Origin of the sequence: Paenibacillus sp. FSL W8-0919, from assembly GCF_038003785.1 — a bacterium.
Classification (GTDB): domain Bacteria; phylum Bacillota; class Bacilli; order Paenibacillales; family Paenibacillaceae; genus Paenibacillus_AQ; species Paenibacillus_AQ lactis.
Genome location: NZ_JBBOPV010000001.1, coordinates 2,334,994 through 3,257,739, shown reverse-complemented (window position 1 = coordinate 3,257,739; position 922,746 = coordinate 2,334,994). Strand labels below are relative to the sequence as shown.

Annotated in this window: 835 protein-coding genes, 11 tRNA genes, 1 other RNA gene, 12 pseudogenes, 2 riboswitches and 1 other annotated feature (2 of these 862 cut by a window edge); of the genes and pseudogenes, 235 read left to right on the top strand and 624 right to left on the bottom strand. The window is 52.0% G+C overall.

Annotation, left to right across the window (positions count from 1 at the left end; translation table 11 throughout):
- The 3 genes in view from NST44_RS14595 to NST44_RS14585 are tightly spaced (at most 51 nt apart) and all read right to left on the bottom strand, a layout consistent with a single transcriptional unit that may run on beyond the window.
- Positions 1 to 327, bottom strand: the 5' portion of a protein-coding gene (locus NST44_RS14595; protein ID WP_007127882.1) for an HAD family hydrolase. The gene continues 231 nt to the left of window position 1, outside the view; the window shows 327 of its 558 coding nt (coding positions 1-327); its start codon is at positions 325 to 327; its stop codon lies off the left edge, out of view.
- A 51-nt stretch (positions 328 to 378) separates the two neighbouring features.
- Positions 379 to 903, bottom strand: coding sequence for a 2'-5' RNA ligase family protein (locus NST44_RS14590; protein ID WP_007127881.1), 525 nt, complete (start codon positions 901 to 903; stop codon positions 379 to 381).
- A 32-nt stretch (positions 904 to 935) separates the two neighbouring features.
- Positions 936 to 1,403 carry an NUDIX domain-containing protein gene (locus tag NST44_RS14585; protein ID WP_007127880.1) on the bottom strand — a complete coding sequence of 156 codons (468 nt, stop codon included), beginning with the start codon at positions 1,401 to 1,403 and terminating at the stop codon, positions 936 to 938.
- Between the two features lie 376 nt (positions 1,404 to 1,779).
- On the opposite strand from NST44_RS14585, the gene NST44_RS14580 reads away from it, so the two are divergent.
- Positions 1,780 to 2,562 carry a M15 family metallopeptidase gene (locus NST44_RS14580; RefSeq protein WP_007127879.1) on the top strand — a complete coding sequence of 261 codons (783 nt, stop codon included), beginning with the start codon at positions 1,780 to 1,782 and terminating at the stop codon, positions 2,560 to 2,562.
- 322 nt (positions 2,563 to 2,884) lie between these two features.
- Here the strand turns inward: NST44_RS14580 and NST44_RS31065 are convergent, their stop codons facing one another.
- The 35 genes and pseudogenes from NST44_RS31065 to NST44_RS14410 form a co-directional block, all read right to left on the bottom strand.
- The gene (locus NST44_RS31065) at positions 2,885 to 3,253 is read right to left on the bottom strand and encodes a hypothetical protein (RefSeq protein ID WP_007127878.1); all 369 of its coding nucleotides are present in this window, start codon (positions 3,251 to 3,253) and stop codon (positions 2,885 to 2,887) included.
- Positions 3,254 to 3,711: 458 nt separating this feature from the next.
- Positions 3,712 to 4,173, bottom strand: coding sequence for a Fur family transcriptional regulator (locus NST44_RS14575; protein ID WP_007127877.1), 462 nt, complete (start codon positions 4,171 to 4,173; stop codon positions 3,712 to 3,714).
- 185 nt (positions 4,174 to 4,358) lie between these two features.
- Positions 4,359 to 4,493 (bottom strand): annotated as a pseudogene (locus tag NST44_RS14570) (30S ribosomal protein S14); the annotation flags it as partial.
- 5 nt (positions 4,494 to 4,498) lie between these two features.
- Positions 4,499 to 5,551, bottom strand: a complete 1,053-nt coding sequence (locus NST44_RS14565) for a metal ABC transporter substrate-binding protein (protein ID WP_340900005.1) — start codon at positions 5,549 to 5,551, stop codon at positions 4,499 to 4,501.
- Complete coding sequence (locus tag NST44_RS14560) at positions 5,544 to 6,407, bottom strand: metal ABC transporter permease (RefSeq protein WP_340900004.1); 864 nt, start codon at positions 6,405 to 6,407, stop codon at positions 5,544 to 5,546. Before NST44_RS14560 ends, NST44_RS14565 begins: the two co-directional genes overlap by 8 nt.
- Positions 6,353 to 7,060 (bottom strand): metal ABC transporter ATP-binding protein, encoded by a 708-nt coding sequence (locus tag NST44_RS14555; RefSeq protein ID WP_340901442.1) that lies wholly within the window; start codon positions 7,058 to 7,060, stop codon positions 6,353 to 6,355. The genes NST44_RS14560 and NST44_RS14555 overlap by 55 nt, the downstream gene beginning before the upstream one ends.
- 77 nt (positions 7,061 to 7,137) lie before the next feature.
- Entirely contained in the window at positions 7,138 to 7,287 is a 150-nt protein-coding gene (rpmG, locus tag NST44_RS14550; RefSeq protein ID WP_007127873.1) for a 50S ribosomal protein L33, read from the bottom strand.
- Between the two features lie 93 nt (positions 7,288 to 7,380).
- Positions 7,381 to 8,196 carry an AAA family ATPase gene (locus NST44_RS14545; RefSeq protein WP_213614545.1) on the bottom strand — a complete coding sequence of 272 codons (816 nt, stop codon included), beginning with the start codon at positions 8,194 to 8,196 and terminating at the stop codon, positions 7,381 to 7,383.
- A 34-nt stretch (positions 8,197 to 8,230) separates the two neighbouring features.
- On the bottom strand, positions 8,231 to 9,418 hold the full coding sequence (locus NST44_RS14540; protein WP_007127870.1) for a GTP-binding protein: 1,188 nt from the start codon (positions 9,416 to 9,418) through the stop codon (positions 8,231 to 8,233).
- Positions 9,419 to 9,668: 250 nt separating this feature from the next.
- Positions 9,669 to 10,484 (bottom strand): ABC transporter ATP-binding protein, encoded by an 816-nt coding sequence (locus NST44_RS14535; RefSeq protein WP_028404706.1) that lies wholly within the window; start codon positions 10,482 to 10,484, stop codon positions 9,669 to 9,671.
- Between the two features lie 32 nt (positions 10,485 to 10,516).
- Positions 10,517 to 11,569 (bottom strand): FecCD family ABC transporter permease, encoded by a 1,053-nt coding sequence (locus tag NST44_RS14530; RefSeq protein ID WP_007127868.1) that lies wholly within the window; start codon positions 11,567 to 11,569, stop codon positions 10,517 to 10,519.
- Positions 11,566 to 12,522, bottom strand: coding sequence for a FecCD family ABC transporter permease (locus NST44_RS14525; protein WP_445670728.1), 957 nt, complete (start codon positions 12,520 to 12,522; stop codon positions 11,566 to 11,568). Before NST44_RS14525 ends, NST44_RS14530 begins: the two co-directional genes overlap by 4 nt.
- 80 nt (positions 12,523 to 12,602) lie before the next feature.
- Positions 12,603 to 13,730 carry an ABC transporter substrate-binding protein gene (locus NST44_RS14520; protein ID WP_244152629.1) on the bottom strand — a complete coding sequence of 376 codons (1,128 nt, stop codon included), beginning with the start codon at positions 13,728 to 13,730 and terminating at the stop codon, positions 12,603 to 12,605.
- Between the two features lie 401 nt (positions 13,731 to 14,131).
- Positions 14,132 to 14,578 carry a hypothetical protein gene (locus NST44_RS14515; RefSeq protein WP_007127865.1) on the bottom strand — a complete coding sequence of 149 codons (447 nt, stop codon included), beginning with the start codon at positions 14,576 to 14,578 and terminating at the stop codon, positions 14,132 to 14,134.
- A gap of 1,257 nt (positions 14,579 to 15,835) precedes the next feature.
- Positions 15,836 to 16,975, bottom strand: a complete 1,140-nt coding sequence (locus NST44_RS14510) for a toxic anion resistance protein (protein ID WP_007127863.1) — start codon at positions 16,973 to 16,975, stop codon at positions 15,836 to 15,838.
- 33 nt (positions 16,976 to 17,008) lie between these two features.
- Complete coding sequence (locus tag NST44_RS14505; RefSeq protein ID WP_007127862.1) at positions 17,009 to 18,697, bottom strand: substrate-binding and vWA domain-containing protein; 1,689 nt, start codon at positions 18,695 to 18,697, stop codon at positions 17,009 to 17,011.
- A 13-nt stretch (positions 18,698 to 18,710) separates the two neighbouring features.
- Complete coding sequence (locus NST44_RS14500; protein WP_007127861.1) at positions 18,711 to 19,457, bottom strand: hypothetical protein; 747 nt, start codon at positions 19,455 to 19,457, stop codon at positions 18,711 to 18,713.
- 338 nt (positions 19,458 to 19,795) lie between these two features.
- Positions 19,796 to 20,818, bottom strand: a complete 1,023-nt coding sequence (locus NST44_RS14495) for an endo-1,4-beta-xylanase (RefSeq protein WP_340900000.1) — start codon at positions 20,816 to 20,818, stop codon at positions 19,796 to 19,798.
- Positions 20,815 to 22,386 carry a glycoside hydrolase family 43 protein gene (locus tag NST44_RS14490; RefSeq protein WP_340899998.1) on the bottom strand — a complete coding sequence of 524 codons (1,572 nt, stop codon included), beginning with the start codon at positions 22,384 to 22,386 and terminating at the stop codon, positions 20,815 to 20,817. The genes NST44_RS14495 and NST44_RS14490 overlap by 4 nt, the downstream gene beginning before the upstream one ends.
- A gap of 3 nt (positions 22,387 to 22,389) precedes the next feature.
- Positions 22,390 to 23,349 (bottom strand): carbohydrate ABC transporter permease, encoded by a 960-nt coding sequence (locus NST44_RS14485; RefSeq protein ID WP_007127858.1) that lies wholly within the window; start codon positions 23,347 to 23,349, stop codon positions 22,390 to 22,392.
- On the bottom strand, positions 23,349 to 24,308 hold the full coding sequence (locus NST44_RS14480; protein WP_007127857.1) for an ABC transporter permease: 960 nt from the start codon (positions 24,306 to 24,308) through the stop codon (positions 23,349 to 23,351). The genes NST44_RS14485 and NST44_RS14480 overlap by 1 nt, the downstream gene beginning before the upstream one ends.
- A gap of 86 nt (positions 24,309 to 24,394) precedes the next feature.
- Positions 24,395 to 26,089, bottom strand: coding sequence for a hypothetical protein (locus NST44_RS14475; protein ID WP_007127856.1), 1,695 nt, complete (start codon positions 26,087 to 26,089; stop codon positions 24,395 to 24,397).
- A 125-nt stretch (positions 26,090 to 26,214) separates the two neighbouring features.
- Positions 26,215 to 27,750 carry a response regulator transcription factor gene (locus tag NST44_RS14470; RefSeq protein ID WP_340899996.1) on the bottom strand — a complete coding sequence of 512 codons (1,536 nt, stop codon included), beginning with the start codon at positions 27,748 to 27,750 and terminating at the stop codon, positions 26,215 to 26,217.
- The gene (locus NST44_RS14465; RefSeq protein ID WP_007127854.1) at positions 27,747 to 29,567 is read right to left on the bottom strand and encodes a sensor histidine kinase; all 1,821 of its coding nucleotides are present in this window, start codon (positions 29,565 to 29,567) and stop codon (positions 27,747 to 27,749) included. Before NST44_RS14465 ends, NST44_RS14470 begins: the two co-directional genes overlap by 4 nt.
- A 22-nt stretch (positions 29,568 to 29,589) precedes the next feature.
- Positions 29,590 to 31,134 carry a response regulator gene (locus NST44_RS14460; RefSeq protein WP_340899995.1) on the bottom strand — a complete coding sequence of 515 codons (1,545 nt, stop codon included), beginning with the start codon at positions 31,132 to 31,134 and terminating at the stop codon, positions 29,590 to 29,592.
- Between the two features lie 190 nt (positions 31,135 to 31,324).
- On the bottom strand, positions 31,325 to 32,320 hold the full coding sequence (locus NST44_RS14455) for a serine hydrolase domain-containing protein (protein ID WP_340899994.1): 996 nt from the start codon (positions 32,318 to 32,320) through the stop codon (positions 31,325 to 31,327).
- Positions 32,321 to 32,363: 43 nt separating this feature from the next.
- Positions 32,364 to 32,831, bottom strand: coding sequence for a DUF2691 family protein (locus NST44_RS14450; RefSeq protein ID WP_340899993.1), 468 nt, complete (start codon positions 32,829 to 32,831; stop codon positions 32,364 to 32,366).
- 186 nt (positions 32,832 to 33,017) lie between these two features.
- Positions 33,018 to 33,551 carry a GNAT family N-acetyltransferase gene (locus NST44_RS14445; protein ID WP_340899992.1) on the bottom strand — a complete coding sequence of 178 codons (534 nt, stop codon included), beginning with the start codon at positions 33,549 to 33,551 and terminating at the stop codon, positions 33,018 to 33,020.
- Positions 33,552 to 34,166 (bottom strand): HAD-IA family hydrolase, encoded by a 615-nt coding sequence (locus NST44_RS14440; protein ID WP_050953986.1) that lies wholly within the window; start codon positions 34,164 to 34,166, stop codon positions 33,552 to 33,554.
- A gap of 270 nt (positions 34,167 to 34,436) precedes the next feature.
- Positions 34,437 to 36,173, bottom strand: a complete 1,737-nt coding sequence (locus NST44_RS14435) for an Ig-like domain-containing protein (protein ID WP_340899991.1) — start codon at positions 36,171 to 36,173, stop codon at positions 34,437 to 34,439.
- A 494-nt stretch (positions 36,174 to 36,667) separates the two neighbouring features.
- Positions 36,668 to 37,566, bottom strand: a pseudogene (locus tag NST44_RS14430) (Nif3-like dinuclear metal center hexameric protein).
- Positions 37,567 to 37,614: 48 nt separating this feature from the next.
- Complete coding sequence (locus NST44_RS14425) at positions 37,615 to 38,085, bottom strand: GNAT family N-acetyltransferase (RefSeq protein WP_007127846.1); 471 nt, start codon at positions 38,083 to 38,085, stop codon at positions 37,615 to 37,617.
- A gap of 33 nt (positions 38,086 to 38,118) precedes the next feature.
- The gene (locus tag NST44_RS14420; RefSeq protein ID WP_340899990.1) at positions 38,119 to 38,625 is read right to left on the bottom strand and encodes a DUF6985 domain-containing protein; all 507 of its coding nucleotides are present in this window, start codon (positions 38,623 to 38,625) and stop codon (positions 38,119 to 38,121) included.
- 62 nt (positions 38,626 to 38,687) lie between these two features.
- Complete coding sequence (locus NST44_RS14415; protein WP_213614563.1) at positions 38,688 to 38,963, bottom strand: hypothetical protein; 276 nt, start codon at positions 38,961 to 38,963, stop codon at positions 38,688 to 38,690.
- Positions 38,964 to 39,112: 149 nt separating this feature from the next.
- A complete protein-coding gene (locus NST44_RS14410) occupies positions 39,113 to 39,595 on the bottom strand; it encodes a MarR family winged helix-turn-helix transcriptional regulator (RefSeq protein ID WP_007127843.1) in 483 nt (160 codons plus the stop codon).
- Positions 39,596 to 39,750: 155 nt separating this feature from the next.
- Between NST44_RS14410 and NST44_RS14405 the strand changes: the two genes are divergently transcribed.
- The gene (locus tag NST44_RS14405; protein ID WP_028404704.1) at positions 39,751 to 40,191 is read left to right on the top strand and encodes an SgcJ/EcaC family oxidoreductase; all 441 of its coding nucleotides are present in this window, start codon (positions 39,751 to 39,753) and stop codon (positions 40,189 to 40,191) included.
- A gap of 112 nt (positions 40,192 to 40,303) precedes the next feature.
- On the opposite strand, the gene NST44_RS14400 is transcribed toward NST44_RS14405, so the two are convergent.
- Positions 40,304 to 40,528, bottom strand: a complete 225-nt coding sequence (locus tag NST44_RS14400) for a hypothetical protein (protein WP_213614567.1) — start codon at positions 40,526 to 40,528, stop codon at positions 40,304 to 40,306.
- A 358-nt stretch (positions 40,529 to 40,886) separates the two neighbouring features.
- Here NST44_RS14400 and NST44_RS14395 point away from each other — a divergent pair, with 358 nt between their 5' ends.
- Positions 40,887 to 41,855 (top strand): LCP family protein, encoded by a 969-nt coding sequence (locus NST44_RS14395; protein WP_340899989.1) that lies wholly within the window; start codon positions 40,887 to 40,889, stop codon positions 41,853 to 41,855.
- A 230-nt stretch (positions 41,856 to 42,085) separates the two neighbouring features.
- On the opposite strand, the gene NST44_RS14390 is transcribed toward NST44_RS14395, so the two are convergent.
- The 3 genes from NST44_RS14390 to NST44_RS14380 form a co-directional block, all read right to left on the bottom strand.
- Positions 42,086 to 42,490 (bottom strand): hypothetical protein, encoded by a 405-nt coding sequence (locus NST44_RS14390; RefSeq protein WP_213614571.1) that lies wholly within the window; start codon positions 42,488 to 42,490, stop codon positions 42,086 to 42,088.
- Positions 42,491 to 42,624: 134 nt separating this feature from the next.
- Entirely contained in the window at positions 42,625 to 43,083 is a 459-nt protein-coding gene (locus NST44_RS14385; RefSeq protein ID WP_007127838.1) for a hypothetical protein, read from the bottom strand.
- 87 nt (positions 43,084 to 43,170) lie between these two features.
- Positions 43,171 to 43,518, bottom strand: coding sequence for a DUF4260 domain-containing protein (locus NST44_RS14380; RefSeq protein ID WP_007127837.1), 348 nt, complete (start codon positions 43,516 to 43,518; stop codon positions 43,171 to 43,173).
- A gap of 199 nt (positions 43,519 to 43,717) precedes the next feature.
- Here NST44_RS14380 and NST44_RS14375 point away from each other — a divergent pair, with 199 nt between their 5' ends.
- On the top strand, positions 43,718 to 43,807 hold the full coding sequence (locus NST44_RS14375) for a putative holin-like toxin (RefSeq protein WP_321175361.1): 90 nt from the start codon (positions 43,718 to 43,720) through the stop codon (positions 43,805 to 43,807).
- A 203-nt stretch (positions 43,808 to 44,010) separates the two neighbouring features.
- On the opposite strand, the gene NST44_RS14370 is transcribed toward NST44_RS14375, so the two are convergent.
- The 9 genes from NST44_RS14370 to NST44_RS14330 form a co-directional block, all read right to left on the bottom strand.
- Positions 44,011 to 45,195: an alanyl-tRNA editing protein gene (locus NST44_RS14370; RefSeq protein WP_007127836.1), complete on the bottom strand. Its 1,185-nt coding sequence runs from the start codon at positions 45,193 to 45,195 to the stop codon at positions 44,011 to 44,013.
- 89 nt (positions 45,196 to 45,284) lie between these two features.
- A complete protein-coding gene (locus NST44_RS14365) occupies positions 45,285 to 45,746 on the bottom strand; it encodes a hypothetical protein (protein ID WP_007127835.1) in 462 nt (153 codons plus the stop codon).
- A gap of 74 nt (positions 45,747 to 45,820) precedes the next feature.
- Complete coding sequence (locus NST44_RS14360) at positions 45,821 to 46,729, bottom strand: aminoglycoside phosphotransferase family protein (protein ID WP_007127834.1); 909 nt, start codon at positions 46,727 to 46,729, stop codon at positions 45,821 to 45,823.
- The gene (locus NST44_RS14355; protein ID WP_007127833.1) at positions 46,726 to 47,223 is read right to left on the bottom strand and encodes a GNAT family N-acetyltransferase; all 498 of its coding nucleotides are present in this window, start codon (positions 47,221 to 47,223) and stop codon (positions 46,726 to 46,728) included. Before NST44_RS14355 ends, NST44_RS14360 begins: the two co-directional genes overlap by 4 nt.
- Before the next feature lie 12 nt (positions 47,224 to 47,235).
- Positions 47,236 to 47,748 (bottom strand): ClbS/DfsB family four-helix bundle protein, encoded by a 513-nt coding sequence (locus NST44_RS14350; RefSeq protein WP_007127832.1) that lies wholly within the window; start codon positions 47,746 to 47,748, stop codon positions 47,236 to 47,238.
- A gap of 52 nt (positions 47,749 to 47,800) precedes the next feature.
- Entirely contained in the window at positions 47,801 to 48,331 is a 531-nt protein-coding gene (locus tag NST44_RS14345) for a hypothetical protein (RefSeq protein WP_007127831.1), read from the bottom strand.
- A 74-nt stretch (positions 48,332 to 48,405) separates the two neighbouring features.
- Positions 48,406 to 48,735, bottom strand: coding sequence for a hypothetical protein (locus tag NST44_RS14340; RefSeq protein WP_007127830.1), 330 nt, complete (start codon positions 48,733 to 48,735; stop codon positions 48,406 to 48,408).
- A gap of 167 nt (positions 48,736 to 48,902) precedes the next feature.
- On the bottom strand, positions 48,903 to 49,322 hold the full coding sequence (locus NST44_RS14335) for a hypothetical protein (RefSeq protein WP_040737880.1): 420 nt from the start codon (positions 49,320 to 49,322) through the stop codon (positions 48,903 to 48,905).
- Positions 49,323 to 49,478: 156 nt separating this feature from the next.
- Positions 49,479 to 51,188 carry a DHA2 family efflux MFS transporter permease subunit gene (locus NST44_RS14330; RefSeq protein ID WP_007127829.1) on the bottom strand — a complete coding sequence of 570 codons (1,710 nt, stop codon included), beginning with the start codon at positions 51,186 to 51,188 and terminating at the stop codon, positions 49,479 to 49,481.
- A gap of 156 nt (positions 51,189 to 51,344) precedes the next feature.
- Between NST44_RS14330 and NST44_RS14325 the strand changes: the two genes are divergently transcribed.
- The gene (locus NST44_RS14325; RefSeq protein ID WP_007127828.1) at positions 51,345 to 52,019 is read left to right on the top strand and encodes a TetR/AcrR family transcriptional regulator; all 675 of its coding nucleotides are present in this window, start codon (positions 51,345 to 51,347) and stop codon (positions 52,017 to 52,019) included.
- 932 nt (positions 52,020 to 52,951) lie between these two features.
- Here the strand turns inward: NST44_RS14325 and NST44_RS14320 are convergent.
- The gene (locus NST44_RS14320; protein ID WP_007127826.1) at positions 52,952 to 53,440 is read right to left on the bottom strand and encodes an NUDIX hydrolase; all 489 of its coding nucleotides are present in this window, start codon (positions 53,438 to 53,440) and stop codon (positions 52,952 to 52,954) included.
- An 863-nt stretch (positions 53,441 to 54,303) separates the two neighbouring features.
- Between NST44_RS14320 and NST44_RS14315 the strand changes: the two genes are divergently transcribed.
- The 7 genes from NST44_RS14315 to NST44_RS14285 all read left to right on the top strand — a co-directional run bounded on the left by NST44_RS14315 (position 54,304) and on the right by NST44_RS14285 (position 60,193).
- Positions 54,304 to 55,461: an ABC transporter ATP-binding protein gene (locus NST44_RS14315; protein WP_007127825.1), complete on the top strand. Its 1,158-nt coding sequence runs from the start codon at positions 54,304 to 54,306 to the stop codon at positions 55,459 to 55,461.
- Between the two features lies 1 nt (position 55,462).
- Positions 55,463 to 56,128, top strand: a complete 666-nt coding sequence (locus tag NST44_RS14310) for an ABC transporter permease (RefSeq protein ID WP_007127824.1) — start codon at positions 55,463 to 55,465, stop codon at positions 56,126 to 56,128.
- Positions 56,125 to 57,078, top strand: coding sequence for an osmoprotectant ABC transporter substrate-binding protein (locus NST44_RS14305; RefSeq protein WP_007127823.1), 954 nt, complete (start codon positions 56,125 to 56,127; stop codon positions 57,076 to 57,078). The genes NST44_RS14310 and NST44_RS14305 overlap by 4 nt, the downstream gene beginning before the upstream one ends.
- A gap of 12 nt (positions 57,079 to 57,090) precedes the next feature.
- Positions 57,091 to 57,792 carry an ABC transporter permease gene (locus NST44_RS14300; protein WP_007127822.1) on the top strand — a complete coding sequence of 234 codons (702 nt, stop codon included), beginning with the start codon at positions 57,091 to 57,093 and terminating at the stop codon, positions 57,790 to 57,792.
- 368 nt (positions 57,793 to 58,160) lie between these two features.
- Positions 58,161 to 58,508 (top strand): YkgJ family cysteine cluster protein, encoded by a 348-nt coding sequence (locus tag NST44_RS14295; protein WP_083832582.1) that lies wholly within the window; start codon positions 58,161 to 58,163, stop codon positions 58,506 to 58,508.
- A 246-nt stretch (positions 58,509 to 58,754) separates the two neighbouring features.
- On the top strand, positions 58,755 to 59,339 hold the full coding sequence (locus tag NST44_RS14290) for a TetR/AcrR family transcriptional regulator (RefSeq protein WP_340899986.1): 585 nt from the start codon (positions 58,755 to 58,757) through the stop codon (positions 59,337 to 59,339).
- Between the two features lie 101 nt (positions 59,340 to 59,440).
- A complete protein-coding gene (locus NST44_RS14285; protein ID WP_340899985.1) occupies positions 59,441 to 60,193 on the top strand; it encodes an SDR family NAD(P)-dependent oxidoreductase in 753 nt (250 codons plus the stop codon).
- Positions 60,194 to 60,577: 384 nt separating this feature from the next.
- Here the strand turns inward: NST44_RS14285 and NST44_RS14280 are convergent, their stop codons facing one another.
- Together NST44_RS14280 and NST44_RS14275 are read right to left on the bottom strand one after the other, a co-directional pair.
- The gene (locus tag NST44_RS14280) at positions 60,578 to 61,168 is read right to left on the bottom strand and encodes a hypothetical protein (RefSeq protein WP_340899983.1); all 591 of its coding nucleotides are present in this window, start codon (positions 61,166 to 61,168) and stop codon (positions 60,578 to 60,580) included.
- 156 nt (positions 61,169 to 61,324) lie between these two features.
- On the bottom strand, positions 61,325 to 61,750 hold the full coding sequence (locus NST44_RS14275) for an NUDIX hydrolase (RefSeq protein ID WP_028406815.1): 426 nt from the start codon (positions 61,748 to 61,750) through the stop codon (positions 61,325 to 61,327).
- Between the two features lie 594 nt (positions 61,751 to 62,344).
- Here NST44_RS14275 and NST44_RS14270 point away from each other — a divergent pair.
- From NST44_RS14270 to NST44_RS14255, 4 genes are all read left to right on the top strand, one after another.
- Positions 62,345 to 62,866, top strand: a complete 522-nt coding sequence (locus tag NST44_RS14270) for a TetR/AcrR family transcriptional regulator (protein ID WP_340901441.1) — start codon at positions 62,345 to 62,347, stop codon at positions 62,864 to 62,866.
- A 79-nt stretch (positions 62,867 to 62,945) separates the two neighbouring features.
- Positions 62,946 to 63,737 (top strand): siderophore-interacting protein, encoded by a 792-nt coding sequence (locus NST44_RS14265; protein WP_340899981.1) that lies wholly within the window; start codon positions 62,946 to 62,948, stop codon positions 63,735 to 63,737.
- Between the two features lie 55 nt (positions 63,738 to 63,792).
- Positions 63,793 to 64,227 (top strand): DUF6640 family protein, encoded by a 435-nt coding sequence (locus NST44_RS14260; RefSeq protein WP_051425216.1) that lies wholly within the window; start codon positions 63,793 to 63,795, stop codon positions 64,225 to 64,227.
- 43 nt (positions 64,228 to 64,270) lie between these two features.
- Complete coding sequence (locus tag NST44_RS14255; protein WP_340899980.1) at positions 64,271 to 65,401, top strand: FAD-dependent monooxygenase; 1,131 nt, start codon at positions 64,271 to 64,273, stop codon at positions 65,399 to 65,401.
- A 221-nt stretch (positions 65,402 to 65,622) separates the two neighbouring features.
- On the opposite strand, the pseudogene NST44_RS14250 reads toward NST44_RS14255, so the two are convergent.
- From NST44_RS14250 to NST44_RS14200, 11 genes and pseudogenes are all read right to left on the bottom strand, one after another.
- Positions 65,623 to 66,325: pseudogene (locus NST44_RS14250) on the bottom strand (class I SAM-dependent methyltransferase).
- Between the two features lie 352 nt (positions 66,326 to 66,677).
- A complete protein-coding gene (locus NST44_RS14245) occupies positions 66,678 to 67,286 on the bottom strand; it encodes a phosphotransferase enzyme family protein (RefSeq protein ID WP_340901440.1) in 609 nt (202 codons plus the stop codon).
- Positions 67,287 to 67,452: 166 nt separating this feature from the next.
- Positions 67,453 to 68,313 carry an IS3 family transposase gene (locus NST44_RS14240; RefSeq protein ID WP_138919336.1) on the bottom strand — a complete coding sequence of 287 codons (861 nt, stop codon included), beginning with the start codon at positions 68,311 to 68,313 and terminating at the stop codon, positions 67,453 to 67,455.
- 23 nt (positions 68,314 to 68,336) lie between these two features.
- Positions 68,337 to 68,627, bottom strand: a complete 291-nt coding sequence (locus NST44_RS14235) for a transposase (protein WP_007130931.1) — start codon at positions 68,625 to 68,627, stop codon at positions 68,337 to 68,339.
- Between the two features lie 34 nt (positions 68,628 to 68,661).
- The gene (locus NST44_RS14230) at positions 68,662 to 68,982 is read right to left on the bottom strand and encodes a hypothetical protein (RefSeq protein ID WP_340899979.1); all 321 of its coding nucleotides are present in this window, start codon (positions 68,980 to 68,982) and stop codon (positions 68,662 to 68,664) included.
- A gap of 103 nt (positions 68,983 to 69,085) precedes the next feature.
- Entirely contained in the window at positions 69,086 to 70,069 is a 984-nt protein-coding gene (locus NST44_RS14225; RefSeq protein WP_340899977.1) for a phosphotransferase enzyme family protein, read from the bottom strand.
- Between the two features lie 57 nt (positions 70,070 to 70,126).
- On the bottom strand, positions 70,127 to 70,744 hold the full coding sequence (locus NST44_RS14220; RefSeq protein ID WP_340899976.1) for a hypothetical protein: 618 nt from the start codon (positions 70,742 to 70,744) through the stop codon (positions 70,127 to 70,129).
- Between the two features lie 152 nt (positions 70,745 to 70,896).
- The gene (locus tag NST44_RS14215; RefSeq protein ID WP_340901439.1) at positions 70,897 to 71,274 is read right to left on the bottom strand and encodes a hypothetical protein; all 378 of its coding nucleotides are present in this window, start codon (positions 71,272 to 71,274) and stop codon (positions 70,897 to 70,899) included.
- Between the two features lie 171 nt (positions 71,275 to 71,445).
- Positions 71,446 to 71,559: pseudogene (locus tag NST44_RS14210) on the bottom strand (AAA family ATPase); the annotation flags it as partial.
- A 78-nt stretch (positions 71,560 to 71,637) separates the two neighbouring features.
- The gene (locus NST44_RS14205; RefSeq protein WP_244152639.1) at positions 71,638 to 72,039 is read right to left on the bottom strand and encodes an NUDIX domain-containing protein; all 402 of its coding nucleotides are present in this window, start codon (positions 72,037 to 72,039) and stop codon (positions 71,638 to 71,640) included.
- 155 nt (positions 72,040 to 72,194) lie between these two features.
- Positions 72,195 to 72,827 (bottom strand): TetR/AcrR family transcriptional regulator, encoded by a 633-nt coding sequence (locus NST44_RS14200; RefSeq protein WP_007127807.1) that lies wholly within the window; start codon positions 72,825 to 72,827, stop codon positions 72,195 to 72,197.
- Between the two features lie 201 nt (positions 72,828 to 73,028).
- Between NST44_RS14200 and NST44_RS14195 the strand changes: the two genes are divergently transcribed.
- Complete coding sequence (locus NST44_RS14195; protein WP_007127806.1) at positions 73,029 to 73,376, top strand: TipAS antibiotic-recognition domain-containing protein; 348 nt, start codon at positions 73,029 to 73,031, stop codon at positions 73,374 to 73,376.
- A 78-nt stretch (positions 73,377 to 73,454) separates the two neighbouring features.
- Here NST44_RS14195 and NST44_RS14190 read toward each other — a convergent pair whose 3' ends face one another.
- The 11 genes from NST44_RS14190 to NST44_RS14140 all read right to left on the bottom strand — a co-directional run bounded on the left by NST44_RS14190 (position 73,455) and on the right by NST44_RS14140 (position 83,452).
- Positions 73,455 to 73,910 carry a hypothetical protein gene (locus tag NST44_RS14190; RefSeq protein WP_007127805.1) on the bottom strand — a complete coding sequence of 152 codons (456 nt, stop codon included), beginning with the start codon at positions 73,908 to 73,910 and terminating at the stop codon, positions 73,455 to 73,457.
- Positions 73,911 to 73,932: 22 nt separating this feature from the next.
- Positions 73,933 to 74,988 carry an ankyrin repeat domain-containing protein gene (locus NST44_RS14185; protein WP_340899975.1) on the bottom strand — a complete coding sequence of 352 codons (1,056 nt, stop codon included), beginning with the start codon at positions 74,986 to 74,988 and terminating at the stop codon, positions 73,933 to 73,935.
- A gap of 569 nt (positions 74,989 to 75,557) precedes the next feature.
- Entirely contained in the window at positions 75,558 to 75,887 is a 330-nt protein-coding gene (locus tag NST44_RS14180) for a hypothetical protein (RefSeq protein ID WP_007127802.1), read from the bottom strand.
- 71 nt (positions 75,888 to 75,958) lie between these two features.
- On the bottom strand, positions 75,959 to 76,393 hold the full coding sequence (locus NST44_RS14175; protein ID WP_340899973.1) for a GNAT family N-acetyltransferase: 435 nt from the start codon (positions 76,391 to 76,393) through the stop codon (positions 75,959 to 75,961).
- A 289-nt stretch (positions 76,394 to 76,682) separates the two neighbouring features.
- The gene (locus NST44_RS14170; RefSeq protein WP_340899971.1) at positions 76,683 to 77,231 is read right to left on the bottom strand and encodes a GNAT family N-acetyltransferase; all 549 of its coding nucleotides are present in this window, start codon (positions 77,229 to 77,231) and stop codon (positions 76,683 to 76,685) included.
- Positions 77,232 to 77,374: 143 nt separating this feature from the next.
- Positions 77,375 to 77,932 (bottom strand): DUF402 domain-containing protein, encoded by a 558-nt coding sequence (locus NST44_RS14165; protein ID WP_340899970.1) that lies wholly within the window; start codon positions 77,930 to 77,932, stop codon positions 77,375 to 77,377.
- 223 nt (positions 77,933 to 78,155) lie between these two features.
- On the bottom strand, positions 78,156 to 79,016 hold the full coding sequence (locus tag NST44_RS14160; RefSeq protein ID WP_138919336.1) for an IS3 family transposase: 861 nt from the start codon (positions 79,014 to 79,016) through the stop codon (positions 78,156 to 78,158).
- Between the two features lie 23 nt (positions 79,017 to 79,039).
- Positions 79,040 to 79,330 (bottom strand): transposase, encoded by a 291-nt coding sequence (locus NST44_RS14155; protein WP_007130931.1) that lies wholly within the window; start codon positions 79,328 to 79,330, stop codon positions 79,040 to 79,042.
- A gap of 192 nt (positions 79,331 to 79,522) precedes the next feature.
- Positions 79,523 to 81,787, bottom strand: a complete 2,265-nt coding sequence (locus NST44_RS14150; RefSeq protein ID WP_340899969.1) for a hypothetical protein — start codon at positions 81,785 to 81,787, stop codon at positions 79,523 to 79,525.
- A 654-nt stretch (positions 81,788 to 82,441) separates the two neighbouring features.
- Entirely contained in the window at positions 82,442 to 82,978 is a 537-nt protein-coding gene (locus NST44_RS14145) for an HAD-IIIA family hydrolase (protein WP_251537686.1), read from the bottom strand.
- Positions 82,979 to 83,164: 186 nt separating this feature from the next.
- The gene (locus NST44_RS14140) at positions 83,165 to 83,452 is read right to left on the bottom strand and encodes a hypothetical protein (RefSeq protein WP_251537687.1); all 288 of its coding nucleotides are present in this window, start codon (positions 83,450 to 83,452) and stop codon (positions 83,165 to 83,167) included.
- Between the two features lie 246 nt (positions 83,453 to 83,698).
- Between NST44_RS14140 and NST44_RS14135 the strand changes: the two genes are divergently transcribed.
- The gene (locus tag NST44_RS14135) at positions 83,699 to 84,172 is read left to right on the top strand and encodes a MerR family transcriptional regulator (protein WP_050953983.1); all 474 of its coding nucleotides are present in this window, start codon (positions 83,699 to 83,701) and stop codon (positions 84,170 to 84,172) included.
- Entirely contained in the window at positions 84,156 to 84,566 is a 411-nt protein-coding gene (locus tag NST44_RS14130; protein WP_007127794.1) for a hypothetical protein, read from the top strand. Before NST44_RS14135 ends, NST44_RS14130 begins: the two co-directional genes overlap by 17 nt.
- Positions 84,567 to 84,869: 303 nt before the next feature.
- On the opposite strand, the gene NST44_RS14125 is transcribed toward NST44_RS14130, so the two are convergent.
- The 6 genes from NST44_RS14125 to NST44_RS14100 all read right to left on the bottom strand — a co-directional run bounded on the left by NST44_RS14125 (position 84,870) and on the right by NST44_RS14100 (position 88,333).
- Positions 84,870 to 85,418 (bottom strand): ATP-binding protein, encoded by a 549-nt coding sequence (locus NST44_RS14125; RefSeq protein WP_007127793.1) that lies wholly within the window; start codon positions 85,416 to 85,418, stop codon positions 84,870 to 84,872.
- Positions 85,419 to 85,538: 120 nt separating this feature from the next.
- Positions 85,539 to 86,006, bottom strand: a complete 468-nt coding sequence (locus NST44_RS14120; protein WP_007127792.1) for a GNAT family N-acetyltransferase — start codon at positions 86,004 to 86,006, stop codon at positions 85,539 to 85,541.
- A 98-nt stretch (positions 86,007 to 86,104) separates the two neighbouring features.
- Complete coding sequence (locus NST44_RS14115; protein WP_007127791.1) at positions 86,105 to 86,755, bottom strand: lysozyme inhibitor LprI family protein; 651 nt, start codon at positions 86,753 to 86,755, stop codon at positions 86,105 to 86,107.
- Between the two features lie 31 nt (positions 86,756 to 86,786).
- On the bottom strand, positions 86,787 to 87,002 hold the full coding sequence (locus tag NST44_RS14110) for a GrpB family protein (protein WP_085978398.1): 216 nt from the start codon (positions 87,000 to 87,002) through the stop codon (positions 86,787 to 86,789).
- Positions 87,003 to 87,369: 367 nt separating this feature from the next.
- Positions 87,370 to 87,465, bottom strand: coding sequence for a competence inhibitor ComI (gene comI, locus NST44_RS14105; RefSeq protein WP_007127790.1), 96 nt, complete (start codon positions 87,463 to 87,465; stop codon positions 87,370 to 87,372).
- A 328-nt stretch (positions 87,466 to 87,793) separates the two neighbouring features.
- Complete coding sequence (locus NST44_RS14100; RefSeq protein WP_007127789.1) at positions 87,794 to 88,333, bottom strand: histidine phosphatase family protein; 540 nt, start codon at positions 88,331 to 88,333, stop codon at positions 87,794 to 87,796.
- Between the two features lie 345 nt (positions 88,334 to 88,678).
- Between NST44_RS14100 and NST44_RS14095 the strand changes: the two genes are divergently transcribed.
- Complete coding sequence (locus NST44_RS14095; protein ID WP_340901438.1) at positions 88,679 to 88,765, top strand: putative holin-like toxin; 87 nt, start codon at positions 88,679 to 88,681, stop codon at positions 88,763 to 88,765.
- A gap of 410 nt (positions 88,766 to 89,175) precedes the next feature.
- On the opposite strand, the gene NST44_RS14090 is transcribed toward NST44_RS14095, so the two are convergent.
- The 5 genes and pseudogenes from NST44_RS14090 to NST44_RS14070 all read right to left on the bottom strand — a co-directional run.
- Positions 89,176 to 89,658, bottom strand: coding sequence for a GyrI-like domain-containing protein (locus tag NST44_RS14090; protein WP_007127788.1), 483 nt, complete (start codon positions 89,656 to 89,658; stop codon positions 89,176 to 89,178).
- A 218-nt stretch (positions 89,659 to 89,876) separates the two neighbouring features.
- A complete protein-coding gene (locus NST44_RS14085; protein WP_279615606.1) occupies positions 89,877 to 90,398 on the bottom strand; it encodes a GNAT family N-acetyltransferase in 522 nt (173 codons plus the stop codon).
- A gap of 337 nt (positions 90,399 to 90,735) precedes the next feature.
- Complete coding sequence (locus NST44_RS14080) at positions 90,736 to 91,197, bottom strand: hypothetical protein (RefSeq protein WP_167324073.1); 462 nt, start codon at positions 91,195 to 91,197, stop codon at positions 90,736 to 90,738.
- A gap of 218 nt (positions 91,198 to 91,415) precedes the next feature.
- Positions 91,416 to 91,790 (bottom strand): hypothetical protein, encoded by a 375-nt coding sequence (locus NST44_RS14075; protein ID WP_244152624.1) that lies wholly within the window; start codon positions 91,788 to 91,790, stop codon positions 91,416 to 91,418.
- Positions 91,791 to 92,060: 270 nt separating this feature from the next.
- Positions 92,061 to 92,387 (bottom strand): annotated as a pseudogene (locus NST44_RS14070) (HIT family protein); the annotation flags it as partial.
- Between the two features lie 77 nt (positions 92,388 to 92,464).
- On the opposite strand from NST44_RS14070, the gene NST44_RS14065 reads away from it, so the two are divergent.
- Both NST44_RS14065 and NST44_RS14060 read left to right on the top strand, forming a co-directional pair.
- Positions 92,465 to 92,755: a transposase gene (locus tag NST44_RS14065; RefSeq protein ID WP_007130931.1), complete on the top strand. Its 291-nt coding sequence runs from the start codon at positions 92,465 to 92,467 to the stop codon at positions 92,753 to 92,755.
- 23 nt (positions 92,756 to 92,778) lie between these two features.
- Positions 92,779 to 93,639 carry an IS3 family transposase gene (locus tag NST44_RS14060; protein WP_138919336.1) on the top strand — a complete coding sequence of 287 codons (861 nt, stop codon included), beginning with the start codon at positions 92,779 to 92,781 and terminating at the stop codon, positions 93,637 to 93,639.
- A 54-nt stretch (positions 93,640 to 93,693) separates the two neighbouring features.
- Here the strand turns inward: NST44_RS14060 and NST44_RS14055 are convergent.
- The 3 genes and pseudogenes from NST44_RS14055 to NST44_RS14045 all read right to left on the bottom strand — a co-directional run.
- Positions 93,694 to 93,879 (bottom strand): annotated as a pseudogene (locus tag NST44_RS14055) (HIT family protein); the annotation flags it as partial.
- Between the two features lie 193 nt (positions 93,880 to 94,072).
- Positions 94,073 to 94,858 carry an abortive infection family protein gene (locus NST44_RS14050; protein ID WP_007127784.1) on the bottom strand — a complete coding sequence of 262 codons (786 nt, stop codon included), beginning with the start codon at positions 94,856 to 94,858 and terminating at the stop codon, positions 94,073 to 94,075.
- 225 nt (positions 94,859 to 95,083) lie between these two features.
- Positions 95,084 to 95,572 (bottom strand): hypothetical protein, encoded by a 489-nt coding sequence (locus tag NST44_RS14045; RefSeq protein WP_007127783.1) that lies wholly within the window; start codon positions 95,570 to 95,572, stop codon positions 95,084 to 95,086.
- 362 nt (positions 95,573 to 95,934) lie between these two features.
- Between NST44_RS14045 and NST44_RS14040 the strand changes: the two genes are divergently transcribed.
- Positions 95,935 to 96,024, top strand: a complete 90-nt coding sequence (locus tag NST44_RS14040) for a putative holin-like toxin (RefSeq protein WP_260067501.1) — start codon at positions 95,935 to 95,937, stop codon at positions 96,022 to 96,024.
- Between the two features lie 386 nt (positions 96,025 to 96,410).
- Here NST44_RS14040 and NST44_RS14035 read toward each other — a convergent pair whose 3' ends face one another.
- The 3 genes from NST44_RS14035 to NST44_RS14025 all read right to left on the bottom strand — a co-directional run bounded on the left by NST44_RS14035 (position 96,411) and on the right by NST44_RS14025 (position 98,411).
- The gene (locus tag NST44_RS14035; protein ID WP_007127782.1) at positions 96,411 to 96,932 is read right to left on the bottom strand and encodes a phosphotransferase-like protein; all 522 of its coding nucleotides are present in this window, start codon (positions 96,930 to 96,932) and stop codon (positions 96,411 to 96,413) included.
- A gap of 108 nt (positions 96,933 to 97,040) precedes the next feature.
- A complete protein-coding gene (locus tag NST44_RS14030) occupies positions 97,041 to 97,712 on the bottom strand; it encodes a hypothetical protein (protein ID WP_244152623.1) in 672 nt (223 codons plus the stop codon).
- Between the two features lie 225 nt (positions 97,713 to 97,937).
- Positions 97,938 to 98,411: an NUDIX domain-containing protein gene (locus tag NST44_RS14025; RefSeq protein WP_007127780.1), complete on the bottom strand. Its 474-nt coding sequence runs from the start codon at positions 98,409 to 98,411 to the stop codon at positions 97,938 to 97,940.
- Positions 98,412 to 98,936: 525 nt separating this feature from the next.
- Here NST44_RS14025 and NST44_RS31060 point away from each other — a divergent pair.
- Entirely contained in the window at positions 98,937 to 99,335 is a 399-nt protein-coding gene (locus NST44_RS31060; RefSeq protein ID WP_007127779.1) for a ribosomal maturation YjgA family protein, read from the top strand.
- 507 nt (positions 99,336 to 99,842) lie between these two features.
- Here the strand turns inward: NST44_RS31060 and NST44_RS14020 are convergent.
- Complete coding sequence (locus NST44_RS14020) at positions 99,843 to 100,304, bottom strand: hypothetical protein (RefSeq protein ID WP_007127778.1); 462 nt, start codon at positions 100,302 to 100,304, stop codon at positions 99,843 to 99,845.
- A gap of 290 nt (positions 100,305 to 100,594) precedes the next feature.
- Between NST44_RS14020 and NST44_RS14015 the strand changes: the two genes are divergently transcribed.
- On the top strand, positions 100,595 to 100,855 hold the full coding sequence (locus NST44_RS14015; protein ID WP_340899956.1) for a hypothetical protein: 261 nt from the start codon (positions 100,595 to 100,597) through the stop codon (positions 100,853 to 100,855).
- Positions 100,852 to 101,232 (top strand): aspartyl protease family protein, encoded by a 381-nt coding sequence (locus NST44_RS14010; RefSeq protein ID WP_340899954.1) that lies wholly within the window; start codon positions 100,852 to 100,854, stop codon positions 101,230 to 101,232. The genes NST44_RS14015 and NST44_RS14010 overlap by 4 nt, the downstream gene beginning before the upstream one ends.
- Before the next feature lie 303 nt (positions 101,233 to 101,535).
- On the opposite strand, the gene NST44_RS14005 is transcribed toward NST44_RS14010, so the two are convergent.
- The 12 genes and pseudogenes from NST44_RS14005 to NST44_RS13955 all read right to left on the bottom strand — a co-directional run bounded on the left by NST44_RS14005 (position 101,536) and on the right by NST44_RS13955 (position 118,573).
- Positions 101,536 to 103,515, bottom strand: a complete 1,980-nt coding sequence (locus NST44_RS14005; protein ID WP_340899953.1) for a stalk domain-containing protein — start codon at positions 103,513 to 103,515, stop codon at positions 101,536 to 101,538.
- 373 nt (positions 103,516 to 103,888) lie between these two features.
- Positions 103,889 to 105,394 carry an alpha/beta hydrolase family protein gene (locus tag NST44_RS14000; RefSeq protein ID WP_210094791.1) on the bottom strand — a complete coding sequence of 502 codons (1,506 nt, stop codon included), beginning with the start codon at positions 105,392 to 105,394 and terminating at the stop codon, positions 103,889 to 103,891.
- Between the two features lie 382 nt (positions 105,395 to 105,776).
- The gene (locus tag NST44_RS13995) at positions 105,777 to 106,853 is read right to left on the bottom strand and encodes a Gfo/Idh/MocA family protein (RefSeq protein WP_340899952.1); all 1,077 of its coding nucleotides are present in this window, start codon (positions 106,851 to 106,853) and stop codon (positions 105,777 to 105,779) included.
- A gap of 17 nt (positions 106,854 to 106,870) precedes the next feature.
- Positions 106,871 to 107,854 (bottom strand): Gfo/Idh/MocA family protein, encoded by a 984-nt coding sequence (locus NST44_RS13990; protein WP_340899951.1) that lies wholly within the window; start codon positions 107,852 to 107,854, stop codon positions 106,871 to 106,873.
- A gap of 136 nt (positions 107,855 to 107,990) precedes the next feature.
- Positions 107,991 to 109,682, bottom strand: coding sequence for an extracellular solute-binding protein (locus tag NST44_RS13985; protein WP_340899949.1), 1,692 nt, complete (start codon positions 109,680 to 109,682; stop codon positions 107,991 to 107,993).
- A 56-nt stretch (positions 109,683 to 109,738) separates the two neighbouring features.
- Positions 109,739 to 110,659, bottom strand: coding sequence for a carbohydrate ABC transporter permease (locus NST44_RS13980; RefSeq protein ID WP_007127767.1), 921 nt, complete (start codon positions 110,657 to 110,659; stop codon positions 109,739 to 109,741).
- A gap of 32 nt (positions 110,660 to 110,691) precedes the next feature.
- Complete coding sequence (locus NST44_RS13975; protein ID WP_034273928.1) at positions 110,692 to 111,642, bottom strand: ABC transporter permease; 951 nt, start codon at positions 111,640 to 111,642, stop codon at positions 110,692 to 110,694.
- 633 nt (positions 111,643 to 112,275) lie between these two features.
- Positions 112,276 to 113,418 carry a LacI family DNA-binding transcriptional regulator gene (locus tag NST44_RS13970; protein ID WP_210094814.1) on the bottom strand — a complete coding sequence of 381 codons (1,143 nt, stop codon included), beginning with the start codon at positions 113,416 to 113,418 and terminating at the stop codon, positions 112,276 to 112,278.
- A 586-nt stretch (positions 113,419 to 114,004) separates the two neighbouring features.
- Positions 114,005 to 114,212 (bottom strand): annotated as a pseudogene (locus NST44_RS31055) (RNA polymerase subunit sigma-70); the annotation flags it as partial.
- A gap of 397 nt (positions 114,213 to 114,609) precedes the next feature.
- Positions 114,610 to 114,855, bottom strand: a complete 246-nt coding sequence (locus NST44_RS13965; protein WP_340899947.1) for a hypothetical protein — start codon at positions 114,853 to 114,855, stop codon at positions 114,610 to 114,612.
- 31 nt (positions 114,856 to 114,886) lie between these two features.
- Complete coding sequence (locus NST44_RS13960; protein WP_340899945.1) at positions 114,887 to 115,795, bottom strand: hypothetical protein; 909 nt, start codon at positions 115,793 to 115,795, stop codon at positions 114,887 to 114,889.
- A 138-nt stretch (positions 115,796 to 115,933) separates the two neighbouring features.
- Positions 115,934 to 118,573 carry an adenosylcobalamin-dependent ribonucleoside-diphosphate reductase gene (locus tag NST44_RS13955; RefSeq protein ID WP_445670727.1) on the bottom strand — a complete coding sequence of 880 codons (2,640 nt, stop codon included), beginning with the start codon at positions 118,571 to 118,573 and terminating at the stop codon, positions 115,934 to 115,936.
- 610 nt (positions 118,574 to 119,183) lie between these two features.
- Between NST44_RS13955 and NST44_RS13950 the strand changes: the two genes are divergently transcribed.
- The 4 genes from NST44_RS13950 to NST44_RS13935 all read left to right on the top strand — a co-directional run bounded on the left by NST44_RS13950 (position 119,184) and on the right by NST44_RS13935 (position 123,550).
- Positions 119,184 to 120,941, top strand: a complete 1,758-nt coding sequence (locus NST44_RS13950; RefSeq protein WP_251537715.1) for a DEAD/DEAH box helicase — start codon at positions 119,184 to 119,186, stop codon at positions 120,939 to 120,941.
- 1 nt (position 120,942) lies between these two features.
- Positions 120,943 to 121,905, top strand: a complete 963-nt coding sequence (locus NST44_RS13945) for a YqhG family protein (RefSeq protein WP_210094793.1) — start codon at positions 120,943 to 120,945, stop codon at positions 121,903 to 121,905.
- A 142-nt stretch (positions 121,906 to 122,047) separates the two neighbouring features.
- Entirely contained in the window at positions 122,048 to 123,136 is a 1,089-nt protein-coding gene (locus tag NST44_RS13940) for a hypothetical protein (protein ID WP_340899942.1), read from the top strand.
- A gap of 105 nt (positions 123,137 to 123,241) precedes the next feature.
- Positions 123,242 to 123,550, top strand: coding sequence for a hypothetical protein (locus tag NST44_RS13935; RefSeq protein ID WP_340899941.1), 309 nt, complete (start codon positions 123,242 to 123,244; stop codon positions 123,548 to 123,550).
- A 432-nt stretch (positions 123,551 to 123,982) separates the two neighbouring features.
- Here the strand turns inward: NST44_RS13935 and NST44_RS13930 are convergent, their stop codons facing one another.
- Positions 123,983 to 124,174: a YqzE family protein gene (locus tag NST44_RS13930; protein ID WP_340899939.1), complete on the bottom strand. Its 192-nt coding sequence runs from the start codon at positions 124,172 to 124,174 to the stop codon at positions 123,983 to 123,985.
- A gap of 161 nt (positions 124,175 to 124,335) precedes the next feature.
- Here NST44_RS13930 and NST44_RS13925 point away from each other — a divergent pair, with 161 nt between their 5' ends.
- Entirely contained in the window at positions 124,336 to 125,142 is an 807-nt protein-coding gene (locus NST44_RS13925) for an N-acetylmuramoyl-L-alanine amidase (protein WP_251537722.1), read from the top strand.
- Positions 125,143 to 125,236: 94 nt separating this feature from the next.
- On the opposite strand, the gene NST44_RS13920 is transcribed toward NST44_RS13925, so the two are convergent.
- From NST44_RS13920 to NST44_RS13880, 9 genes and pseudogenes are all read right to left on the bottom strand, one after another.
- The gene (locus tag NST44_RS13920) at positions 125,237 to 127,978 is read right to left on the bottom strand and encodes a carbohydrate-binding protein (protein ID WP_340899936.1); all 2,742 of its coding nucleotides are present in this window, start codon (positions 127,976 to 127,978) and stop codon (positions 125,237 to 125,239) included.
- A 34-nt stretch (positions 127,979 to 128,012) separates the two neighbouring features.
- Positions 128,013 to 129,281, bottom strand: a complete 1,269-nt coding sequence (locus tag NST44_RS13915; protein ID WP_340899934.1) for a glycoside hydrolase family 125 protein — start codon at positions 129,279 to 129,281, stop codon at positions 128,013 to 128,015.
- Positions 129,282 to 129,306: 25 nt separating this feature from the next.
- Positions 129,307 to 129,426 (bottom strand): annotated as a pseudogene (locus tag NST44_RS13910) (carbohydrate ABC transporter permease); the annotation flags it as partial.
- 27 nt (positions 129,427 to 129,453) lie between these two features.
- On the bottom strand, positions 129,454 to 130,539 hold the full coding sequence (locus NST44_RS13905; protein WP_210094799.1) for a glycoside hydrolase family 76 protein: 1,086 nt from the start codon (positions 130,537 to 130,539) through the stop codon (positions 129,454 to 129,456).
- Between the two features lie 17 nt (positions 130,540 to 130,556).
- On the bottom strand, positions 130,557 to 131,624 hold the full coding sequence (locus tag NST44_RS13900) for a glycoside hydrolase family 76 protein (RefSeq protein ID WP_007127748.1): 1,068 nt from the start codon (positions 131,622 to 131,624) through the stop codon (positions 130,557 to 130,559).
- A gap of 18 nt (positions 131,625 to 131,642) precedes the next feature.
- On the bottom strand, positions 131,643 to 132,575 hold the full coding sequence (locus NST44_RS13895) for a carbohydrate ABC transporter permease (RefSeq protein WP_007127747.1): 933 nt from the start codon (positions 132,573 to 132,575) through the stop codon (positions 131,643 to 131,645).
- Between the two features lie 28 nt (positions 132,576 to 132,603).
- Positions 132,604 to 133,491 carry a carbohydrate ABC transporter permease gene (locus NST44_RS13890; RefSeq protein WP_007127746.1) on the bottom strand — a complete coding sequence of 296 codons (888 nt, stop codon included), beginning with the start codon at positions 133,489 to 133,491 and terminating at the stop codon, positions 132,604 to 132,606.
- A 27-nt stretch (positions 133,492 to 133,518) separates the two neighbouring features.
- A complete protein-coding gene (locus NST44_RS13885; protein WP_007127745.1) occupies positions 133,519 to 134,814 on the bottom strand; it encodes an ABC transporter substrate-binding protein in 1,296 nt (431 codons plus the stop codon).
- A 616-nt stretch (positions 134,815 to 135,430) separates the two neighbouring features.
- A complete protein-coding gene (locus tag NST44_RS13880; RefSeq protein ID WP_007127744.1) occupies positions 135,431 to 136,615 on the bottom strand; it encodes a GntR family transcriptional regulator in 1,185 nt (394 codons plus the stop codon).
- Positions 136,616 to 137,008: 393 nt separating this feature from the next.
- On the opposite strand from NST44_RS13880, the gene NST44_RS13875 reads away from it, so the two are divergent.
- The gene (locus NST44_RS13875; protein ID WP_007127743.1) at positions 137,009 to 137,515 is read left to right on the top strand and encodes a DinB family protein; all 507 of its coding nucleotides are present in this window, start codon (positions 137,009 to 137,011) and stop codon (positions 137,513 to 137,515) included.
- A 336-nt stretch (positions 137,516 to 137,851) separates the two neighbouring features.
- Here NST44_RS13875 and NST44_RS13870 read toward each other — a convergent pair whose 3' ends face one another.
- The 4 genes from NST44_RS13870 to NST44_RS13855 form a co-directional block, all read right to left on the bottom strand.
- On the bottom strand, positions 137,852 to 138,340 hold the full coding sequence (locus tag NST44_RS13870) for a hypothetical protein (RefSeq protein ID WP_007127742.1): 489 nt from the start codon (positions 138,338 to 138,340) through the stop codon (positions 137,852 to 137,854).
- Positions 138,341 to 138,490: 150 nt separating this feature from the next.
- Entirely contained in the window at positions 138,491 to 139,282 is a 792-nt protein-coding gene (locus NST44_RS13865; RefSeq protein ID WP_210094800.1) for a hypothetical protein, read from the bottom strand.
- A gap of 116 nt (positions 139,283 to 139,398) precedes the next feature.
- Positions 139,399 to 140,406 carry a DUF4367 domain-containing protein gene (locus NST44_RS13860; protein ID WP_210094801.1) on the bottom strand — a complete coding sequence of 336 codons (1,008 nt, stop codon included), beginning with the start codon at positions 140,404 to 140,406 and terminating at the stop codon, positions 139,399 to 139,401.
- Positions 140,375 to 140,932 (bottom strand): RNA polymerase sigma factor, encoded by a 558-nt coding sequence (locus NST44_RS13855; RefSeq protein ID WP_210094802.1) that lies wholly within the window; start codon positions 140,930 to 140,932, stop codon positions 140,375 to 140,377. The genes NST44_RS13860 and NST44_RS13855 overlap by 32 nt, the downstream gene beginning before the upstream one ends.
- Before the next feature lie 346 nt (positions 140,933 to 141,278).
- Here NST44_RS13855 and NST44_RS13850 point away from each other — a divergent pair, with 346 nt between their 5' ends.
- Complete coding sequence (locus NST44_RS13850) at positions 141,279 to 142,004, top strand: type II toxin-antitoxin system prevent-host-death family antitoxin (protein ID WP_210094803.1); 726 nt, start codon at positions 141,279 to 141,281, stop codon at positions 142,002 to 142,004.
- A 221-nt stretch (positions 142,005 to 142,225) separates the two neighbouring features.
- On the opposite strand, the gene NST44_RS13845 is transcribed toward NST44_RS13850, so the two are convergent.
- The 3 genes from NST44_RS13845 to NST44_RS13835 all read right to left on the bottom strand — a co-directional run bounded on the left by NST44_RS13845 (position 142,226) and on the right by NST44_RS13835 (position 143,837).
- Positions 142,226 to 142,453 (bottom strand): hypothetical protein, encoded by a 228-nt coding sequence (locus NST44_RS13845; RefSeq protein WP_340899924.1) that lies wholly within the window; start codon positions 142,451 to 142,453, stop codon positions 142,226 to 142,228.
- 1 nt (position 142,454) lies between these two features.
- Positions 142,455 to 143,414 (bottom strand): SGNH/GDSL hydrolase family protein, encoded by a 960-nt coding sequence (locus NST44_RS13840; RefSeq protein ID WP_276824952.1) that lies wholly within the window; start codon positions 143,412 to 143,414, stop codon positions 142,455 to 142,457.
- Between the two features lie 339 nt (positions 143,415 to 143,753).
- Positions 143,754 to 143,837: transfer RNA gene (locus NST44_RS13835), tRNA-Leu, on the bottom strand.
- Positions 143,838 to 144,019: 182 nt separating this feature from the next.
- On the opposite strand from NST44_RS13835, the gene NST44_RS13830 reads away from it, so the two are divergent.
- Entirely contained in the window at positions 144,020 to 144,436 is a 417-nt protein-coding gene (locus NST44_RS13830; RefSeq protein WP_028405202.1) for a hypothetical protein, read from the top strand.
- A gap of 130 nt (positions 144,437 to 144,566) precedes the next feature.
- Here the strand turns inward: NST44_RS13830 and NST44_RS13825 are convergent, their stop codons facing one another.
- The 4 genes from NST44_RS13825 to NST44_RS13810 all read right to left on the bottom strand — a co-directional run bounded on the left by NST44_RS13825 (position 144,567) and on the right by NST44_RS13810 (position 146,480).
- Positions 144,567 to 144,890, bottom strand: coding sequence for a carboxymuconolactone decarboxylase family protein (locus NST44_RS13825; protein ID WP_007127735.1), 324 nt, complete (start codon positions 144,888 to 144,890; stop codon positions 144,567 to 144,569).
- Positions 144,891 to 145,013: 123 nt separating this feature from the next.
- The gene (locus tag NST44_RS13820; RefSeq protein ID WP_007127734.1) at positions 145,014 to 145,232 is read right to left on the bottom strand and encodes a hypothetical protein; all 219 of its coding nucleotides are present in this window, start codon (positions 145,230 to 145,232) and stop codon (positions 145,014 to 145,016) included.
- 127 nt (positions 145,233 to 145,359) lie between these two features.
- Complete coding sequence (locus NST44_RS13815; protein WP_007127733.1) at positions 145,360 to 145,689, bottom strand: hypothetical protein; 330 nt, start codon at positions 145,687 to 145,689, stop codon at positions 145,360 to 145,362.
- Between the two features lie 221 nt (positions 145,690 to 145,910).
- Complete coding sequence (locus NST44_RS13810) at positions 145,911 to 146,480, bottom strand: xanthine phosphoribosyltransferase (RefSeq protein ID WP_007127732.1); 570 nt, start codon at positions 146,478 to 146,480, stop codon at positions 145,911 to 145,913.
- A gap of 199 nt (positions 146,481 to 146,679) precedes the next feature.
- Between NST44_RS13810 and NST44_RS13805 the strand changes: the two genes are divergently transcribed.
- Both NST44_RS13805 and NST44_RS13800 read left to right on the top strand, forming a co-directional pair.
- Positions 146,680 to 146,931: a hypothetical protein gene (locus NST44_RS13805; protein WP_340899919.1), complete on the top strand. Its 252-nt coding sequence runs from the start codon at positions 146,680 to 146,682 to the stop codon at positions 146,929 to 146,931.
- Positions 146,928 to 147,974, top strand: a complete 1,047-nt coding sequence (locus NST44_RS13800; RefSeq protein WP_007127731.1) for a YkvI family membrane protein — start codon at positions 146,928 to 146,930, stop codon at positions 147,972 to 147,974. The genes NST44_RS13805 and NST44_RS13800 overlap by 4 nt, the downstream gene beginning before the upstream one ends.
- Positions 147,975 to 148,038: 64 nt before the next feature.
- Here NST44_RS13800 and NST44_RS13795 read toward each other — a convergent pair whose 3' ends face one another.
- Genes NST44_RS13795 through NST44_RS13785 form a run of 3 tightly spaced genes read right to left on the bottom strand, consistent with a single transcriptional unit; the run spans position 148,039 to position 153,722 of the window.
- Positions 148,039 to 151,266 carry an AAA family ATPase gene (locus NST44_RS13795; protein WP_007127730.1) on the bottom strand — a complete coding sequence of 1,076 codons (3,228 nt, stop codon included), beginning with the start codon at positions 151,264 to 151,266 and terminating at the stop codon, positions 148,039 to 148,041.
- Positions 151,263 to 152,576, bottom strand: coding sequence for a metallophosphoesterase family protein (locus NST44_RS13790; RefSeq protein WP_007127729.1), 1,314 nt, complete (start codon positions 152,574 to 152,576; stop codon positions 151,263 to 151,265). The genes NST44_RS13795 and NST44_RS13790 overlap by 4 nt, the downstream gene beginning before the upstream one ends.
- Before the next feature lie 9 nt (positions 152,577 to 152,585).
- On the bottom strand, positions 152,586 to 153,722 hold the full coding sequence (locus tag NST44_RS13785; protein WP_213614650.1) for a glycosyltransferase family 4 protein: 1,137 nt from the start codon (positions 153,720 to 153,722) through the stop codon (positions 152,586 to 152,588).
- Between the two features lie 114 nt (positions 153,723 to 153,836).
- Between NST44_RS13785 and NST44_RS13780 the strand changes: the two genes are divergently transcribed.
- Both NST44_RS13780 and NST44_RS13775 read left to right on the top strand, forming a co-directional pair.
- Positions 153,837 to 155,003 (top strand): GGDEF domain-containing protein, encoded by a 1,167-nt coding sequence (locus NST44_RS13780; RefSeq protein ID WP_340899911.1) that lies wholly within the window; start codon positions 153,837 to 153,839, stop codon positions 155,001 to 155,003.
- A 266-nt stretch (positions 155,004 to 155,269) separates the two neighbouring features.
- Positions 155,270 to 156,655, top strand: coding sequence for an RsmB/NOP family class I SAM-dependent RNA methyltransferase (locus tag NST44_RS13775; protein WP_340899910.1), 1,386 nt, complete (start codon positions 155,270 to 155,272; stop codon positions 156,653 to 156,655).
- A 144-nt stretch (positions 156,656 to 156,799) separates the two neighbouring features.
- Here the strand turns inward: NST44_RS13775 and NST44_RS13770 are convergent, their stop codons facing one another.
- From NST44_RS13770 to NST44_RS13760, 3 genes are read right to left on the bottom strand one after another with little or no spacing between them, the layout of a single operon-like run.
- Positions 156,800 to 157,600, bottom strand: coding sequence for a Cof-type HAD-IIB family hydrolase (locus NST44_RS13770; protein WP_007127725.1), 801 nt, complete (start codon positions 157,598 to 157,600; stop codon positions 156,800 to 156,802).
- 56 nt (positions 157,601 to 157,656) lie between these two features.
- Positions 157,657 to 158,418 (bottom strand): pseudouridine synthase, encoded by a 762-nt coding sequence (locus NST44_RS13765; protein WP_340899909.1) that lies wholly within the window; start codon positions 158,416 to 158,418, stop codon positions 157,657 to 157,659.
- On the bottom strand, positions 158,415 to 160,019 hold the full coding sequence (locus NST44_RS13760; protein WP_340899908.1) for an RsmB/NOP family class I SAM-dependent RNA methyltransferase: 1,605 nt from the start codon (positions 160,017 to 160,019) through the stop codon (positions 158,415 to 158,417). The genes NST44_RS13765 and NST44_RS13760 overlap by 4 nt, the downstream gene beginning before the upstream one ends.
- Before the next feature lie 240 nt (positions 160,020 to 160,259).
- On the opposite strand from NST44_RS13760, the gene NST44_RS13755 reads away from it, so the two are divergent.
- Together NST44_RS13755 and NST44_RS13750 are read left to right on the top strand one after the other, a co-directional pair.
- Positions 160,260 to 160,787 (top strand): thioredoxin family protein, encoded by a 528-nt coding sequence (locus NST44_RS13755; protein ID WP_007127722.1) that lies wholly within the window; start codon positions 160,260 to 160,262, stop codon positions 160,785 to 160,787.
- Complete coding sequence (locus NST44_RS13750) at positions 160,784 to 161,242, top strand: PCYCGC motif-containing (lipo)protein (RefSeq protein WP_007127721.1); 459 nt, start codon at positions 160,784 to 160,786, stop codon at positions 161,240 to 161,242. Before NST44_RS13755 ends, NST44_RS13750 begins: the two co-directional genes overlap by 4 nt.
- A 133-nt stretch (positions 161,243 to 161,375) precedes the next feature.
- On the opposite strand, the gene NST44_RS13745 is transcribed toward NST44_RS13750, so the two are convergent.
- From NST44_RS13745 to NST44_RS13735, 3 genes are read right to left on the bottom strand one after another with little or no spacing between them, the layout of a single operon-like run.
- Positions 161,376 to 161,831, bottom strand: a complete 456-nt coding sequence (locus tag NST44_RS13745; protein ID WP_007127720.1) for a DUF309 domain-containing protein — start codon at positions 161,829 to 161,831, stop codon at positions 161,376 to 161,378.
- Positions 161,824 to 162,636, bottom strand: a complete 813-nt coding sequence (locus NST44_RS13740) for a GTP pyrophosphokinase (protein WP_007127719.1) — start codon at positions 162,634 to 162,636, stop codon at positions 161,824 to 161,826. Before NST44_RS13740 ends, NST44_RS13745 begins: the two co-directional genes overlap by 8 nt.
- A gap of 26 nt (positions 162,637 to 162,662) precedes the next feature.
- The gene (locus NST44_RS13735; protein ID WP_007127718.1) at positions 162,663 to 163,757 is read right to left on the bottom strand and encodes a quinone-dependent dihydroorotate dehydrogenase; all 1,095 of its coding nucleotides are present in this window, start codon (positions 163,755 to 163,757) and stop codon (positions 162,663 to 162,665) included.
- Positions 163,758 to 163,944: 187 nt separating this feature from the next.
- On the opposite strand from NST44_RS13735, the gene NST44_RS13730 reads away from it, so the two are divergent.
- Complete coding sequence (locus NST44_RS13730) at positions 163,945 to 164,082, top strand: hypothetical protein (RefSeq protein ID WP_007127717.1); 138 nt, start codon at positions 163,945 to 163,947, stop codon at positions 164,080 to 164,082.
- On the opposite strand, the gene NST44_RS13725 is transcribed toward NST44_RS13730, so the two are convergent.
- The 3 genes from NST44_RS13725 to NST44_RS13715 form a co-directional block, all read right to left on the bottom strand.
- Positions 164,079 to 165,524 carry a L,D-transpeptidase gene (locus NST44_RS13725; protein ID WP_007127716.1) on the bottom strand — a complete coding sequence of 482 codons (1,446 nt, stop codon included), beginning with the start codon at positions 165,522 to 165,524 and terminating at the stop codon, positions 164,079 to 164,081. The genes NST44_RS13730 and NST44_RS13725 overlap by 4 nt on opposite strands.
- Positions 165,525 to 165,838: 314 nt before the next feature.
- On the bottom strand, positions 165,839 to 166,078 hold the full coding sequence (locus tag NST44_RS13720; RefSeq protein ID WP_007127715.1) for a ferredoxin: 240 nt from the start codon (positions 166,076 to 166,078) through the stop codon (positions 165,839 to 165,841).
- 146 nt (positions 166,079 to 166,224) lie between these two features.
- The gene (locus tag NST44_RS13715; RefSeq protein ID WP_007127714.1) at positions 166,225 to 167,526 is read right to left on the bottom strand and encodes a DNA polymerase IV; all 1,302 of its coding nucleotides are present in this window, start codon (positions 167,524 to 167,526) and stop codon (positions 166,225 to 166,227) included.
- A gap of 334 nt (positions 167,527 to 167,860) precedes the next feature.
- Between NST44_RS13715 and cimA the strand changes: the two genes are divergently transcribed.
- Positions 167,861 to 169,477: a citramalate synthase gene (gene cimA, locus NST44_RS13710; protein ID WP_340899907.1), complete on the top strand. Its 1,617-nt coding sequence runs from the start codon at positions 167,861 to 167,863 to the stop codon at positions 169,475 to 169,477.
- A 77-nt stretch (positions 169,478 to 169,554) separates the two neighbouring features.
- On the opposite strand, the gene NST44_RS13705 is transcribed toward cimA, so the two are convergent.
- The gene (locus NST44_RS13705; RefSeq protein ID WP_007127712.1) at positions 169,555 to 170,112 is read right to left on the bottom strand and encodes a TlpA family protein disulfide reductase; all 558 of its coding nucleotides are present in this window, start codon (positions 170,110 to 170,112) and stop codon (positions 169,555 to 169,557) included.
- Positions 170,113 to 170,260: 148 nt separating this feature from the next.
- On the opposite strand from NST44_RS13705, the gene NST44_RS13700 reads away from it, so the two are divergent.
- The gene (locus NST44_RS13700) at positions 170,261 to 170,755 is read left to right on the top strand and encodes a M67 family metallopeptidase (RefSeq protein WP_007127711.1); all 495 of its coding nucleotides are present in this window, start codon (positions 170,261 to 170,263) and stop codon (positions 170,753 to 170,755) included.
- A gap of 78 nt (positions 170,756 to 170,833) precedes the next feature.
- On the opposite strand, the gene NST44_RS13695 is transcribed toward NST44_RS13700, so the two are convergent.
- From NST44_RS13695 to NST44_RS13685, 3 genes are read right to left on the bottom strand one after another with little or no spacing between them, the layout of a single operon-like run.
- The gene (locus NST44_RS13695; RefSeq protein ID WP_007127710.1) at positions 170,834 to 171,574 is read right to left on the bottom strand and encodes an exonuclease domain-containing protein; all 741 of its coding nucleotides are present in this window, start codon (positions 171,572 to 171,574) and stop codon (positions 170,834 to 170,836) included.
- On the bottom strand, positions 171,571 to 172,659 hold the full coding sequence (locus NST44_RS13690; protein ID WP_007127709.1) for a DUF294 nucleotidyltransferase-like domain-containing protein: 1,089 nt from the start codon (positions 172,657 to 172,659) through the stop codon (positions 171,571 to 171,573). Before NST44_RS13690 ends, NST44_RS13695 begins: the two co-directional genes overlap by 4 nt.
- Positions 172,660 to 172,704: 45 nt before the next feature.
- Entirely contained in the window at positions 172,705 to 174,144 is a 1,440-nt protein-coding gene (locus NST44_RS13685; RefSeq protein ID WP_007127708.1) for an ammonium transporter, read from the bottom strand.
- Between the two features lie 331 nt (positions 174,145 to 174,475).
- Here NST44_RS13685 and NST44_RS13680 point away from each other — a divergent pair, with 331 nt between their 5' ends.
- Both NST44_RS13680 and NST44_RS13675 read left to right on the top strand, forming a co-directional pair.
- On the top strand, positions 174,476 to 174,922 hold the full coding sequence (locus tag NST44_RS13680) for a MerR family transcriptional regulator (protein WP_007127707.1): 447 nt from the start codon (positions 174,476 to 174,478) through the stop codon (positions 174,920 to 174,922).
- 42 nt (positions 174,923 to 174,964) lie between these two features.
- On the top strand, positions 174,965 to 175,645 hold the full coding sequence (locus tag NST44_RS13675) for a zinc metallopeptidase (protein WP_007127706.1): 681 nt from the start codon (positions 174,965 to 174,967) through the stop codon (positions 175,643 to 175,645).
- 166 nt (positions 175,646 to 175,811) lie between these two features.
- Here the strand turns inward: NST44_RS13675 and NST44_RS13670 are convergent, their stop codons facing one another.
- Positions 175,812 to 176,750, bottom strand: a complete 939-nt coding sequence (locus tag NST44_RS13670) for a LysR family transcriptional regulator (protein ID WP_007127705.1) — start codon at positions 176,748 to 176,750, stop codon at positions 175,812 to 175,814.
- Between the two features lie 83 nt (positions 176,751 to 176,833).
- On the bottom strand, positions 176,834 to 177,448 hold the full coding sequence (locus NST44_RS13665; protein ID WP_007127704.1) for a rhomboid family intramembrane serine protease: 615 nt from the start codon (positions 177,446 to 177,448) through the stop codon (positions 176,834 to 176,836).
- A 120-nt stretch (positions 177,449 to 177,568) separates the two neighbouring features.
- Between NST44_RS13665 and tpx the strand changes: the two genes are divergently transcribed.
- A complete protein-coding gene (gene tpx / locus NST44_RS13660; RefSeq protein WP_007127703.1) occupies positions 177,569 to 178,087 on the top strand; it encodes a thiol peroxidase in 519 nt (172 codons plus the stop codon).
- A gap of 85 nt (positions 178,088 to 178,172) precedes the next feature.
- On the opposite strand, the gene NST44_RS13655 is transcribed toward tpx, so the two are convergent.
- From NST44_RS13655 to NST44_RS13645, 3 genes are all read right to left on the bottom strand, one after another.
- Positions 178,173 to 178,565, bottom strand: a complete 393-nt coding sequence (locus NST44_RS13655; protein WP_007127702.1) for a DUF1499 domain-containing protein — start codon at positions 178,563 to 178,565, stop codon at positions 178,173 to 178,175.
- A gap of 143 nt (positions 178,566 to 178,708) precedes the next feature.
- A non-coding RNA gene (gene ssrS / locus NST44_RS13650) (6S RNA) lies at positions 178,709 to 178,900 on the bottom strand.
- Positions 178,901 to 178,935: 35 nt separating this feature from the next.
- A complete protein-coding gene (locus NST44_RS13645) occupies positions 178,936 to 179,751 on the bottom strand; it encodes a YesL family protein (RefSeq protein WP_007127701.1) in 816 nt (271 codons plus the stop codon).
- A 189-nt stretch (positions 179,752 to 179,940) separates the two neighbouring features.
- Between NST44_RS13645 and NST44_RS13640 the strand changes: the two genes are divergently transcribed.
- The gene (locus tag NST44_RS13640; RefSeq protein WP_007127700.1) at positions 179,941 to 180,039 is read left to right on the top strand and encodes a hypothetical protein; all 99 of its coding nucleotides are present in this window, start codon (positions 179,941 to 179,943) and stop codon (positions 180,037 to 180,039) included.
- Positions 180,040 to 180,202: 163 nt separating this feature from the next.
- Here NST44_RS13640 and NST44_RS13635 read toward each other — a convergent pair whose 3' ends face one another.
- Positions 180,203 to 181,792: a DEAD/DEAH box helicase gene (locus tag NST44_RS13635; protein ID WP_007127699.1), complete on the bottom strand. Its 1,590-nt coding sequence runs from the start codon at positions 181,790 to 181,792 to the stop codon at positions 180,203 to 180,205.
- A gap of 289 nt (positions 181,793 to 182,081) precedes the next feature.
- On the opposite strand from NST44_RS13635, the gene NST44_RS13630 reads away from it, so the two are divergent.
- The 4 genes from NST44_RS13630 to NST44_RS13615 all read left to right on the top strand — a co-directional run bounded on the left by NST44_RS13630 (position 182,082) and on the right by NST44_RS13615 (position 186,603).
- Positions 182,082 to 182,903, top strand: coding sequence for a YitT family protein (locus tag NST44_RS13630; protein ID WP_007127698.1), 822 nt, complete (start codon positions 182,082 to 182,084; stop codon positions 182,901 to 182,903).
- Positions 182,904 to 183,062: 159 nt separating this feature from the next.
- On the top strand, positions 183,063 to 183,257 hold the full coding sequence (locus NST44_RS13625; RefSeq protein WP_007127697.1) for a hypothetical protein: 195 nt from the start codon (positions 183,063 to 183,065) through the stop codon (positions 183,255 to 183,257).
- Between the two features lie 419 nt (positions 183,258 to 183,676).
- Positions 183,677 to 184,864 (top strand): putative glycoside hydrolase, encoded by a 1,188-nt coding sequence (locus NST44_RS13620; protein WP_340899905.1) that lies wholly within the window; start codon positions 183,677 to 183,679, stop codon positions 184,862 to 184,864.
- A gap of 344 nt (positions 184,865 to 185,208) precedes the next feature.
- Positions 185,209 to 186,603, top strand: coding sequence for an MATE family efflux transporter (locus NST44_RS13615; protein WP_007127695.1), 1,395 nt, complete (start codon positions 185,209 to 185,211; stop codon positions 186,601 to 186,603).
- Between the two features lie 98 nt (positions 186,604 to 186,701).
- Here the strand turns inward: NST44_RS13615 and pfkA are convergent, their stop codons facing one another.
- The 3 genes from pfkA to NST44_RS13600 form a co-directional block, all read right to left on the bottom strand.
- Positions 186,702 to 187,673, bottom strand: a complete 972-nt coding sequence (gene pfkA, locus NST44_RS13610; RefSeq protein WP_007127694.1) for a 6-phosphofructokinase — start codon at positions 187,671 to 187,673, stop codon at positions 186,702 to 186,704.
- A gap of 23 nt (positions 187,674 to 187,696) precedes the next feature.
- Positions 187,697 to 188,779: a tetraprenyl-beta-curcumene synthase family protein gene (locus tag NST44_RS13605; RefSeq protein WP_007127693.1), complete on the bottom strand. Its 1,083-nt coding sequence runs from the start codon at positions 188,777 to 188,779 to the stop codon at positions 187,697 to 187,699.
- Positions 188,780 to 189,063: 284 nt separating this feature from the next.
- Positions 189,064 to 189,261, bottom strand: coding sequence for a cold-shock protein (locus NST44_RS13600; protein ID WP_028405178.1), 198 nt, complete (start codon positions 189,259 to 189,261; stop codon positions 189,064 to 189,066).
- 196 nt (positions 189,262 to 189,457) lie between these two features.
- Between NST44_RS13600 and NST44_RS13595 the strand changes: the two genes are divergently transcribed.
- The 5 genes from NST44_RS13595 (at position 189,458) to NST44_RS13575 (ending at position 193,441) form a co-directional block, all read left to right on the top strand.
- On the top strand, positions 189,458 to 189,691 hold the full coding sequence (locus tag NST44_RS13595; RefSeq protein WP_007127692.1) for a hypothetical protein: 234 nt from the start codon (positions 189,458 to 189,460) through the stop codon (positions 189,689 to 189,691).
- 3 nt (positions 189,692 to 189,694) lie between these two features.
- On the top strand, positions 189,695 to 189,877 hold the full coding sequence (locus NST44_RS13590; RefSeq protein WP_007127691.1) for a hypothetical protein: 183 nt from the start codon (positions 189,695 to 189,697) through the stop codon (positions 189,875 to 189,877).
- A gap of 201 nt (positions 189,878 to 190,078) precedes the next feature.
- Entirely contained in the window at positions 190,079 to 191,869 is a 1,791-nt protein-coding gene (pepF, locus tag NST44_RS13585; protein ID WP_007127690.1) for an oligoendopeptidase F, read from the top strand.
- 110 nt (positions 191,870 to 191,979) lie between these two features.
- Positions 191,980 to 192,318 carry a LapA family protein gene (locus tag NST44_RS13580; protein ID WP_007127689.1) on the top strand — a complete coding sequence of 113 codons (339 nt, stop codon included), beginning with the start codon at positions 191,980 to 191,982 and terminating at the stop codon, positions 192,316 to 192,318.
- 88 nt (positions 192,319 to 192,406) lie between these two features.
- On the top strand, positions 192,407 to 193,441 hold the full coding sequence (locus NST44_RS13575; RefSeq protein ID WP_007127688.1) for a M42 family metallopeptidase: 1,035 nt from the start codon (positions 192,407 to 192,409) through the stop codon (positions 193,439 to 193,441).
- Positions 193,442 to 193,534: 93 nt separating this feature from the next.
- Here the strand turns inward: NST44_RS13575 and NST44_RS13570 are convergent, their stop codons facing one another.
- From NST44_RS13570 to hemE, 7 genes are all read right to left on the bottom strand, one after another.
- Positions 193,535 to 195,505: an ABC-F family ATP-binding cassette domain-containing protein gene (locus NST44_RS13570; RefSeq protein ID WP_340899896.1), complete on the bottom strand. Its 1,971-nt coding sequence runs from the start codon at positions 195,503 to 195,505 to the stop codon at positions 193,535 to 193,537.
- Between the two features lie 64 nt (positions 195,506 to 195,569).
- On the bottom strand, positions 195,570 to 196,379 hold the full coding sequence (locus NST44_RS13565) for a DUF92 domain-containing protein (protein ID WP_340899894.1): 810 nt from the start codon (positions 196,377 to 196,379) through the stop codon (positions 195,570 to 195,572).
- Positions 196,380 to 196,410: 31 nt separating this feature from the next.
- On the bottom strand, positions 196,411 to 197,034 hold the full coding sequence (locus NST44_RS13560) for a fumarylacetoacetate hydrolase family protein (protein WP_007127685.1): 624 nt from the start codon (positions 197,032 to 197,034) through the stop codon (positions 196,411 to 196,413).
- Between the two features lie 4 nt (positions 197,035 to 197,038).
- Complete coding sequence (locus NST44_RS13555; RefSeq protein WP_007127684.1) at positions 197,039 to 197,812, bottom strand: glycerophosphodiester phosphodiesterase; 774 nt, start codon at positions 197,810 to 197,812, stop codon at positions 197,039 to 197,041.
- A 29-nt stretch (positions 197,813 to 197,841) separates the two neighbouring features.
- Positions 197,842 to 199,134 (bottom strand): CapA family protein, encoded by a 1,293-nt coding sequence (locus NST44_RS13550; protein WP_340899889.1) that lies wholly within the window; start codon positions 199,132 to 199,134, stop codon positions 197,842 to 197,844.
- A 147-nt stretch (positions 199,135 to 199,281) separates the two neighbouring features.
- On the bottom strand, positions 199,282 to 200,223 hold the full coding sequence (gene hemH, locus NST44_RS13545; RefSeq protein ID WP_007127682.1) for a ferrochelatase: 942 nt from the start codon (positions 200,221 to 200,223) through the stop codon (positions 199,282 to 199,284).
- A 35-nt stretch (positions 200,224 to 200,258) separates the two neighbouring features.
- Positions 200,259 to 201,317: a uroporphyrinogen decarboxylase gene (hemE, locus tag NST44_RS13540; protein ID WP_007127681.1), complete on the bottom strand. Its 1,059-nt coding sequence runs from the start codon at positions 201,315 to 201,317 to the stop codon at positions 200,259 to 200,261.
- 254 nt (positions 201,318 to 201,571) lie between these two features.
- On the opposite strand from hemE, the gene NST44_RS13535 reads away from it, so the two are divergent.
- A complete protein-coding gene (locus NST44_RS13535; protein ID WP_445670718.1) occupies positions 201,572 to 202,792 on the top strand; it encodes an MFS transporter in 1,221 nt (406 codons plus the stop codon).
- A 78-nt stretch (positions 202,793 to 202,870) separates the two neighbouring features.
- Here NST44_RS13535 and NST44_RS13530 read toward each other — a convergent pair whose 3' ends face one another.
- Complete coding sequence (locus NST44_RS13530) at positions 202,871 to 203,503, bottom strand: O-methyltransferase (protein ID WP_007127679.1); 633 nt, start codon at positions 203,501 to 203,503, stop codon at positions 202,871 to 202,873.
- A 167-nt stretch (positions 203,504 to 203,670) separates the two neighbouring features.
- Between NST44_RS13530 and NST44_RS13525 the strand changes: the two genes are divergently transcribed.
- Together NST44_RS13525 and NST44_RS13520 are read left to right on the top strand one after the other, a co-directional pair.
- A complete protein-coding gene (locus tag NST44_RS13525) occupies positions 203,671 to 204,825 on the top strand; it encodes a THUMP domain-containing class I SAM-dependent RNA methyltransferase (RefSeq protein WP_340899879.1) in 1,155 nt (384 codons plus the stop codon).
- A gap of 190 nt (positions 204,826 to 205,015) precedes the next feature.
- Positions 205,016 to 207,007: an LTA synthase family protein gene (locus NST44_RS13520; RefSeq protein ID WP_445670717.1), complete on the top strand. Its 1,992-nt coding sequence runs from the start codon at positions 205,016 to 205,018 to the stop codon at positions 207,005 to 207,007.
- A 188-nt stretch (positions 207,008 to 207,195) separates the two neighbouring features.
- On the opposite strand, the gene NST44_RS13515 is transcribed toward NST44_RS13520, so the two are convergent.
- The 10 genes from NST44_RS13515 to NST44_RS13470 all read right to left on the bottom strand — a co-directional run bounded on the left by NST44_RS13515 (position 207,196) and on the right by NST44_RS13470 (position 213,223).
- On the bottom strand, positions 207,196 to 207,462 hold the full coding sequence (locus tag NST44_RS13515; RefSeq protein ID WP_007127676.1) for a hypothetical protein: 267 nt from the start codon (positions 207,460 to 207,462) through the stop codon (positions 207,196 to 207,198).
- A 125-nt stretch (positions 207,463 to 207,587) separates the two neighbouring features.
- Entirely contained in the window at positions 207,588 to 207,809 is a 222-nt protein-coding gene (locus NST44_RS13510) for a DUF1450 domain-containing protein (RefSeq protein WP_007127675.1), read from the bottom strand.
- Between the two features lie 27 nt (positions 207,810 to 207,836).
- Positions 207,837 to 208,139, bottom strand: coding sequence for a HesB/IscA family protein (locus NST44_RS13505; protein WP_007127674.1), 303 nt, complete (start codon positions 208,137 to 208,139; stop codon positions 207,837 to 207,839).
- A gap of 148 nt (positions 208,140 to 208,287) precedes the next feature.
- A complete protein-coding gene (locus NST44_RS13500) occupies positions 208,288 to 208,557 on the bottom strand; it encodes a hypothetical protein (protein ID WP_007127673.1) in 270 nt (89 codons plus the stop codon).
- Positions 208,558 to 208,793: 236 nt separating this feature from the next.
- A complete protein-coding gene (locus NST44_RS13495) occupies positions 208,794 to 209,996 on the bottom strand; it encodes a M14 family zinc carboxypeptidase (protein ID WP_340899871.1) in 1,203 nt (400 codons plus the stop codon).
- Between the two features lie 246 nt (positions 209,997 to 210,242).
- A complete protein-coding gene (gene racE / locus NST44_RS13490) occupies positions 210,243 to 211,049 on the bottom strand; it encodes a glutamate racemase (protein WP_007127671.1) in 807 nt (268 codons plus the stop codon).
- A 366-nt stretch (positions 211,050 to 211,415) separates the two neighbouring features.
- The gene (locus tag NST44_RS13485) at positions 211,416 to 211,787 is read right to left on the bottom strand and encodes a YtxH domain-containing protein (protein ID WP_007127670.1); all 372 of its coding nucleotides are present in this window, start codon (positions 211,785 to 211,787) and stop codon (positions 211,416 to 211,418) included.
- Positions 211,788 to 211,802: 15 nt separating this feature from the next.
- Entirely contained in the window at positions 211,803 to 212,258 is a 456-nt protein-coding gene (locus tag NST44_RS13480) for a DUF948 domain-containing protein (RefSeq protein ID WP_213614685.1), read from the bottom strand.
- A 213-nt stretch (positions 212,259 to 212,471) separates the two neighbouring features.
- Positions 212,472 to 212,891, bottom strand: coding sequence for a DUF86 domain-containing protein (locus NST44_RS13475; RefSeq protein WP_213614687.1), 420 nt, complete (start codon positions 212,889 to 212,891; stop codon positions 212,472 to 212,474).
- Positions 212,892 to 212,935: 44 nt separating this feature from the next.
- Positions 212,936 to 213,223, bottom strand: coding sequence for a Dabb family protein (locus NST44_RS13470; RefSeq protein ID WP_007127667.1), 288 nt, complete (start codon positions 213,221 to 213,223; stop codon positions 212,936 to 212,938).
- 381 nt (positions 213,224 to 213,604) lie between these two features.
- On the opposite strand from NST44_RS13470, the gene NST44_RS13465 reads away from it, so the two are divergent.
- Positions 213,605 to 215,062 (top strand): alpha-L-fucosidase, encoded by a 1,458-nt coding sequence (locus NST44_RS13465; RefSeq protein WP_340899865.1) that lies wholly within the window; start codon positions 213,605 to 213,607, stop codon positions 215,060 to 215,062.
- Positions 215,063 to 215,187: 125 nt separating this feature from the next.
- Here the strand turns inward: NST44_RS13465 and NST44_RS13460 are convergent, their stop codons facing one another.
- Genes NST44_RS13460 through NST44_RS13445 form a run of 4 tightly spaced genes read right to left on the bottom strand, consistent with a single transcriptional unit; the run spans position 215,188 to position 221,187 of the window.
- Entirely contained in the window at positions 215,188 to 216,777 is a 1,590-nt protein-coding gene (locus tag NST44_RS13460) for a glycoside hydrolase family 43 protein (RefSeq protein ID WP_340899863.1), read from the bottom strand.
- 49 nt (positions 216,778 to 216,826) lie between these two features.
- The gene (locus NST44_RS13455) at positions 216,827 to 218,803 is read right to left on the bottom strand and encodes a YjhG/YagF family D-xylonate dehydratase (RefSeq protein ID WP_340899862.1); all 1,977 of its coding nucleotides are present in this window, start codon (positions 218,801 to 218,803) and stop codon (positions 216,827 to 216,829) included.
- Positions 218,804 to 218,819: 16 nt separating this feature from the next.
- Positions 218,820 to 220,286, bottom strand: coding sequence for an alpha-ketoglutaric semialdehyde dehydrogenase GucD (gene gucD, locus NST44_RS13450; RefSeq protein ID WP_340899860.1), 1,467 nt, complete (start codon positions 220,284 to 220,286; stop codon positions 218,820 to 218,822).
- Positions 220,287 to 220,311: 25 nt separating this feature from the next.
- Complete coding sequence (locus tag NST44_RS13445) at positions 220,312 to 221,187, bottom strand: fumarylacetoacetate hydrolase family protein (RefSeq protein ID WP_340899858.1); 876 nt, start codon at positions 221,185 to 221,187, stop codon at positions 220,312 to 220,314.
- Positions 221,188 to 221,359: 172 nt separating this feature from the next.
- Between NST44_RS13445 and NST44_RS13440 the strand changes: the two genes are divergently transcribed.
- The 3 genes from NST44_RS13440 to NST44_RS13430 all read left to right on the top strand — a co-directional run bounded on the left by NST44_RS13440 (position 221,360) and on the right by NST44_RS13430 (position 223,541).
- Positions 221,360 to 222,280, top strand: a complete 921-nt coding sequence (locus tag NST44_RS13440; protein ID WP_144867557.1) for a helix-turn-helix domain-containing protein — start codon at positions 221,360 to 221,362, stop codon at positions 222,278 to 222,280.
- Between the two features lie 329 nt (positions 222,281 to 222,609).
- Complete coding sequence (locus NST44_RS13435) at positions 222,610 to 223,206, top strand: helix-turn-helix domain-containing protein (protein ID WP_007127651.1); 597 nt, start codon at positions 222,610 to 222,612, stop codon at positions 223,204 to 223,206.
- 146 nt (positions 223,207 to 223,352) lie between these two features.
- Positions 223,353 to 223,541: a hypothetical protein gene (locus NST44_RS13430; RefSeq protein ID WP_340899852.1), complete on the top strand. Its 189-nt coding sequence runs from the start codon at positions 223,353 to 223,355 to the stop codon at positions 223,539 to 223,541.
- Positions 223,542 to 223,685: 144 nt separating this feature from the next.
- Here NST44_RS13430 and NST44_RS13425 read toward each other — a convergent pair whose 3' ends face one another.
- Complete coding sequence (locus NST44_RS13425; protein WP_028405161.1) at positions 223,686 to 224,399, bottom strand: WD40/YVTN/BNR-like repeat-containing protein; 714 nt, start codon at positions 224,397 to 224,399, stop codon at positions 223,686 to 223,688.
- A 282-nt stretch (positions 224,400 to 224,681) separates the two neighbouring features.
- Here NST44_RS13425 and NST44_RS13420 point away from each other — a divergent pair, with 282 nt between their 5' ends.
- A complete protein-coding gene (locus tag NST44_RS13420) occupies positions 224,682 to 225,317 on the top strand; it encodes a LysE family translocator (protein WP_007127648.1) in 636 nt (211 codons plus the stop codon).
- Positions 225,318 to 225,575: 258 nt separating this feature from the next.
- Here NST44_RS13420 and NST44_RS13415 read toward each other — a convergent pair.
- From NST44_RS13415 to NST44_RS13375, 9 genes are all read right to left on the bottom strand, one after another.
- Positions 225,576 to 225,659, bottom strand: a tRNA-Leu gene (locus NST44_RS13415).
- Between the two features lie 496 nt (positions 225,660 to 226,155).
- Positions 226,156 to 227,298, bottom strand: coding sequence for a GerAB/ArcD/ProY family transporter (locus NST44_RS13410; protein ID WP_210095040.1), 1,143 nt, complete (start codon positions 227,296 to 227,298; stop codon positions 226,156 to 226,158).
- Positions 227,299 to 227,312: 14 nt separating this feature from the next.
- Positions 227,313 to 228,527: a Ger(x)C family spore germination protein gene (locus tag NST44_RS13405; RefSeq protein WP_213614701.1), complete on the bottom strand. Its 1,215-nt coding sequence runs from the start codon at positions 228,525 to 228,527 to the stop codon at positions 227,313 to 227,315.
- An 18-nt stretch (positions 228,528 to 228,545) separates the two neighbouring features.
- On the bottom strand, positions 228,546 to 230,237 hold the full coding sequence (locus NST44_RS13400; RefSeq protein WP_007127644.1) for a spore germination protein: 1,692 nt from the start codon (positions 230,235 to 230,237) through the stop codon (positions 228,546 to 228,548).
- 288 nt (positions 230,238 to 230,525) lie between these two features.
- Complete coding sequence (locus NST44_RS13395; protein ID WP_007127643.1) at positions 230,526 to 231,239, bottom strand: MgtC/SapB family protein; 714 nt, start codon at positions 231,237 to 231,239, stop codon at positions 230,526 to 230,528.
- Between the two features lie 53 nt (positions 231,240 to 231,292).
- Positions 231,293 to 231,898, bottom strand: a complete 606-nt coding sequence (locus NST44_RS13390) for a glycerol-3-phosphate responsive antiterminator (RefSeq protein ID WP_007127642.1) — start codon at positions 231,896 to 231,898, stop codon at positions 231,293 to 231,295.
- A gap of 66 nt (positions 231,899 to 231,964) precedes the next feature.
- The gene (locus tag NST44_RS13385) at positions 231,965 to 232,774 is read right to left on the bottom strand and encodes an HAD-IIA family hydrolase (protein ID WP_340899847.1); all 810 of its coding nucleotides are present in this window, start codon (positions 232,772 to 232,774) and stop codon (positions 231,965 to 231,967) included.
- 358 nt (positions 232,775 to 233,132) lie between these two features.
- Positions 233,133 to 234,878, bottom strand: a complete 1,746-nt coding sequence (locus NST44_RS13380) for a glycerol-3-phosphate dehydrogenase/oxidase (protein WP_213614703.1) — start codon at positions 234,876 to 234,878, stop codon at positions 233,133 to 233,135.
- Positions 234,879 to 235,219: 341 nt separating this feature from the next.
- Complete coding sequence (locus NST44_RS13375) at positions 235,220 to 236,092, bottom strand: AraC family transcriptional regulator (RefSeq protein WP_007127639.1); 873 nt, start codon at positions 236,090 to 236,092, stop codon at positions 235,220 to 235,222.
- A 132-nt stretch (positions 236,093 to 236,224) separates the two neighbouring features.
- Between NST44_RS13375 and NST44_RS13370 the strand changes: the two genes are divergently transcribed.
- The 3 genes from NST44_RS13370 (at position 236,225) to NST44_RS13360 (ending at position 239,106) form a co-directional block, all read left to right on the top strand.
- Positions 236,225 to 237,283 (top strand): Gfo/Idh/MocA family protein, encoded by a 1,059-nt coding sequence (locus NST44_RS13370; protein WP_007127638.1) that lies wholly within the window; start codon positions 236,225 to 236,227, stop codon positions 237,281 to 237,283.
- On the top strand, positions 237,280 to 238,137 hold the full coding sequence (locus tag NST44_RS13365; RefSeq protein ID WP_007127637.1) for a sugar phosphate isomerase/epimerase family protein: 858 nt from the start codon (positions 237,280 to 237,282) through the stop codon (positions 238,135 to 238,137). Before NST44_RS13370 ends, NST44_RS13365 begins: the two co-directional genes overlap by 4 nt.
- Positions 238,138 to 238,209: 72 nt before the next feature.
- Positions 238,210 to 239,106 (top strand): sugar phosphate isomerase/epimerase family protein, encoded by an 897-nt coding sequence (locus NST44_RS13360; RefSeq protein WP_007127636.1) that lies wholly within the window; start codon positions 238,210 to 238,212, stop codon positions 239,104 to 239,106.
- A 157-nt stretch (positions 239,107 to 239,263) separates the two neighbouring features.
- Here the strand turns inward: NST44_RS13360 and NST44_RS13355 are convergent, their stop codons facing one another.
- On the bottom strand, positions 239,264 to 240,295 hold the full coding sequence (locus tag NST44_RS13355) for a Gfo/Idh/MocA family protein (protein WP_007127635.1): 1,032 nt from the start codon (positions 240,293 to 240,295) through the stop codon (positions 239,264 to 239,266).
- 23 nt (positions 240,296 to 240,318) lie between these two features.
- Entirely contained in the window at positions 240,319 to 241,206 is an 888-nt protein-coding gene (locus NST44_RS13350; protein ID WP_007127634.1) for a sugar phosphate isomerase/epimerase family protein, read from the bottom strand.
- 257 nt (positions 241,207 to 241,463) lie between these two features.
- On the opposite strand from NST44_RS13350, the gene NST44_RS13345 reads away from it, so the two are divergent.
- Positions 241,464 to 242,369 (top strand): helix-turn-helix transcriptional regulator, encoded by a 906-nt coding sequence (locus NST44_RS13345; RefSeq protein WP_340899839.1) that lies wholly within the window; start codon positions 241,464 to 241,466, stop codon positions 242,367 to 242,369.
- Here the strand turns inward: NST44_RS13345 and NST44_RS13340 are convergent.
- The 16 genes from NST44_RS13340 to NST44_RS13265 form a co-directional block, all read right to left on the bottom strand.
- Positions 242,329 to 243,564, bottom strand: a complete 1,236-nt coding sequence (locus NST44_RS13340) for an aminotransferase class I/II-fold pyridoxal phosphate-dependent enzyme (protein ID WP_340899837.1) — start codon at positions 243,562 to 243,564, stop codon at positions 242,329 to 242,331. The two genes, NST44_RS13345 and NST44_RS13340, sit on opposite strands and share 41 nt — an antisense overlap.
- Positions 243,565 to 243,571: 7 nt before the next feature.
- The gene (locus NST44_RS13335; RefSeq protein WP_340899835.1) at positions 243,572 to 244,498 is read right to left on the bottom strand and encodes a D-alanine--D-alanine ligase; all 927 of its coding nucleotides are present in this window, start codon (positions 244,496 to 244,498) and stop codon (positions 243,572 to 243,574) included.
- A gap of 1,655 nt (positions 244,499 to 246,153) precedes the next feature.
- Positions 246,154 to 247,623 carry a MocR-like pyridoxine biosynthesis transcription factor PdxR gene (gene pdxR / locus NST44_RS13330; RefSeq protein ID WP_340899832.1) on the bottom strand — a complete coding sequence of 490 codons (1,470 nt, stop codon included), beginning with the start codon at positions 247,621 to 247,623 and terminating at the stop codon, positions 246,154 to 246,156.
- 703 nt (positions 247,624 to 248,326) lie between these two features.
- Positions 248,327 to 249,991, bottom strand: coding sequence for a DUF4091 domain-containing protein (locus NST44_RS13325; protein ID WP_340899829.1), 1,665 nt, complete (start codon positions 249,989 to 249,991; stop codon positions 248,327 to 248,329).
- A 497-nt stretch (positions 249,992 to 250,488) separates the two neighbouring features.
- On the bottom strand, positions 250,489 to 251,910 hold the full coding sequence (locus NST44_RS13320) for an alpha-L-fucosidase (RefSeq protein WP_340899827.1): 1,422 nt from the start codon (positions 251,908 to 251,910) through the stop codon (positions 250,489 to 250,491).
- Positions 251,911 to 251,929: 19 nt separating this feature from the next.
- A complete protein-coding gene (locus tag NST44_RS13315) occupies positions 251,930 to 253,531 on the bottom strand; it encodes an ABC transporter substrate-binding protein (RefSeq protein WP_340901437.1) in 1,602 nt (533 codons plus the stop codon).
- A 180-nt stretch (positions 253,532 to 253,711) separates the two neighbouring features.
- Positions 253,712 to 254,608 (bottom strand): carbohydrate ABC transporter permease, encoded by an 897-nt coding sequence (locus NST44_RS13310; RefSeq protein WP_007127624.1) that lies wholly within the window; start codon positions 254,606 to 254,608, stop codon positions 253,712 to 253,714.
- Positions 254,609 to 254,623: 15 nt separating this feature from the next.
- Positions 254,624 to 255,553 carry an ABC transporter permease gene (locus tag NST44_RS13305; protein ID WP_232239426.1) on the bottom strand — a complete coding sequence of 310 codons (930 nt, stop codon included), beginning with the start codon at positions 255,551 to 255,553 and terminating at the stop codon, positions 254,624 to 254,626.
- A 289-nt stretch (positions 255,554 to 255,842) separates the two neighbouring features.
- Positions 255,843 to 258,098: a helix-turn-helix domain-containing protein gene (locus NST44_RS13300; RefSeq protein WP_340899826.1), complete on the bottom strand. Its 2,256-nt coding sequence runs from the start codon at positions 258,096 to 258,098 to the stop codon at positions 255,843 to 255,845.
- A 368-nt stretch (positions 258,099 to 258,466) separates the two neighbouring features.
- Positions 258,467 to 258,982, bottom strand: coding sequence for a DUF4188 domain-containing protein (locus NST44_RS13295; protein WP_007127621.1), 516 nt, complete (start codon positions 258,980 to 258,982; stop codon positions 258,467 to 258,469).
- Between the two features lie 4 nt (positions 258,983 to 258,986).
- Entirely contained in the window at positions 258,987 to 259,631 is a 645-nt protein-coding gene (locus NST44_RS13290) for a TetR/AcrR family transcriptional regulator (RefSeq protein WP_007127620.1), read from the bottom strand.
- A 269-nt stretch (positions 259,632 to 259,900) separates the two neighbouring features.
- Positions 259,901 to 260,374: an IS200/IS605 family transposase gene (gene tnpA / locus NST44_RS13285; protein WP_007127619.1), complete on the bottom strand. Its 474-nt coding sequence runs from the start codon at positions 260,372 to 260,374 to the stop codon at positions 259,901 to 259,903.
- A 240-nt stretch (positions 260,375 to 260,614) separates the two neighbouring features.
- Positions 260,615 to 261,184 (bottom strand): helix-turn-helix domain-containing protein, encoded by a 570-nt coding sequence (locus tag NST44_RS13280; protein WP_007127618.1) that lies wholly within the window; start codon positions 261,182 to 261,184, stop codon positions 260,615 to 260,617.
- Positions 261,185 to 261,217: 33 nt separating this feature from the next.
- Positions 261,218 to 262,186, bottom strand: coding sequence for an NAD-dependent epimerase/dehydratase family protein (locus NST44_RS13275; RefSeq protein ID WP_007127617.1), 969 nt, complete (start codon positions 262,184 to 262,186; stop codon positions 261,218 to 261,220).
- A 16-nt stretch (positions 262,187 to 262,202) separates the two neighbouring features.
- Complete coding sequence (locus tag NST44_RS13270; protein ID WP_007127616.1) at positions 262,203 to 263,393, bottom strand: glycine C-acetyltransferase; 1,191 nt, start codon at positions 263,391 to 263,393, stop codon at positions 262,203 to 262,205.
- A 246-nt stretch (positions 263,394 to 263,639) separates the two neighbouring features.
- Positions 263,640 to 264,542, bottom strand: coding sequence for a LysR family transcriptional regulator (locus NST44_RS13265; protein ID WP_007127615.1), 903 nt, complete (start codon positions 264,540 to 264,542; stop codon positions 263,640 to 263,642).
- 269 nt (positions 264,543 to 264,811) lie between these two features.
- Here NST44_RS13265 and NST44_RS13260 point away from each other — a divergent pair, with 269 nt between their 5' ends.
- A complete protein-coding gene (locus NST44_RS13260) occupies positions 264,812 to 266,359 on the top strand; it encodes a methyl-accepting chemotaxis protein (RefSeq protein ID WP_340899822.1) in 1,548 nt (515 codons plus the stop codon).
- Positions 266,360 to 266,467: 108 nt separating this feature from the next.
- On the opposite strand, the gene NST44_RS13255 is transcribed toward NST44_RS13260, so the two are convergent.
- Together NST44_RS13255 and NST44_RS13250 are read right to left on the bottom strand one after the other, a co-directional pair.
- Positions 266,468 to 267,550 carry a sensor histidine kinase gene (locus tag NST44_RS13255; protein WP_028406076.1) on the bottom strand — a complete coding sequence of 361 codons (1,083 nt, stop codon included), beginning with the start codon at positions 267,548 to 267,550 and terminating at the stop codon, positions 266,468 to 266,470.
- Complete coding sequence (locus NST44_RS13250) at positions 267,547 to 268,233, bottom strand: response regulator transcription factor (protein WP_028406075.1); 687 nt, start codon at positions 268,231 to 268,233, stop codon at positions 267,547 to 267,549. Before NST44_RS13250 ends, NST44_RS13255 begins: the two co-directional genes overlap by 4 nt.
- 156 nt (positions 268,234 to 268,389) lie before the next feature.
- Between NST44_RS13250 and NST44_RS13245 the strand changes: the two genes are divergently transcribed.
- Positions 268,390 to 270,504: a multicopper oxidase family protein gene (locus NST44_RS13245; RefSeq protein WP_028406074.1), complete on the top strand. Its 2,115-nt coding sequence runs from the start codon at positions 268,390 to 268,392 to the stop codon at positions 270,502 to 270,504.
- A gap of 88 nt (positions 270,505 to 270,592) precedes the next feature.
- On the opposite strand, the gene NST44_RS13240 is transcribed toward NST44_RS13245, so the two are convergent.
- Together NST44_RS13240 and uvrA are read right to left on the bottom strand one after the other, a co-directional pair.
- Complete coding sequence (locus tag NST44_RS13240) at positions 270,593 to 272,374, bottom strand: ABC transporter ATP-binding protein (RefSeq protein ID WP_210095032.1); 1,782 nt, start codon at positions 272,372 to 272,374, stop codon at positions 270,593 to 270,595.
- Positions 272,375 to 272,395: 21 nt separating this feature from the next.
- Positions 272,396 to 274,897, bottom strand: coding sequence for an excinuclease ABC subunit UvrA (gene uvrA / locus NST44_RS13235; RefSeq protein ID WP_144867520.1), 2,502 nt, complete (start codon positions 274,895 to 274,897; stop codon positions 272,396 to 272,398).
- 572 nt (positions 274,898 to 275,469) lie between these two features.
- Between uvrA and NST44_RS13230 the strand changes: the two genes are divergently transcribed.
- On the top strand, positions 275,470 to 276,171 hold the full coding sequence (locus tag NST44_RS13230) for a MerR family transcriptional regulator (protein ID WP_028406071.1): 702 nt from the start codon (positions 275,470 to 275,472) through the stop codon (positions 276,169 to 276,171).
- Positions 276,172 to 276,304: 133 nt separating this feature from the next.
- On the opposite strand, the gene NST44_RS13225 is transcribed toward NST44_RS13230, so the two are convergent.
- On the bottom strand, positions 276,305 to 277,222 hold the full coding sequence (locus NST44_RS13225; protein ID WP_340899818.1) for an NADP-dependent oxidoreductase: 918 nt from the start codon (positions 277,220 to 277,222) through the stop codon (positions 276,305 to 276,307).
- Positions 277,223 to 277,350: 128 nt separating this feature from the next.
- Between NST44_RS13225 and NST44_RS13220 the strand changes: the two genes are divergently transcribed.
- The 7 genes from NST44_RS13220 to NST44_RS13190 all read left to right on the top strand — a co-directional run bounded on the left by NST44_RS13220 (position 277,351) and on the right by NST44_RS13190 (position 287,917).
- Positions 277,351 to 278,244, top strand: a complete 894-nt coding sequence (locus tag NST44_RS13220; protein WP_028406069.1) for a LysR family transcriptional regulator — start codon at positions 277,351 to 277,353, stop codon at positions 278,242 to 278,244.
- A 295-nt stretch (positions 278,245 to 278,539) separates the two neighbouring features.
- Positions 278,540 to 279,130: a TetR/AcrR family transcriptional regulator gene (locus NST44_RS13215; protein WP_007127605.1), complete on the top strand. Its 591-nt coding sequence runs from the start codon at positions 278,540 to 278,542 to the stop codon at positions 279,128 to 279,130.
- Positions 279,131 to 279,363: 233 nt separating this feature from the next.
- Entirely contained in the window at positions 279,364 to 279,915 is a 552-nt protein-coding gene (locus NST44_RS13210) for an HXXEE domain-containing protein (RefSeq protein WP_028406068.1), read from the top strand.
- 367 nt (positions 279,916 to 280,282) lie between these two features.
- Entirely contained in the window at positions 280,283 to 280,735 is a 453-nt protein-coding gene (locus NST44_RS13205) for a MarR family winged helix-turn-helix transcriptional regulator (RefSeq protein ID WP_007127603.1), read from the top strand.
- Complete coding sequence (locus NST44_RS13200; RefSeq protein ID WP_028406067.1) at positions 280,732 to 283,902, top strand: MMPL family transporter; 3,171 nt, start codon at positions 280,732 to 280,734, stop codon at positions 283,900 to 283,902. Before NST44_RS13205 ends, NST44_RS13200 begins: the two co-directional genes overlap by 4 nt.
- Positions 283,903 to 284,167: 265 nt before the next feature.
- Positions 284,168 to 287,335, top strand: coding sequence for a hybrid sensor histidine kinase/response regulator (locus tag NST44_RS13195; RefSeq protein WP_210095029.1), 3,168 nt, complete (start codon positions 284,168 to 284,170; stop codon positions 287,333 to 287,335).
- 396 nt (positions 287,336 to 287,731) lie between these two features.
- Positions 287,732 to 287,917: a hypothetical protein gene (locus NST44_RS13190; RefSeq protein WP_007127599.1), complete on the top strand. Its 186-nt coding sequence runs from the start codon at positions 287,732 to 287,734 to the stop codon at positions 287,915 to 287,917.
- Between the two features lie 260 nt (positions 287,918 to 288,177).
- On the opposite strand, the gene NST44_RS13185 is transcribed toward NST44_RS13190, so the two are convergent.
- On the bottom strand, positions 288,178 to 289,428 hold the full coding sequence (locus NST44_RS13185) for a right-handed parallel beta-helix repeat-containing protein (protein ID WP_245256032.1): 1,251 nt from the start codon (positions 289,426 to 289,428) through the stop codon (positions 288,178 to 288,180).
- A 343-nt stretch (positions 289,429 to 289,771) separates the two neighbouring features.
- Here NST44_RS13185 and NST44_RS13180 point away from each other — a divergent pair, with 343 nt between their 5' ends.
- Positions 289,772 to 290,221 carry a DUF1569 domain-containing protein gene (locus NST44_RS13180; RefSeq protein WP_028406065.1) on the top strand — a complete coding sequence of 150 codons (450 nt, stop codon included), beginning with the start codon at positions 289,772 to 289,774 and terminating at the stop codon, positions 290,219 to 290,221.
- A gap of 244 nt (positions 290,222 to 290,465) precedes the next feature.
- On the opposite strand, the gene NST44_RS13175 is transcribed toward NST44_RS13180, so the two are convergent.
- From NST44_RS13175 to NST44_RS13155, 5 genes are all read right to left on the bottom strand, one after another.
- Positions 290,466 to 291,365: a carbohydrate ABC transporter permease gene (locus NST44_RS13175; protein ID WP_210095028.1), complete on the bottom strand. Its 900-nt coding sequence runs from the start codon at positions 291,363 to 291,365 to the stop codon at positions 290,466 to 290,468.
- A 24-nt stretch (positions 291,366 to 291,389) separates the two neighbouring features.
- Positions 291,390 to 292,301 carry an ABC transporter permease gene (locus NST44_RS13170; protein ID WP_210095027.1) on the bottom strand — a complete coding sequence of 304 codons (912 nt, stop codon included), beginning with the start codon at positions 292,299 to 292,301 and terminating at the stop codon, positions 291,390 to 291,392.
- 79 nt (positions 292,302 to 292,380) lie between these two features.
- Positions 292,381 to 293,997, bottom strand: a complete 1,617-nt coding sequence (locus tag NST44_RS13165) for an ABC transporter substrate-binding protein (protein ID WP_028406062.1) — start codon at positions 293,995 to 293,997, stop codon at positions 292,381 to 292,383.
- Positions 293,998 to 294,352: 355 nt separating this feature from the next.
- Entirely contained in the window at positions 294,353 to 296,809 is a 2,457-nt protein-coding gene (locus NST44_RS13160; RefSeq protein WP_028406061.1) for an AraC family transcriptional regulator, read from the bottom strand.
- Between the two features lie 134 nt (positions 296,810 to 296,943).
- On the bottom strand, positions 296,944 to 297,372 hold the full coding sequence (locus NST44_RS13155) for a winged helix-turn-helix transcriptional regulator (RefSeq protein ID WP_007127592.1): 429 nt from the start codon (positions 297,370 to 297,372) through the stop codon (positions 296,944 to 296,946).
- A gap of 210 nt (positions 297,373 to 297,582) precedes the next feature.
- On the opposite strand from NST44_RS13155, the gene NST44_RS13150 reads away from it, so the two are divergent.
- The 4 genes from NST44_RS13150 (at position 297,583) to NST44_RS13135 (ending at position 302,775) form a co-directional block, all read left to right on the top strand.
- The gene (locus tag NST44_RS13150; protein ID WP_007127591.1) at positions 297,583 to 298,755 is read left to right on the top strand and encodes an MFS transporter; all 1,173 of its coding nucleotides are present in this window, start codon (positions 297,583 to 297,585) and stop codon (positions 298,753 to 298,755) included.
- A gap of 248 nt (positions 298,756 to 299,003) precedes the next feature.
- Positions 299,004 to 299,750: a cupin domain-containing protein gene (locus NST44_RS13145; protein WP_340899808.1), complete on the top strand. Its 747-nt coding sequence runs from the start codon at positions 299,004 to 299,006 to the stop codon at positions 299,748 to 299,750.
- A 171-nt stretch (positions 299,751 to 299,921) separates the two neighbouring features.
- Positions 299,922 to 301,283: a dipeptidase gene (locus NST44_RS13140; RefSeq protein WP_213613492.1), complete on the top strand. Its 1,362-nt coding sequence runs from the start codon at positions 299,922 to 299,924 to the stop codon at positions 301,281 to 301,283.
- A gap of 352 nt (positions 301,284 to 301,635) precedes the next feature.
- Positions 301,636 to 302,775, top strand: coding sequence for an alcohol dehydrogenase catalytic domain-containing protein (locus tag NST44_RS13135; RefSeq protein ID WP_144867505.1), 1,140 nt, complete (start codon positions 301,636 to 301,638; stop codon positions 302,773 to 302,775).
- 123 nt (positions 302,776 to 302,898) lie between these two features.
- Here NST44_RS13135 and NST44_RS13130 read toward each other — a convergent pair whose 3' ends face one another.
- Positions 302,899 to 303,261: a hypothetical protein gene (locus NST44_RS13130; RefSeq protein ID WP_007127586.1), complete on the bottom strand. Its 363-nt coding sequence runs from the start codon at positions 303,259 to 303,261 to the stop codon at positions 302,899 to 302,901.
- A 173-nt stretch (positions 303,262 to 303,434) separates the two neighbouring features.
- On the opposite strand from NST44_RS13130, the gene NST44_RS13125 reads away from it, so the two are divergent.
- From NST44_RS13125 to NST44_RS13115, 3 genes are all read left to right on the top strand, one after another.
- A complete protein-coding gene (locus tag NST44_RS13125; protein ID WP_007127585.1) occupies positions 303,435 to 303,929 on the top strand; it encodes a DinB family protein in 495 nt (164 codons plus the stop codon).
- 177 nt (positions 303,930 to 304,106) lie between these two features.
- Complete coding sequence (locus NST44_RS13120; protein WP_340899803.1) at positions 304,107 to 305,099, top strand: helix-turn-helix transcriptional regulator; 993 nt, start codon at positions 304,107 to 304,109, stop codon at positions 305,097 to 305,099.
- A gap of 5 nt (positions 305,100 to 305,104) precedes the next feature.
- Positions 305,105 to 305,407, top strand: a complete 303-nt coding sequence (locus NST44_RS13115) for a putative quinol monooxygenase (protein ID WP_007127583.1) — start codon at positions 305,105 to 305,107, stop codon at positions 305,405 to 305,407.
- A 116-nt stretch (positions 305,408 to 305,523) separates the two neighbouring features.
- Here the strand turns inward: NST44_RS13115 and NST44_RS13110 are convergent, their stop codons facing one another.
- A complete protein-coding gene (locus NST44_RS13110) occupies positions 305,524 to 306,351 on the bottom strand; it encodes an AraC family transcriptional regulator (protein ID WP_007127582.1) in 828 nt (275 codons plus the stop codon).
- Positions 306,352 to 306,470: 119 nt separating this feature from the next.
- Between NST44_RS13110 and NST44_RS13105 the strand changes: the two genes are divergently transcribed.
- The 3 genes from NST44_RS13105 to NST44_RS13095 all read left to right on the top strand — a co-directional run bounded on the left by NST44_RS13105 (position 306,471) and on the right by NST44_RS13095 (position 309,852).
- On the top strand, positions 306,471 to 307,820 hold the full coding sequence (locus tag NST44_RS13105; RefSeq protein WP_007127581.1) for an alpha-L-fucosidase: 1,350 nt from the start codon (positions 306,471 to 306,473) through the stop codon (positions 307,818 to 307,820).
- A gap of 359 nt (positions 307,821 to 308,179) precedes the next feature.
- Positions 308,180 to 309,064, top strand: a complete 885-nt coding sequence (locus NST44_RS13100; protein WP_007127580.1) for an ATP-binding cassette domain-containing protein — start codon at positions 308,180 to 308,182, stop codon at positions 309,062 to 309,064.
- Positions 309,061 to 309,852 (top strand): ABC transporter permease, encoded by a 792-nt coding sequence (locus NST44_RS13095; protein ID WP_007127579.1) that lies wholly within the window; start codon positions 309,061 to 309,063, stop codon positions 309,850 to 309,852. Before NST44_RS13100 ends, NST44_RS13095 begins: the two co-directional genes overlap by 4 nt.
- Before the next feature lie 231 nt (positions 309,853 to 310,083).
- On the opposite strand, the gene NST44_RS13090 is transcribed toward NST44_RS13095, so the two are convergent.
- Entirely contained in the window at positions 310,084 to 310,896 is an 813-nt protein-coding gene (locus NST44_RS13090; RefSeq protein ID WP_007127578.1) for a TetR/AcrR family transcriptional regulator, read from the bottom strand.
- Between the two features lie 198 nt (positions 310,897 to 311,094).
- Positions 311,095 to 311,442 carry a VOC family protein gene (locus tag NST44_RS13085; RefSeq protein WP_007127577.1) on the bottom strand — a complete coding sequence of 116 codons (348 nt, stop codon included), beginning with the start codon at positions 311,440 to 311,442 and terminating at the stop codon, positions 311,095 to 311,097.
- Between the two features lie 347 nt (positions 311,443 to 311,789).
- Between NST44_RS13085 and NST44_RS13080 the strand changes: the two genes are divergently transcribed.
- Together NST44_RS13080 and NST44_RS13075 are read left to right on the top strand one after the other, a co-directional pair.
- Positions 311,790 to 312,575 carry a glucose-1-dehydrogenase gene (locus NST44_RS13080; RefSeq protein WP_040737978.1) on the top strand — a complete coding sequence of 262 codons (786 nt, stop codon included), beginning with the start codon at positions 311,790 to 311,792 and terminating at the stop codon, positions 312,573 to 312,575.
- A gap of 45 nt (positions 312,576 to 312,620) precedes the next feature.
- Positions 312,621 to 314,306: a glycoside hydrolase family 13 protein gene (locus NST44_RS13075; RefSeq protein WP_210095024.1), complete on the top strand. Its 1,686-nt coding sequence runs from the start codon at positions 312,621 to 312,623 to the stop codon at positions 314,304 to 314,306.
- Between the two features lie 80 nt (positions 314,307 to 314,386).
- Here NST44_RS13075 and NST44_RS13070 read toward each other — a convergent pair whose 3' ends face one another.
- The 3 genes from NST44_RS13070 to NST44_RS13060 all read right to left on the bottom strand — a co-directional run bounded on the left by NST44_RS13070 (position 314,387) and on the right by NST44_RS13060 (position 317,643).
- A complete protein-coding gene (locus tag NST44_RS13070) occupies positions 314,387 to 315,220 on the bottom strand; it encodes a carbohydrate ABC transporter permease (RefSeq protein WP_213613496.1) in 834 nt (277 codons plus the stop codon).
- Positions 315,221 to 315,237: 17 nt separating this feature from the next.
- Entirely contained in the window at positions 315,238 to 316,131 is an 894-nt protein-coding gene (locus NST44_RS13065; protein WP_007127573.1) for a carbohydrate ABC transporter permease, read from the bottom strand.
- Positions 316,132 to 316,251: 120 nt separating this feature from the next.
- Entirely contained in the window at positions 316,252 to 317,643 is a 1,392-nt protein-coding gene (locus NST44_RS13060; protein ID WP_340899797.1) for an ABC transporter substrate-binding protein, read from the bottom strand.
- Between the two features lie 392 nt (positions 317,644 to 318,035).
- Between NST44_RS13060 and NST44_RS13055 the strand changes: the two genes are divergently transcribed.
- The 7 genes from NST44_RS13055 to NST44_RS13025 all read left to right on the top strand — a co-directional run bounded on the left by NST44_RS13055 (position 318,036) and on the right by NST44_RS13025 (position 326,391).
- Positions 318,036 to 319,874: a sensor histidine kinase gene (locus tag NST44_RS13055; protein WP_210095023.1), complete on the top strand. Its 1,839-nt coding sequence runs from the start codon at positions 318,036 to 318,038 to the stop codon at positions 319,872 to 319,874.
- Positions 319,852 to 321,366, top strand: coding sequence for a response regulator (locus NST44_RS13050; RefSeq protein ID WP_340899792.1), 1,515 nt, complete (start codon positions 319,852 to 319,854; stop codon positions 321,364 to 321,366). The genes NST44_RS13055 and NST44_RS13050 overlap by 23 nt, the downstream gene beginning before the upstream one ends.
- A 157-nt stretch (positions 321,367 to 321,523) precedes the next feature.
- A complete protein-coding gene (locus NST44_RS13045) occupies positions 321,524 to 322,780 on the top strand; it encodes an ABC transporter substrate-binding protein (protein WP_213613502.1) in 1,257 nt (418 codons plus the stop codon).
- An 84-nt stretch (positions 322,781 to 322,864) separates the two neighbouring features.
- Complete coding sequence (locus NST44_RS13040) at positions 322,865 to 323,746, top strand: carbohydrate ABC transporter permease (protein WP_007127568.1); 882 nt, start codon at positions 322,865 to 322,867, stop codon at positions 323,744 to 323,746.
- A complete protein-coding gene (locus NST44_RS13035) occupies positions 323,743 to 324,570 on the top strand; it encodes a carbohydrate ABC transporter permease (RefSeq protein WP_213613504.1) in 828 nt (275 codons plus the stop codon). Before NST44_RS13040 ends, NST44_RS13035 begins: the two co-directional genes overlap by 4 nt.
- 118 nt (positions 324,571 to 324,688) lie before the next feature.
- Complete coding sequence (locus NST44_RS13030; RefSeq protein ID WP_007127566.1) at positions 324,689 to 325,471, top strand: endonuclease/exonuclease/phosphatase family protein; 783 nt, start codon at positions 324,689 to 324,691, stop codon at positions 325,469 to 325,471.
- 251 nt (positions 325,472 to 325,722) lie between these two features.
- Positions 325,723 to 326,391, top strand: coding sequence for a G1 family glutamic endopeptidase (locus NST44_RS13025; RefSeq protein ID WP_244869072.1), 669 nt, complete (start codon positions 325,723 to 325,725; stop codon positions 326,389 to 326,391).
- 161 nt (positions 326,392 to 326,552) lie between these two features.
- Here the strand turns inward: NST44_RS13025 and NST44_RS13020 are convergent, their stop codons facing one another.
- From NST44_RS13020 to NST44_RS13005, 4 genes are read right to left on the bottom strand one after another with little or no spacing between them, the layout of a single operon-like run.
- Positions 326,553 to 328,607, bottom strand: coding sequence for a beta-galactosidase (locus NST44_RS13020; RefSeq protein ID WP_028404987.1), 2,055 nt, complete (start codon positions 328,605 to 328,607; stop codon positions 326,553 to 326,555).
- 27 nt (positions 328,608 to 328,634) lie between these two features.
- Positions 328,635 to 329,441, bottom strand: a complete 807-nt coding sequence (locus tag NST44_RS13015) for a carbohydrate ABC transporter permease (protein WP_007127563.1) — start codon at positions 329,439 to 329,441, stop codon at positions 328,635 to 328,637.
- Positions 329,438 to 330,313, bottom strand: coding sequence for a carbohydrate ABC transporter permease (locus NST44_RS13010; protein ID WP_007127562.1), 876 nt, complete (start codon positions 330,311 to 330,313; stop codon positions 329,438 to 329,440). The genes NST44_RS13015 and NST44_RS13010 overlap by 4 nt, the downstream gene beginning before the upstream one ends.
- Before the next feature lie 26 nt (positions 330,314 to 330,339).
- The gene (locus NST44_RS13005; RefSeq protein ID WP_210095016.1) at positions 330,340 to 331,650 is read right to left on the bottom strand and encodes an ABC transporter substrate-binding protein; all 1,311 of its coding nucleotides are present in this window, start codon (positions 331,648 to 331,650) and stop codon (positions 330,340 to 330,342) included.
- Positions 331,651 to 331,918: 268 nt separating this feature from the next.
- Here NST44_RS13005 and NST44_RS13000 point away from each other — a divergent pair, with 268 nt between their 5' ends.
- The 3 genes from NST44_RS13000 (at position 331,919) to NST44_RS12990 (ending at position 335,868) form a co-directional block, all read left to right on the top strand.
- A complete protein-coding gene (locus tag NST44_RS13000; protein WP_213613509.1) occupies positions 331,919 to 333,478 on the top strand; it encodes a response regulator transcription factor in 1,560 nt (519 codons plus the stop codon).
- 21 nt (positions 333,479 to 333,499) lie between these two features.
- Entirely contained in the window at positions 333,500 to 335,251 is a 1,752-nt protein-coding gene (locus NST44_RS12995; protein WP_213613511.1) for a sensor histidine kinase, read from the top strand.
- A gap of 224 nt (positions 335,252 to 335,475) precedes the next feature.
- Positions 335,476 to 335,868 (top strand): MerR family transcriptional regulator, encoded by a 393-nt coding sequence (locus NST44_RS12990; protein ID WP_213613513.1) that lies wholly within the window; start codon positions 335,476 to 335,478, stop codon positions 335,866 to 335,868.
- Here NST44_RS12990 and NST44_RS12985 read toward each other — a convergent pair.
- Together NST44_RS12985 and NST44_RS12980 are read right to left on the bottom strand one after the other, a co-directional pair.
- Positions 335,855 to 336,736 (bottom strand): NAD(P)-dependent oxidoreductase, encoded by an 882-nt coding sequence (locus NST44_RS12985; protein WP_340899777.1) that lies wholly within the window; start codon positions 336,734 to 336,736, stop codon positions 335,855 to 335,857. The genes NST44_RS12990 and NST44_RS12985 overlap by 14 nt on opposite strands.
- Before the next feature lie 304 nt (positions 336,737 to 337,040).
- Positions 337,041 to 337,643 carry a TetR family transcriptional regulator gene (locus NST44_RS12980; RefSeq protein ID WP_007127553.1) on the bottom strand — a complete coding sequence of 201 codons (603 nt, stop codon included), beginning with the start codon at positions 337,641 to 337,643 and terminating at the stop codon, positions 337,041 to 337,043.
- A 120-nt stretch (positions 337,644 to 337,763) separates the two neighbouring features.
- Here NST44_RS12980 and NST44_RS12975 point away from each other — a divergent pair, with 120 nt between their 5' ends.
- Positions 337,764 to 338,645, top strand: coding sequence for an SDR family NAD(P)-dependent oxidoreductase (locus NST44_RS12975; protein WP_340899774.1), 882 nt, complete (start codon positions 337,764 to 337,766; stop codon positions 338,643 to 338,645).
- A gap of 231 nt (positions 338,646 to 338,876) precedes the next feature.
- On the opposite strand, the gene NST44_RS12970 is transcribed toward NST44_RS12975, so the two are convergent.
- The 6 genes from NST44_RS12970 to NST44_RS12945 form a co-directional block, all read right to left on the bottom strand.
- On the bottom strand, positions 338,877 to 340,109 hold the full coding sequence (locus NST44_RS12970) for an amidohydrolase (protein ID WP_340899773.1): 1,233 nt from the start codon (positions 340,107 to 340,109) through the stop codon (positions 338,877 to 338,879).
- Between the two features lie 45 nt (positions 340,110 to 340,154).
- A complete protein-coding gene (locus NST44_RS12965) occupies positions 340,155 to 340,835 on the bottom strand; it encodes an ankyrin repeat domain-containing protein (RefSeq protein WP_210095010.1) in 681 nt (226 codons plus the stop codon).
- 163 nt (positions 340,836 to 340,998) lie between these two features.
- Positions 340,999 to 342,852, bottom strand: coding sequence for an ABC transporter ATP-binding protein (locus NST44_RS12960; protein ID WP_213613519.1), 1,854 nt, complete (start codon positions 342,850 to 342,852; stop codon positions 340,999 to 341,001).
- The gene (locus NST44_RS12955) at positions 342,836 to 344,611 is read right to left on the bottom strand and encodes an ABC transporter ATP-binding protein (protein ID WP_210095008.1); all 1,776 of its coding nucleotides are present in this window, start codon (positions 344,609 to 344,611) and stop codon (positions 342,836 to 342,838) included. Before NST44_RS12955 ends, NST44_RS12960 begins: the two co-directional genes overlap by 17 nt.
- Before the next feature lie 339 nt (positions 344,612 to 344,950).
- Positions 344,951 to 345,196: a hypothetical protein gene (locus NST44_RS12950; RefSeq protein ID WP_210095007.1), complete on the bottom strand. Its 246-nt coding sequence runs from the start codon at positions 345,194 to 345,196 to the stop codon at positions 344,951 to 344,953.
- A gap of 490 nt (positions 345,197 to 345,686) precedes the next feature.
- Entirely contained in the window at positions 345,687 to 347,741 is a 2,055-nt protein-coding gene (locus NST44_RS12945; protein WP_213613521.1) for a HelD family protein, read from the bottom strand.
- A gap of 308 nt (positions 347,742 to 348,049) precedes the next feature.
- Between NST44_RS12945 and NST44_RS12940 the strand changes: the two genes are divergently transcribed.
- Genes NST44_RS12940 through NST44_RS12925 form a run of 4 tightly spaced genes read left to right on the top strand, consistent with a single transcriptional unit; the run spans position 348,050 to position 352,279 of the window.
- On the top strand, positions 348,050 to 349,645 hold the full coding sequence (locus tag NST44_RS12940; protein ID WP_213613523.1) for a spore germination protein: 1,596 nt from the start codon (positions 348,050 to 348,052) through the stop codon (positions 349,643 to 349,645).
- Positions 349,646 to 349,681: 36 nt separating this feature from the next.
- The gene (locus tag NST44_RS12935) at positions 349,682 to 350,887 is read left to right on the top strand and encodes a Ger(x)C family spore germination protein (protein ID WP_007127545.1); all 1,206 of its coding nucleotides are present in this window, start codon (positions 349,682 to 349,684) and stop codon (positions 350,885 to 350,887) included.
- Between the two features lie 9 nt (positions 350,888 to 350,896).
- Complete coding sequence (locus NST44_RS12930; protein ID WP_213613525.1) at positions 350,897 to 351,136, top strand: hypothetical protein; 240 nt, start codon at positions 350,897 to 350,899, stop codon at positions 351,134 to 351,136.
- Between the two features lie 18 nt (positions 351,137 to 351,154).
- Positions 351,155 to 352,279 (top strand): GerAB/ArcD/ProY family transporter, encoded by a 1,125-nt coding sequence (locus NST44_RS12925; protein WP_213613527.1) that lies wholly within the window; start codon positions 351,155 to 351,157, stop codon positions 352,277 to 352,279.
- A 409-nt stretch (positions 352,280 to 352,688) separates the two neighbouring features.
- On the opposite strand, the gene NST44_RS12920 is transcribed toward NST44_RS12925, so the two are convergent.
- From NST44_RS12920 to NST44_RS12880, 9 genes are all read right to left on the bottom strand, one after another.
- The gene (locus NST44_RS12920; protein ID WP_213617303.1) at positions 352,689 to 353,897 is read right to left on the bottom strand and encodes an IS4 family transposase; all 1,209 of its coding nucleotides are present in this window, start codon (positions 353,895 to 353,897) and stop codon (positions 352,689 to 352,691) included.
- A 597-nt stretch (positions 353,898 to 354,494) separates the two neighbouring features.
- Positions 354,495 to 355,766 (bottom strand): Gfo/Idh/MocA family protein, encoded by a 1,272-nt coding sequence (locus NST44_RS12915; RefSeq protein ID WP_007127541.1) that lies wholly within the window; start codon positions 355,764 to 355,766, stop codon positions 354,495 to 354,497.
- A gap of 55 nt (positions 355,767 to 355,821) precedes the next feature.
- A complete protein-coding gene (locus NST44_RS12910) occupies positions 355,822 to 357,444 on the bottom strand; it encodes an extracellular solute-binding protein (protein ID WP_007127540.1) in 1,623 nt (540 codons plus the stop codon).
- A 50-nt stretch (positions 357,445 to 357,494) separates the two neighbouring features.
- Positions 357,495 to 358,379, bottom strand: a complete 885-nt coding sequence (locus NST44_RS12905) for a carbohydrate ABC transporter permease (protein ID WP_007127539.1) — start codon at positions 358,377 to 358,379, stop codon at positions 357,495 to 357,497.
- A 19-nt stretch (positions 358,380 to 358,398) separates the two neighbouring features.
- The gene (locus NST44_RS12900; RefSeq protein ID WP_007127538.1) at positions 358,399 to 359,358 is read right to left on the bottom strand and encodes an ABC transporter permease; all 960 of its coding nucleotides are present in this window, start codon (positions 359,356 to 359,358) and stop codon (positions 358,399 to 358,401) included.
- Between the two features lie 707 nt (positions 359,359 to 360,065).
- A complete protein-coding gene (locus NST44_RS12895) occupies positions 360,066 to 361,103 on the bottom strand; it encodes a LacI family DNA-binding transcriptional regulator (protein ID WP_007127537.1) in 1,038 nt (345 codons plus the stop codon).
- Positions 361,104 to 361,255: 152 nt separating this feature from the next.
- Positions 361,256 to 362,443: an MFS transporter gene (locus NST44_RS12890; RefSeq protein ID WP_007127536.1), complete on the bottom strand. Its 1,188-nt coding sequence runs from the start codon at positions 362,441 to 362,443 to the stop codon at positions 361,256 to 361,258.
- Positions 362,444 to 362,582: 139 nt separating this feature from the next.
- Positions 362,583 to 362,885, bottom strand: a complete 303-nt coding sequence (locus tag NST44_RS12885) for an ArsR/SmtB family transcription factor (RefSeq protein WP_007127535.1) — start codon at positions 362,883 to 362,885, stop codon at positions 362,583 to 362,585.
- 55 nt (positions 362,886 to 362,940) lie between these two features.
- Positions 362,941 to 363,294 (bottom strand): hypothetical protein, encoded by a 354-nt coding sequence (locus tag NST44_RS12880; protein ID WP_050953981.1) that lies wholly within the window; start codon positions 363,292 to 363,294, stop codon positions 362,941 to 362,943.
- A 21-nt stretch (positions 363,295 to 363,315) separates the two neighbouring features.
- On the opposite strand from NST44_RS12880, the gene NST44_RS12875 reads away from it, so the two are divergent.
- Positions 363,316 to 363,942, top strand: a complete 627-nt coding sequence (locus NST44_RS12875; RefSeq protein ID WP_050953980.1) for an SDR family NAD(P)-dependent oxidoreductase — start codon at positions 363,316 to 363,318, stop codon at positions 363,940 to 363,942.
- A 64-nt stretch (positions 363,943 to 364,006) separates the two neighbouring features.
- On the opposite strand, the gene NST44_RS12870 is transcribed toward NST44_RS12875, so the two are convergent.
- From NST44_RS12870 to NST44_RS12815, 12 genes are all read right to left on the bottom strand, one after another.
- A complete protein-coding gene (locus NST44_RS12870) occupies positions 364,007 to 365,170 on the bottom strand; it encodes an MFS transporter (protein WP_007127533.1) in 1,164 nt (387 codons plus the stop codon).
- Between the two features lie 568 nt (positions 365,171 to 365,738).
- Entirely contained in the window at positions 365,739 to 367,280 is a 1,542-nt protein-coding gene (locus NST44_RS12865) for a 2-isopropylmalate synthase (RefSeq protein ID WP_213613529.1), read from the bottom strand.
- Between the two features lie 98 nt (positions 367,281 to 367,378).
- Positions 367,379 to 367,610 (bottom strand) — a binding site (T-box leader).
- Positions 367,611 to 367,681: 71 nt separating this feature from the next.
- On the bottom strand, positions 367,682 to 368,770 hold the full coding sequence (locus NST44_RS12860) for a bifunctional 3-deoxy-7-phosphoheptulonate synthase/chorismate mutase (protein WP_007127531.1): 1,089 nt from the start codon (positions 368,768 to 368,770) through the stop codon (positions 367,682 to 367,684).
- A gap of 453 nt (positions 368,771 to 369,223) precedes the next feature.
- Complete coding sequence (locus NST44_RS12855; protein ID WP_210095003.1) at positions 369,224 to 370,450, bottom strand: Gfo/Idh/MocA family protein; 1,227 nt, start codon at positions 370,448 to 370,450, stop codon at positions 369,224 to 369,226.
- Between the two features lie 45 nt (positions 370,451 to 370,495).
- Positions 370,496 to 374,464 (bottom strand): discoidin domain-containing protein, encoded by a 3,969-nt coding sequence (locus tag NST44_RS12850; protein ID WP_213613531.1) that lies wholly within the window; start codon positions 374,462 to 374,464, stop codon positions 370,496 to 370,498.
- Between the two features lie 34 nt (positions 374,465 to 374,498).
- Positions 374,499 to 376,157 carry a DUF4091 domain-containing protein gene (locus NST44_RS12845; RefSeq protein WP_007127528.1) on the bottom strand — a complete coding sequence of 553 codons (1,659 nt, stop codon included), beginning with the start codon at positions 376,155 to 376,157 and terminating at the stop codon, positions 374,499 to 374,501.
- Entirely contained in the window at positions 376,138 to 377,274 is a 1,137-nt protein-coding gene (locus NST44_RS12840) for a glycoside hydrolase family 88 protein (protein WP_007127527.1), read from the bottom strand. Before NST44_RS12840 ends, NST44_RS12845 begins: the two co-directional genes overlap by 20 nt.
- Positions 377,275 to 377,287: 13 nt before the next feature.
- Complete coding sequence (locus NST44_RS12835; RefSeq protein WP_007127526.1) at positions 377,288 to 378,169, bottom strand: carbohydrate ABC transporter permease; 882 nt, start codon at positions 378,167 to 378,169, stop codon at positions 377,288 to 377,290.
- Positions 378,170 to 378,187: 18 nt separating this feature from the next.
- Positions 378,188 to 379,141: an ABC transporter permease gene (locus NST44_RS12830; RefSeq protein WP_007127525.1), complete on the bottom strand. Its 954-nt coding sequence runs from the start codon at positions 379,139 to 379,141 to the stop codon at positions 378,188 to 378,190.
- An 88-nt stretch (positions 379,142 to 379,229) separates the two neighbouring features.
- Positions 379,230 to 380,858, bottom strand: coding sequence for an extracellular solute-binding protein (locus tag NST44_RS12825; RefSeq protein ID WP_007127524.1), 1,629 nt, complete (start codon positions 380,856 to 380,858; stop codon positions 379,230 to 379,232).
- Between the two features lie 266 nt (positions 380,859 to 381,124).
- Entirely contained in the window at positions 381,125 to 383,416 is a 2,292-nt protein-coding gene (locus tag NST44_RS12820; protein ID WP_007127523.1) for an AraC family transcriptional regulator, read from the bottom strand.
- 297 nt (positions 383,417 to 383,713) lie between these two features.
- Positions 383,714 to 384,943 (bottom strand): DUF418 domain-containing protein, encoded by a 1,230-nt coding sequence (locus NST44_RS12815; protein WP_340899753.1) that lies wholly within the window; start codon positions 384,941 to 384,943, stop codon positions 383,714 to 383,716.
- A 194-nt stretch (positions 384,944 to 385,137) separates the two neighbouring features.
- On the opposite strand from NST44_RS12815, the gene NST44_RS12810 reads away from it, so the two are divergent.
- On the top strand, positions 385,138 to 385,836 hold the full coding sequence (locus tag NST44_RS12810) for a response regulator transcription factor (protein WP_340899751.1): 699 nt from the start codon (positions 385,138 to 385,140) through the stop codon (positions 385,834 to 385,836).
- The gene (locus NST44_RS12805) at positions 385,833 to 387,317 is read left to right on the top strand and encodes a sensor histidine kinase (RefSeq protein ID WP_340899749.1); all 1,485 of its coding nucleotides are present in this window, start codon (positions 385,833 to 385,835) and stop codon (positions 387,315 to 387,317) included. Before NST44_RS12810 ends, NST44_RS12805 begins: the two co-directional genes overlap by 4 nt.
- 83 nt (positions 387,318 to 387,400) lie before the next feature.
- Here NST44_RS12805 and NST44_RS12800 read toward each other — a convergent pair whose 3' ends face one another.
- The 3 genes from NST44_RS12800 to NST44_RS12790 form a co-directional block, all read right to left on the bottom strand.
- Complete coding sequence (locus NST44_RS12800; RefSeq protein ID WP_007127519.1) at positions 387,401 to 387,844, bottom strand: small multi-drug export protein; 444 nt, start codon at positions 387,842 to 387,844, stop codon at positions 387,401 to 387,403.
- 72 nt (positions 387,845 to 387,916) lie between these two features.
- Positions 387,917 to 388,873 (bottom strand): 3'-5' exoribonuclease YhaM family protein, encoded by a 957-nt coding sequence (locus NST44_RS12795; protein WP_007127518.1) that lies wholly within the window; start codon positions 388,871 to 388,873, stop codon positions 387,917 to 387,919.
- Positions 388,874 to 389,115: 242 nt separating this feature from the next.
- The gene (locus tag NST44_RS12790; RefSeq protein ID WP_007127517.1) at positions 389,116 to 390,036 is read right to left on the bottom strand and encodes an aldo/keto reductase; all 921 of its coding nucleotides are present in this window, start codon (positions 390,034 to 390,036) and stop codon (positions 389,116 to 389,118) included.
- Positions 390,037 to 390,249: 213 nt separating this feature from the next.
- Between NST44_RS12790 and mgtE the strand changes: the two genes are divergently transcribed.
- Both mgtE and NST44_RS12780 read left to right on the top strand, forming a co-directional pair.
- Positions 390,250 to 391,605, top strand: coding sequence for a magnesium transporter (gene mgtE / locus NST44_RS12785; RefSeq protein WP_144878842.1), 1,356 nt, complete (start codon positions 390,250 to 390,252; stop codon positions 391,603 to 391,605).
- Between the two features lie 183 nt (positions 391,606 to 391,788).
- Positions 391,789 to 392,781 carry a glycoside hydrolase family 43 protein gene (locus NST44_RS12780; protein WP_144878843.1) on the top strand — a complete coding sequence of 331 codons (993 nt, stop codon included), beginning with the start codon at positions 391,789 to 391,791 and terminating at the stop codon, positions 392,779 to 392,781.
- Positions 392,782 to 392,907: 126 nt separating this feature from the next.
- Here the strand turns inward: NST44_RS12780 and NST44_RS12775 are convergent, their stop codons facing one another.
- The 3 genes from NST44_RS12775 to NST44_RS12765 form a co-directional block, all read right to left on the bottom strand.
- Positions 392,908 to 393,546: an SdpI family protein gene (locus NST44_RS12775; protein WP_007127514.1), complete on the bottom strand. Its 639-nt coding sequence runs from the start codon at positions 393,544 to 393,546 to the stop codon at positions 392,908 to 392,910.
- Complete coding sequence (locus tag NST44_RS12770) at positions 393,530 to 393,814, bottom strand: autorepressor SdpR family transcription factor (RefSeq protein ID WP_040737818.1); 285 nt, start codon at positions 393,812 to 393,814, stop codon at positions 393,530 to 393,532. The genes NST44_RS12775 and NST44_RS12770 overlap by 17 nt, the downstream gene beginning before the upstream one ends.
- Positions 393,815 to 394,015: 201 nt before the next feature.
- Positions 394,016 to 394,537 carry a GNAT family N-acetyltransferase gene (locus NST44_RS12765; RefSeq protein WP_007127512.1) on the bottom strand — a complete coding sequence of 174 codons (522 nt, stop codon included), beginning with the start codon at positions 394,535 to 394,537 and terminating at the stop codon, positions 394,016 to 394,018.
- Between the two features lie 211 nt (positions 394,538 to 394,748).
- Here NST44_RS12765 and NST44_RS12760 point away from each other — a divergent pair, with 211 nt between their 5' ends.
- Complete coding sequence (locus NST44_RS12760; protein ID WP_213613541.1) at positions 394,749 to 395,909, top strand: lyase family protein; 1,161 nt, start codon at positions 394,749 to 394,751, stop codon at positions 395,907 to 395,909.
- A gap of 82 nt (positions 395,910 to 395,991) precedes the next feature.
- On the opposite strand, the gene rpoN is transcribed toward NST44_RS12760, so the two are convergent.
- Together rpoN and pruA are read right to left on the bottom strand one after the other, a co-directional pair.
- Positions 395,992 to 397,302 (bottom strand): RNA polymerase factor sigma-54, encoded by a 1,311-nt coding sequence (gene rpoN, locus NST44_RS12755; RefSeq protein ID WP_340899739.1) that lies wholly within the window; start codon positions 397,300 to 397,302, stop codon positions 395,992 to 395,994.
- A 134-nt stretch (positions 397,303 to 397,436) separates the two neighbouring features.
- A complete protein-coding gene (pruA, locus tag NST44_RS12750) occupies positions 397,437 to 398,984 on the bottom strand; it encodes an L-glutamate gamma-semialdehyde dehydrogenase (RefSeq protein WP_213613545.1) in 1,548 nt (515 codons plus the stop codon).
- A gap of 368 nt (positions 398,985 to 399,352) precedes the next feature.
- On the opposite strand from pruA, the gene NST44_RS12745 reads away from it, so the two are divergent.
- The 3 genes from NST44_RS12745 (at position 399,353) to NST44_RS12735 (ending at position 403,032) form a co-directional block, all read left to right on the top strand.
- Positions 399,353 to 400,273: a proline dehydrogenase family protein gene (locus tag NST44_RS12745; protein ID WP_213613547.1), complete on the top strand. Its 921-nt coding sequence runs from the start codon at positions 399,353 to 399,355 to the stop codon at positions 400,271 to 400,273.
- A gap of 84 nt (positions 400,274 to 400,357) precedes the next feature.
- Positions 400,358 to 402,097 carry a sigma-54 interaction domain-containing protein gene (locus tag NST44_RS12740; RefSeq protein ID WP_213613552.1) on the top strand — a complete coding sequence of 580 codons (1,740 nt, stop codon included), beginning with the start codon at positions 400,358 to 400,360 and terminating at the stop codon, positions 402,095 to 402,097.
- Positions 402,098 to 402,291: 194 nt separating this feature from the next.
- Positions 402,292 to 403,032: a Bax inhibitor-1/YccA family protein gene (locus NST44_RS12735; RefSeq protein ID WP_213613554.1), complete on the top strand. Its 741-nt coding sequence runs from the start codon at positions 402,292 to 402,294 to the stop codon at positions 403,030 to 403,032.
- A gap of 117 nt (positions 403,033 to 403,149) precedes the next feature.
- On the opposite strand, the gene NST44_RS12730 is transcribed toward NST44_RS12735, so the two are convergent.
- The 19 genes from NST44_RS12730 to tyrS form a co-directional block, all read right to left on the bottom strand.
- Positions 403,150 to 403,968 (bottom strand): carbohydrate ABC transporter permease, encoded by an 819-nt coding sequence (locus NST44_RS12730; protein ID WP_040737814.1) that lies wholly within the window; start codon positions 403,966 to 403,968, stop codon positions 403,150 to 403,152.
- A 132-nt stretch (positions 403,969 to 404,100) separates the two neighbouring features.
- On the bottom strand, positions 404,101 to 404,979 hold the full coding sequence (locus tag NST44_RS12725; protein ID WP_077567664.1) for a carbohydrate ABC transporter permease: 879 nt from the start codon (positions 404,977 to 404,979) through the stop codon (positions 404,101 to 404,103).
- 1 nt (position 404,980) lies between these two features.
- A complete protein-coding gene (locus NST44_RS12720; RefSeq protein ID WP_210094999.1) occupies positions 404,981 to 406,084 on the bottom strand; it encodes an ABC transporter ATP-binding protein in 1,104 nt (367 codons plus the stop codon).
- Between the two features lie 16 nt (positions 406,085 to 406,100).
- The gene (locus NST44_RS12715; RefSeq protein ID WP_210094998.1) at positions 406,101 to 407,429 is read right to left on the bottom strand and encodes an ABC transporter substrate-binding protein; all 1,329 of its coding nucleotides are present in this window, start codon (positions 407,427 to 407,429) and stop codon (positions 406,101 to 406,103) included.
- Between the two features lie 373 nt (positions 407,430 to 407,802).
- Positions 407,803 to 408,465, bottom strand: a complete 663-nt coding sequence (locus NST44_RS12710) for a glycerol-3-phosphate responsive antiterminator (RefSeq protein WP_210094997.1) — start codon at positions 408,463 to 408,465, stop codon at positions 407,803 to 407,805.
- Positions 408,458 to 409,339, bottom strand: a complete 882-nt coding sequence (locus NST44_RS12705) for a metallophosphoesterase family protein (RefSeq protein ID WP_210094996.1) — start codon at positions 409,337 to 409,339, stop codon at positions 408,458 to 408,460. Before NST44_RS12705 ends, NST44_RS12710 begins: the two co-directional genes overlap by 8 nt.
- Positions 409,340 to 409,797: 458 nt before the next feature.
- Positions 409,798 to 410,214, bottom strand: a complete 417-nt coding sequence (locus NST44_RS12700; RefSeq protein WP_210094995.1) for a hypothetical protein — start codon at positions 410,212 to 410,214, stop codon at positions 409,798 to 409,800.
- A 400-nt stretch (positions 410,215 to 410,614) separates the two neighbouring features.
- On the bottom strand, positions 410,615 to 410,794 hold the full coding sequence (locus NST44_RS12695) for a GapA-binding peptide SR1P (RefSeq protein ID WP_007127498.1): 180 nt from the start codon (positions 410,792 to 410,794) through the stop codon (positions 410,615 to 410,617).
- A gap of 326 nt (positions 410,795 to 411,120) precedes the next feature.
- Positions 411,121 to 412,068 (bottom strand): ArsR/SmtB family transcription factor, encoded by a 948-nt coding sequence (locus NST44_RS12690; RefSeq protein ID WP_028404939.1) that lies wholly within the window; start codon positions 412,066 to 412,068, stop codon positions 411,121 to 411,123.
- Between the two features lie 216 nt (positions 412,069 to 412,284).
- A complete protein-coding gene (locus tag NST44_RS12685) occupies positions 412,285 to 413,685 on the bottom strand; it encodes a family 43 glycosylhydrolase (RefSeq protein WP_340899720.1) in 1,401 nt (466 codons plus the stop codon).
- Positions 413,686 to 413,826: 141 nt separating this feature from the next.
- Complete coding sequence (locus tag NST44_RS12680; protein WP_340899718.1) at positions 413,827 to 415,575, bottom strand: glycoside hydrolase family 2 protein; 1,749 nt, start codon at positions 415,573 to 415,575, stop codon at positions 413,827 to 413,829.
- 166 nt (positions 415,576 to 415,741) lie between these two features.
- Positions 415,742 to 417,532 carry a glycoside hydrolase family 2 protein gene (locus NST44_RS12675; RefSeq protein ID WP_340901436.1) on the bottom strand — a complete coding sequence of 597 codons (1,791 nt, stop codon included), beginning with the start codon at positions 417,530 to 417,532 and terminating at the stop codon, positions 415,742 to 415,744.
- Positions 417,533 to 417,627: 95 nt separating this feature from the next.
- Positions 417,628 to 418,563 carry a carbohydrate ABC transporter permease gene (locus NST44_RS12670; RefSeq protein ID WP_028404935.1) on the bottom strand — a complete coding sequence of 312 codons (936 nt, stop codon included), beginning with the start codon at positions 418,561 to 418,563 and terminating at the stop codon, positions 417,628 to 417,630.
- Positions 418,564 to 418,578: 15 nt separating this feature from the next.
- On the bottom strand, positions 418,579 to 419,547 hold the full coding sequence (locus NST44_RS12665; protein WP_340899717.1) for an ABC transporter permease: 969 nt from the start codon (positions 419,545 to 419,547) through the stop codon (positions 418,579 to 418,581).
- Positions 419,548 to 419,576: 29 nt separating this feature from the next.
- Positions 419,577 to 421,316, bottom strand: a complete 1,740-nt coding sequence (locus NST44_RS12660; RefSeq protein ID WP_340899715.1) for an extracellular solute-binding protein — start codon at positions 421,314 to 421,316, stop codon at positions 419,577 to 419,579.
- A 457-nt stretch (positions 421,317 to 421,773) separates the two neighbouring features.
- Positions 421,774 to 422,736: a glycoside hydrolase family 43 protein gene (locus NST44_RS12655; protein ID WP_251535299.1), complete on the bottom strand. Its 963-nt coding sequence runs from the start codon at positions 422,734 to 422,736 to the stop codon at positions 421,774 to 421,776.
- Positions 422,737 to 422,859: 123 nt separating this feature from the next.
- Positions 422,860 to 423,678: an ABC transporter permease gene (locus NST44_RS12650; protein WP_144871367.1), complete on the bottom strand. Its 819-nt coding sequence runs from the start codon at positions 423,676 to 423,678 to the stop codon at positions 422,860 to 422,862.
- A complete protein-coding gene (locus tag NST44_RS12645; protein ID WP_340899708.1) occupies positions 423,675 to 424,730 on the bottom strand; it encodes an ATP-binding cassette domain-containing protein in 1,056 nt (351 codons plus the stop codon). The genes NST44_RS12650 and NST44_RS12645 overlap by 4 nt, the downstream gene beginning before the upstream one ends.
- A 141-nt stretch (positions 424,731 to 424,871) precedes the next feature.
- Positions 424,872 to 426,131: a tyrosine--tRNA ligase gene (gene tyrS, locus NST44_RS12640; protein ID WP_251535301.1), complete on the bottom strand. Its 1,260-nt coding sequence runs from the start codon at positions 426,129 to 426,131 to the stop codon at positions 424,872 to 424,874.
- A gap of 460 nt (positions 426,132 to 426,591) precedes the next feature.
- Here tyrS and NST44_RS12635 point away from each other — a divergent pair, with 460 nt between their 5' ends.
- The 3 genes from NST44_RS12635 to NST44_RS12625 are packed head-to-tail and all read left to right on the top strand — an operon-like array spanning position 426,592 to position 429,647.
- Positions 426,592 to 427,047 (top strand): MarR family winged helix-turn-helix transcriptional regulator, encoded by a 456-nt coding sequence (locus NST44_RS12635; protein ID WP_210094989.1) that lies wholly within the window; start codon positions 426,592 to 426,594, stop codon positions 427,045 to 427,047.
- A 57-nt stretch (positions 427,048 to 427,104) separates the two neighbouring features.
- Positions 427,105 to 428,535, top strand: a complete 1,431-nt coding sequence (locus tag NST44_RS12630; RefSeq protein ID WP_340899700.1) for an MFS transporter — start codon at positions 427,105 to 427,107, stop codon at positions 428,533 to 428,535.
- Complete coding sequence (locus NST44_RS12625; protein ID WP_251535303.1) at positions 428,529 to 429,647, top strand: saccharopine dehydrogenase family protein; 1,119 nt, start codon at positions 428,529 to 428,531, stop codon at positions 429,645 to 429,647. The genes NST44_RS12630 and NST44_RS12625 overlap by 7 nt, the downstream gene beginning before the upstream one ends.
- 97 nt (positions 429,648 to 429,744) lie before the next feature.
- On the opposite strand, the gene NST44_RS12620 is transcribed toward NST44_RS12625, so the two are convergent.
- The 8 genes from NST44_RS12620 to NST44_RS12585 form a co-directional block, all read right to left on the bottom strand.
- On the bottom strand, positions 429,745 to 434,826 hold the full coding sequence (locus NST44_RS12620; RefSeq protein ID WP_340899696.1) for a choice-of-anchor I family protein: 5,082 nt from the start codon (positions 434,824 to 434,826) through the stop codon (positions 429,745 to 429,747).
- Between the two features lie 385 nt (positions 434,827 to 435,211).
- Positions 435,212 to 437,557 (bottom strand): glycoside hydrolase family 3 N-terminal domain-containing protein, encoded by a 2,346-nt coding sequence (locus tag NST44_RS12615; RefSeq protein ID WP_340899694.1) that lies wholly within the window; start codon positions 437,555 to 437,557, stop codon positions 435,212 to 435,214.
- A gap of 39 nt (positions 437,558 to 437,596) precedes the next feature.
- Positions 437,597 to 439,198, bottom strand: coding sequence for a response regulator transcription factor (locus NST44_RS12610; protein ID WP_251535306.1), 1,602 nt, complete (start codon positions 439,196 to 439,198; stop codon positions 437,597 to 437,599).
- Positions 439,176 to 440,993, bottom strand: a complete 1,818-nt coding sequence (locus NST44_RS12605) for a cache domain-containing sensor histidine kinase (RefSeq protein WP_251535307.1) — start codon at positions 440,991 to 440,993, stop codon at positions 439,176 to 439,178. The genes NST44_RS12610 and NST44_RS12605 overlap by 23 nt, the downstream gene beginning before the upstream one ends.
- 33 nt (positions 440,994 to 441,026) lie before the next feature.
- The gene (locus NST44_RS12600; RefSeq protein ID WP_007127479.1) at positions 441,027 to 441,857 is read right to left on the bottom strand and encodes a carbohydrate ABC transporter permease; all 831 of its coding nucleotides are present in this window, start codon (positions 441,855 to 441,857) and stop codon (positions 441,027 to 441,029) included.
- A 17-nt stretch (positions 441,858 to 441,874) separates the two neighbouring features.
- Positions 441,875 to 442,750 carry a carbohydrate ABC transporter permease gene (locus NST44_RS12595; RefSeq protein ID WP_007127478.1) on the bottom strand — a complete coding sequence of 292 codons (876 nt, stop codon included), beginning with the start codon at positions 442,748 to 442,750 and terminating at the stop codon, positions 441,875 to 441,877.
- Between the two features lie 141 nt (positions 442,751 to 442,891).
- The gene (locus NST44_RS12590) at positions 442,892 to 444,202 is read right to left on the bottom strand and encodes an extracellular solute-binding protein (RefSeq protein WP_040737942.1); all 1,311 of its coding nucleotides are present in this window, start codon (positions 444,200 to 444,202) and stop codon (positions 442,892 to 442,894) included.
- Positions 444,203 to 444,356: 154 nt separating this feature from the next.
- Positions 444,357 to 445,376 carry a glycoside hydrolase family 130 protein gene (locus tag NST44_RS12585; protein ID WP_007127476.1) on the bottom strand — a complete coding sequence of 340 codons (1,020 nt, stop codon included), beginning with the start codon at positions 445,374 to 445,376 and terminating at the stop codon, positions 444,357 to 444,359.
- 623 nt (positions 445,377 to 445,999) lie between these two features.
- Between NST44_RS12585 and NST44_RS12580 the strand changes: the two genes are divergently transcribed.
- Positions 446,000 to 447,259 (top strand): cytochrome P450 family protein, encoded by a 1,260-nt coding sequence (locus NST44_RS12580; RefSeq protein WP_007127475.1) that lies wholly within the window; start codon positions 446,000 to 446,002, stop codon positions 447,257 to 447,259.
- 110 nt (positions 447,260 to 447,369) lie between these two features.
- On the opposite strand, the gene NST44_RS12575 is transcribed toward NST44_RS12580, so the two are convergent.
- Positions 447,370 to 448,284: a glycoside hydrolase family 43 protein gene (locus NST44_RS12575; protein ID WP_210094367.1), complete on the bottom strand. Its 915-nt coding sequence runs from the start codon at positions 448,282 to 448,284 to the stop codon at positions 447,370 to 447,372.
- Between the two features lie 22 nt (positions 448,285 to 448,306).
- On the bottom strand, positions 448,307 to 448,915 hold the full coding sequence (locus NST44_RS12570; protein WP_210094368.1) for a TetR/AcrR family transcriptional regulator: 609 nt from the start codon (positions 448,913 to 448,915) through the stop codon (positions 448,307 to 448,309).
- Between the two features lie 92 nt (positions 448,916 to 449,007).
- Between NST44_RS12570 and NST44_RS12565 the strand changes: the two genes are divergently transcribed.
- Positions 449,008 to 450,024: an alpha/beta fold hydrolase gene (locus tag NST44_RS12565; RefSeq protein WP_210094369.1), complete on the top strand. Its 1,017-nt coding sequence runs from the start codon at positions 449,008 to 449,010 to the stop codon at positions 450,022 to 450,024.
- Positions 450,025 to 450,118: 94 nt separating this feature from the next.
- Here the strand turns inward: NST44_RS12565 and NST44_RS12560 are convergent, their stop codons facing one another.
- From NST44_RS12560 to NST44_RS12540, 5 genes are all read right to left on the bottom strand, one after another.
- Entirely contained in the window at positions 450,119 to 451,579 is a 1,461-nt protein-coding gene (locus tag NST44_RS12560; protein WP_040737810.1) for an ABC transporter substrate-binding protein, read from the bottom strand.
- A gap of 72 nt (positions 451,580 to 451,651) precedes the next feature.
- Positions 451,652 to 452,548, bottom strand: a complete 897-nt coding sequence (locus NST44_RS12555) for a carbohydrate ABC transporter permease (RefSeq protein ID WP_007127470.1) — start codon at positions 452,546 to 452,548, stop codon at positions 451,652 to 451,654.
- On the bottom strand, positions 452,548 to 453,474 hold the full coding sequence (locus NST44_RS12550; RefSeq protein ID WP_007127469.1) for an ABC transporter permease: 927 nt from the start codon (positions 453,472 to 453,474) through the stop codon (positions 452,548 to 452,550). The genes NST44_RS12555 and NST44_RS12550 overlap by 1 nt, the downstream gene beginning before the upstream one ends.
- Positions 453,475 to 453,508: 34 nt before the next feature.
- Positions 453,509 to 454,774, bottom strand: coding sequence for a Gfo/Idh/MocA family protein (locus NST44_RS12545; protein WP_244152608.1), 1,266 nt, complete (start codon positions 454,772 to 454,774; stop codon positions 453,509 to 453,511).
- A 59-nt stretch (positions 454,775 to 454,833) separates the two neighbouring features.
- Entirely contained in the window at positions 454,834 to 456,156 is a 1,323-nt protein-coding gene (locus NST44_RS12540; RefSeq protein WP_040737806.1) for an acyltransferase domain-containing protein, read from the bottom strand.
- Positions 456,157 to 456,509: 353 nt separating this feature from the next.
- Here NST44_RS12540 and NST44_RS12535 point away from each other — a divergent pair, with 353 nt between their 5' ends.
- Together NST44_RS12535 and NST44_RS12530 are read left to right on the top strand one after the other, a co-directional pair.
- Positions 456,510 to 457,532 (top strand): LacI family DNA-binding transcriptional regulator, encoded by a 1,023-nt coding sequence (locus tag NST44_RS12535; RefSeq protein WP_007127466.1) that lies wholly within the window; start codon positions 456,510 to 456,512, stop codon positions 457,530 to 457,532.
- Between the two features lie 266 nt (positions 457,533 to 457,798).
- Entirely contained in the window at positions 457,799 to 459,778 is a 1,980-nt protein-coding gene (locus tag NST44_RS12530; protein ID WP_210094370.1) for a DUF4832 domain-containing protein, read from the top strand.
- 167 nt (positions 459,779 to 459,945) lie between these two features.
- Here the strand turns inward: NST44_RS12530 and NST44_RS12525 are convergent, their stop codons facing one another.
- Entirely contained in the window at positions 459,946 to 460,380 is a 435-nt protein-coding gene (locus NST44_RS12525; RefSeq protein ID WP_007127464.1) for a carboxymuconolactone decarboxylase family protein, read from the bottom strand.
- Positions 460,381 to 460,475: 95 nt separating this feature from the next.
- Between NST44_RS12525 and NST44_RS12520 the strand changes: the two genes are divergently transcribed.
- Entirely contained in the window at positions 460,476 to 460,931 is a 456-nt protein-coding gene (locus NST44_RS12520) for an Lrp/AsnC family transcriptional regulator (protein ID WP_007127463.1), read from the top strand.
- 119 nt (positions 460,932 to 461,050) lie between these two features.
- Here NST44_RS12520 and NST44_RS12515 read toward each other — a convergent pair whose 3' ends face one another.
- The 8 genes from NST44_RS12515 to NST44_RS12480 all read right to left on the bottom strand — a co-directional run bounded on the left by NST44_RS12515 (position 461,051) and on the right by NST44_RS12480 (position 471,122).
- Complete coding sequence (locus tag NST44_RS12515) at positions 461,051 to 461,980, bottom strand: dihydrodipicolinate synthase family protein (protein ID WP_007127462.1); 930 nt, start codon at positions 461,978 to 461,980, stop codon at positions 461,051 to 461,053.
- Between the two features lie 45 nt (positions 461,981 to 462,025).
- On the bottom strand, positions 462,026 to 462,994 hold the full coding sequence (locus tag NST44_RS12510) for a phosphoglycerate dehydrogenase (RefSeq protein WP_007127461.1): 969 nt from the start codon (positions 462,992 to 462,994) through the stop codon (positions 462,026 to 462,028).
- Entirely contained in the window at positions 462,994 to 463,821 is an 828-nt protein-coding gene (locus tag NST44_RS12505) for a carbohydrate ABC transporter permease (protein WP_007127460.1), read from the bottom strand. The genes NST44_RS12510 and NST44_RS12505 overlap by 1 nt, the downstream gene beginning before the upstream one ends.
- A gap of 13 nt (positions 463,822 to 463,834) precedes the next feature.
- Positions 463,835 to 464,761: a carbohydrate ABC transporter permease gene (locus NST44_RS12500; RefSeq protein ID WP_007127459.1), complete on the bottom strand. Its 927-nt coding sequence runs from the start codon at positions 464,759 to 464,761 to the stop codon at positions 463,835 to 463,837.
- 143 nt (positions 464,762 to 464,904) lie between these two features.
- Positions 464,905 to 466,224, bottom strand: a complete 1,320-nt coding sequence (locus NST44_RS12495) for an ABC transporter substrate-binding protein (protein WP_340899672.1) — start codon at positions 466,222 to 466,224, stop codon at positions 464,905 to 464,907.
- 214 nt (positions 466,225 to 466,438) lie between these two features.
- The gene (locus tag NST44_RS12490; RefSeq protein ID WP_340899671.1) at positions 466,439 to 468,082 is read right to left on the bottom strand and encodes a response regulator; all 1,644 of its coding nucleotides are present in this window, start codon (positions 468,080 to 468,082) and stop codon (positions 466,439 to 466,441) included.
- Complete coding sequence (locus tag NST44_RS12485; RefSeq protein WP_340899670.1) at positions 468,067 to 469,797, bottom strand: sensor histidine kinase; 1,731 nt, start codon at positions 469,795 to 469,797, stop codon at positions 468,067 to 468,069. The genes NST44_RS12490 and NST44_RS12485 overlap by 16 nt, the downstream gene beginning before the upstream one ends.
- Positions 469,798 to 469,829: 32 nt before the next feature.
- A complete protein-coding gene (locus NST44_RS12480) occupies positions 469,830 to 471,122 on the bottom strand; it encodes an ABC transporter substrate-binding protein (protein WP_340899668.1) in 1,293 nt (430 codons plus the stop codon).
- Positions 471,123 to 471,500: 378 nt separating this feature from the next.
- On the opposite strand from NST44_RS12480, the gene NST44_RS12475 reads away from it, so the two are divergent.
- A complete protein-coding gene (locus NST44_RS12475) occupies positions 471,501 to 472,424 on the top strand; it encodes a S66 peptidase family protein (protein ID WP_340899667.1) in 924 nt (307 codons plus the stop codon).
- Between the two features lie 84 nt (positions 472,425 to 472,508).
- Here the strand turns inward: NST44_RS12475 and NST44_RS12470 are convergent, their stop codons facing one another.
- From NST44_RS12470 to NST44_RS12460, 3 genes are all read right to left on the bottom strand, one after another.
- A complete protein-coding gene (locus NST44_RS12470) occupies positions 472,509 to 472,946 on the bottom strand; it encodes a DnaJ family domain-containing protein (protein ID WP_340899666.1) in 438 nt (145 codons plus the stop codon).
- Positions 472,947 to 472,961: 15 nt separating this feature from the next.
- Positions 472,962 to 473,552 carry a hypothetical protein gene (locus tag NST44_RS12465; protein WP_340899665.1) on the bottom strand — a complete coding sequence of 197 codons (591 nt, stop codon included), beginning with the start codon at positions 473,550 to 473,552 and terminating at the stop codon, positions 472,962 to 472,964.
- 226 nt (positions 473,553 to 473,778) lie between these two features.
- Positions 473,779 to 474,570 carry an ArsR/SmtB family transcription factor gene (locus NST44_RS12460; RefSeq protein WP_340899664.1) on the bottom strand — a complete coding sequence of 264 codons (792 nt, stop codon included), beginning with the start codon at positions 474,568 to 474,570 and terminating at the stop codon, positions 473,779 to 473,781.
- 195 nt (positions 474,571 to 474,765) lie between these two features.
- Here NST44_RS12460 and NST44_RS12455 point away from each other — a divergent pair, with 195 nt between their 5' ends.
- The 4 genes from NST44_RS12455 (at position 474,766) to NST44_RS12440 (ending at position 477,496) form a co-directional block, all read left to right on the top strand.
- Positions 474,766 to 475,434 (top strand): NADPH-dependent FMN reductase, encoded by a 669-nt coding sequence (locus tag NST44_RS12455; RefSeq protein ID WP_007127447.1) that lies wholly within the window; start codon positions 474,766 to 474,768, stop codon positions 475,432 to 475,434.
- 59 nt (positions 475,435 to 475,493) lie between these two features.
- Positions 475,494 to 476,669 carry an SGNH/GDSL hydrolase family protein gene (locus NST44_RS12450; protein ID WP_340899663.1) on the top strand — a complete coding sequence of 392 codons (1,176 nt, stop codon included), beginning with the start codon at positions 475,494 to 475,496 and terminating at the stop codon, positions 476,667 to 476,669.
- A 15-nt stretch (positions 476,670 to 476,684) separates the two neighbouring features.
- A complete protein-coding gene (locus tag NST44_RS12445) occupies positions 476,685 to 477,029 on the top strand; it encodes an ester cyclase (protein ID WP_340899662.1) in 345 nt (114 codons plus the stop codon).
- Positions 477,030 to 477,094: 65 nt separating this feature from the next.
- Positions 477,095 to 477,496 carry an ester cyclase gene (locus tag NST44_RS12440; protein WP_340899661.1) on the top strand — a complete coding sequence of 134 codons (402 nt, stop codon included), beginning with the start codon at positions 477,095 to 477,097 and terminating at the stop codon, positions 477,494 to 477,496.
- A 163-nt stretch (positions 477,497 to 477,659) separates the two neighbouring features.
- Here NST44_RS12440 and NST44_RS12435 read toward each other — a convergent pair whose 3' ends face one another.
- Positions 477,660 to 478,271 (bottom strand): TetR/AcrR family transcriptional regulator, encoded by a 612-nt coding sequence (locus NST44_RS12435; RefSeq protein ID WP_007127443.1) that lies wholly within the window; start codon positions 478,269 to 478,271, stop codon positions 477,660 to 477,662.
- 353 nt (positions 478,272 to 478,624) lie between these two features.
- Here NST44_RS12435 and NST44_RS12430 point away from each other — a divergent pair, with 353 nt between their 5' ends.
- A complete protein-coding gene (locus NST44_RS12430; RefSeq protein WP_007127442.1) occupies positions 478,625 to 479,257 on the top strand; it encodes a nitroreductase family protein in 633 nt (210 codons plus the stop codon).
- A gap of 3 nt (positions 479,258 to 479,260) precedes the next feature.
- The gene (locus NST44_RS12425) at positions 479,261 to 479,725 is read left to right on the top strand and encodes a VOC family protein (protein ID WP_340899660.1); all 465 of its coding nucleotides are present in this window, start codon (positions 479,261 to 479,263) and stop codon (positions 479,723 to 479,725) included.
- A 180-nt stretch (positions 479,726 to 479,905) separates the two neighbouring features.
- Here NST44_RS12425 and sigZ read toward each other — a convergent pair whose 3' ends face one another.
- Positions 479,906 to 480,586 carry an RNA polymerase sigma factor SigZ gene (gene sigZ, locus NST44_RS12420; RefSeq protein ID WP_340899659.1) on the bottom strand — a complete coding sequence of 227 codons (681 nt, stop codon included), beginning with the start codon at positions 480,584 to 480,586 and terminating at the stop codon, positions 479,906 to 479,908.
- A 155-nt stretch (positions 480,587 to 480,741) separates the two neighbouring features.
- On the opposite strand from sigZ, the gene NST44_RS12415 reads away from it, so the two are divergent.
- Positions 480,742 to 481,761, top strand: coding sequence for an aldo/keto reductase (locus NST44_RS12415; RefSeq protein WP_340899658.1), 1,020 nt, complete (start codon positions 480,742 to 480,744; stop codon positions 481,759 to 481,761).
- A 315-nt stretch (positions 481,762 to 482,076) separates the two neighbouring features.
- On the opposite strand, the gene NST44_RS12410 is transcribed toward NST44_RS12415, so the two are convergent.
- Positions 482,077 to 482,541, bottom strand: coding sequence for a VOC family protein (locus NST44_RS12410; RefSeq protein ID WP_340899657.1), 465 nt, complete (start codon positions 482,539 to 482,541; stop codon positions 482,077 to 482,079).
- 103 nt (positions 482,542 to 482,644) lie between these two features.
- Between NST44_RS12410 and NST44_RS12405 the strand changes: the two genes are divergently transcribed.
- Positions 482,645 to 483,556 carry a helix-turn-helix transcriptional regulator gene (locus NST44_RS12405; protein ID WP_340899656.1) on the top strand — a complete coding sequence of 304 codons (912 nt, stop codon included), beginning with the start codon at positions 482,645 to 482,647 and terminating at the stop codon, positions 483,554 to 483,556.
- Between the two features lie 114 nt (positions 483,557 to 483,670).
- On the top strand, positions 483,671 to 484,084 hold the full coding sequence (locus NST44_RS12400; protein ID WP_340899654.1) for a DUF2500 domain-containing protein: 414 nt from the start codon (positions 483,671 to 483,673) through the stop codon (positions 484,082 to 484,084).
- A gap of 207 nt (positions 484,085 to 484,291) precedes the next feature.
- Here NST44_RS12400 and NST44_RS12395 read toward each other — a convergent pair whose 3' ends face one another.
- The 5 genes from NST44_RS12395 to NST44_RS12375 all read right to left on the bottom strand — a co-directional run bounded on the left by NST44_RS12395 (position 484,292) and on the right by NST44_RS12375 (position 491,813).
- Positions 484,292 to 485,800: an ABC transporter substrate-binding protein gene (locus NST44_RS12395; protein ID WP_373872017.1), complete on the bottom strand. Its 1,509-nt coding sequence runs from the start codon at positions 485,798 to 485,800 to the stop codon at positions 484,292 to 484,294.
- 278 nt (positions 485,801 to 486,078) lie between these two features.
- Complete coding sequence (locus tag NST44_RS12390) at positions 486,079 to 487,017, bottom strand: carbohydrate ABC transporter permease (RefSeq protein ID WP_340899649.1); 939 nt, start codon at positions 487,015 to 487,017, stop codon at positions 486,079 to 486,081.
- A 10-nt stretch (positions 487,018 to 487,027) separates the two neighbouring features.
- Positions 487,028 to 487,993, bottom strand: a complete 966-nt coding sequence (locus tag NST44_RS12385) for an ABC transporter permease (protein ID WP_340899648.1) — start codon at positions 487,991 to 487,993, stop codon at positions 487,028 to 487,030.
- Between the two features lie 85 nt (positions 487,994 to 488,078).
- Positions 488,079 to 489,524, bottom strand: coding sequence for a helix-turn-helix domain-containing protein (locus NST44_RS12380; RefSeq protein ID WP_340899647.1), 1,446 nt, complete (start codon positions 489,522 to 489,524; stop codon positions 488,079 to 488,081).
- A 105-nt stretch (positions 489,525 to 489,629) separates the two neighbouring features.
- On the bottom strand, positions 489,630 to 491,813 hold the full coding sequence (locus tag NST44_RS12375) for an alpha-galactosidase (protein ID WP_340899645.1): 2,184 nt from the start codon (positions 491,811 to 491,813) through the stop codon (positions 489,630 to 489,632).
- 235 nt (positions 491,814 to 492,048) lie between these two features.
- On the opposite strand from NST44_RS12375, the gene NST44_RS12370 reads away from it, so the two are divergent.
- The gene (locus NST44_RS12370; protein ID WP_340899643.1) at positions 492,049 to 492,876 is read left to right on the top strand and encodes an AraC family transcriptional regulator; all 828 of its coding nucleotides are present in this window, start codon (positions 492,049 to 492,051) and stop codon (positions 492,874 to 492,876) included.
- A gap of 168 nt (positions 492,877 to 493,044) precedes the next feature.
- Here the strand turns inward: NST44_RS12370 and NST44_RS12365 are convergent.
- Both NST44_RS12365 and nrdR read right to left on the bottom strand, forming a co-directional pair.
- Positions 493,045 to 493,117: transfer RNA gene (locus NST44_RS12365), tRNA-Ala, on the bottom strand.
- Positions 493,118 to 493,291: 174 nt separating this feature from the next.
- Positions 493,292 to 493,765: a transcriptional regulator NrdR gene (nrdR, locus tag NST44_RS12360; protein ID WP_007127427.1), complete on the bottom strand. Its 474-nt coding sequence runs from the start codon at positions 493,763 to 493,765 to the stop codon at positions 493,292 to 493,294.
- A gap of 140 nt (positions 493,766 to 493,905) precedes the next feature.
- Between nrdR and NST44_RS12355 the strand changes: the two genes are divergently transcribed.
- The gene (locus NST44_RS12355; protein ID WP_007127426.1) at positions 493,906 to 494,133 is read left to right on the top strand and encodes an alpha/beta-type small acid-soluble spore protein; all 228 of its coding nucleotides are present in this window, start codon (positions 493,906 to 493,908) and stop codon (positions 494,131 to 494,133) included.
- Positions 494,134 to 494,202: 69 nt separating this feature from the next.
- Here the strand turns inward: NST44_RS12355 and NST44_RS12350 are convergent, their stop codons facing one another.
- The 19 genes from NST44_RS12350 to citZ all read right to left on the bottom strand — a co-directional run bounded on the left by NST44_RS12350 (position 494,203) and on the right by citZ (position 516,875).
- A complete protein-coding gene (locus tag NST44_RS12350) occupies positions 494,203 to 494,769 on the bottom strand; it encodes a lytic transglycosylase domain-containing protein (protein ID WP_028403886.1) in 567 nt (188 codons plus the stop codon).
- Complete coding sequence (gene coaE / locus NST44_RS12345) at positions 494,766 to 495,365, bottom strand: dephospho-CoA kinase (protein ID WP_007127424.1); 600 nt, start codon at positions 495,363 to 495,365, stop codon at positions 494,766 to 494,768. The genes NST44_RS12350 and coaE overlap by 4 nt, the downstream gene beginning before the upstream one ends.
- Before the next feature lie 9 nt (positions 495,366 to 495,374).
- Positions 495,375 to 496,118: an MntP/YtaF family protein gene (locus NST44_RS12340; protein ID WP_007127423.1), complete on the bottom strand. Its 744-nt coding sequence runs from the start codon at positions 496,116 to 496,118 to the stop codon at positions 495,375 to 495,377.
- 135 nt (positions 496,119 to 496,253) lie between these two features.
- On the bottom strand, positions 496,254 to 497,087 hold the full coding sequence (gene mutM, locus NST44_RS12335; protein ID WP_007127422.1) for a DNA-formamidopyrimidine glycosylase: 834 nt from the start codon (positions 497,085 to 497,087) through the stop codon (positions 496,254 to 496,256).
- 329 nt (positions 497,088 to 497,416) lie between these two features.
- The gene (gene polA, locus NST44_RS12330) at positions 497,417 to 500,074 is read right to left on the bottom strand and encodes a DNA polymerase I (protein WP_340899640.1); all 2,658 of its coding nucleotides are present in this window, start codon (positions 500,072 to 500,074) and stop codon (positions 497,417 to 497,419) included.
- A 224-nt stretch (positions 500,075 to 500,298) separates the two neighbouring features.
- Positions 500,299 to 500,958 (bottom strand): phosphate signaling complex protein PhoU, encoded by a 660-nt coding sequence (gene phoU, locus NST44_RS12325; protein ID WP_007127420.1) that lies wholly within the window; start codon positions 500,956 to 500,958, stop codon positions 500,299 to 500,301.
- Positions 500,959 to 501,003: 45 nt separating this feature from the next.
- On the bottom strand, positions 501,004 to 501,759 hold the full coding sequence (gene pstB / locus NST44_RS12320; protein WP_007127419.1) for a phosphate ABC transporter ATP-binding protein PstB: 756 nt from the start codon (positions 501,757 to 501,759) through the stop codon (positions 501,004 to 501,006).
- A 57-nt stretch (positions 501,760 to 501,816) separates the two neighbouring features.
- Positions 501,817 to 502,692: a phosphate ABC transporter permease PstA gene (gene pstA / locus NST44_RS12315; protein ID WP_007127418.1), complete on the bottom strand. Its 876-nt coding sequence runs from the start codon at positions 502,690 to 502,692 to the stop codon at positions 501,817 to 501,819.
- Positions 502,693 to 503,625, bottom strand: a complete 933-nt coding sequence (gene pstC / locus NST44_RS12310; protein WP_007127417.1) for a phosphate ABC transporter permease subunit PstC — start codon at positions 503,623 to 503,625, stop codon at positions 502,693 to 502,695.
- 39 nt (positions 503,626 to 503,664) lie between these two features.
- Positions 503,665 to 504,675 (bottom strand): PstS family phosphate ABC transporter substrate-binding protein, encoded by a 1,011-nt coding sequence (locus tag NST44_RS12305; protein ID WP_007127416.1) that lies wholly within the window; start codon positions 504,673 to 504,675, stop codon positions 503,665 to 503,667.
- A 145-nt stretch (positions 504,676 to 504,820) separates the two neighbouring features.
- Entirely contained in the window at positions 504,821 to 506,188 is a 1,368-nt protein-coding gene (locus NST44_RS12300) for a methyl-accepting chemotaxis protein (protein WP_340899637.1), read from the bottom strand.
- A gap of 236 nt (positions 506,189 to 506,424) precedes the next feature.
- Complete coding sequence (locus NST44_RS12295; protein ID WP_007127414.1) at positions 506,425 to 507,156, bottom strand: response regulator transcription factor; 732 nt, start codon at positions 507,154 to 507,156, stop codon at positions 506,425 to 506,427.
- Between the two features lie 68 nt (positions 507,157 to 507,224).
- On the bottom strand, positions 507,225 to 509,033 hold the full coding sequence (pnpS, locus tag NST44_RS12290; protein ID WP_007127413.1) for a two-component system histidine kinase PnpS: 1,809 nt from the start codon (positions 509,031 to 509,033) through the stop codon (positions 507,225 to 507,227).
- Positions 509,034 to 509,214: 181 nt separating this feature from the next.
- Positions 509,215 to 510,765 (bottom strand): fumarate hydratase, encoded by a 1,551-nt coding sequence (locus NST44_RS12285; RefSeq protein ID WP_007127412.1) that lies wholly within the window; start codon positions 510,763 to 510,765, stop codon positions 509,215 to 509,217.
- Positions 510,766 to 511,289: 524 nt separating this feature from the next.
- Positions 511,290 to 512,156 (bottom strand): SDR family oxidoreductase, encoded by an 867-nt coding sequence (locus tag NST44_RS12280; protein WP_007127411.1) that lies wholly within the window; start codon positions 512,154 to 512,156, stop codon positions 511,290 to 511,292.
- A 624-nt stretch (positions 512,157 to 512,780) separates the two neighbouring features.
- Positions 512,781 to 513,206, bottom strand: coding sequence for a hypothetical protein (locus NST44_RS12275; RefSeq protein WP_007127410.1), 426 nt, complete (start codon positions 513,204 to 513,206; stop codon positions 512,781 to 512,783).
- 153 nt (positions 513,207 to 513,359) lie between these two features.
- Positions 513,360 to 514,301, bottom strand: coding sequence for a malate dehydrogenase (gene mdh / locus NST44_RS12270; protein WP_007127409.1), 942 nt, complete (start codon positions 514,299 to 514,301; stop codon positions 513,360 to 513,362).
- A 14-nt stretch (positions 514,302 to 514,315) separates the two neighbouring features.
- A complete protein-coding gene (gene icd / locus NST44_RS12265) occupies positions 514,316 to 515,608 on the bottom strand; it encodes an NADP-dependent isocitrate dehydrogenase (protein WP_007127408.1) in 1,293 nt (430 codons plus the stop codon).
- A 154-nt stretch (positions 515,609 to 515,762) separates the two neighbouring features.
- Complete coding sequence (gene citZ, locus NST44_RS12260) at positions 515,763 to 516,875, bottom strand: citrate synthase (protein WP_028403872.1); 1,113 nt, start codon at positions 516,873 to 516,875, stop codon at positions 515,763 to 515,765.
- A 413-nt stretch (positions 516,876 to 517,288) separates the two neighbouring features.
- Between citZ and ytvI (NST44_RS12255) the strand changes: the two genes are divergently transcribed.
- Positions 517,289 to 518,407, top strand: coding sequence for a sporulation integral membrane protein YtvI (ytvI, locus tag NST44_RS12255; RefSeq protein ID WP_028403871.1), 1,119 nt, complete (start codon positions 517,289 to 517,291; stop codon positions 518,405 to 518,407).
- 315 nt (positions 518,408 to 518,722) lie between these two features.
- Here the strand turns inward: ytvI (NST44_RS12255) and NST44_RS12250 are convergent, their stop codons facing one another.
- From NST44_RS12250 to NST44_RS12215, 8 genes are all read right to left on the bottom strand, one after another.
- Positions 518,723 to 519,115, bottom strand: a complete 393-nt coding sequence (locus tag NST44_RS12250; protein WP_007127405.1) for an FxsA family protein — start codon at positions 519,113 to 519,115, stop codon at positions 518,723 to 518,725.
- Positions 519,116 to 519,119: 4 nt separating this feature from the next.
- Complete coding sequence (locus tag NST44_RS12245; protein WP_210094374.1) at positions 519,120 to 519,620, bottom strand: acyl-CoA thioesterase; 501 nt, start codon at positions 519,618 to 519,620, stop codon at positions 519,120 to 519,122.
- Positions 519,621 to 519,737: 117 nt separating this feature from the next.
- Positions 519,738 to 521,165 carry a pyruvate kinase gene (pyk, locus tag NST44_RS12240; protein ID WP_007127403.1) on the bottom strand — a complete coding sequence of 476 codons (1,428 nt, stop codon included), beginning with the start codon at positions 521,163 to 521,165 and terminating at the stop codon, positions 519,738 to 519,740.
- Positions 521,166 to 521,279: 114 nt separating this feature from the next.
- Positions 521,280 to 522,263, bottom strand: coding sequence for an acetyl-CoA carboxylase carboxyltransferase subunit alpha (locus tag NST44_RS12235; RefSeq protein WP_144877836.1), 984 nt, complete (start codon positions 522,261 to 522,263; stop codon positions 521,280 to 521,282).
- A complete protein-coding gene (gene accD / locus NST44_RS12230) occupies positions 522,263 to 523,156 on the bottom strand; it encodes an acetyl-CoA carboxylase, carboxyltransferase subunit beta (RefSeq protein WP_007127401.1) in 894 nt (297 codons plus the stop codon). Before accD ends, NST44_RS12235 begins: the two co-directional genes overlap by 1 nt.
- Positions 523,157 to 523,247: 91 nt before the next feature.
- A complete protein-coding gene (locus NST44_RS12225; RefSeq protein ID WP_007127400.1) occupies positions 523,248 to 523,436 on the bottom strand; it encodes a hypothetical protein in 189 nt (62 codons plus the stop codon).
- A 154-nt stretch (positions 523,437 to 523,590) separates the two neighbouring features.
- A complete protein-coding gene (locus NST44_RS12220; RefSeq protein WP_007127399.1) occupies positions 523,591 to 524,088 on the bottom strand; it encodes a phosphatidylglycerophosphatase A family protein in 498 nt (165 codons plus the stop codon).
- 152 nt (positions 524,089 to 524,240) lie between these two features.
- Entirely contained in the window at positions 524,241 to 527,972 is a 3,732-nt protein-coding gene (locus tag NST44_RS12215; protein WP_210094375.1) for a DNA polymerase III subunit alpha, read from the bottom strand.
- Positions 527,973 to 528,158: 186 nt separating this feature from the next.
- On the opposite strand from NST44_RS12215, the gene NST44_RS12210 reads away from it, so the two are divergent.
- The 3 genes from NST44_RS12210 to NST44_RS12200 all read left to right on the top strand — a co-directional run bounded on the left by NST44_RS12210 (position 528,159) and on the right by NST44_RS12200 (position 529,387).
- Positions 528,159 to 528,485 (top strand): YtrH family sporulation protein, encoded by a 327-nt coding sequence (locus NST44_RS12210; RefSeq protein ID WP_007127397.1) that lies wholly within the window; start codon positions 528,159 to 528,161, stop codon positions 528,483 to 528,485.
- 3 nt (positions 528,486 to 528,488) lie between these two features.
- Positions 528,489 to 528,992, top strand: coding sequence for a hypothetical protein (locus NST44_RS12205; RefSeq protein ID WP_028403866.1), 504 nt, complete (start codon positions 528,489 to 528,491; stop codon positions 528,990 to 528,992).
- Positions 528,993 to 529,075: 83 nt separating this feature from the next.
- Positions 529,076 to 529,387: a YtpI family protein gene (locus NST44_RS12200; RefSeq protein ID WP_210094376.1), complete on the top strand. Its 312-nt coding sequence runs from the start codon at positions 529,076 to 529,078 to the stop codon at positions 529,385 to 529,387.
- A gap of 226 nt (positions 529,388 to 529,613) precedes the next feature.
- Here the strand turns inward: NST44_RS12200 and NST44_RS12195 are convergent, their stop codons facing one another.
- Positions 529,614 to 530,948, bottom strand: coding sequence for a DRTGG domain-containing protein (locus NST44_RS12195; RefSeq protein ID WP_007127394.1), 1,335 nt, complete (start codon positions 530,946 to 530,948; stop codon positions 529,614 to 529,616).
- Positions 530,949 to 531,073: 125 nt separating this feature from the next.
- On the opposite strand from NST44_RS12195, the gene NST44_RS12190 reads away from it, so the two are divergent.
- Positions 531,074 to 531,292, top strand: coding sequence for a hypothetical protein (locus NST44_RS12190; RefSeq protein WP_340899619.1), 219 nt, complete (start codon positions 531,074 to 531,076; stop codon positions 531,290 to 531,292).
- 98 nt (positions 531,293 to 531,390) lie between these two features.
- Here the strand turns inward: NST44_RS12190 and NST44_RS12185 are convergent, their stop codons facing one another.
- The 3 genes from NST44_RS12185 to NST44_RS12175 form a co-directional block, all read right to left on the bottom strand.
- Positions 531,391 to 531,678 (bottom strand): hypothetical protein, encoded by a 288-nt coding sequence (locus NST44_RS12185; RefSeq protein WP_007127393.1) that lies wholly within the window; start codon positions 531,676 to 531,678, stop codon positions 531,391 to 531,393.
- A gap of 116 nt (positions 531,679 to 531,794) precedes the next feature.
- The gene (locus tag NST44_RS12180) at positions 531,795 to 532,142 is read right to left on the bottom strand and encodes a YlbF family regulator (RefSeq protein ID WP_007127392.1); all 348 of its coding nucleotides are present in this window, start codon (positions 532,140 to 532,142) and stop codon (positions 531,795 to 531,797) included.
- Between the two features lie 71 nt (positions 532,143 to 532,213).
- Positions 532,214 to 533,380: a DUF445 domain-containing protein gene (locus NST44_RS12175; protein WP_213613651.1), complete on the bottom strand. Its 1,167-nt coding sequence runs from the start codon at positions 533,378 to 533,380 to the stop codon at positions 532,214 to 532,216.
- 138 nt (positions 533,381 to 533,518) lie between these two features.
- Between NST44_RS12175 and NST44_RS12170 the strand changes: the two genes are divergently transcribed.
- The 6 genes from NST44_RS12170 to NST44_RS12145 are packed head-to-tail and all read left to right on the top strand — an operon-like array spanning position 533,519 to position 540,220.
- Entirely contained in the window at positions 533,519 to 534,907 is a 1,389-nt protein-coding gene (locus tag NST44_RS12170; RefSeq protein WP_034272224.1) for a YheC/YheD family endospore coat-associated protein, read from the top strand.
- Positions 534,908 to 534,919: 12 nt separating this feature from the next.
- Positions 534,920 to 536,065, top strand: coding sequence for a YheC/YheD family endospore coat-associated protein (locus tag NST44_RS12165; RefSeq protein WP_007127389.1), 1,146 nt, complete (start codon positions 534,920 to 534,922; stop codon positions 536,063 to 536,065).
- On the top strand, positions 536,062 to 537,435 hold the full coding sequence (locus NST44_RS12160; RefSeq protein WP_007127388.1) for a YheC/YheD family endospore coat-associated protein: 1,374 nt from the start codon (positions 536,062 to 536,064) through the stop codon (positions 537,433 to 537,435). The genes NST44_RS12165 and NST44_RS12160 overlap by 4 nt, the downstream gene beginning before the upstream one ends.
- Positions 537,432 to 538,541, top strand: coding sequence for a YheC/YheD family endospore coat-associated protein (locus tag NST44_RS12155; protein ID WP_340899613.1), 1,110 nt, complete (start codon positions 537,432 to 537,434; stop codon positions 538,539 to 538,541). The genes NST44_RS12160 and NST44_RS12155 overlap by 4 nt, the downstream gene beginning before the upstream one ends.
- A 47-nt stretch (positions 538,542 to 538,588) precedes the next feature.
- Complete coding sequence (locus NST44_RS12150) at positions 538,589 to 539,080, top strand: GNAT family N-acetyltransferase (protein WP_340899610.1); 492 nt, start codon at positions 538,589 to 538,591, stop codon at positions 539,078 to 539,080.
- A gap of 24 nt (positions 539,081 to 539,104) precedes the next feature.
- Entirely contained in the window at positions 539,105 to 540,220 is a 1,116-nt protein-coding gene (locus NST44_RS12145) for a YheC/YheD family endospore coat-associated protein (protein WP_340899608.1), read from the top strand.
- Between the two features lie 103 nt (positions 540,221 to 540,323).
- Here the strand turns inward: NST44_RS12145 and NST44_RS12140 are convergent, their stop codons facing one another.
- Complete coding sequence (locus tag NST44_RS12140; protein WP_007127384.1) at positions 540,324 to 541,010, bottom strand: HAD family hydrolase; 687 nt, start codon at positions 541,008 to 541,010, stop codon at positions 540,324 to 540,326.
- A gap of 159 nt (positions 541,011 to 541,169) precedes the next feature.
- Here NST44_RS12140 and NST44_RS12135 point away from each other — a divergent pair, with 159 nt between their 5' ends.
- Positions 541,170 to 541,457 (top strand): hypothetical protein, encoded by a 288-nt coding sequence (locus tag NST44_RS12135; protein WP_232239207.1) that lies wholly within the window; start codon positions 541,170 to 541,172, stop codon positions 541,455 to 541,457.
- Between the two features lie 18 nt (positions 541,458 to 541,475).
- On the opposite strand, the gene NST44_RS12130 is transcribed toward NST44_RS12135, so the two are convergent.
- Complete coding sequence (locus NST44_RS12130; RefSeq protein ID WP_028403860.1) at positions 541,476 to 541,679, bottom strand: DUF5957 family protein; 204 nt, start codon at positions 541,677 to 541,679, stop codon at positions 541,476 to 541,478.
- Positions 541,676 to 542,080 carry a DUF6220 domain-containing protein gene (locus NST44_RS12125; protein ID WP_340899604.1) on the bottom strand — a complete coding sequence of 135 codons (405 nt, stop codon included), beginning with the start codon at positions 542,078 to 542,080 and terminating at the stop codon, positions 541,676 to 541,678. Before NST44_RS12125 ends, NST44_RS12130 begins: the two co-directional genes overlap by 4 nt.
- 186 nt (positions 542,081 to 542,266) lie before the next feature.
- Here NST44_RS12125 and NST44_RS12120 point away from each other — a divergent pair, with 186 nt between their 5' ends.
- Positions 542,267 to 542,953: a response regulator gene (locus NST44_RS12120; RefSeq protein WP_007127380.1), complete on the top strand. Its 687-nt coding sequence runs from the start codon at positions 542,267 to 542,269 to the stop codon at positions 542,951 to 542,953.
- Positions 542,950 to 544,305, top strand: a complete 1,356-nt coding sequence (locus tag NST44_RS12115; protein WP_340899601.1) for a sensor histidine kinase — start codon at positions 542,950 to 542,952, stop codon at positions 544,303 to 544,305. Before NST44_RS12120 ends, NST44_RS12115 begins: the two co-directional genes overlap by 4 nt.
- A 154-nt stretch (positions 544,306 to 544,459) precedes the next feature.
- Here the strand turns inward: NST44_RS12115 and NST44_RS12110 are convergent, their stop codons facing one another.
- The 10 genes from NST44_RS12110 to NST44_RS12065 form a co-directional block, all read right to left on the bottom strand.
- Entirely contained in the window at positions 544,460 to 545,029 is a 570-nt protein-coding gene (locus NST44_RS12110; RefSeq protein ID WP_007127378.1) for a manganese catalase family protein, read from the bottom strand.
- 96 nt (positions 545,030 to 545,125) lie between these two features.
- The gene (locus NST44_RS12105) at positions 545,126 to 545,401 is read right to left on the bottom strand and encodes a spore coat protein CotJB (protein WP_007127377.1); all 276 of its coding nucleotides are present in this window, start codon (positions 545,399 to 545,401) and stop codon (positions 545,126 to 545,128) included.
- A gap of 6 nt (positions 545,402 to 545,407) precedes the next feature.
- The gene (locus NST44_RS12100) at positions 545,408 to 545,629 is read right to left on the bottom strand and encodes a spore coat associated protein CotJA (RefSeq protein ID WP_007127376.1); all 222 of its coding nucleotides are present in this window, start codon (positions 545,627 to 545,629) and stop codon (positions 545,408 to 545,410) included.
- Between the two features lie 158 nt (positions 545,630 to 545,787).
- Positions 545,788 to 546,819, bottom strand: a complete 1,032-nt coding sequence (ytvI, locus tag NST44_RS12095) for a sporulation integral membrane protein YtvI (protein WP_007127375.1) — start codon at positions 546,817 to 546,819, stop codon at positions 545,788 to 545,790.
- 36 nt (positions 546,820 to 546,855) lie between these two features.
- Positions 546,856 to 548,178, bottom strand: a complete 1,323-nt coding sequence (locus NST44_RS12090; protein ID WP_028403857.1) for a hemolysin family protein — start codon at positions 548,176 to 548,178, stop codon at positions 546,856 to 546,858.
- A 24-nt stretch (positions 548,179 to 548,202) separates the two neighbouring features.
- Complete coding sequence (gene yfkAB, locus NST44_RS12085; protein WP_007127373.1) at positions 548,203 to 549,342, bottom strand: radical SAM/CxCxxxxC motif protein YfkAB; 1,140 nt, start codon at positions 549,340 to 549,342, stop codon at positions 548,203 to 548,205.
- A 138-nt stretch (positions 549,343 to 549,480) separates the two neighbouring features.
- Positions 549,481 to 551,754, bottom strand: a complete 2,274-nt coding sequence (locus NST44_RS12080) for an MMPL family transporter (protein WP_340899591.1) — start codon at positions 551,752 to 551,754, stop codon at positions 549,481 to 549,483.
- A 25-nt stretch (positions 551,755 to 551,779) separates the two neighbouring features.
- Positions 551,780 to 552,871: an HD-GYP domain-containing protein gene (locus NST44_RS12075; RefSeq protein WP_144868264.1), complete on the bottom strand. Its 1,092-nt coding sequence runs from the start codon at positions 552,869 to 552,871 to the stop codon at positions 551,780 to 551,782.
- 115 nt (positions 552,872 to 552,986) lie between these two features.
- Entirely contained in the window at positions 552,987 to 553,808 is an 822-nt protein-coding gene (locus NST44_RS12070; RefSeq protein ID WP_340899589.1) for an undecaprenyl-diphosphate phosphatase, read from the bottom strand.
- Positions 553,809 to 553,882: 74 nt separating this feature from the next.
- Positions 553,883 to 555,316 carry a bifunctional metallophosphatase/5'-nucleotidase gene (locus NST44_RS12065; RefSeq protein WP_210094382.1) on the bottom strand — a complete coding sequence of 478 codons (1,434 nt, stop codon included), beginning with the start codon at positions 555,314 to 555,316 and terminating at the stop codon, positions 553,883 to 553,885.
- Positions 555,317 to 555,429: 113 nt separating this feature from the next.
- On the opposite strand from NST44_RS12065, the gene NST44_RS12060 reads away from it, so the two are divergent.
- Entirely contained in the window at positions 555,430 to 556,167 is a 738-nt protein-coding gene (locus NST44_RS12060) for a molybdenum cofactor biosynthesis protein (protein ID WP_144868268.1), read from the top strand.
- Between the two features lie 86 nt (positions 556,168 to 556,253).
- Positions 556,254 to 557,300 (top strand): HD-GYP domain-containing protein, encoded by a 1,047-nt coding sequence (locus NST44_RS12055; protein WP_144868270.1) that lies wholly within the window; start codon positions 556,254 to 556,256, stop codon positions 557,298 to 557,300.
- A gap of 402 nt (positions 557,301 to 557,702) precedes the next feature.
- Here NST44_RS12055 and sufB read toward each other — a convergent pair whose 3' ends face one another.
- The 6 genes from sufB to NST44_RS12025 all read right to left on the bottom strand — a co-directional run bounded on the left by sufB (position 557,703) and on the right by NST44_RS12025 (position 563,902).
- Positions 557,703 to 559,100, bottom strand: a complete 1,398-nt coding sequence (sufB, locus tag NST44_RS12050) for a Fe-S cluster assembly protein SufB (protein WP_077567779.1) — start codon at positions 559,098 to 559,100, stop codon at positions 557,703 to 557,705.
- A gap of 35 nt (positions 559,101 to 559,135) precedes the next feature.
- Positions 559,136 to 559,555 (bottom strand): Fe-S cluster assembly sulfur transfer protein SufU, encoded by a 420-nt coding sequence (sufU, locus tag NST44_RS12045; RefSeq protein WP_007127365.1) that lies wholly within the window; start codon positions 559,553 to 559,555, stop codon positions 559,136 to 559,138.
- Complete coding sequence (locus tag NST44_RS12040; protein WP_144868272.1) at positions 559,545 to 560,765, bottom strand: SufS family cysteine desulfurase; 1,221 nt, start codon at positions 560,763 to 560,765, stop codon at positions 559,545 to 559,547. Before NST44_RS12040 ends, sufU begins: the two co-directional genes overlap by 11 nt.
- Positions 560,762 to 562,066: a Fe-S cluster assembly protein SufD gene (sufD, locus tag NST44_RS12035; protein ID WP_144868274.1), complete on the bottom strand. Its 1,305-nt coding sequence runs from the start codon at positions 562,064 to 562,066 to the stop codon at positions 560,762 to 560,764. Before sufD ends, NST44_RS12040 begins: the two co-directional genes overlap by 4 nt.
- Positions 562,067 to 562,088: 22 nt before the next feature.
- On the bottom strand, positions 562,089 to 562,871 hold the full coding sequence (gene sufC, locus NST44_RS12030; protein WP_007127362.1) for a Fe-S cluster assembly ATPase SufC: 783 nt from the start codon (positions 562,869 to 562,871) through the stop codon (positions 562,089 to 562,091).
- Between the two features lie 554 nt (positions 562,872 to 563,425).
- Complete coding sequence (locus NST44_RS12025; RefSeq protein ID WP_007127361.1) at positions 563,426 to 563,902, bottom strand: Dps family protein; 477 nt, start codon at positions 563,900 to 563,902, stop codon at positions 563,426 to 563,428.
- Between the two features lie 314 nt (positions 563,903 to 564,216).
- Between NST44_RS12025 and mtnK the strand changes: the two genes are divergently transcribed.
- Positions 564,217 to 565,440 carry an S-methyl-5-thioribose kinase gene (gene mtnK, locus NST44_RS12020; RefSeq protein ID WP_213613679.1) on the top strand — a complete coding sequence of 408 codons (1,224 nt, stop codon included), beginning with the start codon at positions 564,217 to 564,219 and terminating at the stop codon, positions 565,438 to 565,440.
- Positions 565,437 to 566,516, top strand: a complete 1,080-nt coding sequence (mtnA, locus tag NST44_RS12015; protein ID WP_028403845.1) for an S-methyl-5-thioribose-1-phosphate isomerase — start codon at positions 565,437 to 565,439, stop codon at positions 566,514 to 566,516. Before mtnK ends, mtnA begins: the two co-directional genes overlap by 4 nt.
- A 134-nt stretch (positions 566,517 to 566,650) precedes the next feature.
- On the opposite strand, the gene NST44_RS12010 is transcribed toward mtnA, so the two are convergent.
- Positions 566,651 to 566,953: a YunC family protein gene (locus tag NST44_RS12010; RefSeq protein ID WP_028403844.1), complete on the bottom strand. Its 303-nt coding sequence runs from the start codon at positions 566,951 to 566,953 to the stop codon at positions 566,651 to 566,653.
- 235 nt (positions 566,954 to 567,188) lie between these two features.
- On the opposite strand from NST44_RS12010, the gene NST44_RS12005 reads away from it, so the two are divergent.
- Positions 567,189 to 567,740 (top strand): hypothetical protein, encoded by a 552-nt coding sequence (locus NST44_RS12005; protein WP_028403843.1) that lies wholly within the window; start codon positions 567,189 to 567,191, stop codon positions 567,738 to 567,740.
- Between the two features lie 96 nt (positions 567,741 to 567,836).
- Here NST44_RS12005 and NST44_RS12000 read toward each other — a convergent pair whose 3' ends face one another.
- On the bottom strand, positions 567,837 to 568,217 hold the full coding sequence (locus NST44_RS12000; protein WP_028403842.1) for a DUF423 domain-containing protein: 381 nt from the start codon (positions 568,215 to 568,217) through the stop codon (positions 567,837 to 567,839).
- Between the two features lie 211 nt (positions 568,218 to 568,428).
- Here NST44_RS12000 and NST44_RS11995 point away from each other — a divergent pair, with 211 nt between their 5' ends.
- The 6 genes from NST44_RS11995 (at position 568,429) to NST44_RS11970 (ending at position 575,748) form a co-directional block, all read left to right on the top strand.
- Positions 568,429 to 568,848, top strand: a complete 420-nt coding sequence (locus NST44_RS11995) for a hypothetical protein (RefSeq protein ID WP_028403841.1) — start codon at positions 568,429 to 568,431, stop codon at positions 568,846 to 568,848.
- Positions 568,849 to 569,023: 175 nt separating this feature from the next.
- Positions 569,024 to 570,184 carry a sporulation protein YhbH gene (gene yhbH, locus NST44_RS11990; protein ID WP_340899575.1) on the top strand — a complete coding sequence of 387 codons (1,161 nt, stop codon included), beginning with the start codon at positions 569,024 to 569,026 and terminating at the stop codon, positions 570,182 to 570,184.
- Between the two features lie 481 nt (positions 570,185 to 570,665).
- Complete coding sequence (locus NST44_RS11985; protein WP_340899574.1) at positions 570,666 to 572,897, top strand: acyltransferase family protein; 2,232 nt, start codon at positions 570,666 to 570,668, stop codon at positions 572,895 to 572,897.
- Positions 572,898 to 573,098: 201 nt separating this feature from the next.
- Entirely contained in the window at positions 573,099 to 573,935 is an 837-nt protein-coding gene (locus NST44_RS11980) for a sulfurtransferase (protein WP_251535435.1), read from the top strand.
- A gap of 179 nt (positions 573,936 to 574,114) precedes the next feature.
- Complete coding sequence (locus NST44_RS11975) at positions 574,115 to 575,170, top strand: serine hydrolase domain-containing protein (protein WP_251535437.1); 1,056 nt, start codon at positions 574,115 to 574,117, stop codon at positions 575,168 to 575,170.
- Between the two features lie 239 nt (positions 575,171 to 575,409).
- Positions 575,410 to 575,748: a VOC family protein gene (locus NST44_RS11970; RefSeq protein ID WP_251535439.1), complete on the top strand. Its 339-nt coding sequence runs from the start codon at positions 575,410 to 575,412 to the stop codon at positions 575,746 to 575,748.
- 97 nt (positions 575,749 to 575,845) lie between these two features.
- Here the strand turns inward: NST44_RS11970 and NST44_RS11965 are convergent, their stop codons facing one another.
- Positions 575,846 to 576,610 carry an SDR family oxidoreductase gene (locus NST44_RS11965; protein ID WP_028403836.1) on the bottom strand — a complete coding sequence of 255 codons (765 nt, stop codon included), beginning with the start codon at positions 576,608 to 576,610 and terminating at the stop codon, positions 575,846 to 575,848.
- Positions 576,611 to 576,857: 247 nt separating this feature from the next.
- On the opposite strand from NST44_RS11965, the gene NST44_RS11960 reads away from it, so the two are divergent.
- On the top strand, positions 576,858 to 577,694 hold the full coding sequence (locus NST44_RS11960; RefSeq protein ID WP_028403835.1) for a YitT family protein: 837 nt from the start codon (positions 576,858 to 576,860) through the stop codon (positions 577,692 to 577,694).
- Positions 577,695 to 578,130: 436 nt separating this feature from the next.
- Positions 578,131 to 579,510: an NADP-specific glutamate dehydrogenase gene (gdhA, locus tag NST44_RS11955; protein WP_251535441.1), complete on the top strand. Its 1,380-nt coding sequence runs from the start codon at positions 578,131 to 578,133 to the stop codon at positions 579,508 to 579,510.
- 146 nt (positions 579,511 to 579,656) lie between these two features.
- Here the strand turns inward: gdhA and NST44_RS11950 are convergent, their stop codons facing one another.
- Positions 579,657 to 580,640: a diaminopimelate dehydrogenase gene (locus NST44_RS11950; protein ID WP_007127345.1), complete on the bottom strand. Its 984-nt coding sequence runs from the start codon at positions 580,638 to 580,640 to the stop codon at positions 579,657 to 579,659.
- Between the two features lie 371 nt (positions 580,641 to 581,011).
- On the opposite strand from NST44_RS11950, the gene NST44_RS11945 reads away from it, so the two are divergent.
- Together NST44_RS11945 and NST44_RS11940 are read left to right on the top strand one after the other, a co-directional pair.
- A complete protein-coding gene (locus NST44_RS11945; RefSeq protein ID WP_210094389.1) occupies positions 581,012 to 581,743 on the top strand; it encodes a hypothetical protein in 732 nt (243 codons plus the stop codon).
- A gap of 109 nt (positions 581,744 to 581,852) precedes the next feature.
- The gene (locus NST44_RS11940; protein WP_210094390.1) at positions 581,853 to 582,707 is read left to right on the top strand and encodes an AraC family transcriptional regulator; all 855 of its coding nucleotides are present in this window, start codon (positions 581,853 to 581,855) and stop codon (positions 582,705 to 582,707) included.
- Between the two features lie 176 nt (positions 582,708 to 582,883).
- Here NST44_RS11940 and NST44_RS11935 read toward each other — a convergent pair whose 3' ends face one another.
- The gene (locus tag NST44_RS11935) at positions 582,884 to 583,375 is read right to left on the bottom strand and encodes a GyrI-like domain-containing protein (RefSeq protein ID WP_210094391.1); all 492 of its coding nucleotides are present in this window, start codon (positions 583,373 to 583,375) and stop codon (positions 582,884 to 582,886) included.
- Between the two features lie 92 nt (positions 583,376 to 583,467).
- Between NST44_RS11935 and NST44_RS11930 the strand changes: the two genes are divergently transcribed.
- A complete protein-coding gene (locus tag NST44_RS11930) occupies positions 583,468 to 584,160 on the top strand; it encodes an effector binding domain-containing protein (protein ID WP_210094392.1) in 693 nt (230 codons plus the stop codon).
- 48 nt (positions 584,161 to 584,208) lie between these two features.
- Here NST44_RS11930 and fabV read toward each other — a convergent pair whose 3' ends face one another.
- A complete protein-coding gene (gene fabV, locus NST44_RS11925; protein ID WP_007127340.1) occupies positions 584,209 to 585,399 on the bottom strand; it encodes an enoyl-ACP reductase FabV in 1,191 nt (396 codons plus the stop codon).
- A 241-nt stretch (positions 585,400 to 585,640) separates the two neighbouring features.
- A pseudogene (locus tag NST44_RS11920) lies at positions 585,641 to 586,409 on the bottom strand (exodeoxyribonuclease III).
- 254 nt (positions 586,410 to 586,663) lie between these two features.
- On the opposite strand from NST44_RS11920, the gene NST44_RS11915 reads away from it, so the two are divergent.
- Positions 586,664 to 586,807: a hypothetical protein gene (locus NST44_RS11915; protein WP_007127338.1), complete on the top strand. Its 144-nt coding sequence runs from the start codon at positions 586,664 to 586,666 to the stop codon at positions 586,805 to 586,807.
- A gap of 198 nt (positions 586,808 to 587,005) precedes the next feature.
- On the opposite strand, the gene NST44_RS11910 is transcribed toward NST44_RS11915, so the two are convergent.
- Positions 587,006 to 587,380, bottom strand: coding sequence for a VOC family protein (locus NST44_RS11910; protein ID WP_007127337.1), 375 nt, complete (start codon positions 587,378 to 587,380; stop codon positions 587,006 to 587,008).
- Positions 587,381 to 587,478: 98 nt separating this feature from the next.
- Entirely contained in the window at positions 587,479 to 588,180 is a 702-nt protein-coding gene (locus NST44_RS11905; RefSeq protein WP_007127336.1) for an RNA polymerase sigma factor, read from the bottom strand.
- Positions 588,181 to 588,496: 316 nt separating this feature from the next.
- On the opposite strand from NST44_RS11905, the gene NST44_RS11900 reads away from it, so the two are divergent.
- From NST44_RS11900 to NST44_RS31050, 5 genes are all read left to right on the top strand, one after another.
- A complete protein-coding gene (locus tag NST44_RS11900; RefSeq protein WP_007127335.1) occupies positions 588,497 to 589,963 on the top strand; it encodes a spore germination protein in 1,467 nt (488 codons plus the stop codon).
- On the top strand, positions 589,960 to 591,129 hold the full coding sequence (locus tag NST44_RS11895) for a Ger(x)C family spore germination protein (RefSeq protein WP_007127334.1): 1,170 nt from the start codon (positions 589,960 to 589,962) through the stop codon (positions 591,127 to 591,129). The genes NST44_RS11900 and NST44_RS11895 overlap by 4 nt, the downstream gene beginning before the upstream one ends.
- Positions 591,130 to 591,143: 14 nt before the next feature.
- On the top strand, positions 591,144 to 591,338 hold the full coding sequence (locus NST44_RS11890; protein WP_007127333.1) for a hypothetical protein: 195 nt from the start codon (positions 591,144 to 591,146) through the stop codon (positions 591,336 to 591,338).
- Between the two features lie 23 nt (positions 591,339 to 591,361).
- Positions 591,362 to 592,459, top strand: a complete 1,098-nt coding sequence (locus NST44_RS11885) for a GerAB/ArcD/ProY family transporter (RefSeq protein WP_210094394.1) — start codon at positions 591,362 to 591,364, stop codon at positions 592,457 to 592,459.
- Between the two features lie 293 nt (positions 592,460 to 592,752).
- Positions 592,753 to 592,836, top strand: a complete 84-nt coding sequence (locus tag NST44_RS31050) for a putative holin-like toxin (protein WP_223260591.1) — start codon at positions 592,753 to 592,755, stop codon at positions 592,834 to 592,836.
- Between the two features lie 175 nt (positions 592,837 to 593,011).
- On the opposite strand, the gene NST44_RS11880 is transcribed toward NST44_RS31050, so the two are convergent.
- Positions 593,012 to 593,872, bottom strand: a complete 861-nt coding sequence (locus tag NST44_RS11880) for a DUF421 domain-containing protein (protein ID WP_007127331.1) — start codon at positions 593,870 to 593,872, stop codon at positions 593,012 to 593,014.
- 163 nt (positions 593,873 to 594,035) lie between these two features.
- Here NST44_RS11880 and NST44_RS11875 point away from each other — a divergent pair, with 163 nt between their 5' ends.
- From NST44_RS11875 to NST44_RS11865, 3 genes are all read left to right on the top strand, one after another.
- The gene (locus tag NST44_RS11875) at positions 594,036 to 594,242 is read left to right on the top strand and encodes a DUF1657 domain-containing protein (RefSeq protein WP_007127330.1); all 207 of its coding nucleotides are present in this window, start codon (positions 594,036 to 594,038) and stop codon (positions 594,240 to 594,242) included.
- Between the two features lie 176 nt (positions 594,243 to 594,418).
- The gene (locus NST44_RS11870; RefSeq protein WP_007127329.1) at positions 594,419 to 595,381 is read left to right on the top strand and encodes a sugar kinase; all 963 of its coding nucleotides are present in this window, start codon (positions 594,419 to 594,421) and stop codon (positions 595,379 to 595,381) included.
- Positions 595,382 to 595,470: 89 nt separating this feature from the next.
- Positions 595,471 to 596,133 (top strand): bifunctional 2-keto-4-hydroxyglutarate aldolase/2-keto-3-deoxy-6-phosphogluconate aldolase, encoded by a 663-nt coding sequence (locus tag NST44_RS11865; protein WP_007127328.1) that lies wholly within the window; start codon positions 595,471 to 595,473, stop codon positions 596,131 to 596,133.
- Positions 596,134 to 596,274: 141 nt separating this feature from the next.
- On the opposite strand, the gene NST44_RS11860 is transcribed toward NST44_RS11865, so the two are convergent.
- From NST44_RS11860 to NST44_RS11840, 5 genes are all read right to left on the bottom strand, one after another.
- Entirely contained in the window at positions 596,275 to 596,880 is a 606-nt protein-coding gene (locus tag NST44_RS11860; protein WP_210094395.1) for a YitT family protein, read from the bottom strand.
- Positions 596,881 to 597,006: 126 nt separating this feature from the next.
- Positions 597,007 to 597,861, bottom strand: coding sequence for an MBL fold metallo-hydrolase (locus tag NST44_RS11855; protein WP_244869082.1), 855 nt, complete (start codon positions 597,859 to 597,861; stop codon positions 597,007 to 597,009).
- A 289-nt stretch (positions 597,862 to 598,150) separates the two neighbouring features.
- The gene (locus NST44_RS11850; RefSeq protein ID WP_210094396.1) at positions 598,151 to 600,124 is read right to left on the bottom strand and encodes a PTS fructose transporter subunit IIABC; all 1,974 of its coding nucleotides are present in this window, start codon (positions 600,122 to 600,124) and stop codon (positions 598,151 to 598,153) included.
- Positions 600,125 to 600,197: 73 nt separating this feature from the next.
- The gene (gene pfkB / locus NST44_RS11845; protein WP_007127324.1) at positions 600,198 to 601,109 is read right to left on the bottom strand and encodes a 1-phosphofructokinase; all 912 of its coding nucleotides are present in this window, start codon (positions 601,107 to 601,109) and stop codon (positions 600,198 to 600,200) included.
- Entirely contained in the window at positions 601,109 to 601,858 is a 750-nt protein-coding gene (locus NST44_RS11840) for a DeoR/GlpR family DNA-binding transcription regulator (RefSeq protein WP_007127323.1), read from the bottom strand. The genes pfkB and NST44_RS11840 overlap by 1 nt, the downstream gene beginning before the upstream one ends.
- 287 nt (positions 601,859 to 602,145) lie before the next feature.
- Here NST44_RS11840 and NST44_RS11835 point away from each other — a divergent pair, with 287 nt between their 5' ends.
- Positions 602,146 to 603,057: a molecular chaperone DnaJ gene (locus tag NST44_RS11835; protein ID WP_007127322.1), complete on the top strand. Its 912-nt coding sequence runs from the start codon at positions 602,146 to 602,148 to the stop codon at positions 603,055 to 603,057.
- A gap of 101 nt (positions 603,058 to 603,158) precedes the next feature.
- On the opposite strand, the gene NST44_RS11830 is transcribed toward NST44_RS11835, so the two are convergent.
- Complete coding sequence (locus NST44_RS11830) at positions 603,159 to 604,106, bottom strand: hypothetical protein (protein ID WP_210094397.1); 948 nt, start codon at positions 604,104 to 604,106, stop codon at positions 603,159 to 603,161.
- Between the two features lie 176 nt (positions 604,107 to 604,282).
- Here NST44_RS11830 and NST44_RS11825 point away from each other — a divergent pair, with 176 nt between their 5' ends.
- Together NST44_RS11825 and NST44_RS11820 are read left to right on the top strand one after the other, a co-directional pair.
- A complete protein-coding gene (locus tag NST44_RS11825; RefSeq protein WP_210094398.1) occupies positions 604,283 to 605,143 on the top strand; it encodes a DegV family protein in 861 nt (286 codons plus the stop codon).
- 248 nt (positions 605,144 to 605,391) lie between these two features.
- Positions 605,392 to 605,895 (top strand): hypothetical protein, encoded by a 504-nt coding sequence (locus NST44_RS11820; RefSeq protein WP_007127319.1) that lies wholly within the window; start codon positions 605,392 to 605,394, stop codon positions 605,893 to 605,895.
- Between the two features lie 91 nt (positions 605,896 to 605,986).
- On the opposite strand, the gene glpX is transcribed toward NST44_RS11820, so the two are convergent.
- The 4 genes from glpX to NST44_RS11800 all read right to left on the bottom strand — a co-directional run bounded on the left by glpX (position 605,987) and on the right by NST44_RS11800 (position 609,012).
- Positions 605,987 to 606,964 carry a class II fructose-bisphosphatase gene (gene glpX, locus NST44_RS11815; protein WP_007127318.1) on the bottom strand — a complete coding sequence of 326 codons (978 nt, stop codon included), beginning with the start codon at positions 606,962 to 606,964 and terminating at the stop codon, positions 605,987 to 605,989.
- A gap of 154 nt (positions 606,965 to 607,118) precedes the next feature.
- Positions 607,119 to 607,925, bottom strand: coding sequence for a pyruvate, water dikinase regulatory protein (locus NST44_RS11810; protein WP_007127317.1), 807 nt, complete (start codon positions 607,923 to 607,925; stop codon positions 607,119 to 607,121).
- Positions 607,926 to 607,938: 13 nt separating this feature from the next.
- Positions 607,939 to 608,598, bottom strand: a complete 660-nt coding sequence (locus tag NST44_RS11805; RefSeq protein ID WP_007127316.1) for a helix-turn-helix transcriptional regulator — start codon at positions 608,596 to 608,598, stop codon at positions 607,939 to 607,941.
- 237 nt (positions 608,599 to 608,835) lie between these two features.
- Complete coding sequence (locus NST44_RS11800) at positions 608,836 to 609,012, bottom strand: GapA-binding peptide SR1P (protein ID WP_007127315.1); 177 nt, start codon at positions 609,010 to 609,012, stop codon at positions 608,836 to 608,838.
- 319 nt (positions 609,013 to 609,331) lie between these two features.
- On the opposite strand from NST44_RS11800, the gene NST44_RS11795 reads away from it, so the two are divergent.
- Positions 609,332 to 610,321, top strand: coding sequence for a cation diffusion facilitator family transporter (locus NST44_RS11795; protein ID WP_210094400.1), 990 nt, complete (start codon positions 609,332 to 609,334; stop codon positions 610,319 to 610,321).
- Between the two features lie 102 nt (positions 610,322 to 610,423).
- Here the strand turns inward: NST44_RS11795 and NST44_RS11790 are convergent, their stop codons facing one another.
- A complete protein-coding gene (locus tag NST44_RS11790) occupies positions 610,424 to 612,220 on the bottom strand; it encodes a S9 family peptidase (RefSeq protein ID WP_213613695.1) in 1,797 nt (598 codons plus the stop codon).
- Positions 612,221 to 612,532: 312 nt separating this feature from the next.
- Between NST44_RS11790 and NST44_RS11785 the strand changes: the two genes are divergently transcribed.
- Positions 612,533 to 613,924, top strand: coding sequence for a SpoVR family protein (locus NST44_RS11785; protein ID WP_210094402.1), 1,392 nt, complete (start codon positions 612,533 to 612,535; stop codon positions 613,922 to 613,924).
- Positions 613,925 to 614,070: 146 nt separating this feature from the next.
- On the opposite strand, the gene NST44_RS11780 is transcribed toward NST44_RS11785, so the two are convergent.
- Positions 614,071 to 615,141 carry a globin-coupled sensor protein gene (locus tag NST44_RS11780; protein WP_210094403.1) on the bottom strand — a complete coding sequence of 357 codons (1,071 nt, stop codon included), beginning with the start codon at positions 615,139 to 615,141 and terminating at the stop codon, positions 614,071 to 614,073.
- Positions 615,142 to 615,579: 438 nt separating this feature from the next.
- Positions 615,580 to 617,475 (bottom strand): PrkA family serine protein kinase, encoded by a 1,896-nt coding sequence (locus tag NST44_RS11775; protein ID WP_007127310.1) that lies wholly within the window; start codon positions 617,473 to 617,475, stop codon positions 615,580 to 615,582.
- 265 nt (positions 617,476 to 617,740) lie between these two features.
- On the opposite strand from NST44_RS11775, the gene NST44_RS11770 reads away from it, so the two are divergent.
- Positions 617,741 to 618,565 carry a DUF2161 family putative PD-(D/E)XK-type phosphodiesterase gene (locus tag NST44_RS11770; RefSeq protein ID WP_007127309.1) on the top strand — a complete coding sequence of 275 codons (825 nt, stop codon included), beginning with the start codon at positions 617,741 to 617,743 and terminating at the stop codon, positions 618,563 to 618,565.
- A gap of 373 nt (positions 618,566 to 618,938) precedes the next feature.
- Here NST44_RS11770 and NST44_RS11765 read toward each other — a convergent pair whose 3' ends face one another.
- Positions 618,939 to 620,159, bottom strand: coding sequence for an aminotransferase-like domain-containing protein (locus tag NST44_RS11765; protein ID WP_210094405.1), 1,221 nt, complete (start codon positions 620,157 to 620,159; stop codon positions 618,939 to 618,941).
- A 112-nt stretch (positions 620,160 to 620,271) separates the two neighbouring features.
- The gene (locus tag NST44_RS11760) at positions 620,272 to 620,928 is read right to left on the bottom strand and encodes a response regulator transcription factor (protein ID WP_028403806.1); all 657 of its coding nucleotides are present in this window, start codon (positions 620,926 to 620,928) and stop codon (positions 620,272 to 620,274) included.
- A 364-nt stretch (positions 620,929 to 621,292) separates the two neighbouring features.
- Here NST44_RS11760 and NST44_RS11755 point away from each other — a divergent pair, with 364 nt between their 5' ends.
- The gene (locus tag NST44_RS11755; RefSeq protein WP_007127306.1) at positions 621,293 to 621,706 is read left to right on the top strand and encodes a hypothetical protein; all 414 of its coding nucleotides are present in this window, start codon (positions 621,293 to 621,295) and stop codon (positions 621,704 to 621,706) included.
- The gene (locus tag NST44_RS11750; RefSeq protein WP_007127305.1) at positions 621,703 to 622,788 is read left to right on the top strand and encodes a phosphodiester glycosidase family protein; all 1,086 of its coding nucleotides are present in this window, start codon (positions 621,703 to 621,705) and stop codon (positions 622,786 to 622,788) included. The genes NST44_RS11755 and NST44_RS11750 overlap by 4 nt, the downstream gene beginning before the upstream one ends.
- Positions 622,789 to 623,083: 295 nt before the next feature.
- On the opposite strand, the gene NST44_RS11745 is transcribed toward NST44_RS11750, so the two are convergent.
- From NST44_RS11745 to metA, 25 genes are all read right to left on the bottom strand, one after another.
- The gene (locus tag NST44_RS11745) at positions 623,084 to 623,338 is read right to left on the bottom strand and encodes an AbrB/MazE/SpoVT family DNA-binding domain-containing protein (protein WP_007127303.1); all 255 of its coding nucleotides are present in this window, start codon (positions 623,336 to 623,338) and stop codon (positions 623,084 to 623,086) included.
- Between the two features lie 187 nt (positions 623,339 to 623,525).
- On the bottom strand, positions 623,526 to 623,990 hold the full coding sequence (gene trmL, locus NST44_RS11740; protein WP_210094406.1) for a tRNA (uridine(34)/cytosine(34)/5-carboxymethylaminomethyluridine(34)-2'-O)-methyltransferase TrmL: 465 nt from the start codon (positions 623,988 to 623,990) through the stop codon (positions 623,526 to 623,528).
- A 135-nt stretch (positions 623,991 to 624,125) separates the two neighbouring features.
- Complete coding sequence (serC, locus tag NST44_RS11735) at positions 624,126 to 625,211, bottom strand: 3-phosphoserine/phosphohydroxythreonine transaminase (RefSeq protein ID WP_213613697.1); 1,086 nt, start codon at positions 625,209 to 625,211, stop codon at positions 624,126 to 624,128.
- 181 nt (positions 625,212 to 625,392) lie between these two features.
- Entirely contained in the window at positions 625,393 to 626,817 is a 1,425-nt protein-coding gene (glnA, locus tag NST44_RS11730; RefSeq protein WP_210094408.1) for a type I glutamate--ammonia ligase, read from the bottom strand.
- Between the two features lie 329 nt (positions 626,818 to 627,146).
- On the bottom strand, positions 627,147 to 628,202 hold the full coding sequence (gene aroF / locus NST44_RS11725; protein WP_210094409.1) for a 3-deoxy-7-phosphoheptulonate synthase: 1,056 nt from the start codon (positions 628,200 to 628,202) through the stop codon (positions 627,147 to 627,149).
- A gap of 185 nt (positions 628,203 to 628,387) precedes the next feature.
- Positions 628,388 to 630,175, bottom strand: a complete 1,788-nt coding sequence (locus NST44_RS11720) for a cache domain-containing sensor histidine kinase (RefSeq protein ID WP_210094410.1) — start codon at positions 630,173 to 630,175, stop codon at positions 628,388 to 628,390.
- A gap of 41 nt (positions 630,176 to 630,216) precedes the next feature.
- On the bottom strand, positions 630,217 to 631,791 hold the full coding sequence (locus tag NST44_RS11715; RefSeq protein WP_340901435.1) for a response regulator: 1,575 nt from the start codon (positions 631,789 to 631,791) through the stop codon (positions 630,217 to 630,219).
- Positions 631,792 to 631,867: 76 nt separating this feature from the next.
- The gene (locus NST44_RS11710) at positions 631,868 to 633,550 is read right to left on the bottom strand and encodes an extracellular solute-binding protein (RefSeq protein WP_210094411.1); all 1,683 of its coding nucleotides are present in this window, start codon (positions 633,548 to 633,550) and stop codon (positions 631,868 to 631,870) included.
- Between the two features lie 200 nt (positions 633,551 to 633,750).
- A complete protein-coding gene (locus NST44_RS11705; protein ID WP_007127295.1) occupies positions 633,751 to 634,647 on the bottom strand; it encodes a carbohydrate ABC transporter permease in 897 nt (298 codons plus the stop codon).
- Between the two features lie 31 nt (positions 634,648 to 634,678).
- The gene (locus tag NST44_RS11700) at positions 634,679 to 635,635 is read right to left on the bottom strand and encodes an ABC transporter permease (protein ID WP_007127294.1); all 957 of its coding nucleotides are present in this window, start codon (positions 635,633 to 635,635) and stop codon (positions 634,679 to 634,681) included.
- Positions 635,636 to 635,967: 332 nt separating this feature from the next.
- Positions 635,968 to 636,924: a 4-hydroxy-3-methylbut-2-enyl diphosphate reductase gene (locus NST44_RS11695; protein WP_028403797.1), complete on the bottom strand. Its 957-nt coding sequence runs from the start codon at positions 636,922 to 636,924 to the stop codon at positions 635,968 to 635,970.
- A 52-nt stretch (positions 636,925 to 636,976) separates the two neighbouring features.
- Entirely contained in the window at positions 636,977 to 638,422 is a 1,446-nt protein-coding gene (locus tag NST44_RS11690) for a sensor histidine kinase (RefSeq protein ID WP_007127292.1), read from the bottom strand.
- Between the two features lie 2 nt (positions 638,423 to 638,424).
- Positions 638,425 to 639,111 (bottom strand): response regulator transcription factor, encoded by a 687-nt coding sequence (locus NST44_RS11685; protein ID WP_007127291.1) that lies wholly within the window; start codon positions 639,109 to 639,111, stop codon positions 638,425 to 638,427.
- Between the two features lie 131 nt (positions 639,112 to 639,242).
- Positions 639,243 to 640,892, bottom strand: coding sequence for a S1C family serine protease (locus NST44_RS11680; RefSeq protein WP_028403795.1), 1,650 nt, complete (start codon positions 640,890 to 640,892; stop codon positions 639,243 to 639,245).
- Between the two features lie 147 nt (positions 640,893 to 641,039).
- Positions 641,040 to 641,699 carry a response regulator gene (locus NST44_RS11675; RefSeq protein ID WP_028403794.1) on the bottom strand — a complete coding sequence of 220 codons (660 nt, stop codon included), beginning with the start codon at positions 641,697 to 641,699 and terminating at the stop codon, positions 641,040 to 641,042.
- Positions 641,699 to 642,799: a sensor histidine kinase gene (locus NST44_RS11670; RefSeq protein ID WP_007127288.1), complete on the bottom strand. Its 1,101-nt coding sequence runs from the start codon at positions 642,797 to 642,799 to the stop codon at positions 641,699 to 641,701. The genes NST44_RS11675 and NST44_RS11670 overlap by 1 nt, the downstream gene beginning before the upstream one ends.
- A gap of 4 nt (positions 642,800 to 642,803) precedes the next feature.
- Entirely contained in the window at positions 642,804 to 643,982 is a 1,179-nt protein-coding gene (liaF, locus tag NST44_RS11665; RefSeq protein WP_340899518.1) for a cell wall-active antibiotics response protein LiaF, read from the bottom strand.
- Positions 643,983 to 644,298: 316 nt separating this feature from the next.
- The gene (locus tag NST44_RS11660) at positions 644,299 to 644,502 is read right to left on the bottom strand and encodes a hypothetical protein (protein ID WP_028403792.1); all 204 of its coding nucleotides are present in this window, start codon (positions 644,500 to 644,502) and stop codon (positions 644,299 to 644,301) included.
- 147 nt (positions 644,503 to 644,649) lie between these two features.
- Entirely contained in the window at positions 644,650 to 645,198 is a 549-nt protein-coding gene (locus NST44_RS11655) for a 3D domain-containing protein (protein WP_340901434.1), read from the bottom strand.
- Between the two features lie 344 nt (positions 645,199 to 645,542).
- Positions 645,543 to 647,480 carry a threonine--tRNA ligase gene (thrS, locus tag NST44_RS11650; RefSeq protein WP_007127284.1) on the bottom strand — a complete coding sequence of 646 codons (1,938 nt, stop codon included), beginning with the start codon at positions 647,478 to 647,480 and terminating at the stop codon, positions 645,543 to 645,545.
- 455 nt (positions 647,481 to 647,935) lie between these two features.
- The gene (locus NST44_RS11645; RefSeq protein ID WP_340899516.1) at positions 647,936 to 648,841 is read right to left on the bottom strand and encodes a putative sporulation protein YtxC; all 906 of its coding nucleotides are present in this window, start codon (positions 648,839 to 648,841) and stop codon (positions 647,936 to 647,938) included.
- A gap of 203 nt (positions 648,842 to 649,044) precedes the next feature.
- Positions 649,045 to 650,178, bottom strand: coding sequence for a cyclic dehypoxanthinyl futalosine synthase (gene mqnC / locus NST44_RS11640; RefSeq protein ID WP_007127282.1), 1,134 nt, complete (start codon positions 650,176 to 650,178; stop codon positions 649,045 to 649,047).
- A gap of 196 nt (positions 650,179 to 650,374) precedes the next feature.
- Positions 650,375 to 651,598 (bottom strand): trans-sulfuration enzyme family protein, encoded by a 1,224-nt coding sequence (locus tag NST44_RS11635; protein ID WP_210094417.1) that lies wholly within the window; start codon positions 651,596 to 651,598, stop codon positions 650,375 to 650,377.
- Positions 651,595 to 652,779 carry an aminotransferase class I/II-fold pyridoxal phosphate-dependent enzyme gene (locus tag NST44_RS11630; RefSeq protein WP_028403787.1) on the bottom strand — a complete coding sequence of 395 codons (1,185 nt, stop codon included), beginning with the start codon at positions 652,777 to 652,779 and terminating at the stop codon, positions 651,595 to 651,597. The genes NST44_RS11635 and NST44_RS11630 overlap by 4 nt, the downstream gene beginning before the upstream one ends.
- 23 nt (positions 652,780 to 652,802) lie before the next feature.
- Positions 652,803 to 653,720: a homoserine O-acetyltransferase MetA gene (gene metA, locus NST44_RS11625; protein ID WP_210094419.1), complete on the bottom strand. Its 918-nt coding sequence runs from the start codon at positions 653,718 to 653,720 to the stop codon at positions 652,803 to 652,805.
- 132 nt (positions 653,721 to 653,852) lie between these two features.
- Positions 653,853 to 653,977, bottom strand: a riboswitch (SAM riboswitch).
- Between the two features lie 422 nt (positions 653,978 to 654,399).
- Between metA and corA the strand changes: the two genes are divergently transcribed.
- Positions 654,400 to 655,335, top strand: coding sequence for a magnesium/cobalt transporter CorA (gene corA, locus NST44_RS11620; protein WP_007127277.1), 936 nt, complete (start codon positions 654,400 to 654,402; stop codon positions 655,333 to 655,335).
- Positions 655,336 to 655,522: 187 nt separating this feature from the next.
- Here the strand turns inward: corA and NST44_RS11615 are convergent, their stop codons facing one another.
- From NST44_RS11615 to NST44_RS11555, 13 genes are all read right to left on the bottom strand, one after another.
- Positions 655,523 to 656,536, bottom strand: coding sequence for an HRDC domain-containing protein (locus NST44_RS11615; RefSeq protein ID WP_007127276.1), 1,014 nt, complete (start codon positions 656,534 to 656,536; stop codon positions 655,523 to 655,525).
- A 206-nt stretch (positions 656,537 to 656,742) separates the two neighbouring features.
- A complete protein-coding gene (locus NST44_RS11610; protein ID WP_007127275.1) occupies positions 656,743 to 657,624 on the bottom strand; it encodes an ROK family protein in 882 nt (293 codons plus the stop codon).
- Between the two features lie 93 nt (positions 657,625 to 657,717).
- Positions 657,718 to 658,395, bottom strand: coding sequence for a molybdate ABC transporter permease subunit (gene modB, locus NST44_RS11605; RefSeq protein ID WP_007127274.1), 678 nt, complete (start codon positions 658,393 to 658,395; stop codon positions 657,718 to 657,720).
- Positions 658,392 to 659,231, bottom strand: coding sequence for a molybdate ABC transporter substrate-binding protein (gene modA / locus NST44_RS11600; RefSeq protein ID WP_213613711.1), 840 nt, complete (start codon positions 659,229 to 659,231; stop codon positions 658,392 to 658,394). The genes modB and modA overlap by 4 nt, the downstream gene beginning before the upstream one ends.
- A gap of 1 nt (position 659,232) precedes the next feature.
- Positions 659,233 to 660,096, bottom strand: coding sequence for a 5'-3' exonuclease (locus NST44_RS11595; RefSeq protein ID WP_186332859.1), 864 nt, complete (start codon positions 660,094 to 660,096; stop codon positions 659,233 to 659,235).
- Between the two features lie 421 nt (positions 660,097 to 660,517).
- Entirely contained in the window at positions 660,518 to 660,880 is a 363-nt protein-coding gene (locus NST44_RS11590; protein ID WP_007127271.1) for an arsenate reductase family protein, read from the bottom strand.
- Positions 660,881 to 660,914: 34 nt separating this feature from the next.
- Positions 660,915 to 661,928, bottom strand: a complete 1,014-nt coding sequence (locus NST44_RS11585) for an RluA family pseudouridine synthase (RefSeq protein WP_340901432.1) — start codon at positions 661,926 to 661,928, stop codon at positions 660,915 to 660,917.
- Positions 661,929 to 661,931: 3 nt separating this feature from the next.
- The gene (locus NST44_RS11580) at positions 661,932 to 662,492 is read right to left on the bottom strand and encodes a cob(I)yrinic acid a,c-diamide adenosyltransferase (protein WP_340899504.1); all 561 of its coding nucleotides are present in this window, start codon (positions 662,490 to 662,492) and stop codon (positions 661,932 to 661,934) included.
- A gap of 208 nt (positions 662,493 to 662,700) precedes the next feature.
- The gene (locus tag NST44_RS11575; RefSeq protein WP_007127268.1) at positions 662,701 to 662,964 is read right to left on the bottom strand and encodes an aspartyl-phosphate phosphatase Spo0E family protein; all 264 of its coding nucleotides are present in this window, start codon (positions 662,962 to 662,964) and stop codon (positions 662,701 to 662,703) included.
- A 118-nt stretch (positions 662,965 to 663,082) separates the two neighbouring features.
- On the bottom strand, positions 663,083 to 664,288 hold the full coding sequence (locus NST44_RS11570) for an aminotransferase class I/II-fold pyridoxal phosphate-dependent enzyme (RefSeq protein WP_028403780.1): 1,206 nt from the start codon (positions 664,286 to 664,288) through the stop codon (positions 663,083 to 663,085).
- A 14-nt stretch (positions 664,289 to 664,302) separates the two neighbouring features.
- Positions 664,303 to 664,803, bottom strand: coding sequence for an Lrp/AsnC family transcriptional regulator (locus NST44_RS11565; RefSeq protein ID WP_007127266.1), 501 nt, complete (start codon positions 664,801 to 664,803; stop codon positions 664,303 to 664,305).
- Between the two features lie 181 nt (positions 664,804 to 664,984).
- Positions 664,985 to 665,365: a spore coat protein gene (locus NST44_RS11560; protein ID WP_210094422.1), complete on the bottom strand. Its 381-nt coding sequence runs from the start codon at positions 665,363 to 665,365 to the stop codon at positions 664,985 to 664,987.
- Positions 665,366 to 665,412: 47 nt separating this feature from the next.
- Entirely contained in the window at positions 665,413 to 665,649 is a 237-nt protein-coding gene (locus tag NST44_RS11555; RefSeq protein WP_007127264.1) for a hypothetical protein, read from the bottom strand.
- A 150-nt stretch (positions 665,650 to 665,799) separates the two neighbouring features.
- Here NST44_RS11555 and NST44_RS11550 point away from each other — a divergent pair, with 150 nt between their 5' ends.
- Positions 665,800 to 667,026: an NAD(P)/FAD-dependent oxidoreductase gene (locus NST44_RS11550; protein WP_340899494.1), complete on the top strand. Its 1,227-nt coding sequence runs from the start codon at positions 665,800 to 665,802 to the stop codon at positions 667,024 to 667,026.
- 84 nt (positions 667,027 to 667,110) lie between these two features.
- On the opposite strand, the gene NST44_RS11545 is transcribed toward NST44_RS11550, so the two are convergent.
- From NST44_RS11545 to NST44_RS11530, 4 genes are all read right to left on the bottom strand, one after another.
- Positions 667,111 to 668,331 carry an MFS transporter gene (locus tag NST44_RS11545; protein WP_210094423.1) on the bottom strand — a complete coding sequence of 407 codons (1,221 nt, stop codon included), beginning with the start codon at positions 668,329 to 668,331 and terminating at the stop codon, positions 667,111 to 667,113.
- Between the two features lie 145 nt (positions 668,332 to 668,476).
- Entirely contained in the window at positions 668,477 to 669,046 is a 570-nt protein-coding gene (locus tag NST44_RS11540) for a hypothetical protein (RefSeq protein WP_040737785.1), read from the bottom strand.
- A gap of 165 nt (positions 669,047 to 669,211) precedes the next feature.
- Complete coding sequence (locus NST44_RS11535) at positions 669,212 to 669,631, bottom strand: DUF350 domain-containing protein (RefSeq protein ID WP_007127260.1); 420 nt, start codon at positions 669,629 to 669,631, stop codon at positions 669,212 to 669,214.
- Between the two features lie 131 nt (positions 669,632 to 669,762).
- Positions 669,763 to 672,132: an endonuclease MutS2 gene (locus NST44_RS11530; protein ID WP_007127259.1), complete on the bottom strand. Its 2,370-nt coding sequence runs from the start codon at positions 672,130 to 672,132 to the stop codon at positions 669,763 to 669,765.
- 158 nt (positions 672,133 to 672,290) lie between these two features.
- Here NST44_RS11530 and NST44_RS11525 point away from each other — a divergent pair, with 158 nt between their 5' ends.
- Positions 672,291 to 672,656, top strand: a complete 366-nt coding sequence (locus tag NST44_RS11525; RefSeq protein ID WP_007127258.1) for a phage holin family protein — start codon at positions 672,291 to 672,293, stop codon at positions 672,654 to 672,656.
- 222 nt (positions 672,657 to 672,878) lie between these two features.
- Positions 672,879 to 673,268 carry a cytochrome C oxidase subunit II gene (locus NST44_RS11520; RefSeq protein WP_210094424.1) on the top strand — a complete coding sequence of 130 codons (390 nt, stop codon included), beginning with the start codon at positions 672,879 to 672,881 and terminating at the stop codon, positions 673,266 to 673,268.
- Between the two features lie 139 nt (positions 673,269 to 673,407).
- Here the strand turns inward: NST44_RS11520 and NST44_RS11515 are convergent, their stop codons facing one another.
- The 12 genes from NST44_RS11515 to NST44_RS11460 all read right to left on the bottom strand — a co-directional run bounded on the left by NST44_RS11515 (position 673,408) and on the right by NST44_RS11460 (position 689,839).
- Positions 673,408 to 675,273 (bottom strand): hypothetical protein, encoded by a 1,866-nt coding sequence (locus NST44_RS11515; protein WP_210094425.1) that lies wholly within the window; start codon positions 675,271 to 675,273, stop codon positions 673,408 to 673,410.
- Positions 675,274 to 675,606: 333 nt separating this feature from the next.
- Positions 675,607 to 678,057, bottom strand: coding sequence for a phenylalanine--tRNA ligase subunit beta (gene pheT, locus NST44_RS11510; RefSeq protein WP_340899485.1), 2,451 nt, complete (start codon positions 678,055 to 678,057; stop codon positions 675,607 to 675,609).
- A gap of 30 nt (positions 678,058 to 678,087) precedes the next feature.
- Positions 678,088 to 679,122, bottom strand: a complete 1,035-nt coding sequence (gene pheS, locus NST44_RS11505) for a phenylalanine--tRNA ligase subunit alpha (protein WP_007127254.1) — start codon at positions 679,120 to 679,122, stop codon at positions 678,088 to 678,090.
- A 466-nt stretch (positions 679,123 to 679,588) separates the two neighbouring features.
- Positions 679,589 to 681,454 (bottom strand): ribosomal protection-like ABC-F family protein, encoded by a 1,866-nt coding sequence (gene abc-f / locus NST44_RS11500; protein ID WP_340899482.1) that lies wholly within the window; start codon positions 681,452 to 681,454, stop codon positions 679,589 to 679,591.
- Positions 681,455 to 681,975: 521 nt separating this feature from the next.
- Positions 681,976 to 682,049, bottom strand: a tRNA-Gly gene (locus tag NST44_RS11495).
- A 75-nt stretch (positions 682,050 to 682,124) separates the two neighbouring features.
- Positions 682,125 to 682,198, bottom strand: a tRNA-Pro gene (locus NST44_RS11490).
- A 171-nt stretch (positions 682,199 to 682,369) separates the two neighbouring features.
- Positions 682,370 to 683,335, bottom strand: coding sequence for an aldolase catalytic domain-containing protein (locus NST44_RS11485; RefSeq protein ID WP_007127252.1), 966 nt, complete (start codon positions 683,333 to 683,335; stop codon positions 682,370 to 682,372).
- A 168-nt stretch (positions 683,336 to 683,503) separates the two neighbouring features.
- Positions 683,504 to 684,652 (bottom strand): ATP-binding protein, encoded by a 1,149-nt coding sequence (locus tag NST44_RS11480; protein WP_040737782.1) that lies wholly within the window; start codon positions 684,650 to 684,652, stop codon positions 683,504 to 683,506.
- 335 nt (positions 684,653 to 684,987) lie between these two features.
- Positions 684,988 to 685,395, bottom strand: coding sequence for a hypothetical protein (locus tag NST44_RS11475; RefSeq protein WP_007127250.1), 408 nt, complete (start codon positions 685,393 to 685,395; stop codon positions 684,988 to 684,990).
- Positions 685,396 to 685,669: 274 nt separating this feature from the next.
- A complete protein-coding gene (locus NST44_RS11470; protein ID WP_007127249.1) occupies positions 685,670 to 686,209 on the bottom strand; it encodes a peroxiredoxin in 540 nt (179 codons plus the stop codon).
- Positions 686,210 to 686,379: 170 nt separating this feature from the next.
- The gene (gene leuB / locus NST44_RS11465) at positions 686,380 to 687,456 is read right to left on the bottom strand and encodes a 3-isopropylmalate dehydrogenase (RefSeq protein ID WP_007127248.1); all 1,077 of its coding nucleotides are present in this window, start codon (positions 687,454 to 687,456) and stop codon (positions 686,380 to 686,382) included.
- Positions 687,457 to 689,059: 1,603 nt separating this feature from the next.
- Positions 689,060 to 689,839 carry a SurA N-terminal domain-containing protein gene (locus NST44_RS11460; protein ID WP_251535495.1) on the bottom strand — a complete coding sequence of 260 codons (780 nt, stop codon included), beginning with the start codon at positions 689,837 to 689,839 and terminating at the stop codon, positions 689,060 to 689,062.
- A gap of 140 nt (positions 689,840 to 689,979) precedes the next feature.
- Between NST44_RS11460 and NST44_RS11455 the strand changes: the two genes are divergently transcribed.
- A complete protein-coding gene (locus NST44_RS11455) occupies positions 689,980 to 690,960 on the top strand; it encodes an aldo/keto reductase (RefSeq protein ID WP_340899476.1) in 981 nt (326 codons plus the stop codon).
- A gap of 291 nt (positions 690,961 to 691,251) precedes the next feature.
- Here the strand turns inward: NST44_RS11455 and ilvC are convergent, their stop codons facing one another.
- The 3 genes from ilvC to ilvB form a co-directional block, all read right to left on the bottom strand.
- The gene (gene ilvC, locus NST44_RS11450; RefSeq protein ID WP_007127245.1) at positions 691,252 to 692,244 is read right to left on the bottom strand and encodes a ketol-acid reductoisomerase; all 993 of its coding nucleotides are present in this window, start codon (positions 692,242 to 692,244) and stop codon (positions 691,252 to 691,254) included.
- A gap of 170 nt (positions 692,245 to 692,414) precedes the next feature.
- Positions 692,415 to 692,900: an acetolactate synthase small subunit gene (ilvN, locus tag NST44_RS11445; protein WP_007127244.1), complete on the bottom strand. Its 486-nt coding sequence runs from the start codon at positions 692,898 to 692,900 to the stop codon at positions 692,415 to 692,417.
- Position 692,901: 1 nt separating this feature from the next.
- On the bottom strand, positions 692,902 to 694,644 hold the full coding sequence (gene ilvB, locus NST44_RS11440; RefSeq protein WP_007127243.1) for a biosynthetic-type acetolactate synthase large subunit: 1,743 nt from the start codon (positions 694,642 to 694,644) through the stop codon (positions 692,902 to 692,904).
- A gap of 614 nt (positions 694,645 to 695,258) precedes the next feature.
- Here ilvB and NST44_RS11435 point away from each other — a divergent pair.
- Positions 695,259 to 695,705, top strand: a complete 447-nt coding sequence (locus NST44_RS11435; RefSeq protein ID WP_007127242.1) for a GNAT family N-acetyltransferase — start codon at positions 695,259 to 695,261, stop codon at positions 695,703 to 695,705.
- A gap of 3 nt (positions 695,706 to 695,708) precedes the next feature.
- On the opposite strand, the gene NST44_RS11430 is transcribed toward NST44_RS11435, so the two are convergent.
- The 5 genes from NST44_RS11430 to NST44_RS11410 all read right to left on the bottom strand — a co-directional run bounded on the left by NST44_RS11430 (position 695,709) and on the right by NST44_RS11410 (position 698,852).
- Complete coding sequence (locus NST44_RS11430; protein ID WP_007127241.1) at positions 695,709 to 696,023, bottom strand: hypothetical protein; 315 nt, start codon at positions 696,021 to 696,023, stop codon at positions 695,709 to 695,711.
- A 204-nt stretch (positions 696,024 to 696,227) separates the two neighbouring features.
- Positions 696,228 to 696,587, bottom strand: a complete 360-nt coding sequence (gene rplT / locus NST44_RS11425) for a 50S ribosomal protein L20 (protein WP_007127240.1) — start codon at positions 696,585 to 696,587, stop codon at positions 696,228 to 696,230.
- Positions 696,588 to 696,617: 30 nt separating this feature from the next.
- Positions 696,618 to 696,818: a 50S ribosomal protein L35 gene (rpmI, locus tag NST44_RS11420; RefSeq protein ID WP_007127239.1), complete on the bottom strand. Its 201-nt coding sequence runs from the start codon at positions 696,816 to 696,818 to the stop codon at positions 696,618 to 696,620.
- Between the two features lie 26 nt (positions 696,819 to 696,844).
- Positions 696,845 to 697,339: a translation initiation factor IF-3 gene (gene infC, locus NST44_RS11415; protein WP_007127238.1), complete on the bottom strand. Its 495-nt coding sequence runs from the start codon at positions 697,337 to 697,339 to the stop codon at positions 696,845 to 696,847.
- Between the two features lie 274 nt (positions 697,340 to 697,613).
- Positions 697,614 to 698,852, bottom strand: coding sequence for a glycosyltransferase family 2 protein (locus tag NST44_RS11410; RefSeq protein WP_007127237.1), 1,239 nt, complete (start codon positions 698,850 to 698,852; stop codon positions 697,614 to 697,616).
- Positions 698,853 to 699,526: 674 nt separating this feature from the next.
- Between NST44_RS11410 and NST44_RS11405 the strand changes: the two genes are divergently transcribed.
- Positions 699,527 to 700,654 carry an MGDG synthase family glycosyltransferase gene (locus NST44_RS11405; RefSeq protein ID WP_210094431.1) on the top strand — a complete coding sequence of 376 codons (1,128 nt, stop codon included), beginning with the start codon at positions 699,527 to 699,529 and terminating at the stop codon, positions 700,652 to 700,654.
- Positions 700,655 to 700,838: 184 nt separating this feature from the next.
- On the opposite strand, the gene trmB is transcribed toward NST44_RS11405, so the two are convergent.
- Positions 700,839 to 701,552 (bottom strand): tRNA (guanosine(46)-N7)-methyltransferase TrmB, encoded by a 714-nt coding sequence (trmB, locus tag NST44_RS11400; protein WP_144867421.1) that lies wholly within the window; start codon positions 701,550 to 701,552, stop codon positions 700,839 to 700,841.
- Positions 701,553 to 701,742: 190 nt separating this feature from the next.
- Complete coding sequence (locus NST44_RS11395) at positions 701,743 to 701,922, bottom strand: hypothetical protein (protein ID WP_007127234.1); 180 nt, start codon at positions 701,920 to 701,922, stop codon at positions 701,743 to 701,745.
- 331 nt (positions 701,923 to 702,253) lie between these two features.
- Between NST44_RS11395 and NST44_RS11390 the strand changes: the two genes are divergently transcribed.
- From NST44_RS11390 to NST44_RS11375, 4 genes and pseudogenes are all read left to right on the top strand, one after another.
- Complete coding sequence (locus NST44_RS11390; protein ID WP_144867422.1) at positions 702,254 to 703,207, top strand: TIGR01212 family radical SAM protein; 954 nt, start codon at positions 702,254 to 702,256, stop codon at positions 703,205 to 703,207.
- On the top strand, positions 703,207 to 703,797 hold the full coding sequence (locus NST44_RS11385; protein ID WP_210094433.1) for a class I SAM-dependent methyltransferase: 591 nt from the start codon (positions 703,207 to 703,209) through the stop codon (positions 703,795 to 703,797). The genes NST44_RS11390 and NST44_RS11385 overlap by 1 nt, the downstream gene beginning before the upstream one ends.
- A 71-nt stretch (positions 703,798 to 703,868) precedes the next feature.
- Positions 703,869 to 704,837 carry a type I phosphomannose isomerase catalytic subunit gene (locus NST44_RS11380; protein WP_007127231.1) on the top strand — a complete coding sequence of 323 codons (969 nt, stop codon included), beginning with the start codon at positions 703,869 to 703,871 and terminating at the stop codon, positions 704,835 to 704,837.
- 83 nt (positions 704,838 to 704,920) lie between these two features.
- A pseudogene (locus NST44_RS11375) lies at positions 704,921 to 705,841 on the top strand (alpha/beta hydrolase); the annotation flags it as partial.
- On the opposite strand, the gene NST44_RS31045 reads toward NST44_RS11375, so the two are convergent.
- From NST44_RS31045 to recQ, 4 genes are all read right to left on the bottom strand, one after another.
- Positions 705,789 to 706,076 (bottom strand): pentapeptide repeat-containing protein, encoded by a 288-nt coding sequence (locus NST44_RS31045; protein WP_213613836.1) that lies wholly within the window; start codon positions 706,074 to 706,076, stop codon positions 705,789 to 705,791. The pseudogene NST44_RS11375 and the gene NST44_RS31045 sit on opposite strands and share 53 nt — an antisense overlap.
- Positions 706,077 to 706,206: 130 nt before the next feature.
- Positions 706,207 to 706,383, bottom strand: a complete 177-nt coding sequence (locus NST44_RS11370; RefSeq protein ID WP_340899461.1) for a hypothetical protein — start codon at positions 706,381 to 706,383, stop codon at positions 706,207 to 706,209.
- Between the two features lie 357 nt (positions 706,384 to 706,740).
- A complete protein-coding gene (locus NST44_RS11365; protein ID WP_340899459.1) occupies positions 706,741 to 708,540 on the bottom strand; it encodes a B12-binding domain-containing radical SAM protein in 1,800 nt (599 codons plus the stop codon).
- An 89-nt stretch (positions 708,541 to 708,629) separates the two neighbouring features.
- Positions 708,630 to 710,510 carry a DNA helicase RecQ gene (recQ, locus tag NST44_RS11360; RefSeq protein ID WP_210094437.1) on the bottom strand — a complete coding sequence of 627 codons (1,881 nt, stop codon included), beginning with the start codon at positions 710,508 to 710,510 and terminating at the stop codon, positions 708,630 to 708,632.
- Between the two features lie 365 nt (positions 710,511 to 710,875).
- On the opposite strand from recQ, the gene NST44_RS11355 reads away from it, so the two are divergent.
- From NST44_RS11355 to speD, 3 genes are all read left to right on the top strand, one after another.
- The gene (locus NST44_RS11355; protein WP_144867431.1) at positions 710,876 to 711,661 is read left to right on the top strand and encodes an AraC family transcriptional regulator; all 786 of its coding nucleotides are present in this window, start codon (positions 710,876 to 710,878) and stop codon (positions 711,659 to 711,661) included.
- 100 nt (positions 711,662 to 711,761) lie between these two features.
- A complete protein-coding gene (locus NST44_RS11350; protein WP_213613741.1) occupies positions 711,762 to 712,223 on the top strand; it encodes an SRPBCC family protein in 462 nt (153 codons plus the stop codon).
- Positions 712,224 to 712,556: 333 nt separating this feature from the next.
- Positions 712,557 to 713,363 (top strand): adenosylmethionine decarboxylase, encoded by an 807-nt coding sequence (gene speD, locus NST44_RS11345; protein ID WP_028403751.1) that lies wholly within the window; start codon positions 712,557 to 712,559, stop codon positions 713,361 to 713,363.
- Positions 713,364 to 713,488: 125 nt separating this feature from the next.
- On the opposite strand, the gene NST44_RS11340 is transcribed toward speD, so the two are convergent.
- Both NST44_RS11340 and NST44_RS11335 read right to left on the bottom strand, forming a co-directional pair.
- The gene (locus NST44_RS11340; protein WP_007127223.1) at positions 713,489 to 714,295 is read right to left on the bottom strand and encodes an MBL fold metallo-hydrolase; all 807 of its coding nucleotides are present in this window, start codon (positions 714,293 to 714,295) and stop codon (positions 713,489 to 713,491) included.
- A gap of 7 nt (positions 714,296 to 714,302) precedes the next feature.
- Positions 714,303 to 714,935 (bottom strand): winged helix-turn-helix domain-containing protein, encoded by a 633-nt coding sequence (locus tag NST44_RS11335; protein WP_210094439.1) that lies wholly within the window; start codon positions 714,933 to 714,935, stop codon positions 714,303 to 714,305.
- Positions 714,936 to 715,269: 334 nt separating this feature from the next.
- On the opposite strand from NST44_RS11335, the gene NST44_RS11330 reads away from it, so the two are divergent.
- Entirely contained in the window at positions 715,270 to 715,785 is a 516-nt protein-coding gene (locus NST44_RS11330; protein ID WP_144867437.1) for a hypothetical protein, read from the top strand.
- A 91-nt stretch (positions 715,786 to 715,876) separates the two neighbouring features.
- Here the strand turns inward: NST44_RS11330 and NST44_RS11325 are convergent, their stop codons facing one another.
- Positions 715,877 to 716,731, bottom strand: a complete 855-nt coding sequence (locus NST44_RS11325) for a VOC family protein (protein WP_213613743.1) — start codon at positions 716,729 to 716,731, stop codon at positions 715,877 to 715,879.
- 697 nt (positions 716,732 to 717,428) lie between these two features.
- Positions 717,429 to 718,352 carry an AEC family transporter gene (locus NST44_RS11320; protein ID WP_040737917.1) on the bottom strand — a complete coding sequence of 308 codons (924 nt, stop codon included), beginning with the start codon at positions 718,350 to 718,352 and terminating at the stop codon, positions 717,429 to 717,431.
- A 205-nt stretch (positions 718,353 to 718,557) separates the two neighbouring features.
- Between NST44_RS11320 and NST44_RS11315 the strand changes: the two genes are divergently transcribed.
- Positions 718,558 to 718,899: a hypothetical protein gene (locus tag NST44_RS11315; RefSeq protein WP_213613745.1), complete on the top strand. Its 342-nt coding sequence runs from the start codon at positions 718,558 to 718,560 to the stop codon at positions 718,897 to 718,899.
- Between the two features lie 70 nt (positions 718,900 to 718,969).
- Here NST44_RS11315 and NST44_RS11310 read toward each other — a convergent pair whose 3' ends face one another.
- Together NST44_RS11310 and NST44_RS11305 are read right to left on the bottom strand one after the other, a co-directional pair.
- Positions 718,970 to 719,458, bottom strand: coding sequence for a GNAT family N-acetyltransferase (locus NST44_RS11310; RefSeq protein WP_213613747.1), 489 nt, complete (start codon positions 719,456 to 719,458; stop codon positions 718,970 to 718,972).
- Positions 719,459 to 719,628: 170 nt separating this feature from the next.
- Positions 719,629 to 720,210, bottom strand: a complete 582-nt coding sequence (locus NST44_RS11305) for a GNAT family N-acetyltransferase (RefSeq protein ID WP_213613749.1) — start codon at positions 720,208 to 720,210, stop codon at positions 719,629 to 719,631.
- 110 nt (positions 720,211 to 720,320) lie between these two features.
- Between NST44_RS11305 and pdxR (NST44_RS11300) the strand changes: the two genes are divergently transcribed.
- Positions 720,321 to 721,772, top strand: a complete 1,452-nt coding sequence (pdxR, locus tag NST44_RS11300; RefSeq protein ID WP_213613751.1) for a MocR-like pyridoxine biosynthesis transcription factor PdxR — start codon at positions 720,321 to 720,323, stop codon at positions 721,770 to 721,772.
- Between the two features lie 168 nt (positions 721,773 to 721,940).
- Here the strand turns inward: pdxR (NST44_RS11300) and NST44_RS11295 are convergent, their stop codons facing one another.
- Positions 721,941 to 722,444, bottom strand: coding sequence for a GNAT family N-acetyltransferase (locus tag NST44_RS11295; RefSeq protein ID WP_007127213.1), 504 nt, complete (start codon positions 722,442 to 722,444; stop codon positions 721,941 to 721,943).
- Between the two features lie 112 nt (positions 722,445 to 722,556).
- The gene (locus NST44_RS11290; RefSeq protein WP_007127212.1) at positions 722,557 to 723,099 is read right to left on the bottom strand and encodes a DUF2569 domain-containing protein; all 543 of its coding nucleotides are present in this window, start codon (positions 723,097 to 723,099) and stop codon (positions 722,557 to 722,559) included.
- A gap of 159 nt (positions 723,100 to 723,258) precedes the next feature.
- Between NST44_RS11290 and NST44_RS11285 the strand changes: the two genes are divergently transcribed.
- Positions 723,259 to 724,347, top strand: coding sequence for a M24 family metallopeptidase (locus tag NST44_RS11285; RefSeq protein WP_007127211.1), 1,089 nt, complete (start codon positions 723,259 to 723,261; stop codon positions 724,345 to 724,347).
- Positions 724,348 to 724,536: 189 nt separating this feature from the next.
- On the opposite strand, the gene NST44_RS11280 is transcribed toward NST44_RS11285, so the two are convergent.
- The 7 genes from NST44_RS11280 to NST44_RS11250 form a co-directional block, all read right to left on the bottom strand.
- The gene (locus NST44_RS11280; RefSeq protein WP_007127210.1) at positions 724,537 to 725,928 is read right to left on the bottom strand and encodes an L-cystine transporter; all 1,392 of its coding nucleotides are present in this window, start codon (positions 725,926 to 725,928) and stop codon (positions 724,537 to 724,539) included.
- Positions 725,929 to 726,137: 209 nt separating this feature from the next.
- Positions 726,138 to 726,962, bottom strand: coding sequence for an adenosylcobinamide-GDP ribazoletransferase (gene cobS / locus NST44_RS11275; protein ID WP_340899439.1), 825 nt, complete (start codon positions 726,960 to 726,962; stop codon positions 726,138 to 726,140).
- The gene (cobU, locus tag NST44_RS11270) at positions 726,959 to 727,534 is read right to left on the bottom strand and encodes a bifunctional adenosylcobinamide kinase/adenosylcobinamide-phosphate guanylyltransferase (protein ID WP_340899437.1); all 576 of its coding nucleotides are present in this window, start codon (positions 727,532 to 727,534) and stop codon (positions 726,959 to 726,961) included. The genes cobS and cobU overlap by 4 nt, the downstream gene beginning before the upstream one ends.
- On the bottom strand, positions 727,531 to 728,598 hold the full coding sequence (cobT, locus tag NST44_RS11265; protein ID WP_340899435.1) for a nicotinate-nucleotide--dimethylbenzimidazole phosphoribosyltransferase: 1,068 nt from the start codon (positions 728,596 to 728,598) through the stop codon (positions 727,531 to 727,533). Before cobT ends, cobU begins: the two co-directional genes overlap by 4 nt.
- Positions 728,599 to 728,684: 86 nt before the next feature.
- Positions 728,685 to 729,470: an ABC transporter ATP-binding protein gene (locus tag NST44_RS11260; protein ID WP_340901431.1), complete on the bottom strand. Its 786-nt coding sequence runs from the start codon at positions 729,468 to 729,470 to the stop codon at positions 728,685 to 728,687.
- Positions 729,470 to 730,516 (bottom strand): FecCD family ABC transporter permease, encoded by a 1,047-nt coding sequence (locus NST44_RS11255; protein ID WP_007127205.1) that lies wholly within the window; start codon positions 730,514 to 730,516, stop codon positions 729,470 to 729,472. Before NST44_RS11255 ends, NST44_RS11260 begins: the two co-directional genes overlap by 1 nt.
- Complete coding sequence (locus tag NST44_RS11250; RefSeq protein ID WP_007127204.1) at positions 730,513 to 731,523, bottom strand: ABC transporter substrate-binding protein; 1,011 nt, start codon at positions 731,521 to 731,523, stop codon at positions 730,513 to 730,515. Before NST44_RS11250 ends, NST44_RS11255 begins: the two co-directional genes overlap by 4 nt.
- 416 nt (positions 731,524 to 731,939) lie before the next feature.
- Positions 731,940 to 732,151: riboswitch (cobalamin riboswitch) on the bottom strand.
- Between the two features lie 172 nt (positions 732,152 to 732,323).
- Here NST44_RS11250 and NST44_RS11245 point away from each other — a divergent pair.
- Positions 732,324 to 732,839 carry a GNAT family N-acetyltransferase gene (locus NST44_RS11245; RefSeq protein ID WP_340899431.1) on the top strand — a complete coding sequence of 172 codons (516 nt, stop codon included), beginning with the start codon at positions 732,324 to 732,326 and terminating at the stop codon, positions 732,837 to 732,839.
- Positions 732,840 to 732,892: 53 nt separating this feature from the next.
- Here NST44_RS11245 and NST44_RS11240 read toward each other — a convergent pair whose 3' ends face one another.
- From NST44_RS11240 to cobD, 4 genes are all read right to left on the bottom strand, one after another.
- Positions 732,893 to 733,894, bottom strand: coding sequence for a histidine phosphatase family protein (locus NST44_RS11240; RefSeq protein ID WP_210094446.1), 1,002 nt, complete (start codon positions 733,892 to 733,894; stop codon positions 732,893 to 732,895).
- Positions 733,891 to 734,868: an adenosylcobinamide-phosphate synthase CbiB gene (gene cbiB / locus NST44_RS11235; RefSeq protein ID WP_213613759.1), complete on the bottom strand. Its 978-nt coding sequence runs from the start codon at positions 734,866 to 734,868 to the stop codon at positions 733,891 to 733,893. The genes NST44_RS11240 and cbiB overlap by 4 nt, the downstream gene beginning before the upstream one ends.
- On the bottom strand, positions 734,865 to 735,602 hold the full coding sequence (locus tag NST44_RS11230; RefSeq protein ID WP_028403728.1) for an adenosylcobinamide amidohydrolase: 738 nt from the start codon (positions 735,600 to 735,602) through the stop codon (positions 734,865 to 734,867). The genes cbiB and NST44_RS11230 overlap by 4 nt, the downstream gene beginning before the upstream one ends.
- Positions 735,603 to 735,902: 300 nt before the next feature.
- Positions 735,903 to 737,027: a threonine-phosphate decarboxylase CobD gene (gene cobD, locus NST44_RS11225; RefSeq protein ID WP_213613761.1), complete on the bottom strand. Its 1,125-nt coding sequence runs from the start codon at positions 737,025 to 737,027 to the stop codon at positions 735,903 to 735,905.
- A 161-nt stretch (positions 737,028 to 737,188) separates the two neighbouring features.
- On the opposite strand from cobD, the gene NST44_RS11220 reads away from it, so the two are divergent.
- Positions 737,189 to 738,190, top strand: coding sequence for a lipoate--protein ligase (locus tag NST44_RS11220; RefSeq protein ID WP_144870359.1), 1,002 nt, complete (start codon positions 737,189 to 737,191; stop codon positions 738,188 to 738,190).
- A gap of 144 nt (positions 738,191 to 738,334) precedes the next feature.
- Here NST44_RS11220 and NST44_RS11215 read toward each other — a convergent pair whose 3' ends face one another.
- Positions 738,335 to 739,048, bottom strand: coding sequence for a metal-dependent hydrolase (locus tag NST44_RS11215; protein WP_340899425.1), 714 nt, complete (start codon positions 739,046 to 739,048; stop codon positions 738,335 to 738,337).
- Positions 739,049 to 739,408: 360 nt separating this feature from the next.
- Between NST44_RS11215 and NST44_RS11210 the strand changes: the two genes are divergently transcribed.
- Positions 739,409 to 740,323 carry a DMT family transporter gene (locus tag NST44_RS11210; protein WP_340899423.1) on the top strand — a complete coding sequence of 305 codons (915 nt, stop codon included), beginning with the start codon at positions 739,409 to 739,411 and terminating at the stop codon, positions 740,321 to 740,323.
- A gap of 58 nt (positions 740,324 to 740,381) precedes the next feature.
- Positions 740,382 to 741,188, top strand: a complete 807-nt coding sequence (locus NST44_RS11205) for a Cof-type HAD-IIB family hydrolase (RefSeq protein WP_144870353.1) — start codon at positions 740,382 to 740,384, stop codon at positions 741,186 to 741,188.
- Between the two features lie 97 nt (positions 741,189 to 741,285).
- Here the strand turns inward: NST44_RS11205 and NST44_RS11200 are convergent, their stop codons facing one another.
- The 5 genes from NST44_RS11200 to NST44_RS11180 form a co-directional block, all read right to left on the bottom strand.
- Positions 741,286 to 742,050, bottom strand: coding sequence for a TioE family transcriptional regulator (locus NST44_RS11200; protein WP_144870351.1), 765 nt, complete (start codon positions 742,048 to 742,050; stop codon positions 741,286 to 741,288).
- 347 nt (positions 742,051 to 742,397) lie between these two features.
- Complete coding sequence (locus NST44_RS11195; RefSeq protein ID WP_213613766.1) at positions 742,398 to 743,174, bottom strand: MBL fold metallo-hydrolase; 777 nt, start codon at positions 743,172 to 743,174, stop codon at positions 742,398 to 742,400.
- 237 nt (positions 743,175 to 743,411) lie between these two features.
- Complete coding sequence (locus NST44_RS11190) at positions 743,412 to 743,651, bottom strand: hypothetical protein (protein ID WP_007127192.1); 240 nt, start codon at positions 743,649 to 743,651, stop codon at positions 743,412 to 743,414.
- On the bottom strand, positions 743,648 to 744,673 hold the full coding sequence (locus NST44_RS11185; RefSeq protein ID WP_028403723.1) for a TIR domain-containing protein: 1,026 nt from the start codon (positions 744,671 to 744,673) through the stop codon (positions 743,648 to 743,650). The genes NST44_RS11190 and NST44_RS11185 overlap by 4 nt, the downstream gene beginning before the upstream one ends.
- A gap of 110 nt (positions 744,674 to 744,783) precedes the next feature.
- Positions 744,784 to 746,061, bottom strand: a complete 1,278-nt coding sequence (locus tag NST44_RS11180) for a serpin family protein (RefSeq protein WP_213613768.1) — start codon at positions 746,059 to 746,061, stop codon at positions 744,784 to 744,786.
- Between the two features lie 187 nt (positions 746,062 to 746,248).
- Between NST44_RS11180 and NST44_RS11175 the strand changes: the two genes are divergently transcribed.
- Positions 746,249 to 746,845 (top strand): GNAT family N-acetyltransferase, encoded by a 597-nt coding sequence (locus NST44_RS11175; protein ID WP_007127189.1) that lies wholly within the window; start codon positions 746,249 to 746,251, stop codon positions 746,843 to 746,845.
- Positions 746,846 to 746,944: 99 nt separating this feature from the next.
- Here NST44_RS11175 and NST44_RS11170 read toward each other — a convergent pair whose 3' ends face one another.
- The 4 genes from NST44_RS11170 to cysT are packed head-to-tail and all read right to left on the bottom strand — an operon-like array spanning position 746,945 to position 750,707.
- On the bottom strand, positions 746,945 to 748,000 hold the full coding sequence (locus NST44_RS11170) for a sulfate ABC transporter substrate-binding protein (protein ID WP_340899415.1): 1,056 nt from the start codon (positions 747,998 to 748,000) through the stop codon (positions 746,945 to 746,947).
- 31 nt (positions 748,001 to 748,031) lie between these two features.
- Positions 748,032 to 749,096 carry a sulfate/molybdate ABC transporter ATP-binding protein gene (locus tag NST44_RS11165; protein WP_028403719.1) on the bottom strand — a complete coding sequence of 355 codons (1,065 nt, stop codon included), beginning with the start codon at positions 749,094 to 749,096 and terminating at the stop codon, positions 748,032 to 748,034.
- A 1-nt stretch (position 749,097) separates the two neighbouring features.
- Complete coding sequence (locus NST44_RS11160) at positions 749,098 to 749,895, bottom strand: sulfate ABC transporter permease subunit (protein WP_007127186.1); 798 nt, start codon at positions 749,893 to 749,895, stop codon at positions 749,098 to 749,100.
- Positions 749,892 to 750,707, bottom strand: a complete 816-nt coding sequence (gene cysT, locus NST44_RS11155) for a sulfate ABC transporter permease subunit CysT (protein WP_040737777.1) — start codon at positions 750,705 to 750,707, stop codon at positions 749,892 to 749,894. Before cysT ends, NST44_RS11160 begins: the two co-directional genes overlap by 4 nt.
- Positions 750,708 to 750,904: 197 nt before the next feature.
- On the opposite strand from cysT, the gene NST44_RS11150 reads away from it, so the two are divergent.
- Positions 750,905 to 751,306: a secondary thiamine-phosphate synthase enzyme YjbQ gene (locus NST44_RS11150; RefSeq protein ID WP_028403717.1), complete on the top strand. Its 402-nt coding sequence runs from the start codon at positions 750,905 to 750,907 to the stop codon at positions 751,304 to 751,306.
- Between the two features lie 153 nt (positions 751,307 to 751,459).
- Here NST44_RS11150 and NST44_RS11145 read toward each other — a convergent pair whose 3' ends face one another.
- The 3 genes from NST44_RS11145 to NST44_RS11135 form a co-directional block, all read right to left on the bottom strand.
- Positions 751,460 to 752,053 (bottom strand): TetR/AcrR family transcriptional regulator, encoded by a 594-nt coding sequence (locus NST44_RS11145; RefSeq protein ID WP_007127183.1) that lies wholly within the window; start codon positions 752,051 to 752,053, stop codon positions 751,460 to 751,462.
- Positions 752,054 to 752,059: 6 nt separating this feature from the next.
- The gene (locus NST44_RS11140) at positions 752,060 to 752,692 is read right to left on the bottom strand and encodes a YigZ family protein (protein ID WP_007127182.1); all 633 of its coding nucleotides are present in this window, start codon (positions 752,690 to 752,692) and stop codon (positions 752,060 to 752,062) included.
- 198 nt (positions 752,693 to 752,890) lie between these two features.
- Positions 752,891 to 754,246: a glucose-6-phosphate isomerase gene (locus tag NST44_RS11135; protein ID WP_077567930.1), complete on the bottom strand. Its 1,356-nt coding sequence runs from the start codon at positions 754,244 to 754,246 to the stop codon at positions 752,891 to 752,893.
- 201 nt (positions 754,247 to 754,447) lie between these two features.
- Between NST44_RS11135 and NST44_RS11130 the strand changes: the two genes are divergently transcribed.
- Complete coding sequence (locus tag NST44_RS11130; RefSeq protein WP_213613772.1) at positions 754,448 to 755,347, top strand: NAD(P)-dependent oxidoreductase; 900 nt, start codon at positions 754,448 to 754,450, stop codon at positions 755,345 to 755,347.
- 312 nt (positions 755,348 to 755,659) lie between these two features.
- On the opposite strand, the gene ppnP is transcribed toward NST44_RS11130, so the two are convergent.
- From ppnP to NST44_RS11070, 12 genes are all read right to left on the bottom strand, one after another.
- A complete protein-coding gene (gene ppnP / locus NST44_RS11125; RefSeq protein ID WP_007127179.1) occupies positions 755,660 to 755,977 on the bottom strand; it encodes a pyrimidine/purine nucleoside phosphorylase in 318 nt (105 codons plus the stop codon).
- A 96-nt stretch (positions 755,978 to 756,073) separates the two neighbouring features.
- The gene (gene tkt / locus NST44_RS11120; RefSeq protein ID WP_007127178.1) at positions 756,074 to 758,095 is read right to left on the bottom strand and encodes a transketolase; all 2,022 of its coding nucleotides are present in this window, start codon (positions 758,093 to 758,095) and stop codon (positions 756,074 to 756,076) included.
- Positions 758,096 to 758,535: 440 nt separating this feature from the next.
- Complete coding sequence (locus NST44_RS11115; protein WP_340899401.1) at positions 758,536 to 761,562, bottom strand: VWA domain-containing protein; 3,027 nt, start codon at positions 761,560 to 761,562, stop codon at positions 758,536 to 758,538.
- Positions 761,546 to 763,594, bottom strand: a complete 2,049-nt coding sequence (locus tag NST44_RS11110) for a vWA domain-containing protein (RefSeq protein WP_340899399.1) — start codon at positions 763,592 to 763,594, stop codon at positions 761,546 to 761,548. Before NST44_RS11110 ends, NST44_RS11115 begins: the two co-directional genes overlap by 17 nt.
- 450 nt (positions 763,595 to 764,044) lie before the next feature.
- Positions 764,045 to 764,998, bottom strand: a complete 954-nt coding sequence (locus NST44_RS11105; RefSeq protein WP_340899397.1) for a DUF58 domain-containing protein — start codon at positions 764,996 to 764,998, stop codon at positions 764,045 to 764,047.
- Positions 764,995 to 765,984, bottom strand: a complete 990-nt coding sequence (locus NST44_RS11100) for an AAA family ATPase (protein WP_007132421.1) — start codon at positions 765,982 to 765,984, stop codon at positions 764,995 to 764,997. Before NST44_RS11100 ends, NST44_RS11105 begins: the two co-directional genes overlap by 4 nt.
- A gap of 67 nt (positions 765,985 to 766,051) precedes the next feature.
- Complete coding sequence (locus NST44_RS11095; RefSeq protein WP_213613779.1) at positions 766,052 to 767,737, bottom strand: phage tail tape measure protein; 1,686 nt, start codon at positions 767,735 to 767,737, stop codon at positions 766,052 to 766,054.
- A 61-nt stretch (positions 767,738 to 767,798) separates the two neighbouring features.
- Positions 767,799 to 768,746: an ABC transporter permease gene (locus NST44_RS11090; RefSeq protein ID WP_213613781.1), complete on the bottom strand. Its 948-nt coding sequence runs from the start codon at positions 768,744 to 768,746 to the stop codon at positions 767,799 to 767,801.
- Positions 768,743 to 769,672 (bottom strand): ABC transporter ATP-binding protein, encoded by a 930-nt coding sequence (locus NST44_RS11085; protein ID WP_007132418.1) that lies wholly within the window; start codon positions 769,670 to 769,672, stop codon positions 768,743 to 768,745. Before NST44_RS11085 ends, NST44_RS11090 begins: the two co-directional genes overlap by 4 nt.
- Positions 769,669 to 772,029, bottom strand: a complete 2,361-nt coding sequence (locus NST44_RS11080) for a hypothetical protein (protein WP_213613783.1) — start codon at positions 772,027 to 772,029, stop codon at positions 769,669 to 769,671. The genes NST44_RS11085 and NST44_RS11080 overlap by 4 nt, the downstream gene beginning before the upstream one ends.
- Before the next feature lie 361 nt (positions 772,030 to 772,390).
- On the bottom strand, positions 772,391 to 773,290 hold the full coding sequence (gene purU, locus NST44_RS11075; RefSeq protein WP_007132416.1) for a formyltetrahydrofolate deformylase: 900 nt from the start codon (positions 773,288 to 773,290) through the stop codon (positions 772,391 to 772,393).
- A 412-nt stretch (positions 773,291 to 773,702) separates the two neighbouring features.
- On the bottom strand, positions 773,703 to 774,824 hold the full coding sequence (locus NST44_RS11070) for a deoxyribonuclease IV (protein WP_007132415.1): 1,122 nt from the start codon (positions 774,822 to 774,824) through the stop codon (positions 773,703 to 773,705).
- Between the two features lie 126 nt (positions 774,825 to 774,950).
- On the opposite strand from NST44_RS11070, the gene NST44_RS11065 reads away from it, so the two are divergent.
- From NST44_RS11065 to NST44_RS11050, 4 genes are all read left to right on the top strand, one after another.
- Positions 774,951 to 775,424, top strand: coding sequence for a DUF2621 domain-containing protein (locus NST44_RS11065; RefSeq protein WP_007132414.1), 474 nt, complete (start codon positions 774,951 to 774,953; stop codon positions 775,422 to 775,424).
- Positions 775,425 to 775,765: 341 nt separating this feature from the next.
- Positions 775,766 to 776,023, top strand: a complete 258-nt coding sequence (locus NST44_RS11060) for a peptidoglycan-binding domain-containing protein (protein ID WP_084046851.1) — start codon at positions 775,766 to 775,768, stop codon at positions 776,021 to 776,023.
- 139 nt (positions 776,024 to 776,162) lie between these two features.
- Positions 776,163 to 776,729 carry a hypothetical protein gene (locus tag NST44_RS11055; RefSeq protein ID WP_213613785.1) on the top strand — a complete coding sequence of 189 codons (567 nt, stop codon included), beginning with the start codon at positions 776,163 to 776,165 and terminating at the stop codon, positions 776,727 to 776,729.
- A gap of 100 nt (positions 776,730 to 776,829) precedes the next feature.
- Complete coding sequence (locus tag NST44_RS11050; RefSeq protein ID WP_340901430.1) at positions 776,830 to 777,165, top strand: peptidoglycan-binding domain-containing protein; 336 nt, start codon at positions 776,830 to 776,832, stop codon at positions 777,163 to 777,165.
- Between the two features lie 229 nt (positions 777,166 to 777,394).
- Here NST44_RS11050 and NST44_RS11045 read toward each other — a convergent pair whose 3' ends face one another.
- The 11 genes from NST44_RS11045 to NST44_RS10995 all read right to left on the bottom strand — a co-directional run bounded on the left by NST44_RS11045 (position 777,395) and on the right by NST44_RS10995 (position 789,022).
- Entirely contained in the window at positions 777,395 to 777,823 is a 429-nt protein-coding gene (locus NST44_RS11045; RefSeq protein WP_340899386.1) for a hypothetical protein, read from the bottom strand.
- Between the two features lie 200 nt (positions 777,824 to 778,023).
- On the bottom strand, positions 778,024 to 780,054 hold the full coding sequence (locus tag NST44_RS11040) for a DUF6382 domain-containing protein (RefSeq protein WP_244869085.1): 2,031 nt from the start codon (positions 780,052 to 780,054) through the stop codon (positions 778,024 to 778,026).
- A gap of 12 nt (positions 780,055 to 780,066) precedes the next feature.
- Positions 780,067 to 780,579: an A24 family peptidase gene (locus NST44_RS11035; protein WP_213613791.1), complete on the bottom strand. Its 513-nt coding sequence runs from the start codon at positions 780,577 to 780,579 to the stop codon at positions 780,067 to 780,069.
- A gap of 160 nt (positions 780,580 to 780,739) precedes the next feature.
- Positions 780,740 to 781,720 (bottom strand): TadE/TadG family type IV pilus assembly protein, encoded by a 981-nt coding sequence (locus tag NST44_RS11030; protein WP_213613793.1) that lies wholly within the window; start codon positions 781,718 to 781,720, stop codon positions 780,740 to 780,742.
- Between the two features lie 16 nt (positions 781,721 to 781,736).
- Entirely contained in the window at positions 781,737 to 783,959 is a 2,223-nt protein-coding gene (locus NST44_RS11025) for a hypothetical protein (protein WP_213613795.1), read from the bottom strand.
- 2 nt (positions 783,960 to 783,961) lie between these two features.
- A complete protein-coding gene (locus NST44_RS11020; protein WP_213613797.1) occupies positions 783,962 to 784,636 on the bottom strand; it encodes a TadE family protein in 675 nt (224 codons plus the stop codon).
- Complete coding sequence (locus NST44_RS11015) at positions 784,629 to 784,820, bottom strand: Flp1 family type IVb pilin (RefSeq protein ID WP_007132405.1); 192 nt, start codon at positions 784,818 to 784,820, stop codon at positions 784,629 to 784,631. Before NST44_RS11015 ends, NST44_RS11020 begins: the two co-directional genes overlap by 8 nt.
- Before the next feature lie 18 nt (positions 784,821 to 784,838).
- Positions 784,839 to 785,684, bottom strand: coding sequence for a type II secretion system F family protein (locus NST44_RS11010; RefSeq protein WP_373872020.1), 846 nt, complete (start codon positions 785,682 to 785,684; stop codon positions 784,839 to 784,841).
- 42 nt (positions 785,685 to 785,726) lie between these two features.
- Positions 785,727 to 786,581 carry a type II secretion system F family protein gene (locus tag NST44_RS11005; RefSeq protein ID WP_028406507.1) on the bottom strand — a complete coding sequence of 285 codons (855 nt, stop codon included), beginning with the start codon at positions 786,579 to 786,581 and terminating at the stop codon, positions 785,727 to 785,729.
- Positions 786,541 to 787,827, bottom strand: coding sequence for a CpaF family protein (locus NST44_RS11000; protein ID WP_007132402.1), 1,287 nt, complete (start codon positions 787,825 to 787,827; stop codon positions 786,541 to 786,543). The genes NST44_RS11005 and NST44_RS11000 overlap by 41 nt, the downstream gene beginning before the upstream one ends.
- Positions 787,820 to 789,022: a hypothetical protein gene (locus NST44_RS10995; protein WP_213613799.1), complete on the bottom strand. Its 1,203-nt coding sequence runs from the start codon at positions 789,020 to 789,022 to the stop codon at positions 787,820 to 787,822. Before NST44_RS10995 ends, NST44_RS11000 begins: the two co-directional genes overlap by 8 nt.
- A gap of 319 nt (positions 789,023 to 789,341) precedes the next feature.
- On the opposite strand from NST44_RS10995, the gene NST44_RS10990 reads away from it, so the two are divergent.
- Positions 789,342 to 790,232: a thermonuclease family protein gene (locus NST44_RS10990; RefSeq protein WP_213613801.1), complete on the top strand. Its 891-nt coding sequence runs from the start codon at positions 789,342 to 789,344 to the stop codon at positions 790,230 to 790,232.
- A 21-nt stretch (positions 790,233 to 790,253) separates the two neighbouring features.
- Here the strand turns inward: NST44_RS10990 and NST44_RS10985 are convergent, their stop codons facing one another.
- From NST44_RS10985 to NST44_RS10960, 6 genes are all read right to left on the bottom strand, one after another.
- Positions 790,254 to 790,676: a thiol-disulfide oxidoreductase DCC family protein gene (locus NST44_RS10985; RefSeq protein WP_213613803.1), complete on the bottom strand. Its 423-nt coding sequence runs from the start codon at positions 790,674 to 790,676 to the stop codon at positions 790,254 to 790,256.
- Positions 790,677 to 790,772: 96 nt separating this feature from the next.
- Entirely contained in the window at positions 790,773 to 791,054 is a 282-nt protein-coding gene (locus tag NST44_RS10980) for a hypothetical protein (protein WP_028406504.1), read from the bottom strand.
- Between the two features lie 89 nt (positions 791,055 to 791,143).
- Positions 791,144 to 791,386, bottom strand: coding sequence for a zinc ribbon domain-containing protein (locus NST44_RS10975; protein ID WP_007132397.1), 243 nt, complete (start codon positions 791,384 to 791,386; stop codon positions 791,144 to 791,146).
- A gap of 128 nt (positions 791,387 to 791,514) precedes the next feature.
- Positions 791,515 to 791,934 (bottom strand): organic hydroperoxide resistance protein, encoded by a 420-nt coding sequence (locus tag NST44_RS10970; RefSeq protein WP_213613805.1) that lies wholly within the window; start codon positions 791,932 to 791,934, stop codon positions 791,515 to 791,517.
- A gap of 192 nt (positions 791,935 to 792,126) precedes the next feature.
- Positions 792,127 to 792,209, bottom strand: a tRNA-Leu gene (locus tag NST44_RS10965).
- 99 nt (positions 792,210 to 792,308) lie between these two features.
- Complete coding sequence (locus NST44_RS10960) at positions 792,309 to 792,665, bottom strand: helix-turn-helix domain-containing protein (protein WP_210094585.1); 357 nt, start codon at positions 792,663 to 792,665, stop codon at positions 792,309 to 792,311.
- Positions 792,666 to 792,843: 178 nt separating this feature from the next.
- On the opposite strand from NST44_RS10960, the gene NST44_RS10955 reads away from it, so the two are divergent.
- A complete protein-coding gene (locus NST44_RS10955) occupies positions 792,844 to 793,497 on the top strand; it encodes a PAS domain-containing protein (protein WP_007132394.1) in 654 nt (217 codons plus the stop codon).
- A gap of 184 nt (positions 793,498 to 793,681) precedes the next feature.
- On the opposite strand, the gene NST44_RS10950 is transcribed toward NST44_RS10955, so the two are convergent.
- From NST44_RS10950 to NST44_RS10890, 13 genes are all read right to left on the bottom strand, one after another.
- Positions 793,682 to 795,307: an alpha/beta hydrolase gene (locus NST44_RS10950; RefSeq protein WP_213613807.1), complete on the bottom strand. Its 1,626-nt coding sequence runs from the start codon at positions 795,305 to 795,307 to the stop codon at positions 793,682 to 793,684.
- Positions 795,308 to 795,325: 18 nt separating this feature from the next.
- Positions 795,326 to 796,348 (bottom strand): FecCD family ABC transporter permease, encoded by a 1,023-nt coding sequence (locus tag NST44_RS10945; RefSeq protein WP_213613809.1) that lies wholly within the window; start codon positions 796,346 to 796,348, stop codon positions 795,326 to 795,328.
- The gene (locus NST44_RS10940; protein WP_213613811.1) at positions 796,341 to 797,348 is read right to left on the bottom strand and encodes a FecCD family ABC transporter permease; all 1,008 of its coding nucleotides are present in this window, start codon (positions 797,346 to 797,348) and stop codon (positions 796,341 to 796,343) included. The genes NST44_RS10945 and NST44_RS10940 overlap by 8 nt, the downstream gene beginning before the upstream one ends.
- Positions 797,349 to 797,382: 34 nt before the next feature.
- Positions 797,383 to 798,411: an ABC transporter substrate-binding protein gene (locus NST44_RS10935; protein WP_210094476.1), complete on the bottom strand. Its 1,029-nt coding sequence runs from the start codon at positions 798,409 to 798,411 to the stop codon at positions 797,383 to 797,385.
- A 113-nt stretch (positions 798,412 to 798,524) separates the two neighbouring features.
- Positions 798,525 to 800,210 (bottom strand): AraC family transcriptional regulator, encoded by a 1,686-nt coding sequence (locus NST44_RS10930; RefSeq protein WP_213613812.1) that lies wholly within the window; start codon positions 800,208 to 800,210, stop codon positions 798,525 to 798,527.
- A gap of 379 nt (positions 800,211 to 800,589) precedes the next feature.
- The gene (locus NST44_RS10925; RefSeq protein ID WP_210094478.1) at positions 800,590 to 801,048 is read right to left on the bottom strand and encodes a KGG domain-containing protein; all 459 of its coding nucleotides are present in this window, start codon (positions 801,046 to 801,048) and stop codon (positions 800,590 to 800,592) included.
- A gap of 194 nt (positions 801,049 to 801,242) precedes the next feature.
- Positions 801,243 to 801,325, bottom strand: a tRNA-Leu gene (locus NST44_RS10920).
- A 43-nt stretch (positions 801,326 to 801,368) separates the two neighbouring features.
- Positions 801,369 to 801,444, bottom strand: a tRNA-Lys gene (locus NST44_RS10915).
- Between the two features lie 74 nt (positions 801,445 to 801,518).
- Positions 801,519 to 801,593: transfer RNA gene (locus tag NST44_RS10910), tRNA-Glu, on the bottom strand.
- A gap of 113 nt (positions 801,594 to 801,706) precedes the next feature.
- Positions 801,707 to 802,402 carry a Type 1 glutamine amidotransferase-like domain-containing protein gene (locus NST44_RS10905; protein WP_210094479.1) on the bottom strand — a complete coding sequence of 232 codons (696 nt, stop codon included), beginning with the start codon at positions 802,400 to 802,402 and terminating at the stop codon, positions 801,707 to 801,709.
- A gap of 164 nt (positions 802,403 to 802,566) precedes the next feature.
- Positions 802,567 to 802,655: transfer RNA gene (locus tag NST44_RS10900), tRNA-Ser, on the bottom strand.
- A gap of 6 nt (positions 802,656 to 802,661) precedes the next feature.
- Positions 802,662 to 802,737 (bottom strand) — tRNA-Asn (locus NST44_RS10895).
- A 30-nt stretch (positions 802,738 to 802,767) separates the two neighbouring features.
- On the bottom strand, positions 802,768 to 803,253 hold the full coding sequence (locus NST44_RS10890) for a SprT family protein (RefSeq protein WP_007132386.1): 486 nt from the start codon (positions 803,251 to 803,253) through the stop codon (positions 802,768 to 802,770).
- 114 nt (positions 803,254 to 803,367) lie between these two features.
- Here NST44_RS10890 and NST44_RS10885 point away from each other — a divergent pair, with 114 nt between their 5' ends.
- Together NST44_RS10885 and cmpA are read left to right on the top strand one after the other, a co-directional pair.
- On the top strand, positions 803,368 to 803,718 hold the full coding sequence (locus NST44_RS10885; protein ID WP_077567965.1) for a hydrolase/acyltransferase: 351 nt from the start codon (positions 803,368 to 803,370) through the stop codon (positions 803,716 to 803,718).
- Between the two features lie 81 nt (positions 803,719 to 803,799).
- On the top strand, positions 803,800 to 803,928 hold the full coding sequence (gene cmpA, locus NST44_RS10880; RefSeq protein ID WP_007132384.1) for a cortex morphogenetic protein CmpA: 129 nt from the start codon (positions 803,800 to 803,802) through the stop codon (positions 803,926 to 803,928).
- Positions 803,929 to 804,046: 118 nt separating this feature from the next.
- Here cmpA and NST44_RS10875 read toward each other — a convergent pair whose 3' ends face one another.
- Entirely contained in the window at positions 804,047 to 804,517 is a 471-nt protein-coding gene (locus NST44_RS10875) for a DinB family protein (protein ID WP_210094480.1), read from the bottom strand.
- Positions 804,518 to 804,681: 164 nt separating this feature from the next.
- On the opposite strand from NST44_RS10875, the gene NST44_RS10870 reads away from it, so the two are divergent.
- Positions 804,682 to 805,257 carry a CGNR zinc finger domain-containing protein gene (locus tag NST44_RS10870; protein WP_210094481.1) on the top strand — a complete coding sequence of 192 codons (576 nt, stop codon included), beginning with the start codon at positions 804,682 to 804,684 and terminating at the stop codon, positions 805,255 to 805,257.
- A 486-nt stretch (positions 805,258 to 805,743) separates the two neighbouring features.
- On the opposite strand, the gene NST44_RS10865 is transcribed toward NST44_RS10870, so the two are convergent.
- The 10 genes from NST44_RS10865 to NST44_RS10820 all read right to left on the bottom strand — a co-directional run bounded on the left by NST44_RS10865 (position 805,744) and on the right by NST44_RS10820 (position 817,441).
- Positions 805,744 to 807,936, bottom strand: coding sequence for a Tex family protein (locus NST44_RS10865; protein WP_210094586.1), 2,193 nt, complete (start codon positions 807,934 to 807,936; stop codon positions 805,744 to 805,746).
- A 766-nt stretch (positions 807,937 to 808,702) separates the two neighbouring features.
- The gene (locus tag NST44_RS10860) at positions 808,703 to 809,053 is read right to left on the bottom strand and encodes a type II toxin-antitoxin system PemK/MazF family toxin (protein WP_006212388.1); all 351 of its coding nucleotides are present in this window, start codon (positions 809,051 to 809,053) and stop codon (positions 808,703 to 808,705) included.
- Between the two features lie 3 nt (positions 809,054 to 809,056).
- Positions 809,057 to 809,338: a CopG family ribbon-helix-helix protein gene (locus tag NST44_RS10855; protein WP_028406492.1), complete on the bottom strand. Its 282-nt coding sequence runs from the start codon at positions 809,336 to 809,338 to the stop codon at positions 809,057 to 809,059.
- Between the two features lie 234 nt (positions 809,339 to 809,572).
- The gene (gene alr / locus NST44_RS10850) at positions 809,573 to 810,760 is read right to left on the bottom strand and encodes an alanine racemase (protein ID WP_213613813.1); all 1,188 of its coding nucleotides are present in this window, start codon (positions 810,758 to 810,760) and stop codon (positions 809,573 to 809,575) included.
- A 268-nt stretch (positions 810,761 to 811,028) separates the two neighbouring features.
- Complete coding sequence (locus NST44_RS10845; protein WP_007132379.1) at positions 811,029 to 812,141, bottom strand: outer membrane lipoprotein-sorting protein; 1,113 nt, start codon at positions 812,139 to 812,141, stop codon at positions 811,029 to 811,031.
- 231 nt (positions 812,142 to 812,372) lie between these two features.
- Positions 812,373 to 813,707 carry an MFS transporter gene (locus tag NST44_RS10840; RefSeq protein ID WP_007132378.1) on the bottom strand — a complete coding sequence of 445 codons (1,335 nt, stop codon included), beginning with the start codon at positions 813,705 to 813,707 and terminating at the stop codon, positions 812,373 to 812,375.
- Between the two features lie 54 nt (positions 813,708 to 813,761).
- Complete coding sequence (locus NST44_RS10835) at positions 813,762 to 814,268, bottom strand: winged helix-turn-helix domain-containing protein (protein WP_007132377.1); 507 nt, start codon at positions 814,266 to 814,268, stop codon at positions 813,762 to 813,764.
- Positions 814,269 to 814,446: 178 nt separating this feature from the next.
- Entirely contained in the window at positions 814,447 to 815,007 is a 561-nt protein-coding gene (locus NST44_RS10830; protein WP_210094484.1) for a GNAT family N-acetyltransferase, read from the bottom strand.
- 33 nt (positions 815,008 to 815,040) lie between these two features.
- Entirely contained in the window at positions 815,041 to 816,384 is a 1,344-nt protein-coding gene (locus tag NST44_RS10825; protein WP_210094485.1) for an alpha/beta hydrolase, read from the bottom strand.
- 487 nt (positions 816,385 to 816,871) lie between these two features.
- On the bottom strand, positions 816,872 to 817,441 hold the full coding sequence (locus NST44_RS10820; protein ID WP_007132374.1) for a GbsR/MarR family transcriptional regulator: 570 nt from the start codon (positions 817,439 to 817,441) through the stop codon (positions 816,872 to 816,874).
- Between the two features lie 381 nt (positions 817,442 to 817,822).
- Between NST44_RS10820 and NST44_RS10815 the strand changes: the two genes are divergently transcribed.
- The 3 genes and pseudogenes from NST44_RS10815 (at position 817,823) to NST44_RS10805 (ending at position 820,779) form a co-directional block, all read left to right on the top strand.
- Positions 817,823 to 819,025 carry a quaternary amine ABC transporter ATP-binding protein gene (locus tag NST44_RS10815; protein ID WP_007132373.1) on the top strand — a complete coding sequence of 401 codons (1,203 nt, stop codon included), beginning with the start codon at positions 817,823 to 817,825 and terminating at the stop codon, positions 819,023 to 819,025.
- Positions 819,018 to 819,840, top strand: a pseudogene (locus NST44_RS10810) (ABC transporter permease); the annotation flags it as partial. The gene NST44_RS10815 and the pseudogene NST44_RS10810, both read left to right, overlap by 8 nt.
- Before the next feature lie 12 nt (positions 819,841 to 819,852).
- Positions 819,853 to 820,779: a glycine betaine ABC transporter substrate-binding protein gene (locus NST44_RS10805; protein ID WP_007132371.1), complete on the top strand. Its 927-nt coding sequence runs from the start codon at positions 819,853 to 819,855 to the stop codon at positions 820,777 to 820,779.
- A gap of 982 nt (positions 820,780 to 821,761) precedes the next feature.
- Here the strand turns inward: NST44_RS10805 and NST44_RS10800 are convergent.
- The 16 genes from NST44_RS10800 to NST44_RS10725 form a co-directional block, all read right to left on the bottom strand.
- Positions 821,762 to 822,493: a DUF6081 family protein gene (locus NST44_RS10800; protein ID WP_007132370.1), complete on the bottom strand. Its 732-nt coding sequence runs from the start codon at positions 822,491 to 822,493 to the stop codon at positions 821,762 to 821,764.
- Positions 822,494 to 822,524: 31 nt separating this feature from the next.
- On the bottom strand, positions 822,525 to 823,451 hold the full coding sequence (locus tag NST44_RS10795) for a prenyltransferase (protein WP_144873439.1): 927 nt from the start codon (positions 823,449 to 823,451) through the stop codon (positions 822,525 to 822,527).
- A 151-nt stretch (positions 823,452 to 823,602) separates the two neighbouring features.
- A complete protein-coding gene (locus tag NST44_RS10790; protein WP_007132368.1) occupies positions 823,603 to 824,580 on the bottom strand; it encodes a LacI family DNA-binding transcriptional regulator in 978 nt (325 codons plus the stop codon).
- Between the two features lie 304 nt (positions 824,581 to 824,884).
- Entirely contained in the window at positions 824,885 to 825,349 is a 465-nt protein-coding gene (locus NST44_RS10785) for a phage tail protein (RefSeq protein WP_213617283.1), read from the bottom strand.
- A 274-nt stretch (positions 825,350 to 825,623) separates the two neighbouring features.
- Positions 825,624 to 826,103, bottom strand: coding sequence for a GyrI-like domain-containing protein (locus NST44_RS10780; protein WP_144870021.1), 480 nt, complete (start codon positions 826,101 to 826,103; stop codon positions 825,624 to 825,626).
- 403 nt (positions 826,104 to 826,506) lie between these two features.
- Entirely contained in the window at positions 826,507 to 828,168 is a 1,662-nt protein-coding gene (locus NST44_RS10775) for a hypothetical protein (protein ID WP_210094488.1), read from the bottom strand.
- Between the two features lie 323 nt (positions 828,169 to 828,491).
- Positions 828,492 to 830,351, bottom strand: a complete 1,860-nt coding sequence (locus NST44_RS10770; RefSeq protein WP_007132363.1) for a glycoside hydrolase family 35 protein — start codon at positions 830,349 to 830,351, stop codon at positions 828,492 to 828,494.
- Positions 830,352 to 830,387: 36 nt separating this feature from the next.
- Positions 830,388 to 831,641 carry an alpha-L-fucosidase gene (locus NST44_RS10765; RefSeq protein WP_340899303.1) on the bottom strand — a complete coding sequence of 418 codons (1,254 nt, stop codon included), beginning with the start codon at positions 831,639 to 831,641 and terminating at the stop codon, positions 830,388 to 830,390.
- Between the two features lie 110 nt (positions 831,642 to 831,751).
- Complete coding sequence (locus NST44_RS10760; protein ID WP_007132361.1) at positions 831,752 to 833,119, bottom strand: ABC transporter substrate-binding protein; 1,368 nt, start codon at positions 833,117 to 833,119, stop codon at positions 831,752 to 831,754.
- 153 nt (positions 833,120 to 833,272) lie between these two features.
- Complete coding sequence (locus NST44_RS10755) at positions 833,273 to 834,109, bottom strand: carbohydrate ABC transporter permease (protein WP_007132360.1); 837 nt, start codon at positions 834,107 to 834,109, stop codon at positions 833,273 to 833,275.
- An 18-nt stretch (positions 834,110 to 834,127) separates the two neighbouring features.
- Positions 834,128 to 835,048, bottom strand: coding sequence for a carbohydrate ABC transporter permease (locus NST44_RS10750; protein WP_007132359.1), 921 nt, complete (start codon positions 835,046 to 835,048; stop codon positions 834,128 to 834,130).
- A gap of 305 nt (positions 835,049 to 835,353) precedes the next feature.
- Entirely contained in the window at positions 835,354 to 836,940 is a 1,587-nt protein-coding gene (locus NST44_RS10745) for a response regulator transcription factor (RefSeq protein ID WP_210094490.1), read from the bottom strand.
- Positions 836,940 to 838,664 (bottom strand): cache domain-containing sensor histidine kinase, encoded by a 1,725-nt coding sequence (locus NST44_RS10740; protein ID WP_210094491.1) that lies wholly within the window; start codon positions 838,662 to 838,664, stop codon positions 836,940 to 836,942. Before NST44_RS10740 ends, NST44_RS10745 begins: the two co-directional genes overlap by 1 nt.
- 68 nt (positions 838,665 to 838,732) lie before the next feature.
- Complete coding sequence (locus NST44_RS10735) at positions 838,733 to 840,901, bottom strand: alginate lyase family protein (protein WP_213616398.1); 2,169 nt, start codon at positions 840,899 to 840,901, stop codon at positions 838,733 to 838,735.
- The gene (locus NST44_RS10730) at positions 840,891 to 842,012 is read right to left on the bottom strand and encodes a glycoside hydrolase family 88 protein (RefSeq protein ID WP_213616396.1); all 1,122 of its coding nucleotides are present in this window, start codon (positions 842,010 to 842,012) and stop codon (positions 840,891 to 840,893) included. Before NST44_RS10730 ends, NST44_RS10735 begins: the two co-directional genes overlap by 11 nt.
- Positions 842,013 to 842,282: 270 nt before the next feature.
- Positions 842,283 to 843,671, bottom strand: coding sequence for an extracellular solute-binding protein (locus NST44_RS10725; protein WP_007132354.1), 1,389 nt, complete (start codon positions 843,669 to 843,671; stop codon positions 842,283 to 842,285).
- A gap of 288 nt (positions 843,672 to 843,959) precedes the next feature.
- Between NST44_RS10725 and NST44_RS10720 the strand changes: the two genes are divergently transcribed.
- The 3 genes from NST44_RS10720 (at position 843,960) to NST44_RS10710 (ending at position 848,809) form a co-directional block, all read left to right on the top strand.
- On the top strand, positions 843,960 to 844,505 hold the full coding sequence (locus NST44_RS10720; RefSeq protein WP_340899291.1) for a cohesin domain-containing protein: 546 nt from the start codon (positions 843,960 to 843,962) through the stop codon (positions 844,503 to 844,505).
- 125 nt (positions 844,506 to 844,630) lie between these two features.
- Positions 844,631 to 848,230: a cohesin domain-containing protein gene (locus tag NST44_RS10715; protein WP_340899289.1), complete on the top strand. Its 3,600-nt coding sequence runs from the start codon at positions 844,631 to 844,633 to the stop codon at positions 848,228 to 848,230.
- A gap of 405 nt (positions 848,231 to 848,635) precedes the next feature.
- Positions 848,636 to 848,809 carry a hypothetical protein gene (locus NST44_RS10710; protein WP_007132351.1) on the top strand — a complete coding sequence of 58 codons (174 nt, stop codon included), beginning with the start codon at positions 848,636 to 848,638 and terminating at the stop codon, positions 848,807 to 848,809.
- A 156-nt stretch (positions 848,810 to 848,965) separates the two neighbouring features.
- Here NST44_RS10710 and NST44_RS10705 read toward each other — a convergent pair whose 3' ends face one another.
- The 11 genes from NST44_RS10705 to NST44_RS10655 all read right to left on the bottom strand — a co-directional run bounded on the left by NST44_RS10705 (position 848,966) and on the right by NST44_RS10655 (position 858,319).
- Positions 848,966 to 849,601: a pyridoxamine 5'-phosphate oxidase family protein gene (locus tag NST44_RS10705; protein WP_007132350.1), complete on the bottom strand. Its 636-nt coding sequence runs from the start codon at positions 849,599 to 849,601 to the stop codon at positions 848,966 to 848,968.
- Between the two features lie 36 nt (positions 849,602 to 849,637).
- Positions 849,638 to 850,756: a stalk domain-containing protein gene (locus NST44_RS10700; protein WP_007132349.1), complete on the bottom strand. Its 1,119-nt coding sequence runs from the start codon at positions 850,754 to 850,756 to the stop codon at positions 849,638 to 849,640.
- A gap of 255 nt (positions 850,757 to 851,011) precedes the next feature.
- Positions 851,012 to 851,722, bottom strand: a complete 711-nt coding sequence (locus NST44_RS10695; RefSeq protein WP_340901429.1) for a DUF421 domain-containing protein — start codon at positions 851,720 to 851,722, stop codon at positions 851,012 to 851,014.
- 88 nt (positions 851,723 to 851,810) lie between these two features.
- The gene (locus tag NST44_RS10690) at positions 851,811 to 852,086 is read right to left on the bottom strand and encodes a hypothetical protein (protein ID WP_340899284.1); all 276 of its coding nucleotides are present in this window, start codon (positions 852,084 to 852,086) and stop codon (positions 851,811 to 851,813) included.
- A 705-nt stretch (positions 852,087 to 852,791) separates the two neighbouring features.
- Positions 852,792 to 854,426, bottom strand: coding sequence for a chaperonin GroEL (groL, locus tag NST44_RS10685; protein WP_028405904.1), 1,635 nt, complete (start codon positions 854,424 to 854,426; stop codon positions 852,792 to 852,794).
- A gap of 63 nt (positions 854,427 to 854,489) precedes the next feature.
- Entirely contained in the window at positions 854,490 to 854,771 is a 282-nt protein-coding gene (gene groES, locus NST44_RS10680) for a co-chaperone GroES (RefSeq protein WP_007132345.1), read from the bottom strand.
- 512 nt (positions 854,772 to 855,283) lie between these two features.
- A complete protein-coding gene (gene tatC / locus NST44_RS10675; RefSeq protein WP_210094499.1) occupies positions 855,284 to 856,060 on the bottom strand; it encodes a twin-arginine translocase subunit TatC in 777 nt (258 codons plus the stop codon).
- A gap of 83 nt (positions 856,061 to 856,143) precedes the next feature.
- Positions 856,144 to 856,380 carry a twin-arginine translocase TatA/TatE family subunit gene (gene tatA / locus NST44_RS10670; RefSeq protein WP_007132343.1) on the bottom strand — a complete coding sequence of 79 codons (237 nt, stop codon included), beginning with the start codon at positions 856,378 to 856,380 and terminating at the stop codon, positions 856,144 to 856,146.
- A gap of 265 nt (positions 856,381 to 856,645) precedes the next feature.
- Positions 856,646 to 857,137: a MogA/MoaB family molybdenum cofactor biosynthesis protein gene (locus tag NST44_RS10665; RefSeq protein ID WP_007132342.1), complete on the bottom strand. Its 492-nt coding sequence runs from the start codon at positions 857,135 to 857,137 to the stop codon at positions 856,646 to 856,648.
- A 46-nt stretch (positions 857,138 to 857,183) separates the two neighbouring features.
- Entirely contained in the window at positions 857,184 to 857,660 is a 477-nt protein-coding gene (gene moaC, locus NST44_RS10660; protein ID WP_028405901.1) for a cyclic pyranopterin monophosphate synthase MoaC, read from the bottom strand.
- On the bottom strand, positions 857,651 to 858,319 hold the full coding sequence (locus NST44_RS10655; RefSeq protein ID WP_213616384.1) for a 5-formyltetrahydrofolate cyclo-ligase: 669 nt from the start codon (positions 858,317 to 858,319) through the stop codon (positions 857,651 to 857,653). The genes moaC and NST44_RS10655 overlap by 10 nt, the downstream gene beginning before the upstream one ends.
- 174 nt (positions 858,320 to 858,493) lie before the next feature.
- Between NST44_RS10655 and NST44_RS10650 the strand changes: the two genes are divergently transcribed.
- The gene (locus tag NST44_RS10650; RefSeq protein ID WP_144878969.1) at positions 858,494 to 860,446 is read left to right on the top strand and encodes an ABC-F family ATP-binding cassette domain-containing protein; all 1,953 of its coding nucleotides are present in this window, start codon (positions 858,494 to 858,496) and stop codon (positions 860,444 to 860,446) included.
- A gap of 727 nt (positions 860,447 to 861,173) precedes the next feature.
- On the opposite strand, the gene tsaD is transcribed toward NST44_RS10650, so the two are convergent.
- From tsaD to NST44_RS10620, 6 genes are all read right to left on the bottom strand, one after another.
- Entirely contained in the window at positions 861,174 to 862,217 is a 1,044-nt protein-coding gene (gene tsaD, locus NST44_RS10645; RefSeq protein WP_340899276.1) for a tRNA (adenosine(37)-N6)-threonylcarbamoyltransferase complex transferase subunit TsaD, read from the bottom strand.
- 2 nt (positions 862,218 to 862,219) lie between these two features.
- Entirely contained in the window at positions 862,220 to 862,741 is a 522-nt protein-coding gene (gene rimI, locus NST44_RS10640) for a ribosomal protein S18-alanine N-acetyltransferase (protein WP_007132337.1), read from the bottom strand.
- A 17-nt stretch (positions 862,742 to 862,758) separates the two neighbouring features.
- Positions 862,759 to 863,553 (bottom strand): tRNA (adenosine(37)-N6)-threonylcarbamoyltransferase complex dimerization subunit type 1 TsaB, encoded by a 795-nt coding sequence (gene tsaB, locus NST44_RS10635; RefSeq protein WP_340899273.1) that lies wholly within the window; start codon positions 863,551 to 863,553, stop codon positions 862,759 to 862,761.
- A complete protein-coding gene (gene tsaE, locus NST44_RS10630) occupies positions 863,550 to 864,011 on the bottom strand; it encodes a tRNA (adenosine(37)-N6)-threonylcarbamoyltransferase complex ATPase subunit type 1 TsaE (RefSeq protein ID WP_028405896.1) in 462 nt (153 codons plus the stop codon). The genes tsaB and tsaE overlap by 4 nt, the downstream gene beginning before the upstream one ends.
- A 298-nt stretch (positions 864,012 to 864,309) precedes the next feature.
- Entirely contained in the window at positions 864,310 to 864,492 is a 183-nt protein-coding gene (locus NST44_RS10625; RefSeq protein ID WP_007132334.1) for an H-type small acid-soluble spore protein, read from the bottom strand.
- A gap of 2 nt (positions 864,493 to 864,494) precedes the next feature.
- Positions 864,495 to 864,782, bottom strand: a complete 288-nt coding sequence (locus tag NST44_RS10620; RefSeq protein ID WP_007132333.1) for a hypothetical protein — start codon at positions 864,780 to 864,782, stop codon at positions 864,495 to 864,497.
- A gap of 261 nt (positions 864,783 to 865,043) precedes the next feature.
- On the opposite strand from NST44_RS10620, the gene ku reads away from it, so the two are divergent.
- The 3 genes from ku to ligD are packed head-to-tail and all read left to right on the top strand — an operon-like array spanning position 865,044 to position 867,798.
- Complete coding sequence (gene ku / locus NST44_RS10615) at positions 865,044 to 865,967, top strand: non-homologous end joining protein Ku (protein WP_028405895.1); 924 nt, start codon at positions 865,044 to 865,046, stop codon at positions 865,965 to 865,967.
- Positions 865,968 to 865,972: 5 nt separating this feature from the next.
- Positions 865,973 to 866,878 carry an ATP-dependent DNA ligase gene (locus tag NST44_RS10610; RefSeq protein WP_251535599.1) on the top strand — a complete coding sequence of 302 codons (906 nt, stop codon included), beginning with the start codon at positions 865,973 to 865,975 and terminating at the stop codon, positions 866,876 to 866,878.
- A gap of 5 nt (positions 866,879 to 866,883) precedes the next feature.
- Positions 866,884 to 867,798, top strand: coding sequence for a non-homologous end-joining DNA ligase (gene ligD, locus NST44_RS10605; protein WP_340899270.1), 915 nt, complete (start codon positions 866,884 to 866,886; stop codon positions 867,796 to 867,798).
- Here the strand turns inward: ligD and NST44_RS10600 are convergent.
- Entirely contained in the window at positions 867,784 to 868,929 is a 1,146-nt protein-coding gene (locus NST44_RS10600) for an SPL family radical SAM protein (RefSeq protein ID WP_340899269.1), read from the bottom strand. The genes ligD and NST44_RS10600 overlap by 15 nt on opposite strands.
- Positions 868,930 to 869,144: 215 nt before the next feature.
- Between NST44_RS10600 and NST44_RS10595 the strand changes: the two genes are divergently transcribed.
- Together NST44_RS10595 and NST44_RS10590 are read left to right on the top strand one after the other, a co-directional pair.
- Positions 869,145 to 869,720 carry a TetR/AcrR family transcriptional regulator gene (locus tag NST44_RS10595; RefSeq protein ID WP_340899268.1) on the top strand — a complete coding sequence of 192 codons (576 nt, stop codon included), beginning with the start codon at positions 869,145 to 869,147 and terminating at the stop codon, positions 869,718 to 869,720.
- Between the two features lie 129 nt (positions 869,721 to 869,849).
- Complete coding sequence (locus tag NST44_RS10590; protein WP_340899266.1) at positions 869,850 to 870,911, top strand: serine hydrolase domain-containing protein; 1,062 nt, start codon at positions 869,850 to 869,852, stop codon at positions 870,909 to 870,911.
- Positions 870,912 to 871,035: 124 nt separating this feature from the next.
- Here the strand turns inward: NST44_RS10590 and NST44_RS10585 are convergent, their stop codons facing one another.
- Together NST44_RS10585 and cls are read right to left on the bottom strand one after the other, a co-directional pair.
- Positions 871,036 to 871,989, bottom strand: a complete 954-nt coding sequence (locus NST44_RS10585; RefSeq protein WP_028405889.1) for a YitT family protein — start codon at positions 871,987 to 871,989, stop codon at positions 871,036 to 871,038.
- Positions 871,990 to 872,156: 167 nt separating this feature from the next.
- Entirely contained in the window at positions 872,157 to 873,587 is a 1,431-nt protein-coding gene (gene cls, locus NST44_RS10580; protein ID WP_007132325.1) for a cardiolipin synthase, read from the bottom strand.
- Between the two features lie 293 nt (positions 873,588 to 873,880).
- On the opposite strand from cls, the gene NST44_RS10575 reads away from it, so the two are divergent.
- Positions 873,881 to 874,855: a M23 family metallopeptidase gene (locus NST44_RS10575; protein WP_007132324.1), complete on the top strand. Its 975-nt coding sequence runs from the start codon at positions 873,881 to 873,883 to the stop codon at positions 874,853 to 874,855.
- A gap of 39 nt (positions 874,856 to 874,894) precedes the next feature.
- Positions 874,895 to 875,311: a polymer-forming cytoskeletal protein gene (locus tag NST44_RS10570; protein WP_198031575.1), complete on the top strand. Its 417-nt coding sequence runs from the start codon at positions 874,895 to 874,897 to the stop codon at positions 875,309 to 875,311.
- Between the two features lie 246 nt (positions 875,312 to 875,557).
- Here NST44_RS10570 and NST44_RS10565 read toward each other — a convergent pair whose 3' ends face one another.
- A complete protein-coding gene (locus tag NST44_RS10565) occupies positions 875,558 to 876,334 on the bottom strand; it encodes an ABC transporter permease (protein ID WP_210094509.1) in 777 nt (258 codons plus the stop codon).
- Positions 876,324 to 877,241 (bottom strand): ATP-binding cassette domain-containing protein, encoded by a 918-nt coding sequence (locus tag NST44_RS10560; protein ID WP_084046765.1) that lies wholly within the window; start codon positions 877,239 to 877,241, stop codon positions 876,324 to 876,326. Before NST44_RS10560 ends, NST44_RS10565 begins: the two co-directional genes overlap by 11 nt.
- Positions 877,242 to 877,830: 589 nt before the next feature.
- Between NST44_RS10560 and NST44_RS10555 the strand changes: the two are divergent.
- Positions 877,831 to 878,022, top strand: a pseudogene (locus NST44_RS10555) (helix-turn-helix domain-containing protein); the annotation flags it as partial.
- A 184-nt stretch (positions 878,023 to 878,206) separates the two neighbouring features.
- Here the strand turns inward: NST44_RS10555 and NST44_RS10550 are convergent.
- A complete protein-coding gene (locus tag NST44_RS10550) occupies positions 878,207 to 879,148 on the bottom strand; it encodes an LCP family glycopolymer transferase (protein ID WP_340899260.1) in 942 nt (313 codons plus the stop codon).
- A gap of 376 nt (positions 879,149 to 879,524) precedes the next feature.
- The gene (locus tag NST44_RS10545) at positions 879,525 to 879,887 is read right to left on the bottom strand and encodes a YceI family protein (RefSeq protein WP_138919355.1); all 363 of its coding nucleotides are present in this window, start codon (positions 879,885 to 879,887) and stop codon (positions 879,525 to 879,527) included.
- A 269-nt stretch (positions 879,888 to 880,156) separates the two neighbouring features.
- On the opposite strand from NST44_RS10545, the gene NST44_RS10540 reads away from it, so the two are divergent.
- Positions 880,157 to 880,525, top strand: coding sequence for a helix-turn-helix domain-containing protein (locus NST44_RS10540; RefSeq protein ID WP_007132316.1), 369 nt, complete (start codon positions 880,157 to 880,159; stop codon positions 880,523 to 880,525).
- A 134-nt stretch (positions 880,526 to 880,659) separates the two neighbouring features.
- Here the strand turns inward: NST44_RS10540 and NST44_RS10535 are convergent, their stop codons facing one another.
- The 4 genes from NST44_RS10535 to NST44_RS10520 form a co-directional block, all read right to left on the bottom strand.
- Positions 880,660 to 880,809 (bottom strand): hypothetical protein, encoded by a 150-nt coding sequence (locus NST44_RS10535; protein ID WP_167392982.1) that lies wholly within the window; start codon positions 880,807 to 880,809, stop codon positions 880,660 to 880,662.
- A 321-nt stretch (positions 880,810 to 881,130) separates the two neighbouring features.
- Positions 881,131 to 885,726 (bottom strand): glutamate synthase large subunit, encoded by a 4,596-nt coding sequence (gene gltB / locus NST44_RS10530; RefSeq protein WP_340899255.1) that lies wholly within the window; start codon positions 885,724 to 885,726, stop codon positions 881,131 to 881,133.
- Positions 885,727 to 886,508: 782 nt separating this feature from the next.
- Positions 886,509 to 888,776, bottom strand: coding sequence for a YhgE/Pip domain-containing protein (locus NST44_RS10525; RefSeq protein ID WP_340899253.1), 2,268 nt, complete (start codon positions 888,774 to 888,776; stop codon positions 886,509 to 886,511).
- Between the two features lie 240 nt (positions 888,777 to 889,016).
- Positions 889,017 to 889,598 carry a TetR/AcrR family transcriptional regulator gene (locus tag NST44_RS10520; protein ID WP_028405882.1) on the bottom strand — a complete coding sequence of 194 codons (582 nt, stop codon included), beginning with the start codon at positions 889,596 to 889,598 and terminating at the stop codon, positions 889,017 to 889,019.
- Between the two features lie 350 nt (positions 889,599 to 889,948).
- On the opposite strand from NST44_RS10520, the gene NST44_RS10515 reads away from it, so the two are divergent.
- Positions 889,949 to 891,121, top strand: coding sequence for an MGDG synthase family glycosyltransferase (locus NST44_RS10515; RefSeq protein ID WP_210094511.1), 1,173 nt, complete (start codon positions 889,949 to 889,951; stop codon positions 891,119 to 891,121).
- A 167-nt stretch (positions 891,122 to 891,288) separates the two neighbouring features.
- On the opposite strand, the gene NST44_RS10510 is transcribed toward NST44_RS10515, so the two are convergent.
- From NST44_RS10510 to thpR, 3 genes are all read right to left on the bottom strand, one after another.
- Complete coding sequence (locus tag NST44_RS10510) at positions 891,289 to 891,972, bottom strand: metal-dependent hydrolase (RefSeq protein ID WP_210094512.1); 684 nt, start codon at positions 891,970 to 891,972, stop codon at positions 891,289 to 891,291.
- Between the two features lie 42 nt (positions 891,973 to 892,014).
- Positions 892,015 to 892,890, bottom strand: coding sequence for a cell wall hydrolase (locus NST44_RS10505; protein WP_340899248.1), 876 nt, complete (start codon positions 892,888 to 892,890; stop codon positions 892,015 to 892,017).
- Between the two features lie 97 nt (positions 892,891 to 892,987).
- Positions 892,988 to 893,569 (bottom strand): RNA 2',3'-cyclic phosphodiesterase, encoded by a 582-nt coding sequence (gene thpR / locus NST44_RS10500; protein WP_340899246.1) that lies wholly within the window; start codon positions 893,567 to 893,569, stop codon positions 892,988 to 892,990.
- A 119-nt stretch (positions 893,570 to 893,688) separates the two neighbouring features.
- Here thpR and NST44_RS10495 point away from each other — a divergent pair, with 119 nt between their 5' ends.
- Together NST44_RS10495 and NST44_RS10490 are read left to right on the top strand one after the other, a co-directional pair.
- Entirely contained in the window at positions 893,689 to 894,642 is a 954-nt protein-coding gene (locus NST44_RS10495) for a D-2-hydroxyacid dehydrogenase (protein WP_340899242.1), read from the top strand.
- A 134-nt stretch (positions 894,643 to 894,776) separates the two neighbouring features.
- Entirely contained in the window at positions 894,777 to 895,088 is a 312-nt protein-coding gene (locus NST44_RS10490; RefSeq protein WP_007132074.1) for an MGMT family protein, read from the top strand.
- A gap of 261 nt (positions 895,089 to 895,349) precedes the next feature.
- On the opposite strand, the gene NST44_RS10485 is transcribed toward NST44_RS10490, so the two are convergent.
- The 32 genes from NST44_RS10485 to NST44_RS10335 all read right to left on the bottom strand — a co-directional run.
- Positions 895,350 to 896,318 (bottom strand): TRM11 family SAM-dependent methyltransferase, encoded by a 969-nt coding sequence (locus NST44_RS10485; RefSeq protein WP_340901428.1) that lies wholly within the window; start codon positions 896,316 to 896,318, stop codon positions 895,350 to 895,352.
- A gap of 104 nt (positions 896,319 to 896,422) precedes the next feature.
- Positions 896,423 to 897,505, bottom strand: a complete 1,083-nt coding sequence (locus NST44_RS10480; RefSeq protein WP_340899238.1) for an MsnO8 family LLM class oxidoreductase — start codon at positions 897,503 to 897,505, stop codon at positions 896,423 to 896,425.
- A 69-nt stretch (positions 897,506 to 897,574) separates the two neighbouring features.
- Entirely contained in the window at positions 897,575 to 898,990 is a 1,416-nt protein-coding gene (locus tag NST44_RS10475) for a deoxyguanosinetriphosphate triphosphohydrolase family protein (RefSeq protein ID WP_077568024.1), read from the bottom strand.
- Between the two features lie 599 nt (positions 898,991 to 899,589).
- Entirely contained in the window at positions 899,590 to 900,375 is a 786-nt protein-coding gene (locus NST44_RS10470; protein ID WP_007132070.1) for a glycoside hydrolase family 73 protein, read from the bottom strand.
- A complete protein-coding gene (locus NST44_RS10465) occupies positions 900,362 to 900,814 on the bottom strand; it encodes a phage holin family protein (protein WP_099478494.1) in 453 nt (150 codons plus the stop codon). Before NST44_RS10465 ends, NST44_RS10470 begins: the two co-directional genes overlap by 14 nt.
- 332 nt (positions 900,815 to 901,146) lie before the next feature.
- On the bottom strand, positions 901,147 to 901,284 hold the full coding sequence (locus NST44_RS10460) for an XkdX family protein (protein WP_340899231.1): 138 nt from the start codon (positions 901,282 to 901,284) through the stop codon (positions 901,147 to 901,149).
- The gene (locus NST44_RS10455) at positions 901,277 to 901,888 is read right to left on the bottom strand and encodes a hypothetical protein (protein WP_340899229.1); all 612 of its coding nucleotides are present in this window, start codon (positions 901,886 to 901,888) and stop codon (positions 901,277 to 901,279) included. Before NST44_RS10455 ends, NST44_RS10460 begins: the two co-directional genes overlap by 8 nt.
- 11 nt (positions 901,889 to 901,899) lie before the next feature.
- Complete coding sequence (locus NST44_RS10450) at positions 901,900 to 904,512, bottom strand: hypothetical protein (protein ID WP_340899227.1); 2,613 nt, start codon at positions 904,510 to 904,512, stop codon at positions 901,900 to 901,902.
- Positions 904,513 to 905,058 carry a YmfQ family protein gene (locus NST44_RS10445; RefSeq protein ID WP_210094522.1) on the bottom strand — a complete coding sequence of 182 codons (546 nt, stop codon included), beginning with the start codon at positions 905,056 to 905,058 and terminating at the stop codon, positions 904,513 to 904,515.
- Positions 905,055 to 906,113 (bottom strand): baseplate J/gp47 family protein, encoded by a 1,059-nt coding sequence (locus NST44_RS10440; protein ID WP_210094523.1) that lies wholly within the window; start codon positions 906,111 to 906,113, stop codon positions 905,055 to 905,057. The genes NST44_RS10445 and NST44_RS10440 overlap by 4 nt, the downstream gene beginning before the upstream one ends.
- Complete coding sequence (locus tag NST44_RS10435) at positions 906,106 to 906,519, bottom strand: DUF2634 domain-containing protein (protein ID WP_210094524.1); 414 nt, start codon at positions 906,517 to 906,519, stop codon at positions 906,106 to 906,108. The genes NST44_RS10440 and NST44_RS10435 overlap by 8 nt, the downstream gene beginning before the upstream one ends.
- Positions 906,516 to 906,812: a DUF2577 domain-containing protein gene (locus NST44_RS10430; RefSeq protein WP_210094590.1), complete on the bottom strand. Its 297-nt coding sequence runs from the start codon at positions 906,810 to 906,812 to the stop codon at positions 906,516 to 906,518. Before NST44_RS10430 ends, NST44_RS10435 begins: the two co-directional genes overlap by 4 nt.
- 6 nt (positions 906,813 to 906,818) lie before the next feature.
- Positions 906,819 to 907,784 carry an XkdQ/YqbQ family protein gene (locus tag NST44_RS10425; RefSeq protein ID WP_210094525.1) on the bottom strand — a complete coding sequence of 322 codons (966 nt, stop codon included), beginning with the start codon at positions 907,782 to 907,784 and terminating at the stop codon, positions 906,819 to 906,821.
- Between the two features lie 13 nt (positions 907,785 to 907,797).
- Positions 907,798 to 908,514 (bottom strand): LysM peptidoglycan-binding domain-containing protein, encoded by a 717-nt coding sequence (locus NST44_RS10420; RefSeq protein ID WP_210094526.1) that lies wholly within the window; start codon positions 908,512 to 908,514, stop codon positions 907,798 to 907,800.
- A 1-nt stretch (position 908,515) separates the two neighbouring features.
- The gene (locus tag NST44_RS10415; protein ID WP_210094527.1) at positions 908,516 to 910,354 is read right to left on the bottom strand and encodes a hypothetical protein; all 1,839 of its coding nucleotides are present in this window, start codon (positions 910,352 to 910,354) and stop codon (positions 908,516 to 908,518) included.
- A 194-nt stretch (positions 910,355 to 910,548) separates the two neighbouring features.
- Positions 910,549 to 910,971, bottom strand: coding sequence for a phage tail assembly chaperone (locus tag NST44_RS10410; RefSeq protein ID WP_007132059.1), 423 nt, complete (start codon positions 910,969 to 910,971; stop codon positions 910,549 to 910,551).
- 27 nt (positions 910,972 to 910,998) lie between these two features.
- Positions 910,999 to 911,457 carry a phage tail tube protein gene (locus NST44_RS10405; RefSeq protein WP_007132058.1) on the bottom strand — a complete coding sequence of 153 codons (459 nt, stop codon included), beginning with the start codon at positions 911,455 to 911,457 and terminating at the stop codon, positions 910,999 to 911,001.
- A gap of 1 nt (position 911,458) precedes the next feature.
- On the bottom strand, positions 911,459 to 912,778 hold the full coding sequence (locus NST44_RS10400; RefSeq protein WP_340899218.1) for a phage tail sheath family protein: 1,320 nt from the start codon (positions 912,776 to 912,778) through the stop codon (positions 911,459 to 911,461).
- Positions 912,779 to 912,952: a hypothetical protein gene (locus NST44_RS10395; protein WP_340899216.1), complete on the bottom strand. Its 174-nt coding sequence runs from the start codon at positions 912,950 to 912,952 to the stop codon at positions 912,779 to 912,781.
- Positions 912,949 to 913,386, bottom strand: coding sequence for a phage tail terminator family protein (locus NST44_RS10390; protein ID WP_340899215.1), 438 nt, complete (start codon positions 913,384 to 913,386; stop codon positions 912,949 to 912,951). The genes NST44_RS10395 and NST44_RS10390 overlap by 4 nt, the downstream gene beginning before the upstream one ends.
- Positions 913,387 to 913,961: 575 nt before the next feature.
- Positions 913,962 to 915,338 (bottom strand): hypothetical protein, encoded by a 1,377-nt coding sequence (locus tag NST44_RS10385; RefSeq protein WP_340899212.1) that lies wholly within the window; start codon positions 915,336 to 915,338, stop codon positions 913,962 to 913,964.
- Positions 915,314 to 915,700 carry a baseplate J/gp47 family protein gene (locus tag NST44_RS31040; protein ID WP_445670726.1) on the bottom strand — a complete coding sequence of 129 codons (387 nt, stop codon included), beginning with the start codon at positions 915,698 to 915,700 and terminating at the stop codon, positions 915,314 to 915,316. The genes NST44_RS10385 and NST44_RS31040 overlap by 25 nt, the downstream gene beginning before the upstream one ends.
- On the bottom strand, positions 915,610 to 915,984 hold the full coding sequence (locus NST44_RS31035; protein WP_445670733.1) for a baseplate J/gp47 family protein: 375 nt from the start codon (positions 915,982 to 915,984) through the stop codon (positions 915,610 to 915,612). The genes NST44_RS31040 and NST44_RS31035 overlap by 91 nt, the downstream gene beginning before the upstream one ends.
- The gene (locus NST44_RS10375) at positions 915,984 to 916,445 is read right to left on the bottom strand and encodes a DUF2634 domain-containing protein (RefSeq protein WP_007132051.1); all 462 of its coding nucleotides are present in this window, start codon (positions 916,443 to 916,445) and stop codon (positions 915,984 to 915,986) included. Before NST44_RS10375 ends, NST44_RS31035 begins: the two co-directional genes overlap by 1 nt.
- Complete coding sequence (locus tag NST44_RS10370; protein ID WP_340899211.1) at positions 916,438 to 916,827, bottom strand: hypothetical protein; 390 nt, start codon at positions 916,825 to 916,827, stop codon at positions 916,438 to 916,440. Before NST44_RS10370 ends, NST44_RS10375 begins: the two co-directional genes overlap by 8 nt.
- Positions 916,820 to 917,797, bottom strand: coding sequence for an XkdQ/YqbQ family protein (locus tag NST44_RS10365; RefSeq protein ID WP_340899209.1), 978 nt, complete (start codon positions 917,795 to 917,797; stop codon positions 916,820 to 916,822). The genes NST44_RS10370 and NST44_RS10365 overlap by 8 nt, the downstream gene beginning before the upstream one ends.
- Positions 917,794 to 918,429, bottom strand: a complete 636-nt coding sequence (locus tag NST44_RS10360) for a LysM peptidoglycan-binding domain-containing protein (RefSeq protein ID WP_028404836.1) — start codon at positions 918,427 to 918,429, stop codon at positions 917,794 to 917,796. Before NST44_RS10360 ends, NST44_RS10365 begins: the two co-directional genes overlap by 4 nt.
- A gap of 64 nt (positions 918,430 to 918,493) precedes the next feature.
- Positions 918,494 to 920,275, bottom strand: coding sequence for a hypothetical protein (locus tag NST44_RS10355; protein WP_340899205.1), 1,782 nt, complete (start codon positions 920,273 to 920,275; stop codon positions 918,494 to 918,496).
- Between the two features lie 14 nt (positions 920,276 to 920,289).
- Positions 920,290 to 920,424 (bottom strand): hypothetical protein, encoded by a 135-nt coding sequence (locus tag NST44_RS10350; RefSeq protein ID WP_260842859.1) that lies wholly within the window; start codon positions 920,422 to 920,424, stop codon positions 920,290 to 920,292.
- A 23-nt stretch (positions 920,425 to 920,447) separates the two neighbouring features.
- On the bottom strand, positions 920,448 to 920,882 hold the full coding sequence (locus tag NST44_RS10345; protein WP_007132046.1) for a phage tail assembly chaperone: 435 nt from the start codon (positions 920,880 to 920,882) through the stop codon (positions 920,448 to 920,450).
- A 173-nt stretch (positions 920,883 to 921,055) separates the two neighbouring features.
- A complete protein-coding gene (locus NST44_RS10340) occupies positions 921,056 to 921,463 on the bottom strand; it encodes a phage tail tube protein (RefSeq protein WP_028404834.1) in 408 nt (135 codons plus the stop codon).
- Between the two features lie 154 nt (positions 921,464 to 921,617).
- Positions 921,618 to 922,746 carry the 3' portion of a phage tail sheath family protein gene (locus NST44_RS10335; RefSeq protein WP_340899200.1) on the bottom strand. Its footprint extends 341 nt past the window's final position, so the window shows 1,129 of its 1,470 coding nt (coding positions 342-1,470); its start codon lies beyond the right edge, outside the window; the stop codon is at positions 921,618 to 921,620.

Below are 922,746 nucleotides of genomic sequence, written 5' to 3'. Positions count from 1 at the left end.
CTTAAAGCCATAGTTTTTAAGTCTTTCCAAAACCTCGTGCGTATTCGGAAAGGGTACAGCATGTTTACTGAATCCACTCGTATAATCAGCTAATAGTTCATTCCAATCCAGCGGCAGCTCAAACTCCTTGATCAACTCCTGGTAGACTCGATCCTTCCACACATAGCCGCGATGATCTAATTCAATGAATCGGTTTGTATATCGCTCCATTCCTATACTTTTAGCGTTATGTATAATTCTCGTATATTGATCAACAACAAAGTGATATAGAGAAGTGCTGCGGTCTAGCAATGTCCCATCAAGATCAAAAATAACAGCTCGAATCATAGGATATACCGCCTTTCATAACGATGACCTAAGGACCTCTACGTTACCGAATTACATGCTCTTGATGTCTTCCTTTATTCTGTACTTTTCGGTTTTATTCGCTCGATAAAATAAACTAACGGTGGACACAGAAAACGTGTGGTTATTTTCAAAGTCAAGAAGGATATCCTTTCTCATCTCTTCAATGGTAGCTTCGGATAACCTTGATTTTCGTGCTACCGTAATATGAGGCTTATAAAGCTCTAGTTCAAAACATTTCTTAATACTTTCCTCGTTTGGCTTAAACACCGACACAAGTTGTTTATGCAGCTCAATCAGCTCATCTGACTGAACATCCAGATACAATACATCTTTATCTCCAAAATATCTCGGCCCACCAACAGTAATCTGTAAGTCCCGAAATCCTGAAATGACCTTCCGGCATGCCGGAAACCAGTTCATATCCTCTGTTAATCCACACGAAGCTTTGACGGTGATATGAGGGTCCGATCCATCGAGATATTTATATTTTTCTCTTACGTTCATGACCTTCTCATAAATATCCCCTTCGGGAACAATGCCAAAAAAGAATTCCATTTGTCACGGCCTCCTTCGCTATGCAGTTTCTTTCAGCGGTCTTCAAATGTACTTTCCCAGAACGGTCCTTCTTCTTTATTAAAATATCTCTGAATAACCTCTCTTACGGGGTATGGCTGCAGATTATGCTGCTCCATGTCATTCATTCGAATCCAGTAAAACTCCAAATGGTTCTCTTGGGATTCAGGGTTTATTGAATGATCGATATGTGGCAACTCGACTCGAAATAAATGATTGAGTTCCTGATGGTAGGTCGTGGGAAGCTCAAAATCAGCTTCAACACATCCTATATATTCCCCCACGATACTCTCTTGTCCAAACTCCTCTTTAATCTCCCTGGATAACGTGGTTCTCATGCCTTCCTTAAACTCTACGTGACCGCCTGGAAGAAATGTGTTGTCCATGCCCTTACAGTGCGCGACTAATAGGTTACCATCCGAGAGAATAACCCCTCTGGCGAGCACATGATATTTTTGATTGTTGATATCCCTATATTTCATAAAAAATCATCCTTATCAATTGGTTTGAGCCTCATTATTTCACCAGTTTAGCCCACATTCCTGTTTAGCCCACATTCCTGCGTTCTTACAGGACTTATTTAGCTCTGAGGTGTTCTTTACATTTCTTAGGTTCTCTGTAATCTATAGAAATGACCCAGCCACAGATCGCTATTAATCCTAGGCTGGGTCGTTGGTTGTTTATAGCTTACTTCCTGAATTATACATCTAAATGTCAAAAGACGGTAGATTCATAGGAAAGGACTCCTCCATCTAGGCATCTATGATTCTTGTTACAAGTCGGAAACATTTTAGATATTATTTCGACATGTTTCTCCTATATACTCTATGTGTAATGGGATCAGGAGGGATACAGCATATGAAAAATAGCAAATTAACGTCGTTCATGCCGAAAATCGTCATCGGTTCCTTGGTCGCAAGCTTGGCTTTAACCTGCATGCCTTTTCCAAAGGGAGCTGATCAAGCGATTGCCGCTGCATCGCGCTCGTCGCAGAGCTTCGCGAAATTTATGCAGATGAACGCTCCGAGCCGGACCGTGAAAACCATAGGCGGAATTCAAACGGTCACGAACCTTTCCAGCACGGTTGTACTGGTAAACAAGCAGAGAAATCTACCTTCCACTTATGTTCCGAAGGATCTGGTCGTTCCCAATGTTCCGTTCAGCTTCTCTGGGCCAAGCCCTAAGAAGCAGTTGAGAAAAATCGCGGCCAATGCCTTGGAGGATTTATTCGCTGCTGCTAAAAAGGACGGCATTGAGCTCAAAGCTGTCTCCGGCTACCGTTCGTACGCCACGCAAAAATCGATCTTTGAACGCAACGCCAGCATCAAAGGCGAAGCCGTAGCGAACAAGACCAGCGCGCGCCCGGGACAGAGCGAGCATCAGACCGGTCTAAGCATGGACATCTCCAGCGCCTCGGTTGGATATGCACTGGAGCAAAGCTTCGGCAGCACGAAGGAAGGCAAGTGGCTGAAAGCCAACGCCCATAAATACGGCTTCATTATTCGTTATGGCAAGGGTAAGGAAAAGCTTACCGGTTATTCGTACGAGCCTTGGCATGTTCGGTATGTCGGCGTTTATATTGCGGGAGAGATCACGAGACAGAACTTGACGCTTGAGCAATACTTGCAGAAATCCATCTGACTTTAAGAACGGGCAGCCCTGCTGCCCGTTTCGTGTTAAGCGCCTCTTAGACATGAACATCATCTAACTCATCAGGACAAATAATAATGTATTATTCCATTTCATATTGATCATAGTTCAATTCCGATAGCGTAGTATGGAAGCTTTCCCTTTCTGCATCGAAAATTTCTTTCTCGATGATTTGAAAAATCACAAAAGCAGCCCATCCTCTAATGAGGAGTGAGCTGCTTTTCGTTGACCATGAATCCTACATCCTAAATTACACGGTTCCATAATGCTGATGCATATTGCCAACCAAATCGAGAGTTCCCTTTTGCAGGAATTACTGTCTTATGATGAGGATGTCTCTAGGCGGTCTGCCTGTGCTTTGAATTTGAGAAATTTCAGCATCCGTAAGATTTCGTCCTACCAAAATGAGCGAAGATGTTACATTATCAAAATTGCCTAAGTTCGCTACATTTTGGCTTCCCCGGAATACACGGAATGATCCCTGAAAGTTAATTCTCGAAAATAGTACAAGGGTTACTTGAGAGCTTTCCACTACATTTCTAAGCCGAAAACTCGAAAGGATGTTGTCAAATCGAAATGCTCCAAGATCGCGAATTGCAACACCTCCGCGTCTGAAGAGAATCCTACGAACAGAAAAATTAGGGCCAGACCAAAGAGCAAGACGTAAATCGCTGTTTGCCATCTATACCACTCCTTTTCTTGGGAATGATATAGTATATTACCAAGTTGAGAGAATGGTATAAGGCAAAAATATCAGTTTAAAAGTTTGTTTTTTCGTATAAACATAGATTTCGTTATCCTTAAATCCTCTCAAGTCTATTTACAAGATTCATAGTCATCGATTTAACTATTTAAGGAAATCCGGACAATACAACAACAGGAACCTTTCTCACCCAACTTCTGATATCCCAAGTTGTTATGGGTAACTCCTTACATGTGCTGCTTTCCGCTGCATGATACGAGGTGAACTTATCAAAACGATATTGTAACCTCAACTTTGACGAGGACTGGTTCCATGAACAGCTTGCTGGTTATGCGGCTGCATAAGCTATTTCCCTATTTACGCTAAAAGACCTCCCAGCTCTAGACATACGCCCGTTCCAGCTGAGAGGCCTATTATTTTTTTATCATAGACTTTCCTTATTCCAAAGTCTCTTCCTTCTCAAGTGCTTGGCAGCCTTCGCATAATCCATAAACCTCAAAGCGATGCCGCAAGACTTTGTAATTCCCGGGTAATACCAAACCGTGGTCCATTGGACAGTAATCAAAGGGAAGTGTTTTTTCGCAGTTAACGCAAATCAAATGATGATGGTGGTGGGTCGTGCAGTTCTCTTTGAACTTTAATCCCCCGTCCATAAAATAGAAATGCTCCAAAACCCCCATCTCACTTAACATGCGAAGATTACGATAAACCGTATCCAGACTCATGCTCGGGTAATAGACGGACATTTGATCATATACATCTTTGGGTGATAAATAACCGTCGTGGTCAGCGAAGATCTGAGCTAACGTCCTTCTTTGTTCCGTTACTCTCCATCCATTTCGCGCCATCGTATTCAGCATGTCTTTCACTTTGGCTTGGCTGTTCTCCTTCATTACCATACGTTCCCTTCCTGAGTATACAAAACATCCTGCATAATACCGTCTCCATGTTTTGAAAAAGATTTATCCTTGTATTTTATCAAGAATGAAGGGAAATGTCATATATGGCTACTATCATGAAATGAATGGATGTCAAACAATGAGTACGTTAGCCCTCGCCCTCTATCTTTACTCAAACGTGCGTCTTACCAGCTGGACTTCTTGATACCTGGAATTTGTCCTTTGTGGGCTAGCTCGCGAAACACGATCCGCGACACGCCAAACTTGCTAATATAGCCTCGGGGTCTGCCGGTCACCGCGCAGCGATTGTGAAGTCTTGTCGAATCTATTCATTTAAAGCAGCCTGCAGCGCTTGGAGATTTTGGCGCATGATCGCAATATAATCAAGCTGTTTGGCAATATCCTCTTCCGTCAACCCTTCAATCGGATTTAATACAGCGGTGGTTGCTCCGATTTCAGCGGCAATCGTTTCTGCAACGTTTGAAGCGACAAGCGTTTCAAAGAAAATGGTGTTTACGTTATTTTCCTTAGCGAATTCAATAATCTTGGCCATTTGCGATGCCGATGGCTCCTGATCAGGGGACAGGCCTGCTATCGGTACCTGGGTTAAGCCGTATTCTTTGGCCAAGTAACCGAACGCAGCATGCTGGGTGATGAAGTCTTTTCTCTTGGAATCCTTCAAGCCTTCTTTAAACTCCTGATCCAACGCCTCCAGCTTACTTACGTAAGAATCTGCATTCGCTTTGTAGGCATCCTTATGCTGAGGATCTGCTTCGGCCAAGCCTTGTTCAATATTACGCACTTGCTGAATAGCAAGAGCAGGTGAAAGCCACACATGGGGATCAAGACCGCCGTGATCATGATGGTGCCCGCCTTCTGCGCCATGGTCATGGGCATGTTCATCTTCTTGGCTATGTTCACCTTCTGCGCCATGGTCATGCGAATGGGAATGCCCTTCGCCTTCCATGATCTCTATTCCTTGGCTTGCCTCAATTACCTTCAGATCGCGATCTTTAACGCTATCCAGTACCTGATCAATCCAACTCTCCATACCGGCACCGTTATACACAATCACGTCAGCATCAGCAATGCCTGCCATATCCTGCGGCGTAGGTTCCCAGTCATGCGGTTCAACCCCTGCCGGAACCAAATTCTCGACATCCGCCATATCACCAGCAACTTGGCGCGTGAATTCATACATCGGATAGAAGCTTGTTTTAATCTTTAATTTTGCTGCTGTCGATGTATCTGTTACTTGGCTTTCCGTTGTATTCATACTTCCATTGGATTCACTTGGCTTGGCAGAACCGCAGCCCGCGACAGCCAATGCTGCGGATAATGAAAAAGCGGCAAGGATTCGTTTATAACTCTTAATCATGATTAATAACTCCTCTTACTTTCGGTTTGTTTATTTGTACAGCTCTTCGATTTCGCAATTGCAGCAGCTTCTGAATGGATACAGCTATGAGCAAGAACCCTACCAAAATGAGAGCAATGGTGCCACCAGGCGGCGAATTCAAATAGTAGGAGGCGGTTAGTCCCGAGAAAACGCCAACCCATCCTGTAAGGACGGCTACGCCCATGGCAGCTAAAAATCCGGGAGCAATCCGAAGCGCGATCGAGGCTGGAAGCACAATAAGCGCCGATACTAGCAATACGCCAACGATCGGCATGGAGGCAGCGACCGTCATGCCCGTAAACACGGCGAATGAAAACGAAAGAAGCGAAACCCGAGTTCCTGAGATTGCAGCAGTCTCCTCATCAAAGGCGAAGTTATACAGGGGCCGGCGTAAGGCTACAAAAAACACCAGCCCTAATGCGGCTACGATGGCAATCAAAGCGAGCTGGGTATCACTGACCGCAACGATGGATCCAAAAAGGTAGGAACTGAAGCTTTTGTTCAAATGCGGATTCACACTCATCAGGACGACGGCCACTGCCAGTCCGGAGGTCATGATAATGGCGACCGGCACCTCGGTGTAGGTGCGGTATACCCTTCGAAGCTGTTCAATGACAAGCGCTCCGATGATGGCGACGACAAATCCGCTTATCGTCGGATTAAGATGCAAGAACGATCCTAATGCCACCCCTGCCAGCGAAACATGCGAGAGGGTATCAGCCATAAGCACCTGCCGACGAAGCATTAAATATACGCCGAGGATCGGAGCGATTACACCGATCAGGCCTCCTGCCCAAAACGCACGCTGCATGAATTCGTAACCGAGCATCGCCATCCCGTATCCTCCTTTCGTTCCAGATGGACGACCCGGTCCAGGTAAGGATCGATTTCCTCCAATGCATGGGTAACCATGATCACCGTTTTTCCTCTTTGTTTCACATAGCGATCCAGCAGCTCGTATAACTCTTTACGGCTCGCTTCATCCATCCCGGTTGTTGGCTCATCAAGGATCAGCGCCTCCGGCTCCTGAGCCAATGCTCTTGCAATACAAGCCCTCTGCTTCTGACCGCCTGACAATTCACCAATCTTATGGTTGCGATATTTCCACATTCCCACTTCCATCAGGCTTTGCTTGACGGCCTCATGATCGCTGGCTGCAAACCGTTTGAACAACCCGAGACGATGATAACGGCCTGAACGAACAAGTTCGATGACTTTGCTGGGGAAACCGGCATTAAACGAAGCCACAAGCTGGGGAACATAACCAACCGTTATTGGTGATCCATCCTCCGACACACGATTCATTTCAATCGTTCCGCTCCAAGGCTTGATCAAGCCCAGCATCAATTTCAGCAGGGTCGATTTCGCTGCACCATTGGGACCTGAAATCGCGATAAATTGCCCGGTATGGATATCCAGTGACAAGTTCTGGATGACGGTTCGATCTCCGTATCCAAACACGACGTCGCGCATGGAGGACAAAATCATTTCAATCTCTTCCTTCCTCATGACAGAACATTCAACACTGTCTTACGTAATAATTACGATTAATAACGCTGCTTATATTAACGTGTCTCGCGATGCAGCGTATATCTTTTCAATCTAGGGCAATACTTGCGCATTTCCAAACGCTCAGGATGATTTTTCTTATTTTTGGTTGTCGTGTAATTGCGATCTCCTGTTTCGGTGCATGCCAGGGTAACGATGACTCTCATATTTTGCATCCTCCTTATTAGTAATGTTTACGATTAACAATCGTAATCTCTATGTGTATCCTTTGTCAATCCCCAATCGGATGATGACTTCTATTAATAAGCAGCGACAATTATTGGTTTATACTCTTCAATCGCGTTCTGCATATGCTTCATCTGAAGAGGCATTCGCTCAATAATCGCTTTACGTTTTGCTTTTAGCACAATCTGCTCGATATCAGCAAAGCTGCACCTTGCAAGCTGCCGGCAAGTTTCAGTGAGAATTGACGGATCACATTCAAATTCGCCAATGAGAATTTCAATGTATAACTTCCTTTGCTCCTGCTCAGGCACGGTGTAGATTAACTTCGTATCGAATCGGCGCCATATCGCCTGATCCAGATCTTTTTCCAAATTGGTGGCCGCCATAATAATGCTCCGGTCTCCAAAGTCATCCAAGCATTGGAGCAGCGTGTTTACAGCACGCGCCATCTCCTTGACTTCATCGTTGTTGTCTCGAGTACGGGCAATGGCATCGAATTCGTCCAGAAACAGGACACACGGGAACGCGCTGGCATAATCGAATATTTTACGGATATTGCTTCCGGTCTCCCCCAAATGACTGTGGATGATCGCGTCCAAGCGAACCAAGACAAGTGGAAGCTCAAGGACCTTAGCCATGTAAAAAGCCGTTAACGTCTTACCTGTTCCTGGAGGTCCGAACATGACAATCTTGTTTGGAACCGGCACGCCATGCTGTTCAAACTCCTCCCTCATCCCTAAAATTCCAATAAATTCTTTCACAATTCTTTGATTGACTTCTGACAAAATGAGATGCTTTGCCTTTTTGGCACAGTCTTTGGGTGAATATAGATTTGCCATGTCAATTCCCTTCGCACGGGGAAGACGCTGGCTCGCATTACTTTTACTCATGAATGGCTGCTGCTCCTTCAGTGTATATAATCAGTTATGCAATCCAAGGCAATGGATTCTCAAAGCGCGCCCAATTCAAGCTCATCTCCACATCGGTAAGCAGACACTGATCCAACGCAGCCTCAATATGCTCTCGGTCCATATCGATCCCGATCATCACCAACTCGGTTTGCCGGTCTCCCCAATGGGTGTCCCATTTCACCCGTACATCCTCCTCGGTTCGTAAAATCTCCTCTCTTTCGGCTGCAGGAAGCGCGGCAACCCAATATCCGGCGGGTCCAAACTGAATCGAAGGGCCAGCTTGGCTTAAGCTTGCCGCAACATCTCCATCTGCAGCCAACCACACCAGTCCTTTGGCTCGAACAACCTGTTCAGGCCATTCCCCCATGAATTCAGCCAACCGGGATGGATGAAAGGGCCTTCTGCGGCGATACACGAAGGAGCTGATTCCATACTCTTCGGTCTCCGGGACATGCGCTTCTTTTTGCAATTCCTGGATCCATCCGGCTGACAAACTTACACGTTCAAAATCAAACAATCCCGTATTCAAGATCTCCGACGGATCGACCTGTCCATGCAGGGTACGAATGATCTTGGCGCTTGGCTGCAGCTTTCGAAGGACAGCTTCAAGCTTGTTCAATTCCGCGTCATCCACGAGATCACATTTATTTAGGAGCAGTACATCGCAGGTTTCTATCTGATCGATCAGCAAATCCACGACATCACGATCATCTTCGCTTCCCGCGCCCTGATTGCGGTCCAGAAGGCTCTGACCGGATGCGAAATCCTGCCAGAATCGATTCGCGTCCACGACGGTGACCAAACAATCGAGCTTGGCCAGATTCGTTAAATCGATCCCTGTCTCTTCGTCGGCATATGTAAATGTTTGAGCGACCGGGATCGGTTCGCTGATGCCTGTGGATTCAATCAGAATGTAATCAAACCGTTGTTCGCTCGCGAGTTTTTCGATTTCCTTCATTAAATCATCTCGCAGCGTGCAGCATATGCATCCGTTGGACATCTCAACCAGCTTCTCTTCCGTGCGGGATAAGGACGCCTCTCCCTTAACCAGTGCTGCATCAATGTTAATCTCGCTCATGTCATTTACAATGACAGCGACCTTCAGGCCTTGCCGGTTATTCAGTACGTGATTTAATACCGTCGTTTTTCCCGAGCCTAGATACCCGCTGAGTACCGTTACGGGGATTTGTTGTTGTGTCATTGCATTCTTCTCCTTGTGACTTGATATTGGACTTAAAATAGACTAATCCATCTTATTCGTAATGATTACGATTTATGACAACCCTAATATAATTGCTTTTATTCAAAATGTCAAACGTCCATATTTCGATACGGCAGTTCGTTAGGATCACAAATCATCTTGGCTCCAAAAAAACCACAGCGAATAGACCAAAGATGATCATGGATCCCTGGTCTACCAGCCCTTGATTTTGTAAGCGTTGAGCAATTCCTCATCCTTCACGATGAACGACTGAATGGGGCAGGAATATGGGCGTTCCCGCCACAGGATCCTTCAACACCGTAGCGTGTATTCCGAACACTTCCTGCAGCACAGCTTCAGTCAGCACTCGATCCGGCGTACCATCCCGTACAATCCGCCCGTCCTTTAGAACAACCATGCGATCCGCGTATCTCGCCGCCTGATTCAAATCATGAAGCACAACAATGATCGTAGTCCCCCTCTCCTGGTTCAGCCTCCTAACGAGCTCCAGTATCTCCAACTGATGTCGAACATCCAGAAATGTCGTGGGCTCATCCAGCATTAACACGGGAGTCGACTGCGCGATCGCCATGGCAATCCACGCTCGCTGCCTTTCTCCCCCCGAGAGAGAATCCAGCGGCCGCTGCTCGAAAGCTTGCATACCGGTAACTTCAAGCGCTTCTTCGATCGCAGCATGATCCTGCTTTTTCAACATCCGCAGCGGACCTACATGAGGATACCGTCCCTGCTCTACCAGCTCTCTGACCGTAATGGCCATCGGAACCTCCGGTGACTGAGGGAGTATCGCCATCTTCCTTGCCAAGGACCTCGGAGATTCTTTTGCAATGGCATGCCCATCCAGATATACACACCCTTTCTGCGGCATAAGCAGCCGTGCCATGGTTTTAAGCAGCGTGGATTTGCCGGATCCGTTGGTGCCCAAGAGCGCAGTCACACCACCCGATAGGATATCCATAGACAGCTCTTTGAGGATGGGTTTGTCGTTATATCGCAGCTCTATGTTCTGAGCTTCCAGCAAGGGTTTTTGGGATTGATCTTCTTTCATCTTCGTCTCTGTCTCCTTGTTCGTTGAAACATTCAATGTGATTTTCTTTTTTGCTTAATGAGATACAGAAAAAAAGGAGCCCCCATAAAGGCGGTAACTGCCCCTACCGGAAGGGAAACTTGCGAGCTTAAACCGAATACATGCAGCTCGAACGATACGGCCTGGGCAATGACATCGGCGCCGAGCAGCAGCACGCCTGTGACAACCGTACTGAAAGGGAATAATCTTCTTGCATCTTGGCCTACCAGTCTCCTTGCAATATGAGGACCGATAAGACCAATAAATCCGATCGCGCCAACAGCTGCAACCGCTCCTGCGGTCAGCACTGCCGCCAGGATGAGCATCATCCATCTCATTCGACGAACAGACACGCCCAGACTAGCCGCCGTAGACTGCCCCAATTGCAACGCATTCGCAGCTCCAGCGCTAAGAAGACCGAGAGGGATGATGACTAATGCCCAAGGCCAAAGCATATCCCAATGCACCCATACCCGGCCATTAAGGGAGCCGATCATCCATAACAAGATGCTGCCGACCGCTTCCGTATGCCGGAGCAGTATCAATGAGGTGCAAGATTGCAATACGCTGCCCGTTAGTATTCCGACTAACGCAAGCCTGGTGATATCCATTCCCTTGCCAAGACTTAATGCGTTAACAAAAAGGACGGTGCCGATGCCGCCGGTCCATGCAACCAAAGGAAGATACCTCGTCGCATCCCCTAAACCGTCAGCAAATGTGATCCAAATGACGATCATCAACACCGAGCCTGCCGATACGCCGAGTAATCCCGGCTCTGCCAACGGGTTGCGGGTTATGGACTGAAGAATCGCTCCTGCCAAGCCCAGCATGGCGCCCGCTACAAGCGCAATCAAAGTCCTTGGCAATCGAAGCTGCCATATGATTTGTCGATGGTGTTCCTCTTCTTGTACGTTCGCCAAAGCACGCAGAATATGCTGCGGTGAAATCACCACTTTGCCAAATGCGATATGCATGACACACAGAATCAGGACAAGCAGCAAGGCTGCCAGGAGTCCGATCTTATATGTCATCTCATAGGGATTGCGATTACGGATCAGCTTGTTCATTCTGAAGGCCGCCCCCCAAGCTTACGCAAAAATAATGCGATAATAACAGGTCCGCCGATTAGAGTCGTCCAAAGCCCGACAGGCACTTCCCTGGGCATAAACATGGTTCGTGCCAGGATATCGGCCGTTGTTAACAGGACGGCTCCGAGCATTGCCGAGAATGGAAGAACGAACTTTGCGTCATATTGCTGTGATAAGCTCCGTATCAGGTGTGGAGCGATCAAGGCAATATAGCCAATAGGTCCGCACTGGGATACAACCGCTGCCGTCATCGCGCAGCATACGATGAGCAGATAAATACGCACCCGCATGACATGAAGTCCCAGCCCTTCGGCCGTCTCGCTCCCCAAGCGCAGTACGTTCAACGATCTGGCGAAGCTTAAGGAAAGGGGAATCGTAACGAGCGCCCAAGGCAACAGATGACCGACATGAGTCCAATTGCGGTTCGCCAAATTCCCCATCAGAAACGTAAACAAGAGGCTCGCACTATTGGATGACCCCATCGTAATCACCCATACCACCAATCCGTTCATGATCGCAGTGACAGCAGCGCCGATAAGGATAATATGTATGCCTCCATTTCTTCCCCCGGCTGCCAAGATAACCACAGCCCCGCCTATAAGTCCTCCAAGAAGGGCAAACCATGGCTGCATGCCATAGGAGACGGGAACATGTAAAACCGTAACAAGAGCCATCATAAACGAAGCTCCCGAAGAAACACCTAACAACTCCGGACCTGCTAATGAATTTCGAAGTCCATCCTGCAGAAGAACGCCGCATAACCCCAGCATCGCTCCGGCCATGCATCCTAGTACGATTCTGGGAAGCCTGATCTCCAGAACGGACACCCTCTCGAGTTCGGTTCCCCCGTTAAAGAACAGCAGCTGCTGCAAGCTTGACCAGGATATTTCCGGGTAGCCGTGCTTCATGCCTATTGATATCACAGCAGCCATCATGAAAGACAATGCAAAAAAAAGGGGCGCTCCCCCTATTTTTGCTCTCTTGATTATGGTGGAATCGATACGCTGCAATGCTATTCCACCGCTTTCATATAAAGCTCGGGATACATGTGGCTCATCGCTTCGTCTAAAATGATGCCGAGCGACCGCGTTCCCCTGCCGCTGGCCCATACGGATGTGCGCATCTCATGAACCTGTCCATTCTTCACCGCGCGGAGTCTGGACCACAGCGGGTTCGTCTTGAATTGCTCGGATAATGGCTGTGAGTCGGGGCTGAACGTGAAAGTTTCGACAAAAATATAATCCGGATCATTCTCAAGCACCTTTTCCAACGAGTAAGCCATCCCCCCTGCTTGGTGGCCGCCGTCAGCCTCGGGTGCGGGCCATGGGTATTGCGTGACTTCCGCCAGCATCGAGCCCACAAGCGACCCGGCCGTATCGATACCGAAATTTACATCAGACCCGTACATCACCAATGCGGTCTTATCCTTCGGACTGTGTTCCTTGTAGTAATTGAATTTATCCAGCAAGCGCTTCTCGGCCGCTTCGGCTTCCGTTACTCTTCCGGTCAGCTGGCCCATATGCTGCAGGAACTCGATCGATTCTTGCATACTCTTGGGCTGGACGATGTACAGCGGAGCAATGCCGGCTAAGCCTTCCCGCAACCCTTCATGGGTTCCTTCCAATCCAATGACAAGATCCGGTCCCGCCAACGAAATATCCTCCAAATTGGGTTCAAAGAAGCTTCCTCCGATTATTCCGAGGCTTGCTGCTTCCTCACCATAAAATTCCGGTTCTGGCGCAAGTCCTCCCGCCGTTACCGCAGCAGGTTTCAATCCCAGCTCAACCAGGGCATCTACACAGATCTCTGTTAAACACGCCACCTTCTCCACCGGCAAGTCAACGGAGATCTCCGTTCCGGTTACATCCTTGAATGTCGATTTGGCGCTTGTTCCTTCCTCATTTGACGCTGTCTCCTCAGCATTGGACGCGGCCCCTTCACCATGTGGCGCCGCCCCTCCAGCATTTAGCGTTGCCTCTTCATCACTTGGCACTGCCCCTCCAGCATTTAACGCTACCCCTTCAGCATTTGGATCCATTCTGTCCGTTGCGGTCTCAGTCGCCGTTTTTTGAGGAACACTGCCGCAGCCAGAAATGAGTGCTGCAATTATCAAAAATACGATACCTAGACGTTTGCGCATATGGTACATCCCCTTACCTATAGTTGTAATAATTACGAATTAAACGCATGAAAATCACTGAACTGCCCATGAAAATGATATGTATTCCCTTCTTAATCACATTGATCTCCACCACCTAAAATACATTATCGAGGTAATTAAATTGTAATTATTACTATTAAATTCGAAAGAAATATAGCATGCCGCCATGAAATAGTCAACATATTTTTCCAAGAAGATTCGTCGCGGATTAGACAAAAATCCCGATCGCTTACATACAAAAAAGCCGCGGCAACGCGGCCTCTTGGACTAATATGCTATTGTCTTCTCACCGTTACCGATCCCTCGCCTCTATTAAAACTTCCTTCAATTCTCCATTCTTCCGACCCGCCGACATCAGTGGCATGCTGATCCCGTTGTCCTTATTGATCTTGCAGTTTCTTTCCAATGGGGTCATCGGACAGATTTACCAGAATCGATAAATCGTTAATTAATTTGATCTTAACAAAAGAGTCATTCGCCGAATGGTTGATCCCTGACACATGTACGCTTCCTTTGCTTCTCGGGTCATCGGGATTATAAATAAAGGAAACTTCATAATCGGAAGCCCCTTTTTTGTACACATAGTTATACACGTATTCATCTGTGTCATTACTGAATGAATGAACAAAAAACTGCCCCTCTTTCCCGCTTTGTCTAGCTTTAGCCAACCAATCACGGACCTGCTCACTATGCTCAGGTTCAACTTGATTTAACTCGTAAGAAAAAACCTTAGACATCCTATTGTCCAGATCAGGCACGTTGGCTTCTTTACCTGAACATCCCGTCATCAACAGCATCAGCAAAATGAAACCTATAATGTATTTCATCGCTCTCCCTTTCATCCTTTGATTCCAATTGTTTTCCCGAAATCGCATCTTGGTGCAAAAACAGCCCGCCCCCAACGTAGATTAGCTAATCTAATGTCCGGGGTCGTGCCTTTCCAGCACGGAACCATTCACCTGAATGTAAAAAGTATTGAACCCACCATAGCTTTAATGGTGTTCATTTCGTTCAGTGCCGTTCAAACCTAAACACCGCCCAGCTCATACTTAAACCTCAACTCGGACAGGGGCAGGTTCCCTCAAGTTTCTCCGCTCATTCTACCATACTATAACGGATCTTAGGGAAATTACCATTCAGCAGCAATCGGAAGCACCTTCCGTATGCGGAGTAATGAGCAACCTTCACACATCGGGGCCAGCACTTGCACGCTCCGCTGAGCTACCTTCACACATCGAGGCCCCACCACCAGCGCAGCAAAAAGCCGCTCAGGACGTACACACCTGAGCGGCTTTCCCCCTTCCCCCCACTGATAGGGGGGAAGGGACGCTTCCACCAACGGTTAGGCCTCGAACGGTAAGAACTTCAACGGAGCAGGCGGAATGGGGCTGGAGAAACGTGAGTGGTCGCCTTTGTCTCCGGATTTCCCCATTTACCAATCCCTTTCAAGAAATCCGGTGACAACAGCGATAAGAGGCACCATCCGCATGCGGAGTGATGAGCTACCTTCACACTTCGAGGCCCCAACTGCACGCTCCACTGACCCTCACACTTCGAAGCTGCACCTACACGCTCCGTTTGAGCATCCTTCAATACTTCAGAGCCTGCACCTTCACACATCGAGGCCCCACCACCAGCACAGCAAAAAGCCGCTCAGGATGTATACACCTGAGCGGCTTTCCCCCTTCCCCCCACTGATAGGGGGGAAGGGCCGCTTCCACCAACGGTTGGCCTCGAACGGTAAGACTTCAACGGAGCAGGCGGAATGGGGCTGGAGAAACGAAGTGGTCGCCTTTGTCTCCGGATTTCCCCATTTACCAATCCCATTCAAGAAATCCGGTGACAACAGCGATCGGAGGCACCATCCGCATGCGGGGTGATGAGCTACCTTCACGCATCGAAGCTGCACCTGCACTCCCCACTGAGTTCCCTTCACGCCTAGGAGCATCACCTACTGAAGCACCATCCGCATGCGAAGTGATGAATTACCTTCACACTTCGAAGCTGCACCTGCGCGCACACTGAGCAACCTCCACTTATCGAAGCCCTGCACTTGCACGTGCTACGCCGAACAACCTTCACGCTTAACCCGCAATCTTCTTCCCACGCTCAAGCCGGACAATTTGCTCTTCACCACTGTCAGCCAGCTCACGGAACTGGTCGATCGTCTCCCGCATCTTCGGAAGGGCCTGCTGCTTAAAGGTGCTGATGGCCTCCATCGCCTCGAATGTATCGGCAAATGCCTTCTTCAGAACGTCCACCGAAACACTGCTGTTAATGGCTTGCTTCTGGATGGCCACCCCTTGGGATTTCAACATCTTCGCTGTCCCTTCGATGAAGGTGTTCGTCGTCTTGTTCAGCGCCTCAATCTTCTCTAATACAATCTTCTGATTGTACAGGGCGCTCGCGACCGTGACCGCGACACGCAATGCCGACACGGTAACCGTCTTCGCCCGATCTACCCCGCGAATCAGCTCCTTATTGTTGCGGATCAGAACCTCAAAGGCCAAATAGCCCTGTTGATTCACCGCAAGCATCTGCTGCATATCCATCAAACGCTGACGCAGAGGGAAGAGGACCTCTTCGGAGATAAAACGAATCTTCTCCGGATCGCCGCCGCGCTCCTGCTCCAAAGTCAGCTCCTGCTCAATCCGCTGGTCCATGAACATTCCGAGCTGAATCTCCTTCTGAAGCTGTTTCGTGAGATCCCGAAGGAACTGCTGTTCAATCTCAAGCGTCGTGTTATCGTTTTTGAGGGTCGCCTTGCCTTTATCCAAGGTTTCCACGATTTCCGAAATGACTTCATCCGCTTTCTTGAACTTCACAAAGTAGGCACGAACCGGATTAAAGAGCTTTCCGAGAAAGCCTGTTTTGAGAAAATCAATCCCGCTGGGATCCAGATCCTTCAGATGAAGATGAAGCTCCGTGAGTCCCTTGGCTACAGGCCCGCCTTCATCGCCGGCCTTCGACAGCTTACCGACGGTTACTTTGAGCAAGGAGTTTTTGTCAGAGGACTGGCGCATCGTGCCCATCCCGAAAGAATCGATGCTGGTCAGAATACCCCGGCGCTGTTCAAGCGAGTCCAGGTCAATGTCCATCAAGGACTTTACATTGGTCTCGGCCTGCGTCATCAGCTGCTTCATTTCTTCATCGACAGGAGCGACTTGTTCCTCCAGCACCGTCTTGATTTCATTTTCATTTGGTACAGTCATTGTAAAAGTCATACAAAAACCCCCTTTAACCGAATATATAATGCGTTACATTTGCACATTCAGCAATTGGCCGATCTTATAGACAACGTCGTCGGTGTCGGCATTGATGCTTGCAGCTTCATTGATGCTTGAAATCTTCTGAAGGGCTTCAATGTCCGCGTTGTAGCCGATCGTGTAAATCGGAATTTTAAACGCCTCAATCAAGCCTTGGACATCCTTTAGCTTACTGCCCCGGTTCGTATCCCCGTCGCTCAGTACGAAAATGACCGGCTTCGTATTCGGATTCGCGGCGATTTCATCCTGCAGCAGCTTCATGGCTACGACAATCCCGTCAAATGTAGCGGTGTTGCCCTCCGGAACCAGGTTCTCGGCGGCACCGACGAACAGGGACTGCTGGTTCGTGTCATACTTCCCGATCGGGAGGTTGATGGTGACATCATCCGAATAGGAGACAAGACCGATGCTGTTCTGTGAACCCAGATACTTCTGACCTTGAATCAAGGATTGCCGTAAGCGATTAATCGGTTCACCGGACATACTGCCCGACACGTCGGTTACAAACACAGCCGTAATGGAGGCTCCGCCATTTTTCTTGTCCTTCCAAAGCTTCTGCGCCCGGGAAATGGTTCCGCCGTTCACGACTTTGGCTTCCGGTTTATAGTCTGCCAGCTGGTTAAAACCGTATTTGCTCGCGCTCTTCTGATATTTATCCTGAGCGGCAAAGTCGGCAAACTTCTTCAAGATTTGTTTCTTAAGCGCCGGGGTATCCCCAAGCGCATACAGCGGGCTGTCGTGTCTTACGCCAAACGGAACGAATTCATAGGCTGACCGAAGCTCGGCTTCATTAAAGAAGGTTTGATATTCCAGAACAAAAGCATCCAATCGCCCGGATTCGGCGGCTTCCCTCATCTGCAGTGTGGTTAATGCAAGGAATGGGACGTTGGCCTGGAATTTTTCAAATCCTTCGACGGCCTTGTCACTCAGCAGATTTTTGCTGTCGAACGCGCTAAGCGCAGCGACCAGGAAGTTGAGTCCGGTCGAGCTGGCAAACGGATCCGTGTAACCCATCGACAGCTCGCTGGCTGCAATCGCTTCCGTTACCGTTTTGATGTTAACCTCGCCATACTTGCTCTTCAGCTCATCATATTTTCCTTTATCGATCACGATGCCCGGAACATTCCCGTTCAGGCTCTTCGAGATCCGCTCGGTCTTAATACCGCCCGATTTGATCATCTCCATCCACAATTCATTGGATGGCGTAAAGGCGTCCGGCACGTATTTGCCGGACTTTATGTAGTCTGCCGCAGTTCCCGAGTTAATGCTTCGGATCATCACAGACACTGGCTTGCCGTTAACGGTGACTTTGGCTTTATTGAAATCCGTCGCTACCTCATTCAACCATCCGTCGACCCCTGACCCTGCTTTCTCGGGTGAAGAGAAGATTTCAACGAAATGAGGGGTGGAGTTTTTGACCGAGACCGGGAACTTATCGATGTCGGGCAGGGATTCCGCCACGTCCACCGGATTTAAATCAATCTGTCCTTTAATGGGCTCTGGTGTTTTGACTTTAATCTTACTGTACAGCTTATCAAGCTTCTTCGTGGCCTCCTCAGGTGTTAGCGGCTGAGCCCCGCTCCCGAGATTCGAAGTGGCACTGATTCCGAAATAGACGACTGCAAAAACGACAACTACAATTGCGGCAAGAAAACCAATGACTTTACCTCTGCCGGACATTCCATGACCCCTTTCAGTCTTTGTACAGTTTGGTTTGGCTGATCAGAGCATCGATTTCTTTCATGCAAGCCATGTTTTCAATGCTCTCTAAATCCAAGCTTCCTAGACGAGCAATCTCAAGAAGGAGCTTATCTAGCTTTAATAAAATTTCTTCATTCGTATTTAAGGATTCATTCACAAAATTAAGGTACTCATTGTAAACCTCGATCTTCTCCTCAATGATTCGCGCTGAGAGCTTTTTGTTCTTTCGCAAATCCGCAATCGCGGCGAAATCAGAGACACTGAACACGCCGAGCTTATTGAGAATGCTTTTGATATTCATGTAAAACAGGTTCTCGACCTCATGGATTACGGAATTGAACTTTTTATAGCTCAATTCGGACGCATCAAATCGCTGCTCCAATACCTCCAGCAGTTTCAGCTTCCGGTTTTTCATCCGGTCCAGCTGATTTAACGCAAGCTCTACATCTTGCTTAAGCACCGCAATGGAACGGTAGCGGCTCATGGCCTCCACGTAGTCCTCATGCGTAACAACCTCTTTCTTCGTCTTCACAACCGGCTTCGGTTTAAACAGGTATGTATAACTTCCATAAACTAAAGCGATCAAGCTCGCTGCAAGAAAAGCAGCCCCGAAAGCAACGATCAGGGGACTCTCGGCTTTAAGAGATACCCCAAGAAAGCCTCTGGACCAAACCAATATGTTTGTGACAATGACGATTGTGATCAAGAGGAAGAACTTTTTGAACTTAGGCTCGCTCAATACCCATCACCAACTTCACGCATCGTTATAAAACCACCCTTTTGATGTCCTGTTTTGTTAGCAAATTATACCATAGACAAGCCTACTTTTCTTTGCATTTTAATCGAGAATTGGAAGAAGTAGTCACTTTTTTGGGAGAAAACTCGAATGAACCTCTCCGCATTTACCTATATTATACGGTCCTCCTGCCCGGAGGTTTCCTGTTAGTTTCGTAATGGAAGGAAATCCGTCTTAACGGTATAGAGGAACCGCAACAATCTCCCAATAAAAATATAGAGCTGCACCCACCTGATTCAGAGGGCACAGCTCTATTTCATATTTAATAAATTCAGCTATCATCAACGCCGAAGATGATTGGCAAGAGCAGCTAAGCGATAAAAAGCCGGCTTCGGCCTGTGCCGCTCATCGAACAGCAGCGGCCAGTTTTTGCGCCCACGTACCGGAAAATCGCTGAGCCAGGTGTGGTCGTCCGCAGCTCCCCAGAACGTCACCGCGCTAATTACATCGCTGTATTCCTTAAGCAGCTTGAACACGGCTTCGTAGAATTCAGCCTGCTGTTCCAGCATTCCCGGTTCAGGCTCGGTCAGATCGGCCCGCTTATCTTCGAAACGGAATACCGACACATCCAGTTCCGTGAGCTGGAGCTGCAATCCTAGCGAAGCATATTTTTCGATGGCTGCCCGGATGTCATCCAAGGACGGGTTGAACAGATTCCAGTGTGCCTGCAGGCCAATGCCGTGAATAGGTACTCCCCGGTCCAGAAGAGACTTGACCAAGGTATAAATTTTATCCCGTTTGCTTGGATGGGACTCATTGTAGTCGTTGTAGAACAACAGCGCATTCGGGTCGGCAGCATGCGCGTATTCAAACGTTTTGGCGATGAATTCGTCCCCGGCGATTTCCGTCCAGCTGGAGGTACGCAGCAACTGATCGCCGTCATCGGCAATGACCTCGTTCACAACGTCCCAAGCGTAAATATCGCCCTTATATCTGCCTACTACCGTTTGGATATGCGAACGGATTCTTTCATAAAGCACGGCTTTGCTCACGAGCTGATTCTGCTTGTCGCGGAACAACCAATCGGTGGTCTGGTTATGCCACACCAGCGTATGTCCGCGGACAGCCATCCCGTGTTTGCGCGCGAAGTCCACGATTTGATCCGCTTCCTCGAAGGTGTAAAGCTCTTCCTCTGGGTGAACGCTGGCGAACTTCATTTCGTTTTCCGCCGTAATGCTGTTAAAGTGATGCGTAAGCAGACTCTCCTGCGACTTGATCGTATTACTACTGACCGCCGCACCTATATGGAAGTCTTCCGCGAATATGTCTTTAAGTGCGGACTCGGCCGGTACCGATACATTCATATCTCTTCCTCCTTACCAATCCTGGTCTCAAACCAGTCAAAGCTGGCTGAGCCCGAAGCGGGTTTCCCATTACCGCTTGCGTAGAGTCCGATAAGCACTCCGGTAAAGCACATTTTGTTTACGAAATCCTCCGGTGACAGCGGCTTGGCGGCTCCCTTGCCGAGCCGGATCCACTCAAGCCCGTCCAGCGAATAGGACAACGAATAGCCGGTTACGTCCGAGCTAATCTTTAAATATACCGAGTCCGCATGGACCGGTACTTCCGCCGCCAATTTGGATTCGCCTCTTACGGTCAGTCTGGCGCCGATCATCTTCCGCCCATCTTCCTGCTTTAGAAAAATTTCATAATGGGCGTCCTCATCCCTTCTTGCGCATATCCCCGCTTCCTCGCCATCGCGGATCGCACCGAATTCAAGCAAAGTCCTCCATTCCGCCCGGACATGTTGTTGGCGTCTGCCTACAAAAGCAACCTGACCCACGTCATTTAAGCCGGCGGACTGTCCTCTCAAGGTAAGCCAGCCTTCTCGCTCGGTTAACGACCAGCTTCCTTCCGCCGGGTTCCGAAGGAAGGTCCAGCCATGCCGGAGCTTAGGCTCATCAAAATCATCCTTGCCTTCGAACAGGGCCATCGGCCCGGACTTTATCCTCTCTGGCGTCCCCGGTAACCGTTTTACGCGCATATCGAGATTTACGGTGCCTTCATTGTTGTCGATCATCGGCCATCCCTCGTCATTCCAGGTTACAGGAGCAAGAAATGTCTCCCTGCCGAGTACGCTGTATCCCGAATCAACAAGTCGAACGCCAAGAAATACTGCCCACCAATCACCGTTCATATCATCCACGAGGTCCGCATGGCCTAAATACTGAATGGGGTGCTCGATCCCCCGGTGTGTCAGAATCGGATGCGGATACAGCTCGAACGGCCCATAGGGACTCGCGCTCCGTCCGATAATTTCCCGGTGATCCTTCGCCGTGCCGCCTGAAGCGGACATAATGTAATACATGCCGTTTATTTTGTACAAGTGGGGCCCTTCCGTCCAGGGACCGCCGTCCCCCCTCCAGATGACTACCGGCTCGGACAACGCTTTCCCGGTGGCAATGTCAATTTCGTACTGGATGGCATGGGAGTCGTAATCAGCACCCTGCTGGGCGGTCACATATACTTTGCCGTCATCGTCGAAGAACAAAGAGGGATCGATCCCGCCATACGGGACCAGGATCGGATCGGACCATGGGCCGGCCGGATCCTGGGTGGTTACGTAAAAGTTCCCAATTCCATAAACATCCGTCGTAATCATATAGAACGTTCCGTTATGGTACCTTAGCGTCGGTGCATAGATTCCGTCCGAGCTTCGCCGTGCCCTCAGATCCAGCTGGCTGTCCCGGTCCAGCACATGCCCGATTTGTTCCCAATCTGCTAAATTACGACTGCGGAAAATCGGCACGGCCGGGAAATATTCAAATGAACTGCAAACCATATAAAAGTCATCCCCTGCCCGGGCGATGCTCGGGTCTGGATAAAACCCCGGAAGAACTGGGTTCGCATAACTGATTGCATGTATCGTCATGGTTTACTCCTTAACGCTGCCGACATTCAGACCGACAACAAAATACTTTTGCATGAACGGATAAACGAGCAGAATCGGAACGGATGCCACGACCGTTACGGCAGCGCGAATTGAAATCGGCGTTACCATGTTCACCGCAGCGTCCTGCGTCATCCCGGCTCCGGCAGCCACTGCCGGGTTGCTGTTCGCGTTCATACTGGATGACAGCAGCTTCATCAGCTCATACTGCAAAGTGCTCAGCTCTTGGCGTGAGGAGGTATAGATGAATGCATCGAACCAGGAGTTCCAAGCCCCCACGGCCACGAACAGCGCAATGGTTGCCAGCACGGGTTTACACAGCGGGAAGATGATCCGAATAAAGATTTTAAAATCTCCGGCTCCATCAATTCTTGCCGATTCAACCAAGCTTTCCGGAATCGTTCCGATATACGTCCGGATAACGATCATATTGAATGCGCTGATCATCGACGGGATCACATATACCCAGAACGAATTCAGCAGGTGCAAGTCCTTCATCAGAAAATATCCAGGAATCAAACCGGCGTTAAAGTACATCGTCAGAATAAAGATCAAGGTAATCGGCTTGCGGAATACATATTCCCGACGGCTCAGCGTATACGCCAGCATCGTGGTCAAGACCAGATTCAGCAGCGTTGAAAGCACCGTTCGTGCCACGGAAATCCAGAAGGCGTCATATATCGTTCCCGAAGCGAATACCGCCTTGTAATTCTGCCAAGTAAATTCCCTCGGCCAGAGATAGATTCCGCCCCGGATCGTATCATTCCCCGCATTCAGGGAAACGACGATCGTGTTCAGGAACGGATATAATGTGACAACGACAAGACCAATCATAAACAAGGTATTGAACGTATTAAAAAGGATCGGCTCTACTCTTTTTTTTCTGACGGATTTAGGCGCTGCGGCAGCAGTTGCTGGCCCAGGGCTGATTGTTTGATTTGCCATTATAGCAGCCTCTCTTCCCCTAGCCGTTTCGCGACTCCGTTTGCAATCAATAACAGCGTCACGCTAACGACCGTTTTAAATATACCGGCAGCCGTTGCTAATGAGTAATTGCCTTGGGCAAGCCCGTACTTCAGTACGAATATGTCAATCGTTTGCGACCAGTCGACAACAAGACCGTTGCCCAGCAAGTATTGAACCTCGAAGCCTGCCTCCAGAATGTGACCGACCTGCATGATCAACAGAATAATAATCGTTGGCTTAATGCCCGGCAAAGTGACATGGAACATTTTCCGATAGCGGCTTGCCCCGTCCATATCGGCAGCTTCATAAAGCGCCGGGTCGATGGATGCCATCGCAGCCAAATATATAATCGTATTCCAGCCGACTTCTTTCCAAACATGCGACGCTCCGACGATTCCCCAGAAGTATTTGCCTTCACTGAGCCATTGGATCGGCTCCTTGATGAGATGCAGCTTCATAAGGACATCATTGATGATTCCGTCTGAAGCCAAGCTCGTCGCCACAATCCCGGTTACGATGATCCAGGATAGAAAGTGCGGAAGATAGGAGATCGTCTGTACGGTTCTTTTCCAAAATACTTTCTTGATTTCATTCAGTAATAACGCAAGAATAATTGCAGTCGTAAAGCCGAGAATCATATTGATAACACTCATTGCGAGCGTATTGCGAAGCACTTGCAGGAAACTATCATCCTTAAAAAGAAATTCAAAATGTTTAAATCCTACCCACTTCTGTTCACTAAAGTCTCTAGCCGGCTTGTAGTCCTGGAAAGCCATGGTCCATCCCCAGATGGGAACATAGGCAAACAAGATGATGTAAGCCATCAGAGGCACTGACATATAGATCAACTGTCTCTGTTCTTTGAGGACGGCCCAGGTGATTTTCTTGTTTTTCTTAGGCTTCCGGACGGCAGAGTCTTTGACAAAGGTCTCTTCCATAAGTTTGTTCTCCCCAAAACCCCATATTTCGTAAACAAGGAAGGCATGAAGCCTTCCCGTTTCCGATTCATGTATCTTCCGCTGCCTTACTTAACAGACCAAGTGTCTCTTCTCCATTGCAGCACTTCATTAATCCGATCTTCATAAGCCTTGATGTTGAGCTTGCGGATTTCAGTGACGTACTCATCCCAGACGCTGTCGAATTCTTCCGGTTTAGCTAGAATGGCTTTCGGTAAGTACTTCGTGGACAACTCATTTTGCTTCGTATTCACGATTTTCGCTTCAGATCCGTCTACCAGGTCGACAGACCATGCCGGGTACGCGATGTCGTTCTCAGGAGCCGGACTGAAGAAGTCGACATAGCTGTTGAATCCGTATTGGGCGAGGAAGTTCTTGTCATACTCTTTCATGCCTGCCAGAATTTCTTCAGGCTGGGCAGCCGCATCTGTCGCGTTGCCGTCCGAGAATAAACCTTCCATTTTTGGGGCTTGGCCGTAGAAGGAATCGGCTTTATTCGCGAGCTTCCAGGTTGCATCGGTAAACTGGTCGCGCTGCTCTTGCGTTTTCATGAATCGGCCGTCTTTAACGATGTAATCTTCCCCTTCGATCCCCCAGGCCAAGATTTTTTGCCAATCTTCTTGAATCAGCGTATCCAACAATTTGATAATTCGGATAGCCTGTTCTTCGGATGCATTGACCGTAATCCCGAACCCGTTATTGAGGTTCAGAGCCGGGCGATCTTTGTAATGATCCCGGATGCCTTCATCAAAGACAAGCGGAAGACCGACATATGTTCTTTCATCTTTCTTCTGGGTAATCAGCGCGTTTTCAGCGCTTTGGAAGTTCCAGTGCTGGTCAAACATACCAAGGACTGCGCCGCTGGAGATTTTCGCCATATACTGGTCGAAGTTTTGAGTGAACGTTTCTTTGTCGATGATGCCCAGAGCATTCATCTCGTTCAGCTTTTTATAATAGCGTTTGGCATAGTCCTTATCGGCAAAAATTTCCGCCTTGCCGTCTTTAACGACTACACCGCCATCGTTCGGATGACCGATCAAATGCTGAGGAGCATTGAACAGACCCCAGTTTTTCCAGTCATAGTTCAGAATTTCAAAGCCGATCGTCGGCGTACCGTCGATGGTCGGATGCTTTTCCTTGTATTGTTTAATCAAGTCAAAATATTGATCCAAGGTTTTAACCTCTGGATATCCCGCCTCTGCCAAAACGTCCTTCTGAATCCAGAAGGCTGGGCCCGAATACCAAGACGAGGTAACGTCAGCATTCGTTACGCCGTAGTTTGGTAGATTGTAAATATGACCGTCGTTCGGGTCTTTCATCATGTTCCAGTACTTCTCATAATGCTTCTTCAAGTTTGGCGCATGCTCTTCAATCAAATCCTCGAGCGGGATAAAGGCACCGGCAGCTGTCAGCTTTTGATTCGCTGTCATCATGTCCGGATAATCGCCCCCTGCGATCATAACGCCGAGCTTCTGGTCAATATCGCCAGCTAGGAACTCGAATTTGAAGGATGCCCCTGTCTTTTCTCTGATTAATTTATAAATCTTGTTGTCAGGTGTTGGTTGCTGGTCGGGCTGACCGATGAAAACCGAAATTTCAAACGGCTCCACTCCATTCGCGACATTTTCCCCGGCTTCCTGTCCGTTATTATCGTTCTTGGCGGCTCCCTTGTTGTTACCGCCGCTGCAAGCCGATAGTACGAGACCGAGCGAAAGCAGCAGCACCATGCTGAACCGGAGTACCGACTTTTTCTTTCCCCCCATTTAAAGCACCTCCGAAATGATATGGTTACTTCAAGGACTGTAAGCCCTTTCAATAACTTATCTTTATTGTAAAAGCGCTGCCAAACGCGAACTATAACACAATTAAAGCTTTTCCCCTAAAAACTTCAGTTCCTGTTTTTGTATTCATTGGGGGACATCCCCAATCGTTTTTCGAATTGTTTCAGAAATTGGCTGTAGTTCACATATCCTACCCTTTCCGCGATTTCGCTGTTTTTATATTGGTTTAGCCGAAGCAGCCGGGTGGCCTCCTCAATCCGGAGATTATGCACCCATTCGTTAAATCCGACACCGTTCTTCTTCATGAGCAATTGCCCAAGATACACCGGGTGCAAATAAAAACGCTCGGCCAGCTTCTTGATCGTCAGTCCCTCCCGGTAATGTTCCCGGATGTATTCGTTGATCTCCTGAATGATTCCCTGCGATTTACGAGCCTGCTCACGGCTCAGCAAATCAATGCACTCGAGGCCAAAGTTAAGCAGAAGATCCAAAAGATCGTTCAGATTCATCACCGAATCGGCCAAAGCGGATACATCATATTTCGACAGCACATCCGAAGCCTGCTCGCCGGATTCCTCCATATACTCTTTCATTTTGTACATCAAATGAATGACGGTCTTTTTCACCGTTTCAGGGGCGAGCCGCAAGTTGCGAAACCTCTCCGCTTCCGCAGCGATCGTATCTTGATAACCGGCGGCATTTAGAAGATTGAACGCCTCCATCACGCTGTCCACCAAGCATATCGAGGCGTAACGGTATTCCAGCTTTCTGTTATCGACCGATTCGTAAGAAATGACCCCGGCATAATCGGGGTCATAGAACTTATGCTTTATCGCCTCTTCCGCGGTGCTGTAGCAGCTGGCAAGACGCATGATCGATTGTTCCGGTGAGCCCACGGCCATAAACACCCGGTGACCAGAGAATCGGGCAGACAAGTCAGCAAGCATCCGGAGCGCGGGATCCTCCTGACCATCATCCGGTGAATACCCGAGAACGATGCCGAAGCGGTTCTTGTCCAGGTCAATCAAAAACATGGCACTTTGCTGCTCAACCAGGGAGCTGGCGATTCCCCTCAATTCCGCGTAACTCGTTGGCTCCGTTTGAACCAGGCAGATGTTCCATGCGTCCCGGCTGGCTGACAAAGGCTCCAGACCGTCCGGTCCGTCCCTATCCGGAGCCGGACTGTGCCCTAGCAGCTGACGGATCTTTGAAACTTGCTCTTCCCGGGAAGCAATACTGCTCCATTGTTGCTTCTCGGCTTCCTGCAGCAATTCACGATAAATCTCGCGCAGTACGTGAGAGGCTTCTTCCGCTTCAATCGGTTTCAACAAATAGTGCGCGATTCCGTAACGCATCGCTTTTCTCGCATACTCGAACTCGCTGTATCCGCTAACGATGGCGAAGCTGATTGCTTTGTTGCCGTTCTTCTGCCACTCCCCGATCATTTCAAGGCCGTCCATGAGCGGCATATGTACATCGGTGACCACTAAATCCGGCGCAAGGGAAGCCATCAATTTCAGCCCCTCCGCGCCGTTGGCGCAAGTGCCGCATATGTCAAAGCCAAGCTCCTCCCAATTGATCCATAATTGCATGCCTTCCAAAGCTCCAGGTTCGTCATCGATCAGCAGAACTTTAAATCTCAATTCCGTTCCCCTCCTTGCTCGTAATCCTGATGATCCAACAGACTGACAGGAATCTCGAAGAACACCGTCGTTCCCTGATCCGGTTTGCTGTAAATATCAAAGCGGACGAGGTCATTGTAATATAGCTCAAGCCTGCAATATACATTGCGGATTCCGATGCTGGTGCCGGACGTATTCTCGTTGCGCATGGAAATAAGAACCTCGCGAAGCTTTTCCGGGACCATGCCTTTGCCGTTGTCCTGCACGGATACACGAAGGTTGCCGTCTATTACCGTCGCGCTGATTTTGACCACGCCTTTCCCATCCACAGCCTGAATGCCATGCTTGCACGCATTTTCCACCAATGGTTGGATACTCATCTTCGGTATTTTATAAAGCAGCGCTTCCCGGTCGATATCAAGCTCATACTCAATCTTGTCCCTGAATCTGAATTTCTCGATCTTCAGATACATTTCGATGAACAAGATTTCTTCCTCAAGCGTGACGATGTCCGCTTTCCAGCTAAGCAATCTGCGAAGCAGTCTGGACAGGTTCTTGATGATATCCGTCACGTCGGAATAATTGTTTTTCGTACAGACGACCAATATGGCATTCAGTGTGTTAAACAAAAAATGCGGATTCATCTGACTTTGCAAAAAGTTCAGCTCTGCCCGTACCCGCTCCATCTCCAGGTTCTTCTTCTGAATTTCGAGCTTGTACACATTGTTGATCAAAGAGTTAATCTCGGCTGTCATCCTATTGAAATTCTGGATCAAGCCACCGATCTCGTCTCGGCCCTCATCCATTCGGATCAGGTCGAACTTCTCGTTGGTAACCTTCTGCATATGTCTGGACAACCGTTTAACCCGATAATTGTATGATCTGAGCATGATGTAAATAAATATAAACGAAAACAGTGTAATGACAGCTGCGATCATCCCCACATAAAGCTGCATTTCGCGCATGGCTTGGGATAAACGGGTTCCCTGCGTCACGCCAACCAGCTTCCAGCCCTTTACGTAACTTGCCGTTCCGATGGAGACGACATGTACGTCTTTGTCCTTGTCGTGATCAGCAAGCTGAAACACCGGATAAGCATCGGTGACGTCCCGCTGGTACCCGCTGTCCGCAGACATAATGATTTGGTTATGCTCATTGACCAGATAGAGATTTAAATAGTCCTGCTCGCGCAGGATGACATCGTAAATTTTGTTTAAGTCAATATCGATCCGGAGCAATTTATCATACTTGCTATATATGTCAAAATAGTCCATTTTTTCGATAACGCTCAGATAAGGGACCGTAGCTGTGCGGTTATTTGCTTCAGTCGCCCTGTAAGCCGCTACCATAACAGGGGACGTCGATTGTTCCCACAGCCGATACCAGTCGCTATTCTTCGCATTGGCATCGAGCACTTGATAATTCCCGCCGGGCATGATCGTATCATTCTCCGTAAATATGCTGATTCGCTGAATCTGATTGTTGACGGGAATATAACTGGTCACCCGGTTTCGAAGCTGTTCGTCGAACGTTTCGTAAAACTGGATCGGACTTTCGTAAGTTCGGTCCAGCGTTTCATACAGCAGCTTGTCCGTATTGAGCGCATGACTGACCGCTACACCGCCGTCAATGAACTCATGAATATCTTTTCTGGCCCGCTCCAGCGAGATCTGGAGGTTTTGTTCCTCGCGGTCTTTGATGATGCCGGTCATCCGGTCCATAAACGCGATATTGATAACCGCGATCGGGAGCAGCACGCCAATCACGTAGATGAGTATGAATTTATAGTTCAGCGGTATATCGTTAATAAATGATCGGAATCTGAAACGTTTTTTCATGATTTTGGCACCGTCCCGCCGTTCAATCAGCCGGCTCCCTCTCGGTTTTCTGCTTGTACGCCGATGGCAGCACTCCTGTAAGGCATTTAAATTTGATGATAAAATAGTCCGTATTCGGATATCCGACCTGAAGCGCAATGTCCGAAATTTTCATTTGGGTGCGTCTTAGCAATCGCTTTGCTTCCTCGATTCTTTTCTCGTTAAGATAGTCGTTAAACGGCTTGCCGGTCTCTTTTTTGAACAACTGGCCCAAATAGGCGGTGTTCATGTGAAACATTTTGGCCAGATCCTGCAGCTGAAGCTTGCTGCGGAACTCCCGGTCCACATATTGAATCACGTGAAATATCGTATTGTTCTCGTTCTTGGCCTCAAGCCTTGCCAGGATATCGGCCGCCTCCAAGCAAAGTTCAAGGACATAGGTTTTCAGTGCGGAATAGTTCCCGAAACTGTCGATGGCGCCATGGCCGTCGTGAAGCTTTCTCATCAAAGCATCCGGATCCCCGTTCATTTCTCCGATCCGCCTGCAAAGACTCCACTCCAGGTCAGCCACATGGGAAATGGCCTCTTTCAAATCAAGCATGCCTTCCAACATGGAGTCCAAAGCGGCTTCAACAGCAGCATGAATCTTGTTAGTCTGGTACGCCATCACGATCTCCGTAAGCTCCTTGAATTTCTCCTTTGCGAGCTCCTGCGATTTTCCGCCTTGCCTTAAATCCCTATAATGATACACACCTTCTCTGCCTTGACAACGTTTGCATTTATTAACCTCCAACGCCTGTAAATACAGCTCTCGAATCGACTCGATCCCTTGCAGAACGCCGCTGATCGTCACGATGACCGGCTGGCTTGACGGATCCTCAAGCTCCCTGTGGAGCTGCACGCTGAGCTCATGTACCCGGCAAGAGGGGAATTCATCATCAGGCAGAATCACCCCGATCCTCCCCGCGCTGTCCTCGAATATACGATCGGGTTTCTGCTTGAAATATTTCTTAACCCGTCCGGCCAGAGCGCCGGATGGCCCGGAAGCTTCAACCACAACGCACCGCAGCTTCGAATCCTTCTGCAGAAGAAGGGCCTTTGCAGCCTGCAGCTTAAGTGACTCGTTGTCTTCGCCTTGAATTAAACGGATCAATAGATTGTTGGTAAACAAAAATTGCATGCGGCTATGGCATTGCTCCGCTTTAAGCTCCTCTTGAATTTTCGTGCGCAGGCGTATCAGGACTGCCTCAATTTCTTCTTCGTCGAATGGCTTGAGCAAATATTCCGTGACCCGCTGCTGCATTGCTGTAAGCGCATAATCGAAATTATCGTAACCGCTCAATATGACGAACTTCGGTGGTCTTGCCAGCTTTTGGTTCGAGCGCTCGATCAGCTCCAATCCATTGATCACCGGCATATTGATATCCGTCAGAACCAGCTCCGGTTTAAGCTCTTGAATCATACTGAATGCTTCGGAGCCGCTCGAAGCCTCGCCGCATATCTGGAAACCGAAATTTCTCCAATTCACCATCGTGCGAAGCCCCTCGATTACCCACGGCTCGTCATCCACCAAAAGCACATTCATCATCGATATCGCTCCCCTGAAGTTGGACTATATTGCTAATTTGTAAGCGCACTCATGATTTAGGCTAACTTATGACAACTCAAGAACAGGGAAATCTGTATCCTCAACCTATATTAGAACTTACGTAATCGTCTATAGCCGAAATAAAGGTCATACCCGGTAAATTTTAGTTTTCGCCATCATTTAAGCGAGCCTATTGCTGCTGCATACCGAACAGTACAGGCTTCATCCTATGGAATAATTGATGCGAATCTACCTTTTCGTAATTCCATAACATGATGATTCGTAAATCACTTGCAGGGTAGTACCAGATTTCTGAGCGAAATCCCGGGGTACCTCCCCCGATCAAGCGAAAGTCCGTCCCCAAGAACCAACCATATCCATAATTGAGGTTCGGGTCAAAGCTTGTAACATAGTAGGGCGTGAACATCTTATCCATAGTTTCCGGTTGAAGCAGCTCCCCCTTAAAAAGGGCCTCGCACCACCTGTCCAAATCATGAACCGTAGAATACAGCTCTCCCGGTGCTTCAATACCGTTTAATTTATCGTTGTCGGCATTGGCGATTTTGCCGTTCTCCAACGTGTGTCCGTATGCTCGTCCAGGGGTTATCTTCCGCGGGTTATCCAAGCCGGTGGACCTCATCTTCAGCGGGGCAAAAAACCATGTATGCAATACTTCCTCATACTTCATCCCTGTCACTGCTTCTATTATATATCCTAACATGATAAACCCCGTACTGTTGTAGCTCCACTGTTCACCCGGATTAAACTGCTGCTTAAGGCGCGTTAAATAATCGATAAAATCTTGGTTCTCCACTTGCAATCGACTCATCTCAAAACGCAAATTAGGCACGCCATAAATATCTTGCAGCCCCGACGAGTGGCTCAATAAATGGTGAATGTTAATCTTCGGGTGAAGAACGTTGAATTTTTCAACATATTTGCCAGGATGATTTTCAAGATCGATAAGCCCTTGCTCATAGAGCTTGAGGATGGCAGCGGCAATAACCATCTTCGTTACGGATGCAATATGGAACTTCGTATCCAGCATATTGGGAACCCCTAGTTGAATGCTCGCCTGACCGAAGGATCGGCTAAACTCCTCTTTTCCCCCTCTTGTAATCAATAGGTTGCCCGATACGTAACTTTCCTTACTAAACGCTTCCACGATTTCGTCTACATTTAGCATGGAGCTCCACCTCATTTTTTATTTTCTAGTTCACATTCTCTCTTCACCATACGGATAAGCCGGTTCTTGTATCGTTTGCATCCGTTATGTACCTTACATGATCGTATCCTCGATGCTGCGCATTCTTAAATAGGTCTTCTATCGACTTATTGTTCTTGCAGTAGATACTGACGAAGCAGCTATCAACCACCAGAAGCACGAGCTGACAATCACTATTTAGAAATTCCTCATATGTTTTTACTTCTACGATGTCTTTTCCTTGAGGAAAGGCTTTCAAGTCCTGGAAGATGATATAGTATTCGTTATCCTCTAGAAGCTTTTTTAAGGTTATTCCATCCCAAATCTCCCCCGCCCCTGCAAAGAGCGCTTCCTCAAATTGACCGTCAACGATGAAATAGGCTTCCTCACCACCAACAAGCCAGTTATACTCATCGGTTTCAAAGGGCTTTAATATTTCTCCAAGGAACCTGCCATACTTATTTGGTATTTCAAAGCTAATTCCTCTTATCATGTGGCTGTTCGCTTCCTTTTGACTTTTTGTGTTGTTTAAATGCTCTAATTATGTATAAGAATAATGCTATAACAAACAATGAAACAGATAAACCAATGAATATTTGTACTATCACCCGCAATCAGCCCCCGTCATGAAATTTAAAGTTCTCGCAGAATATACGGTTCGAACGAAACTTCCTCGAGTTCATTCAACTCTTTTTGCCATTAAAATATCTGGTTTTCCCATTCCATTTGCATCCGGTATAATCCCGACAATGACATATCCCAACTTGAAATAGAAATTTGCGGGATGATCTTCACTTCGAAATTCTTTAATGAACGCAGGAACATCTGTATAGATATTCCGATTCGACAAGTTCGTTTGATTATGTTCGTCATCCGAGCCTAGCATGATCGTAACTCCGCCTCTTTGGGCAACCTGCTTTTCAAAATCCAGAACCAGCCGTTTTCCATGCCCTTTTCTTCTATGAGCTTCACGGATTACCAAGGGATGGAGCTCCCATACATTTCCGCCATATTGACTTTGACCCCCGATCCACCCAATGACTTCACCCTCTTGGCTAAGTAATACGCGGCTAATTCTCTCCTCTTGCAATGAATCGATTACTTCATCTTTTGCAGATTCATATGTTGACCAGGCCTCGAAGCTCTCCTGTAAAAGCCTAGCGGTTTGATGGATTCGAGCCGTGTCTTCTTTAGTCAGATCCACTATTTTCATTCACAAGTATCCTTTCATTTTAAATTCTAGCCAGCTTCGATTGGAATTTAATAATATATGAATGTTTTTGAAAAAATCCCGATAATCCCATAAATAATAATCCGCTCCGGGTGTATTGTTTTGAAACAAACAGGTTTTAATACCTAAGAGCTTTCCAGGGATAATATCAATTTCCCGATCACCGATAACAAGGTCAATTTGATTTCTCTTATGCAAATACAGGTAAGATTCCGGATCTGGCTTTCTCGCGAACCCATCATCACCTGCAACGAGATCTACAAAATATCGTTCCCACCCATAATGCTTAATAATAGACTCCACTTCCCTCCGAGGCTTATGAGTCATGATAACGCTCTTATTAGCCGCTGATAGTATGTTCTCTACATGAGGAAATGGCGGGGTTTGTTCAGGCAGGAGCCGTTCTTCTCTTCTAAAAATTTCCCGAATTTGCGATTCGGATAATTTAAAGTGCTTCACAGCATGGGTGAATGATACTTTTAGATAGGTCAGAATCTCCTCTTCCGCCTTGTCTTCTTCCATCACGTCTTTAAAAATAGCGGCATAAGCAGGATAAGTATTGAATAAGGTCCCGTCGAAATCCCATAGGATATTTATGATCGCACATCCCCCTTATAAGTAGTGGATTTATAGAAGCGGAAGCCAAGGGCCATCAATTCATTGTTAATTTAGGCCACTACAACCATATAGTTAGTACATCGTAACCCTTAAGCCATTCAACTTTCCATTATTATACATCCCATTGGCGAAGGGTGATAGCATTGTATGCATGAGCATAATGTGTACATGGTCGTTCCTCTCGATCACGATAAAAAAAGGATTGGGTAACGATCGGAGTTCAACCCGATGTCCCAATCCTGTTCTTGTTTACTTCACGATAACCTTGGCAGCAGTACTGCGGTTTCCAGCAGCGTCTGTCGCATAGACGGTTAAACTTTTCCCTGCCTTCTGTGCCTTGATGGACACAGTAAAATTGCCACTCTTATTCGCAGTTCCTTTGCCAATCAGCGTTTTTCCGGAATATACCGTTACAGTAGAAGATGGCTCGGCCTTGCCCGTGACCTTGGTTGACTGGCTTTTCAGTGCATTCACTTTAGGTGCTGCTGGCGGAGTCAATTCCTTCATTCTCAGGCTATAAGCTCCGGTGTTAGCGCCGTATTTCTTCACCTTGACATAATACGTGCCTGGTTTAAGCTGAAGCTTCTGTACGACTTTTTTCGGCTGATCGTCACTAGCGTAGTACACATCATTTTTATACAGTTCTGTCACACCATCGTTTGCAAGGAGATAGACAAGGACTTCGTTAATCTGTGACGTGAAATCCAACTGAACGGGTCCGGTTTTCGGTACCGTAAATTTGTACATATCCACATCATCCGACCAGGAAATCCAGCCTTTCACCAGTTGATTGGTCAATTGGATCGACTGCGCCATTTCCTTCGTATCATTCGGCTCAGCATCAAGTCCGTTATAGGCTTTAAAATTCGCTTTTAGAGTGTATTTTCCGGTGTTGCTGCCATATTTCTTGACTTTGATAAAGTACGTACCGGCTTCGAGATCAAGCGACTCATTCCACTTTTTCGGCTCTTGATCACTACCATAATACAGGTCGGCTTTATCAAATTCGGTCGTACCATCAGCGTCCAGTACATAAATTAACACTTCTCTAATCTGAGAAATGGCCTCCAAATCGACTTGCCCGGCCTTTGGCAGCTGGAATCGGTAAACATCTACGTCGTCGGATTCGGAAATATAGCCAGTCTGCGCTTTGTTGTTGGTCTGGAGCGCCTGCGACTGTTCCGTGTTGTTGTTCGGCTCCGCATCATTTCCTTTCACCGGAGTATGATTAGCTTTAATTGTATATTTTCCGGTGTTGCTGCCATATTTCTTCACTTTAAAATAATAGGTTCCCGCTTCCAAATCGAGGGATTGCGTCCATTTCTGCGGCTCGTCCAGGCTTCCATAATACAGGTCCTGCTTTGTGATTTCCGTCGTCCCGTCGCCATCCAATACATAGAGTAAAACCTCTCTAATATATGAAAATGCCTCCAAATCGACTCGTCCAGCCGACGGCACATCCAATCGATAAACATCAACCGAATCGGACTCGGAAATAAGGCCCTTTTGAACGGTTCCCTTTAAATTCAGAGGCTGTGCTGCATCAGTGCTATCATTTGGCTCGATATCCTGGCCATTGGCCGGTGTGTGGGTAAGTTTAAGAGAATAAGCCCCCGTGTTCTTGCCATACTGCTTAACCTTGATGAAATATGTACCTGCCTCAAGATCTAACCATGTGTCCCATTTCTTCGGCTCGGATTCACTGCCGTAATAGAGATCTTCCTTAGCAAGCTCCGTTGTTCCGTCGGGTGCCATCACATAGAACAGCGCTTCTCTGATTTCAGAGAATACTTCTACATTTACTCGTCCTGCTGAAGGAACGACAAATGAATACTGGTGCAACTCATCACCTGCATTCGTGATCGCCCCCGTAATCTTGTTGTTGAATGTCAGCACTTGGGAACTGTCTGCCGCAACGAGCGAGCTTGGGAATAAGCTGAAAACTAATAATAAAGATAAAATTAAACTCCATGATGATTTCTTCATCTGACTTCTCTCCCTTGATGTACGATATTGCCTTTCGAATTGCAAAAAGTGCTGACAGATACCCCCCTTGAGAATTAGATAATTCCTATCCTGGTAATGAAAAATAACAGGCAATTCCAAAATGATGGGTACCTTGCGACCACTCATGTTCCTTAGCAGAATATTAGAACTTTTAGTCCGCTTCTTATAGCACAGTTTTCATTTCACAAATCATCATTTTGATAGTTTTTTCCTAACTTTAGATAGGACAAAAGAAATACATGAAAATTATAGTACGAATTCTAAAAAAGAACAATTAAAATAATTCATCAAGCTTGCCCCGAAAATAATGAGTTCTATTTTTATGGATGGATTCTTGCAATTCTGTAATTGCACGCAACAAAAATGGCCCAGCCTGTGAGCGCAGACTGGGCATTTATGGTTTGTGCTGTTTTCCTTGACTAAGCGAAAGCTATTCATCGTAGATACATTGTTATATGAAATTCTACATCTTACTAAACCCACCACTTACTCTGTCTTAACAGTTGAACCTCCACTTTCATTTCTTGCTCAATCCATTGTCTCATTTGGGTTTTCATCACAAAAAATTCTGAGGCTGCATGTGAAAGACCTATTGAAGACATTTGAGTCTCCTCAACATATTCCTTCATCCGGTTATATTTGCTCTTTCCATAATCATTATGAATGTGGCAATGGATTTCTCCTGTCACATAAGCTTGTGCCCCTTTGCGCTCTGCCTCTTTCATATCGGAAACAACATCCCCGCATCCAGCAATGATGGCAATTCGCTGAATCCGTTTATGTTTAATTCCCTCAAAATCAACATAGGGCACCTCAAAAAGCGGAAGCAATCTATCAATCAATTCATCCGTGCTTGTTAAATCAATATCGCAAATCACCCCCGCGTATCCGTTACCGTATGGGCAGAACTCATCTACGATCTCGCCTCCAAGTGCTTCCGAAATCGAAATATTTGTACCAATCTTACGATTATAATCTAATGGCGCATGACAAGTGTAGATCGAGAGCTGTCTTCGTGAAATCTCATCTAGAAGAGACGGGGTTATTGGCAAAAAACCTCTCCCCCACTCGCCTTGAGGATCACCACACTCCATTGGTATGGGATGATGCATAAACAGAAGATCACCTTCATCCGCTTCCTCAATAAACTGTATTACGACCTCATCCGTTGGAAATGAAGCTAAAAAAATCCGCTGGAGCTCCGGACTTCCCTTCATCATTAGACCATTAAAGCGCTGCGTAAAATCTTCTTCAAACTTCGCTTTGGATCATATACCATGGGGATAAATCTGCTGAAAGCAGGATCTTTATCTAACTGATAAATGTCAAAGAATAAATCAAGTTTCCTTTGTACATCATGCAGTAATTCCACTTTTTACGGCACCCCCTTTTGTTCTGTTCACAATTTATTCCGACCCTTTTACTCACAAAACATGTTTTCCATTGGTTCTTTACAATGCTGGTATCCATGTTTCTTGTAAAAATCAACACCCTCATCACTAGGCCACACAATGATAAATTCATATCGGTTTTCTTTTGCCCATTCATTGATTTTAGATATCAACCGACTACCAATGCCTTTTCCTCGAAAATCTGGCTTTGTATAGACATTCGTCATATAGGCAAATGGATAGGTGATTCGTCCAGGTCTTGGTACCTTGTGGATAAGTTCTATGTACATATTGGAGACTAGCAAGCCGTTTTCTTCAGCAACCCATATATACCAATTCCCGCTTTCAAATGCATCTAATAAAAACTCCATACACTCATCGTAGAAGTCATCATATTTTTCATTTTTCAAGTTGCCATCCACATCGTCTTCAAATGTAAAATCCCATCTCATGCGAATAAGCTGATCCATATCTTCCTTCGTTGCAGTTCGAATTATCATGAGATCACCCCTGTTTAAAAATTACAGCCAAGCTTAGTCCGTCGCTTCTTCTTCGTCCCAAATGGCATACTCGCCATAGCCTAAATACTCGCACACCTCAAGAACTTTGCTGCCCCGTATAATGATCTCCATGCCATTTTCAGCGTCCCATTCGGTTCCTCCACCCAGAATGGCTCCGAATGTATCATCACTTCGGTCGTAAGGGTTTCGATAAAGCTCAACATCCCCTACGGACATAAAGGCCAATATCTCTCTCCCACTGGCTTCAGCCAAGCCGGTCGGATAATCAGCCGTATCACTGGACATTTTTTCATTTTTCCACTCGCATGCTCGCTCGCATATTTCATCAATCGTTTCAGCCGGCAAAGCATTCAACACGGTATCAATATATGCTTCTGCTTCCTTCACACGCATATCTTCCGTATTAAAGTGATATTCGACTTGGCATTGGAATAAAGCAAGCTGCCCAAACCCGGACATTCTGCTCTCATCACCTGGATCTTCTACTCCAACTTGTTCTAAACGAAATCCTTCCGTCATAATACGCCCTCCTCCATAATCTACGCATCCCAGTACACAGTGATAACCGATTCACCACTCCTTCAGGCGTAATATCCTCCATGCGTTAAATATTGGCCTGTTTTCTTGTAGTGTTTAAAAATTTTACTGAATGCCCGATTGGCCATTGCCTGACTTTGCTTATTATTTAATAAGATAACAACCTGTTCCATGGGTGTATCCCATGGAATCTCTCCGCTTACCAGCTTTTCAAGATCGACCTCAAAAAGGCCAGTCAACTCGTTCAAACAGCTTCCAAACCGATATTCGGCAGCTGATCCCTTCAACTCTACTAATTCGAATTCAATACATATCGCCATAGAAAACGTCCTTTGATTGTATTCTCATGTTTTAGATCCTTCTTGTAAAAACGAATTTAGAACCCTTTTTAGTTATGGTTATTCAAGAAACACCCAAGCCTCTTATAGCTCTTGTCTTTGGCTTGGGCGTTTGTAGTCTGAGCATCTTCTTATGGATTTTCCTCTTTAAGCTTTTTCATCTCATCTAACGTCATCTCATTACATTGCTTGATGAACTTCAGTATAAATTGCAGCTCTTGATCCGTATATTGACCCATGATCTGAAGAGTCGATTGCATGAGCGATTTAAATACAGGCGCAACCTGCTCGGAACGTTCCGGAACGAGCTTGACGACGACGCGTCTTCGATCATTGGGGTCCTTATCCCTGATGACATAACCCGCCTGTTCCAGCCGATCAATCACACTGGTAACAGCTCCTGTCGTAAGCCCCGTTAATTGAGCCAGCTGCCCGGCCGTTACAGGCCCAGCCTGATTTATAAAGTCCAGGCATTTATGATCGGTAGCGTTCAGACCCATTTTCTCAGAGATTAAATCATGCAACATGACCGCACGCGCGCTGTTCTGGCGCAACTCAAGCAGCAATTCCTGCTGCAAGGACGAAACATCCGGTAAAACATTGTCTCTTGACATCGTGAAACCTCCGCGGTAAGATAAAAACATCTTGATTGATCAAGATATTTAATTCACTAAGATTATTTATCGATCAAGATTTTATTTGTTCACAAGTATAGCACAAGGGTTCTGTACCCGCCAAACCAAATTAACTATGGAGAGGACTGGTTCAAATGGCTAAACAAGAAGAACTGAAAGCGATCAGTGATTTATTCGCAAGCTTAAGCGAGGCTTGGAACAAGGGCGATGGAGCAGCTTACGGGAATTGTTTTACCGAAGACGCCGATTATGTAACATTCGCCGGCCAGCACCTGAAAGGAAGACAACAAATCGCCGACGTCCACCAAATGCTGTTTAACGGACCACTGAAAGGCTCTGTCCTCGTGTCCCGTTCGTACACGGATCTGCAGCCGCGTTTTATTACACCGGATGTAGCGATCGTTCATGCGATCGGGGAGGTTCAACTTGCCGAGCCTGCTCAAGATCCGAATGACCGTGGGTCACTCAATTCCAATGTGATCATCAAACAAAATGGGGAATGGAAAATAACCGCCTTCCACAATTGCCGCATTCAAGAGATGCAGCAGGGCAAACCGGCGTCCATGAAAGGCTAGTGCTTGCTCAAACTTCCATCATCAAGAAGTCTAATAGATGAGATGGCTGCTCGCTTCCATTCGATTAAATAACATGTAGATATACAGCCACCCGGCCGGGGTATCGCCTGTGTCATACCCGATGCGCACGCAGGCGTTCCTCGTCGAAGGCAACCTTAGACAGAACCAGCTCGTTTACATCCTCGTCCGGATGCGCCTTAGCAACGAGCTCCAGCGCAAGGTCATTCAGTTCGTTCATACGCTCCCATGCCTTCTTGATAGCCGGCGATAGCCGCTTCATATCCGATTCGACCGACACATCCGCTCTCGCCGGAATCTCTATCTTTTGTAGACGCACATCCCCCTCCTTTTCCCCACATGATCCCTATCATTTAACTTAGCCCTGGTCTCTCATTTTAAAGTCAATTACGCAATGGCTGACGGGAGGTTTCCCGGTTTTTCTACGGTTTGCTGCGCTGATATCAATATTGCCCCCCGGTACCGGATGCGGCTATTGATGCATATGAATTCGTCCTTCATTACCTTATATTACGATTTTGTAAGGAAAGTGTAAGGTAATTCAATTCCGATACCATCCTGCGAAATGTATAATGTTCATTCGTACCGAATGTTTCAGTGACGGACTCGTCCCGATGGAGATCATCTGTTAAAGTGCTGTGGCACTGATTTTATGAGGTTAGGATGGTTCTAGAACGATGAAAAAGAAATGGTTAAAGATATTTTCGAGCGTATTGTTACTTAGTGTGGTAGCCGTCATATCATATTATCTCTATTCGATTGTCCACTTCACGAACAGCATCTCCACCGCATCGAACCGGCCGCCAATAGCAACGTCGTCGAATTCGTCCACGGGTGGAGACCAGACAATTGAGATCCCGAAATGGGAAGGCAAAGAGCGTATCAATATTCTTCTGCTCGGGGGAGATTCCCGCGGGGAGGATTCCGGGAGATCGGATTCGATTTTGGTGGCATCCATCGATCCCGTTTCGAAAAAAGTCCATCTATTTTCAATTCTCAGGGATACTTACGTAGACATACCGGGACATGGAAAAGGAAGATTAAACTCGGCGTTTGCCTACGGCGGTACGAATTTAACGAGACAAACCGTCAGCGAGCTGCTGGATATCCCGATACATAAATACGTCTATACCGACTTTGTCGGCTTTATTGCTCTTGTGGACGCACTTGGCGGGGTTGACATCGAAGTAGAGCGAGATATGCATTACACAAGCAAAGCCGATCAGCACCTATACGACATCGATTTGAAAAAAGGGTACCAGCATCTTGACGGTAACATGGCCCTGCAATACGTGCGTTTCCGGAAAGAGGCAAGGTCGGATTTTGCGCGTACGGAGCGTCAGCGCAAGCTGATCTCTGAAATCGCTAAGAAAATGCAGTCAACCACGGGTCTGATCAAGCTTCCCGGTATTCTGGAATCCATCAGCCCCTACATCGAAACCGATTTATCACCAAAAGAAATGCTGAAGCTGGCCGCTTTAGGTTTCGATCTCGATCTGGACCATATTGATGAGCAGCAGATTCCCCCTTTCTCGTTGTTAACGAATGAAAAGGTAGGACATGCCCAGGTGCTCGGCGTGAATAAGAGCAAGCTCCAAGCCTATGTTAAGGAATTATTTGATGCGGATACGAGCGCGAACGAATAATGGGATAAGGACCTTACATTATAAAAGGTTCTGTTCGATCACTGCAGCAGTGTTGTTGGAGATTGACAGGATGTTCCTTTGGGAGATGTGACGTATGATTCCTGTAATGGACAACGAAGCTTAGGGATATTCCCTAAGCTTCTTACAGTTTTTCGCGATGTTCTGGCCCTTGTGATCAGCAAAGTAATCCCTCGCGAGCTCAATCGCTTGAGTATTCTTCTAGTAACTTATTAATGAAGGATATCGATCAATTTATTACGTTCATCCTCATCTAATAACAGCTTGTAATGCCCATTATCATCATGATCCACAAATAAATCTTCACCCTGATCCAGCCATAACGATAGCTTCTTCGTTTCTCCATTCTTCAATGCCATTTCAACCACATTATCCGCTGGACCAATATCAAGCTGTCCGATCTCGTATACGCCACCATGAATTATATTCATAAAATCCTGCAACTCTGTTGGGGATAATGTTCTATTTGCTTCATCCTTATCCTTTATGATGATATCAATTATATCTCCACTTCTAATAAGATGATTACTTCCCCAGTTATCATCTTTAGTGTCATTGTTCTGACAACCCAAAAATAAGAAGGCCATAAGTAGAAACATCACGGAGATCTTCTTCATGATTCACCTCGATCCGCAGCGTTTTGAAAATCTTTTTTTTAACGGCTACAAATATTTTATCTGGAGGCCTATTCTCTACTTATACATGCAGCTGAACCCAGCGGGCATTAACTGGCCTTGCAGCACGAACATCACTAGATGGCGTTATAATGAATGTTTTTAATGTAAGTATAATCTCCATACCGAATCTCTTTGGGATAATCCCCGCTGCAGGTCTCAAGCTTGAGCAAATCATCATAACTTTCAATGAATTTACTCGTGAGCTCTGCCTGGGAGTATATCTGGTATAGCAGGTTCCTGATCTTCTCATCCAGCTTACTGTCGCAACGAACCCCTAATTTCACCATGTTATGCTGATCGGTAAAGCCGTTAAATAAATCAATGAATATAAAGCTGTCCCTATCGTCTTCCTTGATAAATACAAAAATATCTCCTTTTCCTGCCCCATAAGAAAGATATCGCTGATATAACGCGGTTATATCGAAACTTATATGCAGCTGCCCCATTAACTGTTCGAATTGGGATCCCTCATCGGGATCATCGATCAAATCAAAAAACGGCAGGTAAAAAGAAAATTCAGTATATTTCTTCATTCGTAATTCCTTTCATGCGTTCGTTTTACATGACTAAGCGGCTCTTCAATCGCAAGATTATGACCAGTACCTTTTATAAAGTACCTCTTATAGCCTATCTAAGTGCGTATCTTTAAAATCCGTTGTATATTTCAATCCATACCCCATTAGTCTATCAATTCCAATATGTGCGGTCCAAATGATTCCTAGCTGAATCAAAATATCGCTTTTCATTATGATCCCTATTACTAAAACAGATCCGCTTAATAAATATGTATGAAAAAGATTGTAGGTTACAGCACCTGCTTTGTTTCCTTTTATATATCCGATCATGGATAAATCCGGAAATAGCAGAAGTACAAAAAACCAAATTAACTTATAATCATTAAGAACAAAAGCATAAATACAAGCTAGAAAAACCAATAATCCTTCAAGTCTTATGATCTTCTTATTCATATTGTCCCCCCCGCAAATAGTTTCACTTGCTTCGTTCTGTCTTAAAACGTTTAATGGCATCCACGACGAGACCCGACCATAGATAGCTCTTATCTTAGGCCGGGTCGTGTGTTGTTTCAATATTCATCTGTCTCTGAGAATTTTTCGAGTACAATGTACGGCTAAAAGGGCGGTTGGCTAGTCTCCATGAAGGGAGGTGATGCCCATGGAGGTCTATGACACACTTTCCTTAATGTTCATGTTCGGCATGTTCATTCTGGCGCTCCTAACCTACATGAAAAAGAAATAGACCGCCCTCCCTAAGGTAACGGTCTATTTCGACCACCACTTAGCGGCCGACTGCTCTTTATGCAGTTATTGTACACTGGAGTCGTGTTCCCGCACGACTCCTTACTTTTTCTTACCTCAGTATACTTCATTTTATAACATATTTATAGGGGTTATTTCTTGAGTTAATTGTCCATTTTATTATCACAATCCGCCTTAATTCCCTTATTCCCCTTCAACCGATGACAATGAATGCGCCGTGAAATGGTAAAACGCCATCGCATCCTCTTCAGTGGCAAAACCGGCCTGCGCCATGTTGTCGCTTCCTCCGCCTTTACCATTATAATTAGCTAGATGCTGCTTGAAGAACGCACCGCAGGCGAGCTCGCGCTTTCCCCCTTTAGCAAGAAGCACCTTGTTGTCTGCATTGGACACAAAAAGCACGATAACGTCAGTTTGGTCGGTGAGCTTGGCCGCCAGGTTCTGCATATCCTTCAGAGGCTTGTCCGCAAACACATGCTTGATCAGGCCGCTTTGACGTCCAGCCAATAGCTTCTCGGCCAGGTAGGCATCATTCTCGGCTTTCACGGCGTTTAATTCCGTCTGGAGCTGCTTTTGCTCTTGATCCCATTTTGCAATCCGGTCCAGAATCTCTTCCTTCGAGGTATTGAACCTAGCGGATAGGCTGCTTAGAATGTCCATTCCGGCATTGAATTCCTTCAACGCACGATAACCGCATTTAAAATAAATGCGCAAATGTCCCTTCTGCTTCTCTGCTCTCAGCAGCTTGATCATGCCGATCTCACCTGTGGCTGAGACATGGGTGCCTCCGCATGGGTTATATTCGATCCCTTCAATTTCAACGATCCGGATATCCTCAGATACCTTTGGCTGTTTCACCAGCGGGAGGACGGCTGCCTGCTCACGGGTCACAAAATAACTCGTCACCTTGCGGTTCAGGTATATCTGATCATTGACTTCGAGCTCGAGCATCATCAACTGGTCCGGAGACAGATCCGCTCGTGCGATATCAACGGTGGCGTAATCCTGGCCCAGGTGGAAGCTGAGCGTCTCCGCCTCGCAAACCTCCAAACACATGGCGGACAGCAGATGCTGACCGCTATGATGCTGCATGTGGTCAAACCTCCGGTCCCAATTTAAACGACATTGAACCTCTTCCTTCTCAGGGAAACGCTCCACTTTATGCAGAATCTCTCCTTCTTCAAGAACGACATCCAGCACCGGGATGGCATCGATCCATCCCAGGTCACACGGCTGCCCTCCGCCGTGCGGATAAAATGCCGTCGCCTCCAAGACCAGATAAGCTCCATCTTCCCGCTCCCATTTGCGCGTGATTCGCGTCCCCCACTCCCGAATATAGGCTGATTCGTAATATAGCTTCTTTGTCATCTTCTATGTCCTCACTATTCTGGATGATTTATTTTAGTATGATTTTCTTATTTAAAAGTACAGCGCTTCAGTATGTACGGACCCAATATCTATACCCATCTAAATATTTTCCCGCGAATTACAGCAATTCCATTTTCACGTGCCCACACTGTTAATTCCTCTAGATTAGTCTCTTCCTTATTTTTGAACCTGAAATGTAAATCCATTAGAATTAACCTTTTGCCGTATCGCTTGATACCAATGCTCTGTGTAAAAGAATCGTCGATGATGACCTTTTCAATGTCTTCCTTAGAGACTTCCTTCCGATTGATCCGAATTTTATTAGGGGTAATTTCCAGCTCACTGTTTCTTCTAAGCATTCTTGGGATTAAGACGGCTATTCCTCCTACTTGAACCGAGATCAGGAAAGATAGAAATACCGCAAGGAAAAATGAATCAACGACGAATACCAGCTTAAACATCAACAATGAAACTATACTATAACAAATGACTTGAAGATACATCGATAAGGGAAATTTGATTTCATACTTCTGGTTCATATCCGCTTCCAAAACACCCTCCCCCTCTTCCTGTTATAGACAAACATTTGGGATTCACAAAACGGCGACTCTTATCATTGCTTTGGTCAATTTGATAACATCGATTTTGCATGAAGAATATTGCCGATAAGATACGAACACTCATGAATAGGTACGCCCTGTTGCAACTCATCACACAACCATACTGTCGTTTCGATATATAGACAGATCTTAAGGATGCTACAAGGAATATGTAGTGATTTTGCTAATGCGGATATAAAAGCTTCAATTTCCAGGTATAGATCTATAGAGAAGGTATCATTAAACTCATTAAGGATGAAACGTGAAATATCAAAGACAGGATCACCGGTTACTCCTTTCGGGTCGATGATGATGTATTCGCCGGCATGGTTGGAAAGGATATTTTCATGATGAAGATCACCGTGTAGCAGCATGTTTCGTGCATACTTCTCAGTGATTGACGAAAATAGTTCCTGCGCTTTTTCTATATGGGGAAATAGATCCGTACAGTCTTCTCTTCTGCTAATGTAGTTAATACTCCTGATTACCCAGTCTTTATAGGTTGGATAATGGCCGGGATTTTGTGGAGGAATGTGCATATCCTTAAATAAAGAGCTAAAAATGGAAATTCTTTGATCACGCGAAGTTCCATGGAATAAGGATCGTCCCGGTTGTATTTCCTCTTCAAGGATCACGCCGTTTGAGATGTCTGCATCGTACACTTTACATAGACGCCAGCCATCGTATTCACGCAAAGTATGGTATTCGGCGGTTACCGCTCTCTTCGATCCCCCAATTTTTAAAACCGCATTACCATAATATTCTGAGTAGCATTTGAATACGCAATTCATCGAGTACGAAGGTATAAAATCAACATCTTGTAATTTCCATCGACTAGAGTAGATATTGAGATGCTCCACCAATTTCTCATAATAACTCTTGCCGAAACAATCGATAATTTTCTGGCGATCTTCTTTTCTTAAATAATCATTCATGACTGTCGGGCTGCCGACGAGAATGTTTGTATAGGACCTTCCCAACCCTCTTCTCGTATTTCCTGATAGTTTCCGTCTGTATAACGGTCAATTGTTTTTCTCCAGAAGTCTTGAGCTGGTTGATTCGCCTCAATTTGAGCAACTTTCCAAATGCCGCTAAAGCGATTAAACAACTCATGTGCAACGGTTTGTCCGACTTTTTGTTTTCGATATTTCTTCATGACAAAAAACTCGGCCATACTATAAATGTTTTCATTTAATTCAGTACCATGCATCCGTACTAAAGCAAACCCCGCCAGTTTATCATCGACCTTGATGAAAAATGGGTATCTTCCGTCTTCCGTCCAATAATGGTCCAAGTATTTATATTCATATAATCCATTGGCATTCAAGTCATCTTCTGGATCAAATTCACTAAAGTCGTATTTATATAATTCGAGGAGATTGCGTAAGATGGACTTTTGTTCGTATTCAATTTCTTGGATTGAGATCATAGAAATTCTCCTTTATACGCACACAATTTTCTTCCATTTTCTGATTTTGGTTCGAAAGCTTTTAAACGGAGCAACAGAATTAATATGAATCCATTTGCATATTGGCCAGTTTGCGCTGGTGGCAGCCCACTTTCGTTTGCCTGGGGAGAAAAGTTCTTCATCTTCAAGCTGCTCAATCCATTGACATACCTCTTCTACGCGTTGTTGGAGTAGAGCGCGCAGTTCATGCAATGAACTACCGGCATAGGTATCGTAAAAGTGCGCATACAACAGCCCTAACTGGTTCCACTTATATAGTGGGGACGGGGTGATCACTTCCAGGCCAGCGAATTCATCCCTTTCCCAGCTTAATAATAAGGTCAGCCAGCCTACCTGATAGGCAAGCATTTCATGAGGAGTCCGGTCTACCTCTTCGACTCGATAACATTCACGATCTTTAGGCACGGCGTCGAACTCTTGATCAAGTAAATGATAGGTTCTCACAATTTCATCAATAAGCGCTTGTTTATTTTCATATGTCGGCATCCTAAAACTCCTTACACCTATCTTTGGTTCTATATCCCTTCTACTCTCCAAATCAACTTCCATTATTACAAAGTATACATCCATGGCAACTTAAATAGATATTATGTTGTTCACATTTAGGGTATCCTCTTGGGATCGTGGGGTTATCGTCACCCTCTTCAATTTCTGCCCACTCTATATAATTGTTCATGCTCACATCTTCTTGATTAAACGCCTGAATCATGAAGTCAAACTGCTTCAAACAATGAACAACCTGGTCTTGACGTGGTTCATAGCTTAATTTCTCCCACCCTAAGCCTTTTGCCGCATGCGAAATCGTTCGCATCATAAAATCCTTCTCACTTGCAAAGGAATTGACCGTCCAAGGCATTTCATCGATATCAAAACCAACGGTCCCTATTCCAACGACGGACTGATCCCTTTGTGCTAGCCAGATAATCAGTTCTTTTTCTCGATTTGTTCCAGCCAGCATGGAACCGCTAATAACTAAAACCTCAATAAACACGGAGGTTAATCCATTTGACATACTTATTGGTTCAACTACATCCTTGAATCTTGGGGGTAGTGAAATCGTGTTTCCCATACCGTCCTCCAGTACTTGTTGCTTCGTTCAATTTATCAAGCAGCTTGCCTTTTTTCCGTGGGGGAAATAAAATCCTACCTTTCTTCAAACCACGCTTTATCTATTAATTCGTCCCATTCCATAATCAGTTTCTTGTATTTGATAACCCAATATCCAAAATCAGAATTGTACTTTTTTGAAGTTGTTCCATCAAATCTATGAAATAGATAATTCCCCTCCTTATTGAGTACCTCATCCTTAAGCACTTCAAAATCAACTAACAAATCAGAATAATGAAGTTCCCTCTTTTGAGCATTTATTTCTACAACAATTCTTCTCTTATTCTTCACTTCTGAAGTATCAAATAAAATGGACTCCACAATTTCAAAATCCACAAAAGTTAACGTTGCTTCTCCAGAATACATAGCCATCCCCGTGTAGTTAAGAGGGTGATCCGATAAAACATCTATGTGCTCAAATGTTACCGATAAATTCTGCCCTTCAGTTGAGGTTGATGCAATGATGCAGTCATGCAACGAGATATGGGCAATCGTGTTCTCTGATTTATATTTAATAGGTAGCCCTCCTTCCGTTACAGTATAGTCTCAATGAACACTCTCCCACATTGATGTTTCTTTAAATCGACGCCTTTAAATTTTCCTTGCGACCGAGAGTAGATCGAGGCAGCTCCGAAGCGAGAATACATGTCAATTGCAAGTGAGTCGAGTCCTTTCTCTCTTCTGAATATTCGCCGAAACAAAAAAATCCCAATGAAGAACAACAATGTTAAGAAGTAATCACGGACGAAATCTGGTGCCGTATATGAATACCAATATAAATAAAAGGCATCAGTGATATCTGTATTTATAACGATCTCTTGACCGAATAGATTTGGATCGTGATTTTGTTTTGAATTTTTTATGTTCGTGCTGATTTCTAAAAAACCAAGGTGAATGATTGGAACTAGCAAGGACACACAAGCTGCAATTAGATAGCTCTTACCTTGTTTCATCGTAACCTCCAATCGAAAGCAAAGGATCGACTCTGCCGCCGATCCCTCATTGAATTGCTTTATTCTTTATTCTCGATGGCAAGTCCAAAAACCTTTCTCCGGCAGCGGACAGATCCTTTACGATCCACCTCAATTCCGTCAAATTCATTCTACCCATCACGCATCTTCGTTGGCAGCGAAGGCCCTCATAGATGGATCAGTCATCAGACGCTTTCCACCTCGACGATCAGAAATCAGGGCAAAGGGGATCCCTAGCAACAAAAACCATCCGCCCGCATGGAAAGTCCGACTGAAGGAGGCAACGAACGCATCCTGCAAATCCGTGCTCACCTGGGATAATTGCTGCCCCAGCTCTTGCCGCTGCTGCGTGAAAGCAGCTTGGAGCTCCTGCTTTACCGATTCATCCGCCTCGGACAATAGAGCCTTCTCCATGGTATCCAGTTGAAGGAGGATCGCCCCCTCGGCGTTCTTAGCACCGGCTGAGGACTTCTCTTGTACCATACGCCCCACCTGCTCCAGGATGACCTCCTTGGCCTCCGCCGAGAGGTCGGCGCTGCTCTCGATTTGCAGCTTTATTTTGTTCACAGCCTCCCCACTGTAATGGCTTAACGCCGTATTTAGCACAGAAACCAAAATAGCTACGCCCAGAACTGAGCCGATCGCTCTAGACATATTCATGATACCCGAGGCGATGCCGATCTTCTCTTCCGGCACGTTGCGGATGGAGGCGCCCATAACGGGAGCGACAGAGAGACCTATGCCCACACCTGTCAAGATCAGCCGCCAGACCACGCTCCATTCGGTGGATGCCGCATTCAGCGATCCATACAGATAGAAAGACAGAGCTAATATCCCCATTCCCGCGGTGACAAACCAGCGGCTGCCATACTTGTTGGACATTCCTCCGGCTATTGCGGAAATCACCATTGAAGCAAGTGACATGGCAGAGATGGTGATCCCTGCTTCCAGGATACTATTGCCCAGAATCCCGGTCAGAAAGTACGACATCAGGTAGGTTGAGGCAGTAATGCCCGCACCAATCATCACAAGTGTGAGCACTGCCCCGTTGAAGGGGAGTATGCGCAGCAGCCACAAGGGCAGCATAGGCACAGACGTACGAAGCTCAACGATTAAGAAGAGAACTATAAAAACGAGAAAAGCAGCCATGTACCCGATAAATTTCAACGAATCCCAGCCCCATTCGCTCACGTTAATCAATCCGTAGGTTATGCAGAACATCGCGGCAGAAAGGGTCAACACGCCCAGCCAATCGATCTTCCGTCCCGCGGAAGTGTCGAAGGATTCACGGATCAACGGGATTGCCAGGCAGATTGCAGCTATCCCAATAGGGACATTCACGAAGAAAATAGCTTCCCAACCGATGGAATTGGTTAAAATGCCACCCAAGGTAGGTCCGCTGGCAGCAGCCAGACTGGAGATGGCCCCCCAGATGCCGAGGACCATGCCGTGTTTTTCCTTCGGAAACAAGTCAGCTGCCAAGGGAATCGTAACCGGAACGACAATCGCTGCAGACATGCCCTGCAAGACTCGGTAGAAGACCATCGTTTCGACAGAGGTTGACAGTCCGCACAGAATCGAAGTAACGACAAACAACGCTGTACCGACGAGGAAAAGACGCTTACGACCGAACTGATCAGCGATTCGGGAAGCCGTGATCAAGAAGACGGCAAAGGCCAGGTTATAACCATTGACGATCCAGGACATATCGTCCATGGCGGTGTTGAATTGCCGGGTCATCTCCGGCAAGGTGACGTTAACGATAGTCGTATCCAGGAGTGCCATGAAGTACCCCAAGATAATGGCGGCAAATGCAATCCCGCGGCGGATACCGGTAAGCTTAGACAAAGTAACCCTCTCCTTTTTAACATGAACTTTAGTTCACGTTTTAATCGGATTATATGAACTAAAGTTCATTTTTGTCAATAAAAATGTGAACTATGATTCATAATTTCGTTGACTTTGGATAAGGAGGAGAAATACAATTAGGCGTAGGTGATGAAAATGGCAGAGAAAGATCAGGATAAGACCCGCGTGCCCCAGCAGCAGCGAAGCATGGAAACGAAACAAAAGATCGTTGCGGCGGCCATGAAACTCTTCTCGGAGAAAGGCTTCCACGCCACGAATACAAAGGAAATCGCGAAGGAAGCGAATGTAGCTGTTGGCAGTGTCTATTCCTATTACACTGATAAAATGGAAATTTTCAAAGACGCATTGGCTCTCTTCCATGAACGATTCACAGGGATTCTCCGAGGTCACGGCGCTCTTCAACTGAATAGCAGCCAGAACAAACGGGAACTGATCCGGGACGTGATCGAGATCATGATTAAGGCTCACGAGGTGGACATCGGTTTTCATCGGGAAATGGACATCATGGCGCTGTCATATCCTGAGATTAAGGACATGGCGGACAAGGAGATGCGGTTCTTCTATAAGTTTACGGCCCGACTTCTTCGCTCCTGGCAGAAGGAGACTCGAATCAAGGACCCGGACGCAGCGGCGACGGTCCTTATTCTTGCAGCGCATGGGGTGGTTGAAGCCGTAGCTTTCGGCGGTACGGGCATCAGCCGGGAGCGTTTGATTGAAGAAACGATCGATATGCTGCACTCTTATTTGTGGCCGCAGGAAGCTCTGCAAGAAAGGCAGAACGAAGAGCTCGGACTATCTATGGAGGAGTAGCGAGGAAATTCCTCTGGAAATAGGAAAAGCTGCCCGCATAGCTGGGGGCAGCTTTTATTGGTTCAAAGAATAGACAATGTTCGAAACACATAACTTCATCTTTAGATTCAGTTTAGCTCCTGTTAGATAATACTTTGTTATCTGCTGTTCCTAGCCATTGTTGGCTTTGCCCTCTTCGATCTAACTTTATAAAGCAGCCACGTCTTTAGCAAGGACTCGTTATCCTTATGGGTTGAAACCTTATCCCGAAAATAGAAATCTTCAATTCCAACTTCCAATCGGGCTATCGGCTTAACATGCTCGTGTGAAACCCACTCATTAAAATGAACTATATTGTTATCAGACTTTTTAAATTTGTCTTGTGGTAATATGTATATCGTTCCTTTTGTCCAAGGGTTATTCAGCATTGTCGATGCGTTCAATGAATAAAAGTGATACTTTTTATCTTGAAAATTAAACATCCATTTCTAAACTTCCGTCTTGTTTACTTTTATCAAATACAGCATGAATATAGACCATGTCGGATCGATATCAATTTGTGAGTTATTTGATCCGTGAAACAAAACATGATTCTTTAAAGCTAGATACTTAAGAAAACGATATTTAGGATAAATTGAGTCATAGCCAAATTCACCGTTAAAGAGCCTAGGTATCATTCTTTCGTACTCAATAACCTCTAGTTCAGTAAAATCTGAATTTGGTGAAGGGCTTAATAGAAAATTCAACAGATGTTTTATCATCTTCTATTTTGATATCCCCCTTGTCTTACCTTGTTGTCCTTATTCTTTTTATTGCATCCAGGCTTACTCAACCATTATATAAGTAGCATGAAAATTCCGAGATGCCTCCTTGACGAACGAGTAGCCGTGAGGATTCAATGCGAGAATAGACTGCTAGCAGAGGTTGGTGACTTCCTTATCCAAAACAATCTTTTATATTGTCTCTATCTGCCGTAATCTTACTGCATCGTAATAAATTAATTTATTATTCTCAAGGATACACTTATGTTCAAAACATTCAGCGCTGCTTAAGACCTTCGGTAGGAATTGTGGAATCATCTCCCCGACCCCCAAATTCCCTTCCGACAATATCCACTCAATATCCTTCCAATCTAAAATACCTTCATCTACTTTTTTGGGCGTAATATATTGATAATCATCTGGAATTACTGCTATAAAAACATACATCCCACCTGAATAACTTGCATCTGCAATCCAACTGATAACGCCTTTATACGCTACATTCTCTAAAACAATTCCAGTTTCTTCAAAGGATTCTCGTATTACACATTCAGTTGGTGATTCGTTCCCTTCAATTTTTCCTCCTACTCCATTCCATAATCCTTTTGTCGGAGCTGAATCTCTATTCAACATGAGTAATTTACTTCCTTTTTTTATGAAGCAAAGTGCATACTTGTACATTTAGCCCCCCTATATATATTTATAAAAACAACCTTGAATCTTTTGACTTTTCAGCAATTTCACCTAACAACTTATTCCCAAACTTCATTACAACTCCCATATTACGTGTATTCCCGTCCCTAGTAAACACCCCTAGTAATAGACTTATGCCCCATCATCCAAGCCTCTTTATAGACTTGATTTATCCCCTTCAGTTTGTATGGCTTGCTCTCTAAGGAGAAAGCCTATCTCATCCCCATCTGAACCCCAAGCACCAGCAACCCACCGATCTTTCGAACTACTTGTTTCATTCCAAAGCAAAATGGGTATTGGTATTAAACATATTATTGCGGGCATACGGACCTATTCCTAAGGGACAATTTGCTAGCTTATGCATTTTGCATAGATCCATTGGGGCTGGGGAAGGCAGTTGATTAGAACATAGCTGCCTGACTTCAGGCATATCAGAGATTCATGTATGAGACACATACTTTCCCGTGTACGACCAGGGGGTCACAGTCTTGGCATACATTTTCGAATGGGTGTAATAAGGGATTATACTGTTGGGACAACTACACTGCAGATAAAGGTGGAATTTTTTCGATATAAGTCAATGCCGTAACGAAGATTATTGGGCTTACATTGTTAGTCCCCTCCGGGCTTCCTCTTTGATTCTTTCTCCACCATTAAAAAAAACGCGTCTAATCCTATCCATTTTGAGGCTTTTGCTAACTCGTTCGCTTCATTTTCTATGTCTACATAACAAGGCTGTCGCCATCTAGAGCTCTGATACTGAACTTCCCCCACAACGAATTTGGGATCCCCGTGGATGATATGCCAAATGCTCCGCATAATATGGATACTGCTTGTAAAGGGGCGATTGAATGATAGTACTGGAGCATGTAAACAAGGTTTATGAAAATGGCTTTCACGCGTTGAAAGACATTAATCTTGAATTCAAAAAAGGGGAAATTACCGTCCTCATCGGACCGAGCGGCTGCGGCAAATCGACAACGATGAAGCTGATCAATGCGCTCAACACGCCATCATCTGGCCGAGTACTGATTGACGGCAAGGATATCTCCCGATTGAATCCGGTTGAACTGCGGCGCAATATCGGCTACGTCATTCAAAGCGTTGGATTATTTCCGCATATGAATATCGCCAAGAACGCGGGAGTGGTTCCGCGTCTGAAGAAGTGGGATAAAGATAAAATCGAACAAAAAGTAAACCAGCTGCTCGACATGGTCGGGCTTGACCATACAACGTATGGCACACGCTATCCATCCGAGCTAAGCGGCGGGCAACAGCAGCGTGTGGGCGTCGTACGTGCGCTTGCGGCCGATCCGGACATCATCCTGATGGATGAGCCGTTCTCTGCTCTTGATCCCATCAGCCGTGAGCAGCTTCAAGATGAGCTGATCCGGCTGCAGCAGGAGCTCAATAAAACCATTATTTTTGTGACGCATGATATGGATGAAGCTATTAAAATTGCGGATACCATCGTTCTGATGAAGGATGGTGAAGTGATTCAAACGGGCAGACCGGACACCATTTTACGTCATCCCGCAAATGATTTTGTACGTGACTTTATCGGCTCGAAGCGTCTGCAAAACGAAAGCACCTATGAGATTCCGCTTGTAGATGAAGTCATGATTACGAACCCGGTCACTGCATTCCCGAGTCGAGGATTAGCGGAAGCCATCAAGATGATGGAAAGTAAGCGGGTCGATTCGCTGCTGATCGTAGACCGTAACCGGCAGCTTCAAGGAGCGGTTTCGATCTACCGGGTGCTCGACCAATACGGCGAGGAAGGCAAAACCGTAGCGGACGTTATGCATCCCGTTCGTTATTCGGTGGCTTCGGGAAGCACGCTTGCCCAGGCTATTGAGATCATGGACAGCCATCAGCTCAGCAACCTTCCCGTAGTCGACAGCAATAACCGGTTCCTCGGACTCATTACAAGAGGCAGCGTCGTTAAACATCTGGCAGAGGTATATCCAACGATCGTTCCTCCGGAGCAGAACGGAGAGGGTGAGTGATATGAACGCATTTTGGAGTTTCATCACGGATCGTTATCCGGATATCCTGAAGGCTTTGCAGGAGCATCTGGTCCTCTCCTCCTCTGCCGTGCTTTTGGGGACGGTCATTGCCGTACCGATCGGCATTCTGCTCGTGTATAACCGGGTAGGCTGGATCAATCGTTTCGTCTTTTTTATTGCAAACCTGTTTCAAACGGTTCCCAGCCTGGCGCTTCTCGCGATTCTGATTCCGCTGCTCGGCATCGGCATGAAGCCGGCCGTACTAGCCCTGTTTCTATACTCCCTGATGCCGATCCTGCGGAATACCTACGACGGATTTCACTCCGTGGATAAAGGCGTGCTTCAATCGGCCAGGGGGATGGGATACAGCACTGCTCAAACGATTTTGAGAATTCAGCTTCCGTTATCGCTTCCTTACATCATGTCCGGCATCCGCATTACGACGGTGTATATCATCAGCTGGGCAACGCTGGCTTCCTTGATTGGCGCTGGCGGGTTAGGCCATCTTATCGTATCGGGACTTGGGGTGAACAAGCCCGAGATGATATTCGTCGGCGGCATCGGTGCGATTCTCCTGGCACTTGTAGCTGACGCGTTGCTTGGCCTGCTTGAGGGCTGGCTTAGCAAACACTACCATCAGAACCAGACCCGGGACGCTGCGGTATGAGTCACATCAGCCGTAGGCAGCAAACCGGACGGAACAAGGAAGGCGTGATGAATCTGAACAAGCTGAGATGGATCCCGATGTTAGCCTGCATGTTGACTTTGGCTGCTTTTACCTCCGCATGCGGAATTCAAAGCGACATGACAATCGGGACTCAAACCTATACCGAAACCAAGATTATTGCCGAGATGTACAAAGCCCTGATTGAAGACCAAACCGATCTCAACGTGGATATTATCCCGGATCTGGCATCCAGTTCATTGGTCATCAATGCGATGAAAGATAACGATGTTCAAATGGCGACATTATATACCGGTGAGATTTTCAACAACCATTTCCCGATCAGCGGCAGCAAAGACCGTGCCAAGGTCTTGAAGGAAGCGCAAGAAGGATTTCAGGAACACTTCGGATTCACTTGGATGAATCCTTTGGGCTTTGAGAATACGTACGCATTCACGGTAAGAAAGGATCTTGCCGAAACCAATGGGTATACCAAAATTTCCGATGTCAAAAAAGACATGGCCAACATGAAGCTTGGAGTAGACACCACCTGGCTGGAGCGAAGCACCGATGGATATCCGGCCTTCTCCAAAGCGTATGGCATTACATTCGGACAGGTTTTCCCCATGGAGATCAGTCTGGTATACAGCGCGGTAGCCAATCAGCAGGTGGATATCGTGCTAGCCTATTCGACGGATTCCCGGCTGAAAGCCTACGAATTGCAAACCCTTAAGGATGACAAGCAATTCTTCCCTCCTTATGATGCAAGCCCGGTATTGCGCTCAGACCTATTGAAAAAGCATCCTGAAATTGAGGAGGCAATTGCGCCTTTAATCGGTCGCCTGGATGCGGATACGATGATATCGCTTAATTATCAGGTGGACATTGAGAAGAAAAGCGAGCGGGAGGTCGCCATCGCGTACTTGAAAGAGCAGGGTCTCTTGAACAGCTAAAGGAGGGTAAGCATGGAAAGTGAACATTTAACATTTGCAGACTTTTTGTCGTATATATCACGAAATCAGGGGTTGCTCTGGGAGTACTTCCTCCAGCATATCATGATGGTCGCTATCGGTCTGGGACTGGCATTCATCGTCGGCGTGCCGCTGGGCATCCTGTGCTCCAAAAGCAAATGGGCAGCCAAAATCATTTTGTTTATCACCAACATCCTTCAAGTGGTGCCGAGCTTGGCCATGTTAGTGGTGCTCATGTTATGGATGGGTCTCGGAACGACAACGGTCATGGTTGGACTCTTCCTGTACTCATTGAATCCCATCACGCGCAATACGTATGTTGGGTTACAACAGGTGGAGGCCAGCTACCTAGAATCGGGAAAAGGCATTGGCATGAGCCCCTTCCAACTGCTGGTCCAGGTGCGTTTTCCGCTTGCACTGACGTATATCATGTCGGGACTGCGCATTGCAGCCGTCATTGCCATCGGCGTAGTCACGATTGCTCCCCTCGTTGGAGGAGGCGGGCTGGGGCGGGAGATCTATGCTGGGCTGAACAGCAATAACTCCCTGCGAATCTTTGCAGGCGCCATTCCTGCCGCGGTGCTGGCGATTGTCGCGGATGTTGTGCTTGGTATTTTGCAGCGTAAAATGGATCTGTCCAAACGAAAGTCAGACGGTGCGGCTCCATCTGCTGCGAAAGCACAGAAGCCGGCCTAATGGTTGATAAATGTAAAAGCGCATTACTACTGCACGGGGTGTCCTGAAAAGATCTAAGATCTTGCGAGGTGCCCCGTCTTTCGGGTGTCGGATGCTCCGCTTGGGTGACATCACTTGAAAGTGATATCAACAGATTGAGCATGTCATAGTGATGGCTCGGACCCTTCAATGAGTTCAGAATATTGAACGGGAATTGTTCAACCCTTGCTAAGGATTCAAACAAAATGCTACAATATACCATATAAGCACACGTCGACTATAGTCTTTAGAACGCTTAAAGAGCCATTCTTTGAGCCGATCTAAAGGCTTTTTTTGTTGTGTCTGCATGTTTGAACGCTAGGGATTATAATGGAATGGAGATGATGGAGATGGAAAGTTTGCCTTGTAAAGGCTGTAAAGGGATGTGCTGCGGACCTGTTCCGATTACTCAACAAGAACGAGTGAAAATTAAAAAGGCCATCCGGAAAATGCCTGCTAAACAACGTTTGGAATTACGGAACCAGGAGCGTTTTCCCGGAACATGCATCTTCTTTGACGAACGACATGATCGATGCGGCATTCATTCGGTACGGCCATCCATTTGCAATGCATTCGGTTTTTATAACAACTTGGTCTGCTTTAAAAGCCCCCAAACGGCCTCTGCCCAAAAATACGAAGCTAACGAACGGCCGATCGGTCTATTAAGCGTGGATTTCACTTGGAAGGATTTTGATTGAGGAACCATGATGTTTGCCGCCGCGATATTGGGCCGGAATGGTTTGATTTCGACATTCTTAACCGAGACTATACCCAACGTTAGCCTAATCTCTTCTCTATATTGACGGAGGCATAGACTATTTTTGATAAAAAAGTTAGAACACCAGAAGTTTACATCATCAATTGTGTTTGGTTGTTGACATCAAAAGCGAAAATGGCTATTTTTTATATAGACCAATCGTTATAATTCAGAAAGGAAACTGACAATGGAACGATCATTATCGGCCCGCGAGCGTCTGATCCAAGCCACTTCGCATTTGATTGAACTTCAGGGATATCACGCTACAGGTCTTAATCAAATCATAAAGGAAGGAGGAGCGCCCAAAGGGTCGTTGTACTACTATTTTCCCAACGGGAAAGAAGAGCTAGTCGCAGAATCGGTAACCATTCATGGACAGGCGGTAACCGAACAAATTCGAAAGGCCCTTGCAAATGTAACCGATCCAGCTGATGCCTTACATGCTATGGTAACGTATGTTGCCCGCAAGTTTGTGCATTCCGATTTCATTAAAGCCGGATCTATCGCTTCCGTTGCTCTTGAGACCGCCCATACAAGCGAAAGGCTTCGGAACGTCTGCAGTGAGATTTATACAGCATGGCAGAACGCTTATGCCAACATGCTTATCGAACATGGATTCAGGCCCGATAGAGCTGCACGAATCGCAATGCTAATTACTGCCTCAATTGAGGGTGCCGTCGTACTTTGTCGCACGAATCGCAGCCCTGCCCCCATGTTAGCCATTGCAGAAGAATTAAAGGAATTGATAGTACAGGCACAGAAACAACTCTAAATTTTTGTACCAGCAACAGCCGGTAAACATCGGTACGTTGTTGGTTCCTTTTCAAAAACATTATATAGACTGGTCTATTTCTTTTCTGAAGGGAAAAATATATGGATCTTGGGCTGTCAGGTAAAGTTGTACTGATTACGGGCGGTTCAAAAGGAATTGGCAAGGCCACAGTTCTTAGGTATGCAGAAGAAGGGGCCAGAGTTGTGTTTACATTTGCTAATGATTCCTCCGCTTCGTCATCGGTCGTTAAGGAAATTGAAGAACGTGGTGGAATAGTCGAAGCTGTACAAATGGATTTAACCCAAAGTTCCTCCATCCAAGAGGCGGTATCCAGTGTAGGCAGGAAATATGGTCCCATTTCGGTTCTGGTCAATAATGCTGTTGCCGGTGCTCGGCATCCCGTTCGTATTGCGGAAAGTGACCCAGAGGAATGGCTTCAAATGATTGATCACAATCTTAAATCGGCATACCTGATTACAAAAACGGTGCTACCATTCATGAAAGGCGGTCAATGGGGACGTATCGTACATGTCTCGTCGGAGATAGCGGAGGACGGCATGGCTGGTGCATCCTCCTATATGACTGCAAAAGCCGGACTACACGGTTTCAGCAGAGCACTTGCCGTCGAACTTTCGAGTGAAGGAATCTATTCCAACGTTGTCTTGCCAGGCCTAACGCTCACCGAACGTAACTTGAGGGATTTTCCAGCTGAGATGCTGCAGAAGTTCTCCTCATCCATGCCAACAAGGAGACTGGGAACTCCGGAAGATGTAGCATCCCTCATTACATTTCTTGGTACCGCGGCCAACTCCTTCGTCAATGGCGAAATGATACGTGTAACAGGCGGCAAGTAATAGAAAGGATTCAGATTTGATCAAACGAGCAGGCGGGTGCCACAGAACGATTCCATAGTGCTGTTATCGATACTTCGACCAAATTACGAAGCTCCCCTTACGACACCAGGTTTTATTATTTCTATCGCCGAGGGGAGCGAATCACGATCTTGCGAGACGCCCTTTTCTTTCGGTTGACGCTCCGTGCTGGGTTGGATGTCCTGATTAGTGGTTAGCATCGAGTGACTTCAATTTCTTGAAATATTTCCTCAAGCCTCGTCCAGTTCTCTCCTATCTTCAAGTCGAGGATTCCTTCAACTTCGTGTCATATAGCTTCGCCTCAGCCGGCAGGCAGCGTAATCCATTGTTATGGATGTTTATTCCTTACATCGAATTGTCTATGCCTCATCTCGAAATTGCAACACATTCCCTAACGGTTCTTTCAAGGACCTCGATGACTTCTTTCAAATCAAGAATCTCTAATTCTTGCTCCTTCGCCTCATCTTTCTTAGCAAAATCAACTTCAATATCCTTTATTAAATCTGGGAGGTATCTATAATCAATCTCTTCAATCTCTATGGGCTTGACTTCCATCGGTCTATAAACAACGGAATAATGGTCAATCAGTTTTCCATTTAATCTCCAAAAATCTCGATAATACTTTAGCTGCGCTTCCTTCTTATCGGGTTGGGGTAGCCACTTGATTTTCTTGTTGTAAATGTCTTCGACCCAAATAACATCCGATATTAAATGATAGAAGTATCCGCGGTAAAATGGTTCATTCATAGAACTCAGATACTTATCCTTGAATCCGAAATAATCGGCAAATTTATGCCCGTCATTATTAGTCTTCACAAAATGAGAAATTGCTTTTGGGGTATTCATATTTTTATGTACATCAGGCGCGATCCCGCCTAAGTAAAATTGATCATCATCAATCTGTAACTCTTGAGCAAGACGTGCGGTTATACAATAATGCATGACTCTAGATCCCATGGTAATCTCCTTTACATGGTTTTTCTGAGAGCGTTTCTTACCTCCACGAACCTCGCTATCTTTCCCTTCCCCTACTTCTAGTGAACCAAGGGGGAACGAAGCCGGCAGAAATCGTAAATGTGTTGTTAGATGATACGTCCCTCGAAGCTTTTATCCTCAAATATTCTTATTATCCACAAACTCAACACAAAAAGGTTGCAATTCAGGTTTTAAGCAGTACTCGATGCGTTGTCTAAAATCCTTCCATTCTACTTTACGAAGCGCTTCCTCGATCGGGAAGAACCCTACTTCCAAGCTTTCATCTGTTATCGTTAATTCTCCTCCAATGGGCTTTGCTAAAAACAATGTGTTGCAAATGGAATTCCCAATGTTCTGAAAAATGCCGCAGAATTTAATAATTTCGATATCGATTCCGGATTCTTCTTTAGTCTCTCTTATGGCAGCTTGACTTAAAGACTCTCCTTCCTCTACTTGACCGCCAGGCATCTCCCAGCCCCTTCGGGGTCCTTTAATTAGTAATAATTCATTTTTATCATTTACGACAATCGCTGCAGCGGAAAGGATATGTTTCGGCGGGCTCATTTTTCTCGCTCCTTTAGGTTTGTTTATTATATGTGCTTTAAAAAATTTCATATTTCGCAGGTTTCATCACATGTCCCTCGTTCATGACGCAACCCGGCCATAAATAACTCTTATAACTTAGGCCGGGTCGTGTGTAGTCTGAATGTTCTTTCTTGTAAAAACTCTGGGAACCAAGGGCAAATGCTAATACATATGGTGGCCAAAGACGCACTTTCCTAAATGTTATTGTTAGGCATGTTCATTTCGGCGCTTCTAACCATAAAAAGAAATAGACCGCACTCCCTAAAGTAACGGTCTATTCTCGACCTAGCTTGTATGGCCGACTGCTCTTTAAGCAGTATATTGTACTGCGTTAGTCGTGTGTCCAGAACAGTTCCTTACTTATTCTTACATCAGTATAGCTCAAGTTATAACGGTTATACAGAAGTTATTTTATTGGAATAACATTGACCTTCATCCGCCAAATATGTTTCTCAAAACAAATGATTGATGTCTATAAAATCAAGTGTTCCCAACCTACGCTATTGACAATGTGCTGTTTAACATGCATTATTTATTTATCTGTTAATAAATAAATGTTAGGGGGCGTTAACGATCTCACCTAAAGGCGACACGATACCAAATGTAAAGCAGCAAATTATTCAAGCCGCCATTCAGTTATTCGCAGACAAGGGCTATTACAAAACAACGACAGCCAATATCGCAAATGCTGTTGGCGTCACTCAACCGTATGTGTTTCATTTTTTCAGCAATAAGGAACAACTTTATCTTGCCGTGCTTGAGCAGGCTATTCAGCGGGTCTTTCAGACTTTTTTGAATGTGGAGGCTCCTTCCGACAAGTTAAAAGAGGCCATGAGTCAGGCATTTAATGAATTACTGAATAGTCATCGTAACGAAATATTAGTGACGATGATGGCATACACCATCCCTGAGACTGAGATTCGAGATGTTGTTCGGAAGGGATTCGATCAAGTTTATGAGCAATTAAAAATGAAGTTTTTGCAGGCTGGATATCCAGACGCCAGTCGCGAGGCCAAGATATTTATCGGAGAAGGGCTGCTTATTTCGCTGTCAGAAACAATCCAATTAGAGAAACTGCTCCCGTGGTACCCATGATCGTTGATTCAACGATCTCATTTTTTGGATTCTATTTATTTATCAATAAATAAAACAATTGATAAAAGGAGGCCATCGTATGAATGACAACCTGAATAAAAAAAATCAGAACACATCTGAACAACCTTCATCCCAAAACCTCTTGCATCATGCGTTCGCCAAGCACATCTCGAAAGGGATGGTGTCCGAAGTAGAACAAATCTCATCATCGATGTTACGCGTCCGAATTTTGTCCAGTTCGTTGGGGAAGCTTTCTTACTCACCTGGACAGCATGTCAGAATACAGATTAACGATCCGCTTTCCTTAAGAGGAATACTGCGTCCCCGTGAAACGCTCCGCTCTTACACCATTTGGGAATTTTCGCCCCAAGAGCAGGCATTCGAGTTACGTATTTATCTCCATGGAGAGGAAGGGATCGGTCAGAACTGGGCACGTAACGTGAAGGCTGGTGATCCAGTGACGTTCTGGGGTCCCATGGGGGACTTTGTCATCCGTCCCGCATCCTATCATCTCTTTATTGGGGAAGAAACGGCGTCCATTGCATTTGGTTCCATGATTCGATCGCTTGATCCGAAAGAACAGATTTATGGCATATTGGAGAGCAATTCGCCAGATGATGACATACCGATGCCGAGATCACAGGAACTGATTCGTGTATATCGTAACGGGGCTTCAGCCGTTGCATCACAATCCCTGCTTTCTGCGATATCCGAAATTCATCTTCCTGCGTTACCTGGCGCAGCGTATGTAGCAGGGGAATCGAAAACTTGCCAGATGGTACTCCAACATCTTGTACGCGAGCGCGGTTGGCCACGCTCATCGATCAAGGTTAAACCTTTTTGGACACCAGGCAAGCGAGGTCTGCACTGAGGCTAAGGAAACAATCAAAGTGAATACATTAACTTGGATGATAGGAGGGTTTTATATGTTTTTGATATCAAAAATAATCATTTCCTTTGTGGCGATTGTTACAATTGCAGGTGCCTTGCTTGCCGATGTGATTGTCCGTAAGACGGCGAGCCAACATATTTTTAATCCCAAATGGCCTCCGCACGCCAAATTTCATAACGGTCAGACGATATCTTTATCCATTCTACTTGGTTTTTCATCGCTATACTTACTGTTCCGGACTGAGGGGGATCTGTGGTTTCAGTTTATTTTAGCGATCTTGACCGCATCGTATTATTGGCTTTCCATGATATTGGCCGCAATATTTCCTAACACCGATTGGATTGATGAGGAATATAAGTCCGATGTCAAAAGCATTTTGGGACTACATCCGCAACAGTTTTTAGCATATATTATGATTTTTTTGTTAGTGGCTAGTTTCGTTCTCGGCTATCTGGATTTTCAACCGTGATTTGAACTTTCGTTTAAACTACTTTGAAGGGAAGAGCATATGCATGCGAAGCAAAGTCATTATTTTAGGCGGGGGAACCGCGGGTTTGTGTTTGGCGATTTCATTGCGATATTTTGGGATAGAGGTAAAGGTATACGAAAAGAGACCGCAGCCAGGAGGTGCCGGTGCCGGTATCATTATAGCTCCCAATGCGCTGCAAGCGCTTGAACCGTTCGGAATTACGGATCGAATCATACAAGCAGGGTACGGTAGGGATGGCATTCAGACATTAACTCAGAAAGGGAAAAAAATCATCAAGATGTCGGTGCAGGATGGATCTTACAAATTGTACTCCATTCATCGAGGAGATTTGAACAATCTGTTATATGAGGCTCTGCCTCCTAGTACAGTTGAATATGGAAAGGAATGTGTGGGGATCAATCAAGACGAACATGGCGTCCGTATCCAGTTTCGTGATGGCAGTGATGCGACGGGAGATATTCTGGTTGCAGCAGACGGAATTCATTCCATCGTAAGAAAACATCTATCAAACAAAAATTCTTATCGTTTCGCCGGATATACATGTTGGCGTGGCATTGTCTCATCTGATTCTTGTACAGGATTGTCCGAAGAATTTATTGAAACATGGGGACCACAGGGGCGCTTTGGGATCATCCCGCTTCCAAATAGTCAAGTGTATTGGTATGCCATGGTAAATGCCCTAGAGAACGATGATCGATTCCGCAGTTATACAGTTACTGATTTAGCAAATCACTTCGAAAAATATCATGATCCCATTCCCAGTTTACTGAAGTCAAGTCACAAGATGATCCATCGTGATATTGTGGATATCATTCCCATGGATCGTTTCTATTCTAACCGCACTCTGTTTATTGGTGATGCCGCCCACGCGTTTACACCCAATCTAGGACAAGGAGCTTGCCAAGCGATTGAGGATGCGGTGGTTGCTGCCGAATGTATAAGTAGGCATACCGATTATAGGCAAGCCTTTGCGGAATTCGATTCACGCCGTCGAACAAAAATAGAAACGATATCGAAACGTTCATGGATGTTTGGAAAAATCACTCAATTGGAACATCCGATGGCCATCGCCGTTAGAAATTTATTGCTTCAGCATACACCAAAGCAAATGTATCAACACGGTATGCATCAGCTTTACAAATTCCAAGGATAAGCGGCAGTCGGCTTCTTCGTCAGCAATATCACCGATCAAAATCCGAGAGATTATGATCGGTGATTTATTTAGGGCTGGCTGAACTACTAATTGAAATTCCTATTCCACAGAAGCCCGAATGTTAACGTTTCAGGAGGCTGACCACATGATGCGGTTAGCCGGTGCGGATGTGTCCCCTCCACGTAATTTCATTTCGCACTCCACTTCCCTTTTTACTTATCCTAAAGTTTTCTTGCCTTGATAACGAAGGTTACAGGGAACATCTTCGCTCTTTTTACGAAATTATTGTTTTCATCCTGCATTTGTATGATTTCACTGTCGGTTTCTTCAATCATTTGTTCAATGACAAACCCTGCCTTCGCCATCGCATTGATATAGGTTGATAGTTTTCGGTCAGATAAGGTTAGGTCCCCTTGGCAAAAATCAGGAGATACCGGATACCACGATTCATCGAAATAACGCTTATTCAAAACAATTCTATTATTTTCTTCAACAACACATTTATGTATAGGATGAGACCAACTGAAGATAAAGACGCCGTCTTTTTTTAAATAAGAAGCGATCCGACTAAACGTGCTTTCAAGGTCGGTTGTCCAGCCAATGGCATAGATCGAATAAACGAAGTCAAAATAATCCTCGGGTATGCCGCATTCTTCTTCCATCGGAGAACGGATCAAATTTGCCGAAAGTCCGCATGCCGTCAAATGCTGCTTGGCCTTTTCAATCTGCTTTTCCGATATATCTATCCCACATAGCTCGGATGCTTGGCGTTCCCAATGATATTGCAAGGATTGACCGTTTCCACAGCCTATTTCTAGCATCTTTTTTCCTGAAACATCGCCAAACAAGCTTGCATTTCTCTTCCGAGACAAACGCTCTCATGCGCATACCTAGGGCAGGTAACGCAATATAAGATCCGGTAATATCCTGGCCATATTGCACCGATTATTGTGTTGTCCTCTATTGCGATAATTACTAACTTTTTGAAAAATTCCTCACCGCCAAACGAACGGTTGTAATCCAGGTCACCGAGACTCGGATAGAATCGTCTGTTGGGTTCTTCAAATTTTCGGACGATGATGTCGCGTATCGCCTCATAATCATCTTCACCTGCATAAGGCCTGAACACAATACTCATATCTAAACCACCGTCCCTTGGATTTTTAGAGATATTGAATCTATTTTTAGGACTCCACGCGATACAAAAGAAGCCAAGGGCCAACCCCTCTGCAACGTAAATAAATTGTTATATCTAGTTGGCGCCCCCAAGAAATCCTTAAAAGATCCCTTCGACTATTGGCACTCCTTCTTCCAATCTTTCTTGGCTCTCAGCAATGTAAGTACTAGTCCAATCATCTAAATTTGAAAGATCAAAACTCCGGTACATTCCGATATAAACGATAAACTCCCTTAGTCGCAGAAATAAACTCAAATTATTTAATGATTCATCATCAATATTTCTGTATCGTTCATATCCTTTAAGAAAACACTTTAAAAATTTCCTGGCCTGTTTATTCCGTTCCGGTATCGAATCATTAAGCACCACATAAACCATGTAAAAAATTTGAATTGCGATATCTTCTTCGTACCAGCTATATTGGCATTCATCAAAATCAAAAAGCGTCATTTTATTATGATCGATAAAGAAGTTTCCTACATTAATATCCCCATGAATAAGTCCATATTTATCTTCTTTTTTTAAATTATTTATCTGACTAGTGAGTTGCTTGAAACTTTCAAACACACGATCCTGATTCGAGGGAATATATTTCTTTATATCCTTTAAATAAGAGTTCTCCGTCCAATCATGACGCATGAATTCTTTTCTGCTTGGTACATATGTTCTTGATAGTTTATGAATTTGTCCTGTTAGTTCCCCGCACATCTCTGAGAGGGGATCATTATTCATACACTCAGGGTAAAAAATCTTCTTTCCCGGTGCCTTCTCAAACGAAGTAATAATGAAATAGGAGTTATCAAGTTCCAGAACCTCAACTGGAGTTGTCAAAAAAAGTGCAGTTTGAAAACACCCTCATACAGAAATCCCGTTACTAAGCTGCTTGCGACAGCATTCTTTCGCGATAAATTGCTGGGGGCCATCCCCCTGGATTAGAGGTGTAGATCCGCTGTCTGTTGTAGTAGACCATGATGTATTTGAAGATGATCGATTTAACATAGGCCATCGGATAGCGCTCCGTGTTGATCTTGTACAGCTTTTCTTTCTTTAGCGTAGCAAAAAAGCTTTCCATCCTTGCGTTGTCATAGCAACGCCCTGTGCCGCTCATGCTCTGAATGGCATCTCGCTTAGCTAGACGCTCTCGGAATGCCTTGCTCGTGAATTGGCTGCCTCGATCGCTATGAAAAATCATTCCGCGAGCATTTCTTGCTTTACAGGCGTTCTCAAAGGCCTGGATGCAGAGGTGCTTGCACATGTTGACGTCCATGGCGAGGCCCACGATCTCTCCGTTGAAACAATCCAGTACCGCGGACAGATATAGCTTGCCGTCTGAACAAGGGACTTCGGTGATATCCGATAGCCACTTTTGGTTGGGTGCTGAGGATCTGAAGTCTCTCTGGATCAGGTTCTCGCTCTTTTGAGCTGTGGCATCCTCGCGTGTAATGCCGTTTGGATGACGCTTGGCTTTCTTCAGCAGGCCATGCTTCTTCATGATTCGGTAGACGGTGCTGTAGCTGGTCGTGATCTCTCTTTGTGACAGCGCTAGCAGAATACGTTGGACACCGTAATTTCGGTTATCTTCATGCTCTCCAATGATGTCTTTGATTTTGACCAGAAGAAGTTGCTGCCGCTCCTGTTTGGGTGAGGGCTTCAAGCTACGGTAGTAGCCCGATTCGCTGACAGCAAGTACCTCGCACATCTCCTTGACGGTCCATCGATCCCGTCGTTCACGGATGTACGTATAGAGCTGGCACGCCTTTACCGCTTCCGGTCTTTTACGAAAAAACCGAGTGCGTCCTTGAGAATTTCATTCGCGCGGCGCAACTCGCCTATTTCTCTTTCTAATTCGATTTCACGCGCAGTCTTATCGGCAGATGCATAAGCGCGTCCGCTCCCGATATGCGCTCCGTCGCCGTGCAGGGTTCTTCGCTTTCTCCATTCCTGCAATGTATAGTAGGCTACGCCTAACTGCTCGGCGGCTTTCTTTGATCCAATCTCATCGCTCAATCTTACTGCTTCTTCTTTGAATGCTTTGTCGTATCGATTCATTGTCTCCCGTCCTCTCGTCAGCTTTCATTTTATTTCATACGAGGGTATTTTTCGACTGCATTTTTATCGTAGCACTCCAAACATATCTGTCAGCTTTGGACGCGATTGGTTTACTTACAGACACTCCATTATTATAAAGATATTGGACCCACTCTATTTCCCCACATACATGATTTGAATGCCTGTGGGAACTATGCGTTATTCTTAAAATATATAGCTTATCCTTCTTAGGATATTCATAGACAAAGTTTTGAAAACCACCGATATACTTTAAATCTGACAAATCTATTCCAAAAAACTTCGCAGCATCCTCAAGTATATGCTCATTCATCAGTTCTTTTATATGTTGCTCCATTGCGCTCACCACCAAAGAAATTCTGAACACTAAAAATAACTTGTGCTTCGTGAATATATTGTTAGATGATGCCTCCGAGAGTTCATCGAATCCCCCTCATCATCTACAATTCAATATTGCATCCCTCAAACGGCATATCTCTTTCGATGAACTTAACTGCTTCAGTAATAGCATTCTTTTGAAATATAGATAGATTATCTTCATTCCCATCCCAGTGACCAAGCCACAAGAAAAAAGAACTGATATTTCGATATTCCATAAATAAAGGAATTCTTCGAATCCATTCATAATCTAAATTGTTATTCTTCAAGTAACCCTCTAAAAACGAAGATAGAAAATGCTTGGCAAAATCATTTTTCGATCCCCATTCTTGGTAATGTGAGCCCCACCATACAGCGTGTGCCGCTGCGATTCCGATATCAAGCGCAAACCAACCGTGCAATGAATCATCAAAATCAAATACCGTGATATCCCCTTGATGAATGAGAAAATTATAGGGATGAAAGTCATTATGAATTAATCCATAGGAGTCATTGTTCTTAGACAGAGACGCTAATTGTTTTTCAATGGATAAAAGTTTCCCAAGAAGTAACGAATAGTTACCTTTATGTAAATGCGGGTTATTGATCTCCGCTGGTCTCCATTCCATCCTTTTTAGCTCTGGTTCACCTGGGTCATACGATCTTGTTAATCTATGCATGAGTCCCATTGTCGAGCCCCATCTATAAAACAAATGCGGTCCCCATAACTTCGGGGACTCATTAAAGAACTTTCCAAAAGCCCCTTCAAACACAACTGCTATAAAGCATTTTTCATGATCTCTGCAACTTGTCGTTAGGCTTCCTTCTAATGTTTGGATTGGTAATGAGGCGCGAACACCATTCTCAGCCAAATACCGAACCCAATGAACTTCGGACTGAATCATCATTTCGTATTCGACTGGTTTTTCCGACAAACGTAGAAAGTAGCTCTTATTGCCTTTAATGTATTTGTATACCTCGTTTGTTGAGTTACTTACAAACTCTAATGAATGCATATCAAATCCGAAAGCACCAGCCGCTTGCGAAAGTATTTCATTACTAACCAATGCGATCCCACTTCCTTCTCTCCATAGCCGCCTCCAAACTCAGCTGCAGCCCCTCGGTTACTTCCGAGGTTGAATTTTACTTATTTCTATGAACTCGCTCGGTATAGCAATGCCTTCCCCCAGCCTTACAACTTGAACTATCGGGGCATGGTGTTGATCGATGTATTCATGTATATCGATATAGGAATTCACATAGGCTTGTGTGCATTCTCTACCATTACTGCAGTCATATTCAAAACCAATCCCTATCCCTTTTTCTTCCTCAATCATTTTACATTCAAGGATATGAGCATAGTCAGCAATATATATTGGGAAATCCGCCATTGGAAGAGAAATCTCAAGCAACACGTCCCCAATATATTTTCTTGTAAGCTCGTACCCCAAATCATTGTAATATTGGCTTTCGGTTAACCATGCCGGCAGAGGATCAATAAAACCTTCAACAAGATGACATCCGATTAACTCTTCCGGTGGATCAGGACAAGCTACTTCACGTCGTGCCCACAGACCTTCAGCCATGATGTTTGGGATATTTCCTTCATAAGTATAATGATAAAAGGTAAAATAGCCCTCTGTACTTACATTTAATTTTGCCTTGTCGGTAGAATAATTTAAGTCTTTTAAGGTCCTTTTTCTGGTCTGCAAAAAGGTTTGGCCCAATCTCAAAACGTTCACTCTCCTTACGAGGGGATTACAGTTTCCACGAAAAGACCCAGCCTTAGATACTCTTACTCTTATCTTAGGCTGGGTTGTTTGTTGTCTGAGCTTCTTCCATGATTATACATCTGGCAGTCAAAGGGCGATAGCCCCTTAGCGTGATTATGGCACTATGCAAGAACAGCGGTGACCCAAAAACATATGGCCGTAATCACGGATAACGGTGTAATGATGTACTTCTCTTTTTTACTTTTAGATAAAGCGTTCATTACGGAATTGATGGATAAATATACAGCAAAGAAGAAACATAGCCCTTTTGTAATTCCACTTGAGAATATGAAGGGGATAAGTCCTGCTGTTTGTAACAGGATCAATATTGCAAACCATTGAATCAATACAGAAAAGGCACACATATATCTCATGCGGGTCGGCATAATTCTATATTTACCTCCCATGGCAAACTCTCCATAGGGCAATCCTAATGCAAGAAGAATATATAATATGGATGCGATGAAAAAAGCCACACTTCCTATAACTGCTGCTATCATAACAATCCCTCCGATCGCGATAATATCTATTCTCATTGAACGTTGCGTATTCACAAGACCTGGAAAATGCCAAGGTGTCTGCTATGAACGCCTCGCTCCCGCCTCTCAGAGTCCATCTGTCTGATGCCTTTTCCAATGCGTAAATTCCTTTATTTAGTACAAAGGTCAATGTGCCGTTTTAGAGACATCATGATCCACTATAACTGCATTCGTTTGTTTAAATATTTGTTTTGCTCATGTTGATTTTCCTGATCCCGGAAACCCTGACATTTGTAAAAAGAACATAATGTTCCTCCTCACAAAAAATAAATGTGTTCAGGCATTAAATAGGTATCAGATGATGCTCCGGTCTTCCTTGAAATTCTATAAAATTTCCCCTAAATATGTTTTTATGTGGGTTCCTTTACTATAAGAATTAATAAGACTTCTGATTCCTACAGGAAACAACGGTTCTTCCATTATGTTTTCAATTTCTATCCATTCAATTCCTATCTGATTCTTGTCCATTACTGCCCCATCTGTTACACCAGATTCTTTCAGAATCCCACTAAATATAAATTCAACTCTATGAATATCTTCATCTAGAAAGCATTCCCTAACAAATAGCAATTCATGGACCTCTATTTCATATCCTGTTTCCTCTGTACATTCTCTGACCAGACATTCTTTAAGCATCTCGCCAGGTTTTTGCCCTCCTCCAGGCAATAAATAAAATACTTCATTCTTTTCTTCTAGCTTGGTTACAAGTAATTTATTATTATGTATGATTAGCCTTGGATGAATTCCTTATCTTCATTGAAATCTCCCTCGGTATATTTACTAAATTATTAGAAGAATGTGTTAATAACATGTTAACTGAAGCAATCCCCTTTTCGAATCACCCATCTAATCATTTGGATCCGGATAAACGGATTAAAGGCTTATGCCTTTACTGGACCAGATCCATTATTATGGGAAATTCCGTACAATTGATTCAACCCGCTGCTCAGAATACTGGTAATCATAAGTGCAATGGTTCGTGGAGATTGCTGCATTCCAGTTTCGATCCAGTTCAGAAGAATGCTGAGATTGGAGGCAGCCAAGTAAGCAATCATATAGTCCTTCGGAACGATCGTGTCGGCCAAATCAGGTCGGATATCGAGGATTTTGGAGAGATGGTGTTCTTTCAAAAATTCCTTAATTCGAACGGCAAACGCAGGATCTCCATTAGGACCAAGGATAACCTTGAAGAAATCGGCGTGCTCGCCGTAATATTCGATAACCTTCACCATTGCGGGATCAGGTTCATTTTTGACAGCGTAGGAGAGATAGTTGTAAGGATTCAGATTCTTCATCCTCTCTGACAAGCCCGCCCATATGTCAGCCTTCACCCGTTCGAGTAAATCGATTGCATCTGTATAGTGTAAGTAGAAGGTGCTGCGGTTTAAACCGGCATTCTCCGTTATATCACTAACGGTAATACGGGAGGGTCCTTTTTCCTCCAGCACCTTTATGAGAGCTTTGTATAATAGTGCTTTTGTTCTTACCTTTCGTCGATCCATTTTCTCAGCCATACCGATCCACCTCTGATTTTTTTTGAGAAAATCTACAGTTCTTATCGCAATTATCGATTAAGCGACAGATCTGAATATTATCAATGATTGAATAGGTCATTAATTTTTTTTAATATACAATCATACAATATGTTATTCAACAGTTTGTCGATTAACTCTGATCGATTTCCTAAAAATTCATGAATTGGAGGCAAGACTGACATGGGCGTATGGGATTACTTTACACCTGAGCAACAGGAAAGACTTAGTAAGAGAATAGAACAAGTCAAAAATGAGTTGGGACTGGAGGAATTTAAGCGATTAAGAAGGGAGTCAAATGAAGTCGTCTCCAAACTAATCAAAGGATTTGAAGAGGGAGTCCCTCCCGAAAATGAAGAGATTATAGCTTTAGCCAAACGTTTAGATGAAAGTCAGGCTATATTCAATGAACGAGATCCTGAGATTGAAGGAACGATTGAACGATTTCACATTGAAAACCCCGATGAGAAAGATCATGGGATGGATTTGAAAATCTACAGATATATTGAGAAAGCGAAGTCTTACATATAATAAGAGGCCGTCATGCCTCCTCTAGAGCATTCCATCATCAGAGTAGCTCCAGTGCAGCGTGGCTGACGACCTTTTTTTCTATATAGTCACACTCGAGTCTGTCAGTTCAAAATACCACTCTAGAAAGGAGTTAAAGCTTTTCCATTGCGGATCCAATGTACCAGCAAAAAAATCCGCCATCTGCTGGCCTAATCCTAAGCCTAACACTGCGTCAGTGCTCTTATTATAAAAAAAGCCAAACTCCCCTTCAAAGTTATCTAACGGAATATACTCTTGAGGCAGCTTTAAAACAACATGGGTTCTCTCCATGCCTAACCTATAATCCGAAGAATTGATCATAAACCAACAAATCTGATAGATTTGACGTCGTCTACTTAAGAAAGTCGGCCCATCCTCTGCATGCAAATAAAACGCTGCAAAATCTGAATCCAAATCGATCCCTAACTTTACTAATGCGTGTTCATATTCCTCTGTAGTGTCTTCAAACCACCAGTTTTTGCTTTTGCAATAATTGATCACTTTTTCTGAAAGCATCTTCACTGCTCCTTCGATAATGTTATCGTTTATAGCCAGGCTGTTCTAATGTTATAGGCGTTGGATTGTTGAGCACCCAATGAACTGCCAGCTCGCACAATCTTGCAGGTTCATCATTTCCATTCCCGCTTTGAAGCTCCCTTGCTAATGTTACTGCCTCCTGAAGTGAAGCGGGATTTAACGGTATACCCAGGCTAAAGTAATGAATCAAACTACTGAGCATTTTACGAAAATGATTATCCCAGTTTATACCGCCATTATCTAAAATTTCGTAAGACACCTTACCCGTAATCCGGATAACTTCACCTTGTACGGTTGCCGCGTGGCCCTTTGAAGGTATAAGTAAATTCCAAAGTTCATGATGCTGCGCCTGCCATCCCTTGGTTGATACGGTTATCGTAGAGACGCCGTCATGCGTCTTTCGCTTCTTTACTGGGGGAACATCAAATAACTCATATAGTCGTAGAAGTGCCTCATCGGTCTGACTCAAATATTCTTTATTAAACCCTTCTCTGTGAAATTCAAAGTCGTTTCCGATTCGATTAATCGAATCTTTCATTTTCGGCGTTACCGTTGTTCCAGCGTTCAGCAAAAGCTCGGCAACCTCCGCCATACTGACAATATCCGCATTCCTGCACGTTGCCAAAGCCTTTTCTAATGGAGTCTGTCTCATCTTATTCTTTGCGTTAATGTTTGCGCCTTTAGTAACCAACGTGTGAACCGATTTGGATTTAAATGAACTGGCGGCTGCAAATAAAGGGGTCTCGTCTTGATAATCAGCGGCTTCTATGTCTGCACCCAAATCAATAAGCAATTCAGTATTACCGTTCCAGCTCATGGCATGTTTATGTAAAGCCGTTCTTCCGTAATTGTCCCTAGCATTTAGATCAGCCCCCTGTTCCACGAGCCATCGAACCAATTCATCCGGAATATTGAAAAAGCTCAAGGCCGTTGATTTGCTGTAGCCGCCGCGGGCATCCCATTCGCATTTGGTAAATACCTCTTTTAATGCCGCTATATCGCCTGCATCGATTAGCTCGTCAAAATTTCTTGGTAAGGTTTTTTTCTTCTTGCCCAATATGCTTTCTCTCCTTACGTCAGAGTTTATATATTTTCTTCATCACCATATAAACCCTACATTTTACCATCTTTTTAATTTATGTAGTATTGTTGTATTAAATATAAGACTTCATCTTCCTTATCAAAACGCAAACCAATGCAAATTTCAGTTATAATCATTCCTTAAAATGTTCATAACGGACATAAAACGCTCTAATATAAATGCACCCTATTCTTGCTTTTCCATCAGGCTCAATAAAATAATCAACTTGAGCTTAGTCATAATGTGGGGTCCAATCGTAGCCCCCTTCAAGATACTTTAAGATGAATGAGTCCAAGTCAAAATGTATACAAGCACAGTTACCATCATCTATTGTTCCATGCTTTCTTATGTACTCAAATAATCTGTCTTTTTCTTCTTTAGGAATAACTGCGATAAAACCATAATCGAGTCCCATCAACTATCCCCGCCTAAGTAATTTTCTGAAACAGACATTTCTCAAAAATTCTGTATTCACGAAGCGAGCCTGCCTTAGATCCCTCTATACTTCTTTTGTGAACTAACACTATTCCCATACGTTAATTAAGTTATTTGTTTGATTTTCCTTGTGTAGAAAAATAGATGATCGGATTGATTATCCCCATACCTGTAATTGCTAAAAAACTATAAAATAAAGCAGGGTCTCCATTTAATCCAATCTCGTCAACAATGATCCCACTACTATATAAAAGTTGGCCAGAAACTAGAATCGAAATCGCTGACAAACTAAGGACCGTGAAACCGTTAATCATTTTATTTTTTTGTTTAAGGATTATCATTATAAAAAATAAAATTAGGGATGCAACCAAAAAAGAGATAAAAATAGGTATTAGCATAGTGAGAGTTCCAATAGTTTCAATCGATTTATGTGTGTACATTTCTTCTACCTCTCTTCCAATACATATTCTTATACTTCAATTTGCTCTACCACCAAACTTATTAATGGAAGTCAAAGCGCTTTATCAAAGCAGTATGAATCTTTGTCATAACCATTATGTTCATAAAAAGCATGGGCATCCGTGCGTTTGAATCCACTACATAAGATTATGCTTGAAATTCCTTTTCTTTTGGAATAATCCTCAACATATTTAAGCAATTTTGTTCCTATTCCTTTATTCTGAAGCCCTTTTTGCACAGCAAGGCCCTGGATGTGTAAGTAACCAAATTCATCTCCAATTGATAACGCGTGCACCGTTGAAATAAAACCAACCACTTTATTTTCAAATAATGCTACAAATGTCTTATAGTTCCCATCTCTATTCATTTTCTCTAACGTCACTGAAAAATTATCAATATTAACCTTGCGGTTTCCTAACACATTAATCCATAACGATACTACCTCGGGATAATCACTTACTTCAATTTCACGTATTAATACTTCCATATTTACACCACCCAAAATATTAATAATAAAGGTTGCGAAGAATAATAATATACATTCTGGCAATGGTTATATTGTAGTTGAACAGTTTCTTGAGATCTGGTATGTAAACATTTTAATCCCGGCATCCCGTATTCACGACGTTCCACCGATTTAAGCACCACCAGGGTCCGGCCACGGCGCAAATGTATCCCCTGAGCCTGCTTCTCTGACGATCGCTACAAGCAGACCGAGGAGTCAAAAAACTCGGATGCGTGAATATAATGTTAGGCGAATTGACTTTGCTTTCTATCTAATGCACTTTATAGTCTTTCTTAAGAAATGCATATATGACATTATCAACAAACCGATTCCTCCAAAAATAATGTTCCTTCAATAACCCTTCTTCTCTAAAACCGACTTTCTCTAATACCGTTCTTGATCCCACATTCTCTGGTTCTACAAATGCTTCAATTCGGTTCAATCCTAGATCATTAAATCCATATTCAATTATCTTTTCAATTGCCTCGGTCATAAAACCTTGACGCCAATATTCTGGCGCTAATTCATATCCTATTTCAGCTTTATAATGGTTTTTCTTCCAGCCATGAAATCCACATGTTCCGATTACTCTGTTTAACGACTTCAGAGTGATACCCCAACGAATGGCTTGACTTCTTTCAAATCTTTCATTCCATCTTTGAATTAGTTCTTCTGCTTGTCTTATGTTCGTAAAACTCTCCACATCATAAAATCTCGTTACTTCATCCAATGAAAAATATTGAAATATATCTACGGAATCATTTTTTGTTATCTGTCTTAGCACAAATCTTTCTGTTTCTAATTCAGGAAACTGAGGCATAGAACTTTCTCCTTTAGTGGTTTAGGTCACATCATCTATCGTTCCTGTATTCACGGACCCAAGAGTCTTCAAGGAGCAAAACGACTGGGACGTATTCCAGGAAATCCAATGGCCGAACGGTCTGAAGCGTGAATACGATGTTATCAATTGCTAATACTGTCTCTGAGATACCTGGAAATAAGATTAAAATGTTTTATAGTGTTCTTTAAAATAGTGTTTTCCATTGGTTCAACTTCTTTGATTAAACCTGTCATCACATGGTTGGCCAGAATATATTCATCTTCTGTGATTTGATTGTTAGTTATGGCTTCTTCTAACTCATCCTCATCTTTTATACAGAAATCACCACTTGGAAAGACAATTAGATCTAGATAAAGATCATCCCAGAAAGGTATACCTCGCTCATTAATCCCTACGTTCTTGGATATATCGAAATACCATTGAACGATTTCTTTTTTCTCACTGAGCATTGTTGTAACACAATAATTAGAGCCAATAGGAAAGTGTTGCATCCAGTAGTACCCATTATCAACCAGACAAACTTCCTGGCCGCCTATTCTTCTTACTAGAGGTTCCTTTACCTCGTGAATACGAATTAATGATATATGCCCTTTAAAATCCCCGTCATCGAAAAACCTGCATATATAATCTCTCTTTAAAACACGTTTCCAATCTAAACGGTTAGCATATTTTCTCTTCATCTCGCACCTCTGAATTAGTTCGTCTCATTCTTGTCTTACATTAATTTCTGTTAATGTTCCCAGCATCTATGAACCTAATTACAAGTGCATTAGCCATTTGTGTTTTCCATTAACATGATTATACATCTGCGGCATCTCACAGGTATATGTTCCTGTATTTCAATACTTTGGAGTTGTCAAAAAAAGTGCAGTTTGAAAACACCCTCATACAGAAATCCCGTTACTAAGCTGCTTGCGACAGCATTCTTTCGCGATAAATTGCTGGGGGCCATCCCCCTGGATTAGAGGTGTAGATCCGCTGTCTGTTGTAGTAGACCATGATGTATTTGAAGATGATCGATTTAACATAGGCCATCGGATAGCGCTCCGTGTTGATCTTGTACAGCTTTTCTTTCTTTAGCGTAGCAAAAAAGCTTTCCATCCTTGCGTTGTCATAGCAACGCCCTGTGCCGCTCATGCTCTGAATGGCATCTCGCTTAGCTAGACGCTCTCGGAATGCCTTGCTCGTGAATTGGCTGCCTCGATCGCTATGAAAAATCATTCCGCGAGCATTTCTTGCTTTACAGGCGTTCTCAAAGGCCTGGATGCAGAGGTGCTTGCACATGTTGACGTCCATGGCGAGGCCCACGATCTCTCCGTTGAAACAATCCAGTACCGCGGACAGATATAGCTTGCCGTCTGAACAAGGGACTTCGGTGATATCCGATAGCCACTTTTGGTTGGGTGCTGAGGATCTGAAGTCTCTCTGGATCAGGTTCTCGCTCTTTTGAGCTGTGGCATCCTCGCGTGTAATGCCGTTTGGATGACGCTTGGCTTTCTTCAGCAGGCCATGCTTCTTCATGATTCGGTAGACGGTGCTGTAGCTGGTCGTGATCTCTCTTTGTGACAGCGCTAGCAGAATACGTTGGACACCGTAATTTCGGTTATCTTCATGCTCTCCAATGATGTCTTTGATTTTGACCAGAAGAAGTTGCTGCCGCTCCTGTTTGGGTGAGGGCTTCAAGCTACGGTAGTAGCCCGATTCGCTGACAGCAAGTACCTCGCACATCTCCTTGACGGTCCATCGATCCCGTCGTTCACGGATGTACGTATAGAGCTGGCACGCCTTTACCGCTTCCGGTCTTTTACGAAAAAACCGAGTGCGTCCTTGAGAATTTCATTCGCGCGGCGCAACTCGCCTATTTCTCTTTCTAATTCGATTTCACGCGCAGTCTTATCGGCAGATGCATAAGCGCGTCCGCTCCCGATATGCGCTCCGTCGCCGTGCAGGGTTCTTCGCTTTCTCCATTCCTGCAATGTATAGTAGGCTACGCCTAACTGCTCGGCGGCTTTCTTTGATCCAATCTCATCGCTCAATCTTACTGCTTCTTCTTTGAATGCTTTGTCGTATCGATTCATTGTCTCCCGTCCTCTCGTCAGCTTTCATTTTATTTCATACGAGGGTATTTTTCGACTGCATTTTTATCGTAGCACTCCACTTTGCTAATTCAGCTTTTACATGTATGTTCCGTTAAACAAATCAAACAGCCTGCCACAGCGGCAGGCTTATTTGTCTGTTTTATAGCTTTTTGTTTTCAAGTTATCTGACTACTATGAAGAATAGTTAATAATTATGCCTTCCTGCGTACCTTCATCGTAAGCAATCCACAACTCATCCCCCACCACTACACCATATACTGGTTCAATAGTCTGTTTAATGTGGTAGGTAATTCCGTCTTTTTCTGCGGTAATCATGGCCAATGGCCGTTCCCCTTGCGTTCCGTCATAATGAACGGAGAGAACCTTAGCCGCACCTTGCTTGCCTTGAAGTAAACGGGTTTCTCTCTGGAAATCTTCCTTCTGCATGTTAACCGGAATGACGGCGCCCACATTCACCGACAAATTTTCAGGTACAAAGAGACTATTGGCTTTACGGATTCGGTCTGCCCCTCTCGAAATCATGACTTCCAGAAGCATCAGCTGCTTATTTTCAATAATGATCGGCATTTTCTGCACATGGATCACTTCGCCCTGAAGAGAGAGTTGGTCCGTTTCCTTAACCGTGCTCCCATTTCCGCCGTACCTAAAAATTCTCGCCATTCCCTGAATCAAAATGAGTTTCGCTCTTTCACCCGTACGATATTCAAATCCGAAAGGTTGAACGACCGGTACGGTATAATCCCGTCCTTCGGCTGTGAAGTAAAGCTTAAGGGCTTGCCCCCGGTTCACTTTCCCATGTGGTTCAATACGAGTAAGTATCACATTTTCAATGATGACCGGTTTAGACGACTGCGCTGCATGTTTAAGATCCTCCTCTGTGATAAATACAGCTTTGTGCTTCTTTCGGTCGTAACTGATCATTACGGTGTCTCCAATTTGAATAGGACTCAGATAGGAGATGACCTGCTTGATTTCAACCTCTTTCATCCGACCTTCATCCTCGAACTGAACGATAAATCGGACCTGTGGCTGTTCATTCACATATAAGCCTGATTCCTCCATATCTATAATCCGGCCCTGAATATGCTGGCCATCTCTCATTTTTTTCATTCTTGATCCCGCCAACATGCGAGGGGCGACTGCGACGCTTAGGAATGTGAGTAGAATGATGAAGACCCAGACCGACCAGTTAATAACAATCGCTCCGCCTTGCTTATAATAATTCCAGAAACTTTGAATCGAGACTTTGTTTTCGGCTTCTGTGAGCAACCATTTCTCGACCTGATCGCTTGATAGAACCTTAGCTTCCTGGAGTTCCATCTCAACATAACCTGCCGTTCGATCTCCACCGCGATAGTAAAGGACGTCACTGCCTAAATTCTTATAAAATTCAGTATCGCTATTTTTCAAATTCTCGTAGGACAGCTGCTCCAGAAGAGCAGAGGCATCTTGAAATTGTCCGGATTTCTCATTGAAAACATATCCTATAACGGATCCATTTAATTCATCTTCTGCAGTAGATCCGGCAATCAGAACTTCTTCGTCATTCAACAGGAATACGGAAGCTTGATATACCGGCTTTGGCGTTGGAACCGCAGCTCCCCAATGATTCTCGTTAGCGTTATAAAATGATGCTTCTTCAGGATAGTTCCCATTTTCGCGTACCAACTTGGCGTTATTGAACCCAAAGACTTTGGCGAAGCGGGCGCCAGCCCGATCCTGTGCAGCAAACGTCCCTTCATCCTTATTCTGAAGCAGCACGGATAAATCACCGTTTTTGTCTAATATCCCGCTGACAAATGCCGTTCTATCGTCCTTTAAATTCACTGTAAATACGGGAACTGCCTGGTCGTTCTTAAAGCTCCCGTGCACTTCATCTATTCGAACTGGTCTGGACGGAAGTTGATCCTTCTCGCCTAAATTCACTTTATTCAGCTTTCCGTCCTTCACCTGAGCTATGTACCATTCTGAATTTGGCGATTCCCCTGCTACAATGAGTCTGCCACGCCAGGCGTAAACATTTGAACTCCATGAGGGTGGAAGGTGCATCGTTCCCTGAGCCAACTCTTCAACCTTGCCAGTTGAATGGAAGTAATTGATTTGCAGCCCGTATGAATCGTCGTAGGTCGGGATGATGATTCCATCTTGCTGATAAGTCGCCGGCCCCAGCCCGGCTTGGAAATTGGTATGTATCGTAGTATCTGTAATTAAGTTTTCCTTATCGGGATCAAAAAGATAAACATCATACTGCTCTCCAACCGGGTGTTTTGCCAAGCCAATTAATTTCTTCCCCTCATCCAGCATATAGATGCGCTCAAAGGAAGGTTTATACTCATCAATGTATCTCTTGTAATCATTCCACATGAACACACTTAACAAAATGACTGGAATCAAAAATACCAAATTGCCGAGAGATATTGCTCGCTTTTTATTCAATCTGTTTCTCTCCCTTTTTATATGTCCGTTGTTATTTGTTATGTAAAGACCTAATAATCGCGATGGTAGATACCACATTCTTATCCTGGTTCTTATGCTATAGCCACTTATATGAAATTGTTTATAAGAAGACAACCGTATTTCTCTTTGGGCGGGAGTATGTGCATGAGTTCGGCAAACAATAAAATAACCACTGATCAAACTTCAGTGGCTTGATGAGATTCATTCTATAATTGCCTTGATTCAATTCTTTACCATACCTGCTCCCTGTGAAAGCCCTATTGTTCAGAGTTTAATAAGATTCTCTATTATTCTACAACAAATTCCATATTTAAGGTATGGAGATACTTTAAAGGCATTTGGGTGCTTCAGATAGGTTTTCCATATTCACGATGTCCATTCACCCTTAGCTGCATGAGACGTGCGAACAGGAAGACCTAAGCTGACCACAAACCGGTTGAATGAGTAGGTTGTCAACTATATCTGCCGCCATGATAGCAACCTTCAAAATGTACTTACTGAATGTTCTTAATATAAGTCCCAAACACTAACCTTATCAGAGAACCCGATAATTACTTCAAGTTCATCAGGTATATACCGAAGGACAGCGCTGGCCCAATGCGTGAGTTTGTTGTTAGAAGATGCTACTGCCTTTTATGAGTTGCTTCCGAGAATCCATATCACTGCTTCTTTAAGATCCCGTGCAATGTAATTCGGCTCAGTTTCTTTCCATTTGTGTCTATACGCGTTTAAGGATCCTTCGCCCCACCCGGTTCTTACCAGTATCTTACTTGCTCCGACAGCATGTGCTGCCAGCATATCGGTATCACCGACGTCGCCTATCACTATACATCTTGTTAAGTCCAATTTATATCTCTTTGCAGCTGCGAGGAGCATTCCAGAGCCTGGCTTCCTGCAATTACAACCATCATCAGGACCATGAGGACATATAAAGGAGTCATCGAATCCAAATGAATAAAACTGTTTTCGGAATTCATCGACTGTCGCTTGTCCACGTGATATCCTATGTTGATTGGTAAATGAAAATACCTTAAGACCTGCATCTTTGAGCTTATTGATCGCTTCTTGAGCCCCTTCAAATAATGTAAAATCTCGTGGATGCATGAAATGTCCTGTACCACCAATGGTTCCATCCCGATCGATAAATACAGCTTTCCATTCTATCAACATTCATACCTCCTCGAATGATTTTAATAATACACTTTTTTTGGATTTCGCCTAACCTTACTGTATTTCATGGCACGAGTCAGCCTTAGATCGCTCTTTTCTTAGGCCAGCTCGTGTGTCGTTAAAGGTATCCTCCATAATTGGGATCGGACGAATCAAGGGGCATAAGGCCTGCTGCGTGAATATCCTTTATCTCCCCTCAAATTCTCTGTCTAGTATTCCATCAATATAAACTTTATATTTTGTCTTTCTAAATCCAGCCAGTACCAGCTTTCTGATTTTTTCAATCTTAACTTGGTGTTTTTCTTCATTTCCAACTTCGAATTCATAGGTTTTAGTCAATTTAAATGAGAACGTTCTAAAATCATTGATTCTATCGTTTCCGTCCACTTTAATACTCAGGTTTCCTAAGAATTGATTAAATTCAAACTCCACAATATGCTTTTCTGAATGTCCAACTTCGAATGAAAATTTCATTCAGCCACCTCTTCCCTGGATATTGATTTAATCTCCGAGATTTCAAAACATGCTATTTCCTGCCTCTATTTGGAATTGTATCCCATTCTCCTTCTTGTTTCACTTCTTAGACTTTGTTAAACAGCTTTATTTATTTTTTTCATTAAGATAACTGGCAGAATAGTTCCATGGATTGCATGAATGCCGCATGCGAAAGACAGAAAAAACGATTGACATTGGAGTTTACTCCAATGCTAATCTGAAGATATGGAAAAACAATATTCTATACAAGAGGTTTCACGAATGCTTGGTATCCCGAAGGATACGCTGCGGTATTATGACCGGATTGGAGTCGTATCACCGTCTCGGGGACATAATTCTTATCGCAAGTATTCGAGGGACGATATCGTCGATTTGATGAATATTCAAATCATGCAGTATGCGGACTTTTCACTAGAAGAAATCAAGGGGAAGTTTCAGTTCCACCGAATGCAGAGTATAGATCCTGCGTATTGTGAGGAGGTCGCTGACTTCCTTGAAACCAAAAAGGCAGAAGCACTCAAGAAAATCGCACATCTTGAAAAGGTCAGTGAGTTACTCGACGTAGCAGCTAAAACACTAAGGGACTTTAACCATGAAAATGACCAGCAGCTGGCAGTGTTCGTTCGGGAGATTTACCGGGATCTTCACAAGAAGGAACCTGAAATAACTAAGGAGGATTGTGATGGACATCAAAATTAAAAATTATTATTGCTTGATTGCTGGCGTTCTTGCCATACTTTTTGCTGTTACGCACGCATGGAACGGGCAATCCGTTGTACTGCCGACGCTCTTGGTAAATGATTTAGCCTTGAATGCACGGATAACATTTACGTATATCTGGCACATTATCACCGCTGAAAATCTGGCTTTCGGCATAGTATTCATTATCCTGTCATTTCAAAGCGAGAAATCGAAGATCCGGTTTGCTGCGTTAATTTTGGCGTCACTTCTACTCATTCGTCTGTTGGTCATTCTCGGTGTAACGGCATTTTACGATACTTCGGCACTTACGAATACGTTAATCGATTCAATTGCCATCTTAATCTATGCCGCTTTCATCATACTGGGCACAAGAATAAAGAAAAAAGAGTAAAGGGTAAGAAGGTTAATATTTGGATCTAGCCCCATGCAAACAAGATAATTTAAGTAATGCTGTTTCTTGTTTGACTTACTGAAACTAAAGTTGTACTTATCTGTCTTACAATGCTCTTTCCGGAGATTTCATCTAACGTTTCTTGTATTCACGACGTCCATCTCCTTTAGATGGCTCTTATCACAGGGAGATGGATGTGTTCGGGTGATTTTGCTTACTTGCTTATTCACTCCCACCGGCCCGAGAGCCACTAGGTTCGAAGCATGAATATGTTGGTTATCTTATGGATCGGCCTTCTTCGAATTATCTAAATTCACTAATAACTTTTATTTGTTGAATAATTTCCATGGTACTACTGGAGTCCTTAATGTCAAATAGATAATTCGCTTCATCTTTACTAGGTTGTATTAATGTCGAATTTTCTTGTCTCTCCAATACTTCCAAAAAGCTCGAAGCACTTCTAAATATAGCTTTACTTCTTTGAGTTTTTATTACACGTTCTTTCAGTAAATCTGTTGGTAGATCAAAGTAAACGATAATGCTTTCAAATCCTTTGTCCTGAAAGTGTCGGAGTACATTTGTTCTTCCGGATTTACTTAAATTGGAATTACTCAAGATAATGTGGAAATTGCTTTCCTCAATAGCGTACTTAACAATCGCATTAGTTACAGAGAACTTTAAAGTGTTAGGACCCTCTATAGGGCGAAGTTTCTTATAATGGCTATTAATAAATTCAGCATGATTATCTTGATCAATAACAACGGCTTGTTGTAATACAGATTCTAATTCTTTAGCAAAAGTGGTCTTTCCACTATGCGTTTTTCCAACCGTCATGATTACCAGGCGCCTCATAAAATACTCTCCAATCAATGATCTGATGAACACTATAATGTTTTTGCCAATCTTTCAGATAACTTCTTTGAATCAACTTTCAAGACTGTCATTGGGTGTCAATTTATTTTTAAAATAAATCTAAAATACAATAGAGTATGTAGGTTCACCATACGTAAGAGTGTTTTCTGAAGTAAATCCAAGCTTTGTATAAAATTTTATTCCGGCATCATTGTTAGGATGCACTGTTAATCTAATGCGATGACAATTAGGATGAAATTCTTTAATGAAATTAATTAGCGTGTTTATCGTTTCTGCTCCTATTCCCTTTCTTTGAAACCTTTGATCAATAAAAAAATGAAAGAGCCAATAATCTTCTTTACTAGCAGGTGTATAGTGCAAATTGAAGAAGCCTACCATTTGATTTTGTTTGTAGACCCCATAAGGTTCTACTATCCTACCATCCGGTCTGATATAAGCCTTCGCAAGAGCAATTGCAGCGGGAGGTGTTACCGAAGCAACAAATCTTTGTTGTTCCACACTTACAGATAATTCAATAGCTTCTCTCCAGTTCTCAGAAGTAATCTTTTTTAGTATGACTTGAGACATGACTGTTATCCTCCAATAATAAAACCACGGTTGGGTTATTCATATTATCGTTGCGCTGATTACCGATAACCTAAAAACCTTTGATCAAGATTCCAACTCTATTTTTCACTTTGGTATAAAAACTCAACTTCACCATCTAGCAAATATCGATATTCAAATAATTGCATTGTTCTTTCCCTAATTCTCTCCCGTATAACCCTGCCTAGGCTTACCGATCCTTGTGATCCAAGGTTACCATTATTAATAAATGTCTTCTCTACAAATTTTGTTTCCCTTAAGTGATACTGTAACCATTCTTTTTGCGATTCAATTAGTGCTTTTCTTGGTTCTTTATCCAACTTAGAAAGAAGCTTCTTATATATTTGATTCAACTCTTTATCCCAAGTCTCTGCATATTTGCTTTCCAACGCCCCCCATCCCAATGTTGTAATCTCTTTGGAATTTTGAAATTCATTAAATTCCACTTCATAATCATGATCTATAGGATTTCGAAGCATTTCATCATAAAATTCCCCAGTCAATTCATAGTTCCCAATGCTCATGGATAACAATTTATTGTTAGCAGGATCTGATCGACCTTCAGATATTTTTTTTGATTCTGTTTCATTACCTGTACTCACCACATCGGAAGGCAGTTCAGAATTCTTTATTGATTTAGTTTCGCTGTTCAAGGTAGTCGATTGACTAATATTCTGACAAGATGAAAACACGATCGTAATAAAAAATAATAAGAGTATCTTACTCTTCATAAACGATCTCCTTAAATATTATCCATAATATTTACCGGTAATGGCGCATAACGTCCCTGTGTTCACGACCCCTCACCGACTTAAGTGACCGCAGGGAACGGCCGCGATGCGCTTCAATAGAAGTTGAGCCGATATGATCTATTCGAATAGCTAGCTCGCCAAGTGCTTGTCGAATCTCTAAACCAATACTTTTAAATTCTTCTTTCCAAGAAGGATTATAGGGTACTACAATAATCGGACCTGACATAATAACCTCCGCTAAGATTTGTGGACTAGTTCCGCTTAGTGCAGGGTTGTCCACCTGATTCACTTCCTTGATAAACCCCGGGCGGCCCCAGGGAACGAAGGTGCCGCAACGTAAATACGGTGTTAGACGGAGTTAACGCTCCTTTGCGGCTGTCCTCAAATAAGGGGTGATTATCTAATTTTTTACCAGGTTCCGCTTTATTCGTTTATGTATTTTCCAGGTTCACTTCTTTTTCCAATTGTGTTATCATACTTTTAAAGATGCCGAGTGCGGCAAACACTCGGCTTGACAATTGGCTTGGATGGGACTCCCCTTCTGAGTCGAATAGGAACAAAAACCCACCTGGGCGCTAACTTTTGGTGGGTTTTTACTTTTTCTTGTTGTTGGAATTGAGGTATGTTAAAAGGGCAAGAATAAACGATCCAAATAGAAACATGATCGTCAGTGCATCCTTAACTTGCATGGATTCACCTCCTTTCGAAGGGAAACCATGCCCACCCAAGATTCAATTGCCCTTCCTATTGTACCATTATCTCCCAATGGGGTGAAGAACAATCGTTCGATATTTTTATGGTTTAGATGTCGTTAATTTCTGATAACGTTTCCGTGTTCACGACCTCCCACCAACTTAAGGCTGAGCCAGCAGCGGCCGCGATGCGGTTAGTCGGTTCGGATGTGTCCGCTGAATCTACCACCCTGCCGATACTTCTCGCGGACGGAGGAGTCACAGGTTCCGATGCGAGATTATATTGTTATATGATGTATGGCGCTTCTTCGAGTTACTTAACAAATTATTGTTTATTATATGTATATAATTTCCCGTTTCTAGGCTTTATATCTACCTTCCCCTTATACCCTCTGCGATCCAACTCTTTTGTTAAAGTTTTAATAAATGCTCCGTGACTTACTATTAATACATTTGTTTCTGAATATTTTTGTTCTATTTCATCTAATATCAGCTTAGCTCTACTAAGAGTTTGTAACTTGCTCTCTTCTTGTGACTTATGCGACAAAAACCAAGCTATTCGAGCTAGGATCAGCCAAATAGTGAGATGAAGTTTTATTTTTGATTTACTTACTGCTGTAATTCCTATTTCTCTTAGTTGATCAGTAATAATAATTTCACCATCAAAAATTACCTTGGCCGTTCTAGTTGCTCGAGATTGGTTACTACAATAACATACATCCCATTTCCTATCGTTACTAATATTATTTGCGATTTGTATTTCTGCTTTATCATATTCTTCTACCCAATTATTAAATTGTTTAGCTGTCATCCATTTGTTCTCAGGTTTATATGTGACCTTAAAATGCCTTACTATTCCAATCATTTCAAGTCTCCGTTTTGATTATTTATCTCGCCACCGCATCTATGACGCGACCCGGCCTGAGATAGTTCTTATCTTAGGTCGGGCCGCGTGCTGTCTGAATATACGCCTATGGGCTTGCTTCTGGCAACCAAGGGGCTAATGCCCCGCAGCTTAGATGCATTGTTAAGTGATGTTTCTGCCTTCTCTGTATTACATTCTCATATAAGTTTTACAGATATATTTTTTCTTATGTATTCTAGTTATTTATAGTATTTTAGTAGTATTTCATCATGTCCTCTATGTTAAAATTCTCTAGTACAATTTACGGATTTAAGGGCGGTCGGCTAATCTCCCAGAAGGGAGGTGATGCCCATGGAGGTCAAAAATGCATTTTCCTTAATGTTCATGTTCGGCATGTTCATTCTGGCATTGCTCACCTACATGAAAAAGTAATAGACCGCCCTGGCTAGGATAACGGTCTATTTCCGACCCATCTTACGTGGCCGACTGCTCTTTATGCAGTTATTGTGCTTAGAAGTCATGTTCCAGCATGGCTCCTTACTTAATTCTTACCTCAGTATAACTCAATTTATAACGCTTTTATTGGTTTTGTTGAATATTTTTTATATAAGGTCTGTAATGTTGATTGCAGTAATTTCACTTAACGTCTTATGCATTCACGAACCCGAGAGGTTTAAGCTTCCACGGCGATAAAACGAAGTGGTCGCCTCGCCGGGTCGAAGACTTCGCCTCGCAGGTGTTGTCCGCTGAACTGAAGCTGCTTCCCCGAAATGCCTCCAGTGGACCGAGGGGGCGACAGCGTGAATGGCGTTGTTAGGAGATGCCGCCCTGAAATACCCTCATTATATCTTTTTTACTGGACAATATATCTTGATTTCATTCTTCTCATTATCATTTTCTATTATTGTTTTCTCATCGTATTTCTCAAAGTAATATGCCACATCATCATACGTATATCCATTTTTATGTATCCATCTTGAAGTATACTCATATGCAGTTTCTGTCTGACTAATCGGACCAACGTAGTGTGTTAATGAATAAGTTCTAGGAAGTAGATGGATATGTACCATCTCATTGGGCAATTTACTGAATGGCTCAACTTCATAGCAGCAATAGAAGTCCACCAGTCCCTGGTTCTCTTTATAGTTAGGCGGGGTTATTCCAAAGGTGACATTCGGATTCTTAACGTTTGGTATTTCTTCCCTTCTTCTCGTTAATTCAAGGAAACCTTTATTTATATTCTCTCCCAGCATAGAGATATAGGCAGTTGCTCGAATCCCAACATATGTCGTGATATCTTTTGTTTCTATGATTTCTACCTTCATTGTGATCACCTCATCGTTATTCTTCTGGCGGTTTCGCCTAACGTTCCTGTATCTACGAACGCGAGAGGCTTAAAAAGGGGCGCCAGCGACTGGGTCGATTGGACTTAGCTTCGAAGGGTTGTGAGCTGATTCGGCATCCTTGCTTACCACTTCTAACGAACCAAGGGCGTGGCCCGCAGCGTAGATATTGTGTTATAGGATGTTAGCGCCTTCTTCGATCAACTTTCATTAGATTTATTGAAATCATCTTTATAGAATCTAAAATAGTTAAATGCTATTTTTTCATCACAGTAGTTCTTAAGTTCCTTCATCCCATTATTTATAAAACCAGCTTTTTCAATAACTTTCAATGATGGAGTATTATCTACCGAAATTGTGGCCACTACATATGGAAGATTAAAGGTTTCTATTGCCCAATTTGTTAATGTTACTGCTACTTCTGTAGCATACCCATTTCCTCTATGCTGCTTTGATATACCATAAGCAACTTCAGTCTCTTTCAATTCATCAATAACACCAATATGACAATGTCCCACGAATGTTGAATCTTCCAAAAGTTCAATGGCTAAAGGGACCATATCATTGATTACGTCAAAGCGTTCGTACTTGTTGATCTGCCAGTCAAGAAAATTAGAAGCCTCTTCCTTACTCATATTCCAGCCAGAAGGCCAATCATTTGTTTTACTCTGAAGACAAAGACTATAAATATTATCACAATCTTCTCTAGTCAGCTTTCTAATCCTAAGTCTCTCTGTTAATATAGGTAACTTGTATTGGTTTCATAATATTCTTCACCTCAAAGACATCATCTAAGAAATAATTGTTTTATTACGCGCTGATTTCCTATAACGTTTCTGTATTCACGACGTCCATTCACCTAAGCTGCACGAGTCGTGCGACCAGCACGATCTCGGACTGCCGCGATGCGGTTGGGTGAATGGATGTGTCGCCTGAATGCACTTCCCCGACTTATCTCCTGGCGACCGAGGCGGCTTGTCCGACGATGCGTGAACATATTGTTATGTGATGCCCCTGCCTTTACTGATTTACTTACAACATATCTTTATAAATCCGATCTTATTGCGTGATATTAATTCCTTGTTCATCAAAACTAAGAGTAAAAAACTTATTCTGACCCCATGACTCGTATTGTGCATCAATTTCAATTTTGTACTTGCCAAGATCCGTCAAATAAATATCCTCAATTATTTCTTCTTTTACATGTAAGTCAATTTCTTCGTCCAATATTGTTTTATTCAGCTTTTCAGTTTGTTTCCCATCATGAAGAGAATAAATTTTATATTGAAGTTCTACATTTCTGTGCAATTCAGTATTCCTATTCACTGTCATTATCAATTTTATAAATGCTTCCTTATTTCCTACGTCAACTGAATAAATACTAAGTCGAGCACTTAATTCGATCGGGAAAGGATCAAGAGGCATCGGTTCAGACGGTGTACTATTATTTGGTTCTTTATTCGAGCAAGAACTGAAAACAAAGACTGAAAGAAAAAGTATAATAAAAAGATGCCTCTTCAATCTTTCACCGCCTTTATCAAGTATTTAGCAGGGGTTTCACCTAACGTTTAGGTATCTAACGAACCCGAGAGGCTTAAGGCGCATATGCGCCGGGTCCAGTGGACCTAGTCTCGCAGGGTTGTGAGCTGATTCAGCTTCTCCGCCCACCACTTCTTGCGAACCAAGGGCAAAGCCCGCAGCGTAGATACTATGTTAGGCGATGTATCTGCCTGCTTTGATTACACTTTCCTAATAATGATCCCTTCTTCAAAATCCTCTATATTATTAATGTTTATCCAAATCTCCTCTGATTCTCTTAATCTATGAAAACGTAAAATTGTGTCATCGTCATGATAAGTTAAGATAAGTATAAATTCATATTCTGGAAAATCAATTTTCAGTTTAATAGACCATATTTCTAATAGCTTCTTTGCAAACCTCAACCCTTCTAAAGGATGTTTTTTAAAGGTTTTTGATATATCAATCATATGTACATGACTTTCACTTGCTTCAAATCCAGTTCGATCCCCAAACTGGTGAATAATATGTTCAATATTAATTTTTATATTATCTTCAGTGTACTTTTTTATTAAAATGCAACCTTCTACCTCCACAAAGTCTGGCCATACTACATCAATTAGTTCTGATTTGTCATGATATTTAAGACTGTGCTCTTTATTAAGAAGTCCTTAAAGATTTGTTATTGCAGATATTTCGCCTAACGTTTCTTGTATTCACGAATCCGAGAGGCTTAAGTGACCGAGAGGGACGGGGCGAAGCCTTCGCCTCGTAGGAGTTGTCCGGCTGAATTCACCCTCGGCTTTTTCTACATCGGTCCGGACCAAGGGCGAATGCCCGCAGCGTGAATAAGGCGTTAGATGATGTTACCTTGAGCTACTCACAAAATCCCTCATGCCCTCTCTTAACATGCTAACCCCTTCTTCTACACTCTTCATATTCTCATCGTCATTCATATTATTCCTTGCATGTAATAATGCCGGTCTTAATGATTCTACTGAATTTCCAAATTGGTACATCCATTCATATCTAGGAACCATCCACAAATGAAAGTGATGTGTTGTATCTTCATTATAAAAATAATAGACCTTATCAATTCCCAATCGTTTTCTTTGTTCACTTCTGAGCTTATGAATTAACGAAATAAATTCTAATCGCTCTTCATCTGTTAATTCATCCATGCAGTAAAAATGGAGTGCTACGATAAAAATGCAGTCGAAAAATACCCTCGTATGAAATAAAATGAAAGCTGACGAGAGGACGGGAGACAATGAATCGATACGACAAAGCATTCAAAGAAGAAGCAGTAAGATTGAGCGATGAGATTGGATCAAAGAAAGCCGCCGAGCAGTTAGGCGTAGCCTACTATACATTGCAGGAATGGAGAAAGCGAAGAACCCTGCACGGCGACGGAGCGCATATCGGGAGCGGACGCGCTTATGCATCTGCCGATAAGACTGCGCGTGAAATCGAATTAGAAAGAGAAATAGGCGAGTTGCGCCGCGCGAATGAAATTCTCAAGGACGCACTCGGTTTTTTCGTAAAAGACCGGAAGCGGTAAAGGCGTGCCAGCTCTATACGTACATCCGTGAACGACGGGATCGATGGACCGTCAAGGAGATGTGCGAGGTACTTGCTGTCAGCGAATCGGGCTACTACCGTAGCTTGAAGCCCTCACCCAAACAGGAGCGGCAGCAACTTCTTCTGGTCAAAATCAAAGACATCATTGGAGAGCATGAAGATAACCGAAATTACGGTGTCCAACGTATTCTGCTAGCGCTGTCACAAAGAGAGATCACGACCAGCTACAGCACCGTCTACCGAATCATGAAGAAGCATGGCCTGCTGAAGAAAGCCAAGCGTCATCCAAACGGCATTACACGCGAGGATGCCACAGCTCAAAAGAGCGAGAACCTGATCCAGAGAGACTTCAGATCCTCAGCACCCAACCAAAAGTGGCTATCGGATATCACCGAAGTCCCTTGTTCAGACGGCAAGCTATATCTGTCCGCGGTACTGGATTGTTTCAACGGAGAGATCGTGGGCCTCGCCATGGACGTCAACATGTGCAAGCACCTCTGCATCCAGGCCTTTGAGAACGCCTGTAAAGCAAGAAATGCTCGCGGAATGATTTTTCATAGCGATCGAGGCAGCCAATTCACGAGCAAGGCATTCCGAGAGCGTCTAGCTAAGCGAGATGCCATTCAGAGCATGAGCGGCACAGGGCGTTGCTATGACAACGCAAGGATGGAAAGCTTTTTTGCTACGCTAAAGAAAGAAAAGCTGTACAAGATCAACACGGAGCGCTATCCGATGGCCTATGTTAAATCGATCATCTTCAAATACATCATGGTCTACTACAACAGACAGCGGATCTACACCTCTAATCCAGGGGGATGGCCCCCAGCAATTTATCGCGAAAGAATGCTGTCGCAAGCAGCTTAGTAACGGGATTTCTGTATGAGGGTGTTTTCAAACTGCACTTTTTTTGACAACTCCAAAATGCCTCTTTGAAGCCAATATAACTAACCCTTTGATTGGGTAAGCAACATCCTGATGGACATGAAAGTTGCTTGATTCAAAAATCACTCCACCAGGTGGAGTAATCAAGCCACTTGTCAATGCGCAGCTTACACATTCAACTTCTACTGTTCTTCCATCACCCAATGTAATTTGTCTTGGCATTATGCACCTCGTATTATTTTGATAAGAACTTGCATCGTAATTTCATCTAACGTTCCTGTATTCATGAACCCCAAAGGGGTTGTCTGCTGAAATCCCTCTTCGAAATCCATCCACAGACCAAGGCTCCGAAGGAGCTGCTGCTTGAATATTATGTTAGTTGATGTTCGACACTTCTTGATATCACACTCAAAATTCATACTTTAGAATCTATATATTGCAAAATACTTCTGAATAAATTTATTACAAGTTTAGCTTCAGGCTCTCCTATGATTTGTTCATTAGGGTGAGAGTATGATCTATTGTTCCTTATCTCATTTAAATTTTCTAAAAGCTTCCCAATTGCATTGATAATTTGATTGATAGGAAGATGGCTTTCTGCATTATCTATCAGAATACTCGGATGTTCTTGTTTCAATTTACTCCAATAGTCTTGTATTTTTGGATTGTTTTCAGTAATCGTAAGCCCTGCATTATTACAAGTTTCTTTTAAATATCCATATAAGGCAGTATGCGCCCGATCGACAGCACTTCTAGAATCATGTTCCGCAATCAATGTCTGACAGTGATCTAATGTCTCTTGTACAAATTGGTAGTTATACGTTAAATCTTGTACGGCAAGTAATCCTTTGCCCTTTAAATCAGGTATCCATGATAACATGCTTGCATGAATTCTTTGTTTTTGTTTGAATTCTCCTTCAGTTAAATGCCCATCAGTAAACCGATCCTCAAAATGTTCTAAAGGATATTTGTCGATTACTCCTTGTATAATTTTTGACTGAACTAATGGATCTGCTTGAGATAATATTGCTATAAATTTTTCTCTTGTTGTTCCACTAAATTCACTAGGATCAATATCTAAGCCACAATATGCAGGATAGAATTCAGCGTGAGAGGCGTATGAAAAGTTTCCTAAGTAGCCACCGCTGACTCCAATATAAGCGACCACACTATTCACTTCTTTTCCACTCAATCTTTCCATAATTGATCAACTCCAAAATCTCTATTTATCGGATTGTCGAATTTCAACTAACGTTTCTACATTTACGAACCCGAGAGACTTAAGGCGCGTAGCGCCGGGTCGAAGACTTAGGCCTCGCAGGGTTGTCTGCAGCCACAACTTCCTCGCCTTATCTTCTGCAGACCAAGGGGCCGTCAGAGCCCGCAGCGTGAATGTGATGTTATCTGCTGTTCCTCACTTCTTCGACTAAACAGTAAGTAAGTCTTTCATTAACCAATCGTTGTAGTTTCCATCCTTCGAGACAAACCATACATTCGTATATTTACTTGGCTTATATATCAAGTTTTTTTCTCTTAGAAAGCAACTCATTCCAAATATAGGGGAGGCATTTCTAATTAATAGTGTTATTGGATATATAGTTTCGTACTTAAGTATCTTCTTTTCTTTTTGTTTTAGTAGTCCATTTAGTGTTTCTATATAATCTTTGGAGTTTTCTAATCCATGTATTTCGTTTGTAGATCTGCCTAGTATCATTTTTGCTTCTTCGGAATTATAAAATAAGTGAGCTACTTCAAGACCCATGAAATCGCCTTTCTCGTTTTTTAGTACAAAATCCGGACACTCACGTCTTTCTGCTATTTCCAACTTATCTTTGTGGTTTAGATTATATAGGTTCATATATATGCTAACTGCTGCTTCTTCTAATGCATATTTCTCATCATTATGATTGTTCATATCTTATAGTTCCTTTTATAGGTTTTGAGGAATTGCAGATAACGTTTCCGGATCTATGACGCGACCCGGCCTTAGATAGCTCTTATCTTAGGTCGGGTCGTGTGTTGTCTGAGTTAACGTCTATGAGCTTGCTTCTGACAACCAAGGGGGAAATGCCCCGCAGCATAGATGCATTGTTAAGTGGTGTTACTGCCTTCTTTGTATTTACATTCTCATATAAGTTTTACAGATTTATATTGTTTCCTATGTATTCTAGTTATTTATAGTATTTTTATGGTATTTCATCATGTCTTATATGTTATAATTTTCTGGTACAATATGCGGCTTGAAGGACGGTCGGCTAGTCTCCCGGAAGGGAGGTGATGCCCGTGGAGGTTAAAGATGCTCTCACCTTAATGCTCATGTTTGGCATGTTCATTTTGGCGCTTCTTACCTACATGAAAAAGAAATAGACCGCCCTCCCTAAGGTAACGGTCTATTTCGACCACCACTTAGCGGCCGACTGCTCTTTATGCGGTTATTGTGCTTAGGAGTCGTGTTCGCGCACGGCTCCTTACTTATTCTTACCTCAGTATAACTCATTTTATAACGCTTTTATAGGTTTTGTTGATTATTTTTATCTATAGGGTCTGTAATGTTGTCTGCAGTAATTTCGCTTAACGTTCTTGTGTTCCTGACGTCGATTCCCCTTAGATAGCTCTTAACTTAGAATCGATGTGTCTGCCTGATTATGCTTCCTTGAATTCCCTCGGGCAAACCGAGCGGCGTAAGCCGCGAAGCTGGAACACGTTGTTATCCATGCCCCTGCTTATTTGAGTCGCTAACATACTATTTACGACTATTTATTATTTTTGAATAATGATTTGATAATAATTTCTGCACATTCTTCTGGCGTATTCAAACTCGTATCGACTGAACAGCTATAGCGAATGTTCTTTGACATTATTTTATTTTGCTCATCTGATTGATCTTCTCTTCTGTCACCACGTTCTATACTTCTCTTACGACAAAGATCTAAAGGACAATACACCTCAACTATATCTAAAGGATACCCATTAAAAATATCTTTGACCTTATCGTAATGTGGATTTAACTCAGGTCTTTCAACAAGTATCCCATCGATTAAAACATTCTTTCCACTATCCGAAAATAATCTTGCTGTGTAATACATCATTATTATTACTTCACTTAAGTACTTCCAGTAATCTTTCCGCAGATGTTTATCACCAATCGTATTTTCAAAAAAATCATTGGCAACAACATAAAAAAATGGTTCAGAGTAAGTTTGCATAGCTTCTACTATTGAAGTTTTACCTGAACTTGTTACGCCATTCAAAAATATAATTCTCCCTTTATCCATATTTCTCATCTTCCTTTGTTATGTTTTATAAGATTTCGGGGGTTTCTGATAACGTTCGTGTGTTCACGAACCCTCACCGGCTTAAGCCCGTAGGGCGGGTCGTCAGACTTAGCCGGTGTCTTCATTGAATAAACTTGCATAATCTTGTTCAATTATTAGAGCACCTTTATCTATCATTATTGTTTTGTATTTACTCTCTAGTCTTTCCAGCTTTTCAAAAGGCTCAGAGCCTATTATTGAAAATGGATCTGTTGATGCTAGCTCTCCCTTTAAAATCCTTCTCAAATTAACCGGGGCACCCAGTTCTCTATATGTTTGTACAGTATTGACTCTATGTTTATTCCAAAGTCTTATCGAAAGTTGTAATAAAGGGGCAAGTTGTGACCCATCAAATCTCCAAGTATTATCATTTAACTCAACCTCGTCTTCAGGTAATATCAGGTGTAATGTAATTTCGTTTGAGTGATAAATCCAAAATAATCTCAAATGACTATATTGATCAGAGTGCAACAACATTTGTTTGTAATCATTTTTTACGTGCTGATTGAGCCCCAACTTAAATTTTTTAGACAGTAACTTAGAGTTCCACGATATGATTTCTTCAAGGCTGTTATTCTTAGATTCCCAATAACCCGATTTAAAAGGGAAGAACTCAAATATAGTTTCATAAACATTCTTCGTAAAATTACTGGAGAAGTAATCATAAGGAAATGAATAGTGCACTGAGAAATATGGTGGCATTGTTCCTCCTGGTTTTACATGTTCTACAGATGATTTCACATAACGTTCCTGTATCTACGAACCCGAGAGGCTTAAGGGAGCGTCAGAGACCGGGTCCGACGGACTTAGCCTCGTAGGGTTGTGAGCTGATTCCACTCCTCTGCCTTATTCAACTTGCGAACCAATGGCCCTTGGCCCGTATGTAGATACGATGTTATGCGACGATCTACGCTTCCTCGAAATACTTGCTATGACTTCTGAAATTTCGCCCTTTTAAGCGCCTCTTTATAACTCGTAATTATCCATTATCCAAGGAACATATAATACCTGTTCAGGTTTTATTAGTCCTCGTCCGCGAATCTCATCATTCGGTTGAATATCATCTAAATGAATGATATTAGACCAGAAGAATACCATATAGTTCTTAGGAAAAGGGTATTTGTAATTGTCTGGTTTCTCTCCGAACATTTCAATTTCCACAAACCCCAATAGCCTCAGGTCATGTATCTTTGCTCCTGTCTCTTCGTATAGTTCTCTTATTACTGCTTCTTCTGCAGATTCTTCTCGTTCAATGTGTCCACCTGGTATATCCCAGCCTCTAGCATGCAAATCAGTTAGAATAATTTCTTCATTTGAAAATGCTAGAACGAATGAACAGGTTATTAAATGCCTATCAGGCATAACGTCAGATATAATCGTTGTGATCTGGTTAGGTTTTGGAAGCCAATCAATGTCTTTATCTATTTTAATTATGCGCATTCAATATCTCCTTCTTTTATATATTAGTAGAACGTCGTATAACGTTCCCGTGTTCACGACGTCCCACCACCTTAAGCCCGAAAGGCGGCCGCGATGCGGTTAGGTGGTGTGGATATGTACAGTAGATTCCGCTTCCCTGCTGCTGAAATGCCTCCTAGAATCCCATCTAACCTCTGACGGACCGAGGGCAAATGCCCGAAGCGTGAATATGTTGTTAGGTGATGTCCCTGTCTTATTCGAGCTACATCCCTTCTCTTTATCTATAATCTGCACACAGTGATCTCAATAGATTATTTTTTTTACTCTTCCCTATTGTAATTTGTCAGACCACATCGAATTTCTGGCATTGCTAATTTATTTAAACTGGCCGGCCCTGCCATTGAGATCTCGTTAATCCGAAGCCTTCTTTATGTATGAACCGACGATTGGCACTACTGAGTTAATAGGATATACTTCACCTTATAAAATAACTATAAAAATTTTTTCTCTGATGTCATTTCTCATACAAGAAACAGAGGTGTACTTATGAGTAGAAGACTAGTTTACTTTAGCCTTTCCTTAATGTGTATTATTTTCTGTATACTTATAGTTTTGCTCTTTAGTGAAATGCCGTTCATAAGAGGATTGGTTGGGGATGTTATTATTGTAGTTTTTATATATTATTTTATTATGACTCTGAAAGATTTTAATTCGATTTATGTTGTAATCTTTACTCTTGTATTGGCTTTTATCACAGAAGTGCTGCAGTATTTTCACTTTGCTTCAATTCTAGGTCTTCAACACAATAAAATTGCACAGCTAATAATTGGTTCTATATTCGACCCTATGGATATGATCGCATATACAATTGGAGGTATTGTTGCTTTCATCATCGATACGAAAATAATTAAGAAGCCGAAAAACACCCATATCCGCACGTACTAAGAATGCAGCAAGTATCAATTGAGTTGTACAAGAAGTGCGACTATAGAGAGAGACTTCCTTACACGGGTCTTTCTTTTAGTTTTCACCCTACTAAGGGGAAACATCAATCCAAGAAGTTATACTTCCCCCGGCTCAGTCAAGAAATAAATGGAGCTCCGCAAATAACCACCGCGGTTTTGCATCCGCAGAAATAATAATGAGCCAGTTAGTATTCCTAAGGCGTAGTAAATAAGTTTTTCTTGATTTCTATTAACTCCATCGAATTCACTCTATCATAGTATTACTGGGATTTCACCTAACGTTCTTGTATTCGCGACGCCAACCACCTTAAGTCCCAACGGGACGGCCTCGATGCGGTTAGATGGTGCGGGTGTGTCCGGCTGAATATGCTTCCTTGCTACTGAAATGCCTCTCCGAATTCACTTCTAACTCCTGCCGGACCAAGGGCCGAATGGCCCGAAGCGTGAATATGGTGTTAGACGAAGGTCTCTCTTCTCTGAATTACTTTCAAAATTGCTTTAAATTATCTATCGTATTTCTAAGTTTTTCATATGCATTTAGAGGAAATTCTGAATTCCATCTTTCTTGGAGTTCCTTAAATCCTAGATCCTTCATTTTGGTTAGTTCTCTATGTATTATTCTAAGTGGCCTAATTGTTTGTAATTGTTCTGTTATTAATAGTTTGCCTTCTTCATTTAATTCGCAACTAAAGTTATCACTCATTTCATATGCCTGAAAATTACATAACGAATTTGTGATTCTCGTTATTTTGAACCTGAATTCACCTGGTTCTGTCTGCATTGTAATTATGACTTCATTGAAATCCTTATCCAGAAGGGAGGACTTATCGGCTAATTCATGAATTGAATCGGTCAAAAATGAAACTGGAATTTCGATTATTTCACCTTCACTGGAAGTTATCGATATATCTAACCAACCATGGGGTTGAAGATTCATTATGATATCCATGAGTTCCCCCTATTTTGAATGTATTTAGAGACTTTCGTATAACGTTTATGTGTTCCTGAACCCGAGAGGCTTAAAGGAGCGTAGCGACAGGGTGGCTCCGCCACTTAGCCTCGCAGGGTTGTCTGCCCTGATTATCCTCATCGAAAATCCTCTGGCAGATCAAGGAGCGGACGCGACGCAGCAGGAAAACGATGTTATACGCTGGTTCGTTCTCCTTCGAACTCACTATCATTGAATGTTTCAAGATGGGGTTGTACAATGAATATAAGTATTTTCGGAGGTGTTCATGTATGAAATGGAGCCATATCCGTGAAATCTACCCTAATCGTTGGATTCTAGTTGAAGCTCTTGCCACTCATTCAAATAACCATATAAGAACAATTGAAGAAATGTCAGTTGTTTCTGATTATGACGACCCTAAGCGTGCATGGGCTTCATATAAGAAACTTCATATGTTAGAACCAACTAGAGAACTCTATGTTTTTTACACCGGAAATGAATGTATTGAAGTCATCGAGCAACCCTTTACCGGGATTAGAGGTCTTCGATGAAAATCCATCTTGTAAATGGTTTGCCTATTGTTTCTCTCCCTTTATCTTACAATAATAAATCAACTCTTCTGAATAATGTACTCTTGGATACCGGATGCTCCACAACTATTTTTGATACTGATGTTGTTGAACCAATTGGGATAGATATAGACTTTATCAACGGAAAATCGGTACGGATGTATGGAGTAGGTGGTTCAAGTGAATTATGTTATCAGCAAATTATTTCAGATCTCTCTATTGATAACATTGTGCTTAAATATTTTACTATCCAACTAGGACTTACCAAAGAACCATATGGCTTCAATGCAATATTGGGTGTCGACTTTCTTTACAAATATGGTTTAAAAATAGATTTCGAGAAATTAGTTATTTCATAAAGGTTTAACGAACTTGCACATAACCCTACACAAAAAAAGACCCCCAGCCCATCATTTCCATGACCGGGCTGCAGGCCTTCCGTGCTTCGAAGCCTCTGCTTGTCTATATAAGTTGAACTATTGTTTGGATGCGATAGGGCAGCCGTATGAAATGTCCTTACGATCGCTGTTGTTCCCGGATTTCTTTTGATTGTATTCATTCATAATCAGTAGAAATCCACTCACAAGACGACCACTACCGTTTCTTCAGAAACATTTTCCACTCTTCCTGACTCGCTCTCTCTTCAGCTCATCTTATTTAGCTTACATGATGATCAAAATAGCTTTCCCATTCACGAAAGAGACGATATTGAAATTGGAGTATCCCCAGGTTTCAATCGTTTTTCCGCCGCCGGAGGTTATATCTTTGGCAGCCGGGTTCCCCCATGACAGCTGTACCTGCTCCTTCGTCATGCCGAGGGAAACCTGTCCGGCCTTAATCTGCTTCCAGATGGACGCGGACCATTTGTATTTTTTATAAGGGTCGTAAGTTAATAAGGAGGAACGGTCTGCGAACAGCTGCGTCACTTCCGAAGAGCGCATTGGGTAGCTTTTTACCGTTTTCCCTGATGCCGTCTTGAAGATGACGTTGAATTCACCCTTGTCGTCAGGCAAAATGTCGGTTACCGTCAATTTCGAGAAGCGTTCCAGGTCCTCGAATTCGTTCACCCAATACGTCCGGCCGATGAATTTAACCAAATTGCCTTGCATCGCTTTTTTGATCAATCCAGCCGTTTCGCTGGAAACCACGGTCAGGGTCGCATCCTTGCCAAGGGAGATATGCGCTTGCTTCCACTTGGCATCCCAGGTAGTTTTAGCCCCCAGCGCGTCGGATAATACCGAGGCCGGGATGAGCAGCTCGCCCTTGTCGTTCATGGGCGCAGCTTTGAGACGGATGGAGCTTTCATTCAGCTTGGCCTGGCTGCTGCCTGCTTTGAACGAGAGCACGGTCTGTCCGAACTTCGCCTCCACGCCTCCGCTTTTGGCCGAATAGGTTCCGCCCAATGCTTGGATTACGGATCTCGCCGGAACCATGACATTGCCATTGACCTGTTTCGCGTATTTCAAATTGTTACGCAGGCTGGACGACACCGTTACCGATTTGGACTGGCCGCCCGATGTTACCGTAATCTGCGTCTTGCCGACTCCGGCAGATTTCAACGTGCCGTTCTTCTGCACGCTCAACAAATACGGCTTCTCGATCTCGATGCTTGCATCTTTAACCGGCACCTTGATCTTGGCCCCGTTGGTGTAGTTCTCCTGGATGCTCACTTCCAGCGACTCTCCTACATAAGGGGTCGCATTGGATATCGCAACGGATAAACTTTTAACCACCGGTACATCCACATTCTTGTTCTGCCCATCCTTATGGTGTACCCAGCTACCGTCACTTCGCTGCGCATAGAAGCCTTCCGACAAATCCTTCGCATTCCCGTAAATGGATGTCCTTACGATCCCGCTAAGCTCCGAGATTTGCTCCTTGAGCTTCCAGCGGTCTTTATACGTTCCGGTGGTCCACACGGTTCCGTCCTGGAGTGTCACGATCAGAAGATCCGTCGGTTCATTCGATACATAAACGATATGAGCTGCCTGTTGAGCCACGGTAACCGGGATGATCCGCCCGTTATCGTCGAAGTTGGACGTCTCATATACAACCACGTCACCGTTATCATGCAGCAGGGCAACGCGTCCGCTGTGTACGGTCATGGATTTAACGGAAGCCGGGCTTTCCACGATTCCGAGCTTTTTAAATTGATCGTTCTTGTAGTTATCCTCGAGCAGCAGCTCTCCGCTTGAGGACAATGCAGCCAGCTCCTGATCCGCATTGGCAATCAGCCGAATGCCGCTGAGATTGTTTACTTTTACATTGCCGCTCCATACGGTACCATCCGACTTCAGCCAGTAGGAACCCGAAATCTGCTTCACGCCGCTTGTACCCGGAACGACCTGGGGTCCCTTGCCGATGCCCCATTCCACTAAGCGGCCATCCTGCGTCATCCCGATGCCCCCGTACTCATAACCGCTAATGGCTGTGACACTACCTGGCGTACGAATGCTATGGCGCCCGTCAATCAGGGACCACATGGAGCCGTCACTCATCAGATAGGTATTCTTTCCCGCAATGTCTTTGATCTGGAGCTCGGCCCCTTCGGCAGAGACGCTGCCCTGGTTTGTCCCCGCCAATCCGAGTCCCACCAGCAAGCTGAACAAAACGAGAACATACAACGTTCTTTTCACTTCCATGACCTCTCTTCACTGTCCAAATAGGAATATTTTTCTAACAACCTCGATTGATTTCGACAAAATAGGTATAAATTCCTGCATGAAACAGCGGGACATTAATTAAAAAGCACCAAAAAAATAACGCTCCCTTTTGGGGCGTTTTGCAGATTACGCAAGATGCATGTGGGAAAGTCTGCATGTGTTCGGAATAAGCCCACTAACTAAACAGTCCCGAGCAAAAAAGACGCAGTCACATCTATAACTTGATTCGCATTCAAGCTAAACGAAAAAGCCAGCCACCGGTTAGATACCGGCGACTGGATGCTTAAATGTGACGATAGTCTTTGTTTACTTAATAAGGGAGCATGCCGAAATCGGCTGCTTGTTCCATCATTTATAATAGCGAGGTTGCGAACTTCATCTCGGGAAAGCGGCTATCCGGTCCTTTCATTAAGTTTCCGCCTTGATTTTTCAGATACATGTCAAAGAAATCCAGCATATAGGCATTAATAACGGTGCTCGCTCTTTCAGGTGCAGTTTTTCCCGTAATGCCCAGCAATTTGAAAATAGGAGAAATGAACTGGACATCGGTAAAATTCAAATGCTCCGTATTTTCAATATAGAGGACTTGTCCCCCTTCGCCGACCGTTTCGCGCATCCGTTTAAGCTCCAGCTTTTTATCTTCCGTTACTTGATCCATCCACTCTCTTGTTGAGCCCATACGGTCAAGCTCTGCATCCGTGTAAACCCGGTCATCCCTCACCATTTTTAATCGTTCATATTCGGTTTCCGAGTGGATGAATAAAAACGGCTTTTTCAGCCCCTCTCTGTCACGCAGTCGGTAAAGGCCTCCGTCCAAGTCTATTCCAGCCGTGATTCGCGGATCGAAAGCAGCGTCATAGGCCGTCGCTCCGCCGATGGAATGACCAAACACCCCGACATGCTTGAGATCCATTTTCCCTTTAAAACGACTTGGAATCTGCCCCGATTGGATAAGCTCGAACTGGTCCAGCACAAAGGCCACATCATCTGTTAAAACTTTTCCCAATTTGTCGCGATTTCCGCTTTCGGTTCGGTAATCGTGGTCGGGCGAAAATAAGTCGTTGGTTGTGCTGGTCGTAATTCGACCGTCCGGAAACTCTGTTGCAAATGTATTGAAGGTATGGTCGATCACGGCGACGATATATCCGTGACTCGCGAGATTTTCGGCTTGCGACGTATGGAGGAACCTGGAGGAGCCAAAGCCGGGATTCGCAAGGATCAGCGGGTATGTAGTCTGTGCTGAAGAGACTTCGGCCTCGGAATAAGCATGACTGGATACGTACTTCAAGTGTTGAAAAGTAAACCCGGGAAGGCCGTAGTTCGCCGCCATGTAACTTAGAATCCGGGTATCAGGGATAAAAGGAGCGTACTGCCCGGTGCCGGCTTGAGCCGGATACCATACCTGAACCATCAATTCCCTCTTCCCTGTCGCGGTTGTACCGAATGTCTCCTCCCGGCTTGAATCGATGAAATGAAAAGCTTGCGTGCCTACCTTAAACTCGCCGGTTGGCTCCGGAAAGCTGAATACGGGAAACACATACTGAAAGCACGCTGTCGCGATTAACCCCATCCCAATAAAAAGGCGGCCCAGCATCCCGCGGATTCTCGAAGCAGTCTGAACGACTGCCGGTGCTTTGAAAGCGTCGATCAGTGAAAGAATAAGCATCAGGAGCGTAAATCCGTATAAAAACAATAGCTGAACCCTGTATCCTTCGACAAGCAAATGGATCACTATAAAAATGGAGCCTGCTCCGCTTGTCAGGAGCAAAGCTGATCTTCGGATACGTGGATTGACTACGAACTGGAATGCCAACAAACACGCACTCGAAAAGAATAGCAGTATTTCAAAAAACCTCACGCCAACTCCCCCTTAATAATAATCCTATCCAGGGAGTATTTTAGAGGAGCCGCCAGGTTGGTACCATTGATTTAGGTGACATATCCCTTACACGCTTGTAAGGATGCACGATGATGTGCGGGAAAGGCCCGGATCATCCATGGATATTAACGCCGATAAGACGTTCTTTAGTCATTAAAATAACCCGCGCAAGGCGCGGGTTCCAATGGACGATTTCCTTGTCTATCGACAGTCTTGAATGCGTTCGACGAAATGCAGAGGCATCCACGAAGACAAGGATACGTATAAAGATCGGTATTTGATCGAATACATTCTTAATAAAACGAAAAATAATCGGCGCTTGGCGACCCGCTATGACAGGTCAGCGTTTCACAACCCTTCCCTAATCAAAATAAACGGTTTTTCCTGTTTCCGCCGATATATATACCGCTTCTAATATTTGCGAAACAATCATCGCTTCCCTCGGCTTAACCAAGGGCTCGGTATCGTTCACGATACTGTGAATCCATTGTTTGGCTTCATATTCGAAATCCGTTAATTCTTCTCCCCTGAACAGCTCTCTTGCATTCGGATTCACCTCGATTTTATTGAGGAACAAGCTTCCGTCCCGCTCGCCGTTGATCCGCAGTTCATTTTTGGCAAAATCCGCCCCGCCCTTTGTTCCGCACAGCAGGTTGCCGCTGCTCTCCGCAATGTTGAGGGCCCAGCTGGTTTCAATGATGACCGTTGCTCCATTTTTAAATTTCACATACCCGAACGCCGAATCTTCGACCTCGAATTCGCTCGGATCCCAGGATCCCCATTCGTTCGCGGCATTTTCGGTAAACTTCAGCTTATGGAAGGTACTACCGACGACGCTCTCCGGCTCATAGTTATCCATCAGCCACAGGATCAGATCCAGGGAGTGGGTTCCAATATCGATCATCGGACCGCCCCCCTGCTTCTCTTTATCCAGAAACACGCCCCAGGTAGGCACGCCTCGTCTTCGGGTAGCGACCGCTTTGGCAAAATAGATATCCCCAAGCTCCCCGTCGGCGATCATCTTCTTTAGCAGCTGGCTCTTGGCGTTGGAACGGTTCTGGTATCCGACGGTGAGCTTCTTGCCTGTTCGCAAGTGGGCTTCGTACATCGCTTTGGCCTCGGCACCTGTGACGGCCATCGGTTTTTCGCACATGACATGCTTGCCGCTTTCAAGCGCATCAATGGAAATTGCCGCGTGCGAGCTGTTCGGTGTTAGCACATGAACAACCTCAATTTCCTCCATCGCCAGTAGATCCTTGTAATCTGTAAACACCTTTGCGTCCGGCGTGCCGTATTTTTTGGCGGCTTCCTCGGCTCGTTCCGGCTTCAAGTCGCAGAAGGCCACCATCTGTACGTTATCTAACTTGGACAAGCACGGCATATGCTTCCCGCCTGCAATCATTCCGCAGCCGATAATCCCGACTTTTACGGTTCTCATGGAATCCCCTCCCCGCGTTATTTGAACTCCACCGTTCGGTTTTCCTTATGTGCGATATATGCCGCTTCCAGCAGCTCCGTCAATTTCGTCCCGTCCTCCAGTCCGAAGGGCATCGGCTTGTCATCAAGCAACGCATCCGCCCATTGGATGATCGGAAGCGGCTGCTCTTTAGGGAGCTGAGTCGGTGAGATCCATCCCGAAAAAGGTAGCTCGAGCTTCTTCGAGATGATTCGAACGGAATCATCCGAGATCATCAAGGTGCCCTCCGTACCGTAAATCTCAAGGGCCGAAGGGGTCCTGTACGTCACAAGGCTCGTTTCGACCAATGCGACCGCGTTGTTGACGAACTCAATGGAGCACTGCGCGTTATCCTCTACTGCCCGATGGGTGAAGTAATGGAACATGGATGTGATTCTTTTGGGCTGACCCAACATCCAACTGGCTAAGTACATCGGATGACATCCCAAATCCATCATGGCTCCGCCCCCGGTTTGCTTCTCATCATACCAGTAGTCGGGTAGCCAATTATTCAGAGCACCGTCGTGGCCGTTTCGAATGCGCAAAAGCGTCACGTCCCCTAATACATGGTCATCGATCAGCTGCTTCGCAAACAATTGGTGCGGCCTTGTACGGGCGGGAAAAGAAATGCAGAACTTGACGCCTGCTTTGTGTACCGCGGCAGAAATCCGATTGCATTCTTCAACAGTAAGAGCCATCGCTTTCTCGGTAAAAATATGCTTGCCGGCCTCCGCGGCAGCGACCATGACGTCGGCGTGCATGCTTGTAGGGGCATCCACCACAACGCCGTCGATGTCTTCCCGCCGCAGCAGCGTATCCAAATCCGCTTCAAAATCCGCTCCCAATCGGGCAGCCCATTCCCTTCCGCGTTCAGGCTGTTCGTCCCAGACGGCCGCGAGCTTCACGTTACCGTGAGATTGCAGCTTTCTTGCATAATCCTCTGCATGCACATGCCACTTACTTAGCATCGCAACGTTCAACATGCTTCTTCCCTCCGTAACCGTTTATATTTTTTCACCGAATTTTACACACTCAAAGGGAGGCGGCGATATAAACAAGGTTAAGAAAGTGATTGGGGATGGAGCGGCACCATCCACACCATCCCGCAATCTTCCTTCATTAGAACCCTACATCATCCCGTTCCGCAGCTTTTTGAGCCACGAACTCCGCCATTTCCTCCACGCCGGCCGCTCTGAATTTTTCCTGAACACTATGAAGCATATTTAGAGCCTCTTCATCGGACGCCGCAAAAAAGGCCTTCTTAAATTCCTCATCAAAATTCAAACTGCTGGTTTTATCGATATATTCCTGATATTTAGGCCACTCTCTTGCAAGGTAGCTCGCGCTTACCTTGTCTATGATTTTGATCGGCATTCTTGCTGAGAAGCTCTCCTCCAGCTTTTGCCACTCGGTTTTTTGATCCTCAGGCGTAGGCCAAGTGACTTCCGAGGAGAAGGCCCCGATAAATCTTCCCGGAAGATAATTGAGCCCTGCGTCTCTCTTCAGATCCGGGTTGTCATCGAATTGCTTTTTCACATCCGGAATCCATTGAGGGATCCCGTTTTCCATCGTGTAGTGCGTTCCTTCGATCCCGAAATACGCAAGCAATCGGCCCTCTTCGCTGTTGACATAATCAATGTACCGCAATGCCGCATCGGGATCTTTAATGTCCGCGCTTAAAAACAGGACAGGGAATCCTGAACGGCCCGGCTTTTCCACTTGCGTTCGAATGTTTCCGCTCTTGTTCTTCATCGGTCCGAGCAGCTCATATTGCATTTCCGGATTCGTCTTATACAGCGTTTTTTGTAAATCCGCCAGCATCGGCTGGGCTCCGAATACGGCAAGCTTGCCGGTCGTCAGCTTTTCATTCGCCGTTGTGCTCGTATTGTTGAAGGCTTCAAGATCGAACAAACCTTCCGTTATTAATTTTCTCATGTATAACAGTCTGGCTTCATGATCCTTGGATTGCGTCCAGTGGATCAGTTTTCCGTCCACTTCACGGTAGTCCGATATCGTGTAATCCGTCCACCCTGCTAGGAATTGGCCGTAATCCCATCCATTCCACATGGTTCCGGCCGGGATAACCGGCTTTCCGCCAATATCTTTGAAACCGCCATCCCGGATCTTGACCAATAGCTCATATAGCTCTTCCTGCGTATCAATATCCTCCGCTTTTACATTTAAGGCTTTCAGGATATCTCCCCTGGCGAATAGGCCGTAGTTCCAATTATGAATGCTCTCCGGGGTTCCGTCCGGGGTCTCCGTAGGAATGAGATATGTCTTGCCCTCAAATTCGGGGCTGTTGAGATCGAACTCGGCAAAATCCTTCGCAATCCCGGTCGTCACAAGTCTTTTTACATTCGGGTACTTATCGAGATAAGGGGTTAAATCCAGAAGCTGTCCTTCCGTGGCCGCCTTCTTGATGACTTGTCCTTCTCCTCCAGTAGTAGACCAGAAAGGTGCGTTAACGATATCCGGAACCGTACCGGAAGCAAAAATGGTGTTTAGCTTTTCTACTTCGCTTGTCGTGATGGATTCCAGTTTCAACGTGACCCCGGTTTTTTCCCTAATTTGTTGGGCTACGGGATTATTCTCCTGGTCCTGCGGGAAACCGGCTCCGCCACCGTTCCAAGCACTGAGGAAAGTCAAGGTGACCGGCTTTATTTCTTCAGTCCCTGACTCTTTTGGACCCGGTTCATTCGTGCCTGCTTCCTCTTTTCCGCCCGTTCCTGTGCATGCCGTCATTGTCATGAAAAGCAGCAAAGCGATTAGTGCCATGCCAAGAACACTCCTGCGCTTGTTCTTTCTCATCCTACAATCCCCTTCCATTGGAAGTTTTATATAAGAGGCTTTGCCTTTTATACCAACTACTCCTTAAGAGAACCGACCAACACGCCTTTGACAAAATATTTCTGAAGAAATGGATACACACAGATGATCGGGGTCGTAATAATGATGACGAACGTCATCCTCAAGGCTTCCGGCGTTACGCCTCGCAGCTCCATCTGGGTTTCGGTCATGTTCTGAATCGCAGATCCGCTATTTCCCGACGACGACGTCATCGACTGGAAGGACGCTTCGCTGATCATCTTGTTCAGGAACGTGGCGGCAGGCTGCAGGTTCTCATTCTGTATGAAGAACTGACCGGTAAACCAGTCATTCCACACGCCCACCCCGACAAACAGGGCAATGGTAGCAAGCACCGGCATCGAGAGAGGCAGGATGATTCTTGCAAATACGGACAACTCGCTTGCTCCGTCGATTCGGGCCGATTCCGAGAGCCCCTCCGGGATCCCGTCAAAGAAGGTTTTCATAATAATCGCATTGAAGAAATTGTATAAGGACGGCAGCACCAATACCCAAAACGTATCCAGGATGTGGATTTGCCGGAACAGGATAAACGTCGGGATAAGACCTCCGCTGAACAACGTGGTGAAGAAAAAGAAGAATACGATATATTTTCTTCCGGGCAGCCCTTTCCGCGAAAGCGCGTAGGCTAATAAGGCCGTCAGAAATACGGAGACTACCGTTACGACAACGGTTCGGGTAATGGAAATGAAGAACGAATTCAAGATCAATGAGTTGCTGAACGCTTTCGCATAGTTTTCTAATGTAAACACTCTAGGAAAAAAATAGATTCCGCCCTTCATCGCATCGTAGCCGTCATTGAAAGATAGGGCCAGGAAATAGATAAATGGATATAGCGCCGTAGCGCAGAATAAAAACAGCACCGTATAGTTGAGCGTCATGTACATTTTATCTGCCGGCGTCAGCCTCCTCGCACCCATACACACACCTCCTTATCTTGAGTGCCAGCCTATTACCATAGCGATACGTTACTCACACGTCTGGATATATTGTTGACAGCCACAATGAGCAGCAGCGAAATCGCGGACTTGAATAATCCTATCGCCGTGGAATAGGCGAGTTGCCCCTGCTGGAGGCCGGTTTTTAAGACATAGGTGTCCAAGATCTCCGAGACGCTTAAGGTTGCCGGGGACTGCATCAGCCAGATTTGGTCAAAGCCGGCGTTCAGGATTCCGCTGAGGGAGAAGATCAGCAGTATGCCAATCGTAGGAGTAAGACATGGCAGCGTGATTTTAAATAGCTTGCTCCACCTTCCAGCCCCGTCGATTTCGGCTGCTTCATACAAATGCGGATCGATATTCGTTAACGCGGCTAAATAAATGATCGAACCCCAGCCTACACCCTTCCAGATGTCGGAGATGATAACCAAGGGATAGAATAATTCCGGCTTTCCCATAAAAAAGATCGGATCCAAACCCATTTGGAATCGAATGTCATTGATAAGCCCTACGTTCGGAGACAGGATTTTTTGAAGCAAGGTCACGACAACGACCCACGACACGAAGTGCGGCAGATAGGAAATCGTCTGAAACACTCTTTTGATTCTTTTGTGCATGACGGCATTGAGCATTAAGGCCAGGATCAATGGCGCCGGAAATCCGAAAATAAGTTTCAGGGCGCTAATGGATAACGTATTTCGGAGCACATCGTAAAAGCTGGAATCGTTCAAAAACTGTTCGAAATATTTAAAGCCTGCCCACGGACTCCCCAAGATCCCCAGATTGAATTTGAAGTCTTTGAATGCGATTAAGATGCCGTACATCGGATAATAGGCAAACACCAGAAACCAGATAATCGCAGGAAGCAAAAATAAATAGATGTGCCTGAATTGCCAGATTTTAGAGAGCTTCTTATTCTTTTTTAATTGCTCAAATCCAGGGATAACAGCACCTTTGGGTACCACTCTCCGAACACCTCCTCTACCTTCGTCGGATCGGATGGTTACGAATCCATTCCCGATCGATTGGGAATAGAGCCAATGTCATTGGCTTCGATTTTCGATTATATATATCGACTGCCCCCTCCTTACTGCAAGCGGTTTCATTAAACGTTAGTTTAAATATATTCAATATACTGTTGAAATCATTCCATAATTTCTTCATTCCGGTAAAAGTATTTTTTGGCCGATAAAAGTACGGGTGGTTTCGTTGATTAATAATCGGGGGTTACATCAAAAAGAAGCTGCTGGTGGCCTAGAGTGACCTCCTGTTCTTTAGGTTATTGAGAAATGGGGGGGGTCTCCTTCTCCACCTTTCAGGCATTCCTTAAGCGAAGGCACATTATATTCAATATATCCACATGAAATTGTGTGATCAAAAATGTGGTACGAAGTCAAACAGACTGGACATGGTTGGGAGGGCTTCTGCTGAATTTCTTTATGGAGCTAGGACTTCTTATGGGAGGATTTCATGGGATGGAGTTGCAGATGACCTAGTAGAAGAGTCCGGGGAGCCGTCGCTTCCATGGTCAGATTCGATCGAAAGCGCGTCGGACTCGTAATTAGGTTCCTTTTATATAGAGGAGACGGGGGTTGATATCACAAAGCGGAGAAGACGTTTGTTCCCGTCGTCTCGCCAATCACCAATTCCGGCTCCACGAGGGTTTTGAAATATTTTCCTTGATGTCCGTCATCGCCGTTAATGACCTCAAGCAGGGTATAGGCCGCACGGTAGCCCATGTCCCGTTCAAACTGTTTAACATGCGTAAACGTGCTGTAGCCTTCGATGATGGAGGTCGGATCGTCAAAGCTGATGATGGAAATGTCCTCCGGCACCTTCAATCCAACCTGACGCGCAATCTGGTAGATTTTTACGGCAAGACTTCCATTTAGCGTAATATAGGCCGTTGCCATCCGGTTTTTGATATAGCGGTACAGCGGATGGGTTTCTGCTTGCTCCAGACTTCCAAGTTCAAAGCCGGTTACGATGTGGGCTGGGTTAATGAGTGCTCCCTTTTCCTTGAAGGCATTCATATATCCATCGATCCGCTCTTGGACGGTAACGGTTTGTATGGGCGAATCGGAGCAGATGGCGATTTCACGGTGCCCCAGTTCCCACAGATAATTGACCGCCATGTTAGCGCCGAGCCTGCCGTCTGATGCTATATAGTGCGTTTCCACCCCGGGAAGATAACGGTCAATGAGAACAAACGGAAACCCCGCAAATTTCATGCTTAGGATTTCCTCGTTGAATAATTCCTCATCAACCGGGAAGATCAATAAGCCTTCCACTCCGATGCTACTGCATGTCTTGATCGCTTCTTTTTCCTTATCAATATCGCCCTCCGACAAATAGATCACGCAGCGGTAATCGTTCTCGTTGAGTGCTTGCTGAATGCCTTGTATAAGCCGAATCGTAAAATAATCATAGATGCTGGGCAGAATCAGGCCTATTAGCCGCGTCCCCATTTCTCCGCTAGCTTTATCGACAGGCTTCACGGAGTTTATTGGAGAAGTCGCCGACATTTCAGGTTCAGGCTCACTTACAAAAGTCCCCTTCCCGGGCACCCTGGTTATGATTTTTTCGTTAACCAAGCCGGCCAGGGCATTAACGACCGTAATCTTGCTGACTCCGAAACGCTCCATGAGGTCTTTTTCCGTAGGAATACGGTCTCCAACCTTCAATACATTCGACGATATCAAGTCGCGTATATACTCTTGAACCCTCTGATACAAAGGCATTCTTTCCGTAGAGCTCAATCGAATCACCACATTTCATTGAATATGTTTAATATATACATTACGAACGGCGCAAGCGTTTTATTCCAATAATTGAAACAGCGGCAGCCATGGACGAGAAAATAAAGTCCTAGACTGCCGCTGTTTTTATTGAACTATCGTATTCGTTAGCTTGCGTGAGAAAATGCTTAAAAAAAGGCACCAGAGCCGTTTCAGCCTTACGTTATATATTTGAATCTATAATAAATGCCCGTTGTAATTAGTTTTGTCACTAAATTAGGTTTCAACAAGACCTACTTGTACGATCATAATGTCAGTAATAATAACATATCTTTCACTTTGCATTGATCAGTTTAATTGATACGGAGGAGGGGATTTTTACCACATAGATAGTCGAGATGTTTCTCTACTTATTAATTTGAAGCATTGTACCCCAATAGAGCTGCATCGGCTCTCCCACAATATCTCCACAACTTCGGCTAGTTCACATAAATAATGCAAAAAAGAATGTAAATACTCACCTTCTTCAACATCCAATATTCCAAATGCAAGTTCTGTAAACCAATTTCTAATACTTTCCCCCCCCATGCGCGATATCCTTAGCTTTCGCAACTTCCCGCTGAGTCCACTCATCCTAACCATGCTCTTAGGCAGAATCGGCCGATTATGACCTCCTCTCACCGTCATCAAAAATATTCAGGTTGCGGTAGATGAGGCTCTTCTCGATCTTCAGCTGCACCTTCTCCACGACATCGTCCGTTCTCCGAACCAAGAATGTCGATGAGCGTAATCTCATTAATGTTAGGGGGGTATCAGTGTTAATATCTTCCCTAGTGCCATAAGGGGTTCTAAATTATCCCCGTTCTTCTCGTTTCAACGCATCTCCAGTGTCCGCCCCAAAAATAATAAGAATACCCATCATAGTTCACTTGCCCTTCCATCGAATTGGGAGGCAATACGGTTACGTTCACAACACCATCCGGACTCTTAGTCAAAAGCCCATTGATTCGCCATTTCTGCAGCTCTTCATAACCTGTCGCCATCTCGATGATTTCTTTGGGTATGCAGTCTGGAATTGTCCTGTCCCAATCAGGTGGTCGCAACTTCTTTGGCTATGAGGGTGATAAAATGGTGATGATTGCACAGACATCATTCCTCCATATACAAAAGAGCGCCGCTGGCGCTCTTAAAGGTTCATGCATATTGATGGTTCTCTCGAGGCGAATCTTCAACTTCGGAATCGTCCGGTACGTCTAACTTTTTATTTTCTCTCAGAAATTTATTGACGTTTGAGTAAATTTTATCGAGCTCTTTTTCATGTATTTGCTTCTGTCGCAACATCCTCCGCAGTGCATTTGAATAAGAGCTTTCATCAATCTTACCACGTTCTGTAGAGAGCTCGAGGATCTTCTTTAGAAAAGCTTGTTCATCTCGAATCATCCTTATCACTCCTTTGCTTTATATTATAACTCTATGCTAGCTCTTCATCAAATGATGATTCACTGTCAAAAAAGTCTTCATCAGTTAAATCATCTTCGGAAAAAATGAACAGCTGTGATGAAACAATCACGAACAAAGCTGCATATGCTTCGCCAATTTCAATCGAATCCTTAATCATGGGATTCATTGCATCAATAGTTAATACCCCAAATGGTACAACTGGTATACTTACAATCGATTTATAACGACTTAATGAATCTGGATTTCTTGACCATTCCATTGAGTCTTCAACATTAGGTTCGTAAACAGTTTTTCGTAGCCTGTAAGCTCTCCCTGCGATTGATACATCAACATCAAGCGACCTAGAATTTATGTAGTTTGAAGGAAATCCCGAACTCGCATGTGACAACACAAGTTTTCTGTTTTCATTATCATAAAGCCAAAATCCACATCTATGCTTTTCTCCTGGTGTAAATTTAACATCTGCTGCTAGAGAGTCAGTCATTCTCCCTAATAGATTTGATAATTTGTATCTAGCTTCACTTGGTGTGTCGGACAGTACTCTTATAGCATCAAATGTTTTGATATGAGTGGTAAGGTTCTCTACTGCAGTGCTGAATTGAGAGGATATGCCCTTCAAATATTCATTTTCATTCTCAAGTTCTCTAATCTGTTCCTGCATTTCTTTAATATTATTTTCCTTATCCAACACGCTGGATATCTTACGAGCCCCCTTGGACAATAAATATGAAACATAAAAAAATAAACCAACGATACCTATTCCGATAACGCTAAACACCCAGCTAGGTATCTTTTCTATAACTGCCTTAACTAATTCGCCGCCCATTTCAACCCCCGAAAGTTTTATTTTTATGATAAAGGATATTCCTAGATTTGCCAACAAAAAAGCGTCAGGATAACGGGAGACTAATGAAATCAACTCGCTTTATCCTCGATCACGGCTTCCTTCTGCGCATTATTCTCATTCAAAAAGCCCGTACCACCAAGGTACGGGCCTATAACACTTTAAATTTTACATTTTTTAAAATATAAAACGATTTTTGTCATCAATCCCCACTTACGAACACTTGCTATACCCGCAGTTCCCGCAAGTCTTACATCCCTCGATGTTGATCAGGGACGCGCCGCCGCAGGACGGGCACAGGTCCAGGGACATCGAGCCGCCGGTGTGAGCGCCGCCATGGCCATGGTCGGCTGCTGGTGCGCCGTGGCTGGCAACCGCAGGCTCGGCCGGAGCCATGGTGGCCGCAACCGGCGCAGGATCATGGTCATGATCCGGTGCTCCGCTTGCCACATGCGTCTCCAGCGCCTTCGCTACGGCGTCCGCGATGGACTCCACGCGGTTCGCGCCGAAGCCGATCGCGCCGGTGCCGCCGATGCCCTTCAGATGCTTGATCAGCAACTCCACCTTGTTGCCATGGTCACCATACCGCAGGAACAGGGAGCAGACGCGTCCAAGCGCCTCGGCCATCGCGAACACGTCCGAACCGGCTTTGCCGACGTTCAGGAAGATTTCGCTCGGGATGCCGTCCAGGTCGTTGATCGTAATGTACGCCATACCGAACGGCGTATTCATTTTGTACGTTGCGCCGCGCAGCACCTGTGGACGCTTCTTGTACTGCTTATCGAGTCCGCTCTTGCTTCCAGCCGGTGCCGCAGGGGCAGCTGCCGAAGGTTGAACGCTGGCGGCATCCTCTGTTGCTTGACCTGCCGCGCTTTGCTCAAGCGCCGTTTCCTGGGAAGACGCGGTTACAGCTTCCGCTGCTTTGTCTTCTTTCTTCTCGGTCTGCAGCACTTGGATGTCGCGGCTGCCGTCGCGGTAGATCGTTACCCCTTTGCACCCAAGGTCAAAGGCCAGCTCATAGAGGCGCTTCGTATCCTCAACCGTGAAGTCTGCCGGGCAGTTGGCCGTCTTCGAGATCGAGCTGTCTACCCAGCGCTGGATGGCTGCCTGCGCCCGGATATGATCCTCGGCGGACAGATCCATCGCCGTCACGAAGTAATCCGGAAGCTCTTCACCCGGATGGCTGTCCAGCCACTCCTGAGCGATTGGAACGAACTGCTCGTCGAAGCCAAGACGGCTTTGACGGAAATATTTGAAGGCGAAGTACGGCTCGATCCCCGTCGAGGTGCCGACCATAGTGCCGGTACTGCCTGTAGGGGCTTGCGTAATGACCGTAACGTTCCGTGCGCCTTTGGCACGTACAGCCTCAGCCACTTCCGGATAAACCTCCGCCATATTTTTCATGAATCCGCTCTGCAGGTACAGCTCAGCATCGAACGCTTCGAACGAGCCCTTCTCCGCCGCGATGTCGGCGGATGCCAGATACGCTTCGCGGGCGATGAAGCCGTACAGCTTATCGAGGAATTCCAACGATTCCGGGCTGCCGTAGCGAATTTTCAGCTTGATCATCAGCTCGGCGAGACCCATCGTTCCAAGGCCGACGCGGCGTTCTTTTTTCTGGTTCGCCTCGTTCTCCTCAAAATGGTAAGGCGTCCGGTCGATGACGTTATCCAGGAAGCGAACGGAGTAACGCGTCGTTACCGCCAATTCGTCCCAAGCGACGTCGTGCTTCTCCTCATCGTAGAACTTCGACAGGTTCATCGCGGACAGATTGCACACGCCCCAGCCCGGAAGCCCCTGCTCGCCGCAAGGGTTCGTACAGATAATCGGGTTGAAGTACCAGCTGTTCGACATTTGGTTGTAATATTCCATGAAGACAACGCCCGGCTCGGCCGATTTCCAGGCCGATTCGATAATCGTATGCCACACTTCGCGCGCTCTTACCGTACGGTATGGAATGACCTTTCGTCCGGCCTTTTTCCATTTGTCCAGATCGCCGTCCCACACCTCGTCGTAATCCGGATCGGTCGTGTCCGGGAATACCAGCTCCCACTCCAGATCCTCCTTCACGGCCTTCATGAAGCCGTTGCTGACGCATACCGACAGGTTCGCGTTGGTCACCTGGCCCATCGTCTGCTTCACCGTAATGAAATCCAGCACATCCGGGTGCCAGTCGTTGATCATGAGCATCAGCGCGCCGCGGCGGCTTCCGCCCTGCTCGATAAGTCCTGTCGTGTAGCTGAACAGGCCGCCCCAGGATACGGCGCCACTGGAGGAACCGTTGACGCCCTTGACGATCGCGCGGCGAGGACGCAGCGATGACAGGTTAATACCTACGCCGCCTCCGCGGGCCATAATTTCGGTCATCTCGGTCAACGTCTCCATAATGCCCCCACGGCTGTCTTTTGGAGAAGGGATGACATAGCAGTTGAAGAGCGTCAGCTCGTCGCTGGCTCCCGCGCCTGCTGCAATCCGGCCGCCCGGAACAAGCTTCCAGTCGTCCAGAATGTAACGGAACTTCTCCCGCCATTCCTCCTGCAGCTCCGGTGTTGCCTCAACCGATGACATCGCGGCCGCAAGCCGATCCCACATTTCCTCCGGCGTCTTCTCGATGGTCAGCGTCAGCTTCTCCACCTCCGACTCCACCAGCTCGCCTTTGCGCGTACGAACCGTTACCTTCCGTCCTTCACGAGCCACGATTTCGCCGACTTCCTTCGTCGGGAACTTCGGGTCGTCCTTCGTCAGAACGAGCACCACATCGCCGACCTTCGCATTATTGGTGTCCGCATCCTTCCACGCATACCGGTCCAAAAAGATCTTCTCGCTCAAACCTTCCAGCCGCTGACTTTGCATCGTACTCAAGAGCAACTCCTCCTAATTAAAATATAACGATTATAAATAAAACGTTGATCGACGTTCTCTAAGAAGACAGACCGCGTTTAAAAACGAACCGCCCTGAGCGGTTATCCTGCGTCGATATCAGATGCCGTGATCATGCACCGATCCAGGCAATTTCCGATAGGACTGCCAAAACTTCCGCAGTTATGCCGCAGCAGTAAAGATCCCCGTGCAGCTGCCGCTTTTTCACGAATACTGCTAGCGGGTTCACCATCAACATAACCTCATATGTAGCGGATCAAACATACAAAACGCCGAAACACACCATATATAGTGCAATGAATTCATTATACTACACTATATATAGTAAAACTATGCCGATAATGTGAAAATTAAGGGCGAAACCCCATGCTTGTCCGCTCCTGCTTCCGCTTTCTTCGTCCCGCTCTCTTTTTCACCCGTCTCCTATGAAAAACACGTTGAAAATTGCCAATTCCAGCAGCCGTGCGCTCTCTCCGCCCTTTCGCACCCCATAAAGGGAGGTGCAAGTTATGAAGACTTCTTTTTTCGTCCATACTACTCATACACCGCTGTCCGGAAACTTTCATAACAGGAGGGGATCACCATGAATCATCAGCCATCCACTGCCGGTCCAGACATGACGACGGATCCGCGCCTGCCCGTACCGCTTCAGATGGACCGTTCCTGGCTGGACGATCTCGAAGGGCGCCTTGAGAAAGGCGGTCCGTGGGGGGACTTCAGGCTGTCTCAGCTAGCCGTTGAGGGCGAGCAATCCCGCCTGGTGACGAGCTTCGAAGAGCTTCAGTGCCTCAAGCACCTGGGTGATTTGTCCCCGCTTCCGCATCAGACCGACACCGCCAAGCGGGTGCTGTTCGAGATGTCGGGCCGGGCGATTCTGGCCGATGAGGTTGGACTCGGGAAGACGATTGAAGCCGGTCTTATTTTAAAAGAATATATTCTCCGCGGGCTCGTATCCAGAGTGCTGATTCTCGTACCTGCTTCCTTGGTGCTCCAGTGGGTCCGGGAGCTGAACTCCAAGTTCGGCATTCCGGCCATCGCGCAGAAAAAAGCCTATTCCTGGGCGAATGACATCGTCGTCGCCTCCATGGACACCGCCAAACGGGATCCGCATAGCGAATATCTCCTGAATCAGGAATACGATATGCTTATCATCGATGAGGCCCACAAGCTCAAGAACAAGAAAACATCCAACTACCAATTCATTCAGAAACTGCGCAAAAAATACTGCCTGCTCCTTACCGCTACGCCTGTACAAAATGACCTCAGCGAGCTGTTCAACCTGATCACGCTCCTGAAGCCGGGCCAGCTTGGCGGCCAGGGGCAGTTTGCGGCCAATTTCGTTGTGGATAAACGAAAGCCGAAGAACCAGGAGCAGCTCAAGGACGAGCTGTCCAAGGTCATGATCCGCAACCGGCGGGGCGAAGGCGAAGTGAAGTTTACGAAGCGTTCCGTCCGCAATGTCGGGCTGACTTTATCGCCCGAAGAACAGTCATTATACGACGGGGTCACGTCCTTCGTCAAAGATCAGTATCAGGCAGCAGGGGGAAATTTAAGCAGCATGCTGTCCCTCGTCACCCTCCAGCGCGAGGTGTGCAGCAGCCGGGATGCGGTCTTTGTTACGCTCGTCAATCTGTCCAAGAAGCTGCCGGAGGACTCCCCGCTCCGCGATAAAATCTGGGAATTGGTGTATCTGATCAAAGCGATTAAAGCCAATACCAAGGCCGAGAAAACGATCGAGCTCATCCGCCAGATGAACGAGAAGGTGATCGTGTTCACCGAGTACCGGGCCACCCAGGAATATCTGCTTAACTATTTCCGGGATCACGGACTCATATCGGTGCCGTACCGGGGCGGCATGAACCGGGGGAAAAAGGACTGGATGATGGACCTGTTCAGGGGGAGAGCTCAGGTTATGATCGCAACTGAAGCCGGGGGCGAAGGAATTAACCTGCAGTTTTGCCACCATATGATCAATTTCGACCTGCCCTGGAATCCGATGCGAGTGGAGCAGCGGATCGGACGCGTGCACCGTCTCGGCCAGACCAACGATGTGCAAATCTTCAACCTGTCCACTGCAGGTACGATCGAGGAGCATATTTTGAATCTGCTGCATGAGAAGATCAATATGTTCGAGATGGTTATCGGAGGACTGGATGTCATTCTGGAACGCTACGAGAAGAGCGAGTCCTTCGAGAAGAGCCTGTACAAAATCATGCTGGAGTCCGGCAACGATGAAGAGATCCGGAGGCGCATCAATACGCTCGGCGACTCGCTGCACCATATCAAGCAGGATATCGAGCAGGAAGCGAGCGGAGAAACCTTAAGAGAGGAAGAAGCCTGATATGACCATGACGCCGCAAGAGGTGCAGAAGCACTTCATGGCCTATTTGGAAGCCACCGAATGCACCGTCATTGAAAAATCACCGGAGCATGTTACCGTGAAGCTGTCGCCCCAAGCCGACAAAATGCTCACCAACCGCCCTTATTACTGGAGCTTTGTGGAACGTACCGGGGCGCCGGCCGAGACCCTCTCCTTCCAGTTCGTGTTCGATCCGGAAGCCTACGACGAGCGGATGGCCAAGGCCAAGCTCGCCGAGAGCAAGGCGCAGCTGTCCGCACCGCAGCAGGACCCGCTGCTGGCCCGCTTTTACGGCAACGCTCCCGTGCTCCCCGTGCTCGGTCCCGGCCGAATCCAGCGCGAGAACGTCAGCTACGGAAGCAGCAGGCTGGCTCAAATCTGGAACGCGGCCCGCGAGGAAGGCAAATGCGTGTATCTGTTCCAGCAGCCGGTCACGGAGCCGCGCCCAAGGGCAAGGTCAACGCCGTACGAGCAGTGGCTCGGCGTCTGCTTCAAGGTAGAGTTCAGCTGCGATCTGAAGCGCGAGGAACTCCATTATGTTGGCATCTCGCTGTCCACCCGGAAGATCGTGACAGATTTCCCGGCTGTGCTTAATGGCCGCGAGCTGACGCCCCGCCTGCCCGAAAGCGTGCACGTCCGCCCTGCGGCCGTTTCGCTGCGCGAGGCGGCGGGGCTCCTCGAGGAGCATCTGATCGTCAGCTTAAGCAAGCTGGATTATACGTGGGCATCCAAGGCCCGCGAACGGCTGGCGGAGGAACTTGCGGTAATCGACAGTTATTACGAGGACCTGCTGAAAGAGCAGGATGAGGAAAAGAAAGCTCAAATCGAGGAACAATACCGGAACCGGAGGTCGGAAATGCAGTGGCAGTATGAGCCGAAAATCAGCTTCTCCGCCATAACCTGCGGCCTCTTTCACCTGTGTTCGCCCGTGAGCGCGTCCTCTTGACGCTCCTCTACAAAACAAGGCAAAAAAAGAACCGTTCCCTTCTGTCCTGGCGCGACACCTTGCAACAGCGTTTGCACAGCTTGTCCGATATGATAGAACCACCATATCCCCCATCGCTTAGGATAGCGGGAAGGAAAGGCGGTTGATCCATTTGTTGCATTGGCATAAAAATAACGTCCTCCATGGAGGCTCTTTCAATAACGATAACGACAGCCGGTCCAATCGATCCCGCGCAAGGTCTGCCCTGCTGCTGGCGGCCTTATGTACGGCGACCCTCATCCATCCGCTTGCGGTCGCTGCGGCCGGCAGTGAAGCGGCGATAATCACTCCCGCTTCCGCCGATCCATCCCTCTCCCTCGCGGATGACAGCTCCATTCGGAAGTCCGCGGTCTCCGCCGCGGTTCCGCAGAGCTTGCTCCATTTCACGGAAGACACCGTGGAGCAGCTCTCGGCCCATGTGCCGTTTACAGCCTGGAGCGAGGCCGAGCTGGAATACACCCCGCTCGGACCCGGGACGCACGGCTGGCTGGTCACGGTAACCGATGAAGGTTTGCCTCAAGGTTACCTCATTATCAGCGCCTCCGAGGATGGAGGGTATGTGCTCAGTGAATATGGAATCGGCGGTACCCTCCCCTTCAGCTTGGGACCGCTGGAGCAGCGTCTAGCCGCCGAGGGGCTTACCGATCCCGAGGGATCTCTCCCGCAAGGCAGCTTGATTCGTAAACGATATACGGGAGCTCCTGTATGGGAGGTCACCCTTCCAAACCAAGATACGCTTTATATCAGCGGCTTCAATAGCGAGCTGCTCCCGAACGTCTCGCTGGCCTCCGGCACATTGGACCGCTCCGGCATCAGCAAAGGAGTTGTTGCAGCCGGATCTGCACATGGATGGTCGGCGGACGCTCCGTCCATCACGGAGCATCGTCCCGACCCGTATGATAATCTTCAATGGCTGACCTCATCCAGCCTCACGGCCCGAAGCAGCAGCGAGCTCAGAAGGCTGCTGCAAAAGCACCCTTCACTGGTGTTTAAATCGAAGGGCGATGGCAATGCCGCTTTCGGTGCCCCGTTCAGCTTGACCGGATGGCAGCGCTGGTCATCCGTCTCCGGCAGCGCTGCTGATGCTGCAGCCATCTATGTAGCGATTCCGCTCCGGAATACGGACACTACCCGGTTTCTGCCGGCACCCCGATTAGTGGGTCAAGGCAAGTTCTATGTTTATCCAGGATAATCGACATGAGCAATTTACTGATTTTTATTTTTGACATTTCATTGATCATTACGAGCATTCATTTAATAATTAAGGTAACATCCTTGGTTTGGGAGATGATTGCCCGTGGATTTGAAGGAAATGAAAAAGCATGCCGATGCCTTGGACGATAGCAAAAAACGAGAGCCGTTGAAAAAAGCCAAAAGATCACCCAAAAGATTACTTATAGGTGCATTTTTACTTCTTCTGGGGTTCTTCGCGTTTTATTTTAATGATACTCAGCAATTATATGGAAACGATGAAGAATCTATTTTGAAAGTAATTCATTCAATTGAAGGGTATGAAAATAATTCAATAGAAATTGTAGAAATTAAAGACATGAATGACCGAAGATATGCCGGTTTCTTATCTGACAATAATCCAGGCTACATTTAATTTCAAAAAAACAAAGACGGAAATTATAAGTGGCAGCAAATAGAAGTAGACGTTAATGAAGCATTTAGCGTCTTCGCCCCAGAACCTCTCTTGTTTTTGATTGTCACTAATGAGGAAAATAAAATAGCGAAAATGCAGGTAAGCGTAAATGGACAGGAAATAGAACAAGAGTTTACGCCTTATAAGGCCAGTGTCACCTGGATGTTTCCCCCTAAGACTGGAAAAAGTCATTATTCATATAAGTATTACGATAAAGATGGAGAGCTAATTTATTATTTTAAATAAGATGTTTTTAAACATGCTTGCGGATTTAGGTAAATCAGACAAAAACAAACACCGGAAAGCATCCATCCCGGTGTTTGTTTCTTTGTCATGAGGGAGCCGACGTCTCATCGTGTGCTATTGCCCATCCATTGAACGGTCCATATCACCCTATTTGGTTTTTCGCTTACGCTTGGACGATATGTCCTCTCTCCACAGCGATACGGAGAACGGAATCATGCCGAACCATTTCGTTGTCCACGATTCCTTCACCTTGGACTGGCGGCGGATCTCCTTCGGTGTATCTATATAGGTTACGAATCGCTCCGTAATGTATTTAATCAGTTCATCTCCGCTGGCCATCTCATCATCTCCTTTGGATCTTCTTAGGGTTTATCCGCATCCCGTTATCAGTTTGCTCCGTTTCAATCGTTTCTAGACTCACAGCTTTAGGAATCGGGATGATTTTCCGCAAATTGCACATTCTAAAGAAGTCGAAATCCACGAGAAAGAAGGAGTCCATCATGGTTAAGGCAGCAGGAATATGGATGCTTCTCCTGGCATTGGCATGCCCGGATCATATGGCCGCAGCTTTCCATTCGGAGCATGTTCAGGCCGTGGGGCAGGCCGCAAGCCATAACAATCGCACACAGGCCGCCGCCCGCAGCCTGCATATAGAGATCCCAGAATCCCCTGTCTCGTCAGGCCGGGAAAACAACCAGCATCACACACGCCATCTGCATCCTTTTGCCCAGGACGTCGTACTGATCGATGCGGGGCACGGCGGCATCGACGGGGGAACCTCCCATGGCGATATTTTGGAAAAGGATATCAATCTTGAAATATCGCGCAGGCTGTTTATGCTGCTCCGGCAGCAGGGATATCCTGCCGTGCTCAATCGCGACGGCGATTACGCTTTAAGCGACGACAACCGGTGGCACAGGACGTCCTCCAGGCATCGGCGCGACCTTTCGCAGCGCAAGCAGCTTAGCGAAGAGATCCCGACCGAGCTTGTCGTAAGCATCCATGTGAACTGGGGCCGAAACAGCTCGAAACGCGGCGGCATCGTGCTGCATCAATCGGAAGGGCGCAGCAAGGCTCTGGCCGATGCAATCCAACAGCAGTTGAATCAAGTATACCGAAACCGCAACCAGATCATGGTCGGCAAGCCGTACTATTTGCTGAATACGACCGACGTTCCCGCCGTCATTGTGGAGACCGGCTTCATCAGCAATCCCGAGGACCGGCAGCTGCTGACGAGCCGCAACGGGCAGATGAAGCTGGCCGAAGCAATTGCGGCAGGCATTGTCCATTATTTAACAGCCCTGTGAGTCGGCCCGGGGCCTGCCTCATGACCATGGGCCGAAGACGATCCAGCAAAAATAGACCGGCGCCCGCTTAAGCGGTACGCCGGTCTGGTTCATGTCATTTCTTTATTAAATCATCCAGCCGGACGGTGTGCCCCTTGGAGACATTTCCGGAATGGTCCACGGCTGCGAAGGTGACGGTATGGTTCCGGGGATTTTTCACCTCCGGCAGGAGCGCAGTCTGAATCCCGCGCCTTACCTCAAGCGTATCGCCGACCTGCTTTTTGTTCTTGAACAGGCGGATCTGTACAAGCTTGCCGTCCATATCGTACGGCCCATCCCAGTACAGCCGGATGTGCCCGTTCTCCCGAAGGGCCCGGACGTTCTCCACCTCGCCCGGCGGCACATCGTCCGGCACAGGCGCCGGCGGAGTAGTCGGGGCCGTAAATACGGCCGGATCGCCGAACGTAAATTTGTCCAGGTTATACAGCCAATCCGAGCCTTTGAAAATCAGGAACACGATATGTTTGCCAGTGACGGGTGTCGCAATGTTCGCCGAGAACACTTCAAAGTTATGCCAGCCGCCGGTGCCGTCGACCTTAGCGGCGGCAATCAGCGGGCCGTTCATGCTGTCGATTCGCACTTCAATCGTGCCGCCGCCCGTATCACTGGCCGCATGAACATGGAACTGTTCCGGGCTCGTATCGCCAAAGTCGACGTAGTTGTACATCGCGTAAGGCTGGTTAGGGCCGAACAGCCCCGCCAGATACGTCTGCCCTCCGCCCTGCTCTGTGCCGAACCCGTTGCCGATCGTATAATGCTCGGCTTCGAGCTTGCCGAAGGCATCCCGGCCCGTGCCTTTAACCGTCGTGAAATTGAACCAATCGAGATTGCAAGGATAATCCTGGCCGTCCGTCCCGTGAAAAACAAGATACACGTCATGAATGCCGACAGCCTGTTCCCCATCTACGAGCGCCATCAGATCGACCCAGTCGTCCCAGCCGCCCAGGGCAGGAATCCGGGCAACGCCGACGGTCGGTCCGTCCAGACTATCCAGCTTCACCTCGATCGAGCCGCCTTTATGGCCGCTGGATACGCGCATCGTTACGCCGGATGCACCGCTGCTGCCGAAGTCGATATCCCGATAGATGGCATGAGCGCCGTCCGCAATTCCCTCCAGGTAGCCGTGTTCGGCGTTAACGCTTAAGCCCGAGCCGCCATCCAGCTGACCGGCCCGCAGCTTGGCATAGGCATCGGTTTGTCTCGGATCGTTCTCGGTAAACCGAAACCAGTTCAAGTTAAACAGATATTCGTCGTTGACTTGGTTAAACACCAAATATACGTCATGCGTGCCAGTTACGGTCACAGGATTCCCCTGCTCATCCTCAAGCACGCCGACTGCATCGATAAATTGATGCCAGCCGCCGGTGCCTTCCACGCGGACCGTGCCGACCCGCGGTCCATCCAGCCCATCCAGCCGGATGTCGATATTGCCGCCGCCCGTCCCGCTGGCGGCCCGGGCAATAAACCCGATCGCGCCGTCCGTTCCGAAGTCAACGTTCTTATAGGCAGCGAAATGGCCGGAACGGATGCCGCCGAGCTGCAGCGTGCCTTCCGGGCTCCCCTCCAGCACGAACCCTTTACCGATATTGTATTTTTCCGCTTCGATTCTTGAATAGGCGTTCCTAACCGGATAACGCGGAGCAGCCTCCTGCGGCTCCACAACCGTAAGTGCTTGAACCGCGCCCGCGGACGACCAAGACTCATAGGTGCCGGAGAGCAGTTGTCCCACCCAGTTCCCGTCAACGATCCCCTCTTCGCCGCGATGACTCCAGGCCGTAGCCGTATTAAAGGCCAGCCAGGCGTCGAATTCGCGCTCAAAATCGTCATAGGCGCGGTCATCGAGATCGTCCAGCGTCTGCTGCAAATAAGCCAGGTTGCGGATCAGAATCGTTTTGCCGCCTTTCAAATCCCCGTTCGGCCCTTCATAATTGAGCAGCCGGTTGTCGTCCACCAGCCGGTCCATCGTAAACCGGGCACCCTTCACGGCATCCTCCAGATACGTCTCGTCCCCGGTTGCCCGGTACAGCCCCACCGCCGCACCGACGAATGTCCCTTGATTATAATGCGTGGAATCCGGCACCGGACCGCGCTCCAGCTCGATCCGGTCGAACACTTTGCCGTTCCCGTCCGTCAGCATCGTTTTTCCCCAGCTGAAAATGCGGGTCGCCGCCTCAAGATAATGCCGATCTCCCGTAATTTCGTACAGGAATACAGCCGCCTGGGCAGCCGGGAAATTAATGCAGGCGTTCTTCGTGTTGTGCTCGCTGTTCAGCCACCAAATGCCGCCGCCCGCAAACTCGTCGTCCCACTGCGTATCGTACACGAAGTCGAAGTAATACTTGGCCTTCTCCAAATATCTGGCTTCGCCGGTAATCTGATAAGCCCGCGCGCTGCCCATTGCCCACCACATGATGTCATCGTTAAACGGATTGTTCGTCCAGTCCTCGCCGTGCTTAGCCACCGTGCCGTCAAAGATGTCGTCGATCTGGGTTCGAAGCTCGGCCTTCAGCTTCGGGTCTGATGTGTTCAGATAGGCGTCCATCACCATCTCCCACAGCTCCGCTTCGACCCAGAAGCTCTGGTAATTGTCGCCGCGGTTCGAATTGGCCCAGAAGTACTTCGCTTGCGGGTCCCAAAACTTGGCGTTGAACGCTTTAATCGCCGCGTCCGCGTCGGCCGGTCCGAACGAGGCGGCACGGACCGGGGCGGCCCCGATAACTGATGTCAGCAGAAGGGCCATGATCAATGGCAATGCAGTCAACCTCAATAACGACCTTTTTCCCGGATTCCCTTTCACGACATTACCTCCGTTTCGATTTGCTATTTCAAAACTATCGCATTTTGATTTCCAAACCGCACAGGCTTAACACAAATTCAACGAACATGGCGTTGGACCAGGAGAACCACTCCCGCGTAAATTGCTGCGGATTATCTTTATGGAAGCCCTCGTGGACGAGCCCCGTATCGGCATCCGTCCGCTCGAACATGCCCAGAATCTCCAGCTTCTCCGCTTCCCCGGTCGCCGTGATGCCCTGAATGGACAGGGCGATGTGCCAGATGTAGTCCTTCGGCGTATGCGGACTGCCAATGCCTCTCGCATAAGTCCCTTCGTAATAATAAGGATTGCGGCGGCTGAGGATCAGCTTGCGCGTATTCACATAAACGGGATCGTCTTTGGCGCAATAATCGAGATAAGGCAGGGACAGCAGGCTGGGCACATTGGCATCGTCCATCAGATTGACCCCGCCAAGTCCGTCAACCTCATAAGCGTAGACCTGACCGAACTCCGCATCCTCAATCAAGGCATGCTCCTCGATGCCCTGCCGGATGTCCTCCCGCAGCGCACGGACCTCCTCCGCAAACGCCTCGTCCCGGTAAAACTGCTCGTTTACCTCCAGCAAATACCCCAGCACCACGACTGCAAACATGTTAGACGGCACCTGATAACCATACTCGCAGGCGTCATCGCTTGGGCGGAAGCCAGACCAGGTCATGCCGGTATAGGCGGTTTTCCCTGCCAGCGTATTCGTAGGGCCGCCACCCGGCCGTTCAAACGTATAGGGAGACATTTCCTCATGCCGCTGCTCCGTCCGCCACGTGCGCACAATCAGCTCGGCCGCCTGCTTGAACGCTGCCGTGAAATGCTTTGTCTCTCCGGTGTTTTTCCAATATAAATAGGCCAATTGAATCGGATAGCACAGCGAATCGACCTCATATTTGCGCTCCCAGATCCAGCCGGACATGTCGGTGAGATCGTCATGGTGGCCGTGGAAGTTCTCGAATTCATTAAATGCATTGGCATAGGGATCCCGCAGGATGCACTCGCACTGTCTTTTCAGCACGCCTTCGATAATCTCCCGCAGTCCCTCGTCCCCGGCTGCCGGAATCAGATACGGCCGCAGCTGATTGACGGAGTCGCGCAGCCACATGGCCGGAATATCGCCGGTCAACATGAATACGGTGCCGTCTTCATGACGGCGGATCGTCGTTTCCAGCGTATTTTCGTAACAGCGTTTAAACATGTCTACAATCTTCGGGCGATGCCCCATCGTTTGTTCAACCAGGGCGATAATCTCGGTTTGACTAAGGGGTTTGGTCATGCTCATTCTCCTCTGCTCACTTCCATTATTCTTTTACCGACCCCAATACGATGCCATGGATGAGATACCGCTGCAGAAACGGATAGATCAGCATAATCGGAATCATCGACACAAGGATTTTGGCCGAGTTCAAGGTCGTATTGGAGCACATTCATCATCCCGCCATCTCCTTTCACGGTTGATCACTCCCCGCCTCCAGCGCAGCCGCTGCCTCCAGCAGCATCAGTCCGCTAAGCTGGACGCTGAGCTGCACCGGCAGACGCGGCGGCTTATCCCAGCCAGGCCCGCACATCAGCGGCGAAGGCTGCATGCCTTCGCGCCACAGGCGCTCCGCATTGGCCGCGATGATGCCGCGGACCCGGGGAACCTCCGGGTCGAGCCGCAGCAGCTCCAGCAAATAGCGGATCAGGATGCCCTTGAACAGCCCGGTATCGTCGATCCCTTCATCGGGCAGCAGGCCGCTGTCCGGATCGGCAAGCTCGTCAAAACAAGCTTGCGCGGTCCGCCGGGCGTCCTCCAGATATTGCGCGCTGCCGGTACACTGGTACAGCTCGACCCCGGCACCGATGAACACGCCCTGGCAGTAGGTGAATTTCCAGTCCTTGTCGATCCGGCCGTCGCCCAGCCGGTTGAGGCCGTCCCAGACAAAGCCTGTCTCCGGATCGACAAGATGAGCCTTGTTCCAATCGTAAATGCGCTTAGCCCAGGACAGATCCGCTTCATCGCCGAAGCGCCGGTAGAGTCTTGCCGCCAAAATGGCGGCCGGGGCGTTGGCCGGGGTGTTTTTGTAATCGAGCTGGTCTTTCTTCCAGGCCATTCCCCCGCCGCAATGCCCGTTCCACGCGGTTTGGATATCCGCCCACAGCTCCAGTGATTTTTTCTTGTACCACGGGTCGCCCAATGCGTCATAGGCCCGCAGCAGCGCCAGCGCCGTCCATTCCATATCGTCGTAATAATTATGCTTGAACGTACCGCCGTTATAGCTTTCCAGACTGCGGCAGAACCGCCCAATCCGCTCCGGCAGTGCCGGATCGCCGCTGCGCTCATAGGCGTCCACCAGGACGTCGAGGACATGCGCCTGCCACCAGTAGTAGAAGTTGTCGCCAGGCCGGTTCTCCGAACGGGGATACCATTGATCGAGAATACCGGTCTCATCGTTCATATAGCAGGCGAACATGTCCTGATGCATCCGGGCCGCCCGCTCCGCCCAAAGGGCGGCCTGCCCGGCCGCCAAACGCCCGCTTCGCTGTGCTTCCATCCCTTTCCCTCCTCTTCCTATCCCTGCAATCCGGGCTTCAGCTCCGCTGCCGCTTCCAGCAGCATCGCGCCGCTAAGCTGCGCGCTAAGCTGTACCGTCTCGTCAGGCTCAGGCCTGCGCCCCCAATCGGTGCCAAAGAGCGGCTGCTCCTCCGCATCATCCTGCGACCGCCAGGCCGCCTCCGCCTGAGCCGCGATGAACGCCGCAACGTTCCCCGCTTCCGGCGCGGATCGGGCCAGCTCTGCCAAATAACGGATCAGGATGCCTTTGAACAGCCCGGCATCCCCGCCGCCTTCATCGGGCAGAAGACCGGTCTCCGGTGCGGTGAATTCGCTTTGCACCACACGGAACGTCCGCATGGCCGCCTCCAAATAGGCGGGCTGCGCGCTTTCCCGGTACAGCTCCACCGCAGCCCCGATGAACACGCCCTGGCAATAGGTGAATCTCCAATCCTTGTCGATCGCTCCGTCCCCGGTCCGGTTCATGCCATCCCAGACGAGTCCCGTCTCCGGATCGACGAGATTCGCTTCCTGCCATTCGTATATCCGCCGCGCCCATGCCAGATCATCCGGATTGCCAAACTCCCTATGCAGCCGCATGGCCAGAATGGCCGCGGGGGCGTTGGCCGGGGTATTTTTATAATCCAGCTGCGATTTTTGCCAGGCGATCCCGCCGCCCATCTGCTCGTTCCAGCCGGTCTTGATGTCCTCCCATAACGTCTTCACAGCTGCTTTGTACTTCGGCTCGCCGGTTGCTTGATACGCCCGCAGCCAGGCAAGCGCCATCCATTCCATATCGTCGTACAGCTCGTTGGGCCAGACGCAGCCGTTCCGCGCCAGAATACCCTCATGGAAATTCCGCAGCCGCTCAGCGTAACGCTGATCCCCGGTGCGCTCAAGTCCGTCGACCAGCACATCGACCGCATGGGCCATCCACCAATAATGAAAAATATCATTGCACTTCCCGCCCTCGCACGGCGTCTCAATGTTGTACATACGGATCGACTCGTTCCAGAACCGCTTATCGAGCGCCCGCTGAACCCGGTCCGCCCGCTCTTGCCATACCTCTGTCATCGCTGCATTCATCTTGATCTCTCCTATCTCCTAACCCTTGATTCCGCTAAATGCAATGCCCTGGATAAAATACCGCTGCAGCATCAGGAACAGAACCAGGATAGGCAAAATCGCCACCAGCGCCCCCGCCATCATCGGTCCATAATCCGTCTGATAATTGTAAGAGAACGCCTGCAATCCCATCTGAATCGTCGCCTTGGCCGGGTCGTTCAGCACGATCATCGGCCACAGGAAGCTGTTCCATCCTGCCTGAAAGGTGAAGATGCCCAGCGTAGCCAGCGCCGGCTTCGTCAGCGGCAAATAAATTCGCCAAAATATTTTGAATTCGCCGCAGCCTTCAATCCGGGCCATTTCCATCATGTCCTTCGGCAGCGTCAGGAAGAACTGGCGCATGAAGAACACCGCAAACGTCCCCGAGGCTCCCGGCAAAATAATGCCCCAAAACGAGTTCATCAGTCCGTGACCCCCGCTGCCAAACAAATCGTTACCGCCGACAAACGGAATATGCCGCAGCACGTACACGCTTGGAATCATCGTCACAATCCCTGGAACCATCATGGACACCAGCAATATCCGGAAGAACGGCTGGTTCATCTTGAAATCCAGTTTGGCAAATGCATAGCCGCTCAGCGAGCCGAAGAACAGGTTGAGCAGCACCCCGGCTGTCGCAAGCACAAAGGAATTCCAGAAATACAGGCCGAACGGGACCGTTGTAAACGCATTGTAGTAATGCTCGAACGTGATATTGGTCGTTATCCATTTGATCGGCATGCTGAACATCTCGTTGTCCGGTTTAAAGGAGGTAAGCACGCTCCAGTAAAAAGGCAAAAACATCATTACGGCAATCACGCTGCTGATCAGGTAAAAAATAAAGTTCAGCCCTCTCTTTCTCGCCGGCGCTCCCAGCCTTTCAGTACCGGGCCGGGGATGCCCGTTCGATTGGGGAACATGTTCCGCCATCATCGCTTTCGACCTCCCTTCCGCTGCTGGCTCATACGATCGGCTCCTCCGCTTTGGTCAATCTCATGCTGATGATTGAAAACACGAGGATCGCCATCGCCAGCACAAATGCCTGTGCCGAAGCATAGCCCATCTGCAATTGGTTGAAGCCCTGCTGATAGATCAGGTAGACCGGCGTCTTGGTCACGTTGGCCGGACCGCCTTGCGTCAGGACGAAGGCCTGGTCAAACAGCTGCAGTGCACCGATGATCGCCATGACGCTGACGAGAAACGTGGTCGGGCGCAGCTGCGGCCAGGTGATGTAGCGGAAGCAGGCGAACCGCGACGCGCCGTCCAGACGGGCCGACTCGTACAGATAATCGGGCACACCCTGCAGGCCGGCCAAATAAATGATCATATTCGAGCCGACCGATTGCCATAGCGTCATGACGATGATCGACAGCATGGCCGTTTCCGTCTGCGATACCCAGGCTGGTCCCGTAATGCCAAAGTACCCCAGCAGCCCGTTGATCAGGCCATATTCCGGGTGCAGCATCCAGATCCATACGGTCGCGGCAGCGACGGCCGAGGTTAGCGTTGGCAAGTAGTAAAATGTGCGAAACAGCTTGACCCCGGCTTTTCTTTTGTTAAGCAGCATCGCCAGCAGCAGGGAAATCATCAGATTCAGCGGCACAAACACCACCGCGTAATACATGACGTTCAGAAACGTCTGCCACAACAGCGTATCGCCCGCCAGCCGCCGGTAATTATCCAGCCCCACCCAATCGTGACTGCTCAGCACGTCGTAGTTGGTGAAGCTGAGATAAAGGGCCATTACGACGGGAATGACCATAAATACGGCAAACAGCAGCATCGTTGGCGTGATGAACAGATAGGCCATTCGGGCTTGATGCCGCCCCAGCTTATTGACGGATGCCATAGTTTCCTCCCCTTTCATCGGCCCGTTTTATTCCACGGACGCATTGTCCGCAAGCAGCTTGTCGCCTTGCTCCTGGGCTTTTTTCAGCGTATCGTCGAGGCTTTGCTTGTTTTGCATGAACAGCTCCAGATTCGGGATCACGGCGTTCTCCTCCATTACGGAGTAGCCCGGATGCGTCGGACGTGTCTTGGCAAACTCCAGCGTCTCCGTAAACGGCTTCCACAGCGGGTCCTCCGTGAAGAACGGATCCGCAAGCGCCGGCTTGAAGCCCGGCATATTCAGACTGGTCTTGGCCCACAGCAGTGCATTGTCCTTATTCGCCGTCCACCATTTGATGAACTCCCACGCTTCCTCCGGATGCTTGGAGCCTTGCGGGATCACCAGGCCGAAGCCGCCCATTACGCTGCCCTGATCTCCGTTCGGCCCGCTCGGCGGCGGCACGATGCCGTAATCCAGGTCCTTGCCGTATTTGTTATAGGTGCTCATCATCCAAGGTCCGGTGTACAGCATCGCCACTTTGCCGGTAACAAATGCGTCGTTGCCTTCGCCAAGCCCTTCCTCAAAGCCGATTTTGTAAACTTTGTCCTCGTTCAGCAAGCGCTGCCAAAACTCCAATACTTGCTTGCCCTGCTCGTTGTTGAAATTCGTCTTTCCGTCCTCGGTCAGCATCTGGCCGCCGGCCTGCTGCAGATACATGTTAAACAGTCCCGGATCGCCCATCGAGAAGCCGGCGACCTCCAGCTTGCTGCCATTCCATTTCGTCAGCGTCTTGGCCGCCTGCTCCAATTCGTCCCATGTTGTCGGCGGCTGTAATCCCGCGTCCGCAAACATCTTCTTGTTATAAAACAGCGCGCGTGCATCAACCGTTAACGGCAGGCCGTAGAGCTTGCCATCATGCGTGAGCTCCTTTAACGATTCCTCGTAAAAATCATCCGGGTTCAAACCATCCCTGGTCATGTACTCGTCAATGGGCCGCAGCACGTTCTTCGGGGCGTACAGCGATGTTCTCCAGCGGTCCCAGAACAGAATATCCGGCGCGCCGCCGCTCGTTGCAGCCGTCAGGAACTTGGTGACCATATCCTGCTGCAGCATGTATTTGACTTCGATTCGGTCCTGGGACTTGTTGAACGCATCCACCATCGTCTCAAACTGCTTCTGCCCCTCTCCGCCCCAATCGCCCCAAAAGGTCAATTGAACCTTACCGCCGCTCTTACCGTCGCCCCCGTTGTCGCCGCCGCTGCTGCTTCCGCCGCTTCCTCCGCAGCCGGCGAGCAGCCCTCCGAACATAACAACCGTCAGCATCATGATCAGCCACTTTCTCATACATAAACCTCCCCTTTGATTTAAGTTCATCAAGTTGATTATAAAGCGCTTTCAGTAAATATAGTATATTAACCTCATATCATTATGTCAATAAAGAAAAACGGGGTTGTCCTGATATGGAATATATAGGATGAGTATGTCATTACGTCAGCCTATATATTTTTTTTGCTAGCTTCTGCAAACGTGATGGAGTTATTTTCGATAAATCCAACCTGAAAGTCCCCTCTGAACCCTTCGGCAGGTCCATATCATGTTATGTAAATGATATAGGTTAAAGGAAAACGTAAAACGAGCGAATGTGTGACGGAGAGGTGTGTCTGTAGAAAGCTCCGAGTAAACACGATAACCACACTTAAGAATGGTTAAGGATGGTTAAAAATGCGCAGGACGGGTGGCAGTGCTTAATAGGTACGATGATAAGGGTGTGTGGGGTGGAACTATTTCTTGCTCTGTCCATAACTAACTCTTAGGGTAACGTTCCAGTCTCCATTTAAATTTCGGAAATGAAAAGGGGGACTTCACATTTCGAAGTCCCCCTTTTGGCTTCTGCTATAGGATCTGTTAACCACGTGCACGGTATGGTCGAATAACCGGCTATGCGTGTCCCCCTTATTTGCTACTTCCCCACATCGCGGGCAGGACCGGTGGATTCCCCGTGGATGAGCTGTGCAGGAAGCTTGATTTTGTTCGCGACCGTTTCCTGCTCCATGATCGCCAGCACGTTTTCTACGGCCAGCTTGCCCACCTCCTCCTCGCTTTGTCGCATATGCGTGAAGGCATACCCTTCTCCGATGCGGAATTGCGGGCTGTCAAAGCAAATAATCGAAATATCTTCCGGGATGCTAAGTCCAAGGCGGGTTACCGCTTCTTTCGCCAGGAGCGCGATATAGTATTCGATGGCAAAAATAGCCGTAATCGCCGGCTGCTCCTGCAGATGCTTCATAATTCTCCCGATATCCCGCTCGATGTTCTCGTCGTTGAACGAGTTGGGCAGCGTGGAGGTCAGATCGCAAATCCACAAGCTCCGGTCTGCGGCCACGCCGCGACCGGCATGGGCCTGGACGAAGCCCTCAATCCGATCCTCCACCGCAGACGTATCCACCGGAGGCGGGGACAATAGGGCAATATGGGTATGCCCGAGATCGAACAGATGCTCCGCCGCCTCCGTTGCCGCCTTCGTGTTGTCGGTGCTGATCGACGCCGCGGCCACTCCCTTGATCTCACGGTCGATCAGGACAAGCGGGAATCGCTCGATCACCAGCTTAAGGATCTCGGCATTAAAGAACTCCCCTTGCGCGGGAAACACGATCAGTCCGTCCACCCCAAGCTGCAGCAGCTTGCGGATCGTGTCCTCCTCGTTCTCCTGAACGCCGAATGTCCGCCGCAGCACCAGAAAGCAATCCCGTTCCCGCGCGGCATCCTCCATCCCGTAGATCAGCCGGGTGCCGTAGCTGCCGGCAAAATCGGTCAGCACAACGCCGATCAGCTTCACGGTCTGCTCCTGGCCATGCCCGTTTACTCCCCGGCTTCCGTCCTGCCGCCCGGGCGCTGCCGCCTCCTGCATGCCTGTCTCCGGATCGGCGACAAACGAGCCGCGCCCCGGCTTCCGCACAATCATCCCTTCGGCTGCCAGCAGCTCCATCGCCTTTTTGCTCGTGATCCGGCTCACATTGTACGCTTCGGCCAGCTCCTTCTCCGAAGGAATCCGGTCCCCGGGTCTATAGCTATTGGACATAATTTGGTGCTTCACATCATCGAATATCTTCTCGTACATCGGTTTGGACGAGGTCGTTTCATTCATGACAATCCTCCCGTGTTTCCTCCAAAAGAAATTGATATATGTTATAATATATCATGATATATTATCGTTGTCGAATCGTTGCGAACAGCCAGCCGTATCTCCCATGTTAGTGATAACGCGGCGACAAGGAGTCAATCTTGCAGGAACATCGTGTGAAAAAGAAAGAGGCCCGTGACTTGGCTGAACCTGTCACAGACACTCTTGTTAATCCCGTGCTGAAGCCCCCGAGCTGTGGCGCTTATGCTCACTCTGGTCGAGCCTTAACTTCATCACACTCCGCTGGCATGGTTATCAATACTACAGTACAATATAGATGTAGTATTTTTTGGAAAAGCTATAAGAATTGAAAGCATTGCTTAAGAATTGATCATGAATTAAAGGGAGAGATGTATCATGTATGCAACCGTCGAACAATTTCTGAACGATTGGAAACAGGAAGCTGATCTTACTCTGCAGGTGCTGGACAAGCTGACAGACGCCTCATTGAGCCAGGCCGTGTCAGAGGCACAGCCGCGTACGCTCGGCGAAATCGCATGGCATATCACCCAGAGCGTCAGCGTATTCTTTAATCAAATCGGGCTGGAGCAGGAGATCCCGGCAGCCGAGGGAAGCTCCGCGGCGGCCATCGCCCAAGCTTACCGCCGTACCAACGAATCGTCCATTGCGGAATTCCGCACGAAATGGGAGGGTCAGGAGGACAAGCTGCGGGAGCCTGTTAAGCTGTTTGGCTTCATCGACACCACCAATGCCGGCGTATTGGACAAAATGGTGCGTCACCAGATCCACCATCGCGGCCAGCTCACGATCCTGATGCGTCAAGCCGGACTGGCAGCGCCGGGCGTGTATGGACCGAATGAGGAAGAGACCGCAGCGATGAAAGCGGCAAGAGAGCAGGCTTAAGTTTTGTCGCTGTGGCAGGAGCAGTGCTCACTGCTTCGCTGTTTTAAACGGATTGCTATATTAACGGTGGGAGAAAAAAGGGCTGCCTGGGGGGCGGCCCTTTTTGTTGTTGCTGCAGGGGACATGGAACATTCCGGTGGGGAATAGTTAAGACATTCGGTGTATTACCACTTGCTTCTGTACTGCAATTTACTGCAAAACTGCGAATCACACAAAAGATAACCAACAGCTTTATGTAAAAGCTATTAGTTGGATATTGGAATAATAAGCGCAGGATTGCCGCTGTTACAAATTGCAGTTGTTCCTTCGGCGGGAGTGCAATCGTCCTAACGGAGCTCAATCCTCAAGCGCTTGAATCTTCTTTCGCTCGGTTTCCAATTCGTATACTTTACTGCTCCCGTCTCCATAATGAAGTGTAAATTCAAGGACTGCCGAGATCTCATATATCCCCGGATTTTTAAACCGATAAGAATGCTTCTCTACTATTACCTCTTTCATATCTATAGTCCGTACAATTCCGATATCCGTTCTGGCAACCGTATTTATAGCCTTGCCCGTGCTGTCCCGAATAATATAGTAAAACACTGGATCTCCAGTAGTAATTTCAAGCATTTCATCCGCTGTATTTTTAATTTCCGCATTCATCGTAAAAGACTCGTTAACCCCCACTTGCTCCGGAACAATAACATCAACCGCAACTGGATACTGCTCTGCTTCTGACGTAGATGAAGGAATGGTCTCTGCTTTATCAGCCAGGGATCGTTCGGATTCAACAGACTGACAACCGAGTATAAACAACAGGAAGATCATAGCGAACTTTTTCAAGATTAAACACCTCCTAATCACACTGACGTAATAAGAGGTGCTTTTGTTTTCAATTGGAATATAAAAAACAGATATTTGTTATAGTTTGGGTAATCCCCTTCGAAGAAGCTGACAAAGAGCCTGCCTGGAAGGCAGACTCTTGGATCAGATTTATGGATTCTGAGATTTACTCGATATGATGCTCTCCGCAATCGATACGAGCGCTTCTTTCGTCAGAGGACTTGTCTTATAGGTAGAAATCTCGTATTCCAGCCCTTTTTCCGGGTCCTCCCATGTTAACTTCGTGGAATAAAGAGCGTTCGAGTTCGTAGCGTATAGAGCATCGACCCCTTCTATGCTCAGCCTTTCAAACTTCTCGCCTTTCCCGGGCACCCGTGTAATTTCGGTAACGAACGGGTATATCTTTTTGGCGCTGATGCGGATGATATCTGAATCTCTCGAGAAGAGGAGAGCCGCTCCCCCTGCTTCGCTCCATTTTACTTTTTTCGCGTAATATTTCTTTCCTTTCGCTTCGGCCTTGAGTTCCTTTAGCATATCTTGATACGGTTCGCTATAAGAATCGTAGTATGGAGGGACGATATCGCCGGATTGAAAAGCATACCCTTCCGGAAGCCATTCCGGCTGCTTTAACGCCGGGGCTTTGTATTTAGACACCAGCTTCGAATAATCATCGTAATCCGTGCTGGTTATGGAGTAAAAGCTAAATGAAAGCGTATTGTCAGTCCCATCATACATAACGGTTAACTCGCCCGGCTTCTTCGCTTTGGAGTGTATGGCAAATGCTTCTTTTTTTTGCAGCTCGAGACGCTCCTTACTCGAAGCGGTCTGGGCTTTGGACGCTTTCTGCGGTGCGGCGGCGGCACCCGCCGTATAACCGCTTGCCGAGCTCAGCGCCAGCAGGAAACCTGCAGCGACAATAATCGTTTTTTTCGTAAGATTCACGGGTAAATCTCCTTTCGGCCAAAACAGGCACATGGTTTTATTTCCTTCGGGTTATTTGCAAAACCCTTACTTGTATAACACCTGTACCGCCTGAAAAGGGACACTTTGGAATGATATTATTGCACCATGCTTGCTGCGATCCGGATGAAATCGGACTTGGACAGAGTGCTGCCCTGATTATCGAAAACGCTATAAAAGACCTCACCCTCCTCATCAAGCCATTCCAGCTTATGTTTATAGTAAACTTCGTCAACCGATGCAGCTGCCGATGCCTCCATATAAACCATCTCATGCCCGCCTGCCGTCAGCTTCTCAACGGACACGCCCTTGGGATTCCTGGTTACTACCGAGGAGGGTTGTTTTTTCCGTACGAAGGCGGTTATATGGATCGTATCCTCCCCGTTGGTATAGCTGACATTCGCACTGCCCGCTTTATTCCAAGACAACTTCTTGATGAACAATTTGGTGCCGTTGGAGGAGGATTCCGCCATCCGGATAAATTCCGGCTCCAGCTTCTTCAGATGATCCAGATCGGCCTCCCCTTCCGTAATACTAGGAAATAACTTACCTGCTGCAAAGGTGTAACCTTTTGGCAAATATCTGGGCTCAGGAAGCAGCGGCCCAGCCGTGTTTTCAAGCTGCTTCTTCAATTCCGCATAAGTTTTGTACACAATCGGTTGGTATACGGTCTGAACCCTATTGCCTGTATCGTAAGCATTCAGTGTTTCGTCATGGACATAATAAGCCGCCAGTTCTCCCGGTTTGAGCTGCTTCAGGACATCCTCTTTGTATGCGGACCGCATCTTCATATACGTCTTGGCATGCGGCGTATACTTATCTTCTCGAATTTCCTTCGTTTGAACGACCACTTCCCCTTTGGAGTTCAAAATTTGCACATACCGGGAAGCCGCGTAGCCGGTTAAGGAGGTCAGCACAAGAACGAGACAGGTGATTGTAACAACAGCTCCAGTCCGGTGCCGAGCCTTGTTTTTGCCGCTGCGCCGCTCATGAATCTCCCGAACCCGGTCCATCACGTTTAGGCGTACATCAATGGGTTCCGGCTCCCCCCGAACGAGAAGTCCCTTGATCGTTTCATCTTGAAGTGTAGCTTTGGCCTTGCGCATAACCTGCTCCTCCCTTCTGCTCCATCAGCTTCAACCGGCCGTATTTTTTCTTGACCGCTCCCTCACTCTTCCCCGAAATTTCTCCTATCTCGGCAAAAGACTTCTCTTCAAGCGCCCGTAAGATCAGCAAGCTGCGCTCCTCCGCATTTAACGAGGTGATGGCGGAAGCCAGCGGTTCCCCGAATAAGCGTCCGGTTATCGTTTGCTCTGCGCTTTCGGTTATTGTATCCTGCCGGAACCAACGCTGGAACTTGCGCTGAACGCTACGCTTACGAAGTAAATTCAGACAATGGTAATATGCGATTCTGTATAACCAGGATGAAAAGCTGCCTGTCGGCTCATACCCTTCTATTTTTTCAAACGCTTTGATCAAAATGTCCTGCACTGCATCCTCCGCCTCCTGCCGGTTCCCCAACATCCGGGTGCAGTAGCGGTACAGCGGAGCCTGGAATGCTTCCACGATATGTACATACTTCTGAATTTCGCCCGCTTGGACTTCCATTACGCATTTTTCCGCAGACTCCATGAAGCCGCCTCCTTCCTACTATAAAACACTTCAGCGGCAGCAAAAGGGACACTTATTCCCGCTTTCGTTATTTCATGAACGATGCTTCCAATAGACGCCCCATAGGGAAGCCATGCGGACAAACGCGATGACCGCTTAACCGCGCAAAAAAAGAGACGACCCTCCTAATGCATGGCCGCCTCTTCTTCATCCTTTGATGTAACTATGCTTTGGCCCAAAACCGAAATCCTTCTTCTTCCAATTTAGTTCGGAATATGGATTTCGTCAACAAATTAGCTATCTTCGTTGATTCCCATCTCAGAATTAGCTAATATTTCATTAAATTAGCTAATTCGAGGTGAAATGTATGCGAGTGCCTTCCACCGATATGCAAAACCATTTCGGAAAATATCTAAAGTTTGCCGAGGCGGGCGAGGAAATCATCGTGACGAAGAACGGCAGAGATGTTGCCAAATTAACAACCTATACCGACGCAAATGAACTTGTACTAAGGGAGGGAGCTGCGAGGTATACGGCTGACAACGACAGAGTCACCTACGAGGAATTTCTGGAGCTGACCGAAAGCTCGGAACAGCGCTACGAGCTGATCGACGGGATCGTCTATAACCTGGCCTCCCCTTCATACAAACACCAACACGCGGTCACTGAACTGCACGGCAGCTTTTACAACTGGTTTAAAGGAAAACCCTGCACTCCCCTGACTTCTCCATTCGATATTACGTTAGAGAAGGAGAAGACAAACATCTGTGTCGTGCAGCCGGATCTGGTCGTCATTTGCGACAAAGATCGGATCGATGAGAGGGGAAAATATATGGGCACGCCTGATCTCGTCATCGAGGTGCTATCCCCGTCCACGCGAAGCAAGGACATGATCCCGAAGCTTGATCTCTATCGGCAATGCGGCTTGAAGGAGTATTGGATCGTCGATCCGATGAAAGCTCTAGTCACGGTGTATTCCTTGTTAGACGGGGAGATTGCGGATGTGAGCTATTACGCGGGGGCCCATGATCCTTTTGTGGAATCCGCACTTTACCCGGGCTTACAGGTTTCAACGCAAGATTTATTTGCTTGAGCTTTGCATATAAAAAAAGCAGGGGCCCCTTCGGCCACCTGCTTCCTAGCTTATGAAACCGCCGCTACACTGCGATAAAAGATTGGTGCTGAGGCTGGTAAGCGAAAACGCCGGTTATTGCCGCCATATTCGCAGATCTGTACAAAAGGGACCAGCTTTCCCTTAAGATCAGTTAACTGCTCGGTTAACTACCTTCCGGAATCAGGCATACCTGCTGCTGTTTACTTGGATAAATCTTGCATGAGGGCGTTTTGGTCTTTCGGCTGCGCTTCAAACCATTTCAGGAAAGCTTCGGCAACCACCGCACCCGCAAGCCCGTTCGGATGCGGATCATCGGAAGAGCTCATATACTTCGGCTCGATCTGATGCTCCTCCGGAGCCGGGCAGGACAGGATCTCCGTGATATCGAACACGGCGTCCACGCCTTCCGGAGGACGGGTGCGAATCACTTCATTGACGGTACGCCATACCTCTTCCCTGTCTCCGGTAAAATTGAAACGGAGGTACAGTGAAGAGGATAATCCGCGGTTTCGTCCCGTCCTCCCTCTGCTTTAAGCGTCTTACAATCGCGGACAAGTCATCCAGCAGTTCCCGGGAGCTTCTCGCTCCGATATCGATATCGTTGACGCCGAGCGCGATCGCAACAACGTCCCCTTTCGCTGCCTTCGCGAGCCACGGGCCATCTGCCGAAGCGTCATAAGCTCTCGCCCAGCCGGAACCCAGATTCCATACGCTGTAGTCCGGCGATAGGCCATCCGCAATTCGGGCTACCCAGTAATCGTAGCCGTCTTTAGCCGTTCTTACGCCTTGGGTAATGGAATCGCCCAGGAAGATCATCCGCTGCTTGACCGGTCGGGCGTATCCTATAAATGCTGGCATGACCAAACGGTTCTCTGCCGGCATGAACGCTGTTCCAAGCTCGTCATCCGTCAGGTTTCCCTCAGCCTCATAAGCTGATACGAGCAGCCCCTCCGTATTGTACGGCACCGATTTCCCCGGGGAGAGCGTCCTAATCGTCCACGTGAACGCCAGATCATGTCCATCGGGCAGTTCGAGCTGTACCGGATCGCTCCAGAACGTCTCGCCGGGAGCCACCTCCTTACCGGACTTCCCGTCAAAAGTAATTTGTACGCTGGTTCCAGGTACAACCTGTCCATCTCGGCCCATGCCGCCATCGGCAGCATAAGCCGCTTCAATGCGCCACGCTCCCCCAGGCATGCTCCCTTTTGCGACCGAACCAACATCCCAAGTAGAATCGACCGAGTTGCTATGCCAAAATCTCAGCTCCAGCTGCCCGGACTCTCTCGGTTTCATATAGGTTCGATATGTACGTGTACTTCCATCCCCTTGCTCCATAATAAAATTGGTTGCCGTTGATACTACCGTTAATGATGCATATCTTCCTCTCACAATGTCTCACCCTCAGCTCTATGATCTTGGGAATCTGCGGGAATCGTTTGCAGTTCCGCTTCTTGCTTAATCTATCGTCGGCCTCGTTCCCCACCGGCATCGACTGCTGATAATCGGCCGATGCTCATGGCCGCCAGTTGTCCTGTTATCCGGCCTAATGCTCATTGTAGATCAATCCGGTGGAATTGTGTTCATTTTTTTACGCATCATGATGCTAACAGCTTGCCCGGCGCCTCCTGGAACCCAGCAACCAGTTTAAGGCTTTTTTGGGAAGCACACAAAAAAGCTCTTGAACTCCCACAAGGGAAATTCAAGAGCTTCTTCATGGTAAATAAGGTATGCGGTCGAGAGGACTCGAACCTCCACGGGGGTTAGCCCACACGGACCTGAACCGTGCGCGTCTGCCAATTCCGCCACGACCGCGTATCATGTTCTTCGCTATTCGGAGACAAGCTCTTATCAGCGGCGACAAGATATATAATATCACGGTAATAATAGGGAGTCAACACTTTTTTTAAAACTTGATTAAACCATGGATGTTCGGTTAAAATAAGAACATAAGTTCGTATAATATATCCAATTTCTATATAAAGGCGGTGAAGTTAATGGCCATACCGGCTGTTACCTCAGAGGAGCGGGCGTTGATTAAGAGCTACCTGCTTCTGATGTTCATTCATAAGGTGTTTGAGCGGGATTGCCGAATCATTCAGGAGAGCGGTGTCTTCAAGACCCCGCAATTGTATGTGGAGGTGGTCGGCAACGGAGCGAAGCGGGCGGCCGTGCTTCTCCGTGAAGTGAAGCAGGAATTCGCGAAGCGGGCGATCAAGGTGTTCGACATCGGTCAGGGCAAGGAAGGAATCGAGGCGCGCTATGCGTGCAGGGGCTACATTGGATCGATCAACATTCTATGGCCCTCCTTTCGCGAGGAGATGATGGACCGCATGCGGGCCTACCTCAATCTGCCCACCTCGGAGGCGGAAGAAGGCGTCCTAACTCCCGCTGAGGCCGCCCCAGTCCGCTGAGCGGATTACCACTGGACTACACGGATGACCTTGCTTGATCTTAATGAATCGGGTCCCATCGGTGTCCACAACATAACAACAACCGTCTGCCCCGAAATCCATTCGGAACAGACGGTTGTTTCCTTAGAGGCTATTGCAGATGGTGCTGTACCCGGGTCAGACCCTGCGACAGGGCATGTCCTGCGCTTGCAGCCGAAGCGACCGCTACGGCCTCCATAATTTCAGCCTCCGTAGCCCCCTTCGAGCGAGCTTCCTCCATATGATAGAACGTGCACAGCTCATTGTTCGCGAACAAACCGATGCCAAGAGCAATCAGCTGCTTCGTCTTCTCGTCCAGCTCTCCCTCACGGAAGCACACGCCCGTGAAATGATGATAAGCCTCTGCCATCTCCGGCATGCTCTGCTTCAGATTGAGAATTTCATTCTTGTAAGCTGTTACTTTGTCATTGATCATGTCCAAGCGTCTAATCACACCTTTTCTGAATAATCATGCGTCCAGCTTAAGATGTCCGACGTTCGGCTGATCTATGCCTTATGCCCTGCCTATTGCCTGCTTATCATCTGCTTATCCTCTGCCCTATGGTTCAATCGGGCTTACCCGCGGCTCGCTCTTGAGCTGGTAGCTGTAATTCCGGTCCAGCTTCACAACGCGCCGATTTCTCCGGCGGATAATGACATGCTGGGGATCCCATGCCACGACGAAGCCGATAATATCATTGCTCTCGAGGCCGTCCCGGACAACCCGAACAAGGTCGCCGGACAAGCGAAGCTCGTCCAGCCGTTCATCGCTAATCATAGTCGATCATTCCCTCCCTTAGAATAGGATGCGCATTTCCTGCAACAAAAAGACCTAAATGAAACCATTTAGGTCTTCCTGTACGATATGGATAAACATCTGAAGCCTCAGATGTTCTATATTCCCATTAACGCTGCGCTGGCTCAATGCTGTCATTCTTCTCGTACCAGAAATCCAGCACCGTCGAAGACATGACGCGCTTCTCGATATATTCCACTTGCTGCGGCGTAAACTGCTCCTTCCACTCGAAGGAAAGCTCTTCGCATAGACCGGCAATCGTCAGAAGTTCGGACCAGGCAACATATCGTTTGTACCAGAAAAACTGAGGATGTTCAATCATATAGGGATATAGATCATCGAACTCCGTATGTTTACAGTCCAAAGCACGTTCAAAGTGTACCTTCGCTTCATTCAGCTTCTCAATCATAAACGGCTCGGTTACAGGTTGTTTCCCCATGTTGCTGCCTCCTCTCTCTTGCCTATACCTCTTTATTATAAGCGAAAATGCCCGGGGCGAAAAGAATTTGTTGTGATTTTAGGCCGAAAATTCGAATCGACAAGCGGTTGCCCACTTAAAAAAACAAGGTTCGCCAAGCTTCGCTTAGGGCGGCAGTTGGTATCGGCAGCGCGCGGATGCGACTGCATCGGCAGGATCGATCGGGATCACCTGCATCCCGGCTAGTCGAAATGAATATGTCCGTCCTCCAGCGAAGAAATGGTGACCAGGGATTCCACGCGAACATTCTGCTCGCGGAGTGTCCGCGCACCCGCCTGGAAGCTTTTCTCGATCACGACGCCAAGACCAACAAGCTCCGCGCCGGCCCGGCTGATAATTTTGATCAAGCCTCTGGCTGCATCGCCATTGGCAATAATATCGTCAATGAAGAGTACTCTGTCATTATCCCGTATATACTGCCTGGACACCATGATGTCGGTCACAATCCCTTTTGTAAAAGACGGAACCCGTTCGCATAAAGCATCCGGATCGGCGAGCAGCGTCTTTTTCCGCCGGGCGAACACCATCGGCACCCCGAGCTCCAGCGCAGCCGCAAACGCGACCGATATGCCGGAGGATTCCAGCGTAATCACCTTCGTCACGCCTTGATCCCGAAAACGCCTAGCAAATTCCCTGCCCATATCCATAATAAGAGCCGGGTCCACTTGATGCGTCAGCAGGGCGTCCAAGATCAGCACCTGATCCGACAGCACGACCCCCTCTTTAACAATCCGCTCCTTTAACCAATCCATCCACAATGACCTCCCACCCATTCCTTTGTCGTAAAAGTAACATATTCAACCCTTGTACGGCAAGTACAAACGCTCCACCCGTCACTTATCCGTCATGTAATTACACGGGAATTCGTCATTATACCTGACATTGGGAGTGGAGCCATCGGTTCACCTTACCATGTGCCCCTTCTGAAGCACGGTGTAAGGATGTTGCAGTGTGATGCTCGCTTGTGCGATGCATGGCAGTGTGCTGCATGGCAGTGTGCTGCATGGCAGTGTGCTGCATGGCAGTGCGCTGCATGGCAGTGCGCTTCCCGCCAGTGTGCTGGGAAGCGCAAGCACCAAGCACAATCCCCCTAAACCCAGCGTGGCAGGACAGGTTCGAGTCATGTCCATGCGCGGTCAGGCATACCTTGTACTATACACAGATGTGCCGATCACACCATTAGCAAGGGGGCTTAGCGCTTGAAGGATATTATCCGTGTTTTCCAGATCGCTTTCACATATATCGGAACCATCGTCGGCGCAGGCTTTGCCACCGGCCGTGAAATCCTACAGTTTTTTACCCAATACGGTCACTGGGCAACCCTTACCATCATTCTCGCAACCGGTTTGTTCATTTGGCTCGGCACGAAAATCCTGATGATCTCCAGGCGGATCGGCGCGAAATCGTTCGAGGATTTAAATAAATTTTTGTTCGGCTCGAAGTCAGGGAGCTGGATCAGCGTGTTCATGTTCGTCATTCTGCTTGGCGTCAACAGCATCATGCTGGCCGGCGCCGGGTCGGTGTTCGTGGAGCATTTAAATATCGGTTATCAGACCGGCTTGTTCGTAACCATGATCGGGGCCTACTTCATTCTGAGAAAGGGCATCCAGTCCATCATGACCATGAACTCGCTCGTCGTCCCCATGATGATTACATTATCCATTGCGGTGATCTCGCAGACGTTCCAGGCTCCCGGCGCCACCCGGTTTCTCACCTTAACGACGGATCAGAGCCTGCCCGCGGCATGGCTGGCCCCGCTTCTGTACACCGCCTTTAATTTGGTGCTGGCGATGCCCGTACTGGTGCCCCTCGGCAATCAGACCGAAAATACGAATGTCGTAAAATGGGGCGGCATCCTCGGCGGAGCGGGGGTTGGATTTATGCTGATGGCTGCCCATTTCGCCTTATCCGCGCAGATGCCCGGCATCGCCCAGTTTGAAATTCCGATGGGGAGCATTGCCGCTCATCTCGGCTGGTTCGTGCAAATGATCTACCTGATCCTGATCTTCCTCGAAATCTTCAGCACCTTCGTGGCGAATATATACGGGATAACACTGCAGGTGCAGCAGTGGACCTCATGGTCCTCAAGAACGATCACTTTCGGGATCATGCTGTTCTGCTATTTCTTCAGCCAATTCGGCTTCAGTTCGCTGCTGTCGCTGCTCTATCCGATCTTTGGCGGCCTCTGCCTGCTGTGGGTGCTGCGCCTCACCTTGTTCGGCACCCCCTTGACGAACACGAAGTAAGCGACCAGCATTTAATCGAAAAAAAGACCGGTTTCCTCCGACTGGAACCGGTCTTCCCTTATATTTACATTACGATGACTTGCGCCCCGGGAATACGCTGCCGGATCTGATCTGTAACGTGCGGATGACACGTCATCATGACGATCTGGCGGCTGTGCGACAGCTCGGATATCAGCTCCAGGACATACCCGAGCCGCCGGCTGTCAAAATTGACGAACAGATCATCGAGCATAAGCGGAATGCCCGCCGCATGCGGCATGGATTGTACCAGAGCAAGCCGCATCGCCAGATACAGCTGCTCCGCCGTCCCCCGGCTCAACTTCGCGCTCTCGACAAGCCCGCCGTCCGGCCGCTCGGCTAATAGGGCATGATCTCCCATGCGCATAACGATCCTGCTGTAGGTGCCGCCTGTAAGCTTCGAGAAATAGCGGGAAGCAAGCCGCAGCACCTGCGGCTGCTTCTCCTGTTCATAGAAGCGTCTTGTGCGCTCAATCAGCCCAGCTGCAATGGCGCGAACGGCATATTGGCTGACGAGCTCCTTCAGCTCTGCCCGCTGCTCCTCCAGCTGCTGGTTCGCAGAGTCGCGATTCCCGGCGGCCTCCAGCGATTCCCGCTCCTGCAGCAATCTTCCGCGCCGCTCCTGAAGCTCATCCCGCAGCTCAGCCAAAGAGGCATCGGCCGCCTCCCGCTCTTTGAGCATGGCCTCCAGCGCCGCACCGTCGGCCGATTCAAGCAGCTGTAAGACCTGGCTTCGGAGCTGGCTGCCCAGCCCGCTGAACATCGTGATTTCATGATGACGGACCGTGCGCTCCAGCTCTTCCTTTCGCCGTGCGGCAGCGCCCATCCGCAGATAGGCTTCCCCGTCGGCTGCCCCGGACAAGCCGAGCAGCTGTTCCTTCCGCTGCAGCACTGCCGAGCGGGCTTCGTCCGCGGCTGCCGCTTCTTCCTGCAGCTCCAAGAGCCGATGCCGAAGCGATTCCCGCTGTGCCGAAGCCTCTTGATACTGCTTCCAGCGCCGGTGCAAATCGCCGAGCAAAGACAGAATGGCATCCGGGGTAGTCAGGGACTCTCTGTTTCGCTCCGGGTCCTGTTCGCCCTGAGCCAGCTCAAGGCAGGAAGCCGCATAAGCCTTGGCATCTCGCGTTAGCTCAGCGATCTTTGCCGCTCTCGCTCTCTGCTGCCGCACGATCTCTTGCCCCTGCTCAATCGCACTAAACATATCCAGCATCGCATCAGGCGACAGGCTCTGCGGCAGCAAACGCTGCATCAGCCAGGATTCCCACTGCCGCTCCAGCTGGACAAACCGCCTCTCTTCACTTTGAATTGCACTCTCGATCGCCGATCGCTCGGCAGCCTGGAGCTTAACCTTCTCCTCGGCCGAAAGGCACTCGGACGTCAAGCGGTCCAGCCGCTGACGCCATGCCTGCCAGGCATCCATGACCGATCGGAGCTCCCGCAGCTGAGCCTCCACCGCGAGCGGATCCCGCGCAGGCCGCGCTTCGGTCTTCGCCCGTCGGCTCCCCCGATACTCCAGCGTCGCAGCGGCAGCATGGTATGGACTGGAAACAAGCTCCGACAACAGTTGTTCAACCTCATGGGCATCATCTCCGCCGGGCTCCCCGGCAGAAGGGGAGGATTCCCGGGAAGGACTGTCCTTCACATTTCTTCGGCCGCTCCAGATCACATAGACCATACCCGCCAGCATGAGCACGCCGGATATAGCTGCTGCGCCGTTCGCACCGCTCCAGAACAGGAAGGACACCAGGACAACCGTTAATATGGCCATGACGGCAAGCAGGCCCGAATAAGCGGACGGCAGCCAGCCATGCTCGCTTGCCCCGGAAGCCTTAAGCTCAGGCAGGGCCTGGCTGAGCCTTCGCTCCCGCCAGCGCTCCGCCGTCTGCTGAAGCCGGCTCCATAGCATGGCCGTCTCTTGTGGCGAGCGGGGCTTAAGCATCGCAAAATTCTCTTTCCCCCGCTCCATCTCCTCGCGCAGCTGCCGCCGTGCTTCGCTTAATTCAGACTCCGCAGCGACTGCCGCCCGCTGGGCTCCGCGCAGCTCCAGCGACAGCTGCTCCATCCGGCGGTCATAGCCGGCAAAGGCAGCTCCGAGCCGCCGAACCTCCTCGCGTTCGGCCGCCGAGGTGGACAGCGCGAGCAGCTCCGCCTCGGTCCAGCCCGGATCGATGCTTCGCAGCAGCCCTGCAAGACGGTCGGCCTGGGCCGTTTGCTCTGCCGTAAGCTGTGCAAGCTCGCGGTTTCCCGCCTCATACAAACTCCGCTTGCCCCATAAATCCTCAATTCGCTGTCCCTGCTCCTCCAGCCATGTCAGCCGGGGCATGTCGGCAAGCTTCGCCTCGGTATCCCCGAGCGCACGCTCGATCCGCTGGATCTGCGCCTCCAGCTGCAGCAGCTCCTCTTCGATTCTCTCCCACCTCGCGGCACCCTCCGGCGGGAAGCTGCCGCAATCCGGCAAGCCGTCCAGCTCCAGCTTGGCCTCACGCCAAGCCAGCCACAACGGGCGGATATCAATCGCCTTGCGCAGCAGCGTTAGATCCTCTGCAGTGTCCGCGCGTTCAAGCTCCAGCCTCTCCAGCCGGTCCTCCGTTTCCCGGATAGCATCGATGACCTCGTTATAACGAGGGACATACGTCCTGCTCTCTGTCACCTCCGCCTTGAGCTGCTCGATGGACTGCAGCAGCTTTGCCGCATGCTGTACTTTGCCCCGCGGCTTATACAGCTTGTCCATCTCCTGCGTCAATCGGCGCTCGGCTTCCAAAATATTCGCGCCGCCGCCGATTCCGGCATGGAACAGATAGCCGCTGATCTCGGCGGACTGCAGGCTGCGAATTTCCTGCAGCTCGCTAAGCGAGATGGCAAACAGCTGCCGGAACATATCTTTCGATACACCGCCGAGCGCTTCCCGTTCAAGGTCATACTGCCCCAGCTCAAGCACCGTGCCGTCACCGGCCTGCTTCTGGATATGTACGCGTTCCTTCCGGCTTCCCGCAGAGCCCTCACTCGGCTGACCAAAGCGGCGGATCGTCCATAACGTTCCCTCATCGTCCAAGAAGCGCAATTCTCCCCCATGAACGCCGGAATCCGCCGGTTCACCGCGCTCCGCCGGCACACTCTTTCCGGGAAAGCCGTACAGCATTGCTCTTATAAAATACAGCACCGTGCTCTTACCCGCTTCATTCGGCCCGTACAGTACCGTTACCGGCGCCTCGATCGGGATACGCTTGTCCTGTACGCCGCCGAACCCCTGAATATGCAACCGCTCAAGCCTCATATCCCGGCACCTTCTCCCCGCTTAGACTCTTGAGTCAGCAGCGTAAGCGTCAGCTCCTCCGCCCTGCGCAGCCAGTCCAGCAGTTCTTCGGCGGGCATGCGTTCGAGCAGCGCCCGGATTTCGGCATGCTCCATCAGCGGCGCCAATGCATAGGGTACAATCCCGTCGTCCGCAAGCAAGCGCTGCTCCGACTGCTCCTTGCGAGCAAGACGGAGCAGTTCCCCGGCGAAGCTGTCCTCGGCAAGCAGACGGTCCAGATCAAGCACATCCCCGGATTGAAGCGCGAAGCCCTCGATCCAGACGCAGCCGCCGTAGCCCTGGGTCTTCGCCTTAGCCGCTTCCCTTCTCCTCATCTCGCTTAGCAGCTCATCGAGCACGTAGCCGTTTTCAAGCTGCCGGTGGACAGGACTGCGGCCCGTGATCATGACCCGGACCAAACTGAGCTTCTCCCTGTTTTCCTCCGCAACCTGCCCGAGCGTACGCTCCAGGTATTGCCTCCATTCGTCCACGCTGCCGCATCCATCGATCGGCGCTTGCACCAGGCTCCACCGCATGGAGTCCAGCTCATGGAAGCTCAGCACGGTGTTATACCCCTCGTCGACATCGACGACATAGCACCCTTTCGGTCCGGTTTCCTTGATATGCCGCCCTTGAATATTGCCCGGATACACAATATAGGGCGATTCCTGCAGCATCCGACGGGTATGGATATGCCCGAGCGCCCAGTAGTGATAACCGGCCTGCGACAAATCCTTACGCGTGCACGGCGCGTACGTTTCGTGCTGGGCATCGCCATCCACATTCGCATGAAGCAGCCCGATATGATAAAGCTCCCGGGTTGCCTGCGGATAGGTAAGCGCAATATTATCCGTCACCTTCGATGTCGGATAGGACATGCCGGTGATCTGCGCCACCTCCCGCTTGTCCGAACGCCGGACGGCCGTCACCCGGGAAGGCTCGGCCCCGAACTCTTGAACGTTCGGGGGCAGCTTCACCGCAAGCTTCGCGCTGTCCAGCGGATCGTGGTTTCCATGGATAACGTATACCGCTATTCCCTCCCGCGCCAAGGACTCCATCGCATCCAGGAAGCGAAGCTGCGCGCGGAGCGAAATGTTGGAACTGTCATAAATATCGCCGCTAATGACCATAAAATCCACCTGCTCGCTTACGGCAAGCCGAACCAGCCGTTCCAGCGCCCGGAAGGTCGAATCCTGAATGAAGGAGCGCATCCCGTCATCCAGTCCCCGCAGGCCGATGAACGGACTGTCCAGATGGAGGTCCGCAGCATGTATAAATCGAAATGAAGCCATAGCCGCTCTTTAGCTCTCTTTCTTCGGTTGATAATTCAAATACATTTTTTTCAGCTGATTGACTGAACGGGACAACGAATATTGGTTTTTCGCCTTATCCGACGCGGTCCGGGCCAGCTCATACCGGTACAGCGGGTCCACGATGACCTTCTCCAGGGCGTCCGCCAGCGCATTCGGATCCTCCGTCGGTACCAGCAGCCCGTTCACCCCGTCCTCAATCTGCTCCGCAATACCGCCGACATTGGTGCCGACTAGCGCAAGGCAGCTCAGCGCCGCCTCCGCGAATACGGAGCCGAAGGCTTCCGCCCTCGATGGGAGAACGAAGATATCAAAGAATGGCATGAATTCCTCGGGATGAAGCGTATAACCGTAAAATATCGTTTCCTGGTAAATGCCCAGCGATTTGGCCATCTCCTCCAGCTCTTGGCGAGCAGGGCCGTCTCCGATGATATGAAGGACATAATCATGGCCTTTTCGTTTCAGCTCGGCGCAAGCCTGGAGCAGAATATCCAATCCCTTCGCAGGAACAAGGCGGCATACGGTCACCAGCTGAGGGACCGCATTTTCATGGGGAACCGGCTTAAAGCGCCGATCGTCGAATCCGTTATGGATGACCTCGATCGAATCGGCTTGATCCACATATGGAGACATATAGGACTTGAAGGATTCCGACACCGTCACCAGACGGTCGCTGATAAACTCAAGCTCTTTGTACAGAGAGGTGAGAAAACGGTGTTCAGGCCCGCCCTCTCGAATTTTTCCGTTCAAAATCAGCTCCCGCTCATAACTCGAATGGACGGTCTGGATAAGCGGAACCTCCGGGAATACGGCTTTCATGGACATGCCTGCAATCGGATGATGGCTATGAATGAGATCATAAGGCTTTTGGATGCGCAGCCGGGTCCACCATAAATAATCCCGGTAGGTCTGTATATATTTTGCAACAATCGGACTTTCCTCGAACTCCTTCCAATCAAAGGTATGGAAGACCGGATCCTCGTGGCCTTTATTGCGGATCCGCTTCGGGAGCCAGAACATCTCCATCTCCCATCGGGAGGAATGGAACCGTTCCTGCAAATATGGAATCATCGACGATACGCCGCCCGGCTGTTCAGGAGGGAAGAATAATGCTTGAAGAAGTTTCATGGGGATCTCCCTTTCTCTAAATCTCTTTCTTTAAATCTCTTTCCAGAATCTTTTTCGATATGATATATTAGAACATATGTTTCATGCAAAGGAAACCTACAGGAGTGAAGCCATTTGTCCACAGATTTGACCTCTTGGTCGACTTCGCCTCTGCCAATGATATTCGCTGTCTGCGGGGCTTGCATCGCGTTCATGATGCTGATCATGTGCCTTTTTATGTACAGCAGGCAGCGGAAGAGCGCATATATTTATATGGCAGCCGCCTTCTCTTTCATTATGACACACGAGGGTCTGAACATCCATTCGGCATGGATCGGAATTGTCGATTTTTCGCCAGAACCGATCGTGCTTCGCATCATCCGCCTCTTCTCATTCGTGCTGCTCAATATGTCCGTTGTCATGCTGTACCGCAAAATCAAGACGATGCATTATTGGCTCCCGCTGCTGACCGCCGCCCTTCTATTGCTTCCGCTGATTCTTCCATCATTTCTGTCCTTCACCATTGATCCGGTCTGGCAAAGCGTATATTTTGACGTCATCTTGCTCTGCGCTTTATATGTCGCCTTTACGAAAGGGGTTCCGCGCATCGGGCAGCCCGTGAAATATGCGGTCGGACTTGCCGCCTACGCTCTGTGGTTCGCGCTTCAAGCCGTACAAACCTACACAGGCATCGTATCCATCCCGCTGCAGGGCTTTGCGCTCGCGCTCCCGGTGTTGTTCTACACCCTTGTATTCTTCATCCTGTTCCGGCGGATCGTAGAGCTGATGCAATCCATCTATCGCTCGGCGATCACGGATGGCTTGACCGGCCTATACAACCGGAGACATTTCATGAAATACCTGGATCACTACACCGCCCAGGCTTTGAAGATATCCGCGATCTTCTGCGATATTGACAATTTCAAGAAGCTGAACGATACCCAGGGCCACGCCAGAGCCGATGAAGTGCTGAAGCAAGTGGCTGCCATCATGGAAGAGGAGCTAGACGGGATCGGGATTACCGGCCGATACGGAGGCGAGGAGCTGGTTGCGCTCGTGGTGGATCGCAAGATCAAGCCCTCCCAGGTTGCCGAGAATATCCGGGCCCGCGTGGCTGCGGAGACCATCGTGACCATCAGTGTCGGATACAGCGTGCTCCGTCAGGGCATCCAGGGGGACGAGCTGATGAATCAAGCCGACAAAGCGATGTATCATTCAAAAACGACGGGTAAGAATAAGGTTACCGATTACCGCTCTTTGGAGGAATTGCTCAATGAGCCGAAGGAAGCCGCCGTCCAGTAAAGGCCAAGGCCGTCCCTTAATCAGGGCGGTCTTTTTTTGCGGCAGATCAGGTACTAACGCCTTCTTTACGAGCACCGCCGCCGCGTGATAAACTATTGACCGTTCCTCAAGAGCCCGGGAAGTTGCCGCATCGAATTCGCATGATGTTTCGTCCTGGCGCGGCCGTCTTCCTAAGTGCCGTTACCCTATAGTTGCTTCTGCGTGAGCTGCTCGTGGTTACGAGAGAGAACAACGGATATTTTGCACGAAAAGGAGCTGCTAACCGGATGGGAAAGGAACAACTGCCCGCCGACTTCGTCTCCCGTATGCAGGAGCTGCTTCGAGAGGAGTCGGACGATTTTTTTGCCAGCTATGACACGCCCCGTACGCAAGGCCTTCGTCTTAATCTGCTGAAGGCAGAACGGGCTGCTGAACCTGTACGGAACATCCTGCGGGATTTCCGGCTGACACCGGTTCCCTGGTGCGATACAGGTTATTATTACGATGAAACGGTACGTCCCGGCAAGCATCCGTACCATACTGCCGGACTATATTATATTCAGGAACCCTCGGCGATGTCAGCGGTAGAGCTGCTTGACCCGCAGCCGGGAGAGACGATCCTTGACCTTGCTGCGGCGCCGGGAGGAAAAACCAGCCACATTGCTTCCAAAATGGCGGGACGCGGCCTGCTCATCGCCAATGAGATTCATCCGGAGCGGGCCAGAATCCTCTCCGAGAACGTGGAACGAATGGGTATTTGCAATGCCGTCGTGACCAGTGCTGCACCGGACGAGCTCTCCCGGCGCTTCGCCGGATGCTTCGACCGGATTATGCTGGACGCCCCCTGCTCGGGCGAAGGGATGTTCCGCAAGGATCCCGGTGCGATCGAAGAGTGGTCGCCTTCCCACGTGGAGCTATGCGTCTCCAGGCAATGGGACATTGTGCAGGACGCTTGTGCCATGCTGAAGCCTGGAGGCACGTTAGCCTACTCCACCTGCACCTTCAATGAAGACGAGAACGAGAACATGGTGCAGCGCATCCTCGCCCGGTATCCCGAGCTTCAGCTTCGCGGCATGAAGCGCCTGTGGCCGCACCGGGAACGGGGAGAAGGCCACTTCGTGGCCGTCCTCGTCAAGAACGCGGAGGGAGAATCAGCGGGCGAGCAGCCTCACACGGAGGCAGAGTCCAAGCGAGGCGGCAAATCACGCCGCGGAGACAAGCCCTCGGAGGAGCGATCCGCCCTTGAAGCGTTCAAAGCCTGGGCCGAGCAAGATTTACCGGGCCATGTGCTGCCTCCGGGCGCTCCTCTGTTGTTCGGGGACGAGCTTTACTGGCTGCCGGCCGGCGAAGGCTGGAGCTGGAGCGAGCATCAGCTGCGCGGGCTGAAAATTCTCCGTGCCGGCCTTCATCTCGCCCACCTCAAGAAGAACCGGATCGAGCCCGCCCACGCGCTCGCGATGGCCAGCAAGCCGGAGCAAGCCGCGCGCGCCGTCGATCTGCCCCCGGATTCGGCCGAGGTCTCGGCCTACCTTAGGGGTGAAACGCTATCGGTTCCAGCCGATTATAAAGGATGGACCCTCGTGACGACCGACGGGCTGCCGCTCGGATGGGGCAAGGCCACCGGCGGACAGCTCAAGAATCACCTGCCTAAGGGCCTGCGCCAGTTTAAGTAATGACAGTGACATTTAAGGCTCCTTCATGCTTGACGACATTGCGGTAGATTCATGTGAACCGTCATTCAAGCAAATAAGGCGCTGCTGCAGCCACATATCCGTGGTTGCAGCAGCGCCTTGTTTTATGCGCGGAGCATAATAGCACTAGGACAAGCAGTATTTGACCAAAGCTTCGTGAACGCCGTCTTCGTTGTTGGACGCGGTCACCGCATTCGCAGCAGCCTTTACCTCGACCGGCGAGTTGTCCATGGCAATGCCCATGCCGGCAAACGTAAGCATCGTAATATCGTTATAATAGTTGCCGATGGCAAGCACCTCTTCCTGCCGGTATCCCCTTTTCGCGGCAAGCTGCTTCAGCGCACTGCCCTTGGAGGCCTCCGCATGCATGAGATCGATGAAGTATTCGCCGCTGCGGAGCATGTTAAGGGTCATCGTCCATGTGCTCCAGTCCTTGAGGACGGCGTCCATATCCCCGGGCTCGCCGAAGGCGGTAAATTTGACAACCGGGTCGGGCAGCTCCTCCCAGGCCGGGAGATTGCTCGGCATCATCAAGTAATTTTCATACATATGCCGGACAGGGCCTGCAAGCTCCTCCACATTGTCTACATACATCTCGAAGGCTGTATTGATGTCGAAATGAACCCCCCGCTCCCGGCAATAGGTCATAAACGGATCCAGCTCCGCTTGCTCCATGCCGAACTGGTGAACGATTCGCTTCGTTTCAACCTCCACCGTAGCCGCCCCGTTATGACTGATTACATAACCGCCGAGCCCCATGCTCTCCATGAACGGAATCGAGTTGAGCGGTCCGCGGCCCGTGCACAGCACGATCTCAATCCCCTGCCTTGCAGCTTCCATCACGGTGTTCCTGGTTACCTCGGTTATTTCATGCTCATCATTCAGAAGCGTCCCGTCTACGTCAAGCGCTACTAATTTGTATGCCATTCTCTACCCATCCTTATCCACTTTTTATCGTTGTCTATATCTTTAGCTCGTCCATTTTATTTGTCCGTCGCCCGTCCGATCCCGGCCAGCTCCGCTTTCGTCAGCTCCCGGTAAGAGCCGATCTCGAGCGATTCGTCCAGCCGGAGGGTTCCCATGCTGATCCGCTTGAGGTAAATCACCTTTTTGCCGACCGCTTCGAACATTCGCTTGACCTGGTGGAACTTGCCTTCATGGATGGTCAGCGTAATGCGGGAGCGGATGCTTCCATCGCCTTGCTCTTCCCGGGCGTCGATAACGAGCTCCGACGGCAAGGTTACATAACCGTCATCCAAGGTCACGCCCCTGGAAAATTGCCGGATATCCTCCTCGTCCACCCGTCCTTCGACGATCGCCTGATAGGTCTTAGGCACATGCTTTCGGGGTGACAGCAGCTCATGTGCGAGCTTGCCGTCATTGGTCAGCAGCAGCAGACCTTCCGTATCTTTATCCAATCTTCCAACGGGAAATGGCTCGAATACAAGATACTTTTCATCCAGAAGATCCAGTACCGTCCGTTCCCGCACATCCTCCGTCGCCGAGATCACGCCTGGAGGCTTATGCAGCATGAGATACACAAACTCCCGATAGGCGATGGTTTCCCCATCGATTTCGATCGAATCCGTATACGGATCCACATGCTTCCCCGGATCCTTTACGACAGTGCCATTCACTACAATGCTGCCGCTCTTGGCCTTCTTCTTCAGCTCGGCTCTGGAGCCGAACCCCATATTGGACAACACCTTATCCAACCGCTGTGTCGTTCTTCCCTTTGCTCTCATACGGATGTCCACCTCCAACCTGCCGGATATTCGTTCTTAAGCATGCCGCCCTGCCATTTGCCCCAGCCTGCCGAGTAGCCATCTATACAGACTAACACATATCCCTTTCCTTCTGCAGCCCCGAAAACTTGCAGCCGCTCCTCCGGTATCGACAGCGTCTCGCCCTTCAGGTAACGGATCGCTTCCCCGTCTTCCGAATGCAGGCTGATCGTCCGCACGAATTCCTCAGCGCGAAGAGCGGTTGCCAGCGGGTGGCCGGGAACAAAGCGTTCGTTCTTGATCTGACCCATATACCACCCGGGGCGAATCACCTTGAGCCTCTCCAGGCGTTCTTTCGGTAACGGGGACAAATACACATGATTCCCGTAGGTAACCGTATAACCATGTAGAGTTCCTGGCAGATCCTCCCTCAGAAACGTTGTAAAAGGTTCCAGCGAGATGGAGTCGGCAGGACGCCCGGAGCCTTGCTGGCGAGTCGAATCATGCTGACCGCCTCTTCCGCCTCCGCGCGGATTGCCTTTGCGCGGATCCCGGAGGGACCCCCGTCCCTTGCGTTCGCTTCGCTTCTCCTTACCGGATGAAACCGCCAGGTGGCCGCCGGCAGCAGTATCCACATGAACAGGGGGCGCTTGTTCATCAGCTTCCTCCATCCGTGCAAGCTCGCCTTCCCGGCGCAGAACGGCAACAAAATGCCCTTCCCCTTGAACTTTATGCGGCCACAGCCTGCCTGTTCCGGCGACCTGCTCGCGCACTTCAGCGGAGATATGTTCCATGTGCCGAGCTAACCACTCGGTTTCCCCCGGCGAAAACGGGCCCGAATGATCGATCGGTATGACCCGGAAATCCGGATGCTTCATCAGAAGCTCTGCAATCATTCCCTCATTCTCCTCCGGCGAGAAGGTACATGTAGAATATACAAGCGTTCCTCCCGGACGCAGCATTTTCACGGCTGAATGCAAAATGTCGCGCTGCATTTCGGCAAACGTCAGCGGGGACGACTCCTCCCAATATTTCAGCATCGACTCGTCCTTGCGGAACATGCCTTCACCTGAGCAGGGTGCGTCAATCAGTATTTTCGTAAAGGCCTCGGGAAAGGCCTCGGCAATCCGCTCCGGGCTGTCATTAAGCACAATGGCATTGCGTACCCCGTACATTTCCAAGTTTTTGGCCAGCGCTTTGGTGCGGTCCGGGTGCAGGTCATTGCTGACCAGCACCCCCTTGCCCTGCAGCTTGGCAGCTATTTGCGTCGATTTCCCGCCCGGTGCGGCGCACAGGTCCAGCACGACATCGCCCGGCTCAACGCCAAGGAGCTCAACCGGAGCCATGGCGCTCGGCTCCTGAATATAATACAGCCCCGTATGATAATACGGATGCCGTCCCGGGCGCTCCCCTTCTTCAATATAATAGCCGGTCTTGCACCAAGGTATCGGGTCCAGCTTATATGGCGAGATGCGGCGGAAATCTTCATCCGAAATCTTCAGCGTGTTGACCCGGATCCCGGCAAACGGAGGCTGTTCGTAGGATTTCATAAAATTGTCATAGTTCGGTCCCAGCAGTGTTTTCATCTTCGCCTGAAACGGCGAGGGCAGACGTAATGCCATGTTTAGTACCTACCTGTTCTGTATCAGATCTGTTGCCCGCTTATTTCGTCAATATGTAGCGGCGTTTCGCATGTTCCGCTCCTACCGTTAATATTGTATAATAAACTACATTAAAAAGGACAAGTCCTTATAGAGGTTGTTCAAAAAGTCGTCTTTTGATCACGAAGGGGGTCATAAAGTAACTCGACCTTTTTGAACTCTCACTTGTGCGCTTATTATTAATCCTTAAGGGGTGTATTCATGAATCGAAAAAAAAAGAATAACTACACAGCGCTTTACGCATTCGGAGGCGTATTTGTTGTCCTTGTTGCGGCGCTTGTCATTCTGAACCTCTCGGGCGGGAAGAGCGACCTGTACGGCGGCAAGAAAATATCCAGCCTGAATCCGGCTACGCAAGAGCTGCTGAATGATCCGAACTATCAGAATATCATACTTCCGGATCAGTTGAAGGACAAGGTCAACAACAAGGAGAACTTCTTCGTATACTTCTTCGCATCCGACTGTCCGCATTGCCGGGCGACAACCCCTGAACTGATGCCGCTGGCCAGCGACGCCGGCATTTCACTGCACCAGTACAATCTGCGTGAATATCAGGAAGGCTGGAGAGATTACAATATCGAGTTCACCCCTACCCTTGTCTACTTCGAGAACGGTGTGGAGAAGGAACGCATGGTCGGCGGTTTGAAGCCGGAAGGTGCATCGGAAGGGTACAGCTTGGACGATTTCAAGCAATTCCTGGACAAATATAAAGGGAGTGTGACGAAATGAAGCGCACTCGGGCCATCCTATTTACCTTCATGCTGTCAGGCATGCTACTTGCCGCATGCGGCGGCAAGGAATCTGCTACCGCAGGGCATCATCATGGGGCCGCCTCCGAACGGTATGAAACAACGGCAAGCGTGAGCGAGATGCCGAAATTCCTATCAAGCTACACCGACAATACGCAGGCGACCTATGCGACGGTCGGCGAACTGGAAGATATCATTAAAGAGATCAAATGCTACTGCGGCTGCATGGACGAGGAAACCGGCTATCACGATTCCCTTCACCGCTGCTTCATCGCCGAGAACAAGGACGGCGAGGTGAAATGGACGGACCATGGCGCCCAGTGCGGCATATGCCTTACCGAGCTTCAGGATGCGAAGCGGCTTCATGACGAAGGCAAATCCGTCGATGAAATCAAGCAATTTATCGACAATAAATATAAAGGCACCGAGTCCTGATTCGATATATTTGCAAAAAGAAGAGCTGCTCTCAAGTAGATTATTCTACTGACGGGCAGCTCTTGTTTATCTTTTCTATATCTTGCGCTAACTCCTTGATCGATATTTCCGACCATGCATTTCGCTTCCCGGATTAAGAGGACAATCCTTGCTTCGCACGCGGCCGTTCCGGCTTACGCCGCTGCGGCACATTCGGAGGAATATGCCTCGAGGCCTCATCGACGGCTTTCCGAAGCTTCGGATCCACGATGTCGATCGTCAAATCCCGATACGGAATCGGGTATTGCTCGTACCCGGACAGTCCGCGGACATACTCCCGCATCTCCTCCACCAGTTTTCCCATCCGGATGCCCAGCTCATCTTCGGCATAGCCTTCGAGCTTGTTTACGGCGCTGCGAAACATCTTCAATCCGCCCCGAATGTTATCGTTCCGGAAATGGAACAAGGCGACAGCCGCTTGAAGGAGCCCCTTGTATCTCGGATCCTTATCCGTATCGAGCCAAAGCTCCTCCAGCACCTCATGACATTCGAAATAGTCCCGGTCCCGGTTGAAGTAAACGAGGAACGCTACGTACAGCCGCTCATACATCGTACTCGTTCACTTTCTTCTTGGCCTGTGACAACAGCTCCTTCACCTCGTCCAAGAGCAGCTTCATTTCCTCCATGTCATGCTCCTGCCAGATGGCGTTAAAGCGCTCCTGGAAGGAGATCGCTTCGTTGACCAGGTGGAAAAAATACAGCTGGTGAATCGCATGCAGCACCTGGGTCGTTATGTTGGAATCATCCTCGAACCGACGCTGCGCTTCCAGTATTTCCTCGCGGATGCTGGACATTTCGGTATCGAGCGTGTTCGCCGCTTCTCCGGCCTTTTTCAGACGTTCCCGGATATCGTCAGGCAGGCTTTCTCTATATTTATAGCTGAGCGAGTGCTCGATCGTAGCCCAGAAATTCATCGCAAGCGTCCGGATTTGAATCTCGGCTAGCACCTTCTTCTGCCCGAGCGCGGTCTGCACCGGATACTCGATGATCATATGGAAGCTGCGATAGCCGCTTTCCTTAAAGTTTGTTATATAATCCTTCTCATATAATACCGTCAGGTCCTTCCGTGCCCGAATATACTCGGCAACCCGCCGGATGTCTTCCACGAATTGGCACATGATCCGGATGCCCGCGATATCCTCGATTCCGGTTTCCAGCTGATCCATAGGAACATTAAGGCGTTTTGCCTTGTCCAGAATGCTCGATATCCGCTTGACCCGGCCCGTTACGAATTCGATAGGCGCATATTCCTCCCGTTTCTTCAGCTCTGCGCGCATCGTCTTGAATTTGACCTTCAATTCTTCAACGGTCTGCTCGTACGGAAGCAAAAATGTCCCCCAGTCTCTAACGTCCATTGCCCTTGCCTCCTGTCTTTACCCCTTTACCGATGATTCGCCCCGACAGCTTCGGAAATATGGCTGAAGCCGTCCTTGGCCAGCAGCTGCCTCAAACCGGCGTGCAGCTTGCGGTTGACCTCGGGCCCTTCATAGATAAGTGCCGTATAAATTTCTACCAGGCTGGCGCCTGCGCGTATTTTCTCATAGGCATCGGCTGCCGTGAAGATTCCCCCGGAGCCGATGATCGGCAGCGCTCCGCCGGTCTGCTTATAAATCCTGGAGATGATTTCAGTCGAGCGCTCGCGCAGCGGCTTCCCGCTGAGCCCGCCGGTCTCTTTGGCGTTGGTGTGCGTAAGCCCCTCCCTGGAGAGCGTTGTGTTGGTAGCAATAATGCCGGACACCCCGCTGGCACGGATCGTCTCCACCATGTACTCCAGCTCGGCATCGCTCACGTCCGGCGCAATCTTGACGAGCACAGCCTTCCGGCTGCCGTGAATCTCCGCCTGCCGGTTCATCTCGTTCATCACCGCTTCCAGCAATGACGAGAGCTCGCTGCCGTGCTGCAAGCTCCGCAGGTCCGGCGTGTTCGGCGAGCTGATATTCACCACGAAAAAATCGCCATACGGAAACAAAGCCTGGATGCAGGCCTCGTAGTCGCCATTCGCCTTCTCGTTCGGCGTAACTTTATTTTTACCGATGTTGACCGCTACCGGAATCCGGCGCTCCTTGAGCGCGGACAGCCTCTTCGCCATCGCATCGGCGCCTTCGTTATTAAAGCCCATTCGATTGATGAGCGCCTCATCCGGAGGCAAACGGAACAGCCTCGGCTGTTCATTACCCGGCTGGGCTTTCGGCGTAACCGTACCAACTTCCATAAAACCAAAGCCGATGGAGGAAAATCCCTTGACGGCTTGCGCATTTTTATCCAAACCGGCGGCAAGCCCGACCGGTGTCGGGAAGTGAAGTCCGAACAGGTCCACGGCCAAATCCGGGGTTTCGCTCACGCCATACATCCCCCGCATGACCGCTTCCGCGCCGATGACGCCGGAGGCACGCCCAAGGCCGCCGACCACGAGATGGTGGGCCTTTTCCGGGTCCATTTTGAAAAATAAAGGTTTGCCTATATTGCGGTACAGCACATCGACTCTTCCTCTCATCCAATTAATTTCTCTACCCTTCAGTTTATCCGTTTCCGCCGCAAAAAGAAAGTTTTTGGGCATAAACCGGGCGCGCTTGCGTACGGACATGTTATGGATTTTTGGGCGCAAACCCTATACAATATAAGGAAATCAGCGATTATTTCATTGAGAAAGAAGGGAACGCCATATGTCAGCCAAACGAAAGCCTCCAGTCCTGCAGCAAAAAAAAGAAGAGGTTAACAAGAAAGCTCTGCTGTGGATCGGCACAGGCATCGCACTCCTTGTTATCCTCATTATCGTACTGATTGTGATTTCCCAGCCTTAATCAAGCCAGTGATACACTTTGGCGGGGTTGGTCTGACCCTGGCTGTGCTTCAGCTTGAAGCGCTCTTTCGGCGTCCACAGGTCGTCAGGCAGAACCCCTTCCCGAATTTTCACCGAGGTTCCCATCGGAACGAGATCGAACAGCTCTTCGACATCCTCTTTCAGCATCCGGATGCAGCCCTCGGACTCGTCCGCGCCGATGCTGTCCAAATCCTCCGTGCCGTGTATCGCGTACTGCGTATCGGATAACTGCATGCCTCGTGTGCCGTAGGGGCCTCTGGTCGTCCCATTCGGGTTAACCACCTTATCGCTGATCTGAAAATCCCCAAGCGGCGTCTTGGCTCCGCCAAGCCCGACCGCATAGTTCCGAAGCATGATCTTACCGCTGACCACGGCGAGGCGATGCTTGTCCTTGTCAATGATGACCTGCAGCGGCTCCTTGAAATACGGAGCTCCGTCCGGCGAGGTGCCCCAGTATCCGGGCTTGTCCGCCGCTTCTCCTTCTTCCGCATTCCCCTTGGCATCGTCTTGTACCTTGCCGGGAGGGGCATCGTCCTGTTTCAGCTGAATCAGGACATCAAACATGTCCTCCATCGCAGTCGAGCGCCCGGACAGCCAGTTGTTCGGAAACGGCCGAGTCAGCTCATCCAGCGAACTCGGCAGCCGCCCGTGCCGTGTTTGATAGTTCTCCACCGCCTTCTCCAGCACGGCCGTCTCCAATTGCAGATCCGCCCACTGCTTCGCGCTGCGGGCCAATCCCGCACTGCTTTGCGGCTCGCACTCGCATTCTCCGGCAGCTCCTTCGAACGGCGTAATCGCTATTTCCCCTGCCCGGTCCCGATGCAATGCATATAACCGCTCCATATCGCTGCTCCAGAGCAGCCACTTGCCCCGGAGAGGCATACCAAGCGCAACCGACCATGAAGGTAATTGCTCGGGATGCATTAGAAGGCGAGGCAATGCGCTGTCTCCCTCTTCGTCCGCCCCGTCGCCGGCTACTGCGTTCCTGCCTTCGGCCACAGCTGTGAACATCGGTTTACCCGCACGTTCGCCCACCGCTTGCCTGATCGCCGCTGCGGAAGCCGGGGCTTCAGGCTGAGCATCGGCTTCCGCCGGCAATCCTCCCGGATATCCCGGAGCTTGCGCAGGCGGAATGAGAACGAGGAGCAGCAGCGCGAGGGCTACCAGCCAGCGCCGGTTCCGCCTCCGCTTGAGCTCCTTCTCCCGCTCGAGCTGCAGCAGACGCTGCTCGTAATTTTTCCATATGTCCGAAGGGACTTTGCTTAGCTCGAAGGCCTCGTATACCTCCTCAGCCCGGTTATAGCAGTAAGTGGCCTTGCCCTGCTCTCCTGCCCGCTCGTACTCCTTGCCCAGCAAATACCAGGCCATCTTGTTATCGGGATGGGTCTCCACATACCTTTTAAGGTACATTGAATTGTTCATATGAGAGCCTCCAATACGGCTTCAATTGTTATCTAGATCTGGATATGTCCATATCCTTTATATCGGATCCTGCATCCGGAATATGTATAAATTACAGATTGATGCCATATGTCATTCTAGCCTTATGTCCTTATGTCATGCTAGCCCCATATTTTCTGCCCCATGTCATCTTAGTCTTACGCCACTCTCTCGTGTATGTCGCTCGCAATTATCGTCATTTGCGCATACGAAAAACGTCCCCTGCCGCTGCAGGCAGGGGACGTAAGTTATGAGTTCATAAATATAGGATGTTATAGTATTTAGCCGACTCGCAATTATTCAGCGTTGAACGGTTCGTCAGCGATGCGGATCGAATCCGTCGGGCAACCGTCGCAAGCATCGAGCATATCGTCGTGCATGTCTTCCGGTATTTCCGTCACCCCGCGGTTATTGTCCCCGTTAAAGATTACTTCCGCCAGGCCTTCATCATCATAATCGTAAATATCAGGGGCTGTTGCTCCGCAAGCGCCGCATGCGATGCATGTATCTTTATCAACCCAGGTGTATTTAGCCATAGTCTCTCTTCCTCCTGTATATCTATAAACATTCTTTTAAATGAACAAAATACAAGCCAACGGATTTGCTCCGCCATCTTCATATATTAATACAATTTTTTTAGGAATACAAATAAATTTCCTAACATATTCCGACAAAACGACGTCTAATCTTCGTTATTTCGCGATTGGCCATGCTCTCTGGCAAAGTCCATCTGCAGCGATGTTCCTCTCCGTTTATGATCGCGGATGAGGGACGACGGATCATCACCCAGCATGCCGGCCGTCAGCACGGCGCTCTCCCCGAATTTATTGCGCAGCTCGTCCATAACCCGGGTCAGCGACTCCTTCTTCGGCTGCTTCTCATAATCGAACAGATCGAGCTGAATCGCCGCTTCCTCCTTCCGGGCAAGCTGCTGCAGCGTGACGCCGAGCAGCCTAAGCGGGCGTTCCTGCTTCCAATGCCGATCATACAATACACAGGCTTCCCGGTAGATGTCTTCCGTATTCTCGGTCGGAACGGAAAGCTGCTTCGATCGGGTGATCGTCTTCATATCCGGCGTGCGCAGGGTAATCTGGATCCCGCTGGCCATCAAGCCCTTACGCCTTAGCCGGCGCGCAACCTGATCGCTTAAATTCAGCAGCACGCGCTTCGCTTCGTCACTCGAGGTGACGTCCTGCGGCAGCGTCGTCGTGTGCCCGATGGATTTGCTCTGCTCCCGTTCCGCCACGACAGGTGAATGGTCAATCCCGTTCGCGGCGCGCTTCATCCAAGCCCCCGTCACGCCAAAGGCCGAAGTCAGCAAATGTTCATCGGCTTTGGCCAGATCGCCGATGGTGAGAATGTTCAGCTTGCGAAGCTTCTCGGCCGTCTTGCGGCCGATGCCGAACAGCTCGGCGCACGGCTTGCCCCACAGCACATTCGGCACATCCCGGATCCGGAGCACCGAGAGCCCGCTCGGCTTCTTCATGTCCGACGCCATCTTGGCGAGCAGCTTGTTCGGCGCGATGCCGACGGAGCATGGCAGGGACAGCTCCTCGCGGATCCGTTCCTGGATCTCCTTCGCGATATCGAGCGGTGTGCCGAATTGCTTGGAGCCGGTAATATCCAGATAGCATTCGTCGATCGACGTCGCTTCCAGCAGCGGCGTGTAAGCATACGCTATATTCATAAACGCATTGGAGTACTTCCGGTACAGATGGAAATCAGGCTGAATGATGATCAGGTCCGGGTACAGCCGCAGCGCCTGCCTTACATTCATTCCCGTGCGAATGCCGAGGGCACGTGCAGCATAGGAGCAGGTAACGATGACCCCTTTGCGCAGCTCGACGCTCCCGGCGACGGCCGTCGGCTTGCCGCGATACAGCTCCGGCTCTTCCGCCTCATGCACCGAGCAGTAAAAAGCATTCATATCCACATGTAGAATGACGCGGCCGCTGGCCGGATAATAATCATCAATATGTCCCATGGGGATACCTTCTTTCTGTTTGGTACGGTTCTATCTTAAATCCGAGACGCGGTTAATCTCATATTCGATAAGGATAAGGTTACATTCCTGACGCCTACAGCATACCCCTCGACGAATCGAACGGTCAAGACGGCTTGCTTTCTTAAAAGTTTGTTTTACTCTGTTACTTTCCCGCAAAGAAATGCTATAATACAAAATTATAAGAAAATCGTATACCAACAAGCATCATAAGAAGCACTGCTTCAGGCTTGCGGCATCTGGAATGCAAGCGCTATGAATGAATCACACACAAACTAAAAACAGTCCATCCCGGACACCCAAAAAGGAGGACATCATGTCTAAGTCCATTTCCATCTTTGATACGACGCTTCGCGACGGAACCCAAGGCGAAGGAGTCAGCCTGTCAGCGGACGACAAGGTCAAAATTGCCAAGAAGCTGGATGCTCTTGGTGTTCATTATATTGAAGGCGGGATCCCGGGAAGCAACAGCAAGGACATCGAGTTTTTCAAAAGAGTCCAGGAGCTTCGCTTAACCTCCAAAATAACGGCGTTCGGCAGCACCCGCCGCAAAGGTTCCGTTGCGGAGCAGGATGCGAATCTGAAGCGAATCCAGGAGTCGGGCGTACAGGCCGCGACGCTGGTAGGGAAGTCATGGGATTTCCATGTCCATACGGCGCTTCAGACGACGCTGGAAGAGAATCTGTCCATGATCTATGATTCCATCGCCTTTCTTAAGCAGAAGGGACTCGAGGTTATCTTTGACGCCGAGCACTTCTTCGACGGCTATAAGAATAATCCGGAGTATGCGGTTGCCGTGTTGTCCAAAGCCCGTGAAGCAGGCGCCGATTGGCTCGTCATGTGCGACACGAACGGGGGCAGCCTGCCGCATGAAATTTCGCAGATCGTCACTTCTTTGCAAGGCCCTCTGCCAGGTGCCAACCTGGGGATTCATACGCACAATGACTGCGAGCTGGCGGTAGCCAATACGCTAAGCGCTGTACAGGCCGGGGTCCGCCACGTTCAGGGAACGATGAACGGATACGGGGAACGCTGCGGTAACGCGAATCTGTGCTCCATCATCCCGAATCTGCAGCTGAAGCTCGGTTACGAATGCATCGGCGAAGAGAATCTGCGGACCTTGACCAATACCGCAAGATATATCAGCGAAATTGCCAATGTCAACATGCCGGTCAATCAGCCGTATGTCGGCAATGCGGCCTTTGCCCACAAGGGCGGCATCCACGTCTCCGCCATTTTGCGCGATTCCCGGACGTACGAGCACATCGAGCCTGAGAAGGTCGGGAACAAGCAGCGGGTGCTCGTATCCGAGCTGGCCGGCCAGAGCAATGTCGTCTCCAAGGCTCAAGATATGGGCATAGCGCTCGATCCGGCAAGCGAGCAGTCAAAGCATATTATCGGAAAGATCAAGGAGCTTGAGCATGAAGGCTACCAGTTCGAGGGTGCCGACGCATCCTTGGAGCTGCTGCTGCGGGAAGCGAGCGGGGAGCTGAAGGAGTTGTTCACCTTCGAATCCTTCAAAATGCTTGTCGAGAAGGCAGCCGGACAGCCGGTAGTCTCCGAGGCCTTCGTTAAGGTGAACGTTGCCGGGGAGAGCATCTACACGGCGGCTGAAGGCAACGGACCGGTCAATGCGCTTGACAACGCGCTCCGTAAGGCGCTCGTTCAATACTTTCCAACGCTTAAGGAAATGCATCTGGCCGACTATAAAGTGCGCGTCCTGGATGATAAAGACGCCACTGCCGCGAAGGTCCGCGTATTGATCGAATCGAAAAACTTCGAGAATTCATGGAATACGGTCGGCGTATCCAGCAACGTCATCGAAGCGAGCTGGGAGGCGCTGGTCGACAGTATGAGATATGCCCTCCTCGGCCAAATATCGCCGGAGCATGTGCATGCAGCCGAGAAACGGCAGGGGCTGGTCAATCACTAATCACTACTCCACTTAACGAAAAAGAGCGCGGGTATCCAAGCAAGATCGGATACCTGCGCTTTTTTATATGCCGCCGCTTACTCCTTGACAAGCTTCGCAACCTTCTTGTGCAGATCTTTCGGATCAGGCGCACCGAGTATGATTTCCTGGATGACGCCGTTGCGATCGATCAGGACGTTCGTAGGGAAGGCTTGGCCATGGTACAGCCCCTCGAACACCTCCCCCTTCGGGTCCGTGAGGATCGGATAACGAAGATTGTAGTCTTGAATAAACTGCTCTGCTTTTTTCTTATTATCGTATTTGCCTACATTAATCCCGTAAATCTCCAGTTCATCTGCGTACTGCTCCGCCAGCTTGTTAAGCTCCGGCGCTTCCTGCTGGCAGGGACCGCACCAGGACGCCCAGAAGTTGATCAGCAGCGCCTTATCACGCGGGCCTCCGGCGGAATACGTCTCTTTGTCATCAAAGCCTTGGAGCGTAAAAGTCGGGGCGAGCAGCCCTGCTTTGGCTCCCGTCTCGGTCGGAAGAGGCTTCTCCTGCAAGAAGACGGCCTCGATATCGTCGCCGGCCTGATTATAAATGACGGCACCCGCCGCGATAATGATCAGAACCAGGATCATGATGTTACGTTTCATGGGTATGGATTCCTTTGCTATACTTAGTAGGATGCTGCTTTGAAGAAGCGTATCCCCGCTAATATCAATCAGCATCCAATACCTATTGTACCCTGAAACCGGCAACTTTCAAACCACGCAGCACGAAGATAGTAATTGGAGGATGACCATGAATAAATCAGAGAATCCGTTCCGCCCCATTCTCCTCTGCAGGCCCGTATTCGAGCAGATGGCTGCTTATACATACGCCGCGCTTCCTCAAGAGGCATGCGGAATCCTTATCGGGCAGGGGAATCATCAAAATGCACCGATAAGCGTATCGGAATTTATACCTGTACCGAATACCGCCGAGGATCCGCTGCATCATTTTCGGCTTGAGCCGGCGGAATGGACCCGCCTTCTCCTGTCGAAGCGCGGCATCATCGGCTTGTTCCACAGCCATCCCTCCTCCCACCCGGAGCCCTCACGGAAGGACCTTGCCGACCTGCAGGCCTTCGGCGGCCTGTTCAGTATTTATCTCATCGGCACACCGGCTGGAACCGGGACAGAAGAGCTTAAGCTGAACGCCTACCGGGTTGAAGCACGCATGGACAAGGATGAACGAGGGGTTAAGAAAATACAATCGCTCCTCCCTCATACCTTCGAGATCCGGGACGATGGTTAGACAGCCCACCCCGGCTGCTGAACGATACTGCTACTGGCCCTTCAACGGCCGGAAACGGCTCGGGGCTCGTGCTGCGATTCAATCCTTGCCTAAATAAACGTACATATCGCCAAGCGTTTCGGCAAAGCCCCGCTCCTGGATTTCCCGTATATAGCGCGTCCACAGGCGGGCGGTCATCCGGGCATCGGACAATGCCTGGTGCCTTCCTTCCACCGGAATGCCGCTGCTTTGCAGCAGCTCATCCAGGCTGTAGCCAGTTTGTCCGGGGAAGAGCTTCTGTGCCAGCATCATCGTATCCAGCAGTCTGTGGGAGAGACGGACCTTAGACGTTTTCCACAGCGCCGCATTCAGAAACCCCCGGTCATGCGCGGCAGCATGGGCAACCAGAACACTGCCGCCGACAAAGCTCATGAAATCGCGAAGCCCCTCCACTAAAGGCGGGGCTTCATCGACCATAGCCTGCGTTATGCCCGTCAGCTCCGTGATCGAAGGAGGCACCGGAGCGCCGCTGTTAACGATCATGTGGAATTCATCCTCTTCGATGATTCGCTCTCCTATGGCCCTGACCGCTCCGAACGATAAGATTTCATCACCGTGCTGATGATGGAACCCTGTCGTCTCCAGATCGAACACGACGACCTCCAACTCGTTCAGGGGCGTCCCCAAAGCTTCCGGCCTCCGGTTATCCTTCATTTGCGAACGGATAAAGGCAAGCTGCTGCGCCGTCTGGGCACCGCGCATTGACGTGATGGCGGAATGGATGTTGCGGGGGCGGAGCATATTCCAGAACCCTCCGCCCGGTTGGACTGGCTCTGTCATAGGTTCCTCCTTTCCGCAAAACGATGCTCTCGCTGCAAGGAGCGGTGAATCCGTCTCACCACGCCCAGCGTATCGCGGAGCTCATACTGCACGTTTTTGTTCTTAAGCTGCTCTTTCTGAATATAACCGCTGCTCTTGACCAGCCCATCCTCGATGCGCCAAGGAGTATCGTTACGGTAACGCAAGGCTGTAAGGAATGCGCGCTGCACGCTCTCGAGCAGCAAATTATCCCCTTCGAGCAGCATCACTTTCTCCATCCGCTTCAAGGTGGAATGCTCGATAATTCCCCGCTGTAGCGCCATCGTTCGAATGCTGTTCACCAGCGGGATATACATCCCGTATTTCACGTCAAAATCGCCTGCATGCTCGCCGAACCTTTCGGTCACGATTCTGCCCATCACGTTTAGCGTAGCTTTATGCCGGACCGTGTTTCGCAACACGGCATGCGTAATTCCCGGATGCTGCGCCACCGAGCTTCGGAAATGGGACAGCCATGCATCAGAAAGCTCGGGGCATCCGGCGATGAGGCGAAGATCGGAGGCTATGATCAGATTCCGGATCGGCTCCCACTCGTGATTACTGCTCCATTCAAGGATCTGATTCTTCCAGTCTTCAAGACGCATACTCCACAAGGGCTCGGAGCACATCACCCTGCCCGGACATTTTGGATAACCCAGCACTTCCAGCATGTCGGCGAGTCTCAAACCGAATTCGCGGAAATATGCCAGATCCTCCCCCTGCATCTCATCGCCGATGATCAGACCGTTATCTTGATCGCTCCATAATGTCGCCTCCTGCCTTCCGATGCTGCCAAAAGCAACAAAAGCATAACGTGCGGGAAGCCGTCCGAAGCCGGCCTCCCACATGTTCTGCTCACAGAGCTCCGCTGCGCGCCTGTTGATCTGGTCATGCATGCTGTTCACGGAAGCGACCCACTCCAAAAACTCCATCTTGGGGCGCAGATCAAGCAGCTGCTGTTGACATGTAATCCGTACATCACGCAATTGCTCGACTGAATTTGCTTTCTGAATGTCCGGCATTTCCGAATGCTCCGGAAGCCGGTTGACGGATGCTTTGGATTCCATGCTGCGGCCTCCTTATTTATTCAATCATTCACATGACAGTAATGCTTAAAGCGCAGGATCACTGCCCGGTGCCGGATTCGGTCCGGTACGGAAGCTGCCCGATTTTACTTCGGATTCGGTCATCAGCTTCATTTGCTCCGGATAACCATACGTTCCGTGCTCGCTGATGTCCAGACCCATCAACTCCTCTTCCTCCGTTACGCGAAGACCCATCGTTACTTTCATAATGTACAAAATGATAAAGGAGATCACGAGCACGAATGCGAATGTGCCGATCAGCCCGAGGAGCTGCACGCCAAGCTGGCCGAAGCCTCCGCCGTAGAACAGTCCTGCTTTACCGACGCCGGTAATTTCAACAAGTCGTGGAGCCGCGAACAGGCCTGTGGATACCGCCCCCCACATTCCGGCGACGCCGTGCACGGAGAACGCGTATACCGGATCGTCGATGCCTTTGCGGTCAAACCACTGCGCCGTGAAAAAGGTAATCGTTCCTGCAATCGCACCGATAACGACTGCGGCCCATGGCTCTACGAATGCACAAGCGCCGGTGATTGCAACGAATGCAGCCAGAATACCGTTGAGCATGCTTGGAATATCGGCTTTGCCGAGCACCGCCCAAGAAATGAGCAGGGCTGCCAGCGCGCCTGCTGCCGCTGCGATATTCGTATTTAAAGAAACGAAGCCGAAGAATCCGTCCGTCAGCGCCGAAATGGTGCTGCCCGGATTAAAGCCGAACCAGCCGATCCAAATGATAAATACACCGAGAACCGACAGCACTTGGTTATGGCCGGGAATGCTGTTGGGCTTCCCGTCTTTGTTGTATTTGCCAAGACGAGGCTTCAGCAGAATAGTAGCTACCAGAGCTGCCGTAGCACCGGTCAAGTGAACGACGGTCGAACCGGCGAAATCCTGCATCCCCAGAGCACCGAGCCAGCCGCCGCCCCATACCCAGTGAGCAACGACCGGGTAAATGACGATCGTGAACAACAGTCCAAACACGATATACACGCTGAGCTTAGCGCGTTCTGCCATGCCGCCGCAGGCGATTGCCAAGGATACGGCAGCGAAGGACAGATGGAATAAGAACATAATCGTTGTCGGCACATCATAAATCGACAATGAGTCGAATGAGCTTGCGGCATTATCTCCGCTTAGGAAGAAGCCCTCAAACCCGAAGAAGCTGTTGCCGTTGCCGAAGGCCAGACCAAATCCGAACGCCCAGAATGCGACAATCGAAATGCCGAAGGTGAGGAAGGTCTTCCCAGCGACGTGCCCGGCGTTTTTCATCCGGACCGAGCCTGCCTCCAGCAATGCGAAGCCGGCTTGCATAAAGAATACAAGCAAGGCAGCCAGAAATACGAATACGGAGTTTAATCCCGCCGTCAATTCAACGTTTGAGGCCCCTTCTTCCGCGGCGAACGCATTAACCGGAAACACCAGTAATGCGAGCATCCCCACCATTAAACCAATCCATCTTTTTTTCATCAAGCCTTGCACTCCCCTTCATGTCATATAATATAACACAAGTTCAAATTCTTATTGTTATTATAGGGAGCATCCTTCGCGATTTCAACGGCTTTTTTCAAAAAAATGATAACAAACCGCCGTTTTATGTAATAAAATATAACATATAGTGTTTACAGTGCAAACTCTCCGTACATTTCTTAGGAAGCGGTATAGGGGCATCGGCCAGCATATTCGTCACAACTATGACGTTTGACTGTACGGTTCCGAATCATGTATCATATTTCTATTAAAATGAAAATATATTGCTTTCATTAATGTCCAATCAAAGAACCTGTGAGGTGATTTCATTATGGGGATCATGAAAGGAAACCTTTTCCGGATCGGAGAGCTGGCGAAGGCAGCCGGAATCAGTGAAAGAACCATTGATTATTACACCAAGCTGGGATTGATCTCCCCTGAAAAACGGACGTTAAAAAATTACCGTTTGTACAGTTCCGAAACCTTAAGCACGCTCGAACGTATTAATCAGTTGAAGCAAGAGAAATATACTCTCGAAGAGATTAAGGACAGATTGAACCGGTGGAAATCCGTACCGAATGATTCCGAAATGACCGAAAAGCTGACCGAACTGGAAATCCAGATGAAGCAGCTGGAGCGCAACGTCAAGGAGCTCAATCCGCTTCTTCGTGAGATGAAGCCTAGTCAGGCCCGGGAGGTACTTGCGAATATTTTGCCCAAAGGAGCTGCATGTATCGAGTCACTTCAAATTTTGCTGAATCAATTCACGTCGATGTAGTCATGTAGCAGTCACAATCTTATTACGATGGGGGTATGATAAATGTACGCTGACTGGATGTTTGTTCTTATTATCATCGCTTTTATTTTCTCTTTATGGGCACAGTTCCGGGTAAAAGGAACGTTTAATAAATGGGCTAAGGTTGACAACAGCACCGGATTGACCGGCTATGATGCCGCACGACGCATGCTCGACGCCAACGGTCTGCACGATGTGCCGATCGAACCGGTGCCGGGCGCACTGTCCGACCATTACGATCCCGTTAAACGGGTGGTTCGCTTGTCGGAGCCGGTATATTACGAGCGTTCGATCTCTGCGGTTTCGGTAGCATGTCACGAGGTGGGCCACGCAATCCAGCATGCCGAGCATTATCCGATGCTGGTGGCGCGTCACAAGATGTTCCCGGTCGTTAACTTCGCTTCCGGCATCGCACCGTTTCTCCTAATTGCCGGGTTCCTGTTCCAGGCGATGAACCTCGTCGGTCTCGGTATCATCTTCTTCTCTTGCGCCGTGGCTTTCCAGCTGGTAACACTCCCTGTCGAGTTTAACGCCAGCAGCCGTGCCCGCCAGTTGATGGTTCAGGAAGGTTATATTGCGAACAACGAAGAACGCGGTGTGGCCAAGGTACTGAATGCTGCCGCTCTGACCTATGTCGCAGCAGCGCTGATTTCCTTGCTGGAGCTGATCCGTTACATTATGATCTTTACAAGCAATCGAGAGTAATCTTGCTTACCATCACCCCCGATCGGGCCGCTAGCGGCATGATCGGATGACAATCCAAAGATGCAACAAGCAAAGGGCCTCCCCTTACAGCCGCTACCGGCGTAAAGGGAAGCCCTTTTTCTGTGGAAACTTATGATAATTCGAATAACGAACCGCAATGCGCTAACTAGGGAGATGAAACCGACTCCCCTTCTTCTCCTTCCGGCTTGACGGATGGATCAATCCCGAAATATTGAAGGAGGAATGTGCGGAAGGCCTGGGCAACAGGCGGAAGCTTCTCATCCGCGCGATGAATCAGGCCGATTGAACGCGTAACCTTCGGTTCGGAAATCTGAACACGGGCCGGCTGAAGCGGGTTGGTCTGAAACAGCGCCATTTCGGGGAGCAGACTAACCCCCATGCCGGCTGCAACCAGTCCCCGAATCGTATCCGTCTCTTCCCCCTCGAAGGCGATCTTCGGGGTGAATCCGGCTTCCAGACAAGCATGCCAGACGATCGGACGGAGGGAGTAGCCTTTGCTGAACAGCACAAACCGCTCATCCTTGAGCTGCTCCAGCTTGATCGACTTCTCGCCGGCCAGCGGATGATTCGGAGGCAGGATCGCGAACAGCTCCTCCGTCAGCACGATATCTCCATCCACCTGCTCATGCCGTTCCGGAAACGGCGACACGAAGGCCAGATCCACCTCCGCCGTCACCACATCCCGGATCAGCGTCGGAAACATGCCTTGCTTGAACCGGAATTTGACGTTCGGATACTTCTTCCGAAACTCGGCTACAATCGAAGGAATCAAGTGTATGCCAAGGCTGTGAGGAAATCCGATGCGAATCTCCCCTTGCTCCGGGTCCAGAAATTCATGAATTTCGACGACCGCCCGCTCCAAGTCTTTCATGATGCTTTCCACCCGTTTGCAAAAAAGCTGTCCGACCGGAGTCAGCTGCAGATTCCGGCCCTTCTGCATGAACAAATTAACACCCAGCTCTTCTTCCAATTGATGAATCTGACGGCTGACGGCTGACTGAGCCACATGAAGCTCCTCCGCCGCTTGGGTAACGTGTTCCTTCTGCGCAACCTTTACAAAGTATTGCAACTGTCGTAATTCCACGCCTTTTATCGCTCCATTCTCATTCCCTAGAAAACTTTATCGGATCATTCATTATATTTGTTACAGCACCTCTACAGATCTGATTAAGTCCTCTGCTTAAATAATCGAATCATCAGACCATAGAGGAAAAACCCGCCGATCAGTCCGCCGAAATGCGCGACGAGGCTGATTCCCGGCGTAAAGGAGAGGACAATCCCTAAGATCAGCAAAGTGAACAATGTCCTGCGCGACGCCATGTCCATGACATGCCGTTGAAAGAGCGCAATATACAGATAGGCTCCGTAGGCCCCGTAGATGGCGCCTGACGCGCCCACAAGAGTCTCATAGCCTTCCATACGGCCGTAATAAGCCAGGGCGATCACGTTCCCCAGAATGCCGCTGAGCAGGTAGAGCAGCCCGAACTTCCAGCTTCCCATAATGCGCTCCAGCGGCGGGACGAAGACGAGCAGGGCAAAGCTGTTAAACAGCAGGTGATCGAACCCGTTGTGCAAAAACATCGCCGTCACGTAACGCCAAGGTTCCCCCGTAAATTGCGGCAGATCCGTCAGCGCCCCGTATTTCAGCAGCGTGATCGGATTTCGGGAGCCGCCGTCGAAGACCGTAATAAAGAACATCACCAGGTTTGCAACCAGCAGCAGCGAAGTGACGGGATAATAACGGAGATAGCTTCTCCAGTTCTCATAACGAACAAATATCATAGCATCCTCCTCTTCCAAGCCAAACAGGACGTCCGGAAAGTGGACATATCCTTTTTAAAAAGATTATAATGTACCATGAACCTGATCACCAAACTTTGATATCCAAGGAGGAGATTTCTCATGGCTCAAGAACGCACGGGGGCTGCCACATTCAAGGGCAATCCTATTACACTTATCGGACCTCAGCTTAAGGTTGGCGATTCGGCACCTGATTTCACGGTGAGCAAAAACCTGCTGGAGGATGCATCCCTTAAGGACTTTGCAGGCAAAATCAAGCTGATCAGCGTCGTCCCTTCCCTCGACACCGGCGTATGCGATGCGCAGACCCGCCGCTTCAACGAAGAAGCCGCAGGGCTCGGAGACGACGTTGTCGTGCTGACGATCAGCGCCGACCTGCCGTTCGCCCAAGCCCGCTGGTGCGGAGCAGCCGGCGTCGACCGTGTCATTACACTGTCGGACTACAAATCCCGTTCTTTCGGGGAAGCCTACGGCGTGCTCATCAAGGAATTCCAGCTTGATATGCGCTCGATCTTCGTGGTCGACAAGGAAGACAAGATCGCCTATGTGGAATACCTCGGTGAAATGACAGAGCATCCGAACTACGAAGCGGCCGTCGATGCCGTGAAGTCTCTTCGATAGAACCGCTTAGCCGCGGTTACATACGAAAATAAAAGCATCACCTTTAAAAAAGCGGGAGAGCAGCTCTCCCGCTTTTATCTATTGCCTAAGCATCCACTTTATACTTGCCGAGCTTCTTGTCCAGCACAGCGTACAGGTTCAGGATGACCCGGTAATTCGCCCCCAGGTCGCCCAGCGAGCCGCGGGAGGCCGAATACATATCAACTGCGCTGCGTACGGGACTGATGCCCAGCACGGATACGGTAATGTCCAGCGTTCGTCCGAAGGACGTTCTTTTCTCGAGTGTGATTTCTCCAACGGACTTTACTTCATGCAGCACTTTATAGCCCGGAATTTTTTTGAGTGTCGAGGTAACCTCTTCAAAACACTTTTCTTTTGAAAGATTGTAATAACGCGTCTTCAGCTTGGGATCTTTCGCACGGTCGCTTGTGCCGTCATAGCTGCGCACGATACCGATTAGAACTCGTTTTAATGACAAAGACCGTTCCTCCTTTATAAATGACCGTTCCTTTACCTACTAGTTTAACATTGTTTAGGCTTTCAGCAAACCTTTATATCCAGCAAAAAAAGGCATCTCTTCACTTCGGATTCGAAATAAAGAGATGCCGCTTCATAATCAGTACGAAACCCGCCTATGCCGTCCGGTAAACATTGTCTTCGAACCTGCTTAAGCAGGTGGGTGACCGCAGAACCGCTTATGAATTCCCCTTGTCATATAGACAGGGCTTTCCAGCCACGGTTACATATTGATCTCCCTAGACATCGTCATTGGTTCAAAACAACGGAAAACCGAAACGAACATCGCAGGATGTAGTCTTATTATAGGGGGTTTTGCCGCAAAAGTAAACCTATGAATTTCGCGGTTTCGATCCTTTATCCTCGGTTTTGACGTTATCCATGCTTTCGAGCAGCGCCTGCTCCGTCTCCGATTCCTCTTCCTCGGCTTGTCTCATCTTCTCCTGCTGCTCCTGCATCTTGGTAAACGTTGCATAGAAGTTAAAGAACGCGAACAATGCCATCAGGCAGAAGAGGAAGAACACGAACAGCACAGGCATTTGCGTGCCGATATATACCAAGATAGCGCTTCCGGCAAGCGTCGAAAACACCCGGAACGGACGAATCAAGGTCAGCAGGACCGCATTTTTCAGAAGCTGGGTCGTCTTCATCTCATAATGGACCGTCATGGAAAAGAAATTAAACAACGAGACGAACAGCACGATGAGCAGCACCAGCATAACGATGCCGACGAGCTGAAAGCCGTCTCCAAGCTGCGTCATATACACCGTATAATCCACATACATAATCACGAACAGCAGGGTGTAGACGAATCCGCCGATCATGCTTTGCTTATAATTTTCCTTATAGCCCTTGAAAAACGTTTTAAATACAGGTACATCCGGGTTCCCCATCACCCACTTGCGGACTACGGTAAAAAGGGCAGCGGTTGCAGGGAACAGCACAAAAGGCGACAAGATCCCCAAAATCCAGTTCGACAGCAGCTGCTCGTTATGAGCATCCGGCGTCTGGACGGCCATCAGGAATTTGGTCAGTACGATAAACAGGAATGGCGATGTGCATAAAACCCATAAAATATTAGAAAACGCGATGCGGGTAATCCATTCGGTGAGCTTATATAAGCCACCCATGGCTCCTTTCATTTCCAAATCTTTTCCTCCTCACTCAAAGCATGCATGTATCTATTAATATACCTTATATCGCATAGGCATGACCAGAGCCTAATTTGCGGCGGTCTGGGTGAATATCCAATCGCATAACCTGATATCACCATAGGATATCTCGTAATCCATTCAAATCAATGCTTCAATTCTCACTAATCAGAGGAGGGAATATGCATGTCTAACGTAGGCGGTTACGGTTATGGCGGAACTACTGGAGTAGTTCTGGTTCTCTTCATCCTGCTTGTTATTATCCTTAGCACATTCTATATCTAATGGATGAATTAGCAGCTTAAATGCATGATACAGCTAAGCTAAACACCATTGAACTCGTAAAAAAAGACGAAGCGCCTCTGCCCCATGCGAATGCGGGCAGGTGCTTCGTCTTTTTCATTCCATTCAAGCGATGGCCAGCGGGCTATTGCCGCTGCCGATCGGATTACTCGTCTCCGCTGCGGTTCGGACGGCGTTCGCCGCCGCCGCTGTAGCTGCGCTGCTTACGTTCGCCGCTGTTGTTGCGGTCACGGTTGTAGCCGCCATCGCGGTTATTGTAGCTGCCGCCTCCGTCACGGCCGTAGCCGCCCTTGGAGTAGCCTCCGCGGTTGCCGCCACCGCCTTCGCGGTTACCGCGATAGCCTCCGCTGCGGCCGTTATAACCGCCGCTAGGCTTGCGTCCGCTGCGGATGTCCGGCTTCCGGCGCTTCGCGCGAATCGGATCCTCCGGCGTAAGGTGGATATCGGCTGCTTCCTTCTTGTCTCCGGTCAGGAGCTTCATCGCAGCTGCAAGCAGCTGAACGGAGTCATACTGCTCCAGAAGCTGAATGGCAAGCCCTTTATATTCGGTCAGCTCGCCTTGGTCGATGATTTCCAATACGCGTTCAGCGATGACGCGCTGCTTGCCTTCAATGGCTTCGGCCATTGTTGGCAGCGGCTTGCGCGGAATCCGGTGACGGGTAACGCGCTCGATGAAGTACAGATGATCCATTTCACGCGGGGTAACAAAGGACCATGCCGTTCCTTCTTTCCCTGCGCGGCCCGTACGGCCGATACGGTGTACATAGCTTTCCGGATCCTGCGGCAAGTCGAAGTTGACGACATGCGTTACGCCGGATACGTCCAGACCCCGAGCGGCTACGTCGGTTGCTACCAGCACATCGATGCTGCCGTCGCGGAACTTGCGCATAACGGTGTCGCGCTGGTGCTGAGACAAGTCGCCATGGAGGCCGTCTGCGGAATAACCGCGTTTTTGCAGCGCTTCGGCCAATTCGTCTACACGGCGCTTCGTGCGGCCGAATACAATCGCCAGCTCAGGCGATTCCATATCGAGGAGACGGCTCAGCGCCTCGAACTTCTGACGCTCAGGAACCTCGATGTAGGCTTGGTCGATCAGCGGTGCGCTCACATGCTTAGGAATGACGGATACATGCTCCGGATCCTTCAGGAACTGGGAAGCCAGCTTCTGGATGTTCGGAGGCATCGTTGCGGAGAACAGCAGGGTTTGGCGATTTTCCGGTACCAGCTTCAGGATGGATTGGATATCATCCATGAAGCCCATGTCCAGCATTTCATCCGCTTCATCCAGCACGACGGTTTGAACATCGTCAAGCCGGATGGTCTTCCGGTTAATGTGGTCAAGCAATCGGCCAGGTGTGCCGATAATAATTTGAGGCTTCTTTTTCAAAGCGCGAATTTGCCGGCCTATATCTTGTCCGCCGTAAATCGCAAGGGAGCGGATCCCTTTAAATCTGGACAATTTGCCGATCTCTTCGGCAACCTGAATGGCGAGCTCGCGGGTTGGCGTCATGACGAGAGCGACGATCCGCTCTTCTTCTTTCGCGATTTTGTGAATAAGAGGAAGGCCGAATGCTGCGGTCTTACCGGTACCTGTCTGTGCTTGTCCGATCATGTCCTTTCCGGTGAGGGCAATCGGGATGGATTGGGATTGAATCGGTGTCGCTTCTTCAAATCCAAGTTCCGTAATCGCTTGAAGCACTCGGGGCTCCAAGCCAAAATCTGCAAAATTTTTCAATAGGTTCATACTCCTTCTATCTGTGGACTCCACTTTCTTCTCTGTATTCTTAAGTAGTGGTAACGTTTATAGGCTTTCCCGGCCAGCAGGATTTTCTGCATGAGGTGAACCGGTATATTTCTCTCTGATCACCAGCGGTGTAACTGGTTAATGTATAATCATCCTGATAAGCTTCCAAAAAGTTATCATTGTAACGGACTACTCAAGAATATCCAATACATTATATCACAAAACATTTCTGGAATACCAGCAAGCTTCAAGAAGTCATAATAACCGGGAGGTGATTCCTATGTTGAAGCGTCTATGGACCTACTTCTCCATCCTATTCGGCGGCATCATCATTGCCGCAGGCTTCAATCTGTTTCTGATTCCGCACCATCTGCTCAGCGGCGGCGTTTCCGGCGTTGCCATGCTGATCGGTTATTTCACGCCGCTTAATATCAGCATCCTGTATTTCGTGCTCAATATCCCCATCCTCCTTGCAGGGTGGTTCCAGCTTGGAAAACATTTTGTCGTGCTCAGCGTGCTCTCGGTCCTCGTGACAACGGTGTTTCTCGAGATCATTCCGGTCAGCGCCGTCGCCACCGACATGCTCCTCTCTGCCGTCTTCGGAGGAATCCTGGTCGGCTTCGGAACCGGCCTGTCCTTCCGGGTCGGCGGCTCGACCGGGGGATTTGACATCATCGGCTCCATCGTCACGAAATATCGCGACTTTCCGGTCGGCAGCGTCCTGGTATCGCTGAACGCCATCGTTATCCTGGCCGTCACTTATCTCGAGAACGACTGGAACCTCGCGCTTGCCTCCATGGTGTCCATTTACCTGGCGGGCAAAATGATCGATATGCTGCACATCAGCCATATCAAAGTGACCGTGTTCATTGTAACGAATCAGACCGAGGCCCTGCTGGAGAAGCTGCTCAAGCGCCCACGGGGCGTTACGAAGATCAAAACCCAGGGGGCGTTCAGCCACAAGGAGAAGGACATGCTGATGACGGTCACGACGAAATATGAGCTCGCCGAATTAAAGCATATCATTACACAGACTGATCCGGACGCCTTCGTCAACATCGTGGAGACGGTTGCGGTGATGGGACAGTTCCGCAAGAACTAATTGCCAAGATTAAAACACGGCAATTTTTGTGGTATAATATGAATGCCAGGTTCCTACAATATTCATGAGCTACTCTTCGTTGCCCCAATTTTAATGTTTTTCCGTTTTACAATAAGAACGTCCTGCCTGACCAAATTTGGAAGGAGAGGGTGATTTTTTATGGAAATGGAAACGGTAAAATTGTCACAGATCGTCATGAAGTGGTTCCCGGAAATGATTCCGTTCTTCAGACAGAGCGAGCTAAATTCCATGATCGTTTTGAGGGACGGGCTGAATATTTTGGAGCAGGATGACGCTTTGGAAATTATTCAGTACAGCATTTGCGAACACCAAAGCCACACGCTGCTGCATTAATGGAATATCCGCTTGAAATATTTGCAAGATCAATGCCGTTGTTCACCGGTGCATGCCGCTGAACAACGGCATTTTTTGCCCGAATTCTCCTACGACGACAGCCCGGCTTGGCAAAGCTTAAGCCCCTCATCCTAAACATGATCGCTCTCGTCTTTGCCGGTGCATTTCTAAAATCCGATGCAGGATCGTTGATCTAGGCGATCCGTCTGCAATTAACTGTCCTCCCTTCAATTTCCTATCGTAATTATGTCCACTTTCGGTAAATATGGAAAAGTCGTTTAAATTGCCCTTCACCCGTTTAATGAACCAATACCGCATGCTTTAACTCCATATCTTGGGCGAATGTAACAAACCTGTTCTTTTTGAAAGCTGCGGTTCCATTATAATCATGGTGAATGTAGACAAGGGAGAGAGTAATTATGAACATCATCTTGGCATTTTTCATCTTGGCTGCCGCGGGCTTTGGCGGCTCCGGCGCGCAGGAGAGCCCGCTTACAACCCAATTGCAGGCTTCCTGGAACTCCGCCGTGATTCAGAGCATGCATCAAAATCAGGGGAAGGGTCAGGGACAGAACGGCATCAAGCCGAATACGACCGAGATCGACCCGCAAGTCGACGCACCGAAAGTCAAAGGCATTTATGTAACAGCTTACAGTGCCGGCGGCTCCAGAATGACACAGCTTATTGACCTGATGGACACAACGGAGCTGAACGCCATGGTCATCGATATCAAGGACGACGAAGGCTACATAACGTACAAAACCGATAATCCGAAGCTTCAAAAGCTTGGAAAGTCCCAGCCCTTTATCAAGGATATCCATCAGCTGATGAAACGGCTGGAGAAGCATGACATTTATCCGATCGCCCGTGTCGTCGTGTTCAAGGATACGATCCTGGCCAAGAAGAATCCGGAGCTGTCCTTCCGCAAAGGAGACGGCACCGTGTGGACCAACGGCGGCGGAGACAGCTTCGTCAATCCGTACAGCAAAGAGGTATGGGATTACAATATCGAAATCGCCAAAGAAGCAGCCAAGCTCGGCTTTAAGGAGATCCAGTTCGACTATGTCCGGTTCCCGGAAGGCTTTGAGAAGCGGGCCGACACTTTGAAGTATGTGAAAACCGAGCAGTCCCGCGTCGATGTCGTATCGGATTTCGTCCAGTATGCCCGTGAAGAGCTTGCACCGCTCGGCATCCGCGTTTCCGTCGATATTTTCGGCTACGCGGCATCGGTGCCGGCAGCAGAAGGAATCGGCCAGGATTTTGTAAAGATATCGAATAATGTGGATATTATCAGCCCGATGGTATACCCGAGCCACTACACGACGGGCTGGTTCGGCGCCGAGGTGCCGGATAAGGCTCCGTACCAGACCATCAAGGGATCGATGGAGGATACCCACAAGAAACTCAAAGAGCTGGGCGACAATAAGCCGATCATCCGCCCATGGATTCAGGATTTCACGGCCAGCTGGCTGGGCAAAGGGAATTATATCAAATACGGGAAAAAACAGATTGAAGAGCAGATTCGGGCCTTGAAAGATACCGGAGTCGACGAGTATTTGCTCTGGAACGCCTCCAACCGTTATACGGAAGGCGTGAAGTATAAATAAACCTTAAGAGCCAGGCCGATCATGCGGCCGGGCTCTTTTTCATGAGACTGCTCGAACAGGGCTGCGCTCCCATGCCTGAACGGAGAGATTGAGTTATTTCGGCCGGCATATGGACGTAAATGAACCTTTCGCTCCATTTACGAATATGGAGGCTTGGCGAAGGATTCATGTCTTGACATCGGATGCTATGATGATTGTGGGACATGCACTTTCCCGGTCCGAGCCTAAAAGGATGTCATTCTTTGGTTCTTTTACTGCGCGCGGTGTGGCGCGAATCTAACGAATGGTCACCGCTCGCATTCGGACAGCGTGCAAATACTAAAGAGAGAAAGGCAATATGCAGCATGCAATCTACCACGACGATCCAGGGGAAACTGAGGCAGTTCGCCGTCATTCTCATCCCCATTCTCGTAACACAGCTGGCTTTATCCGCCATTACTTTTTTCGATACGAATATGTCCGGCAAATTCAGCTCCGTCGATCTGGCCGGCGTTGCGATCGCCACCAGCATCTGGGTTCCGGTACAGACCGGACTCAGCGGCATTCTGATGGGAATTACCCCCGTCGTCTCCCAGCTAGTCGGCGGGCGCCAGGAGAACAAGGTGGCCTATCAGGTTAACCAGGCACTGTGGCTGTCCATCTTGCTGGCCGTTATCGTGCTCGCTGCGGGATACGCCGTCGTCCCGAGCATTCTCGGAGCGATGAACCTGGAGCCTGAGGTTCGCCATGTCGCCGCGAGGTTTTTGGCCGCCATTTCGGCAGGCATTATTCCGCTGTTCGCCTATACGGTGCTCCGCTGCTTTATCGATGCCCTTGGACAAACCAAAATTTCCATGGTCATCACCCTGATTACGCTTCCGATCAACGTCGGGCTGAATGCCCTCTTTATCTATGGCTTTTGGGGCTTTCCCAGGCTTGGAGGCGTCGGGGCCGGCGTTGCATCCGCCATTACCTACTGGGCGGTGCTGGTCATTGCGATCATAACCGTCCACCGGGTGCACCCGTTTGCTGAATACGGCATCTTCCGCAGTTTCTCCAAGATTTCCTTCAGCGCTTGGAAGGGACATTTGAAGATCGGATTGCCCATTGGCTTCTCGATTTTCCTGGAAACCGCCGTGTTTGCAGCCGTAACGTTGCTGATGAGCGGCTTTGATACGGCTACGATCGCCGCGCACCAAGCAGCCTTGAACTTTGCCTCCACGCTGTACATGCTGCCGCTGAGCATCTGCATGAGCTTAACGATCCTGGTAGGCTACGAGGTCGGATCGGGTCGGATGAAGGATGCATGGCAGTACGCCAAGCTTGGGATCGGCACCGCCGTCATCCTCTCGCTGATAACGGCCGTCATTCTGCTTGTTGCCGGACGCCAGGTTGCGGGCTTGTACTCGAATGAACCTGCCGTAATCGCACTCATCCAGCAGTTTCTCCTGTATGCGATCTTCTTCCAGATCTCGGACGCCATTGCGACACCGACGCAGGGAGCGCTGCGGGGGTACAAAGATGTGAATGTGGCTTTCATCCTGGCCCTCGTCTCGTTCTGGGTGATCGGCTTGCCCGTCGGATATGTACTGGCCAATTACACGGATTGGCACGCCTTCGGCTATTGGATCGGCCTCATAACGGGCCTTGCCGCCGGTGCAGCGCTTATGCTGAGGCGCCTGGTCAAGATCCAGCGCAGATTCACCGAGCAACAGATGCCTGCTCGATCAGCCGCTTCCTCGCTTCCTCATCATCAATAGCCCGATTAAAAAAGACCGTCTTCCATTGCAGCGCTTCAGCTTCTGCAATGGAAGGCGGTCTTCTTTTGGTTGTGCATTAAAGGAAATCCGTAATTCGATTACTGCGACAGACGAAGTGCCAGATCGTACAACTCTCGATTGAATTCCTTCTTCGTATTCACGACCTTGTCAATATCGGTCAGGACGAGCTCGCCTTTGATGATGCCGCACCCTTTATCCGATTCTCCGTTGATCAGGCTGCGTACGGCGAAGTCGCCGAGACGGCTGGCAAGATTGCGGTCGAACGGCGTTGGCGCACCGCCGCGCTGAATATGTCCAAGCACGGTTACGCGGGCGTCGATGGAAGCATGACATTCCTTCAGCTTGCTGACAACGTCTTCGCCCCGGCCCACGCCTTCGGCTACAATAATGATGCTGTGGCGCTTGCCCTTCGCAAAGTTCTCTCTGAGGCGCTCTGCCACCTCATCCAGGTTAAATTCCACTTCAGGGACCAAAATAGTCTCTGCGCCGGAGGCAAGCCCTGCATGCAGCGCAATGTCGCCGCAGTGGCGTCCCATGACCTCGACGACGGATGAGCGCGCATGAGAGGACATCGTGTCGCGCAATTTGTTAACCGCATCGACAACGACGCTTACCGCGGTGTCAAAGCCGATCGTGTAGTCGGTAAAGGAAATATCGTTGTCAATCGTTCCCGGCAGACCCATCGTTTTGATGCCGAGCTTGCTCAGCTTGTTAGCGCCTTGGTAAGAGCCGTCGCCGCCGATGACAACGAGTCCGTCGATGCCGTGCTGATTCAGCACATCAGCGCCCCTCTGCTGCCCTTCCGGCGTCTTGAACTCCGCGGATCGGGCCGACCGAAGAATCGTGCCTCCCCGCTGGATGATATCCCCAACACTGCGAAGATCCATCTTGATAATATCGTTCTCGAGAAGCCCCTGGTATCCGCGCTGGATCCCGTATACCTCAAGCCCATAATACAAACCGCTGCGCACCACGGCGCGAAGCGCTGCGTTCATCCCCTGGGAATCCCCGCCGCTCGTAAGAACTGCAATTTTTTTGACTGCTGTCATAATTCTTGTTTCCTCCTTCTATGTCACTCATGCTTATGCTTGCGAATCCAACGACTGTTGACGTAGAAGAACAGCCTTGTCATCGGGCTTCTCCTCATCAGGCGTTTGGACACGGTGCGAACCAGCTGCTGCTCGCTGACTTTTGGATCGGATAAATATAACGCCAGTAATCCCTCAATGATCATCCGATGAAAAGGGGTGGAGGGAATTGCTCTGACATCCTTCCGGGCCCAATCGACAATGGAAGCAATGCGGTTCAGCATCGTATCGGCATCTTCGTAGTAGTTGCAAAAGTTCAGATCGCCGCCCAGCCTGTCTTCGTCCTGATCAATCAGGTAATCCAGCATAATGTGGAGACTGCATACATTCGGAAAATAAGAGGCATGAATTCTGGATGCATCCTCATCATCCAAAAACGGATCGGTCGCAGCCAAAAACAGCATGAATACGCCCAGCGTGGATCCCGTTGCAGCAGCAAACTCATTCCACCGCAAGTGCGGCGTATGATGGGCATGCTGGGACCACCATTCAAGCAATGCAGCCTCCCGCTGATCCGGGTGGATATGCTTGTAAACCTGCAGATCCGTGTACAGCCCGGCCAATTTCCTTATGTATGGCTTTGCTGCCTCATATCCCGACAATTGGCCGATGCAGTCCCGGCATGTCTGCACCAGTCCGGCCAGATAGCCTCCATCCTCCCTCTCGGTTCGGAGCGAGTAATAATCCGCCATCTCGTCTTCAGGCGTAACGGCATCCAGCATCGATTGATGGAGCTGCCGAAAATCCGCCGGATCCAGCGAAGTGCTGCGGTCACATAAATTATCGAGATAATCGCTGATCGTCTGGTAAGCAACAATCAACGGGATGAGTATATGCTTCTCTGGCAAATTGGCGGCGGCATATACCGCGCCTCCCTGGCAGTGGAATCTTTTGGTCTCTATACTGGCCAACGCCTGCTTCCGAAGCTCCTCATCCGGAATTTGCTCAGCCTCCCGGCGCCACTTCTCCAATTCAGCCCGCACTTCCGGGAGAATATATCGGTATACCCGGCTCATCAATCCAACCGGGCTTCGCGGAACCTTGCGGCTTAGCTCTTGATTATTCAATGAACTCTGCCTCCACATGGTTGTCTTTTTTATACCTATCCAAATCAAACCTATTATAATATGATCGGTCATTTTGCACAAATAACACACGTCATTGACGGCACGAAGGCCATGGTGTAACGCCGTTGCTTCCAGCTATCCCCAAGAAGACAATCATGTTATACCAACCATGATGGATCAGCTGTACCCGTGAACAGGCCATCCCACGCAAAAAAACACAGTTCTCAGGGAGAACTGTGCTTCATGCCTAGGTAATTCTATAAGATCTCCTCTTCGGAGTTAGCTTACAGTTTTGTTACGTTGGCTGCTTGAGGACCACGGTTACCTTCTGTAATTTCGAATTCTACCGCTTGACCTTCTTCCAAAGTTTTGAAACCTTCTTCTTGAATTGCGGAGAAGTGTACGAATACATCCTCGCCACCTTCAACGGAAATGAAGCCGTAACCTTTTTCTGCGTTAAACCATTTAACTGTACCTTTCAAATGAACAACCTCCTAAAAATACCGCCATCTATGGCGAATATCCATATTATATCCCATGTTTTCCGACAATGCAATCCGTCAAACCCCCAGATGGAGCTTTTTTGGACCGATATTTTTACGTCATCATGATTTGCTTTTGAGCCCTTGTGTGCGTTATCATTGACCCAAAAGCCTAAGTAGCGGACGGAGAATGCATATGATCAAAAAACATGAAATATACAAAAAAGACAAGTGGAACATGATGACGGTCGAGGTTCAGGGCCGCTACATTGTACTCCGCGAAATTTCCGACCAGTGGGGCGAAGAGACGCATACCTTCATGAGCCGGCCGGCCTTGATGGAATGGGCTAGGAATCGCTTCCCCAAAGAGGATTTCGAAGGACGGGAAGAGGAATGGCAGGACATCATGGCTTCCTTTAAGCAGGTGTAAACGATGGATACCACGAATATTGTCATCTTCATTATTTTGGCGTTCAGCCTTGGCGCCATCATGATCCTGAATCGTGACCGGATCCCGGCAAGGCTGCGCCGCGGAATGGCCCTGATTGCCGCCGCCTTCATTTTGTTTGCCTTTTACCTTATTGTATACACTTTTATTAATCTGGGTTCCTCATAATTTATAAGGATGAAAGAGCCGGGTACGCGGCATACTATCGCTCGAATGCGATGAATTCGAGGAGGTTGTGCCATGAAAGGTTCCAAGGCGCTTTGCATTACGCTGGTCCTCTGCCTGCTGCCTTTTGCCGCTGCCCGCTCCGAAGCCTATACTGAGGAAGCCCGGACTCCAAATAATACATATCATGCAAGGAGGATCTCTATGGAACAACTACTGAAACGCTCCGAAGTACCGAAGGAGCACCAATGGAAGCTTGAGGACATGTTCGCCGATCAACAGGCATGGGACGACAGCTTTGCCAAGCTGAAGGACCTGCTGAAGAAAACGGCCGATTATCAAGGCAAATTAAACAATGCCGCTTCAATCAAGGAATGCTTCGAGCTCGAAGACGAAATTTCCTACCATGCCGAGCGTCTGTACGTATATGCTCATATGCATCATGACGAAGATACCGCGAATCCTACATATCAGGCTTTGTCCGCCAAAGCCAAAAAGCTCAATGTTGAGGTGGGCGAATCCCTCTCCTTCATTACGCCGGAAATTCTGGCCCTCTCCGATGCGGAGCTGGATCAATTGATTGCCGATCCCCTGCTGAAGGAATATCAATTCACCCTTGTTGAAATGAAGCGGGAGAAAGCCCATGTGCTCTCCAAAACCGAAGAAGCGCTTCTGGCCCAGGTCGGAAATCTATCCTCTGCGCCGCAGACCATATTCGGCATGCTGAACAACGCTGATATGAAGTTTCCGAAAATCAAGAACGAGGACGGCAAGGAAGTGGAGCTGACCCACGGGAACTACATTCAATTCCTTGAAAGTCCGAATCGCGAAGTCCGCGAGCGTGCGTTCAAAGCCGTCTACGAAACCTACGGCAAGCAGAAGAACACCTTGGCCGCAACGCTTAATGCCAATGTGAACAAGAACATCTTCTACTCGCGTGTACGAAAGTATCCGTCCGTGCTGGAGATGGCTTTATATGGCGATAACATTCCGAAGGAAGTCTACACCAACCTGATCGATACGATCCACGAGAGCCTCCCGCTCCTGCACCGCTACATGGAGCTTCGCAAGAAGCTGCTTGGCGTGGATGAGCTGCATATGTACGATTTGTTCGCGCCGCTTGTCGAAGAGTATAAGTGGGACATTACGTACGAGGAAGCGAAGCAGATGACCAAGGAAGGACTCGCCCCGCTTGGCGAGGATTACCTGAAGAGTCTGCAGGAAGGCTATGACAACGGCTGGATCGATGTCTATGAGAACGAAAACAAGCGTACAGGCGCATACAGCTGGGGCGCTTACGGCACCCATCCTTACGTGCTGCTGAACCATAAGGATAACCTCAACAGCATGTTCACCCTTGCTCACGAAATGGGTCACGCGCTGCATTCGTATTATTCCGACAACAACTTGAAATACCGTGATGCGCAGTACACGATCTTCTTGGCTGAAGTGGCTTCCACAACGAACGAAGCGCTGCTGATGGATTACCTGCTTAAGAACGCCAAGGATCCGAAACAGAAGATGTACCTGCTCACTTATTATGCCGATCAGTTCCGGACGACCGTCTTCCGGCAAACGATGTTCGCCGAATTCGAGAAGATCGTCCATGAGCGCGCCGAGAGCGGTGAATCCTTGACGGCTCAGGATCTATCGGACATTTATTACGACCTGAACGTCAAGTACCACGGTAAAGGCATGCAGGTAGACAAGGAGATCGGAATGGAGTGGGCCCGCATCCCTCACTTCTATACCAGCTTCTATGTATACAAATACGCAACCGGCTTCTCCGCTGCAACGAGCTTCTCGAAGCAAATTCTGGAAGACGGCCAGCCTGCGGTGGATCGTTACCTCGGCTTCCTTAAGAGCGGCGGCAGCGACTATTCCATTAACATCCTGAAGAAAGCCGGCGTGGATATGTCCTCGCCGGAGCCGATTCGCGAAGCGATGAGCGTTTTCGAGGATATTATCAACCAAATGGAGCAGTTGACGAAATAACGATCAAGCACTTACCCGCGTTTCAATCGATCTCAATTGACCGGTGGAATAAAATCCCTTGCCCTTGCAGGCAAGGGATTTTATACTGTGTGAGGAAGGAGGTGTTCCCAGTGAAGATTCAATGGTCATTAATCGCTGCCCTGCTGTTTGCATTAATCACGGCTGTATTTGCCGTCATCAACGTCAATCCGGTACAGGTGAATTTGCTGTTCGGTACCGTCGACATCCCGCTAATCCTGCTGATTATTGGCTGCTCGCTGATCGGGGGATTGATCGTCGGAGCATTCGGCATCTACCGCCAATATCAGATGCAGAAGGAAATCCGTTCGCTCGCAGAGCAGCTCATCCATATCCGTGAGGTTACGGGATACACCCCTGAAATGCATGCCGCGGATCACCAGCTGGAGGAAGAGCAGAAGGAAGAATCCAAGGAAGGTCCGAAGCTCTAGATAACGGTTCCTGCCTATGGATTCACATCCTATGCTTCCATTTGTTGTTCCAAGCTCATACATACAACTCCGAGGAGGCTGTTGCTAGATGTCGATACAACCGAATGAAACCTATATCCTCAATCTGTTGAAGGAATTGCTGGATACCCCAAGTCCGACCGGATATACAGGACATATCATGAAACGAATCGAAAAGGAGGCTGCCTCCCTCTCCGTCCCGCTGGCCTGGAATGAAAAAGGCGGGGCGATCCTGTCCATCACGGGACAGGATACCAGCCGTACGGTAGGCTTGAGCGGGCATGTGGATACGCTCGGCGCCATGGTTCGCGCCATCAAATCCGAAGGCACGCTGAGGCTCACTTCCGTCGGCGGTTATATGATGAACAGCATTGAGAACGAATACTGCGTCATTCACACCCGCAGCGGTAAGAAATATACGGGGACCATCCTGTCCACGCACCCATCGGTGCATGTCTACAGCGATGCCCGCGAGTTCAAACGCGAGGAAGCCAATATGGAAGTCCGAATCGATGAATGGGTTGAGTCTGCGGATGATGTGAAGAAGCTCGGCATCGGCGTCGGCGATTTCGTATCCTTCGACGCCCGTGCGGTCATTACGCCAAGCGGCTTTATCAAATCCCGGCATCTTGACGACAAGGCAAGCGTTGCTGCGCTGTTCGGCCTTCTGGAGAGCATGAAACGCGAGAATTGGAAGCCGAAATACAATGTTAAAGTACTGATCTCGAACTACGAGGAGGTCGGACACGGCGCAGCTTACATTCCTTCGGACATCAAGGAGCTCATCGCCGTGGATATGGGCTGTATCGGCGATGATTTAAGCTGCAAGGAAACCGACGTTTCGATCTGCGCCAAGGATTCCTCCGGTCCATACGATTATGAAATGACAAGCCGTCTGATCCAGCTGGCCGAACAGGAAGGCATTGCATATGCCGTTGACGTGTACCCTCATTACGGCTCGGATGCATCGGCCGCGCTCGGCGCAGGCAGCAACATCAAAGCAGCACTCATCGGACCGGGCGTTCACGCATCCCATGCGATGGAAAGAACGCATAAACAGGCCGTTTTAAATACGGTGAAGCTGCTTGCCGCTTATGTCAAATAATCAAGATGTAAAGAAATAAGCTCCGAACCGGTAAAAAGGGACGCCCGCTACGGCCATTGGCCGACGGGCGTCCCTTTTTCTTCGAACGGCGAGTTACGACTTCTTGCTCTGCTCTATCTTCTCCGCCAGCTCGTTCAAATACGTCCAGCGCTCCATCAGCCGCTCCAGCTCCTGCTCGCATGCCTCCTGTGCCTGAAGCAGCTCCTGGAGCCTCGCAGCATCGCTTCCGGCAGCCTCCATCTCGGTCTGGACGGCGGCGAGCTTATTCTCGGCTGCCTCGATCAAACCATCGATCTGTTCAAACTCCCGCTGCTCGTTGTAGCTGAACCTGAGCTTTTCACGAGGCGCTTCCTTCGCCGGGCTGCCGTTTCCGCTGCCTGCCGCCCTCCCTTCCCCCGATGGGCTTCCTGCTGCTCCTGTACCGGCGCTATCTCGGCTTCCTGATGCTCCGGAAGCTTCCCCACCATTGCGCAGCATCCATTCCGCATACTCGCTGTATGAGCCTACGTGCACACGCACACGTCCTTGGCCTTCGAAAGCCATGATTTTATCGACGGTACGGTCCAAGAAGAAACGATCGTGAGACACGACGATAACAACCCCGGGGAACTCATCCAAGTACTGTTCCAGGACCGACAGCGTCTGGATGTCCAGATCATTCGTCGGTTCGTCGAGCAGCAGCACATTCGGAGCGCTCATCAGCACCCGCAGCAAATATAATCTGCGTTTCTCGCCGCCCGACAGCCTTGCAATCGGCGTCCACTGCATCGCCGGAGGGAACAGGAAGCGCTCAAGCATCTGGGCTGCCGTAATCGCAGAGCCGTCTGCTGTCCGGACGACCTCCGCCTCATCTTTAATATATTCGATCACCCGCTGGCTTCCGTCCATCTCCTGATGCTCCTGGGTGAAATAACCGAGCTTCACCGTCGGACCCATCACGATCTTCCCGGAATCCGGCTCAAGCCGGCCTGCGATGAGATTCAGCAGGGTCGATTTGCCGCTGCCGTTAGGACCGACGATCCCGATCCGGTCCTCAGGAACGGCAATATAGGACAGATCGTCAATAAGAACCTTGTCGCCGACCGTTTTCCGAAGCCCTTCGATCTCCAAAATCTTGCGCCCGAGCCGCGTCGAGGCAACCGAGACGTCCAGCTCGCCCGAGCTGTGGACCGGCTCCTGCTCCTTGAGCTTCTCAAACCGCTCAATTCTCGCCTTCTGCTTCGTCGTCCGGGCCTTCGCGCCGCGGCGGATCCAGGCAAGCTCATTTCGAAGCAAGTTTTGCCGCTTCTGCTCGGATGCCGCTTCCCGCTCTTCCCGCTCTGCCTTCAATTCAAGAAACCGGCTGTAGTTGGCCTCGTACCGGAATAGGCGCCCGTGGTCCAGCTCCAGCATCACGTTGGCCACGCGGTCAAGGAAGTACCGGTCATGCGTAATCATGAGGAGCGCGCCCCGGCGTTTTTGCAAATACTGCTCCAGCCAGGCTACCGATTCATTATCGATATGGTTGGTGGGCTCGTCCAAGATGAGCAAATCCGAGGGCTGAATCAATGCGGCGGCCAAAGCGACCCGCTTCCGCTGCCCGCCGGACAGCGTCCCCATCTTGGCATCATAATTCCGGATTCCGAGTTTGGACAGAATGATCTTGGCGTCGCTCTCCAGCTGCCAGGCCTGAAGATTGTCCATCTGCTGGCTCAGCTTCAGCAGCTTCTGCTGAAGCGCCTCATCATGCGGGTGGAGCTCCAGCAGCTCCATCGTTTCCGTATATTCCCGGATCGCCTTCATCTCCGGCAGCTCGCCTTCAAATACTTGCTGCAGCACCGTGTTATCGGGAGCAAATTCCGGATTTTGGGAAAGATAGCGCACCCGAATGCGTCCGCCGATCGATATTTTACCCGAATCCGGCGGCTCCAGGCCGGCGATAACCCGCAGAAAGGTGGACTTTCCCGTGCCGTTTACGCCAATGATGCCGATCTTATCCCCATCCTCCATACCGAAGGAGGCATCCTGAAACAGGATTTTCTCTCCATAGCTCTTCGTCAACTGTTCAACGGTCAAGATATTCATTCTTCTGATCCCTACTTCTGTATATAAATTTCGGTGTTCGCTTCGCTCTTTAGCCGTCAGTAATTCAATAAATCGTAAATAGAAGCGCCGTCCCGTAAGCCGCGGCCCCTCCGAGCAGCGAGCTGATCAGGTTAACCGCATCATTGGAAAGCCAGCGGAAGCCCCGATGATAGACGGTTGCCTTGCCGCAATGCCGGGAGACCTCAACCGCTCTGCCGCAAACTTGGCAGCGGTACATAACTTGAAGAGATGCTCCTAGGATCGAATCCGCAAACGCACCGACCAGCCCTCCGGTCAGTCCTGCCGCCAGGTAAGGCAGAAAGGAGGGATCCATCCCGCTCCATTCAGCCAGCAGCCACCCTCCGGCTCCGATCTGCAGGCTTCCCGCCCCGGCCGCACTGGATCCGAGCCAGGTTATGCCGCCAGATTCGCCGGCTGTCAGCTTCCTGCCGCCAAGAATGGAGCGGGGCTGCTTGCGGCTTAGACTTCCCAGCTCCGTTGCCCACGTATCCGCCGTTACCGTTGCCATGACGCCGATGTACAGCATCACCCAAAGCTCGGAGGGTTGAATAGCATGCAGCAGGCACAGGATCATGCCGATGCCCCCATTGGCGAACACCTGCCCCGCATCGCGGCGTCCGGTCTTCGCATAGGATTTCTCCAGCTCTGCCTTCCTTCTCTTTCCGTACCTCGTCAACAGCGTCGAGGTGATGAAAAAAAGAAGCAGGGTCCCGAACCAAAACAAGTTCCCCGCTCCGTAATAAATCGTACCCATCAGAATCGCGGCGGCCGCGCCGGATTCCGAGAGCGATCGTCTCCGGTAAGCCGCTGCGGCCACCATCGCCGCACAGACGGCCCCGATCAACCAATCCATTCTAGGACCCCTCCACCCTATCGCGTAATGCTTAACCGATTTCGCAGCGGCCCAGACGGACATCGCCCCAATACAGCTCGAATACATCGCCGGATACGGCCGGACCGACACCCGCCGGCGTTCCCGTAAAGATCAAATCTCCTTTGCCCAAGCCGTAATGCTTACCGATATAGTCGATAATCGTCTGAAGGGAGAAAATCATATCCTTCACATTCCCCCGCTGTACCTCTTCCCCGTTCTTGATAACCGTAAAGTCCGTATCCGCCAGCGACTCCGTGCCGGGAAAGGCGATGGATGCTGTCAGCGGAGCGGACGATTTGAAGGCTTTCGCCGCGGTCCAAGGGTGTCCCTTTTCTTTAATAACGGACTGCACGTCCCTTAGCGTAAAATCAATGCCGAGCGCCATCGTATCGACCAGCTCGTCAACGCTCATCCCCGGCTCGTAATCCCGGGCTGCCTGGATGACCAGCTCCCCTTCGAAATGAAGGCTGCCCCGGTCCAGCGGCAGCTGCAGCACGCTGCCGTCCAAAGGAACGACAGCATGGGAAGGCTTGAGGAATATCATCGGCTCCTCCGGAACGGCATTGCCGAGCTCTGCCGCATGCAGCTGATAATTGCGTCCGACACAATATACGTTACTCACTAATGCACACATGGTATTAGAACCTCCATTTTCGTCGCCAGAACGGAACTTTGGGCGCGATTTTCTGAATAAAAATCTGCCCCCACGTATCGGGGCGGTTCGTACAGATCATAATGTCCGGGCTCATCTTGGCCAGTGTCCGCATGCTCTTGGCATCATCCACGGTCCAGGCCATCGGCGTGATCCCGTTCCGCACCAGCTCGGCTGCAAAGGCCGCATCCAGATGGGAGTATCCGATTGATAAAAACGAACATTTCATTTGCTTAAGCCGGGATATCAAATTCCGGGGATGCGCATCGATAATAAGTCCGGTTCGAACTTCAGGCTCCAATTCCTTCGCTTTGATGAGCGCCTTCGGCTCAAAGGAGGTAAGCACCACATCCGGCAGCATATGGTGTGCGCGAATCCGCTCCAGAACGGCCTCCTCCAAGCCCGGGTACATATCGCCGCTTGTCTTGAGTTCAATGTTCAGCTTCAGCCGTCCCTTGACCATCTGCAGCACTTCGTCCAGCGAAGGAACCTGCTCTCCCTTGAACTGGCGTCCTTTCCACTGGCCTGCATCCATTCTCCGAATTTCCTGCCAGGTCAGGTCCTTTACCTTCCCGCGCCCGGTTGTGGTCCGATCCACGCTGAAATCGTGGATGACGACGGGAACGCCGTCCCGGGTCAGCTGCACGTCGATTTCCATCCAATGCACGAATGGCTCATCCATCGCCATCTGAATGGCCGCGCGCGTATTTTCGGGAGCTTTGCCGGAGAAGCCGCGATGGGCCACGCATAAATTGTTCATGATGGCACCTCCTTGGTGTAACTGGTAGCTTAGATTTCCTTGGCCGTTCCCGGGATTACCTCCCCTTGAGGCGTAACGGTAACGCCGCCGATCGATCGGGACTGGACTTCCTTCAGCACGGCCTCTGCCTCCTTGCCTTCGAGCGGAATGACCTGTCCGATTTCCGTCCGGTATGGCGTCAGCTTGATGTCACATGCACCCTGCTTGTTGCAGGAAGCTTGAAAGACCGCGGTCTTCCACGTATCGGCATTGGAGGATTTGGTAAAAATAAAATTGCCCGTGCTGTACGCAATCCATTTTCCTTTATATTGCTCCAGTCCCTGCAGCACATGCGGGTGTCCGCCGATGATCAGGTCTGCGCCGGCTTCGATGAAGGCGCGGGACAGATTGATCTGGTTCGCATCCGGCGTCTTATGCAACTCCTGACCCCAATGCGGAATCACGATGACGAGATCGGCCTTCTGCCTTGCCGCGGCGATAGCTTCAACCGCTTTCGGCAAAACATGATCATAAGCACCGGCGACCCCGGGCCGGTTCTCCAGCGCATACCAAGTCGTTTCGGGCAGCACGCGGCTGAAGCCGAGAAGTGCCACCGTCATTCCTTTGAGCTCGAAATACTGTGCCGCAAAGGCCTCTTTTTCATTCCTGCCGGCCCCTACGTAGCGTATCTTGTGATCGTCCAGGTGCTTGAGCGTATCGAGCAGCCCATCCTGACCCTGGTCCAGGATGTGGTTATTGGCCAGATTTACGGCCTCGACCCCGGCAGCCCGCAGCGCAGGCAGCACATCCGGCGATGACTTGAACACGAATTGTTTATTCGCGGCGGCTACACCTCGCGTTGTCACCGGAGTCTCCAGGTTTAAGACGGTCAGATCATCGTCCAGAAACGCCGTGCCGAGATGCCGGTACGGATAATCATAGCCATGCTGCTTAAGGGCGTTCTCCACTTTGCCCGAGAATAAACTATCCCCGGCAAAATGCAGAACGACCCGCTCCTCCTCGCCGGAATCCCGCACTTTCTCTATTTCAGCAACCGGAATCTCCAAATCGGGATCTTCCAATTCGCCGGTATCGAACGAGCCGGAGCCAGCGCCCTTCCCGGATCCCGGGTCCGCTTCCCTGCCGCCTTCCATGCCGATGCCCGCCTGATCCGGATAGGCCGTTCCCCCGGCCGGGTCGTGCTGCTTAAACTTAAAATAATAGATCAGCAGAGCAGCGATCATCATAATCAGGCAAAGGTTAAGGATTAACCATACCTGTCCGCTCCGCTGCTTACGGGCCTTCTTCTTGGCCTTGCTTTTCTCCGATCGTGACAGATGCATAGGGCACTCCTTCATTCACTGATGAGATCTTCGCATTAGGTCGCTTCTCCCATTATACCAGCATCCCTATAAAGAATAGAACCCCCCGGTTAACGGGGGGTTCTGCCTTGACATGATCCGGTTCGTATAAACGCTAGGCGTGTGGGGTTACAGCTTCAGAAGGGTAATGATGGAATCGCTGAGCGCCTCCATATACAGCGGATCACTGTTCAACGAGTCGATCCGCTCAAGCCGCATATCCATTTCTTTGGCGATGCTCTTCGCCTCAATATCCAGGTCATAAAGCACCTCGAGATGGTCCGAGACGAAGCCGACAGGAGCGACAAGCACATCCTCGACCTGCTCCTCTTTATTCAGCGTCTGGAGCGTATCCAGAATGTCCGGGCCTAGCCACGGCTCCGCCGTCCGTCCCGCGCTTTGCCAAGTGAACTGCCAATGCTTCACGCCGGCCTTCTCCGCTACAGCCTTCGATGTCTCCAGCAATTGATCCTGGTAAGGATCGCCCATGGAGAGAATCCGTTCCGGAAGGCTGTGAGCGCTAAACAGTACGCGCACGCTATCCCGGTTCGCTCCAGCTTCCTCGAACTGGTTCAGCTTCGCCGATACCCGGTCCGCAAATGCCTCGATCAGCTTCGGATGCAGATGATAGCTTTCCACGAACGAAATGTCGAGTCCAAGCTCGTCGGCTTTCGCCTTCGCCCGCTTCACGTAAGAGCCGATGCTCATCGTAGAATAATGGGGCGCAAGGACGATTCCGACCGCTTTCGTAATCCCGTCCTTCACCATCTTCTCCACGCCGTCTTCAATATACGGAGCGGCATGCTTCAGTCCCTGATAGCAAACGAATTCGACATCCGTCGCGCGGGGATCCACGTTCAGCGTGTCCTGCAGCGTACGAACCTGCCGGTCGGTATTCTCGCGGAGCGGGAACACGCCTCCCACGATGGCCTCATAGCGTTCCGTCAGCTCGCGCAGCTGCTCCTCGGAAGGCTTATTTCCCCGGCGGATATGGGTATAATAGCTTTCGATTCCTTCCATGCTTTCCGGCGTTCCGTAGGACATGACCAACACGCCAATTTTATTCTTCATAACCTTCTCACCTCTAGCTATTAAGTATTCGTTCTCTAAGCTCGCTGTGCGGCGGTCTTTAATGCCTGCGCCGAGTATTCATGGATGTAGGAGGTCAGCTCGCGCAGCTTCTCCAGCGATGCTTCCGGAAACAGTCCATGCCCCAGGTTAAACACAAAGCCGGGCTCTTGAATCCCTTGATCGATAATTTCTTTCGCATACTGCTGAATCAGCGGCATCGGACCTGTGAGCACGGTCGGATCGAGGTTGCCTTGAACGGCATATTTACCGCCCAAGCGGCGGCGCCCTTCGCTAATGGACACTCTCCAGTCGAGGCCGATGACGTCGGCCCGGAGTTCCGTCAGGGTCGGCAGCAGCTCTCCGGAGCTGACGCCCGGAAAATAAATTTTAGGCACGTTCAAATCCGCCAGCTCCGCAAAAATCCGTTCGATCGTCGGCAGGACGAAGGTGCGGAAATCCTGAGGAGACAGCGCGCCGACCCAGCTGTCGAACAGCTGGAACGCCTTGCCGCCATTGCTCACATGCGCTCTCAGATAAGCGATGACCATATCGCCGAGCTTGTCCATCAAGGAGAACCATACCTTCGGCTCGCTGTACATGAGCTCTTTCGTCCGCAGATAATTTTTCGAAGGTCTTCCTTCGATCAAATAGCTGGCAATCGTAAACGGTGCGCCCGCAAACGTAATGAGCGGCACCTCCAGCTCTTTGTCCAAAATTCGGATCGTTTCCAGCACATGTCCGAGATCGCCCTCCACGTCAATCGGGCGGAGCTTCTCGACATCGGCTGCAGTGCGTATCGGTTGATCGATAACGGGCCCGATATTTTTCACAATATCGAAGTCGACCCCGATCGAAGCAACCGGATTCATGATGTCGGAATATAGAATCGCCGCATCGACACCGAGCTTCCGTACCGGCATCAGCGTCACTTCAGCCGCAAGCTCGGGCTGGCTGCAAATTTCCAGAAGGGAGTATTTTTCTTTAATCTTTCGGTACTCCGGGTCATAGCGCCCGGCCTGCCGCATGTACCATACAGGAACATGGCTGATATCCTGCTTGCGGCATGCGCGGATAAATTGATCGTTGTAGGTCATGATTAGGCCCCCATCAATAGTTCATCATAGTTCATCAATGTGTATAAAGTTTCCTAATGTTCATTATGCCCTTTTTAAAAGTAAGTAACAACCGTCTTACATGGACATCCTATGAAAATCAGATGACAATCTTATGACATTGTCAACATTTGGCGCTTTTCAGATGTGTTATACTGAAAGAACGGCATTTTTTAGGGTATGCATAATTTGAGGGCCCGGATCACTTCGGGCTGGACAGCTTAGAAAGGAAGTGAGTGAGCACATTGAACCGTTGGAAAATCAATCTCATTGTGCTTTGGTTCGGGCAGTTTTTGGTCAACTCCGGGATGACGATGATCACCCCGTTCCTGACACTGTATTTGGCGCAGGACCTCCATGTCACGGGGGAACGGGAAATTGGAGTATGGGCAGGACTCATATTCGCAGCCAACTTCCTGACCTCATTTATTTTTCAACCGATCTGGGGGAAGGTGGCCGACAAGTACGGCCGCAAGCTGATGCTGCTTCGTTCGGGGTTCGGCATGGCGATCGTTATCGGCTGTATGGGATTTGCCACCCATCCATGGCATCTGCTTGCCTTGCGTCTGCTGAACGGGACGATTTCCGGCTTCAACCCGGCGGCGATATCGCTTGTATCGGGCACCACGCCGAAGAACCGGATGGGCTTTGCCATGGGCATCATGCAATCCGGACAAGTTGCCGGAACGATCCTTGGCCCCTTGATCGGCGGCGTCATGGCCAACTGGGTCGGATACCGTCCGATCTTCTTCATTACGGGCGGTCTGATATTTGCCGCTTCGCTGCTTGCCTTGTTTCTGGTTAAGGAAAAATTCGACCGGGAGCAAGCCGCTCACACGCCTCAGGTCTCGGTTATCGGCGGCCTGAAGGAGCTCAGCCATATTCCGCAGCTTCCGTCACTGTTCGCCGTTACGTTTCTGCTGCAGTTCGCAATGATCAGTCCGATGTCGCTCTTGCCACTGTACGTCCAGAAGCTTCACGGCACGGCCGAGGATATCGCGATATGGGCCGGCTTCGTCGTTGCGGTAACCGGTCTCTCCAACATGATCGCCTCACCGATCCTCGGAAGGCTAAGCGACAAGGTCGGTGCACATCGGATATTGACGTACGCCTTGATCGGCACCGGGCTCACCTTGATCCCGCAGGCATTCGTACAGTCCGTGTGGCAGCTGATCCTGGTGCGGTTCATGATGGGCGTCTTTATGGGCGGACTCCTGCCGAGCGTCAATGCGCTGATCCGCTCGTACACGCCGGACGGTATGGAGAGCCGTTCATTCGGCTTCAACACAAGCTCGCTCGCGCTCGGCAATATGCTGGGCGCCGTCATCGGCGGTTTTTTAGCCGGGTTTATCGGGATCGAGGGATTGTTCATCACCTCCGGCTGCCTGCTGATCATCAATATGCTGTGGGTAAGAAGGAAGCTGTTTGCGAGCAAGCCTGCTCCGAAATTCCGGTAGCGGCACACATAAGAACCCATACACAAAAAGGGAGATCCCGGCGGCCTACGTCCGGGATCTCCCTTTTTGTGGGTACATTCACTTTACTCGTGCCAGAATCAGCCCGTCGTAAGCAGGGAGCAGCGTGCTCACAAGCCGGTCATCCGTCGCGATTCGTTCATTAAACCGGCGTACGGCCTGCACCGATGGACCGTTCTTATCCGAATTCAGCGTTCTTCCGCGCAGGAAGCAGTTATCTCCTGCGATCAGCGCTCCCGGATTCGCCAGCTCGATGGCATAATCCAGGTACAGCGGGTAATTCTCTTTATCGGCATCGATGAAGAAAAAATCAAACGTCTTCCCTTCCCGCTTCAGCTCGGCCAGACTGTCCGCCGCAGGACCGATTCGGTATTCCACCCGATCCTTAAAGCCCGCCTTCTCCAGATGGCGGCCGGCCAGCTGCGCATACTCCTCCTTCAATTCGAGCGAGGTGAGCTTGCCATCAGCCGGAAGACCCCGGCAGAGGCAGATGCCGCTGTAGCCGCCGAGGGCGCCGATCTCCAGTATGCTGCGCGCGCCTGAAGTCTGCACGAGCAGTGTCAGCAGCCTGCCGTAAGCGGGTGCTACGGATACCTCGGGCATCCCATTTTCCCTAATGGCTTGCAGTACCTGCTTGAGCTCGTCATCTTCGGGATATAATTGATTAACATAATCGTCAGGGGTCGTCAGCAAGTGATGCCGCCTCCTTTGGTTCAGGCTTTAAGCCTTAAAATGATCCGTTAAACCTAACGAGGTCTATCATAAGACAATTGTCTTGGCGAATGCAATCGCCTATACTATAAAGATTGAACCGGCGGCGTGAAGCGCCGTACACATGTTAAATGGAGTTGACACCGTTAATGCCTCGATTACAATTGATCGCAACCGCCCCTATGGGCCTTGAAGCTATTGTCGCCCGGGAATTGAAGGAGCTCGGATATACCGATATGGAAGTAGAGAACGGAAGAGTGACCTTCTCCGGCGACCTGATCGATATTTGCCGCTGCAATCTGTGGCTCCGGACATCCGACCGCATTTTGGTGAAAATGGGCGAATTCAAAGCGATGACCTTTGACGAGCTCTTTGAGGGGACCAAAGCGCTCCCTTGGGAGCAGTGGATTCCCGCGCGCGGGGAATTCCCGGTCGAAGGACGCTCCCATAAATCCCAGCTGAGCAGCGTTCCGGCCTGCCAAGGGATCGTCAAGAAGGCGATCGTGGAGAAGCTAAAGCTGTCGCATCGTACCGAGTGGTTTCCCGAAGACGGTCCCCGGTACGTCATCGAAGTGTCGCTGCTGAAAGACCGAGCTTTATTAACGCTCGATACGACGGGACCGGCTCTGCATAAACGCGGATACCGCAAGCTCGTGACCGAGGCGCCCCTGAAGGAAACGATGGCGTCCGCCCTCCTGCAGATCAGCCGCTGGGGTCCCCACCGTCCGCTGTATGATCCGTGCTGCGGCTCCGGTACCATATTGATTGAAGCCGCTATGCAGGCTTGGAATATCGCGCCGGGTCTGCGCCGCTCATTCCCTTCCGAGCACTGGGATATCATCGGGGATAAGCTGTGGGAGGAGGCGCGAGAAGAAGCGTTCGATGCCATAACCGACGACATCCCGCTTCACATCGCGGGAAGCGATATCGATCCGAAGGCGATCGAAGTGGCCAAGGCGGCAGCCAAAAGCGCCGGGCTTGCCGGCGAGATCGACTTTAAGATTCTCCCTGCCGCCAAAGCGCTGCCTGAAGGAGAATTCGGCTGCATCATCACGAACCCTCCGTATGGCGAGCGCTTGAGCGATAAGCCGGAAGTAGAGCGGCTGATCCGCCAATTGGGCACGATGACCGGGGCGCTGCCGACATGGTCCTTCTTCGCGCTCAGCCCGACCAAGCAGTTCGAGCATTATTTCGGCCGCAAGGCGGACAAGCGGCGCAAGCTGTATAACGGCCGGATCGAATGCCAGTACTATCAGTACTTAGGCCCGTTACCTCCGCGTAAGCCTGCGCCTGAACAATCGTAAAGCTGGAGCAAGGCTTTATATCACGCCTATCACGCCAGAGCCGCCTGCAGGGCGGCTTTTTGCTCTTTCGAGAGCTTGCATCCTCTTGGGGGACATATGAGTTTGCGCCTCATTTATGTTATAAATGTAATCATCGATAACACCGGCTCGAATCGGGGAACTCCCGATGATAGAAGGAGGGAATCTAACATTGCTATCATTTCACGCCAGGCGTGGCCTGCGAAGTCGGGTCGCCCGTATTTTACACTACAGATACACGGCATTTTGGATCTTTCTCATACTCATGATGTACAAGCTGGTTCTGTTCGACGACAGGCTCCGGCTGACCCAGATCAAGCTCGATCAGGCGGACTATGTCATTGCTGTCGGCTCGCTGCTTCTCGTCTCGTTCTGGACCCTGTGGCTTCCCCCTAAGGCAAGGCTCGTCTCCTTGACGCTGTTAAACATGCTGTGGACCGGCATCCTCTATGCAGACCTCGTATACTACCGCTATTTCGACGATTTCATAACGGTGCCGGTGCTGCTTCAAGCCGGCCAGGTCAGCTCGCTGGGCGACAGCATCCGGTCCCTGACAGACGCGGGAGATCTGTTCTTTATAATCGATTGGCTGGTCATGATCCCGTTCACTGTCACCATGCTGCTGCGTAAAAATGGATCCGGTGCGGCACGCGGACTATCGTTTGCAGGGGAGCTTCGGCAGGAGCGAAGAAGAAGGCTTATCCTTCGTCTCGTATCCGGGTCGCTCGCTCTTATCCTGGGTCTTGGCATGACCTTGCTTCCCATTAAACGGGCGTCGGATACGTGGGCGGTCGGCCTCTTCGAAGGCAACTGGTGGAATATTACGCTGTATAACGTTACCGGATTGATCGGCTTTCATGGCTATGATCTGTATCGCTACAGCCGGGATCATGTCATCAGCCAGCCGAAGCTCGCCGGGACGGAGATCGAGCGGATTCGGGAATGGTTTGAGGCCAGGAGGTCCACCCAGCCGAATGCAGGCGGGTTGTTCGGGAAGTATAAAGACAGCAATGTCATCATGGTTCAAACGGAGGCCTTGATGAACTTCGTGATCGGACAATCCGTGAACGGTCAGGAAATTACGCCGAATCTCAATAAACTGATGAAGGAGAGTTTATATTTCAGCAATTTTTATCATCAGACCGGACAGGGACGGACCTCCGACGCCGACTTCGTCACGCACAGCTCGCTGCTGCCGCTGCCGACCGGCTCCGTATTTACCCGCTACGCGGACCGGGATTTCGATACCCTTCCGGAAATATTGAAGGACCAGGGCTATTCCGCCAACGTCTTTCACTCCTATGATGCAAGCTTCTGGAACCGGACGACGATGTACCGCGAGATGAAATACGACCATTTTTACAGCAAGAAAGATTTCGTGATGAACGATGTGCTGGGCTGGTCCCTGAGCGATAAAGCCTTATTCGACCAGTCGCTCGATTATATGAAAAATATCAAGCAGCCGTTCTATTCGTTTCTTATCACCCTGTCAAGCCATCATCCATATCATCTCCCCGAAGCGGAACGCAAGCTGGACATCGGCGGCCTCGAGGGATCGATGCTGGGGGATTATCTTCAGTCGGTTCATTACGTTGACGCTGCGTTCGGCGAGCTCGTCGAGCAGATGAAGGAGCAGGGGCTGTGGGATAACACCATCCTGTTAATCTATGGGGACCATGACAACTCCATTAAGGAAAAAGAGGACTACGAGAAATTTTTGGGACGCGAGCTAAGTCCGCTCGATATGGAGCAGATCATGAATCAAGTACCGCTCCTCATTCATTTGCCGGACGGCGGCAGTGCGGGCGTGTATCCGGAACCCTCCGGCATGATGAATGTTGCGCCTTCGATTCTCCACCTGCTTGGGATAGCGGCAGATCCTTATTGGATCGGCGGGCATCTATTCGGAGACGAGGAGCGGCTGATTCCGCTGCGCACCGGGGCATTTTCCGACGGGAAGGTGTTCTATCTGCCATCCGAGGCCGCCGGACTTCAGGGCGGCACCTGCTATGATCTGGCTAGCCGTCAGCCGACCGATATTCAGGCCTGCGGCCAGGGATATGAGGAAACGCAGGAAATGCTGCAGGTGTCGGATCAGGTGATCATGTATGATTTGCTCCGTCAATTTAAAGCTTCGAGTTCTTCTGCAATCTCAAAACCTTGATCAATAGCTCCTGTTCGTCCATTTGGGCAGCCAAGTGGATACAGGGGCTTTATTTTGCGGAAAATGACCTGGATGTCGGCCGATCAGGTGCGCATCGATAAACGGGCCGGATGATTGGGCCGCACACTACAAAAAAGCCCGCTATAGAGCTTTAATGCTCGAATAGCGGGCTTGCACAGGATTCATACCTATTTCTTGCTTGAACGAAGCTTGGACAGACGTTCCTTCTCCTCGCCTAACAGCTCTTCCGCCAATTCTACGGCGTTCGGACTTCCCTGCTCCATCACCTGAGAAACCGCCCGCTCCGTGTGGGAGAGGGAATTCTCAGCCTGCCGGATCAGCTGCTCCGTAGGATGCGACATTGCCGAGGATACGGCACGGTGCAGCTTTTCTACGGAATCCAGAGCGCTATTGCTGGGATTGTTGGAATGAAGACTGGAATCGTGGCTGTTCATGTTGGTTGCTCCCTTCTGAAGTTCAGGTTCCTGTTGCCTTCTTAGCATGGATGGACAAGGCAGGAACTATACCCTTCATAAGGGAATTGTCAGGGTATAGCCGTTAAATTATGCTCGCCTGGAATCTACTTGACGAACGGCTGCGCCTTGGCGAGCACTTCATCCTCCGTCGGCGCGCTGACATATCGGCCGTTGATATAAATGAATGCACGTTTGCCGCACGGTCCGCAGTAAGATTTGCATCCAATTTTGATCTCGGCGTCAGGCGCCATTTTCTTGATTTTCGGGATAAGGGTCTTCAGTCTCGTATGCTTGCATTTCTCGCAGACTCTTATATCATTTGCCATGTTTCATACCTTCTTTACTGCAGCAACCTAGTGGTCGCCGTGATTGCCTTTGGACGGATTCGTGATTTCGAAGCCTTCCTGTGGAAAGTAGAGATAATCAATCTTGACGCCATCAAGGAACGGCTGCCCCTTTTCCAGAATCACATCAATCTCTTTATCGGTCGCAACCACTTCGTCGTTCTCCTTCGGCGTATCGAAATCAAGCCCGTAGTGGGCATGATCGCCGTGCGCATGGGTCACGATAACCCGAAGCAGCTTTCCTGCATTCTCTTCCTTCGCCATTTCACGCTTTATAACCTTGGCCGCATTGCGGGTGATTTTACATTTCACTATTCGTTCATCTCCTCTAAGATGATGCATTCAATAGTTTATTGTAGACCATAGTGAGGAATATGCGCAAGAGCAGGGTAATGAGGCAATTCCCTCCCGTACGGTAGAACCAGGCCATTTCCTCTGGATATGCAAAGCTTAAGCAGCCTTATTTCACCGTTCGCCGCTGCTTGTCCTGCAGCAATTGGGGATACTTTCGTTCGACGCGCGAAACGAACCAGTTCATCAGCAGCATCGTAAAGCCGATATCGTCGATCGGCAGCAGAGGCATCAGATCCGGGAGCACCCAGTAGAGTATGACCGGAACCAGAAACAAGAGCTTGTCCGGCAGTGAAACCTCGGAGGAGGCGATATAACCGAAAATACGCTGAAATACATGCGACCAGCGCCGCAGCGACCATAATCTTCTCCATTTCATGATGCTATCCCTCCATTCGAGCCGCAGTTATGATTATCATTACCCAATCTTCAAATTACAGCCTTCCGGTCTATAAGACGGTTTATTCTATACAATGTTCCTCAGCCTTCCGTTTGGCCGGGTCTTAAGCCATAAGCCGTGGCGAAAAATAACAAGACCGCTGCAGGAGATTCCATGCAGCGGCTGCTCCTAAAGGATATACGAGCTCGGCATCGCTTCCGTTTCAAATCCCAACGTTATTTCAGTGACATGAACGCGGCGGCAATGGAGCCTGCCTCAACGCATAAATCTTCAAAATCCTCCAGCGGGAGCGGATTTACGCCAAGCCCGATCTCAACGGTAAAGCCGGGTCTCCGGTAATGCTGAATGAACCAATCTTTATACCCGGCATCGCTGCCCTGCAGCTTGACCGGGCGGTAGCCCGCTGCCTTGCCCAAAATCCTTGCCCAGTCTTCGGTCTCAGGCGGCTCATAATCCCTGTAATTCCAATAGATCTCCTTCCCCTGGCTGTGCAGGGAAACCGCCCTTACAGGGGATATGTCCAGGGTATGCTCGTATAAGGCTCTAGCCTCCGGCTCACACAGCGGATCGGTCCCGGCATAATCCTGCGGGCATGGCCCCGTTTTCCCTCTGCGCTCCACCTCTTCTTCCCAGTGCGCGGGAAACTGATCGCCGAGGTCGACTCCGCGGATGTTGGCCTTCCAGCGGCGAAAATCCTCACGCCCATAATTCCAATCAAGCAGCCGGTCGTAATAAGGATGGTCCGGGGTTACCCCCTCCTGCACCAGCTCCACGCCGTCCGGATTCGCCATGGGCACGATCCATAGCGTATATTCCGTATACCATGCTTCCGGGTCCCCTCCATAAATGCGCGTGCTTCCGGACAGCGCCTTGGCGTAATCCTCTGCAAACCGCAACAGACACGGGGCGGTAATCCATTCATTGGCATGCAGGGCCGCATTCATATGAAGCGTCTTCGGGCCGACGCCGATGGAAGCGGCATAGATCGGTTTGCCGAGAACGCTTGTGCCGATCACCGTCCACTTTAGGGCCGGGTACCTTATGCGCATTTCTTGAATATCGCGCTCAAGCTCATTCGGGCCGTACTCGCCCGCCAGCCTGATCAGATGCGCGGATGACGGAGCCGGCAGAACCATTGTCTTGCCAGGAGGCAGGCTGTGATCCGTTAACCCGGGATTCAGGTCGATCAAAGCGCCTACGGATAACCGGAAGGCAGCGCCGATGCGCTCCAGCGTGTCCCCCTCTTGAATGATGTACCTCCGGCGCAATGAGGAAGGGAGATACAACAATTGCCCCTTTTTCAAATAAGGCTGCTGGGCCGCCCATGGATTCGCCGTTAACAGCTGTTCCAGCGCCAGGCCGTTGCGTGCCGCGACGCGTCTTAAAGTATCGCCTTTCTGAACGACATACTGCTGCATAGTGGATTCCTTTCCGCGGCCAGAGCCGCTTCGATTATCGTCCACTCCATATATATGATTTGCGGTTTGTCCATCATGTGCCTTTGAAAAGGCGGATGATACGGCCGCTTGATCCGCCGGACTCGTTAACCATACGCGATCCCTATCCCATACACCGTTAGGGGCAGGTCACAAAACGGGCCGGCAGGGATTTCTTCCCTGCCGGCCCGCTCCTTTCGTCCTTTTCGCTCGATGATGATTCGTGAATTATAGCTTCGTAATCTGCCATACCACCGGCGTCCGCTTAATATGATCCCCCAGCCATTCCTTAGCGATGCTCTGGAAGATCACCGGATCTCCGGTGCAAAAAAACTGATGGACCGGACTCTCGTCATTGCTGGCGAGCTGTCCCTTGTCGTACAGAATCGTGCTGACCTCGCGCGCCGTCTCGTCAGCCGAACTGATTAGCTTCACATCCTGCCCCATAACGGTCTGGATGGGATCCATCAGGAATGGATAATGCGTACAGCCAAGGATCAGACAATCAATGGATGAGTCTTTCATTCCATTCAGTGATTCTTCGACAACCTGCAGCGAATCTTTGGATCGGAATAATCCGTGTTCCACCAGCGGAACGAGATCCGGGCAAGCCCGGCTCTCAACCTCCACATAGGGGGACAGCTGCTTCAGAGCCGCCGTATATGCTCCGCTTCCGATCGTCCCGACGGTGCCGATCACACCGACACGGCCGGTTTTCGTTGCACTGATCGCGGCTCGCGCGCCCGGATGAATGACACCGATGACAGGCACCGGCACCTTGGAGGAAATATAATCGAGCGCCGCCGCCGTAGCCGTATTGCAGGCGATGACAATCATTTTGGGATCATATTGGATTAGATAATCTACAATCTGTTCCGTAAATAAACGGACTTCTTCCGGTGTACGGGGTCCGTAGGGTGCGCGGGCAGTATCTCCGAAATAAATAATCTTCTCTCTCGGGAGCTGTCTCATCACTTCCTTAGCGACGGTCAGCCCACCCACACCTGAGTCTAGTATTGCGATTGCTTGCTGCACGAACCCACCGCTTCCTTCTCATCATATTCATGGTTTACGTGATACCATATGTCATTTCGGTTCGAAATGTACCTAAATCTTACCCCAATTCCCCCCTATCTTCAACAAGGTGCGCCAGGATTAGACAAGCGCTGGAAGACCACAGATGAACTATGGATGACACTCACGGAAAGCCTCCTAAATCCCCTTGACGCCAATTCGCCGATCTGAGAGCTACGCTTACTAGCTTGCTCGGATTTTCAACGTTAACGCTGATCAAATTCCTTCTTCCTGCTGTGAAATGCGCATAGTAAAAGCCGGGCCCGCATCTATAGCAGTCCCGGCTTTCGCCTATGTTCGATATGGTGGCCGCGAACCTCGCAGCGATTATGCTTGCGGATCTTTGGACTCCGGAATGAAGCTGATAAACTGCTCTTCCTCCTCAGCCTCATCATCGCTAAAAGACGACACTTGAACGATGTCTTCCTCCTCCAGCCAGGATTCTTTACGGCCGCGCCATGCCTGAATGTCAGAGATCACGTTTTCAGCGCGATCGGTCATAATGCCGACCAGATTCAAGCCCTGCTCCCCAACCTTCTCGGCTGCCTCCTGCACCTTGCTCCCGATGCCGCGGGCGCCTTCGGCAATATCGCCCCGAAGCTCTTTTCCGGATTTCGGTGCGAGAAGAAGCGCCGTCACGGAGCCTGCAACGCTGCCGATCAATACGCCCCACAGGAGTCCTTTGCTCTTATCGTTCATACAATCCCATCCCTTCTATTTGGCCTGCCCCTCGCCGGATTTGGCGGAAGAGTATCTGCTCCATGAGTGCCATAAGGTCATGCCGGCATCAATCCATCGAAACATCTCCCCGATATGCCTTTCATTATCGAGGCGCGCCCGTTCCAGATGCTCAATCGCCGTTATCGAAGCCTTCTTCCCTACGGCATGAACGGCATCCGCCGTCTTGGCAATGGCCGAAGCTGCATCGTTCAGCGAAGCAGTTAAGGCTTCGCCCGCTGCCAGCTGCCGCTGTACCATCTCCATCGATACGGAGGCCTGCTTCAACACTTGCGAGGCTTCCTGCGCCAGCTGCGAGCTATCCTGCTCCAGCTTGGCAAGAACGGCTTCCGTATGCTGCAGCAGCTTGCGAAGGGACAGCATCATCACGATCGCTGTGCCGGCAACGATCATAATTCCAACAGCAGCCGCAAGCGCGCTCCACTCCGTCATAGGGAACTCCTCCTTTCATCCGACCGGGCGAATGCCTAGTCGCTTGATGCATTATAAGCAGGATGGGCTTGTATTGACACAGCTTTTTACATTTTTCTCGGGAGGTTATGAAGAGGGTCTGTCTAACACGAAAAAGGCCCGGGATATCCCGGACCGGATGTTTTACAAATGCGTCGCCAAGCAGCGCTGCACGGTTAGAATCCTTTTCCTCGCTTAAAGCTCATTCTTCAAATACTCGCGAACATGCGCCGCGAACCGCTCCAAAGCATCCGGCAGCTTCGCCGTTAACGGATGCAGCGAATGCCTGTCCCAATCGTAATATTCCTGAACCAGCGGCTTGCGGAGCCTAACCAGCTCCAGCAGCACGGCGTGCACGTCTTGAGGAAAGACCTTCTCCTCGTAGACGATATCCATAATATCCTCGTAGCTGCTTGCATCCCGCATAATAAAGCCGTCGATCAGATAGCTTCCGACATCGGTCACGACCTCGATCGCCAGATGAAGGGCCCGTTCCTGCATCATTCCCAGCACAAGTCCGCCGTCCCATGACTGCGCTGCTTTCCTGAGTCCCTCCGCAATCTCGGGAATAGCCTCAAGCCGCCGTTCAATTTGTTCCTGATTTACATAATACACGGTCAATCTCCTCCAGAGCTGTTAAATGATTATCAAACAACGGGCTACACTTCAAAGTCAACGCTGAGCGTATGATCCTTGACGGTATTAATGTAACGGATCACTTCCTGATGGACCGGATGAACCGCGTAAGCCTGCAGATCCTCAAGCGAATCGACTTCAACGATGAGAGCCAAATCGTACGAGCGCTCCGAACGGATGACATCGGCACCGGCCTCGATCGATCTCAGCATCGGTATTTTCCCTTCCATATCACGCAGCACTTGTACCGTCCGTTCAATATTTTCGGCTGTTGGCTCCTTTAATTTAAAAAACACAATATGTTTAATCACGATTGGTTCCTCCATCTCTTCGCTATGTAAAATTCCCACTTCTATCATACCCCGTTCGTGCGGAAAAGGAAATCGCTCTCATGCAGTGGTTCGAAGCCGCAGCCTGGCCTCACCGGCCGACATTGGGCAATCCATACGCCTGCCGCCCCCGCCTGAGCCAGTCCCCGCCAAAGCCACTGTCGGCTATATGCCCTCGTTGTAGGCATAGTCAACCCACCGTTTTGACGCTGTTGAACCACATGGAATGATCCTAATATAAATGGACCTCTCCGGCCGTAACAGGTTAATAAAATCCACGATGAGATGAGTATTATCCATTCTTTCCTTTCTACGATAGCGCTATCATAAGAGAACATGAACCGAAAAGGAGAATTGTACTTCATGGATAGAAATGAATATTTGCAAGTGATCGACGGGACGATTGCGAGAGGGCGATTCAAAGACGATTGGGGATCTCTTGGAGCATTTCGTGTTCCCGAATGGTACAGAGATGCCAAATTCGGTATCTTCATCCACTGGGGTGTATACTCCGTACCCGCTTTTAAAAACGAGTGGTATCCACGCAATATGTACATTCAAAATTCAGAGGAATATGAGCATCATATTGCTACTTACGGAGAACACAAACAGTTCGGGTACAAGGATTTCATTCCGATGTTCAAGGCTGAGAGGTTTGACGCGGAAGAATGGGCCGATTTATTCAGACGCAGCGGGGCCAGATATGTAATGCCCGTTGCCGAACATCATGATGGTTTCCAAATGTACAAAAGCGGACTCTCCCGGTTTAACGCCTATGAGATGGGGCCAGGCCGGGATCTTCTCGCTGAAATGAAAACCGCTTTCGAACGCCAGGGACTGGAGCTGTGCGTCTCTTCTCACCGTGCGGAGCATTGGTTCTTCTTGTCTCACGGCAAGGATTTCGATTCGGAAATCCGGGAACCGCTTGCACGCGGCGACTTCTATTGGCCGTCAATGCCGGAGCCGGATCATCAAGATCTGGCAGGCTCGCCTCCGAGTCATGAATTTTTGGAGGACTGGCTGCTCCGGTGCTGCGAGCTGGTCGACCGTTTCCGCCCTAAAGTTTTTTATTTCGACTGGTGGATTCAGACCAGCGCTTTTAAACCGTACCTGAAGAAATTCGCAGCCTATTATTATAATAAGGGCGACGAATGGGGATACCCGTTTGCCATCAATTACAAGCACGACGCTTATATGTTTGGCACGGCCGTCCCTGATGTAGAGAGAGGCCAATTTGCGGAACTGAAGCCGTACTTTTGGCAAACCGATACAGCCGTTGCGAGGAACTCCTGGTGCTATACGCCCGATAATGAATACAAATCGCCAGTCGAAATCATTCAGAATCTGGTTGATATCGTGAGCAAAAACGGCAGTTTGCTGCTCAATATTGGTCCCAAAGCAGATGGAACGATCCCCGCCGAGGACCGAGATATTCTCATTGCCATCGGAGATTGGCTGCAGGTCAATGGAGAAGCGATATACGGGTCAACGTTTTGGAAAACATTCGGTGAAGGGCCGACGGAAATTAAAGAAGGTCAATTCACGGACGGAACGGCCACAGACTTCACAAGCGAAGATATCCGTTTCACAATGAAAGGATGTTATCTGTATGCAACGGTTTTGGCTTATCCTGAGGATGGCATCGTCCGCATCCGCTCGTTGAAAGAGTGTTCCCCCCACTATCATGGCATCATCCGGGATATTCGTGTGCTCGGGTTCGATGAGAAGCCGACATGGGATCGAAACGATGAAGCCTTGTCGATACAAACCGTAACAGTTAAGAGTTCGGTACCGGTCGTTTTTCAAATCGAAATCGAATAATATGGGCGAACGTACAAACCTTCCCCGCCTTCTTGTCAAAACTGCTAGACAAGAGGCGAGGAACTCTTTTTTTCTTCCATCAATTTGAAAAGCCATGTCATACTGGGGGGCATATCAGTATCGGCTTAGATCGTCGTGCTGTTCGTCTCTTTGTATACAAAGTAATCAAAATCAGCGTGCTTCCGGGTCCCGCCAAGATCCTGCACGCAAAGACCGATGTAGGTTCCCGTAAACCGGATATAATCGGGAGATTCATCGGACAGATGCGTGATATCGAACCATCCGCCTGCGGGATACCAGGACGGATCGTCCTGTAACGCATAGTAGAAGCAGGCACGGTCATGATCGACCACAACCTTTAACCGGATTCCGTTCACCGATTTCAGCGGAATATCCTCTAGCAGCTCATCGTAACCCCCGTATCTGGACTGAATGATTCCCAAGCACTGTCCTTTTTCTTCATGATAAGTTACCCGTAAATAAAGATAGTCTTTCGTGTCGTAATACAGAATCAGCCCTGCCATTTGCTGCGGATGGTCCGGTGCAAACTCCAGACAAGTTTCGGCTTCACACGCAAAAGCCTGCAGTCTTCGGGCGACCATGCTCTGCCTGTGCGTCGAGCTCATCGACTCCATGCCGCGCAGGCGCAAGTAACCGGGACGTTCCGTAAGGCTCAGCCACGTCGGATCCGGCGGAATACGAAGCGTATTCCAATCGCTCCGGAGCATGGGTTGATCAAAGTGGTCCATCTCCGGTGCCGGTTCAAAAGGATGCGGCTTGATTTTTGGTGCAGGCACCTGAACCTCGGGATATCGGTCACCGCTCGCAAGCCGCAGCCAGCCGTCCTCGCTCCACGTGCACTGCTGCAAAGCCGTCTCACGGCCAAGTGTGCAAAACTGTCCATTGACAGGCCGGCCGATCAGATGGGCCATGTACCATTCGCCGGTGTGCGTCTCGACGAGGCTGCCGTGACCGGCCTTCTGCAGCTTTAAATCCGGCCTGCCGTATGAAGTAAGGATCGGGTTGGCAGGATCGACCTCATAGGGCCCTTGTAACGTACGGGATCGCGCTACCGTCACCGCATGTTCATAACCGGTTCCCCCTTCAGCCGTGAGCAGATAATAATACCCCTTATATTTGTACAGATGCGGTGCTTCCGTCAGCCCTAATTCCGTGCCCTTGAATATGTTAACGGCGGGCCCGGTCAGTTTTTGTTCCTGAACGGAAAATTCCTGGAGCACGATGCCCGAGAACCGGTTCTTTCCTTTACGGTGATCCCAAATCATATTGACCAGCCACTTGCGTCCGTCCTCATCATGAAATAAGGAAGGATCGAACCCGCTGCTGTTCAAATACACCGGCTCAGACCACGGGCCTTCGATATTCGTCGCCGTCACAAGGTAATTATGGGTATCTTTAAAAGCGCCGACCCGGCTTTTGACATCTGTGTAAATCAGATAAAACACGCCGTTGTCATAGCTGAGGCAGGGAGCCCATACGCCTCCGGAATCGATGTTGCCTTCCATATGCAGCTGCGATGTCCGGGTCAGCGGAGATTGTATCGGCTTCCAATGAACCAGGTCCCGGGAATGGTGAATCCGTACGCCCGGGAACCATTCGAAGGTGGATGTGGCGATATAATAATCTTCCCCTGCCCGGCATATGGACGGATCGGGATGAAAACCGCGAAGAATGGGGTTCGTGATCATATTCATTTAAGCAACCTCCGGCATGAAAATGATGATTGTACAAAAAGTGATTGTTTCAGTGCCAGCCCAGTACTTTTTTGCCGGCTTCCAGAGCGGTTATGATCCGTTCCACGTCGTACACATTTCCTCTCCATGTCCCTCCGCTGACGGACTGCAGCGCAGCCCACAGCCTGGTGTCATCCGGCAAAGCTTCATCCGGCCGCATATCGGGATGGAAAGGCCTCTGTGCCAGGATGAGAGCGCCTTCCTCCGGCGAAACCTCGACTTCCCCTTCACCGACAAAATTTATGCTGCCTTCCAGCGTGTTGCGATCCACGACGATATCAATCAAGTCACCGTTCCGAAGCTTGCCGATCGGCCCGCCTGCCAGCGCTTCGGGGCCAACATGGCCAATGCATGCCCCGGTGGAAACACCGGAAAACCGGGCATCGGTAATGAGCGACACGTATTTGCCGAAAGACAGATGCTTCAGCGCAGACGTAAGCTGGTAAGTCTCCTCCATCCCGGTCCCTGACGGACCCCGCCCGAGAAGTACGACGACGTCGCCTGCCAGAACTCCGCCGGTCTTAATCGCACGGATCGCTTCGCGTTCGGTTGTAAATACTTTGGCTCTGCCTCTGTGACGATACACGCCATGGTCATCCAGTACCGAAGGGTCGATCGATGTGGATTTGATCACAGAGCCTTCCGGAGCGATATTCCCGGTCGGAAACGTTACGGTAGAGGTAATGCCAAGACGCCGCGAATACTCCGCGCTCATAATGACACTATCCGGATCAACCCCGTCCTTCTCTTTCAGCTGCTTCCGCAGCAGATGACGGCGTTCCGACGATTCCCACCAGTCGAGCACCTCGCCCAGCGTCGTACCTGTTACGGTAAGCACGGACTCATCCAGTATGCCAAGCTGCCTGAGGTGAAGCATCACTTCAGGCACTCCTCCGGCCTGAAACACCCGAATGGTCGGGTGGAAGATCGGGCCGTTCGGCAGGGCGCTGACCAGTCTCGGCACATGCTTGTTGACCTGGATCCAGTCCTGCACCGCAGGCACGGTTAAACCGGCTGCATGGGCAATGGCGGGAATGTGGAGCAGCAGATTGGTAGAGCCGCCGAATGCGGCATGAACGGCCATCGCATTGCGAATCGCCGCATCGGTGACAATGTCCGCCATTCTCAGCCCTTCGGACTCCATGACCATGAGTGCGCGTGAGGATTGCCGAGCCATTTCGATCCAGATCGGCTGCCCGGATGGTGCAAGCGCGGCATGCGGCACCGTCATGCCCATCGCCTCGGCGACGACCTGGGCTGTTGCCGCCGTGCCTAGAAACTGGCAGCCTCCTCCCGGTGTAGCGCATGCCCGGCAGCCGAGCTCCGCCGCCGCTTCCAGGGAGAGCTCGCCGCTGACGTACCGTGCGCCGATCGTCTGAATTTTGCCGGCGTCCTCTCCATCGACAGGCGGAAGGGTGACGCCCCCGGGAACGATCACACCCGGCAGCTGTGGCATGCCCGCAAGCGCAAGCATCATCGCCGGCAGACCTTTATCGCAAGTGGCGACGCCGATCACCCCTTTGCGCGTCGGCAAGGAGCGAATCAGTCTGCGGAACACCACGGCAGCGTCGTTCCGGTATGGAAGGGAATCAAACATGCCTGTCGTTCCCTGGGATCGGCCGTCACAAGGGTCGCTGACATAGCCGGCAAACGGAATTCCACCGCGGCCCGATATCTCTTCCGCCGCGGCCTTCATGAGCAGGCCGACCTCCCAGTGGCCCGTATGGTAACCGAGGGCGGCAGGACTGCCGTCCTCGTTGCGAATTCCGCCCTGCGTGCTCAGGATCAGAAACTGTTTTCCGTTCAACTCCCCGGGCTTCCAGCCCATCCCGACATTCTGGGACATGCCGAACAAGTCGCCGCTCGGAGCGTTCCGCAGCAAGTCATCCGTTAAAGGCAGCCGTCCCGCCGCCCCGGGAGCATACGCCATAATATCGAAACAGCTTGAGTCTTTCTCCCCCATTATCGACATAATCTGTTCGTGCATGGCACCCTCCCGCCGCCTAAGACTTAACGAAAACCGTTTTGATGGATGTGAAAAACTCGATGGCCGCTTGCCCCTGTTCCCTGGAATGCGAGCTCGACATTTTCATTCCGCCGAACGGAGCCTGCAGCTCTACGCCGGCCGTTTCCGCATTGATCCTGACCAATCCGGCATCCATATCCCGGATGAAAGACAGCATTGCGCCGACATTTTGCGTATAGATGGAGGCACTCAAACCAAAGTCGCTGTCATTGGCCGTCTCTATGGCTTCCTCCAGGGAATCCACCGCGATCAATGCAAGCACAGGGCCGAAGATTTCTTCCCGGGCTATGGACATATGCGGTTCGACCCCCTCAAATACGGTTGGCTGGACATAAAACCCTTCTTCAAGCCCTGGACCGTCCGCTCTTTTTCCGCCGGTCAGCAGCACGGCGCCTTCATCCTGCCCTTTTTGAATATAGTTCAGCACCGTTTCGAGCTGTCCTTCGTTCGCGCACGGTCCCATCCAGCTTTCGGAAGACATGCCGTCCCCCAACCGGATCTCCCGGATTTGCGACAGGAGCTTTTCTTTAAAGGCTTCATATACTTTCCGCTCCACAATGACCCGGCTGGTGGCGGTGCATTTTTGGCCGGTGGATTTCAAGCCGCCGCTGATGGTGGCCTCGACTGCCAAGTCCAGGTCCGCATCTGCCGCGATAATGATCGGATTTTTGCCGCCCATTTCAAGCTGATACTTGGCTCCCCGCCCCAAAGCGGCGGCGCCGACCCGTTTTCCGACTTCGTTGGAACCTGTGAACGTTATCCCGTTGACATCCGGATGCTCGGCAAGCGCAGATCCGATCACCGAACCTCTGCCGCATACAAGATTGAGAACGCCTGCCGGAATTCCCGCCTCCTCAAAGCATTCCATGATTTTGGCTGCCGTGACCGCCGTTTCCTGCGCCGGCTTTAACACAACGGTATTGCCGTATATCAAAGCCGGGGCCGTCTTCCAAATCGGAATCGCTACGGGAAAATTCCATGGGGCAATGACGCCCACGACGCCAAGCGGTACACGGGTCGTAAACATCAGCGCTTCGCTGTCCGTCGAAGGAATGACATCTCCGATTTTTCGCATCCCTTCGCCGGCGTAATACCTTAGGATCGCGACGCCGCGCATCGTCTCTCCCTTAGCTTCTGCAAGCGTTTTGCCCATTTCCCTCGTCATCGCCTCGGCGACCTCGTCGGCCCGGCGTTCCAGCACACTCGCCGCCTTGTAGAGAACATTGCCGCGTTCCGCGCCGGTTAATCGCCGCCAGGCTCGGCCTGCTGCTTTGGCCGCTGCGACAGCACGGTTCAGATCCTCTATACCGGAAACCGGTACATAACCGACTACCTCATTCCGGTTTGCCGGATTGATGCTGGGTTCGGTTTCTCCGGACGCAGCCTTCACCCATTCTCCGTTGATATAGTTCCTGTATACTTGCTCTCTTTGAAATGCCGTCATGGGAATACGCCCTCCTTATTAAAAACTAATTTGATAAAACAGGGTTCACCAGCGTACCGATACTGCTGATCGAAATTTCAATCCGGTCTCCGGGCTCAAGCGTAAAATCATTAGGCGGCACAATGCTTGTGCCTGTCAAAAGCACCGTACCATCGAATAAATCGTTGTCCTTTGCCAAGAACGAGACCAGTTCATCCAGCTTTCGGTTTAATTCACTTGTACTTGCCTGGCTCTTCACGACCATGCGCCCTTCGCGGTAAATCTCGCAGACGATGCTGAATGCATATGGATTCTGCACCGTTTCCGCAAGCCGGATGGCCGGTCCGATGGAGCAGGAATTGCGCCATATTTTTGCTTGCGGCAAATACAGCGGGTTCTCCCCTTCGATATCGCGGCAGCTCATGTCATTACCCACGATGTATCCCACTATACTTCCATCAGCGGCAAGGACTAGTCCCAACTCAGGCTCTGGAATCTGCCATGTGGAATCGCTGCGCAGCGTGACGGCCTCGTTCGGTCCGATGGAGCGGGCGGCCGTGGATTTGAAAAAGATTTCCGGCCGCTCAGCGTCATAGACTTTATCGTAAAATGTCTCCGCATCCAGTCTTCCATCCGTAGCTTCATAATTTCGTGCTTCGCGGCTTCGTTGATACGTAACACCCGCCGCCCATACTTCCGGCGCGTCCAGTGGCGTGACAAGATGCAGAGAAGTCCAATCACCAGCCAGCTCACTTGTTGGACTAAAAGCGTTTTCAACCAATTGAACAGGAGAGATCCCGCGCTCCCTGGCTTGATGGATCAAAGTCATAAAATCCGGCTGCGGCAGACGATAGGCTGTTTCATCATCCGTAACGGCTGCCAGCCGCTTCCGTTGTCCGTCCAGAAATCGAATAATTCTCATTCAGGCTTGCCCCCATTTCTTCCCCATCGGGTTGATATTACTACCATAGCACCACCGATCGCCCATGACGATGCGCTAATCTCTACGACGATTTACCCTTTTCACGCATAATTTTTCTGTTAAGATGAGTCTAACCGTTACGGGAATACAGGACATACCGAGGAGGTTTGCTGTGACCAAGCTTTCCGAAGCCGCGTATTTAGGTCGTCTGCCCGATGTTCGCATGTCTTTTCAATTATTGGGGCTGCATGCAAGAAAAGTGGATTCCCGCTGGACTTATCCGTCCCACGAGCATTCCATGTACGAAATTCATTGGATGATGGACGGCGAGATGAATATGGTGGTCAATGGACAGCTGTACAAGCAGTCCGTTGGAGACTTGTTGTTCATTCGCCCCGGCATGACACATTCCTGCACGTGTGCCGGTCCGCAGGGTTTCACTTACTTCTCCGTTCATTTCAGCGTTCACGATACATCCTTTTGCAGAGAACTCAACCGCTGCAAGGACATTTATTATCCGGCAGATTCGGCTTTAGCCCAGGGACTGTCTTCTTCTCTGTCTACGCTGTACAATCTGGCCACAGAGCACTTATCCAGCCCGCTGCCGGCCTCCAAACAGATGAGGGTCCATGCCGCCGTATTCGAACTGCTCGGCTCCCTGGTCGGACAGCTGTCTCAGACCACATCCGTCACCTTATCCAGAAAAGAATCCATCGCGCGTCAGATCGCCGAGCAAATCGAGGACTCCGTAAGATATATTCATCTTCACGGTGAAATTCAGGAGACCGAGCGAACCTGGATCCAAGACATCGCCAAGTCGCTGAACCTTAGTCCGTCGCAGGTTAATCGGATTTTTCGGCAGGTATACGGCAGAGCACCGCGCAAGTTTCTATCCGAAACCCTCCTGAATGAGGCCCAGCGGCTGTTGAAGCAAACAGACCTAAGCATTGACCATATTGCGATGATGCTGGGGTATAAGACCAATGCGCATTTCAGCCGCCAATTCAAGCGGTGGACCGGCATCGCACCAAGCGAGTTCCGCATCCATTCCCAGCAGCCATCGGCAGCCGGCCCGGATCATCCGGATTATTGAACCAAATTGCGAATAGAACCGGCCGGCGGCAGGTTTTTTTGTTAGCATTGACAAGTCTAATGAAACATTTAAGCTTTGTAGCCAACTGTACACCCTACGAGATACAGATCATTTGATATTCGTTGAGCCGACGAGACATCATCACTGTAACGTTGCCGGATTCATACTCCAGCGGCGTGTTTCTGGGTACGGCAAGCACTCCTTTCACAGGTCTGTCGCAGTACACGTTGATTATGCAACAACGAAATGGAAACAAATGTTTAGACGTTGGCTATTGAAAAGTTAGTGTCGAATATTGTAGTATTGTGTTAAAAAAAATCGGAGGAATTATGCCTACACCATTGCAGCAAGAAAAACACTCCATTGAGGCGTGGTCCCTGATCAATCGGAAATATTTGGGGAAAGGCGTGCGAGTCAAGCGCTTTCGGAGGCCGACCCGCTGCCAAATTCGCAACCGCGTCCTCCTTGCCATTCTAATGGCCAATGACATCAAACTGTCTCAGCTTGCCGAAGAATTGGGAGTTTCCTCGCGCAGCGTCAGTGCTTGGGTATATGAGGGACGCGTACCCGGAAAGCAAAATCTGGAGAAAGCCTGCAGTTACCTCGGGTATCCCCGTCATATTCTGTTCCGGGAGGAGCTGCTGGAGCAGTCCCCGCTGATCTGCCAGCCTGCACCGTCGCGCTTTATGAAGCGGACGTTGACACGCTCGCCGGTCAGTAACCGGATCCTGACAGGCCTATGCATGGTGCACGATTTGTCGGTAAGCGATGTGAGCCGCTGGATCGGCGTGCATCCCGGCACATTCCGCAAATGGCTGCATCAAGGAACGGTTCCATCGGCAGCATTCCAGGAGAAAGCGGAACAATTTTTCCGCATTCCAAAATCGGTCCTGTTTGCAGACTGCATCCTGAACAAACATTCGTAGAGCAAGAACGAAAATGAACTCATAACCTCTTCATCAACTGCTCTGCGCGACCTTTCCCGGATTAAGGTTTGCCGGGCTTTTTTTCTTCTTGCCGGCATGTTTACGGCGTTAACTGGGAATATTGTTCGTTGAGGTGATGGTCTGGCATGAGCTTCAATCAGAAGAACGGTGCTGCGCTGGGTCTGCTGGCAGGAACAACATTCGGCAGCGGCTTCGGTTTTTTGCTGGGATGGCACTCCTACGATTTGGTCGGCAGCGTAGCCGCCGGCGGTATTCTCGGCATTGCAGGAGGCATATGGCTCAGCTGCCGAATCCTGTTTAAGGAGCTGCCCTGAGGGAAGCGCCCGGTGGAAACAACCGCAGGAGCAAAAATATAAAGCAAACAAGCAGGCCGGATAAGAGAGCTCCTCTTGCCCGTGCCTGCTTGTTTTACGTTGGTGTGGATTTCTTCCATGCCGCCTGCCTGATCTTCTTCTATGTTACAGCCATTCGCCATGACCGTGAAGATCCTGCTGGTGATTCTGAAGCCGCCAGCCAATCAACGGCTCCCGCAAATCTTCCGGTTTCCGAGTCGTATCCGGACCCTCGGATTCTCCCCAGGTTTTCCCCCCGTCTTCCGTTCTCGCCGATCCGCTGAACCCCGTGTCCGGCGATACGAAATGAAGAAATCCCCCATTCGGCGTCCTGCCGATCTTGTTCCAGACCTGTCCCCCGTCCGTCGACTGATATAAATCATTGTTCTCCATGACGGCCCATACGTGGTTTGCGTTCAAGGCAAAGATTTGGCGAACCGTCTCCTCGGGATAAGCCTGCACCTCCCAATCGGTTCCACCGTCATCACTGAAGGCAATCCATCCGTCTCCCCCAATCCAGCCTGCTTGGTGATTGATAAGCCACATGGCCGTAACATCCGTAAGATCCACTTCGTCTTTGCTCTTTCCATCCGCTTCGCCACTTGAACCCTGGCCGGCAGGTTCTGATGGGTTCCCCCCGGACTGATCCGTCTTCGAGGATTTCCCGCCGGATGCCGATCCGTCCGAATCGCTCCGCTTCCCGTCATGGTTCTGCGTAAGCGATACGGGAGCAGGAGCGACAACGCTGCTCCCGGAATCGGGCGCCTCACAACCGGCTGTCACGGACAGCAAGACGACCAGCAGCAACCATGTGCCGAACCGGTTTCGTACGTTTGCCATTTCGACCACTCCCCCTTCCCGGTCAAATTCCCCCTGCTGTCAATCTATCCATGATGGAACGGCGATAACATAACGCCAGCTCCAAGACCATTCAATTACTATAAGTATAATGGCAACACCCCATAAAACGGAACAGGAAAAAACGCTTATCCGGCAGGTTCTAGAGCAGCATAAGTATCGATTCACCTGCTTGCCATTTGAATCATCTGACTCTAATATAGGGACAGGATGGTTTGAGTAACGACAGACCCATCGCTTTAGGACCATAAAGGGGGAATGCAAATGCTCGATTTTCCGACTCTTATGACGTACATCATCGTTGTTCTTGGTCTATTTTTGATTCCAGGACCCGCCGTTCTCCTCACCATTACCCGTACCGTTCAGAACGGGCGAAGAGGAGGCATTATGGCTGGGCTCGGTATCGCTACCGGGGATTTCCTTCATACCTTATTTGCAACGGTAGGTCTATCCGCAATATTGATGACTTCGGCACTTGCCTTCAATGTTGTTAAATTTGCAGGCGCAGCCTACTTGCTATACCTAGGGATTCGCGCAATCCTAAGCAAGCCCTCCGAACCGCAAATGCCCCAGGTTGAATCGGCAGGCTCCCTGAAATCCTACGTCTCGGCAACTGTTGCTGAGCTTCTTAATCCGAAGACGGCCCTCTTCTTTCTGGCATTCCTGCCTCAATTTATTCATCACGAACGCGGTGAAGCGGTCGGGCAGTTCTTAGTCCTGGGATTGATTTTTGTGATTCTAAGCATATTGTATACAACCACGATTGTATTAAGTGTCTCCACGCTTGGAAGAGTGGTTAAACGGACGCCATGGATCAGGCGCCTAAGCCAGTGGAGCGGCAAATTCGTTGGAGCAATCTACATTGGACTGGGCCTAAAGGTAGCATTCCAAAGACAGTAATGGATGAAACGTATCCCTATCAAGGTGCTTAAGTGCACGGTGCCGGCAGACAAACTTAATGCAGATGCAACCCCCACTTATTGAATTGTGGGATACTCAGCGCATGAGAACAGCTCCGAAGGGAGCTGTTTCTTATTTTCGTACAACCCTCGTCACGCTTTCAACCGATGATACGAGCTGCGGAAAACTCAGATATACAAAAAAGCTCTTGAATTGCCGCAAGGACAAATTCAAGAGCTTATTCGCTGTTACATTAGATGCGGTCGAGAGGACTCGAACCTCCACGGGGGTTAGCCCACACGGACCTGAACCGTGCGCGTCTGCCAATTCCGCCACGACCGCATGTGTTTGGGTTATCAACTCGTTGTGATCACCGTAATTAAGAGTATATAACGAATAAAGTTAAAAAGCAAGCATTTTTTAAAAAAAATGTCGAAAGCATGGTATGCATCATGATGGCGTACCGCATGACCCGCTCTCCCGCTTCGGTATTTTTAACCTCCCTCCCCTCCATACTATAACAGGACGGGGTTATAAGAGGCGCCAATCCGATTGACCCCCTAAGACGAAAGGCGAGGTGAGTTGCATGCTCCTGAAAAAATATTCGATCATGTTATTAACCACCGTATTATGCTTGACCATAACGATCCTTACGGACATCCTCTTCGGCTTTCCGTGGTACAACTTTATCATTAACTGGCGTTTCACGCTCTTCTCTCCCGTTGAGAGAATCACCGTGATCCTCTTGCTAGCTCTGCTGGTTATTCCGGATCTTTATCGCAGCTTCCGCAAGAGGAAGCATGAAACGAGCCCCCCTAGAGCGTCTGGGGAATCGGATTCAGGAACCGGAAGCGGGTCCCGAACCCGGGCCGGGTGCAGAACCGGAACGCCTTCCGAGGATGGCTTTGCGGATCAGACATATGATCACGAGCAGGAGCGGTAAACCGATGGAATAGAACGGGAACACCGTATACAGGTAGGCTCCCCCTTTCATTAGATGCTCGCTGTAAGAGCGGGCAAGGATAATGGAGAGGCCGAGTATGACCAGTGCATAGGGATAAATTAATTTACGATACGGGATTTTGAACAATATGGAGGAACTGATCAATGCTGCATAATAATATAGGCTGATTTTAAAGAACACGCCGATGATCAGAACCATCACGATCAGAATTTGCGTCCGCTCGATAAATTCCGAAATCTCTACCTTCCCCATCATGGTCAAAAGCGGAAATACCGCCCGTTCGGTAATATCCGCTCCCAGTACTGAAATCGTGATCAACGACACGTGAGCCAGGATGACGCCGGTAACCAATATCGCCAGCAGTCCTGCTTTCACCCCATTTTTGGTATGGTTAACAGCCGGAAAGATGGCCGTCGCACAGATAAGCTCGCCAAACGGAAAATGAATGTTTTTCTTTAGCACCGATTCTAGAATCGGCTGGAATCCTTCACCCATGACAGGTAGCAGGAGCTGAAGGTCAATGATCCCGGAAAATAGAATCACGATCCCGCTGAACACCCCGATCATAAACATAATCGCCAAAAAGATGGTAGCCGTCCGTGCCAGCACCTCCAAGCCTTGATGCAGCACATAGGCCACCGCCATGATCATGAGCAGATTCACGATCAGAAGCGGCGTTTCCCTCAACGCGGCGGACGCCATGACCAGCAGTCCCCCGTCTACGAGATCTCGAGCCGCTGTGAACATATAAAGGACGGCATAGACTAGTCCTACAAGGCTGCCGACATATTTCCCGAGCAATAATCGATAATACTCCACTGGCAGTTTATCGGGAAATGCCGTGTACAAATACGCATTCAAGGAGAAGATCAGCATGCCGATCACCGTTCCGATGAGCACGGCTATCCATGCATCCCGGCCTGCCTCAAGTCCCAAATTTACGACGAGCGTCGTGCCGAACTGAAACAGAACCAATATCGAGAAGAATTGAAATGGGCTGATTTTCACCTTTTCCATTTGACTCTCCTCCTTCATTGGTTGTGGATCTTGTATAGAACGGAACGATCCCTCATTTGAGAATTTCGTATCACCGGTTTCACATGGTATTTCACTTGCACCCGTGGAAAGAGCTGATCCCAGCGATTCTTCATCTTTCGCCAAGCGGACGGATCGGACCGTTCCACAGCCTGACCAAATCCCAGAATATCGCTATTCACTTCCTTGCTCTTACGAACGGCTAGCTCCATAATACGAATAACCTCTTTCGAGGCTGCGTCCTCCAGGAGCTTCATCGTTGCCGGATTTCGCAGGTCAATCGCGCTGTTCACTTCACGGATCGAGAAATTAGGCTCCACGTGAATGTGAATAATCGGATTCGCAGGATCTTCTAAGTCAGCGAGCAGCCTTGTTTTGGACCGCATAACTTCAAGCGATATTTCTCCACCTTGATCAAGTAACTTCAAATGGATCGGCGTGATTTTCATTTTATTCCGGATCCAAACGGTGCCGCGGGATTCGTCCGCGTTTAACCAGCTCACAAGACGATCCCCTTTAAATACAGCCATTTGGGAGATGACCGCCAATCCTTCTACCTTCGCGTTTTTTAAGGTTTCCATCTTCGATGCCTTTTCGGCGCTGCCTTCGATCATCACTCCGTTCACCAAAGGCCCGCCTCCCGGGGTAAGCAATCCACGGATGACATCATCCACCTCGATCCGAAAATTCTCTCCAAGCTGTCCCGACGTTAAATCGATCTTCTGCTCGAGTGCAAAAGCCGTGATTTTTCCAATCGGTGTCATTGCAGACACGACATCCTCTGCGGTTTGTCCCTGGGTTGCAATCAATACTTCGGCATTCAGCCGGATATCGGAGTCTCTGTCCAAATAATCGAAGAGATCGATAATGCCCTCTCTCGCCACGCGATCCGAGATGACGATCAGACCGGTATGGGCGAGCGAAATGATACGGGGCACTTTGCGGGAAGCATTGCGCATCGCTTCGACCACGCTTTTCCCTGATGCCTTATATACGGAGGTAGGCGTTGCTCCTCTGCCGGCCTTCCCCGAAATTTCATCGGCGATGACCGTCTGGAAGGAAACGAGATATTCCTTCTCCTCTTCCTTCCAATCCACGCCGATACCGGAGACAATTGCACGCTTATTCAGCTCTACCACATCCCAGCAGCCGCTCAGTAGGCCGAGACAGCAGCACATGATCAGAATGGTCAGCCCTTGATGTTTGCGCATATCTCAGTTCGCCTCCCATCATGAGTTACGATTTCCTCCTGCTCCGTTCGCAGCCGTATGCTGCCCCCTTCCCGAAGCGCTTCCGCCATCGGCACCTTGTTGCCCCGACCCGCTCATCCTCCCATCCGAGTCTCCAGCCAAGGAAGTGTCTTGATTCGATGACGCTCCAAATCCGGTTGAAGACTCCGCAGCTTGAGTTTGCAGCGGCTGAAAGGGTAAACGGATGATCGCATCCTTCTGATTCCTGAGCCGGAATGGACTGATTGGCGACATGAAGGGTACACCGAAGGACCGGAGACTGTTCATATGCGCGATCAGCACGATGACGCCCAAGGTCAGCCCATAGAAGCCGAACATGCCGGAGAGAACCATGAAGCCAAAGCGAATCAGCCGTCCAGCGATGGACAGGTTGTAGGCCGGAAGCGTGAAGCTTGCAATACCGGTCAATGCCACTACGATAACCATCGCTGGCGTAATGAGACCTGCTTCAACGACAGCTTGTCCGAGGATGAGCGCACCGACAACCGAAACCGTCTGCCCAATCGCCCGCGGCATCCTGACACCGGCTTCCCGCAATATCTCGAACACAACCTCCATGAGCATCGCTTCGATAAAAGCCGGAAAGGGGACGCCTTCACGTTGGGCAACCAGACTGATCAGCAGCTGCGTCGGTACCATTTCATAGTGAAACGTTGTTAATGCGATATAAACAGACGGACCCAGAATCAAAATAATAAAGCTGATATAGCGTACGAGCCGCATGACGATGGCGATATCGAAACGCTGCGCATAATCCTCAGGCGACTGAAAGAAATGGGCAAATACCGTTGGAAGCACCAGCACAAAAGGGGTTCCGTCCACCAAGACTACGATCCGGCCCTCCAGCAGCTTGCTCGTCGCATCGTCAGGACGCTCCGTGTTATATATCGTTGGAAACGGAGTAATGGTCTTATCTTGAATGAATTCTTCAATATAGGCCGATTCCAATATCCCTTCAATCTCAATCCGGTTCAGCCTGTCCTTGATCTCCCTGACAATCCCCGGATCCGCCTTGCCCTTGACGTACATGATGGCTACGTGGGTATGGGTGACCGATCCGATCTTCATCGTTTCGAGCCATAGCTGAGAAGATTTTAATCGTCGCCGGATGAGTGAAATATTGGTTGCAATGGACTCCACAAAGCTGTCCTTCGGGCCGCGGACTACCAGCTGCGAGGTTGGCTCGGTTACGGATCTCCATTGCCCGCCCTGAGTGCCTGCGATAATGATGTGATCCGCCCCCTCAAACAGGATGACCGTGTCTCCCGACAATATCGCCAGCATCGCTTCATTCCAATCTGCACTCATTCTGGATTCGCCCATCGCAAGTCCGTCTTTCATGACCATATCCAGAAAATCGGCCGGGCTGCGCTCCTTCTGCAGGAATTCCTTGCTTAATTGCAGCAGCGATTCCATCACATCGTGATTGATCATTTCCGGATCGCTGAGCCCGTTTAAATAAACGATGGCGCAATTGGCCTCGGACGCTCCTCCAAGCTTCAATTGCCGGAAAATGATATCCGGGCTGTTCCCAAGTTCTGTGCGGATGCGGTCCAGATGCTCCTGTAAATGGTCGGCCGGCTCGATTCCCGCAATTTTCCGGGAAGCTTCCTGCCCCGGCGCATCCTTCCTTGGGGCGAAGCGGCGGCCGCGAGGCCGGTAGCGTAGCATTTCGTTTCCTCCCAGCATGCAAAGCTCGAGTTACCTCCATTATTTGCTTTACATGCCTTTTTCATGCGAAGCAGCAAGGAAATGAATTCCTTCTCCGGCCGTGAAGTAGAAGCCGATCCATCCATCTATATATCTATCTTCTAAAAGGAAATCTTGGTGATGGACATTCTTTATGGGGTGCAACCTTAATGGAGAAGTGTTGGGGTCTGATAATGAAATGGAGCCGTACAAATGTACGGCTCCATGGCTAAACCTTATCTGCGATGCTATTTCCGATCAAATACATACCTAATCCCGCCAATTCATCCGCACCTGCTTGATCCCCTCGACCTGCCACAGCTGCTCGAATAAGGCATCGATGCCTTTGCTGTTAAATGAATACACCCGGAATTCCATCGTTACTTTCGTTGAATCATCATCGGCAGAGTCATTATTGACGATCATGCCCTGGACGGTCATGTTCGCCTTTTGGAGAAGATCGGTAATGATGCTGACCTGCACGGGCCGATCACCCGCTTCAATCATGATTTTCAGGCTCCCCGACTTCTTAATGAACAAAAACCGGGATTCCAGCTTGTTCAGCACAAGCGTACTGATCAGCACGATGGCAGTCGTAACGACCGCCGGCCAGTAAAACCCGGACCCCACGCTGAGCCCGATGGCAGCAGCTACCCATAACGTTGCTGCTGTGGTGAGGCCTGAAATAATATGATTGGAACGCCGCAGGATAGCGCCCGCGCCAAGGAAGCCGATACCACTTACCACCTGCGCCGCAAGCCGCGCAGGGTCAAATCTGGCATTGGGATGATTGATAAGCAAGGAGTCAAATCCGTAAATGGAGGTCAACATGATGAGGGTTGATCCCACGGCAACCAACAGATGGGTCTTCAGTCCAGCCTGCTTATTTCTGCGCTCCCGTTCCCAACCGATCAGCCCGCCGAGCAGAGCTGCAAGCAGCAGCCGCATCAGCATCGTTTGCATATCCAGTGAAATATCGTACATTTTCGTTCACTCCTCATCAGCAACCGTTCTATTATCCCCCTCGCTGGCCGGTCTTATTGCATATGCTCATCCTGCCAGCGCCATAGTTCCTTACTGGAGGTCGAAATCCCGATGACGCCGCTCTTTAGAGCCGTATCGAAATCCTCCAAATCAATCATTAATCCACCCGCAATGACGGGCACATCGACTTCCGCCCGGATCCGGTCCATAATCCGCTCGCATACCATGCCTGGCAGCACTTCAATGGCATCCGGATTCGAAGCCTTAATCATCTTGATCCCGTTATCCAGCGAAACGGAGTCAAATACGAACAGTCGTTGAACGGTCAGCAGGCCAAGCTTCTTGGCCTCGACGATGATCGTATTCTTCGTGGTGACAATGCCGTCGATGCCTACCTTTTCAGCCAAATAAGTTACTCCCGCCCGATCCTTCCCAATCCCTTCGATCAGGTCGAAATGAACGAAGGACAGCTTTCCGGCCTCCTGGATTTGTTCTACGATCGACTCGATATTAAATATATCGGTCCTCAGAATAAACACGATGTTCGATTCGGTTGCAAGCACGGAGGGGAGCTCGTCAGCATTCATCAAAGATGTAATGATCGGTTTGCGCTTCAAGCAGTACGTGATTCGCTGCGCGCCTTCTACACTTGTTCTCATGTCTTCACCTCGTTGCCAAGAGCAGCATCTCCGGTTCTCCAGCTGCCCGGGCTTATTTTTTGTACCTTAAGAACCCGCTTCATTTGCCTCTTTCACGGTACGGCTGCGATAAATATCGTGGACCGAATCCAGAATATAGGTTGGCTTCACATCGCTGTCTTTCAAATCCTCCGAAGTCGAGACGCCGGTAAGCACCAACGCTGTGCTCATCCCGGCCTGATTGCCCATTCGAATATCGGTTTCCAGACGATCTCCCGTCATGAGGCACTCTTCAGCCTTAACTCCCAAAATATCAAGTGCCGTCAACGCCGTCAAGACGGAGGGCTTACCCATGACGGTTGTAATTTTCATGCCGGTCGTGCCTTCAATAGCCCCGATCATGCCGCCGCAATCAGGAATATCGCCTCCCGGCATCGGGCATGTTCGATCCGGATGCGTAGCGATAACGGCCGCGCCTCTCTTAATCGATTGGTATGCAAAGTCCAGATGCTTATAATGAAAGTCCCGATCCCAGGACACGACAACGACGTCCGTCTCTTCCGGCGCGGAAGCAAATGTAATCCCGTTATCCAGCAGCTCCTGCTTTAATATCGGCTCGCCGATGACATAAACCTTCGCCCCCGGATGATGCTTGTGCAAATAATGAATCGTTACGAGTGCGGGATTCAAAATGTTATCCAGCTCCACCCGGATTCCGAGCTTCCCTAGCTTTTTCAAATAATTTTCTCGGGAATCGATCGTTTTGTTCGTCAGAAACAACAAGCGTTTATTCAAGCCCTGCAAATAACGGACGGCCTCTACGGCCCCCTCGATCGCTTCCGGCCCTAAATAAATCGTGCCATCCAAGTCAAAGATATACCCTGAAAAATGATCCATACTCGATCTCCTCTGCATGTTCCATCTTGGAATTTTGATAGATTCACAATCTGACTCGTGGGACTACGAAAACGGAGCCGCACGTGGTCTAGTATTCATATGTTCCGGCACAGCCGGTTAGTCCTTGCCGAAACCACTTGCTAAAGGAGCCGGATTTCTAAAATCGCCCATAAAAAATGAGAAGCTCCTCTGCATAGCAAGATGCTCATTCATGCAAAATGAATGATTCCGTTATGCAAAGGGCTTCTCATCATCTCCGCCCAGCTCTATAATCGATAATTTAATACTACAACCAGTTATTCCATTTGACAAGTGAATCATGGGGATCATTCGGTTCGAATGCCGAAAATGGGGACCATTAGGTTTGCGTTAGCTGTTTCGCTGCCTCATCCGACACAATCAGCTCGGCGGGATCTTGGTCAGGCTCCAAGGGGAACCGCTCAAGTAGGTTGCCTCCTCCAAGCCCCCATGCCATCTGAAGCTGATCCTCAAGCAAACGCCACTGCCTGGCCTGCTCTTCTTCATCCCAATCCAGCAGCTCGCCCATGATCTCCATGACGGGAGCGATCATCCGCTCGGCCGTCTCCCGCTCAAACCATACCCAGCCGGTTCGCCGCAGCAGGAAATCTTCGGCGGCAACGGTCATTTCATGCTCGATTGAATAGATCAGCTCTGCCCGCAGCAGCTTATATTCATCCTTTTCCTCAGCTGACGAAGCCCGATAAATGTCCAGCAGCTTCTTGGCGTTCGACCCGTATCTTGCTATAAGTCTTCGCATGGGGTCAGCTCCGATTCCTTGAAGGGCACCCTGTTCGACCATCATTTCCTTGAACCGTTTATAAGTAAGACCGTTCAGGTCCCCTCCGCTGATTGGCGTCCGGTCGGTCATGCAAGGAGGATAGATCGTTCCATCCTCATCCTGGATGTGCTTAGACACGAGGTCCACAACGGACATCGCCCTCTTGCGAAATCCGGTTAGATTTCCAGGCCTCGCTGTGATCAACCCTGATTCGGATATGAGAATGCCATCCTTCCCGGTCATGTCGGGAGACTGTCTGTTCTCCGGCTTGAACATCGCGCTTAATCCGCACCAGCCTGATTCGATATCCCCATGCTCCAGGCGGATTCCGGGGAACAAGCCGTTGACGGCGCCCATCAAATACCGCTTATCCTCGTCCGTAATATCTGGTGTCCCGACACCTCCTCCAAACGGAGTCCCGGTCATACCGATGCAAGTCTTAGAATCCTTAGGGATGACGAGGACTCTCCTTCCTCCGGGACCTTCAAAACAAACAGCCTGACGAACAGGGAGTTTGTTATAATCGACAACAAGATGCACCCCCTTGGTCAATTGCAGCTGCTCGCTGGCCAGCGAGTTGTCCATTTGCCTTACCTGATCCGCCCATGGGCCGGCGGCATTCACAATTTGGCGGGCGAGGATCGGATATCGGATTCCGCTTGAGCGGTCCTCGACACGGACGCCTGCAATCCTCCCGCCCCGATAGATAAAACCCAACACTTTTGCGTAATTGACCATCAGCGCGCCCTTCATCCGGGCAGCCTTCAGCACCTCAATCGTCAATCTCGCATCATCAGCCCGGTACTCACGGCAGTAGGCCGCCCCTTTTAACGCGTCCGAATTCAGCAGGTTTTCCAAAGACAGGGTTTGTTCCCGCCGGTACATCCTTCCCCGACGGCTAGCCTTCGCACCGGCAAGCCGATCATACGCATACAGCCTGATGGAACTCGCCAAATAACCGCTGGGCTGATGTTTATAAATCGGCAGCAGCACTGGAAGCGGTTTCACCAAATGGGGGGCGCAGCGACGCAGCAATGCCCGCTCGGTACAAGACTCGCGTACCAAACGAAGCTTCCCTTTCCTGAGATATATCAATCCGCCATGGATCACCTTGGCGGATTTGCCGCTTGTTCCGGAGGCGAAATCATTCATCTCCACCAAGCCGACCGTCATTCCACGGCAGCTGGCGTCCCAGGCAATCCCGGCGCCCGTAATGCCACCGCCGATCACCAGAACATCCAGCTTGCCCCTCTCCATGTCCTGTAAATATTGGGCCCGCAGCTTTGCGGATAACCCTTCGTTCACCGTCAATCACCTCTTTCCCCAACGCCTTGATATAAGAAAAACGTCTATCGACGTGCTTTCAAGGAAGACAAACCTCGTTTAGCAGTAGTTTTTTGCGAGATCTGGCAGCAGCTTCCTCCGGAGTTTATAGCTTCAGATAGCTAAAAAAGAACCGCATCTGCCGAAAATGCGCACGTCATACGCATCCATAGCAAAAGGGTCCTCCATGATCTCCGCCCGCTTATGCATTTAAGATAATGATATTCATTATAGGATGCATTGATCTATATGTCTACAGTCTTATCCTATGATACAGCGGCACGGCGTATGAACTGCCTGCACATGGATCAGCTTATGACAGATCAATGAGAAACAGCACTGTTTTTTCTTAAAAAAGAAGGGGCAAGCCGTTTATATTTCTTGAAGATGCGGCTGAAATAATAAATATCCTTGAACCCCGTCGCTACCGCGATCTCGGAGACGGTAAGCGGGCTGCTTCGCAGCAGATAATCCGCTTTATTAATCCGGGTCTCGTTAACATATTCCGTTACGGTTCTTCCGCTCAGCTCTTTAAACAACCGGCTGAAATGATATCGGCTGAGACCGGCCATCCCGGATAGCAGCTCGACCGAAAGCTCCTCCTTGTAATGCTCCTCAATGTATTTGAATATCGGGGCAAAACGCTCTACGTTCTTCATCCGCTCCACATATTCATCCTGTGTGAGAACGGTTGCAACATAGCCTCTCAAGAGCAGCGTAAGCAAGCGGTACAGCTCGGATTTAATGGCGAGCTCATAACCGAATTCCCGCTTTTCCAGCTCTTGGATGATCGCCAGCATAGATGAAAGAACGTCATCTCCGTTAACCCGGTTGGCGAACACCAGACGATTTTGGGTAATCGGCGTAATGAATTTCATCTCCGGCGCATCCAAGGAATGGCTCTGGAGCAGCGAGAAGTCCACGATTAACGCATAATAGAACAAATGATCAGACTGACTGATTCCATAATGAAGCTCATTGCGATTAATGACAATCAAATCGCCTTCGCGGGCATGCAAGGTGGAGGAACCGCACTCCAGCATTGCTTCTCCGGAGACAAAATATAAAATTTCCAAATGCTCGTGATAGTGGCGATTAAACATGACCTGTCCCCTGCCCTCGAACTGGCAGAGATGAACCTTGATCGGAAATTGGGGGTCCGGCATCGTCATCGGTTCCCGCAGTGTATGGTCCAATGCTCTGGTCTCCTTTGAACTTGATCAAGACAGCACGATCGTACAAACAAAAAGCACGGTTTATCATGGTGTCTTTCCTTAGAAGCATTATAATACAGAAGTGTAATGCAGTAAATTCAGAGGAGTGAAATCATGAAATCAATTAATGTTGGGGTCATTGGAACTGGTTCGATCTCTGCTATGCATTTGCAATCCTACCAAAAACACGCGAACGCGAATCTGCTCGCGGTATGTGATTTAAATGAAGAACGCGCACGGCTTGCGGCTGAAAAGTACGGCGCTACCAAAGTATTTACAGATTATCGCGAGCTGCTGGCCGATCCTGAGATCGATGCGGTAAGCATCTGTACCTGGAACAATACCCATGCCGAGATCAGCATTGCCGCTCTTAACGCCGGCAAGCATGTCCTCGTCGAGAAGCCGCTGTGCCGTACGGTCGAGGAAGCGCTGCGCGTTCAGGAAGCGGTGAAATCCTCCGGCAAGCTGCTTCAAGTCGGCTTTGTCAGACGTTATGATCCGAATGCTCAAATGCTGCGCGAGTTCGCGGACAAAGGCGAGTTCGGGGAAATTTATTTTGCGAAGGCCTCTTCGATCCGCAGACTCGGAAATCCGGGCGGCTGGTTCTCCGACATTGAACGTTCAGGCGGCGGACCATTGATCGATATCGGCGTTCACGTCATTGATCTGTGCTGGTACATGATGGGACGTCCGAAGCCGGTAGCGGTCAGCGCCAATACATACCGCAAGCTGGGCAACCGTTCCAATGTCCGGAATCTGTCGTTCTATAAAGCTGCAGATTATGATGCAGAGAAGAATACGGTTGAGGATATGGCCAATGCGATGATCCGATTTGAAAACGGTGCTTCCTTGCTGGTTGATGTCAGCTTTACGCTGCATGCGAAGGATAATCAGCAGTCCGTCAAATTGTACGGCGACAAGGGCGGATTCGAGATCGATCCTGAAGTTGTCATCGTCACCGAGAAGCATGATACGATCATCAACATCCAGCCTCAAACGGACCACAAGGGATTTGACTTCAATTCCGCTTTCCAGAGTGAGGTCAACCACTTTATCGCAAGCATTGAGAACGGAACCCAGCCGCTCAGCCCGGTGGAAGACGGTGTGGAGATTATGAAAATTCTGTGCGGTATCTATGAATCCGCCGAAAAAGGAGCTGAAGTTCTGCTATGAAACTTGGCGTAAGCTCGTACAGCCTGTACCAGGCCATGAACAAAGGTGAAATGACCATAACCGACGTGATCGACTACATTGCCGAAATCGGCGGTGAGCATATTGAGATCGTGCCCCTCGGATTCAATTTAAAGGAAAATCCGGAGCTCATCGATACGATTAAGTCCCATGCCGCCGCCAAAGGGCTCGAGCTCTCCAACTATGCCATCGGCGCGAACTTCGCCGAACTCGACGATGCCGCTTATGAGGCAGAGATCGAGCGCGTAAAAAGCGAAGTCGATATTGCAGCAGCCCTGGGCGTAAAGCGGATGCGCCATGACGTGGCAACGTCCAAGGACTTGTCGCTCGTTCATTTTATCGAGGAGCTCCCTCGCCTTGCAAATGCCTGCCGCATCATCGCGGATTATGCAGCCGAGCGCGGCATTATCACCAGCGTGGAGAATCACGGATATTTCATTCAGCACAGCGACCGGGTGAAAGCGCTTGTCCAAACCGTTAACCATCCAAACTTCAAGACGACGCTGGACGTCGGCAACTTCATGTGTGCGGATGAGGAATCCACCGTAGCCGTGAAGAACAATATCGGTCTCGCCTCCATGGTGCATTTCAAGGACTTCTATTACCGTCCGGCTAGCCGTCCTCCAGGCGGAGGCTGGTTTAACACGTCTAGCGGTAACTGGCTTCGCGGTGCCATTGTCGGCCAAGGCGACATTAAGATTCCAGAAGTGATTCGCATCGTGAAGGAATCCGGTTATGACGGCTACATTTCCATTGAATTCGAAGGCATGGAGGATTGCCGCACCGGAACCAAGCTGGGCCTGGAGTATGTGCGCAAAGTGTGGAACGAAAGCTGAGCTTTTCATTTTTGATATTCAATCAATAGAAGCAAACGATCGACGACAAAGATTGAGGGAGGAGTTTAAGCGATGTCGAAGCCTATCATGCCGAACAAAATCGGCGTTATTGTTGACAGCTTTCGGGTTGGCGTAAGAGAAGGTTTGGTTAAGGCAAAAAATGTTGGTGCCGACGGTGTTCAGATCTACGCTGTTCATGGAGAGATGGATCCGGCCAATCTGTCCGCGTCCGCACGGAAGGAACTGAAGGATTATATTGAATCCTTGGGCCTTGAAATCTCGGCGCTGGTGGGAGACCTGGGGGGCCACGGTTTCCAGGATCCGTCCGAAAATGGGGCCAAAATCGAGAAGTCGAAACGCATCATGGAGCTGGGTCTTGAGCTTGGCACCAATATCGTGACCACCCACATTGGCATCGTGCCGCAGGACCGCAACAGCCGCGTATACGAGACGATGCACAACGCCTGCCTCGAGCTTAGCACGTTCGCCAAATCCATGAACGCGTTCTTTGCCATCGAGACGGGACCGGAGCCTTCCGCCCATCTCAAGTCCTTCCTGGACGGTCTTGGCTCGAACGGCGTATCCGTGAACTTTGACCCGGCCAATATGGTGATGGTTACCGGCGATGATCCAGTCCAAGGCGTATATAATCTGAAGGATTACATCGTCCACACGCACGCGAAGGACGGTATCAAGCTGGCCGAGTTTGTGGATCCGCGTGACGTGTACGGAGATTTCGGTTATGAAGCGCCGGCACTTGATCATGACAAGATTGCCGACATGGCGGAGTCCGGCGAGAAGTTCCGTGAAGTTCCGCTCGGCGAAGGCAGCGTGGATTGGCCTGCATATCTTCAAGCCTTGAAGGATATCGGCTACACTGGATATTTGACGATCGAACGTGAAGTGAAAGCCAATCCGGAGGCCGATATTAAGCTGGCGGTTGACTTCTTGAAGACGTTCCGTGCGTAGCGCCTAACGAATACTTCACAATTGTGAGACGAAAGAAACGGGGCTGTCCCGCAGATGAACTTCCCCCTACAGTAGCAGGCTTTATGGTTTCGCCTGTCTACCATATGGGGAGCATCTGGGACAGCCCCGTTTTATTAGGGATACAATATTTATACGCTTACGATACGCTCTGCTTCCCGGACAGCGCTTCCAGCGCTCCCTGAGCCTTGGCCGAGCGGATCTCCGCTTCGATGATTTCCAGTGAGCCTACGGCACTCTCCGGCGTGCATACCGTTACAGCCTTCCCTTGTGCCACGCTGTCAATGAAATAGCGGAGCTCGCGGTAATATCCGGAATCACCTGACAGCTCAGCCGTAAAGCCCGGCGCGTCCTCTGGATACACCTTCACTTCATTGTTTTCAAAAACAATCGTAGCCTTCTCCAGGTTCACTCGGTACCCCATATAGAAGCCGTGGTCGCCATGCAGGGTCCAATCCGCTCTGGCCGTAATGACCTTGCCGTCCGGATAGCTGTAATGCGTCGACACGATATCGTACGAGCTTCCTTCGATGATATTCTTGGCGAAAGTAGATACATGCTGCGGTCTGCCTAACAGCCAATGGATCATATCGACGTCATGGACATGCATATCCGTGATGCAGCCGCCGCTCTTGTCTCCCTCGAGGAACCAGCCTTTAGGCGGCTCGGAGCCGCGGAAGAATTCGCCGGCTACGATTTGTCCGTAACGCCCGTCCTCCAGGCAAGCCTTCAAATATTCGTACGCTGGCCAGAAGCGAAGACATTGCCCGATCATTAGGGTTGCCCCCGTACGCTCAGCCGTCTTCACCATCCGCCAGGCTTCTTCCGAGCTGCCTGCGATCGGCTTCTCGCATAAGACATGAATTCCGCGTTCGAGCAGCATGCAGGTCATATCCGCGTGCAGATTCGTCGGCAAGCATACATCGACGATGTCGAGCTCCTCATTCTCCAGCATGCGATCGATATGGTCATACAGCCGGTAAGGCGTAAGATCATACACTTCCCGCTCGGTCGCCATATTGCCGTTAGCCTTGCTCTCTTTCAGTTCATCAATTCGGATATCGCAAATCGCGGCAAGCTGGATATCCGCTCCTTCATCCATTAGCCGCATGTAATTGTCAAAGTGCATACGTCCCATAAAACCAAAGCCCAACAGTCCGATTTTCAGCATGCTGATCCCCTCCTCTTCTTCTCTTAAGATTGTCCCAATTGCTCACGCACGGCCGTTTGACGCAGCGTTGGCGTCCGGCCAAGAATCGCATCCATGGCGTTCGAGGTGTTGAAAATGATCTGATCCGAATAGTGCTTGTAAGCAGGGATCATCTCCGCGGTGACATAATTGTCATAGCCGATTCCCTTCAATGCCTCGACCACGGCAGGGTAATCGACGTCTCCAGCCAGCAGGTCCACGAAGCCGTGCAAGCCTCCCGCCTGTCTGCGGTAATCCTTGAAATGAACCTTCTTGATTCTTGATCCCAGAATGCGAATCCAGTGCTCCGGATAACCGCTGTGCACGACGTTACCTACATCAAAATAGGAGCCGACATAATCGGAGCCGATCTCATCAATAAAGGTGCGCAGCTCCAATGGAGAGAGCAAAAATTTGTTCCAAACGTTCTCGATGGCAATCGCCACCCCCGCGCTTTCGGCATACGGAACCAGCTTGCGGATGCCTTCCTGCGCCCGTTCGTAAGCTACCTCGTAATCGATAACCGCGGAGCCGGGGACGAAGTCCACGCCAACCGCGCCAGGAATAACCAGGATCGCATCCACTCCAAAAGCTGCAGCCAGCTCGAGCTGTTTTTTGCAAATATCGAATGCTTTTTCGCGCACTGCCGGGTCATCGCTTGTCATCGGATAATCCCAGTACAGGCCAGTAGCAAGCCCGGCGATTTCCAGATTCGCGTCCTCCAGCTGAGCCTTGATGTTCTTAACCTCCTGATCGCCGGCCTGAAGGCCAAGCTCTCCATCCTTATTCAGCGACAGCTCGATCCCTTCGAAGCCGGCCTCCTTCGCCAGTTGGATGCATTCCGCAATAGACGCATCTCCCCGAAACGACCAAATGTTGATCCCTTTCTTCATAACGAATACCTCCCCATTTGTTTTGGTTTGCTGCTAGCCTGCCACGGATGCCGGGTTAGCCATGAAAATGAAAGAAAGCTCCTAGAAACGCATCATTTGACTTTTTCCGTCAAGTTGAAAGGCAGGGAATGTCATGTAATAATACTTATATAATAAACAAAGACTCGTCTGATTGATTTAGATAGAAAAGCGATTTTTTGGACAATTTCGTTATGTTGCCAGGAAGGGTTATGTAGGTTAAAAAGGAGGAACAGCTTATGGCCGTCGAGGCATCGGAATACCCTCTGCAGCGGCTCGCCCCGGTTCAGCAGTGGTCTCCCAGCATTCATTACGCCCAGCTTCAACGAATGGGGACCGGAGCTCTTCCGCAGCGCAGATTGTACGATTTCGAGCTGCTGTATGTCAGCCAAGGAGAGGCCGTCACGACGATGTACGGAAAGCGCCATGTTATTGAGGCAGGCCAGCTCATCTTTCTGCCCTCCGGCGTTTACCATCAGAATGAAGTGACCTCGATCCCGGAAGCGCATTTTCTCGGCATTCACTTTGATTTTTTCGGAGAGCTTGAAATCCAGACCGAAGCGGACATGATTGTGAACGAAGCCGCCGTAGCGGCGGATAAATTTGCCAGGGAGGCCATCTCGGAGGTTTTCCCTCCGCTGTCTTCCCGGACGATTTACACGCCTCCGCTCTCCTGCGTTCAATTAATGGAGCGGGTCGTGGAGGAGTTTACGCTCCGTCCCGCGGGATATGAGCTTGTCTGTAAAGGGTTGATGCTGGATATTCTCGTTCAGTTATTCCGCACCCACTCCTCCCAGGCTCTGACGGAAACGTCGCCCCATGACGGCAAGCTGATGGATCTGATTGCCCGCATTGAAAAAGCTCCAGCCGAAGACTGGAGCAATAAACGGATCGCGGCGCATCTGATGCTGAGCCCTGATCATACCGCCAAGCTGTTTAAGCGCCTGGCGGGGATGCCGCCAAGCGAGTTTGTTCAATCGGTTCGCCACCGCGAAGCACGGCGGCTGCTGCGGGAAACCGATCTTTCGATTGAAGCGATCGGAGACCGGATCGGCTACCCGGATATCCATTATTTCAGCCGGATCTTCCGCAAGCTTGAAGGGATTACAGCGACAGACTACCGCAAGCTTTCGAGAATTCTGTAGGGAAAGCCGCATGAACGGAAGGCAGAAGCTCCGCCGACTTCAGCCAACGGCCGATCCGCTCAACCGCCTCCTGGAGCTGCGCGGAGGAAGCTGCATAGGAGCAGCGGATGAATCCTTCCCCGCCAAGACCGAATACGTGGCCGGGCACGGCTGCCACCTTCGCCTCGCGCAGCATCCGTTCGGCGAACTGCTGTGAGCTAAGCCCCGTTCCGGCAATGCTCGGAAAGGCATAGAAGGCTCCCTTCGGCTCGCGGCAGGGAAGGCCGATCTCGTTCAGCCCTTGAACGAACATCTTCCGGCGTTCATCGAACGCCGCCTTCATGGATTCCTTGTCCTCCTGCCCGTTTCTCATACATTCAATCGCTGCGATCTGTCCCATAATTGGAGCGCAGAGGGCCGTATACTGGTGAATTTTTATCATCCCCTTAAGCAGCTCCCGTTCTCCGCATAAATACCCGACCCGCCAGCCCGTCATGGCGAAGGCTTTCGAGAAACCGCCGATGACGAGTGTGCGGTCCCGCATCCCCGGCAGGGAGGCGATGCTGGTATGCTCCCCGACGTACGTAAGCTCCGCATACATTTCATCCGAGATGACAACCAGATTGTGCTGAATCGCGAGTCTGGCAATCGGGAGCCAATCGGCAGCCGTCATCACAGCCCCCGTCGGATTGCTCGGAAAGTTCACGACGAGCGCTTTGGTTCGTGGTGTAATCGCCTGCTGCAGCGCGTCGGCGGTCAATTTGAAATCCTGCTCGGCAGTCAGCTCCAGTTCCACGGCACGTCCGCCATTCAGACTGACGAGCGGAGCATAGGCAACATACCCCGGCACAGGAATGATCACCTCGTCGCCCGGGGATACAAGGGCGCGCAGCGCCAAGTCGATCGCCTCGCTGCCGCCCACCGTGACCAGCACCTCCCGCGACGGCTCGTAGCTCAGCTGAAAGCGGCTGTACAAATACTCCGCAATAGCTTCCCGCAGCTCCATTAGCCCCTCATTCGGCGTATACATGGTCCGTCCGCTCTCCAGCGCCCGGGCGCTCGCCTCAATGGCACGCTTCGGGGTAACAAAATCCGGCTCGCCGACGCCCAGGGAGATCACCTCCGGATCCGCTTCGGCCGCATTAAAGAACTGCCGGATCCCTGAGGGCGGCATGGTTTGCACAATCGGCGTCAGGAAGCTATTCGTTGTATTCATATTCGCTCTACTCCTTGTATGTGGTATTTTCTCTTAACCGTTCCGATAAAGATGACGTAATGATGGCATCCAGCAGCATGCTGAATGAGAGGCCTGCCGCCGCCGCGCTTTTGGGCAGCAGGCTCGTTCTCGTTAATCCCGGCAGCGTGTTGACTTCCAATATAAACGGAACGCCGTCCTTCAGGATGATATCGACCCGCGCATAAACGCTGCACTTCAGCGCCTTATAGCATTGAAGCGCTGCCGCGCATACCTTCCTCTGAAGTTCCTCCGGCAGCTCGATCACCTGCTCTTCGGCTTCGCCTTCCGCGTATTTGGATGTGTAATCAAAGAATTCGGCATTCGGCTTGATCGACACGATCGGCAGCAACTTTCCGTCCAAAAAGGAGCAAGTGATTTCCTGGCCTTCTATCCACTGCTCGATCATGACCGATCGATCCCATTGGAGGGCATCCGCCACTGCCGCTTTCAGCGCATCCCGGGACCGCACGATACGAGTCCCGATGCTGGACCCTCCCGTATTCGGCTTAACCACGACGGGGAATCCCAGCGACTCCACATCCGCCGCAGCCAGCTCCTCCAGACTGCCGACGATGATCCAATCGGCTGTATGCAATCCTTCATACCGAAGCAGCTTCTTGCTGACATCTTTGTCCATACAGATACTGCTGGACAATACGCTGCTGCCCGTATATGGAATGCCCATGGACTCCAGGGTGGCCTGTACTGTACCGTCCTCCCCGTACTGGCCGTGCAGTGCAAGCAGGGCAATGTCGATCCCTTCGGTCTTGTTGATCAGGTCGCGCTTGTCATTGATTTCAATCGGGATGGCCTCGTACTTGGACGGATCCAGATGAGCCATCATTTCCTGACCCGTGAGCAGCGAAATGTCCCGCTCGGATGAAACGCCTCCCATGATGACGCCGACTTTCATGATGTGTGACCTCCTTCATGTAATGTGAGCTGGCCCCCAAGTGGAAAGCTTGCCGTGGGCCTGCTTCGCAATCCGCATGCGGATTGTGCCTCGGATCCCTTCTATGGGGCTATTCCGCACTACGCATGCGGCGGATTGCAGTTCCCGTTCCTTCTGCGGGTCTATGCAGCACTACGCATGCGGATTGCTGTTTCCGATCCATCTGTGGAGCTATTCAGCACTACGCATGCGGATTGCTGTTTCCGATCCATCTGTGGAGCTATTCAGCACTACGCATGCGGATTGCTGTTTCCGATCCATCTGTGGGGCTATTCAGCACTCCGCATGCGGATTGCTGTTTCCGATCCATCTGTGGGGCTATTCAGCACTCCGCATGCGGATTGTACCTCCGATCCCTCTTATCCCCAGATTCCCTGTCATCCCATTTCCGTTGTTGGAATCCGGGGATAAAGGGGCACGCTTCGCTTCTACGGTCCAATTCCGCCTGCTCCGTTGATGCGGTTGTTGTGCTGCTCTTGCTTGGCACAAGTCCCTTTTGGGGACTTGCTCCGCCACGGCAGGCTCCTTTTCGACCGCACAAGTCCCTTTTGGGGACTTGCTCCGCCATCGCAGCTCCTTTTCGACCGCACAAGTCCCTTTTGGGGACTTGCTCCGCCATCGCAGCTCCTTTTCGACCGCACAAGTCCCTTTTGGGGACTTGCTCCGCCATCGCAGCTCATTTTCGACCGCACAAGTCCCTTTTCGGGACTTGCTCCGCCATCGCAGCTCATTTTCGACCGCACAAGTCCCTTTTGGGGACTTGCTCCGCTACCGCAGCTCCTTTTCGACCGCACAAGTCCCTTTTCGGGACTTGCTCCGCCATCGCAGCTCCTTTTCGCCTGCACAAGTCCCTTTTGGGGACTTGCTCCGCTACCGCAGCTCCTTTTCGACCGCACAAGTCCCTTTTGGGGACTTGCTCCGCTACCGCAGCTCATTTTTGACCGCACAAGTCCCTTTTTGGGACTTGCTCCGCCATCGCAGCTCCTTTTCGCCTGCACAAGTCCCTTTTGGGGACTTGCTCCGCCATCGCAGCTCCTTTTTGCCCGCACAAGTCCCTTTTCGGGACTTGCTCCGCCATCGCAGCTCCTTTTCGACCGCACAAGTCCCTTTTGGGGACTTGCTCCGCCACGGCAGCTCCTTTTCGACCGCACAAGTCCCTTTTCGGGACTTGCTCCGCCATCGCAGCTCCTTTTCGCCCGCACAAGTCCCTTTTCGGGACTTGCTGGCCACCGGAGCTCCTTTTCGACCGCACAAGTCCCTTTTGGGGACTTGCTCCGCCACCAGACATGCAGCCGCTTCGGCTCCATAGTTCCGAACTCCACCTGCTAGTTGAAGCAGCCCCAACGCTCCCACATCTCCGGCTACCGCCTACTTAGACATGGTAGACAGCCAAGGCTCAGTCCCATTCCTTCTGGACTTCGCTGCAGTGTTTAGTTCCTTCAAGCATGATATTCGTCTACTTTCGAGTTCATCTACTTTCAAGTTCTTCTACTTTCGAGTTCTTCTACTTTCGAAGCCTTACTTCGAGAACACCTAATATAGCCCATCTGCAATCAAGTTCTTCTACTTTCCAAGCCTTCCACTTTCGGAAACACCTAAACTAGACATCTAAAGCCTCACAATCTCTGCACCATCCTCCTGGCGGTTTCGCCGATGATGCGGATCCCCTTCCGGATGTTCTCATCGGAAACGCGGGAGAATCCAAGCCGCATCGTATGCTGCCCGCCGCCGTCGGTGTAGAAAATATCCCCAGGCGTAAACACTACGCCTTGCGCGGAGCAGGCTTCCAATAGCTCGCGCGTCCGAAAGCCTTGCTCGAATTGAACGAATACGTGGAGCCCGCCGTCTCCGGACAGCCGGTGCTGCGGCAGCCATTCTTCGCAGCAGCTTTTGGCCAGCTCATATTTTCGCTTATATTCCGCCTTGGCCCGCTTCAGGTATTTCTCGAAATTGCCGTTATAGAGATACTGGTAAAGCAGGGACTGGTCCAGCGTAGAGGTGTGGATGCTGCGCGCACGCTTCACGCTTTCGAGGTAATCGATCAGGGTTTTATCCGCGAGGACCCAGCCGACGCGCAGTCCTGGAAACAGAATTTTGGAAAAGCTGCCCAAATAAATTACGCTGTTGTTTCCCCCGCCGGCACAGGCGACGAGCGGCGCGATATGCGAGCCGGAATACCGGAGCTCCTCATTGAAGCCGTCCTCTATCACCGGCGTCTCATACTCGCTGAGCAGCCGCAAAGTCTCGAGCCTCTTCTGCGGCGACATCACGATCCCCGTTGGATTATGGTAGGAAGGCACGAGGTACGCCAAATCATAAGGGCGAGCCGCGAGCTCGCGGGCAAGGTCCGTTAAGCTGATGCCATCTTGCTCCATCGGAACGCCGGTGATGGCGTAACCGTGCATTTTGAAATTTTTAATGGCGGTATGGTGGGTCGGATTCTCGCATAGGATGCGGCCATGGCCTTTATTCAAGGCTGCAAGCACCAAGCTCAGTCCCTCTGTAAAGCCGCTGGTCACCAACAGATCCTTGCCCGATACATCAACGCCTTTATTCTCCATATAGTGAAGCAAATAATCGATCAGCGGCTTGTAGCCCTTGGCATAGCCGTAATTGAGGAGGACTTCTCCCTCCAGCGACATTCGGTCAAGGAAGGCGCGCTTTACATTTTGCAGATCGAACAGCTTCTCATCGGGTGCGATGCTCGTAAACGATATCGCCCCTTTGCTGGCACGGATGCCGTGCTTCATCAAGTCATTCGCTTCCGCCAGCCTCGCGTAGTCGTTCAACCGCGAAGTCCAGTCCATCTGTACATTTGTCGGCTGCGCTTCCGTTTCATTCGTGTTGATCGAGGGGATCACGAAATGCCCCTGGCCTTTGACGGCGTAAATATAGCCTTCGTCCTCAAGGTCCGAGTAGGCATTCAGCACGGTGTTGCGGCTGACGTGAAGCAGCGAACCGAGCTCCCGCGTAGACGGCAGCTTTTGATCCGCCTGCAGCGCTCCGGTCGTCATCAGCCGTTTCATATAATCTTTGACCTGTATATAAGCCGGACGGTCATCCGCTAACGTAAAATCGGAATACATCCCATAACCCCCTTGCCACAATCATGGCATATTTTTGAATGGTCCACTAGAACCACGACATGTCGCTTTCATGACCGGTGTGGTTGCCTTGCCACGTGACGCCCCATGTCCAATGATGGCTAAAAGAAAACAGTTTGTTCCATGCCGACGAAATTCGGCGTTGGAATCGAAGCAGAACTCGCAATTTCCTATACGGTAATCGTGATAAAAGTTTAACAACCACCCGGTGCCTTTTTGAATCGAATTACTCTATATCTGTGATTGACAGCCCCTAAGATCGATGATCGCTGGTACTGCACTGCTTAATTCTACCCTAGTTTTCACCTGTTCGGGCCGCTATCCGTCCAATCATTAAGTTAGGTTGTTGCAAGTTATTAAAGTTTTAGATCTAAAAAACTCCTCTCGGCAAAACAAGTTACTTCCTTCCTTTGTCATGTCACCAATCCACCTTTAGGGAGCCGTGGGAGCCTACTGGTTTGGGCAAAACGAAAAGCCGCTCCGATACATTGTATCGAAGCGGCAAGCATTTGAAAGGGACCAATATCGTGAGAGTGGCCGGGAATAGAGATTATGCAATCATAGCAGCTACGCATATCACCAGTACGAACCCTGTAATTATGTCGTTGTCTTGGCTTTGTAATAGCGACGATCTCGGGAATATAGCGGTACGCGCGGTGACCATCCACCTCTGCTCCCTTTTCCCTTATTTAACCGCCATCGACTCCTTAATCTTGTCATTAATCCATTGCCGCTTGGACAGAAGCCACTTCTCATCACGCGGATACGTCTTGAATGTGATCGGCTCTTCCAGCCCTTCCTCCAACGCCTCCAGCACGGCCTCACGGCCGATCTGCTGCTCCAGCAGCTGCAGCGCCCGGAGATCCTGAAGCGCTTCATGGAACACCTTCAGCCGGATCGACTCCACCGGTCCGTCCTCTCCTGGATAAACCAGGAACGCATCGCCGGACGGAAAGCCGCTGTCCGCGTCGGTTACCCGATAAGGATCGATCGCCCGCCGCGAGTACTGGGAGTACCAGAAATTGTAGCCCCAATGCAGGAAGCCTTCGATGTTGTATTTATAGAGCTGCATGCCAAGAATGCGGTTTCGAGCGGACGGCAGGTTGAAGAACCGGTTGGACACCTCTTTATACTGCGAGCAGCAGTAGTAGGTCCACAGCCCCTCGACTCCGGCTTCGAGGAACGGCTCGATATGGTTGCTTGCCGGAATCGGGCGCTTTACAAGCCCTTCCTCATAGAACGAAAAATCGGAAAGCGCGTCGATAATCGGGTAATCGGGCAGCAGCTCGTTCATTAAACGGCTCGCTTGGCCGTATGCCTCAATATGGGAGGCATGGGGCTCATCGGACACATGGAAATAACATCTGTCGTCACGCCCATGATCCTCGATCCAGTCCACTAAAGCCGGAATGAACTGTCTAAGGAAGGCTTGATATTCCTCACCCGATGCATCGGTCTCCCAGCCGAACAGCTTCTGGGTCTCCCCGTTTACGTTCGCCACAATTTTCGGCGCGTGCTTCGCCCCCCACTGCGTGAAGAAATGGGAGAACTCTAGGTATTGAATGCCGCAGCGGTCGCACAGATCGGTCCAGCGGTCCAGCTTGTCAAATCCGAACCGGTAGGAGCCATCGCCGAGAACCTCAACATCCACGAGCTGCACCGTCGGGCGCTCGCCGCCCACTTCGGTATCCAGCGGGGGAGTAAACAGCGGGGTCAACATCATGTTCATCCCGTGCTCTGCCGCCGTCCGGATATACTGCTCGATCAGCTGCCAATGACGTTCGCTGAACACATCGACACCATAGTAGGTTGCCAGGCAATCCGTATGGAACCACTCGGTATGAATCAGCGTCTGCGCCGGCAGCACAGCTGGGATCAGCTCCAGCCGGAAAGTCTCTTCGGCAAGCTTCTCTCCCGAATCCGTCTCAAACCGGAGCCCGATATCGTATGTACCGCCCGCTCTGCCGGAATCCGGCTCAACTGTAACCCATAAGCTTCTCCACTGGCTCGGACGCCCTGTTACAGCTGCGTCTGCAGCGAGAGGAAATAACGGATCCGGGTATAACCCCGGGGTGCTTCTTAATATGAACTCGTCATGGTCATGGTACGTCGGCAGGTCCGAAGGGACAAGACCTACAGAGCGAATGGAAATGTACTCGCTCAGCTCGGACTCGACAACGACGCGGATATTTTTCATCAGTTGACTTGAGCGGTAAGCCACTTGAAAAGAAAACGTCTCATTCAGGAAAGCCGACCCTGCATCATACGGTGCGGCTGCCAGCTCTTCATCGGCAAACACTTTGGACAAGGAGCTGAGAAGCCGGGTCTCGAACGTTGGAATATTGCTCATTCGGCGATGCATCCTCTCTATCGTGATTTGGATCAATCTTTCGTATATCATACTAACGAACTCGCGGAACTTGCACGAGAAAAAAATGATTTCGATAAAAAAGGGGACCATCCTCCTAGAAGATGGCCGCCCTGTTGCAAGTACGAATGTGTTTGGGCCCAACATGAAGTCGTGATACGCTCCCTGGGACGCGCCAAGAGCGCTTCATCGGTGCCCCGTCTTGCCCCATGGTCAATGGTAGCACCCGGGTATTGCCCCCATGACCAATGGTAGCCCGAGGCCTAGCCTCATGACCAATGATAGCACCAGGTCTCGTCTCATGCTCAATGGTAGCCGCCCGGTCTTGCCCCATGGCCAATGGTAGCACCCGGGTATTGCCCCCATGACCAATGGTAGCGCCGATCCAGCCCCAAGATTGCATCCAACCCCATGTTTAGTTCATTAATTCATCAATGAACGCTCTCGGTCAGCTCCAACCGCAGGGGTTCAACCCAGCTTCAGTCAACGCCCCGATACACCTCGATCGCGGAAATGTTCGGACACCATCGCGATTCCAAAATGGTAAACCGGATGTACCTGGACCGTACCGCTGGAAACTTGCAGATCCGCTTGCGGCCAATGACCGTTCCGCGGCAGATTGGCTTCCAGGCACCGTCCTCCCTGTACTCCAGCTCGTACCGTTCGACCCGCTGCCCGTATCGGTGTTCAGCCAGCACGATATGATCAAACTCCTGCTCGCTCCCGAGATCGACCTCGATCACGGCGTATTCGGTGCCCTCCTCCGGGCACCAATACGTGTCCTTGTCCCCGTCCAGCATGTTCGCGGCATCCGACCCCGGCATCGTCTCCGATGCCGCAATATGCGCCTGTGCAGCGAGGTTCGTCTTGAACGTAGCGCGCAGCACCTCGCCCAGCTCCCGCAGCCGCTGCCTGTCGTTCTCGTGAATCAGCCCGCGGGGATCCGGCGGAATATTCAGGAGGAAGGTGGCGTTGCCCCCCACCGAGCCGTAATAAATATGCAGCAGCTCTGCAAGCGGCCGAACCTTGTCGTCCTCAGAAGCATGGTAGAACCAGCCCGGGCGGATCGACGTATTCACTTCGGCCGGGTACCACACCAGCTCGCGCTCACTCAGGATGACGCTGCGGCTGCCAAGGTCCTCCTCGCTAGAGCTGTAACGGCGGGCGAACTCACGATCGTCCGTCTGCTGGGATTTTTCCTGAATCGCTTCGTTCTCGCGCAGCGACGCAGGGACGACGCTCCATTCGGACTCCCGGCAGTGCCCCGCCTCATTCCCGCACCAGCGTATGTCGGGACCGCATACGGAAATGGCGGCTCCCGGCTGCAGCTCCCGGATCAGGGCGTAATACGCCTCCCAGTCATATTCCTGGCGCTTGCCGTTCGGCCCTTCGCCGCAGGCGCCGTCGAACCATACGCAGAACAACTCGCCGTACCCGGTGAGCAGCTCCCTTAATTGGTTCAGAAAAAATTGATTATACCGCGGCGAATCTCCATACGTCGGCTCATGCCGGTCCCAAGGGGAGACGTAGATGCCGAACTTGATCCCGCCCCTCCGGCAGGCCTCCGCGACTTCCCGTACCACATCGCCCCCGCCGCCGCGCCAAGGGCTGTTCTTTACGGAATGCTCGGTATGCCGGCTCGGCCACAGGCAGAACCCGTCATGATGCTTGCATGTAAGGATCAACCCCCGCATGCCGGCGCTGACGCAGGCCTCTACCCACTGATCCGCATCCAGCTCCGTGGGATTGAACAGCGCAGGGTCCTCTTTCCCCGTTCCCCACTCCATATCGGTAAACGTATTAACCGTAAAGTGGATAAATGCGTAAAACTCCATGTCTTGAACGGCCAATTGCCGCTGTGTCGGCTGGATGCGAGCCGCGTATTCGATCCTATTTTGCAAGCGATAAACCTCCCGTCTGTTACGAACCTTGGTTATCCAGCGCTTTCTGGTGAATTTCCAGATATTTATCCAGCTGCAGCCCTTTAAACCCGCTTACGTAAGCGTCCCAATCCTTCTCGATATCCTTGCTGCCGGTTACGAACTGGGCCAGGTTCGACTTCACGTAATCCTGAATCGTTTTCTGAATCTGCGCAATGAACGTGGCGTCGGCCGGATCGATGAACACATCGGTTGGGTACACGAGCTCAGGCTTGGCGAACGGCTCATATTTCTTGGCAGCAAGCCACAGCCGGTATTCGTAAGCTCCGTTGCCCAGCGGATCCTCAGGCGCGACGAACGATTCGCGGATCGAGTTGACCATCAGCATCGTCCCGAGCTGCCACCAAGTAACATCCGGCGTCCCTTCGGGCACATCCCGCTTCAGGGCCTCATACTTGGCCGGCTTGCCATTGTAATCAAGCGCACCGGATTCCGCCTTCCTCCAGCCGTCCCCTTCAAACCCCCAAGAGGTCATGACCGTCCCTTCCTCCGAGAACAGATAGTCGGCCAGCTTAATGGCGGCGATCCGCTCTTCCTCCGTCGCTTTATTCGTGATGACAAAAGAACCATCCCCCGCGCCTACGCTGTAGCCTGCCAGCTGTACACCGTTCGGTCCTTTCAGCGGCGGAACGACGTCGTACTCCTTATGGCGCGGCTTCGCGTCCGTTGTATCCAGCATGCTGCTGATCAGGGCGTAGCCGACCGCACCGACCACATTCTCGGATTTATTCCCCAGCTGCTTGACGGCATCGCCGTTTTGCGTAAACGCGCCCTTGTCGATCAAGCCCTCGCTGTACAGCTTCCGTAAGTACTTCAGCCCCTCCTTCCATTCAGGCTCCGTCGCGGACAGAATGACCTTTCCGTCCTTCACGCTCAAATACGAGGTGCCATTGTTATATATAAAGGCATTCATCAAAAAGGCGTCAACTCCTCCTCCCCATACGTCAAGCGAGGTGGTCAGCGGAATTTCATCGGCTTTGCCGTTTCCGTTCGGGTCCTTCTCCTTGAAGGCTTTCAGCACTTCATAGAATTCATCCGTGGTTTGGGGCATTTCAAGTCCCAGCTTCTCCAGCCATGTCGTATTGATCCACATCCGCTGGCCATATGTGCAGTGCAAGCACTCATTCACCTTCGGCAGGGCATAAATGTTGCCGTCCGGCGCCGTCATGGCCGGGGCCAGGTACGGAATCTCCTCCATCGCCTTCTTAATGTTCGGCGCATGCTGCTCGATCAGATCGTTCAACGGAATGAACGCGCCCTGCATACCGTATTTGATCTGATCCGCCTTTGAGATGCCGGCGTTCATAATAAGGGCAGGATAATCTCCGCTGGCCAGCATAAGCAGCTTCTTGTCGTTGAATACGGCATCCGGGGTCGTATTCCATTTAAACTTGATGCCCAGCTTTTCTTCAATATGCTTGGAGAACGGATTGACGTCCAGGCTTTCGATCCCTGCGGATTGGGGCGCGAATACCGTCAATTCGACCGGAGATCCCGGTTCCCCCGTCTTAGCGGTGCTTCCCCCTTCTCCTTTGGGTTCTGCCGGCTTCGAGCAGCCCGATAGCGCCAAGACAATGACCATAATCAAACTTAAGTGCCATACGATGGTTCTCTTCAAACGAACTCCTCCTCAGGAATGGAATTAGAACGCATGTCTTACCATCTTCCAATCGAATGCTTCTACATTTACCCCCATAGCTGTTGTATCGCTTGCATGACAGTCTGTGCCTCACCTCCTTCCCTTCGGCTTCACTCCAGTGAGCTATCCCTTGAGTGAACCGATCATCACGCCCTTGACAAAATACTTCTGCACGAACGGGTAAATCATCAGCACCGGCGCGCTCGCTACCACGATCAGTGAATATTTCAGCAGGTCCTTCATCCCTTCGCGGACAAGCAGCTCGTTCACGTTGGTGACCATCTCCGCGCTGACGGAATTCAGAATCAGAATGTCCCTTAGAAAAATTTGCAGTGGGAACAAGCTGCTGTCCTTCAAATAAATCAAGGCGTTGAAGTAGGAATTCCAATGTCCGACGGCATACATCAAAGCCAGCACGGCAATGATCGGCTTGGATAACGGCAGGGCAATTCTTAGAAAAAAGGTAATGTCGCTGCTCCCGTCCATCTCTGCCGCTTCGGCCAGCTCTTCCGGAATGGTGGTCTGAAAGAACGTTCTGGCAATGATCACCTGAAATACGGCCAGAGCTCCCGGAATAATCATCGCCCATCGTGTATCGAGCATCCCCAGCGATTTGACGAGCAGGTAGTTCGGGATCAAGCCCCCGTCGAAGAACATCGTGAACACCAGCAGCATCATAATGATATTGCGGACATAGAACGTTTTTCTGGCCAGCGGGTAAGCCAGCATGACGGTAAACGCCACGTTCACGAGGGTGCCGACCACCGCATAAAATAGCGAGTTGCCGAATCCGATCAGCACATTGGAATTTTGGAATACGGCCTTATACCCGATCAGCGTCACATCGACCGGCCACAGCCACACTTTACCGGAGGATACAGCCCCCGGAGAGCTAAAGGATGCGCTTACAATGTGCAGCAGCGGAAACAGAATGACGATCAGAATAACCGACAGAAACAAATACACCAAGCCGAGAAACAACCGGTCCTGGACAGACTCCCGAATAGCGGTTCTGCTCATGCGAATCCTCCTCTCTTACCACAGGCTCGTAGATGATACCTTGCGGGACACAAAATTGACGATAACCAGCAAAATAAAGTTAATGACGGAGTTGAACAGCCCGATCGCTGCCGAGAAGCTGAAGTTCGCTCCAAGCAGCCCGACCTTGTACACATACGTGGAGATGACCTCCGACGTATTCTGGTTGAGCGGGTTCTGCATAAGATAGATTTTCTCGAAGCCAAGGCTCATTACATTCCCTAGATTCAGGATCAGGAGGATGACGATAACCGGAAACAGACTCGGAATATCGATGTTGATGATCTTCTGAAGCCGGGTCGCTCCATCCACCCTGGCCGCCTCGTACAGATCCGGATTCACGCCGGCGAGGGCCGCGATGTAGATAATGGCGCCATAACCGGTGAACTGCCATGCATCGGACCAGACGTAGATGGACTTGAACAACCCCGGGATGCCTAGAAAATCGACGGGCTCAAGCCCTAGCGCCCGATACAGATTGGACATGAGTCCGGTATTCGGCGATAAATTCACGATGAGGATCGAAACGATGACCACGGTCGAAATAAAATAAGGCGCATACGTGACCATTTGAACCGTCTTCTTGAACCTGCCGTTTCGAATTTCATTCAGGGCCAGTGCAAGCAGGATTGGCGCCGGGAAACCGACGAGCAGTCCGTACAAGGAGATTTCCAGCGTATTTCTGACATACTGCCAGAAGAACGGAGCCTCGAACAGCTGCTTGAAATAATCGAATCCCACCCAGGGGCTTCCGAATATTCCCTGAACGACGTTGTATTCTTTAAATGCAATCAGAACGCCGAACATCGGAACGTATTTAAAGATGACGATATACAGCAGAGGGAAGAACACGAGCAGGTAAAATTGCCAATGCTTCATCAGCTTCTTCCTTGTTCTGCTTCCGGGCTTGTGCAATGGGACATTCATTCCGGCCGTTGCTTCCATTGTTTTGCTCATGCGAGCCACCGGGCTACCCCTCCTTATCGGTTTGATGACCCTTAGTCTAGGGGAAGCCGCCCCGGCTGTTCAATAAACAAGATTCGCCGGCCCAACGTATTTCCGCGAAGCAGACTGGATGCCATAGATCAGGCAAGCATCAGACGGATAAACCTTTTTCCGCCGCTAAACCAAACTCCCCGCATGAAAAAAATCCCGCAGAATAGAGCATTCCGCGGGATTTTGAAGCCTCGTCCAGAATCTGGGGCGCGTCTCGGTTCTAGCCTTCGGCGATCCGATTTGCGTCCCCGGAAGCCGCCTGGTCCCGATATTCGCCAGGGGACAGGCCCACTGTTTTTTTGAACATCCGGCCAAATGAGATGGCATTCGAGTATCCGACCTTGGTCGCGATTTCCTGAACGGGCAGGGTCGTTTCGACTAGCAGCCTTCGGGCATGCGTGATCCGCAGCTCAATCAAATAATCAACGAACTTCTGGCCCGTCTCCTCCCGGAACAGCTTGCTGAGCGTCTTCCAATTCATATGGAACTGTTCGCTCAAGTAGTTCAGCGACAGATCGGGATTCGCCGAATTCTCCTCCATATACTGCCGAATTCGCCGGATCGTATCAGCGTGATTGCGTCCGTTGAGGACCGCTGCCATGCCCTCGTACAAGGACGAGAGCGCCTCGCCGCAGTTTTGCTGCAGCTGCTCCAGCGTGTCCGATCGCTGCAGTGCATGCCGCAGTTGAGGCTGGCCCTCGTTTAGCCAAACGTCCTGAAACTCCTTAGCCATACAGGATAACTCCCGGCCGAGCGCATAGATCAAGTAATCCGCTAAACTGTGAACCCCGTCCCGGTCCAGCATATTCTTCTCAATATGCTCGATCAAGGCTTTATATTTCTCCCGCCAATCCGGATTCACCATCCGGAAGGACTGGGCGATGGAACGGATCTGATTCAGAAAATCAAACGCATGTCCGCGCTCCTCGCCGGCGATTTGTCCGTAAGGAATGATCCTGTTCTCGCCGAGAATCATTTTATATTTCAATGCCTTGAGCGCTTGGCTGTACGACTCCGGAATTTCCGTATACTGCTCTGCCTGCTTTCCCATGCCAATCGTTACGGTCAGCTTCAGATGCTCCTCCACCCACCGGCGGGCATCTTCGAAGATTACAGCAGCCTCCTGCATCTTATCCTGAGCCGGATCGACCTGGATGATAACGCCCAGCTTCGATGCGGATGTCCATTCCGCCCAAAGGACGGCTCCCCGTGCAGCTGCCGTCTCCTGAACAACGCTCTTCAAAGCAAATTTCAATAAATATTGATCCTGCTCCCGGTACTGTTCGCAGAAGTGAGCGTACTTATCGATCTCCATCACGCTGACGATCTGAGGAGAGGCCAGATCCGGCAGCTCAATGACATCCCTCTGTTCATTCCACTGCTCCAATTGCAGCGGATACTGCCCCTCGATCAGCTGCTGAAACAAATAAGCCTTCCGAAGCAGCAAATCCTCGCGATGCTGCTGCTGAAAGCTGTTGGACTGCTCCAATATGCTCTCAAGCGCCGATTCAATGAAAGCAAACTCATCCTGCTTGCGGCCGTGAAGCAGGGCATTCGTCTTGGTCTGTGTATACTTCTGAACCTGAGACACGATGGCCTCTACCGGCTTGTAGTTTCTGCGTGTAACATAAACGATCCATACAATGCCGGCCACACACATCAATATGCCTACCATGAACCACACGTTGTACAGCTGGCTTACGATGCCGACTACTCTGCCCTGCGTCAGGCCGCCCTCATATACCCAGCCCGTGTACGGGGAAACTGCGCTGGACACCGGCTCTCTCTCCTCCGCCGCCATCGTGCCCGGCGTCATGGAATGGCCGTCCGCATCCTTCATTCGGATAAAGCTGACATCCGAGTTATACATCCCCTGAACCATTTGGAAAATGGCATCCACTTTGATATTGACTGCAATCAGCCCCCGGCCGCGGGATACGAACGGTGCGTCCCGAACCAGCGTGACCGTCTGCCGTGCACTGTTAAAGCTGAATTCCCGAAAATCCCGGACGCCGCTCCAATGGGCCTCGCTGTTTTTCCGGCTCAAGTAGGGTTTAAGGAAAGCATAATCCGCATAGTCCTGAAGCTTGAAGGCGGAGGATGTGGTTAGAACATATTCGTCCTGCGTGCGTACCAGCGCCATGGAATCCACAAGGGGACTGGACACCTTGAACTGCTTCATCGCCTGTACGGCCTGCATGTTCAAGTAAACGTCATCCTGGTCCTCGGAGCTGAAAAAATCGGACAAATCCGGATTAAACAGCAGCTCCTGCACCAGCATCTGGTCGATGGATTTCAGCGAGTTATCCACCGACCGCATCGCCTGCTGGATCATCGTCTCATTGGCCTGCACCGCTCCCTGCCGCGACTGTTCGCCAAGCATTTGGAAAAATACGAAAAACACAAAGGAAATGACAATAAAAAAGACGGGCATATACGATAGCAGCTGACGGTAAAACCAAGCTTTGTTCCCCATAGACATCCCCCTACCCAAAAGGTTGTTCATCCATACCGATACGTCAGCCATGCCGATAGACACGCTGACCGTGTTTGGTCCGGAACCGCCGGACCTCTGGAAGCGCTTTCTAATTTCAAGCCTTGCGTTTCTATGGAACTCGATTGCTCCCTTTCTCCGCATTTCATGTAATAGCTTCATATTAGAAGAAAACGCGCGATTTACCAACACTTTTATGGAGAGGAGTTGAAAAACATGTCTCTGGTATTAGCCCGATAGGAGAGACGGATCAGCATGACCGGTTAGGATCCGAATCCGATATGAAACGAAGCAGGGGGACAATGAAGGTTTCTTTTAGAAAACAGCTTTGTCCCCGGGAGCTCCGTTCCCTACCGGGACATCCTGTTCGGAGGCGTTGGGACAGCAGGCTCATTGTCCCTGCCCAGCCTGCGGCCGGCCGTTTCTCTGCGTCCTGTTGCAGGCACATGCGCGCCTGCCCGTGCAAGGCCGAACCGTGGCATGTTATTGTACAGGCACTCATACTGCCCCTCCTGAACGAGGTAGGTTTCGTGGAAGATGCCGACATCGCCGCCGGTGCCGACGGCTTGGTTAAACCTCCGCCAGGCACTCAGATGATTGGCGCCATGGCGGGCGTAGTGCTCCAGCTGCTCGAAGCTTCTCCAATATTGGATCAGCGTCAATCCCCGCCATGACACGTGGAAGGTACCATCGATGAATCCGAGCTCCTTGTTCCGGTATAGCTCCTGCAGCATCGGAGACATGGAATTCATAACAGGCAGCCATTTGTGCACGGCCCACAGCTTGTTGATCCGAAATCCGATGATAAAGACAACAAATGAGCCTTCCATCTGGGCGGTATAACGCCCGGGCGTCACTTTGCTCATGCCGTTACTCTCCTTCCTTCATTTCAAGTAAACGCAGATGGTTCTCATACACGTTTCCGATATCCTCCGAACCGTACAGCTGCGCGGTCAAGAACGCCCCATAGAACACGGTGAAGCAGAACTCGACCGCCTGCTCCACCGACATCGCCGGATTCAAGCGCCCCGCCTCAGCCTCTGTCGTCATGAAACGGTGAAACAGCCGGTACATATCGGGAGACTTTCTCCCGATCTCTTCCTGTCCCGGAAAGAGCAATGCGACTTCAGCCTCGCTGAGCTCCGGCATGCAGGGCTGCATTTTGACCTCGGCCAAGAACGAGATCAGGCTTGGCATAATTCCCAGCCGGATTTCATGCTCTTTAACCACTTGATCCAGCAGATGCCGAAAAGCTGCAAATCCGCTTTTTCCTTCCTGTTCGATCTCAATGATCCGCTTCGTCAGCCATATCCGCATAAAATAGATCAGGACATCCTCCTTGCGCTGATAGAACTTGAAGAAAGTAACCTTCGATATCTCGGCCGCCCGGCAAATGTCCTCCAGCAGCACCTCGCTGAACATCCGGTCACGCATCAGCGCGATTCCCGATTCATACAACGCGATTTTGTTTTTGGCTTTTTTCAGTTCACGCAAAGGGATTTCCGAAACGGGCATATGTCTCCACCTCAAAATAATTTACTTTTGTAAATAAATTAACACAAGTAAACTTATTTTATCAAGGTGAATTTTCACTTCTTATCACGGTCGTAGGTTTAAGAGCTGATTTCGCAAAGATCTCCATAATCAGAACCACCCGTCAAACGGGTGGTTTGCTCTTGGGGTATAACCCCTTGTTGCCAAACTGCGCCTAAAGACGCTAGCCTGACAATAAAATTGCTCAGGCTCAGTGTAATTTGTCACTTTCACTTACCAGTTAAACTGGTTTACTTCTTCTTGTTACTGTTTTTGCTGAATGGGTCTTCATACTCTTTCACACTCAGTTTATCAATTGCTTGGTCATGTGCTTCTTGCTCACGGATATATTTTGCCACGGTGGCTTCATTCAAGCCCACTGTGCTGACGTAGTATCCCTCCGCCCAGAATTTTCGATTACCATATTTATACTTCAAGCTAGCATGCTTCTCGAATATCATGAGTGAGCTTTTCCCCTTCAGGTATCCCATAAATGATGATACTGAGATTTTTGGGGGAATTGCTACCAACATATGTACATGATCGGGCATCATGTGACCTTCGATTATCTCCACTCCCTTGTATTTACATAATCGTTTGAATATTTCGATTAAGTCTTTCCTCACTTGATTATAAATCTCTTTCCGTCTATACTTCGGGGTGAACACAATGTGGTACTTGCACATCCACTTCGTGTGAGCTAAACTATAGCTCTTGTTTGCCATCTAAGACCATTCCTTTCATTATTGAGCCTGAACATCTCAATTTTATCGGAATGGTCTTGTTGGTCAAACCTCGATCTCTCCACCCGCATAGCGGGTGGTTTTTTGTTTCGCACGCTTCGCGAGCTCAACTGGCTAAAGCCGCAAAAAAAGCAAGCACAGGATGCTCGATCCTGTACTTGCTGTGGATACCATGAGGTTGGATACGCCTCGGCACTTGAGGCTTTCCCGCTCTCAGGCCGCTTATCCGCGTGCCGCGGCATCCGCATAGAAAATAATCGTATAAAATTTCGTAATCTCGTTCCCCGGGTTCCGGTAACGGTGGGGACGATTGGCCGCGAAATGCACGGAGCTTCCCGCAGGCACCGTATAGCATTCGTCCTCCCGCCAGAGCTCGAGCTCTCCCTGGTGGACAAATATATATTCCTCAACGCCGTCGTTATGCGCTTCCGATCCATGATCGCAGCCGGGATCCATGATGACCATATACGACTCGAATTTGGTGCGAAGGTTGTAGGAGAACAACGGATGCACCCGGTACGCGCCTTCTGCCTCATGGAAAGGCTCCACATCCTCAGGCGATACGACCGTCACCTCGGTCTCCGCTTCCTCAATCAGCGTCGTGAATGATATCCCCAGACCGCTTACGATGCGCCATAACACCGATATCGTCGGGTTCGAATCCCCCCGCTCGATCTGGCCGAGCATTGCTTTGCTTACGCCGGTCAGCTCCGATACATTGTCCAGGCTAAGGCTCCTCGATTTTCGAATGGCTTGTAAATTTCTCCCTACCTTTTTATGAATGGGTTCCAATCGTACAATATCCTCCTTCGGTACCTAAAACGGCTAGCTGATTTTGCTCTGATCCGCCCGCAGCTTTTCCGTAAGCTTTGATACCATATCATCCGTCATGCGGTTCAAATCATATTGTACATCAAATCCCCATTCTTCGCGTGCGCAAGTTGCATCAATCGCGTCCGGCCATTCGTTCGCAATGGACTGGCGGACCGGATCGACCTGATAATCCAGCTTAAAGTCCGGGATATGCCGGCGGATGCTGGCAGCGATCGATTCAGGCTCAACGCTCATCGCCGTCACATTAAAGGCGTTCCGGTGCTTCAGCCGGGAACCGTCTGCCTCCATCAGCGTTATGATCGCGGATATGGCATCCGGCATATACATCATGTCGAGGTACGTTCCTTTCGCGATATAGGAGGTGTATGAGCCGCTGCGAACCGCTTCCCAATACATGTCGACCGCGTAATCGGTCGTTCCTCCTCCAGGTGGCGCGGAATGGGAGATTAGCCCTGGAAAACGGAGTCCCCTCGTGTCCACGCCGTATTTATGATGGTAATAATCGCACAGCAGCTCGCCAGACACTTTGCTGACTCCGTACATCGTCAGTGGACGCTGCAGCGTATCCTGCGGGGTCGCACGCTTCGGGGTATCCGCCCCGAAGGCTGCGATCGAGCTCGGTGTAAAGAACTGGCATGACAACGCCCGTGCCGTCTCCAGCGCGCTCAACAGGCCTCCCATATTCAGATTCCAGGCAAGCGCCGGGTTCGATTCCGCCCGCGCTGACAACAGAGCCGCCAGATGGATTATTGTATCCGCTCGAAACTCTTTAGCCGCGTCATAGAACGCCTTGCTGTCCGTGACATCCAACAGCCTGAACGGTCCGCTCTGCACCGCCTCGCTTTGCGATTGACGAATATCCGTTGCCAGCACGGCTTCGTCGCCGTATATTTGCCGCAGCTTCACGATCAGGTCCGAACCGATCTGACCGAGTGCACCCGTGACCAAGATTCGTTTCATGAATCATGCCTCCTTCTTAGATCAGACCAAGCTCGCGTCCGATGGATTCGTATGCCGCAAGCGCGCGGTCCAGCATTTCCTTCGTATGGATCGCGGTAGGCATGTTGCGTACTCTCCCCGTCCCTTTCGGCACCGTCGGGAACACGATCGCTTTGGCGTACACTCCCTCTTCGTAGAGACGGGTGCTGAACTTCTGAGTCGTCGATTCGTCCCCGATGATGCAAGGCGTAATCGGGGTTTCCGTAGCGCCGGTCGAGTAGCCGAGCTGCCGGAGCCCTTCCTGCAAATAGCGGGTATTTTCCCATAGCTTCGATTGAAGCTCCTTGCTGTTCTGAAGGATATCTATCGCCGTAATGCACGCTGCAACTGCACCTGGAGGCAGTGCGGTCGAGAAGAGGAACGGCCGGCTGCGGACCTTGAGCCAGTCGATCAAATCCCTGGATCCCGCGACGTAACCGCCGACCACGCCGACAGCCTTGGACAGCGTTCCGATCTGCAGATCAACCCGGTCCGACAACCCGAAATGCTTCACCGTCCCCGCTCCGTCCCCGAGCACGCCGGAGCCATGGGCATCGTCAACATAAGTAATGAGATCATAGGCCTCCGCGATTTCCACGATTTCCGGCAGCTTGGCGATATCGCCGTCCATGGAAAATACGCCGTCGGTAATAACCATAATTTTATTGTATTGCCCGGATTCTCTCGCCTCGCGGGCTTTTGTCCGCAAATCATCCATATCCGAGTGGTTGTAGCGAATCACCTTCGCTTTCGTCAGACGGCAGCCGTCGATGATCGAAGCATGGTTCAGCTCATCCGAGAGAATGGCATCCCCGGCTCCCATCACAGCCGAAATGGCCGCCATATTGCAGTTGAACCCGGATTGGTACGACAGCACGGCTTCCGTTCCTTTGAACTGGGCCAGCTTCTCTTCAAGCTCCACGTGAAGCGACAGCGTCCCGTTAATGCTGCGCACGGCGCCGCTTCCTGTTCCAAACTCCCGGGTTGCCCGGATTGCCGCTTCCTTCAGCCGCTCGTCATTGGCAAGGCCCAAATAATTGTTGGAGGACAAATTCACGAATTCGCGTCCTTGAATCTTGATGACCGGACCGTTCGGACTTTCGAGCGGCTGGATCGTATTATAGAGCCCCTGCTCCTTGAGTTCGGTTAAATTCTGCTGCAAGAAAGCGCTTAACGAGTGACTTGCCATATAAATTCCCTCCTAAATGGATGATGAATCTGAAACGATCCTATCAATTACAACTTCATTGTATGCAAAACCTCACATATATGCAATATCTCGCACAAATATATGTTATATTAGACTACGAAATAAAAAATCCCCCGTGCCATGATCAAAAAAGACAAAGCGTCTTTCCTATCATTACCCCGGAGGATGCTTTCAGATATATTATGGATTCGAGATCAGCTATGACAGCCCTGTGCGAAAGCCCGGTCAATCGGCAATCGCCGCATGCAGAGCCTCCACATAGGCCGTGGCCAGCTTGGAGAGCGCGATATTTTTATGATGAATCCAGCCGACGTTGATCGTCTCATCGCACGCCAGAGGAACGGGAATGATCTCGTTGCCGTTCAAATCCGCGCTGAGCACGCCCGTGGAAATCGTATAGCCGTTCAGGCCGATCAGCAGATTGAACAAAGTTGCACGGTCGTTGACCCGGATGCTTTTTTTATGCGACAACGTGCTCAGAATCTCCTCGGAGAAATGGAAGGAGTTGTATTCCCCCTGCTCGAAGGACAGGTACGGATAATGCTGCAGCTCTTCGATCGTGACGATGGACTGCTTGGCAAGCGGGTTATGGACGCTGATAAAAATATGCGGCTTCGCTGTGAACAGGCTGTTAAACTCTAAACCGGCGTCCTTCAGCAGCTTGTTGATGACCTTGGCATTAAATTCATTAAGGTACAGGATTCCGATCTCGCTGCGGAAGGTCTTCACATCCTGAATGATTTCATAAGTCTTCGTCTCACGGAGCGCAAGCTCGTACTCCTCCTGTCCGTACTCCTGAACCAAATGGACGAAGGCATTCACGGCAAAAGCATAATGCTGCGTCGACACCGAGAAATGCTGCGGTGACGGCTTGGCGTTCAGGTACCTTCCCTCCAGCAGCTCCGCCTGCTCGACGACCTGCCGGGCATATCCTAGGAACTCGGCCCCTTCCTTGGACAGGATGATTCCTTTGTTCGTCCGTTCGAAAATGGTTATCCCAAGCTCCTCCTCCAGGTCCTTGATCGCATTGGACAGACTGGGCTGAGAGATAAACAAACGCTTGGCCGCCTCATTCATCGAGCCCCGGCCCGCAACCTCTATCACATACTTCAATTGCTGCAATGTCACCCTAGATCTCCCCCTTCTAACACCGGACTTTAACGCTGATCTTTTACATGTTCACGAAGGACCAATGGCATAAAATTTTATTTTTTGAGCCATGCGGCCGATAACATAATTACAAGAAATCTTTAAAATTTAAGCTGTATATTTTAAGTCCAGAATTCTTGATCTGAAGAAAAGCACTTCCTCTGCGCCATTGTACTTATCCCAAGCACAGGTATACGCAGAACCTACTATTGCACCCTGCCAAATGAAAAGGAGTCCGATCCCTGCCCATGATGAACCGTAAGAACAAACTTATGAATGCCGTATCGCTAGCTATTATCGGAATTACCGCTATTGTACATCTTCTAGCCCGCAGGTTCCATGTGTTCGACCAAAACATGCACGCCCAGGAGATGCTCTCCTCTGCCCAAATGGAAGGCCAATTCGGAGCCATCCTGAACGTGCTGCTTGTTTTGCCTGCACTGCTGCTGGCGGTTACGCTCGTCATTTACAGCCGCAAGCCGGACCACCCGAGTATTCCCTATATGCATACCTTAGTCCTAACCCTTGGCAGCATCTCGATCATTGCCGGCGCAGGGGGGCATGTCGAATTTCACTTTTCCATCTTCATGGTGATCGCGGCCCTCTCTTACTATAAAAATATAAAGCTCATCTTCTGCATGACCGGCATATTTGCCGCGCAGCATATTCTCGGGTTTCTTCTTATTCCGGAGCTTGTGTTTGGAACGACGAGCTATTCCTTGACGATGCTGATCATTCATGCGGTATTTCTCATTCTTACCTCGGCTGCAACCAGCTGGCAAATTCACAGCACTCTGCGGATCGAAGCATCCTTGAGAGAGGCGCAGCATCAGCAGCGTGCAGCGATGATGAATGACATCACGTCTAAGCTGGCCGACTCCACCCGCCAATTGAAGGAGACCGCTGAGCGGCTGGCCGGGCAATCCAGGCAAAGCACCGGACTAAGTCAACATCTGGGGAAGATCATCGAGGACATTGCTCATGGAACGAGGGAACAGATGGCTGCGATGGAGCAAAACCGTGCCATCATTCTCGAAATTGGCGGAAGCATCCGCCATGCGGCAGCATCGGCGTCGGAAGCCGCCGGGTCCTCCGAGGAATCCGCGCGACAGGCGGAATTCGGCAGTCATATCATCGGCAATATTTTATCCGAAATCAAGAATACCGGTCACTCGGTCGACCAAAGCCGGAATACGTTGATGGTGCTGAACCGGCACGTCTCCCGAATCGGTGATATTCTCGAGGTAGTCCGAGGCATTGCAAGCCAAACCCATCTCCTGGCATTAAACGCGTCGATTGAGTCGGCAAGAGCCGGGGAAGCTGGCAGGGGATTTGCCGTCGTTGCCGGCGAAGTACGTAAGCTCGCCGAGCAATCCTCGGCCTCTGTCGGCGAAATCACCGAACTGATTGACAGCATACATAGGGAAACCGCCGATCTGCTCGGCAGCATCGGCCAAGTCCACGACAATATGAGCTCGGGAGTACAGGTCGTCGATCAGGCGAGGGCCTCGTTTGATGTCATCCACCATGCCGTGAAACAGTCTTCCGACCAGATGAAGGAAATATCCGCCGCGACGCAGCAGTTGTCCGCCGGCTCCGACCGGATGAATCATTCGATTCAAGAAATGACCCGTTTTACGAACGATACGGCCGCCCACGCTCACGACATCGTCGAAGCTTTCCAAGAGCACGCCGCATCCATCCGGCAGGTGTCGGATGCCGCGGATCTTATGGCAGCGCTGGTCACGGACTTGAACGGCATCATGGACCAGTTGGCGAAAGAGGCGACCGATTAAATGCCTCATTCGCCTGCCAAGGCTTTGAACGCTTTCAGTACATAAAAGAAGAGACCGCTTCGTGGTCTGCAGCCCATCTATTCCCGTGTTGTAGGTGGGCTGTTTTTTTCATCCTAATGGAAGTTTTACCGTAAACTCGGAGCCGACCCCCACTTCGCTCCGTACCTGGATGCTTCCCCCATGGACTGAAACGATCTGATGTGCAATCGACAGTCCGAGCCCTGAGCCACCGGCGATTCTTCCTCTTCCGGCATCGGCGCGATAGAACCGGTCGAACAAATGCGGAATCGCTCCCTCCGGAATTCCGGATCCGGTATCGGTGATCGAAATCGAGACGCAATCATGAATGATCTGCATGCAGACCGTAATCTTCCCGCCTTCCCGCGTATGTCTTAGCGCATTCGTCAATAAATTCAGAAACACCTGCTTTATCCGTATAGGATCCAGACATACCGTCGGCATATCTTCGTTACAAGATACGGCCAGACTAACCCCATATTCATCCGCTTCCGGCTGCACCAGCTCAATCAGCTCCTCCATAAGCATAGGCAAGTTCGTTGGTTCTTTGTTTAATATAAGCTCTCCGGCTTCCGCCGTATTCAGCAACTGCAGTTCATCCACTAGCCTGATCAGCCGCAGCACTTCATCATGCACGGAGAGCAGCGCTTCCGGCTTAACGGTCCCTTGAGACTGCTGAATCAGCTCGAGCTTGGATTGAATGATCGCCAGCGGCGTCCTAAGCTCATGCGCTACATCCTCAACAAGGCGCTTTCGATTATCCATCAAGTCGCGGAGCTGGGTCGTCATCGAATTAAATGCCTCGCCGACCTGACCGTATTCATCGGCCCGTTCAATCGGGACTTCGGTGGCAAGCTCACCGCCCGCTACCCGGCGCATGACGCGTATCAGCTTGTTCAAGGGATTCATGATTAGCCCAGAAAGCCAGTAGCCGAGGATCAATGCCGCTCCCGCAATAAACAAAGTCATGTTGAAGGCCTTGATCTTCATCTCTGCGAGGATATACTGGCTTACCCCCTCCAAAGAGATCATTCCTTCATTGCTTCCACCGCCATCCGTGTAATATCGGGCGAATAGGCTACCCAGGTAACCTTGCGTCGTCCCGATATAGGCCGCACTGACAAGGACTACCAGGACGCCCATCGCCAAAAAGATTTTGCCCCGCACACTCATCCTTCTTCACCGAACCTGTATCCGAATCCGTACACCGTCTGAATATATTTCATCCGCTCCGGATCATTCTCCAGCTTTTTCCGAAGCTTGCTGATATGGGAGTCCAGCGTGCGTTCATAATTCATGAAATCATCGTCCATGGCGGCTTTTATTAACTGCAGCCGGCTGAAAACGACGCCTGGTCTTGAAGCCAGTGTCAGCAAAATTTTAAACTCGGTCGGGGTCAGGGGAATGAGTGCGCCGTTTCTTGTAACCTGGCACTTGGTCAAGGAAATACGAAGATCTCCCCGCTCAAGGTCGGCCGGTTCGTCGTTTCTCGGATCGATTCTCCGAAGCAATGAACGGATCCGGGAGGCAAGCTCCCGCAAACTAAAGGGCTTGGTCATATAATCATCCGCCCCCAGCTCCAGGCCGATAATTTTATCCGTTTCCTCCGTTTTGGCCGTTACCATAATAATGCCGCAAGAGCTGACCTGTCGTAACTCCCTGCAAACGTCAATGCCGCTCTTACCCGGAAGCATCCAGTCAAGGACTACGATCGCGGGCCGTTCCCTGCGTGCGGCTTCCACCGCGTCAAGACCATTGGTAACTGCGTATACGAGGAAGCCTTCGGCCTCTAAATATTGCTTCATCGACTCGAGCATCGCCTTTTCATCCTCTACTATCATAAGTTTCGTTTCCATAAGCATAATTTCTCCTCATTCGTTTGTAGCCATTATAACCCGGATATGGCCATAAAAAGTGCTCTTACACATAATCAAAAGATCGTTTCCACAAGTTCTACACAATCGGACGGTAAACTGGTTACATCAATGAAAAGGCGAAGGAGAATTGAACTTATGAGAACTTGGATTATGATTGAATACGGAATCACAATCGCTCTTGTGCCGCTCTGGTGGCTGGTCTATTCCCGAGCTCGACATGTGCTTGACCATAACACTTCGGAATCGTTCCATACCCATCTGCGCAGCCTGCGATTCCGGTTATGGCCGGCCGTCTGCTTGACCACGGTCAAGCTAGCCGCAACGATTCGGATGTGGATGACCGACTGGTCCTTCGTCGAAGACAAGGTGCTGATCCAGTGGCCGCTGTACCTATGCGGCATGTTCGCCATTTTCATGTTCTCGCTTCCGGAACTCTATCGGCGCGAACAGCTCGCCTTCTCTTCCACGAAGGGGAGAGCGGGAGGGCTATCTAATCCCATCATATTCCTGCCGTTTTCGGCAGCATTTACCGCATCCGCAGCTTCCGCGATCCAAATGCTGTTCTTCGCGCAATCCCCGCTACGATTCGGGACGTTATATGGGGTTTGGGCAGGGTTTGGTCTTGCGGTTGCTTTCCAAGCCTTCACTTATCGAAGGCACCTGAATCGTCAAGCCGCAGGCGGAAAGTTAGCCAGGCAAGAAAACTCAGGGAAACGGTTCCTCCGCATGGTCCAAAAGGGCTTGGTGCTTCTTGTTGTCGTCTCGACGATCGTTGCATCCGGCCTGCTATCATCCAGACTTCCGGATCGGATGAGCATGATGGATCACGGTAGCCAAAGCTCCCATGGAGGCCACGCCAATGCAAGCCACAATCTTGCAGGTCTCGATCATGCAGACTCGCCTGTGTCTGCGGCTGTAATGAGCCCGGAAGCCGTCAGCGTCGAGGACCTGAGAGGTCCGCAAGATGCGCCGCCGGACCGCTCTTTTACAATATCAGCGTCAAAGCTGATAACAACGCTTCCCACCGGAGAACATACGGAACTCTGGACCTTCAATCAAACCGTCCCGGGACCAGAGCTTCGAGTAAAGGAAGGTGACCTGGTCGAAGTCGTATTGCACAACGTTGATATCGAGGATGGCGTCACCATCCACTGGCATGGCCTGAATGTCCCGAACGGCGAAGACGGCGTAGCGGGGCTGACGCAAGATGCTGTGATGCCGGGAGAACGGTTCGTTTACCGTTTCATTACCAATCAGACGGGAACTTACTGGTATCATTCGCATCAACAATCCTCGGTTCAAGTTGCCAAAGGACTCTACGGCACGCTGATCATCGAACCGAAGGAAGGTATCGCGGAGGATGTCGATATGACCGTCATGTCCCACTCTCACGGGACGAGCAACGGCAGCACGATTACGCTGGGTCCCACTGGCGTGCTGTCGCGCCGGATCATTGAACCGGGTACGGCCGTCCGTATCCGGCTCATTAACGCCCATAACATGCCGCGTATTTTTTACGTATCGGGGGCGCGGTATCGAGTAGCCGCCATAGACGGGGTCAATCTGAACGGACCGGAATGGATGGAAGACCGGCCGCTTCTGCTTGCCGCCGGCGGAAGGTATGATCTCGCCTTGGTCATGCCGGAGCATGCCGTTTCGGTGTCGCACAGCCTGGGTACGATCAACGAAACCAGCGAGGCCGTTGTCCTCTCGGCCACGGATCACGACATGCCGGCTCCCGGGGTTGAGGGAACGATCTTTGACCCTGCACACTATGGCGCTCCGGCGCCGGTTCCCTTTGATTCCGACACGAAATATGACAAGGCGTTTACGCTGGTACTGGACAATCGGGTTGGATTTTATAACGGAACCATGACCAATTTACAGACGATCAATGGGTATGTCTTTCCGGATACGCCCTCGCTGATGGTAAGTGAAGGCGATGTCGTCAAAATGAAATTCGTCAATCGCGGATTCATGGATCACCCGATGCATCTGCACGGCCATCACCTATTGGTGCTGAGCCGGTACGGCATACCGGTTCAGGGCAGTCCGTGGTGGACCGATTCCTTGAACGTAGCCCCAGGCGAAGTGTATGAAGCCGCTTTTGTTGCGGATAATCCCGGACTCTGGATGGATCATTGCCACAACCTGGAACACGCCGCGGCAGGGATGTCCATGCACCTCATGTACGAGGGAGTCTACACTCCATTTGAAATCGGCCGGTCTACGGTCAATATCCCTGAATGATGTGTGACAAAGTACGCGGAGGCAGTGAAAAACCCTTCCGGGAGCAGTGCCTAAAGGCTTGCTCTTGGAAGGGTCATTTCAGCGTTCTCTATTGTTCTCCCGTCTGAAACTGCTTCTTGGCCCATTCCGCATACGACGGATGGCTGTCAAGCAGCTCCTCGTGGGTTCCGCTGCCGGTAACCCTGCCGTGCTCCAGCACGATGATCTGATCAGCCGCGACTACGGTGGACAGCCGGTGGGCGATCACAACCGTTGTCCTCTCGATCATCAGGTTGCCAAGCGCCTTCTGCACCTCATGCTCAGAGTCGCTGTCCAGACTTGCGGTCGCCTCGTCGAGCAGCAAAATATCCGGTTGCCGGAGCAACGCTCTCGCGATCGCCACGCGCTGCCGCTGCCCGCCGGACAGCTGAATCCCCCGCTCGCCGACCTCCGTCTCGTATCCCCGCGGAAGCGACTCGATGAAACCTTGGGCATAAGCAAGCCTTGCCGCTTCCGCTACCTCTTCATCCGTCACCGGCTCCTCGCGCCCGTACACGATGTTATCCCGGATGGACCCGGTCATGAGCGGGCTGTCTTGGGATACGTAACCGATCTTGCGCCGCCAGGAGTCCAGTGAGTAGTCCCGGATCGATTCCGAGCCGAAGACGATATCTCCGCCGCTTGGCGCATAGAAGCGCTCGATCAGCGAGAATATCGTCGTCTTCCCGCTCCCGCTCGGCCCGACAAGGGCCGTAACCTTTTTGGCAGGAATGGAAAAGGTCACCTCGGACAGGATCGTCTCGCCTTCATGGTAGGCAAACGTCACATCCTCAAAGCGCAAGTCGCGGTGCCCCTCGGGTGCCGGGCGAACGGCACGGTCGTCCCCTTCCGACCGGTATTCCAGAATCAGCCGCAGCCGTTCCGTAGCGGCCATCACCTTTTGCAGTTGAGAATAGAATGTCGCAAACTGGCTGAAAGGAAACATGATCTGGAACAGCAGCAGGATGAACGACACCAGCTCTCCGGCGCTAAGCGCGCCGGAAGAGACGCGAACGCCGCCGTAGCCGATAATGACCACGAGCAGCACAACCATCACCATGGACATCAGGGGAACAAGCACCGCGTTGATTTTGGCTTCCTTCATGCCGAAGCGGTACAGGCTGTCCATATCGCCGAAGCCGCTTTTCTCTTCCTTCCGTTCCGCATTGGACGCCTTGACGAGGCGGATCTCGCTGATGACCTGGGTCAGCATCGCGGAAAGCTGGGCAAGCTGCCCGTACATGCTGATGGAGATTTTGTACATTTTTCCGCCGATGGGCATCAGGATGCCGAAACCTACGGGCACGGCCACCAGGATGATCAGCGTCATCTGCCAATCCAGATAGAAGAGAATGGCCACCGCGCCGATCACCGTCAGCAGATTGGAGCAGAAGGCGATAAGGTGATCGGTGATCAACGTCTTGATCTCGTTCGTATCATTCGTTACCCGGCTCATGGTTTCGGCCGAGCGGTGACGGTCAAAGAACGGGACCGGCAGCGACAGCACCTTGGTCCAGAGCCGTTTGCGGATTTTATTGACCATCTGGTTGCCGACGTATGCCAGCATGTAGTAGGACAGTCCGCTGGCTACAGCTTCAAGCAGGAAGAGCGCAGCCAGCGACGCGACCATGCGCAAATCGAACGAATCCGTCGAGAAGCTGTCAATGAATCGGCCGGTGATGAGCGGGACGACCAGTCCCGTCACCGCCCCGACCAGGCTCAGCAGGATCGCTGCCGCAAGCACCAGCCTCGGCATGCCTGCAGCCTGCAGCAGTCCGGTAAAATACCGGACGGTGGTCCTCGTTACTTTGCCTTTCTCTTCCGCAGCGTTTTGTTCTGTTCCGATTCCCATGTCAGATTCCTCCTCCCAAGGTTAAGACAGATACGTTTCCTTGATAAACCGGCCGGTATGCGAGGCTTCGACTGCCGCAACCTCCTCCGGCGTGCCGCTGGCTACCACGTCTCCGCCGGCTGCCCCGCCGCCCGGCCCGATATCGAGAATCCAGTCGGAGTTCCAAATCAGATCGAGATTATGCTCCACGAGTATCACGGTATTTCCCGCATCGACCAGACGGTTCAGCAGGACCAGCAGCTGCTTCACATCCCCCGGATGAAGACCGGTAGACGGCTCGTCGAGCAGGTACAGCGTATGATTTTTCGTTTTCTTGCTGAGCTCCTTCGCCAGCTTGATCCGCTGTCCTTCTCCGCCCGAGAGGGTGCGAACCGACTGCCCCCACTTCAGGTAACCAAGGCCCACGTCGCAGAGCAGCCTGGTCAAATCCATGATTTTCGGCTGGTCTTCCAGAACGGACAAGCTTTCCTCCACCGTCATATCCAGCAGATCGGAGATGGAGAAGCCGTTGTATGTCACGCGGAGCACCTCTTCCTTGAAGCGTTTCCCCTTGCAATCCGGGCAGCGAACCTCGATCTCCGGCAGAAAATGCATGTGCAGCGGGACGACGCCCAAGCCCTGGCATGTCTCGCATCGGCCGCCCTGGGTGTTGAAGGAGAAGTGCTTGGCCGTCAACTTGTTCCGTTTGGCTTCCGGCAGCCCGGCGAACCAGTTCCGAATATGGGTGTACACATCGGTATATGTGGCCACGTTCGAGCGCTGCATGCGGGATACCGGAGATTGATCGACGGTGATCAGCTGGCCAACCGCCTCCCACCCTGTTATTTCTTTACATCCCGGCGGCGTCTTCCGCTCGCTTCCCGATTCGGCCAAAAGATCGAACAGCAGCGTGGATTTGCCCGAGCCCGATACGCCCGTTACGGAGATCAGCGTGCCGAGCGGGAAGGAGGCCGTAATATGCTTCAGGTTTCTCAGATGCGCGTCATGGATCGTCAGCATGCTTCCGTTGCCGCGTCTGCGCCGCGGCGGCTTCTGTGCATCGTTCTCGCGGAAATACGCTCCGGTCACGGAGGCCGGCTGTTCCATCAACTGCGCCAGCGTTCCCTGTCCGACAACGGTTCCGCCCATCGCTCCCGCACCAGGTCCAATATCGATAATATGGTCGGCAGCCCGCATCACGTCCTCGTCATGCTCGATCACGAGCACCGTATTGCCCAGATCCCGCAGCTGCTTCAGCACCTGAATCAAGCCGCGGGTATCCTTCGGATGCAGTCCGGTGGTCGGCTCATCCAGAATATACAGCACGCCCGTGAGACCCGAGCCGAGAATGGATGCGAGCCGAAGCCTCTGCGCCTCGCCCCCCGACATCGTGATGACCTGCCGGTCCATCGTCATATAGCCGAGACCGACATCGATGATGCGCTTCAAGCGGACAATCGAATCATGAATGAGCGGCTCAACAATGAACAGCTGGTCGCTGCTCAGCTTCTTCATGAGCGCTTCCATCCAATGGAGGGCCTCGCCGATGGACCAGGCGTTCACTTCCGTGATCGGCGTTCCGTCGACCAGTACGCGTCTGCTGTTCGCCTTCAGCTTCGTGCCTAGGCAATCCGGACAGACGGATTCATGGAATAATGCGGCCTCGCCGGATTCGCTTCCTTTCTCCCGGTACCTTCGCCATATGCCGGTCACGACGCCTTCGAACTTCCCCTGTCCGACCGACTTCGGCGGCTTAACGTCCGGGAAATGGCGGCTGAACGCCTCGCTCTCCACGCCGTAATAGAGGAGGTCCCGCTGGGCTTCGCTGTAATCCCGGAGCGGCAAATGCTCGTCAAACGTGAAGCCGTAGTGCTTCGCCGCGGCCTTCAGAATGTTCGTGTTGTAATCGATAAGCACGCTGTACCAGATGGTGACCGCGCCATCGCGCAGGCTGAGCTCCGGTCGGAACACCGCTTCCAGGTTTAAATCCACGGTGTGACCGAGCCCGCTGCAGGTGCCGCATGCACCTTCCGGCTTGTTAAAGGAAAAATGGGACATCGTCAGCTTCTCCATGGCATGTCCGCATCGCCTGCAGTGAACCGTCTCATAGGAGTCTGTGGCCTCGTCGTCCTCCGAAGCGCCGTGGTACGACTCGCCTTCGACATTCGGCACGACGGTATCGCCGCAGGACGGGCATTTCCGCTCACCCAGCTTGGCATACAGAATCCGCAGCAGCGTGTAGATGTCTGTCACCGTTCCGATCGTGGAGCGCGGGTTCCGGTTCGTGATGTGCTGGCCTACGCTGATGGAAGGCGAGAGCCCTTCGATCGCGTCCACCTTCGGCTTGCTTACCGAATCCGACACCATGCCCATGGATTCCATGTATTGCCGCTGACATTCACGTTGAAGCGTGTCCATCGCCAGCGTCGACTTGCCTGAGCCGGATGGGCCGGTTACGACGACCAGCTGGTATTTCGGAACTTCCAGGGAGATGTTTTTCAGATTGTTTTCTCTTGCGCCGCGAATTTTGATGGATCCGTTCATGATAACCTCCTAAAAGTTTTGTGGAGCATATGCTTCGAAGGAGTTACATCGCAACAAAACTCGCTTCGAAAGCATTTGCTCAGTTTTGTGGAGCATATGCTTCGAAGGAGTTACATCGCAACAAAACTCGCTTCGGGAGCGTCCGCTCAGTTTTGTGGAGCAAATGCTTCGGAAGGAGATAAATCACAACAAAACTCGCTTCGGAAGCGTCCGCTCAGTTTTGTGGAGCATATGCTTCGGAAGGAGTTACGTCGAAACAAAACTCGCTTCGGAAGCACCAGCGCCGATTACATCCCCATATTACAACATTGATGCAAGTACAAAATTTCAGGATTCCGATCTTTGGCGCATCGCGATTTTTTGAGCTCAATCCCGTCATGGTGCTTTAAGGTTTAGTGATAATGTTGAGCGACTGCGTTTCTGCAAAAATATCCCGCTAGCCTTTTAACTTGCTGTTCATCATCCGGTGATCGAAATGGTATACAAGGATCCGCTTCATTCCCGTGGTCCGTCATGGTACAATCCACCCAGAAACGTAATTGTACGAGCCCATCCGGAGGAGGTAGAAAACCATGGGAATCCGGCCGATCGAGATCGCCAGAAAGCTGGGCATCAGCACAAGCGCGCTTCGGCACTATGAGAGCTGGGGCATCGTTCCGCCGACTGAACGCACTGCAAGCGGCTACCGGATCTACACCGAGGAGCATGCGGCATACTTTGAATGCATCCGGGCCATGTTTCCGGGCTTCGGCGTCGATGTTACGAAGAAAGTGATGAAAAAGCTGCAGGAGAAGGAGCTTGATGAAGCGCTATGGATCATCAATGAAGTGCAGGCCCGGCTCCATCGCGACAAAACCCTTGCCGAACGAACGATCCGCATTCTGGAGACGGAGCAATTGGATGATGCCGATTCCCATGGCCGCAAGGATAAGATGACCATCGGCGAGGTCGCCGCCGAAACCGGCGTTGAAGCCACGGCAATCCGGCATTGGGAGAAGGAAGGGGTCATAACGCTGCCGCGCGATGAAGAGAATGGCTATCGGACGTTCAACCGGGCGCTGGTCCGACAAATCCTGATCATCCGCATTCTCCGTTCGGCCAATTATCCGCTTGAGGTCATTAAGGATGTGCTGCAAGAGCTCCAGCACCACCAGGTCCATAATGCAAGAAGGCTGTTTAAAGAGACGCTTGTCTATTTAAATCACCTGAATCACCATCAAATCCGCGGCGTCCATTATGTGTACCGCCTGTGTGAGGTGCTGAAGCTGATATAATCAAGGCCGCAGGCCATCCAACGTAATAAAGGAGATGTCCGCAAGATCAAATGATCTTATGGAACATCTCCTTTTGTTCGAATCCAAGGCAGCTCCCGCCAAGCGTCAGCCTGCTAACAGGCTCTTAAGGCGGCTAGTCGATGACCAGTACGGTCTTGCCGCGGGCATGTCCCGTTTCCACCAGCCGGTGCGCCTTCGCAGCTTCGCTGAGCGGGAACGCATGCGAAATGTGAATCTGAAGCATTCCCTGCTCATATAAACGAACCAGCCCATTTAACCGGGATTGGGATCTTTGACTGCGAATCGCCAGAACGCCAAGCTCAGGCACCGCTTCAAACGAGGCGATCGTGCCGACCCGGCTCCTGTCGTTTACCAGCTCTACCGATGCCCGCAAAGCCTCCTCGCCCGCCGCATCCAAAGCTGCATCCACCCCCTCGGGAGCGATCTCCCTCACTCGATCAACCAGACCCGGACCATAGAGGACCGGAACCGCGCCAAGCGAGCGCAGATAATCATGGTTCCGCTCGCTTGCCGTTCCGATGACCTGCTTGGCTCCAAGGGCCAAGGCGATCTGGACGGCAAAGGTCCCTACCCCGCCGGCAGCCGCATGAATCAATACGGTGTCGCCGGCCCCTACCCGCAGCTGCTCCAGGGCCGTATGGGCTGTTTGCCCGGAGGCGCTCAGGACGCCGGCTTCCCCCCAGCTCATGGATTCAGGCTTTCGCACGATCTGATCCGTACTGACGACGACATACTCCGCATAACAGGCTAGGAGCGACCATCCGAGCACGGCGTCCCCCGGCGAGAAGCCGGCTACCCCCTCCCCGACCTGATCGATCGTGCCGGCAAACTCATTTCCTACGATTTGAGGCTGTTTCAAGGTTAACGGCGGAGGCGTCCATCCGGTGCCCCGCACCGCGCAGTCGGCAGGCTGCACGCCCGCACTCCTGACTTTTACCCGCACCTCGCCCGGTCCTGCCTGCGGATCCTCGAAGTTCATGATGCGAAGGACCTCCGGCGGCCCGATCGAAGAAAAAGCTGCTGCTTTCATGGATCTCATCCCCTTTTATCGATTGATCTTCCTCTCGACTTCATTCTATAATCACCAATAGATAATAAAAAATATAAAATAATCCATGTATATATATACTGAAGTATATAAGGAAGGCAGGAGATACGATGGAGCTGCTGCAGCTGAAGTATTTTGTCACGGTCGCCAGGCTTGAGCATATGACCAAAGCCGCCCAGGAGCTTCGCATTGCGCAGCCTGCCCTGAGCAAGACGATTTCCCGGTTGGAGGAGGATCTCGGCACCCCCTTGTTCGAACGGCAGGGACGGCATATCCGGTTGAATGCCTACGGCAAAGCGTTTTTGGCCAGAGCCAGGGCGGCGCTTCAATTGCTGGAGGAAGGACGAAGGGAGGTTGCCGATCTGGCGGGGCTGGAGCGCGGCCGCATTCATTTGGCTTTATCGAACATGGAGCAGCTTCGCGAGCCGCTGCGACTGTTCCTGGAAGAGCATCCCGAGATCAATTTCCACATCGTTCAATCCTCTATGGAAGACATGGAGCAGACAATCGAGTACAGCGAGGTCGATTTCTTCCTCACATCCATGCCGATCAAGCATCCGGATATCGACCACCTTCCCCTGCTCGACGAAGAAGTATTTCTGGCGGTCCCTCCGGCCCACCGGCTGGCTTCAAGAGCCTCCGTCCATTTAAGCGAGGCCGCGCAGGAGCCCTTTGTCGGTTATAAGGAAGGGCATCCCTATCAAAAAATGAACAACGAGTTTTGCAGCCAGGCCGGTTTCATCCCGAACGTCGTATGCGAGGTCGAGGATCCCCGCACGATTGCCGAACTCGTGCGCAGCGGATTCGGCGTAGCGCTCATCGGCGAATGCAAGAGCGGCGAGGAATTGAAGCTGGTCAAGCTGCGCATCGAGCAGCCCGAAGCCCGCCGCACCTTCCGCATCGCCTGGCTGCGGTCCCGATATTTATCCCAAGCCGCACGATCTTTTCGCGATTTTTTGGAGAAGTATTATCGGCTGCAGGGAATCGAATTGACCCCGTCATGAAGCCGCGCTTATCGCGCGGTTTTCCTATTATGTAAAGATGTATCCACCAGAACCGTACTCGAAGAATCCGATCGACCCTACGCGGTCCTTTCCAAGCCCTATTGACAACGAGTGAGTGAAAAAATAATATTGAGTAAACACTCAATTTCCGCTTTCAGGTCGATATTCGCCTGACGCTTGGGCCCGTATACCGATATCATAATGATGAATGTCCCGCTCTTTTTCGAATCGGCAGCCCTTCAAAACGAAGTTCATATCAGGACCGAAATTCCAACCACAAAGGCGGTATTTACTTATGCCAACCAGCAAAGCGAATGCAAAAAAAGAACGGATTCTTCAATCAGCTTTAAGCCTGTTCTCCAGACAGGGATACCATGCCACAACGACCAAGGAAATCGCTGCCGAGAGCGGGGTAGCCGAAGGCTTGATATTTTATCATTTCGGTGATAAACGGAAGCTGCTGCTTGATATCGTTCGCAACTTTTCCTTTATTCCGCAAGTAGAAGCAGATGCGGATGCGCTGGCTGAGCTGTCGACGGAAGAGGCGTTGGTCCGCTATGGCTTGAAGTATCTCGAGTTTCTGAAATTGAATCAGGAATATATCATGCTCATCTGGTCCCCGGAGTTAGTTAACGATGCCGAGGTATCGGCTGAAGTTGCCAGCCTGATCGACGGATTCGGTACGGCGGGCAGGAATATGTTGAAACGCCAGGGAGCATCCGGGCCTCCTCAGGAATTTACCGTCCAAGTCGCCATGATGACGGTCACCTCTTCCATTCTCGTTTACTTCATGCTCCATTCCCGTTTCGGCGAGGAGTTTATGCCGCTTGGTGGCGAGGCGTATGTCCGGGAGCTTGTCCGTTTGCTGATGCACGGATGGAGTTAGGAAACATCCGACGGGATCGGTAATGCATACCAATATGTTTATATTGTCATAATGGTTAATCCTTGTAAGGCCCTTTTTTAAGCAGGCTGCTGTCCTGGCGTATTGCATAAGATGATTTCCTGCTGATTGCTTAAGCAATTTTCGCTAAAGCATCAGCTAATTTTATACTCATAATTTGAGTGTCTACTCAACTTTTTGTTCTGTTGAAGGACCTTTGAAGGGAGAGAATTGTGATGATGGTGGATTGGAACTCGGAAATGCTGTTATGGCTGCTGCCAGTCGTATTCTTCCTGCACGATGGCGAGGAAATCGCAAGCATGGAGCACTGGATTAGGAGGAACAAAGACAGCCCATGGCTCTCCAAAGTATCGTCCATCCCGATAAGGTGGGATAAAAATCTGACGCTTTCTTTTACATTTGCCGTACTGGTGCTCGGCTTCGTGCTCACCTCCGTAACCTGGCATGCCGCTGTTCGTTATGACACGGTCGGCAGCATGCCGTTTCTATACGCCGGATTCGTTGCGGTGTTCCTCCTGGACGGAATAAAGCATGTAGGGGCTACCGTCCTGCTGCGGAAATACACTCCCGGTGTGATTACCGCTGCTCTTCTTGAAATTCCCTTTGGAGCTTACGCTCTATACAATCTGATCCACCAGAAAATGATCGATCTCGGAGCCCTTGCCCTTGGCTTGGCCATCGCAATGCCGGTCACGCTGTTTCTCGTATGGTTGGGTCTGACCATCGGCATGCGACTCGCCCCGGTCCGTAACGTGCCTTTTGAATAATTCGCTTCCTTTCAGCTTGATTCTCTAATTATTACATCGTCTCCACGAATGTTTTGATTGGTGTCCGTGCGAGATCTCGGAGGGAGCCTCCTCGCATCCGAAAAGGCGTATCCCGGTAGTCCCGGGCTTCATATAAGCCAAGCGATCGATCATATCGTAAAAGGATGGCTTCAAGCGGATTTTAAGCGCCGCAAGAAAAGCCGGCTTGGTGGACATGCGAATAAATCTCCCCGCCCCCTCATGGCCATTCCCCGGTCATCAGCCTCAATAAGCAAGCTGTTTGACTTTTGCCCCCAGCTGCCATATAGTTCAATAATGAAACTATTTCACACACGAACTATATGGCTCGGGAAAGGAGGGCTATCGGTTGAATGACAAAGCGAAGCAGTGGATCGACCGGTATTTGGATGTTTACCAGTTGGTTACCCGGCGCATTAGTGCCGAAATGCGGGAACATCTTGGCGAGGATCTGACGAACGACCAATTCCAGGTCGTGCGCTTGATCAACAGCATGCCCCAGTGCACCTCTTCGCAGTTGGCCGACACGCTGGCCGTAGGCAAAAGCTCGATCACTGCCATCGTCAACCGACTCGTTGACGCCGGGATCCTATACCGGACCCGCGACGAAGCGGACCGGCGGCAGGTCTACCTGGCGTTAACCGACTATGGTACATCCATTTTCGAATCGGCCCAGGAGCAAGTACGGAATATCATTTCCCCGTACCTAAAGCATTTCGAAGAAAAAGATATCGAAATGTTTATCTCGATGTTCGAGAAGCTGGGTCAATTGATGCAGGAATCAGGAGGGAGAAAAAATTGAAAGCCATACTAAAAGCAAGATGGCTCATTATTGTCCTGTGGCTTGCTGCTGCCGTCTCACTATTCTTGACGGCACCGTCGATGGCGGATCTCGTCCGCGAGAAGGGTCAGCTGTCCGTTCCTGACGGCTACACGTCGTCGAGAGCTGCCGAAATTCTTAAGGAAGCATCGGGAGGCGAGGGCGGAGAAACCTTACATCAGGTTGCCCTAGTCTTTCATAATCCCGATGGCTTGAGCGAAGCCGATAAGGAGAGCATTAAGCAGGGGATTCAGAGCCTGAACGACCGAAAGGAAAGCCTGAATATCGACTCCATCAATGAGCCGTTCACCCAGAAGGAGCTTGAAGATACGCTGATTGCCAAGGACGGCAAAACGATCATGACGGCGTTGCAGGTCAGCGGAGGCCAAGAGGCCGTCAAGGCGCTGCCTGAGCAAGTCGATCAGATCCTTGAAGGCGTTAGCGCGGAGCATTATCTGACGAGTGAAGGACTCATTAATGAAGATACGATCGTCAGCTCGGAAGAAGGGCTCAAGAAAACGGAATATATTACGGTCATCTTTATTCTTCTTATCCTCTTCATCGTATTCCGTTCTTTTGTCGCCCCATTCGTTCCGCTGCTCACCGTCGGTCTCAGCTACATCGTGTCCCAATCGGTGGTCTCGTTCCTCGTCGACCGGTTCGACTTCCCGATCTCAACATTTACGCAGATCTTCATGGTTGCCGTCATGTTCGGCATCGGGACCGACTACTGCATCCTGCTGATCAGCCGCTTCAAGGAGGAGCTGACAGCCTCGGATGATACGAAGTCGGCAATCATCGAAACGTACCGGAAAGCGGGCGGCACCGTCTTTTATTCCGGTTTGGCCGTATTCGTCGGCTTTATAGCGATCGGCCTGTCGAAATTCATCTTGTACAAATCCGCGGTTGCTGTCGCCGTCGGCATCGCCGTCATGCTGCTTGCTCTCATAACCGTCGTCCCGTTCTTTATGGCGGTGCTCGGCAAGAAGCTGTTCTGGCCTTCCCGCGGGAAGCTGGAGCACAGCGAGAACAAGCTGTGGGGAGCGGCCGGATCCTTCTCGCTTAAAAGGCCTTGGGCCGCGCTGCTTGTCGTGGCTGTTATCGTGGCTCCGTTTCTCGTGACATACAGCGGCAAGCTGTCCTTCAACAGTTTGGAGGAGATCGGTCCGAGCTATGAGTCCGTCAAAGGCTTCAACATTATTTCCGACAGCTTTGGTCCCGGACAATCGCTGCCTTCCACCATTGTCATTAAGAATGATGACGAGATGGATACGGCCGAATATATGGGACTCGCGGAGAAGATCAGCCGGGAAGTGGAAAAGGTCGAAGGCGTATCCAGCATTCGCAGCCTCTCCCGCCCGACCGGCGAGCAAATACATGACTTCCTCATTCCGACTCAAGTGAAAACGCTGAATGAGGGCCTTACGGAAACGAATGACGGGCTGGCACAAATTCAGAGCGGTTTATCCGAGGCAGGCAAGCAGCTGAGCGAAAATGCGCCCAAGCTGAATGAAGCCGCTGCCGGCGCAAAGGAATTAACGAAAGGAACGGCCGAGCTGAAGGCCGGCATGACTGAGCTTGCAACAGGCCTCAAAGCCATTGAGCAAGGGATCAAAAGCGGATCCGCCGGAGCCGGCGAAATCGAGTCCGGGCTTACGCAAGCGGCGCAAAGCGCGAAAGAGCTTGCGAACGCGCATGCCAAGCTGCTTGAGGGCTACAAGCAGCTGGATACCGGACTTGCGGCGCTAAACGGCGGCGTAAGCGGAATTCAGGAGCAGCTTGGAAGCGTAGCGGCTGCACTGAAGGGGCTTGAAGCCTCCTTCTCGGGTCTTGAGAACAGTCATCCTGAAATCCTCCAGGACATGAACTACCAGACGATTAAGGGGACCGTGACCCAGACAGCTGCCGGCACTGCCGAGCTGGCGGCAGGACTCGGACAGATTTCCGAGCAGATGAAGGGTGCGGCCGCCGGTCTATCGGAAGCCAACAAGGGCTACACCAAAGCGGCCGCCGGGCAGACCGCCCTCGCAGACGGGCTTCAAAAGCTGGCGGCAGGCATCGGTGAGCTCAAGTCCGGACTTTCGCAGGCCGCGGACGGCCAGGGACGCATCGTGAGCCAGATCCCATCCATTACAGGCGGGCTCGAGCAGCTGCAGGGCGGCCAGCAACAGCTGGCGGACGGCTTCGGTGATCTCACCGGACAGCTTGGCGAGCTGACGGAAGGCCTGAACTCCAGCGCGGACGGGTTGAAGCAGATTACCGACGGTTTAAGTTCGGCCCAAGACTACCTGCAGCAGATCCAGGATCTCCAGGACGATGAGCTCAGCGGGTTCTTCATTCCGCAGGAAGCGCTGGAGAACGACGAGATGCAGACGGTGTTCGATACGTACTTATCCGATAACCGCAAGGTCATGACCCTCGATGTCGTGCTGTCGACAAACCCGTACAGCGAGGAAGCGCTGGGAAGCGTCGAGCAGATTGAGGCGGCCGTTGCCCGCGCGGTGAAGGATACGAAGCTGGAAAACGCCGAGGTCGCCATCAGCGGCATTACGAGCACGAACCATGACCTGCAGAGCATCTCGGACGAGGACTATACCCGTACGGTTATTCTGATGCTCAGCGGAATCTTTATTATTCTCGTCGTGCTGCTGCGTTCCATCGTGATGCCGATTTATCTCATTATCTCCCTCGTTATTACGTACTTTACTTCGGTTGGAGTAACCGAGATGATCTTCGTGCACGGACTGGGTTACTCCGGCATTACCTGGGCGACGCCATTCTTCAGCTTTGTTATGCTGATCGCGCTTGGCGTCGATTACAGCATCTTCCTGATGGCGCGCTTTAACGAGAACAAGAGCTGGGATGTCAAGGATGCCATCCTTCACGCCATGCGGAATATGGGCACGGTCATCTTGTCCGCAGTCGTCATTCTCGGCGGAACGTTCGCCGCGATGTATCCGTCGGGCGTCCTGTCCATGATGCAGATCGCCACCGTCGTGCTGGTCGGACTCGTGCTGTACGCCCTCGTATTTCTTCCGTTCTTCGTGCCGGTCATGGTACGCATCTTCGGCCGGGCCAACTGGTGGCCTTTCACGCCGAAAGAACGGAGCTCAGAGAGCAGCCAGCCCGGTCAACACGTAGGCATGTAAGCTGCCCCCGGATTTGCTTGCGCCTGAGCGCAAGGTCCACCTTTTGAATCATACCGGCGCTTTTCGAAAGCTTTGTGCTTTTACGAAAAGCCGCCGGTTTTTTTATGAACAGATGCCCCACAAGCTTGCCCTCTTCTCGATTCATCGCATTTCCAAATCCGTTTTCCATTGGCTTGGGCCGCGTGCTCAAATAGGAAATGTCTGTACGGCTGATGTAATTTTGCGTATATTTGAAAGTAAGACTTCTTAAAAAGGAACGTGAACGGTGACAACCCTACGCGCAAAGAACCATGAACGTTTTCGTTTTACCAAATTTATCCACCGTGTTGCGGCATTCGTTGTTTTTCTGAGCATGCTCCTCGGAATCCGCTGGCTTTGGCTTGAAGCCTACGCCCCTCCTGCAGATCAACCGAAAGCCTCTGATGGGGTGCTCGATCTGAGAGGCTGGGATCTCTTGGGCTCCAAGCCCATCAATTTGGACGGAGAATGGGCGTTCTACCCGGACACCTTGGCAAATGAACAGGAGCTGAAGACGTCTGAGACGTCATCCTTCGTGCATGTACCTGGAGACTGGAATAAAGGCCGGGCGCATGAAGTGAAATCATCATTCGGAAACGGGACGTACCGGCTTCGCATCTTGCTGGATCGTCCGCTTGCGGCCCCACTCTCGTTCTGGGTTCAGGAGATTCAATCCGCGACCACCGTGGACATCAACGGCGAAACGGTAGCTTCTATGGGAAGGACAGGAGAGACTGGCCAAGCTTCCTATCAGCCGAACCGCACCTCTTTCGTTGTCGATTATGTTCCCGACCGGGAGGCTCGGGAGCTTGATCTGGTTATCCGGGTCGCAAACTATGAGCATCCTTACATGGGCGGAATCTCAAAGCCGATCAAGCTGGGATCGCACCAGGCGATCCAGGATGAGTACGGCGTCTCCGTCGATCTCCAGCAAATTACGTTTGTCGTCCTGATGCTGCACGGATTGTACGCCTGCATTTTATACTTATTCAATCCGCGGGAACGGTCTCTGCTCGACTTTTTCCTGCTGCTTGTATCGGCAGCTTTGAGTGTCGTCACATCGCACGACAGCCTCTTGATGAAGTGGGTCCCTTTAAATTATGAATGGGAGCTTAAAGTAACCTTCCTCTCCTATTCGTGGCTCTCCTATTTCATTTGGAAGCTGAGCCGCAGCTTTACCGCCCGAAAACGGAACTTGTGGTTTAACGCCTTCAGCGGGCTTTTGATCCTCTATACGATCGTGGTCTTTGCCGCTCCGGGGCCTTGGGTTCACGGGATGGTGGAATACCGGGTATTTGCCTTCTTTTACTTGTTGCCGGTCCTGCTCTCGGTCTACGTATTTACGCGAATGGTCCTTGACAGCCGGGATGATGCGATATTCCTCCTGCTATCAGCCAGCGGCGTGATGGCGAGTGTCATATGGGGGGCGATCAGTAATTATTGGGAGCTGCCGTCCGTATATTATCCGGTGGATGTGCTCGCGGCCCTAATCGGTTTTTCAGCCTATTGGTTTAAGCGATACTTCCGCAACATTCATCAAATCAGCAAACTTAACGATAAACTGAAGCTCGCGGACCGAATGAAGGACCGCTTTCTGGCCAACACGTCCCACGAGCTGCGCACGCCGCTGCACGGTATCATGAATATTGCCATAAGTCTCGCCGAACGGGAAAAGGAAACCCTCAGCAAGCAGAGCAGCGAAGACTTGAACCTTCTGATCACGGTCAGCCGCCGCATGTCGCATTTATTAAATGACCTGCTGGATGCCGTGCGTCTTCAAGAGAAGCAGATTCAGCTGCAGCCGACCCAGGTATCCCTGGTTTCCGTCGTTAATGGGGTATTCGATATTGTAAAATTTATGACGGAAAGCACGGCCGTTCGACTCCAGATGAAGATCCCGGACTCCCTTCCAGCCGTCAAGGCGGATGAAAAGCGGCTGGTTCAAATTTTGCTCAATTTGATCCACAACGCCATCAAGTACACGGAGAAAGGAACCATTACCGTCTCTGCCGCTGCAGATAGCAGAAAAATGACCATCACGGTCTCGGATACGGGCATCGGGATGGACGCTGAAACGATAAGGCGCATTTTTCTTCCGTACGAGCAGGGCAATCAAGGGTTGAATGACGCGAAGGGGATCGGCCTTGGGCTCAGCATCAGCAAGGAGCTCGTTGAGCTTCACGGCGGCGAGCTGTCTGTCAAATCGGTAGAAGGAAGCGGGACGACGTTTGCCTTCACACTTCCGCTTGCGGACACGAGAACAGAGAGCACGTCACCGCAGCAGGTTCCCGTACCTGCCGTAGGCACAGCTGCCTACGAAGAGCTCGCGGCCAGCTGGGACCTCGCCAAAGGCGATTCTCCTATTCAGGTACCGACGGGTTCCTTGGCCCAAAGTCATCCCGTCAGCATCCTGGCCGTGGATGACGATCCTGTTAACCTGCGGATCCTTGCCGGCATACTATCAGCGGAGCCGTACAACCTGAAATTCGTAGCCTCGGCTGCCGAAGCGCTGGAGCTTCTCGGCTCGCAGCCATGGGATCTCCTCATTGCGGACGTCATGATGCCGGAGATGTCAGGCTACGAGCTTACGCGCAACGTAAGGGAACGCTTTAACGCATCGGAGCTGCCCGTTCTGCTGCTGACGGCGCGGAGCGAATCAGCCGATGTGTATGCCGGCTTCCAGTCCGGCGCAAATGATTATGTGACGAAGCCCGTGGACCCGGTGGAATTAAGATACCGTATCCATTCGCTGATTACGTTGAAGCATTCCGTGGATGATCGCTTGCGAATGGAAGCTGCCTATATGCAGGCGCAGATTCACCCGCATTTCTTATTCAACACCTTGAATTCGATCATGGCGCTTAGCGACTTGGACGTCGATCGCATGCGGAGCCTTGGCGAGGCATTCAGCTCCTATCTGCAGATCAGCTTCCACTATCGGAATCAGGATCGACTGGTTCCGCTCCAGCAGGAGCTTGAGCTTATCCAGGCCTATTTATACGTCGAGAAGGAGCGATACGGAGAACGTTTGAACGTGGTATGGGACGTGGACCGGGATATTCGTGTCCTCATCCCGCCACTGGCCATTCAGCCGCTTGTGGAGAACGCGGTACGGCACGGTATTATAACAAGGGCCGGAGGCGGTACGATAACGATCAAAATCGCTAGGCAGGAGGAAACCATTGCCGTTGAAGTGACGGATAACGGCCTCGGTATGGAGCCTGACCGCGTCGCCCAGCTCCTGCAAGCTCCTGATCAGAGAAAAGGCGGCATCGGTCTCTATAATACGAATCGGCGGCTGCTGCAAACCTTCGGCTCCGGTCTCGTGATCAAGAGCACCCGGAATCAAGGCACGACGGTTTCATTTACAATTCCGTCGGATTCGCAGCCGAGCGAGGATTTTTCCGATTTTTAGGAACGAGGAGTCAGCCAGCGGACTCTTGCTTGGTTGCCATAAAGCAAAAGTCTGGTAGACGGTACGGCTTGGTTGTTGTTCGAGCGGAGCCTGAAGAGGATACGGGCTTGATTCACGAAGCAGAGTATGGCAGACGGTGCGGGTTAGTCCTTTCAAAGAGGAGCCCGGTAGACTATACTGCCTAGTCTTCTCCGGGCGGAGTTCCGCTATCGCAACAGGAGCATCGCCCCGCGATGCTCCTGTTGTTTTTTTGCGTCAAAATCAATCTACAATTTTATCATGCCTCCTATCTGTCTCTCATTATTAAGCAATGGCCGAACCGCAGCGTAAATCAACGGCCAACGTGGCATAAATTTATTGTTTACAAGGGAATACTGTTCCTAAAGGGGGTCCATCATGGAAAAGATCAACAGCTGGCTTAGTCAAATGGCTCACAATTATTTGCTGATTGTTATTGCAGCCATCCTCTTTTTCGGCATAAAATCCGTTATTGGTGTCATAACTTACAGGCACTACAATAAAGAATTGCAGCATTTGCACAAAAAACTGGACTCTCTATTAAAAAAGACCTCCGAAGATTGAGGTATAGCTGTTCGGTTTCTTATTTCTAAATGAGTCCGTGCACCGGCAGCTTCTCCTGATCCCTACAAGCGCAGCTGATCCCCTCCCTCCTATACCCATGCTCATCATCCAACACGAACCTTCACATTCTGTCACGACGCTTCCAATATTAAAATTCACATTTTATAAAAGATCATTGGGAGAGCAACCGATGGCCAATCGTCCGAGCGTCGTTGCTGAGCCCTTGCTGGAGTCATCGTTACAACGCTTGACCCTGTCAATCATGGCGCAACCGTCACGTTCCCCTTGTACATATTGCCGACCGGGCTTCTCGTATTCTGGGAGGCTGTGGCCGATGTATTACCATAGGCTGCGATGACATAAACGTCCGGATCGGACAGAAACACCGTGTTATTGGAGAATTCGTTGCTGATTCCCCATCCCGGTACAATTTCATGAAGCTGAAAGGCATCCACAATGACGCTGTTTCCATTCTGGTAAGCGGTATTATTCCGGATTATGGCCCCGCTCCCTTTCACATCCACGAAGCTGTCGGCATAATTCGCTCCACTGATTCCCTCGCCGTAAAAGGTGCAATTCTCGACCAGCGTCCCGATCGATCTTTCCTTAATGTCAATATGCTCGGCTGTAATGTTCGGGCCGAAAATGACGCCCCGGATCGTATTGTAATGCGTATTCTGGTCATATGACGCACCTTCCGCCGAACCGACGTAAACCCCCTCGCCAAAGCCCGGGCCGGTTTTGCCGGTATTGTATATCCGCGAGTTTTCAATGGTGCTGTATGAAGTGCCGTCCCGGAAATGCACGGCTTCGTAGCCGATGTTAAAGACCTCTACGCCGGAAACCAGCGTGTGGTTCGAATGATCAAGCAATATGCCCTTTTGGGCGTTCGTCAGCTTCAGATTACGGATGATCCAATGGTCTCCCCGGACCCGAAGTGCGTAGCCGGAGCCGGCGGAATATCCGGAAATGACCGCCGGGTTCGCGGCATCCCGGCTTTCGATGACGATGGGCTGCTCCGAGGTCCCGCCTGCATCCGAGGAGAAGCTTCCCGTGTAGGTGCCAGGCTCCAGGACGATCCGGCCGCCTGGAACGGCATTTTTCAACGCACTGTGCAGACAGGAAGACGATGCGCAAGAAGTATCGTTAGATGCGGAATGGGGTTCAGGTTCAAACCTACCGTCTTCATCACGTCCTCCCCCGTTTCCGCAAGTCTCTCGGGCATCCCATACTCCCCAAGAAGCGCTCGTTCCCGGCTCCTCGCCCGTTGTCCACCATCTTGCTGTCCAGAGCTTGCCTTGATGCGACACCTCGCTGTCTCCGCTGTAGGTAGCCGTCGCTTCCCACGGAGCTGCGGAACATGTTGCCGGCCTGGCCGCTTCTGCGCTAAACGCATCGGCCTGCTTTACCGTTGTGAATTCAGACAGGCCAAGGCTGCTGATCGAGACCATCAGCAATCCGATCAAGGCCAGCTGCCGCAGCCCTCTTTTCACCATACATAATTGGATCATCGGAATATCCTCCTCATGGTTAGTTTTCCATCTTTCTTTCGATTAAGATTGCCTTTACCATTGTAATGAGGAGAGCTTGGTCTCTATTCGATCTGTCATATCATCTAAAAAGGTTCTTCGGACCAAGATAAGCACCCACCCGAACAAGATAGACCCAACAGAAACCAGCCGATGCAGTAACCCCGGGGCAGCATCATGACTCTAAAACTGACGTGAATCATCGTGAGATACAGCAATCGGAAAGAAATCGGTCTTTAAATGAATTGGTATAATGGTTTCCGAGATTGAGTCGGCCTCAGGAAAGCCCTGTGATTACACCTCGCCAATAAGGAGCAATCAAATCATGGAAACCATGTTCAATCAAGCCCATGTTAAAGAACTCATGAACCGTATCGACAATCTAAATCCGAGCTTACAACCGCAGTGGGGCAAAATGAACGTCGCCCAGATGCTAGCCCATTGTTCGGCTTTCCAGGATATCGCCATGGGGAATTCTTTCCCTCCTAGAGGCTGGCTGGGGATATTGATCGGCCGCTTTGTGAAACCGATGTTTTATAATGCGAAGCCCCCGGCTCGCAATATGTCCACGATCCCCAGCATAATCATTGCAGATGATCGCGATTTTGAGGTGGAAAAAGAAACTCTGAAGGGAAAAATCGTCCAGCTTCAGAAAGACGGGCCGGCGAAAATCACGCCGCACCCGCATCCCTTTTTCGGCAAGCTGACCGCCGAACAATGGGGAATTGGGTTATACAAGCACCTGGACCACCACTTAAAACAGTTCGGCGTTTAGGCGCCGTTTCACGACAGCAAGTCCCTTTTGAGGACTTGTGAGGTCCATGCGGCGCCGTTTCACGACAGCAAGTCCCTTTTCGGGACTTGTGAGGTCCATGCGGCGCTTTTTCACGACAGCAAGTCCCTTTTCGGGACTTGTGAAGCCCCTGCCGGCGCCTTGTCACTCCCCCGCGCCGCCTCTGGCAGCACGCACAAAAGCGTGCCGACCAGCCCCTGCGCTGCCCGGCACGCCTCTTCCACCGTTACCCTTTGATCGAACCGATCATGACGCCTTTTTCGAAATATTTCTGCATAAACGGATAAATGACCAAAATCGGAAGCGTCGAAACGATAATGACCCCGTACTTGATCTGATCCGCATACCGCTGAGCATATCCCCCCGCATCGCCGCCGGTGCCTGCCCCGTTGGCAAATACCTGATTGGACAACAGGATGTCCCGCAGGATGATCTGCAGCGGCTGCAGCTTCGTATCCCGAATATAGATCAGCGCTGTGAAGAAATCGTTCCAGTGCCCCACCAGATAATAGAGGGCGATGACCGACACCATCGCTTTGGACAGCGGCAGCGCCACTTTGAAAAAAAACGTGAAATGCGAGCAGCCGTCCATCACGGCCGCCTCGTGCAGCTCCTTCGGCAGAGACGTTTCGAAGAACGTCCTGGCGATGATGAGGTAAAACACATTCACCGAAAAAGGCAGGATGAACACCCAGATCGTATTGGTCAGCTGCAAATCCTTCATCAGCAGGTAAGTCGGAATCAGACCGCCATTGAAAAACATCGTCACCACGAAGAAGAACATGATGATCCGTCTCGCCCGGAATTCCCTCCGCGAAAGCACATACGCCGCCGGCAGCGTGAACAGCATGTTCACGAGCGTCCCGAATAACGTGTAAAACACCGTGTTCCGGTAGCCGGTCCAAATCCGCATATCCTTGAAAATTTCCTGATATCCGAAGAAGCTGATGTTTTTCGGAAAGAACAGCACTTTGCCTGTCGATACCAGCGTCGAATCACTGAAGGAAGCGATAACGATAAAATACAACGGGTATGCGATCAAAAGAAAAATAACGACACACAACAGGGCCAGGACGACCCTGAAGGCGAATTCTTTACCGGTGACCCGGGCACTTATGTGATCCATGGCCGTTCCTCCTCCCCTCTCTCATTAGAATAGGCTCGTATTGGACACGCGTTTCGAAATGGCGTTCATGGCAAACAGAAACACGAAATTGATCAAGGTATTGAACAGCCCGATGGCTGAAGCCAAGCTGAATTGGTTGGAGATAATGCCGATCTTGTACACATACGTCGCAATGACCTCGGATACCGGCAGGTTGAGAGCGTTTTGCATCAGGAATATTTTCTCGAAGCCGGTGCTGAGAATGCTGCCCATGCTGAGAATGAACAAAATGATGATCGTCGGCACGAGCGCGGGAATATCCACGTACCGGATCGTCTGCCAGCGGCTGGCGCCGTCCATTTTGGCCGCATCATAGAGCTGGGGGTCTACTGCGGACAACGCTGCCAGATAGATAATGCTGTTCCAGCCGCAATGCTGCCAAATATCCGAGAGCACGTAGACCGGGATAAAGGTCGAGGTTGAGGCCAGCAGATTGATATGTTCGAGCCCGATTGATTTCATGAAATGACCGACCACGCCGGTTTCCGAGGACAGCAGCACGTTGAGCATGCCCACGAGAACGATGACGGAAATAAAATGAGGCAAATATACCGTCGTCTGCATGAGCTTTTTCATTCGCTTTTTTCGAATCTGGTTCAGAATCAGCGCCAGAATAATCGGAGCCGGAAAGCCCAGAACAATCGAAGCCAGGCTGATAAGAAACGTATTGCGCATCAAATCCGTGAACAGATAACTGTCGATGAACTGCTCGAAATAAGCAAGCCCTCTCCATTCCCCGCCGGTGAGGCCTTTGGTGAAATCAAAATCCCGAAAGGCCAGCTGAATTCCGTACATGGGGATGTAGTTGAACACCAGAATGACGAGGATCGCCGGCAAAATCATAATCCATAATTGATAATCGCGTTTAAAGCTCTGAATGCCTTTGGGTGACCGCATGATATCCCTCCTTCGCAGCTAGGGGGAGGAGGCCATCTTCACCCGCTGAAAATGGCCTAGTCTCGCCCGTTATCCCCGATTAGTTCTTGCTCATGTATTCGTCGTAATATTTCTGCATGATCTCCAGGTTTTGATTGAGGCCGGCCTTCTCGCTTTCCTTCACGTAAGCATCCCATTCCGCTTCAATGCCGCCCTTGGTCACCCATTTGGCAAAGCTGGACTCGGCCAGATTCATGACGTTGGTGTTGTTAAGGCTCATCGTGTTGTTGTCCATCGTCGAATATTTAATGAACATGCCCGGAAAAACATCCTTCTCCGGATCGACCTCCAGCGCTTCGGCAAGCGGCTCCGATTGGCCGAGCACCTCCTGCATATCGGTACCGAGCGTCAGCTCCAGCGAATCCGGAATATAAAAAGCCCCGTTATCCGCCATCGTCGACGTCCATTTCCACGTGCCCGGGTCCATTTTGTCATCCGCCGGAGGCAGAACGCTGTATGTACCGTCCCCATTGTCTTTAATATTCGGCCCGATCGATCCGAACAGCACCTGCATCCCGACTTCCGGCGCGTACAGCTCGTTGATGAACCGCATCGCCGCTTCCTTCTGCTTGCTCTTTGCCGACATGACGATATGGTTCGTTCCGTAGTTGAGCGAGTAGTAGTCATAGCTCCAGGACAGCTCTCCGGCATAATCGGCCGTCGCCTTGAGCGGCGGCATGGACGCGTATTGCGACGCAAGCTGCTGTCCGAACCGATCGGAAGCCACCCAGCCCCAAGTAAAGCCGACCTTCGCCGTATCCCCTTCGCCCCGTGCAACGGACTGATACTTGGTATAGTCGTGCGTAAACACTTCCGGATTGATCAATCCCGCCCGATACAGCTTATGAAGGAACGCGACCATCATCTTGTAGCGCTCGTCCGTAAGATAATTCTTCACCTTGCCGTCTTCTACAAAATAGCCCTGCGGGCTCCCGTCCGTCAGTGTGATCCCCATGCTGCCAAGCATCACCGCCGGGTTGAAATATCCGCCGATGCCTCCCGGCCAATCCATCGGTATTTCGTCATTCGGGTCGCCGTTGCCATTGGCATCCTTCTCTTTGAACGCGACGAGCACCTCGTACAATTCGTCCCATGTCGTCGGCATTGTAAGCCCGAGCTCATCAAGCCACTTCTGGTTAATGAACTGACGGCTGGCCGAAGCGGGCCAGAAGCGTTGATATTTCGGAAGCCCGTAAATTTTCCCGTCGGGCTGGGTAGCGATGAGCTTCGTATCCGGCTTTTCGTTGAACATCTTCTGCACGTTCGGTGCCTGGTCAAGCATGCCGGACAAGTCCTGGAACAGTCCTTGGAACTGGGCGAAATCCGCGTCCGTGATCACATTCGGTCCGATGAACAAATCCGGAATGTCGCCGCTGGCCAGCATCGTTCCCTTCTTCTGTCCCCAATCGGCCGTAATTTCCTGCCATTCGATCTCCACCCCGGCGGCTTCTTCCACTTTCTGCAGCCACTCCATCTCAGCCAGCGGCTTTGTCAAAGCATGCTTGGTCATGATGGCCGTCAGCTTTACTTTTTTGTCTGAAGTGTTACCCGGTGGTTCGGCTGAATCGTCCGTTCCGCTTCCGGAACCGCTGCATCCGGCCATCAGCATCGCCATGACCAAGAAGAGTGAGATGTAAACGTTTACTCTTTTCCGCATTGTTCTACCTCCAGCTATTTATTTGCAGCATCCAATCCCTCTCGGGTTTTTGCCGCAGCTTTGCTTGCCCTGATCGGACACCTATGACTCTAAATGGAGGCGGGAAGCCGCGTAAACGGGCAGTATTTTACCGATACGCATTTTTTGAAAGCGCTTATATCGCCAAAGAAGAGGCAAATCAGGGATCTGCCTCTCTATGCGGACATTCAAAATTTGTAGATATTCAAAAATTGTCAGCTGCATGCCGCGTCGTCCGAGCGAATATGAGCGTCCAGCAGCCATTATTTCAGCGCGCGCCGGGAGAGAATCGCGTGCCTAGCGTCCTTTGGGCGGACAGGCTCAACGCCATCGGTCCTCATGCATCTTTGTGAGTATTCCGGTATTGCCCCGGCGTGGTGCCCATGATTTTTTTAAAGGCCCGGATAAAGCTCGAGGTATTGGTGTATCCCGACTTCTGAGCGATGGACTCCAACGTTTCGTCAGTCTCCCGCAGCAGCTGAATCGATGTTTGAATGCGAAGCCGCTCGATGTATTCCTTGAAATTTTGTCCCATCGTTTTCTTGAAATGGTGGCTGAAATTCGATACGGACATGCCGAAGTGGTCAGCCATCAGCTGCAGGGAGCAGCTCGGATCCAACCCTTTTTCATCGATGACCGCCAGGATCTCTTCCCGTGTCGCCGTACGTGCGGCAGGGACCGTGTCCCGGATGAATTCGCACAGCTTCAAGCTGCTCTCGCGAATAATTCCGATCATTTGCTCCATGGTATAACGCGGCTTGAAGGCTGCGTCTGTCAGCCGCAGCAGGGTTTGATCTTCGCGGCGGAAGCGCTGCAGGCCGTTGATGATGACGGTCACCGTGTTTAAATACACGCTTCGGATCATATGCGGCGGCATGCCGTCACTGCGGATATACCCGATCAGCCGTTCGGTCAAGCCGGCCACCATCTCGGGCTCGTTCTTCAGGATGGAGAGCTCCAGCGACTGCAGCATCTCGGCTACGTAAGAGACGGCGCCCGAATGCGTTGCTCCGATCTCGTCAAAGGTCAGCACCGGCGCTGTTTCGCGAACCCGCACATGCTCCACCGTCCGGAGCGCCTGCAAATATGACGTTTGCGCCGCCCTCGGGCAGCGGTAATCTCCCGGCCTGCCAATACCGATCATCACCCGGGTCCCCTCTGCGCCGACGAGCTCCTCCTGAAGCTGCGTCAAAAAAGCTTGAAGCGGAAAGCTCGGTGGATGAGCGCAAATCAGGACGATTTCATGATGATACACGCTTCTGCAAAAATATCCGTTCACGCCGTCAGGCCAGCGATCCTCGGCTTGCCTGCAGAAATCCGCCGCAGTATTGAACTCTTCCTCGGATTCGCACGCCAGCACGGCCACCGTAAGAATGGTACCGCCAGGCAGAGCCGGATCGCCCCCCTGCATCGTCTCAAGAACCGAAGCAGCAGGCGATGATGCTTCTTGGGCTGGGTCGACCGGCACAGCAGCAGGTGGTGCTTCTTGGGCCGGGTCGATCGGAGATGGAGGATCGTGAAATGGGGAGCCCTGAGGCTTGGTTTCGCTGCCTGGCTGGGAACCGTCAAACGCGACTCCGACCTTGTCCGCCTCCTGCGCGAACGCCTCCCATGTCCCGTATTGCCCGACGACGAGCCCGAACAGAATATTGTCCCGCATAATCGGCAACGTTCCCTTCACCCTCTCGTCAAGTCTGCTGTTGGCGGCGGACAGCTCGTTTAGCGTATAGCGGATCGTATCGATCTCATTCATGGGCCTTCGCTGCTGCGGCTCGAACAAGCTGACCGCCACATCGACAAGGCGCTTGATCGGATGATAATTTTTGCGGATGGATATGTAGACCACGATAACCTCAAGCAGCAAAACAAGCCCGACGAGGAGGGCCGTGTTCCATTGGATGGTCCGAAGGCCCTGCAGCGATTCCGACACCGGAATCAGGCTCACATATTTCCAACCGTTCTTATCCGATACCGACGTCGAGACGAGATACGAAATCCCGTTGATCCGCTCAATTCCGGATGTGGCCCCCGGGTCTGCTCCCATGCCCTTTACGAGCGCCGACATATCATCGGACGCCTCGTAGATCTTCTTGTTTGAAGCGACAAGAGGCCGTCCTTCATTGTCAAAAATAAAAAAATCCCCGGTATAAATTTCGGACACCGACCGCATCATCCGAAGGATCGTGTCCTCCCGGACCATAATAAGGACGGCGCCCGGGGAATTGGAGCCGCCGACCGGGAGCGGCTGAAGAAAGGTTAGCAGCCTCAGCCGGTTATGGCCGGGAATAATGACGTTCTCCACCGGGCGCACGATGGGCTGGTTTAATGTGTTCAGCGTGTCCACCATCTCCTCATGCGGCCAGTCCTCATAATAGAATCCCACGCCAGGGATCGCCAAATCCTGCACGCTGTATGCGCTTCCAGTCTTGGAAAACAAATAACCGATGTTCTTCACATACAGCAGCGTGTTGTAGATAAAGGCATCGGTTGCGTTGTATTTTTTCATTTCATTAGCAATGAGCACGCGCTGATAGTCGCTCTCCTCCGCCTTGTACATCCTGAATTCGCGGTTCTGGACAAGCTCGTACGGCAGGTTATACACATACCGCGTGAACGTATCCATTGAGGTCATGAACTGCTCGGTAATATGCGCATTCCAGTCCAGCTCCTTCTCCTTTACGACATCGGCGGAATATGGGTAGTAATAGAACAAAATCATGGCAATCGGAAACAACAGCACAAGAAAATAGGAAATCAGCAGTTTGGTCAGCAGGTTGGCTTTCGGCTTTCCCAATCCGTCATTTCACCTCCAGTGTTCTCACATACTTGAAAAAGTTATATATAAGAATACGAAATTTTCATAAAAAAGAAAACTCAATTCCTGGGGTGACATCCCGTGAATTGAGCTTGTTTCCGGCTGCCTGCCGGTTAGGTTTGGGTCTGCCGAAGCGGCTCGGCTCCCCATTTCTTGGCCCAGCGCTCCATTGCCGTCAATGAATCCAAGAAATCCATGCCTTTTGCCGTCAGGGCGTACTCCACCGACACCGGCACGGTCGGAATTACCGTCCGGGAGACGATCCCGGAAAGCTCCAGATGCCGCAGCACGTTGGTGAGGGACTGCGTCTTCACGACCGCGACGTCCCGATGAAGCTGGTTGAACCGTTTAGGTCCCTGCGCCAGCTGCGCGATGACGAGAAAGGCCCATTTTGCGCCGAGTATTTGTAGAACCGTGCAGATGTGCTTGAAATCGTACAGGTCCGAGTTTTCACCAGCCCCATGGTTATTTTGAGGCTGATGAATTTGCTCTTGCTCAGCATGGCTTTCTGTTCCCTGAACCTCATTCCTTAACATGCTCACTGCTTCATTCCTCCTCTCAAACTTACTAATCGTTAGTTAATCAAACAAGTTGGATAATATCTATTTTATTTGCCTTCTTACATAATATATGGGGCTTACTTATAATACAAACACAAAGAGATCTCGCGTATGTTAAACATCCGAATCGGCATGTGCTAGCCATGATCCGGTAAACTCGGATATTCCACAAAGCTGAAGGGATGGATTCGAATGAACCGACTCACAATGTATTTGGTTACGCTCGGGGTGTTTTTAACCGCTACCTCCGAGCTGGTTGTCTCCGGCATCTTATACCCCATATCGGAGGATCTGCATATTTCGCTTGCGCTCGCCGGCCAATTGATTACGGCCTATTCGCTTTCTTTTGCCATCGGAACACCGATCCTGGTGTCCCTTACCGCACGCATGGACCGAAAAAAGGTGCTGCTTGGCTCGCTCCTGGTATATATCGCCGGAAGCCTCGTTTCCTTTGCCAGCCATGACATATGGCTGCTAATGGGATCCCGGGTCCTGCTGGGCGTGAGCTCGGGCGTATATCTGGTGTCGGCCATGGGAGCGGCCGCTAAGCTGACGCCTCCTGAGCATCTCGGCCGTGCCATCGGAACGATCGTTCTCGGCTTCAGCAGCGCCATGGTGCTTGGGGTTCCGATCGGCATAATGATCGCAAATGCGTTAAGCTGGCAGGCCATCTTCCTGCTGCTGGCCCTGCTCAGCCTGCTGATTGTTTTCCTTCTCGCGCGTCTCCTGCCTAATGTGGAAGGAGATGAGCCGGTACCGTTTCATCAGCAGTTCAAGGTCCTCGGCAGCGTCGTCATTGTCAGCGCCCTGCTCCTTACGCTATTCCGGGAATCCGGCAATTCGGTGTTATTTACCTTCATTGCGGCATTTCTGCAGGATATCTTCCGGATTCCTCCAGCAGGAATCAGCATCGTCATGCTCGTGTTTGGCGTTTTGGGCGCCGTCGGCGCAAAGCTTGGAGGATATGGCGTGGACCGGTTCGGCGCTTCCAAAGTCATCATCGCCAGCATGATGATCCACATCGGGGTATTCGCCATTCTCCCGCTCTTGCACTCCCCTCTGATCGGCCTTCCCTTCATCGGCATGATGGTCATCTCGATGTTTGCTGCGGGTCCGGCCGTACAGAGCTATTTCATCCAGCAGGCCCCGGGCTCTCCGAACCTGATCTTGAGCTTGAACACGTCTATCATTCACCTTGGTCTTGCGGCTGGCGCAGGCGCCGGCGGCTTCATGGTCAACGCATCCTCCACGCTCCAATACCACCCATGGCTCGGGGCGCTTGTGCTTGCGCTTGGCCTGGCAGCAGGGCTGGTCAGCTTCTCCGCCGGGAGAAGAAAGCCGCTGTCCGAATCGCCAGCCGCCTGATTAACAGGCGCGTTAGGAGACGGCTCGCAGTGATTTATGAAAGCGAAAGCTGTGGTTCATGAAAGCGAGAGCCGTCTTTCGGTTTGATAAAGACACGAGCCGCTCCGTCATATTTATGGCTTTATCTCAAAGCAATCCGCCATTTAGCCTGCAGCCTCGAAAAAAATGGGCTCACGCCCTTCTGTCCACCGTCATACCGTATTCTATAGGTTCATGCCTACTCCGAAAAAAGAAGGGCGGAAGCAGCTATGGCAGTGTCTTATATGGATTTCACTTCGCCGTCTGTACGGTTTACTTACGACGTCAACCAAAACCGATTTTTCACGAAGGATAGCCAGAACTTTATCAATTCCCTATCCATCAACCAATTGAATACGCTTGGCAATGCCTCGCTGCTGGATATCTATCTCAGCAGGGGCAATGTCGTGGAGCCGCACATCCACCAGAACGCATCCGAATTAGTGTATGCCGTCACGGGCGCGGCAACGGTCTCCATAATCAACCCGTTTACGAAGGAGCTGTTGAATTTTCCGATTACGCCGGGTCAGGTCGCCCTCGTGCCTCAAGGCTGGTGGCATTACGAAATCGCTACGGCTGACGATACGCATTTATTGGCCATCTTTGACGCTCCGGTTCCGGAGTTCATCGGGGGGTCCGATCTTCTGCGGCTGACACCGGCCAGCGTCTTCGCGCACACGTACTGCCTGAATAAGGCGAAAGTGAAAGAAACCCTTGCGCCAATTAAGGATACGGTCGTGATCGGCCCGCCGAAAGACTGCCCGAACCAAGGGCAGGTTCAGGGCGAAATGATTCAGCAGCATAATAAACGCGATTATTACGATATGTTTCAACAGCAGCAGGAGCAGCTGCTCGAGCAGCAAGAGCGCCATTTCCAGCACCAGTTTCAACACTCCTCCGGGCGGCAGCCGCAGGAGCAGCTCCCCCGTCGTCAGGTCATCGGAAACGGCTGGGATATTTTTGCCGAGGAATTCTAATCAGGGCTTCACAAGACGGGATACGCCGCGGAAATGCGGGCGTATCCTTTGCTTCTGTCCCAGCCAATGGCATCCTTCTTCCGCCTCATATTTCGCATTCGCCGAAAAACGGTTAGAATAAGAAGATACGGCATCTTTCGAATGCCAATGTAAATCGAAGGAGGAACCATCATGAGCGTTGATTATAAAGCGTATTTCGCTGAACACCGGGAGACTCATCTTAACGAACTGAAAGAATGGCTGTCGATCCCGAGCATCTCGGCCCTGTCCGAGCATAAAGGCGATGTTGCTAAAGCTGCGGAATGGCTTGCAGGCAAGCTGACCGAGGCGGGACTCGAGCATGTTGAAATTCACCAGACGGACGGACACCCGATCATTACCGCCGATTATCTCCACGCGGAAGGAAAGCCGACCCTGCTGATTTACGGCCATTACGACGTCCAGCCCGTTGATCCGCTTCACCTGTGGGAGACGCCGCCGTTTGAGCCTGCGATACGGAACGGCAAGCTGTACGCACGCGGAGCTACCGACGACAAGGGCCAGCTGTTTCTGCATGTTAAGGCGGTCGAAGCCATTTTGAAGCAGGAGAAGGAGCTGCCTGTCAATATTAAGTTCTGTATCGAAGGGGAGGAGGAGGTATCCAGCCCGAACCTGCCGCTGTATCTCGATAACAACAAGGACAAGCTGGCTGCCGATGCGATTCTGATCTCGGACACTTCCCTGCTTGCTCCGGGCAAGCCTGCGATCTCGACCGGCCTTCGCGGATTATGCTCCCTCGAGCTGTCTCTTGAAACAGCCAACACCGATCTTCATTCCGGTACATACGGCGGCGGCGTGCCGAACGCCCTGCATGCGATGGTGTCCTTGCTGGCATCGCTTCATGACGAGCAAGGCCGCGTCGCGGTTGACGGCTTTTACGACGGCGTGCTTGAGCTTTCCCCTGAAATGCGCGAGGAATTCGCCAAGCAGGAGTTTGACGAAGAGAAGCTCAAGAAGGATCTCGGGCTGGATTCCCTCTACGGCGAAGAAGGCTTCTCCTTCGTGGAACGCGTCGGCGCGCGCCCAACGCTTGAGCTGAACGGGGTATACGGCGGATTCCAGGGCGAAGGCAGCAAGACGGTCATTCCGAGGGAAGCTCATGCGAAAATCACCTGCCGTCTGGTGGCCAACCAGGATCCGCAGGCTGTTCTCGACGTGATCGAGAAGCATCTGTATGCCCACACCCCGGTCGGCACCAAGATTACCTTCAAGCCGAAGGAAAAGGCATTCGCCTTCAACATCGATCCCACCCATCCGATGCTGCAGAAAGCCGCAGACGCCTTCGAGAACGTGTACGGCACACGCGCGCTGTTCACGAAAGACGGAGGATCGATTCCGATCGTCGAGAAGCTATCCAGCACGCTGAACGCCCCTGCCGTGATGATGGGCTTTGGCTTGCCGGATGAGAATCTGCATGCGCCGAACGAACATTTTAATTTGGAAAATTTCGATAAAGGCTTGCTGACGATCGTGGAGTATATGAAGCTGGTTTAATTATGCGCAATGCTTGCCAGCCTTTGCCAGCATCCTATACACAGTCACACATCTGAACGAACGCATAAAGAGCACGGATTGTCCCACCGGGGCATCCGTGTTTTTGTTTTTTCCCGCTTTTTTACAAACCGATGAGGTGCCCATGCCGATCGTATCGTATACGAAAGCAGTACGTTTTAGCCAAAACGTGCAGGCCGCCCCATGATATGCACGTATGGAACAATCATGCAGGGGCATGATAATGGCCAGAGGCAGATTCAAAATAATCTCCTGCCGACTTGGCAGTTCGTTTCTATATGTACATATCGGGTATTAGATTTCCGAGTGCATCTTGATTAAGGAGGGATTCTTGATGAGAGCAGTTACGTTTCAGGGAGCCAAGGACATTCAAGTGAAGCAGGTGGAGGCTCCATCCATCCAAACCGAGGACGATATCATCGTTCGAATTACATCGACGGCGATTTGCGGCTCGGATCTTCATATTTATCTAGGGGGTATGCCGGCGGCGAAGGATTATGTCATCGGGCATGAGCCCATGGGGATCGTGGAGGAAGTCGGCTCCAACGTAACCCGCGTCAAAAAAGGGGACCGGGTCGTGATTCCGTTCAACGTATCATGCGGACACTGCTATTACTGCAATCACGATATGGAGAGTCAATGCGACAGCTCCAACGGCAATCCGGATGTCCATTCCGGCGGATACCTCGGCTTCACCGCGCGCTACGGGAATTATCCCGGCGGCCAAGCCGAATATTTACGGGTGCCTTACGGGAATTTCATGCCTCTGGTCATTCCGGAATCGTGCGAGCTTGAGGATGAAGCGCTGCTCCTCCTCTCCGATGTGCTGCCCACCGCTTACTGGAGCGTTGAAAATGCCGGCGTCAAACCGGGTGATACGGTAACGGTGCTGGGCTGCGGGCCAGTCGGACTGATGGTCCAGAAGTTCGCCTGGATGAAGGGAGCGAAGCGGGTCATTGCCATCGACCGAGTGCCCTACCGTCTGGATAAGGCCAAGCGAATGAACCAGGCTGAAGTCTATAATTTCGAGGACTACGATGATATGGGCTTGTATATTCGCGAAATCACGAAAGGCGGTACCGATATCGTCATTGATTGCGTCGGTATGGACGGCAAAAAAACGGCGATGGAGGCCATCGGCCAAAAGCTGAAGCTCCAGGGCGGCACGCTGAGCGCCATCGACATCGCCATCGAAGCGGTCCGGAAATTCGGGACCATACAGCTTACCGGCGTGTACGGATCTTTGTACAATATGTTCCCGCTGGGTCATATTTTCGAACGAAACGTCACGCTCACGATGGGGCAAGCGCCCGTCATACACTATATGCCGGAGCTGTTCAAGAAAATCACGGCCGGGGAGATCGATCCGACCGAGATTATCTCCCACCGCTTTCCGCTTGAGAAAGCCAGCGAAGCCTACCGGATTTTCTATGAGCATGAGGACGACTGCACCAAAGTGGTCCTGAAGCCTTGACCATAAGCCTGCTATCCAATGTCAAATGTTACAGCCAAGTTTCCCCGGCCTTTTCGGAAGGTCGCGGAACCGCTTGGCTTTTTATTGTTTTTTTCGGAATCCCCCGCTCTCTACGCTACGATCCTATGGCTTCGGATTAACCCGAAGGATCGTCCCGCACGGATCCGAGATCCAGAACCCCTTCGAATTTTCGTAAATTTCCACTTCGTCCCGCCGATCAACGCCCTGCTCCCGCAAGTAGTCCTTCGCAAGTTCCGGATCATTCGCTTGCACTTCCAGCCACACATCGTTCTGAGGATAGGAGTCCTTGCAATCGAGCCAGAGCGTGTTCGGGCCCAGGCTAAACGCGTGGGATTCGTCCTTGAACCCCAAATACGGAAGCTTCAAAACGTCCCGGTAAAACCTTACGGTTTCCTCGTATTTGAATTTCGGAATTTTCAGTGCAATATTGTTGCCTCCGGTAAATTGAATATCTGCTGATGACATAATTTCGAGTCCCTCCCGCTTTTTTACAGTTATTATAGCACGCATCCTCCCGGTGAAATTCTTCCAGTTTGCCGAATTGCCTGTGCAAACAAAGAATCACTGACCGTAACTGTCAGGGATTCGGGAATATACTTGCCCTATGGATAACCCACTAAAAAAGCGAGGTTGGTTGAATGTTGAATATCGAGGATTTTTGCGAACTATGGACCAAAGAGGTTCAAATCACCGAGCGGGTAATGAACGCTTTGACCGATGAATCGCTGAAGCAGTCCATCACGGAACAGCACCGTTCCGTAGGGCAGCTCGCCTGGCATCTGGTCATGTCGATTCAGTATATGAGCATGCTCGGTTTGAGTTTTGAAGGCCCGTCGCGGGAGCAGCAAATTCCCGATTCCGCGAGCGTCATTCTGGAAAGCTACCGCGGGGTAAGCCGTGCCTTTTTGGATGCCGTGAAGTCTCAGTGGACGGAGCAGGATCTATACGTGTCGCATGATATCGCTGGAGAGGCATGGAGAAACGGAGAGTCGTTGCAATTCCTCATCGTCCATCAAGCCCATCACCGCGGACAGATGACCGTGCTTATGCGGCAGGCAGGCATCCGGATACCTGAGCTTTACGGTCCGACCTATGATACCTGGATCGACAAGGGCATGGACCCGCTCGTCTAAAGACGATACAATCGATACAAGCGGGAGCGCCGTTCAGGATGTTGTACCCGATGAAAAGGCCACTAAGGGCATGAATTCGGAGCTGTGCTGCTTGAACGGCATTCCCCTTAATGGATCGGAAACCAAAAAGAGCCTCTACTGGCTTCCGGCATGATTCGCGAAAGGGGCTGTTCACCGATGGCTAAAGCCGATAATATGCTGTCCATCCTGTGGATGCTTCGATCGGGCAGAAAAATAACGGCTCAACAAATCGCTGATGAGCTGGAAATTCATATCCGCACGGTCTATCGCTGCATCGATTCCCTATGCGCCAGCGGGGCGCCGATCATTGCGGATTCGGGACCGAACGGAGGCTACCGGCTGCTCGGAGCCTTTGCCGAATCCCCGCTCATGTTCGATGCGGACGAGCAGAAAGCGCTCGTGCATGCCTCCATTTTCGCAAGAGAAGCGGGTTATCCGTTTACGGAAGCCCTGGAGCGGGCCATCCATAAGCTGAAGCGCTATACGAACGAGGAGCAGCTTCATCAGATCGAGCTGCACGGCGGGGGCATCTCTGTCCTTCAGCCCCCTGTCAGCCAAGAGATCCGATCGTTGCTCCGAACGCTGGAGAATGCGTCGGCACATGGCATCACGCTGAAGATGACTTATTCCAAAGGAAGAGAGAAGGACGCCTCCGTCCGGGAATTCGACCCGTACAGCATCGTCCATTGGAAGGGCCATTGGTATGCCGCCGGCTTTTGCCGATTACGCCAGGAGGTACGAAGCTTCCGCGTCGATCGCATGTCCGGGCTGGAGCTGACCGATCATCGTTTTGAGCGGCCGGATAACTTCTCGGCCAAGGATGTACTGCTCGGCGGTTTGATTCCGGATACCGGCAATGCGGAGAACTTGGAATACGTCATCATCCGGGGCCATGAGTTTACGCTGAACGAATTGTGCCAGCACTGGCTGTTCGGGCACACCCTGGTCAAGCGCCTGCCTGAAGAAGCTCATTTCCGGCTGGCCGCCGATTCCCTGATGTCGTATGTCCCCTACTTCCTGCTCCCTTATGGCAAAGCCCTGACCGTTCTCGAGCCGAGATCTCTGATCATGCGGCTGTGGGAGGTTGCGGGCGGCATGGCCCGGCATTACGAGGCATTGTTGACTGAAATGAAGACATACGAGGAGTGATACCCATGGAAAAATTCGCCATGTACGGAAAATTAATTGCCCATCCGGGCAAGCGCGACGAGCTGGCAGGCATTTTGCTTGAGGCTGCGGACATGCTGAGCGATAATGCGGACTGCGAGCTGTACATCGTCAATGTTTCGGACAGCGATCCGAATGCGGTATGGGTCACGGAATTATGGAGCAGCGCCGAGGCACATGCCGCTTCCCTTCAGGGAGCGGACACATCGGAGCTGCTGCAGCGCGGCCGCAAGCTGATCGCCGGCGCGGAGCCCCTGAAGCTAAAACCGCTGGGCGGCAAAGGGCTGTAGGCATCCCCTGATCAGATGAACGTGACGCAAAAAAACAAGGTCAATCGGAGTACGTTCCGATTGGCCTAGTTTGTATTGCCTGCCCGGCAGCCGTTCGTCGCCGCTGCCATGGACGCTCAGATATTGTTTCGATATTCCGAAGGGCTGTAGCCCACCTCTTTCCGGAATGTTTTCGAGAAATAATTCGCCGACTCGAAGCCGGTCGCATCGGCGATTTCCTTGATGCTGAGGCTTGTTGTCCGCAGCAGCAGCTTAGCGCGCTCCATCCGTTTGACGCTTAAATATTTTTGAGGCGTGATCCCGAAGTGGCGCTTGAAGTATTTAATAAAGTAATTCGGATGCAAATGCAGGGTTCCCGCCATCTGTTCCAGCGTGATCTCCTCGTGCAGATGATCTTTAACATACTGCTGCACCTTATTAAGACGTTCCATGTCCCCGGTCCGGTGCGAATGAATCTGCGGCTCCTGATCGGAGAACACCCTGGAGAGGATGTCCAGCATAACCGATTTCTCCTTCAAGCGGGCGGCAACGGTTTCGGTATGATGGGCATCCACCAGCTCTTGAAACAAATGCGACATCTCCAGCGGCTGTTCCAGATCGTAGCACCTAGGAACATCCAGCCATGAGAACACATCCGCATCGCCTACGGCGGCCGAGAAATGGCACCAGTATTTCAGAAACGGCCGGTCGCTGATGGTGGAATAGGATTGCTTCGTCCGGGCCGGCATCAGAATCAATTGGCCGGGCTTCGGATACAGCTCCTCCTCTCCGATTTTCACCCAGCCCTCCCCTTCCAGGATGAAATAGAGCTTATTATAGGACACGGTGTAATCCAGCTCTCTCCACTCCGGCCAGCATTGCGTCTTCTTCGCTTCCAAAATTTGAACCTGCATGTTTAAGAGCATCTGCTGAATCGCTTCTTGCTCGCTTCGTTCACTCTTCATCTTCCATGTTCCTTCAAAGTTATTATAATACCCGTCAGAGTTAAGTAATTATCTATTCATACTAACATATTCTTGTTAAAATCAAACCCGACAAATCCTAGTACCGAAAGGTTGATCCTATGACGACAACTACCGCTTCGCAAAATCAAGTCATCCTCGAACGAAATGAACGCGTACGTTGGTTCCAGAACGACCGCTTCGGCATGTTTATCCATTGGGGACTCTATTCGATCCCGGCTAGAGGCGAATGGCTCCGGAGCACGGAACAGATGAGCATCGAGCAGTATCAGACCTATTTTGATGAATTCGACCCCGTCGATTATAATCCTCGCGAATGGGCCAAGGCGGCCAAAAAAGCCGGCATGAAGTATGCGGTGCTGACCGCCAAGCACCATGACGGCTTCTGCTTGTTCGACAGCAAGCTGACCGAATATAAAGCAACCAATACCAAAGCCGGCCGGGATCTCGTGAGAGAGTTCCTGGAAGCTTTCCGGGAAGAAGGGCTTAAGGTCGGGCTCTATTATTCGCTGATCGATTGGTATCATGAGGACTATCCCGCCTTCGGAGACCGGATTCATCCGATGAGAGGAAACGAAGCCTTTAAGCGGGATCCGAACAACTTTGACCGCTATTTGGACTACATGCACGGGCAGATCCGCGAGCTGCTGACCGATTACGGCAAACTGGATATTATGTGGTTCGACTTCTCATATGACAATATGCGCGGCGAAGTATGGCGTGCTACCGAGCTCATGAAGATGATCCGCGGGCTTCAGCCGCATATCCTGATCGATAATCGGCTGGAGGGCAGCGGCGAGAGCGGCGGAAGCATCTATACGACCGAGCCGTCCATATACAGCGGGGACTTCGCTTCCCCCGAGCAGATCATCCCTCCGCATGGCGTTGTCGATGTAACGGGCGCACCCATTCCTTGGGAGGCATGCATTACGCTGAACAATAACTGGGGATATGCGGCCGCTGACCGCAACTACAAATCGGCGACCACGATCATCCGCAAGCTGGTGGAATGCGTCAGCAAAAACGGCAACATGCTGCTTAATGTCGGGCCGGACGCCAAAGGCGTCATTCCGAAGGAAAGCCTTGATGTGCTCGCGGAAATCGGCGATTGGATGAGCCGCAACAGCGACAGCATTTACGGATGCGCAGCCGCCGAATTTCCGAAGCCGGAATGGGGACGGTATACCCAAAAAGGCAACAAGCTGTATGCCCACGTCTTCGAGGAGCCGATCGGGCCCATCAATCTCGTCGGCTTGGCGGGCAAGGTCAAGAAAGCCCGGCTTCTGGCTGACGGCTACGAGCTGCTGCTCGGCCGCCCGTGGAGTGCAGCCGAATTCACCGAGGATGCATTCGTCAGCTTTGCCCGTCCGGAGCACTTCACCTTCCCGCTCCCGGACAAACGCAATACCGTCATCGAGCTTGAGCTTGAGGACGGGGCAGACCCGTCATAACAACATACTGCAGGCAAGCATGATTGAGCCTCCGCTGGATGTGTACATTGCATCCTTGCGGAGGCTTCTTGCCTTTATCAGCTCCTCTCCCCTTTAATCGCCCTTGCAACAAAGCTGGTTATTTTCTTGATACAGGGCCTTCAATTCGAACGAACAGAATAATAACCTCCGTCCAAAATGAAACTCAGGATTACCGGCATGATCTCATCAAGAGGCTTCATCGCCCCCTCCTTTATACCTGTCTCTATAGGACCTCTCGCCAACGAAAAAAATCATATTGAAATAAAACTGTTTATATAATATACTGATTAAGAAATAAACTGTTTATTATATACACAATTAATAAAGGAGCGTCGATCATGCGGAAATATGCCGTGGAAATTCAAGGACTGTACAAACGGTTCGGCAGCCAGCAGGTGCTGGACGGAATCGATCTGAAAGTGCCGGAGGGCAGTGTGTTGGCCCTGCTCGGTCCCAATGGGGCCGGTAAAACCACCTTGGTCAACATCATGTCAACCTTGGTCACTCCTGATGCGGGGACCTTGCTAATTAACGGGTACGATGTGAGCCGGGAGCGCCAGAAGGTACAGCAATCGATCAGTCTTACCGGTCAATTCGCCGCCGTGGACGAAGTGTTGACCGCCGAAGAAAATCTTCGGATGATATGCAGGCTGTCCGGACTCACGGGAGCAGAGGCCCGCATTCGAAGCACGGAGCTGCTGGCTTACTTTGATCTGGCATCGGCACGATCCAAGCGCGCAGGCACCTTTTCCGGCGGCATGAAAAGGCGCCTGGATCTGGCGATCAGTCTCGTCGTGCCAAAACCCGTTCTGTTCCTGGATGAACCGACGACCGGGCTTGATACCCGAAGCCGACGCGCGCTGTGGGATATGATTTTGCAGCTGAAAAGCCAAGGCATCACGATTGTCCTCACTACGCAATATCTGGAGGAAGCGGATCAGCTTGCCGACCGGATTGCGGTGCTTGATGGGGGGCATATCGTGGCGGAAGGAAGTCCGGAGGAGCTAAAATCCCGGGTCGGGGGCGAGGTACTGGAGCTGCGGAACGCGGAGGATGAGGTCATTCATCGCATTCCCACGAGCGGATCTATAGGGGATGTTGCAAACACGCTTCAGGAGCTTATGCGCCAGCTTCCGACGGAAACGCGGGTCGGCATCCACAGGCCGAACATGGATGAAGTATTCATCGCGCTGACTGAAAAGAAAATGGAGGAGATCGTATGATTGTCAAACCTGTTCACACCGCAAAGAAAACATCGCTTGCCGTTACCCAAAGCGTCTTTATCGGACGCAGCCTCCGCCACAGCCTCCGCAATGCGGATGCGATGCTGATGGCGATTCTGCTGCCGGTGCTCTTGATGCTGCTGTTCACGTACGTATTCGGCGGAGCGATCGATTCCAGCGGCGATTACGTAAACTACGTCGTGCCCGGAATTATTCTGTTATGCGCGGGCTTCGGCTCCTCCTCGGTGGCCGTCGACGTCGCGCAAGATATGACGAACGGCATTATCGACCGGTTCCGGACGATGCCGATTCGCAGCGTTAGTGTCATTACCGGACACGTCGTCGCTAGTCTGGCCCGCAATCTGCTGGCAACCGGCGTTGTGCTCGCGGTTGCCTTGCTCGTCGGCTTCAAGCCTACTGCCGGCATACTCGATTGGGTATTCGCGGTAGCCCTTATCGCCTTGTTCATCCTCGCCTTCACCTGGCTGTTTGCGGCGATCGGCATGGTCGCCGGCAGCCCTGCCGCAGCGGGGAGCTACGGGTTCGCCCTGCTCTTTCTGCCTTACCTTTCCAGCGCCTTCGTCAAGACGGATACGATGCCGGAATGGCTGCAGTGGATTGCAAGCAACCAGCCCATTACGCCGGTGATCGAGTCCCTTCGCGGATTGCTGATGGGAGCTTCGATACGCGAGTTTATCGGATGGGCAATCGGGTGGTGCTTGCTCATTTTGCTCGTCTCATTGCTATGGGGCATGTGGTCATTCCGCAGAAGAGCGGGCCGCCGGTAATATGGGCAAACGCTTGACCTCTCCTAAGGGAACATCTCGCGTTGGCTGTCACAAGCAGCAATATCATCATCCCTAATGCCACCCGGGAGTTGGCGTATTCCTTAAGTCTCAATTTCAAATCGTCCATGACTTCTCCCATCAGGGACAAAAAAAGCGATCCGATCGGATCGCTTTTGCATTTTTTCTTTCCTATTGTCACGATCTCTTAAACTTATAATTTCCGGAACCTCGCTACCCGTTAGCCTCCTCCTTCTCCTTCCCCTGCTCCTTCTTCTTCATTTCCAGATAGTGCTCGATTCCGTCCAAAATGCGCTCCAGCCCGAAATCAATGTCGTTCCCGATCGGATTCTCTCCCGGGTTCTCTTCCGTGTAGACGCCGGACATGATGACGGGGTACAGGAACGGGAACTGCTCGGGCTTCACGAGCGCCTTCAGCGCCAAGGTATAGTCCGTCCCGCTGAAACGCTCCGCGGTGGACCCTGATTTGAGCGCAAGATCCATATCCCGTTGGATGAGGCCGCTGGATCTCGCATAGTTGCTCAGCAGCAGAATGAAAGAGATTTTTTCATAGTCATTCAGCGGAAAATCCCTCATGAAGCGCAATCCCCAATCGATGACCCGGAGATTGTTCGGGGTTATCGGCACGCCGGAGATTGGAATGTCGCCGAACCAGGGATGGTCCCGGAATACCTGCATGCTTAATTTGACGAATAGGCGCATGTTGTCCCGCCAATCCGGAGCATCCTCATCCGGAAGCGGAACCTCGCAGACCGCATCCTGCATGAGCAGCAGAAGGTCGTCCTTGCTGGGAATGTAGCGGTACAGCGACATGGCGGTGTACCCTAAAGACGATGCCACCCGGTTCATCGAAACGGCGGACAACCCATCCCGATCGGCTATTTCGATTGCAGCGTCAACGATCTGCCGGATGCTCAGCTCCCTCTTCGGCCCGCGCTGAGGGGGCTTGACCAATCCCCAGCTAAGCGCAGCGCCGCCGGGGAGCATTGCTCCGATATCCTGCTCTGTCGTTTTATCTTTTGACATAACCTATGCGTCCTTTCCGAAGGCTGTTAGTCCCGATAAGCCATTAAATTGTTTATTATATAAACAGTATATCACAGACTACGCGCGGCCGGCAGGCCAAACGGGAACATGGCGGCGCTGTTTGAATCATTACGTACGCTCTTTCTGGACTCAAGCGTGGTCCGATGCATGCCGGGATGGATGTCGCCTCATATGGATTCAATGCATCAGAATATTGACGAGCTTGCCGAACGGATCGCGTACGAAAAATCGGCGAACGCCCCAAGGCTCATCCACTGGGCCGTATTCGACAGGGAAGCCGGCGTTTTTCATATCGGCCAACACCGCCTCGACATCGTCGACTTCGATGGAAAGGTCGGGTACGGGCGTGCCGGATCCTCCCTCTTCGGCAAAGCTGATCTGTACCTGCATCGTTTCCGCCGACCCGTAGGTAGCAAACCAGCCGTGATCCATCAGCAGTTCCAGACCGAGCACGTCCTGATAGAAACGTTTAGCTTCCGCAATTCGTCCCGTTTCAATATTAGCCATAATTCGTTTGACTGCCATAGCACATATTCCTCCTTTGTTAGAGCCTACACTCTTCAGCTCTTCTGCTCCTCTGCTCTTAACCCTTCTAGCTTTCTGCCCCTCTCCCCTTCTACCCTTCTGCTCCGCAGATCCCTTTTCTCGAACTTCCCCAAATTAACGAATCCGGCGTCCACGCACAAAACACGCTAATCACTTGCAATGAAGTATAACAAATACTTCCAAAAAAGAAAACGTATACAGACATCATGCTTCAGGACTGTCATCATCTATCGGCGGTTCGATCCCACTCGTCCATATTGAAAAGGAAGAAATCCGGTTAATTATATTATTGTATTCCATTACACGGTCGATAGGAGGTATGCATGGTGTACAAAGATCTGGTGGGAAACACGGCCGTTATTACCGGCGCTTCGTCCGGCATCGGGCGCGCAATCGCTCTGAGATTCGGTCAAGAAAAAATGAACGTAGTCATCAATTACCTCAGCAGCGAGGATGAAGTGCACTCCATCGTACGGAAGATTGAATCCTTCGGCGGAAAAGCCATTGGCGTGCATGGCGACGTAACCAAGGAGGAGGATGTGAAGAAGCTGGTAGCCGCCGCTCATCATCATTTCGGCTCCTTGGAGGTCATGGTGAATAACGCGGGCATCGAAAACGAGGTGCCTTCCGAGGATTTGACACTGGATAACTGGAGAAAAGTGCTTGACGTGAATTTAACGGGGGCCTTTCTAGGCTGCCGTGAGGCAATCGATTACATGCTCGAACACCGGATCAAGGGACGGATTATCAACGTTTCGAGCGTACACGAGAGGATTCCATGGCCTCATTTTCTCCATTATGCCGCTAGCAAGGGCGGGATCAAGATGATGACCGAAACGCTGGCGCTGGAATTCGCGCCGAAGGGAATCCGGGTCAATAACCTTGGACCCGGGGCAATCGACACCCCGATCAATGCTGCCAAATTTTCCGATCCTGCAGCCAAGGCGAGTGTTGAAGCCCTGATTCCGCTTGGGTATATCGGCAAGCCGGAGGAAATTGCCGCCGCAGCTGCATGGCTGGCGTCTTCTGAATCCAGTTATGTCACGGGCATTACCCTGTTTGCGGACGGCGGCATGACCAAATACCCCGCTTTTCAAGGGGGACAAGGCTGAGTTATTCGGTTCGACCACTTACTAGACGGACAGGAGGAATGGCGAATGCTGGAAGCCTGGTGGAAGGAGGCGGTCGTCTACGAGATCTATCCCGTCAGTTTCAAAGATAGCAACGGGGATGGGAAAGGCGATCTTCGCGGAATTATTTCCAAGCTCGATTATTTAAAGGATCTCGGCATCGATGTCCTATGGATCTGCCCGATCTACGAATCTCCCGGAATGGATAACGGCTATGATATCAGCAATTATTATGCGATCAATCCGGCGTTCGGGACGATGGAGGATTTCGACGAGCTCTTATGGGAAGCACATGCAAGAGGTTTGAAAATCATGATGGATCTTGTGTTGAACCATACCTCTGACAAGCACCCCTGGTTCATAGAGTCGAGGTCCTCAATCGATAATTCCAAACGGAATTATTATATCTGGCGCAAGGGCGTGAACGGCCTGTTCCCCAACAACTGGGAGTCCTATTTCAGCGGCTCGGTGTGGGAGTTCGATGAGAAGACCGGCGAGTATTATATGCATCTGTATTCCAAGCATCAGCCGGATCTCAACTGGGCAAACGAAGAAATGGTCAACGAATTGTACGACATGATCCGGTGGTGGCTGGAAAAGGGAGTTGACGGCTTCCGCTTTGACGCCATCGCTCATATCGTGAAAGCCAAGGGATTGCCTAATGCCGATAATCCGCAGCATCTGCCGGTCGTGAGGGCCTATCAGCTTTTTTCGAATTTGGAAAAAGTCCATGATTTGCTGAGAAGGCTGAACGAGGAAGTGCTGATGGATTACGACATTATGACGGTCGGGGAGACCTCGGGCCTTGGCCCGGAACAGGCGCTGCAATACGTTGGGGATAAACGGCACGAGCTGGATATGGTGTTTCAATTTGAACATATGACACTGGATTCCGTCTCGATGGGAACCGGGAGATGGGAAGCCCGGTCCTGGACCCTGCTTGAACTTAAAAAAGTTATGAGCCGCTGGCAAACCACCCTTCATAACCAGGGCTGGAATGCAAACTACTTGGGCAATCACGACCAGCCAAGACCGGTATCCCGATTCGGCAATGATCAGCAGTTCCGCGTCGAATCCGCCAAGATGCTGGCAACCTTCATGCTTACCTTGGAAGGGACCCCTTATATTTACCAGGGCGAGGAAATCGGGATGACCAATGCAGCCTTTGAGACCATCAGCGATTATCGGGACGTCGAAACCCTGAATTATTACGGGCAATCCCAGCTTCAAGGCAAGCCGAATGACCGGATCATGGCGGCCATTCGCGCAAAGAGCCGGGATAATGCCCGTACTCCCATGCAATGGAATGGCGGCCCTCAGGCTGGATTTACGACCGGAGAACCATGGATCAAGGTGAACCCGAATTATACGGAAGTGAATGTGGAATTAGCAATGAAAGATCCGAAATCCATCTACCATTACTACCGGCAGCTGATCGCCCTTCGTAAACAGCATAAAGCGCTAGTGTACGGAGAATATAAGCTGCTCCTTCCCCTGGATCCCGATTTGTATGTGTACACCCGTACATGGGAGCAGGATACCATTCTCGTGATCCTTAATTTTTTTGACGACATGCCTAGGATGGAGTGGCCGAAGGACCTTCGCGGCTTATCGCAGGAGCTGCTGATTTCCAATTACGAGCCCGTGCCGGACGAACGGCAAGACCAGATCGAGCTTCGCCCCTATGAAGCCAGAGTTTACCGGCTGTACTGACACGCACTTTCAAAATATGAATGGAAAGGCACCCCGCTTGCAGCCGAACGGCTGCAAGGAGGTGCCTTTTTGAGTGTCGCTTACCCCTTCGTTCCGCCTTGGAGCCCGAAGCCCTTCGACATAAACTGCTGCGACAAAATGTACAGGATGATCGCCGGTATGGCATACAGCACCGAAAATGCAGCAAGACTGCCGTATTCGACCATGCCGTATTGTCCGAAGAACTGGTACAGCTTGAGGGATGCCGGAAATTTTTCCGGAGACTGGAGCAGGATATACGGCACGAAAAAATTGCCCCAGCTGCCGGAGAAGGTAAAGATCGCGACCGTGCAGATGCCCGGGACCATCAGCGGCGCAACGACCTTGCGGATGCCGGTAAACACCGAAGCCCCGTCCACCCAGGCAGCTTCTTCGAGATCATTCGGCACGGAATCCATGAAATTTTTCATCATCCAGATGCCGTAAGGCATGGACGACGCCACATAGAACAGGATGACGCCGAAGATATTGTCATACAGCTTCAGCCCCAGGAACAGCTGGTAAACCGGCACCATAACGGCTGTTATCGGAAGCGAGGTCATGAACAGAATCGTCAGCATGAAAGGCTTCTTATATTTCATCTGATACCTGGATAAAGGATAAGCGGCGAGCAGCGCAAGCAGAACAACCAGTACGGCTTGGCCAAGCGACATGATAAGGCCGATCAGGAACGCCCGCTGATTCTCGCTGCTGGTGATGACCTCCGCGTAGTTCGCCCCGGTGATGCGGCTCGGCATCTTCAGCGATTGCATCGCATTCGGATCGACGGATGCTACGAGTACCCACAGCAGCGGCAGCAGGAAGCATATCCCGATTCCGGCAAGGACGGCATACGGCAGGATACGATACACGAGCTTGCGTTGTTTGGCATTCATATCGTTTCACCCCCGCTTTACTCTTTCATCGATCGAATATACAGAAGGCTGAGCACGATGCCGATCAGCAGCAGCAGCAGCGAGATCGCGGTTCCATAGCCCAGCTGGTAATTGACAAAAGCCTGGTTGTACATGAAGATCGGCAGCGTGGTCGTCGAATTGCCAGGCCCTCCGCCGGTCATGGCATAGATCAGCCCGAACACGCCGAGCGTCTGCAGCGTGACGAGCATCATATTTGTCGTGATCGTCCCTTTAATATACGGAATGATGATGCTCGTGAAGATTTTCCATTTGGACGCCCCGTCGACGACTGCCGCTTCTTCGATCTCATTCGGGACGTCGTCGAGCGCGGCTTGGAACACCAGCATGGAAAAGGCGGTGCCGTGCCAGATATTCGCCAAAATAATCGTCAGCATCGGAACCGTGAACAGCCACGTCACTTCGGAGAACCCGAAGAAGCCGATGATGGCATTCAAAGTGCCCTCATCGCCGAAGAAGCTGTACAGGCACAGGGCGCATACGATTTCCGGGGTCACCCATCCGGCGAGGACAATCGTGCCGATGACCCGCCGAAATGTCCGGTTTCGCTGCTTCATCAGCAGCGCGATCAGGAAGCCGAGCACCTGCTGTCCAATGACGGCCGAGCCGATCAGGAATACGAGCGTATTCCATATGCTGATGCGAACGGTAGGGTCTTGAAACATTCTTGCATAGTTCTCAAATCCGATGAATTTCAGCTCTCTCGCGGCTTCGCCCGTTAACGCCAGGTTCGTGAACGAATAATAGAAGGTCAGCAGAATCGGATAAATAAAAAACACAAGCATGATCGCAATCGAGGGAAGCAGATAAAAGAGCCAAGGGTACGATGGTTTGCGCTTATTCAAAGCGTCGTTCGCCGTTAGACTGCTCATGCGTGAGCTCTCCCCTTTTCTCCTGATGATCGTGAAAAGCCGCCTGCCCAAGGCCTCCCTTAACGATCGGGACCTTGAGCAAGCGTTGGCATCCATTTAAACGATTGTGGATGGGCCTGGTTATTTCTCTATAACCTTCTCCGCGCCGACGATCCGGGTAACGTCCTGAGCGTATTTATTCATCGCATCAGCCGGCGAGGTGCCCGTGGCGACCGATTCAACCATCGTTTGGATTTGCGTCGACACCTCCGGATACTTCTCCTGTGCCGGACGGAATTCCGCATTCTGCAAATATTCCGTCGCGATTTCGTTAAACGGCATCTTCGTATACTCCGGATCCTTCGCCACGTCGGCGCGGACCGTAATGTTGCCCGAGGACATGACCAGCTTCTGCGTATTTTCTTTGTTCAAGGCAAACTTGATGAATTCCCAGGCCTTCTCCTTGTTCTTGGAGTTGCTTGGGATCGACAGCGCCCACCCGCCGGCCAATGTGATCGAGCCCGGAGCCTGGCCTTGGCTGGTCGGCATCGGCGCGAACCCCAGCACATCCTTATACTCCGGCCAAGGCGCGGCCCCGGTTTCGAGATAGTTGCCCGTAATCCAGGAGCCGTCAAGCGATATCGCCAGCTTGCCTTGCGGCAAATACTCCCGGGATGCGGTATTCCCGGCCTGACCGTTCAATACCTTCGACAGCGGCGGCCCGAGCTTTTCCTTGTTGACCGTCTCTACAAATGTCAGGGCATCCAGGATACCCTGGCTTTTGATGATCCATTTGCCGCTTGCATCATCGTATAACCGCTCGCCCGTTCCGTAGAGCAGCATCTCATAGGTCTGCATGGAAGTCGCTTCGCCGGTCGCCTTGCCCATGTTCATCCAGATCGGCACGATATCCGGCGCCTTCTCCTTAATCGTACGGGCGGCATTCAGCACATCCTCCCAAGTTTTCGGCTGCCAGTCCTCCGGAAGCCCGACCTGCTTGAAAATGTCCTTGTTATACCACAATCCCCGCGAATCCGTATTGTATGGAACGCCGTACACCTTGCCGTTGCTGGCGGTCACGCCCTTCTTCATCGCCTCGATGAACGAGCCGTTGCCCCAGTCCTCCCACTGCGTCAATCGTTCGTCAAGCGGCTCCAGGTAGCCGGCGCTGGCATCGGAGTTCAAAATAAAGGTATCCTCCGTGACGATATCCGGCGCGGTATCCTTGGATTTCAGCGCCAGTGCAACCTTGGCGAAATAGTCGCCTTCGGAGGCCTGGATCGGTGCCGGCCGGATCTCGACGCTTTTGTCCGGAAAGGCTGCGGACATTTCCTTAAGCCATTTATAAAACGAACCGTTCTCGCCGATCCCGTCATCCCGGAACGTAACGTTAATGACGGTCTTTCCTCCGCTATCGGTCCCCCCGCTTCCCGCATCATCGGGCGTATCCTTGCCCCCCGCGCAACCGAACAGCATGGAAACGCTCAGCAAGGTCGTAGTTACGAACCCCAGTCCTCTCTTGAATGATTTCAATTGTTCTCCCTCCCTTTGGCTGCCCCAGCATCTAGTAAATATCCAGATTTTGTATACGCTTACGAGAGCGTATATTCATCTCTATTTACATGACAGCCCGGATATTCTGAACTTTTTTTCGGGGCGAACAACCAAATAATTCTAGTTAATTATCTATTGAATAGATCTAGTGCGGGTTGCTAATATGCACTAAGCTGCATGCCAAATGACCTCCATTTTTTTGGAGTGTTAATGAATATGGCTTGCCGCAATTAACATTTGACCCGTCCCAACTGCCTGAAATCAGGTTTTTATTCAAAATGGATTGAAAAGACGTCCTTGATGACAAATAATGAAGCTGATTACCGCACATATACGGCCAATCAAACTCCATATCTAAGAAAGGTGATCCCATGCCGAAATTGCAGCCGTACTTGCTTCGAAAATTCCACAGATCGAGTTTTCGCAGCAAGCTTGTCTTAACTTACGTGCTCATTATCGTGATCCCGGTCATAACGGCCATGTTCCTGTCGGGTATACAGCTGTACAAGCAGACAAATTCCGATTACGAGGAAATCCTGCAGCAGCTGGATAGCCGGACCCATGTAAGCATCAACGATTTTTTTGCGAATCATGCCCGCTATTCCTTTTTTTATTTAACGAATTTTAAGCTGAGCTCTATTCTGGAAAAGTCCAAGCGTTCTTCAGACAAAGAATATTTTGCGGATGCCAACTACATGTATACCTCCATGCAACAGCTTGTGCTGATTAACGGAAGCATCGCCATGATATCGGTGCTTGCCCCGAATGGAAGCATTTATGGCAGCCAGCCGGAAAAGGCGGGAAAAATCAGAAACACATTGAAAGAAATCGGAGAAAGCCGTCTTAAAAACAATGATTATGTTGTCCATATTTCGAAGGAAGCCAATACGAAAAGCACCAGTCATCGAATATCCATCGTGCGTTATTTATCCGACCTCAACATACACAGCGGTCAAGAAGGCTATGCAAAAGTCGATATTTACGATAAAGCCATTGAGAATATGCTCGGTGGCATTTCCAATGATGGACTAAAGCTTGGAACGATGATTTTGTCGGGCGAAACGGTCGTGTATTCCTCAAACGGATCGCTTAATGAGCTAGATGCGGAGCAAGTCCAGTCTTTTACATCCCTCATCTCCAGTCCTGCACCAGGAGACAACCCGACTTTGCGCATCAATTGGAACAACAAGCCCTATCTGATCAGCAGCACGGTCAATCCGGTAACCGGTTGGACAGTCATCCACTATATCCCTGTCGCACAAATTACCGATACATTTATAAGCAATACATTGAACTATGTGCTCATAAGTATTTTGGCACTTATCGCCGCTTTGGGGCTGGCGTTCTTTTTTCACCGCTATTTTATCCATCCGATCTTAAAGCTTAGCGGCACGATGAAAATCGTGGATTCAGAGCATCTGACCCCCACCGTTATTCACAGCCATCGGGAGGATGAGATCGGAAGGCTGATCAACAGCTACAATGCTATGATCGAGCGGATTAGAACAAGCCGAGATTCCGAAATTACGGCAAGCAGCCTGCAGAAAAAAGCGGAGATTAAAATGCTTCAGTCGCAGATCAATCCGCACTTTTTGTACAACACCTTAAATGCCATTCATTCCATTGCCGAGCTCCACCGAATGGAGCATATCTCCTCTATGACCAAAAGCTTGTCCAGCATTTACCGCTATAACGTCAAATATGGAGATGTCGTAACGATCGGAAAAGAGCTTGAGAACATCGAGCACTACATTCAAATTCAGCAGATCCGATTCTTCAACAAGTTCCAGGTTGAGTACGAGATCGATCAAGATGTTATTTCTTGCAAAATACTAAAGTTTTTAATCCAGCCGATTATCGAAAACTCCTTCTACCATGGTTTGGAGCCAAAAGGCGGTACAGGTAAGCTTCGATTAACAATCCGGAAACGCCACCGGTTTCTATATATTTGCGTTTATGATGATGGTGTCGGCATCTCGAAGGAGAAGCTGAGTGAGCTGAAAATGATGCTGATGCAAGACCCGCAGGAGATGGTGGAGAACCTTGACCAGAACTTCGGCATGAGAAACGTTTATGCCCGGATTAAGCATTTTTACGGTGAAAGCTCCTGGATGAATATCAAGAGCGAAGAGAAAGCCGGGACCACCATTATGATACATATTCCGTACAACAGGGAGATGGACACCGATGAGAATATTAGTGGCAGATGATGAGTTCTTCGCCAGGAAAGCGATTCTACAGATGATACATGATTGGGACGGAAGTGTGCGAGTAATCGAAGCTGAGGATGGCACTGCTGCTCAGAATGTGATCGATGAAGCGTTGCCTGACCTTGTGATCACAGACATTCGCATGCCGGGGATGGATGGCATTCAGCTGGCAGCCTATATCCGAAAGAATCACCCTTCCATGCCTGTCACGATTATTAGCGGATACGAAGATTTTACTTACGCACGCGAAGCGATTCAATATAAGGTGGAGAACTATTTGCTCAAGCCCGTAGATCGGCAGGAGCTAAACTCGTTGCTGAATAAGTTGAAGATGCATCATGCCGAGCGCCGCGAAATCCATATTGAGCAGGCAATGCTCTCCTGCTTCTATGAAACGTCCGATCATCGAAGCTTGCTGACTCTTGAGTCTGCCTTCGAGCTCAACAGCAGCTCTGCATTTCATACGATCGTGTTTGTGCATCCCCCTTCCCAGAGCAGGGAACTAAGGGAAATTTCCAAAGAGGTGTTCGGGAGTCACCACCTTCGTTCCATACTGATCACGGATCAATTTCAGCCTCAGCTTCTGATCGCATGGATCCAACCACAGTCCGCAGCCAATCAAGAAGGACAGGTCAGCCTCCACTTCCTGTGCGACAGAATCGCCCGTACGCTGAGCGAACGGACGGGATTGACCTGCACTGGCATTGGAATCAGCTCTGCGCTAAGCGATCTGCGCCAGCTGGACACATCCTTAAGGGAAGCCAAGCTTGCGGCATTGCAAAGCTTCTTGAACGGCATCGGTCAACCTGTACGGATCGAGCATATTGGCCAGATTTATCATTATGATGCGGCGTACATTCAGGAATGGACGAGCATATTCAGCCAGCAGGCAGGCAGCTATCAAATGGCCAAAATGGAGAATATGATCCATTCCTGGCTTGCCGATTGCATCAAGAAGCAGTTCTCCGTACATATGGTGCAAGACTGGCTTGCTGCGACTGTCAATATAATCAATACCATTATTGGACGTTCCTGCAGCGAAGCTTGCTCCTACCTGGAACAACGGAGTCTCTTCGAATTCGCATCGATCCATGAAGCCTGTGATGAGCTGATTGCGAAGCTGCGTGCGGTTGTTGAGCAATTGAGCCAAACCGAACCAAATCGGGATATCGTTCAGGACATTAAAGAATTTGTCGAAATGAATTACAAGAACAAAATCGTCCTGGATGATCTTGCGAAGCAGCGGTATTTTGTCGATCCCAGCTACCTCAGCCGGTTATTCAAACGAAAATGCGGAGTGGGATTCGCCCAGTATCTGTTGTCTGTACGAATGGAAAAGGCCAAAAAGCTGCTGGAAAGCGAAACCTATCAACTGCCGATTGCAACGATTGCCAGCGAGGTCGGCTTTAATGACTATTCTTATTTCATCCAGATGTATAGAAAGGTTTACGGTGCTACGCCGGGAAAAGACCGAAGCAATAAAAAAATATAGGCTGGAATGCGATGCAAAACAACAGATTTATCCTATTCAAACAGTCAGTTTATTCCTATTTTCAGCATGCGACTCCTTGCTACAATGAAAGCGTTCTCGATACAGACATCACTCAAAAGGAGCTGAAATGATGAAAAAGGGGTTTATGAAAAGCGGATTGGCAGCACTGATCTCGCTAGCCATGATGACAGCGGCCGGCTGTGCTGGCGGAGGCTCAAAAAATGCGGAGAACGAAGCAGGCAGCAACAACGCGAACTCCGATGGTGCACCCGTCAAAATTGAATACTTTCAAATGAAATCAGAGGCCGTCAATGTTGTCAACGAGCTAATCACAAAATTTGAACAGGCTAACCCGGGCATAAAGGTGGAACAAAACAATGTGCCGAATCCTGAAAATGTATGGACGATGAGGGTTTCGACCAATGACGCCCCGGCGGTTTTCACCCACTATCCTCACAATCCCATTTTCCAAAAAATGGCCAAGGAGGGCCGGGTCGTTGACCTGACCAATGATCCGCTCATGAATAACGTCCAGCCTGCCATTGCTGACTTGAGTAAAATCGACGGCAAAAATTATATGGTCCCGATCGGGTTGGCTACACTGGGGATGTATTATAACAAGGATATTTTTGAAAGCCAGAATCTTCAGATTCCAACAACTTACGCCGAACTGATCGAGACGGCCGAGAAGCTTCAGGCGGCAGGCATCACACCGTTTTACTTCCACGATAAGGATTTTAACGGCATCCGTCAGGAGGTCGTCTACAAAATGGGACAAACGATTCCAAACGTCGAGTCATTCCTTGATGATGTCATGAACGGCAAGGCACACATCACGGATAATCCGGCATTCAAGCCTTTTGCAGAAAATCTGCTAACGCTTCGTCAATACGGACAAAAAGACAATATGGGAACCGGCTATGATGACGCGCTTCGTGATTTCGCCAACGGTAAAACTGCGATGTGGTTCACAGGCATTTGGGCAATCAAAGAAATTAAAGAGTCCAATCCCGATCTGAATTTCGCCATGTTTCCGCTCCCGACCGAAAACCCTGCAGATTTAAAGACACAGGTATCCGTTGATACGGCCATTGGTATTCCAGCAGAAGGTAAAAATCAAGAAGAAGCCCGAAAGTTCATTGAATTTATGTCCACGAAGGAAAACGTAGAAACCTATTTAGGCACCGCCGGCTATCCTTCCGGTATCAAGGATGTGGAATCAGGGCTTCCTGAGATCAGCTCACTGACACAGCTGATATCGGACGGCAAGGTATATCCGACAATCGAACGGCTGTGGCCTCCAGGGATCAATGCCGATGTAGGCAAAGCAACACAGGAAATGTTCCTTAATAAAGATGTTGACCAATACCTGATAACCCTCGATACGATATTCTACAACAAGTTTAATCAATAAAACATGCCAATGAGGCGAAAAACCTTGGTTATGAGGCACCACTCCAGGATTCTTCGCCTCTCTGCCTGATGGGAGGGCTAACGTATGAACATTCGCGGGTTAAAGCCGGGTACCGTCTTTTTCATGATGACCTTGCCTGCGGTACTGCTGTATTGCTTATTCTTCCTGGCCCCGGTCTTTATCGGATTCTATTACAGTCTGACGAACTGGGACGGGTTCTCCCTATCGTATGACATGGTCGGCTTTCAAAATTACATTGATATATTACAAGATAAACGTTTCTTGAACGGCCTAAGCTTCACCTTGCTGTATACCGTTATTGTCGTTTTTGGAAAGCTCAGCGTTGCACTTGTACTCGCTCTCCTGCTGAGCCGTCCCTTGAAGCTTCGCGGCCTGTTCCGGTCCATCTACTTCTTCCCGGCCGTGCTGAGCATGATTACCGTCGGCCTGATGTTTAACCAGTTCTTCTACTCCTTGTTTCCGCCTATAGGAGAAAAGCTTGGGATCGAGTGGCTGTCGCTTAATTTGCTTGGCAATCCCGACACAGCTATCCTGGGCATTGCGTTAACAAACATCTGGCAGGGCTTTGCGATCCCGATGGTAATCTTTATCGCCGGCTTGTCCAACGTGCCGAAGGATATTATCGAAGCAGCTGTTATAGACGGCGCATCGCCTGTACAACGTTTTTTCTCGATCACGATTCCATACCTGATTCCGATGCTGACCGTCAATGTAGTGCTTGCCGTTAAAGGCGGCCTCACCGTGTTTGATTACATCGTAGCCATGACAAATGGCGGACCTTCCAAGTCGACAGAATCGATGGGCTTCCTTATTTACCAGCATGGCATGAGCGAGATGAAATTCGGGTACGGAACGGCAGAAGCCATCTATGTATTTATCCTGATTGGCGTCCTCTCGTTCATACAGATTAAGCTTTTGGCCCGGAAGGAGGTCGGACAGCAATGAAGACACGATTGCCGTTTAGAATCATCAGTTATGCTGCGCTTGCGATCGGTGCATTGTTCATACTGGGTCCGCTCTATCTGGCGCTTTCCATTTCCTTAAGGACCCGGGACGAGACAACATCGAATTTTTTCGCTCCGCCGACCCGCCTGTACCTGGATAATTTTTCGACCGTCATCAACAAGGCCAACTTCTGGGGAATGCTTCAGAACTCCGCATTTATAACCATCATATCTCTTCTGTTCATGCTGATTGCCATTCCGATGGTCTCTTATGCCATCTCGCGAAACATGAACAAGCTGTATTTCAAGTGGGTGTATACGATCATCCTGATGGGGATTTTCGTCCCCTTCCAGGCTATCATGCTGCCGATTTACAGGCATATGGGCAATTTGGAGCTTCTGAATCAGACCGGATTGATTATGATGTACGTTACCCTGTCCTTTTCACAAGGCTTGTTTCTAGGAGTCGGCTTTCTTAAAAATATTCCGCTTGAGCTCGATCAGGCCTCAAAAATTGACGGCTGCGGCGTCTGGTACACCTTCAGCCGGATTATATATCCATTGATGCTTCCCATCATCGCTACGATCCTCATATTGAACAGTCTTTGGATTTGGAATGATTTCCAACTCCCGCTGATCATGCTGAACCGACATCCGGATTTTTGGACACTGCCGCTGTTTATTTACAATTTTAAGACGGAGACCAGCTTTGATTATAATCTGGCTTTTGCGGCCTTCTCGCTGTCTATGGCCCCGATTGCAATTCTGTACGTTTTTACGCAAAAGTATATTATCGGCGGCTTGACGGAAGGCTCCATCAAATAAAGATGAGCGGATGGCTGCGCATGGTCCGCATGTCATTGATGAAGACCATCAAAGCGGATATAGTAGTATTATTCCGGCCTCTTGTTGGCTAGATCATAGTAGATGGGAATGACATGACATGAATGTGATAACAATGACCTTCAATTTACGCGTGAATGTGGACAGCGACGGCAGCAACGCTTGGCCTCACCGGAAGCATCGAGCTGCAGCCGTCATTACAGACGCATCCCCCGATCTGTTCGGAACTCAGGAGGGCTCCGGGGCGATGCTGCGGGATCTGGACGAAGCTCTGCCCGAGTACGGCAGAATCGGAACGGGACGGATGGGACAAGGCGACCGCGACGGAGAACACTGCGCGATCTATTACAAGCAAGCCGATTTCTCTATCCTGCAGGAAGGGCAGTTCTGGCTGTCCGAAACGCCGGAGAAGCCGGGAAGCCTCGGCTGGGACGGCAGCTATCCCCGAATTTGCACATGGGGGCTGTTCCAAAGCACGAAGGACACTGGCGTACGTTTTTACGTCGTGAACACGCATTTTGACCATATGGGCGCAGTTGCGCGGCAGGAAAGCGCCAAGCTCATTCTCGATCATATTCAGCGTCTTAGAAAGGAAGAAGCGCTTCCGGTTATTCTTATGGGCGATCTGAATGCAGGGCCCGGTGAAGCGGAAATCGCGATACTGCGGGAGGCGCTTCAAGACGCCTACGAGCTTCTGGACGAACCGGCAGGCCGCACATTCCATGATTTCAAGGGTGGACTCGAAGGCGAACCGATCGACTATATTTTTACGACACATGATGTCGAGATGGTGGAGACGATCATTTACCGGGATACTTACGACGGGGCCTATCCGTCCGACCACTACCCGGTGTCGATGAAGTGGAGAGCAGCATCCGTTTAGAAAGAGTCGGCAACCTTACGTCCTTCCTGTCTCTTTCTCGGTGAGCGACAAAATTAATACAGGGGCAGCCCCAAAGCCATCATGATTCGATGACTTATGGGTCAGCCCCTTTTTGATCCGAAAAATCCATCCCGTAAGCCCGCCTGCTTCTAAACCTTTCTAGCAGAAAACCCATACCACCGCGGCCTCAGCATCATTAGATATATTATCAATCTATTAAAGGCGGTGGATCTATGGGAACCGTTGCTAGAATGAGAACACATCACATCTGCCGCTTTGAATCCGCGGCCAAGCCGCAGCGAAACATCGGGTGGATTTCGAATAATTGGTCCGGCTACAGCATCAAGGGGGCAAAAGGTGCGTTTAGGCGAATATCCGGGGAGTGGAATGTTCCATTTCTTCGCCCAAGTGGAGGCTCTTCCTATTCATCCGCTTGGATCGGGATCGATGGCTTCGGCAACCAAAGCTTGATTCAGACGGGCACTGGCCATGATCTGATAAACGGCAAGCCTTATTATTATGCGTGGTGGGAGATCCTTCCCGCCGCAGCAACCTTAATTCCGCTGCCTGTCCGTCCGGGGGACCGCATGTCGGCCGTCATTGCCAAAAAGCGCGGGAGCACCTGGATTATCTGCCTCCGGAATGTGACAAAAGGCTGGACGTTCCGTATAAGCCGCCGATACCGCGGTCCGCAAACCTCTGCGGAATGGATCGTGGAGGCGCCGCTGGTAGGTGGCATACTCTCCAGAATGGCTCGTCTATCCGACGTCGCTTTCTCCCAGTGCCGCGTAAATGGCAGCAATCCTAAGCTGAAAGCACGCCACGGAGGGCTTATGCTTCAAAATTTGACGATTACTGCAATTCCATCGGACCCTTCTCCTTGCGGAGACGCTTTCGTCGTGAAGAGCACCCTTCGGTAATGACAGTTCGAAAGCTATAAGTTCGGCCATGAGTCGCAAATCGCTGCGCGAATACTGGCAGAAATCGAGTTTCATGAAAGGAAGCCGCGAAACCCCTTGGTAAAATCAAGGGTTTCGCGGCTTCATATTTTCGAGAAAATATTATTTACAAATCAATTCAGCTATCCTACACTGCGCTCAGCCACAAGAACACCATATGCCTTCAGGTTCCAAGCTGCATTCAATCCATCATCGCTTGTAACCGGCTGCCACGCTGGACCCAGCGCCGGCATAACGACCTCTTTGCCCGAAAAATTATGAACGAACAGATACTCCTTCTCCTCGTTGGAACGTACCGTTGTGTATACGCCTTCAGGCATAACCGCTGTTACCGGCTTATATAACGATGCAGCTGCCGCTATATCCCGGTAGAAGTCATCGTAAAAGCCATCCTCAAAATGGCTGGACACATAGTAGCATACGCCCTCACCATATGTATGTCTGGTCAGTGCAGGACGGCCCGCATAGAAATCATCCTGGTACACCATCAATGCTTCGGCGCCCTTTAGATGAACCAGGTCACAGAGCTTGCTGCAGGAATAAGTGCCTGCAAGCGATGTCTGCTCAAGACCGGCTATATGCTGCACAACTTCTCCGGCATTTTGTTCATGATCATATAAGCCGTCAATCTCCTCGCTGACGACACCCGCCACATCGCTCAGTTGATGGGGCGCTTCCCCTTGGAACACCAGATCATTCTCATTCACGATCCCGCTCCAGTAAGTCAGCACCAAGGTTCCTCCCTGCTCAACGAAGGCGCGAAGCTTGCGCTCGAATCCGCAGCGCAGCATATAGAGCATGGGAGCGATAACCACTTTGTAGCTGTCTATATCGCATTCCATATCCACGAAGTCCACCGTAATTCCCTGCTTCAGCAGCGCCCGGTAATGGGACTGAACTTCTTCGATATACCCCATCCCTTTGTTGCGCGGTCCTTGGGAGTCTTCAATCGCCCATTTATTTTCCCAATCATAGACGATGGCTACTTCTGCGCGGCTTTCGGTTGCAGCAACGGGAGACAGCTTCTGAAGCATATTTCCGAGCTCGGTGACCTCTTTAAATACACGTGTATCCGGGCTGCCGTCATGGGAGACGACCGCTCCATGGAATTTCTCGCTGGAACCGCGGCTTTTGCGCCACTGGAAATACTGCACAGAATTGGATCCGTGAGCGACGGCCTGCAAGGAAGACAGGATGTGCATCCCCGGCTTCTTCAGCTTCGAGACGCTCTGCCAATTCGTCATGCTCGGCGAGCTTTCCATAAGCAGAAACGGCTGGCGCTTGATGGATCGCATCAAATCATGATTCATGGCGGTGTCTACGGCAATCTCGAAATCGGACTTCTTGTGCCAGGTTGGATAGCTGTCCCAGGATACGATATCAATCGCATCCTTGAACTTAAAGTAGTTCAGGCCATTATAGTAGTACATGAAATTGGTCGTAGCCGGCAGCTCCGGATTCACGGATTTCACAACCGCGATTTCATGCTTCATGAAATCCAGGGTTTGATCCGACACGAATCTTCGCCAGTCCAGATTCATCCCGTGCGTCGCGTTTTCTCCGTGGGGTGCAGGGGATTCAATCTGGGACCAATCGCTATACGTATGGCTCCAGAAGGTGGTCCACCACTCTGCATTCAGCTTGTCTAACGTACCATATTTCTTCTTGAGCCAACCTCTGAACGCTTCCTGGCACAAATCGCAGTGGCATTCTCCGCCGAACTCGTTGGAAATATGCCAGAGCTTCACGGCTGGATGATTCCCATAACGGGCAGCGAGTCTTTCATTCACCTGCTTGATCTTCTCGCGGTAGATCGGAGATGTATAGCAGTGATTATGCCGTGCCCCATAAAGATTGCGATGCCGATCACTTGAAACGCGAAGCACCTCGGGATATTTCTGTGCCATCCATACGGGACGGGCTCCAGAAGGAGTCGCCAGAAATACGGAGATTCCGTTCTCATGCAGCGAATCCAGGATTCGGTCCAGCCACTCCCAATTATATTTCCCTTCCTCGGGCTCCAGCACGGCCCATGAGAATATCCCTACCGACATGACATTGCAGCCGGCCTTCTTCATCAATTCAATATCCGATTGCAGCACCTGCGGATCATGCAGCCATTGTTCCGGATTGTAGTCCGCCCCGTGCAGTAAGCCATTTTTGAATTGCGTAAGCATGTTTGTCGATCACCTCCGGTTGTTATATTACTTCACGGATCCAAGCATCCCTTGCACGAACTGCTTTTGCAGCAAGAAGAAGATCAGGACCGTCGGGAGCGTCGTGATCACGATGGCAACCATGATCATCCCGTAATCCGGATTATAAGAGGAAGCGAGTGACGAGACAATAAGCGGAAGCGTCTTCTTATCCGGCGTTTGCAAGGCAATGAGCGGCCACAGGAAGCTGTTCCAGTAGTTCATAAAGGTTATGATCGCGGCTGCCGCGTACGTCGGCTTCATCGTCGGCATATAGACATGTGTAAACAACCGCCATTCGCCGAGTCCATCTACCCGTCCCGCCTGCAAGAGCTCGCGCGGGAATGATTTTGTGTTTTGCATAAAGAAGAAAATCATGAACGCCGTCGTTATGGTTGGCAGAATCACGGCCGTTGGCGTATTGAGCATCCCCATCGAGCTGAACATACGGAACAGCGGAACCATAACCGCCGCGAACGGCATCATCATGGACAGCATCAGGATGCCGAACAACCGGTCCTTGCCCTTCGTCCGATAAATCTCAAATCCGAATCCGGCCATGGAGCTTAGAATCAAGGTACAGACCGTGCCGATCACCGCAATCACTGCGGAGTTCCAAAAGGCCCCGCCGAGATCCGTCATATCGAGAAGCTTGGTCATATTGGTAGACAGCTCCGTTCCGAAGCTGAATTTGCCCTTTACAATGTCGGAGGAGCTGTTCGTCATGCCGATCAGCATCCAGACAAAAGGAAACAATGAAACCACCGATGCAATGATTAGAAACAGATGGATAGCTGCTGCCGAAACCTTCCTCATTTCTTCTCACCTCCGACCTTCAGCTGGAGAAAGGCCAGCACCGCAACCATAATGACGATGGCGTAGGATACCGTTGCCGCATAGCCGAAGTTAGGCGTATACATGAACGACAAGTTATAGATGTATTGGGAAATCGTCATCGTGGAATTGCCGGGTCCGCCGTTCGTAATGTTCACAACCTCATCGAACAATTGCAGGGTTCCGTTCGTCGAAATGATCGCCGTGAACAAGATGATCGGCTTCAGCATAGGAACCGTAATGCTGAAGAATTGCCGCGTTTTGGAGGCTCCGTCTATTGAAGCCGCTTCATAGACGCTTGGGTCGATATTTTGCATCGCTGCTAGATAGAAGATCATATTGTAGCCTGTCCAGCGCCACGTAATCGCTGCAATTATAGCAACTTTCGCCCACACCGGGTCCATGAGCCAGGCGATCGGCTCATGGATGATGTGAATCGACATCAGCATCCGGTTCAGAATTCCATCCACTGCAAATATGCTTTTGAACAGCACAGCGTACGAAACGAGCGAGGTTACGCACGGAAGAAAGATGGCGGTGCGGTAAAAGCCTTTGAATTTAAGACCCGGCATGTTCAAGAAGTATGCAATGACCAGACCCAGCATGAGCATGATCGGAACTTGAACGACCAAGTATAACAGCGTATTGAGTACAGCCTGCTTGAACATCGGATCGGAGAACAGCCGTGCATAATTGCTCAGCCCGACATAATGGTACACATTCCCTTTTCCCGACTGAAACGATAACAACAAGGATTGAATCATGGGATAGAAGCTGAACAATAAGATGAGCGCCGAAGGCAGCAGCACGAACTGCCATCCCATGAGATTCGATTTATTCCATTTACTGCCCATTTCTTACCACCTGCTGACTTTTAAAATTATTGCACTTGCTGTTCGAACAATTTCTGAATGTTAGCCAAGCTTTGGGTCAGGTCGGATCCATTCAAAATGTTAGGCAGTTCATTTTTCAGTGCATCTTTTGCTTCTTGCGTGTACATGCCCAGAGAAATGCCCGGTACTTCGGTAGACCATTTCGTGAAATCGGTATAGATGGCTTGTCCGCCGAAAAATTCCGGTGTCTGGCTGTAAGCTTCGCTGGAGAAGGAAGGAATGTAGGAGCCGACGCCGCCGTTTTCTTTCAGGAAGCGCTCGTAGAATTCACTGCTGCCGCCAATCGTCTTCGCCAAGAAATCGATCGCCAGATCCTTGTTCGCAGAGCCTTCCAGGACGAACCAGCTGGAGCCGCCTTCGTTCGAAGCGTTCACGGCGCCCTCCACATTCAATCTCGGAATCGGAGCCACTCTCCATTTGCCGCTTTGATCCTTGGCGTCCATGATCGAGGAAATCTGCCATACGCCGGATACGACCGTCGCTACATCGCCGGCGTTGAAGCTGCCTACAAACTCGCTCCAGCCCGTTACCGGCTTGGCAATTCCGGAGTCGGCAATCGCTTTGTACACACGGAGCGTCTCCGTCATGACCGGATTGTCAACAAAATTGCCTTTGTTATCCGGCGTGATGTACCAGGATCCGCCGGATTGAAGCAGGATCGAGGTCAGCGCTTCGTCGTTCGGGTTTATGGTCGACATATATTTCCCTGTCTTTTCCTTTACGACTTTGCCGATTTCAATGTACTCATCCCAGGTGATGTTCTCTAGGTCCTCCGCCTTGAATCCGGCCTGCTCCAAATAATCGGAACGGTAGAACATGCCGGTGACCCCGATATCGAACGGAACGCCGTATACTTTTCCATCGATCGTAAGCGCATCCACTTTGTACGGGGAAAACTGGGAATAATCAACCTTATCCGTAAAGTCTGCAAATGTGCCTGGATAAGCGGTTACATATTTCTGAATATTCGGATCATTCACCAGAATGATGTCCGGAAGGCCTTCCTTAACGCCGGAAGCCAGGTTGGTGTTCAGTTTTTGCTCCAAATCCGTTTTTGCCATATCTACGACTTCCAGTTCAAAGCCCGGATTTTCTTTGGCATACAATTCTTCGGCGATTTTCAGGGCAGCTCCGTTAAAGGACGGATCCCATGCCCATGCCACAACCTTCTTGCTTGCGGAGCCTCCTTCACTTCCTGTTCCCGATTGGCCTGAATCCGATGACTTTGAAGAGCCGCAGGCCGCCAATAACGAAGCTGTCATGGAGACGAGCAGCAATACGGATAGCAATTTTTTCAATCTGTACAACCCCTTTTGTTCATATATTTTGTAAGCGCTTCATGATCCGATCTCTATTCTATGTCATTCAAAATAGGGAAGTATAATTCATATTCAAGCTAAAATCGTATTAATTATGGCCCTCTTGTCAAACGCCTGTTTATTATAGTAAAAATTATGGGTCGTAGAAATAATTATTGCATGTTGGATTCATTCAAAGCTCCATCATACCTTTATCTTTCACATTGGTATATGATGAGGAAATAAGAAATTGCAACGAGGTGTAATCATGGATAACCCTATCGCAACCTATCGGGTCATGATTGTGGATGATGAAGCCATTTTACGTGCCGGCATATTACATCTATGTAATTGGAGCGAATATGGAATCGAGATCGTCGCCCAAGCTGCGAATGGTCAAGAAGCGCTTCAGCTGATCGAAGCGGCCGACCCCCATGTCGTAATTACCGATATTGTCATGCCCGTGATGGACGGCGTGGAGCTGACCAAGACGATGCGTGCACGGTATCCCGACATCAAGATCGTCGTGTTAAGCAGCTATAGCGAGTACAATTATGTGCGCGAAGTGTTTAAATACGGGGTTACGGACTACTTGCTCAAACCCAAAGTATCGGCAACCGAACTCGTCTCGCTCATTCAGTCCTTATGCAGCAGCATGAATTTGAACAGCCCTGGCAGCCAGCCGGCGAAAAAAGATCCCGCGCTTATGCTGGGCCGATGGCTGGATCACGAAACGGATCAGGAAGTCAGGGACGATATCAGCCTGGAGCTTCTTCACATTTTCAATCGAAAGCATTTCATCATAGCCAAAGCAAGCACAGCCCCGCTCTTATCCCGGACGAAATGGACGCAGAGCCAAATCGAGGATCGGATCATTGGCCTGGCCTCTGAGCAGTTAGCGGGTCTGGCACATTGCTGCGCGTTCCTGAAAAATGAATCGCTTCTGCTCGTTAATTATGATTCTTCGCAATCCGTAGAAGTCATCGCCGCCTTGCGGCGATTCGCGGAGCGTGTCAAGGATTCGTTGAAATATATATGCTATGTCCTCTCGCATCCATTTGATCATTTCCGCTCCCTTAAAGGGGAACACGAGAGATTATCGTCACATCTCGGAAGGCTGTTGTATTTTAGCGGGCAAGCCATGGTGGCTGAAGACGAGATTACGATTAGCGGCGAGAAAACCAGCTTCGATGAACGGCAATATATCAGCACGCTGCGCACGTTTTCGACGGACGAATCGATCGCGATGATAAGAGCGCTTTTCTCTGAGACGAAGGCTCATCTCTCGTATGACGAATACAGCTTGAAGCGGCTATGCCAGAATCTGGTTTACTCTACCCTTTTTACACTGGAGCAGCTCAAACAGCCGATAGCCGAGCTTGGCTCCTCCAAGCTGAAGCTCTTCAAAATGATTGATCTTGCCTTTGATATCGAGGAGCTGGAACATATCATGGTTCAATTTCTGGAGAAGGTTAGACATGTCGTTCAAGGCAAGGATTATCGGCAATCGATCATACTGCACCAGATCTATGAATACGTAAATGAACATTATGCCAATGAAATTTCATTATCGGAAATGGCAAACGCGCTGCATTTGAACTACACCTATTTGTCGTCGTATTTTAAACAGCGCACCCAAGAGAACCTTACGTCCTATATTAATCGGGTTCGCACGGATAAGGCCAAGGACCTTCTGCTGGATCCATCGCTTTCCGTGTCGGAGATCAGCCGCCTGACCGGCTTCTCGGATCATAACTATTTCTCCAAAGTGTTCAAGAAGATGACGGGAATGACCCCCGTCGAATACCGCCATCAAATCTCTCATTAAAGAAAAAGTCAGGTGCTTGCCATGCTTCGAAAAAACAGCATCTTCATTAAGATGCTCATTCTGATGCTGTCGGGGATCACGATTATTTCCTTTGTGCTCATCGTCGCGTCGTCCAATATTGCAGAACGCATTCTGCTCAACCAGGTCGTCCGGAACGCTTCGGCCAACATGAATATCGCAAAGGATGAATTGCTCAGGTATAACGACCAGGTGGTTAATGCCATGCTTCAAATCAACAGCAGCCACGAATTCAAGGATTATATTACCAAGCCTGCCAATACAACATTGGAGCAAATCAATCTGGCCATCACCCTGGGCAGGTACATCGATGTGTACAAGGAATATTTGAGTCCTGAAAAGTCGCATATTATTGTATCCGGCCTTCCCGGCGAAGGCGGGAGACATTATTCCAGCAACGCGCTCAAATGGGACAAGATTCCACAGGATATCGTCTCTACGTACATGACCACTGACGGGAACATCCCCAATCGGATCAGCTACCACAGCAGCCCGGATTTATTTGCGGAAACCGTTCCTTATGACAACTATATTTTTGCGACAAAGCCATTGGTGGACAGCAGTACGGGTTTGATGTACGGGTATGCGGCTGTCGTGATGGATGAACAAAACATCAAACAAAAATACAATGCCTATATCGCCAAAGGCATTCATATTTCGCTTATATCATCCGATGGTACGATCCTGTCCAGCAGTGACAAGGATTCGATCAGCAAGCGGGACACTGAACGGCTGTCCCTGGCAACTCAGGCTGCGTCCCAGCAGGACGGCGTATGGACCGAATCGGAGGATAAGGAGACCTATATTTCCTACTATCTTCCCGAGTTCAATGCCTATTTGCTGGAGGAAATCAACCAACGAGCCGCTTTTGCGCCTCTTTACAGCCTGTCTGCCGAAATCTTCAAGGTTGTAAGCGTTGTACTGGTCGTTAGCTTGGTTTTTGTTTACTTCCTAAGCCGGCGGATCACCCATCCGTTGAACAAGCTGGTCAAGACGATGAAAACCTCGAAGGGGGATAATCTGATATTTCATCCTTTGGAGGAAAACGGCAGTTATGAAACCAATATATTGGCCAAAACCTACAACCGGCTGATTAAGGAAATTGACCAGTATACCGAGCGGCTCGTCCATGAGGAGCAGGAGCGCCGAAAAGCGGATCTGAACGCATTGCAGATGCAGATCAACCCGCATTTTCTTTACAACACATTAAGTTCTATCAAATACTTATCGAAAATGCACCACACGGATCAGGTGGACCAAACGATCGACAGTCTGATCTCCTTGCTCCAGAGCACGCTGGGCTCGACGGAAGATATGGTCACTGTGGAAACGGAGATCGAGTCCCTGAAGCATTATGTGTTCATTAACCGGATCAGATATGGCGAACAGATCGGCGTACATTATGAAATCGCGGAGGATTGCATGCCTCTGCTTGTTCCCAAGCTGATTATTCAGCCCTTTGTGGAGAACGCATTCTTTCACGCCTACCCTGGAAATGTCAGCGGTAACATTCATATTTTCATTCATCGGTTTGAGGAAAATCTGATCATAGAGATTATGGATGATGGCGTGGGGATGAAAAATTCGGAGGATCAGGTTAACGAGAAGAGGCGTCATCATTTATCCGGTATCGGCATCAGCAACGTTCACGGCCGCATCCAGCTATTGTTCGGCCCTCCATATGGGGTGCATATCCAAAGCGAGGAAGGCTACGGCACCGCGGTGAAAATAACCCTCCCTGTTCATCCAAAATAAAAGAACCGAACAAGCCGCCTTCATCACCCGGCCATGAGCTGGGCATGAAGGCGGCTTAAGATTGATCCCTCATAAAGAATAATGTATCTTTATGGATATCCTATTACCTGATATTGAAAGAACCGGTATCTATCACTGGCTGCAACGAAACTCCGCGATATGCTCATATGAGGTATAGATCTTTAATCTTTTTTTCAACCTTTAACGCAAAGGGGCGCTGCTCAATGAAAATTAGCGAGTTGTCCAAACGAACGGGAGCCAGCATTCGCTCCATTCGGTACTACGAACAGAAGAACCTGATTACGGTCTTCCGATTACAAAACGGGTATCGAGTGTACGATGAAACCGCCATTGATCGGATTAAACAAATCAAGGCTTACTTGAGCCTGGGACTGACAACCGAACAAATCGAACGCACTTTGAATTGTACCGACTCCCAGACGCTTATCGATGCCACTCGGCATTGCGAGAACATGCTGCTCGAGTATGAGTCGTATCTGCAGGAAATCGATGATACGATCAAGAAGCTGACCGGGATCCGCACGGAATTGAATGGACAAATCCAATCTATGAAGGAAAGTCTTAAGCAGGATCCGCGTTCAGTTACGCCCCTTTGACTCTGCTTCCTTGCCGGATGATTTCTGCCAACCGGGAGAAGTCCTGTGCACCATAACCAAGTTCAACTGCCTTATCCACTAAAGCTTTGACCTCACTCATGATGCTAACATCGATTCCGCTCTCCCTGGAAGCGGTGATAATATTCTGCATGACTGCTGCGGTGGAATGAAGATTCGATTCTTGTCCAGGGTAGTGGCCGCTATCAAATTGATTGGCAAATTCGGACATAATGTCAGGGAGCATTCCAACAATATCACGAGCATAAGGTACGAGGCTCGTTACCGGAATCTGCTCGGCATCAGCAAGTGCCAAGGCATGAATATAACCGCTCATGGCAGTCCAGAAAATGTCAAGCAGCGCGATGTCAAACGCGGATGCTCGTCCTGGATCGGTACTAAGAAACGTGGACGTTCCTACCAGATTCATCAATGTGCTGTGATAAGACTTATACGCACTTTCCGACCCGCTGTACAATATGACGCCAGAAGGCTCGCCGATTGCCGGAACGATGATCGATCCGTCCAAATAGTCGATGCCCGCCTGAGATGCCCATTTTGCCATCTCCCTTGCTGCCGATGGAGTGCCGCCGGTGAGATTCACTAACGTTTTTCCCCGAAGCGTATCACCGGATTGCTCCACAATGGATCGAACCGCATCATAATTCAACACACAGATCACGATTAACGAACTTGCTGAAGCGGCCTCAGCAACGGTAGGAGCCAATACTCCGCCTAAGCTAATTAATTCATCCGATTTCCCCGGAGAGCGGTTCCATAATGTCACCGAATGACCTTTTTTAAGCAAAGCTCCTGCCAGCGATCTTCCCATGGGGCCAAGCCCCATTACCGTCACCTGAGTAAATACCATAAACAATCACCCTTCCTCATGTATTCACGCCAAGTGTAAACAATAACACCAATGTCATAGCAAGCGTTGAATTTCAAATCGTACGGCTATAGTTCCAAAATATTTTCTGCAAATACAGCAAAAGCAGCATATAAAATAAAAGAGGGTGTCCCAAAAGTAGACTTTGGAACACCCTCAGCTATAAAAGTATTAGACTGACGATGCATATCATAAAGCTACTGGCTGTTTAGTTGAAGATTCATCACGGAGAACCACACCATAAGTGACTGCGAAGACTAGGGAGTTGCATAGAATTCAATTGCCCTTAAAACTCCTCTTTTGAATCATGCAGATCAAGCGTACGCAAGTTCGACATGAGGAAGGGTAGTACTTGCTCGATGAATTGTTCCGCTGGCTCTTCCTGACATTGACACCACTTCACAACCACCCCATAGATCGACCAGCTGATCATCGTTGCGACCCATTCCATTCTCCGGCGTTCTTCCGCCGAGAGGTCTTTGACATGCTCCATGCATGAGATGATGCCATTGTACAGTTGTTGCTTGGCATTGTCCTCCATCGCCTGCGACAGGGTCCGCCGTGCATTCAGCTGCTTCGTCATTTCAATCTGCCATTCACAGACCGCCAGCATTAGATTACGCAACAGCTCTGCACCCTGCATTCGCGTACCAGGAGGAATCCATTTAGATAGAATCTCTGTAAATGCGCCGCTCATGGTCAACTCAAGCAATTCATATTTATCTTGATAATGGTTATAAAAGGTTGCTCGGTTCAGTTCAGCCCGATCCATAATATCTTGAATCGAGAGGTCCTCGAAGTCCATTTCTGCGAGCAAATCTGTAAATGCTTTCTGAATATATTTCCTCGTTCGCTTCGCGCGAGGGTCATTCGGGTTCACTAAACCCATCCCACATCACCTCCTTGTCCCGCGATCACCTGCCGGGAAAAATACGATTTCGATCGATTGTTGACTACACAACAGATCGACTTTTTTGCTTATTGATTAGAATTGGATATTGCTTCTAATATGTTAATTGACAACTGTTGCCTAGTCAACGTATATAGCTTAATTTATGGGAGAGTGTTAAGGATGAAGGACTTATTTATAGCAGGAGGCACTTCCGGAATGGGCAAAGGACTGGCCATCCACTATTTACGCCAGGGCACCAGGGTGACTGTGACCGGCAGCAACCGTCTTCGGGGCAAGGAATTTCTGGATGAGGCTGCACGTCTCGGCGCCGCGGACCGGGCATCCTTTATTCAAGCTGATCTCTTATCATTGTCTGAGAATCGCCGGATCATTAAAGAGGTTCAACAACGCCACGCGTCGCTTGACGGGCTGGTACTTACTGCGATGCAGCTATTTCCTAAACGGAAGTTGACCCCGGATGGTTTTGAAAGCACATTTGCGCTCTATTATGTCAGCAGATTTATTCTGAGTTATGGTTTGACGGAATTGTTAGAGAGGGGGTCCAACCCGGTCATTGTAAGCATCGGAGGCACCGGAATGACGAAGGGAGTCGTACATTACGATGATCTTACCCTTCAACAGGGGTATAGTCTGCTGAAGGCGACTCTGCAGGGAGGACGGGCAAATGATCTGCTCGGGGTTGCGTATGCCGAGAACCACAAGACAGGGAAGACGCGTTTCATCCTTAACCATCCCGGATATACTCATAGTGGCACGAATCATTTGGCCCAGCCTTTCAAGGGAATACAGCGCGTAATGGGAAAACTCTTCGGACAGCCGGTGGAGAAGAGTATTCAACCGATCATTAAGCTGATGGACAACCCGCCGCCGCAGCCTCTAATCGCTTGGGACCGGACGAAGGCGGTTGATCTCAATCTTCCTACACTTAGCAAGAAGGACGCGCTGAAGTTATATCAGCTGACCAAGCATATTCTTTAACATCCGGCCGGAATCGATGTTGGATGTGCCGCTATCGATTCCGTTTGTTTGACGAAATGAAAAGAGGGTCGTCCCTCAGTTATGATGACTTTTGGGAAACCCTCTTTATTAGTTAAGCGGACCGGCGGTAGCTCGAACTTTTACTCCATTGCAGGAAGCTGATGTTGATACGGGCATGTCTACCACCCACCACACCCAAGATAAAATCTCCATGTCTCCCCAATGCTTGGGTCAAGCCTCGTAGACCCACCGGCCCCGATGAAGCACAGCCTTGCGCTCAGGCCTTCTCGCCATGGCTTCGGCAGAGCAGCTGGCAGCTACGATGACGGCATTGGCCACATCGCCAACCTTCGGCCACGCCCATTGTCCATTTCTGTCCAGCGGCGTGATTCCTCCGGTAATGAAGCCGAGGGTCTGTCCCAGCGAACGCTCATCGCTCAGTCCGAAGCGTTCGGCCAGCGTGCCCGCCTTCGCCAGATTGTCGCCCGTGCCGAACGGCGACCAGTGATCCATAATGCTGTCCTGACCCAGCGATACACTGACCCCGTGGCGTTTAAGCAGCGGGATCGGAATCGTACGGCCCAAGGATACGGACGAGGCTATGGAAATCCCCAGCTCTGAAAGTCGTGATGCCATCTCGGCCGCCTCAGCCGATGAGACATCAGCCAGAGCCAGCGCATGGCTGAGCGTAACCCTTCCCTGCCAGCCGGCCTGTTCCGTCAGATCGGCCAGATGCCGGAACGTCTTCATCCCGACATCGCCCGGCTCGTGGAGATGAAGATCGATATCGGCATTCGCGTAGGCCGCCAGCTCCATCACGGTTTGAAGGGATTTTTCCATATTCTCGTCCAGCGTCGCCGGGTCGACCCCGCCCACAATCGATGCTCCGTTACGGAGTGCTTCCCTTACAAGGGCCGTGGATTGACTCCGCAGCAAGCCATGCTGCGGAAAAGCAACGATCTCGACGGACGCCCTATCCTTGTAATGCTCCACCGCTTGCATCGTTGCTTCAAGATTATGTAAGCCGATGACCGGATCCACATTGCAATGGGAGCGGATCTGTGTCGATCCGAAGCGGATCAACAGGTCCAAGAGTTCTTCAGCTCTTTCTCTGGCCACAGGCAGCAGCTCGGGAAGAAGACGTTCCTCTTCCTCCAGCCGGCTGACAATGCCTTTCGTCGGAACGGATGGCGCCTTCCATGGGCCTCCGTAATACGTTTTGTCCAGATGGATATGCATGTCCCGAAAGGCGGGAAGCATAAGTCCTTTGCTAAGATCCCGTACCGGCAGCGTTGTTTTGGGAAGGTCATGCCCCGGGCGGATCTCGGCGAACACGCCGTTCTCTATTTTCACATGAAAAATCGCGGTTTCCGTGCTCGTCACCACATCATTCTCATATCGATAGCCTGTCTCCAGCCGAACGTTCAAGAGCCAGCAGGCAGCGCCCTGTCGTTGTTCTGTCATCCGTAAATCCCCTCTCTTCTGCTTCACTGATGTATGCCGCGTTCATCAAGACCCGGCGGCCTCCAGCAATATGCGTTCGATCTCTTTAAACCCGCGCTCCTGCGCGTGCCGCAGCGGGCTTACCCCGTTACCGTCGGCAAGATGAATGTCGGCCCCATGTTCAATCAGCAATTTGACGATCTCCTGATGCCTCTCTCCGCCGTCTCCAAGAATGATAGCCTCAAGCAGGGCTGTCCAATCCAGGTTGTTGACATGGTTGACATCGACGTCCGTCCGGGTCAGAAGCTCGCGCACGATTTCGACATGCCCCCGTTCCGAAGCCGGGATCAGAGCCGTTCCGCCAAATCGGTTGGTGAGCGTCGGATCTGCGCCAGCCGCAATCGCCAATCGCAAGATCTCAAGCTGCCCTTCAGCACCGGCATAGAGAAATACATTATTAAGATTGCGGTCCCGGATATCGATATCCGCCCCCTCTTCGATCAGCAGCTGCACGGTCTCAATATGATTGTTGTAGGCAGCAGCCATCACCGCTGTTCTGCCGGCCTCGTCGGTTGCATTGATCGCTGCTCCGGCTTGCAGCAGTTCCTTTACACGCTCGGTGTTCCCCTGCTCAGCGTGTTCGATGAGACTCTGATTCATATTCATATCCTCCGCCTCTCCCTTCTTCGGTTCGGATTGACAAGCTGACAGAACAACCACCAAAACCATGGCGATTACAAGTCTCACTGGATCCCTCCCCATCTGCCGTTTATATGGGTATGCTATCATGAGAAAGAAGCTTATGAAAAATATTAAAAACATTGATTATCCATAGCTTTATCATATGACTAAAAAGAGGACGAAGCCCTCCTTCCCGGCCCCGTCCTCTATCCTTAAAGATTCACTTTCGTTACTGTGACCGGTATAGCCCGGCCCCAGCACGTTCCCGCTTCTGCTTCTGCCCTTGGGAGTGAAGATACAACTCCTCGTAATACCCGTGTGAATCGAGCAGCTCCTGATGCGTGCCCTGCTCGGCGATCTGGCCTTTACTCATGACCAGAATCCGATCTGCCCCCATGATCGTCGACAGACGGTGGGCGATTACGAGCGTGGTCCGCCCCTGGGCGACGAGAAGCAGCGCATTCTGGATCAGCTGCTCCGTATGCGAGTCGAGATTTGCAGTTGCTTCGTCCAGGATCAGAATTTTCGGCTGGAATACAATAATTCGGGCGAAGGAGATCAGCTGCCGCTCGCCTGCGGAAAGGCCGCTGCCCCGCTCCGACAGCCGGGTGTCATATCCTTTGCTCATCCCCTGAATGATCGGGTCTGCACCGATAAATCGGCATGCCTCGATCACCCGCTCCTTGGAGATGCTGTCATCGAACAGCCGCACATTATCCAGCACCGTCCCGGAGTAGAGATAGGGCTCTTGCTGGACCAGCCCGACGATCCGGTGCAGGTCGGATTGCGCCATCTCCCGAATATCGATGCCGTCGATTTTGACGCTTCCTTCCTGTACATCATAGAAGCGGCACAGCAGGCTGATCAGCGAGCTTTTGCCCGCTCCCGTCGTGCCGACGATGCCGATCATCTCGCCGGGCTTCACGTGAAGGTCCAGATCCCGAATGACCGGCGCTCCGTCCCCATAACCGAACGTAATCCGATTGAAATCGATCCGCCCCTGAACCTTCGCTTGATCCATCCGGACCGGCGTCTTCGGATCGGTCACTTCCGGCTGAACCGCAAGCAACCCCCAGATCCGGTTGATCGCCACGCTCGCCGATTGCAGCGTATTCCACTGCTGAGTGATCGTATTGATCGGCTGGAAGAACATCCGGATGTACGTAATGAAGGCATACAGGACGCCGAATTCGAGCGTCAGGCCCAGCACTGCGCGCCCGCCGAGCCAGGTCACGACCGCTATCGCCAGATTGTTCAAAATTTCATACGTCCGGTTGAACAGCACGTTGGTCCGGATTTCCCGAAGATTCGCCTTGAAATAGGAATCGTTGCGTTCTTTGAACTGCCGCTCCTGCTCCTCCTCCTGATGGAATGCCTGGACGAGATTCATGCCGGATAAGTTCTCCGCTGTGAACGCGACAAGCCGGGACAGCCGCGTTCTTGCCATTTGATACGTATGCCGCATATAACGACGGAAGGCGATCGCGATTCCTGCAATGATCGGCAGCAGAATGAGGCAGTACAGGGTAAGCGTCACGTCCAGCTGGAACATCATCACCAAAATGAAGATCAAGGTGAATCCGTCGCGGAAGACACTTAGCAGCACCTGGTTGAAGAACTGGCTGACCGACTCCGTATCGCTGGATACATGCGTGATGAGACTGCCGCTTGGCACCTTGTCGAAGTAGGACATCGACAGCTTGGATATATGCGCGAACAGCCGCTTCCGGATACTTGCAACGATGCTCTGTCCGGCCTTCTGCAGCAGATTGTTCTGCAAATAAGTGAAGACCATGCTTATGAGCGACAAGAGAAAGTAGATGGCGCATATGATCATCAATCCACGGACATCATTCTTGCCGACCAACAGGTTATCGTCGATCGCGATTTTCATCAAGTAAGGCTGCAGCAGCTCGGCGGAAATGGCGATCAAGGTACAGCCGATAAATGCGGCAAAGGTAAGCCGGTGCTCTTTCATGTAACCGGACAACGCGCGGATGGTCGAGACCGGCTTCGTCTTAGGCACCGGTGCGTTCGGATCGGCCTTCTGATCCATCTGCCAATTGTTAATGGCCTGTGCCATGGTGCACCATCCCTTCTTCCTGGATATCGTGCAGCATCCGATACACCCCGTCCTGACGCAGCAGCGACTCATGCGTGCCTTGCTGCACGATTTCCCCCCGGTCCAGAACGATAATGTGATCGGCATGCTTCAGCGCACTGATCCGGTGAGCGATAATGATCGTCGTCTTTCCATGCCGAATGCGGCGGATCGTCTCCATGATTTCCGTCTCCGTTACCGCGTCGACGGCGCTGACGCTGTCGTCCAGGATAAGGATGGGGGCGTCCTTGATAATGCCCCGGGCCAGACTGGTACGTTGACGCTGCCCTCCGGACAGCGTAATCCCGCGCTCGCCGAGCCGCGTTTCGAACCGGTTCGGGAATTCTGCGATATTGTCGTACACCCTCGCCTTCCTTGCCGCTTCCTCGACATCAGCCAGCACAGTATCCCGATTATAAAAAGCGATGTTCTCCCGAATGGTCGAGCTGAACAGGAACCCGTCCTGTGGAACGTAGGCGATCCCTTCCCGCAGACTCTTAAGCGTGAGATTCCGGATATCCTCGCCGCCGATGCGGATCGTGTCCGGCGGCGGATCGTAAGTGCGAAGCAGCAGCTTCATGAGCGTGGTCTTTCCGCTGCCGGTGCGACCGATAATGCCCAGCGTTGTCCCGGGAGGGACCTTCAAATGGATATTCCGAAGCACGTCCCTGGCTTCATCCTCCCCGTGGCCGGGTCGATCGTAAGCGAAATTCAAATGCCGTATTTCGATCCCCGTGCGGGCCGGATCCAGCTCCTTGGCATTCGGCAATTCCTTGATATCCGGCTGCTCGTCAAGCAGGGCGTTCAGCCGGTCAAGGGAAGCCCTAGCCCGCTGGACCGCGTTGATGACGTTCCCGATCTGCTGCAGCGGGTTCATCAGCATGCGGATGTACAGCGTCAGTGCAACAAAGTTTCCGACCGTCATGCGTCCGATCACCGTCAGGTATCCGCCGAACAGGAGCGCGATGATGAGCGAAGAAGCACCTAGAAACGGAATGATGGACTGGAATAGCGATGAGGCGCGCACCATGCTTAGCTGCTTGTTCAGAATGCTGTCAACCGTTGCGCCAAATCTGCGTTTCATAATATCTTCCACCGCGAATTTCTTCGTAACGCGAATGCCGCCAAACTGCTCCTCCGCTGATTCGGTCATGACGCCAAGCGCCTCTTGCACCGCAAGCGATCTGCTCCGAATAATCGGTCCCAGCCACACGACGATCACCGGAATTAGCAGAAGGGGAGCGATGGACGCGGCCACCACATAGAACGGAACATTCGTAATCATCAGCATGACGATGGTGGACACCAGCAGAATCGACGCATTCACGGACTGGTTAACTCCCATGGAGATGGATTCCCTTACGGTCTTCACATCGTTCATGAAATAACTGAGCAGCTTGCCGACGCCGTTCCGGGAATAGAACCGCTCGCTCAGCCCGGTGAAATGAACGAACAGCCGACGACGGTTTACGAATTCGAAGTACCGTCCCGTATACATCACCAGGTATTGGCCGATGCCCCCCATCACCGCGAAGCCAATCCCGATACCGAGCAGCGTCCAGCTGTACGATGCGATTCCGCCTGCAGACAGCAGCCCGTCCTGTAGATCGTCCGTAAAATGACCGAGCACACGCGGAAAATTGACATGAAACATATTGGCTACCAAATGACAGCAAATCGACAACACATAAATCGGCCACGTCTTCTTAAAAAAGTCAGCAAGTATTCGGTGTGAGTCCAATTTCCCATATCACTTCCTCTTTCGTTAAGTTTGCCTTGTCCGAATGTTCCCCCTTTCGTTCAAAGCTGTGATACCTCCATCTTATTAGTTTCTATAAAAAAAATAGTCCTCCTTCCGTCTTCGCGATATTGGCAATGGAATCTTTGTAATCGCTTTAAAGACAACGAGATTTTCTGGGGATATCTTGATGATTGTACTTCACACTATCCAGAACGGTATGGTAAGGGACGTGTCGATGCTTCGCACCGACCATTTGAAATGTAAGAAACCCTGTACTTTGAAAAAAGCACAGGGTCTCTCGACAATCTGACTAACCCTAAACTAGGGTTTAGTTTTTTGTTAGAAGTCAATATCGGGCTTTTCAACATGCTTACCGGTTCTAGAATCAATAATGAAAGGTGTATTTTCGTAAACCTCTTTATAAGTCCGTTTCGATTCTTCTCGAGTAGTAGCCATAAGCTTATCTGGATTGTTTTTAGAACCAATAGGGGCTGATGTGGCTGCAAATGCTGCGGTGCTCATTGCAACAACTGAAAATACTGCTACTAAAGCAATGATTGTTTTAATGATTGTTTTCTTTTTCAAGTTAGCCTTACCTCCGGATATCATTAATTATTTGCCTTGGCAGGGATCAAATTTAATTACTGTAATCTAGTGAGATAGTTTCTTTCCAATTCACCCGTTTTACATATTTTAAAGTCGAGTCAAAGGTACCACTCGAACAATAAGGAAGGGGGGGATCTGCTTAGACACTACCACCACCATCTTCTGTGGAGGAACCTTTTTCTGCACTAGATTTGATAAAGGAGTCTCTGCATAAACCTCTTCGTAAATCAGAATTTTTTCAGATTATCCCTCCCATATTTAGAATTAATGACTCTCCTAACAATATAAACTCCTAAAAAACAGAAAATGTTATGAAAAATCCCTCTGAGAACCCGTTTTGCATCATTCGCCTAAAATTAAATGGATAACACCATGAAGTGCAAATCAGAACCCCGTTTGATAACATGGGGGTTGCCAATACAAACCAGGTGGACTTAATGAGTTGTAGACGCAAAGCTCATCGGTTTCCCTAAGGAAGCCAAGGAGATTTCCGGCCTGTATGGGTTATGGCCAATGCGTGCATAGCCCGGGTACAGGCGATGTATAGCAGGCTTCGATCCATCTCGGAACGGTAGCATGCGGCATTCACAAACGGGATGGCGACCTGATCGAACTCGAGGCCTTTGGCCATATGCGAGCAAGTCACCGTAATGCCCTCCCGGAACTGCTCGCTCTCGAAATCGAGCAAATGGACGTTCTCTTGCAGATGTTTCAGAGCATCATATACCTGCCTGGCCTGCGCCCGCGTCTTGCAAATGATCCCCATCGTATGATAATCCGACTCCAGAAAGCTTTGACTGAGCTTCCTGAGCATATCCAGCTCTTGTTCATGGCTGTCGCAAGAAAGGATGCGCGGCGGTTCGCCATGACGGTCGATCGGAATCATCGTGCCGCCGGGCTGTATCTCCTTGGCAAACTCCATAATCTCCCGGGTCGAGCGATAGCTTTTGGACAGCTCAATGATATCCGCTTGCGGAAAAATGGTCTTGATCGTCTGCAGCGTACTGGAGGAATAAACATTCACCGACTGCTTGCTGTCACCGAGTATCGTCTTCTTGCATGGGAACCAGCGGGACAACACCGCATACTGCACTGGCGTATAATCCTGCATTTCGTCAACCAGCAAATGTCTCACCCGGTCGTAAGGCGAGCTGCCCTCCAAATACATCTTTAGGTAGATCAGCGGAAAAACATCGGCATACTCGATCAGGCTCTTCCCTTTCATCTTAAACAGCTCCGGCTGATTGGCATGCGCATAAAACGCCTTGTACAGGCCGAGCGGTTGCTGGAGTTTATACATTTTCTTGACCGCGGTTTTGATTTTGTTCGTTTCGGATTTCGTGAGCCGCTCCCCGTCATCCGTCCGCGCTCCTGCGGCTAGCAGAAGCGCTGTTTTTTCGAGCCTCTGTTTAACAGGCAGCTGTATATTCCGCTCATAAACGCTCCAAATCTCATGTGCCGGCAGCTGCACTCGGTCCATGTGGATGTCGGCAGGCTCGAAGAAATGCTTGTCCGCATAGCTCATGAAAGCTTCAAGCTCAAGGACAAATTCCCGTCTTGCCTTATACCTGATGCGCTCGGCGCTGCCAGGATCCTCGCCGTTCAGCAGCTCCTCCACCTGCTCATAGAATGTCTGGAAGCCCCAGACGCCCGCCAGCTCCTTCTCAGCCAGCTCCTCCATGCCTACTTCCATGATCTTCTCCTCGCCCAGCTCCGGCAGGACGTTCGAAATGTAGTCGGAGAACACCTTGTTCGGTGAGATGATGAGAATGTCGCTCGATCTGAGCGTTTCCTTATATCTGTACAGCAGATAAGCCACTCTATGCAGCGCGACGGAGGTTTTTCCCGATCCGGCCGCCCCCTGAATGATCAACTCGTTTGCGTTTTCGTTCCGGATTATGGCGTTTTGCTCCTGTTGAATGGTAGCCACGATATTTTTCATTTTCTCATCCGAAGTGCTGCTCAGCTCCTTTTGCAGAACATCGTCATGTATAATCATCGAGCTCTCGATCATGTACTCCAGCACGCCATTTTTGATTTTATATTGCCGCTTTGCCGTAATCTCGCCGTCAACGATCCCCGCAGGCGCAAGGTAGGATGCCGGTCCCGTCTCGTAGTCGTAGAACAGGCTGGCTACCGGCGACCGCCAGTCGTAGATCAGGTGATGCTGACTCTCTTCTTCGACAAAGGAATGAATGCCGATATAATAAGCGCCGGCATCCGGCTGCCGCTTAGTACGAAAATCCACTCTGCCGAAGTAAGGCGAGCCTAACAGCTTGCGTATTTTTTGCAACCGGGCCACCGTCTTCTCCCCGGCATCGATGGACAACGAAATATCCACGCGGTTCGCCGCTCGTTCCGCGGCATCCAGCTGCGCCATATTGACCCACAGGTATTTCTTCGCCTCTATGATGTCCCGATACGAATCGGATACCTTCCCTTCCAGCTCTGCCAGCGTTCGCTGAAGCTCCTTCTGAACATGTGCAAGATATTCACGCTCTTCCGTTTCCTTCCCATTCCGCATAACCCTACGCTCCCTCCCTTAAAGAATAGCTTTAAGTATAGGGGTTTCGGGAAAAAAATATAGACTTATACTTTCCGTTGTAGTATTATATTTTTATCGTGGGTCCAAAAAACCTTATACGATGATGTGCAATATCATTCATACGTAAACCATAATAACCAGGCTGCATCCCCCGGATGCAGACCTGGTTTTTTGTCGTTTTCATCATGAGTATGACGGGCTCATTTTGCCCGCCTTGACATAAGTTTACAGCATGTTTTCTTCGGTAATAATGTGGGAATAGCATCTGTGAGAGGAAGGATATTCCCATGCGGTATCGAAGAAGAACCGGCCATTCCAGCAAAAACACTACCAAGGAAATCCCACCGGCCAACTCATCGACGAATGATACCGATGCTTTAAAACCGGATATCACAAGCAGCCTGGAGCATATCCGAACCACCCTCGGCAACAGCACCGATATCGTGATCAGGGAAATTCCGCTTGATGAAGAGGAAAAACATTATATGGCGATCCTCTATACGGACGGCTTGGCCGACCAAAAAGTCATCTCGGAATCCGTCATGATGGTCGTGGCGGACATTACAAAATCCCTCGTAAAGGAAGATAACGAATATTCGCAGCCTTTCGACGGGCAAAAAATATTAGAAAAAGTCTCTCTCGTCAATCATGAGATCCAGACGATAACCGATTATAAAAAGCTGTTCCATGCTCTATTGTCAGGAGACACGATTTTTCTGATTGACGGCTTGGATCGGGGGATCGCGGCAGGCACCCGGGGTTGGAAGGACCGCGGGGTCATGGAAACCTCGGCGGAAAATGTCGTCCGCGGTCCACGCGAATCCTTCTCGGAGTCGCTGCGAACCAACACGGCCTTGATCCGCCGAAAGATCAAGGATCCGAATCTGTGGATGGAAACGAAGCAGATCGGTCGAATTACCCAAACCGATGTTGCCATCATGTACATTCATGGCATTGCCAATGACAAGATTGTCGAGGAGGTCCGCACCCGGCTTGATCGAATCGACGTGGACAGCATTTTGGAGAGCGGTTATATCGAGGAGCTGATCCAGGACAAGACCCTGTCCCCATTCCCCACGGTTTATAATACCGAGCGTCCCGATGTGATCGCGGCCGAGCTGCTGGAAGGAAAAATCGCCATTCTCGTGGACGGAACCCCGTTCGTTCTGATCGTTCCGGCACTTTTTGTTTCGTTCCTGCATGCGGCGGAGGATTACTACCAGCGTGCGGATATCAGTTCTTTCCTGCGTTTGCTGCGTTACCTGAGCATCTTCATTTCTTTGCTTGGGCCTTCTCTCTATATAGCCATTACTACTTTTCATCAGGAAATGCTGCCGACGCGGCTTATATTCGGATTGGCCGGTCAGCGGGAGCAAGTCCCGTTTCCTGCGTTCGTCGAGGCCGTCCTTATGGAACTAACCTTCGAGATTCTGAGGGAAGCGGGGGTACGGCTGCCGAAAAATATCGGCTCGGCAATATCCATCGTCGGGACGCTGGTCATCGGGCAAGCTGCGGTTGAAGCTGGGATCATCTCTCCGGCGATGGTCATCGTTGTTGCCATTACGGCTATTTCCAGCTTTGTGGTGCCGTCCTTTAACATGTCCATTGCTTTTCGGATGCTCCGGTTTCCGCTGATGGCGCTTGCCGGATCCTTCGGGCTGTTCGGCATTTTAGTCGGGGTCATCGCGATTATCCTCCATTTATGCAGCCTTCGGTCGTTCGGAATTCCATATATGTCCCCTTTCGCGCCGTTAATTCCGGAGGGGCAAAAAGATTCGATCTTCCGTTTGCCGCACTGGTTGTTATCAAGCCGCCCCCGATTGATTAACCAGACCAATTATAAGCGCAGAAAACGCACGCCACCTCAGAAATCGAGAGAATAGACAGATTGAGACCAGCGGGAAAGCGAGGGAAATCCAATGAAACGGATATTGGCGTTGATTCTCTTACATATCGTCGTCACTCTTCTTCTGAGCGGTTGCTGGAACCGCAGAGAATTGAATGAATTGGCCATCGCGGTTGCCGCAGGGGTTGACTGGGTTGATGACCGCTACCGTTTAACCGTCCAGGTCGCAATTCCCGGGCAGGTCACCTCGAAAAAAAGCGGAGGGCCCCAAGCTCCTGCTACTTTGTATACGGCTGAAGGCGATACGATCTTTGAAGCTTCTCGAAGGATGACGCAGGTTAGCCCGCGAAAAATTTATTTTTCCCATTTGCGGATGTTTCTGATGGACGAGGCGATGGCAAGGGAGGGAATTGCCAAAGTGCTTGACCTGTTATCCAGGGATCACGAATTCAGACCGGATTTCTACCTTGTTATTACCAGAGGGGCAACGGCAGAGGAAACCCTGAAAATTATGACTCAAATGGAAACGATCCCTGCCAATAAACTTTATGAATCCCTTCAGACCTCCGAGAAAGCTTGGTCAGCAAGCATGACTGTCACACTGGATGAATTGATCAACGACCTCACCAGCAGCGGAAAGCATCCCGTGCTTACAGGACTGATCATAACTGGGGATCGAGATATCGGGAGAACGAGAAAGAATGTGGAAAACATCGACACTCCAGGTCAATTGAAATATTCGGGGCTCGCCGTTTTCAAACTCGACAAGCTGATCGGATGGTTAAACGAAAAGGATAGCAGAAATTATCGACTAATAAGCGGGGACGTTAAAAGCTCTGTAAGCTTTATCCCCTGCAAGAATGAAGGAAAGATTATCATCGAGACGCTGAGAACCGACAGTAAGCTGAAGGGAAGAATCGTCGAATCTCGTCCCGAAATGGACATCCGGATTAATATGGAGGGGAATATCGGAGCCGTGGAGTGCAGCGGCTTGGATCTGTCTGAGCCCGCGACCGTGAGGGAACTGGAAGCTGAAATGGAAGAAAACTTAAAACGAAGCTTGGAGTCTGTTGTCGATAAAGTGCAATCGAAGTTTAAAGTCGACATATTCGGCTTCGGAGAAGCCTTTCGCCGTTCGCATCCGAGAGAATGGAAAGAGATGGAGAAAACGTGGAATGAACGATATTTCCCCAACCTGAAGACCAATATCCATGTGGATTACAAAATCCGGCGAACTGGCACGACCAATGATACTTTTCTCAATGATATTAAGGAATGAGGCTGGACCATGCTAAATATTGCGATAATTGCAGTATCTGCCGCCGTAATCGTCTGGCTTGAACTGCCGAGAATGCTTCGGGAACAAGAATACAGGGAAATCTGGGGGTTTATTGCATTCTTGGTGATTGGCATAGGCATTAGCGTGGCTCAGACGATCTTCAATGATATCCCTACCCCAGTGTCCTTGATAACGATCGTGTTCAAACCGTTCAGTCATTGGCTCTCAATGTTCGGTTTGATTCAATAGGAAAAGGAGCGGTAAAAGATGCATGTAGTAAAAATTTCGTTGCGCCAGGTCAGCATTTTAACCGCTTTGTATACGATCGGCAGCGCGATTCTCATCGTTCCATCGGGAATGGCCTCCATTGCTAAACAAGATGCCTGGATCGCCTGTCTGGCGGGGAGCGGTCTCGGATTCATCATCTTGGCGGTGCAGCTGCAATTGTTCAGAAAGCACCCGGAAGCAAATTTGATGCAATGGACCGAGAAGCTGTTTGGGAAATGGATCGGCAAAACGGTCAATCTTCTGCTTTTGCTTACGTTGTTCCTAGGCGGTCCTGCCACGGTATTGCACGAAATCGGCATCTTCATGACCATCCAGATGCTGCCGGAAACCCCGATTCAAGCCATCATTTTCCTCTTCGGTGCTCTGGCTGTGCTGGGCGTGCGCTTGGGGCTGGAGGTGCTGGCCCGTGCGGCGGAAATGCTGTTTCCATGGTTCCTGCTCCTGTTTCTGTCGATGAGCATTTTATTACTGTCGGAGATTCATTGGGAGCATGCGACACCCATTCTTGAATCGGGGATCAGCCCTATCTTCCCGGCCGCACTCTCTTTCGTCAGCATTGCCTTCCTGCCTCACATCGTGTTGATGGTCATCTTTCCAGGTGCCGTCAACCGATCGGCGGAAGCCTACAAAGCCGTATATATCGGAAGCTTGGTTGGTGCTGCCGCGCTATTCTTGATTATTGGGCTATCGATTTTGGTCCTTGGCCCGGACATTACGGCTAGAAATATGTATCCCAGTTATATGCTGGCCAAGAAAATCAATATCGGAAATTTTCTTCAGCGCATTGAAGCTGTTATGGCGGTTATGTGGTTTATCACGCTGTTTTTTCGCATCTCCTTATATTTCTACGGCATTGTGATCGGTATTAGCCAAATTTTCAATATTAAAAACTACCAACCGCTGGTCATGCCTCTAGGGTGGATTCTGGCCGCCGTTTCCGTCTTCATTTATCCCAACGTTCCGTTCAAGCTGCAATGGGACGCAACCATTTGGGTTCCATATACGATCACCGTCGGCTTTCTTTTCCCATTGGTGCTGCTCATCTTGCACGGCTTGCGTAAAATGCTGCCCAAAAAATCAAAAAAGCAATCGGATTCGGCTTGAGCCGCATTGATGCAATGGGCTGCGACTCCGTGCCAATGTATGGAACAGAGCCGCCATTATGCACAGAAAAACGAGCCGAATCCGGTTGCCGGGATTCAGCTCGCTTGGGCGCCTCTTCGGCGCGCACAAGTCCCTTTTCGGGACTTGCTGCTCGCTTGGGCGCCTCGTTGGGCTTCACAAGTCCCTTTTCGGGACTTGCTGCTAGCTTGGGCGCCTCTTCGGGGCGCACAAGTCCCTTTTCGGCATGAGCGTTGCATAAATCTTTACATCAGCAATCACTTGGATGAAATCTGAATAAGAACAATTAATTTACAGTTGTTTTTTCGAGAATTACACCAAAAGATCCAACACTTTCTTAAATGTAGCTACGTTTTCCTATAAAATGTATTTTGTGCAAGATTTTTGTTTCCTAAGTCACTTTGCTTGTTTTAAAAATGCCAATGCTCGTTCGTAATTCAGGTACCTTCCTTGGTGCACCGCGTGGCTTTCCAGAAGTTGTTCGCGTAGGTGCTCGAAACAGAGCATTCAAGAACTGGGACCACGGATGATACATGTGAATTCGAAACAATTCAAGGACACGCCAAACGCTTTTCTTGGTTTCTAGACGTAGCTGCATATACTGTGCCAGCACGTAAGCGATCAGCGCAAGGTAAATCTGGTTCCATATCGCTTGCGGCTTATAGCTGTGCAGTTTTTTTAGGCGCAGATGCTGCTTTATCCATTTAAAGAAAAGTTCAATAAGCCATCGGCATTTGTAGATATGAGCTACTTCTTCGGCCGTTATGTCCTGTCGAGAGGTAAGTAGGCGATAAAAGCGCCCCTGCTCATCATAAAACTCTACGAGCCGGACTCGTTCCTTCATCTTGCGCCAACCGCTACCTACGTTCACAAGAGCATCTCGTGTGATCGGACTTCCTGGAGGGATTTCTCGTTCCTCCACAACATGGATTGAGGTGCGATCTCTCATTCGCATGACAAATTGAATGCCGCGCTCCATCCAGTTATCCATGTTTTTGTAGCTATCATAACCACGGTCCATGACATAAGTTGCCGCCTGCTCGGTGACCAGTTCGACCGCCCCGGCTCGGTCGCCTACGTTTAAAGTCGATGGGATGACAGCGTCCGGATATACCACTTCGGGTGAAGCGGCTACGAGCCGCACATGCAGCTTTACCCCGCTGGAGGTATGCGAAACTCTGGCCCAATCCCCAAGTACCAAGGGGAGTGTGATTTTCGACGAATCAATGAGTGCCAGAGGTCCAATGGTTGAAGAAATGCCCTGCTGGTGAGCCGTCAGCTTCTGGACACGGGCAACGCTATGGAGAAAAAGCATGTGCAAGATTTCCGTCGGGATTTCGCTGAGTTTCCGTGACAATTGGGCTGCGCTGATGCTGGGCAGATCGAGGATGGACCGAATGTCAGAATGTGCATAAATTTGTTCTTCCATCTCGATATAGCTTTGCCAATGGTTGAGCTGAGCCAGAATGAAAATGAGAATGCTTTTGTTGATGGTGAGCTTCTTGGCGTAGCGATCGGCATGAAGGAGTCGATCGTGTACATCCAAAGGCAGTAAAGAAAGCAGTTGACGAACGACAGTGTTTTGGGTTACGTTATCCATGGTTTGGACTCCTTTTTAGAGGTCGTGGACAACGTGCTACGTCTTCTAAATTAGGAGCCTTTTTTTGTTTTGTCCATGAAAAAGATACAGGTAGTTACAGAAATAGTAACTTCAGCAAAAGTTGTGATAGGTTTTATGCAACGCTCATGCCTTTTCGGGACTTGTTGCTCGCTTGGGCTTGGGCGCCTCTTCGGGCCTCACAAGTCCCTTTTCGGAACTTGCTGCTGGCTTGGGCGCCACTTCAGGGCGCGAAGTCCTTCTTGTTGCTTGCCCTCAGCAGCACCACCTTGGGTGCTGCGCTCCATCTACCTTATTTCGATTTTTTCATATAATGAGATATTGAAAATAAACAAACTAGTCTCCCCATCTAACCATTCCTTCCACTAACCTACTAATCCAACTAATCCATCTACTCAATCAAGTATCTATGAATCCACCTGTCGTTTCAATCATTTTCTATCCCACTCATTTGATTCCACTCGCATTACTTCAATTACTGTTATCCCCTACGATTGACGTTTGCCTCCATACGTTTGCTTCCACCCATATTTTACTTTACCGTTACTACTCCACCCGCTTATTGTCGCAATCGCAGCTTTACTTCGACGCAGACTCCTGCGCCATCAGCTCCCGCGCATATTCGTTCAGGTTGATGGACTTTCCGTGGTTCAGGCGGGATTCCTCCGCCGCAAAGGCAATGAGATGACTCCGGACGGAGGCGCTGGCCGATGTCAGGCTCTCCTGGCCGCTATAGCCTCTTACCTCTTGCAGGAAACTCGCCACGATCCCGCTGTCGCCGCCGCCGTGGCCGCTTGCCTGGGAAGGGATGGAGATTTCCGTCTTCTGTCCGGTCAAAAAGTCGTACACCGTGATGGTTCCTTCCTCGCCGCGAAGCTCCCCGCGCGTCCCCATGATCTGGATTCGGCGTTCCTGCTCGTAGGTGAACCCGCACATGCTGAACATGGCGGTGGCCCCGCCCTCAAACTCCATATTGACGACCTGGTGATCGACCACATTATTGTCGCTCCGGTAGACACAGCGTCCGTAGTCGGTATCGCGAAGGCCTTGAATGATATTCGCCTTGGTCAGCTCATGCGTAAAATGCCCTGCCCATCCCTTGTACTGATCACTCAAATAGAACCGGGGGGCCGAGTAAGGACATGTGGATTCTACCTTGCAGTCCAGACAGCGGTCAGCCGATCCTTCCGGCGCCTGATCCTCGCGAAAATGCATCAGGGAGCCGAAGGACGTAACCTGCGTGCAGGGCCGGTCCATCAGCCAAGACAGCACATCCATATCATGACAGGATTTGGCCAAAATCATCGGGCTCGCCTTGTCAGAGTTATTCCAGTTTCCGCGCACAAAGCTGTGAGCGATATGCCAATACCCCACGTTCTCGTTCAGCTGGATCGAAGCGATCTCCCCGATCGTCCCCTGCTGAATCACGCGCTTGATCGTGCTCCAAAACGGGGTATACCGAAGAACGTGGCAAATGGTCAGCAGCCGGTCGTTCTCCCTTGCCGCCTGCTCCATCTCCAGACACTCCTTCGGATCCGGAGACATCGGCTTCTCCAGCAGCACATGATACTTCTGCTTCAGCGCCTGCATCGTCGGTCCGTAATGCATCCGGTCCTGCGTGCAGATAACCGCGATATCGGCAAGCCGGGGTTCCGCCAGCAGCGGCTCCCAGGATTCATAGCATCGTTCCGGCGGGATACCGTGATTCTCGGCGAACCGGAGTCTGCGCACAGGATCCGCCTCGGCCACGGCGACGAAGGTCAGCTCATGCGGGTAATCCAGCGCATACGGGGCATAGCCCCCGGCGCCGCGGGCGCCTGCTCCGATCAGGATTGCTTTTAGTTGTGTCATGTCAAGTCGCTCCTTTGCATTCACACACGCATTCACAGTTGTATGAACATCTTGTTTATTGGTTGTAGCGTTCCGCCGCCGACTCGTAAATGGCGAGATAGCGGTCGAGTCCCATTTTCTGCAGATTGGCGACATATTGGTCCCAATTGTCAAAGGACTCGTTGCCTGAAATGAATTTATCCCTCATTTCATCCACGTAGGTGGTAATGTCCGTCTGAATGCCGGTAAGCTCGGACTGCTCATCGGCCGTAAAGTTGAACGGCGGCCATATTTTGTCCTGCGGGATAACGTGAGGCTCGGCTTTTTTCGCATTTTCCACGGAGGTCGGAAGCCCTTCCGCCCCTTTAAAATACTTCTGCGTCACGAAGCCTGGATAGTAGCCGCCCGGCCAGATCAAATATTGTCCGACCGCCTGGTCCAGATTCAGCCCGTCCGGGTTGTTCTTGATTTCGTCGACGTAATCCACGTTACCGTCCGCATCTTCCTTATACGTCTCGTCTTTCCACCCCATAAAGAACAGCCTGATGCCTTCATCGCTGTAGAAGTAATCCATCCAGCGGATCATGGCTTCCGGATGTTTCGCTTTATCCGTGAGGACGAACATGCCGATATTGCCGAGCGGGGATCCGGTTGCGGTGTACATCTGATCTCCATGCGGTCCCTTCAGCACCGGCAGGCCCACATAACCTTCCTGGTTATAGATGGCGACCGGGTCCACATTATCCACGACGCCAAGCAGGCCTTCCACGCCCTTCGCATCCACCTCGGTGCTCTTTACGGACATGATGTCCTGCTCCAGCAGGCCGTCCTTGTACAGCTTGTTTACGTACTGCAGGAGCTCTTTATACCGCGGATCGGTCGGAATGAACCGGACCTTTCCGGATTCAGGATCCGAGTCGACGTATATATTCGACGTTCCGTGATTGTTGAGACCGAACGAACCGCGCAAATAATTCACGATGCCCGCCGCTCCGACGCCGCCCCAGGCGATTTCGTCCTTCTGGCCGTTTCCGTTCGGATCGTTCTCTTTAAACGCCTTCAGCATATTGTAAAAATCATCGAGCGTTTGCGGCTCGGATAATCCCAGCTTGGTCAGCCATTCCGACTTCACCCACGGCGTGCCGTACAGCACGGATTTGAATTCCGGATCATACAGCGTCGGCAGGCCGTAAATATTGCCGTCCGGCATCGTAATCCCTTTCTCGATGATCGGATACTTCTCCATGAGGGCCTTAAAGTTCGGCGCGTACTGATCGATAAGATCATTCAGCGGTATAAACGCCCCCTGCTTGCCGTATTTCAGCAGGTCTGCCCGCGGGAACGCCGAAGCGTAGAACATTTCCGGATAATCGCCGCCGGCGAGGAGCAGATTCCGTTTTTCCGCCAAATTGTCTTTATGCACCGTGTCCCACTGGACCTTGATGTTGGTCGTTTTTTCGTACTCCTTCCAAAGCTTGATATTGTTCCAATCCGCGTTGGCAAAGAACTTTCCGGCAAAGCCGGTCACCGTAATCGGCTCGTTCACGATCGGAAACCCCGTCTGATTCAAATTGGCTGCCGTTTCGCCAGGCGTTTCCCCTTCCTTCGACCCTCCCGGATTGTTCGGGCCGCAGCCGGCCGCCAGCGATACCGACAATACGCAGGTCAGCAGAAGACCTCCCCATTTCTTCAGCTTCATCCTTCATCCTCCCTTTTTCTCATCATCCATTCATTTATCCATGCAAGGAATTATCCTTTGATGGCTCCGATCATGACGCCTTTCACGAAGTACCGCTGCAGAAACGGGTAGAGCGCGAGCACCGGTAAATTCGCGACAACGAGAACCGCATATTTGATGCCTTCCACTTCCCGTTGCTGCTTGATTGCCGACTCGGTCGACATCTTCACCATGTCATTCGTTTGACCTTGAATGAGAATTTCGCGCAGGATGAGCTGCAGCGGAAATTTCTCCTTATCCGATAAGTACAAGAGTGCGTTGAAGAACGCATTCCAGTGTCCGACCGCATAGAACAAAATGGTTACGGCAATGATCGGCATCGACAGCGGCAGGATGATCCGGGTCAAAATTTTGATATTCGAGCAGCCGTCGATGGTCGCCGCCTCCTGCAGCTCGTTCGGAATGGACTGCTGGAAGAAGGTTCGCATAATGATGATGTTCCAGATGGATACGGCGTTCGGTATGATCATGACCCAAAGTGAATTCAGCATGCCCAGGTTCTTGATGAGCAGATAGGTCGGGATCAGCCCGCCGCTGAAAAACATCGTGAAAACGAGCAGTGCCATGATCGCATTGCGCCCGACAAAGTCCTTCCGCGACAGCGGATAAGCCGCAAGAATCGTCATTGTCAGGTTGATGAGCGTCCCGAGCGAAGTGTAGATCAGCGTGTTGGTAAAGCCGCTGATGATATCCTGATTTTGAAATATTTTGACATAGGAGTTCAGATTGAAGCCTTTTGGCCACAGCAGCATTTCGCCCCGAAGAACCGTCTGCGGATCGCTGAAGGATGCGCTTAGCACGAACAGCAGCGGGTACAGGACAATGAGCGTGACGAGGATCAGGATCGTGTAATTAATGATGTTGAAGATGCGGTCTCCCCTGGATTCGATTTGCATGATACTAAAGCGCCCTCCCCTACCAAAGACTTGTTTCGCTCACGCGTCTGGAGATAAAGTTCACGACAACCAACAGGACGAAGTTGATGACGGAATTAAACAATCCGACGGCGGCCGAGAAGCTGTATTCGGCATTCTGGATCCCCATCCGGTACACGTAGGTGGCAATAATGTCGGAGCTCTCCATGTTCAAATTGTTCTGCATCAGCAGCACCTTCTCAAAGCCGATGCTCATGATGCTTCCGATGTTCAATATCAGCAAAATGATGATCGTCGGCATGATGCCGGGAATGTTAATATGCCAGATCCGCTGGAGCCGTGTAGCCCCGTCCACCCTCGCGGCTTCATGCAGCTGGTTGTCGATGCCGGCGAGCGCAGCCAAATAAATAATGGAGCTCCATCCCATGGTCTGCCAAACATCGGACAGCACGTACAGCGTTTTGAACCAGCCCGGCTCAGTCATGAAATTAATCGCCTTGCCGCCGAACATCTCAATAAAATGATTGAGGATGCCGTAGCGCGGCGACAGGAAAATCATCATCATCCCGACGACCACGACGATCGACAGGAAATGCGGTGCGTAGGTTATCGTCTGTACGAATCGCTTGAATTTCTCGGCACGTACCTCATTCATGAGCAGCGCCAGAATGATCGGCACCGGGAATCCGACGGCCAGGCTGTACAGCCCGATTCCGAGCGTATTCTTCATCAGGCGCCAGAAATAATAGCCGTTGAAAAACCGTTCGAAATGGTCGAGTCCGACCCAGGGGCTGCCCCAAATCCCTTGGGTTGCAATAAAATCCTTAAATGCAATCTGGATTCCGTACATCGGCACATACTGGAACAGGATGTAGTAGGCAATGACCGGAGAGATCAGGACGTACAGCTGCCAATTACGCCAGATCCGGTTCCACTTATAGCGGCTGCGTTTCGTTTCAGTTGCCGCGATGGCTGGAGACTGCAGCGACGTGTTGGCCAATTTAGCATCACCTCATTGAGAAATAGTAGGGGGACGAAAAATCGGTGTAGACTGCCCCGAAATGACAGCGCTTGCAATTTTGTGATTAAAAAAATGAAGGTTTCCCCCTTCCTGCATACGATAAAGCTTTTTCGAAAATGAGATCCACCATCTTCCCCCTTTTGGTTTGTTCGTTGTGCCACATTGGCAACCATGAAGCTATCTATGCATTAAACCCATGTGACATGGGGTTTAATCCTTTTTGGATATAGACTCAAATTAAAAGATATCATTTGGATGATAATTTGGACCTCTTTAAGCAGGCAGTTTCTAGAATAATGGGGTTAGACGAGATATTTAGGGACGGTGACTCGTATATATAAAAGCTTGTTATACAAGCAAAATAAACGAAGACAAGACAAAATGAGTTCTATAGAGGAAGGTGCTGGGTAAATCCAAAACATGATCAAAAATATCCAAAAACCTTTGATTTTTTTCCCATGATAATATAGCCGCATCGTAATTGTCAAACATTTTTTTGGATTAATTTTGGTGTTATTCCTGGAATTTTGGCGCAAAAAACATCACAAATACAGCTGAAAAACAATACAAAAGCAGAAAAAAACACTACAAAAACAGCGCAAAAACAGCCGCAAGCTTTGCAAGCTTGCGGCTGCTATTTTTACGCCTATTTCCTACTCGTGATCGAATTGCACACGGCCAAACTATTATATCCGATCCAATCTGGAGGACTCCCGAATGATCAAAGAGCAGGGCAGCAAAATTTTGGTAGCCGCCTTGAAATGTCCGTCCAAGTAATCGACGATGGATTTCGCGGCGACTCTGCCGATTTCATGCTTCGGCACCGAAACGGACGTGAGCGGCGGGGTCGTATACTGCGCTACATCGATATTGTCCATGCCGACAATCGCAATATCGCCCGGGATGGTGCCGCCGTTCTCGATCACCGCCCGCATGGCCGGAATCGCCAGCATGTCGCTTGCGCAAAATACCGCCGTCGGCCATTCCGCCTTCGGCAGCTTGCCCAGCAAATCGTTCATATGGCTAAAGCTTCGATCCACGTTCCAGCCCGTGTTCATGATCCAGTCCTTCCGCAGCTCCAGATTCGCTTCAAGGATCGCGAATTTGTAGCCGACATACCGCTCCTCGCTCTCCATTTGATTGGAATAGGCAGGTCCCCCGATAAAAGCGATCCGCTTGTGCCCTTGATCAATCAAGTGGCGCACCGCGGATCTGGCGGACAGCACCCGGTCACAATCCACCACCGGGACGGTCAAGCTTTCATCGTTTAAGCTTACCCCCATAATCGCGACGCCTTCCTGCTGGATGAGCTCAAACAATTCCTGGTCATACCAGCTGATCGCAACCAAGCCCTGGGCCCCGGTCTCCTTCAGCATCAGCCGCAGCCGTTCTGCATCGCTAACCTCCTCGCAGGTGCGAACGATGGCCGGAGGCTGTCCGAGCTCCTCCATTTTTTCATGGAAGCCTGCAAGAACCTTCGAGAAATAAGGATGGTCATCCATCAGAAGCTGAGGAACGATACAGACGATTCGCTTGATCTCCGTTCCATTATCACGTGCTGTCTGCATCGGTTCCTGAAGCTTATACCCCAGCTCAAGCGCCGCCTCCCTGATTCTCTGCTTGGTGTCTTCGCTGACCGGACGGCTTGTATCGTTGCTGATTGCCCGCGAGACCGTGGATATGGATACCCCGACCCGCTCGGCAATGTCTTTTAGTCTAGCCAAACGTATTTCCTCCTCCGCAAAGTTGGAGCCAAATTCTCGCTTTCTATTGATCCTATCATACCTTGGACCCATTTAGAGCGTCAAATCGCGCCGAAGAGGAGGATGTATACCACGAAACCGCAGCAGACGGAATCGGCGAATAAGCCTTAGGATCAGGAAGATACGACCGTCCGTCCGGCCTCCTTCTCCTGCTTCCCGATACGGAACAGCACCAGTGCCAGCCCCACAGCAATCGCAACACCCGCTGCCCCAAGCCATGTGATTGATGATAGAGATATGCTATTAACGGCAATACCGCCGAGTCCGGCCCCCGCAGCCATGGACAGCTGCATCACCGACTGGTTCAGTCCCAGCATGACTCCGGATGATTCCGGCTCCAGCTGGACCAGGTTGAATTGTTGTGTCGGACCGGACGACCAGGCGGACAAAGACCATAGGATCAGCATGGCGAACACTGGAAAAGCTGCAGCGGATGCATTCGTGAACGATAGCAGGGCTAACGCAAAAATGTGGATGATCATCCCGAAGGTAAGGGTCAAGGATACACCCCACCGGTCGGTGCTGTATCCGCCGAATTTCGACCCGACCAGGCTCGCAATGCCGAAAGCGAACAGCGCTGCGCTGATCCATTGTTCGCCCAAGCCGCTGACGCTTAGAAGATAAGGGGAAAGATACGTATAAGCTACGGAATATCCCCCAAGCCAGAAGAAGGTTATTCCCAAACCGAGCGCCACTTTCGGCTTTCGAAGCAGTGCAAATTGCTGAAGCAGCGGAACCGGAGCATCGCCTTGAATTTTCGGAATCGCTTTATATAAGACAACCATCGCTACGATACCCAGAACGGCAATCAGGCCGAACACCGACTTCCAGCCGAAAGCGGCGGCTGTCACGCGCCCGAGCGGGACACCGATAATGAGCGAAGCGGTAAAGCCCATGACAACCGTGGCAATGGAGCTTGCCTGCTTGCCCTGCGGTGCGATGCGGGCGGCGATGCCGAGCGCGGTGACGACCACCATCCCTGCCCCCATCGCCATAATGATGCGGGCAATGACAAAGGGAACATAGCCGGGAAGCGCGAACGACAATAGATTCGCAACAACAAACAGTCCGAGCGAATAAACCAGCAGCCGCTGGCGTTCCAGCTTCGCGGTCAGCGCCATCAACACCGGGGTCAGAACGGCGTACACCAGCGAGAAAATCGTAATCAGCTGGCCCGCGGCCGTAATGGTGATGCCGAGGGAATCCGCGATTTTGTCCAAGATCCCCGAGATGATGTATTCCGATGTCCCTACTAAAAAACTCACGATAGCCAGCAAGTATATTTTCCAAGCATTCTTCATAATTCCACTCCTTATATATTTAAATATCGCAAAATATCGATATATGAAACCAATAAATATACATATCGTAATATGTAGATATGTAGTGCGGAACAAGACTGAATATTCCTTGGCCAAGGAAGCATTCAGTTCTTGTAGGTTATATTTCCTGCTTCAAATATTCGCCGATTTGACGGATGACTTCCTCATCACGCTTGTAATACGTAAATTTGCCGATCCGCTCGGTCTTGATCAGTCCGGCCCGCTGCAAAATGGACAGATATTGCGAAGCTGTCGATTGCGTCATATTCAATTTCTCGGTCACCTGGCTCACGCATACCCCGATTTCCCTCATATCAATCCCTTCATGGGGCGTAAAATGCTGCTCAGGCTCCTTAAGCCACCGCAAAATATCAAGCCGCGATTCATTGGACAGTGCTTTGAAGATTTCGATTGGTTTCATACGAATCATTATATCGTGAATTATCGATATGTCAACGGTCGTTTCCGGTCGGACATTACGTGATCATCTTCAGAATGTTCACGATCTCCTGTTCCGTTCTCGAATCCTGCACGGAATCAACATGATCCGGCTGGAACAACTGGTATTTTTTCAACTGGTAAAAGTCCATCAACGCCTGCTTTAAGGTCATGTCGTAATGAATCGAGAACAGCGGGTCCATGATCCGCCGAAGCACGGCATCATCTTGAACCATAAACAATGCGGCATTCAAACGGTTGAAGACGCCTTGCTCCATCCCTGCCTCGAAAAAAGTCTCCAAGTTTCGATATCGGATCTGCTGTGCTGCAATCAGACGGTCAAACAGCGTCGGGTAGGAATCTCTCAGATCTTCCAGGAAGAGATCCGACACATAAACGACGCACCGCAGCGATTGCTCGTATATTTTCTGAAAGCGTTCGGCAAAATCGATGTCCTGCTGAATAATGCAGGTTACGCGGCGATAGGCGCATTCGAAGCCGCGACGGAAGCCCAAATCAAGCGGCAATTCGATGTCAACGTACTTGGGGTCCTTCGCACGACGCAAGCACTTCTTCCCCATTTCAGGCAAAGCGACGGCGGTACGGTCATCAATGTATCCTCCGTTGGCGGAAGAGTGGCTTTTCCGCTGCTGTCGCTGTATCATGCGAGCAAATGGGCCATCGAAGGCTTTTCGGAATCCCTTTTTTACGAGATGGCTGCTCATCAAATCAAGGTGAAGCTCGTAGAACCCGGCAACGTGGCCACGGATTTTACCGGACGCTCCCTCGATCTGTTGACCGATACGTCGCTCGATGCTTACGCCTCGTATACGGAAACGGTTCTGCAAAAACAGATGAACAGCTTTGACGTTCATGCTTCCGAACCGAAGCTCATAGCGGAAACGATCTTCGAAGCGGCAACCGATCCGTCCGATCGCTTCCGTTATTTGGTTGGGGCTGATGCCCATTACCTGATGGATCTGCGAAGCAAAACATCGGATGAGGAGTTTATGGCAGGCATAACGAAGCAGTTCAGCTGAAGATCAGCAAAGATGCAAGCCGCCCTACAGCCTTATTTTCCAGGCTGGGGGCGGCTTATCCAGATTAATGGCTGGATGTCACCCGCTTTGCTCGGCCTTCTCCACGTACAGCCGGCAGCAGGGACAACAGGCCCAGAACGGCTAGCAAGGCGCCGACCCAAAGCGGTGAAGCCAGGCCCAGTCCAGCATCAATCGTCAGCCCGCCTAAAGAAGACCCTACCATGACCCCCAAGCTGATCACCGAGCTGTGAATCGTCGTAACAATGGATCCCGTATCGGCTACGCGCGTTACCCGGGTAGCCATCGCAGGGTTCATCGGCACGCCAACCAGACCGACGATCACAACGGAGATCACAGCGATCGCGGGGCTGTGAACGAACAGGCCGAACATCACGAGCGCAGCGGTCAGTGCGGTCAAGCCAATCGTCAGAATCGGCATCATGTAATGATCCGCCAGCCTGCCGGTAACGATGTTGCCGATGACCGTCGCGATGCCGTAAACGCCGAGCAGCATGGGTACGGTCTCAGCACCGAAGCCTGACAGATCGGTGAGTATCGGGGAAAAATAGCTGAACGCGGCGAAGGTCCCCCCGATGATCAGCATGCTGGTGGAATATGCCGCCCACAGCCTAGGATTCTTAAGCGCGCCGATCTCCTCCCGAAAGCTGATCTTCTCGGACTTCGGCATGGACGGGATCGTGAACAGGCCGATAAGTCCCGATATGAGCAATAGAATCACAACCGCCCAGAAGCTCGCTCGCCAGCCAAATTGCTGTTCGATCCAGATTGCAAGCGGCAGGCCGATGGCGGTAGCCACCATCAATCCGCCTAGAACGATCGAGGCTGCACGTCCTCTGGCACTCGGGCCCACCAGGCTGAAGCAGATCGTCAGCGATATGCCGAAGGCCGCGGCGGAGGATAGGCCGGTCATGATCCGGGCCGCCATCATCACCTCGTAGCTTGGAGCCATAGCGCCAAGCACCTGACCGGCCAAGAAGATGGCGGAGACGATCATGAACGATTGCTTTCGCGGCACTTTCAGCAGGACAGCGGTCAGCAGCGGCCCTCCCACGATCATCCCCGCGGCATATGCAGTGATCAAGTACCCGATCGCTGCCACCGATACTTGGAATTCCGCAGACAGTGCAGGCATGATCCCCGCGACCATAAACTCGGAGGTCGTCATGGAGAAAATCATAAGACCCATAATATAAATGGATAACGGCATACAAAATCCACTCCTTCACAAATATTTTTGTAGTGATTGGTACAAAAATTGGTCGGTCATCGTCTATGCCGCACCAGGCTCTTATTAGCGGACATGGGCCCACTCGGGCTTTCACTCGGAACTGTACCGGGATTACCTTCTTCACCAGACTTTATAGGGCCTCACCGAACCATTCACCGAACCTCTTAGCGGGCTGACACCGGACCGTCAAACGTTTTCTGGGAGCTGCTTTTTAGCAGTCTCAACTTTTTTACTACACAGTACAAAATTGAAGTAATTAAACGACTTTATCGCCGCCCGCCCTGTCTAAACGAAGCCTGCAATGGCTGCAGGACGATGCTGCCCGGCCTCAACGTCCGGAAAATACGCTATGCTGTTCTCACTGTAAACGGCTCCTTTCCTAAGTTTCCAGCTCATTATATATATTTTGTAACGATCGGTCAATAAGCTTCGCCAGCCTATTCCCCGACTTGAGCAAAGGTCCATTCTCACGTAACAACCCAAACGCGAAAACCCCCGCCTCACTTTCCGTAAGACGGGGTTTCCTGCGCTTCCGCTCCTTGCTTGCCTACGCCTGCACTTCTTGCGCAGCGTCCAACAGCACGGCGTTGATTCCGTTCAGGAATGCGAGCGCGCTGGCCTTGATGATATCCGTGTCCATCGCGCGGCCGGAATAGCTCTTCCCTTGGTACTCGATTCGGATGTTAACCCGGCCGATGGCCTCTTTGCCGCGGGAAAGGCTGTTGATTTTGTAATCCTTCAGCTCAACGTCCAGGCCAACGATCGTCTTGATGGCGCCGTACAGCGCATCGATCGGGCCGTCTCCCACCGTGCTGTCCTGCACGGTCTCCCCGCCTTTCTTCAGCTTGACGGTAGCCGTAGGGTGCAGGGCATTCGTGACGACCTGGAAGGAATCCAGCTCATACAGATGGCTGCCGGCGTCTTCGTAAGTCCGGTGATGCGTAACCAGGTAAAAGACGTCATGGTCGTACACTTCCTTCTTCGCGTCGGCCAACTGAAGAAATTTCGCGAACAGCGCCTCGAATTCCTCGCCCTCGCCTGCGTCAAAGCCCAGCTTCTCGACCGCGTTTCGGAAGGCGTGTCTTCCCGAACGGGCCGTCAGAATCAGCTCCATGCTGTCGGCGCCAACCTCCTCCGGCGACATGATCTCATACACCTGCTTATCCTTCAGCAATCCGTCCTGATGGATGCCGGAGGAGTGGGCAAAGGCGTTCTCGCCCGTAATGGCCTTGTTCACCTGCACATCCAGCCCCGTCAAATACGTCAGCAGGCGGGAGGTCTTGATCAGCTCCTTCGTCCGGATGTTCGTGCTCGCGTTGAAATAATTCTCCCGCACCTTCAATCCCATCACCACTTCCTCCAGCGATGTATTGCCGGCGCGCTCTCCCAATCCGTTGATGGTGCACTCCACCTTCTCGGCGCCGTTCTTCACGGCTGCTAGCGTATTGGCCGTAGCGAGTCCCAGGTCATTATGACAATGAACGCTTAGAATGACTTGATCGTTCAGGTTTTTGAGCCGCTCGTTGATTTTGCGAATCAGCTCGCCGAACTCTTCCGGCACGGCATAACCGACCGTATCGGGGATGTTAATCATCGTTGCCCCCGCTTTGACGACCGCTTCGATCGTTGTCCACAGGTATTCGAAGTCGGACCTGGAAGCGTCCTCTGTGGAATATTGCACCTGCGGCAGCAGCGTTTTCGCATATTTCACCGCATCGACGCCCATTTGCAGCACCGCATCCTTGGAGCGGTTGAATTTCTTCTCGACATGGATATTCGAGGTTCCGAGCACGATATGAATCAGCGGGTTTTGCGCCAGCTTGATGCTTTCGTACACCGCGTCGATGTCGCTCTTCACGGCCCGCGCCAGCGCGGTAATCGAGACGCTGTCACCTACGGTTCGTGCAATTTCCCGGACGGACTCGAAATCCCCGGCCGACGAAGCAGGAAAGCCCGCTTCAATGATGTCCACGTTCAGCCGTTTCAGCTGCTGGGCAAATTCAATCTTCTGGTGCACGTTCATTTTCGCGCCCGGTACCTGTTCTCCGTCGCGCAAGGTTGTGTCAAGGACGATAATGCTTCGTGTCATTTCTGATTCCTCCCCGGAAAGTTATCGTTGATCTATATCTATTTCAAGCGGGGTTGGTTAAACCCGGAATTTAACCAACAAAAAAACCCCGTCTCTGCTATAGAGACGAGGTTGAACCCGCGGTACCACTCTAATTCATTTTACAAGTAAAATGATCTTCTTCGATGGCCATCACCATCTATCCCTGTAACGGTGGAACTCCGGCTTACCCTACATTGTCAGGCAGCTGTTCATAGACGAGTTCAAAGGGAACGACATTACCGTTTCGCACCTGCCAACGGCTCTCTGAAAAGTCATTTCGCTTCTACTATTTCTAATCGAAACATTTGGATTATGCGATTGAATTGATAACTATGTTAGGGAATGAACAGCGATTTGTCAACCCTTTATTTCCCAATTGGTTATACCAATGAGTGCGCCGGCAGCAAGCCGGATTTTCTCACATTGTCCAGGAAGTCCTGGAACTCCGGAATATTCAGCTGCTGAGCCGCGTCGGACAGAGCGGTCGCCGGATCGGGATGAACCTCCACCATGACGCCGTCCGCGCCGGCAGCGAGGGCCGCTCTTGCACATGGAGCCAAAATATCCTTGCGTCCCGTAGAATGCGTAACGTCCACGAGCACTGGAAGGTGGGTTTCCTGCTTCAGGATCGGCACCGCCGAGATGTCCAGCGTATTTCTTGTAGCCTTCTCATAGGTCCGGATTCCGCGCTCGATCAGCATGACCTGCGTATTGCCGCGGGATACGATGTATTCGGCGGCATGCACGAATTCATCGATCGTAGCCGCAAGCCCGCGCTTCAGCAGAACCGGGGTCTTGACGTCGCCCGCTGCTTTGAGCAGCTCGAAATTTTGCATATTCCGGGCGCCGATCTGAATGACATCGATATAGTCGCAGGCAAGCTCGATATGAGCTGGATCCACGATTTCGCTGATCGTTTTCAATCCGAATTCGGAAGCCACTTCCTTCAGAATTTTGAGCCCCTCAACGCCCAGGCCTTGGAAATCATACGGCGATGTTCTCGGCTTGAACGCCCCGCCGCGCATCACGGTGATGCCCGCTTCTTTCAGGGCCTTTGCGACCTGGCGAACCTGTTCGTAGCTCTCAACCGAGCATGGTCCAGCAATCATAACCGGCGTTCCGCCGCCAATGACCGTATCCCCAAGCTGGATCAAGGTGTCCTCCTTCTTCTTCTTGCGGCTGACGAGCAGATGCTTCTTATGGTCGACCTGCTGCAGCTTCAGCGATGCCTGGAAGATCTGCTTGAACAGATGCCGCACCGTTTCGTTATCGAACGGGCCGTGGTTGTGCTCGACCAGGGCATCCAGCATTTTTTTCTCGCGTACCGGGTCGAAATTCGGCACTCCCTGCTTCTGCTTCTCCTGCCCGATCTCCTGGGCTAGGCGCGCCCGCTCCGACAGCAGCTCCAGCAGCTGCAAATTGACGGAATCCAGCTCTGATCGCAATTGCTCCAAACGTCCTTGACTCATATCGAATCTCTCCCTTATGTGTATGATCTGATATAAATAAAAAAGACCCCCCGCCGCAAGGGACGAGGAGTCGTGGTACCACCCTTATTAGATATGCAAAAAAACAGTTCCTTCTTCGCTTATCTCACTTGAACCTCTTAACGCGAGGGCCTCGGGTAAACCTACCGCTTCCCATTCTTTGGAATGCGAGCTATCGGAATACCGGCTCCGGAATGAACTTCGGCGGAGAATCTTCACCCGGGCGCTCTCAGTCGGTGGCAGCCCTTTCCTGTCAGGAAGCTTCTGTCGCTTACTCTTTCCATCATTGCTTGTTGCAGCATGTCTTGTTATGAATTTATAAAGCATTGTATTACACACGGCAAAGGAATTGCAAGAGTTTATTTTAAAGCTTAGGTGCTTTGGTGTGGTGAATCGCCAAATACAAGGGCAACGGACTCGAGGCCAGGCTTTGTATTAAAAAGAAATGCCGGCGGGTTCCGCCGCTTCCCTGTTCATCCATTTCCCGTTGGTGAAATCCGGGATCGCAACGGCGGCGCTTCCAGTCTCGATCGATTGTTCGGACAGGGCGGTCACCGCCATCCAGGACGCCATATCATAGACGTCGATCGGCATCTCCCTTTCCTGAAGAACACTCTCGACAAATGCGCGGAGGCACAGATAGTCCATCCCGCCATGGCCGCCCCGCACGCCGTCTTGCATGTATTCGGTCCACAGCGGATGCTCGTATTCCTGAAGGTAATGCTCAAAGGGTTCCCACTCATGGAGCGGACTTCGTCCTTCCAGGTGAATGACGCCTCCGTCCTCCATCCAGATGCCCCGGGTTCCCTGAACGCGCCCGCCGCGGGAATATGGACGGGGCAGCGACGTATCGTGGGTCAGCAGAATGGTCTCCCCGTTCGCACATTGAATCATGGTTGTTACGACATCGCCAAGGGCCATCTCCGTCCGTGCCACGGGATGGTCTTCGCCCAAATGCCGGCGGGCCCAATCCCTTACGCCGCGCGATTTGGTCGCCATGGAGGACAGCTTGGTCATCCGGTTTCCGCGATTGATATTCAGCAATTTGGCGGCAGGACCCAGACCATGCGTCGGGTACACGTCGCCGTTGCGGCGCAAGTAATTGTGGATGCGATAGTGGCGGTTCTCTATTCCTTTGGCAACCTCATCCCGTAGATCATGCCCGTATGCCCCTTGGCAGTGGATCAGCTCGCCGAACACTCCCTGACGGACCATATGCAGCAGCGCCATTTCCTCCCGGCCGTAACAGCAGTTTTCCAACAGCATGCAAGGCGTGCCGGTCGCTTCATACGTGCGCACGAGCTGCCAGCATTCCTCCAAAGAAGCGGCTCCCCCCACTTCCGACGCCACGGGCTTGCCGACCTGCATGGCCGCTATGGCAATCTCGCTGTGGCTGGTCCAGGATGAGGCGATAATAACCGCCTCAACATCCTCGCGACCGATGACCTCGCGATAATCCGAGCAGCTGGCTGGGGCAGGTCTGCCCATATCGGTTACCACTCTCGCGGCCTCTTCAAGCCGATCCTCGTAAAGATCGGATATGGCCGCAATTTCCACGTCCGGCATTTCTACAAGCAGCTCGAGCAGACTTTTGCCGCGCTTGCCCAGACCGATGAAGCCGAGCCGCAGCGTTTGTCCTCTCCCGCCGATCATCCTGTTCATATTTCGACTACGCTCCTTTTCGATTGGCAGGCTATAGATGCTTCCTTAACCTGCATCACGTAAAATGCTGTTTTCCGCGTTTCCCCTCATCGGCTTAAATATGCCGACCTCCGCGTAATTATTCCATTGATTCGAGGTATTGCCCGAACCGTTAATCCGGATATACCTCGCGGTGACTTCCGGAAAAAGGAACACCTCCGGTTCGGCCGTCAATCCCGAGCTGACCCCCTCTGCATACACCTGCTCCCAATGAACACCGTCCACTGAAACATCGATGGTGAAATAGGACTTTCTCGTATTTCCGCTGAAAAACGCGATCGATACCGCTCCAACCTGCTTGGCCTCGCCGAGGTCATACTGAATCCACTGCGGTCCCTCCGAGGTCCAGCGGGTAATCATGTCTCCGTCCATCGTTTTATCGGGCGTATGGCCTTGGTTCGCCTGAGGGACTGCGCTGGCCGTGACCTCCCGGACCGGCAGACGGAAGCCCGGAGGGGGATCGCCGATCAAAGGTCCGACCGTAAAGGCAATCGTATATCGGTTGCTCACTTCCGGCCTCGACGGATCGGTCACGTCAATATAGGTTTTTCCCGGAATACTTTCAGCCGTCTGGACCGAAACCTCATGACCGGACACCGCCTCGACCTTCGGCACCTTCGACCGCTCCCCGTACGGCACTGTCCATTCGTAATACGTGCGCTGCGGGTCAAATCCGGCGAGAGGGGTCCCGTCCACGAGGATGGATTCGGCTTCAGGCAGCGGAACCTTCTCAGGCAGCGGACCATCCGGGATCGTCCAATCATCGAGGCTGCGGACGTCCGGAGACACTTCCGGCAGCGGTGCCGAGGCTGTCAGCGGAACCATCCACAGGGACAGACGTCCTCCGGTCACGCCCTCCATATGGACGGCCAGCTTCCGAATGCCGTGATTGACGGTTTGCCCCGAAGGATTCGGCGTCCCTTCCAGCGGCTCAGCCTTCATCGCGCTAAACGCCGCTCCCTCCGGAGCGTCCAGCATCCGCACGTACAATTTCTTATCGTTCTGCGTCAACACGGCCTCTTGTCCGCTGCCGAGCACGTCGATCTCGGCTTCCGTGTGCATGAACCAATACAGCTCGGACGGCGACTTGAGTTCGAACTCGTCTTGAACAATCAATTGCTCGCGATCGCCGGTCAGCATCAATCCCCGCTTGTAGGACCATGCATCCTTCGGATACCGCTCGGTCAGGTCGATCACGCCAAATGCGCCGCGAGGCTTGGATTCGCTCCGGACAAGCGGTGCCTTGGCGCCGTAATCCTGCATAAACACAGGGTTTTCTTGCGGATTGATGACCATGACGTTCTGCCCCTGCGCGCCTTTGCGGTAATAAGTCCAGCGTTGACCGCCGGCATAATCCCAGAAGCCGGGGAGACTGTAATTCTCCATCCCCAAATCGGTTGCCCAGCGTTCTCCCAGCGCATCAAATACAAAGGTGCCGGCGTCCATATCGATATGGCTGAGCAGCGTATCGTTAAACCCCTTTATCGAGGCATACGCATCGTTCAGATTTGACCAGCCGCTGCGCATGGATATCGATTCGATTCCGGTAAATACCCGGTCGAGCGCTGCCGGCTGCTCGTCAAACATGCCCGGGCGGTAGAACAGCAGATAGTACGGGGAAAAAGCCCCTTCCCGCCGGGTCAGCTCCCCCGCATACCAGGCGTAATGCGGCTGATCGTAGAAATCGGCCATCCAGAGCGTTTGGGGATGCACGTTCGGCGTTGCCGAATCGTAAAAGTTAAAAAATCCTCCCGGCCCCCATAAATGCAGCGGATATTCCCCCGATGCCTTCACGCCCTTCAGCTCCGCCAAGCCATAGTCGGTTCCGAGCGTATTATGCATTGCAGCAATCTTATAAAAAAGGAACTCGGTCCCGTACTGCCAATAATGCGGCCCTTCAGGCCATGAGCCGTCCTCCGCGAAGAATCGAAGCGTATGCTGCAGCTTGCCGTAGGACCCCCGGAGAATTTCCAGTCCGGCTTGAGTCGCTTTCTCGTCATCGCCGAGCATGGCGAGCGCCGCAACGGCAAAGCTGCCGTTATCCACGAAATTGATGTTGTTGAACTCCCCATTATGGGTGAATTCCCCACGGTACCAAGCGAGTGCATGACTGAACGCATGCTTCATGACCGCCTCCCGGACCATGCTCCGCTCTTGTTCCGTCATGGCGTCGTACAGCCAGTCGTAAGCGAGCGTAAATCCAAGCGTCATATACGTTAAGGAGAGCATATTGTTATAGCGGCCTCCCCAATCCGGGAACGACGCGGCGGATTCAAGTTCCTGCACGGCCCGCTGTGCGTAAGCCTCATCCCCGGTTAGCCGGTACATCATCGCCGTACGGATCAGCAAATCCCGCACATTGCTGTTGCTCCCCCCGTTCGGAAGATAACCGTACGGCTCCGCATCCAGCAGCCGATCCGTTTCCCGCTTCAGCTGCTCAAACCAAGCCGTGACGTATTCATCCTTGCCGATCAGGCTGCGGGTTAGGGCAAAATCCTCCGCATTCGCCAGAACGCGCGGATGGACGCCTTCGTTGCCGCTGGATGCAAGCTTCCCCATCAAGTCTGTCTCATCCGGTATAACAAAAATATAGGCCTTGCCCGTAGCCGATTTCCCCGACGCCGTCGTTGCCGTCACTTCAAATGAATCGTAGCCGACATCATTCGAGGCAGGCGTATAAGTAAACGAACCGTCCGAAGCTAGAGACATTTCGCCGCGCGGAGCGCCGGTCAGCGTCCACTCCACAGCCTCCTCCGAGAGAAGACGGCCTATCCGCCCTTCTAATGGCGTGTTCTTCCCGGTGGAGTACCACAGGAGGTCAAGCACGGGCGGCCCGTCCTTCGGCAGCACCTCGATCATGGCCGCCGCGGCGGCGGGCCCTCCCTCCTTGCCGATGGCCACAAACAGGAAGGAATCCGGGCCGGCGTAATCCCGGTTCGGGTAATAGCGGAACGAACCGTCGGAAGAGACGCTTACCGTGCCGTGGCGGGGCGCCGCCGCCAGCTCAAAGGAAACGGAGCCGCCGGAGGTACCGGAGCTGTCCGCAGCGGTCAGCTGCCCGTCCAAAACGCCGTTTTCATTCACGGTGCCCGCATAGGGCTCGGCAGTCAACCCGGGTGGAGTGTCCACCGTGACCACGGCCTGCCTCGTTACGCCCGACGAATGGGAGGCGGCGGAAATGACCGAATAACCCGCATGATGCGCCGCGACCTCTCCCGTCTGGTACACCGACGCCGTGACCGTGTTGGAGGAGCTCCACTCCAGGAAGGTATCGGACGCATTCTCCGGTGCAAAGGATGCCTGAATGCGTCCGGCTTCGCCCGTTCTCAAGCTGATGATCTGCGGATCGAGCGTAAATTCCTCAAGCGGGACATATTCCCGAAGGGAAAGCTGGTCGAACCATACCGTGCCCGCCGATTTTTCCAGAAACGCCTCCACCTTTCCCTGCGGGCTGGCATCCATATCGGAAGCGACATGGATGACATGGCTGAAGCGGGTCCAATCCCGGGTTCCCTTCTGCCCTTGGACCGCATAGCTGATGCTGCTCGAGCCGTTCCGCTTGTACTGAAAGCGTACCACGACCTGATCCGTCACCTGCTCGAGCTTATACATGCCGGTGAGCAAGTAGCTCTTGCCGGCTTCAATCCCTGCCGCAGGCAGCGTAATCGCTCCCCGGTCGGTGCCGGAAGCGGTGCCGGAAATGGAAACCGAGCGGCTCCCGCTATAATACACGTCCTGATCCACCGCGAACACCGGGTTTCCGGCCGCCCTCCATTCGCTGACATGCTCCGGCGCGACCTGGTCCAGCCAGGTGGACTTGGCCGTTACGGCTTCAAAATCCGAATTCATTAGCAAATTGCCGGCCGGTGCCGCCCCTTGAGCCGAAACAGGCCTTCCCGCCGCAGGAAACACCCCCGCCGTAAGCGCGATGACCAGAACCATGGACAGCCAGCGCTTGAAGTTGAAGCTCATCATCCATTCCTCCCTCTCACAAGGATTTACTTCGGGTTTATCGTTCCATCATACTTGCTCTGATTTGCTCGTTAACGGCGTTTCGCAAATCCAGCAGCCATCCAGCATCCCGCGGGTAGCGCTCAAAGGACAGCGGCGCTTCGAGCGACACCTCAATCATGTTAAGAACTTCGTCCCTCCCGATGGTTTGCTCCAGCAGCTCAAGCGCCCTGAGATCCTGCAGCGCTTCGCGGAATACCTTCATCCGTAAGGAGCATACGGGACCGTCCTCGCCCGGATATACCAGAAAGGCATCGCCGGATGGATAGCCGATATCCGCATCGGTGGTCAGATAGGGGTTCACCGGCCGCTTAGAGTATTGGGAGTTCCAGAAATTGAAGCCCCAATGGAGGAAGCCCTTAATCCGGTACTTATACAGCTGCAGCCCGAGGATGCGGTTCCGCTCGGACGGAAAGGAGAAGAAGCGGTTTGCCACCTGTTTATATTGGCTGCAGCAATAATAGGTCCACAGGGGGGCAACTCCGGATTCGAGAAACGGCTGAAGCTTGTCCGTCGCCGGAATCGGATTCGGAACCAGCCCCTCCTTATAAAACGCATAATCGGACAGTGCGTCGATCCGGGGATAATCTCCCACCGCTACATCCACGATTTCCGCCGCTTTCCGGTAAGTCTCCAGATGCTCCAAATGGGGCTCGTCCGATACATGGAAGAATATCCTGTCCTCAATGCCAAGCCCTCGGATCAGCTGTACAAGCTCCTTTAGAAACCGGGCTAGGAATTCCCGATACTCCGCCCCGAGCGCATCCGTGTCCCAACCGAAGAGGCGCCTCGTCTCCCCGTCCTCCCGGACCATAATCTTCGGCGCATGAGCTGCTCCCCACTGGGTAAACAAATGCGAAAATTCGAAATATTCGATGCCAAGCCGCTGCCCCATCTTGATCCAGCGCTCCAGCTTATCGAAGCCGAAAGCATATCCGTCACCGGACTTCTCCACATCCACAAGCTGGACCGTCAGCCGCTCTCCTCCTACGGCGGTATCCAGCGGCGGCGTGAACAGCGGAGTAAGCAGCATATTGATGCCATGCTCCGCCGCAGTCTCGACGTACCGCTCAATCAAGCGCCAATGCTCCTCCGAAAACACCTCCACCCCGTAAAATTGTGCCAGACCGTCACAGTGGAACCATTCCGTCCGGATCAGCCGCTGCTTCGGCAGGGAAGCCGGGATCACATCCACTTCAAACCGTTCCCCGCCAAGCTCTTCCCCATGCTGGGAATAAAAGACGACCTCGATCGCATGAATGCCGGGTTCGGCCCGCTCCGTCACCTGAACCTCCAACCATACGGACCGCCACTGATTTCCCGGGGAATGAACCCTATTCTCCGGATCCAGCGGGTACAACGGATCGGGGTAGAGCCCCGGCGTCGACCGCAGGATATGCCCGTCATGGTCCGGATAAATCGGAAATTCGGACGGAACCAGCCCGACCGCATACACCGATACGGATAACCCTTCGGGGGCCTTTGCCTCGACACGCACATCCCTCAGCCTTTCCCCTGTGCGGTAGGCGGTTTGAAAGGACACGATTTCCCGCCGCAAGGCGCTTGTCCGTCGACATGGCGGATCATTCAATTCCGAATCCGTAAACACTTTCGACAACGAACTCAGCGCCCGGGTCTCAAACGCGCTGTCGTTCATACCAGTACCCCGCTTTCCCGTTGATGCTGCGCATCAGCGCTTCCACATAAAAATAATCGCCCCAAATCATATAATCATCAGGACCTCTCCCGCCCCGCACATGGTACGATCCGTGCTTCAACAGCCCTTCCGCACCGTCGTCGTCCAGGGTCGCACAGCGTTCGACCAGCGCTTTCAGCAGACGATCGGCCGCGGAGCCGAGCTCAGCCCTGATCGGATCGTCTTCTTCCAGCAGCGAGCGGATTTCCAGCATGCCGCAGACGGCAATGGCTGATGCCGAGCTGTCACGGGGCGTATCTTCCGCAATCTCCGCGTCAAAATCCCAATATGGAATTCCATCTGACGGAAGGCGTCCGATAAAATACCGGGCGGCTCTTATCGCGGTCTCCAGGTATTCTCGATTTTGCGTATAGCGATAGGATAACGCGAACCCGTACACGGCCCACGCCTGTCCCCTGGACCAGGTGGATCCGTCATGATACCCCTGATGCGTTCCGCCTCCGATCGGAATCCCGCTCTCCTCCCGGAAATAAAACGTATGATATGACGAATCGTCGCCCCGCATTAAATAACGGCGGCTTTTGTCCGCCTGGTGCTCCGCGGCCTCACGGTACCGCATGTCGCCAGTCTGTTCGAACGCCCAGTACAGCAGCGGCAGATTCATCATGCAGTCGATGATGATTCGACCGCCGTTCTGCGGGTCGCCTTTCGGTCCCCATGCCTGCAGGTAACGCCCTTCGGGACGCCAGCGAAGCATCAAATGCTCCGCCGCCTCCAGCGCAAGCGTTCTGGCAGCCTCGTCCCGGTCGATGATCCATGCCGCCACGGCGGAGGGCTGATACAAAAAACCGATGTCATGATGATCCAGGTTGCGCCGGGTCACATGCAGCCGTTCCCGAAAGCTCTCCACCTGCATAAGCGCTGATTCCCTGAACTCCTCTTTCCCGGTATATTCGTAGCAGAGCCAGGTCATCCCGGTATAAAATCCCTCGATCCAATCCCGGTTCTCCCCCCATTCATACCTCTTCTCCGAGGTAATGTGGGGGAACAAGCCGGGGGCACGACGAAGGTTGCCAAGCGTCTTCTTCCATGCGTCCTCCATAGCCTGCTCCCACATGCCGTTTCCCCTCCTATTCCTTAATCGCGCCGACCATGACGCCTTTGACGAAATATTTCTGCAAAAACGGATACAAGAACAGGATCGGCAGCGTTGCAACCATTACGGTTGCATACTTGATCGTCTGCGCCACGGGCATTCGGTCTCCCCCGCCAACCGAGGTCATCATGCTGTTCGTATCGTTCTGGACCAGAATCTCCCGCAAAATGAGCTGAAGCGGAAACAAATCCCGATCTCTCAAATAGATGAGCGCATCAAACCACTTATTCCAATGCCACACGCCATAGAACAGAATCATGACGGCCATCACCGGCATCGAGAGCGGGATGACCACCCGGCATAGAATCGTCCAGTCATTGGCCCCGTCGATGCGGGCCGCCTCCTCTAGCGATACCGGCACGCTTTGGAAAGCGGTCCGCATCACAATCAAATTCCAGGTGGTCATGGCACTCGGGATAATTAATGCCAAATAGGTATCCGTCAAGCCCAGTCCTTGAACGATCAAATACTTGGGAATGAGGCCACCGTCAAAGAACATCGTCAACACGATCAATATCATGATCAAGCTGCCCCACATCACGTTCCGGCGGGATAGCCCGTAAGCCCCGAGCGCAGTCATCACCATATTAAGCGTCGTTCCTGCGACGACATAGAACAACGTGTTCAGATAACTGTTTAGAATGTTCGGATTCTCAAACACCATTTTGTAGGAATCCAAGGAAAATCCGGCCGGCCACCACAAAATCCCCCGGTGCTGCACGAACTGGTTCGGATCGCTGATCGAAGCGAACAGCACGTAAACGATCGGGTACAGCGTAACGGCCGACAAGGTGAACAGCAGAACGACATTGGTTATATCAAACGCATGCTCGCCAAAGCTTTTTTTATGCACCATGCTGTCTGCCTCCTTCTACTACCACAGCTTCGTATCGGAATAGCGTTTGCTGATATAATTCGCTCCCAGCAGCAGCGCCATGTTAATGAGCGAATTAAACATGCCCACGGCTGCGGCGTAGCTGTAGCTCGCCTCCAATATCCCCTTGCGGTACACGTATGTGCCGATGACATCCGCCGTTTCGTACGTGGACGGATTGTACATCAACAGAATCTTCTCATCCTGTAAGACCATGAAGCTGCCGATCCGCAAGATGAACAAAATGATCACCGTCGGCATGATGCCGGGCAGCGTAATGCGGAGCATCTGCTTCCAGCGGCCGGCTCCGTCCACTTTAGCAGCCTCGTAAAGAGAAGGGTCGATGTTCGAGATTGCCGCCAGATATATGATCGAGCCCCAACCGACGCCCTGCCAAATCGCCGAAGTCGTAAAGAGCGTCCGGAACCATTCCGGCAGCCGCAGAAACGGGACCCCTTTCCCTCCAAAAAACTGGATGATCTGATTGATCAGTCCGTCCGTCGACATGAAATCGACCATCATCCCCACCACGACCACGACGGAAATAAAGTGGGGGATATAGGTGATGGATTGCACGGTCCGCTTAAAGAAGCGGCTTCGCACTTCATTTAGCATAAGCGCCAATAGGATGGAGGCGGGAAACACGAAGATCAGGTCATATAAGCCGAGTAACACCGTATTTCGCAATACCCGCTCAAAGAAAAAGCCGGTGAAAAAATCCTGAAAATGCTGAAAGCCTACCCATTCGCTATGCCAGATGCCTTTGCCCGGAGAAAAGTTCTTGAAGGCGATCTGAAGCCCGTACAGCGGCCCGTAATGAAAGATGGCATAAAAAGCCACGACGGGCAGCAGCATGAGGTAAATCAACCGATTGCGCTTGAAATCCTTCCTGACTCTTACGCCGAAGGGTTGGCTGATTCGGGCGGATGCTGCATCCTTCCTGCCTAACTCCACAGTTGTCCCTCCTTTATGCTATTTGCTAAGGTTGACCGGAGCCCATATATCGGTGCGGTCCCGGCTTCTTGATTCAAACAAGTCATTGTTAACGGCTGTTATAGCGGTCCAGCGCGGCCTGCTGAATGGCGACGGCCTCTTCGATTCCCATGCCTTTAATCGTTTCGACGAAGGCTTCGAATTGGTCGATCGGCTCCACGCCCATGATAAATTTGTTCAGCATTTCGTCGTAGTAGGTTTTCACATCGTTCATGATGGATGCGTACCGGGCCGATTCCTCTTCGTTCGGGGAAATGACCGGCATCAAGCGGTCGTTCTTGGCATTCATCCAGGCTTCGATGGCCGACGCTTGCTGCGGCAGCGAGGAATACTGCTCCATATACCTGCGATCCTGGACGAACGGACCGGAGTATCCGGCCATCGCATACTGCGCCAAGGCCTGCGCAATCGGAAGACTATCGTTTTTCGTGATTTGCTCGGTATACGTCGGGTACCCGTCAACCATCTCGTAGCTTTCTCCCTCGATGCCGAAGTTGAACAGCAGTGATCCTTCCTCCCCGTACTTGTAATCAAGCCATTTGACGGTGGCCTCCGGGTTCTGGTTTTTGGATGTGATGGCGGCGCCGTACCCCGTAAACGGAGAATCCTTCTGGCCCAGCGGCGGCGTCTCCCCCTTCTTCAAGGCCACGTTCGGCGCGCCGGCAAGATCAAAGCCGCCGCCCTTCCCTTCCATCATCTGCAGATAGCGGCCGATGCCGCTGCCCGTATAGCCGGTGAAGGCGCCCAGCGTGTTGTTCGTAATTTTGGCGTCCCACAGATTGGAGTCTCCTGAGAGATAATCCGGGTCGATCAGGCCTTCGGCATACCACCGGCTCATCGTTTGCAAAAATTCCTTGAATTCCGGCTGGATCGGACCGTATTTTACGACCCCGTCCACTTGGTAAAAGGAGTCGGTGATCCCCCATGCCCCCAGAAACGCCTTATTCATAGAGAGCTGACCCGGATCCAGGCGAAGCGGGATTTCATCGGCCTGTCCGTTCCCGTTCGGATCGTCGTTCTTGAAAGCGGTCAGAACCGTATGCCACTCTTCGATCGTTTCCGGCATGCCAAGTCCCAGCTTGTCCAGCCAATCCTGGCGGATGATCAGCCCGTTGTAGGTCAACAGGTAGTCGTCGCCCCGCAGAAACGGAAACACGTATATATTTCCGTCGTCCGAAGTAATCATTTTGCGATACTCCGGATTTTCGTCGAGCACCTTCTTTAAATTCGGGGCATGCTGATCAATAAGCTCATTGAGGCGAATCAGGGTGCCGTCTCCAATCAGCTTGTCGGGACCGCCCGAAACGGCGGACCAGTTGTGCTCGATCACGTCGGGCAGATCGCCGGACGATACCATGATGTTGAAGGAGTCCTGCTCCGATCCTGCCGGAGGGTGCTGGAACTGCACCTTGGTTCCCGTCATTTCCTCCAGCTTTTGATATGCCTTGATCTCACCGGCATTTTGAAGGGTTGCGGAAGCGTTGGAATTCAACGTTACCCAGTACGTCAGACTTTCCGGATAGCCGACCTCCTTCGGCGTCCCTTCCTGCTGCGTCTTGGCCGGATCGGCTTCGCCGTTTTGGTCGGAATCAGATTTGCCTCCACCTCCGCTGCAGCCCGTTAATGCCAATACAAATGACATTATTAGGGAAACAAATATGACATTTCGGTTTTTCATTTTAACTATTCCCCCTCCTCGTGTTCATCCTGCGAATATCGCTCCCCTTATCGGGTTCTCCTTGAATTTTAGGGAATGGTCGCGCTTTCGTACATTGCCAAAATTTCTAATACCGTTTACATTTCTTCAGAATGAAGACGCAATTTTTAATATTTCGTTTACAATGTTTACGAAATCGTTCTATAACCTTCACGTTATGTGATATTTATTAACTCACATGTAACAAATTAGAGTGCATAAACAGAAAACAAGCAGTTGCTAGACAACTACTTGTTTTCAACCAATGTTTTGTATTTCCCCGGCGTGATCCCTTCATGCTTTTTGAATACGCGGATGAATCCGACATCATTGTTGTATCCGACGAGGCGGGCGATTTGAGAAATGGTAATATCCGGGTCGTTCATCAGTTCCTTGGCCTTTCGAATGCGGATCTGGGCGAGATAGTCCGACATGTTCATGCCGCTGCTCTTCTTGAACAGCCCGGACAGATACTGAGGCGTAATGTGAAAATGCTCCGCAACCGCGGCCAGGCTCAGCATGGCGTCATCCGCGTTCTGCTCCAAATAGGCCTTGGCCTTATCCACGACCGCCGATGCATTGTTTACACGTTTCTTTCGCACCTGCTCGCAAACTTGTTGAAAGAGCGACAGCACAAAGGCATACATGTCCTCGACGCTATCCGCCTTGTTGATGACCTCCAGCGGTTTCAGCCCGGGTTCGAACAGATCCTCGTATTTTAGATTCAGGGCGTTCAAAAGCTTGAGCAGCGTGCTGAGCAGATTGGCGAACAGCAGTCTCGCCAGCTCCGGCTCCTTATGCTCCATCTCTAAATTGCTGCGGTATAGGTTTCCAATTAGCTGCTCGACCTTTTCCGTTTCCCCGTTCTTCACCGCGTGAATGATCTGAACCTCGGTGTCCACCGGGAAATCGTAGACCAGTCCCGACCTGTGCTTCATATCATCGTAGACGAGCACGGACCGGTTCTCCGTGAAAATGGAATAATCCAGCGCTTTCATGCTTTCGTCCATACATACGGGGACCTGTTCCATGCCCGGGTGGAGATCGCTCAAGGCAACGATCACGCCGGTCTCGAACTGCCCGCTGATCAGTTCCTGAATATTCCCCAGCCATTCGTACAGCGATGCTTTTTGATGGTGATCCTTCTCGGAAACATTGAGTACGACGGCAACCAGATCCTTGTCCAGCTCCACGCAATGAAAACAGTAAAGCGGGTGGTCTTCCACGAGCTTCCCTGTCAGAAAACGCATGATCGCCCAGACCCTCTCCGTCTTCTCCTGTTCCTCCGCTCCCATTCCGCACAGCTTGATCAACGCGACGCCAAAGTAAGCATGCCTGAACCCGATCTCCATGAATTCCAGCGAATGGTCCGATACCGCTTGGGCATCCACATGACCTTTCAGCAGCCGCTGCAGGAAGTGGGAGCGGATGACGGGCACCTGCTCCTTGAGCCTGTCGTTTATTGCATCCTTCTGGACAAAAGCATCCTTCACGGCAGTCTTGATGAATTCGTATTCGTTGCCGTAAGCGGAAGGGCTCGGCTGCTTTTTTTCCGAAATCAATCGGATGATTTCCCGCACCGGCTGATACGCCCGATAGGTTAAGAAGGCGCAGGCGCCGATCCCCCCGACTAAATAGATGAACAGCACGCTGAGCGCCCAGCTTTTGACGGTTCCTACCTTTCCCCAAAATACCTCATCCGGCACAGCGGACACATACTCCCACCCGCTGCGCGCGGAATGAGCCGACACGCTGATCGTGCTCGGATTCCCCTCCTGCATTGTCATAAGGCTCTCGCCGCTTCCCGTATGCAGCAAAACCTGCCCTTCAGCGTTCTTAATATAGATCGTCCCTTGATTCGACCGGGTGATTTCCTCCAGCCATGTATGAATTTGCCGTTTATCGATTAACATCACCAAGGCGCCTTCGGGAGCGCGTCTCTCGCCCGACGGCAACGAGTGAACATAGGTCAGCATTTCCGTTTTATCATTGGGCCGGCCGATGGGTTCCACCGGAAGAAATGAATTATAATGAGGAGCATTCAATATTTGGTCCTTCCACTGCTCATACGTCATGCCATTGTATGCGTAAAGCCTCGAATAGAACAAATGGGCACTCGTTTTCAGACCCGGCGTCAGAACGATGTCGCTGTTCCGGAAGTAGATGTACAGCTCGCGGACAAAGCTGTTGTTGTTTTTGTACCGCTGTATTTCCTCCATGAAATTGTAGAAGGCATAGTTCTCTTTGCCGTTCGTTATGCCATCCATGCTTAAAAGCGCTTTCATATCTGGATGGGACGTAATGTTGCGTGATAGCTGGTACATCTCCTCTAGTTTGCTGTCAACAATCTGCTGCGCCTGCTGAATCAAAGCCTGGTTCAGCTTATTGGCGTTATCTACCATGACGCCCTCGATTCGATTATAGACTGCGGCAAAAACAAGCCCCGGAAAAAGCAAGATCAATAAGTACGACAGCAGCAAAGTCATAAACACTCTTCTGCGCATGAATCGTCTGTCACGCATCATTGCCGATCCTGCCATATCCCTCCACCTCCATCGTGTTATACCTAGCATCATAACGCAATCCTTTCAGGATCGCACAACCCATCTTAAATATTGATAATGCACTTTCAAATTATATAATACGATTTTCATGTTTTAAACGAGCCTTCTGTCCTGTATACGGCTCCCTCTTGTTCCGATTAGCAAGAGCGGCAGTCAAACCGCCTCGAAGTCATTGAAGAGACTTCATGGGAACCCCCTCTAGCTTCGTATGGTCAAAAAAAGAGACTCCCGCCGCGAGGGGCGAGGAGTCGTAAGATAACCCTGTTGAAGATTTTATAAGGTGCCGCGTTGCTGCCGGGGATGCGATACGTCCTGCCCGCTCCGCTTTACAGGGTTCCCCCAATAGGTGACCAGCCGCCACACATATTCCAATGGCCCGATTGGAAACCGTCTTAGCCACCATATACTGAACGCCGTTTGCAGGGCGAAGATGAACAACGCCAGCAGCATTTGCGCATCGGGCGCGACCTTGCCGAACCACCCGAGCCCGTAGCCGTAGAAGATCAAACCGCAGATGACGGATTGAAGCAAATAATTGGTAAACGCCATTTTTCCAGGGCGGGATAGTGCATTCAGCACGTTATTCCAGCGGCTGTTCTGGTATAAACGGGCGAATGCACCGATATAGGCCAGCGTCACCAGCGGCGCCCCCACGAACAGGGAGACCGCTTCGACCCAGGACGGAAGCCCTTTTGCCAGCGACATCATCACTTGAAGCGGAAAACCGATGAGCGCCCCGAGCAAAATCAGTCTTGCTATAATCTTACGGTTTCCGTCCACATCGTGAAGAATCCGCTGTTTGCAGAAGTAAGCGCCCAGCAGGAACATCCCGAGAATTTGCGGATAAAAGACGAGCATGTTGAACAACGAGGCGATGTAATCATTGATGCGCTGAGCCGTGATCTGAAGAAACATGCCCTCGCCGTAAATGGCCGCATCGCGTTCTTGAAAGTAAATCCCCATCCGATAGGCATCCGCTTGGCTTATCGGCTCGAACGCTTGGCTTCCGGCGCCGGGTGACAGCAGGCTGGCTCCCGTCAGCAGGACCGGAACAACCAGGAGGAGCGCCACCGACCAGATCAGCAGCGTACGCGGCTTACAGCGGTGAAACAGCAGCAGCACAAACCCCAGAATGGCGTAATGTGTCAGGATGTCGCCATACCAGATCAGCAGGCCGTGCAGCAGCCCGAACACCAGCAAGGCCAACAGCCTGCGCGTGTATACGCGATGAAACCGGCCTCCTTTCCTCCGGCTGCTCTCCTGCATTAACACCATGCCGAAGCCGAACAGAAAAGAAAAAATCAAGATGAATTTCCCGTCGATCAAGATGCCGCGCAGCAGCATCAGTCCTTGATTCAGCCATCCGTTCCATAATTCGACGCCGAAGGAGATCGTCTGGAGCGAGGTCGTAAAGAACGTAATATTGACTAAAAATATGCCGAATAACGCCAATCCCCTCAAACTGTCGATCATCGTCAAGCGTTGTTGCGAATTCTTGTCCATTCATTTCCCTCCTTACCCATGTATTCCAAGGTTAAGGTACAATGATAAAGAATCTATAAAGTCCGCTATCCCGTTGCCGGATCTATGATTTTGGTTCAACGAACGGGGTATTCTTTATTCTTTCTTTAGAAAATTGATATAGACTATGAAGATCCTGATTCTCGCAGGTTTAGCGATTGGAGGAAAACAACGACATGAACGGATTAAACGAGACGATTCTGCTTGTCGACGACGAAGAGGACATCGTCTCATTTATACGCGACGCGCTTGAGCTCGACGGCTACCAAGTGCTGACTGCAGCCAGTGGGCAGGAGGCGCTGAGCCTATGTAAGCTTGAGCCTTCCTTGATCATCCTGGACGTAATGATGCCCGATATGGACGGCTTTGAAGTATGCCGCGTGCTCCGGGAAACGATGACCTGCCCGATCGTCTTTTTGAGCGCAAGCCAGAGCGAGGTAGACCGCATTCGGGGCTTGGCAGCCGGAGGGGACGATTATTTACTGAAGCCGTTCAGCATGGCTGAGCTGAAAGCGAGAGTTCACGCCCATCTCCGCCGGGAGCAGCGCATCCGCACGCAGAAGGAGCAGGGCATCCTCCGCTTTCCGCCTTTAACGGTCGATTGCCTCGGCCGAACCGTAACCTGCCGGGGGCAGGAGATCGTTTTGACGAACAAGGAATTCATGATTCTTGAGCTCCTCGCCATGCATCAGGGACAGGTTTTTACACGGGAGCAAATCTACGAGAAGCTGTGGGGATATGACGCAGAGGGCGATGACGCCACCATCACGGAGCATGTCAAAAAAATCCGCTCCAAGCTGGCCGCTGTATCCGAAGAAAGAACCTATATTCAAACCGTATGGGGCATCGGCTATAAATGGGAAGTGAAATCATGAAGGCGCGGTCAATCAAAAGCACCTTCGCCCGTCATTTCGCCTACATCCTGACCTGCAGTTTGCTCGCAACGCTTGCAACGTGGGGGCTGCTTATAATTCTTCTCAACTATTTGTTCAACCAAGGCGTCCTGCTTCCGGCTAATCACTATGAAGCACAGATCCCTGCCATCTCTGAGTATGCGCGTACAAACGGCGAATCGATCATGAGCGGTCAGGGACAGGCTGAGCTTAAGCGACTCATCCCTTCCGAGGGGTTATCCTATAAGGTCATGGCTTTATCAGGCGAACCCTTGTACGGAAATCTCACGCTGGAGAAGGAGCACACCCAGCAGGACTTGGTGACCCGATTAAATAAAACGGAAAGCGGCGTCAACCAAATCATTCAGAACATTCCGGTCCTATCGGACCGTGGCGAGCTGCTCGGAGCGCTGCTGGTCGGCTATTCGTTAAAGGTAAGCGCGGCGGATCCCTCGTTTAACCCGTTCATTCCTCTTGGAATGTTGGTTTTTTTCCTGACTCCGTTCCTATTCATCACCATCTTCACTTACCTGTTCGGCCGGCGGTTTAGCCGGAGCATCGGCGGGCCGCTTAAGCAGCTGCTTCAGGGAGCGGAACGGATTAAGGCCCGTGATTTGCAATTCGCCATGGACGGAAACTCTTCGGTGATCGAGGTCAACCAGCTGGCACACGCATTCGAGGACATGCGCAGGGAGCTTGCTCGCTCCATCGAGCGGGAATGGCAATTGGAGCAGGAGCGAAGCACGATGCTTGCCGCGCTGGCCCACGACCTGCGCACGCCGCTGACGATTATTCAGGGCCACGCCGAAAACTTGGAGCGGATGATCGGGGAGGAGCATGAGGAGAAACGGAACCGGTACGTTCAGGTGATCAAGCGCAATACATCGCGTGCCACGAATCTTTTGCAGGACATGAACGCGATCACCGAACTGGAACAGGTATCCTTTCGCTTGAATCCGGTTGCACTCGACATCAGGGAATTCATGGATGAGAAAAAAGCCGAATACGAGTCCTTATGCCATCATAAGAGCATCTCATTCCGAACGGAATTCAAGGATGAACGGACCGCCACGGTTCCCGTCGTCTTCGATCCCGGTCGGATCATCCAAGTGCTGGACAATCTGATCGGGAACAGTATCCGGCATACGCCTGAAAACGGGACCATCATATGGCGTGTGGAAATTGCAGATACGCAGATCACGATGGAGGTTGCGGATAACGGCACCGGATTCGCCGAGCAACACCTGGAGCAGGTGTTCAAGCCGTTCTATCAAGGATCCGTCCGATCCGCCAGGCTAAAGGGCCACTCGGGGCTTGGCCTGTATATCGCCAAGCTGCTGGTTGGGCATCATGGCGGGAATATATCGGCCGGCAACCGGGTGAACGGCGGAGCCGTCATCCGGTTCTCCCTGCCGCTCGGAGGACTGCAGCCCTCCGGCGTACAGCAAAAGGACATCTCCTAAATCCGTACGGATTCTTGGGAAGATGTCCTTCTTCTTTCTTTTTTTAATAGGAAAATAGGATTTAAACGCTCTGCTAAAAAACGTTAGTTTGGATTAAAAATAGCCTCGATTCCGAGTTGAGTAAGGATGCCTACAATCGTTCCATATATCGCGATGCCTATGGCTGATGCTAAAAAAAGCCGCTTTCGATCCATGCCGATCATTTTTCCCGCAACTCCAATTCCCCATGAACCTAATAAAGGCGTTGCAATCAGAACGAGCGCAAATCCTCCGTTATTCAATTTTTTGCAGGCGTTGGAGCTTGCCAGTTTCATGAAATAGGTTTTAACTTTATCGAATTTGGTGAGCCAGTCATAAGAATAAGAAATAAACGGAATCACGAAAAAATTCCCGAGCCAGCACCAGAACACGGAAGAAACGATATCCAGCCCTAAACCTTTGGCAGCCGGGACCGCTATGAAAATTTCCAGCATAGGGAAGAACCCCATAAACCATGCGATTGCTGCCAACCAAATATAGTTGAGCAAAATGAAATCATCCCTTTATATCCTTCATCCCAAGCGATCATTTGATCACTTATAGCCCAAGTTGAGGGTTGGCTAGACCTTAAGCCGGTAGATCGCTTTATTGTCCAGCCCTCGTACCATCGGCGTCCACGGCTCGCTCTCGGCCGTCGTATCGAGCGCATCCTCTACCATCTGCAGCTTGGCGTCCAGCAGGTCGATATGATGAAGCGCGACCGCTTCGGCGGTCTGCGGCTGAACCGGGCTTCCCCACTCTCCCAGATTATGATGGGACAGGACCAAATGCTGCAATCCAAGAACGACCTCGGATTCGAGCGGAATATGATGCGCGACGGCGGCTTCGACGATCCAGTTGGACGCCAGGACGATATGTCCGATCAGCTTGCCTTGATTGCTGTAGTCCGTCACGATCCCCATCTGTGCAATCATCTCTTCGGGTTTCGCGATATCATGCAGAATGATGCCGGCCTTGATGAAATCCGGCTTCAGGAAAGGCCGCTGCCTGCAGATGAAATCGCCAATCTCGAGCATGCGCACAATATGGTAGGCCAAACCGGCAAAATAGGCGTGGTGATAGGTCTTGGCAGCCGGATAATGCATCAGCTTCTCCTCCACCTTATCCACGCAATACTGCACGATCAGCTTGACTTCCGGATTCGAAATATCCTGGATTGCCAGCTTGATCGTATGCAGCAAATCAATGGGCCGTATGGGTGCAGCCCTGACAAAATCAGTGATCGATACCCCGTCCTCCTCGGTCGCTTTGCGAATCCGGCTGATTTTTACCTGAGGCTGATCCCGGTAGCTGAGGACAGTCCCCCGGATTTTGACCAGCTGCATCGGAAAGAACGTTTCCTTATCCTGAATCGACACGTCCCAATACTTGGCTGATATCTGGCCGCTCGAATCCGACAGGATGATGTCGAAATAGTCCTTCGGCGGCGTGCCGTTCGTTTGCCTGAGATTGAGCTCCTTCAATAAGTAAAATCCAACAAATTCGTCTTGTACGCTAAGTTGATTAATGGGCTTCATCTGGTTCCTCCCCGAAAATCTCGAGCTATATAAGATAACATAACTATAGCAAAATCTGTCGGTTAGCGTCTATCATCCCGTACTAGTCCCTCCAAAATGAATAGATTTATATACGAGCTGCGGGGGATGAATCCAGCAAAAAACACGCCTTTTCAGGCGTGTTTTTGCTTGCTTACTACCGGATCAACAAGTCACTTATCGCACCGTGACGGATCCGGTAATTCATATTCGATTTATCGTTATTATGATTTCCACGCTCCGGGATGATTGTCGCTGACCATATCCAGCTCTGCCGCTCTCGCATTCATCTCGACCTGCTCGACGCTCTTGCAGCCCGGAATGACACAGCTGACGGCCGGATGCTTCAAGCACCAGGCCAATGCCCATTCGGCCATTGGGACGCCCTCCGGCACTTCATTCCTATGAATCTCTTCCACAAGCTTCAGCTTGGCATTGATCTCGTCCTGATCACGGTTCTTGCGCACATTATCGCTGAATACCGTCCCCGGCTTGTACTTCCCGCTTAAGTACCCGCTTGCAAGCGGCACCCTCGCCAATACGCCGAGGTCCTGGCGTATGCATGATGGAAGAACCTCCTCCTCCGGCGCTTGATCGAGACGATTATAGACGACCTGAATGGCCTTGGCATTAAGCTCCTCGGCCTTGTCGGTTTGATACAGGTTCGTATTGCTTCCAATGGAAATTCCCAGATGACGTATCGTACCCGCCTGGACCTGCTTGTCCAGCATTGTCCACATATCGTCATTATTGAACACTGCATCGGAGCCGGAGTGAAATTGATACAGGTCGATGTAATCCGTACGCAGTGCTTTAAGGGATTCCTCGAGCTGAATCCGGATCTGCTTCGCATCCCAGGCTTCCTCCCAATGCTCGTGCCATCTATGACCAAACTTGGAGGCGATCACCCAATCCTCGCGGCGGTCACGCGACAAGAAATCACCGATAAATTTTTCGGACAAATGGTGCGGCCCGTAACATTCTGCAGTATCCAACAAATTAATACCGAGCTCCTTCGCACAGGTTAAGATGGCGTCGACTTCCTTTTGGTTGAAGTCCTTTCCCCAATCACCGCCAAATTGCCATGTTCCTACGCCGACTACCGATACCTTCAGTTCCGTTTTGCCGAGACGTCTGTACTTCATACCCTCACCCCTACTCATTAATTCGTGCGCCTATATTCTATTTGAATTTGAAACCGCTTGCAACTCCTGGCACGGACTCTCTCCCGGCAGTGGTCCTGTTTCTTTCGGCCGGTTGCTGCACCTGGACTGTTTAAGAACAAGTCGTGATGGTGAACCCTATAATACGTAATCTTTTCATTATCATCTGGATGGAATGAAAGGGGAATTCTTGTTGTGAATGCTCGAACGCTGGAGCAATGGATACCGGACATTAAAGAGAGCCTGAAAGCCAGTACCTCAACCGATTTTCAGAGAATCATCGATGAGTTTCTCCCCTATGATCTGGCAAGGATCCATAGCCAACTCAGCGATATGGAGCAAGCCCGCTTTCTGCAGTTTCTGAACGAGGAGCAGCTTGCCGATATGATTCAGGAGATGGAGCACGACCAGCAAATTGATGTTTTGGGTCGACTGGACCAAGAGAAAACCGCCCTCATCCTGGATCTCATGGACAATGACGATTTGGCCATTTTGCTCGATGAACTGTCACAAGAGCAAAAAGAAGAGCTGATGAGGGGCATGCGTGACGAGGAATCGCAATTCGTCCAGAACATCATGAAATTCCCGCCGGAAACAGCGGGACGCATCATGACCAACAGATATGTTTGGATCCCCCAGCACTATACCGTCTCCGATGTCGTACAGAAGCTGAAGGCCTTTGTCTCCATCGCCGAAACCATTAACTACTTGTATGTGATCGATCAGGAGCGGAAACTCGTTGGGGTCGTATCCTACCGCGCCCTCATCCTTGCGGAACCCGGTGAAACCATCGTAGAGATTATGAACGGCCGCGTGCTGTCCGTGCCTGTCGATGCGGATCAGGAGGAGGTTGCGCAGCTTATTCAAAAATATGACCTTGTAGCTATTCCGGTCGTTGAGGCAGACGGTACGCTGGTCGGGATCATTACCGTTGATGATATTCTCGACGTTATCGTCAGGGAAGCCGACGAGGATATTCAGAAGATGAATGCTACCGGAGGCAAATCCATCGATTTCCATACGAAGGCCGTTAACGCGGCTGCGCGGCGATTGCCTTGGCTGATTCTGCTGCTCTTCATCGGACTGATCTCGGGGACGATCATTTCCGTATTCGAGCAAACCCTTGAACAGGTTGTCGCCCTGGCCTTCTTCATGCCGATGATTGCCGGCATGACCGGGAACACGGGAACCCAGTCGCTGGCCGTCATCATTCGAGGCCTGGCAACGAAGGAGCTGTCCAGACCGGTTGTCGTCCGGCTGCTGGCTCGCGAGCTTAAGGTAGGCATAATGATCGGGGTGATCTGCGGCATTTTCATCGCAGTGATCGCGTACATCTGGCAGGGAAATTTATATCTGGGACTGGTTGTCGGCAGCTCGCTCATTGCTACGCTCATCGTCGGCACTATGGCCGGAACGGTCATACCGCTTATCCTGTTCAAGCTTCGCGTCGATCCGGCTGTCGCTTCGGGCCCGCTGATTACGACGATTAACGATATTTTGTCCCTGATCATCTATTTTGGCATCGCCACGCTGTTCCTGTCTTATCTTTAAAGATTAACCTCCCATTGGATTCTGCCTCGTCGCCAATGAGTCGGGACGATGATTCCTCCTTCTTCCGAGAAGATCTAAAATTTTTAGGTATAATACCTAATTTTCTTAGGTGTTCTGGATCCTTCGGCTTTGCTACAATTGATATAAACGCTTACATGCAATGAAATGAAGGAGGATGTCCAAATGACCAAGCCTGTACGGCCGAACGAGCCGATCGTAACCCATATCTACACAGCCGACCCTTCCGCCCATGTGTTTGAAGGGAAGCTTTATATTTATCCGTCCCATGATCTCGATCACGACAATACGTCCAATGATAACGGTGACCAATACGATATGGAGGACTACCATGTGTTCTCGCTGGAGGATGTGAATGCGCCTTGCGTGGATCACGGCGAGGTGCTTCATGTCAAGGATGTGCCTTGGGCGCAAAAGCAGATGTGGGCACCGGATGCCGCATTCAAAAACGACACGTATTACTTATACTTTCCGGCCAGGGATCACGAGGGGATTTTCCGGATCGGCGTAGCCACCAGCTCCTCCCCTTCCGGACCGTTTACGCCGGAGCCGAACTATATTCCGGGCAGCTTCAGCATTGATCCCGCCGTATTCGTTGACGATGACAACCGGGCTTATATGTATTTCGGAGGTCTATGGGGCGGCCAGCTGGAGAAATGGCAGACCGGCACATTCGTTCCGGATGCGGAAGGGCCGGCCGCCGATGCGCCGGCGTTAGGACCGCGCGTGGCCGAGCTTAGCGACGATATGCTGACATTCAAAGCCGCGCCGCAGGAAATTTCAATCGTTGACGAGAACAGGAAGCCGATTCCGGCAGGCGATGAAGACCGCAGATATTTCGAAGGCCCGTGGATGCATAAATACAACGGCACTTATTACTTGTCCTACTCGACAGGCTCCACCCACAAGATCGTATACGCGACGAGCCAAAGCCCGACTGGCCCGTTCGAGTACAAAGGAACGATCCTTACGCCGGTTCTCGGCTGGACGACCCATCATTCGATCGTGGAATTTAAAAATAAATGGTACCTGTTCTATCATGACAGCTCCCTGTCCGGCGGTGCGGACAATAAGCGCAGCGTGAAGTTCACCGAGCTGAAGTACAACGAGGACGGAACCATTCAAACGATCGATCCTTACGGTAACGAAAACCGTTGACCGCAGGTTAACGAGCCATCCATTAACGATCGAGCCGTTTGCCGCTGGCCGGCACGCGGCGGATAAAAAATGGGATAAGCCCGGTTATTTCCGGTCTTATCCTATTTGCTTTTAAAATCCGTCGCTTTACACCCCTCTTTTATATAGGGAAAAAGAGTAAATTGCCGGTACAAAGACAATCAGCACGATAATCGGTAATGTGACATAGATTCCCTGGATATCCAGGAACGCCACTGCCATCAAGAGCAATCCGCCCACCATCCACACATACCCTGCAAAACGATGCGTCCGATTCCAGTTATCCTGACTGTTCAAGGTCCATGGAAGCTTGATGCCCACGGTATAATTCTGCTTGCTCTTCGGCAAGTAGTTTCCGATGATGACAAACAGCAACCCCACTAGTGCAGGCACGAAGGTATCAATCGGAATATCGGCGCCCATCGCTTTAAATAACGTGACAGGCGTCAGGATGCACGACAAAACGGGAATGGACCAATATCCGAACATTCTTAATGCAGGTGCTGCATTCATTCGCTTCGGATCGTGATTGAGCGCAACATTTACGATCACATTCATCACGGCCAACATGAGCGGCAGAACGAAGGCCGCAACCGCCTTCGATGCATAATTGTCGGGATTGCCGGCCGCATCCCAGTGAATGGCCAGCCGATCCGGCAGCCGATCGTACAGGGTGACCGACAAGATGATTGGCAGCAAGCACAGCAGCGTGGTCAAAATAAGCACGGATTTATTCTTTTTTTCCATCCTCTTTACCTCCATTGAACTGTGAGAACCACAGCATGATTTCCTCAATAACCGAAACATTGATTTCGTAGTAAATATAGTTCTTATATTTCGTTTCCGAGATAAGTCCCGCCTTCTTCAATTGGGACAGATGATACGAGATCGTTGCGCCCGTCATGTCAAAGTGCTGGCCGATTTCACCTGCCGACATCTTCCCTTTGCGGAGCATGATCAAGATTTCCCTCCTAACGGGATCTGACAGCGCCTTGAAGGTTTCCGGAAAACCCAATGTGCTTCACCTGTTTCTATTTAGAATTTCTTCTAAATACATTATCTCTCAGTTCGGAGCGGATTTCAAGATCTATTTAGAAATTTTTCTAAATTCAATTCAATATTCAATGCTTCGAAGTTTGAGGCAGCCCATGAAAAAAAAAAACGGGGCCGCCCCCCATCGTGCACCCCGCTTAGCTGTTTATCATTATAGAAAAATCTACTCCACGCGCTCTGAAAATACCTTCTCGAATACCGGGAAGCTGGCCGTTTTGCCCGGATAATTCACCTCGCCCCGCTCCTCGTAGCCAAGCCCGCGATACAGCTTCAATGCCGCCGTATTTTTGTTGTAGGTATCCAGCCGGATGCTGGTGTACCCTTCACGGACCGCATAGTTTTCGGCAAATTCAATCAGCTTGCGGGCAACCCCTTGGCCTTGCGCTTGTGGATCGACGGCAAGCCGATGCATCATCAGATGCGGCCCCTCCGTCTGCTTCCAATCGATCCTCCCGTACTGCTCATCCTGATGCTCATCCAGGACAACGATGCCAAGAATCCGCTCATTCCCTTCTGCTACGAACAGCGTCCCCCGCTGCAGATCCTCTCCGATCACGTCCCGGTTCGGATACTGCTCGTCCCATTGATCGCTTCCGCCTGCCTGCATGACTTTCACGCAGCGGGCGATCAGCGCCATAATCTCTTGCAGCTCGTCCCTGCGCCCTGTTCGAATTTCAATACTCATCTCATGCACCTACTATCGTGATTTTTCCATCAGTTTACTAAACATTGGGCAGGGATAGCAATTTGCTGGCGGATTAATATATGAGCGGTTGTCGGATTAATGAATGGACGAATGATTGAATGATCCGCTAAGGGTCAATCGATCGCTTGGCACGAAAATTGCTTGTATTCCCCATAAGAAATGACGACACAACATTTTCGAAAGGGATGAGATGATGATCAGAATTGAACGGGACAAGACCGGGCCGGTTGAGGTGCCGTCCCATGCCTACTACGGTGTCCAGACGATGCGGGCTGCCGGGCAATATCCGAAGGTGAATGCCCCCGTCCATGGCCAGTTTATTAAAGCTTTGGCCTGCGTCAAAAGTGCAGCAGTCCGTGCAGGTATCGATCAAGAGATCGTGCCCGGACGAATCGGAAATCTCATCATGAAGGCGGCCGATGAAATCAAGGAAGGAAAGCATTCGGAGCAGTTTATTGCAGGTTATATCCATGGTTCATCAAGCCATCTTTTGAATGTGAATTTAAACGAGGTGCTTGCCAACCGGGCACTGGAGCTGATGCTTGAGGATAAAGGAAACTACGACCTGATCGATCCGGACCTTCACGTAAACGGCCCTCATTCGGCCGACTGGATCCTTTCAACATCGCTGAATGTCGCCGCCCATCAGCTAACGCACAAGCTGGTCTCAGCCACCGAGGGACTAAAATATCGGTTATGGATGGCAAAAGAACGCCTCGAGGGACAGCGCCAGGGCAATTCCACGGATCCCGTTATGAACGTACCGGCGCGGCTGACCCGGACTTTCGGGGAATCCGCGAAGCAGCTGCAGCTGGATGCAGCACGGCTGGCCGAAGCCGCCTCCCGATTCAAGAGGATCCGTATCGATTCGGCACGGGATGCCGTCATGCCCCAAGCAAATCGCGAATTAACGGAGCGGACCGTCTCTTATTTGAGGCATATGACGCGCATTGAGTTTTTTGCGGCGAGCCGCTGGGACGCTTCATCCGGCAGCAAGAGCGTCTATGCAGACCTGTCATCGGTTCTGAAAACGTTGGCCGTAAATCTCTTCAAGCTCTGCAGCGATATTCGGAACGCCGCTTCCTTGAAAGGCTCGGCTACGAGCCCTGAGAGCCGCCGCTTCCTTGAATCGGCCGGGTTTCTGCATCAGATCTGCGTTCTGGTTATCGGTTATGACCATATCATCAGCCTAGCGGAGGAGGCCGGAATACCGGACGAAGAAACCGTGCCTCCGGTAATCTTCTATCATGTGCTGGAGTCGCTTGATATCATGATGAAAGGAATCGATTCGTTTGCGGGCTCGCTGACACAAGAGCAGGACGATGCCGATCCAGCGGGCATACGGCGGTAATGAGGCATCCGTTTTTCGCTTTAAGGAAGGCGGAGTCAAAATAAGGGTGCCCTCGGATACATCACTCCGAGGGCACCCTTTTCTATCTGCGTTTGCGAAAGGCGGAGGGCATAATCTGCATTTGCTCCCGATACTTCGCAACCGTTCTGCGCGACAGCCGGATTCCCTCCGCGCCCAGTACATCGGCAATATGCTGATCCGAGCAGGGACAGTTCTTATCTTCGTTGTCGATGAGCTCCTTGATTCGCGCTTTCACGCTTCGGGAGGATATCCCTCTCCCGCCAATGGTTGATAATCCGGTTGAGAAAAAATATTTCAAGGGAAGCACGCCGTGCGGCGTAAGCACAAATTTCCCCTGCACCGCCCGGCTGACGGTCGATTCATGCACATTCAGCTTGGCCGAGATCGTATTCATCTTCATCGGGGCAATGCCCCTGATTCCTTCTGCCAGAAACCTTCGCTGCTCCTCCATAATGGCCATCACGACCCTCATCAGCGTCCGGTTCCTCTTCTCCACGCTCCGAACCAACCAGCGTGCGGATCGGACGCAGCCGTTCAAATATGAAGAGGCTTCGGCGGATCCCCGCAGCATCACCCAATCCCTGGAGGAGCTGTTAATGGAGAGCTTGGGGAGATTTGCCGGATGCATCGACACCGTGAAGCCATCCCCATGGCTTTCGACGATCGCATCCGGGATGATGTACTGCGTCTCTATTGCGGCAAACGCCAGCCCGGGACGCGGATTCAAGCCGCGAATATAATCCGATGCCGTCCTTGCCTTCTCCATCGGGATGTGCAAGGCCGCGGCAACCTTCCCCAGCTTCCCATTTGCCAGCTCAGGCAAGTACCGGTCTGCGATTTCATAGGCATACGGGGGAGCCGCTGAATCTCTCACGATCTGGAGCAGCAGGCATTCCCGTAAATCCCTGCAGCCGACCCCGGCCGGCTCCAATGATTGCAATGCCTCAAGCGCGGTCCGAAGGAGCTCCTCCGATATGCCTAGCTTTCGTCTAACTTCGATGACCGGGAGATCCAGATAGCCGTCATCATTTAAGTTGCCCGCCATAAATGCCGCAATTCGGTATACCTCCTTCGGGAGGGAGAGAAGACGCAGCTGGCTCCTCAGCCTTGACTCCAGCGTGTCCTGCGCCTGCCTTGCGTTCCGTAATGGGTCCAGCTCGCGCCCGTTGCCGATTGCGGCCCTGCTGCTACGGCCGTACACGTCGAAATCCCGTCCGAATTCCAGTTCAAGGACCGGATTTTCGGCTTCCTGCTCCTGCAAGTACCGGATAAGGTCTTCGGCGGACATGGTTAATATATGAATCGATTGCTTCAGTTCAGGAGTTATTGCCAGCTTCGTGCTTTGGTCTTGCACCAATTGATAGCCCAGCAACAGGTTCTCCTCCTTCCGCAGGCTCTCTTCCAAGTCATGTAACTGCTCTCTCTTGACTATACTCAAAAACATTCCAATTGAACATCATGATGTGGTGTCTAATTTTTTAGACGATATGACCGGAGTTCATCTGCTTAGAAGCGCTCGGCTACCAGCTTCGCCTGGGTAAACAACAGCAGATAATCCCGGCCGCCGGCCTTCGAGTCCGTACCCGACATATTGAATCCGCCAAACGGATGCGTTCCGACCAATGCGCCAGTGCATTTGCGGTTGAAATACAGATTGCCGACGAAAAACTCGCGTCTTGCCTTCTCCAAATTCGCCCCGCTGCGCGAAATAACGGCTCCGGTTAAGCCATAATCCGTATTATTGGCGAACGCCAGCGCCTCATCGAAGGATTGCGCCTTCGTGAACGCAACCACCGGACCGAATATTTCTTCCCGCGAAATCCGGGCATTCGGGTCCACATCCGCAAAAATCGTAGGCTCGATAAAGAATCCGTTCGGATCTCCGGTGCCGCCCCCAAGAACCAGGCGACCTTCCTGTTTTCCGATTTCGATATACTCCTGAATTTTCAGATAAGCCTTCTCATCGATCACGGGACCTACATCCGTTCCGGCAGCCGAAGGCGCACCTATCGTGAGCCGGCTTGCCCGCTCCGCCACCCGCTCCAGGACGGTATCGTAGACCTTCTCATGGACGATGACTCTGGAACAAGCCGAGCACTTCTGGCCGGAGAAACCGAAGGCGGACAGCGTAATGGCGTCCACCGCCAGATCGAGATCGGCATCGTGGTCGACGATGATCGCATCCTTGCCGCCCATTTCCGCAACGACGCGTTTGATCCATTTCTGTCCAGGCTGGGTCTTCGCTGCCCGTTCGTTAATGCGGAGTCCTACATCGCGGGAGCCCGTAAAGCTGACAAAACGGGTCAGCGGATGGTCAACAAGATAATCGCCGACCTCGCCGCCCGGTCCGGGTACAAAATTGACGACGCCCGCCGGCAGTCCCACCTCTTCGAGCAGCGCCATAAATTTCGCGGCGATGACAGGCGTCGGACTCGCCGGCTTCAAGACGACGGTATTCCCGGCAACAACGGCAGCCATCGTCATGCCTGCCATAATCGCCAGCGGAAAGTTCCATGGCGGAATGATGACGCCTACGCCTAAAGGCAGATAATACAGCTCGTTCTCTTCTTCCTGGCTGACCGTCAATGGCTGCGGCTGGCTGAGCCGCTGCATCTCGCGCCCGTAAAACTCCAGGAAATCGATCGCCTCCGCCGTTTCAACATCCGCTTCCACCCGGGTCTTCCCGGCCTCAATCGTCATCAAGGCGGAAAATTCATGTCTGCGCCGGCGCAAAATAGCCGCTGCACGGAACAAGTAACGCGCACGCTCACTCGGATCGGTCCGCTTCCAAGTCTCAAAAGCAGCCGCAGCGGCTTGGATGGCCTGCTCCGCATATTGTACGTCCGCCTGCGATACGATACCGACCACCTGAGCTTTATTTGCCGGATTAATGGAAGCGGCCTTGGTCTCCGTCATGATGCGCTCGCCTCCGATGATTAGCGGAAACTCTTTGCCAAACCCCGCCTCCGTCTGCTCGAGCACGCGGTCATATTCCGCATTGTTGCGCTCATCCTTGAAGTTGACAAACGACTCGTTCCTGAATTCGGTTCTCATAAACGTTAACCACCCTTTCACATGTGTTGTGGAATCGCCAAATCCTGTTCCACCGGTCTTATAGAGGTTGTTCAAAAAGTCCGCTTTTGATCACGAAGCGAATCAGGAAGCAGCTCGGCATCGAATCTTGAATTCAGCCGGGCCTTCCGGTGCTCACGTACCCAAAACGTACGCTCCGCTCCTCAGTCCCTAGCTTCATCCAACCTTCTCGGTGCTGAAAATCGACCTTTTTGAACACGCACTTATAGGATAATAAGCAAATATCATGCCAACGGTGCTTGTTTTTTCGTCTGGAACGTTTTTTGCTTGCAGTCATCCAGTAAAGATTCATTGCGTCAGCAATGACAGCCTGAAAGGAGAAATCAAACGTGGACAGTATCGAACTCTATCGAAAGGTATTGTTATCGGTTTCCGGCAATAAACTGGTGGAGCATCTTGCCCTTCGGTACGGCCGTAAATTAGCTGCAAAATTCATTGCAGGCAGCAGCTTGGAGGAAGCGCTGGACGAAATCGAGAGGTTGAACGGAAACGGGATCATGGTCACATTGGATCATCTGGGGGAGGGAATCAAGCAATTATCGGAGGCTGCAGGCTACAGGGAGGAATATGTACGCTTAATTAACGGGATCGCCAGACGGAAGGTAAACTCCAATGTATCGTTAAAGCCGACGCAGATGGGCTTGGCCCTGGACCCGGAAGCCTGCTACAGCAATATTCGGGACGTCGTCGCCGAGGCTAAACAGCATAACAACTTCGTACGGATCGATATGGAGGATTCGCCCTATACGCAAGCGACCATTGATATCGTCCTTCGCCTTCACGGGGAAGGATTGACCAACGTCGGGACCGTGATTCAAGCCTACTTGCTGCGTTCACGGGAGGATGTGAAGCAATTGATCAAAGCGGGCGTAAACCTCAGGCTTGTGAAAGGAGCTTATAAGGAGCCGGCATCCGTTGCCTATCAGCAAATGAGCGAAGTGATCGATAACTTCAAAACGCTCATTCAAATGCATCTTGACCAAGGCGTGTACACCGCCATCGCCTCGCATGATGACCGCATCATCAATTGGGTCAAGGAATACGCGCATAAGAACGGCATCAAGGCAAGCGCTTTTGAATTCCAGATGCTGTACGGCCTGCGGATGAGCGACCAGGCGCAGTTGGCAAGGGAGGGCTACCGGATCCGCTGCTATATGCCGTACGGCAGCATGTGGTACCCGTATTACACCCGGCGCTTGGCGGAAAAGCCTGCGAATCTATGGATGGTCGTCAAAAATATGTTCAAGTGATTTACACTGAAAAACAGGCTCGGTATAATGGCCCTAACATGAGTTTGTAAGCATTTACTTTTTCTATATCTAGGGGGCCACCGAATGAAGCATCGATTGCCGAGCGTGGAGCAGCTCATCCGCACGGACTGCATCATTGTTGATCTGACCGACCCGGCAGCAATCCGGGATGCCCTGGTTACGGCGGGCTGTACCCCTGTCTTTGTCAGGGTCGAGACCGGCAAATATGGGCTGCTGCCTTCATCGGCTGCGGATCCCGTACGGAATATTCAAGATATCCTGATTCATGTCGAGACCATAAACGCAGATGAGCCATTAACGAAAGCCTCTGCTGCCTTTACCTGCTGTTCATGGGCGATCGTACAGCGAAACGGCAAAGCGGTCGGCTATCTATCCGCTCAGGATATGGTAGATGCGCTGGTGCAGGCTCACCGGGTGCTGGAGGCTTACTTCACAACAACGCTGAATACCTTGGATCCGGACGTTGCCATCACGCTGATTGACGAGGAAGGACGCGTTGCCGTCTGGACCTCCGGTGCAGAGCATATCTTCTCCATTCCGAGGGAGGATATCATCGGCAAGCCTGCTTCCGATTTCTTTCCCGTCGACCGGCTGCAGTCCCTTCGCACATTAGAAACCGGCCAGCCTGCCCATAAAATGCAGCATCGGCCGCGTCACGACCTGTTCGTCCTGATTAATTCCAATCCGGTTACGCTCGAGGATCGGATTATCGGCGCCGTTGCAGCGGAAACGGATCTGACCACCCAAATGCGGCTGCATCAAGAGCTGCTGCAGATGACAAGCAAGGTCCATCATCTTCAGAAGGAAGTGGCGATGCTGAGCCCTGCGGGAGACCCTTTTCAGCATATTAAGGGAACGAGCCGCGCGATTAAAAACAGCATCGAAACGATCAAGAAGATCAGCTCGACGAAAGCGACGGTGCTGATCCAGGGCGAGAGCGGAACGGGGAAGGAATTGTTCGCCAAAGCGATCCACGAATCGCGCGAGCCTGCGAACGCCCCCTTCATTGCAATCAACTGCGGAGCCATTCCGGCCGCATTGTTCGAGAGCGAATTATTCGGCTACGAACGGGGCGCTTTCTCCGGTGCGGACCCGAAAGGGAAGAAAGGAAAGATCGAGCTGGCCCGCGGCGGCACCTTATTCCTTGACGAGATCGGGGAAATGCCTCTCGACCTGCAGGTCAAGCTGCTGCGCGTGCTCCAGGAGCGAAGTTATTTCCCTGTCGGCGGGACGCAGCTGCATCGCGCCGACTGCCGGATCATCGCGGCCACGAACCGGGACTTGAAACGGATGATTGCAGATGGCAGCTTCCGTGAGGACCTGTACTACCGCCTGAACGTCGTGACGTTGGACGTTCCCCCTTTGCGCGAACGCAAAGAGGATATCTACGAGCTGACGCAGTCCTTTCTTCACGAATTCTCGCTTGTCTATGGCCGCCATATCCATTCGTTTACGCCGGAGGTATTCGAAGATTTGCTAAGGTACGATTGGCCGGGCAACATCCGCGAATTGCGCAACACCATCGAACGGCTTGTTATCTTCTCTACCGAAGGAGAGATTCGGCGCGAATATTTGCCGGACCATATGTATTCCGGCGATAAGAGTCCTCAGCCGGGGGAGGGAAATGACACGGGCACCACGCCGATCAACGGTGCTGCTTACCAAGCAAGGCTTGAAGAGTACGAGCGAAAGCTGCTGCTTGAAGCGCTTGCAGCTGTTAAAGGGAATAAATACACGCTGGCGAAGAAGCTCGGCATTTCACGGGCAACGCTCTACAATAAGCTCAAACGGCTGAATCTGTAACATGAGCTTGATTGGACGACGTCTAATATTTTGGACACATTAAATTTGAATGTCTAAAATTGCATACACACACGCAATTCATTGTCCGCTCCGCGAAACAGGCGAGGAATTTCGATGCGAAAAGATTTCATCTCCTAAAATATGACAACCTATGATAGAATGGACATAAAAATAGTTATTTAGGAGGCATTCATTTGTTAGGTCGTAGCGGAAATCCAACACTTAATGAGAATACGTTTGAGAGGAGCAGGCATTACAATGACCAAGAGACGATGACCATCGGCGGAACGGTGAACAAATCGTTCATGCTGCTTGCGCTGCTTATCGGGGCAGCAGTCATTTCTTGGGTCATGTTCTTTAACGGGTACGATATGTTCCCGCTTATGGTCGGCGGTGCGATCGGCGGCTTTGTGCTGGCGCTGATCATCAGCTTCGCGCCGAAGTCGGCGCCGTTTCTCGCACCGATCTACGCGGTTGCGGAAGGATTGTTTCTCGGCGCATTATCGGCCAATTATGAATCCCTCTATTACGGCATTACGCTGCAGGCGGCCCTGCTGACGATGTGCGTGTTCTTGGGCATGCTGCTTGCGTACAAGACCGGCCTCATCAAGGCGAGCCCCGGCTTCCGACGGGGAATCATCGCAGCTACGGCAGGCGTGGCGCTTGTCTATTTGCTCAGCTTTGTACTCGGATTGTTCGGCGTTACCGTTCCGTATTTGCATGACAGCACGCCGATCGGAATCGGCATCTCGATTGTCATCATCATTATCGCCGCACTGAACTTCGTGCTCGACTTTAATTTCATTGAAGAAGGGGCGCATCAGGGTGCTCCGAAATACATGGAATGGTACGGCTCCTTCGGTTTGTTGGTCACTCTCGTATGGCTGTATATCGAAATTATCCGTCTGCTGGCAAAGCTGGCGAATCGGGACTGATAGACCTTTGAAATTCCTCGAGTAATCGTTCTCGAGCCTTCCATACACAAACAAGAAGTCCGGCTAAGCGCCGGACTTCTTTCGTTTCGTCATATGAACCTTCACGAATTTCATAATCTACTTCACGCCATTGTACACGAACGCCTTAATAATCGAGCGCTGCGCGAAAAAGAACACGATCAGGATCGGCACGACGAGAATCAAGTTCGCCGCCATCAAAATATTCCATGTCGCAACGCCCTCCGTTTCCCGGATTTTCGCAATCCCGAGCGGCAGGGTTCTTGCCGTTTCATTCGTCGTCATGACCAGCGGCCAGAAATAATCGTTCCAGTGGCTGATGAAGCTGAACAGTGCAATCGTGATCAGCGCAGGACGGGCCATCGGAATCATCAGCTTCCACATGATCTTCCATTCCTTGGCCTTATCGAGCCGCGCCGCTTCAATAAGCTCTTCCGGCACCTGCTTAAAGGACTGTCTTAGCAGGAAAATGCCGAAGGCGCTGGAGGCGAAAGGCAAAATCAGCCCCAAATGGGTGTTCAGCAAATGCCACGAGCTAAGCTGCAGATAAACCGGGAGAAAAATAAGCTGAGATGGAATCATCAAGGTCACCATGACGAATCCAAACAGGATGCCTGAACCGGGAAATTGAAATCTCGCAAAAGCATAAGCCGCAGGAATCATGGTCAGCATTTGCAAGATTAGAATACCGCCCGCAATCAAAACGCTATTGAAGAAATAATGAAGGAACGGTCCGGAGTTCCAGGCTTGAATAAAGTTTTGCCACTGCGGGTCGTTCGGAATCCATTCCGGCGGAAAAATCATCGTTTCCGGCAGGGTTTTAAGCGACGTCGAGATCATCCATGCAAAAGGCAGGGCGAAGATCAGCACAAGGCCCAGCATGCCGATGATATTCAAGGCTTTCAGAATGCCGTTCATCACCTTGACTCCGCTCCATGTCTCCGGCCTTAAATTCCGTTCGGACGACTCTCTTGCTTGAACTGCTTTCTCTATTGCACTCACTTGAATTCGTCCTCTCCTTTCCGCTAACTCATCTATGCCGCACCAGGCTTATCTGTAATGGACGCGCTTGGATAGCATGCGGAAGTAAATGATCGTAAGCACGCCGACAATAATGAGCAGCATGACGCCGGCTGCCGATGCATATCCGATCTTGAAGAAGCGGAAGCCGTATTCGTAAATGTAATATACCAGCGTATTGGTCGAATTGACCGGCCCGCCTTGGGTCATGATTGCAATCGTCTCGAAAACCTGGAATGAGCCGATCATGCTCATAATCGCCAAGAAAAACAGCGTCGGGGACAGCATCGGCAGCGTAAGCTTCCGAAACGTCCGCCACCGCTTCGAGCGGTCAAGCGCGGCCGCCTCGTAAATGCTCGGCGGGATGCTCTGCAGGCCGGCAATAAAGACCAGCGTGTTGAACCCGATGCCCTTCCATACGGCGACCAGAATCAGCGACATGAGCGAGGTGTCCGGGTGGGACAGCCACTGCAGCGGCGACAGGCCGAACAAACCGATCACCCAGTTCAGCAATCCGTATTCGGGATCCATGAGCCAGCTCCACAGCAGGGAGATGGACACGAGGGAAATGATGTGCGGACTGAAGATCGCGCCTTGCACGAATCCGTAAAACAATCCCGAGCGGTTCAGCCAGAGGGCGATGGCCAGCGAAATGCTGAGCGTCAGCGACACCGTGGCAAAGGTGTAGATGGTCGTATTCAGGAGCACCTGCATGAACTCTTTATCCGACAGCAAATCCGTAAAATTTTGCAAGCCGACATAATTCTTCGTCGGGCTGACGAAATTCCAATCGAAGAAGCTGAGATAGATCATATAGAAGATCGGGTAGATGAAGAATATGCCGAATACGGCAAGCGAAGGCGAGATCATGCCATAAGGCTTAAGCTTTTCCCACAAACGAGATGTCATGCTAGAGCCCCCCGCCTACCGATACCAATTCAGGAGCCTGTGCCGTTCCGATCTCTTCCCCACGCCGAACCTCAACCTGCCGAAGCCTTTGGCCTTCGCTATTGAAATAGTACAGACGCTCATAAGGAACCGTCACCGTAACCAGCGTATCCGATGTGAGCGGTTCAAGAAACGTCTTGACCGAGAACATGCCGAGCGAGGATTGGATTTGATAAATATTTTCCGCGCCAAGGCTTTCGCGGGTCAGCACCATCCCGTCCAGCCGAAGTCCTTCGATTGCAGCCGGGGCATGGAATAGCGCATGCTCGGGACGGAACCCGAAGCTGGCGATATCATGCCGCTTCCCTTGGGCCGAAGGCAGCTGAAGCTCCTGGCTTGGCAAAATGTTCATAGCCGGCGTACCGATGAATTGGGCTGCAAATACATTCGCCGGATCGTTGTACAGCGTCATCGGCGAAGCCGCCTGCTGGATAACACCCTTGTTCATAATCACGATTTCATCCCCCATGGACATCGCTTCAACCTGATCATGGGTAACATAGACAAAGGTGGTGCCGAGCCGCTCGTGCAGCTGAATCAGCTCGGTCCGCATTTGGTGGCGCAGCTTCGCATCCAGGTTCGAAAGCGGTTCGTCCAGGATAAAAACCTGCGGCTTTTTGACCATGGCGCGCGCAAGCGCCACGCGTTGTCTTTGCCCGCCGGACAGCATTTCCGGCTTCTTTTTCATATAATCGCTAAGGCCGACGATTTCGGCGATGTCCTTGATCAGCTTCTCCCGCTCTTTCTTCGGCACCTTGCGGTTAATGAGCCCGAACTCGATGTTGTCGTAGACGTTCATCGTCGGGTACAGGGCATAGTTTTGGAACACCATGGCTACGTCGCGATCTCCGGGAGGGACCCCGTTTACGCACTTGTCATCGATCCAGATCTCGCCCTTCGTCTGCTCATCGAGGCCGGCTATCATGCGGAGCGTTGTCGATTTGCCGCAGCCTGACGGTCCGACGAGGACGGTGAAGGAACCGTCCCGAATCGTCAGATCCAAATTTTTGATGACTTCCTCGTCTTTGAAAAACTTGCTGATTCCTTTTAGCTCGATTCTGCCCATCTCACATACCTCCCGATTATTTGCTGAGCAGTGCGTTCGCCTTTTCGTTCGCCTCGTCCATCGCTTGCTGAGGCGTTACTTTCGGATCAAGCAGCGTTTTCTCGATCGCGCTCTTTACAAGTTTGGCCACTTCCGGATAGGCCGTCTCCATCGGACGCGGTCTCGCATATTCCAGCTGATCTACTGCCACTTTGTATTGCGGATATTCTTTATAGAGGGACTGCATCTCTTCGGTCTCCAGCGCCGACAATCGGGTCGGCAGGTAACCGACGTGCTTGCTTTGGTAAATCGTGCTTTCCGTTGTCGTCATAAACTTGATGAACTCCCATGCTGCAGCCTGCTCTTCCTCGCTCAGCTTGGATGTCATAACGAGCTGGCATCCGCCTGTAGGCACCCCGTAAGACTTGTTTGCCGGCATAAACGCCGTATCAAATTCAAAGTTATTTCCCTTCGAGATATCGATCGCCCCGGCTACTCCTGCCGTCGAACCGAATTTAAACGCGGAGGTTTGGTTCGCCCAGTCTTTATCCGCCGTCGCGCCCGCTTCATCGCCGACCGGAATTTTAATGAGTCCTTCCGACGCAAGCTTCTTCCAGAACTCAACCGGCTCTACCGCTTCAGGCGTGTTAAACAGGCCGGATTTGCCGTCTTCGGCAAGCACTTGGCCGCCGGATTGGGCGACAAGCCCTTCGTAGAACCAGATGTCGACCGGCATCGTCATGGCCGTAATCCCTTTTTCCTTAAGCACGCGCCCGTATTCCTCGAACTCGGCCCATGTCTTCGGTCCGGCCGGATCAAGGCCTGCTTTTTCCAGCAGCGAAACGTTCATATACATGATCGGCGTGCTGCGCATGAACGGAAGTCCGTACAGCTTTCCATCAACATAGGCATTTCCCATCAGACCGGGATTGAAATCATCGATCTTCAGCTGGTCCTTATCCTTTTCGGCAAAAGGCGCCAGCTCCTGCAGCATGCCATATCTGGCAAACGTGCCCGTCGAGGCGATTTCCAGATCCGTTACGGCCGGAGCATCGCCAGCCGCAAATGCAGCCTGTACTTTGGCGTGCAGGTCATCGTAATTGCCCTGGTATTCCGCAACGACTTCAATCTTGTCCTGGGATTCGTTGAACCGTTTGACCAGCTCCTGCTTGGCTTCCTCGATTTTCTCCCCGAACGCGTACCAATACTTGATTTGGATTTTCTCGCCGGAGGCATTGCCCGTGTTCGCCGAGACTGCGCTCGCGTTCGTTGCCGCGCCGCCGCCGGACTCGCCGCCGCATGCGGACAGCATCATGGCCATCCCCAGCATGAGTGTTAAGAAACTGCGTCTTTTTCTTCTTTTCATTTCATTTCCTCCCATAGTTTTATTTCTAAAGAATTTGCAAAATTCGATTTCAGTCGCTCCCGGGCAAAATATATTGACGAACTAAACCATTTCGTTGGGGCCATGGCTGATTCAAAATTACTCTTTGGATTTTTGCAAAATCCTCCCCTTAATGCCGTTTGGGACCCGGTCTATCAGGACTGTCTGGGCATGACAAAAAGAAACCTGAACCAAACCATGCAAAAGTCTAAGATACGGACTCCATGGTCTGTTCAGGTTTCTCCATCACTCCAACCCCATCGGCTATTTACTTGTGTGGTTAGAAAAGGCAGGTTTGTCTCTTCAACCTGCCTCCATCTTATCGCCCATATGTTAACGGGATATGTTTGAATTGTTAAACATCCGTTAAGCCAAAACTTTCCTTCCACAGCGAAGGGCTTGAAGAGGAAATGGCGGTCGCCCCGTGCGCAAGGCACTCCTCCGCGTGCTTTCGCTGCGTAAGCAGCCCCCCGGATATGATGGGGAGCTTCGTCATCTCCCTTATCTTTCCCAGCACCTCCGGAATCCGGGCAGGCATAATCTCAATAACGTCCGGCTGCACCTGGTCCAGCGATTGCGTGATGTTGGCGAGCCCCTCGGAATCGATCAGGAAGAAGCGCTGGATGGTGGTGAGCCCCAGCTTCTGCGCCTTCTTCACGACCTGGATCTTCGTCGTAATGATGCCGTCAGGCTTGATTGCATTCGCTAAATATTCCAATCCCGGCTGATCGAAGGACAAGCCGCCGATCTTCTCGACGTGAACGAATACCGGAATGTCATGCTGCTTGAACAAATCCACATAGCCTTTGATAACGCCGATGTTTCCTGTCAGCATGAATACGCAGCTTAATGTATTGCTGAATGTTAGGGCAGCTTCAAGCTGCCTGACATCCCGAATCGATGCCACGTTCCGGCGCAGCTCAAGCAGCTCCCGCAGACCAGCGGCGGATGAGCCCGCAACCTTCCCCCGCTTTTCCGAATAGGAACGGTTGGCCTTGGATGGTGTCTGATTAACCATGGCTGCTGCCAGCCTTCACTGCTGTAGTATTTTCAAGCTCGGCGTCTCCTCTCGCGAGCAAAATGCTGCACGCCCGCTCAAGCTCCCCACCTCTTGCATTTGCATTCGGACTAAAGTGCTTCATATGGCGGTGAATTTCGGGAAGCTGCCTCGATAGCTCCATGTCATCAATGTCGACGGCATGGATGTGAATATAATCGCCTTCCATTTCGACGATCCGATAAGCGTGCTGGTCCAAGCAAGCGGACAGCTGCACGAAGGTCCAGTTGTTCTGTTTCGTAATGGAATCGACATGGGTATGCCCGTTGAAGTATACGGCTGGGCCCTGTTTTTGGCTTAAAATCCGCCACATATCGATCGAAGGGTCAATCGAGCCTTTATCCCGATCCGATCCTGTCGTGGTCAGATGCACCGGGTGATGCGCGAACACAAGCATCGGCTTCGTGCCGGAGCTGACAACGATATGCTCGAACCAGCTCAGCTGCTCCTCGTCAAGCCAGCCTCCCCAGTTCGTTAAATCCATCTCTCTCGTCGTGTCCAAAAATACGAATACTGCCTGTTCCATGTCGAGCGCCTGATAACGGGCCTGGCCCGTCCTCATGAGCAAATCCCGCTTGGACTGGGAATAGGTGTCGTGATTCCCGAGCACATGAACAAAGTTCGCATCGTAACGCTCCATGATTCCATAGACTTCATCGATCTCTCTCACCGTACCGAAATTCGTAAGATCACCGAGCGAAATATGCATATCCGCTTCAGCACTCATGAAATGGTGCAGCATTCTTGTATAAAACGCATCCCTCGCCATCACCCATGCGCCAATCTGTTCGTCCGCCTCGTGATAATGCAAATCTCCAAGGATCGCCAGCTTCATCTTCACACTCTCCTTATGCGTTTTGTATCAGATCCATTATAGTAAGAGAATGTTATCCGAACGTCCCCTTTAGTAGATCGTTATGTAAAATAAGCTATTGTTTCCTAAGTGCCTTGCCTTCGGACTTAGAGCATACGCCGGATTTAGCTTTGCATGCCTGAGACTAGCATAATATTTAAGACAGGATATAGGAGGCAGCGATCTGAGCATCAGGACCTGAGCTCCAGCGATCTGAGCAGTGGTTAGGGCAGCTGGGATATAGCTGTGATGATATGGAGGTGACAAAATAACAGGGGTGAACGGCAGTGAAGATATACGGGCCTATCCGGCCGGGTAAACAAAACCCATGACCCGCCGGGATTTCCGGCATATCATGGGTTGCACGATTTCTGGCTCTTAAGATTACATGCTTGCGACTAACTAATCCCCAAGCATGACCCCGGGCTGCAATAAGCAGTTTATCGCTTGACCGCACGCATCCACGCCAAAGCAATCCCGCCCGTGACGATCCCCCAAATGGCGTTCGTTATCAGAACGCTGACGATGGCAAACGGATTCGTCACCGGTCCTTGGAGCTCGCCGGTCAGGATTGGCGAGAGAACGGCACTGATCAGGATGACCAGAATGCCGTATACAATGCCGGTATACATCAACGTCATTACAGGCTGCTTCACTCGCGCGAGCACGGCAGCTGCAATCCATACGACGGAAATGGCAACCGTAAAAATAATGCTGCCGGCGGGCTGCCCGATTTGCTGCAGCAGGCCAAGCATGCTCATAAGCGGACGAATGCAAGCGACCACAGCTAAAATCAAGATGAGCTTTGCGTGTTTTTTGCCATCCGTGACGCGGCTGTATTCTGGATAAGTTTTCATCAATGGATTCCTCCTCCGGAGCGGAAATCCGGCCGTTAACCAAGACGCCTGTCGGGAACACCTGGACAAGTCATTTGCCTCAACACAACAAGCCAAACCGGATTTCCCTCTCCCTTCTTGACCCTTATCATATCAGCCTCATGTTGCAAACTTATTGCGGTGCGTTACGGAAGCGATGAAATTTCAAATATTGTGCGCGCCCCCTCCTGCCTCTGCAATGTTTTGGTCTGGAAAGGTTATTAATAGCCTAACAGGAATTCAGAATGGTTCATTCCGCCGCTTAGTTTCTCCAATCAAAGAAGGCAGCGCTCGAACAGCGGCTGCCTTCTTCTGATTATCCTCGAGTTTCTCATCTGATGAAATTAGTTCCTAGACTAGATCCCCACAGCATCCGCTTTCGTTACGGTGCCTCTGCGGATCGTACCGATCCCTCGCCGGCCTTGTGCAGCTGCCGGCATTCCGGCTTATCGCACACGCCGTAAAACACGGCAATCTTATTAGTGTCCACCGTATCTACTAGAGAGCTGCAATGCCTGCAAATGATAACGCCCATATTGATTTGCTTCATGGAATGGTACATGTCTCACTCATCCTCTCTTGTTCTCGTTCATTTGATTCGTATGGACTTTCGGGTCCTGCATAGAATGATACTTACAACCTCAGATACAGAACGACCTCATATATGATTCCTAAATCCAATTCGGATAACATTAATGTACACTATAAATGGAATTAATGCAATTAATAACGACCTATTTGTTCGAAGTATTTTAAATATGACATCATATATAATCAGATGAAATTCATCTTCCTTCCTTGACCGTAAAACATGTTTAGTTCAAACGAAAAAAAACAGCCCACAGAAAATCCTCCTGTGCAGCCGTTTCAAATGCCGAATATCCAACTTTAAACGTCTTCCTCTTCCGGGTCCATCGTATATTTCACCTGCATCAAAATATTCTGCTCGTGATCTCCGAATTGGCGGCCGAACAGGTTCAGCCCGCCCTGGTGCACGGCATCGGGCTTGATGCCGATGCGCAGCCGCAATTTCGGGCTTTCCGAGATGCGAAGATCGCTTAAGGTAACGTCGGAAATCTTCTCCATATCCAGCGTCGTCTTCTCATGATCGACCCGCCATGTTTTGAGAAACCCATACTGCGTCGCCCAGTCATACCACCAGTTCGGATTGAGCTTTCCGCGCCGGTCGCCGAAATCGCCGGGACTGGTCCACATGCCGATCTCCACTTCGTTCACCCATACCGAGATGTTAGAAGGCCAGTTATTGTCGTAATTGGGCGCCTCGGAGCACATCTCCATCGACAGCTCCAGCGATTCGATGCGTGCACCCGCCGGAATATCCATCGGCAGCAAATATTCCAAATACCCTTTGCGCAGCCAGATGATCTGAGCGTTCACATGCTTCGGATGATAAAAGCTCGCCGGTTCGTCCTCCTTGATGATGTAGCCTTCGGCATTCGCCATTCCGCAAGTAGGGTGCACTTCGCAGTCGCTGTAATGCCCGATGGGCATGTCCACCTCATAGACATGCATGACTCCTTTGGGCATGGTATTCCTTAAATTAAGGGCGATATGAATGTCATCATAATTCCGGCTGCATACCTTCATCGCTCCGCGGGATGCCGGAAGCAATTCCGTATTGATCAGCTCTGCCGCTTCCAATACCTTGATGTTGCTGGCGACGGTCGATACGGGAAGATTAAGCGTCTCCGCGATTTCCATAATGTTTAAGTTTTTGGAATTCAAGAGGCGAAGAATATCTACCCGGGAACGCGTCGACAAAGCATGGGTTACCTTAACAAGCTTCTCCGGGTCGTTAAAACTAAGTTCCAGCACGAATCCGCTCCCCTTTATCTTAATCGTTACAATCATCTTACTTCGAACGGTAGTGAAAAACAATGACGCCTGCCGGTGCTGCCGCTTGGCTTTTTCATGATGCTGATCGATTGCGGAATATGAATAATGGAAGGAAAAGGACCTCCGGAAAATCCGGAAGCCCCTCTCGATTGGATTCGCCTTCATTTCAATCACGCGGTACCCGTGTCCTGCATCTTAATTCGCCGGTTTAATATCAAAGAAGTCAATCTCACCGTAGCCTTCACCTTTCGTAAACCGGATCTTGTTGGCTCCGGCTTTCAGTTGGACTTTGGCTGTGGACAGCCCCCAATTCTCCCAGCCTTTATTCGTGATGTGGAACCGGCTCGGCTCGCCCGAGTTTACGCTCAGCTGCAGATAGGACCAGCCGCCCCCAGCCGTCCCGTTGGCGGTGCGCGCAAGCAAAATATACTCGCCTGCCTCCTGGACGTGAACGTTAAAATCCACGAAGCTCTCCGGGGTATCAATATGACCTGCCTTCAGGCCGCCTGAGCCGTTCGGGCTTTCCGATGCATAGGCCGCCCCGCCGAAAGCTCCCTCCTCCCCTTCATACCGGAGATGGGCCGGTTCGCCGGAAGGCAGAGGAATCGGCGTGTTCGGATCGACCGGTTCGCCGAGATTCGGCGTGCCATCCGCATGCCACGTGAATTTCTGCATCCGAACCTCCCGGTTCCACCCGGCATTATTGTATTTGGCTACATGATACATGATCCAGTCCTCCGTATCATCCGGAGACTTCGTGAACGAATGGTGGCCCGGACCGTAAAGCCCGTTGCCGGACTTGAAAATAGGCTGGTCCCGCTTGGTCCATGAAGCGGGATCCATAGGATCGCTGGATACACTCGCGGTGATCAGTCCCAAGCAATAGTCGTTGGTCCAGCTTCCGCTTGCGGAATAGACAAGAAGAATAAGACCGTCCCGGACGATGACCTGAGGTCCTTCATTGACATGGGGAACATGATTCGTCTCCCAGCTGTACGTCGGCCTGGATATCTCCACCCGCTCCGAGTCGATGGTCCATGGATTGCTCATATGGGCGATGTACAGGTTCTGACGGACGTTGACGTCTCCTTCCCAGCCGGACCAGATGAAATACAGCTCCCCGCCGAGCTGCAGCACCGTCCCGTCAATCGCCCATTTGTTCGTCGGATCGGTGATCTGCCCCTTGTATTCCCACGTGCCTTGGGTCGGATCCGGCGATTTGTTCTCCATGACGTACATGCGGTGATTGACATTGTCTCCGTCATCCTTGGCGTAGTAAATATACCAGGCGCCGTCAATGTAATGCAGCTCCGGTGCCCAAATGTTGCAGCAGACCGTGTTTACCACCGCTGTAGGGGCCGCATCAATCGTAGTGAGCTGGGCGGATTTCCAGATCGTCACGTTGCCGCCGGTCGTTTTCGTGAAATAGTAATACCCGTCCGTATGCTTATACACCCAAGGGTCTGCCCCCTCCTGCATGACAACGTTATAGAAGTTGTTCTGAACGGAGGCCGCTTGCGAGGTCTGGCCGATCGGAAAAACAAGCAGCGCGCATATCGACAGCAGCAAGGTGTTCCTGAAATTCTTGTTCATCATCCGGTTCACGTTCCTTTCGGTACATGTATGATCATGCTCCAAAACGGCTATTCGGCACGGCCCGCCTTCGAAACCGCTGCGGGCAGCGTTATTAGTTCCTGCTTAGCGGGCATCGGCCACAGGATGGCAAGCTCCCGGATATCAATCCTCGATGGCCGCTTTACGCGAATTGATGCGGCGGATGACCTCGGGGTCAAACTTCGCCTTTCTTTCGTAGGTATACAACCCGTTGACTTCCTGTTCCACGTCGTACAGCTGCGTGTAACAGAATCCGAACATCATCGGATGATCCAGCAGCGTGCTCGTTAACCCCTCGTAACGCGCAAGGAATTCTTCTTCGGAAGCCGGTCTCTCGCCGTACCCCCAGGCCTTCCCGTCCTTCTGGTCCGGGTTCCACCATATCCCGCCGTACTCACTGACGAAATACGGCTGCCCTCCATAGGTTTGCCGGTTCGGAAACGTATTGTAAACCTCGCCGCCGTCCTTCATCGACTCAAATTTTTGGCGGAACGTCTCCGGATTCTGATCATAGTCATGAATGTCGAAGATATCGGTGACGACATGGAAGTTCCCGCTGGTGTCGATCACCGGACGGGTTGGATCCATTCGCTTCGTCACCTCGTAAACGATGCGAAGGACATCGTTATGCTGCTTCGTGCCATCCTTATCCCACGTTTCGTTAAACGGGCACCAGCCGACAAGCGCGGGATGATTGAAATCCCGCTCTACGCCTTCCAGCCATTCCGGCAGAAAACGGGACACCGCTTCGGACGTCGAGATGTCCAAGCCCCAGTTCGCGTGCTCGCCCCATACCAGATAGCCTAGGCGATCCGCCCAGTACAGGAAACGCGGCTCGAAGATTTTCTCGTGAAGCCTGGCCCCGTTAAAACCGAGCTCCATGGAGAGCTCTATATCCCTGCGAAGATCCTCATCGCTCGGCGCCGTGTAGATGCCGTCCGGATAAAAGCCTTGGTCCAGCACAAGGCGCTGAAACACGGATTTGCCGTTAATCCGGAATGCCATGCCGTCAAGACGTAGGGTCCGAAGACCGAAATACGATTGGACGGAATCGCTTGGGCTGCCCTGGTCGGTCAAAGACAGGGCCAGGTCGTACAGCCGCCCGTTTCCTGCTTCCCACAGATGGATCTCCGACAAGGGAACGGTCAGCTTAACCGAAGGTCCGGATACGATCGCGCCGGCTTCGCCGACAAGCCGGCCGTCGAAATAGGCGGAAGCGGCAAGCCGCTCCCCGGCCGCATTCCCTTCCACCGCAATCTCGAGATGCACGCAGGCATTATCCGGATCCCCCACCAATTTCATCGACGCCATATAAGCCTTTGGCACATGCTCAAGCCATACCGTCTGCCATATTCCTGTCGTACGGGTGTAGTCGCAGCCGTGCGAGTGGTATAATCCGCTCTGCTTGCCCCGCGGCTGGCGTCCCGAACGGACATCGTCCTCCGCGTATACTGTAATGACGTTGCTGCCCGGCACGACATGGGACGTAATGTCGAAGCTAAACGGCGTGTACCCTCCCCGGTGCGAGCCGGCGACCGTCCCGTTCACCCATACTTCGGCTGCATAATCGACGGCGCCGAAGTGGAGCAGGATCCTGCCCCCGGCCCAGGCTTCCGGCACGGTGAACTCCCGTTTATACCATACCGCGGCCATAAAATCCTTATATTCTACGCCCGAGAGCTTGCTCTCCGGACAGAAAGGCACCGTGATCGTCCCGGACAGCTGGCAACCGGGATCCGTCAGGCCGCGGTCCTTGCCGCTCTTGCCGTGGTCGATTTCAAATTGCCACTGGCCGTTCAGATTGGCCCAATCGGACCGGACCCATTGGGGTCTCGGGTACTCGGGGCGCGGGATATTAGATGAATGAGTCATGGTTTACTCCTTTTATGTCTGGATTGTTTTATATTTCAGGATTTTGCAAAATTCGATTCAAGCCGCTCCAGGGTACAATATATAGACGAACTAAACCGCTTCGCTCTATATATTGCTGATTGAAAGTCACTCTGTGGATTTTTGCAAAATCCTTATTTACAAAAGCCTATCTTGCCATTTCGGGATCAGCCTGCGGCGACTCGGTACGCATATCCGGCTCCGGACTAAGCGGCTCGGTTAGCGTCCCCGTCATAATCCCGCGGATCTTCGCAAGCGGCGCTTTCGGCCGCCTGTCGTAGGTGAGCAGACCGTTGATCTCCTGCTCGACATCGGTCAGCTGCGTATAACAGTAGCCTTGAACGACCGGCGAGGTCAGCATCGGGTCGACGACGGCCTTGAGCCGGATCAGGAAATCCTCCTCGCTGTCAGCCCCCGAGTATCCCCAGCCCTCCCACTCGCTCTTCTTGAAGGCGATGCCTCCAAACTCCGATACGAGAATGGGCTGCCCTTGATAGGAAGCGCCTCCGACGAAAATGCTGCGGTTGGCCGGCATCGCTTCCACGGCGGATTGCACGCTCTTATACCGCTTCTCCAGCACCTCTTGACGGCTCTCATAGTCGTGAATCGTGACCAGGTCGGTGGTCATATGCTCCCAGCCGTCGTTGTACACCACCGGCCGCGTATCATCAAGCGATTTCGTCAAATGATACATGGCCAACCCGTGCTGCTGCTGCCGGCTGTCCATGCGGACATTCGGTATTCCCCAGCTTTCATTCAGCGGAACCCAGGTGACGATGCACGGGTGGTTATAATCCCGCTCGATGATCTCCTGCCATTCCTTGGTGAAACGGCGTACATATTCTTCGGAATAATCGTACGCATTCGCCGCCTCGCTCCACACTAGCAGCCCGAGCCGGTCGCACCAATAGAGGAATCTTGGATCCTCCGTCTTCTGGTGCTTCCTCACGCCGTTGAAGCCCATCTCCTTGGTCAGCTCCACGTCGCGTCTCAGCGCATCGTCCGAAGGAGCGGTTAGGATGCCTTCCGGAAAATACCCCTGGTCCAGCACCAGTCTTTGATAATACGGCCGGTTATTCAAGCACAGCTTGCCGTCCTCGATCGACACCTTCCGCATGCCGAAATAGCTGGCAACCTCATCGACGACCTCTCCGCCGCATACGAGCCGAAGCTCCAAATCGTACAGATTCGGATGCTCGGGGCTCCACAGCCGCCCAAGGCCATGATCCGTGAAATCCCCGAGGCCGATGGTCCGCAGCTGCTCGACGCTGCGGATCGAATATTGATCCTCGGCCACGACTTCGTTCCCATACGTTACGGTAACCTGAAGCTTTATATCATCTGCCGCCTTCAATCCTTCAACGAAGGTGCGAATCCGGATTTCATTCCGATCGATATCCGGCGTAACCACCGTTTTTCTAAGGTGCACGGCGGATAAAGGCTCCAGCCAGACGCTCTGCCAAATGCCCGTCGTCCGGGTGTAGAAGATGCTGGCCGATTTCTCAAGCCAGTATTGCTTTCCCCTCGGCAGCGTAACATCACGGCTGAAGTCCTCGGCCCTGACCACCAGCGTGTTGCTCCCTTCAACGAGGAAGCGGGTAATATCCGCATGAAACGGTGTGTGGCCCCCTTCATGAACAGCCGCAAGCTGCCCGTTAACCCAGACCTTTGCCAGATAATCGACGGCGCCGAAATGAAGCAGAATGGTCTTTCCCTTCCAATCATCCGGAATGTGAAAGGTTCTTCGATACCACACCACGTCATGAAAAGAGGGATCCCCGATGCGGCTCAGCTTGCTTTGGAACGCGAAGGGCACGTTGATCTTTCGGAGGAATGAAGCGTTGCCGTCCGCCTCATACCACCGTTCCTGCTCGCCGACATCTCCATCGTCAAATCCGAATTCCCACTCTCCATTGAGGCTCAGCCATGCCTTGCGCATGAACTGGGGCCTCGGATATTCCGGTCGCGGAGGCTGCGTATGGTTTGTTTCTGTCGTCAAGATGTCATCCACTCCTCATCGATTCATTGTTGTATCTATCCTTTTATCGAGCCTACGTAAACGCCTTTAACAAAATACTTCTGCAGGAACGGGTATACCATTAAAATCGGCACCGTCGAAACGACGATCGCGCAGTATTTCACCAGCTCCCGGAAAGCGTTCGCGCTCTGGGCGCTGTTAATGACGACGCCGCCGGCGCTTCCGATCGACGTTGCCGTGGCGTCGTTCGCCACCAAAATTTCCTTCATTAACAGCTGCAGCGGGAACAGCTGCCGGTCTTTAAGCAGCACCATCGCATTAAACCAAGAGTTCCAGTTCCCGACCAGGTAATACAAGAAAATGACGGCGAGCGTCGCTCTCGACAGCGGCAGGATGACGTTGACCAGAATCTTCGCCTGGCCTGCGCCGTCGATCACGGCCGCCTCCTCCAGCTCCCTCGGTATAGCCTGGAAGGCGGTCCGCAGGATGATGATGTTCCATGTGCTGATGGCGGTCGGCAGAATCATGGCCCACAGATTGTTGTACAACCCAATGTCCTTCATCAGCAGGAACCAAGGAATCAGGCCGCCGCCGAAGAACATGGTGATCGTGATCAGGATCATGATGAAATTTTTGAAATACAAGTCCCGTCTGGACAGCACGTATGCCCCCAATATCGTCATCACCATGTTGACTAGCGTGCCGAGCCCGACGTAGATCATCGTGTTTTTGTACCCGTTGAGCAGGCTGTTGTCTTTGAATACCAGCTTATATCCGTCAAGCGTGAATCCAAGCGGCTTGAACAGCGCGCCTTTATGCGCAATCAGAGCGGTAGGGTCGCTGACCGAAGCGAACAGGATATGCAGGATCGGGTAGAAGCATACCAGCGTCAACGCGGCCAATAATGTATAGTTTGCGAAATCGAATACGAAGTCTCCCACCGATTTATGCTTTCTTTTACCTCGTGCTTTGATCTTCTTGTTATCGATCATGGCCATCTCCTTCCCCTACCATAAGCTGGTTTCCGATCTGCGCTTCACGATGTAGTTCGTCACCCAGAGCAGCCCGAAGTTGACGATGGAGCTGATCAGCCCCACCGCGGCGGAATAGCTCAGACTGGCTTCCCTGAGGCCCCGGCGATACACGTAGGAAGCGATGACGTCGGCCGTCTCGTAGGTGAGCGGATTGTACAGCAGAATGATTTTCTCGTAGCCGGATGACATCAGGCCGCCGATCGCGAAAATAAACAAGATAATGATGACCGGACTGATCTGCGGCAAGGTGATGTACCACATTTTCTTAACCCTGCTGACGCCGTCGATTTCAGCCGCCTCGTACAATGCCGGATCGATCCCGCTCATGGCGGCCAGATAAATGATGCTGTCCCACCCGATGCTCTGCCAGATGCCGGAGAAAGTATAGATCGGCCGGAAGAATGAGGAGTACCCCAGGAGCGAAGAGTACTCTTTGCCTGTAATGAACTGCAGCAGTTGAGTAATAATTCCTTCATCCGCCGTGAAAATATGGATGATCCCGCACACGACGACCAATGAAATGAAGTGCGGCATGTACGTAACGGTCTGCACGGTTCGTTTGAACTTGGACGACCGGACCTCATTCAGCATTAAAGCGAGAATGATCGGCGCCGTGAACCCGAAGGCGAGAGCCCACACATTCAGCATCAGCGTGTTCTTGACGACCCTCCAGAAATAAGGTCCTTGGAAAAAATCGATGAAATGCTTAAAGCCTACCCAGTCGCTTTCCCCGAATCCAAGCAGCGGCTTGAAATCCTTGAAAGCGATCATGACGCCCCACATAGGGCCGTAGCAGAAGATCAGGTACCATGCGATCACGGGCAGCGCCAATAAGTATACGAACCAGTTCTTCTTCATATCCCGCTTGATCAGCAGGCTCTTCCGTAGTTTGGCTTCCGAGGGAGCCGGGCTCATCTTCCTGTTTTTTCGAATGATCTCCATGATTCAACCACCTATTCCCGATATGGAAGCTATCGTTGGTTATACCGGTCCAGCGCCGCCTGATGGAGACTTAAGAATTCGTCCAAGCCCATGCTCTGCGCTTCCTTCAAAAACTGGTCATATGCATCCACAGGCAGCTCGCCCATGATGATCTTGGCAAAATACTCTCCCCGAAGCGTAGACAGCTGGTTTCCAAGCTCGGCTTCGCGCGATGCCTCCTCTTTGGTGAAGGTGATCGGCGGCATGGCCATGCTGGTGTCCATGTTCTCTGTCCAATATTTCCGGATATCTCCGGAATAGCTTCCCTTTGCCACGATCAACGGGTTAGCATGATGCTCGTCGCGAATGTTCGGCCAGCTGTGCATGCGGTATTTCCACAGCGTCGTGGCGACCGGCTGTCCGTCCGGATCATTGTAAATGTAGCTGTTCTCAGGGAAATACGGCATTCCCTTGTCATCCACCAAATGAACGGTGCCATACTCGCCGAAGTTGATCAGTTCCCAGCCCTTTTTGCTGTAGTTAAAGTCCAGCCAAGCCATGGCTGCTTCCACATTGTCCGCTTGGGTCGTAATCGCCGCCTCGGTGCCGGTGCGCATGAAGTTTTTGTACGTCGTCGCCGATTTATCGCCTTCGTTCAGGATCGGATTCAGCGCACCAACGAAATCGATGTCGTTCTGTTCCTTCCAATAGCTCCACATCGTATCCGGGGAGTCCATGATGACCGCCGTATCGTCTGAAATGGCGCTCGCCATCCGCTGGTTGAAGTCGGCCGTTGCCCAATCGCGGTTAAGGAGACCCTCCTTGTTCCACTTCTGCATGGTCGCCAAGTACTCTTTCGCTTTCGGCTGCGCAGGCCCCCATTGCACCTTGCCGTTCTCGTCCTGGAAGGTCCAGTCCCATACGCCGTAAGCGCCGTTAATGATGCCCGTAAAAATTTGGCCGTAACTCGATCCGTAGTTCAGCGGGGTCTTGTATCCGACCTCCTGGCATTTCTTCAAGAACGCGTACCATTCGTCAATGGTGTTCGGCACTTCCATCCCCGTCTTGTCGAGCGCTTCCTGCTTGATCAGCATGCCGAACCAGGTCCATTCCGAATACGGAGCGATTCCGTAGAAGCCGAGCAGCCTCCCGTCGTCCGTCACCGTCGTCTTTCTTCTCATCTCGTGGGAATTGCGCCAGGCCGTATAGTTCGGAGCATGCTTCTCCATCAGGTCGGTCAGGTCGATATAAGCGCCGTCGTTAACCCCGGCTTCAAGGCCCCCGGGATACCGGCCCGGTTCAATGATGATGTCCGGGAGCTCGCCGGAGGAGATCATCAGCGTGAATGCATCCGCTTCCTGTCCTACCGGCGGCGTGATGAAATTCACCTTGATCCCGGTCAATTTCTCGATCTGTTTCTGAACGGCATGGTTGTTCATATCCGGTATATTGGAGTTGGCAGGCATCCAAACATCCAGCACGACCTCTTCCTTGAACGGATAGGCGGAGTAATCGCTTGGAATGACTTCGTCGTATACATCGCCGAGGTATGTATCGTTCAGCGTGTTGTTCACCTCGTCGATTTGCTCTTGCGTCGGAGCCGTATTGCCGCGGATGCTTGCGCTAATGTCCGTAAACTCGACCTCATTCTTCTTCTCGGTGGACACGGCCTCTTCATTGCCTTCCGACTCTTCCTTCCCGGAGCCGCCGCCGCTGCACGCGGTTATGGCCGAAATCATCAGTATGGAGATCAGGAATAAATGAATCACACGCTTAAATTTCGCTTTCATCGTAATCCTCCCATAATCAAAATTGGTTGACGCCTTCCGTTCCAAAAACGCGCTCTTGCCTGCTTCCCCCTTTTCGAGATCAAAATGCCTAGGCCTCTCCACAAACACCCTTGTTTAATACAATAAAACCGTATCTTTAATCGAAGTATAGGCATGATTTCATCATCTGTCAACGCTTTCATACATTAATTTTGTAATTATTATTCCTTCAAGCAATTCCCCATATCGTACAACAAAAAGTCGTTTCGAGGGGTCGAATACAGATAAAACCCCAATAGTGACAAGGTTTTCGGGTGCATTAATTCAATTTGCTATCGATCTATTTGGATTGAAACAATCAATAATCCCGAAATAAAAAAAGCCTTTTATTACGAAATTTCTGTAATAAAAGGCTTTTTACTTCGGATCCTTCGTTGCTATCGGCTGCCCTTTTTCAATGGGATACGGATCTCCTGCATCATTCTCCCGAAGGGACGTAGAGCGCGTCGGAATCGCCTGCCGGAATTCCGAAATCCGGCGTTCCGTCCGGATGCCATCCGAACTTCTGAATGCGGGTGGCGCGCAAGCGGGTATCCGCTCCCGGTTCAGGGAGGGCATGATAGACGATCCAGTCCTCCGTCCCGTCCGGGGACTTCGTAAAACTGTTATGTCCGGTCGCATAAATACCGTTCTCCACGCTTTTGCGAAATACCGGTTCCGGGGATTTCGTCCACGCATCCGGATTCATCGGATCGCTGGACGCGTCCATCGTCAGCATGCCCAGCGCATAATCCTCGGACCATGTCGTGCTGGCGGAATAGACAAGAAAGATGCGGCCGTTCCGATGGAGAATGACAGGGCCTTCGTTAATGGCCATGCCCCCCTGCTTCTCCCATTCCAGGGTTGGAGCTGTAAGCAGGACATGCTCGCCGGTCAGCGTCCATGGATCAAGCATACGCATGATATAAATTGCCGAGCCGTAATCCGGAAACCGGCCGTATCCGGCATACAGGAAGTAGAGCTGACCCTGCAGCGTCATCACGGTACCGTCCAAACCCGGGACGGGCGTGTCAAGCGCCCCCCTCCATGTCCATTCGCCCTCCATGGGGTCGTCTTCACCGTTCTCCAGGACGCAAATCCGGCGGGTATCGTCGCCTCCCCCGTCATTCGCCGTATAATAAACATACCATTTACCTTGAACATGATGAATTTCCGGAGCCCATAAGTTATGGCTGTATCGACCTCCCGGCTCCGGCGCCCAAATCGTTTTCTTCCGGCCTTCGGCGATCCGGCTCAGCGAGTCTGATTTCGTAAGCTCAATACGATCCCGGGCCGTATGCATGAAATAATAGAAGCCGTCGGTGTGCTTCCACACCCAAGGATCAGCCGCTTGCTCGACAATCGGATTGTGAAACGTTGCAGTTTGGGGCAATTTCTCCATCTCCCTTCGCATTTCGCGTCAGGCCCTTCGCTCGGGTGCTCTTCCATGGATCCTCCCGGACCTTTGCGTTACGTTCCATCTTACCGATGCCGTTTTATGCTGTCTATGCTAAATTGAGTATATTTAGGTCCGGCGCATATAAGCCCGAACCGTCAACGGAGCGAATACCGCCACGATGACGGCGGCGCCGATCAGCGAAATGGACAGATCCCAGCCGACGGTTCCCGAGTTGGTCAAGTCCCGGACGGCCGTAACCAGATGCGATATCGGATTAATATTCACGAACCATTGCAGCCATCCCGGCATCGTCTCGACCGGCACAAACGCATTGGAAAGAAACGTGAGCGGGAACAAAACGATCATCGAGATGCCCTGCACGCTGGAGGCCGTACGGGCGATCACCCCGAAGAAGGCGAAAATCCAGCTGATCGCCCAAGAGCAGACGATGACGAGGAGCGCGGCGAGCGCCACGTACCCCAAGCCGCCGCCCGGATGATAGCCCATCACATATCCCATGGCAAAGGTCAGGACCGTTGCGATGGTATACCTGACGGTGTCCGCCAGCAGGGCGCCGGCAAGCGGCGCGATTCGCGCGATCGGCAGCGATTTGAACCTGTCGAACACGCCTTTATCCATATCCTCTCGCAGCTGTACGCCGGTAACGACCGACGTCGTGATAACGGTCTGCACGAGAATGCCGGGAATGATGACCGGCAAGTAGCTTTGCACGTCGCCGGAGATGGCGCCGCCGAAAATATACGTGAACATCAAGGTAAAGAGAATCGGCTGCATCGTCACGTCAAAGAGCTGCTCCGGCGTTCGCCGGATCTTCAGCAGCCCCCGATACGCCATCGTAAACGAATTGCGCAGGGACTGGCCGAAGCTGGTGCGGTTTTTCAGCCGGGAATTGGTACCGGGTTTCATCTTCATCACGCTGCTCATACGCTTGCCTCCTCAACTTGCTTTGAATGTGGTCCCCGGGACGGATGCGATGTTTGAGCCTTCGCAGCATGCCCGGTAATCGTCAGAAATACCTCATCCAGCGTCGGCTTCTGGACGCTCATCTCAGCTAAGCCGATCCCCGATGCGCGAAGCTCAATCAGCAGGTCCGTGACCAGATCTGCATTCGCCATCGGTGCCGTGATCGCTCCGGCCTCCGGGGATACCATGGAAGGCGCCTGAAGCACCCGTTCAACCATTTGGCGGGCCTGCTCGATGTTCGCCGGATCCCCGACGCGCAAATGGAGCGAAGAGGTGCCAACCGATGCCTTCAGTTCATCGGCGGTCCCTTCGGCAACGACCCTGCCGTGATCGATGACCGCTATCCGGTCGGCCAGCTGGTCCGCCTCCTCCAGGTACTGCGTCGTGAGGAGTACGGTCGACCCCGTGCTCACCAGCCGGCGGATCGTATCCCACATCTGGGATCGGGTTCGCGGGTCGAGACCCGTTGTCGGCTCATCCAGAAAAATAAGCGGCGGCTGGGCAATCAGGCTTGCCGCCAAATCGAGCCTGCGGCGCATGCCGCCGGAAAATTGCTTAAGCGGCCTCTTTGCCGCTTCCGTTAAACCGAACTCCTCAAGCAGCTGTCCTGCCTTGCGTTTCGCTTCCGCGCGTCCAAGCCCGAGCAGCCTTGAGAAGATGATGAGGTTCTCGGTCGCGCTGAGCGATTCGTCAACCGACGCGTACTGGCCGGTGACCCCGATCAATTGCCGGACGATCTGCGCTTCCTTCAGCACATCGTAGCCGAGGATGCGCGCCGAGCCGGCATCCGGACGTAGCAGAGTTGCCAGCATCCGGATCGTGGTCGTTTTGCCCGCACCGTTGGGTCCGAGCACGCCGTATATGCTCCCAGTCCGGACCTTCAGCTCCACCCCGTCCACCGCCCTGTTATCGCCGAACGTTTTGACGAGCCCGTGCGCTTCGACTGCCCAATCCCCGCTTCTTGGCTCCCATTGGTATTGATTGTTCTGTTTCACTTGATTTCCTCCAATCATCGTGATGGTTGATGAAAGAAGGTTAACATGCTTATTTAAACGGAATTTAAATCCGCCTCGGGAGCAACAGGCAAAAAAGCGCCCCAAGATCGAATGATCTTGGGGCGCTTTTAGGTTATCGTCTGAAATCAGAGGATGTTCTTACGACATTTTGACCAAGCTGTAGTTCTTCTTCCCCTTGCGGATGATGATGAACCGGCCGCCGATCGCTTGGTCGGCGGTTACTTCATGGCTGACATCGCTAATGCGCTCGCCGTTCATGGAGATAGCGCCGTTGTTGATATCCTCGCGCGCCTGCCGCTTGGAAGGCTCGATGCCGAGGTCGACCAGCCAATCCACGATATTTTTCGTCTCCGGACCTGCCTCGTAGGTCGGCATTTCCTTGAAGCCCTGCTCGATCTCATCGGCCGTCAAGGACTTGATATCGCCGCTGAACAGCGCTGCCGTAATGCGCTTCGCCTGCTCCAGCATTTCCTCGCCGTGCACGAACCGCGTCATTTCCTCGGCAAGCGTTATTTGCGCTTCGCGTTTATGCGGCTCGGTCTCCACCTTATGGGCAAGCTCCTCGATCTCCTCTTTCGCGAGGAACGTGAAGTACTTCAAGTATTTCACGACGTCGCGGTCGTCGGTGTTGGCCCAGAACTGGTAGAACTCGTACGGCGTCGTCTTCTTCGGATCGAGCCAGATCGAGCCGCCGGCCGTTTTCCCGAACTTCGTGCCGTCGGCTTTCAGCATCAGCGGAATCGTCAAGCCGAACGCCTTGGCGTCCGCGCCTTCCTTTTTCCGGATGAGGTCAAGGCCGCTTGTGATGTTGCCCCATTGGTCCGAGCCCCCGATCTGGAGCTGCACGTCGAAATTCTTGTACAGATGCAGGTAATCCAGCGACTGCAGAATCTGGTACGAGAACTCCGTGAAGGAAATGCCGCTCTCCAGCCGGCTTGCCACGACGTCCTTCGCCAGCATCGTGTTGATGCTGAAGTTTTTGCCGTAGTCGCGCAAAAATTCGATGACGCCGATGTCCTTCGTCCAATCGTAGTTGTTCACCAACCGGATCTGGTTGTCGCCCTCGGTGATGAACAGCTTCTTCATCTGCTCGGTCAGGGCGTCCACGTTGGCCTGTACCTGCTCGAGCGTCTGCAGCGAGCGCTCGGTTTGGCGTCCGCTCGGATCGCCGATCGTCCCGGTCGCGCCCCCGATCAGAATGACCGGACGGTGTCCTGCCATCTGGAAGCGCTTGAGCACCATAAACGGGATCAAATGCCCGATATGCATGCTGTCGCCGGTCGGGTCGACGCCGCAGTATACGGAGATTGATTTTTCATTCGTCAATTCGCGGAGGCCTTCGGCATCCGTCTGCTGATTGATGGCATCGCGCCACTCGAGTTCATCGATAATGTTCATGTCTACATTCCACTCCTTGAATTCAATACTTCTGCATGTGAAACAGCTTTTAAAGGCTAGGTTAAAACCATAAAAAAACGCCCCCATGTCTATCACAGACACAGGGACGATTGAACACCGCGTTACCACCCAGATTGCACCCCTCCAAGCGCCGGCGCCTAGGCCGCAAGCAAGGATGCCACTCGTCGGCGAGTTAACGTTCGCCTCTTCCCGCTCGGCATTACCCGAGATACTCCAGAGTGTATTTCACCGGCTTAATATGTGCCAAGGTTCCATCCTCCTCGGCTTTCTGGAACAGGGATTAAGCAAGCTACTGGGCTCTTTCAACGTATATCCTATATAAGATTACAGACAGTATAGTGAAATACGAATTGAATGTCAACTGGCCATCTGATTCGATCTTGCTGCTCAGGCTCACACCATACTTGACAGCCTATTGTTTAGATCCTAAACTAATGGCATGAATAATGAATCCAACCCAACCAATCAGGAAGCGAACCGGGGCAGCAAGAACTTAGGCCGGTTGATTCTGCAGCTGAGACGCCTGGAGCGCCAGCCTCATACATTCGGCCATGCAGGCAAATTAACGCCGAGCGAGATCCATACGATTGACGCCATCGGTTATGACGGAGCCATCCTCATGAGCGAGCTAGCAGCACGGCTTGGCGTGACAAAGGGAGCCATTACGCAGGTGGTTGATCGGCTGGAGGCTAAATCGCTTGTGATCCGTTCCCCCCATCCACATGATTCAAGAAGCTCGATCGTTTCGCTCAGCGAAGACGGAAAGGAGGCTTACCGGGCTCACGAGGCCGTGCATCTCGAATTCTATAATCAGCTGAGATCGCAGCTCAGCGAACAAGAAATAAAAATTTTTGAGAAGAGCATTGAGATATTAAATAATATGCTGAGCAAATAACTATTTTTTTTCGATAAATAGTTTAGTTACTAAACTAAAATCCAAGGGAGGCTTCCCATGAATCTCGATACCAATCCGGCTCTCATCATTACAGCGAAACATCGATGGTGGCTCTTGTTTTCAATTTGTACTGGCGCATTTCTGTCCCATTTTACTGCCGGCGTTGTGAATGTATCGCTTCCTTCTCTTACATCGGTATTCCAAAAGGATTTGGATATCCTGCAGTGGATTACGACGGCATACTTGCTTGTCATTACGGCATTGCTGCCCATCATGGGGAAAATGGGCGACCGTTACGGGCATGGTCTCATTCATAATATGGGCTATTTGATCTTTGCCGTAAGCTCTCTTCTGATTGCCTTGTCTCCAAACGTCCTTGTCCTAGTCTCGTTTCGAATCCTCCAAGGGATTGGAGCCGCCATGTTTCAAGCAACCAATATTGCGCTGATCCAGCTTTGTTACCCTAAAGAACAAAGAGGCCGCGCCCTCGGCATCATGAGTTCGGTCGTCGCCCTCGGAGCCATGACCGGCCCGCTCGCCGGTGGACTCATTGCCGAACGGTTAAGCTGGCACTGGTTGTTCCTGGTACATCTGCCCGCTGCAGCCGGAGCGGCTGCACTCGCTTGGCGATTCATCCCCATGCAGCGTCCTAACGGCGATTTGCCATCCATAGACCGAGTCAGCGCATTGTTATTCGTTGCCATTGCCGCATCGGTGACTTATGGGTTATCCAGCGGGAATGCGCAGGGCTGGTTTTCCCCAATCATCCTTTCGGTTTTTGGCGGCGGCGGGTTCGTGCTCACTTTGTTCTTGCGGCGGGATTTGCGCATGCCCGTCCCCTTTTTGCCTTTGCAAGTTCTGCGCGTGCCTTCAGTCTCATCGGGGTTAGTCATAAGCTGTATCTCCTTTGTGCTGATTAATGCCGTATTGGTTGTCATGCCTTTTTATTTGTCCCATATGACCTCATATCCTCCCGTGTATATCGGCTTGATCATGACGGCTTATCCCCTGCTATTTGCCATATCCAGCCCGGTGTCCGGACATTTATCCGATCGAATCAATCCCCGGCTGCTCATGTTGACCGGACTCGCTTTTATCGTAACTGGACTTGCGGTTTTTTCTTGTTTTCTAGCTGATATGACGGTTCCCGGCTTGGTAGCCGTACTTGCCTGGATAGGGCTGGGCATGGGCTGCCTGGCTGCGCCAAACAACGGTTACATCATGCGCAGCGTCCTCTTCCGGTATGCCGGCTCGATTGGAGGCATGATTGCACTGACACGAAATGCCGGAATGGCCCTAGGTGCAGCATTAGGTCTCGGCATGGTAACCGGACATACGGGAACGGAGTTATCGTTTGCTGATTTTGAACGGATTTTTAGAATCAACGTGATCATCGGCCTATGCTCCTGCGCTGCTTTGGGTTATGGAGCGTACCTGGAGCGCCGAAGCAAGTCCATTTCTAAACAATCGGAGGAAACAGGATGTTGAAAGATAAAATCGTCGTCATTGGCGGATATGGCCAGGTTGGGCAAATGATATGCAACGACCTCGCCTTCTTCTATCCCGGCAAAGTCTTCGCTGCAGGAAGAAGTCAAGGGCGGGCGGAAGCATTCAGCCGCGCCACGCAGGGCCGCGTGGAGCCGCTGCGCATCGATGCGGATGCAGGCGTAGACCCCGCGTTGTTGTCCGAGGTTAAGCTGGTCATCATGTGCTTGGACCAACAGAATTCGTCATTCGTTCAAGCCTGTATCGGGCAAGGCATCCATTATATAGACCTTTCGGCGGATTATCGATTGCTGTCTCAAGTGGAGCTGCTGCATCCCCTGGCCGTTACTCATGGGGCTACCGCCATCCTGAGCGTCGGTCTTGCACCGGGCATGTCGAATCTTCTATCGCTCCATGCCAAGCAGCAATTGGATGTTACAGAGGCTATCTATATATCGCTTATGCTGGGTCTCGGAGATTCCCACGGTAAAGCGGCCATTGAATGGACCGTTGATAATTTGCGCTCCAACTTTACGACGATGGAGCAAGGGAAAGTGATACAGCATACCAGCTTTGCCGACGGGCGCAAAACGGATTTCGGCAACGGACAGGGCAGCCGCACAGCATATCGATTCAATTTTGCCGATCAGCATATATTGCCGCGTACGCTTCAAGTGCCAAGCGTATCGACACGGCTTTGCTTTGACCGCCCCTTCATCACCGGGTTATTATCCTGCCTCAAACGGATGGGCAGCCTCAAGCTGCTGAATATCCCCTGGATTCGGGATGCTGCTGTTAAAGCCTTTGCATCCATGCGGATCGGTAAGCCCATGTTCGCATTAAAAGTCGATGCGGTGGGTAAGAAGCAGGACCAGCCCGCGCTTGTGGAATGCTTCCTGCAAGGCGTTCACGAGGCCGAACTCACTGCAAAAGCGGCTGCAATCGTGGCTAGAAGGCTCTACACTTCCGATATGCCGCATGGCGTCTTTCATATCGAGCAGTTGTTCACCTATGATTCCTTCGTTGAAGAACTGCGGGAGATGGCGCATATATCATCACGGCTTCGCATCGGAACGTCGCCTGGCTCGGACCAGATGACAGAGACCTCAAGCTGAGAATAGCGAGCGAATATTTAGATGGTTAAGGGCTAACGCATTCTCCATAATTCAAATAACCGTCCCGATGGATTCCATCAGGACGGTTATTGCCGTTTTATTCTACGCCTTTATCCATAAAGCCCAGCGTTTGAAGTGTACGCATCAGGACCAGAGCAGCTTGCGCGCGGGTAACCGCCGCTTGTGCCGCGAATCGACCGCGGTGATCGCCCTGCACGATGTTCAGCTCCACCAGCTGGCTTATATCGTTCACGGCCCAAGCCGGAATTGACGCTTGATCCCGGAATGCAGCCGAATCTTCTTGCCCTCCGTCGTTACTAGGGACGGCGGCGGCCGCATTCATCGCACGATTCAGCATCACGGCCATCTCGGCGCGGGTCAAGGCGGCGTTCGGCGCGAACCTGCCCCCGCTGCCTTCGATGATGCCATGCTGGACGGCAGCGCCGATCTCTCCTGCATAAGCGTCACCTTCACGGACGTCGCGGAAGTCTCCGCCGCCCGTGATCGGGCTCAATCCCATTGCCCGTACGAGCAGCGCCGTAAACTCGGCCCGCGACATCTCCTTGCTTGGAGCGAACGAGGTCGCGCTGACGCCGTTTACCAGCAGGCGGGAAGCCATCGCTTCGATTTCCTTGCGGGCCCAGTGCCCGTTAAGATCTTCAAACGTTTTGCGGTATTCCAGCAATGTATAAATGCCGTTGCCCGCATGCTTGATTTCGACGGCAGGCTGTCCGTGCCAGGTCGTCTGCACGGCAGGGACGAACCGGAAGACACCCGCTGCCTCGTCATAGATCGCAACTGTGACTGAAGCCGGATTCGCGCCGGCCGGGAGCGGCAGGATTCGGCTTACCGGAAGCTTGCCGAAATCCTTGATCGGCTGCTCCTTGCCTTGCGGCCCCACTGCTGCGCCGATCCGAGCTCCGCCGTTTCCGGCCACCTTGGCCCCCATGGAAGCGGCCTTGCCGCTCATGGCAGATACCACCGCGCTGTCAACAGGCGTCACGGACAAGCTAACATTCCCCTCGCCCTTAAGCGCCTCAATCGGAAGGCGGATCGCACCAGACGCTGTTTCCAGCACCAGCTTCGCCTGCTTCGATTTCGCTGCCGCGCGGTTCACCCATGCTGCCGGAATAGACAGCTCCGCAGCACGGTTCGTTTCAGGAGCACGCACGACCAGCTCCTGCTGTTCCCCGGACAATGCGGCTACGGTCCTGTTCCAAGCCTCTTCTTTCAACGTGATCCGATCAACGGCACCGTCCGCCTTGATGATAAGATCGTTCCCCTCAAGGACACCGGAGGGCGCTGCTTCTCCGCCCGTTGCCGGCGGCGTTACAGACGGCGCAGTGCTGCTGCCTCCCGAGCCGCCGGAGCCGGATCCAGGGGCCGGGTCAGTCGTCCCGCCTCCGTTTCCGGGGTTTGCAGGTTTTTTCTGTTCGGTGATCCGCCCCTCCACTTTCGGTGACACCGTTCCGCCGAGCTTGCTCACATGCTCCATGAAAATTTCATAATCCGGATAACCCAAATCCTCGTTATACTTCCCTTCCGCAATCGCTTCGGCAAAGGATTTATAACCGTCTCCGCCGTTAGCTACAAAGCTGTTGGTCGCCATACGATAGCTCTCGGTCGGAACGAGCGGCTTGTAGCTGCCGTCCTTCATGATCATAATATCGTACACCCGGTCTCCAGCCGGAGCGGAAGGATCCCATTTAAACTTCATACCGGCAACTTGAGGGAATTTGCCTGGAAGATCCGCCAGCTTGGCCCCGCTGATTCCGTTCTCTAACCCGTCCTTCAGCTGCTGTCCGGTGAGGTCCAGGACAAACAAGGTGTTGCCGAACGGCATCACGGTCCGCAGCTCGCCCATCGTAATCTCGCCTTCGTCGATGGAGGCGCGAATCCCGCCGCCGTTCATCAGGGCGATGTCGGCGTTTTTAAGCTCTTTAGCTTTGGCGAGCATGCCGTCTGCGATCAGATTGCCCAGATTCGTCTCCTTCGAGCGGACATTCTGCCGCTCGCCGTCCAGCTTGACGGTTGCCGTGCCGATCACCTGCTTCATTAATTCGTCCAGCTCGGCTTTATAAGGAGCCAGCATCGCCTTCTCCTGCTCGTCCTCCTCCACGCTGGCGTCCACCGCCAGCAGCTTGCCGTCAACCTTGCCTTCCTCCGTCAAGACATTGCCGTGCTCATCAAATTCAAGGTCCACGCGGCCAAGATACTTGCCCCATTCATTCGCCTGCACGATGACGGTCGGCGTCTCATGCTGGCTGTCCGTCACAACTTCGGGGGCATCCAGCTTCGTATGGGTATGTCCGCCGACGATCAGGTCGATGCCTTCAACGGCTTCAGCCAGCTCCTTGTCCTTGGCATAGCCCAGGTGCGACAAGGCAATGATGATGTTCAGACCGTCCTTCTCCATCGCTTCGACTGTCGATTTGGCCGAGGCTGCCGCTTCATTGAAGATCACGTCTTTGCCCGGGCTCGAGGTCTCGGCCGTATCCTCGGTCGTGAGACCGAATATGCCGATCTTGTGCCCGTCCACCAGCATCGTCACATAAGGGTACACCCCGCTGTTCGCCGTCGTTTTCGGCTGGGCGGCATCCATGACGGCCGGCGGCTTGAGAAGATGCGAGATCGCTGCGTCCCGGCTGAGATCGACGTTAGCGCTCACCAGCGGGAACTGTGCCTTGGATACGAACTCCGCGAGCGCTTTGGTCCCCTGATCAAATTCATGGTTGCCGAACGTCATGGCGTCATAGCCCATGTAATTCATGAAAGCCAGATCGGCCAAACCGAACCATTTGGTAAAGTACAGGTCGCCCGAGAATACGTCACCTGCATCCAGGAGCAGGCTGTTGCCGCCTTCCTCACGCACCTGCTTCACCAGTGTTGCCCGTCTCGCCACATCGCCCAAATGGGCATGCGTATCATTGGTATGCATGACCGTCAGCTTCCAGCCTTCCTCATCGGCCGGACCGTCCGTTACGGTCACTTTAGCCTCCGCAGAGCCATAACCATCCTTACTCCGGACGGTAATCACGGCTTCCCCGGGAGTTAATGGAGTCACCGTTCCGCTCGCGTCCACGGTCGCAACCGCTTCTTCCGACGAGCTCCACTCCAGCTCGGAGGAGCCGCCATTCGAAGCTTCTACCGCTGCCTTCAGACCCACGGCGGCTCCGCCCGCAGTCAGCTTGAGCGAGGCTTGGTCAAGCGTGATCTTGGTAACCTGAAGCTCGAGCAGCGCCACGGTTCCGCTGACCTCATTGGCTACGAGCAGAAGCGGCCGCCCGGTCAGGCTATCCGACGCCGGGATAAACTCCAAGCCCTCGGGCCCGGAGTCCGAGGTGATCCCTCCCTCGAAATCCCGCGTATTGAAATAGTTCAGGAACTCGGGCACAGAAGGGTTCGTCACGTCATACGTCATCACGCCGCCGATGCGTTCCAAGCCGATGAAGGCCAGCGTTTTCGCTCCGACCTTGCCGACTGCTGCATATTCAGGCTCAGGACCTTTCTTCGAGCTTCGGCCGTCCATTTCGTTTTTGTCGTTGCTTACGTTAAAGTATTTGGGAAAGCGGTCTGCCGTAATTTTTTCAAAGTCGCTGCCGCTGTCATACACCTGGGACATGTCATCCGCGTTCCAAATGGAGAAGGAGCGCGCTCCGTACATATACAATCCGTCGCTTCCCATATCGCTCGCAACTTCAACCTTATCGTAGGTCGTTCCTTTATCCGCCAGAAATTGGGCTGCCGGAGAGGAAGGATCAAGCAGGGCCTTCATATCTCCTACTTTGCTTTCATTGGTGCGCTCATCCCAGCCCGTTGCGTCGCCTTCATTAGCGGACACGATAAACTGCTGCCCGCCCACGCTGTAAGTCGCGATGCCGTCCGGCATGTACATGCCGTAGAACGGAACGTTCTCGAACCTGATTTGCCCGTCCTTCAGCAGATCCAGCGCATGTTCCGGCTTGCTGAAATCTTTGTAGCCCAGACCTTTGACCGAACGAATCGTCTTCGCTGCCAGGTCCACTACGGCAATCGCATTGTTCTCCTGAAGGGAAACATATGCAGTCGTTTCGTCCTCCGAGAGGGAAATATACTCCGGCTCGAGATCGCGGATGGCGTCCGCCTTGGTGCCGGCGCTTCGGATTTGACCGTCCGCACCAACAGAGCCGCGGATATGTACCGTATCGTCAATGACCGACGGATCGTCGAATTTTAGATGCCTAACCTCATGGGTAACCGTGTCCACGATCGTAATGCTGCCTTCGGGATCGGGAGCGGTCTCGGTGCGGGGCTCGCCTTCATCCGCCGTCAGGAGATAACGCCCATCGGACGTGAATTTGATCATATCCGGCTGAACGCCGGTCTCATAAGTTTCCAGCAGAACCCCCTCGTAATCGAGCACGAGCACTTTGCCGGGCTTCGTGTGATCCAGCTCCTGGACCGCGATTGCGACCCGCTTGCTCTCGGTATTCACATCCACGCTCGTCAGATCGCCGTACTTGAAGCCATTCGTCTCGGCAAGCGCCTGGACGTCGATTCCCTTATCCTTCACAAGACTCCCGTTAGTCTCCAGCGAAATGATCTCCAAGCTGGCCGGCTGCGTCGAGCCGTTAACCAAATAAAGCTTGCGGTTCTCCTTGTTGTACTTGACGATTTCCGCCACGCCGCCATCCTTATTGAAAGTGCCAACAGCATAATGACCGATCATCTTCATGTCGAGCTTGTCCGCTGCCGAAACCGGTGTCTGGCGCAAGCCTAGTACCTGAAGCGTAAACTCCCGCCGTGCCGTGAACGGAACCGGGGAGCTGTCGGCAACCGTTACTTCTACGGAATGCAGGCCCTCTCTTCCCAGTGCCGGGACGCCCTCGATGATCCCGGTATCCGGGTTCATCGACAAGCCGGCAGGTAAACCTGCGGCAGCATATGTATAAGGTGCTTGTCCGCCGTATACATCGACCGTGACCGAATAAGGCTCGTTCACATAGGCTTCCGGATAATCTGTTTCCGTGATGCCAAAATCAGCGGCCATTGGAGCTGCGGCCTGCTGGGTTTGAACGTTGCGCGTTTGAGGCGCATCGACTCCCGCGTCTGCGAAAACGGTGCCAGTGGAAAATAATGAGGCAATCGTGATTTCCGCCGCCATGAACAGCGATACCGCCTTCATTTTTCTATACTTCAAATTCGGTTCCCCTCTTCCAATTCTATATTCAACTATAGAGTGTAAAGAGAGATTGTTAACGGCCGCTCAACGGAGATCACGGTTTATGTAAAGAAGGCATCATTTACTCGTTTTTTTCAGCCAAGATGCCCCAACCCTAACGTAACAACAAAGAAGCGCCTGCCGTTAAATCGGCAGGCGCTGTCTTTACGTCATTGTACCAGGCAAAATCCATCCGTTATCCGAAGGAGTCACGACTTCCAGGATATCGGAAGCTTTTCCGTTCTTGGCCACAAGGAAAAAGAAGTCCGTGAATGGAGTCGGTGATGCTTTTCCATCTATCGCAGCTCATTGCATTGCATAGCTTTGAGAATCTGCTTTTGCGGGATGACCCTCTAAGTAAGCCTTAGTTCAAAATCGCATTTCCGCTGCCTTCCCCCGTAATGATCAGCTCCGCCTTGGCGAGCTCCTGCGAACAACCGCCGATCCCGATTGTCACACGGCATGGCTCGACCGCAAACGACATCTCCCGGTTCCAGAAAGCCAGTTCCTCCCGGCCCAAGCTGAAGGTAACGTCCCGCTCCTCGCCGGGTGCCAGCTCCAGCTTTCGGAACGCCTTCAGCTCGGCAATGCGGCGGGTAATGCCCGATTCGCGGGCCGAGATATACAGCTGAACGGTTTCCGCTCCGGGGCTACGGCCCGTGTTGGCGAGCCGGACCGTCACGGCGACTTTCCTGCCCTCCTGCAGCTCGAACACCGAGATTTCACCCCGCGATAGCCGAACGTCCCCGTACCGGAATTCCGTGTAGCTTAGCCCGTAACCGAATGGATAAAGCGGGGCGGACGGCATATCCACGTACACACGCGGCCGGCCGGGATCCTTCTGGTTGTAATACACCGGCAGCTGTGCGGCGGAACGCGGAATCGATACGGGCAGTTTGCCGCTCGGGTTCGCCTTGCCGAACAGCAGCTCGCCGATTGCGGCGCCCCCTTCCGGCCCCGGATACCAAGCGCACAGCACGGCCTCGCAGTGCTCGACCACGCCGGCGAGCGCATGCGGACGCCCTTGGATGAGCACCAGGGCTACCGGCGTTCCCGTCGCGGCCACTTCCTCCAGCAGCCTCTGCTGCAGGCCGCCCAGCGCAAGATCAGCCAGGTCGACGCCCTCTCCGCAGTCCATCTCGGAAGGATTGCTCGTTTCGCCTTCGGGGACGATAGCCTCGCCATTGCTGTCGAACATCCCGTCAAAGCGGCGGGCGCTGCTGCCGCCCAGCACGAGCACGCAGACGTCCGCCCCCTTCGCCGCCTCCACGGCCTCGGCCAGGCCCTCCTCGGACATATCGCGAATGCCGCAGCCCTTGGCGTAGACGATGTCCGCGTTTGCAGGTGCAGCCATGCGCATGCCCTGCAGCACTGTAATCCCGGTGCCTTCGCGTTGAACGCTCGTATAATCGCCGAGCTGATTGTAGAGCTGATCGGCGTTGGGGCCGATCACCGCGATGCGGCGGCGCTCCTCGCCCAAAGGCAGCAGGCCGCCTTCGTTCTTCAGCAGAACGGCGGATTCCCTGGCCACCTGCCGGTTCAACTCGCGGAATTCGGAACGGCCGACAATGGAGATCGGGCCGCTCTCGCTGACATATGGATGGTCAAACAGTCCCAGCCTGAACTTCAGACAAAGCACCCTACGCACCGCACGGTCGATGTCCGCTTCCCGAACGAGCCCCTGCCGTACTGCGCCTTCCAGCGTCGAGAATGCCGTATCCCATAGGCTGAGATCCACGCCCGAGTCCAGGGCGAGCGCTGCGGCGGACTCGTAGCTGCCTGTCAGCGCCAGAAGCCGGTCGATTGCGACGCCGTCGGCCATGACGATGCCGTCAAAGCCCCACTCCTCGCGAAGGATGCCGGTTAACAGCCGCTTATTCGCATGGCAGGGCACGCCGTCGATCTCGTTGTACGCCGCCATGAAACCGGCGGCGCCGGCCGCCTTCCCGGCCATGGCGGCAGGAAGGTGGATTTCGCGCAGCTCGCGCTCCCCGATCGGAGCCGGTCCCGCATTGCGCCCGCCCTGCGCGGTGCCTTGGGCGCATAGATGCTTGAGCACGACCGCGACTTTATCCGGCCCGGCCATCTCCTCCGGCGTCTCGCCCTGCATACCCCGCACGGCCGCTTCCGTAAACCGGGCCGCCAAGTACGGATCCTCGCCGTAGCATTCCTCGGACCGGCCCCAGCGCGGATCGTGGAGGATGTCGAGCGCCGACACGAGGCCGATATGCGCTCCGCGGCTCCGGATCTCGGCGGCCGCCAAACCATAAGCCCGCTGAAGCAGCGTCGGATTCCAGGTAGCCCCCGCGGCAAGGTTGACCGGAAGCAGCGTCCCGTCCAGCGCCTGATGCCCATGCGGACACTCCTCCGCCAGCAGCACCGGAATGCCGAGCCGGGTATGCTCCATCACGTACCGCTGCACCATATTAGCCGCTTTCGCGCTCTCCGCCGCCGTAATGCCGTTGCCGTAGTGGACACCGGACCACGGATCGCTGCGGAACAGCCCGTAAAGCGCGCCCATGCCGCCGCCCCAAGCCACCTCGGCCTTGAACGCTTCGGTCAGATGGAACCCGTCGTCCTTTTTAACATAGGCGTTCCACCCATACATTCGCTGGTTCAGCTGTCCTACCTTCTCCGTCAACGTCATTCTTCCGAGCAAATCCTCGATTCGCTCTTCCAACGGCACTCGGGCAGACTTATATTTTTCCATCTTTTCATTCCCCCGCTTCATCGATGTGGGCTTCGGCCCTTAATGCACCCTGCCGCCCGCGTCCCTCGCGGCGCTGAGTCCGCGGTACTCCTTCGGCGTCATCCCTGTGTACGTTTTGAATACGGATACAAAATATTTGTATTCTTTATACCCTACTTTGTCCGCAATCTCAAACACTTTGTCATGCGTCGTGGCCAAGAGCTCTTTCGCATGCTCCATCCGCATTTCGTTCATATATTCCGTAAAGCCCTTTCCCGTGCTCTGCTTAAAAATATAGCTGAAGTAGCTGGGCGTTATTTTCAGCCAAGACGCCACTTCAGAGGCCTTTAAATCGGCTCGGTAATGCTCGTTCATATACTTTTTTGCCTTTTCGATGATCCAGTACGATTTATCCATGCCGGACCGCTCGATGAACTTCAGCCATTCCCGCATATGTCCCTGCACGAGACGCTCCAATGAGCCATAAGAGTTGAAGTGGTTCATATCCGGGCTTGCCAGATGGACATCATCTAGCCCGGTCTGGCCGCTTCTCCGCATTCGCTGCCTTATCAACACGGCCAATTCTTCATATGCGATCCACAGTTCCTCCGGCAAAAACCGCTTTTCCCGGAAAAAAGCGAACATTTCCGCAACGAGCGCATCCAGTTCGTTATGATCCCGCTTGAGCATTGCCGCCATCAGATTCCGTGCCGCAGCCTCCGCATCGAAGTCGGCTGTGGCTGTACCCGGGCCGCGCCCGGCCGTGCGCGGGTAATCCGGAAGCAGCACCGTCTTATTCTCCAGCAAATGATAAGGCAGCAGGCGGCTAGCCTCCGCGCACCGCTCGGCCGTCTCTGTCAAATCGCCGTAGGGCCCGGAAGCTCCGCAACATATCCCGGCCTTCTGCAGCACGGGCTCGGCCGCCTCCAGCAGACGGTCCCAGGCAGCGAGATCCATTCGGATCTCGGATACGATCAGCGTATACAACAGATTTTCGTGGTCAAATACAGAAATCAAGCGGAGAAAAGGACAACGCAGCTCTGCATGCAGCCGATCCACCCAATCGTCCTGAATCTCGTCGTAATGTTCCGGAGGCTGCTCACCGAACCGTTCCATAAACCGTACCATCTGGGTTGCCAGCACGCGAAATTCCGCTCCATGAAGAGACGGCGGGGCTTCTTTGCCGTAAGCAGTCCCTTGACGCGCCATATTCGACAGCCATAATTTCGCTTCCTGGATGCCCCCGTCTCTTTCCCGACCCCGAACGCCTTCGACAATGGCCTTGACGACTTCCGTCAATTCATCGATATCGACCGGCTTCAGCAGGTAGTCGCTAACGCCGAGACGAATCGCCTGACGCGCGTATTCAAAATCCTCGTAGCCGCTGATCATGACGATGCGGACATTCGGAAACCGCTCCTTCAAGCGCTCCGCCAGCTCAAGTCCGTCCATCCCCTCCATGCGGATGTCGGACAAGACGACATTCACGTCTCGCTCCCCGACGAGCCGCAGTGCCTCCGCCCCGTCATAGGCTACGTCCACGACCCGGACGCCAAGACGCTCCCAATCGATCGTGCGCCGCAATCCTTCGCAGATGACCGGCTCGTCGTCCACGATCAGCATATTGACAAGCTTGCCCCTAACCGTCCATTGATTGTCCATGCTTATCACCGCCTTGATCTTGAATATCTCCCCCAGGAAGCCTCAGCCTGACCCAGGTGCCTTTTGAGGAAGTGCTGACCAACTCGAGCCCATAGCCGGGTCCGAAAAAGATCGAAAGCCGCTCATGAATATTGGACATCGCTCCCTGCCGGCCCCCTTCCCTGGCCCTCCCCTGAAGCGATGACATCACCTCTTGGCGGCGAACGGCCGGCATTCCCTTGCCGTTGTCGATCACGTCGATCACGATTTCATCGGCGACCCGGGAAGCGTTCACGAGGATGTCATTCATCGGTTTGCCCCGGTCATACCCGTGCTTGAGGAAATTTTCCACCAGCGGCTGGATGGTCGCTTTCAGCATTGGCGTATCCTCCAGGCCTTCTTCCATCGATAACGTATAGGTCAGCTTGTCACCAAGACGTCGCTGCTGCAGATACAGATACGATTGAACGAACTCCATCTCCCGGCGCAGCGTCGTCCGGTAGCTGCCGTTATTAACGCTGGCGCGGAAGAACTTGGACAGCATTTCGATCAGCTGGCTCGATTTTTCCGCTTGCTCTAATCTAGCCGTCCAACGGATCATGTCCAGCGTATTGTAAAGAAAGTGCGGATCCATCTGGTTCTGCATCAGCTTCAGCTCGGACTCGCGCTCCCGGAGCTCCAGCTTGTACTTATGCTCGATCAATTGCTGGATGGTGGCAACCATTTCGTTGAACGTCCGGTTCAGCTCCGCGATTTCATCCCGGGATTGGATCGGCACGCGGGCGTTGAAGTCCCCGTAGGCGACTCGGCTCGCCTCCTTCTTCAGCCGCAGTATCGGAGTGATGATCGTATAATGAAAGCCGATCAGCGCCGTCAAACCGAGCAGCAAAATCGCGGCCAGTATGAACAGCATCAGCATTTTGACGCCGCGGAACTCCTCCGCCACGGTAGCCTCGGGAATCAAGGCCACGACGTTCCAGCCCGTGCTTTCGATCGGCTTGTACAAGGTTAAATAGCGTTTGCCTTCAACCGGATAATGAAAGAAGCCTTCCCTTCCGGAGGAAAGCTTGTTCACCAGCGTTTCGTCGGGCGCAAATTGTTCGCTCAATGCGCCGCGGGAGCCGAGTACGATCTGACCCTGTTCCCCAACGATGAACACGCTTCCCTGATCCTCCTCGAAAATCCCCTTCTCGAGCAGATTGACGATGCCGGCCTCGTCCATGCGGATGGTCAGCCTGCCTAGCGGCTTCGTAATGTCATTGTACGAATTCAAAATCCGGAACATCGAGAGGAGGCGGGTGGGCCCGTACCAATCGCTGTTCAGGCTGTACCCCTCCGTCCAGACAATGCCCCCCTTGCGGGCCTCGGCCTGACGCACCCACATCGATTCATCCCCGCTGAACGGCTCGCCCATCTCGATGAAACTTCCGTTATAGCCGGAAATTTCGATCGAGCGGATATAGCTCCGGGACATGAGCTGAAAGGTAAGGAATTCTTCGATGTTGCGCTTGAGATTGGCCTGCTGGCCGCTGCTTAGGGGAGGTGATGGCCTCAGGAAGGACCGCATATCCGGACTTAGGATGAGATAGTTGGCGATATCCTCCACCATTTTGGTTTGCTCGCCGAGCTGGCTCGCGACGTTATCCAAATTCCGTTTGGTAGAGTTCATGAATTGGTCCATCAGGACTTGATTGAATTTATATTGAGCGACGACGCCGACGCCGAACGTAGGCAAAATGACGAAGAGAAGAAAAATGGCGAGCGCTTTCCGCTTCAAGCCGAAATTTCCCAGGTATTTTCCGTAACGGGTCTTCATGCTGTTCTCCCCTTCCATCCGCCTACCCGCGCACTAGCCTTTGACCGCGCCTGCCGTCATTCCGTTCACGAGCTGCTTCTGCAGCAGCAGGTAGAAGATCAGGATCGGAATGAGCGCGATCGTCAGAGCCGCCATTTGAAGCGTAAGGCTCGCCGTTTCAATGCCGGCGAAATTGGCCAGCCCGAGCGGCAGCGTTTTGAGCTCCGTCGAAGTGATCAGGACCAGCGCAAACAGATACTCGTTCCAATTATAAATAAAGTTCAATATAATGACCGTCGCCAGAGCCGGCCGGGTAATCGGCAAAATAATTGACCAGAAGATGCGATACACCCCCGCCCCGTCCATGACGCCCGACTCTTCCAGATCTTTAGGGAATCCCCGCATAAAGCCCTCTAGGATAAACACGGTCAATGACAAGTGAAAAGCCGTATACGGCAAAATCAGCGACCAGTACGTATCGAGCAATTGCAGCTTTTGCATAATCAAAAAGATCGGGATCAAGGTTGCATGAATCGGCACCAGCATCCCCAGCAAGAACAAGCTATAAGTCACGCCCCGCAGCTTGAACTGGAAGCGGGAAAGGAAATATGCCGCAAGTGCTCCCAGCAGCACCGTAATGATCAGGGAAGCAAACGTGATGATAATGCTGTTCAAAAAATAGACGTCCATGTTCGCAACTTCCCAAGCCTTGGCGTAGTTCGAAAACTGCAGCGTATGCGGCAGCGAAAACGGCGAGGCGGCATATTCCTGCTCCTCCTTGAAGGAGTTGACCACCATCCAAAAGAGCGGGATTATATTCATAATAGCGAACAGGCCCAAAAATGTGTATGCGAATAACTGGAACAGGCCCGACTTTCTCTTCATGGCGTTTCCTCCTTTCGTTAAGCGTCCTTCTCCCGGCCGACCCGATTGATGAGCGTAATGACGATCAGGCTGAACAGCAGAACCAGGATGGATACCGCACTGCCGTAACCGTAACGCATGTTGATGAACGCGCTGTTGTACATGTAGATGGTCATAACTTCCGTCTGGTGCGCCGGGCCGCCGCCCGTCAGGATCTGAATGAGGTCGAAAACGCGGAACGAGTTGCTGATGCTGTATACCACGCCGACCATAATCGTTCCCCGGATCATCGGAATCGTAATCCGCAGCGTTCGCTTCAGGCCGGTGGCCCCGTCCAGCTCCGCAGCCTCGTTGACTTCCTCCGGAATGTTCTGCAGTGCAGCCAGGAAGATCACCATATAAAGGCCGCAGTTCTGCCAAATATAGGCGATGCTGATCGACAGCATCGACCATGTCGAATCCCCCAGCCAATTCTGCTTCCAGCCGTCCAGCCCAATCATGCCGAGCAGGTTGTTCAGCATGCCGTATTCGGTGTTGTACACCATGCCCCAGATGAGGGAGACCATGACCGAGGAAATGACGACCGGCATGAATCCGATGGTTCGGAACAAACCGGACCCTTTCATGCCTCGGTTAAGCAGCAGGGCAAGCAGCAGGCCGAGCGGAATTTGTCCGATCAGGCCGGTCACCATGATGATGACGTTGTTTTTCACCGAAAGCCAAAATGTGTCGTCGCCCAAAATTTTTACATAATTATCAAGCCCGGCGAAAGTCATCGAGCCGATCCCGTTCCAGTTCATCAGGGAATAATACAAGGACAACCCGATCGGAACGATGGCAATGCCCAGATAGATGATCAGCGCCGGAAACAAACCGAGGAATATGGCGAGTTTGGTTCCTCTTAGCGTTTGCATCAGGGTTCCTCCTTTGTTGCACCCCTGCCCAACCCCCGAAGAAGGAAGAAAACCCGTTGAAGTTCGGGTTTTCCACATCGTTTCGGATTTGGGCAACAGGATGAATGATTGAATGATTGAATGATTACGTTACAGTTACCGCTATTGATTCATGTCGTCAAACGTTTCCTGCATTTCCTTCGCAACCTCTTCCGGCGTCCCGTGGCCGACGGTCAGCGCCTGCAGTCCGTTCTGAAGCACGTCAACCACTTGGGTCGGAATAACGCTGTCGAATACCGGGGCAGTGCCATTGCCTGTCAATTCCAGCATTTCTTTCAGATATGGGCTCGCATCTTCCGGCACCTCTACCTTCGCCGGGACGACGACGCCGCTGCTGATCAGTTCTTTGTACAAATCCTCGCTGACGAAAAACTTAAGAAACTCCTCAGCGGCTTCCCGTTTCTTCTCGTCCAGCCCGCTCTTGATCGCAATACCGTACTGAACGACGCCTGCGCTCTTGGACGGATCGCCTTTGCCGCCTTCCACGCTTGGGAACAGGGCAATGCCGAACTTGTCGCCTTCCTCGTTGTTGATGCGAACCCGGCCGTCAACCGTGGCGGACGAAATATGCATAGCGGCTTTGCCTTGGATGAAATAATCCTGCGCCTGCACCGAGTCCATGTTGTTGGCGTCGGTATTGAACGCATCCAGCTTGGTCAATTCGTCGATGACCGACAACGCCTTCACGAACTCCGGATCGGTAAACTTGGCCTTCTTCTCCAGGACGTTCGTTAAGAAATCGCTCCCCGTAAAACGGTCGCCGATGATCGAAATATAGGACGATTGAAGCGGCCATTGTTCCTTGTTCCCGAGTGAAATCGGCGTAATGCCCGCCTCTTTCAGCTTTTTAACGGCATCGATAAATTTATCGTACGTATCGGGGAACTGATCATAGCCGACTTGTGCGAACATGTCCTTGTTGTAATAGATGATATCCACAAAGTTTTGCTTCGTTGGCACTGCGTACTGCTGCCCGTCCACATTGAACCCGGCCAGCGCCGATTCCGGCAGGATCGAGGACCAGTTGTCCATCAGGCCGTTGATCGGCTGCAGCAAATTCCCCGCCACCAGCGGATCGAGGTCCGCTCCCGGCCAGACCACGTTAATATCCGGAAGATTGTTCCCTGCCGCAAGCGTGCGCAGCTTGGTCTTGTATTGGGCGGCCGGCACGCCGTCTTGCTTGATCACGATGTTCGGATGCTGCTTCTCGAATTCGGCAATCCGGGCCTTGTACACTTCGTTGTCCACGTTAGGCGAAGTCCATGGATGCATCATATTTAGCGTGATTTGCTCTCCTTCGGCCCCGCTGCCGCTGCTTCCAGCGTTGTCCTTGCCGCAGGCGGCAGTGAAGAGTGTAATCATCGCGACCAGTCCGAGCAGCAGCATTCTTTTGCCTTTGATTGTTTTGTTCATAACCAGCCCTCTTTTCGTCATAATAAAAGTCTCCGAGATAAAAACATTAAATGGGGTATTTACGATCACAACGGGTTATCTTTCCTGTAAAAATGACTGTATGCGGTTTCAAATTGTTATCATGATGAACCGCGGTATCGCGGTCATCTCCTGATCAGCTTTGCGGTTCGTTCAATATATAATCCACCAGCTCGTCCAGAGGCACGGTCGCCAGTGCAATCGCCGTATCGGTCACACCATAGTAAATGTATAACAGACCGTCCTTCACCACATTGCCGGTCGGGAAAATAACGTTCGGAATCTGGTACCCGAATTTCTCGTAATACGTCTCCGGCTCCATGATGAAATTCCGGGTCCGGGCGATGACTTTTTCCGGGTTATCGAGATCAAGCAGCATCGCCCCTACGCGATATACCACCTCGTCGTCCACGCCGTGATACAAGACGAGCCATCCGCGGTCCGTCTTAACCGGCGGCGTCGATCCGCCGATCTTTCGCGATTCCCAGGCCGGATTCTCCCCTTTGGCCAACAGTCTTGGCTCCTCCCAATGAATCAGATCATCGGAATACGTGATCCACATCGCCGCTTTGTCCGTGCCGTATTGATCCCCCACGTATTCTTCGGGCCGACGAAGCAGCACGTATTTGCCGTTGATTTTTTCAGGGAACAGGATGTTGTCCCGGTCATTGATGTCCAGCGGCGTCGTGTCGGTCAAAAACTCCCAATCGATCAGGTTTTTGGAGGTGAGGATCGAAGAACGGGTCAGCCAGTGGCCTTCCTGTTCGCCCCAACCGTCCGGATATTCCGGAATCGAACGCTCCGGGACGCCCCGTCCGGTCGGATAATAGCTCATGGCGCAAGGGCGCAGCGCGTAGTTCATATAAAAAGTGTCGTCAATCTTGACTATGCGCGGATCCTGCACGCTGCCGTACGGGAACCCGAGTTGGTCCGGCGTCACGATCGGCTCGTCTTTCACGTGCGTGAAATGCACGCCGTCTTCGCTTTCCAGCAATCCGAGGAAGTTTTTGCATGGCGTCAGCGAACCGGCAGTCCGCTCGATCATGTAAAATTTCCCGTCCTCGATAATGACGGCAGGATTGAATACGGTAACTTTCCGCCATTCGTATCCTCCCGGCACCACGATCGGATTTTCCGGATGTCTTTCAATCTTCATCTGTAGGCCTCCTCATGTAAATCCCTAAAACTTGGTAACCCTAATTCCGCTTGCGTTCCATTGTTCTTGAAGCATCTCGATTCCTTTCTGCCCGGTCTCGATCGGGAGACGAATGTTGTGAATCCGCTTTATTTTTTCCCAACGGAATCGCCGCTTGAGTTACAAGCAACCGCTTATAGGGCTATTATAGGTCGCTTTCGGACGGCAAAATATCCTGTGAACTTTAGAAAACATCCGAATTATCGGGGCAATCTTGTAAACGCAATCATGATTCGAGTAGGACCGGCCAAACATTCGTACTTGTGTGTAGGGTCGTAGCTCCTCAAATCCGTGACCATGTCATTTTGCGGCGCCGGTTCGACGATCCGCCATACGGACGCCTGAATTTGACCGTGATCTGATCACTAATCTATAATTATAATGAACAATTGTTCATTATTCAGATCATTCATTAGGAGGGAGGTTATCGTTGTCCGGAAGCTATTCATCGGAAATATCTACTATTCTTAACGTGGCTCAAGTAAGGAGGAAATGGTTGTTTATTGGTAGGAATGCAGATATTGAAGTCTGCTTGCCATTTAGAGTGGGGAGACAAAATCGACCTGTGAGAGAGGATGGTTACCATGGACAGATCGAAACTAAGCGCATCAGATCAAGCCGGATTCAGCTTTTTTGGCGGGAAGAACGATACAGACCCGTTCCCGTTATTCGCTCAGCTTCGCGCTAGCGGTGCCGTGATTCCGATTCCGAATCCGCTAGGCGGTTCCGGGGGAACGTGGATCGTCACTCAGATGGAGGAAGCCATCCAGGTGTTGAAGGATCACGCTCGCTTCACCGTGGATCCCAGCTCGCTCGACGGTTATCAAGACATTCGGAGAACGCTCGCCGAAACGGCGGAAGCATCCGCTCCAGCGACCTTTTTTACCGGCAAATCCATGTTATTCGTCGACGAGCCAGATCACAAGCGGCTGCGCGGCCTGGTTTCCAAAGCTTTCACGCCCAGATACATGGAAAGCTTGCGCCCCCGCGTTCAAGAAATTGCCGACGAGCTCCTCGACCAGGTACAAGCTCAAGGGCGGATGGACATCGTCAAGGATTATGCCTATCCGTTACCGATCAATGTCATTTCCGAAATGCTGGGCGTACCGTTGGAAGACCGGGACCAAATCCGCGTTTGGTCTGAGGCGCTCGCACGCGGCCTTGGCTATGAGAAGCAGGATCCAACGGTCGCAGCCCATATGAGCGCCTTCGGCGAATATACCGCACGGCTTGTAGCGGATAAACGAAAGCGCCAGGCCGAGGATTTGATCAGCCAGCTGATCGCCATCGAAGAGGAAGGGGACCGCCTGAACGAGGATGAACTGATCTCGATGATTACCTTATTGATCTTTGCCGGCCACGAAACCACATCCAACCTGATCGCGACTGGAACCTTGATGCTGCTGGACCATCCACGGCAATGGGAGAAACTCAAAGCCGATCCCGGTCTCGTGCCGTCAGCCGTCGAGGAGCTGCTTCGCTTCAACGGACCTGCTACGGCCTCGGGACCGCGCTATGCCACCGAAGACGTTGAGCTTGGCGGACAGCGGATTAAGAAAGGGGATATCGTGATCCCCGTGTTGAAATCGGCCAATCGGGACGAAAGCCAGTTTACCGATCCGGAAGAACTCGATGTTGCGCGTCGGATCAAACGCCATCTCGCATTCGGGCATGGGATTCACATGTGCTTGGGGGCGCCGCTTGCCCGCGTTGAAGGCGATGTAGCGTTCGGCACGTTGGTCAAGCGCATGCCGAATCTGAAGCTCGCCATCCCAAGGGAGGATATCGCCTGGCACTTTACGCTCTCCTCGCAGAGCTTGGCTTCACTGCCGGTCACGTTCTAAAGGGCAGCGCATCCGCTCTCGGGCGCATATCCCGCCCTTCGGCATTTACCGCTTTTAGCAACAGAACTTACCGTAAAGAAGCGCCTGCCGTTAAATCGGCAGGCGCTTCTTTACGTCATTTTCACAGGCAAAATCCGTCCATCCTCCGAAAACTCCATGACGTCCAAGCACAGGACTCGATGATTCCGATCCGTCTCCGTCAGCGGCCGTCGATGGTAGACGATGTACCACTCCTCTTCGCCCGCCTGGATGAAGCCGTGATGGCCGGCCCCCGTCGCCACGTCCGGATCCTGCTCCAGGATTTTCCCGACGCGTTCGAACGGGCCAAGGGGAGAAGAGGCGCAGGCGTAGGCCACGGAATAATCCGGTCCTCCCCATCCCCCTTCCGCCCACATGAAATAATAGAGCCCCTTCCTTTTGACCATACACGGTCCTTCAACGTATTGGTCCGGCGTAATCTCCGCATAAGTGCTGCCGTCCTCGAACCGACCCAGGCTGATCATGTCCTCGTTCAGCTTGACGACATTACAGCGGCCCCACCCGCCGTAATACAAATACGCGGTGCCGTCATCGTCGATGAATACATGCGGATCGATGGGCTGGGCTCCATGATGGAAGCGGTCGATGAGCGGCTTGCCGATCGCGTCGCGGAAAGGCCCCTCCGGCTTGTCGGCGACGGCGACGCCGATTCCCCCGTACTCGTCATCACTCTGAATGTCATTGGCGCAAAAGTACAAATAATACCGTCCGTTCCGTTCGATCGGCGACGGCGCCCACAATGCCCGCTTCGCCCAAGGAATCCGGTCGATGTCCAAAATGCGCTCCACCTTCGTCCACTTAGCCAGATCCTCGGAATAGAACGCATCGAAAAACGTCTGCTCGTCATAAGGAGCCGAGTATGTCGGATAGATCCAGTACCGCCCTTCAAATATTCTCGCTTCGGGATCCGCGTACCAGCCGGGGACGATCGGATTAGGAGCAAGCTGTGCGTGCTTTCCGTCCGTCCGTTTTTCATGCTTCGCCATCTTCATTCCTCCTGTCGATAGGTTATATTCCTTTGCCTTGTTGAGCGCAGAGCGACTCCAGGTGGGAGGTTACCAGAGCCTCAAGCCTTTCCACTGGCAGCCGATCCGGCTGCATCATGCGATGCATGGCGAGCCCGTCGATCAGCGCGAACAATTTTTCCGTCTCCAGATCGATATTCAAGTCGGGGCTTGCCAGCTGGTTCTTGACGATCTCGTCCACCACGAAACGGGAGACCTTATGGATCCCGTCTTGAATTTCCGAGCTTAATTTCCTTAGTTCGGGATAGACCAGCGCCTTCGAATGAAACGCAAACCACACCTCCATTTCCAGCGTTCTCTCTTCATCGACGGGCAGAAATTGCAGCAGCAGCCGCTTCAAGTCCTCCATTAAAGGCCCGTGAAGCTCGAATGTCTCCAATCTGTGCTCGACCCGCTCGACGAACATATTCATGCAAAAGGCAAACAGCTCAACCTGCGTCGAGAAATAATGGCGCATGGAACCGACGGACAATCCCGCCTCTTCCGCGATGCGGCGTACGGTTGCCTGCTCCAGGCCCGAGCGCCGGATCACGTTTAATGCAGCCTCTGCGACCAAGCGTCTTTGGGTGTCATGATTCACGATTTTTGGCATGGCTCTATTATACGCCCTTTTCTTTTTTAGTACAACGTGTTAAAAACCTTTTTGGTACATTGTACTAAATAAAATCGGGAAAGGAACCATCCATGAAAAAGGACAAAAAGAAGAAGAGAGCTTCAATATGGAGAAAGCTTGCATACGGGTTCGGGAGCATCTTTGCTGTTGTCGTTATGGCGCTCGTCGCCGGCTTCGTGTATGAGTCTATCGCTGCCAAACAAGCGGCGAAGGATTACCCGCCTCCGGGCAAAATGGTCGATGTCGGCGGTTATGCTCTGCATGTGGTGAAAGCAGGCAGCGGTTCCCCGACGATTGTATTCGAAGCCGGAAGCGGCGAAACGAGCCTGTCCTGGCGCGACATTCCGGACAAGCTAGCCCCGTATGCAACGGTCGTCACCTACGACCGCGCAGGTTATGCCTGGAGCGAGAAGGCAAGCCGCGAACGCACCGGAGATCAAATCGTCAGCGAGCTGTATCGCGCTTTGAAGCAGGAAAATATCGAGGGCCCCTACCTTATGGTCGGTCATTCTTTGGGCGGGATGTATGCCCGGCTGTTCGCCGAAACTTACTCGGATGAGGTGATGGGCCTGGTGCTGATCGATGCCAGACCCGAGGATGATGCCAGGGATACCCAAGCGATACTGGAAGCGGAGAATTTTGCCGGCAACCCGCCAGCCTCCACGCTCAAGCTGCTCAAGCAGTCCGGCATACTGCGCCTGTTCCAGGACGATTTGCTGAAGGGTCTCGTGGCCGAGGAAGACCGCGGGCAATTTATCAATGTCATTGCACAGCCGAGCTACTTCGAAGCGAAGGAAGAGGAGGCGGAGCTGGCTCATACGACTGAAGATGCCATTCGGGGGCAGCATTTGGGGGCGTTGCCGGTGCGAGTGATCGCCCGGGGGCTCCCTCAGGATTATGCCCAAGCGGGCATTTCGGAAGCCGGCGGTCGGAAGCTTGAGGAAATTTGGCAGGCCGGACAGCGAAAGATGCTGGATATTTCGACCGACAGCCGATTGATCGTCGCCGAACGAAGCGGCCACATGGTCATTCATGATCAGCCGGAGCTCGTCGTCGATACGATTCTCGATGTTTTGCAGGGCCGGTAAGCACCCTTAACTATCCCCGCAACTTACGGATACGCATGATAAAAAAAACGACTCAAGCCGGATATAAACATCCCTTGAGTCGTTTCCTTGTTCTTTATTTTTGGTTCGCCAAGAACTCGTCCAGCTGACGCTGAACCTCCGCTACATATTCATCAATGCCCGCCGCTTTCAGCTTCTCGATCGCCTTTGGATATTCCGTTTCGAAATCCACGAAACCGGAACGGATCGCGGCCATATCCTTGCCTGCTACTTCCTTCAGGGCTGTCTCGATGAGCTTGACATTTTCATTATTGAACCGGAACCCTAATGAGGCGGATCGGACGGCATCGTCGTCCCAGCTTTTATATTGATCAATGGACGCCTGGGCCACTTCCGGCCCGAACAATTGATAATTTTGGTTTCTGAACATCCACTCATAGAAAAATTCGCTAGCGGTCAGCTTTTTGATTCGTCCGTCCACGATTTCGTAATCCTTGCCTTCGACGCCATACAAGGCGAACAAATAATTGTCCTGCGACTTGTAAATCCAGTTGATAAATTTCATGGCGCCTTCCGGATTTGGAGCGTTTACCGGCATACCTAGAACTTCCCCGCCTGCTGCCGTAACATATCGCGGTTTCTCTTCGGCTAACAGATAAGTTTTAATTTCGGCTTCCGGAGCATTCGCCTTGACGGCATCGATAATTTCCATTTCTTTGCCCAAGGAGCCTTCTACCCATAAGTACAATCCTGTCTGCATGCGGGAATCTCTTTCGTTGTATTTAATTGTCAGATCCTCCGTATATAACCCGCCGTCATACATGCTGCGGTTAAACTTGGCAACCTCTTGGAACGCCTCGGTTTCATAATAGCTGTACGCTTTCTTACTGTCTTCCCCGAATACCACCAAATCCTCGACCGCGATCCAGTTATATTGTTCATCGGCAAAGTAGCGGGTTAACGGCTTGAATATAATATCCGCCGGCCCTTTCATTTCAGGAAACTTCTCTTTTGCCTTTGCTGCGAATTCTTTCAAATCGTCCGGGGTCTTCACCTCCGACATTCCTACGGCTTCAAGGATATCCTGACGAACAGCGACCAGCTGATACATCGCGGAGGACGGCGCGTATGCCGATGGAATGCCATAGACCTTTCCGTCAATCGTTGCCCCTTGAAGCTGCTCCTTCGGCAGCACCTTTAACATATCCTGACCGTGCTGCTGAATCAAATCATCCAGCGCCATGGCTTGCTTCTTGTTTACGATAGTCGACAGATCCGGAAGACCGTCCCAATATAAATCGATGGGTTCATTGGCCGCCAGCATGATATCTTTCTGCTCCCAATACTGGGCCCAAGGCACGAATACGACCTCCACCTTCAAGCCGAGCTCGGACGCCATTTTGTCGGCAAATTCGTTCTGAAGAAATTCATCCATCCGATCGCTTCGCTCGCCAGGGTACAGAATCGTCACGGTTTCGAGCGCGGCCTCCCCCTCTTTCCCGCCGCCGCATCCTGCTAAAACCGATACGGATGCAATCAATAAAGCCAACAAGATCAGCATTTTCCTTGCCATCATTTAAGACCCTCCCCAAATAAACAAAATTCATCTATGTAAAGCCTGAGTCGGCAGTAACCGCGCATGCGCCGTCTATTCCTTGACTGCACCGGCCATAATCCCGTGCACGAAGTATTTCTGAACGAAGGGGTACAGGAAAATGATCGGCCCGATCGTAATGACCGTAACGGCCATTTTCACGGTCTCCGCAGGCAGCGTAATGCTGCCCGATGCACCGGACGGAATGCGCCCTGAGCTGACCGCGTTGACGTTAGACAGAATGTTGTAGAGGTAATATTGCAGCGGAAATAAATCCTGATCCTGAATGAAGATGAGCGCATGCCACCAATCATTCCAATATTGAAGCGCATACATTAAACCGACCGTAAGCAGTGCGGTCTTGCTTAACGGGAGGGCTATTCTCATATAGATCGTAAAATAATTGGCGCCGTCCATCTCCGCAGCCTCATAAAGCGATGTCGAGATGCTCGCAAAATACGTGCGCATAAGAAACATATTCCAGACGCTGAAGATGGAAGGCAGAATGAGGGCCAGAATGCTGTCCTTTAATCCGTAGTAATTGACGCTCACCATGTACCACGGGATCAAGCCTGCTGAGAAAATAATCGTAAAATTGCTGATAAAGGCCAGCACATTGCGGTATTTGAGCTTTTTGACGGACAGGGAAAATGCAATCAGGCTCGTAATGAGCAGGGCGCCCGTCGTCCCCGCAACCGTGATGAAGATCGTCACGCCGTAGGATTTCAGTATTTTCATGCCGCTGTTAACGAAGATGTATTTGTAGGTATCCCAGGTAGGGCTCATGGGGAGGATGGAATAGCCGTTTCTTGCGACGGCCTGCTCTGAAGAAAAGGATACGCTTAAGGTTAAAACAAGAGGATACAGACAAACGAGTGCGAATAAGCCGACGAAACCGTAAGCAAAGGCGATGACCAGCTTATCGCCGAGCAATCGATTCTTTCCAATCATTAAAACAGACCCTCTCCGTCATTTATTTTCTTAGCCGATCGATTGGCAGCCGTAATCAGGATTAACCCCATCAGGGACTGAAACAATCCGATGGCCGTCGCGTAAGAGAAGCCCAGCGTCCGCATGGACTGATACACATAGGTATCAATGACCGTTACCTCATCGGCCAGGACCGGGTTGTTGCCAACGATGCCGTAAATCATCCCGAAGTCGCCATAGAAGATCCTTCCCACGCTGAGCAGGGTTAAGACGATGATCGTCGGTTTCAACATAGGGACGGTTAAGTAAAAAATCCGCTGCAATTTGCTGGCTCCATCGACTTTAGCCGCTTCGTACAAGCTCCCGTCGAAATTGGACATCGCCGCCAAATAGATAATGGAATTGTACCCGCTCCATTTCCAGACGCTCGACAGAATGATAATCCATTTCCAATACTTCGGCTCCGAGTACCACCTGATCGGATCGGCTCCAAAGAACTCCAAAATGTTGTTGGCAACGCCCACATCCGTGGAAAAGATGCCGTACAGAATCGCACCGACGACGACCCAAGATAAGAAGTAGGGAAAGAACATCATGCTTTGGGCGATTTTTTTGTAAGCCTTATGCCGGATTTCCTGAAGCAGGACGGCTATGCTCACCGGGACGACGATCCCCAATATAAGACCGAAGAAGTTGATATACAGCGTGTTGTAGATCACCTTCCACCCCATGCTGTTCTCCGAGAAAAAAAATTTGAAGTTGTCCAGCCCCACGAACTTGCTGCCGAAGATCCCGTCCACCACATTAAAATCGGTAAAAGCCATCCATGCGCCCGCAAAAGGGATGTACGAGAACATGATCAGCACGATAAGCGCAGGTACGCACATAAAGTACAGAATTCGATTTTTCTTGATTTCATGGAGAAACCCCTTAACGACGGAGCCCATCCCCTCACCACCTTTAACTTTGCATTTCGAACGATTAGGCTGTAATGCTTTGCCGCAGCTTCGCCTTAAGCTCATCCATATCGATTACGGTACCGGTCATTCTCGCCTCTTCCGCTGCATAGGCCATGATGTGGCTCTCTACCGACATTTCGATGGAGGATCTGCTGCTGAAATCAGGGTTTTTCAAATTCTCCAGAAAATCGATCATCAGCCCCGTATCTCCGCCGTTGTGCCCACCGCTTACGGCAGCCGGCCGAATGACGGTTTGCTGCTGGGCTTCGGCCATATTGGAGTTAAATCGAGTGACCTCGATGACATTCAAGGTATCATCGCCCCGAATTTCACCGTGCTCGCACATGATTTTGATGGTGCGGTACATTTTATTGGTAAATCCGCTTAAGTTAAAAGTGGCCGTTACCCCGTTCTTGAACTCAATCAGGGTTACCTGATGATCGCACACATCATTATCCATCCGATACACGCAGCGTCCGTATGGGCTTGTTTCGAGCTCCTTAAGCAGCCCCTCTTCCGATTGATCAGCCGAAACGACCGTAGCCGGCCATTGCCCTCGAACAGGCAGATAGGCTTTTCTCGCATCGAAGCGGCAATCTGCGGCAACCTTGCAGTCCAAGCATCGATCAGCGCTGCCTTCCGGTGCATTCTCCTCTTTAAAATAAGCGAGATCCCCGTAAGAAGAGATCCGCTTTGCGCCGCTGTCCACGAGCCAGGATAAAACATCCATATCGTGGCAGGATTTCTGCATAATGATCGGGCTGGCCAGATCGCTTCTCCTCCAATTGCCCCTGACAAAGGAATGGGCCATATGGAAATTGCCGATATTCTCGTTATGCTGAATGGTGACGACCTTGCCGAGTTCCCCGCTATCGATGATTTTCTTAATCTCCATAAAAAAATTCGTGTACCTCAGCACATGGCAAACAATCACTTTCCGGCCCTTTTCACCGGCTTTTTCCTGAATTCTCATGCATTCTTCGGGACTTGGCGAAATGGGCTTTTCGAGCAAAATATCATAGCCGAGCTCAAGCGCTGCCATCGTTTGGGCATAATGATCCCGGTCCATGGAAGAGATGATGACGGCGTCGCAAATACTCCCTAATCGATAAAATTCTTCAATGGATGCAAATTGCCGCTCCGGCGGAATCCGGAACTCGTCCGCGGCCGCCTTTCTTCTCGCGAAGTCCGGCTCGACCACCGCGGCGATCTCGTCACTTTGATGAGCATGCCTTGCATAGATCATGCCTCGTTGTCCTGCTCCGATTAATGCCAGTTTCAACTCCATTACCTCCAGCGATTCGTATTTTGTCTAAACTCGTTCTATGCAATCGCGCCTGTCTCATTTTATTCCTGCGGGATACGCCCGGTACGTTTCGGCAAGTGGCTGTCCACGGTTTGCAGGAACCGCTCCCGGTCTGCATCCGTTATATATGGCATGCTGCCGATCCGCGGAACATCCTCCCTAAGCACCACCATGCTCAGCGTGTTGAACCTTGCCCCTGCCTTCATATATCCGGCCGCGGCCCGCTGCAGAGAAGTCGTCAGCTCGACGGGGCTGACGACTGGGTCCGCCTTCCAATCGCCAAAGACTTCATAGCGCAGCATGCCGTCCCCCTCCAATGTCGGATAATTGTAAAACTGCCGTTGAACGCGGACGATATTGCTTTTTTCATTGTCCAAAACGAGCGATAACCGGGTATCGTAAAGCCAGCTCGAGCTCCAGAAACCCTTGATTGACAGCTCGGGGAAATATCGGTCGTAAAATTCAAGCGCCATGGCCATGGATTGCTTAATCCGCTCCGGCGTATAGCCTGGACCCGACGGTATATGCAAGGCAAGAAGCGTATCCCCCACTTCCAGGACCCGCTCCCACTCCTGCTTCAGGATCGGCGTCGTTTCTCGTTCCACGAATCCCATCGGATTGATCCGATTGGCAATGATGAAGGTCTCGTTCTCATGCCACTCCGAAGTGAAGCTCCCTTCCACGTCAATCACATCGTTGATGCCGTTTCGTTGTCCGTCGCTGCGAAACTCTTCCCCCGCATGCCGAAGCGCTATCACCTCTCGCGTATCCACCTGCCGAAACATCGTGAACGGGTCCCCGAATCGGTAGGGGATGAAATAGAACCGGTCTAACAGAAAGATGGAGCAGGTGTAGAAATTCATCACCCATGGAAAATCATGAACCTTAGGATCGCCGTAGAGCGCCAATTTTTCCAATTGATGCTTCAGCGGCTGATGCGGGATGTGCTCGTAGTACGCTTGGGGCACTGAACGCCGCCGCAGCTTGTTCATGGACGGAACGACACAGGCGAGCAGCAGTAGGAAGGAATAGAGATCTCCATGGTGTCTCATGCAACCCGGCGTCATATTCGAGTAAGGTGTCTCGTCGCACCGCTCGCGCGCGGAACACATGTCCTCCACCAAAAATTTGGTGAAGTGAAACAATACGTCGTTTTGCTCGATCTCCTCGATGCCTTCTACAAGCCGCTGCCGGAGATGATTAGGTACTTGATAGGACTCGAAGAGCTCCGAGAGGTATGTTCGCGGGATAAGCTCGGAATTGTTGTTCGGTGTATACATGTTGAACTTTGCTTCCAGACCCTCAGGCAGAACATCGAAGCTGCAAATTGCAGCACACTCTTTAAAATTCATCAGAATCGCCATTTCACGGTTTACCCCCATTGGAATAATGAACGCCTTCACGCTGTTTCATGGTTTGTTACGTTGTTTTTACGTAAAAAATATTATATGTTTAGTGATTTCATGTTATATCATCCAAACTTCATCTTGCAATAGAATTTTTGGTTTTTTATCATTTTTACGTAACATTTCGCGACAGAATCATGTTATTATTGATTTTGAAGCAAGACTCATATAAGATGTAGTCACGCAAATAAACAACGTAACAAACTACGAAACAAAACACAAAGTTCTTATGAATCATTGTTTGGAAGGTAACATTCCTATAAACTCATAAATGGTGATCATTTGTAACAAAAAGGAGAATGGTTTTAACGATGAGTACGATTCGGGATGTTGCGAAGCTAGCGAATGTATCCACTGCCACCGTGTCCAGAGTTTTAAACAATGATACGAAATATAAAATCACGGAAGAGACCAAGGAACGGGTATGGCAGGCCGTTACGCAGCTCAACTATAAAATCAGTTCCAGCCCCAAGCGCAAAGTCGCAGTCAAGGATCAAACCGACAGCAAGTCACATATCAAAATCGGATGCGTATTAAGCGTGACGAAAGATAAGTACAACGATCCGTACTTCATGTCGATATTGTCCGGCGTAGAAGAGCGGCTTCTCAGTGCAGGGTATAGCATCTCTTTTATTCGGACCGGCATCGAGCTGGATGATCGCAAAATCCTATTCAATACGTTCAGCGAACCGATTACCGGCCTGATCCTGATGGAGTCGTTGAACAGCGAAACCTACGAGTATATTCGCAAGCAGGTCCCTTACATCGTAGGGATTGATACGGAACGCGGGGATATCGATAACGTGGGCTACGATCATTACAATGTGGCTTCGGTGGCGGTGAACCATCTCATCGAGAAAGGCCATACACGGATTGGATATATCGGAGGAAGCGGATTGACGGGAAATTTGAAGGACAGCCGCCGCTATCGAGGGTACTACGCCAGCATGCATGCGGCCGGATTGTCAGTGAATCCGGATTGGGTGATTGATTGCTTATGGGATGAGGCGGTTTGTATCGAGCAAATCAATCATTTATGCCAAACCGGCAAATATCCTACCGCCTTCTTCGCCGGAAGCGATTTGATGGCGATGGCCGCTCTTAACGGGTTGTACAACAACGGTATTTCCGTTCCGAATGAAGTGGCCGTTATCGGCCTGTCCAACATTGAGGTATCCAAGTACTCCAATCCTCCGCTGTCGACGATCGACGTGCCAACCAAGGAAATCGGCATGGTCGCCGTTGATAACCTGATCGACCGCATCAACGGAAATCGGCTGCTGCCGAAGAAAGTGATTCTGCCTACCCGCTTGATCGTACGCAGCTCGACTTAAGTGAATTTTGAAAGCCGGCTAGATGGAAGGCTGCCGTCCAACCGTGCTCCATGACTGCGCACCGCGCGCACTGGAGATTGGCACATGGCGTACAGCTAATTTCCAAATTTCGCACATGCATGAAGCACCTGAACCGGTGCTCTTTTTTTCAGAAAGATCCCGATACAAAGAAAGGGGGTGAGCCTTGAGCCAATCGCGATAGCCAGGATTGCCGAGTGTAAGCCTGCAGCTATACGAACGCCCATATTTGTAGGAGGAGGTTTGATATGAGAATACGGGGTAATTCAATGAAAATGATGATTGTAGCGATGATGGCCTTGCTTCTGACGTTGTCCCCTTTTCCCGTCTCGATTTCGGTTGCGGAAACGGCCTCAATCGAGATTGACGGCGATGCAAGCGACTGGGAAGGGATTCCGGCCCTTTCCACGAATTCCGGAGCCGCCAAAGTTCTGAAGGCTTCCCACGACGAGCAACACCTGTATCTCCTTGTAGAAGGCTCCGGTCTGAGCACGACCATGGGCAGCTTCTGGTTGAATACGGACGGAAGCGCTGTTACCGGGTATCAGGCTTATGGCTGGGGAGCAACAGGGATTGAGTGGCTTCTCGAAAATGATTCCCTGTACCGCTATGGAGGCAACGGGAGCACATGGAGCTGGAATTGGTCCTCCTCGCTTCCTTCCTCTCAATTTACACGGACTTCGTCCCTCATTGAAGTTGCGCTTCCGCTTCAGACGCTTGGACTAACCGCAGGCGGCAGCGTTAGCCTCGGATATCTGGATAACAACTCGGATACCCATCGCCTGCCGGGGCAAAACCAGCCGCTCCCGCTTTATACCCTTGATGAAAGGAATCCCGGAGAAAACATGGTCGAATTCTATCCAACCGAGCTGGATGATCCGCTCAACAATCCATTTAAGGGCTGGGCCCCTTCCGCAAAATCCACCGGCTATCCTCAGGACCACCGTCTTGTATATGTCGGCGTCACTTGGAAAGAGCTGGAGCCCGCGAAGGGGCAGTATGATTTCAGTGCAATCGAAGCAGCCAATCATTTCGACCATTGGCGAAGCCGTGGCGTCAAAGTCGTTCTTCGCTTTATTATGGACAGTCCTTCGGGCGTCCCTCACCGGGACATTCCGGACTGGCTGTACAACGATATGGTCCGACTCGGACAATCGCCGGGCAAGGCTTATCATGATGAAACCGGAGGCATGGGTACGGGCAACAACATCGGCTTCTCCCCGAATTACAGCTCCGACTATTTGATTGCGAGGCACAAGCTGGCCATCGAGGCGATAGCGGAGCATTACAACGCGCCTGACAGCCCGATTGCTTTCGTGCAAATCGGTTCGCTCGGCCATTGGGCTGAATTTCACACCTGGCCCTATGTAGGACCGAACGGGGAAAGCAACTATACGGGAGCCTTTCCACCGAACGAAATTTCCAACCAATACATTCAACACTACATCGATGCATTTGCCGATCAGGAGGATCACACGCAGTTAATGATCCGGCGAAGCGTGGACCTTGCCAAGAATAACAACAAAGGCCTTATTCTAGGTATGTATAATGACGTTTTCGGCGACCAGCCAAGCTTCGATTCCGAATGGGGCTGGTATACGGGCACACAGAACGGTTATTGGGACGATATCGGCCAGCGGCAGCCGGGTCATCCGAATTTCTGGGATGTCCGCATCTCCGGTGGGGAATTTTACGGCGGTGCCTATGGTATGAATGCTGCGCTAACGACAGGCAGCGGCTTTAATGAGACGCTGCGGCAGACCGAGCTGAGCAAGCCGAGCTGGCTCGGACCGAACGCCCCCGCTTCCTTGGCGGTGGGCAATCCGCTTCAAGGCAATATGGATCGGCTGAAGAAACGAATGGGCTACCACTTTGTCTTGAACAAGGCCACCTACCCGGAAGCGCAGAACGGAGGCACGCTAGACGTATCCGTCGTCGTGGAGAACAAGGGCGTCCAGCATTTCCCGTTCAACTGGCCCATCGAGCTTCAGCTTCGAAGCGGCGGGAGCATCGTGGCACGTCAAACGGCAACCGCAAACTTAACAGCCTGGAGAACCGGCTTGCATACGGTGTCAGGTTCTCTCTCCACTTCCGCGCTGCCAAACGGTACCTATGATTTGACCATCGCTATCTTGGATCCAGCCTCGAACCGGCCGGCGGTTGATTTTGCGAATACGGACCGACTGTCCGATGGTGCTTACAAGATTGGCGTGTGGACTAAGAATTAATCAGAGCATGCCGTAAAATGAAAGATCAGCAGATCAGGCCGTTATGAACGTACGGCTCCGAGCTGCTGATCTTTTTTTCGCTGAGATGTTGCCAGCGCTTTCTGTAGAAGAAAGCTGCTCATATCGGGTGACAGCTAGATCCAAAGCCCTTGGCTGTTAGGGTTATTTCAGGGCTGCAGATCCATCACCGCCCCGAACGTTTGGGAAGCAGTGGTAAAGCACACGAAGGAGCATAGCTCCGCGATCTCAGGCTCCGAAAATTCACTTCTTAACACGTTGAATGTATTCTGATTGATGGAGTCGCGGTGGTTTAGAAATAAATCCGCGAAAGCCACCGCCAAGCTGATTCTGGAATCTTCGTGGCTGATTGACGGCTTACCTTTCGCTTGACAGTATTTACACCCGTTCCCGAAAGCAAGCGTACGGCGAACTTGTTCTTTTAATTCTTGGCTTAATCGGCCGCTGCGGTAAAAAGCTTCCTCCAGCTCCACCCACTGTGCTCGAATATCTTCATTATGACCCAGCAGTTGTTGAAATGGCGTATCCCCTGACTTGGAGTAAGAAATTCTCGCCAAGGTCATCCCCTCCTTCCACTTCTCCATTATAAAGGCTTACCCCCTCGAGTTCCTTTACAATTGAAATCATTCATGTATGATAAACTAACAAATACAACATAATTTATGAAATGAGGTTTCATATGAAATTCGACGACATTGATCTCTCCATTCTGGATGAGCTCTCGCGGGATTCCAGACTGTCCATGCGGGAGCTTGGCAAGAAAGTAAATCTCTCCCCTCCATCCGTAACGGAGCGGGTGCGCCGGCTTGAGAGCGAAGGCGTCATTACCGGGTACACCATCGGGATCGACCGGAAAAAGCTTGGATTTGGGCTTGAGTGCATCATGGAGGTCACCGTAAGAAACGGGGATTTTGAGAAATTCAAGGCATTTGCCCAAGCACATCCCCGCGTGCTGGGATGCTGGCGAACAGCGGGGCGGGCCTGTTTTTTCGTCAGGATCTGCGCGGCGGACTTGGGGGAAATCGAGGCGTTCGTGAACAGCATCGCGAGCTATACCTCTCCTTCGACCCATATCGTTTTTTCCGAGGTGAATATCGTTACCAGCCTAAAAGAGCAGCTCTCAACTCCATCGTGATGCTCGACCTGTTCCCCTTCCTCTACCTCCTCCCTCTGTGCCTCTGCTTATTGAAAGAGCTCGCAGCCGCCCCCTAATGAGGCGGTCGCGAGCCGGTCCTTGCTTGCAAAATCCAAGCCTTATGATGAAATCGGAAACTTTTGGGCATACCGCTTGGACAGCCGGTGCAGCTGCTCGACCTCCAAGCGTTGGGTGGCGCTGAACTCCTCATGGTTTTTCGAGCGGCAGCGATAGTTCGTCAGCACGCCTTCGAGCATAAGATAATACTTCGCGTTCACGGGATAAAGCTGTCGTTCGATGAAGGAGGCGACGCTGAGGAAATCGGACAGCTCCTCCGCCTCCTCCGGCCGGCTCTCCCAATTCCGGAACAACCACGTATACAGCTCCGGATGGAAATTGGCCATCACGCCGCTGAAACCGAAGGCCCCGAGCCGGTAGCTGCCGAGAAGCGTCGCCGTATTGGCGTTGAAGATTTTCAAGCTTCCTCCCTGAACCGCCTTGAGCTTGTCCCCGATCAGCTGCAGATCGCAGCTCACATCCTTGATGAACCGGAAGCGTCCGGTATCCGAGCATTTCTTCAGCATCTCCGGCGTCAGCAGACGACGGTACGGGGCCGGACACTCATACAACCCGAGAGGTACGTGTTCCGGAATGCGCGCGAGCAGCTTATCGAGATTCGCCAGCCACACATCATCGGACTCATCGGGACCTGCGAGCCGATTCGTGATCAAGACGACGGCGTCGACACCGGTTTCCGCGATGGCGTTCAGCTCCGCGACTTGGTCTTCAAAGTCATCGGATACATGCCCCGATGCAATCACCGGCACCCGGCCGGCGGTCTTCGCTTTGACGAAGGCGGCGATCAGTACGCGCTCCTCCAGGGTCAAGGTATACATTTCGCTGGATTGACACACGGCAAACAGGCCGTCGGCCCCCCGCTCGATATACCAGTCGATAAGCCGCTCCAGGGCCTCGTAATCCACTTCGTTCTGCTCCGTAAACGGCGTTAGCATAACCGGCCAGTTGCCGTTGGTAATGTTCTGATACATAGGCGTCCCCTCCTCATTAGGTTCGCATCGTTTATGCGTGATTGATTACGCTCTCGGCGTCAACAAATGCTGCGGCTCGCGTCCTTCGAATATATCCAGCAGCGCCTGCGCGGTAACCATGCTGACCCGCTCATACGTCTCGTACGTCTCGGCCGCGGTATGCGGCGTCGTGATGAGATTACGGGTCCGCAGGATCGGATTGTCGGCGGATACCGGCTCGGCCTCATAGACATCGATGGCTGCCCCGGCGATGGCGCCCGATGTGAGCGCCCTGGCGAGCGCCTGCTCGTCCACGACGGCTCCCCTGGCCGTATTGATGAACACTGCCGAAGACTTCATCATGGAGAAAGCCCCGTCATTCATAATATGGTACGTCTCGTTCAGGCTGGGCAAATGCATGCTGACGATATCGCTGTCCGTCAGCACTTGCTCGAAGGTTGTCAGCTTCACGCCATACTCCTCCGCCTTGGCTGCATCCGGATATTTATCGTACGCGATAAGCTCGACATCGAAACCTCTAAGCTTCTTGGCGGTCAGCTGGGCGATATTTCCGAATCCAAGGAGACCGACCGTCCCGCCGGCAAGCTCGGAGCCGACAAACCGGTCCCAGCCGCCGTTCTTCGTGGATTGGTCAAGCAGCGGAATGCTCCGGCGCACGGCAATCATGAGGCCGACCGCCAGCTCGGCTACCGCATTGGCATTGCCTCTCGGAACATTCGTGACCTGGATGCCGTACTTTCGCGCCGCTTCAAGGTCGATATTGTCCACGCCGACGCCGAAGCGGGCGATCCCTTTAAGCTGCGGCGCCAGCTTGAACACGTCCTCGTTCCAGGTGTCCACGCCGGCAATGACGCCGTCGACCGAGCCTACCACCTCCTTCAGCTCCCCGAACGTCAGTGGACGTCCATAGGGGTTCTCTATGATCTCGCAGCCATTATCCAGCAGCAGCTGCTTGGCATTCGCGCACAGCCTGGAGTAATTCGTAGCGGTGACCAGCACTTTTTTCCCTTTCATTATTTAACCCCTCCTACCGTCATCCCGCTAACCATATATTTGGATGTAAACAGGTACATGATGATGACCGGAATCGATGCGACGATAGAGCCTCCCATCAGCGGTCCCCAAGCGAAGACGTCGCCCACGATCATGTCCGACAGCCCCAGCGTGATCGTTTTGTCCGCGCCTTTGGTGACGACGACCAGGGCGTACAGATACTCGCTCCAGCACAGCGTGAACGAAAAGATAAAGGTAGCCGCAATGCCCGGCGCCGATAGCGGAAAGATGATTTTGGTCATGGTGCTGATTCGGGAACACCCGTCGATCATGGCCGCTTCCTCGATCTCGTCCGGAATGGACTTGAAGTAGGAGATCAGCATCCATGTAGCGTACGGAATCGTAATCGTCGGGTAGATCAGCATGAGCCCGTATATGGAATTGTTGATGCCGATGGCCGTCACCAGCATATACAGCGGAATGAACAGAACCGCTCTTGGCATCAGGTACGCGTACAGGATGCTCTTGGAGATGAAGCTTCTCCCTCTGAACTTGAGCTTGGAGATCGCATATGCGGCCAGCATGCTGACCACGATCGAAAATACGGACACGATCAGCGAGACGAGCAGGCTGTTTTTGATATTCGTCATGAAGCCCTTTTCGTTGATCAGCCTGTCATAGGCGGTTCCAAGGAACTCCTTCGGCCAAAACGTAGGCGTCATGGAATAGATCTCTCCATTGGACTTGAAGGACGTAATGACCATCCAATATAAAGGAAAGAGCGCGAACAAGAGCAGCAGGGCGAGTGTGGCATATACCGTGATCTGCTTGCCAAGCGTATTTTTCATCAAAAATCACTCCTTACTTGTCGGACGCCAGCGAACGCTTGGTCACATAGTTGATCAGCATGATCAAAGGCGGCAGCGTAATGACGGATATCGCAATCGCTTTGCCGAGGCTCATGTTCAGGAATCCTACGGTATAGCTGAGCGTGGACAGAACCTGCGTGCCGTTGTCCGGGCCGCCCCGCGTGAGAAGCCAGATGATCTCGAAGTCGTTCAGCGTCCAGATCGTCGTGATGACGGAGGACAGGATGGTCACTTCTTTAACCGAAGGCAGCGTCATGTAGAAGAAGCGCTTGATCGCTCCAGCCCCGTCCAGCATGGCGGCTTCGTACATTTCCTTGGACACCGTCTGCAGGCCCGCCAGTATGGCGATGCCCATGAACGGAATGCCTCGCCAGACGTTGACCAGAATGACCGAGAACATGGCGAGATCCGGTGTGGCCAGCCAGCCGACGGGACTATCGATGAGCCCTGTCTTTAGGAGCAGCGCATTCAGTACGCCGCCGACGTCGGAATAGATCCACTGCCAGGTAAACACGGAGACGATCGTCGGGATCGTCCACGGGAGAAAGAGCATCACCCTGAAAAAGTTGCGGGCAACGATATTCTCGTTGAGCACAAGCGCCATGATCATGCCGAATACCGCCTTCAAAATAACCGCGACAAGCGTAAAGACCAGCGTGTTCCAGACCGCCTTCCAAAACACGGAATCAGCAAGCAGCTCCGCATAGTTCCGCAAGCCGACGAACGTTTCGGGAACCCCGACCACCTTATTCGTCAAGCTGAGATAAACCGCCCAGCCGAATGGAATCGCCATGACGGCCAGCAAATAGATCAGCACCGGGCTCATGAGCAGGTAGGCCAGCCAGCTGCCGCTCTTGCTTCTCTCCCTTCCGGATGCCGGAAGAGTTCCCGGCGTCGTTTGAACCTCCAAGCTTTTCATGGATAGCACCTTCTTTCTGTTGCCTCAAGTGACGCCGCAGCCCTGACAAGCCTTAGAGCTTAGGCCGGGCTACGAAGCCTGATGTTGTGTGAATATCTAGCGTCTGGCGGCGCTTACTTGGTGATATCTAGCGCGCCTGTCGCTTACTTGGCATATACCGCCTCGATCTTGGCCTGCAGCTCTTCCACTGCTTGCTGGGCCGTAAAGCCGGAATCGAGGAGCATTTTTTGGAATACGTCGTTGACATAACGGAGGTTGTAAATCTCTCCAGCCTTCGGATTATACACCCCCGGGTATCCGAGGAAGGCGAAATGAGCGATGGAGTCGACGAATCCCTTGTTCTTCTCCTCCTGCCATACCGCTTCGGCTGCCAGCTCCTTATAGATCGGACCGGTCAACGGAGCCCCGTTCTCCACCCACGTGCCGTACCATGATTTATCCGTCATATATTCGATGAAGGATTTCGCCAGGTCTTTGTTCTTGGATGCCTTGAATATGCCCAGATTGTTGCTGATCCCAGGCACAACGGCTCCTTTCGGTCCTGCCGGCAGCATGGCGATGCCCGTATTCTCATACAATTCAGGATTGTCGTTCTTGATGGTTGCCGCCAGGCTGCCGACGTTAAAGATCATGGCCGATTGGCCGCTTAAATACGATTTGTTATTACCGCTGTCATCCCAACCGATGGAGCTTGGCGGAGTCACCTTGTCCTCAATGAAAATGTCCCTGATCAGTTGTACCGCTTGCAGGGTTTCAGGCGTATTGACGACCACGGTCTTGCCGTCCTCGGTATCAAGCGATCCCCCATGGGACCAAATTATCGCCCGGGTCAGCCATTCGGCGTCCGAATTGCCCTTGCCGTATCCAAGCCCGGCCCCGTAGATGCCCTTCGAAGGATCCGTAAGCGCCTTTGCCATTTCGCGGAATTCCTCCCACGTTGCCGGCGGCTCGCTGAACCCTGCGGCTTGCAGCATGTCCTTGCGGTAGTACAGCGCCGTCGACTCGGTCCAGAGCGGTACCCCGTACAGCTTGTCCTCAAAGGTTACGGATGCTTTCAGACTGTCTTGAATCTCCCCGTTTGCTTTCTCTACCTTTCCGACAAGATCGGTCACATCCTCCAGAACATCCTTGGCATAGAATTGTCCGACCTCCTGATATCCGAAAAAGGAAACGTCCGGCGTTGTCCCCGATTCAATCGCTGCCGACCATTTCGGGTAGAAATCCTCGTACGCGATAAACTCCACGTTCACGTTCACATTATGTTCTTCTCCGAACTGTTGTGCTCTCTCCTGAATCATCTGGTTCTGCTCTTCGAACATCTGCTTCTTCATCCAGAAGGTCAGGGTTTCCTTGCCCGGATCGGCATTCCCCGAGCTGCTGCCTCCCGTTCCCCCTGCGCCGCATCCTGCCGTCAAAATCAGGGCCAAAACGGCCGTTATCCATCGAATCGTGCTCTTCTTCATCTCATCATTCACCCCTCGTATATAGTGGAATGCCTTTACACCATTCATTGTAAGCGCTTAATGGACAGGGTTAAATGATAGAGGCTTAACATCGGCTCTCCTTCCTTAACACGATGCCGGGCAAGCGGCTGCAGCAGCCGGCGCACATAAAAAAACCCGCTTCCAGCAATAACAAACCGCTGAAAACGGACGGTATACGGGCGAGAGCCTGGAGTTACGGCTTCCCGGCCTCCAGGTTGTTTCGGTACTCCTGGGGCGTTACGGAATAGTATTTCTTAAACACCCGGATGAAATAATTCGGATTCTGGTAGCCCAGCTTCAAGGCAATTTCGAAGTTTTTCAAGGAATGGTCGGCAAGCATCTCCGCTGCTTGCTCCATCTTCAGTCGGAGCACATAATCGCTCAGATTCGACCCGGTCTCCATCTTAAACAGACGCGACACATGCACCGGATGCATGTACATATGATCCGCAATCGCCTGCAGGGAAATATCCTCGGACAGGTGTTCCCGGATGAACCGTTTCATCCGGGACACGGCTGCACTCCGGTCACTTCGGGTCGCGCGCTCGGCGCTTTGCTCCAGAAGCGGCAGCACCTGGTTTACCCACTTGCCGAGCGTGGCCGCGTTCGTGCATTGGGATAGTCCCGTCACGTCCGCAAGGGATGCTCCCAGGTAATCGCTCAAGCTGCGTCCGTTCTTATGCGCATAAGCGCTCAGGGAGGAATAAATGAAGAAAAAGGCTTCGGTAACATGCTCCTGGGATTGGCTGTGCGCGAGCGACAGCTCCTTCAGGATCTGCTCCAGCTTGTCCCTGACCAGCTCCCAGCTGCCGGACTCCAGCAGATGATGCAGCAGCGGCGGCTCATAGCATTTTTGCAAGGAACGTACCGGATGGAGCTCCTCCTCGTCCGCGGCGTACACGAACATATCGCTGTGGCTGCCGATGTGGCGGCGCAGCGCCAGTAGGCTGTCCTGGTACAGCTTGCGGACATCCTCCGGAAAGCGGCCCCGCCTGCCGATCAGCACGGAAATCGTTCCTTTCAGATAACGGCTGACGTTCATTTGCAGCTGCGACGCGCAGTGCTTTAGCTCGTATTCCGGGGCAGTATCGGGCGGACGCTCCTCCTTCGGATCATGGCTGTCAAAAACAAAAAATACAAGGTACCCGTGAATGTCCCGGCACCGCCATAAACGAAACCGGTCGCCGAAAATTTCGTCGGCCATATTGCCGATGGCATACTCCATAACCGAGGAGTCGTACGGACTCATCTCCGTCAGCCGGTCCTCCATCCGGACCAGCATCAGGGCTGCTTCGCTGCAGATCGCGGAGCTCATCTCAAGCAGCTCCAATTTCTTGGTCCATACGTCCTCCGGGGAGTTCATGCCCTGCAGCAGCTGATTCAGAAATTCGCTGCGCATTTGGGGCAGATTGGCGCGGAAGGCCTGAACCGCCCGGTTATAGGTTTCGTCCGACTCCCGCTCCAGCCGCAGCGATTCCACCGCCTTCCCTACTTTAGCCAGGACGACTTCGTCGCTAACGGGCTTCAGCAAATACTCGGAAGTGCCAAGCGAAATGGCTTCCCTCGCGTAAGCAAACTCGGCATGCCCGGACAACAGAATCGTTTTAAGCTTCTTCCACCTCGTTCTCGTTATTTCAATAAGCTCGAGACCGCTCATCCGCGGCATTTTGATGTCGGATATCATAATGTCCACCGGCTGCGTCTGCAGGATTTCCAATGCTTCGAAGCCGGAGTAAGCTTTGTGCACTTCGTCAATCCCGATTCGGTCCCAGGGAATCGTATGCGCCAGCCCCTCGACCACGCTGGCCTCATCATCAACGATCAGCAATTTATACATGCGGATTCCTCCCTTTCCAGATCCGGATCGTTCCAGCATAATTCAACCCGCAGCCCGCCGGACGGCGATTCCGAGAAGGACAGTCCGGATGTTTTGCCGTAACGGGTGACCAGTCTCTGCTGGATGTTCCACAGACCGAACCCTCCGCGCTCGTGGAGCGGCTCCTCGATCTGCCGCCGCAGCTTAGCCAGAATGGCGCGGTCCAAGCCATCGCCGTTATTGTCGATCACGATTTTGCACAGGCTCCCCTCGATCTCACCGTGAATGTGAATGAATGCAAAATCCAATTGATCCTCCACGCCATGAATAACGGCATTTTCTACGATAGGCTGGAGCAGGAGACGCGGAATCTCAAGCTGCTGCATATTTTCGGGAATCTCGATCTCGAAGGTTAATCGCTGAAGACGAAGCATCTGAATGGTTAAATAATTTTCCACCAGCTTGACCTCCTCTTCAAGCGGCGCGGTCGGTTTCTCCAACCGGGTCGTATAGCGGTAATAATCCCCGAGGTTCAGGGCCATGGCTACAACGGCTTCCTTCTCGCCGAGATTCGCCATATTTTTGATATAGAACAAGCAATTGTACAGAAAGTGGGGATTGATTTGCGATTGGAGCTGCTTAAGCGTCGCTTCCTTGGACCGCAGGCTCTCCTTGTATACCCGTTCGATCAGATCCTCGATTTGCTCGGCCATATTATTGAAGGCGTGAAACAGATACATGAATTCATTCTTCGGCGCATCCTGCAGACGGGTCATATATTGACCGTCCCGGATCCTTCGAACCGCATGCAGCAGCCGGGAAATCGGGCGCTGAACGTTACGGTACAGCAGCAAAGTCAGCAGCAAGACGAGAACGAGCAGAAGCGATACGGAAATGTAAAAGAGGGTGCTGCTCAAGGTAATGGGAGAATACACGCTGTCCAGCCGGACAAAATCAACCAGATACCAGCCCAGGCTGCCGGACCGGACGTAATTCATGACGTATTTGCCCTTCCCCGACTGCACGATTCGGCTGCCTTGGTCTCCGAGCTGCATGTCCCTTAAAGCATCTGCAGCTAGCTGAACGGTCTCGCTTACCGATGTGCTGCTTGCAATGACAGGTTTGCCGGGCGCGTACAGAAACGGCTCGCTGTCCCCATCCTGCTTCAATCGGTTCAGCATATTGATTACATTCTGGTCGGTAAACCGGATCTCCACGACCAGCTCCTTCGAGGAAGCCGGCGTTCTCATCCAGCTGAAATAGGCCTGGCCTTGCGAATCGTGATGATAGGACCAGACCTGCATACGGGCTTGGGCCAAGTACTCGGCATCATACCTGGCCGACAGATCCGTCGTGAGCAATTCCTGATACTTCGTGAGGTACATCAGAATTTGACTGTCCCAGCTGCTCGTCGCTATCTGCATATTCAGCATGTCCATAATCCGCTGCTGGCTGTCGATTCGCTGCATCGGGGTACTACGGGGACGCTCCGCCAAATAACTTTTGATCCCGTCGTCGCTGCTTGCGATCACCGAATATTTCGTCAGCTGGTCGACCATGGTGTCCATTTGGCTCATGAAAAATGTCAATCGATTGTGCTGCCCCACCTCCACGGTCGATCGGACCACGTTAATGCTGACCTGATGGGAATAGGCATACAGCAGAATCGTCGGGATCACCAAGACCGCCAGCAAGGTGGTCAGCTTTGCAAATGTACTTGTTCTTAACCGCTTCATCGATCATCCCCCCGTTGTCAGAGCAAGCTGCTCTACTTCTCGCTGTCGATCAGCTCTTGCAATTGAACGTTCGCGGATTCGGCCGCTGCTTCGATGTCCTCCCCGACCAATCCCTTCACGACAATGCTGCCGATGATGTCCCGCGCTTCCTTCACATGAATGACCTTCGGGCGGTCATAGCTCATTCCGATCGGAATCGATTCATTAATGATCGGGATCAGTCCTTCCGGAAAGCCGGAGATGCCTTCCTCGTCACGCCAGAGCGAGCTTCTCGCTCCCGGGTTTCCGATCTTCTGGGCTTGCAGCACCATCTCTCTCCCTGAAGCCCACTCGATGAATGCCCATGCGGCTTCCTTGCGCGGCGAGTTCGCATTCATCGCGATGCCCCAAGCGGTGGTGCTGTAGGGCTTGCGGCCCGCGTCGCCTGCAGGAAACATCGCATACCCGATGTTCTCCTTATTCAGCCCCGATTGCGATAGCAGGGAGTATATCGCGCTGGCATCGGTAAAGAATGCTGCCTTCCCTTGGGCGAACAAATCCGCGGATTGCGGCCAGCTGAAGTTGATTGCATCGGGAGGCCCATAATTCCGGAGCAGATTCACATACCGCTTCATTCCCTTAAGCGCTTCTTCCGTATTTAGCGCAGCCTGATCCTCGTTCAGAAAATTCCCGCCTTCGGAATATATGAAGGAGGAGAGCTGAGTGACGAGAGCGCTTCGCTGCCCTCTTGCAACAAAGCCGTAGACGCCATGCTCGGGATCATGCAACTGCTTGACTGCTTCTTCCAGCTCGTCCAACGTTTGCGGCACCTCGATTCCCTTCTTTTCCAGCAAATCCTTCCGATAGAATAGAATCTGCTGCTCAGTCGACAGCGGGACGGCAAGCAGCTTGCCCTCAACCGTCACCGATTCCAGCGCCGTGCCGGAAAAATCGGCAAAATCATAGCGGGGGTCTGAAACAGCATACGATTCCAAGGGTGCAAGCCAGTCATTGCTTTCATACAGGCTAAGCTCCTCCAGCGGCCGGATCATAAATACATCGGGACTCTCGCTGCCTACCGTCATTTGAACGAACATTTTTTGGCTGAGCTGCTCATTGGTCAACGCTTGAAAATCCACCTGGATGCCCGTCTTCTCCTCGAATTCCGGAAGATGGGCGCGGAGGATGTCCGCCACCGGATTTTTGGCCATATACGCGGTGATCCGCACAGGGTCCATCGGCCGCTCTGATTCGGCAATCCGGCTGTCAATGCCGCTGCATCCCGCTGCCAGCATCATCAATGCGGCCATCCATAACACGCTGCAGAAACGTCTTGCTAGTTTCATAATCCCCCTCCGTTCAGTCATGTCATAAATCGATATTAAAGCGTTTACAAGCAGGAGAACACTGAAAAAATTTAACATATGGTATCTATATTTAACGTTTTTTATAATCCTCCTGTATCTTTCGGCCATTGGCGGGAAACGCCTGCGCTTCGCGCCATCAGCGCGCTCTGGCCATGCTTTGCAGCTTGGGAGCTGGCAGATTTTTTGCAAAGAAAACCGCCCCTTCGCTAAACCTCAGTGGCTTCCAACCATTCCGAAAGAGCGGTTTCTTTGTTCGGCAAAGCTCTATAGTAGTAATGTGCGGTCGATCTTTCCAATATAATCTAGAAGCACTCAAGACATTGGCTTCTTCTATGTTCAAAGGAGGAAGATAAGGATATGCCGATACGTCCGCCAATATTGCAGCGGGGCGATACCGTGGGGATCGTGACCTTAGGCAGCCCGCTCGCGGCTAACATCATTGATGCACGGATCGATTTTCTGAGAGCACTCGGGTTCAATGTCGTGTTGGGCCAGTATGTATATGCGCAAAACGGGTTTCTTGCCGGTACGGACGAACAGCGGGCATCCGATTTGATGATGATGTTCCAGAGCGAGCAGGTTAAAATGATCCTGCCCACAAGAGGCGGCACCGGGGTAGCCGGAATCCTTCCCTACCTTGATTATGGCGTGATTCGGAATAACCCGAAAATCATTACAGGCTACAGCGACATAACGGTATTGTTAAATACGCTGCATCAGCTTGTGGATTTGATCACCTTCCATAGCCTTCTGCTGATTGACTTCAAACCCGATACGCCCTCCTATAATTTTGACCAGTTTTTTGCCGCGACGTCCCTATATTCATTATCCCGTCCGATTCAGAATCCGCCGGGCATGCCGCTGGTGAGCCGGATTCCGGGGAATGTTACGGGACCGCTCATTGGCGGTAACCTGACATCCTTTGTAGACACGTTAGGGACCCCCTTCGAAATCGATACGCGCGGTAAAATTCTCGTCCTTGAAGAAACGCATGAGCCTACCAATACGGTCTATAGATACTTGAATGATTTGAAGCTGGCCGGAAAATTCCGCGATTGCATTGGCATCATTACAGGGGAATGTACGGGCTGTCAGGCTGCATACGGCAAGTCCTATCAGGATATCATCGACGAATTCATCGTACCGCTCGGTAAGCCGCTGATCACAAACCTCGCGACAGGTCATGGCCTATATAAAGCCGCTTTGCCGATTGGCGCCATGGTTAATCTGGATTCAGTCAATAATACCATCACGGTGGTTGAGCCTACCGTCAGTGTATAAAATTAACGGATCCATTCATCATCAAGAGCTTCATCGAAATACAAAAGAGACCTTGAGCTCGTGGCTTAAGGTCTCTTGGCCGTGTTACTCCCATTTATCCAAGGCTGCATGCAAATTGGCTGCCGACAGCAGCCCTTTTTGCAGCTGTGAATTCGGAACCGTCCGGTTGTACTTAATAATTTTTTGATTAATGGCCTCATACTCTGACTCTGAAATCATGCTCGGGTCTGAACGGTCCACAAGCCGCTTGATGTCGGCAGCGATTTCTTTTCTCAGCTCAATCCAGGCGGGCTGGTAATTCGCGTTCTTCATGATCCCTGTCAGAACATCCCCGTCTTCGATCTTGATGGGTTTTCCCTTCAAGGGTAAATCGTCAAATCCGCCTTCCCGGGCAAACCTGTCGATGGCTGATTCCAGAAGCGAGCTGCTGGTCGACATTTGGCGCCGTTCGTCTTCTTTATTTTGATCTTCTTCAGGTTCAGGGTCAGCTGCTGATTTTGTGAGGTCAACATTCCGGTCCATTTCGTCACCTCCGTTTTACATATCAGGGAAATAAATTCTTTGCTTCGATGAAATATCAAAGATTTTATACGCTCCCTTGCCATCCTGATTAATATGAAGCTCATAGTCATTCTTTTCGTAAAAGAAAGGCTGTTCGTCCTTGGGAACCTCTTTAAAGAATACTTTATCCGTGACCGTCGCTTTGTAAATGAAGCCGCCTTCCTCCTTGGGTTCAACGGATTCTTTCTCGATCGTATCGATTTCGGCCTTGCTGTGCTCCTTCACGTCATCCGGGTGATAATTCTTCAAGCCGTTGTATCTCGGATGGTCCTGCATGGATATATCGAACAGAACATTCAAGTACCCTTCCTGAAATGCTTCAGGAGTCGTGAATTTATAGTAATCTACGATGTACCTTGTTATGAGTTCTCTTCCGGCCGCGATCCTTGGATCAAGGTCGTTATCTTCCGGCTTCTGCGGATCCTTCTCGTTTTCTGCCGGTTTCATTTGCTCGTTGCTTTGGACTTCCGGCTCCGAAACCGGCTTTCCGGAAGCATTGCATGCCGCTAACAAGGCCAACAGGAAGAAGAGTGAGACCGACATGAATACCAGCTTCTTTTTTCTCATTCTGTGTTCCCTCCACCATGCCATGCAGAATTATCCAAAATATAACATGCTGCAAATGAAATTACCAGTTTGTTTTACGACATAGCAAAAAAACCGCCAAACCTTCGAGAATCCTCGAGTCTAGCGGGTTTTTCATAATGTACAAACTGCGGTTGAAGTCCCTGGCGGCATCGCTGCAAGAGACGGGTCCTCCAGAATTATCAGCCAGAAGGCTGGGACCCCGATTTTATCGATCTTCGGCAGAACCGGAATGGTTCTCTTGAACGAGCATCTCCCCGGTTTCAAGCAAAGTTTTCAAGCCTGAAAGCACAACAGGCAATCCGTTCTCCAGAATTTTTGCAGTGCTTACCGCTTGTTCGAATTGATCATGCACAACCGTGACAAGGGTTACGCCCTGAAGCTCCGCATGTGCACCGATCTCCCAAGTAATTTGCGATGCGGAGTCGTTCTCCGTACCGGGAAATGAAATAAAACGCCAGCTCATCACGAGCTTATGAGGAGGGTCTATCTCCAGGATGACCCCTTCCGCTTTCTTCTCTTCGCCGTTCCATAACTCAAATGAAGATTCAACTTCCCACGTAGATCGAATGGCGCAATTGAACCAAAATTTCGATGTTTTGACAGGGTCCGTAAGAGCTTGCCACACCTGCTCAGGCTTTGCCTTAATCGCTATCCGGTGGATATGTTGTGGTTTGTTTTCCAAAATTAATTCACGCTCCAATTCATTTTGAAGAGATGACAATCCGATTGCCCAAGGTTCGGTGAACTTGGTGACCCATCGTTCGTAGATTTGACGTATAGGGACCGCATTCAAATAATGCAGCTTTTCCCGCCCTGCTTTTCTTGTGGTAATGAGTCCAGCTTCTTCTAGAATATTAAGATGCTTCATGACGCCGAACCTGGACATATCGAGCGGAATGCAAAGATCGTTCAGCGTCTGTCCGTCCGATGCATGAAGCAAATCCAACAGCTTACGGCGGCTGGGATCCGCAAGCGCTTTGAATATGTTATTTTCCAATTGCTACACCTCCTTCTGACGTTATGAAAAAAAAGGGCTTAAATCCACTTGACACGTTACCATTCAGTCACGTATGATGAAGACATAACAAGTGACTTTATAGTCACATATTATCACAAACGGATTTGTTTGTCAGCCGGCGGCATGCAAATCCACTGATCCGAAGTCGACCATTTTAGAAAGGTGATGTTCAACATGAAAGTAACCATGATCGCAGGAAGCAACCGTCATAACGCAACAAGCACGCTCCTTCTCCGTTACATAGAAAGCCTAATGGAGGCTCAGCATGTTTCGGTTACATTTATCGATTTGTCGGAGCTGCAGCTGCCGCTTTTTTCACCGGACAACTGGGATTTTCATCCGAACGTACAGCATATGCTGAAGGCCGTCGCAGATGGGGACGGTTTGATCCTTGCCACCCCGGAATACCACGGCTCCATATCGGGCGCACTCAAGAACGCTTTAGATTATGTAAACGTTAATCAAGTCGCTGGCAAATCGGTGCTTGCCATAAGCTCGGCTGGCGGCCCGCTCGGAGTCAGCTCGCTTACACATCTGCAAGCGATTGTGCGAAATTTGCACGGGATTAATTGTCCCGAGTGGATCTCCATCGGGTATGGATCCAATACATTCGGATCAGACGGCGCTCCGCTGGATGATGGCTTGAGAGACAGGGTTCTCAGCTCAGTCGACCGATTCTTACAGCTGACCAAGCAGCTTACCGCAACAGTCACGATAGCGGCAGCATCAGCGGCAACGACTGCGGCAGCAACAGCTCCATCAGCAGCAGCTGCAGCAGAACCATCAACGATTACAATGGCTGCAACGACACCCGCATCACCCACAGCCGCAGCAGCAAACTAATTTTTTTTCGATAATATGTTACCTAACGGTAACGTTTAGTGAAGGAGGTCAACCTGGCAATGAATGAACAGCAGCATGCTGAGGACCAATGGATCGGCTCTTGGTTCGCGAGTCCAACGTATGAGGATCGAACGGTTGCTGAAGAACGGTTCGAGGATCAAACCTTACGAATGATTGTACATCCGCATGCATTCGGTTCCAAGCTCCGGTTAAAGTTTTCCAATCTCTACGGTTCCGAGCCTGTGCACTTCGGTAAAGTTGCCGCAGCTTTATCCGAAGAGGATGGTCTTATCGTTCCCGGTACCTGTCGGCATGTGACCTTACATGGCCATACAACCATCACCATTCCTGCCGGAGAAGAAATTTATACCGATCCTATCGATCTTCAGCTTCATGAAAATACCGATGTTGCAATCAGCATCTATATTCCGGCATCGACTAGGACCTCAACTTGGCATTTTTCCCCTCCTAGCATCACCTATGTTGCTGAGGGAAACCGAACGGACGACAGCGGCACGGGACATTTTCGGAATAAGATACATTCTTATTATTGGCTATCCGGACTAGAGGTATTGAGCTATGGTGATCCGTTTCGTGTCATTGTTGCTCTTGGAGACTCCATTACGGAAGGAAGCACTTCTACCCCAGGCACGAACCGACGATGGCCGGACTTTTTCCAAGAGCGGCTGGATCGGGAACAAATTGCGCTTCCCGTCTCTGTTCTCAATGCAGGGATCGTCGGGAATCAAATTTTGACAAACGGCCCGGATGCCGGAATGCCCCTTGGCGGAGAGTGCATACTTTCCCGCCTGGAACGCGATGTGTTCTCTCATTGTGGTGTTACGGATGTTATTTTTCTCGCAGGCATTAACGATATTGGGATCGGAAATGCAAGCGCCAACGAGATCATTGCCGGAATGAAGGAAACGGCAGCCAGAGTGCATGAGAAGGGACTTCGCATCTTTGCCGGTACGCTCCCGCCATTTGGGAATGCCCCTTATTACACAAATGAAAAAGAAATCATCCGGCAAGAAGTGAACCGCTGGATCCTCGCCAACGAAGGATTTGACGGCATTATAGACTTTAACGAGGGGCTGGCTGATCCGCAGCATCCCGAACAACTGCTGCCCGCCTATGATTTCGGCGATCATCTTCATCCGAACGATAAGGGATTCCAAGCATTAGCCGATTGCATCCCTTTGTCCCTCTTCGGGATCAATCCAAACCATATCTAAAAAGGAGATGTTTGTATGAGCACGATGGAACAAAAGAATGTAGAGACGATAACCGCTTTTATCGAGGACGTTGCAAATCAGCATGTTTTGGAGAAGACGGATCAATTCTTTGTCCCGCAAATGATTGAGGCGTTCACGGATCGGTGCTTCACTGTGGATGAGATCCTGGTTCAAGGAGAGAAGGTCATCGCAAGAATGTTCATGACAGCGGTGCATGCTGGCCATTTTGCAGGAAACCCTCCTACAGGCAAAACGGTAAAGGCGACTCAATTTCGCGAATTTCGGGTAATCGACGGAAAAATCATCGAACACCACGGCTGGTTTGATACGGCAACACTTTTGCCTCAAATAAAGGCTTAACTTCGGCAGGTTCGAACGACTGTCTTCGTTACGGCAATCTAATTAAGAAAAGGAGATGTTTGGGAATGAAAACGATAGAACAGAGCAATGTGGAATTGGTTGGCGACTTTATCGAGGCATTCTGGAATCGAAGTGAACTGAATTGCGTGGATCGGTTTCTGTCCGACGACTATCAGGAGCTCGCTTACGAATCCAAGGAAGGTCTGAAAAGATTTGCTGCCACGATCCTGGAGGCATTTCCCGATAAACGCTACACGGTGGAACAAATCATTGGTCAAGGGGATAAGGTACTCGTCAGAATGACGGTAAAAGGCACGCACCAAGGCATATTCTTTGGAACTGCGCCTACGGGCAACTCGATTGATGTCACGCTGTACCGTCAATATCGTGTCGAGAACGGCAAGATCACCGAGCATCGCGGCTGGATCGATATGGTGACCATGTGGCACCAGATTCGAGGGAACTGACCCGGACGATTAGTGGCCATGTGGCTCCGGATTCGCGGGAACTGACCCGGATTTAGCTGCTTCGTTCAGATTATTTGTTCTCCCAGGCCTAGCTCGCACATGCAAAACAACCGGTCCGGTCCTGGATCGGTTGTTTGCATGTCTCGAATAGGAGTGACTCCCTTCACTCATTCATAAAGTCATCCTTACCAAAAATCCGCGCACTGATCTTCGTAAGAAATTTTGACCACTTTTCTTGAAATTGCGGGTCAGTAGGCTCGCTTCCAGTCACCATCTTGGTAACATCCCCAAAAATAAGCGGGTACGTAGTCAATGCGCTAATAGCCAAAGTCAAAAGCTCCGGGTCCAAGTCCTCCGGCACAAGACCGGCTTCTTGTTTTGATTTCATATCATCAACGTACGATTGAAGGGCTTCCGTTCTTCTTTTTTTCCTCGAATTCTGCTGCGGCTGTTCTTCAAGTGCTTCCCAAACCGTGAACTTTAAGAAATCCATTCTTGTTTGACAATTCACTTGGAAACGATGCTCCGCAGTATGTACAGGATCTGACGGAAATTGGGTAGTCCACTCCGGCAATTCGACTGTCATTTGATCGAGAACCGCCACTAGCAATTCTTCTTTCCCTTTAAAATAATGATAAATCAATTGCTTCTTCACATCAGCGTTTACCGCGATGGCCTCTATCCTCGCGCCTGTATATCCCTTCTCGAAAAACTCTTTTCTTGCTGCTTCAAGAATCCTCTTTCGGGTACGTTCGGCGTTACGTATCTCCCCCATTATTCAGCACCTCCGCTACAAGCCTATTCATCCTAATGGTAAGTTTTAATTTCCCGAAAGTCAAATTCAATTGAAAATTTAGTCAGTTATACTTGACAACTGTAAAGTTATAACTTACCATTTGGTCAATAGCGCTGAGCTTCCACTTTATGCTAAATGGCTTTTATGAATTCACTTCAAAGAGTCAGCTCGCCTAAGCCTAAGCAGGCGATGTCGCAGCGTCTTCATCATATCGAGAAAGGAGGTTGCTGATCTCACTTACGCAAGCATATGAGCTGCTCAGGAATTTGGTAAGTCAATTGTAAAAGAAGCTAATGAACCGTTTTTCATTCTATTAGAAGAGGTGTTTTGTCATGGCGACAGTAGTTGAAACCAGCGTCATTAAAGTTATGAAAGAGCGCAGCAGCGTACGAAAGTATCAAAGCGGGGTCGGTATTCCACAAAGTACGCTGCATCAGATTCTAGAAGCAGCCGCAACCGCTCCATCGGCTTGGAACCTTCAGCATTGGAAATTCGTCACCATTCAGAATCAAGAAAACAAAGAGCGTTTACTGCCTATCGCCTATCATCAACAACAAGTTGCTGACGCGTCTGCGGTAGTCATTGTACTCGGTGACACGAAAGCGAATGAAAATGCTGAGAACGTGTATGGAGAATCGGTTCGTGCAGGCTTCATGACAGAGGAAGTTAAAAACTCAATCGTCAACGATATAGACAATCATTACAAAAATGCCGGGCATGCTGGGATACATGATGCCATTCGAAACGCCTCTTTTGCAGCGATGCAGCTTATGTTAGCCGCAAAAGCCCATGGAATTGATTCAGGGCCAATGGGAGGATATGATGCAGAAGCTCTAAGAAAAGAATTAAACATTCCCGACCGCTATATTCCGGTATTGATGTTGACTTTAGGCTATGCTGAACAGCCGGCGTATCCAACGAACCGTTTCCCTGTCGATCAAGTTGTTATCCGCGAACGGTTTTGATATATGGATCAGAGCATTCTAGGAACGAACGTCATCACCCAAATCGGATTGCTTGTCAATGACATTGAAGCAACGAGTCAGGTATACGCAGACTTCTTCGGCGTTGATAATCCGGGCTGGTTCTGGTCGGATCGTTTCGCAATCGAAAAAACGGAGTTCCGAGGCATTCCTACTGAGGCACGCGCAAAGCTATCTTTCTTCGACATGGGTTCGCTTCAGCTGGAGCTGATCGAGCCGGATCATCATCCAAGCACATGGCGAGAAAGCTTGGACCGAAACGGGGAAGGCTTTCACCATATCGCATTTATTGTGGAAGGCATGAAGGAGAAAATCAGCATTTTGCAGCGTAATCAAATACCTGTCTTGCAGCATGGGGAAAATGCCCAGGGAGAATACGCGTATGCCTACATGGATACGTTTCCTCAATTGAAGCTGTTGATCGAGCTGCTCGAACAGGATAAAAAGTAGTCACAATCGGATTGGGTTCATATTGAAAAGTTAATCCGATCTAAAAGAGACCCTTAAAGCTAAAAGCTTCAGGGTCTCTTCGCAATTACTGACATATATCATTGGAAGCATAAGTCGATACAACGTTCCATCTCCATCGCCGTATCTTATCGAGGTCTCGATGGTGGTTTCCCTTCTTCATCATCGTTCTATTGAGGACGCCGTCTTTCGTCTCACCGGTTTCTTAGCGACCCGTCCATAGACAATCGGTTTGGACAAATTCACTCGGTAATCAATGATGTTGCCGTACTTGTCGGTCCGTATCGTACAGCAGCTATTCATCAAATCCCGCACCATTTCCCTGCCCCGTTGTACCCTCGATTTTGCACCAGAATAAGAAATGCCGAGCCGCTCGCTCAGCTCCTTCTGCGACAGTCCCTTCAGTTCGGAGAGCTCGACCGCCTCCCGATACTTATCCGGCAGGTAGGGAATGACGCCCTTCATCCCGCAAATCGCCTCCTGCAAGGTATCTTCGTCTTCCTCTTCCATCACGATTGGGATCTGCTCCGGCAGCTCATCCAGCCGTTTCTCCTTGCGGAAATGATCCGCTACCGTATTCCGGGCAATCTGGTACAGCCAGGCTCGCAGCCGGTTCGGATCCTGCAGCTCCGGCAGGTTCCGGTAAGCCTTCATAAATACCGTCTGCACGATATCTTCTGTATCGGGGTGATGATTCGTTCTTCTTGCGACAAAAGCAGCAATCGGCTTATAGTATTGATCCCACAGCATTTCCGGCGTAATTCCCGCCTGGCTCCAGCCTGCCGCTGGCTGTTCGGATTTCCCTGTTTCCTTTTTCGTCTTCCGCACCGGTAATTTTTCCATTATATTTCTTTCCTGCATTCTATCTTCCCCTCCCCTGAATTTTGAGTTTCTGGCGTCTATTCGCATTTATTTTTTAAAAAATTTCCGTATTTTTGCGTCTTTCTTTGTGCATCCCCGTCTCCATCAATATAAAACAAAATTTGGAGGGATAAAAGATGAAATACAATTTGCTGGGAAATACAGGGGTGCTGGTGTCGGAGATCGGACTGGGGGCAATGTCGTTTGGCGGCGGCGGCCAGTGGGGCGTTTTTGGCGGCCTGGGTGATCAGGACGCTGCAAGACTCGTCGGGCAGGCGCTAGATGCGGGTGTCAATTTCTTTGATACCTCCAACATTTACGCCGGCGGTCGTTCAGAGGAAATTCTCGGTAAAGCGCTTGGATCGAAACGGCAAGACGTTATTCTCGCTACGAAGGTGAGAGGACGCACGGGAAGCGGGCCTAACGACCTGGGCTTGTCCAGGCTGCACATTATGCGTCAGGTGGAAGAGAGCCTGAAACGGCTCGGAACCGATTATATCGACCTGTACCAGATCCACAATCCGGACCAGCTGACCGATTGGGAAGAGACGCTGCGCGCGCTGGACGACCTGGTCCGCAGCGGCAAGGTCCGCTACATCGGCTCCTCCAATATGACCGGCTGGGAGCTGATGAAAGCCCGCGGCATTTCCAGAGAACTCGGTCTGCACGCGTTTAAAAGCAGTCAGTCGTATTATTCGCTGGCCGGACGCGAGATTGAAAGAGAGATCATTCCCGTCCTGAAGGATCAGAATATGGGGCTGCTCGTATGGAGCCCGCTGGCCGGCGGATTCCTATCGGGCAAATACGCCCGCGGCCGCAACGGAAATGCGGATGACCGGCACACCAAGTTTGCTTTTCCGCCAGTGGATGTAGACAAATCCTATCACATCATCGATGTGCTGGAAGACATCGCGAAGGATCGCGAGTCCACAGTGGCTCGCATCGCCCTCGCCTGGCTGCTGAACCAGCCTGCGGTAACCAGCGTCATCATCGGTGCCAAGCGGCCGGATCAGCTGCAGGATAACCTGGAGGCGAGCGGCATCGTGCTGACAGCTGACGAGCTCGCCCGGCTTGACGAAGTGAGCAGGCTCCCGGTGGAATACCCAGCGTGGCCGTTCATGGAAGAGGATGATTCGATCATCCGCAAGCATCCCTGAAACCTAAATCAGCCGATTTCATGCATTTTTCTTCGGGCTGTGATTAGCCGTACCATTTGATTATTACATTATAGCCCGGCGCTTTTATTACCAGGCAAAAGAAGCCATGACCTCCGATTTATCGAGTCCTGGCTTCTTTGAATTGAACTAACATTTTATTCTCTGGAGTAAGGCTATCGAACAAGCCCTCTGAGGACTTCGCTGTCTCCCTAGAATTTTCGCATGAAAAAAAGCTCACTTCATTTCCTCGAAATCGTGCCTCCATCGGTATATAAAAAAATGGCCTTCAGTTTCAAGGCCATTTGTAAGAATAAGCTATTGTCTGTTGGATATTACGTTATCAAGAAACAGCTCCGCGTCACGATTAAATTTCCAGTTGACTCCAAATTTATCAACCAGCATTCCAAAGCACGAAGACCAAGGTGTATTGGATAACGGCATGATCACATAACCACCCTCAGATAAACTAGAAAAGTAGCTTTCCAGCTTCTGCTTATCATCGATGACTAGACTAATCAGAATATTGTTTCCTTTCACCAGCTCACCTGTCACACTCTTCATCGAATGCAAAATGTCCGACATCATGATCTTCCCGCCTGCGAATTCGATCGAAGCTTCCATGATCATATCCAGCTCATTTTCGGGCAATGGATAGTTTGGATCTTGCGGAATATCCCCAAATTTAACTTTCTTCACTTCAATCGCGTTGAAAGCTTTTGCATAAAAATCAATCGCTTGTGCTGCATTTCCATCAAAGTTTAAATAGGCAATAGCTGACATAAAGCAGTACCTCCTTCTAGTGATACATGAAGTATAATGTATAAAAGGTGACAGCATTCTGTCACCGTTCTTAGATTAAATATAAAAGCAATGAGGGACGAATATGGACAAAATTGAGAGGCTCATTTCGATCATCATGATATTGTTAAAAAAAGAAATCGTTTCAGCAAACGAGTTCGCGCAATTATTTCATGTATCCAAAAGAACGATTCTTCGCGACATGGAAACACTGAGTCTATCCAACATCCCGATCTATGCGGTCAATGGAGTTCATGGCGGCTACGGCATTTTGGATGAATACAAGGTCGATAAACGTCTCTTAAGCAGCTCCGATTTAGAGAATATATTAACCGCGCTCGGCGGATTGGAAAAAATTCTCGTTAGCGAAGAAGTTGAAATGACGATTAAAAAAATAGAAGCCATGGTCAGTCCATGGTCTCTGAATCATTCAGTCCGATTGTCATTTTACGATTGGGAGGGCCGGAAGGAGATGCTTGAAATCTTGAGGACCTGCCAGGAAGCCATATTAAAGAGAAGATTAGTTTCGTTTGATTATATAGATAAGAATGGCACTGTGACGAAAAGAACGGTCGAGCCCTATCAGCTCCATTTTAGCGAAACGAGTTGGTACCTGAAAGGATTCTGTCTGCAACGCATGGGATATAGAGCTTTTAAATTATCCCGGATCGATCATCTTCACATGAATGGACCAACGTTCAGTCCTAGAGACGATATGCTGGAGCAAGAGCAGGAAGCAAATTATCAACCCGAATTAGTCGCAGTCAAGGCGTTGATTTCGCCTGGCATAAAAGATCAATTCATTGAAAGATACGGCCGAAAGAGTATTGAACCCTATAGTTCTGAACTTTTGTTGGTCACCATCCATGTCCCTCAAAACAGCATTGGTTTTCAATTTTTAGCAGGTTTCGGCACAAATCTAGAAATCGTAGAGCCTCGATCATATGTTGAAGAATTTCGAAAATACTTACTAGAAATGGTGGATAAATACTCCTGAAGTCGTTGCGTACAGATCGCTCAGGGCCATCATGTTTCCAAATTTTGAAACATTTCAATCCATTTTACCGTACATATATACAATGAAAAATAACGACAGAGAGGAGTGCCGTCGATGATGCCGCAAGGACCGTCTTTTGGCGGAGGCTTTGATTTTATGTTTACGCTGGTCCCCATTCTGTTTGGAATTGTATTCGTGATTGTGATTGTGGGCTTCATCTCCAATGGCGCCCGTTATGTTAAGAACGCCAAATCGCCCCGCAAGTCAGAGTATGCCCGGGTTGTCTCTAAACGCATTGACGTCCGTCACCATACGAATCATCACAGTGGAGATAACGGCATGATGCATTCCAGCAATTCATCACGAACGTATTATTACATCACCCTCGAATTTGATAATGGAGACCGGAAAGAATTCCTTGATGTCAAAAATCTGTATGGCCTCGTTGTGGAGGGAGACACCGGCTATGCCGCGATTCAGGGCGATTGGATCGTCGCTTTTGAACGGGATGTGCAGCCGCAGACGTAACTAGACACTATACAGCATACGCAAAAATGGATAACAGCACGAACTCATCAAATTGCACGGTAAGTCCCTTAAGGAAATAACAGCCTTAGTCCCCGATGAGTCAGGGCTAAGGCTGTTGTTGGATGGGCTTGAAAAATTAACACAGACGCTTTACGAATTACGCATTAAGTCAATGCAATAATTGATCGTGCTTGAATTTATCACCTGTTACTGAGTAGACCAGAGCTCGACCCGATTTTTGATATGCTTGGTATAAGCCTCTTCCATTTCTTTAACTCCGGCCTTCTCCAGCTCTGCCATATAGGCATCCCAAATCTTGTCGAAGTCTTCCGGCTTGGACATCACGGCCTCCGGGATTCGTTTCCATGTTATATCCTTCATTTTGGCAGCCAGGATTACAGCAGGATCATCGTTTGGCAGCGACATCGTGTATGCTGCTCCATATGCTCTCGGTTGAAATTCGTCTTCTTTAGGGAACAGGTCCTTCCAATGCTCGGCCTTATAAGCCTTCAGCGTTTCCTTTTCCGCTTCATTATAATTCGCGGTCAGCAGCTCCGGATAGTTCCGCGTGAAGTAGTTGCCGGTAGAATCCTTGATGCCGTCGCCGTAATGGACCATCAAGTTCCAGTATAGTCCGAGACCGGACTCTTTTTGGAACGCCGCGGCATCATTGATCGCCCGCTCCTGTACCTCCGGAATTAGCGTCCGCTTCCCGTTTTCCATCGTGTAATGCTTGCCTTCGATACCCCAGTTATTCAGAATTTGTCCTTCCTCCGATGCCAAAAAGTCGAGGAACTTAATGGCACGTACCGGATCCTTGCATGTGCTGGAGATTGAGATTCCGTACCCTCCGTCAAAGCCGGCAGACCAGAAGCTCGTGTCCTTGTACTCCTTGCTCATCGTGACCGGATAATGACCGTAGGTCTGGTCGAATTTGCCCGCTGCCTTCAGCGCGTTTTCCCCGTCTCCATATTCCCATTCCGGTGCGGCAAGACCAAGAACCCGGCCCGAAGCCACTTTCGCCTTAAACTGATCGGTCTTCTGCACGAAGCTTTCCGGATCCAGCAGTCCAATGGCGTTCATATGATTCAACCAGCGGAAGAACTCCTTTTCTTCCGGACGGCGGAAATGGTACGTCGCTTGGTGCGTTTTCTGATCAATGTAATATTCCCCGTCATCCGGTCCTCCGGTCGTCTTGAATCCCAAATTGGTCACTTGGTACATATGCCAATCGTCGGCGTTCAAGGACAAGCCGATATTTTTGTTGCCGTTTTCGTCTGTCGGATGCTTGGCAATATAATCCTGTATCGCTTTTTCAAAGTCCTTTACTGTGCGAATTTCCGGATACCCGGCTTCCTTGACGACACGGTGCTGAAGCTCAAACCCTCCGTCGGCTTTAATTTTCACCTCATCGACGGCCGACCAGGTCGGGATCGCGTAGATCGCTTGGTCGTCCAAACTGTACTTCGTGCGAACAAGCTTGTCTCCAAGCATTTTCTTGATGTTCGGTGCATGCTTGTCGATCAAATCCGTCAGATCGATGATCGCTCCGGCGTCGACAAGCTTGCCGACATCAGCCTTGGCTGCGATCAAATCGGGGTAATTGCCGGTTGCTGCAATGAGCGAAATCTTTTGAACCGGATCGCCGACAGCAAACTCCGCGTCCAAGGTCACGCCGGTTTTTTCCGTGATTACCTTGCCGACTTCGTCGTTCATGTTATTCCAGTTGGTGCTGGAGTCCTCCGAAAAATAAGTAAATGTAATGGGCTTCAGATCATTGCTATTCGCCCCGGATGAATCGTTATCTGAATGAGCTGCAGACGAGCCATCACTTCCGCCGCATGCTGCAAGCGTTGCAACTAAAGTCAGCGCCAGTAAAGACGCCGCCACCCTTTTTAATTTCGGTCTCATGAAGCTTAACCCCCAATGAATAATAAGTATCGACAATAAAGTAAAAGACGGGCGATAGGTCTGGACATACCGGTATCTTCGTTTTAACTCTTCACGGCTCCGAGCGTCATACCCTTCACAAAATATTTTTGCAGGAAAGGATAGACGACCAGGATCGGCACCGTGACGATGATCGTGATTGCCATTTTAACAGATTCCGGCGAAACCTGCGCCATGCGCTGGGCCATATTGGCAGCATCCTGGGAATTGGTCGCACTGGTTGTTGTGCTTTGCAAAATTTTCATCAGCTCATATTGCAGCGTTGTCAACGATTCGTTGGACCCGTTGAACAGATAGGTATCGAACCAAGAGTTCCATTGCCCTACCGCCAAGAAGAGCGCTACAGTGGCTAACGCCGGCTTGCAAAGAGGCAGGATGACGCGCCAGTAAATCGTAAAATCGTTGGCACCGTCGAGTTTGGCCGATTCTTGCAGCGCATAAGGCAGACCGTCAATGAAGGAACGGATAACGAAAACGTTAAACGCGCTTACGAGGCCCGGCAAAATGTAAACGGCAAACGTATTGATGAGATGCAGATCCTTCATCAGGATAAACCCCGGAATCAGTCCGCCCGAAACATACATGGTTATAGCCAGAAAGGTTGAAATAAATTTTCTTGCTTGGAATTCCCTGCGCGCAAGCGTGTAAGCCAGCATGGAACCGCTAATCAAGCCCGCTAAGGTGCCAATGACCGTCCGCAGTACGGAAATTTTAAATCCGGTAATCAAGCCGCTGAAAGAAAAAATCATTTCGTAATTTCGCAACGTGAATTGCCTTGGCCAGATCGTAATCCCCCCTCTGACGGTGTCCACCGAATCGTTAAAGGAGATCGCCAGCACGTTTAAAAACGGATAAATCGTCAGAACGGTAACCACGATCATGGATAGATAAACGAACACTTCCAGTATTCGGTCCAGCGGTGATTTTGACTTCAGCTTGCTTTTCATTCGACCGGCCGATGCAGTACTCTTGACAGTCCCCATGTCTTCCTCCTTACATAATGCTTTCGTTGGTAAAGCGCTTAAATATTCCATTAGCCGCAAACAACAGGATCAGGCTTATGACCGAATTGAAGATATTGATCGCCGTCCCGAACGAGTAGCGTCCCATGGCCAATCCATAATTAAGCGCATACAAGTCAAGCACTTCGGAGTAATCGATGACCAGGTGATTGCCTAACAGAAACTGTTTCTCGAAGCCTGTACCGAGCAAATGGCCAATGGACATGATCAGGAGCACGATGATTGTCGGCCGAATCCCCTGCAGCGTGATATGCCACATTTGCCGCAGCCGGCTTGCGCCGTCGACCCGTGCCGCTTCGTACAACTCAGGGCCGATTCCGGAAATAGCCGCCAAGTAGATGATGGCGTTCCATCCGGTTTCCTTCCAAATGTCCGCTCCCGTTACAATCCCCCAGAACCATTGCCCCTGTGCCATAAACTGAATCGGCTGATCGATAATGTTGAGACTCATGAGCAGGCTGTTCACGACGCCGCCGTCCGTCGAGAGCATTTTGGTCACGATGCCCGCAGCTACAACCCACGAAACAAAATGCGGCAGATAAGACACGGTCTGCACAAAACGTTTCATAACCTGTGAACGAACCTCATTGAGCATCAGGGCAAAGGCGACCGGTATGATGAAGCCCGCGATCAGTCCCATAAAGCTCATGGCCAGCGTATTTCGGAGCACCTGGTAGAAATGGTCATCCTGAAACAACGTGCGGAAGTGCTCGAATCCGACCCATTTCTGTTCGAAAAAACTTGCGCCGGGTCTATATTTTTGGAAGGCCATTGTCCAGCCCCATAGCGGCAGGTACTGAAAGACAAAGACCCAAAGGACGAACGGGATGGACATGAAGTAAAGATACTTCTGGTTTTTGAACACCTTCCATGCAGTCCTCTTGGATTGCTCTGTCTTCTTGTATCCGTTTTCTGTTTTTAATGTTATCGCTTTCATGTTTCCCCCCCTCTCCTAGACTTCATCATAAGTCATAGGAGAGAAGCGGCCCATACCACGGATTTCGGTAAAAATCATCCACAAATTATGGATTTTTAAATTCAGAGGGTGAACGGCCCTCGTATTTTTTGAATTTGCTGTGGAAGTAATTGACGCTTGTGTAACCGACGAGTTCGGCGACCTCATAAACCTTCTTTCCCTGTTCCAGCAGCTCCTTGGCTTTTTGGATCCGGACCCTGTCCAGGTAGGTGTTGAAGTACTCACCAGTCTTATTTTTAAAGAGCTGTCCCAAATATGCCGTGCTGTAGTTCAGCATCCCGGCCAATGTTTCCAGTTTCAGGTTATCGGCATAATGCCTATGAATGATGTTGATCATGATCTTTAATTCTTTTTCCTTCCCTTCCGGTTCAGCGTCCTCCGCTAATCCGAGCAGAAAACGGCAGGTCTCGTCGATCAGCTCGTCCAGAAACTCGAATTCGAATATCCCTTTCAAAAATCGCGAAACCTCCTCTGTCCCCTTCATTTCCTTTCGGGAGCCCGCAGTCAGCTTATGAATGACGGCGTTGGATAGAAAGAAGAACGATTCTTTGACAAAGCTTTCATCCGGCTCCTGCGTAAGGAAAAATGCAGCCGCCTCGTCCAACAATGGACGAATCATGGTCTGGTTGCCTGCATCCAAGCTGTAATACAAGCGGAAGACGAGCTCCTCCATCGTCTCTTCGACGTTATGGTTCGACGGCCGAGTGGATTCCGGTACAGAATGAAGCGAAGGATTGGGCCCCAGCAGACGTCCCTTCTCGCAGAAAAAGGCTTGCTTGATCAATTCCTGCGCTTTTAAAAATGAGCGGTTAATCTCTTCGGGCACCGATACCGTTCCCCCGGTTGCAGCGACGAATCGGTAGTCGCCCGAAGCGTTCGCGATCTCCCGGTATAATTCCTCACGGCGCTGTTTGCTGCGCAGCGGCTCTCGCAGGAGCAGGATGACGTACGGGGGACTAACGGTAACCACCCCCATATCTCTGCCTTCAATGATCGGCTTCAGCGCATGATCAAGCCTCTGCAGCGCATCGGGGCGCTCGACTTCGGAAACCCGCGGAAAAACCGCAACGGTCTCGTAGCTGCACCACAGCAGCCCGGCCTCTTTTGCCATGCTCTTCATAGCGGCGGGGTCTTTGGATTTATCCTGCGGAGCGAAAAGATCGTGCAAAAACCAGTTCCGGTTCACAGCCTTCATCTGGTGCTGCCCCTGTTTCAGGCGGTCCTCTTTGATACGCTCGCTTACCCGCTTTAGCGTATTCTTCATTTCACTGATATCCACAGGTTTAAGGAGATACCCGGAAACCCCGTATTTAATCGCTTGTTTGGCATATTCGAAGTCGGCATACCCGCTGAGGATGATAAATTGCATTTGATGACCGGTCGATGTAAGGGACTGGATCAATTGCAATCCATCCATAAGCGGCATGCGGATATCGACGACGGCAATGTCTGGAGGCTCTTGATGAAAATTCATGTTTCGGATAAAAAACATGACTACAACCTCCCGAGTCTGTCTTGCTGCGTGCAAAAGCCCCTTTTCACTTAGAAAGGGGCTTAGCTTCGTCGATGATTTCTCAATCGGGCATAGGACTTGATATTAAACCTGGTCAGGCTTCACTGCCTTCAGCCTGAACCACATGCTTTGATAGTCCTTCTGTTCGTATTTAAGGGGCAGGCCAAGCTGCATCAGTCTGTCTCCCCCATAGATCGATTTCTCTCCGCTGATCGAGGACTCCACTTCGTATTCCAGTTCCGGGTCAAGTCCGCCAAGGCGCACGGTCCGCAAAGGCGCGTTCGGCACGGCCATCACTTGAAAAGCGTAAACGAGGGCTTCCTCCTTGTCTTCCGAAACGAACATCCAGGCGGACTCATTTCCTTCAAAAGGGCTCTTCAGGCGGTATAAGTCGCCTTGCTGAACCAGACCGCGAATCTGCTTATAGGTCGCGACTTGGCGTTTGACCGTTTCCTTTTCTTCATCGGTGAAGTTCGTAAGATCCAGCTCATATCCGAAGTTTCCGGACATGGCGACATCTCCTCGAAATTCGAGGGGCGTGATTCGTCCAACCTGATGGTTCGGAACCGCCGACACATGTGCTCCGATTGCGCTTACGGGATACACAAGGCTGGTGCCGTATTGAATCTTCAGTCTTTCGACCGCATCGGTATTATCGCTTGTCCAGGTTTGGGGCATGTAATACAGCATGCCGGGATCGAAACGTCCGCCGCCGCTGGAGCAGCTTTCGAACAAAATATGCGGAAAATCGGCAGTGATGCGCTCGAGCAGCTCGTACAATCCAAGCACATAGCGGTGAGCGGTCTCGGCTTGATGCTCCGGCTGCAGGGCAGCGGAACCGATCTCCGTCAGGCAGCGGTTCATGTCCCATTTTACGTAAGAGACCGGCACGCTGGTGAATATCGCAGACAGCGAATCGTAGATGTAATCGCGCACTTCCTGGCGAGTGTAATCCAGCACTAACTGCCATCTGGCCTCGGTCCGCCTCCGGCCCGGAACATGAAGACACCAATCCGGATGCTTACGATATAGTTCGCTGTCCGGGGAGATCATCTCGGGCTCGAACCAGAGCCCGAATTTCAGGCCGAGCCGATTGACGCGCTCCGCAACATCCGCGAGCCCGCCCGGCAGCTTCCGGCGGTCCTCGTACCAATCGCCCAACGACGAATTGTCGGAATCCCGTTTCCCGAACCAACCGTCATCCAACACAAACAGTTCGATGCCTAGCTTGGCCCCCTCTTCTGCGATCGATACCAACTTGTCCGCATCGAAGTTAAAATAGGTGGCCTCCCAGTTATTGACCAGAATCGGCCGTTCTTCGTCCCAATACTTCCCTCGGCAAAGGCGGGTACGATACAAACGATGGTACGTCCGCGACATCTCTCCAAGTCCATGTCCGGAGTATACCATCACCGCTTCCGGCGTCTGAAAGCTGTCCCCCGGATTCAGCTGCCAGGCGAAGTCAAAAGAGTTCACGCCGATGCTAAACCTCGTTGAGCCGAATGAATCCACCTCTGCTCCAGCTTCAAAGCTGCCGCTATACACTAGGCTGAAGCCGAAAGCTTCACCGCAATCTTCCGTCGTTTCCTTGCTGACCAACGCGGCGAAAGGGTTGAATTGGTGGCTGCTCATGCCTCTTTTGCTATCGATGCGGGTTTCGCCCTGCACTAGCGGTCTTCGTCTGATATTTCCTTCCCGAGCCCAGGCTCCGGAAAGATACATGATTTCCATATCGCCTTTGCCGGTCAAATCGACGCTTACGCTTAGGGCACGGCGAAGCCGCAGCTTCTTGTCCCCCTCGTTACTGAGCAGCGTTGAACGAACGATCACGTTCCGATCCGCGAAGATGGTATAGAGAAGGACAACTTTAAGTCCCGAATATGTATCCTTTAGTATCAGCTCGAGTGAATCCGCTTCGGATTCGTCCTCCGTATAAACCGCCGGAAGTCCACTTAATTGCGGCTTTCCCTTCAGAATCCGGTAGCCGTCGTACTTGAGCTCGGTAATCCGCGTTCCATCCTCAAGTTCGACTTGGTAGGCCGGATTACGGAAGTCTCCGCTGCCGTACTGCGGGTATTCTTGCGGCAACCGGTCCAATCCAGCTCCCGCGGGAGTATGGATCAGCAGATCGCTCATCTTCTCCCGCTGCTTCAGTTTGCCTCCCCAATATACATGTACAGGATAACCGTCCACGATCTGAATCAAATAGCTCATGTTGGATGACTGTAAATGAAACAACCCTGTTTGCTCTTGCACCGTTACGCCCATTGGTTACATCCTCTCTTTCTCTTCCATTGAAGCTTCATGTATAATGTCGCTGCCTTAGAAGACCTGCTTATGAATATCCTGAATCAAAAAAAACATGGTTTAAGGATTGATCAGGTTATTGCAGAAATGCGGCAGACACATAAAAATGATATACCACACCTGATATTTCGTACATGGCACGGTGCTCGCTTATTATGTTATTATGATAGTTATTATATCATTGGGGGTTATGCTTGTGATTGAGTATTTGCCGAGAAGTAAACAGCACACCGAACTGCATCTCACTCAATTTGGCATGGAGGATTGTATCTCCGGTCATGGCTTCGGGCCTGCTATAAGGACTCACTATTTGCTCCATTATATTTTCAATGGGGAAGGAATCTTCGAGGTAGGGGGAAGCAGGTATCGCCTCCGGAAAGGGCAGGGGTTCCTGATTTGCCCCAATGTCGTAACCTATTATCAGGCCGATAAAGTCAACCCTTGGTCATATGGGTGGTTCGGTTTTAACGGTACGCTGGCCGAATCACTCCTTAAGCAAGCAGGACTAACCCCTTCATCTCCGATCCTCTATTATGATAGAGACGATAGGATCTATCAGTATTTGCAGTTCATGGCCCAATCGAGTGAAAGCCATAAAGCCCGCGAAACCAGACTAACGGGGCTGCTCTATCTGATGTTATCGTTGTTGGTGGAATCCGGACCCGAAACGCCCCCGATTCAGAAGGATAGCCGGGCGGAAATTTACGTTGAGCAGGTGAAGGATTTTATCGAAATGAACTTTTCCCAAAAAATCACCATCGAGGACATTGCACATTTTATCGGGCTGAATCGAAGCTATTTATGCTCATTATTCAAGCGACAAATGAACGTAAGCATTCAGGATTATTTGATTCGCTACAGGATCGATATGGCATGCAAAATGATGGGAAACGCTGAGCTGTCGATCGGCGATATCGCTCGTTCTGTCGGCTATAGCGACCCTCTGCTGTTTTCCAAAATGTTTAAAAAGATCATGGGTACCTCCCCTAAACATTACCGAAGCATGACGCTGGACAGAGGATAACAGACCTTAAGCGTTTTCAATGGATACCTTGTAAGACGACTATTATATTTCCACTTTGATACAAAAATTGGGCTATCACCTTCGTCACACTGGAAACGTATTATAAATTCGCCCAAGCCCAATAAAAACAAAAAAGTCCTTGGAAATCCAAGGACTTTCTTTATAGTATGGAGCCTAGGGGGATCGAACCCCTGACCTCATCGCTGCCAGCGATGCGCTCTCCCAGCTGAGCTAAGGCCCCGTAAGCGACTTCTATATCATATAAAATTTCTGCAGGCCTGTCAACATATTTTCTGGACTTTTTGTTCGAAGAACAGATGCAGCATTTTGCTTCATAATATAACGTCACTTAACACGGAATACAAGACACAAGGGACCTTGAGCGCCCACGGCAGCACATGGGCTGCAGGCGCTCTTAGAGGTTATGTTCGTCCGTATCTTTGGAGAGGAGACTTTTCAGCTCCTTCATGAACATATTGATATCTTTAAACTGGCGGTATACCGAAGCGAACCTCACATACGCCACCTCGTCGACAGGATACAGCCGTTCCATCAACAGCTCACCGATCTGACGGCTCTCCACCTCGGCAGCGGCCGTATTTCGGAGCGCCTTCTCCACATCGGATACGATCATATCCAACTGATCCACCGAGACCGGACGCTTCTCGCAGGCCCGAATCAGACCGCGCAGCACCTTCTCCCTGCTGAATTCTTCCCGGCTGCCATCCTTCTTCACGACGATCAGCGGCGTTTCTTCCACCATCTCAAACGTTGTAAAACGACGGCTGCACTGCTCGCATTCCCTCCTGCGCCGGATGGATTTATTCTCGTTGGCCGGACGCGAGTCAAGCACCTTCGTACCGGCATAGCCGCAATATGGGCATTTCATAAAATCATGTCACTTCCTCTACACGAAAGTCTTCATCCAATCGGACTGCAAAAATTACCAAAAAATGTTCTGTCTTTGTTGTTATGAAAATGCGAAACCGGAGACATAATACTTTTACCAACTCAAGGAGGTGAACTACAATGCCACAAAGCAACAACAACTCCAACAACCTGGTTGTGCCTCGCGCAAACGCTGCTCTTGAGCAGTTGAAGTACGAGGTAGCTCAAGAGCTTGGTATCTCCATCCCACAAGACGGATACCAAGGTAACATGACTTCCTACGAGAACGGTTCGATCGGGGGTTACATCACGAAGCGCCTGGTAACCCTGGCCGAGCAACAATTGGCTGGTCAATTCTCCGGTCAATAATTGATTCTTACTCAAAAGGAGTGTTGGCGGCTTGATAAGAGCTGTCAACGCTCTTTTCTTCGTATAGGCTTAGAATCGATCATTATACACACTCGTGTATTGATTATAATAATAAATGACACGCTGCACATAATGCCGCGTCTCTCCGACCGGAATCCGCTTAACGTTCTCGTACGTGCCGTCCCACATGCCCTTTTTGATCCAGTTCTTAACGTTTCCCGGACCGGCGTTGTACGCAGCGATAGCCGCAATCGGATTGCCGTCCATTTCCTGATGCAGGTTCTGAATATACCACGTTCCGAGCTGAATGTTCGTGTCCACTTCATTCTTGACGCTGGACAGCGTCACGGAAGGAAGCTTGGCCATTTCCATCGCCCAGTTAGCTGTATCCGGCATCAGCTGCATAATCCCGAGCGCTCCCTTTTTGGATTCCTTGCCGGGCTTGAAGTTCGTCTCTACACGGATAATGGAGGCAACCAGAAACGGATCGACATCATAATAGTCCGCATGCTTTCGAATCTCGTCCCTGTACTCGATCGGGTACAGCAAGGTCATCCAATTCGAGCTCAGAAACAGCAGCCCGACAAAAGATACAAACAGCAGAAGCAGCACTCTTTTTTTACGGAGCCACTTCATACCCGAACCATCCTGTTCCACAGCTTGTCCACCTGCTGCTTCGTCTCGTCCAGCGTTCCGCTATTGTCGATAACGATATCCGCAAGCTTCTTCTTGGCTTCAATATCCATCTGACTCCCGAGACGGGCCGCGGCTTGTCCTTCCGTCAGCGCATCACGATCCATCAGTCGCCGGATTTGCAGCTCTCTGGGAACATAGACGACGACAATCTGTTCCAGAAAAGAATACTGTTCACGCGCCTCCAGCAGCAGCGGGATATCCGCCACGACAAGGCGGTCTGGATAATCGCGTTCGTAGGCTTCCGTCCGGTCCCGGATTTCCTGCCGAATGGCCGGGTGGGTAATCCGGTTCAGCGCTTCCCGCTGCTCGGGGTCCCGAAAGATGATCTCCCCCAGCTTTTTTCGATTGAGCGTTCCGTCTTCCAGCAAAATATGTTGTCCGAAATGAGCGGTCACCTCAGCCAGCACCGGATGACCCGGGAGCATGACTTCCCGGGCGATGACATCCGCATCGACGAGAAGCGCCCCCTTCGTGGTCAGCATGGAGGACACGGTGCTTTTGCCTGTTGCGATTCCTCCGGTTAAACCGATATTCATGACTTCACCTCATAACAGCTTCATTATACCCATGATGATTAACAATAACGCGGGAAGGTACGAGATCAGACGCATGCCGTTCTTTGATGCAAACCGCAGTCCGACCCTCATCCCCAGCATTAGAAAGATCCCGCTGAATAGTGCGACCACTGAAGCCGTGCCGAGCGGGGAAAAACCGAGCATCGCCGCGCCAAGACCGGCTCCGAATGCATCGAGCGACAGCGCAATGCCTAGCCACATCGCTTCCCATGAAGAGATGCTCCCGGAATTGTCCATATCCGCTTGGACAGGGCTCCGCAGAATTTGGATGACGAGGCCAAGCTTGCGGATTTCAAATGAGAAAACCGCCTTCTGCAGAGCTTCGCCGCCACCCGCATGTTCTTCCCGGTTCACGCCCGACTGTTCGTCAGCCCGCGGTCCGTCCGTTCCGTAGTGCGCAATCCCCTGATCGATTCCATGCGCCCTTACCTTGCGATCTCTTGTTCCCCAAACCTGCTGATATAACGACCATAAGCCGAGCAGAATCAGAATGGCCGCCCCGATCACCGATGCCGCTGACGGGGACAAAAACCGCTGGAGCAGCGCCCCCGCCTGCATGGAGACGCCAAGCACGAGTCCCGAACACAGCGAGATAATAAGAACGGACAGCAGCGGGATTTTGGTTTTGCGCAGACCGTATGTAACCCCTGCCCCAAACCCGTCCAAGCTTAGCGCCATAGCCAGCAGTATGGGCGAGAAAAAATGACTGAGCACCCTCTCTTCCCTCCTTCGCAGAACCCATCAAGCCTTCGCTTAGCCGTTATTTCATGGCAGCTAATAGCCTGATCAGCTTCCCAATTGTCTCCTCATTATATGAGTGGAGAAAAGAAGGGGTGCACGCCCAGTTCCTTACTTCCTGTCCGGCTGGCATGAAGGGCAGTAATGCGTGCCCCTTCCGCCGACAACCGTCTTGAAGACCGGACCGCCGCAGCCGTAGCAGGGCTCGTCCTTCCGGCCGTAGATTTTGAGACTGTGCTGGAACATGCCCATCTCGCCCTGACCGTTAACATAGGACTTAATGGAGGACCCGCCCGCTTCTACCGCCTCGGACAGGGTGGCCACAATCGAATGGTACAGCCGGGACAGTTCATCGTCCCCGAGCTTATTGGCCGGGATCTCCGGATGAATGCCGGCCCGGAATAAGGATTCATCGACATATATATTTCCGATGCCGACGACATATGCCTGATTCAGCAGCACCGCTTTGATCTTCGTCTTCTTGCTGCCGATCACTTCTTTGAAAGTATCCGGAGTCAGCGTATCGTCCAGAGGCTCATAGCCAAGCTTCGATAACGGCGGATGGTTAAACTCCTCGCCCGGTGCGAACAGATGCATCGTGCCAAATTGGCGCACGTCCTTGTATCTCAATTCCGTACCGTCCGAAAAATGAAAAATGACGTGGGTATGCTTCTCTACGGGCTCATCCTTCCGGTAGAGCCCATAGCGGCCTTCCATCCGAAGGTGTGAGACAAGCACAAGCCCGTCCAGCAAGATGCGCAGAAACTTCCCCCTGCGCTCGACACCTTCAATCGTATGGCCTTTCAGCATAAATGCAAAAGCATCCACATCGTCAGGCCGCTGAATGATTCGCGGCAGATTTACGGTCACATGATCTATATATTTGCCTTTAATCAATTGATTAAGGGTTCGTTTGACTGTTTCGACTTCCGGCAATTCCGGCATAATAACTTCACCTCTACCTCATTATACCGGAAGATGGGATGGAGCGGCACCCACCTGGGGTGGAAACCTGTGGCATTTTATCCTAAATGACTTTGGTCCCGCCGACCTGCTGCCGCTGACTTCAAGACAGGCGATGCCGACAACGGTGCCGCCAAAGTAAATCCACGGACCGACCGGCACTTTCGTTCGCGTAGCTGCGCAACGCTAAAACCATCGTACCCGCGTGCCTCGCCGCGTTACTCCACATCGCCCTCGACGAATGCAGCTGTATCGCTTTCTACAGCTCCTAACGGCACCACCTTGCCTTGCCCCATCGGCCAGCAGAGACTCTACTTCGCCTCGTACCAGTTCGTGCCGTAGCTGACCTCCGATTTCAGCGGAACCGACAGCGCTAGCGCATGGCTCATCACCTCAGGCACAAGCTCCTTCATGATTTCAAGCTCATCCTCCGGCACCTCGAATACCAATTCATCGTGTACCTGCAGCAGCATGCGGCTCTTCAGCTTGCGCTCCTGCAAGGCGGCATCCATATGAACCATCGCCAGCTTGATAATATCGGCGGCCGTCCCCTGAATCGGCGTATTCATCGCCGTCCGTTCGGCAAAGGAACGAAGGTTGAAGTTGCTTGCATTAATCTCGGGAAGGTACCGTCTGCGTTCGAGCAGCGTCTTCACGTAACCGTTCTGCTTGGCTTCCTTAACGATTTCGTCCATGTAGCGGCGAACGCCCTGGAACACCTCGAAATACTGGTCGATGAAAGCCGCCGCTTCCTTCCGGGTGATGTTCAGGTTCTGCGACAGGCCGTAATCGCTGATGCCGTACACAATGCCGAAATTGACCGCCTTCGCGGACCGGCGCATGTTGGCATCAACCTCATCCACGCCGACGCCGAATACATCCATGGCCGTCTTCGTGTGAATGTCCATATCATGCAGGAACGCTTCCTTCAGCCGCTCGTCGTCCGAAATATGGGCAAGCACGCGCAGCTCGATCTGCGAATAGTCCGCGGCCAAAATGCTCCAGCCCGGCTCGGAAGGCACAAACACTTTGCGCAGCTTCCGTCCTTCCTCCAGCCTGATCGGAATATTCTGCAGGTTCGGATATTGGCTGCTCAGCCGTCCCGTGGCGGCGATAGTCTGACGGTAATACGTATGCACCTTGCCCGTCTTCCCGGAAATCTCCTTCAACAGACCTTCAACATACGTCGATTGAAGCTTGGCAAGCGTCCGGTATTGGAGAATCAGCCGGACGATATCGTGATACGGCGCCAGCTTCTCCAGCACTTCGGCGTCCGTCGAATAACCGGTCTTGGTCTTCTTGATGACAGGCAGCTGCAGCTTAACGAACAGAATTTCGCCGAGCTGTTTCGGAGAATTCAAATTAAATTCCGTTCCTGCAATCTCGTAAATTTCCTGAACGAGCCGCTCGATTTGCGCCTCGAACTCGCGCCCGAGCTCCTTCAGATCCTCCACATTGACGGCAATGCCCTGCTTCTCCATATCGGCCAAAATCCGGGACAGCGGCATTTCCAGATCATAGAACAGCGGAAGCATTTCATTATCGGCCAATTCCTTCTCCTGGAGCGGAATCAGCTGGGCGGCAGCCAGACATTTGCGGGCCATATGCTCGCTGAGCTTGTCCGTGTCCGGTACCTTGTATTTTGCCCCTTTCCCGAACACATCCTCATCCGCCTGCAGGTACGACAGGCCGTACTTCGCAGCCAATCCGCTAAGGCTCTGGTTCGCCTCTGTCGGATCAAGCAAATACCCGGCCAGATGAACGTCGAACGCCGCGCCGGCAAAAGGGATGTCCTGCCAATGAAGCGCCAGGTCGATCCGGTGAAGATCATACCCGCGTTTTGGAATGTCGCTGCTGGCCAGCCACGTCCGGATCGGCTCCGCCGCCTCCGACTTCAGCACGTCGAACGGAATGTAGAACTGGCGGTCCTCCGTGGCCAGCGCCACGCCGATCACCTCCGCATGATGCGGGTTATCGCCATGGGTTTCCACATGCAGGATGCTGACCTGCTCCAGTACACCTGCAAGCTCCGCAAGCTTTCCTTCATCCACGATCGTCACGTCGATCTGAGCCTGCGGCTCCGACTCGGCTTCCGAGCCGCCTCCGCTCGTGCGGAGATCAAGCCGTTCGATCAACGATTTGAATTCCAGCTTCGCCAGCGCGGGGCCGGCTGTCTCCTCGTTGAGACCATTAAACACCATATCGTCCAATGTCTGCTCAAGCGGTACCTCGCGGAAGATCGTCGCCAGCTTTTTGCTTAGAATCGCCGAATCGGCATGCTCCTCGATCTTTTCCTTCATCTTGCCCTTCAGCTCGCCAGAGCTGGCGACAACCTCTTCTACCGAACCGAATTCATGCAGCAGCTTAAGCGCCGTCTTCTCGCCGACGCCAGGAACGCCGGGAATGTTGTCCGAGGCATCGCCCATCAGGCCTTTCAGATCAATGATCTGTTCGGGGGTGAGATCGTAACGCTCCTTGATCTGCTCCGGTCCGTAGTACTCGATTTCGGTGACGCCCTTGCGGACCATCGCAATCGTCGTATTCTCGGATGCCAGCTGCAGCATATCCTTGTCCCCGGACACGACCATCACCTTCCGGCCGGCTTCATCGGCCTGGCGCGTAATCGTTCCGATAATATCGTCGGCTTCATATCCGCCGATCTCGAATTGGGAAACGCCCAATCCTTTAAGCAGCTCCTTCAGCAGCGGAAATTGTCCGGACAGCTCCGGCGGCGTCTTCTGGCGGCCGCCCTTGTAATCCTGATAGTCCGCATGCCGAAACGTTTCCTTGCCCGCATCGAAGGCCACCATCATATGTGTTGGTTTATGCTCTTCGATCAGGCGAAGCAGCATGGTTGTAAAACCGTAAACGGCGTTCGTCTGCTGGCCGCTCGCATTCGTCAGCGGCGGCATGGCAAAGAACGCCCTGTAAATAATATTGTTTCCATCAATCAGGATCAGCTTGTCCATAGAACACCTCGCACCCATAATTCTTCCTTACCTCATGATAACATAGGTTACCGCTAAATTCCGAATGATCCTCCCGTCTTACTTAAAAAATGAAGAATGCTTCCTAATAGACGCTCGGATAAATCCGGGGGATCTGCATTAAATCTGCGGTTGCTGCTTTAATGGCAGGCCGTAGCATAAAAAAACGCCGGCATATAGCCGGCGTTCCCGTTCTTTAAAGCATCTTATTGATTCAGGTCCGGACGGTGTCCCGTCACCAGATAAACCGTGCTTTCCCCGATATTGGTCGCATGGTCGGCAATGCGTTCGATGTACCGGCCAACCATGACCAGCAGCATCGCTTGATTCGCCGTATCCGGATCCGAGGTCAGGTGAGCGAATAGGTCCTGCAAAATAATGCTGTACAAATGATCCACCTGATCATCGTCCTGGGCCATTTTATAAGCCAGGTCCGTATTCTCCGTCAGATAGGATTCGATGGATTCCGATACCATCGCCCGCACTTGATCCGACATGCGCGGCAGATCCACCAAAGGCTTGATCAGCTTCTGGCCTTGGAGGCGAAGGGTGACTTTGGCAACGTCGCGTGCCAGATCCCCCATCCGCTCCAGATCGCTCGCGATCCGGAAGGCGACCAGAATGCGCCGCAAATCTTTCGCCACCGGCTGCTGGGTGACGATCAGGCGCGAGCCGATGTCCATGATCTGCTCTTCCATCGCGTTCAGCTGGACGTCGTTGTCAACGACGCGCTGGGCTTTGTCCGCATCCAGGGTCTGCAGAGACTGTACGGCCAAGGCCAGTGCCTCCTCCATATGCTTTCCCATCTCGCGCAGTAATGTTTTCAGCTCGTCGAGCTGCTGGTCAAACTCAATTCTCCGGATCATGTGGTGCTCCTCCTATCTATGCTTAAGAAGATGATAATTGAACCATTAACCGAAACGGCCGGAAATATAATCCTCGGTGCGGGCATCCGAAGGCGTGGAGAAGAGAACGTCGGTGCTAGCCGACTCCACCACCTCACCGTTCAAGAAAAACACCGTCTGGCCAGATACCCGAGCGGCCTGGTGCATGTTGTGCGTAACCATAACGATTGTATAAGTGCTCTTCAATTCCTGAACCAGCTCTTCAATCTTCAGGGTCGAGATCGGGTCAAGCGCAGAGGTCGCCTCATCCATGAGAAGGATATCCGGCTGAACGGCCAGCGCACGCGCGATGCACAGACGCTGCTGTTGACCGCCTGAAAGGCTCAGCGCCGAACGCTTCAAATAGTCCTTGACCTCTTCCCACAGCGCAGCTTGCTTCAAGCTCTGCTCAACGATGCCGTCCAGATCGGACTTGCTCTTGATGCCGTGCAGGCGCGGTCCGTAGGCAATATTGTCATAGATCGATTTCGGGAACGGATTCGGCTGCTGGAACACCATGCCGACCTGCTTGCGCAGGGCTTCCACATGAACGTCCTCGCCGTAAATTTCGGTGCCGCCGATCCGCACGCTGCCCTCGATCCGGGTTGCCGGAATCATGTCATTCATGCGGTTCAAGGTCCGAAGCAGCGTCGATTTACCGCAGCCGGAAGGTCCGATGAATGCGGTGACTGTTTTTTCGGGTATGTCCAGATCGACATTTTTGAGCGCATGATACGTGTCGTAGTATAGGTTCAGTTTCTCAATCTGTATGATGGCTTCCATATTTTATTCATGTCTCCTTTTTTACGATTCGATCTGCCTTATCGTCTCTTGCGCGTCTTAGATGTTCTTCGAATACTTATTCCGGATCCATACCGCTGCAATGTTCATAATGAACAGCATGATGAGAAGCAGAATAATACCCGATGCCGCCAGCTCGTGGAATGCTTCACTTGGTCTGGATATCCAGTTGAAGATCTGGATCGGCATTACGGTGAAGGAATCCAGCAGATTTTCCGGCAAAAAGGCTACGTACGTTAAGGCGCCTATCATAATGAGCGGTGCGGTTTCCCCGATTGCCCGTGACAAAGCCAGAATGACCCCTGTCATGATGCCGGGCATCGCCGACGGCAGGACCGACTTGGATACGGTCTGCCATTTCGTCGCGCCAAGCGCATAGGAGGCGTCCCGCCGATTTTTCGGAACGGCGCGGAGCGCTTCCTGTGCCGCTACGATAATGATCGGAAGGACAAGCAGCGTCATCGTCAGGACCCCGGACAGCAAGCTGCGTCCAAGATTCATGCCGCGGACGAAAATCGCCAGGCCCAGAATGCCGTAAATAATAGAAGGAACGCCTGCAAGCGTACTGATATTCAGCTGAATGAGCCGAACCCAGCGGCTGCGTCCCGCATATTCTTCAAGAAAGATCGCTGCCCCGACGCCCAGGATGAAGGATAGCGGAGCCATCAGGAGCAGCAAATAAATCGTGCCGACAATCGGCGACTTCAGACCGGCCCGGTCCGCAATCCGGGAAGGATAATTCGTGAATAAGTCCGGCGACAGCCGGTGAATTCCGTCCATCACGATCGTGCCGATGAGTGCCATCAGGACAAGAATGCCGATGCTGGTGCAGGCGAGAAAAATCATATGCAGGGTTTGGTCACTAATGCGTCTTCGGTTGATTCTCTTGCTGTCTCCCAGATTCAAACGTTCCATCTAGTATTCCTCCCTGAAGCGGCGAGCGACCCACTGCGCCAAAATATTAAGCAAGAAGGTAATGACGAACAGCGTCAAACCTACCGCAAAAATAGTACCGTACTCGATCGTACCGCGCGGTACGTCACCCATGCTGACCTGAACGATGTACGAGGTCATCGTCTGGATGCTCTCCAGCGGGTTCAATGTCAGCTGCGGCGTTGCCCCCGCGGCTACGGTAACGATCATCGTCTCGCCGATCGCCCGCGAGAAAGCCAGGACGAACGAAGACACGACCCCGGACAAGGCTGCAGGCAGCACGATTTTCAGCGCTACCTCAAAGCGGGTAGCCCCGAGCGCATAGGCGCCGTGGCGCAACGTTTTCGGCACAGCCCGCATGGCGTCCTCGCTCAGGGAGGAGATCATCGGCAGCACCATAACGCCGACGACGATCCCTGCGCTAAGCGCATTGAATATGCCCATATCGGGAAAAATCTTTTGAAGGAATGGCGTGACGGCTTCCAATGCAAAATAACCGTAAACAATCGTCGGTACTCCGGCCAATACCTCAAGTACCGGTTTGACTACCCCCCGAACCCGGGCAGGAGCGTATTCATTCAAATAAATAGCGCATGCCAAGCCGATAGGCACTGCGAATAAGATCGCAATGCCTGTAATCAGCAGTGTGCCGCCCAGGAGGGGCAGCACGCCGAATTCTTTTGGAGGGAGAATCGGACTCCATGTCGTTCCTGTCAGGAAGGACCACACCGGCACTTCCTTAAAGAAGATGATGGATTCCTGTAACAGTGTATATACAATCCCGATGGTGGTGACGACCGATAGCAGTGCGCACATGCCGAGCAGAATCGGAATGATTTTATCGGAGAGGCGCGTTTTGCTGCGACGAAACGTCATTTGCTTAGGTGCACCCGCCACGGATGATGTTTTGTTCATTCTCCTCTTCCCTTTCTATTACCTGGAATAACCGTTCAATTATTGGGCCAGCTTGCCTTTTTCCTCTTCATATTGCTCATCTTGCAGAGGAACGAAGCCAACTTCGCCCGCCAAGCTTCCGGCATTCTCAAGGTAGAAGTCTACGAAAGCCTTCACTTCAGGACGTTCCATTTCCTTCTTGCTTACGTAGATGTAAAGCGGACGGGACAATGGAGCATAGCTGTTGTCTTTAATCGTTTCCATGCTTGGCGCTACTGTTGCAGTACCGTTGTCGATCGGAACCAGCTTCAATTTGTCCTGATTCTCTTCGTAGAAGGAAAATCCGAAATATCCGATAGAGTTCTTATCGCCGGCAACACCCTGTACAACGGCATTCGTGTCGGCACTGAACGTAATCTGGCTGTCGTTACGGCTGGATTGAGCTTCGCCGTTAATGGCTTCGGTGAAGTAGTCGAAGGTTCCATGGTCCGTACCAGGGGAGTAGATTTTGATCTCCTCGGCAGGCCAGCCTTCACGTACGTCCGCCCATGTTTTTACTTTGCTGTTTGGCTCATAGATTTTCTTCAACTCATCTACGGTAAGCTTATCTACAAAATCATTATCCGGATTGACAACGACGGACAGTCCGTCATAAGCAACCAGAACTTCGTTGTATTCAACATTGTTCTTCTTGAGCTCTTCCGCTTCTGTATCTTTAATTGGACGGGATGCATTCGCAATTGCGATTTCGCCGGTTGCAAAGCGCTTGAAGCCTGCGCCTGTACCGCCGGTTCCGATTGGAACGCGTACGTCCGGATTTGCTGCTCCGAATTCCTCAGCGATCGCTTCTGTCAACGGATGCACCGTGCTGGATCCATCGATTTCAATCGTTCCGGACAAAGCATCCGTCGTTTTGCTTTCTTCTTGTTGAGCAGAGCTGCCGTTACTGTTCGTTTCTCCCGACGCGCTGCCCGTTGTACTGTTTCCGCCTCCGCAAGCTGCGAGAATGGCGCTCAGCATCAGCACCAGAACGAGAATGCCTGCTGGTTTACGACCCCTTTTTCTAAACAAACGAATCCACTCCTTCAAAATGGTTGTTGTCTTTACTAACCGTCTTACAATATAGATCTTAATCCCCTAATGTAATTGCAGTTTTTCAGAAATGTAAACGCAGTGTAAAATTTATAATAGAATGCTAGACTTGCAGATTCACATCTTATTGCTCCGCCCTCGGCTCTAACGAAGCGTTCATACCGGCCAGCTCTTCCTTAATCTGGTGCACGCGTTGTACCGTATTAACCGCCAGCTCATAGACCTGGCTCCCGGACAATTCCACTTCATGAACCGCCTGCTGCATTTCATAAAAGAGACGGGTTCCCTCTTCGACGTCGCCTTCGCAGGATTGAAGCTCCTTTAGCGCCGATCCCGCAGCAGCTGCCGTATCCGCAGCAAGCTGCTGGATATGCTCTAGCAGCTCGGAGATGTCGCCCGCCAGCTTCCGTGTCTGCTTCGCCAAGGATTGGACCTCGCCTGCTACAACCTGAAAGCCCCGTCCATGCTCTCCGGCGTGGGCCGCCTCGATTGACGCGTTCATCGCCAGCAGGCTGCTCTGATTGGCAAGCTCGGTTATCGTGCCCGTAATGGAGGAGATGCGGCCTGCGTGGCGCACAAGCTCTTCGGCTTGATCGCCGCGCCGGGTCATATCCCCGATCAGCCCCGCATAGGACGAGGATACCCGCTCCAGCTTGTCCGCCCCGGTCTCGGAAAATTCGCGCATTCGGACACATTCAGCTCTCGTCTTGTCCGCGGCTGCCTTAACATCATCGAGCGAAGCCTCGATATTGCTCGTGTGTCGGTAGCTTCCAGTCAGAATCAGCTCTCTCTTCCGCTCCGCATCCAGCTGCAGCCTACCGGACAAGTTCATAAGGTCCCGAACGGTGAGCACGCCGGCCAGCACTTCTTGCTGTTTTACAATGATGCAATCGTAAAATTTGTCATCCGGGCGGTGCAGCGCCAGGTTTAACACTTCGGAGACGGTTTCATCCGCTTCGACTATGGTTGGACTCAAATCCGCGAACTGGAACGCCGGCTTCGGGTAATATAAATCCACTGCGAACCTGCCCATCATCCGCTGAAAGAAGGCGTCTCTCATAATCAGCCCGGACGGGTTCCCCGGGGTATTGCAGTAGATTACGCACGGGATGCCCGGGTTGCCCATCAACAGCTCCAGCACATCAAGGCATGTCTCGGTCTCGCTGATTTCAGGCACGGTTCGAATATATTCCATCATGGACGGCTCCTTCAGCTCGCCCGATGCCTGCGGCGCTAGCCTCGCTTCCGGATCCTGTAACCGCTCCTCCGCCTGACTGGCTTGATTCATTCGATTCATTTGATTCGTTTGCTCCGTCAGATCCTCGAGAGCTTCCGCGATTCCATGAACCGCATTCGGCGCCCCAGCCGCTTGAACCGTTCGTTGATTCTGACCTGCTTGATTCCCTTGATCCACTCGTTTCCCTTGAACCGCCTGATCCCCTTGAGTGACCTGTCGTCCCGGTGTTTTCCGAAGCAGCGTCATCGGCTCCATCCTCTCCTAATGGTTCTTTAGACGCATCATATCGAAGGATTGTTATCGGTATATATTCGGTATGTTAACGCCGTGTAAATCGCGCGCCAATCTTGGCTGGATATGTAACCAAAGTCTCAGAAAAACGATCCCCTGGAACTAAATAACCCCGCAGCAAGCGGGGATTGGCATCCGATAGAGTTGCTAGTGTCGTTAGCTTCCTTTAACAGCTGGCATAAAAAAAGCCTCCGCATCATTTACAGTGAATGATGGGAAGCTTTATTCGTATTAACAACCAATTTATACCCGACGCCGCGAATCGAATCGATATGCACGGATTCCGGATCGAGCTCCAGCTTTTTGCGGAGCGAGCTGACATGGACGTCAACGGTGCGTTGGCCGCCGATATAATCGAACCCCCAGACGACGTTCATCAGATCGTCCCGCGTCAAGACGACGCCCGGCTTCTTCGCCAAATAGAGCAGCACCTCGAATTCCTTCGGACGGAGATTAATGCTCTGCCCGCCGAGCCGCACCTCATATTTCTCGGGGAAGATTTCGAGCTGTCCGAGCGAGATCACGTTCGCCTGCTGCTCCGAAACCTTCGCTTCCTCGCTTTGACCAGACGTTCTGCGCATGACGGCCGAAACTCTGGCCAGCAGCTCGGAAACGCCGAACGGCTTCGTAATATAGTCGTCCGCCCCCATCTTCAGGCCTTGCACGACTTCCTCCTCTGCATTCTTCGCCGTGAGAATAATGATCGGCGTCTTAATGCCTTTGCCTCTAAGCTTCTCTAAAATTTGAAAGCCGTTCATGCCCGGCAGCATGACATCGAGCAGAATCAGGTCGAACTCCTCCTGCGACGCTCTTTCGTAACCTGCCGTCCCATGCTCTTCAACGGTGACGTCAAAGCCTTCCTGCGTCAAATTGTACGATAACAAACGAGACAGTGTAGGCTCATCTTCAATAACAAGTAAACGTTGAGTCAATATTAACCCCGCCTTGTGTATGGATTGGATTACTTGTTTCAGTATATAAACTGAATGTTAACGCTGTGTTAAATTCCCGCTTCCTCGTGTTCCTGAAGAACGGGAAGCTCGATGATGAAGGAGCTCCCAACGCCCAGCTCGCTTTCCACATCGATCCGGCCGTGATGCATATCCACCAGATGCTTAACGATCGATAGGCCAAGTCCCGTACCGCCTGATCCCCGGGATCTCGCTTTGTCCACCCGATAAAACCGCTCGAAGATACGCGGAAGATCCTTCTTCGGTATACCGATCCCCGAATCCTTTACAATGAACTGGACGATGTCCTCGGACTGGCCGTTATGCAGTTTTTCCCGTGCCGTCAATTTGACCCTGCCGCCCTCCTGCGTATAGTTGATCGCATTGGATAACAGATTCATGAAGATTTGGCGCAGCTTGTCCTCATCGCCTTCCATGAACAGCTCTTCTGGCACGTCGAGCTCGAGGCTGATCCGCTTCTTCTCCGCCACCGTGCGCATCATCTCGGATATCGTCTCGAAGAATGCCTGCAGATGGATCGGCGAATAGTCCATCTGAACGCGCTTGGACTCGATGGAAGACAGCTCCAGAATATCGCCGATCAGCCGGTTGAGCCGCTCGGATTCATCATAGATGATTTGGAGAAACGATCTGGCGGTCTTCTCATCCGACACGCCGCCGCCAAGAAGCGTCTCGGCAAACCCCTTAACGGCCGCAAGCGGTGTCTTGAGCTCATGCGATACATTCGCCACGAATTCGCTTCGCATTCTCTCCAATCTGCGGATGTCGCTTACATCCTGGAGCAGGAATAGCATGCCCCGGTAGGCCCCATCCTCCTGCACCATCGGGACCCCGTCCAGCCGGACAATCGATTCGACCGGGTAATACAGATTCCGTTCTTCATGGAAGCTGTTACGGTTCTCGAGCCCTTCCTTCATCAGCTTCGTGAGCTCGTAATGCTGCTTGAGCTCCCGATACGATTTTCCGGTAATCACTTCGGCGTCAACGCCCAGCATTCTCTCGGCCGCCCGGTTGATGAGCATAATATGGCCCGATCCGTTCACCATGACGATCCCGCCTGTCATGTTGTTCAGGACGCTCTGGAGCAAATCTTCATTGTCCCGGATCGTCCGAACTTGGGTCTGAAGACTGTCGGCCATCCCGTTGATCGCTTGCGCCAGCTGGCCGATCTCATCCTTACGGTTAATATTCACCCGCGCATCATACTCCAAACGCGCAATGCGTCTGGCGACTCTCGTGATTTTCTCGAGCGGCGACGTCAGCCCCTTCGCCACGCGAATGCTCAGAAGACTCGCTGCGAGGAACAGAATCGCAAGACCAATGCCCATCACCGTCCAGCCTTGCCGGACGCCTTGGTCGACCTGACTGAGGCTGAGGGACAGTCGCACGAAGCCATCGAAGGAATCGCCGACCTTAACGGGCAGCGCGACGTACAGCATGTCCTGCCCCAGCGTGCTGCTGCGGCGGATGGTGCTCCCTTTGCCGGTCTTCTCCGCTTCCAAGACTTCCTCGCGGTAAGCATGATTATCCATGGTCACGGGGTTGCTCTCGGAATCTCCGATCACCCGTCCATCCTTCGTTATAAACGTAACCCTTGCATCAGACAGCTCTTCAAGCTGAAGAGAACGGTTCGTATAATACTCGACGGCATCCGGGCTGTCGGTATCCGGAAAATCCATCATCGTCTGCAGAAGCCGGATCTCCCGGATCATATTGTCCTCCAGCAGCTGAATATGGGATTGCTTAAATACCTTTACCATGGCCAGACCGGCGCCAAGCATGGATAAACCGATCAATACCAGCATGATCAGGGTTAGACGGTTGCGAAACTGCTTCATGCTCTCTCCCTTTCCTCTTGTGCCTTGCATTCGATGTATTTGCTTCCCATCATAAACCTTGTCCCCGTCATCCTGCAACGTTAAATCCGTAAGACGAAGGGGATCCCTCCCGCCAGCAATCTCTAAATGCAAAAAGCACCGATCGGCATAAAGCCAATCGATGCTGCTTCATCATTATGAATTATGAAAAGACCGGATCCTTAAACATGGCCAGCTTGGCGGCGGAATCCTTGCTTACATCCGCATGCAGGCTGTTTCCGTGCGAATCCATCGTAACGATTGCGGCAAATCCATCGACCTCGAGATGCCACATCGCTTCGGGAATGCCGAACTCCATGAAATCCACGCCGTTCACTTTTTTGATGCACTCGGCATAATACTGGGCCGCGCCGCCGATGGCGTTCAAATATACGCCGCCGTGCTCCTGCAAGGCTTGAAGCGTCTTCGGACCCATTCCGCCTTTTCCGATAACCGCCCGGATGCCGAATTTCTTGAGGATTTCCCCTTGATAAGGCTCCTCGCGGATGCTTGTCGTCGGTCCGGCCGCCTTCACATGCCAGCCTTCCTCGTCCTTCAGCATAACCGGCCCGCAGTGGTAAATGACCGCGCCGTTCAGGTCGATCGGTGCGTCATGATCCATCAGATACTTATGTAACGCATCCCGTCCGGTATGCATCTCCCCGCGAATCACAACGACGTCGCCGACGCGGAGGCTGCGGATTTGCTCCTCGCTGATCGGCGTCTGCAGAACGATCTCCCGTCCTTGCCCTTGCACCGCGGCAGAGCCTGCCGACGCAGCGGCTGCTTCACTCGCTGCATTCATCCGTACCTCGTTGCCCGCTTCGTACAGCCACTCCGCAATTTCGCCGGTCGCCGGCTCAATCATGACACCTTGTCGGCGGAACGCCCAGCAGTTGTACGCAACCGAGACAAAGAAGCTCGCAGGCAGACGGTTCATGACGCCGATTTTACAGCCCAGCAGCGTAACTTCGCCGCCGAAGCCCATGGTGCCTATGCCCAGCTTGTTTGCATTTTCGAGAATATAATCCTCCAGCTTTGCCAAATCCTCGTTCGGATTCACATCGTCGAGATGACGGAAAAGCTGCTGCTTGGCCAGCTCATAGCCTGTTGTCCGGTCCCCGCCGATGCCGACCCCGATAAAGCCTGCGCTGCAGCCTTGTCCTTGGGCCTGGTAGATCGAATGAAGAATGCATTTGCGGATGCCGTCCAAATCACGGCCCGCTTTGCCGAGACCCTCAAGCTCCGTTGGCAGGCTGTATTGAATATTCTTGTTCTCGCAGCCGCCGCCCTTCAGAATGAGACGGACATCGATCTTGTCCTGCTCCCACTGCTCGAAATGAATGACCGGCGTTCCGGGTCCGAGGTTATCCCCGCTATTGGCTCCTGTCAAGGAATCGACCGAGTTCGGACGGAGCTTGCCATCCTTGGTTGCGCGGACGACGGCCTGATATATGGCCTTCTTCATTTCGATTTGGTTGGCGCCTACAGGAGTATGTACGATAAAGGTCGGCATTCCCGTATCCTGGCAGATCGGCGATACCTCCTGCTCGGCCATTTCGATATTCTGAGCGATCGTTGCCAAGGCGAGCCCCGCGCGCGTAGCCGCATCCTCTGCAGCGCGTCCGCGGTTTACCGCTCTGCGGACATCTCCCGGAAGATTCGTGGACGTCTCCACAATCAGTTTGTACATGCTTTCTTCAAAATGCTTCATCACTTGATTTTCAACCTCTCTTTCGATGACCAGCTTGCCGCTAAGGTATCCTGGTTAGTCCCAAGGTATATCATATCACAACAAACCGGCCATGAAAGGGTTTACTTTGAATTTGAACGCATGGCTGGAAATGTGCCGTTTACATGCATTGAATAACCATACCAATCTATAAACCTCGCATATGTTAATAGAGAAGGAGGTGATATGATACGGCGATAGGATCGGCGACGATGAGCCCGAATCCATCATCCGTTCCAACGTTCCGGCAGACGCTCGGCAGAGACTCGGCTGACGCTGTCCCGGATTCACGCCATCCGCGATTCGGGCACCCTTCCATCCGGATCCGTCGCCTCTAAAGCCATAGAATCCAGCGCCGAACGTATCCATTGCGTTAACGTCAGCTTCACCGTAACCGCCGTTTAACCGTGTTCCGCGCACCTCAGCAAAAAACAGCGGATGATCGCCCCGGCTTTACGCCTGATCATCCGCTGATGCTCAAAGATTAGGGTTCGGTATCCTCCAGCCTAACCGTTAATCACTTCGCCGCCGTTCACGTGAATGACTTGCCCGCTAACGTATGAAGAGTCCGAAGAGGCGAGATAGACGTATGCAGGCGCCAGTTCTTCCGGCTGCCCCGGTCTCTTCATCGGCTGGGTCGAGCCGAACTCGCTGACCTGATCCGCAGGGAAGGTTGACGGGATGAGCGGCGTCCAGATTGGTCCCGGTGCTACCGCGTTGACCCGGATCCCTTGTCCGACGACGTTCATGGAGAGGGACCGCGTAAAGGCTACGATCGCTCCCTTCGTCGAAGCATAATCCAACAACTGCGGGCTTCCCCGGTAAGCCGTAATGGATGTGGTATTAATAATCGCACTGCCCTTAGACAGATGCGTCATGGCCGCCTGGGTCATAAAGAACATGCCGAATATGTTCGTACGGAACGTGCGCTCCAGCTGCTCCTTCGTAATATCTTCAATCTTCTTCTGCGGATGCTGCTCAGCGGCATTGTTCACGAGAATGTCCAGTTTTCCCAGCTTCTCCACCGTCTCCTTCACCGCATCGCGGCAAAAGGCATCATCTCCGACATCGCCTGCAATCAGGATGCACTTTCTCCCTTCCTGCTCAACCTGCCGTTTGGTTTCCTCGGCATCCTGATGCTCATTTAAATAAACGATGGATACGTCGGCGCCCTCCTTGGCATAGTGAACCGCTACCGCCCGGCCAATTCCGCTGTCTCCGCCGGTAATCAGCGCCACCTTTCCCTCCAGCTTGCCGGCCGCTTTATACGCATTGCTTTCGAACTCCGGCTGCGGGTGCATCTCCGTCTCGGAACCCGGCCGATGATTCTGGTGCTGAGGGGGCATTGTCTGTTTTTGTTGGTCTTGTGTCATGTTCACATGTCTCCTTTCAGGTTAGCTGTAGAGGTTGTTCAAAAAGTCGTCTTTTGATCACGAAGTGAGTCAAGGAGTAACTCGGCATCGAATCTTGAATTCAGCCGGGCCTAAGTAGATGCTTCCGAAGCATGTTTCCTGCGGAAACATTTCAAGTGCTCACGTACCCAAAACAGCTGATGCTTTCGAAGGCGTTTTCTGCGAAAACGTTTAGCTCCGCTCCTCAGTCCCCAGCTTCATTTAACCTAAAGCGTTTTGAATAAAACGCACTTCGGAAGGATTCGCTAAAGCGTTTTGAAAAAACGCACTTCGGAAGGATTCGCTAAAGCGTTTTGAAAAAACGCACTTCGGAAGCATAAGCCTCGGTGCTGAAAATCCGACTTTTTGGACACGGACTGTAAGACAACCTTTCATAGGATGTGTACGACTCGGCTCTTTATACGAGTGAAAAGCCTTCGATATGATATTTACCCGAATGCGGGATGATCAAACGTTTCATAAGAAAACCAAAAAGGTGGAGAACTAGCCTGTTCTCCACCTTTTTTTATCCATAAACGGAAAGGAGCCGTCCCTGTAGAAAAATCCACGCAGGGGACAGCACCTTCTTGGTTCTATGTAGCAATTTTAGATGATATGGCTGTACACCATGAAGAAGATCATTACAAGCAGAAGCAGTGCCAGCAGCGCGCTCAGCGTTCCAAGCTTGCTTGTCTCTTCCTTCACTTCTTTCTTCTCGCGAATGCCTGCCAGCGCGCTCTTCAGCGGCTTGCTCATAATTCCACCAATTGCGAACATAGCAAGAAGAAGAATGGTCACGATTATCATCCAAGGCACGGAATAGTCGCCTTGTGACATCATGTAACCGCCTGTAAGAAGTTGAAGCACGAGTCCATACTGGGCAAAGCGGTTCGCTACCCGAACCGTATTCACGGCGCCTTCTTGAGCAGCGAGAGACAGCTTCTGAATGCCGCCGACAACAAACGGCAGAATCAAATAGAACCCTAGCGCTGCTGTTCCAACCATATGCAGGAAAAATGTTACCGTCAACATAATCAAATTCCTCCATCGTTCAAAGTGTGATATATGTCATTTACGAATCATCGTCCTTATTATACTGGACAGACCATCCAATGAAAAGCAATCCCGCCCCGAATATCGGGACGGGATTGGATTTAGAGGCAAATTTGTGAACCCTTGCCGGATTTAAAGGGAAATGACCGATGTAACGCTGCGTACGGATTCGGCCGACTTGTCGAGCGCCGCCTTCTCCTCCGGCGTGAGCTCGAGCTCGAACACCTTCTCAATGCCGTCGCCGCCAAGAATGGCCGGAACGCCCATGAACAGGTTATCGTAGCCGTACTCGCCTTCCAGAAGCGCGATGACAGGAAGGATCCGCTTCTTATCCTTGAGGATCGCTTCCGTCATTTGCACAAGGGATGCAGCCGGCGCGTAGTAAGCACTTCCGTTGCCGAGCAGGTTGACGATCTCGCCGCCGCCCACGCGGGTGCGCTGCACGATGGCTTCGATCCGGTCAGCCGGAATCAGCGTGTCGATCGGAATGCCGCCGACGCTGGAGTAGCGAACGAGCGGAACCATGTCGTCACCGTGACCGCCCAGCACGAAGCCGCGAACGTCCTCAACGGATACGTTCAGTTCCTGCGCAATGAATGTGCAGTAGCGAGCGGTATCGAGCACGCCGGATTGACCGATGACGCGGTTCTTAGGGAAGCCGAGCGTATTGTACGCTACATAGGTCATCGCATCCACCGGATTACTCAAAATGATGACGGTCGCATTCGGAGCATGGGTCTTCACGTTCTCGCATACGGACTTGACGATGCCCGCATTCGTATTCACGAGATCATCACGGCTCATGCCAGGCTTGCGCGCAACGCCGGCCGTGATGATGACGATATCGGAACCGGCCGCATCCTCATAGCTGGATGTGCCGACGATGTTGCTGTCGAAGCCTTGAACCGGACTGGCCTCAAGCATGTCGAGCGCCTTGCCCTTGGTCGGGTTTTCAAGCTGCGGGATATCGAGCAGAACGACGTCACCAAGTTCTTTTTGAGCAAGCATTAGTGCGGTAGTCGCACCAGTAAAGCCAGCACCTACAACCGTAATCTTTTTACGAGTAATCGCCATGATGGCTCTCCCCCTTACAGGTTTTTAATGATTTCGTCCGCAAACTCGGAGCATTTCACTTCCGTTGCGCCTTCCATCAGACGTGCAAAGTCATAGGTTACGGTTTTGTTGTTGATCGCGGTTTCCATACCTTTGTAAATCAGATCCGCAGCTTCCTGCCATCCCAGATGCTCAAGCAGCATAACGCCGGACAGGATAACGGAACCAGGGTTTACAACGTCTTTGTCCGCATATTTCGGAGCCGTACCGTGAGTAGCTTCGAAGATCGCGTGACCTGTCACGTAGTTGATGTTCGCTCCCGGAGCGATACCGATGCCGCCTACTTGCGCTGCAAGCGCGTCGGACAAGTAGTCGCCGTTCAGGTTCAGCGTTGCGATGACATCGAAATCGGTTGGACGCGTAAGCACTTGCTGGAGCGCGATGTCGGCAATCGCATCCTTGATGATGATTTTGCCGGCTTCCTCAGCGGCCTTCTGTGCTGCGTTCGCTGCATCTACGCCGTCTTTTTCCTTGATGACGTCATATTGTGCCCAAGTGAACACTTTATCGCCGAACTCGGCTTCAGCCACTTCGTAGCCCCAGTTTTTGAAGGCGCCTTCGGTGAACTTCATGATGTTGCCTTTGTGCACCAGCGTTACGGATTTGCGGCCATGCTTGATCGCGTATTCCACAGCTGCGCGCACAAGACGCTTGGAGCCTTCGGAGGATACAGGCTTGATGCCGATACCGGACGTTTCCGGGAAGCGGATCTTATGAACGCCCATTTCCTCCTGGAGGAACTTGATCACCTTCTTCACTTCCTCGGAGCCTTCCTTGTACTCAATGCCGGCATAAATATCCTCCGTGTTCTCGCGGAAAATAACCATGTCCACGAGTTCAGGACGTTTAACCGGGGATGGCACGCCGTTGAAGTAGCGGACCGGGCGCAAGCAAGTGTACAGATCCAGCTCTTGGCGCAGAGCAACGTTCAGGGAACGGATGCCGCCACCGATTGGCGTCGTCAAAGGTCCTTTGATGGCAACGATGTATTCACGGATTGCTTCGAGCGTATCGTTAGGAAGCCATTCTCCGTATGTATTATAAGCTTTCTCACCTGCGAACACTTCATACCAGGCAAGCTTCTTGGATCCGTTGTATGCCTTCTCTACAGCGGCGTCAAGCACGCGCTTGGAAGCTTTCCAGATGTCGCGCCCTGTTCCGTCACCTTCAATAAAAGGGATGATCGGATTGTTTGGAACCTGCAGCTTGCCGTTGTCGATGGTGATTTTTTCGCCTTCGGTTGGTAGTGCGAATTTTTCCAATTTCATGAGTATGAGTTCCTCCTTAAAATTTGGTTCTTGTCTCTAGCCCGGAGCTTCGTTATACGAATACCGGACGAATAGGCAAAGAGAACTCCGCCTTAAGGCGATCAACTCGCGTTTGAGCGGTTCTCTATGCCTATTGTACATGATTTCCTGCAAGTTAGCGAAGCTCTACCGGCACATATTTCTGATCGGTAAGGCCGGTGTACTCGGCACGCGGACGGATGATCCGGTTGCCTTCATACTGCTCAAGAATATGCGCTGTCCATCCCGACACGCGGCTGATGGCAAAGATCGGCGTGAACAGCTCCTGCTCGATGCCAAGCTGGGTATAAACCGATGCGGAATAGAAATCGACGTTCGGCTTCAATCCCTTCTGGCTCGTTACCGTTTCGTCGATCACGACGGACATGTCGTACAGGGATGTGTCGCCCTTCATTTCTCCGAGCTCACGCGACATCTTCTGAAGATGCTTCGCACGAGGGTCTCCGTTCTTGTAAACGCGGTGACCGAAGCCCATGATCTTCTCACGGTTGTCCAGCTTCTCCTGGATGTAAGCCTTCGCCCGGTCGATGGAGCCGACTTCATTCAGCATTTTGGCAACGGCTTCATTCGCGCCGCCATGCAGAGGCCCCTTCAAAGCGCCAATCGCGGAGGTAACGCCCGAATAAATGTCCGACAGCGTGGCTACGGTTACACGGGCCGCAAAGGTTGAAGCGTTAAGCTCATGATCGGCATGGAGCACGAGCGCTTGATCCAGGGCCTTGATCGACGTTTCGTCAGGCTGTTCGCCTCTGAGCATATACAGGAAGTTCTCGGCCACGGATACGCCGGCTTTCGGCGCGACCGGTTCCTTGCCTTGACGAACCCGCGCGATTGCAGCGACGATCGTCGGGAGCTGCGCCTGCAGTTTAACCGCTTTCTTCTCGTTCGCTTCACGGCTCATATCGTCGCCGGCTTCGTCATACAGCGCAAGCGCGGAAACCGCCGAGCGGAGCGATGCCATCGTGTTGGCGTCCTTCGGATACAACTTGATCTGCTGGATGAGCTCATCCGGAATTGCGGCATAATCGCTGAGGTCCTGCTTCAGCGCCTTCAGTTCCTCCGCATTCGGGAGCTTGCCGAACCAGAGCAGATAAGCCACTTCTTCAAAGCTTGCATGCTCTGCGAGATCGTCAATATTATATCCCCGATAAGTCAGAACGCCGTCGACGATCGAACTAATCGAAGAAGTGGTAGCTACAATGCCTTCCAAACCCTTAGTAGCTGTCATGCATCATCTCTCCTTTATGATCGGGATAAACGGTACTATTTTGACATTCATGAAAACATTTTCATGAAGTCGGATAAAAAAGAACACGCAAAAAAAATGCTATGGTCCTTGTCATAAAACCTTCTCATATCATACTGGATTTTGTCTGATATGTGAACAAGAGCGGAGACATTCGCCGCATCAAAATGTTTTATCGACACCATAAACTTTTTTTTGAAATCACTTACAATTCCATTATAACTGTGAATTTTGTCATTGTCGAATTTTGAAAAGAATCGGGATAAAAAGCGGCGATCCGCCGGGGTTTATTGAATTCGAAACTTCCTAGCCTAAAACCTTCTCCTCCTTGCATACCTATAAATGTGTACGGGTCCGCTTGTCTGCTGACAAGCCTGGAAAGGAGGTTCATATATTTGGAACGAATACTGCTCAAACGGATCGGCCGGGGAGTGTGGGTTCTGTCCGCTCTCTTCATCACGGTCTACCTGATTTATGTATTGCTGCCCCTTCTCTATCCCTTCCTGCTGGCCTGGATCATCGCCTACGCCATGAACCCGCTGGTTAACGTGCTCCAGCGAAAAGTCAAGCTGCCGCGCTTCATTGCGGTCACGCTGTCCATCATCGTCTATTTCGGAGCGGCGATGCTGATCCTGACGGCTGCAGTTACCCGTCTGGTGAAAGAACTGATCACGCTGTCCCAATCGTTCGACCTGCATATCGACTCGTGGATGGAATGGATCACCGGCTGGACGCGCAGCGACAGCTTTCAAAATATTGTGAATGAGATTAGTCTTTTCTACCAGAATAACCCCAATTATCATGACACCATTAACCAAAATATAAGCAGAACGACCGAGACGATCGGAAATGCCGTGACGGGTTTGATCACCGGCATTTTTAACGGAATCCTGCAAATTATCTATTCGCTGCCGAATATGGGAACGATCCTGATCGTGGTCCTCATGTCCACCTTCTTCCTCAGCAACAGCTGGGAGCGTCATAACCGGGCCATCCTTCGATTCGTTCCTGACGTGATCCGCAAGCCTATGGCCTACATCTTCTCGGATCTGAAAAAAGCGCTGTTCGGGTTTGCGAGGGCCCAGCTCATTCTCATCTCCATCACCGCCTGCATCGTGATCATCACGCTGTATGCGCTCGGCGTTAAGTCCGCATTCACCATCGGGCTGCTGATCGGCTTCATCGATCTGCTGCCATACCTCGGTGTCGGCATCGTCCTGATTCCCTGGTCCCTGTATGCCTTTATGTCCGACGATCTTACGCTCGGCATTGGACTTACGGTCCTGTACAGCGTCATCCTCGTGGTGCGCCAGATTCTGGAGCCGAAGGTGCTTGCCAGCAGTGTCGGCTTGGACCCGCTCGCGGCGCTGCTCGGGATGTTTATCGGGCTCAAGCTGTTCGGCATTCTTGGGCTGATTATCGGCCCGATTGCCCTTGTCATCTTGGATGCATTCCATAGAGCCCATGTCTTTAGAGACTTGCGAAATTATATTATCGGCGGACGTTTCCGATGAAGCCACTCGTGAGCCAGCAAGCCAAATCATACCGCAGCATAGCGAAAAAAAGGCCATGATTGAGCCGATGATGCAGGAATCGATCCTTATTCGGTAGCGGTTGCGATAGCGATAGTGGTGGCGATGTCAGTCGCGATGGCGGTGTCCACGGAGGTACGGTGGCAGCGTCGCTGAACCGCCATACCATTAGCGAGCGGCGCGGTATCAGGCCTATTCAAATTATTCGCAGCAACCGCCATAAAGGATATAAGAACAACAGGGGCCGTTCCCCCTGTAGAGCAACAGCATCTACGGAAGGGATCGACCCCTGTTCATTTATCTGCGAAAAATCGTGATTTTGCCGTTCTTCATATTTTTCTTCATCCACGCAAGGAGCAAAAGCCTGTAAAGCGGACGGGTTAAAGGAAATACGAGGGTAAAGCCGATGATATCCGTCACAAATCCCGGGAGGATCAGCAGCAGACCGCCGAGGAAAATGCACAGGCCATCGGCCATGGTGGAACCGGGAACCATCCCCGCATTCATCCTCTGCCTTGCGTCCTCCATCGCCTTCCGTCCCTCAAACCTCATCATGGCGACGCCAATGGCCGAGGTCAGCAGCGTCAGCAGCAGGGTGTTCATGCCGCCGACCCGCTCCGCTACGAATGAGAAGCCGAATATTTCGATCGCCGGTACGAAAATGACCGCCGCCAGTACCCATTTCATCATGATGCTACTCCTTCCTCCCCAAAAGGGTGTCCTTCAATGCATCATACAGCTTTGGCACGTTTTTATCCAGTCTGGACGGCTTCCATTCGCGATTTAACCATACGTGGCGGGTTGTGCCCGAAGTCAACAGCTCGCCGGGCAGCGCCATCATCGTGGCGTCATCCGGATCGGACGGCACCTCGCCGGACATTCTTCGAACCTCATACTCATAATGTATTCGAAGAGGCGAGAAATCAATCATCCGGGTAAATACGGTTACCTGATCATCATAGCGGGCAGGCTGATGATATTTTACGTCCAGATCGACAACCGGCAGCAAGGCGCCTGCCTCCTCCATCTCCCGGTAGGAAAATCCCAGCTCCCGGATCATTTCGGTGCGGCCGATCTCAAACCAGTTCAAGTAATTCGCGTGATAGACGACGCCCATTTGGTCGGTTTCCTGATAGCGCACCCGGAAGGATGTGTGAAACCAGCGGCTGAGCTTGGATATGGAGCCTTTCGTCAATATGCACACCCCCTCTCTATGCAAAAGAAGCAATGGCTCGAAAATCGTCCATTGCTTCTAACGCGGCTATCGTTAGACTCCCTAAGGGATCCTGAATATGAATATTTCTGTACAGAACTATTTCTGCGCAGGAATTGAATCTACTTTGAGCAGGTTGGTCGAGCCGGAACGGCCAAGCGGTACCCCTGCCGTAATCACAACCAGATCGCCTTCCTTCACCAGGCCGGATTTCACACCGCCCTGCAAAGCGTAATCAAACATTTCGTCTGTCGACGTAGCCAGCTCGCCTTTAACCGGCGTTACGCCCCAAGTCAGAGCGAGGCGTCTCAGCGTTCTGTCCTGTGTCGTTACGGCAATGATCGGCGCCTGCGGACGGTATTTGGATACCATGCGCGCCGTTTGGCCGGATTCCGTGGACGAAATGATCGCCTTGGCGTTCAGATCCAGCGCGGAGATGGCAACCGATTGGCTGATCGCTTCCGTTACGCTGGTTTCTTGCGCGATGCGCTGCTTCAGGAACATTTCGCGGTAGTTCAGCGCGGATTCCGCTTTCTCGGCAATGCGGGACATGGTCAGAACGGATTCGACCGGATATTTACCGGCAGCCGTTTCACCGGACAGCATGATGGCATCCGTGCCGTCGAAGATCGCATTCGCCACGTCACTAGCTTCCGCACGGGTAGGACGAGGGTTGCGCTGCATGGAATCCAGCATTTGCGTAGCGGTAATGACCGGCTTGCCTGCAAGATTACATTTCTCGATCATGCGCTTCTGAACAAGCGGTACTTCTTCAGCCGGAATTTCGACACCGAGGTCGCCGCGGGCAACCATCAAGCCGTCGGATACTTCCAGAATCTCATCCAGATTGTCAACGCCTTGCTGGTTCTCGATCTTCGAGATGATCTGAATGTGCTCGGCGTTGTGCTTCTTGAGCAGCTCGCGAATTTCAAGCACGTCGCTTGCTTTGCGAACGAAGGAAGCCGCAATAAAATCGATGCCCTGTTCGATCCCGAATACGATGTCGCTCGCGTCCTTTTCCGTAATGCCTGGAAGAGAGATCGCGACTCCAGGTACGTTCACACCTTTTTTGCTCTTAATGGTGCCGCCGTTGACGACGCGGCAGCGGATTTCCGTGCCCTGAATTTCTACAACGGTCAGACCGATCAGACCGTCGTCGATGAGGATCGTGGATCCAACCTGAACGTCATTCGGCAGCTCTTTGTACGTAATGGAAATCCGATTCTTGTCGCCGAGGATTTCCTCGGTCGTAAGGGTGATGTACTCATCCTGTACAAGCTCAATCGGTTCCACTTCAAGCTTACCGGTACGGATTTCCGGTCCTTTGGTATCAAGCAGGATCGCTACCGTTTTGTTCAGTTCTTCGCAAGCCTGGCGGATATTTTTGATCCGGTTGCCGTGCTCCTCGAAGTCACCGTGGGAGAAGTTCAGGCGAGCCACGTTCATGCCGGCCATAATGAGCTTCTTGGTGTTTTCCAACGATTCACTGGAAGGACCGATGGTACATACAATTTTAGTTTTGCGCATTTGGGTTTCCTCCGTTTTTCAAGGTTCTCTATATCTCTTTTTCCAACAACTAAATTTACTACAAAAAGTTTCATTTGTATAGGAACTTTGTCATATCGTCAAACTTGCAAACATTTACATGATGGCATCCTGCTGCTCGTTTTTTGCGAAATCGAATTCGCCGATTTTACGGAACTTCCGGTACCGGTCTTCCTTCAATTCGCAAGCATCCATCGCAGACAGCTCGGTCAAATGCCGGATCAGGGCGCTTTGGATCGCGCTGGCCGTCTCCTCGTAATTGCGATGGGCACCGCCCTTCGGCTCCGGAATGATCTCTTCAATCACTTCCATCTCCAGCAGGTCCTGTGCCGTGATCTTCATCGCCTCGGCCGCCTGGTCCGCCTTGGAAGCGTCCTTCCACAGAATGGAAGCGGCGCCGTTCGGCGAGATTACCGAGTAGATCGCATGCTCGAGCATGAGGACACGGTTGCCTACGGCCATCGCAAGAGCACCGCCGCTTCCACCTTCGCCGATGACCACACAAACAATTGGCACGCCGAATGTCGACATTTCCCGCAGGTTGCGGGCAATCGCCTCGGACTGGCCTCTCTCTTCAGCTGTATTACCCGGATATGCGCCTTTCGTATCAATGAAAGTGATAATCGGACGATTGAACTTGTTCGCCTGCTGCATGAGCCGCAGCGCTTTGCGGAAGCCCTCCGGATGCGGACTTCCGAAGAATCGGGCGATATTGTCCTTCGTATCCTTGCCCCGCTGCTGGCCCAGCACCGTTACCGGCACGCCGTTCAGCTTCGCAAGTCCCCCCACGACCGCCAGATCGTCTCCGTACAGCCGATCGCCGTGCAGCTCGATGAAATCCGTAAAGATCAGCTGGATCAAATCAAGCGATGTCGGCCGCTGCTGATGGCGGGCCAGATGCATTTTTTGTGACGGGGATATCGAGGAATAAATTTCTTCCTCCAATCGGCTATATCGTTCTTCAAGACGGGCGATTTCATCCGTGAAATCAATCCCTTTTTCTTGACCGAACTGTTTCAATTCTTCAATCTTCTTGCGCATTTCTGCAAGAGGCGTTTCAAAAGGCAGTACGCCTGACATTAGAATCCCCCTTTCACAGCATGCATCTCCAGCAGCTTGCCCAGCATGGAACGCATGTCTTTCCGATGAATAACCATGTCAAGCTGACCATGCGCCAAATTGAACTCCGCCGTCTGGAAATCATCCGGCAGCTTCTGGCGAATGGTCTGTTCGATAACGATACGGCCGGCAAAGCCGAATACGGCTCCCGGTTCAGCAATATTAATATCGCCAAGCGTTGCAAAGCTTGCGGATACGCCGCCGGTGGTCGGATCCGTAATAACGGAAATATACAGCCCGCCCTGCTCATTGAATCTCGCCAGAGCTGCACTCGTCTTGGCCATTTGCATTAAGCTCAGAATACTCTCCTGCATCCGGGCTCCGCCGGACGTCGAGAAGATGATCAGAGGCAGACGCTTGTCCGTTGCGATCTCGATCGCCCGGGTAATTTTCTCCCCTACGACCGATCCCATGCTGCCCGTGAAAAAATCAAAGCTCATTACAGCCACCACGACCGGCTGCCCCAGAATGGTTCCCTGGCCGGTAACGACCGCGTCCCGAAGACCAGATTTCATCGTCTGCTGCTCCAGCTTGGCCGCATAGCCCGGAAACTTCAGCGGGTCCACGGATATCATATCGGCGTCGAACTCCTCGAAGCCTGTCTCATCCAGCGTCATGCCGATCCGCTCTAACGCGTTCAGACGCATATGATGGCCGCATTCCTGACACACCTTCAGATTCTTCTCAAGCTCTTTACTGTATTGAATCGTGCCGCACTTGGCACATTTGTTCATCAGGCCTTCCGGAATTTCACGTTTCGGGCGTTCGCCTTCCTGAGGCTGCCCTGCCGTCCCAAGTCGCTCTGATGGGATCGTTGCGTATTTCCTTTTTTTCTGAAATAAGTCTTTGAACACAACTACACCTCTTCAGCCCTAAATTTGAATGGCCGCCGTAGATAACACTTCGCCGATCCGTACACATGCTTCGCTATGTAGCCCATATATCCTATGGGTGCAATATCGAATTCAACACTTCCTGTACTTCCTCAAGCTCTCCGGAGGGTACCAATATTTCAAACTGCTGTTTGGATAAATTCACAGGACGGCTTTTAACCAAAAAACCTTCTTCCGTCAGCCTGGTTTGGATCATTTCCGCCACCTTCGCAGTTGGCGCAATATAGATAACCGTCCACATGCCTTTCAGATCCCCCTAATCTCGTTCCACAGGCATATCCTGAGCCGATATAATGGATAATGATAACATACTTCAGTTTTTACCTCAACAAAGAGAGCAGGGGGCTGAAAAGCGGCCTGACCGGCCGCCGACCCTTAAACGACAGGGCTCGCGGTCATTCGTCAGAACTCGCGGAATAGCTTGCCGCATCGGGATTGTTATGCGCGATCCGCGAGGACGCCGCTGCTGCGATGCCTGCCACCAAATCGTCGAGAAATACATGAATTCCATCCATTTTTTCATTCAATATTTCAATAACGCCAATTTTTTCTTTATCCAAATATCCGAAACTTGTCAACCCGATCATTCCATAAATGCTGGTGACCCCGAGCGCCATCGTTTCATCGACCCCGTACAGCGGCTCGTCGTTCTCCATGATCGATTGCAGAGGCTGCGGCAGCAGCTTTCTCTCCGCCAATTCATCGAGCGCAATTCCCGTAAACAACGTATACTGCACTTCTCTCTTGCCAAGAACGGCGCGGACGCTGTCCTCGCACTGTTCCAGCGTTAATCCCGGATGATACCGCTGCTGCAGCTGAAATACGATGTCCGCAATGGCGGTAATGCTGACCCCCCTGCGGCTTAGCATGCTCTCTGCCAAGTCCAGTGACATAATAATCCCTCCCGCTTACGATCAGCCGATAGCTCCATAGGTGGATGGGCAAAATCCTGTGCCCGGATCACCTCCAGGGAGTACTCGGCCACTTTGCTGTAGTGTCCTAATTGTATGCGGGAGGGATATGAAACGTTCTTATTTTTTCAGGCTTACCGAACCTTTACGGTATCTTCGCCCAGCATGCTTATCATTTGGGCATTCAGCTCATCGGAGAGGTTAATCCGATACGCGTCGCTCAGGGCGAGCACCTTCTGGCTCCGCTCGTAGAACAGTACGGTCGGCATGTCCCCCGGATGCCGCTGCAACAGCTCTTTCAGCTTCACCAGCAGCTCCGGCTTCTCGGCCTCCCGGCTGATCTTGATAAAGACCCGCTGCTCGGGTCTTGACGGGCTCAGCCGGTCCGGGCGGGCGGCTCGCTTCGCGGCCTCGCGGGGCTTCGCCGTCGCCGGCGATGCGCCCGCATCCGGCTGCGGAGCGAGCCCTGCAGCGGAAGCGCCTGGCCGGCGGCTCGGCGCTTCCGGGGCCGGCGGCTCGGCGGCAGCCTCTCGCCGGGGCATGCCGCCGCCGGAGGTCTGCTGCGGACGGCTTCGTCCGCCGCCTGCCGCGCGGACCTTGCTGCGCTGCACCAGCTGCCGCAGCGTCCCGGCTTCAAGCGGCGCCACCTCTTCGGCAAGCAGCTTGAAGCCCTCATCCTGCAGCTGCACCTTGGCGCGAATGGCCAGCAGGGCCCCCTTCTCGATCAGGTGCGCGCTTCGCTTCCACACTTCCGGAAACAGCACCACTTCGCAGCGCTCGATCTGATCCTCGCACTCCATGAAGGCCATTGCCTTCCCTTGCTTCGTCGTGATGGTCTTCAGGGAGACCACCATGCCGGCTACTGCTGCCATCGATTCATCCTGCGCTTCGTGCAGCTCCATCAGCCGGTCCGCCCCGGTCTCCTCCAGAATCTCGTCGAATCCGTCGAGCGGATGCCCGGACAGATACATCCCGAGCAGCTCCCGCTCGAATTCAAGCTGCTGGCCTTGAGAATAGGGCGCAATATCGGGATATTCGATATCCCAGTTCGGCGTCTCAACGAAGTCGAACAGCTGAATCTGCAGGTCATCGCGTTCCTTGCGCCACTTGACGGCCGCTTCCACGGTTTCGTCAAGCATCGCGACGAGCTGGGAGCGGTGGCCCGGCAGGGAATCGAACGCCCCGGCTTGAATGAGCGATTCGATCACGCGTTTATTGCATACGCGAAGATCGACGCGGCGGCAGAAGTCCAGCAGGCTCTCGAACGGCTTCTCTTTGCGGATGGCCGCAATGTTCTCGACCGCTTGGGTGCCGACGTTCTTAATCGCGGCCAGCCCGAAGCGGATACTCCCTGCGGATGGCTCCGCCGATTCCGGCCCGCGCTCCGCGCCTGCCGATCCTGCGGGCACCGGCACCGGCGTGAAATAGGTCCCGCTCTCATTGACATCCGGCGGCAGCACCTCGATGCCCATCCGCCGCGCTTCGAGCACGTATTCGGCTACCTTTCGGTGGCTGCCCATGACGGCCGTCAGCATCGAAGCCATGAATTGAACCGGGTAGTGCGCCTTCAGATAGGCCGTCTGAAAAGCGAGCACGCCGTACGCCGCCGCATGCGCCCGAGGGAAGCCGTAATCCGCGAAGCGCACGATCATATCGTACACGCGGTTAGCGTCGTCCTCGCCGTATCCCATCTTGAGGCTGCCTGCAACGAAATGGCTCCGCTCCCGGTCCAGCACCTCGCGTTTCTTCTTCGATACGGCCCGGCGGAGCAAATCCGCCTCCCCGAGCGTAAAGCCCGCCATGCTTGAGGCAATCTGCATGATCTGCTCCTGGTACACGATGATCCCGTACGTATCGCCGAGGATCGGGATCAGATCCGGATGCGGATACTCCACCTCGATCCGGCCGTGCTTGGCCTGAATGTATTTCGGAATAAACTCCATCGGACCCGGACGGTACAGTGCGTTTACGGACACGATATCCTCGAAGGCCGAAGGCTTCAGTTCCTTCAGGACCCGGCGCATGCCGGCGGACTCCAGCTGGAACACGCCCGTTGTCTCGCCTTTGCCGAGCATTTCGTACGTAAGCGGATCGTCGTCCGGCACCTGCGTCAGGTCCAGGGCCTCCTCCCGATGCTCCTGGATCCACTTCAGCGTCCGTTCAATAATGGAGAGGGTGCGCAGGCCAAGAAAATCCATCTTGAGCAGTCCGACGCTTTCCAGATGCTCCATGGAATACTGCGTCAGCGCGGTCCGCTCGCTGCCCTCCTGAAGCGGAACGGCATCGGTAAGCGGATCGCGGGAAATGACGACGCCCGCCGCATGCGTAGAGGCATGGCGGGGCATTCCCTCGACCTTCATCGCCATGTCGAGCAGCTCGCGCACCTTCGGTCTTGTCTCGTATTGCTCCTTCAGCTGCGGACTTTGCTCCATCGCCTTGGCAATGCTGATGCCCAGATGGTTCGGGATCAGCTTGGCCGCTTTATCCACGTCGCCGAACGGCACGTTGAGCGCGCGTCCCACATCGCGTACAGCTGCACGCGCTGCCATCGTACCGAACGTAATGATCTGGGCGACATGCTCCCGGCCGTATTTGTTCACCACATAATCGATAACTTCATCCCGCCGCTCGTCGCTGAAGTCGATATCGATATCCGGCATCGTGACCCGCTCGGGATTCAGAAACCGTTCAAACAACAATTTATACTTCATCGGATCGACGTTCGTGATCCGGAGCGTATAAGCGACAAGGCTGCCCGCGGAGGAGCCCCTGCCCGGTCCGACCGCGATGCCTTGGCGATGCGCATACGCGATGAAGTCCCACACGATCAGAAAATAATCGCTGAAGCCCATTCTTTCGATCACGTCCAGCTCATAGCTCAGACGCTGCTCCAGCTGCTCCTTAAGCTCGGGGGACTGCCAGCGTTCGGTATTCTCGTATCGGTCCCGGAGCCCGTTCTCGCACAGCTGCCTTAAATATTCCGCGGAGCTTGTCCCTTCCGGAAGGGAACGGTACTCCGGCAAAATGGATTTTCCGAATTCCAGCTCAAGGCTGCATTGATCCGCAATTCGGGCCGTGTTGGCGATCGCTTCAGGCACATGCGGGAACAGCCGCTCCATCTCCCGGCCGTCCTTCAAATACAGCTGGCTTGTCGGGATCCGCAGCCGGTCCTCATCCTCCACCGTCTTGCCTGTGCCGATGCAGATCAGCACATCCTGCACCTCGGCATCTTCCTGCGTCAGATAGTGAACATCGTTCGTAGCCGCAAGCGGAATGCCCGTTTCGCGGCTAAGCGCGATCAGCTGCGGATTGACCCGCTTCTGCTCCGGCAGCCCGTGGTCTTGAAGCTCCAGATAGAAATCGTCTCCGAAGATAGCCTGGTAGCGAAGCGCGGCCGCCCTGGCCTCCGCTTCCCGCCCATGCAGCAAATGCTGCGGCACTTCCCCGCCTAGACAAGCGCTCAGACAGATAATGCCTTCATGATGGGCTGCCAGCGCCTCCATATCGATCCGCGGTCTGTAATGATAGCCTTCCAGATGGCCGATGGAGCACAGCTTCATCAGATTGCGGTAACCGATATCGTTCTTGGCCAGAAGAATCAGGTGATAGATCGGCTGATCCTTCCGGCTTCCCCGCTCTTTGCGGGAGCCTGCCGTGATATATGCCTCACAGCCGATGATCGGCTTGATGCCATGGGCCAGACAAGCTTTGTAGAACGGAATCGCGCCGTACATGACGCCATGATCCGTCAGCGCCAGCGACTTCATTCCAAGCTCCGCAGCTTCCCGCACCAGGTCGCCGATACGTGCCGCTCCATCGAGCAAACTGTATTCACTATGCACGTGCAAATGCACGAAAGAGCTCATCGTAACGCCTTCCTTTCGCCGGTTCATTTATATCAATCGAACAAACAGATCATGTTCATTAAAAAGTCCTTATATCATTTTATCATAATCCCACAAGGCCCGCCCATATAATGAAACTAGAGCGCCTGCGGACAGGCAGTCGCAAGTGGCGGCAGCACCGCCACGAGAAGAAAGGGGATAAAGAGTATGGGCGTGTTTTTATCCAAGGCGATTCTTGACTTTTTCATAGCCTTCGGCATCGTGCTGGGAGGAGCCATGGTAGGAGGCATAGGTGCCGTCCTGTCCCTTCAGCCCCCGACCCATACGATGATGGAGATCGCCGACCGAATCAAAATATGGGCGTTGGCCGCGGCAATCGGGGGCACCATCGATCCGATGCGGGTTATTGAGAGCAACATGCTCGGAGGCAATCTTTCGCCTGCGATCAAGCAGATTCTATATCTATGCTTTGCATTTCTCGGAGCACATATGGGCAGCGAGCTGGTCAAATGGGTGTGCTCGAACAAGGGGTAGCCTATGCGAGTGCCTCCTCCCCACCGATTCCGCCCTTTCTATCAAGCCGCTTCCATCTTCGTGCTGGGGATGATCGTCGGCAGCATCGTCTACAACTCCCTGTATCATGCAGCCTACAATAAGCTGTGGGAGACGAATCTAGCCCAGCAGCTTCAGATCACCCAATATGAGGATGATATCGCGACGTTAAAAAAGTACAACAAGCAGACCACCGTCATTCGGGAAATTAAAATCCGAAGCGAGGAGAATGTCAGCGCGCCGCTCGATCCACTGATTTCGAAAGAGATCGTCAAGCTGATGTCGGAAGATCTCGCGGTTCTTCGCGGACGCAGCGTCTTCGATATCGACACGGATAGCAAGCTTACCCGCTCCCTGCTCAATGACAAGATTTATACCGTCAGAGAGAAGGATTACAAGGTTCAGATCCGAACCATGCTCGTTGTGGATGGCGTGCTTCAGATCTGGTTCACCGTCACCCCCGTGGATGCAAAGTCGACCGGATCATGATACAATATCGTTGCCAAGATTGAATCGGATCGACATGCTGCGTTCCAAGCGGACATGTTGTGAACCAAAAAAGGAGCTTTTCCATGATAACCGTTATCCGTTATGCCCTGTTCATCATCCTGGTGCTGTCCGTCATCGCCGCCGCGCTGTACAGCATTCGGGCCCGGCGCGTTGCCGATCCGGCCGACCGCGGCTTCCATATGGCCATGATGAATCTGTACATGGGCATTATGCTCATCTCGCTGTCGCTCGTCTGCATGTTCCTGTTCAGGGGATCGACCCCGGCCGTCATCGTCGAAGCGGCGTTTTTGGTGCTCGGCGCCTTTAACCTTTTTGCCGGAATCCGAAGCCGGTCCTATTACAGCAGATTGAGGAAAGCACGCGCCGAAGGCTGATGGCCGTGTAGCCTAGTATATCCCACCGCAAGCCAGGCAGCTTCTACACATGCTTGACCTGCTTGTACATCAATAAGGGCATCCCGAAGGTTGATTTAACCTGCGAGATGCCCTTTTGCTGCTTCCACTCTCCCGAATGTTTCCGTACGCCGCCGGTTCATTAGCCTTTCCTGCCAGCGATCGTATAGCTTTCTTATCCGTGCTTTCCTATACGCGATCCTTTTTCCTATCCGTGATCAATCGCTTGCATCGTCATGACCGCCTTGGCGATCGTACTGGACTGGTGCTGGATTTCAACCTCCATCTTGCACGTTTTGCGGCTGATCTCCAGCAGCTTCGGCATAATTAGAATCGGATCCTCGATCTGGACCGGCCGGAGGAAATACGTGGACAGATGATCCAGGACGTAATCCCAGCCGCTGATATCTTTAGCAGCCTTGACGGCAGCTTGACTCATCACCGTCGTCAGCACTCCTTGCGAAATCGTACCCAGATCCGTCGCCATCTGGGGCGTAATGAAACCGTGGAAGAACAGATGTCCTTCCTCATCCCGGTCCTCCGCAATGCCGTTCCAGATCAGCTGATCGAACGTCTCGCCGAGCTGAGGCTGGTTTCGCGCATCACGGAGCGCGCCGAGCACCTCCTTGCGGGTGACCGTGGCAATTAGCTTGCGGTTTTTGTCCACGATCGGCAGAAAATCGATGCCTTCCCACATCATGATCTGGGCGGCCGATGCAAGCGACGTTTTCATGCCGGCTGTCACCGGATTTCGCGTCATCGCCTTCTCGATCGGCTGCGTGTCCGCCATGCCTTCAACGTCCCGAACCCCGACAATGCCGATCACCCGGTTCCACTCATCCGTGACCGGATAGCGGTTCTGGCCCGTTTCCTGCGTGATCCGTTTAAACTCCTTCACGGTCACTGAGTTTTTCAGCTGATGGTTTCTCGGCTTTTCCAAAGCGATGTCTTCAACCAGCATGATTTTTTTCTTGATTAACCGGTCGAAAATAGCGCGATTGATCATCGAGGCTACGGTAAAGGTATCATGCCGGGAGGAAATGATCGGCAGGTCCAGCTGATCCGCCAGCTGCTTGACCTCACGGCTCGTTCCGAACCCGCCGGTAATCAGCACCCCTGCCCCCTGTTCCAGTGCAAGGGAGTGGGCGTCCTCCCGGTTGCCGACAATCATCAGGCTTCCGGCATCGATATATCGGATCATCGCCTCCACCTTCATGGCGCCGATCACGTATTTGTGCAGGCTTTTGTTCAGGCCCTGTGCGCCGCCGAGGACGTGGCCTTCCACAATTTCCACCACATCGGCGAAGGTCAGCTGCTCGGAAATGTTCCGGGGCTTGCGCTCGACGCGAACGGTGCCGATTCTCTCCTTCGTGACCACGATCCCAAGGCTCTCCGCCTCTTTCACCGCCCGATAGGCGGTCCCTTCGCTCACGCCCATCTCTTTGGCCAGCCGGCGAACGGAAATTTTACTTCCGATCTTCAGGCTTTCAATATGTTGAACCAGCTGCTCATGCTTGGTAATCGTATCATCACGTGCGTTCAACTGTTATACCCCCTAGTCCCTATCTGTATCATACTGTATCTATTATATCACGGGTGCAGCCTAAACATAACTAGGTGTATAACATAATCGCAAGGCTTTACCATGCGATTTCCGGGAGGTTTGTCATGCTGCCGGAAACCATGCCCTCCATTTTTTCGCGGCATTCCGAACCGGAACGGCTGCTTGCCTTTGCAGCAGTCAACGTTGCAAGACGACAGCCTCGGTTGCGTGTGTGGCGTTTTGACATGATCGCATGTGCTCAGGATACATATCGTCGCGGCAAACGCTTCGCAACGCACAAAAAAACTCCCCTGCCGGAGCAAAGCATGCCAAATGCATCGTAACACCGTACAGGGGAGTTCTTTTCATTTTTTTGTTCAACGGTCGTCGATTGCAGTCCTCAAAGCCCGCAAGTTCCCGCCAGGCTGACCGCTTCTGCGGCTTAATTGGCTTCCTGGCCCTTTTGCTCCTCCGGCCATTTCAGCTCCCACTGCCGCATCTTCTCCTTGCGGATCTCGTCAAGCGCCTTCTGCTTCGCTTCATCAACGCCGATCAGGTAATACAGATGCGAGGCGATGACAAGCAGGGCGAACCCGGCCCAAACCGCGCCGAACAGAGATACCCATGAGAACCCTCCGGAGAACGAAATGCTGGGAAGGGCGTATACAAGCATGCCGAGTGCTATCAGCAGATACGCCGTGTGCTTGAATTTGTTTCTCTTCTTTTTCATGGACGTTTCGCAGCTCCTCTACTCTTGAAATCTATATTCCTACTCTATGAGGAGAAGCTGCGATTTATGAGACAAGTTTTCAGTTTTTTTCGAGGATTCGCAAAAAACGGATCGGCTCAGGCTTGATTCGGGGCGTACAAATGCGCCAGGCTGTCCGAAATGATCTTGTTTACATCCTCGATGATGATGCTCAGGCGCCGCTCCGCATCGAAGAGGCGGCGGATGTTCAGATTCAAGCTCAGCACCTCGAACGACTTCTCCATCTTCTCCATTTCGTCCTGCGACGGCATATCGCCGGACATCATGCGCTGCTGCATCTCCATTTGCCGCTGGCGGAAATCATCCAGCATCCGCTTGCTGTCAGGGTCTGCCTCCACCAGCTTCATCGCTGCCGTAATCTCCTGGACCTCCTGGCTTTCCTTCATCGCTTTTGCCAAATCATGCGCTTTATCATAAATATTCATGTTCGATTCCCTCCAAATAAATGGCGGTCTATTCACCGCCTAAAGATTCGCATTGCTTACTTGCCGATTCCTTACCTCCAGAGCATCGTCAGCAGCGATTGAAACAACCCGATGAATCCGCCAAGGAGGACCCCCAGCCAAGTAATCGCCCGGAATTCCCGCCCGGATACGCTGAGAATGACCTGCTCCAGCCGTTCGACGGGAAATTTCTGCACCTGCTCTTGAACGAGCTGCGGAAGATTCACCGCCTTCATCGCTACCGGAATACTGCGCTCGAGGAACCGGAGCCCTTTATCCAATAAGCCCGGCAGCACTGCTTCAATTGCCGGCATTCGCGGGCCGATGATCGTAGCCAGGCGCAGCTGCCCCAGCCGCTCGAGCCATTCGGACCATGGCAGGCTCTCATCCAGTCTGCGGCTGATCAAGGCTAAGCCGGGTTCACCCGCAGCCTGTTCGATCAGCTCGCCAAGCGGCATTTCTCCGTATTCCGCCAGCTTCCTTGCGATCATGTCCGCTACCGCCTCGCGGACCTTCTCGCTCTCCAGCTGTTGAATGAGCATGGGCGTCAGCTTCTGCACCATCTTCTCCTCATCTACGAAGATCGCTGCCATGGTACCGAGAAAACCGCCGGCTTTATCCATTAAGGATGAAGCCATTTTAGTCAGCATGCGCTGGCCTTCGGCTGACATCAGCGTACTCCCAAGCTCCTTCAGCACGATATCGGCCGCCTTTTCGCCCCAGCCTTCCAATGTTTCCTTCGACCAGCCGGGAATCAGCGTCTTCAGCGGCTTCTCATGCAGCCTATACTCCTGCCAGACCGCAGCCGCTCCCTTGGCCGTCAGTCTGCGAGCGGCCTGCTCCGCCCGAAGCTTGAGCTCCTCCCATTCCTCCGCGCTCCATACCTTCAGCGCCAATTCGTGAATGCTGTCCTCCGAGCCGTTCCATTCCTGAAGCTTACGGTTGATTGCCTCCTCAACCTTGCCGCGGAATGCCGGCTTGCGGATAAATTCCTGCAGGCCTTCGCTGGTCACGAGATAATCCGAGACCACATATCCTAGCGATTCGGCGATTTCATCCTTCCGCTTCGGAATCAGTCCCGGGGTGAAGGGCAGGCGGCGGCCCAGAAAGGTGACCTCTTTGCGCGGGTGAAACAGCATTTTGATCGCAAAGTGGTTCGTGATGCCGCCGACGAATGCAGCGACCCCCACGTTCACCAAAATAAACAGCCAGTTCGGCATTTCCTACACTCCTTTTTCACGAGCAGTACAATCACCAAGGGATATATGTCCTCATATGATGCATTACATGCAAATGATCAGATGAAGTCTTCGTCTGTTCACCTAGACATCCAGTTGTTTGTCGGAAGGAGATCCAAGATGTCCAAATCGAAATCCATGTCCCGCACCAGAACCACGATATCGCTGATCCATTCAGCCGGGCTGCCGGAGAACGATATCAAGCTGGGGGACCGGCTTATTAGACAGCTCCGAATTCCAACAGATGCACCGATACAGCTTGCTTTCGGCTCCTTCAAGCAGGAAATACGCGTCAGTCCGGGAGGAAAATCCAAGTCGCTTCGCCTGAACCCTACGTTATTCAACAAATCCGGACTTCTTCCAAGCTCCTTCATGAGTGTCAAGTACTTCCCCGCGGAAAGAATACTGAGGCTCGGTCCGCTTATCGGCGTCATGGTCAGCCGCTATCAGCCGGATGACCCCGCCAAACCGTTCGGATCGATCTCTTCCTTCTGCCTGGAAATGGTAAACGCCTGCAAAAAGCTGGGCGCTTATGTGTACTTTTTCACCCCTGACATGATCGGTACCAACCCTTCCACACTCGAAGCCGTTTCCTATCATGATGGTTGGAAAAAGGTAACCGTTCCGGCTCCTGACGTCATCAATAACCGGCTGTCTACCCGCAAACTGGAGAACAGTCCTAGCGTACAGCATTTTATGAGAGAAGTAAAATCGCGATTCGGGACACATATCTTCAATGAAAAGTTCCTGGATAAATCCGATGTCTTCGAGGCGCTTGCACCTGACCCGAAGCTGCAAAAATATTTACCTGAATCCTATTTGCTCGGCGGCTACTCGATGCTCAAAAAAATGTGCAACGCTTATCAGACTGTCTTCCTCAAACCGGTTCGGGGAAGCCTTGGCAAAGGAATTATTCGGATTACCCGCTTAGGGAACGGCACCTATCAGACGATGACCACCTCCCTTGAAGGGATCAGTAAACACTCCTACTCCTCGCTTTCCAAGCTGTTCCGCAGCTTATCCGGCAAAATTAAAAAAACGCGTTACCAGATCCAGCAGGGGCTGGATCTGATCCGAATCAATCGCCGCAATGTCGATTTCCGGGCACTTGTCCACAAAGACAAAAGCGGAAAATGGGCGGTTACTTCCGTCGTCGCGCGCATTGCGGGCGGCAATCATTTTGTCTCCAACCTTGCCCGGGGCGGCACATTATCCCCCGTTAAGGATGCGCTGGCGATGAGCGGCATCCCGCAATCACTGAAGCAGACCGCGCCCGCCAGAATGAACAGGGCGGCTCTTGACATCGCCAACGGATTAGAGGCGGCGCTCCCGTACCACTTCGGAGAGCTGGGCATCGATCTGGCGATTGATACGAAAGGGCAGATTTGGCTGCTGGAGGTCAATTCCAAGCCCTCCAAAAGCGAGAACGCTCCGCTGAGCGCCACCTCCAAGGTAAGGCCCTCGGCCGTCCGCCTTGTTCAATACTGTCAATACTTGACGGGCTTTTAAAAGGAGAAACCTATGTCTTCTAGCATAAACGGCACCATCGGTGTCATGGTATGCCGCAGACCGGGCTCGCCTCCCTTTGCCGAGAAGCATTATTTACGGGAACTCAGCTTGGCAGCGGAGAAGCTCGGAATGAAGGTATTTGTTTTTTGTCCGGATGAGGACGCCGGCCTTCCGCTTGCTCAGGCCGCCGGCAACCGGGCAGTCAGCATCAAGGGCTACCGCTTCCATCCGGGCGACGGCTGGATCAGCGGAAGCTTCCCGCTGCCTGACGTCATTTATGACCGTTGCCTGCACGGCAGCGGCCAAGAATCGGCAGCCGCCGGCGAATGGATCAGCCGATTGTTGCAGCAGGGATCCAAACTATGGTCACGCGGATTGCCGGGCAAGGCGAAGGTGCATCAGCTGCTCAAGCGCTCCCCATTGCTGAGGCCTCATTTGCCGGCAACGATCCGTTATACCGGAGCCGATTCGCTAAGCAGAGCTCTGCTTGCGCTGAACGGCAGCATCTTTATGAAGCCCAGTGGAGGCTCCCATGGGCGCCATTCATTATATATATCCTTGAAAGAGAACCATACCGCCTTGCTGCAAGGAAGAGATCGAAGCAATACGATATTCCGGCAGACCATTCCGGCACAGGAGCTGAACACCTGGGTGAGAAGCTTTACCGGAAGGCGCAGGTTTATCATTCAACCCTACCTGCAGCTTCATAACCAAGACGGGAACCCCTTTGACGTCCGGTCACTCGTTCAAAAAAATGACCGGGGCATCTGGTCCATAACGGGCATTGCGGTTCGCCAAGGCGCCGAGCAAGGAATGACCTCCAACCTACATGGAGGCGGCACAGCCTATCCGGCCCTTCCTTATCTAATATCCGAATTCGGTGAAGAGAAGGCGCGGGCGATTATGGACACCATCCGGAATTTGTCCGCCCGGATTCCCCCTCTTCTTGAGGAAGGCTTCGGCCGGCTTGGAGAGCTCGGGATCGATTTCGGGGTGGATACCCGGGGGAAGGTGTGGATCCTTGAGGCAAATTCCAAGCCGGGCCGGCGCGCATTCGTGCTGACAGGGGATTCCAAGGCCGCCCGGCGGTCCGTCGAACATCCGATTCAATATGCCCGTTATTTATTGCTTCGACAACTTAGGAGGGTAAATACATGAGTTTGAATTTCGGTAATATTCATTTCTCGCAGCAGCCCGAAAAAGTCGTCTTTTTGTCCGGTTCCTTAATGAAAAGTTTGGGGCTCTCGAGCAGGAAAACGATCAGGCTCCGCATCGGCACCGACTCGGTGAACGCGGTGGTGAAGCCGATTGACCGATCGGGAAAGCATATCTATGTGAGTGCCGGCACGCGGAACAATCTCCATGTACCGAGGTCCGGGCCGGTCTATATCCATTCACCGCGCGACGGAGAAGTCGAGCTCGGCCCGGTGGTCGGCGTGCTGTCCGACGGCCCTCACAATCCTTCCAATCCCTTCGGTGCCCGCACCTCGTATATCCGCCAGCTTCTGCGGGAGGGCAACAAGAAGGTGTTCGTATATGCCTTCACCCCGCGGGACATCAATTGGCAGCGAAATACCGTGCAGGGCTATATGCTGGGCACGGGCGGCGGCTTTGTCCGTAAAACGGTGCCGCTGCCGGATGTTGTTTATAACCGGCTTCCAAGCCGAAAAACCGACTTTTCGCCCTTTACCAATCAATTAAGAGACCGGTTCCTCAAACGGAATATCAAATTCTTCAATTGGTGCTTCTTTAATAAATCCGATATCTATTCAAAGCTGGACGGCGACGTGCAGGCCGGCAAATATTTGCCAGAAACCTATAACAATCCGAGCCCGGAGCGGATCAAGGATATGATGGAGCGCCATCATTTCGTTTACTACAAGCCGTCCGCCGGCAGCCTGGGCCTTGGCATTTACCGCTTAACCTATCTCCCGAAAAAGGGATATTACGCCAGATACCACGGCAACGGCGGCAATACGCTGCTAAAGTTTCCGAGCTTCGGCAGCCTGATGCGGATGCTTCAATCCAAGCACGGGTCCAAGCTGAAGAGCTACGTGATCCAGCAGGGAATCCGGCTGATCGAAATCGACGGCTGCCCGATCGATTTCCGGTTCCATATGCATAAAAACGGCAGAAACCGCTGGACCCCTGTCGGGATTGGAGCCAAGAAAGCGGGAAGAGGCAGCGTGACGACGCATATCAAAAACGGCGGCTCCCTGCTGACCCCGGAGCAAGCGCTCTCCCGAGCCTTCGGTTCAAAAGCGAATGAAGTGCTTGAACGGGCCAAAGAAGCATCGATTGCCATGTCGGAGGCTATTGAAAACCACCACGCTCATCTGCTGGGTGAAATCGGATTTGATATCGGGATTGATGACAGCGGGAAAATATGGATGTTTGAAGCGAATTCCAAGCCGGGCAGATCGATCTTCAATCATCCTGCGCTCAAGGGAGAAGGCAGAGCGTCGGTTGATCATGTGATGGAGTACAGTATGCATCTGGCCGGATTTCACAGGGGGAATGACTCGTGACCAGTCGACTTGAAGGAGATGGGAAACCGGTCGTAGCGATACTGACCATGCATGATCCGCAGAACCTGTTCAGGGGCAACCGTCAGAACTTTCAAGAAATCATCAAGACCGGCAGAGATATGGGCTTTCTGGTCTATGTCATGACCGTGCGTGATCTCAAGCTTCAGTCCCCGACAGTTAAAGGCTATATGTTCAACAGCGCCGATCAATCCTGGGAGCAGAAGCTATGTCCTCTGCCCCAGGTCATTTATAATCGGATTCCCAACCGCGACGACGAAGCTCTTCCATGGGTACGGCGAAAAATCAAGGAGATCCAGCAGCATCCGCGAATCGACCTCTACAATCCGTACTTCTTCAATAAGTGGCGGCTGTTCTCATGGCTGAACAAATCGCGCCTGACCAAGCAATGGACGCCGCTCACCAAACGTCTCAAAGGATTCCCCACGCTGCATGAGATGATCCGGAGAAAGCCCTATCTGTATCTGAAGCCGGAGGACGGCAAGGCCGGGCAAGGCATCATGAGCGTACGATTCCAGAAAAACCGCCCGCTCCCTTACCGCATCCAGATTCAAAACCACAAGAACAGCACGACCTACAAGGCAGCCTCCATCGAGCGGCTGTGGAACCGGATCTATCAAGAAACGAAGGGAAGCTCGTATCTGATCCAGCAGGGCATCGAGCTTGCACAGGTGCACGGCCGGGCATTCGATCTGCGCATACTCGTCCAGAAGACGGAGTCCGGCAATTGGGCTGTAACCGGAATCGGCGCCCGCATGGCCGGCGCCAAGAGCATTACCACCCATGTTCCGCGCGGAGGAACGATTGAGGACCCCGAGAAGCTGCTGCCGATCGTATTCGGCCAGGAGCAGGCCGAAACGATCCTGGGCGAAGTCCGTAAAGCCGCCCTGCATATCGCTAGGCAAATCGAAAAATGCTCCGGCTATGCACATGGCGAAATGTCCATGGACCTGGGCATCGACAGCGACGGCATCCTCTGGTTCTTCGAAGCCAACTCAAGACCGATGAAGTTTGATGAGCCTGCCATTCGCAAAAAATCGCTGGAGCGAATATTCCAGTACTCCAGCTATCTAATCAATCAACGATAGGTCCGGTTCGCCGGACCAATCGGCGATTCCACGAAAGGAGGGATCATGTGGAGATCACGCAGCTCTCAATCTCGCGCCCGGATGAATGGCCGTATGTCCGGCAGCAGTGCCGGGACTTTTTCCGGCGATACGGCAATAAGCGTTTAACCCTCACCGGCGTTCAGCGCCTCAGCTCGCTGACCTACGAACAATTGAAGAAGCCCGGCACCTCCATCATCGCCGCCACCGTTCGCGGCGATGTGGGCAGCATTCCGATCGGGATGTGTTATGCAGAGGATTACGGGGAGAGCGCCTGTCTGATTGCCGTTCATCCGCTCTACCGAAGCAGAGGAATCGGTTCTTCCCTGATCCGCTCTCAGCTGAGCCGGCTCGGGCGGCTTCGCTGCAAGGTGGCCGCCGACCATATCGCAAGCCTCAAAATATGCTTTCAGGCAGGGCTCCAAGCGACTGAAATCGAACTCGGCCCCACCGGCAAGCCTACGCTGGTTATGAACGGAGTCATGGGCGCTCCCTCAAGTTCCTTTCGCTGTGATGTCTGAATCTATTCAAGAAGGTGAATTTTTGTGTCCAAACCTGTCTTAGGAATCATGACGCTTTACCTCGATGACCGAAAAAGACTGGAAGAGCGGCATATCTACGAGCATATGATCAAGGAAGGGAAATCGCTCGGGCTCGATCTATTTGTGTTCACCCCCGCGGACGTCAATTCGGCGCAAGGCTTGATCAACGCCATGGAATATGATCCAACATCCCGCAGGTGGGGCCGCAGATGGCGGCCGTTTCCGCATATGATCTTCGACCGATGCCGTATTCAAAAAAGCGCCCGCTTCCAGCAGCTGCTGCGGTTCCGCGCGCGCTACAGGCATCTGCTGTTTCTCAATCGGCCCCTTCGGAACAAATGGACCATTCATCAGATTTTATATACGAAGAAGCGTTTCCGCCCGCATCTGCCGGATACGCGGATCGTACAGAGCGTGAATGACGTCCACCGAATGCTGAAGGAACATGATACGGTCTATTTTAAACCGATCAACGGCACCGGCGGACGCGGCATACTGAAGATTTCCCACATTCCCGGGGTCCCCGGCACCTATGAAGTCCGCGGCCGTAACGCCAACCGCACCATCATCAAGCCGAAGCGGATGCCCTCAGGTTTTCTTGGCCAATACTTGTCAGGCTGGGGCGTGAAGGACCGATACCTGGTTCAGGAGGGACTCCATCTGGAGCTCCCGGACGGCCGGGTGCATGACTACCGGATGCTCGTTCAGAAAAACGGATCCGGCCAGTGGGAAGTGACCGGCTGCGTCGGGCGCGTCGGGCCGCCAAAAAGCGTAACCTCCAATCTGCACGGCGGCGGCCGTGCCGCCATGATGGAGGAGCTGCTGGAGAAGTGGATCTCGGATCCGGCCAAACGGCTCAAGGTCCGGGAGGATGCCGGTCAGCTGGGAGTGGACATCGCGCAATTTCTCGACGGTCAGTACGGGGGACTGTGCGAGATCGCCCTCGATTTGGCGGTCGATAAATCGGGCAGAGTCCTTCTGATCGAGGTCAACCCGAAGCCTTCCCGGGAAGTGTTCTCGCAGGTCGGAGATCTGGAAGCTTACCGCGTATCCATCGTGAGACCGCTTGAATATGCGCTGTATGTATACAACCACAGAAAAGCGGCAAAGAATGCTTAACCGGATATCATGCGGACATTGAGCAATAGCAGAACGGCAAAAAGGCTGTTGTCCAAGAAGACTCTCTTGGAAACAGCCTTTTTGTTTCGATTCATCGTCCGTCTTACTCCGCCTGATCGTGCAGACGGAGCAGCTGTGAGAACGAATGGATGACAACATCCGCTCCCTTTAGCTCCTGATCCGCTCCGAATCCGGCATAGTGACAGCCGATGACCGTCTGTCCGTTCTCCTTGCCTGCCTCAACATCGGATGAACGGTCGCCGACCATCCAAGCATGTCCGATGTCATGCTGATCGAGCAGCAGTTTAACAAGGTCGACCTTCGTCGATGTTTGATGCTCGCCTGCACTGTATATTCCTTCAAAAAGCGGCATGATTCCTCTTGCTTCGGCAATGCCTTTCACATAATGCTCCAGTCCGTTGCTGGCCACGAACAGCCGGACGCCGCGGCGGTGCAGCTCCTCCAGCGTTTCCTTAACGCCAGGGTACAGAACCGCGGCCTCATTCTCCAAGCCTTCAAGCTCCAGCTGAAGCAGCAGCTCGTCCGCCCTCCGGTGAGCCTCCGGCGTACCGCTTGGCAGGACTTTCTTCCAAATATCCGGAAGGAGCATCCCCAGGCAGCTGAGCATGAGCTCCTCATCCGGCGTTTCGCCTTCGTAATGGCCCTCTTCACGCAAAATGTCGAACAGCTTGTGATAGGCGGGCAGCAAAAGCGTCTCCGTTTGGAACAGGGTTCCGTCCATGTCGAAAATCATCGCTTCCGGTTTGATCAACGTTGCGGTTTTTTCCAAGTCTGGTCCTTCCTTTCACTCCTATGATTTGTCTCTGTCTCCCCTCATCATAAAGGAAGGCATTCTCAACTGCAAACGACATTTCTTGCGCACGGCATAAAAAAATCGTAACTACAAAGGACTTGTTGTGGTTATAACCTATAGAGGAATAACGAAAGGATGAAGAAGATGTCCTTGCCGAACGAATCTTCCCAGACCCAGCACATTCACAATCTGGAATCGGAGCTGCTGAAGGAGCTTAGCCGCTACGAACAAGACGAACAGGCCGCCATCTTGAAGAAGATGATCAGCCGTCTTCGCAAAGAACGTTATATCCGCAGTCCTCTGCAGGTTGTAGGCGAGATGGTTCGAACCCCGTTCATCTGGCTCCTGATGACTGCTGGGATCGCACTCCCTCTGCTGGTGTATGCTTTGCTGGTATGGGTGTCGCTTGCTGTAGAGGGATGACCCCCTTCGTTTGCCGATTCATTTCTTCCTGCCCGGCTGCCAGACCATGACGGTGACTGCACACAGAATCGATGTAATCATCGGCAGAAAGCCCAGCCCTCGAGGCAGGTGCATATCGCTTTCGAAGAGCAGGCTGCCGGCAATCGCAATCATATGATTCAATGCGGCACCTCCTGCAAACCCGCAAGCCAAGGCCATGATTAGAAGCGGAAAGCCTCTCATGTCCCGGTCTCCTTCCCCCTTCGCAGGCTTCGTCTGGCAGCGCGAGCCGTCTCTACCGAAAGCCAGAACATGAAGATCGCCATGACAGGGTGCAATGCCCCTGCTGCCGGAACATTGGCCGTGAAATACTGTGCGAAAACGAGCAAAAGCAGCGCCAGCGAGCTCCACTTGTAACGAGCCGCCATGCTCCCCGCGAATCCGGCGATCAGCATGAGCAGCGGCACGATCTCAAAGATATGAACAAACATGACATGGCTTCTCCACATCGATCCATCACGAAACAGCGCCAGACCTGCAAGCAAGGTTTGAACCGCGATACAGACCGTAAGCAGCCAGGCCAATCCGACGAACGTCCCGCCAAAGAAGGTCTCCCTTCCCTTTGAAACCACTTTTTCCTTCATCATCCTGCTCCTTTTCTTGATCATCGGTATGATTCATGCCATCATCCTATCACCGTCATGTTGCGAACCTGTGACGATCCGTTGCGGGTTGCGTGAAATTTTCCAAAGTCGGCTGGAAACCGTATATAATGGGGGAAAATCAAGGTTACGCCTACCATTGGCTCAACATAGGAGGGGAAACGCACAATGTCGCACACGCTGCTGCTCGTGGATGACGAACGCAAGGTTATCGAGTTTATGGAGCCCTTCCTCCGCCAGGAGGGATTTCGGATTATAACGGCTGCCTCCGGGAAAGAAGCGCTTGACAAAGCCAAGCAGTTTAAGCCGTCCCTGGTCATCCTGGACTGGATGCTGCCGGAAATGAGCGGGATCGAGGTATGCCGGGAGCTTCGAAAAACGAGCCGGGTCGGTATTATTATGGTGACGGCCCGGATCGAGGAGACGGATAAATTGATCGGGCTGGAGGTCGGCGCAGACGATTATGTGACGAAGCCGTTTTCCTTACGGGAGCTTGCGGCCAGAATTCGATCGGTGCTGCGCCGAATGGATCAGCAGGACATGGTGCATGAAGACAAGCTGGTACGGGGAGAGCTCACAATCTCGGAATCCTCGTGCCGCGTGTGGAAGGGCGGAAGGGAGCTGCAACTGACGCCGACCGAGTTCAAAATATTGCTTACCCTCGCTGCAAGGCCGGAGGTCGTATACAGCAGACTGCAGCTGCTGCAAGCGGCAGGTGAAGATGACATCTACAATGACGAGCGAACCGCGGATGCCCATATCAGCCGGATTCGTAAAAAGATCGAGGATGACCCGGCAGCCCCCGTCTATATTAAAACCGTATACGGATTCGGCTATCGGTTTGAGCAGCCATGAGCGCAGGACGTAAAATCTTCTTCGTCATTGCTTCGTTCATCGTAGGGATGAGCGCGGTATTCGTGATGCTGACCTATATCGTAATACGCGACTCCATGGACGTGATGCTGCAGCTTTCCCGCAAGGAGGAGCTCTTGGAAATATCGGAGAGCCTGACACGTTACTATACAGAGAACGGGGGGAGCTTCGCCGGTGTAGAGACCGAGGCAAGCGCGCAGGAGCCCGTGCGGAAAACCGGTCACCAGGAAAGCATTCTGCTCGTATCGCCGGACCAAACCTTACTGCTTCACCAAGGGACAGCCCAGCCAAAACTGATCCGGAACCTGGGCGTCATGCGGGAGCTTACGGCCGACGGAAAGCTCATCGGGAAGCTCTATTACTATGATACGGATGTGGCCAATCTGACCAAGCTGCGGATCGGTACGCCGACCTCCATCGCGATTTTGCTGGGAGGCGGCGCGCTCTTGTTCGTGCTGCTGTCACTCGGTGCAGCCTATTGGATATCCAGAAGGCTGACGTCGCCGCTTCGGGCGCTGATCCCGTTCATTGACCGCCTGGGCCAAGGCGAATACGGCATCCAGGCTCCGGTTGTCTCGAAGGATGAATACGGAAAGGTGGCGCTTGCCTTTAACGGCATGTCCTCCAAGCTGAAGCAGGCCGAGGTTGTCCGCCGCAATTTGGTTGCGGATGTCGCCCACGAGCTTCGCACCCCGCTGACCATCGTCCGCGGCAAGCTCGATCTTCTGCAGCAGTCCGGACAACCGATCGAGCCTACAGGCCTGCTTCCGGTTCAAGACGAGTTGATTCGACTGACCCGTCTGGTAGGTGATCTGCATCAGCTGTCCCTTGCGGAGGCAGGCAAGCTCCCGTTGGACGTGAAGCCTTGTGATATGACCAAGCTGCTGCAGCGGCTTATCGAACGGATCTCGCCCGAAACCGAGGACAAGGCTTTGGTTGTACGATTCACGAGCACTACGGCCAATACGACGGTTCCGGTCGATCCGAACCGGATCACCCAAGTATTTCTGAATCTTCTGATCAACGCGATCCGGTACACGCCAGAAGGCGGGGACATCTACGTTTCGCTTCATGAAGACGAGGACTCGAAGCGGCTTCGTATCGATATCCGGGATTCGGGCCCGGGGATTGACGAGGAACATCTTCCGTATCTCTTTAATCGCTTCTACCGTACCGACCAAGCGCGCGCCCGTCACCAGGGCGGCATGGGGCTGGGGCTTGCAATCGCCAAGGAGCTGGTTGACTCCCATGGCGGGGCCATCGAGGTGGAGAGCCGGCTCGGACGCGGGACGACATTCAAAGTCAGCTTGCCCTATCTCCACCCGGCCAGCTGACCGGATTGATTCAGTTGGGCTTTGAGACTGGTGGCATCGTCTAAGAAAATACCGCTAACGCTATGCACATGACAAAGACAGGCTGCATGAGGGGCATATTTGCCCTCCGGCCTGTCTTTTGCGTTCTGTTCATACCCTGCATGCAGCCCTATCCTCAGAAGATTTTCTTGGTCGCCCGGTCATCCTTAATGATTTCCACCGCTTCACGGAACCGGATCGAGTGGATAATTTCGCGCTCACGCAAAAATTTAAGACTGTCCTGCAAATCCACATCATCTGTCATATCGATGAGCCACTGATATGTAGCGCGCGCTTTCTCTTCCGCCGCAATATCCTCATACAAATCGGCGATCGGATCACCCTTGGCCTGAATATAGCTTGCGGTCCAAGGAACCCCGGCTGCGTTCTCATAGTACAGTGCATTGTCATGATTCGCATAGTGTGCGCCGAGACCTGCCGCCTCAAGCTCCTCCACGGTCGCATCCTTCGTCAGCTTGAACACCATCGCGGCAATCATCTCCAGATGGGCAAATTCCTCCGTCCCGATATCGTTGAGCAAGCCGATCACCTTATCCGGGATGGTATAACGCTGATTGAGATAACGCAGCGCCGCTGCAAGCTCTCCGTCCGCTCCTCCGTACTGTTCGATCAGAAATTTCGCCATTCTCGGATCGCATTTACTTACCCGCACCGGATATTGAAGCTTCTTCTCATATACCCACATGGACTCTTTTACGCCTCCTTCATTAGCTCTACGCGTTTCTACGGGCTGCATGCAACAATCGGCACACCATCGGCTGCAGCCCGTTGGTATACCCTCCTACACCTGCCAAGGCCATGGCCCTTGAGCCCATTCGAACGGATATTTGGAGTAAGCACGGCCAAAATTCTGGAGTGGTCCGTACAACTCCTGGAAATGCTTCGCGAGGATCGTTCGCTCCTGTGTCAGCTTATTGAACTGTTCAATGCTTTTAAGATCATCAGGATGGGTGTCTAGGTACAGGTTCAGCTCGACAAGGACAAAGTCCAATGCCTGCAGCTGCTCCAGCAATTCGTAGTACTTCGGATCTCCGGCCTGAGGTCTTCCATCAGTCACGGCCTTTCACTCTCCTTTAAATTTACGTGATGTGTACGGACTGTACAGTGCGGGCCACAGCGTTCCATGCCTTAACGCCTCGGCAGGACTGAACTGCGGCAGGCCCGGCGGTTGAAAGACAATAAATTGATTGACCGGCACGACATACGTTCTGTACGGTTTGGGGGGGCAAGGATCAAACGGGGAATGGAATACGGAATATACACGCTCCTCTGGATTTGCCTTCAAAGGGGATACCTCCTTCTCTATTTACGGTAGCGGTTCTTCTTATAGGGTTCTTCGTAATTAACATATGTCAATCGCCCAGAAAATGAACTTCAAAATGACAAAAAAACCCTTCCCGCGAAAAATTACCGCGAAAAGGGTTGTCTATTGGTGCAGCTGTGTCAAAACTTGATTTTAATTTGGAACAAGCCGGCCTTGCGCATAGCGGCGTAAATAATGATAACGAGCGGGCCGATAAAGAACCCGATCACGCCGACCAGCTTAAAGCCGACATACATGCTGATCAGCGCAGGCAATGCGCCGATGCCCACGGCATCCCCGATCACCTTCGGCTCCAGTACCCGGCGAATGACCGTAATCAGGATAAATAGAAGGATAAGGCCGACTCCCGTAAAGATATCCCCCACGACAAGCTGGTAGATCGACCACGGCACCAAGACGGAGCCGACGCCGAGAATCGGAAGGATATCGACAATCGTAACCAGGAGCGCAATGGCGAGCGGGTAATTGATCCCCAGCACCAATAGTCCGAGCAATGTAATGACATATGTGAACAAGCTGAGGATAAGCTGTGCCCTTAAAAATCCGAAAATGGATTTTTTCAAGCTGAGCAGCACTTCATTCACCTGCGACTGGGACGACTCGTCAAACAGAGACAGTACTTTTTCGCGCATCGTGTCCAGGCTGTAGGCGAACATATACACAGCGACAAAAAATACGATGGACGTGACAAACAGATTCGGCAAGGACTTGGCGAAGGACAAAAAGGCCGAAGATACCGAGTTGACCAGCGACTGGACATAAGATGAAATATTCGACATAAACTGTGTCAGGCTGTCCGCCAGCCCTGGCGAAATGCCGTTTAACGCGTCCTGTGCTTGAATAATCGTATGCTGCAAAAACTCGTTCGCACTTTCAAAATATTGCGGTGCCCGGCTCCAATACTCGACGAGCTGGCTGAACACCTGCACTCCGATCAAATACGCGAGTGCAAGCAGGAGCAGCAGGAACAGCGTGCTTGTCACCGTCACTGCAGCCAGGCGCTTGAATCGAAGCCGATTGATCAGGAGCCGATTGAGCGGCTCCAGGGAAATCGCAATGACGATCGCCAGTAAAAACGGCGCTCCCACCGTAAACATACCGTACAATAACAAGAGCCCCAGCGCGATAAATATCAGCTGCTTAATCGACATAGTCCACTTCCTAATCCATAGAATCTAGCCGTGCTATCAGAGACTGCCCTCCGGCTTCTGATGAATAATGACTCGGGTTACGCGCAGACGGGTAGACTCCTCGACTTCAAACACAACGCCGTCAAACGTTGCTTTCCTCCCTACGACGGGGTTGCCTTCCAGCTCGTTGAACAGCCAACCGCCGATGGAGTCGATATTCTGCTCTTCAATCGAGAGCCCTGTCAAATCATTCACGTCCTCAATAAGCATGCGTCCATCTACGGAGATATAATGGTCATGCACTTCCACTTCCGGGCGCTCGTCCTCAAACTCATCATACAAGTCCCCGACGATCTCCTCAAGAATCTTCTCGGCGGTCAGAATCCCTGCCGTTCCTCCGTATTCATCCACGACAAGGGCCATCTGCTCGTGTCTGGCTTGCATTTGGCGCAGAACCTGGCTGATCTCCATCGACTCGGAAACGTCCATAATCGGTCGGACCAGCGCCGCAAGATTGCGCTGCTTGTCAGGCTCGGCCAGCAGAAGATCGGTAATGTGGACGAATCCGATAATGCGGTCCTTGTTGTCGGTTGCGACCGGATAGCGGGAATGTTTCGTCTCGGTGATAATTCGCAGATTTTCTTCTAGGGAGTAATTCGTGAACAGACAGATCATGTCGGTTCTTGGCAGCATGATTTCACGGGCCTTCAAATCGGAGAAATCGAACAGGTTGTCCATCAGCTGCATCTCATTCTGGTCGATAACGCCGCTCTTCGCGCTCTCGTTCATCAGGATGCGGATCTCTTCTTCCGAGTGCGCAGCCTCCGCCTCGCTGGCAGGCTCGATTCCGACCAGCTTCAAGATGCGGTTCGCCGATGCATTAAGCACCCAGATCACGGGCAAAAAGATCCGGTAAAACCAAAGCAGCGGCGCCGACAGAATCAGCGCAGTGCCTTCGGTTTTCTGAATGGCCAGCGATTTCGGCGCAAGCTCCCCTAATACAATATGCAGGAACGTGATGATGCAGAAGCCGACCGCAACCGAGATCGTGGTGATGACTCGTTCATCCGTAAACCCTATGCTGTGCATGATCGGGGCGACAAGAAGCTCCGATATCGCAGGCTCTCCGATCCATCCGAGACCCAGCGAGGTGAGCGTGATCCCCAGCTGCGTAGCCGACAGATAGGCGTCCAGCTTCTGATTGACCTTTAGCGCAAAGCCGGCAAGCCTGTTCCCTTCGCTTACGAGCTGGGTTAGCCGCGACTGCCGCATTTTGACTAATGAAAACTCGGCAGCCACGAACACGCCGTTCAGCAGTACTAGCAGTAATACCAAGAGCAAATTCAAAATCAGTTTCCCGACCTCAAATCCCTCTGTCATGATGATACGCCTTCTTTCCGGATTCTAGTTAGTCTTTGCTTTTCTGGACTTGAAGTCGACACCCCGGTAATACATGTCCGCCACCAGCAGGTTCGGCCCGCAGCAGCTTACCGCATCGCAATGGCAGTTTACGGTCTGATTCAGCGGGTGCCCCGTCGACCATGCTTCAAAGATGTCATCAAGCCTCTGTCCTTTAATATTACCAAAAGCCGGAATATCAGCAAAATCCGTCACGTATACGTCACCTGAGAATAAATTCACGTTTACCCGGTTGCGCCCGTCCGGATCGTTCCGGACCGTAACATTGCGCTCCGTGCGGAGACGTCGAAGCAATGCCTGATCATCCTCATCCGAGCTGCAAGCAAAGAACGGCAGCGTTCCGAACAGCATCCAAATGTCGGGATCGCGCGCGTCCAGCAAGCCGTGTATGGCTGCCTTCGTATCGGCCAGCGACAAGACCGGGAGCGAGGATGCAAAATTCGAAGCATACATCGGATGCACCTCATGCCGCTTGCAGCCCATCTCCTTGATCAGCTTGTGAATTCCGCCCAGCTTCTGATGGGTTCGATAGTTAATCATCGATTCGGCGGATATATACATCCCCGCATCACTCAGCTTCTCCGAATTAAGAAGCATCGTATCATACATACGATATGCTGTCTCCTTGGAGACCGGACGAGCGCTGTTTGCAAAACCGACCTCGTAGAAATCATCTCCGTTTAAGTAGTTGAAGGAGATATGCATGACATCCAGATAGGGCAGCATTTTTTCATATCTGCTGATATCCAGCGTCAGATTGGAGTTGATCTGCGTTCGGATCCCCCGTTCTCTCGCATATTTAAGGAGCGGCACGATCACATCATCCACCGTTTTGCCAAGAAAAGCCGGTTCGCCGCCTGTCAGGCTGATCGTCTGCAGATGCTCCACCTCATCCAGCCGCTTTAGCATCATATCGAGCGGCAGCATCGGCGCTTCCTTCATCACCAGCATATCCCCCACGGCACAGTGCTCGCACCGCATATTGCATAGATGGGTTACGGTCATTTCCACGCTGGTCAGCACATGCTTGCCATGCTGACGCAAGGATGTAATGGGATCCCACGGATCATAACTCGGCGAAATCGGCCTTAGGGCCGGTGGTGTTGGCTGTGCTGTATTACTCATGGTTTACTCACCTTATTTCTTTGAATTACCGGTTCAATCAGATACAACGTCTTTATGTACCCGGACGGCTGACAGTTCATGGTTCATTATATGATTATAGCATATCTGTATAGAAGGTCTCTGCATGTACCTGTATCGTTATTGGGCTGGTTTCTGTTCCGGCCCCGGCTCCAGCGGGTCCTCCGCAGTCGTTACTGCCATCCTCCTCGGCAGCAGCCAACGCGGGCTCCACCAGTTGGCCTTCCCGAGCAGCTTCATAAACGCCGGTACGAGCAGCACCCGAATGATGGTCGCGTCCAGAAGCACCGCAACCGTCAGCCCGAGCCCGATCGCTTTCATAACTTCATTGTCCGTAAAAATAAATGCGCCCACGACCACGGCAAGAATCAGGGCCGCGCTCGTAATCAATCCTCCCGTGCTCTCAAGACCTTCGGCTGTGCTGTATTCGTTATCCCCCGTGCGCTCATAATTCTCCATAATGCGGGAGATCATCATGACCTCGTAATCCATGGAGATGCCGAAGACTACGCAAAAGATCAGAATCGGCAGCAGGGCGAAAATCGTTCCCGTGTAAGATACCCCGAGCCAATCCGCACCGATTCCCTCCTGGAACACCCACACCACGACCCCAAGCCCTGCCCCAAGGCTGAGCATATTCATCAGGCTCGCCTTAAGAGGGAGCAGCACGGAGCGAAATGCGATCAGCAGAATCACATACGTCACGGCAAATACAAAGCCCAGCACAAGCACAATGTGTTCCTGCATCTTGTTCATAATATCAAGCTTATAAGCCGGGCTTCCGGTAACATGCGTCACCAGACCCGGCGTATCCATCATTCTCAGATCCCGGACAAGCTGAGCCGTCAATGCATGCGCCTCCCCGTATTCCGGGACTACGGCTACAACCGCCATCTTATCACGAACCAGCCGGTACTGCTCCAGCTGCTCCCGGATATCCGCACGGGACAAATATTTCGCCACTTTCTCTTCCGATCCCCGGCCGATGCTCAGATAGCTGTCAACCTGTTTAACACCAGGCATCATCCGCACTTCGTCCGTATAAGCCTTTAACGCGCGGATGCTTTGGGGATCGTCATAGGCGGCCGGAAGCTCAGCTGCAACCACAATGGAGTTCAACTCGCGTACATCGTATGCGCGCGTCATTAAATCATTGCCGTATCGGGATTCATATTTCGGCGGCAGCACCTCGGCAGCCGGAATGGCGATATTCATGTTTCTTACCGGATAAATGGCTGCCAACAGCAGCGCGATAACAGCTACGGAGATGATGACAGGATGTGCCATCACAAATCGGGAGACATTTCGCCAGAACCCGGACGGAAGGACAACTTCACGGCGCGATCTATATCTTTTCGGAAGGAGGGGCAGGGCGTGGATTCGTTCTCCCAGAATACCGAGCAGCGCCGGCAGGAGCGTATTACCGGCAAGAACCGATACGACCACGACCGTAATGCCTCCGATGCTGAAGGAGCGGAAAATCGGCAGATCAATAAAGCTCATCGCCGCAAATCCGATCAGAACGGCTCCCCCGGAGAACATCACCGCTTTTCCGGCTGTCGCGCAGGTAATCGCCAGGGCCTTCTCCACGTCCCCGTTCCTGAGCTCTTCCTTGAAACGGCTAACAATAAGCAATGCATAATCAATGCCCACGGCCAATCCCAGCATCGTAACGGCATTCGGCAGAAAATTGCTGATCGACCCGTCCGCCAGCGCCAGGAAATACAAAGCTCCCATCGTGGTCGCGACGCTCACCAGCCCGGCGATCAGCGGGAGAACTGCAGCCGTCCATGTGCCAAAGACCACTAGAAGGATTAGCAGCGCAGCAGGAATGCCGATGATTTCCGCCCGGATAATATCGCTCTTCACGGCCTCATTCATATCGGCGAATACGGCGGTATTCCCGGTAATATAAGCGTCTGCACCGACAATGTCGGGCACGTTACTGCGGATCTCCCCAAATCGCCGGAGCGCTTCCGACGCGTCCAGATTCAGAAGCACCTTCACCGCAACGATATGGTCCTCGCCGGTTTGGCGTGAGGACGTATTCATATAGATATCCCTAACATACGGAAGTGACCGCAGCGGCGCCAGCTCCTCCAAAATTCGCTTCTGCGCCGTCCCGGCCGTCAAATTCTCTTTCGTCCTGCTTACCACTACAATATCGAGGGACGCCGCAGACAGTCCGAGCCCCTCTTCAAGCTTCTCGAGCCCGACCTGTGAAGGGCTGTCCTTCGGCGTAAAACCGTTATGCTCCAGTATGGAAGGGAGCTTGAGCGCAAACGGAAGCAGCACGCAAAACAAAGCCAACCAGGCAAGAACAATGGCTTTACGGCAGCGGTAAATCTGCTGCCCCCATCTATACAGCGGTGTCGGGTGGCTATCCTGTCTCACGAGTCTACCTCCTAGTTAACAATAATCAGTCCACGTTAGCTTGTCCGATACCGGCAATCATGACGGCCAGTGTTTTGGACAAATCCACTTCATAAGGCGCGGCTAGCGGCACCCCTTCTGCATCCGTTAGCACCCGAACGACCGGACGGTGCGGTACATGGGGATGAACCTTGGAGACAACCCCGCTCTCCCCTGTGTGGAGCTTCACGGTGATCCCGGGTGGGTATATCGCGACCCGATCCCGGAACACTTCGAGAAATTTCTGTTCATACAGCGTCCCCGACCCGGTATACATCACTTCTGCCGCATGATGCGGCAGCAGCGCGGGCTTGTATACCCGCTGTGTCGTCATGGCATCATAGGAATCGGCGATTGCAACCCACTTGGCATAATCGTGAATTTCCGGTCCCTTCAACCCGCGGGGGTAGCCGCTGCCGTCCAGGCGTTCATGGTGGGAGAGCGCGCAGTGCGCCGCCATTAGCGGAATGTTGGGCTCGTTCTTTAGAATCTGATAACCGAGCTCCGTATGTCTCTGTACTTCGCGAAACTCCTCCAAACTCAGACGTCCCGGCCGCTGCAGCAGCGACTGGGATATTCTGGTCTTGCCTATATCATGGAGGAGTGCCCCGAGACTCAGCACCCGGAGCTCCTCACGGCTGTAACCGAAGGATAAGCCCAGCACCGTCGTATACAAGCATACGTTTAATGAATGGCGATACAAATTGTAATCATTGGTGTTCATATCGGTCAGCAGCACCATACATTCCTCGTGCTCCGACAGTTCATCCATTATCGCTTCCATGACGCCGGAAAAGGCCTTTCCCAGATGGAGAAAGCTTCCTCCCAGATCCGGACGACTCTCCAATTTTTTGAAATTGCTCCGGATTGACTGAATGGCCCTGAGCCGTGTTTCTTCCGACAGCAGCTCCTGTACCACGATATCCTCTGTCATCGCATCCTGGATATACACATAACTGATCTCCAGCCCGCCAAGACGGCGGATCAGGCGATCCGTCAACTCCACACCTTCGGACAGCAGCACCAGACCGTCACTGTTATATATTTTTTTACCAATTACCATTCCCGGCTTCAACGCATCAATAGGTATTAGACGCAATCCGTCACTTCCTCTGCTATTCGTCACACGTATGGGATTTATGCGCCTGGCCTTTACAGGGTGCTGTACGTAAAAACCGGATGGTTTAGGCTTAACCTGTTCTTTATTCTGTATATTAGTGCATAATAAACAGCCAGAATACGGCAGCCAGAACAAAACGGTAAATCGCAAAATGCGTAAGCCGGATCTTCTGTATAAGCTTCATAAAGGCCAAGACAACAAAATAAGCGACAACAAACGAAACAATAAAACCTGCAATAAATACGCCGATCGTGTCCGACGTAAAGTTTCGGTAAGAATCCAGCAGCTCATAGCCGGACGCGGCACACATAATCGGAATTGCAATCAGAAACGAAAAGTCAGCCGAAGCCTTGTAGCTGACACCGCTGATCATGCCTCCGGCGATGGTGGAGCCCGACCTGGAAAACCCCGGCCACAATACGGATATAATCTGATACAAACCGATCAAAAACGCCTGCTTGTACGTCATATCATCCACATCTTCAGCGGTCAATCGAGCTTTATGTTTATTGTACCACTCCGCGAAAATCATAAAAATGCCCCCTGCGACAAGCGCAAACAAAACGGTCTGAGCATGGAACAGGCTTTTGATGAAATCTCTTGCGAAATAGGCAACAAGCAGCGCCGGGGCAATCCCCAACAAAACGTGGATCAGATTCAGTCTCTTCGGCGCTGCCTTGGCAATCGGCTCGCTGCGGCTCCATCCAAGCAGTGTAAGGATACGGTTCCAGTAGACGATCGCGATCGCCAATATGGCTCCCAATTGGATGACCACCTCGAACGTCTTCATGATGGGCGTCTGATCGTCATATCCGAGCATCTTTGCCGTTAAAATCATATGCCCCGTAGAGGATACCGGGATGAATTCGGTGAAGCCCTCTACAATTCCCAATATGATGGATGTAAGAAAATCCATGTCCATCCCCTTCCTTTAACCTTTGTCCTCCTCATATGTATGCTCGGCCAAAGGAAGTTAGTCGAAGGAGATGTTCAGGATATCCAGCGGGGAACAAGCGTCTCGTCAAGCGATCCGGGTCTTGACAGCTCTTCCCTAAGCAAATCCCGGATAAATTCCGGAAGCATATAAGCCGTGTCCGTACCAAGAGCCAGTGTTTCATAGCCGATCTTGAACGTGAACATGTCCAGCGTGCCTACCCTGTATTCCCGTGTACGCTCGAGCGGCTGTCCGCCCAGCGTAATGCTTGTGATTTTATGGTAAGGCAATCCCGATGGATCATAATGAACCTGTAGTCCGTCCACTGCCAAACAGCCCAATATATAACCGCGAAATCCGAACCCCGTAATCTTCTTGTTGTTAAACTCCAGAAGCAGGCTCTCTTCCAGCGCCTGATAAATATGCTCTCCACGCAGAGTTACGACGCAGGGATTGATCGGGGACGGGCACAGACTGTGCAGCATGCCGGCGCTGATTTCACCCTTCGGAAGCGGTCCGAGCAGCTGCCCGGAATTAACGATGGCAAACTCGGCTCCCGTATGGTGCAGCACCGCCTGGGCGAGCAGATTCGCAAATGGCGATTCCTCTTCGTAATGGATCGGAAGCTTGCGGTCAATGACCGCTACCTGTTCCTGCAGCCGCTGCTCGGCCAGTTCATGATGCCGCATAATCGCCTGCTCGACAATCGGCTCAATCAGCGCTTGATCCACGGAAAGCAGCAGCCCTTCCCTGCTCATAAATCGATCATTCTCACTGCTCCGCTCCATGACTAGCCGACCGACATAATTCCCGAATTTTCCGGCACCGCATATGACGGTGCCACCGATGACAAGCGGGTCCTCGAGCACATGATGGGTATGACCGCCCAAAATAATATCGATGCCTTCAATGTTTTCCGCCAATCGTTTATCCGTCGTTAAACCGAGGTGCGACAGTACAATGACGAGATCGCATCGATCCGACAGCAGCCGTACCTGCTCCGCGATCGCTTGATCCGGGTCGGAAGCCTCCCAGCCCAGCAGCTGATAAAACCCCGCGAAAGCAGCCGTCGCACCGGTGATTCCCACCCGGATGCCTTCCTTCTCAACGACGATGCTCGGCTTCATCCAGCGTGGGGGGGCACCACTCGTGGTCTCGCGGATATTGCAGCAGACGACGGGACATTGAAGACCGGCGTATAGATGTTCCAGCACATCCGCCGGAAAGGTAAGCCCTTCATTGTTGCCGATGGTAATTGCGTCGTATCCTGTCAAATTCATAATATCCACGTTCGCCTGTCCCATCGAGCCTTCCGTCTCGACAGCGGCTCTGTCCATATGGTCGCCTATATCAAGCACCAGCACCGGGCCTTGCGCGGCCGTTCTTTCCCGGGAAATAATAGCCGCCGCGCTACTCATCATTTCAAAATGACTATGTATATCATTTGTATACAGGATTGTAAGCTTCTGGTCATGGCTCTTCTTCAGCATTCAGGCGGCCTCCTCCCATGTTCGTATCACGTGATTTTCCGGTCTTTCAAGCATAACATTTTGACGAGGAATATGGTATATTGTAGCCCAGAAGAATTATGAGGTGATGCAAAATGTCGACGACTATTCCGATCCTATTATTCGCGGGGCTGGCCGATCGAATCGGTTCCGCTTCGCTTGCGTTTTCCGTACCCGCCCTTCCGATTACAGCCGGAGAATTAAAGCACAAGCTTAGCGACGCTTACCCGGACGCCGCACAGCAGATCGCGGTTTCGTTCGTAGCAATCAATCAAGAATATGCGTTGGAGGATCAGCTTATTCAGTCAGGGGATGAGGTTGCTCTGATTCCGCCTGTATCCGGCGGAGACGGTGCCGGGGAGCAGCGCTGCAGAAGCGCTCAGTCCCCCGATGGAACTTGTCTGATCACGTCCGAGAAGCTCTCGGTCGAGGAGACCGTGGCGAAGGTCCATGATGCCAACCATGGCGCAACGCTCTCTTTTATCGGCACGACCCGGGAGATGACCGGAGAGCAACGAACGGTTACGCTAGAGTATGATGCCTATATCCCCATGGCGCTAAAAGAATTGCAGCAAATTTGTCGAGACATTTCCAATCAGTGGCCTGGCACCTTATGCGCGATTTCCCACCGCATTGGCACAGTCGATATTGGTGAAACCAGCGTGGTCATTGCCGTCTCTTCGCCTCATCGAAACGACTGCTATGAAGCAAGCAGGTATGCCATCGAGCAGCTGAAGCGAACCGTCCCGATCTGGAAAAAGGAAATCTGGGATGACGGCTCCGAATGGAAAGGCCCGCAAACTGGCCCATGGGACCCGACTGCTAGGCTATAAGACTTATTCAATCATTGTAAAACCATAATTTTCTTGCTAAGATGGTCTTAACTTTTCATTTATATAAGGGCAAGAGGTGCAATGATTTGAGAGTACATGTCACGGACCTGAGACCCGGCGATCACATCCAACAAGATGCATTCAACAGTAACGGCGTTCATGTTCTTCGCAAAGGAACGATTCTGCGCATGGAGGACATATCCAAGCTCCTTCAGCACGGCATCGATTATATCGATATTTCCCCCCGCCAGCTTGCAGAATCCATCGAGCTGCTATCCGATATCTCGGAATCGTTCCGACAGGTTCAACCGCAGTTCAATCTCGCGTTCGACGGGTGCAGATCCATGTTCGAGGAAGCGGCAATGACGGGAAAGTTTAATGAATCCGTCGTCGACGACACCTTTCATCCGCTCGTCGACTCGCTCAGCGAACAGAAGGACGTGGTTTCTCTCCTGCTTCTGTTTAATGGCAAGGATGATTACACCTACCGCCACTCCATTCAAGTTGGAATGCTGTCCTATTATATCGCCGAATGGATGGGCTATTCTGAGCAGGAAGCGTATGACATCGGCAAAGCCGGCTTCCTCCATGATATCGGAAAGTGCCGAATCCCCCGGGAAATACTCGATAAACCCGGCAAGCTGACACCGGACGAATATGAGCAAGTCAAGCTGCACACCATTTACGGCTACGAAATGATCTATGAATCAACGCAGGACAAAATCACTGCAACCGTGGCCCTCCAGCATCATGAACGGGGCGACGGCTCCGGATATCCGAAAGCGATCGGCGAGGATCAGATCCACCCCTACGCGCAGATTTGCGCAGTCGCCGATGTCTACAGCGCCATGACGACCAACCGGGTGTATCAATCCAAGCAGCAGCTGCTGACCGTTCTGCGGGAGCTCTACGGCCTCAGCTTCGGCAAGCTGAACGGGAAGGCGACTCATGCGTTCATCCGGCAGATGCTTCCATATTTCATCGGTAAAAAAGTCGTCCTGACAACCGGCGAATCAGGCATCATCGTTGCGAATAACCAGTCGGACTACTTCCGTCCCCTCGTTCAAGCCGGAGAGCGCTTTATTGATCTGTCCAAGGAACCGGATACCGAGATCCAGGAGATCTTGCTCTAAAATGAACTCATGCCTTACGTATATACATAAACGAAAATTCCCCGGCGATTGAAACAGCAAATCGTCCGGGGAATTTATTTGTAGAACAGATTACCGCCAAAACATCGTAAAGCAAGCCGTCCCACAGGCTTCCCCGGTTATATACGGAACAAGCTCGCAGTTTATTCGAATGTTGGTAGGTTTGCATTCCTGGAGAAGCCCCGCTCTTTTGTAAGGCTTATTGTCCGAGTAGCGACGATGCACATTCAATGTCTGAAAAAACTCGAAACCACCGCGAAATGAGAAATATTTGCCTCAGCGAATACCTCGCAATAACAGAAAGATGGGCTGCCCAAGATCTGTGATCTCGCGGGCAGCCCATTCTTCGATGTCAGCCTATATTCTAATCCTGCTTGGAAGTTATTAACCGATGGAGCCTTCCATTTCGAACTTGATGAGGCGGTTCATTTCGACCGCATACTCCATTGGCAGTTCTTTCGTGAACGGCTCAATGAAGCCCATAACGATCATCTGAGTAGCTTCGTCCTCGGTAAGACCACGGCTCATAAGGTAGAACAGCTGATCCTCGGATACCTTGGATACCGTCGCCTCATGCTCTAGCGTAATGTTGTCGTTCTTGATCTCGTTGTATGGAATCGTATCGGATGTCGACTCATTATCGAGAATCAGCGTATCGCACTTGATATTCGCCTTCGCGCCTTCGGCGTTGCGGCCGAACGATGCCAGACCGCGGTAGGTTACTTTACCGCCGTGCTTACTGATCGATTTCGATACGATCGTTGAAGTGGTGTCCGGAGCCAAGTGAAGCATCTTCGCACCTGCATCCTGGTGCTGGCCTTTGCCTGCAACCGCGATGGAGAGCACCATGCCTTTGGCGCCGCGTCCTTTCAAGACAACGGCAGGGTATTTCATGGTCAGCTTGGAGCCGATGTTGCCGTCGACCCATTCCATCGTTGCATTCTCTTCCGCAACCGCGCGCTTGGTCACCAGGTTGTAGATGTTCGGCGCCCAGTTCTGGATTGTCGTGTAGCGAACACGTGCATCCTTCTTGCAGATAATCTCGACAACTGCGCTATGAAGCGAGTTCGTGCTGTAGATCGGAGCCGTACAGCCTTCGACATAATGCACGAAGCTGCCTTCGTCGGCAATGATCAGCGTACGCTCGAACTGACCCATGTTCTCGGAGTTGATACGGAAGTACGCCTGCAGCGGAATTTCACATTGCACGCCCTTCGGAACATAGATGAAGCTTCCGCCGGACCATACCGCGCTGTTCAGCGCGGCAAATTTATTATCTGCCGGCGGAACGACTGTTGCGAAGTATTCTCTAAAGATTTCCGGATGCTCTTTCAGAGCGGTATCCGTGTCCATAAAGATAACGCCTTGATCTTCAAGGTCCTTCTGCATGTTGTGGTATACCACTTCGGATTCGTACTGCGCCGATACGCCTGCAAGGAACTTCTGCTCCGCTTCCGGGATCCCGAGCTTGTCGAAGGTTTCCTTAATTTCGGCTGGAACCTCCTCCCAAGTCTTCCCTTGCTTCTCGGACGGTCTTACATAGTACTGGATGTCGTTGAAATCCAGCTCATCGAGATCGCCGCCCCAACGAGGCATCGGCATCTTCTCGAACTGCTCCAGCGCCTTCAGGCGGAATTCCAGCATCCACTCCGGCTCATTCTTGATTTTGGAAATTTCCGTAACGACCTCGCGGGTCAATCCTTTACCAGTTTGAAAAACGGCTTTGTGCTCGTCACGGAAACCATATTTATACTCTTCTAATTCGGGTGCCTTTTTAGCCATTTGACTTACCTCCCTATCGATCTATTGTCATTCGCTTACTTCGCGTCTATTCCTTTTCGGAGTGCGTTCCACGCGAGTGTTGCACACTTAATGCGGGCAGGAAACTTGTTAACACCGGATAGGGCTTCAATATCCTCGTACTCTTCGAATTCAACGTCCTCGCCCTGCATGAGGGAGGAGAACCGGTCCGCCAGGCTCAGCGCCTCTTCGAGCGATTTGCCTTTTACGGCGTCCGTCATCATCGAGGCGGAAGACATGCTGATGGAGCAGCCTTCCCCCGTATATTTGGCATCAGCCACGACCCCGTTCTCAACTTTCAGCTGCAAGGAGATTCGGTCTCCGCACGTCGGGTTGTTCAAATCGACCGTTACCGCGTCGTCCTCGAACTTTCCGCGGTTGCGGGGATTTTTATAATGATCCATGATGACACGTCTGTATAAATCATCAAGTTGCATCGCCAAAATACTCCTTTGTCTGGATTAAGGCGCTAACTAACCGATCAACGTCCTCTTCTGTATTATACAGATAAAAGCTTGCGCGTGCCGTAGAAGATACTTTCAGCCAGCGCATCAGCGGTTGACAGCAGTGATGGCCTGCCCGGATCGCGATGCCCTGCGCATCAAGAACGGTTGCCACATCATGCGGATGAATATCGCCGAGATTAAAGGTAACGATCCCGACCTTGCGCTCGCGCGGGCCGTAAATCGTCACGCCCTCAAGCTCGGACAAACGATTCATCGCATAAGCAGCGAGCTTCTCTTCATGCTGCTCGATGGCATCCATGCCGATCTCCTGAAGGAAATCGATGGCTGCGCCAAGACCGACAGCCCCGGCAATGATCGGCGTTCCCCCTTCAAACTTCCAAGGGAGCTCCTTCCACGTCGACTCATACAAGCCGACATCGTTGATCATTTCGCCGCCAAACTCGATCGGCTCCATTGCCTCCAGCAGCGCCTTCTTGCCGTAGAGCGCCCCGATGCCGGTTGGAGCACACATCTTGTGTCCGGACAAGGCATAGAAATCGCAGCCTATATCCTGAACATCCACCTTCATGTGCGGAGTGCTCTGCGCACCGTCTACAACGATGACGGCACCGTGACGGTGAGCGATTTCGGCTATTTGCTTCACAGGATGGATCACGCCCATGACATTGGAGACATAAGCGATCGCTACCAGCTTCGTACGGTCTGTGACCAACGCCTCGACATCCTCGACGCGAATCGTGCCGTCAGGCTGCAGCGGAATATATTTCAGCGTAGCGCCGGTGGCGATGGCCACCTGCTGCCACGGAATGAGATTGCTGTGATGCTCCATTTCGGTCAGGACGATTTCATCGCCGGGACCGCATACGGAGCGTGCATAAGACGAGGCAACCAGGTTCAGCGCCGTCGTCGTGCCGCGCGTGAAAATAATTTGCTCGGAGCTTTCGGCATTAATGAAACGGGCGACCTTCTCCCGTGCTCCTTCATAGGCGTCCGTCGCACGGCTGCCGAGCGTGTGAACCCCGCGGTGGACGTTGGAGTTCTCCCATTCATAATACCGCTTGACGGCGTCTATTACGACCTTCGGCTTCTGTGAAGTCGCCGCATTGTCGAGATAGACCAGCGGATGTCCGTTGATCTCCTGATGGAGGATGGGAAATTGCTCTCGAATCCGGGCAATCATTGTCCCAGCTTCCTTTCAACGAGCCCCTGCAGCTGGTCACGAAGTCCCTCCAGCGGGATTTCGCTGACGACCGGAGCGAGGAAACCGTAAATGATGAGCGATTCCGCCACCGTGCGTGAAATTCCGCGGGACATGAGGTAGTAAATCTGCTCCTGGTTCACTTGACCGACGGATGCAGCATGACCTGCAGTTACGTCATCCTCATCGATGAGCAGAATCGGGTTGGCGTCGCCGCGCGCTTTCGGGCTAAGCATCAGCACCCGTTCGGTTTGCTGACCGTCAGCCTTCGTTGCACCCTTCTCGATCTTCGTAATCCCGTTAATGATCGCTTGCGCTTCTTCGCGCATGACCGCGCGGGTAATCATCTGGGACGCCGAGCTCTTGCCGAAATGCTTCGCTTGGGTGGTGTAATTGATCTTCTGGGAGCCGGAGCCGACCGCGATGACCTTCGCATCGGATGTCGAACCGTTGCCCTTAAGAACGCTCATCGTATCGCTTGCCGTATCCCCGTCGTTCATCTCTCCGACAATCCATTCGATGGAGCCGTCGTTCTCGACGACCGCGCGGCGATACGTGACGTCCGTTGCTTCAGCAGCCAGCTGATGCACTGATGCATAGCGGACCTTGGCGCCGTTTTTAACGAACACTTCCACCGCTCCGTTATGGGTCACAGAAGCGTTCAACGCATCGGACACGTAGTTATCGACATAAGTGACCATGCTGTTCGCTTCGGCAACGACGAGAATATGCGGAGCAAAGGTTGCACCGGCGTCGTCTGCCAGCAGCACAGCCTGCATTGGAACGTCGACTTCGACATTTTTCGGAACATACAGGAATACCCCGCCGTTCCACACCGCCGCATGCAAAGCCGCCATTGCGTGTTCATCCCGCTTAACCGCTTGATGCAGGTAAGGCTTCACCAAATCCTCGTGCTCTTTAACCGCGGTTTGCAGATCGGTGAAAATCACGCCTTTCGCTGCAAGCTCAGGAGCGAGGCTTACATGGACCGTGCCTGAGTTGCGCTGAATGATCAAGCCGCCCTCACGGGAGCCTTCGACAAGCTTCGCAACATGCTCTGGCAATTCTTCAAAGGAAGCTAGCTTGCTGCTTTCTTTATATTCGCCATAGCTTTGGATGTTCCAGCGCTCGATGCGCTGCTTCTCCAGCTTTGGCAATTCCAACTGGCCAGCCAGTTCCAGAGAAGCCAGACGGCTCTCTGTCAGCCAGGCCGGTTCCTGTTTACTTTCGGACAATGCCTTCAAAGCCTCAGCGTTGACCGGAAGAATGGTTTGTGTAGTCATATCGTTTCCTCCTCCCGTCAATTTACGCGTCTTGACCTACAGTTTCATCGGTAATTCCCAGCTCTTCCTTGATCCAGTCGTAACCTTCGGCTTCCAGCTTCTCGGCCAGCTCAGGACCGCCGGATTTCACGATGCGTCCTTGCATCATAACGTGTACGTAATCAGGAGTAATATAGTTAAGCAAGCGCTGATAGTGGGTAATAATCAAGAAACCGCGCTCTTCCGATTTCATGGCGTTCACGCCGTTTGCCACGATTCTCAAAGCATCGATATCGAGACCGGAGTCGATTTCGTCAAGCACGACAATTTTCGGCTCGAGCATCATCATCTGCAGAATTTCGTTACGCTTCTTCTCGCCGCCGGAGAAGCCTTCGTTCAAGTAGCGGTGAGCGAACTCTGGGTTCATCTCAAGCTCCTTCATCTTGCCTTCCATCTGACGGATAAACTTGATCAGCGAGATTTCATTGCCTTCGCCGCGGCGTGCATTGATGGAGCTGCGCAGGAAGTCGGAGTTCGTTACTCCGGCAATTTCGCTTGGATACTGCATGGCGAGGAACAATCCGGCGCGTGCACGCTCGTCAACCTCCATCTCGAGCAGGTCTTCATCGTTCAGAAGAACCGTACCTTCCGTTACTTCATATTTAGGGTGACCCATCAAAGCGGAAGCGAGGGTACTCTTACCTGTACCGTTAGGTCCCATGATGGCGTGAACTTCGCCGCCTTTCATCTCAAGGTTGATCCCCTTAAGAATTTCCTTCCCTTCGATTTGTGCTTTCAATCCTTCAATGACAAACTTTGTTGACATATTAGATTCCCTCCGTTGAATAGGTAGTGTATTATGGTCCTATATGATAACAGGATTGTACGCCCTGATTTCATAAAAAGAAGCAAGAAAGAAAAGTGATTATTTATTTATAATTATTCTAAACTGATTCTCACTGATTCTCAAGCCATTTTATAATAAAACAGGATGCATTTCAACCGGACAAGCCTTTTACGGCTAAGCGGCAGACTTCCCCTTCATCAAAACAACACCTGATCGTCATAACCTCCGATTATCCTGTAGCATAACCGAAACTAAGGGCACCAATAACCAGCACTTCCCATCAACAATTAAAAAGCAGGCCTGACCCATCGGCGGTCAAACCTGCTTGTTGTTCCCTGTTCATGGCTAGCTGCCATCGAGATGCTGCATGCGTTAAACGCCACAGCACCCGGCGACGGCTTTCACAAACGCTCGTCGCCGGACGGTACAAGTCTAACAGCATGAAGCTTGTGATGCGATTGGCGATCGATTACGATCCTTCTTTATGCCATGAAGAACAGGTGAACTAAACTTCATCCTATGAAACAGCCTCTTTATCCCAAGAAAGAGCGCAGCATCCACATATGCTTCTCAAGGTCGGCCTTAAAGCCCGTGAACATATCCGCCGTCGGGGCGTCGCCTGCTTCCTCGGCCATTTCGATCCCTTCTGCAAGCTCTTCCGAAACCGTGGCAAAATCCTCGATCAGCGCCTGCACCATGCCCTTCGTATCCTCATTGCCGGATGCTTCCTGCACGGTTGCCAGGTCCAGATATTCTTTCATGGTTGCCGCCGGCTTGCCCTTGAGGGCAAGAAGCCGCTCTGCAACCTCGTCCATTTTCAGCGTAATTTCATTATACAGTTCTTCAAACTTCACATGAAGGGAATAGAACTGCTGCCCGGTAACGTACCAATGGTAATTATGAAGCTTCACATAGAGCACGTTAAAGTTTGCAACCTGCTGGTTCAACAGCTGCTCCAGCGAGGAGCTTTTCGTTTTTCCTGCGGATTTGCTAGACGATGTTTTTGCCATGGTTAATCCCTTCCTTTTCTATATATAATGCACCCTGTGGCACGCAAAGGAACGGCCGTCAGCCGTCGGCATCCTTCTGCTGCAAGGCATGCCGCCTTTCACGTAATCCTTCAATTATATAGGAGCACAAATCTGCGCTTGGGCGTCTATTTGTAGTTTACCCCTTGATTCGATATGCGAATCATACTCCTTTCGCATATTCCGCAGCCGTCCAAAAAATTATACAAAATTCGCGAAAAACCGTTATACTAGGTAATACCAAGCAAAAAAGTTGGCTTTAAGTTTTCTTCTATTATATTTGGGGGTGACCATCCATGTCTGCATATCATCCGCTGAGCGCAGAGGAAGCTATACAGTTAGCAAGAAGTATCCCGGGCCGGTTCCCGGAGCATGCCGAGCTGGAGTGCCGGGAAATCGGCGACGGCAATCTGAATCTGGTGTTTCACGTCACCGCCAAAAATACGGCTGATAGTATCATTATCAAGCAGGCCGTTCCTTATGCAAAGGTCGTCGGCGAATCGTGGCCGCTGTCTCTGGACCGTGCGCGAATCGAGCGATTGGCCTTAGAGACCGAGCATAAGATCTGCCCGGAACTTGTACCTGAGGTCTACGGATATTCCGATGAGCTTGCCTATACCGTGATGGAGGATCTGAGCGAATATACGATTATGCGCAGAGGGCTCATCGAAGGCCAAGCCTATCCGAAATTCGCCGAGCATATCGGGGAGTTTTTGGCGAGAACGCTCTTCTACACGTCGGATCTCGGGATGAATCAGCAGGAGAAGAAGGTGCTTGCCGGCCAGTTCGTGAATCCCGATTTATGCAAAATCACCGAGGATCTGATCTTCGAGGATCCTTACCGGAAATCGGACAACAACAATTATTCCGAGGCGATCGAGGATGAGGCGGAGGCGCTTCGTTCCGATACGGAGCTTCACTTCGAAGTCACGCTGCTTCGCCATAAGTTTTTGACGCAGGCGCAGGCGCTGCTTCACGGGGATCTTCATACAGGAAGCATCTTCGTCAAGGCGGATTCGACCAAGGTCATCGACCCGGAATTCGCCTTCTTCGGGCCTATGGGATTCGATATCGGCGCGGTCATCGGCAATCTGCTGCTCAACTATGCGTCGCAGATCGGATGGTCCTCGGATGAGCAGACACGGGCTGCCCGTGAAGCAAGACTTATTGAGATGGCGCGGGGCGTATGGACGCATTTCGAGAGCGGTTTCCGCCTGCTCTGGAATGAAGGTCTGCAAGACGAGATGTCCCGTACGGCAGGCTATCAGGATTATTACATTTCCCAGATTCTAAAGGATACCGCCGGATTTGCCGGCTGCAAAATGATACGGCGCATCGTAGGCCTGTCTCACGTGGCCGATATCGACACGATCCCGGGCGACAAGGGCAGGGAAGCGGCTCAGCGTAAAGCATTGGCAATCGGCAAGAGCCTGGTGCGGCACCACCGCTCCATTCAATCCATTGATGATATCGTAACATTGGTCGAACAAGCATCCCAAGGAAATGAGGTATCGATATGAGCGGTATGACCACCGATAATTCCACCACCCATGAACCGCTAAGCTCCGTATATTGGGGCGGAGACCACCTGGTATTGTTAGACCAGCGGCTTCTGCCCGAAGAAATCGTCTATCTGAAGCTCTATACCCCCGAGGAAGTCTGGGAAGGCATTCATTCCATGAAGGTTCGGGGCGCGCCGGCGATCGGCATCGCGGCCGCCTTCGGAACTGTGCTTGGAGGACTCCGTTATGAAGGCAGCGATGCCGGCGGATGGCTCGAGCAGGTTGTCAAGACGAGCGAATACCTGGCCACCTCCAGACCGACAGCCGTCAACCTATTCTGGGCGCTGGACCGGATGAAGCTTGCCGCGGCCAAGCTCGCTGCGGACGGCCTCGATATCAGCGGGCTGAATGCGGCATTCCTGGCAGAAGCAGAAGCCATTCGCGCGGAGGACGAGGATGTTTGCCGCCGAATCGGCGAGAACGCGCTGCCGTTCTTCAAAGACGGCATGGGCATCCTTACGCATTGCAACGCAGGCGGCTTGGCAACGGCCAAATACGGTACCGCGCTGGCGCCGATGTACCTTGCCCATGAGCAGGGCATGAAGATCAAGGTGTTCGCGGACGAGACCCGTCCCGTGCTGCAAGGCGCGCGGCTGACCGCCTTCGAGCTGCAGCAGGCCGGCATCGACGTAACCCTCTTGGCGGACAACATGGCTGCCATGGTCATGTCCAAGGGGTGGGTGCAGGCGGTTATCGTCGGAACGGACCGCGTCGCCGCGAACGGCGATGTCGCCAACAAGATCGGCACTTATGGCGTAGCCGTTCTGGCGAAGGCGCACGGCATCCCGTTCTATGTAGCCTGCCCGTTATCTACGATTGATCTGGAGACGCCTACCGGCGCCGATATTCCGATCGAGGAGCGACCGGCGGAGGAAATCACCGAGGGCTTCGGCAAGCGCACGGCTCCGCAAGGCGTAAAGGTGTATAACCCGGCCTTCGACGTAACGCCGCACGAATACGTCACCGCGATCATTACCGAGAAGGGCGTTGTACAGGCGCCATATCACGAAAATTTGAAGAAGCTGTTCGAATAGCTGCAGCTTAATCACTAACAAAACGGACACCACGATGATCGGTGTCCGTTTTTTATGTTACGATCCTGACACTCTCGATGCCCTGGGAAAGGAGAGCTTTCATTTACGAAATCACCTTGCTGCATAAAACACCATTACAACATCCGAAGAATTGCATCTTTGCCTTGCAGTCCCGGATGGATGCCCCATTTCTCCGCCTCCAGCGTCACCGATTCCAGAGGTGCCTCCAGAAGCTGTTCCAATGTTCGCACGCCTACGGCTCTCCCTGCAATGATCTTCCGGTCCGCAAGCTTATCGTTCAGCAGACCGACATCCAGCGCGCCGCACATAATATAACCGCGGGAAGTATAGACGGCCAGCAGCGTCGTCTTTGGCAGCTTAACCTCGACCCCCATGACGGTGTGTCCTTCAATGTCAATCGGCAGCAGCGTAACCAATCGGCTTAACCCCCTCTCACATCAGGTCTAGAATTATGTTTATTCTTTTATTGCCGACATGGTGCGAAAGGCCCTTTCGCTGCCTGAGACGTTCATCTCAGCGGAATTTGTGCAAATGTCTATTAAAGCGAAGATAATCATGTACGAGCGTGTGACATTAGGACTATGAAAATCTCAAAATTATGGTATATTTGATTCAGTAGAAACATATGAAAGCTGGTGAATGATAAAAGCTATGAACACAAACCCTGACATCGAGGACCACGGCTTTTTATTTAACGTTGATATTTTGGTTAAAAGCCCCTCCAACGCACTGGCTTTACAATATTTGCTTGAAATGCTGAACGGCAAATCCGAAGTCGTCGATTTCCGGATCAAATCCGGCATGGAGCTTGGTGAAATCATCAATACATTGGTCCAAGCCAAGAAAACTTCCGTCATCACGAAAGCCTCACAGAAGATGACTCCCGCTTCTCTCCCTGTCGAGAAGACCAAACCGTCCCAAGCGGCATCCCCGCCTGCAGCGCAGAACGTATCGGCCAGCAAACCTCCCGTCACGGCTTCGGCTCCCGAAACAGGAACAGATCCTTTCGAGTGGATTAAAATGTACAGCAAGGATAATCGCCTTGTTCGCCTGACGACCAATCGCCACGGCAAACAAACCAGCCTCCCGTGCCGTATTCTGAATTATGATGAGAGCAATTTCCTGGTCAACGTCTATCATGTCGACGAGAAGCAGGTATATACGTTCAAGCTCAATGAAATTGACGAGTTCAGCGTCAGCTGAACGTCTGTAATAGGGTTGCAGAAAGATAAAGAAACGGCCCCGCCCTCTCCCTTTCCTTGGGATGGACGAAGCCGTTTCTTCTTGTCTGCCATGCTCTTATGCCTTGCTTCGGGACAACGCTGCCGACAGCAGCATAATCCATCCGACGATGAACGATACGCCGCCGATCGGCGTAATGGCTCCAAGCCACTTAGCACCCGAGATGCTGAGCACGTACAAGCTGCCTGAAAAAATGATCACGCCTGCAATAAAGAGCGTTCCCGCCCAGTACAGCTTGCGCGACTCTCCAAGCGCACCTGCCAGAATGCCCGCGATCAGGACAGCAATCCCGTGAATCATATGATAATGAACACCCGTTTCATATACGGCAAGCTCATCTGCCGAAATCTTTCCTTCCAGCATATGCGCTCCGAAAGCTCCGATCGCCACGGACAGCGCCATCAAGACCGAGCCCCAAGCTATAAATGTCCGACGCATTGGTTTCAATCCTTTCTTCTCATACGGGCGTTATCCGCCCCGCTATGCCTTAAGTTTACCGGATGATACGAAGCTTTTCCACCGGTTGGCGGCAGGATTGGACTTGATTTAAGGTACATTTTGTGAAAAATTAATAAGGATGCCTAATCAAGCTTCCCTGTGGACGGCATGTATATCGAAAGTCATTCCAAGTAAGGAGCGATTTGTATTCATGGATCAACATTCTAGCTCGTCGCCTTCCGGAGACAAGCCTGCTTCAAGCCATTCGACAACGACCTTCATCCCTCCCGAGGATCGGAAGCACTCCCGCTTCGGCATTGCTTCGTTCATCCTGTCGATCGTAACGCTGCTCGGTTATATTTTTCTGGGCGCGCTCGGCACGACAATGGTCGAGCCGTATATCACCGAGGCTGGCGTGCTGCAGCCGACCCAGGAAACCGTGGAGGCGATGACTACGCTGGCCGCAGTATTCATCATCGTCATGATCATCAATCTGGCCGGACTCATTCTCGGGATCGTTGGGTGCTTCTCCAAAATCCGCAAGCGCACCGTTGCGGTCATCGCTACGATCGTAAACGGCGTCGTCGTACTAACGATAGGAGCATTATTCCTCTTCGTATTGAACGGATAATCGCATATGCCTAACCCATCGCGAAGACATCTTGTTCGCCGAATCGGCGGGAAGATGTCTTTTTCATGGCTTGCACCGATTCGCACTCACATATCGCTCTTTCTTCCGAATATAATGAAATACTACAGCCGAATGAAGGCAGCAGTGTCAACGCCAACTTGGGAGGTGACTGTCCATGCAAAGCAAAGATGCACACTCGTTCGTCGTATCCCGCGAAGACTGGTCGCTGCACCGCAAAGGCTACCAGGATCAGGTTCGCCACCAGCATAAAATCCGCGAAGTGATCAAGCGCAACCTGCCCGACCTCATCACCGAGGAAAATATTATTATGTCCGACGGCAAGCAGATCATTAAAGTTCCGATCCGCAGTCTTGACGAATATCGGTTCATCTATAATTACCAGAAACAGAAGCATGTCGGTCAAGGAGACGGAGACAGCAAGGTCGGTGACGTTCTCGGACGCGACCCTGCCTCCGCCCAGCCCGGTAAAGGGGAATCGGCCGGCGATCAGGCGGGCTATGATATTGTGGAAACCGAGGTCAGCTTGGAGGAATTGGAGAACATGCTGTTCGAGGAGCTCGAGCTCCCGCATCTTCAGCCCAAAGACAAGGAGCAGATCGAGACGCAATCCATCGTCTTTAACGATATCCGCAAGAAAGGCATCATGTCCAACATCGACAAGAAGCGGACCATTCTTGAAAATCTGCGGCGCAACGCCAGAGACGGCAAGCCCGGCATCCATGGCATCAGCCCCGACGATCTCCGCTACAAAACATGGGACGATACGGTTGTCCCTGAATCAAATGCCGTTATTATCGCCATGATGGATACGTCAGGCAGTATGGGCTCCTTCGAGAAGTACTGCGCGCGAAGCTTCTTCTTCTGGATGACCCGCTTTCTCCGCAGGCAGTACGAAAAGGTGGAAATCGTATTTATCGCCCACCATACCGAAGCGAAGGAAGTGACCGAGGAGGAGTTCTTCACCCGGGGCGAAAGCGGGGGCACGATCTGTTCATCGGCTTACCAGAAGGCACTCGACATCATCCATAACCGGTATCCTCCTGCCAACTACAACATCTACCCTTTTCATTTCTCGGACGGCGACAACCTCACCTCCGATAACGAACGATGCGTCAAGCTGATCGGCGAGCTGCTGAAGGTAAGCAATATGTTCGGATACGGCGAGGTCAACCAATACAACCGAAGCAGTACGCTGATGTCCGCTTACAAGAACATTAAGCTGGACCAGTTTATGTATCATGTCATTAAGGATAAGGGCGAGGTGTACGAGGCGCTGAAGACATTTTTCCGGAAACGGGAAGGAGCTACTGTGTAGCTGTTCGCCCCGCGAGAAAAATAACCTTTTGAAAATGGGATTCATCGCAAACGGAGGAGGTACTGCCTCCTCTTTCTTATGGGGATTGCTCTCGTCTCGCTGTGCCTCAATCCCTCTACCCATTGCCGCTAACAAGCCGAATGCGAGCCGGCACGCCGGCAAGCACAGCCGCACCGAAATCAAATGAATAATCTGTCTTCATATTGTTATCTCGCTGTAGCCTCAGGTTCATTATTTTGTCACCTTCTACTCCTCCGAAGATGATAGTATTAGCTATGACATCTTGTTGCAGGATTTTGCAGAATTCGATCCATTATTACATAAGCTGCAGCTTCTGCTAAATGAAAGGGAAGGTTTACCATGTTCCAAATGACACATCCATATCTAGACATCCAGACGTTTGTGAATATGTCCTACATATTATCACGGCAGCTGTTGCAGGGCGGAGCAGGCCCATGCCGCTCGAAAGGGGGAGTGGGCCGTGCCCGGATCCGGTAAGTCGCACTCGCGTTATATGCCCGGTCTTGACGGGCTCCGCGCCCTGGCGCTCATCGGCGTCATGGCGTATCACTGGGGCTTTGGCTTTGCAAGCGGCGGATTCCTCGGAGTCAGCTTGTTTTTCGTGCTGTCCGGATATCTAATCACGGACATCCTTACATCGCAGTGGCATCATCACCGCCGAATCGACTTGAAGGACTTCTGGGTCCGAAGGTTTCGGCGTCTGCTGCCGGCCATCATGATCATGCTCCTCCTCATCGTTGCATGGGTAACCCTGTTTGATCGCGAGCGTCTGCCAAACCTTAGGGGCGACGTGCTCGGGGCGATCACGTACATAAGCAATTGGCAGTTTATATTCAAGCAGCAATCCTATTTCGAATCCTTCGGTCCCCCTTCGCCTCTTGGGCATTTCTGGTCGCTGGCTGTAGAGGAGCAGTTCTATCTGTTGTGGCCGCTGATCATGCTGGCCGGCCTTAAGCTGTTCCCGCGAAGAGGCCAGCTGTTCGCGTTCATCGCGGCGGGAGCCCTTCTGTCGGCCGCGGTCATGGGTGTGCTGTATCAGCCCGGAACGGATCCAAGCCGTGTCTATTACGGGACCGATACAAGAGCCTTCGGCCTGCTCATCGGAGCCGGACTCGCCATCGTTTGGCCCAGCTGGAAGCTCCCCGTTTCCGCGTCGCCTGCCGTCAGGCGTACGCTGAACCTGATCGGCATGCTGGCCCTGCTCGTTGTGCTCCTCATGATGTGGAAGGTAGACCGTTACGATCCGTTCCTGTACCGGGGCGGGATGTTTCTCTTCTCGATTGCAGCGGCCGTGCTCGTAGCCGTATTGGCCCACCCGGCAACCGGACTGTCCCGCTTGTTCAGCGGGAAGCCGCTGCTGTGGCTCGGGGTTCGGTCTTATGGAATTTATCTGTGGCACTATCCTGTCTTGATATTGTTTTCCCCATCTTCCGGCGTCAGCGGGCTCAACATGCCCCAGATCGTCTTGCAGGTGGCGGCGAGCATCGTGCTGGCTGCCCTGTCCTGGAAATATGTCGAGCAGCCGATCCGCCGGGGCGGGTTCCGGAAGCTGAAGGAGCGCTTGAGATCGCTCCGGAAACGCCCGGCCTCCATTTCCGTGAAAGGCTGGATCGTCTCGTTCAGCTCGCTTATCCTGATCGGGATATTCTGTACCGGCATGATGAGCAGCGTCTCGGACGCGAAGACGGCCGGTGATATCGCAGCGATGCTTCATATTCCGGGACCGGACCTGGATCAGAACGGAACCGATCCAACCGGCGCCGGAGCGCCGGAAGAAACGATTACGCATCTGCCAGCGAAAGAAACAATCACCGAACCGGACAAAGCCGGGAAGGACCCTGCCGATCCTCCAGCTCCCTTGGAAGGTTCCGGCCAGAATGACGGGAAACCGACGCCGGAGCCAACGACGCCTGCCAAGGCGGCCGATCCCGGAGACGAAGCTCAGTCCCATACCAATTCCAGCTTGAAAGACCATAGGGGAGTTCAAGATCAAGGGGATGACATGCCTCCCTCTGCAGGGAAGGATGCGGCTGTGAAGGAAGGCTCTGAGACAGGCGGTAAGCAGTCGGATGCGCCGCCTTCGCCATCCGGGAATACCGCCAAGGATTCGTCCGGTTCGAAGCCGGCCGGCCAAGAAAAGCCGTCGGAAAGCGACTCCGGCAGCAGCGGCATCTCGAAGCAGCCGGCAAGTCCGAAACCGGGCACTCAGACTAAAGAGCCGATATCAGGAGCTGCCGTATCAGCGATCGGCGATTCCGTCATGCTAGGCGTCTCCCCTTATCTGGAGAAGGCGATCCCCGGCATCCATGTCGATGCGGTTATCGGCCGTCAAATGCGGCAGGCGAGGGATCTCCTGCCCGGGCTGCAGGCGAATAACCGAATCCAAGGCGGCACCGTCATCATTGGGCTTGGGACGAACGGCGCCTTTGCGCAGAAGGACCTGGACAGTCTGTTAAAGTCGCTCGAGCCCGCGCAGCGCATATTGCTCGTCAATACCCGGGTACCCCGGGAGTGGGAGCAGAACGTCAATGAGATGCTGGCAGCCGCTGCAGACCGGTATCCGAATGTGAAGCTCATCGATTGGTATTCGGCCAGCAAGGGCCATCCGGAATATTTCCGCTCGGACGGCGTTCATCTGGAGCCGGAAGGCGCAGCCGCTTACACTTCCATGCTGCTGGAAGCTCTTAAGTAACATAAGGTTTTATCTTACTTATCCTGCATATGCTATCATTCATTCACTAACCGATTTGCCTATACGCCGGCCCTCTCTCCTATTCTATGAGACGGGCCGGCTTTTTACTTATATACGTGAGCGCGGCAAGCAATATGATATAATTCGATTACGAATTCATCATTTCGAATGAAAATGAAAAGGCGGTGCTCAAAAATCTCTATGAACCATATCGTATCGATGAAATGGCTGCTGGCAAGGCTCTACGAGCCCGATCTCGTCATCGTGGATTGCCGTTTTGCCCTGGGTCAGCCGGATCAAGGCCGTACCGCTTATGACGAGACGCATATTCCGCGGGCCGTTTATCTTGACCTGGAGAAGGACCTCTCCTCTCCTGCAGCCCAGCATGGTGGCCGCCATCCGCTTCCGGACATGGAGCAGCTCGCCTCGGCCTTTGGCAAAGCCGGAATCCATCAGGACGCGCGTGTCGTTATCTATGATGACCAAGGCGGCATGATAGCCAGCCGGCTGTGGTGGATGCTGAAATACACGGGACATGAGCAGGCTTACGTGATGGACGAAGGCTTTACGGCCTGGAAGAAGGCTTCCTATCCGGTCACGGACGAGACGCCTGTCGTCATTCCGGTGACGTATGAGCCGTCGCTTCAGCCGGCCATGCTCGCCTCAATGGAGGATGTGCGTGCCGCTTCCAAGGACGGCTCGCACATCCTTATCGATTCCCGCGATCCGCGCCGCTATGCCGGCATTGAGGAGCCGCTGGACGTGAAGGCCGGCCATATCCCGGGCGCGGTCAACTATTTCTGGAAAGGCGTCCAGGATGCATCCGGGCATTGGAAGGATGCGCAAGCGCTCCAGGAGCATTTTTCAGGGATTTCAAAGGATGCCCAGGTCATCGTTTATTGCGGGTCCGGCGTCTCTGCATGCCCGAATGTGCTCGCTTTGAAGGAGGCCGGATATACGAACGTGAAGCTGTACGCCGGAAGCTGGAGCGATTGGATCAGCTACGAGGAGAACCCGATCTCCACGGGAGAAGAATAATAAAGGTACGCGCCCGGACACGTTGAAGGGGCTGTGGCTGCTTGCCGAGAGGCAGGCTGCTGCAGCCCTTTCTATGTTTTTCATTGCAGCTGCAAGAATGGATATAGTTGTTTTTTATCGGTACATATCCATTATGGATTGGTAAAATAAGGTTGCTGATTTTAAGGGGAGGGAACGTAATGGGTCATCATTTTGATTCCTTATTCAATAAATATTACGAGGAGCATCATTTCGCAGGAGCGGTTCTTATCAAAGACGGCAGCGATACGATTTTGGAACGGGCATACGGCATGGCTCATCGCGGCTTCCAAGTCCCGAATTCGATCCATACAAGGTTTGATACCGCATCGGTCACGAAGCTGTTTACAGCAGTGGCGATTTTGCAGCTTGTTGATCGGGGAATGATTCGGCTTGACGACCGTATAACGGACATTATTGACCTGACCGGCACCAAAATTCCTGATGATGTGACAATTGCCCATCTACTCACGCATACTTCGGGCATCGCAGACGACGCAGACGAAGAATTGGGAGAGAGCTACGAGGCGTTGTTTATCAGCAAGCCCAACTATTCAATAAGAAACTGCATTGATTTTATTCCGCAGTTTGCCTATAAGGAGCCGAAGTTCAAGGCGGGAACGGATGTCAGCTATAATAACTGTGCTTTTGTGCTGCTTGGACTTGCCATCGAAGAAGCAACCGGTCAAAACTACCGTGATTATGTGGCACAGAACATATTTCGAGCTTGCGGAATGAAGCACACGTCCTTTATCGCTAAGGATGAGGGCGATATGGCGGTGGCTGAAGGATATGCCGCTGCCTTCAACGAGGACAATGAAATGATATGGAAAAAGAATATTTACTCCTTCCCTCCAATCGGTACTGCTGACGGAGGAGCCTATACCACAGTCGGCGATCTTGATGTATTCATGCGTTCCTTGGCGGACGGGAAGCTTCTGTCCGTTGAGATGACCAGGGAAATCATGAAGCCGCAAACCGACATCGAAAGAGCGTATGAATGGGGAAAGGTCATAAACGGGTACGGATTTCATTTCACCTATGATCTTAAGGGAAATCTCGTTCGTATGTACAAAGAGGGTTCTAATGCCGGAGTAGCCGTCATGTTTGCGTACTATCCAAAAATTGAAACGACGAGCATCATTCTGGCCAATCAAACCTGTGATGTATGGGAGCTGCATGCGATGGCGGAACAGCTGATATTGGCAGCAAAATAATACACTTATGTTAAGCAGTAACCCTTAAGATAGATATCCAAAACTCTCTTTCGACAAACGATGGGAATTTTAAGGGTGTTTAACTATTTCAGCATTTTCGTTTGACATTGCACCATAACCTTAAACTCATGTGACGGATTTCCTGCGCAACACCCATGCTTCTCACCCGTAAGCTTCGCATTTGCATGAATGTGATAAGCTGGTTTTAGATTTCCAATTTCTGAAAGGAAGTGTTGCAGATGAAATTGAATCACGTTAATCTGACCGTCACGGATGTATCCGCTGCGAAAAATTTCTTGCAAACCTACTTCGGGTTGAAGATCGGTGGAGAGCGCGGGGAAGCCTTTGCCGCGCTGTTTGACGATGACGGGCTTGTGCTGACGCTGATGAAGGGAACCGAAGTGCATTATCCGAAAACCTTCCATATTGGCTTTATCCAGGAGAATGAGGAGAAGGTGAACGAGATGTATCGGCGTTTAACGGAGGACGGCTTCGAGGCGTCGTCTCCGAAGCGGGCCCACGGCTGGACCTTCTATGTGAAAGCTCCCGGGGGCTTCACCGTAGAGGTATTGGCGTAGGTTTGCCAGCTTCCCAAGTTAAAGTAAAGAAAAATCTAAACACCCCGTGCGCACAGCCTGTGCATACGGGGTGTAATCTTGTGCACATTGCATTCCGTTACAGATGCGATCCGCCGCTTGCATCGATGCACTGTCCGGTGATCCAGCGGCTTTCCGAGGATGCCAGGAAAGCGGCCACATCGGCGATATCCGCCGGCTCCCCCCACCTGCCAAAGATGGAGTATTCCGCGCCGAATTGACGGGAGGCCGGATCCTGCAGCATCGCGGCATTCATCTCGGTTGCGATGAACCCCGGCTGGATGGCGTTGATCGTAATCCCCCGCGCGCCAAGCTGATTAGCCAGCGACAGCGTAAGCGTGTTAATCGCTCCCTTGGTCATGCTGTAGGCCGGAACGGCCGGCAGCGATATTCTAGTCGTTGCCGACGACAGATTAATGATGCGCCCTCCGTCCCTCAGCCGCGGCAGCGCCTGCTGGATCAGGAAAAACGGCATTTTTACGTTGACCCGCATCACCTCGTCGAAATCCTTCTCGGATGTCTCATCAATGGTCACGGCCAGGCCGATCCCGGCGTTGTTGACCAAAATGTCGAGCCCCGTCTCTCCTGTCCGCTGCCGTAATTCTTCATCCAGGGCAGCGTAGAGCGATTCGACGCTCTGGACCGTATCCAGCACAGCCCCGATCGCGAATGCCCTTCCCCCGCTTCGCTCGATTTCGCGCACAACCTCCTCGGCAGCTTCCCGGTTCTTGCCGTAATGAACGGCTGTTAAGGCCCCTTCTTGAGCCAAGCGTTTCGCTATCGCCCCTCCGATCCCCCGGCTGGCTCCCGTGACGAGTGCTGCTTTTCCATTTAACTTACTCATGTATATCATCCCTTCCCTCTGATTTCACTTTCAGTTGTACCATAGGGGCCGTTTTGAAATGTTGCGCTCCTATTCTGTCCGTTCAGAGAGGACACGGATCGAAAATGATTTACAAGTCATGTCATGTTCCTATATAATAAAAAGTATCAAAAGAGCTGCGCAACTTACGTTTGCATAAGGCGATTAAAGGATGATTTTTTCCTTTAATCGCTTTTTTTGTGAGTTTAGATTCAGTGGAGGTATTCGTATGAAAAAAAGACTTTTCGACATGCTTATGCTGCTGGTAGGGGCTTTCCTGTTCGCTCTTGCCGTCAACCTGTTTATTATTCCGAACGATTTCGGGGAAGGCGGCGTAACGGGGATTTCGATTATTTTATATTACCTGCTTAAATGGTCCCCCGCGCTCGTCAGCATCGTCATTAACGGCATTTTGCTGATTATCGGCTATAAGCTGCTTGATAAGAAAACGACCGTCTACACCATCATTGCTGTCGGCTTCAATTCCCTGTTCCTGCATCTGACCGAGCATTGGGAAATTTCGTCGAGCGAGCCGGTCATTAATGCGATATTCGCCGGGCTCCTTGCCGGGGTCGGCATCGGGCTCATCATCAGGGTAGGCGGAACGACGGCGGGTACGGCCATACTCGCACGGCTCGCCAACAAATATTGGGACTGGAATATCAGCTACGCCCTTCTGTTCTTCGACCTGATTGTAGCGGGACTCTCCATCTTCGTCATCGGAATTGAGAAGGTCATGTTCACGGTAGTTATTCTCTATATCGGTACCAAGGCTATGGAGTTCATTATCGAAGGCCTGAATCCGAAAAAAGCCGTCACGATCATCTCCACCCACCACGACCGCATTGCGGTACGGGTGACGGAGGTTATGGACCGGGGAGTAACGGTTTTGCGAGGATATGGCTATTATACCGGTCAGCCGAAGGATGTATTGTACATCGTGATCAGCAAGCAGGAGGTATCGATGCTGAAGAAGATCGTTCGCGCAGAGGACAAAAACGCATTTGTTACAATTCATGACGTTCGCGACGTATTCGGCGAAGGCTTCATAGATATATCCAAGTAGTTAAATGATTCATTTTACACTAAAATCAAACAAAGATCGAGAAAAATCTTGCGAGGGGGTTTTTTTCGATCTTTTTTTTCATATCCGTTTTGAAGTTGAAAGCATGCGGACGGGAGCGGAGAAAACAGCCGTGCAGATGCTTGAAACATCTGATGTTTCAAGTTTGTCCAAAGCAGGAAAACCCCTGATTTTTCGGCACTTTCGCGGCCTTAAACTCACATAAAATGTTACCTGCATAGAAATATTTAATAGGTCCATAAAAAACATTTTATTGGAAAATGACGCCGAAATTCTATAAAATTCTCATCAACCTAACATACAGTTGTGACAATGATTTATCGATTTAGTGCAAATTATTTGGACAATGGTCCTACCCTGTTGCTGCCGGACGTTCACGACAACCTACTTTAACGATTTGAAGGAGTGCATCATAAAAGTGACTACGAATATTTCTGTTTCTTCACCTCTTGCTGCTGCCCAAGCGTATGTTGAGTCCATTTATTCCCAAGTCGTATCCCGTGACCCGCATGAGACCGAGTTCCATCAAGCCGTTCGGGAATTCGTAGATTCCATCGTGCCGGTCCTGGCTGAACACCCGAAGTATCAAGAGCATGGAATCCTCGAGCGTCTTGTCGAGCCGGAGCGAATGATTACCTTCCGTGTCCCATGGACGGACGATCAGGGTAAAATCCAAGTGAACCGCGGCTTCCGCGTTCAATTCAACAGCGTCCTCGGTCCATACAAAGGCGGAATCCGGTTCCATCCTTCGGTCTATGCCGGCATCGTGAAATTCCTCGGCTTTGAGCAAATCTTCAAAAACTCCCTGACCGGCCTGCCGATCGGTGGAGGCAAGGGCGGTTCCGACTTTGATCCGAAAGGCAAATCGGACCAGGAAGTCATGCGCTTCACCCAAAGCTTTATGACAGAGCTGTACCGCCATATCGGACCTGATGCCGACGTGCCTGCAGGCGATATCGGGGTAGGCGCTCGCGAGATCGGCTACATGTTCGGTCAATACAAGCGCATTCGCGGTGGACATGAATCCGGCGTTCTGACCGGGAAGGGCGTCATCTACGGAGGCAGCTTGGTCCGGACCGAGGCGACAGGTTACGGCTGCGTTTATTTCACGCAAGAGATGCTTGCTTCCAAAGGGCTTGATTTCAAAGACAGCCGCGTGATCGTATCCGGCTCCGGTAACGTCTCTATCTATGCGATCGAGAAGGCCCAGCAGCTCGGCGCCCGCGTCGTAGCCTGCAGTGATTCGGACGGATATATTTATGATCCTGAGGGCATTCAGCTGGAAACCGTTAAGCTCCTCAAGGAGAGAGACCGCCTCCGGATCAGCGAATACGTTCGCATCCATCCGCATGCGGAGTATCACCCAGGATGCTTCGGCATTTGGACGGTTCCTTGTGACATCGCACTCCCATGCGCTACGCAAAACGAGCTGGATGCCGAATCTGCCAAGACGCTGATCAACAATGGCGTCAAGGCGGTTGCCGAAGGGGCTAACATGCCTTCAACGCTTGATGCAATCGAGCTGTTCCTCGAGGCAGGTGTCCTGTTTGGACCGGCGAAAGCCGCAAATGCCGGCGGCGTGGCCGTATCCGCGCTGGAAATGAGCCAGAACAGCATGCGCATGGCCTGGACCTTTGATGAAGTCGATGCAAAGCTGCATCAAATCATGAAGAACATTTATAACAATGCCGTAGATGCGGCAGAGCAATACGGAGTACCCGGCAATTTGGTGGCCGGCGCGAACATTGCAGGCTTCCTGAAGGTGGCCGATTCCATGATCGCCCAAGGCATCGTCTAAGAGGGTATACGCCAATAACAGGGCCGTCCCGCCAGCAGGAATTCTCTGCTGCGGGACGGCCTTTTCATGTTTTTCAAACCCTACATGTAAAAAAAGAAGCCCCCCCGCAAGATGAACGTTCTTACGGGAAGGCCTTCTCTTACGGCTTATAGAAGCTCGCGACGAAGCTCTTCGGCCGATTTAGGGGACAAGTATCCGAGCGGAATATCAAACACCGTTTTGGCGCCTTTCTGCCCTTCCCCGCTCAAGCGGAAGGCTGCTCTCGCATAAGCTACAAGCACGCTGGCGGTAAACTCCGGATTGCTGTCCAGCTTCAGACCGAATTCGATGATCTGTCTGCTGCCGTTGCCGGTAACGCCGCTGCGGATGACAAAGCCGCCATGCGGCATGCCCGAATGCTCGGCGTCCAGCTCTTCTTGCGTGATGAAGGTAACCGTCGTGTCGTAGTCCGCGAAATAGTTCGGCATCGAAACGATGGTCTGGCGGATTTGCTCCTGGTCGGCCCCTTCCTCTGCAACGACGTAGCAGGCTCTGATATGCTTCTCGCGGGTCGTCAGCTCAGGCGTCGAGCCGGAACGGATATCATCGATAACCTCTTGTACCGGAATGGTGTACTGTACGCCTGCCTTTACGCCTGGTACACGACGGATCGCATCAGAGTGACCTTGGCTCACGCCCTTGCCCCAGAATGTGTAATCATGGCCTTCCGGCAGAATCGACTCGGCAAGCAAGCGATTCATGGAGAACAGCCCCGGATCCCAGCCTGTCGAGATGACGCTGACATGGCCGCCAGCCTGTGCTGCCTCGTTTACCTGCTCGAAAAACTCAGGGATTTTGGCATGGGTGTCGAAGCTGTCTACCGTATTGAACAGACGAGCGATCTGTGGAGTCTGCTCAGGCAGATCCGTTGCGGATCCTCCGCACAGGATCATAACGTCAATTTTGCCGATATACTGTTCCGCTGCCGAGATATGCTCGAAGCGCACACCGGATACCTCCGGCATCTGCTGCGGGTCTCTGCGCGTAAAGATTGCGACCAGCTCCAGATCGGGGTTTTGTCCGATTGCCTTCTGGACGCCTTTGCCTAAGTTGCCATAACCTACGATTCCGACTTTGATATTCGAGTTCAAGCGTGATCCTCCCTTTGCCAATCCTATTATTCGTTGGCTTGATGTGTTAGTCTACTGCTTTAAAGTATAAAGACATTACATAGGAATGTTAAACTTTTTTTGCTCGCAGGCCCATGGTGTTTACCAATAATGTTCACGATTTATTCACAAAAAAACCGCCGTCCTGCTTAAACCAAAAAGAAACCTATGATTTTTAGTATAGCGCCTTTGGCATTACGCAATCAATTTTGGTGCCTGGCATCCTGAACTTAACGGCGCAATCCTCGTGTTAACGGCAGGCTCCTCCCTGCTTTCATTCCCTTAAAAAGGAATATCGCCGGCTTTACGCGAATGTAATAGAGGATCATCTAAGAAAAGGAGAATTTTTTAACATGAAAAAAATGACGGCAATCACCCTGACAACGGCGCTGGCGGCCTCACTCACCGTCGCTTCGCTCATTCCGGCTGCGGCTTCTGCCGATGCTTCAGCGGCGAAAGAGCGGATACAAATGTCCGAGCGCACCTCCTACTACGGCGAAGTTTCAAACGGGCAGCCTAACGGTCGTGGAACGATAAAATGGGGAACGGAGAAGCAATATTCCGGCGATTTTGTGAATGGCAAACGCTCCGGAAGCGGGAAGTACATCAATCAATACATCGAGGACGGCGAGCAGCATAAAGTCGTTTACACGGGAAGCTGGTCCGGTGATCAGATGAATGGAAAAGGCGTCCTTACGCATAAGGTGACCCAAGCAGACGGGACCGTAAGATGGCACCAGATTCAAAAGGGGATCTTTAAGGATGGGGTGTTTACAAACGGATATGATGTCATTCAAGCCGTTGCTGACCCTGACTTCAGCTTCACCTATACGAATGGCAAGGAAACGCTGGAGATCATGGGAACGAATAAGGGCCTGCATCAAGCCTGGAAGAAAGGCAACCTGTTCGACGTCAAGTACAAGAATGGTTCCGTCAACAAGAGCTACACGATCTTCCCGCTGGGCACGGAAGCGGAGCAGCGGAAGAACGACGCTGACCGCAAATATTTGCAGAGCATCTATAAGAAGATCGCTCCGCACTTGGGACAGTTTGAAGCATTGTCCAAGCAGGTCCCGTTGAAATAGGCGTTCAACGATATCGATCGCATCGAGGCTTGCCGATATGGTGCAGCATCTGCTAGGCAGCCGGAGACGACACTCCGTTATATTGGATCATGAAAGGAAGATGGGTCAGATGGATTGGGTCCGGCGCATGAATGATGCGATCGGTTATATGGAAGAGCATATCACCGAAGAGATCAATTTCGCGGAAGCCGCACGAATCGCCTGCTGCTCGGTGTATCATTTTCAGCGGATGTTCCCGTATATTGCGGAGGTTACGCTATCGGAATACATACGAAGGCGAAGACTTACGCTGGCGGCGTATGAGCTTCAGAACAGCGACATCAAGATCGTTGATCTCGCGCTGAAGTACGGCTACGACTCGCCGGAGGCATTTGCGCGAGCATTCCAGAACATGCACGGAACCACTCCCTCCGCAGCCCGGCTTGCCGGAACGAAGCTGAAGGACTATCCCCGCATCTTCTTTCAAGTTTCCATGAAAGGAGCGGCAGAAATGAATTACAGGATTGAAGAAATACCGGCGTTTTCGATTATCGGCTATTCCAAAGAGGTAAGCACTCAGAATGCGTATGATGTCGTCCCCCGATTGTGGCAGGAAGCGGCGGAGGAGGATGTCTTCCACAAGCTGTGGCCATTTAAAAGGCATGATCATCCGATCCGCGGATTCCTCGGCGTCTGTGCCGACGGCGATTACGGACGGCAGGATACGTTCTGCTATATTTTATCGGTTGTGTCCGAGCAAACGCCGCCGGAGCCTCTTATTCAGCGTTCGTTTCCCGATTCCGCATGGGCCGTATTTGAAATGGGGGGCGACCCTGGCCAAATCGCGGAGATGTGGAAACGCCTGTATTCCGAATGGATTCCGTCCCAAGCCTATGAGCTTGCCCCGCTGCCGGCCATCGAGTGCTATCTCCCGCCAGATGAGGACAAGAACGAGTTATGGGTCCCGATCATCCGTAAGCAGTAATCCTTAAGCTTGCAGCCCGCAGCACGGCACGCATAATTGCGGCCATCCGTTTGCCGAAGGAAGGCCGCAAGTGAGGAGCATATCACGAAAGGAGCAGCCCGCTTGCGGCTGCTCCTTTCGTTTTTGCTGCACCAAGATGCTCAGCACACCGGGATCAGGATGAACGGCAGAGGTGATTACGTCTCGACCGGAATCATGATGACAAATTCGGGATGATCGTCGTACGGGTCCTGGCTCATCGGATATTTCTCGAAATGGGTTAAATGGTCCGGACTATATTCCTTATATCCTTGTTCCTTAATCCAATTGTAAATATTCGTATACGATGCCTCGATGGCCTGCTCCTTGCTGTGCTGGCAAGCCGCATAGGTCAGGGTCGGAACCGACACGTTCACCATGCCGTCAGGAACCTTGCCCAACTTCTCCACTTCAACCGCCGCATAATGGATAAAGCCTTCTCCACCAGGAAACGCATGGTACGATAAACCGAGCATCGTGTCCTTATGTATGGCATGCGGAATTTCCTCAAGCCGTTCCTGCAGCTGCCGATGAACGGCGCGAATCCCTCCTGCGGCCGCATCCGCAAAGGTTCCTTCCCATTTCAGGCCGACCGCCTGAAATGCCTCCTTCGTCGTCAACGCAGCCTCATTTCGTTGCTGAGCGCTCATCCTATATCCTCCTTTCATTTTTACAAATTCATTATATACTGAAACTATGACAGAATTTGTCACAGTACGAAATAAAAAGGAGCATCGATTCCATGCCGAAAACCGAACGCATGCTCAAGGTCATGCAGCGCGTCTATGAGAAGCGGAGCTTCACCGTCGGCGAAATAGCCGAGGAGTTTTCGGTCTCCTACCGTACCATGCTCCGCTACCTCCATGAGCTGTCCGAGCTGGGCGTCCCGCTGTACGCAACGGAGGGCAAGCACGGCGGCTATTCCATCCTGACTTCCCGCCAGCGGCGGGAGCTGGCAGAGCATGACACGGAAGCTGTCAAGCGGGTGGTCAAGCCTGGAATCCTGATCGTCGGTTTGGAGATGAAAGCACCCTTTACCGCCTTCTATATGACACATACCCTCAAACCCAAGCTGTGGCAGGAGCTCGTCAGCCGCCTGCATGAAATCCCGTACCGCCGGTCCACGCCCCGGCCTTCCTATGTCGCCGCGGTTATGAATCGGCAGCAAATCTATCATTACGTCGCCGGTATCGAAGTGACGGCGCTGGGGAGTCTTCCCGAAGGGATGGTGAGTCTGGCGATACCGGCTCAGGAATACGCGATGTATACGCATGAAGGCCGCTCGGACAGGGAGGATATCGACCAATCTTATGCGTATGTCCTGCAGCGGATGAAGCAGCTCGACATGAATCCGGATCCCGGATGCTATGCCTTGGAACGTCGGGACGACGCCGATGCTTCGGTCATCCGGATGTTTATCCCGATAAAAAGATAGCAGGCAGTTCCCCTTCCGGGGAGCCTGCCTGCCTGTTCATGGACGAACCTAGATCGCTTTGGGATTCTCCACGATCGGATTCACGTCCGCATCGTAATCGACGCCGTCGGTCTCAAATCCGAACAACTGGAAAAACTCGCGGCGGTACCCCGCCAAATCCGTCAGCTCTTCAATGTTATCGCTGTCGACCTTGCTCCACAGCTCAGCAACCTCCTGCTGGACGTCCTCGCGAAGCTCCCAGTCGTCAATGCGAATCCGGCCTTTCTCGTCGACCGGAACATCCTTCCCAGCGTACAAACGGTCAGTGAAGAGACGATAAATCTGCTCGATGCAGCCTTCATGCAGCCCCTTCTCCTTCATCACCTTGTACAAAGCGGAAACATACAACGGCACGATCGGAATCGCCGAGCTTGACTGCGTAACCAGCGCTTTGCTGACCGTCACGTAAGCGCGGCCTCCGCGACCCGCGAGCGCCTCGTTTAGCTTCAGTGCGGTATCCTCCAGATGATCCTTCGCTTGACCGATGGACCCGTCCCGGTAGATCGCCTTCGTAATCTCGGAGCCAATATAGGAGAACGCAATCGTGGTGGCATTGTCCGCCAGCACGCCTCCTTCCGACAGCGCCTGGATCCACAGCTCCCAGTCTTCGCCGCCCATGACCTCGACGGTATTTCGAACTTCCTCTTCGGTAGCCGGCTCAATCGTTACTTCGGTAACTTCTCCCGTATGGAAATTGACCGTTTTATTCGTGTAGGATTGGCCGATCGGCTTCAGGACGGAGCTGACCGTCTCTCCGGTCCGCGGCAGCGTCCGGCGCGCGGAGGCCACGCTGTAAACGACCAGATCTACCTCTCCAAGCTCCTTCTTGATCAGCTCGACCGTCTTCGCCTTGGTCTCCTCCGTGAATGCATCGCCGGTTACGCTGAAGGACTTCAGTCCCGCCGCCTCCGCTGCCTGCTCAAAAGCAGCCGAGTTGTACCAGCCTGCCGAAGCGGTGCGCTTCTCGGTTCCCTGGCTCGGACGATATACTCCTACCGTGTTTGCCCGTGCACCAAACGCAGCGGCGATTCTCGCCGACAATCCGTATCCGGTGGATGCCCCGATCACAAGTACATTACGGGGACCTTGTATGCCAGGCTGTTTCAGCACGTAATCGATCTGCTCCTGAACCTGCGCAGCGCAGCCGACAGGGTGCGACGTCGTGCAAATAAATCCGCGTGTTCTAGGTTTAATAATCATGATTTAGTTCCTCTCTTTACACTCATTATCGTTTCAAATGATACGTATGTATCCCGATTGTCCCTTTCTATTGTAACTGTTTTTTTCAAAGAGGAAACCTTTTGACGGCAAAAATAAAATACCCCCCTTCTAAAATCGATCGGGGATTTGCCCCCGCCATTCATTAAAAGAGAGGTACTTGGCTGATTACTACTACCATGCTATGCAGCCTGGCCGAATCTTATTATTCCTTCTTCCGGGCTTACGCCTTCAGTTCCTTGCTGACCGTCAGCCGAACCGGGCAATGATCGCTGCCCAGCACATGACAATCGATTTCGGCATCGACCAGCTTCTCGGACAATCGGGCCGATACGAGGAAATAATCAATTCGCCAGCCGATGTTCCGTTCCCTGACCTTGGCCATATACGACCACCAGCTGTATACATCCGTCCTGTCCGGATAAAAGAATCGGAATGAATCGATAAAGCCTGCTGCGAGCAGATCGGTCATCTTCCCGCGCTCCTCCAGTGTAAAGCCTGAATTGCCGAGATTGGACTTCGCGTTCTTCAGGTCGATCTCCTGGTGGGCGACGTTCAAATCGCCGCAAATGATGACCGGCTTGACCGCATCCAGCTGCTGCAAGTAACGGCGGAACCGTTCCTCCCACTCCAGCCGGTACGAAAGCCGGCTCAGGTCGCGCTTGGCGTTCGGCGTATAGACGTTCACCAGGTAGAAATGCTGAAACTCCAGCGTAATGATTCTTCCTTCCGGCTCCTCGTCTTCCTCGATCCCGTAACGGACGGACAGAGGCTCCAATCGGGTGAACACGGCCGTTCCCGAGTATCCCTTCTTCTGGGCGTAGTTCCAGTACTGGCGATAGTCGGAGCCTAACTCAAGCTCCGATCTGCCCTTCTTGAAGCTTCGTTTCCTGCACGCAAAATATATCCGCATCCGTCTGCTTGAAATAATCGAGAAAGCCTTTATTCACACAGGCACGCAGCCCGTTCACATTCCATGACACCAGCTTCATATTGGGAACCTCCATGATATCCGTATCTTTTCGTTTGCTGAATCTATGAATCTACTAAATTCTATAATGGTATCATGACTCGGCGGGAAGGGACAAGGCAGCTTTACGCATTCATTTAAACTTCATGAACGAAAAAGGAGCTTTCCCGTGCATAATCCCGCACCGAAACTGGAACAACATAAACGTTTGCGATCGTTTCGCTTATTCGAAGCGCCCGCAATTCGATGGATATTTCGCATAAGGAGGAGTACAGCATGACAGGAAGAAACAGTAAACCTAAGAACGACGGTCCGTCCAGCAGTCCTGAACGTTTGGACCAATACGGCGATAAGCTGGCAAACGAGAATGAGGAAGAGTTTACTTCGGCGGCCGAGGAGCACTGCAGGGATCAGGACTAGCGATGGATATCGCCAACATGCATTCCTTATAATTCAATAACAAAAACACCCGTCCATGCGAAGGTGTTCGGATCCCTGTCTTATAAACGGGGAGCCGTCCCTTGCAATGCAGCGGGTGTTTTGTTGCTGTAGCGGTATTTTTCTTTTTAAATTCAGAGCCAGCTTTCCTGTCTGTGCATGCACCGCCGTTCCGTTTGGTTAAGCTGTTACGCCGTACCGGTTGCCGTCGGGGTCCGTCAGGGAGAAGCCTTTGAACCCCTCAAAATCCTCAATATCGCCCACATCCGCTCCCTTGGCCTTCAGCTGCCGATGCATTCCTTCAACATCCTTGGCATGAATGTTGAAATACTGTCCTACACCGTAATTATTTTTAGGAAACACCGGCTGCTTTATCTCATCGGAACGCACCAGACAAAAGCTCACCTTCTCATCGTTCATTCGCATGACAATCGCTTCGGGTTCATCCGTATGAATGATCTCGAGTCCCAGCATCTGGGCATACCATGCCGCAGAACGCCTCAAATTACTCACCGGCACAAAGATACCTACGCCGTACAATTGGGGTTTGGCCAATCTCCAGTCTCCTCTCTCATTACGAGTTTGATTGTGTTCCAACACCTAAATAACGATATTTCACGTTAGAACCAAACAATCCTCCCCAAAAAACTTGCTTACTCCGTAATCATCCACACATTCCCGTCCGGATCCTCCATATAAAATGCAAGAGAACCGCGAACCCGTCTCAATCTGCTGATTCGGATGCGCAGCTTGGTCAATTGGAGGTATGAAGCACAGATCGCTTTCGGATCCCTTCTCCGGAAAGCGTCCACGAGCGCGTCCATATCCAGCCCTTCGGCTGCATCCGCATGGGTCCTCACTTCCGGCTTAGCTTCAATGCCTGCCTGCTGCAGCTGGTGCAGCTTTCTCAGCCTGGCCCGTGCACGGCCGAGCGACACTTGTACCGTCCCTTCCGACATGGAGAGAAAATCAGCCGTTTCCCCGGCTGTGAAATCCAGCACGTCCATCAGCAGCAAAATGACCATCGCGCGTGGAGATAACCGGTCTGCTAATGTCTCCAGAAGCTCCCTCGTTGATAATCCGCCATCCTCGCCGGGTCTGTCCTTCAGCTCCTCATCCGTAACGCTCTTGACGGATTTCTCTTTCCTCAATCGGTCTTTCCATGCATTGCTTGCTATTCGATATAAATAGGCATTGGTAATTGGCCGATCAGGCTTGATTTCAACCGCCCGCATCACTTTGATCATCGTTTCCTGCAGAAGATCTTCAGCTTCCCAGCGTTCCCCGGTCACATGCAGACAGTATTGATGCAGCTTGGCCTGAAGAGCGGGTACATCCAGCGCATATTTTGACATCACAGCCCACCTCGCTAACTAAGTTCTCTGGAAGCTGAAGTTTTCCTGCACAAATTTCGGATGCAGTTACTTATAAACGAAAAATGCGGTAAAAGCCCCTTCCATCAAGAGCCGCCTGCCCGGTTAACACCGCAATCAACAAAACGTGCATTTTTCATGCGTCAACTTCTCTGGAAGTTCAGGTATAAGTTGCTAAGAGTACGGCATCCTAAGAACAAATCTCTCCATGATCCACGGATATCGCCCTCAATCGGCGGCAATGCCCAATCATTCACTCATTCTTTACTCTTACTAATCTGAAAGGGAGGGAGCATAGATGAGATCCAGTGCCAATGTAAAGAGCGAACTGCTTGAGAATGTCAAAAGCCGGCTTTCCGGCTGCGGGGATGTAAGCTATCAGTCCTTGAGGCTTCATGGGTCTGACTGCACGTTGATATTTATAGGGCCCATCATTGACTTTAGCTCCTTGCACGGGCATATCGTCACCCCTTTGCTTAAGGAATCGGCCAAGGTTGAGCATCATTTCGATGATTTTATCGACCGGCTGGACCGGGGAGATTTGCTGTCGATTCCATTCGAACGCTCCGATTCAGCAGAGCATATTGCCAACGCGATCGTCGAGGGCAGCGCGGTTCTTCTTATCGAGGAGACCGCGGAAGCTTACCTGTTCGATATTGTGTTGTATCAGAAAAGAGCCGTATCCGAATCCCAGAACGAGCTGGTCGTGAATGGCCCTCAGGAAGCTTTTATCGAGGATATCAGCACCAATCTATCGCTGCTGCGCCACAAAATCAGGCACCCCGACCTGAAGACGATCCGATTCCAAATTGGAAGGTATACCAAAAAAGCCGTGTATATGGTTTATATCGAAGGATTGGCCAAGCCGGAGGTTGTACAGGAGGTCAATCAGCATCTCGCTGCGATCGATATTGACGGAACATTCGGGATCAGCACCTTATCTGAGCAGATGAAGGAAGGGGTACGGTCTCCGTTTCCCCAGTTCCAATATACGGAGCGTCCCGACTCGGTAGCGGCATCGCTCCTCGAAGGCCGGGTGGGCATCATGCAGGACGGGACGCCGTCGGCTCTCATCGTACCGGTAACCTTGATGTCGCTGCTGCAATCGTCCGAGGATTACTACCACAGCTTCTACTCCTCAAGCTGGATTCGGCTTGTCCGGTTCGCGTTCGGACTCATGTCCCTGCTGATGCCTTCCTTGTATGTGGCCATCACGACATTCCAGCCCTCCATCATTCCGACCGATCTGTTGATCACGATCTCGGCGTCAAGGGAGAATATTCCGTTCACGGCGCTGGCGGAAGCGCTCATTATGGAGCTGACGTTTGAAGCGCTTAGGGAGGCGGGCACCCGCATTCCGAAACCCGTCGGCCAGACGATCTCCATTATCGGAGCAATCGTCATCGGACAAGCGGCGGTCGAGGCCGGCATCGTCTCCAACCCGATGGTTATCGTCGTATCGATTACGGGCATCGCTTCTTACATCATTCCTAATTTTGAGCTCGGGCTGGCTTTCCGCCTTCTGCGCTTCCCGATCCTGATTCTGGGAGGAACGCTCGGGCTCATCGGCGTATTCGCAGCTGCATTTCTGGTGTACGGCCATATGGCTTCCCTGAAATCGTTCGGAACGCCCTATTTGCAGCCCATTGCTCCCCTGATCCGGTCAGATTGGAAAGACGCGTTTTTCAGGGCTCCTTCCAAAATGATGAAGAAGCGTCCGAAAACCTATGCTTCTGGAAACAACACAAGGAGACAAAAGCCATGAGAGCGTTAGTCCTACTTCTCCTGGTCATAACGCCGCTCTTCACCCTTGCCGGCTGCGGATTCATGATGACCAAAGTCGAAATCAACGAACAGACTTTCGTGTTTGCGATGTACATCGACAAAGGGAAGCAGCCTAATACCGTCGAGGTTACGATCAGCGCCCCGCTGCCTAACCGGCTGACTTCAGGTTCCCAGGCAGGGGGCCAAGCAAGCGGGGATCCGTATGCGATGGTTACCAAAAGCTCCGTTACCGTTCAGGATGCACTGAGTTTAATTCAGCGGGATTTGACTCGTCGCTTCGACTTCAGCCATACACGAGCCGTCGTGGTTGGTCATCGTTATGCAGAGGACGGCTTGCACGATCTGATGGACTGGTTTCAGCGGGAGCCGACGACGGACCTCGATACCTACCTGTTCGTAGCACCGGGAAAGGCGACACAAGTAGCCTCCCTGACCCCCGTCTTCGAGCAAATGCCTTCCGAAGTTCTGGCCCGGATAGGCGATCAGCATAACGTCATCGGCACGACTTTTCTGGATTGCCTCGTCGCGGCATCGGCCAACCAGGGCTATGCGCTGACCTATTTGAGCGCCGGCATGAAGCCCATGATCGCCGATCAGGGCAAGCCGGAGCCTTGGGTCGGCGTTCATGGAACCGCGCTATTTCAAGATCACAGGCTTCGTACCACCCTTCCGCTAGAGCCTTCGCTGACGATCAGCTGGGCTGAAAATCAGCTAAGGGGTTCTTTATACACGGTGAGCTGGGATAAATCCGGAAAAGCGAGCGTGTATCTAATCCAAAACCGGGCGAAGAAGTCGGTAAGGTTGGTGGACGGCCGTCCCGTGTTTACGATCAAGCTAAAAGGAATCGGCGATGTCATATTCAAGAGGAACGGCATTCAGACGGATTCGCTATCCGCCAAATATGCCATCGAACGGGAATTGAACGAGGTGATCAAGGAGCACCTGGCAACGGCCATACGCACCTCTCAAAGGGAACGCGCCGACATCCTGCAGCTCGGCATGCTCCTTGACTGGAACTATCCCGATTATTGGGAGAAGGTTCGAAGTAACTGGTCCCAGGCTTATGCCAACGAGGCTGTAATCGAGATCGTAGCGGACGTCAAGGTCCGTAATTTCGGTTCCGTGCTCAAATCCAAGCCTGAATAAGGAGGCATCAGGGGATGTTATTCTTTGTGTTTTTAGCGTATTCCCTACTGGAATGGTTCGTTGCTAGGCAAAAGCCGGGCCGCGAGAAATGGACGGTGCTCGCTCTGATTGTCGTCATGTCGATATGGAGCGCGTTCGCGCTTTGGATGAACGGATGGCCGACCCCGAACCAGCTGATTCGCTTTGCTTTTGGCTGGCTTGACCAATAACTTTGAAAGGAGCCCTTTTCGCGATGGTGAATAAAACCCCTTGGCAATTGTTCCGATTCGCCTTCGTATACCTGAATGCGATCCCGACAGGATTTTTAGTTACCCCTCTGCTGTGGGGCTCGGCGTACTTGGGATGGATGGCCATCCTGATTGGATGGGGCGCCAACTTGATCCTTCTATGGTTCACCGTCAAGGTTGGGCGCTGGGATCCCGACCGCTCCTGGATCGACTTCGGCCAGGACCTGCTGGGAAAATGGATCCACTATCCGATCATCTTGCTGATTCTCTTCTGGTCCGTCAATTATATCGGGCTCGATATCGAGGGCTTTACCCTATTCTTCGACACCAATTACATGCGGGAGACGCCGCAATGGTTCATCATCTTGATCGTCGGCCTCGTCGTCACCCTTACCGCGCGTTGGGGGATGGAGACGCTAGTTTATATCTCCGACGGGCTGTTCATTGTCATTGTGCTGACGATTTTGCTCATGAACATGTTTTTTTTCCAAGATGCGGACTTCAATATGGTACCCGCCATGTACAGACATCATAACTACGGGGACGTCTTTAAGGATTCGCTGACCACCCTCGCCTATATCGCGGAATGGGTCGTGTTTCTGTTCCTCGCCCCTTACCTTCAAATCGATCGGAAGGCATTCCGAAACCTTGCGGCCGCAAGCGCAATGGTTGCACTTGGCGTATTGCTCCAGTGGGCCTCCTCCCTGCTAAGCTTCGGCCCCTATATCGGCCGGGAGCTGCAGTACCCGCTCGTGGAATTGCTGCGGGCGGGAAAAGGGTTCCTCGGCAATTCCGATCCGTTCATGATCGGATTGTGGAGCAGTTCCATGTTCCTGCATAGCGCATTCCTGATCCATATCAGTGTCCGGTGCCTTGCCAAGCTGCTTGCGCTAAAGGAAATGGACGCCACGCTGATTGCGGTGATCGGCGGAACAGGCTCTATCCTGGCGTTCCAATATTCCAAGAACCCGGTCCTGTTCCAGCAGGATTTTAGTTCTTCCTCGATGATTGCGTTTTTCCTTCTCGTCGAATGCATTCCGATCCTGTATTGGATCGCCTCCCTTTTTCGCAGAGGAAGGCGACAGCGGCGAAATGCAGCATGATCTTATGACCGCTGGTCGTTAGTAACACCCGGATAAACAAAATAGATAGATAGGTGGGAGGCGGATGCTACCTCCCTTCCATTTTGTAAACGGCAAGCCCTATGAATCTCGGCGGATGAATGCATGTTACCATCAATCGCTTGATCTACCGCTGGTTGTACCGAAAAATTTAACAAAAATTAGAATTTTTCATGAAAGCGCTTCCCGAAAATAGTTCTTTTATTGTAAGAAATTGGCATATTATATAGTACAGTAGAACCAGCAAACAAGGGTGGCAGCGGGAGGTGATAGGCATGGGCGTGAATGAAGCATTGGCTCTAATGATTTCGTTCGCCACTCTGGTCGTTTCGATCCTTGCTTTCCATAATAAGAAATAGACCCATCCCTCAGGAAGATGAATCTATTTCTTGTGTCTGGGCAGGAGCAAGCATTCAGCCGCCCTGTAAGCGGTGTCTGCTGTACCCCCGGAGTCGGCGGCATCCGGCTCCGTTTTGTGATACACAAAAATATCCTATTCCGTTTTCGGCGGCATTATGACTGGAGATCTTTTTATCAAGTATTCAGAATGGGCTTAACCTCCTGCAGAATACGGGCCATCTCTTTGGCGCTTTCCTCGTACATCTTCTTGGCCGCCTTGTCCTTGGTGTTTAAGCTGAACAGCTCCAGATCCGCCTGGCATTTCTTCAAATTCGCGAACAGTAAGGCTCTCTCCTGGTTCTGGGGCTGCTGCATTTGGTCGTCATATAAATCAATGGTCAATCCGCCAAAGGTATCCACTTGTGCAAAGTACACATCTTTGAGCTTGACGCCCTGCTTGTCCAGTTCATCCTTAAGCCAGCTTTGGCTGAACCCCATGACGCGCAGCGGCTCATCCAAAATTTTACCGTCCATAATGACCGCCTGCGGCATTTTTTCAGGGGCAATCTTAACGCCCAAATCCTTCGGCGTGACCGGAAGCGTATCACGCTTCTGCAGCACGGTGATATCCCCGCTGGACTCCATGATGGCAAATTCGACGTCAGCAATCTGGAAAATGTCCTTCTTCCGCAGCTGCTGCATGAGATCATCGGATGTCAAACGTTCTTTTTTCATATTGTCTTCCAAAACTTTGCCGTCCTTGATGAGCACCGTAGCTTTAAAATCGATAAAATCCCTTACCTTCTTGCTCTTCATTTGGGAGTATTCAATCAGCAAAGAGCAGAGCACCCACACTCCCAGGGCAATCAGTCCAAGATACCAATTGGCTTCCAAATCGAGCGAGATGTAAGCAGCCAAGCTGCCGATCGTAATTCCCGTTAAGTATTCGAAAAAGGACAGCTGCGTAACCTGCCGTTTACCAAGGGCTTTGGTCAGCAAAAACAGAACAATTACAGCACACAGCGTCCGTAGGATAATTTCCAGCCATTGCGGCATAAGAGTGCCCTCCAATCCTTGATGGGTTGTCGCGATATATCATCTTTATAAATTATGGACAAAAGTACGCTATGAAATCACGCCACTATTTTCCTGTCCGTCTTAAACGCATGTTCCTGGCCGAAATGTGTACATTAGTTCAAGAAAGGAGTGATAACAAACCATGACCGTAGCATCCGATGTCAAAACCTGCCTCTCTTCCTTGAAAAGCGCGCAAGCCAGCCTTGAGCAGTTTGCTCTGTCCACACAGGATGAGAACGCTAAGAACATGTTCACCCAAGCGGCTCAGCAAACCCAGCAGATCGTAGACCAAGTAGCTCAGCGCGTGCAGCAGCTTGAACAGGAGGAGCCTCAATACAAAGGCTTCTAAATCTCCCGCATCAACAAAACATCTAAATAGGATTCGGCGTCTTGGCCGAAGCTCACCCCCGGACCATTCACGGTCAGGGGGTTGTTTATTATGTTGGGAACTTTAATATTGAGTTATCCCCCATGGCAAGGTAAAGTGTTAAAATAATGGTATTGTTTATAAAGGGGGCAGCATGTATGACGAGTGACACACCAAAGCTGGATGTCATCACATTCGGCGAGTCGATGGGATTATTTTATCCGGAAGGGCCCCGGGGCATCGGCCAAGGAGGAAGCATGGCCCAGTCCTTCGGCGGTGCGGAGAGCAACCTTGCAATCGGTCTTGCGCGGCTTGGGTGCACGGCAGGCTGGTTCGGCAGACTCGGTCGCGATCCGGTCGGCACCGGCATTTTGAAAACGCTTCGGGGAGAGGGTGTCGACGTTTCAAGGGCTACCCAGACCGATGAAGCGCCGACAGGAATTATGCTGCGGCAGACCGTTCGCGGACAGTCCTCCGTTTACTACTACCGCAAGGACTCTGCGGCAAGCAGGATGACCCCTGCGCATGTGGATGCCGAATACATAGCACAAGCTAAGATCGTTCATATCACCGGCATCACTGCTGCCCTAAGCGGCAGCTGCCTGGAAACGATCCGGCATGTGGTATCCCTATGCAAGGAGCATGGCGTCCGGATCAGCTTTGATCCGAACCTGCGACTCAAGCTGTGGAGCATAGAGGAGGCTCGTCCCGTCTTGCTGGAGCTTGCGGCTTCCTGCGATTATTTCCTTCCTGGATATGACGAATGCAAGCTGTTGTTTAAGACCGAGGATGAAGAGGTCATTACCGAGCAGCTCCGGAAGCTGCCGGGGATGAGCATAATCAAAAGCTTCAACGGAAGCAATGTGATTGTGCACAGAGAACAGACGTATTCCCTTCCGTTTGAGAAAGTGGACCAGGTCGTCGATACGGTAGGTGCTGGAGACGGGTTCTGTGCCGGCTTCCTCGCCGGAGTTGCTAAGGGCTGGTCGCCGGAGGAAGCGCTCTCGTTAGGCGGTCTGACCGGATCGATGGTTATCCAGGCTCCAGGCGACTGGGAAGCCCTTCCGACTTGGGACGAAGTGCTGCAGCGCCGCGGACAAGCCGCCCACATCGAGCGTTAAGAGGCATAGGCTGTTTTACGTCTTTCCACTCCAGCAGTATTTACGCTAGGCCTTGATCCATTCATTTAATAACCGATAGGAGTGTTACTATGAAGAAACTCAGACTGATCCAACAAATTCATGATGCCGGCGTCGTGGCGGTTCTTCGCGGGGACTCGCCGGAAGAAGTCGTCGAGGTCGCCCAGCGTGCCATTGAAGGCGGTATCAAAGTGATCGAAGTGACGATGACCGTTCCGTTCGCCACCGAAGCAATCACCCGGCTGGCAAAAATGTATTCCTCGGAGGATCCGCAAGCCGACAATTATGCCATCATTGGCGCCGGCACCGTGCTGGACTCGGAAACCGCAAGACTGACCATCCTGGCCGGTGCGGAGTTTGTCGTATCCCCTGGCTTTGACCGGGACACCATCATGCTCTGCAACCGCTACCGCGTTCCGGTAATGCCGGGGGCCGTCACCGTACATGACATTGTCGCCTCCCTAGAGCTCGGTGTGGATGTCATTAAGCTGTTCCCGGGCAATCTGTACTCGCCATCCGTGATCCCATCCCTTAAGGGCCCGCTCCCGCAGGCGAACATTATGCCTACCGGCGGGGTGAACCTCGATAACCTCCATGAATGGATCAAGGCCGGTGCATTTGCAGTCGGAATCGGTTCAGATTTAACCAAGGATGCGATGAAGAGCGGCAACCTTGATCTGATTTCGGAGAAGGCCCGTGCATATATCGATGCATTCAAGAAGACCAAGGCCTAACTTGTACGTATGCAAAAGGACTGCCGCGCATTCGCTGTGGCAGTCCTTTTTTAGATGATGTCCCCTCTTCTCTTCCCCGCCGACGGCTTGCTGCGTGCATTCAGAAGCGCCGTTCCCGCAGTGCTTGTTGAAGCACGCCGATCATAACCTTCTCGTTCTTCGATGACCATGCTTTAGCGTACAAAGCCCGGTTGCCACGCCCCCAGACAAGATCGTGAAGATGGAGTTAACAAACGTATTGCCTGAGAGAACAGCACCTCCGATGCCGATGATCACCGCATCCATCAGCAGGATGATGATTCCGACATTCAGAGGCACATACTTGGACAGAAAATGCGCCAGCAGGTCCGTTCCCCCCGTACTTGCGTCATTTCTTAGCATCAGACCAAGGCCTGTCCCGATCAGAGCGCCGCCAATCATGGCGCTGGGTATGGCGCCGGGGGCAAACACACGTAATACATCCCCTTGATACGGGGACAGCAAATCGATGACGAACGAAGAGATCAGCATGCCTGATAAGCTGTTGTAAAATATTTCACGATTAAGGACCCAAGCCGCAATGAATATGGGGACACTGCACAAGATGATGACAAAGCCGATATGTAGGTCAAACACATAATTAGCAATGAGAGCAATACCGATCACGCCGCCATCCAGCACTTTTTGCGGGACAAGAAAGAAATTGGTCCCCATCGCGATCAGGAAGCTTCCGATCACGATGATGACATGTTTTCGAAATGACAGCATATCCAACAGCTCCATTTATAAGGCATGTCTCATTTATATGCTCGTCAAATCGAAAAATTGCGGCCTTATCCTTGTTGATTTCAAAAAAATTCCACTCTATAAGTGCAAAACCACCTGTACGAAGGGCTACGCCTTGACATAAATCAATCGTTCCGTTCGCGCCATCACTTTGGTCTTCATATATGGATGGTTCTCATAACAATAATCGATAAAATGCCCCGGTCTTTCCCCGTTCAACGGGAATACGTCATAGTGGAGTGGGATCGTCAGCTCGAAGCCCGCTGCTGCAGCAAGCTCAGCCGCCTCACGGAAGCCCATATTGCCCACGATCCCATCCTGCCTACGGAAGGCGTCTCCCCCGTTGATCGGCACCATGCCGATGTCAATCGCGTGATTCCGCAGCCGCTCAACAAGACCCGGGTAAACGACGGTATCGCCAGCATGATACATTAGCACGCCCGAAATATCAATCAAATACCCGACATACCGGTGCCCCAGCATCCGATCCTCCTCAAGCACTTCATGAGCCGCCGGCACCGCCATCAAGCGGAAGCCCTCAAGCTCCTGCCATTGGTCGCACGCGGCAGCCAGCAGCCGGTCTTCGGCAACTCCTGCGTCTCGCATCGCCTCATGACAGATTGCCGGCGCGACAAAGCGGGTGTCCGGGTTATTCTTGGCGATAACCGAGATCGTCCCCAAGTCCATATGATCATCGTGCTCATGCGTAATCAGCACCACATTGGCATTCGTAACATGCTGCGGCTTAAGCGGAGCTGGAAAAGCCCGCTGGAGGTCGCTCTTCCGCTCCAGCTCGTCGGACAGATAAGGATCGATATAAATAACGGTCTCCCCGCCTTTAATTACAACGCTCTCCTGTCCCAAAAACCAAACCGCAGCCATTCCGTGCGGAGCGGATGTTCGATTCATCTCCCCGATCAGCTGCTCCGGTGTTCGTCCATGGCCGTTATGACGTCCATTCACTTGTCCCCTCTCCCTTCGGTTGATGTTGCAATAAACGGTGAGCACAGATGCTTCTGCTTATTCATCGACTCACCAGCCTCTGTACATACTGTACCCTAAATCAGCATCTTCTGGGAGCTTTTCATCGTAGGAATTGTGTTATGTTAAACGGGACAACGTAAAAAAAGAGCTGGAAAGGGGCTTGCCGCCTCTTATTCCAACTCGCATCAAGTATTTGGAGATATTTTTGCTTTAAAACCAGCAACATTCAAGAGATAATGCCGGTAAGATCGGGCTAAAATCCACTGCTCTATTTGCTTTCAACCGGCCGCTTCCACAGACCCAGCAGTACACCTGACAGCGCCGCGCCAATGATAACGGCCAGCAGGAACAGCAGCGCGTGGTTGGCCAAAGCCGCTACGAAAATCCCTCCATGCGGGGCCGGAACGTTAACGCTCCACAGCTGTGTCAATCCGCCGGCAACCGCCGAACCGAGAATGCACGATGTCAGTACGCGCAGCGGGTCGGCAGCGGCAAATGGGATCGCGCCTTCCGTGATAAAGGAAAGACCCATAACATAGTTCGTAACCCCGGACTTGCGCTCCTGTTCCGTAAATTTGCGCTTGAAGAACGTCGTAGCCAGGGCGATTGCCAGAGGAGGAACCATGCCGCCGGCCATCACCGCCGCCATCATCGCGCCGTTCGTATTGCCGCTCGACGTAAATACGCCGATAGCGAATGCATAAGCCGCTTTATTGAAAGGGCCGCCCATGTCAATCGACATCATTCCGCCGAGAATCAGACCAAGAATGACGGCATTGCCCGTTCCGAGATTGTTCAGAATATCGGTCAGGCCAAGATTGATCCAGCTGAAGAACGGATCGAACAGATAAAACATGATGGTACCGGTGATCAGCAAACCAACGACTGGATACAGCAATATCGGCTTCAAGCCGTCCAGTGCCTTCGGCAAGCCGGCAAACCATTTGCGAAGCAGAATGACGACATATCCGGCAAGGAAGCCGGCAGCCAAACCGCCGAGGAACCCGGAATTCGAATTCAGCGCCATCAGGCCGCCGACCATGCCGGGCATCAATGCCGGACGATCACCGATGCTTAAGGCAATGAATCCGGCAAGGACCGGAATCAGGAAGTGGAAAGCGCCTTCTCCTCCGCCAATCGTCTGCAGCAGCTGAAAGAGCGGATGATTCTCACCGGCAAGCTGCTCGATCAGGAAGGATACGGCCAGCAGAATGCCTCCGCCGACAACGAATGGCAGCATATGCGAAATCCCGTTCATCAGATCCTTGTAAATTTTGCTGCCGATGCCGCTGTGTCCGCCCTGCTGTTCTCCGGATGTCCCGCCGCCTTCGCTGCGGTAGATCGGCGCATCACCGCTCGCTGCCTTTCGAATCAGCTCCTCCGATTTGCGGATGCCGTCGCTGACTGGGCGCTGCAGCACCGGCTTGCCGTTAAAGCGGGCCATCTCGACCTGCTTATCGGCAGCAATGATGACGCCGGCGGCGCGCCGAATTTCCTCCTCGGTCAAAATGTTCTGCGCCCCTTCCGAGCCGTTCGTTTCCACCCGAATCTCGACGCCCATCTCTTGGGCTTTCTTCTTGAGCGCGTCCTCCGCCATAAACGTATGGGCGATCCCGGTCGGACAGGCCGTTACGGCAACGACGAAGGCGCCTTGCTCACCGGAGGCTGCTCCGTCCTGAACGGGTGCGGCTTCGATAGCGCTGTCAGACTCCGGACGCTTGTCCGATTGCTTCTCTGCTTCTTTCCTTTGCTTGGCAGCTTCCTTCTCGGCCTTTGCCGCTTCTTCTTCCGCCTGCTTGGCATCGAATAGCGCCGTTACTTCCTCAGGCGTCTTCGTCTCCATCAACCGGCTGATGAAATCGGCATCAATCAGCAGCCTGGAAAGTGCAGCAAGCGTCCGCAAATGGGTATTTCCCGCGCCCTCAGGCGCTGCAATCATGAAGAACACATAAGCCGGCTCGCCGTCCAATGCCTCAAAATCCACACCCTTGCTGCTCTTGGCAAATACGACGGTCGGCTCGTTCACCGCCCGGGTCTTCGCATGGGGCATCGCAATGCCTCCGCCGATCCCCGTGCTCGATTCCGCTTCCCGCTTCAGAATCGCTTCCTTGAACAGGACCGGATCATTGATTCGTCCGCTTGCGGCCAGGCTGGCAATCAGCTCGTCGATCGCCGCCTCCTTCGTTACCGCTTGCAGATCCATAATCATGGTCTGCTGAATCATTAATTCCGTTATTCTCATTATGGATAACACTCCCTTAATTTCTGCCTTAGATGTCTGCCGTTTCGCAGCCGCATTGCAAACATGCATGTCCTCACAATGGCGTGATCGTGACCTGTTCACGAAGTTTATCGATCATTTCTCTGGCTGCCAGATCGTCCGAGAACGCCGTTGCGCTTCCCGATGCAACCCCGGTCCGGAATGCCTCAAGCGGACTGTGCCCCAGAGACAGCGTGCCGACAAACCCGGCAATCATCGAATCGCCTGCGCCTACCGAATTCCGGACCGTTCCCGCCGGAACGTTGGCGTGATAAACCTGATCAGCCGTAATGAGCAGGGCTCCTTCTCCCGCCATGGAGATCATCGCATGCTGCGCACCCTGCTCAAGCAGCTTGCGGCCGTACATGACAAGCTTATCGCGCGAATCCATCGGGACGCCGAATAACTCGGCCAGCTCGTGATGGTTCGGCTTGACGACAAGCGGCTGCTGAGCCAAAGCCTTCATCAGCGCATTCCCCGTCGTATCGATCACGAATTCGGCTCCGCTCTTCTTGCACGCTTGAATTAACAGGTCGTAGAAGCCTGAGCCAAGCGATGGCGGAACGCTTCCGGACAGTACCGCGATATCGCCCGGCTGAAGCCGTGACAGCTTATGGACCAATTCATCGGCCTCCTCTTGCCGGATGCTCGGCCCGAGGCCGTTAATCTCCGTCTCGTCCCCGTGCTTAAGCTTGATGTTGATTCTTGTATCATCTTCAATCCTCACGAAGTCGGTGACGATCCCTTCCTTTCTCAGCGTCTCGTCGATAAACCGCCCGGTAAATCCACCAAGAAAGCCGATCGCGGTATTGTCTGCGCCGAGCTGGTTCAATACCCGCGAGACATTGATGCCTTTGCCCCCCGGGAACTTCAAGTCCCGGGCCATTCTGTTCAAGCTTCCAAGCTCGATATGCTCCACTTCCACGATGTAATCGATGGAAGGATTCAAAGTTACCGTATATATCATCATGATCCCTCAATTATGTTGGTTTTCTGTGCTATGGACTTCCGCCAGGCTTCCGGCAGCGATTCGGTAATCAACGTCGCTTCGCTTAAATCCAGCAGCTTAGCGAACGTGACTTCTCCGATCTTGCTGGAGTCCGCAAGAACATAGCTGGTAGCGGACAGCTGATGGGCCCGCCGTTTGATCAAGGCTTCTTCCGGATCCGGCGTCGTATACCCCATCTCGATATCGACGCCGTTCGTCCCGAGAAAGCAGCGGTCAAAGCGGAAGTTATCCATGTTTTGAAGAGCTATGCTGCCGATTACGGCTTTCGTGCGAATCTTCATCATGCCGCCCAGAAGATAGCTGTTGATGCGTTTGCTTACCAATGCTTCGATATGCGATAAGCCGTTGGTCACAACGGTCACGTTGCTTGCTTCGATAAACGGGATCATCGCCAATGTGGTCGTTCCCGCATCCAGATAAATGCTCTCGCCATCCTGTACCTGCTGCGCAGCCAGCTTGGCAACGGCATTTTTCTGTTGAATGTTTTTGAATGATTTCTCTTCCATTCCCGGCTCGGGGGCCTTTTGACTCGGCAGCGCTGCTCCCCCGTGAATACGCTTTAATAAGCGGCGTTCCTCAAGATCAATCAAATCACGCCGCACTGTAGATTCCGATGCTTCCAGGAGTTCGACCAATTCCTGCAATTTGACGACCCCGCGCTCTTGTAAGCGCTCTAAAATAACGCGGTATCTTTCTTCAGTCAGCATAATGAATCCCCTCCAGATCTAATCCTATCATATTTCGCGCAAAAAACAATCAAAAATAATCATAAACATTCATAATCCTTCAAATTATTGAATGGCATATTCCCTATATTTTTCATACCGCTCCAGCTTTATCCGCCCCGCTTGCTTCTGGCTCTTCTTCGTTGCGGCTGGGTTTTATCGTCCTAATGCCGACTCGCCTGCACCGTCTATAAACGTTTGTGCAAGTATGCCTCTTCACTATATACTGGTAACTAGGAAACTCTCACAGTATAGAAGAGGTGACATGGATGGATCAATTGAAAGAAGCCTACGAACGAATGGGCTTGCCGGAGGATGCGACCCGGGAACAGCTTGATGACAGGTATACCCTCCTCATGCGTCAGACCCGTTCGCAGCAAAGGCGTGAGCCGGACCGGGCGGAAGAGATTGAAGCCCGCTTCGCCGAGATTACCAAGGCCTACAAATTCATTCTTGATGAAGAGAACCGCAAGTCTCTGGAGGAATTGAATCAGAAGCGGTATGGAAAATACAAAAAACTGGCCGGAACTGCCGAGAAAACCGACCATTTCTTCCGTTATTATAAATTTCATCTGCTTGGGGGCATCGCCATTCTTGGCATTCTTGTGTATATCGCGATCAGCATCTTTAACCATCAGGCGGAAAAAGAGCGGCTGGCAAAGCTGCCCCCGGTAGACCTCTCCGTGATGTTCCTGGGGTCGTATTTCAACCCCGACGGCGGTACGGATGTCAAGCCGATTGAAGACGCGATTTTGGCACAGTTTCCCGAGTGGAAACGCGTAACCGTTAACATTAATTATGTGCCGGCGCTCGACTCGAACAATCCGCAGGACGCCGCCATGCTGCAAAAAGCGCTGCTCGTGCTGGCAACCGAAAGGCCTGACCTTTATATCATGGATAAGAATGCATTTGACTGGGTCGGCAATCAAGGCATGGTACGCCCGCTGGAAGCAGAAGTGAACGGCGAGCTGAAAGCGCTTGTGACACCGGAGATGCTTCTGAAGGGGGTCGACGAGGAAGACGGCACCGAGCATGTGTATGCCGTCGATATTATGGGAAGCAAGCTGGGCGAGGAAATTCCCGTGCTCAAGAACGAGATGTACGCAGGGATTCGTGAGGGGACGGAGAAGGACGCCAACGCAAAGCTCTTTATTCAGAGATATCTCGAAGCTTCTAAATAGCACGCAGCATTGAGGGAATAACAAAACCGCCCGGGAGGCAAGGAGTCGGCTCGCGATTCCCCTTACGCCGGGCGGTTTCTTTTATCTAAATAAGTGGAGAGTTATTGGTTAACGATCGTAGCTAGCGATGCAAACGCATGTGGCACAAAGCCCTCGGTCGGCTCGCGATGCGGGATATTCACACGGAAGATAAAGCCTTGACCATCGATTTCCGCTACGATATATTCCCGGGTCAGCTGCTCCCCTCGGGCAATCATGTACACGGGGGCATTTTTCAGCGCCTGATTTCTTTCATTCTCCTTCGCCTCAAGGACTTTACCCACTTCGGCCAATTCTTTCTCGGCCTCTTGCTTCAGCATGTCCCCGTTGTAATCCGAGGGCAGCTTCGTAATTTTTACATAATAATCTGGATCCACATTCATTGTCAGCTTGCCGGTCTTCGCGTCAAACGAGAAGATATCGAATATATACAAGGAATACCCGTTTCCTGAAGCCAGCTTGGCGGTCTTCGTCTCCTTCATGCCTTCGAGCTCAAGCTCCACTTCCTTCGTGGCGGGAAGCTGCGAGGTATCCGAATCCGAGCCGCTGCCGGACTGCCTGACCGTTATTTTCGTCAGAATCAATTGCTTCAGCCCTTCATCGCCTTCAACCGGCTCCTCGAAATATTCGAAGGCAACCTCTTCATTTCCCTGGAGTCCGGCAATGGCTTCGTTCATATGATCCCCGAGACGGAAGGCGGTCGGTCCGTCTTCGGTTTCAATCTCTACGGAATGATTATCAATTTGACCCACATAGGTACCGGTCCCCTGTTTCGTTTCAGTGCTCTGACCCTCTTCCGGATCTCCCGGCTTTACCGGTTCTTGCGTTTCGCCTTCTTCAGGATTGGGCTCCGCCGGCTGCACCGGTTCTTGTACTCCTTCTTCAACCGGATTCGGATCGACCGGGGGCTCTGCTGCCGGTTGTTCACCGCTGCACGCGGTAACGGCCAGAAGCAATACAGCCGCAGTTGTGAGTGCAACCAGCTTGTTCCGAGCTGCTCTCTTTCCCATAAAACCACCTCCTATCATTACGGACGAAGGAGGACCGATGAAGGTTGCGGCCGATTACCAATTCTTCTTAATATTTCCTGCCGCCACCCGGCCCGCCTGACAATATCATTCACTTTTACTATCAAACAAGGTATGCTAGTAGTACAGAGCAAAATAGTTGATAAAGGGAGATGTTCATGTCTGGAAAAATTAAAATATTCGCTGATAGTACTTGCGATCTGCCCTCTGCATGGATAGAAAAGCATCATATCGGAATTATTCCTCTCTATGTGGTATTTGGTGAGCAATCTCTGCGTGACGGCGTGGATATTACGCCTGAGCAGCTGTACGCCAAGGTCGACCAGGTAGGCCATCTGCCAAAGACAGCAGCTCCTTCCCCATCTGACTTCATCGCCGCCTTCACGCCTTCGATCGAGCAGGGCGAAGATATACTGTTTCTCAGCATTTCATCCGAGCTGTCCTCGACGTATCAAAACGCGCTGATCGCTGCCGGCGAGCTGCCTGAGGGCCGGGTTACCGTCTTCGATTCCCGCAATCTCTCCTGCGGCATCGGACTCCTCGTGATGAAGGCCGTGCGTGCAGCCGAACAAGGCGCCTCCATTCCTCAAATCGTGGAGCTGCTCAGCCGAACCGTCAATGAAGTGGAGTGCGAATTCGTTATCGATACGCTGGATTATTTGCATAAAGGCGGTCGCTGCTCCGGCATGCAGAACATCATCGGCAGCTTGCTGAAGATCCGTCCGGTGATTAAAGTCGTCAACGGCGGAATGATTCCTGCCTACAAGGTTCGCGGCAAGAAAGAAAAGGCACTGGACCAGATGATCCAAAATGCGCTCGCTCAGGTCCAGGACATGGACAATGATTTGATCATTGTTGTACATACGATGGCGGAAGAGGAAGCCCGGTTCCTGCAGAAGGAGCTGCAGGAGAAGACCGGTGCACGGGAGGTTGCCATCTCCACGGCCGGATGCGTCATCTGCAGCCATTGCGGACCGCATACCGTCGGCCTGATGTATACCAAGAAACCGGCCGTTTAAGAGGCTGTTTTTCTAAAAATTCGTCGTTCCCGACTTTTTAAGTAGGGCTTTAAATGGTGGGTTATTCAAAGACAGTTCTGCTGTGCAGTTAGCATCATGCAGAGCTGTTTTCTTTATGTCAAATTGCTTCATTGCAATATCCTAGACTTTGGTCCAGTTCCGCGGGATACTCGGGACCGAGGACATCCTCATCCAGAACATGGTATTCTTGAGTTAACTATTTCTTTATAGGAAGGAAGTAAGCTCGTATGTTGAAACGTACCATCCTCGCTCCCCTGCTCATTCTGCTCGGTGCTTACCTGCTGCTCAATCAAGGCGGCTCCGTTGGCGCCGGCTCCATCTTTGCCACCTTCTGGCCAACCTTGTTCGTGATTCCGCTGGGGCTGTTTTTCCACTGGATGTATTTCTCGCTGGTCGGGCGTCAAGGCATCGGCCTGCTCATCCCGGGAGGAATCCTGCTGACAGCCGGTGTCGTCAGCCAGATCGCTTCCTTATTCGACAGCTGGGACACGATGTGGCCGGGATTTATTCTCGCCGTTGCAGCCGGCCTGTTCGAATTCTACTGGTTCGGCTCGCGCAATAAATGGCTGCTGATCCCCATCAATATTTTGACCGTGCTGTCCCTGCTGTTCTTTGTTGTCTTCTCCATTGGTCCGATGCTGAACTATTTGTCCGTGATCCAGCCTGTCATTGCGGTTCTGCTCGTGCTCGGAGGTGCTTGGATCATACTCGGACGCAAGCGGCACAGCTGAATTCAAGCCGGCACGAATTCAATAACTCAAACAAAAGCTGCCACGGGAAACCCGGGCGGGCGGCTTGTGCGCATGCACAAAGAGGGATCGATCAGGATGATGCCGCAGCCGCCAGCGTTCCCGATCCCGCGAACAGCTGGTGGACGCTCCGCAGATAACGGACCGTTTGCGTACCCGAATGCATCAGGACCGAGTGCGTCTCCGCCCGCTGTCCCGGCAGGAATTTGACGCCCTGCAGAAAATCCCCGGGCGTTACCCCGGTCGCCACGAACAGCACGCCTTCCCTTCCTACCATATCCTCCATCCGAAGCAATTGCTCGGGATCCTGAAGCCCCATCCTGCGGCAGCGTTCCATATCGCCCGGCGTAACCGGAATCAGCCGGCCCTGAAGCTCGCCGCCAAGGCATTTCAGCGCGGCCGCGGCCAGCACCCCTTCAGGCGCCCCGCCGGACCCGACATAAAGATCGACCTCGCTGTCGGTGCAGGTTTCGATCGCTCCCATCACGTCTCCATGAGTGAGCAGCTTGATTCGAACCCCCGATTCCCGCAAAGCCGCAATCATGGCGCTGTGACGCTCACGGTCCAGAATGGATACCGTCAATTCCGATAACGGCTTATCCAGAATGACCGCCGCCTTCTGAAGCGTTACTTCGATCGGGTCGTCCAGGCTCAGCCTTCCCGCGAGCCGAGGACCAGCCGCCAGCTTGTGCATATAAATATCGGGTGCATGCAGAAGGCTTCCCCGCGGAGCTGCCGCGATCACCGATAGAGCATTATTCAAGCCGCTAGCCACCGTTTCAGTCCCTTCCAGCGGATCAACGGCAACATCCATCTTCGGTCCTTTGCCGCTGCCTACTCTTTCCCCAATATACAGCATTGGCGCTTCATCCATCTCGCCCTCACCGATCACGACCACGCCGTTCATAGCGACCGAATCGAAGTGCTTGCGCATCGCAAGCGTCGCAGCCTCATCGGCACTGTGTTTGTCTCCTCTGCCGGTCCACCGGGCGGACCTGAGCGCCGCTTCCTCCGTTACTCGTACCAACTCCAATGCCAATGAGCTCTCCATTGATCGTACCCTCCCTCTCCTATATGTTCCGTCATATAATTTGGACAGATTGAATGCATGTCGTGGGCAAGCACGTAAAATGTTCCTGCAATCGCAGAAATCATTTTACTCTCTTGCCTGCATCGTATCGTTAAAACAAACTTCTATGGACATATTATTTCAATAAATTCGTGATCAGCCCCGCCGTCTCTTCAATGGCCTTATCCGTCACATCAATGACAGGGCAGCCCAGCCGTTCATACAACGACAGCGCATAATCGAGCTCCTCGCGGATCCGCTCAAGGGTCGCATACTGAACCTCATTCGGAAGCCCCATCACCTTGAGCCGTTCGCTGCGGATCTTCAGCAGATGCTCCGGCTCCATCGTCAAGCCGATGATCGTCCCCGTCTTCACCTCTTGAAGCTGCGAAGGCGGAGACAAATCCGGCACGATCGGATAATTGACCGTCTTGTAGCCTTTATGAGCAAGAAACATTGACAGCGGCGTCTTGGATATTCGCGAAACGCCAAGCAGGATGATGTCTGCCTTCAAGATCGCGCTGACATCCTTGCCGTCATCGTATTGAACGGCGAATTCCATCGCCTCCACTCGGCGGAAATACGTATCATCCAGGCGATGCAGCAAGCCGGGCAGCCGCTTCGGATAATCGTTGAAGGTGTCGGCGAAGGCCTGCATCATCGGTCCCATAATATCGACCGCGCGGATATTCAGCCTTACCGCCTCCTCCCGGATTACTTCCCGCAGCTCCGGCTGCACCAGCGTGTATGCTACAAATCCGCCCCGTCTGGCAACCTCCTCCATCAGCTCCGTAAGCTCTTCCTCGTCCCGAACATTCATATATCGCTTGATTTCGGCGTCTTCCAGCTCGAACTGCCGCAGCGTTGCCTGTACGACCGCTTCGGCCGTCTCCCCGATTGAATCTGAACAGATTGCTATAAAATGAGTCGATGCCTGATTCATCCGATTCCTCCCACTATTCCTCGGCTACCATGTCGAGCAGCATTTTGATGATATTAGTTTTGGTAATGCGTCCTACAACCTTCCAGTGATCCGGATTGCCGTCCTCTGACGGAACGACAACCGGCAGGCTGTCGATCTGCCTTGTTATGATTTTGCGGGCGGCATCAAGCACCGTATCCTCCGGCTGTACCGTGGTCACATTCGCCCGGCGCGTCATAATAAGGCTGACCGGCATGGACGAGGCCGACGGATTCCCCAGCGTCACCTTGAGCAGGTCCTTGCGGGACACGATGCCTGCAAGATGGCCGTCCGCATCGGTCACAATGAGGTTCCCCACGTTTTCAAGGAACAGGGCGACAACCGCCTCCTGGATCGTTGTGGTCTCCCTTATGATGATCGGAACGCCGTGGAGGTCGCCAACCTTCATTTTGAGCAGTCGGAACTTTTCCTCCCGATCAGGCTCGCCCCGCTTTCCGAGAAAATATCCAACCTTAGGCTTTGCATCGATGTAATCCAGTATGACAAGCTTGGATAAATCGGTACGCAGAGTAGCCCGGCTAACGTTAAGCAGCTCCGCGATTTGATCTCCCGTAATCGGGGCATGCTTCTTTACGATATCGACGATTTCCAGCTGTCTTGGCGTCAGTTCGATAGTGATCCCTCCTGCTTCCATTTCCTCTGCTTGCGGATATAATACGTCATATATATTATATATGCAACATATTTTCGTCTAAAATGATGACATAAAGTATTAATATTTTTTGTATGGCCTATTAAAAAAATTGATAAAGATTGTTCTCCTGATGATCCTCGGGTCCCCATCTCATGCCTGACGCCAAATAAAATGCAGAAAATAAAAAGCATGCCCCGGAATGCACTTCCTAGGCATGCTTTGCTTAGATTAATGAACTTATGAATTCTGGGCAGTACTTCGCTCGCACTCTCCTTTGCCGCAGTATCCGTGAATGATTTTAACGCCGTCGGTGGGGATCGTATCAACCATTTCTTCACATCCGGAGCAAATAATAAGCCCCATATCCTGTCTTCCTTGAGCCACTCCTGCCTCTGGACTTGTCAACGCCTTCATTCCCATTTCCTCCTTAGCATTGTTTCGCATTGCTGCAAGGCAGATGTCCTTACTCCTTACCCAATGGTTCAACCTTCAATCCCTTCTCGCCGCATCCAGAACGGCTTCGCCCCACCCATCCTTTATTTTCCACTATATTGTTAATGTATTGGGTAAGAAATAAAGTTATGAGTAATTCATGGAGAATGAGCTTTAACTTCGGGTAAACTAAGGAAACGGCCGTACGCTGGAGGAAAAAATCACCATATATTCGGTATCCTGTGATAATATAGATTTCGGAAATCACCTGGAAATTGACACTGATCGACGGAGGGTTTGGATGAAAAACTTGTGGCAGCTCATTAAGAAAGGAAACACGTCTTCGGCCATCGCATCGCTTGGCAATACGGGACTTGCGATCATTAAAGCGATCGCTGCTTCCGTCAGCGGCAGCGGGACGATGTTCGCCTCCGCCATGCATTCTGTCGCCGACGCCGTGAACCAGGGCTTCGTATTCGTCGGCAGCGTGCTCGCCGAGCGAAAGCCGACCAAGAAGTTCCCTACAGGGTTCGGGAGGGTCATCAATCTGGTCTGTATGGTTGCGGTCATCGTCGTAACGATTATGGCCTATGAAACCATTCATAAAGGCTACAAGCTTCTGAAGCATCCGGAGGAGGCAACGAGCTTCTGGCTGAACTTCATTGTCCTGGCTATAGCGGTCTTGATTGACGGCGGTATCCTGATGAAGGCGATGAAGGAGATTTTAAAAGAAACCCGGACCGAAGCTGCCGGACTCGGCATGTTCCCGGCCGCCTTCAAAAACGCCGGCAAGGCCGCACCGCCTACCCGGCTTGTGTTCTATGAAGACATCGTCGCCACGCTGGGAGCGCTGTTTGCGCTGATCGCCATCGTATTTGCCCACTTCATGGACTTCCTGATCCTCGACGGCATCGCAACGATTCTGATCGGATGTCTGATGATCGGCGTAGCCTTCAAGGTCGGGTACGACAATATGGTCGGTCTGATCGGCGTTTCAGCGCCGAAGGATGTCGAGGAGAAGATCTCCCGGATCATCCTTGCGGACCCGGATGTGCGTGACATCAATCGGCTCCGCATCGTGCAGGAAGGACGAAGCTACCATGTCGAGGCATACATCGAGCTGCGGCAAGGCATGTCCCTGGCCGAGGCCAGCGTATCCAAAATGCGGGTCAACTCCTTGCTGCTGCAAAACCCGGACATCTCCGATGTTACCCTGGGCATTCTGGAAGACGACAACATCCGGGTCTGGAGCCCGAGCGCCGATCTTGGCAGCGAACCACAAAAGCCTTAAAGCCCAGCACCTGTCGCCCCCTCGCGAGCACTGAACAGTCCGCTGCAGCCATAAAAAAGGCGCCCGCAATCGCTTGATGCGAGGCGCCTTTTTGTGATCCGATTATTGATTTCTCCGCAGGAACTCGGCCATGCGGGCATAGGCAATTTTTTCGTTGGCTTTCTTTGTGATGCCATGTCCCTCATCCTCGAACACGATATACTCGACGTCCCGGCCCTTGGCTCGAAGCGCCTCAACGATTTGGTCCGATTCCGCTTGAACGACACGCGGGTCATTCGCTCCCTGGATGATCAGCATCGGGTTCACCATGTTGTCCAGGTAGGTGATCGGCGAATCCTTGATGAACCGCTCCCGATCCCGCTCCGGATCGCCGAGCCAACGCTCCATGATCGGCTTCCAATGATCCGGAACCGAGTTGTAGAAGGTAAACAGATTGCTCACCCCCACGATGTCAATTGCCGCTTTGAAGTACTCGGGATTGCGGCCGGCCAGGAGCAAGGTCATATAACCGCCGTAGCTTCCACCCATAACAAAGAGCTTTTCCCGGCTTGAAATTCCCTGTTCGAACAGCCAATCCATTCCTGCAAGACAATCCTTGCGCGGCCCTTCGCCCCAGTCCTGCTCCACCAGCTTGACGAAGGAGCTGCCATAGCCTGTGCTGCCCCGGAAGTTCGGACAGAAGATATGGTATCCCTGTGCCAGGAGATACTGGAACATCGCCCGGAACTGCTTGCGCTCTGCGGCTTGCGGACCGCCATGCGGCCAGAAGATCGTGTATCCGTTAGCCACTCCCTCCTTGGCCCGGAACAGCAGCGCTTCGATCTCCATGCCGTCAAAAGACGGGTACGTAACGGTCTCAGGTGAGCACAGATCCTCCTCTGTCAAGCCTGTCAACACGTTCTTCGTCAGCATGGTCCAGCTGCCGTCCTTGTAGCGGTAAATATTCAGCGGCTTGACCGCGCCGCGGGCCAGCAGGTACAGAGTCCCCGATTTCGTCACGTTCAGCTGCTCTACGATATCCGCCGGCAGAGGCAGCTCCGTCAATTCGCTGCTGTCCATGGAATAGGCATACAGCTTATCTTCCACGCCTTTTTCCGTCAGGATATAAAGCGTTCGGGAATCCTCATGCCAGCGTAGAAGCTGAACGCTCTCCCGTTCGATCCGGCACAGCGGCTCAAACTTCCGCTGGGAAATGTGATACGCGGCGACGTAAGAAAACTCGGAATCATAGTCGGTCGTAAACACGACATGATCGTTGTCGATAAACTGCACGCCGCCGGCGGTATGCACCTGCTCTGGCGACGGAGTCAGACACAGAGGCTCCTCGGATTCCCGCTGTACATAGCTTATGTAATAGGTATTGGCATACATTTTCGTATAAGCAATGGTCTTCTCGTCAGGACTCACGGCAGACAGCTCGGTGGCCGTATCCCGGCCTTCATGCAGAAGCTTCTTCTCTCTCGTCTCCAGATCATAGACCAGGGAGTTCAGACAGGACGGGTTGCCTTCCGATGTGACGTAATACAGCCTTCTGCCGTCCTCGGACAGATGTACGAAGAAATACTTGTCATCCGGATTGGCATCCTCGAATAACGGAATCGCTTCCCCGCCGCTCCAGCGCAGCGCGTGCATGTGATAGTTCTCATTGCCGTCGCGGTCAAACCCCGTAAGAATATGGCGCCCCTTGGGGTCCAGCTTAATGAAGCTTGCGGCCTGGTCATTGTAGGTAAGCGGGTAAGGATATGCCGTCTCCTCCCTCAGGTCCATCGCCCATAAATTGAACTTTCCGTTCATGCTGCTGCTGAATACCAGTCTGGACTCATCTGCGCTTACAGCAAAATTACGAATCAAATAAGTCTGGAAAAATTGCTCGACATCCGGTTTAGGAAATGGAATCATTCCTTTGCCTCCCTGTCCCTCTAATTATCCACAGGTTGATTAACTGGTGGATTATGCCAACGCAGCGGATTATCTCATATTATAGCGTAAATCATTTCCGCGAACATCCTGACATTGGCATGAGGGCAAATCCGTGATCGACAGTCTCGGCATGGTATTTTTTTACACCAAAAAGTGGTCTCCATGCTTTCACCGCCCGCTCTCTTAACAAGCCTATTCTTCGCCCGACTCCTCCCTTGAGCCCGCATATCTCCATCAAGTTCCCATATATATGATAAGAACCAGGTTTCCATTAACGAAGGAGGGATCCTCGTGCACCAAGACGAGATTGCTGAGTTAGAGCGCTCCATTGCAGAGATTACCGAAATTGCATCAGGCTTCGGCCTTGATTTTTATCCCATGCGGTATGAGATCTGCCCGGCAGACATCATATACACCTTCGGCGCTTATGGCATGCCGACGCGGTTCAGCCACTGGAGCTTTGGCAAAACCTTCAATAAAATGAAGATGCAATACGATTTCGGTCTCAGTAAAATCTACGAGCTCGTGATCAATTCCAATCCGTGCTACGCTTTCCTCCTGGACGGCAATTCACTGATTCAGAACAAGCTGATCGTCGCCCATGTGCTCGCCCACTGCGATTTCTTCAAAAACAACGCCCGTTTTTCGGTCTCCAACCGCAATATGGTGGAGAGCATGTCCGCTACCGCCGAGCGGATATCCCGTTATGAGCTGGAGCATGGAACGGAAGCGGTCGAGCAATTCATTGACGCGGTTCTGGCGATCCAGGAGCATGTCGACCCTCAAATCCTGAAGCCCGAAAAACTCGACAAGCAGCGCTATAACGAGCGGCGGATGCTGGAGCGGCGGGAAGAGGCCAAACGCCAGAAGCCTCCCGGCCGGTACGATGATCTATGGGAGCTGGATGAAGACGAGGAAGAAAAGGCGGAGCAGGCTCCCGCCGCGCCAAAGCGGTTTCCGGCTGAGCCGGAGAAGGACATCATGTGGTTTATTCAGGAGCACTCCGATATTCTTGAGGATTGGCAGCGGGACATCATGAGCATGCTTCGCGAGGAGATGCTGTATTTCTGGCCGCAGATGGAGACGAAAATCATGAATGAAGGCTGGGCCTCGTACTGGCATCAGCGCATACTGCGGGAGATGGACCTGACCAGCGAGGAAACGGTGGAATTCGCCAAGCTGAACGCTTCCGTCGTCCAGCCGTTGCGCCACAGCCTGAACCCGTACTATCTGGGTCTTAAAATCTTCGAGGACATCGAACGGCGCTGGGACCGGGAGAAGATGTTCGACGTGAGGGAATACGACTCCGACATCTCGTTCCTTCGCAATTATTTGACCAAGGAGCTCGTTGAGGATCTGGACCTGTACGTATTCGAGAAGAAGGGCCCTGAGTGGAAAATTACGGACAAAGCGTGGGAAAACATTCGGGATCAGCTCGTCGTCTCCCGCGTAAACGGCGGCAACCCCTATCTGGTCGTCACCGACGGGGACCATCTTCGTTCCGGTGAACTCATGATCAAGCATCTATTCGAAGGCATCGAGCTTGATCTGAAATACATGGAGCGCACAATACCGTACGTTTACCGGCTCTGGGGCAAGCCGGTGCATTTGCACAGCATGATCGAAGGCAAGCCGATTCTATTCTCCTATGACGGCAAGAAGCTCCACCGGCGATTTATTTGAATGACTTTTGTCGCAGCTTCGATTCGTTTCTTCCGCATTAATAAAAATAGAAGCAGCATCCTCCCGGTGCAATCGCTCCGGTCCGTGGATGCTGCTTTCTTGTTCATCTGTAAGATTTATCGCCAAGCACCGCCTTCGCTTTCGAATCAAACGGTGGCCTTCTCGGACTTCATCGGAGCCGATTCAGCTTCCAGATCATGCTTGTGCACGTCATACTCGTGCTTTAAAGCCTCCAGGTCATCCGCGAGCTTCTCCATCATCTTCACGAAAGCCGCCAGCTCCTGGGAGCTTGCCGCCTGATTTCGGGCGTTCACCGAGGTCTTCTCGGACTCCTGCTCCACCAGGCCCAGCTTGCGTATAATCCCGCTGACTTTGCTTTGGATCTCTTCCATCGCTTTTTTAGAATGTGTTGCGAGCTTTCTCACTTCGCCCGCCACCACCTCGAAGCCTCTTCCGAGCTCTCCGGCATGCGCAGCCTCAATCGCGGCATTCAGTCCGAGCAGATGGCTCTGGTCGGAGATTTCCCGGATCAGGCTGCCCATCTGCTCGATCTGGAGAATCTCCTCGCCAAGCTCGGCGGTCAGCGTATGGGCCTTCTCTTGAGCCTCCGCGGTTTTCATGGCATTATCGGCCATCAGCGCTGCGCTTTGATCCAGCTCAACGATCATGGCGGTCAGCTCCTGCACCGATTCTGTAATCGCTTCCAACATTTTCTGTTGATCCGTGACCAAATTTTGAATTTTTTCTTTCTCCTTCATCTCATAAGCCTCCAGAACGAGCTGAGAATCCAGATTGAACATTTTGCTGAGCGCATGCACGACATGCGTCCATTGCTCAGGAAGCAGCTGCTTAAACAGATCTGCTGCAATATCCAAATATAGCATATAGCTGCCGAGATAATAATCGGTATTCAGCCCGATTCTCGAATGAACTTGTCCGATCTTAATCCGGTTCTCGAGATAGGCCTCATCCACCCGGCCTTCTGCAAGCGACAACCAATATACCCGCTGGGTTTCCTTCAGCCGCTCCATGGTCGACATTCGGTTAATAATCTGCATGAGCTGCGGCTGTTCGCCGATTCTCGCGTAAAACCGGTCCACCACCTCCTCGACCACCTTGACAAACACATCGCGGTGCTGTGCAAGCAGCTCTAAATCATGCTCACGTAGTCCGATATACTCCAGCTGCTGACGTCTTTTCGGTGAAACATCCATCATGACGAAATCCTTCACTCCTAAATAGAATGATCCCTGTTACAGGTCTAAGTACTTAGGGTTCATTATAGACTATATTTACCAATCAAGGCATAATTCTAAAGTCCTAATTGAGTGTATAAAATCACATCTTGCCATTGCCTGAATATGCAAGTTAAATCGAAAATGCGATCATACCGGACGAGTTTCGATACCCCCATGCAGACAGAAACAAGCTGCGCTGGCGGTAACCATTTACCGCCAGCGCAGCTCGCCTTCAACCTTCGTTTGGATTACCGCTCCCAAGCATTCTCCCTCTGCGTAATCCCTAACAGCTGACCGGGCTGACTCCAAAACAGGCTATGCCCCCGCCGGTTCATTTTTTTGCGAGTCCTTCCGCTCCTGACGTTTAGTCTCACTTCCCGCAAGAACGGTGGATGACGCCAGCTCTCAGGACGAAAGTTATCGGTTCAGCAGACTGCCTACGTACCGCAGCAGCTCATTGGCGCAGACCGGGCAGTAGCCGTGCTCCTCGATCAGTCTGGAGCTGACTTCGTTAATGCGTTTCAGCTGCACCGCATCCGGCGTTTTTGTGGAGGTGGTGATTTTGACGATGTCTTTGAGATCTGCGAACAGCTTCTTCTCGATCGCTTCGCGCAGGCGCTCATGATTATGGTACTCGAACTTCTTCCCTTTGCGCGAATATGCCGAGATGCGAATCATGATTTCCTCGCGGAAGGCCTTCTTGGCATTCTCTGATACCCCGATCTGTTCCTCGATGGAACGCATCAATCTTTCATCCGGATCCATCTCCTCGTCGGTCAGCGGATCGCGGATCTTGGTCCAGTTGCAGAATGCCTCAATATTATCAAGATAGTTCTCGAACAGCGTCTTGGCCGACTCTTCAAAGGAATAGACAAACGCCTTCTGCACTTCCTTCTTGGCCAGCTCATCATACTCTTTGCGCGCAGCTGCAATAAAGTTCAAATACCGTTCCCGCTCCTCCTTGGTAATGGAAGCGTGCTGATCCAGCCCATCCTTAATCGCCCGCAGCATATCCAGCGCGTTAATGCACTGAAGATCCTGCTTAATAAGAGCGCTTGAGATCCGGTTAATGACATACCGGGGATCCACGCCGGACATGCCTTCCTCTAAATATTCGCTCTGCATCTCTTTCAGATCGGCTTCCTTGTAGCCCTCCACTTCTTCGCCGTCGTACATGCGCATTTTCTTGATCAAGTCCATTCCCTGTTTCTTTGTCTCCTTCAAACGGGTCAATATGGAGAATATTGCGGCGGAACGCAATGCATGCGGCGCAATATGGATATGCTTCATGTCGCTCTGCCCGATCAGCTTGGCATAGATTTTCTCTTCATCGCTGACCCTGAGGTTATACGGGATCGGCATGACGATCATCCGGGATTGGAGCGCCTCGTTCTTCTTATTGGCGATAAAGGCTTTGTATTCCGCTTCGTTCGTATGGGCCACAATCAGCTCATCGGCGCTAATCAGCGCAAAGCGTCCGGCCTTGAAGTTCCCCTCCTGCGTCAGGGACAGCAAATTCCACAGGAACTTCTCATCGCATTTGAGCATTTCCTGAAATTCCATCAGCCCCCGGTTGGCCTTGTTGAGCTCCCCGTCGAACCGGTATGCCCGCGGATCCGACTCGGAGCCGTATTCCGTGATGGTAGAAAAATCAATGCTGCCGGTCAGGTCGGCAATGTCCTGCGATTTCGGGTCGGAAGGGCTGAATGTCCCGATCCCCACCCGGCCTTCTTCCGAGATGAGCACCCGTTCAACCTTCACGCTCTCAATATCGCCGCCGTATTCGGTCTTCAGCCGCAGCTGGCAGGCCGGGCACAGGTTCCCCTCGATGCGAACGCCAAGCTCCTTCTCGATCTCCGGCCGCAGCTCCAGCGGGATCAAATGAAGAGGCTCCTCCTGCATCGGGCAGCCTGAAATGGCGTACACCGCACCGCTGTCGGTTCGGGAGTACTTCTCCAGCCCCCGCTTGAGCATCGTAACGATCGTGGATTTTCCTCCGCTGACCGGCCCCATCAGCAGCAGGATCCGCTTGCGGACATCGAGCCGCCGGGCTGCGGAGTGGAAGTATTCCTCGACCAGCTTCTCAATCGCCCGGTCCAGTCCAAAGATCTCCTGCTCGAAAAACTTATATTTTTTCCGGCCGCCGCTCTCCTCGATCCCGTAGGATTCGATCATGTCATACACACGGGCGTGAGCCGTCATGGCTGGAGAGGGATCCTTCTTTAATAATTCAATATATTCCCTGAATGTGCCGCTCCACGCCAAACGGTCGCTCTCTGCCCTATATGATGCTATGCGTTCGAAAATATCCATTTTCGCTACCTCCTATGAGTCTGTTTATGGGGATTGGCTTCCATTCCACAGCGTCATTTGAAACATTCGATTTCGAAAAAGTGTACTACATACCTATGCGCCTTGCCCGGAATAGTTGACCTTATTTTCGAAGTCAAGCCGGAGCTTTTTTGCTGAGCGCCGCTCGTCTTATCCCAATCGGGAACGCCACGATGCGGTCCTCATGCTATACTGATTTTACATGAACGTAACATTCGAGCAGATGCAATAATCAAGGAGGGCAATCATGGCGATCAAGCATGAAGCCGAGCTGTACGCTCCATTGAAGGCTTTTTTTGAAATAAATGGGTATGAAGTCAAGGGGGAGGTTCGGAATTGCGACCTGGTCGGAATGAAGGAGGGAGCGGACGAGCCCCTGATCGTGGAGATGAAAAAAACATTCAATCTGGCGCTGCTTCTCCAAGGGCTCGAACGCCTGAAACTGACGCCTTATGTGTACCTGGCCGTAGAGAAGAGCCGGGCCAAGAAAGGGGCCGTCAATCAGCGCTGGTCCGAGCTGACCGGATTATGCGGGCGGCTCGGCCTCGGGCTCATTACGGTCACCTTCTACAAGACGAAGGCCCCGTTTGTGGAGGTGCTCTGCGAGCCGGAGATCGCCGTCACCCGGGGACGAACGGCGATCAGGCGCAAGGAGCGGCTGCTGAACGAATTCAGGGAACGCAGCGGCGACTACAACACGGGCGGCGTCACCCGGGCCAAGCTGGTAACGGCTTATCGCGAGAAGACGCTCCGCGTCGCCGCTGCCCTATACAGCGCGGAGAATGAGCAGCGGGAAACGCTGCGGCAAAGCGGCGAGGCGTCTGCCGCTGCCGAGGCCAATCCTGACGCTCCCCTGCCGGGAATATCGCCCGCAGCTGTGCGTGACCGGAGCGGCGTTGGCTCGGCTGCAGCCATCCTGCAGCGCAATTACTACGGCTGGTTCCGGCGGGTCGGGCGGGGACGATATCTCCTTACCCCGGCCGGTCTCCAAGCCCTCGCGGATTATGCCAACGTGCTCGAATCCGCTAGTATGACGGGACTTAATGGCTTGTCGTCCGAGCGTCTACGTTGATCATCGTGCAGCAGTCATCATTATACCGTGCGCCGAGAGGATCGCGTTACCAATTTGAGTAGAACAGATGATTCCAATGGATCAAGGCTGGTCCGCAGAGTCAAGCCATATAAAGATAAAACTGGCGTTTTGGGAACCCAAAAAAGCTGCCGCTCCAACCAAACGCTGGTTGAATCGGCAGCCTGTGTTCATCGTGTATCTTACTGTAGATGTAACTCGTGGCTGTAGCTGTAACTTGCAGCTGTCTTTGTATCTTAACCCCGCTTAATTCCGCTGTACATGCTGGATCCTGAGCCCGCTTAATTCCGCTGTTCATACTGGATCCCAGCAAGCTTATATCCGCTGTGCAAACTGGATTCTGAGCACGCTACGGTTAATTCCGCGCGGTAAATTCCATGACGGCTTCACTGATCAGGTTCATGCCCAGCAGCAGCTCATCGCGGCCGGGATGGGTAAAGTTCAGCCGGATGCATTCGGCATTCTCCCCTCCTGCCGAACACATCGATCCCGGGAGGAAAGCAGCCCCCTTCATTAATGCAGCCCGCAGAAGAGCATCGCCATTCAAGCCGGGAGGGAGCTCCACCCACAGAAACATGCCGCCGGGAGGGACCTCGTATTTAGCATCCTTCCAGGCGCTCCGCTTCAGCAGCTCCACCATGAGCTTAAGCCTCGTGGCGTACTCTCTGTTCAGCATCTCGATATGGTCCTCGAGCTTAAAGTGATTCGATTCCAGCAGATGATGGAGCATCCGCTGATTCAGCATGCTGGATTGCCAATCCGCCATCTGCTTCACCGCCGTCATCATCTCAATGACCTGCGGGCTGCCTGCCGCCCAGCCCGTGCGGAGCGCCGGAGCTACCGTTTTGCTGAACGAGCCGACATAAAGCACATGCGCTCCCTGCTTCTCCTCCAGAGAAAACAGGGATGGAAGCCGCTGCTTCCGATCCGGCCCGCCGGCTGCTCCGAAATACAAATCCCCGTACGAATCATCCTCTACGATGAGAAGCCCGTGCTGCACGCACAGCTCCAGCACCTGTGCTCGCCGTTCCAGGCTCCACATGACACCTGTCGGATTCGTGAAATTCGGCGCTGCCATGAGCAGCTTTGGCCTGTGCTTGCGAATCAGCGGCGCCAGCCGGTCCGGGAGCATGCCGCTGCTATCTCCCGGAACCGGCACGATTTCAGCCCCTTGGAGGCGGAGCACCTGCAGCAGACCGGGTGACGTCGGATTCTCCACGAGAACCGCGTCGCCCGGCTCGACGTACACCCTGACCAGCAAATCAATGGCCTGCTGTGTACCCGTTGTCAGCAGTATATTCCCGGGCTGGACACTCAGTCCTTTGCGCTTGGCAAGATCCCGGCTCAGCCACTCACGCAGCGGGCGATAGCCTTCCGCTTCCCCGTACTGCAAGGCTTCCGGATCGGCGGTTAGTACAGAGGTAGCGGCCTCGGCCAGCGAATGCATAGGGAATAATTCCTCAGCCGGCAGCTCCTCTGCCAAGGAAATAAAAGAATCCCGCTTCGCAAGCTCACGGATATTGCGCAGCGGGGATGACAACAGGGTCTGTGCACGGGAAGCAAAGGAATACTGCATGGAAATCCCTCCTCTAACCGTTTATGGAAACCTCGGTTTTATATTCAGGGAGCCTCTTTACAACCTCTAAAAAATATTCCCGATATCTATATATTATACCTTATGTAAAATTTTAAGCATATATTTGCCTTCCTTGACGGGTATACAGCGCATACTTCTCAATGGCCTGCGCCCGGGTCGATACGCCAAGCTTGACATAAATTTTCCGGAGGTAGTTGTCGATGGAGCGCCGGCTGACCTGAATTTCAGATGCGATCTTATCGTATGTAATGCCCTGCACGATCCGTTCCATGATAAAGGCCTCCGTCTCAGAAAGCTGCAGCCCGCCTTCGTTCATCGCCGAGGCCGTCAGCGGCCATATCCCCTGTTTTACCCATTCCAGCGGAAGAGAAGCTACCCCCTCCCGAAGACCGGCGATCATATGGATGAGCTGAAAGGTCGAGGCCTGCTTGGACAAAAGCCCGCTCGCTCCCCGGTTAACCAAGGACTGAAGCAGCGGAAGGCCGTCGTTGTCGGTCATGACCACCACATGGGTGTTCGGGGACAACTGCTTCATCTGTTCCAGGATCGCTTCCGAGGTCTGGTCCTGAAGTTGGTAATCCAATAAGACCAGTTCGGGTAACAGCTCAGCGACCATCCTCACCCCTTCCGTACCGGAAGAGGTCATCCCCAGGACGGTCAGGTCCCGCTCCTCCTCCAATATCAATTTCGTTCCCAGCATGCTTGTAGGTTGACTGCCGACGATAACTACCCGCCAAACCTGATTCATATTCCGATAGACCTCCTGTTTCGTCTTGATATCTCTATTTCTAAGTAAGCGGCATCATCACGAAGCATACATCCGACATGCGAATTTACGTTGTTTACGGCATGGATCGACATTTCGAACTGTGAATCACATGCAGATCCGTGGCGAACTTAATCCTGAAGACGCAGAGAAGTCAAAATAAGCATGGCGAATGTCTTATATGTATCCTACTTGATAAACAAATCTATACAGATTGTATCCCACTCTAACTTTCTAAGCAATCTTTTTTCATAAAACAAGTGCCTTTTGTTCGTCTTTGCGAAAGTATTTCTGACATGATAGAATAGATATCTGGAAAAAATGATAGATTTTGAGGGGTGATGAAATGCCGGTGTTGGAATCAGAAAACAATACCCCCTATGAGTCCCGTGAGGAAATGCAGCGCAAAGGACCTTCGGCCAGATGGTTCTGGGTATTTTGGATTGTACTGATTGGGCTGGGCACTACCGCAGCCTATTTATACAGTAACCATTTGAAGGAACAGGTCGTTATCCAGCTCCAGGAGGATACCAATAGGCAGATGGCTTCGTTCAAATCGGAATACGATCAGCGTTTCAATGAGCTGGTACAGGAATTGGACGAAATGCAGAGTCAGGTTCAATCCTTCAACGAGCTGCTGACCTTCACCAAAGATCAGGCCAGCGGCAAAACCGACAACAGCAACAAGCTGTACAGCCAGCTTAGCGAGGTCGAGAAACAGCTCAAAGAACTGGAACGCAAAATGGAGCTCTTAAAGTGAGCAAGCTCAAATATATCCGACCAAAGCAGGTAAACCGTTTATTTATGCTTGCCATCGCGCCTTTCATCGGCATGCTGCTGTGCATGTGGCTATTAACCCAGCCGCCGCGCATCACGCTGCACTCTTCGGAGTACATAGCCGACAGCCATATCTCCGAGCAGTCGGCGAAGATCAGGAGCGATCTCGGCCAAGCGGCCGCAGCTGCCAAACAAACCGTATCCTCCATTGAAAAGACGGCCGTTCTCTATCAACAGACGACCGCCAAGGTAGGATCCCTTCTGGGAAAAGCCAAGACGCAGGCCGCAAAGCCCGAGCAAATCTATAACCGGAGAATCACCTCAAAGCTGGGAGCCCCCATCGAGACGGTTCACAGCGACCGGATCCGGATTGAATTGTATAAAGTCAATCCCGGCCCCTACCATGGCTATGCGATGAAGGTCAAGCTGAAGGACCCTTCCGCGATGAGCATGTCCCTGGGCAGCGAAAGCGGCAAGCCCGGAACGGTGGAAACGACGATGCGGGCCGTCAGCCGGCACGGGGCCGTAGCCGGCATTAATGCCGGCGGATACGCCGATGGGAACAAGGGCCGCTTCCCGCTCGGCACGACGTTTTACGAGGGCCACTATGTATCCGGATTTCAGCCTAGCTTTAAGGATCTGGCCTTCGTCGGAATGAGCACCTCCGGAAAACTGATCGGCGGCAAATTTTACAGTCAACAGCAGCTTGACCGTCTAAGCCCGAAATTCGGAGCCACCTTTGTGCCGGTGCTGCTGCAGAACGGAAGAAAGACGACCATTCCCGAGAAGTGGAGAAGCACGCCTGCACGTGCTCCGCGCACCGTCATCGGCAATTATAAGGACGATCAGCTGCTGATTCTCGTCACGGAAGGATATGATGAGAACGGCAAGTCGGGTGCTACGCTGCAGGAGCTGCAGAACAAGCTTCTTAAACTTGGCGTGATCGACGCATATAACTTGGATGGGGGCGGCTCCTCCTCCCTCGTCCTGAACGGACGGGTTGTGAACAAGCCCTCGGACGGACAACTCCGTCCGGTGCCGACACACTTCCTGTTTTTCAAATAAAGGGGCAGTTTTCATATTATCATTTATTTTTTCGGCTAAGATGGTTATAATATAGATTAGCTTAGCAGGAGGTGGCCGTAATGTCTTTCTCATTAACCTTTTGGATCGTCATGATCGTATTTGCCCTTTATATGGTCGGCATTTTGACCGCAGCCTACAATGATGACAAAACCAAAGGCCTGTAAGGCATGACTCCCTCTTCTTATGAGGGGGTCTTTTACTTTTTTGCGATAAAAAAAAGCACCGCTGTCCGCGATGCTTATCAAATGAGACGATAGAACCTTTATATTAGGAATCAAGCATGTCTCGGAAGCTGCTGCATCTCCGACATGCATTGTGTGCAGATATAACGCTCCTTAAACTCGCTTACGCCGTCCATCGAGCCGCAAAAGACGCATTTGGGACGGTAACGCTCCAGAATAATGTGGTCCCCCTGCACAAGAATTTCTACGGGATCGCCCTCGTTCATCTGATATCTCTTACGCAGAGACTTTGGAAGAACGATTCTCCCCAGCTGATCGACCTTTCGAACTACACCAGCAGGTTTCATAACAATTGTACACCTCTTTCATCTTCAACAAGTGATTTCTGGAATTCTCAAACTGATAATAAGGGCCTAGTAGTATAGTTCGATAAAAAGCTGTCGAATCCTGCTGGTTTTAAGAATTTATTAGTTTTTTCGATATCTTATAGGTATACTGGATGGTTTTTCCGAATGATTTAAGCGTCAGCACGACTCATTCCATCCCTGGAAAATCCAATTGGCGCAAAGCCTCATAAACGATAATGGCCGCCGAATTGGATAAATTAAGGGAGCGGACCTTGTCTGTCATCGGCATCCGGATGCAGGACTCCGGATTGGCAGCCAGCAGCTCGGGCGGCAGCCCCTTCGTCTCTTTCCCGAATACAAGAAAATCCTCATCCTGAAATTGAATGTCCATATACCGCTTCTTGGCTTTCGTCGTAGCATAGAAATAGCGCCCGTCCGGATATTTCGCCTTCAGCTCCTCGAAGGAGTCATGATATTCAATATGTACGGCATACCAATAATCCAGGCCAGCCCGCTTTAAGGTCTTGTCATCGGTATTAAAGCCGAGCGGTCGAACCAGATGCAGATGTGTGCCCGTAGCCGCACAGGTTCTGGCAATATTGCCCGTATTGGCTGGAATTTCGGGTTCAACGAGTACGATATGCAGTGCCATGTTGTATTGTCCACCTTTTCTTTAACGTTTTCTTCTATTATAACCGATCCGCCGGACTTTTCAGGCTGATTCCAGAAAAACCCTTCCGCTGTTTATCAGGGAAGGGTTTAGGTCTGTTGTTGGATTTATATCACATTAGCGGTTGTTCTTAAAGTGCTCCATAAAGTCCACAAGCGCTTTGCAGCTCTCGTAAGGAACCGCATTGTATACGGATGCCCGCAAGCCGCCTACGCTCCGGTGCCCCTTAAGTCCCACAAAGCCTTCTTTCTCGGAAGCCTTCACGAATTCCTTCTCCAGCTCCTCGGTTTCCAGGCGGAACGTAATGTTCATATCGGAGCGGCTGTCCGGATTCACGCAGCCGCGGTAAAATCCGCCGCTGTTGTCGATGGCATCATAAATGAGCGCGGCCTTCTTGCGGTTCATATCCTGAACCCCTGCAAGCCCGCCCTTCTCTTCGATCCATTTCAGAACCTCGTTAATCATGTAAATGCCGAAGGACGGCGGCGTATTGTACAGGGAGTTGTTTTTCAGATACGTGTTATATCTTAGCATCGTCGGCAGATGCTTCGGAGAGTCCGTAATCAGGTCCTCTCGAACGATCACAACGGCCACCCCGGACGGTCCCAGATTCTTCTGCGCGCCCGCATAGACCATGCCGAATCGTCTCAGGTCAAAAGGACGGCTGAGAATGTCGCTGGACATATCGCAGATCAGCGGCACTGCGCCGGTATCCGGGAAGTCCTTGAACTGCGTGCCCTCGATCGTCTCATTGGAGGTCAGATGCAGGTAAGCGGCATTGTCGGACAATTGGATGTCCGCAAGCTTCGGCAGGGACATGTATTTGCTCTCTTCGGAAGAGGCGGCAACATGCGTCTCCCCGATCAGCTTCGCTTCCTTGAGCGCCTTGTCGGCCCAGCTTCCCGTCATGACGTAATTGGCGGCCTGGCCCTGTCCCAAAAAATTCATCGGAATCATTGCAAACTGCGTGCTCGCACCGCCCTGAATGAACAGCACCTTATAACCGGACGGATTCCCCAGCAGTGACAGCAGGCGTTCCTGCGCTTCATTATGTACAGCTTCATAAACGGCACCACGGTGGGACATTTCCATGATCGACATGCCGGTATTGCGGTAATCGACGAATTCCGCTTGCGCGCGCTCCAGCACTTCCAGCGGCAATGCGGCAGGTCCTGCATTAAAATTGAAGGCTCTCTTGCTCAATTGACTCTCCACCCTTTCTCTGTGTTCCCTTTATCGCTTTATTGATTTAACGCTAATCATAGCAACAATCTGATGGTCCTTCAAGTGTAATTATTCACAATTTTTTTGCCGCTCCCGGTGACTACCTAAAAAGCGCCAAGGGCTTAATTATAAGCCCTCGGCGCTAAATGAAGCTGATCTCTTACAGATCGTAGTACAGGGAGTACTCGTGCGGATGAACGCGGATGTTAACGGCTTTGGCCTCGGCACGCTTGAAATCGATGAAGTTATCGAGGAAGTCTTTCGTAAATACGCCGCCTTCGGTCAAAAACTCATAATCTGCCTGAAGTGCATCCAGCGCTTCGTCCAGAGAACCCGGTACACTGCGGATTTCCTTCTTCTCGGCATCGGACAGCTCGTAGATGTTCTTATCGAATGGCCCGTATCCAAGAGCCGTTGGATCGATTTTACGCTTGATTCCGTCCAGACCTGCCATCAGCATTGCCGCGAATGCCAGGTAAGGGTTCGCCGTAGAGTCCGGCGTACGGAACTCGATCCGGCAGCCTTTAGGGGTTACTGCGGCAACCGGAATCCGAACGGCCGCGGAACGGTTGCCTTTGGAGAACACGAGGTTGACCGGTGCTTCGTAACCTGGAACCAGACGTTTAAAGGAGTTGGTGCTTGGGTTCGTCAGGGCGATCAGTGCCGGAGCATGGTACAGAATACCGCCGATGTAATGAAGCGCAGTTTCGCTCAGGTTAGCATACGCGCCTTTCTCGTAGAACAACGGAGTATCGCCATTGAAAATGGATTGGTGAACGTGCATCCCGCTTCCGTTGTCCCCGAACAGCGGCTTCGGCATGAAGGTTGCCGTTTTGCCGTATTGACGAGCCGTGTTATGAACGATGTATTTATAGATCAACAGATTGTCTGCTGTTTTCTTCAAGGTATCGAAACGGAAGTTGATTTCCGCTTGCCCTGCCGTCGCCACCTCATGGTGATGACGCTCCACGCGAAGTCCTGCTTCATTCAGCAATCTGCACATTTCACTGCGGATATCCTGCTGCGTATCCACCGGCGCCACCGGTACATAACCGCCCTTTACGCCGACTTTAAAGCCGAGGTTGCCGCCTTCTTCTTTACGGTTCGTATTCCAGTTAGCTTCCTCGGAATCCACGAAGTAGCTGGAGCTGTTCATCGTGCTTTCATAGCGGACATCGTCAAACAGGAAGAACTCGGATTCAGGCGCGAAGTACGCTGCCGTACCTACACCGGACTGCTGCAGATATTCTTCCGCACGTGTCGCAATGCCGCGCGGATCACGCTCATATGCTTCACCTTCCGGCGTATAGATGTTGCTCATAATATTGATGGTAGGATGTGCTGTAAACGGGTCGATATAGTAGGAATTTGGATCCGGCATCATCACCATATCCGATTCCTCAATGCCGCGGAAGCCTGGGATAGAAGATCCGTCAAAGGCTACCCCGTTCACAAACGTCTCAGCATCTACTTCTGAAGCTGGCAGGGAAATGTGATGCGCCCGTCCCGACAAGTCTACAAAACGAAAATCGACCCACTCAATGTTATTCTCTTGAATTGTATGCAATAATTTCTCTACCGACATGTCTCTTCCTCCCAATTTCCGAACATTAAGATTAAAACAGCTTAACAATGTTCCTATATTCTTCGTTTTCTTTTCGTCATTATATGCTGGCAGATAACCTCACGTCAATAGCTATGTAAGGTATTTTTAAAAACCATGTCATATAAATTGACATATGAAACCAATTAAAGTAAAACAGCATGAAAAAGACACCTGCAAATAACGTGCAAGTGTCTTCATAGCTATGCTGTGACTCTGCCTATCCATATCCGCTATTCATAACTTCTCCCGCGGTTTCCCGGCTGCTTCTCCCGGCATCGCATCGACATTGCGATCAGGTACGAAGCGTATTATACGCGGGCAAAATCGGATGCCGGAGCCTTGGAAGTATTAAAGCTTTTGCCCACGAGCGGAGCCAGCTGCTCCAGATCCTTGAGCAAAGCGGCAAACTGATCCGGGAACAGGGACTGTACGCCATCTCCTGTCATCGAATTATCCGGGTCGGTATGCATTTCAATAATAAGTCCGTCCGCGCCTGCGGCTACGGAAGCCTTCGACATCGGTTCAACCAACTCCCGGCGGCCTGTTCCATGGCTTGGGTCCGAGATGACCGGAAGGTGACTGAGCTGCTGCAATACAGGGATGGCAGATAAATCCAATGTATTCCGGGTATAGGTCTCGAATGTTCGGATTCCCCGCTCACAGAGCATTACATCCGGGTTCCCCCCGGCAAGAATGTATTCCGCCGCATTTAAAAATTCATCGTAAGTTGCGCTAAATCCCCGCTTAAGCAGCACCGGCTTTCCGCAAGTGCCCAGCTTGCGCAGCAAATCGAAATTCTGCATATTCCGTGTTCCAACTTGAAGAATATCCGCGTATTCCGCGCAAATATCAACGTACTCCGGTGTCATAACCTCCGTAATCGTCAGGAGGCCATGCTTTTGCCCGGCTTCAGCCATCATGATCAGCCCTTCGACGCCGATCCCCTGGAAGCTGTATGGTCCTGTTCGCGGCTTGAAAGCACCCCCGCGAAGCACCTGTCCGCCGGCCGCCTTAACCAGCCTTGCAATCTCGTCGATCTGCTCCGCGGACTCCACGGCACAAGGACCGCCCATGACAACCAGATTGCCGCCGCCGATTTTCGTTCCTTTAATATCGATGACCGTGTCGTCAGGATGGAAATCACGGCTTGCAAGCTTATAAGATTTAGAGATTTTAATGACGTTCTCTACGCCTTTCATTTGACGCAGATGCTCGGCAAGCTTCGGATTGACGCTGCCGATCAGCCCGATCACCGTTCGGTCCGCACCGCGCGATACATGGGCTTGCAGCCCCTCCTTCTCAATCTCGCCTACAATATGCTTAATCTGCTCTTCCGGTGTTTGATTCGAAGTTATTACGATCATGCTTAGCCCTTCTTTCCTCAATATGCTCAGTAATTATTCCTGATTCCACTATAGACTTTCACGCTTAAGCGCTTGTTCGCTTTTAAGCTTTTATGCTTTTATCTATTAAAGTAACTATACAAAAAATGCCCCTTTCCGTCAAGCCCAAATCCTGGACCTTTTGAAAAGGGGAGCTGTTGGTGTACTTACGGAATCGGTTTGTCGCGTCCCTCCGACACTTTACGCTTAACCAGCGGGATAACGATTCTTACCGTGGTTCCGATCCCAGCCCGGCTGAACAAGGTAACCCCGTATTGACTGCCGTAGTGCAGCTTGATTCGCTGATCCACGTTACGGATCCCGTAGCCAGCGTTCGTCAGATTCTGAGCCCCGGTGTTATCCAGCCTTCGGTCAGGAGGGAAACCAACCCCGTTATCGATAACCCGGAATTCCAGCACATTCTGAAGCACCCTGGCCGTGATGCGGATATGAATGGAGTCCCCGGTCCAGGCATGCTCGAGCACATTTTCAATGAACGGCTGAAGAATTAGCTTCACCGTCTCGTACCGGACGACTTCCGGCTCTACGTCATAGCTGACTTGCATTCGTTCATCGTATTTAATCTTCTGGATATCGACATAGGCTTGTGCTTGCTCCAATTCGTTCTTGACGGAAATAATGTTTCGGCCGTCATTGAGCGACAGGCGGTAAAACTTGGCCAGATCCAGAACCATCCGATGCAGCTTATCCAGCATGCCAAAGCGGGCCAGACGGCTGATGGAGGATAATGTATTGTACAGAAAATGCGGATTGATCTGCGCATGCAGCGATTCCAGCTCCGCTTCCTTCTTCTGCAGATCGGCCAGGTACACCTCGTTGATCAGTCTGCCGATGTTGCTGCCCATCTCATTGAGCGCGGATGAGATATGCGAGAATTCATCATTGCCTTTGAAATGGGCCCGCTTATGGAATTCCCCTTCCTGGAACGAATCCAGAACTGAGACGATTTTAGACACGCGGAGGCTAAAATACCTCGAGACGATCAGGCTCACCACGAAGAACACCACGATGCAGACGAGGCAGATCAACAGCGTCAGGTTGCGAATCTTGACTGTATCCTTCTCGACGATTGGCGCGGGGACAACAGCGATCAATTCCCAGCCAAGCTGAGGAATCGGTTCCCGGATGAGCAAGTCGCCGTTATTGCGGAGCTCCTTCTCCCTGAAGACGGTCGTCTTCACACCGCCCGAGGAAAGGATGATTCGCCCCTGCGAGTCGGATAAATAGAGGGCCGTTCCTTCACCGATTTTTTTATAGTCCATACTCTCGAACAAATAATCCAGGCTGACGTTGATCCGCATAAATCCGATTTCCTGCAGCTTGATCGTGGTGATGTCGATCAAACGGCGAAGGAGCGAGATGCGGCCCTGGGCAGCATCATACTCGATCTGTTTCCATTGCAGCGTCGTTCCGTATTCTTCTTCCGGCGGATAAAGCTTGTACCAGGTTTTGTCAACCAGGCGGTCATATCGATAAATATCGAACAGCCGTTTATCCGCATCAAGCGGATCGGAATTCGAATAATTATCATACACTTCTCCGAGGTCGTTATTCTTTAAATAGATCGACATCCATATTTTTCGATTGGCCGTGCTGATGGCCGTCTCCAGCTTGGGAATCAAAACCTTGACCATGGTATCGTAACTGACCCACTGGCTCTCCGTGTAACGAAGGCGATTGTTGAATAAGGTATCGAAATACAGCATATCCGAAATCCGCACGATATCCTCGATCTTGTACGTAATGTTATTATTCATTTGATGAAGCGTGCCTTGTATGTTATTGTGCGTCTGTTCCCGGATGGACGTAACAAAGATCTGGGTGGCGATGTTCCCGACCAGCAGCACGGGAATAATGATGAACACGCAATAAGATATCATTAATTTATAGCCGAAGGGCACCTTGACCCGGATTCGTTCGAATTTCCCCGTCATGACCAATCACGACCTCATTATCTACGGTATAGTATGGAAGGCTATGCGTGCTTGCGCCGATATTCCAGCGGCGTCATCCCGTACATTTCTTTGAATTGCCGACTGAAATAGGGCAGATACTGATAGCCGGTCTGGGATGCAATTTCATATATTTTAAGCTTTGTCGTAACCAGCAGCTCTTTCGCCCGTTCCATACGAAGCTTGATGACATAATCGCTAAAATTGTATCCGGTTTCTTCTTTGAAGAGAACCCCTAAATAGTTCGGTGAAAACGAAAATCGGTTCGCCATATCGCGTAAAGTAATATTTTCATGCATTCGTTCGCGGATATTGCTGATGATATCCTCAACCAGCCGGCCGTTCCTGGAATGCTGCCGGAAGTTGAGCTGCTCCGAAATTTCAAACACTTTCATCCGGAGCCAAGCGAAAATATCATTCATCGTCTCAAACTGCATAAGGATATCCAAATTTTTCAGATCAATCCCAAGCATGCGGAACAGATCCTCATGCATCGTGTGAAGATGTGCATCCAGCTTCATGATGATATAAATGGCCAAATTACGGATTGTAAATTTGGATCTGATGTTTGAGGCCAATGCTTGAATCGCTTCGATCTCGTCGTGAATCCGTACAATATCGTAATTGGTCATCGCCGTGAACAAGGAATCGAGGCGTATGTCCAGAATTTTGGCGTCCTCACGATCCTCGGTCGGAACCTCGTGATAAAGAATCCACTGACCCTTCCCGCGGAACATCTTATAATCTAATGCTTCCACCGCCGTCAGATAAGAAGCGTGCAGCTGCTCCAGCTGATTGGCAACGCCGCCCTCGCCAACCGTTACGGTTAAGGCATAATCGTCCTTCAGCTGCTCCAGGAGAAGCTGTATATCCGGCTTATCGTGCTTGCTGTCCAGCAGCACCGCCATTCGCTGGTCCGTAACCTTGCATACATGCCGGAATCCGGCCTGCTCCAGAAGCATGTGCAGCTTCGCGAAGAACTGCTCGTTAACCCCTGTCCCCTTTTTCCTCTCCTCATAGCTGCTGCGCCAGGTACTGACATCATCGATTTCCAAGAGTGCTACACGGACAGGCCATTCGATTTCATTCAGTCTGTACTCCCGTTCGATAATCTCCAGCATCGCTCCATCATACGGCTTTTGCAAAATTTGAAGAAAGTATTGGTTTTTCAGGATCGGCACCATCTGTTGATAGGCACGCTCCGTCTCCTTCCGCTCGCGAAGGCGGTCCAGCTCCTGCTTGACCTTGGTCAGCGCTTCGATAAGCTCCTCATCCTCCATCGGCTTCAGCACATAATTACATGCTTTGAGCGCGATTGCCTGTTTAACGTAACTAAAGTCCTGGTAACCGCTCACGAAAATAACCTGCAGCTCTTCATTCATCTTCTGCGCCTTCTGTGCCAGCTCGATCCCGGTCATATTGGGCATTCGAACATCGGTGACGAGAATATCCACCGGCTCCTTCTCCAGCACTTCCCATGCCGCAAATCCGTTATTAACCGCAGCCGCGACCTCCATGCCGAGGCTTTCCCATGGAATAAAGCTCCTCATGCCTTCTAGGTCCAGTATTTCATCATCTGCCAGCAGCACTTTATACATGGGCATCTACTCCCCCTAAAATTCCGATAAGGGTATACTGCATCCGCAGCATACCCTTTCGGTATTCCATATGGTATTATTGGCCGTTCATCTTGGCGAGGTTTGCTTGCCATCTTTCGGTTTTGAAAGCAAGAAGCTTCTCGTAGCCTGCTGCTTGAGCATCGGCTTCTGCCTTATCCAGCACGGCCAACACTTCGGCATCGTCCTTCGCAAACAGAGCCTTCGCTCTAGCTTCGGTATAGATATCTTCGATACGTTGACGAATAATTCCTTCTTCGCTTTCAGGTGACGGATCCAGGTTAATGAATTCCGTTGCGTTCGCTTGCGTTTTCCATGTTATTTCGTACTGCCAGCGAGTCGACCAGTTGCGCTGCTCTTCAGGCAGTGTGCTTTCGTACTTCGCTTTTGCGGTGTCGACGAATACGGTATTACCGTTCCATTGGATATTCGTTGTTGTTGCTTGAAGCTTAGCCAGACCTTCTGCATCCGTTATATACTTCTCAGTAAACTTCGGTGTCTTTCCGTCTTCTTCAAATCCGTCCCAATATCCGCCTGGAGGGCCCCACATTTGGACGCTTTGTCCTTCAGGACCCGTATACCAATCCAGGAAAGCAAAGATGGCTTCCGGATCTTTCGCGCTTTTCGTAATGACGCTTACGTTCCATCCCAGCTGCGTATAGGTACCCGGATAAATTTTGTTCTTATCCAGACCTTCCTTAGCAATCGGCCAGATCATGAAATAACCGCCGTTCGGATCTTTCTTGGCCAGCTCGGCATGAGCATTCATCGCATTTTCCGTCGGGCTTGATGCAGCGTAGACTGCAACACGGCCCGTCATTACTTTTTCTTTAACCTGGTCGTTCGTTTGGGTCAGGGCATCCTGCGAAATCAGCTTGTCGCGGAACAGCTTCGCCGCATACTGCATCGACTCGCGATACGTCGGATCGGTGAAGATCGAGGTCAGCTTGTCGCCGTTTGGCACGCCGCGGATCGCGATCCAGCGAGTCAGCGCATCTTCCTTGAATGCGGAGTACAATACATCGATCCCTTGGCCTTCAATGCCCGGCTCGAACGGTACGACTTCATTGCCGTACTTCGCCTTGACGGCCGCCAAGTAATTCGCCAAATCTTCGGTCGTCTCGAGCTTCGGCTCTCCAAGCTCCTTGTAAATCTTCTTGTTCACGACGTAACCGGCGTTGCCGTTCGGCTGGCTCGTATACCAGTTCGGGAACTGATACAGCTTCCCGTCATCGGAACGAAGCATATTGATCCCGGCTTCGCCGAGCCATTCCTTCAGATTCGGATATTTATCCAAATACTCATCGAAAGGCACGAGCATATCCGCCTCTCTGAGCTTCTCCACGTCAGGACCGCGATCGAGCCAGATAACGTCCGGAAGCTCTTTGGACGCGATCATCGTATTGAATTTTTGCTGCGCGTTGCCTTGGGAGTTAATCGCTTTAACATCGACTTTTTTGTTCTCTTTAATCCATTTGGAAGCGTCGTCCTCACCCCAAGGAGGCATCGTATACCAATCGTAATGACCATAGAAGCTGAACTCAAGCGGCTGCTCACCCAGCACGTACTTGCTGTCGGACGCTTGCTCTGTCGGCGTGCCTGTATCGCCGCCCGTGCTAGGAGCCGGATCGGACGTCTTCGTCCCGCCGTTGCCACCGCCGCCGCCACATGCCGACAGCATCAGCGCTGCTGCCAGCAAAGCGGTCATCGATGTGGTCAGAGATTTCTTTCTCAACCTCATTCTCTAATTCCCCTTTCGTATTTCCACTTGATATTTATGTCTAAAGCGAATGCTTCAAACAACATGTTTAGATGCTCAGGATTATGCAAAATTCGATTCCAGCGGCTTCCAGGTCCAATAGATAGATGAACCAAACCATTTCACCCTGCATATTGCCGATTGAAAGCCGCTCTTTGAATATTTGCAAAGACTCTCGGGTTCTACTCTTTCAATGAACCTACCAGTACACCCTTTACAAAGTGCTTCTGTACAAACGGATACACCATAATAATCGGCAAGGTTGCCACGATCATCGTTGCCATGGACAACGATTTGGTCGTTACGCTCTGCATTCTCGACAGCGCTGCCGCCGACGAGGAATCGAGCTGGCTCATCTGCTCGGACATGATGTTCGAATTCAGAATTTGACGCAGAATCGTCTGAATCGGCAGAAGCTCTTCCTTCGTAATGTAGATACTCGGCAAGAACCACTCGTTCCAGTGCGCCACGGCTGTAAACAGGGATAGTGTCGCGATAACTGGACCGGACAGCGGCAGGATAATCCGGAAGTAAATCCCCCAATTGCCTGCGCCGTCAATCTTGGCAGACTCCTCCAGCCCGTTCGGAAGCCCTTGGAAGAAGGTTCGGAATATGATCATGTTCCACACGCTTACCAAGCTCGGAATAATGAACACCCAGAAGGAATCCATCAGACCCAGACTGCGGACGAGCATGAACGTCGGAATCAAGCCGCCCCCGAAGTACATGGTAATGATGCACATCACCATGTAATATTTGCGTCCGATAAGCTCGCGCTTCGTCATCCCGTAAGCAAAGATCGACGTCACCAAAATCGAGCTGATCGTACCGACCACGGTCCGGGCTACGGATATGCCGAAGCCGTTCAGCAGCCGTTTGTCCTGGAAGACGATTTCATAGTTCTCCAGCGTAAAATCTCTCGGCCAGAAAGTCACTCCGCCCAGGGCGGTATCCGAACCGGAATTCAATGATATGACAAGTCCGTTCCAAAACGGATAAAAGGTCACAAAAGCCAACAATGCAAGCAAGATATAGATGACAACCTGCATGACGCGGTCACCGAATCCTAATCGTACCAAATCTACCCGCTCCCTTCATCACAATGTTCGTTTACCATAGACTGTTGCCCGATCTGCGTGCAATCAGGTTGGCGATCGTCAGAAGCATCACGCTGATTACCGCTTTGAACAAGCCTACAGCCGTTGCATAGGAGAACCGGGAGTTTTCGATACCGATTCGGTAAACATATGTATCAATAACATCGGACACCTCTCTAAGCACAGGGTTCTTTGCCAAGAGCAAGATGTCTTCAAACCCGGCAGTCAACAGGTTGCCGATCGCAAGAATCATGAAGATGACAACCACCGGCATGATCGAAGGCAGTGTAATGGTGAAAATCTGGCGGAACTTGCTGGCTCCATCCATGTCAGCCGCTTCGTACATATGCGGATCCACTCCCGCTACGGCTGCCAAATATACGATCGACGAGAAACCGATTTCTTTCCAAACTCCCGTCGTTACAAGAATGGTCCAGAAGTATTCCGGCAAGGACAGGAAGTTGATCGGCTCTTCGATCAGGTTCAGCTTCATCAGCAAAATATTTACGCTCCCGTTATCCGTGGACAACAGGGAAATGACGAACCCTGATACGATAACCCAGGATAAGAAGTGAGGCAGATAGCTGACGGTCTGCACCAAGCGTTTGAAGAACATGTGCCGGACCTCGTTCAGCATCAGCGCCAAGATGATCGGCGCCGGGAAGCCAATTAGAAATTTGAGCAAACTGATGACGATCGTATTGCGCATGACGTTCATGAATTCAGGAGATTCAAAGAACATCCGGAAATGCTTCAGTCCCGCCCAAGGGCTGTCGCCCATGCCTTTGAAAATGTTGTAGTCCTGGAACGCCATCAAAATCCCGTACATCGGGATATAGCTGAATATAAAAATCAGCGCGAGCGCGGGAAGCACCATAAGCTGGATGTCCCACTGTTTGGCAAAGCGAACAAGTAAATTGTCTTTCTTCCGTTTAGGAACAGGTTCCTGCTTAACGGATATTTGTGCCATCTCCAACCCCCCGTATGTTTATGCCATGAAGTATCTCTAATGTCTATCATTCTAGTTGAAAGAGGCGATCATGAATATTTGCCTGATCAACGAAAAATGATAATATTCAATCGAAATGTATCCAAATGAAAAAAGAGCCCTTAAAGGACTCTTAGGAGGGCAGCATGTCGCGGCCCCTTCATCGGTAAATTACTTCTTACTACCCCCGGTTTAAAGAAAATTGATATTATTCAACGAGCTAGCAGCATCCGGGTGGCATAAACAACGGTTTGACACAAAAAAAAGCCATTGCGAAATTACCGCAATGGCTTCTTCATAAATATCTATGGTACTTAAGCTTGCGTCTTGCTTTTCGCACGTACCGGAGGCAGCAGCTTGCTCATGTTCACCGTACGCTTGATTTCCCAAGTTTCCGGTTTGTCATGCTCATACTGCTCAAGGTATGCGATGACTTCTTTGGTGATCGGCGTCGGCGTCGAGGCGCCCGAGGTGACCGCCACCTTGCTTATGCCTTCAAGCCACTCGCGCTTCAGCTCGGTCACATCGCCGATCCGGTGCGCGGGAACGCCGGCAATTTCCTCGGAGACTTGAGCAAGCCGGTTCGAGTTGTTGCTTCGAGGATCGCCCACCACGATTACGAGGTCCGCCTGCCCTGCCTGCTCCGCTACGGCCTCCTGCCGCACCTGCGTCGCCAGGCAAATCTCGTTATGGATTTCGGCACCCGGGAATTTCTCCAGCAGGCGCTTCATAATATGCTTGATATCCCATTGGCTCATCGTGGTCTGGTTCGTGATGATGATCCGGGATGCGTCCACCTCAAGCTGATCAATCTCCTCTTCCTTCTCGATCAGATGGACGTGCTCAGGCGCGATACCGATCGCCCCTTCGGGCTCGGGGTGGCCTTTCTTGCCGATATAAATAATTTCGTATCCGTCCGCAACCTTATCCCGAATCAAATCATGGGTCTTCGTCACGTCCGGGCACGTCGCATCCAGCGTGGTCAGCCCTTTATCCCGGGCAAGCTTGCGAACCTCCGGCGAAACGCCGTGTGCGGTAAAGATAACCGTCCCGCTGTCCACCTGCTTCAATATTTCCATCCGGTTCGGACCGTCCAGCGTAATGATGCCCTCATCCTCAAAAGATTGCGTGACATGACTGTTGTGCACAATCATGCCCAGTATATAAATAGGCCGGGGAAGATCCAGGTTCTGGGCGGCCTGACGTGCCAGCACCATGGCATCCACGACGCCGTAGCAGTAACCTCTCGGCGATATTTTGATGACTTCGATGATCCTCACCTGCTTTCGCGTTGTATTCCTTAGGTTCATAGACCATTATACCCTATTCCAGGGGAGGAGCAAAGACGACCGGCAGCCATACAATGAACGTGCTGCCTTCCCCTCTGCGGGTAACGACCTCGACCGAGCCCTTGTGTTCATCGATGATCCACTTGGCAATCGAGAGCCCAAGGCCCGTTCCGGCGGTAACGCCTCTAGACTGGTCCGCGCGGTAGAATCGTTCGAAGATGAACGGCACCTCGTCCTTGTCCATCCCGATTCCGGTATCCGAAATCCTCAGACCGACCTGTCCCTTGTACAGAACGGCGTCCAGACTGACCTCACCTTCCGGCGTATACTTGAATGCATTTTCGATAAATATGAACAGCATCTGCTGCAAATAATCTTTGTTCCCCTCGACATACACCCCGTTAAGAACCGACAGCCGGCCGACGTGCCACTCTGCGGTCTTTTCCAGAAACTGTGCCCGCCGCGCAACCTCCTCAACGAGCGGCTGCAAAGGAATCGGCGACAGCTCGAAGGTCTGACCGGTATCCGCGCGGGCAAGAGACAGCATATCGTTCACGAGCCGGCTCATCCGTTTGGCCTCATCTGAGATGTCTCCAACCGCTTCGATCGAAATTTGCTTGATCATTTCATCGTCCATATCCATTCGTTCGCCTTGCTCCGCCGTCCACATCTTCTGCAGCAGGTCGACGTTGCCGCGGATCGTGGTCAGCGGGGTGCGGAGCTCATGGGAAGCGTCGGAGACGAAACGCCGCTGGGCGGCATAGGCGTCCTCCAGCTCCTTATAGAAGCCTTCGGTTCGCTCGAGCATCGCGTTAAAGGTGCCGATCAACTGTCCGATTTCGTCCTGCGGACCGTCGTACTCAATCCGGACGCTAAGGTCCGTTCCCTTCTGGATATGTTCTGCGGCCTCGGTCACTTTGCCGATCGGATTCATCGATTTACGCGCCAAGAACAGACCGAAGGTGGAAGCAATCACCAGCGTTGCGGCCGAACCCATGATCAGAATCGACTGGAGCCGGTCCAGCGTTTGGTCGATTAGCCTAGTATTGGCACCAATCTGAAGCCACAAGATGGTTTGATTAGGGTTTTTAAATAATGCTTTTTGATATACAAGAAAAGAGTTTCCGTTGATATTCATGCGTGTAAACTTATTGTCGTATTTTTTTATATTGTCGGCAGGAGGAATATCAAACTGAACCTCGCTAAAGATCATATTATCAGAGCGCCATGTCGGTCTTTCCGTAGTCGATGTCTGCATAAATAAATCAGCTGCTTCGAGCCGGTCGGCTGTATCACGACTAGGAAACACTTCATAGCCGTCGGTTCCAAGCTCCATCTCGCCTGATTGTTTGACAATCCTCTGTTTCAGTTCCTCATACGTGTACAAATGCACAAAGCCGTACACCGCTGAGCTGAATATCAGCAGCGTCACAAACAGAATTCCGGTATACCAAGCGGTCAGCCTTAAACGAATGGACATATTTAATTGTCACCTCTTAGAATGTAGCCAGCACCGCGGATCGTCTGGATCAGCCGCTTCCCTCCATGTTCCTCAGTCTTCTGCCGGAGCATGGCGATGTAGACCTCCAGCACATTGGATTCCCCGCTGTAATCGTAGCCCCATATTTTATCCATGATCAAATCGCGGGATAGCACCCGCTTCGGGTTCTGCATAAACAGATGGAGCAGCTCGAACTCCTTCGCGGTCAATTCCAGCCGCTGTCCCGCCCGGATGACCTCCCTGGCATCGGTGTCCATAACAAGGTCCTCGAAGGTCAGCCGCTGAGAGGCTGAGTCCTCCCCTGTTTTACGCCGCAAGAGCGCGCGCACGCGAGCGAGCAGCTCCTCCAGCGCAAACGGCTTGACCAAATAATCATCCGCGCCGGTATCGAGCCCCTTCACGCGGTTCTCGACTTCGTCTTTCGCGGTCAGCATCAGCACCGGCACCGTGCTGCCCCCTTCACGAAGCCTTCTCAGCGCTTCAAATCCATCGACTTGGGGCATCATGACATCCAGCACGACCACATCCGGATCTTCGCTCAAAATCAGCTTCAAGCCTTCGGCCCCGTTCGAGGCCGTCAACACATCATAACCTTCGAAGGCCAACCCTCTTCGAAGCATCGAAATAATTTTCTCATCATCATCCACGATTAAAATTCGGGACCGCATCGGCGACATCTCCTCTATCTGCTAGCATCTCAATTGTTACGTCATTTACAATCCATTATATCGGCCGGTCCAAGCACAAGACAAGCGGAAGGGAATCCACCCTTCCGCTTGTATCGCTTCTATGTCAGTGCTTACGGCTGCTGTTGCTGCTGCTGTTGAAGGGAAGCCTCAAACTCGTTTCTGTCCCCAATCGTCAGCGGCAGGTCGATTTTCTTGCCGTTGCGGTCGACGTTAAGCGTAATTTTATCGCCGACCTTCTTCGATTGAATGAATTCGACCAGATCGGTATGCGTCGGGTATTTCTCACCATCCACGCCAATGATGATGTCATATTGGCGAAGGTCGGCTTCATACGCCGGCGAGCGGAATACGACGCGATTGACGTAAGAGCCTTCGGTTACCTTCGAGCCAAGCTGCTGTGCAATTTGCGGCGTGACGGTTGCCAGCTCCGCTCCGATAAACGGTTCCGGCTCTTTCGGAACTTCCTGGTTGTTCTTCAGGTATTCCAGCACTTCCTTGATCGTGCTGGACGGAATCGCAAAGCCGATGCCCTGCGCTTCCGCGCTGACGGCCACGTTCATCCCGATCACTTCACCCTTCAGGTTCAAGAGCGGCCCGCCGGAGTTTCCCGGGTTGATCGAGGCGTCCGTCTGCAGCAGGTGCTGATAGTTGCGGTCCTCTTCCCCATTCGTTCCTGGAATATCGATTTCGCGCTCTTTGGAGCTTAACACGCCGGCGGTTACGGTATGATCGAACCCTTTCGGGTTGCCGATCGCCACCAGCCATTCGCCGACTTTCAGGGAATCGGAGTCGCCCAGCTTAACCGCCGGGAAGTTATCCCCTTCAATCTTCAGCACGGCCAGGTCGAGCTCGTAGCTGGAGCCGAGCAGCTTGGCTTCATACGGCTTCTTGGTGCCTTGAACCGTAACTTGAATGACGTCGGCGCCATGAATAACGTGCTCGTTCGTCAGGATGTAACCGGACTTATCGAATATGAAGCCGGAGCCGAGACCCGAAGGCACGAGCTGCTGATTGCCGCCATTACCGCTGTTTCCGCTATTGCCGCTGTCTTCCTGCTGACTGGACGGGCCCCCGCCGAAGAAATACCAGAATGGATCATTCAGACTCGGATTGGAGCTTTGCCCGCTGCGGCTGTTGACCAGCGTTTCGATCAAGACAACGGCAGGGCCGGCTTCATCCACGACAGCCGAAACGTCCCCTTGGTTGGTTGGAATCATCGCGGATGCCGTTGTCGCGCTGTCGTTGCCGTTACCGTTGCTATCGACAGGCGCCGCCGTTTCCTGAGACGGCTGTTCGGATGAGAAGGCCGCGTCCGGCGTGAACAGATTCGTCCGGTCTGCCGCAAACATCAGGCTCGAGATGACGATGACGCCTGCGAGAAAGGACAGCAGCACCGTTTTGACCGACGTTTTCGGCTTGGAGCTGTAGTTCCATTGCGTATTCCTTGTCACGGCGTCCGACGGTCCCCCGCTGCCGCCCTGTTGTCCGGCCGATTGCGATTGGGCATAGCCGGAAGACGGAATCGGCTTTACGGGCTGCGGTGCCGTAACCTCAACCTCTTGGGATTCCCGTCTCCGATACGGGCTTTCCTCGGTTGGCTCGTTGCCTCCCTCATTGGATAGGGACTGAAAGGGTCCGTACGAATAGTAGTATGAAGAGCTGCCCGAGGATGGCTCCTCTTGTCTGTTCGGCTCATTGCCGGGTTCGTTGTTCGCTCGCTCATCATCTGGATAGCCATATCGCTTTCTTGGATCGTCCATGGGTGTTTACCTCCTATTTGAATCGCCTGCTTCCAAGCGGTTTCATTGATTAACTGTCTTTATTGTGTACTATAAACCTTAATAGTACCTTAAAAACAATTAAAAGGCAGATAAAAACCTTATCAGACGGGATTTAGCTTCCCTCGCTTACGACGATTTGACCCAGCCCTTCCGGTGGGCATAAATCGCAAGCTGGGTCCGGTCCTCCAGCTCACACTTCATCAGCAGGTTGCTGACATGGGTTTTGACGGTTTTAATGCTGATATGCAGCTCCTCCCCGATCTCCTTGTTGCTCTTTCCTTCGGCGATGAGCAGCAGAACTTCCCGCTCTCTCTCGGTCAATCCGGACTCGTCTTCATTCACCATATGCCGCCGGATTCCCCGGGTCAACGCTTCCGAAACGTCCTTCGTCATGACCGGCATGCCCCTGAACGCCCCCTGAAGGGCATAGATCAGCTCATCGGCGGATACCGTCTTCAGCACATAGCTGACCGCGCCCGCCTCAATACACTCCACGACCAGATCATCTTCGAGAAAGCTGGTTAGAATGACGATCTTCTGCTCGGGAAACTCCGACATCACCGCCCGCGTCGTCTCCGCTCCGTTCATAACCGGCATCATTAAATCCATCAAAATCAGATCCGGTCTGGAGCTGTCATCCGCGCTGCGCAGCATGTCAATAACCTCTTGCCCGTTCGCCGCCTCGCCGATCACCTCAAAGCCGGGATCAAGCGACAAGTATGTTTTTAGCCCCATCCGCACCATATCATGATCATCAGCCAGCAGTACTCGAATTACACCACTCATTATTCTTCCGCTCCCCTTTCCAATGCGCCGGCGCCTGCCGGTACTTCCCGTTCCGTCTGATCCTTGCCGCTATCTTCATGTCCGTTCTCGTCTTCAAACAGAGGGATATTGACTCTAACAGTCGTACCTGCTCCCTTTTTGCTGATAATCTCGACCTGCCCGCCAAGCTTCTCCGCCCGCTCGCGCATGGTTGAAAGTCCATAAGAGCCCTGTCTTCCGGCAATCTCGTCGAATCCGACGCCATCATCGCTGATGCTGAGCACGACCCGTTTCTGATCTTCCCGCAGCGACATGCTGACAAGCCCCGCACCCGCGTGCTTGACAATGTTGGCAACCGCCTCCTGTATGATCAAGAACAGCTGGTGCTCGATCGCCTCCGACACGCCGCCGTACAGCTCCACGTCCTTCATGCCTTTTAGACCATTTTGACGACAGTAGTCGGGGAACCATTTCTCAAGCGCTTCCTCAAGCGTTCGACCCTCCAGCTCAACCGGGCGCAGCTGTGCAATCAATGCCCGCATTTGCTTCTGTGCGATGTGCGACATCTCGATAAGCTGTCCAAGCACCTGATCCCCATGCTCCGGGTTCCGCTTCAGTACGGCCGGCAGCGAGGAGGCCGACATGTGGATGGCGAAGAGCTGCTGGCTAACCGTATCATGCAGATCGCGCGCCATTCGGCGCCGCTCCTCCAGGACGGCGGCTTCAGCCGCGATTTCCTTCTCCATCACTTCCTGTTCGCCCAGCCGCTGCAGTATCTTTACCTTCTTCTCCAACGCCTCGATCATGCCGTTAAATTCATCATATACTCTGGAAAACGAACCATCCTCAATGACAGGCAGCCGAACCGTCAAATTGCCCTTCGCTGCCTGAAGCATATTTAGATGAAGAAGATCGAGCGGCCGCTGAATTCGCTGGCCTGCGATGTACCCGGCGATGCCCGAAAACAGAATGACACCGGCCGCGTAAACGAACCACAGCCGGTTATCTATTATATGTATAGAACCGGTTCGGTCCGCTGCATACAGGAATACAGCGACTCCGGCTCCAATCAGAAGGAAATTGACCATGATGATCCATTTTGTGTTCTTTAAAAATCCCATGGCGTTACCCTACCTTGTTCACTTTAACGTCACCGATAAAGACGCTGACATTGATTCGAATTTTCTTGCCCGCTTCCCTGTAATACGGGCTTTCCAGACTGGTGCTTCCCATAAACCCGCTCCGCTTCTCCTCCAGCACCTTCATATCGCCGATGAATGAGCTGGTCGATACATGGATCCCGACATCCGAGTCATTCGGAACGAACACTTTGACATCGCCGATGAATGCGGAGATATTGATTTTGGTTTCCCCGTAAGGGATCTGGGCTTTGGTTAAATCAAGCACCGTGTCGCCGATAAACTGGGAAATATTCGTCGGCTTGAGCTGAAAATAATCCTTGCCCATATGAACATCCCCGATAAAAGAGGACTTGTTCACCGTATCATGATTGGAATGTCCATGATGGTGTCCATAATGACCGTCATGGCCGTAACGGCCGTATGGGCCATGATCATTAGGGTCGTGCTCGTTTGGACCGTAAGCACTCCCGTATTGTGAATCCCGGCCATCCATACCGATATAATCCCGATATTTTCTGCGATCGTCCCGTTCACCGCCGTGTTCTTCATTCCGTTGATCCGCATGATGATTGCCCTGCCAGCGGTATCCCTTAACCGATTCGTTGTGCCTTGTCTTCCGTTCTGCTCCGCCGCCCATACCGCTCATGCGGCCCTTGTCGGTCTTGTCCATGCTGTCCTGCTTTCCGAATCTGCGCTCGAATTCCTCATCCAAAGAAGAATCCAACGGCTGTGCCTCCGGCGGCTCTGGCAGATCATGATAGCTCTCTCCCCGTGAGGAGGTGAAATCGTCAGGCTTGGGCGGGGACGGCGGCGGTGCTTGATGCTTCGGATTAAAAATCACCTGCAGACCGAATCCGATCAATATAAGCGGGATCGCGTATTTAATCAGATCGCCGAAGGAAAAGTCGACAACCCCCAAATTGCGGCCCAGGAAGTAGAAGCCGATGATCAGCGGAACGACGGCCCCCCACAGCCCTCCTCCGCGTGCATAAATCAAGCTCTGCAGTCCGAACCAAATGATGAACACCGGCCAGAAGGTTGAGAAAATATATCCGAGATCCACATCTACAATATTCATCTGATTGAGAAGAAACAATACACCGATCCCGATGAGCAGCAAACCGCTGCTGAGCTTGCTCCACCCTTTTCTACTCATGGTCATCCCCTTGCTTTCGTAGTTCTATTTGTAGCTTACCTACAGTGTACTACATGATGGGGGAAATCGGTTAGCGGCGCCGGGATGAAACTATTCTCGGTCTCGAGACCGAGGCGCTGGATATTTCTGGGCTTGTCATAAGAAAAACGTCTATCGACGTACTCTTAAAGAAGACTGACCGTTTAGCGTTAGTTTTTCTTGCGGTGCCGGGCAGCACATCTTCCGAAGATTATATACTATCTAGGATCTACAAAAAAAGACCTCCGCCTAGGCGAAGGTCTTTTTATCTGAACTCGAACGATCTACCATCAATAATGAATGGTTAGCGGTTCGTCGGGTGGTCGCCTGGCTGGTTCAGCTCACCAAACTCGGCGTCAAACTTCTCGTTCGGTTTTTTGTAGTTCTCCTGAACTTTAGCGTTCCCCTTAGGATTGCTCTTGATTCCGCTGGTATCTTCAGCGAACTCGGCGTTGAACTTTTCATTCGGAGTTTGGTAGTTCTCTTGCACTTTGTTCTTTTTAGGCACAATGTTCACCTCCCTGTTCTTATCGATACCTTCATCCTCTTCAGGGGTTCTTGCCCCCCGAAATGTAGTATGTGATGAACAGGGTGACCTTATTCTGAAATTCCGCGAGGTGAACTCCCGGCTCAAATCGATGTTTCGGAATGCTCTTTAGATCGCTTCCTCGAGCACCGAGGACGGCAGAAACCGGTACGTCTCGATCGCATTGCCAAACGTTCTCAGCATCTGCTCCGTACATTTGCCGCTGCCCTGCTTAATGACCTGAACCTCGACATCCTTCTTTCCCCACTCCTGGAACACCTGCTTGGTCGTAGCAAAATACAGGTCGATCTTCCGGCCTTTGATCGCCGATCCAATATCAGCGACGATCCCATAGCCGTAGCCCGGAATGTACAGGATGCTTCCGAGCGGAAACACATCCGGATCTGCCGCGATCGTAGACAGCGTATTTTTATCGCGCTTGACCTTAACGCCGGAATAGGTAATTCCGTATTGAGGGTGACCCGGTTTCTTGCCCGTCGATTCATATCCTGCCGTATAGCCTGTTGCCGTCACTTTTACCGTATGAAGCACCTGATCCTCCGGCGGTGCAAGCACCGGCATGGAGGATGCCCGCTTCTTGGCTGGCCCGGCTTTCTCCGGCGCCGCTTTGGGCAGATTAATATACCGGCTCAGATCGGATAAACCGGCGGCCCGCATGGCATAGAATACCGACAGATCGACGTACTCGGAACCCCCGACTTCCCCTCCCCTTGTATCTTCGATAATATGGCTGCTATCGACCCTGCTGTATGATTCGCTTAAAATGGTATTGTAGGCTTTCGCTGAAGATGTCCATGTGCTGAATATCATAGCTGACAGAACGGAACCGCAAAGAACCCTCTGCCATGTTTTCCATTTGATCATGTGAGTACCTCCCCCTTAATAGCGAGGGTTCCCACATCCCGAATGAAATATACATCATAACAGAGGGATCTGCAGTTTACGATTTATTGGATTGCGAGCTTCAGTCGTGCAAGCTGCAGTGCCGATTCAATCAGCGATTAGACAAGGCGCGTGTCGATCTCTTCCCGAAGCTTCGAGATGATTTCGCCGAGCGGCTGGGCGCCGATATCTCCCTCGCCCCGTTTGCGGACGGAAACCGCACCCGCATTTTTCTCATTCTCGCCTACAATGAACATGTAAGGAATTTTCTCAAGCTGTGCTTCCCGGATTTTGTAGCCGAGCTTCTCGTTGCGGAGGTCCGCTTCGACGGAAATGCCTGCCTGCTGCAGCTTCTCGGCCACTTCCTTCGCATAGTCCTCGAATGCGCCCGAAACCGGAATGACCTTCACCTGAACCGGGGACAGCCACAGTGGCAGCGCACCCGCAAAGTTCTCCAGCAGGAAGGCGGTAAAGCGCTCCATCGTGCTGATAATACCGCGATGGATAACGACAGGGCGATGCTTCTGGCCATCGTCGCCTACGTATTCGAGCTCGAAGCGTTCCGGAAGCAGGAAGTCCAGCTGGACGGTCGACAGCGTCTCTTCCTTGCCGAGCGCCGTCTTGATCTGCACATCAAGCTTCGGACCGTAGAAGGCCGCTTCGCCTTCAGCCTCGTAGAACGGCATATCCAGGCCCTCCACGACCTCGCGCAGCATGCGCTGGGACATTTCCCACATTTCGTCGTCTTGATAATATTTTTCGGTATCCTGCGGATCCCGGTAGGAGAGGCGGAAGCGGTAGTCTCTAATGCCGAAGTCCTTGTACACCGTCATGATCAGCTGAATGACGCGTGCGAACTCGTCCTTGATCTGGTCCGGGCGGCAGAAGATGTGGGAATCATTCAGCGTCATGGCCCGCACGCGATGAAGGCCGGTCAGCGCTCCCGACATTTCGTAACGGTGCATCATCCCAAGCTCCGCTACGCGAATCGGCAAATCCCGATAGCTGTGCATCCCGCTCTTGTAAACCATCATATGGTGCGGACAGTTCATCGGACGAAGCACAAGCTCCTCGTTGTCCATAGCCATCGTCGGGAACATATCCTCCTGATAGTGGTCCCAGTGTCCGGATGTTTTGTACAGCTCTACGTTACCGAGTACCGGCGTGTACACATGCTGATATCCGAGACGCTCCTCCATATCGACGATATAACGCTCCAGCGTCCGGCGAAGCTTGGCTCCGTTCGGCAGCCAAATCGGCAGTCCTTGTCCGACGAGCTGCGAGAAGGTAAACATCTCGAGCTCCTTACCCAGCTTGCGATGATCCCGCTTCTTGGCTTCCTCCAGCAGATGCAGATGCTCATCAAGCTGCGCTTTCTTCACGAAAGCCGTTCCGTATACGCGCTGCAGCATTTTATTCTTGCTGTCACCGCGCCAGTAAGCGCCCGCAACGCTCATCAGCTTGAACACCTTGATCTTGCCAGTAGATGGCACGTGCGGCCCGCGGCATAGATCGAAAAACTCGCCCTGCTCGTAGATCGTGATCACGCTGTCCTCCGGCAGAGCATTGATCAGCTCGAGCTTGTATGGGTCGCCCAGCTCACCGAAGATACGCAGCGCTTCCGCACGGCTGACTTCCTTGCGAACAATGGGAAGGTTCTCCTGGGTAATGCGCTCCATTTCCTTCTCAATCTTTTGCAGGTCCTCCGGATTCAGCGGCTCCTCAAGATCCATATCATAGTAGAAGCCGTCCTCGATCACAGGACCCACGCCAAGCTTTACTTCCTTCGCGCCGAACAGGCGCTTCGTTGCCTGGGCCAGCAGGTGGGCGGTGCTGTGGCGGATGACCTCCAGTCCTTCCGCGGAGTCTTGGGTTACGATTTCAATCAACGCCCCGTCCTGAAGCGGTGTCGATAAATCCACCAAAATCCCGTTCTGTTTGCCTGCAACCGCATTTTTCTTCAGCCCGCTGCTGATCGAAGCGGCAACATCCTCAATGCTGCTGCCCGCTTCGTACTCGCGGACGGAGCCGTCAGGTAATTTGATACTGATAGCCACCTTGCATTCCTCCTCCAAAATGATGTTTCTTTCACGTTCATTGACATTCTGCAGGACAGGCTCAATCCCGTGCGTGCCAGCTTTCATCCCCGTATAGCTAGGCTTAGGTGAAGGCTGTTCGCGGGCCTATAAATAACAAAAAACACCCGTCCCGCAAAGGGACGAGTGTTATACCCGTGGTTCCACCCTAATTCGATCGCTCCAGCCGTGCGCACACATTAGACTCGGAGGATCCTTCATCAGCATGAGGTAACGGTCATGACCCGGTGATGCCTACTAAGCCCGAAGGATGTTCGACAGCACAGCTACAAAGGGGTAAATCAATGGCATTCCGGAGGAAATTTCAGCCGATGTTTCCTCTCTCTGAAAGCGGTCTGGTCCGAATTGATTCATGTCTTTGTCAGAGCTTTTTACGTGAATTTATCAGTAATTATAATCCTGTCTCGCGCAAAACGTCAAGTCATCATCCGTCCGCTCCCGAGAAGCGCGCTGCATTCCGGACAGCTGCAGCATACCTCGGCGCGATTATCGAAGATATGGGCAAGGGTCACGATAACCGGAAGTTCCGGCTGCCTTGTATGAATGATCATCCGGGCAGGGGATACGGAAATCAGCGTGCTGACAACCATGTCCTCGATTTCCATCTCCTGATCCAGCCGCTCCATCACAAGCCCCTCCTCCCGAGGGCGCTCAATCGGCCGTAAATTGCCGTCCAGCAGGAGGAAATCCTCGTCTCCCTTATGAATAACATGGACCAGCGGCATTTTAGGCTCTTGAAAATAAACGAAATATTTCAGCAGGCTCACAAATTCCTCATACTGCTGATCCAGCATAAATTCATCTACGGCATACTCTGCCATCTCGCGGAGCTCCTCTTCATATCCTTGAAGCCGGAAGGTCATGAACCCGTCCAGATTCAGCTCCGGGCTCTCGAGCAGGCATTGATAAATGCCATCGGACAACTTACGCCTGCGGCTCCGCCAGAAGTCGCCCGAAGGACCTTCTTCCTTGGTCAACAGCATAAGAAACCATTGCAGAATCCGATCGGCCTCTTCCTCATCGTCAAACTCGAATTCCGAGAACATTAACCGTGCAGCAATCTCCTGCTCCTTCTCCTCGAGAATATAAGCCGTTACGGCTTCGGAGACTTGGCGCCGAAGGGTTTCGGCAGAGACTGTCCAAGATGACAGCGGGAGCTTGCCGGAGCAAGTCCAAATGACGCGGTCCTCGGAAGCGCTGAACGTGAATTTCAGCTGCTTGCATTGTTTATGTAACTCCTTCTGCTTGTCTGACAATATACGGTGAAACGCTCTTTTCTCGTCTTCGGTCCGTGCACTGACAGAAATGCTGAACAGTTCCATGGAATCACTCCTTTCGAATCCCTTTTCAGTATATGGGGACCCGCTCGGGGATATACGGAACACCTGCTTGGAAAAACAAGCAAGTCCAAGGAATATTTAAGCGCAGGAATGAATAAGGGCCGGGCGCTTACCGGCATGCAAAAAAAGCGGACCGGGGCTGTTCCCCGATCCGCTTCTCAAGCAAGACATCTAAGTATTTGGAATTAGTTCTGCATGACAAAATCGCGCTCTACGCTGCTGTTGTCCTCAAACACGCGGAGGATTTCATAGCGGGTGTTCCGCTGGGCCGGGATATTGCCGGTCTCGCGGATCAGCTTCAGAATCGACTCGATGTTAACCTTGTATACGGCACCGGCAGAAGAAACCACATTCTCCTCCATCATCGTGCTGCCAAAGTCGTTGCAACCGTAGCTAAGCGACAGCTTGCCGATCTCCGGTCCCATCGTTACCCAGGAGGATTGCAGGTTCGGCACATTATCGATGGCGAGGCGGCCGATCGCAACGGTCTTCAAGTAAGCCTCGGGCGTCTCTCGCTCGCGCTTCAGGTTCGTATTGTCAGGCTGGAAGGTAAATGGAATAAAAGCAAGGAAGCCCTTGGAATTCCAGCCGTTCTGAATGCACTCATCCTGCGCATCCCGCACGCGCAGCAAATGCAGCGCCCGCTCCTCCATCGTCTCGCCGAGACCGATGACCATCGTGGCCGTGGTGTTCATGCCGAGCCGGTGAGCCGTCTGCATGACATCCATCCATTGGCGCCAGGAGCCCTTCAAGCGGCTGACCTTCTTCCGGATCCGGTCATCCAGAATCTCGGCGCCGCCGCCGGGAAGCGAATCCAGTCCGGCATCGCGGAGCTCGCGTACGACCTCCTCCAGCGACAAGCCCGACACCTCGACCATCTTCATGATCTCCGCAGGCGAGAAGGAGTGCATCGTAATATTCGGGAACCGCTTCTTGATGTTGCGCAGAAGATCCGTGTAATAGCTGAACGGCAGATCCGGATTGGTTCCCCCCTGCATCAGGATCTCGGTTCCGTTAACGTCCTCGGTCTCCTGAATCTTCTGAAAGATCGTCTCGTCCGGCAGTACATATCCTTCCGACGAGCCCGGTCTCCGGTAAAAAGCACAGAAGCGGCAATAAACGTCGCAGACGTTCGTATAGTTGATATTTCGGCCGATGACAAATGTCGTGATCGGGTCTGGATGCAGACGCTTGGTCATCACATTCGCCGCATGCCCTATTTTCTCCACCTCATCGCTTTCAAACAGCGTTACAGTATCCTCAAGATTTAGTCTTTCACCGCGTAAAGCTTTATCCAAAATACGGTTTACCGCACTCATTTCTTGCAGCCTCCCTTATCCGAGAAAATGACAACTCAACAAAAATTTCAAAAACTTCGTCTTTTCATCCTACCACAATCCGGCAACAAAAACGACATCCCGCTGCGGGCGGGATGCCGAATAAAAATATGGAAATATTGTGAACGACCCAGTCGGAGCGCCATGTTCCATGGGATTTTATCGCCGTTCTTCTCGCTCAGTAGCGGCTGCCGGCAAGTGCCTGATCCAGATCGGCAATCAAATCATCCACATCCTCGAGTCCGACCGAGAAACGCAGCAGTCCATCCGTAATCCCCCGTTCATGACGAACCTGCTCCCCCATCGCCGCGTGGGACATCATGGCCGGATAGGACAGAATGCTCTCCACTGCTCCCAGGCTGACCGCTACCAGCGGCAGCTTCACTTGGTTCAGCACCTGCTTGGCCCGCTCTCCGGAACCGACGTCAAACGAGATGACGGCCCCATAGCCGCTCGATTGCTTCTCGTGAATCTCCCGACCCGGATGATTCAAGAGACCCGGATAGTAGACGCGCTCGATATCGCTTCTTCCTTGCAGCCATGCCGCCAGCTTGGCGGCACTCTCTTCGGAATGAGCCATCCGCGCGCCTAGCGTCTTCATTCCCCGCATGAGCAGCCACGAATCCTGAACGCCAAGCACCGTGCCGAGCCCGTTCTGCAGCTGCTTCAGCCGCCCAGCCAGCTCTTCCGTTCTGGCAACCGCCAGACCTGCGAGAACGTCGCTGTGTCCCCCCAGAAATTTGGTGGCGCTGTGAATGACGATATCAACGCCGAATTCGATCGGCCGCTGATAGTACGGGGTCATAAAGGTGTTATCCAGAAGCGTAAGCAGATCATGCTCCTTCGCCCAATCGGTCACTGCGCCGATATCGGTAATGTTCAGCGTCGGATTGGACGGCGTTTCCATATAGACCGCCTTGGTGTTCGGCTTAAGCGCCGCCTTCACCTGATCGAGATCGGTCATGTCCACGAAGGTGCTCTCAATGCCCATCCGGTTCAGGATGCTGGTTAATAGACGGTAGGTTCCTCCATACACATCCTCCGTGACGATCATATGATCGCCTGCCGAGAGCAGCATGAATGAACTGGAGATCGCTGCCATGCCGGAAGCGTAAGCGAATCCGCGAACACCGCCTTCGAGCAGCGCGATATAATCCTCAAGCGCTTGGCGGGTCGGATTGCCGGATCGGCTGTAATCATGAAGCGGAGGCTGGTAGATATCCTCGTGGTGAAAGGTCGATGCCTGATAGATCGGCACGCTTGACGCTCCGGTGGCCCGGTCGATCTCCCCGCCGAAATGAAGCAGCTTCGTCTCGAAGCGGAGCGATTCCGCTTCCCGTCCTTTCGGGCCGGAATGCTTTCGACCCTTCGCGTCTATGCGTACGCCTTTATCGATGCTCATCCCAGAACGCCTCCTTCCACCTCGGCCACAGCTGCGTTCAAGGCCTCATCCAGATCCGCGATCAGATCGTCCGCATGCTCGATGCCGACCGAGAAACGCAGCAGTCTCTCATCCACCCCGACGGCCTCGCGGATCTCCACCGGAATGTCTGCGTGCGTCTGCACCGCCGGATAAGTCATGAGCGATTCAACGCCCCCGAGGCTCTCCGCGAAGGCAATCAGCTTGATATGGCGCAAAACAGGCTCTACATAGCGGGCATCTTTCACTTTAAAGGAGAAGATGCCTGTATTTCCGCTGGACTGCCGGTGCTGAATCTCATAACCCGGGTGATCAGGCAGCGCAGGGTAGAACACCTCTGCGATTGCCGGATGAGTCGTAAGAAAGTTTGCGACTGCAGTCGCATTGCTTTCGTGCCGGTCCATGCGGAGCGCCAGCGTCTTCATGCCCCGCATCAGCTGATAAGAATCGGAAGGGCTTAGCACCGCTCCGATGGAATTGTGCAAAAAGGCGATTTCTTCGGACAGTTCCTTGCCTTTCGTTACGATTAGCCCTGCGAGCACATCGTTATGTCCGCCCAAATACTTGGTGGCGCTATGAATGACGATGTCCGCCCCAAGCTCTATCGGCCGCTGGAAATACGGTGTCAGCAGCGTGTTGTCTACAATCGTGATCAGTCCATGATGTCTGGCCCATGTACAGACCGCTTCAATATCCGTGATCATCATCAGCGGATTGGTCGGGGTCTCGATAAATACCGCCTTTGTATTCGGCTTTCGGGACTGCTCCAGCGCGTCCAGGTCATTCGTGTCGACATACGATGCGCTCACGCCGAACTTGGACATGATTCTGTCCAGCAGCCGATAGGTTCCGCCATACAGATCCAGAGATACGATCAGATGATCCCCTTGGCTGAACATGGCAAATATCGTCTGCAAGGCCGCCATGCCCGAGCTGCAGGCAAAGCCGGCATCGCCGGATTCCAATTCGGCAATCGAATCCTCCAGCACTTGCCGGGTTGGATTCTTCGTGCGGATATAATCAAAGCCCGTGCTTTGGCCAAGCTTCGGATGACGGTATGCGGTCGCCTGATAGATCGGGAACGTGACGGCTCCCGTCACCGGCTCATGCACCGATCCGATCTGCGCCAGCCGGCTCTCGATATTCAGCGGTTTTCTCTCCATTACAACTTCCTCCTTGGCGGCTTCTATATTTGTGGACCGATATCATATGGGGTTTCTTGATATACATAGTAATTGAGCCAATTCGTAAACAATAAGTTAGCATGGGCCCGCCAGATCGAAGGAGGGTTGCTGGTCGGATCGTCATTCGGATAATAATTGCGCGGCAGCGCAATATCCAATCCCTTCGCAACATCCCGGTCATATTCCCATTTCAAGGAGTCCGGATCATATTCCGAGTGGCCGGTGGCGAATATTTGTTTGCCGTCCCTGCTTGCTACCAGGTAGATGCCTGCCTCCTCGGACTCCGACAGAATGACCAGGTCATCGATGCCCGCAATGTCTTCGCGCCGGACCTCGGTGTGGCGGGAATGCGGAACGAAGAACATGTCGTCAAAGCCGCGGAGCAGCTTCGTACAGGGCTCGCTGACCGTATGGGAAAACACGCCGAAGCACTTCTCTTCCAAGCTGTATTTCGGCACGCCGTAATGGTAGTACAAGCCGGCCTGGGATGCCCAGCAAATATGCATGGTCGAGGTCACATGCGTCTTGCTCCACTCAAAAATTTCCGTGAGCTCCTGCCAGTAGTTGACCTCCTCGAATTCGAGCTGCTCCACCGGAGCGCCGGTGATAATCATGCCGTCAAACCGGCGATTCTTCACTTGCTCGAACGTTTTGTAGAACGACTTTAAATGCTCAGCCGATGTGTTCTTGGATACATGGGAGCTTGGGTGCAGCAATACAACATCGACTTGAAGCGGCGAGTTACCGATCAGCCTCAGCAGCTGGGTCTCCGTCGTTTCCTTCGTCGGCATGAGGTTCAGAATCGCAATCCGCAGCGGGCGGATATCCTGGTGAAAGGCATGACTCTCATCCATAACAAAAATGTTCTCTCCAGCCAGCACTTCTTTGGCCGGCAGGGCATCAGGGATTTTAATTGGCACCTTAAGCTCACTCCTTCAAAATATGTAGTGGTACATCCGCTGCAGCTTGAGTCAGAGCGCTTTGACTGTATAAACGCAAGAAGACCTTTCTCGGTCGAGAAAGGTCGTCGTATACATTACTACAATGCTCCTCTCTCATCTGCCAGGCTATACGGTCAATCATGAATCGTATATCCTGCAAGAATTAGCACCGTGCGATATTGCCGCCGGTTGCCGGGTTTCATAGGGCTAGTCCCTCCACCTGCTCTTGATAAGATTTCGCTGTATTTAGTTGTATGGTTATATTGATACTTACTTTATATCATCCGAATATTTTCGTCAAGCATCTTTTCAAGCGAGCCGTCACATTACACCCCTTTCTCAATACCCTGTATTAACGCCTTCTGTTTGACCCGATTACAGCTTGAAAGCTCCCAAACCCGGCGTTATACTAGACAAGTGCTATTTAGCCCCATGATGAAAGAGGTGAAACATGAAAATGGACGGTGACCCGAGCCAGAACGTGGAAGCGAAGGATGCACAACCGCATAGGACCAGGATCAGCTTACCGGCAGAGGGCAGCGTTATTTTTCATGCGCTTTTGTCATAGTTCTCTTAGGAGAAAATCAACAAAGCCCGTACACCGGCTAAGCTGATATCCTGTGCCTTTAATGTACGAATGAAGAAGGAGTGATATCAGATGAAAATCCGGTTGGTTGATGCGGGTGTATTTACCCCTGTTGACGATATCCAGATGACGCTGACGGCACCGGCCAGCGGCTTTTACTGGCTAGATGCGGATGTCGATGATTTAGCCGAGCTGCAGCCGCTTTTCTCCCTGCATGATCTTGCGGTGGAGGACTGCCTGAGCGAAGAGGAGCAGCGTCCGAAGATCGAAATATATGAAAACCACTATTTTATCGTTGTAAACAGCATCCGTTTTGATGACGAGGAGATTTTCCTCCGGGCCCTCAATATTTTCCTGGGCAGACATTTCATCATCACGGTCACGAAACAGAAAATTCACGAGCTGCGGACCGTCAAGCCCCTTCTATGGGAAGACGAGGTCAGCACGCCTGACCGTTTCCTCTACCTGCTGATCGACTTGGTCACGGACAACTACTTTTCGGTCGGCGACCGGATCGAAGCCCGGATCGAGAAGCTGGAGGAAGACATTCTTATTCATACCAAGAAGACGCATCTCAGCGAAATTATCGGCCTGCGAAGCGAGATTCTATGGCTGAAGAAGGTGCTGGGGCCGCAGAAGGAAGTTATCAATACGCTCAACAAAAAGGATCTTCGGCTGATCGACGATCAGCTGCAGAAATATTTCAGCGATATTTATGAGAATGCCGTGAAAATTTCGGAAACATTCGAAACCTACCGCGATTTGATGGGCAACCTGCGGGAAGCGTATCAGTCGAGTATTGCGAATCGTGCTAACGAAATCATGCGCGTATTTACCGCTATTACGACCATCTTCATCCCGCTTACGCTGATTACAGGCATCTATGGGATGAACTTCGACAATATGCCGGAACTGCATTGGGAATATTCGTATTACGTTGTGATCGGGGTCATGGTATTCGCCGGCCTGCTGATGTTTTATTTGTTCCGAAAAAAGGACTGGATTTAATTTCACCGCATATACAGCAGCTTGTTGTTAAAGAGGAGGCGTCCCATGAGATCATTAGATCTTGCGGGGCTCCTCTTTTTCTATGTGAAATGCTGCTTCCCTCGCAGCAATCGTTCATTAAAAAAACGGTCCCACAAGTAGAAGGTTCTACTCATGGGACAGCGCTACCCTGCAGTCTATTCTTGCTTCACCCCGCACTCGCTTGGCGGGATTCCTCTCTGCGGAAGCGGATCCGGATCAGGCGCAGCCGCTCATACAGCTTCTCCGTTCCGCCAACCTCCTCTCCCCCCTTCTCTTGGCCGTATACCCGCTGAAGAACCGGCTTAAGAAACGTATCGCCAAGCTCCTCAAAAGCCTTCCATACCGCTGCTTGCTCAGCATCCGGCACGGTGCACAGCTCGGCTTGCACCAGCTGTTCGGTGTCATAGCCTTCCTTCTCAAGCCCCTCCAGCTGCTCGATCAGATCGCGGCGGGACAGCGACGTTCGCTCTTCCAGCTGCTCCAGCGTCGCTCCCTCGGCAATGCCAAGCAGCATCGAGCGTCGGATCCGGTACCGCTCCAGCTCCTGCTTGTACTTCTCCTCCTTCTGCTTATACAACCAGGAGACGAACACATCCTCCGGGAGCTGGTGATAAACCCAGTCTAGCGGAAAGGTTGTCTTGCGCTTGATCTTCGCCGTGATCTCAAGCCACTCCGCCCCATGCTCGGAAGCTTTGGCAGGCCCGATTCCTGGAAGCTGCAGCAGCTCCTCCTCGCTCTGGGGAACGAACGCGCTGATGAGCCGCAGCACCCGGTTGCTGGCGATAAAGTACGGAGCCTTCCGCCCGGAAGCCGCCTTCCGGCGCCTCCAGGCGCACAGCTCGGTATACAGCTCCTCCGAGCCGTACAGCTCGCTGTAGCATTGAAGCTTCTGCATATGGAGGTTCCTGCCGCCGATCTCTCCGGTCTCGTTAAATATCCCTTCGATGATCGGACGATACCCCTCCGCCAGCTTTCTGGCCAAATGGTGACGGTATACGCAGAGCAGCTCATTCCACGAGCCTCCTTCATACCAATCGTCATCTGCGGCCTCGCCCTCCGGCTCGATGTCCCGCCAGCCAAGGCTCCAGACGCCCTCCTCCTCTCCGATCCACACCTGGGCGAAACTCGAATGCCCCTGCTCGTCCGTCCTGCTCATCTGATTCATGAACACAATTTGCATGTCCTGTCTACCTCCCGTTATCACATTCTTCAGTACAACCAAAGACAACGCAAAAAAGCACCCCTACTCCGCCGCAGCGTCGTTAAGGGTGCTTCCCGTTTCACTATGTTATACTGTTGGCTATATAGTACCATAATTTGTAACGGGAGCCAACAGATTTTATAAAGATCTATCCGTTTACCGTCACGAAGTCTTCGGGCTTTCTGTTACTTCTCGGCAAGAGCCAGCTTGGCAAGCGCGATGGCGCCGCACAGCCCCGCATTATCGCCCAGCTGCGGCGGCACGATAAACTGATCGATGTTCTCGCGCAGGCTAGGATGATGAACGTAGCCGGCCAGCAGCTCTTGAAGCTTGGTACGGATCATCGGAAACAGATGCTCCTGCTTCATGACGCCGCCGCCCATAACGATCCGCTGTGGAGAGAGAATCAGCACATAATTCATCAGTGCTTGAGCCAGATAGTACGCTTCCATCTCCCAAGCCGGATGGTCCGGTGTCAGTTCCGCCCCCGGAACCCCCCAGCGTTTGCCGAGCGAAGGTCCTGCAGCAAGTCCCTCCAGGCAGTCTGCATGGTACGGGCATGTGCCTTCATAACGATCCTCCGGATGGCGGCGGACATAGATGTGACCCATTTCCGGATGGGACAAGCCGTGGATCAGCTCGCCGGATACAACAGCGCCTGCTCCCACACCCGTGCCGATCGTAATGTACAGGCAGCTGTCCAAGCCTTGAGCAGCTCCCCAAGTATATTCACCAAGCGCGGCCCCGTTAACGTCCGTGTCAAAGCCGATCGGAACCCCGAACCGCTCCTCCAGTGCTTTTACGATGTTATAGTTGCTCCAATGCGGCTTAGGCGTCGTCGTAATGCAGCCATATGTAGGACTGCCCTTCACCGGATCGATCGGACCGAACGAACCTACGCCGATCGCTTCAATATCCTTATCCGCAAAAAAGCTGAAGACGTTCGCCATCGTCTCCTCAGGGGTTGTTGTCGGGAAGCTTACCCGTTCCACGACCGTACCGTCCGCAGTTCCAACTCCGCAAACGAACTTCGTTCCTCCTGCCTCAATAGCTCCAAGTAAACTCATGCTACTCATCCTCTCCACGTGTGCTCTCTTTCTCTTGGGTTGTTAAACAAGCTCTATTCGTCAGCATATGGAAACATTCCTCTTCCGTCAAGCCTAATCCCTCTTGCTCGGGCCTCGCCCCGTTCCCGAAGCTGCCAGGAGCAGCCAGGAAAAGAGGACGATCATGCCGGTCCAGGCCCAGGCGAGCCGGCTGTCACCGTTGCTTACAGCAACGTAAATCGCTGTTGGCAGCGTCTGTGTCACCCCGGGAATGTTGCCGGCCACCATCCACGTTGCACCGAATTCGCCCAATCCTCTGGCAAACGCCAGAATATAGGCCGAGACCGCCGCACGCCGCACGAGCGGCAGCGTAATCCAGCGGAACACCTGCCATTCGCCGGCTCCGGCCGAACGGGCCGAATCCTCAAGCTCGGCATCCACCGATTCGAACCCGACGCGCATGCTTTGATAAACCAGGGGAAACGAAACCACGATCGCCGCGATGACGGCGGCCCCCCAGCTGAATACGACCGGTCTTGCAAACAGCCATTCCGCCGCCATCCCTACCCAGCTATTTCTGCCCAGTATAACGAGCAGAAGAAAGCCGACAACCGTCGGCGGCAGGACGAGCGGAAGCATAAGCAGCGTTTCGACCGCCGTCTTGCCGGCAAATCGGCGCCTCGACATCCACCGGGCTGCCGCAGTACCTAGTATAAACGTAATGATGCTGGAGAGCAGTGATGTTTTTATCGACAGCCACACCGGCATCCAGAACATCTCGGCTTCCGTCACGGCGATTCCTCCACCACGTCGAAGCCTGCCTTCTGAAATATCGCTTTCACTTCCGGCGTTTTCATAAAAGTCAGCAGCTCGCTTGCCTCCTCCGGATGCTTGGCCTGTACCGGCACGGCTGCGGGGTACTCGATCGGCTGATGCAGGCCCTGATTGATCTCCATGGACAATAAGGCTTTCGACGAATGGGTCAAATCCGTTTTGTAGACGAATCCCGCATCCGCATTGCCAGACTCCACGTAAGCCAGCACCTGTGACACGTCCTTGCCGTACACGGCCTTGGACTCCACCTCGTCCCATAGCCCTTCATGCTGCAGCGCTTCCGCAGCGTACTCGCCGGCCGGAACGGTATCGGGCTGACCGACCGCCACAATCCGGACATCCGGTCTTAACAGCTCGTCCAGCTGTTTGATGGAAGGCTTCGGCCCAGGCTCAATCAGCACAAGGCTGTTCCGGAACATCAGCTGAACCGAGTCGGCCTTTACAATCCCCTTATCGACAAGACGATCCATCGGCTCCACTGCAGCGGATACGAATAAATCGACAGGGGCTCCTTGCTCCAGCTGCTGGCCCAGAGAGCCGGAGCCGCCGAAATTGTACCGGATCCGGACATGGGAATGCTGCTCTTCGAACAGCCGCCCTGCCTCCTCCATACTGTCCTTAAGACTTGCGGCTGCGGATACCAAGAGCTCCACCGGTTCTTCCCCGCCGGACGTCATATCTTGAGCATCATTTCCCGAAGAACGACCGGAAGCGCATGCCGATAGCAGGAGCAGCACCGCTAACAGCGCAGTGATCATGATCGGCCGTTTCGGGAAGGTTCCGCGGCCGGCCATGTCAGGAAACCACCGCAGCGCCGATCAGATGACTAAGGCTCTTCATCTCAAGCTCTTCCAGCTTCTGCAGGGCACGTTCAGGATCCACGGCCAACCGGCATAGATCCAGCTCGCATTCCATCGGAACCTCGCAGTGGATCTCGGCAAGCTGACGGGACAGATGAAGCATATCCAGATCGGCTTCAATCTTGCTCCGAACCCCCTTCGTTAGGGCATCCAGATTTTCCAGTATCCCTTCCACCGATTCATATTCCTGAATCAGCTTGACCGCCGTCTTCTCTCCGATCCCGCGCACGCCCGGGTAGTTGTCGCTGGTGTCGCCCATAAGCCCCTTCACATCAATGACCTGCTTCGGCAGGAGGCCTTTCTCTGCATACAAAGTTTCCGGAGTATACACCATATAATTGCCGTGGCCTTTTTTCATAATAATGACGGAGGTGGATTCGTTGACAAGCTGCAGCAGATCATGGTCCCCTGACAAGATCATTACCTTCATGTCACCGCCGAACCGTCTGGACAACGTTCCGATGCAATCATCGGCTTCGTAGCCCTCGACCCCCAAATTCGGCATTCCGAGGCATTCGGTCACCTCTCGTACGAGGGAAAACTGGGGGATCAAATCATCCGGCGCATCCGGACGGTTCCCCTTGTACATCGCAAACTGTTCCGAACGGAACGTTTTCGATCCCATATCCCAGCAACAGGCGACATGGGTCGGGTTGAATTTATCGATTGCATCCCATAAATAACGCAGGAATCCGTAGACCGCATTGGTAGGCAGACCGGATTTCGTACGGCGAATGTATCCGCTGGATGCGGTAGCATAATAAGCTCGAAATAATAAAGCCATCCCGTCTACGAGCATTAAGGATGGTTGTTGATGGGGTATCACGTAATATCGCTCCTAACTGTATACTTCTGTTATGCATGGGTTACCATCATGATTCCTTGCCATTATACCATATCAGCCTCGGATCTTGGGCTTGTCTAAAGGCGTTTCTTTGAATTTACTGCCCATTCCTTTCATCCGGGTGGCATCTGAAGACCAGCCTGGTTCAAAAATCCGCAAAAAAGAAGCATCCTTTGGTCTCATGACCTTAAGATGCTTCCTCGTTGTATCCCGCTGATAGGGCTAGGCTGCCGGGGCCGGGTGACTCCGTTGGCGGCATGATGCTCCATCTACCCCAGCACCAGCGTTCAGCTTTGAGACGATTTCGGATTTCGATTGATGTCCGGGTTGACCGGAGGGTTCTTATACCCGCCGCTGACTCGGTGGGGCTGCCATCCTACTTGCCCCAAGCCTCCTGATATTGCTCGGCCTTAAAACCAACCGTCACCTGCTTGCCGTCCGTCACGATCGGACGCTTGATCAACCGGCCGTTGCCGGACAACAGCTCGATCTTCTCATCATCGGAAAGACCCGGCAATTTATCCTTCAGGTTCATTTCCTTGTAAACCTCGCCGCTCGTATTAAAAAACTTCTTCAGCTCCAGCCCGCTCTTGGCAACCAGATCGGCCATTTCTTCCTTGCTTGGGGCCTCTTCAAAAATATTTTGGAGCTCAAGCTCATAGCCTTCATTCTGAAGCCATTTCACGGCATTCCGGCATGTGCCGCATTTCGGATATTGGTATACCTTCAATTTGCTCATACGTTATGTGCTCCTTCTTATGTCGTAAAAACTGCTAAGATCTTGCCCTTTCAGCCTCCTGAAGCCATGCTTTCAGCCGATTCATATCATCCGGCAGCGGTGCGCGGAACTGGACCGTCCGTCCATCCATCGGATGCACAAGCGTAAGGCTCGAGGCATGAAGCGCCTGTCTTCCGATTCTCTCGTCCAGCCTCGCCACCTTCTCATATAGCACAGGCGGTAGCGGGTCCGTATTTGCGGAGGATGCCCATTCCGCCCCCGACACCCGGCTGTAGACCGGATGCCGGTACATCGGATCGCCGATCAGCGGGCAACCGATGCTTAGCATATGCACCCGAATTTGATGCGTTCTGCCGGTCTCCAGCTTCAATTCAACCAAGGAAGCGTCGCGGTATGCCGCAACCTGCTTGTAGCGGGTCAATGACGGGTAGCCGCTCGGCGTAACGATCCGCCGGTGAGGCTCGAGCGGGTCCCGATCGATCGGTCCGTCAATATCGCCATCGGCGGGCTCAGGTCGTCCATGAACGAAGGCGACATATCTTTTATCCACGGTCCCGGCGATCATTTGCTCGGAAATATGCTGATGAACATAAGGGTTCTTGGCAATAACGAGCACCCCCGATGTTTCCTGGTCCAGACGGTGCACGGCCCGGAAGCGGTAGTTCCAGCCCTTCTGCAGCCAGTAATGAACGACGCCGTTGGCCAGCGTATCCGTATAATGCCCGTGCGTCGGATGTACAATGACCCCTGCCGGCTTGTTCAGTACAAGGATGAATTCGTCCTCGTACATAATGTCCAGATCCATCGGCTGCGGCAAAATATCATCCGAGCGCTCCTGCTCCATGCGGATTTCAACGACATCTCCTGTCTTAACCTTGACGCTGATGTACACACGCTCGCCGTTGAGCATGATCCCCTTTTCGGTGAGCTTAAGCCGGGAGAGCAGCTTCCGGGATACCCCCATCCGCTGTTGGAGGATCGTCTTTAGCAGCATGCCCTCCTCATGCCCGGATATGACATACTTGATCGGCGGATAATACGAGTCCATCAATTATCGAAACACCTTCCCGCTGCGCTCGTACTCCACATCCGGTATTCCCGCACGGGCATTCGCCGCGCGCGCCGCCACGAAGAAATAATCCGACAGCCGGTTCAGATAACGGCGTACCTCCGGATTACTCTCAATGTCGCGCTGCAGCGTAACGGTCAGCCGTTCCGCCCGGCGGCAGACGGTCCGGCATACATGGAGGGCGGCCGCCAGCGGGCTTCCTCCCGGCAGGATGAAGCGTTCCAGCGGCGGATTGCCCTCCTCCAGCTCATCCATCCACGTTTCCAAATGATCGACCAGGCCGGTTTTCACCTTGTATTTATCCTCGCGTGGCCTTGCATAAGCTAAATCCGAGCCGCAATCAAACAGCTCATGCTGGATCTGGACCAGCTGCCGGGCCAGCTCCTCGAACCCGCTCTCCTTCGCCAGGCACACGGCCTGTCCGGTAAAGCTGTTTAATTCGTCAATCGTACCGTACGCTTCGATCCGCGGATCATCCTTAGGAACACGTCCGCCGATAATGGAAGTCTCACCGGCATCCCCTGTTTTCGTGTATATCTTCATTTACGCGTCTCCTCCTTATCCCGATTCAGGCAGCTTTCTTATATATCATCTTATTATGCTCAACTATAGCACAACCCGGTGCAACTTCCCCAATCGCTTCAAGCCAAAAAGGAATGCCCGGATGCGAATAAGGCTGCTCTCGCGGGTAATTGGATCACCCACAGAACAGCCTTATCTTTATATATTTCATGTATCAGGATACTCGCGTTTATAATTTCTTTTTCGGGTTGGCTTTCATGTACTCGTTAATCTTCAAATCCAGCAAACTGCTGATTTCGATCACGATCTCCGAAGTGAAGGACTGTTCTTCAAGAAAAATCTGCTCCATCTTCCGGCGGAGCATGTGAATTTCGTCTTCCAAGGTGATTTCCTGAGGAGTGGATTTCGCTGATTTCATTGACCATTTACCGTGATCATTGTCTTCAGCCGTATAATCACCACGGTAATTTGACAATTCATAATCACAAAACACTGGTGATCCCTCCTTGGAAAGTAAAATTCTGCTCCCAAAATAAAATTATAACATATTTCTGACCAATGAAAAGTAAAACTTTTGTTAATTCAAGGAAAACGTACAACGAATTCCTTGCTTATATTAATTTTTCCATAAACTTTCCTATACGCTCCAACGCTTCGTTCAGCTGTGATATGGATGTTGCATAAGAGCAGCGTATAAAGCCTTCCCCGCCCGATCCGAAAGCCGTGCCTGGAACGGCAGCGACCTTGGCCTCTGTCAGGAGCTGCTGGGCGAAATCCTCCGATGTTAACCCCGTCCGCTTGATGCTTGGGAATGCGTAGAAGGCCCCTTGCGGTTCATGGCAATCCAGCCCGACCTCACACAATCCCTTGACAATGAGCCTGCGCCGCTGATTATACGACTCCACCATGCGATCCTTCTCGCCCATACCGTTGCGGAGCGCCTCCAGCGCGGCCACCTGTCCCATCGCAGGCGCGCACATGACGGTGTACTGATGGATCTTCAGCATGGCAGCAATCAGATCGGAATGCGCGCACACATATCCCATACGCCAGCCCGTCATTGCAAATGCCTTGGAAAAACCGCTGACGAGAATCGTGCGGTCTTTCATGCCCGGAACCTGGGCAAAGCTGACATGCTTGCCTTCGTACGTTAACTCGGCATAGATCTCATCGGAGATGACGATCAGATCATGCTTCTCCACCACTTCCGCAATCGGGAGCCAATCCTCATAGGTCATAATAGCCCCTGTCGGATTGCTTGGATAACACAGAATCAGTATTTTCGACTTCGGCGTAATCTTCGCCTCGAGGGCCTCGGCCGTCAGCTTGAACTGATTCTCGGCCTTCGTCTCGATGCCAACCGGCACCCCGCCGCCCAGCGAGGTAATCGGAGAATAAGAAATATAACACGGTTCAGGTATCAAAATTTCGTCACCGGGAACGATCAAGGCCCTAAGCGCCAGATCGATCGCTTCGCTTCCGCCGACGGTCACAATCATTTCATTCGCAGGGTCGTAAGCGACATGGAAGCTGTCGTTCAAATATTCCGCAATCGCTTCGCGCAGCTCCGGCATGCCCGCATTGGACGTATAGCCGGTAAACCCGCGCTCAAGGGAATAAACGCAGGCTTCGCGGACATGCCACGGAGTTACGAAATCCGGCTCGCCGACTCCGAGCGTGATGATATCCTTGTTGCCGCTGACCAGATCGAAAAACTTCCGGATTCCCGAAGGCTGAATATTTCTAACACTCGGCGCCAGATAGGAGCTCATCGATTTCCTGTTTTGTTCTGCAAGCTGCTGTTCGTTCACAATCATAGCACACGCTTCCTTTACGGCGAGATCAGGAGACGGTTGTCTTCTTCACGCTCTTCAAAAATAATCCCGTCTTGTTTATATTTTTTCAAAATAAAATTGGTTTTGGTCGACAGTACCGAATCAATCGGTGACAGCTTCTCGGACACAAAATTGGCCACTTCGCGCAAATTGGCGCCTTCCACTTCAACCAGCAGATCATACGCGCCGGACATGAGGTAGACCGACTTCACTTGAGGGAACAGATAAATCCGCTCCGCAATGCCTTCGAAGCCTCTTCCGCGTTCAGGCGTAATCTGTACTTCGATCAGCGCCGTTACCTTCTCATCCTCAACCTTGCCCCAATTGACAACTGTCGCATATTTCACGATCACATGATCCCGCTCAAGCTCTGCAATGGAGGTCTTTACTTCTTCCTCATCGACACCAAGAAGGGTTGAGAGCAAAGCCGGCGATCTTCTCGCGTCCTCTTTCAGCAGGTCAAGCACCTTCAGTTTCAATTCGCTTAGCTCTTCCATATACGTATCCTCCAGCACTTGCTTTCGATCCCTTCATCAGCTGCAGGGTTCGGAAGCAGAGATTAATACCTATATTACAATAACTCACATGGGATGTGCAAAACAAAAAAACCGACGGCTGCTCCCGCGAAAGCTGCAGCAAGAACCATCGGTTTTTATGCGGGGAAAAGCATGGCTGCATTTAGGATAGCGGCGGAACGTTTGCCGCATGGGAAGCAACATTCGGCTGGTGTGCGAACGGACCCATCGCTGCGTTTTTTTGGCTGATTAGATCCCGCGCTTTTTGGACGGACTGCTGTGCCTGCTTATACTGCTTGTCCACATCGACCTTCAGCGCATATGATCCGGCGGAATACATGTTTTGCTGTTTCATCAGGCTGTATAACTCCCCCTGCAGCTTCAACGTGTCCGCAGTCAGGCTCTCGAACATTTGCCGGACGGCGGGGCAGGATGACTCCGTTGTGGCCGTCGTATATTCGCGAACCGTTCGCTTCAGCTCACCCAAAATCGTGCTGAGCATATCCTGTTCCGGTAAAAATGAAGCATTGCCCATGGATGCCATTAATAATCCTCCTTATGTTCATGTGCTCGAAGTATTTAAGGTTGAGGTTACTGGGGCTGTGCAGGCGCGATTCCGCTGTGTGCCTGGAGCGAATTCACCAGGGTATCCATATGCTGCTCGTGACGGCTTGCAAACCCCATCAGTGCCTGCTGGATCGCAGGATTCTTGCTTGCCGCCGCAGTTGCCGCGCAATGCTTGGCCAGCATCGCTTCATTCGATAGGCAATCCGCGATATAGTCCAGCTCTTTGAAGGTCAGCGGCTCCATTTGATGATTGGATGTCATGTCGTTGTCATTCTCCTTTGCCATAAAGTATCGCAACCCTAGTATGCCTCGGGCAATAAAAACTATGTTCCGGGCCTCATAAATCCCCGACAGGAATCCAAAACTAATATGGATCGCCCCATACGTTTTGAAGGAGGAAGCACGAAGGACATGATATTGACCGGCGGCACCACCCCCTGGACATTTTTACACAACAAGCCCATAGCGAAATACCCCCGTTTAGAAGATAAGATCCATTGCGATGTTCTTGTGATCGGCGGGGGCATCAGCGGAGCGGCCATGGCCTACGTACTGACGAAACAGGGTGTGGACACCGTGTTGTTGGAAAAAGGGCGCGTTTGCGGCGGCAGCACCTCGGCCAATGCGGGACTTCTGCAGTTCGCCAACGACCGGATGCTTTCCGAGCTGATTCAGCAGTTTAACGAACAGCAGGGCAAGGCCTTTTACCGGATGTGCAAAGATGCGGTGAAACGACTATCTGATATAGCCGGAGAGCTATCCATCGATTCATCCTTCACGGAAAGAAACAGTCTCTATTATGCGAGCACGCCTGAGGATGCCGGCAAGCTTCGGCATGAGTATGATATTCTGAAGCGCTGCGGCTTCGATGTGGAGTATTGGGACCGCCAGCGAATCAAGGCCGCCTTTCCTTTCGCAAAGGAAGCGGCGCTATATACCCGTGGAGACGCCGAGGTTAATCCTTACCTTCTCGGACACGGCATACTGAAAGACGCTAGCCTTCAGGGGCTCCGGATTTATGAGGAGAGTGAAGTCCTGGATTGCCTATATACCGACAGCAGCGTAGTGGCCCATACGCAGCGGGGGGCGGTGGCGGCTAAGCAGGCCGTATGGGCTGGAGGTTATGCCATGCAGGATTGGAAGCCGGACCGTCAGGTGGTGCTGACCAACACGTATGCGATCATGACCGAGCCGGTATCCGATCTATCTTCTTGGCACGATCAGGCGTTACTGTGGGAGTCCGGCAATCCCTATCTCTATTTCAGAACAACGCCGGATCACCGGATTATGGCCGGCGGACTGGACGAGCCTCCCCCTCCTTCCGGCAGGCCGTATCAGTTCATGAAGGAACGAAGCGACAGGCTGCTGAAGGAAATCGGCCGTATGTTCCCCGAGTTGGAAGGCGTAAGAATGGCTTGCGCCTGGGCGGGGATCTTCGCGTCTACGAAGGATGGCATGCCCCTCATCGGACGTCATCCCGAATACCCGAACAGCTATTTCATGGAGGTATACGGCGGCAACGGTACGGTATTCAGCATGATTGCGGCAGAGCTCCTGGCTGAAGCCATTGCAGGCCGTGAGCCCGAAGCGCTGGCGTGGCTGTCCTTGACCCGTCCGGTCGAGATCAAGAACGAATAGACATGCTGGCCAATGCAGCAAAGGGTATCCCGGGCACGAACCCGCGGATACCCTTTTTTTTGAATGACTGATTCCCCGTGTTTCCTAGTCGGCTTTCCCAGTATAGGTCGCTTGTTTGTCCCCGGTAAACAGCTTCCGCATAAAGATCCATGAGCCGATCGGCGAAGCGCCCAAAAACAAAAGCAGCAAGGTAATCGTTAACGTATCCTGCCGTATGGACAACACCATGATAAAGACCAAAAGTCCTGCGATTCTCCCCAAAGTGAGGCTCAGCTCCCGAAGCACGACAAGCTCCACCCGCTTCTCCACGTTTTCCCGGTTAAGTCCCATCAGATCGAAGCTTACCGATACGGACGGCAGCATGTACAGCGGGATAAACAGCGAGGTACCGATACCAAGCACCAGCAGGGTCGTATAATTGACATCCAGAAGCAAAGGCATAATGACAAGCAGCATACACGCTGCGCCGATGAGCATACCGGTTTTGCGGTACTTCGGCTTGAACCATTTCCCGCATATCCAGTAGCTGACTAGCGAGACGGCAGAGGTGATTAGCGCGAATTGGCCGAGCTTGGCCTCACGGTCGGTAGCGACAAATACGAGCAGGGTGATGAGAAAGGAAAATACCCCTTCCCGCATCCCCTGCACGGCAAGCCCCCATACGGCATATTTCCACACTCCGCCTTCCTTTAACCGGTGATAGGCTTCGAGCCAATGGTAGCTGTCCTGGACCGGACGCTTGTGCAGAAAAAAACTAAGAACGACCGTTACGCCGTAAATGATCATCGAGACCGTGAAAATAAACCTGTAGCCGGACTCTCCGTGCATAATCGTGATGATCCAGCCGGCCAACCACGGCCCGATAATGCCGGTGATGGAGCCCAGCAGCCCGATCCAGCCATTGAACCAGTCCCGGTTCTCCGCGCTGGACACTTCGAAATAGACGACATTAAAGGCCAGCCAGAACAATCCCAGCGATACGCCGAACAGCAAGCCGAGGGGCCAAATGTAATCAACGGCTTGACCTCCTGCCCACAGCACGCACATATAGAATATGCCGGAAACGGCAATTCCGAGGCGGAGGGCATTCATCTTATTGTGCTCCTTCACCCATTTCCCCGCAGCCCAGAAGGTAAGCCCCAAAGCGACTTGCTGGGCAATCGTAAACCAGCCAAGCATCAAATAATCCTGCCGGCTCTTCCACAGGTACACGTTCAGGAATGTGCCCGACAGCGCGCTCGATAGAATGAAGAGGCCATGAACGGAAAGTAGAAGGATAGCCTGGGGGTCCTTTGTCCATTTCATCTGCAGTTCCTCCCTTGCCAGTTACACTGAAAGTCCTCGGATATTTTACCCTTTCCGTGCCCGCTTCATAACGAAAAAAGGGAACCGCTCCTTAGCGGTTCCCTGTAACAAGCCCTAAGACGGGCCATTTCGCCTATCCTTACGGCTATTCCTTTTTCTGGATGAAGCTTCGAATCAAACGCAAACGGTCGTCCTCGGCCAGATTGTACTGTACCTGGAAGCAACCTGGACACACGTAGACGTTCATGTCGAAAGGCGGCTTCAGCACCGGTCCTTGCAGCAAGGAGGCGACAGCCGGCTGGAATCCCTCTTCCGTCACGCGCTGCGTGCCCGCATGGAGCATATACTCCCGGCAATGGAAGCACTCCGGCACCTCGTCCTGCTCGTCCAGAACCGCTTCCACGGCCTCCTCGAATGCAAACAAATCATGATCCTCTCCGTACTTATCCACCGTTCGCAGCGAAGAGAGGTTCTCTGTATCGGATCCCCATATGCGGTGAAGCTCACGCTTCTCATCTTCGGAGATATCAAAGGATTCTTCGTCCACTTCATCCAGATCCGCCGGATCGGCTTCCTCATCCTCCCGGTCAATGGAAATGCTGAGGGTCCGGTACCCCTTCAGCTCGTTGGAGCAGTGGGGACATGTATCCTCGGGACCGATCTCTTCGTCCCACACAATTTCATTTTGACACCATGGACATACCGTTGGCTCCATCGTTACATTCATTCCTTTCCTAATTAAAGCGGCCCATGATAGGTCGGTTCATATATTTTACTGGGACATCAAATAAACGATGCCCCCCACAAAGAAGATCAAGGCGGCCGCAAACAGCACCCGCGGCAAATATTTCATCGTACTTTTCCTCCCGTACTAGCAGCCCTACGTAATACTGGCGCCGATAATGTAAGATAAAGATACGGTGATCAGCAGCACAATTAAGCCGACGGCACGGTTATCCTTGCCGATTTCCTCATCAACGGAGAATACCGGAGTAAGGAATTCCAACAGCAAATATGCCGCCAACAGCAGTATAAACCCTAAGAACGACCATTTAATCATACCGTAAATGGAGGTGTTGGCCGTAATGCTGTAGCGCATAACATTGCAAATACCGAATACCTTGCCTCCCGTTGCCATGGCTGCGGCCACATTACCCTTGCGTATTTCATCCCAGCAGTTGTACTTGGTGACCAGCTCAAAGCAATACAGGTACACGATCAGCGCTAATATGGCCACCGAAAAATACCCGACAAGCACGCCCAATGGGTGGGTCAGCAAATGATCAATCGCTTCCATCATTCCCAATAGTTCCTCCCCGAACCTCGGCGGGACTCTGAAGACCTGGTGAGGTCAAGAATCCCGCCGGACTAATCCCTATGGTGTATTGTATACGTATGAAGGAGAAAACGGTTCCTGATTTTTGCTCTTCCTTATTTCAGCTCGGCAATCGTAACGCCGGTTCCGCCTTCACCGTAGTTGCCGAGGCGGTAGCTTTTGACATGCTTATGCTTGCGCAAATATTCCTGAATGCCTGTTCGCAATATCCCCGTACCTTTGCCATGAATGATGTAAATCTGGCCCAGGTTGCCGAGGAACGCCTCGTCGATAAAGCGGTCCACCTCGATTAACGCTTCCTCCAAATTGGCGCCGCGAAGATCAAGCTCATTGCGGATATTTGCATCACGCGTTCGCTTGAGCACCGTGGCATGCTGCTTCTGCGCCTGTTTGGCGTTTGCAGCCGGATTGGACAGCAGCTCCAAATCGTCGAGCCCGACCTTCATCTTCATGATGCCAAGCTGCACGATCGCTTCCTTCGATCCTGCGAGCTCCACCACATGGCCTTTCTGGTTCAGGCTGTACACGCGGACCTCGTCACCGGCTTCGATACTGCGCTGCTGCTTGCTCTGGCGCTGGGCCCCCGGCCTTTTGCCCTGCTCGGGCTCGGCTTCCTCCAGCCGCTTTCTGGCCGCGATCAGCTTATGCTCCTTAACCGATGCCCCTTCCTCCTGGGCCAGCTTGCGCAGATCCGATATGATCTGTTCCGCCTCGGAACGAGCTTTATCGACAATCTGCTTCGCTTCGACGCGCGCTTTATCAACCAGCTTATCGCGCTGGTCCTCCAGCCGCTGAAGCTCCTCACGATGACGGGCGCGCAGCTCCTCCATTTCCTTCCGGACCTGCTCCGCCTTCTCGCGTTCAACCTCGGCAGTATGCCGGTTTTCCTCAAGAGAGGCAATCATATGCTCGACCCGCTGATCCTCTTCCTTCACTTCACCCCGGGCAAATTCCAGAATGGAGCCCGGCAGACCGAGCCGTTCCGCAATCGCAAAAGCGTTGCTTCGTCCCGGCACGCCGACGAGGAGCCTATAGGTTGGGCTCAGCGTGTTGATGTCGAATTCCATGCTGGCGTTAATAATGCCCTTCCGCTCGTAAGCGTAGGCTTTCAGCTCGGAATAGTGCGTTGTGGCAATCATGCGGCAACCCATGGAATGGATATGCTCGAGGATCGCGATCGCGAGGGCGGAGCCCTCCGCCGGATCTGTACCTGCCCCTACCTCGTCCAGCAATACTAGGCTTTTCGGGGTCATTTGGGTCAAAATGCGAATGATATTGGTCATATGGCTGGAAAAAGTACTCAGGCTCTGCTCGATGCTCTGCTCATCCCCGATATCGGCATAAATCGCATCGAATACGCACATCTGGCTGCCTTCCTCGGCCGGAATGAACAAACCGGACATCGCCATCAGATTGAGCAGCCCGATCGTTTTCAGCGTAACGGTCTTTCCTCCGGTGTTGGGGCCGGTCACGATGATCGAAGTATACGAATTGCCCAGCTCGACATCAAGCGGCACGACCTGATCCATCGGAATTAGCGGATGGCGGCCTTTGCGGAGCTTGATATATCCCCGGTCGTTCATTCGCGGCAGCGAAGCCTTCATGACATGCGCCAAGCGGGCTTTGGCAAAAATAAAGTCCAGCTGGCCGACCAGATCGACGTCAATCGCCAGCACGTCGGCCTGCTCGCCGACCTGTGCGGTCAATTTTTGCAGGATGACTTCAATTTCCCGTTCTTCCCGAATCCGGGTCTCCCGAAGCTTGTTGTTCATGGCCACAATGGATTCCGGCTCGATAAACAGGGTAGCGCCGGATCCGGATTGGTCATGGACGATGCCGCCAAAGTATGAACGGTACTCCGCCTTGACCGGAATGACAAAACGGTCGCCGCGGATCGTAATCAGCTGATCCTGCAGCATCTTCGCCACCGATTGGGAGCGGATCATCGATTCCAGCTTCTCCCGGATCCGCACCTCGCCGTTTCGCAGCTCGCGCCGAATCTGGGCCAGCTCCGCGCTTGCCGTATCCAGCACCTCGGCCGAATCGTCGATGCATGCCCGGATCGCATCCTCCAGCGGCTTCTGCTCCGAGATCAAATCGCTCAAATGAAACAGGATGTCGATGGGTTCATCCTCATGGATGCCTGCGATGAAACGCTTAATGCGCCGCGAGCCTAAGATGGTGTTCGCCGTGGCTAACAGCTCATGCGGATTCAGCGTCCCTCCGATCCGCGCCCGCTTTAATGCGTCATTAATATCCGTAACGCCGCTGAAGGAAGGCGTTCCCTTCAGCCGATCGACGGTGTACGCCTGGTCGGTCGCCGCGAGCAGATGCTTCACGTCCTCAAGCTCCGCAACGGGCCGAAGCTGCTCCGTTCTCTCGGCTCCCATCGAGGTCTGGGTATACTGCGACAATGTATTTAAAATTTTTCGATATTCCAACGTTTGCAAAATCTTGTCGTTCAAGAAGCTCACAACTCCTCTCAATCAATGCATATATTATAACGAAAGCCATGGAAATTCGCCATGGAAACCAAAATCCTTCCACACATAACCGCAGGCTCAATTGAACAAAATAATTTCTGCGTAACATTCTTAGTCCTATTTCTAAGGAGGCAAGTACCATGCAATTCCTCGGGCACGTCGTTCGATTTATCGTTGCCGCGCTTGTACTTATGGTCGTGGGATGGATTGTTCCTCAATTCACCGTCGGCGGATTCGGAAGTGCGCTCTTGCTTGCGCTGGTTATCGCTCTGTTTGGCTGGGCGATTGAGGGGATCTTCGGCAAGAGGGTCACCCCGTTTGGACGCGGGATCGTAGGCTTTCTCGTGAGCGCCCTTGTCATTTACCTTGCCCAATTTATCGTTGGAGGCGTCAGCGTCTCCGTATTGGGCGCTCTAATTGCCGCGCTCGTTATCGGGATCATCGATTTGTTCATCCCGGTCGCCACACCGTTTGAAGCCGGCAAGAGCCGCCGCAAGAATTCGTAGCACACACCTGCGGCTAACCGCCCTTCTTCGAAAGTACGGCGGATATTTCTCAGCACCCCCCTGTTGCCACTAACAGGGGGGTGTTGTCCTGTTCAGACATATTTTTAAGCGCTGAGTTCACCAATTTTTCATAACAGCGATGTGCATGCCCGCTCTTTCTGCGCTATGATAAAAAACAGATAGGTAAAGTTCACCAATATTTCATAGTCGGGAGAGATCATAGTGAAAAAAGCGATTGCACTGCTTATATCTTCTATGCTTCTGCTTGTGCTGGCTGCATGCGGCGGCGGAAATCAGAATGAATCCGCAGGAGATTCGGGCATTACCGATACAGGCGTAGCGCCGGAAGCTGAACTCGTCATCAAGGGAACGAACTTCAAGTTCGACCAAGAGGAATACCGTCTGAAAAAAGGGGTTCCCGTCAAAATTACGTATGAGAACGAGGAAGGCAATCATGGGGTCATGATCCCGGCTCTGGGCCTGCAGCTTGACCGCAAAAACAACTCCACGGTCGTTACCCCGGACGAAGCGGGCGAATTCGAAATTTCTTGCTCCATTATGTGCGGAAGCGGCCATGGCGCGATGATCTCCAAGCTTATTGTTGAAGAATAGCACCAGCAGCAAGACGCAAACAAAACCTCCGGATTGCCAGAGAGAACTTCCTCTCTGTGCAACCGGAGGTTTTTGCCGCTGGTAAGAATGGGATGATTCCACAACCGTACTGATCAGAATACGGAAGCAGACCCTCGGATTATCGCTGGTCCTGCTCGATCAGTTCAATCCATTCATTATATTCGACTTGAAGCTTGGCGTACTCTTCCTTCAGCTTCTTATGTTCTTCTTCAAGGTGGGCGGTTTGCTCCGCCTTCAGCTCCTGTTCGGCCTGCAGCAGCCGGTATTGATGCATAACGAGCTCATACTGCTCGCCCAGCTCGGCGTACTGCGCCTCGGCATCCTTCTTCTCGCTCTCCATTCGCTCGCAGGCTTCCTTAGCTGAAGCGATTTCTCGCTGCCAGGAAGTCAGCTCCTCTTCCAGCGCGTCCCGGGATGTCTTCCATTCCTCGCGTTCGGCCTGAAGCCGCTCCGTCTCTTCCGCGAGCTGGTCCCGCTCCGCCATCCACTGCTCGCATTGCTCCTGCCAGTGAGCCGCCCGTTCCTCTGCCTCTCTTAATCGCTTCGCAAGCTCCTGACTGTGCTCCTCGCTTGCATTTGCCTTGCGGCGAAGCTCGTCCAGCTGACTTGAAAGCGTATCGTATTCCTCCTCGAGCATCGCATAGAGCTTATGCGTTTCTTCCTCGCGGCTCTCCGCTTCCTTGCCCAGCTTCTCCAGCTCGTCATACCGGTGCTGAAGCTCGAGCAATTCCTGCCGGGCCGCATTGCGATCGGCATTCGCGCGTTCGGCTTCGTCCTTCAGAACGCCGATTTCATCCTGGAGGCCTCTCATGCCTTCCTCCAGGCTTTCGTTGCCTTCCATCAGCTCCACAATCCGCATCTCGAGCTCGCCGGTCTCCACTTTACGCTGATCGGCCAGCGTACGCCAAGACTGAAGCTCCTGGCTCAACCGCTGCAGCTCCTCCTGCTGCTTCCTCGAAGTCTGATTCGCATCCACAACGAGCTTCTGAAGGCGGCGCCGCTCCTCTTCCGACTTGGCGGATTCGGCTTTCAGGCTGTCCCGCTCCTCGCTCAGCTGCTGCACTTGACTCCGAAGCTTCTGCAGCTCCTGCTCGGCGCTCTTGACCTGCTGCCTTGCCTGAAGCAAATCCTCCTTCAGCTTCTGGGACTCGCTCTTGACTACGCCCAGCTCCTTCTCGGCCGCTGCCAGGCGCGACTGCAGCTGACCTCCCCGGCTTCGCTGATCCGACAGCTGCTTCTCCAGCTCTTGTACGGCGGCTGTATGCTGCCGGTCTTTCTGAAGCGCCTCCTGCTTGAAGGACTCCTCCAGCTTCTTGGCATGCTGGGCATGCTTCTCGGCTTCCTCCTTGGCGGAAGCCTGATACTGCTGCTCCAGCTTCTCCAGCGCCTGCTTATGGGTTCCGTTCAATTGCTGCAGCTGGCTTTCATGTCGCCGCTTCATTTCCTCCAGCGCCTGCTGGTGCCGCCGCTCAAGCTCTTCGCGCTGCTTCTTCAGCTGCCCTTCCAGCTGCTGCTTATCCTGCTGCAGCTCAGACACACGCGCAGATTCCTTCTGCAGCAGCTCCTTGGTCCGCTCGGATTCAGCCGTCAGCGTCTCTTTCGCGCTCCGATATTCCTCAGCCAGAGCGGTCTGCTCCGCAAGCTTGCGTTCCATCAGCTCGCTCTGCTGGCGATGCCTTTCCTGCTGCTCAATCTGCAGCCCCTGAACACGCGCCAGCTCGGAACGCAGCTCGTTACGCTCCGCATTAAGCTGCTTAGCCTCATTCTGATAATGCTGCATCTGCAGCGCTTCTTCAGCCATATGTACCGCAGCAAGGACGGCAATTCGCGGAGTATCCAGCCGGGTGTGCGCCTTGGATATGGTGCGCATCCGTTCGTCCACATAGCTTGCGACCTGTTTCGTATAATCGCTGCTGCTGCCGACAAGTTTATAGGAAGTCCCGTAGATGTCTACGGTGACGCTTTTACGATCCGGTGTTGTCACGGTTGTGCCCTCCTTCTATTATGTGTGCAATCTATGATGTATTGGCCTATCCCTCTTCCTTCATTATATATGAGATCTCAAGTGCAGACGAATGGTAGAGACACAGACCGAAGCTTGATTTATGACAATAGCCGCTTGTGGTTATCATTATCTACCGAACGGGCGTCCGGATGCAACTCTTACGCAAAAATGCTGCGAAGAAACGCTCATGCTGCACCTTCCGGGACCGAGGATCGAAACAATCGCTTCCAAGCGATCTTAGGCTCGACCACAAAAAGCCCGCATCGAATCTCTGATGTGTAAAGGATTCGATGCGGGCTTTCACAATTCCTGCTATTTTCTCAATTCTGCGCCAAAAGTTTGCTGAAGCGCCGTTACGGCTTTTTCGGTTACCTGAGCAACCTCTTCATCGGTCAATGTCCGATCCTGATGACGGTACATCAGGGAAATCGCAACGCTCTTCTTGCCTTCGCCAAGCTTGCTTCCGGTGAAGACGTCGAATACTTGAACCTGCTGAAGCAGTTCACCGGCATTCTCACGAATGACCTGAATCAAGGAGCCTGCCTCAACCTCTTCATTCACCACGATGGCCAGATCCCGCTCCATACCCGGGAATCTCGGCAAGTCACGGTAAGCCACCCGGTCATTGGTCAGCTCATACAATGGGGCAAGCAATATTTCCGCAGCGTAGGTATCCTCCAAATCCAGCTCCTGCTGAAGCTTCGGATGGATTTGTCCCAGCACGCCAAGAAGCTGCTTGTTGCCTCCATGCTGGACGAATACCGATGCCGAGCGGCCAGGATGGAAGCCGGCCGGCTGGTTCGCCTCATAGCTGATCTGATCTGCGGCGATGCCGAGATAATCCAGCACGGTTTCGATCGCACCCTTCAGATCGAAGAAGTCCACCTTCGCCGGCTGCACATTCCACTGCTTCGCTCCTGTCCGGCCCGACAGCAGCAGACCCAGCACCGGACGCTCCTGCGGCTGCTTCGTCAGAACCTCCTCATGCGTGTGGAAGAGGTTGCCGATTTCGAACAACGCAAGATCCGGCTGCTTGCGATTGAGGTTGTAAGCGGCAATATCGAGCAACTGCGGCAGCAGGCTGGTCCGAAGCACGCTGCGGTCCTCGCTCATCGGCATCGCCAGCTTGACCGCTTTGCCCTCTTGCTCCAACGCGGTAAATCGTTCGGCCTGTTTCGGATGAATGAAGGAGTACCCAAGCACCTCCTGGAAGCCGCCATGCGTCAGCAGCTTGCGGAGCGAGCGGCGGATCGCCTGTGCTTTCGTAAGGGAGCCCGGCGTGGTCGGCCCTTCGATCGGCGTGGTCGGAATGTTGTCATAGCCGTACAAGCGTGCAACCTCTTCGATCAGATCCACATCCAGCGTAATGTCTCCGCGGCGGGTAGGGACTTGAACGTCCACCAGCCCTTGAGCGGCATCACCGCTTGCAAAATGCAGCCGGGAGAAGATCGTCTTCACCTCCAGCAGCGACAGATCGGTACCGAGATAGCGGTTCAGCTTCTCGAGCGAGAGCGTGATCACCTTCGGCTCGGACGCCGCTGATCCCGCTTCGGCAATTCCTTGATGCACCTTGCCCCCGGCATATTTCGCCATCAGGGAGGCCGCCCGGTTCAATGCCGGGATAACTGCCGCAGGATCCACTTCCTTCTCGAAGCGCGAGCTGGCTTCGGAGCGAAGCCCCAGTTGTCGGGATGTTTTGCGGACGGTGCCGCCGTCAAATTTGGCCGATTCGAGGAAAATGTTCACGGTATTGTCCGTAACCTCGGAATCCAAGCCACCCATAACGCCGGCAAGGGCCACCGGTTTGCCGCCGGACGCGATGACCAGCATATGAGGAGCAAGCGTACGCTCCTGGCCGTCAAGCGTCACCATCTTCTCGCCGGCTTCGGCCATCCGAACGTGCACGGCGCCGTTCTCCAGGCGATCCGCATCAAAGGCATGCAGCGGCTGTCCGTACTCCAGCATGACGTAGTTGGTAATGTCGACGATATTATTGATCGGGCGAATCCCTGCCGCCATCAGCCGGTTCTGCATCCACAACGGGGATGGAGCGATCGTAACTCCGCTAATATAGCGTGCTGCATAATGCGTGCACTGCTCCTTCGCGCCGATGGTCACTGCGATATGATCCGCTGCGCGCTCATGCACCTCTACGATGTCTTTCTCCGGCTCTGGCAGGCTCAGCTCCCGTCCAAGGATCGCGCTTACCTCGTAGGCTGCCCCGAGCATACTCAAGCAATCGGAACGGTTCGGCGTAAGATCCAGCTCCATCACCTCATCGTTCAAGCCGAGCACATCGACGATCGGCTTGCCGATCTCGGTATCGGCAGGCAGCACCAAAATTCCCTCCTGCAGCTCCTTCGGCAGCAGCTTATCGTTCATGCCCAGCTCCTTGGCCGAGCAGATCATCCCTTGGGACAGCACGCCCCGCAGCTTCGCTTTCTTAATGTCCAGGCCGCCCGGAAGCTTCGCGCCGACAAGAGCGACGGGCACTTTCTGTCCGGCGTCAACGTTCTTTGCCCCGCACACGATTTGCAGGTCTTCCTCCTGCCCCGCATCCACTACACAGACGTTAAGCTTATCCGCGTCCGGGTGTTTTTCCTTGCTCTTCACGTAGCCGACGACGACCTTGCTGATGCCCTGATTCCGCTTCTCGATGACGTCGATCTCGATGCCGGCTGACGTAATCCGCCCGGCAAGCTCCTCGGCGCTAACGCCCTCGAGCGATATATAATCGGACAACCAATCCGTTGAAACTCTCATTGTGTATTCACTTCCCTTATCTTGTTTAAGTTAGATCCGCGTGAACTGCTTCAAAAATGCCGTATCGTTGTTGAAGAAATGCCGGATGTCATCTACGCCGTATTTCAGCATGGCGATCCGCTCGACTCCCATGCCGAATGCAAAGCCGCTGTATTTTTCCGGATCGTAGCCGCCCATCTCCAGGACTTTTGGATGAACCATGCCGCAGCCCAAAATTTCGAGCCAGCCGGTATGCTTGCACACGCGGCATCCGCTGCCGCCGCACTTCACGCAGGACACATCCACTTCGGCGCTCGGCTCGGTGAACGGGAAGAAGCTTGGACGCAGGCGAATCTGCGTATTCTCCCCGAACATTTCCTGTACGAATTGCAGCAGCGTTCCCTTAAGGTCGCTCATCCGGATATTCTCCCCGATGACCAGACCTTCGATCTGGTGGAACTGGAACGAGTGGGTCGCGTCATCGTCGTCCCGGCGGAATACCCGGCCCGGGCAGATGATTTTAACCGGAACTTCCCCTTCCATCGCCAGCATCGTCCGCGCTTGCACTGGAGAAGTCTGGGTACGCATCAGCAAATCCTCCGTCAAATAGAAGGAGTCCTGCATGTCGCGCGCCGGGTGGTTTTTCGGCAAATTCAACGCCTCGAAATTGAAATAATCGGTCTCCACCTCCGGCCCCTCGGCGACGCGGTAACCCATTCCAATGAAAATGTCCTCGATATCCTGGATGACTTTGCTGAGCGGATGAATCGCGCCTTGCGCAAGCTTCCTTCCCGGCAGCGTAACATCCACCTTCTCCGCGCGCAGCCGCTCCTCCGTCTCCTGCTGGAGGAACGCCTCCTGCTTGCTGGCGATGACCTCCTCAATCGCTCCGCGGACATCGTTCGCCACCTGTCCGATCACCGGGCGCTCTTCGGCACTTAACTGGCCCATGCCGCGCAAAATTTCCGTCAGCGCTCCTTTTTTACCGAGGTACTTCACCCGCAGATCATTCAAGCGTTGCGGATCGCTTACGTCCTGCAACTGTGCTAATGCTTCTTGCTTTAATGCTTCCAATTTCTCTTTCATTGCTGTTCGCACACCCCTTCATGAACTCGTACTTGCCTTTTTCCTTGCAAATAAAAAAGGCCTTTTCTCCCAGAAAGGGACGAAAAGACCGTGGTACCACCCTTGTTAGCATACCAGCTTCTTAAGAATGCGGCTTGAACACACCGGCATTCCCTAATATAAGCGGACACATGCTCACTTGACCGACGTAACGAATCGGACCCGTTATCCCCTACTGTACGGCGTTCTGCCGTGTTCAGGGAACTGCTCCGGAGCGAACTTCACCAGCCTGATTCCATCGAGACGCTCTCAATCTGCGGCATCTCTTCCCTGTACGGAAGCACTGACTACTCTTCTCCATCCATGCATTTAAACACTATGGCAAATCGAATTTATAGGGTATATTATATGCAACCTTTCGACATATGGCAAGTTGCATTTACCCGAAATGCCTTATACAAGAAGGTTTACCCGTATTGGCACGCGCTTATTCACCTTGCAGCCGGGCCAGCTCATTCCGGAGCGTTCGGATTTCGGCGAGCCAATCCTCCGCCTGCTCGGCTCCACCCTCTCCGGCCGAGAGTCCAAGCAGCTCTTGAATCCGGTACTCCAGCTCCATCCTGCGATTCTCCTTGTCGGTATCTCCCCTGATCACCCCGACACGGGCCATATGCTCCTCTTCTTCTGCCACGCTCCCCTCGAACCAGACTGGAGCTCCGCCTGGCTGCAGAGTCAGAAGCCGGTTGGCGACTTTGCGAACCAGGTATCTGTCATGCGATACGAGCGCAATCGCTCCCGGAAAGCGGACGAGGACCTCTTCTATCACCTCGCGTGTATCCACATCCAAATAGTTGGACGGTTCATCAAGCACCAGAAGATGGGCCCCGCTAAAATACAGCTTCAGGAAGGCGGTCCGGCATTTCTCCCCCATGCTGAGCTGACCGATCTGCTTGAAGACGTCGTCCCGGCGGAACAGGAAGCATCCGAGCAGCGTTCGGGCATGGCTCTGCGTCATTCCAGGAATGGCAAGCAGACTGTCCAGCAAGGTCATGTCATCCTCCAGCCCTTCGAGCTGCTGGGAGAAGTACCCGATTTTGACGGCAGGATGCCAGGCGACGGTTCCTTCCGTCGGCGTTATTTCGCCTAGCAGAAGCTTAAGCAGCGTCGTTTTCCCGCTTCCGTTCGGCCCCCGGACTGCGAGACGATCCCCGCGGTTCAACTGAAAGCTGAAACGGTCAAACAGCAGGCGGTCTCCGAATCCGAAGCTCATCTCCTTCACGCGCAGCAGGGTTCTGGCACCGATATTCTCCGCTTCCAGCTCCATTTTCAGCTTCGGATCGCTCCGCGGCTTATCTACACGCTCCGCTTCCAGCCGCTCGAGCGCCTTCTCCTTGGCATGGTATCGCGAAATGTTCTTCTTCGCTTTAGCTTTATAGTAGCTAGCCGTAATCCGGACATCTCCATCCCCTGCCGAATTGTGCGCTTTATGGAACCATTCCTCATATCTGCGAATCGATTCCTCCAGCGCTTTGCGGGCCAGCTCCTGTTTGCGGTAGAGGGTTTCCTGCTCACGCAGCTCACGCTCTTTCTCCCTCCGGTAATCCGTGTATCCCCCCCGATACCTCCGCAGCTCGGTGGCGGACAGCTCGCACACCGTGGTGGCGACACGGTCGATGAATTCCCTGTCATGGGATACGAACAGCACGGTCCCTTTATATGAGGAAACAAGCCACTGCTCCAGCCAGACCAGACTCTCGCTGTCCAGATGATTGGTCGGCTCATCCAGAAGCAAAAATTTGGGGTTTCGTACGAGCAGAGCGCCCAGCATCACCTTGGTCTTTTGTCCACCGCTGAGCTCGTTATAGGGGACAGGCCATACGTCCGGCCCGATGCCGAGCATCGTCATGGCCTTCTCGACTTCAGTCTCCCACTGGAAGCCTCCACCGGACTCATAACGCTCTAACAGATTCCCGTACTGATCAACCAGCCGATCCATAGCATCAGCGTCACTTGCCTGCATCTGCTTCTCTATAGCGGCAAGCTGCTGCTTAAGCTCCCAAAGGGACGATTCGCTGCGGCTGCGAACCATTTCGAGCGCCGTCATCTCGGATTCGTCAGGCTCATCCTGCTGCCGCATCCAGCCCCATCGTTCCCTTGGCAGTACAGCCTCGACCGTTCCGTTCGTCGGCTGGCGCTCTCCTGCCAGGATCGACAGCAGCGTGGATTTCCCCATTCCGTTTCGTCCATACAGGGCGATGCGCTCCCCCTCTGCCACCTCCAGGTGTATCCCCTCGAACAGCGGCTTTCCTTGCAGCTCCATTCCTATATCCTTAGCCTTTAAGATCATTGTCATATAACCTCATCCTCCCTGAAAAATCCATTAAAAAAACCGCAGGCCATGGCCTACGGCGGATCATCGAGAAAGAGATGCGGATGTGTTTATGAATGGACGTTGATACGACAACTCCTCCGCATTCAGCGCATGCGCTGTTTAGTCAAAATACAGGCTGTTGTGTTCGGATGCCGAACATCCGAATAGAAACCCGCTGACCGTGGGTGGGAATTGCTTATCAACCCGGAATGAAGTCCTTTAAATCAGAAAATAAAAAAAGGCACCCCGAATCCCATTTTTCAGACACACCAAATCTCTTCTCTAGCACCGTAGAGAAACGCCTGCAACATCATTGCAGTTGTCAGAGAAAAGGGTATCTTACTTCATCGGACTATGGTTACCTCGCATTCTTGGAATTGATTTCACCGACATTGTAACAAATCTGGTTGTCAATGGCAAGCATGAAATCAGCAAGCGAACCATCACGTTTAAACGACACAAAAAAAGCCCTTGAATCTCAAGGGTTCTTATCTGCTAAAGTATGGAGCGGGTGATGGGAATCGAACCCACGCTACCAGCTTGGAAGGCTGGAGTTCTACCATTGAACTACACCCGCATATCAACCCACAAAAGCGGCGCTATGCTTCAGAGCATATTCGATTACTTTTGCGGGGCCTATTTCGTAAGCCAATCGGGACGACACGATTTGAACATGCGACCCCCTGGTCCCAAACCAGGTGCTCTACCAAGCTGAGCTACGTCCCGATAATCCAGTAACTGTCGTGAAGACAAAAATAAATATACCATGCTGTATTCATAATTTCAACATGTATTTTATGGAAATTATCATCTCGGAAAATAAAGCAGCAGCTTCCCTCCTCAAGAGTTTCGCTGCTGCCTATCCATCTCAATAGCCACCGAATGTTAGGGCGATTGTTATTTCTTTTTGTCGAAGGTTACTTCCGGTGTCGTCAGCTTATCGTAAAAATCTACAACTTTATCCTTGTCCTCCGATGCCCGAAGCGCCATGGCCGACCGCGGATGTTCGTCCAGCGTACCGGTAATCATGTAAGGAATGATGTAACCCCACTCCTCCTTCTCCCGCAGCGGGATCATGAAGCGCTCAATGATATCCAGAACCGGGCGAAGCTCGTACTTGGTTCCCTTCAAATGGGTGACGAGCAGCTCCGTCGGACAATTGCCAGCAGCCCGTCCCATTCCGTACACGGACGCATCCAGCAGCTCCACACCCAGGTCAGCTGCAACGAGTGTATTCGAAAACGCAAGCTGCATGTTGTTATGCGTATGCACACCAAGGCGCTTATTCGGCAGATGCGTTTTAAATTTATTGACGAGGTATTCGATATCCTTATGATCCAGACTTCCATAGGAGTCCACGATGTAAACGACATCGACGACGCTTTCCTTGATCAGCTCAAAAGCCTCCAGCAGTTCATTCTCCATTACGTTGGAGAGCGCCATAATGTTAAGGGTAGTCTCGTAGCCCCGATCATGGAAGGTCTGTACAAGCGCAAGCGCCTTATCCACATCCTTGATATAGCATGCGACCCGGATCAGATCCAGCAGGCTTTCCTCGCGCGGCAAAATATCATCCTCGTCCACACGACCGATATCGACGAGAGCGGAGAGCTTGGTTTTGCCTTTATGCGGGATGACTTCCTTCAGAAAATCATCATCCAAGAAGCGCCATGGACCGGCTTGATCTGCGCCCTTCAGCAGCTTTGGCGAATTTTTATAACCGATTTCCATATAGTCCACGCCAGCCTCATTCAGGCCCGCATACAATTGCTGTACAAATTCAACGCTAAAATCCCAGTTATTCACCAATCCGCCGTCACGAATGGTGCAGTCCACAATCTTTGTCTGACTACTCTTGATCATTCTAAGCTAAACTCCTCTCGGCAAGTTTCTCTTCATCATACTTGAATCCGATGAGAAATGTAAAGAAGAAAGTCCCCCTATTATAAGAAAGCTTTTTTTCCGAAAAAAGAAAAAGACCATTCCATCGGAACAGCCGCTTTCTGCTTATGGAGCTTGGCTCCGATTGGGTTATATCCTTACATTTGATGCTTTTGGGCTCTCAGTCGCCTCCAGCTTCGGAAATGTGATCACGAACTCGGTCCCTTCACCGATCTGGCTGTCCACGGCAATCGAGCCGCCGTGATTGCGAATAATGCTGTAGCTGACGGACAGACCCAGTCCCGTACCGCTCTCCTTCGTCGTAAAAAACGGATTGAACAGATGGTTCAGCGTATTCTGATCCATGCCGGCCCCGTTATCCGATATGCAGATGCTAATGTTTTTACCGTTGTCGCGGGCTGAAATATCAATCATGCCGGTAAAATTCTCGACCTTTTGTTCATTGATTGCATCAAGGGCGTTTTTGATAATGTTGAGAATCACCTGTTTGATCTGCTTCACATCGACAGATATAAACGCCGGTGGCATCTCTTCTGTATGTAGGTTAATTTGGCAGCCCTTCATCAGCGCCTCGCTCTCGGTAAGAAGCACGACTTCCTTGAGCAGCGAGGATACGGCTACAACCTTGGTTTCCGGAGCGGATGGCTTGGAGGAATTCAGAAATTCGTATATAATATCATTTGCCCGATCGATCTCCGTCAGTATAATCCGGGCATATTCTTCCTTGCCGAGACTCACCAGATGGGGGCGAAGCAGTTGGATGAAGCCCCGGATCGAAGTCAGCGGATTTCGTATTTCGTGGGCGATGGAGGCGGAGATTTTACCGAGCATGGCAAGCTTGTCGTTCTGGTAGGCTGTCTGCTCAATTCGCTTGAAATCCGAAACATCCTTGACGCTGATTAAAAAATCCCCTTCCATCTGGTCCCCATAGGTCATCGTGATGAGCCACGACCGACCATACTCGTCCACGAGCTCGTGGTAGCGCTTGCGATGGAACACGGTCTCCCTGAAAATGCGGAGGATTTTCTTCTTCTTAAATCGGGACAGCTGTTTATGACGCAGCAGCTGGGTTAATGTGCAACCGGTTAGCGATTTGCGGGGTACGCCAAGCAATTTTGCCATTTGAACATTGACAAAAGCAAGTACACCCTCACTATCAAAGAGGATGATCCCGCTGTCGAGATTCTCCAGTATGTTCTCATACTTGTTCCTAATTAGCTGGCTCGAATGAAATGACCGAATCGCCTGCAGCTCAGATTCACGGATTTGACTCAACAAGATGGCTCCCCCTTTTCATGAAAAGTTGAACTCACCAAACCGACAATCAATTGTTGCAAAAAACAGTTTGTCCGTCTTTGAATCATTAGCAGTCTGAATCTGCTTCCTTTCATGATAGTCATCATGGGAAAGAAACGTCAATCAGAAATCCTGTCGAAAAATGGATATCTTCATAAAAATACCAATATTCCGACTAAAGACATGCCTCTTATGTATGTTTAACTCTGCTTCAAACAACAATAAGAAGTTTATACCCATTTTCCTCACATTTGAAACACCCCAAAATATACCAAAAATAAAAAGCCCCGAAGAACGAGGCTTATACAGGTCACTGATTACGGCTGCTTCTGTAGGCGGAGTCTTCGCTGGCTCATGACAGCCAGTCGCCGTTTCAGTTCACCCTGCCACTTTTCGTCCTGCATCCATTTTGCAACGGCGAGGAGATCCAGCGACATATCGATCTGGCTTTGAACAACGGTAAGAGGATCCTCCGATTCCCGGTTGACCACATTTTCAAAAATCGCATCTTCATCTTCCATCACATAATCCTGAAAATCTACTTGGGAGGCACCGTCCCCATGAGCATATTCGGCAAGGATCTCATATTCGTTCTCAACGCGATGATGTACTTCAACGCGATGGCAGACCGGACACAGCAGCAGGGGAACATTATGTACTTGAGTGCGATAATGCTTAAGTGTACCCTTTGTACCCATCATACTAGCCCCACAGCAAAAACTCATACCGTTCACCCTCCTCCATCAATTCTCCACCGTTTCCCATATTGTATTCGCTTTCACGCCCTGTAATTCCTTCAACCCTCGGTGGCTTCACAAAATTTGGGCCTTTAAGCCTAATTGGTTACGAGAAGACTAGTTTTCCCTATTATATATCAACGAAATAACAGTTGTCTAAACACCAGTGTTCCCTGTTTCCGGCCCGAACACTCTGTCAAAAAAACCCCCATCTTCTGAACAAATTGTCAGATGATGAGGGTTTTCGGATGTCAACAAAGGCTTACAGGTTCTTGTCGCCTGGTTTCCAGTTCATTGGGCACAATCCGCCGGATTGAAGCGCTTGAAGCACGCGCAGTGTTTCTTCTACGCTGCGGCCCACGTCGTTGTGGTTAACCACTTGGTATTTCAGTTCGCCTTCTGGATCGATGATGAACAGGCCGCGAAGTGCAACACCTTCTTCTTCGATCAGAACGCCGTAGTCTCTTGCTACGTTCTTCGTGATGTCCGAAGCGAGCGGGAAGTTCAATGCTCCCAGACCGTTAGCGTCTCTGGATGTGTTGATCCAAGCTTTGTGGCTGTGGATAGAGTCAACACTTACACCAAGAATTTCGGTATCCAATGCTTTGAATTGATCGTAAGCATCGCTCAGTGCCGTGATTTCAGTCGGGCACACGAAAGTGAAATCGAGCGGATAGAAGAAAAATACGAGCCATTTACCGCGGTAGTCGGACAGGCTGACTTTCCCAAAATCTTTACCGTCTCCCGATACGGTTTCCATCGTGAAATCTGGAGCTGCTTTACCAACCAAACGTTCTGCCATGATTGAATTCCTCCTTAACATATGTAGAACATATTAAAATGTGTAACAAATCTATGTTCCCACGAACATTCACTAGAAATGTTATCATCGAGGCTTGGCAAAGTCAAGATTATAGAGGTTACTTTTTTATAATTATTATAAATAAGAATTTTCCTTGAACAGTGAGCAGATTATCGGATGGCCGCCGCGATCAGGTCGCCCATCTCCGTAGTGCTGAGCGCTTTGCTCTTATCGACGGCAATGTCTGCTGTCCGGTGTCCAGCATCCAATACTTCAGCTACCGCGCGTTCGATCGCGTCCGCCGCATCGGCATAGCCGAAGGTCAGGCGGTACATGAGCGCAACCGACAGAATGGTCGCGATCGGGTTGGCCAGCCCTTGTCCCGCAATATCCGGCGCCGAACCGTGAACCGGCTCGTACAGGCCGAATGCTCCTTCGCCCATGGATGCCGATGCCAGCATGCCGATGGATCCGGTCAGCATCGCCGCCTCATCGCTCAGAATGTCTCCGAACATGTTCTCGGTCACGATGACGTCAAAGCTGGACGGGCGGCGCAGAAGCTGCATCGCACAGTTGTCCACCAGCACATGCTCCAGCTCCACATCCGGATATTCCGGCGCGATGCGGTTGACCGTTTCACGCCAGAGGCGGGAGGTTTCCAGCACATTCGCTTTATCGACGGACGCCAGCTTCTTGCGGCGCTTCTGGGCGATCTCGAACGCTTGGCGCACGATCCGCTCCACCTCGGCCGTATTGTAAACACAGGTATCGACCGCTTCTTCGCCGCCGGCACCTTCGCGTCTGAACTTCTCTCCGAAGTAGATGCCGCCTGTCAGCTCTCGCACGACCATCAGGTCCGTGCCTTCAAGCACTTCCGGCTTCAGCGTCGAGGCATCCTTCAAGCAGTCAAAAATGACAGCCGGACGCAGGTTCGAAAATAATCCGAGCTCTTTGCGAATGCCGAGCAATCCGGTTTCCGGGCGCAGCTCCTTCGGATTGTTGTCCCATTTCGGACCGCCTACCGCTCCAAGCAGCACGGCATCGGCGCTTTTGCACACGCTCAGCGTTTCTTCCGGAAGCGGCGTGCCTTTCTCGTCAATGGCGATGCCGCCAAACAGCGCGTGCTCCGTCGTGAAGGAATATCCGAAGACCTCTTCGGTCCGCTTTATAATTTTCTCCGCTTCCGCCACGACCTCAGGACCGATTCCGTCCCCGGCGATTACGGCAATTTTCTTCGTTTCTGCCATCGGTTAGTCACTCCTTATTTATAATACGCTTCTCGTAAAGTCATCTAGTTACTGTTGTAACATACTTCCCTCACGGTGACCAAGATATAGAAACTATGAACTTAATTTGTTTTGCCTATAAGTGGGGGAGTGATCCGCAGGGAACGCGTTGACGATGTGACCGGGGGTATTACTGCTGGGGAGGGTGCTTCGACGGGAGTTCCTAGGTAGTTCCGTGGGATGTTCCGTGGGGAGTTTCGTGGGGAGTTTCGTGGGGAGTTTCGTGGGTTGCTCCGAGTACGTATCGTTCCTCCAATCGCTGTTGTCGCCGAATTTCATGATTATATATTTAGCGGTGGAATTTCGGCTCCAAAGGCGACCGCTCCGCTTTTCCGGAATCGATTCGTCCTCTCCGCTGCTTCGTAGCTCTTGGGGGCCCGCGTTCCCTTCGGCTCACTTGGGGTGGGAAAGGGGATGGCTGCCTGGCTCCGCTTGGGCTGCCACCCTGGGGAATATTGGGGGTTACGGCGATGGGGCCGACTGCCTGGCTGCACTTCGGCAGCCCTGAAACTTTAGGTGTCGCTTGGATGTGTGGACCACTTACTGGACGTAGTTGAGTATGTTTCTTGGCTGCTGGTGGGATTCCTCCACTGCTGTTAGGGTTGCTCCGGTTAGAATCTCACTGCTTACTGCTGGGGGGGCTCGGAGTACGTATCGTTCCTTCAATCGCTGTTGTCACCGAATTTCATGATTATATATTTAGCGGTGGAATTTCGGCTCCAAAGGCGAACGCTCCGCTTTTCCGGAATCGATTCGTCCTCTCCGCTGCTTCGAAGCTCTTGGGGGCCCGCGTTCCCTTCGGCTCACTTGGGGTGGGAAGGGGATGGCTGCCTGGCTCCGCTTAGGCAGCCACCCTGGGTACTTTCAGGTGTTGCTTCGATGAGGCCGACTGCCTGAGCTGCACCCAGCAGCCACCTTGGGGACCTTCGGGTTTTGCGGCAATGCGTAGCTCTGCTGCCTGATTGGGTTCCCCCGATGGCGTATCTCACTGCTTGCTGCTGGGGAAGCTCGGATGATGTATCTTGACTGCTGCTGGGGTTGCTCCGAGTACGTATCCTTCCTCCAATCGCTGTTGTCGCCGAATTTCATGATTATATATTTAGCGGTGGATATTCGGCTCCAAAGGCGAACGCTCCGCTTTTCCGGAATCGATTCGTCCTCTCCGCTGCTTCGAAGCTCTTGGGGGCCCGCGTTCCCTTCGGCTCACTTGGGGTGGGAATGGGGTGGCTGCCTGGCTCCGCTTAGGCAGCCACCCTGGGTACTTTCAGGTGTTGCTTCGATGAGGCCGACTGCCTGAGCTGCACCCAGCAGCCACCTTGGGGACCTTCGGTGTTGCGGCGATGGAGCGTCTTCTAACCTTCGGTTCAGCTGCCGCCCTGAGAATTCGGGTGTCGCTCCGATGGGGCCTGCTGCCTGTCTGTCCTTCACCAGCACACCAGGGGACTTCGGATGCCGATTCGAGGTGTTATGGCTGCTGGCCGTGCTTTGGCAGCCATAACCCGGTCCAGAAGTGAGCATGGAAAACAAGCGAGCTGGAGGAGCCGCCAGCTTGCTTGTCCGCCCGTTATAGCGTCTCCAACTCGCTTAGATCGGGCACTTTAATGCGATGTTTTTTCCGGAAATCCTTATAAAGCTCCGCCTGAAGCGCCTCATAGCTTTCCGTCCCTTTCAGGTCTTCATCCGCAAGGATATGTCCCATAAGCTTATTCATGTAAATCGCCGCCTCGTACGCGCTGTATAACTCCTCGCTATTCCAAAACTCCTCCTCGCTCAGTCCCGTGATTCGGATCCGCTGCTCCATAATGTATAAGGTCAGCTGCTCCGCGGATGTTTTCGGGCCGGTGCCCTTCATCGCACGCCTCTGCATGTCGATCATACCCTTGACTTCCTCCGGCGTTACGGTGATTCCAATTTGTTTTGCATGGTGCACGGTCAGCGCCTCGGTAATCATATGCCGCAGCACCTCCTCGCCCGAAGGTTTCACGGTCAACTGATTTAGGGCATAGATCAGCTCTTTAGTTTTCAGGGTGAAGACATATTCCGCAAGCGAAATACGCACTTCCTCCGTCTCCATCATCCAAGGAAGCCCTTCATTCCGGATCTTATTCTGGATCGTCTGGATCGAATCAAAAGTATCCTGGACCAACCGCCTGGTGCCTTCTGTATATGCTGCATTTTGAATTGCGGGTATCTCATCCGACAACTCCGGCAATGCTCTATGGGCGTTCTCGTCCGTTTGGGCTGCAGGGGAATTGTCACAAGCGCTAATCGCAAGTAATACCGCCACCAATCCAAATAACGAGAGCTTTCGCAAGCGGATTGCGTTTCGGCAACGAGAACTCATGCTCGTCCCTCCTTATAAAAATCCTCCGTTTCCTTTATTAACGTTACCCGCACCGCTTTGGTTACATTTCTCTGTTCATGCGCTACAATAGAAATGTAATCGTTTTTATTACCAATACCCACCAAGGAGATGATCCCCTCATGCAGTACACCTCTCTAGGTAAATCCGGCATGAAAGTCAGCCGTCTGTGTCTCGGTACGATGAATTTCGGACCTGCCACGGATGAGAAGGAAGCTTTTCGCATCATGGATGCGGCGGTGGATGCCGGCGTGAATTTTTTCGACACCGCTAATGTTTACGGCTGGGGCGAGAACGCCGGGCTGACCGAAACGATAATCGGGCGGTGGTTCAAGCAGGGCGGCGGCCGTCGGGAAAAGGTCATTTTGGCCACGAAATTTTACGGGGCGATGAGCGATCCACTCGACGGTCCCAATGATGCAGCCGGCTTGTCCGCCTACAAGCTCCGGCGCCATCTTGAAGGGTCGCTGAAGCGGCTGCAGACCGATCATATCGAGCTGTATCAAATGCATCACGTGGATTCATCCGTAACATGGGACGAGCTCTGGGGAGCATTTGAGGTCGCGGTGCATCAGGGAAAAATCGGCTATGTCGGCTCCAGCAATTTCGCCGGTTGGCACATCGCCGTTGCTCAAGCCGCTGCCAAAAACCGGAACTTCCTTGGTCTGGTATCCGAGCAGCATAAGTACAGCCTGACCTGCCGGCTCCCTGAGCTTGAAGTGCTGCCAGCAGCGCAGAGCCTCGGTCTCGGCGTAATTCCTTGGAGTCCGCTCGACGGCGGATTGCTGGGGCGCAACGCGCTGAAGAAGATTGAGGGTTCGAGAAGCGGCGGCAATGCGGAGCGGATCGAGAAGCACCGTGCCCAGCTGGAGCAATTCGCCGCACTTTGCCAGGAGCTCGGAGAGCCGCAGGACAACGTGGCACTGGCCTGGCTTCTTAAAAATCCGGCCGTCACTGGACCGATCATCGGTCCGCGTACTTTGGAACAATTCGAAAGCTCCTTGAGATGCCTCGAGGTGGAGCTCGACGAATCGGTTATGAAGCGGCTGGATGAAATTTTCCCTGGTCCGGGTGGCCCTGCGCCGCAAGCTTACGCCTGGTAAGACGCAAATCCTGGAACACCCTGTAAAAATAACGCCACTTTGGACAAGTTGTTCACAATATTAGCCCCTCACAGCGTTTAAACGATTTCAGTCGGAGCGAAAGTACCGGAGCACATCTGCTTACGCGCTAGCTTTCTCCGGTGGGGCCATAACCGTCCTCGGCCAATACAAATAAAAGGAGGAGCCGCCTTAATAGCGGTTCCTCCTTTTTAAATCTGTTATTTCCAGGCTGTTCACCCGTCCCATAGAAAAGGCTGGAAGCCATAAATCTTCTAATGACATTAAATCTTCTTATTTCTTGATCCAATGCATCATTTCACGAAGCTGAGCGCCAACGACTTCAAGCTGGTGCTCGGACTCGTTGCGGCGAGTAGCCGTCAGGAATGCACGGCCGGATTGGTTCTCGAGAATAAAGTCGCGAGCGAATTTACCCTGTTGAATATCGGACAATACTTCCTTCATCGCTTTCTTCGTTTCGTCGGTAACGATGCGTGGGCCTGTTACGTAGTCGCCGTATTCCGCAGTGTTACTGATGGAGTCGCGCATGTTCGCAAGTCCGCCTTCATAGATCATGTCAACGATCAGCTTCAGTTCATGCAGACACTCGAAGTAAGCCATTTCCGGAGCATAACCGGCTTCTGTCAGCGTTTCGAAACCGGCTTTGATCAGCGCGGATACGCCGCCGCACAGTACAGCCTGCTCACCGAACAGATCGGTTTCGGTTTCTTCGCGGAAGGATGTTTCGATAACGCCTGCACGGGTACAGCCGATACCTTTAGCATAAGCAAGGCCGATTGCCTTAGCTTGTCCGGTCGCGTCCTTCTCGATCGCGATCAATCCAGGTACGCCGAAGCCCTCAACATACGTGCGGCGAACCATGTGGCCCGGGGATTTCGGAGCTACGAGCAGGACGTCGTTGTCTTTAGGAGCCACGATTTGGCCGAAATGAACGTTGAAGCCATGGGAGAACATCAGAGCTGCACCCTTTTTCAGGTTCGGCTCGATGTCATTCTTGTACACCGACGCTTGCGTCTCGTCCGGCATGAGGATTTGAACGACATCCGCACGGCTTACAGCCTCCGCTACAGAAAGCACCTCGAACCCGTCGTTTTTCGCCTTGTCGAAGGATTTTCCTTCACGAAGACCGATCACCACTTGGAGACCGCTGTCACGCAGGTTCTGCGCTTGGGCATGCCCTTGGCTGCCGTAGCCGATTACCGCGATCGTTTTGTCCTTAAGTACGCTAAGCTCTGCATCTTGTTCATAATAAGTAGTAACTGCCATTTGGATAAGTCCTCCTTTAATTTTAAAGACCCTTCATGATGAGCGGGTATTTCAATCGACCCGGCTTAGTGGCCCGGTCTGCTGAAACACCCGCTCATGCCATGCAGGTGTCTGCTGATATTGATGGTTTGAAGCTCAGAAGCGAAAAGCATCAAAAAGCGAACGGATGATTACGCATTACCGCGAATCATCGCGGTAACCCCGGTCCGGGACAGCTCCTGGATCCCGTAAGGCTTCAACAGCTCGATCATCGCATCGATCTTCACGGTATCGCCAACAACCTGAACCATCAGATTGGTGGTACCGATGTCGACGACCGAAGCCCGGAAGGTCTCGACAACGCCCATGATTTCAGGTCTGGCGGAAGGCTCCGCCTTGACCTTGATCAGGGCAAGCTCCCTTGCGACCATCGGCTTGGAGCTCAGGTTGATGACTTTGATGACATCGATCAGCTTGTATAGCTGCTTCTCGATCTGCTCCAGCGTCGTGTCATCTCCTGTCGTCACGATAACCATCCGCGACAGCCCCTGCTCCTCCGATTGCCCCACGGTAATGCTCTCGATGTTGAAGCCTCTGCGGCCAAACAGTCCCGAAACCCGCTGCAGGACACCCGGCTGGTCGTTTACTAGTACGGCAATGGTATGTTTTGTACTCATCTTACGCATCCCCCATCAGCATTTGATCGATCGTCGACCCTTGCGGTACCATCGGATACACGTTCTCGCCTTTCTCGACCACGAACTCGACGAGCACCGGTCCCGGCGTTTCCATCGCTTCGGCCCAAGCGCGGTGCGCTTCGTCTTTCGTCGTGGCGCGAAGACCTTTCACACCGTAAGCTTCAGCAAGCTTGACGAAATCCGGGCTGCCCGCCAGATCGATGTGGCTGTAACGGTTGTCGTAGATCAGCTCCTGCCATTGGCGAACCATGCCAAGCACCTGGTTGTTGATGACCACGATTTTGACCGGAATGTTGTTGATGGCGCAGATCGCAAGCTCCTGGGAGCACATCTGCATGCCGCCGTCCCCGTTGATCGAGATGACGAGCCGGTCGGGATGGGCCATTTGGGCGCCGATGGCGGAAGGGAATCCGAAGCCCATCGTGCCGAGGCCGCCGGAGGTGATCCATGAACGCGGCTGGTTGAATTTGTAATACTGGGCCGCCCACATCTGGTGCTGTCCGACGTCCGTCGTTACGATCGCTTCGCCCTTGGTCGTCTCGTTCAGCATTTCGATAACCCACTGCGGCTTGAGTACGGTATCCGAATCCACGTAGCGGTACGGATATTCCGCCTTCCACTTGCCGATCTGGTCTCTCCAAGCATCCGCCTTGCCTGCGTATCCGACGAGCGGATTCAGCATTTCAAGCACGGTTTTGACATCCCCGACAATCGGGATATCGGTTGGCACGTTCTTGCCGATCTCCGCCGGATCGATGTCAATATGAGCAATTTTGGCATTCGGTGCAAATCCGTTCAGTTTGCCGGTAACGCGATCATCGAATCTCGCTCCGATACTGATCAGCAGGTCGGATTGTTGAATGGCCTGGTTCGACGTGTACGTGCCATGCATGCCCGGCATGCCCGTCCAGAGCTCGTGTCCCGTCGGGAATCCGCCCAGCCCGAGCAGCGTCGTCGTGATCGGAATGCCCGTCTTGTTGACGAATTCCAGCAGCCCTTCGTGTGCGCCGGAGTATATGACGCCGCCGCCGGCAAGAATCATTGGACGCTCGGCATCCTCGATCGCGCGGGCCAGCTTGTCGAGCTGCAGACGATTCGGTACCGTTCGCGGGTTATAGCCCCGCAGGTGGACGGTATCTTCCGGCTTGAACAGCGTCGTTGCCGCCGATACGTCCTTCGGAATATCGATCAGCACCGGCCCTTTACGTCCCGTGGACGCGATGTGGAAGGCCTCGTGGATGATCCGCGGCAGATCTTCGACATTCCGCACCAGATAGCTGTGTTTGGTGATCGGCATCGTGATGCCTGTAATATCCGCTTCCTGGAAGGCATCCGTTCCGATCAGCGTCGTTGCTACGTTACCGGTAATGACAACGAGCGGAACAGAATCCATATAGGCTGTTGCAATCCCGGTTACGAGGTTCGTTGCCCCCGGTCCCGAGGTCGCGATACATACACCTACTTTACCGCTTGCCCGGGCATATCCGTCGGCTGCATGGATGGCGCCTTGCTCGTGACGAGTCAAGACATGGTTGAAATCCTCAAAACCATACATTGCATCGTAGATATACAGGACGGCTCCGCCCGGATATCCGAAAACGCACTCGACACCTTCGAGCAGAAGACTCCGAAGCAAGATTTCCGATCCGGTAATCACTTCAGGCTTCATCCATTTCTCACGTAATTGTTCTGTAGACCGCACTTCTGGAGTTTGCGCGCTCATCAGTCATCCTCCTCTCAAATATTGGCATGCTCTAATTTCCACCATGATCTAAGCAACAAAAAAACCTTCCGTCTCCACACCCGGATTATCTCCGTGTGAGGGACGAAAGGTTCTGGCTTCCGTGGTACCACCCATGTTTGCTCTACACCTCGCAGTGTAAAGCCTCAGCAGGTATGAAGGCTCTCGCATAACACCAGCTCTTCAATATCTGCAGTCCGTAACGTGGACTTACACGATTTTCCCTAATAAATGCTGTTACGACTTAATGCGGTAAAGTCATAGCCTAGCATCTTTCAGGAAAACAGCTCCGAGGTGAGCTCGTATAAAAGGGATTTTGGTGGTGGTTTCAGCAGATCCATCCACTCTCTGAGCAAAAGAGCCCTTTAAACTTCGTCCTCATCATTGCCGATTGGATATATTCGTTAAAATGTTTAGAAACATTATATGATCGTTCCAATCCAGAAGTCAACACATTTATTTTACTTCGCATGAGAGGTTTTCATTCACTACGCAATTCGAAGCTTCCGGCCATTGCCGCTAAACACGCTCCCAGAGCCTGGTACATATGATAAATTGAGCAGCAAACCTCGGCGAGAGAAGGGAGAGAAATAACGATGATCCGCTACTGGAAACCCGGGCAGGATGACGTCATGATTCTGCAGCTGATCGAATCCGAGCTCGTCCCTCTTTCCCATATGAGCCCGAAGGAGATCCATGCGATTCGCAAAGATATCCCTGCCCGATTACGGCGCGGCGTAACCCTGGTTGCAGCCGGACAGGAGGATCGAGTCCTCGCCTTCATCCACTTCCTGGTGCATGGCGAGCTGCTGTATATCGATATGCTGGCCGTCGCACCCGCCGTACAGCGAAAGCAATGGGGCATCCGCCTGATGGAGCATGCCGAACGTTTCGCTGTATCCCGCGGTTGCAAGCGAGCGAAGGTGATGGTAGACGTCGGGAACCGGGGCGGGCTCGCCTTTTACAGAAAGCTCGGTTATACGGTAACCCGAATCATCTCAACCAGCCAATGCTACGAAATGGAAAAAGTGTGGTATCCCTAGTCTTTACCAGAAGAATCCGCCGAACGGTCCGCCAAACCCGCCGTAACCAGGGCCGTAGAATCCGCCATATCCGGGATATCCCCCATACCCGGGATACCCGCCGTAAGCGTAAGGCGCGGTGCCGATCGCAAGCAAGTCGAACAGCACGAGAGGAACGATGGCTTTGGTCTTTACCTGCTTGCCGCCCGGTTCAACGAACAAACGGCTCCCGGATACCTTAACCAATTTGCCTGTCACCATAGTTCCGTCTTTCTTATACGCAACAATCCGCTTGCCCACATACGACTTCAGTTTCGCCTTGTTGACAGGCTTTTCCATGAAAATCCCTCCTTGAGGTAATATACATTTCAATCTATTCCGGAAGGGGGAGGCTTGCCTGTTTCATGGCCCTATACAGCAAATATAGACGGCGATTTCATGTATAAAGATACCGAATTAACCAGCATTGCCGAATCCTTAAGATATCCTGATATACGCAAAGAAACCGCCGAATAATTCGGCGGTTTCTTCATACATGTAGTATTAAGCGTTCACTTTTTCTTTAGCAACGGTTGCCAAAGAGTTGAATGCGTTCAGATCGTTCACAGCCAGATCAGCCAGCATTTTGCGGTTGATATCCACGCCAGCAAGCTTCAGGCCATGCATCATTTTGCTGTAGGACAGACCGTTTTGGCGAGCAGCCGCGTTAATACGAACGATCCACAATTTACGGAAATTGCGCTTCGTTTGACGGCGATCCCGGTATGCATAAACGAGGGATTTCATAACCTGCTCGTTTGCAGTTTTAAAAATACGGTGTTTGGAACCAAAATAACCTTTAGCAAGCTTCAATACTTTTTTATGTCGACGACGAACGACAAATCCGCCTTTAACTCGTGCCATATCAAAAGACCTCCCAATAAATGTTGTTTACTATTTCAAGTTAGCCAGACCTTGCTTCAAACGTTTAACATCTCCAGGCGCCATTACTGGGCTGTTGGACAATACGCGCTTCGCACGCTTGGATTTGTGGGACAGCAAGTGGTTTTTGTAAGCTTTGTAACGTTTAACTTTACCCGTACCAGTAATCTTGAAGCGGCCTTTCAGGCTGCTGTGTGTTTTCATTTTAGGCATTGTTGTACTTCCTCCTCTAATTTCTCTTAGGCTTTAGGAGCCAAAATCATAATCATGCTGCGGCCTTCCAGCTTCGGCTGACGTTCGACGACGCAGAGGTCCGCCACTTCCGTCTTCACGCGCTCCAGAATCTTCTGGCCGATGTTCGCATGGGTGATTTCACGACCGCGGAAACGCACGGAGCATTTCACTTTATCGCCGTCCTTCAAAAACTTAACGACATTGCGGAGCTTGGTCTGGAAATCATGCTCCTCAATGTTGGCCCGGAACCATACTTCCTTGATATCCACGATCTTCTGGTTCTTGCGCGCTTCCTTCTCTTTCTTCTGCTGCTCATAGCGGAATTTACCGTAGTCCATGATGCGGCATACCGGCGGTTTCGCCTGAGGGGCCACGTTCACCAGATCCAGATTGAGATCAATTGCCATCTGCAGTGCTTCACGAATCGGCTTGATCCCGATCTGTTCACCCTCCGGGCCGACCAAACGTACTTCCTTGGCCCGAATCTCGTCATTGATCATATGTTCCTTACTGATAGTCCTCCACCTCCAGATAACTTGTGATTCCTGCTTGCAAAAAAATAAAGGGATGACGGTTCAACCACCGACATCCCTATTTGATAACTCATTCAAAAATGAAACTTAATCCATTCATTGATTTCGTGATCAAACCAGCCAACCTATGTCGGTCAGGTGAGAAGCGGTGCTTCTACTTGCAATCAGAATATTCTGTTACAAAGACTAGAACAGTATAACAAGTACACTGGACTATGTCAACACTGCTCGCAAAATTTAATTAACCTTGCTTGCTCTGTACTTCCTCAAGCCGAACGACACGTGTATGCTCGGTATGGCTCCATGTTTTGTTGTTCTGCGTGAAGAAGGCATAGACGGTAATCGGATACCAAGACAGCAGATAGATCGGGAACAGGACGAGGTACAGGTATACCTTCTTGAACTTCACCTTCTCCAGGATCATTGCGATCATGAAGGTGAACACGTTCGCCGCAATCGCCGTAAAGCTCAGCCAGATCGGCAAATGCCCGTACAGGTTCGCGATATTCGGACCGTCAAAGAACGAATTATCGACCCAAATGATGGCGGTCAGCACGAACGTCAGCAGGACGATATACACGTTGACCCCATACAGCGCCAAGTCGAGCTTCACGAGGCTGCGCTCCTTAATGGCACGCCACAGCAGCGGGAAGAAATAACGACGGGCAACCGTAAAGTGACCCTGCATCCAGCGCAGACGCTGCCTGGCCGAAGCCTTGAATGTCAGCGGCTTTTCGTCGAACACTTTGGCGTCATAGTTGAACTTCGGATATACGCCGCGCATCACGCTGCGCATCGTAAACTCCAGGTCCTCCACCAAGCTCGTAGCTCCCCAGCCCATCTCCTTCAGGAGATTGGTCTCGAAGCACATGCCGGTGCCGCCAAGGAAATTAGCCATATTCAAATTGTGGCGGGACAGCTGCCACAGACGGTTGATATACCAGTAGGATACGCCGTAAGCGGCCGTGATCCAGGAATCCTCAGGGTTCTTGGTGTCGATATATCCCTGGATGACCTTCGCTCCCGAGCAAAGGTCGTTATTCATTTCAATCAGGAAATTCGGATCCGCCAGATTGTCGGCGTCAAACATGACGACCGCATCGTACTGACGAGGCATCGCCCAGAGCTCTTTGAGCATCCACTCGATGGCATACCCTTTCCCGCGAAGATTTTGATTCGTGCGCACGCACGCATTCATCCCATGCGAACGGACGATGTCGGCTGTGCGGTCTGTACAGTTGTCGCAGATGACGAATACATCGTACAGTTCCTTCGGATAATTGAGCTGCTTCAGGTTCTCCATAAGAGCCCCGACAACCTGCTCTTCGTTGTGTGCAGCCACAAGGACTGCAAAGGATTTATTCGGTGCAAAGTGCTTTTTCTTCTTTCTCTTGATCAGACCAAACAAAGAGAATACGAACTGGTACACACCCACCGCGGCCAAAAATAATTGGAGCGCGATAAAGATGGCGTCTGTCATGATTCTCCGTTACCCCCTTTTTTATAACCCGAGAATGTGTTGTGTTTTTTTCTCTCTACATGTTTTTTCTTGCTCTTATGACCCTGTTGACTTTTGTCTTGTGTCTTTTCTAGATCTTAGCCTCGGTGCCGCGGGGCTGCTTTTCGCACGTCATACACGATTTTCCACACTTTCGTATCTTTTGTCAAAAGCGTGGAATGCTCTAATTTACCGAAAAACTTCGTAAAAGAGCTCAGCTTGCGGTCCAGCGTGGCAGCAAACTTCGTTTCAAACGGCTTTAGTTCTTATTTTCATCTGTTTTCTTGCTTTTTATTTCTTTTGGCCGCCTAATTTTTTTACCGCAAACTTGTCCGCCAATGAATAAACGTAACAGACAACCAAAAAGTTTTGATTCATCACGCTCTTTTCTTTAAATAAACTTTTTGCTGTCCGTTTGAATCATTGTAGCGGCTCCTTTTACCGAAGTCAAAAGTCCGCAGACCCTTCTTTTCTACAAAATCCGCATCGCCGTCAAGTGGCTTAAGTAGCAAGCAGGATGCGGCAGCGCATGGCAGCATTGATTTCTTGATCCGGGACCATAGTCCCTCCTCATAGCAGCCGGAAATAGTTGCATTCTCTTCCTAAAGCCGATATGTTAAAGTTAAAGAATAACGCTGCAGAACGGGTGAAAAGTAGTGGCTAAAAAAAGAGTCTTGCTGTTATCTGAAGGGTTCGGTGCCGGTCATACGCAGGCCGCCCACGCACTCTCCAGCAGCCTGCGCCAATTGTCCCCTAGCGTACAAACGAAGGTACTAGAGCTCGGAAGCTTCCTGAACCCCAAGATCGCTCCGTTGATCATTTCGGCTTACAGGAAGACGATCACGACACGCCCGAGACTCGTAGGGTACATGTACCGCCATCAGAAGTCCTTTAACCGGTTTACTGCTTTAGCGCTGCACCGGATTTTCTATACAAGCACCAAGAACGTGGTAAGGGCGCTTCGGCCCGACATCATCGTGTGCACGCACTTCATTCCAAGCGCGGTGATATCCCGTTTGAAGCGGCTGGGCACCGATGTGCCTCTGTGTACCGTTATTACCGATTACGATGCCCATGATACGTGGATCAGTCCGGAAGTCGACCGCTACTTCGTCTCGACGCCGGAAGTGAAGAGAAAGCTGCTGAACCGCGGCGTCTCCCAGGCGAAAATCCAGGTGACCGGCATTCCGATCCACCCCGACTTCTGGACGCATCCAAGCAAGGATGAAATCCGCGAGCGCTTCAATCTGTCCGATATGCCGACCGTTCTCGTTATGGGCGGCGGCTGGGGCATTATGAACGACGAGGTCGTTAACGAATATTTGACCCGGTGGAGCAGGCAAGTCCAGATTATCTTCTGCCTTGGAAACAATGACAAGGCCCGGGAGGAGATGGAAGCCAACCCGCGCTTCCAGCACCCGAATATCCGGCTGCTGGGCTTTACCCGCGAAATTGACAAGCTGATGGAAGTGTCCGATCTGCTCGTCACGAAGCCTGGCGGAATGACCTGTACGGAAGGGCTGGCCAAAGGCATTCCGATGCTGTTTCATCAGCCGCTTCCCGGACAGGAGGAAGAGAATTGCCAATATTTTACGGCTCAAGGCCTTGGGGAGCCGATTACCTCGCTTGAGGTCATCGGCAAATGGATGAACATGCTGCTTCACCAATACGACCGCATCCAGGAACAGCGGGAGCGAAATTTGAAGGACATCGAGCGGTTTCATCCCATGCAAAGCGCGAAAAGCATCATCGACATGCTTGAAAATGAAAAGGTGTACTCCTAGAAATTGGAGTACACCTTTTTTTGACAAACCGCGTTTCCATCCCATGCCGCACGAAGCTGCATAATCGACCATTTTCCCGAGGATCCGGATGTGAATCGGTGCAAGTTCGATCTTTTTCTACTATTATAATTAGTCGTGTAACCGTTATCATAGGAAGTGCACGGAGCTGGCATTGCGCCTTCCACTATTTTCCGTATTTCTCCAGCCGGTTCGGTCGATAGCTTTCAAGCGCTGCTTCCCCCATAAGGACCTCGCAGCGATGAATCTTCATCCCCTGCCCGACAAACTTCGTCTCGTATTCGGTCATCACATGCTCTTCGTTCAGCCCGTCGCGGTGTAAATCCAAGGAAATATTAGTCATCTGCAAACCGTAATCCGCGAAAGCATTCAACGAAAATTCGAACAGCGTGACCGAGTCCGTCTTAAAGTGAATCTGGCCTCTGTCGTTCAAAATCACCTTATATTTATCCAGGAACCGCGGATGCGTCAAACGGCGGCGTGCATGTCTCGATTTAGGCCACGGATCGCTGAAATTCAAATAAATCCGTTCGATCTCTCCCGGAGCGAAAGCCTGCTCGACGTTCTCGATATTTAACAGCGCCAGCTTCAAGTTCGGCGGGGTATCCACTCCCTCCGAAGCCCATACGCCCCGGCCCTTCTCGCTTGCACGACGGATCAGCTCGTCGTACATATCGACGCCGATAAAATTGACATCCCGGTGCTTATAGCTCATCTGACTGATGAACTGGCCTTTGCCCATGCCAAATTCGACATGGATCGGAAGTTCGTTGCCGAACAGCTCGGCCCACTTTCCTCTATATTGACCGGGGTCCAAAACGACCAGGTCTTCCTGCTGCTCCAGATTTTCCCGAATACCTTTTCTCCCGCGTAAACGCATCACATACCTCCACAAGCTTGTCCAATGAATTGGGACGTCATATCCCGATACTGCATTATTGTGACGAAGTTACAGCCAAAAGTAAAGAGCCAATAGAAAAAGGAACCCTATCTTTCCCTCTCGGAAAAGAAACAGGTTCCTCTTTCTTATATTGGAATTGGGGTTCCGCGGTAGTTAAACTGTGAAATATTTACCTTTCCTGTGCTTGAAAATCAAATGTCTTCTCAAAGGCGGCCCGAATTTTACGTTGTGCCGAAGCCTTCACATCATGGTCGGCGTTAAATTCCACGCCGGTCAGAGCCAAAGCTTCATTCGGGGTAAGTTCCACAGCGATTTTATCTCTGTCAGACTTCACTGTCGATGAATTCATTCGCAATCACCTCACGGTATTATTGTATCCATGACGTCTTACAAATATGAATCCTCTCCGTATATATACCCGTACCAAAACAGCCTGAAACAGATATTTATTTTTCTAATTTAAATATACCAACTAAGGGAGGCCCATTCAAGTAACAATGAAGAATTAGGCTGTAAGACCCCCATATGACGATAAAGGCTGTTTTTTGCTACAATAGACGTAAACCGCAAATCAAAGAAAAAGCAGCCGAAAAAGCCGTATCCTTTTGGAGAAATCCCGGGGCCTGGCCTTAGCTGCTTACAACGTATTCAGCCCATCGATGTGCTGTAAAGGAGAAGCGATGAGTACAACAGTGATTCAGACCCCAAGATTATGGGGGGATAAACGATTTCATACATGGAATTACGAGATGCGCAGCCAATTCCAGGACAAAGTGTTCAAGGTCATGCTGGATGCCGGCTTTACTTGTCCCAACCGCGACGGAACGATTGCCAAGGGCGGCTGCACCTTCTGCAGCGCACGCGGATCCGGCGATTTTGCCGGGAGCCGTCGGGATGACCTGGTCACCCAGTTCAATACGATCCGGGACAGACAGCATCTGAAATGGCCGAACGCGAAGTACATCGGGTACTTTCAGGCCTACACCAACACCTATGCTCCGGTCGAAGTGCTTCGCGAATATTATGAAGTGATCCTTAAGCAGCCCGGCGTGGTTGGATTGTCGATCGCAACGCGCCCGGACTGCCTGCCTGACGATGTCATCGAATATTTGGCCGAGCTGAACGAACGAACTTATCTATGGGTGGAGATGGGGCTGCAGACCATTCACGACTCAACTTCCGAGCTGATCAACCGCGCCCATGACACCGAATGCTACCTCAGGGCCGTTGAGAAGCTGCGTAAGCATAACATCCGTGTGTGCACCCATATCATCTACGGTCTTCCGCAGGAGGACCATGAAATGATGCTTGCTACCGGCAAGGCGGTCTCAAAGATGGATGTCCAGGGCATCAAAATCCATCTGCTGCACCTGATGCGCAAAACCCCGATGGTGAAGCAGTATGAAGCTGGATTGCTGCGATTCCTTGAACGTGACGAGTACGTGAATTTGATCGTCGACACGCTGGAATTCCTGCCGCCTGAGATGATCATCCACCGCCTGACCGGGGACGCGCCGCGGGAGCTGCTCATCGGGCCGATGTGGAGCCTCGACAAATGGCCGGTTCTCAACGGCATCGATGCCGAGCTGAAACGCCGGGATACATGGCAGGGCAAGCTGTGGAGGGATGCGTAATGGGTTTCCTTTCCGTGTTGAGCTTTGCGCATAAGCTCGTGTCGGAGCGGCTTCGGGCGGGGGAGGCTGCGCTGGATGCCACAGCCGGTACGGGCGCCGACACCCTGTTTCTGGCACGCTGCGTCGGCTCGAAAGGCAAAGTATACGCCTTCGATATTCAAGAGGAAGCACTGGAGCTGACGCGCAGCAGGCTTGCCAAGGAGCCTCAAGCATCCATTGGAGAGGTATCACTGCGCCTTGAAAGCCATGCCCGCATGAATAGCTGCGTTCCCGAGCAGCTTCATGGCCGGATCGGAGCCGTCATGTTTAATCTAGGCTATCTCCCGGCAGACACGGCAGATAAGCAGATTATGACTGTGCCTGAAAGCACCATTGCCGCTCTTGAGTCTTCCTTGCAGCTGCTGCGGCCCGGCGGCATCATCACCATCGTGCTGTATCCCGGCCACCGGGGCGGCGACACGGAGGCCGCCGCTGTTGAGGACTGGGCCGCAAGCCTGCCATGGAGCACGGCTCAGACGATCGTGTACCGGGGACTGCAGCGGCCGGATGCGCCATATCTTATTGCGCTGGAACGAAAAAAGCCGTTATGATAAGAGTTCAATGAGGCACAACCATTTTATCAACCATCAATACCATCATGATGAAAGGCAGTTGATTAACAATGACGAAACCTTATCCACTATTGTTTCAACCCGAATTTAAAGAGCGTGTATGGGGCGGCCGCGCGCTGGAGCAGTTCGGCCTGGAGCTTCCCGAAGGGCATATCGGCGAAGGCTGGATGATCGCGGACCATCCGAACGGCACGACTACGATCGTAAACGGTGAGCTGGCTGGCCGCGGCCTCGACCAGATCCGCGAACAGCTCGGACGCGAATGGTTCGGCGCGAAAGGCTTTTCCGAAGTGAACGGACGTTTCCCGCTCTTGATCAAGCTCCTTGACTGCAACGACAATCTGTCCGTACAGGTACATCCGACCGATGATTACGAAGGTCTTCCGAAGGGAGAACTCGGCAAGACGGAAATGTGGTATGTGCTTGATGCAAAGCCGGACGCCAAGATCATTTACGGTCTGAAGGAAGGCGTTACCCGCGACGTTCTGAAGGAAGCGATGGAAAACGGCACCGTCATGGAGCAGCTTCAAGAGGTGCCCGTGAAAGCCGGCGATACGTTCTACATACCGGCAGGCACCGTTCATGCCCTGTGCGCAGGGGTTGTGGTCGCGGAGATCCAACAAAATTCGGATACCACCTATCGGATTTACGACTACAACCGTCCAGGGCTCGACGGCAAGCCGCGCGAGCTTCACATTGAGGATTCCCTCAATGTCACAGCCTATGAAGGCTCAGGGGCCACGAAGATGAGCACGGAAGGCGCTGTTCCGGGGGAATGGCTCCAGCTCGCGCAATCGCCATACTTCATCGTGGAGAAAGGCGTCGTTAACGGAGCATGGGAGCTCTCGACATCCGAGGACAGCTTTACCATTATCGTCGTCTGTGACGGAAAGGGAACCCTGCGTTGGGACGGAGGCTCGATCGACTATACGTCCGGCCAATGCTTCCTGCTCCCTGCTAACCTGGGAACTTACACCCTGGACGGGGAATCCACGGTTCTTCGTTCCTATCTTCCTTAAGCTTAAGCAGCACGGCTCCACTCATCAGAGACATACGAGGCAATGCAGGGTAAATATTGTCTGTATGGAGGTGCAAGTCCTAGATGCAAAGCGAAACGTTTACCATGTTGAATGCTGAAGCCATGCCGATCCATGTATATAAATGGCTTCCGGACAGCGAGACCCGGATTCGGGCAGTCGTCCAGATCGCCCACGGCATGTGCGAAACCGGCAAACGCTACGAGGAGCTCGCTGCCTTGCTTACTGACCACGGATATGCGGTATACGCGAACGACCATCGCGGGCATGGGCTGACGGCCGGGAACCTCGAGCGTCTCGGCGACGCCGGAGAGAATGGATTCGAAGGCATGATTGAGGATCAGCTGCTGCTCGCTTCCGAGCATCGGAAGGAATACCCGGGCCTGCCTCTGTTCTTAATGGGGCACAGCATGGGCTCCTTCCTCACCCAGAAAATCATGTGCATTCACGGCGATCGTTTCGACGGCTTCATCCTCTCCGGCACGAACGGGCCCCAGAAGATGCTCCCGTTCGGGATTCAGCTTGCATCGGCGCAGATGCGCCTTCAGGGCAGTACACACCGCAGCCTGATGCTGAATGCCATCGTGTTCGGGCCCTACAACAAGGGCTTCGGCGTTATCCGCACCCCGTTTGACTGGCTGTCCCGGGACGAGGCCGAGGTCGATAAATACATTGACGACCCCTATTGCGGGCAAGTATGCAGCGCCCGTTTCTTCCGGGATTTCTTCCGGCTGCTGCTGCAGCTCCACAAGCCACAGCTGATGAAAGGGCTACGCAAGGATAAGCCGGTTTATATCTTCTCCGGCGAGGAGGACCCGGTCGGCCAGCGCGGCAAGGGCGTCCGGCAGCTTATCGAACTGTATCGGGAATACGGCATTGCGGACCTGGAATACCGGCTGTATCCCGGCGGCCGACATGAAATGCTGCATGAGATCAACCGGGATGAAGTCGCCGCGCATCTGCTGGACTGGTTGGAGCGGCATACGCCTGCAGACACCCTTGGGGATGCTGCAAGTATCGAAGACGCCAATGTGAGGGACGCGAGTGATGCGAGTGCTGAAGACGCGAATGCATCAGACACGAGTGCCGAAGACACGCGTACCGAAAACGCGAGCCCCGAAAACGCGCTTGCGAAAGACGCGAGTGCCGAAGACAAGAGTTCAGCAGACGCGACCCCCAAAGACGCTTGATTGAACAGGTAAGGGAAGCAGTGGCTGTCATGGGTAGTTGAAAACGAATGTAAAAAAGGGATGCCTATTGGTCCATGGACCAGGGGCATCCCTTTTGCTATAACGCGAAGTGCAACTTGAGCGTCTATCCAACCACCCCGCTCATGTTTCTCCGACTATATTTACTCGTCATCCGGTGTTCGGTCAATGACGAACTGGGTGACTTCCGTATAATCGCCCCGTTGGATCTCCTCGTCGGTGGCCTCCTCGCGCAAATCATTATTCGTTTCCATGCCTGGGGCGATGGTCGGCTCCTCTTGGGTGCTTTGATCAGGACGGTGCTCTTGCTTTTCGTTCATCCCGAGTCCCCCTCCTTTTTCATCGTATTATGCCACTAGCGTACCGATTATCGGATCGAATTATACTGTAGCAGCATCAACTCTCTAGAAAGGGGCAAACCGTTAACCTACTCGAGGAGTAGCAGATACCTATTAATGAGAATTTACTGTAACTGATCATTACCTAATTCCCTGAGGAGATACAGTTACCTGAAACCCCTTGATTTTAACACTTGAGGTTTCTGCAGGTTACCTTGGAACCTACACAAGCCCCGAAAGGAGACTTGTTCACGCTCCGGCGCCGCTTTTCTCCACACACGTCCCGAATAGGGACTTGTTCACGCTCCAGGCGCCTTATTCTCTTTTCCCGGAGCTCCTTTAACCAAGGAGCTCCCCGCCTGCAGCCGCCCCCGCCAGCGGCATCGTGAAATACCGCGGCTGGCCGCGATCATCCTGCTGGTATAGCACGAGCAGCAGCGTGGCTGCACGCCCTTGCTCCCGGTCGAGCGGGATACCGGTCCCGCCGCCGCGGATAACATCCTGTAGGTCGAAGGGCAGCAGCTCGATCATTGCATGCTTCTGCAGCTCTCTCTCCGTAATGCCAAGCTCGGCGAAGCCGTCAGACAGCTCGGTTGGCTGCTCCAGGATCCGCCGTACGTTGGCCGACCACTCCGCTTTATTTTGCGTGTGCTCCCACCATATTTTACGCGGCTTATACTTATGGCCCAGGAAATAATCGAATTTCATCAGCCCGGTAATGATGTCCATGTTCGGCGTTTGGCGATCTTCCAAAAAAGCCGTCAAGCGGGTGAACAGGTCCTCGAGCTGATGGCCGATTTTTTGCCAGCCCTGGCCCTCCCAATAATCTCCAAACTCCTGGAAGAAATCGAATGGAGAAGCAAATTCGTGCCGGATTAAGTAGTTGACCGTGTGGTCCATCCGGTGCGCGTTCCAATACTTCTCCAGCACATCCTCCAGCCGCTTTAATCGTACGATATCCGAGAAGGGCAGCACATCGCTGCTCAAAATTTCGTATGGCGCATGATCCATGTACGTATAGTTATATTTCTCGGCATCAATGCGGAGCCCCGTTCCTCGAAGCATCTTCAAAAAGCCCAGCTGCAGCTCCTCTGGCCCCAAGGCGAACACATCATTAAAGGTTTTACGGAAGGTATCATAGTCCTCCAGCGGCAGGCCTGCAATCAGATCCAGATGCTGGTCAATCTTGCCGCTTTCCTTGATCATCGTTACCGTCCGGGACAGCTTCGCAAAGTTCTGCCGCCGCTTCACCAGCTCGTTCGTCGGATCGTTCGTGGATTGAACGCCGATCTCGAAGCGGAATATGCCCGGCGACGCATTCTTCGACAAGTAGTCGAGCACCTCCGGCCTCATAATATCGGCCGTAATCTCGAACTGGAACACGCAGCCGCCGTGGTTCTTGATAAGGAACTCGAACATTTCCAGCGCATAATCCCGTTTAATGTTAAAGGTCCGGTCGACGAACTTGATGAGCTTCGCGCCATTCTCGATCAGATACAAAATGTCGGCCTTCGTCCGCTCAATATCATAATAACGCACGCCGACCTCGATGCTCGAAAGACAGAACTGACAGCTGAAAGGACAGCCCCGGCTCGTCTCAAAATACACCACCCGTTTGCCGAGATGCGGAATGTCCTCCGGAAAGCGGTGCGGCGAGGGCAGCTCGGCCAGTATGCTTTTCGGCCTGCCGGGATTGATGATGACCTCATCCTGCTTGCGATAAGCGATGCCGTACACAAAATGGAATTTGCGGTCCCCTTCGATCGTCTGAAGCAAATGGTGGAACGTCTCCTCCCCTTCGCCCATGACGATAAAATCGACGTTAACGAGCCGCTTCATCCAATAATCCGTATCGTAGGAAACTTCCGGTCCGCCGAGAACGATCGTAACCTCGGGCATAATCTTCTTGACGATATCAATCACTTTAATGGTCTCTTCGATGTTCCAAATATAACAGGAAAATCCGATCACATCCGGTTGGCGCTGAAACAGGTCGGAGACGATGTTCATAACCGGGTCCTTAATGGTGTATTCCGCCAGTTCGATATCAAAATCCTTCTCGCTGTAAGCCTTCAAGCAGCGTATGGCAAGAGATGTGTGTATATATTTTGCGTTCAAGGTAGATAAAATGACTTTCATGATTCACGATCCTTCTCTTCAAATTCCGTACAGGCAGCGAGCGATCCGCAGGTCTAACGCCTCTTCATCGCAGGGATTGCGACTGCCTCTCACTCATAATCATACAAGTCATCACTTTCCGCCGTAACCCCCGGGCCATTTTGAAAAAACTCCAGAAACGGCCGACCGTACTTGCGGAATTTCACTTCCCCTACACCTTTGACCTGCAGCATTTCGTCCTCGGTCTGCGGGCAGACCACGCTCATTTCGCGCAGCGTTGCATCATTGAAAATGATGTAGGAAGGTACATGCTCCTTGCTCGCCAACTCCCGCCGGATGAGGCGAAGCTGCTCGAACACCGTCTCGTTGACCGCCGATGGCGATGAATCGCGGCGGCTGGCGCTGCGCGTGCTGCCGGCGGTGCGTGCAGGTCTCGGCACGCGCTGCATGACCTCGCGCTGGCCCTTGAGCACTTCAGCAGCCCCGCTCTGCAGCTTCACGACCGGATATTGTCCCTCTGTCAGCGCCAAATAGCCCTCCGAGATGAGCACATTGATCGTCTCGGATATTTCCTTCTCGGTTCGATTCGACATGACGCCATAGGTGGGCAGGCGGTCAAAGCCGTATTCCAGAACCTTTTTGGCACGTGAGCCCTTTAAAACCGCTGCCACCATAGACACGCCAAACCGCTCGCGCATCCGATGAATGCAGGAGAAGATCTTCTGCGCATCCACGGTAATATCGATCAGCTCCCGATCGTCCGTGCAGGAGCTGCATGTGCCGCACGGCTTATCGTCGTGCTCCTCCCCAAAATAATCCAGCATGGCACTGCGCAGGCAGCGCGTTGTATAGCAGTAATCGATCATTTGCTGTAACTTGCGGTATTCATTATGCTTGCGCTCCGAATCCTGCGGGTTCTGTTCGATCAGAAACTTCTGGGTCATGATGTCCTGCGCGCTGAACAGCAGGATGCACTGGCTCGGCTCGCCGTCCCTTCCCGCACGGCCCGCCTCCTGCACGTAGGACTCCATATTTTTCGGCATATTGTAATGGATAACGTAACGCACATTCGATTTGTCGATCCCCATGCCGAACGCATTCGTGGCGACGATCACCCGAATATCGTCATACAGGAACGCTTCCTGGCTCTCGGCCCGCTCGGCATCGCTCATCCCGGCATGGTACCGGCCTGCGAGCAATCCATGGGCCTGCAGCCGTTGACACAGATCATCGACCTCTTTGCGGGTGGCCGCGTAGATGATGCCCGGCTGGTGGGTGTGCGAAGCCGCGTAATTCAGTACGAACTCCCGCTTATTCTCCCCGCGCAGCACCGACATTTCAAGATTGTCGCGGCCAAGCCCTGTAACGAATACCTGCGGGTCATCTAGGCGGAGAAGACGCTGCATATCCTCCATGACCTCCGGTGTGGCCGTTGCCGTGAATGCCGCAACAATCGGCCTTCCGGGCAGCTCCGCGACAAATGGCGCAACTGAAAGATAGCTTGTCCGGAAGTCATGCCCCCACTGAGACACACAGTGCGCCTCGTCTACGGCGACGATGGAGATATCCAGGCTGGCCATTTCCTCCCGGAACCAGTCCAGCTCAAGCCGTTCCGGCGCGACGTACAGCAGCTTCAAATCCCCCCGCTTGGCCGCGCGAATGCGCTCGTTCACTTCTTTGCCGCTCAGCGTACTGTTGATGTAAGCGGCGTTGATGCCCGCCGTCGTCAATGCATCCACCTGGTCCTTCATCAAGGATATCAGAGGCGAGATGACAAGCGTCAGCCCCGGATGCATCAGGGCAGGAATTTGGTAGCAGATGGATTTTCCGCCGCCGGTCGGCATAATGCCGAGCGTATCCCTTCCGTGCAGCAGGCTGTCCACGATCTTCTTCTGCCCTTCCCGAAAATCCGGATAACCATAATACCGCTGTAGGTACTCCCGAGCGGCGTCCATATTCATGGATTCTCTATCATTCGTTTCCACATTCATGGATAAAAACTCCTTATATCACTACTTTGCAACTAATTTATTCGTCCTGTCGCCCGATCGAGCTGGATCGATTGCCATCTTTGGCATGCCCCGGACCACGAACCGTTCCCACAGGGAAGAGATCGCACCGTGTAAGCTGAAGCCGCATGATCGCGTCCTTCTTACCGGGCAGGGGTTCGAGCGACGCCGACCGTTAACAAACATACCATCCTTTAAGTTTAACGGTGTTTCAATGAATGGGCAACCGGATCAGGCAGGAAAAAGCATGGGGGTTAAAGAAGATAGTAGATCATCAGAAAACTAGGCATCGGTCTGTCATAACGGGTATCGCAAATCTTATCATCAAAAGTTGGTGATTCTACAAAATGAACGAAGAGCATGGCGAAATCATTGCCCAAGCCATCCAATATATGAAGGAGCATCTGGACGAGCCTTTAACTACCCGGCAGCTGGCGGATCAGGCGGGGTACAGTCCGTTTCATTTTTCAAGAATATTCAAAAAAGCCACGGGCATATCGGTAAGGCAATATCTATCCGCCCTCCGGGTTGAATCCGGCAAATCGGAGTTGCTGAAAGCCCCCTCCCTGCTGGTCAAGATCGGGATGCATGTCGGACTTACAAGCCCGGGCACCTTCAATTCGCGTTTCAAGCAATTTGTCGGTCTCTCTCCGAGCAAATTCCGTTCCGTCTCCGAGTCCCTTCATCAATATGTCAATCAATATAGACATAAGCCGCTCAGCTTCAAAGACGAGAAATCGGGGAGACTGCCGCGGGTTCATTGCCGGATCGAGGCCCCTTCCGCTTTTCACGGCATCATCTACGTGGGGCTCTTCCCAAGACCTGTACCTGATCAGAAACCCGCCGCCGGCACCGCCGTTAACCTGAAGCGGAGAACCTGCGTCATTACCGGGATTCCTCCAGGCACATATTACGTACTGGCAGCCGGCATTCCGTGGAGCCTGAATCCGAAGGACTACTATTTGCTGAACCATTCGCTGCGAGGCAAGCTGGACACGCCTGTTCATATCAATGAAACGACGGATATTAGCGTGGCCATCACGCTTAGGGAGCCCCAGCCGTATGATCCGCCCATCGTCGTGAATTTGCCGCTGCTGCTGTTCGAAAAGGACCGGAGCAACTCAGCAAAGTAGAAGAATTCCCGTCCGATTTTCCCCGTTATAATGGGACAAGAGGAATGTATTAAGCTAAATCCGTTGTCAGGGTTACCGGTTGAATGGAGGAGAAGTGGATATGATCATCACGCAGGAAGCACAGATCCAGGCTGACATAACGCTCGTATGGCGCGCGTGGACGGAATCTGCACGCATTACGGAATGGTTTGCGCCGGCAGCCGATATTGAAGCCCGGGAGGGAGGAAAATTCGAGCTTTACTTCAACCCCGGGGATAAAAGCAGCATGAGCACAACCGGATGCACTATCCTGAAGTATCAGGAGCCGCACACGTTAGCTTTTGAATGGAAAGGGCCCGATCCGTTTGCGGACATCATGAACCGCAGCGATGAGCTTACTTGGGTTGAAGTCATTCTCGCCCCAGAGACGGAAGGGACCCGGGTAACGCTTAAGCATCGTGGCTGGAAGGACTCTGCCCACTGGCAAGCAGCGAGGTCATGGCATGTTAAAGCGTGGGAGGATATGCTCGCAAGCCTGAAATCCCGCATGGAATCGGGACAGGGCCTTCTCTGCTGCCAATAGCTTCAGGAGCGAATAATTGGGGGATAATTTTGGGGAAATCAAGATAGCTTTGGCAGCAAACCAAAGGTTCATCTTGCAAGCGTATCTTCAAAACATCCCCTACCATAGAAGGATACTTTGCGACCGCAAGGTATCCTTCTTTTCGCGTTATGGAAATTCCGCTCCACAAGGGGCCCAAATTTAATCCCCTCATCCAATCCTTTTGTTACTCCCCGCCTTAATTCGGGTAAGAACATCATGATATCTGGCGACATCCCGAAGCATCGACTAGGAATCGTCATGATGGGAAAGAATAACACGAACCTGATATATCAATCACAAGGGGAAATTCATATGGATATTACACCGGAACAGCGTGTCACCTTACATGGCTTCAACAACCTGACCAAATCTCTCAGCTTCAATATGTACGATGTATGCTATACGAAAACGAGGGAGGAGCGGGAGGCTTATCTCGAATACATTGACGAGCAGTATAATGCCGACCGGCTGACGAAAATTCTAAGCCATGTCGCCGATATCATCGGCGCGCATGTGCTGAACATCGCCAAGCAGGATTACGTTCCGCAGGGGGCCAGCGTAACGGTCCTGGTATCCGAAGGCCCGGTCGTCGAGGTCCCCGAGGAATCATATGATGAATCACCGGGTCCGCTGCCGGACAACGTGATGCTTCAGCTCGACAAGAGCCATATTACCGTGCATACGTACCCCGAATTCCATCCGGATGAAGGCATCAGCACCTTCCGCGCCGATATCGACGTGTCCACCTGCGGCGAAATATCGCCGCTGAAAGCGCTGAATTATTTGATCCACTCCTTCGATACGGATATCATGACCATCGACTACAAAATCCGCGGCTTCACTCGCGATATTCACGGCCATAAGCTGTTTATCGACCATGAGATCAGCTCGATCCAGAACTATATCCCGGACGAGGTCAAAGAGATGTTCGATATGATCGACGTCAACGTGTACCAGGAGAATCTGTTCCACACCAAATGCAAGCTGAAGCAATTCGACCTGGATAACTACTTGTTCGGATACACGAAAGACAAGCTGTCCCCTCAAGAGCAGAAGGAAATTACCGAGCGATTGACGCTCGAAATGAACGAAATTTACTACGGCAAAAATATGGATTGAGCCCTTCTCTTCACCTAAAAAAGCCTCCGGCAGATGAACAACATATCTGCCGGAGGCTATTTGTGCTGCATTGCCAAGGCAATTGCCCCGGCGAGACATGCTGATCTGGCCGCAAACCTTGTCCGTTAGAATTGTACTGAAAATCCATCAAAGCGGTGGATGCCTGTCCCGAAGCGGACCAGATCCTTCTCCTTAAGCTCCCTGGCGGCCTCCCGGACAACCTCCAGCAGCTCCGGAGGAAGCCCGAGCCGGTTATGCCCCCCGTAAATTTGCGTTACGCCTTCGATAGCCGCAATCCGTTCCAATGAGCGGACGAGATCCTCCGGACTCGTCGTCGGATAGAACGCGTATACGGGAGTTTCGTCATACAGCAAATCCCCGGTGAACAGATAGCCTCTGCTCGTATCGAGAACAGCGATATGTCCGGGAGAATGGCCCGGGGTATGATAGATCACCAGCCTTCGATTCCCCAATTCAATCTCGTCCCCGTCCCGCAGCAGACCTGTAGGGCGTCCTTGGTACGGTGTATACGTAACGGGATTGAATGAAGCCGGCACCGGTCTCGTAATGTCACGCGAAATATCCTTCCGGATCTGTTCGATCGACAGCTTCTTGATTCCGCTGACAAGCCAGTCCTCCTCGGCCTCATGCACGTAGATTTCATCGTACTGGCCGTGGCTTCCGATGTGGTCGGCGTGAACGTGAGTCGTCAGCACCATAATGGGAAGGTCGGTTAGCTGATCGGTCATCCGCCTGATATTATCGATGCCGAGCCCCGTATCGATAAGCGCTGCCCGTTCACTGCCGAGCAGCAAATAGGAGTGGACCTTTTCCCAATGGCCGAATTCACTGATTGCATAGGTCGCCTCGTCCAGCTCGGATACCGTAAACCAGGCATCATCGATGACGATGTTATGCCGCTTGTTTTCCATATGTATTCTATCCTCCATCCTGCTGTCGTTCTTGACTGTCCGTCCCTTCGTCTCCATCGGGAAACGCGATCAAGGACATCCGGTAGCTTTTCTCATCTTCGGATCGCGAAGCCTCGCTTGCTTCCGTATTCCGCATGGTGAAATGCTTGTCCATCAGCTGCTTGAATTCTTCAATAAACGCGTGGAAGCTCTCCTCCGTTGCATAGAAGCTGTAAGTGGAGGCAATGTTCTTTCGCTTGCTCTCATGGGTGGGATCCAAGGCAAAGGATGCTGCTGGCGCATGCTCGACTTGGGATCGCGTAGTATCGAGCGTCTCAAGAAATACCTGCCTTGAGGTTTCGACCAAATCCAGGCTGGGCAGCAGATGCTCCTCGGGAATAAACCGGCTTGCAGCAGCCCGGTAATATTTCTGAACGATGCCGTTCTTCTCCTCTTTCCGGACAACCCGGATAACGCCGTGCTTCTCCAGCTCCCTGAGATGAAAATAGATATTATTGCGGGTAATCCCAAGCATTTCTGCCAGCTGCTGGCCGGTATATTCATTTTTCACAAGATTCATCAGCATTTTCGTCCGCAAGGGATCGGCAATCGCTTTAAGCTGCTCATGCGTTGAAATTTTGTAGACTGCAGTAAAATCCATTTATCCACCTCCGTATTTTTTACCGGTAAAATTAATTTTACTGTTATGGATGATCATATCCGGTTTCCTCCCATTGGTCAATACTTCCAGTCTCTTTCATTTTGGGTTATCTTCACTCTTACAAGTCATGTTCATCCTCTCGAACCCTCCAATCTCCTGGAATTGCCGCCGAACGGGAACCTTTAGATGGGGCTGCCGGCCGAACGGGACGTTCTTCAAAACCGCTGTCGTCCGCCTTGATCTATCGCTCGCAAATTTTCGAATACAGAATGAAGTATGGTATATTAACCACGAATGGAAGGATGTTCAATGAATCGTAAAAAGGATGTGCACGATGTTTGACCCGACGGTATTTGAAAATTTAAAAGTAGGCATTGAGAACGTAATATACGACTTGGACAATCTGGATGAGCTCGTCCTCATTACCGGTCGGGAGGATCTGCTGGACATGGCCGTCATGTCGAGAAGCTTCAGCCTGACGTTTGAATTGAGGGGTCTGAAGGAGGCAGCTGCGGAAATTCGGCTTGATGCCGGACTTCAGGAGCTTGCGGCCGAGATATTGGAAACACCGGGGAAGCAGCCGGGCTGCGAGCTGAAAGTCCGCTTTTATAAAAACGTGAAGAGGATTGAAGATGAATGCGCGGCAATTTCCCGGATCGTTGCCGCCATATGGGAACCCGAGATTCCCCCGGTGCAGACCGTAACCTACATCGTTGGAGAAGAAGCAGATGGATATCGCAGCATGACCGAGGTACGGTTCTCGCGCACCATTAACGAGGAGCAGATGGAGGACATCCCGAATTTGGCGGATCATATGCTCCAGACGCTGGAACAGTTGAATCGGATCTAAGTGCTGTTAGATTGAGATGGGGGCGAGGGTTCTTCTTCCTTGTCTCCCAAGCAAAAAAATCCTGACGGATGGTATCCGCCAGGATTTATCTTTATGCGACCAGCAGCCGGATCCAAATCTCCGACGGATCCTGAACGAACCAAGCGCCCTCCCGTTGTACAGGAGTAAAGCCTGCCTCGCGGATTCTCCCGGTTACTGCTTGAAGCTCCTCGTCGCTTGGAAGCAAGATGGTGAAGCTTTCGATACCGGCTGCACGGCGCGGCGTATTCGGAATGCCGATACCGGCCCATGTGTTTAACCCGATATGATGATGATATCCGCCTGCGGAGATAAACAGGGCGGCTCCGCCGTAATGGGCGGTCAGCTCAAACCCAAGCGTATCGCAGTAGAACGCACGGGCCTGGTGAAGATCCGATACATGGAAATGCACATGTCCGATGACGGTGTTCTCGGGAAGTCCGTTCCATTCCTTATCCGCGGACAGAGCAAGCAATCCATCGATATCAACCGGATCGGTTGTCATGATGTATTCCCCTTGAGCATCCCGCTTCCAGGTTTCGCGAGGCCGGTCGGCGTAGATCTCGATGCCGTTGCCATCCGGATCATTAATGTAGAGCGCTTCGCTGACCAGATGGTCCCCTTGACCGACTGAAATATGATGGGCGAGCAAATTCCGCAGCGCAAGCCCCAGACTAACCCGGTCCGGTACCAGAATGGCGAAATGGTACAACCCGGCTGTACGTGTCTTGGACTCCTCGAACCCCTCAATCTCCTCAAGCGTTAACAGGGTTTCTCTGCCGTCTGCCGTAAGCTCGGCAACTCTGCCGTGCTGTCGCAGCATTCTTAAACCTACCACTTCCGTATAAAAACGAACCGATTGCGCCAAATCGCTAATGCGCAGCGAGACGGCGCCCAGCTTCGTCGCTGGATGCAAAACAGCCAACATTCCCTCACTCCTGACTCTTCCTTTATTTTAGAAACGAAAACGTGCTCCGTGTTAAAACAAGCTCTTACCAAAACTTTCAAACGAAAGCTGCGGGCAGAATGGAACCTCATCGGTTACAGCGTGCCCTTTTTGCGAAATAATAACGAAGACCGATGTTTATGAAAAACGATGTTTATATAATTATTATAGTTACTAAATTTTATAAAGTCAACTCATCCGTTTCCCCGAACGCCTACCCCTTATTGCCACAGCTTGCAGTCAAGCTTCGGATCGATGATACCGTATGTATGCTCCCCGTGCATGAAAGAGCATGATTCACCCAAAATGAACGCATTTATAAAACTCTCTCCATGACAAAAAGGAGCCTCCTTGGCAACAACGCTAAGAGAAGGCTCCTTTTCGGGAATCCGGGCGCTTAGAACATCGGGAAAACATATTTAATCAGGAAATACAAAAATCCGAAAAAGATAATCAGATATGCCACATACTTGATTAACGTAGATGCCACCCTGCTGGAGTCATTCCTCTCCTCCACGTTACGGGTTTCGATTTCTACATCGCGATCAACGCGCCTGCTCATCATCTCCACCTCCATCCGTTCTACGCATGCGTAAGATGCTGGAATGCTCTCGAAGCTTACTACTCATTACACGCGCGTGCACGGCTTGAACCAGGCGGCAAGGCCACCCTTATGCGTCTATAGAATACCGATCAAAAGAGGCAGCAAGATGAAGGACGCCAGAGTTGTCCATAGGATGCAGCGCGATACGAGCTTTGGCGCAGCATCATATTCCTCCGCCAGAATGACGGCATTAACCGCTGCCGGCATGGCCGACAGGATGAGGATGACGGCGAACAGCGTTCCCTTGATCGACAATGCGGCCAGCAGTCCCCACGCCACAAGCGGGGCGACGAGCATCCGCATGCTCATGCCGGACCAGAATCCGATCTTCGATACCGAACGGGCTGCATCGCTGTCACGAACGCCAACCATCTGTGCCCCCAGGATCACCAGCGCCAGCGGGGCATAAGCGGCTGACAGCATCGATATTCCCGTATCCAGTCCTTGAGGAAGCTCGAATCCGGTCACGCGAATGAGCACAGCCAGCATAGCGGCATATACCGAAGGAAGCGTAAAGACGGATTTTACGGCTTTGGCTGCCGAGAAATGGGATCTCGCCGCCAAATAAACGCCTAGCGTATTCATAATGATAATCTGTACGATCACATAGACGGAGGCTTTATCAAGACCTGCCTGTCCGAAAGCGAGTAGAACGAGCGGCAGACCGTAATTCACGCTGTTGGTAAAGATCGTGGTCAGTGCAAGACCGGACCGTTCCGTCTGGGACAGACCGAGCATTTTTCCGGCTAACGAACTGAGAAGCCACAGCACAACAACATTCAAAAGACAGAAAATGATCGTGACGTTCACTTCGCCAGAGGTTATGGAAGCATTCGCCAAGGTTTCGAAGATGAGTGCCGGACTCATGACATAGAGAGACAGGGCCGAGAGCGCCTTCGTCTCAAGTCCCTTGAACCGTTTCAGCAGCGCACCGCCGATCACGGGCAAAGAGATTGGCAGGAACACGCCGACCATCGTAGTTAAGAAAGAAGAAATCACAAAGCTCACCCTTATCCAAAAACTGTCGCTGTTCCCTCCATCCTACTCCATCCTGAAGCTCACGTCCAAGACGCAATGACTATAGCTCTAATAGGCGAGCGTTATACATTTTACCCGGGGGCATCCCAATTGCCGCTTGAAATTACTACAATTCCTAGTATAATACTTGGTAAAACACAAAGCGTACATTAAGGGGGACGTTCACATGCATTATCATAATATGCAGCACGCCTCATTATCCCTCGATGACTATCTCGATCTTCTGAATCTGGCAATTCGTTTGGGTGATGAGCATTGGCAAACCGAAATTATTAGTACGCTGAAGCAGATGCAGGAACCGCGGGAGATGTGCTCAGACAAAGAGGAATATTCCGAGCAAGAGCTGTGGCAATGCATCGATCAAATCAACAACCGGATGCACCAGCTGTACGCCGAATTGAAGGCAACCCAAGATGAGAGCATGCAGCGTAAATTGCTCGACCAGATGTGGGAGCTGAAAATCGCGCGAATCGAGGTATTTCGGAAACTAAAATCGATTTATCAATAACTGTAACGTTACCTAAAAACGGCGGTGTCCTAATTCAGGACGCCGCCGTCGTTTGCTCGAGAGGAATGCATTATCTGGCTGTATTCTGCAGCGAGAGGTTGTAGCATACGAACTCGCTGTCCTCCACGTATCCGGCCGATTCATAGAGCTTGCGCGCAGCGAGGTTCCCGGGATGGGTTGACAATGTAAGCCCGGCGGCCCCTGACCGCACAGCGTGCTCCTTGGCTTGATTAAGCAGCATCCGTCCGATCCCATGCCCCCGGAATTCCTTCGCGACATAAAGATCGTTCAAGATCCATAACCGGGACATCGAAAGGGAAGAGAAGGACGGATACAGCTGCACAAAGCCTGCAGCTTCCCACGCGGCGTCTGCGGGCTCCTGAAATGCAGCCGCAACGAAGATGACGGAGTCCCGCAGCGCTAGCCGCTCCCCGATAAACCGGGCCGCTCCGGCCGCATCATCCGGCTTACCGTAAAACATGCGATATTGATTAAACAAAGCTGCGACAGCGTTCAAATCACAGCCGTCAGCCTGATGGATCCGAAGCTTCGATCCCATGAAACTTTCATTCCTTTCTTTCGCATGACGTGATAATCCCTAGTTTAGCGAAAGCTTCAGTCTTATGGGTATGGAGAGATCCGGCGAAGATTTGCATTTCGGAACAATCCTTGCCCTCTGCGCATCTCCTGCCTCCTTTTGCTGTTCCCTAACGTTCTCTCCCACGCTAGTCATTGCGGGCAGTAACGCTCTCGATATTCATCCTCCAGCATGCTCATCCAGATTGAATCATGGTAGCGGTGATTGTAATACAGCGCATCCCGCTGCACGCCTTCTCTCTTAAAGCCCACCTTCTCATAGGCTTTGATCGCCCGCCCGTTGTAATCGAACACCTGGAGCTCAATCCGGTGAAGATTCAGAATGCCGAAGCCATATTCCAGCAGCAGCTTGATCGATTCCGGTCCGTATCCCTTACCGAGATGCTGCTCCGAATCAATCGCAATCCGCAAGTTGGCATTCCGGTTAACTTGATCGATGTCCTGCAGCGCAATATCGCCGATTACCGCATCGTCATCCCGAAGCGCAATCAGAAGCAGCACGGCTGCATTGTCCCCTGATTTGGCCTCGATATACCGGCGGACCTCCTCAAGCGTGAATGCCCGCCGGGTCCCTGTCAGCCGCCTGATCTCCGGGTTGAACAGCATTTGAAAATATCCTTCGGCATCCTCAGCCGATACGGGTCTTAGATACACCCGTTCTCCCTCCAGCAAACGTACCGGCCGAGGGTTCCATAACGTGGATGGTATGCTCATATTAAATGTGCCCTCCTGTTTTGTTTCCAGCTTAAATCCCTTATACTATATCAATGAATTGACCATAGCTGAATATACAGTTTTGAATCTATAAAAGGGACAGATTTTGCATGAAACAGATTCAGGTTCCGATCCACCAAACAGAGATGATGTCCGCTCTCGCGGGCTCCTCCGCGCCACTGTACGTCCAGGCGTATCAGTACATGAAGCGGGAGATTATCGCCGGCCGATGGCTCAATCAAGCCCGTCTGCCCTCCGTTCGCAAGCTGGCTGAGCTTCTTGGAATCAGCACGACGCCCGTCGAAATGGCTTATCAGCAGCTGCTCGCCGAAGGGTTTATCGTCAGCAGACCGCGAAGCGGGTATTTTGTGCAGACGCCGGACGATATCTTTCCGCTCCCGGCAGCACCGCCCCCGACGAACGGCCCGAAGCTCAAGCGACATCATCATTTTCCGTTTGATTTTCATATGTCCAAAAATGAGTATCGTCATTTTCCCATCGCAGCCTGGAGGAAAGCATACAGCCGATGCCTGCAGGAGGAGTGCGCAGCGGAGATGCTGTTTTACGGCGATCCACAGGGAGAAGAGGGCCTTCGCCGTGAAATTGCAGCCTACGCAAAAAGCGTGCGCGGGGTTCAATGCACGCCCGAGCAGGTCATTATCGGTTCGGATCCCTATCCTCTGCTGGATATCATCTGCCGCCTGCTACGCCCATACGGGGACCGGGTCGGCGTTGAAAATCCGGGCTATCCCCAGTATCCCGAAGCGTTCAGGCAAAACGGCTTTCAGGTCATGCCGTTGGCCGTGCACGAGGACGGCATCCGCCATGAAGACCTTCAAGGGAGCGGGGTCAAGCTAGTAACGGTGTCGCCATCGCATCAGTTCCCGACCGGCGTCACCATGCCGATCTCGCGGCGGCTGGCTCTGCTTCAATGGGCTCACGAGACCGAAGGGTTTATTATCGAGGATGACTACGACGGAGAATTCCGGTATTACGGCAGGCCCATTCCTTGCCTGCAGGGCCTCCGGTCCGACGGCCGGGTCATCTATATGAGCGGGTTCTCGCAGGTTCTGTCCCCCGCGATCGGGGTCCATTATATGATACTGCCCGCAGTCCTGCTGCCGGCGTACCATCATTTGAAATTCCACTTGTTCCTGGAATGCACCGCCTCCAGACTGCAGCAGCTGGCCCTCGAACGCTTTATGAAAGAAGGCTATGTAGACCGGCATCTCCGCAAAATGAGGATGCTGCTCAGAAAGAAGCATGATCGCCTGATTGCTTCGATCCAGCGATACTTCGGAGAACGGGCCGTCATTAGCGGGAATGGAGCGGGATTTCATCTCATGCTGTCCATCACGCATCCGCTGTCCGCCCATGAACTCGAGACCCTGGCCGAACACGCGGGAATCCGCGTAAGCGCTGCGGATTATACGTGGCTCCCTGACACCCGTAGCTGCACGGCAACGGATCGCAGAGCATTCATCGTCGGGTTCGGCGGTCTTCTGGAGGAAGAGATCGACGAAGGAATGAAGCGGCTTGCATCCTGCTGGCTGTCAACGTGACGAATTTCATCTACATAAAAAAACAACAAAAAGGACTGCCCATGACTCGCATGGAACAGTCCTGCCGGATAAAGGGTTGGATCGTTGATGCAGCCAGGATCGCCTGCCGGGCAGGAGCCTCACTGCATGCAGGAAGGCTTTCAATACGCCAATCCTCCGGATGCCGGCTTAAACCGAACGGCCCACGATGACAAGATCCCGCTTAACCCCGTCCAGCTCGGCAACGCCCGGGAGAAGCCCCCACTGTTCGAAGCCGAATTTCCGGAGCAGCTTAAGGGAGGGCTCATTGTGGCCAAATACGAATCCGACCAGATTGCTGACGCGAAGCCGCGGACATTCCTCCAGCGCCTTGGCGATCAGGATGCTGCCCGCGCCGATCCCCCGAAACTTCTCATTCACGTAGATGCTGATTTCGGCTGTTCCGTTATAAGCAGGACGCCCGTAAAAGGATTGAAAGCTCATCCAGGCGACGATTTCGCTTCCAAAACGCATAACCCACAGCGGACGGTGGTCCTCGCTGTGCTCTTCGAACCAGCGAATGCGGCTCTCCACCGTCACCGGCTCCAGATCGGCGGTAACCTTTCGGCTTTCGATCGTAGAATTGTAGATGTCGACAATAGCCGGCAAATCCTCCATTACGGCATAATCGATCTGATATTGATGCGCTGTCATGTGCTACCTCCGAGTCGATGAATGTTGAATGTCAGATTGTGATGACGATGACTGCTATGAGGTCTATTGTACAGGAGGAAGCGGGATTACGCCTTATTTTTCTGATCAGGGATTAATTTACAAATGTGTTGCGCACCCGCTCGGACCGGATGAAATACGGAATCCAGATGCAGGCATAAATCATGGAGCGGACAATTTGGGTTGCAGATTGCCCGTCGTCGGTCTCGGCCAGCAGTTCGATTTGACTGGCAACGGCGAAGTCTGCAATGCCGAACAAAAGGCTGGCGATAATATAGCCGATCATCAATTTCGGGAATGCCCTTTTCTTGCCGTACATCAGGAACAATGCAATAATGAGGCCAATCACAAATAAAACATTCATTACCGTCTCGAACAGAATTAGCGGGGCCAGCATGGCGTCATAATAAGGAGATGACGGATCTGTGAGCACATCCCATACTTCGGACTCATAAAGCGGCAGCACATTCGTAATGAGCAGGGCGGTAATCGTAATCAATGAAAAATAAATGGAGATCTGAACGAGGACCAGCCAGCCCCCAAGCCCTTCAACCGGTGGTTTCAGCGAATAGCTCTTCTGCTTCCCCGGCTCATGCGGCGGCATCTGCCCGTTCTCTTGAAACGGATTCGGATCCATGAATAAGTACTCCTTCCAGCATTATGTAATTTCTAACTATGGATCATTATATAGAAAGGACTAGCTCTCATAAAGGGAAACTTTACTTCGGCAGCCGAACGATATACCCTTACATTAGTAGCTATACGACCGTTGTTACCATGAAAGGAATGAACCCTGATGAATGAACGTTTAAACACGCTGCTCCAATCCATGAATTCGCACGGCTGGGATCATGCGCTGATCACGGATCCCAAGCATGTCTATTACTTGACCGGATTTGCCAGCGATCCCCATGAGCGTTTTCTCGGCCTGCTCCTCTCCTCAGGGAGCGAGCCGGTCCTGATCGTACCCGCCCTGGATGCCGCCGCTGCCGAGGCGGCATCGTCCGTCAAGAACATCGTGACGCATCAGGATACCGATAATCCGTATGCTGTGCTTCAGCGCTCCCTTCGCGGCTCTGCCGGCACGGTGGCTGTGGAGAAGGAGCAATTGACCGTCTCCCGCTTCGAGCAGCTGCAGCAGCATGTGGACGCCTCTGCCTTCAAGGATGCCGGTCCCGTTCTTCGCGAGCTGCGGGTGCGGAAATCGCCGGAGGAGGTATCGCTGATCAAGCATGCCGTCAAGCTGGTGGAAGAGGTGCTGCGGCAAGGCTTGAAAAAGGCAAGCATCGGCGTTAGCGAGCTGGAGCTTGTGGCCGAGCTGGAATATTTGATGAAGAAGCTCGGAGCGGATGCCCCTTCGTTCGCGACGATGGTGCTGTCCGGGCCAAACACGGCGCTTCCTCACGGCGTGCCGGGGGGCAGACGGATCGAAGCGGGAGATCTGCTTATGTTCGACCTGGGCGTATATGCGGGCGGCTATGCCTCGGATATTACCCGCACCTTTGCTGTCGGCGACTTGAAGCCGGATGCCGTTCGCATCTACGATACCGTTCTGGCCGCGAATCAAGCCGCGATTCAGGCGGTGAAACCCGGTGTTACATACGGATCGATCGACCGGGCGGCAAGAACCGTCATTGAGCATGCGGGTTACGGCCCCGCCTTCGTTCATCGCCTTGGTCACGGCCTCGGGATGGATGTCCATGAATACCCGTCCGTGCATGGGCTGAACGAGGATGTGCTGCAGGCCGGCGCTGTGTTTACCATCGAGCCCGGCGTATATGTACAGCATGTCGGCGGCGTACGCATCGAGGACGATGTCCTTGTTACCGAGACCGGCGCCCTGGTGCTAACCACATTTCCGAAGGAGCTGACCGTCATCGGGTAATCCAGGTCCGCTCCTTAGCTAAGCTATTGAACGAATAGCCCTTCATACGACAAAAAGGCCATCCGCAAGGCGTTATCTTCGCCTTGCCGGATGGCCTTTTTTTACTTTGGATACTGCTCTGCTTTTCCCGCTATGCACGATGCACGGTCCGAGACATCCCAGGATGGCTGTTGAATCCCTGAGCGTTTACTACTGGACCATATCTAGTTGAATGTTTTTATCGTTATATACATCCTTATCCACTTCATTCATCACTTTCCCCGTAATGACGCCTGCCGTCATGGAATCATTGACGTTCAGCGCCGTCCGGCCCATATCGATCAGCGGCTCGACAGAAATCAGCAGTCCCGCCAGCGCTACCGGCAGGTTCATCGTGGAGAGAACGATAAGCGATGCGAACGTAGCCCCGCCCCCGACGCCGGCGACACCGAATGAGCTGATCATGACGACGACGATCAAGGTCAGGATGAAGGACCATGAGGTCGGATCAACGCCGGCGGTCGGTGCGATCATAACGGCCAGCATGGCAGGATAAATGCCGGCGCAGCCGTTCTGCCCGATCGTGGCGCCAAGCGATGCGGACAGATTCGCGATCCCCTCCGATACGCCGAGCTTCTTGCTCTGCGTCTGGACGTTAAGCGGGATGGTCGCCGCGCTGGAGCGCGAGGTGAACGCAAACGTCAGCGTCGGGAAGACCTTTTTCACATACGTAAACGGATTGAAGCCGAACAAGGCGAGCAGCACAAGATGGACAATAAACATGACAATCAACGCCACGTAGGAAGCCAAGACAAAATCAATCAGGTTCAAAATAACCTGCAGATTCGTCGTCGCGATGGTCTTGGCCATCAACGCGAGAATGCCGTAAGGCGTCAGGCGAAGCACAAGCGTCACGATGCGCATGACAACCCCATAGACCGAGGAGATGATGCCGCGGAACGTATCGGCCTGCTCTTTATTTTTCCGGTCCAGGCCAAGCACGGCAATCCCGATGAAGGCCGAGAAAATAACGACCGCGATCGTGGACGTTCTTCTCGCGCCCGTCATATCCTCAAACGGATTGCTCGGTATGAAATCAAGGATCTGCTGCGGCAGTGTACGATCCTCGATGTCTCCAAGCCGCTCCTGCAGCAGTGCGCCCTGCTCCTCCTCTGCCGCTCCGCCCTGAATGTTGACCGCAGACAGATCAAAGGACAGCGCGGTCGTGATCCCGACGGTCGCGGCCACCGCGGTCGTCAGCATTAGCACGGCGATGATGAGCCCGCTCATTTTCCCGAGATTGCGCCCGCCCTTCAGCTTGGTGATAGCCGAGATGATCGATACCATGATCAGCGGAATGACCATCATCTGCAGCAGCCGGACGTAGCCGTAGCCGACCAAATTGAACCAATCCGCTGAATCGGCCACGATATCGGAGTCAGAAGTGTAAACGAGCTGCAGAACGACGCCGAACAGAACGCCCAGACCCAAGCCCGCGAAGACACGCTTGGTAAACGAGTAATGCTTTTTCTGCATCCAGTACAAAATACCGACCAGCAGAATCAAAACAAGGACATTGATAACGACCCAAAGCGTTTCCATCCTTTGCTTCCTCCATTCTCATTTCGGATTAAGTTGTACCATCCTTGTGGGGATAAGTGCGCTAGTATGTATTCATTTCCAACTCACCGCCCACTCTAAACATTACATTACCCGTTCTTCCCGATTCTTATCGGAAATTGGTGCTCCCGGCATCCGATCAATTCGATTATACAGATCGGATTACCAAGATAAATTCATTTACTTCTATCCTATCCCCAATGCTGGAGGAGCAGAACCACAAATAACAGAACGGCTGCTTCAAGCAGTTCATTCAATGCGCCGTAGGTGTCTCCCGTGAGGCCGCCGAGGCGCCGGCTCATACGTCCTGCCACGGCCGCTCCAATCAACCAGGTAAGGAACGGCGCAAGAACGAGTGCCGCTAATCCGGTGATCCAAAGATGTGTTGAATCCGTGACCAGCCCCAGCATGACGATGACCCCGAGCGTGACCAGAACCGCCATCAAGCCGGCCTGCAGCCTCCGCAGGCTGGATAATCCGCTGAACAATGCAGCCAGCCCTTCGCTGCCTCTTGCTACAGGCCAGCGGTACATTGCGTGCACCATAAACCAACGGCTCCAGACGGGTGCGAGCACAAGCAGAAGAGCTTCCTGCTTCAAGTCCCCGCCCGACAGCTCAAAAATCGATTGAATCAGCGAAGCCTTCAGCAGCAGAAGCAGCGTGCAGGCGATAACCCCCATTGCCCCAACCCGGCTGTCTTTCATAATCTCGAGCATCCGCTCCCGCGACCGATGGCTAAGGAGGGCGTCCGCGCTGTCCATCCATCCGTCCAGATGAAGACCGCCCGTCAGCCCCACCCAGACGGTCAATGTGATAACCGATGCCGGAAAGACCGGGAGAGCTAAGCTTAATCCCCACCCCAGCAGTGCCACTGTCAGGCCGATCACGCCCCCTACCAGCGGATAAAAGACAACGCTTCGCTGCTGAACCTCCGGGGTAAAGGGAATCTCCCGCCGGATCGGAAACCTTGATAAAAATTGAAAAGCGGCCGCAGCCGCTTCCATCATCCTGTTCATATTCGATACTCCCTGCTCTTGATTTCCATCGGAATCCCCGCGGTTACGAGAAATACTTCATGGCAGACCCGTGCCAGCCGCTGGTTCATCATCCCAGCCCAATCGCGGAATATTCGGCCGAGCGGGTACTCGGGGACGATCCCCGATCCCACTTCGTTCGTTACCAGAATCACCGTTCCGGGATACGTCTGAACGGCTCGGGCCAGCCTGCCGATATCCAGCTGCAGCCGTTCCTCCATAGCCGCAGCTCCTTCCGGCTCGACCTGAAGCAGCACGTTCGTTAGCCACAGCGTCAGGCAATCCACGACGACCGCTGGCGCATCCGATGCCGATTGGCCGAGCGTTTCGAGCAGCTCCGGCAAGGCGACGGGCTCTTCGACCGTCTCCCAGCGATAATCCGCATCGCTGCGCCTGTCCTGATGAATCCGAATCCGTTCCTTCATTTCATCGTCATACGCCTGAGCCGTCGCAATATAAAGGCCCGAGGACGACCGTTTCATGCAGAGCTTCTCGGCGAACGAGCTCTTGCCGCTCCGGGCGCCTCCCGTTACGAGCGAGCTTAATGGGTTCATAATTCGCCTCCGCTTATTCCCGCGCTTTCGAAGGTTGCCATCTCGCTCATAATCCGGCAGGCGGCTTCTATCATATGAAGGCATAACACGCCCCCGGTTCCTTCGCCAAGACGCATGTCCATATGCAGCATCGGAGACAGTTCCAGCACTTGCAGCAGCAGGGCATGTCCACGCTCCTTCGAATTATGGGAAGCGATCATATAGGAACGCGATTCGGGGCAAATCGCCGCAGCGATCAGAGCGGCTGCACTGGATATGAAGCCGTCGATAACGACAGGGCAACCCTTGGCCGCCGCGCCGAGAATGAGTCCGGCCAGACCGCCGATCTCATACCCGCCGACCTTGGCCAGCACATCCACCGGATCTTCAGCCAGGGGGCCATTGACCGTAATGGCCTGCTCGACAACGCGGATCTTATGCATCAGCCGCTCGTCGCTAACGCCGGTTCCCCGCCCCACGACCTCAGCCGGAGGCTTGCCGGACAGAATCGCGAAGACGGCGGCGCTCGGCGTCGTGTTGCCGATCCCCATTTCCCCGGTCACGAACACCCGGGTTCCATGGGAGTAGAGCTCGGCGGCTACCTCGGCGCCGGTCAGAATCGCCTGCTCCGCCTCCGCCCTCGTCATCGCAGGCCCTTTTGCAATATTTTTCGTTCCTTTATTAATTTTACGGGAAAGGAGACGTTCATGGGACAGGTCCGCCGCAACGCCGATATCCACGCACAGCACGTCCGCGCCCGCTTGACGGGCCAATACATTGACGGCAGCGCCGCCGTTCAGGAAATTCATGACCATCTGGGGCGTTACTTCCGACGGGAAGGCGCTGACGCCCTCCTCGCACACCCCATGGTCGCCGGCCATGACCACGACGGCCTTTTTCTCGAATGAGGGCTTGATCGTCCCCGTAATTCCCGCGAGCTGAATCGCCAGCGATTCCAGCTTGCCAAGGCTCCCGGGAGGTTTCGTCAGCTTGTCCAAATAGGCGGCGGCTTCCGCCTGCGCCCGGGCATCGGGCGCGGTGATTGTTCCAACCGATCGCGTCAATCGGTCCATGAGCTCCTTCATGCACGAAGCCTCCTTTTTACTTATCTCGCTTGCTTTTACTTTATCCGAATCCGTGCGCTCCGGGCAAGGACAAGGCTTGCCGGTCCTTATTTTCTCGACCGGTTCGCGGTGAGCAGCACCTGCGGCGCGCCGTTCTCGGGGTGCTTGACGACGGAAGGCATGACCCGGAATATCCGGCTGATATACGCCTCGGTCAGCACTTCCTCCGGTGACCCCATTCCTGCAACGCGCCCCTCATGAAGCACGAGCAGCTTATCGCAAAACTGCGCGGCCAGATTCAAATCGTGCAGGACGCTGATTACGGTAATTTTCGACGTCTGTCTCCAAGCATCCACCATCTCCATGAATTGAAGCTGGTAATGAATATCGAGGTAGGTCGTCGGTTCATCCAGCATCAAGAGCGACGGCTCCTGCACCATCACCTTGCCGAGCGCAACCCGCTGCCGCTGGCCGCCGCTCAGCTCCGTAAGACGCCGCTCCTGAATATCGCGAAGCTCCAGCTTCTCCATGATGCTGTCAATCAGGGGTGCCGCATCCTGCTCCTCCCGACCAAGCCAGTTCAGGAATGGATAACGCCCCATCTCGAGCACTTCCCGTACTGTAAAATCAGTCGGGTCCAGTCCCTCCTGCTGGAGCACGGCAATAATTCGGGCGAGCGCCTTGCGGCTATAGCTTCCGATATCGCGGTCCAAAAGCCGAACACTTCCCTTGGAAGGCCGCTCCACACCGGACAGCAGCTGCATTAGCGTAGACTTGCCGCTGCCGTTCGGCCCGATGATGCCCCACCATTCGCCTTTTCGGACCCGAAGCTCGACCTCCGACAATACCTGCGTGCGGCCATAGGCCTTCGACAGCCCTTGGGCAACGATCATCATGAGAATCCCTCCCTGCGCCGCTTCTTGTTCCGGTAGAGCAAGTACGCAAAGAATGGAGCGCCAATAAACGCAGTGACCACCCCGAGCGGAATTTCAGTCGGAGCGAGCACGGATCGTGCCGCCGTATCGCACCACACCATGAATATAGCGCCTCCCAGCGCGGATATCGGAATAATGACACGATAATCCGAGCCCGTCATGAGCCGGATCATATGCGGCACGACCAGTCCCACAAATCCGATCACGCCCGAGACCGATACGGCCGCGGCTGCAAGAAGCGTAGCTACGACCAGAACGCTGGTCTTCAGCCGATCCACGTTCAGTCCCGTATGGGCAGCCTGCCTTTCGCCGAGCGACAGCAGATTCAAAGCCCGCGAGCGGCTCCACAAATAAATAAGCCCTACCCCAAAATACGGGAAAAGGATGGCCACGTAGGACCATCCGCGCATGCTCAAGCTTCCCATCGTCCAGAACAGGATCTGGTTCACCGTGTCTTTGGACATCACCGTTAAGAAGGAAACGACGGCGCCGAGAAAGGATTGCATTACGACCCCGGATAAAATGAGTCCGTGCACCGGCAGCTTCCCCTGATCCCGTGCCAGCAGCAGAACGACCCACAGCGTACCCGCTCCGGTCAGAAAGGCAACCAGCGGCAGCGTGTAGCCTCCGGCAAAGGAATACTCCATCCCGAAAAAAATGAGGGACGCCGCTCCAAGCGCTGCTCCGGAAGACACGCCCAGCGTAAAAGGATCAGCCAGCGGATTGCGCAGCACGCCTTGAAACGCCGCTCCTGCCACCGCAAGCGAGGCGCCGACCAGCATTCCCAGCAGAATGCGCGGGAGCCTCACCTTCATTAAAATCTGCTCGGAGGATACCTCCCAGCCGGGGACGATCGCATCGCCGAGCCAAGGCAGCCGATGCAGCAGCATCGCTCCAATCTCGCTAACAGGCAGGTGGACCGAGCCGATTCCGAGGCTGACGATCAAAGTCAACAGCAGCAGGACAATGCCGGCCGTTCCGTAACCCGCCAGTTTTTGTCTCATGGTGTCATCAGTTCCGGATAAACGGCTTTGGCCACTTCAATCAAACCTTGCGTGACGCGCGGCCCCGGACGGCTCAGCAGATTATCGTCCATCGCAATGACCCGGTCGTTCTTGATCGCTTCGATCTGATCCCAACCGTCGCGCTCTTTAATCATCTGGTCCAGCGTTTTCTTGGTGGCTTCGTCGACAACATTGCTCGAATACAGAATGACATCCGGATTCGCCGCAATAATGTTCTCCTCGCTAATTTCGAACCAGCCCTCTGTATCCCCGGCTGCGTTGACGCCGCCGGCCAGCGTGATCATCTCATCCATGAACTCGCCTTTGCCGACGGTCCAGCCCGGCGAGAACTCGACGTACACTTTCTTCTTGTCCTCTTCCTTCACGGATTTCACCGCTTCCGTAACGCTTGCCAGCTCCTGCTGCATCTGCCCGACCACAGCCTGCGCTTCTTCCTGACGGTCGGTAATTTGTCCGACCAGCGTAATGGAAGACATGACTTCTTCAATCGTGGACGGATCGTTAACGAACAATTTCACGCCCATCCCGCGGAGCTTCTCCGCGTTTTCCGCATTCATCGACGCGCTGAACACGACATCGGCCTCGGCTGCGATTACAGCCTCTTCATTCACCTGGAAGCCTCCCATTTTCGGCTTGGATTTCGCGGCTTCCGGATAATCATCCAGATCGGACACGCCTACGATTTCCTCGTCCAGCCCGAGGGCAAACAGCTTTTCCGTCTCGGACGGAGCCAGGGATACGATACGGGTCGGCGCCTTCTCGAAGGTGACCTCCGTTCCGGTCGCATCCTTAACGGTGAGCGGATACTGCGTCTTCAGCGCACCCTGCTCCTCCGCAGGCTGTTCAGCCGGCTTCTCCTGCTGGGCAGGCGTTTCCGAAGGCGCACTATTCGGCGCGGCATCCTCGGCGTTTCCGCAGGCGATCAGCGACAGCGCCATCAGCATCGCCACGATCAAGACGGACCATGATTTCAACATTGCTTTCATTTTCTTGTTTCCCCCTACGTCATCATTGAGAACCCTAGCCTGCATATTTCACAACTTCAATTCCGATCCTTACCGGGTATGAAAACGACTGTCCTCGCATGTATAAGGAGAGCCGGCTGGTTCCGCCGGGACCTAAACCTCCGGGTACCCCTGCTATCCGTTAGGAAGAGGAATACCGGTGTTTCCCCGGAGCGGGAAACAGGAGGCCGGCATTGCCTTCTCGTTCTCCAGCAAAAATCCCCGATTCCTTGACGAATAAGGAATCGGGGATTACGTTTCAGCTTCAGGACACCTGCGAACATATAGCATTGATCATCAACAAAGCGGCTTATTGCCGGAAAGCTGTACCTCCACAGCTCCTGCCGCTCCCGCGATCAAAACGGGTCCAAGTGAACGTAATCCTCTCCTCGAAGGACCGTCATTCATTGCCGAGGGCAGGTCTCCTGACTTACAGGCCTAACGACTTCTCCGCCTTCCCAAGCGCATCAGCGCCCAGTGGCATTAAGGAGGAGTCTCCTGCTTCACAGTGGCGGGACCGTGCCGGATTTGCACCGGCTTCCCTATTAACCCGAATGGCAGTCCGTCAATACCCGGCTGCCTGTTCAGGACCCTCGCAAATCATATGAATCATGCTTATATAGCCAAGCTGGATTTCTCTGAACACGATTATAGGGGATAACCCCCGCCCTTACAACTAAAGGATTATCCCATTCTTCGAGTATAATGGTACTGATAGTTCTCGTTATCGTTCATTATTCGCCTGAAATCACATCTTTTTGAAAACGGGGAGTGAATCCGTGATGAAAATTCCTTCAAACCAAAAGCCGGAGAGACTTCGTCTGACCGTTCTGGAACCCGAGCATCTTCCCGCGCTGAGTCAATTCTCCCTCCCGGAGCACCAGCGAAGATTCACTTTGCTTCCGGACGATGCGATGAAGAAGCACGGTTATCCGCCCACGGAGGACAAGCTGCCGGTCGTTCTGCTCGCGGCGGATAAGCCCGTCGCCTTCTTCGTCCTGGATCGCGGGGAACGTATCGCCCGTTATACGCCGAACCAAAGCGCCGTGCTCCTTCGCGCCCTATCCGTTGATCACAAGGAGCAGGGGCGGGGCTACGGCCAGGCTGCCATGCGCCTGCTGCCCGAATTTATTCGCTCGCGACTGCCGGGAGTGAACGAGATTGCCCTGGCGGTAAACGCCCGCAATGAGCATGCCCGTCACGTCTATCTTCAAGCCGGCTTTCGTGACAGGGGATACCGGGTCATGGGCGTGCAGGGCATCCAGCATATACTGCATCTCGATCTGGCGCTCCATTGATGTGTCCTCTTATGGATTGCCTACGCTGCTTGCCCATTGGTATGGCAGGGCTGTCAGCCCATTATCTTACCCTGCCAGCTCTGTCCGTTCCATGCCAGCTTCAGCCTCAGCTCCTCACCCGGCAGGATGCGCAGGCTCCAAAAAGGGGTATCCGGAACCGTAGCCGCCGCGATCTGGCGAATCACGCCGCCATGCGTGACGACCAGCAAGTCGGGAATTCTTTTGGAATCCCGGCCCCTGGCTTCACCGTTCTCGTCATTCTCAAAGCTGCGGCATAGATCTTGGTGCAATCCCGCCAAAAAATGCTGAATCCGGGACGCGAAGGCTTCCCAGCTCTCTCCGCCCGGCGGAGTAACAGCTGCAGGGTTCTCAATCCAGCGGCGATATAACGGGTTATTCTTCAAATCCTCGTAGGTTTTCCCCTCCCACTCCCCGAAATGAAGCTCGCGCAGCCTGCGGTCATACACCGCTCCCGGAATTGGCAAAACTTCCGTATTCCCGATTAGACCCGGGCTATGGACCTCGTCACCAGTCAGCAAATAGCGAAGGGTCTGCTTGCATCTGAGCAGGTCGCTGCAGTATACGCGTGCCCATTGCAGGCCTTGGAGCCGCCGCGCCAGCGGGGCCAGCTGTTCCAGCTCCGCGGAGATCACGCCCTGATCCTCATGGCCAAGGTATCGCCGCTCCTGATTCCACCGCGTAACGCCGTGCCGGACCAGGTGCAGGACAACCTGCAGCGGACTCGTATCTTTTTCAAGTAGTTGAATATCCCTCTTATCCTCCGTATGGTATGCAAAGTGTGCAGGATGTGCATTTTTCACGTCCTTTGCATCCTTTGCGTCCTTTGCGTCTTTTGCGTCTTTTGCGTCTTTTGCGTCTTTTGCATCAATCGCGTCTATCGCCTCATTCACGTCGTTCGCTTCGTTCAAGGCTTTTGCCTGATCCCCATCGATCGCTTCCAATGCGGCGTTTGCGTCAATTGCCTTATTGCTTTGTATCGCATCCAGTCCTACGTCCTCATCGTTTGCATTCACGATATCCTTCGGCTCCCTCATACCCATGCTCCCCCGCCTGCGGCGATAACGATCGCCAATACGGCGGTGCCGATCACGGTAAAAATCACCGAAGCCGCGAGGAGCAGCCGGGTCGTGATGCGGATGTCCTCCGCATTCAGCGCCCGCTCCGGATCTCCCATATATGCCCGGAACGAAACGATCCCTTGATAAGAATTTTCCCCGCCAAGGCGAATGCCGAGCGCACCGGCCACCGCCGATTCCGGAAATCCGCTGTTTGGGCTCGGGTGTTTCCTCGCATCTCTTCGGACGGTAGCGATGGACTTCTGCCAAGGCAAGGAGAACATCGCGGCCGAGATCGCCACCAGCCCCGCCGTCAGCCGGGCGGGAATCCAGTTCGCGATATCATCCAGCCGGGCCGATGCCCAGCCAAGATGCTCGTATTTCTCATTCTTGTACCCCACCATCGAATCAAGCGTGTTCACCGCCCGGTAAGCCATCGCCAAGGGCGCCCCGCCGATGAGGGCATACAGCAGCGGGGAGATGACCGCATCGACGATATTTTCCGCCACCGTCTCCACCGTACCCCGTACGATTTCCGGCTCATCCAAATGGGCCGTGTCCCTTCCTACGATCATGCCCAGCGAGCGGCGGGCAGCCGGAAGGTCTCCGGCACGAAGATGGCCGTACACCTCAAGGCCGGCATCGCGCAGTCCTTTTACGGCAATGGTTGTCGCAATGAGCACCGCCTCTGCGCCTGCGGCCAGCCAAGGATGAATAGAGGCACACAGCAGCAGGAGCAGCAGCGTAATCGCATACGCCCCGCCTGCAACAATGAGCGGGAGCAGAATGCCGGCCCGCTTCAATCCTGCCGGCGATTGGGTACGGGTGCGAATCCGCTTCTCCACTGCACGGATCGCTTTACCTATGCCAATGACGGGGTGCGGAAGCCATCTGGGATCACCGATCAGCAGATCGATCACAACGGCCGCCCATAGGATCCAGACCGCTGTCATAACCGCTCTTCTCTTTCTGTTCGAACGCTTTCCGTAACGCTGTTATACACAAGGCGTCCAATCATGCCGCCGAGGTCGGTTGCGGTGCCGGCATAGCGGTGTTCCACCCCGTAGGCTTCATTCCCGCTGACGGCGAGCACGATCGCATCGGTCGTCGTCCCGGTAGCAGCAGCCCCGGTTTCGTGATCTGCAATCCCCAAATCACCGAGCGCTGCCGCTTTCGCTTCCGTAGCGGTCAGGATCGCGTTCACCATGCAGGCAGGCGTCATCCGCCCGTCGATCATCAGCATGATATTGATCGTGCCAGGCTGATAGGCGGCGAAGGTGGTCCGGCTGATGCCTGCCCGCGCGGCATTGCCTGTTCCGGCCGTCGAGCAGCACAGAATGGAAGCCTGGGAGCCGCCCTCCTCCCAGATTGACGCATATTTCAGCCGGACGGCGGTTAATAACCCGGCCGTCGCATCCTCCGGGTATCCGCAGCCGCGAATGAAGCTGTGCATGTCCTTCACGGGATCACTGCAATCGTAGCGCCGGTCCACATACCGGTTAACGATATGATTCAGTCTTGCATAGCCTCCGCCATACACCGCGCTGCCCAAGGCATCCGCCGGCTGCGGGAGCGATATGCGGATATGCGGGTGCTCCGGGTAGCCCTCGGATGAAACGATCAGGCCGGGCCATACGGCGGACGAATAACTGCATGGCTCCGTAATGTGCAAAAAAGGTACTGCCACGTCTCTCTCTCCCTGCTCTAAACATTTGAAATGGCTCCCCGGTTAAAGTCACTGCGAAGTGACGGGGAGTTTAAAGATCGTTCATACTTCTCCCTGTGTGCACGATGCATGGTAGGGCATGCTTGGAGGGCTGGTTGTCCATATTCCCCACCCGCTTGGCTCGTTCCTCGCCATCACTGCAGTATTCGAAGGAGACTGGTGAATTCGAGATACAAATCTGTTCTTCGAACCCGATTGTCCCTCAGGTAAAGCAAGCTTAGGCTTGCTGCCTCGACACTGTGGAACGTAGGGCGCCGCCATTTACGCCTCCGGCCGAGACGAGCCCTGGAGCACTTCCGCAGCGGTTTGCAGCAGCCTGCTGTTGGATTCCCCATCCTTTACAGCCAGACGGAAATGGCGTTCTCCTAGTCCGGGATACATGGCGCAGCTTCGAATCAGGACACCGCGCCTGCCCATTGCCGTTTGAAATGCCGCTGCCGTCCAACCGGTCGGCAGCTCTCCCAGCAAATAGTTGACTTCCCCTGGCGTCACGTCCACACCGAGCGCCTGCAGCCCGTCGGTCAGCCTCAAACGCTCGCCATGAATCAGCTCCAGGGTTCGCCGCTCATACTCGCTGCCGCTTCTTAGACAGGCTTCCCCTGCCAACAGGGCCAGTCCGTTGACGCTCCATGTCACTTGCATGGCTGACATGGACTGGATGACGTCAGGATAGCCGACCGCATAACCGAGGCGCAGTCCCGGTATCGCATAGAACTTGGTCATCGATCTTATAATGACGGTCCTTGAATAAGAGGACAGCTCCGGCAGCAGCGTCTGCCTCTCTCCATGCGGAATGAAATCCATGAACGCTTCATCCAGCACGAGCCACGTACCCACCCGCTGCGCCTCCCCTGCGATTGCCCGGATGTCTTCCAAGCTGTACTGTACGCCGTTCGGGTTGTTCGGCTGACCCAGGAACACCAGGTCACAGCCGGACAACAGCTCCATGATCCGCCGGCTGGACGCGCGCCATGCCCCTTCCTTCTCGCCGCTTACGGAGCGTATATCCGCTCCGAACTTAAGAGCCAATTCGCGGTATTCCGAGAAACAGGGATCGACAACGCCGACAATCTCAGGCCTTAGTGCCAGCAAGAGCAGGGCCATGCATTCCGCGGCACCGTTTCCGACCAGGATATTTTCGGTCCCGGCTCCCACATGCTCGGCAAGCATCGCCTTGAACCGGCGATGCCCCGGGTCGGGGTAACGAATGACCGCTCCCAGACCATCCCGCAATGCTGCGATAACTTCCACCGGAGGGCCTAATGGATTAATGTTGGCACTGTAGTCGAGAATAGCCTCCGCCCTTTGTCCAAACCTTGCCGCGGCCGTCTCGATATCGCCTCCGTGACCGTATACTTCGATCCAAGACTGCTTGGTTTCCGTCATTTCTCACGCCTCCTGTACTTGCTGCTCGCAATGCCATCATTATGTGGGTACCTTCACCCAAACGTCAATACGGAATGCTTTGTCTTTCGCACTGCAATTGGTTTACAATAAGTGAATAAGAAGCAATTCCAATCTAAATACATGTAACGACGGAGGATGTTATGCTGTTTATCGATAATCAGGGAATCCACGATCCCGCCATCAATCTGGCGATTGAAGAATACGCCTTGAAGCACTTGTCCATGGACGAGAGCTACCTTCTCTTTTACATTAATAAGCCTTCCATCATTATCGGGAAGCATCAGAATACGATTGAGGAAATCAATCAGGAGTACGTCCGCAACAACAACATCCAGGTCGTTCGCCGGCTGTCCGGCGGAGGCGCGGTGTATCATGACCTCGGCAACCTCAATTTCAGCTTTATTACGAAGGATGACGGTCAATCCTTCCACAATTTCCTGAAGTTCACGCAGCCTGTCATCGACTTTTTGCGAAAAATGGGCGTGCCTGCAGAATTAAGCGGCCGCAATGACCTTCAGGTCGGCGAGAAGAAAATATCGGGCAATGCCCAATTCTCCACCCGCGGGCGCATGTTCAGCCACGGAACGCTCATGTTCGATTTGAACCTGGATGATGTACAGGCCTCCTTGAACGCTAATCCGGAAAAATTCAAATCCAAGAGCACGAAATCGGTGCGCAGCCGCGTAGCCAACATCAAAGAGCTGCTCGGCACCGACATGACGATCGAGGAGTTCCGCGCAGAGCTGCTGCGTTCCATTTTTGGCATGGAGCCGGACCAGGTGCCGCAGTATGTGCTGCAGGACAAGGATTGGGAGATCATCAACCAAATCTCCAAAGAGCGTTATCAGAATTGGGATTGGAACTACGGCCTGTCGCCGGAGAGCAACGTGAAGCATGCCAAGAAATTTCCGGTCGGCATTATCGATATCCGGATGGATATTCGTGAGGGGCATATCGGAGAAATTAAAATTTACGGGGATTTCTTCGGTGTAGGCGATGTCGCCGATATCGAAAACCTCCTCCGCGGCAAAAAATACGAGGAGCAAACCGTTCGCGCCGCCTTGTCCGGCGTTGACGTCAAGCACTATTTCGGCAACCTCGAAATGGACGATCTGGTAGGACTCATCTTCCTCGAGGAATAGCATCCTCCCCAAGCGGCACAAACAGACCCGCCCTTCAGCGAAAGCGCAATCGCTCGCTGCTGTGGGCGGGTCTTCTCTTTGTCCGTTTTATCCGCATACATCTAACGGACCGAGGTTGTTCCTTAAGGCTTCCTCCGAACGGGATTAGCCCGATGCCATGAACACGTACCACAACAGCACCAGCGTCAGCAGAATGCAAATATTCTCCACCGTGCGGCCCCAGCGGCTCCCCGTGCTCATGATCTTCAGCTTGATTCGCCATTTCAGCGGCGGCAGCGGCCGAATGCCTCGATTCGTCAAGGCATCGGAGAGCAAATGGATGGAATACGACAAGCCCCCGGCAAACCACAGGCTTTCCGCTCCCTCCTTGCCCTGTGAGGCAAAATACAGGAGCGCGCACCAGCCGCAAGCGGCGTAAATCGTGTGCGTGAACCCGCGATGGGTGACAAGCGAGGCCACGATCAGTACGCTGCCTGCAATCAGGTTCCATTGACTGAAGCCTTGTCCGAAGGCGATAAGGCCAAGCCCGATCAGAAACATGACGACATGCCGAAGCGTCCTGCTTGGCAGAAAGGATACAACCCCGATTAGTCCGGCCAAGGCGAAATTCCAGGGCGCATAGTCGCGGCCATAGAACAATACGAATAGAGCCGCCCCGATCATGGCCAGCTGCAGCAGGCGCAGTATTTCGGCAGGAATGGCCTTGCGAACCAGCAGGGAATTCGGCTCGTCAATATCGGGAAGCAGCGAGCTGACTAAGGCCACCGCGGCGGCGGGCAGCGTCACCTGAACCCCGCTCATGCCCATAACCGATAACGTGACCCCTGTGCTGATAATTAAATGTGCTCTTCCCATCATGATGCAATTCTTCCTTTCTCAGCTCTTCCATGTGTCTTGGAGTCCTATAATAGCGCTGTATACCCGCTTCACAATCACCCGAAAGCGAATATACGTTCGGTTTAATAGTATAGCAAAATCATCCTCTTTTTGTCCAGACCTTCCATCTGAGGACCCCTTGAAACGGTTGTCCGATTCTTCATTTTGGGATACAATTTGATCACTTGCCTGCACTGCGATGCCAGACCCAGCCAAGAAATGACGTCTGATCCCGAGCACTTGGGGTGCAGCAGCTTTAACGACTAGCCCGCTCCGGTCGCATCCGGGCTTTTCATTATGCTAGATAACATTTACATACGAATTTGAAAGGATGACACCATCGTGAACCGATCTCGCGCTGCCGATCTCAGCCTCCTTCTGGTCGCCATGATGTGGGGATGTACGTTTCTCATCGTTCAGCATGCGGTACGCGTGCTTCCGCCCATGGCTTTCAACAGCGTCCGTTTTCTCGGCGCCGCCTTGCTGCTGGCCATCATCATTACCGTTTTCTATCGGAGCCAATGGAAGGAAATGAACCTTAAAATGCTCCTGCACTCGTGCGTGCTGGGCCTTTTTTTATTCATAGGCTATGCCTTTCAAACCGCGGGATTGCTGTACACAACGACCTCGAACGCGGGGTTCATCACCGGACTATCCGTTGTGCTGGTGCCCTTCCTGTCCTTTGCTCTGCTTCAGCATTCGATTTCCAAGTATACCTGGTTCAGCGCGCTGCTTGCAGCGGCAGGGCTGTACTTGTTGACCTTCTCCGGATCGGGCATGAGCCTGAACCGCGGTGACCTCCTCATCTTTGTATCCGCAATCGGTTTTGCGCTGCATATCGGTTATACGGGGATCTATGCCGGACGCTACCCTGCCCTGCCGCTCGCGGCGCTGCAAATGGCGGTCGTCGGACTGCTTAGCCTCGCCGCTTCTGCCTTGACGGAGCCTGTTTCGGATCCCGCTGCCCTCTTTGAGCAGCTGACCCGGCCCCATGTGCTGTGGGCACTTGCCGTATCGATCGGGCCCACAAGCGCTTTTGCCTTCTGGATCCAGACGGTATGCCAGAAGTATACGACGCCGTCCAGGGTCGCGATCATTTTCGCGACAGAGCCTGTTTTTGCCGCGCTGACCGGAATTTTGTTCGCGGGCGAGCGGCTTACATTCATCGGCGGTATCGGCTGTGTATGCATTTTGGCCGGGATGGTGGTTGCGGAATTGAAATCCGTGCCGCCAAAGGTACAATCGGAGGCCGTTTAGAGGTACAATAGAAGGCAGATACAGATAGAGACCAGAGACGACCAAAGGAGAGAAGACCATGACAACCTACAAACTGATGGCCATCGATATCGACGACACGCTGATCAATGATGACAAGGAGGTTACGCCCGGGGTCCAGGAAGCACTGGAAGAGGCCGTTTCGAAGGGCGTCGTTGTCACGCTCGCTACGGGGCGTGCCTATGCATCAGCCCAAGCGATAGCCAGACAAACCGGACTTAACGTTCCGATCATTACCTATCAAGGTGCCCTCATCAAAAACCTGCTGGACGAAAAGGTGCTGTACGAGCGCTATTTCCCGATCGATGCCGCCGTTAAGCTCTATGAATACTGCGTGGAGCACAATCTTCATCTGCAGACCTATATCGACGACAAGCTCTATGCCCGTGAGGAAAACCAAAAGCTGATCGACTACTGCGCACTGAACCGGACCCCTTATTATATAGAGCCGGACTTTATGAAGATGGTGAAGCAGCCAACCCCGAAAATGCTTATTATCGATGATCCGGACGTGTTGGACGAGCTCATTCCTATCTTCCGCGAGCTGCTGGGCGAAGACGTGCATATTACGAAATCGAAGCCGCATTTTCTGGAGTTCATGCATAAAGAGGGGACGAAAGGCCATGCGCTTACGTTCCTGGCCAATCATTTCGGCTGCGATCTGAAAGAAACCATCGCGATCGGGGACTCCTGGAATGACCATGAAATGCTCGAAGCGGCAGGACTTGGCGTTGCGATGGGCAATGCCATTGAGCCGCTGAAAGCAATCGCCGATTTTGTGACGAAGAGCAATAACGAGGACGGCGTCAAGCACGTCATTGATACCTTTATCCTCAACCCGAGCTAATGTATATAATGCTGCAACAAGCCTCCGTCTCTGACGGGGGCTTGTTCTATGTTCACGAACCTGTATCAAGCGAATTCCTCTACCCCTCCGACTTCAGCTAACGGTCCCGCTCCGGATCAAATGTATGAATCGGCTTGTGCTCCGCGGACTCGTCCGCCCCCATGAGCCCCACCTCAATGCACAGCTCCATCAATTTCTGAATCCCGATATACTGCCGACGATTCCGCTGATGAATGCCGGCCAGCGCTTGCTTCAGCAGCTTTCTGGCATGGTCGATGCTCTGGTTCTCCACCACCTGGACAATCTCTTTGATTTTATCGAGAAAAAATACGGTCGTTCGCAGCGATCGGATCAGCAGAACTTGACGAACATGCTTCGGCGTATACAGCCGGTATCCGTTCTCGGGATTCCGATCGTGTGTCAGCACCCCCTCCTTCTCCCAATGACGGATGGCTGAGGGTTCCACATGCGTTGCTTCGGCCACCTCACCGATGGTCATGACCGGCTTCAGCTTCTTCTGATTCTCAATGGGCAGCTCCGGATTTTCCAGCATGGCCAGCGTTTCGTCGGCGGTTTTCTTCTCCTGCATAAGCTTGACTTGCTCCGCATTCACGAGCCATAACGCTGCGTCCAGCTGTTCATTTTGTACATGACGAAGCACCTCGTAGGTAACTGCGTATCCGAATCCGGGAAACATGGCCCGAAGGCAGCGGAAATAAGCGAGATGCACTTGCGTATATAAACGGTACCCGTTCGCGCTCCGTTCCGGTGCAGGCACGACGCCCCAGGATTCATAATGTCTTAACGCGCTTGTGCTGATCCCGAGTTCATCGGCAATTTCCTTCGGCTTGTAAAAAGGCATGCGGCTTCCCTCCCTCTTCCGAGTGAGAACCTACTGTACCAGAAACACGAGGCTCTTGCAAACCTTAAAATTCAACCTTAAAGCTTCTTGATAAGGTTCCAAAATATAAAAGCACGGAATCGAAAGGGGTACAAGCTACCCATCTTCTCACTTGCATCAATGTTGTATAGTGGTTGGTATACCGTGTATCGATTCGTTCCCTCCGCTGCTTCGATGCCCGATCCTGTCCCGCTCCCTTCGAATCACCTAAACAAGAAATAGCCGCGCACGGACAACATCCGGGCACGGCCATCTGGTTTCGATCCGTATAGGGGTGAAGCCCAACGGATTTGCTGCGCTCCTACCCTTTACTTGTGCAAGCCCACCGTCATGCCCGCCTTCGCCACGCGAACCCCTTCGGGCAGCGGGAGGGCCTTCCGGAGGTCCACGTCATGGGACATATGGGTATAGATCGTCTGGTGCGGCTTTACCTCGGACAGCAGCTCCGCGGCTTCCCTCATGTCATAGACGGAGCGCGTCTCAAAAGGTGCCGTTTCATGCACGAAGCTGGTCCCCAGCACAAGCAGATCGAGGCCGTGCAGGGGTTCCTTTTCCCCGGCGCTCAGGTTAATGGAATCGGAGTTGTATACCCAATGATAATCGCCCTTGCGGAATCGGTACGCGTAACTGAAGCCGTTCTTGCCATGGTTTACTTTCCAGCAGGTTATGGCCCAGCCGCATAGCGTCACTCCATCATCCACAGCGGTCATCTCCATCTGCCGCGGCAGCCACGGGTATTGCCGGACAATCTGCTCCACCACCTCGGCCGGCGCGTATAGCCGCCCTTTCTCCCCAAGCCACCGGCACGCATCGCTCCATTCCGGAAGTCCGCCGATATGGTCGAAATGGGCATGGGTAATCAGCATGTCCCTCACCTTTCGCTTGCCGAGGCGCTCCATCATGAAGCGCCAATCCGGTCCGCAATCGATGATGAATTCCTCTCCGCCGCCCTCCACCAGCACCGAGGAACGAAGCCGGCGATTCATCCCCGTCTCTCGTGCCTCCCTACAGACCTGGCAATCACAATACACCCGAGGGACTCCCATCGCATCCCCCGTGCCTAAAAAAGTAAGCCGATCCTCCATCTGCATCTCCTCCGTTCTAACCGCATCTATCTAACTAGGAGTTCCTGGTTTCTTGGTGAACGCTTGTCCCGCGGATCTCGTTCCCGGGTACGGATCGCGTCGCTCCAAACCTCCCTTGCCCAAAAGCAAGCGAAAGCAGCCCTTCAAATGAACAAAAAACCGCCCCGGCCCATGCCAAGCGGTCTCCTGTCTTTTATTCTTATCAAGCCTTAGCAATCCATTTAGCAACCTTATGATCTAAGCAAATGAGGGCTTATTATCATCAACGGCTCCGCTGATAACCTTGACATATTTCTTATCTACACCTTCAACCGAAGGGCCGACATACACGCTATTCTTGCTCTGGCGCCTTACCTTTCGATTACGCGATTTCAGCGTACTCAGCATCGGCACCGGTCCCCGAACCACCCAGCTCCCATTGGCGGACTCTTGCGGCTGACTTGATGAAGTTGTTTTTTTCCTCTCATTCCTGCTCATGGCGAATCCCCTCCAACTAAATGCCTGATGGTACGAAGCAGCTCACGGTTCTGTTCCACAATCTCCGCGAGTTCGTCCTCCGAAAGAACGTCATGTCCTGTAAAATGCACCGACAGCACATGATTCTCCCCTAAAGGATAGCAGAACACATACACCTGCGCAACTTCCTCTTCGTGATAAAATGCCCATTTTCCACTATTATAGACATCCATCACATAAATCGACTGGTTGCTCGGGGAACGATTCTCGCCAAACGGGAAAAATCTCCCTCTTCCTACATTACCCCCAATATGCCCGATTCCCTCATCTCCTTTTCGGGCCCAGAAGGCTGCCCCCGTTACCCGGTAATCGCCTTTGCCGGGCGGCAGCAGGGAATTGCGTACGGCTTCACTCAGCGCATGATACTTCTCGGCTTCATCCGTTACATGCACATTCCGGTTATATTCCCAGAAAAAATGCAGCACGCTCTGCTTGCGCCTAAGCTCCAATTCCTTCTGCTCAATCACGTCGTTCGGGCTGATATAAGCTCCTTCCGCTTCGATTGCATGCATAATATGCCCGCATGCGACATCCACCGCCGATTTATAATCGTTGTCGCTTCGCAGCTCGTATTCCAGCAGCGTAATGCCCTGCAGATCGGAGAGCAGATGATATTCCTTAACCGTCACGTCCTGCACGGACTCCTCATCCGGCTCCACGTGATCGGGAATGATGCAGAACACCCTTCGCCTTCCGAGCCTTCCCCAGAACAGGCCCATTTCAAACAGTGTATTGTCGCGGGTTACAAAGACATGCTTGCCTCGAATCAACGCCACATCGTCTGGAGCAAATACGAACACACCAAAGTCACTGGACGCAAGCTGCTTCTCCAAAGCCTCCATCGTATACATGTTCGCCCCGAACGTACCGCCATACCAGGGTGTCACCTGTGCCGTCCGTTTGAGCTGTTCGTGGATCGCTCGGGCATACTTGATGGACTCTCTGGAGGAGCCGATGAATAATTTCGGTTTCGGCATGGACATAGGCAATCCGAGTCTCCCTTTGTTATACATTTTAGTCTTATTCGATCATTATAACAAAGTTGCCTATTTTTGGGTAAAAATAATGGGAGGGTCTGAATCGTTATTGTATATTATGCCCGGGGATCAAATACAGACCCAATGAATACCCATGAACCCGTGTCCCGATCTTCGATCGCAAAGAAAAACGGGCGGTTGACGTCCATCTCGATTGGCTCGGAAGGAGGCTCCGCGCTCGCTACAACCCCAACCGAGGTAACGGCAGCGGCTTTCGTCCCGGTTTCGCTGACGTCAACGACCGCTTTATGCTTCACTTCGTCGATGTAGAAGCCGTCTCCTCCTTCGGCCATGGCGGTAAAATCCGCTTCAAGCGGATCGAATGCCTTGACCATGCCGAGCCCTTGCAGCGTTTTCGGCAGCTCAAAGGACTGTTCCGCCTTAAATCGCGGCAGGCTCAGCTTAACCGTTTCGTAGGAGAAGCCTTCCTCCCAGGCTGACGCATCCTCCCACAGCTCCTGATGCAGTGTGGCAAGCGAAGAGGACGCCTTCGGCAGGATGACCAGCATATGCATCTGCCCTTCAGCATACGGGATGCGAATGGCCTGCCAATCCTCCCCTTCCTTATATTCGTATTTACCTTCCCGCTTCATCATCGGAATTTGCTTACTGTTGCCGTTGGCCAAGGTAAACGACTCGTCCACGGTATTCGCCGGATCGAATTCATCCTTCCAGCCCCCGTTGAAATAGATCGCATTGATCAATACAGCAACGCCGCCTGGAGGCTCGCTAAAGATGGAGGGGATCATCCCTTCCGTCTTCTTGTTCACCCAGTCGTTGATCTGGTTCATAGCCTTGTCTTCCCCTAAATGGGTCCCTTTGGCCACTGCCCCATAGCTGTCTTGAAGCGTGTTCAGATAGTCCTTCTTCATAGCCACTCCCTGCTGATACCAGACGGAATTGGCCACATTCAGGACTACGCCGTTTCCGCGCTCCAGAAGCGTTGATAGCTGGTGGTTCCCTTCATTGACGTCTGCCAGGGGCTGGTCCATCCAGCCGAGCATGGCGGACATCTCGGCCGCCGTATCCCCTGCAGCGCCGTTGTATGCCAGCGCAAGCGCTTGGGTAATGCTGTAAGGTGATAGAATCAAGTTCTCTTGTTCCAGCTCCGTTGCGAGCGATTGATGCAGCCGCAGCGCAAAATCACGCCCGGCTTGCGTCATGCCTTGATCGACCTTGGCCAATACGTTTTTACGTTCCGTTTCCGACAACACCTTGATTTTTTTCTGCTGCTCCTCCTTTTTCCCGCCAGCGGTTTGAATCTTGTCCCCCTGACCGCAGGCAGTGAGCCATATGAGCAAGCAAGCACAGGCAATAACCGTCCATTTCCGCATGGTAAACGCCCCTTTTTATGGATAGTTCGCTACTAACCTATAGAGACGCTTTAATGTATCCTAATGTTGCATACAATGGCGCCATTATCCATTTGCATTGGTAATTCCCCCCAGGCGGAGGTACAATGGATGTGCAATCAAGCACCGGTTTGCGGTCTTTTCAAAAAAGCGGAGGAATGATCTACATATGCAAAATATCGTGATTCAAGGCAAGCTAGTAACGCTTCGAACCCGTCGTCCGGAGGATACGCCTGTTCTCTACGAGCTTATATACGGTACCGACAACCCGATGTGGAAACAATACGACGCCCCCTACTTTCCCTTAAAGCATGTCTCCTATGAGGTATTTGAAACACAGTGGAGCTCCGATTTCGAATCCGGTCGTTTTCCCAGTGATCTGCTCATTGAAGTCCAAGGTCAAACGATTGGGCTCGTGACCTTCTACTGGGAGCATGAGCCCTCGAAGTGGCTGGAAGCGGGCATTACCATTTATGACCCGCAGCATTGGAGCGGAGGCTATGGAACCGAGGCGCTGTCCCTGTGGGTGGATTGCCTGTTTCGTCATCTCGATATCGCCCGGGTCGGCATTACGACCTGGTCCGGAAATCCACGGATGATGCGCTGTGCAGAGAAGATCGGGATGCGCCTGGAAGGACGCATGAGAAAATGCAGATATTATAATGGGGTTTACTATGATTCCATTCGCATGGGCGTACTGAGGGAAGAGTGGGAGGAACGCAAAGCTTCAAGCAACCCGAGCTGCATCGGCCACTCTGTCAAATAACATGCTGCGTGCATTCAAAGCGCGGACACACCGAAAACGAGCCGGTCGGGGATCTCCCCCGCCGGCTCGTTCCGTATGCGGCATCCTGGTTATAAGAGGTTACAAGCCGGCCAGCACCTGATACCAGACGCCGCGCTTGGAATACAGCGTCTCGCGGACGGTATCCCAGCCCCCCAAATATTCGATATCGAACAGCCCCGGCGGGTTCGGGAAGCGGTCCTTCGTCTCGGCGTAAACCGTTTCCTCTACCGGGCGGAAGCCATGCTTGACAAAGATGCGCTGCGCATCCGGTGAATACAAGTATTGAACGAAGGCTTCAGCCACATCGGATGTCCCGTGCTCCTCGGCATACTTCTCGACCACAACGGCTGGATTCTCGATCAGCATCGTGTGTTCCGGCACCACGATATCATAAGGCACCCCTTGCGCGATGCGTGCCAACAGTTCGTTCTCATACGTGACAATGACATCGCCGACCCCGTACTCAAAGGCAGCCATGGACGCCCTGCCGCTCTTGTCGAGCGACTCCACGTTCCGATGCACCGCTTCAAGAAACGCCTTCGCTGCCGCAGGATCCCGTTGTCCCTTCGCTTCCGACTGCTTCAGCCCTGCGCCGTAAATGGCGTTGATATCCCACTGGGCGCCTCCCGACGTCTTCGGGTTCGGATACAGAACTTTCACGCCCGGTTTCGTGAGGTCGTCAAAATCCCGAATCCCTTTCGGGTTTCCTTCCCTTGTGCCCAGCACGACGATCGAGCGCGTCACCATGCCGCCATAAGCTTGATTCTTCCACTCCTTCGACACCAGGCCCGACCTGACCAGCTTGTCGACGTCCCCCTCCATGGCGAGCAGTGTCACATCCGCTTCGAAACCGCCTGTAATCGCGCGTGCCTGGGTTCCGGATGCCTCGTACGATTCCTGAAAACGGATCGTCTCACCCGTCTGCTCCTTCCACTTCTCCTGGAAGGCCGGAATAATCTCGTGCATGGCGTCCCGGGCGACACTGTATGCGCCAAGGACAAGCGTCCTTTCGCCAGGCCGGACGGTTACCTCTTGGGATGGCTCCTTCTCAGCGCATCCGGCGATCAGGAAGCCGAAGAGAAGCGCCATGCCGATCAGCAGGAATGAGACAGGGTGATTTCTCAAGATTCGCATGATACCACTTCCCTCCGTATAGTTAGAACGGTCAGATCATGATCGGCATCGGATCGACCTTTAGTCGATTCTCTTCAATCCAGCTGTGCTCCTCATTGAACAGATAAGCCCGATGTACGAGCACCCGGACTTGCTGCCCCGGATGCAGCGTCTCCTTCTCCAAGGAACGATACGTGATTAATTTATGGCCCTTAACCTCGACCTCAACGAGCCATTCGCTTCCGCGGAAATGCAGATGGCGAACGATCCCGGTCTCCGTTGCGGACAGCACCGGGAAATCATGCTCGCTGCCGAGCTCGATATATTCCGGCCGAATGAGCGCGCGCGTAGCGTGCTTGTTCACGGCCGCTTCGAAGCCCTTCAGCTCGCCGGCACTGGCAATGACGGTGGACTCGCCGATAAAGGACGCAACAAACGGCGTCTTCGGCTCCTTATAAATATCCCAAGGCGTTCCCTTCTGCTCGACCCGCCCCTGATTAATGATCATGATTTCATCCGCAACCTCGATGGCCTCATCCTGGTCATGGGTAACGAAAATGGACGTAATGCCCACCCGCTCGATTAGCTCCCGCAGCCAGGAGCGGAGCTCCTGGCGAATCTTCGCATCGATCGCCGCGAACGGCTCATCCAGGAGCAGCAGCTGCGGCTCCGGAGCTAGTGCCCTTGCGAAGGCGACGCGCTGGCGCTGGCCGCCTGACAATTGATGCGGGTATCTGTGCTCGAATCCTTTGAGCCCGGTGAGCTCCACCAGTTCCGTCACCTTGTCTTTGATTCTTGCTTTCGGCTCTTTCTTAATCTTCAAGCCGAATGCGATGTTGTCATATACGGTCATATGCTTGAACAATGCATAATTTTGAAAAACGAATCCAATCCCCCGCTCCTGAGGCGGCAGGTCGTTGACCACCTGGCCGTGAAAGGAAATCTGGCCCGAGTCCGGGGTCTCAAGCCCTGCCAGCATGCGCAGAATCGAGGTTTTGCCGCCGCCGCTCGGACCGAGAAGCCCGATCAGATGCCCCTTCTCGATTTCGAAGCTGACATCCTTTACCGCGTGAAACGTACCGAAATGCTTATTCAGATCGCGAACTTCAACATGCATGTCAATGCACTTCCTTTCTTTTCTTGGCCCACTCCATCATCAGCAGCAGCGCCACGGAAAAAGCCGCGAGCACGAGAGCCACTCCGTTGGCGGCAGCCACGTTAAAATTCTCGACATCCTGATAAACAAGCGTTGTCGCCGTTTGCGTCTTGTTCATGATATTGCCCGACACCACCAGCACAGCACCGAATTCGCCGAGAGAACGGGCGACCGTAAGCACGAGGCCGTATACGACAGCCCAGCGAATGGAGGGCCAGGTCACCTTGCGGAACGTGGTCCAGCTATAAGCTCCTAGCGTAGCGGCAGCCTGCTCCTGATCATGTCCGATCTCCTGCAGCACCGGCATCACCTCGCGCACCATCAGCGGGAACGTCACAAAAAGGGTGGCAATGACCATGCCCGGGAAGGCATAAACTACCTTAAAGCCGATTCCTTCAAAAAATCCGCCGATGATACTGTCGGGACCCAGCAGCAATACAATCATAAGGCCGCCGATGACCGGGGAAACGGCGTAGGGAAGATCGACGATGCTGTTCAGGATGCTTTTGATTTTATGGCTCAGCCAATTCGCCCTGACCAAATAGAGCGCCATCATAATGCCGAACAAAGCATTAAGTATAGTAACAACGATTACGATAAGTCCTGTCATCATCAAGGCATGCAGCGCCTCCGGGCGAAAGAGCCCCTCGGCAAATCCATCAAGCCCGTTCTCAAATGCCCCAATGGCGATGCGGGACAATGGAATGATGAGGAGAAATATAAATACGGCATAGGTTAATCCGATCCACAGCCTTCTCACATCCGTCTCCCCCTCTGCTGAACCGTATTGATGATCCATAAGATGAGGAACGACAGCGTAAGGAGCATAACGGATACGGCTGCGGCCCCTGCCGGGTTGTCACTCTCGATTTCTCCGAAAATGAATACGGAGGCAATCAACGTTCGTCCAGGGATATTTCCGGCTACCAATACGACTGCGCCGAACTCGGCAAGCGCTCTGGAAAATGCCAGCATCCCTCCGCTGATGATGCCGGGCAGCATAGAAGGCAGAATGACCTTGAAAAAGGTTGTTGTCTTGGATGCTCCCAGCGTATAGGCCGCCTCTTCCTCAAGCGGATCCAGCTCCTCCAGCAGCGGCTGAACCGCCCGAATGACGAACGGAAACGTGACGAACAGCATGGCAATGACGATGGCCGGCTGATGAAACACGATCTCGAAACCCAGCTTCTCCGCTGCCTCGCCGATCAGACTTCCAGGTCCCAGTAAGAGCAATATCATAAGCCCTCCGACCGCGGTAGGAAGGGCAAAGGGCAAATCCACCAGACTATTGAGCAGCGTTCTTCCCGGAAAGCGGTATTTTGTCAGCACCCAGGCGATCATCGTTCCGATAAGCACGTTGATCAAGGTAGAGATCAAGCCAAGCTTGATCGTTAGAAGCACGGCCTTCCAGGCGATCGGCTCCACGATGCTCTCGGCGAAATGGCTCCAACCGGCAGAAAAAGACTGTACATATACGCCAAAAATCGGCAGCACGATCAGGGCAAAAAAATAAAGCAGTACCGTGCTCCGAAATCCCCATGTCCATCCCTTATGGCGTATCCATGTTGTCACAATGCACCCCTCCCGCCTCCGGAACTTACTTCCGGTCGACTCGTACGCAGAATTCATCTTTATATTTCCTATTTGTATACTTGGTTTTTTTGCTTAAACATACTTTACCAAATGCGGAATCCGATCGTCAATCCATCTTTTGCAGTTTATAGGGTAAAATAATAATAAATATGGAAAAAGTTGAGGAGGTTTTTATTTTGCTGTTTACAGGGGAATTACGTACACAGGGACGGGACGAGTTGAGGGATATTACCCGGGAGGTTGCTTCCTTCGTGAAGCAAAGCGGGGTTCAGCAAGGGACAGCGCTGATCTACTGCCCTCATACGACGGCAGGCATTGCCATTAATGAGAATGCCGATCCGGACGTGAGACGGGATGTGCTGATGTCGCTGGATGAGGTGTATCCGTGGGAGCACCCCAAATACCGTCATGCCGAAGGGAATACGGCTTCCCATCTGAAATCCATCACATGCGGCCCTTCCCAGACCGTCATTATTCATAACGGACATCTGCTGCTCGGACGCTGGCAGGGCATTTATTTCTGCGAATTTGACGGACCGCGGCAGCGGCAGTACCATGTGAAGATCATGGAGGGATAATTAAGCTTTCGGAGTATGCCATCAGAAAAAAGACAGGCATCATGCTAGAGCGTGATGTCTGTCTTGATGTTACATCAGGTGATTGACGTTTCAACGCAACATCGTTGTAATCCATTGAAGCATCAAGCGAAAACGGTACGGCAAAAACGGGGACTAGACCCGGCTGTACAAGCTTCGGCATAGTACCTTGATATGGGTGAGTGCGGCGGGTTTGATCTCTTCAAAACCGATCCGGTCCTGAATGTAATACGATATAAAGCCATGCAGCGACAAAAATAAAGTCAGCGGAACGGTGCGCCGCTCCTCCTCGCTATAGTTCTCCTCAAGCAAATATTGACGGACAAGCGTAGCGAACATTTCAAAACAACGCCCCTGCTCAGAGCGACAGTAGGACAGCAGCTCCTCGTCCCGGATCATGAACATGATCTCGTATTGGTACGGATTGTCCAGACCAAAACGGACGAACTCCAGCATCAGCTGCTCCAGCTTCGAAACTCCGTCACAGGGAGGCTTTCCCGACACTTCCAACAGCAAATCATTCAGATCATTGAAATCCTTCACGACAATGGCGTAGAATAGCTCCGCCTTTTCCTTAAAATGATAGTACAAGGAGCCGTGGCTATAACCCAGATGCTGCCCGATGCTGCGCATCGAAATGGCCCTGTAGCCTTTTGTTATAAACAAATGCCTGGCTGCTTCCAATATCCGCTCCCTGGACAACTCGCGTTCAACTGCTCTTCTTGCCATATTATTTTATTCCCCTTCAATAAAATAAAGCCGCTCTCCCTCCGTGATCAAGGACTGCCCCTGCGTCAAATCAACCATCCAGGCGATAAAGCTCTCGGCCTCGCCGTCCAGCGGCAAGCAGGTCAATGTCACTGTATCGGCAAAGCCCGTCTCTCCCATGCGGACACCGCGGTTGCGGAGCTCGTTCTCTACCTTTCCGAGCCAAGTATAATCCAGTTCCACGAAAACCTCCCGGTGGAGTACTCTCGTAATCGGATCCCCCGACTCAATGGCGGCAACCGCTCCGTCCGTATAAGCCCGAATAAGTCCGCCCGCACCCAGCATGATGCCGCCGAAATACCGGGTGACGACGATCGCTATATTTTTCCGCCCCTGGCTGCGGATCACTTCCAGAATCGGCTTGCCGGCCGTACCGCTCGGTTCCCCGTCATCGGACTGCTTCTGGATTTCGTCCCGCTCGCCGATCATGTAGGCGGAGCAGTTATGCGTCGCGTTCCAATGCTTCTTCTTGATGTCTTCAATAAATGCGATGGCTTCCTCCTCGGTCGCAACCGGCATCACATGACCGATGAATCGGGATTTCTTGATGACGATTTCCTTGGAGCCTGCCTGACGCACCGTCTTGTAACGATCCAACATGAATGAATAACCACCCCTTACTATCGGGCTCTCTACCCCGAAGCGGCATAACAAGCAATGCCCGCATATGGATGCAAGCTTCCGCGGGTGAACCCGAGAACGAACAAATTACCAAGAAAGCAGTTCCCGGCACAAAAAAATATGCCGGCGAACTGCTTTCTTCAGCGTCTTGCGTTAAAATTCCATGATGTGTCAGGTTTATTCGGAAAGTCTCGCTTCCAATTCGGCTTTTTCCTTCTCATATCCCGGTTTGCCAAGCAGAGCGAACATATTCTTCTTGTAAGCCTCTACGCCCGGTTGGTCAAACGGGTTCACACCCAACAAGTAGCCGCTGATACCGCATGCCTTTTCGAAAAAGTATACCAGATATCCGAACGAATAGGGAGTGAAATCTGGAATTGTCACAATCAAGTTCGGAACTTGTCCGTCCGTATGGGCCAGCATCGTGCCCTGGAATGCTTTTTTGTTGACGAAATCCAGCGTTTTTCCGGTCAAGAAGTTAAGGCCGTCCAGATCTTCCGGATCCGATTCGATCGTAATGTGCTCGGAAACGTTCTCCACCTGAATGACGGTTTCGAAGATATTGCGGCTGCCTTCCTGAATGAATTGGCCCATGGAGTGCAGATCGGTCGAGAAATCCACCGATGCCGGATAAATGCCCTTGAAGTCCTTGCCTTCGCTCTCGCCGTACAGCTGCTTCCACCATTCGGATACGAAGTGCAGGGAAGGCTCGTAGTTAACCAGAATCTCGATAGCCTTGCCTTTGCGATACAACGCGTTCCGAACAGCGGCATACTGGTACGCTTCGTTCTCGGCAACGTTCGGGCTGCTGTATTCCTTCGCAGCATCAGCCGCGCCTTGCATCATCTCTTCGATGTTGATGCCGGCGGTTGCGATCGGAAGAAGTCCCACGGCCGTCAGTACCGAGTAGCGTCCGCCTACGTCGTCAGGGATCACGAAGGACTCGTAGCCTTCCTCATTGGCAAGCTTCTTGAGTGCGCCCTTCGCTTGGTCCGTTGTCGCGTAGATCCGCTTGCGCGCTTCCTCCTTGCCGTATTTCTTCTCGAGCTCGGCACGGAAGATCCGGAATGCGATGGCCGGCTCCGTCGTTGTGCCCGATTTGGAGATTACGTTGACGGAGAAGTCCTTGCCCTCAATCAGATCAAGCAGATGCTTCACATAAGTGGAGCTGATGTTGTTGCCTGCAAAATATATTTCAGGCGTCTTGCGCTTGTCCTTCGGCAGTTCATTATAGAACGAATGGGACAGCATCTCGATCGCAGCGCGGGCGCCGAGATAGGAGCCGCCGATGCCAATGACGATCAGCACGTCGGAATCGCTCTGGATTTTAGCCGCCGCTTTCTGGATTCGCGCAAATTCTTCTTTATCATAATTCGTTGGAAGGTCGATCCAGCCCAAATAATCGGAGCCGGCGCCTGTGCCTTTATGTAGCTGCTCATGAGCGGTGCGGATCGGCTCCGCGAAATAATCCACCTCGTGTTGATTGACGAAAGTTAGTGCTTTACTATAATCAAATTTGATTTTTTTAGACATGCCTCTAAACCTCCTGTGAATTTAGGAATAGGATACTGTAATTTGATAGGGACCGCAAGGTCCGCAAGCGAACCGTCATGCATTCTTCATCGTTCCTTCGAATCCGGCAATCCGGCGCTTCCTCCGGTGAAGACTGGCTTCGGTTCGGAAACACGTGCTAAGATAGAATGGATCAGGAATCCATAAGCGAAGGTGATAGCTATGAAGAAAATCGGCTTTATCGGGCTCGGCACCATGGGCGCACCCATGGCAGCCAACCTGCTTAAACAGAATTATGACGTTACCGTGTACAACCGGACCAGTGAAAAATGCCGTCCGCTCGCCGAACAGGGTGCTTCCGTTGCGGATACCCCGCGCGAAGCCGCAGAAGGACAAGATGTCGTTATCACGATGGTAAGCAATGATGAATCCATCCGGGACGTCTTCTATGGCGAGAACGGTCTGCTGGGCTCGCTAAGGGAGGGCATGACCGTCATCGACTGCAGCACGATCTCCCCAAGCCTCGTCAAAGAAATTGCGTCCGCCGTTTCCGGACTTGGCGCATCCTTCCTTGACGCGCCCGTAACCGGCAGCAAGCCTGCCGCGATTGACGGAACACTGGTCTTCATGGTCGGCGGCGATGCTGAGGTCATAGCGGCTCAGTCGGACATATTCGAGACGCTTGGCAAAAAGGTTATCCACATGGGCGCGAACGGAAGCGGCGCGGTGGCCAAGCTCGCGCATAATACCATCGTCGGCATCAATAATCTGGCGCTTGCCGAAGGGTTCGCCATTGCCGCCAAATCCGGCATTCCGGCAGATAACTTCCTCGAGCTGGTTCAGCTCGGCTCGGCGGGCAGCAAAGCGGCGGAGCTGAAAGGCCGCAAAATTATCGACGGCGACTTCAGCAATCAATTCTCCTTGGCGCTTATGCTTAAGGACTTGAAGCTGGCATCCTCGCTCACCGACAGTGCCGGCATGCCGTCCCCGATGCTGAATCTGGCGAAGAGCCTGTTCCAGGCCGGAGCCAGCGAAGGCTACGGCGAGGAGGACCTGTCCGCTGTCGTGAAATGCTACGAGGCATGGATCGGCCAGAAAATCGGAGGCACGGAGCTGCAATAAGCTCAAAGCCGAAATCAAAGCCGAGCTCTAAATCCTCAAGTCATGCAATCAGCAAGCTCTAAGCTCTAAGCTCTAAGTAAGCTTTAAGACAAGCTCAAAAGCAAGCTGAGGCAAGCTCAACGTCAGATTGATGCAAGCTGACATATAACGTAATAGCTGGCATCCACATCGTAACGGCTCGTTTCCCTAAGTATCCGTCAATGACACGCGGACCGGGGAACGGGTCTTTTTTTGTGTGATCGACCCACTAGCAAGAATCAGTGATCCCCTGCTGATTTACCGAGCGCGGCAGTCGAAGCTTCGCGCCTTGGATCAGGACGCCGGATAAGAGCAGCAGTAATCGGTAACGGTGCGGATCTCCAGCTTAAAGCTCGAGTTGCCCGGCACGTCGAAGGTGGCGCTCCCCTGAATCTCCCGCCATTCCTGCTCACCCGGAAGAAGAACCCGTAGATCGCCCGACAAGATCTCCATAATTTCCGGGCCGTCCGTGCCAAATTCGTAGCTGCCCGGCAGCATGATGCCCAGCGTTACCTTTTGGCCATCCTCCAAGACCACCGTGCGGCTCGTCACGTTCCCCTCATAATAAATGTTGGCTGCCTTAGTAATCGTAGCATTCTTGAATTGCGACATCGTTCTGCTCCCCTCCAAAATATGTAAAGCAAGATATATGACGACACCCGCATGAAGCGGGTGCCGGTTGATCCTATGGAGTTCGTTCTAAATGAATTACAGCAGCGCTTTGACGCGGCTGACGACATTTTCAACGGTGAAGCCATACTCCGCAATGACACGGTCGCCAGGTGCGGAAGCACCGAAGATGGAGATGCCGAGAATGTCGCCTTTTTCGCCGACGTAACGCTCCCAGCCGAACGGATGGGCCATTTCAACGGCAAGGCGGGCTTTCACGTCCGGAAGCAGGACGGAATCTTTGTAAGCCTGATCCTGGCTGTCGAACAGATCCCAGCTTGGCATGCTGATGACGCGGACATGGATGCCCTCTTCAGCGAGCGCCTCTTGGGCTTTGACCGCAAGCTGCACCTCGGAGCCGGTCGCGATGATTTGCGCCTGCACCTTGCCGCCTTTGGCATCGGATACGACATAAGCGCCGCGTTTGATGCCTTCGCGGGCGTTGTCTACCGTGCCTGCAAGAATCGGCAGGTTCTGACGTGTCAGCACGAGAGCAACCGGACGGTCCGTATTTTCAACCGCATAAGCCCATGCAGCCGACGTTTCGTTGGCATCCGCCGGACGGATCACGGTCAGGCCTGGGATAATGCGCAGGGACGCGAGCTGTTCAATCGGCTCGTGGGTTGGGCCGTCTTCGCCAACCGCGATGCTGTCATGCGTCAGCACGTAAGTTACCGGCAGCTTCATCAGCGCAGCCAGACGAATAGCCGGACGCAGATAATCCGTAAACACGAAGAATGTGCCGCCGAAGATTTTCAATCCGCCATGAAGCGCAATCCCGTTCATCGCGCCGGCCATCGCAAATTCACGAACGCCGTAGTAGACGTTGCGGCCTTCATAGCTTTCAGGCGTAAAGGACGGCAGATCGTTAAGATGCGTCATTGTGGAGCTCTCCAGATCCGCAGAGCCGCCAAGCAGATGAGGCACGCCGGATGTCAGGCCGTTCAGCGCTTTGCCGGATGCAACGCGGGTGGAAACGGCTTTGTCCTCGGCGCTGTATTTCGGAAGATCCTTATCCCAGCCCTCAGCAAGCTTGCCGGATTCGCCGCGCTCGAACTGCGCTGCGAGTTCAGGGTAAGCTTCTTTATATTTCGCGAATTGATCGACCCAAGCTTGGTATGCGGCGATTCCGCGCTCCTTCACTTTGCCGAAATGCTCGCGCACTTCTTCAGGCACATAGAAATCCTCTTCGTATACCCACTTGTAGAATTCCTTGGTCAGCTTCGCTTCCTCGGTTCCGAGCGGGGAGCCGTGCGTACCGCCATGTCCGCCCTTGCCTTGCTTGTTCGGGCTTCCGTAGCCGATGATCGTCTTCACTTCGATCAGCGTCGGACGACCGGTTTCGGCTTTCGCTTCCTCGATCGCTTTCTCAATGGCAGGCAGATCGTTGCCGTCTTCGACGCGCAGCACCTGCCAGCCGTAAGCTTCAAAACGCTTCGCTACATTTTCGGAGAAGGCCAGGCTCAGCTCGCCGTCCAGGGAGATATCGTTGGAATCATACAGCATGATCAGCTTGCCAAGCTTCAGATGGCCAGCCAGGGAAGCCGCTTCGGAAGCAACGCCTTCCATCAGGTCGCCGTCGCCGCAGATCGCGTACGTATAGTGGTCGACAACTTTGAAATCGTCCTTGTTGTAAGTCGCGCCCAGATGCGCTTCCGCCATCGCCATGCCGACTGCCATCGCAACGCCTTGTCCAAGCGGTCCTGTCGTGGCGTCTACGCCTGCCGTATGACCGTATTCCGGATGGCCCGGCGTCTTGCTGCCCCATTGACGGAACTGCTTCAGATCCTCCAGCGAGAGATCATAGCCGCTCAGGTGAAGCAAGCTGTACAGCAGCATGGAACCGTGGCCTGCCGACAGCACAAAGCGGTCGCGGTTAATCCAGCTCGGCTGATCCGGGTTATGGACCATGGTCTTCGCGAACAATTGATAGCCCATTGGCGCAGAGCCCATCGGCATGCCCGGGTGACCGGATTTCGCCTTCTCGATCGCATCGATCGCCAGCGTCCGAATCGTCGCGATGGACAGGTTGTCGATCGTTTGATTATGTTCAGTTGTCATGATTCGTCCTCCTCAAATCTTCTCCGTCGTAAGCTTCGAATATGAAGTCATCTTACGCCCCTTCGGCCCTGTTATGTAGCAATGAGGGCAGTTAGGAATGTTGAGAATATCATTTTGACTCTTATTGTATCACCAGACGTGATTCATTTCCATAACGTAATTTTCGTTGTTTTCCAAATTGACACAAAAGCCGCGAATGTCCCTCCTGCATTATTTCCTTTATTAGACGGGTTATAACCGTGAGAAGCAAATCTTAAACGAGCCGCTGGAAATAAGGCCCGGGAATCCACTCCCCAGGAAAACATCAGGACGTTCCAGACTCCCGAATACGCCTGCCGTTTTAGGCTCCGTCCATCCCCAAGCTGGCTTCCTTGTACGAAAAAAAAGCCCCGGTCCAGACACAAATGGTCTGGCCGGAGCCTTCGGATTGGCATTCAAGCTCATCGGCGGGTTCCCCGCTTCTTGGCCTGGAGGAGGCGATCCATGGAGGAGCCTCCTCCCGCTGCCGGCCCGGTTCCCTCGGGCCGGCGCTCTCCGCCCCCGGTGCCTTCGGCGGCGGGGGCGGCGGAGGCGGCGCGCTTCCGCGGCGCGCGCCCTCCCCTGCGGCCGGCTTCGCCTTCGCCGGCCGCTCTCCCGCAGCGGGGCTGCCCCCCGCGGTGCGGTGCGCGTGCCTCCGGCTGGGCCTTGCGGCCCCCAGCCGGAGCCGCGCCGGGCGCCGGGGCGGGGTTCCCGCCCCCGGCGGAAGCGCCTGCGCCGCTGCGCTCCTGCGCGGGCGGCGCCTTGGCCGGCGGCGATGCCTGGCCGCCGCCGTAGAAGGTGGCGGCGCGGGCTTTGCGCGCCGCCAGCCGCTCGAGGCCGGTGCGCTGCCCGGCCTCGCCGGCGGGAGCCGGCCGCCTGCGGAGCAGGGCGGCCAGGCGGGCGCCGAGGGCGGCCCATGGCAGCGCCAGGCGCCGCACGGCGATGTCGGCGACCCACAGCAGAAGGGCCGCAACTAACAGCGGATAGCTCCAGTCATGCAGCTGCATCCGGGAAGCCGCCTTCCCGTCAAATACCTCCTTGGGGTTATCCCAGGACAGCACGCGTCCGCCCGTAAGCTCAGCAAGACGGGTCAGCCCTTCCTCGCCGTCCCCGGACGAGATCCGGTATTCCGGCGAATAAGGGACGACAAAGCCCGTTCCCGGCGCTGCCGCTCTCGATCCGTCTCCACTCGCATCCTCGAGCGAAAGGAGGAAAGCGCCCGGCTTCGTCACATTCACAAGCCCTGTATAACGGCCCGGCGCCTCCTGAACCAGCTCCACCTTCTGCTCGCCGGCTTCGTCATCTCCAATGACCGCATTCAGCTTCTCGGGCGGCTTCTCCCCGTTGGTCGTTACCTGCAGCCTCACCTGGTTCCCGGCCGTTTCCGTCGTAACCTCATAGGGTGAGGAGGTAAACTGCGGGAACGTCCATTTTACGATCTCCGTCAGCGTATCCGCAAAGGCGTTCCAGGACACCCATTCCTTCGACCATTTCCCGCTTAAATCGCTCGTCCATGCCACGCTCCGGCCCGAGCCGTACTGCCAGCGGGCGAGCACCGGATCCGGCTCCGGGCTGGCCAGCACCGTCTGAGCCGTCGACTTCGGCGTTGTCGCCACATAACCGTACAGCCCCGGGACGCCCTCTTGAAACAGGCTTGCCCAGTCTCCCGCCTGCTGAAGCGCGGGGACGAACGGCTTATCGACAATATAAGACTTGGCCATCATGACGGCCTCCCGGCTGAAAATCGCTGGCAGCGTCGTTTCGTCCTCCACGAAGTAGAAGCGTCCCTTGGCGGCTTCCGCCAAGGTTTGCAGCAGGTTGACGTCTGCATCCATGCCGACCGCTACCGAGGACATCGTGATTTTATTCTTCACCATTGTATCGGTCAAATCCTGATATCCCGAATTGAAGGCCGACTGGCCGTCCGTCATCAGAATGATATGCCTGCGCTGGGATTTAATCTTCAGCATCTCATCCAAGGCGGATGAAACCGCCGGATAAATATTCGTGCCGCCGTTGCTCGGGATCGACTGGATGCTGCTGATGATCTCTTCCTTATTTTCCAGCGTCTGAGGGGGCACCACCCACCAAGGCGCGTCGTCGAAAGCGACCACCCCGACCGTATCCTTCGGCCTGAGGAGCTCCACCGTGCGCATCGCGGATTCTTTCGCAAGCTCGATCTTTTCCCCGCTCATGCTTCCCGAGCGGTCAATGACCAGAATCAGCCCGAGCGATGGGATTTCCCGCTTGCCCTCAAGCTCCATGGACACTGGCAGCGCCTTCTCGATCGGCGTCTTGAAATAGCCGCCCATCCCGAAGCTGTCTTCGCCGCCGGCCATCATGAACCCGATGCCGAAGCTGCGAACCGCCTGTTCGATCAGCTCCATTTGTTTTCCACCGACACGGCTGCCCGAAACATCGTTGAATATGATGCTGTCATAAGCGGCGTACTTCGCGGCATCGAGCGGCAGCAGCTCCGGCGGAATGACCTCGGTACCGATCATGCCGGACTCAAGAGCCGCCGTAATGTTGCCGGAGGTCCCCGGGGTGCCTTCAACGATCAGCACCCTCGGCGGTCCGTCGACCCGGGTAAAATCAAATGCGGCATTGTTGGCCGCAGATTCATCCCCGTCCATGAATATTTCAGCCCGGTACCTGTGAAGACCCGGGTTCTTGGCAAGTCCCTTGATCGCAAAACGGTTCTCCCCCGGCGATACCTCCACGCGTTCCCGTCCGATTTCCCGGTTGTCCTCATAAATGCGTAGCTCACCGGCGGTTTTGAAGGTGCTGCGAATGAGCGCCTCCACATAGAAGGATTCCGCTTGGTAGAGCTTCTCCGGCACCTTCAGCTCCTCGACGGCGACATCCCGGATCTCTTGCTTCGGAGCCGGGAGGACATCCACCGCGATGCCTCGATCCTTCAGCAGCCTTCCGGCGGCCGTCATGCTTCCGACATTCTCTTCCCCATCGGAGATCAGCACGATTCGGGAATCGCCGTTTCCATCCAGAAGGCTTCCGGCAAGCTGCAGGCCCGATTCCAGTCCCGTGAACCGCCCTTCAAGCAGCGCATCCAGCGACGCGCCGGCCGACCCGTCCGCCGAGAGACGCCGCTCCACTGCGCCTTCGAGGCCCGTGGAGACGACCGCGGTTGTATCCTCTTCCCCTTTGGCTGCAATGGACTCGCCGATCCAGCTTGTGATCCGTGACGGGTCTCCCATGCTGTCCGATCGGTCCGCCAAAAAGACGACCTGTTTATCCCGCAGCACGGTGAACCCGTGCAGGCCCGACAGCATGAAGATGAGCAGCAAAATGACCAAGGTTCTCAGACCCAGCGCCAGCTTCCGCCGAAAGCCGCTTAACCGGAAATCCGACCGGTATGCATAATACAGAAAGATCCCTGCCGGGATCAGCAGCAGCAGCAACCATGGATGACTAAATTGAACGCCCACGCTGGTACACCCCCCATTCTGCAGCGATCACGGCCAGCGCCAGCGCAGCAAGCCAAGGCATAAGCGAACCGGCCTGGCTGGCCGCTCTGCGCTGCTCTGCAGCCGAAGCGCCGCTGCCTTGATCTCCTCCGCCGGACGCTGCGCCAGAGCCGGTCTGGCTCACCGCCGGACCTTGCGTCGTGCTCAGGTCCGCTTCGTACGGATCAGCCGTCACCGCAAGCCAATACGACGTCGTCTCTACCGCTTCGTTCTGTTGTTCGAACGCATACAGTCCCGGAACGTCCGGTACCGTCTGCACCGTTGAAATGCCGCTCTCGCTCCGCTGCACCTCGACGGTATCCGGTCCGTCCGCAAGAGCAAGCCCGCTCTTGGGTACCCACTTGGCGGATACCGCATCAGCCGCTACAGGAATATCCGCCTGGGCCCCGGCCAGGAATCGCCCAAGCCCGGTCCCTGAGCCGGAAGTCATCCAATCGAGTGCATTATTCACCAATACCGGGAATTCAGGCGACAGAGGCAGATCGCTGTCCTGCAGCAGGAACTGGAAGGACAATCTCGGGCGGCCTTCCGCCACACCGGCATATACGAGCGGCTGCTCCCCCAGCCGGATAACCGGCTCTCCCCAAGCCGGCTGCTGATCGATCAGCTTGCCGAAATAAACGCCCGACATGGTCAGATACGAAGTGAGCGGATGCCGGGCCAGGACAGGCCGCCCGCCCTCGCTCCCGACCTTCGGTCCATCTCCGCCGATAGTCCACAGCGGCGTTTGCCGGGCCAGTTCTGCCCATTTCCCCTGCGTGAAGCCCTCTGGAATGCTTCCGTCCATAACAAGCAGATCGAATTCGCCGTCCGGAACAGGTGGAATATCCGGTTCTGTACGGTCATTCTTGTTTTCTGCGCCTTGACCGCCTTCGTCCTGACCGCCTTCCCCTTGTCTTCCCGAAGCTTGGTCGCCTTGACCACCGGCTGATCCGTTCACGGCGATCCGAGTCACTTCCGCTCCGCTTAGCTGCAGCGCCTTCTCCAGAAACAGATTGCCTGAGGTTAACAGCAGCACCCTTGCGGAGCTGCGGCCGGTTCCGAAGGCAAATGATTCATTATCGGCCGCATAGCCATCTTCGGATGCCAGCTCGAGCCGGTAGACCTCCGCAAACGGAAGATCGGAGAAGGATGCCGTCGCCTTCTTCTTGGGTTCGAGCTCAACGACTCTGCTCGCGAGCAGCTGGCTGTCTCCGTACAGATTTACCTCGACGGAGGAGGCCCCCTCCGCGTTCGAGCTGACCACCGCAACGCCTTCGTACGAAGATCCTGTCCCCCCCTTCGGAGAAACGCCGAACTGCTCGATCGATGCGTTGTGTTTTGCCGCCCCCTGGATCGTCTCCACCGATACCGGCACCTGGAAGGCTATCGGGACCGGATCCTGCCGCCAATGGCTGTCCGTAAATATGACAACCTCAGCATCGGGTTCCTCCCTTGTCAATGCCGCGGCAAGCGAGAGCGTCTCCCGATACGATGCCGTTCCGTAATAAGGATGCAGCGCTTCAATCGCTTCATCGATCGCGCCCCGGTCGCTTTCATGGGATACATGCGTTACAGGGCTGGATCCGGTCGACAGCAGCGTGATCTCACTCCGTCTCCCCTGATCCCGAACGTAGGCCTTCAAGCGCTCCTTCATCTGTTCCAATCGGGAGGAGTCCTCTCCTTCCCCGCTGCCTTCAGTCTGCATCTGCGCGCTCATGCTGCCCGAGGTATCGGCAACGATGACGATATGTGCGCTGCCTCCGGACACCTGCATAAAGGGCTGCATCAGCGCGAAGACCATCAACGCGGCAGCCAGAAGCTGAAGCCACAGCAGAAGCCGGTTCTGCAGCTTCTGCCACGGCCTGTTGGCCTCCAGGTTTTTAAGCACTCGCTCCCACAACAGGTGGCTGGGAACCGTTGTATCCACATATTTTCGTTTGAACATATACATCAGCATGATGGCCGGCAGCGTTAGACCGAACCATAGGCTCATCCATGATTGAATCCCCACAAACACGTTCCCTCCTTACTCCCATACCGCAATCTTGTTCACGCGGCGCGGCCCGCGGGACCACTCACCTTGCTCGTACTCGCCACTGGCGTTACTCCATGGGCACAACTTCCTAACACGCACTCGCTCCCTGGTGGCAGTCCACGGCACAACTTGCCTGCTCGGACTCACTCCCTGGTGGCGGCCCGCGGGCACCACTTGCCTTGCTCGCACTCGCTCCCTGGTGGCAGCCCGCCTAGGACACTGTGCGTTTCCCCCTGTGCGCACGATGCATAATTCGAGGCATGCTGGATCGCTCTTGAGGCTTGCCCGAAGCCTGCAGCCACCTTACCATCGCCCTTACTGCCGCAGCCCGGCAAGCCCTTCCGGGAAAGTGCGGGCGGTCCGTAGTTTAGAACGAGCAGCCCGCTATGGCTCCACGGGTTGAAGCCTAGCTGGATGCAGCAGATGCTAGCTTGAGACTACTCCCGCACCCGCCAGCACGCCAAACATGGCATCCCGCAGCGGCATGTCGGCCGGAATGAGCACGTAGGTCATCCCGCGCTCCGCACAGACGCCGGACAGCATATGGCGGTAACGCTCCAGCTCGGCTTTGTACGCTTCCAGCACCTTGCCCGTCAAGGCTACTTCCTTCCCGCTGTGCGTCTCGCTGTCAATCAGGCGAAGATCGCCGGTCAGCTTGGGGTCGAGCTCCTCCCGGGACAAAATATGGACCAGCACAACCTCCTGCCCGCTGCCGGCCAGCAGGGACAGCGCCCTGAGCAGCTCATCCTCGCCGCCTTCGAGCCAAAAATCCGAAAACACCCAGGTCATGCCCGGATGCCTTGGCAGCGCGCCGGGCTGTCCGAGCGCAGCGGCAAGGCTCCCTTCACCGCCGGTCTGCGCGCCCTGCAAGAACGAGAACAGCCGGTGCGCCGAACCTTTGCCCCGCATCACGGGCAGGCGGGCGGACAAGGTGCGGCTGTAGCAGGCAATCTGAAGCCGGTCGTATGAGGAGAGCGCCATGTATCCGACGCTTGCCGCCAGCTGGCGGGCAAGCCGCCATTTGGGGCTGCCGTGGACCGCCTGATCCGCCGCTCCCTCCGGACGTTCCCCTTCCGCAGACGATATCACCGCTCCCATCGATGCGGAGCAATCGACGAAGATGCTGACCGTCAGCTCCTGTTCGTCCATGAACTGGCGGACAAACGCTTTACCGGTACGGGAATACACGTCCCAGTCGAACCTGCGCACATCGTCGCCGGGCGTGTACAGGCGATAATCGGCGAATTCGAGCGAGGAGCCGAGGCGGCGGGACCGCCGCTTCCCCTGCTGGGTTCCCGCAACCCGCCGCTTCGCGGACAGCGTGAGCCGCTCAAGCCGCGGAAGCCATTCCGGCAGAAGCAAATGACCGGCGCCGCTCACGCGGAGGCCTCCAGCGCCTGCAGCACCTCTTGGATGACCTGATCCGTCGTCATTCCGATCGCCTGCCCCTCAAAGTTCAGGAACAGCCTGTGGCGCAGCGCTGGCAGCGCGACCGCTCGGATATCCCCGGTGGATACATGCATCCGCCCGCTGCACAACGCCCGGACCTTGCCGACCGAGATGATGGACTGAATGCCGCGGGGACCGGAGCCGAATTGGACGTATTTTTTGACCGCCTCCGGCGCGGACGCCTCCTCAGGATGCGTCATCATGAGCAGTCGGACCGCATAATCCAGTATTTCATCCGCGACCAGCACTTCCTTCGCCCCCCGCTGGATCTCCAGCAGGTCATCGCCCGTCATTTGCCGCTCGACCTGGAACGTATGCGACGACGTTGTCCGCTTTACGATCTCCTTCAATTCGTCGGCACTTGGATAAGATACTTCAATCTTCAGCAGGAACCGGTCCAGCTGCGCTTCCGGCAAGGGATAGGTTCCCTCGTTCTCGAGCGGGTTTTGCGTAGCCAATACGAAGAAGGGGTTAGGCAGACGGTGCGTTTCCCCGCCTACCGTCACCGTCTTCTCCTGCATGGCCTCGAGCAGGGCCGACTGAGTTTTCGGCGTAGCCCGGTTAATCTCATCAGCCAGCACGATGCTGCTGAAGAGCGGCCCCTTTTGAAAGGTCATCCCCGTGCTTCCATGCTGCCCGAACGACAAAATATTCGTGCCCGTAATGTCGCTCGGCATTAAGTCCGGCGTGAATTGGATCCGGGAGAACGACAGGTCCAGCGCATCGGAGACGGTGCGGACGAGCATCGTTTTTCCTAGTCCCGGTATCCCCTCCAGAAGGGCATGGCCTCCGGCAAAGATACACCAGAGCATTTGCTCCACGACCTCCTGCTGTCCGACAATGACCTTGCCGATATGTTCCCTCAGTCCAGAAATGCTCTCCATCCATTCCTGGGGTCTCACTGCAATATCCGACATGGATTAAACCTCCGTCTTCTAAATAAATTCAACGTTCGCTGCAGCCGGTTATTTAGCCGCTAAAGCCTCACGGATTCGGATTGATCTGGATGAAATATTCCTCCACCAACCCCTGCATTTGATCAGGCAGCTGATTGCGGTCCAGCGTGTTTTTGGCTTTGGACTCATAATCCCGGTACACTTCCTCGTACGGACGCGACGTGCCGGGAATGGTCGGCGATATGCCGCCCTTCTGGATATCGCCGCCGGAGCCGTTAAGCTCTCCCGAATCGTTCTGGACGTTGCCGCCGCCCTTGTAATTTCGAGGAATCGTGACAAGCTCGCGCCCTCCGCTGCCGAGCCCTGCGCCGCTTCCTACCCCGTTGCCGGAACCCGAACCGGTGCCGCTGCCAGACCCAGCCCCTGAACCCGAGCCGCTGCCAGAACCGGAGCCACTGCCTGCGCCTTGGCCGCTCCCCGATCCCTGCTGGTCCGAACCCGCGCCGGAACCGGAGCCGCCGTTCTCACTCTGCTCTCCCGAGCTTTCCCCAAGGCCAGCCTGCGCCAGCGCCTCCGCGCTTCCGCCGTTTGCCCAAGCGTCCGACACCGACATACCTCCTGCCTTCATCTGATCCGCCATGGCCAATCCCTGTGATGCGAGGGATGAGGCCAAGGCCGCTGCCGCTTCCGACTGGCTCTCCGAAGCAGCCTTTGCCAGCGCCGTTTCGGCCAGCTCTTCAGCCAGCTTCTGCAGCTCCTCTTCGAGTTCTTTCGGCAGCTTGCCTTCTTTTAGCGCCTCGGCCGCTTTGGACAACGCCTTTTCCAATTCTTCATTTCCCTGCTGCTTGGCCGCTTCCTCCGCAAGCTTTTTCAGGGCATCCGATAAACGGTCTTTCTCTTCCTGCGGCATTTTCTTGACTTGCTCGGATACCTTCTTCATCTCCTGCTTGACCTCTTCGGACTTTCCTTCTTCAAGCTTCTTACCCGCTTCGGACAGCGCCTTCTGCTGCTGCATTTGCTTGGCGAGCTCGGATAAGGCCTTGGCCTTCTCCTCCTGCTGCTTCGCCAGCTTCTCCAGCTCCTCCATCGCCTTTTCAATCTTCTCCAGCGCCTGCTCGGGCTGCTTTTCTTTAGCCAGCGCTTGCCTCAGTTCGTCCAGCTTCTCTTTCAGCTTTTGCCGATCGACCGGGTCCAGCGTCTCCTTCTCCAGCTGTTCGGCGAGCTTTTCCGTTTTGGCGGCCTGCTCCTGAATCCACTTCTTCTGTTCCTTTGCCGCCTCCACCTTTTTATCCATCGGGTTCGGGATCAGCGCCAGGACCACAACGGCGACCAGACCAACGGCGCAGATCAGCAGCTGACGGTTACGGCGGGGGGAGGGAAGACGCTCGGGCAATTGCTCCGTGAATCGCTTGCCGTAAGCTTCCGCCTGCTCCCGCTGCCAGCGGGCGGCCGCTGAATCTTCCTCCCGGAAGGACAAAGCGGTCACCATCATATCGCTTCGCTCGGGGCCCCCGGATGCCTGATCCATTGCCGCCGCCGCGTCCATCGCCGGAATCCGGCTAAGCCATCCCCAAAGAAGACCCGCAAGGAGGCCGGCCGCCGGAATGGCAGCCGCCACGATGTTCATCCACGATATCGGCACGAAACGCCCGATGATCAGCAGGAGCAGCGAAACCGCAAAGCCTGCCGCGAGTCCGTACAGCGCATAAGCGATGGCCCGGAAGCGCTGCAGCCGCCGGCGTGCCGCCTCGATTGCGCGCATGATGTTGTCCACTTATTTCTCCTCCTTCAGATCCTTCAAATGCTTTCAGGTCAGATCCGTTGCATAACCTTCATTACATACCATTTTCGGACGTACTGTGATCCTGCGGAAGCTGTTCGGCAGGCTCCTCACCCTTTCTTCGCCGAGCGACAGGCCGGATGTTCCGAATGGCAATCCAGAGCGCGAGCACGATAACGACCGAGTACACAATGACAAACTCGAGCCACAGCTCAATCGGCGCTTTGCTGTTCAGATTGCCGCCATAGAGCAGAAAGGCCTCCTTCGAGAACGAAGAGTCGAACAGGCTCATCATCGCTCCGGCCGGATTCAAGCCCAGCAGATAGCCGACCCAGGAGTGGGTGCCTGCGACAGGAGGCTGTCCTGTCACATACATATTCCGCTGCTCGATGCCCATAAAGAACAAATAGAGAAGACCCGTCACCAAGAAAATGATAAGTCCCACGCCATATGTCACGATGATGGCCACAATCGTCCGTTTGAACAGCGTCGAGAACATGACGCCGAGCGCTCCAAGTAGCAGCATCACAAACAGATAGAATAGAAAGACCGATATCAGCTGCTTCGGCGATATGCCGCCATACAGAAACACGATGCTGTACACCGGCAGCGTCGCCAGCACGATCAGCGCCATGAAGCTGAGCGCGGACACCAGCTTGCTGAGCACGATCGTTGACGAGCTTTGCTGGGTCGTCAGCAGCATGCTCAGCGTCTGCTTCTCGCGCTCGCTGCTGATGACGCCGGCCGTCAATGCCGGGGCCATGAAGGCGATCAGCACCAGCTGGGCAAAGCTCAGCACATAGAACATCATCTGGCTTACCTGCGGATCGAACCGCTGCGGTCCCCGGTTGCCCAAATACAGAAACAAATAAATGAAACCCATCGCAATCGTGCCGAGCGCCAGTATATAAAACAACACCGACAGCATTGAACGGGTCGAACGCATCCGCAGCCGGAATTCCTTGTCGATTACCGGATTGATCAATCTTCTGCTCCAATTCATTCGCGCGGGCCTCCTTTCGTAATTTCGAGAAATACGTCCTCCAGATTACTCTGTGCTTCCTGGAACGAGACAATCGGGATTTCCCAGGAGATCACCTTCCGCAGAAGCTCGCTCTGCTGTACATCGTCGCCGCTGTAATGAACGTGAACCCCGGTGTTGTCCGTCAAGACGGACGTCACAAGCGGCTCATCCCGCAGCTTTTCGGCCAGCTCCTCACCTCGCTCGAGCGTGCGGATATGGATGACTTTTGTAACCCGCAGACGGTTCTGGATATCGGATACCTTGCCCTGCGCCACCATTTCGCCGTGCTCAATGACGCCGATTTCATCCACCATTTCCGCCAGCTCCGGCAAAATATGCGATGAGATGATAATCGTCTTGCCCATCTGCTTCAATTCCTTCAGAATTTCGCGCATTTCGATCCGCGCCCGCGGATCGAGCCCCGACGCCGGCTCATCCAGAATGAGGACCTCCGGATCATGAACAAGACAGCGGGCAAGGCATAATCGCTGCTTCATCCCCCGCGAGAGGCTGTCTACATACGTATCCGCCTTATCGGTCAGGTTAACCAGCTCCAGCAGCTGCGGAATGAGCTGCTCGCGCTCGGCGCGGGGAATCCCGTAGCTCGCTCCATAAAAATGCAAATACTCCGTAGCTTTCAGCTGATCATAAACGCCGAAGAAATCCGGCATATAGCCGATCCGTTTGCGAACTTCCTTCGGATGCCGGGTAACATCGTAGCCGCCTACCTTGGCGACACCGGAGGTTGGCAGCATCAGCGTAGCCAAAATCGACATCGTCGTCGATTTGCCTGCCCCGTTCGGTCCGACGAATCCGAATACGGTACCCTTCTCAATGTAGAGGCTGATATCCTTTAATGCATGGAATGTTCCGTATCGTTTGCTCAGATTCCGAATCTCGATCATGGCTTAACCTCCCCCTTTACAGACAGCTCCGGCATTTGGAAATTGGTTTGATCGTTAGCATTCAGCATGAACCGGATGCGGTTGTTCAAGATATACCGTTCAGGGTTCTCCGTGACCTTCAGCTCATTCCCGGATCCATTGACCGGCTCCCACTCATTCTTCTGCGCATTCCAGATTTCCATCTTGACATTGTTGTTTGGCTTGATGCCTTTAATGGAAAATTCGGAATAGACGACCTCCTGGTCGGAAATCAGCGGGAATTCCGCAATGAGGGAACCTTGCCCAAGCTCGATGCCATTTCCATATGCATTGAATATCGGTGCGTTCACCTGTGAAATTTCCGGTGCGAGGAAGCCGTAAGGAACGTTAATCTTCCCGCTTGTGCCCCATGTCATGGCCACCGGCTGTACCCAGAAATTCAACTGGTCGCTTCGTACCGCTTGCTTCTTGAGTGTATAATTCGTCAAGTGTTCGGTGTTCCATCCGAGAACAAACGCTTTGTCGGTGTTGACCGTTCCTTTCGAAAAGGTGTAGTTGGATATAATGTCCCGCTGTCTATATTTGTCATCGTTCTGCGAGTACGGGTACAGCATTCCGGCGATATCCCCGCCCATGAAGTTCAAAATCTGCTTCGGATCCTGAGGGATCGGAGCGGATCCTCCTTTCGGAATATCGCCAAGCTTATAGCCTTTGCCCCCGATTACCAGCACCACTTCGGTAAGATCGCCGGTCGTGTCGTTCATGACCGTTCCCGACAGCTGCCCCTTGGCATCCAGCTTCAAATCCGTCTCCATCCGTCCGAGCTCCTCGGGGCTCCCGGATTCGGCCCACACCTTGGCGAGCGACCACTGGGACATATCGCGCAGTTCTACCGTCGTCGAGTCCGGGTTCTTTCGGACAAAGCTCTTGCTCTCGTCCATTCCTCCGCCGAAAGAGGAACGGGAACCTGACGTTCTCAAATACATGCCGCTCGGAAATTCCAGCTCATAATTGCCGCTGCGCGGGGTAAAGAACGCGGTGGCCGTCGTTTTGACAGCACTGCCGTGGCCGTTCATCTCAACGATATTGATCGTATGCGCCAATTCCTTGGTCTTGTCAGCGGAACCGGCCATATACACCGCGCCGCTGGCGATGAAGGCGATGATCGGGATCAGGAACCAGGCCCATTCCCGTTTGTCGAACTTTTTCAAGATAAAATAGAGCACCGGCGCCACAACGACGGCGTAAATGATGAGCATCCACAGCAGCGGTGTAAATGAAGGCATCGATAAGGACGGAAAATAGTCCAGCACATAGTTCAGATTGTCGATCAGCGGGTTGTAGTACATATTTTGCGACCCGACCGGCAGACTGCCTTGCAAGACGGATGTCCATACAGCCGGATGACCGGCCCATGAGCTGACCGGCTCCATGGCCAGATCGTATGCCGCATACTGCACCTTGCCCTGACCATAGTCGTGGACGGCAACGAGCGGTTCATTTGAAGCTTGCATCTCCGTTTTCGCATCCTTTACCGGAGTGGCCGTGGAGATGGTAAAGTCCCCGTCCAGCTTCAGCGGCTTGCCGCCAAGCTTCTCCAGCTCCGGCAGCGCTGTAACTGCCGTCGTACCGTCAGCCGTTACCGGCGCAATCTCGGCAAACGGTGACGCCGTCTTGGCATAGCCTGCTCCGCCTGCGAGAACGAGCGTCCCTCCGCCGTTCACCCAGCCGACAATCGCTTGACGCTGCGGCTCCGACAGCGTATCGGATGCAAAATTGTTGATAACCAGCACATCAAGCCCGCTTAGCAGCATGGCGTCAACCGGAATGCCCGCCGCCTTCAACGGTATAATGTTGACGCTCGTGCCTTTGCCGTTGAGCACGTTCATGAAATTCATGGTGTCCGGGTCATCCGACAGCACGCCGATCAGGGCTCCGTTATACGGATTCGCCTGCACGTAATTTTTTCCGGATGCAAACGGGATCGGCTTCCCCTTCTTATAAGATTCCTCATAGAACAGAATCTGGTTGTTATCTTTATTCAGGATCGTGCCCGGCAGCCCGAGGACGACTTCCTTCGGTGTATCCTTCGGCAGCTCGACATGCTGCACGTAGGAGGTATGAAAGCCTGCGCCGTTCTGGCTCTGTATCTGTAAGACGATATCGCCGGAGATGTCCTGGTCGCTCGTAAGCGTCAGCTTGAGCGGGTTCCATTTATCAAACTTTACCTTACCTTCATAACCGACTTCACTCTTGATGGAAATGCCGGGCCCGTCGGCAAAGACCAGCTGCGCCGGCAGGGCCAAAGACAGCATGGCTGTGATCAGCAGCGCAGCAAGCGGCAGCATCATCCGCATTCTTCGTGTATAAAACGACAACTGATGATTCCCCTCTCCCAATGTTTAATGTTTTTTTGATGATGTAATCCCTGGTGTTCCCCTTACTTCCATCTGCGTATAAGCAGCATTCTGGAGCAATCTGTAACCGATCTCGCGGTTCGAATATAAAGACGAGTCCATATTGGAAAAAGTTTGACCTTTTTTTCCGTTACCGGTTCAAAAAAGTCGCGTTCCGATCCAAACCATTCCATAAAATGATCCCCTGCATGTAAAAAATCCCGCCCCAAAAAGGAGCGGGATCTTCAGTCAATCCATTGCAGCGTTAAAGTGTCAGGCTGCTCCATTGTAGTACGTGTCGAGACTATATGGATGACTTCGCTAAGCTGATTATTTTGTACGTTTAGTTAAATACAACCGTCTTGTTGTTATGCACCAAAATCCGATCCTCAACATGCCATTTCACGGCTCTTGCCAGCACAACGCGTTCAATCGTACGGCCGATGCGCTTGAGCTCGTTGACGTCGTCGCGATGGCTCACCCGCTGTACGTCCTGCTCGATGATCGGACCTCCGTCAAGCTCTTCGGTTACGTAGTGAGCAGTGGCACCGATGATTTTGACACCCCGGTTATAAGCTTGTGCATAAGGCTTGCCGCCGACAAATGCAGGCAGGAAGGAATGATGGATGTTAATGATCCGGTTGCGGTAATGCTCGATGAACGTCGGCGAAATAATTTGCATATAGCGCGCCAAAATGATGACGTCGATATCGTCGCCGATCGTCTCCAGCTGCCGCTTCTCCGCCTCCTGCTTCGTCTCCGGCGTTACCGGAATATGGTGATACGGAATGCCGAAGGATTCCACGTACTCCCTCATGTCCGGGTGATTGCTCACGACCAGGGCGATATCGGCATCAAGATCTCCCGCCTGCCATTGCCAGAGAAGCTCTACGAGGCAGTGATCCTCTTTGGAAACGAATATCGCAAGGCGCTTTTTGCGCGCGGCATGGTAAATTTTCCATTCCATCCTGAATTGGTCCGCAATTGGGCGGAACGATTCCTCCAGCTGCGGCAGCTTGGACGTAAGATCCTCCAGGTCAAACTCGACGCGGATAAAGAACATGCCGCCGTCAGGATCCATGGTGTACTGGTCCGACTGCACGATGTTCGCGCCATGCTGATACAGAAACTGGGAGACCGCCGCTACAATCCCTGGTCCGTCCGGGCAGGAGATGAGCATACGGGCTCGGTTAGGATATTGGTCCGCAGGGGATGGCCGGTCTTTCTTGATGTGAATTTCCATAAGTCTTGGTGATCCTCCTCTATATCTAATACATCATTCTAAACAAGGGTAATACATTATCTTTCGTTATAACAGCTTCATTCATCCGCGGATGCACATCTGTCGGTTATCCATGCTCATTCATACGAGGGATGCACATCACTCGGCCATGCTCAATCTGTCGAGGAATGCATCGCATCATCGCTTCAGTTAGTACATGCTCATCCTTACGGGGAATGCATCATGATTTCCGCATTCATCATCCATCATTCAGCTCGTGCATCCGCGAGACCCGGAAGCTCTTCCAGCGGAGGATTCGTGTCATCCACTGTGTTGGCGCTCCCGGACCGCACTGGATGCCGGTATTAGCCATACTGTTCCCGTACCATTGGCCAGCCGCCCAGCTTGCTGCTGTAAATTCGATTTCAGGCGATTAAGCCGTAAGGGAAGCTCCGGACAAATAGGCGATCAGCCGCTGGTTGACCTGCTCTTCCGAAAGCTCAGGGAACAGCTCGGCGGACATCACCATATCGTATAAGCGTTCCATCGGCTCGCGAGGATCGGCTTTTTTGGCCTTAGCATCGTTTTTCAACAAATTCCATGTATCCAGTACGAACGAACGGGATTCGATGCCTTCCTTCGCAAAAAATTCATGCAGCTGTTCGACCTGCTGAATGAATGCTTGTCCAAAGCGTTGCTCCACATCACCGCGCAGCAGCGCGATTTCGATCTCATACATAGGACGCTGCGTCTTCGGATCCTTCCCGATCCACGGCGTCTCAAGGATGAACGGACGGCCTTGGAGCTTCTCATGATGGACGATCCTGTGAATCGCATCGTATCCGATCCAGCCTGTTCCGATCGGGGTGTGGCGGTCTTTGGCCGCGCCGCGCGGGTTTTTGCTGTCGTTAATGTGAACCACCGTCAACCGGTCGAGGCCAATCACTTGATCAAACTTCTCCAGGACACCGTCCAGATCGTCGACGATGTCATAGCCTGCATCGTGAATGTGACATGTATCCAGGCAGATCGCCAGCCGGTCGTTATATTTTACCTTATCGATAATTGAAGCAATCTCTTCGAAGGAGCGCCCCATCTCGGTGCCTTTGCCGGCCATCGTCTCCAAAGCGATATGCACTTCCGTCTCATCGGTACCGCCAAGAACCTCATTCAGGCCTTCGGCGATCCGGTCAATGCCGTATTCTGCATCCTTATCGGTGTATGCTCCCGGGTGAAGCACGATGTTCTTCACGCCAACGGCATGGGTGCGCCGGATCTCCTCTTGAAGGAAGCTCACTGCAAGCTCATACGTGTTCGGCTTGTACGAGCCGAGATTGATAATATAAGGCGCATGCACCACAATCTCCTCAATGCCGCATTCCTGCATGGCCAGCTTGCCTTCCTCGATAAACATCGATTCAATCGGCTTGCGCCGTGTATTTTGCGGAGCGCCGGTATATATCATGAACGAACTGGAGCCGTATGATTTAGCCTCTGTCGCTGCAGTCAGCAACCCCTTGTCCGAAAAGGACACATGGGACCCGATTTTCAACATAAAATTTCCCCCTTTGTGACACACAATTACACCTATTTTAGCTTGTATATCGAAATAAATCTAGAAATGCGTTATAATTCTCATGAAACTGTCATGTGACAAAAATCGTTCGAGGTGATATACAAGATGAAGAGCACAGGGGCCGTCTTGGGGTATTTGTCGTCCAGCGCGCCGCCGTCATGGTTCATGAATACCATCGCGTTCTGGGGATGGGTCATGCTCGGACTGATGGGCATCGGTGGATTTTTCATGTTCCGCAAGTTCCTGAAGGTGCTGCCGAAGGCCGACGGCAAATCCAAGCTGGATTGGCAAAATTACTGGGTGGAACGGAGCCGCCCGCTGTGGACGGATGAATCCAAGGCCTTTTTGGACGAGCTGGTTCAGCCGGTTCCCGGTCCATTCCGCGATATCGCCAAGCACTCGATTGCAGCCGAGATCGGCAAGATCGCCGTCGAATCCGGGGCAACCGAAGTAACCCGCGACCACTGCATTAAAGGCTACATCGTAGCCACGCCGAAGCGCGACTACAAATTCTTGATGAATTTCCTCCAGAAGAAAAATATCGATTATACACCGTATCAGCATCTCATTAATAAATGATTGCTTATAATTCTAACGATAGTATCATACTGAAAGCTGGAAGAACTGCAATCTGGGCTGTTCCAAAAGGTCATGAAATATTGACCATTTGGAACAGCCCTATTTTTTAGGATCTGCAAAATATGAGAGCGGATAAAAGACGAGTTGAAGTTCCTCAGCCGAATGCGACTGGTTTGCAGACAAAGAACTACAACTGGGGACGTGAAATCCAGTAAATTGTTGGCTTACGATCTAAACCAACTGCTGACGGTTAGCTACTGTCTGATCCAGCAAGTTATGTTTAATATTTTTTCCTAAGTTTTTGTAACTTTTTTTATTTTTTTCGGGTTTATATATATTACATGTCTACAGTAGGTAATATTGATGGAGTCTATGGAACTAACACGGTTTCCGCAGTAAGGTCATTTCAGACACGACACCGACAAGGGTTAACATCAGATGGGGTAACTGGATCTAGCACTTGGAATGAGATGGGGCGGTACACTGTTTACCCATCCCCTAGTTCCCCCAATTTTTACTATCAACATCCAGGGAGCACAACCTATAGAACTAATTATTCTTTCTTTCCAAACGGAGGAGGCGGTACAAATTGTCATTAGGTGTTAGTCTATAGATCAGGCTCAGGCGGTGTGGTAAATGAAGGTCTAGTATATAGTAACTAGAAATAAAAAAATGGAAGGAAGTGCAAATTTCCAATGAATAAAAAACTAAGCATATTACTGTCTACAGTATTATTAGTTGGTGGTGGAGCTTTACACTGCATTTGCTACAGAAAAAACTGGTTATGATATTCAAAATGAAGACGCACGTGAGATAGTTGAGACTACAACACCTGACGATACAGTTAACAACAAAATCACCTTTCAGGATATTAGTGCAATCCCAGAAGATGAAATTCACATCCCTCTTAATTTAGCGAAACAGACAGCCACATTATCATCCAGTGAAGTAAACCAAAATCCAATTGTGGACTTGGTAGGAGCCTATTCCACAAATAATGGAATAGGCTTTGAAATAGTAGCTAACTATAATCTTAGTAGTGGTGCTGCGGTTGATTTAATTCAATCTGCATCAAATGTTACTCAACAGGAAGCAATAGATTATTACAACTCGGGAATTTATTCAGACGCAAATATAAATGTCTCAAATATAAATGGACTGCCAGCAATATTGGTTGAGGGCCAACATAGAAAGGTTATTCACATAATATCAAATGACTACGTCTATTCAGTACTTACAGTATTCGATGAAGTAAGTATAGATTACTTACTTGAAGTCGCTAAACAAATTAATTTAAAAATCTGATTTGTGAGGATTCAATGTTAATAATCTTTGCCATGTACCTGCCAATGCTTATAATTAAACTCATCATTGAACGCAAGACGAATCTGATTATCTTAACAGAATATCACGGATCGGGCTTCATCGAATCTATGCTAATTTTTCAGGTTGGCCAACTCAAAGACAAGGATCATCCCGTGATTATGTTCAAGCAGTTCAAGCAGTTCAAGCAGTTCAAGCAAATATGTGGTCAACGGGGTACATGTCAACTGTAGGCTCCATCGATGGACAGTACGGATCAAACACTGTTTCGGCCGTGAAATCATTTCAATCCCGACAAGGATTAGCATCCGATGGAATAACCGGGCCGAGCACTTGTGATGAGATGGGGAATTACACCATTTATCCAAATCCTACTAAAAGCTTTTACTATCAGCACCCAGGTAGTACAACCCTATAGAACTAACTATGCTTACGAAACAAACGGTATTGGCGAGAAATCGTTTCTTTGGCTTCTAGTCTATAGGAACTGAAGCGGTGGAGTGGTAGATAGTGGCGTTGTTTATTATGAATAGATTTAATAAAGTGATTATGATAAATGAATAAAAGGTTATGATCACTACTAATCTCTATGGTATTAGTGGGTTGAGATTAAATTCAAAGTTGGACCGTCTTATTGAGGACATCGATTACATTCCCTTTTGCCTGTCGTTTGATTGACTTTTTAATTCCATTCCTCTTGTAAAGAATACAACTCCAAGGGCAGCAAATGTAACGTAATTGCTTATTCTTGCTATAACTGCCTCATCATCCTCATAATTAATCCAATACAACAGCGCAAATGGCGAAATGACCAATAAGATCTTCATAGCTAACATAAAAACATAGCGGACTTTTTCTTTTCGCGGATTCCCTTCTGCTGCAGCTAACGCCAGGGCAACCTTGGAAGAGTCATAGATTGTTATTAATAATGCGATGATACTTGTGTAAGCAGTAATTTTTACGCCGATGTCAATCCACGGAATAAAGGATACGATTGCAATGCCAATGTATATTCCTGCAGCCAAGTAGAATAGGTTGGTTTTAATTTTTCTGCGCAAAATTCTCGTTCCTCTCATGATAGTCCTTATAAGCGAATAGGTGTATTTTACCATATTCACGAAGAAATCAAAGATCATAAATCCTAGCAGCGTTACCGAAGGTGAATGAAGGTCTACATTCAGAATGGATTTTGGGTGTAGATTCACGATGCTAGATTCAAAATTAACAAAGAGCCAGCACACCTTAAAAGGTGTGCTGGCTCTTATAAAAAAGAAATTTACTTAAAAGAGCGTTCAGAAACGTGCATAGAGCCACCGGATCCATCCAAACTGCTTCTGAACGTGAAGGACCAGCCGGCAATGATAAATGCGTTCCCTTCTGCTATCGCATATTCTTTATAAGGAACCATGGCTTCACCTTCTAGTACCGTACCGTTTCTTGATCCTAAGTCCTTGAGCACATACCCTTCAGCTCCGCGCGACAGCTCCGCATGAGCCCGTGATGTACCTACACCCAGAGCCACATATTGCGCCACCTCGGCAGACCGGCCGATAATGAAGTGAGGCTGGTTAATTTCGACCCGCTCTGGCACACCGCCTTCCGGGGAGCGGACCTCCAAATAGGCATGTCGTTGCGGATGCTTCCCGGGAACAAAACCCTGACTTAACAGAACCGTTCCGCCATCCCCTGACGAGGATAAGATCTCGGTATGCTCGCTTAAATGCGCGTAGTAATCCTCCTCACCAGCTGCTGCTTCGGCGTTTCCGTATCCTTGAGAAGAAGAGCTTGCTCCTGGTTGGGAATACATTTCTAAAATTTTGTATGCTTCCTTGTTGCGGCCTGCCATAGACTGTCCCTGGTCATTGGTCGGACTTTGGGATTGTCCAGCAAAGCTGCTGCCTGGTTCTATCCCCCTGTCCGTGAAACCACTGGCCCCTATTCCACCCCGCAGCGAGGCTCCACCATGGAACGGAGTTTCCACGTTTTGATTTGATCCTTCATCGGCTTCAGTATCCGTTCTTGGAGATTTCCATCGCCATTTCTCTTTTGAATCAAGTGTCTTCCGATCATCCAGACGATCCTCCCGATGGATATGCTCTCCTCCATTTAGCAGTCCGGATAACGGGTCTGCCTGAAACCGGGGAGGCGCCTTCCATGCGGAGGGGCCGTAATGTTCAAGCTCGGTGGACTCCATCGCCGGCAGCGCACCTGACCATTGGTCCGTCCTGCGGAATAATGTCTGCAGCTTCCCCTGCCATCCCAGCCATGCTGCCGCGGCCAGCAGAATCGTAATACCTGCGGATAATCCGAGGGTGAGCAGAGATGGCCGGCTCAAATACAGCAATCGCCAGACTGCTGCAGCAGCCAGCATGCATGCTAATAATATATAGGTCCGAAGCGGGGAAGACTGCTCAGGGTCTTCAGGCTCCGCGCTTTCCTCATTCCGATCCGGGAGCCATGAGGCAGCCCCGAAGCGCGGGCGAATCGGCTTATCGATCCGTTCCGGTCGCTCCATTCCTGAATGGCCCGCTGAATGAATACTGCGGATAAGATTGCTCCGGTCAACGGGCGCTTCCTGCCCGGTCCTTGACCAGGCTCCAGCCTGATCATTCCCGGAATTCGGGCTTGTGCTGCCGGAGTTCAGCACGCTTGACCGAACAGGACGGATACCCGGCTCGCTTACGCTTAATTCCGGCCGGGTATCCGTCCGTCCAGAGATAACGCCATCATCTTCACCAGCAAGCAGCTCGATGATCAGCCTCTTCAAGCCGGGGAGACTAAAGCTCTGTTCCCCGCAAAATGACATTAAAGCCTGAACGCCTCTTCCCTTTAACTCCGTTACGGAAGCAAGAAGTCTTGTCATGCATTCTTTCAGGGATGACCTCAGCTGGCCGCTTTCATCCGTAGTCTCGAGCGGAAGGTAGGTTAAATACAGCGTCCCCAGCCGCAAGGATCCAGCAATAAATATGTAATCTTCGTGCAGAATGAAGTTTTCGGCCTTAAGCATATACAGACTGCTGTCATGCAATGCCGTCACAATCTGAAGCAGCAATCCGTAATACTCGGTCAGAGACATGCGCTCGGCTTTCAATGCTTGGGAGAGCATTTTCTTGCCGGTAATGTCATATTCCATCGTGATTTTGTAATCTACTTCCTTGATATGCAGCTTCAGAAAGTGGGGAATGCTTGACGAACGAATCATGCCTAACTGTACTTCATTGAGTTCATCGGCACGGATTCCCTGCTCCCGGTCGAGGATCATCATGGTCCTGTCGTTCTGAACAAAATCCGTTTTCAACCCTAACACGAATCGCACCTCCTACATATGGAGCATTATATACGCGCTGATGACCCCCGGAAGCACCGCGATCATGAACGGAAACCGCAGCTGCTCCTCCTGGCTGCTCCGCCATGGCGCAAGGCTTTTGAACATGAGTACTCCCATCATACTGCCGATAACTTTTCGCAATCTGAGAAATGTCTCCCGCCGCCATAATAAGATGGCGAGTGCAATCACCCCCGCAAACAGAACCGAGTACATGATCGACTGTAACGTGAACCACAGTCCGGTCCAGGCCCCGATTCCTCCAAACAGCTTGACGTCCCCGGCACCCACCGCTCCAATTACATACATGACCAGCAGGATGGAAAAACCTGTGCCAAGTCCCTGCAGCGAGAACAGCAGCCCTTCGCCCCCTGACAGGACACCGTGGTAGGTAAGCCCTAGAACCATGGAGGCAACCGTAAGCAGGTTAGGAATTTTCATAGAGCGAAGATCCGTTATAAAAGCAGCAATCAAATACATGGCACAAATACCATAAGCCATTCCCAAATGAAGTCATCTCCTTTCAGGGCAGGATACCGCACCGAAACGAACAGGGCCACACCCAGCCTCCATGAATGCGACTTTGTCCGTCCGCCTTGATGAATCGCTCAAGCTACTGAATATGCAGTGCCCGGTGAGTTCGAAAAACGGCAGGATCTCTGCCTGCTCACGGCCTAGCCACCACGGTAAACATCACTTCAAGTCGTTCTCCATTCCGCGTCTCCACTACGAACGGCCAAGTGCCGGGCGTTGTGTTGAAGCCGACATTCCATTCCCATTCGATATAGCCGTGTTCGTCCGCCGTTTTCCAGCCCAAATACTTGGCCGTGCTCTGCCCGCTTTTGTAATAAACGGACAGATTCGCATCCATTCCGGGCTCCACCTTCACCTTTACGGTCGCTTGCCGGCTTGCTACCGCAGGATTCGGCTTCTCGAGCAGCTGAATCGTCCCGCCGGGCGCACTGCCATCCCCGCCCGTTCCTTCCCCGCCCTCTCCTGTATCCCCGATCCACAGCCTTTCTTGGGCCTTCGCCTGCAGAACGATGCTTTTGTTCAGGAAAGGCACCCGAATCGGCAGATCATAATTGAGCTCGATTCCAAAGTACGGACTTTGTCCGCTTTTTAGATTCGGCACGCGCACATTGGATACATGAATCCTGTCGACATCCAGAAGGCCGCTTTGCGTGAACGGCTGCAGCAAAGGTTTAATCACAGGATCCAATACCGCTTCGACGGTCTGGTTCTTCAGCTGCTGCAGCGGCTCCTCACCCGTGGCAACAGCCTGAACAATCCACTCGTTGACAGGTGAAGGCAGCGAATCACTGTACTGTGAGGCCCAGTCGCTTAAAGATAGCCTCGGAATTTCCCAATGGGATGTGCTCTCCGACTCTACCGCTTCCCCACCTGCCGAATTCTGCTGAACGGCAAGCGACACCGGATACATGTGGGAGGCGACCATCTTGACTGCGTCCGCAGCCGTACCATGGAGTGCGGTTGAAATCAATGTCATCTGCACCATATAAATAAGAAAGATCACAAAAAACATGAACATCGGCAGCACTAGCGCTGCCTCGACAACGATGCTGCCCCGTTCTCCTCCAGCTCCGCCTCTACGGCCGCCTTTTGCCCAATCTGTAGATCGTTTCATTCCATGAGCTCCTGACCTAATAAGAAAAATCCGCTGTCCGCGTTACGATATAACGGTTGCCCTGAACCTCGTCCGCGCTGCCGAATACCTGACCCAGCGCTTTCGATAACCCGGGGAGAAACCATATTCGCATTGCCGTCTTCACTTCACCGGAAGCATACGTCATCCGCTCAGCCGGATTGACTCCGGTGTTAAGCCGGATTAAAGCCAGCATGCGGGACAGCTTCTTCTCGTTGTTGCTGTGAATAAACATAAATATTCTTAAATGATCGCGATACGTCAGCTTGACCGGAGCGTACCTGGACAGCTCAATCTCACCCGTTTTGCACAGCTCAATCATATCCGCGATTGCCTTTTCAATTCCGTACAGGAGAGCAGCAGCCAATATGGCTAGCGGGTTTCCCAGCTTACTGTTGACGACGAAGCCTTCCATCGTACGAATCGCGAGCCGGGAGGCAAATATTTCAGCATACGCGGCAGAAATATTTCCGGCGGGATTGTGAAAGCCGTAAAGGATGTATTCCACCTCCTGATTGGCAATCGCAAACTCCCCCGCCAGCTCGTCTACGGAGGATGAGCCGCTAATGATCCCGGACAGCTTCGACGGGTCGAAATGCTGAAAATAATGAACGGCATATTCATTCTGAAACAGCTCGTCCCTTACCCCGCCAAGAGCCTCCCCCATGAAGCCAAACATTCCGTCCATATTATCCATCGCAGCTTTGCCCGCGTCATACGGGTCATCATCCATGGATCTGCCCGAAGCTCCATCGTTTCGTTCTTGATTAAATTGAAGACTCTCATCGTAATAGGCTTGCAGTTTTCGAAACTCGTCCTGGATTGCCTGACTTTGGCCTTCAAGCCCGTTAATCGCGCTAATGACCCGGGAAGCCTCCTTCAATTTCCCGTTTGCCTGCTTCTCCATTGCCTTCCGCTCCTTGTCCGAAGAACGATACTGCTCCAGCTTCGCCTGATTACGGTCTACAACATTGGACGGCCCTGAAGTTCCGTAGCTCGAAATATATTCTCTGACAACTCGGCTCGCCTCCAGCACAGCCCCTTTCGCTCCACCGCCTCCTAATGAGGAACGAAGCGATGAAACGGACCGCTGTACCGACTGCTCCTGCAGCTGCTGGGATCTTATGTCCTCCTTCAGACCATGTAACAACTCTTCGCCATGGATCAATTGACCGGCCTGCTTCCGGATGGCCTGGATCGTCTCGGCGTCCGTGCCCTCCGAGGCAGATGCGGCAGGCGTGTTGTCACGTGTAACCAGATCGTAACCGGCGTTAGAGGAGCGGTTCTCGGATTCCTGAATCACTTGCTTCATCTCTTCGTTCAGGGTTCGGGCTTTCTCCCACAGCCTCAAAGCCTCGGTCAGCAGCTGGTCGTTCTCCCGCTGCAAACGGCTCGCCTCGGCTGATATTCGCGAACCGATCGACGAAACGCCTGCTTCGTAAGCCATAATGGAAAGGGTATACAGCTTCTCCTTGGGCGGCCTGTCGGCATCCTCCTGCTTCTTCGTCCAGTAATCCTCATATTGCGATGCTGCATCCGCCGCGGTTCGAATGCTACCGCCCAATGAAGCATCCTCGATAGATGTGCCGAGAGGATCCATGATATGCCTCGATAGCACTTCCGCATTCTTTCCCGCCTTGCGCTGCTTGTCCAGCATCTCATCAAGCGCAGCTTCACGCTTGTCATACAGCTTCCTAAGCTTCCGGAGCACATCCACCGTGTTGGAAGCTTCCTTCATGGATTGGGAGAGGGGTTTGAACTTGGAGACAAGCTCCAGCGTGAAATCAATCGGAGCTTTGTATTTCATATCCTCCAAAATCTGTCGGTTAAAGATTTCATACTCGCCGAGCGGACGCTGCAGCTGCAGACTGGAGCTGTCGACCTCCATGGAGAGCAGGTGAAAAGCATCGCTCCGCTCCCCGGGATTCAAGCTTTCGTTAAGCACCTTTCCCATGATCAGATCCCCGCTGGTGTCCCCTGAGGCATAAAGACCGTACTCCTGCTGGAGCCCGGGATCATAAGAGGACATCACGGACCGGACGGCGGCTCGGGTCAGCCTCTCGCTCTGCACCTTCATCGCAGCGATCCGGGAATAATCAATGAATACTGCCACAAACATAAATACCACGGCTAACGCAATAATCAGAAAAATGGATACTGATCCATCAGTGGACAGTCCCTTCCTTCCTCCGGCAATGCCTGTTCTTCTTAGCTTCGCCATGACTATCTCGTACCTCCGAACTTCCGTAATACGTCCCTAGCGGCTGATGGGTCCGTCCGATTCCTCCCGCCCTGAAACTTGGAGCCGTAGTATCTCATGACATCAACCGTTCGAATAAATTCAACCGGATCAACCACGACCGATTGCGCGCTAACCTGGATCCGTCCCCCATCTTCCAATAAACGGTTTAGCGGCGTTAACGATACCTGTTGATGCAGAGAGGTCGTTACTTTGCGAATAAGCAGCTGGTTGCTGTACTGCATCTCCCCGCTCATTCCGGCCGGTACGGCCGTGCTTCCTTTGGACATCTTAAGTTCAGGAAGATTTCCGTCCCGGTTCTCTCCCTGAGGGATCGATATGCTCTTGGGTGCTTCCCCGCCTGACAAACCAAACAAGGTCCCGAGCAGTTGATCATCCGTTAGCCGCCAATACAATGAATCATGCAATCCTTGCTCCACGGATCCGGAGGGTGCCGTTTTATGGCTGTTGTCCCAGATATATGCCGTGCGCTCGGACGCAGCAGCCGAAGCCTGAGCCAGCATGGATTTCTGGTAAATATATAGGCAGAGGAACAGAAGCAGCGCGGTTACAACCAGTACGATCGGAAGAACGAGAGAAGCCTCGATCGTGAAGCTTCCCGACTCGTCCCTCCATTTTCCAGGCTGCCGCCTACTCAAGGAACTCCTCAGACTTCGAGTTTACAGATCTGAACAGTTTGTCTACCAGCTCCGTAATTTCATCTTTGAATATTAGAGCGATAATTAAAATAACAACCAGAATGAGGATCATCTCCAACGTACCGATCCCGCTCTCATCCTTCCATAACCGCTTCATTCTGTTCTTTAGTATGGTCAGCATCATTGCATCCACCGATCCCTTCTACATGTTCATCATCATAAACGCAGGCGCGCCGAGCAATATTATGACAATCATAAAAATAACAACCATCGGAAACACCAGCTTCGAGGATGCCTGCTCCCCTCGGGTTCTGCCGATGGCCTTCCGTTTCTCCCACAGCACCCGGGATAAATCACGGAGGGCAAGCGCAAAGTCGTTTCCTCCCCGCCGGAAGTTCAGCAGCACCGTCGTCGTGAATATCGAAACCTCCTGGACGCCGCAGCGCTTATTAAACTGCTCGAAAGCCTGCTGGAACGGATGGCCTCCTTCCCATTCCAAGAGCATCCTCCCCAATTCGTTATAGAGGGGATGATTCTTGTCCTTGCTCCGCTCCACGCAATGCGCGATCGACCGTTGAACCGTCTCGCCCGCACCCACCAGCAGCACGATTTTGCTGAGGAGCTCCGGAAGCTCCATTACGATCTCCTGCTCACGCAGCAGCACTTTCTTTTGCATATCTCTGATCAATGCGATCGGCAGTAGTACACCTAGGCCAAATCCCGCGATCATTCCCATGGGTTCGCCCGTAAGCAATGACCAAATGCAGCCCCCGATCCAAATCAGCCAAGTATAAGCAAGCGCATCAGCCATGAACAGCAGCGTCATTTCCGGACTGCGCCGCAATCCGTGCAGTTTCTGGACCGAGCCTTGAATCCGGTAGAACCATATCGGAAATCTCATGGGAACTTTGCTTCGCTCCAGCAAATACACCAGCGGCGGCGTCAGCTTCTGCAGACGCAGTCCCTCCATGGGCAGCCTGCTCAGCTGCCGGTACCGTTCACCGCCGATCCGGTTCAGCACCACCCAACCACCCCCGAGCAGAACCATCAGCAGCGCGGATATCCATACCACCACGCTTCCCTCACCTCCTTATACCTTGATGTTCATCATCCTGGTAATCCACCAAAAGCACCCGACCAAAGCAATCAGAGCAGCGGTAGATATAAAGATCCCAGCCCCGCTGTGCATAGGCTCCATATAGTCCGGCGAAGTCATATTCATAAACAGCACCAATAAAAACGGAGCAGCCAGCAGCGCCTTGGATTCGAAGCGCTTCTGGGCGATCATGACGGAGATCTCCTGCTGTATATCCAGCTTCTCTCCAATAATGGAAGAGGTTCTTCGAACGACCTCGACCAGATCCCCGCCGGTTCGTTTACAAGTCGTAAAAACATCGGCGAAATTCGTAATATCCTCCATACTGGCTCTTCGCGCAAAATCCTGGAGAGCAGCCTCGATCGCCTCCCCGTATTCCAGCCGGGATCCGATGACTTTTAGCTCAAAGATCATGTCGCTCTCCCCGCCCGGATCCAGCAGGAGCAGATCCTGTACGGCATCCTTAAAACCGTTCTCCACCGATCGTCCGGCCGACAACGAAGAGGACAAGGAGTACAAAGTCTGCTTGAAATGAAGATTCAAGGTTCTCCGTCTTTGCTCCAGCCTGTGACGACGCCAAAACTTCGGAACGGCAAATCCCGCTGCCCCAAGAAGAAGTGACAAAATCACATGATGATAAAACAGATATCCGATCGCGAAGAATAACACCGCGCCGAGCAGTATACATAGCACCTTCTCTCGCTTGGACAATACGTACACGCTGTAGTCGGGCAGCCGGCTGCTGCTGTCGGGTTGCTGGCGCTGAGGCTCTATCCGATCCTTTGGTCTCTTCGGCTTCACTCCCGCTTTATCCGCTTTCACGGATCTCATGAGGCTGCTGGCCTTCATAAGAGTCACCTCCATCCCCTTGCAGGGGCCAGGCGGTAATGCCGGCCATCCGCAGCTTCTCCGTCCCTCGCAGCGGATTGCCGCAGGCTTCGAGACGGCCAAGCACCTTGCCGTCAGCCTCCCCGGTTTCTTGAAAGCGGTACAACGGGTTTAACTGCACTTCCCCGCCGCTCATCCCGACCACCTCACTGATCTCCGTCACACGACGCGAACGGTCTCTAAGCCGTGTTAAATGAATGAAGATGTCGACAGCCGAACTGATTTGCTGACGGACAACGCTGATTGGCAGCTCTGAGCCGCTCAGCACCATCGTCTCCAATCGGCTGATCATATCCCTCACGCTATTAGCGTGGCCAGTCGAAAGGCTGCCTTCATGCCCTGTGTTCATTGCCTGCAGCATATCCAGCGCCTCGCTGCCGCGGACCTCGCCGACAACGATGCGATTCGGGCGCATCCGCAGCGACGAACGGATCAAGTCACGGATCGTAATCTCGCCCCGTCCCTCCGTATTGGCATTCCGCGTCTCCAGTGATACCAGATTCGGCACCGTAACAATCTTCAGCTCGGCGGAGTCCTCAATCGTGATGACCCGTTCATCGGGCGGGATGAACTGGGAAAGTGCGTTCAAGAATGTGGTCTTCCCCGAGCCGGTCCCCCCGCCGATGAAAATGTTGTACTTGCCCCTGACCAGGATTCGAAGCAGCTCTGCCGCCTCCGGGCATAATGCGTCCCGTCCCACCAAATCCTCCATCGTCATCGGCGCATCCGGAAACTTTCGGATCGTCATGGTCGGCCCCTTAAGCGCGATAGGCGGAAGCACGATATTCACCCTGGACCCATCCTTCAGCCGGGCGTCCACGATGGGCACAGACTCGTTCACGACCCGATTGACACTCCCCACGATACTCTGGATAATGTCCTCCAGCCTTCCCTGCGATTCGAACTGCAGCGGCACCTGCTTCACCTCTCCGTCCTGCTCGATGAAGATCTCCCGGTGGCTGTTAATCATAATCTCCGTAATTCGGGGATTGTCGACGAGCGGCTGCAGCACATCCAGCCCGCGAAAGGAATCGTACACTCTGCGAACCAAAGTCCGTTTCTCCATGGCCGTCAGTCCTGCAAGCTCCTGTCTCCTCCACACCAAGTCCTCTATGCGCGCCATGAATTCGGAATTATGGACGCTGCCGGTCATATCCAGCTCCGACCGAATCTGATCCCTAACCGAACGGAACTGCTCCTCATGCATAGAGTTCCCCCCTATTTTCGCCGGACAGCCCGAAATCTCCACCCCCAAGGAGCTGCCGGCACAGCTTCAGAACTTCCCTTTGGTATATCGGTGACATCAGCAGCAGCTCCTGCTGGTGAAGCTGCTTCCAGGAGGGGATATAAGGCAGCATGCAATCGATCCGGATGTCTTGCCGAGGAGGCCTGTTCACAAGCTGTCCGGTATAACGGTTGACAACAAACCTGCTCCGCTTCATCAAGCCGCCCGAGAAGCTCTCGCCCGACTGCAGCAGCTGGTCGATCCGGATTCCGCTTTTAAACATGCTGATCGGATCGTCCAGCAGGACCCAGATCAACGCACCGGTATGCTCAAGCACCGCTTGCAGCCTCTCCTCCCGGACCCCCGACGCTCCATCCGTATCCACAACAATGACATCGTACTGGCCGGCGGATCCAAGCGATCGAAGCAGCAGCTCCGTATCGGACCTTGTCATCTCCATGATCTCTTTCACGTGCAGGCTCGGCTCGAACGTGTCGCATTTCAGCCCCTGATGCCTGAGTCGGTACGGCATAACCTGAAGAACATTCTCTGATCCGCCTTCCTGAGCGGCCTTGATATCGTACAGAAGCCGGGAAAAGCTTCCCACCATTCCGTCGCAGCCTGAAGGAAACAGCACGCTACTGTTGACGCTCTCCAAATTGAGGTAAAACACCCGCAGTCCCAATACGGCAAACTGCTTGGCCATATTCATCGCCAGCGTGCTCTTGCCGCACCCGCTCAAGGGAGAAAGAACTCCGATGACGGCAGCCATTCCGGTCTGGAGTCCCGCGCCGCCGCTGATCCCATTGCTGCCTCCCGATAAGGTACTGCTTCCGTGGCAGCGGGCGGATATCGCTTCCAGCAGCTTCGGCAGCGGCTGGTACTTGGCAGTATGGGATCCTCCCGCCGGACAAGAAGCAGGCATCCCAGCACCGTCGTTAAGCAGCAGCCAAGGCACAGTCGGGTCGCCAAGCTGGAACCATGCCATCAGCATCTCTGCATCTCCAACCACGAGAGCTGGGGGTTCTCCCGACTCCATATAATGAAGAAACGCATCCTGCCGTGTGAAGGCGGTTATCTGCATCGACGAGCTATAGGAGCTTCCGTTTACGTAGTTCAGCAGCGGTTCTACATACCTGGAATCCTGTACGGCCAGCACGAATCGTACCGATAGCATTGCATATATCCCCTCTTCCTTTCCCTGACAACGCAAAAAAGCACCATTCATACCGCAACCCTGCGGTTCATGAACGGTGCTTCCGTTGACTTGTTATAATTTGACATTAGAATAGCATAGCCGCCAGCAGACGGCAAGCATTATTTTTCTGTAGGATATATGCCTTTGCCGCTATTGCCAAAACAAGGATATATGCAATACTATAAAAGCTTGGAGCAAATATTTCGTATATAGAACTTCCTTATATAGGATGGGTTAATAGAGTCTCCTAATCCCTACCCATACATATCATACAGCCTAGTCAGGAGAGTGACATCACGTGAAGAAACGAATCTTAACCGCACTGTTAACCGGTCTGCTGCTGTTGTCCGGCTGCAGCCAGCCGCTGGCGCCCCCTGCTTCGAACGAAAAGGCAGCTGCCGCCTCCCAAACGGAGCAGACAACGTCCACGAAGGCGGCACAAAGCCAAAGTCCGAACGGGAAGCAAGGCTCTTATCCTACTGACGACCTGAACCTGCCCCGGGTACCCGTCGAGCTCGTCAAGGCGGTGGACGGAGACACGATCAGCGTTATGTTTGAAGGCAAGAAGGAGAACGTCCGGATGCTGCTGATTGACACGCCCGAAACAAGCCATCCCAAGCTGGGAGTCCAGCCTTTCGGACCGGAGGCCAAAGCTTTCACGAAGGAGCTCGTTGAGCAAGCCGACAAGCTCGAATTGGAATTCGATATCGGTCCGAACAGGGATAAGTACTCTCGGTTGCTTGCGTACGTTTATGTAGACGGAAAAATGGTCCAAGAAGCGCTGCTCGAGCAGGGACTGGCGCGGGTAGCCTATATTTATCCTCCGAACGTCCGTTATGTCGATAAATTCAATGATCTTCAGCGCATCAGCAGGGAAAAGGCGCTCGGCATTTGGAGCGTGGAGAATTACGCGCAGGAGGACGGCTTCCACCCTGGAGAACAGGACGGGGACGAGCAGTCCAAAACCGCTGCAACCGGCGCCGCATCCGGGGAATCGCCGGAACCGGCAGAGACAGGAGCTGCGGGCAGCACCAAGTCCGGCTGCAGCATCAAAGGGAACATCAACTCGAAAGGCGAAAAGATCTACCACACACCCGAATCGCCGTACTACGAGCGGACAAAGGAGGAGCAATGGTTCTGCACCGAGGAGGAGGCCGTCGCGGCCGGGTTCCGGGCTCCCCGCTCATAGGGGCCATTCGCATTCTGGGGATTACGACAGGAACCGGCGCCGGATATCCGGCGTCGGTATCATGCATGCCTCGGAGCGGCCGAACCAGCGGTAACGGTTCTTGGCCACGATGCGGTACGCACGGTCCCGGATCGGACGAGGCACGATGATCATCGCATAGGCGAGCGGCCACGGAAAGCGGAGCCGCCGGGCAATGCGCAGCGCCCCCTGCGACCGGGTGTAGTACTTTCCTTTTTCGATCAGCACCATCGTATCCCCGCCATCCGGCATCAGTCCTCCCTGCTCCAGCAGTGACTGCCCGATCTCCGATTGGAGCGACGCGAACCGGAAATGGCCGGCTGGATCCCGCTGGATAATAAATCGGGTCAAGCCTTGGCACAAGTGACACACCCCGTCAATCAACACGATAGCGTATTCTTCGTTATCCTTGCTCGGCTTTTTCATAATCAACCTGCCCTCCTTTGGTTACGATGCGACACTCGAAAACTCGCCCAATAAGAAAAAACGCAGGAAAATTCCCGCGCTTCATCATAAGTCGCCTTATTCAGATTCGACCGCTTTGTTCAACCACTCGCCGTCTCTCATCTGCTGATCGAAATCATCTGAAAATCTATCCATGCATTTACAAATGAAATCCTTGCGGCATACCGGGCATGGCACTTTCCCAAGCCGGCTCAGCGCCGTCATCTTCCATTCAGGAAACCGGTTGTAGAACACGCGGCAATCCGTTCCGTCAGCCAAATGGATAATGAATTCGTACAACCCTTCCTTCTCATTGCTCCCAGCTTTGGTTACATCTGTAATCTGCGGTTTGTATGGCATGTCATCACCCGTTTATATTGATTTGTAATTGCTTATGACTGGTTGTACTTTCTGGTACTTAGTCATATTAAAGAATTTTAAAGGCGATGTCAACCGAAGAACACATCAAGGATCGAGCCGATTTGGCCGCGCTTTTTCCCCTCCAAAATATCCGGATTAAACACTTCCACATACCCGCAATGGGTGCAGGATACAAATAAAAAATGATTGTGCTGAATATCGAACAGCTTGCTGAGCCCCGCTCCCGACATGGATACTTCCTTCGTCTCGCAATGCGTCCCGCGGCATTTGCTGCAGACAAACCGTTCAGCGATCATCTCTTCAATACGCATAGTATGCGCTCCTTTCATGCTGCCTTTTCATAAAGGAATACGGGAGAGTATGGAAGAAGTTCCATATTGTTGTGCCATAAAAAAGGGGATTATCCCGCATGGAGGACAATCCCCTTCTATTTCAATCGTCAGACTACGTTAAGCTCCACATCGATGTTGCCTCGCGTCGCTTTGGAATACGGACAGAAAGCATGCGCCTTTTTGGCAAGCTCCTCGGCCTGGCTCCGCTCGATTCCCGGCATCTCAATCTTCAGCTTCACGGCCAGCTTAAAGCCGTCGTCCGCCTCATCCTTGCCGATCATCACCTGGGAATGGATGGTCACGTCTTTGAGCGTTACCCCTTCCTTGCGGGCGATATTCGCCAGCGCGCTTTCGTAGCAAGCCCCGTATCCCGCCGCGAACAATTGCTCCGGATTGGTTCCTTCCCCTCCGGGCCCGCCTAGCTCCTTCGGCATGCTAAGCTTATGATTAAGAGCTCCGTCGGACGACTGGATCGAGCCCTCGCGTCCACCAACAACCTTCACGTCAGCCGTGTACAATGGTTTCATAACTCGCCTCACTCCTTCATGCCCTATTATGAACGCTACAATAAGACTTTAAACTTGTGGCACAAATTGAAACGGTATGTAAAGGCTTTGTCGGCACAGGAAAGAGTCAAACCGGGGCGTTCGAGACAACAAAAAAAGCCGATGCCCAAGCTTACGCTTGAACAACAGCTTCTTATGCCGATTCAATCATAATGCGGTAGAGAGGACTCGAACCTCCACGGGTATACACCCACTACCCCCTCAAGATAGCGTGTCTGCCATTCCACCACTACCGCATATAATAAAGAAGTTCTTCAGCAGAACATTCCCTATTATATAGCCATAATCCACAATTGTAAAGATCCAATTATTTCCCGCACGCCATAGCCTTGACGCTAAGTCTTCTCGTTTCGCTTATCCCTGCGGTAAGCCGAAAACTCAAGGTACTCCCGGATGAACTCCTTCTCGCGCTCTTCGAGACCCGACAGCGCGGATAGCGCCGTTTCCGCCTCATATTCCTCTCTCGTTTCATTCACCCGGGTGGTGGGCTTGCCCTTCCCGATAATCAACCAGTCCAGGCTAACGGAGAAAAATGCTGCTATTTCAATTAATTTATTCGTACTCGGCGTTGTTTTCCCTCGCTTCCAGTCACCAAAATTCCCTGTGCTGATCCCGAGGGTTTCACAGAACGCCTTCTTCGTCATACCCCGGCTTTCTATCAGATGTTCGATTCGTTGGTAAATAGACTGCATCAAACAACCGCCTTCCTGATTCTCTTTCCAAAGAAAATAACTTATTTACGTATTTTACTCTTGCAAAAGCACTTAAAAACGTGTATAATCTAACTATGTTGCCTAAATTATACCATAGGACCCATGGATCGTTGTACCTTTTACCCATGAGTCTATTTCGTAAGAGGAGCGAACCCTTTTGCCCTACGATACCATGAGCACAGCTTGGAACTATGCCGTCCATGCATTGAACAGGGGCTTAATGATCATTACGCCCGACGGCATGATCGATAAGATAAACGATCCGCTTGTAACGATGTCCGTAAGATATGGTGTCTCGCCTGAATTTCAATGGCAAGGGGCATCATTTTTTGATATTATGCCCTGGTGCTTTGGGGAGGTCGATTTTGGCTGCTTGGATGGTGAACATTATTTATCCTCGGTCAGAGCCGTTCTGGAAGGCAGCCAGCCGGATTGCGTCCTGGAGTATTCGGTCTCCAGGAACCGTAAAGTATTCTGGGTGCTATGCGAGGTACAGCCGCTGTCCGTAAGCAGCGACAATTTCATTCACGGCGCCATCCTTTCCTTTACCGACATTACAAAGTATAAGCAGCGGCAAATCCTGCTTGAGCAGACGATTGCCCGCAGCCTTCCGCTCCCGGAGCACATCCCCATCTGCGCCGTATGCAAGCATGTCAGCCAGGAAGAGACTTGGGAACCGGTGGAAAGCTATCTTGAGAGCCGCCTTCCCATCGAATTCACGCATGATATTTGTCCCGAATGCATCCGCAGACTCTATCCGAAATATTCCTCCGCGCTGGACGATGACCCTACCGGAGAAACGGAGGAATAACCAGACTCATCGTTCGCCTCGCTTTTCGTACATTCGCCATTCCCGGAGTTCGCCACCCTGGCGGCCTGCAGCCTATGCGGGCGGATTCAAATACGAGCACATTATAAAAAAAGCAGTATAGGATCCATCGGGTCCCATACTGCTTTTGTTTTGTTATAACTGGTTATATCTGCGTTGCTTCCTATTATGAACTGATCAGACGAAGAAGCGGGCTTACCAGAGACGGCAGCACGGATACATGGCCCTCCCCTTCGATTTCATGAAGCTCGGTATGCAGCAAATGCCGGTGCTCTCGCAGCTTCTCATATAAATCCCTTGCATCTTGGACCATGGCGGGCTTTTCTTCGGTACCGACAAAAATGCTCAGCTCCCGCTGCAAGTCGAACGGCTGAAGGAATGGCTTGGAGACCTCCCATGTCTTATACAGCACATGCTGCTTCCACCAGACCGATGGGCTCGCTGCAATATACCGCCGAAAGATGTGGGGCCTCGTGAACAGCGCATAGAGCACAAAGAAACCGCCCAAAGAATGGCCGAACACCGACTGCTTCTCGGGATTCACCGGATATCGCGACGCAATGCGGGGGATCAGCTGAAGCTCGATAAAATCCAGGAAGTCTTCGGCGCCGCCGGTTTCCGGCCACGGCATTCCGTTCGGACGGACGGGGAGCTCTTGTGCCGCTGCAGGCACGGTATAATCGTAAAACCGCTCATCCGTCACGATCGGACTGTCACTGTCGTAGCCGATCCCGACGATGATGGAAGGCGTTATGCCGCGCGGTGTACGGGATTGCAGCCTCACCGCCTCCGCCAGCGTCCCGAAGGATGCGTTGGCATCAAGCGAATACAGCACCGGATAGCCGCACTCAGGCGGCGGTCCCATCGGCTCGGCCACGGATATTCGGTATACGCGCCCAGTCGACTCCGACTGCATGCTCCATGTAACCGTGCCTGATATGCGATAAACGGGCCCAGCCGTCTCCGGGATGCCGCGTATTCCTTCCGCCGCAACGGCTTGTCCCGCTGTGCTTGCATCATGCTCCGCTGCTGCCCGGGACTTCTCAGCCCCCCTGCCATCTTCGGCAAACAGCCACGATACGGCATCCGGGAATCTTCTGGACATAAAAATCGGATCATGGGTTCCATCCGAGTCCACGTGTAGCTTAACCCTGGAATCCGCTCCTTCTTTCCCCGTCCAAATGCGGTATGCCTCCAGATTGCTCGGGGTCATAAACTGCTGGATTCCTTGCTTATACGCACCTTCGTATTGACCGACCGACATATAGACCCGGAGGCCCGGCGGCAGCTTCTCATGGCCACGGATGAACTCCATGACGCCTTCGTACCATAATGAGGCCGATAGCATGCCGATCCGTCCGAACGTATCCGGCCGCCAATACCCTGCGAACATGGAGATCAGCCCGCCGAACGAGGCGCCGATGATCCCCGTATGCTCCGCCTCCGGCAGCGTCCGGTAACGTTCGTCAATGTAAGGCTTGATGCGATCGGCGACTTCATCGACGTACTCTCTTCCCCGTCCCCCAAAAGGAGGACGGCCTTCAAGCAGCGACTTCGCCGGCCATGGCGTATATTCATCATTCCGGTTCTCCGTCGCGATCCCGACCAGGATCAGCTCTCCGAGCCTTCCGTCGTTGAACAGATGCTCTAAATAATTCAGGCAATCCATGAAGGAATCGCCGCCGTCCTGAACATAAGCTACAGGATAGCAGCGGTCCGAATGGTGATAAGAGGGGGGCAAATACAGGGTTAGTTCTCGGTCCAAGGCCGAAAGCTTCTGATATCGGTTCATTGTTCCTCCCCGGGATGATCAAGATTTTCTCATGCGAAACAATAAATAAACGAAATAAGGAACGCCGATCACCGAGACGACGATGCCTGCGGCAAGCTCTGCAGGAGCAAAGATTGTTCGCCCGATGAGATCCCCGATCATGACGATCGCCATGCCGGCGAGGCCGCTGACCGGCAGCATATACCGATGCTTCAGCCCGACAAGCTGTCTGGCCAAGTGCGGAGCGATCAGGCCGACAAAGCCGATGCTGCCCGATACGGCGACGCTTGCGCTAACCAATCCGATGCTGCAGAGCAGAAGAACCCTCTTCTCGCGTTCCACCGATACGCCAACGCTTTTCACGCTCTCCTCACTGAGCTGGAACAGATCGAGCACATGGGCACGGCTCCAAATAATCACCGGCAGAACGAGCAGCCAGGGAATCATCGTCACCACGAACTTCCAGTTGGCGCTGTGAAGGCTTCCTGCCAGCCAGGCAACCGCCATTTCGTAGTCCTTGGGATTCATTTTGAGTGAAAAATACATCGTCACCGCCCCGAAACCGGAAGCTATTGCAATCCCGACCAGAATGAGCCGCTGCGGATCGAGCCTCCCACCTTCCCTTGCAAACATATAGATGGCTCCGGTAGCGGCCAAACCGCCCGCCACGCCGAACATCGGCATCATCATGACGCCGGCCCAGCCTGTTATCGTCAGCTGTCCCTGGAAAAGGAACATGAACAGCACAACCGCCATGCCTGCTCCGGCATTGATGCCGAGGATGCCCGGATCCGCAAGTCCGTTGCGGGTAACGCCTTGTATGACTCCCCCTGCTGTGCCGAGCGCGAAGCCGACCAGCGCGCCAAGGACGATTCGCGGCAGCCGGAATTCGAAGACGACGAGATCGAATTCGTGGCTTGAATCGATCCGCAGCAGCGTACGTACGACTTCCGCGACGGACATATCAAACGTTCCGCTCGTCAAGCTGAAATAAAAGGCGGCCAGCACCAGTACAATCCCTGCGCCGAACACGAGGCCGAACCGGCCGGTAGCATTACGCACGCTGTGCCCCTCCCCTCGTTTTGATCAAGTACAGGAAGAAGGGAACGCCGATGATGGACGTGATCACGCCGACCGGCGTCTCGAACGGGTAATTGACGAAGCGCGCCAGAATATCGCACAGAGCCAGAAACAACCCGCCAAGCACCCCGGAAACGGGAACGATCCAGCGATAATCCGAGCCGGACAAATATCTCGCAATATGGGGGATGATCAACCCGACAAAAGCCACTTTCCCCGCAAGCGCAACCGACACGCCGGTCAGAATGACAACCGCCAGCATCGCCAAGGCTTTAATGATCCATGGCCGCACGCCAAGTCCTTTAGCCGTATCGTCTCCGAGCGAAAGGAGGGTAACCGATTTGGAAAGCGTTAAGGCAAGCCCCAATCCGGCCACCGCGAAGGGGAGGCTCAGCTCGATCAGCTCCGGATCCATCGCATGCAGACGGGCATTGTACCAGAAGCTGACCGTCTGTGAGATTTGAAAATAAGCCGCGATCGCCTCCGCCGTACCGCTGAGAAACGTTCCGATGACGGTGCCGAGTATGGCGAGCTGAACCGGACGCATGCCGCCCGGTATAAGCCAAGCCAAGCCGAATACGACGGCGGCCCCGATCGCGGAGCCGACTAGCGAGCTGGCGATATACAGGCCGGAGGAGGCATTCGGCATCAGCACCATAAACAGCGTGACCGCGAACACCGAGCCGTCCGACACCCCCATAATCGAAGGGGACGCAAGATAGTTCCTCGTCATGCCCTGCATCAGCGCTCCCGAAACCGCAAGAAAAGCGCCGATCAGCATGGCCCCGATGACCCGGGGGAGCCGGGAGCTCCGAATGATCTGATGATCCACGCTGTTCGGATCGAAGGCAACGATGGCATCCCAGACGGTATTCATCGTAATATTTTTGGCCCCATACAGGATGGAAGCCCCCATCAGCAATAAGCATACTGCCGGGGCCATCACCAGGATGACAGCCGGCAGCGATTTCTTGAATCCCATGAACAACAATCCTTATCCGTTTGTGCCGTGATTTTTATTTCGCCAGATGCTCCACAGCCGCCTTCAGAAACTCGATCTTGCTGTACGCCGTTCCGCCCTGAGCAAGCGGATCCACGACGTTCACGAATGCCTTGCCGTTCTTGAAGGCGTTCAAATTGCTCATGATCGGATCGTTCTGCAGCTCCTCCAGCGCATTCGGTGTATCCTTGTTCTCGTCAGGAGAGAACTGGATAAATACATAATCCGGGTTCATCTCGGCGAACTTCTCTTTCGAGATCAGCTCCTGCGCCTCTACAGCCGCTACCTCAGCCGGTACCGCTATCCCCAATTCCTCATACAACACCGGATTGAAAAATACGCCAGCCGGATAAATGTACATCTCTCCCGCACGGATTCGGAGCGCGACGACCTTCTTGTCCTTCAGGCTATCGCCCAAACTCGCTTTGGCCGCCTCCAGATCCGCTTGATATTGGCTGATGGCCTGCTCGGCCTGTTCCTCTTTCCCGCTTAGCTCCCCAAGCAATCTCAGATTCGCTTCCCAGTTGGTCGACACATGGGAATACGGAATCGTCGGCGCGATTTTATTCAACTGCTCGACAACCTCCGGCTTGAATTTCGTCGAACCGAGGATCACGTCCGGTTTCAGGGACAAAATGGTCTCAAAGTTAGGCTCCGTTTTCTCTCCGATCGACTGCGCGTTTTTCGTTATCGATTGAAACATTGGGGGAAACTCGCCGGAGAACGAGATGGCTCCAACCGGATTCACATCCAGCACGATGGAATCCTCCATTGCCTCGACAGCACCTGTAATCACGATCCGCTCGGTATTTGCCGGAAGCGTGTACTCCTGATCCAAGTATTTGACAACCTTCGTTTCGGACGATGCCGGTGCCGTTTCTTCTTTCTCTTTGGTTCCGGCATCCGCATTCGCTGCTCCAGCTGGTTCCGAACCGCCGGTTGCCGCGATGCCTGCATCCTCCGATTTATTCGTTCCGCCGCCGCAAGCGGACAGCACCAGGGCTGCCGTAAGCAACAGCCCCAAGATCCATTTCGTTCTCTTCATCTCTCTCCTGCTTCCCCTTTCAAATCTCCATAGTTGATAATGATTATCATTATTGATTATGTTAAGGGATAGCGATTCATTTCGCCATGGACGAAATGCGGATTGCCCATGGATCATTTCCGGATACGGGCAGTTTCGGTAAAGAGCCTGCAGGCCTCCTCCGTCATTCGTTCCATCGCGACAGGAGAATACTCCCGCCATGGGAAAGAGGGCAGCTGGTGCACACGACCCTCCCTTACGGCAGGAATCATCAGCCACTCCGGCGACGCCTGCACCTGCTTCCAAAAAGCGAGTGTTTCCGAATCCTGACGAACAAGGAGAAGGATATGATCCGCTCCGCATTCCTTAATCGCCGTTACGCTCAAATCCTCAAGACCATGACGGTCAGCTTCAAGGAGGGATTCAAGCGCCGGCTGCAATTTCAGACGATCGTACAATAGTTCCTTCATACCGGGATGACTGTAAGCCGTAAGCTCGCGCTGATGGATGCGAAGCGTCAGGACCGTCTTCTCCTCATTCGGAAGATTCTCAATTGCGCTGCAGCAATTCGCCGTCTTCTCCTGATACGATTCGATCCAGCTGTCCGCTTCCGGCCTCCTGCCCAGCTTGTCCGCTAAAGCAAGCAGTTGAACGCGCCATCCCTCCCGGTCCCCCGGCATCACGTATATAGGCGCAATCTTCTCCAGCAGCTCCCGTTCCCAAAGCTCGACCTCTTGTGCGCATATAATCAGCTCCGGGCTTGCTGTGGCCAGCCTTTCCAGATTCGCGGATTTGTTGTGGTTCTGTCTGTAAGCGTCAAGATGCACGGGGATTTCAGAGCCAAGGGCATGATAATAGTAAGGGGACCACTTGGGGTGGACCGGCGCGGCATAAGGGACGAATTGGAGCGGCATCGCATATCCGAGGAGCGAGGTCGAGCCGTACAAGGCGATTTTGTTTTTTCGTTTTTTTCTGTATTCGGATGGAGAGAGGCCGAAGCTTTTCTTGAACTTGCGGCTAAAATAAAACTCATCCTTATATCCCACCTGATGCGCAACCTCCCGAAGCAAAGGCTCGGACCGCAATAGCAGTAGCTTCGCCTTATTCATGCGGATGCCCGATAGATAATCCATCGGGGTGTGGCCGTAGGTGTTCTTGAACACTTCGGCAAAATATTTCGGGCTAAAGCCCGCCAGATCTGCCAATTGATCCAGCGTCAGCTCTTCGTCATAATGCTCATGCATATAGTCTTTGGCCCGCTCCAGCGCCTGCCGCTTACCCTCGGATTGACCTGAAACAGATTCCGTAATCATCGTGTACAGCAGCTCCTGAAAGTCAAGCTGTGCCCGCCACTTCTTCATCCTGTCTCCGCTGTGAAAATATTCATAGAGCGAGCTGCAGGAGCTGTACAGCGATTCCGGCAGGCCGGCTTCGCAAAACTCTCCGCAAGGAATCAATACGGAGTCATCCGCCTCACGAAGGTGCCCGCTCCCCGGCAGCCCTTCATAGAAAGCAAAATAAAGAATGGCGATGACGGCATGCGCCTGCTTCTTCCTCTCTTCACGACCGGCCTTGGTCAGACAGAAGGTAGAACCTGCCCGGCAGATCTTAACGCTGCCTTTGCGCATATGCAGGCTCTGCTCCCCCGTATGGAGGAACGATTCCCCTCCCATCTGCAGAATAAGTGCCGATTGCATCGTAAGCTGGTAATCGAGCGGCAAATCCTGCTCCCGGAATATTTCAATATTCCACAACCAGGCCGTCAGGCCCCCAAATTCCTTAATTCCGTTCAGTACCTGGCTATTCCCGGCCACATCCATATGTAAAAAACCCCTATCATAAATGAGAATGGTTATCATTATCATATATTCACATAAGGATCCTTGTCCAGCGAATTTCGCTCAAAATATGTATGCCGATTTCAAACTATGCCGCCTTATCTTAATCACCGCCTTTAAGGCTTAATGCATGAGGGGGAGCTGGAAACGCTGGAAACGTGCTGCCCCATCCTATAGACACAAATAAAGCAGCTGCGTATCCAGTATGGATTCACAGCTGCCTCGGTTGTTAAACGTCGATTTGCAGGCTTATCTACGCGGTCCCGCATGCATGGAGCATTTGGCGGGGCTTTGGAATGGGCGCTAGCACCAAACCTAATGGCTGCTAAGCCTGCCTTTTCCGAACGATTCGGCGATAATGTTAATCACCGCGGCGCTGGCGTGCTCTTGCCTCGCCGCCTTTCCGCCCTGCTTCCTCACGGCTCATCTTGCCGTCATTGCCGTCGCTGTCATTTCGGGCTTGTCCACCCTTCTGCCCGATCTCCTGGTAGAACTCACGGTCATGGGAATCGGAGGTTGCTTCGCCGCCTTTGCGTCCGATCTCCTCATAGAACTCTCGTCCATGAGACTCCGCGGTGGCTTCGCCGCCCTTCTGGCCAATTTCTTGGTAGAACTCCTTGTCATGGGATTCGGCAGTGGCTTCGCCGCCCTTCTTCCCGATCTCCTGATAAAACTCCTTATCATGAGACTCCGCAGTGGCTTCGCCGCCTTTGCGTCCAATCTCTTGATAGAACTCTTTGTCATGATTATTTGCTGTAGCTTCCCCACCTAAACGTCCTGCTTCTTCACGGCTCATCTTACCATTATTGTTGTTAGCCATTCTGAATCACTCCTTATAGGTTTTTAGAAGTTGTACTCGTCTACGGTATGATATTAACCTCTTCTGCAAATATGAAACATTATCTCTTGCGTATATGTGTAATAAAAAGTCGGGTGCATCCTCCGCATAAAGTTCATAAATACGAAAGAAACCCTGCACTGTACCGTACAGGGTTTCTCATTTCCATTCATGTATGCGGTAGAGAGGACTCGAACCTCCACGGGTATACACCCACTACCCCCTCAAGATAGCGTGTCTGCCATTCCACCACTACCGCATAATATAAAGATGAAGCGAATCGATCACTTTATCGAAAAAACTGGTGAGCCATGAAGGACTCGAACCTTCGACACCCTGATTAAAAGTCAGGTGCTCTACCAACTGAGCTAATGGCTCTCGATGACAATCATGCAGCTGCCATAAAGACTTCCCAACCATCCGGATTATGATCCGTGATGCGATGATGAAAGTGGTGACCCGTAGGGGATTCGAACCCCTGTTACCTCCGTGAAAGGGAGGTGTCTTAACCCCTTGACCAACGGGCCACTTTAAGCACGTCGCCGTGACGACAAGATTGAGTATAGCATAAATTCAAAAAAGATGACAAGCCCTTTTTTTCATTTTTTTATATTTTTTTTGCAGACACCATAAAAGGCCATTAACCCAGCCATTTCACCTGGAGTTCATGCTCTTTCACCGTATCCCCGGATCGCTCTACGCGGTATGCTTTCGCGTCGGGCCTCGAGCTGACGACACCGTGCAGGCGCCCGTCGATGAAATGCAATGCGGCTCCATCGTCTGCGGCATAACCAGGCCGAACCTCTCCTTGAAGGATCAGTTCATGGTAAGCGGGCCTCCGCTTGCTCTCTCCGTCATAATGCGGGCAATGGCTCCCCGCGAGCAAACCAAGGCCGTTCAGTTTATACAGCGGGCCGTTTAGCGGATCGGTAACGCCTTCTTCAAACCAGCAGATCGACCCTGCGCTGAGTCCGGTTAAAACGGCTCCACGCTCATAGGCTTCCTGCAGGATTCGATCAAGGCCCCACTCTTTCCACAGCACCAGCATGTTTCGGGTATTGCCGCCTCCAACATAAAGGATGTCCTGCTCAAGCACATAGGTTCTCAGATCTGTGAAATTGGGCTGGAAAAAGGATAAGTGGCACGGCGTGCAGGGCAGCGAACGAAATGCAGTATAGAACCGCTCCACATAGTTGTCCGCATCTCCGCTCGCCGTCGGAATAAAGCATACCTTCGGTGACTCTTTCGAAGCTTGCGCCAGTACATACCGGTCAAGCAGCAGGTTGTCCGGCTCCATGGAGAACCCCCCGCCGCCCATGGCAATTATCTGTTTCATCTCTTCTCCCTCCAGATGTCTATTTCCCTGATACTGCGGAATGACCTGCCCAATTAGTTGGTTGTTCGCTATCCATACAATAAAGCTTCCGGTCCATATCATCCCTACGCAAGAAAGCCCCCGGTCACTGATGTGACGGGAGCTTCCCATGGTGTGTATCTGAACGGAGAGAGAGGGATTCGAACCCTCGCACCGCTTACGCAGTCTAACCCCTTAGCAGAGGGTCCCCTTATAGCCACTTGGGTATCTCTCCATGAAATGGCTCCCCGAACAGGACTCGAACCTGTGACAACTCGATTAACAGTCGAGTGCTCTACCAACTGAGCTATCGGGGAACGTCAAGTCGATTAGCTAGTAATAATTTATCATGACTTCTTGGGGGAGTCAAGCTGTAGAAGCGTCAAACGTCCGCTGCAGCGACCGCACCGGTAACGCGCCGGGTTCATTTTGCGCTTACGCAAATATTCGGTTCCGCATGCCCCGCATCGCAGCTTGTATCGATAAGGCTCCGGCTTCCTGCCCGCCGGCTTTGCCGCCGGCAGCGACTTGCAAAACCGGCTGCCTCCCACCGCCTGCAGCAGCTGTTTAAAGTCGGGATCCCGGTGACGGTAGCCCCTCCCCGCCAGGTGAAGATGGTAATGGCACAGCTCGTGCTTAATGATCTTCTCCACCTCTTCCGGTCCATTCGCGGCCAGCTGGTGAGGGTTGATTTCGATGTGATGGCTTTTCAGAAAATACCGGCCTCCGGTGGAGGATAAACGGCGGTTAAACGTTGCTTTATGCCTAAAGGGTACCCCGAAGCTCTTCAACGAGACGCTTTCAACCCAGGCCTGCAGTTCCTCGTTGCTCATTTCCTTCATGGTTCCTGCCTGTTCCTTTCCTAGGCTTGTAAATGCTACTTGAATTTTAACTTCCCTCTGGGCTACACTGTCAAGTAGAAAGTCATGGAGGGAGAACCTGCGAACATGCCAACGATGCGTTACGTAATCCTACAGCGGCAGCATGAGCTGGAATTTGTGGAAATGCCCAGCGACTATGCGTATCAGCTCAGCGCGCTGAACCTGCGCCTGAATAAAGAGATCGACAAACTGACCGCTCCCGGCAAGCCGCGGCTGCCGATTGCCATAGCCGAGTGTGACAGCCTGGATTTGCTTCAGGAATCCATGAGCATCCGGAACGGACTGGAGTACATAAATGAACTTGAGCAATCCTTTGCTTCCCTGAATGAGAGCGAATATCCGCTCATTGCGTTGCTGACCGAAATCCGTGCACTTCAAGCTCAGCTTGAGCAGTGGTATGAGGAAGAAGGGCAATAAATCCATGTAGACCTGCACGCTTTGGGCCTTTTCCCCATATGCTATCCATACAGATGGAATTAGCAAGAGGAGGAGATACCCTTGCCGCAATGGCTCTGCAATCAATTGACGCGCGCCTTCCGCAAAAAGGACAGACGTCAGATCAAGCTGCTGAACGAATGCTGGTTCTTTTACCGGAACTCCCCGGGCGAGAAATCGAATGTCAGATAAGACGCGCCGCTCATGATCAATAGCCAAGGTATGTATGAACGACAAGCCGGACATCTTTCGTCCGGCTTGTTTTTGCATGCATGGATAATAGCTGTCCTCGTCGCTTCTTGAACAGCGGCTACGAGAAATGGCGCTTGGCCGGCCACGAGCCCTGCATCTTCCGCAGCATAATCAACTGTCCGATATGGTAGGCGTCATGGGTAATTAAGCTAACAAACCGCTGCGGCGATTCCTCAAGCTCCTCCTCCGGCAGCTGCTCGATCTTCTGCCTTAACGCTGCATGAACGTCCTTCAGCTGCTCTTGAGCAAACTGCCATGCTTCCTCGCTCCGCTCTTGAACGATGAAGGTCTCATCATTATCCGCCGCCTCATGGCGCAGCGTTGTCCCTTCAAGCCGGGCAAGCAGCCGCTGTTTGTAATACAGCAGATGCAGCACGTTCTCCCAAATGGAGTTGACCGGGCTCCCTTCAGGCTTCCACAACGCTTGCTCCGCTGTCACATCCTTTAATGCATCGAGCGCAGGCGGGTACCAATCCTCCTGATCCATCACATAATCCCAATTCTGAAGCAGCACGTCCCGTAAACTCATCCTCATCGCCCTCCCCATGATATTAGCGATCAAAGCATGTAACTATCAAATGATGTTTAGACCGTTACAACCAACTTATCATACCTTCACTCTATTTTCAAGTAACTGGCAAATCTCATGTTTGATTGTTACAATAGGAAGCAGCCAAGAAAGGATGTATCACCATGCTATGGGATGATTTTTTGAATAGCGAGTGGCGCGACTGGCGGGGCAGCGGCCGCTCTGAGGATCGGCTGGAACGTAAGGATTGGGTAGAGGAGCTGATCCGCAATCACCGCCTCCGCGTGTCCGCGTTGCCGACCGCTCAAGAGATGGATAAGCTTCGATCGTTCCGCTCCTTTCTTCTGGGTGTTGTACGGTCCATCGCTACTGGAGAAGCCCTGCACGAGAGCCAGGTCAAGGAGCTAAACCGCTGGATGGAAGGCGGTCCGCTCGTCCGGCGGCTTCATGCCGGCATGGATGGGCCGATGGCGATCGGCTACAGGCCGCTCGAATCCGGATGGCAAGGCGCCATCGCCGAAATTGCAGGCTCCTTCGCCGTTACGCTGGCGGAAGGCGAAGCCTCCCGGATTCGGATCTGCACCAACCCGGACTGCCTGTGGGTCTATTACGACGATACCCGCAACCGCTCCAAGCGCTATTGTGACGAGAAGGCGTGCGGCAATCTGATGAAGGTTCGGCGTTTCCGCGCAAAAAAGAAACAGAACGACTCGAGCGACAAGCAGGACGAGCCGAAGTAACTCGAAGCATAAGCTTAACCGGGACGCCGAGGGCACCCAGAACGGCACGAAGCACAAGCTTATCCGGAATACCAAGGCCGCCCAGAACAGCTCGAAGCACAAAGCTTATCTGGAATACCGAGGTCACCAGAGCGACTTGAAGACAAGCTTATCCAGAGTACCGAGGCCACCCGGAATGACTCGAAGACAAGCTTATCCGATGCACCGAGGCCATCCTTGCCGATTAATACTTATGCTGCGTAGGCACAAGCCAATGCTCTTTGGCCTAGAATTCGCTGGATTATACTAGTTGTCCGCATTTCCCCAAAGGCTTCCTATTTGGACTAATAAACCGGAAGGCTGACCGCCGGAGAACAACACATTACGATTTCGCCCGATTTCGATTAGGCCTTGCCTTGAATCTACGCACCCCAAAAAAAGAGGCGTATCCCCATAACAGGAGATACGCCTCTTGCCTCGACGTCAGTTCCATTTCCGCCGTATTAATTACTGATCCTTCGGCTTTCGCATCGTCAGTCCGACGCGGCCTTTCTTCAAATCCACATTCAGCACCCAGACCGTCACGTTGTCACCGACCGAAACGACATCCATCGGATGCTTGACATATCCATCGCTAAGCTGGGAAATATGAACGAGGCCGTCGCTCTTGATGCCGATATCGACAAAAGCGCCGAAATCGATCACGTTGCGAACCGTGCCTTGAAGCTCCATTCCCGGCACCAGGTCCTCGATCTTCAGAACATCGTGCCGGAAGATCGGCTGCGGCAGCTCCTCCCGCGGATCCCGTCCCGGACGCTGCAAGCTGTCCAGGATATCACGAAGGGTCGGCACCCCGACATCCAGCTTCACCGCGAGCTGTTCGGGCTGCTGGGCATCCAGCAGCTCGGCCAGCTCCTTGCTGCCGAGCTTGTCCAGCCCTACCTGGAGCTCCTGGAACAGCCGGTCCACCACCGGATACGATTCCGGATGGATCGGCGTCCGGTCCAGAATGTTCTCGCCGTCAGAAATTCGCATGAAGCCCACGCATTGCTCGAACGTCTTGGCTCCAAGGCGAGGCACCTTCTGCAGCTGCTTGCGGCTCACGAATTTCCCGTTCTCCTCGCGGTATTTCACGATATTCTTCGCAATCGTGGCATTGATGCCCGATACATAAGAGAGCAGCGAAGGGGAGGCCGTATTCACGTCCACGCCGACATGGTTAACCGCCGACTCGACGACCGCCTTCAAGCTTTCCTCCAGATGCTTCTGCGTCACGTCATGCTGATACTGCCCGACGCCGATCGATTTCGGATCGATCTTCACCAGCTCGGCCAGCGGGTCCTGAACCCGTCTTGCAATCGAAGCCGCGCTGCGTTCCGCCACATCCAGATCCGGGAATTCCTCCTGCGCCAGCTTGGAGGCGGAATAGACGCTGGCTCCGGCCTCGTTCACGATCAGGTAAGCAAGCTCAGGATCTCCGATGTCTGCGATCACGTCTTCGGCGACGAACTGCTCCGTCTCGCGTGAAGCTGTGCCGTTGCCGATGACGATGAGCTTAATGCCATACTTGGCAATCAGCTCCTTGAATTTCGCGGCAGCCTCCCGCTTCTTGTTGTTCGGCGGCGTCGGATACGTAACCGCCACCTCCAGCAGCTTACCGGTCTCGTCAACGACGGCCAGCTTGCAGCCCGTCCGGTAGGCCGGATCCACACCCAGCACGCAGCGCCCCTTCACCGGCGGTTGCAGCAGCAGGCTGCGCAGGTTGCCGGCGAAGATCGAGATAGCCTGGTTCTCCCCCTTCTCGGTGAGCTCCCCGCGCACCTCGCGCTCGATCGACGGCGCGATCAGGCGCTTGTAGGAATCCTCAATGACGGCCGTTAAGATATCGGTGACAACAGATGTGCCCTTCAGCACCTGCTTGCCGATATAAGCATGAATGGACTCATATGGAACCTCGAGCCCGACCTTCAGTATATTCTCACGCTCTCCCCGATTAATGGCCAGAATCCGATGCGGCGGCATTTTCTTCGCCAATTCCCGGTAGCTGTAATAATTCTCGTACACCGATTCCGCTTCCGCATCCTTGGCTTCCGAGGTCAGAATGCCGTGGTCCAAGCTGAAGCGCCGTACCCAGGCGCGAATCTTGGCATCGTCCGCAATGTTTTCGGCCAAAATATCCATGGCGCCTTGAAGCGCCTCCTCCGGAGAAGCCACTCCTTTTTCCTCGTTGACATATTTTGCAGCCTCGGCCAGGGCATCGCCCTGCTTCGGCTGGGACCAGATCCATTCCGATAACGGCTCAAGGCCTTTCTCCTTCGCCACGCTGGCCCGGGTCTTGCGCTTTTGCTTATAAGGGCGATACAGATCTTCTACTTCCTGAAGCTTGACGGCGGCTGTAATCGATGCCTTCAGCTCTTCGGTCAGCTTGCCCTGCTCCTCAATAATGCGAATAACTTCCCGCTTTCGGACCTCGAGATTGCGCAAATAGCCTGTCCGTTCCTCGATGCTGCGCAATTGGTTCTCATCCAGCTCGCCTGTCATTTCCTTACGGTATCGCGCAATAAACGGTATCGTATTGCCTTCATCCAGAAGCTCTACGGTCGTACGCACCTGTTTCTCGGACAATTGCAGCTCCCTGGAGATCTGCTTAATGATCCGTTTCAGCTCTTCTTTTCGAATTTGTTCCTCATTCGCTTCCATTACGGCTTCCAAATCAGACAATGATATCCCTCTTTCTATCTTCAACGTAACTTGTACAGCTATTATCCCAAATCTCCGCTGGCATTTCCACCTTACGTCCGTAAAGCAGGCAGCTTTAAGCTTCGTTTCATGTCTTTTTCATCTGTTTTTAAGATTCGCTTTATATTCTATAAATACCTTAACGATCAATTAGCATTTGAGGCAGCTTTAGCGGACAGATCTTCGATCGCTGCCAAGGCTAAGGGTATACCCCGTGCTCATGAAGCGTCGTCCGGGTCATGCTTGAAATAATCCAGAGGGCGGCAGGACTCCCCCGCCATATACCGGACTCGCCCAACTTCAACCACATGTAGGAGGACATCACGATGAAGATCAACGAAGCATGGACATGGTCCTTAATATGCCTGTTGTTTATTGCAGCCGCTGTTACCACCGCCTATTTTCTCATACCGGCGCCCGGGGCATAATCTTTAAGCCTTGCCCTGCCAAAAGCCATGAGCTATAACCTCTAAGCCTCACCCAGCCAAAAGCCATGAGCTGTATGTCTTTTGCTCCTGCTAAGGCCTCTGGCCCACAGCCGACTTCGCACTCCACCTCTTGGCTTAGCTCTGTCGCCGGGCGGGCCCTAAACAAGCACACGTCAAGAATACGATACATATGCTGTACCCGGTTACTCAACGCGCCGCAAAAAACCTCAAGGACACTCTCCTTGAGGTTTTTTGCACATACCTATATGATCTAAACGCATATATACTTGTTCGGTTCGCTAGAAATCGATCAAGCCCAGACTGATCTGCAAGGAATCATCCACCTTGCTCATCATTTCGTCGTCAAGATGGGTGATTTTATCGGTTAGCCGTTGCTTGTCAATCGTACGAATCTGCTCTAGCAAGATAACGGAATCCCGGTCAAATCCATGCGACGCCGCGTCGATTTCGACATGGGTCGGCAGCTTGGCTTTTTGAATTTGTGCCGTAATGGCTGCAACAATTACCGTCGGACTAAACCGGTTGCCGATATCGTTCTGAATGACAAGGACCGGCCTTACGCCTCCCTGCTCCGAACCGACAACGGGTGATAAATCCGCAAAAAATACGTCGCCCCGTTTAACGATCACTGTCTACACCCCGCTTACTAAGCGGTCTAGAGTGTTGTCTGCATCTTCCTCCGCGTGAAACGCCTCAGAAGCCATGGTTAGGTTAATCTTGGCCATTTCCATATAACCCCGTTGCATGGATTCGCGAATATATCGCTTCTTCCGTTCATTCAGGTACAACTTCATGGCTTGCCTAATAAGCTCACTGCGGTTGGAATTCTCCAGCTGCGCGATCCCGTCCACTTCCTGCAAAAGATGATCCGGTAAACTGATCATGATTCGTTTGGTGTTCTGCATATTGGCCACCTTCTATTACACCCCCACAACCTTCTCGCCCTGTGCACCAGTATTACATTATTCAAGGAAATTTATACAAAAGAATATATATGCCGAAGGTATATCATGTATGCTGCATATCATTATAAACTACAATCGACACATTCGTACAGACTTTAGCGACATATTCATCATTCGCCAAAGACCGTCCAGATTCCTCCTGCTGTCTTCCTTGATTTAAAATACACATGCGGCGTCTTTTATTCAAGGGGTGGTCCAAAGCGGGTTCAGCGTCTTTACGGGTATATCATCCCGTATATACCGGCGCGGCACCCGATGGGCAATCATGCAGACGACTTCATAGTGGATCGTTCCCAGCTTGGCAGCCAGCTCATCTGCCGTAATGCACTCGCCAGACTGCTGGCCGATGAGTACAACCTCTTCACCAGCTTGAATTTGTGCCGACTCTTCGGCAAATGGTTTGAGCGATACCATGCATTGGTCCATACAGATATTTCCGACAACAGGGACGCGGCGGCCGCGTATCAGCACCTCTGCCTTGCCGCTCAGCATCCGGGAAAAGCCGTCTGCGTAGCCGATCGGAAGCGTACCGATCGTCTCCGTTTGCTCGGTGACATATTTCGAACCATAGCTGATTCCGGAATGCGGAGGGAGATTTTTGACAAAGACCAGCCTGGTCTTTAACGTCATGACAGGGTGAAGGCTCACCGCTCTTCGATTCACTTCCTCCGAGGGATACAGTCCATACAAGCTGATGCCGACACGCACCATATTGTAGGACAGCTCGGGTGTATCGATGGCGGCGGCGCTATTACCCGTATGTATGATCGGGATATGTCTGCCTCTATCCCGCAGCGTGTCCGCTACGCCCTTGAAACGGCGGTACTGTTCCAATGTATAGTCTTTGTTGTTTTCATCTGCTCTTGCAAAATGGGTAAACATTCCTTCGACAATGACCTGCGGCAGCGAGAACGCCTCTTCGATAAACGCAAGGGCATGCTCGCCGGGAAGCAGGCCCAGACGACCCATCCCGCTGTCGATCTTGATGTGTACCTTCAGCGGCTTATCCGGCTCCGCAGGCAGCGCTTGGATCGCTTGGAGCACTTCCGTGCTGAACAGGGTGATCGTTACGTCATGCCGGCGCGCAACCTCCACGCCTTCCGGCGGTGTATAGCCGAGCACGAGGATCGGCAGCGTGATCCCGGCTTGACGCAGCTCGAGCGCCTCATCGAGAAACGCAACGCTCAAGTAGTCCGCACCCAGCTGCTGAAGCTCGCGCGCCACCTCCACGGCCCCGTGTCCGTACGCATTCGCCTTCACGCATGCAAGCAGCAGCATGTCTGTAGGCAGCGCTTCACGAAAGGCGTTGTAGTTGGCACGCAGATGATCCAAGTTGATGTCCGCCAGGGTAGGTCGATATATCGCTTGCAATTCCAGTCACCTTCTTACCATTTTGAAAAAGCTGTAGGCTAATAATAGATTAATGGTAATGTTCCCGAAGGCAACTGTCAATTGACACCTCCTGCCCATTTTTCGTCCATGGCTGGTACCATGAAACGCATAGCATGGAGATCCCTTGGTAAATCAGCAGCAAAACATATCGCAGCCTGCCTCAAAGGTCCTTTATTTGGAAAAAGAGGCGAATGGCCTCATTGTCGGAATGTTCCTTCCGCCAAGCTTGGTATCCGCCTTCATCGTATTATTTACCCGATTGTCCCTGCATGGAAGCAGCGATTTTCTTCATCTCCTCGACGGGGAGATTGGCGCTCGTCAGTCTATATTCGACCCCATCCGTGCTCCAAGTCAGCGTTCGCTGCTGGTCGCCGGTCAGCAGTCCAACCGTCGTAAAGTCAATGTACACCGCTTCGCCCGGCACAAGCGATACGACACGGTCCTTCGGTCTGGATTCCATAATCGTGTACTGGTATACCCCGTCATATTTCAGAATCACCGCATGGTCTTCGCTATTCGGCACTTCCATCGTATCCTTTTCCGTTACACCGGCAGGCACATATTCCGGATAGACGATGCCGAAGGACCCCATGTCTTTGCCCGTGGCCGTCTCCGTCAATCCTTCAGGTGCATTCGCATTGCCGTTCTCGGTACCGGAAGCGATCGGGAGCCCGTTCTCATCCACTTCGGCCAGCATGCCTTGGGTTTCGCCCATCGCGGAGAGGTTCCGGCTCGTGTCAAAGGATTCCTTCGTCAAGTTCGTATCGAACGTGAAGTTATTGAATTTCACTTCAACGACTACGTTCGCTTCCGAATCGGAAACTTGAACCTGCTTCGGCGAATAATTGTCCTTCGCAAGCCAGATCTTCTGCCGGATCAGCGAATGACTGTGATAATTCGCCGCGACGTCAAATACATAGCTGTCCTTATCCTCGGCAAACTGGCGGGTGTTATCGTTCAGGATGCTGCTGAGCAGCGTCTGATACAGATATACCTGCCCTTGGTTATCCGGCCAATCGCTCTTGAAGCGGAAGCTTTTGTTCAAGCTTGGCGTCAGAATAAATACGCCGTCATCGTTGCGGAGCACGATTTGCTTAATGTCCTTCTCCCCGTTGGCCAAGCTGATCCGATAATAAGATGGAGACTGGTACCATACCTCAACTTGATACTCCTGCGGCGTCGTACCGGTATGTATGGTCATGACGCCCGCTCCCTGGTAAGCGCCCTTTGCACTTTCCAGCTTATCTGCCACCTTGTTCAGATCCTTCACAACGCTGTCCGCATTTTTCTTCCCGCATCCCGCCAGTATCGTTGCCATGCATAATACGACAGCGAGCAGCACCCATGAAATCCGGCGCATGTCATCATCCCCTTCAATACATGTTTTGACTTGATTGATACATGTCTATGAGGGACTTGTTCACATTATGCAGACTAGCCTGACAAGCATGAATGCGCGCCTTTTGCTTTTTCGTGAATCCAATCCGTAAATTGCGGATGCTCCGGTATATGCGTAAAAGAGGCAATATGCATGAGCCCGACACATTGCCTCCTCCGAGAATCGGTCTGGAAGACCGGAAATACAGTTTCATCATGCTTCCGTTGATACAATACCGGCCGGGGATTTCTTTGCTGCCGGCGCGAAGCTGCTCTCATCCATATCATTCGGAGCCGGCAGACCCCGCGTTACCGGATCGAAGATCCAGTACAGACCGACAAGCAGCACGACCAGACCGGAGCCGGCAATGATCGAGGAGCTGGCAAGAATCATGCCTAAGCTTCCGCCGATCAGGCTGCCGAGCGGCATTGCAATCCCGCTTAATCCGTTGGCAGCCGCAAAGACCGTCCCCATATTTTTCTCAGGAATCGACTTCTGGATGACCGTATTGATGATGACGTTCGTAATGCCGCCAGGAAACCAGGCCAGGCCGTAAATCAGAACCACCATCCAAGTCCAAGGCGTCAGTACGCTCAAGCACCAAAGGGCTCCCGCCACACAGAAAGCCATCGCGTAAATCATCCCGAGGCGGTATTTCTCCAGCTTCAAATACGGAGCCGCCAGCGCCCCCAGCAGGCTTCCGCATGCTTGCGCCATAAGAAGAATGCCGTAGACGCCGGGGCCGCCGAGACTGTCGGCAAAGGCCGGCATGACCGTAAAGGTTGCGCCTCCGACGGCGTTGATGGCAATGACGCCGAACAGAATCCGCGCCAGCGGTGTCCCTATGAAGAATCGCATTCCTGCTTTCATATCCTCGATGTATAAACGGAAGGCGTTTTTCCGTTTGATTGGCGATGAACCGTCCTTAGGATTTTCTTTATCTCCATTCGTTTGTGCGTTGTTAGATGAAGTTAAACTTGATGCCTTGATGCGAAGCTGGGCAAACAGAAGCGCCCCGATGAAAAAACCGACCGAATTCCACACGTACAGCGATACGGCGCCTAGCAGAATGATGAGCCCGCCCGAAACGGCGTTGCACGCAACGTCAATGCCTTGGTAAGCCAGAGTAAACAATGAATTGCCCTGCGTCAGCTGCTTCTTGTCAATGATTCTTGGCAGTGCCGACATTTGAGCCGGATACACCCACATATTGAGCGTCGACATGATTGGCGTAATGGTCAGCACCAGCCCCACCGTCAGAAAATCGAAATAATAGGCAGCAGGCACGATGAGCAGCAATCCGGCCTGGATGAGCTGCGTGTAAACCAGGATTCCGCGCAGTGGAAAGCGGTCGATGAGCGGTCCTGAGAAAATCTGGATGACCCGGGGCAGAATGGATAGAAACCCGGCCAGACCCGTGTAGAGCGTCGAGCCTCCCAAATCGTAAACGAGCCACATGGCGGCAACAGCGTATAAGCTGTCGCCGATATTCGTCAAGATGCGGCCGATAAAGAGGAGCAGGAAGTTGCGGTTCTTAAAAATTTCCATCGTTTTAACACTCCATTTCAGTTCGTTTTTTGGGGAGGCTCGGAAGCAAGCTCCTTATTTCTTAGACGCCTCTTCGGTAGAGACTAAATTGACGCCGATCGCATACTCCTTGGAATCGTCTTTGGCGGCGATGGTTTTCTTGACCCATTTTTCTAGCAGCGATCTAAAATCCTTCGCCAGCTCTTCCCGCTCCTCTTCCGTCAGCTGCAGCCGCAACTGGATCTTCGTGCTGGAAACCGCATTGTAATCATCGGCCAGCGCCGGATCCAGCGATTGCGGGCCTGTCGTGTTAAACCATTTGGCCTTGGATTTGTAGTATTTCTCAACAATCCCCCCAACCGTACGGGTCTCTACCAGATCGATCAGGCCTCCATCGTACAGCTTCTGGATATGGTAGTGGATGCTTCCCGGGGATTCGCCCAGCTCATCGGCTACTTGCTTGGCGGTTTTCGGCGTATCGGTCAAGCTCCCGATGATCTTGACTCGCTGTGAGCTCCCGAGCAGCTTCGCCTGTTCCACCGTAATGTCGAACATGCCCTGTTGATTTTGATTCGAATCCATATGAATCACTCCGTTCCAATAATTATTATTCATTCCAATTACATAATTCGATCTGTTTTAGTCGTTTGTTCTAATCTTTCTATTCATTCTAATTTTTTAGATCGTCTTGGATTAATAATAAACCACCTATTACCAATTGTAAATAGGCGGTTTAAAAATAATTTTCTTGGATTACTTTTTACAAGAGCTTGACCATATGACGGTACACATGTCCGTTAATCATGATTTCTTTATCGGTGGCGTAGCCCCTTCTTTCATATAGAGCATAGGCCCGGTCATTCCCGTGTACGACAGCGAGCGCGATTTTACGATATTGCAGCTCCCTTGCCCGCTCCTCCATATAGCTGATTAATGCAGAACCTATGCCTTGCCCGCCGAATGCCGGGGATACGGACAATGTATCGATATAATACTCGTCGACATCGGCTTCCTTATCCAGCGTCAATGTATCGTCATGCTTGAGACGGCGCAAACGCTCGATGATCGGGCGGTCCAGTTCCGGCGCTTGGTCACCTCCGTAGGCCACGATAATTCCGGCTGCTTTGCCTTCGATCTCTTTTACAGCCGCCTGCTTATGGCTAAGCCTGCCCTCATGCTCCCGGAAAAACTGCTCCAGAACACGGACAGCCCCTTCCTTGCTTTCTTCCCCTGTCAACTGGTGCGCAATGTCGTGCAGGGCGTCGTATAGCAGTTTTGATGCAGCTGCTGCATCCTCCGGTCTTGCCGATCTAATCGTCATGATGTTATAACCTCCGATTTTGTTCCAATAATTCTATATCTCCCAACCTTCTACCTCATAATACAGCTCCTGATCGGAAGACGCCACAAACGACCGCCGCGTGATTCCCGAATCCGGCTTCAGCCGCTCATGTCGGCCGAACCCATGCGATACCTTGAACGTAAAAGTAAGACCGTGAGGGATCATCGCGCTCCCCTTGTAGAGCCCGTCTCCCGCCGGCTTGACCTCAATCCCCGCATACAGCGAAGGATAGGTCGGCGTTGATGCCGGGACCTTTACCGTGACCGTTACGTTAACCCGTTCCGGCAAAGCGTCGACAATGGTGATTTCCTTGTCCGCCGTACAGTTCCCATATTGGACGATCACCCGCGTCGTTCCGGGCGATTTGGCGATCAGCGTGCCGTCGGGCTTGACTTCAAGGAGCTGTGGGTCAAGAACCGTATATGTCGCTCGCATGACGGTCTGCATGAAACCGCTCGTATACGTCACCACCGGATTGATCCGCTTGTCGGGACCCTTCACCCCCACGATCTCGCCCCCGCAAATCTCGAGAGCTTCAGGCTTCCCGATTCGTCCGAAGAAGTACAGCAGCGGGGCGTGGGCTCTTGCCGCCCAATCGCTCTGGCTATGACCAGCACCCGGATGCAGGTACAGCATAAGGTCTTCTCCGGGCACAAACCCGTCGGCGACCAGCCGTTCGGCTTCTTCTCTGGCGTACTTCTCCATGAACGTCCCTTCGGCTCCGCCCATATCCAGCCACACCCGAAGCTTCGGATGCGTTCCGTATCTGTGGTAAAACGGAATTTCGCGAAGCTCGCCCTTTTCATCGAAATCGGCCTTAACGAAGTAAGGCGACATTACCGCAATGTGACCGAACACATCCGGACGTCTAAAGCCGATATTGTAGGTGACGATTCCGCCTGCAGAGGAGCCCATCATCGCCGTATGCTCGGGACCGGTCAGCGTTCTGAAGGTTCTGTTGATGTACGGCATCACTTCATCAATGACAAACGCCTCATACCGATCGCCATCAAAAGGCGGTTTGAATGCAAGGTGCATGTTCGGATGCTCGTGAAAATACTCGTTCAGCCTCTGATCCGGCACGGTCGCGATGCCAACGATCAAGATCCCGTCCATCGGTCCTTCGGCGACAAGCCGGTCTGCGGTAACATGCATGTCCCAGGATTCCCCCGACGCATCCGCGGAGAAGACGTGCTGTCCGTCATGCATATAGAGTACGGCGTAACGACGCTCCGTATTCTCGTGATAGTCGGGTGGAAGATAGACGAACAAGCTGCGGGTGTTGCCCAAGATTTCGGATGCAAAATGCGGAATTTCCACCAATCTTTGATCATGCCAGGATTTCGAATGTACCATATGTAACCCCTCCCTCAATGTTCTTGGGGAACAAGGGTGAAGCTTTGACGCGCGATGCCGGATCTATGATGCCGGCTCCCTCCCCGTCCCTGACCCAACAAAAAAAGGCACAACCCGGTGAACAGGTTGTACCTTGTTAGGTAAGCATTGCCTTACTCGTATTATAAAAGAGGTTGTTCAAAAAGTCATCTTTTGATCACGAAGGGAGTCAAGAAGTAACTCGGCATCGAATCTTGAATTCAGCCGGGCCTAAGCTTATGCTTTCGAAGTATGTTTCCTACGGAAACATTTCAGGTGCTCACGTACCCAAAACAGCAGATGCTTTCGCCAAGATGTTTTCTGTAAAACGTGTAGCTCCGCTCCTCAGTCCCTACCTTCATCCAACCTAAAGCGTTTTGAAAAAAACGCACTTCGGAAGCATGCGCCTCGGTGCTGAAAATCCGACTTTTTGAACTCGCACTATAAGGAATTTCAGCTGCTTACAAGATCAGGAACCGCCCTCCGGCGGCTCTTTCGGAACATATTTAAAAATATCTCCGTCAACAAAGGCGTCGATCAACCGCTCCAGCCACCGGTAATAAGCCACGGCTTCACGCATCTTGGTCCGATCGGCCTCAAGCACAGCCACCATAACCGGATCATCCTCATATTCTTTGAGGAGCTTCTCGGTTTCTTGCAATGCCTTGCGGAGGACCAGGATGTTACTCTCCACCGATTTCCTCCACTTAATGTCGAAAAAGTCCACAAAAGTCTGATACCAATCATATTCCACTTCATAGAGGTCTTTGCGGGAGCCCTTCTCCCACACCTTGTTGACCATCTTATTATCGAGCAAGGTTCGCACGCCGGTGCTCATGCTGGTCTTGCTCATCTTCATTTCCTGTCCCATCTCATCCAGGTTCATCGGTTTATCGGCAAAATACAACAGACCATACAAATGACCTGTTGAGAGCGGTATGCCGTACAAGTCCATATTTCGTCCAATATTTTCAATGACACGCTTACGAATCTTTTGCACAGCAGCCTGCCGTTCCTCATCCAACTGGTACAAGCTCATGCTTGCAGCCTCCTCTTTCTGTAACCATCCAAGAAGTCATGCCATACAACAAAACTGATTGGACTCGAGTTGTAGTGTGAACGATCTGGAGCGAATCTAAACAAACCCAATCCACACACATTCTCTCGTCTATTGTAGGGAAAGCTATTTTAAAAGTAAAGAACAGCGATGACTAAGCATAAGGGAGCATACGAAAGGATTTGGGAGGATAACTTTGTACAGTTTTTACTGTACGTACTTTACGTACGGATATAACGTTTGATACTTTACGTATCGATTGTTACAATGATGCACATGGGTTTACGAGACGGCAGTGACGGATCGGGGTTGCATTAAGGTTAATACGAACGCGTCTCTACACATTAAAAGGAGGAGTCACTCTTGGCTATTCTGCAAGTGAAGAATGTCAGCAAGTTGTTCGGCCCTGGTGCCGAGCAAGGGCTTCAGCTGCTGGAGCAAGGCTGGTCCAAAGCGCGAATTGCAAAAGAGAAAAATATAACGGTTGGCGTGAACCGTGTCAGCTTTGATATTCAGGAAGGCGAAATCTTCGTCATCATGGGTCTGTCCGGCAGCGGCAAGTCCACACTAGTACGTTTGCTAAATCGGTTGATTGAACCGACTTCAGGAGAAATTCTGATCCATGGCAAGGACCTGAGAAAAATGAATAAGGAACAGCTGCGCGAGGTACGCCGCAAGACGATCAGCATGGTGTTCCAGAAGTTCGCATTGTTCCCGCACCGTACGGTGCTCGACAATGTTGAGTACGGCCTGGAAATTCAGAAGGTCAATAAATCCAAACGGCGCGAAGCCGCCATGAAGGCGCTGGAGCTTGTAGGGCTCAAGGGCTGGGAGGACAAAATGCCGGATGAGCTCAGCGGCGGCATGCAGCAGCGTGTCGGGCTGGCCCGGGCGCTTGCCAACGATCCCGAAATTCTGCTCATGGATGAGGCGTTCAGCGCGCTCGACCCGCTGATCCGCCGGGATATGCAGGATGAGCTCATCGAGCTTCAGGACAAAATGAAAAAAACGATCGTGTTCATTACCCACGACCTGGATGAGGCGCTCCGCATCGGAGACCGCATCGCCCTGATGAAAGACGGCGCGGTCGTGCAGATCGGAACGCCTGAGGAAATTCTGACACAGCCGGCCAACGATTACGTTGAGCGGTTCGTGGAGGACGTCGATCTGTCGAAGGTACTGACGGCGTCGCATGTTATGCGCCGGCCCGAAGCGATTACGCTGGACCGCGGTCCGCGTGTTGCGCTGGAGCTGATGCGCGAGCGCGGCATCTCGAACCTGTTCGTGATTGACCGCGCCAAGAAGCTGCTCGGGGTCATCACCGCCGAGGAAGCTTCCGATGCGATGAAGAACCATCGCAAGCTGGAGGATATTTTGATAACGGACGGTCCTAGAGTCGGCCCGGACACCCTGCTCAACGAGCTGTTCGAAATTACGAGCATGTCCAAAGTGCCGCTTGCCGTTGTGGATGACAATGGCCGCCTGATGGGCGTTATCGTCCGCGGGGCCGTGCTTGGCGCGTTGGCCGGGGAATCCAAGAATGAGGGGGTGACGCAAGATGCCTAAGATTCCTCTCGCAAGCTGGATCGATTCCTTGGTGGAGTGGATGGGAGATACGTTCTCGGGCTTTTTCAATGCGATCTCCTTCATTATTGAAGGAATTGTCGAGTTTTTTACAGATGTGTTCATGCTGCCCCATCCGTATCTGTTCATCGTCATCTTGGCCGTCCTCGCGTATTTGCTTGGCCGCTTGCCGCTGACGCTGTTCACGGTCATCGGGTTTCTCATTATCGAGAACCTCGGGTATTGGCCGCAAACGATGAGCACGCTCAGCCTGGTCATCACGGCAGGCTTGATCTCCATCGTGCTCGGGGTGCCGCTCGGCATTTGGGCAGCCTACAGCAAAACCGCATCCAGGATCATCATTCCGATTCTGGACTTCATGCAGACCATGCCCGCTTTCGTTTATCTGCTGCCTGCGGTTACGTTCTTTAGCCTCGGGGTCGTTCCGGGCGTTATCGCTTCCGTCATCTTTGCGATTCCGCCAACGATTCGTCTGACGCGGCTGGGGATTATGCAGGTATCCGGCGAGCTCACCGAAGCTGCGGATGCATTCGGTTCGACTTCCGGACAGAAGCTGTTCAAGGTCCAGCTTCCGCTGGCTATGCCGACCTTAATGGCCGGGATTAACCAGACGATCATGCTGTGCTTGTCGATGGTTGTTATCGCTTCGATGATCGGTGCCCAAGGCATCGGCGCCGAGGTCTACCGTGCAGTAACCCAGCTGCAGATCGGTAAAGGGTTTGAGGCGGGTCTGGCTGTCGTCATCCTGGCGATTGTCCTGGACCGCTTTACACAAAATATATTTAAAACGAAAAAGAGGGGTGCTTAACTTGAAGAACAAGAAATGGTGGTTGATGCTTAGCTTGGCGGCTGTCCTCCTTCTGTCCGCATGCGGACAGGGCGGCAATGGCGGCACGAACGGAGCCCAGGGCGGCGAAGGCGCAAACGGCGGAGCCGCCGGCTCGATCGGCGAGCAGGTAAACCATGAAATCATCGGTATTGATCCAGGCGCAGGTATTATGAAAGCCACGGCTGCCGCGATTGAGGAGTACGGCTTGACGGATTGGAAGCTGATCGAAGGCTCCGGTGCAGCAATGACAGCTACGCTTGATAAGGCGATCAAGAAGAAAGAACCGATCATCATTACCGGCTGGACGCCGCACTGGATGTTCTCCAAGTATGATCTGAAGTATCTTGAGGATCCGAAGAAGGTTTATGGTGAAGCCGAAGAAATTCACACGGTTGTTCGTAAAGGCCTGAAAGAGGATCAGCCGGAGGCTTATCAGTTCCTGAGCAACTTCAAATGGACCTCGGACGATATGGGTCAAATCATGACCGCCATCCAGGAAGGACAGAATCCGGAAGCTGCCGCTAAGGAATGGATGGAAGCCAACAGCGAAAAAGTGAACGAATGGACGCAAGGCGTTCAGCCCGTTGACGGCAAAAGCTTTAAATTCAGCTATGTTGCTTGGGACTCCGAAATCGCCAGCACCAATCTGCTGAAGGTCATTATGGAAGAGAAGCTCGGCTTTAAGGTCGAAGCGCTTCAAGTCGAAGCCGGCCCAATGTGGACCGGGGTCGCCAACGGCGACGTTGACGCTACGGTTGCCGCATGGCTCCCGCTGACGCATGCCGACTACTGGGATAAGTTCAAGGATCAGGTCGAAGACCTTGGCGCTAACATGGAAGGCGTTAAAACCGGCCTCGTCGTTCCATCGTATGTCGACGTGAACTCGATTGAAGATCTGAAGAAGTAAAGATTGAACCTACACGAAAGCCACCCTTTGCGGGTGGCTTTTTTGGGCTATAGGGGGATGTATGGGCAGGACGGGGAGTCCGGGGGCAAGTCCGTTTTGGGGATTTGTTGGCTCGTTGGCGCCACTTTAGCGCAGCACAAGTCCCTTTTCGGGACCTGTTGGCTCGTTGGCGCCATTTTAGCGCAGCATTAGTCCCTTTTCGGGACCTGTTGGCTCGTTGGTGCCACTTTAGCGCAGCACAAGTCCCTTTTCGGGACCTGTTGGCTCGTTGGCGCCGCTTTAGCGCAGCACAAATCCCTTTTCGGGACCTGTTGGCTCGTTGGCGCCGCTTTAGCGCAGCATAAGTCCCTTATCGGGACTTGTTTCCCCGTAGGCACCGCTTGGGCGGGGCCCAAATCCCTTATCGGGACCTGTTGGCTCGTTGGCGCCACTTTAGCGCAGCATAAGTCCCTTTTCGGGACTTGTTTGTCCATAGACGCCGCTTGGGCGGGGCACAAATCCCTTATCGGGACCTGTTGGCTCGTTGGCGCCACTTTAGCGCAGCATAAGTCCCTTTTCGGGACTTGTTTGTCCATAGACACCGCTTGGGCGGGGCACAAATCCCTTATCGGGACCTGTTGGCTCGTTCGCTTGGGGGCGGCCATAACGCTCAAGTAGATGCCATCGTCGACGCGGGAGAAATGCACATGTTCGAGCCTCTACTCTCCCGCGCTACTCAAGCAAACTAGTCTACTCCCAGACACCAATGCTATCCAACCAAACTAATCTACTCCCAGCTCCCGTGCCACCCAAACGAACCAATCTACTTCCAACCTCCATGCTACTCAAACAACCAATCTCCCCCTTGCTCCCGCGCTACCCAAGCAAACCAATCCACTCCCTGCCCCCAGTACTATCCGAGCAAACCACTCCCCCTCCCCTTAAGACGCAAACGAGCCGCGCTCTAACGTGAGCGCGACTCGCTTTTTTACATGGATAGCAGCTATTCCTTGATGGTTACCGTTACCGGGGAATACTCGGCAATGACGGTTTGACCATGAACCGAGACGCTGCCCTGCGGCGTCAGATCCTTCTCCGTCATGATGCCAAGCGCAATCGTGAACTTGTTGAATTTGATCGGAATATTGTTCTCCCGGCGGACCTCCTGTCCGTTCACGTAGAATACCGCCTCGTCCTCACTGCGGTTATAGGTGATTGTGTACGTGTTGAATTCCTGCGGCTTGAAGTGTGTATCTTCCTCTTTAAAAATGCAGAAGAAGCGGGTTTTATCCGATTCCGGCACCTGAACGCCAGGGAAAGGCAGCACCGCATACACGCTCGCATACTTATCGTTCGAAGCGAAGAAGTCGAGCGCCGCTCCGGTTGAGAAATCCAGCAGATTCAAAGATACGTAACCGTCGTACAAATCACCGGGAACGGTGCCCTGCGTACGGGCACGGATCTGAAGCTCAAAGGTCACTTCGCCCGATTCCGGCACTTCAACCTCTTCCACGGAATAATACATATGCTTGGCATTGTCGAGAATCTGAATCTGATTATGCTGGCGGCTCAGCGGTGCGCGCACATACAGGATGCCGTTGCGCACGATAACGACAGCGTCGGGCTCCCGGTACTCCCAGAAGGAACCGTCCGGCAGCGGAAAGCCGCCGATCTTCCAAACCTTGCCCTCCGACAGGATGGTATGAAAATCACCAAAAACACGTTGTTGTTCCATCTAAGGTCTCCTTCTTTCTCACAAAAATAGGTTAGAATGCCTGGATTATGCCTTGGACGAGCAGCGACAGGATCAACACGCCGCCGCAGCGCATCGTTGTCATCGTTGACGCGCCCATCAGCGGCAAGTAAGCTTCGGAACGATTGCTATCCTTCAGTCTTCCATACACAAGATACAATGGAATAACGGTCAGCAGAGCAATAATCGCATAAGGTGGAAGAGCTCCCGCTAGGACGCAGGCAACCAGGGACAGACAGGCCAGCAGCAGCAGCGCCCGTGAAAACGTCAACGCCCGCTTTTCCCCCCATACGACCACAAGGGTTCTTTTTCCGGCCTGACGATCCGCCTGCCAATGCAGGAAGTGATGGTTGAACAAAATCAACGTCGTGAGCAGCCCGATCGGCAGCGACAACAGCAGGGCCCGAAGATCCATGCTTGACGTCTGGACATAGAAAGCTCCCATAACAGGCAAAATACCGAAGGACAACAGGATCGCAATTTCGCTGTAGCCCTTGCCCCGGTATCCGAACCGAACGGGCGGCGCCACGTAAAAATAAGCGATGAGTCCGCCGAGCGCGCCGAACAGAAGCGCCCACCAGCCGCTGATCAAGCTCAGAATAATCCCGCATAACGCGGCTATTCCGAACAGCGTCCAGGTAACGCTCTCGAATTTGCGGATGGACCAGATGCCTTTGGTTAGAAAACCTGAATTCGTGGAGATCGCATCGACGTCCTCCTGGGCTTCCGTATCGGTCCCGTTCTTATAGTCCCACAAATCGTTCACCATATTGGAGAACAAATGGGCGGCCCCGCTTCCGATCAAGGTCAATAAAAAAAGCCCGATATGGAAACGGCCTGTCCAAACATAAGCGCCAAGCGCCCCCAAAGCAACCGGTATGAGCATGACCGGAATGACTTGGATACGCGAAGCTTTTTTAAACTGATTCAGGACATCCACTGGCGTAGGCTCCTTTCTCTCATAAAACAGAATAGAACGCCTGCAACTCGCTTGCAGACGTTAATCGATGTTGTGAAACAAAGCACTTGTACATTAAGGATATCACAATTGTCGAACTTTGTAATCTATTTGTAAGAACTTGGCTAAACTCCTATACGGACGAGCGCTCAATCAATTCGAACGGCAGCTCCTTGCGCACCGGGTCTTTCCGTTCTCCCTGAATATGGGCATACACGATTTTGAAAGCCTCTGAACCCATATCGAGCAGTCGGTTATCGATCGTCGTGAGGCCTAGCATTTTGCCGATGGGTTGATTGTCAAATCCGATGACCGCAAGCTCCTGCGGGATGGATATGTCCCGCTTCTCCGCTTCGTAGATCAAGCCGGCCGCCACATGGTCCCCCGTCACGAGCAGGGCGCTTGGCCGTTCTCTCATATCCATAAGCCGGTTCATGATTGCCGCACCATCCTCAAGATCAATGCAGCCATCCAATATCCATTCCTCACGGTAAGGCTCTCCGATTTCCTTCAGCACTTCCTCATAGGCTGTTTTGCGTGCTCTCGTACTGGGGCTGTCCAGCCTTCCTACCGTAAATCCGATTCTGCGGTGTCCCCGGTCAATCAAATAATGCATGGCACGCCGGAAAGCCTCCGCATGATTAATATATATAGAAGAAAATAATCGCTCCCCCGCATCCAGACAGCAAACAATCGGGCCATATGGACAGTAGGCTTCGATCTGCTCCGGGGTAACGGCGGACGATAGAATAATGATCCCGTCAATTTCCCGGTTCCGCAGCATCTCCAGCACTTCCAATTCTTTGTCCTGCGCATATCCCGTCTGACAAAGGATAAGCCGGTAGCTTGCCGCCAGCGCTTCTTGCCCGGCTCCCTCCATCAGTAATGAGAAGTACGCATGATTAATGAACGGCAGCATAATGGCGATATTCATCGTTCTGCCCGTAATGAGGTGAACGGCGTTCATATTGCGCGCATACTTCAGCTGCTTCATCGTCGCCAGGACCCGCGCTCGCTTTTCCTCGCGAACATAGGGATGATTATTGAGCACCCGGGATACCGTGGATACCGACACGCCCGCAAGCTTTGCGATTTCTTTGATATTGGCCATGCTCTTTCCCTCCCTCGATACTAGCCTGCCGTCTATCTATCCTCGATACTATCATGTTCAGGTAGTTGATTCAAAAGAGAGCCTGAACCTGAATAGATACGTAAGACGAAAAGCCGCAATTTATGCGGCTTTCAATTTCTACATATTCTTTGTCTTTTATGCTCCTTGACTATATGTTCTTTGACTGTATGTTCTTTGTCGTCCGACAACAAATTCATCATCATTTATGTCGTTCACGGAGTTTTCGTTTCCCTTTGAGTTTCGATATACATGGAAGTGCTTGTCGAAAAGAAATTCTACTTCCTTAATACTCTCCTTTTATTACGAAAAACGAGCCCCGAATGGTTCCGGCTAATTTGGACTTCTGTCTGGCAAACTTAAAGTTCCCTTCCAACTCCTGTGGCACCTCCATCCCCTCAGAAAGCTTAAAGCCAACGGCCCGCTTCTTAGGATCATCCACCGTATACATGACGTTGACCCCTAGACCATCCTCATAAAAAACGAAGGCCCATTGGATATTCTCCACCTGGAAACGCGACGTTTCTAAAGGTTTGGCCGCAAACTCAATATCGCGTTCTTCTTTCAAAATTCGGTTTACATAATCCAGGGTTTCCTGGCTTTCGCTGGCGGGTACAACCGTAAATTCATGCTTATATTTGTTCATAAAGTAACGGGCTTCGTTCGCTCGTAAACCAGCCAGCGCTTCGGCTACGGGCGAAGATTCTAACCCGACTGTGGATACGTTTTTAAAATCAACGATATGGGACATGTTCATCACTCCTAAAAGTTTTGTGAGCGTTACTTCTTCGAATTACTTCGAGCAAAACTCGCTTCGAAAGCATCAACTTAGTTTTGTGAGCGTTACTTCTTCGAATTACTTCGAGCAAAACTCCCTTCGAAAGCATCAACATAGTTTTGTGAGCGTTACTTCTTCGAACTACTTCGAGCAAAACTCCCTTCGAAAGCATCAACTTAGTTTTGTGAGCGTTACTTCCTCGAGCCTGCTTCGAACAAAACTCGCATCGAAAGCATCGCGAGTCTCTTTATTTTCTTACGACCGGAATCCACACTTCACCAAATACGAGACCGTTTCGCTGCCCCATCTCCACCGTCGCGTTGGGCCCGCCGACATAGGCAAAATCTTGTGCTTCCGGCAGCACTTGTCCAAAAGCAATGCCTGTAAGCACTTGACTCAACTCCTCAGCCGTCTGCGCTTCTCCTTTTACAACGAGGTATTCCCCTTTAGGAAACTGGATGACTCTGGTCGCTTCCGGTAACGATGCCTCGGTCAACACGCCAGCGTAATACATCATCTTGTTGTTCACGGCTTCGTTTACGGCAAAAATATAGTCATTTGCGGCCACGGCCTTTAATGTGTCAAGTCTTCCATCTTGTTTCACGGCTTTCCAAAAGTCGGCCTTCTCCTTGTTGATGCCGGCATAGTCGGTGTAGTCGCTTTGAAGCTCCGTTCCGATTCCTAATACGATAAAGCTGTCTTTTTCCTCAATACTGTAATTTGCCATATTCAATCCCTTCCTCTTCTTTAAATTGTGATTCCTATGTTTTATTACTTGATGGGTTAATCATAACTTTAAATCATGTCAAAAAATGATACCGTTTAAATGAGCCATGAAAAAAACGGATCGGATGGGGAGTATCGGCTTTATATCCACACTCCGACGATCTAGGCTGTCAATGAATCGGCTACGTACAAGTACTTGTCAATTTCGGCAAAGGATATAACTACTTGTCATTACAGTTACAACAATAAATTAATATACTTCGATTAAAAAGACATCGAATGCGGCTAGCAACAAAGTAACGCCGATTGAAGACTCAGAGAGTCCGCAACCGGCGCATCTGCTCAACATTTCCTATACTTTAAAGGACGGGTTAACTCGCCAGTCCCTCTTTTCTGTTCGATAACTACACAGAATACGGTTCAAACGTACATTCCGCCCCGTTGATCATTCTCGCCGAGCTGCCTGAACCCCTATGCTTCAAAAATAGTCGGTCTTCCGTCGTCCATCCTGTATACGCCACCTCAAGCCCGCCGTCTGTCTTGAATTCCGGCCTCTGCCCGGACATTTGCCGTGCGAACGCCGCCAGCTGTCCGATCCCTCTGTTCTCCGCTTCCCGAATGGACACCGCCTCTACGGCGAGAGCAATTCCGTCGCCTCGGCAAACAATCTGTTGATATCCGGACTGCGCCCGAATGTCATAAGCCGTCCCCGGGCTTAAATGTATGGCAAAATAAACCTCATCTACCTTGCCGTACAAAGCTTCGGCCTCGTACAACCATTCCCCTTCCGGCAGAACGCCGACGATTTCTTCGCCACTGGCAACCGCCAGTTCAGGCAGCGGATAGAGCGCCAGCACCACATTTTTGTGATACAGCACCTCCATCCACTCGCTTTGGTGACGAGGATCGCTTCCCGAAGGATCGTATCCCTCCCCCGGATGGAAAAAATACAGCTGATTCGCCTTCCCGCCTAAACGGACAGGCAGGCTGAACATCCAGCGCAGCTGCTCGTTGTCGAACTCCCGGACCCGCTCCCACAATCCGCCCGCCGCAAAATCCTCCGTCACATAAGCATAGGAGTGCAGCTTTCGCAACTCGCCGTCAACCGATTTCATCAGCACCTTGCGCACTTCCGCCGGTTCGCTTCGATGCAGGGCAAGGTGCCGGGCAGCTTCCGGAGCTTCGTGGAATAGAAAACCGGCATATTCCGTGCGCGGCATCTCCTCCGGAAGGCTAAAATCACCGAACTGGACATAATCGTGAAGCACATTGGCATCCCGCGGAGCATCATGCGGCCATCCCCTGGAGTGGGCTCCTACCCACGCCCCCTTCAGGTAATAAGACGCGCGAAGGCTCCACAGCTCATCCAACAGTTCATGAAGCTTCTGCTTCACTTCCGGTTCCTCCGCCAATTCCAGCGCACAGGTGAACGCCTGTGTCCAATGCCAAAACCACGGCAGGCACCCATACTCAGCCATACCCTCCCGGCGGAGCAGAGTCAGGGTATCCCTAAGGCTTTGTTTTCCGTCCTCCAGAAGCTCCTTATCCCCGAACCGCTGGCCGAATATTAGCTTGGCCGCCGTATACTTCGCCTCATGATGGTTGCACACCGTGAGCGGCTTGCGAAAAAAACCTCCGCGATAGATGTGTTCCAGCGCGGCCTCAAACTCCCTCGCCAGGCCCTCGTTCATCCCGCTTTCAAACTTGTGATGGAAAAAAAACATCAAGCTCCCCATCAATTCCACCGGCAGCACGTGCGGACTCGCCGCCTCCGGCTTCGGTTCCAGGTTCAGCGGCCAGTGTCCGTACATCGGACTCTTCGCATCCCGGTCCTGCAGCCGCAGCACACGACCCAAAACCTCCTCTGCCAGCCGCTTACCCTCCTGCCGGTTGAACTGCGGATCATGCTCCAGGTCTAACGAAGCTGCAAACAAATAGGAGGCATAATAGAAGTTGTCTCGCACATCCCCATGAAACCACAGTCCGCTGGATTGCAGGGGCAGCCTCCATGCTTGTTCCGCAACATTCCGAACAATCCGGTTCATTCTTCCATGATAATCGTTCATCGTCTTCTCCTTCCCAATCCGGTGATAAAGCCGCTTCCCTACCCTAATGTAAGATAAAAACGAACAAAAAGAAACCAATTTGAACACATATAAACCTATTAAAGAGCCTCAAGTCCATACAAGCTTGAAAATACATACAGGACCGGTTCCCAAGCAGCCCCGCATTCGTCCGGCCATTATCTTAAGCCGTGCTGTCAATCCTTTCATTGCATGATAGGCACCGGACCCTATTTTAGGGCATATACAGCAAAAGCCCGGCCAGAGAGCCTCTCTGCCCGGGTCGTTGAACAAGCTAAACTGCAGCATAATTCTGTCGTTATAGGTTACTTGTCCTCTTCGTCCTGTACGAAATTAAGCACGGCTTCATCCACTGCCGCGGTCTGTCCCAGGTCTGGTTGATCTGACAGCTCAACTTCGCAAGATTCGGGACCGCCATGCAGTTCAAAGAGAACCAGCTCGTTCTCCCCTTTACGCAATAAAGGGCCGGGAATATACAAGGCCTTTTGGGGCCCCGCGTTCCAGTACCGGCCGAGATTGAAGCCATTAATCCAGGCGACACCCTTCGTCCAGCCATCAAAGCGAAGGAACGTATCCCCGATGTCCTCCACCTGAAAGCTGCCGCGGTAAAATCCGGGCAGACCCGTGTCTTCCGACGTCGACGTAGACAGCTCTTCATGCTCCGCCTGCCCTTTATCCATAACCGGTTTATAAGAGAGGGATGACAGCATCTGGGACGCAAGCGGCAGGGTCCGGACCGTCCAGTTATACAGGAATTGGTTATCGATTCTCACGCCCTCCGTGATTCCCTTGGGATCGTGGATCAGCGGCCCATAATTGATCCGGCCCATGTTCTCGACGAGAATATCCAGCCTTGCTCCCGTTGCGGGTACGGTAATATCGAGCGGCTGCAAATTCCATCGTTCGATAACGCCAAGCGGCCGACCGTCCAGAAATACCTGGGCGCGATCACGAACCTCCTGAATATGCAGCTGCTGTCCTTGCCTTGGTCCCGGAATAAAGGTGCTGTACAAGATAAAGCCATAGGACTGTCCGAATGTTTCCATTGGCTTGATGCACACGCTTTGTTTCGGCTCTGAGAGATGCTCTAGATTGGCATCCGCAAACAGACCGGCCATCTCAGACAAAGCGACCTTTCCGTAGGCCGCCTTTGGAATGGGCTCCGGAAAGGCGCAACCCGGCTTAAAACCATGCTTGCCGAGCACAGTCCGCACCGCCTCATATTTCTCCGTCTTATCCCCCCATTCCGTCAAAGGGGCATCATAATCGTAGCTTGTCGTCGTCGGTTCATAGGTCTTGATGTGATTCGCTCCGCTGTAAAAGCCGAAGTTGGTTCCGCCATGGAACATATACATATTGATCGAGGAGCCCTTCTCAAGCATTTCATCCAGTACGCCGGCGACATCGGCCGCATCCCGGACATGATGGTCCTCCATCCAGTGATCAAACCAGCCGTTCCAGAATTCCATGACCATCAGCGGCTCATCCGTACGGTATTCGCGGTATTTGCCGAACGATTCTTCTACCCGGGAACCGAAATTTACAGTCGCGTGCACATGGTCGATGGACCCGCCCAGCAGCATTTCGTCGGTTGGCCCGTCGGAGGTAAAGAGAAGCACATCGACGCCACGCCGCACCAGTCCTGCGCGCAAATACTCCAGATAAGCGTGATCGTTGCCGTAACTGCCGTATTCATTTTCGACCTGAACAGCCAGGATCGGCCCTCCGTTCGAAGACAGGAGCGGAACCATTCTCGGGATCAGCTCGTCGTAATAATGATCCACCTTACTTAAATAGAGCGGGTCACTGCAGCGAAGCCGGATTTCTCCATAACCTAGCAGCCAGCCCGGCAAACCTCCAAATTCCCATTCCGCACAGATAAACGGGCTGGGTCTGACAATGACGTGCAAGCCGAGTTTCCCGGCTAATTCGATAAACGATCCAACGTCGGCCATCCCGCTAAAGTTAAATTCCCCTTCTGTGGGTTCATGCACATTCCATGCGATATACGTTTCAACGGTATTAAAGCCGCAGGCCTTTAATTTTAAAAGCCTGTCCTCCCAATATTCAGGAACGACACGGAAATAGTGAACCGCTCCCGATATGATCCGGTAAGGCTGCCCGTCCAGCAGGTATTGTCCGTTCTTCCAAGTGAGCACTCCCATTCCAGTTCTCCTCCACCTTATGTTAGGATCCAAGGCTTATTGCCCGCAGCGATAAACCGCCAATTTTTTGATGACCGGACTTGCGGCCGCTTCCAGTACCCGCAAACGCACCTTGTCGGTCGTTACCGGAGAGAACGCATCGATTTTCTTGTGACCGATCGCGCTGCCGCGTGTCAGCTCGAGCCACTCTCCACCGACGAAGGCTTCCAGCACATACTGACTGATCCTTTCCCCGTATGCAATCTCCTCCATGACCACGACATGATCGATCACGCATGCTTGGGGAAGGATTAACTGAACGGCCTCTCCCGATCCCGAGCCTTCGGCCAGGGCAGAACCGAACCGACGCTTGATCTCTCTGCCAAATTCCAGAAGCCGCTTTACATCGGCCTCCGGAAGCAGTCCCCGGGGGTCCGGAGCGACATTGAGCAGCAAGGTCGCTCCATGTCCAACCGACCGGTAATAGATGTCCATAAGCTGATCAAGAGACAACAGCAAATGTTCCTCGTCCGGATGCCAGAACCAGCGGTCTTTTCGGATCGGTACATCGCATTCTGCGGGCACCCAGCTCGGCGTCTCCGTCAGCCATTTCAGCGATTCTTCGCTGAACATGCTGCCCCGAGAAGAATCGGCCGTGTTCCAGCAAGGATACGGAGCGACACCATCCTCATTGCCGACCCACCGAATCGTGGGCGCGCCCATATTAAACACCATGGCGCTTGGCTGATATTTTTTCACAAGACCCATGATTCGCGGCCAATCATATTCGCGGCCTTCCGATCCCGCGCCGTCAAACCAAATTTCCACAAGCGGACCATAGCCGGTTAAGAGCTCCTCCAATTGTCTGCAATAAAAGTCATCATACTGCTGCGGATCGGCATAACACGGCTCGTGCCTGTCCCAAGGGGATACATAAATACCGAAGCCGATGCCCTCCTCCCGGCAAGCTTCCGCGCATTCTTTCACGACATCGCCCTTGCCTTCCTTCCACGGGCTCGAGGCTACGGAGTAATCCGTCGTCGCCGTCGGCCACAGGCAAAAGCCGTCATGATGCTTGGCCGTCAGTATGAGATAACGGAAGCCGGCTTCCTTCGCGGACCGGGCCCACTGTTTGGCATCCAGGCGTTCCGGATTAAACAAGGCCGGAGCATCCTTGCCTCCCCCCCATTCCTGGTCACAGAACGTATTGATTCCAAAATGGCAGAACATCCCGAGCTCCATATCCTGCCAAGCTAATTGCTCCGGCGAAGGAACAGCTAGCTGCTCCTCTAGCTTTCTTGTTATTGACATGCTTTCCCCTCCAACTCTCTACAGTTGAAAAAAAAGGGCTTTGGGAAGCCGGCTTAATGGCCCCCCGAAGCCCGATTCCTACCAGGATTCTTTACCCTGTGCTATCCCTGTTACTTGATAACGCCTTTTTCGTTAATGATTTTCGTGGCCTCATCGACCATCCATTGTTGAACCTCATCAATCGGCTCATTGCTGAGCATGAATTTAGAGAAGCCGTCATTTATGATCTTGGTCAATTCCGCGGTAGACGCGATCATGACTTTGGCGGCATCCAGATATTGGATTTCATCGCTGAACAGCGTATATTTCAACGAATCCATATCGTACATATCCTCTTTGCCGGCAACCAGCTTCGTCAGCAATTCCTCGTTATTCGCCTTTTTGTAGCCAGAGAACTCAAGTCTGTTGTCCGAATCGGCTGTTGTCATGAATCTCATAAGCTTGAAGGAGGCTGCCTTGTTGGCGGAGTTGGCGCCCATTGCCAGCATATTGCCGCTGGTGAAGTATTTTCCTTCATACTCTTTCGGTTCCCAGCCAGCAGGAGGCACAGGTACAGGAGCGAAGGCGGTTTTGAACTCATGCGGATATTGCTCGGTATTGCCTGGGTCTGCGATCGTAAAGTTGCCTGTAAGAATCATAGCGGCTTCTTCATTGAAGAATTCCGTACGGTAGTTCAGCTTCGCAGCAAGCACGTCACTGTAAGGCTTGGCCGACTTGTCCTTCTCCTCCATGTCTTTACGGAGCTGGAAGAAATATTTGTATGTCGGATCCGCCAGAATCGTCGTTCCGTCTTCATAGACGAACGGATCTTTCATCATGGTTTGGGCCGGAGCGTTCATATAAAGCTCCCATGTGTGGAAATAAGATCCGTAGCGCTTGTCAACGCCTTCGCCCTTGGTCAGCTTTTTGGCGTATTCGCGGTAGTCGTCCCATGTCCAACCATATTTCGGAACCTCAAGTCCCGCTTCATCCAGGGCATCCTTATTGAGCATGACATAGTTCGTGCTCTTGGTATACTGCATGCCATAATACTTGTCGCCTAACTTGGGATTTACGAAATACTCGTCTTCCGGAACCAAGCTTTCCTTCTCGTAGAACTCGTTCAGAGGAGCAAGAGCTCCGCGTTCAGCCCGCTCGAGAACTCCGCCCAAGCTCGGGAATTGAATAACATCGATCGCTTCGCCGGAAGAGATCAGGAAATCCAGCTTTTTCAGCATTTCCACGGAATCGCCGGGAACCAGCACCACATGCTCGACCTTGATGTCCGGATTTTGATCCATAAATTCCTGGAGCATGGCATCCGTGCCCGCCTGCTGGGCCTCGTTATCCCAGTTGTAATACTTGATGGTGGTAACCCCATTGTCTGCCTTGCCGGCACCCGATTCTGAACCGGAATTCCCGCAGCCGCTTAAAATCAGGGTGCTTGCCAGAACCGTGCTTAGAATGATGGATAATCTGTGTTTGACTTTTTTCTTCATCTTACTTCCCCCTGCACAGATAAATTAGTTGTTGTGCTGTTTTCATGTTCATTATAGGCACCGGCACGGCCGATCAAGTGCACAATTTTGAGGTTCTAGGATTACTTTTTTGACTTTTGCGAAACCTTCGGCCTTTTCACATTAGGCTTCGGATCAACCTTTTACCCCGCCTAAAGCGATACCGTTTATGACCTGCTTCTGCAATACGATGAACACGATGACCAGTGGAATGATCGCCGATACCGCCGCCGTCATCATAATGGCATAGTTGTTGGTATAGTCATCACGGAACAGCGTCATCCCCAGCGGAATCGTGTATAGGTCCTTGTCCAGCAGGAAGATCAGCGGATTCTGGTAATCGTTCCAAGTCCAAATGAATTTAATGATCGCTACCGTAGCCAGCACAGGCTTGCACAGCGGAACCATAATGGAAGCAAATGTCCGCAGATGGCCCGCACCGTCAATTCTCGCAGCTTCCAAATATTCATCGCTGATCCCGATCATGAATTGACGAAGCAGGAACGTGAAGTAGATCGAGAACATACTCATGAAGATGATGGCCGCATGCGTATTGTAGAGACCAAACCAGCGAATGAGCAGAAACCGCGGAATCAGCGTCGCCTGATCCGGAATGATCATGAACGAGAGTAGGGCCATAAAGACGAGATTCCGTCCCTTGAATCGGATCTTCGTTAGCGCATAAGCGGCCATGGATGAGATGATCAGCGTGATTAAGGTCGTGATAATGGCTATTTTAAAAGAATTAAAATAGAAATCATAGAAGGGAACTCTCCCCATCCAAACCGTCTTGAAATTATACGCCAGATTCACCTTTTCCGGTATCCATTGAATTGGAAAGCGCATAACATCCTTCTCGTATTTGAAAGCCGCGGAAATCATCCAAATGAGCGGAACGAGAAACACGATGGACAATGCCCCCATCAAAAGGGTGATTACCCCTTTGGACATGTTTTTTCGAAGCAACTGCATGTACAATCCTCTCCCTCTCTATTCTTCATTTCTCATCTTCCAGGTGAGCGCGGTAATCAGGCCGATAATCGCGAACAGCAGCCAGGAAATGGCCGAAGCGTATCCCATATTGTAATATTGGAAGCCTTCCTCATAGATACGGAATACAAGCACGGTAGAAGAATTGTTCGGTCCGCCTTCCGTCAGGAACGCGATAATGTCAAACACTTTAAACGAACCAATCAACATCGTGATCAACAGGAAGAAGGTTGTTGGACGGAGCATCGGAACCGTGATCGCAAAAAACTTTTTAATTGCACCGGCACCGTCAATATCCGCCGCTTCATAAATTTCATTCGATATGTTCGTAAGCCCGGCCATATAGATAATGATCGTGTAGCCCAGGCCCGCCCAGGAGCTGATAATCGAAATCGCCAGGAGCGACGTTTTCGGATCGACCAGCCACTTCGGCGGATTGCTGATCCCGAGCTCCATCAGAAACTGGTTGATCGGTCCCAGCGATGGATGGAATAATGCGCTCCACACCGCAGCGACCGCGATAATCGAAGAAATATACGGAATGAAGAACGCGACTTTAAAATAGCTTTTGAAGAACACACTGTTGTGAATCAAAACCGAAAGCACCAGGGCGATGGCAATCGGGATCGGCACCGTAAGAACCATATAGATCAAATTATTCTTTATCGCTTGAATGATGGTTGGATCCTGAAACATCTTGATATAGTTATCGAAACCGGTAAATTCGATACCCTGGACACCCGACAGCATATCCCAATCGGATAAGCTCAAATACAAAGAGAATCCAAGGGCAAATACATTTAATAACAGCATCCCGACGATTTCCGGGGCAAGAAACAGCCACCCGATCAAAGCCTCTTTCCGCTTGGGAGTCCAAAACTTCCGCCGGCTCTTGGGCACTGGTCGTTGTACAGCCTCCATGAAGCATCACCTCAACAATTTGTAAGTTGTCATTATAGTAATACATCCGCCATCGGCAAGAAGGAGGGATTCTGACCAGCCATGTGCAAGATTTTGACCTAAAAAAAGCCCCACAAAGTGGAGCCTACGCTTCGATACTTATTCCAATTACTTTGCGGGGACCCCAGAACAAAAGCCCCACAAAGTGGAGCCTACGCTTCGATGCTTATTCCAAATACTTTGCGGGGACCCCAAATCAAAAGCCCCACAAAGTGGAGCCTACGCTTCTAATGCTTATTCCAAATAATTGAATACTATCGGCCCGCTTACTTTCGCGCGGTGTACTTCGCTTTATACTCGCTCGGGGTGGTCCCCACGTATTTTTTGAACACTTTCGAAAAATACGTACGGTCCGAATAGCCTAATTCCATAGCCAGAGACTCCAAATTCTGCCCGGACATTCTAAGCATTTTGGTGGCCATCTTCATTTTGTATTGATGCACGTAATCCGTGAAGGTGAGCCCTGTCAACCGTTTGAAATACCGGGAAAAATAGCTCGGGTTCAAAAACAGATAGCGTGCCATATCGATCGATGTAATGTTATCGTCGAGATGCTGATCGATATATTGCTGGATCACCTGCAGCTTCGGCTCGTTCGTGGGGCTTCCCGCTCCCGTTTTCCGCGTTCCGATCGTCTGGATCAGCCTTCTCTCCACCAGCTCCATCATATCCTCCAAGGTGCGGGCTAAACCGAGATAGGCGAACAGATCCTCTTCGAATTTCAGACTGGAAAACATCAGCTCGATGCTGCGAAGCATGGAGGAAAGATCCCGGGCAAAGTCGCCCGGATCAATCGACAGCTCCTTCGCGGTTCCGGCGATCTTCTGCAGCGCAGCGCGTATACCGTCGAGATCCTGCTTCATGAGCATCCGTTCCAGCTCCGAAACGTAACTGTCCAGAAACCCCTGAGGCGCGGCTTGGAACCACCGTGTTCGGATTTGCGAAGCTTCCAGCATCGTATAGTCGGTATTTTCATAAAACTCGTATTTTCCATGAAAAATATCCTGATAGACGGAGCCGATCGAGCTTAATTCCATCTTGTCCGTGACGGAGACAACATTCGGTTGAATCTTGAGAAAGTGGAGGCACTGATAACGCAGTCGCTGCAAATAATGATGAAGATGCAAGCTGGCATTCTGCGCCAGATTGACCCTAAAGTTATGCAGAATCACAATGTTCCCCTGCTCCATGAACGGCGTAATCCCTTCGTACGACTCGGACAATTCCGTCGCAATATTATAAACGGCGTATAAAATCAGCGGCAATTCCGTTTGTCTGAAGCGCTTGTCAAAGCTGGAGAGTCGAATGCTGACCAGCCCCAACGCAAACCACGGATAGGTCCAGGAGATGCCGAGCTGCGCTGCATAAGCCTGAGTGGCTTCGGACGGCGAGCCATTGATCACCCGTTGCAGCAGGTCTTGCCGAAAGAGCTGACTATTGTAATTGGCCCCTTCGCGATGAATCAGACCGGTTCGCATTTTTAGCAAGTTCATGGATTTGCCGAGGCTCTGTTCCAACTGCTCCGCTGTAAGCTGATCCTTGATCAGATAATCATCCGCTTGCAGCTTTACGGCTTGCTGGGCATAATGAAAATCCTCATGGCAGGTCAGGAAGATAATCCGTACCTCCGGCTTCACGCGCATAAAATGGTCCGCCAGCTCAATGCCGTTTTTTTGCGGGAGTCCGATATCCGTAATGACAATATCCGGCTGCACTTCCTCAAACATATGCAGCGCTTTGGCGCTGGAATACGTACTGCCGGCAATCTGCAGATTGTTGGCCTCCCAGTCAATCATCTGCTGCAATACCTTGAGCATAGGAACATCATCGTCGATGAGCATAACTCTATACATTACTCTTCCTCTCCCTCCGGTAGATAACCATGATGTTGACTTACGGGCAAGTACAGCAAAACAGACATCCCCTCATGCGGAAGGTTGGCGAGTGTCAGCCTCGCTTCCTGCCCGAAGGTCAATCGGAGTCTTTGGACCACGTTCATCAGACCGACTCTCTCATAGGCTCCATCCTGCTCATCGCTTGGTTTCCCCAGCCTGCGGTTCAGACATTCGAGCATTCCTTCTTCGGCCCGGGTACCGTTGTTGATAATCTCAATCCTGATTCCGTCCGGGTCGCGTCTGGAGCGGACCTGAATACGTGGCGTCTGATGATCGACAAGTCCGTGGACGATGGCATTCTCAACGACCGGCTGCAATATGAGTTTTGGCAATATGAGCCCTTCGGTTTCCGGTTCCAGATCGACCTCTAAGCGAAGCGGGATTTCGTTGCGGATTTTCATAATGTCGACATAGTGGCCCAGCAGCTTGCACTCCTCGCGCAACGTGGCCGGCTCATTGACCTTGAGATAGGCTCGCAGCAAGCTCATCAGGGAATCGATAATTCCGCTGTGAAGCGTATCCTTCGTCAGGATGAGGCTGCATTTGATCGAATTGAGCGTGTTGATCAAAAAATGAGGGCGAATTTGCATAAACAAGGCTTCGAGCTCCATCACCCGCTTCTGTTCCTGCTCCTGTTCGATATCATGGATCAGCCGCTGTAATTGATCCAGCATCGTATTCAGCGTCTGACTCAACTCAGCGATATCATCCTTGCCCTTGACCTCCAGCCGGACGTCCAGATTTCCCATTCCGAACTGCCGCACCACTCGCTGCAGCTTGAGAATCGGCCTGTGCAGCCTTTTGGCGATCAGGATAGACATCCCGGAGAACACGAGAAACAGCAGAAGAACCCCGGCAAGACCGGTATAAAACGTCCGGGAAATTGGCTCCGACCACTCTTTCTCCGAAGCTTCGTAGGCCAGCTTCCAGTTCGATTTCAAAATGGTTCTATCCGATCGGACACTGCTCTTGGTCTCCGTATGATGCGGAATCAGCTCCGCATGACCTGCAATGAATTCCCCGTTTGCATCAAAGAGGGCCACCTTGCCAAAGTCGACCGTACCGAGCAGCCGGTTGAAGTACTTATCGGAAATGGCGCACAGCAATACGGACACTTGCCTCTTCTCTCGGCTGTCATAGATCACCCTGGCGATGTAGTAGCTTTTCCCCTTCCCCGCCGAGTCACCGCCGGCCATTCCTAGCCATTGCAGGGTTTCCGGTTTGTTGAGATCAACGCGCTGCATCAGTTCGTCAACGCTTCCGTTAATCGTGGTCAAATCCTCCGTGCCGGAAGAGATGACGAATTGCTGCGGGTTGACCAGGTACATGCGGACATTATTATTCAGCGGCTTGGAGTTAATCAGGGAAAAGATGTCCTGAATTTGTCTAAAATGCACATAATCCTCATAAGTTGCCAGCCTCTCGGTGTCTGCGAATGACTTCAGAATATTGCGAACACTTGTATCGTTCACGATAAAATGAGAGGCAAACGTGATATCGTCAATGGTTTTGCTCAGCTCATCCGTCATGACATTCAGGACATTCTCGTTGCTGAGCTGCAGCTTCTCTACCATCGTATCCCGGATCAGAACAAACGATATGATAGAAACCGCTATCAGCGGAATGAAGATCAGCAAAAGAAACGACAGCTGGATGCGTTTGTAGAAGGTAAATTTGAACATGTTTCTCTGCCCTTTCTTATGCTCCTTGTCCTCTTTATTCTATCAATCCTCTGTGCTGGAAGCATGCATTAAATGATGACGGTTGATTGCATTTTTCTTCCTTGAGGGGTCATCAGCACAACCTCTCCGAAGATCTGCATGCCCTCCACCACATAACAATCAAAATGACCCGACGGTGCACGGTGGCTAACAACGAGAATAAACTCCTCTTCCATTCCCGGGAGCTGAACGCCGCAAGCCTCGGCTTGCCCGTCATGAACCTGCTCCCCCGTATGACGATATACCGGTACCTTGCGGACTCGCGGAGAGGCTGTTTCGCCTGGACGATGGGGATAAAGCACCTGCATGATGCTGATCCATCCTCTTACTGTCCGGGAGTATGACGCATTCGAATTAGGCTCGAGCAGGTTATACTCGCGGGAGATCACGCCCTCGCCCACTTCCCCGCACTGGTCGGCCGTCGTTATGGGGATAATCGAAAGATTCGCTTCCCCGGGGGTGTTTGTACGGCAAATCCTGGTGTCTGCTTCCATCAGAACTTCGCCTGGCGGGTGCGGAAAATGGAAGTGCTGAGTCAGGGTATGCTGCTCACGGCACGCCAAGCTGTCGATCAACAGCCAGAAATACGGCTTGATAAAGATGATCCTTCTGCGCGGAATTAACGGTTCATTCCCATAAAGATAGCCGTCATGCATCCCCTCGACATAGTCAAAGTCAGGCTTGCTGATCCATTTGCAGCCCATCGGCCCGGCCATCCGGTCGAAAGACCAGGTATCCCTGATCCCGGTGAACCCGATTCCGTCGACGACGGTCGTGTTATGGGCGGAGCTCTCCTTTAATGCTTTTCTGTGCGGCGTATGATCGCTATAGTTGTACCGTCCAAGATCGGTGAGCAGGTCGCGGCCGTAGGCATGGAGATCGATGTGCAGCATATCGGCATGACCGTGGCCTCCCCCGAGCGGACCGCAGTGAAAATAAAGGTACAGCGCTTCTTCGTCCCAGCCCGTTCGCATCGTATAATGACCGGAATGGGGAAAAGCCCGGCTCATGGATGGCGGCTCTACAGGCACCATCGCTTCGTAATCACGGATTCCCTCCATGCCGAACAGCCAGGCATTGTCGTAATCCGGCCGGGCATGTCCGCCAAAGCGCAGGACGGAATCCTCAAACAGCCATGCGGCAAAGGTCAGAATGGAACGGATATCGCTATCGTCGCTGTCTCCCAGCATCGGCTGCCTGTGATTCGGCTTGGCCCAGTACAAGGAAGCTTCGGCCATCTCGAGGACCGTACGACAAAATGAGTCGTCAAGCTCCGACCCGTTGAGCTTGGCAAGGTGGACGCAGTCAAGATAACAAGCCAGCACCTCGTGATGATACGTTGGCGATTGCTCCCAGTGGATGCCGTCCGCCATGATCTGGAGCCTTGCCGTCTCCTTCAATCTCTCTTCGCCCATTTCCCGCCACCCTGCCGACTGGGTGAATTCGGGAAAGAACAACGCAATATGGTATAAGCCGCAAGTCTCCAGGACGCCCCAATTGCTGATATGTTTCCAGCTGGTGAAGGAAGCGGCCAGATACTCCCCGTGCTCGTGAAGCGAAATCAGCGCTTTACCGAGCAGCGACGGAGTAAGGGATGGGCTGCCGATCATGTATCGAAGCGCCTTGATCCAGTTCGCGCTGCGCAGCCCCGCCTCGATCGGGCGCCAGGTCAACGTATCCGTCGTAGGCTCTTCGGGGACAGGATTCCGATCGATCCAGTGTTCAAGCTGGCGGCAGAACACCTCCGCATACTTCTCATCGCCAGTCATCGCATACGCTTGTCCCAGCGCCACCCAATAGCGGTGGCGATTCAGCATGTAAGCCCACTCTACGTCCTGATCGGGAATATGGCACCAATCGATATCACCGTCAAATGTAACGGGAACGACGCTCCGCTCCATATCCCACAGAAAGCGGAACAGGAACGTCTGCTGCATCACCTCATTCGCCGTCTTCATGACGATTTCCAGCTCATCCCCACAGTGCTGCTTCACATAATCGGTGATCATCCGCTTCTCCTCACGGCTCATCCACCATCCGGCTGTTCTCCGGCAAGAGAAGTATGCATGCAGCTTACCCAGTACATCGTGCCGATGACCTTGATCATCTGCATTCAGCATCGGACCGATTGCGGGATCCTCCGGATCCAGCGTGGTTAAAAGGGCTTTCACCAAAGCTTCCGTGGCATCAGCGTTCATACCAATACCCCTTGTTTCCGGTCTCCATACGAATCAAAGCCTCCAGGTAAAAATAATCCCCCCAGATCATGAAATCATCCGGGGACAATCCGCCGCGCACATGATAAGAACCGTGCTGCAGCAGGCCCTCCGCCTCTTGGCCGACGGTGGAATAATTCCGTACCAGCGAGGTCATGGAATCCTGCAGTCCTTGTTCAAAGCGTGCTCTATCGGGATCCCCATCCTCCAAATGTCCAATCAGTTCCAGCAAACCTGCCGCCACAATAGCCGAGGCCGAGCTGTCGCGATAGGTATCGGCGGTTACGGGAGCATTAAAGTCCCAAAAGGCAACATGATCCTCCGGCAAGTGCTTCAAGAAATATTTCGCCATTCGTTTGGAGGTTTCCAGATATACACGATCCCCTGTATAGTGATAAGCCAGTGCGAATCCGTACACCCCCCAGGCTTGTCCCCGCGTCCATGTCGAGCCGTTCGTATAGCCCTGATGCGTGGCCCCTCCAATCGGCTCCCCGGTATGCGGATCGAAGAAGAAGGTGTGGTATGAGCTGTCATCTCCCCGCACCAGATAACGCCTTGTCTTCTCCGCCTGCATGATCGCAATGTCCCGATACTGGGACTTACCGGTTTGCTGCTCCGCCCAGAACAGCAGCGGCAGATTCATCAAGCAATCGATGATGATGCGGCCGCCCTCCTTCTCATCTCCTTCAGGACCCCATGCTTGAATATATCCTCCGCTTGGACGCCAGCGTTTCAGCAGCAAGTCCGCAGCCTGAAGCGTCAACTGGCGTGCGCTCTCATCCTTCTCGACGATCCACTGCGCTTTGGAGGACAAGGAATACAGAAATCCGATATCGTGATGATCAAGCACCTTCTTGTCCGCAAAGCGCTGGCGGAAGTCTTCTACCGTTCGCACGGCTCCCAATCTGAAGGCCTCGTCGCCCGTATATTCGTAACATAGCCAGAGAAGACCGCTCCAGAAGCCGTTTGTCCAATCGTCATTATCATTCAGCAAATAGGCGCCGTCCTTGCTGACGTGGGGGAATCGGGTCCCGAAGGCATCCATGTTCCTCCGGATTTTCTCTACGGCATCTTTAATCGCACTGCTCCACATAACGTCGTGCTCCCTTCGAATCGATCATGATTACGATTCATGATAGGGGGAGTCTCACCGTTCTTGTAGAGCCGATTTTTGCCTTGATGTGCACTATTTTGACTTTTGCATCCTTAGGGTTATAAAAAAGGAACAAACCTGTCCTTTTTCATCTCTATTGCAATAAAAAATACGATCCATGGTCACCACGAATCGTATTTTTCAGTCCCGATGCTTGCATTCCTGCCTATATGCTATCCCATCCGGCGAGGTTCCCGTGCAGGGACAGGCTTATTGTCGGGATTTCACTCCAAGCCTGCTTGCAAGACGTGCGGCGGCATCCTGGGCCTGCTCCATATTCGCCCAAAACAGCTTCAGCTCGTTCCGGAGCCGATGCAGCTCCTCCATCGTGATGCCCAAGTCCGCATAGCTGCTGAAGGTTGGGACGATCTCGCGATATAGGTTAAAGCGCGACGGTCGATACATCGTTTCCGCGCCGTCCCATTCGGCCGACGATTTCCGGGCCGGAATGCTCAGCGTCTCCTTGCGGATATGCAGCTGGGCCGCGGCCGAGCCAAGAAAATCAACCAACAGGCGCGCCGCCTCCTTCTGCTTCGATTGCCGGTTGACGGCCAGCCCCGTCACGAGCAGCAGCGTTTTCGCGCTTTGCTCATAAGGCAGCGGGGCGAGATCATATTCGAAATCGGCTTGCTTCAGCATTTTTAATCCATAATACGTCGTCATCACCATGGCCGTCTTCTGCTGCAAAAACAGTTTCTCGGCGTCCCCGTCCGATTCGGACAGGAAAGAGGCAGACAAGCCTTGTCCGTAGATTAACTCCCGGAACATGCCGAGGCTGTCCCACAGCTTCGGATCATCATAACGATATCCGCCTTCTTCTTGCGCAAACCGAAAGTGCTTCTGCAGCAATACGATCGGGAAACGGTTCGTTGAGGCAATATGCGCGTAGAAGCCGAACAACTGGTGCTCTCTTTGGATGTGAGCTGCCGTCTCCGCCAGCTGCTTCCATGACCAGCTACTATCCGGCTCCGGCATGCCCCACTTCCGGAATAGGGTTTTGTTATAGCACAGCACAACCGGCGAAAATGTAAGCGGCCGGGCATACAGCCTGCCTTCATGCGCCAGATAATCCCCCAGAAACGAATACGCCTCCGGATCCGGCTCCAGCGGAAGAAACCGATCCAGTTCGCCATGCTCCAGCATTTCACGGAAATTCCACGTATTTAGCGAAAGTACATCTACCCATCCGTTTTCCAAATACCCCTGGATCGCTTCAGGATAGTGCGTGTAGGGCAGTGTAATCGTATCCACCGAGATGTGGGGATACTGCGCGTGGAACTGTTCAAGCAATCCTTTCAGATCCATCTCATCATCCAGAGAAGGATAGCATCCAAGCTTCAGCGATACCTTCGGCACAGGAGCAGGAGCGTTGATCCGGTTGCCCACGCGCGGTTCTTTCGTTATCAACCCTTCCTCCACAAGCAGCTCAAGTCCCTTGCGGACGGATTTTTTGCTAAGCATGTACTGCTCTGCCAACGCCAGCTCGGAAGGCAGATAATCCCCAGGCGGGCGGACCGAGGTGAGAATGTCGCGCCGAAGCGTGCTTACCATCTCATCCAACCGCTTCTGAAACGTGACACGATCAGGTTTGTTGCTCATCGTCAAGACTCCCCATTCACCAACAAGGCAATGTTCATAGTAGGGATAGTATACCATATCCAGCATTTTCTACACAGATCATACACCACATTTACACCAATTTATTCTCTATTTAAGGACATTGACAGTAATTTTGAATGAGATTATCATTTTTGTATACCTCATGGATACCAGAATAAATAAAGTGATTTCTGAAAGATGAATGCGAAGGGAAGGAGGTCGTGCCCGGTCAGCAAGCATGCTTTGATTCAACAAAACAACATTCAAAATCACTGGAGGTGTATCATATTGAGAAAACAATACGGTTTAACGGTCATGATCGTCCTTCTACTCGTCAGTCTGTTCGCCCCCTACCCTGCATCCGCAGCAGGCGGACAACTGGAGCTGGTGAGAGTGCCTAATGCCCTCAAGCCGGGATCCAAGGTCAAAATTCGCATAAATGCCTCGCAATTACAGGATTTATATGGATTGCAGTTCAATCTAAAATTCAATTCCAGCCAACTTCGATATGAAGGGATGAAGATTTCGAATCAGTATATCAACTACCCATCCAGTTCGCAGACCAAGGAGGGCCAGGTTTCCGCTGCGCTGATCCGCAAGGAGAGCAAGGATACGTCCTATAAGAAGAAGCTTCAAGTCGCAGAGGTGACGTTCACTGCTTTAAAACCGGGTGCAGCCACTCTTCAATTACACGGCGTGAAAGCGATTACAACCGAGGTCTATGTAAATGAACATGGCAAGAACGATCTTCGGCTTCTGCCGCTAGAGACGATGAAGGAGCTGTTGTTCCAAATCTCCCCCCACCCAGGCAAAAAGTCTGATTCTCCAAGCTAGCCTGTACCGAGTCAGCCTGCTTGCAAGTCACCATAAAACTGTAGCTGTCATGCGGCAGCAATATGAATAGCCGATTCCTTATATCCATTCAGACATTCCTAATCTTATTACCGGGAGGGATTTCATTGTATAAAAGCCTTCGAAAAATGAAGAAAAGCCTCGCTTCCCTGCTGTCAATCACGCTGGCCGTTTCGCTATTTCTATCCATGTCTCCTGCAGCTGCAGCTTCTGAGCCTGCACCCGCGGGCGTTACGGCGGCGGCTTCCAAATCCGTCAGCATGCCTTTAACCAATCCTGGTTTTGAGGATAGCGCTCCTGGAGCCGCCATCCCGGGCTGGAGCAGCATGTTTGCTGTGAAGGAGGGTGAATATACCTATGCCGTTTCCACGGAGAACAGCCATAGCGGCAATCAGAGCCTGAAAATCACCGATACGTCGCAAAGCAATTCCGTGGCTCTCATGAGCGGCAAGCTAGATATTACGAGCGGTGTCACTTATACCGTGACCGCCTCGGTGTATATGGAAGAAAGCGGGACGGCAAGCTTGAACCTCCGTTACTTCGATGCGGCCGATAAATCCATTGCCGAAAAGCCGCTTCATAACGACACCTCGAAGGGCTTTCCCGTGAAGCAGTGGACCTCGGCATCTACAAGCCTGGAAGCGCCGGCGAATGCGGCATATGCCAGAATTATTCTGTACACGACCGCTTACAGCCGGGCAACCGCTTATTATGACGACATTACGATGTCTTACGAACAACCGGTCCAGCTTCCGGGAAAGCTGGCGCTGTCCGCTCCAGCTAGCGCAGAACAAGGGGATACCATCAGCACGATGCTGAGCTTGACGGAAGGCGCGGACATTTCCAGCGTTACCGCCTCCATTTATTACGACCCCTCCATGCTGGAGATCGCCGAGGTGAAGCCTGCCGGTGCGTTTGGAGATGCACAAGCCTCCTTCTCCTCGGATAAAGAGAATGGCAGCATTCGTCTGGAGGGGAGCCTGCCGGATGCCATCGATGGTGACAGCGATATCGCTAAGATGACGTTCAACGTCATCGCGGATAGCGGAAGCACGTGGCTCATGCTCGCCAAGGGAGCACAGCTGAACGGCATGGAATCCGTCTCCGAAAATGTAGTGAAGCTGATTACGATCGGAGAGGCTTCAGGTCAGCCTGGAGCAAGCCTCGATGACATTCAATTCGGCGAGCCTGAATTCAGGACGCTTCCGATTTCCGGCGTTGTCGGGTTGATGGACGGCGAAGCCGGCATTGAGGACGGCAAAAACGTTATGTACACAACCGTAAAAGGCATCCCTCCGATGTTCCACGTCGTCGATCTCGATGACTACCGTGTCATCCGCAGTTTACCGCTTGAAGGCGGCGGCGAAGTGTGGAACCATGAAATCGCGCCGGACGGCACGGTGTATATCACCTCGGCCGGGCAGCTGTGGGCTTACTCCCCGGTTACGAAGGACGTCAAGAAAGTGTATACCCATCCGACCGAGAGCGTGTTCTGGTGTCTTGCCATCGATGAGGCGGGAGCTGTCTATATCGGAGCGGGACCCGGCGGACGGGTATTGAAGTATGATCCGGCCACCAAGGAGAGCCGCGACTACGGCATTATGGTTGATGGAGCCGGTCAGCAATACGTGCGATCCATCGATTACAGCAACGGATATATTTATGCAGGTACGTCCCACAGCAAAGTCTATAAAGTGAATGTCGAGACCGGGGAAAAGGTTGAGATTGCTTCCTCCCTTAACGAAACCGGGTATGTGTATGATCTGAGCATTGTTGACGACAAGTTCCTGGTCATCCGGTACGATACGCCGCAAAAACGCTACATTTATGATATCGAAGCCGGGGAATGGCTCGATGTCGTGATCGAGAAGAGCTCGTCAGGCCTTCATCTGCCGAAAGAATCTCTGAACGGCAAAATTTACTTTCCAGCCGACAAAAAAATCAAAACCTTTGATATCGTAACACATGAAGTCGCCGATTCCGGAATGGAATACGAAACGGCGTTCCGGGGCGCGAATTGGGTGCAGGTCGATGATCCCGATCTGCCGGGCACAAGCCTGGTTACGATGAATTTCAGCGGCATTATCGTGTTCTTCAATCCGCAGACGAATACCGTCAAGCGATATGAAAATATTTTACCGCCTTCAGCAACCATTACCCACAAATTCGTGAATGGCCCTGACGGCAAAATTTATGTTACCGGCATGCAGGCTTCCAAGGCGGCCGCCTACGATATTGCAACGAATACGGCCAAGACGTTCAGCATGGGGCAGGCCGGCGCGGTCGAGTCTTACGGCAACCGGATGTACTTCGGCGTTTACCCTGGCGGGGATATCTATGAATACGATCTGGGTCAACCGGACGGAACCGGCAATCCGAAGAAGCTGTTCACGCTGGGCAACGGCCAGGACCGAATCGGCGCAAGCACCCTTGCCGGCGACAAAATTTACTTCGGCTCCGTTTCGACCTACGGCGAGCTTGGAGGAGCCATTACGGTATTTGATCCGACCGCAGCGGACCCTTCCGCCGCTTATCGCGTGTTCCGAAACGTCGTGCAAGATCAAAGCGTCGTTTCCCTAGCTTACAAAGACGGCAAGCTGTACGGATCCACCAGCATTAACGGCGGCATGGCCGTTGATCCGAAGGCCTCAGAAGCTAAGCTATTCGTGTGGGATACGGTTAAGGAGGAGAAGATTCTGGAGAAGACGCTGGACATTCCCGGACTGTCCAACCCTCCTGCTATCGGCGGCCTGACCTTCGGTCCGGACGGATTGCTCTGGGGCGGCGTGAACGGCTATGTATTTGCACTGGAGCCAAATACGCTTCAGGTCATCAAGTACTTTAACGTCAATCCAGCCGACAGCGGCACCGCTCTTCGCTGGGGCAACTATGATCTGGTTTGGAGCAAGGAAGGCATTCTGCTCGCCAATTTGACGAAGAAGCTGTATGCAATCGATCCGGCTACGTTCGAGTTCATCGAGCTGGCCGATACCGAATCGTTCACGCTCGGGCCGGACGGCCATCTGTACTATGCCCCGTCCTTTAACCGGACTCAAATGTATCGGATTACGATGAATATGGCGAAGGAACCGGAAGTCCCGGGGAACGATCGGATCCGGTTCGATCTCGCAGCACCTGCGGAAACCAAAACCGGTGAAACGTTTGATGTGACCGTTAAGGCAGCGGATGCCGATCTATTGTACAGCATGCATTCGCGGATCAGCTACGATGCATCCAAGCTGGAATTGGTCGACGTCGCACAGGCCGGCCAGTTTGCAGGCGAAGGCACGTACATGAACACCACCTTGGAGCCTGGTAAAGCCGTTATTACCTCCAGTCTGACCGGAGACCGCAGCGTCATCGGCGACACCGATGTGTTCACGCTCAGCTTCAAGGCATTGAATCTGATAGGGAATGCCTCCGTTACGCTTGCTGCAGGCTCCTCCTGGACATTGGCGAATGCAGACGAGACAGGCGAGCTCCACCACATCAGCGAAGATATCGTGAAGCATGTGAGCATTGTCAAAGCCGTAGCAGAGGATGTCAACCATGACGGCACCGTCGACCTGCTGGATGTCATGCTGGTCGCCAAGTTCGTGGGTACGGCCGTGAATGAGGATACCCGGGAACTGGACATCAACGGCGACGGTCTGATCGATATCGCCGACCTGGGGCTGGTCGTCCTTAAGCTCCATTCTGCCGTTTAACCACCAAACGCCCTTGCCATTCGTCTCACTAAGACGATGGCGGGGCGCTTTTGTCTTGCTTGAAAAAACACTTGATCTGGTATGCTTTTCATATTTTACACTAAAGCTGCACCAAGCCGATTACGGAGGCCAGCGTGACCGCAGGGCGTGATGGCACTGTAAACGGCCTATGAATTCTTATGTAGTCGCAAACCATTGAAACACCCATTCATGAGTGAGCATAAAGCTTGTCGGTTACGGTATGGCGTTTTAACGTCATCGGATATGCTATGGGTACATGTCATCGCGGCGATCGCAGCCTGTGGCAATAGGAATATCCCGAATTAGAGTTTTTCATGATTGGAAAAAATAATGGAACTTTGCTCTTGTCTTTCACGTTATCCTAAACAAAGGAGCTGATGGAAGATGGAGACGTTCGGTAGAGGCTGCCTCTATTTGATTATCGGGGCGGTTGTCCTCCTGCTGCTGGCCATGCTGCTGGGGACCACGATCACGATTCCCTGGTTTATCTTTATTCCGCTTGTCATTATTGCCTTTGTGGTCGCAGCATCCAAGAGCAACCGCAGGGATGATGATTAGCCTATATCCCCTAGCCGCGGAAGGTTAATGGTAACTCCTCGTGTGAATCCGCAGGAATGCAAGAAGGCTGTCCCATAAGATCATTTGACCTTTCGGGACGCCTTCTTTTTGCGTCTGTGATCATGCTCCGCGTACGCATCGATATGGACGTCCCCGTTAGTACAGACGTTTCGTATAGCTTTCCTGCAAGCCTTGCGCAACCGACTGCTCCGACACGCCTTCCTGGTTGACATGATCGGCGATAATGCGGGATGGGTTCGGAAGCTTATCTGCCGGCAGCCATGTATTCGGATCCCAAACTCCGGAACGCATGAACGATTTGGCGCAATGCATATAACATTCCTCGACCGTGACGCCGATGCCGAGCCATGGCTTTTTGCCCTGTGCCGAAAGCTTCTCCAGCAGGTCTTCGTCACGGATAAGCACAGCCTGGCCGTTGATTCGCAGCGTCTCCTTCAATCCCGGGATGACAAAAATGAGGCCGATCCCCGGACTTGTCAACAGGTTTCGAAATGAATCGAAGCGGCGGTTGCCCGGCCGCTCCGGGATGACCAGATGGTGATCATCCACCACATGCACGAAGCCGGCGGAGTCGCCGCGAGGCGAAACATCGCATGCTCCCGATGCATCCGACGTAGCCATGAAGAGCAGCGGACTCTTGGCGATAAAGTCCCGGCAATGCCTGTCCAAAGCATGTATCATTTTATGCTTGACCACCTGATTCGGTTCCCCGAACATCGATCGGAGCTCCTCCTCGGTCGTCACGATGGAACGAAACGGTCCCTGATCCATATAAGTTCCTCCTCACCCTCGTATTGAATCCGTCGTTTATTTCCCTGCAGGCTTGTCCTGACCTTCTACCGAGATTTCATCAATCAGGTTCTTCAACTTGACGGATTCTGGACGAAGGCCGTCCGGACCGTTCGCATATGTGAACTCAAAGTCGCCGATATAATAAGCAAACCCAATATCCCCCGCCGAACTTGCAATCAGCTTGTTCCCCTCCACCCGATAATACGTGACCCCGCCGAAGCCGATCTCCGTCCTGTATGAGTAATCGGGAAACGCATCCGACATTCGGAGCTGGAGCTTTTTAGGAGACTTCCCTCGTAAATTCAGGTCGATCCGCAGCTCTGAACCCTCAAGCTGAATGCTCGATGCGACAACCTCTTCTGCCGCTGTCTCCGGAGGCGTTACCTTGATTTCTTTCCCGTCCTTCACACTGACGACGTGAATCTCTTGCACATACACCCCGGTTCCGTAGCCTGTCACAAACACGGCAACCGCTTCCGGCTTGCCGTCACCGTTCACGTCCGCGTAGAAGAGCTGAGGCGGCCGATTCGGAAATCTTGGAATTTCCCAGTTAAACCGCAATCGCTTGCCTTCAGCCTCCAAAATAAATCCGCGGTATTTATCGCCGTCCTTCAAGGCAGGGTACAGCTTCACCTTCGGATTCTCTTCCGCTACAGCGATCGGTTCGGTCGGAACACGTACGCTCGTGCTCATCGAGCCGGAACGGATATCAACCCGGCCGGAGGTATTCGTAACGAGCTCCGCCCCCGTGAAAGTGTTCAGATCGTATGCAGGAAAGTACAAATGGCCATTTTTCAGCAGAACAGGACCTGATAATACGACTTCGCCCATTCCCACTGCCGTTGCCAGCTTGCTTCCCGCTTTAAAAACGCTGGCTCCATCCGAAGACTTTAGCGTAGCGATCTTTCTTTTATTGTCCCAATGAAACGTATACGGATAGAATTCACCCAGTACTCTAATCGGAATATACAATGTCTTTCCTTTATAAAACGGCTGCCCGGCAGCCTTTGCCGCCTCTCCATCTACCAGCAGCTCTATCTGATCAGCTGCCTGTGCCTGCTGCGGTGCAGGCGTACACGCCAATATCGCGGACATCAGCAGAATCGCTGCTCCAGCCGCAAGTTTCTTATTCATGTCCTCTCCCCCTCCAATTCACTTCCTTTCATTATATTGGAAGGCAGCCCCCGTTTCTGTTACGCGGTTGTAACAAAATGGAGACAAGCTTGTGACTTTGGGACGAGAAATAGTTCCTTTGTTAGACTTGTATACCGGGATCCCTTACAAAACACAGCCCGCCTCCTTGATATAAAGGGGACGGGCTGTATTTAAGAACCGGGCCGATTTTTTCGCTCCGGGAGTTTTCGATTTCTTGGTTAACGTGCTCCTGATTTATTCTATATCGATGGGGTGGCTTATTTTATCATGATAGAAATCAATATACAGTTGTCCGTTACTCCCCTTTACTGCATAAAAGACATCTTCCAGCTGCTTCCCGCGAGCGGTTTGTTTATCTGTAACCCACTCCGGAGGGATATTGTTGACCTTTAGATTCCCCTCTAATAGTTGACCATCCATTACGAGTTCAATCGGAAATTGTCCAACGTCTTTGGATCCCTTTCTCAAGTCTTTTAACGTTACATTCTGGTATTCCTTCTTTTTCATCACTGAGATTTTCCCGTTGATCTCCAATAAAGCGTATTCGATTTCGCCATAATCAAAAATATCCTTTTGACGCAGCATCTGATTTAATGTGTCTAATGTTAGATGGTTTTTCTTTAAATTCTCCTCGAGAATTTTTCCACCCTCGATAAGAATCGTCGGTGTCCCTTCAGTCCACATGCGGACTTTCCGGTTTTTTATCACAATTTTAGAAAGTGCATACGAAGTGAATGTAAAGACCGCGAGCGAGATTAATAAATGTCCGATTTCTATTTTTTCGTTAAAAGCAAAGTTCGCAGCAATGGCCCCTAAAATAACTGCAGTTACGAATTCATGGAAATTCATGTTGGATAATGTCTGTTTTCCTAAGAATCTCGTAATGATCAGCAATAGAACAAATGCCGATATGCTGCGAATTAGAATGACAACATGTTCAATCACCAACGCCCACACTCCGATTATCGTTATATATTTTTAGTATGGGCAAGTGTGGAAGAATTAAACAGAGAAATCCCTATATCATATTTGCTCATCGGAGAATATAAGCTTCTATTAGATCGCTGACACTTATATCATCCAGTTCTTCTGCCACTTTATCTGCTTTTGTTTTCTTCCTTATGGATCCTTCCAATAAGATTTGGATTCTTTGATCCCTGTCGATTAAGACGGACTCGACCTCCAACGCGTTTGTAAGCAATCCGACGATGACTGCAATCTGTTGAGGGGATATTTGGGGCAGTGAGTTTTTCTTGTTCTTTCCATTCTTTTTGTTCTTTCCGTTACCACTGTTCCCATTCTTCCTCACTGCTCTTACCCCCATCACTAGTTCACTATGATCGGAATATTGTCATCTCCCCCATCTCCTTCCGCGGGGCTGGTTATAAGTGAAAAAATAATCACAGCTACTACGATAAACGTAATGATCCGTTTTCCCTCATCTTCGTCCAAATTCATCACTCCGCACTCCGTCATGTGTAAACCTTCCCGTGAAGGTTTAAATGTAAAAGGAGATCCTCTCTGCTGGCATGTTTACGGTCTTCAATTTAGATTTTAAATGCCATATCCCTGTGATTGCTGTCTGGGTATCTTGGGTCCGTCCTTGATTGCTTGTTCAATTATTTTTAATGCCTCACCTAATAAAGAGTCCGTAGCTTCTTCTCTCGCTGGACGGAAGTATCAGGGTAAAAACGACAGCCCCCCTCGGACACAGGTCCATTGGCTCCTCCTGAATCATTTACGAACAGTATATTCATGAATGTTCAGGATGAACCATGTCCGAGCGGGTTACGCCAAAAACCAAGGGCTATCGAGCTCATGACGGCCATTCGAAATGGACGACATTTTCTAATAGCCGCTTCGCAAAACGTCGGACTTCAGCCTCAACCAATTTTGCGTGTTCTAAACCTGAAATAGAAGAGATATGATCACTTCCATCTTTTCAATAATATAAAAAAGGCTCCCTCTCGGGAGCCTTTCATTATGCGGTATTATAGGGTTTTTGACCCCTTTGTTACATCATGCCGCCCATGCCGCCCATGCCGCCCATGTCTGGAGCGCCGCCTTTTTCAGGCTCAGGCTTGTCGGCGATAACAGCCTCGGTAGTCAGGAACATTGCAGCAACGGATGCAGCGTTTTGCAACGCGGAGCGCGTAACCTTCGCAGGGTCAACGATACCTGCGTCGATCATGTTCACCCACTCGCCGTTTGCAGCATTGTAACCTACGCCCACTGCTTCACGCTTCAGACGGTCCACGATAACGGAACCTTCTTCACCCGCATTGGCAGCGATCGTACGGATTGGAGCTTCCAGTGCGCGAAGCACGATGTTCACGCCAGTTTGCTCGTCGCCTTCAAGAGCTTCGGCTACTTTCGCTACGGCACCGTAAACGTTGATCAGAGCCGTACCGCCACCGGATACGATACCTTCTTCAACTGCAGCGCGAGTTGCGTTCAGGGCGTCCTCAATGCGCAGCTTGCGTTCTTTCAGCTCTGTTTCAGTAGCAGCACCGACTTTGATGACAGCTACGCCGCCAGCAAGCTTAGCAAGACGCTCTTGCAGTTTTTCCTTGTCGAACTCGGAAGTCGTTTCTTCGAGCTGGGAACGGATTTGCTTCACGCGAGCCTCGATGTCTTCCTTGCTTCCGGCACCGTCAACGATGATGGTATTTTCTTTCGTTACGCGTACTTGACGAGCCGTACCCAGTTGATCCAGCGAAGTGGATTTCAGGTCAAGACCCAGTTCTTCGGTGATCACTTGGCCGCCTGTCAGAGCAGCGATATCCTGCAGCATAGCTTTACGACGGTCGCCGAAGCCTGGAGCTTTAACAGCTACCGCATTGAACGTACCGCGCAGCTTGTTCACGATCAGCATCGCTTGCGCTTCGCCTTCGATATCTTCGGCGATCAAGAGCAGCGGCTTGCTTTGTTGAACGATTTTTTCAAGAACAGGCAAGATTTCTTGCGTGTTCGTTACTTTTTTGTCGGTGATCAAAATGTAAGGATTGTCAAGCACCGCTTCCATTTTGTCCGTGTCCGTAATCATGTACGGAGAAATGTAGCCGCGGTCGAACTGCATACCTTCAACCACTTCGAGCTCGGTTTCGAAGCCGCGGGATTCCTCAACGGTGATAACGCCGTCGTTGCCCACTTTTTCCATAGCTTCAGCGATCAGTTCGCCGACTTCGTCGTCCGCTGCGGAGATGGCTGCAACTTGAGCGATGGATTGTTTGTTCTCAACCGGCTTGGAGATGTTGTGAAGCTCCTCAACCGCTGCACGAACGGCTTTGTCGATCCCTTTGCGGATGCCGATCGGGCTTGCGCCTGCCGTTACGTTCTTCAAGCCTTCCGTGATCAGGGCTTGAGCAAGAACCGTAGCCGTCGTTGTACCGTCACCGGCAACGTCGTTTGTCTTGGTAGCAACTTCTTTAACAAGCTGTGCACCCATGTTCTCAAATGCATCATCCAGCTCGATTTCTTTTGCGATGGTAACACCGTCGTTCGTGATGAGCGGGCTTCCGAATTTCTTCTCAAGCACCACGTTGCGGCCTTTCGGTCCGAGCGTTACTTTCACTGCGTTTGCCAAAGCGTCAACACCGCGAAGCATTGCGCGACGGGCGTCTTCAGAGAACTTAATGTCTTTTGCCATGGTATAACATCCTCCCTAGTGGATTTATAGAAAAAATGGAAACAAGATATATTCAGGCGTGCATTAGCCTAAGATCGCGTGGATGTCGCTTTCTTTCATAATCAAATATTCTTTACCTTCGTATTTGATTTCCGTGCCGGCGTATTTGGAGAAGATTACGCGGTCGCCTTCTTTAACTTCCAAAGGTACGCGAACGCCGTCTTTCAGGGAGCCGCTGCCTACAGCGATAATTTTGCCTTCTTGCGGCTTTTCCTTAGCGGAATCAGGAAGTACAATCCCGAATGCTGTAGTTTCTTCTTGTTCGATCGGTTCTACCAATACGCGTTCACCTAAAGGTCTGATCATGAAAAAATAGCCTCCTTTAAATATGTTGTAATGCTTTTTTCAAAGCTTTATGTATTAGCACTCGACAGGTCTCAGTGCTAACAACCAACTTTATGATACTCAAGTTGATTGAAGATTTCAAGTCCTTTGCATCAATTTCTGATCATTTTTTTGAGGGTTCCCGCTCCTTCGGTTTGTCCGCAAAACCCACTTCACCATTGTATCCATGCCCCGCCGAAATATGCCTTTAAATCTTCCCGCCATTGTAGGGGCTTATGGATGAGCAAGCGGCTGATCTCATAGGATATCTCCCCCGTCAAATATTCGAATCGGATTCGATCAGCTGACAGAAGACTGTCCCAGACTGGTAGAGCTGGTCTGGGGAAGGAGCTGTCAGATCGACATTTCTGTTTATCGGAGTATTCACCCTTGGTTTATGGAAGAGTTCAACGTGTTATATGCGCAAAACCCCGGCAATCAGACTAAGACCGGTACCGGTACAAAGTCAGACTGTCGGGGTGTGTACGTAAATATCAATCAGTGTCCTCATCCAACGAGACATAACGGCTGTCCCGCTCCATATCCGCCTCCAGCTGCTTGCGATAGATCTTTGAAGACAGAAACACGCTGAATTCATATAGCAGCAGAAGCGGAATCGTCACCAGGAAATCCGAGATGAAATCCGGCGGCGTGATGACCACCGCGATGAATACGAGCGCAAAGTAAGCCAGCTTCCGCATTTTCCGCAACCGAAGCGGATTGAGGATCCGGATTCGGGTTAAGAACATGACCACCAGCGGCAGCTCGAACAAGAGCGCCAGCGGCAGCACCAGATTGAACATAAAATTCAGGTAATTCGTAATGCCGTACGTTTCCGTAAGTCCCATGCTCTTCGTAATCATGGTGGTAAAGGACAATGTCATCGGAAAAACAATATAGTATCCGAATACGATACCTACGATGAACAGGATGAACGCATACGGAACATACCTTACTGCCGCTTTTTGCTCGTCTTTGTGCAATCCCGGCTTCACGAACGCCCACAGCTGGTAAAAGATCAGCGGGATGGAAATGACCAGCGAGAAGATCGCGGCAATTTTCATATAAATTCCAATACCGTCCCAGAATGAGAAGGCATGCAGCTCGAAATTTTTCGCCTGCTCCGCTGCCGTTAAGTAATGATAGATCGGTTCCGCGACAAATATTCCGCCGATGAGGCCAGCCACGAATACGACAAGCACGACGATGATCCGCTTGCGAAGCTCGCCTAAATGCTCCACAAGCGCCATCTCTTTCATTGGCTTTGACATGATAGACACCACCCTATTGTGACCCTGACAAAACAAAATCCCTCCCATGGAGGAGGGATTTCACAGCTTGCTAATGCATATGCTTATTCCGGAAGACGCTTGTCCTCAGACTTGCTGGGTGCTACAGCCTGCTGGGGAGCCTCCTCTTTCTTCTTAGCCGGTGTTTCATCTTCCGCCAGAATCTCGCGCGTGCCGTTCTTAAATTCACGGAATGTTCTGCCGACAGCCCGTCCCAATTCAGGAAGCTTGTTCGGACCGAACAGCAGCAGCGCCAAGATCACGAGCAGGATAATGCCCGGCACTCCGATCGTAGAGCCCATATCTATTCTCCTCCTTGTCCTGCTTATTGCCATTCAAGGACTTCAGGAAAGTCTTAAAGCAATCCGTCAAACCTTTGACTTCACAGGTGTTAACCAAACCGACAATTACAATGGACGATTCATCATTTAACCTCGTACAATATATCGCCATCATACCATAATGTAAATCACATATACAGTCTGCAATCGTGACAGATTATTTACATATTTATCTAGTGAATGATCGATACTGTTAAATCCAAGCCTGCCAAATCAGCGGCTATGCTTAAAGCTGCTCCCGATACTGGCCGGTCACCATCAGCAGCGCTTCAGGAAGCTGGTCCATGACGGCAGCCAAATTTTCATGCACACCCTTCGGGGAGCCCGGGAGATTGACAATCAAGGTGCGGCCGCGAACGCCGCAGACGCCCCGAAAGAGCATGGCGCTCCGGTTCTTCTGCATCACGGTTGCCCGCATCGCCTCCGCAATGCCCGGCACTTCCCGTTCAATGACCCGCCTTGTCGCCTCCGGCGTAACGTCGCGGACGGCAAGCTCTGTCCCGCCTGTGGTCAGAACAAGATCCACCTGGTAATAATCCGTCAGCTCAATCAATGCAGCAATAATTTCATCCTGCTCATCCGGCACGATCCGGTATTCGATTATTTCACCGCCCAGCTCTTCCTCTACCAGCTCCCGGATCACCTGAGCGCTTGTATCCTCACGTTCTCCTCGCGAGCCTTTATCGCTCGCCGTCAGGATCGCCGTCTTCCACAGCATGAGCCTCTCTCCTTCCCACTCTATCCGAATCTCCGGTATAGCGATATTAAGTTGTTTCCATTATGTAATCCCCGCTCTTCCCGCCGGATTTGCTGACCAGCATGGTCGGACCGATGATCATGTCTTTCTGCAGCGCCTTGCACATGTCGTATACCGTCAATGCCGCAGCCGAAACGGCGGTCAGGGCTTCCATCTCGACCCCGGTCTTTCCTGTCGTCTTCACCGTTGCTTCGATATACAGCTCATCGCTTCCATTGTCGCTGAAATCGACGTTCACGCCGGTGAGAGGCAGAGGATGACACATCGGAATCCAGTTTGACGTGTTCTTCGCAGCCATAATCGCTGCGACTTGAGCCACTGCCAGGACGTCGCCCTTGCCGATCTTTCCTTCTTGAATTCGCGCGAGCGTATCCGGATGCATCCGCACCGTCGTTTTCGCCACGGCTGTCCGGGCCGTTATGTCCTTATCGCTCACGTCAACCATACGGGCTCTGCCCTGCTGGTTAAAATGACTCAGTTCCATCCGATATCCCTCCGCTGCGAGCGAATGCCCGCTCTATAGTAACCCTTGTCCGTGATCACGCCGTCCAATCGCCGGTCATGCTCATCCATCGGGACCTGATTCACGAGCTGAATTTCATAACCGAGACCGATCCACCATGACTTACCGCGTTCTTCCGCCTCTTCCGTCCTTGAATCCGGCTCAAGCGCGCCGGACAGCCGGTCATAGTAACCGCCGCCGTAACCTAAGCGGCCGCCGTCGGGGTCAAAGGCAAGCCCGGGTACCCAGATGACATCAGGAGACATGGCCGAATACTTGCTTACCCGCTTCGGATCAGGCTCCATGATGCCATATGCACCCGGGGCCAACTCGTCCCACGAGCGGATCTCATACAGCTCCATGGAGCGGTCTTTCGGAATGCTCCGGGGGACGATAACCCGAATCCCCTCCTGCCAGGCCCATTCCACCAAAGGCCTCGTATCCAGCTCGGAGCGGAAAGGAACATAAATCATCATGCTCTTGAATGAATGCTGCTTCATTAATTCGGATGCATGCCCGCATGCCTGACGCGAGCGTTCCGACCGCTCCTCCGGGGAGAGTTCGCTCCGGAGCCTTGTCATCTGCTCCCGCAGCTGTTGTTTCATGCTTCCTGAAATCTTCTCTTCATCAAATTTCGACAACGTGATTCTTCCTCTCACGTTTAATTAAGACTAGTTTACCACTGTTCCTCCCTTTAGCCAAGAAAGACGCAAAGTCAATATCAAGGTCGATTGTTCCACCGTTTTCAGGTAAACTTACTGTATTACGAACCATTTCTTAATTGAAGTATATCGATTGATGGAGGTTTCACATCTATGCTGCTGCAGGCCAATGGCATAACGAAATTATATGGAGTAACCCCGGTGCTTGAAGGAATTAATCTGCAAGTGCTGGAGCGTGAACGCATCGGACTGGTCGGCGTGAACGGAGCCGGCAAATCCACCCTGCTGAAAATTTTGGCGGGGGAAATGTCCTACGACGGAGGCCAAATATTCAAAGCCAAGGAGACGACGATCGGCTATCTTGCCCAGAACAGCGGTCTTCAATCGGAACGGAGCATTTGGAATGAGATGCTGGACGTGTTCGCACCGCTGCTCGAGACGGAGCGCGAGCTCCGTTCGATGGAAGAACAAATTGCCGACCCGAAATCGAGCGAGGATCCGAAGAAATATCAAGAGCTGCTGGACCGTTACGCGATCCGTTCCGACTGGTTCAAGGACCAAGGCGGGTACGAGATCGAAACGCGCATCCGAAGCGTGCTTCACGGGATGGGTTTTGGCGGCTTCTCCCCGGATACGCCCATCTCTACTTTGAGCGGCGGTCAGAAAACAAGGCTTGCTCTCGCTAAAATATTGCTGCAGGCGCCCGATCTGCTTATGCTCGACGAACCGACGAACCACCTGGACATCGCCACGTTGACTTGGCTTGAAGATTATCTTCGCGGTTATTCAGGATCGCTGCTGGTCGTATCCCATGACCGGTACTTCCTGGATCGGCTTGTTACGACCATTGTCGAAATCGAACGCCGCCATTCCAAGAAATACACGGGCAACTACAGCCGTTATATCGAGCTGAAGGCAGCTGAATACGAATCCCAGCTGAAGCAATATGAGAAGCAGCAGGAGGAAATTGCGCGCATGGAAACCTTTATCCAGCGCAATCTCGTCCGGGCGTCAACGACCAAGCGGGCGCAAAGCCGCCGCAAGGCGCTGGAAAAGATGGAACGTCTGGACAAGCCAATGGGGGATTTGAAAAAAGCCCATTTCTCCTTTGAGCCTGAGTATATGTCCGGCAAGGACGTGCTGCAGGTTCGGGACTTGTCGGTCGCTTTCGAGCCGGGCAAGCCATTATTCGAGCATGCGTCCTTCGATCTGCATCGCGGGGAGACGGTTGCATTGATCGGTCCGAACGGGGTCGGCAAGTCTACGCTCCTGAAATGCCTGATCGGAACGATGAAGCCGACTGCCGGATCGCTGCAATGGGGGACCAAGGTAAAGATCGGTTACTATGACCAGGAGCAATCGGAGCTTAATCCAAGCAATACCGTGCTTGAGGAACTTTGGAGCGCCTATCCGCATATGGAGGAAGCCCGAATTCGCACCGTTCTCGGCAATTTTCTGTTCAGCGGCGAGGACGTGCTCAAGAAGATCAGCTCCTTAAGCGGAGGCGAGAAAGCACGCGTGTCGCTCGCTAAGCTGATGCTGCTTGAAGCCAATATGCTTATTCTCGACGAGCCGACGAACCATTTGGATTTATTCAGCAAAGAGGTGCTTGAATCGGCTCTGATCGATTACGAGGGAACACTGCTGTTCATTTCCCATGACCGCTACTTCCTCAACAAAATGGCGGAACGGATCATCGAGCTTCATCCGGACGGCATTCAACATTTCCTGGGTAATTATGACGATTATACAGAGAAAAAGCAGGAGATTCTGGATATGGACGATGAACCGTCCGAGCCTTTCGCCCGGCATGCTATAAAGCCTCAGGCCAAGCAGGAGACCCCTGTTGAGAAGCAGGGGGCCCTTTCTTTCGAAGCCGAAAAGCAGGCCAAGCGCGAGGAACGGAATCGGCAGCGCAAGCTGGCGAGCCTGGAGGAACAGATTCATACCCTTGAGTCCGAGATTGCCGCGCTGGAGGAAGAAATGGCGCAACCTGAGATTTATCAGGATTACATGGCGCTTCAGGAGCGGCAGCAGTCCCTTGATGAGAAGAAAGCGCAGCTTGATCAAATTTTTGCAGAGTGGGAAGCTCTTCTGGAAGACTAATGTCCCTCCCGTCTAACGAGCCGCCCTCTAAGCCGTCTCATGTTGACGGTCCGAGGCGGTGACGGGGTGTTTGGTCCGGGCCAGATTCGATGTTGAATCGACATCGGCGCCATGTTTTTCTGGGACCTTCTAATCACCTTCAAAAAAAATTCACAAAATCGTTTCAAATGAAGGATTGGATTTATTCACAAACTTATCCCCAGAATTGGTGCATAAGTCAAACTTAAAAATGGCCGAAATGGCCATTTTTTTGTTGTTATCCGAGCGTTCACGGCCTGATATCCAACATTATCCACTAAGTTATACACATTATCCACAGAATCCACCGGCAAAAATGAAAATCATGTCCCCTTATTTCATTCCTTTTCAGAAGTCCGGTTTATCGACATTTTTCTTACTTATTCACATTTTTTACCGGATATGTGGATAACTTTGTTCACAACTTGACAGCATCCGAATTTCACAATCACGAAGAAGCCGCTCCATGTAAACACGGGGCTGTACCTCCGTCTTGCTATGTCCCATCGCGCGTGGTGAGCATTAACACAGCCATCACCTTATCTTCAATTCATCACCACCATGAAGCAATGATTGATCCCGGCTGATGACAAGTTCACATGCAATATTCCGAAGCATAGCAAAAAGCCTGCCGTCCCTTTAAACAGAGACGACAGGCTCTAAATTTCTGCTTATTCCTTCCCAGCATTTCGCAAACGCCGCGCATGGCCTAAAATTTCGCCCAATCCTCCAACGGCAATTGGGGATCGGCCTTCATATCCAGCGGCGTAAAGCTGCCCTGCTTCCACTTTAAATGAGCGGCCGCTGCAATCATGGCGCCATTGTCCGTGCAATATTGGAACGGCGGAATCGTGAGCCGGATGCCTTCCGCCTGACAGCGATCCGTCAGCGCGCTGCGCAGGCCCCTGTTGGCGGCCACGCCGCCGCATAAGAGAAGCTGCTTTGAACCATACTCTTTGACGGCACGGACTGCCTTCTCGACCAGCACTTCCACTACGGACTCCTGGAAGCCGCGGGCGATGGCTTCGATCCGGACGTCCTCGCCGCGCATTTTACTCTGATTAACGACATTCAGAACGGCAGACTTCAATCCGCTGAAGCTGAAGTCGTAGCTGTCGGGTTCCAGCCAGACCCGCGGCAATTCAATGGAGTCCGGCGCCTCCAGCGCCATCCGATCCACATGAGGTCCGCCGGGATACGGGAAGCCGAGCGCGCGTGCAACCTTGTCGTACGCCTCGCCGACCGCATCGTCCCGCGTCCTGCCGATCAGCTCGAAGCTCCCCTCCTCCTTCATGAGAACAAGCTCCGTGTGCCCGCCGGATACGACCAGGGCCATGCTTGGGTATTCTATATCCCCAACGAACCGGTTCGCATAAATATGCCCGGCTATGTGATGCGTACCGATCAGCGGCTTGCCGAGCGCAAAGGCCAGGCTCTTCGCTGCCATAACGCCGACCAGCAGCGCACCGACCAGGCCGGGGCCTTGGGTGACTGCGACGGCCGAAATGTCCTTCATCTCGATTCCGGCCTCTTCCACCGCCTGTTCAATAATCATCGTGATGCTCTCGACATGCTTCCTTGAGGCCACTTCGGGCACTACGCCGCCAAAAGCTTTGTGGGTCTCAATCTGGCTTGCAATGACGCTCGAGAGCACCTCGTACCCATCCTTCACGACCGCAACCGAGGTTTCGTCGCAGCTGGTTTCAATAGCCAAGATACAGCTATGCTCCCGATCTATTCTTTCATCTATCATGACTATTTATGACTTCCTTCCATGCCTTCGTCCCCCCGATAGGGAGGCAGATCCGCCCACATAATCAGCGCGTCCTCCTGATTGTCCGAATAATAACCCTTGCGGACGCCGGCGGGCTTAAATCCTTTTTTCATATATAAGCGCTGAGCGACATGATTGGATAAACGGACCTCCAGCGTCATTTTCTCCATCCCCATAAATGCCGCCGTCTTCATCAGCTCGCTGAGCAGCCGTTCGCCCCACTTCCGTCCGCGATAGGCCTCGAGCAATGCAATATTGGTCACATGGGCTTCGTCAACAATCGTCCACATCCCTGCATATCCAATTAAGCGTCCTTCGTATTCCATCACCATATAATGTGCAAAATGATTCAGCTTCAACTCATTGCGAAATGCTTCTTCCGTCCAGGGCACCGAAAAGGCCTCGTGCTCCACCGCAAGAACATCCGGAATATCCTCTAGCGTCATCAGCCGGAAGGACAGCGCGCCTTCCTCCTGCGCATCCGGCTTCCACTCCTGCTCCATGAACGTCCCTCCTGACTTCACCGCCTGCGCAGCAAATTCGCTTCCGCTTCGGAAAGCTGTGTGTAGTTCGGTATCAGCGTATGCGGCTCATCCGAATCCCCGGCCGACAAACGAGCCGCTCCAAGATAGCCAAGCCAGCGCCCTTCGAGCGCATAAGGCACCAGCTGCAGGTGATCGCCGAACCAGGATGACAAACGGCGGGCCGCCTCGGCATGAAGATCCGTCTCGCCTACTACATAAACAGCAGACGGGCGCTCCTGCTCGCACAGTTGGCCGATTCGCTCATTCAGTTCATCCACCCAGGCTTCCATCAGACGGATGCCGTCTGCCGCAAGCCGCTCTGGTGCCTTCGACTTCGAGCCTGCTGCTTCTGCAGCAAACAGAGCCGTATATACCTGCCCCCGTCTTGCATCGAGCAGGGGGATAACCCAATGATTCCCTGCTGCTGCTTCATGCTGGTCCCTGCCAGCTTGAAGCCCGCCCCAAGCCAGCGCATGCAGGCTCGAAACGCCGACGACCGGAATCCGGTTCGCCCAGGCCAGTGTCTTCGCAGCCGTTACCGCAATCCGGATTCCGGTATAGGAGCCCGGACCGACTCCGACGGCAATGCCGTCGATATCATCCATGCCGATGCCGGCTTGTTCCAAGGCCTGCGCCATGACCGGATGCAGATACACAGAATGGTTCCGCTCCGCGCTCGTGTTGATTTCCGTTAACAGCTGATCGTTATCCATCACGGACACCGCCAGCGAAGACGTGGACGTATCCAGCGCCAAAAACCGCTTCTGCGGCTTCGTGTCGTTGTTGTTCATTCCTGTTTACCCCATTTTTCATTCAAGTCCCGGCACCAATCGCCGTATAGCTTCCCCTGAGGGGTCAGCGTCATCAACCGGTCTCCTTCATCCGTCATGGCAATCGAAAGATGGAGATACTGCTCCGGCATCAGCTCCGTGATCAGGCTGCTCCATTCCACAAGGCAGACGCCGTCACCGTAAAAGTATTCATCCAGACCCAGCTCGTCCGCTTCATCGATGGACAGCCGGTATACATCCATATGATAGAGCGGCAGCCGCCCGTTATATTCTTTAATAATCGTAAACGTCGGGCTGTTCACCACCCCGGCTACGCCGAGATGCTTTGCGAAATACTGGGAAAATGCCGTTTTCCCCGCTCCAAGATCTCCGTCCAGACCGATCACCGTCCCGGGCTGTGCATGTTCTGCCAACCAGGCGGCAAGCTGCTCCGTCTCCTCCAGACGGCTTGAAATCATTTGAAACCGGCCATCCGTGCGGCCATTATTCACGATTTAACCCACCTTTAATGAAATAATCCAGCCTTATAAAATGCTTGATCTTCATTATATCGGTCCTCTCTTCCCCCTGCAAGGAAAGTCACATCCCCCATCAAGGCACCTGAACTATTGACGGATGATATTCGCATGTTTTTCAGAAAACTCCGTTAGCATCTTCACACCAATTAAAATACACCTTACCCAAGTGGTGCTTTATAAAACACAACACCACCGGTTAAGGTGTATTTTCATCCACGTAAAGGCCCCCGGTTAAAGGTTATTCGCCCTCTTCCAGCCGGTCTACCTTCACGGTCTGCGTATTAGTAGGACGAGACCCGACCTGGACGGTAGCCATGCCGTTCTGCTGATCCACATGCTCGATCCAGACCGGCTCGCCTTCAAGATTCACCTTGTACGTGTCCTTGGATTCGAATATTTCGACGGCGCGTTGTACATCCATTCCTATTCCCTCTCTTTCTTGGATCTCGGCGATTCGTCGACGAGATCCATCGTATCGGTGGTCGAAGGGCCGATCAGCCCGTTGTCCATCGTGACATTCCCCCCGCCAAGACCTTCGTTGATCATTCGGTCAATGTCAAACATGGTAGATTCCCGGGAGATGTCGCTCTCCTCCGAAGTCATGCTGTGCCAATCCACCACGTCTCCGCTGATCGGCTCTGCAAAAGCGCGGTCCGAGGAACGATCCTTCTGAATTTCTTCCGACGGTTCTGATTCCCTGTGCTTATCCATTAAAGATCACTCTCCTTGCTAAGGCAGTGTTCACCGTCAATATGCCTCGATTCTCCCTGGTTTATTCAAAGAACAGTCATGTGCCTCAGTCCCCGGGGGTTATTCAAAGACCCATCATGTTCCCCGGTCGGCTCCCGGTTTATGCAAAGACCGGCAATGACTCATAGGAGCATCTTTTTTTGGGCACACTAATAGAAGCAGATTATACGTCTACATCCTGTTCATACGATTCATTCCAAAAACAGATAGGAGGTTTCATAGATGCATACGGTTTGGAAAGGCGCCATCAGTTTCGGCCTGGTGCATGTGCCGGTTAAGATGTTCTCGGCCACGGAAGACAAGGATATATCGATGCGCTACATTCACAAGGAATGCGGCAGTCCGCTCTCCTATGTCCGCAAATGTCCGGTTTGCGAAGAGGAAGTCGGATGGGAGGAAATTACGAAGGGGTACGAGTATGAAAAAGGCAAGTTCGTGCTGTTTGAAAAAGACGAGCTGGAGCAGCTGGCCGAGCAAAACAGCAAAAACATCACGATTCTCGACTTCGTCGATTTGACGGAAATCGATCCGATCTACTTCCAGAAGACCTATTATCTCTCGCCCGATCAAGCGGGCGCGAACGCGTACCGCCTGCTGATGGAGGCGATGAAGGAGTCCGGAAAAATCGGGATCGCCAAAATCTCCATCCGCTCCAAGAGCAGTCTGGCGGCGATTCGGGTGCTGGATGAGTGCCTGTCGATCGAAACGATTTTTTATCCGGATGAAATCCGTCCGATATCGCAGGTACCCAATCTCCCGGAGAAGACCGAGGTTAACTCCAAAGAGCTGGATATGGCGAAGCTGCTCATCGATCAGCTCTCGACGCCGTTTGACCCGGAGAAATATACGGATGATTACCGGGAGCGTCTGCTGGAGGCCATCAACAGCAAGGTGTCCGGCGAGGAAATCAAAATCGCCCCTGCCCGCCAGGAAACCAATGTTGTCGACCTGATGGCCGCGCTTCAGGCCAGCATCGAGGCAGTGAAGCCGATCGGCACCGATCCGGGAACGAAGGCGAAGCCGCGGAAGACAACCCGCAAGACGGCAGCCAAAGAGCCGGCCGCGAAAGCGAGCGGCGACGATACGGATGAGACGCCGAAGCCAAAGCGCCGCGCCAAAGCCAAGAAATCTGAAGCAGGCTCCTGAACGAAATGGGACATTTACGAGAGCTGCTGCCTAAAGAGCCGATGGCGCCGATCTCCACGGAGAAGATCGAAACCGGCGACGATTGGGGCTATCAACTGAAGTGGGACGGAGTGCGCATCCTTGCAGGCATCGACCACGGCCAAGTCTCCCTCTATTCCCGGAAGCTGCTGGACAAAACAACCCTCTATCCCGAGGTGGTTGCCGCACTGTCGACGCTGCAGCACGATCGTCTGCTCCTGGACGGCGAAGTGGTTTATTTTCATCCAGAGCTCGGACGCCCGGTGTTCCAGAAGGTGCTTCAGCGGGAGCGTTCACGTTCGGTTCGGTCGGGCGCCCCGCTCTTCACGTATGTGCTGTTTGACATTCTGGTCGACGGCGATAAGGATATGCGTAAGCTGCCCTATCTTGACCGGCATCATCGGCTGAAGGAGATCGTCTCCACTACGCCCGGAATCCTGACGGCCGATCTGTTCCTGGAGGGCGAGAGCCTGTGGGCATGGGCCGAGGAACGCGGATGGGAGGGAATCGTTATGAAACGTCTCTCCTCCCCTTACCGTGAAGGGAAGAAGCACCGGGACTGGTACAAAAAAAAGATCGCCATCACCATGCAGGCGGAGGCTGTCGCTTTGATCATAAGAGAAGGCCGCGTAGCCAGCCTCGTGCTGGCTGACGATGAGAACAACTATACCGGCAGGGCATCGCTTGGACTGAACGAACAGACCAAGCAGCGGCTGTTAGAATATGCAGGCCTGCATCCGTCAGGTGCCGGCTGGAAGACGCTGCACGCAGATTTGAAGAAGGAGCAGCTCGCTTGGCTTAGCAAGCCGCTGACCGCTACGGTTACCTTCCTGGAGTGGAGCCAGGACGGAATGATGCGGCATCCGAAGCTGCTGTCGATTGAGGGGGTGTAACGGCTATGGCCCGTACCGTCAAAGGAACGCTGACCATTGAAGGTCAAGAGATTCAGATTACCAATCCGGACAAGCCGCTGTGGCCCGAGGTTGGCATTACTAAAGCCATCTATCTGCGAAAGCTCGCGGCGATCTCTCCCTACCTGCTCCGCTATTGCAGAGGCAGGCTGCTGACAACCATCCGTTATCCCCACGGCGTGGACGGAGAATCGTTCTATCAAAAAAATGCGCCCGAGCCGCTCCCGCCCTTTGTCAGTACCTACGTGCACGAGGGCATCAACTATGTCATGCTGAACGGGCTGCCCGAGCTCTTATGGCTGGGCAACCTCGCTGCTTTGGAATTCCATCCTTCGCTCCACCTGGCCGGTGACGTTCTGCCATGCGAATGGATGATCGATCTGGACCCGTCGCTTCCCGAGGAGCCGCGGATCATGGAAGCTACGGCCATCGTCGGCGATGTGCTGCGCTCGCTTGGAATCGCCTCCGTACCGAAAACGTCCGGGGCAACCGGGGTGCAGATCATCGTCCCGATTCCCGAAGGCATTACGTTCGACGAGCTTCGCTCCGTCGGCCAATTCGTCGGTCAATACGTAACGGAGAAACACCCTAAATTGTTTACCATCGAGCGGCTGAAGAAAAACCGCGGCGACAAAATCTATTTCGATTATCTGCAGCATTACAGCGGAAGAACGCTTGCCGCACCTTATACTCCCCGGGCCAGACGCCTCGCAACGGTATCCACGCCGCTCACTTGGGAAGAGGTTCAGCGGGATGTCTCTCCGACGGATTTCCACCTGCTGAACATCGAGCAGCGCCTTAAAGAGAGGGGCGACCTGCTGCAGGCTCTGCCTCCCCAGCCGATCGGAGACATCATCCGGCATCTGAATGCCAAGGGGAAGCCGGCATCAAAACGGAAATGATAGCTGCTCAACCTCCGGCTTCAGATCCTCGGCGGAGACGGGTGCCGCAGGCTGAGGCAGCTTGCGCTGGCGGATGGAATGGTGCGGGGCTGCTTCCCGGCCCCGCTCCTCCCCTTCCTTATAACCTGCACTTCCGGATAGAGCATGCGAGCCTGCCCCTGCAACATGGCCTGAATCAATGCCTTCCGCCAATCGGGAAGTCCTTCTTTCCGTCGCGGGATCGTAGGATCCCGTGGTTGGATTCGATGGGCGACTTGCCGTCCATCCCAGTCCATACTCCGACAAGAGGCGGGCGGCCATCATTTTGAAGCTTCGTATATACTGCTCTTCGGCGTAAGCTCCCGATCTGTACAGCTCCCGATAAGACGGCACGACCTCAGGGAAATGGAGCTTGAGCGTCTCCATATACCATTTCTTAACGTCGCGTGACAGCCTCAAGAGCGAGATCATGGCAAAAGAAGCGCCATGCTCCTTCACCCTGGACAGGAGCTCCCTAAGCCCTTCTTCCCCATCGGTAAGATAGGGCAGGACGGGTGCCGCAAATACGCCTGTCCGTATGCCGGCGGAAGACAGCCTCCAGACGGCCTCCAATCGGCTTGCAGGATGCGGCGATGCCGGCTCAAGCTTGCGGATCAGATCTGCATCCAGCGTATTCAGGCTGATATTGACCGAAACGTCCTCCATCCGGGTCAGGATGTCCATATCGCGCAGCACGAGCGGCGAGCGGGTGGTAATGCTGGTTGAGATGCGATACTTCGCCAGCAGCTTCAAGCATTCCCTCGTGATCTCCGCCTTTCCCTCGATCGGCTGATACGGATCCGTAGCCGTCCCGATTGTCACCTGCCCGATCGATCTCCGCATCGCTTCAATATCATGGCCGAATTTGGCAGCCGTATCGGACAGCTGCTTCGCCAGCGCCTCCGCCGCATTGGTCTTCATGAAAATATGATGCTGGAATTCATCCTCCGCCCCCATCCCGATAAAGGACTGGAAGGCGCGTGCATAGCAGAAGCTGCAGCCATGTCCGCATCCTCTGTACGGATTGATAGACCAGTCAAACGGCATCCGCTCTTCTTTCACCCGATTGAGCGTTTGCTTGGTCGAAATGCTCTCATAAGTCGTTTGCGCCATATCCCCTTCGCCTCCTTGTCGTAACCTGCTCTATTTCCGAAAATGTTATGGTTATATTATAGCAAACATACGTTCTTATTATAAAAGGAATTTACTGGATTTACAAATCGATTATCATGACATCCCACTAGCAATCAGGAAAATAATCCCTTATAATCAATACATAACATATGTTATATATCAAGTGTTATATTTATTGAACAAGGAGCATACCTATGGCACCAAAGCCTAAATTCACCAAACAAGACATCATCCTGGCCGCATTTGACATTGCCCGTGCGGACGGGCTCGATTCCGTCTCCATCCGGAAAGTGGCCGACCGCCTGGGATGCTCGATCGCCCCGATCTACGTTAATTTTGCCGATGCGGAGGAGCTTCTGCAGCGAGTGGTGGAGCACGCGCTTCACGTAGCCAAGCAGATGATTACCGAGCAGCGGACCGGACAGCCGTTTCGGGATATCGGGATGGCCAGTTTGCGCTTCGCCAGGGAATTTCCCCTGCTGTACCGGGATTTAATCATGAAGAACAATCCGTATATGAAGCATAACGAAGAACAGCTTAATGAGGTGGTCGAGCTGATGAAGGAGGATCCCGGCTTAGCGGGATTTTCCGGCGAGGAGCTTCGGGCGCTTTTAATCAAAATGCAGACGTTCCAGACCGGCTTGTCCGTCATGGTCGCCAACGATTTGTTTACAACGAGTGTCAACGAGGAGCAGGTAATGGCCATGATGAATGAGGCGGCCGAGGATTTCATTCGCGCGGCGCGCTTGCGGCAAGCGGAACCAACTTGAACAGCCGCCTCTCCTTCGGCATGATTTCGGAGGATTTGCTAGAAATCCAAGGTTTTGAAAATTCCATGGTTCCGGATTTTGAATTTCCATGGTCAAGCATTTCAATTCTGTGTTTAGGGAGGCATGAAGATGAAGGAAAAGGCGGGCCCATCGCCGCTGGATCAAATGCGATTTGATCGCTGGATGGCGGCAATGACGCGCAGAAGAAATATATTCGGCGCCGTCATGTGCGTCGAGAATCAGGATCGGTCGCTGTCGATCGTCAGCAGCGCCGGGGAAATGAAGCCGGAGACCCCTTTTTTTATCGCCAGCGTAACCAAATTGTACGTCACGGCCGTTCTTCTGCAGCTGCGTTCACGGCAGCTGCTTCGGCTTGATGATCGGATTGGCGAATATTTGCCCGAGGCGATGATCAAGGGCATTCACGTTTACCAGAACGTCGACTATTCCCGGGAGATCACGATCAAGCAATTGATGTCCAACACCTCGGGCATTCCAGATTATTTCTCGGGACGCGTATTCGCCGACTTAATCGCCGGGAAAGACCAGTCCTGGCCGCTAGAGAAGACGCTTGAAGCCGTCAGGCAGCTTCGTCCGAAATTCCCGCCGGGCATGAAGAATAAAGCCCAATACTCCGACACCAATTATCAGCTGTTAGGGAAGCTGATTGAAACGGTAACCGGGCAGCCGATCGAGGCAACATTCAAGGAATGCATCTTCGACAGGCTGAGACTGACCCAGACCTACGTATACAAGGACCCTCTTGATGGAAGACCCGCTTCCTTTTATTACCGGAAAACCCGGCTTCAAATCCCCTTGTACATGTCCTCCATCGCACCCGAAGGCGGCATCGTTTCCACGGCCCGAGAGACCATGACCTTCCTCCGAGCGTTTTTCGACGGCGTTCTATTTCCGCAGACGGATCTGAAGGAGCTCATGGAATGGAAATTTCTATGGGCACCCGGCACTTTCTTCTACGGTTCAGGCATTGTACGTCAGCCATTGTCCCTCTTGAACATGAAAGACGGCTTAATCGGCCATTGGGGCCAATCCGGCGCATTTGCCTTCCACCACCCGGAAACGGGGTTATATTTCACCGGGACGGTAAACCAAGCCATCGGCCAGTCGGCCGCCGTCCACAGAATCGCCCGCATCATACGCCATTACAAGAAGACGAAAAGCCCCACCTAGGCTACAAATCGCAGCGGGAATTCCATCGTGTAGAGATTAGCTTTTGACATCAAAAATAGGGCTCCGCCCGCTTCTTGTACCAGCAAGCAGGTGGAACCCTGAACTATTCAAGCTTGTATAACGTTTAATGAATGGCCTTCTTCTTAAACCGGCCGCCCTTGACATCATGAATATTGCCGACTGCCACGAAGGCCTGCGAATCCCAATCTTCCACAATCGATTTCAGCTTCGCTTCCTCAAGCCGGGTAATGACCACGAAGATCACCTTCTTGCTGTCCCCGGAATAGGCTCCCTCGCCCTCAAGATAAGTAACTCCGCGTCCAAGCCGCTGGGTCAGCGCATCGCCGATTTCTTTATGCTTATCGCTGATAATCCAAACCGATTTGGACTGGTCGATGCCCTCGATCGTAATGTCGATGAGCTTGAATGCCAGATAGTAAGCAATCAACGAGTACATGGCATGATCCCAGCCAAAGATAAAGCCTGCGCTGCCGAGAATGAATACGTTGATGAACATCACGATTTCCCCGACCGAGAACGGCGTTCTCTTGGTAATTAAGATCGCTACAATTTCCGTACCGTCCATCGATCCTCCCGATCGAATGACCAGACCGACGCCCACGCCAAGGAGTATTCCGCCAAAGACGGCAGCAAGCAGCGGATCGATCGTAATCGGAGCGACAGGATGAAGAAAATAGGTTCCGATCGACATGACCAGTACGGCGTACAACGTGGATAAAGCGAAGGTTTTACCGATCTGTTTATAACCCATAAACAGAAACGGAAGGTTGAATAAAGTCAGGAATATCCCGAGCGGGACATCGGTTATATGGGACACCATAATCGAGATGCCGGTAATTCCCCCGTCAATGATCTTGTTCGGCACCAGAAAAATCTCCAGTCCCACCGCCATCAGCATTGCACCGAAAGTTAAGAACACCAGACGACGGAGAAGCTTTAAAGCAATTGATCCGCTCTTCGGATTCTCCGGCTTCTGCTGGTCCGCTTTCAGCGGCGGCACGGACTGCGGTTCCGGCTGTGTGTGCGGCTGTACAGAAATCTTCACATCATTTGACATAAATCTCCCCCGTTCATTATGAACCTCAGCTACTGTATATTTATTAGCGGCACTCCTATAAATATTCTATCATATTAATGAAAGCCGCTACTACCATTTTCAAAGATCAACCTCTATATGCATGTCATTCCATCATTAGCTGACTTTAATGCTGCCTATAATGGAGGCTATAACAACGGGGACAGCATCCGGCACAAGATTTCGGCTGCCTTCTGCCATCTACCCCTCGCATGGAATGTCTCCAGTTCGATGGCTCTGCTGTGGTTCAGGTCCTCCTTGAAATCCGATACCAGCCGATGGATCGGCTGCTCGTCGAACATCACAGCCGTCAGCTCGAAGTTGCAGAAGAAGCTCCGCATATCCATATTTGCCGTGCCTACGGAGGCAAGGAGCTCGTCAACGATCAGCACCTTGGCATGGATAAACCCTTTTTCATACTCATAAAAGGACACTCCGGCCGCCAGCAGCTCCTCCACGTACGACAGCGACGCCAGCTTGACGAGCCGCGAATCCGCATGATCCGGAATAATAATCCTCACGTCGACGCCGCTTACCGCCGCCGTCTTCAACGCTTCGTACAGCCCTTCATCCGGAATGAAGTACGGCGATGTAATCCAAATGCGCTCCTTGGCAACCGATATGGCCCCAAAGCACATCTCATGAATGGCATTCCAGCTCGTATCCGGACCGCTGCTCAAGATCTGCACCTGCTCCTTCCCGGTACAGTGGTGCTCTGGATACAGGCTCGGATTCGAGATCGCTTCGCCGGATGCCAGCTTCCAGTCGTGCAGGAATACGCTCTGCAGAAAATAGACCGCATCTCCCTCTACTTGCAGATGGGTGTCCCTCCAGTAGCCCATGTCCGGATATTCCCCGAGATAATCATCCCCGACGTTGATGCCGCCGAGGAATCCGACGGTACCGTCCACCACGACGATCTTCCGGTGGTTTCTGTAATTGATTCTGCGGCTGAACATGGATACCATGGCAGGCAGGAAGAAATAGAACTGAACCCCGGATTCTTTAAACCGCCGTATGAACGCTTTCTTCAATTTATAGCTCCCCAGCCCGTCGCATACAAGACGCACCTTGACCCCTTCCTTGGCTTTGCGGATCATCACATCCTGAAACTTCGTACCGATCCGGTCATTTCTGAAAATATAAAACTCTACATGAATATGATCCTTGGCCTCCTCCATCGCTTTGAGCATCGCATCATAGGTCTCCTTGCCATCGGTTAAGACACGGGTCTCGTTGCAGCCGGTGATGGGACTTTCGGATAAATGCTTTAACAGATTAAACAGACGATCATGATGATGGAAGCCGGGATTGTTCATATCCTCCTTGCGCAGGACGACAGCCGCCCGGTCCCAGAAATGCTCCTTCATCTCCCGAAACAGCCGGGAACCTTTTTGGCGAATCTTAAGCCGCTTCTGATAATCCTGTGCAACGAAAAAATAGATCACGAATCCCAGCAGCGGGAGACAGAACAGAATAAACATCCATGCAACCGTCTTGGAAGGATTGCGGAATTCAAGCAGCAGCACCGCTGCCATTTGCAAAATAAACACAATGAGAACAAGCAGAAGCCACACCATACGGCAGCCTCCTAACGGAAATAATAGTGGTCTTTTCTTTTAAACAGACATTGCTGGTCTAGGCGTCTCAGCTATCGTGGATAAGTAGCGTAAATAAAGACAGATAACTACAGCTTTGACCAATTAATTATGTATTTATTCAATTACCCAATGTCACACCTGCTTGAATAATATACGTTTACATCTCATTTTTGACATGTTTTTCGAAAGAGTAGAATACATAGAAGATAAGGAGCTGGCCAAGTCTTGCGGAGGATGCTATACCCACTAAACATGAATGGAGGGGAGATGCCATGAAAACCGCGCACCGTAACCAACGCTTAACCCTGCTGGTGCTCCGGGATGCCCAGCATTCCGTCAAGCAGTTTCATTTGTCCAAGCCTCTCATGATCGCGGTGCCAGCAGCCGCGGTATTGTCGATCGCCGGACTGATCGTGTCGCTGCAGATCCAATCGGCTCAGACCATTTCGACTCTGGAGCAGCAGTTGACGCTCAAGAGCCTCGAAGCCTTGAAGATGGAAGTGACCGTCAGCGACAAAGATGAAGCCATCGAGCGCTTGAACAAAGCCATCATCCAGCTGTCGGGCGAGGCTGAAGAAACGAAGGCGCAGATGGAACGCGTTCAGCAGCTGGAGCAGCAGCTCCAGCAATTCATCGAGAAGCACGGGTCTTTATCAGGCACGCCGACATCCTCGATGTCCGATGACGCGCAGCTGCATGTCGGCGGAGAATACATTGCCGTGCATGAGAACGAAATGCTGGATATGGCGAGCGACATTCGGGATGATTTCGAGGAAATCCAGCAGCTGCTATCCCAGCTGGAGCGCCATATTCCGCGAACGCTGGACCAAGCCCAGGAAACCCAGGAGCGGCGGGAAGGCCTTCCTTCGCTGTGGCCGACTGACTCACGGAGGCTGACCTCGAGCTTCGGCTACCGCAGCGATCCGTTCACCGGCCGGTCCGCCTATCATGCCGGTATCGATATTGCCGGCAAAATCGGCGACCCGATCTATGCGGCAGGAAGCGGGCAGGTTACCGCGGCAGAGCGCAGCGGCGCACGTGGGCTGTACATCGTGATTAAGCACCCTAACGGCCTTGAGACCTGGTATATGCACCTGAACAAGCTGAGCGTTTCGGTCGGAGACCAGGTTGCCCAGGGCGAGATCATCGGCCAGCTGGGATCTTCAGGTCGCAGCACAGGGCCCCATTTGCATTTTCAGGTTGTCAAAAACGACGAGACCGTCGATCCTATGCGTTATGTGCAATAATCCAGAAATTTAATTGATTGGTAAGGAGGACAACAGATTATGAAGAAAAAGAAACGCAAAGCATCTGCTCATCTTATCGATTCCTTGATCGGCCCGGGCAGTGAGTTTGAGGGCGTGCTGCAGTCCGAGGATAATTTGCGGATCGACGGCCGGTTTAACGGAGCGATTGAAAGCCAAGGCAGCGTTACCATTGGCGAGAGCGCATCGTGCCGGTCCAATATTTCCGCCAAGGAGGTCATTGTAGCCGGGAAGGTATACGGGGACGTCATTGCCGAGGGCAAGCTGACCATAACCCCAAGCGGACAGATGTACGGCGATGTCTACGCCGGTTCCCTGATTATCATGGAAGGCGGATTACTTAACGGGGCCAGCCGGATGGAGCATGCGGAAGCAGCAGGTGCCGCATCGGAGCAATCGGAGGCCGCACCGTCGATGCAGCAGCCGGAAGCAGGCTGACTCGGCGGATGTGCGAGCCTCGGCCTTCAGCCTCTGCGCGCGGCTTCGAGAAACGACGTTCCTGCAGGAAGCTCAGCTTGCCGGCAGGGCGGATCCTCTGCCTACCGCTCCCTTACCCTCCAAGGCCCTCCAAGCAAAAGAGCCCCTTTCAGCCGCCATTCACTTGGCCGAAGGAGCTCTTATTTTTTCCCCTAATGCACAGCAGAATATGGATGACCGAACGAAAACTTCCATCAGCTCGCGTGTCTACGCGGCAACATCCCGCTTGGCGAAGGCCCACCAGGTAATCAGCAGAAAGACGAGGCTGTACGCGGCCAAAATGAAGATGGAGAAGCTGAGAGAAACCCCGCCTGGACCGATCGGCGATTGGATATATCCGCTCAGGTCGATATGAAGGAACAGGATGTATTTCGCCCATACGTATTTATCCGGGTTCAACATAAAGCCGAACAGATCCTTCGTAAACAAGACCAGGAGCGAGATGCCGATGGCGAGGCTGCCCGACCGGAACAGCGTTGACAGCATAAACGCAACAAGCGCGATCATGACCAGCTGGATCGTATCGGTGAGCAGCAGCAGCAATGAGTTTACCATCGATGAGGCTCCGGAACCGGAGCCCAGGCCGCCCGTGCCCGCGAAGAACAGCTGTGACAGCGCGATGCCGACCACGGCTGTCAGGACGGCACAGAGCAGGATGAACAGCAGGACGGCGACCCATTTTGACATCAATATTTTCCCCCGCCGGAGCGGGCGGATCAGCAGCAGCTTGATCGTCCCCGCCGCAAACTCCCCGGCTACGATGTCAGCGGCAATGACAACGGTGAAGATCGCGCTCAGGTAGAGCGTAAAGCTCTCCGTCCATGTAAAGACGGTCCATGCGTCCATCGCAGCCCCCGTTACATACAGCATCGCCGGCATCGCGGCGCTGAAAAACACGAGGATCGCCAGCATGATCCAGGTCCTTACGCGGAAATAGATTTTCATATTCTCATTGGCGACCAGATTGGGAAAGCTACTCCACATGGCGATCCCCTCCCGTCATTTCCAAAAACTGATCCTCTAACGATTCGGTTACCGGCTGTATCGCAAATACGCGGATTCCCTCTTCAACCAGAAGGGCATTGATATCCGCGACGGTCTCCGGATTGCCCCGGACAATCACCCTATTCCCTTCGGTCTTCGCCCCGAAGGATTGAAGCAATGCGGCAGCCGCAGAAGCGTCATGAACGGTAAAGGCAGTCTCCTCGGCCGTCCGCTCGCCGTCCTCGCTCCGAAGCTGCCGGATATCGATCAGGCGGCCGTGCCGGATAATGCCGACGCGGTCGCACATCAGCTCCATCTCAGACAGCAGGTGGCTGGAAACGAACACCGTCGTCCCCTCTTCCCGCGTTAATCTGCGCAAGTAGTCGCGCAGCTCGCGGATCCCCTGCGGATCCAATCCATTCGTCGGCTCGTCCAGGATGAGCAGCTTCGGCCGATGAAGCAGGGCCTGCGCCACGCCCAGCCGCTGGCGCATCCCGAGTGAATAGGTCTGAACCTTGTCATGGATTCGATGCTCAAGCCCCACGAGCTCCACCACCTCGCGGATGCGCTCTTCGGATATTCCCGGCATCATCCGGGCGAAATGCTTCAAATTGTTATACCCCGACAGATACTTATACATCTCCGGGTTCTCGACGATGGCCCCGATCAATGCGGCAGCCTGCTCATAGTGCGACCGGATGCTGTAGCCTCCGATCACGATATCCCCCTCCGTGATGGACATCAGCCCGACCATCATCCGGATGGTCGTCGTCTTGCCCGCGCCGTTCGGTCCAAGAAATCCGAAGATCTGGCCCGGCGGTATATCAAAGGTTACGTTGTCCACCAGCACCTTGGACGATATCTTCTTCGTCACGCCGAGCAGCCTTACAAGCGGTTCCTGCTGCATCATCTACTCTCCTTTGCCCTGGTATCCTATCCTTTGAAACATGCCCATTATACAATACCAGAACAAAAGACTAAATGTGCGCAGTCATAACAGGCCTTATGCCAAGCTTCAACTTCCAGCCCAATCCCCTCAACCCCAGTAACCCTGCAATGCTATTTGCGGTCCTCCGATAAACCCGCCTGGCATTCCTTGCACATCCCCGCAGGGACATTGTGCTTATAAAATCCGGTTCTATACAAAGTGTAGCTTTCCGTCACGGGCAGTATTCGGCAGCAGCTGACACAATACATCAACCCTTCACTCATCCCGTCATCTCCTTTCCGGGATTCATAAGCTGTTATGCTCATCTCGTCATGATACATTTTGTATCCACACCAAAAATATTATAAAATATGCTGACCTTTGTCAAATAAAACAGAAAAAAATGGCTCGCGATATTCTTTGATACAATTTGTTTCATTTTTAACACTTTGATACAATATGTATTGACGATATTCCTATTTTAGGATACATTTTGTATCATGATAAACCTAGAAGCAAGTCATTGATTTCTTTAAAATCCTTGATGAGTGTAGTGAGGTGAATATGAATGACATATGGATCTCGCATAGCGAAACTGCGGGAACAGAAAGGATGGACTCAAGAAGAGCTGTCAGAGTTAATAGGAATTAGCCGTGCATCCCTATCGCATTACGAACAAAACCGAAGAAAACCCAATCTGGAGACTCTGACGCGTCTAGCGGACATATTCGAGACCACGATCGATAAAATTATCGGACGCTAGCTTCCGGCTAAGAGAGGATGGAATACAGGAACAAGGCAGTCTGGACCAAGCATCCGGCTTCCAATGAAAGCGCTCCTATTTTACCGAATAAAAAAGAGGAAACGGCGGTGAGGCAGTTAACCTGCACCTCCTTTTCCTCATGAACCTCTTCGTTGACTAAGGCCAGATAAGGACACGCGCCCTAGCCCCCCATAAAATCACTAAGCAGAGAATGAATGCGTTCCTTCTCGTTCTGATCGACAATGTAGTACCATATTCCGTCAATGGTCTGGCCGCGCCCCTGGATCTCCACCTGATCGATCCGATCCAGCTTCTGAAGATAATCGGTGACGAACCGTTTCATCTCATCAAAGGATATATCCGTTTTGACACTGCCCCCGACATCATCCAGCAGTGCCTCGAGCTTGAACACCGTCGTTATCCTCATCGCGTTATCGAGGATTCCTTTGATGATCTCCCGCTGCCTAGCGTTTCTCCCCAGATCTCCCTTGGGGTCTTCGAAACGCATCCGTGAATAGGCCAAAGCCTCCTCCCCGCTCAGCTTCAGAATGCCTTCGCCGAAATGATAGCCCGCATAATCAAATTCCATTTGGTTGCGTACCGTTACGCCGCCGAGGGAATCAATGATCTGCGAGAAGCCTTCCATATTGACTTTAACGTAATAATCAATCGGATACTGAAGGAAGTTCTCGACCGAACGAATCGACATATCTACACCGCCAAAGGCGTATGCATGATTGATTTTGTCAACCTTGCCATGGCCGACGATGCTCGTTCGGGTATCCCTCGGAACATTGAACATCATGATCGAGCCCTTGGCAGGGTTCACGGCCATCAGCATCAACGTATCCGAGCGCCCCCTGTCGTTCGGTCGTTCATCCACCCCAAGCATAAGCACCGTAAACGGGACCGGCTGATCCGCATTCTTCAATTTATCCGGCTTGACGGGGACATTCTGCTCGACAGTAGACACTGGCACTACCGGCGGCAATCCTTCCTCTCGTTCCTCGTACATTTGATTCGCTGTCGATTTGATGGACTGGTACACATACGTCATATAACCCGCAGGGACAACCACAAGAACGATGAGCAGCCACACCCACCATTTTCTCCATATTCTCATTCGAAGCTGCCCTCCTAATAAATCACCACGATTATAAGGCCAACATACAATAACAAAATGCCTCGCTCGAAATCTGTCGATTTGCAACTTATTCTGTCGTATTATGAGGAGGAGCATTGCGTGGATTATAGCTGAATCAATCATGATTCACGCCAAAAAGGGGTATCGGGAGAGTAGTTCGCATGGGTCATGTAAATGCCGTTACGAGCTAAATCGTCAAGGTTTTCGCCATATAGGACGCTCTGATTTAAGGTAAAAGAACTAATGACCGGGCATCGTAAATATAGTAGAATAACAATGAGCCGAAGTTCGTATATCACATCTTAAGTCATAAGTTTTTTTGTCAGCGGTCATGTCTGGGATGTCCGGTATTTTTTCAGCTGTACAATTTTAGCCTGCTTGGCTGGAGTTCTTGGAGCATCATTCTGTTCAGCATACCGATGATCCGGCTTTTCTGTTCGCGGTCCGCTTCAAACTCCAACCGGTACATATAATGACCTTGAAAGAGCCCCCGATCCTCAAGAGTTCCTGTTAACAGAAGATGGTCCACCCGATCGTCAATCACATAACCGAGTAAAACATTAGATTGTATTGGGATTTTCCACGGACATAGGAATACCAGCCCATTCGGAACCAGCTCAAGCGGAGTAACCGGGTGGCTTTTCCCATGAATGGTCATCTCTCCGATTCGCAGCAGGCGAATGCTAACGGTGATTTGGTGCTGCCGTTCGTGTAACATGATAAGATATCTCCGCCATCCCTTATCGATTTTTTTGGTATGGGACGTTTCCTTGCTGGATAAAATGATACTAAATGTCACCCATTGACCGATTTGCAGATACGAATCGTATCTGTCATTACTACTCAACATAATACGATACATATTGTATCTAGTCAACCGCATAATACCGATTTTCCCATAATTTCGGTCACAGGCATCTAGATGACAGATCGATGCAATCAGCTTCTATAGATACAAACACTCCATCGAAAGGGGGATCAATGCATATGAACTACGGAGAACGAATCTCTGAATTACGCGAACAGCGGGGATGGACCCAAGAAGAGCTTGCTGCTTCTGTCGGAATCACTCGTGCGGCACTATCCCATTATGAAAAAAACCGGCGCAAACCGGATTTTGAAACATTGACCCGCCTTGCAGACCTCTTTGACGTATCGATAGATTATCTCATCGGACGAACGGCACTGCCAAAAGCAGTCCTGGAGCCGGAGGTACGTGAGTTTGTCGACCAGTTGGAGCTTTCCGACGACGATCTGCTGGAGCGTTTTAATCTCACGATCGATGGTCGCAAGCTGACGGAGGAAGAAGCCAAGCGGTTCATCGCTTTTGTGCGAATGGAGCGCTCCATGAAATAAGGGGTTCCCGGCTTTATTCTTCCATGCCCGTTTGCCGTACGTACGGCAAATCAACGAAATCCCCGGCGGGTTTGATCCTGTCGATCCGTCCGCCGGGGATTTTTGTGCAACAGTATTCACATATGTTGACCGTGTTATTGTCCTTGTTGACGTTCCTTTGCCTGCAGCCATTTTTCAGGATGGATTCCTAATTGGATCATGAGCTTGTGAATGTCCAGATCCGTCTTCAGTCGGTCAAGCTTCTGCTCGGTGCTTCCTGAGCTTCTCTCCTTGTCCATACTCATTTTCTTAAACGACTCTCCTATCTACTATATTCCCTAATCCATCCCTTACTGCTCTTCAACGTTGTTATGTACGATTTACCGACAAACAACTTACTTACCAATATTATACCGGACCCTTTCTTATGATGGTGTCGTCTGGTGGAAGCATTGTCCTCCGCGAAAGCTTCTATTTTTGTCGAATATTGAGGTTCGCCGCCCCTTCGCCATGTACGAGTATGCAGTGCAGCCTTATCGTTTTCTTATATATGAAAAAAAGCTGCATTGTATTCTGATAAAGAACACAATGCAGCTTATTTATGCGTAAAAAAGTCTTATCGGCCTTTAGCTGCCTGAGCGAGCCAATTCTTTCATATTCGCTTCGAATGCAGCGAGCAGCGCTGCTTCACCCGCCAGGCCCTGGGCTTCCGCCTTCTCGATCTGCTGCAGCATGCGCTTGTAATCCTTCGGAATAACCCGAACAAAGCGCTGAACCGCCTCATCCCATTCCCCGAGAATTTGCTGGGCAGGCACGCTGTCCGTGTGGATGGAGTGCTGCTGAATCATCCGGAACAGAATGTCCTTCTCCTTCGGCTCCTCCACCCGCTCAAGCAGCACCATCTCCAGGTTGCAGCGCTGGACGAAGGTTCCATCCGGATCATAGACGTAAGCGACGCCGCCCGACATCCCGGCCGCGAAGTTGCGTCCCGTCTCGCCAAGCACGACCACCCGGCCGCCGGTCATATATTCGCAGCCGTGGTCGCCTACGCCCTCTACAACGATGCTCGCACCGGAGTTACGAACCGCGAAGCGTTCGCCTGCAATTCCCCGGATGTAAGCTTCGCCGCCGGTAGCTCCGTAGAATGCGGTATTACCGGCGATAATGTTCTCCTCCGCTTTAAAGGTCGCCTTCGGAGAAGGCTTCACGATGAGCTTGCCTCCGGACAGGCCTTTGCCGATGTAGTCATTGGCATCGCCTTCTACCGTCAGCGTCATTCCCTTCGGCACGAAAGCGCCGAAGCTTTGACCAGCCGATCCGGTAAAGCTGAAGCGGATCGTGTCCTCCGGCAATCCGGCAGCTCCGTATTTGCGCGTAACCTCGCTGCCCAGAATGGTGCCTACCGCACGATCCACGTTCGTGATCGGGAACGTGCCTTCTACCGGAGAGCCGCTGTCCAGCGCAGGCTGGGCGGCTTCCAGAAGGGAACGCATGTCGAGCGTCTGCTCAAGCCCATGGTTCTGCCGCTGGGAGCGATACCGCGTGCTGCCTTCCGGAAGCTCCGGCGAGTACAGCAGGGCCGAGATGTCGACGCCCTTCTTCTTCCAATGATTATCGGCTTTCACGGCATCCAGGCAGTCGGTGCGCCCGATCATCTCGTCTACGGTGCGGAAGCCGAGCTCCGCCATAATCTCCCGCATATCCTCAGCGACAAAGCGCATAAAGTTGGCGACATGCTCGGGATCCCCCGTAAAGTTCTTGCGCAGCTCCGGATTCTGGGTCGCTACGCCGACCGGGCAAGTATCCATCTGACATACCCGCATCATGATACAGCCGATCGCCACGAGCGGCGCCGTGGAGAACCCGTATTCCTCAGCCCCGAGCAAAGCGGCCACAACGAGGTCGCGTCCGTTCAGCATTTTGCCGTCCGTCTCCAGCACGACGCGGTCGCGCAGGTTGTTCATGATCAGCGTCTGGTGGGTTTCCGCCAGTCCTAGCTCCCACGGCATGCCGGCATGGCGAATGGAGCCCTGCGGCGAAGCGCCTGTGCCGCCGTCGTAACCGCTGATCAGAATGATATCCGCCCGGCCCTTCGCCACACCTGCAGCGATCGTGCCGACCCCGACCTCCGACACCAGCTTCACGTTGATGTCCGCACGCGGGTTCGCGTTCTTCAAATCATAGATAAGCTCCGCCAAATCCTCGATCGAATAAATATCATGATGCGGCGGCGGCGAAATGAGGCCAACCCCCGGCGTGGAGCCGCGAACTTCAGCCACCCAAGGATATACTTTACGCCCAGGCAGCTGACCTCCCTCACCCGGCTTCGCGCCTTGAGCCATCTTGATCTGGATCTCGTCCGCGTTCACCAGGTAGTTGGACGTTACCCCGAAGCGGCCCGATGCCACCTGCTTGATTGCGCTGCGGCGGGAATCGCCGTTAGCATCCGGCACAAAGCGTGCAGGATCTTCACCGCCCTCGCCGGTATTGCTCTTGCCGCCGATGCGGTTCATCCCGATGGCCAGGCTTTCGTGGGCCTCCTTGCTGATGGAACCGAACGACATCGCGCCGGTCTTGAAGCGGCGCATGATCGACGCAGCCGACTCTACCTCATCAAGCGGAACCGGTGCGCCCGCTGGCTTGAGCTTCAGAAGAGCCCGCAGCGTCAGATGCGCTTCGTTCTCACCCTGCACCAGCTCGGCATACTTCTTGTAGGTGGCGTAATCGCCCGTACGTACCGCCTGCTGCAGCAGGTGGATCGTTCTCGGATTGAACAGATGCTCCTCCCCGTCAGCCCGCCACTGGTATTCGCCGGCCGAATCCAGCACTTTATCATTGCCGTCCTTATCGGAAAAGGCCCGCTCATGATGGGCCAGCGCCTCGAGCGCAACTTCCTCGAGCCCGATTCCGCCGATGCGGGATGGCGTGCGGGTAAAGTATTTCTCGACAAAATCTTCCTTCAGGCCGACTGCCTCGAAAATCTGTGCACCGCGGTATGATTGGATGGTGGAGATCCCCATTTTTGACAGGACCTTCACGACGCCCTTGCTTGCCGCTTTAATATAGTTCTTCACGGCCTTCTCATGGGAAATGCCGCGAAGCATGCCCTCCCGGATCATATCGTCGAGCGTTTCGAACGCGAGGTACGGATTGACGGCGCTCACGCCGTAGCCGAGCAGGAGCGCGTAGTGATGCACTTCCCGCGGCTCGCCGGATTCCAGCAAAATCGCAACCTTGGTCCGCGTCCCTTGACGGATCAGGTGATGATGCAGCGCCGAGACGGCCAGCAGCGATGGAATCGCCGCGTTGTCCTTGTCGACGCCGCGGTCGGACAGGATCAGAATGTTATGTCCCTTCGAGATGACGCGGTCCGCCGCTTCGCACATCGTATCGATCGCTCTGCGGAGACCCTCGGCCCCTTCGGCCGCCGGGAAGAAGATCGGAATCGTCATCGATTTAAAGCCGGGACGGCGAACATGGCGCAGCTTCGCGAAGTCCTCATTGGACAGCACCGGCGAATCGAGAAGGATGTGACGGCAGCTTTCCGGCTCCGGCTTCAACAGGTTCCGCTCCGGTCCGATCGTCGTAGCGGTCGAGGTGATCAGCTCCTCCCGGATCGCGTCAATCGGCGGATTCGTAACCTGGGCGAACATCTGCTTAAAGTAGTTGAACAAGCGCTGCGGGCGCTCGGACAATACCGCCAGAGGCGCATCGTACCCCATGGAAGCAATGGCTTCGGCACCAGTGATCGCCATCGGCTCCAGTACCTTGCGCAGCTCCTCGTACGTATAACCGAAAGCTTGCTGAAGCTGGCGCACGTTCTCGTGCTTCGGCTCCGGAGCCTCCGGCGCATCCGGAAGGTCATGCAGCTCGACCAGATGCTCCTCCAGCCAATCCCCGTACGGCAGCTCGGCCGCGATCGCCGCCTTGACCTCCTCGTCGGAGATGATGCGGCCTTCCTTGGTGTCTACTAGCAGCATCCGTCCCGGACGCAGACGGTCCTTGTACAGAACGTTCTCCGCCGGAATATCCAGTACCCCCGCTTCGGAGGAGAGAATGATCAGATCATCCTTCGTAACGTAATAACGGGACGGACGCAGACCGTTCCGGTCCAGCGTAGCGCCGATCTGGACGCCGTCCGTAAAGGCCATCGCCGCAGGGCCGTCCCATGGCTCCATCAAGGTGCTGTGGTATTTGTAGAATGCTTTTTTCGTATCATCCATGCTCTCATGGTTGCTCCATGGCTCGGGAACCATCATCATGGCCACATGCGGCAGGGAGCGCCCGCTGAGATACAGGAATTCAAACGTATTGTCGAACATGCCGGTATCCGACCCGTCGGGGTTGATAATCGGCTTGATTTTCTCCAGATCGCTGCCGAACAGCTCGTGCTTGAACAGGGACTGGCGGGCATGCATCCAGTTCACGTTGCCGCGAAGCGTGTTGATCTCGCCGTTATGGATCATGAAGCGGTATGGATGCGCACGCTCCCAGCTTGGGAAGGTGTTGGTGCTGAACCGGGAGTGAATCAGCGCGATGGCCGATTCCAGGCGTTCCTCCTGCAGGTCGAGGTAGAACTGGCCCACCTGCTCCGTCGTCAGCATGCCCTTGTATACGATTTTACGGCAGGAGAGGCTGGACACGTAGAAGCTGTCGCCCTCGGGCTTGCCGCTGTAACGGATCGCCAGCTCGGCGCGGCGGCGAATAATGTAGAGCTTGCGTTCAAAAGCAAGATCATCCGAGATATCCTCGCTCCGTCCGATGAATACCTGACGGACATACGGCTTCGCCGATTTTGCGGATTTGCCGAGCATCTCGTCGTTGGTCGGGACATCCCGGAAGCCGAGCAGCGTCTGCCCTTCCTCGGCAATAATCGCGGCCAGCTGGTCTTCATGTGCGGCACGAACTTCAGGGTCATGGGACAGAAACAGCATGCCTGCGCCGTATTGTCCGGCTTCAGGAAGCTCGAAGCCCAGCTTCGCCGCTTCCTCGGCAAAGAAGGCATGAGGAATTTGCAGCATAATGCCTGCGCCATCGCCGGAGTTCGGCTCGCTGCCCTGACCGCCGCGATGCTCCATGTTGGCCAGCATCGTCAGCGCGCTGCTGACGATGGCATGGGATGGTTTGCCCTTGATATGGGCGATGAAACCCATACCGCACGCATCTTTTTCAAACTGCGGATCATAGAGGCCCTGTTTCTGGGGAAAATCGGTATGTTTCATAGAATGCAACCTTTCTTGTTATAGAATAAAATGCGGCTGAATGAACTAAAAGCATACGACCCTGCATCGATCCCCATGCTGAAGCAAGAACACCGATTAGAAATGATGCAGTTTAGTGCAAAATGGACAAAGGTCATTCCTTACCTGATACGTTAGATTAATTAGTACAGATTATTGTATCACCGTCGCACGATGGGGGCAATTCAAACTTTTTATGAAGATGATAAGAATTACTTTTAAGAAAATGCGTCATAGATAGATGTTTAAAATCATGTAGAATAGTGCAAAAAATAATGCAAATATAACATTCCGAACCCCCTCCATGTCCGATTCTCTTCCCTCCTTATCCTTCGAGCCACAAAATTCCCGTTGAATTCATAAGCACAGAAAAGGGGCTCCCCAGGTCCTATGACCTTGGAAAGCCCCTTGTGGATACAGCGCATATCGCTGCTTCGGCGCATCGGCTGAATGGCACCTTCTCGATTTCTCTGTTTTATATGCTTTATGCTCAGGCCGTTATCCCCCTCAGCATAGATGGTATCTTCAAGCTTGGCTGCCCGTGCAGCACATGGTTGTGCCTTCAAGTTTGCCAACCCTGCAGCATATGGGTATAGCTTCAAGCTTACCAGCCCCTGCAGCGCATGGTTGTAGCCTCAAGCATACCAGCTCCTGCAGCACATGGTTGTGCCTTCAAGCTTACCAGCTCCTGCAGCACATGGTTGTGCCTTCATCAAGTTTGCCAACCCTTCGGCTTAAGCTAAGCCTGCGTGACTGCTTTCATCTTATGCCGATACTGCGTTCTCGGCATTTACCGATTTCTTAACACCACGGTTCGACAAGAAGTAAATGGCGGTCAATACCAGGAATGCGAGGCCGAATCCGGCCAGCACGCCCGTATTGCTCCACATGCCGTCGAAGTTGCCCGTCGATATGACGTCCTTGTACCCCTTCACGCTGTAGGTCATTGGCAGCAGCGGGTTCAGCACCTTCATCCAGTCCGGAATAAGCTCCAGCGGGAAGGTACCTGCGCTCGTCGTCAATTGGAAGATCAGAATCACGATGACAACGAAGCGCCCCGGTTGATCAAGCCAAGTGACAAACGCTTGAACCAGGAACATGAAGGACAGGCTCGTCACGAAGGAGAACAGGTAGAAGAGCGGTACGTTCTGCACATCAAGCTTCAGCCCGTAGAGCATGACGATGACCGCCAGCAGCGCCTGAAGCATGCCCATACCGGCAAATGAAAGCGTGCGGCTGACGAATCGGTTCCAGCCGGATGCATCCGGCACGGAGGAGTTGCGAATCGGCAGGATGATCGTCGAGATCAAGGCCCCGACGAACAAGCCGAGCGACAGGAAGTAAGGCGCGAAGCCCGTGCCGTAGTTCGGCACTTCGTTCACCTTGTGCTCATCGATCTGCACCGGTCCGGCAAACATCGTGACGGTCTCGTCCGTCGTCTTGATATCGCCCGTCTTGTCGGCAGCCTCGTTCAGCTTGCCGGCCAGCTCTCCGCTGCCGTCCTTCAATTCGCTCATGCCGCTGACCAGCTGACCAGCGCCGGAGTCCAGCTGCTTCGAGCCGTCGGCCAGCGCGCCTACGCCGCTGCCAAGCTTGCCTGCTCCGCCTGCCAGCTGCTGCGTGCCTTGCGCCAGCGTTGCGGCGCCGCTTGCGAGCTCTTTGCCTCCGGCTGCCGCTTCGCCAAGCTTCGTGCCAAACAGCTTCATGCCGTCAACCAGCTGCGTCTGTCCTGCATTCAGCTGCTTCGCGCCGGCCAGCAGCTCCTTACCGCCGGATGCCAGCTGTTTGCCGCCTGCGGCAAGCTCCGAAGCACCGCTGCTGAGCTTGCCCGCTCCCGCATTCAGCTGCTGCACCCCTTGATCCAGGGCTGCTGCGCCTTCGGCCAGCTTCTTCTGGCCTGCATTCAGCTGTGAAGTACCGGAAGCAACGGATTGGCTGGCAGCCAGCAGCTTCTGCATCTCCGGACTTTGCGCAAGCTCAGGGTTCCCTTCCGCAAGCTGCTTCAGGCCGTCTGCGACCGCGTTAGCCCCTTGCTCAAGGGAAGCCGCAGCTTCAAGCGATTGTTGAAGCCCTGCCTTCAAATTGCCGCTGCCCTCGGCAGCGCTGTTCGCACCGGCCGCCAGCTGCGCGGCACCGGCCTGGTTGGCCTGCAGGCCTTCGTTCAGCTTCGCGCTGCCCGTTGCCGCAGCTTCAATCCCGGCCTGCAGCTTCGCGCCGCCCTTGCTTGCCTGCTCGGCCCCGGCTGTAAGCTGGCCGTGAGCGCTCTTCAGCTGCTCCAAGCCCGAGGACAGGGTTCCTGCCCCCGTGCTAAGCTTGCCGGCGCCGCTGTTCAGTTCCTGGACGCCTTTAGTCAGAGGGGCCAAGCCGTTTTGGAGCTCCTGGGTTCCGCTAACGAGCTTCGCCAGGTTCTCCTTCAGCTTCACGGCTCCGTCATCAAGCTTGATCGCGCCTTCCGACAGCTTGGATGCGCCGTCTCCGGCTTCACCCAAACCATCCGACACTTTGCCGATCTGGTCAAACAGCGTTTCCGTATAGGCCTCCGTCACTTTCTGGGATACCTTGGACTGGATTTCCTTCACTGCCGTACCGCCGATCTGGGCGGCGAGGAAGTTGTAGCCCTCATTCGGCTCGAATACGATCTGGGCCGGCTGAGGGTGTTCATCCATTAACGTCGTCGCCTGCTGCGAGAAGTTCTCAGGAATGGTGATCGTCATGTAATACTTATTGTCTTTCATTCCTTGTTCGGCTTCGCTCTTGTTCACGAACTGCCAGTTAAAATCTTTACCCTTCTTGAGCTCGGCTACCAGGTCCTTACCTGCCTGAAGCTCCTTGCCTTCAAATACGGCTCCCTGGTCGTTGTTCACGACGGCGACAGGAAGATCATCCATCTTCCCGTATGGATCCCAGAAGGCCCCAAGAAACATACCGCTGTACATCACCGGTATGAACAGCACGGCGATGATCGGAATCAGAATTTTCGGATTACGAAGCGCCGCGCCGATGTCTTTTGCAAATACAGATAATGACTTCATCGGAGTCTCTCCCCTTTTTCTCTAAATAACGGTGTTGCATGCCGACATGCTCCACATTCGTGGAGGTATTACATGGCAAGCCAGTACATAATGACCAATATGCTCATTTGGTCAGTCGAGACGAAAAAAAATGACCGATCCAAGAAGACCTCCTCATTCACCCGCTGATCTTATGATCTTATCCGTGAACGGAAGGTCTCCTAAATGCGGCAGACCAAGAAAGGAGTCCCTTTCTATTTCTTACTTCGAGGTCTTTAACCCGTCAGCCAGAAACACCATCATATATTCCTTGATCTGCTCTTTGCTCAGGGGGGCATGCAGCTGGTTGAGATCGGTTGTAAGGGCAATGTACAGCTTCAGCATGACGAAGGATACCACCTGGGCATCCAGCGGTTTGATCTCGCCGCTTGCCATGGCGCGTTCCACAATCCCCTTCAAATAGCCGACAATCCCGTTCTCTACCTTGGTCAATCCTTCATGCGCCTTAGGGGTCCCGATGTCTCTTACCTCTTGCGAGAGCTTAATGAAGAGCTCATGCTCGCTCCGGAACTCCAGAAGGACATCCAGCACACGATACAGATTGTCGAAGAATTCCCTGTCCTCCCGGATTTCCCGCTCGGCCATCCGCTTCATCTCCATGATCGCCGAGTGCAAAATCTCGTCAAACAGCTCATCCTTATTCGTAAAAAACGTATAAATCGTGCCCTTCCCCACATTCGCGATCTTCGCCACCTGTTCCATCGTCGTCGCCTTGTAGCCGAACAAGGCAAACGATTTGGAGGCCGCATCAAGCACTTGCTTCCGACGGTCCACAGCTGACATGCCAACCCCTCCTCCTGTAATAAGCGCACTTCGTCCGATTTCTCAAAACTGACCGAAATACACTTTTGGTCATTTGGTCAAAATTTACTTTACCAGATTGTCATCCGGTTTGCAATAGGTTTATTTCATATTTAGATCATAGAGCCCTCGGGAGCTCTATTCAACCATCTCTATATTATAGAAGAAAAAGGTCTGGGCAAGGACGCATCCCCGTGGTGGATGGACAAAATAATTGAAATGCTTTCCCCCATCGGCGCGTATATATAGGACGCATGCTCTTTTTTTCCACGCGCTCTTCAAAAAATGATTCCTGTTCTGTAAGATAGAGGGAGAAAGAAGTAGGTGAAATCATGCGATATCCAAGAGTGCTCCTTTTTTCCGAAGGATTCGGTACGGGGCATACGCAAGCAGCTTATGCGCTGGCTGAAGGCATCCGGCGGATGAATCCCGGGATCCACTGCCGCGTCATCGAGCTGGGTAATTTTCTGAACCCGACGGTGGGCCCGTTGATTCTGTCCGCTTACCGCAAAACCGTCAGCACCCGTCCGCGCCTTGTCGGGATGCTGTACCGTTCGCAATATAAGAAATCGTTAAACCGTTTGACGAGGCTGGCGCTGCATCGCATTTTCTACGCACAGGCCGAGCGCGTGATCGAGCAGCTGAAGCCGAATTTGATCATCTGCACCCATCCGTTTCCGAACGCGGTCGTCTCCCGTTTGAAGCGCCAAGGGCTCTCTGTTCCGCTTTATACGCTGATTACCGATTATGATGCCCACGGCACCTGGGTCAATTCGGAGGTGGATGAATATCTGGTATCTACCCCTCATGTGAAAAAGATGCTGATGCACCGGGGAGTTCCTTCGGAGTTCATCCGCGTGACCGGCATACCCGTGCATCCGAAATTCTGGGAGAGCGGCGACAGGAAGGCGCTGGAGGCGGAGCTGGGCATCAACAGCATGCCTACCGTGCTGATCATGGGAGGGGGCTGGGGACTCGTATTCAATAAGGAGCTTCTGAGCAAGCTGGCTGCGAGAGCGGACGATATCCAACTCGTCTTCTGTATGGGCCAGAACGAGAAGCTGGTAGCAAGCATGCGCGAGGACCCGATCTTTCAGCACCCCAACATCCACGTTTGGGGCTACCGTGACGATATACATAAGCTGATGGACGTATCCGACCTCCTGATTACGAAGCCGGGCGGCATGACCTGTACGGAAGGCGTGGCAAAAGGCATCCCCATGCTGTTCTATGAGCCGATTCCGGGACAGGAGGAGGAGAACTCCAATTTCTTTGTCAGCAAGGGATATGCCGAAATATTGGATTCCGCATCCGTGATCGACAAATGGCTGGATCTGCTGTCCAATCACTATGAGCAGGTGCAGGAACATCGCACCTCCACCGCCCAGTCGCGTTCCTCGCATCTGGCGCCGAAGCATTGCGCCGCGGAGGTCATGGAGCTGTTGACGGATGAGCAGCTGCCAGCGATAGGCGACGAGGCTCCACGAGTCTCGGATCAGCCTTAGGGTTGATCGTTATTCTCACGATGTTCAACTGCTTTATTCTAATAGATTCATTCCCGATCGACCGCATAATAAAAAAGCTTCCCTGTCGCTATTCAGACGGGGAAGCTTTTGTTATAGATAGCTAAGATATTGAATCTTTGCTGCTATGAATCTATTCTTCAATGAATCTAAATCTCCAGGCTTTCTCCCGCCTTCAGCGGATGCCCGGATACGCCGGTTTTGGCCAGCTCCTCGCAGAATGCCTGCGCATCCTGGCGAATGCCCGGGAACGTATCGTAATGCACCGGAATGACGTGCTTGGTCCGAATCCACTGCGCCGCGAGGAGAGCATCCTCCGGTCCCATCGTCAGCAAATCGCCGATCGGAAGCGCGGCTGCATCGATGTTATTCATCTCGCCGATCAGCTTCATATCGCCGAATAGGCTCGTATCGCCCGCATGATAGAACTGTTTGCCTCCCATCGTAAGGATGACGCCGCCTGGCTGACCTGCATAAATCCAGGTGTCTCCCACCGAGATGGATGAGGAGTGAAACGCAGGGGTGTACTTCACCTTGAAGCCGTCAAACTGCGCACTTCCCCCGATGTTCATACCATGGGATTTGACCCCCTGGTTCCCGCAATATACGGCAAGCTCATAGACCGCAATGATGGGACAATCGTTGTTCTTGGCAATTTCAATGCAGTCGCCAAAGTGGTCGGAATGCCCATGGGTGAGCACCACCGCATCCACCTTTACATCGCTGGGCGAGATGCCGGAGCCGGGATTTCCGGATAGGAACGGGTCAATGATGACGCTCTTTCCGCCCGCTTCCACTAGAATGCTAGAATGGCCGTAGTACGTTATTTTCATCGTTAAACACACCTCCTACAACCTAGTTTACCCGTTCGGGGACTACTTGTAAAAAGAGTGGTTTCCTATTTTTTTCACAAACGTTCGGGAATGATGCACGGTCAAATCCTGAGCAAGCTTTAAAGACAGAAAAAAATACGTGTCATCCTGAACCGCCTTATGGCCATGAAGCGCCGCATTGACGGATTTGATCGTCTCTTCGTTCGGGTTGACACGCTTAAGACGCCCGTTCGCAACAGGACTGAATTGATGCTTTTGATAGATGACTTCAGTAATGGTATCGGGAAAATTGGCTGACCGCAGCCGGTTTAAGACAACATTGGCAACTGCCACTTTGCCTTCGTACGGTTCGCCTTCCGCTTCCGCCATGACAATCTTCTGGAGCAGAAGCAGTTCTTCAGCTGACAAATCGTAGGTCCAGGTTGCTTGGTCTTTCTGATCCTGGGTCAACGTCTTTGTTCTCGTGAAGAATAAAGTTGTGGGGGGTTTTAGGCTTTCGGCCTGTGACTTGGCGACATGCGTCCCCTTCTTGTTCCCCGTTGTATCCTCGGCAGTCTTGGCCTTCGGCGCTTTAGCCGTCTTCGCTTTAGACTGTGAAATCGGGTTCCCGGTGGCGGTGGTGCCACGCTCTATATTAGGAAAGGAGAGCATATCTTCGCCCTTCATATTCCATGGTTGGTAAACAATTGAAGATAAAATGTTGACAGGTTCCCCATTACTTATGATCTTAGCTTTATTCCCAGCAGGATTGGGGACGCCTTCCGCAGCCAACGCTGTCATCGCAAACCCTGGCTTCGCTTCCAGCTGCTCCCCTTCTGTTGTTTGCATACCAAGCAAGCTTATAAGAGACAAACTCACCAAGAGCGCACCAAGAAGCAGCGCAACCCAGCGATTTTGCCGTAGCAGTTTAATAACCATATTTTTCCTCCTATAATGTCGGCACATTCCTACACTATGTAACCACATTTTTGGGCATTGAAAACATGGTAATTTTATGAACATTTTATTTTTAATTTCAGAAATTTGTTGAAAGCCGCGCCACTCCAACGATTTCGTACATCGGGGCCGCATGTAAATTTGTTCGGAAAAGAACCAGTTCATGAACGTCCCACTGGATGTTTACAGGAGGGCTTCCAATAATGTCCATTGAAAATTTTTCATCCCCTTGAAATTTGCGGGCAATTGTAATGTGCGGGCGATAAGGGCGATCCTCCGGTACGAAACCGTACGATTCCATCCTCGATACGACGGAGCGTTGAAGCTTCGCCAGGGCGTTCAGATCACCCCGGATTCCAGCCCATAAAATTCGCGGCGATGCGCTTGCGCCAAAAACCCCAGCATCGTGTACCCCTAAGGAAAACGGCTTATGCTCTGCAGCTGCCGCCGCAAGCCCGGCCGTCAGCTCGGGAATACGCTCCCTCGGCGTATCGCCCAGAAATTGAACGGTGATATGATAATCCTGCGGATGCACCCATTTGCGGAACGACGCTTGCGGCTTCAGCTTGTCCGCCCATGCAGCAAGACTTGCAGAGGCATCCGGCCACAAATGGACGGCAACAAACAGACGATCCATCGCATTCGAATCCGTGTGTGTCAAACCTGTTCACTTCCTTTCGATTGTCAGCGGCTATGCGGAAAACCGCAATATCTGATAAGATGAACGAAATAGATGTAATTTATGCCCAGGCTCTCATTACATTCCAAGGAGGTAGTACCATGCCTAAAATCATTGCCTTACATGACATTACACCCCAGCAGCGGCAAAAAATCAAGGAAATCGCCCCCAGTTACGAGCTGACCGTCACCAAAGCGAAGGATCTTGCTCCGGGAATGATCCGTAACGCCGACATTCTGGTCGGCTGGTCGCGTACGATCGAGGAGGAAGCACTAGCCCAAGACAGCAAGCTGAAATGGATTCAGGCATGGTCGGCAGGCGTGGATAAATTGCCCCTGAAAAAATTCGAAGAAAGAGCAATCCTGCTGACGAACGCCAGCGGAGTACATAGCGTTCCGATTACGGAGCATATCTTTGCGATGATTCTCGCCTTCAACCGCAATCTCCACCTCGCCGTCCGCCAGCAAACGAACAAGCGCTGGGATACGTCCGGAACCTTCACCGAGCTCGCGGGAAAAACGATCGTGATCGTCGGCGTCGGCCAGATCGGCAGCCATACCGCACGCATTGCGCAGGCCTTCGGCATGCGGACGATCGGCGTTCGGAATTCCGGCAAGCCGGATCCGCATGTGGACGTGATGTATACGGTGGATCAAATCGATGAGGCATTGTCCCAAGGCGACTACGTCGTCAACATTTTACCGCTGACGGCCCAAACCAAGGATATTTTTAATCACGAGCGTTTCTCCGCAATGAAGACCTCCGCGTTCTTCGTTAATGTGGGACGGGGCGCAACGGTGATTACTAGCGATATGATCCAGGCCCTCCAATCCGGCGCGCTTGCCGGAGCCGGCCTCGATGTGTTCGAGGAGGAGCCGCTTCCGCCCGAGCATCCGCTGTGGACGATGGACAACGTCATTATTACGCCGCATATGGCGGGCGACACCGACCGGTACGGGGAACGCGCTGTGGAGATTTTTCTGGACAATCTGAAATCGTACGTCAAGGACGGGACTCTGATCCGCAATGTCATTGATTACAGCAGATCCTATTAGTCTTTCCTGGTGAAACTTCCGGAAAGGCAGCTCTCTTTAGCACAAGGCGAAAGGACGCTCATGGCGGGATTTCCGCCGGGCAGCGTCCTTTTATTTTTGGATATCATGTTTTAAAAAAAGGAGTTAGATCACCCATGCAGCCCTTTACGCAGCGTGTAATTGAAATCATCAAGAGCATTCCCGAAGGCCATGTCATGACCTACGGGCAAGTGGCCCGATTGGCTGGCAGTCCGAGAGGCGCGCGGCAGGTCGTCCGCATCCTTCACTCCCTCAGCCGCATCCATAAGCTGCCGTGGCACCGGGTCGTCAATGCCAAGGGAGAAATTGCAATCCAGGATGACGAGTCCAGGATGATGCAGGAGCTGTATCTTCAAGGAGAAGGGGTCAGCGTTAACCATCGCGGCATGATCGATTTGGATAAATACCGCTACGTTCCCGAGGAATAGCATTGTCGTTTCGTTCCCGAAGAATGGGTTGCCGCCGCTCCCCTTCCAAGCAGCCTTAGTCCCGCCGCCGCTCAACCAGCTCTGCCGGTCGATGACGCGGTTACAGCTAAATGCTTGGGACGAGAACTTACTTATAGCGCAACACCTGTGGGGGCTCTTCTCTTCGGTGACTGGCTACACACATAGCCGGATGCTTCGGACGAAGGTTACCTTGTCTAAAACTGAAAGACTCGCCTGGCTCTCCCGGTCGTTGCTTAGTTACTACTCACACAGCCAGATGCTTCGTTCGAAGGTTCCTTTGCGGGTCGCGCAGCTGCTGAGCACCTGCCATCCCGCCTGCTCCAGCTGCTCAGCCAGCGGCTCGGTGCTCACGATTACCGCCCGGTCTGCCGATCGGCGCAGGCTGTTCAGCATCCGGCGCTGATCCTCTTCCGGAAATACGGAGCACACATTGTAGGGAAGATCCAGAACCGCGGCCTCGAAATGCCCTTCCAGGGTGTTCATGTCCCTTATGGCCACGATGCTGTCATCGTACCCGTAATGAGCCAGATTAACTCGGGCTCCCCGTACCGCAAGCGGGTTGATGTCACAGCCCTCGCAGCGGATGCCCATAGACAGCGCCTCAATCAGCACATTGCCCATCCCGCAGCAGGGGTCAAGCAGCTTAGCACGTGGATCCGGTGCTGCTATATTGACAAGAGCCCGTGCGAGGCGGGATGTAAGGCCGGTCGAGTAATTTTGCGGCTTCTGCTTATGCTGGTGCCAAGCCCGCCGCGGGAGATGGAGCACTCCGAGCTTCCACCCTCCTTGAACCGACAGCAGGCCGAACCGGTGCTCGGGCGTCTTCATGTCGGCCCGGCCTTTCATGCTTCCACCTACAATCCGTTCCATCGCCCGGAGTTCTTTGTACGATTGATGATTCCCAGCCTGCAGAGCGATCACCTTAAACGTCCCTCCGTTAAGCGGGATGCCCGCAGCTCGTTCCGCAAGCTGCTCGATGGAGCTGTCTGCCGCTATAACCTCGACGCATGCGGTCACGAACGGGCTTCGGTCCGGGTCAACCCAGGTATCGCTTTCCAACCAGTCTGTACCATCCGGCTCGTGTCCGAACAGCGCCCTCAGCTCCATTCTGCACAGCTCCAGCTCCGCCTCATGGGAAGCGAAGGTGTATAGATAGGTCGGCTTCTCCATCGCCGGGAATAAACCCGATCTATTTATTCGGTTGCTCATTTTTCGTGTCACAATATCATCTCTTCTACTATATATGTTTAACCGCTTGTTCCTTGAAAATCAGCCCCATGGTCATGCTTAGCGCAATCAAGAATCCGTAATGCCTACATCCCCATCAAAAGTTGGTACGACTTCAGCCGCGCGCCATAATCGGCGACCGGGGTTACGATAAGAAATTCGTCGCACGCATACTTCTCGGCCATTTCCTTCAGCACCGATTTTACGCTTTCAGCGGTACCCGTTAGAATCCGAGGGAAGGATCCTCCATCGTGTCCATCATGTCTATCATGTCTATCATGTCTATCATGTCTATCATGTCTATCGTGTCCATTGTGCTCGTTTTGTCTATCGTGTCCATTATGCTCATCTTGCCCATCTTGCCCATCGCCCACGGTTTTACCTGGCCGGGCAGCGTTGTCCTGCCCCAGCTGCCCACTGCGCTCCTGCCTGAGGCGTGCGGCTGCCGCAGCCATTTCACGGGCCAGCTCCTCTGTTTCCGCGCAAATGACGCTCACTGCCACGATCGTTTGCGGCTTCTTCAGGTGAGCCGAAGGTCTGAATGCTTCCCGATAGGATCGAAGCACCTCGGCGCCGTCCGTATCGCTCATGAACTGCCCGAAGACGTAGCCTGTCCCGAACTCGGCCGCATAGCCGGCACTCTTCGTATTCGTCCCCAGCATCCAGAGCGCAGGAGCAATCCGCGGCACCGGCTTGGCCGCAACCGGCACGTCCTCGTACCGGTAACGGTCCTCCAGCAGCTCGGTCAGCGCCCGGATCCGGTTCGGCAGATCGGCGACATGGCCGAGGAAGTTTCCGCTTAGCGCCATGCTCGTATGCGCCGAGCCGCCGGGAGCCCGGCCGACGCCAAGATCAATGCGGCCGGGATATAATGCTGCGAGCATGCGGAAGTTTTCCGCAACTTTGAGCGGGCTGTAATGTGGCAGCAGAACGGCGCCGGAGCCAAGCCGGATGCGCTCGGTCCGCCCCCCGATATGGGACAGCAATATTTCGGGAGAAGCACAGGACAAATGCTCCAGATCGTGGTGCTCCGCCGCCCAATACCGGTTATACCCCCACGCTTCAGCGTGGCGGGCCAATTCCACAGCCTGCTGCAAAGCCTCTTCAAACGTGCTTTCTCCAAGGCGCGGAACGAGATCGAGCACGCTAAGCTTTAATGATTGATTCAATAAGTCCACCTCCAAGGGCTTAGCACGTCGCTTTCCCTTCATTAATCCGGGTCGCCACACGATCCGATTTTAATCCAGGTCGTAGATGGATCCCACCTTCAGCCCGTACAGCTCATTGTATATCTTTTCCGCAAAGGCATCGGTCATGCCCGCAATATAATCGATGACCATATGCTCCCACGTCCAGATAGGATTCTCCCGCTTCTGGTCGGCCTCGTAGCGCTGGAGCCAGTCGGACGGAATAATGGCTTGCGAAGCTACAGGATCGAGAAAGGCGTCCCACAGCCGCTTGATGATCCACTCGCTGCGCTTTTGCAGCCGCTGCACCCGAAGGTCGCGAATCATCGTCACCCAGGCAAAGCTCTTCAGCACACTAACCGTCCGCAGCATATCCTCGTCCTCGGCCCCGTCTTTGACGAAGGTGACCTTCTTCCAGTTCCCGTTAGGGATGACACCGAGACTGCCGACGAAGAGGCTGACCCAATAAGCCTTCACCTCGCGCCGGGTGCGGGAGTAATCATTCTCGCAGGTCGGCATTTTCTCGTTCCAGACGCGCAGGAACTCGTCCAGCACCGACTCCACCTTCGGATGGATCCGCTCCTTGGTCCAGCCCTTCCACACCTCGTCTTCCAAGGTCATGATTTTCTGCACGATCAGCTTGTTCAAATGGCTGTCCCGAAGAAAATGCTCATGCACCTCAATCTTGCCGGCCTTAATCCCATCCTCCAGATCATGGGCGGAATAGGCGATGTCATCGCATAAATCCATCAGCTGCGCCTCGAGCGTCCGCTGAGTGCCGGGAATGCCCCACTCCTTCCGGATGTGCGAGATATACTCCCATTCGTGCCGGTACATCCCCTTCGGATTCTCCAAGCCGGAGAAGGGATACTTGTTGATCCCCAGCAGCACCGCGTCGGACAGGTTGAGCCCATTCACGTTTTCCCTTTTCTCCAGGAACATGATCAGCCGGAAATTATGCGCATTGCCTTCAAAATGCTCATATTTCCGCCGCATCGCCTGCTGCACCTGTGCCGCCTGCTCCGGCGACGGGATTCCCGGCTGACGCGTCAGCGCCTCCTCGGTCTTCCGATCAATCAGCTTTTCCAATATGCCCTGGAGCACTTCCTCTCCTTTATGCCCGAAGGGCGGGTGTCCAAAATCATGGGCAATCGCCGCGCATTCCACCACCTCGGGATCAATCATCAGCCCTGCATTCTCTGCCGCTTCCGGCAGCACTTCCGGGTAGCTGCGGGCAAGGCTCCTTGCGGCCTCCCTGGCAATCTGCGCCACTTCCAACGAATGCGTCAGCCGTGTCCGGTAGTAATCGCCGGTCCCTGCACCGAACACTTGCGATTTCCCTTGAAGCCGTCGGAACGTCGGCGAATGGATCAAACGGGAATAGTCCCGTTCATACACCGCGCGGGAGGCATCGGACTTCGTCTGCTCCGGATATTGGCGATGCTCTCTAAGCTCCTTCAGCGTCATGTTTCCTCACTCCTGTTTATCTATTTGTCGTCGTTCTAACGCGAGATGTACTTCCGATTATATGCCATCCGGCATCGGAAAGAAAAATACAATCTCCTGGGAGCGGCCCAATTTACAAAAATAACTAAATATCCTGTTCAAGAAGGTTAGATAAACTTACATAAATCAGTTTGTCTTTTTGAACTTGAAGGAGCGAAAAGGACTCTTTTAATGAGGTAAGGAATGGAATATGGAGTATGGAGTATGGAGTATGGAGTATGGAGTATGGAGCCAATGGAACCCAAAGGGATTTTTGTACAGGATATTCAATATATTGAACGGGTTGCGGCCATTAGGGGGGAAGGTTGTAGGATAACGGATGGGTCGAGAGGAACGTATGTATATTGGCAGGCAGGGTATCGAATTTATGAGGAAGGATTTCGCCTGTGTCTCGAGTGCTTCCTTGCGATAGCATGCTACGGCGCCTAAAACCCACTCTCCTCAAAAGATTTAATAGCCGCCTCCCCCATCGTCATGACAGGAGGGGCAGCTATCCACAATGGCATTACAGCATCCTCATATCGCTTCGCAAGCCGCTTAAGCTCGATCCTCATCAGGGATCACTTCTTCGGATCGCTAAATATCCCCATGCGGTGCAGGATTGTGAGCATCCGGTAAAAATCGTAGCTGCCGTCAGGATCGTTCAGCGCTTCCGCCTTCTTGGCCGCTTTCACGGCATCCTCTGCCCACGCCGGAACCTGATCAGGCTGCTGGGTTTCCAGCTTCTTCAGCCTCGCGTGCAACTGCTTGATTGTGTTCCCCTGCTCGCTCAGCGTGTTCAAAGCCGAAGCGTATTGGTTAGCCAGCTGCCGCAGTTCTCCTTGGGTTTTCTGCAGCTCGGCCGTTAACTGTTCGATTTTCATGCGTTCCTCCTCCTCGGGACTAGGCAGATCATAACGGTGGAGCGAATATTGCTCCATGATCGAGATCAGCTTCTGCGGATACTTGGGATCTGTCGCATAGCCGCCTTTCCAGATCTCCGTGGCCGCCGTCTTGTAGTCCGCCCATAAAACCCCGTGATAGCGCTTCGGCTTGTCTCTCGTTCCGTTCAAAATCAGTCTCGTATGGTCGTCCACCGATTCGTGCCAGCCGTTGTACTTGCGGAATTGGGCCTGGACGGTATATGGCGTGTTCCCCCGGTACTCCGTTGTCGGCATTGTCACGCTGCCAGCTGGACCCGTTCCTTTGATGCCGAACAGATTATTGGCCTTTTGCGTCAACCCGCTCGTCCCCCAGTTTGACTCCAAAATCGCTTGCGCCAGCGTCAACGAAGCGGGAACGCCGTATTTTCTCATGTCCTCGGTCGCAATTGGAGCCAGCTTGGCGATAAACTCATGAGGCTTCATCCTTTTTGTCTCCTTTCCCGGCGGTTTTCTTCTCACCCTCCTCCGATTTGATCTGGAAGACCTGTACCACATTACGCAGCGATTGCGGAATCGGTACGCCCATCCGCCCAACATTCTCAAGAATGGACAGCAGCTCATTGGCCAGGTAGAAGAAGATGACCGTGTTTTGAAAATAGTTCATCTCGCCGAGCACCCGGTCAACCAGGTGCATTAACGCGATGATGAGAAAAATCGTGATTTTCCGGGCGATGCCGGCGTAGCCCTTTCGGCTCCGCAGCTCGCCATTCATCCAGGCCGCCCCCCAGCCGGTCAGCCAGTCGATCACCACGAACCACAGCAGCAAATGCAGCGGCAGCGACCAGCCGCCCCAGACATATCCGGTTACGGCACCCGTCCCAGCCACCAGCATCTTAAACAGTTGACCGATGTGCTCATACATAATCGTTCCTCCTTTTTATGATTGAAGGGATGAAAAAGCCCTCGGCGGGCCGAGGGCTTGAAGCTTGTGTTGGCTTAGTCTGCACTGCGCATGCGGATTTGCCTCACCTTTGTTGGCTTATCAGCACTGCGCATGCGGATCCTGCCTAACCTTTGTTGGCTTATCTGCACTGCGTATGCGGATCCTGCTTCCGATCGCTGTTGTCCCCGGATTTTTTTGTGAAGAGTTTTAAGCAAGGTTAAAATCCGGGGACAAAGGCGAACGCTTCGCTTCTTCAGCAGCATTCCGCCTTCTCCGTTGAAGTCTTTTTGGCTTACGCAGATAATGCGAAATCAAAAAGCCTCGCCTGTAATGGCTTTGTACTCCTCTGGCGTAATGACGCCAAACGCTACGTACTGTCGAAGCTGGGGCTTTTGTGCCCACCTTTTCTCGTAGTAATATTTCAAGCGTTCAAAATCGTTCTCAAACATGCAACTCCCCTCCTTCGGATGGATTGCCTTCAAGCGACAGCAGCCGTAGCTCCAGCCCTACGACTTGCGCGCCAAGTGTTTCGTTTTGCCGGCGAATCTCCAGCATCTCCAATTCCCGTGCTACCAGCTCTGTGCCCAGCCAGTCCAACTCGCTTGGGGCTTGCGGCTGGGGTGCAGTGATTCGCTCGATTTCCTCGGGGGTTAGCCCCTCGATCCATAGGGCGGGCATCGGTGGAATGTTCAAGACCGGCCGGTTGCCCCGCTCCTCCTCTGGAGTGGAGTTCCATGCCCTCATCGCCTCTTGATAGGCAGCTTCCGCTGCTTGGATCAAGTCCTCGTATTGCCGCCACGCCTCCAGATCGAAGCGCGGGTGGAAGAGACCGGGTGGAACCGGGATGCCGACGATATAGCCTGCCGGTTCCCGGTCGACTAGTTCATCTCCGGTGCTAGCATTCGAGACATTGATAACTGTATCTAGATGCTCCGGTCCATTGGAAATGGGTAGAGCCGGGGAATAAAAAGGGACGACACCGGTAAAGGTATCGTCCACGAGTTCGTCCTCCAGATAGAGGCCGTCAATATTTACCTTAGGTACGGCTTTCATGGGATACCTCCTTAGAGTGGAATAATCGTATCAATAATCAACCACGTTGGCGGGGAAGTAACCGCATCAATTCGGAAGTCCCCGTCAGGTGTCACTGTAATATACGGATAAATATAGGATGCTTGGGACTGCATGTAGCCCATCACATTACAAAAATGCGTCTTTTCAGGCCTATAACCATCAGGAAGAAAAAAAACTGTACCAGTTGTTCCGAGTTGAATAATCCCACGCACCTGTACACCTAGTCCATCAATTTTTCTGTAACTTAATGGCGCGTCGTATCCTGTATTCCTGCTAGCCCACCCATTCAACAATGTTGGAGTAATCCATCCGGGCGCGTCCTTATCAGCCTTCTTATTTATCAGCACGGATACAGCGGACGTATTCTGTTGCACAACATTTGTCAACTCTTGTAGCATGGCTTTTTCGTTGGTTGTGTATGATCCGCTGAATGGAACAATGGGTGAATTGTCAAGCATTCGGTAGGTGACTGTATAGGTAGCCGTTGGGTCATATAAGGCGTTAGGTGACGGCTCTTGTACAGCAGCCCCAACTTTATCTGTTATAAACCGTACCCATCCAGTGTCAAGCCTGCTGTTCTTATATACTCCTATAATGTCTCTTGCCTTATTTTTGAATCCTGGAGCGTTAGTCCAAGCAAGCGTATTCCCTAAGTTCCACCTACCACCCCCATCTTTCACAGCTGCAATAGGCTCCCGAAACACAATTCCCGTCCCAATCTCGACCTGATTTAAGCCTTCGTTAAACGTCAGCATACCTTCGGATACGATCGGCTCGACTGTTGGTGTGGCGAGTTGGTATACCAGTTGGTATAACGTTATTGTTTTATCATTAAGAGAAGGCGAGATCTCGGATACTGGAACTGATTTTCGTAAATGCACCCAAGTGCTATTCCAGTTTGCGGGAGGCGTGTATCCTATTGGCGTCCAGGTTTTTTGCGCCACGCCTGTTGGGTCGGTATATGGGCCGGCGCTCATGTCCCGCATTACCCAACCCATAAAATACGCTTTTATCTCGTCAGGCGTTGGCGTGTAACCATCGCCCCAACCGCTGTCTGTGTTTGAAATAGAAATATAAAAATTACCATCCGATGATATAGCATTAACGTCCGGTGAAGCTACAGTGGACCCCTGAGGAATTATTTTGCCGTTAAATTTTGTAACAATGCCTGATCCAGGCACGGCGTTTCCTGGAAAACTAGTTACTTGTACTTGCCTGTATCCTGCTGCTGATGATGGTCCAATTGTCCAATTTAATGCCCCATCCAATACAACCTTTTTCCACTTCGCCATCTTAAAATATTGCCCGTCCTTCTCGAACACTTCGTCAGCATTCTCACCGGTTGCAGGATCGGCGTATAAGTCCGTCTGCAGCGCGAGCATAGAATCTTCGCGTGGTTTAAACGGTTTGGGAGTGGGGCTGAGTGTAAGCATCGGGTTTCTGCAAGATGTCTGCTTAGAAGTGTCAAAACTTCTGAACACAACTGCGATGCGGTGCCGATTCCCGACATTAAACGTACCAGTTAGGTCATACGTATACCCGCTTACTCCTGTCATATAATCCTCGCCCGTCACGCCCCATGCAAGCCCTGCGTTCTCCGCCGGCGAGTACCCCTCATGTTCATAGGAAAATGTGTAGTCACAGTATGGAATTACCGGAACATGGAGCGCTGTAAAATCCCCATCTCCTCCCGGCTGAAATGCCAGTTCATAAGGACTAACGATCGCCACTCTTGACGCTTTCGTCCGATAACTTGCCTCATAAAACGGTGGAAGAAGGTTCTCCCCGTACCGGGTCGCATATGGGTTCCGTACCGGCTGGACGCTGTCTACGTACGGATATTCTATATTCTTTTGCGACTCGGAGAGGGAAGGTAATTCATCATAGTCTGCCTTAGAAATCTCATATAAACTTACATTCCTCACATCAAAATTCGCTGTTGCAAATACGTCTCCCGCATAACAAGTACCGACAATAGGATGCAGAAAAGTCCGCTCCGCTGTTGCTTTAAATGAATGGTAAACCCTTTGCCAAACCCCGGTTGAAGTGTTGTCAACATCTACCGCACCATACCAAGTTGCACCAGCTTTTAACTGACCCGGGCCGGAAATACTATTTACTTTAACGTCCATTGATATTAAATAGTAATTATCGGGTATTAGGGTAAATTCCTTTCCATCTACTTGCCTGAAAACAATATATCCCTCATTTGTATTTTTAACGGATACGTTAATAGTCTCCGTATTACGGCCAGTTGTTCCATTCCCAACGCTTAGAGTAGTTACGGCAGGATCATTAACGGAACGATTGCTCATTCGTCCAGCCAAATTCACCAACGTCCGCCCCTTAATCCCGCTCAGCGAAAAGGGCGCGCTTCGCTCCGCGTTCACGATCTGCAGCCCCGGCTGCAGGACGACCTCCCGGCGCGCCTCGGTGTCCAGGCGTTGCTGCAGCGCCTCGATGGCCTGGCTCGCTTCGCCGGCAAAGCGGTCGACCGTGTCCGCGTTCTGGTCGATATATTTCTCCAGATCGAAATACGTCGTTGCCGGCGACGTCCGATCGATTTTGTTCAACCCGATATTCGGTGTTACCGGATTCGTCATTTATGCTCCTCCTCCCAACAATCTGTCTTGCGTCGTAGCCGATAACTGCTCCACCGTCATGCCCTCCACCTCGGCGATCGTAAGGTAACGCAGCGCATAGTCGACGGCCATGTGCGCGGGCTTGATCGCTTCAATCGCCGATTGAAGATCACTCAGATTCGGCGGAATGCCGAGGGTATCCCTGAAATGAATCGTCACCTTGTACTCGGCCGGCTGAACAGAAACCTCGATGCTGCCCCGCTCGTAGGCTTGGGCGACATTTTTGAGCATGCTAGCGGACACCTTGCCGCTTCCCCGCATCTTCGAAATGACGACCGAGCGCCGCTGCTCGAGCGGCTTGGACGGGCTCACCGGGATGCTCAGGTCCTGCTCATACCGGGACAGCGCCCAGGTCGCGGTCTCCGGATAGTACTGATCGATCAGATCCACCAGACTCTCATCCAGCTTGTCCAGCTCAGCTCCTTCCGCATTGGCGATGGCTTTCATGTCCCGGATGCCGTGATAAAAGGACGGGAGATATCCCATCCAGACCTCTGCCTTGCTCATCGCACCGTCACCGTCCCCAGTACGGCGACCGCTTCCGGTTCAATCAAGACGCTCTCGGTCCCTCCATTGACGGTCAGCACCTCGTAGTCGATCACTTCGGGAATATCCAGGATGACGTTGGCAATCCGGTTATACCGGACCAGTGGATCCGTCATGGCGAGGTCCTTCAAATACTGCCGAACGCCCTGCTCAATCGCTTGCTGGACGCCGTCCAAGCCCGCACCATCCAGGAGTGTAACCTGCACTTCAATGTTGACAGGTACTTCAACCGCCCCGGTCACCGTCACAACGGATCCGACTGGAGCAGCTCCCTCGCCCATCCCGTCCATCGTGGGATCGATGTACTGCTGCACAGCTTCTACAATAGATGGCGCGGGCGATCTCATCTCATTGTCCAGCAGAACGACTTTGACCGTTCCCGGCCCGTCCCATAGCGGAAAGGCTTTAGCTTTGCCAACGCCGGCCTGCTCCCGCGCCCACAGCTCATATTGATTTCGATTCGCGCTGGTGACGGGTCGGGAGATTTTTTCCCGGTAACGATCATACAACGCCTCATCGGACTCGGTATCTTCCCCAGGCGCCAGCAATTCGAGCAGCTCCGCCTTCACCAAGCCTTCGATATACTCAAGCGGCAGCAGCGTGCCAAACCGCCGATTGCCCTCTTTGCCGACCGTTTCGCATTCCAGCATATATTCGCCCGCGTCCAGCCGGTCGATGACCGTGTAGTTTAACGCATCCAGCGAAAAACGGCTCCCTATCGGAACCTCCGCCGGTAAATTTTGTTCTCCTATAAAACGTCCGCGCAGCCGCGCTTTCGTGGCCTGCTTACGCGTCAGTCCCGACCAGGCGATGCTCCGGTCCAAAAACTCACCGGAAGCCGTGGCAGCAAACTTGAAGTTCATGGAGGAGCTCAGCTCAATGTAAGCTTGCGCAAGCTCCGCGGCGGCTGGGGCAAGCGCATCGAAGATAATGCTTCCCTCTCTTTTGTCCAGTCCATCCGGCACCCGGCCCAGCATCCGTTCCAGGATCGCTTCATAGGTCTGATCCTCATACATCCTCCCTCACCTCCTTCGTCATCGCAAACGACCCATACACAGTTCGGACCGTAAATTCCGCCATTGCCGTCTCCCCGGCAAAAGAAATATTCATGTCGTCGACCGACAGAATCCGGTCGTCCTGAAGCAGCGCTTCCTTGATATGGCGCTCAATCTCGGCATACGCCCACAGCGGGTCACGCCCGATGACATCATATAGCTCATGGCCGTAGTCGCTGCTGTAGATCAGGTGCTCGAAGCGGCGGGTTTGGAGCACCTTGGCAACGGCCTGCTTGATCGCCTCCAGTCCATCAATTTGACCGGACAACGTCCCCTCTTCCAGGTTCAATCGGTAGGTCAAGCTCGGCTGGTCCAGACTCTCCACCACTTCGGTATCCGGTTGAATCGTGCCTCCCTGCGGAATCATGACGGCTTCACCAGCCGATCCAGCACAAGATACGTCTGTCCGCCCTGGTAACGGAGCAGCAGCACCGTATCCCCGATCTCAAGCCCTTTGCGGATCAATACTTCCTGACCGTCAATATTCAGTTTGTACTCCGTCATGGACTCTCCGATCACTAAAAAATCCTCCGTCAGGCTGAAACGCTGATCCACGTTCACCTCCAGAGGATTCACCGATGTTACCGTGCCATACAGCACCGCTACGGGATTCGTGCTTCCCACGGCGCTCAGGCTCGCTTTTTTGATAATATCCAGCATCATGACTTACACCACCTTCATATTCAGCGACATCGTATGCGTTCCGTCCGAGAACTTGTGCGAGCACTCATCGATGAGATAAGGCTTCAAGCCTTCGCCGGGGAGATTGACGTAAATCGTGTTCCCTGCCCGGACGCGCAGATCGCCGATCGCCTCGATGGAGAGCGTCTGCAGCTCCCTGTTCTTCAGCTCCAGTAAATTTTGGGCAAGCTGCTTCAGCTGCGCCGGATTCATGTTCTCATCGGCAACCTCGTACAGCTGGAGAAGGCCCCACTGGGCGATGTTCTCTCCGTGCTGATAGAGGTAGACGTCCCGCTTCCCGGTCTGCTTGTTATCGCGAACCACCTTAATTCGATTGTACGTCTCGTTGTCGATGCTCTTTTTATAGGAAAAATCCGTCATCAGGCTGTCTTCCCCAACGGCCAGCATCAGCAGCATGTCCTTGATGTTCTTGAGCGTCAGCTTTCCGAACTCGTCGTAAAACATATAGTACTGCTTGGTTGCCATCAGCGTCGCATCCAGCGCTTTGCAGATAATATCGATCAGCTTCTTGTCGGCCTCCAGCATCGCCGGAATGACATGTCCCGTATCGGCCAGCGTCCCTGTCTTCAGATTGAAGTCCTTGGCGATCTTGCGGATAATGTCCTCCACCTTGGCGTTCGTAAACCGGTAGGTGTCGTTGCTGGACAGGTAGCGCAGCTGGTCGTAGGCCATGAGCTTCACCTCGGCATCCATGCCCCACTCTTTGGAGAAAACATAACCGTAAAACAAGTCCTTATCATCCTTGCGGAACCGGACGATGTCGCCGTTCTCAATCTGGAATTGCTGGCTCTGCGCCAAACCGTCGTTCACGAAGCGAATATCCAGACTGGCCGGCTTCGCCTGACGGCTTGTCTTCCATGTGATGTCGGTGACGACCTGCCCGAGATCCCACACGCTTCCGTTCTTCCGGTCTATCATCAGCTCGATCATGCCGTCACCTCCTTTAAGGGATTTTCAACACCCGGCTGACGGCGAGCTTTCGGACCTCATGATCCTTGATGCCGTTCAGCTTTTGGATTTCGGTATGGCGGGAGCCGCTGCCGAGCAGCTTTTGGGCGATGCTCCAGAGCGTGTCCCCCTTAGCTACGGTATACGAGTTCGGCTTCTTCCGGTCATCCGGACGCTCCTTGGTCTTCACCGCGGCCGCCTTGCTGTCCTTGGCCGGCACAACCTTGCGGGCGCCATAGAATACATAGCGCTTGAGGGTGATCGAAAATTCTATATCCTCCGGCGAACCGGACATCGTGTTCCAGCTGAAGCTCTCGATGGAGGCCGCCATGTTGATGCCGAAGGATTTCATCGCCCGTACCACATTCCCGCTGTCCGTACCGCTGAGCGGATCGGGGACCAGACCCGTCATGACAAATCGCACTGGTCTTCGGCTCTCCATCCATCCCTTGATGGTGTTTACATAATCGATGGGGAGCTTCAGCTTGTCCTTGCTTGTATTGACGAAAGGATACGTTCGTCCCGGAAAAAAGCTTTCAAACGATATTTCGGTCAGCTTCGGATACAGGATCGCGTTGATCTCGCCAAGTCCGGCCACGGTGTAGGATTTCCCCTCGCTGCCGTCCTTGACCTCGATCCGTTCCGGATTGACCGGAAAGCGGAATACTTCCTGTTGATTATTAAAACTCAGAAACAGCCCATAATCGCTCATGCTACAGATACACCCCCTCCGCGCTGGATACGAACTGCTCCTCCAGCGTCCGGTTAATTCGGGACATAATCGTATCGAGATCTGCGCCGGAATTAATATCCCCTGTCGTCATCTGCACGGTCGGCGTTAACGTGATCATGTTGCTGATCGCGTTCACTTCGGCCAAATCGCGCATCACTTTGAGATCCTCGCTCGCTACATCAACCGTGTTGTTCACCTGGCCGATGGAATCAATGCTGCCACCCGCAGGGGCAACCGGCACCGGTGCCGCCGGCATGGCAGGCATCGCGGGCATAGGCGTGGCGGGCATGGCTGGAGCCGGCGCAGCTTTAGGATAAGCGACGTCGTAGCCGGTTTTGCCGGCGTTGTTTTGTTTGAGGAGGTCCTCGTAACTTGGCCCCATATCAAGCTCCGGCATGAATTTCTTCTTGAGGTTATCCATGGAGAATTCCTCGATGGCATCCTGACCGGCTTCTTTAAAGCCAGAATAATCAGCCTGAAATTCAATTAATTCGATTTTTTTAGCTTCTACCCCAAGCAGATTCGCGAAGAACCCGGTAACTTTGTTAACCGAGTTTAAGATGCCATTGATAATTTTGATAACGGTATTCACCGTATTCTGAGCCAAGTCGACAATAAATCCGAAAGCATTGCTAAACGCTTGTTTAACGCCTTGCGAAGCCGACATTAAAGTCAAAATAACCGTGACAATGCCAATAATCAACGAAATAATCCGCATGATTGGATTCGCGTTCATTACGGCCCATAAACCTTTAAAGGCTGTAGACAGGATATTAACGACCGTCGAATATACGGTAGTCAAGACTTTTCCAATTGTAAAAATGCTGAGCAATAATAAAATCCCAGCTATTAACGGATAGAGTACAAATCCGACGGATGAGATGGCATTCTTCAGGAATTCCCATGCCGGCGGCACGATCTGAGCTACCCATAAAAATAGCTGTGCTATTAAGGTCAGCCCCATCGAAATGATCAAAATAAAAGGCTCAAAACTTCCTGATGCAAATGCCGCATTCAGCATATCAAGAATTGGGGAGAGCGACTCCAGAGCACCTGTCCCCATCTGAGAAAATGAATTGTTCACGTTCCCAAGCAGCGCCTGCCATTGATTTACCGGTGAATCCATCATAGTGTTCAACCCTTCTTGGGTCATTCCCGCTTTCTGGAGCAGTTGATCCATGGAAACGAGAAATGCGTCAAAATTTCCTTTTGACGCTTCAATCTCATTTTTGAAAGAATCCATGTGGACTTCAGGGATTAAAAATTGTTCAGCCAATGCATCGGTATCTCCCCGCATGGCGCTCATAATGGCCGATGCTGCGTCTGTTGAGCTGCTTTCCCCGGGAGACAGCTTGCTAAGCCTTGCCGCAAAGTTATTCAGCTCTGAAATCTGATCTGAATTTTTGGTCATGGACATGAACGTTAATGCATTATTCAATGATTCTTTGACGTCCAAACCGGCAGATAGAGCATCCTTTTTGAATGTTTCAAACATCGCCGTACCGATCTCGGGATTGCCGACCCTGATCTTGAAAAGATCCTTAAGCGCCTGATCTTCCGCCGCTGGAACAATCACGGTCTCTACTACGAACTGCATATGGGAATACGCTTTTTTCATCGAATTCATTACTTGGCTCAGCTGGCTTGCCTGCTGGGCACCGTTAACAATTTGGTTGTTCAAATTCTGCATAGCGCTCGTCGAAGCGGTGATCGCACTATTCACCTGATTAAAAGCCTGATTCATACCGTTTACAAGTCCCGTAACTCGGCTGATTAGGGCTGGATTAAGAAAAAATGCAGGGTTTCCCACACTCGCCATTCCCTCACCCCCTTCTTCTAAAATCTATCTTCGCTTCCGGATCCGCTCCCGCTTCTCCTTCTCCACCCGCATCGAAATCATGGCATAGATGGCGGCCCGTTCCCGGACCGTCATCGCCATGAGCTCATGAGGAAGGATGTGCAGTTCGTGGAGGGCGTAGTACGCATAGTTCGCGTCGCCGTCGCCCTCGTTGATTAGTTTTTTACTTCATCCACCAGCTCGTTCATATCGCGGTCAAAGCCGTTAAGGGCCTGCACGCGCTCGCCGAGCGCCGCAAACTCGCCCGGAAGCAGCATTTTGCGCAGCAGGGACTCTGCACCAAGCACGCCGTACGATTTTTGCAGCTCGCTGTTTTTCAAATCCGGGTAAATGACGCTCGTCACCATCAGCTTCGCCATATAGTCATTCGGATCGATCTCCGGCGTATACACGCCGTTCTTGCCCTTCACCTTGCGGGTGGCGGCACGGCGGCACTCCTGGTTCTCCTCCTCCGTAATGCTGCGCAGCTTCCACGGAACGGGCTTGCCCTCCGCATCCTTGAAACGAATGGAGACCACGAATTCCTCCGTGATCTCCGCCGGCGACTGACCTGCAAAAAACATGCTAAAATCGCTCATTTTCCTTCCTCCTCTTGTTTGTTCGTATTAGGCCAATGGGTTGAACGGGGTTTCGATCCGCACGTTCTCAAACGTAAACGCCACTTCTTCCTCCAGCGCCTCCGCTTCGGTATCCAGGGAAGCCATGATGACGCTGTCGAGGTTGACCCCCTCCAGGATGACCGTCTGCCGTCCGGTGGACGAGCCCGGATCCTCGTTGCGGACCTCGATCATGAAATAAGCGTCCTGTCCGGTCTGGATATATTCCATCATCAGCTCGCGGAACAGCGAGGTGACATAATAGATGGTCATCGTGCCGCTGCCCTTCCAGCCGATCGCCTTATGCTGCACGGCGCGCTGGCCCATCGTTTTCAGCTCAGCCTTCTCTTTCTCCACCGTAGCTTCCAGCGTTTTGATATAAAACATTTCCTCCATACGGTCGCCAATCTTGACGAATGCCTTGCCCTCTTGTCCCGAAATCGTATCGCTTGCACGCAAAAATGCCATCTTAGACCACCTTCACTTTCATGTATACTTTTTCAATTGCATCGACCGGCTGAACCTTGATATCGACGAACAGCACGTCACCCTCGGTACCTGGCGTCACCACAATATCCTCATTCGCGTTGAAGTTCTGGATCGCCCCGATATTCTGCAGGGAAGCGAAATACGCAGCGCACTCTGCCCAGAACAGCGTCCGACCGTCCACGTTGTTGTCGACTTTGCCGATGTAGGACTGCTCGAAGATGAGCTTCAGATCGTTCGCAATGCCGTCCAGGACGCGGACTACCCGGTTTTTGGAAAAATGGCGCGCCTTGGCCGGCTCGATCGACGTAAAGCTGTTAATGTCCTGCTCTACCACGGCTTTACCGCCGCTGTAGCTGAACAGGAATTCGCCCTTCGTCAAAGCTTCTTCAATTTCCGTATGGCTCAGACGAATATCGGTATCGACCGCTTCATCATAAGCCGCATACGTCAGCGACTCATTAACGGCTGCAGCAGCCGTGGCGCCCGTCACCCAGGCAACCGCCTTAACCTTGTCCACGACGGTGCCGTCGGTGAGGACAACGCCGTTTTTCACGCTGATAATGCCTTCGTAATCCGCCGCCGGATAATCCGGAAGCACGGCCTGCACCTTCTTGCCTTCCTGCTCGCGCAAGCGCTTGATGAACGCCGTGTACAGCGATTTGAGGGTAGGATCGTCCGAAGCCAATCCCACCGTCTGGAAGTCTTGAACCTCAAGCGCAGCCAGAAAATCGACATGCTCCTGGTTCGTCACGGTCCCGTTCGCACCGCCTGTCAGCGCAAATCCAGCCGTTGCGGCCAAATCGCCGGCATCCGGCGCGAAGGTTACATACAGATTCGGCTGCAGTTCCTCGGCGTTCGCAACGAGCTGCTTGTCCACGGCTTTGCCGCTCAGCAGGGTGCTGACGACGAACTTGCCCGGATCATCGACCGCGTTCTCGATCACGATGCGGATATCGTTGCCGCGCTCCCCGCCGTACCGAGCGGTCACGCTAAGCCCTGCTACGGCTCCTGAAGCTTGAACGCCGCTGTTCAGGCGGTACAGCAGAAGCGTTCCTGCCCGCTTGAGCGTTTCTTTTACCAGCAGCAACTGAGGGGACGTGATATCGTAGCCCAATTCCTCCAGCAGATTGCTGCCTGGTTTGATGGTTAGAAGCTTATGCGGCTCTCCCCATGGAAGGGAGAGTCCCAGCGCAGCGATCCCGCGTTCGCCGACGCGCCCGATCGGCTGCTCCTGCGATGAGATTTGGGTGTATACCCCAGGTCTTACTTTGTTAGGTGTTGTCCATGTTCCTCCGGCCATTTAAATGACCTCCTTTTTCAAAAATGTGGTAAGCTGTTCCTTCGCTTGCTGGACGGTGTACGACGTCTCTTCTGCCAAGATGGCGTTCAGCACATCCTTCTCCCGATGGGTGAATTGCTGGGACTGTACCAGCTGGTGTTTCGTAAACGCCGGTGCTGCCTGTTTCTTGCTCATTTCAAACCGCCTCCTTGTTGTAAGGTTTGCATCTTTGGAACGGATTCGGCTGAATCCGAAGATACCTGAATAACATACTCTGCGCGGAAGTATCCGTCTTCCGCCGCAGCTCCTTCTCTCTCCGGCCGCTCCCATGCGACCGCCGCCGCCCGGCATGGTCGGCCTTCCACTTCGAGCTCCGTCAAGCTCTCCAGCATCTCGTCCATGATCCCCGCCACGGGCTGCCCCGCCGCAGGCTTATAAAAGATGCGGAAACGAAAACGAGCCGCATATCGTCGTTGCGATATCGGCTCGAATTCGGCTAACGCCAGCTCGGTATGGAAGTAGGGTGGTTCTGGTATAGGAACGGCATCCTCCTTGGAAATCAGGGGGATGCCGGGGAAGGAGCTGTTTAGTCGGGATGCTAGTGCATCCGTGATGTGTTGGGTTAGCATGGGGGCTCCTTTCGGTAAGGTGAAATTAGAACGACCGTTAATGAAACAACATAATGGGCTTAGTATTGCTAAGTAATTGCAACTTTCATCTCAACGAAAAGTCGGACACCACTTGATAATGTTTTTTTAAAGTTATAATTATAAAAATGGCTAACGAATTGTAGCACCCAATGCTGCATATTCAACATTTGTCATTAGCGTGTACTCTTTCGGTGAGATAAATTTTGCGGCGACAAAGGTCTTAAAGGCTATCATTACCGGATCTTACTCAGCACCTCCGTTCAGGACAGCCACTTCCAAGAATAGCGCCCCCACGGTATCCTCCAGGGAAGAGATTGTTGACTTGTCTTTGGCGCTCTCAAAGATGTGGCTTTCAATCGTTCGGTCAGATCAGCAATCACCAGTGTAAATCAGATATATTGGTTCAATTGTTTCTGGATCGTAGTAGTCGTAGTACAGTTTTTCTTCTCGTCCACCGTCAATCTTGGCGTCAAATCTAGAATGACTTCCTGAATTTGCCCAATCTGATCAGATGCTTTCTGGTATATGACGCACAAATCCATAGTCACTGTTATTTAAGTTGTAACAACCACTAAGTCTCTGGCGTATGCTCTTGCTATAGGCCTCATATCATTGCCCGAGTACATGTGGGCACTACAGAATCGCAGTTGCCCTAGAAGATTAAAGTTAGCAGGGAACGCTGGCATTGGTGTAACGTTAGGTTCAGTATCTCCTACAAACGGTCTGCTGTACATGCTTCCTGCACGATCTTTTCTGGCGATGTAAAATCCCGTTAGGTTCTGCCTGATATCAGCGCCGCCTGATGTCGACGTCACTAGCGTGTACATTACCCCCGCTTCATCAATAAGGACTAGTGCAGCGGTCTTTATTGTGCTAGAATCGTCCGTCATAGTGAACGATTCTATCTTGTCAATTGTGTTATTTTTAGTGGTAAAAACGTCTACGTAATTGCTACTTGGCGGTATGACAAACAAGTCCATGATCAACCAAGTGTTAGGATCTGGAATTTCCTTTTCTGGAAGGTAATTCGTTACCATCTTACGGCTTCCTGGAGAAAAAGTCCCCACAGGTCCCCCCGGTCCACCTACCCTAACACCTGCGCGGATGTTCTCAGGCTTCAAGTCAGGCTCGGTAGCTGCCACCCAGGTATTTCCGTCATAATAGCCATGTGGAGGGCGGATAAAATACCGATCCCCAGGCCACAGTGTCTGTTCTAAACCCGGCATGTGTTGGTTTTCCGCACTTCGATTTGGCATCAGCCCGTTTTTTTTAACGCCGTCGTCATATCCCGATTGACCAACAAGCAAATACTGTGGATTGAGTAAAGCGTCAGTCGTATCAACTACGGCAGACTTTCCATCCACGCCGAAAATATTGGCTCCATTCTTGATGTTTTCGGAGCGAAGCGCTACTTCAGCTTCTTGTAATTGTGCAGTTGTAACTTTTATTTCTCCATCACCAGCACCACCTTTTTGATAACCCTTCTCGGGATAAACAGCGAGCGCTCCATCCGGCCATTTAGCCGTGCCTGTAGCTGTTCTAATACCGGTAAGGTTAGGTATGGTTCCGGTTATTTTCCCGTTTGGACCGTATGCCGTTTTAGATGCCAATATATCTCCAGCCACAGCGGTTGCGTCGCTTGTATCTGTACCGGTCGGGATGGAACGAATCCCGTCATCGAGTTCCTCAAACGTTGCAATCTGCCCTTGCTTGGAAACCGTTCCTTCTTTGGCGATGATGGCGGTTTCCAATCGAATTTTCCCGTCAACGCCAGATTGCTTTAAATTAGTTATTTCAGCCTCACAGCTCCCCACTGCCTCATCAATCTTGTCCCAGTTCTCGTTCAGCATCGTCTCGATGTTGAATGTCTCGTTGCCATCCGTCATCGGGTCTTTTTTCAATAATCCTAAATTCGGTGTGTTACTGGCCAATTCAGGCACCTCCTGCAAATTTGTTTAAAGGCATCTGTCCCAGCTCGTCCAAGGTAATGACCTCGTGGAAGTAGCGACTGATCCGTCTCCACATCGGTCCCGCTCCGCGTCGGCTCGGGGTTCGTCACAGATGTAACGCCGCTGACGGAGGTCATCATCAGCTGGATGACCCCTGCCGGCACATTGCCGCTCTTCCCTGGAGTTACGGCACGGATCGGAGCCGTTCCGGTGCCTTCCTGCCCCAATGTGACACTCGCAGTCGTGACATACTCTACCGAAGACTCCCCGGTCGTCTCGTCGCCACATACGTTCCCTTCGGGACATTCGTGCCCGGTTTCCCCATAAACACGACACTTCCCGATGAAGCTACCGCGTCGCGTCTTGTGACGCCATGCTCGGCGGTCCGAAGATCCAGCTCGGCTGAGCGGATATCCGGGGAGTCGCTGGCCGCCGTGCTGGCAAACCCTCGGCGAAGCAGCTCCTGGGCCCACAGGGCCGCTTCGGACAGCATGAACGCCACCGGCGCCTGCGCATCCCAAATAAAAGAGCCCTCGGATTTATCGATATCCGAAGGCACTTTTGCCAGCATGCGGTTCAAAATGTTCTCTTCCGTCTGTTCCTGCAAATACATCGGCACATCGGCCATCAGGTCATCACCACGCTTTCTATCATTTCCGTCTCATCCCGTACGCTCGTGATGCGGCAGCTGAAACGGCAGGCTTCCCCTTCCCATTCAAACTGGAATTGATCCACGCTCTCCGTGCGGGCATCCGCCAGCAGCGCTTCAGATACCATCCGCCGGATTTCGCTCTCCAATAGCGGACGGCCATGCCCTTTGCCGATCAGCTCCTCCAATTCACTGCCATAGCCGCGTGAATAGATCAAATGCCGGTAGCGCGGGGTTCGAATCGTTTTTTCACACCAGATAACCCATGCATCCTTCTCATCCGCGGCAACCAATTTGCGGGTTGGGGTCATGACAAATTCTCCGGCTTCAAAATCAAACCTCCAGCTCCGCCCGAACACGGCCCCGTGATCTTCGGACGTTTCAGGCCCAACTGAATCGGTCCAGATCATGTCCTCCGTTTCGGGGAACAAATTAGCCATGGCCGCTCACCACCTTGCACACCACGACGACGTCATGGCCGCCGTTGACGCGTACCGCCAGCACTCGATCGCCGGGCTGTAATCCTTGGTTCAGCTTCCACTGTGCCTCCTCCACTTCCGTTTCCTCCAATTCCAAAGAGACGGCCGTCTTGCCGCCATCTCCGCTGATCGTTCCTTCTACGGTTCGGCGAGGCAGCGACAATTGGCCCGGAAGCTCGGCAACCATATACTCTTGCAGCTCATGCTTGAAATCATCCAGCTTGATTCCGGTCGAGGTTATCGTGCCGAGTACGGCTCCCACTCCGCCGATCGCTTGGCGGGTCTGCTTATGGAAGGAAGACAGCAAGGAGGATGCCAATTGTCCATAGGGGTCTTTACTCAAGATAAAACCTCCTTTTTACATCGTCATAGCTCCCAAGCTCCAGCATCATGCTTCCCGGGTTGCCGAGCTCCCGGCTGACCGAAATCACAAGCAGCTTCGACGAGCCGAGCATGACGGCATCTCCCGCGCGAATCGTGTTGATGTCCGGAGCGTTTACCGTAATCGTCTCCCGGATCCCCCGGAGCCTGCTTCGGGCCAGCTGACGCGCGGCCGCGGCGGATTTCACCTCATCATCCTGGATGATCGCCTGCAGCTGCCCGTATTTGGCGATATCCTTCTCTTCGATGGCCATTACCTTCGAAGGGACCTCCTTCCCGGTCTCGCTGGCCGATGTTGCCAGCACCTTGACTTTGGTCGCCGCCCCTTCGAGCGTCCGCTGCTGAATCGTATCGGTTAACGTCTCTAAGACGTATACCTCGCGGTTTGACCCCAGCTCATACAGCTCAAGTCCCGAAGGGACCATGCGCGGATGGTACAGCTTGCCACCGGCCTTGGCCGTTTCCCGCAAATCCGCGAACATGCTGGCATAGATCGACTGCGTCCGGTAAACGGAGCGTCCGAGCTGTTTTTCGGTATCGGGCAGATGGGCGAGCTTGATGTTCCAGTCGGCCGCGTACTTTTTGAAGCGCTGCGTTGCCGTCTGTTTTGCCGGGAACAAATATTCATCCTCGGATTTATCCAGATAGACCGTCCGGTCATAGATCGTCAGCGTCATCCGCTTCACGCCATTGTTCGTAGTCTCCGCTTCCCAAACCACAACCGGATGGAGCAGGGGAACATAATCCTTCTTCCCATAGGGAATACCGCTGATCCGAATCGCCATCCCGGGCGAAATCGGCGGCAAGTCCGGCGTCACCACCAGGTTCACCGTGCCTTGATAGGCGACCTGCTCCAGCGAATCCCTTAAGTTGATAGCTTCCACCAGAGGCGACAAATCGTATTTGTCCTGCAAAATCACTTTATAACTCATGGCAGCACCAGCTTTTGACCGGGTTTAATGGCATTTGGATTGTTGCCGATCGCTTGCCGGTTCAGTGTATAGATCTGGTTCCATTTCGAGCTGTCCCCGAGCTCCAGCTTGGCGATTTTGGAGAGGGAGTCCCCCGGCTTGACCGTGTAAGTCTTGCTCTTCTCCTTCATGTCGGCCCGCGGCTTTTTGTTGATGCCCGATGCGCCGGCGGTTTTCGCTACTTTCATCTCACTCCACGTCCGGAGGGTCAGGTCGAAATACACATCCCCCTGCTCCCCGCCGCGAAACGTCGTTTGATGGGAAGCCACGAACACCGGTACATTGACCGCGGTTTCGGTAATGATAAACTGAAGCGGCGTTTTGGACACCAGGAACTCATTGAGCGTATTCATGGCCGTTTGCGGTTTCGGGTGCGAATCCCGGCTTCCTTTGCAGTATGATTCGTCGAACTCTTTTGGAAAAAAAGAAGAGAAGGATATTTCCTTGATTTTGTTTCCCTGCGGAAAATCAAACTCGCCAAAGGTTAGAATCGTTGCCGTTTCAAAGCCCTTTTGCCGTGAAATGGTCACTTCCTCGGGATTAACCGGAAATATAAATTCCTTCCCCTTGCCGTTCTTCAAAATAAACTCCATCGCCGGCCCCTCCTTTCCGTTAAAATGCTGCTAAAGTTTCTTGCCTGCCTAGTGCCTCCAACCGTTAATATGGCATAGGCGCAGCCGGCTTCCGGTTCTGGGATGCTTTCATCAACTCCGCTCTCAGTCGCTGCCCGACCTGCAGAATCAATCCCTCCACATCCACCGGATGCTCCTCACGCACCGTAACCTGCACCGCTCCAGGCGGAAGATTATAGTTGGTTGTCGCCTCCGTTTTGGAATCCCGCAAATATCCCGTCAGCGCGCTCATTTGCTCCGGACTGATCTGAACCATCTGCGGCGACATCTGCTTGCCGGCGGCATACGCCTGGCTCCGGGCGGGATCAATGGCCGGTGGGCCAAACGATGATCCGGAGTATGGAAGGACTGGGGCGGATGGCGGGCGTGGGGTTGCCGGACCTGCAGGTATTGCTGGTGCCGGATTGGCAATCATGGAGCTTGGGGCAGAAACGGCTGGTGCTGCCGGCTTCGGAACCGGTTTGGCCTCGGCAACAACGTCCTTTTTCTTTTTTCCGAAAGAGAACGTGTTGGAGAACCATTTCGATACCTTATCCCCGCCCGATTTGAACGTTTTCGTGATCCCGTTAATTGCACCGCCGATTTTTTCGCCCACGAAGCTTCCGACAGCGCCGCCGACGGTCGAACCGACCAAGGTGCCGGCCACCGGGATAACGGACCCGATCGCGCCGCCGATCGTTGCGCCTATACCACCGCCAACGGCAGAGCCGATCGCTTGATTACGCTCTTTTCCGGGCTTGGCCGCCGCAATATCGTTAACGTCAGCTAAGAAGCCTAAAGGCCCCAAAATTCGCTTGCCTGCTCCCTTTAAAAAGCCGGAAGCAAGCTTGCTTGGAGCTGCTCCTGCTGACACCTTGGAAGCAGCAACCTTTGGATCTGCTGCTTTCGCCGCTTGCGAAGCTGCCCCGTTGTCCGTGCCTTTAGCCGCTCCAGATCCCGTACTGCCAGTGTCCGCTATTTTATCGGCCGGTGTCGCGGCAGCCCTGCTGCCAGGATTCGCCACTGCTTGTGCAGCCGCACTGCTTCCTGCGCTTATCCCGCTGGTCGCAGGGGCGCTGCTGCCACCACCGCCGCTGCCACCGCCAAAAAGCGCACTTCCGCTTTTCCAGAAGTCTCTGGCTCCTCCGAGAATCCCCGTACCTGCATTACCTACGGTTTCAATCAAATCCCCCGCGGCAGCGATCGTTCTAAATCCCCTCCCCTTTCGCTGCCTTCTCCCTCGCTCCACTCTGGATTCTTTGGGGTAGGAGCTCTCCGAATTGGAGGAGTCTTTGTTCGCTTTAGTATCATTTCCAAGCCAGGCATCGCCTACCTTTTTCGTCTTATCGCGCAGCTCGCCTACGCTTTTAGCACCGCCGCCGAATGTTTTCATTGCGCCAAACATATCGATGGCATGATCAAGCTTGGATTTCGGCTTCTGAGCTACGCCCCCGCCGCCAAGCTGCAGTTTCGCAAGCGCGTCGGCAAGGCCCTTCAAGGCAACTGTATTTTCTTTAAGCGCCTTTACTAAGGGATCGAAGTTCAGCGGCTTGGCGGAATGCTTGACATTCACGTTCATATTCACGTTCCCCGACGCATTGATCACCTGCGATTTCACGCGGTTGATCTTGGCCAGCAGGTTGTCCAGGCCTTTGGAGGCGCGGTCCTTCAGCACGATTTCCGGTGCCATGCGGGTTCTGCCGATTCGCAGCACCCGGCCCTGGATGCGTTCGAAGTAGCGCTCCATGGCCCGCAGCTCGCGGTTCGCCTTGATGACGTTTTTCGGATCAATGACTAGATTCATCCGGTAGTTCATGGCTTCAGCCATATCGATTCACCTCCTCACATTTCGCTCTGATCAGCGAGCCGGTCCATTTCCTCCTGGGAAAAAGCGAGCAGCAATAAGCGCTCGCCTCGCGGCAGCCGCCAAAACTCTCCGGGGCGAAGGTGATGCCGGGCCCATAAGTGGTACAGCATCGTAGTCATTCCCCCGGAGCCGATCAGTTTTTTAGGTCGGCGATCTCGACTCCGAAGCCGGACAGCTCAAGCACCTTATCGCCGACGGCATCCAGCTCCCCGGCGAGCAGCATCCGGCGGACCGCCTGCTCTCCGCCCGACAGCTTCAAGCGGCTGGTAATGCGCGGATCGCCCCAGCCGTTCAGCGTAAGCCCTTTGACGGACAAGCTTCCGGTCGCTTCCGAAATCAGGAGCGCGTTGAACGTCTCCGTATCCACCTTCTCATCCACCGCGCCTTTCACGTTCCGGCGGACCGTACAGCGCTCGCGGATGCTGTCCACCTTGCTCGAAGTCAAACCGTGCAGCACAATCTGCATATCGAGCCGCTTGATGCGCACCGTTTCCTCCGGCAGCTTCTCCGCCGCCTCGAACAGGCTGTCCAAAATTTGCTCTTCGCTCAAATGCTCGTTCAAGCTCATATCGTCGTCCCCTTTCGCGATTCTTTAGCCTTTCAATCGTTCACTCCATCGATTATTCAAGGTGTGAACCATTCATCTCTTTTCCCATAAAAAGAGCAGCATCTCCCAACATTCAAGGCATGAATCATCGATCGATGCTGCATGTATCTTTTTTCACTTATACGATAAAATCATTAGTCCGCCGTAATCGGGTCCAGCAACTCGTACCCCTCAAAGGTGAACGATGTCTCCTCCTGCACTTCTTCACCCGCAGTCCAGTTCGCGAGCTGGATCTTGTCCGGCATGCAGCGGATCAGGCGCACGCGCTCGTGACCGTACGATTCCGGGTCGTCCAGCTTGGAAATAATATCGAATTTCGTAAAGCCGCGGGCGATCATGTCCGATGTGACCTTATAGCCGCTCATCGTGCCGGTGCCTTTTTTGCTCCCGCTCTTATGCACCGTCCAGTCGTTGCCGACCAGCTTCAGCTCGCGCTTCTCAAGCTCCACGCTCGCTTCCAGCTTGTTAATATGCGTCTGCCATACCCCGTCGATATAGGCCTGGCCATACGTTCCCATAATGACTCTTGATGCATCCAACATAGATATTCCTCCTCAGCATTTTTGAATGATTGGATATGGATTGGACCTCACGGCACAGTAAGCCGAACCGTCCGGACTGATCCCATCCGTTTCGTCCCGAATCGTCCTAAGCTCGTGCGACGCGGCTCTTTAGGTTACCGGAGGCCATCTTCCTTTACTGCACGTAAAACGTGCCGAACAGCTGCTCCATCACATCGGTCAGCTTCACGTTCCATTGCAGGAACACTTGATCCGGCTCCGGCTGCTTCACGGCGGAATCGCCGTAATAGGCAGGATCCAGAATGACGTCATAGCCGTCCGGCTCGATGACGTTGCTCAGCGACAGCTGGCCCAAATATTCTTTCACGGCGCCGATCAGGGCAAGCCTTCCTTCCTCGGTGTTATTCACCTTGCCGATGTACGTGCCTTCGGCGGCCGCCTGCAGATCGGCATGAATGGCGTCCATGACGCGGATCGAACGGATTTTCTTCCACGCATTGTTCTGGCCCTCCGCCGGATTCACGAGCGTATTGATGCCGCGCAGGGCTTTCACCTGACGTCCGTCAAAAATCAGCAGGAAAACGCCGTTTTGAACCGCAAGCTCCTGTTCCGAGCGGCTCCAGCGGCGGGTGACATCCTCAAACGGCGTCACCGCGTATGTAGCGGACTGGTTCAGCCGCTGACCTGCAATCAAACCGGCCACATAGGCGGCCGTCTGCGCGGAGCTGTAATCGACGCCGGACAAGCGTACGCCGGTGCCGACGTTCACGACGCCTTCGTGGTTCAGTGCAAGCGAACGGGCAGCTGCAGTCTTCGGCGCATCCTTGGACATATCGTCGGCCGCGCTTCCGCCGAATACGGCCATAACCCCGCGGCCTTCCTGGCGGAGACGCTTCACCCAAGCGGCAAAGCTCTGAAGCAAGGACATGTCGGCCGCATAGTCCAGCGCCACGACATCGAACTGCTGGCCTTGGGCGGCTTCTTGAAACTCAAGATAATCCGCATTGGTAATTCCGCTGTTGCCGCTGGTTCCGCCGGTGAATGCCGCGCCGTTGACGTCGGCCGGCACTGCGCTGCCGTCGCCGAGCACAGTTGCGCTTACCCAGACGTTCTCCTCGTCCTCATTCACCTTCGCAGCGATCGATGCGGCCGTACCGTCCGCGCCAACATAGGTGCCAAGCAGCTTGGCCCCTTCATACAGCCGAAGCTCCCGAGCGGCCGGATCCATCAGCGACGGCTGAATCGTTACCGAGAAGCCGTTTCCGCGGCTGCCCGGGTATTTAGCCTGAAGCTGCAGCACATCG

Bases quoted from the DNA above. Each gene is read 5' to 3' on its own strand.
- NST44_RS14390 (WP_213614571.1), bottom strand. From the start codon at position 42,490: ATGAAGAAGATCTCCGTGATGTTTCTACTTATGGCCTTCTTATTTTTG.
- NST44_RS12720 (WP_210094999.1), bottom strand. From the start codon at position 406,084: ATGGGCAGAATCGAGCTAAAAGGAATCAGCAAGTTTTTCAAAGACGAG.
- cobS (WP_340899439.1), bottom strand. From the start codon at position 726,962: ATGAACAGGATGATGGAAGCGGCTGCGGCCGCTTTTCAATTTTTATCA.
- NST44_RS14445 (WP_340899992.1), bottom strand. From the start codon at position 33,551: ATGAAAATAGTGGATCTGACTAAAGAAGACACGGCTCGAATCCATCAA.
- NST44_RS14420 (WP_340899990.1), bottom strand. From the start codon at position 38,625: ATGACGGAAGGATTTCGTTTAGAACAAGTTGGAGTAGAAGATCCAGGT.
- cls (WP_007132325.1), bottom strand. From the start codon at position 873,587: ATGGTGTGGCTTCTGCTTGTTCTCATTGTGTTTATTTTGCAAATGGCA.
- NST44_RS14200 (WP_007127807.1), bottom strand. From the start codon at position 72,827: ATGGCTGAGAAAATGGATCGACGAAAGGTAAGAACAAAAGCACTATTA.
- NST44_RS12210 (WP_007127397.1), top strand. From the start codon at position 528,159: ATGGGCGTGTTTTTATCCAAGGCGATTCTTGACTTTTTCATAGCCTTC.
- NST44_RS12550 (WP_007127469.1), bottom strand. From the start codon at position 453,474: ATGGGCTCCGTCGTTAAGGGGTTTCTCCATGAAATCAAGAAAAATCGA.
- NST44_RS13210 (WP_028406068.1), top strand. From the start codon at position 279,364: ATGATGGTGGATTGGAACTCGGAAATGCTGTTATGGCTGCTGCCAGTC.
- NST44_RS14280 (WP_340899983.1), bottom strand. From the start codon at position 61,168: ATGGGATCTAGAGTCATGCATTATTGTATAACCGCACGTCTTGCTCAA.
- NST44_RS11340 (WP_007127223.1), bottom strand. From the start codon at position 714,295: ATGGAAAACAAGCGGCATAACATCGTCATCGATGATGCCTGGTTTACG.
- NST44_RS12970 (WP_340899773.1), bottom strand. From the start codon at position 340,109: ATGACAGAACAACGACAGGGCGCTGCCTGCTGGCTCTTGAACGTTCGG.
- tpx (WP_007127703.1), top strand. From the start codon at position 177,569: ATGGCTCAAGAACGCACGGGGGCTGCCACATTCAAGGGCAATCCTATT.
- NST44_RS13675 (WP_007127706.1), top strand. From the start codon at position 174,965: ATGTACGCTGACTGGATGTTTGTTCTTATTATCATCGCTTTTATTTTC.
- NST44_RS11100 (WP_007132421.1), bottom strand. From the start codon at position 765,984: ATGTCGGATATTGCAGTGAGACCCCAGGAATGGATGGAGAGCATTTCT.
- NST44_RS14040 (WP_260067501.1), top strand. From the start codon at position 95,935: ATGCCCGTGGAGGTTAAAGATGCTCTCACCTTAATGCTCATGTTTGGC.
- gltB (WP_340899255.1), bottom strand. From the start codon at position 885,726: ATGAAACATACCGATTTTCCCCAGAAACAGGGCCTCTATGATCCGCAG.
- NST44_RS12925 (WP_213613527.1), top strand. From the start codon at position 351,155: ATGCATGTAGTAAAAATTTCGTTGCGCCAGGTCAGCATTTTAACCGCT.
- cobT (WP_340899435.1), bottom strand. From the start codon at position 728,598: ATGAAGGAGCTCATGGACCGATTGACGCGATCGGTTGGAACAATCACC.
- NST44_RS13500 (WP_007127673.1), bottom strand. From the start codon at position 208,557: ATGAAATGGAGAAGATTATGGTCGCTGCGGCGCTGGTCGCATGTATTT.
- NST44_RS13050 (WP_340899792.1), top strand. From the start codon at position 319,852: ATGAGAATATTAGTGGCAGATGATGAGTTCTTCGCCAGGAAAGCGATT.
- NST44_RS14350 (WP_007127832.1), bottom strand. From the start codon at position 47,748: ATGCCGACATATGAAAATAAACAAGCGCTTATTGATGAAATTGTGAGA.
- NST44_RS14315 (WP_007127825.1), top strand. From the start codon at position 54,304: ATGATAGTACTGGAGCATGTAAACAAGGTTTATGAAAATGGCTTTCAC.
- NST44_RS13170 (WP_210095027.1), bottom strand. From the start codon at position 292,301: ATGCGGTCACCCAAAGGCATTCAGAGCTTTAAACGCGATTATCAATTA.
- NST44_RS12850 (WP_213613531.1), bottom strand. From the start codon at position 374,464: ATGATGAGCTTCAACTTCAAGCGCTGGCTGTCCATGGTTCTGGTCATC.
- NST44_RS13230 (WP_028406071.1), top strand. From the start codon at position 275,470: ATGGGAATCCGGCCGATCGAGATCGCCAGAAAGCTGGGCATCAGCACA.
- NST44_RS10760 (WP_007132361.1), bottom strand. From the start codon at position 833,119: ATGAAGAAAAAAGTCAAACACAGATTATCCATCATTCTAAGCACGGTT.
- NST44_RS10505 (WP_340899248.1), bottom strand. From the start codon at position 892,890: ATGGTTATTAAACTGCTACGGCAAAATCGCTGGGTTGCGCTGCTTCTT.
- pruA (WP_213613545.1), bottom strand. From the start codon at position 398,984: ATGAGAACCGAATTCAGGAACGAGTCGTTTGTCAACTTCAAGGATGAG.
- NST44_RS12835 (WP_007127526.1), bottom strand. From the start codon at position 378,169: ATGGTGCATAAAAAAAGCTTTGGCGAGCATGCGTTTGATATAACCAAT.
- NST44_RS12660 (WP_340899715.1), bottom strand. From the start codon at position 421,316: ATGAAAGCGAAATTTAAGCGTGTGATTCATTTATTCCTGATCTCCATA.
- NST44_RS14395 (WP_340899989.1), top strand. From the start codon at position 40,887: ATGAAAAAGAAATGGTTAAAGATATTTTCGAGCGTATTGTTACTTAGT.
- NST44_RS13725 (WP_007127716.1), bottom strand. From the start codon at position 165,524: ATGAACAATTCAATGTACCTTAAAAGGTATGTGGAGACCCATCCCGAT.
- NST44_RS11470 (WP_007127249.1), bottom strand. From the start codon at position 686,209: ATGGCAGAACGTTTGGTTGGTAAAGCAGCTCCAGATTTCACGATGGAA.
- pstC (WP_007127417.1), bottom strand. From the start codon at position 503,625: ATGAACAAAACATCATCCGTGGCGGGTGCACCTAAGCAAATGACGTTT.
- NST44_RS12910 (WP_007127540.1), bottom strand. From the start codon at position 357,444: ATGAAGCTGAAGAAATGGGGAGGTCTTCTGCTGACCTGCGTATTGTCG.
- NST44_RS11070 (WP_007132415.1), bottom strand. From the start codon at position 774,824: ATGTTGAAAATCGGGTCCCATGTGTCCTTTTCGGACAAGGGGTTGCTG.
- NST44_RS13430 (WP_340899852.1), top strand. From the start codon at position 223,353: ATGAGCTTCAATCAGAAGAACGGTGCTGCGCTGGGTCTGCTGGCAGGA.
- NST44_RS13055 (WP_210095023.1), top strand. From the start codon at position 318,036: ATGCCGAAATTGCAGCCGTACTTGCTTCGAAAATTCCACAGATCGAGT.
- nrdR (WP_007127427.1), bottom strand. From the start codon at position 493,765: ATGAAATGCCCATATTGCGGCTATGCCGGTACGAAGGTGCTTGACTCG.
- tatC (WP_210094499.1), bottom strand. From the start codon at position 856,060: ATGTCAAAGCCAATGAAAGAGATGGCGCTTGTGGAGCATTTAGGCGAG.
- NST44_RS14110 (WP_085978398.1), bottom strand. From the start codon at position 87,002: ATGTCAGGTCCGATTATTGTAGTACCCTATAATCCTTCTTGGAAAGAA.
- NST44_RS14260 (WP_051425216.1), top strand. From the start codon at position 63,793: ATGTTTTTGATATCAAAAATAATCATTTCCTTTGTGGCGATTGTTACA.
- NST44_RS14165 (WP_340899970.1), bottom strand. From the start codon at position 77,932: ATGAAGAGAAAATATGCTAACCGTTTAGATTGGAAACGTGTTTTAAAG.
- pdxR (WP_340899832.1), bottom strand. From the start codon at position 247,623: ATGTATTCCGATTTTACGTTAGCGGATGACCGTCCGGCTTATATACAG.
- NST44_RS13325 (WP_340899829.1), bottom strand. From the start codon at position 249,991: ATGAGCAATATTCCAACGTTCGAGACCCGGCTTCTCAGCTCCTTGTCC.
- NST44_RS12990 (WP_213613513.1), top strand. From the start codon at position 335,476: ATGAAAATTAGCGAGTTGTCCAAACGAACGGGAGCCAGCATTCGCTCC.
- NST44_RS12160 (WP_007127388.1), top strand. From the start codon at position 536,062: ATGAGTTTGAATTTCGGTAATATTCATTTCTCGCAGCAGCCCGAAAAA.
- NST44_RS12555 (WP_007127470.1), bottom strand. From the start codon at position 452,548: ATGATTGGAAAGAATCGATTGCTCGGCGATAAGCTGGTCATCGCCTTT.
- NST44_RS13410 (WP_210095040.1), bottom strand. From the start codon at position 227,298: ATGGAAAAGGTGAAAATCAGCCCATTTCAATTCTTCTCGATATTGGTT.
- NST44_RS12700 (WP_210094995.1), bottom strand. From the start codon at position 410,214: ATGAAAACTTATCCAGAATACAGCCGCGTCACGGATGGCAAAAAACAC.
- NST44_RS14120 (WP_007127792.1), bottom strand. From the start codon at position 86,006: ATGTCTCAAGTCATACTAAAAAAGATTACTTCTGAGAACTGGAGAGAA.
- NST44_RS10375 (WP_007132051.1), bottom strand. From the start codon at position 916,445: ATGGCTAATTTGTTCCCCGAAACGGAGGACATGATCTGGACCGATTCA.
- NST44_RS13930 (WP_340899939.1), bottom strand. From the start codon at position 124,174: ATGGCCAGCGGAGATGAACTGATTAAATACATTACGGAGCGATTCGTA.
- NST44_RS11935 (WP_210094391.1), bottom strand. From the start codon at position 583,375: ATGAGCGCTCAGCAACGAAATGAGGCTGCGTTGACGACGAAGGAGGCA.
- NST44_RS13925 (WP_251537722.1), top strand. From the start codon at position 124,336: ATGGTTAAGGCAGCAGGAATATGGATGCTTCTCCTGGCATTGGCATGC.
- NST44_RS14015 (WP_340899956.1), top strand. From the start codon at position 100,595: ATGAAATGGAGCCATATCCGTGAAATCTACCCTAATCGTTGGATTCTA.
- NST44_RS11365 (WP_340899459.1), bottom strand. From the start codon at position 708,540: ATGAAAGTCATTTTATCTACCTTGAACGCAAAATATATACACACATCT.
- NST44_RS11165 (WP_028403719.1), bottom strand. From the start codon at position 749,096: ATGCATGTTGAAGTTCGCGATCTGAATAAGCATTTCGGTACGTTTCAC.
- NST44_RS13790 (WP_007127729.1), bottom strand. From the start codon at position 152,576: ATGGCTTCATTTCGATTTATACATGCTGCGGACCTCCATCTGGACAGT.
- NST44_RS12995 (WP_213613511.1), top strand. From the start codon at position 333,500: ATGCTTCGAAAAAACAGCATCTTCATTAAGATGCTCATTCTGATGCTG.
- NST44_RS13360 (WP_007127636.1), top strand. From the start codon at position 238,210: ATGTCGAAGCCTATCATGCCGAACAAAATCGGCGTTATTGTTGACAGC.
- NST44_RS12845 (WP_007127528.1), bottom strand. From the start codon at position 376,157: ATGAACGACAGCGCGTTTGAGACCCGGGCGCTGAGTTCGTTGTCGAAA.
- NST44_RS13275 (WP_007127617.1), bottom strand. From the start codon at position 262,186: ATGAAACGAATCTTGGTCACGGGTGCACTCGGTCAGATCGGTTCGGAC.
- NST44_RS10495 (WP_340899242.1), top strand. From the start codon at position 893,689: ATGCCTAAAATCATTGCCTTACATGACATTACACCCCAGCAGCGGCAA.
- NST44_RS14045 (WP_007127783.1), bottom strand. From the start codon at position 95,572: ATGAACAATCATAATGATGAGAAATATGCATTAGAAGAAGCAGCAGTT.
- NST44_RS11780 (WP_210094403.1), bottom strand. From the start codon at position 615,141: ATGATGGATGTTTCACCGAAAAGACGTCAGCAGCTGGAGTATATCGGA.
- NST44_RS13775 (WP_340899910.1), top strand. From the start codon at position 155,270: ATGGGAAAGGAACAACTGCCCGCCGACTTCGTCTCCCGTATGCAGGAG.
- NST44_RS11130 (WP_213613772.1), top strand. From the start codon at position 754,448: ATGAAGAAAATCGGCTTTATCGGGCTCGGCACCATGGGCGCACCCATG.
- NST44_RS12475 (WP_340899667.1), top strand. From the start codon at position 471,501: ATGCCGATACGTCCGCCAATATTGCAGCGGGGCGATACCGTGGGGATC.
- NST44_RS12890 (WP_007127536.1), bottom strand. From the start codon at position 362,443: ATGAAGAATGCTTGGAAAATATACTTGCTGGCTATCGTGAGTTTTTTA.
- NST44_RS13255 (WP_028406076.1), bottom strand. From the start codon at position 267,550: ATGAGTGTGCGGGGCAAAATCTTTTTGGCGATGGGCGTCCTGGTAGTC.
- NST44_RS10340 (WP_028404834.1), bottom strand. From the start codon at position 921,463: ATGTTGGATGCATCAAGAGTCATTATGGGAACGTATGGCCAGGCCTAT.
- NST44_RS11860 (WP_210094395.1), bottom strand. From the start codon at position 596,880: ATGCTGTCATTTCGAAAACATGTCATCATCGTGATCGGAAGCTTCCTG.
- NST44_RS10470 (WP_007132070.1), bottom strand. From the start codon at position 900,375: ATGAAGCCTCATGAGTTTATCGCCAAGCTGGCTCCAATTGCGACCGAG.
- NST44_RS10960 (WP_210094585.1), bottom strand. From the start codon at position 792,665: ATGCAGTCTATTTACCAACGAATCGAACATCTGATAGAAAGCCGGGGT.
- NST44_RS13100 (WP_007127580.1), top strand. From the start codon at position 308,180: ATGCGGAAATATGCCGTGGAAATTCAAGGACTGTACAAACGGTTCGGC.
- NST44_RS12185 (WP_007127393.1), bottom strand. From the start codon at position 531,678: ATGAAAAAGAAGAGAAACAAATTCAAGCACACGGCGTATCTGCTGATA.
- NST44_RS13695 (WP_007127710.1), bottom strand. From the start codon at position 171,574: ATGACAGAGCCAGTCCAACCGGGCGGAGGGTTCTGGAATATGCTCCGC.
- NST44_RS12180 (WP_007127392.1), bottom strand. From the start codon at position 532,142: ATGAATATTTATGATAAAGCGCATGATTTGGCAAAAGCGATGAAGGAA.
- NST44_RS11410 (WP_007127237.1), bottom strand. From the start codon at position 698,852: ATGACAGACGCCATCTTTATCGCGCTCCAATTATTTTTGGCCGCGGTG.
- NST44_RS11675 (WP_028403794.1), bottom strand. From the start codon at position 641,699: ATGAGTGGTGTAATTCGAGTACTGCTGGCTGATGATCATGATATGGTG.
- NST44_RS11195 (WP_213613766.1), bottom strand. From the start codon at position 743,174: ATGGAGGATCGGCTTACTTTTTTAGGCACGGGGGATGCGATGGGAGTC.
- NST44_RS11805 (WP_007127316.1), bottom strand. From the start codon at position 608,598: ATGGAAGCAGGAGGGATCACTATCGAACTGACGCCAAGACAGCTGGAA.
- NST44_RS10465 (WP_099478494.1), bottom strand. From the start codon at position 900,814: ATGTATGAGCACATCGGTCAACTGTTTAAGATGCTGGTGGCTGGGACG.
- NST44_RS13985 (WP_340899949.1), bottom strand. From the start codon at position 109,682: ATGAGAAAGAACAAGCGCAGGAGTGTTCTTGGCATGGCACTAATCGCT.
- NST44_RS11005 (WP_028406507.1), bottom strand. From the start codon at position 786,581: ATGAAGGCCAGCAGCCTCATGAGATCCGTGAAAGCGGATAAAGCGGGA.
- NST44_RS10510 (WP_210094512.1), bottom strand. From the start codon at position 891,972: ATGAAAATAACGTACTACGGCCATTCTAGCATTCTAGTGGAAGCGGGC.
- NST44_RS11680 (WP_028403795.1), bottom strand. From the start codon at position 640,892: ATGGACGATCCAAGAAAGCGATATGGCTATCCAGATGATGAGCGAGCG.
- NST44_RS10410 (WP_007132059.1), bottom strand. From the start codon at position 910,971: ATGAGCGATTTTAGCATGTTTTTTGCAGGTCAGTCGCCGGCGGAGATC.
- NST44_RS11595 (WP_186332859.1), bottom strand. From the start codon at position 660,096: ATGCTCGTAGACGGGATGGCTTTATTATTTCGAGCTTATTATGCTACC.
- NST44_RS10625 (WP_007132334.1), bottom strand. From the start codon at position 864,492: ATGGATGTACAACGCGCCGTCGAAATATTCGAATCCAAGGACACGTAC.
- NST44_RS12400 (WP_340899654.1), top strand. From the start codon at position 483,671: ATGATGCCGCAAGGACCGTCTTTTGGCGGAGGCTTTGATTTTATGTTT.
- mtnK (WP_213613679.1), top strand. From the start codon at position 564,217: ATGTCTGCATATCATCCGCTGAGCGCAGAGGAAGCTATACAGTTAGCA.
- purU (WP_007132416.1), bottom strand. From the start codon at position 773,290: ATGGAAATTCACATCAAGAAAGACCGGCCATCCCCTGCGGACCAATAT.
- NST44_RS13630 (WP_007127698.1), top strand. From the start codon at position 182,082: ATGTTGAAGCGTCTATGGACCTACTTCTCCATCCTATTCGGCGGCATC.
- NST44_RS13705 (WP_007127712.1), bottom strand. From the start codon at position 170,112: ATGAAACGTAACATCATGATCCTGGTTCTGATCATTATCGCGGCGGGT.
- NST44_RS10345 (WP_007132046.1), bottom strand. From the start codon at position 920,882: ATGAGCTTGAACGAGCATTTGAGCGAAGAGCAAATTTTGGACAGCCTG.
- NST44_RS11830 (WP_210094397.1), bottom strand. From the start codon at position 604,106: ATGGGAAAGAGAGCAGCTCGGAACAAGCTGGTTGCACTCACAACTGCG.
- NST44_RS11200 (WP_144870351.1), bottom strand. From the start codon at position 742,050: ATGCCTTTTTACAAGCCGAAGGAAATTGCCGATGAACTCGGGATCAGC.
- NST44_RS14515 (WP_007127865.1), bottom strand. From the start codon at position 14,578: ATGAAATACATTATAGGTTTCATTTTGCTGATGCTGTTGATGACGGGA.
- NST44_RS14345 (WP_007127831.1), bottom strand. From the start codon at position 48,331: ATGGGAAACACGATTTCACTACCCCCAAGATTCAAGGATGTAGTTGAA.
- NST44_RS13025 (WP_244869072.1), top strand. From the start codon at position 325,723: ATGAGAACACATCACATCTGCCGCTTTGAATCCGCGGCCAAGCCGCAG.
- sufC (WP_007127362.1), bottom strand. From the start codon at position 562,871: ATGTCAACAAAGTTTGTCATTGAAGGATTGAAAGCACAAATCGAAGGG.
- NST44_RS14520 (WP_244152629.1), bottom strand. From the start codon at position 13,730: ATGCGCAAACGTCTAGGTATCGTATTTTTGATAATTGCAGCACTCATT.
- NST44_RS12205 (WP_028403866.1), top strand. From the start codon at position 528,489: ATGCGAGTGCCTCCTCCCCACCGATTCCGCCCTTTCTATCAAGCCGCT.
- NST44_RS11175 (WP_007127189.1), top strand. From the start codon at position 746,249: ATGCAAAATATCGTGATTCAAGGCAAGCTAGTAACGCTTCGAACCCGT.
- NST44_RS11220 (WP_144870359.1), top strand. From the start codon at position 737,189: ATGCTGTTTATCGATAATCAGGGAATCCACGATCCCGCCATCAATCTG.
- NST44_RS10735 (WP_213616398.1), bottom strand. From the start codon at position 840,901: ATGAACGCTGATGCCACGGAAGCTTTGGTGAAAGCCCTTTTAACCACG.
- NST44_RS11010 (WP_373872020.1), bottom strand. From the start codon at position 785,684: ATGGTTCTGCTCGGGGGTGGTTGGGTGGTGCTGAACCGGATCGGCGGT.
- NST44_RS14535 (WP_028404706.1), bottom strand. From the start codon at position 10,484: ATGAAAGAAGATCAATCCCAAAAACCCTTGCTGGAAGCTCAGAACATA.
- NST44_RS13640 (WP_007127700.1), top strand. From the start codon at position 179,941: ATGTCTAACGTAGGCGGTTACGGTTATGGCGGAACTACTGGAGTAGTT.
- pstB (WP_007127419.1), bottom strand. From the start codon at position 501,759: ATGGAAGCCATCATACAGATTGAGAAACTGAACCTATACTACGACACG.
- NST44_RS14035 (WP_007127782.1), bottom strand. From the start codon at position 96,932: ATGGATAAAGGGAGAATTATATTTTTGAATGGCGTAACAAGTTCAGGT.
- NST44_RS10460 (WP_340899231.1), bottom strand. From the start codon at position 901,284: ATGTTTGAGAACGATTTTGAACGCTTGAAATATTACTACGAGAAAAGG.
- mtnA (WP_028403845.1), top strand. From the start codon at position 565,437: ATGAGCGGTATGACCACCGATAATTCCACCACCCATGAACCGCTAAGC.
- NST44_RS12065 (WP_210094382.1), bottom strand. From the start codon at position 555,316: ATGCTGAAGAAGAGCCATGACCAGAAGCTTACAATCCTGTATACAAAT.
- NST44_RS12710 (WP_210094997.1), bottom strand. From the start codon at position 408,465: ATGGTTAATCAGACACCATCCAAGGCCAACCGTTCCTATTCGGAAAAG.
- NST44_RS10440 (WP_210094523.1), bottom strand. From the start codon at position 906,113: ATGTATGAGGATCAGACCTATGAAGCGATCCTGGAACGGATGCTGGGC.
- pepF (WP_007127690.1), top strand. From the start codon at position 190,079: ATGGAACAACTACTGAAACGCTCCGAAGTACCGAAGGAGCACCAATGG.
- NST44_RS10425 (WP_210094525.1), bottom strand. From the start codon at position 907,784: ATGATCGAGCTGATGATAGACCGGAAGAACGGAAGCGTGTGGGATCTC.
- NST44_RS13555 (WP_007127684.1), bottom strand. From the start codon at position 197,812: ATGAACAATTTATGCGTGGCCCATCGCGGCTTCTCCGGCAAAGCTCCC.
- NST44_RS12510 (WP_007127461.1), bottom strand. From the start codon at position 462,994: ATGAAAGGGAAAAAAGTGCTGGTCACCGCTACGAATTACTCCAGGCTG.
- NST44_RS11540 (WP_040737785.1), bottom strand. From the start codon at position 669,046: ATGGAGCCAACGGTATGTCCATGGTGTCAAAATGAAATTGTGTGGGAC.
- NST44_RS12415 (WP_340899658.1), top strand. From the start codon at position 480,742: ATGAAATACAATTTGCTGGGAAATACAGGGGTGCTGGTGTCGGAGATC.
- coaE (WP_007127424.1), bottom strand. From the start codon at position 495,365: ATGAATATCGGTTTAACCGGAGGAATCGCAACAGGCAAAAGCACCGTG.
- NST44_RS12730 (WP_040737814.1), bottom strand. From the start codon at position 403,968: ATGAACGGCATTCTGAAAGCCTTGAATATCATCGGCATGCTGGGCCTT.
- NST44_RS12855 (WP_210095003.1), bottom strand. From the start codon at position 370,450: ATGAACAGGATGATCGGCGGGAGAGGACAAACGCTGCGGCTCGGCTTC.
- NST44_RS10575 (WP_007132324.1), top strand. From the start codon at position 873,881: ATGAAAACCGCGCACCGTAACCAACGCTTAACCCTGCTGGTGCTCCGG.
- NST44_RS11875 (WP_007127330.1), top strand. From the start codon at position 594,036: ATGACCGTAGCATCCGATGTCAAAACCTGCCTCTCTTCCTTGAAAAGC.
- ppnP (WP_007127179.1), bottom strand. From the start codon at position 755,977: ATGTCGCAATTCAAGAATGCTACGATTACTAAGGCAGCCAACATTTAT.
- NST44_RS12515 (WP_007127462.1), bottom strand. From the start codon at position 461,980: ATGTATCAGAACATTACCAACGGCAACTGGCCGGTTATGCTAACGCCG.
- NST44_RS11475 (WP_007127250.1), bottom strand. From the start codon at position 685,395: ATGAGTTTTTGCTGTGGGGCTAGTATGATGGGTACAAAGGGTACACTT.
- NST44_RS14125 (WP_007127793.1), bottom strand. From the start codon at position 85,418: ATGAGGCGCCTGGTAATCATGACGGTTGGAAAAACGCATAGTGGAAAG.
- NST44_RS13485 (WP_007127670.1), bottom strand. From the start codon at position 211,787: ATGAACGATAAGAGCAAAGGACTCCTGTGGGGCGTATTGATCGGCAGC.
- NST44_RS10535 (WP_167392982.1), bottom strand. From the start codon at position 880,809: ATGAGTATGGACAAGGAGAGAAGCTCAGGAAGCACCGAGCAGAAGCTT.
- NST44_RS13345 (WP_340899839.1), top strand. From the start codon at position 241,464: ATGGCCGTCGAGGCATCGGAATACCCTCTGCAGCGGCTCGCCCCGGTT.
- NST44_RS12675 (WP_340901436.1), bottom strand. From the start codon at position 417,532: ATGCGCAAGGCATGGCTGAGCCTCAATGGAGAGTGGGAATTCGGATTT.
- modA (WP_213613711.1), bottom strand. From the start codon at position 659,231: ATGGCCGGCCGCGGAACCTTCCCGAAACGGCCGATCATGATCACTGCG.
- NST44_RS12885 (WP_007127535.1), bottom strand. From the start codon at position 362,885: ATGAAACCAATCGAAATCTTCAAAGCACTGTCCAATGAATCGCGGCTT.
- tkt (WP_007127178.1), bottom strand. From the start codon at position 758,095: ATGACAACTGAACATAATCAAACGATCGACAACCTGTCCATCGCGACG.
- NST44_RS13495 (WP_340899871.1), bottom strand. From the start codon at position 209,996: ATGCAGCAGTATGTCGTTCAGAAAGGCGATACTTTAAGACGCGTCGCG.
- NST44_RS13085 (WP_007127577.1), bottom strand. From the start codon at position 311,442: ATGGCAGTCAAACGAATTATGGCTAATATTGAAACGGGACGAATTGCG.
- NST44_RS13590 (WP_007127691.1), top strand. From the start codon at position 189,695: ATGGATACCACGAATATTGTCATCTTCATTATTTTGGCGTTCAGCCTT.
- NST44_RS11325 (WP_213613743.1), bottom strand. From the start codon at position 716,731: ATGTTGGCTGTTTTGCATCCAGCGACGAAGCTGGGCGCCGTCTCGCTG.
- NST44_RS12980 (WP_007127553.1), bottom strand. From the start codon at position 337,643: ATGGGTTTAGTGAACCCGAATGACCCTCGCGCGAAGCGAACGAGGAAA.
- sigZ (WP_340899659.1), bottom strand. From the start codon at position 480,586: ATGGAAAAATTACCGGTGCGGAAGACGAAAAAGGAAACAGGGAAATCC.
- NST44_RS10405 (WP_007132058.1), bottom strand. From the start codon at position 911,457: ATGGCATTTTTGCGTGCAAGCGATACGATTTCGGGACAAGAGGGCAAG.
- NST44_RS14530 (WP_007127868.1), bottom strand. From the start codon at position 11,569: ATGAACAAGCTGATCCGTAATCGCAATCCCTATGAGATGACATATAAG.
- NST44_RS11065 (WP_007132414.1), top strand. From the start codon at position 774,951: ATGAAGAGCACAGGGGCCGTCTTGGGGTATTTGTCGTCCAGCGCGCCG.
- NST44_RS11770 (WP_007127309.1), top strand. From the start codon at position 617,741: ATGGCGATCAAGCATGAAGCCGAGCTGTACGCTCCATTGAAGGCTTTT.
- NST44_RS14465 (WP_007127854.1), bottom strand. From the start codon at position 29,567: ATGAAAAAACGTTTCAGATTCCGATCATTTATTAACGATATACCGCTG.
- NST44_RS11890 (WP_007127333.1), top strand. From the start codon at position 591,144: ATGTTATTCTTTGTGTTTTTAGCGTATTCCCTACTGGAATGGTTCGTT.
- pdxR (WP_213613751.1), top strand. From the start codon at position 720,321: ATGAAACAGATTCAGGTTCCGATCCACCAAACAGAGATGATGTCCGCT.
- NST44_RS12135 (WP_232239207.1), top strand. From the start codon at position 541,170: ATGAAGAAGATGTCCTTGCCGAACGAATCTTCCCAGACCCAGCACATT.
- NST44_RS10540 (WP_007132316.1), top strand. From the start codon at position 880,157: ATGAACTACGGAGAACGAATCTCTGAATTACGCGAACAGCGGGGATGG.
- NST44_RS11810 (WP_007127317.1), bottom strand. From the start codon at position 607,925: ATGAATCAGGCATCGACTCATTTTATAGCAATCTGTTCAGATTCAATC.
- NST44_RS11685 (WP_007127291.1), bottom strand. From the start codon at position 639,111: ATGCGGTCCCGAATTTTAATCGTGGATGATGATGAGAAAATTATTTCG.
- tsaB (WP_340899273.1), bottom strand. From the start codon at position 863,553: ATGAACAACAACGACACGAAGCCGCAGAAGCGGTTTTTGGCGCTGGAT.
- mutM (WP_007127422.1), bottom strand. From the start codon at position 497,087: ATGCCGGAATTGCCGGAAGTCGAAACAGTCAAACGAACCCTTAATCAA.
- NST44_RS12025 (WP_007127361.1), bottom strand. From the start codon at position 563,902: ATGGCAAAAACATCGTCTAGCAAATCCGCAGGAAAAACGAAAAGCTCC.
- NST44_RS14290 (WP_340899986.1), top strand. From the start codon at position 58,755: ATGGAACGATCATTATCGGCCCGCGAGCGTCTGATCCAAGCCACTTCG.
- NST44_RS11330 (WP_144867437.1), top strand. From the start codon at position 715,270: ATGTTTGACCCGACGGTATTTGAAAATTTAAAAGTAGGCATTGAGAAC.
- phoU (WP_007127420.1), bottom strand. From the start codon at position 500,958: ATGATCCGGAGAATTGAGTTTGACCAGCAGCTCGACGAGCTGAAAACA.
- NST44_RS13690 (WP_007127709.1), bottom strand. From the start codon at position 172,659: ATGGAATCCAAAGCATCCGTCAACCGGCTTCCGGAGCATTCGGAAATG.
- NST44_RS14295 (WP_083832582.1), top strand. From the start codon at position 58,161: ATGGAAAGTTTGCCTTGTAAAGGCTGTAAAGGGATGTGCTGCGGACCT.
- NST44_RS12960 (WP_213613519.1), bottom strand. From the start codon at position 342,852: ATGGCACAGGCCATTAACAATTGGCAGATGGATCAGAAGGCCGATCCG.
- NST44_RS14415 (WP_213614563.1), bottom strand. From the start codon at position 38,963: ATGGCGATATGTATTGAATTCGAATTAGTAGAGTTGAAGGGATCAGCT.
- NST44_RS10485 (WP_340901428.1), bottom strand. From the start codon at position 896,318: ATGAGCAACCGAATAAATAGATCGGGTTTATTCCCGGCGATGGAGAAG.
- NST44_RS14265 (WP_340899981.1), top strand. From the start codon at position 62,946: ATGAATGACAACCTGAATAAAAAAAATCAGAACACATCTGAACAACCT.
- NST44_RS13525 (WP_340899879.1), top strand. From the start codon at position 203,671: ATGCCTCGATTACAATTGATCGCAACCGCCCCTATGGGCCTTGAAGCT.
- NST44_RS14010 (WP_340899954.1), top strand. From the start codon at position 100,852: ATGAAAATCCATCTTGTAAATGGTTTGCCTATTGTTTCTCTCCCTTTA.
- NST44_RS14155 (WP_007130931.1), bottom strand. From the start codon at position 79,330: ATGAATCGATACGACAAAGCATTCAAAGAAGAAGCAGTAAGATTGAGC.
- glpX (WP_007127318.1), bottom strand. From the start codon at position 606,964: ATGGAGAGCTCATTGGCATTGGAGTTGGTACGAGTAACGGAGGAAGCG.
- NST44_RS11995 (WP_028403841.1), top strand. From the start codon at position 568,429: ATGGATCAACATTCTAGCTCGTCGCCTTCCGGAGACAAGCCTGCTTCA.
- NST44_RS10520 (WP_028405882.1), bottom strand. From the start codon at position 889,598: ATGTCAGCTGTGGACCGTCGGAAGCAAGTGCTTGATGCGGCCTCCAAA.
- NST44_RS11655 (WP_340901434.1), bottom strand. From the start codon at position 645,198: ATGCGGGCCGCCGGTTTATCCGATCTGAGCCGGTATATTAATCTGCCC.
- NST44_RS12565 (WP_210094369.1), top strand. From the start codon at position 449,008: ATGAAAAAGGACAAAAAGAAGAAGAGAGCTTCAATATGGAGAAAGCTT.
- tatA (WP_007132343.1), bottom strand. From the start codon at position 856,380: ATGGGCTCTACGATCGGAGTGCCGGGCATTATCCTGCTCGTGATCTTG.
- NST44_RS11085 (WP_007132418.1), bottom strand. From the start codon at position 769,672: ATGATCGAGATTCGGAATCTGAGCAAACGATACGGAACATTCCATGCA.
- NST44_RS12215 (WP_210094375.1), bottom strand. From the start codon at position 527,972: ATGAGCTCTTTCGTGCATTTGCACGTGCATAGTGAATACAGTTTGCTC.
- NST44_RS14100 (WP_007127789.1), bottom strand. From the start codon at position 88,333: ATGATTGGAATAGTAAGGCATTTTAAGGTCACATATAAACCTGAGAAC.
- NST44_RS10390 (WP_340899215.1), bottom strand. From the start codon at position 913,386: ATGCTAACCCAACACATCACGGATGCACTAGCATCCCGACTAAACAGC.
- NST44_RS12815 (WP_340899753.1), bottom strand. From the start codon at position 384,943: ATGGACAAGAATTCGCAACAACGCTTGACGATGATCGACAGTTTGAGG.
- yfkAB (WP_007127373.1), bottom strand. From the start codon at position 549,342: ATGAGTAATACAGCACAGCCAACACCACCGGCCCTAAGGCCGATTTCG.
- NST44_RS13900 (WP_007127748.1), bottom strand. From the start codon at position 131,624: ATGAATGCAGCGATGACAGAGGTATGGCAAGAGCGGGCGGACCGGGTT.
- NST44_RS11380 (WP_007127231.1), top strand. From the start codon at position 703,869: ATGACGAAACCTTATCCACTATTGTTTCAACCCGAATTTAAAGAGCGT.
- NST44_RS10455 (WP_340899229.1), bottom strand. From the start codon at position 901,888: ATGAAAGCCGTACCTAAGGTAAATATTGACGGCCTCTATCTGGAGGAC.
- NST44_RS11260 (WP_340901431.1), bottom strand. From the start codon at position 729,470: ATGATCGTTGCCCAAGGGCTGTCGAAGGCCTATGGCCGCACGCAGGTA.
- NST44_RS11170 (WP_340899415.1), bottom strand. From the start codon at position 748,000: ATGCGAATCTTGAGAAATCACCCTGTCTCATTCCTGCTGATCGGCATG.
- gucD (WP_340899860.1), bottom strand. From the start codon at position 220,286: ATGACGGCATTTCAAAGAGAGCAAGTATACAGGAACTATATCAACGGA.
- NST44_RS10355 (WP_340899205.1), bottom strand. From the start codon at position 920,275: ATGGCTGAAGCCATGAACTACCGGATGAATCTAGTCATTGATCCGAAA.
- NST44_RS10445 (WP_210094522.1), bottom strand. From the start codon at position 905,058: ATGAGCAAGGCAGAGGTCTGGATGGGATATCTCCCGTCCTTTTATCAC.
- NST44_RS11485 (WP_007127252.1), bottom strand. From the start codon at position 683,335: ATGATCAAGAGTAGTCAGACAAAGATTGTGGACTGCACCATTCGTGAC.
- NST44_RS13120 (WP_340899803.1), top strand. From the start codon at position 304,107: ATGGCTAAAGCCGATAATATGCTGTCCATCCTGTGGATGCTTCGATCG.
- NST44_RS11630 (WP_028403787.1), bottom strand. From the start codon at position 652,779: ATGGAGAGAAAACCGCTGAATATCGAGAGCCGGCTGGCGCAGATCGGA.
- NST44_RS11720 (WP_210094410.1), bottom strand. From the start codon at position 630,175: ATGACGGGGAAATTCGAACGAATCCGGGTCAAGGTGCCCTTCGGCTAT.
- NST44_RS13465 (WP_340899865.1), top strand. From the start codon at position 213,605: ATGGATAGAAATGAATATTTGCAAGTGATCGACGGGACGATTGCGAGA.
- NST44_RS10930 (WP_213613812.1), bottom strand. From the start codon at position 800,210: ATGGATGTGGCCGGGAATAGCCAGGTACTGAACGGAATTAAGGAATTT.
- NST44_RS13340 (WP_340899837.1), bottom strand. From the start codon at position 243,564: ATGAATACAACGAATAGCTTCCTGACGCCGATTGTGCAAACCATGCCG.
- NST44_RS12175 (WP_213613651.1), bottom strand. From the start codon at position 533,380: ATGCCGAACTGGCTGTTTATTTTGGTGAACGTGGGGGTCGCTGCATTC.
- NST44_RS12920 (WP_213617303.1), bottom strand. From the start codon at position 353,897: ATGGATAACGTAACCCAAAACACTGTCGTTCGTCAACTGCTTTCTTTA.
- ilvN (WP_007127244.1), bottom strand. From the start codon at position 692,900: ATGAGTACAAAACATACCATTGCCGTACTAGTAAACGACCAGCCGGGT.
- NST44_RS11835 (WP_007127322.1), top strand. From the start codon at position 602,146: ATGGATCAATTGAAAGAAGCCTACGAACGAATGGGCTTGCCGGAGGAT.
- NST44_RS11580 (WP_340899504.1), bottom strand. From the start codon at position 662,492: ATGAAGATATACACGAAAACAGGGGATGCCGGTGAGACTTCCATTATC.
- ku (WP_028405895.1), top strand. From the start codon at position 865,044: ATGCATACGGTTTGGAAAGGCGCCATCAGTTTCGGCCTGGTGCATGTG.
- NST44_RS13860 (WP_210094801.1), bottom strand. From the start codon at position 140,406: ATGCGCAAGGCCAAAGCTACACTTCAAGATGAAACGATCAAGGGACTT.
- NST44_RS12165 (WP_007127389.1), top strand. From the start codon at position 534,920: ATGTCTTCTAGCATAAACGGCACCATCGGTGTCATGGTATGCCGCAGA.
- NST44_RS13075 (WP_210095024.1), top strand. From the start codon at position 312,621: ATGCTGGAAGCCTGGTGGAAGGAGGCGGTCGTCTACGAGATCTATCCC.
- NST44_RS12975 (WP_340899774.1), top strand. From the start codon at position 337,764: ATGTTAATTGACAACTGTTGCCTAGTCAACGTATATAGCTTAATTTAT.
- NST44_RS10830 (WP_210094484.1), bottom strand. From the start codon at position 815,007: ATGACGATTAGATCGGCAAGACCGGAGGATGCAGCAGCTGCATCAAAA.
- NST44_RS12930 (WP_213613525.1), top strand. From the start codon at position 350,897: ATGCTAAATATTGCGATAATTGCAGTATCTGCCGCCGTAATCGTCTGG.
- NST44_RS13040 (WP_007127568.1), top strand. From the start codon at position 322,865: ATGAACATTCGCGGGTTAAAGCCGGGTACCGTCTTTTTCATGATGACC.
- NST44_RS13795 (WP_007127730.1), bottom strand. From the start codon at position 151,266: ATGAGGCTTGAGCGGTTGCATATTCAGGGGTTCGGCGGCGTACAGGAC.
- NST44_RS13010 (WP_007127562.1), bottom strand. From the start codon at position 330,313: ATGGGCAGTAAATGGAATAAATCGAATCTCATGGGATGGCAGTTCGTG.
- speD (WP_028403751.1), top strand. From the start codon at position 712,557: ATGGATATTACACCGGAACAGCGTGTCACCTTACATGGCTTCAACAAC.
- NST44_RS12560 (WP_040737810.1), bottom strand. From the start codon at position 451,579: ATGATGGCAAGGAAAATGCTGATCTTGTTGGCTTTATTGATTGCATCC.
- NST44_RS11545 (WP_210094423.1), bottom strand. From the start codon at position 668,331: ATGAAATGGACAAAGGACCCCCAGGCTATCCTTCTACTTTCCGTTCAT.
- NST44_RS11560 (WP_210094422.1), bottom strand. From the start codon at position 665,365: ATGGCATCCATGGGCAATGCTTCATTTTTACCGGAACAGGATATGCTC.
- NST44_RS12190 (WP_340899619.1), top strand. From the start codon at position 531,074: ATGCTGCCGGAAACCATGCCCTCCATTTTTTCGCGGCATTCCGAACCG.
- NST44_RS10665 (WP_007132342.1), bottom strand. From the start codon at position 857,137: ATGCTGTGGAAGACGGCGATCCTGACGGCGAGCGATAAAGGCTCGCGA.
- NST44_RS14275 (WP_028406815.1), bottom strand. From the start codon at position 61,750: ATGAGCCCGCCGAAACATATCCTTTCCGCTGCAGCGATTGTCGTAAAT.
- NST44_RS12530 (WP_210094370.1), top strand. From the start codon at position 457,799: ATGAGAATACGGGGTAATTCAATGAAAATGATGATTGTAGCGATGATG.
- NST44_RS11635 (WP_210094417.1), bottom strand. From the start codon at position 651,598: ATGAGCATCGATAAAGGCGTACGCATAGACGCGAAGGGTCGAAAGCAT.
- NST44_RS10750 (WP_007132359.1), bottom strand. From the start codon at position 835,048: ATGGAGGCTGTACAACGACCAGTGCCCAAGAGCCGGCGGAAGTTTTGG.
- NST44_RS11295 (WP_007127213.1), bottom strand. From the start codon at position 722,444: ATGACAGCGCATCAATATCAGATCGATTATGCCGTAATGGAGGATTTG.
- NST44_RS13830 (WP_028405202.1), top strand. From the start codon at position 144,020: ATGGCCATACCGGCTGTTACCTCAGAGGAGCGGGCGTTGATTAAGAGC.
- NST44_RS12545 (WP_244152608.1), bottom strand. From the start codon at position 454,774: ATGGAGTTGAAACTGGCATTAATCGGAGCAGGACAACGAGGCATGATC.
- NST44_RS11385 (WP_210094433.1), top strand. From the start codon at position 703,207: ATGGGTTTCCTTTCCGTGTTGAGCTTTGCGCATAAGCTCGTGTCGGAG.
- NST44_RS11710 (WP_210094411.1), bottom strand. From the start codon at position 633,550: ATGAGGTTGAGAAAGAAATCTCTGACCACATCGATGACCGCTTTGCTG.
- cobD (WP_213613761.1), bottom strand. From the start codon at position 737,027: ATGACGGAAACCAAGCAGTCTTGGATCGAAGTATACGGTCACGGAGGC.
- NST44_RS10845 (WP_007132379.1), bottom strand. From the start codon at position 812,141: ATGCGCCGGATTTCATGGGTGCTGCTCGCTGTCGTATTATGCATGGCA.
- NST44_RS11800 (WP_007127315.1), bottom strand. From the start codon at position 609,012: ATGAAGGCGTTGACAAGTCCAGAGGCAGGAGTGGCTCAAGGAAGACAG.
- NST44_RS11525 (WP_007127258.1), top strand. From the start codon at position 672,291: ATGCAATTCCTCGGGCACGTCGTTCGATTTATCGTTGCCGCGCTTGTA.
- NST44_RS13095 (WP_007127579.1), top strand. From the start codon at position 309,061: ATGATTGTCAAACCTGTTCACACCGCAAAGAAAACATCGCTTGCCGTT.
- NST44_RS10595 (WP_340899268.1), top strand. From the start codon at position 869,145: ATGGCACCAAAGCCTAAATTCACCAAACAAGACATCATCCTGGCCGCA.
- groES (WP_007132345.1), bottom strand. From the start codon at position 854,771: ATGATCAGACCTTTAGGTGAACGCGTATTGGTAGAACCGATCGAACAA.
- NST44_RS12275 (WP_007127410.1), bottom strand. From the start codon at position 513,206: ATGTTGACGGTAACATTTTTCCTGCATATGGTTGGAACAGCAGCGCTA.
- NST44_RS13145 (WP_340899808.1), top strand. From the start codon at position 299,004: ATGGCAGTGTCTTATATGGATTTCACTTCGCCGTCTGTACGGTTTACT.
- NST44_RS11280 (WP_007127210.1), bottom strand. From the start codon at position 725,928: ATGGAAACGCTTTGGGTCGTTATCAATGTCCTTGTTTTGATTCTGCTG.
- NST44_RS11930 (WP_210094392.1), top strand. From the start codon at position 583,468: ATGCCGAAAACCGAACGCATGCTCAAGGTCATGCAGCGCGTCTATGAG.
- NST44_RS14455 (WP_340899994.1), bottom strand. From the start codon at position 32,320: ATGCTAAATGTAGACGAAATCGTGGAAGCGTTTAGTAAGGAAAGTTAC.
- NST44_RS13995 (WP_340899952.1), bottom strand. From the start codon at position 106,853: ATGAGAACCGTAAAAGTCGGGATTATCGGCTGCGGAATGATTGCAGGC.
- NST44_RS14130 (WP_007127794.1), top strand. From the start codon at position 84,156: ATGGACATCAAAATTAAAAATTATTATTGCTTGATTGCTGGCGTTCTT.
- NST44_RS12625 (WP_251535303.1), top strand. From the start codon at position 428,529: ATGTTGAAAGATAAAATCGTCGTCATTGGCGGATATGGCCAGGTTGGG.
- NST44_RS10770 (WP_007132363.1), bottom strand. From the start codon at position 830,351: ATGGGAGTGCTCACTTGGAAGAACGGACAATACCTGCTGGACGGGCAG.
- NST44_RS12130 (WP_028403860.1), bottom strand. From the start codon at position 541,679: ATGAGAGGCTTTCCGCTTCTAATCATGGCCTTGGCTTGCGGGTTTGCA.
- NST44_RS10565 (WP_210094509.1), bottom strand. From the start codon at position 876,334: ATGTGGAGTAGCTTTCCCAATCTGGTCGCCAATGAGAATATGAAAATC.
- NST44_RS11865 (WP_007127328.1), top strand. From the start codon at position 595,471: ATGAAGAAACTCAGACTGATCCAACAAATTCATGATGCCGGCGTCGTG.
- NST44_RS11555 (WP_007127264.1), bottom strand. From the start codon at position 665,649: ATGACATCCAATCATCAAATGGAGCCGCTGACCTTCAAAGAGCTGGAC.
- NST44_RS13435 (WP_007127651.1), top strand. From the start codon at position 222,610: ATGCCTACACCATTGCAGCAAGAAAAACACTCCATTGAGGCGTGGTCC.
- NST44_RS12695 (WP_007127498.1), bottom strand. From the start codon at position 410,794: ATGTACCATTCCATGAAGCAAATCAATATGGGCGTTATCATTTGCAGG.
- NST44_RS13220 (WP_028406069.1), top strand. From the start codon at position 277,351: ATGGAGCTGCTGCAGCTGAAGTATTTTGTCACGGTCGCCAGGCTTGAG.
- NST44_RS14475 (WP_007127856.1), bottom strand. From the start codon at position 26,089: ATGGGGGGAAAGAAAAAGTCGGTACTCCGGTTCAGCATGGTGCTGCTG.
- NST44_RS12580 (WP_007127475.1), top strand. From the start codon at position 446,000: ATGGACAGATCGAAACTAAGCGCATCAGATCAAGCCGGATTCAGCTTT.
- NST44_RS11825 (WP_210094398.1), top strand. From the start codon at position 604,283: ATGTCTGGAAAAATTAAAATATTCGCTGATAGTACTTGCGATCTGCCC.
- NST44_RS12760 (WP_213613541.1), top strand. From the start codon at position 394,749: ATGATGATCAGAATTGAACGGGACAAGACCGGGCCGGTTGAGGTGCCG.
- NST44_RS11755 (WP_007127306.1), top strand. From the start codon at position 621,293: ATGCCGGTGTTGGAATCAGAAAACAATACCCCCTATGAGTCCCGTGAG.
- NST44_RS13185 (WP_245256032.1), bottom strand. From the start codon at position 289,428: ATGATCCAATTATGTATGGTGAAAAGAGGGCTGCGGCAGCTGGCCTTG.
- NST44_RS12740 (WP_213613552.1), top strand. From the start codon at position 400,358: ATGAAGCATCGATTGCCGAGCGTGGAGCAGCTCATCCGCACGGACTGC.
- NST44_RS14405 (WP_028404704.1), top strand. From the start codon at position 39,751: ATGGCTAAACAAGAAGAACTGAAAGCGATCAGTGATTTATTCGCAAGC.
- NST44_RS12455 (WP_007127447.1), top strand. From the start codon at position 474,766: ATGAAAGTAACCATGATCGCAGGAAGCAACCGTCATAACGCAACAAGC.
- NST44_RS13950 (WP_251537715.1), top strand. From the start codon at position 119,184: ATGAATCATCAGCCATCCACTGCCGGTCCAGACATGACGACGGATCCG.
- NST44_RS14025 (WP_007127780.1), bottom strand. From the start codon at position 98,411: ATGCGCATAATTAAAATAGATAAAGACATTGATTGGCTTCCAAAACCT.
- NST44_RS12595 (WP_007127478.1), bottom strand. From the start codon at position 442,750: ATGCAAACGCTAAGAGGAACCAAACTCGCCATATTCCTCGGTTTGTTT.
- NST44_RS11690 (WP_007127292.1), bottom strand. From the start codon at position 638,422: ATGTCCATTCGTTTAAGGCTGACCGCTTGGTATACCGGAATTCTGTTT.
- NST44_RS11870 (WP_007127329.1), top strand. From the start codon at position 594,419: ATGACGAGTGACACACCAAAGCTGGATGTCATCACATTCGGCGAGTCG.
- NST44_RS12765 (WP_007127512.1), bottom strand. From the start codon at position 394,537: ATGAGTATTGAAATTCGAACAGGGCGCAGGGACGAGCTGCAAGAGATT.
- NST44_RS13180 (WP_028406065.1), top strand. From the start codon at position 289,772: ATGGAAACCATGTTCAATCAAGCCCATGTTAAAGAACTCATGAACCGT.
- NST44_RS10415 (WP_210094527.1), bottom strand. From the start codon at position 910,354: ATGGCGAGTGTGGGAAACCCTGCATTTTTTCTTAATCCAGCCCTAATC.
- NST44_RS12705 (WP_210094996.1), bottom strand. From the start codon at position 409,339: ATGAAGCTGGCGATCCTTGGAGATTTGCATTATCACGAGGCGGACGAA.
- NST44_RS11315 (WP_213613745.1), top strand. From the start codon at position 718,558: ATGCATTATCATAATATGCAGCACGCCTCATTATCCCTCGATGACTAT.
- NST44_RS13815 (WP_007127733.1), bottom strand. From the start codon at position 145,689: ATGGGGAAACAACCTGTAACCGAGCCGTTTATGATTGAGAAGCTGAAT.
- NST44_RS12725 (WP_077567664.1), bottom strand. From the start codon at position 404,979: ATGACATCTCGTTTGTGGGAAAAGCTTAAGCCTTATGGCATGATCTCG.
- NST44_RS13625 (WP_007127697.1), top strand. From the start codon at position 183,063: ATGGAAATGGAAACGGTAAAATTGTCACAGATCGTCATGAAGTGGTTC.
- NST44_RS13355 (WP_007127635.1), bottom strand. From the start codon at position 240,295: ATGCTGAAAATCGGACTGTTGGGCTTTGGTTTTATGGGACGTATGCAC.
- NST44_RS11945 (WP_210094389.1), top strand. From the start codon at position 581,012: ATGAAAAAAATGACGGCAATCACCCTGACAACGGCGCTGGCGGCCTCA.
- NST44_RS11370 (WP_340899461.1), bottom strand. From the start codon at position 706,383: ATGAACGAAAAGCAAGAGCACCGTCCTGATCAAAGCACCCAAGAGGAG.
- cbiB (WP_213613759.1), bottom strand. From the start codon at position 734,868: ATGACAGCGGTCTGGATCCTATGGGCGGCCGTTGTGATCGATCTGCTG.
- NST44_RS13455 (WP_340899862.1), bottom strand. From the start codon at position 218,803: ATGCACGAACAGATTATGTCGATAATGGGGGAGAAAGACTCAAGCTGT.
- NST44_RS11550 (WP_340899494.1), top strand. From the start codon at position 665,800: ATGATATTGACCGGCGGCACCACCCCCTGGACATTTTTACACAACAAG.
- NST44_RS12280 (WP_007127411.1), bottom strand. From the start codon at position 512,156: ATGACACAAGACCAACAAAAACAGACAATGCCCCCTCAGCACCAGAAT.
- NST44_RS11895 (WP_007127334.1), top strand. From the start codon at position 589,960: ATGAGAGCGTTAGTCCTACTTCTCCTGGTCATAACGCCGCTCTTCACC.
- NST44_RS12350 (WP_028403886.1), bottom strand. From the start codon at position 494,769: ATGAAGTGGCTCCGTAAAAAAAGAGTGCTGCTTCTGCTGTTTGTATCT.
- NST44_RS14050 (WP_007127784.1), bottom strand. From the start codon at position 94,858: ATGGAAAGATTGAGTGGAAAAGAAGTGAATAGTGTGGTCGCTTATATT.
- NST44_RS12590 (WP_040737942.1), bottom strand. From the start codon at position 444,202: ATGAACAAAACAATCAAAGGCAAAAGAATGCTGCTGCTCGGACTGGTC.
- NST44_RS12390 (WP_340899649.1), bottom strand. From the start codon at position 487,017: ATGGGGACTGTCAAGAGTACTGCATCGGCCGGTCGAATGAAAAGCAAG.
- NST44_RS10825 (WP_210094485.1), bottom strand. From the start codon at position 816,384: ATGGTACATTCGAAATCCTGGCATGATCAAAGATTGGTGGAAATTCCG.
- NST44_RS12450 (WP_340899663.1), top strand. From the start codon at position 475,494: ATGAATGAACAGCAGCATGCTGAGGACCAATGGATCGGCTCTTGGTTC.
- NST44_RS13730 (WP_007127717.1), top strand. From the start codon at position 163,945: ATGTCAGCCAAACGAAAGCCTCCAGTCCTGCAGCAAAAAAAAGAAGAG.
- NST44_RS12225 (WP_007127400.1), bottom strand. From the start codon at position 523,436: ATGTGGACGGTTATCTATATTGCGCCAACTGCGAAGGTGGCGGAAATG.
- ilvC (WP_007127245.1), bottom strand. From the start codon at position 692,244: ATGGCAGTTACTACTTATTATGAACAAGATGCAGAGCTTAGCGTACTT.
- NST44_RS13350 (WP_007127634.1), bottom strand. From the start codon at position 241,206: ATGAAGAAAGGGATCAACATTTGGTCGTTTCGGGGAGATGCGTCTATT.
- NST44_RS13105 (WP_007127581.1), top strand. From the start codon at position 306,471: ATGACGACAACTACCGCTTCGCAAAATCAAGTCATCCTCGAACGAAAT.
- NST44_RS12355 (WP_007127426.1), top strand. From the start codon at position 493,906: ATGCCACAAAGCAACAACAACTCCAACAACCTGGTTGTGCCTCGCGCA.
- NST44_RS12445 (WP_340899662.1), top strand. From the start codon at position 476,685: ATGAGCACGATGGAACAAAAGAATGTAGAGACGATAACCGCTTTTATC.
- NST44_RS13150 (WP_007127591.1), top strand. From the start codon at position 297,583: ATGAACCGACTCACAATGTATTTGGTTACGCTCGGGGTGTTTTTAACC.
- NST44_RS13395 (WP_007127643.1), bottom strand. From the start codon at position 231,239: ATGTACGATATTTCACTGGATATGCAAACGATGCTGATGCGGCTGCTG.
- NST44_RS12125 (WP_340899604.1), bottom strand. From the start codon at position 542,080: ATGAAGGAAAAAGTGGTTTCAAAGGGAAGGGAGACCTTCTTTGGCGGG.
- NST44_RS14195 (WP_007127806.1), top strand. From the start codon at position 73,029: ATGGGCGTATGGGATTACTTTACACCTGAGCAACAGGAAAGACTTAGT.
- NST44_RS13335 (WP_340899835.1), bottom strand. From the start codon at position 244,498: ATGAAAGTCGGCGTCATCATGGGAGGCGTTTCATCCGAGCGGGACATT.
- NST44_RS11760 (WP_028403806.1), bottom strand. From the start codon at position 620,928: ATGAATCAGGTTTGGCGGGTAGTTATCGTCGGCAGTCAACCTACAAGC.
- NST44_RS12535 (WP_007127466.1), top strand. From the start codon at position 456,510: ATGAGTACGATTCGGGATGTTGCGAAGCTAGCGAATGTATCCACTGCC.
- NST44_RS13665 (WP_007127704.1), bottom strand. From the start codon at position 177,448: ATGATATTTGTTCGTTATGAGAACTGGAGAAGCTATCTCCGTTATTAT.
- NST44_RS13400 (WP_007127644.1), bottom strand. From the start codon at position 230,237: ATGCTACGCTACCGGCCTCGCGGCCGCCGCTTCGCCCCAAGGAAGGAT.
- NST44_RS10450 (WP_340899227.1), bottom strand. From the start codon at position 904,512: ATGACGAATCCGGTAACACCGAATATCGGGTTGAACAAAATCGATCGG.
- NST44_RS14575 (WP_007127877.1), bottom strand. From the start codon at position 4,173: ATGGTAATGAAGGAGAACAGCCAAGCCAAAGTGAAAGACATGCTGAAT.
- NST44_RS10840 (WP_007132378.1), bottom strand. From the start codon at position 813,707: ATGGAAATTTTTAAGAACCGCAACTTCCTGCTCCTCTTTATCGGCCGC.
- NST44_RS13215 (WP_007127605.1), top strand. From the start codon at position 278,540: ATGCCAACCAGCAAAGCGAATGCAAAAAAAGAACGGATTCTTCAATCA.
- NST44_RS14230 (WP_340899979.1), bottom strand. From the start codon at position 68,982: ATGGAGCAACATATAAAAGAACTGATGAATGAGCATATACTTGAGGAT.
- NST44_RS11570 (WP_028403780.1), bottom strand. From the start codon at position 664,288: ATGATTGTGAACGAACAGCAGCTTGCAGAACAAAACAGGAAATCGATG.
- NST44_RS14065 (WP_007130931.1), top strand. From the start codon at position 92,465: ATGAATCGATACGACAAAGCATTCAAAGAAGAAGCAGTAAGATTGAGC.
- NST44_RS13890 (WP_007127746.1), bottom strand. From the start codon at position 133,491: ATGGCATCCGTCAATAAGCTGGGGCGGCATCAAGCCCGAATGGCCTAT.
- NST44_RS14495 (WP_340900000.1), bottom strand. From the start codon at position 20,818: ATGAATGTATCGGTACCGGCCGAGTCCGCACTTAAAGACATATTCGCG.
- NST44_RS13820 (WP_007127734.1), bottom strand. From the start codon at position 145,232: ATGATTAGCGATGAACGGCTGGACGAGCTTCGCTTGTCCGGCGACCTT.
- NST44_RS13140 (WP_213613492.1), top strand. From the start codon at position 299,922: ATGAGCGTTGATTATAAAGCGTATTTCGCTGAACACCGGGAGACTCAT.
- yhbH (WP_340899575.1), top strand. From the start codon at position 569,024: ATGCAAAGCAAAGATGCACACTCGTTCGTCGTATCCCGCGAAGACTGG.
- NST44_RS10710 (WP_007132351.1), top strand. From the start codon at position 848,636: ATGGAGACGTTCGGTAGAGGCTGCCTCTATTTGATTATCGGGGCGGTT.
- NST44_RS12685 (WP_340899720.1), bottom strand. From the start codon at position 413,685: ATGATGAACAAGAATTTCAGGAACACCTTGCTGCTGTCGATATGCGCG.
- NST44_RS13190 (WP_007127599.1), top strand. From the start codon at position 287,732: ATGGAAAAGATCAACAGCTGGCTTAGTCAAATGGCTCACAATTATTTG.
- NST44_RS13810 (WP_007127732.1), bottom strand. From the start codon at position 146,480: ATGGATTGGTTAAAGGAGCGGATTGTTAAAGAGGGGGTCGTGCTGTCG.
- pstA (WP_007127418.1), bottom strand. From the start codon at position 502,692: ATGGAACGTTTGAATCTGGGAGACAGCAAGAGAATCAACCGAAGACGC.
- pfkA (WP_007127694.1), bottom strand. From the start codon at position 187,673: ATGACAGCAGTCAAAAAAATTGCAGTTCTTACGAGCGGCGGGGATTCC.
- NST44_RS31060 (WP_007127779.1), top strand. From the start codon at position 98,937: ATGAGTAGAAGACTAGTTTACTTTAGCCTTTCCTTAATGTGTATTATT.
- comI (WP_007127790.1), bottom strand. From the start codon at position 87,465: ATGCAAGTTAAGGATGCACTGACGATCATGTTTCTATTTGGATCGTTT.
- NST44_RS11180 (WP_213613768.1), bottom strand. From the start codon at position 746,061: ATGCGGAAATGGACGGTTATTGCCTGTGCTTGCTTGCTCATATGGCTC.
- NST44_RS13405 (WP_213614701.1), bottom strand. From the start codon at position 228,527: ATGCGCAAACATCAAGGGCTGACCATTCTGATCATGTGCTGCTGTCTC.
- NST44_RS12495 (WP_340899672.1), bottom strand. From the start codon at position 466,224: ATGAAGAAGAGCACGATTCGATGGATAACGGCCGTTTTGGCCCTGATT.
- NST44_RS11535 (WP_007127260.1), bottom strand. From the start codon at position 669,631: ATGATGGAAGCGATTGATCATTTGCTGACCCACCCATTGGGCGTGCTT.
- NST44_RS12810 (WP_340899751.1), top strand. From the start codon at position 385,138: ATGAACGGATTAAACGAGACGATTCTGCTTGTCGACGACGAAGAGGAC.
- NST44_RS10790 (WP_007132368.1), bottom strand. From the start codon at position 824,580: ATGGCCAATATCAAAGAAATCGCAAAGCTTGCGGGCGTGTCGGTATCC.
- NST44_RS13515 (WP_007127676.1), bottom strand. From the start codon at position 207,462: ATGAACAGCCACGATTCCAGTCTTCATTCCAACAATCCCAGCAATAGC.
- NST44_RS11885 (WP_210094394.1), top strand. From the start codon at position 591,362: ATGGTGAATAAAACCCCTTGGCAATTGTTCCGATTCGCCTTCGTATAC.
- NST44_RS12435 (WP_007127443.1), bottom strand. From the start codon at position 478,271: ATGGGGGAGATACGTAACGCCGAACGTACCCGAAAGAGGATTCTTGAA.
- NST44_RS14115 (WP_007127791.1), bottom strand. From the start codon at position 86,755: ATGAAGAGTAAGATACTCTTATTATTTTTTATTACGATCGTGTTTTCA.
- NST44_RS14140 (WP_251537687.1), bottom strand. From the start codon at position 83,452: ATGAAATTTTCATTCGAAGTTGGACATTCAGAAAAGCATATTGTGGAG.
- NST44_RS12645 (WP_340899708.1), bottom strand. From the start codon at position 424,730: ATGATTGGAGGAAATCAAGTGAAACAGAACAATCAATACCAATGGGAG.
- NST44_RS11460 (WP_251535495.1), bottom strand. From the start codon at position 689,839: ATGAGTTCTCGTTGCCGAAACGCAATCCGCTTGCGAAAGCTCTCGTTA.
- NST44_RS14255 (WP_340899980.1), top strand. From the start codon at position 64,271: ATGCGAAGCAAAGTCATTATTTTAGGCGGGGGAACCGCGGGTTTGTGT.
- NST44_RS12795 (WP_007127518.1), bottom strand. From the start codon at position 388,873: ATGAAGCCCATTAATCAACTTAGCGTACAAGACGAATTTGTTGGATTT.
- NST44_RS14490 (WP_340899998.1), bottom strand. From the start codon at position 22,386: ATGACGATACATGCAATCAGTTATGCGAACCCAGTTCTTCCGGGGTTT.
- rpmG (WP_007127873.1), bottom strand. From the start codon at position 7,287: ATGAGAGTCATCGTTACCCTGGCATGCACCGAAACAGGAGATCGCAAT.
- sufU (WP_007127365.1), bottom strand. From the start codon at position 559,555: ATGCAACTTGATGATTTATACAGACGTGTCATCATGGATCATTATAAA.
- NST44_RS11615 (WP_007127276.1), bottom strand. From the start codon at position 656,536: ATGCAAATTGTGTTCATGAATCAGATGAGCAGGACGGACGAGCAGGGG.
- NST44_RS11765 (WP_210094405.1), bottom strand. From the start codon at position 620,159: ATGCAGTATTCCTTTGCTTCCCGTGCACAGACCCTGTTGTCATCCCCG.
- NST44_RS12235 (WP_144877836.1), bottom strand. From the start codon at position 522,263: ATGTCAGGCGTACTGCCTTTTGAAACGCCTCTTGCAGAAATGCGCAAG.
- NST44_RS10785 (WP_213617283.1), bottom strand. From the start codon at position 825,349: ATGTCCCATATCGTTGATTTTAAAAACGTATCCACAGTCGGGTTAGAA.
- NST44_RS12385 (WP_340899648.1), bottom strand. From the start codon at position 487,993: ATGAAAGCGATAACATTAAAAACAGAAAACGGATACAAGAAGACAGAG.
- NST44_RS10905 (WP_210094479.1), bottom strand. From the start codon at position 802,402: ATGAAACAGATAATTGCCATGGGCGGCGGGGGGTTCTCCATGGAGCCG.
- citZ (WP_028403872.1), bottom strand. From the start codon at position 516,875: ATGACAGCTACTAAGGGTTTGGAAGGCATTGTAGCTACCACTTCTTCG.
- NST44_RS10600 (WP_340899269.1), bottom strand. From the start codon at position 868,929: ATGGCGCAAACGACTTATGAGAGCATTTCGACCAAGCAAACGCTCAAT.
- NST44_RS12250 (WP_007127405.1), bottom strand. From the start codon at position 519,115: ATGATGAAATGGGTACTGGCGGCGGTCATTTTCGTACCGGCGATCGAA.
- NST44_RS10490 (WP_007132074.1), top strand. From the start codon at position 894,777: ATGCAGCCCTTTACGCAGCGTGTAATTGAAATCATCAAGAGCATTCCC.
- NST44_RS13885 (WP_007127745.1), bottom strand. From the start codon at position 134,814: ATGAGAAAGTGGCTGATCATGATGCTGACGGTTGTTATGTTCGGAGGG.
- NST44_RS13250 (WP_028406075.1), bottom strand. From the start codon at position 268,233: ATGGAAACGAAACTTATGATAGTAGAGGATGAAAAGGCGATGCTCGAG.
- NST44_RS10935 (WP_210094476.1), bottom strand. From the start codon at position 798,411: ATGAAGAGAACGAAATGGATCTTGGGGCTGTTGCTTACGGCAGCCCTG.
- NST44_RS12650 (WP_144871367.1), bottom strand. From the start codon at position 423,678: ATGAGCAGCGTGATGAAGATGAAACCCGGTACCAATTCCCGGCTGAAA.
- NST44_RS12480 (WP_340899668.1), bottom strand. From the start codon at position 471,122: ATGAAACTAGCAAGACGTTTCTGCAGCGTGTTATGGATGGCCGCATTG.
- NST44_RS11215 (WP_340899425.1), bottom strand. From the start codon at position 739,048: ATGATGGGAAGAGCACATTTAATTATCAGCACAGGGGTCACGTTATCG.
- NST44_RS13615 (WP_007127695.1), top strand. From the start codon at position 185,209: ATGCAATCTACCACGACGATCCAGGGGAAACTGAGGCAGTTCGCCGTC.
- NST44_RS14480 (WP_007127857.1), bottom strand. From the start codon at position 24,308: ATGGAAGAGACCTTTGTCAAAGACTCTGCCGTCCGGAAGCCTAAGAAA.
- NST44_RS14460 (WP_340899995.1), bottom strand. From the start codon at position 31,134: ATGATGAATGTGCTTTTGGTGGATGACGAGCCGTGGGTAATCGAGGGG.
- NST44_RS13165 (WP_028406062.1), bottom strand. From the start codon at position 293,997: ATGCGGAAAAGAGTAAACGTTTACATCTCACTCTTCTTGGTCATGGCG.
- NST44_RS13745 (WP_007127720.1), bottom strand. From the start codon at position 161,831: ATGTATGAGCGGCTGTACGTAGCGTTCCTCGTTTACTTCAACCGGGAC.
- NST44_RS13740 (WP_007127719.1), bottom strand. From the start codon at position 162,636: ATGGACGTTAGAGACTGGGGGACATTTTTGCTTCCGTACGAGCAGACC.
- NST44_RS12940 (WP_213613523.1), top strand. From the start codon at position 348,050: ATGCGGTATCGAAGAAGAACCGGCCATTCCAGCAAAAACACTACCAAG.
- NST44_RS13305 (WP_232239426.1), bottom strand. From the start codon at position 255,553: ATGAATGTCCCATTGCACAAGCCCGGAAGCAGAACAAGGAAGAAGCTG.
- NST44_RS12615 (WP_340899694.1), bottom strand. From the start codon at position 437,557: ATGGAAAAATATAAGTCTGCCCGAGTGCCGTTGGAAGAGCGAATCGAG.
- NST44_RS11585 (WP_340901432.1), bottom strand. From the start codon at position 661,928: ATGGACTCGTATTATCCGCCGATCAAGTATGTCATATCCGGGCATGAG.
- liaF (WP_340899518.1), bottom strand. From the start codon at position 643,982: ATGACCATGAGTAGAAAAGGGTGGAGCAAGCTCAGCAGCGGTTTGCTG.
- NST44_RS13510 (WP_007127675.1), bottom strand. From the start codon at position 207,809: ATGGCAAATGATATAAGAGTCTGCGAGAAATGCAAGCATACGAGACTG.
- NST44_RS11135 (WP_077567930.1), bottom strand. From the start codon at position 754,246: ATGTCTAAAAAAATCAAATTTGATTATAGTAAAGCACTAACTTTCGTC.
- NST44_RS14565 (WP_340900005.1), bottom strand. From the start codon at position 5,551: ATGATTAAGAGTTATAAACGAATCCTTGCCGCTTTTTCATTATCCGCA.
- NST44_RS13875 (WP_007127743.1), top strand. From the start codon at position 137,009: ATGTATGCAACCGTCGAACAATTTCTGAACGATTGGAAACAGGAAGCT.
- NST44_RS12915 (WP_007127541.1), bottom strand. From the start codon at position 355,766: ATGACACAACTAAAAGCAATCCTGATCGGAGCAGGCGCCCGCGGCGCC.
- NST44_RS10775 (WP_210094488.1), bottom strand. From the start codon at position 828,168: ATGAACGATTATCATGGAAGAATGAACCGGATTGTTCGGAATGTTGCG.
- mdh (WP_007127409.1), bottom strand. From the start codon at position 514,301: ATGGCGATTACTCGTAAAAAGATTACGGTTGTAGGTGCTGGCTTTACT.
- NST44_RS12525 (WP_007127464.1), bottom strand. From the start codon at position 460,380: ATGGAGAAGTGGAAGGAGGGGATGACCTTGGCGAGAATTTCTTACTCC.
- NST44_RS14485 (WP_007127858.1), bottom strand. From the start codon at position 23,349: ATGGCAAATCAAACAATCAGCCCTGGGCCAGCAACTGCTGCCGCAGCG.
- NST44_RS12120 (WP_007127380.1), top strand. From the start codon at position 542,267: ATGTCGCACACGCTGCTGCTCGTGGATGACGAACGCAAGGTTATCGAG.
- NST44_RS10890 (WP_007132386.1), bottom strand. From the start codon at position 803,253: ATGAGCAACGAGGAACTGCAGGCCTGGGTTGAAAGCGTCTCGTTGAAG.
- NST44_RS12780 (WP_144878843.1), top strand. From the start codon at position 391,789: ATGACCAAGCCTGTACGGCCGAACGAGCCGATCGTAACCCATATCTAC.
- NST44_RS14510 (WP_007127863.1), bottom strand. From the start codon at position 16,975: ATGACTTTTACAATGACTGTACCAAATGAAAATGAAATCAAGACGGTG.
- NST44_RS14235 (WP_007130931.1), bottom strand. From the start codon at position 68,627: ATGAATCGATACGACAAAGCATTCAAAGAAGAAGCAGTAAGATTGAGC.
- NST44_RS13575 (WP_007127688.1), top strand. From the start codon at position 192,407: ATGTCGATACAACCGAATGAAACCTATATCCTCAATCTGTTGAAGGAA.
- NST44_RS13240 (WP_210095032.1), bottom strand. From the start codon at position 272,374: ATGGGAATCGGAACAGAACAAAACGCTGCGGAAGAGAAAGGCAAAGTA.
- NST44_RS13365 (WP_007127637.1), top strand. From the start codon at position 237,280: ATGAAACTTGGCGTAAGCTCGTACAGCCTGTACCAGGCCATGAACAAA.
- NST44_RS12635 (WP_210094989.1), top strand. From the start codon at position 426,592: ATGAATAATGAATCCAACCCAACCAATCAGGAAGCGAACCGGGGCAGC.
- NST44_RS14175 (WP_340899973.1), bottom strand. From the start codon at position 76,393: ATGGAAGTATTAATACGTGAAATTGAAGTAAGTGATTATCCCGAGGTA.
- NST44_RS12425 (WP_340899660.1), top strand. From the start codon at position 479,261: ATGGATCAGAGCATTCTAGGAACGAACGTCATCACCCAAATCGGATTG.
- NST44_RS14375 (WP_321175361.1), top strand. From the start codon at position 43,718: ATGCCCATGGAGGTCTATGACACACTTTCCTTAATGTTCATGTTCGGC.
- NST44_RS13955 (WP_445670727.1), bottom strand. From the start codon at position 118,573: ATGCAAAGTCAGCGGCTGGAAGGTTTGAGCGAGAAGATCTTTTTGGAC.
- NST44_RS12905 (WP_007127539.1), bottom strand. From the start codon at position 358,379: ATGCAAATCGAATCCAGGGGAGACCGCATCTTCAACATCATTAATTAC.
- NST44_RS13035 (WP_213613504.1), top strand. From the start codon at position 323,743: ATGAAGACACGATTGCCGTTTAGAATCATCAGTTATGCTGCGCTTGCG.
- NST44_RS13720 (WP_007127715.1), bottom strand. From the start codon at position 166,078: ATGGCTAAATACACCTGGGTTGATAAAGATACATGCATCGCATGCGGC.
- NST44_RS12610 (WP_251535306.1), bottom strand. From the start codon at position 439,198: ATGGACAATCAATGGACGGTTAGGGGCAAGCTTGTCAATATGCTGATC.
- tsaE (WP_028405896.1), bottom strand. From the start codon at position 864,011: ATGATTTCAAGCCGTCTGGAGGAGACGGAGCAGCTTGCCGCCTGGTTG.
- NST44_RS13915 (WP_340899934.1), bottom strand. From the start codon at position 129,281: ATGACCAAACCCCTTAGTCAAACCGAGATTATCGCCCTGGTTGAACAA.
- NST44_RS11975 (WP_251535437.1), top strand. From the start codon at position 574,115: ATGGGTCATCATTTTGATTCCTTATTCAATAAATATTACGAGGAGCAT.
- NST44_RS14385 (WP_007127838.1), bottom strand. From the start codon at position 43,083: ATGAAGAAATATACTGAATTTTCTTTTTACCTGCCGTTTTTTGATTTG.
- infC (WP_007127238.1), bottom strand. From the start codon at position 697,339: ATGATCAATGACGAGATTCGGGCCAAGGAAGTACGTTTGGTCGGCCCG.
- NST44_RS12630 (WP_340899700.1), top strand. From the start codon at position 427,105: ATGAATCTCGATACCAATCCGGCTCTCATCATTACAGCGAAACATCGA.
- NST44_RS10525 (WP_340899253.1), bottom strand. From the start codon at position 888,776: ATGAAGTCATTATCTGTATTTGCAAAAGACATCGGCGCGGCGCTTCGT.
- icd (WP_007127408.1), bottom strand. From the start codon at position 515,608: ATGAAATTGGAAAAATTCGCACTACCAACCGAAGGCGAAAAAATCACC.
- NST44_RS10420 (WP_210094526.1), bottom strand. From the start codon at position 908,514: ATGAGCGATTATGGGCTGTTTCTGAGTTTTAATAATCAACAGGAAGTA.
- NST44_RS13020 (WP_028404987.1), bottom strand. From the start codon at position 328,607: ATGCTTACGCAATTCAAAAATGGCTTACTGCACGGGGCGGACTACAAT.
- NST44_RS11045 (WP_340899386.1), bottom strand. From the start codon at position 777,823: ATGAGAGGAACGAGAATTTTGCGCAGAAAAATTAAAACCAACCTATTC.
- NST44_RS10700 (WP_007132349.1), bottom strand. From the start codon at position 850,756: ATGAATAAGAAACTTGCGGCTGGAGCAGCGATTCTGCTGATGTCCGCG.
- trmB (WP_144867421.1), bottom strand. From the start codon at position 701,552: ATGCGTTTACGCGGGAGAAAAGGTATTCGGGAAAATCTGGAGCAGCAG.
- NST44_RS14545 (WP_213614545.1), bottom strand. From the start codon at position 8,196: ATGAGTAAAAGTAATGCGAGCCAGCGTCTTCCCCGTGCGAAGGGAATT.
- NST44_RS14145 (WP_251537686.1), bottom strand. From the start codon at position 82,978: ATGTTGATAGAATGGAAAGCTGTATTTATCGATCGGGATGGAACCATT.
- NST44_RS12465 (WP_340899665.1), bottom strand. From the start codon at position 473,552: ATGAGAAAAAAGAAGCTGGTATTCATGTCGGTCTCACTCTTCTTCCTG.
- NST44_RS13750 (WP_007127721.1), top strand. From the start codon at position 160,784: ATGAAGCGCACTCGGGCCATCCTATTTACCTTCATGCTGTCAGGCATG.
- NST44_RS10560 (WP_084046765.1), bottom strand. From the start codon at position 877,241: ATGCAGCAGGAACCGCTTGTAAGGCTGCTCGGCGTGACGAAGAAGATA.
- NST44_RS11610 (WP_007127275.1), bottom strand. From the start codon at position 657,624: ATGAGTTTACTTGGAGCTATTGAGGCAGGAGGAACGAAGTTCGTTTGC.
- NST44_RS12825 (WP_007127524.1), bottom strand. From the start codon at position 380,858: ATGAAAAACCGAAATGTCATATTTGTTTCCCTAATAATGTCATTTGTA.
- NST44_RS10765 (WP_340899303.1), bottom strand. From the start codon at position 831,641: ATGTCAATAACAAGAAAGCTAGAGGAGCAGCTAGCTGTTCCTTCGCCG.
- NST44_RS10970 (WP_213613805.1), bottom strand. From the start codon at position 791,934: ATGAAACCATTGTACACGGCTGACGTGAAGGTTGTTGGTGGACGCGAG.
- NST44_RS14335 (WP_040737880.1), bottom strand. From the start codon at position 49,322: ATGAAACAAGGTAAGAGCTATCTAATTGCAGCTTGTGTGTCCTTGCTA.
- NST44_RS11970 (WP_251535439.1), top strand. From the start codon at position 575,410: ATGAAATTGAATCACGTTAATCTGACCGTCACGGATGTATCCGCTGCG.
- NST44_RS13090 (WP_007127578.1), bottom strand. From the start codon at position 310,896: ATGTCAAAAGATAAAACGACAGAGCAGGATATCGGAGCAATGCTCCCC.
- rplT (WP_007127240.1), bottom strand. From the start codon at position 696,587: ATGGCACGAGTTAAAGGCGGATTTGTCGTTCGTCGTCGACATAAAAAA.
- NST44_RS11015 (WP_007132405.1), bottom strand. From the start codon at position 784,820: ATGATGCTGACCATACTAAAGAACAGAATGAAGCGGTTATGGAAGGAT.
- ligD (WP_340899270.1), top strand. From the start codon at position 866,884: ATGGCCCGTACCGTCAAAGGAACGCTGACCATTGAAGGTCAAGAGATT.
- NST44_RS11025 (WP_213613795.1), bottom strand. From the start codon at position 783,959: ATGGCGAAGCTAAGAAGAACAGGCATTGCCGGAGGAAGGAAGGGACTG.
- NST44_RS12440 (WP_340899661.1), top strand. From the start codon at position 477,095: ATGAAAACGATAGAACAGAGCAATGTGGAATTGGTTGGCGACTTTATC.
- NST44_RS14190 (WP_007127805.1), bottom strand. From the start codon at position 73,910: ATGCTTTCAGAAAAAGTGATCAATTATTGCAAAAGCAAAAACTGGTGG.
- NST44_RS12935 (WP_007127545.1), top strand. From the start codon at position 349,682: ATGAAACGGATATTGGCGTTGATTCTCTTACATATCGTCGTCACTCTT.
- NST44_RS13480 (WP_213614685.1), bottom strand. From the start codon at position 212,258: ATGACGGAGTGGAGCGCGCTTGCGGCTGCTGTTGGAATTATGATCGTT.
- NST44_RS11310 (WP_213613747.1), bottom strand. From the start codon at position 719,458: ATGGGATCGAAGCTTCGGATCCATCAGGCTGACGGCTGTGATTTGAAC.
- NST44_RS11820 (WP_007127319.1), top strand. From the start codon at position 605,392: ATGTTGAAACGTACCATCCTCGCTCCCCTGCTCATTCTGCTCGGTGCT.
- NST44_RS11905 (WP_007127336.1), bottom strand. From the start codon at position 588,180: ATGTCAAAATATGCGCTGGATGTACCCGCTCTTCAGGCCAAGCTGCAT.
- NST44_RS13065 (WP_007127573.1), bottom strand. From the start codon at position 316,131: ATGAGCAGTCTAACGGCGAACGACGCTTTGAATAAGCGCAAACCATCG.
- NST44_RS12090 (WP_028403857.1), bottom strand. From the start codon at position 548,178: ATGACAGAGGGATTTGAGGTCGGGAAACTGATTTTGAATTTGCTCTTG.
- NST44_RS12540 (WP_040737806.1), bottom strand. From the start codon at position 456,156: ATGGCGATTCTGATGAATTTTAAAGAGTGTGCTGCAATTTGCAGCTTC.
- NST44_RS11700 (WP_007127294.1), bottom strand. From the start codon at position 635,635: ATGGCACAAATATCCGTTAAGCAGGAACCTGTTCCTAAACGGAAGAAA.
- NST44_RS11395 (WP_007127234.1), bottom strand. From the start codon at position 701,922: ATGAATTCATCGACAGTGAAGTCTGACAGAGATAAAATCGCTGTGGAA.
- NST44_RS11245 (WP_340899431.1), top strand. From the start codon at position 732,324: ATGAAAATTCCTTCAAACCAAAAGCCGGAGAGACTTCGTCTGACCGTT.
- NST44_RS10730 (WP_213616396.1), bottom strand. From the start codon at position 842,012: ATGTGGAGCAGTGCGATTAAAGATGCCGTAGAGAAAATCCGGAGGAAC.
- NST44_RS13680 (WP_007127707.1), top strand. From the start codon at position 174,476: ATGGGGATCATGAAAGGAAACCTTTTCCGGATCGGAGAGCTGGCGAAG.
- NST44_RS10590 (WP_340899266.1), top strand. From the start codon at position 869,850: ATGAAGGAAAAGGCGGGCCCATCGCCGCTGGATCAAATGCGATTTGAT.
- NST44_RS11590 (WP_007127271.1), bottom strand. From the start codon at position 660,880: ATGAGCAAATTGAAGGTATACCAATATCCGAAATGCGGCACATGCCGG.
- NST44_RS10550 (WP_340899260.1), bottom strand. From the start codon at position 879,148: ATGAGAATATGGAGAAAATGGTGGGTGTGGCTGCTCATCGTTCTTGTG.
- NST44_RS13445 (WP_340899858.1), bottom strand. From the start codon at position 221,187: ATGAGAATTATTCGATTTCTGGACGGACAACGGAAGCGGCTGGCAGCC.
- NST44_RS14135 (WP_050953983.1), top strand. From the start codon at position 83,699: ATGGAAAAACAATATTCTATACAAGAGGTTTCACGAATGCTTGGTATC.
- NST44_RS13290 (WP_007127620.1), bottom strand. From the start codon at position 259,631: ATGCCCGTTTCGGAAATCCCTTTGCGTGAACTGAAAAAAGCCAAAAAC.
- NST44_RS13755 (WP_007127722.1), top strand. From the start codon at position 160,260: ATGAATCGAAAAAAAAAGAATAACTACACAGCGCTTTACGCATTCGGA.
- NST44_RS10975 (WP_007132397.1), bottom strand. From the start codon at position 791,386: ATGCGTATTGAAGAGATGATCGCTGAACGGTTTGTCTGCAGCAAATGC.
- NST44_RS11435 (WP_007127242.1), top strand. From the start codon at position 695,259: ATGATCCGCTACTGGAAACCCGGGCAGGATGACGTCATGATTCTGCAG.
- NST44_RS12840 (WP_007127527.1), bottom strand. From the start codon at position 377,274: ATGTGGGAGCAGGCTATGGAGGACGCATGGAAGAAGACGCTTGGCAAC.
- NST44_RS14505 (WP_007127862.1), bottom strand. From the start codon at position 18,697: ATGTCCGGCAGAGGTAAAGTCATTGGTTTTCTTGCCGCAATTGTAGTT.
- NST44_RS11980 (WP_251535435.1), top strand. From the start codon at position 573,099: ATGAACCATATCGTATCGATGAAATGGCTGCTGGCAAGGCTCTACGAG.
- NST44_RS10400 (WP_340899218.1), bottom strand. From the start codon at position 912,778: ATGGCCGGAGGAACATGGACAACACCTAACAAAGTAAGACCTGGGGTA.
- NST44_RS13565 (WP_340899894.1), bottom strand. From the start codon at position 196,379: ATGGATTGGTTGATCGGGGCCGTCTGTGCGGCGATGGTGGCCGCAGCG.
- NST44_RS10365 (WP_340899209.1), bottom strand. From the start codon at position 917,797: ATGAGTTATAAAGTGATTTTGCAGGACAAATACGATTTGTCGCCTCTG.
- NST44_RS13300 (WP_340899826.1), bottom strand. From the start codon at position 258,098: ATGGGGAACAAAGCTTGGTTTTACCGTCAGCTGCTATCGTATATGCCC.
- NST44_RS31045 (WP_213613836.1), bottom strand. From the start codon at position 706,076: ATGACAGCCACTGCTTCCCTTACCTGTTCAATCAAGCGTCTTTGGGGG.
- NST44_RS13370 (WP_007127638.1), top strand. From the start codon at position 236,225: ATGAAATCAATTAATGTTGGGGTCATTGGAACTGGTTCGATCTCTGCT.
- NST44_RS10950 (WP_213613807.1), bottom strand. From the start codon at position 795,307: ATGAACCGATATCAGAAGCTTTCGGCCTTGGACCGAGAACTAACCCTG.
- NST44_RS10870 (WP_210094481.1), top strand. From the start codon at position 804,682: ATGCTATGGGATGATTTTTTGAATAGCGAGTGGCGCGACTGGCGGGGC.
- NST44_RS11250 (WP_007127204.1), bottom strand. From the start codon at position 731,523: ATGAAAGCAATGTTGAAATCATGGTCCGTCTTGATCGTGGCGATGCTG.
- NST44_RS13895 (WP_007127747.1), bottom strand. From the start codon at position 132,575: ATGATGGCGGAACATGTTCCCCAATCGAACGGGCATCCCCGGCCCGGT.
- NST44_RS12870 (WP_007127533.1), bottom strand. From the start codon at position 365,170: ATGCCGTTATCCATTTATATTATGGGTCTTATGATTTTCTCCATGACG.
- NST44_RS11145 (WP_007127183.1), bottom strand. From the start codon at position 752,053: ATGGCAAGAAGAGCAGTTGAACGCGAGTTGTCCAGGGAGCGGATATTG.
- NST44_RS10610 (WP_251535599.1), top strand. From the start codon at position 865,973: ATGGGACATTTACGAGAGCTGCTGCCTAAAGAGCCGATGGCGCCGATC.
- NST44_RS12860 (WP_007127531.1), bottom strand. From the start codon at position 368,770: ATGAGTCAAGGACGTTTGGAGCAATTGCGATCAGAGCTGGATTCCGTC.
- sufD (WP_144868274.1), bottom strand. From the start codon at position 562,066: ATGACTACACAAACCATTCTTCCGGTCAACGCTGAGGCTTTGAAGGCA.
- NST44_RS12115 (WP_340899601.1), top strand. From the start codon at position 542,950: ATGAGCGCAGGACGTAAAATCTTCTTCGTCATTGCTTCGTTCATCGTA.
- NST44_RS11790 (WP_213613695.1), bottom strand. From the start codon at position 612,220: ATGATTCCATTTCCTAAACCGGATGTCGAGCAATTTTTCCAGACTTAT.
- NST44_RS12490 (WP_340899671.1), bottom strand. From the start codon at position 468,082: ATGTATAAATTGCTGATCGTTGATGATGAGGCCAGCGTGGTCGAGGGG.
- NST44_RS13070 (WP_213613496.1), bottom strand. From the start codon at position 315,220: ATGAATGCCAAACAACGCAAGCTCGTGTATCGTATCCTGCCGTATGCC.
- NST44_RS10585 (WP_028405889.1), bottom strand. From the start codon at position 871,989: ATGTCAAATGATGTGAAGATTTCTGTACAGCCGCACACACAGCCGGAA.
- NST44_RS10360 (WP_028404836.1), bottom strand. From the start codon at position 918,429: ATGGAGTTTATTTTGAAGAACGGCAAGGGGAAGGAATTTATATTTCCG.
- NST44_RS12665 (WP_340899717.1), bottom strand. From the start codon at position 419,547: ATGGAGATCATTCGAAAAAACAGGAAGATGAGCCCGGCTCCCTCGGAA.
- NST44_RS11255 (WP_007127205.1), bottom strand. From the start codon at position 730,516: ATGAGACAAAAACTGGCGGGTTACGGAACGGCCGGCATTGTCCTGCTG.
- NST44_RS12040 (WP_144868272.1), bottom strand. From the start codon at position 560,765: ATGATTGCCCGGATTCGAGAGCAATTTCCCATCCTCCATCAGGAGATC.
- NST44_RS13570 (WP_340899896.1), bottom strand. From the start codon at position 195,505: ATGAATATCTTGACCGTTGAACAGTTGACGAAGAGCTATGGAGAGAAA.
- NST44_RS14410 (WP_007127843.1), bottom strand. From the start codon at position 39,595: ATGTCAAGAGACAATGTTTTACCGGATGTTTCGTCCTTGCAGCAGGAA.
- hemE (WP_007127681.1), bottom strand. From the start codon at position 201,317: ATGACCTACAACGATCAATTTATCCGCGCATGCCGCAAGCAGGATATC.
- leuB (WP_007127248.1), bottom strand. From the start codon at position 687,456: ATGGCAGAAACGAAGAAAATTGCCGTAATCGCCGGGGACGGAATCGGT.
- NST44_RS11390 (WP_144867422.1), top strand. From the start codon at position 702,254: ATGAGTACAACAGTGATTCAGACCCCAAGATTATGGGGGGATAAACGA.
- NST44_RS13460 (WP_340899863.1), bottom strand. From the start codon at position 216,777: ATGAATATGATCACGAACCCCATTCTTCGCGGTTTTCATCCCGATCCG.
- NST44_RS12505 (WP_007127460.1), bottom strand. From the start codon at position 463,821: ATGAAAAATACGCTTGGCAAGCAGATCACGGTATATGCCACACTCGCC.
- NST44_RS13175 (WP_210095028.1), bottom strand. From the start codon at position 291,365: ATGGATCACATAAGTGCCCGGGTCACCGGTAAAGAATTCGCCTTCAGG.
- NST44_RS10800 (WP_007132370.1), bottom strand. From the start codon at position 822,493: ATGGAACAACAACGTGTTTTTGGTGATTTTCATACCATCCTGTCGGAG.
- NST44_RS11000 (WP_007132402.1), bottom strand. From the start codon at position 787,827: ATGCATGAGGAGCAGTTCCGTTCGGTTAGGGATCAGATTCGGTCGGAG.
- NST44_RS13310 (WP_007127624.1), bottom strand. From the start codon at position 254,608: ATGAGCAGAACCGCTATTCGGGAGTCTGTCCAGGACCGGTTGTTTCTC.
- NST44_RS31035 (WP_445670733.1), bottom strand. From the start codon at position 915,984: ATGGCCGATGTGCCGATGTATTTGCAGGAACAGACGGAAGAGAACATT.
- NST44_RS12655 (WP_251535299.1), bottom strand. From the start codon at position 422,736: ATGGAGAAATTGCCCCAAACTGCAACGTTTCACAATCCGATTGTCGAG.
- NST44_RS11140 (WP_007127182.1), bottom strand. From the start codon at position 752,692: ATGTTGGATCGTTACAAGACGGTGCGTCAGGCAGGCTCCAAGGAAATC.
- NST44_RS11940 (WP_210094390.1), top strand. From the start codon at position 581,853: ATGGATTGGGTCCGGCGCATGAATGATGCGATCGGTTATATGGAAGAG.
- NST44_RS14300 (WP_007127822.1), top strand. From the start codon at position 57,091: ATGGAAAGTGAACATTTAACATTTGCAGACTTTTTGTCGTATATATCA.
- NST44_RS11775 (WP_007127310.1), bottom strand. From the start codon at position 617,475: ATGGATATTTTCGAACGCATAGCATCATATAGGGCAGAGAGCGACCGT.
- NST44_RS11090 (WP_213613781.1), bottom strand. From the start codon at position 768,746: ATGAATTGGAGCAGAAGATTGATCAATCCGGTAATCGACAAGGAATTC.
- NST44_RS12060 (WP_144868268.1), top strand. From the start codon at position 555,430: ATGTCGACGACTATTCCGATCCTATTATTCGCGGGGCTGGCCGATCGA.
- NST44_RS11960 (WP_028403835.1), top strand. From the start codon at position 576,858: ATGAAAAAAAGACTTTTCGACATGCTTATGCTGCTGGTAGGGGCTTTC.
- NST44_RS13965 (WP_340899947.1), bottom strand. From the start codon at position 114,855: ATGATTCGAGATGAACAAGCTTTTCTAAAGAAGATCCTCGAGCTCTCT.
- NST44_RS12430 (WP_007127442.1), top strand. From the start codon at position 478,625: ATGGCGACAGTAGTTGAAACCAGCGTCATTAAAGTTATGAAAGAGCGC.
- NST44_RS13970 (WP_210094814.1), bottom strand. From the start codon at position 113,418: ATGCCTTTGTATCAGAGGGTTCAAGAGTATATACGCGACTTGATATCG.
- NST44_RS12680 (WP_340899718.1), bottom strand. From the start codon at position 415,575: ATGACTCATTCATCTAATATCCCGCGCCCCGAGTACCCGAGACCCCAA.
- NST44_RS13000 (WP_213613509.1), top strand. From the start codon at position 331,919: ATGGATAACCCTATCGCAACCTATCGGGTCATGATTGTGGATGATGAA.
- NST44_RS12790 (WP_007127517.1), bottom strand. From the start codon at position 390,036: ATGAAGTACAGACGTCTCGGCAAAACGGAACTGAAGGTATCGGTAGTC.
- NST44_RS11795 (WP_210094400.1), top strand. From the start codon at position 609,332: ATGAAAAACTTGTGGCAGCTCATTAAGAAAGGAAACACGTCTTCGGCC.
- NST44_RS13595 (WP_007127692.1), top strand. From the start codon at position 189,458: ATGATCAAAAAACATGAAATATACAAAAAAGACAAGTGGAACATGATG.
- NST44_RS12410 (WP_340899657.1), bottom strand. From the start codon at position 482,541: ATGTCAGCTATTGCCTATTTAAACTTTGATGGAAATGCAGCACAAGCG.
- NST44_RS10435 (WP_210094524.1), bottom strand. From the start codon at position 906,519: ATGATTCCGCAGGGAGGCACGATTCAACCGGATACCGAAGTGGTGGAG.
- pheS (WP_007127254.1), bottom strand. From the start codon at position 679,122: ATGAAAGAGAAATTGGAAGCATTAAAGCAAGAAGCATTAGCACAGTTG.
- NST44_RS13990 (WP_340899951.1), bottom strand. From the start codon at position 107,854: ATGTTGAACGTTGCGATGCTAAGTAAGTGGCATGTGCATGCAGAGGAT.
- NST44_RS14380 (WP_007127837.1), bottom strand. From the start codon at position 43,518: ATGAATAAGAAGATCATAAGACTTGAAGGATTATTGGTTTTTCTAGCT.
- NST44_RS14560 (WP_340900004.1), bottom strand. From the start codon at position 6,407: ATGGCGATGCTCGGTTACGAATTCATGCAGCGTGCGTTTTGGGCAGGA.
- NST44_RS13315 (WP_340901437.1), bottom strand. From the start codon at position 253,531: ATGGTCATTGTCTTGGCGCTATCGGGCTGCTCGAAGCCGGCAGAACCC.
- NST44_RS14005 (WP_340899953.1), bottom strand. From the start codon at position 103,515: ATGGAAGTGAAAAGAACGTTGTATGTTCTCGTTTTGTTCAGCTTGCTG.
- polA (WP_340899640.1), bottom strand. From the start codon at position 500,074: ATGGACAAGCTGATCCTGATTGATGGAAACAATATTATTTACAGGGCG.
- abc-f (WP_340899482.1), bottom strand. From the start codon at position 681,454: ATGACAATGATCTTAAAGGCTAAGGATATAGGAATGGAGCTGCAAGGA.
- NST44_RS11455 (WP_340899476.1), top strand. From the start codon at position 689,980: ATGCAGTACACCTCTCTAGGTAAATCCGGCATGAAAGTCAGCCGTCTG.
- NST44_RS11240 (WP_210094446.1), bottom strand. From the start codon at position 733,894: ATGAGGGAGCCGAAGGATATCGTGAATGCAAACGATGAGGACGTAGGA.
- NST44_RS12470 (WP_340899666.1), bottom strand. From the start codon at position 472,946: ATGGACCGGAATGTTGACCTCACAAAATCAGCAGCTGACCCTGAACCT.
- NST44_RS11745 (WP_007127303.1), bottom strand. From the start codon at position 623,338: ATGAAACCTGCTGGTGTAGTTCGAAAGGTCGATCAGCTGGGGAGAATC.
- NST44_RS13110 (WP_007127582.1), bottom strand. From the start codon at position 306,351: ATGAAGAGTGAACGAAGCGAGCAAGAAGCGATTCAGCAGATGCTCTTA.
- mqnC (WP_007127282.1), bottom strand. From the start codon at position 650,178: ATGAGTGCGGTAAACCGTATTTTGGATAAAGCTTTACGCGGTGAAAGA.
- NST44_RS14355 (WP_007127833.1), bottom strand. From the start codon at position 47,223: ATGATCTCAATCCAAGAAATTGAATACGAACAAAAGTCCATCTTACGC.
- tyrS (WP_251535301.1), bottom strand. From the start codon at position 426,131: ATGAACATTATCGATGAACTCGAGTGGCGCGATGCCATCAATCAGCAG.
- cimA (WP_340899907.1), top strand. From the start codon at position 167,861: ATGTCTAAGTCCATTTCCATCTTTGATACGACGCTTCGCGACGGAACC.
- NST44_RS12585 (WP_007127476.1), bottom strand. From the start codon at position 445,376: ATGAAGATTGAAAGACATCCGGAAAATCCGATCGTGGTGCCGGGAGGA.
- NST44_RS11355 (WP_144867431.1), top strand. From the start codon at position 710,876: ATGAACGAAGAGCATGGCGAAATCATTGCCCAAGCCATCCAATATATG.
- cobU (WP_340899437.1), bottom strand. From the start codon at position 727,534: ATGAACCCATTAAGCTCGCTCGTAACGGGAGGCGCCCGGAGCGGCAAG.
- NST44_RS10545 (WP_138919355.1), bottom strand. From the start codon at position 879,887: ATGTTACACGAACGGCAGCACCAAATCACCGTTAGCATTCGCCTGCTG.
- NST44_RS10395 (WP_340899216.1), bottom strand. From the start codon at position 912,952: ATGAGCAAGAAACAGGCAGCACCGGCGTTTACGAAACACCAGCTGGTA.
- NST44_RS10940 (WP_213613811.1), bottom strand. From the start codon at position 797,348: ATGGGATTCAAGAAATCGCTGCCGGCTGTCATCCTGGTGATGGCCCCG.
- NST44_RS11285 (WP_007127211.1), top strand. From the start codon at position 723,259: ATGAATGAACGTTTAAACACGCTGCTCCAATCCATGAATTCGCACGGC.
- NST44_RS14095 (WP_340901438.1), top strand. From the start codon at position 88,679: ATGCCCATGGAGGTCAAAAATGCATTTTCCTTAATGTTCATGTTCGGC.
- NST44_RS12485 (WP_340899670.1), bottom strand. From the start codon at position 469,797: ATGAAGCGGTTAAGAACAAGTACATTTGCAAAGCTGACCACCTTGCTG.
- NST44_RS14090 (WP_007127788.1), bottom strand. From the start codon at position 89,658: ATGAAGGTAGAAATCATAGAAACAAAAGATATCACGACATATGTTGGG.
- NST44_RS13905 (WP_210094799.1), bottom strand. From the start codon at position 130,539: ATGGAAGCACAGCGAAGCGGGCGTTTGGCGGCCGGGCAGGCCGCCCTT.
- NST44_RS12070 (WP_340899589.1), bottom strand. From the start codon at position 553,808: ATGGATTTTCTTACATCCATCATATTGGGAATTGTAGAGGGCTTCACC.
- NST44_RS12820 (WP_007127523.1), bottom strand. From the start codon at position 383,416: ATGGCAGGATCGGCAATGATGCGTGACAGACGATTCATGCGCAGAAGA.
- NST44_RS31050 (WP_223260591.1), top strand. From the start codon at position 592,753: ATGGGCGTGAATGAAGCATTGGCTCTAATGATTTCGTTCGCCACTCTG.
- pnpS (WP_007127413.1), bottom strand. From the start codon at position 509,033: ATGAAGCAGTTTCGCAACCGTCTAACCCTGATCATGCTGGTATTGATC.
- NST44_RS14320 (WP_007127826.1), bottom strand. From the start codon at position 53,440: ATGTACAAGTATGCACTTTGCTTCATAAAAAAAGGAAGTAAATTACTC.
- NST44_RS13385 (WP_340899847.1), bottom strand. From the start codon at position 232,774: ATGGATCATTTTTCAGGGTATATCTTTGACTTGGATGGCACGATTTAT.
- NST44_RS11565 (WP_007127266.1), bottom strand. From the start codon at position 664,803: ATGGAAGAGCTAAGCGAATTGAAACTGAAGGTGCTTGACCTGCTGAAA.
- NST44_RS14425 (WP_007127846.1), bottom strand. From the start codon at position 38,085: ATGATAATTCGAACTGCAACGAAGGAAGATATGGATCAGCTTATTCGC.
- NST44_RS11880 (WP_007127331.1), bottom strand. From the start codon at position 593,872: ATGCCGCAATGGCTGGAAATTATCCTACGGACGCTGTGTGCTGTAATT.
- NST44_RS14340 (WP_007127830.1), bottom strand. From the start codon at position 48,735: ATGTATTCTGGAGAAGCAACGTTAACTTTTGTGGATTTTGAAATTGTG.
- NST44_RS13270 (WP_007127616.1), bottom strand. From the start codon at position 263,393: ATGGCAAGTCACTCGTTAAGCGCTTTCTTGCAGCAGAATTTAACCGAA.
- NST44_RS13785 (WP_213614650.1), bottom strand. From the start codon at position 153,722: ATGAAACTTCTTCAAGCATTATTCTTCCCTCCTGAACAGCCGGGCGGC.
- NST44_RS13420 (WP_007127648.1), top strand. From the start codon at position 224,682: ATGCTCGATTTTCCGACTCTTATGACGTACATCATCGTTGTTCTTGGT.
- trmL (WP_210094406.1), bottom strand. From the start codon at position 623,990: ATGGCACTGCATATCGTACTCGTTGAACCCGAAATTCCAGCCAATACG.
- NST44_RS13390 (WP_007127642.1), bottom strand. From the start codon at position 231,898: ATGAGAACAAGTGTAGAAGGCGCGCAGCGAATCACGTACTGCTTGAAG.
- NST44_RS14325 (WP_007127828.1), top strand. From the start codon at position 51,345: ATGGCAGAGAAAGATCAGGATAAGACCCGCGTGCCCCAGCAGCAGCGA.
- NST44_RS13015 (WP_007127563.1), bottom strand. From the start codon at position 329,441: ATGAGGAAGGTTTCGGCAGCAGCTATCCATCTGTTTCTAATCATTGCA.
- NST44_RS11715 (WP_340901435.1), bottom strand. From the start codon at position 631,791: ATGTATAAAGTGCTGCTGGCAGATGATGAAATACTGGACCTAGAAGGC.
- NST44_RS11350 (WP_213613741.1), top strand. From the start codon at position 711,762: ATGATCATCACGCAGGAAGCACAGATCCAGGCTGACATAACGCTCGTA.
- NST44_RS11850 (WP_210094396.1), bottom strand. From the start codon at position 600,124: ATGAGAATAACGGAATTAATGATTCAGCAGACCATGATTATGGATCTG.
- NST44_RS14585 (WP_007127880.1), bottom strand. From the start codon at position 1,403: ATGAAATATAGGGATATCAACAATCAAAAATATCATGTGCTCGCCAGA.
- NST44_RS10430 (WP_210094590.1), bottom strand. From the start codon at position 906,812: ATGCTGGATATTATCAAAAAAGCGAGCCTGAGCGCCGTGGGAAGCACG.
- ytvI (WP_007127375.1), bottom strand. From the start codon at position 546,819: ATGTCGATTAAGCAGCTGATATTTATCGCGCTGGGGCTCTTGTTATTG.
- NST44_RS13125 (WP_007127585.1), top strand. From the start codon at position 303,435: ATGTTGAATATCGAGGATTTTTGCGAACTATGGACCAAAGAGGTTCAA.
- NST44_RS12715 (WP_210094998.1), bottom strand. From the start codon at position 407,429: ATGAAAAGAAGAAAAAGACGCAGTTTCTTAACACTCATGCTGGGGATG.
- NST44_RS14580 (WP_007127879.1), top strand. From the start codon at position 1,780: ATGAAAAATAGCAAATTAACGTCGTTCATGCCGAAAATCGTCATCGGT.
- NST44_RS10570 (WP_198031575.1), top strand. From the start codon at position 874,895: ATGAAGAAAAAGAAACGCAAAGCATCTGCTCATCTTATCGATTCCTTG.
- NST44_RS12945 (WP_213613521.1), bottom strand. From the start codon at position 347,741: ATGCGGAATGGGAAGGAAACGGAAGAGCGTGAATATCTTGCACATGTT.
- NST44_RS12395 (WP_373872017.1), bottom strand. From the start codon at position 485,800: ATGAACGACGAAGTCGGCAAGGTAATCACGGAAAAAACCGGCGTGACC.
- NST44_RS10350 (WP_260842859.1), bottom strand. From the start codon at position 920,424: ATGCTGTACCACTTATGGGCCCGGCATCACCTTCGCCCCGGAGAGTTT.
- rpmI (WP_007127239.1), bottom strand. From the start codon at position 696,818: ATGCCTAAAATGAAAACACACAGCAGCCTGAAAGGCCGCTTCAAGATT.
- NST44_RS13295 (WP_007127621.1), bottom strand. From the start codon at position 258,982: ATGAGCAAAGTGACGCCCGGGCGTTATACCGCCCAGATGGAAGGCTCA.
- NST44_RS10515 (WP_210094511.1), top strand. From the start codon at position 889,949: ATGCGATATCCAAGAGTGCTCCTTTTTTCCGAAGGATTCGGTACGGGG.
- NST44_RS14435 (WP_340899991.1), bottom strand. From the start codon at position 36,173: ATGAAGAAATCATCATGGAGTTTAATTTTATCTTTATTATTAGTTTTC.
- NST44_RS13980 (WP_007127767.1), bottom strand. From the start codon at position 110,659: ATGGGTGCGAGGAGGCTGACGCCGGCAGATAAAATGTACATGACGCTC.
- tnpA (WP_007127619.1), bottom strand. From the start codon at position 260,374: ATGGCAAACAAGAGCTATAGTTTAGCTCACACGAAGTGGATGTGCAAG.
- NST44_RS12405 (WP_340899656.1), top strand. From the start codon at position 482,645: ATGGACAAAATTGAGAGGCTCATTTCGATCATCATGATATTGTTAAAA.
- NST44_RS10925 (WP_210094478.1), bottom strand. From the start codon at position 801,048: ATGGCTAACAACAATAATGGTAAGATGAGCCGTGAAGAAGCAGGACGT.
- NST44_RS13425 (WP_028405161.1), bottom strand. From the start codon at position 224,399: ATGGCAAACGTACGAAACCGGTTCGGCACATGGTTGCTGCTGGTCGTC.
- NST44_RS13700 (WP_007127711.1), top strand. From the start codon at position 170,261: ATGAATAAATCAGAGAATCCGTTCCGCCCCATTCTCCTCTGCAGGCCC.
- NST44_RS11915 (WP_007127338.1), top strand. From the start codon at position 586,664: ATGACAGGAAGAAACAGTAAACCTAAGAACGACGGTCCGTCCAGCAGT.
- NST44_RS13850 (WP_210094803.1), top strand. From the start codon at position 141,279: ATGCGAGTGCCTTCCACCGATATGCAAAACCATTTCGGAAAATATCTA.
- hemH (WP_007127682.1), bottom strand. From the start codon at position 200,223: ATGAAGAATAAAATTGGCGTGTTGGTCATGTCCTACGGAACGCCGGAA.
- NST44_RS12300 (WP_340899637.1), bottom strand. From the start codon at position 506,188: ATGGAGCCGATGACGCTGCTTCGGAAAACACCGGGACGACAGGTCACT.
- NST44_RS13760 (WP_340899908.1), bottom strand. From the start codon at position 160,019: ATGGCATTACGTCTGCCCTCGCCGTTTCAGGCGAAGATGAAAACACTG.
- NST44_RS13560 (WP_007127685.1), bottom strand. From the start codon at position 197,034: ATGTGTGCATTAGTGAGTAACGTATATTGTGTCGGACGCAATTATCAG.
- NST44_RS14305 (WP_007127823.1), top strand. From the start codon at position 56,125: ATGAGTCACATCAGCCGTAGGCAGCAAACCGGACGGAACAAGGAAGGC.
- NST44_RS11205 (WP_144870353.1), top strand. From the start codon at position 740,382: ATGACAACCTACAAACTGATGGCCATCGATATCGACGACACGCTGATC.
- NST44_RS11305 (WP_213613749.1), bottom strand. From the start codon at position 720,210: ATGAGCATACCATCCACGTTATGGAACCCTCGGCCGGTACGTTTGCTG.
- NST44_RS13115 (WP_007127583.1), top strand. From the start codon at position 305,105: ATGGAAAAATTCGCCATGTACGGAAAATTAATTGCCCATCCGGGCAAG.
- NST44_RS12670 (WP_028404935.1), bottom strand. From the start codon at position 418,563: ATGATCGATAACAAGAAGATCAAAGCACGAGGTAAAAGAAAGCATAAA.
- NST44_RS10820 (WP_007132374.1), bottom strand. From the start codon at position 817,441: ATGAGCTTGTACCAGTTGGATGAGGAACGGCAGGCTGCTGTGCAAAAG.
- NST44_RS12110 (WP_007127378.1), bottom strand. From the start codon at position 545,029: ATGTGGGTATATGAGAAGAAGCTTCAATATCCGGTGCGGGTAAGTAAA.
- NST44_RS13765 (WP_340899909.1), bottom strand. From the start codon at position 158,418: ATGAGAGCAAAGGGAAGAACGACACAGCGGTTGGATAAGGTGTTGTCC.
- NST44_RS14590 (WP_007127881.1), bottom strand. From the start codon at position 903: ATGGAATTCTTTTTTGGCATTGTTCCCGAAGGGGATATTTATGAGAAG.
- NST44_RS13715 (WP_007127714.1), bottom strand. From the start codon at position 167,526: ATGGGACATATTGATGATTATTATCCGGCCAGCGGCCGCGTCATTCTA.
- NST44_RS10875 (WP_210094480.1), bottom strand. From the start codon at position 804,517: ATGAGTTTACGGGACGTGCTGCTTCAGAATTGGGATTATGTGATGGAT.
- NST44_RS14180 (WP_007127802.1), bottom strand. From the start codon at position 75,887: ATGTACACACATAAATCGATTGAAACTATTGGAACTCTCACTATGCTA.
- NST44_RS10995 (WP_213613799.1), bottom strand. From the start codon at position 789,022: ATGCTATCGGTACGATTCGTGCTGGCCGTACAGGATTCCAGGTATGTA.
- NST44_RS14310 (WP_007127824.1), top strand. From the start codon at position 55,463: ATGAACGCATTTTGGAGTTTCATCACGGATCGTTATCCGGATATCCTG.
- NST44_RS10835 (WP_007132377.1), bottom strand. From the start codon at position 814,268: ATGGATTCGAATCAAAATCAACAGGGCATGTTCGACATTACGGTGGAA.
- NST44_RS10475 (WP_077568024.1), bottom strand. From the start codon at position 898,990: ATGACGCTGAAGGAGCTTAGAGAGCATCGCCAATATCCGGAGCAGACG.
- NST44_RS10980 (WP_028406504.1), bottom strand. From the start codon at position 791,054: ATGCCATACAAACCGCAGATTACAGATGTAACCAAAGCTGGGAGCAAT.
- pheT (WP_340899485.1), bottom strand. From the start codon at position 678,057: ATGAGAGTTTCAACGGATTGGTTGTCCGATTATATATCGCTCGAGGGC.
- NST44_RS12775 (WP_007127514.1), bottom strand. From the start codon at position 393,546: ATGGAAAAAAAGAATAAATCCGTGCTTATTTTGACCACGCTGCTGTGC.
- tsaD (WP_340899276.1), bottom strand. From the start codon at position 862,217: ATGATAGATGAAAGAATAGATCGGGAGCATAGCTGTATCTTGGCTATT.
- aroF (WP_210094409.1), bottom strand. From the start codon at position 628,202: ATGATCGTAATAACTTCGAATCAAACACCGGAAGAGCAGATTAAGCAT.
- NST44_RS13550 (WP_340899889.1), bottom strand. From the start codon at position 199,134: ATGCATCTGTCACGATCGGAGAAAAGCAAGGCCAAGAAGAAGGCCCGT.
- NST44_RS14360 (WP_007127834.1), bottom strand. From the start codon at position 46,729: ATGAATGATTATTTAAGAAAAGAAGATCGCCAGAAAATTATCGATTGT.
- NST44_RS14245 (WP_340901440.1), bottom strand. From the start codon at position 67,286: ATGTGCGGGGAACTAACAGGACAAATTCATAAACTATCAAGAACATAT.
- groL (WP_028405904.1), bottom strand. From the start codon at position 854,426: ATGGCAAAAGACATTAAGTTCTCTGAAGACGCCCGTCGCGCAATGCTT.
- NST44_RS12500 (WP_007127459.1), bottom strand. From the start codon at position 464,761: ATGAAAAGCTTGGAGGTTCAAACGACGCCGGGAACTCTTCCGGCATCC.
- NST44_RS11965 (WP_028403836.1), bottom strand. From the start codon at position 576,610: ATGAGTAAGTTAAATGGAAAAGCAGCACTCGTCACGGGAGCCAGCCGG.
- NST44_RS12865 (WP_213613529.1), bottom strand. From the start codon at position 367,280: ATGACACGAAGCATTATCGTCCTTGACACAACCTTGCGCGACGGAGAA.
- NST44_RS13130 (WP_007127586.1), bottom strand. From the start codon at position 303,261: ATGTCATCAGCAGATATTCAATTTACCGGAGGCAACAATATTGCACTG.
- NST44_RS14285 (WP_340899985.1), top strand. From the start codon at position 59,441: ATGGATCTTGGGCTGTCAGGTAAAGTTGTACTGATTACGGGCGGTTCA.
- moaC (WP_028405901.1), bottom strand. From the start codon at position 857,660: ATGGAACTGAGTCATTTTAACCAGCAGGGCAGAGCCCGTATGGTTGAC.
- pfkB (WP_007127324.1), bottom strand. From the start codon at position 601,109: ATGATATATACGGTAACTTTGAATCCTTCCATCGATTACATCGTGGAA.
- NST44_RS13225 (WP_340899818.1), bottom strand. From the start codon at position 277,222: ATGAAAGCAGCAGCTTTTTCTTCGATCGGGCCGCCGGAGGTCCTTCGC.
- NST44_RS11335 (WP_210094439.1), bottom strand. From the start codon at position 714,935: ATGGATTTTACTGCAGTCTACAAAATTTCAACGCATGAGCAGCTTAAA.
- sufB (WP_077567779.1), bottom strand. From the start codon at position 559,100: ATGGCTAAAAAGGCACCCGAATTAGAAGAGTATAAATATGGTTTCCGT.
- NST44_RS14525 (WP_445670728.1), bottom strand. From the start codon at position 12,522: ATGGCTGCTGTGATATCAATAGGCATGAAGCACGGCTACCCGGAAATA.
- NST44_RS13825 (WP_007127735.1), bottom strand. From the start codon at position 144,890: ATGATCAATGACAAAGTAACAGCTTACAAGAATGAAATTCTCAATCTG.
- NST44_RS13880 (WP_007127744.1), bottom strand. From the start codon at position 136,615: ATGAATGAAACGACCTCGTCCAAACCGATGTACGAGAAGATATTCGAT.
- NST44_RS12200 (WP_210094376.1), top strand. From the start codon at position 529,076: ATGATAACCGTTATCCGTTATGCCCTGTTCATCATCCTGGTGCTGTCC.
- NST44_RS11030 (WP_213613793.1), bottom strand. From the start codon at position 781,720: ATGAAACGATCTACAGATTGGGCAAAAGGCGGCCGTAGAGGCGGAGCT.
- NST44_RS13260 (WP_340899822.1), top strand. From the start codon at position 264,812: ATGATGAACCGTAAGAACAAACTTATGAATGCCGTATCGCTAGCTATT.
- NST44_RS13855 (WP_210094802.1), bottom strand. From the start codon at position 140,932: ATGGAGTCTGCGGAAAAATGCGTAATGGAAGTCCAAGCGGGCGAAATT.
- NST44_RS10865 (WP_210094586.1), bottom strand. From the start codon at position 807,936: ATGGAAGCGAATGAGGAACAAATTCGAAAAGAAGAGCTGAAACGGATC.
- NST44_RS12985 (WP_340899777.1), bottom strand. From the start codon at position 336,736: ATGGTATTTACTCAGGTGACGGTAATGGGGCTTGGCCCCATGGGAAGA.
- NST44_RS13135 (WP_144867505.1), top strand. From the start codon at position 301,636: ATGAGAGCAGTTACGTTTCAGGGAGCCAAGGACATTCAAGTGAAGCAG.
- NST44_RS12575 (WP_210094367.1), bottom strand. From the start codon at position 448,284: ATGGCGAAGCATGAAAAACGGACGGACGGAAAGCACGCACAGCTTGCT.
- pyk (WP_007127403.1), bottom strand. From the start codon at position 521,165: ATGCGCAAAACTAAAATTGTATGTACCATCGGTCCTTCCAGTGAATCG.
- recQ (WP_210094437.1), bottom strand. From the start codon at position 710,510: ATGAATGTGGAAACGAATGATAGAGAATCCATGAATATGGACGCCGCT.
- NST44_RS14370 (WP_007127836.1), bottom strand. From the start codon at position 45,195: ATGACAAAGAAGCTATATTACGAATCAGCCTATATTCGGGAGTGGGGG.
- NST44_RS13620 (WP_340899905.1), top strand. From the start codon at position 183,677: ATGAACATCATCTTGGCATTTTTCATCTTGGCTGCCGCGGGCTTTGGC.
- NST44_RS10985 (WP_213613803.1), bottom strand. From the start codon at position 790,676: ATGAAAAAGCCGAGCAAGGATAACGAAGAATACGCTATCGTGTTGATT.
- NST44_RS10650 (WP_144878969.1), top strand. From the start codon at position 858,494: ATGCTGCTGCAGGCCAATGGCATAACGAAATTATATGGAGTAACCCCG.
- NST44_RS12285 (WP_007127412.1), bottom strand. From the start codon at position 510,765: ATGAAGCATTTTGAAGAAAGCATGTACAAACTGATTGTGGAGACGTCC.
- NST44_RS14540 (WP_007127870.1), bottom strand. From the start codon at position 9,418: ATGACACAACAACAAATCCCCGTAACGGTACTCAGCGGGTATCTAGGC.
- NST44_RS14555 (WP_340901442.1), bottom strand. From the start codon at position 7,060: ATGATTTTGTCCTCCATGCGCGACGTCGTGTTTGGATACGGAGATCGA.
- NST44_RS12520 (WP_007127463.1), top strand. From the start codon at position 460,476: ATGAAATTCGACGACATTGATCTCTCCATTCTGGATGAGCTCTCGCGG.
- NST44_RS12000 (WP_028403842.1), bottom strand. From the start codon at position 568,217: ATGCGTCGGACATTTATAGCTTGGGGCTCGGTCTTGATGGCGCTGTCC.
- NST44_RS11645 (WP_340899516.1), bottom strand. From the start codon at position 648,841: ATGGAACTGTTCAGCATTTCTGTCAGTGCACGGACCGAAGACGAGAAA.
- NST44_RS10780 (WP_144870021.1), bottom strand. From the start codon at position 826,103: ATGGCAAATTACAGTATTGAGGAAAAAGACAGCTTTATCGTATTAGGA.
- NST44_RS31065 (WP_007127878.1), bottom strand. From the start codon at position 3,253: ATGGCAAACAGCGATTTACGTCTTGCTCTTTGGTCTGGCCCTAATTTT.
- NST44_RS13945 (WP_210094793.1), top strand. From the start codon at position 120,943: ATGACCATGACGCCGCAAGAGGTGCAGAAGCACTTCATGGCCTATTTG.
- NST44_RS10745 (WP_210094490.1), bottom strand. From the start codon at position 836,940: ATGTATAGAGTTATGCTCATCGACGATGATGTTCCTATGCTCAAGGTA.
- NST44_RS11290 (WP_007127212.1), bottom strand. From the start codon at position 723,099: ATGGATCCGAATCCGTTTCAAGAGAACGGGCAGATGCCGCCGCATGAG.
- NST44_RS10620 (WP_007132333.1), bottom strand. From the start codon at position 864,782: ATGGATAAGCACAGGGAATCAGAACCGTCGGAAGAAATTCAGAAGGAT.
- NST44_RS10885 (WP_077567965.1), top strand. From the start codon at position 803,368: ATGCCAACGATGCGTTACGTAATCCTACAGCGGCAGCATGAGCTGGAA.
- NST44_RS11190 (WP_007127192.1), bottom strand. From the start codon at position 743,651: ATGAGCAGGAATGAGAGGAAAAAAACAACTTCATCAAGTCAGCCGCAA.
- rimI (WP_007132337.1), bottom strand. From the start codon at position 862,741: ATGGAGCAGGAGTGGAAGCCGGATGCGCAGGAGGAAGGCGCGCTGTCC.
- NST44_RS12605 (WP_251535307.1), bottom strand. From the start codon at position 440,993: ATGAAGACCCGTTACGGAAAATACCTGGGAAATTTCGGCTTGAAGCGG.
- ilvB (WP_007127243.1), bottom strand. From the start codon at position 694,644: ATGAGCGCGCAAACTCCAGAAGTGCGGTCTACAGAACAATTACGTGAG.
- NST44_RS14215 (WP_340901439.1), bottom strand. From the start codon at position 71,274: ATGATAGCAGCAGTTATAGGAAGTGTGGCTTTTTTCATCGCATCCATA.
- NST44_RS10740 (WP_210094491.1), bottom strand. From the start codon at position 838,664: ATGTTCAAATTTACCTTCTACAAACGCATCCAGCTGTCGTTTCTTTTG.
- NST44_RS12805 (WP_340899749.1), top strand. From the start codon at position 385,833: ATGAAGGCGCGGTCAATCAAAAGCACCTTCGCCCGTCATTTCGCCTAC.
- NST44_RS14020 (WP_007127778.1), bottom strand. From the start codon at position 100,304: ATGGATATCATAATGAATCTTCAACCCCATGGTTGGTTAGATATATCG.
- NST44_RS12170 (WP_034272224.1), top strand. From the start codon at position 533,519: ATGTCCAAATCGAAATCCATGTCCCGCACCAGAACCACGATATCGCTG.
- NST44_RS11430 (WP_007127241.1), bottom strand. From the start codon at position 696,023: ATGGAAAAGCCTGTCAACAAGGCGAAACTGAAGTCGTATGTGGGCAAG.
- NST44_RS11060 (WP_084046851.1), top strand. From the start codon at position 775,766: ATGTCTACAGTAGGTAATATTGATGGAGTCTATGGAACTAACACGGTT.
- uvrA (WP_144867520.1), bottom strand. From the start codon at position 274,897: ATGAACGGATCCATCAAAATTCGCGGCGCAAGAGAAAACAATCTGAAA.
- fabV (WP_007127340.1), bottom strand. From the start codon at position 585,399: ATGATTATTAAACCTAGAACACGCGGATTTATTTGCACGACGTCGCAC.
- NST44_RS12600 (WP_007127479.1), bottom strand. From the start codon at position 441,857: ATGAAGAGAAAGTCGGGCCTGTTCCAGTTATTCGCATACACATTTTTG.
- NST44_RS13030 (WP_007127566.1), top strand. From the start codon at position 324,689: ATGAATGTGATAACAATGACCTTCAATTTACGCGTGAATGTGGACAGC.
- NST44_RS11840 (WP_007127323.1), bottom strand. From the start codon at position 601,858: ATGCTGACTGAAGAAAGATACCGCGTTATTTTAGAGCGCTTACAAGAG.
- NST44_RS12220 (WP_007127399.1), bottom strand. From the start codon at position 524,088: ATGTCACTGGACTTGGCAGAGAGCATGCTAAGCCGCAGGGGGGTCAGC.
- NST44_RS14450 (WP_340899993.1), bottom strand. From the start codon at position 32,831: ATGATAAGAGGAATTAGCTTTGAAATACCAAATAAGTATGGCAGGTTC.
- NST44_RS12375 (WP_340899645.1), bottom strand. From the start codon at position 491,813: ATGGGCGTAACGGTGCAAGAGCAAACAGGGTTGTTTCATTTACAGTCA.
- NST44_RS11670 (WP_007127288.1), bottom strand. From the start codon at position 642,799: ATGGGATTTTTAAAGAACACAAAATGGATCATCATGGTCAATTTCCTT.
- glnA (WP_210094408.1), bottom strand. From the start codon at position 626,817: ATGTCGGTAGAGAAATTATTGCATACAATTCAAGAGAATAACATTGAG.
- NST44_RS12380 (WP_340899647.1), bottom strand. From the start codon at position 489,524: ATGTTTTTTATCCGAAACATGAATTTTCATCAAGAGCCTCCAGACATT.
- NST44_RS13770 (WP_007127725.1), bottom strand. From the start codon at position 157,600: ATGGCATACAAATTAGTAGCGCTTGACGTAGACGGGACGCTTCTGAAT.
- NST44_RS12570 (WP_210094368.1), bottom strand. From the start codon at position 448,915: ATGCCAAAAATCGTGAATCATGACACCCAAAGACGCTTGGTCGCAGAG.
- NST44_RS14170 (WP_340899971.1), bottom strand. From the start codon at position 77,231: ATGCCTCAGTTTCCTGAATTAGAAACAGAAAGATTTGTGCTAAGACAG.
- NST44_RS10755 (WP_007132360.1), bottom strand. From the start codon at position 834,109: ATGCAGTTGCTTCGAAAAAACATGTCCAAAGGGGTAATCACCCTTTTG.
- corA (WP_007127277.1), top strand. From the start codon at position 654,400: ATGAAAATCCGGTTGGTTGATGCGGGTGTATTTACCCCTGTTGACGAT.
- NST44_RS11900 (WP_007127335.1), top strand. From the start codon at position 588,497: ATGAGATCCAGTGCCAATGTAAAGAGCGAACTGCTTGAGAATGTCAAA.
- NST44_RS12005 (WP_028403843.1), top strand. From the start codon at position 567,189: ATGAACACAAACCCTGACATCGAGGACCACGGCTTTTTATTTAACGTT.
- NST44_RS11185 (WP_028403723.1), bottom strand. From the start codon at position 744,673: ATGTCCATGCCGAAACCGAAATTATTCATCGGCTCCTCCAGAGAGTCC.
- NST44_RS10705 (WP_007132350.1), bottom strand. From the start codon at position 849,601: ATGGATCAGGGACCGTTTCGTTCCATCGTGACGACCGAGGAGGAGCTC.
- NST44_RS13685 (WP_007127708.1), bottom strand. From the start codon at position 174,144: ATGAAAAAAAGATGGATTGGTTTAATGGTGGGGATGCTCGCATTACTG.
- NST44_RS13245 (WP_028406074.1), top strand. From the start codon at position 268,390: ATGAGAACTTGGATTATGATTGAATACGGAATCACAATCGCTCTTGTG.
- NST44_RS10725 (WP_007132354.1), bottom strand. From the start codon at position 843,671: ATGAGCAACAAACCTGATCGTGTCACGTTTCAGAAGCGGTTGGATGAG.